Annotated in this window: 817 protein-coding genes, 10 tRNA genes and 54 pseudogenes (2 of these 881 cut by a window edge); 392 read left to right on the top strand and 489 right to left on the bottom strand. The window is 70.2% G+C overall.

The features are described from left to right. The 7 genes and pseudogenes from A0130_05080 to A0130_05110 all read left to right on the top strand — a co-directional run. Positions 1–754: pseudogene (locus A0130_05080) on the top strand (nicotinate-nucleotide diphosphorylase (carboxylating)); it begins 100 nt to the left of the window's first position. Further along, the gene (locus A0130_05085) at positions 751–1,893 is read left to right on the top strand and encodes a cysteine desulfurase (protein ANF31135.1); all 1,143 of its coding nucleotides are present in this window, start codon (positions 751–753) and stop codon (positions 1,891–1,893) included. The pseudogene A0130_05080 and the gene A0130_05085 overlap by 4 nt, the downstream one beginning before the upstream one ends. 128 nt (positions 1,894–2,021) lie before the next feature. Beyond that, entirely contained in the window at positions 2,022–3,506 is a 1,485-nt protein-coding gene (locus A0130_05090; protein ANF31136.1) for an MFS transporter, read from the top strand. A gap of 202 nt (positions 3,507–3,708) precedes the next feature. Continuing rightward, positions 3,709–4,281: a carboxymuconolactone decarboxylase gene (locus tag A0130_05095; protein ID ANF31137.1), complete on the top strand. Its 573-nt coding sequence runs from the start codon at positions 3,709–3,711 to the stop codon at positions 4,279–4,281. After that, positions 4,278–5,375, top strand: coding sequence for an ADP-ribosylglycohydrolase (locus A0130_05100; GenBank protein ANF31138.1), 1,098 nt, complete (start codon positions 4,278–4,280; stop codon positions 5,373–5,375). Before A0130_05095 ends, A0130_05100 begins: the two co-directional genes overlap by 4 nt. Beyond that, on the top strand, positions 5,368–6,312 hold the full coding sequence (locus tag A0130_05105; protein ANF31139.1) for a sugar kinase: 945 nt from the start codon (positions 5,368–5,370) through the stop codon (positions 6,310–6,312). The genes A0130_05100 and A0130_05105 overlap by 8 nt, the downstream gene beginning before the upstream one ends. A gap of 10 nt (positions 6,313–6,322) precedes the next feature. Continuing rightward, positions 6,323–6,682 (top strand): MarR family transcriptional regulator, encoded by a 360-nt coding sequence (locus A0130_05110; GenBank protein ANF31140.1) that lies wholly within the window; start codon positions 6,323–6,325, stop codon positions 6,680–6,682. A gap of 13 nt (positions 6,683–6,695) precedes the next feature. Here the strand turns inward: A0130_05110 and A0130_05115 are convergent, their stop codons facing one another. Both A0130_05115 and A0130_05120 read right to left on the bottom strand, forming a co-directional pair. Next, complete coding sequence (locus A0130_05115; protein ANF31141.1) at positions 6,696–8,333, bottom strand: malate synthase A; 1,638 nt, start codon at positions 8,331–8,333, stop codon at positions 6,696–6,698. Between the two features lie 21 nt (positions 8,334–8,354). Continuing rightward, positions 8,355–9,674 (bottom strand): Isocitrate lyase, encoded by a 1,320-nt coding sequence (locus A0130_05120; protein ID ANF33298.1) that lies wholly within the window; start codon positions 9,672–9,674, stop codon positions 8,355–8,357. A gap of 123 nt (positions 9,675–9,797) precedes the next feature. Between A0130_05120 and A0130_05125 the strand changes: the two genes are divergently transcribed. After that, a complete protein-coding gene (locus A0130_05125) occupies positions 9,798–11,273 on the top strand; it encodes an XRE family transcriptional regulator (protein ID ANF31142.1) in 1,476 nt (491 codons plus the stop codon). 8 nt (positions 11,274–11,281) lie between these two features. Here A0130_05125 and A0130_05130 read toward each other — a convergent pair whose 3' ends face one another. From A0130_05130 to A0130_05150, 5 genes are all read right to left on the bottom strand, one after another. Next, positions 11,282–13,225 (bottom strand): beta-mannosidase, encoded by a 1,944-nt coding sequence (locus A0130_05130; protein ID ANF31143.1) that lies wholly within the window; start codon positions 13,223–13,225, stop codon positions 11,282–11,284. Next, positions 13,222–14,061 carry an ABC transporter permease gene (locus A0130_05135; GenBank protein ID ANF31144.1) on the bottom strand — a complete coding sequence of 280 codons (840 nt, stop codon included), beginning with the start codon at positions 14,059–14,061 and terminating at the stop codon, positions 13,222–13,224. Before A0130_05135 ends, A0130_05130 begins: the two co-directional genes overlap by 4 nt. After that, the gene (locus tag A0130_05140) at positions 14,054–15,037 is read right to left on the bottom strand and encodes an ABC transporter permease (protein ID ANF31145.1); all 984 of its coding nucleotides are present in this window, start codon (positions 15,035–15,037) and stop codon (positions 14,054–14,056) included. Before A0130_05140 ends, A0130_05135 begins: the two co-directional genes overlap by 8 nt. Positions 15,038–15,113: 76 nt before the next feature. Then, complete coding sequence (locus A0130_05145) at positions 15,114–16,418, bottom strand: sugar-binding protein (GenBank protein ANF31146.1); 1,305 nt, start codon at positions 16,416–16,418, stop codon at positions 15,114–15,116. 269 nt (positions 16,419–16,687) lie between these two features. Further along, positions 16,688–17,719: a hypothetical protein gene (locus A0130_05150; GenBank protein ANF31147.1), complete on the bottom strand. Its 1,032-nt coding sequence runs from the start codon at positions 17,717–17,719 to the stop codon at positions 16,688–16,690. A gap of 214 nt (positions 17,720–17,933) precedes the next feature. Here A0130_05150 and A0130_05155 point away from each other — a divergent pair, with 214 nt between their 5' ends. Beyond that, positions 17,934–19,295, top strand: a complete 1,362-nt coding sequence (locus tag A0130_05155; GenBank protein ID ANF33299.1) for an FAD-dependent oxidoreductase — start codon at positions 17,934–17,936, stop codon at positions 19,293–19,295. 315 nt (positions 19,296–19,610) lie between these two features. Here A0130_05155 and A0130_05160 read toward each other — a convergent pair whose 3' ends face one another. Further along, the gene (locus tag A0130_05160; GenBank protein ANF31148.1) at positions 19,611–21,239 is read right to left on the bottom strand and encodes a hypothetical protein; all 1,629 of its coding nucleotides are present in this window, start codon (positions 21,237–21,239) and stop codon (positions 19,611–19,613) included. Between the two features lie 147 nt (positions 21,240–21,386). Between A0130_05160 and A0130_05165 the strand changes: the two genes are divergently transcribed. The 4 genes from A0130_05165 (at position 21,387) to A0130_05180 (ending at position 26,540) form a co-directional block, all read left to right on the top strand. After that, entirely contained in the window at positions 21,387–22,883 is a 1,497-nt protein-coding gene (locus A0130_05165) for a methylmalonate-semialdehyde dehydrogenase (acylating) (protein ANF31149.1), read from the top strand. Between the two features lie 79 nt (positions 22,884–22,962). Continuing rightward, the gene (locus A0130_05170) at positions 22,963–24,321 is read left to right on the top strand and encodes a hypothetical protein (GenBank protein ANF33300.1); all 1,359 of its coding nucleotides are present in this window, start codon (positions 22,963–22,965) and stop codon (positions 24,319–24,321) included. A 183-nt stretch (positions 24,322–24,504) separates the two neighbouring features. Then, positions 24,505–25,569: a hypothetical protein gene (locus A0130_05175; protein ID ANF33301.1), complete on the top strand. Its 1,065-nt coding sequence runs from the start codon at positions 24,505–24,507 to the stop codon at positions 25,567–25,569. Positions 25,570–25,604: 35 nt separating this feature from the next. Beyond that, positions 25,605–26,540, top strand: coding sequence for an alcohol dehydrogenase (locus A0130_05180; GenBank protein ID ANF31150.1), 936 nt, complete (start codon positions 25,605–25,607; stop codon positions 26,538–26,540). Here A0130_05180 and A0130_05185 read toward each other — a convergent pair. Both A0130_05185 and A0130_05190 read right to left on the bottom strand, forming a co-directional pair. Beyond that, positions 26,537–26,875: a hypothetical protein gene (locus A0130_05185; protein ANF31151.1), complete on the bottom strand. Its 339-nt coding sequence runs from the start codon at positions 26,873–26,875 to the stop codon at positions 26,537–26,539. The genes A0130_05180 and A0130_05185 overlap by 4 nt on opposite strands. Before the next feature lies 1 nt (position 26,876). Beyond that, complete coding sequence (locus A0130_05190) at positions 26,877–27,254, bottom strand: hypothetical protein (protein ID ANF31152.1); 378 nt, start codon at positions 27,252–27,254, stop codon at positions 26,877–26,879. A gap of 84 nt (positions 27,255–27,338) precedes the next feature. Here A0130_05190 and A0130_05195 point away from each other — a divergent pair, with 84 nt between their 5' ends. Genes A0130_05195 through A0130_05205 form a run of 3 tightly spaced genes read left to right on the top strand, consistent with a single transcriptional unit; the run spans position 27,339 to position 29,813 of the window. Then, the gene (locus A0130_05195; GenBank protein ANF31153.1) at positions 27,339–27,584 is read left to right on the top strand and encodes a hypothetical protein; all 246 of its coding nucleotides are present in this window, start codon (positions 27,339–27,341) and stop codon (positions 27,582–27,584) included. A gap of 10 nt (positions 27,585–27,594) precedes the next feature. After that, entirely contained in the window at positions 27,595–29,073 is a 1,479-nt protein-coding gene (locus A0130_05200) for an MFS transporter (GenBank protein ANF33302.1), read from the top strand. Between the two features lie 47 nt (positions 29,074–29,120). Continuing rightward, entirely contained in the window at positions 29,121–29,813 is a 693-nt protein-coding gene (locus A0130_05205) for a hypothetical protein (GenBank protein ANF31154.1), read from the top strand. Positions 29,814–29,825: 12 nt separating this feature from the next. Here A0130_05205 and A0130_05210 read toward each other — a convergent pair whose 3' ends face one another. Continuing rightward, entirely contained in the window at positions 29,826–30,011 is a 186-nt protein-coding gene (locus A0130_05210; GenBank protein ID ANF31155.1) for a hypothetical protein, read from the bottom strand. A 125-nt stretch (positions 30,012–30,136) separates the two neighbouring features. Between A0130_05210 and A0130_05215 the strand changes: the two genes are divergently transcribed. Next, entirely contained in the window at positions 30,137–30,793 is a 657-nt protein-coding gene (locus A0130_05215) for a hydrolase (GenBank protein ID ANF31156.1), read from the top strand. Here the strand turns inward: A0130_05215 and A0130_05220 are convergent. After that, entirely contained in the window at positions 30,777–31,238 is a 462-nt protein-coding gene (locus tag A0130_05220; protein ID ANF31157.1) for a phage tail protein, read from the bottom strand. The genes A0130_05215 and A0130_05220 overlap by 17 nt on opposite strands. 44 nt (positions 31,239–31,282) lie before the next feature. On the opposite strand from A0130_05220, the pseudogene A0130_05225 reads away from it, so the two are divergent. Further along, positions 31,283–31,827: pseudogene (locus A0130_05225) on the top strand (transferase). Positions 31,828–31,843: 16 nt separating this feature from the next. Here A0130_05225 and A0130_05230 read toward each other — a convergent pair. Continuing rightward, positions 31,844–32,686, bottom strand: coding sequence for a hypothetical protein (locus A0130_05230; protein ANF31158.1), 843 nt, complete (start codon positions 32,684–32,686; stop codon positions 31,844–31,846). Between the two features lie 278 nt (positions 32,687–32,964). Here A0130_05230 and A0130_05235 point away from each other — a divergent pair, with 278 nt between their 5' ends. After that, positions 32,965–33,813 carry a hypothetical protein gene (locus A0130_05235; GenBank protein ID ANF31159.1) on the top strand — a complete coding sequence of 283 codons (849 nt, stop codon included), beginning with the start codon at positions 32,965–32,967 and terminating at the stop codon, positions 33,811–33,813. 21 nt (positions 33,814–33,834) lie between these two features. Here the strand turns inward: A0130_05235 and A0130_05240 are convergent, their stop codons facing one another. After that, positions 33,835–36,000: a hypothetical protein gene (locus tag A0130_05240; GenBank protein ANF31160.1), complete on the bottom strand. Its 2,166-nt coding sequence runs from the start codon at positions 35,998–36,000 to the stop codon at positions 33,835–33,837. Positions 36,001–36,067: 67 nt separating this feature from the next. Then, positions 36,068–36,664 carry a peptidase S16 gene (locus A0130_05245; GenBank protein ID ANF31161.1) on the bottom strand — a complete coding sequence of 199 codons (597 nt, stop codon included), beginning with the start codon at positions 36,662–36,664 and terminating at the stop codon, positions 36,068–36,070. A 35-nt stretch (positions 36,665–36,699) separates the two neighbouring features. On the opposite strand from A0130_05245, the gene A0130_05250 reads away from it, so the two are divergent. Next, positions 36,700–37,197, top strand: a complete 498-nt coding sequence (locus tag A0130_05250; GenBank protein ANF31162.1) for a hypothetical protein — start codon at positions 36,700–36,702, stop codon at positions 37,195–37,197. Between the two features lie 114 nt (positions 37,198–37,311). Here the strand turns inward: A0130_05250 and A0130_05255 are convergent, their stop codons facing one another. Beyond that, on the bottom strand, positions 37,312–38,385 hold the full coding sequence (locus A0130_05255) for a GTP-binding protein YchF (protein ANF31163.1): 1,074 nt from the start codon (positions 38,383–38,385) through the stop codon (positions 37,312–37,314). A 43-nt stretch (positions 38,386–38,428) separates the two neighbouring features. Beyond that, positions 38,429–39,175 carry an SAM-dependent methyltransferase gene (locus A0130_05260; GenBank protein ANF31164.1) on the bottom strand — a complete coding sequence of 249 codons (747 nt, stop codon included), beginning with the start codon at positions 39,173–39,175 and terminating at the stop codon, positions 38,429–38,431. A gap of 188 nt (positions 39,176–39,363) precedes the next feature. Between A0130_05260 and A0130_05265 the strand changes: the two genes are divergently transcribed. Then, entirely contained in the window at positions 39,364–39,945 is a 582-nt protein-coding gene (locus A0130_05265; GenBank protein ID ANF31165.1) for a DNA polymerase III subunit epsilon, read from the top strand. A 127-nt stretch (positions 39,946–40,072) separates the two neighbouring features. Next, the gene (locus A0130_05270) at positions 40,073–41,506 is read left to right on the top strand and encodes a DNA recombinase (GenBank protein ID ANF31166.1); all 1,434 of its coding nucleotides are present in this window, start codon (positions 40,073–40,075) and stop codon (positions 41,504–41,506) included. Positions 41,507–41,516: 10 nt separating this feature from the next. On the opposite strand, the gene glpX is transcribed toward A0130_05270, so the two are convergent. From glpX to A0130_05295, 5 genes are all read right to left on the bottom strand, one after another. Beyond that, positions 41,517–42,518 carry a fructose 1,6-bisphosphatase gene (gene glpX / locus A0130_05275; protein ID ANF31167.1) on the bottom strand — a complete coding sequence of 334 codons (1,002 nt, stop codon included), beginning with the start codon at positions 42,516–42,518 and terminating at the stop codon, positions 41,517–41,519. A gap of 189 nt (positions 42,519–42,707) precedes the next feature. Then, on the bottom strand, positions 42,708–43,979 hold the full coding sequence (locus A0130_05280; GenBank protein ID ANF31168.1) for a hypothetical protein: 1,272 nt from the start codon (positions 43,977–43,979) through the stop codon (positions 42,708–42,710). Further along, positions 43,976–45,301 carry an MFS transporter gene (locus A0130_05285; GenBank protein ANF31169.1) on the bottom strand — a complete coding sequence of 442 codons (1,326 nt, stop codon included), beginning with the start codon at positions 45,299–45,301 and terminating at the stop codon, positions 43,976–43,978. Before A0130_05285 ends, A0130_05280 begins: the two co-directional genes overlap by 4 nt. A 53-nt stretch (positions 45,302–45,354) precedes the next feature. Beyond that, complete coding sequence (locus A0130_05290) at positions 45,355–46,095, bottom strand: GntR family transcriptional regulator (protein ANF31170.1); 741 nt, start codon at positions 46,093–46,095, stop codon at positions 45,355–45,357. A 116-nt stretch (positions 46,096–46,211) separates the two neighbouring features. Further along, positions 46,212–47,570, bottom strand: a complete 1,359-nt coding sequence (locus A0130_05295; GenBank protein ID ANF31171.1) for a flagellar biosynthesis protein FlgA — start codon at positions 47,568–47,570, stop codon at positions 46,212–46,214. A 139-nt stretch (positions 47,571–47,709) separates the two neighbouring features. On the opposite strand from A0130_05295, the gene A0130_05300 reads away from it, so the two are divergent. Both A0130_05300 and A0130_05305 read left to right on the top strand, forming a co-directional pair. Then, positions 47,710–48,738 (top strand): class II fructose-bisphosphate aldolase, encoded by a 1,029-nt coding sequence (locus tag A0130_05300; protein ANF31172.1) that lies wholly within the window; start codon positions 47,710–47,712, stop codon positions 48,736–48,738. Positions 48,739–48,806: 68 nt separating this feature from the next. Next, on the top strand, positions 48,807–49,445 hold the full coding sequence (locus tag A0130_05305; protein ANF31173.1) for a hypothetical protein: 639 nt from the start codon (positions 48,807–48,809) through the stop codon (positions 49,443–49,445). 12 nt (positions 49,446–49,457) lie between these two features. On the opposite strand, the gene A0130_05310 is transcribed toward A0130_05305, so the two are convergent. Beyond that, on the bottom strand, positions 49,458–50,489 hold the full coding sequence (locus tag A0130_05310; protein ANF33303.1) for a 4-hydroxy-3-methylbut-2-enyl diphosphate reductase: 1,032 nt from the start codon (positions 50,487–50,489) through the stop codon (positions 49,458–49,460). Between the two features lie 73 nt (positions 50,490–50,562). Between A0130_05310 and A0130_05315 the strand changes: the two genes are divergently transcribed. From A0130_05315 to aspA, 5 genes are all read left to right on the top strand, one after another. Beyond that, positions 50,563–51,828: an exodeoxyribonuclease VII large subunit gene (locus A0130_05315; protein ID ANF33304.1), complete on the top strand. Its 1,266-nt coding sequence runs from the start codon at positions 50,563–50,565 to the stop codon at positions 51,826–51,828. Between the two features lie 10 nt (positions 51,829–51,838). Next, a complete protein-coding gene (locus tag A0130_05320; protein ANF33305.1) occupies positions 51,839–52,096 on the top strand; it encodes an exodeoxyribonuclease VII small subunit in 258 nt (85 codons plus the stop codon). Next, entirely contained in the window at positions 52,093–52,755 is a 663-nt protein-coding gene (locus tag A0130_05325; protein ANF31174.1) for a hypothetical protein, read from the top strand. The genes A0130_05320 and A0130_05325 overlap by 4 nt, the downstream gene beginning before the upstream one ends. Next, positions 52,755–53,387, top strand: coding sequence for a carbonic anhydrase (locus A0130_05330; protein ID ANF31175.1), 633 nt, complete (start codon positions 52,755–52,757; stop codon positions 53,385–53,387). The genes A0130_05325 and A0130_05330 overlap by 1 nt, the downstream gene beginning before the upstream one ends. A gap of 82 nt (positions 53,388–53,469) precedes the next feature. Then, positions 53,470–54,828 carry an aspartate ammonia-lyase gene (gene aspA, locus A0130_05335; protein ANF33306.1) on the top strand — a complete coding sequence of 453 codons (1,359 nt, stop codon included), beginning with the start codon at positions 53,470–53,472 and terminating at the stop codon, positions 54,826–54,828. Positions 54,829–55,035: 207 nt separating this feature from the next. On the opposite strand, the pseudogene A0130_05340 reads toward aspA, so the two are convergent. The 3 genes and pseudogenes from A0130_05340 to A0130_05350 all read right to left on the bottom strand — a co-directional run bounded on the left by A0130_05340 (position 55,036) and on the right by A0130_05350 (position 58,499). Then, positions 55,036–56,383 (bottom strand): annotated as a pseudogene (locus tag A0130_05340) (ATP-binding protein). A 208-nt stretch (positions 56,384–56,591) separates the two neighbouring features. Then, positions 56,592–57,709, bottom strand: a pseudogene (locus A0130_05345) (hypothetical protein). 25 nt (positions 57,710–57,734) lie between these two features. After that, positions 57,735–58,499, bottom strand: a complete 765-nt coding sequence (locus tag A0130_05350) for an isoprenyl transferase (GenBank protein ANF31176.1) — start codon at positions 58,497–58,499, stop codon at positions 57,735–57,737. A gap of 286 nt (positions 58,500–58,785) precedes the next feature. On the opposite strand from A0130_05350, the gene A0130_05355 reads away from it, so the two are divergent. Then, complete coding sequence (locus tag A0130_05355; protein ANF33307.1) at positions 58,786–59,466, top strand: hemolysin III; 681 nt, start codon at positions 58,786–58,788, stop codon at positions 59,464–59,466. A 3-nt stretch (positions 59,467–59,469) separates the two neighbouring features. Here the strand turns inward: A0130_05355 and A0130_05360 are convergent, their stop codons facing one another. Beyond that, positions 59,470–59,922: an AsnC family transcriptional regulator gene (locus A0130_05360; GenBank protein ANF31177.1), complete on the bottom strand. Its 453-nt coding sequence runs from the start codon at positions 59,920–59,922 to the stop codon at positions 59,470–59,472. Between the two features lie 99 nt (positions 59,923–60,021). On the opposite strand from A0130_05360, the gene A0130_05365 reads away from it, so the two are divergent. Continuing rightward, the gene (locus tag A0130_05365) at positions 60,022–60,651 is read left to right on the top strand and encodes a lysine transporter LysE (GenBank protein ANF33308.1); all 630 of its coding nucleotides are present in this window, start codon (positions 60,022–60,024) and stop codon (positions 60,649–60,651) included. Between the two features lie 55 nt (positions 60,652–60,706). Here the strand turns inward: A0130_05365 and A0130_05370 are convergent, their stop codons facing one another. Both A0130_05370 and A0130_05375 read right to left on the bottom strand, forming a co-directional pair. Next, a complete protein-coding gene (locus tag A0130_05370; protein ANF31178.1) occupies positions 60,707–61,198 on the bottom strand; it encodes a transcription elongation factor GreA in 492 nt (163 codons plus the stop codon). 112 nt (positions 61,199–61,310) lie between these two features. After that, positions 61,311–61,726: pseudogene (locus tag A0130_05375) on the bottom strand (hypothetical protein). A gap of 151 nt (positions 61,727–61,877) precedes the next feature. Here A0130_05375 and A0130_05380 point away from each other — a divergent pair. Further along, on the top strand, positions 61,878–62,147 hold the full coding sequence (locus tag A0130_05380; protein ID ANF31179.1) for a hypothetical protein: 270 nt from the start codon (positions 61,878–61,880) through the stop codon (positions 62,145–62,147). A 24-nt stretch (positions 62,148–62,171) separates the two neighbouring features. Here the strand turns inward: A0130_05380 and A0130_05385 are convergent, their stop codons facing one another. The 7 genes and pseudogenes from A0130_05385 to A0130_05415 form a co-directional block, all read right to left on the bottom strand. Continuing rightward, positions 62,172–63,431, bottom strand: coding sequence for a threonine ammonia-lyase (locus tag A0130_05385; GenBank protein ID ANF31180.1), 1,260 nt, complete (start codon positions 63,429–63,431; stop codon positions 62,172–62,174). A gap of 50 nt (positions 63,432–63,481) precedes the next feature. Further along, positions 63,482–64,746, bottom strand: a pseudogene (locus A0130_05390) (AI-2E family transporter). A gap of 63 nt (positions 64,747–64,809) precedes the next feature. Beyond that, positions 64,810–65,345 (bottom strand): annotated as a pseudogene (locus tag A0130_05395) (hypothetical protein). 86 nt (positions 65,346–65,431) lie between these two features. Then, positions 65,432–66,502 (bottom strand): spermidine/putrescine ABC transporter ATP-binding protein, encoded by a 1,071-nt coding sequence (locus tag A0130_05400; protein ANF31181.1) that lies wholly within the window; start codon positions 66,500–66,502, stop codon positions 65,432–65,434. A gap of 1 nt (position 66,503) precedes the next feature. Further along, positions 66,504–67,355, bottom strand: a complete 852-nt coding sequence (locus A0130_05405; GenBank protein ID ANF31182.1) for an ABC transporter permease — start codon at positions 67,353–67,355, stop codon at positions 66,504–66,506. Then, entirely contained in the window at positions 67,343–68,341 is a 999-nt protein-coding gene (locus A0130_05410; protein ID ANF33309.1) for an ABC transporter permease, read from the bottom strand. The genes A0130_05405 and A0130_05410 overlap by 13 nt, the downstream gene beginning before the upstream one ends. Beyond that, positions 68,320–69,456, bottom strand: a complete 1,137-nt coding sequence (locus A0130_05415) for an ABC transporter substrate-binding protein (protein ID ANF31183.1) — start codon at positions 69,454–69,456, stop codon at positions 68,320–68,322. The genes A0130_05410 and A0130_05415 overlap by 22 nt, the downstream gene beginning before the upstream one ends. Before the next feature lie 139 nt (positions 69,457–69,595). Here A0130_05415 and A0130_05420 point away from each other — a divergent pair, with 139 nt between their 5' ends. Beyond that, complete coding sequence (locus A0130_05420) at positions 69,596–70,825, top strand: hypothetical protein (GenBank protein ID ANF31184.1); 1,230 nt, start codon at positions 69,596–69,598, stop codon at positions 70,823–70,825. Next, positions 70,822–71,277: a hypothetical protein gene (locus A0130_05425; GenBank protein ANF31185.1), complete on the top strand. Its 456-nt coding sequence runs from the start codon at positions 70,822–70,824 to the stop codon at positions 71,275–71,277. Before A0130_05420 ends, A0130_05425 begins: the two co-directional genes overlap by 4 nt. 3 nt (positions 71,278–71,280) lie before the next feature. Here the strand turns inward: A0130_05425 and A0130_05430 are convergent, their stop codons facing one another. The 3 genes and pseudogenes from A0130_05430 to A0130_05440 all read right to left on the bottom strand — a co-directional run bounded on the left by A0130_05430 (position 71,281) and on the right by A0130_05440 (position 73,388). After that, positions 71,281–72,015 carry an antibiotic ABC transporter permease gene (locus tag A0130_05430; GenBank protein ID ANF31186.1) on the bottom strand — a complete coding sequence of 245 codons (735 nt, stop codon included), beginning with the start codon at positions 72,013–72,015 and terminating at the stop codon, positions 71,281–71,283. Continuing rightward, positions 72,012–72,800, bottom strand: coding sequence for a multidrug ABC transporter ATP-binding protein (locus A0130_05435; protein ANF33310.1), 789 nt, complete (start codon positions 72,798–72,800; stop codon positions 72,012–72,014). The genes A0130_05430 and A0130_05435 overlap by 4 nt, the downstream gene beginning before the upstream one ends. Positions 72,801–72,811: 11 nt before the next feature. Beyond that, positions 72,812–73,388: pseudogene (locus tag A0130_05440) on the bottom strand (hypothetical protein). A 228-nt stretch (positions 73,389–73,616) separates the two neighbouring features. Between A0130_05440 and A0130_05445 the strand changes: the two are divergent. Together A0130_05445 and A0130_05450 are read left to right on the top strand one after the other, a co-directional pair. Then, positions 73,617–74,183, top strand: a complete 567-nt coding sequence (locus tag A0130_05445; GenBank protein ANF31187.1) for a hypothetical protein — start codon at positions 73,617–73,619, stop codon at positions 74,181–74,183. A 7-nt stretch (positions 74,184–74,190) separates the two neighbouring features. Then, a complete protein-coding gene (locus A0130_05450; protein ANF31188.1) occupies positions 74,191–75,075 on the top strand; it encodes a protease in 885 nt (294 codons plus the stop codon). Positions 75,076–75,082: 7 nt separating this feature from the next. Here the strand turns inward: A0130_05450 and A0130_05455 are convergent, their stop codons facing one another. The 4 genes and pseudogenes from A0130_05455 to A0130_05470 form a co-directional block, all read right to left on the bottom strand. Continuing rightward, positions 75,083–76,396, bottom strand: a complete 1,314-nt coding sequence (locus A0130_05455) for an FAD-linked oxidoreductase (protein ID ANF31189.1) — start codon at positions 76,394–76,396, stop codon at positions 75,083–75,085. Next, a pseudogene (locus tag A0130_05460) lies at positions 76,393–77,687 on the bottom strand (alanine racemase). Before A0130_05460 ends, A0130_05455 begins: the two are co-directional and overlap by 4 nt. Further along, on the bottom strand, positions 77,687–78,943 hold the full coding sequence (locus A0130_05465) for an MFS transporter (GenBank protein ANF31190.1): 1,257 nt from the start codon (positions 78,941–78,943) through the stop codon (positions 77,687–77,689). Before A0130_05465 ends, A0130_05460 begins: the two are co-directional and overlap by 1 nt. Beyond that, positions 78,940–79,587: a hypothetical protein gene (locus A0130_05470; GenBank protein ID ANF31191.1), complete on the bottom strand. Its 648-nt coding sequence runs from the start codon at positions 79,585–79,587 to the stop codon at positions 78,940–78,942. The genes A0130_05465 and A0130_05470 overlap by 4 nt, the downstream gene beginning before the upstream one ends. A 194-nt stretch (positions 79,588–79,781) precedes the next feature. Here A0130_05470 and A0130_05475 point away from each other — a divergent pair, with 194 nt between their 5' ends. Beyond that, on the top strand, positions 79,782–81,998 hold the full coding sequence (locus A0130_05475; GenBank protein ANF31192.1) for a hypothetical protein: 2,217 nt from the start codon (positions 79,782–79,784) through the stop codon (positions 81,996–81,998). On the opposite strand, the gene A0130_05480 is transcribed toward A0130_05475, so the two are convergent. Continuing rightward, a complete protein-coding gene (locus A0130_05480) occupies positions 81,995–82,372 on the bottom strand; it encodes a zinc-binding protein (protein ID ANF31193.1) in 378 nt (125 codons plus the stop codon). The two genes, A0130_05475 and A0130_05480, sit on opposite strands and share 4 nt — an antisense overlap. A gap of 173 nt (positions 82,373–82,545) precedes the next feature. After that, entirely contained in the window at positions 82,546–82,914 is a 369-nt protein-coding gene (locus tag A0130_05485; GenBank protein ID ANF31194.1) for a hypothetical protein, read from the bottom strand. A 208-nt stretch (positions 82,915–83,122) separates the two neighbouring features. Here A0130_05485 and A0130_05490 point away from each other — a divergent pair. Continuing rightward, positions 83,123–83,196: transfer RNA gene (locus tag A0130_05490), tRNA-Leu, on the top strand. A 144-nt stretch (positions 83,197–83,340) separates the two neighbouring features. Here A0130_05490 and A0130_05495 read toward each other — a convergent pair. The 7 genes and pseudogenes from A0130_05495 to A0130_05525 all read right to left on the bottom strand — a co-directional run bounded on the left by A0130_05495 (position 83,341) and on the right by A0130_05525 (position 90,321). Further along, entirely contained in the window at positions 83,341–84,768 is a 1,428-nt protein-coding gene (locus tag A0130_05495) for an NADH dehydrogenase (GenBank protein ID ANF31195.1), read from the bottom strand. 39 nt (positions 84,769–84,807) lie between these two features. Continuing rightward, positions 84,808–86,087 (bottom strand): annotated as a pseudogene (locus tag A0130_05500) (peptidase S8). Between the two features lie 22 nt (positions 86,088–86,109). Further along, a complete protein-coding gene (locus tag A0130_05505; protein ANF31196.1) occupies positions 86,110–86,586 on the bottom strand; it encodes a septum formation initiator family protein in 477 nt (158 codons plus the stop codon). 45 nt (positions 86,587–86,631) lie between these two features. After that, the gene (locus tag A0130_05510) at positions 86,632–87,159 is read right to left on the bottom strand and encodes a hypothetical protein (GenBank protein ID ANF31197.1); all 528 of its coding nucleotides are present in this window, start codon (positions 87,157–87,159) and stop codon (positions 86,632–86,634) included. Positions 87,160–87,258: 99 nt separating this feature from the next. Further along, positions 87,259–87,507, bottom strand: coding sequence for a hypothetical protein (locus A0130_05515; GenBank protein ID ANF31198.1), 249 nt, complete (start codon positions 87,505–87,507; stop codon positions 87,259–87,261). A gap of 169 nt (positions 87,508–87,676) precedes the next feature. Next, on the bottom strand, positions 87,677–88,957 hold the full coding sequence (gene eno, locus A0130_05520; protein ANF31199.1) for a phosphopyruvate hydratase: 1,281 nt from the start codon (positions 88,955–88,957) through the stop codon (positions 87,677–87,679). 71 nt (positions 88,958–89,028) lie between these two features. Further along, the gene (locus A0130_05525; protein ANF31200.1) at positions 89,029–90,321 is read right to left on the bottom strand and encodes a histidine--tRNA ligase; all 1,293 of its coding nucleotides are present in this window, start codon (positions 90,319–90,321) and stop codon (positions 89,029–89,031) included. 373 nt (positions 90,322–90,694) lie between these two features. Between A0130_05525 and A0130_05530 the strand changes: the two are divergent. The 4 genes and pseudogenes from A0130_05530 (at position 90,695) to A0130_05545 (ending at position 94,708) form a co-directional block, all read left to right on the top strand. Further along, a pseudogene (locus A0130_05530) lies at positions 90,695–91,749 on the top strand (iron ABC transporter substrate-binding protein). 4 nt (positions 91,750–91,753) lie between these two features. Further along, positions 91,754–92,839: an iron ABC transporter permease gene (locus A0130_05535; protein ANF31201.1), complete on the top strand. Its 1,086-nt coding sequence runs from the start codon at positions 91,754–91,756 to the stop codon at positions 92,837–92,839. Between the two features lie 44 nt (positions 92,840–92,883). After that, positions 92,884–93,897 carry an iron ABC transporter gene (locus A0130_05540; GenBank protein ID ANF33311.1) on the top strand — a complete coding sequence of 338 codons (1,014 nt, stop codon included), beginning with the start codon at positions 92,884–92,886 and terminating at the stop codon, positions 93,895–93,897. 1 nt (position 93,898) lies between these two features. Beyond that, positions 93,899–94,708, top strand: coding sequence for an ABC transporter (locus A0130_05545; GenBank protein ANF31202.1), 810 nt, complete (start codon positions 93,899–93,901; stop codon positions 94,706–94,708). Here the strand turns inward: A0130_05545 and A0130_05550 are convergent. Then, the gene (locus tag A0130_05550) at positions 94,705–95,412 is read right to left on the bottom strand and encodes a nucleoside triphosphate hydrolase (protein ANF31203.1); all 708 of its coding nucleotides are present in this window, start codon (positions 95,410–95,412) and stop codon (positions 94,705–94,707) included. The two genes, A0130_05545 and A0130_05550, sit on opposite strands and share 4 nt — an antisense overlap. A 114-nt stretch (positions 95,413–95,526) precedes the next feature. Between A0130_05550 and A0130_05555 the strand changes: the two genes are divergently transcribed. After that, the gene (locus tag A0130_05555) at positions 95,527–96,681 is read left to right on the top strand and encodes a sodium:proton antiporter (protein ID ANF31204.1); all 1,155 of its coding nucleotides are present in this window, start codon (positions 95,527–95,529) and stop codon (positions 96,679–96,681) included. A gap of 65 nt (positions 96,682–96,746) precedes the next feature. Beyond that, positions 96,747–97,535: a TIGR00266 family protein gene (locus A0130_05560; GenBank protein ID ANF31205.1), complete on the top strand. Its 789-nt coding sequence runs from the start codon at positions 96,747–96,749 to the stop codon at positions 97,533–97,535. 10 nt (positions 97,536–97,545) lie between these two features. Here A0130_05560 and A0130_05565 read toward each other — a convergent pair. Both A0130_05565 and A0130_05570 read right to left on the bottom strand, forming a co-directional pair. Continuing rightward, positions 97,546–101,162, bottom strand: a pseudogene (locus A0130_05565) (transcription-repair coupling factor). A 61-nt stretch (positions 101,163–101,223) separates the two neighbouring features. Further along, positions 101,224–101,928, bottom strand: a complete 705-nt coding sequence (locus A0130_05570; GenBank protein ANF31206.1) for a hydrolase — start codon at positions 101,926–101,928, stop codon at positions 101,224–101,226. Positions 101,929–102,018: 90 nt separating this feature from the next. Here A0130_05570 and A0130_05575 point away from each other — a divergent pair, with 90 nt between their 5' ends. After that, positions 102,019–102,528 (top strand): hypothetical protein, encoded by a 510-nt coding sequence (locus A0130_05575; protein ID ANF31207.1) that lies wholly within the window; start codon positions 102,019–102,021, stop codon positions 102,526–102,528. 125 nt (positions 102,529–102,653) lie between these two features. On the opposite strand, the gene A0130_05580 is transcribed toward A0130_05575, so the two are convergent. Both A0130_05580 and A0130_05585 read right to left on the bottom strand, forming a co-directional pair. Beyond that, positions 102,654–103,232: an aminoacyl-tRNA hydrolase gene (locus A0130_05580; GenBank protein ANF31208.1), complete on the bottom strand. Its 579-nt coding sequence runs from the start codon at positions 103,230–103,232 to the stop codon at positions 102,654–102,656. 8 nt (positions 103,233–103,240) lie between these two features. Continuing rightward, on the bottom strand, positions 103,241–103,864 hold the full coding sequence (locus A0130_05585; protein ANF31209.1) for a 50S ribosomal protein L25/general stress protein Ctc: 624 nt from the start codon (positions 103,862–103,864) through the stop codon (positions 103,241–103,243). A gap of 228 nt (positions 103,865–104,092) precedes the next feature. On the opposite strand from A0130_05585, the gene A0130_05590 reads away from it, so the two are divergent. Both A0130_05590 and A0130_05595 read left to right on the top strand, forming a co-directional pair. Continuing rightward, a complete protein-coding gene (locus A0130_05590; GenBank protein ANF31210.1) occupies positions 104,093–104,527 on the top strand; it encodes a polyketide cyclase in 435 nt (144 codons plus the stop codon). Next, on the top strand, positions 104,520–104,972 hold the full coding sequence (locus A0130_05595; GenBank protein ANF31211.1) for a MarR family transcriptional regulator: 453 nt from the start codon (positions 104,520–104,522) through the stop codon (positions 104,970–104,972). Before A0130_05590 ends, A0130_05595 begins: the two co-directional genes overlap by 8 nt. Here the strand turns inward: A0130_05595 and A0130_05600 are convergent. Beyond that, positions 104,945–105,469, bottom strand: coding sequence for a gluconate kinase (locus A0130_05600; GenBank protein ANF31212.1), 525 nt, complete (start codon positions 105,467–105,469; stop codon positions 104,945–104,947). The genes A0130_05595 and A0130_05600 overlap by 28 nt on opposite strands. A 233-nt stretch (positions 105,470–105,702) precedes the next feature. Here A0130_05600 and A0130_05605 point away from each other — a divergent pair, with 233 nt between their 5' ends. Both A0130_05605 and A0130_05610 read left to right on the top strand, forming a co-directional pair. After that, positions 105,703–107,112: a phosphogluconate dehydrogenase (NADP(+)-dependent, decarboxylating) gene (locus tag A0130_05605; GenBank protein ID ANF33312.1), complete on the top strand. Its 1,410-nt coding sequence runs from the start codon at positions 105,703–105,705 to the stop codon at positions 107,110–107,112. A 97-nt stretch (positions 107,113–107,209) separates the two neighbouring features. Further along, positions 107,210–107,560 carry a hypothetical protein gene (locus tag A0130_05610; protein ANF31213.1) on the top strand — a complete coding sequence of 117 codons (351 nt, stop codon included), beginning with the start codon at positions 107,210–107,212 and terminating at the stop codon, positions 107,558–107,560. On the opposite strand, the gene A0130_05615 is transcribed toward A0130_05610, so the two are convergent. Next, complete coding sequence (locus A0130_05615; protein ID ANF31214.1) at positions 107,529–108,194, bottom strand: hypothetical protein; 666 nt, start codon at positions 108,192–108,194, stop codon at positions 107,529–107,531. The genes A0130_05610 and A0130_05615 overlap by 32 nt on opposite strands. 66 nt (positions 108,195–108,260) lie before the next feature. Between A0130_05615 and A0130_05620 the strand changes: the two genes are divergently transcribed. Next, complete coding sequence (locus tag A0130_05620) at positions 108,261–109,583, top strand: glycosyl transferase (protein ID ANF31215.1); 1,323 nt, start codon at positions 108,261–108,263, stop codon at positions 109,581–109,583. A 120-nt stretch (positions 109,584–109,703) separates the two neighbouring features. Here the strand turns inward: A0130_05620 and A0130_05625 are convergent, their stop codons facing one another. From A0130_05625 to A0130_05635, 3 genes are all read right to left on the bottom strand, one after another. After that, positions 109,704–110,681 carry a ribose-phosphate pyrophosphokinase gene (locus tag A0130_05625; protein ID ANF31216.1) on the bottom strand — a complete coding sequence of 326 codons (978 nt, stop codon included), beginning with the start codon at positions 110,679–110,681 and terminating at the stop codon, positions 109,704–109,706. Beyond that, positions 110,682–112,124, bottom strand: coding sequence for a bifunctional N-acetylglucosamine-1-phosphate uridyltransferase/glucosamine-1-phosphate acetyltransferase (gene glmU / locus A0130_05630; protein ANF31217.1), 1,443 nt, complete (start codon positions 112,122–112,124; stop codon positions 110,682–110,684). Positions 112,125–112,151: 27 nt separating this feature from the next. Beyond that, positions 112,152–112,223: transfer RNA gene (locus A0130_05635), tRNA-Gln, on the bottom strand. A 78-nt stretch (positions 112,224–112,301) separates the two neighbouring features. Between A0130_05635 and A0130_05640 the strand changes: the two genes are divergently transcribed. Next, entirely contained in the window at positions 112,302–112,805 is a 504-nt protein-coding gene (locus tag A0130_05640; protein ID ANF31218.1) for a MarR family transcriptional regulator, read from the top strand. Between the two features lie 67 nt (positions 112,806–112,872). Then, positions 112,873–115,386 carry a teichoic acid synthase gene (locus A0130_05645; protein ANF31219.1) on the top strand — a complete coding sequence of 838 codons (2,514 nt, stop codon included), beginning with the start codon at positions 112,873–112,875 and terminating at the stop codon, positions 115,384–115,386. Positions 115,387–115,404: 18 nt separating this feature from the next. Here A0130_05645 and A0130_05650 read toward each other — a convergent pair whose 3' ends face one another. Next, on the bottom strand, positions 115,405–117,036 hold the full coding sequence (locus A0130_05650; GenBank protein ANF31220.1) for a hypothetical protein: 1,632 nt from the start codon (positions 117,034–117,036) through the stop codon (positions 115,405–115,407). A 43-nt stretch (positions 117,037–117,079) separates the two neighbouring features. Between A0130_05650 and A0130_05655 the strand changes: the two genes are divergently transcribed. Together A0130_05655 and A0130_05660 are read left to right on the top strand one after the other, a co-directional pair. Further along, positions 117,080–118,867, top strand: a complete 1,788-nt coding sequence (locus tag A0130_05655; GenBank protein ANF31221.1) for an ABC transporter ATP-binding protein — start codon at positions 117,080–117,082, stop codon at positions 118,865–118,867. 176 nt (positions 118,868–119,043) lie between these two features. Further along, positions 119,044–121,848, top strand: coding sequence for a hypothetical protein (locus tag A0130_05660; protein ANF33313.1), 2,805 nt, complete (start codon positions 119,044–119,046; stop codon positions 121,846–121,848). A 211-nt stretch (positions 121,849–122,059) separates the two neighbouring features. Here A0130_05660 and A0130_05665 read toward each other — a convergent pair whose 3' ends face one another. The 5 genes from A0130_05665 to A0130_05685 are packed head-to-tail and all read right to left on the bottom strand — an operon-like array spanning position 122,060 to position 127,283. Next, positions 122,060–122,995 carry a 4-(cytidine 5'-diphospho)-2-C-methyl-D-erythritol kinase gene (locus tag A0130_05665; protein ANF31222.1) on the bottom strand — a complete coding sequence of 312 codons (936 nt, stop codon included), beginning with the start codon at positions 122,993–122,995 and terminating at the stop codon, positions 122,060–122,062. Between the two features lie 52 nt (positions 122,996–123,047). Then, positions 123,048–123,899: a 16S rRNA (adenine(1518)-N(6)/adenine(1519)-N(6))-dimethyltransferase gene (locus A0130_05670; GenBank protein ID ANF31223.1), complete on the bottom strand. Its 852-nt coding sequence runs from the start codon at positions 123,897–123,899 to the stop codon at positions 123,048–123,050. Then, positions 123,896–124,825, bottom strand: coding sequence for a deoxyribonuclease (locus tag A0130_05675; GenBank protein ANF31224.1), 930 nt, complete (start codon positions 124,823–124,825; stop codon positions 123,896–123,898). Before A0130_05675 ends, A0130_05670 begins: the two co-directional genes overlap by 4 nt. Continuing rightward, positions 124,822–126,411, bottom strand: coding sequence for a methionine--tRNA ligase (locus A0130_05680; GenBank protein ANF31225.1), 1,590 nt, complete (start codon positions 126,409–126,411; stop codon positions 124,822–124,824). Before A0130_05680 ends, A0130_05675 begins: the two co-directional genes overlap by 4 nt. A gap of 41 nt (positions 126,412–126,452) precedes the next feature. Then, complete coding sequence (locus tag A0130_05685; protein ID ANF31226.1) at positions 126,453–127,283, bottom strand: rRNA (cytidine-2'-O-)-methyltransferase; 831 nt, start codon at positions 127,281–127,283, stop codon at positions 126,453–126,455. 71 nt (positions 127,284–127,354) lie between these two features. Between A0130_05685 and A0130_05690 the strand changes: the two genes are divergently transcribed. Both A0130_05690 and A0130_05695 read left to right on the top strand, forming a co-directional pair. Next, positions 127,355–128,968 (top strand): hypothetical protein, encoded by a 1,614-nt coding sequence (locus A0130_05690; GenBank protein ID ANF33314.1) that lies wholly within the window; start codon positions 127,355–127,357, stop codon positions 128,966–128,968. Between the two features lie 45 nt (positions 128,969–129,013). Next, positions 129,014–130,606 carry a peptidase S53 gene (locus A0130_05695; GenBank protein ID ANF31227.1) on the top strand — a complete coding sequence of 531 codons (1,593 nt, stop codon included), beginning with the start codon at positions 129,014–129,016 and terminating at the stop codon, positions 130,604–130,606. Positions 130,607–130,649: 43 nt separating this feature from the next. Here the strand turns inward: A0130_05695 and A0130_05700 are convergent, their stop codons facing one another. Then, a complete protein-coding gene (locus A0130_05700; GenBank protein ID ANF31228.1) occupies positions 130,650–130,913 on the bottom strand; it encodes a hypothetical protein in 264 nt (87 codons plus the stop codon). Between the two features lie 92 nt (positions 130,914–131,005). Here A0130_05700 and A0130_05705 point away from each other — a divergent pair, with 92 nt between their 5' ends. Then, a complete protein-coding gene (locus A0130_05705; protein ID ANF31229.1) occupies positions 131,006–132,037 on the top strand; it encodes a hypothetical protein in 1,032 nt (343 codons plus the stop codon). Between the two features lie 5 nt (positions 132,038–132,042). Here A0130_05705 and A0130_05710 read toward each other — a convergent pair whose 3' ends face one another. Next, a complete protein-coding gene (locus A0130_05710; GenBank protein ANF31230.1) occupies positions 132,043–132,357 on the bottom strand; it encodes a ligand-binding protein SH3 in 315 nt (104 codons plus the stop codon). A gap of 151 nt (positions 132,358–132,508) precedes the next feature. Here A0130_05710 and A0130_05715 point away from each other — a divergent pair, with 151 nt between their 5' ends. Continuing rightward, positions 132,509–133,804: an O-acetylhomoserine aminocarboxypropyltransferase gene (locus tag A0130_05715; GenBank protein ID ANF31231.1), complete on the top strand. Its 1,296-nt coding sequence runs from the start codon at positions 132,509–132,511 to the stop codon at positions 133,802–133,804. Further along, positions 133,801–134,373, top strand: coding sequence for a hypothetical protein (locus A0130_05720; GenBank protein ID ANF31232.1), 573 nt, complete (start codon positions 133,801–133,803; stop codon positions 134,371–134,373). The genes A0130_05715 and A0130_05720 overlap by 4 nt, the downstream gene beginning before the upstream one ends. 5 nt (positions 134,374–134,378) lie before the next feature. Here the strand turns inward: A0130_05720 and A0130_05725 are convergent, their stop codons facing one another. Beyond that, the gene (locus A0130_05725; GenBank protein ID ANF31233.1) at positions 134,379–134,960 is read right to left on the bottom strand and encodes a hypothetical protein; all 582 of its coding nucleotides are present in this window, start codon (positions 134,958–134,960) and stop codon (positions 134,379–134,381) included. A gap of 52 nt (positions 134,961–135,012) precedes the next feature. Here A0130_05725 and A0130_05730 point away from each other — a divergent pair, with 52 nt between their 5' ends. The 8 genes and pseudogenes from A0130_05730 (at position 135,013) to A0130_05765 (ending at position 144,134) form a co-directional block, all read left to right on the top strand. Further along, on the top strand, positions 135,013–138,312 hold the full coding sequence (locus A0130_05730; protein ANF31234.1) for a hypothetical protein: 3,300 nt from the start codon (positions 135,013–135,015) through the stop codon (positions 138,310–138,312). Positions 138,313–138,356: 44 nt separating this feature from the next. Further along, complete coding sequence (locus A0130_05735; GenBank protein ID ANF31235.1) at positions 138,357–138,599, top strand: hypothetical protein; 243 nt, start codon at positions 138,357–138,359, stop codon at positions 138,597–138,599. Then, positions 138,592–139,101, top strand: a complete 510-nt coding sequence (locus tag A0130_05740) for a hypothetical protein (protein ANF31236.1) — start codon at positions 138,592–138,594, stop codon at positions 139,099–139,101. The genes A0130_05735 and A0130_05740 overlap by 8 nt, the downstream gene beginning before the upstream one ends. A gap of 118 nt (positions 139,102–139,219) precedes the next feature. After that, a complete protein-coding gene (locus A0130_05745) occupies positions 139,220–140,227 on the top strand; it encodes an ABC transporter (GenBank protein ID ANF31237.1) in 1,008 nt (335 codons plus the stop codon). Next, the gene (locus A0130_05750; protein ID ANF31238.1) at positions 140,224–141,042 is read left to right on the top strand and encodes an ABC transporter; all 819 of its coding nucleotides are present in this window, start codon (positions 140,224–140,226) and stop codon (positions 141,040–141,042) included. Before A0130_05745 ends, A0130_05750 begins: the two co-directional genes overlap by 4 nt. A 157-nt stretch (positions 141,043–141,199) precedes the next feature. After that, positions 141,200–142,584: pseudogene (locus A0130_05755) on the top strand (L-serine ammonia-lyase). A 78-nt stretch (positions 142,585–142,662) separates the two neighbouring features. Further along, on the top strand, positions 142,663–143,592 hold the full coding sequence (locus tag A0130_05760; GenBank protein ANF31239.1) for a hypothetical protein: 930 nt from the start codon (positions 142,663–142,665) through the stop codon (positions 143,590–143,592). A gap of 53 nt (positions 143,593–143,645) precedes the next feature. Then, positions 143,646–144,134 (top strand): glutathione peroxidase, encoded by a 489-nt coding sequence (locus A0130_05765; GenBank protein ID ANF31240.1) that lies wholly within the window; start codon positions 143,646–143,648, stop codon positions 144,132–144,134. A 10-nt stretch (positions 144,135–144,144) separates the two neighbouring features. Here the strand turns inward: A0130_05765 and A0130_05770 are convergent, their stop codons facing one another. Further along, positions 144,145–144,435: a hypothetical protein gene (locus A0130_05770; protein ANF31241.1), complete on the bottom strand. Its 291-nt coding sequence runs from the start codon at positions 144,433–144,435 to the stop codon at positions 144,145–144,147. A gap of 122 nt (positions 144,436–144,557) precedes the next feature. On the opposite strand from A0130_05770, the gene A0130_05775 reads away from it, so the two are divergent. After that, the gene (locus A0130_05775; GenBank protein ANF33315.1) at positions 144,558–144,947 is read left to right on the top strand and encodes a hypothetical protein; all 390 of its coding nucleotides are present in this window, start codon (positions 144,558–144,560) and stop codon (positions 144,945–144,947) included. 17 nt (positions 144,948–144,964) lie between these two features. Here the strand turns inward: A0130_05775 and A0130_05780 are convergent, their stop codons facing one another. After that, on the bottom strand, positions 144,965–147,865 hold the full coding sequence (locus A0130_05780) for a hypothetical protein (protein ID ANF31242.1): 2,901 nt from the start codon (positions 147,863–147,865) through the stop codon (positions 144,965–144,967). A 73-nt stretch (positions 147,866–147,938) separates the two neighbouring features. Then, positions 147,939–148,175, bottom strand: a complete 237-nt coding sequence (locus A0130_05785) for a hypothetical protein (GenBank protein ANF31243.1) — start codon at positions 148,173–148,175, stop codon at positions 147,939–147,941. Between the two features lie 171 nt (positions 148,176–148,346). Between A0130_05785 and A0130_05790 the strand changes: the two genes are divergently transcribed. After that, complete coding sequence (locus A0130_05790; GenBank protein ANF31244.1) at positions 148,347–148,940, top strand: ACP phosphodiesterase; 594 nt, start codon at positions 148,347–148,349, stop codon at positions 148,938–148,940. Beyond that, entirely contained in the window at positions 148,937–149,356 is a 420-nt protein-coding gene (locus A0130_05795) for a hypothetical protein (GenBank protein ANF31245.1), read from the top strand. Before A0130_05790 ends, A0130_05795 begins: the two co-directional genes overlap by 4 nt. A gap of 106 nt (positions 149,357–149,462) precedes the next feature. Here A0130_05795 and A0130_05800 read toward each other — a convergent pair whose 3' ends face one another. Then, positions 149,463–150,494 carry an aldo/keto reductase gene (locus A0130_05800; GenBank protein ANF31246.1) on the bottom strand — a complete coding sequence of 344 codons (1,032 nt, stop codon included), beginning with the start codon at positions 150,492–150,494 and terminating at the stop codon, positions 149,463–149,465. Positions 150,495–150,541: 47 nt separating this feature from the next. Between A0130_05800 and A0130_05805 the strand changes: the two are divergent. Beyond that, a pseudogene (locus A0130_05805) lies at positions 150,542–151,041 on the top strand (metal-dependent phosphodiesterase). Between the two features lie 2 nt (positions 151,042–151,043). Here the strand turns inward: A0130_05805 and A0130_05810 are convergent. Then, positions 151,044–152,561, bottom strand: a complete 1,518-nt coding sequence (locus tag A0130_05810; protein ANF31247.1) for an SAM-dependent methyltransferase — start codon at positions 152,559–152,561, stop codon at positions 151,044–151,046. A gap of 125 nt (positions 152,562–152,686) precedes the next feature. On the opposite strand from A0130_05810, the gene A0130_05815 reads away from it, so the two are divergent. From A0130_05815 to A0130_05830, 4 genes are all read left to right on the top strand, one after another. Continuing rightward, positions 152,687–152,962 carry an acylphosphatase gene (locus A0130_05815; GenBank protein ANF31248.1) on the top strand — a complete coding sequence of 92 codons (276 nt, stop codon included), beginning with the start codon at positions 152,687–152,689 and terminating at the stop codon, positions 152,960–152,962. 36 nt (positions 152,963–152,998) lie between these two features. Then, entirely contained in the window at positions 152,999–153,892 is an 894-nt protein-coding gene (locus A0130_05820) for a branched-chain amino acid aminotransferase (GenBank protein ID ANF31249.1), read from the top strand. Between the two features lie 99 nt (positions 153,893–153,991). Continuing rightward, positions 153,992–154,327 (top strand): hypothetical protein, encoded by a 336-nt coding sequence (locus A0130_05825; protein ANF31250.1) that lies wholly within the window; start codon positions 153,992–153,994, stop codon positions 154,325–154,327. Positions 154,328–154,340: 13 nt separating this feature from the next. Then, positions 154,341–154,955, top strand: a complete 615-nt coding sequence (locus tag A0130_05830) for a 5-amino-6-(5-phosphoribosylamino)uracil reductase (GenBank protein ID ANF31251.1) — start codon at positions 154,341–154,343, stop codon at positions 154,953–154,955. Here A0130_05830 and A0130_05835 read toward each other — a convergent pair. Genes A0130_05835 through A0130_05850 form a run of 4 tightly spaced genes read right to left on the bottom strand, consistent with a single transcriptional unit; the run spans position 154,933 to position 159,767 of the window. After that, the gene (locus A0130_05835; protein ANF31252.1) at positions 154,933–156,795 is read right to left on the bottom strand and encodes a hypothetical protein; all 1,863 of its coding nucleotides are present in this window, start codon (positions 156,793–156,795) and stop codon (positions 154,933–154,935) included. The two genes, A0130_05830 and A0130_05835, sit on opposite strands and share 23 nt — an antisense overlap. A 37-nt stretch (positions 156,796–156,832) precedes the next feature. After that, positions 156,833–157,243, bottom strand: coding sequence for a hypothetical protein (locus A0130_05840; GenBank protein ID ANF31253.1), 411 nt, complete (start codon positions 157,241–157,243; stop codon positions 156,833–156,835). 57 nt (positions 157,244–157,300) lie between these two features. Then, entirely contained in the window at positions 157,301–158,134 is an 834-nt protein-coding gene (locus A0130_05845; protein ID ANF31254.1) for a 2,5-diketo-D-gluconic acid reductase, read from the bottom strand. A 19-nt stretch (positions 158,135–158,153) separates the two neighbouring features. Further along, positions 158,154–159,767 (bottom strand): long-chain fatty acid--CoA ligase, encoded by a 1,614-nt coding sequence (locus A0130_05850; protein ID ANF31255.1) that lies wholly within the window; start codon positions 159,765–159,767, stop codon positions 158,154–158,156. Between the two features lie 124 nt (positions 159,768–159,891). Between A0130_05850 and A0130_05855 the strand changes: the two genes are divergently transcribed. Then, complete coding sequence (locus tag A0130_05855; protein ID ANF31256.1) at positions 159,892–163,770, top strand: ATP-dependent helicase; 3,879 nt, start codon at positions 159,892–159,894, stop codon at positions 163,768–163,770. A 13-nt stretch (positions 163,771–163,783) separates the two neighbouring features. On the opposite strand, the gene A0130_05860 is transcribed toward A0130_05855, so the two are convergent. The 7 genes and pseudogenes from A0130_05860 to A0130_05890 form a co-directional block, all read right to left on the bottom strand. After that, positions 163,784–164,536 (bottom strand): short-chain dehydrogenase, encoded by a 753-nt coding sequence (locus A0130_05860; GenBank protein ANF31257.1) that lies wholly within the window; start codon positions 164,534–164,536, stop codon positions 163,784–163,786. A gap of 16 nt (positions 164,537–164,552) precedes the next feature. Beyond that, on the bottom strand, positions 164,553–165,305 hold the full coding sequence (locus A0130_05865) for an ectoine/hydroxyectoine ABC transporter ATP-binding protein EhuA (protein ID ANF33316.1): 753 nt from the start codon (positions 165,303–165,305) through the stop codon (positions 164,553–164,555). Positions 165,306–165,319: 14 nt separating this feature from the next. Continuing rightward, positions 165,320–166,303, bottom strand: a complete 984-nt coding sequence (locus tag A0130_05870) for an ABC transporter permease (protein ID ANF31258.1) — start codon at positions 166,301–166,303, stop codon at positions 165,320–165,322. A gap of 6 nt (positions 166,304–166,309) precedes the next feature. After that, complete coding sequence (locus A0130_05875; protein ID ANF31259.1) at positions 166,310–167,209, bottom strand: ABC transporter substrate-binding protein; 900 nt, start codon at positions 167,207–167,209, stop codon at positions 166,310–166,312. 236 nt (positions 167,210–167,445) lie between these two features. Then, positions 167,446–168,323: pseudogene (locus A0130_05880) on the bottom strand (thiosulfate sulfurtransferase). Positions 168,324–168,346: 23 nt separating this feature from the next. Beyond that, a complete protein-coding gene (locus tag A0130_05885; GenBank protein ID ANF31260.1) occupies positions 168,347–169,336 on the bottom strand; it encodes a ribonucleotide-diphosphate reductase subunit beta in 990 nt (329 codons plus the stop codon). 101 nt (positions 169,337–169,437) lie between these two features. Then, positions 169,438–171,906: a ribonucleotide-diphosphate reductase subunit alpha gene (locus A0130_05890; protein ANF31261.1), complete on the bottom strand. Its 2,469-nt coding sequence runs from the start codon at positions 171,904–171,906 to the stop codon at positions 169,438–169,440. A gap of 221 nt (positions 171,907–172,127) precedes the next feature. Between A0130_05890 and A0130_05895 the strand changes: the two genes are divergently transcribed. Further along, positions 172,128–173,339 carry an MFS transporter gene (locus A0130_05895; protein ANF31262.1) on the top strand — a complete coding sequence of 404 codons (1,212 nt, stop codon included), beginning with the start codon at positions 172,128–172,130 and terminating at the stop codon, positions 173,337–173,339. Between the two features lie 150 nt (positions 173,340–173,489). Beyond that, a complete protein-coding gene (locus A0130_05900) occupies positions 173,490–174,362 on the top strand; it encodes a hypothetical protein (GenBank protein ANF31263.1) in 873 nt (290 codons plus the stop codon). A gap of 109 nt (positions 174,363–174,471) precedes the next feature. Here the strand turns inward: A0130_05900 and A0130_05905 are convergent, their stop codons facing one another. Both A0130_05905 and A0130_05910 read right to left on the bottom strand, forming a co-directional pair. After that, positions 174,472–175,452 carry an aldo/keto reductase gene (locus A0130_05905; GenBank protein ANF31264.1) on the bottom strand — a complete coding sequence of 327 codons (981 nt, stop codon included), beginning with the start codon at positions 175,450–175,452 and terminating at the stop codon, positions 174,472–174,474. Positions 175,453–175,531: 79 nt separating this feature from the next. Beyond that, entirely contained in the window at positions 175,532–176,614 is a 1,083-nt protein-coding gene (locus A0130_05910) for a hypothetical protein (protein ANF33317.1), read from the bottom strand. A 106-nt stretch (positions 176,615–176,720) separates the two neighbouring features. Here A0130_05910 and A0130_05915 point away from each other — a divergent pair, with 106 nt between their 5' ends. After that, positions 176,721–177,335: a hypothetical protein gene (locus tag A0130_05915; protein ANF31265.1), complete on the top strand. Its 615-nt coding sequence runs from the start codon at positions 176,721–176,723 to the stop codon at positions 177,333–177,335. 21 nt (positions 177,336–177,356) lie between these two features. On the opposite strand, the gene A0130_05920 is transcribed toward A0130_05915, so the two are convergent. Beyond that, positions 177,357–177,929 carry a hypothetical protein gene (locus A0130_05920; GenBank protein ID ANF31266.1) on the bottom strand — a complete coding sequence of 191 codons (573 nt, stop codon included), beginning with the start codon at positions 177,927–177,929 and terminating at the stop codon, positions 177,357–177,359. Between the two features lie 58 nt (positions 177,930–177,987). Between A0130_05920 and A0130_05925 the strand changes: the two genes are divergently transcribed. From A0130_05925 to A0130_05935, 3 genes and pseudogenes are all read left to right on the top strand, one after another. Continuing rightward, positions 177,988–178,743, top strand: a complete 756-nt coding sequence (locus tag A0130_05925; protein ANF31267.1) for a short-chain dehydrogenase — start codon at positions 177,988–177,990, stop codon at positions 178,741–178,743. Positions 178,744–178,827: 84 nt separating this feature from the next. Beyond that, positions 178,828–179,993 (top strand): annotated as a pseudogene (locus tag A0130_05930) (acyl-CoA dehydrogenase). 13 nt (positions 179,994–180,006) lie between these two features. Next, a pseudogene (locus A0130_05935) lies at positions 180,007–181,118 on the top strand (peptidase M24). Between the two features lie 12 nt (positions 181,119–181,130). Here A0130_05935 and A0130_05940 read toward each other — a convergent pair. Next, entirely contained in the window at positions 181,131–181,547 is a 417-nt protein-coding gene (locus tag A0130_05940) for a hypothetical protein (GenBank protein ID ANF31268.1), read from the bottom strand. 199 nt (positions 181,548–181,746) lie between these two features. Here A0130_05940 and A0130_05945 point away from each other — a divergent pair, with 199 nt between their 5' ends. Then, positions 181,747–184,617 carry a hypothetical protein gene (locus A0130_05945; GenBank protein ANF31269.1) on the top strand — a complete coding sequence of 957 codons (2,871 nt, stop codon included), beginning with the start codon at positions 181,747–181,749 and terminating at the stop codon, positions 184,615–184,617. Here A0130_05945 and A0130_05950 read toward each other — a convergent pair. Beyond that, a pseudogene (locus tag A0130_05950) lies at positions 184,556–185,487 on the bottom strand (transcriptional regulator ArgP). The gene A0130_05945 and the pseudogene A0130_05950 sit on opposite strands and share 62 nt — an antisense overlap. A 69-nt stretch (positions 185,488–185,556) precedes the next feature. Here A0130_05950 and A0130_05955 point away from each other — a divergent pair. Further along, the gene (locus A0130_05955) at positions 185,557–186,156 is read left to right on the top strand and encodes an amino acid transporter (GenBank protein ID ANF31270.1); all 600 of its coding nucleotides are present in this window, start codon (positions 185,557–185,559) and stop codon (positions 186,154–186,156) included. Positions 186,157–186,221: 65 nt separating this feature from the next. Here the strand turns inward: A0130_05955 and A0130_05960 are convergent. The 4 genes from A0130_05960 to A0130_05975 all read right to left on the bottom strand — a co-directional run bounded on the left by A0130_05960 (position 186,222) and on the right by A0130_05975 (position 189,196). Beyond that, a tRNA-Ala gene (locus A0130_05960) sits at positions 186,222–186,297 on the bottom strand. Positions 186,298–186,355: 58 nt separating this feature from the next. Then, a complete protein-coding gene (locus tag A0130_05965) occupies positions 186,356–187,441 on the bottom strand; it encodes a hypothetical protein (GenBank protein ID ANF31271.1) in 1,086 nt (361 codons plus the stop codon). A 95-nt stretch (positions 187,442–187,536) separates the two neighbouring features. After that, the gene (locus A0130_05970) at positions 187,537–188,199 is read right to left on the bottom strand and encodes a GCN5 family acetyltransferase (protein ID ANF31272.1); all 663 of its coding nucleotides are present in this window, start codon (positions 188,197–188,199) and stop codon (positions 187,537–187,539) included. A 19-nt stretch (positions 188,200–188,218) separates the two neighbouring features. Next, positions 188,219–189,196: a UTP--glucose-1-phosphate uridylyltransferase gene (locus A0130_05975; protein ANF31273.1), complete on the bottom strand. Its 978-nt coding sequence runs from the start codon at positions 189,194–189,196 to the stop codon at positions 188,219–188,221. Between the two features lie 59 nt (positions 189,197–189,255). Here A0130_05975 and A0130_05980 point away from each other — a divergent pair, with 59 nt between their 5' ends. The 3 genes from A0130_05980 to A0130_05990 are packed head-to-tail and all read left to right on the top strand — an operon-like array spanning position 189,256 to position 190,594. Continuing rightward, the gene (locus A0130_05980) at positions 189,256–189,840 is read left to right on the top strand and encodes a 5-formyltetrahydrofolate cyclo-ligase (GenBank protein ANF31274.1); all 585 of its coding nucleotides are present in this window, start codon (positions 189,256–189,258) and stop codon (positions 189,838–189,840) included. Positions 189,841–189,860: 20 nt separating this feature from the next. Beyond that, the gene (locus tag A0130_05985; GenBank protein ID ANF31275.1) at positions 189,861–190,142 is read left to right on the top strand and encodes an FmdB family transcriptional regulator; all 282 of its coding nucleotides are present in this window, start codon (positions 189,861–189,863) and stop codon (positions 190,140–190,142) included. A 14-nt stretch (positions 190,143–190,156) separates the two neighbouring features. Beyond that, positions 190,157–190,594 (top strand): mechanosensitive ion channel protein MscL, encoded by a 438-nt coding sequence (locus A0130_05990; GenBank protein ANF31276.1) that lies wholly within the window; start codon positions 190,157–190,159, stop codon positions 190,592–190,594. Positions 190,595–190,855: 261 nt separating this feature from the next. Here the strand turns inward: A0130_05990 and A0130_05995 are convergent, their stop codons facing one another. The 4 genes from A0130_05995 to A0130_06010 all read right to left on the bottom strand — a co-directional run bounded on the left by A0130_05995 (position 190,856) and on the right by A0130_06010 (position 197,191). Then, complete coding sequence (locus A0130_05995) at positions 190,856–194,611, bottom strand: AAA family ATPase (protein ANF31277.1); 3,756 nt, start codon at positions 194,609–194,611, stop codon at positions 190,856–190,858. A 97-nt stretch (positions 194,612–194,708) separates the two neighbouring features. After that, positions 194,709–195,236 (bottom strand): hypothetical protein, encoded by a 528-nt coding sequence (locus A0130_06000; GenBank protein ANF31278.1) that lies wholly within the window; start codon positions 195,234–195,236, stop codon positions 194,709–194,711. A gap of 51 nt (positions 195,237–195,287) precedes the next feature. Further along, on the bottom strand, positions 195,288–196,538 hold the full coding sequence (locus tag A0130_06005) for a hypothetical protein (protein ANF31279.1): 1,251 nt from the start codon (positions 196,536–196,538) through the stop codon (positions 195,288–195,290). After that, positions 196,535–197,191, bottom strand: coding sequence for a transcriptional regulator (locus A0130_06010; GenBank protein ID ANF31280.1), 657 nt, complete (start codon positions 197,189–197,191; stop codon positions 196,535–196,537). Before A0130_06010 ends, A0130_06005 begins: the two co-directional genes overlap by 4 nt. Positions 197,192–197,263: 72 nt before the next feature. Here A0130_06010 and A0130_06015 point away from each other — a divergent pair. Continuing rightward, a pseudogene (locus tag A0130_06015) lies at positions 197,264–198,688 on the top strand (MFS transporter). 119 nt (positions 198,689–198,807) lie between these two features. Here the strand turns inward: A0130_06015 and A0130_06020 are convergent. Beyond that, positions 198,808–199,446 (bottom strand): methyltransferase type 11, encoded by a 639-nt coding sequence (locus A0130_06020; GenBank protein ANF31281.1) that lies wholly within the window; start codon positions 199,444–199,446, stop codon positions 198,808–198,810. A gap of 194 nt (positions 199,447–199,640) precedes the next feature. On the opposite strand from A0130_06020, the gene A0130_06025 reads away from it, so the two are divergent. Both A0130_06025 and A0130_06030 read left to right on the top strand, forming a co-directional pair. Then, positions 199,641–200,474 (top strand): hypothetical protein, encoded by an 834-nt coding sequence (locus A0130_06025; GenBank protein ANF31282.1) that lies wholly within the window; start codon positions 199,641–199,643, stop codon positions 200,472–200,474. A gap of 146 nt (positions 200,475–200,620) precedes the next feature. Then, positions 200,621–200,944 carry a hypothetical protein gene (locus A0130_06030; protein ANF31283.1) on the top strand — a complete coding sequence of 108 codons (324 nt, stop codon included), beginning with the start codon at positions 200,621–200,623 and terminating at the stop codon, positions 200,942–200,944. Here the strand turns inward: A0130_06030 and A0130_06035 are convergent. Continuing rightward, positions 200,941–201,528: a TetR family transcriptional regulator gene (locus tag A0130_06035; GenBank protein ANF31284.1), complete on the bottom strand. Its 588-nt coding sequence runs from the start codon at positions 201,526–201,528 to the stop codon at positions 200,941–200,943. The genes A0130_06030 and A0130_06035 overlap by 4 nt on opposite strands. Before the next feature lie 153 nt (positions 201,529–201,681). Here A0130_06035 and A0130_06040 point away from each other — a divergent pair, with 153 nt between their 5' ends. Genes A0130_06040 through A0130_06050 form a run of 3 tightly spaced genes read left to right on the top strand, consistent with a single transcriptional unit; the run spans position 201,682 to position 203,443 of the window. After that, positions 201,682–202,278 (top strand): cholesterol esterase, encoded by a 597-nt coding sequence (locus A0130_06040; protein ANF31285.1) that lies wholly within the window; start codon positions 201,682–201,684, stop codon positions 202,276–202,278. Further along, entirely contained in the window at positions 202,269–202,739 is a 471-nt protein-coding gene (locus A0130_06045; protein ID ANF31286.1) for a hypothetical protein, read from the top strand. Before A0130_06040 ends, A0130_06045 begins: the two co-directional genes overlap by 10 nt. After that, positions 202,736–203,443 (top strand): hypothetical protein, encoded by a 708-nt coding sequence (locus A0130_06050; GenBank protein ANF31287.1) that lies wholly within the window; start codon positions 202,736–202,738, stop codon positions 203,441–203,443. The genes A0130_06045 and A0130_06050 overlap by 4 nt, the downstream gene beginning before the upstream one ends. A gap of 143 nt (positions 203,444–203,586) precedes the next feature. Here A0130_06050 and A0130_06055 read toward each other — a convergent pair whose 3' ends face one another. Continuing rightward, positions 203,587–204,207: a molecular chaperone DnaJ gene (locus tag A0130_06055; GenBank protein ANF31288.1), complete on the bottom strand. Its 621-nt coding sequence runs from the start codon at positions 204,205–204,207 to the stop codon at positions 203,587–203,589. 259 nt (positions 204,208–204,466) lie between these two features. Further along, complete coding sequence (locus A0130_06060) at positions 204,467–205,042, bottom strand: hypothetical protein (protein ID ANF31289.1); 576 nt, start codon at positions 205,040–205,042, stop codon at positions 204,467–204,469. Between the two features lie 106 nt (positions 205,043–205,148). Here A0130_06060 and A0130_06065 point away from each other — a divergent pair, with 106 nt between their 5' ends. Both A0130_06065 and A0130_06070 read left to right on the top strand, forming a co-directional pair. Further along, on the top strand, positions 205,149–205,586 hold the full coding sequence (locus A0130_06065; GenBank protein ID ANF31290.1) for a hypothetical protein: 438 nt from the start codon (positions 205,149–205,151) through the stop codon (positions 205,584–205,586). A gap of 98 nt (positions 205,587–205,684) precedes the next feature. Further along, positions 205,685–206,281: a methyltransferase type 11 gene (locus A0130_06070; protein ANF33318.1), complete on the top strand. Its 597-nt coding sequence runs from the start codon at positions 205,685–205,687 to the stop codon at positions 206,279–206,281. Here the strand turns inward: A0130_06070 and A0130_06075 are convergent. After that, complete coding sequence (locus tag A0130_06075) at positions 206,263–206,604, bottom strand: transcription initiation protein (protein ANF31291.1); 342 nt, start codon at positions 206,602–206,604, stop codon at positions 206,263–206,265. The genes A0130_06070 and A0130_06075 overlap by 19 nt on opposite strands. A gap of 134 nt (positions 206,605–206,738) precedes the next feature. Beyond that, entirely contained in the window at positions 206,739–207,911 is a 1,173-nt protein-coding gene (locus A0130_06080; protein ANF31292.1) for a hypothetical protein, read from the bottom strand. 416 nt (positions 207,912–208,327) lie between these two features. On the opposite strand from A0130_06080, the gene A0130_06085 reads away from it, so the two are divergent. From A0130_06085 to A0130_06095, 3 genes are all read left to right on the top strand, one after another. Next, complete coding sequence (locus tag A0130_06085) at positions 208,328–209,008, top strand: helix-turn-helix transcriptional regulator (GenBank protein ANF31293.1); 681 nt, start codon at positions 208,328–208,330, stop codon at positions 209,006–209,008. A gap of 70 nt (positions 209,009–209,078) precedes the next feature. Further along, a complete protein-coding gene (locus tag A0130_06090) occupies positions 209,079–209,882 on the top strand; it encodes a hypothetical protein (protein ID ANF31294.1) in 804 nt (267 codons plus the stop codon). 7 nt (positions 209,883–209,889) lie between these two features. Then, positions 209,890–210,219, top strand: coding sequence for a hypothetical protein (locus tag A0130_06095; GenBank protein ID ANF31295.1), 330 nt, complete (start codon positions 209,890–209,892; stop codon positions 210,217–210,219). Positions 210,220–210,253: 34 nt separating this feature from the next. On the opposite strand, the gene A0130_06100 is transcribed toward A0130_06095, so the two are convergent. Both A0130_06100 and A0130_06105 read right to left on the bottom strand, forming a co-directional pair. Further along, on the bottom strand, positions 210,254–211,183 hold the full coding sequence (locus A0130_06100) for a hypothetical protein (GenBank protein ID ANF31296.1): 930 nt from the start codon (positions 211,181–211,183) through the stop codon (positions 210,254–210,256). Positions 211,184–211,331: 148 nt separating this feature from the next. Continuing rightward, positions 211,332–211,898: a hypothetical protein gene (locus A0130_06105; GenBank protein ANF31297.1), complete on the bottom strand. Its 567-nt coding sequence runs from the start codon at positions 211,896–211,898 to the stop codon at positions 211,332–211,334. A gap of 184 nt (positions 211,899–212,082) precedes the next feature. Here A0130_06105 and A0130_06110 point away from each other — a divergent pair, with 184 nt between their 5' ends. Next, the gene (locus tag A0130_06110; GenBank protein ID ANF31298.1) at positions 212,083–212,928 is read left to right on the top strand and encodes a hypothetical protein; all 846 of its coding nucleotides are present in this window, start codon (positions 212,083–212,085) and stop codon (positions 212,926–212,928) included. 146 nt (positions 212,929–213,074) lie between these two features. Here the strand turns inward: A0130_06110 and A0130_06115 are convergent, their stop codons facing one another. Next, positions 213,075–213,749, bottom strand: a complete 675-nt coding sequence (locus A0130_06115) for an HxlR family transcriptional regulator (GenBank protein ID ANF31299.1) — start codon at positions 213,747–213,749, stop codon at positions 213,075–213,077. 101 nt (positions 213,750–213,850) lie between these two features. Between A0130_06115 and A0130_06120 the strand changes: the two genes are divergently transcribed. The 4 genes and pseudogenes from A0130_06120 to A0130_06135 all read left to right on the top strand — a co-directional run bounded on the left by A0130_06120 (position 213,851) and on the right by A0130_06135 (position 219,059). After that, complete coding sequence (locus A0130_06120) at positions 213,851–215,329, top strand: MFS transporter (protein ANF31300.1); 1,479 nt, start codon at positions 213,851–213,853, stop codon at positions 215,327–215,329. A gap of 26 nt (positions 215,330–215,355) precedes the next feature. Beyond that, complete coding sequence (locus tag A0130_06125; GenBank protein ID ANF31301.1) at positions 215,356–215,952, top strand: deaminase; 597 nt, start codon at positions 215,356–215,358, stop codon at positions 215,950–215,952. A 55-nt stretch (positions 215,953–216,007) separates the two neighbouring features. After that, a pseudogene (locus tag A0130_06130) lies at positions 216,008–218,670 on the top strand (excinuclease ABC subunit A). Positions 218,671–218,681: 11 nt separating this feature from the next. Continuing rightward, the gene (locus tag A0130_06135; GenBank protein ANF31302.1) at positions 218,682–219,059 is read left to right on the top strand and encodes a DUF4186 domain-containing protein; all 378 of its coding nucleotides are present in this window, start codon (positions 218,682–218,684) and stop codon (positions 219,057–219,059) included. 9 nt (positions 219,060–219,068) lie between these two features. Here A0130_06135 and A0130_06140 read toward each other — a convergent pair whose 3' ends face one another. The 3 genes from A0130_06140 to A0130_06150 all read right to left on the bottom strand — a co-directional run bounded on the left by A0130_06140 (position 219,069) and on the right by A0130_06150 (position 224,359). Then, complete coding sequence (locus A0130_06140) at positions 219,069–220,658, bottom strand: phospholipase (GenBank protein ID ANF31303.1); 1,590 nt, start codon at positions 220,656–220,658, stop codon at positions 219,069–219,071. A gap of 26 nt (positions 220,659–220,684) precedes the next feature. Next, positions 220,685–221,797, bottom strand: a complete 1,113-nt coding sequence (locus tag A0130_06145) for a hypothetical protein (GenBank protein ANF31304.1) — start codon at positions 221,795–221,797, stop codon at positions 220,685–220,687. 66 nt (positions 221,798–221,863) lie between these two features. Then, positions 221,864–224,359, bottom strand: coding sequence for a hypothetical protein (locus A0130_06150; GenBank protein ANF31305.1), 2,496 nt, complete (start codon positions 224,357–224,359; stop codon positions 221,864–221,866). A 226-nt stretch (positions 224,360–224,585) separates the two neighbouring features. Here A0130_06150 and A0130_06155 point away from each other — a divergent pair, with 226 nt between their 5' ends. Beyond that, entirely contained in the window at positions 224,586–224,972 is a 387-nt protein-coding gene (locus A0130_06155; protein ID ANF31306.1) for a hypothetical protein, read from the top strand. A 6-nt stretch (positions 224,973–224,978) separates the two neighbouring features. Then, positions 224,979–225,608 (top strand): hypothetical protein, encoded by a 630-nt coding sequence (locus A0130_06160; protein ID ANF31307.1) that lies wholly within the window; start codon positions 224,979–224,981, stop codon positions 225,606–225,608. 260 nt (positions 225,609–225,868) lie between these two features. Here the strand turns inward: A0130_06160 and A0130_06165 are convergent. After that, positions 225,869–227,106, bottom strand: a pseudogene (locus A0130_06165) (integrase). A gap of 2,365 nt (positions 227,107–229,471) precedes the next feature. On the opposite strand from A0130_06165, the gene A0130_06170 reads away from it, so the two are divergent. Together A0130_06170 and A0130_06175 are read left to right on the top strand one after the other, a co-directional pair. Continuing rightward, positions 229,472–229,714: a hypothetical protein gene (locus A0130_06170; GenBank protein ANF31308.1), complete on the top strand. Its 243-nt coding sequence runs from the start codon at positions 229,472–229,474 to the stop codon at positions 229,712–229,714. A gap of 642 nt (positions 229,715–230,356) precedes the next feature. Beyond that, positions 230,357–230,638 carry a hypothetical protein gene (locus tag A0130_06175; protein ID ANF31309.1) on the top strand — a complete coding sequence of 94 codons (282 nt, stop codon included), beginning with the start codon at positions 230,357–230,359 and terminating at the stop codon, positions 230,636–230,638. A gap of 310 nt (positions 230,639–230,948) precedes the next feature. Here A0130_06175 and A0130_06180 read toward each other — a convergent pair whose 3' ends face one another. Both A0130_06180 and A0130_06185 read right to left on the bottom strand, forming a co-directional pair. Continuing rightward, positions 230,949–232,139 carry a hypothetical protein gene (locus tag A0130_06180; protein ID ANF31310.1) on the bottom strand — a complete coding sequence of 397 codons (1,191 nt, stop codon included), beginning with the start codon at positions 232,137–232,139 and terminating at the stop codon, positions 230,949–230,951. A 1,502-nt stretch (positions 232,140–233,641) separates the two neighbouring features. Beyond that, on the bottom strand, positions 233,642–236,869 hold the full coding sequence (locus A0130_06185; protein ANF31311.1) for a hypothetical protein: 3,228 nt from the start codon (positions 236,867–236,869) through the stop codon (positions 233,642–233,644). 1,394 nt (positions 236,870–238,263) lie between these two features. Between A0130_06185 and A0130_06190 the strand changes: the two genes are divergently transcribed. Continuing rightward, positions 238,264–238,509 carry a hypothetical protein gene (locus A0130_06190; protein ID ANF31312.1) on the top strand — a complete coding sequence of 82 codons (246 nt, stop codon included), beginning with the start codon at positions 238,264–238,266 and terminating at the stop codon, positions 238,507–238,509. Between the two features lie 193 nt (positions 238,510–238,702). Here A0130_06190 and A0130_06195 read toward each other — a convergent pair. Then, positions 238,703–239,506: pseudogene (locus A0130_06195) on the bottom strand (NERD domain protein). A gap of 169 nt (positions 239,507–239,675) precedes the next feature. Between A0130_06195 and A0130_06200 the strand changes: the two are divergent. The 3 genes from A0130_06200 to A0130_06210 all read left to right on the top strand — a co-directional run bounded on the left by A0130_06200 (position 239,676) and on the right by A0130_06210 (position 247,906). Beyond that, positions 239,676–241,541 (top strand): hypothetical protein, encoded by a 1,866-nt coding sequence (locus A0130_06200; GenBank protein ID ANF31313.1) that lies wholly within the window; start codon positions 239,676–239,678, stop codon positions 241,539–241,541. A gap of 137 nt (positions 241,542–241,678) precedes the next feature. Further along, a complete protein-coding gene (locus A0130_06205) occupies positions 241,679–244,432 on the top strand; it encodes a hypothetical protein (GenBank protein ANF33319.1) in 2,754 nt (917 codons plus the stop codon). Between the two features lie 747 nt (positions 244,433–245,179). After that, positions 245,180–247,906 carry a hypothetical protein gene (locus A0130_06210; protein ANF33320.1) on the top strand — a complete coding sequence of 909 codons (2,727 nt, stop codon included), beginning with the start codon at positions 245,180–245,182 and terminating at the stop codon, positions 247,904–247,906. Positions 247,907–247,914: 8 nt separating this feature from the next. On the opposite strand, the gene A0130_06215 is transcribed toward A0130_06210, so the two are convergent. After that, positions 247,915–248,244, bottom strand: a complete 330-nt coding sequence (locus tag A0130_06215) for a hypothetical protein (GenBank protein ID ANF31314.1) — start codon at positions 248,242–248,244, stop codon at positions 247,915–247,917. A 168-nt stretch (positions 248,245–248,412) separates the two neighbouring features. Between A0130_06215 and A0130_06220 the strand changes: the two genes are divergently transcribed. Continuing rightward, the gene (locus A0130_06220; protein ID ANF31315.1) at positions 248,413–249,576 is read left to right on the top strand and encodes an integrase; all 1,164 of its coding nucleotides are present in this window, start codon (positions 248,413–248,415) and stop codon (positions 249,574–249,576) included. 73 nt (positions 249,577–249,649) lie between these two features. Here A0130_06220 and A0130_06225 read toward each other — a convergent pair whose 3' ends face one another. The 6 genes from A0130_06225 to A0130_06250 form a co-directional block, all read right to left on the bottom strand. After that, entirely contained in the window at positions 249,650–251,776 is a 2,127-nt protein-coding gene (locus A0130_06225; protein ID ANF31316.1) for a hypothetical protein, read from the bottom strand. Positions 251,777–253,920: 2,144 nt separating this feature from the next. Beyond that, entirely contained in the window at positions 253,921–254,127 is a 207-nt protein-coding gene (locus A0130_06230) for a hypothetical protein (protein ANF31317.1), read from the bottom strand. A gap of 1,690 nt (positions 254,128–255,817) precedes the next feature. Beyond that, positions 255,818–255,889, bottom strand: a tRNA-Arg gene (locus A0130_06235). A gap of 24 nt (positions 255,890–255,913) precedes the next feature. Then, complete coding sequence (locus A0130_06240) at positions 255,914–256,429, bottom strand: endonuclease (GenBank protein ANF31318.1); 516 nt, start codon at positions 256,427–256,429, stop codon at positions 255,914–255,916. A gap of 343 nt (positions 256,430–256,772) precedes the next feature. After that, complete coding sequence (locus tag A0130_06245) at positions 256,773–257,675, bottom strand: hypothetical protein (GenBank protein ID ANF31319.1); 903 nt, start codon at positions 257,673–257,675, stop codon at positions 256,773–256,775. A 221-nt stretch (positions 257,676–257,896) separates the two neighbouring features. Then, positions 257,897–258,589 carry a dihydrofolate reductase gene (locus tag A0130_06250; GenBank protein ANF31320.1) on the bottom strand — a complete coding sequence of 231 codons (693 nt, stop codon included), beginning with the start codon at positions 258,587–258,589 and terminating at the stop codon, positions 257,897–257,899. 131 nt (positions 258,590–258,720) lie between these two features. Here A0130_06250 and A0130_06255 point away from each other — a divergent pair, with 131 nt between their 5' ends. After that, the gene (locus tag A0130_06255) at positions 258,721–259,836 is read left to right on the top strand and encodes a phosphoserine aminotransferase (protein ANF31321.1); all 1,116 of its coding nucleotides are present in this window, start codon (positions 258,721–258,723) and stop codon (positions 259,834–259,836) included. A gap of 92 nt (positions 259,837–259,928) precedes the next feature. Here A0130_06255 and A0130_06260 read toward each other — a convergent pair whose 3' ends face one another. Both A0130_06260 and A0130_06265 read right to left on the bottom strand, forming a co-directional pair. Beyond that, on the bottom strand, positions 259,929–260,801 hold the full coding sequence (locus A0130_06260) for a hypothetical protein (protein ID ANF31322.1): 873 nt from the start codon (positions 260,799–260,801) through the stop codon (positions 259,929–259,931). Further along, positions 260,794–261,173 (bottom strand): annotated as a pseudogene (locus A0130_06265) (cold-shock protein). Before A0130_06265 ends, A0130_06260 begins: the two are co-directional and overlap by 8 nt. A 54-nt stretch (positions 261,174–261,227) precedes the next feature. Between A0130_06265 and A0130_06270 the strand changes: the two are divergent. The 3 genes and pseudogenes from A0130_06270 to A0130_06280 all read left to right on the top strand — a co-directional run bounded on the left by A0130_06270 (position 261,228) and on the right by A0130_06280 (position 265,359). Continuing rightward, positions 261,228–261,521, top strand: a complete 294-nt coding sequence (locus A0130_06270; GenBank protein ID ANF31323.1) for a hypothetical protein — start codon at positions 261,228–261,230, stop codon at positions 261,519–261,521. A gap of 24 nt (positions 261,522–261,545) precedes the next feature. Beyond that, a pseudogene (locus tag A0130_06275) lies at positions 261,546–263,416 on the top strand (hypothetical protein). A gap of 300 nt (positions 263,417–263,716) precedes the next feature. Beyond that, positions 263,717–265,359: pseudogene (locus A0130_06280) on the top strand (helicase). Positions 265,360–265,442: 83 nt separating this feature from the next. Here A0130_06280 and A0130_06285 read toward each other — a convergent pair. From A0130_06285 to A0130_06300, 4 genes are read right to left on the bottom strand one after another with little or no spacing between them, the layout of a single operon-like run. After that, positions 265,443–266,312 carry an acetyltransferase gene (locus A0130_06285; protein ANF31324.1) on the bottom strand — a complete coding sequence of 290 codons (870 nt, stop codon included), beginning with the start codon at positions 266,310–266,312 and terminating at the stop codon, positions 265,443–265,445. Beyond that, positions 266,299–267,069 carry a hypothetical protein gene (locus A0130_06290; protein ID ANF31325.1) on the bottom strand — a complete coding sequence of 257 codons (771 nt, stop codon included), beginning with the start codon at positions 267,067–267,069 and terminating at the stop codon, positions 266,299–266,301. The genes A0130_06285 and A0130_06290 overlap by 14 nt, the downstream gene beginning before the upstream one ends. Further along, positions 267,062–268,006, bottom strand: coding sequence for a dihydropteroate synthase (locus A0130_06295; GenBank protein ANF31326.1), 945 nt, complete (start codon positions 268,004–268,006; stop codon positions 267,062–267,064). The genes A0130_06290 and A0130_06295 overlap by 8 nt, the downstream gene beginning before the upstream one ends. Then, positions 267,960–269,180, bottom strand: coding sequence for a pyridine nucleotide-disulfide oxidoreductase (locus A0130_06300; protein ID ANF31327.1), 1,221 nt, complete (start codon positions 269,178–269,180; stop codon positions 267,960–267,962). The genes A0130_06295 and A0130_06300 overlap by 47 nt, the downstream gene beginning before the upstream one ends. A gap of 104 nt (positions 269,181–269,284) precedes the next feature. Between A0130_06300 and A0130_06305 the strand changes: the two genes are divergently transcribed. The 6 genes from A0130_06305 (at position 269,285) to A0130_06330 (ending at position 274,806) form a co-directional block, all read left to right on the top strand. Next, a complete protein-coding gene (locus tag A0130_06305; GenBank protein ANF31328.1) occupies positions 269,285–269,977 on the top strand; it encodes a DNA-binding response regulator in 693 nt (230 codons plus the stop codon). A gap of 78 nt (positions 269,978–270,055) precedes the next feature. Beyond that, positions 270,056–271,759: a two-component sensor histidine kinase gene (locus tag A0130_06310; GenBank protein ID ANF31329.1), complete on the top strand. Its 1,704-nt coding sequence runs from the start codon at positions 270,056–270,058 to the stop codon at positions 271,757–271,759. A 99-nt stretch (positions 271,760–271,858) separates the two neighbouring features. Further along, the gene (locus A0130_06315; protein ID ANF31330.1) at positions 271,859–272,626 is read left to right on the top strand and encodes a dolichol-phosphate mannosyltransferase; all 768 of its coding nucleotides are present in this window, start codon (positions 271,859–271,861) and stop codon (positions 272,624–272,626) included. Next, complete coding sequence (locus tag A0130_06320) at positions 272,539–274,107, top strand: hypothetical protein (GenBank protein ID ANF31331.1); 1,569 nt, start codon at positions 272,539–272,541, stop codon at positions 274,105–274,107. The genes A0130_06315 and A0130_06320 overlap by 88 nt, the downstream gene beginning before the upstream one ends. A 49-nt stretch (positions 274,108–274,156) precedes the next feature. Further along, entirely contained in the window at positions 274,157–274,423 is a 267-nt protein-coding gene (locus A0130_06325; protein ANF31332.1) for a prevent-host-death protein, read from the top strand. Next, positions 274,417–274,806 carry a pilus assembly protein gene (locus tag A0130_06330; GenBank protein ID ANF31333.1) on the top strand — a complete coding sequence of 130 codons (390 nt, stop codon included), beginning with the start codon at positions 274,417–274,419 and terminating at the stop codon, positions 274,804–274,806. The genes A0130_06325 and A0130_06330 overlap by 7 nt, the downstream gene beginning before the upstream one ends. Before the next feature lie 67 nt (positions 274,807–274,873). Here the strand turns inward: A0130_06330 and groEL are convergent, their stop codons facing one another. From groEL to A0130_06350, 4 genes are all read right to left on the bottom strand, one after another. After that, on the bottom strand, positions 274,874–276,493 hold the full coding sequence (gene groEL / locus A0130_06335) for a molecular chaperone GroEL (protein ID ANF31334.1): 1,620 nt from the start codon (positions 276,491–276,493) through the stop codon (positions 274,874–274,876). Between the two features lie 161 nt (positions 276,494–276,654). Beyond that, a complete protein-coding gene (locus tag A0130_06340; GenBank protein ID ANF31335.1) occupies positions 276,655–276,858 on the bottom strand; it encodes a cold-shock protein in 204 nt (67 codons plus the stop codon). Between the two features lie 158 nt (positions 276,859–277,016). Further along, complete coding sequence (locus tag A0130_06345; GenBank protein ID ANF31336.1) at positions 277,017–277,568, bottom strand: nitroreductase; 552 nt, start codon at positions 277,566–277,568, stop codon at positions 277,017–277,019. Further along, positions 277,569–277,997, bottom strand: coding sequence for a peptide-methionine (R)-S-oxide reductase (locus tag A0130_06350; GenBank protein ANF31337.1), 429 nt, complete (start codon positions 277,995–277,997; stop codon positions 277,569–277,571). It abuts the gene before it with no gap. A 182-nt stretch (positions 277,998–278,179) separates the two neighbouring features. Here A0130_06350 and A0130_06355 point away from each other — a divergent pair, with 182 nt between their 5' ends. Together A0130_06355 and A0130_06360 are read left to right on the top strand one after the other, a co-directional pair. After that, positions 278,180–278,488 (top strand): hypothetical protein, encoded by a 309-nt coding sequence (locus A0130_06355; GenBank protein ID ANF31338.1) that lies wholly within the window; start codon positions 278,180–278,182, stop codon positions 278,486–278,488. Positions 278,489–278,509: 21 nt separating this feature from the next. After that, a complete protein-coding gene (locus tag A0130_06360; GenBank protein ANF31339.1) occupies positions 278,510–279,067 on the top strand; it encodes a hypothetical protein in 558 nt (185 codons plus the stop codon). A 10-nt stretch (positions 279,068–279,077) separates the two neighbouring features. Here A0130_06360 and A0130_06365 read toward each other — a convergent pair whose 3' ends face one another. The 3 genes from A0130_06365 to A0130_06375 all read right to left on the bottom strand — a co-directional run bounded on the left by A0130_06365 (position 279,078) and on the right by A0130_06375 (position 282,583). Further along, on the bottom strand, positions 279,078–280,028 hold the full coding sequence (locus A0130_06365) for a hypothetical protein (GenBank protein ANF31340.1): 951 nt from the start codon (positions 280,026–280,028) through the stop codon (positions 279,078–279,080). A 174-nt stretch (positions 280,029–280,202) separates the two neighbouring features. Next, complete coding sequence (locus A0130_06370; protein ANF31341.1) at positions 280,203–281,558, bottom strand: branched-chain alpha-keto acid dehydrogenase subunit E2; 1,356 nt, start codon at positions 281,556–281,558, stop codon at positions 280,203–280,205. Beyond that, entirely contained in the window at positions 281,555–282,583 is a 1,029-nt protein-coding gene (locus A0130_06375; GenBank protein ID ANF31342.1) for a 2-oxoisovalerate dehydrogenase, read from the bottom strand. Before A0130_06375 ends, A0130_06370 begins: the two co-directional genes overlap by 4 nt. On the opposite strand from A0130_06375, the gene A0130_06380 reads away from it, so the two are divergent. The 5 genes from A0130_06380 (at position 282,519) to A0130_06400 (ending at position 287,485) form a co-directional block, all read left to right on the top strand. Then, positions 282,519–283,724: a hypothetical protein gene (locus tag A0130_06380; protein ID ANF31343.1), complete on the top strand. Its 1,206-nt coding sequence runs from the start codon at positions 282,519–282,521 to the stop codon at positions 283,722–283,724. The genes A0130_06375 and A0130_06380 overlap by 65 nt on opposite strands. A gap of 88 nt (positions 283,725–283,812) precedes the next feature. Beyond that, positions 283,813–284,241 carry a transcriptional regulator gene (locus A0130_06385; protein ANF33321.1) on the top strand — a complete coding sequence of 143 codons (429 nt, stop codon included), beginning with the start codon at positions 283,813–283,815 and terminating at the stop codon, positions 284,239–284,241. Between the two features lie 444 nt (positions 284,242–284,685). Beyond that, complete coding sequence (locus A0130_06390) at positions 284,686–285,870, top strand: beta-ketoadipyl CoA thiolase (protein ANF31344.1); 1,185 nt, start codon at positions 284,686–284,688, stop codon at positions 285,868–285,870. After that, complete coding sequence (locus tag A0130_06395) at positions 285,867–286,607, top strand: enoyl-CoA hydratase (protein ANF31345.1); 741 nt, start codon at positions 285,867–285,869, stop codon at positions 286,605–286,607. Before A0130_06390 ends, A0130_06395 begins: the two co-directional genes overlap by 4 nt. Continuing rightward, on the top strand, positions 286,604–287,485 hold the full coding sequence (locus A0130_06400; GenBank protein ID ANF31346.1) for a 3-hydroxybutyryl-CoA dehydrogenase: 882 nt from the start codon (positions 286,604–286,606) through the stop codon (positions 287,483–287,485). The genes A0130_06395 and A0130_06400 overlap by 4 nt, the downstream gene beginning before the upstream one ends. Here A0130_06400 and A0130_06405 read toward each other — a convergent pair. Next, positions 287,463–287,864, bottom strand: coding sequence for a thioesterase (locus A0130_06405; protein ID ANF31347.1), 402 nt, complete (start codon positions 287,862–287,864; stop codon positions 287,463–287,465). The two genes, A0130_06400 and A0130_06405, sit on opposite strands and share 23 nt — an antisense overlap. Positions 287,865–287,912: 48 nt before the next feature. On the opposite strand from A0130_06405, the pseudogene A0130_06410 reads away from it, so the two are divergent. The 8 genes and pseudogenes from A0130_06410 (at position 287,913) to A0130_06445 (ending at position 295,179) form a co-directional block, all read left to right on the top strand. Next, positions 287,913–289,975, top strand: a pseudogene (locus A0130_06410) (enoyl-CoA hydratase). Between the two features lie 258 nt (positions 289,976–290,233). After that, entirely contained in the window at positions 290,234–290,686 is a 453-nt protein-coding gene (locus A0130_06415; protein ID ANF31348.1) for a hypothetical protein, read from the top strand. Positions 290,687–290,726: 40 nt separating this feature from the next. After that, a complete protein-coding gene (locus tag A0130_06420; protein ID ANF31349.1) occupies positions 290,727–291,707 on the top strand; it encodes a phenylacetate-CoA oxygenase subunit PaaA in 981 nt (326 codons plus the stop codon). Continuing rightward, positions 291,704–291,991 carry a phenylacetate-CoA oxygenase subunit PaaB gene (locus A0130_06425; protein ANF31350.1) on the top strand — a complete coding sequence of 96 codons (288 nt, stop codon included), beginning with the start codon at positions 291,704–291,706 and terminating at the stop codon, positions 291,989–291,991. The genes A0130_06420 and A0130_06425 overlap by 4 nt, the downstream gene beginning before the upstream one ends. Before the next feature lie 26 nt (positions 291,992–292,017). Then, complete coding sequence (locus A0130_06430) at positions 292,018–292,806, top strand: phenylacetate-CoA oxygenase (GenBank protein ANF33323.1); 789 nt, start codon at positions 292,018–292,020, stop codon at positions 292,804–292,806. Further along, positions 292,803–293,291: a phenylacetate-CoA oxygenase subunit PaaJ gene (locus A0130_06435; protein ANF33322.1), complete on the top strand. Its 489-nt coding sequence runs from the start codon at positions 292,803–292,805 to the stop codon at positions 293,289–293,291. Before A0130_06430 ends, A0130_06435 begins: the two co-directional genes overlap by 4 nt. Before the next feature lie 2 nt (positions 293,292–293,293). Further along, positions 293,294–294,400 (top strand): phenylacetic acid degradation protein, encoded by a 1,107-nt coding sequence (locus A0130_06440; GenBank protein ANF31351.1) that lies wholly within the window; start codon positions 293,294–293,296, stop codon positions 294,398–294,400. An 8-nt stretch (positions 294,401–294,408) separates the two neighbouring features. After that, positions 294,409–295,179 (top strand): crotonase, encoded by a 771-nt coding sequence (locus tag A0130_06445; protein ID ANF31352.1) that lies wholly within the window; start codon positions 294,409–294,411, stop codon positions 295,177–295,179. A 142-nt stretch (positions 295,180–295,321) separates the two neighbouring features. Here A0130_06445 and A0130_06450 read toward each other — a convergent pair whose 3' ends face one another. Further along, on the bottom strand, positions 295,322–296,659 hold the full coding sequence (locus A0130_06450; GenBank protein ID ANF31353.1) for a hypothetical protein: 1,338 nt from the start codon (positions 296,657–296,659) through the stop codon (positions 295,322–295,324). 54 nt (positions 296,660–296,713) lie between these two features. Continuing rightward, on the bottom strand, positions 296,714–297,709 hold the full coding sequence (locus tag A0130_06455; protein ANF33324.1) for a hypothetical protein: 996 nt from the start codon (positions 297,707–297,709) through the stop codon (positions 296,714–296,716). 529 nt (positions 297,710–298,238) lie between these two features. Here A0130_06455 and A0130_06460 point away from each other — a divergent pair. Beyond that, positions 298,239–298,973 carry a S26 family signal peptidase gene (locus tag A0130_06460; GenBank protein ANF31354.1) on the top strand — a complete coding sequence of 245 codons (735 nt, stop codon included), beginning with the start codon at positions 298,239–298,241 and terminating at the stop codon, positions 298,971–298,973. A 3-nt stretch (positions 298,974–298,976) separates the two neighbouring features. Here the strand turns inward: A0130_06460 and A0130_06465 are convergent, their stop codons facing one another. Continuing rightward, the gene (locus A0130_06465) at positions 298,977–299,927 is read right to left on the bottom strand and encodes an NADPH-dependent ferric siderophore reductase (GenBank protein ID ANF31355.1); all 951 of its coding nucleotides are present in this window, start codon (positions 299,925–299,927) and stop codon (positions 298,977–298,979) included. Positions 299,928–300,074: 147 nt separating this feature from the next. Between A0130_06465 and A0130_06470 the strand changes: the two genes are divergently transcribed. From A0130_06470 to A0130_06480, 3 genes are read left to right on the top strand one after another with little or no spacing between them, the layout of a single operon-like run. After that, complete coding sequence (locus A0130_06470; protein ANF31356.1) at positions 300,075–300,419, top strand: hypothetical protein; 345 nt, start codon at positions 300,075–300,077, stop codon at positions 300,417–300,419. Further along, positions 300,416–301,966 (top strand): carboxylesterase, encoded by a 1,551-nt coding sequence (locus A0130_06475; GenBank protein ID ANF31357.1) that lies wholly within the window; start codon positions 300,416–300,418, stop codon positions 301,964–301,966. Before A0130_06470 ends, A0130_06475 begins: the two co-directional genes overlap by 4 nt. 21 nt (positions 301,967–301,987) lie before the next feature. Further along, positions 301,988–302,383 (top strand): hypothetical protein, encoded by a 396-nt coding sequence (locus A0130_06480; GenBank protein ID ANF31358.1) that lies wholly within the window; start codon positions 301,988–301,990, stop codon positions 302,381–302,383. Here the strand turns inward: A0130_06480 and A0130_06485 are convergent. Beyond that, on the bottom strand, positions 302,380–302,973 hold the full coding sequence (locus A0130_06485; protein ID ANF31359.1) for a hypothetical protein: 594 nt from the start codon (positions 302,971–302,973) through the stop codon (positions 302,380–302,382). The two genes, A0130_06480 and A0130_06485, sit on opposite strands and share 4 nt — an antisense overlap. A gap of 95 nt (positions 302,974–303,068) precedes the next feature. Here A0130_06485 and A0130_06490 point away from each other — a divergent pair, with 95 nt between their 5' ends. From A0130_06490 to A0130_06500, 3 genes and pseudogenes are all read left to right on the top strand, one after another. Next, positions 303,069–303,548: a hypothetical protein gene (locus tag A0130_06490; protein ID ANF31360.1), complete on the top strand. Its 480-nt coding sequence runs from the start codon at positions 303,069–303,071 to the stop codon at positions 303,546–303,548. A gap of 29 nt (positions 303,549–303,577) precedes the next feature. Continuing rightward, positions 303,578–303,856, top strand: coding sequence for a hypothetical protein (locus tag A0130_06495; GenBank protein ANF31361.1), 279 nt, complete (start codon positions 303,578–303,580; stop codon positions 303,854–303,856). A 143-nt stretch (positions 303,857–303,999) separates the two neighbouring features. After that, positions 304,000–304,365, top strand: a pseudogene (locus A0130_06500) (hypothetical protein). A gap of 4 nt (positions 304,366–304,369) precedes the next feature. On the opposite strand, the gene A0130_06505 reads toward A0130_06500, so the two are convergent. Then, positions 304,370–304,445 (bottom strand) — tRNA-Thr (locus A0130_06505). A gap of 45 nt (positions 304,446–304,490) precedes the next feature. Continuing rightward, entirely contained in the window at positions 304,491–305,408 is a 918-nt protein-coding gene (locus A0130_06510) for a hypothetical protein (protein ID ANF31362.1), read from the bottom strand. Positions 305,409–305,674: 266 nt separating this feature from the next. Between A0130_06510 and A0130_06515 the strand changes: the two genes are divergently transcribed. The 3 genes from A0130_06515 to A0130_06525 all read left to right on the top strand — a co-directional run bounded on the left by A0130_06515 (position 305,675) and on the right by A0130_06525 (position 308,440). Then, entirely contained in the window at positions 305,675–306,769 is a 1,095-nt protein-coding gene (locus A0130_06515) for a sugar ABC transporter ATP-binding protein (protein ANF31363.1), read from the top strand. Between the two features lie 79 nt (positions 306,770–306,848). Beyond that, positions 306,849–308,150 carry a lipopolysaccharide kinase gene (locus A0130_06520; protein ANF31364.1) on the top strand — a complete coding sequence of 434 codons (1,302 nt, stop codon included), beginning with the start codon at positions 306,849–306,851 and terminating at the stop codon, positions 308,148–308,150. Further along, positions 308,150–308,440 (top strand): hypothetical protein, encoded by a 291-nt coding sequence (locus tag A0130_06525; protein ID ANF31365.1) that lies wholly within the window; start codon positions 308,150–308,152, stop codon positions 308,438–308,440. Before A0130_06520 ends, A0130_06525 begins: the two co-directional genes overlap by 1 nt. Before the next feature lie 4 nt (positions 308,441–308,444). Here A0130_06525 and A0130_06530 read toward each other — a convergent pair whose 3' ends face one another. The 5 genes from A0130_06530 to A0130_06550 form a co-directional block, all read right to left on the bottom strand. Beyond that, positions 308,445–309,470, bottom strand: a complete 1,026-nt coding sequence (locus tag A0130_06530) for a 23S rRNA (guanosine(2251)-2'-O)-methyltransferase RlmB (protein ID ANF31366.1) — start codon at positions 309,468–309,470, stop codon at positions 308,445–308,447. Next, positions 309,467–310,900, bottom strand: coding sequence for a cysteine--tRNA ligase (locus tag A0130_06535; GenBank protein ANF31367.1), 1,434 nt, complete (start codon positions 310,898–310,900; stop codon positions 309,467–309,469). The genes A0130_06530 and A0130_06535 overlap by 4 nt, the downstream gene beginning before the upstream one ends. 25 nt (positions 310,901–310,925) lie before the next feature. Continuing rightward, on the bottom strand, positions 310,926–311,306 hold the full coding sequence (locus tag A0130_06540) for a hypothetical protein (protein ID ANF31368.1): 381 nt from the start codon (positions 311,304–311,306) through the stop codon (positions 310,926–310,928). 65 nt (positions 311,307–311,371) lie between these two features. Further along, a complete protein-coding gene (locus A0130_06545) occupies positions 311,372–312,520 on the bottom strand; it encodes a 2-C-methyl-D-erythritol 2,4-cyclodiphosphate synthase (GenBank protein ANF31369.1) in 1,149 nt (382 codons plus the stop codon). Between the two features lie 100 nt (positions 312,521–312,620). Further along, the gene (locus A0130_06550; protein ANF31370.1) at positions 312,621–313,103 is read right to left on the bottom strand and encodes a CarD family transcriptional regulator; all 483 of its coding nucleotides are present in this window, start codon (positions 313,101–313,103) and stop codon (positions 312,621–312,623) included. Between the two features lie 140 nt (positions 313,104–313,243). Here A0130_06550 and A0130_06555 point away from each other — a divergent pair, with 140 nt between their 5' ends. Continuing rightward, entirely contained in the window at positions 313,244–313,747 is a 504-nt protein-coding gene (locus A0130_06555; GenBank protein ANF31371.1) for a hypothetical protein, read from the top strand. A gap of 72 nt (positions 313,748–313,819) precedes the next feature. On the opposite strand, the gene A0130_06560 is transcribed toward A0130_06555, so the two are convergent. Next, a complete protein-coding gene (locus tag A0130_06560; protein ANF31372.1) occupies positions 313,820–314,503 on the bottom strand; it encodes a DNA-binding response regulator in 684 nt (227 codons plus the stop codon). Further along, entirely contained in the window at positions 314,500–315,651 is a 1,152-nt protein-coding gene (locus A0130_06565; GenBank protein ID ANF31373.1) for a two-component sensor histidine kinase, read from the bottom strand. Before A0130_06565 ends, A0130_06560 begins: the two co-directional genes overlap by 4 nt. A 192-nt stretch (positions 315,652–315,843) precedes the next feature. Here A0130_06565 and A0130_06570 point away from each other — a divergent pair, with 192 nt between their 5' ends. Continuing rightward, the gene (locus A0130_06570; GenBank protein ANF31374.1) at positions 315,844–316,500 is read left to right on the top strand and encodes a phosphate transport system regulatory protein PhoU; all 657 of its coding nucleotides are present in this window, start codon (positions 315,844–315,846) and stop codon (positions 316,498–316,500) included. 78 nt (positions 316,501–316,578) lie between these two features. Here A0130_06570 and A0130_06575 read toward each other — a convergent pair whose 3' ends face one another. Together A0130_06575 and A0130_06580 are read right to left on the bottom strand one after the other, a co-directional pair. After that, complete coding sequence (locus A0130_06575; GenBank protein ID ANF33325.1) at positions 316,579–316,962, bottom strand: hypothetical protein; 384 nt, start codon at positions 316,960–316,962, stop codon at positions 316,579–316,581. A gap of 89 nt (positions 316,963–317,051) precedes the next feature. Next, the gene (locus A0130_06580; protein ANF31375.1) at positions 317,052–317,801 is read right to left on the bottom strand and encodes a phosphoglyceromutase; all 750 of its coding nucleotides are present in this window, start codon (positions 317,799–317,801) and stop codon (positions 317,052–317,054) included. Between the two features lie 68 nt (positions 317,802–317,869). Here A0130_06580 and A0130_06585 point away from each other — a divergent pair, with 68 nt between their 5' ends. After that, positions 317,870–318,688 (top strand): methylase, encoded by an 819-nt coding sequence (locus A0130_06585; GenBank protein ANF31376.1) that lies wholly within the window; start codon positions 317,870–317,872, stop codon positions 318,686–318,688. Between the two features lie 9 nt (positions 318,689–318,697). Here A0130_06585 and A0130_06590 read toward each other — a convergent pair whose 3' ends face one another. From A0130_06590 to A0130_06600, 3 genes are all read right to left on the bottom strand, one after another. Beyond that, positions 318,698–319,813: an aminomethyltransferase gene (locus A0130_06590; protein ID ANF31377.1), complete on the bottom strand. Its 1,116-nt coding sequence runs from the start codon at positions 319,811–319,813 to the stop codon at positions 318,698–318,700. A gap of 9 nt (positions 319,814–319,822) precedes the next feature. After that, positions 319,823–320,419: a fatty acid-binding protein gene (locus A0130_06595; protein ID ANF31378.1), complete on the bottom strand. Its 597-nt coding sequence runs from the start codon at positions 320,417–320,419 to the stop codon at positions 319,823–319,825. 137 nt (positions 320,420–320,556) lie between these two features. Beyond that, positions 320,557–320,898, bottom strand: coding sequence for a hypothetical protein (locus A0130_06600; GenBank protein ID ANF31379.1), 342 nt, complete (start codon positions 320,896–320,898; stop codon positions 320,557–320,559). A 97-nt stretch (positions 320,899–320,995) separates the two neighbouring features. Here A0130_06600 and A0130_06605 point away from each other — a divergent pair, with 97 nt between their 5' ends. From A0130_06605 to A0130_06645, 9 genes are all read left to right on the top strand, one after another. Beyond that, on the top strand, positions 320,996–321,751 hold the full coding sequence (locus A0130_06605; protein ID ANF31380.1) for a transcriptional regulator: 756 nt from the start codon (positions 320,996–320,998) through the stop codon (positions 321,749–321,751). Between the two features lie 88 nt (positions 321,752–321,839). Then, positions 321,840–324,050, top strand: a complete 2,211-nt coding sequence (locus A0130_06610) for an RNA degradosome polyphosphate kinase (protein ANF31381.1) — start codon at positions 321,840–321,842, stop codon at positions 324,048–324,050. After that, positions 324,047–324,991, top strand: coding sequence for a DNA mismatch repair protein MutT (locus tag A0130_06615; protein ANF31382.1), 945 nt, complete (start codon positions 324,047–324,049; stop codon positions 324,989–324,991). The genes A0130_06610 and A0130_06615 overlap by 4 nt, the downstream gene beginning before the upstream one ends. Positions 324,992–325,128: 137 nt before the next feature. Next, positions 325,129–325,929 (top strand): hypothetical protein, encoded by an 801-nt coding sequence (locus A0130_06620; GenBank protein ANF31383.1) that lies wholly within the window; start codon positions 325,129–325,131, stop codon positions 325,927–325,929. A 115-nt stretch (positions 325,930–326,044) separates the two neighbouring features. After that, on the top strand, positions 326,045–326,905 hold the full coding sequence (locus A0130_06625) for a hypothetical protein (GenBank protein ID ANF31384.1): 861 nt from the start codon (positions 326,045–326,047) through the stop codon (positions 326,903–326,905). Between the two features lie 154 nt (positions 326,906–327,059). Then, entirely contained in the window at positions 327,060–328,154 is a 1,095-nt protein-coding gene (locus A0130_06630; protein ID ANF31385.1) for a phosphate ABC transporter substrate-binding protein PstS, read from the top strand. 102 nt (positions 328,155–328,256) lie between these two features. Continuing rightward, positions 328,257–329,204, top strand: coding sequence for a phosphate ABC transporter permease subunit PstC (locus tag A0130_06635; protein ANF31386.1), 948 nt, complete (start codon positions 328,257–328,259; stop codon positions 329,202–329,204). Next, positions 329,204–330,295, top strand: a complete 1,092-nt coding sequence (locus A0130_06640; protein ANF31387.1) for a phosphate ABC transporter, permease protein PstA — start codon at positions 329,204–329,206, stop codon at positions 330,293–330,295. The genes A0130_06635 and A0130_06640 overlap by 1 nt, the downstream gene beginning before the upstream one ends. A 29-nt stretch (positions 330,296–330,324) precedes the next feature. Then, on the top strand, positions 330,325–331,104 hold the full coding sequence (locus A0130_06645; protein ID ANF31388.1) for a phosphate ABC transporter ATP-binding protein: 780 nt from the start codon (positions 330,325–330,327) through the stop codon (positions 331,102–331,104). 78 nt (positions 331,105–331,182) lie between these two features. On the opposite strand, the gene A0130_06650 is transcribed toward A0130_06645, so the two are convergent. From A0130_06650 to A0130_06660, 3 genes are all read right to left on the bottom strand, one after another. Further along, on the bottom strand, positions 331,183–331,944 hold the full coding sequence (locus tag A0130_06650; protein ID ANF31389.1) for a hypothetical protein: 762 nt from the start codon (positions 331,942–331,944) through the stop codon (positions 331,183–331,185). Then, positions 331,941–332,501, bottom strand: a complete 561-nt coding sequence (locus tag A0130_06655) for an RNA polymerase subunit sigma (GenBank protein ANF31390.1) — start codon at positions 332,499–332,501, stop codon at positions 331,941–331,943. The genes A0130_06650 and A0130_06655 overlap by 4 nt, the downstream gene beginning before the upstream one ends. Before the next feature lie 212 nt (positions 332,502–332,713). Beyond that, positions 332,714–333,343, bottom strand: a complete 630-nt coding sequence (locus A0130_06660; GenBank protein ID ANF31391.1) for a DNA-directed RNA polymerase subunit beta — start codon at positions 333,341–333,343, stop codon at positions 332,714–332,716. 55 nt (positions 333,344–333,398) lie between these two features. On the opposite strand from A0130_06660, the gene A0130_06665 reads away from it, so the two are divergent. Beyond that, positions 333,399–333,474 (top strand) — tRNA-Lys (locus A0130_06665). 113 nt (positions 333,475–333,587) lie between these two features. On the opposite strand, the gene A0130_06670 is transcribed toward A0130_06665, so the two are convergent. Further along, positions 333,588–336,842: a hypothetical protein gene (locus A0130_06670; GenBank protein ID ANF31392.1), complete on the bottom strand. Its 3,255-nt coding sequence runs from the start codon at positions 336,840–336,842 to the stop codon at positions 333,588–333,590. Positions 336,843–337,289: 447 nt separating this feature from the next. On the opposite strand from A0130_06670, the gene A0130_06675 reads away from it, so the two are divergent. Then, complete coding sequence (locus A0130_06675; GenBank protein ID ANF31393.1) at positions 337,290–339,233, top strand: hypothetical protein; 1,944 nt, start codon at positions 337,290–337,292, stop codon at positions 339,231–339,233. A gap of 34 nt (positions 339,234–339,267) precedes the next feature. Here the strand turns inward: A0130_06675 and A0130_06680 are convergent, their stop codons facing one another. Further along, positions 339,268–340,482 carry a chloride channel protein gene (locus A0130_06680; protein ID ANF33326.1) on the bottom strand — a complete coding sequence of 405 codons (1,215 nt, stop codon included), beginning with the start codon at positions 340,480–340,482 and terminating at the stop codon, positions 339,268–339,270. 261 nt (positions 340,483–340,743) lie between these two features. On the opposite strand from A0130_06680, the gene A0130_06685 reads away from it, so the two are divergent. After that, positions 340,744–341,337 carry a hypothetical protein gene (locus tag A0130_06685; protein ID ANF31394.1) on the top strand — a complete coding sequence of 198 codons (594 nt, stop codon included), beginning with the start codon at positions 340,744–340,746 and terminating at the stop codon, positions 341,335–341,337. Here the strand turns inward: A0130_06685 and A0130_06690 are convergent. After that, positions 341,229–341,840, bottom strand: coding sequence for a hypothetical protein (locus tag A0130_06690; GenBank protein ID ANF31395.1), 612 nt, complete (start codon positions 341,838–341,840; stop codon positions 341,229–341,231). The two genes, A0130_06685 and A0130_06690, sit on opposite strands and share 109 nt — an antisense overlap. 110 nt (positions 341,841–341,950) lie before the next feature. Between A0130_06690 and A0130_06695 the strand changes: the two genes are divergently transcribed. Continuing rightward, entirely contained in the window at positions 341,951–343,045 is a 1,095-nt protein-coding gene (locus tag A0130_06695; GenBank protein ANF31396.1) for an ionic transporter y4hA, read from the top strand. Positions 343,046–343,057: 12 nt separating this feature from the next. Here the strand turns inward: A0130_06695 and A0130_06700 are convergent, their stop codons facing one another. Beyond that, positions 343,058–343,627 (bottom strand): hypothetical protein, encoded by a 570-nt coding sequence (locus tag A0130_06700; GenBank protein ANF31397.1) that lies wholly within the window; start codon positions 343,625–343,627, stop codon positions 343,058–343,060. A gap of 101 nt (positions 343,628–343,728) precedes the next feature. Here A0130_06700 and A0130_06705 point away from each other — a divergent pair, with 101 nt between their 5' ends. Then, positions 343,729–344,433, top strand: a complete 705-nt coding sequence (locus tag A0130_06705) for a short-chain dehydrogenase (protein ANF31398.1) — start codon at positions 343,729–343,731, stop codon at positions 344,431–344,433. Here A0130_06705 and A0130_06710 read toward each other — a convergent pair. Next, complete coding sequence (locus A0130_06710) at positions 344,412–345,347, bottom strand: hypothetical protein (GenBank protein ID ANF31399.1); 936 nt, start codon at positions 345,345–345,347, stop codon at positions 344,412–344,414. The genes A0130_06705 and A0130_06710 overlap by 22 nt on opposite strands. Before the next feature lie 16 nt (positions 345,348–345,363). Then, a complete protein-coding gene (locus A0130_06715; GenBank protein ID ANF31400.1) occupies positions 345,364–346,149 on the bottom strand; it encodes a DeoR family transcriptional regulator in 786 nt (261 codons plus the stop codon). 81 nt (positions 346,150–346,230) lie between these two features. On the opposite strand from A0130_06715, the gene A0130_06720 reads away from it, so the two are divergent. From A0130_06720 to A0130_06730, 3 genes are read left to right on the top strand one after another with little or no spacing between them, the layout of a single operon-like run. Beyond that, positions 346,231–347,430, top strand: a complete 1,200-nt coding sequence (locus A0130_06720; GenBank protein ANF31401.1) for a galactose-1-phosphate uridylyltransferase — start codon at positions 346,231–346,233, stop codon at positions 347,428–347,430. After that, on the top strand, positions 347,427–348,587 hold the full coding sequence (locus A0130_06725; protein ID ANF31402.1) for a galactokinase: 1,161 nt from the start codon (positions 347,427–347,429) through the stop codon (positions 348,585–348,587). Before A0130_06720 ends, A0130_06725 begins: the two co-directional genes overlap by 4 nt. 40 nt (positions 348,588–348,627) lie before the next feature. Next, positions 348,628–349,443 (top strand): MBL fold metallo-hydrolase, encoded by an 816-nt coding sequence (locus A0130_06730; GenBank protein ID ANF31403.1) that lies wholly within the window; start codon positions 348,628–348,630, stop codon positions 349,441–349,443. Positions 349,444–349,549: 106 nt separating this feature from the next. Here the strand turns inward: A0130_06730 and A0130_06735 are convergent, their stop codons facing one another. From A0130_06735 to A0130_06745, 3 genes are all read right to left on the bottom strand, one after another. Continuing rightward, positions 349,550–350,038: an aminoacyl-tRNA deacylase gene (locus A0130_06735; GenBank protein ID ANF31404.1), complete on the bottom strand. Its 489-nt coding sequence runs from the start codon at positions 350,036–350,038 to the stop codon at positions 349,550–349,552. Next, complete coding sequence (locus A0130_06740; GenBank protein ANF33327.1) at positions 350,035–350,916, bottom strand: bifunctional 5,10-methylene-tetrahydrofolate dehydrogenase/5,10-methylene-tetrahydrofolate cyclohydrolase; 882 nt, start codon at positions 350,914–350,916, stop codon at positions 350,035–350,037. Before A0130_06740 ends, A0130_06735 begins: the two co-directional genes overlap by 4 nt. Positions 350,917–351,013: 97 nt before the next feature. Beyond that, entirely contained in the window at positions 351,014–352,369 is a 1,356-nt protein-coding gene (locus A0130_06745; GenBank protein ID ANF31405.1) for a serine hydroxymethyltransferase, read from the bottom strand. Between the two features lie 234 nt (positions 352,370–352,603). On the opposite strand from A0130_06745, the gene A0130_06750 reads away from it, so the two are divergent. Beyond that, positions 352,604–354,121 carry a beta-N-acetylhexosaminidase gene (locus tag A0130_06750; protein ID ANF31406.1) on the top strand — a complete coding sequence of 506 codons (1,518 nt, stop codon included), beginning with the start codon at positions 352,604–352,606 and terminating at the stop codon, positions 354,119–354,121. 15 nt (positions 354,122–354,136) lie between these two features. On the opposite strand, the gene A0130_06755 is transcribed toward A0130_06750, so the two are convergent. The 4 genes from A0130_06755 to A0130_06770 all read right to left on the bottom strand — a co-directional run bounded on the left by A0130_06755 (position 354,137) and on the right by A0130_06770 (position 358,588). Then, positions 354,137–355,381, bottom strand: coding sequence for a hypothetical protein (locus A0130_06755; protein ANF31407.1), 1,245 nt, complete (start codon positions 355,379–355,381; stop codon positions 354,137–354,139). Positions 355,382–355,469: 88 nt separating this feature from the next. Beyond that, positions 355,470–356,372 (bottom strand): sugar ABC transporter permease, encoded by a 903-nt coding sequence (locus A0130_06760; GenBank protein ID ANF31408.1) that lies wholly within the window; start codon positions 356,370–356,372, stop codon positions 355,470–355,472. After that, entirely contained in the window at positions 356,369–357,325 is a 957-nt protein-coding gene (locus A0130_06765) for a sugar ABC transporter permease (GenBank protein ID ANF31409.1), read from the bottom strand. Before A0130_06765 ends, A0130_06760 begins: the two co-directional genes overlap by 4 nt. A gap of 21 nt (positions 357,326–357,346) precedes the next feature. Next, positions 357,347–358,588 carry a sugar ABC transporter substrate-binding protein gene (locus tag A0130_06770; GenBank protein ID ANF31410.1) on the bottom strand — a complete coding sequence of 414 codons (1,242 nt, stop codon included), beginning with the start codon at positions 358,586–358,588 and terminating at the stop codon, positions 357,347–357,349. Positions 358,589–358,925: 337 nt separating this feature from the next. Between A0130_06770 and A0130_06775 the strand changes: the two genes are divergently transcribed. The 6 genes from A0130_06775 to A0130_06800 all read left to right on the top strand — a co-directional run bounded on the left by A0130_06775 (position 358,926) and on the right by A0130_06800 (position 364,538). Further along, a complete protein-coding gene (locus A0130_06775) occupies positions 358,926–359,807 on the top strand; it encodes a sugar isomerase (GenBank protein ID ANF31411.1) in 882 nt (293 codons plus the stop codon). Positions 359,808–359,893: 86 nt separating this feature from the next. Further along, on the top strand, positions 359,894–360,793 hold the full coding sequence (locus A0130_06780; protein ID ANF33328.1) for a sugar kinase: 900 nt from the start codon (positions 359,894–359,896) through the stop codon (positions 360,791–360,793). Further along, positions 360,790–361,701, top strand: coding sequence for a ribokinase (locus A0130_06785; GenBank protein ANF31412.1), 912 nt, complete (start codon positions 360,790–360,792; stop codon positions 361,699–361,701). The genes A0130_06780 and A0130_06785 overlap by 4 nt, the downstream gene beginning before the upstream one ends. A 34-nt stretch (positions 361,702–361,735) precedes the next feature. Then, complete coding sequence (locus A0130_06790) at positions 361,736–362,611, top strand: fructose-bisphosphate aldolase (protein ANF31413.1); 876 nt, start codon at positions 361,736–361,738, stop codon at positions 362,609–362,611. Next, complete coding sequence (locus tag A0130_06795; GenBank protein ANF31414.1) at positions 362,608–363,393, top strand: alkaline phosphatase; 786 nt, start codon at positions 362,608–362,610, stop codon at positions 363,391–363,393. The genes A0130_06790 and A0130_06795 overlap by 4 nt, the downstream gene beginning before the upstream one ends. Continuing rightward, positions 363,390–364,538 carry an N-acetylglucosamine-6-phosphate deacetylase gene (locus A0130_06800; protein ANF31415.1) on the top strand — a complete coding sequence of 383 codons (1,149 nt, stop codon included), beginning with the start codon at positions 363,390–363,392 and terminating at the stop codon, positions 364,536–364,538. Before A0130_06795 ends, A0130_06800 begins: the two co-directional genes overlap by 4 nt. A gap of 132 nt (positions 364,539–364,670) precedes the next feature. Here A0130_06800 and A0130_06805 read toward each other — a convergent pair whose 3' ends face one another. The 3 genes from A0130_06805 to A0130_06815 all read right to left on the bottom strand — a co-directional run bounded on the left by A0130_06805 (position 364,671) and on the right by A0130_06815 (position 368,032). Continuing rightward, positions 364,671–365,897: an MFS transporter gene (locus tag A0130_06805; protein ID ANF31416.1), complete on the bottom strand. Its 1,227-nt coding sequence runs from the start codon at positions 365,895–365,897 to the stop codon at positions 364,671–364,673. 123 nt (positions 365,898–366,020) lie between these two features. After that, positions 366,021–366,539 (bottom strand): hydrolase, encoded by a 519-nt coding sequence (locus tag A0130_06810; protein ID ANF33329.1) that lies wholly within the window; start codon positions 366,537–366,539, stop codon positions 366,021–366,023. 26 nt (positions 366,540–366,565) lie between these two features. After that, on the bottom strand, positions 366,566–368,032 hold the full coding sequence (locus A0130_06815; GenBank protein ID ANF31417.1) for an allantoin permease: 1,467 nt from the start codon (positions 368,030–368,032) through the stop codon (positions 366,566–366,568). Between the two features lie 144 nt (positions 368,033–368,176). Between A0130_06815 and purU the strand changes: the two genes are divergently transcribed. From purU to A0130_06830, 3 genes are read left to right on the top strand one after another with little or no spacing between them, the layout of a single operon-like run. Beyond that, positions 368,177–369,070, top strand: coding sequence for a formyltetrahydrofolate deformylase (gene purU, locus A0130_06820; protein ANF33330.1), 894 nt, complete (start codon positions 368,177–368,179; stop codon positions 369,068–369,070). A 23-nt stretch (positions 369,071–369,093) separates the two neighbouring features. Continuing rightward, positions 369,094–369,456: a 4-amino-4-deoxy-L-arabinose transferase gene (locus tag A0130_06825; protein ID ANF31418.1), complete on the top strand. Its 363-nt coding sequence runs from the start codon at positions 369,094–369,096 to the stop codon at positions 369,454–369,456. After that, positions 369,453–370,601 (top strand): N-acetylglucosamine-6-phosphate deacetylase, encoded by a 1,149-nt coding sequence (locus tag A0130_06830; GenBank protein ANF31419.1) that lies wholly within the window; start codon positions 369,453–369,455, stop codon positions 370,599–370,601. Before A0130_06825 ends, A0130_06830 begins: the two co-directional genes overlap by 4 nt. A 9-nt stretch (positions 370,602–370,610) precedes the next feature. Here the strand turns inward: A0130_06830 and A0130_06835 are convergent, their stop codons facing one another. The 8 genes and pseudogenes from A0130_06835 to A0130_06870 all read right to left on the bottom strand — a co-directional run bounded on the left by A0130_06835 (position 370,611) and on the right by A0130_06870 (position 379,289). Further along, positions 370,611–371,396, bottom strand: coding sequence for a multidrug transporter (locus A0130_06835; protein ID ANF31420.1), 786 nt, complete (start codon positions 371,394–371,396; stop codon positions 370,611–370,613). Beyond that, positions 371,396–372,292: a sugar kinase gene (locus tag A0130_06840; protein ID ANF31421.1), complete on the bottom strand. Its 897-nt coding sequence runs from the start codon at positions 372,290–372,292 to the stop codon at positions 371,396–371,398. The genes A0130_06835 and A0130_06840 overlap by 1 nt, the downstream gene beginning before the upstream one ends. Then, a pseudogene (locus tag A0130_06845) lies at positions 372,289–373,871 on the bottom strand (hypothetical protein). Before A0130_06845 ends, A0130_06840 begins: the two are co-directional and overlap by 4 nt. Further along, positions 373,868–374,749, bottom strand: a complete 882-nt coding sequence (locus tag A0130_06850) for a sugar ABC transporter permease (GenBank protein ANF33331.1) — start codon at positions 374,747–374,749, stop codon at positions 373,868–373,870. The pseudogene A0130_06845 and the gene A0130_06850 overlap by 4 nt, the downstream one beginning before the upstream one ends. Continuing rightward, positions 374,707–375,663 (bottom strand): sugar ABC transporter permease, encoded by a 957-nt coding sequence (locus A0130_06855; GenBank protein ANF33332.1) that lies wholly within the window; start codon positions 375,661–375,663, stop codon positions 374,707–374,709. Before A0130_06855 ends, A0130_06850 begins: the two co-directional genes overlap by 43 nt. An 86-nt stretch (positions 375,664–375,749) precedes the next feature. Next, the gene (locus A0130_06860) at positions 375,750–377,096 is read right to left on the bottom strand and encodes an ABC transporter substrate-binding protein (protein ANF31422.1); all 1,347 of its coding nucleotides are present in this window, start codon (positions 377,094–377,096) and stop codon (positions 375,750–375,752) included. 83 nt (positions 377,097–377,179) lie between these two features. Then, positions 377,180–378,346, bottom strand: coding sequence for a sugar kinase (locus tag A0130_06865; GenBank protein ID ANF31423.1), 1,167 nt, complete (start codon positions 378,344–378,346; stop codon positions 377,180–377,182). 67 nt (positions 378,347–378,413) lie between these two features. Beyond that, a complete protein-coding gene (locus A0130_06870; protein ANF31424.1) occupies positions 378,414–379,289 on the bottom strand; it encodes a hydrolase in 876 nt (291 codons plus the stop codon). A gap of 60 nt (positions 379,290–379,349) precedes the next feature. On the opposite strand from A0130_06870, the gene A0130_06875 reads away from it, so the two are divergent. Further along, the gene (locus tag A0130_06875; GenBank protein ID ANF33333.1) at positions 379,350–380,138 is read left to right on the top strand and encodes a 3-oxoacyl-ACP reductase; all 789 of its coding nucleotides are present in this window, start codon (positions 379,350–379,352) and stop codon (positions 380,136–380,138) included. An 84-nt stretch (positions 380,139–380,222) separates the two neighbouring features. Here A0130_06875 and A0130_06880 read toward each other — a convergent pair whose 3' ends face one another. Then, positions 380,223–381,437, bottom strand: coding sequence for an isocitrate dehydrogenase (locus A0130_06880; GenBank protein ID ANF31425.1), 1,215 nt, complete (start codon positions 381,435–381,437; stop codon positions 380,223–380,225). 144 nt (positions 381,438–381,581) lie between these two features. On the opposite strand from A0130_06880, the gene A0130_06885 reads away from it, so the two are divergent. The 3 genes from A0130_06885 to A0130_06895 all read left to right on the top strand — a co-directional run bounded on the left by A0130_06885 (position 381,582) and on the right by A0130_06895 (position 382,852). Continuing rightward, the gene (locus A0130_06885; GenBank protein ANF31426.1) at positions 381,582–382,034 is read left to right on the top strand and encodes an acetyltransferase; all 453 of its coding nucleotides are present in this window, start codon (positions 381,582–381,584) and stop codon (positions 382,032–382,034) included. Then, a complete protein-coding gene (locus tag A0130_06890) occupies positions 382,018–382,359 on the top strand; it encodes a DNA-binding protein (protein ANF31427.1) in 342 nt (113 codons plus the stop codon). The genes A0130_06885 and A0130_06890 overlap by 17 nt, the downstream gene beginning before the upstream one ends. Positions 382,360–382,426: 67 nt before the next feature. Then, on the top strand, positions 382,427–382,852 hold the full coding sequence (locus A0130_06895; protein ANF31428.1) for a hypothetical protein: 426 nt from the start codon (positions 382,427–382,429) through the stop codon (positions 382,850–382,852). 11 nt (positions 382,853–382,863) lie between these two features. Here A0130_06895 and A0130_06900 read toward each other — a convergent pair whose 3' ends face one another. The 5 genes from A0130_06900 to A0130_06920 all read right to left on the bottom strand — a co-directional run bounded on the left by A0130_06900 (position 382,864) and on the right by A0130_06920 (position 387,279). Further along, a complete protein-coding gene (locus A0130_06900) occupies positions 382,864–383,163 on the bottom strand; it encodes a hypothetical protein (protein ID ANF31429.1) in 300 nt (99 codons plus the stop codon). Positions 383,164–383,165: 2 nt separating this feature from the next. Beyond that, positions 383,166–384,326 carry a phosphate transporter gene (locus A0130_06905; GenBank protein ANF31430.1) on the bottom strand — a complete coding sequence of 387 codons (1,161 nt, stop codon included), beginning with the start codon at positions 384,324–384,326 and terminating at the stop codon, positions 383,166–383,168. Between the two features lie 94 nt (positions 384,327–384,420). Continuing rightward, positions 384,421–386,241, bottom strand: a complete 1,821-nt coding sequence (locus A0130_06910) for a transcriptional regulator (GenBank protein ANF31431.1) — start codon at positions 386,239–386,241, stop codon at positions 384,421–384,423. 4 nt (positions 386,242–386,245) lie between these two features. Further along, a complete protein-coding gene (locus A0130_06915) occupies positions 386,246–386,866 on the bottom strand; it encodes a DNA-binding response regulator (GenBank protein ANF33334.1) in 621 nt (206 codons plus the stop codon). A 65-nt stretch (positions 386,867–386,931) separates the two neighbouring features. Beyond that, positions 386,932–387,279: a nitrate/nitrite response regulator protein gene (locus A0130_06920; GenBank protein ANF31432.1), complete on the bottom strand. Its 348-nt coding sequence runs from the start codon at positions 387,277–387,279 to the stop codon at positions 386,932–386,934. Positions 387,280–387,457: 178 nt separating this feature from the next. Here A0130_06920 and A0130_06925 point away from each other — a divergent pair, with 178 nt between their 5' ends. Further along, positions 387,458–388,384 (top strand): hypothetical protein, encoded by a 927-nt coding sequence (locus A0130_06925; protein ANF31433.1) that lies wholly within the window; start codon positions 387,458–387,460, stop codon positions 388,382–388,384. Positions 388,385–388,476: 92 nt separating this feature from the next. Here the strand turns inward: A0130_06925 and A0130_06930 are convergent, their stop codons facing one another. The 10 genes from A0130_06930 to A0130_06975 form a co-directional block, all read right to left on the bottom strand. Next, positions 388,477–390,291: an ABC transporter gene (locus tag A0130_06930; GenBank protein ID ANF31434.1), complete on the bottom strand. Its 1,815-nt coding sequence runs from the start codon at positions 390,289–390,291 to the stop codon at positions 388,477–388,479. Beyond that, a complete protein-coding gene (locus A0130_06935) occupies positions 390,288–392,120 on the bottom strand; it encodes an ABC transporter (GenBank protein ANF31435.1) in 1,833 nt (610 codons plus the stop codon). The genes A0130_06930 and A0130_06935 overlap by 4 nt, the downstream gene beginning before the upstream one ends. Positions 392,121–392,503: 383 nt before the next feature. Next, a complete protein-coding gene (locus A0130_06940; protein ID ANF31436.1) occupies positions 392,504–393,703 on the bottom strand; it encodes a dimethylarginine dimethylaminohydrolase in 1,200 nt (399 codons plus the stop codon). Between the two features lie 24 nt (positions 393,704–393,727). Further along, complete coding sequence (locus A0130_06945; GenBank protein ID ANF31437.1) at positions 393,728–394,783, bottom strand: glutamate dehydrogenase; 1,056 nt, start codon at positions 394,781–394,783, stop codon at positions 393,728–393,730. A gap of 102 nt (positions 394,784–394,885) precedes the next feature. Continuing rightward, entirely contained in the window at positions 394,886–396,466 is a 1,581-nt protein-coding gene (gene purH / locus A0130_06950) for a bifunctional phosphoribosylaminoimidazolecarboxamide formyltransferase/inosine monophosphate cyclohydrolase (protein ANF31438.1), read from the bottom strand. Continuing rightward, entirely contained in the window at positions 396,463–397,056 is a 594-nt protein-coding gene (locus A0130_06955) for a phosphoribosylglycinamide formyltransferase (protein ID ANF31439.1), read from the bottom strand. Before A0130_06955 ends, purH begins: the two co-directional genes overlap by 4 nt. 64 nt (positions 397,057–397,120) lie before the next feature. After that, on the bottom strand, positions 397,121–398,401 hold the full coding sequence (locus tag A0130_06960; GenBank protein ID ANF31440.1) for a hypothetical protein: 1,281 nt from the start codon (positions 398,399–398,401) through the stop codon (positions 397,121–397,123). 72 nt (positions 398,402–398,473) lie between these two features. Further along, entirely contained in the window at positions 398,474–399,853 is a 1,380-nt protein-coding gene (locus A0130_06965) for a hypothetical protein (GenBank protein ANF31441.1), read from the bottom strand. 127 nt (positions 399,854–399,980) lie between these two features. Next, on the bottom strand, positions 399,981–400,868 hold the full coding sequence (locus A0130_06970; GenBank protein ANF31442.1) for a succinate--CoA ligase subunit alpha: 888 nt from the start codon (positions 400,866–400,868) through the stop codon (positions 399,981–399,983). Positions 400,869–400,885: 17 nt separating this feature from the next. Continuing rightward, the gene (locus A0130_06975) at positions 400,886–402,049 is read right to left on the bottom strand and encodes a succinate--CoA ligase subunit beta (GenBank protein ID ANF31443.1); all 1,164 of its coding nucleotides are present in this window, start codon (positions 402,047–402,049) and stop codon (positions 400,886–400,888) included. Positions 402,050–402,283: 234 nt separating this feature from the next. On the opposite strand from A0130_06975, the gene A0130_06980 reads away from it, so the two are divergent. Then, positions 402,284–403,768, top strand: coding sequence for a hypothetical protein (locus tag A0130_06980; GenBank protein ANF31444.1), 1,485 nt, complete (start codon positions 402,284–402,286; stop codon positions 403,766–403,768). A gap of 57 nt (positions 403,769–403,825) precedes the next feature. Continuing rightward, positions 403,826–404,656, top strand: a complete 831-nt coding sequence (locus A0130_06985) for a hypothetical protein (protein ANF31445.1) — start codon at positions 403,826–403,828, stop codon at positions 404,654–404,656. Here the strand turns inward: A0130_06985 and A0130_06990 are convergent. From A0130_06990 to A0130_07000, 3 genes are all read right to left on the bottom strand, one after another. Beyond that, complete coding sequence (locus A0130_06990) at positions 404,653–405,699, bottom strand: hypothetical protein (GenBank protein ANF31446.1); 1,047 nt, start codon at positions 405,697–405,699, stop codon at positions 404,653–404,655. The two genes, A0130_06985 and A0130_06990, sit on opposite strands and share 4 nt — an antisense overlap. Next, a complete protein-coding gene (locus tag A0130_06995; GenBank protein ANF31447.1) occupies positions 405,696–408,215 on the bottom strand; it encodes an ATP-dependent DNA helicase PcrA in 2,520 nt (839 codons plus the stop codon). Before A0130_06995 ends, A0130_06990 begins: the two co-directional genes overlap by 4 nt. 63 nt (positions 408,216–408,278) lie before the next feature. Then, a complete protein-coding gene (locus tag A0130_07000) occupies positions 408,279–409,340 on the bottom strand; it encodes a glycerophosphodiester phosphodiesterase (GenBank protein ANF31448.1) in 1,062 nt (353 codons plus the stop codon). 77 nt (positions 409,341–409,417) lie between these two features. Between A0130_07000 and A0130_07005 the strand changes: the two genes are divergently transcribed. Both A0130_07005 and A0130_07010 read left to right on the top strand, forming a co-directional pair. Beyond that, positions 409,418–409,960 carry a hypothetical protein gene (locus tag A0130_07005; GenBank protein ANF31449.1) on the top strand — a complete coding sequence of 181 codons (543 nt, stop codon included), beginning with the start codon at positions 409,418–409,420 and terminating at the stop codon, positions 409,958–409,960. Between the two features lie 38 nt (positions 409,961–409,998). After that, a complete protein-coding gene (locus tag A0130_07010) occupies positions 409,999–410,790 on the top strand; it encodes a hypothetical protein (protein ID ANF31450.1) in 792 nt (263 codons plus the stop codon). A gap of 70 nt (positions 410,791–410,860) precedes the next feature. Here A0130_07010 and guaA read toward each other — a convergent pair whose 3' ends face one another. From guaA to A0130_07045, 7 genes are all read right to left on the bottom strand, one after another. Next, a complete protein-coding gene (gene guaA / locus A0130_07015; GenBank protein ID ANF31451.1) occupies positions 410,861–412,456 on the bottom strand; it encodes a GMP synthetase in 1,596 nt (531 codons plus the stop codon). Then, positions 412,452–412,901 (bottom strand): hypothetical protein, encoded by a 450-nt coding sequence (locus A0130_07020; GenBank protein ID ANF31452.1) that lies wholly within the window; start codon positions 412,899–412,901, stop codon positions 412,452–412,454. Before A0130_07020 ends, guaA begins: the two co-directional genes overlap by 5 nt. Positions 412,902–412,905: 4 nt before the next feature. Continuing rightward, positions 412,906–413,709 carry a hypothetical protein gene (locus A0130_07025; protein ANF33335.1) on the bottom strand — a complete coding sequence of 268 codons (804 nt, stop codon included), beginning with the start codon at positions 413,707–413,709 and terminating at the stop codon, positions 412,906–412,908. A gap of 53 nt (positions 413,710–413,762) precedes the next feature. Continuing rightward, the gene (locus tag A0130_07030) at positions 413,763–415,154 is read right to left on the bottom strand and encodes a potassium transporter (GenBank protein ANF31453.1); all 1,392 of its coding nucleotides are present in this window, start codon (positions 415,152–415,154) and stop codon (positions 413,763–413,765) included. A gap of 3 nt (positions 415,155–415,157) precedes the next feature. Further along, on the bottom strand, positions 415,158–415,688 hold the full coding sequence (locus tag A0130_07035) for a hypothetical protein (GenBank protein ANF31454.1): 531 nt from the start codon (positions 415,686–415,688) through the stop codon (positions 415,158–415,160). 117 nt (positions 415,689–415,805) lie between these two features. Next, positions 415,806–417,647, bottom strand: coding sequence for a glycerol-3-phosphate dehydrogenase (locus A0130_07040; GenBank protein ID ANF33336.1), 1,842 nt, complete (start codon positions 417,645–417,647; stop codon positions 415,806–415,808). A 104-nt stretch (positions 417,648–417,751) separates the two neighbouring features. Next, positions 417,752–418,870 (bottom strand): guanosine monophosphate reductase, encoded by a 1,119-nt coding sequence (locus A0130_07045; protein ANF31455.1) that lies wholly within the window; start codon positions 418,868–418,870, stop codon positions 417,752–417,754. A gap of 69 nt (positions 418,871–418,939) precedes the next feature. On the opposite strand from A0130_07045, the gene A0130_07050 reads away from it, so the two are divergent. Further along, positions 418,940–420,097, top strand: coding sequence for an aspartate aminotransferase (locus A0130_07050; protein ID ANF31456.1), 1,158 nt, complete (start codon positions 418,940–418,942; stop codon positions 420,095–420,097). A 46-nt stretch (positions 420,098–420,143) separates the two neighbouring features. Next, the gene (locus A0130_07055; GenBank protein ANF31457.1) at positions 420,144–421,259 is read left to right on the top strand and encodes a hypothetical protein; all 1,116 of its coding nucleotides are present in this window, start codon (positions 420,144–420,146) and stop codon (positions 421,257–421,259) included. 48 nt (positions 421,260–421,307) lie between these two features. On the opposite strand, the gene A0130_07060 is transcribed toward A0130_07055, so the two are convergent. From A0130_07060 to A0130_07070, 3 genes are all read right to left on the bottom strand, one after another. Then, complete coding sequence (locus tag A0130_07060) at positions 421,308–422,810, bottom strand: IMP dehydrogenase (protein ANF31458.1); 1,503 nt, start codon at positions 422,808–422,810, stop codon at positions 421,308–421,310. A gap of 83 nt (positions 422,811–422,893) precedes the next feature. Then, positions 422,894–423,838, bottom strand: a complete 945-nt coding sequence (locus A0130_07065) for a protein rarD (protein ANF31459.1) — start codon at positions 423,836–423,838, stop codon at positions 422,894–422,896. A gap of 75 nt (positions 423,839–423,913) precedes the next feature. Beyond that, a complete protein-coding gene (locus tag A0130_07070) occupies positions 423,914–424,210 on the bottom strand; it encodes a co-chaperone GroES (protein ANF31460.1) in 297 nt (98 codons plus the stop codon). 143 nt (positions 424,211–424,353) lie between these two features. Here A0130_07070 and A0130_07075 point away from each other — a divergent pair, with 143 nt between their 5' ends. Then, positions 424,354–425,541, top strand: a complete 1,188-nt coding sequence (locus A0130_07075) for an SAM-dependent methyltransferase (GenBank protein ID ANF31461.1) — start codon at positions 424,354–424,356, stop codon at positions 425,539–425,541. 18 nt (positions 425,542–425,559) lie between these two features. Here the strand turns inward: A0130_07075 and A0130_07080 are convergent, their stop codons facing one another. The 8 genes and pseudogenes from A0130_07080 to A0130_07115 form a co-directional block, all read right to left on the bottom strand. Next, positions 425,560–426,126 (bottom strand): hypothetical protein, encoded by a 567-nt coding sequence (locus A0130_07080; GenBank protein ANF31462.1) that lies wholly within the window; start codon positions 426,124–426,126, stop codon positions 425,560–425,562. Between the two features lie 120 nt (positions 426,127–426,246). Continuing rightward, the gene (locus A0130_07085) at positions 426,247–427,329 is read right to left on the bottom strand and encodes a N(6)-L-threonylcarbamoyladenine synthase TsaD (protein ANF31463.1); all 1,083 of its coding nucleotides are present in this window, start codon (positions 427,327–427,329) and stop codon (positions 426,247–426,249) included. Continuing rightward, positions 427,326–427,760: a ribosomal-protein-alanine N-acetyltransferase RimI gene (locus A0130_07090; protein ANF33337.1), complete on the bottom strand. Its 435-nt coding sequence runs from the start codon at positions 427,758–427,760 to the stop codon at positions 427,326–427,328. The genes A0130_07085 and A0130_07090 overlap by 4 nt, the downstream gene beginning before the upstream one ends. 47 nt (positions 427,761–427,807) lie before the next feature. Next, complete coding sequence (locus A0130_07095) at positions 427,808–428,428, bottom strand: tRNA threonylcarbamoyladenosine biosynthesis protein TsaB (GenBank protein ID ANF31464.1); 621 nt, start codon at positions 428,426–428,428, stop codon at positions 427,808–427,810. A gap of 9 nt (positions 428,429–428,437) precedes the next feature. Next, entirely contained in the window at positions 428,438–428,893 is a 456-nt protein-coding gene (locus A0130_07100; GenBank protein ID ANF33338.1) for a tRNA threonylcarbamoyladenosine biosynthesis protein TsaE, read from the bottom strand. A gap of 47 nt (positions 428,894–428,940) precedes the next feature. Then, complete coding sequence (locus tag A0130_07105) at positions 428,941–430,071, bottom strand: alanine racemase (protein ID ANF31465.1); 1,131 nt, start codon at positions 430,069–430,071, stop codon at positions 428,941–428,943. Continuing rightward, positions 430,059–430,414, bottom strand: a pseudogene (locus A0130_07110) (holo-ACP synthase). The gene A0130_07105 and the pseudogene A0130_07110 overlap by 13 nt, the downstream one beginning before the upstream one ends. Before the next feature lie 4 nt (positions 430,415–430,418). Then, positions 430,419–432,269: a glutamine--fructose-6-phosphate aminotransferase gene (locus tag A0130_07115; protein ID ANF31466.1), complete on the bottom strand. Its 1,851-nt coding sequence runs from the start codon at positions 432,267–432,269 to the stop codon at positions 430,419–430,421. Between the two features lie 66 nt (positions 432,270–432,335). Here A0130_07115 and A0130_07120 point away from each other — a divergent pair, with 66 nt between their 5' ends. Continuing rightward, positions 432,336–433,274, top strand: a complete 939-nt coding sequence (locus A0130_07120) for a type I pantothenate kinase (protein ANF31467.1) — start codon at positions 432,336–432,338, stop codon at positions 433,272–433,274. Between the two features lie 78 nt (positions 433,275–433,352). Next, positions 433,353–433,661 carry a hypothetical protein gene (locus A0130_07125; protein ANF31468.1) on the top strand — a complete coding sequence of 103 codons (309 nt, stop codon included), beginning with the start codon at positions 433,353–433,355 and terminating at the stop codon, positions 433,659–433,661. A 4-nt stretch (positions 433,662–433,665) separates the two neighbouring features. On the opposite strand, the pseudogene A0130_07130 reads toward A0130_07125, so the two are convergent. The 3 genes and pseudogenes from A0130_07130 to A0130_07140 all read right to left on the bottom strand — a co-directional run bounded on the left by A0130_07130 (position 433,666) and on the right by A0130_07140 (position 436,047). Beyond that, positions 433,666–435,026 (bottom strand): annotated as a pseudogene (locus A0130_07130) (phosphoglucosamine mutase). A gap of 27 nt (positions 435,027–435,053) precedes the next feature. After that, a complete protein-coding gene (locus A0130_07135; GenBank protein ID ANF31469.1) occupies positions 435,054–435,551 on the bottom strand; it encodes a 30S ribosomal protein S9 in 498 nt (165 codons plus the stop codon). Between the two features lie 49 nt (positions 435,552–435,600). After that, complete coding sequence (locus A0130_07140; GenBank protein ANF31470.1) at positions 435,601–436,047, bottom strand: 50S ribosomal protein L13; 447 nt, start codon at positions 436,045–436,047, stop codon at positions 435,601–435,603. Between the two features lie 257 nt (positions 436,048–436,304). Here A0130_07140 and A0130_07145 point away from each other — a divergent pair, with 257 nt between their 5' ends. After that, a complete protein-coding gene (locus tag A0130_07145; protein ANF31471.1) occupies positions 436,305–437,519 on the top strand; it encodes a hypothetical protein in 1,215 nt (404 codons plus the stop codon). Then, on the top strand, positions 437,516–438,151 hold the full coding sequence (locus A0130_07150; protein ID ANF31472.1) for a DNA-binding response regulator: 636 nt from the start codon (positions 437,516–437,518) through the stop codon (positions 438,149–438,151). The genes A0130_07145 and A0130_07150 overlap by 4 nt, the downstream gene beginning before the upstream one ends. Before the next feature lie 10 nt (positions 438,152–438,161). Here the strand turns inward: A0130_07150 and A0130_07155 are convergent, their stop codons facing one another. Beyond that, a complete protein-coding gene (locus A0130_07155; GenBank protein ANF31473.1) occupies positions 438,162–439,109 on the bottom strand; it encodes a short-chain dehydrogenase in 948 nt (315 codons plus the stop codon). Between the two features lie 106 nt (positions 439,110–439,215). Here A0130_07155 and A0130_07160 point away from each other — a divergent pair, with 106 nt between their 5' ends. Beyond that, on the top strand, positions 439,216–440,055 hold the full coding sequence (locus A0130_07160) for an XRE family transcriptional regulator (GenBank protein ANF31474.1): 840 nt from the start codon (positions 439,216–439,218) through the stop codon (positions 440,053–440,055). Positions 440,056–440,059: 4 nt separating this feature from the next. Here the strand turns inward: A0130_07160 and A0130_07165 are convergent, their stop codons facing one another. The 36 genes and pseudogenes from A0130_07165 to A0130_07340 all read right to left on the bottom strand — a co-directional run bounded on the left by A0130_07165 (position 440,060) and on the right by A0130_07340 (position 464,472). Then, positions 440,060–440,926 carry a tRNA pseudouridine(38-40) synthase gene (locus A0130_07165; GenBank protein ID ANF31475.1) on the bottom strand — a complete coding sequence of 289 codons (867 nt, stop codon included), beginning with the start codon at positions 440,924–440,926 and terminating at the stop codon, positions 440,060–440,062. Continuing rightward, positions 440,916–441,941 carry a GNAT family N-acetyltransferase gene (locus tag A0130_07170; protein ANF31476.1) on the bottom strand — a complete coding sequence of 342 codons (1,026 nt, stop codon included), beginning with the start codon at positions 441,939–441,941 and terminating at the stop codon, positions 440,916–440,918. Before A0130_07170 ends, A0130_07165 begins: the two co-directional genes overlap by 11 nt. An 80-nt stretch (positions 441,942–442,021) precedes the next feature. Then, positions 442,022–442,600, bottom strand: a complete 579-nt coding sequence (locus A0130_07175) for a 50S ribosomal protein L17 (protein ANF31477.1) — start codon at positions 442,598–442,600, stop codon at positions 442,022–442,024. 55 nt (positions 442,601–442,655) lie between these two features. Continuing rightward, positions 442,656–443,654, bottom strand: a complete 999-nt coding sequence (locus A0130_07180) for a DNA-directed RNA polymerase subunit alpha (protein ANF31478.1) — start codon at positions 443,652–443,654, stop codon at positions 442,656–442,658. Positions 443,655–443,775: 121 nt separating this feature from the next. Further along, positions 443,776–444,174, bottom strand: coding sequence for a 30S ribosomal protein S11 (locus A0130_07185; GenBank protein ANF31479.1), 399 nt, complete (start codon positions 444,172–444,174; stop codon positions 443,776–443,778). Positions 444,175–444,212: 38 nt separating this feature from the next. Next, complete coding sequence (locus tag A0130_07190) at positions 444,213–444,587, bottom strand: 30S ribosomal protein S13 (protein ID ANF31480.1); 375 nt, start codon at positions 444,585–444,587, stop codon at positions 444,213–444,215. A gap of 139 nt (positions 444,588–444,726) precedes the next feature. Then, a complete protein-coding gene (rpmJ, locus tag A0130_07195) occupies positions 444,727–444,840 on the bottom strand; it encodes a 50S ribosomal protein L36 (protein ID ANF31481.1) in 114 nt (37 codons plus the stop codon). 78 nt (positions 444,841–444,918) lie between these two features. Then, positions 444,919–445,140 (bottom strand): translation initiation factor IF-1, encoded by a 222-nt coding sequence (locus A0130_07200; GenBank protein ANF31482.1) that lies wholly within the window; start codon positions 445,138–445,140, stop codon positions 444,919–444,921. 143 nt (positions 445,141–445,283) lie between these two features. Then, positions 445,284–446,114 (bottom strand): type I methionyl aminopeptidase, encoded by an 831-nt coding sequence (locus tag A0130_07205; protein ID ANF31483.1) that lies wholly within the window; start codon positions 446,112–446,114, stop codon positions 445,284–445,286. Between the two features lie 14 nt (positions 446,115–446,128). Continuing rightward, the gene (locus A0130_07210; protein ID ANF31484.1) at positions 446,129–446,734 is read right to left on the bottom strand and encodes an adenylate kinase; all 606 of its coding nucleotides are present in this window, start codon (positions 446,732–446,734) and stop codon (positions 446,129–446,131) included. Positions 446,735–446,739: 5 nt separating this feature from the next. Next, positions 446,740–448,062 (bottom strand): preprotein translocase subunit SecY, encoded by a 1,323-nt coding sequence (locus A0130_07215; GenBank protein ID ANF31485.1) that lies wholly within the window; start codon positions 448,060–448,062, stop codon positions 446,740–446,742. A gap of 76 nt (positions 448,063–448,138) precedes the next feature. Continuing rightward, positions 448,139–448,816, bottom strand: coding sequence for a 50S ribosomal protein L15 (locus A0130_07220; protein ID ANF31486.1), 678 nt, complete (start codon positions 448,814–448,816; stop codon positions 448,139–448,141). After that, the gene (locus tag A0130_07225; protein ID ANF31487.1) at positions 448,816–449,001 is read right to left on the bottom strand and encodes a 50S ribosomal protein L30; all 186 of its coding nucleotides are present in this window, start codon (positions 448,999–449,001) and stop codon (positions 448,816–448,818) included. The genes A0130_07220 and A0130_07225 overlap by 1 nt, the downstream gene beginning before the upstream one ends. Next, on the bottom strand, positions 449,001–449,723 hold the full coding sequence (locus tag A0130_07230) for a 30S ribosomal protein S5 (protein ANF31488.1): 723 nt from the start codon (positions 449,721–449,723) through the stop codon (positions 449,001–449,003). The genes A0130_07225 and A0130_07230 overlap by 1 nt, the downstream gene beginning before the upstream one ends. Next, on the bottom strand, positions 449,720–450,091 hold the full coding sequence (locus A0130_07235) for a 50S ribosomal protein L18 (GenBank protein ANF31489.1): 372 nt from the start codon (positions 450,089–450,091) through the stop codon (positions 449,720–449,722). The genes A0130_07230 and A0130_07235 overlap by 4 nt, the downstream gene beginning before the upstream one ends. 2 nt (positions 450,092–450,093) lie before the next feature. Then, positions 450,094–450,630: a 50S ribosomal protein L6 gene (locus A0130_07240; protein ANF31490.1), complete on the bottom strand. Its 537-nt coding sequence runs from the start codon at positions 450,628–450,630 to the stop codon at positions 450,094–450,096. 6 nt (positions 450,631–450,636) lie between these two features. After that, positions 450,637–451,035: a 30S ribosomal protein S8 gene (locus tag A0130_07245; GenBank protein ANF31491.1), complete on the bottom strand. Its 399-nt coding sequence runs from the start codon at positions 451,033–451,035 to the stop codon at positions 450,637–450,639. Between the two features lie 103 nt (positions 451,036–451,138). Continuing rightward, the gene (locus A0130_07250; protein ID ANF31492.1) at positions 451,139–451,726 is read right to left on the bottom strand and encodes a 50S ribosomal protein L5; all 588 of its coding nucleotides are present in this window, start codon (positions 451,724–451,726) and stop codon (positions 451,139–451,141) included. Further along, a complete protein-coding gene (locus A0130_07255; GenBank protein ANF31493.1) occupies positions 451,726–452,085 on the bottom strand; it encodes a 50S ribosomal protein L24 in 360 nt (119 codons plus the stop codon). Before A0130_07255 ends, A0130_07250 begins: the two co-directional genes overlap by 1 nt. A 3-nt stretch (positions 452,086–452,088) precedes the next feature. Continuing rightward, positions 452,089–452,457 (bottom strand): 50S ribosomal protein L14, encoded by a 369-nt coding sequence (locus A0130_07260; GenBank protein ID ANF31494.1) that lies wholly within the window; start codon positions 452,455–452,457, stop codon positions 452,089–452,091. Beyond that, positions 452,454–452,759 carry a 30S ribosomal protein S17 gene (locus tag A0130_07265; protein ANF31495.1) on the bottom strand — a complete coding sequence of 102 codons (306 nt, stop codon included), beginning with the start codon at positions 452,757–452,759 and terminating at the stop codon, positions 452,454–452,456. The genes A0130_07260 and A0130_07265 overlap by 4 nt, the downstream gene beginning before the upstream one ends. Further along, positions 452,759–453,085 (bottom strand): 50S ribosomal protein L29, encoded by a 327-nt coding sequence (locus A0130_07270; GenBank protein ANF31496.1) that lies wholly within the window; start codon positions 453,083–453,085, stop codon positions 452,759–452,761. The genes A0130_07265 and A0130_07270 overlap by 1 nt, the downstream gene beginning before the upstream one ends. Further along, the gene (locus tag A0130_07275) at positions 453,085–453,504 is read right to left on the bottom strand and encodes a 50S ribosomal protein L16 (GenBank protein ANF31497.1); all 420 of its coding nucleotides are present in this window, start codon (positions 453,502–453,504) and stop codon (positions 453,085–453,087) included. The genes A0130_07270 and A0130_07275 overlap by 1 nt, the downstream gene beginning before the upstream one ends. Positions 453,505–453,506: 2 nt before the next feature. Next, positions 453,507–454,280, bottom strand: coding sequence for a 30S ribosomal protein S3 (locus A0130_07280; GenBank protein ID ANF31498.1), 774 nt, complete (start codon positions 454,278–454,280; stop codon positions 453,507–453,509). Beyond that, on the bottom strand, positions 454,280–454,672 hold the full coding sequence (locus tag A0130_07285; protein ANF31499.1) for a 50S ribosomal protein L22: 393 nt from the start codon (positions 454,670–454,672) through the stop codon (positions 454,280–454,282). The genes A0130_07280 and A0130_07285 overlap by 1 nt, the downstream gene beginning before the upstream one ends. A 24-nt stretch (positions 454,673–454,696) precedes the next feature. Next, positions 454,697–454,978 carry a 30S ribosomal protein S19 gene (locus tag A0130_07290; protein ID ANF31500.1) on the bottom strand — a complete coding sequence of 94 codons (282 nt, stop codon included), beginning with the start codon at positions 454,976–454,978 and terminating at the stop codon, positions 454,697–454,699. A 12-nt stretch (positions 454,979–454,990) separates the two neighbouring features. Beyond that, positions 454,991–455,830 (bottom strand): 50S ribosomal protein L2, encoded by an 840-nt coding sequence (locus A0130_07295; GenBank protein ANF31501.1) that lies wholly within the window; start codon positions 455,828–455,830, stop codon positions 454,991–454,993. Between the two features lie 24 nt (positions 455,831–455,854). Continuing rightward, complete coding sequence (locus A0130_07300; protein ANF31502.1) at positions 455,855–456,154, bottom strand: 50S ribosomal protein L23; 300 nt, start codon at positions 456,152–456,154, stop codon at positions 455,855–455,857. Beyond that, positions 456,154–456,804 carry a 50S ribosomal protein L4 gene (locus tag A0130_07305; protein ID ANF31503.1) on the bottom strand — a complete coding sequence of 217 codons (651 nt, stop codon included), beginning with the start codon at positions 456,802–456,804 and terminating at the stop codon, positions 456,154–456,156. Before A0130_07305 ends, A0130_07300 begins: the two co-directional genes overlap by 1 nt. A 5-nt stretch (positions 456,805–456,809) precedes the next feature. Then, positions 456,810–457,468: pseudogene (locus A0130_07310) on the bottom strand (50S ribosomal protein L3). 14 nt (positions 457,469–457,482) lie between these two features. After that, positions 457,483–457,791 (bottom strand): 30S ribosomal protein S10, encoded by a 309-nt coding sequence (locus tag A0130_07315; GenBank protein ID ANF31504.1) that lies wholly within the window; start codon positions 457,789–457,791, stop codon positions 457,483–457,485. 1,679 nt (positions 457,792–459,470) lie between these two features. Next, entirely contained in the window at positions 459,471–460,664 is a 1,194-nt protein-coding gene (locus tag A0130_07320; protein ID ANF31505.1) for an elongation factor Tu, read from the bottom strand. 114 nt (positions 460,665–460,778) lie between these two features. Then, positions 460,779–462,893 (bottom strand): elongation factor G, encoded by a 2,115-nt coding sequence (gene fusA, locus A0130_07325; protein ANF31506.1) that lies wholly within the window; start codon positions 462,891–462,893, stop codon positions 460,779–460,781. An 84-nt stretch (positions 462,894–462,977) separates the two neighbouring features. Further along, on the bottom strand, positions 462,978–463,448 hold the full coding sequence (locus A0130_07330) for a 30S ribosomal protein S7 (protein ANF31507.1): 471 nt from the start codon (positions 463,446–463,448) through the stop codon (positions 462,978–462,980). Further along, positions 463,448–463,822 (bottom strand): 30S ribosomal protein S12, encoded by a 375-nt coding sequence (locus tag A0130_07335; GenBank protein ID ANF31508.1) that lies wholly within the window; start codon positions 463,820–463,822, stop codon positions 463,448–463,450. Before A0130_07335 ends, A0130_07330 begins: the two co-directional genes overlap by 1 nt. A gap of 353 nt (positions 463,823–464,175) precedes the next feature. Beyond that, positions 464,176–464,472 (bottom strand): type VII secretion protein, encoded by a 297-nt coding sequence (locus A0130_07340; protein ANF31509.1) that lies wholly within the window; start codon positions 464,470–464,472, stop codon positions 464,176–464,178. 155 nt (positions 464,473–464,627) lie between these two features. Between A0130_07340 and A0130_07345 the strand changes: the two genes are divergently transcribed. Further along, on the top strand, positions 464,628–465,398 hold the full coding sequence (locus tag A0130_07345) for a hypothetical protein (protein ID ANF31510.1): 771 nt from the start codon (positions 464,628–464,630) through the stop codon (positions 465,396–465,398). On the opposite strand, the gene A0130_07350 is transcribed toward A0130_07345, so the two are convergent. Genes A0130_07350 through A0130_07365 form a run of 4 tightly spaced genes read right to left on the bottom strand, consistent with a single transcriptional unit; the run spans position 465,355 to position 468,249 of the window. Next, the gene (locus A0130_07350) at positions 465,355–465,966 is read right to left on the bottom strand and encodes a hypothetical protein (GenBank protein ID ANF31511.1); all 612 of its coding nucleotides are present in this window, start codon (positions 465,964–465,966) and stop codon (positions 465,355–465,357) included. The two genes, A0130_07345 and A0130_07350, sit on opposite strands and share 44 nt — an antisense overlap. Then, complete coding sequence (locus A0130_07355; protein ANF31512.1) at positions 465,963–466,583, bottom strand: hypothetical protein; 621 nt, start codon at positions 466,581–466,583, stop codon at positions 465,963–465,965. Before A0130_07355 ends, A0130_07350 begins: the two co-directional genes overlap by 4 nt. A gap of 14 nt (positions 466,584–466,597) precedes the next feature. Further along, a complete protein-coding gene (locus tag A0130_07360; protein ANF31513.1) occupies positions 466,598–467,950 on the bottom strand; it encodes a hypothetical protein in 1,353 nt (450 codons plus the stop codon). Further along, positions 467,947–468,249 carry a hypothetical protein gene (locus A0130_07365; GenBank protein ID ANF31514.1) on the bottom strand — a complete coding sequence of 101 codons (303 nt, stop codon included), beginning with the start codon at positions 468,247–468,249 and terminating at the stop codon, positions 467,947–467,949. The genes A0130_07360 and A0130_07365 overlap by 4 nt, the downstream gene beginning before the upstream one ends. A gap of 115 nt (positions 468,250–468,364) precedes the next feature. On the opposite strand from A0130_07365, the pseudogene A0130_07370 reads away from it, so the two are divergent. Next, positions 468,365–472,878, top strand: a pseudogene (locus A0130_07370) (phosphopeptide-binding protein). Positions 472,879–472,884: 6 nt separating this feature from the next. On the opposite strand, the gene A0130_07375 reads toward A0130_07370, so the two are convergent. The 22 genes from A0130_07375 to A0130_07480 form a co-directional block, all read right to left on the bottom strand. Next, complete coding sequence (locus A0130_07375; GenBank protein ANF31515.1) at positions 472,885–473,379, bottom strand: hypothetical protein; 495 nt, start codon at positions 473,377–473,379, stop codon at positions 472,885–472,887. 14 nt (positions 473,380–473,393) lie between these two features. Further along, complete coding sequence (locus A0130_07380) at positions 473,394–474,539, bottom strand: hypothetical protein (GenBank protein ID ANF31516.1); 1,146 nt, start codon at positions 474,537–474,539, stop codon at positions 473,394–473,396. An 86-nt stretch (positions 474,540–474,625) separates the two neighbouring features. Then, positions 474,626–475,351, bottom strand: coding sequence for a hypothetical protein (locus A0130_07385; GenBank protein ANF31517.1), 726 nt, complete (start codon positions 475,349–475,351; stop codon positions 474,626–474,628). Beyond that, positions 475,351–476,103 (bottom strand): hypothetical protein, encoded by a 753-nt coding sequence (locus A0130_07390; protein ANF31518.1) that lies wholly within the window; start codon positions 476,101–476,103, stop codon positions 475,351–475,353. The genes A0130_07385 and A0130_07390 overlap by 1 nt, the downstream gene beginning before the upstream one ends. Continuing rightward, on the bottom strand, positions 476,100–477,149 hold the full coding sequence (locus A0130_07395) for a pilus assembly protein PilM (GenBank protein ID ANF31519.1): 1,050 nt from the start codon (positions 477,147–477,149) through the stop codon (positions 476,100–476,102). Before A0130_07395 ends, A0130_07390 begins: the two co-directional genes overlap by 4 nt. Before the next feature lie 33 nt (positions 477,150–477,182). Beyond that, the gene (locus A0130_07400; protein ANF31520.1) at positions 477,183–478,028 is read right to left on the bottom strand and encodes a peptidase A24; all 846 of its coding nucleotides are present in this window, start codon (positions 478,026–478,028) and stop codon (positions 477,183–477,185) included. Beyond that, positions 478,025–479,905, bottom strand: a complete 1,881-nt coding sequence (locus A0130_07405; protein ANF31521.1) for a hypothetical protein — start codon at positions 479,903–479,905, stop codon at positions 478,025–478,027. Before A0130_07405 ends, A0130_07400 begins: the two co-directional genes overlap by 4 nt. 23 nt (positions 479,906–479,928) lie before the next feature. Continuing rightward, positions 479,929–480,591, bottom strand: coding sequence for a hypothetical protein (locus A0130_07410; GenBank protein ID ANF31522.1), 663 nt, complete (start codon positions 480,589–480,591; stop codon positions 479,929–479,931). Beyond that, complete coding sequence (locus A0130_07415; protein ANF31523.1) at positions 480,588–481,988, bottom strand: hypothetical protein; 1,401 nt, start codon at positions 481,986–481,988, stop codon at positions 480,588–480,590. Before A0130_07415 ends, A0130_07410 begins: the two co-directional genes overlap by 4 nt. A 116-nt stretch (positions 481,989–482,104) precedes the next feature. Beyond that, the gene (locus A0130_07420) at positions 482,105–482,530 is read right to left on the bottom strand and encodes a hypothetical protein (GenBank protein ANF31524.1); all 426 of its coding nucleotides are present in this window, start codon (positions 482,528–482,530) and stop codon (positions 482,105–482,107) included. Between the two features lie 172 nt (positions 482,531–482,702). Continuing rightward, the gene (locus tag A0130_07425; GenBank protein ID ANF31525.1) at positions 482,703–483,932 is read right to left on the bottom strand and encodes a pilus assembly protein PilC; all 1,230 of its coding nucleotides are present in this window, start codon (positions 483,930–483,932) and stop codon (positions 482,703–482,705) included. Between the two features lie 2 nt (positions 483,933–483,934). Next, positions 483,935–484,978 (bottom strand): type IV pili twitching motility protein PilT, encoded by a 1,044-nt coding sequence (locus A0130_07430; GenBank protein ANF33339.1) that lies wholly within the window; start codon positions 484,976–484,978, stop codon positions 483,935–483,937. Between the two features lie 615 nt (positions 484,979–485,593). Further along, positions 485,594–487,258 carry a type II secretion system protein GspE gene (locus A0130_07435; protein ANF31526.1) on the bottom strand — a complete coding sequence of 555 codons (1,665 nt, stop codon included), beginning with the start codon at positions 487,256–487,258 and terminating at the stop codon, positions 485,594–485,596. A 253-nt stretch (positions 487,259–487,511) separates the two neighbouring features. After that, positions 487,512–487,736, bottom strand: coding sequence for a hypothetical protein (locus A0130_07440; GenBank protein ID ANF31527.1), 225 nt, complete (start codon positions 487,734–487,736; stop codon positions 487,512–487,514). An 86-nt stretch (positions 487,737–487,822) separates the two neighbouring features. Continuing rightward, a complete protein-coding gene (locus A0130_07445; GenBank protein ANF31528.1) occupies positions 487,823–491,698 on the bottom strand; it encodes a DNA-directed RNA polymerase subunit beta' in 3,876 nt (1,291 codons plus the stop codon). A gap of 50 nt (positions 491,699–491,748) precedes the next feature. Further along, the gene (locus A0130_07450) at positions 491,749–495,246 is read right to left on the bottom strand and encodes a DNA-directed RNA polymerase subunit beta (GenBank protein ID ANF31529.1); all 3,498 of its coding nucleotides are present in this window, start codon (positions 495,244–495,246) and stop codon (positions 491,749–491,751) included. 277 nt (positions 495,247–495,523) lie between these two features. Then, the gene (locus A0130_07455) at positions 495,524–496,579 is read right to left on the bottom strand and encodes an epimerase (protein ID ANF31530.1); all 1,056 of its coding nucleotides are present in this window, start codon (positions 496,577–496,579) and stop codon (positions 495,524–495,526) included. Between the two features lie 55 nt (positions 496,580–496,634). After that, entirely contained in the window at positions 496,635–496,958 is a 324-nt protein-coding gene (locus A0130_07460) for a hypothetical protein (protein ANF31531.1), read from the bottom strand. Continuing rightward, positions 496,955–497,224, bottom strand: a complete 270-nt coding sequence (locus A0130_07465) for a hypothetical protein (GenBank protein ANF31532.1) — start codon at positions 497,222–497,224, stop codon at positions 496,955–496,957. Before A0130_07465 ends, A0130_07460 begins: the two co-directional genes overlap by 4 nt. Before the next feature lie 109 nt (positions 497,225–497,333). Then, on the bottom strand, positions 497,334–497,999 hold the full coding sequence (locus A0130_07470; GenBank protein ANF31533.1) for a DNA-binding response regulator: 666 nt from the start codon (positions 497,997–497,999) through the stop codon (positions 497,334–497,336). Next, positions 497,996–499,138: a two-component sensor histidine kinase gene (locus A0130_07475; protein ANF31534.1), complete on the bottom strand. Its 1,143-nt coding sequence runs from the start codon at positions 499,136–499,138 to the stop codon at positions 497,996–497,998. Before A0130_07475 ends, A0130_07470 begins: the two co-directional genes overlap by 4 nt. Beyond that, positions 499,135–499,665 carry a hypothetical protein gene (locus tag A0130_07480; GenBank protein ANF33340.1) on the bottom strand — a complete coding sequence of 177 codons (531 nt, stop codon included), beginning with the start codon at positions 499,663–499,665 and terminating at the stop codon, positions 499,135–499,137. Before A0130_07480 ends, A0130_07475 begins: the two co-directional genes overlap by 4 nt. A gap of 102 nt (positions 499,666–499,767) precedes the next feature. Between A0130_07480 and A0130_07485 the strand changes: the two genes are divergently transcribed. Further along, a complete protein-coding gene (locus A0130_07485; protein ID ANF31535.1) occupies positions 499,768–500,640 on the top strand; it encodes a spermine synthase in 873 nt (290 codons plus the stop codon). Between the two features lie 5 nt (positions 500,641–500,645). On the opposite strand, the pseudogene A0130_07490 reads toward A0130_07485, so the two are convergent. The 4 genes and pseudogenes from A0130_07490 to A0130_07505 form a co-directional block, all read right to left on the bottom strand. Further along, positions 500,646–501,544, bottom strand: a pseudogene (locus A0130_07490) (allophanate hydrolase). Then, positions 501,541–502,158 (bottom strand): allophanate hydrolase, encoded by a 618-nt coding sequence (locus tag A0130_07495; protein ID ANF31536.1) that lies wholly within the window; start codon positions 502,156–502,158, stop codon positions 501,541–501,543. Before A0130_07495 ends, A0130_07490 begins: the two are co-directional and overlap by 4 nt. Further along, a complete protein-coding gene (locus tag A0130_07500; protein ANF31537.1) occupies positions 502,155–502,916 on the bottom strand; it encodes a hypothetical protein in 762 nt (253 codons plus the stop codon). The genes A0130_07495 and A0130_07500 overlap by 4 nt, the downstream gene beginning before the upstream one ends. Positions 502,917–502,928: 12 nt before the next feature. Then, positions 502,929–503,576 carry a hypothetical protein gene (locus A0130_07505; protein ID ANF31538.1) on the bottom strand — a complete coding sequence of 216 codons (648 nt, stop codon included), beginning with the start codon at positions 503,574–503,576 and terminating at the stop codon, positions 502,929–502,931. Positions 503,577–503,669: 93 nt separating this feature from the next. Here A0130_07505 and A0130_07510 point away from each other — a divergent pair, with 93 nt between their 5' ends. Then, positions 503,670–504,278, top strand: a complete 609-nt coding sequence (locus A0130_07510; protein ANF31539.1) for an acetyltransferase — start codon at positions 503,670–503,672, stop codon at positions 504,276–504,278. 6 nt (positions 504,279–504,284) lie between these two features. Here A0130_07510 and A0130_07515 read toward each other — a convergent pair whose 3' ends face one another. The 6 genes from A0130_07515 to A0130_07540 form a co-directional block, all read right to left on the bottom strand. Then, the gene (locus tag A0130_07515; protein ANF33341.1) at positions 504,285–504,782 is read right to left on the bottom strand and encodes a hypothetical protein; all 498 of its coding nucleotides are present in this window, start codon (positions 504,780–504,782) and stop codon (positions 504,285–504,287) included. Between the two features lie 48 nt (positions 504,783–504,830). Further along, the gene (locus tag A0130_07520; protein ANF31540.1) at positions 504,831–505,319 is read right to left on the bottom strand and encodes a hypothetical protein; all 489 of its coding nucleotides are present in this window, start codon (positions 505,317–505,319) and stop codon (positions 504,831–504,833) included. Positions 505,320–505,459: 140 nt separating this feature from the next. Continuing rightward, positions 505,460–506,632 carry a glucose dehydrogenase gene (locus A0130_07525; GenBank protein ANF31541.1) on the bottom strand — a complete coding sequence of 391 codons (1,173 nt, stop codon included), beginning with the start codon at positions 506,630–506,632 and terminating at the stop codon, positions 505,460–505,462. A gap of 15 nt (positions 506,633–506,647) precedes the next feature. Further along, complete coding sequence (locus A0130_07530; GenBank protein ANF31542.1) at positions 506,648–506,950, bottom strand: hypothetical protein; 303 nt, start codon at positions 506,948–506,950, stop codon at positions 506,648–506,650. Between the two features lie 40 nt (positions 506,951–506,990). Further along, complete coding sequence (locus A0130_07535; GenBank protein ID ANF31543.1) at positions 506,991–507,578, bottom strand: hypothetical protein; 588 nt, start codon at positions 507,576–507,578, stop codon at positions 506,991–506,993. Further along, entirely contained in the window at positions 507,575–508,087 is a 513-nt protein-coding gene (locus A0130_07540; protein ANF31544.1) for a hypothetical protein, read from the bottom strand. The genes A0130_07535 and A0130_07540 overlap by 4 nt, the downstream gene beginning before the upstream one ends. An 83-nt stretch (positions 508,088–508,170) precedes the next feature. Here A0130_07540 and A0130_07545 point away from each other — a divergent pair, with 83 nt between their 5' ends. Genes A0130_07545 through A0130_07560 form a run of 4 tightly spaced genes read left to right on the top strand, consistent with a single transcriptional unit; the run spans position 508,171 to position 511,068 of the window. Beyond that, complete coding sequence (locus tag A0130_07545) at positions 508,171–508,488, top strand: hypothetical protein (protein ANF31545.1); 318 nt, start codon at positions 508,171–508,173, stop codon at positions 508,486–508,488. Continuing rightward, a complete protein-coding gene (locus A0130_07550; GenBank protein ID ANF31546.1) occupies positions 508,485–509,789 on the top strand; it encodes an RNA polymerase subunit sigma-24 in 1,305 nt (434 codons plus the stop codon). The genes A0130_07545 and A0130_07550 overlap by 4 nt, the downstream gene beginning before the upstream one ends. Positions 509,790–509,839: 50 nt before the next feature. Beyond that, positions 509,840–510,394 (top strand): hypothetical protein, encoded by a 555-nt coding sequence (locus A0130_07555; GenBank protein ANF31547.1) that lies wholly within the window; start codon positions 509,840–509,842, stop codon positions 510,392–510,394. Beyond that, on the top strand, positions 510,391–511,068 hold the full coding sequence (locus tag A0130_07560) for a hypothetical protein (GenBank protein ANF31548.1): 678 nt from the start codon (positions 510,391–510,393) through the stop codon (positions 511,066–511,068). The genes A0130_07555 and A0130_07560 overlap by 4 nt, the downstream gene beginning before the upstream one ends. Before the next feature lie 131 nt (positions 511,069–511,199). Here A0130_07560 and A0130_07565 read toward each other — a convergent pair whose 3' ends face one another. Next, positions 511,200–513,425 carry an AAA family ATPase gene (locus tag A0130_07565; protein ANF31549.1) on the bottom strand — a complete coding sequence of 742 codons (2,226 nt, stop codon included), beginning with the start codon at positions 513,423–513,425 and terminating at the stop codon, positions 511,200–511,202. A 262-nt stretch (positions 513,426–513,687) separates the two neighbouring features. On the opposite strand from A0130_07565, the gene A0130_07570 reads away from it, so the two are divergent. Continuing rightward, positions 513,688–515,253 (top strand): DEAD/DEAH box helicase, encoded by a 1,566-nt coding sequence (locus A0130_07570; protein ID ANF31550.1) that lies wholly within the window; start codon positions 513,688–513,690, stop codon positions 515,251–515,253. An 80-nt stretch (positions 515,254–515,333) separates the two neighbouring features. On the opposite strand, the gene A0130_07575 is transcribed toward A0130_07570, so the two are convergent. The 4 genes from A0130_07575 to A0130_07590 all read right to left on the bottom strand — a co-directional run bounded on the left by A0130_07575 (position 515,334) and on the right by A0130_07590 (position 519,183). After that, a complete protein-coding gene (locus A0130_07575; GenBank protein ANF31551.1) occupies positions 515,334–516,914 on the bottom strand; it encodes a hypothetical protein in 1,581 nt (526 codons plus the stop codon). Positions 516,915–517,093: 179 nt separating this feature from the next. Further along, positions 517,094–517,591: a transcriptional regulator gene (locus A0130_07580; protein ANF33342.1), complete on the bottom strand. Its 498-nt coding sequence runs from the start codon at positions 517,589–517,591 to the stop codon at positions 517,094–517,096. 79 nt (positions 517,592–517,670) lie between these two features. After that, on the bottom strand, positions 517,671–518,537 hold the full coding sequence (locus A0130_07585; protein ANF31552.1) for an alpha/beta hydrolase: 867 nt from the start codon (positions 518,535–518,537) through the stop codon (positions 517,671–517,673). A 64-nt stretch (positions 518,538–518,601) separates the two neighbouring features. After that, the gene (locus tag A0130_07590; GenBank protein ID ANF31553.1) at positions 518,602–519,183 is read right to left on the bottom strand and encodes an ADP-ribose pyrophosphatase; all 582 of its coding nucleotides are present in this window, start codon (positions 519,181–519,183) and stop codon (positions 518,602–518,604) included. A 114-nt stretch (positions 519,184–519,297) separates the two neighbouring features. Between A0130_07590 and A0130_07595 the strand changes: the two genes are divergently transcribed. From A0130_07595 to A0130_07605, 3 genes are all read left to right on the top strand, one after another. Then, positions 519,298–519,948: a phospholipase gene (locus A0130_07595; protein ANF31554.1), complete on the top strand. Its 651-nt coding sequence runs from the start codon at positions 519,298–519,300 to the stop codon at positions 519,946–519,948. Positions 519,949–520,011: 63 nt separating this feature from the next. Further along, positions 520,012–524,688: a DEAD/DEAH box helicase gene (locus A0130_07600; GenBank protein ANF31555.1), complete on the top strand. Its 4,677-nt coding sequence runs from the start codon at positions 520,012–520,014 to the stop codon at positions 524,686–524,688. A 42-nt stretch (positions 524,689–524,730) separates the two neighbouring features. Next, positions 524,731–525,507: a DNA glycosylase gene (locus A0130_07605; protein ID ANF31556.1), complete on the top strand. Its 777-nt coding sequence runs from the start codon at positions 524,731–524,733 to the stop codon at positions 525,505–525,507. A gap of 36 nt (positions 525,508–525,543) precedes the next feature. On the opposite strand, the gene A0130_07610 is transcribed toward A0130_07605, so the two are convergent. Then, positions 525,544–526,131 (bottom strand): NADPH-dependent FMN reductase, encoded by a 588-nt coding sequence (locus A0130_07610; protein ID ANF31557.1) that lies wholly within the window; start codon positions 526,129–526,131, stop codon positions 525,544–525,546. Positions 526,132–526,207: 76 nt separating this feature from the next. On the opposite strand from A0130_07610, the gene A0130_07615 reads away from it, so the two are divergent. The 3 genes from A0130_07615 (at position 526,208) to A0130_07625 (ending at position 529,120) form a co-directional block, all read left to right on the top strand. After that, positions 526,208–526,750 carry a hypothetical protein gene (locus A0130_07615; GenBank protein ID ANF31558.1) on the top strand — a complete coding sequence of 181 codons (543 nt, stop codon included), beginning with the start codon at positions 526,208–526,210 and terminating at the stop codon, positions 526,748–526,750. A 26-nt stretch (positions 526,751–526,776) separates the two neighbouring features. Then, entirely contained in the window at positions 526,777–527,283 is a 507-nt protein-coding gene (locus tag A0130_07620; GenBank protein ANF31559.1) for a hypothetical protein, read from the top strand. Between the two features lie 130 nt (positions 527,284–527,413). Then, positions 527,414–529,120 carry a LytR family transcriptional regulator gene (locus A0130_07625; GenBank protein ID ANF31560.1) on the top strand — a complete coding sequence of 569 codons (1,707 nt, stop codon included), beginning with the start codon at positions 527,414–527,416 and terminating at the stop codon, positions 529,118–529,120. Here A0130_07625 and A0130_07630 read toward each other — a convergent pair. Beyond that, positions 529,117–530,853 (bottom strand): pyruvate dehydrogenase, encoded by a 1,737-nt coding sequence (locus A0130_07630; protein ID ANF31561.1) that lies wholly within the window; start codon positions 530,851–530,853, stop codon positions 529,117–529,119. The two genes, A0130_07625 and A0130_07630, sit on opposite strands and share 4 nt — an antisense overlap. 134 nt (positions 530,854–530,987) lie before the next feature. Here A0130_07630 and A0130_07635 point away from each other — a divergent pair, with 134 nt between their 5' ends. Further along, positions 530,988–531,617, top strand: a complete 630-nt coding sequence (locus tag A0130_07635; GenBank protein ID ANF31562.1) for a TetR family transcriptional regulator — start codon at positions 530,988–530,990, stop codon at positions 531,615–531,617. Between the two features lie 209 nt (positions 531,618–531,826). Beyond that, positions 531,827–532,207, top strand: coding sequence for a hypothetical protein (locus tag A0130_07640; GenBank protein ID ANF31563.1), 381 nt, complete (start codon positions 531,827–531,829; stop codon positions 532,205–532,207). Here A0130_07640 and A0130_07645 read toward each other — a convergent pair. Then, entirely contained in the window at positions 532,188–532,697 is a 510-nt protein-coding gene (locus A0130_07645) for a TetR family transcriptional regulator (GenBank protein ID ANF33343.1), read from the bottom strand. The genes A0130_07640 and A0130_07645 overlap by 20 nt on opposite strands. A 152-nt stretch (positions 532,698–532,849) precedes the next feature. On the opposite strand from A0130_07645, the gene A0130_07650 reads away from it, so the two are divergent. Genes A0130_07650 through A0130_07665 form a run of 4 tightly spaced genes read left to right on the top strand, consistent with a single transcriptional unit; the run spans position 532,850 to position 535,105 of the window. After that, complete coding sequence (locus A0130_07650) at positions 532,850–533,494, top strand: BioY family transporter (GenBank protein ID ANF31564.1); 645 nt, start codon at positions 532,850–532,852, stop codon at positions 533,492–533,494. Beyond that, positions 533,491–534,183: an energy-coupling factor ABC transporter ATP-binding protein gene (locus tag A0130_07655; GenBank protein ANF31565.1), complete on the top strand. Its 693-nt coding sequence runs from the start codon at positions 533,491–533,493 to the stop codon at positions 534,181–534,183. Before A0130_07650 ends, A0130_07655 begins: the two co-directional genes overlap by 4 nt. After that, positions 534,177–534,788, top strand: a complete 612-nt coding sequence (locus A0130_07660) for a cobalt ABC transporter permease (protein ANF31566.1) — start codon at positions 534,177–534,179, stop codon at positions 534,786–534,788. Before A0130_07655 ends, A0130_07660 begins: the two co-directional genes overlap by 7 nt. Next, complete coding sequence (locus A0130_07665) at positions 534,785–535,105, top strand: hypothetical protein (GenBank protein ANF31567.1); 321 nt, start codon at positions 534,785–534,787, stop codon at positions 535,103–535,105. Before A0130_07660 ends, A0130_07665 begins: the two co-directional genes overlap by 4 nt. Before the next feature lie 53 nt (positions 535,106–535,158). Here the strand turns inward: A0130_07665 and A0130_07670 are convergent, their stop codons facing one another. Continuing rightward, positions 535,159–539,928 carry a multifunctional nuclease/2',3'-cyclic-nucleotide 2'-phosphodiesterase/5'-nucleotidase/3'-nucleotidase gene (locus A0130_07670; GenBank protein ID ANF31568.1) on the bottom strand — a complete coding sequence of 1,590 codons (4,770 nt, stop codon included), beginning with the start codon at positions 539,926–539,928 and terminating at the stop codon, positions 535,159–535,161. A gap of 166 nt (positions 539,929–540,094) precedes the next feature. Between A0130_07670 and A0130_07675 the strand changes: the two genes are divergently transcribed. Then, complete coding sequence (locus A0130_07675) at positions 540,095–540,970, top strand: hypothetical protein (protein ANF31569.1); 876 nt, start codon at positions 540,095–540,097, stop codon at positions 540,968–540,970. Positions 540,971–541,000: 30 nt separating this feature from the next. Here A0130_07675 and A0130_07680 read toward each other — a convergent pair whose 3' ends face one another. Together A0130_07680 and A0130_07685 are read right to left on the bottom strand one after the other, a co-directional pair. After that, a complete protein-coding gene (locus tag A0130_07680) occupies positions 541,001–541,477 on the bottom strand; it encodes a hypothetical protein (protein ID ANF33344.1) in 477 nt (158 codons plus the stop codon). A gap of 55 nt (positions 541,478–541,532) precedes the next feature. Then, positions 541,533–541,901, bottom strand: coding sequence for an META domain-containing protein (locus tag A0130_07685; GenBank protein ANF33345.1), 369 nt, complete (start codon positions 541,899–541,901; stop codon positions 541,533–541,535). A gap of 203 nt (positions 541,902–542,104) precedes the next feature. Between A0130_07685 and A0130_07690 the strand changes: the two genes are divergently transcribed. Both A0130_07690 and A0130_07695 read left to right on the top strand, forming a co-directional pair. Next, positions 542,105–543,223: a toxic anion resistance protein gene (locus tag A0130_07690; GenBank protein ID ANF33346.1), complete on the top strand. Its 1,119-nt coding sequence runs from the start codon at positions 542,105–542,107 to the stop codon at positions 543,221–543,223. A gap of 35 nt (positions 543,224–543,258) precedes the next feature. After that, positions 543,259–543,639, top strand: a complete 381-nt coding sequence (locus tag A0130_07695; protein ID ANF31570.1) for a hypothetical protein — start codon at positions 543,259–543,261, stop codon at positions 543,637–543,639. A 212-nt stretch (positions 543,640–543,851) separates the two neighbouring features. On the opposite strand, the gene A0130_07700 is transcribed toward A0130_07695, so the two are convergent. The 5 genes and pseudogenes from A0130_07700 to A0130_07720 all read right to left on the bottom strand — a co-directional run bounded on the left by A0130_07700 (position 543,852) and on the right by A0130_07720 (position 547,737). Then, complete coding sequence (locus A0130_07700; GenBank protein ID ANF31571.1) at positions 543,852–544,517, bottom strand: SAM-dependent methyltransferase; 666 nt, start codon at positions 544,515–544,517, stop codon at positions 543,852–543,854. A 52-nt stretch (positions 544,518–544,569) separates the two neighbouring features. After that, complete coding sequence (locus A0130_07705; GenBank protein ID ANF31572.1) at positions 544,570–545,580, bottom strand: helix-turn-helix transcriptional regulator; 1,011 nt, start codon at positions 545,578–545,580, stop codon at positions 544,570–544,572. Positions 545,581–545,603: 23 nt separating this feature from the next. Then, positions 545,604–546,670, bottom strand: a pseudogene (locus tag A0130_07710) (2-nitropropane dioxygenase). Positions 546,671–546,746: 76 nt separating this feature from the next. Continuing rightward, positions 546,747–547,343: a hypothetical protein gene (locus tag A0130_07715; GenBank protein ID ANF31573.1), complete on the bottom strand. Its 597-nt coding sequence runs from the start codon at positions 547,341–547,343 to the stop codon at positions 546,747–546,749. Between the two features lie 43 nt (positions 547,344–547,386). Beyond that, positions 547,387–547,737 (bottom strand): transcriptional regulator, encoded by a 351-nt coding sequence (locus tag A0130_07720; GenBank protein ID ANF31574.1) that lies wholly within the window; start codon positions 547,735–547,737, stop codon positions 547,387–547,389. A gap of 209 nt (positions 547,738–547,946) precedes the next feature. Between A0130_07720 and A0130_07725 the strand changes: the two genes are divergently transcribed. From A0130_07725 to A0130_07740, 4 genes are all read left to right on the top strand, one after another. Further along, positions 547,947–548,357 (top strand): heat-shock protein HtpX, encoded by a 411-nt coding sequence (locus A0130_07725; GenBank protein ID ANF31575.1) that lies wholly within the window; start codon positions 547,947–547,949, stop codon positions 548,355–548,357. Between the two features lie 35 nt (positions 548,358–548,392). Then, positions 548,393–548,602 (top strand): hypothetical protein, encoded by a 210-nt coding sequence (locus A0130_07730; GenBank protein ID ANF31576.1) that lies wholly within the window; start codon positions 548,393–548,395, stop codon positions 548,600–548,602. A gap of 2 nt (positions 548,603–548,604) precedes the next feature. After that, complete coding sequence (locus A0130_07735; protein ID ANF33347.1) at positions 548,605–549,036, top strand: MarR family transcriptional regulator; 432 nt, start codon at positions 548,605–548,607, stop codon at positions 549,034–549,036. Positions 549,037–549,142: 106 nt separating this feature from the next. Further along, positions 549,143–549,727, top strand: a complete 585-nt coding sequence (locus A0130_07740) for a hypothetical protein (GenBank protein ID ANF31577.1) — start codon at positions 549,143–549,145, stop codon at positions 549,725–549,727. Between the two features lie 196 nt (positions 549,728–549,923). Here A0130_07740 and A0130_07745 read toward each other — a convergent pair whose 3' ends face one another. Continuing rightward, positions 549,924–550,151: a hypothetical protein gene (locus A0130_07745; protein ID ANF31578.1), complete on the bottom strand. Its 228-nt coding sequence runs from the start codon at positions 550,149–550,151 to the stop codon at positions 549,924–549,926. A 166-nt stretch (positions 550,152–550,317) separates the two neighbouring features. On the opposite strand from A0130_07745, the gene A0130_07750 reads away from it, so the two are divergent. Then, the gene (locus tag A0130_07750; GenBank protein ANF31579.1) at positions 550,318–551,142 is read left to right on the top strand and encodes an alpha/beta hydrolase; all 825 of its coding nucleotides are present in this window, start codon (positions 550,318–550,320) and stop codon (positions 551,140–551,142) included. Between the two features lie 61 nt (positions 551,143–551,203). Continuing rightward, complete coding sequence (locus A0130_07755; GenBank protein ANF31580.1) at positions 551,204–551,647, top strand: glyoxalase; 444 nt, start codon at positions 551,204–551,206, stop codon at positions 551,645–551,647. On the opposite strand, the gene A0130_07760 is transcribed toward A0130_07755, so the two are convergent. Further along, the gene (locus A0130_07760) at positions 551,610–552,203 is read right to left on the bottom strand and encodes a deaminase (GenBank protein ANF31581.1); all 594 of its coding nucleotides are present in this window, start codon (positions 552,201–552,203) and stop codon (positions 551,610–551,612) included. The genes A0130_07755 and A0130_07760 overlap by 38 nt on opposite strands. Positions 552,204–552,316: 113 nt before the next feature. Between A0130_07760 and A0130_07765 the strand changes: the two genes are divergently transcribed. After that, positions 552,317–553,306, top strand: a complete 990-nt coding sequence (locus A0130_07765; GenBank protein ANF31582.1) for a zinc-binding dehydrogenase — start codon at positions 552,317–552,319, stop codon at positions 553,304–553,306. Here the strand turns inward: A0130_07765 and A0130_07770 are convergent. The 5 genes from A0130_07770 to A0130_07790 all read right to left on the bottom strand — a co-directional run bounded on the left by A0130_07770 (position 553,272) and on the right by A0130_07790 (position 557,302). Beyond that, on the bottom strand, positions 553,272–554,912 hold the full coding sequence (locus A0130_07770) for a multidrug transporter (protein ID ANF31583.1): 1,641 nt from the start codon (positions 554,910–554,912) through the stop codon (positions 553,272–553,274). The genes A0130_07765 and A0130_07770 overlap by 35 nt on opposite strands. 78 nt (positions 554,913–554,990) lie before the next feature. After that, positions 554,991–555,590 (bottom strand): hypothetical protein, encoded by a 600-nt coding sequence (locus tag A0130_07775; protein ANF31584.1) that lies wholly within the window; start codon positions 555,588–555,590, stop codon positions 554,991–554,993. A gap of 10 nt (positions 555,591–555,600) precedes the next feature. Beyond that, entirely contained in the window at positions 555,601–556,026 is a 426-nt protein-coding gene (locus A0130_07780; GenBank protein ID ANF31585.1) for a hypothetical protein, read from the bottom strand. A gap of 47 nt (positions 556,027–556,073) precedes the next feature. Beyond that, entirely contained in the window at positions 556,074–556,451 is a 378-nt protein-coding gene (locus tag A0130_07785; GenBank protein ID ANF31586.1) for a hypothetical protein, read from the bottom strand. Further along, complete coding sequence (locus A0130_07790) at positions 556,448–557,302, bottom strand: transcriptional regulator (GenBank protein ANF33348.1); 855 nt, start codon at positions 557,300–557,302, stop codon at positions 556,448–556,450. The genes A0130_07785 and A0130_07790 overlap by 4 nt, the downstream gene beginning before the upstream one ends. Before the next feature lie 173 nt (positions 557,303–557,475). Here A0130_07790 and A0130_07795 point away from each other — a divergent pair, with 173 nt between their 5' ends. From A0130_07795 to A0130_07825, 7 genes are read left to right on the top strand one after another with little or no spacing between them, the layout of a single operon-like run. Continuing rightward, positions 557,476–558,507, top strand: a complete 1,032-nt coding sequence (locus A0130_07795; protein ANF31587.1) for an IMP dehydrogenase — start codon at positions 557,476–557,478, stop codon at positions 558,505–558,507. Then, positions 558,504–558,911: a cupin gene (locus tag A0130_07800; GenBank protein ID ANF31588.1), complete on the top strand. Its 408-nt coding sequence runs from the start codon at positions 558,504–558,506 to the stop codon at positions 558,909–558,911. The genes A0130_07795 and A0130_07800 overlap by 4 nt, the downstream gene beginning before the upstream one ends. After that, on the top strand, positions 558,908–559,237 hold the full coding sequence (locus A0130_07805) for a 4-carboxymuconolactone decarboxylase (protein ANF31589.1): 330 nt from the start codon (positions 558,908–558,910) through the stop codon (positions 559,235–559,237). The genes A0130_07800 and A0130_07805 overlap by 4 nt, the downstream gene beginning before the upstream one ends. Then, the gene (locus A0130_07810; protein ANF31590.1) at positions 559,234–559,947 is read left to right on the top strand and encodes a short-chain dehydrogenase; all 714 of its coding nucleotides are present in this window, start codon (positions 559,234–559,236) and stop codon (positions 559,945–559,947) included. Before A0130_07805 ends, A0130_07810 begins: the two co-directional genes overlap by 4 nt. A 34-nt stretch (positions 559,948–559,981) precedes the next feature. Continuing rightward, positions 559,982–560,638 (top strand): hypothetical protein, encoded by a 657-nt coding sequence (locus A0130_07815; GenBank protein ANF31591.1) that lies wholly within the window; start codon positions 559,982–559,984, stop codon positions 560,636–560,638. A 52-nt stretch (positions 560,639–560,690) separates the two neighbouring features. Next, a complete protein-coding gene (locus A0130_07820; GenBank protein ANF31592.1) occupies positions 560,691–561,278 on the top strand; it encodes a hypothetical protein in 588 nt (195 codons plus the stop codon). 2 nt (positions 561,279–561,280) lie between these two features. Further along, positions 561,281–561,754, top strand: coding sequence for a hypothetical protein (locus tag A0130_07825; protein ID ANF31593.1), 474 nt, complete (start codon positions 561,281–561,283; stop codon positions 561,752–561,754). On the opposite strand, the gene A0130_07830 is transcribed toward A0130_07825, so the two are convergent. Both A0130_07830 and A0130_07835 read right to left on the bottom strand, forming a co-directional pair. Then, positions 561,730–562,710 carry a reductase gene (locus A0130_07830; protein ANF31594.1) on the bottom strand — a complete coding sequence of 327 codons (981 nt, stop codon included), beginning with the start codon at positions 562,708–562,710 and terminating at the stop codon, positions 561,730–561,732. The two genes, A0130_07825 and A0130_07830, sit on opposite strands and share 25 nt — an antisense overlap. Then, a complete protein-coding gene (locus tag A0130_07835) occupies positions 562,710–562,937 on the bottom strand; it encodes an RNA-binding protein (GenBank protein ANF31595.1) in 228 nt (75 codons plus the stop codon). The genes A0130_07830 and A0130_07835 overlap by 1 nt, the downstream gene beginning before the upstream one ends. Before the next feature lie 62 nt (positions 562,938–562,999). Between A0130_07835 and A0130_07840 the strand changes: the two are divergent. After that, positions 563,000–564,694 (top strand): annotated as a pseudogene (locus tag A0130_07840) (cold-shock protein). A 1,298-nt stretch (positions 564,695–565,992) separates the two neighbouring features. Here the strand turns inward: A0130_07840 and A0130_07845 are convergent. The 4 genes and pseudogenes from A0130_07845 to A0130_07860 all read right to left on the bottom strand — a co-directional run bounded on the left by A0130_07845 (position 565,993) and on the right by A0130_07860 (position 568,781). Next, positions 565,993–566,313, bottom strand: coding sequence for an antibiotic biosynthesis monooxygenase (locus A0130_07845; GenBank protein ID ANF31596.1), 321 nt, complete (start codon positions 566,311–566,313; stop codon positions 565,993–565,995). Positions 566,314–566,353: 40 nt separating this feature from the next. After that, a pseudogene (locus A0130_07850) lies at positions 566,354–566,802 on the bottom strand (hypothetical protein). 7 nt (positions 566,803–566,809) lie between these two features. Continuing rightward, the gene (locus tag A0130_07855) at positions 566,810–567,208 is read right to left on the bottom strand and encodes a hypothetical protein (protein ANF31597.1); all 399 of its coding nucleotides are present in this window, start codon (positions 567,206–567,208) and stop codon (positions 566,810–566,812) included. Positions 567,209–567,329: 121 nt separating this feature from the next. Further along, on the bottom strand, positions 567,330–568,781 hold the full coding sequence (locus A0130_07860) for a tetracycline resistance MFS efflux pump (protein ID ANF31598.1): 1,452 nt from the start codon (positions 568,779–568,781) through the stop codon (positions 567,330–567,332). 78 nt (positions 568,782–568,859) lie between these two features. Here A0130_07860 and A0130_07865 point away from each other — a divergent pair, with 78 nt between their 5' ends. Then, positions 568,860–569,573 (top strand): TetR family transcriptional regulator, encoded by a 714-nt coding sequence (locus A0130_07865; protein ID ANF31599.1) that lies wholly within the window; start codon positions 568,860–568,862, stop codon positions 569,571–569,573. A gap of 31 nt (positions 569,574–569,604) precedes the next feature. Continuing rightward, positions 569,605–570,555: pseudogene (locus A0130_07870) on the top strand (hypothetical protein). A gap of 40 nt (positions 570,556–570,595) precedes the next feature. Here A0130_07870 and A0130_07875 read toward each other — a convergent pair. Beyond that, positions 570,596–571,537, bottom strand: coding sequence for a LysR family transcriptional regulator (locus tag A0130_07875; protein ANF31600.1), 942 nt, complete (start codon positions 571,535–571,537; stop codon positions 570,596–570,598). A 157-nt stretch (positions 571,538–571,694) separates the two neighbouring features. Between A0130_07875 and A0130_07880 the strand changes: the two genes are divergently transcribed. Genes A0130_07880 through A0130_07890 form a run of 3 tightly spaced genes read left to right on the top strand, consistent with a single transcriptional unit; the run spans position 571,695 to position 575,340 of the window. Next, positions 571,695–573,191 (top strand): amino acid permease, encoded by a 1,497-nt coding sequence (locus tag A0130_07880; protein ID ANF31601.1) that lies wholly within the window; start codon positions 571,695–571,697, stop codon positions 573,189–573,191. Further along, the gene (locus tag A0130_07885) at positions 573,188–574,078 is read left to right on the top strand and encodes a hypothetical protein (protein ID ANF31602.1); all 891 of its coding nucleotides are present in this window, start codon (positions 573,188–573,190) and stop codon (positions 574,076–574,078) included. Before A0130_07880 ends, A0130_07885 begins: the two co-directional genes overlap by 4 nt. A gap of 2 nt (positions 574,079–574,080) precedes the next feature. Beyond that, on the top strand, positions 574,081–575,340 hold the full coding sequence (locus A0130_07890) for a diaminopimelate decarboxylase (protein ID ANF31603.1): 1,260 nt from the start codon (positions 574,081–574,083) through the stop codon (positions 575,338–575,340). Positions 575,341–575,764: 424 nt separating this feature from the next. Here the strand turns inward: A0130_07890 and A0130_07895 are convergent, their stop codons facing one another. The 5 genes from A0130_07895 to A0130_07915 form a co-directional block, all read right to left on the bottom strand. Next, the gene (locus A0130_07895; GenBank protein ANF31604.1) at positions 575,765–576,445 is read right to left on the bottom strand and encodes a hypothetical protein; all 681 of its coding nucleotides are present in this window, start codon (positions 576,443–576,445) and stop codon (positions 575,765–575,767) included. 125 nt (positions 576,446–576,570) lie between these two features. After that, positions 576,571–577,236 carry an alkaline phosphatase gene (locus A0130_07900; GenBank protein ANF31605.1) on the bottom strand — a complete coding sequence of 222 codons (666 nt, stop codon included), beginning with the start codon at positions 577,234–577,236 and terminating at the stop codon, positions 576,571–576,573. Positions 577,237–577,401: 165 nt separating this feature from the next. Continuing rightward, positions 577,402–578,496 (bottom strand): ABC transporter substrate-binding protein, encoded by a 1,095-nt coding sequence (locus A0130_07905; GenBank protein ANF31606.1) that lies wholly within the window; start codon positions 578,494–578,496, stop codon positions 577,402–577,404. Positions 578,497–578,558: 62 nt separating this feature from the next. Beyond that, positions 578,559–579,425, bottom strand: a complete 867-nt coding sequence (locus A0130_07910) for an ABC transporter permease (protein ANF33349.1) — start codon at positions 579,423–579,425, stop codon at positions 578,559–578,561. Positions 579,426–579,460: 35 nt separating this feature from the next. Further along, the gene (locus tag A0130_07915; protein ID ANF31607.1) at positions 579,461–580,315 is read right to left on the bottom strand and encodes a mannosyltransferase; all 855 of its coding nucleotides are present in this window, start codon (positions 580,313–580,315) and stop codon (positions 579,461–579,463) included. A gap of 214 nt (positions 580,316–580,529) precedes the next feature. Between A0130_07915 and A0130_07920 the strand changes: the two genes are divergently transcribed. From A0130_07920 to A0130_07945, 6 genes are all read left to right on the top strand, one after another. Continuing rightward, positions 580,530–581,432, top strand: a complete 903-nt coding sequence (locus tag A0130_07920; GenBank protein ID ANF31608.1) for a hypothetical protein — start codon at positions 580,530–580,532, stop codon at positions 581,430–581,432. A gap of 71 nt (positions 581,433–581,503) precedes the next feature. Beyond that, on the top strand, positions 581,504–582,085 hold the full coding sequence (locus tag A0130_07925) for a hypothetical protein (GenBank protein ID ANF31609.1): 582 nt from the start codon (positions 581,504–581,506) through the stop codon (positions 582,083–582,085). Continuing rightward, positions 582,082–582,774: a hypothetical protein gene (locus A0130_07930; GenBank protein ANF31610.1), complete on the top strand. Its 693-nt coding sequence runs from the start codon at positions 582,082–582,084 to the stop codon at positions 582,772–582,774. Before A0130_07925 ends, A0130_07930 begins: the two co-directional genes overlap by 4 nt. 123 nt (positions 582,775–582,897) lie before the next feature. Further along, positions 582,898–583,470, top strand: coding sequence for a hypothetical protein (locus tag A0130_07935; protein ANF31611.1), 573 nt, complete (start codon positions 582,898–582,900; stop codon positions 583,468–583,470). Positions 583,471–583,513: 43 nt separating this feature from the next. Further along, positions 583,514–584,179 carry a two-component system response regulator gene (locus tag A0130_07940; protein ID ANF31612.1) on the top strand — a complete coding sequence of 222 codons (666 nt, stop codon included), beginning with the start codon at positions 583,514–583,516 and terminating at the stop codon, positions 584,177–584,179. Then, the gene (locus tag A0130_07945; GenBank protein ANF31613.1) at positions 584,176–585,153 is read left to right on the top strand and encodes a hypothetical protein; all 978 of its coding nucleotides are present in this window, start codon (positions 584,176–584,178) and stop codon (positions 585,151–585,153) included. Before A0130_07940 ends, A0130_07945 begins: the two co-directional genes overlap by 4 nt. Positions 585,154–585,270: 117 nt before the next feature. Here A0130_07945 and A0130_07950 read toward each other — a convergent pair. Continuing rightward, positions 585,271–585,990: pseudogene (locus tag A0130_07950) on the bottom strand (hypothetical protein). A gap of 226 nt (positions 585,991–586,216) precedes the next feature. Between A0130_07950 and A0130_07955 the strand changes: the two are divergent. Beyond that, complete coding sequence (locus A0130_07955; protein ID ANF31614.1) at positions 586,217–587,059, top strand: hypothetical protein; 843 nt, start codon at positions 586,217–586,219, stop codon at positions 587,057–587,059. A gap of 230 nt (positions 587,060–587,289) precedes the next feature. Here A0130_07955 and A0130_07960 read toward each other — a convergent pair whose 3' ends face one another. After that, a complete protein-coding gene (locus A0130_07960) occupies positions 587,290–587,571 on the bottom strand; it encodes a hypothetical protein (GenBank protein ANF31615.1) in 282 nt (93 codons plus the stop codon). 65 nt (positions 587,572–587,636) lie between these two features. Between A0130_07960 and A0130_07965 the strand changes: the two genes are divergently transcribed. Both A0130_07965 and A0130_07970 read left to right on the top strand, forming a co-directional pair. After that, positions 587,637–587,927: a hypothetical protein gene (locus A0130_07965; protein ID ANF31616.1), complete on the top strand. Its 291-nt coding sequence runs from the start codon at positions 587,637–587,639 to the stop codon at positions 587,925–587,927. A 206-nt stretch (positions 587,928–588,133) separates the two neighbouring features. Continuing rightward, a complete protein-coding gene (locus A0130_07970; GenBank protein ANF31617.1) occupies positions 588,134–588,352 on the top strand; it encodes a hypothetical protein in 219 nt (72 codons plus the stop codon). Between the two features lie 1,764 nt (positions 588,353–590,116). Here A0130_07970 and A0130_07975 read toward each other — a convergent pair. After that, positions 590,117–590,443: a hypothetical protein gene (locus A0130_07975; GenBank protein ANF31618.1), complete on the bottom strand. Its 327-nt coding sequence runs from the start codon at positions 590,441–590,443 to the stop codon at positions 590,117–590,119. Between the two features lie 93 nt (positions 590,444–590,536). On the opposite strand from A0130_07975, the gene A0130_07980 reads away from it, so the two are divergent. Then, the gene (locus A0130_07980; GenBank protein ID ANF31619.1) at positions 590,537–590,746 is read left to right on the top strand and encodes a hypothetical protein; all 210 of its coding nucleotides are present in this window, start codon (positions 590,537–590,539) and stop codon (positions 590,744–590,746) included. A 313-nt stretch (positions 590,747–591,059) separates the two neighbouring features. Here A0130_07980 and A0130_07985 read toward each other — a convergent pair. Then, a tRNA-Ser gene (locus A0130_07985) sits at positions 591,060–591,149 on the bottom strand. A gap of 88 nt (positions 591,150–591,237) precedes the next feature. Here A0130_07985 and A0130_07990 point away from each other — a divergent pair. After that, positions 591,238–592,032 carry an esterase gene (locus A0130_07990; protein ID ANF31620.1) on the top strand — a complete coding sequence of 265 codons (795 nt, stop codon included), beginning with the start codon at positions 591,238–591,240 and terminating at the stop codon, positions 592,030–592,032. On the opposite strand, the gene A0130_07995 is transcribed toward A0130_07990, so the two are convergent. Then, positions 592,022–592,948 (bottom strand): hypothetical protein, encoded by a 927-nt coding sequence (locus tag A0130_07995; GenBank protein ANF31621.1) that lies wholly within the window; start codon positions 592,946–592,948, stop codon positions 592,022–592,024. The two genes, A0130_07990 and A0130_07995, sit on opposite strands and share 11 nt — an antisense overlap. Positions 592,949–593,087: 139 nt before the next feature. Between A0130_07995 and A0130_08000 the strand changes: the two genes are divergently transcribed. Then, the gene (locus A0130_08000) at positions 593,088–594,449 is read left to right on the top strand and encodes a DNA repair protein RadA (protein ID ANF31622.1); all 1,362 of its coding nucleotides are present in this window, start codon (positions 593,088–593,090) and stop codon (positions 594,447–594,449) included. 68 nt (positions 594,450–594,517) lie between these two features. After that, a complete protein-coding gene (locus A0130_08005) occupies positions 594,518–594,895 on the top strand; it encodes a hypothetical protein (protein ANF33350.1) in 378 nt (125 codons plus the stop codon). On the opposite strand, the gene A0130_08010 is transcribed toward A0130_08005, so the two are convergent. From A0130_08010 to A0130_08025, 4 genes are all read right to left on the bottom strand, one after another. Further along, complete coding sequence (locus tag A0130_08010) at positions 594,882–595,517, bottom strand: hypothetical protein (protein ANF31623.1); 636 nt, start codon at positions 595,515–595,517, stop codon at positions 594,882–594,884. The two genes, A0130_08005 and A0130_08010, sit on opposite strands and share 14 nt — an antisense overlap. A 63-nt stretch (positions 595,518–595,580) precedes the next feature. Then, complete coding sequence (locus A0130_08015) at positions 595,581–596,096, bottom strand: N-acetylglutamate synthase (GenBank protein ANF31624.1); 516 nt, start codon at positions 596,094–596,096, stop codon at positions 595,581–595,583. A gap of 114 nt (positions 596,097–596,210) precedes the next feature. After that, positions 596,211–598,733 (bottom strand): NDP-hexose 4-ketoreductase, encoded by a 2,523-nt coding sequence (locus A0130_08020; GenBank protein ID ANF31625.1) that lies wholly within the window; start codon positions 598,731–598,733, stop codon positions 596,211–596,213. Between the two features lie 130 nt (positions 598,734–598,863). Next, positions 598,864–599,286, bottom strand: a complete 423-nt coding sequence (locus tag A0130_08025) for a hypothetical protein (GenBank protein ANF31626.1) — start codon at positions 599,284–599,286, stop codon at positions 598,864–598,866. Positions 599,287–599,342: 56 nt separating this feature from the next. Between A0130_08025 and A0130_08030 the strand changes: the two genes are divergently transcribed. The 3 genes from A0130_08030 to A0130_08040 all read left to right on the top strand — a co-directional run bounded on the left by A0130_08030 (position 599,343) and on the right by A0130_08040 (position 601,146). Then, positions 599,343–600,317: a pirin gene (locus A0130_08030; protein ANF31627.1), complete on the top strand. Its 975-nt coding sequence runs from the start codon at positions 599,343–599,345 to the stop codon at positions 600,315–600,317. 143 nt (positions 600,318–600,460) lie between these two features. Further along, positions 600,461–600,736, top strand: coding sequence for a hypothetical protein (locus tag A0130_08035; protein ID ANF31628.1), 276 nt, complete (start codon positions 600,461–600,463; stop codon positions 600,734–600,736). Beyond that, complete coding sequence (locus tag A0130_08040) at positions 600,733–601,146, top strand: PIN domain-containing protein (protein ID ANF31629.1); 414 nt, start codon at positions 600,733–600,735, stop codon at positions 601,144–601,146. The genes A0130_08035 and A0130_08040 overlap by 4 nt, the downstream gene beginning before the upstream one ends. An 18-nt stretch (positions 601,147–601,164) precedes the next feature. Here A0130_08040 and A0130_08045 read toward each other — a convergent pair whose 3' ends face one another. The 14 genes and pseudogenes from A0130_08045 to A0130_08110 all read right to left on the bottom strand — a co-directional run bounded on the left by A0130_08045 (position 601,165) and on the right by A0130_08110 (position 614,940). Further along, on the bottom strand, positions 601,165–602,628 hold the full coding sequence (locus tag A0130_08045) for a cardiolipin synthase A (GenBank protein ANF31630.1): 1,464 nt from the start codon (positions 602,626–602,628) through the stop codon (positions 601,165–601,167). 291 nt (positions 602,629–602,919) lie between these two features. After that, the gene (locus A0130_08050) at positions 602,920–604,446 is read right to left on the bottom strand and encodes a lysine--tRNA ligase (protein ID ANF31631.1); all 1,527 of its coding nucleotides are present in this window, start codon (positions 604,444–604,446) and stop codon (positions 602,920–602,922) included. A 42-nt stretch (positions 604,447–604,488) separates the two neighbouring features. Continuing rightward, complete coding sequence (locus A0130_08055; protein ANF31632.1) at positions 604,489–605,361, bottom strand: pantoate--beta-alanine ligase; 873 nt, start codon at positions 605,359–605,361, stop codon at positions 604,489–604,491. Positions 605,362–605,397: 36 nt separating this feature from the next. Next, on the bottom strand, positions 605,398–606,255 hold the full coding sequence (locus tag A0130_08060; GenBank protein ID ANF31633.1) for an oxidoreductase: 858 nt from the start codon (positions 606,253–606,255) through the stop codon (positions 605,398–605,400). Beyond that, complete coding sequence (locus A0130_08065; protein ANF31634.1) at positions 606,255–607,877, bottom strand: hypothetical protein; 1,623 nt, start codon at positions 607,875–607,877, stop codon at positions 606,255–606,257. The genes A0130_08060 and A0130_08065 overlap by 1 nt, the downstream gene beginning before the upstream one ends. Positions 607,878–607,936: 59 nt before the next feature. Then, entirely contained in the window at positions 607,937–608,422 is a 486-nt protein-coding gene (locus A0130_08070; protein ANF31635.1) for a hypothetical protein, read from the bottom strand. Next, entirely contained in the window at positions 608,406–608,885 is a 480-nt protein-coding gene (locus A0130_08075; protein ANF33351.1) for a hypothetical protein, read from the bottom strand. Before A0130_08075 ends, A0130_08070 begins: the two co-directional genes overlap by 17 nt. After that, a complete protein-coding gene (locus A0130_08080) occupies positions 608,882–609,436 on the bottom strand; it encodes a 2-amino-4-hydroxy-6-hydroxymethyldihydropteridine pyrophosphokinase (GenBank protein ID ANF31636.1) in 555 nt (184 codons plus the stop codon). Before A0130_08080 ends, A0130_08075 begins: the two co-directional genes overlap by 4 nt. Further along, positions 609,433–609,816, bottom strand: coding sequence for a dihydroneopterin aldolase (locus A0130_08085; protein ID ANF31637.1), 384 nt, complete (start codon positions 609,814–609,816; stop codon positions 609,433–609,435). The genes A0130_08080 and A0130_08085 overlap by 4 nt, the downstream gene beginning before the upstream one ends. After that, positions 609,809–610,612: a dihydropteroate synthase gene (locus A0130_08090; protein ID ANF31638.1), complete on the bottom strand. Its 804-nt coding sequence runs from the start codon at positions 610,610–610,612 to the stop codon at positions 609,809–609,811. Before A0130_08090 ends, A0130_08085 begins: the two co-directional genes overlap by 8 nt. Next, positions 610,609–611,187 carry a type I GTP cyclohydrolase I FolE gene (locus A0130_08095; GenBank protein ID ANF31639.1) on the bottom strand — a complete coding sequence of 193 codons (579 nt, stop codon included), beginning with the start codon at positions 611,185–611,187 and terminating at the stop codon, positions 610,609–610,611. The genes A0130_08090 and A0130_08095 overlap by 4 nt, the downstream gene beginning before the upstream one ends. A 13-nt stretch (positions 611,188–611,200) precedes the next feature. After that, the gene (locus A0130_08100) at positions 611,201–613,204 is read right to left on the bottom strand and encodes a cell division protein FtsH (GenBank protein ID ANF31640.1); all 2,004 of its coding nucleotides are present in this window, start codon (positions 613,202–613,204) and stop codon (positions 611,201–611,203) included. 76 nt (positions 613,205–613,280) lie between these two features. Further along, positions 613,281–613,832 carry a hypoxanthine phosphoribosyltransferase gene (locus A0130_08105; GenBank protein ID ANF31641.1) on the bottom strand — a complete coding sequence of 184 codons (552 nt, stop codon included), beginning with the start codon at positions 613,830–613,832 and terminating at the stop codon, positions 613,281–613,283. Between the two features lie 17 nt (positions 613,833–613,849). Continuing rightward, a pseudogene (locus tag A0130_08110) lies at positions 613,850–614,940 on the bottom strand (tRNA(Ile)-lysidine synthetase). A 43-nt stretch (positions 614,941–614,983) separates the two neighbouring features. On the opposite strand from A0130_08110, the gene A0130_08115 reads away from it, so the two are divergent. Continuing rightward, positions 614,984–615,475 (top strand): inorganic pyrophosphatase, encoded by a 492-nt coding sequence (locus tag A0130_08115; GenBank protein ANF31642.1) that lies wholly within the window; start codon positions 614,984–614,986, stop codon positions 615,473–615,475. Between the two features lie 81 nt (positions 615,476–615,556). Here A0130_08115 and A0130_08120 read toward each other — a convergent pair whose 3' ends face one another. Together A0130_08120 and A0130_08125 are read right to left on the bottom strand one after the other, a co-directional pair. Further along, a complete protein-coding gene (locus tag A0130_08120) occupies positions 615,557–616,861 on the bottom strand; it encodes a peptidoglycan lytic protein P45 (GenBank protein ID ANF31643.1) in 1,305 nt (434 codons plus the stop codon). Further along, positions 616,854–618,116, bottom strand: coding sequence for a cell wall-binding protein (locus A0130_08125; protein ANF31644.1), 1,263 nt, complete (start codon positions 618,114–618,116; stop codon positions 616,854–616,856). The genes A0130_08120 and A0130_08125 overlap by 8 nt, the downstream gene beginning before the upstream one ends. Positions 618,117–618,489: 373 nt before the next feature. Here A0130_08125 and A0130_08130 point away from each other — a divergent pair. The 4 genes from A0130_08130 (at position 618,490) to A0130_08145 (ending at position 621,253) form a co-directional block, all read left to right on the top strand. Continuing rightward, a tRNA-Glu gene (locus A0130_08130) sits at positions 618,490–618,562 on the top strand. 45 nt (positions 618,563–618,607) lie between these two features. Continuing rightward, positions 618,608–618,684 (top strand) — tRNA-Asp (locus tag A0130_08135). A 60-nt stretch (positions 618,685–618,744) separates the two neighbouring features. Next, positions 618,745–618,820, top strand: a tRNA-Phe gene (locus A0130_08140). 360 nt (positions 618,821–619,180) lie between these two features. Further along, positions 619,181–621,253, top strand: coding sequence for a hypothetical protein (locus A0130_08145; GenBank protein ID ANF31645.1), 2,073 nt, complete (start codon positions 619,181–619,183; stop codon positions 621,251–621,253). Between the two features lie 458 nt (positions 621,254–621,711). Here the strand turns inward: A0130_08145 and A0130_08150 are convergent. Further along, positions 621,712–623,532, bottom strand: a pseudogene (locus A0130_08150) (beta-glucosidase). A 280-nt stretch (positions 623,533–623,812) separates the two neighbouring features. On the opposite strand from A0130_08150, the gene A0130_08155 reads away from it, so the two are divergent. The 4 genes from A0130_08155 (at position 623,813) to A0130_08170 (ending at position 627,134) form a co-directional block, all read left to right on the top strand. Further along, complete coding sequence (locus A0130_08155; GenBank protein ANF31646.1) at positions 623,813–625,159, top strand: multidrug transporter; 1,347 nt, start codon at positions 623,813–623,815, stop codon at positions 625,157–625,159. 3 nt (positions 625,160–625,162) lie between these two features. After that, a complete protein-coding gene (locus tag A0130_08160; GenBank protein ID ANF31647.1) occupies positions 625,163–625,792 on the top strand; it encodes a hypothetical protein in 630 nt (209 codons plus the stop codon). After that, a complete protein-coding gene (locus tag A0130_08165) occupies positions 625,792–626,469 on the top strand; it encodes a hypothetical protein (protein ID ANF31648.1) in 678 nt (225 codons plus the stop codon). The genes A0130_08160 and A0130_08165 overlap by 1 nt, the downstream gene beginning before the upstream one ends. Before the next feature lie 98 nt (positions 626,470–626,567). Beyond that, positions 626,568–627,134, top strand: coding sequence for a hypothetical protein (locus A0130_08170; protein ID ANF31649.1), 567 nt, complete (start codon positions 626,568–626,570; stop codon positions 627,132–627,134). A gap of 908 nt (positions 627,135–628,042) precedes the next feature. Here A0130_08170 and A0130_08175 read toward each other — a convergent pair. Genes A0130_08175 through A0130_08185 form a run of 3 tightly spaced genes read right to left on the bottom strand, consistent with a single transcriptional unit; the run spans position 628,043 to position 629,166 of the window. Further along, positions 628,043–628,288, bottom strand: a complete 246-nt coding sequence (locus A0130_08175; protein ID ANF31650.1) for a hypothetical protein — start codon at positions 628,286–628,288, stop codon at positions 628,043–628,045. A gap of 29 nt (positions 628,289–628,317) precedes the next feature. Continuing rightward, positions 628,318–628,887 carry a mismatch-specific DNA-glycosylase gene (locus tag A0130_08180; GenBank protein ANF31651.1) on the bottom strand — a complete coding sequence of 190 codons (570 nt, stop codon included), beginning with the start codon at positions 628,885–628,887 and terminating at the stop codon, positions 628,318–628,320. Between the two features lie 30 nt (positions 628,888–628,917). Continuing rightward, complete coding sequence (locus A0130_08185) at positions 628,918–629,166, bottom strand: gualylate cyclase (protein ID ANF31652.1); 249 nt, start codon at positions 629,164–629,166, stop codon at positions 628,918–628,920. Positions 629,167–629,277: 111 nt separating this feature from the next. Here A0130_08185 and A0130_08190 point away from each other — a divergent pair, with 111 nt between their 5' ends. The 3 genes from A0130_08190 to A0130_08200 are packed head-to-tail and all read left to right on the top strand — an operon-like array spanning position 629,278 to position 633,696. Continuing rightward, complete coding sequence (locus tag A0130_08190; GenBank protein ID ANF31653.1) at positions 629,278–630,915, top strand: hypothetical protein; 1,638 nt, start codon at positions 629,278–629,280, stop codon at positions 630,913–630,915. Further along, positions 630,819–632,105, top strand: a complete 1,287-nt coding sequence (locus tag A0130_08195) for a hypothetical protein (protein ANF31654.1) — start codon at positions 630,819–630,821, stop codon at positions 632,103–632,105. The genes A0130_08190 and A0130_08195 overlap by 97 nt, the downstream gene beginning before the upstream one ends. Continuing rightward, positions 632,098–633,696, top strand: a complete 1,599-nt coding sequence (locus tag A0130_08200; GenBank protein ANF31655.1) for an MFS transporter — start codon at positions 632,098–632,100, stop codon at positions 633,694–633,696. The genes A0130_08195 and A0130_08200 overlap by 8 nt, the downstream gene beginning before the upstream one ends. A gap of 7 nt (positions 633,697–633,703) precedes the next feature. Here A0130_08200 and A0130_08205 read toward each other — a convergent pair. After that, a pseudogene (locus A0130_08205) lies at positions 633,704–634,000 on the bottom strand (hypothetical protein). Here A0130_08205 and A0130_08210 point away from each other — a divergent pair. Both A0130_08210 and A0130_08215 read left to right on the top strand, forming a co-directional pair. Beyond that, positions 633,968–634,159, top strand: a complete 192-nt coding sequence (locus A0130_08210; GenBank protein ID ANF31656.1) for a hypothetical protein — start codon at positions 633,968–633,970, stop codon at positions 634,157–634,159. The pseudogene A0130_08205 and the gene A0130_08210 overlap by 33 nt on opposite strands. A 516-nt stretch (positions 634,160–634,675) precedes the next feature. After that, on the top strand, positions 634,676–635,302 hold the full coding sequence (locus A0130_08215) for a hypothetical protein (protein ANF31657.1): 627 nt from the start codon (positions 634,676–634,678) through the stop codon (positions 635,300–635,302). 33 nt (positions 635,303–635,335) lie between these two features. On the opposite strand, the gene A0130_08220 is transcribed toward A0130_08215, so the two are convergent. After that, positions 635,336–635,860 (bottom strand): hypothetical protein, encoded by a 525-nt coding sequence (locus A0130_08220; protein ANF31658.1) that lies wholly within the window; start codon positions 635,858–635,860, stop codon positions 635,336–635,338. A gap of 111 nt (positions 635,861–635,971) precedes the next feature. Between A0130_08220 and A0130_08225 the strand changes: the two genes are divergently transcribed. Beyond that, the gene (locus A0130_08225) at positions 635,972–636,376 is read left to right on the top strand and encodes a hypothetical protein (GenBank protein ANF31659.1); all 405 of its coding nucleotides are present in this window, start codon (positions 635,972–635,974) and stop codon (positions 636,374–636,376) included. 145 nt (positions 636,377–636,521) lie between these two features. Here A0130_08225 and A0130_08230 read toward each other — a convergent pair whose 3' ends face one another. The 7 genes and pseudogenes from A0130_08230 to A0130_08260 form a co-directional block, all read right to left on the bottom strand. Then, a complete protein-coding gene (locus A0130_08230) occupies positions 636,522–637,883 on the bottom strand; it encodes a F420-dependent methylene-tetrahydromethanopterin reductase (GenBank protein ID ANF31660.1) in 1,362 nt (453 codons plus the stop codon). Further along, positions 637,880–638,950: a nitrilotriacetate monooxygenase gene (locus tag A0130_08235; GenBank protein ID ANF31661.1), complete on the bottom strand. Its 1,071-nt coding sequence runs from the start codon at positions 638,948–638,950 to the stop codon at positions 637,880–637,882. The genes A0130_08230 and A0130_08235 overlap by 4 nt, the downstream gene beginning before the upstream one ends. Then, positions 638,947–639,767: pseudogene (locus A0130_08240) on the bottom strand (hypothetical protein). Before A0130_08240 ends, A0130_08235 begins: the two are co-directional and overlap by 4 nt. A gap of 24 nt (positions 639,768–639,791) precedes the next feature. Beyond that, the gene (locus tag A0130_08245) at positions 639,792–640,811 is read right to left on the bottom strand and encodes an ABC transporter substrate-binding protein (protein ANF31662.1); all 1,020 of its coding nucleotides are present in this window, start codon (positions 640,809–640,811) and stop codon (positions 639,792–639,794) included. A 53-nt stretch (positions 640,812–640,864) separates the two neighbouring features. After that, positions 640,865–641,623 carry an ectoine/hydroxyectoine ABC transporter ATP-binding protein EhuA gene (locus A0130_08250; GenBank protein ANF31663.1) on the bottom strand — a complete coding sequence of 253 codons (759 nt, stop codon included), beginning with the start codon at positions 641,621–641,623 and terminating at the stop codon, positions 640,865–640,867. Beyond that, on the bottom strand, positions 641,620–642,600 hold the full coding sequence (locus tag A0130_08255) for a polar amino acid ABC transporter permease (protein ANF31664.1): 981 nt from the start codon (positions 642,598–642,600) through the stop codon (positions 641,620–641,622). The genes A0130_08250 and A0130_08255 overlap by 4 nt, the downstream gene beginning before the upstream one ends. Further along, positions 642,597–643,106, bottom strand: coding sequence for an acetyltransferase (locus A0130_08260; protein ID ANF31665.1), 510 nt, complete (start codon positions 643,104–643,106; stop codon positions 642,597–642,599). Before A0130_08260 ends, A0130_08255 begins: the two co-directional genes overlap by 4 nt. Before the next feature lie 156 nt (positions 643,107–643,262). On the opposite strand from A0130_08260, the pseudogene A0130_08265 reads away from it, so the two are divergent. Further along, a pseudogene (locus tag A0130_08265) lies at positions 643,263–645,104 on the top strand (hypothetical protein). Positions 645,105–645,189: 85 nt separating this feature from the next. Beyond that, entirely contained in the window at positions 645,190–646,491 is a 1,302-nt protein-coding gene (locus tag A0130_08270) for a hypothetical protein (protein ANF31666.1), read from the top strand. Between the two features lie 81 nt (positions 646,492–646,572). On the opposite strand, the pseudogene A0130_08275 reads toward A0130_08270, so the two are convergent. The 3 genes and pseudogenes from A0130_08275 to A0130_08285 all read right to left on the bottom strand — a co-directional run bounded on the left by A0130_08275 (position 646,573) and on the right by A0130_08285 (position 648,593). Continuing rightward, positions 646,573–647,753 (bottom strand): annotated as a pseudogene (locus A0130_08275) (aspartate aminotransferase). Positions 647,754–647,823: 70 nt separating this feature from the next. Then, positions 647,824–648,183 carry a hypothetical protein gene (locus tag A0130_08280; GenBank protein ID ANF31667.1) on the bottom strand — a complete coding sequence of 120 codons (360 nt, stop codon included), beginning with the start codon at positions 648,181–648,183 and terminating at the stop codon, positions 647,824–647,826. 65 nt (positions 648,184–648,248) lie between these two features. Then, the gene (locus tag A0130_08285) at positions 648,249–648,593 is read right to left on the bottom strand and encodes a hypothetical protein (protein ANF33352.1); all 345 of its coding nucleotides are present in this window, start codon (positions 648,591–648,593) and stop codon (positions 648,249–648,251) included. A 245-nt stretch (positions 648,594–648,838) separates the two neighbouring features. On the opposite strand from A0130_08285, the gene A0130_08290 reads away from it, so the two are divergent. The 6 genes and pseudogenes from A0130_08290 (at position 648,839) to A0130_08315 (ending at position 655,338) form a co-directional block, all read left to right on the top strand. Continuing rightward, positions 648,839–650,038 (top strand): hypothetical protein, encoded by a 1,200-nt coding sequence (locus A0130_08290; protein ANF31668.1) that lies wholly within the window; start codon positions 648,839–648,841, stop codon positions 650,036–650,038. A 183-nt stretch (positions 650,039–650,221) separates the two neighbouring features. Further along, a complete protein-coding gene (locus A0130_08295) occupies positions 650,222–651,157 on the top strand; it encodes a hypothetical protein (protein ANF31669.1) in 936 nt (311 codons plus the stop codon). After that, positions 651,154–652,454 (top strand): annotated as a pseudogene (locus tag A0130_08300) (ABC transporter substrate-binding protein). The gene A0130_08295 and the pseudogene A0130_08300 overlap by 4 nt, the downstream one beginning before the upstream one ends. Further along, entirely contained in the window at positions 652,451–653,422 is a 972-nt protein-coding gene (locus tag A0130_08305) for an ABC transporter permease (GenBank protein ID ANF31670.1), read from the top strand. The pseudogene A0130_08300 and the gene A0130_08305 overlap by 4 nt, the downstream one beginning before the upstream one ends. After that, positions 653,419–654,267 (top strand): ABC transporter permease, encoded by an 849-nt coding sequence (locus tag A0130_08310; GenBank protein ANF31671.1) that lies wholly within the window; start codon positions 653,419–653,421, stop codon positions 654,265–654,267. Before A0130_08305 ends, A0130_08310 begins: the two co-directional genes overlap by 4 nt. Before the next feature lie 39 nt (positions 654,268–654,306). Continuing rightward, positions 654,307–655,338, top strand: a complete 1,032-nt coding sequence (locus A0130_08315; GenBank protein ID ANF31672.1) for an SIS domain-containing protein — start codon at positions 654,307–654,309, stop codon at positions 655,336–655,338. Between the two features lie 175 nt (positions 655,339–655,513). Here the strand turns inward: A0130_08315 and A0130_08320 are convergent, their stop codons facing one another. Then, positions 655,514–656,209: a hypothetical protein gene (locus A0130_08320; GenBank protein ANF31673.1), complete on the bottom strand. Its 696-nt coding sequence runs from the start codon at positions 656,207–656,209 to the stop codon at positions 655,514–655,516. Between the two features lie 17 nt (positions 656,210–656,226). Further along, a complete protein-coding gene (locus A0130_08325) occupies positions 656,227–657,135 on the bottom strand; it encodes a multidrug ABC transporter ATP-binding protein (GenBank protein ANF31674.1) in 909 nt (302 codons plus the stop codon). A gap of 439 nt (positions 657,136–657,574) precedes the next feature. Here A0130_08325 and A0130_08330 point away from each other — a divergent pair, with 439 nt between their 5' ends. Beyond that, positions 657,575–658,612, top strand: coding sequence for an aldo/keto reductase (locus A0130_08330; GenBank protein ANF31675.1), 1,038 nt, complete (start codon positions 657,575–657,577; stop codon positions 658,610–658,612). 9 nt (positions 658,613–658,621) lie between these two features. Here A0130_08330 and A0130_08335 read toward each other — a convergent pair whose 3' ends face one another. Both A0130_08335 and A0130_08340 read right to left on the bottom strand, forming a co-directional pair. Continuing rightward, positions 658,622–659,134 (bottom strand): hypothetical protein, encoded by a 513-nt coding sequence (locus A0130_08335; GenBank protein ID ANF31676.1) that lies wholly within the window; start codon positions 659,132–659,134, stop codon positions 658,622–658,624. Positions 659,135–659,137: 3 nt separating this feature from the next. After that, the gene (locus A0130_08340) at positions 659,138–659,710 is read right to left on the bottom strand and encodes a hypothetical protein (GenBank protein ANF31677.1); all 573 of its coding nucleotides are present in this window, start codon (positions 659,708–659,710) and stop codon (positions 659,138–659,140) included. A 127-nt stretch (positions 659,711–659,837) separates the two neighbouring features. Here A0130_08340 and A0130_08345 point away from each other — a divergent pair, with 127 nt between their 5' ends. After that, complete coding sequence (locus tag A0130_08345; protein ANF31678.1) at positions 659,838–661,403, top strand: hypothetical protein; 1,566 nt, start codon at positions 659,838–659,840, stop codon at positions 661,401–661,403. On the opposite strand, the gene A0130_08350 is transcribed toward A0130_08345, so the two are convergent. Beyond that, complete coding sequence (locus A0130_08350) at positions 661,384–662,100, bottom strand: hypothetical protein (GenBank protein ANF31679.1); 717 nt, start codon at positions 662,098–662,100, stop codon at positions 661,384–661,386. The genes A0130_08345 and A0130_08350 overlap by 20 nt on opposite strands. 413 nt (positions 662,101–662,513) lie before the next feature. Between A0130_08350 and A0130_08355 the strand changes: the two genes are divergently transcribed. The 3 genes and pseudogenes from A0130_08355 (at position 662,514) to A0130_08365 (ending at position 665,906) form a co-directional block, all read left to right on the top strand. Continuing rightward, positions 662,514–664,031: a polyprenyl glycosylphosphotransferase gene (locus A0130_08355; GenBank protein ID ANF31680.1), complete on the top strand. Its 1,518-nt coding sequence runs from the start codon at positions 662,514–662,516 to the stop codon at positions 664,029–664,031. Beyond that, positions 664,031–664,801, top strand: a complete 771-nt coding sequence (locus A0130_08360) for a CDP-alcohol phosphatidyltransferase (protein ANF31681.1) — start codon at positions 664,031–664,033, stop codon at positions 664,799–664,801. Before A0130_08355 ends, A0130_08360 begins: the two co-directional genes overlap by 1 nt. Then, positions 664,785–665,906, top strand: a pseudogene (locus A0130_08365) (hypothetical protein). Before A0130_08360 ends, A0130_08365 begins: the two are co-directional and overlap by 17 nt. A 57-nt stretch (positions 665,907–665,963) precedes the next feature. Here the strand turns inward: A0130_08365 and A0130_08370 are convergent. The 4 genes from A0130_08370 to A0130_08385 are packed head-to-tail and all read right to left on the bottom strand — an operon-like array spanning position 665,964 to position 669,184. Beyond that, positions 665,964–666,896, bottom strand: coding sequence for a hypothetical protein (locus A0130_08370; protein ID ANF31682.1), 933 nt, complete (start codon positions 666,894–666,896; stop codon positions 665,964–665,966). Further along, a complete protein-coding gene (locus tag A0130_08375) occupies positions 666,893–667,438 on the bottom strand; it encodes a hypothetical protein (protein ANF31683.1) in 546 nt (181 codons plus the stop codon). Before A0130_08375 ends, A0130_08370 begins: the two co-directional genes overlap by 4 nt. After that, entirely contained in the window at positions 667,435–668,052 is a 618-nt protein-coding gene (locus A0130_08380; GenBank protein ID ANF31684.1) for a hypothetical protein, read from the bottom strand. The genes A0130_08375 and A0130_08380 overlap by 4 nt, the downstream gene beginning before the upstream one ends. Continuing rightward, the gene (locus tag A0130_08385; protein ANF31685.1) at positions 668,018–669,184 is read right to left on the bottom strand and encodes a glycosyl transferase; all 1,167 of its coding nucleotides are present in this window, start codon (positions 669,182–669,184) and stop codon (positions 668,018–668,020) included. The genes A0130_08380 and A0130_08385 overlap by 35 nt, the downstream gene beginning before the upstream one ends. A gap of 217 nt (positions 669,185–669,401) precedes the next feature. Between A0130_08385 and A0130_08390 the strand changes: the two genes are divergently transcribed. The 3 genes from A0130_08390 (at position 669,402) to A0130_08400 (ending at position 676,848) form a co-directional block, all read left to right on the top strand. Continuing rightward, the gene (locus A0130_08390) at positions 669,402–673,829 is read left to right on the top strand and encodes a cell surface protein (protein ANF31686.1); all 4,428 of its coding nucleotides are present in this window, start codon (positions 669,402–669,404) and stop codon (positions 673,827–673,829) included. Between the two features lie 179 nt (positions 673,830–674,008). After that, positions 674,009–675,295, top strand: coding sequence for a hypothetical protein (locus A0130_08395; protein ANF31687.1), 1,287 nt, complete (start codon positions 674,009–674,011; stop codon positions 675,293–675,295). After that, positions 675,292–676,848, top strand: a complete 1,557-nt coding sequence (locus A0130_08400; protein ID ANF31688.1) for a hypothetical protein — start codon at positions 675,292–675,294, stop codon at positions 676,846–676,848. The genes A0130_08395 and A0130_08400 overlap by 4 nt, the downstream gene beginning before the upstream one ends. 53 nt (positions 676,849–676,901) lie before the next feature. Here A0130_08400 and A0130_08405 read toward each other — a convergent pair whose 3' ends face one another. Both A0130_08405 and A0130_08410 read right to left on the bottom strand, forming a co-directional pair. Continuing rightward, complete coding sequence (locus A0130_08405; protein ID ANF31689.1) at positions 676,902–677,555, bottom strand: hypothetical protein; 654 nt, start codon at positions 677,553–677,555, stop codon at positions 676,902–676,904. Between the two features lie 48 nt (positions 677,556–677,603). Then, positions 677,604–678,560, bottom strand: a complete 957-nt coding sequence (locus tag A0130_08410) for a hypothetical protein (protein ANF31690.1) — start codon at positions 678,558–678,560, stop codon at positions 677,604–677,606. Positions 678,561–678,701: 141 nt separating this feature from the next. On the opposite strand from A0130_08410, the gene A0130_08415 reads away from it, so the two are divergent. The 5 genes and pseudogenes from A0130_08415 to A0130_08435 all read left to right on the top strand — a co-directional run bounded on the left by A0130_08415 (position 678,702) and on the right by A0130_08435 (position 684,564). Further along, positions 678,702–680,015: a hypothetical protein gene (locus A0130_08415; protein ID ANF31691.1), complete on the top strand. Its 1,314-nt coding sequence runs from the start codon at positions 678,702–678,704 to the stop codon at positions 680,013–680,015. Beyond that, positions 680,002–681,021 (top strand): annotated as a pseudogene (locus A0130_08420) (glycosyl transferase). Before A0130_08415 ends, A0130_08420 begins: the two are co-directional and overlap by 14 nt. 119 nt (positions 681,022–681,140) lie before the next feature. Continuing rightward, complete coding sequence (locus A0130_08425; protein ID ANF33353.1) at positions 681,141–682,094, top strand: hypothetical protein; 954 nt, start codon at positions 681,141–681,143, stop codon at positions 682,092–682,094. Beyond that, positions 682,091–683,182, top strand: coding sequence for a hypothetical protein (locus A0130_08430; protein ID ANF31692.1), 1,092 nt, complete (start codon positions 682,091–682,093; stop codon positions 683,180–683,182). The genes A0130_08425 and A0130_08430 overlap by 4 nt, the downstream gene beginning before the upstream one ends. Next, positions 683,179–684,564 carry a polysaccharide biosynthesis protein gene (locus tag A0130_08435; GenBank protein ANF31693.1) on the top strand — a complete coding sequence of 462 codons (1,386 nt, stop codon included), beginning with the start codon at positions 683,179–683,181 and terminating at the stop codon, positions 684,562–684,564. Before A0130_08430 ends, A0130_08435 begins: the two co-directional genes overlap by 4 nt. Here A0130_08435 and A0130_08440 read toward each other — a convergent pair. Then, positions 684,517–687,191, bottom strand: a pseudogene (locus A0130_08440) (hypothetical protein). The gene A0130_08435 and the pseudogene A0130_08440 sit on opposite strands and share 48 nt — an antisense overlap. A gap of 202 nt (positions 687,192–687,393) precedes the next feature. On the opposite strand from A0130_08440, the gene A0130_08445 reads away from it, so the two are divergent. Both A0130_08445 and A0130_08450 read left to right on the top strand, forming a co-directional pair. Continuing rightward, complete coding sequence (locus A0130_08445; GenBank protein ANF31694.1) at positions 687,394–687,972, top strand: hypothetical protein; 579 nt, start codon at positions 687,394–687,396, stop codon at positions 687,970–687,972. A 43-nt stretch (positions 687,973–688,015) separates the two neighbouring features. Further along, positions 688,016–688,453 carry a cytidyltransferase gene (locus A0130_08450; GenBank protein ID ANF31695.1) on the top strand — a complete coding sequence of 146 codons (438 nt, stop codon included), beginning with the start codon at positions 688,016–688,018 and terminating at the stop codon, positions 688,451–688,453. On the opposite strand, the gene A0130_08455 is transcribed toward A0130_08450, so the two are convergent. From A0130_08455 to A0130_08465, 3 genes are read right to left on the bottom strand one after another with little or no spacing between them, the layout of a single operon-like run. Continuing rightward, a complete protein-coding gene (locus A0130_08455; protein ANF31696.1) occupies positions 688,442–689,422 on the bottom strand; it encodes a prolyl aminopeptidase in 981 nt (326 codons plus the stop codon). The genes A0130_08450 and A0130_08455 overlap by 12 nt on opposite strands. Before the next feature lie 26 nt (positions 689,423–689,448). Next, positions 689,449–690,120: a hypothetical protein gene (locus A0130_08460; GenBank protein ID ANF31697.1), complete on the bottom strand. Its 672-nt coding sequence runs from the start codon at positions 690,118–690,120 to the stop codon at positions 689,449–689,451. 48 nt (positions 690,121–690,168) lie between these two features. Further along, positions 690,169–691,056, bottom strand: a complete 888-nt coding sequence (locus A0130_08465) for a neutral zinc metallopeptidase (GenBank protein ID ANF33354.1) — start codon at positions 691,054–691,056, stop codon at positions 690,169–690,171. Positions 691,057–691,167: 111 nt separating this feature from the next. Here A0130_08465 and A0130_08470 point away from each other — a divergent pair, with 111 nt between their 5' ends. Then, a complete protein-coding gene (locus tag A0130_08470) occupies positions 691,168–692,136 on the top strand; it encodes a malate dehydrogenase (GenBank protein ID ANF33355.1) in 969 nt (322 codons plus the stop codon). A gap of 102 nt (positions 692,137–692,238) precedes the next feature. Here A0130_08470 and A0130_08475 read toward each other — a convergent pair whose 3' ends face one another. The 3 genes from A0130_08475 to A0130_08485 all read right to left on the bottom strand — a co-directional run bounded on the left by A0130_08475 (position 692,239) and on the right by A0130_08485 (position 697,231). Beyond that, complete coding sequence (locus tag A0130_08475; protein ID ANF31698.1) at positions 692,239–694,335, bottom strand: acyl-CoA dehydrogenase; 2,097 nt, start codon at positions 694,333–694,335, stop codon at positions 692,239–692,241. Between the two features lie 253 nt (positions 694,336–694,588). Continuing rightward, positions 694,589–695,062, bottom strand: coding sequence for a hypothetical protein (locus A0130_08480; GenBank protein ANF31699.1), 474 nt, complete (start codon positions 695,060–695,062; stop codon positions 694,589–694,591). Between the two features lie 168 nt (positions 695,063–695,230). After that, a complete protein-coding gene (locus A0130_08485; protein ANF33356.1) occupies positions 695,231–697,231 on the bottom strand; it encodes an ATP-dependent DNA helicase RecQ in 2,001 nt (666 codons plus the stop codon). Positions 697,232–697,284: 53 nt separating this feature from the next. On the opposite strand from A0130_08485, the gene A0130_08490 reads away from it, so the two are divergent. Both A0130_08490 and A0130_08495 read left to right on the top strand, forming a co-directional pair. After that, positions 697,285–697,896, top strand: a complete 612-nt coding sequence (locus tag A0130_08490; protein ANF31700.1) for a pyrimidine reductase — start codon at positions 697,285–697,287, stop codon at positions 697,894–697,896. Beyond that, positions 697,896–698,765, top strand: coding sequence for a hypothetical protein (locus A0130_08495; GenBank protein ANF31701.1), 870 nt, complete (start codon positions 697,896–697,898; stop codon positions 698,763–698,765). Before A0130_08490 ends, A0130_08495 begins: the two co-directional genes overlap by 1 nt. Positions 698,766–698,860: 95 nt before the next feature. Here the strand turns inward: A0130_08495 and A0130_08500 are convergent, their stop codons facing one another. The 10 genes from A0130_08500 to A0130_08545 all read right to left on the bottom strand — a co-directional run bounded on the left by A0130_08500 (position 698,861) and on the right by A0130_08545 (position 708,745). Then, complete coding sequence (locus tag A0130_08500; GenBank protein ANF31702.1) at positions 698,861–699,325, bottom strand: MarR family transcriptional regulator; 465 nt, start codon at positions 699,323–699,325, stop codon at positions 698,861–698,863. Continuing rightward, positions 699,309–701,051, bottom strand: a complete 1,743-nt coding sequence (locus A0130_08505) for an MFS transporter (protein ID ANF31703.1) — start codon at positions 701,049–701,051, stop codon at positions 699,309–699,311. Before A0130_08505 ends, A0130_08500 begins: the two co-directional genes overlap by 17 nt. A 59-nt stretch (positions 701,052–701,110) precedes the next feature. Next, positions 701,111–701,692 carry a hypothetical protein gene (locus A0130_08510; GenBank protein ID ANF31704.1) on the bottom strand — a complete coding sequence of 194 codons (582 nt, stop codon included), beginning with the start codon at positions 701,690–701,692 and terminating at the stop codon, positions 701,111–701,113. Between the two features lie 3 nt (positions 701,693–701,695). Continuing rightward, positions 701,696–702,979, bottom strand: a complete 1,284-nt coding sequence (locus A0130_08515) for a hypothetical protein (protein ID ANF31705.1) — start codon at positions 702,977–702,979, stop codon at positions 701,696–701,698. Next, complete coding sequence (locus A0130_08520) at positions 702,976–703,683, bottom strand: ABC transporter ATP-binding protein (protein ANF31706.1); 708 nt, start codon at positions 703,681–703,683, stop codon at positions 702,976–702,978. The genes A0130_08515 and A0130_08520 overlap by 4 nt, the downstream gene beginning before the upstream one ends. A gap of 71 nt (positions 703,684–703,754) precedes the next feature. Then, a complete protein-coding gene (locus tag A0130_08525) occupies positions 703,755–704,117 on the bottom strand; it encodes a hypothetical protein (GenBank protein ANF31707.1) in 363 nt (120 codons plus the stop codon). Between the two features lie 46 nt (positions 704,118–704,163). After that, on the bottom strand, positions 704,164–705,846 hold the full coding sequence (locus tag A0130_08530) for a hypothetical protein (protein ANF31708.1): 1,683 nt from the start codon (positions 705,844–705,846) through the stop codon (positions 704,164–704,166). Between the two features lie 82 nt (positions 705,847–705,928). Then, positions 705,929–706,837, bottom strand: coding sequence for a hypothetical protein (locus A0130_08535; GenBank protein ANF31709.1), 909 nt, complete (start codon positions 706,835–706,837; stop codon positions 705,929–705,931). A gap of 37 nt (positions 706,838–706,874) precedes the next feature. Further along, positions 706,875–708,308, bottom strand: coding sequence for an MFS transporter (locus tag A0130_08540; protein ANF31710.1), 1,434 nt, complete (start codon positions 708,306–708,308; stop codon positions 706,875–706,877). Then, entirely contained in the window at positions 708,308–708,745 is a 438-nt protein-coding gene (locus A0130_08545; GenBank protein ANF31711.1) for a hypothetical protein, read from the bottom strand. Before A0130_08545 ends, A0130_08540 begins: the two co-directional genes overlap by 1 nt. 55 nt (positions 708,746–708,800) lie before the next feature. Between A0130_08545 and A0130_08550 the strand changes: the two genes are divergently transcribed. The 5 genes from A0130_08550 to A0130_08570 all read left to right on the top strand — a co-directional run bounded on the left by A0130_08550 (position 708,801) and on the right by A0130_08570 (position 712,423). Next, positions 708,801–709,349, top strand: a complete 549-nt coding sequence (locus A0130_08550; GenBank protein ANF31712.1) for an isochorismatase — start codon at positions 708,801–708,803, stop codon at positions 709,347–709,349. 106 nt (positions 709,350–709,455) lie between these two features. Continuing rightward, complete coding sequence (locus tag A0130_08555) at positions 709,456–710,583, top strand: 1,4-beta-xylanase (protein ID ANF33357.1); 1,128 nt, start codon at positions 709,456–709,458, stop codon at positions 710,581–710,583. 153 nt (positions 710,584–710,736) lie between these two features. Then, the gene (locus A0130_08560) at positions 710,737–711,267 is read left to right on the top strand and encodes a hypothetical protein (protein ID ANF31713.1); all 531 of its coding nucleotides are present in this window, start codon (positions 710,737–710,739) and stop codon (positions 711,265–711,267) included. Next, entirely contained in the window at positions 711,264–711,659 is a 396-nt protein-coding gene (locus A0130_08565) for a bleomycin resistance protein (protein ID ANF31714.1), read from the top strand. Before A0130_08560 ends, A0130_08565 begins: the two co-directional genes overlap by 4 nt. 32 nt (positions 711,660–711,691) lie before the next feature. Then, entirely contained in the window at positions 711,692–712,423 is a 732-nt protein-coding gene (locus A0130_08570) for a hydrolase (GenBank protein ANF31715.1), read from the top strand. Between the two features lie 68 nt (positions 712,424–712,491). Here A0130_08570 and A0130_08575 read toward each other — a convergent pair whose 3' ends face one another. Continuing rightward, positions 712,492–713,148 carry a fasciclin gene (locus A0130_08575; GenBank protein ANF31716.1) on the bottom strand — a complete coding sequence of 219 codons (657 nt, stop codon included), beginning with the start codon at positions 713,146–713,148 and terminating at the stop codon, positions 712,492–712,494. Between the two features lie 129 nt (positions 713,149–713,277). Here A0130_08575 and A0130_08580 point away from each other — a divergent pair, with 129 nt between their 5' ends. Beyond that, a complete protein-coding gene (locus A0130_08580; protein ANF31717.1) occupies positions 713,278–714,822 on the top strand; it encodes an oxidoreductase in 1,545 nt (514 codons plus the stop codon). Positions 714,823–714,921: 99 nt separating this feature from the next. Beyond that, positions 714,922–715,551: an alanine dehydrogenase gene (locus A0130_08585; GenBank protein ID ANF31718.1), complete on the top strand. Its 630-nt coding sequence runs from the start codon at positions 714,922–714,924 to the stop codon at positions 715,549–715,551. 19 nt (positions 715,552–715,570) lie between these two features. Here the strand turns inward: A0130_08585 and A0130_08590 are convergent, their stop codons facing one another. Then, positions 715,571–715,942: a cupin gene (locus A0130_08590; GenBank protein ID ANF31719.1), complete on the bottom strand. Its 372-nt coding sequence runs from the start codon at positions 715,940–715,942 to the stop codon at positions 715,571–715,573. 46 nt (positions 715,943–715,988) lie between these two features. On the opposite strand from A0130_08590, the gene A0130_08595 reads away from it, so the two are divergent. The 5 genes from A0130_08595 (at position 715,989) to A0130_08615 (ending at position 721,299) form a co-directional block, all read left to right on the top strand. After that, entirely contained in the window at positions 715,989–717,512 is a 1,524-nt protein-coding gene (locus A0130_08595; GenBank protein ID ANF31720.1) for a DNA ligase, read from the top strand. Between the two features lie 29 nt (positions 717,513–717,541). Beyond that, positions 717,542–718,519, top strand: a complete 978-nt coding sequence (locus A0130_08600) for an oxidoreductase (GenBank protein ANF31721.1) — start codon at positions 717,542–717,544, stop codon at positions 718,517–718,519. Positions 718,520–718,598: 79 nt separating this feature from the next. Next, positions 718,599–719,345, top strand: coding sequence for a 3-hydroxybutyrate dehydrogenase (locus tag A0130_08605; protein ID ANF31722.1), 747 nt, complete (start codon positions 718,599–718,601; stop codon positions 719,343–719,345). After that, the gene (locus tag A0130_08610; GenBank protein ID ANF33358.1) at positions 719,330–720,250 is read left to right on the top strand and encodes a hypothetical protein; all 921 of its coding nucleotides are present in this window, start codon (positions 719,330–719,332) and stop codon (positions 720,248–720,250) included. The genes A0130_08605 and A0130_08610 overlap by 16 nt, the downstream gene beginning before the upstream one ends. Beyond that, entirely contained in the window at positions 720,247–721,299 is a 1,053-nt protein-coding gene (locus A0130_08615) for an alpha/beta hydrolase (protein ID ANF31723.1), read from the top strand. The genes A0130_08610 and A0130_08615 overlap by 4 nt, the downstream gene beginning before the upstream one ends. 57 nt (positions 721,300–721,356) lie before the next feature. Here A0130_08615 and A0130_08620 read toward each other — a convergent pair whose 3' ends face one another. Continuing rightward, a complete protein-coding gene (locus A0130_08620) occupies positions 721,357–721,929 on the bottom strand; it encodes a TetR family transcriptional regulator (GenBank protein ANF31724.1) in 573 nt (190 codons plus the stop codon). Between the two features lie 122 nt (positions 721,930–722,051). Between A0130_08620 and A0130_08625 the strand changes: the two genes are divergently transcribed. From A0130_08625 to A0130_08635, 3 genes are all read left to right on the top strand, one after another. Next, positions 722,052–723,086, top strand: a complete 1,035-nt coding sequence (locus tag A0130_08625; GenBank protein ANF33359.1) for an agmatine deiminase — start codon at positions 722,052–722,054, stop codon at positions 723,084–723,086. Continuing rightward, complete coding sequence (locus tag A0130_08630) at positions 723,083–724,783, top strand: amidase (protein ANF31725.1); 1,701 nt, start codon at positions 723,083–723,085, stop codon at positions 724,781–724,783. Before A0130_08625 ends, A0130_08630 begins: the two co-directional genes overlap by 4 nt. A 271-nt stretch (positions 724,784–725,054) precedes the next feature. Further along, positions 725,055–725,642 carry a hypothetical protein gene (locus A0130_08635; GenBank protein ID ANF31726.1) on the top strand — a complete coding sequence of 196 codons (588 nt, stop codon included), beginning with the start codon at positions 725,055–725,057 and terminating at the stop codon, positions 725,640–725,642. A 3-nt stretch (positions 725,643–725,645) separates the two neighbouring features. Here A0130_08635 and A0130_08640 read toward each other — a convergent pair whose 3' ends face one another. Continuing rightward, entirely contained in the window at positions 725,646–726,305 is a 660-nt protein-coding gene (locus A0130_08640) for a hypothetical protein (GenBank protein ID ANF31727.1), read from the bottom strand. A gap of 64 nt (positions 726,306–726,369) precedes the next feature. Between A0130_08640 and A0130_08645 the strand changes: the two genes are divergently transcribed. The 4 genes from A0130_08645 to A0130_08660 all read left to right on the top strand — a co-directional run bounded on the left by A0130_08645 (position 726,370) and on the right by A0130_08660 (position 730,366). Then, complete coding sequence (locus A0130_08645) at positions 726,370–727,803, top strand: argininosuccinate synthase (GenBank protein ANF31728.1); 1,434 nt, start codon at positions 726,370–726,372, stop codon at positions 727,801–727,803. Between the two features lie 52 nt (positions 727,804–727,855). Next, on the top strand, positions 727,856–728,287 hold the full coding sequence (locus tag A0130_08650) for a MarR family transcriptional regulator (protein ID ANF31729.1): 432 nt from the start codon (positions 727,856–727,858) through the stop codon (positions 728,285–728,287). Beyond that, the gene (locus A0130_08655) at positions 728,284–729,234 is read left to right on the top strand and encodes an AraC family transcriptional regulator (GenBank protein ID ANF31730.1); all 951 of its coding nucleotides are present in this window, start codon (positions 728,284–728,286) and stop codon (positions 729,232–729,234) included. The genes A0130_08650 and A0130_08655 overlap by 4 nt, the downstream gene beginning before the upstream one ends. Before the next feature lie 130 nt (positions 729,235–729,364). Then, on the top strand, positions 729,365–730,366 hold the full coding sequence (locus tag A0130_08660) for a type I glyceraldehyde-3-phosphate dehydrogenase (GenBank protein ID ANF31731.1): 1,002 nt from the start codon (positions 729,365–729,367) through the stop codon (positions 730,364–730,366). A 4-nt stretch (positions 730,367–730,370) separates the two neighbouring features. Here A0130_08660 and A0130_08665 read toward each other — a convergent pair whose 3' ends face one another. Together A0130_08665 and A0130_08670 are read right to left on the bottom strand one after the other, a co-directional pair. Next, entirely contained in the window at positions 730,371–731,312 is a 942-nt protein-coding gene (locus A0130_08665; protein ANF31732.1) for a diacylglycerol kinase, read from the bottom strand. 95 nt (positions 731,313–731,407) lie between these two features. Further along, positions 731,408–732,682, bottom strand: a complete 1,275-nt coding sequence (locus A0130_08670) for a hypothetical protein (protein ID ANF31733.1) — start codon at positions 732,680–732,682, stop codon at positions 731,408–731,410. A gap of 97 nt (positions 732,683–732,779) precedes the next feature. On the opposite strand from A0130_08670, the gene A0130_08675 reads away from it, so the two are divergent. Together A0130_08675 and A0130_08680 are read left to right on the top strand one after the other, a co-directional pair. Continuing rightward, positions 732,780–733,271, top strand: coding sequence for a hypothetical protein (locus tag A0130_08675; protein ANF31734.1), 492 nt, complete (start codon positions 732,780–732,782; stop codon positions 733,269–733,271). A gap of 247 nt (positions 733,272–733,518) precedes the next feature. Then, positions 733,519–733,773, top strand: a complete 255-nt coding sequence (locus tag A0130_08680; GenBank protein ID ANF31735.1) for a hypothetical protein — start codon at positions 733,519–733,521, stop codon at positions 733,771–733,773. Positions 733,774–733,849: 76 nt separating this feature from the next. On the opposite strand, the gene A0130_08685 is transcribed toward A0130_08680, so the two are convergent. Next, entirely contained in the window at positions 733,850–735,238 is a 1,389-nt protein-coding gene (locus A0130_08685) for a glutamate decarboxylase (GenBank protein ANF31736.1), read from the bottom strand. 139 nt (positions 735,239–735,377) lie between these two features. Here A0130_08685 and A0130_08690 point away from each other — a divergent pair, with 139 nt between their 5' ends. Continuing rightward, positions 735,378–736,253 (top strand): phosphotransferase, encoded by an 876-nt coding sequence (locus A0130_08690; GenBank protein ANF31737.1) that lies wholly within the window; start codon positions 735,378–735,380, stop codon positions 736,251–736,253. 10 nt (positions 736,254–736,263) lie between these two features. Here A0130_08690 and A0130_08695 read toward each other — a convergent pair whose 3' ends face one another. Together A0130_08695 and A0130_08700 are read right to left on the bottom strand one after the other, a co-directional pair. Beyond that, positions 736,264–736,596: an ATP-dependent DNA ligase gene (locus A0130_08695; protein ANF31738.1), complete on the bottom strand. Its 333-nt coding sequence runs from the start codon at positions 736,594–736,596 to the stop codon at positions 736,264–736,266. Positions 736,597–736,728: 132 nt separating this feature from the next. Then, positions 736,729–738,102: a succinate-semialdehyde dehydrogenase gene (locus A0130_08700; protein ID ANF31739.1), complete on the bottom strand. Its 1,374-nt coding sequence runs from the start codon at positions 738,100–738,102 to the stop codon at positions 736,729–736,731. 297 nt (positions 738,103–738,399) lie between these two features. Here A0130_08700 and A0130_08705 point away from each other — a divergent pair, with 297 nt between their 5' ends. Then, a complete protein-coding gene (locus A0130_08705; protein ANF33360.1) occupies positions 738,400–738,831 on the top strand; it encodes a MarR family transcriptional regulator in 432 nt (143 codons plus the stop codon). Between the two features lie 74 nt (positions 738,832–738,905). Here the strand turns inward: A0130_08705 and A0130_08710 are convergent, their stop codons facing one another. Next, positions 738,906–740,987, bottom strand: a complete 2,082-nt coding sequence (locus A0130_08710) for an RNA helicase (protein ID ANF31740.1) — start codon at positions 740,985–740,987, stop codon at positions 738,906–738,908. A gap of 266 nt (positions 740,988–741,253) precedes the next feature. Here A0130_08710 and A0130_08715 point away from each other — a divergent pair, with 266 nt between their 5' ends. Next, on the top strand, positions 741,254–742,798 hold the full coding sequence (locus A0130_08715; GenBank protein ANF31741.1) for a dehydrogenase: 1,545 nt from the start codon (positions 741,254–741,256) through the stop codon (positions 742,796–742,798). A 2-nt stretch (positions 742,799–742,800) separates the two neighbouring features. Continuing rightward, on the top strand, positions 742,801–743,241 hold the full coding sequence (locus A0130_08720) for a polyketide cyclase (protein ANF31742.1): 441 nt from the start codon (positions 742,801–742,803) through the stop codon (positions 743,239–743,241). Positions 743,242–743,263: 22 nt separating this feature from the next. Here the strand turns inward: A0130_08720 and A0130_08725 are convergent, their stop codons facing one another. After that, positions 743,264–743,731: a heat-shock protein Hsp20 gene (locus tag A0130_08725; GenBank protein ANF31743.1), complete on the bottom strand. Its 468-nt coding sequence runs from the start codon at positions 743,729–743,731 to the stop codon at positions 743,264–743,266. 179 nt (positions 743,732–743,910) lie between these two features. On the opposite strand from A0130_08725, the gene A0130_08730 reads away from it, so the two are divergent. Then, the gene (locus tag A0130_08730; GenBank protein ID ANF33361.1) at positions 743,911–744,486 is read left to right on the top strand and encodes a DNA starvation/stationary phase protection protein; all 576 of its coding nucleotides are present in this window, start codon (positions 743,911–743,913) and stop codon (positions 744,484–744,486) included. A 24-nt stretch (positions 744,487–744,510) separates the two neighbouring features. Here the strand turns inward: A0130_08730 and A0130_08735 are convergent, their stop codons facing one another. Further along, a complete protein-coding gene (locus A0130_08735; GenBank protein ANF31744.1) occupies positions 744,511–745,269 on the bottom strand; it encodes an IclR family transcriptional regulator in 759 nt (252 codons plus the stop codon). Positions 745,270–745,361: 92 nt separating this feature from the next. On the opposite strand from A0130_08735, the gene A0130_08740 reads away from it, so the two are divergent. The 3 genes from A0130_08740 to A0130_08750 all read left to right on the top strand — a co-directional run bounded on the left by A0130_08740 (position 745,362) and on the right by A0130_08750 (position 749,816). Then, entirely contained in the window at positions 745,362–746,894 is a 1,533-nt protein-coding gene (locus tag A0130_08740; GenBank protein ID ANF31745.1) for a histidine ammonia-lyase, read from the top strand. Between the two features lie 97 nt (positions 746,895–746,991). Then, a complete protein-coding gene (locus tag A0130_08745) occupies positions 746,992–748,662 on the top strand; it encodes a urocanate hydratase (GenBank protein ANF31746.1) in 1,671 nt (556 codons plus the stop codon). Then, entirely contained in the window at positions 748,659–749,816 is a 1,158-nt protein-coding gene (locus A0130_08750; GenBank protein ANF31747.1) for an imidazolonepropionase, read from the top strand. Before A0130_08745 ends, A0130_08750 begins: the two co-directional genes overlap by 4 nt. Positions 749,817–749,912: 96 nt before the next feature. On the opposite strand, the gene A0130_08755 is transcribed toward A0130_08750, so the two are convergent. From A0130_08755 to A0130_08765, 3 genes are all read right to left on the bottom strand, one after another. Beyond that, the gene (locus A0130_08755) at positions 749,913–750,809 is read right to left on the bottom strand and encodes a formimidoylglutamase (GenBank protein ID ANF31748.1); all 897 of its coding nucleotides are present in this window, start codon (positions 750,807–750,809) and stop codon (positions 749,913–749,915) included. A gap of 86 nt (positions 750,810–750,895) precedes the next feature. After that, positions 750,896–754,309, bottom strand: a complete 3,414-nt coding sequence (locus A0130_08760; GenBank protein ID ANF31749.1) for a hydrogenase expression protein — start codon at positions 754,307–754,309, stop codon at positions 750,896–750,898. Positions 754,310–754,451: 142 nt separating this feature from the next. Next, entirely contained in the window at positions 754,452–755,930 is a 1,479-nt protein-coding gene (locus tag A0130_08765; protein ID ANF33362.1) for a GntR family transcriptional regulator, read from the bottom strand. A gap of 64 nt (positions 755,931–755,994) precedes the next feature. On the opposite strand from A0130_08765, the gene A0130_08770 reads away from it, so the two are divergent. Then, positions 755,995–756,885, top strand: a complete 891-nt coding sequence (locus A0130_08770) for a hypothetical protein (GenBank protein ID ANF31750.1) — start codon at positions 755,995–755,997, stop codon at positions 756,883–756,885. On the opposite strand, the gene A0130_08775 is transcribed toward A0130_08770, so the two are convergent. Further along, a complete protein-coding gene (locus tag A0130_08775) occupies positions 756,882–757,643 on the bottom strand; it encodes a MerR family transcriptional regulator (protein ID ANF31751.1) in 762 nt (253 codons plus the stop codon). The genes A0130_08770 and A0130_08775 overlap by 4 nt on opposite strands. Positions 757,644–757,736: 93 nt before the next feature. Here A0130_08775 and A0130_08780 point away from each other — a divergent pair, with 93 nt between their 5' ends. Next, the gene (locus A0130_08780) at positions 757,737–758,459 is read left to right on the top strand and encodes a hypothetical protein (GenBank protein ID ANF31752.1); all 723 of its coding nucleotides are present in this window, start codon (positions 757,737–757,739) and stop codon (positions 758,457–758,459) included. Here the strand turns inward: A0130_08780 and A0130_08785 are convergent. The 5 genes from A0130_08785 to A0130_08805 all read right to left on the bottom strand — a co-directional run bounded on the left by A0130_08785 (position 758,456) and on the right by A0130_08805 (position 764,143). After that, positions 758,456–760,609 carry a DNA-binding protein gene (locus tag A0130_08785; GenBank protein ID ANF31753.1) on the bottom strand — a complete coding sequence of 718 codons (2,154 nt, stop codon included), beginning with the start codon at positions 760,607–760,609 and terminating at the stop codon, positions 758,456–758,458. The two genes, A0130_08780 and A0130_08785, sit on opposite strands and share 4 nt — an antisense overlap. A 232-nt stretch (positions 760,610–760,841) precedes the next feature. Continuing rightward, the gene (locus tag A0130_08790; GenBank protein ID ANF31754.1) at positions 760,842–761,471 is read right to left on the bottom strand and encodes a PadR family transcriptional regulator; all 630 of its coding nucleotides are present in this window, start codon (positions 761,469–761,471) and stop codon (positions 760,842–760,844) included. Further along, on the bottom strand, positions 761,468–762,310 hold the full coding sequence (locus tag A0130_08795) for a hypothetical protein (GenBank protein ANF31755.1): 843 nt from the start codon (positions 762,308–762,310) through the stop codon (positions 761,468–761,470). The genes A0130_08790 and A0130_08795 overlap by 4 nt, the downstream gene beginning before the upstream one ends. A 161-nt stretch (positions 762,311–762,471) precedes the next feature. Beyond that, positions 762,472–763,053, bottom strand: coding sequence for an antibiotic biosynthesis monooxygenase (locus A0130_08800; protein ANF31756.1), 582 nt, complete (start codon positions 763,051–763,053; stop codon positions 762,472–762,474). 43 nt (positions 763,054–763,096) lie between these two features. Next, complete coding sequence (locus A0130_08805) at positions 763,097–764,143, bottom strand: transcriptional regulator (protein ID ANF31757.1); 1,047 nt, start codon at positions 764,141–764,143, stop codon at positions 763,097–763,099. A gap of 226 nt (positions 764,144–764,369) precedes the next feature. Between A0130_08805 and A0130_08810 the strand changes: the two genes are divergently transcribed. From A0130_08810 to A0130_08830, 5 genes are all read left to right on the top strand, one after another. Further along, on the top strand, positions 764,370–765,623 hold the full coding sequence (locus A0130_08810) for a sugar ABC transporter substrate-binding protein (protein ID ANF33363.1): 1,254 nt from the start codon (positions 764,370–764,372) through the stop codon (positions 765,621–765,623). 28 nt (positions 765,624–765,651) lie between these two features. Then, entirely contained in the window at positions 765,652–766,809 is a 1,158-nt protein-coding gene (locus tag A0130_08815) for an ABC transporter permease (GenBank protein ID ANF31758.1), read from the top strand. Then, entirely contained in the window at positions 766,806–767,717 is a 912-nt protein-coding gene (locus tag A0130_08820; GenBank protein ANF31759.1) for an ABC transporter permease, read from the top strand. Before A0130_08815 ends, A0130_08820 begins: the two co-directional genes overlap by 4 nt. Next, entirely contained in the window at positions 767,714–768,457 is a 744-nt protein-coding gene (locus tag A0130_08825; GenBank protein ID ANF31760.1) for a peptidase E, read from the top strand. Before A0130_08820 ends, A0130_08825 begins: the two co-directional genes overlap by 4 nt. A 77-nt stretch (positions 768,458–768,534) precedes the next feature. Next, positions 768,535–770,532: an amylo-alpha-1,6-glucosidase gene (locus A0130_08830; protein ANF33364.1), complete on the top strand. Its 1,998-nt coding sequence runs from the start codon at positions 768,535–768,537 to the stop codon at positions 770,530–770,532. Positions 770,533–770,623: 91 nt separating this feature from the next. On the opposite strand, the gene A0130_08835 is transcribed toward A0130_08830, so the two are convergent. After that, positions 770,624–771,697 (bottom strand): pyridine nucleotide-disulfide oxidoreductase, encoded by a 1,074-nt coding sequence (locus tag A0130_08835; protein ANF31761.1) that lies wholly within the window; start codon positions 771,695–771,697, stop codon positions 770,624–770,626. Positions 771,698–771,839: 142 nt separating this feature from the next. On the opposite strand from A0130_08835, the gene A0130_08840 reads away from it, so the two are divergent. Continuing rightward, positions 771,840–772,058: a hypothetical protein gene (locus A0130_08840; protein ID ANF31762.1), complete on the top strand. Its 219-nt coding sequence runs from the start codon at positions 771,840–771,842 to the stop codon at positions 772,056–772,058. A gap of 56 nt (positions 772,059–772,114) precedes the next feature. Here A0130_08840 and A0130_08845 read toward each other — a convergent pair whose 3' ends face one another. The 5 genes from A0130_08845 to A0130_08865 all read right to left on the bottom strand — a co-directional run bounded on the left by A0130_08845 (position 772,115) and on the right by A0130_08865 (position 777,115). Then, entirely contained in the window at positions 772,115–773,338 is a 1,224-nt protein-coding gene (locus A0130_08845) for a hypothetical protein (protein ANF31763.1), read from the bottom strand. Positions 773,339–773,442: 104 nt separating this feature from the next. Then, the gene (locus A0130_08850) at positions 773,443–774,564 is read right to left on the bottom strand and encodes a phosphoribosylformylglycinamidine cyclo-ligase (GenBank protein ANF31764.1); all 1,122 of its coding nucleotides are present in this window, start codon (positions 774,562–774,564) and stop codon (positions 773,443–773,445) included. Between the two features lie 38 nt (positions 774,565–774,602). Continuing rightward, entirely contained in the window at positions 774,603–776,174 is a 1,572-nt protein-coding gene (locus tag A0130_08855) for an amidophosphoribosyltransferase (protein ID ANF31765.1), read from the bottom strand. 29 nt (positions 776,175–776,203) lie between these two features. Next, positions 776,204–776,605, bottom strand: a complete 402-nt coding sequence (locus tag A0130_08860) for a hypothetical protein (protein ANF31766.1) — start codon at positions 776,603–776,605, stop codon at positions 776,204–776,206. A gap of 153 nt (positions 776,606–776,758) precedes the next feature. Beyond that, positions 776,759–777,115 (bottom strand): hypothetical protein, encoded by a 357-nt coding sequence (locus A0130_08865; protein ID ANF31767.1) that lies wholly within the window; start codon positions 777,113–777,115, stop codon positions 776,759–776,761. Between the two features lie 56 nt (positions 777,116–777,171). On the opposite strand from A0130_08865, the gene A0130_08870 reads away from it, so the two are divergent. Continuing rightward, positions 777,172–778,428, top strand: coding sequence for a phosphoribosylamine--glycine ligase (locus A0130_08870; GenBank protein ANF31768.1), 1,257 nt, complete (start codon positions 777,172–777,174; stop codon positions 778,426–778,428). Between the two features lie 9 nt (positions 778,429–778,437). On the opposite strand, the gene A0130_08875 is transcribed toward A0130_08870, so the two are convergent. Continuing rightward, entirely contained in the window at positions 778,438–779,685 is a 1,248-nt protein-coding gene (locus A0130_08875) for an FAD-binding protein (protein ANF31769.1), read from the bottom strand. Positions 779,686–779,845: 160 nt separating this feature from the next. On the opposite strand from A0130_08875, the gene A0130_08880 reads away from it, so the two are divergent. Together A0130_08880 and A0130_08885 are read left to right on the top strand one after the other, a co-directional pair. Beyond that, on the top strand, positions 779,846–780,292 hold the full coding sequence (locus A0130_08880; GenBank protein ID ANF31770.1) for a hypothetical protein: 447 nt from the start codon (positions 779,846–779,848) through the stop codon (positions 780,290–780,292). Positions 780,293–780,317: 25 nt separating this feature from the next. Beyond that, entirely contained in the window at positions 780,318–780,656 is a 339-nt protein-coding gene (locus A0130_08885; protein ANF31771.1) for a hypothetical protein, read from the top strand. Between the two features lie 53 nt (positions 780,657–780,709). On the opposite strand, the gene A0130_08890 is transcribed toward A0130_08885, so the two are convergent. Continuing rightward, positions 780,710–782,083: a hypothetical protein gene (locus A0130_08890; GenBank protein ID ANF31772.1), complete on the bottom strand. Its 1,374-nt coding sequence runs from the start codon at positions 782,081–782,083 to the stop codon at positions 780,710–780,712. A 103-nt stretch (positions 782,084–782,186) separates the two neighbouring features. Between A0130_08890 and A0130_08895 the strand changes: the two genes are divergently transcribed. The 3 genes from A0130_08895 to A0130_08905 are packed head-to-tail and all read left to right on the top strand — an operon-like array spanning position 782,187 to position 784,801. Next, positions 782,187–783,134: a phosphoribosylaminoimidazolesuccinocarboxamide synthase gene (locus A0130_08895; GenBank protein ID ANF31773.1), complete on the top strand. Its 948-nt coding sequence runs from the start codon at positions 782,187–782,189 to the stop codon at positions 783,132–783,134. 59 nt (positions 783,135–783,193) lie between these two features. After that, the gene (locus A0130_08900) at positions 783,194–783,874 is read left to right on the top strand and encodes a hypothetical protein (protein ANF31774.1); all 681 of its coding nucleotides are present in this window, start codon (positions 783,194–783,196) and stop codon (positions 783,872–783,874) included. A 33-nt stretch (positions 783,875–783,907) separates the two neighbouring features. Next, positions 783,908–784,801, top strand: a complete 894-nt coding sequence (locus tag A0130_08905; protein ID ANF31775.1) for a glyoxalase — start codon at positions 783,908–783,910, stop codon at positions 784,799–784,801. A 77-nt stretch (positions 784,802–784,878) separates the two neighbouring features. Here A0130_08905 and A0130_08910 read toward each other — a convergent pair whose 3' ends face one another. Next, positions 784,879–786,522 carry a multidrug MFS transporter gene (locus A0130_08910; GenBank protein ID ANF31776.1) on the bottom strand — a complete coding sequence of 548 codons (1,644 nt, stop codon included), beginning with the start codon at positions 786,520–786,522 and terminating at the stop codon, positions 784,879–784,881. A 31-nt stretch (positions 786,523–786,553) separates the two neighbouring features. Beyond that, a complete protein-coding gene (locus tag A0130_08915) occupies positions 786,554–787,135 on the bottom strand; it encodes a transcriptional regulator (protein ID ANF31777.1) in 582 nt (193 codons plus the stop codon). An 87-nt stretch (positions 787,136–787,222) separates the two neighbouring features. On the opposite strand from A0130_08915, the gene A0130_08920 reads away from it, so the two are divergent. Beyond that, complete coding sequence (locus A0130_08920) at positions 787,223–787,744, top strand: gamma carbonic anhydrase family protein (GenBank protein ID ANF31778.1); 522 nt, start codon at positions 787,223–787,225, stop codon at positions 787,742–787,744. A gap of 6 nt (positions 787,745–787,750) precedes the next feature. Here A0130_08920 and A0130_08925 read toward each other — a convergent pair whose 3' ends face one another. From A0130_08925 to A0130_08940, 4 genes are read right to left on the bottom strand one after another with little or no spacing between them, the layout of a single operon-like run. Beyond that, entirely contained in the window at positions 787,751–788,287 is a 537-nt protein-coding gene (locus A0130_08925; protein ID ANF31779.1) for a TIGR00645 family protein, read from the bottom strand. A gap of 37 nt (positions 788,288–788,324) precedes the next feature. Then, the gene (locus A0130_08930; protein ANF31780.1) at positions 788,325–788,927 is read right to left on the bottom strand and encodes a hypothetical protein; all 603 of its coding nucleotides are present in this window, start codon (positions 788,925–788,927) and stop codon (positions 788,325–788,327) included. A gap of 31 nt (positions 788,928–788,958) precedes the next feature. After that, on the bottom strand, positions 788,959–790,122 hold the full coding sequence (locus tag A0130_08935) for an alcohol dehydrogenase (protein ANF31781.1): 1,164 nt from the start codon (positions 790,120–790,122) through the stop codon (positions 788,959–788,961). Then, the gene (locus A0130_08940) at positions 790,119–791,000 is read right to left on the bottom strand and encodes a haloacid dehalogenase (GenBank protein ID ANF31782.1); all 882 of its coding nucleotides are present in this window, start codon (positions 790,998–791,000) and stop codon (positions 790,119–790,121) included. Before A0130_08940 ends, A0130_08935 begins: the two co-directional genes overlap by 4 nt. A 198-nt stretch (positions 791,001–791,198) precedes the next feature. Between A0130_08940 and A0130_08945 the strand changes: the two genes are divergently transcribed. The 10 genes from A0130_08945 to A0130_08990 all read left to right on the top strand — a co-directional run bounded on the left by A0130_08945 (position 791,199) and on the right by A0130_08990 (position 801,228). Beyond that, positions 791,199–792,059 (top strand): tryptophan 2,3-dioxygenase, encoded by an 861-nt coding sequence (locus A0130_08945; protein ANF31783.1) that lies wholly within the window; start codon positions 791,199–791,201, stop codon positions 792,057–792,059. Beyond that, positions 792,056–793,195, top strand: coding sequence for a hypothetical protein (locus tag A0130_08950; GenBank protein ANF31784.1), 1,140 nt, complete (start codon positions 792,056–792,058; stop codon positions 793,193–793,195). The genes A0130_08945 and A0130_08950 overlap by 4 nt, the downstream gene beginning before the upstream one ends. Next, positions 793,192–794,469: a kynureninase gene (locus A0130_08955; GenBank protein ANF31785.1), complete on the top strand. Its 1,278-nt coding sequence runs from the start codon at positions 793,192–793,194 to the stop codon at positions 794,467–794,469. The genes A0130_08950 and A0130_08955 overlap by 4 nt, the downstream gene beginning before the upstream one ends. After that, positions 794,462–795,304, top strand: coding sequence for a hypothetical protein (locus tag A0130_08960; protein ANF31786.1), 843 nt, complete (start codon positions 794,462–794,464; stop codon positions 795,302–795,304). Before A0130_08955 ends, A0130_08960 begins: the two co-directional genes overlap by 8 nt. 49 nt (positions 795,305–795,353) lie before the next feature. Then, a complete protein-coding gene (locus A0130_08965) occupies positions 795,354–795,614 on the top strand; it encodes a phosphoribosylformylglycinamidine synthase (GenBank protein ANF31787.1) in 261 nt (86 codons plus the stop codon). Then, the gene (locus tag A0130_08970; protein ANF31788.1) at positions 795,614–796,312 is read left to right on the top strand and encodes a phosphoribosylformylglycinamidine synthase I; all 699 of its coding nucleotides are present in this window, start codon (positions 795,614–795,616) and stop codon (positions 796,310–796,312) included. Before A0130_08965 ends, A0130_08970 begins: the two co-directional genes overlap by 1 nt. Before the next feature lie 72 nt (positions 796,313–796,384). Beyond that, on the top strand, positions 796,385–796,939 hold the full coding sequence (locus A0130_08975; GenBank protein ID ANF31789.1) for a hypothetical protein: 555 nt from the start codon (positions 796,385–796,387) through the stop codon (positions 796,937–796,939). Beyond that, positions 796,936–797,748, top strand: a complete 813-nt coding sequence (locus tag A0130_08980; GenBank protein ANF31790.1) for a hypothetical protein — start codon at positions 796,936–796,938, stop codon at positions 797,746–797,748. The genes A0130_08975 and A0130_08980 overlap by 4 nt, the downstream gene beginning before the upstream one ends. A gap of 65 nt (positions 797,749–797,813) precedes the next feature. Then, positions 797,814–800,132, top strand: coding sequence for a phosphoribosylformylglycinamidine synthase II (locus A0130_08985; GenBank protein ID ANF31791.1), 2,319 nt, complete (start codon positions 797,814–797,816; stop codon positions 800,130–800,132). A gap of 97 nt (positions 800,133–800,229) precedes the next feature. Further along, positions 800,230–801,228: an esterase gene (locus A0130_08990; GenBank protein ANF33365.1), complete on the top strand. Its 999-nt coding sequence runs from the start codon at positions 800,230–800,232 to the stop codon at positions 801,226–801,228. On the opposite strand, the gene A0130_08995 is transcribed toward A0130_08990, so the two are convergent. After that, entirely contained in the window at positions 801,225–802,145 is a 921-nt protein-coding gene (locus tag A0130_08995; protein ANF31792.1) for a hypothetical protein, read from the bottom strand. The genes A0130_08990 and A0130_08995 overlap by 4 nt on opposite strands. A 145-nt stretch (positions 802,146–802,290) precedes the next feature. Between A0130_08995 and A0130_09000 the strand changes: the two genes are divergently transcribed. Then, the gene (locus tag A0130_09000) at positions 802,291–803,478 is read left to right on the top strand and encodes a 5,10-methylene tetrahydromethanopterin reductase (GenBank protein ID ANF31793.1); all 1,188 of its coding nucleotides are present in this window, start codon (positions 802,291–802,293) and stop codon (positions 803,476–803,478) included. Between the two features lie 41 nt (positions 803,479–803,519). Beyond that, positions 803,520–804,212 (top strand): NADH-dependent FMN reductase, encoded by a 693-nt coding sequence (locus A0130_09005; protein ANF31794.1) that lies wholly within the window; start codon positions 803,520–803,522, stop codon positions 804,210–804,212. Positions 804,213–804,271: 59 nt separating this feature from the next. Here A0130_09005 and A0130_09010 read toward each other — a convergent pair whose 3' ends face one another. After that, positions 804,272–804,799: a hypothetical protein gene (locus A0130_09010; GenBank protein ANF31795.1), complete on the bottom strand. Its 528-nt coding sequence runs from the start codon at positions 804,797–804,799 to the stop codon at positions 804,272–804,274. 114 nt (positions 804,800–804,913) lie between these two features. On the opposite strand from A0130_09010, the gene A0130_09015 reads away from it, so the two are divergent. Beyond that, complete coding sequence (locus A0130_09015; GenBank protein ANF31796.1) at positions 804,914–806,392, top strand: glucosaminyltransferase; 1,479 nt, start codon at positions 804,914–804,916, stop codon at positions 806,390–806,392. 1,510 nt (positions 806,393–807,902) lie between these two features. On the opposite strand, the gene A0130_09020 is transcribed toward A0130_09015, so the two are convergent. From A0130_09020 to A0130_09030, 3 genes are all read right to left on the bottom strand, one after another. Further along, the gene (locus A0130_09020) at positions 807,903–808,169 is read right to left on the bottom strand and encodes a hypothetical protein (protein ANF31797.1); all 267 of its coding nucleotides are present in this window, start codon (positions 808,167–808,169) and stop codon (positions 807,903–807,905) included. Between the two features lie 275 nt (positions 808,170–808,444). Then, positions 808,445–809,458 (bottom strand): hypothetical protein, encoded by a 1,014-nt coding sequence (locus A0130_09025; GenBank protein ID ANF31798.1) that lies wholly within the window; start codon positions 809,456–809,458, stop codon positions 808,445–808,447. 1,132 nt (positions 809,459–810,590) lie between these two features. Next, positions 810,591–817,436, bottom strand: coding sequence for a hypothetical protein (locus A0130_09030; GenBank protein ID ANF31799.1), 6,846 nt, complete (start codon positions 817,434–817,436; stop codon positions 810,591–810,593). A 168-nt stretch (positions 817,437–817,604) separates the two neighbouring features. Here A0130_09030 and A0130_09035 point away from each other — a divergent pair, with 168 nt between their 5' ends. Genes A0130_09035 through A0130_09050 form a run of 4 tightly spaced genes read left to right on the top strand, consistent with a single transcriptional unit; the run spans position 817,605 to position 820,878 of the window. Then, complete coding sequence (locus A0130_09035; GenBank protein ID ANF31800.1) at positions 817,605–818,306, top strand: ABC transporter ATP-binding protein; 702 nt, start codon at positions 817,605–817,607, stop codon at positions 818,304–818,306. Beyond that, positions 818,303–819,625, top strand: a complete 1,323-nt coding sequence (locus A0130_09040) for a permease (GenBank protein ANF31801.1) — start codon at positions 818,303–818,305, stop codon at positions 819,623–819,625. Before A0130_09035 ends, A0130_09040 begins: the two co-directional genes overlap by 4 nt. A 17-nt stretch (positions 819,626–819,642) precedes the next feature. Then, positions 819,643–819,957, top strand: coding sequence for a chorismate mutase (locus tag A0130_09045; protein ID ANF31802.1), 315 nt, complete (start codon positions 819,643–819,645; stop codon positions 819,955–819,957). A gap of 3 nt (positions 819,958–819,960) precedes the next feature. After that, on the top strand, positions 819,961–820,878 hold the full coding sequence (locus A0130_09050; GenBank protein ID ANF31803.1) for a hypothetical protein: 918 nt from the start codon (positions 819,961–819,963) through the stop codon (positions 820,876–820,878). 6 nt (positions 820,879–820,884) lie between these two features. Here the strand turns inward: A0130_09050 and A0130_09055 are convergent, their stop codons facing one another. Then, a complete protein-coding gene (locus A0130_09055; GenBank protein ID ANF31804.1) occupies positions 820,885–821,175 on the bottom strand; it encodes a hypothetical protein in 291 nt (96 codons plus the stop codon). Positions 821,176–821,256: 81 nt separating this feature from the next. Between A0130_09055 and A0130_09060 the strand changes: the two genes are divergently transcribed. After that, a complete protein-coding gene (locus A0130_09060) occupies positions 821,257–822,537 on the top strand; it encodes a GNAT family N-acetyltransferase (GenBank protein ID ANF31805.1) in 1,281 nt (426 codons plus the stop codon). Between the two features lie 46 nt (positions 822,538–822,583). On the opposite strand, the gene A0130_09065 is transcribed toward A0130_09060, so the two are convergent. Together A0130_09065 and A0130_09070 are read right to left on the bottom strand one after the other, a co-directional pair. Then, positions 822,584–823,936, bottom strand: a complete 1,353-nt coding sequence (locus A0130_09065; protein ID ANF31806.1) for an alpha-ketoglutarate transporter — start codon at positions 823,934–823,936, stop codon at positions 822,584–822,586. An 89-nt stretch (positions 823,937–824,025) separates the two neighbouring features. After that, complete coding sequence (locus A0130_09070; protein ID ANF33366.1) at positions 824,026–825,312, bottom strand: adenylosuccinate synthase; 1,287 nt, start codon at positions 825,310–825,312, stop codon at positions 824,026–824,028. A 118-nt stretch (positions 825,313–825,430) separates the two neighbouring features. Here A0130_09070 and A0130_09075 point away from each other — a divergent pair, with 118 nt between their 5' ends. The 5 genes from A0130_09075 (at position 825,431) to A0130_09095 (ending at position 830,155) form a co-directional block, all read left to right on the top strand. Next, positions 825,431–826,081: a TetR family transcriptional regulator gene (locus A0130_09075; GenBank protein ANF31807.1), complete on the top strand. Its 651-nt coding sequence runs from the start codon at positions 825,431–825,433 to the stop codon at positions 826,079–826,081. Then, entirely contained in the window at positions 826,078–826,761 is a 684-nt protein-coding gene (locus tag A0130_09080; protein ANF31808.1) for a hypothetical protein, read from the top strand. The genes A0130_09075 and A0130_09080 overlap by 4 nt, the downstream gene beginning before the upstream one ends. Beyond that, entirely contained in the window at positions 826,758–828,611 is a 1,854-nt protein-coding gene (locus A0130_09085; protein ID ANF31809.1) for a hypothetical protein, read from the top strand. The genes A0130_09080 and A0130_09085 overlap by 4 nt, the downstream gene beginning before the upstream one ends. A 303-nt stretch (positions 828,612–828,914) precedes the next feature. After that, the gene (locus tag A0130_09090) at positions 828,915–829,754 is read left to right on the top strand and encodes a hypothetical protein (protein ANF31810.1); all 840 of its coding nucleotides are present in this window, start codon (positions 828,915–828,917) and stop codon (positions 829,752–829,754) included. Further along, entirely contained in the window at positions 829,742–830,155 is a 414-nt protein-coding gene (locus A0130_09095; protein ID ANF31811.1) for a hypothetical protein, read from the top strand. The genes A0130_09090 and A0130_09095 overlap by 13 nt, the downstream gene beginning before the upstream one ends. A gap of 22 nt (positions 830,156–830,177) precedes the next feature. On the opposite strand, the gene A0130_09100 is transcribed toward A0130_09095, so the two are convergent. Beyond that, positions 830,178–830,813 (bottom strand): rRNA methyltransferase, encoded by a 636-nt coding sequence (locus A0130_09100; protein ANF31812.1) that lies wholly within the window; start codon positions 830,811–830,813, stop codon positions 830,178–830,180. A gap of 134 nt (positions 830,814–830,947) precedes the next feature. Between A0130_09100 and A0130_09105 the strand changes: the two genes are divergently transcribed. After that, on the top strand, positions 830,948–831,706 hold the full coding sequence (locus A0130_09105) for an HAD family hydrolase (GenBank protein ID ANF33367.1): 759 nt from the start codon (positions 830,948–830,950) through the stop codon (positions 831,704–831,706). Between the two features lie 27 nt (positions 831,707–831,733). Here the strand turns inward: A0130_09105 and A0130_09110 are convergent, their stop codons facing one another. Together A0130_09110 and A0130_09115 are read right to left on the bottom strand one after the other, a co-directional pair. Continuing rightward, positions 831,734–833,602, bottom strand: coding sequence for a hypothetical protein (locus A0130_09110; protein ID ANF31813.1), 1,869 nt, complete (start codon positions 833,600–833,602; stop codon positions 831,734–831,736). A gap of 272 nt (positions 833,603–833,874) precedes the next feature. Continuing rightward, complete coding sequence (locus tag A0130_09115; protein ID ANF31814.1) at positions 833,875–834,423, bottom strand: orotate phosphoribosyltransferase; 549 nt, start codon at positions 834,421–834,423, stop codon at positions 833,875–833,877. Positions 834,424–834,500: 77 nt separating this feature from the next. On the opposite strand from A0130_09115, the gene A0130_09120 reads away from it, so the two are divergent. The 3 genes from A0130_09120 to A0130_09130 all read left to right on the top strand — a co-directional run bounded on the left by A0130_09120 (position 834,501) and on the right by A0130_09130 (position 836,331). After that, the gene (locus tag A0130_09120; protein ANF31815.1) at positions 834,501–835,349 is read left to right on the top strand and encodes an exonuclease; all 849 of its coding nucleotides are present in this window, start codon (positions 834,501–834,503) and stop codon (positions 835,347–835,349) included. A gap of 56 nt (positions 835,350–835,405) precedes the next feature. Further along, positions 835,406–835,741 carry a hypothetical protein gene (locus A0130_09125; protein ID ANF33368.1) on the top strand — a complete coding sequence of 112 codons (336 nt, stop codon included), beginning with the start codon at positions 835,406–835,408 and terminating at the stop codon, positions 835,739–835,741. A gap of 122 nt (positions 835,742–835,863) precedes the next feature. After that, a complete protein-coding gene (locus A0130_09130; GenBank protein ANF31816.1) occupies positions 835,864–836,331 on the top strand; it encodes a cyclase in 468 nt (155 codons plus the stop codon). A gap of 107 nt (positions 836,332–836,438) precedes the next feature. On the opposite strand, the gene A0130_09135 is transcribed toward A0130_09130, so the two are convergent. The 3 genes from A0130_09135 to A0130_09145 all read right to left on the bottom strand — a co-directional run bounded on the left by A0130_09135 (position 836,439) and on the right by A0130_09145 (position 839,641). Continuing rightward, complete coding sequence (locus A0130_09135; GenBank protein ID ANF31817.1) at positions 836,439–837,851, bottom strand: amino acid permease; 1,413 nt, start codon at positions 837,849–837,851, stop codon at positions 836,439–836,441. An 81-nt stretch (positions 837,852–837,932) separates the two neighbouring features. Further along, positions 837,933–838,829: a 3-oxoacyl-ACP reductase gene (locus tag A0130_09140; GenBank protein ID ANF31818.1), complete on the bottom strand. Its 897-nt coding sequence runs from the start codon at positions 838,827–838,829 to the stop codon at positions 837,933–837,935. 35 nt (positions 838,830–838,864) lie between these two features. Next, the gene (locus tag A0130_09145) at positions 838,865–839,641 is read right to left on the bottom strand and encodes a methyltransferase type 11 (protein ID ANF31819.1); all 777 of its coding nucleotides are present in this window, start codon (positions 839,639–839,641) and stop codon (positions 838,865–838,867) included. A gap of 226 nt (positions 839,642–839,867) precedes the next feature. Between A0130_09145 and A0130_09150 the strand changes: the two genes are divergently transcribed. Genes A0130_09150 through A0130_09160 form a run of 3 tightly spaced genes read left to right on the top strand, consistent with a single transcriptional unit; the run spans position 839,868 to position 843,114 of the window. Continuing rightward, positions 839,868–841,313, top strand: coding sequence for a hypothetical protein (locus A0130_09150; GenBank protein ANF31820.1), 1,446 nt, complete (start codon positions 839,868–839,870; stop codon positions 841,311–841,313). Continuing rightward, positions 841,310–842,044 (top strand): alcohol dehydrogenase, encoded by a 735-nt coding sequence (locus tag A0130_09155; protein ID ANF31821.1) that lies wholly within the window; start codon positions 841,310–841,312, stop codon positions 842,042–842,044. Before A0130_09150 ends, A0130_09155 begins: the two co-directional genes overlap by 4 nt. After that, positions 842,041–843,114 (top strand): threonine aldolase, encoded by a 1,074-nt coding sequence (locus A0130_09160; GenBank protein ID ANF31822.1) that lies wholly within the window; start codon positions 842,041–842,043, stop codon positions 843,112–843,114. Before A0130_09155 ends, A0130_09160 begins: the two co-directional genes overlap by 4 nt. 202 nt (positions 843,115–843,316) lie before the next feature. On the opposite strand, the gene A0130_09165 is transcribed toward A0130_09160, so the two are convergent. From A0130_09165 to A0130_09185, 5 genes and pseudogenes are all read right to left on the bottom strand, one after another. Next, positions 843,317–844,219 carry a glycoside hydrolase gene (locus A0130_09165; GenBank protein ANF31823.1) on the bottom strand — a complete coding sequence of 301 codons (903 nt, stop codon included), beginning with the start codon at positions 844,217–844,219 and terminating at the stop codon, positions 843,317–843,319. Continuing rightward, a complete protein-coding gene (locus A0130_09170; GenBank protein ANF31824.1) occupies positions 844,216–845,193 on the bottom strand; it encodes a hypothetical protein in 978 nt (325 codons plus the stop codon). The genes A0130_09165 and A0130_09170 overlap by 4 nt, the downstream gene beginning before the upstream one ends. Next, positions 845,190–846,002 (bottom strand): ABC transporter permease, encoded by an 813-nt coding sequence (locus tag A0130_09175; protein ANF33369.1) that lies wholly within the window; start codon positions 846,000–846,002, stop codon positions 845,190–845,192. The genes A0130_09170 and A0130_09175 overlap by 4 nt, the downstream gene beginning before the upstream one ends. Positions 846,003–846,115: 113 nt before the next feature. Further along, a pseudogene (locus tag A0130_09180) lies at positions 846,116–847,098 on the bottom strand (ABC transporter permease). After that, positions 847,091–848,398 carry a sugar ABC transporter substrate-binding protein gene (locus A0130_09185; GenBank protein ID ANF31825.1) on the bottom strand — a complete coding sequence of 436 codons (1,308 nt, stop codon included), beginning with the start codon at positions 848,396–848,398 and terminating at the stop codon, positions 847,091–847,093. The pseudogene A0130_09180 and the gene A0130_09185 overlap by 8 nt, the downstream one beginning before the upstream one ends. 206 nt (positions 848,399–848,604) lie before the next feature. On the opposite strand from A0130_09185, the gene A0130_09190 reads away from it, so the two are divergent. Next, positions 848,605–849,615: a LacI family transcriptional regulator gene (locus A0130_09190; protein ID ANF31826.1), complete on the top strand. Its 1,011-nt coding sequence runs from the start codon at positions 848,605–848,607 to the stop codon at positions 849,613–849,615. Positions 849,616–849,667: 52 nt separating this feature from the next. After that, positions 849,668–851,455 carry a glycoside hydrolase gene (locus A0130_09195; GenBank protein ANF31827.1) on the top strand — a complete coding sequence of 596 codons (1,788 nt, stop codon included), beginning with the start codon at positions 849,668–849,670 and terminating at the stop codon, positions 851,453–851,455. Between the two features lie 12 nt (positions 851,456–851,467). On the opposite strand, the gene A0130_09200 is transcribed toward A0130_09195, so the two are convergent. After that, a complete protein-coding gene (locus A0130_09200) occupies positions 851,468–852,223 on the bottom strand; it encodes a GNAT family N-acetyltransferase (GenBank protein ANF31828.1) in 756 nt (251 codons plus the stop codon). A gap of 37 nt (positions 852,224–852,260) precedes the next feature. Between A0130_09200 and A0130_09205 the strand changes: the two genes are divergently transcribed. Further along, positions 852,261–852,581 (top strand): hypothetical protein, encoded by a 321-nt coding sequence (locus tag A0130_09205; protein ID ANF31829.1) that lies wholly within the window; start codon positions 852,261–852,263, stop codon positions 852,579–852,581. An 84-nt stretch (positions 852,582–852,665) separates the two neighbouring features. Here the strand turns inward: A0130_09205 and A0130_09210 are convergent, their stop codons facing one another. The 4 genes and pseudogenes from A0130_09210 to A0130_09225 all read right to left on the bottom strand — a co-directional run bounded on the left by A0130_09210 (position 852,666) and on the right by A0130_09225 (position 858,200). Then, positions 852,666–853,724: a UTP--glucose-1-phosphate uridylyltransferase gene (locus tag A0130_09210; GenBank protein ID ANF31830.1), complete on the bottom strand. Its 1,059-nt coding sequence runs from the start codon at positions 853,722–853,724 to the stop codon at positions 852,666–852,668. 31 nt (positions 853,725–853,755) lie between these two features. Continuing rightward, the gene (locus tag A0130_09215) at positions 853,756–855,156 is read right to left on the bottom strand and encodes a UDP-glucose 6-dehydrogenase (protein ANF31831.1); all 1,401 of its coding nucleotides are present in this window, start codon (positions 855,154–855,156) and stop codon (positions 853,756–853,758) included. Between the two features lie 32 nt (positions 855,157–855,188). After that, positions 855,189–856,675 (bottom strand): annotated as a pseudogene (locus A0130_09220) (hypothetical protein). Next, positions 856,668–858,200, bottom strand: coding sequence for a glycosyl transferase family 2 (locus A0130_09225; GenBank protein ID ANF31832.1), 1,533 nt, complete (start codon positions 858,198–858,200; stop codon positions 856,668–856,670). The pseudogene A0130_09220 and the gene A0130_09225 overlap by 8 nt, the downstream one beginning before the upstream one ends. 491 nt (positions 858,201–858,691) lie before the next feature. Here A0130_09225 and A0130_09230 point away from each other — a divergent pair, with 491 nt between their 5' ends. Further along, the gene (locus A0130_09230) at positions 858,692–859,282 is read left to right on the top strand and encodes a nitroreductase (protein ANF31833.1); all 591 of its coding nucleotides are present in this window, start codon (positions 858,692–858,694) and stop codon (positions 859,280–859,282) included. A 63-nt stretch (positions 859,283–859,345) separates the two neighbouring features. Here A0130_09230 and A0130_09235 read toward each other — a convergent pair whose 3' ends face one another. Then, the gene (locus A0130_09235) at positions 859,346–860,410 is read right to left on the bottom strand and encodes an IMP dehydrogenase (GenBank protein ID ANF31834.1); all 1,065 of its coding nucleotides are present in this window, start codon (positions 860,408–860,410) and stop codon (positions 859,346–859,348) included. Positions 860,411–860,487: 77 nt separating this feature from the next. Next, a pseudogene (locus tag A0130_09240) lies at positions 860,488–862,661 on the bottom strand (ATP-dependent chaperone ClpB). 90 nt (positions 862,662–862,751) lie between these two features. On the opposite strand from A0130_09240, the gene A0130_09245 reads away from it, so the two are divergent. Next, the gene (locus tag A0130_09245; GenBank protein ID ANF31835.1) at positions 862,752–863,102 is read left to right on the top strand and encodes a hypothetical protein; all 351 of its coding nucleotides are present in this window, start codon (positions 862,752–862,754) and stop codon (positions 863,100–863,102) included. A gap of 69 nt (positions 863,103–863,171) precedes the next feature. Here the strand turns inward: A0130_09245 and A0130_09250 are convergent, their stop codons facing one another. From A0130_09250 to A0130_09265, 4 genes are all read right to left on the bottom strand, one after another. Continuing rightward, a complete protein-coding gene (locus A0130_09250; protein ANF31836.1) occupies positions 863,172–864,695 on the bottom strand; it encodes an amino acid permease in 1,524 nt (507 codons plus the stop codon). 214 nt (positions 864,696–864,909) lie between these two features. Beyond that, positions 864,910–866,037 carry an SAM-dependent methyltransferase gene (locus A0130_09255; GenBank protein ANF31837.1) on the bottom strand — a complete coding sequence of 376 codons (1,128 nt, stop codon included), beginning with the start codon at positions 866,035–866,037 and terminating at the stop codon, positions 864,910–864,912. 32 nt (positions 866,038–866,069) lie between these two features. After that, the gene (locus A0130_09260) at positions 866,070–867,449 is read right to left on the bottom strand and encodes a Putrescine importer PuuP (protein ID ANF31838.1); all 1,380 of its coding nucleotides are present in this window, start codon (positions 867,447–867,449) and stop codon (positions 866,070–866,072) included. Positions 867,450–867,502: 53 nt separating this feature from the next. Beyond that, positions 867,503–869,125, bottom strand: a complete 1,623-nt coding sequence (locus A0130_09265) for an amidohydrolase (GenBank protein ID ANF31839.1) — start codon at positions 869,123–869,125, stop codon at positions 867,503–867,505. Between the two features lie 93 nt (positions 869,126–869,218). Here A0130_09265 and A0130_09270 point away from each other — a divergent pair, with 93 nt between their 5' ends. Then, positions 869,219–869,899, top strand: coding sequence for a hypothetical protein (locus tag A0130_09270; protein ANF33370.1), 681 nt, complete (start codon positions 869,219–869,221; stop codon positions 869,897–869,899). Here A0130_09270 and A0130_09275 read toward each other — a convergent pair. Both A0130_09275 and A0130_09280 read right to left on the bottom strand, forming a co-directional pair. Beyond that, positions 869,896–870,183: a hypothetical protein gene (locus A0130_09275; protein ANF31840.1), complete on the bottom strand. Its 288-nt coding sequence runs from the start codon at positions 870,181–870,183 to the stop codon at positions 869,896–869,898. The genes A0130_09270 and A0130_09275 overlap by 4 nt on opposite strands. Before the next feature lie 25 nt (positions 870,184–870,208). Continuing rightward, positions 870,209–871,177, bottom strand: coding sequence for a transporter (locus A0130_09280; GenBank protein ANF31841.1), 969 nt, complete (start codon positions 871,175–871,177; stop codon positions 870,209–870,211). A gap of 73 nt (positions 871,178–871,250) precedes the next feature. On the opposite strand from A0130_09280, the pseudogene A0130_09285 reads away from it, so the two are divergent. After that, a pseudogene (locus tag A0130_09285) lies at positions 871,251–872,632 on the top strand (hypothetical protein). 20 nt (positions 872,633–872,652) lie between these two features. Here A0130_09285 and A0130_09290 read toward each other — a convergent pair. Further along, positions 872,653–873,843, bottom strand: coding sequence for a glycine C-acetyltransferase (locus tag A0130_09290; GenBank protein ANF31842.1), 1,191 nt, complete (start codon positions 873,841–873,843; stop codon positions 872,653–872,655). 1 nt (position 873,844) lies between these two features. Beyond that, positions 873,845–874,888, bottom strand: coding sequence for an L-threonine 3-dehydrogenase (tdh, locus tag A0130_09295; protein ID ANF33371.1), 1,044 nt, complete (start codon positions 874,886–874,888; stop codon positions 873,845–873,847). A 111-nt stretch (positions 874,889–874,999) separates the two neighbouring features. On the opposite strand from tdh, the gene A0130_09300 reads away from it, so the two are divergent. Further along, positions 875,000–875,740 carry an isochorismatase gene (locus A0130_09300; GenBank protein ID ANF31843.1) on the top strand — a complete coding sequence of 247 codons (741 nt, stop codon included), beginning with the start codon at positions 875,000–875,002 and terminating at the stop codon, positions 875,738–875,740. An 86-nt stretch (positions 875,741–875,826) separates the two neighbouring features. Here the strand turns inward: A0130_09300 and A0130_09305 are convergent, their stop codons facing one another. The 6 genes from A0130_09305 to A0130_09330 form a co-directional block, all read right to left on the bottom strand. Next, on the bottom strand, positions 875,827–876,240 hold the full coding sequence (locus tag A0130_09305; protein ANF31844.1) for a transcriptional regulator: 414 nt from the start codon (positions 876,238–876,240) through the stop codon (positions 875,827–875,829). 2 nt (positions 876,241–876,242) lie between these two features. Further along, positions 876,243–877,226: a molecular chaperone DnaJ gene (locus A0130_09310; protein ID ANF31845.1), complete on the bottom strand. Its 984-nt coding sequence runs from the start codon at positions 877,224–877,226 to the stop codon at positions 876,243–876,245. A gap of 93 nt (positions 877,227–877,319) precedes the next feature. Further along, positions 877,320–877,979 (bottom strand): nucleotide exchange factor GrpE, encoded by a 660-nt coding sequence (locus A0130_09315; GenBank protein ANF31846.1) that lies wholly within the window; start codon positions 877,977–877,979, stop codon positions 877,320–877,322. A gap of 2 nt (positions 877,980–877,981) precedes the next feature. Then, positions 877,982–879,847 (bottom strand): molecular chaperone DnaK, encoded by a 1,866-nt coding sequence (gene dnaK / locus A0130_09320; protein ANF31847.1) that lies wholly within the window; start codon positions 879,845–879,847, stop codon positions 877,982–877,984. 167 nt (positions 879,848–880,014) lie between these two features. Then, positions 880,015–881,601, bottom strand: coding sequence for an MFS transporter (locus tag A0130_09325; GenBank protein ID ANF31848.1), 1,587 nt, complete (start codon positions 881,599–881,601; stop codon positions 880,015–880,017). A 58-nt stretch (positions 881,602–881,659) separates the two neighbouring features. Further along, the gene (locus A0130_09330; GenBank protein ANF33372.1) at positions 881,660–883,432 is read right to left on the bottom strand and encodes an MFS transporter permease; all 1,773 of its coding nucleotides are present in this window, start codon (positions 883,430–883,432) and stop codon (positions 881,660–881,662) included. A 128-nt stretch (positions 883,433–883,560) separates the two neighbouring features. On the opposite strand from A0130_09330, the gene A0130_09335 reads away from it, so the two are divergent. From A0130_09335 to A0130_09350, 4 genes are all read left to right on the top strand, one after another. Next, entirely contained in the window at positions 883,561–884,292 is a 732-nt protein-coding gene (locus A0130_09335; GenBank protein ID ANF31849.1) for a GTP pyrophosphokinase, read from the top strand. Between the two features lie 57 nt (positions 884,293–884,349). Next, on the top strand, positions 884,350–885,780 hold the full coding sequence (locus A0130_09340; GenBank protein ID ANF31850.1) for a hypothetical protein: 1,431 nt from the start codon (positions 884,350–884,352) through the stop codon (positions 885,778–885,780). 829 nt (positions 885,781–886,609) lie between these two features. Further along, a complete protein-coding gene (locus A0130_09345; GenBank protein ID ANF31851.1) occupies positions 886,610–887,536 on the top strand; it encodes a hypothetical protein in 927 nt (308 codons plus the stop codon). Between the two features lie 9 nt (positions 887,537–887,545). Beyond that, positions 887,546–888,097, top strand: a complete 552-nt coding sequence (locus tag A0130_09350; protein ANF31852.1) for an isopentenyl-diphosphate delta-isomerase — start codon at positions 887,546–887,548, stop codon at positions 888,095–888,097. Here A0130_09350 and A0130_09355 read toward each other — a convergent pair. Genes A0130_09355 through A0130_09380 form a run of 6 tightly spaced genes read right to left on the bottom strand, consistent with a single transcriptional unit; the run spans position 888,083 to position 892,266 of the window. After that, complete coding sequence (locus A0130_09355) at positions 888,083–888,886, bottom strand: hypothetical protein (GenBank protein ID ANF31853.1); 804 nt, start codon at positions 888,884–888,886, stop codon at positions 888,083–888,085. The genes A0130_09350 and A0130_09355 overlap by 15 nt on opposite strands. Positions 888,887–888,931: 45 nt before the next feature. Further along, positions 888,932–889,678, bottom strand: coding sequence for a glycoside hydrolase family 16 (locus tag A0130_09360; protein ANF31854.1), 747 nt, complete (start codon positions 889,676–889,678; stop codon positions 888,932–888,934). A gap of 13 nt (positions 889,679–889,691) precedes the next feature. After that, entirely contained in the window at positions 889,692–890,219 is a 528-nt protein-coding gene (locus A0130_09365; protein ID ANF31855.1) for a hypothetical protein, read from the bottom strand. 35 nt (positions 890,220–890,254) lie between these two features. Then, positions 890,255–890,857: a deoxycytidine triphosphate deaminase gene (locus A0130_09370; protein ANF31856.1), complete on the bottom strand. Its 603-nt coding sequence runs from the start codon at positions 890,855–890,857 to the stop codon at positions 890,255–890,257. 9 nt (positions 890,858–890,866) lie between these two features. Then, on the bottom strand, positions 890,867–891,475 hold the full coding sequence (locus A0130_09375) for an MBL fold metallo-hydrolase (protein ID ANF31857.1): 609 nt from the start codon (positions 891,473–891,475) through the stop codon (positions 890,867–890,869). Further along, positions 891,472–892,266 (bottom strand): thioesterase, encoded by a 795-nt coding sequence (locus A0130_09380; protein ID ANF31858.1) that lies wholly within the window; start codon positions 892,264–892,266, stop codon positions 891,472–891,474. Before A0130_09380 ends, A0130_09375 begins: the two co-directional genes overlap by 4 nt. 100 nt (positions 892,267–892,366) lie before the next feature. On the opposite strand from A0130_09380, the gene A0130_09385 reads away from it, so the two are divergent. Then, the gene (locus A0130_09385) at positions 892,367–893,623 is read left to right on the top strand and encodes a hypothetical protein (protein ID ANF31859.1); all 1,257 of its coding nucleotides are present in this window, start codon (positions 892,367–892,369) and stop codon (positions 893,621–893,623) included. Positions 893,624–893,629: 6 nt separating this feature from the next. Here the strand turns inward: A0130_09385 and A0130_09390 are convergent. The 5 genes and pseudogenes from A0130_09390 to A0130_09410 form a co-directional block, all read right to left on the bottom strand. After that, positions 893,630–894,103: pseudogene (locus A0130_09390) on the bottom strand (potassium transporter KtrA). A gap of 15 nt (positions 894,104–894,118) precedes the next feature. Further along, positions 894,119–896,395: a hypothetical protein gene (locus tag A0130_09395; protein ID ANF31860.1), complete on the bottom strand. Its 2,277-nt coding sequence runs from the start codon at positions 896,393–896,395 to the stop codon at positions 894,119–894,121. A gap of 164 nt (positions 896,396–896,559) precedes the next feature. Further along, positions 896,560–897,183 (bottom strand): potassium transporter KtrA, encoded by a 624-nt coding sequence (locus tag A0130_09400; protein ANF31861.1) that lies wholly within the window; start codon positions 897,181–897,183, stop codon positions 896,560–896,562. Between the two features lie 19 nt (positions 897,184–897,202). After that, a complete protein-coding gene (locus A0130_09405; protein ID ANF31862.1) occupies positions 897,203–899,335 on the bottom strand; it encodes a potassium transporter KtrB in 2,133 nt (710 codons plus the stop codon). Between the two features lie 2 nt (positions 899,336–899,337). Next, a complete protein-coding gene (locus A0130_09410) occupies positions 899,338–901,011 on the bottom strand; it encodes a potassium-transporting ATPase subunit A (protein ID ANF31863.1) in 1,674 nt (557 codons plus the stop codon). Between the two features lie 356 nt (positions 901,012–901,367). Here A0130_09410 and A0130_09415 point away from each other — a divergent pair, with 356 nt between their 5' ends. Together A0130_09415 and A0130_09420 are read left to right on the top strand one after the other, a co-directional pair. Continuing rightward, the gene (locus A0130_09415; GenBank protein ANF33373.1) at positions 901,368–901,925 is read left to right on the top strand and encodes a hypothetical protein; all 558 of its coding nucleotides are present in this window, start codon (positions 901,368–901,370) and stop codon (positions 901,923–901,925) included. After that, positions 901,922–902,440 carry a hypothetical protein gene (locus tag A0130_09420; GenBank protein ID ANF33374.1) on the top strand — a complete coding sequence of 173 codons (519 nt, stop codon included), beginning with the start codon at positions 901,922–901,924 and terminating at the stop codon, positions 902,438–902,440. Before A0130_09415 ends, A0130_09420 begins: the two co-directional genes overlap by 4 nt. 217 nt (positions 902,441–902,657) lie before the next feature. On the opposite strand, the gene A0130_09425 is transcribed toward A0130_09420, so the two are convergent. Together A0130_09425 and A0130_09430 are read right to left on the bottom strand one after the other, a co-directional pair. After that, entirely contained in the window at positions 902,658–903,842 is a 1,185-nt protein-coding gene (locus tag A0130_09425) for a hypothetical protein (protein ID ANF31864.1), read from the bottom strand. A 747-nt stretch (positions 903,843–904,589) separates the two neighbouring features. After that, entirely contained in the window at positions 904,590–905,171 is a 582-nt protein-coding gene (locus A0130_09430; protein ID ANF31865.1) for a hypothetical protein, read from the bottom strand. 211 nt (positions 905,172–905,382) lie between these two features. Here A0130_09430 and A0130_09435 point away from each other — a divergent pair, with 211 nt between their 5' ends. From A0130_09435 to A0130_09450, 4 genes and pseudogenes are all read left to right on the top strand, one after another. After that, positions 905,383–905,592, top strand: coding sequence for a heavy metal transporter (locus tag A0130_09435; protein ID ANF31866.1), 210 nt, complete (start codon positions 905,383–905,385; stop codon positions 905,590–905,592). 50 nt (positions 905,593–905,642) lie between these two features. Next, a pseudogene (locus A0130_09440) lies at positions 905,643–907,915 on the top strand (carbonate dehydratase). Positions 907,916–907,953: 38 nt separating this feature from the next. Continuing rightward, positions 907,954–910,089, top strand: a complete 2,136-nt coding sequence (locus A0130_09445) for an ATPase (protein ANF31867.1) — start codon at positions 907,954–907,956, stop codon at positions 910,087–910,089. A 13-nt stretch (positions 910,090–910,102) separates the two neighbouring features. After that, entirely contained in the window at positions 910,103–910,405 is a 303-nt protein-coding gene (locus tag A0130_09450; GenBank protein ID ANF31868.1) for a transcriptional regulator, read from the top strand. 18 nt (positions 910,406–910,423) lie between these two features. Here the strand turns inward: A0130_09450 and A0130_09455 are convergent, their stop codons facing one another. Further along, positions 910,424–910,663 (bottom strand): hypothetical protein, encoded by a 240-nt coding sequence (locus A0130_09455; protein ID ANF33375.1) that lies wholly within the window; start codon positions 910,661–910,663, stop codon positions 910,424–910,426. Positions 910,664–910,813: 150 nt separating this feature from the next. Between A0130_09455 and A0130_09460 the strand changes: the two genes are divergently transcribed. The 4 genes from A0130_09460 (at position 910,814) to A0130_09475 (ending at position 914,349) form a co-directional block, all read left to right on the top strand. Continuing rightward, positions 910,814–911,281 (top strand): hypothetical protein, encoded by a 468-nt coding sequence (locus A0130_09460; GenBank protein ID ANF31869.1) that lies wholly within the window; start codon positions 910,814–910,816, stop codon positions 911,279–911,281. 84 nt (positions 911,282–911,365) lie between these two features. Beyond that, positions 911,366–911,974 (top strand): DUF305 domain-containing protein, encoded by a 609-nt coding sequence (locus tag A0130_09465; protein ID ANF31870.1) that lies wholly within the window; start codon positions 911,366–911,368, stop codon positions 911,972–911,974. Between the two features lie 111 nt (positions 911,975–912,085). Beyond that, positions 912,086–913,606 carry a copper oxidase gene (locus A0130_09470; protein ID ANF31871.1) on the top strand — a complete coding sequence of 507 codons (1,521 nt, stop codon included), beginning with the start codon at positions 912,086–912,088 and terminating at the stop codon, positions 913,604–913,606. 44 nt (positions 913,607–913,650) lie between these two features. Further along, on the top strand, positions 913,651–914,349 hold the full coding sequence (locus A0130_09475) for a hypothetical protein (protein ID ANF31872.1): 699 nt from the start codon (positions 913,651–913,653) through the stop codon (positions 914,347–914,349). 84 nt (positions 914,350–914,433) lie between these two features. Here the strand turns inward: A0130_09475 and A0130_09480 are convergent, their stop codons facing one another. Further along, positions 914,434–914,666, bottom strand: the 3' end of a protein-coding gene (locus A0130_09480) for a cation transporter (protein ANF31873.1). The gene runs 364 nt beyond the window's last position; the window shows 233 of its 597 coding nt (coding positions 365–597); the start codon falls outside the window, past its right edge; it ends in the stop codon at positions 914,434–914,436.

A 914,666-nucleotide genomic window follows, 5' to 3' on the forward strand; every position in this document is an offset into this window, starting at 1 on the left:
CCGTCGCCACCGCGCGCCTGGTCGCCCGCGAGCCGGGCACATTCGCCGGCGGCGAGGTCTTCGCCGCGGCGTTCACTCTGACCGACCCGTCCGTCGAGGTGAGCCTGCACGTCACGGACGGCGCGACCTTCGCCGCGGGGACGCGCTCGCGACCGTGACCGGGCCGGCCCGCTCGGTGCTGCAGGGCGAACGCGTCGCCCTCAACTTCGTCCAGCGGATGAGCGGCATCGCCACGCTGACCGCCGCGTTCGTCGCTGAGGTCGCCGGTACCTCCGCCCGGATCGTGGACACGCGTAAGACGACACCGGGCTTGCGCGCCTTCGAGCGGCACGCCGTTCGAGCGGGAGGCGGGCACAACCACCGTTACTCGCTGTCGGATGCGGTGATGGCGAAGGACAACCACCTCGCGGTGCTCACCACCCAGTCAGGGCTGTCGGTCACCGACGCGCTGCTCCGGGTGCGCGAACAGCTCTCGCACACGACGCACCTGGAGGTCGAGGTGGACCGGACGGACCAGATCGAGCCGGTGCTCGCCGCCGGGGTCGACACGATCATGCTCGACAACTTCACGGTCGATGAGCTGCGGGAGGGCGTCGCCCTGGTCGCCGGCCGCGCGATCGTCGAGGCGAGCGGCAATGTGAGCCTCGCGACCGTCCGGAGCATCGCCGAGACCGGCGTCGACGTGATCTCGTCGGGCGCGCTCACGCACAGCGTCCGCTCGCTCGACCTCGGACTGGACGTGGTGGTCGAGTGATCTACCTCGACGCCGCCGCCACCTCTCCGGTCCGCCGGGAGGTGCTGGAGGCGATGTGGCCCTACCTCACCGGGGAGTTCGGCAACCCGTCGAGCCACCACGCGGTCGGCGAGTCCGCGGCGCGGGCGCTGGCCGAGGCGCGGACGTCGGTCGCGGCGTGGCTGGGCTGCCGGGCGTCGGAGGTGACGTTCACCTCGGGCGGGACGGAGGCCGACAACCTCGCGATCAAGGGCATCGCGCTCGGTGATCCGCGCGGGCGGCACATCGTCACGACGCCGATCGAGCACGAGGCCGTGCTGGAGTCGGTGGACTACCTGGTGCGGTTGCACGGTTTCACGGTGACGTACGTGCCGGTCGGGCGGGACGGGCTGGTTTCACCGGTGGATTTTGCGGCCGCGCTGCGACCGGACACCACGCTGGCGTCGGTGATGCTGGCGAACAACGAGGTGGGGACGGTGCAGCCGATCGCCGAGCTGGCGGCGCGGGCGCACGCGGTCGGAGTCCCCTTCCATACGGACGCTGTGCAGGCCGCCGGGTGGCTGCCGCTCGACGTCCGCGCGCTCGGGGTGGATGCGCTGAGCGTCTCGGGCCACAAGATCGGCGCGCCGAAGGGCGTGGGGGCGTTGTACGTGCGGGGACGCATCCCGGTCGAGCCGCTGGTCCACGGCGGCGGGCAGGAGCGCGGGCGGAGGTCGGGGACGGAGAACGTCGCCGGGGCGGTGGCGCTCGGGGTCGCGGCGCGGCTGGCGCTGGCCGACCGGGCGGCGCGGGCATCCGCGGCCACGGCGGCGCGGGACGCGTTCATCGCGGGGGTGCTCGCCGAGGTCCCGGATGCGGAGCTCACCGGGCATCCCACGTCGCGGCTGCCGGGCACGGCGTCGTTCGTGTTCCCGGCGACGAACGGCGAGGCGGTGCTGCTCGAGCTGGAGCGGCGCGGCATCGTGTCGTCGAGCGGCTCGGCCTGCGCCGCCGGGAGCGAGGATGCGTCGCACGTGCTCCTGGCGCTCGGCTACCCGGAGGATGTGGCGCGCACCGCGGTGCGGTTCTCGTGGGGACCGGAGGTGGCGGCCGGGGAGCTGGTCGCCGTCGCGCCGGCGGTCGGAGAGGCCGTGCGGGCGGTCCGCGGGCTCGCCGTCTGAGGGCACGGGATCACCGGATTTATTCCACCGTTCTGCGGACAGCGAACTTCTCCACAGTTCACATGATCGACACCCACGGTGTCGGTGGCTCTCGCTAGGTTGGACCGGTGACTGAGAAGACCTCACCCGTGACATCCGTAGACGCCGGGGACCTCGCCGCGCCCGCGGAATCGGCCGCGCCCGTCCGCATCGCACCGCGCGACCAGCGGGTGATCTGGCTGCTTCTCGCCGCCACGTTCGTCGTCATCCTCAACGAGACGATCATGACGGTCGCCATCCCGAAGCTGATGGACGACCTGCACGTCGACGCGCTCGCGGCGCAGTGGCTGTCGACGGCGTTCATGCTGACGATGGCGGTGGTCATCCCGATCACGGGCATCCTGCTGCAGCGCTTCTCGACCCGACAGATGTTCATCGCCGCGATGTCGCTGTTCTCGCTCGGCACGCTCTCGGCCGCGCTCGCGCCGGGCTTCCTGGTGCTCGTCGCCGCCCGGGTGATCCAGGCGTCCGGCACGGCCATCATGATCCCGCTGCTGATGACCACGCTCATGACGCTGGTGCCGCCGGCGCTGCGCGGGCGCACCATGGGCAACGTCTCGATCGTGATCTCGGTCGCACCGGCCATCGGCCCCACGATCTCGGGCCTCATCCTCAACTTCCTGCCGTGGCGGTGGATCTTCCTCATCGTGTTGCCGATCGCCCTGGTGATGCTGCTCATCGGCATGCGCTTCGTCGAGAACGTGACCGAGCCGAAGAAGGTCCGCATCGACGTGCTGTCCGTGATCCTGTCGGCCTTCGGATTCGGCGGCCTGGTCTACGGCCTGACGCTGTCGGGCGAGGCCGGCGGCTCGTCGTCGAACCCGCTGATGCTGTGGGGCTCGCTGATCGTCGGCGTCCTCGGCCTGGCGGCCTTCATCACGCGCCAGCTGCTGCTGCAGCGGAAGGACCGCGCGCTGCTCGACCTGCGCACGTTCCGCTACCCGATCTTCACCGTGTCCATCGTGCTGATGGCGATCACCACCGCGTCGATGTTCGGCGTGATCATCGTGCTGCCGCTGTACCTCCAGCACGTGCTGCACCTCGACACGCTGGCGACCGGGCTCATCCTGCTCCCGGGCGGACTCATCATGGGCCTCGCGGCGCCGTTCGTGGGCCGGCTGTACGACCGGTTCGACCCGCGCGTGCTGGTCGTGCCGGGGTCGATCCTGGTCAGCCTGGTGCTGTGGGGGCTGACGATGGTCACCGAGACGACGCCGGTCGGGCTCGTGATCGCCGCGCATGTCACCATGAGCCTCGGGCTCGCCATGATGTTCACGCCGCTGTTCACCGCCGGCCTCGGCGCGGTCCCACCGCACCTCTACTCGCACGGCAGCGCCATCCTGGGCACCATCCAGCAGGTCGGCGGTGCGGCGGGCACGGCGCTGCTCATCGCGGTGCTGACGCTGCAGTCGACGGTGCTCGCGACCGGCGGGGCGTCGGCCGATGCCGCGCAGGCGGGCGGCATCCGGGCGGCGTTCGTCGCGGGCGCGATCATCTCGCTGTTCGCGGTTGCCGGGTCGTTCTTCATCCGGAAGCCGGCCGACGTGCCCTCCGAGGTCGCGTTCGCGCACTGAGCGGGGTCGCGCCGACCCGGATGCGGCAACGAGGGTGCGCGAGTGCGGTGGTTTGGAACGAATGCGGTCCGGCGCGCAGGCGCAGACGTTACGAGGCGGCGCAGACGCGGCCGCCGGCAACCGCGGCCCATTGCGGTCAGCGCCACTGGCAGGGGCGGGGCGGTGGCGGCAGAATGGGGCAACCGCACCGCGAGGAGGCACCGTGTCCGTGATCCGCACACCTGAGCCGTCGGAGGCGACCGGCGAGGTCGCCGCGCTCTACGCCGAAGACATCGAAGACCTCGGCTACGTCCCCGACTACACGCGGGTGATGGCCGTCAACCCGGAGGCGGTGCGGGCGTTCGAGAACCTGGTCCGTGCGATCGTCTCCCAGCTCGGCAAGCGGCGGTACGAGCTCGTGACGCTGGCAGCCGCGCAGGCCCTGCGCTCCCAGCACTGCCGCCTTGCGCACGGCCGCAAGACGCTCACGATCATGGACGAGGACGAACTCGTGCGGATCGCCAGCGACCACCACGACGCCGACCTCAGCGAGGCCGAGGTCGCCATGATGGACTACGCCGCCCGCGTCGCCACCGACTCCGCCTCCCTCACCGACGACGACACCCTGCGCCTGCGCGAGCTCGGGTACACCGACCGGGAGATCGTCGACATCACCCTCGCCGCCGCCGCGCGCAGCTACTACAGCCGCTCCATCCAGGCGCTCGGAGCCGGCGTCGAGGTTCCGCCCGGGCTCAGCGACCGGCTCCGCGACGCCCTGCTGGTGGCGCCGCTGTGAGAGACAGCACCCGCTCCCGGGCCCTGGCGGCGCTGCAGGGTCTGGCGCTCGGCGACGCCCTCGGGATGCCCACGCAGTCCCTCTCCCGGGAGCGGATCGCCGCCGACCACGGCCGCATCCGCGGACTCGTGGCGGCCGGCCCGCACCAGCAGATCGCGGCCGGGATGCCCGCGGGGTCGATCACCGACGACACCGAGCAGGCCGTGCTGCTCGCGCGGCTGCTCATCGACGGCGACGGCACCGTGCCACCCGGGGTGTTCGCCGCCGAGCTCCTGGCCTGGGAACGGGCGATGGAGGCGCGCGGCTCCCTCGACCTGCTGGGTCCCAGCACGCGGGCCGCGCTCCAGCGGCTGCAGGACGGTATGCCGCCCGAGGAGGCCGGCCGCTTCGGCGCCACGAACGGAGCCGCCATGCGGATCACCCCGGTCGGGATCGCGGTGCCGGTCGAACCGCTCGGCGGCTTCGTCGACGCGGTCGTCCAGGTCAGCGCCCTCACCCACAACACCGGCCTCGGCATCGCGAGCGCGGCGGCGGTCGGCGCGGCGGTGAGCGCCGGCCTCGACGGCGCGGATGCGCCCGAGGCGCTGGATGTGGCGGTCGCCGCCGCGCGGGAGGGCGCGGGTCGCGGGCACTGGGTCGCCGGAGGCGATATCGCGGCGCGGCTGGAGTGGGCCATCCCGTACCTGCTCGACCTCGCGCCACGCGAACAGGACGACGCCCTCGTCCGGGTCGTCGGGACGTCGGTGGCCGCCCAGGAGTCGGTGGTCGCGGCCCTCGCGCTCGTCGCGCTGGCGGTGGCCGGGACCAGCTCGTCCCACCGCGACCGGCCGGGCGACGACGGGCTCGGGGCGCGGCGGAACGGGATCGGCGCGACGACGGCACCCGACGGCGACGCCGCCTGGGAAGCGCTCTGCCGGGCCGCATCTCTCGGTGGAGACACGGACACGATCGCGGCGATGGCCGGCGCCGTCCTCGGCGCGACGGGCGCCACCGACTGGCCGCGAACGGCGGTGGACACGCTCCGCCGGGTCAACGCACTGGAACTGGAGCCGCTGGTCGACGGCCTGCTGCGGGTGAGGAGACGACATGGCTGACGGACGCGTCATCTTCACCGGCACGGTCGTCGTCGACCTCCTCCTCCGGGTGGGCGCCCTCCCCGAACGCGGCGGCGACGTGCTGGCGGAGTCGTCCGGCATGTCAGCCGGCGGGGGCTTCAACGTGATGGCCGCCGCCGCGCGGGACGGCGCCGAAGTGCTCTTCGCCGGCCGCTCCGGGACGGGCCCGCTCGGCGAGGTGGTCGGCGAGGCCCTGTGGGGCGAGGGCATCGCGGTCGCGACCCCGCCGATCGAGACGGTCGACAACGGGTACTGCGTCGTCCTCGTCGACGATGACGCCGAGCGGACGTTCATCACCGTCCCCGGGGCGGAGGGGATGCTGACGCGCGCCGATCTCGACCTCATCCATCCGCGCACCGGCGACGTCGTCTACGTCTCGGGCTACAGCCTGGCGCATCCCACTTCCGGCCCCGCGGTTGCCGGCTGGCTGACCGACCTCGCCCCGGCGGACGCGATCGTGGTGTTCGACCCGTCCCCGCTCGTTGGCACGCTCGACCGCGAGCTGCTCGAGGCGGTGCTGGCCCGCACCGACGTGCTGAGCGCGAACGCACGAGAGGCCCGCATCCTGCGCGCGCACGCGCATCCCGCACCCGCCGCGGGCGCCCTGCGCGGGATGCTGCGCGAGGGCGGCGTCGCCGTGGTCCGGGACGGCGCGTCGGGCTGCTGGGTCGCCACCGGAGACCCCGCACCCGCGCACGTTCCCGCGTTCCCCGTGACGGCGGTCGACACGACCGGCGCGGGCGACGCGTTCGGCGGCGTGCTCGCGGCGGCGCTCGCGCGCGGGCTGAACCCCATGGATGCGGCCCTCCGCGCGAATGCGGCCGCCGCTCTGGCGGTCACCCGGCGCGGTCCCGCCACCGCGCCGACGGCCGCCGAGACCGACACCCTCCTTTCCTCACACCGCACCGGCGCGTGACACTGGAACCGTGTTCACCGTCAAGCGCATCTACGACCCGGCGGCGCCCGAGGACGGCTACCGCATCCTGGTCGACCGCCTCTGGCCGCGCGGCGTCAGCAAGGAACGCGCCCACCTCGACCTCTGGCTGAAAGAGGTGGCGCCTTCGACGGAGCTGCGTCGCTGGTTCCACCATGACGCGTCCGCCGAGGCCGAGGTCTTCGACGAGTTCCGCACGCGCTACGAGCAGGAGCTCGACGGCAACCCCGCGGTCGACCAGCTGAGAGAGCTTGCGGCGACGCATCCGCGCATCACCCTGCTCGTCGGCGCTCGCGACCCGGAGCTGGACCACGGAAAGGTGCTCGAGGAGTACCTCGAGCACCATCCGTGAGCGGCGGCAGGGATCACCCGGCGAGCGCCAGCCGCTCCGCCTCCTCGGCGTCGCGCGCATCCACGAGGTACCGCGCGTACGCCGGGATGGTGAGGAAGGTCGGGAAGTCCTCCGCCAGCACCACCTCGCGCAGCACGTCGGCGGCGTCCGCAAAGCGCGAGCCGTCAGTCTCCCGCGCCTCCAGCTCCTCGTCGATCAGCCGGGCGACCGCCTCCGCGTCCACAGTCGTCCCGTCGACGGTCACCACGCGGTTCTCGATCCACTGCCGCAGCAGCGACCGCGAGATCTCCGCGGTGGCCGCGTCCTCCATCAGCCCGTCGATCGCGACGGCGCCCGTCCCGCGCAGCCACGCTTCGATGTAGCGCAGCGCCACCGAGACGTTCGACCGCACCCCGGCATCCGTCACGGTCGCGTCCGCCGAGCCGACGTCGAGCAGGTCGGCGGCTGCGACCGTGACGTCGTCGCGCTGCCGGGACAGCTGGTTCGGCCGGTCCCCCAGCACCGCGTCGAACTCGGCGAGCGCCGTGGGGATGAGGTCGGGATGGGCGACCCAGGTCCCGTCGAAGCCGTCGCCCGCCTCGCGGCGCTTGTCGTCCGCGACCTTCGTCAGAGCCCGGGCGGTCGCCTCCGGGTCGCGGCGGTTCGGGATGGACGCGCTCATCCCGCCGATCGCGTGGGCCCCACGGCGGTGGCAGGTCGCGACCAGCAGCTCCGTGTACGCCCGCATGAAGGGCACCGTCATCGTGATGCGGTCGCGGTCGCCGAACGCGAAGCGGCGCCCGCGTCCCTGGAAGGTCTTGATCATCGAGAAGATGTAGTCCCAGCGGCCCGCGTTGAGCCCGGCGCAGTGGTCGCGCAGCTCGAACAGGATCTCCTCCATCTCGAACGCGGCCGGGATGGTCTCGATGAGCACGGTCGCCCTGACGGTCCCGACCGGCATCCCGATGCGCTGCTGCGCGAACACGAAGATGTCGTTCCACAGCCGCGCCTCGAGGTGCGACTCCAGCTTCGGCAGGTAGAAGTACGGGCCGCGTCCCCCATCCACCAGCGCCTGCGCGTTGTGCCAGAAGTACAGGCCGAAGTCGGTGAGGGACGCGCTGGCGGGCGCGGTCCGTCCAGCCCGGTCGGTGAAGGCGAGGTGCTTCTCGACCAGGTGCCAGCCGCGCGGCCGCATGACGATGGTCGGCGTGTGCTCGAACGGCGTGGTGACCCGGTAGTCCTTGCCCTCGGGGCTCGTGTACGCGAGGTCGCCGCGGGCGGCGTCGAACAGCGTCGTCTGGCCGCCGACGATGTTGGCCCAGGTCGGGCTCGTCGCATCCTCGAGGTCGGCGAGCCAGACGCGGGCGCCCGAGTTGAGCGCGTTGATCGCCATCTTGGGGTCGGTCGGGCCGGTGATCTCGACGCGGCGGTCCTCGAGTCCGGGGCCGGCGCCGGCGACGCGCCAGTCGGCGTCCTCGCGGACGACGGCCGTGGTGCTCAGGAAGCGCGGGTCGCGCCCGTTGCCGGCCTCGGTGCGGCGCCGCTGCCGCTCGGCGAGCAGCTCCTGCCGTCGCGCGGCGAAGGTCTGGTGCAGGTGGTCGACGAAGGCGATGGCCTCCGAGGTGAGGATGCGGTCGGCGCCGTCGGTGCGGGGGCCGGTGATCTCGATCATGATGTCGTCTCCTTCGGTCGGTCAGAACTGGTGCTCTTCGGTGGAGCCGACCAGGGCGAGCGTGGCGCTGTCGGGGTTGAGCGCGGTCGCGATCCGGTCGAAGTAGCCGGTGCCGACCTCCCGCTGGTGGCGGGTGGCGGTGTAGCCGTCGGCCTCGGAGGCGAATTCCGCCTCCTGCAGGTCGACGTAGGCGCTCATGTGCCGGGTGGAGTAATCCCGGGCGAGCGTGAACATGGAGTGGTTGAGGGCGTGGAAGCCGGCCAGGGTGATGAACTGGAAGGCGTAGCCCATCGCCGCGAGCTCGCGCTGGAACCGGGCGATGGTGTCGTCGTCGAGGTGGGATCGCCAGTTGAACGACGGCGAGCAGTTGTAGGCGAGCTTCTTGCCGGGGAACTCGGCGTGGACGGCCTCGGCGAACCGCCGCGCGAGCTCCAGGTCAGGCTCGGCCGACTCGACCCACAGCAGGTCGGCATAGGGCGCGTAGGCGAGGCCGCGGGCGATGACCGGCTCGATCCCGTTGCGCACCTCGTAGAAGCCCTCGGCGGTGCGCGTGCCGGTCACGAAGGGACGGTCGCGTTCGTCGTGGTCGCTGGTCAGCAGGGTCGCGGCGAGCGCATCCGTGCGGGCGATGACGATGGTCGGCACGCCCGCGACGTCCGCGGCCAGGCGAGCGGCGTTGAGGGTGCGGATGTGCTGGCCGGTCGGGATGAGGACCTTGCCGCCCATGTGCCCGCACTTCTTCTCGCTGGCGAGCTGGTCCTCCCAGTGGACGCCCGCAGCGCCGGCCTGGATCATGCCGTGCATCAGTTCGTAGGCGTTGAGCGGGCCTCCGAAGCCGGCTTCGGCGTCGGCGACGATCGGCGCCATCCAGTCGTCGATCGGGCCGTCCGTGCCCTCGACCTGACCGGCCCGCAGCAGCGCGCTGTTGATGCGGCGGACGACGGCGGGGACGGAGTTGGCCGGGTAGAGGCTCTGATCGGGATACGTCTGGCCCGAGAGGTTGGCGTCCGCGGCGACCTGCCAGCCGGAGAGGTAGATCGCCTCGAGCCCGGCGCGGACCTGCTGCACGGCCTGGTTGCCGGTGAGGGCGCCGAGCGCGGCGACCCAGCGCGGGTCGGCCGGTGTGCTCTCGCGCCCGATCAGCTCCCACAGCCGCTCGGCGCCGCGGCGGGCGAGGGTCTGCTCCTCGCGGACCGGGCCGCGCAGGGCGACGACGTCGTCGGCGGTGTAGTCGCGGCGGATGCCGGACCAGCGCGGGTCCGCATCCCACTCGAGCTGCAGCTCGGCGGCGGTCTGGGTCGTGTCGCCGGGGCGGGCTTCGGTGCGGGGTTCGGTGCTCATCGTGACCTCCATCGGTCGTGTCGGTTGAGACGATCCTTTGCCCGGTCGAGCACCTCCCGATCGGATCCGTCGACAGAAATCCGGCTGTTGTTCTGTTTGCCAGAACTTCGCCCGGGTGTCAGCATGGCCACCATGACCGTCATCGACGACGTGCAGGACGACCGCCCAGAAGCCGACGCACTCACCCTCGGGCGGCGCATCCGCGCGTTCCGGCAGCAGCGCGGGATGACCCTGGAGGCCCTCGCGGCCGCTATCGACCGGGCGCCGTCACAGGTGTCGACGATCGAGAACGGCAACCGCGAGCCGCGGCTCGCCCTGCTGCGCGCGATCGCCGCCGCCTTGGAGGTGAGCGTCGACGACCTGCTCACGCCGGAGGCCCCGGATGAGCGTGCGGCCCTCGAGATCGCGGTCGAGCGGGCGCAGCGCGGGCCGGTGTTCGCGGCGCTCGGGATCGAGCCGACCCGGGTCGGCCGGACCGTCCCGGACGCGACGTTGCGCGCCATCCTGGGCCTGCACCAGGAGGTGGAGCGGCTCCACCGCGAGCGTGCGGCGACCCCCGAGGAGGCGCGGCGGGCGAACGCCGAGCTCCGGGCGACCATGCGGGCGCGCGACAACCACTTCCCCGAGCTGGAGGCGATCGCCGCGGAGCTGCTGGCCGCCGTCGGACACACCGGCGGGCCGGTGTCGCATCAGACCGTGACCGACATGGCCGACCACCTCGGCTACTCGCTGCATTACGTCGGCGACCTGCCCCACTCCACCCGGTCGGTCACCGACCGGCGCAATGGACGCATCTACCTGCCCACCGAGCAGTCGGCGTCTAGAGACTCCCGCTCCCCCATCCTGCAGGCGTTCGCGTCGCACCTGCTCGGGCATGACGAGCCGCGAAACTACGCCGATTTTCTGCGGCAGCGGGTCGAGACCAACTACCTCACGGCGGCGCTGCTGCTGCCCGAGAAGGACGCGGTCGCGTTCCTCACCGAGGCCAAGAACTTCCGCCGCATCTCGATGGAGGACCTCCGCGACGCGTTCGCGGTGTCGTACGAGACGGCAGCGCACCGGTTCACCAACCTGGCCACCGCGCGGCTCGGCATCCCGGTGCACTTCATGAAGGTGCACGAGTCGGGCACGATCATCAAGGCGTACGAGAACGACGCGGTGGTGTTCCCGTCGGACGCGCTGGGCGCGGTCGAGGGGACGCCGGTGTGCCGCAGCTGGACGGCGCGCACGGTGTTCGACGTCGCCGACCGCTTCAGCCCGTACTACCAGTACACGGACACGCCGAGCGGGACGTTCTGGTGCACGTCACGGGTCGAGAAGGCGAAGGAGGGGGACTACTCGGTCAGCGTCGGCGTGCCGTTCGCGCACGTGAAGTGGTTCCGGGGCCGGGAGACGGCCAACCGGGCGGTGTCGCGCTGCCCCGACGAGACGTGCTGCCGTCGCCCGCCCGGCACCCTGGCGGAGCGCTGGGAGGGCCAGGCCTGGCCCGCCGCGCGCACCCCGACGTCCCTCCTCGCGGCCCTGCCCACCGGCACCTTCCCCGGCGTCGATCCCACGGAGGTCTTCACCTTCCTCGACCGCCACGCCCCCGCCTCCTGACCCGCGCGTCAGTCGAGGGTGAGGAGGCGGAGGGCGACGCCGTAGGGGGCAAGGTCGACCCGCGGGGACGGGCCGCCGTCGAGGGAGCTGAGCTCGGCGCCGGCGGGGAGGGACGGCTCGACGACGACGTCGGTCTCGTGCTGGGAGACGAAGACGACGAAACGGCGGCCGTCCTCGTGCACCAGTGAGTCCGTGAACACCCGCGGGTCGTCGAGGCGCACGTCGCGCTCCACGTCGGCGACCGCGGCGAGCGCGTCGTACAACCGCCACGTCTGCTCGGGGTTCACGCGGCCCTGCTCCGCGGCGAAGAACTCGAGCGGATACGCGCACAGCACCGCGCGTCCCGCCCCGTGGTCCTGCACCACGATCGCCGGGCGACCGTGCGCGTCCACCGCGACCACCCGTCCCGCGGTCGCGCGAACGGGCAGGGAGGTGCGCCCGTTCCGGTTGCCTGCGGCCGCGAATGACAGGGTCTCCCCCGCCTCGATCGACCCGAACGGCTCCGTGAACCGCAGCACGACGGTGTCGTCGGTCACCGGCTCCGCGAGCCCGTACGCCGACTCCATCCGCACCCCGAACAGCTCCTCGGTGTGCGCCCACCACGGCCCGCGCTGCACGCCGCTCGACCCGTGCGAGTACGACGCGTAGACCGTCGCGCCCTCGCGGGCGAGTGCGATCAGCTGCTCCCACGACGTCGCGCACAGCTGCTTGACCGACGGAAGCAGGTACAGCCCGTAGCCGGCGGGGAGCCCGCCATCCGCCTTCTCGCGGACCACGGCGACCGGGATGTGCGCCTCGTGCGCCGCGACGTAGGCCTGCTCGCCGGTCGCCACGATGTGCGCCCGCTCGTCCTGGTTGGTGAACGGGTAGTCCTCCGCCAGATGCGACGGCACGACGAGGGCCGCATCCACCGCCGCTCGCCGCACCGACGGCAGGTCGATCGCCGCCAGATCCGCCGCGAAGCCCGCCAGCTCGCGCAGCGGCGGCTTGGGGTTCCCGTGCCTGTCGGTGATGCCGAAGTGCATCTCGAACGGATGGTGCGAGTACGGACGCTGATCGGCCAGGTCGTCGTAGTCGGTGTTGTTCCACGCGATCCAGCCGGTCGCGCCGGCCAGCAGCGTCGAGTACAGCAGCTGACGGTAGTAGGACGCGGCGCCCGCGTCCGACACGAAATCGCTGGTGAGGCCGAACTCCTCCATGATCACCGGCAGCCCGTGCGTCGCCGCCAGCTCCGCGATGAACGCCGCCTTCAGGTGCTGGCGGATCTGGTCGGTCTCCATCCGGTAGACGTGCGGCCCAATGAAGTCGGTGAACTCCGCCAGATCGCGCACCGAGAAGCCGTTGTCGTGGCCGGTCGTCTCGATGCCCCACGCGCCGTCGCCGACCGCGACCGGTTGCGTCCCGCCGCCCGCGCGCACCGCATCCACCAGCAGCGACGCCCACGCGTCCACGATGGGACGCGGCGCCTCGCCGCCGTAGATCGGCACCTCGTTGGTCAGCAGCCAGCCGGCGACGGCGGGATGCGACGCGAACCGCGCCGTCAGCTCCCGCACGTACCAGGCCTGCCGGCCGACGAACCAGACGTCGCGGTACAGGTCGCGGCCCTCCCGCCACACCGGGTCCCAGTTCTCGCCCGACATGTGACCGACCAGGAACGTCGGCACCGTCGTCATCCCGACCTCCCTGTGCGCGTCGAGGAAGTCGGCGAAGTTGGCGACGCACTGCTCGTCGAGCGAGTCCGGGGTCGGGTGGAAGTCGGGCCAGTAGAAGAACGAGCGCGTCATGTTCAGGCCGTGCTCGGCGAGCACGCGCAGCTCCTGGCGGACCACCTCCGGGTCGTACCGCGTCCACATCAGCGGTCCCCCGGTGCGCGACCAGAAGTTGGCCCCCAGCCACACCACCGGGGCGTCGTCCACCCGCAGCACCGGCGAAGGCCGGTCGACGGCCGTCACTTGACCGCGCCGGCCGTCAGACCCGCCACGAAGTTCCGCTGCAGCAGCAGGAACGCCACCACGATCGGGATGGACACCACCAGCGAGGCCGCCATGATCTGGTTCCAGTACACGTTCGTCTGCGTCGAGTAGAGCTGCAGGCCGACCGCGAGCGTCCTGTTCTCATCCGTCGTCATCACGGAGGCGAACAGCACCTCGCCCCAGCTCGTCATGAACGAGTAGATCGCGACGGCGATCAGCCCCGGGCGCGCGGCCGGGATGACCACGTGCCAGAGCGCGCCCATCGGGCCCGACCCGTCCACCTTCGCGGCCTCGTCGAGCTCGTGCGGGATGTTGTCGAAGTAGCCGGCGAGCATCCAGATCGAGAACGGCAGCACGAACGTGAAGTACGTGATGATGAGGCCCCAGCGGGTGCCGACCAGCTGGATGCCGGTGGCCTGGTTGATGTTCACGAAGATGAGGAACAGCGGCAGCAGGAACAGCACGCCCGGGAACATCTGGGTCGAGAGCACGGTCGTCGTGAACACGTTGCGGCCCTTGAACCGGTAGCGCGACACCGCGTAGGCGGCGAACACGGCGATCACCAGGGAGATCAGGGTCGCGGCGCTCGACACGATGAGGCTGTTCACGAAGTACGACGCCAGCGGCACGGTCGACCACATGTCGATGAACGGCTGGAACGTGATCGTCTGCGGCCACCACGTGAAGGCGGCCTGGACCTCCGACAGCGGTTTCACCGACGACGTGATCATCACGTACAGCGGCACCACCGTGAACACCGTCAGGACGGCGATGGTCACCCAGCGGAAGACGTGGGAAGAGCGGGTCTCACGCATTGCGGTTCCTCCGGTTGACGACGAGCAGGTAGGCGCCGGTGACGATCAGCAGGAACAGCAGCAGGAGGACGCTCATCGCGGCTCCCGAGCCGAAGTTCCAGGTCAGGAACGACGCGTTGTAGATGTGGAAGGAGATCAGGTCGCCCGCCGCGGGCTGGGCTGTGCTCCCGAACAGGACGTACGGCGTGTTGAAGTCGTTGAACGTCCACAGGAACATGACGAGCAACAGCACCGCGTTCACCGGCCGCAGCATCGGCAGGGTGATCGAGCGCCACTGCCGGAACGGCTTGGCGCCGTCCACCGCGGAGGCCTCGTAGACCTCCGATGGGACCGACTGCAGCCCAGCCATGAGCATCAGGAACGCGAACGGCCAGAGCCGCCAGATCGCGACGATGACGATGGACCAGAAGGCGTTGCCGCCGATCAGCCAGAACGGCTTGTCGCCGGGGAGCCCGAGGTTGTCGAACAGGAAGTGGTTGATCGCGCCCGTGTCCTTCTGGAACATGAACTTCCAGGTGATGATGCCGGCGTACAGCGGCAGCGCGTAGGGCACGAGGAACAGGGTGCGGAAGAACGCGCGCCCCCGGAACCGCTCCTGCAGGGCGACGGCGGCGGCCATCCCGAGCACCCACGAGATACCGACCACCAGGATGGTGAAGCCCACGGTCACGAAGAACGACTTGAGCAGGCCCTGGCCGACCGACCCGGAGAAGTCGAGCGCGACCGCGTAGTTCTTGAGGCCGACGAACGGCGCTTCGCCCCAGTTGGCGATGTAGAACTTGGTGAGCTGGAGGAAGCTGATCCAGATGCCGGTGAGCATCGGGACCACGTGGATGAGCAGTTCGAAGATGATCGCCGGGGCGAGCAGGAGGAACGGCAGCCACCATCCCTTGGGGCGGCGGCGCTTCGGCTTGGGCGGTGCGGCCGCGGCCGGCACCGTGACGGCGGGGCCGCGGACGTCTGTCGTCGTCGACATGGGTCTCCTTACAGGTGTGGCTGACCGCCGGGCGGGAGCGGGGACCGCCCCGCCCGGCGAGCGAGGTTTCGGCGGATCAGCCGCCCAGGGACTGCTTGACCTGGTCCTGCGCGCTCTGCATGGCCGACTTGATGTCGGACTCGGAGACCGTGCTGCCGGTGGCGATCTTGGCGAACATGTCGTTCATCGCCTTACCGACCGTGTTCTCGAACTGGTCCTCGGCCGGCACCAGCGGCAGCGGCTTGGACATGTCGTTGTAGATCTTCTGGAAGGTCGCGGCCTCTTCGGCGTTGTCCGTGAAGGTCGGCTTGACGCCGTCGAGCACCGGGAGCGTCGCGTACGGCTTCGCCAGCTTGCTCTGGGTGTCCTCGCTCGTCATGTACTTGACGAACTTGAGGGCCGCGTCCTTGTTCTTCGTGTTCTTGAAGATCGACAGGTTGATGCCGGCCGGGAAGGTCGCGATCTGCTTGGCGCCCTCGGGGGCCGGGAACGGCACGACGCCGTACTGGTCGCTCTTCATGCCGTTGGACACGATGGAGGCGTCGGCGTTGTTCTGGCTCAGGATCATCCCGACCTTGCCGGTGGCGAAGTCGTTGACCGCCTGCACGCCGTTGTCGTACTGGGCGTTCGAGGTGTTGACGACCTTGTCGGTCTGCATCAGGTCGAGGTAGCGCTTGATCCCGTCGACGTTCTCCTTGCTGGTGAACGTCGGGTTGCCCTTGCTGTCGAACCACTCGCCGCCGTTCTGCGACGCGTTGATGAAGGCGAAGTGGACGTTCTCCGTGTAGCTGCCGGCCGCGAGCGAGAAGCCGTAGGTGGTGCCGTTGGTCAGCTTCTTGGCGTCGCTGACCAGCTCCTCCCAGTTGGTGGGCGGCTGGATGCCGGCGTCGCTGAACATCTTCTTGTTGTAGTAGAGGCCGTAGGCGAGGCCGTACAGCGGGACGCTGGTGACGGGCTTGCCCTCGGCGCCGCCGGTCTTGAGCGCGGTCGGGACGAACTTGTCACTGCCGCCGATCGCCTTCATGTTGGCGTCGTCGTACGGGAGGAAGGCGCCGGTCGCCTGCAGCGAGGCGGCCCACGTGTTGCCGATGTTGAGCACGTCCGGGCCTTGGCCCGAGGTGACGGCGGTCTGGATGCGCGTCTGCAGGTCGTTCCAGCCGATGACCTCGAGCTTCACCTTGACGCCGGTCTGCTTGGTGAACTCGTCGAGCACAGGCGTCAGCACCTGCTTGTCGTTGTCGAGGCTGGTCCCCTGGTTGCTGGCCCAGTAGGTGATGGTCGACCCGCTGGCCGAACCGCCGGATCCCGAGCTGCTGCAGCCCGCGACCACGAGCGAGACCGCAGCGGCGACGGCGGCCGCGACGATGGCGCGTTTCCTCATTGTGACTCCTTCGTCTCTTGATGGGGGCGCTGCGGCCGGCGAGAAGCGTGCCGCAGGGCGCCAGGGGAAGCCTAACTTAACCGGTTCATCTGTCAAGCGCGGCTTCACCTCGTCCGAGGGTATACCGATCCGTCCGCCGCTCCACGGCGTGTCGATAACGCTTCGGACTCGGTCGCGGGGCGAGAGGATTCGGCACGAATGTGCGCTCTGGCGGCCGCAGAACGACGATTCGGCACGAATCATCGGGCGGCTCAGCGCGCGGCGGGGGCTCAGCGCGCGGCGGGGGCGGCGGCGCGCAGGCTCGTGGCGCGCGGGACCAGCCTGCTGGGATGCGCGCGGCGGTCGAACGTCGGCGTGCCGTTGAGCTGATCCAGCAGGAGGCGCGTGGAGCGGCGTCCCTGCTCCTCCGGGTAGCGGTCGAGGGCGGTGATCGGCCGGGTGCCGAGGCGGCAGAGCAGGGAGTCGTCCCAGCTGACGACCGCGACATCCTCCCGCCCGGCGCGGAGCAGCGCGGCCTGTGCGCCGAGGGCGAGCAGGTCGTTCGAGGTCAGCACCGCCGTGATCGACGGGTCGTCGCGGATCGCCTCGGCCGCGAGCCGCTCCCCCGCCTCCATCGTGTAGTCCGACGCGGCGAACGAGAACACCATCCCCTGCTCCCGCCCGCGGCCGCCGACGGCGTCCCGGCGGTCCTGCTCGTGCTCGAACTCGGCGGGACCGGCGATGTGAAGCGCGCGCCGATGACCGAGCGACGCCAGGTGGTCGACCAGCAGGATCGCATCCGACCGCGCGTCGTACAGCAGCACCTTCCCCGGCGCGAGCGCCTCGCGGTTGCCGTGCAGGACGAACGCGAGCCCGAGCTCGTCGAGCAGCGCCGGCCGCGGGTCGTCGAAGGTCAGGTCGAAGAGCATGACGCCGTCCACGCGGGCCTCGGCGCTCCAGCGGCGGTATGCGGCGACGTCCTGCCCGGCGTCGGCGCCGACCATGCGCAGCAGCAGCGACTGCCCGGTCTCGGCGAGCTCCGACTCGACGCCGGCCAGCAGGCTCATGTAGTACGGCTCGGCGCCGAGCAGGGCCGGGTCGCGGCGGAGCACGATCCCGATGGTGTCGGACCGGGCCCGGGACAGGGCCCGCGCGGACGACGAGGGATGCCATCCCAGCTGCTCGGCGAGCGCCAGCACCCGCTCGCGGGTCTCGTCGCTGACGCCGGGGAGCCCGTTGAGGGCGTACGACACGGAGGCCTTCGACAGCCCCAGCCGATCGGCCAGTCCCGCGATGGTCACGCGTCCCGCTCCGTTGCTCACGCGCTCCCTCCCTTCATGGTGCGCGGCCAAGACTACTTGCTCGTCTGTCCTCCGCATCCCGGGGATTCGCTGCGAAGCCGCTCACCCGTCCGGACGGTCTGACTGGGCGGCCGGGGATCTTGCGACGATCGGCGGCGGACGCTTCGGGCAGAATGACGGCGTGAGCCCCTCCCGGACCAGCACCGTGTTCGAGCGCCACCCACCCGCGGAGGCGGTGGTGCGGCACGCGCTCGCGCCGAGCCGCCAGGCGGTGTTCTGGACGGAGGACGCGCCGGGCGACCACTACCCGCGCCTCCGCGGCGACCTGGGTTGCGACCTCGCCGTCGTCGGCGGCGGCTACACCGGGCTCTGGACGGCGCTGCTCGCGAAGCGCGAGGACCCGGACGCCCGCGTCGTCGTGCTGGAGGGGCGCCGGATCGGCTGGGCCGCGTCCGGCCGCAACGGCGGCTTCTGCGAGGCGAGCCTGACGCACGGCGACGAGAACGGCCGCACCCGCTGGCCCGGCGAGTTCGACGAGCTGCAGCGGCTCGGGATGCGGAACCTCGACGAGATCGAGGCGACCGTGGCTGAGCTCGGGCTGGACGCCGAGTTCGAGCGCAACGGCGCCCTCGATGTGGCCACCGAGGTGTACCAAGTCGCGGACCTACGCTCGGCGGCGGGGGCGGAGGCGGACTTCCTCGACCGGGACGCCGTGCAGGCCCTCGTGCACTCGCCCACGTACCAGGCGGGGCTGCTCCGGCACCGCGACTCGGCCCTCGTCCACCCCGCCAAGCTCGCCCGGGCCCTGGCGCGCGCCTGTGTGGACGCGGGCGTCGAGATCTTCGAGCACAGCCCTGTCGGGAGCATCGGCGACGGGACCGTGCTCGAGACGCCGACCGGCACCCTGCGGTCGAAGCGGACGGCTCTGGCGACCAACGTGTTCCCCAGCCTGCTGCGGCGGAACCGGCTCGCCACCGTCCCCGTGTACGACTACGTGCTGATGACCGAGCCGCTCAGCGCGTCCCAGCTGGCGTCGATCGGCTGGAAGGGACGCTTCGGGATCGGCGACTCGGCCAACCAGTTCCATTACTACCGCCTCACCGCCGACAACCGCATCCTCTTCGGCGGCTACGACGCGGTGTACCACTACGGCGGGCGGGTGCGGTCGGAGTACGAGGACCGGCCTGCGACGTTCCAGCGGCTGGCGAGCCACTTCTTCACCACCTTCCCGCAGCTCGAGGGGCTGACCTTCACCCACCGCTGGGCCGGCGCGATCGACACGTGCAGCCGGTTCTGCGCGTTCTTCGGCTCGGCCCGGCAGGGCACGGTGGCGTACGCCGCCGGGTACACCGGTCTGGGCGTCGCGGCCACACACTTCGGCGCGCAGGTGATGCTGGACCTGCTGTCCGGGCGCACGACCGAGCGCACCTCGCTCGAGATGGTGCGGACGCGTCCTCTCCCCTTCCCACCGGAGCCCGCCGCGTCCCTCGGCATCAACCTCACGCGCTGGTCCCTGGACGCGGCCGACCACCGCGCCGGCCACCGCAACGCGTTCCTCCGCACCCTCGACGCCGTCGGCCTCGGCTTCGACTCCTGACCCGCGCCACCCCCGCATCCCGCCGCATCCATGGGTCGCAACACGCCGCTACGCGCCCGCGATAACGGCGCGTTGCGACCCATAGATGGGCTTGTTGACGCAACTCGCCGCAATCCGTGCCCGCGGCACGGCGTGTTGCGTCAACCAGAGCGCGGCCACGCGGAGCCCCGTGGCGTCACCACCAGACGTCTCCAGGGGACGCAACACGCCGTTACTGCGGCGCCGTAGCGGCGTGTTGCGACCCATAGCTGGGCTGGGTGGCGCACCACGCCGCGAGGCGGGCCGCAGGCGCGGCGCGTGCGCCGGCGGCAGGGGTTACGCGGGCGGGGTGGGGCGGCGGGCGAGGACGGCGGCGTGCAGGGCGGCGACGGTCTCGCCGTCGTCGAGGTCCATCCCGAGCAGCTCCTCGATGAGGGCGATGCGCTGGTAGAAGACCGACCGGGACAGGTGACTCGCCGCCGCGGCGCGCGTCCGGTTGCCGGGGTGGCTGAGGTACGCGCGCAGCACCTCCACGAGGTCGCCGCCGGTCGCGAGGTCGTACTCGATGAGCGGCCGCAGCAGATGCTCGGTGTGCTCCAGCATCCGCGGGTCGTTGCCGAGGGCGTTGACCAGCCGGAGCAGCGGCCGGTGCTGCACCCGCTGGATGACCACCCCGCGCCCCAGCCGCGCGTCCGGCCGGGCGGCCGCACCGGCGGCCAGCTCGACCGCCTCCTCCAGCGACGACAACAGCCGGGTGATCCCGCGCGCCTCCGATCCGACGGCGACGACGGCCGCCGGGTCGTCGAGCCGCGCCGATCCCGCGGCGTCCGCGAGCGACGCGAACAGCGCATCCGTCAGCGACCGCCCGGGCCGCGCCGACACCGCGACGACCAGCACGCCCGCCCGCTCGGGATGCCGCCCCGCGACGGCGTCCGCCCCCGCTGCACGCGCCGCTTCCACGACCCGCGGCGCCGCCGACACCGGCAGCGTCCCCGACCGCAGCCGCAGCGCGACCCCCGCGACCGTCCGCCCGCCCACCGGGAACCCCGCCGCCTCGAATCGCGCGGTCACGCCGCCCTCGCCGGCGAACCGCCGCCCGAGCAGGGCGGTGAGCAGCGCGTCGTGACTGCGCCGCGTCCACTCGTCGTCGTCGCGGTCGGACAGCCGGCTCAGCGCGAGGGCGACGGCCGCCTGCTCCAGCACGTTCGACCGCCCGGCGGGATGCGGTTCGCCCGGCAGCGCGACCAGGTGCCCCCACCGCATGCCGCGGGCCTCGACCGGAACGATGGTCCACGCGCCGCCGCCGGACCGGTGCGCGGCACGCGACCGCTGCTCCCAGTCCGCGAGCTCCGCCTCCTCCCCTGCCCGGTCGCCCGCGTCGAGGCCGGCGGCCGCGACCACGCGGTGGCCGGTGTCCTCCAGCACGACCGGCGACCCGAGCACCCGGGCCGCCTGCTCCACGATGAAGTCGGCCGGGCTGCCACGCAGGCTGAGGTCGGTGAACAGCGCGTGGATGTCGTCCCGCGCCCGCAGCGCACCCATCTGCTCCGCGATGATCCGCGAGTGCACGGCCTCCGTGATCGCGACGAACCGCGCCTCCCGGTGCAGCACCGCGAACGGCAGCCCGGCGGTCCGGAACTCGTCCACCAGCGCCGCGGGCGCGGCCGGCATCGGCGGCCCGAGCTCCAGCACGACTCCGGCGACATCCGCTTCGATGAGCACCCGGCCGAGCCGCCGCAACGCCGCCTCGTCGGACGGCCAGCCGACCCCGGTCGCGAGCAGCAGCTCGCCGCCCGAGCCGAGTCGCGCGGCCTCCGCCGTTTCCGCGACGTGCACCCAGCGGACCGGCGCGTCGAGCCGCTCGCGCCCGGTCAGCACCTCCGGCAGCGCGCGCGCCACCGGCTCCATCCGCAGCACCTCCCGCAGGGTCGGCAGCACGGCCGAGTGCGCCGGCGTCACCGCCATGGCCGCCTCCGGACGAACTGTGCGGCCCGCTTGCGGGTCCCGACGATCTGGCATCGCTGTCCACGCCTCCGCTCTGTGATCATTGGGATGAAAGCCTACTGTCATCCCCGGGCAGAACGTCCGGGACGATCCACCTGGAGGACCCCCGTGGCCCTGATCCGACACTTCATCGCGGGAGCGGAGGCCCCCGCCGACGGCAGCCGCCCCGACCGCACCGGTCCCGTCTACAACCCGGCGACCGGCGAGCGTCAGCACGAGGTCGTGCTGGCGGATACCGCGCAGACCCAGGCCGCGATCGCCGCCGCGAAGGCCGCCATCCCGGCCTGGCGCGCCACCAGCCTGACCAAACGCGCGGACGTGATGTTCCGCCTCCGCCACCTCCTCACCGAACGCCGCGACGAGCTCGCCGCGATCGTGACCAGCGAGCACGGCAAGGTGCTTTCCGACGCCGCCGGCGAGATCGGCCGCGGGCTGGAGAACGTGGAGTTCGCCTCCGGCCTCATCGACAAGCTCAAGGGCGAGTACAGCGAGCAGGTCTCCACCGGCATCGACGTGCACAGCGTCAAGCAGCCCGTCGGCGTCGTCGGCTGCATCACGCCGTTCAACTTCCCGGTCATGGTGCCGCTGTGGATGGTCGCGAGCGCGATCGCCTGCGGCAACACCGTCGTCCTCAAGCCCAGCGAGAAGGACCCGAGCGCGTCCGTCTTCCTGGCCAAGCTGTTCCGCGAGGCGGGTCTCCCCGACGGCGTGCTCAACGTCGTGCACGGCGACAAGGAGGCGGTGGATGCGATCCTCGACTCCCCCGACGTCGCCGCCGTGAGCTTCGTCGGCTCCACCCCGATCGCCCGGTCGATCTACCAGCGCGCGAGCGCCAACGGCAAGCGCGTGCAGGCTCTCGGCGGCGCGAAGAACCACATGGTCGTGCTCGAGGACGCGGACATCGACGCCGCTGCCGACGCCGCGGTCTCGGCGGCGTACGGCTCCGCCGGCGAGCGCTGCATGGCGGTGAGCGTGGTCGTCGCGGTCGGCGAGGTGGGCGACCGGCTGGTGCCGGCCATCCACTCGCGCCTGGACGCGCTGCGGATCGGCGCGGGCACCGACGACGCGAGCGAGATGGGCCCGCTGATCACCCGCGAGCACCGCGACAAGGTCGCGTCCTACGTCACCGGCGCCGCGGCCGAGGGCGCGACGGTCGTCGCCGACGGCACGCAGCGCGACTTCGACGGCGACGGGTTCTTCGTGGGCGTCAGCCTGCTCGACCACGTGAAGCCCGGGATGAAGGCGTACGACGACGAGATCTTCGGCCCCGTGCTCAGCGTGGTGCGCGTCGACACCTACGAGGAGGCGGTCGAGCTGATCAACGCCAACCCGTACGGGAACGGCGTCGCCCTGTTCACCCGCGACGGAGGTGCGGCGCGCCGCTTCGAGTTCGAGGTGGAGGTCGGGATGGTCGGCATCAACGTGCCGATCCCGGTCCCCGTCGGCGCCTACTCGTTCGGGGGCTGGAAGAACTCGCTGTTCGGCGACTCGCACATCTACGGGCCGGAGTCGTTCCACTTCTACACGCGCAGCAAGGTCGTCACGACGCGCTGGCCCGACCCGGTGCACTCGCGCATCGAGCTCGCGTTCCCCGGCAACTCCTGATCGAAGGCGACGAAGGCACATGACCGACACCATTTCCACCACCGCCCCCGCCCGCACCGGCTACACCGACCGGCACGGCATCGAGCACTCCTTCGGGGATGCCGCCGCCGAGCGGCAGGTGCGTAGCGACGACCGCGGGCATGTCTTCCACTCGTGGAGCGCGCAGGCGAAGATCGACCCGCTGCCGATCGCCGCGGGCGAGGGCGCGACGTTCTGGGACTACCAGGGCAACGCGTACCTCGACTTCAGCTCGCAGCTGGTCAACCTTAACCTCGGGCACCAGCATCCGGACCTCGTCGCGGCCATCCAGCAGCAGGCCGGACGCCTCGCCACCGTTCAGCCGTCGATGGCGAACGACGTGCGCGGCGAGCTCGCCCGCCGGATCGCCGAGGTGGCGCCCGGGACGCTGAACAAGGTGTTCTTCACCAACGGCGGAGCCGACGCCAACGAGTACGCGGTCCGCCTCGCCCGCCGGGTGACCGGCCGCCGCAAGGTGCTGTCCATGTACCGCTCGTACCACGGCGGCACCGCCACGGCGATCTCGCTCACGGGCGACCCGCGCCGCTGGGCGAACGAGCCGAGCGACGGCTCCGTCGCCCACTTCTTCGGCCCCTACCCTTACCGGTCGGCGTTCCACTCGGCGACGCCCGAGGAGGAGACGCAGCGCGCGCTGGAGCACCTCGAGAACGTCATCGTGCTGGAGGGCGCCGCGACCATCGCCGCGATCATCATCGAGACGATCGTCGGCACGAACGGCGTGCTGGTCCCGCCGCCCGGCTACCTGACCGGCGTGCGCGAACTGTGCGACAAGTACGGGATCGTGTACATCGCCGACGAGGTCATGGTCGGCTTCGGCCGGGTCGGCGAGTGGTTCGCGGTAGACGCCTTCGACGTCGTCCCGGACCTCATCACCTTCGCGAAGGGCGTCAACTCGGGGTACGTGCCGCTCGGCGGCGTCGTCATCTCAGATGCGATCGCGTCGTTCTTCGACGACGTGGCGTTCCAGGGCGGGCTGACGTACTCCGGGCACCCGCTCGCGTGCGCCGCGGGGGTCGCGACGTTCGAGGTGTTCGAGCGCGACGGCATCCTGGAGCGGGTGCGCGACCTCGGCTCGCGGGTCGTGGAGCCGGAGATCACCTCGTGGCTCGACCGGCACCCGTCGCTCGGCGAGGTGCGCGGCCGCGGCCTGTTCTGGGCGCTGGAGCTGGTGCGCGACCGGGACACGCACGAGCCGCTCGTGCCGTTCAACGCGGCCGGTGCAGACGCGGCCCCGATGGCCGAGGTCGCCGCCGCGTGCAAGGCCGCCGGGGTGTGGCCGTTCACGCACTTCAACCGCGTCCACATCGCCCCGCCGCTGGTCATCTCGGAGGACGACCTGCGGCGCGGTCTCGCCGCGATCGACGAGGCCCTCACCGTCGCCGACCGCTACGCCCGCTGACCCGATCAACCGTCGAGCACAGGAAAAACGTCGTCCGAAGCGGCTTCGGGCGACGTTTTCCCTGTTGTCGGCGGCTAAGTTGGGAGGGTGACTGAACCTGGAGATGGCCGCGTCGCGGTCTACATCGACTTCGACAACATCATCATCTCCCGCTACGACCAGGTGCACGGCCGCGGCAGCTACATGCGCGACCGGCCCAAGTCGAGCACGACCCAGCCGAAAGCGTCCTTCGCCGAGAAGCTGGCGGAGGCGCGGGTCGACCTCGGCGCCGTCATCGACTTCTCGTCGTCCTTCGGCACGCTCGTCCTGACCCGCGCCTACGCCGACTGGTCGTCGGCGGTCAACGCCGAGTACCGGGGCCAGCTGGTCGGCCGGGCTGTCGACCTCGTCCAGCTCTTCCCCGCCGCCGCGTACGCGAAGAACGGCGCCGACATCCGGCTGGCCGTCGATGCGGTCGAGGACTTGTTCCGACTGCCCGAACTCACCCACGTCGTGATCGTGGCGGGCGACTCCGACTACGTTCCTCTCGCCCAGCGGGTGAAGCGGCTGAACCGCTACGTGATCGGGATCGGCGTGGCCGGCTCGACCGCGAAGTCCCTCGCCGCAGCCTGCGATGAGTTCGTGAGCTACGACGACCTGCCGGGGATCGCACGGGACGAGGCGGCGGACGCCACCGCCACCGACGAGCCGGAGGGCGACGAGCCGGAGGGCGACGCGCCGGAGGCCGACGAGCCCGAGACGGAACAGGCGCCCGCGCCCGCGCCGGCCACATCCTCCCGCCGCAAGGGATCCCGTAGCGCGGCCTCCGACGCCGCGGCGGACACGGTCGCGGCGGAGACCGCCGCCGCCGCCGAGCCTGAGCCTGAGCCCGACCGCGGTCGCAAGCGCGGCGGTCGTCGTCGCGCCGCCGCGACCGAAGAGGAGGAAGACGCTGCCGCTGACGAGCCGCAGGAGGACCCGCAGGTCGTCGCTACGCGCCTCCTCGCCCGCGCCCTCCAGCTCGGCCACGAGAAGGACGACTCCCCCTGGCTGCACAGCTCGGCGGTGAAAGGCCAGATGAAGCGGATGGACCCGTCCTTCAGCGAGAAGGCGCTCGGCTTCCGCTCGTTCAGCGACTTCATCAAGTCGCGAAGCGACCTCGTCGAGCTCGACGACAGCTCCACCGCGCAGATGCTCCGCCTCGCCCCCTCCCGCCCGCGCCGCGCGCGGCACAGCGGCCGGGCGACGGACCCGGTGTCGGCGTCGTAAGCCCGCACTCAGCCAACGGGACTTGACTGCCCATCATGGCGAAGCAGTGGAGAGCGACACAGTTCGGCGCACCGGAGACGTGGGAGTTCGCGGAGGTCGACACCCCCGCCCCCGAGCGGGGCGAGGTCACCATCCGAGTGACGGCCGCCGGCGTCAACCCCGCCGACTACAAGCACGTGTCGGCGCCGCGTCCAGGCCTGACGCTGCCCGTGCCCATCGGGTATGAGGCGGCGGGCACGATCGCGGCGATCGGACCCGACACCGAGATCGCGTCCGGCGGCGGGGCCGTGGGGGACGCGGTGGTCGCGTTCCGCATCCAGGGCGGCTACGCCACCGAGATCACCGTGCCGGCGGAGGACGTCTTCGCCAAACCGCCGCGCCTCGCCGACGAAGAGGCCGCCAACCTGCTGCTGGTCGGGACGACCGCGGCTCAGATGCTCGACGTCACCGACGTCCGGGCGGGCGAGACCATCCTCGTTCACGGCGCCTCCGGGGCGGTCGGCGTGAGCATCCTGCAGCAGGCCGCCGAGCTCGGCGCCCGGGTCATCGGCACCGCGAGCGAGGCCAGCTTCGCCCGCGTCCGCCGGTTCGGCGGGCTGCCCGTCGAGTACGGTCCCGGTCTCGCCGAGCGCGTGACGGAGGCGGCGCAGGGCCCGATCGCCGCCGCACTCGACACCGTGGGCACCGCCGAGGCATTCGACGTCTCGCTGGAGCTGGTCCCCGACCGCACGCGCATCGTCACGATCGTGGATGCGCAGCGCGCAGAACGCGAGGGCATCCACGCGGTCTTCGGCGCCCAGCCGCAGAGCCAGGCGTTCCGAGACGCCGCGCGCGCCCGGCTCCTGGAGTTAGCGGGCAGCGGCCGCCTGCAGGTCCCGGTCGCCCGCACCTACCCGCTGGACCAGGCGCCGGAAGCGCTCGCGTTCCTGAAGGAGGGCCACCCGGGCGGCAAGCTCGCGCTGATCCCCTAGTGCATCGAGTGCGCCGGCCGCGCGGCCTGCGCCTCGGCCTCGTCCTCCGACACGATCACCATGCCTCCGGTGCGCTGACTCGACTGCAGCAACGCCTCCATCCACCGCTCGTTCAGCTTGGGCGGCGCGGTCTCCGCGAATACGAACGCGAGCGGGATCTCGCGGCTGATCCAGAGGCTGATCCGGCCGCCGCCCTGATCATTCGGAATCTGCCAGTTGAGCAGGAAGCTCTCGTGCCGCCGCAGCTTCGAGACGACGGCGATCTTGACGTGCGAAAGGGTGCGGTCGTCGAACTCGTACTCCAGCGCGGCGTACCCGTAGACCAGGCGGCCCATCTCACGCCCCCTCGTGCGGCTTCCCCGCTTTGGCCTTGCTGGCGCGGTACGTGCCCTCCGGAACCTCCTCGCGGATCTCCGCCCGGAGCTCGTCCTCGAGCCACAAGCCCGCATTGGAGTTGGCACGTTCGCTGAGGATCGTGAGCCAGTCGCGATTCAGCTCGGGAAGCTCCGGACGGGCGAATACGAACTGGAGCGATATGGACGGGTCGAGCCAGATGGAGCGCAGCACCCCGACCGGGTCGGCCGTCCGATCCGTCCAGATCAGCAGGAAGCCCTCGCGGCGGCGCAGCTTGGTCTGCACGACCGCCTGGAGGTGGGCGAGGACGCGATCGTCGAACGTGAACCCGTCCGCACCGTCGTAGATCAGGGTTCCCACTGCTCTCCTTCCGCTGACAACACTTTCCCGAAACAGCCGCGCGCCGTCAATAGACGTATGCCCCGACAGCCGTAAAGTCCGGTCATGGACGCTCTCACGCGAACCATCAAAGCGGCCCTCCTCTACGAGGACGGCCGGACCCTCGACAGCGTCGTGGTCGTGCCCCTCATCGGCGGTTGCCCGCCCGGGGAGATCCGCGTCGCGACCACGTTCGCCGGCGCCCTCGTCTACGACGTCTACGAACTGGCGGACGAGGAGGAGTACTCCTCCATGCCGGCCTACCCCTACCGCTCCACCATCCCGGTCACGACGGAGGATCTCGACGAGTAGCGTGGAGGGAGTGACTCCCTCCGCCGACCCCGCACGCCCGCGCACCGGTGCGGCGGTCGCAGCACTCAGCCTCGGGACGCTGCTCAACCCGCTCAACTCGTCCATGATCGCGGTCGCGCTGGTGTCGCTCCAGCGCGACTTCCACGTGGATGTGACGACGGTCACCTGGGTCATCACCTCCTTCTACCTGGCGTCGGCCGTCGGCCAGCCGCTGATGGGCCGGCTCGCCGACCGCTTCGGCCCGCGCCGGCTGTTCCTGTTCGGGATGGTCGTGGTCGCACTCGCGTGCGCGCTGACGCCGTTCTCGGGGTCGTTCCTCGCGGTCTGCATCGGCCGGGTCGCCCTGGCGATCGGGACGGCGACCGCGTTCCCGTCGGCGATCGCCATGCTGCGGCCGCTCTCCGCGCGCTCCGGCGTCCAGACCCCGCGGCTGCTGGGCCGCATCCAGATCGCCAACACCTCGGGCGCCGCGATCGGGCCGGTGCTGGGCGGGGCGCTGGTGACCTTCCTCGGCTGGCAGGCGATCTTCTGGATCAACGTGCCGCTCGCCGTGCTCACGTTCTTCGGCCTCTGGCTCTTCGCGCCGAGCGCGGTGGAGCTGAGAGCAGCGCGAAGCGATGCCGCGACCCCAGCGCCGAGGGAGCCTGCGACCGAGGTTGCGACAAAGCGGGAGCCGGTGCCGCTGCGCCGCACCCTCGCCGAGTCGGACATCCCGGGCATCCTGCTGTTCGTCGCGACGCTGACCTCGTTGCTCGTCTTCCTGCTCGACCTCCACCCGACGCCGCTGTGGTGGCTGCTGCCGGTGACCGTGATCGCGGGCGGACTGTTCGCGTGGCGGGAGCTGCGTTGCGCGCATCCGTTCCTCGACCTGCGCCTGCTCGCCGCGAACCGCCGGCTGCTGATGATCTACCTGTCGTTCGCGATCTTCAACGTCGTCTACTACTCGGCGTTCTTCGGGCTGCCGCAGTATCTGCAGACCCACGGAGGCTACAGCGCGGGCGTCGCGGGGCTGCTGATGTTCCCGCTGGCGGCGGTCACCATCGTCGTCACGCCGCTCGCCGCGCGCTCGATCGGCGCGGTGGGGCTGCGTCCCACACTGCTTGCGGGCGCCGGCGCACTGGTCGTCGGCGCCGCGCTGCTGGGCGTCGCCGCCGTGACCACCGCTCCGTGGGTCGTGCTCGTGCTGACCGCCGCACTCGGCGTCCCGTACTGCGTGGTCAGCCTGTCGATGAACCAGGCGCTGTACTCGGCGGCGCGACCGGAGGACAGCGGCGTCGCGGCGGGCATCTTCCAGACCTCCCGCTACGTCGGCGCGATCGTCGCGACGACCGTCCTGGGGCTCCTGTTCAGCGGCGGGACGACCGGCTCCAGCTGGCTGACCGCGGTCGGCGTCGCGACCGGGCTCGCCGTGGTCCACCTCGCCCTGCTGACCTTCGTGCGGCCGCGGCGCGGTCCGGCGGATGCGGAGACCGCAGGGGCCGCGGGCTGACGCATCCCAGCATTCCCAGGGCGCGGCGTCGCTCCTAGACTCCCGGCATGACGCTCGGGCTGGGCGGGGACGAACTGCTGACGCAACTGCTGCTGCTGGTGCTCGCCTTCGTGCTCAGCGCCGTCATCGGGATCGAGCGCGAGATCCGTCTGAAGAGCGCCGGCCTGCGCACGCACATCCTCGTCGGGGTCGGTTCGGCGATGTTCACCCTCGTCTCCGCCTACGGCTTCACCGCGCTCGGCCTGCCGCAGACGGATCCCTCACGCATCGCGGCGCAGGTGGTCAGCGGCATCGGCTTCGTCGGCGCGGGCGTGATCTTCGTCAACCGCGGCAACGTCGTCGGACTCACGACCGCCGCGTCCATCTGGGTCACAGCGGCGGTCGGGATGGCGTGCGCGGCCGGGCTGCCGGTGCTCGCGATCGCCGGGACGCTGCTCCTCCTCGTCGCGGCCAGCGCGCTTCCTGCAGCGGAGCGCTTGCTGCGCCGGACCGCGGGAAGCGTCCTCACGGTGCAGGCGGCCGATGCCGGGGACGTCCTCACCCGCGTCCTCGACGCCTGCGGCGCCTCGAAGGCCCACACGGACGTCGACGACGTACGACGAACACCCGGACGTGAAGGTGGCGCGCTCGAACTCCGGGTGCGCGTGCGCGCCGGCGCAGCGGAGACCCAGCGGCTCGTGGCGCGGCTCGCCGGACTGGACGGCGTCACGACCGTCCGCGTCGACCGCATCGGCGAGTGAGCTCCAGCGGCCTCAGGCGACGAGCGTCGCGCCTCCCGGCGGCACCGGGCGCCGCGCCGACGCGTTCCGGCACAGCGGATTGGTGCACCCGACCGGCACCGTCACCGTCACCCAGGAACCCCGCGACGTCGGCACCAGCCGCCGCTCTGCGGAGATCGGAGCCCCGCACTCCTTGCACACCCGTACGTCCGCGACCATACGATCAACCCCATCCAACCCCGTGGCGCCCGCTTCGCCACCTCCCATGGTCCGCCCGTGCCGCCGCCGAAGCAAGAGCCGCCCCACGGCTCGCTGCAGGATGCACGACCCGCTAGCGTCGGAGCATGCAGCTGGACGTCCCCACCGCCCTCGGACCCGGCAGGCTGACCGTGGCCGCCGCCGCCGATCCGGCCGCCGTGCTGTGGCTGGGCCACGGCGCCGGCGGCGGCATCGACGCGATCGATCTCGTCGCGCTGGCCGCGCGCCTCCCCGACCGCGGGATCACCGTCGTGCGCTACGAACAGCCGTGGCGCGTCGCGGGCAAGCCGGTGGCGGCCCGGCCCGCGTCGCTGGATGCGGCGTGGCTGGAGACGGCGCCGGCTGTCCGCGAGCTCGCCGGCGACCTGCCGCTGATCGTCGGCGGTCGCAGCGCCGGAGCCCGCGTCGCCTGCCGCACCGCCGCCGCGGTGGACGCGGCCGGGGTCGTCTGCCTGGCCTTCCCGCTGCATCCGCCCGGGAGCCCGGAGAAATCGCGGCTCGAGGAGGTGCTGGAGCCGACCGTCCCCGTGCTCGTCCTGCAGGGCGGCCGCGACACGTTCGGGACGGCGGCGGACGTGGTCGCCGCGATCGGCCCGCGCGACGGCATCCGGGTCGTCGAGGTGCCCGGCGCCGATCACGGCATGAAGGTGCTCGCGGGCTCCCCGCTTGGCGCCGCCGGCGTCCGCGACCTTCTCGTGGACACGGTTGCCGGGTTCGTCCTCGGGCTCAGTACTCGCCCTTGACGACGAAGTAGGAGCCGCGGATCGTCCCGGCGAGCTTCGACCGCTGCCGCGCGAACTTGAACGCGGCGAGCTCGTCGGGGACCTCCATCCCGTCGGACAGCTTGAACCCGACCGCGCGCTTGCCGCCGTCCTCGATGGTCCAGAGCAGGTTGATGGACAGCCCGGACTCGTAGAACACGTACGTCCAGTCCACCCCGTCGACCTCGAACCGCGTCGCCTCCAGCGCCGGCGAGGCGATGACGATGTCCCGCTCCTCCTTCAGGACGCGGGCGACCCGCGCGACGGCGTCCGCCTCCTCCTCGGCGGTCCCGACCGTGAACTCGTGGTCGTACTTGTTGCGGAAGTACCGCGCCTCGTTCGCCCGCAGCCCGGCGAGCGCCTCGGCGACCGGAGAGCTCTCCAGGCCGGTGGTGGACACGGTCACGAAGTCGACGACGTACGGCATGGCATCAACCTAGCGCCATCGGGGGCTCGTGCGAGGATCGGGACATGTCGTCGGACCTGCTCATGCGCATCCACTCCCCCGAGTTCCAGGCCATGTCGGAGCGGGTGCGGGAGGTGACGGCGCTGACCTCGCGCCTCAACGTGCTGCCGTTCGACGACGAGGCGGGCAAAGCGGCCCTGTTAGCGCAGGTCCTCGGACGCCCGCTGCCTTCCCGCGTGACGATCTACCCGCCGTTCTTCACCGACCACGGGCTGCGGCTCGAGCTCGCCGAGCGCGTCTTCATCAACCAGAACTGCACGTTCCTCGACTACGCGGGCATCAGCCTGGCGGAGCGGGTGATGGTGGCCCCGCGGGTCACCTTCATCACCGTCGGGCATCCCGTCGACACCGACGACCGCCGGGTGTGGCTGACCGGCGGCCCGATCACCGTCGAGGAGAACGTGTGGATCGGCGCCGGCGCGAGACCATCCTGCCGGGCGTCACGATCGGGCGGGATGCGGTGATCGCGGCGGGCGCTGTCGTCGCGGACGACGTGCCCGCGCGGACCCTGGTGGCGGGCCCGAAGGCGGACGTGCTGCGGTCATGGTGACCGCGACCGCGCTCCGTCAGGACGGCGTCGCCAGCTGGTTCGTGAACGACGAGTCCCGGCCGAGCGCGAAGTCGATCAGCTTCTGGAACCGCTCCGGGTCGATCGCATTGGCCTTCGCCTGCTCCACGGTGTCCGCCGTCTGGAAGTACAGCTCGTTCCAGTGCCGGGCTTGGGTCTCGCCGCCGTCCGCATCCACGTTGGCGTAGAGGATGTTGTTGGTCGTGCGATCCCAGAAGATGCAGATGAAGTGGGGCAGCCCGGGCGGCGGGGTCGCGCAGTAATAGAGCCGGCCGCGTCCCTCCCGCCGGATCGCGCTGGTACGCGCGGAGGTCGCGCTCGCCGTCGCGGCGATCGCCCGCGAGACGGCGTCGTTGACGATGCGGTTCAGGTCGTCGAGTGAGGCCATGTCGAACTCATCTCCTTGCAGGTAGGGCGGCCGGATGTAGCTGAGGATGTACCCGGCCGAGCGGGTGCGGTCGCGCAGGTCGTCGCCCGGGTTGGAGTTGGTGCCGCGCGAGGTGACGACGGATCCGCCCGGCGAGACGGCCACGACGATCTCGGTGTGGTCGGGGTCGCCGTCCCCGTCCCAGTCGAACGCCAGCACGTCGCCGGGTTGCACGCCCGCCGACCCGTCGTGCCAGACGCCGCGGTCGCGTCCCCAATTCTGGATCTGCGACACGTAGGTGTAGAAGGGGTTGCTGAACGAGTTCAGTCCGAACAGGTAGTAGCTGACGCAGGCCGCGCAGTCGTCGTAGCCGCTGTTGCCGCTCGGCCACCAGGGGTTGGGCCAGGTCGTGCCCCACGCCAGGGCCATCGCGTTCAGGACCTCGTCGGGTGACCGGTTGAGGAGTTCAGGCATCGCGGGGCACCTCCTCCCCGTAGCTCGAGCTGATCGCCGGCGGCGCGGCAGGCTTGTCCGCGTTCAGCGGCGGCGGCAGGCCGAGGTCGTCGGGCGGGAGGTCGTCCGGTGGGAAGTCGTCCGGGTCCCCTGTGTCGTCCGTCATGCCGTCCCCCGTTCCTGGTGCATCGTGGGCGCACGCGCATGGTACGACCCCGACGGTGGTCGGCACGAGACCGTATCCGGTCGCCGACTTCCCGCCCGGTGTGCCGCGCGGCCGGGCGTGCTTGGATGAGCGGGTGAGCATGCCGTTCGACAGGCTGAGCGGGGCGTGGCCGGACTCCGACCCCGAGTCGCTGCTGCGCGAGCTCATCGACAGCGTCGCGCGTGCGCTCCCCGCCGACGTCGCATCCACGGCGCTCTCGGTCGAGCTCACGCGGTCTCTGGCCGACCGGCTGGCGCACCGGCCCGGCACGATCACCCGGATCCGGCTCGCCGGCCCGACCGACGCGCTGGCGCTCGGCTGGGAGCCGGGCCCGCGCTGGACCCCGACCGTCGAGCAGCTCTACGGCGAGGTCGTCCTGTCCAGCCGCACCATCACCCTCAGCCGCTGGCTGACCGCGTTCGCCCGGCTGGTCGCCGAGCTGGCGGTGCAGGCCGCCGAGGACTCCGCGGATTCGGAGCGCGCCCTTCAGACGCTGGGCATCCTCCCGCCGGGTTCGGAGATCCACGTCGACGACGCCACTCTGGCGCAGGATCTGCGCACCCTCGCCGCGCGCATCCGGCGCCGGGTCCCGGAGGACGCGGTGGCGTCCGTCGAGCGGATCGGCGAACTGCTCGCCGACACGCTGCCGCGCGTGGCGGGGTCAGGCGAACCGGAGGTGATGCTGCGTGTGGCAGCGACGCTCTACCTCCCCGACACGCTCCGGGCGTACCTCGCCCTGCCGCCCGAATGGGCGACCGAGCACGTGCTGGCCAGCGGCCTCACCCCGGCCCAGACCCTGATCCTGCAGCTGGACGCGCTCGAGTCCGCGGCCCGGACCATGCGGGATGCGGCGATCGAACGGGATGCGGCGGCGCTGCTGGTCAGCGGACGGTTCCTGGCGGACCGGTTCGCGGGGCCGCGGCGCGAGCTGGATCTGGGGTGATGTCGGCCGGGCTGTCGGACCTCAGCAGATCGACAGGGATGCGACCCACGGGCTGAGAGCGTCGGGGCCGCCGATCACGCCCACCTTGGCCGTTCCGGCCGCGGCGAGCGCATCCTCCGTCGCCCGCGGGATGCACCCGGACGGCGCGAGGTACAGCGGCGATCCGGTGCTCGCGGCGAGCGCCGCCCCGGAGAGCGCGTCGGCGAACGCGACGCCGGTGGCGACGTAGGCGGAGGCCGGTCGCGCGTTCGCGTTCTGGCCGACGAGGAACGAGGTCGTGTACCGGTCGTCGCCGCCGAGCCGGGTCACGGTCCCGAGACCGCTCAGCTGCTGCGAGATGCCGTTCGACACCGCGTTGGGGCCGCCCACGACGGTGAACGCCGTCGCACCGAGCGTATGGAGCAGGCCGAGCGTCGCCGGATCGAGGGATGCTGCGGCGCCGTCGACCAGGACGACCGGTGCTCCGGCGCCTCCCGCAGCGGCGGAGGCCGACAGAGCGTCGGCGAACCCGCGTCCGGTGGCGATGTACACCGTCGACACGGGAGACGTGAACGCCGACTGCACCAGCGCGCGGTTGGTCGCGAACCGGTCCGAGCCGGCGACCCGGGTCACCGGGGCGATCACGCCCAGCTGGGCGACCACGGCCGGCGCCACCGCATTGACGCCGCCCACCACGACGATCTTCGCGGGCGCGAGTGCCTTGATCGCATCCGCGGCCCCCGCCGAGAGGGCGCCGGGCGGTGTGAGGATGAGCGGGCCCTTCGCCTTCGCGGCGACCGCCGCGGCGCCGAGCGCGTCGGGGAAGTCGGTGCCCGTGGAGACGTACACGACCGGCGCCCCGGTGGGGTAGGCGGCTGCGGCAGCCGCGAGCGAGGTCTGGTACCGGTCGGAGCCGGCGATGCGGGTCACGGTCGGCGCCCAGCCGACGGAATCGAGGTCGACGATCCCGAAGCCCTGTTCGAGCACGGTCAGATCGGTGCGTCCGCCGCCCATGACGAAGACGGTGTGCCCGTCCGGGGCGATCGCCATCGGGCCGCCGCCGGCACCGGGGACGTGCGCGGTCACCGTACGGGTGGTGTCGTCGATGACGGCCAGCTCGCCGTTCGCCTCGCCGACGAGCACACGGCTGCTCCTCGGAACAAAACCGATGTAGGTCGCCTCGTCGTGCAGCGGGATGGTCGTGATGGTGCTGTCCGACACCTGGATGCGGTTCACAGCGCGCTCCATGCCGACGTAGACCGATGTGCCGTCGGGACTGATCGCGAGCGGAAGGTACGAGTTGTACGCCAGAAGCGTGCCGGGCAACGGGATGGCCGTGAACTTCCCTGTCGCCAGATCGAGCTTCTCAACGGTGCCCTTGGAGACGTTGCTGGGACTGTCGAGTAGGAAGAGCGACGCGCCATCCGGAGTGACCACCGCCTTGCGCGGCTGGTTCTGCATCGGGAGGGTGGAGCTCAGCTTCCCGGCGGCTATATCGACAGTGGCCAGCCATCCGTTCGTCCCCGCGTAGTCGTACTCGGGCACATACAGCTTCGATGAGTCTGGGGCGAAAGCGAGGTCCAGGGCGCCCGTCGTGGTCGTCCCGAGATCGATCGTCGTCGTCACCTTCTGCTGGACGAGATCTACACCGACGAGGGTAGTGATCGCGTCCGAGGTATCGGGAATCGAGGTAGTCGTCAGCGCCCACGCGCTCCGGCCATCGGGGGCGATCCGCACCATCAACGGAGCGCCACGGACGCTGAGCACGTTGACGACGGAGTTGGATTGCGTCGACACGAGGACGATGGCGCCCGCGGTGGCGAGCCCCGTGTTCCATCGCGTCTGCCAGTCCGCGACGGCGAGCATTCGACCGTCCGGGGTGACCGCTACGTCGTTCGGGTACACATCGATCGGCACGGCGGGCATCTCGCGGTGGCCCACCATGTCGACGTGCGAGAGGATGCCGGCCGACGACGTGCTGTACAGCTGCGAGCCGTCCGGCAGCATCGCGAGCGCGCCGCCCCCTCCGCCCGGCACGACGAGCTGCCCGGCCGACGGGCTCGAGAGCGGAGTGGGCGCGGCGACGGCGGGCGCCTCGGCTGCTCCCGCCCACGTCAATCCGGCCGCGAGCACCGCGAGAGTCGCGAAGGACGAGCGACGGAGGACGGACGGGAGTCGCCGACGGGAGCCGGCCGGGTTCGGGCGCACCAGGTCAGCTAAGCATCCCGGGCGAACGGTTCGTATCCCCTCGTTCGGGGGGCCTGGCTCTCTCGCGTCACTCGGCCGCCCACAGCTCCTCGGCTTCAAGGGTCAGGTCGATCGTCTGACGCAGCAGGCCCCCGATCGAGGTCGACCTCAGCAGGGTGTACCTGTCGTACTCGCCCAGCGGTGCGATCGCCGCGAGTTGCCACGCGGCTGCGACGGGATCATCGGACAGCTCGATATCGGAGTCCGACTGCGACTCCGAGACGCGGGCGATCACGCGGCGGACCACCGCTTCGGCCTCGACCCGCAGGGGTTCGAGCGCCTCGGACCACTCCAGGTCCGGCAGCGTGGAGAGCTCGGCTCGGGGATACGGGTCCTCGTCCACCCAGCGGTCGACCGTGAACCGGCGGGTCCCTACGCCGACGATGAGGAGGTCGTCGGCGCGCGCGGTGGCGCCCACCAGACGCGCCATCGTCCCCACCGACGCGCGCTGGTCGCCGCCCCCGGCCTCGGATCCGCGCTCGATCAGGACGACGCCGAACTCCGGTTCGTCCTCGTCGAGCAGTCGCCCGACCATGGTGAGATACCGCGGCTCGAACACGCGCAACGGGATGGGCACGAAGGGGAACAGCACGGACCCGAGCGGGAACATCGGTGAGGCGGCCATACTCCAGTCAAGCATCGCGGACGTAGAGTGAACAGGTGCCCAGGCCACGTCCCGAGATCCCAGGACCGGGACAGGAGTCCGTCTGGGACTACCCGAGGCCGCCGCGTATCGAGCGCGTCCACGCCCACGTCACGATCCGTCTGGGCGGGCAGCTCATCGTCGAGACGCGCGACGTGGTCCGGGTGCTCGAGACCAGCCATCCGCCGGTCTACTACCTCCCGATCGCGGACTTCGCGGCCGGCGCGCTGGTCGACGCCGAGGGTTCGTCGTTCTGCGAGTTCAAGGGCACCGCGCGCTACCTCGACGTGCGCGGCGGAGGCGAGGTGCGGCCCGCGAGCGCGTGGAACTACCCGCACCCCTCACCCGGGTACGAGCTGCTCCGTGACCGCGTCGCCGTCTACGCGCAGCAGATGGACGAGTGCACGGTCGACGGCGAGGTCGTCACGCCCCAGCCGGGCGGCTTCTACGGCGGCTGGGTCACGAGTTGGGTGGTGGGACCGTTCAAGGGGGTGCCGGGGTCGTTCGGGTGGTAACGGTTCCGGGCGGGCGAAACGGAGGAGAACCAGCTCGGGTGGTGCTGCACAAGCGAAGAACGGAGGTGATCGCGCCGCCCAGCGGGCCGAAGCTCCTCCGTTCTGAACGCGGACCTAGACGTTGAAGCGGAACTCGACCACGTCGCCGTCCTGCATGACGTAGTCCTTGCCCTCCATGCGGGCCTTGCCGCGCGAGCGGGCCTCGGCGATGCTGCCGGCGTCCATCAGGTCGTCGAAGGAGATGACTTCGGCCTTGATGAAGCCCTTCTCGAAGTCGGTGTGGATGACGCCCGCCGCCTGCGGGGCCTTCGCGCCCTTGGGGATGGTCCAGGCGCGCGACTCCTTCGGGCCGGCGGTGAGGTAGGTCTGCAGGCCCAGGGTGTCGAAGCCGATGCGGGCGAGCTGGTCGAGGCCGGACTCGTCCTGGCCCGTGGAGGCGAGGAGCTCGGCGGCGTCGGCCGCGTCGAGGTCGATGAGCTCGGACTCCAGCTTGGCGTCGAGGAAGACCGCCTGCGCGGGGGCGACGAGCGCGGCCAGCTCGGCGCGGCGGGACTCGTCGTTCAGGACGTCCTCGTCCACGTTGAAGACGTAGATGAACGGCTTCGCGGTCAGCAGACCCAGCTCGCGCACCGGCTCGAGGTCGATCGAGGAGGTCGAGAGCGGCTTGCCCGAGTTGAGGTACTCGATCGCGGCGCGGGCGGTCTCGAGGACGATCGGCTCGAGCTTGCGGCCCTTGACCTCCTTCTCGTAGCGCTGCTCCGCCTTCTCGAGTGTCTGCAGGTCGGCGAGGATGAGCTCGGTGTTGATGGTCTCCATGTCGCCGGCAGGGTCGGTCTTTCCCGCGACGTGCACCACATCGGCGTCGCTGAAGCCGCGCACGACCTGGGCGATCGCATCGGCCTCGCGGATGTTCGCGAGGAACTTGTTGCCGAGGCCCTCGCCCTCGCTCGCGCCCTTCACGATGCCGGCGATGTCGACGAACGACACGGGCGCGGGGACGATGCGCTCACTGTGGAACAGCTCCGCCAGCTTGTCGAGCCGCGGGTCGGGGAGGTTCACCACGCCGACGTTCGGCTCGATGGTCGCGAACGGGTAGTTCGCCGCCAGAGCGTCGTTCTTGGTCAGCGCGTTGAACAGGGTGGACTTGCCCACATTGGGCAGGCCGACGATTCCGATAGTGAGAGCCACGGTCGTCCATTCTACGGGGCGGGTCCGACCCGGCCTCCCGCGGTCAGTCGAACCGGGTGGCGCGGTAGGAGCGGGTCACGTACGGCAGCTCGAACGTGTCGCGTCCGGCGAGGTCGGGATGCTCGCGCATGAGCCGCCGCAGCGACTCGATGACGGCGGCCTGGGCGTCCGGATCCTTCGTGATGAAGTAGCTGCGTGACCTCGCGAGGTCGAGGAGGCCCTCATGGTCGAGCGCCTGCACCCAGCGGGTCTCGTGCTTCTCCAACGGACCGAAGGGCGGCGCGAGCACCGGATCGGCCTCGTCGTCGAACGCGGCGGATCCCGCATCCATCAACTCCCCCAGCTCGCGCACCCAGCCGAAGCTCTCGTCGCGCTCGTTCCAGACCAGGCCGAGGCGTCCGCCGGGACGCAGCACCCGGGCGACCTCCGGGATGGCGCGCTCCGCATCCATCCAGTGCCAGGCCTGGGCGACGAGGACGACGCCGGCGGAGGCGTCCGGGAGCGGGAGTCGTTCGCCGGTCCCCTCGTGCGCCGCGACGTCCGGGAGGCGCTCGCGCAGCACACGCAGCATCTCCGGCGACGGGTCGACGGCGACGACCTCGCGGCCGCGGTCGATGAGCGCCGCCGTGAGCTTGCCCGTGCCCGCGCCGAGGTCGACGACCGGATCGTCGGTGCCGTCGAGCAACCAGCTCACGGCGTCCGCCGGGTAGGACGGGCGCGCTGCGTCGTAGACGTCGGCCGCCCGGTCGAAGGAGGCCGCGTGGAGGTCGCGCTGCTGACGGGATCGCATGCCGCGATGCTACGCGGGCCGGCTTCCCCGCGCCCCACTTCTCTCGTGAGGTGCAGGTAGATGCGGTGCGGCACGGCGTGTCGAGCGCAACTAGCTGCACTTCGGCGGAGGCGGCGGGAGGGGGTGGATGCGCGCGGCGCGCGGGGCGCCTGCCGTGCGGCGTCGGTGGGGCATGTCAGCATTCGAACGTGACCCTGGACTTCACCGCCATCGACTTCGAGACCGCCAACTCCTCCCCCGCGTCGGCCTGCTCGGTCGGCCTGGTGAAGGTCCGGGACGGCAAGGTGGTCGATCGCGCCGGCTGGTTCATCCGGCCGCCGCTGGGGCACGACCACTTCCAGGAGTGGAACATCCGCATCCACGGCATCTACCCCGAGCAGGTGGCCGACGCGGCGGGCTGGGTGGACCAGCTGGCCGACCTGGTCGAGTTCGCAGAGGACGACCACCTGGTCGCCCACAACGCCGGCTTCGACATGGGCGTGATCCGCGCGGCCTGCGCGGCGACGTTCGTCGCGTGCCCCGAGTACGCGTACCTCTGCAGCCTCCAGGTCGCCCGCCGGACGTACTCGCTCGAGTCGTACCGCCTGCCGGTCGCGGCGATGGCGGCCGGGTTCGAGGGCTTCAACCACCACGACGCGCTCGCGGACGCGGAGGCGTGCGCCGCCATCGTCATCCACGCGGCGAAGCGGCACGAGGCCGCCACGATCGCGGACCTCTCGGAGCTCACCGGGGCGCGCCTCGGCCGCATAGGCGTCCCCGTCGCCGCCTGACCGCTCTCCCCTCCCCGCGCGATCGAGTGGTGACATGATGTCGCCACTCGCCCCGAATTCGCGCATCTGCTCACGACTCGCGGCCCCCGCGCGACCGAGTGTCGGAGGCCGCTGACAGACTGCAGGCATGGACATTCTCGCCCTGCTCCTCGGTCTTCTGATCGGTCTCCTCGTCGGCGCGATGGGCGCGGGCTTCGCCGTCGCGAAGCTCATGCGAGATCGTGCCGCCGCGGGTCAGGGCGGCGCCGTCGTCGACCCCGCCGTGATCGCGGCCCAGCATCAGGCCGAGATCGCCGAGATCCGGGCGGCGGAGGCTGCGGTGCAGTCCGAGATCCGCGCCGCCGAGGCCGCGGTCCAGGCCGAGATCCGTGCGGACCTCGCCGCCGCGCACAGCCGAGTGGATGCCATGCAGGAGCAGCTCCGCGTGGCACAGCAGCAGTACCGCGAGACCGTCGAGCGCCACCGGGCCGAGGCCGAGGCGCGGGCGGAGCGCGAGCGCGCCGAGAGCAAGGTGCTGCAGGCGCTCGCCCCGGTCAAGGAGAGCCTGAGCGACATGCAGCGCAAGGTCATGGAGCTGGAGGCGCAGCGCAGCCAGCAGCACGGTCAGCTCACTCAGCAGCTGCGGTCGGCGGCCGAATCCGAGGAGCGGCTGCGCAGCACCGCCGAGGCGCTGGCGTCGGCGCTGCGGTCCAACAGCACCCGCGGGGTGTGGGGCGAGACGCAGCTGCGCAGCGTGGTCGAGGCCGCGGGCCTGCTGGAGCGGGTCGACTTCGACGTGCAGTCGAGCATCCACTCGGAGTCGGGCGCGGGCCGGCCGGACATGATCGTGCGGCTGCCCGGCGGCAAGAGCATCGCGCTCGACGCGAAGGTGCCGTTCAACGCGTACCTCGAGGCGAGCCAGATCCCGGCGACCGCGACCGGCACGGAGGCCGCGCAGCGGGAGGCGCTGCTCAAGCAGCACGTGAAGGCGGTCCGCGACCACATCACGGCGCTCGGCAGCAAGGCGTACTGGACCGGCCTGGAGTCGTCGCCCGAGCTCGTGATCGCGTTCATCCCGAGCGAGTCGCTGGTGTCGTCGGCGCTCGAAGCCGACCCGTCGATCATGGAGTTCGCGTTCGGCAAGCGGGTCGCGCTCGCGTCGCCCGTGACGCTGTGGTCGGTGCTGAAGACCGTCGCGTTCAGCTGGCAGCAGGATGTGCTGACCCAGGAGGCGAAGCAGCTGTTCGACCTGAGCCGCACCCTCTACAGCCGGCTCGCGACCACGGCCGGCCACATCGAGAAGCTGGGCCGGTCGCTGGAGCGGACCGTCAAGGACTACAACGGGTTCGTCGGCTCGTTCGAGCGTCAGGTGTTCCCCGCCGCGCGCAAGCTCAACGCGCTCGACGAGACGAAGGTCATCGGCGCCCTCGAAGGCATCGAGGAGGCGCCGCGCGAGCTCACCGCCTTCGAGCTGGTCAGCGAACTCGAGCCGCGCGACATGCACGGGATCGACAAGCTCGCCCTCGAGGAGAAGGAGCGGGCGCACGCCGACGACGACGCCCGCGAATCCGGAGTCGCGTAAGCCCGTCGTCTCAGAGCTGGTCGGGCTCCAGCCACTTCTCGGCGAGGTGGTCCGCGATCACGCGGCGGACGGTGCCCGACTTCGAGCGCAGCACGATCGACTCGGTCCGGATGATCGGACCCTTCCGCCGGACGCCCTCGACCAGACCACCATCGGTCACGCCGGTCGCGACGAAGAACGTGTTGTCGCCCTGCACCAGATCGTCGACGGTCAGGATGGTGTCCATCTTCAGCCCCGCGGCGATGCCCCGGGCCCGCTCCTCGTCGTCACCGGGCGCGAGCATCCCCTGCATGAAGCCGCCCAGCGCCTTCACCGCAGCCGCCGTGATCACGCCCTCCGGGCTCCCACCGACGCCGACGCACATGTCGATGCGCGACTCGTACCGGGCCGCGTTGATGCCGCCCGCGACGTCCCCGTCGAGCAGCAGCCGCGTCCCCGCGCCCGCCGCGCGGATCTCCTCGATCAGCCCCTCGTGCCGCGGCCGGTCCAGCACCGCGACCCGGATCTCGTTCACCGGCTTGCCGAGCGCCTTCGCCAGCGCGCGGATGTTGTCCCCGATCGACTGCGACAGGTCCACCACGCCGTGCCCGGCCGGACCGGTCACGATCTTGTTCATCCGGAACACGCTCGACGCGTCCAGCATCGACCCGCGATCAGAGACCGCGATCACCGACAGCGCATTCTGACGTCCGGCGGCCGTCAGCGAGGTGCCGTCGATCGGGTCCACCGCGATGTCCACCGCCGGCCCCCGGCCGTTCCCGACGTGCTCGCCGTTGAACAGCATGGGCGCGTTGTCCTTCTCGCCCTCGCCGATCACGATCACGCCGTCGAAGTTGACCGTCCCCAGGAACTTGCGCATCGCGTCCACCGCCGCACCGTCGGCCGCGTTCTTGTCGCCGCGCCCGATCCACGGCGTCGCCCGGATCGCCGCCGCCTCGGTCGCGCGCACCAACTCCATGGCCAGGTTCCGGTCGGGATGCGTGAAGTGGGGAGCGCTGTCGGTGCTGGTCATGATGGGTCCTCCCGGACGGATTCGTAGAAGTGACGGCGCCGGTACAGGAACGCCGTCGTCGTGGTCCGGGCACGCGCGGCGGTCCGGACGGTGCCAGTGTATCCGCCGCCCCGCGCGCCGTCAGGGGCGAGAGCGCGGTCTGCACGGACGTTCACGGAACGTTCGCGCAGACCGCACCCGGGACGCGACTCAGGCCGCGCCGACGGTCTCCGGTACGAGCCCCACGGCGGACAGCGCCTCGGTGAGGGTGTCCGGTCCGCCGACGTTGCCCGGCACGACCACGTACGTGATCTCGCGGCCGTCGTGGGCGAGCATCCGCCACACGGACACGCCCGGCAACACCTGCCCCGCGACGTACGCCCAGGAGGCGCCGATCCCGGTCCGCGCCACCTCGGCGGAGGTGATGCCGCCCTTGGCGACCACGACGTCCACCCGCGGCAGCAGGTCCCGGACGGCCGTCGTCAGCGCGGTCATCACCTTCTCGCCGTGCGCGAGAGTGTTGTCGGACGCGGCGCGGACCCGTTCGCTGGTGACCACCGCGAGCATCCCGTCGTCCAGCCGCGCGCGGGCGGCAGCAGCGGCCGCATGGCCTGCCGAAGCGGGGTCGGCGAACGCGGCGGCCGTGTCGATGACGGACGGTTCACCCCATCCCTCCCGGACGCCCTCGAGCTGCGCGGTCGCGCCGCCGGTGTGCGAGCCGACCGCGAGCAGCGTCGGACGCGCCGACTGCACGAGTGGACGCGGCAGCAGCCCGGTGCTCTGCACCCCCGCGAGCGCCGCCGCGAGCGGGGCGGCCGAACGCACGACGAGCTGCGCGCCTGCCGCCCGCGCGATCCCGACGGCCTCCGCGATGCGCCGGATGTCGTCATCCGTGACCGCGTCGGGCAGCAGCACGCTCCCCGCGGGCGCAGCGCCGAACGCCGCCGCCAGCTCCGCCGCCGGACCGCGCACCACCGACAGCGGCACCGGTACGGCCTCCCGCGACGACTTCTCGCGCACGTACTCGGTGAGGACGCCGCTCGCGAACGGGAACACCGGGTCGGCCGCGTACTCCGTGTCGTGCGCCGCGACGACCGCGTCGCCGATCCGCACCAGGTGCACCCCGTCGACCGTGGTCCGGCCTCCGTCCGGGAAGGCGGGCACGAAGAGCATGACCGCATCCGGCGACAAGAACACCTCGGTCTCGGCGAACACGTGCCCGCGCAGCGTGGAGTCGCCGCGCAGCACGAACTGAACCTCCTGGCCGAGCCGGCGCGCCGCCTCCTCGGCGTCGCGCTTGACCCGCGAAACGAGCCGCACGGCCGCGTCCTCGTCGATCGCGCGGCTGTTCGTCTGCACGTAGACGCTGTCGTCCTGCCGCAGCGCCTCGGTGAGGAGGTCGGCGTCGCTCACGAGGAGGACGCGGACCCCGGTCGCCGACTGCGTGCCGGTGGGGTCGTCGTCGAGAACGACCGTCTTCATGCGCGGTCCTCGGCGATGACGCGCTCGACCTCGGCGCGCTCCTTCGGTCCCCAGGTCTCGCGGGTGACGAGGACGCCGATCAGGCCGATCACGCCGACGGCGACGTAGATCCAGGCGACACCGCCCCAGCCCATCCCGATGGCCGCGGCCGTCGCGATGAAGGGGATGAAGCCCGACAGCGCGGCCGAGAACTGGTAGCCGAGCGAGGCGCCCGAGGTGCGGGTGTTCGTGCTGAACAGTTCGCTGAAGTAGGCGCCCTGCGTGCCGGCGAGCATGTCGTGGATGATCGCGAGCCCGATCACATACACGAGCACGATGAATGCGGGGATGCCCGTATTGACCAGCAGGAACATCGGGAAGCCGAACGCGATGGTCGCGAGCGAGCCGATGAGGTACACCGTCTTGCGGCCGAACCGGTCGCTCAGCGCGCCGAAGATCACCGTGGTGAAGCATCCCAGCGCCGTCGCGATGATGAGGCCGGTCAGCGCGGTCTCGCGGGTCGCGATCTCGTTCGACGTGATGTACGAGATCAGGTAGGTGACGATGACGTAGAAGCCGCCGGTCTCGGCGAGGCGAAGGGCGATGACGCGGAGGACGGTGCGCCAGTCGTTGCGGAGGACGGTCAGGATCGGGTTCTTCACCAGCGTGCCGGCGGTCTTGGCCTCCTCGAACTCGGGGCTCTCCGACACCTTGAGGCGGATGATCAGGCCGGCGATGATCAGCACGGCGCTGAGCATGAACGGCAGACGCCAGGCCAGCTCGTTGCCGAGGCCGGCCGAGAGCAGGAACGCCACGTTGGCGAGGAAGACGCCGAGCGGCACGCCGACCTGCGGGATGGCGGCGAACTTGCCGCGCTTGCGCCACGGTGCGTGCTCGAACGTCATCAGGATGGCGCCGCCCCACTCGGCGCCGAACGCCAGGCCCTGCACGATGCGGATCGCAGTGAGCAGGAGCGGCGCCAGCAGCCCGACCTGCGCGTAGGTCGGCAGCAGGCCGATGAGGACCGTCGAGATGCCCATCACGAACAGCGCGCCGACGAGCACCGGCTTGCGGCCGTACTTGTCGCCGAGGAAGCCGCCGATGATGCCGCCGAGCGGACGCATCGCGAAGCCGATGCCGAAGGTGAGGAAGCCGAGCAGGACGCCGACCACCGGGTCCTCGCTCGGGAAGAAGTCCGTGCCGAAGTAGAGGGCGGCGGCGGTGCCGTAGGCGAGGAAGTCGTAGTTCTCGACGGTGGTGCCGACGGCGGAGCCGATGGCGACCTTCAGCTTGTCGGGCGAACCGTTGGCCGCCTGCTGCGAACGGGATGCTGTCATGGTCATTGCGGAGTGTCTCCCTTGATACTCGTTTCGAGCCGGGAGACCGTCTCCCGGCTCTAGCCGGTCGGGGCGGTGACCCCGCCGACGTTGCCGATGGCGTAGAAGCTTTCGATGTGTTCGCGAACCAGGCGGACGGCCTGATCCGGGTCGTGCTGTTCGATGGCGGCGAGGATGCCGCGGTGCTCCGCCCGGACGGTCTTGGCCGTCTCCCGCCAGTCGTCGAGGCGTTCGTAGGCCTCGATCATCTGGCGGTTGATGGCGATCCGCAGGGACTGCATCAGGTGGGCGGTGAGGGCGTTCCCGGTGGACTCCGCGATCGTCACGTGGAAGGCGGTGTCCAGCCGGTTGAACTCGCGTGCGTCGATGGAGGGGTCCTCCATGGCGTCGAGGATGCCGGCGAGCGCGGCGTGGTCGTCATCCGTCGCTCGATGGGCCGCCTCCGAACACGACCACGACTCGAGCGCGATGCGCGTGTCGAGCACGTCGGTCTGGCTGAAGTGCCCGAGCGCCAGCTGGAGCTTGAGCAGGTTGACGAACCCGGGTCCGGGCGTCCCGACGAGGACCGCTCCCCCCTCTCCGCCGCGGCGGATGTCCACCACGCCGAGCGCCTCCAGCACCCGCAGGCTCTCCCGCAGCGACGGCCGGCTGACGCCGAGCGAGATCGCGAGGTCCCGTTCGCTCGGCAGGTGGTCGCCCGCCTTCAGCCTGCCGTCGAGGATGCGCTCCTCGATCTGCGCCATGACCTGCTCGTAGGTGCGGACCCGCTGAACGGGCTCCCACGCCGTGCCCTCCGACATCGCTTCTCCCCTCGTTCGGGTCCTGGACCTCCATGAAGGCCCGGGTCGCCCCGGCGCTCGAAGCGCCGCTCCCGGTGAGAAGCAGTCTAGTTTTCATGAGCACCGAGGTCAGACCATCAGGCCGCGGCGAGGGACTCGCGGCGGAACTCGTCCTCCAGCTCGCGGCGCACCTGGACGGCGAGCAGCGACTCGTCCGCGTCCACGTCGTCCCACGAGACCATGCGGTCCTTCGGGACGTCGCGGATGAGCTTTGCGCCGTGCGCCAGCCCCAGCGGAAGAGCGTTGTGGTCGAGCGACACCGCGGCCGGGGCGAGCTTGCCGAAGACCGTGTAACCGCCTTCGCCATCGAGCGTGTCGCCCGCGCGGAGGTCCTTCTTCGCCGTGGTGACGACGTCGCCCCGGAAGCCGGTCGGCGAGCCGGTGGCCTCGTTGCGGAGGACCGCCGCCGCGATGGACACCCCGAGCTCGAGCCCGATCATGTGATACGGACGGTACAGCTCGCCGAAACGGCCCGACGGGTCGGTCTGGACGCCGTACTCGGCGAAGCACTGCACCGCGTAGTCGGTGCGCGCCTCGAACGTGACGTAGACGCCCCAGCGCAGGTCGCGGTACACGTCGCTGCCGTCGCGGTTGAGGCTGGAGACGATCTCCACGGTCCCCGAGCGGCTGAGCGTGCCGCCGTTCGCCTTCGGGATGATCAGCGTCGACAGCTCGTCGACACCGGCCGGCGTGAAGTTGAGGCCCTCGTCCTGCGGGATGAGGCCGGTTCCGTTGGCGACGGCCGCCATCTCGATGGCCGACTTGGTGCCGTCCAGGAACGAGTTGAACATCTTCGGGTTGTAGTCGCCCGAGGCCAGCTGCTCGTCGGTGAAGCCGTAGTAGTTCCAGACCGTGTCCGGCGTGGAGTAGTTGTACTCCGGAAGGTACTTGGTGCCCTTGCCCGCGGCGACGACGTCGAAGCCGACGGTGCGCGCCCAGTCGACCATCTCGCAGATCAGCGCCGGCTGGTCGCCGTACGCCATCGAGTAGACGACGCCGGCGGCCTGCGCGCGGCGCTGGAGGATGGGGCCCACCATGCAGTCCGCCTCGACGTTGACCATGATGACGTGCTTGCCATTGTCGATGGCGGTGAGCGCGTGATAGGTGCCGATGATCGGGTTGCCGGTGATCTCCAGGACGACCTCGATCTCCGGGCGGCGCAGCAGGTCGTCCGCGCTCTCGGTGACGAAGGTCTTGCCGGTCCGCAGGGCGTCGTCGAAGCCGGTGGCCGCGTAACGCTCGGCCGGCCATCCGGTGCGGTCCAGGGCCGCCTTCGCCTTGGGGACGTTGATGTCGGCGACGGCGACCACATGGAAGCCGGGGCTGTTCGCGGCCTGCGTGAGGAACATCGACGAGAACTTGCCCGCACCGATGACGCCGACGCGGATCGGTCCCGCCTCCTCGGTGCGCTTCTGCAGCAGCGAGTGCAGATTCATGTGCCTACTCCTTTGTGGGTGGATCTGGGGTGATGGTCTGACCATCAATCCTTTGACCATGATGAGGGGGCCGGGTCCGGATGTCAAGCGCCTCGGTATGATGAGGGCGTTCGACACCCCGATCCTTCAAGGAGCTGCAATGCCCATCGCCACGCCGGACCAGTACGCAGAGATGCTCGACAAAGCGAAGGCCGGCGGGTTCGCCTACCCCGCGTTCAACGTGTCGTCGTCGCAGACGATCAACGCCGTCCTGCAGGGTCTGACCGAGGCGGGGAGCGACGGCATCATCCAGGTCACCACCGGCGGCGCGGACTACTTCGCCGGCCAGACCGTCAAGGCCCGCGCGACCGGGGCGCTCGCGTTCGCGAAGTTCGCCACCGAGGTCGCCAAGAACTACCCCATCACGGTCGCGCTCCACACCGACCACTGCCCGAAGAACGCGCTCGACGACTTCGTGCTGCCGCTCATCGCCGCCTCCGAGGAGGAGGTCCGCGCGGGCCGCAACCCGATCTTCCAGTCGCACATGTGGGACGGCTCGGCCATCCCGCTGGACGAGAACCTCCAGATCGCGCAGGACATGCTCAAGCGCACCAAGGCGATCAACGCGATCCTCGAGGTCGAGATCGGCGTCGTCGGCGGCGAGGAGGACGGCGTCCGCCACGAGGGCTCGAACGAGGCGCTCTACACGACCCTGGCCGACGCCGAGAAGGCGGTCGACGCCCTCGGCCTCGGCGAGAACGGCCGCTACATGGCCGCTCTCACCTTCGGCAACGTGCACGGCGTCTACAAGCCGGGCAACGTGAAGCTGCGCCCGGAACTGCTCAAGGAGATCCAGGACGGCCTCGCCGCCAAGTACGGCCACGGCCCGAAGCCGCTCGACCTCGTCTTCCACGGCGGCTCCGGCTCCACCGACGAGGAGATCGCGGAGGCGGTGCGCAACGGCGTCGTGAAGATGAACATCGACACCGACACGCAGTACGCGTTCACCCGGTCCATCGCGGGCTACATGTTCCAGAACTACGACGGCGTGCTCAAGGTCGATGGCGAGGTCGGCAACAAGAAGCTCTACGACCCGCGCGCCTGGGGCAAGGTCGCCGAGAGCGCGATGGCCCAGCGCGTCGTCGAGGCGACGCAGCAGCTCGGCTCGGCCGGACAGTCGGCCAAGTAGTCGCGCCGGGCGGCGGGATACGCACAGCACCCGCCGCCCGCACCAGCAGGATCGAGGAGGCAGCGGGCATGACCGACCAGGAGCCGCGGCCGGACGAACGGCCACGTCCGCAGTTCGGGGAGCTCGCGCCCCCCGGCTGGGTCTGGCACCCCCCGGCGGATGCCGACCGCCTCGACACGTCGCGGCCGCTGGAGCGCGAGGACGACGCCGTCACTCCGCCGCCACCGGCCGGCGCTCCCTACCCGGGCGCGAGACCGCCGTATCCCGGCGCGCCCTACCCGTCGACGGGCGAGCGCGCGCGAGCCGGCCAACCGGCCCCGACGTGGAACCTGACGCTCACCGTCCTGCTCGCCGTCTTCGGCTTCTTCGGGATGCTGTACTCGATCGCGACGCTCCAGGCCATCCCGGCCTCGATGCAGCTGCTGCACAGCACGAACGGCCTCGGCGACTACACGCCGGCGCCGGTCGTCGGCACGCTGGTGCTCGTCGGATCGATCCTGATGGGAGTGATCTGGGCGGGGTCCGCGGGGCTCGCGGCATGGCTGCTCGTCAAGCGACGGCTGGCGTTCTGGGTGCCGCTCGTCGCGGGGATCGTCGCGATGGTGGTCCTGCTGATCTTCGCCGGCGCGGTGCTCGCGACCGATCCGGTGCTGCTCGAGTTCTACTCGGGAACCTCGGGCGGCACGACGCCGACCCGGACGCCGTAGCACCCAGGCCGGTCAGTGGCCGCGGCCGCCGAGCGCCCGTGCGTCCTGCTTGCCCGTGATGTCCTTGCGGAGCTCCTTCGGCAGCGAGAACATGAGGTCCTCCTCCGCCGTCTTGACCTCCTCGACGTCGGCGTAACCGGCGCCGGCGAGGTCGTCAAGCACCTCCTGCACCAACACCTCCGGCACGGACGCGCCGCTCGTCACGCCGATCGAGGAGACGCCGTCGAGCCACTCCTGCTTGATCTCGCTCGCGTAGTCGACGCGGTAGGCGGCCTTCGCGCCGTACTCCAGCGCGACCTCCACCAGGCGGACCGAGTTGGAGGAGTTGGCCGAGCCGACCACGATGACCAGCTCCGCCTGCTCGGCGACCTTCTTGATCGCGACCTGGCGGTTCTGGGTGGCGTAGCAGATGTCGTCGCTGGGCGGGTCCTGCAGGTTCGGGAAGCGCTCGCGCAGACGGCGCACCGTCTCCATCGTCTCGTCGACCGAGAGCGTGGTCTGGGAGAGCCAGACGACGCGGTCCGGGTCTTTCACGACGATGGAGTCGACGTCGTCGGGCCCGTTCACCAGCGTGACATGGTCGGGCGCCTCGCCCGCCGTGCCCTCGACCTCCTCGTGCCCGGCGTGGCCGATGAGCAGGATCTCGCGGTCGTCCCGCGCGAACCGCACGGCCTCGCGGTGCACCTTGGTGACCAGCGGGCAGGTGGCGTCGATCGCGCGGAGCCCCCGGGCGGCGGCGGCGTTCACGACGGCCGGCGAGACGCCGTGCGCCGAGAAGACCACGTGTGCGCCCTCGGGGACCTCGTCGACCTCGTCGACGAAGATGGCGCCCTGCTGCTCCAGCTCGGACACGACGTGCACGTTGTGGACGATCTGCTTGCGCACGTAGACAGGCGAACCGTAGAGGTCCAGCGCCTTCTCGACGGCGACCACGGCGCGGTCGACACCGGCGCAGTAGCCGCGGGGTGCGGCCAGCAGGACCTTCTTGTGTCCGACGACCGGGTTATCCTGAAGCCGTCGCCTCGCGCCGGGAATCCGCGGCATCGGGAGGCTGATGGTTGCGTCGCTCACCCTTCGATCCTACGTGAGCACGCTGGACACGGAATGGGAGGGGTCGGTGAGCCAGTCAGGGCCCGTCGCGATGCAGCCCGCTCCCCCGACCGTCGACTCCCCGTGGCCGGTCGCGCTGCTCAACTCCAAGATCAAGGGATGGATCGACCGGCTCGGCACCGCGTGGGTCGAGGGCGAGATCACGCAGTGGGGCATCTCCGGCGGGAACGTCTACGGCAAGCTGAAAGACCTGAACGAGGACGCCACGATCAGCTTCACGATCTGGTCGTCGGTCAAGGCGCGCATCCCGGCCGACCTCAAGCAGGGCGACCGCGTCGTCGCCGCGATCAAACCGAACTTCTGGGTCAAGGGCGGCACCCTGACCATGCAGGTCTACGACATGAAGCACGTCGGCCTGGGCGACCTGCTGGAGCGGCTGGAGCGGCTGCGCCAGCAGCTCGCCGCCGAGGGCCTGTTCGCGGTCGAGCGCAAGAAGCGCCTGCCGTTCCTGCCGCACACGATCGGTCTGGTGACGGGCAAGGACAGCGACGCCGAGAAGGATGTGCTCCGTAACGCGCAGCTGCGCTGGCCGCAGGTGCGGTTCCGTGTCATGCACGCGGCCGTCCAGGGCGAGCGCACGGTGACCGAGGTGGTCTCCGCCATCCGGACGCTGGACGTGGATCCCGAGGTCGAGGTCATCATCGTGGCGCGCGGCGGCGGCGACTTCCAGAACCTGCTCGGTTTCAGCGACGAGCGCCTGGTGCGCGCGGCCGCCGCCGCGCTGACGCCGATCGTCAGCGCCATCGGGCACGAGGCCGACCGGCCCCTGCTCGACGAGGTGGCCGACCTCCGCGCGTCCACCCCGACGGATGCGGCCAAGCGCGTGGTGCCGGATGTGGCCGAAGAGCTGGCCCGGGTGCAGCAGGCGCGGGCGCGCATCGGCACCCGCGTTACGCACCTGATCGCGCACGAGATCGACCGGATCGGGCACCTGCGCACCCGGCCGGTGCTCGCGTCCCCGTCGTGGATCGTGGACGCCCGCGCCGAGGAGCTCACCCGCTACGTCGCCCGCGGCACCGAGCTCGTCGGTCGCTGCGTCGAGCGCGAGACCACACGGGTCGCCGAGCTGCGCGGCCAGCTCCGGGCGCTCTCGCCGCAGGGCACGCTCGACCGCGGCTACGCCATCGTCCAGACGGCCGCGGGCCACGTGGTGGCCGATCCGTCGGAAGCACCGACCGGCTCGCAGCTCCGGCTGACGGTCTCGGGCGGCTCGCTCGCCGCCACCGCCGGCGACCCGCTGCCGTCCCCCGCGAGCCACGGCGACCGCGAATAGAATGGATGCCATGCCCACCACAGAGACGTCCCCGGCCGGGGATCCGCTCAGCACGCTCAGCTATGAAGAAGCGCGTGACGAGCTGATCCGCGTCGTGACGGAGCTCGAGCAGGGCACCACCACGCTCGAGGAGTCCATCGCGCTGTGGGAGCGGGGCGAGGCCCTGGCGCGCCACTGCGAGGAGTGGCTGATCGGCGCGAAGGCGCGGCTCGACGCGGCCCGCGCCGGCGCGGGCGCAGCGACCTCGGGAGCGTTCGACGGCGAATGAGCCCCCGCAACAACAAGCCTCCGGTGGTCGTCGCGGAGCTCGGACGCCCCGAGACTCCGGAGGAGACCGCGGCCCGCAAGGCCGAGAACTCGGCGAACCACCGCAACCGCCAGACGATCAACAACCTCGTCTACTCGCTGCTCGCGACCCTGGCGCTCGTCGCCGTGATCGTCCTCATCGTGCCGCGCGGCAACCCGTCCGCGACCAAGCCGGCGGTCGACTACCCGTCGATCGCGCAGCAGGCGCAGGGCAGTGAGCCGGACGCGCTGCTGGTGCCGAAGCTCCCGGCGGACTGGAAGTCCAACAACGCCGAGCTGCGCACCAAGACGTCCGACGGCGTCGACTCCTGGTACATCGGGTTCGTAACGCCGAAGCAGCAGTTCATCGGCGTCACCCAGGGGTTCAAGGCCAACGACAGCTGGGTGTCCGACCAGGTCAACAAGTCCCGCATCAAGGACACGCGCGTGATCGATGGCGTGACCTGGGACGTCTACGACAACCGCACCTCCAGCTCGGACGACGGCAACGTCGAGTACGCGCTGACGACCACGTCCGGCGACAGCACCATCATCGTGTTCGGCACGGCGGACGACGCCGAGTTCCGCACGATGGCGTCTTCGCTCGCCGACCAGATCCACTCACTCGGAGGAGACAAGTAGTGCCCACCACGCGCCCCGGCAAGGTCTGGAACTCGATGCTCGACGGCAACGCCCGCTTCGTCTCAGGCGAGCCGCTGCATCCCCACCAGGATGTGGAGCGACGCGAGTCCGTCGCCGACGGCCAGGAGCCGGTCGCCGCGATCTTCGGATGCGCCGACTCCCGCCTCGCGGCCGAGATCATCTTCGACATGGGCCTCGGCGACGCGTTCGTCGTCCGCAACGCGGGGCAGGTCGTCTCCGACTCCGTGATCGGGTCGCTCGAGTACGCGGTCGCGGTGCTGAACGTGCCGCTCATCCTCGTGCTCGGCCACGACAGCTGCGGCGCGGTCGCCGCGGCCATCGGCTCGCAGGCCGAGGACGCCGACCCGCTGCCTCCGCACATCGCCCAGCTCATCGCGCCCATCGTCCCCGCGGTCCACCGCGTCGGCGGCGAGGGCGCGGTCGACCCCGCCGCGATCGACGCCGGGGAAGTCGGGCGCGAGCACCTGCGCGACACCGTCTCCGAGCTGCTGGCGCAGTCCGAGATCATCGCCTCCGCGGTCGCCGAGAACACCCTCGCGATTGTCGGCGCCAACTACCGGCTCGCGGAGGGCCGGGTCGTCCCCGACGTCGTCGTCGGCATGCGCGACTGACATCGACCTCCGTATACAGAAAGGAAGACACACCGTGGTGGACACCCAGGCGGACGCCGAGTACCGCATCGAGCACGACACGATGGGAGAGGTGCGCGTCCCGAAGCACGCGCTGTACAGCGCGCAGACGCAGCGCGCTGTGGAGAACTTCCCCATCTCCGGGTCGGTGCTGGAGCCGGCGCAGATCGCCGCCCTCGCCCGCATCAAGAAGTCGGCCGCCCTCGCGAACGCGCGCCTCGGCGTGCTCGACCAGGACGTCGCGGACGCGATCGCCTCCGCCGCCGACGAGGTCGCCGCGGGCGCCCACGACGCGGAGTTCCCGATCGACGTGTACCAGACCGGTTCGGGCACGTCGTCCAACATGAACATGAACGAGGTGCTGGCGACTCTCGCGTCGGAGCGCCTCGGCCGTCCGGTGCACCCGAACGACCACGTCAACGCCTCGCAGTCGTCGAACGACGTCTTCCCGACGTCGGTGCACATCGCCGTCACCGGCGCGCTCACCGACGACCTGATCCCGGCGCTCGACCACCTCGCGGTCGCGCTCGAGGAGAAGGCCGAGCAGTGGGCGGACGCCGTCAAGAGCGGCCGCACGCACCTGATGGACGCCACCCCGGTCACCCTCGGCCAGGAGTTCGGCGGCTACGCGGCGCAGATCCGCTACGGCATCGAGCGCATCCGCGCCGCCCTCCCTCGCGTCGCCGAGGTCCCGCTCGGCGGCACCGCGGTGGGCACGGGGATCAACACCCCGCTCGGCTTCCCGCAGCTCGTCATCGAGCTGCTGACGCAGGAGACCGAGCTGCCGATCACGGAGGCGCGCAACCACTTCGAGGCGCAGGCCAACCGCGACGCGCTGGTCGAGGCGTCCGGCGCTCTCCGCACGATCGCCGTCTCGCTGACGAAGATCTCGAACGACCTCCGCTGGATGGGCTCCGGCCCGAACACCGGCCTCGGCGAGCTGCACATCCCGGACCTGCAGCCCGGTTCGTCGATCATGCCCGGCAAGGTCAACCCGGTCATCCCTGAGGCTGTTCTCATGGTCGCCTCGCGCGTGATCGGCAACGACGCGACGATCGCCTGGAGCGGCGCCTCCGGCCTGTTCGAGCTGAATGTCGCCATCCCGGTCATGGGCACCGCGCTGCTGGAGTCGATCCGCCTCCTCACGCAGGCCAGCCGCGTGCTCGCCGACAAGACCATCCGGGGCCTGGAGGCCAACCTGGACCGCGCCCGCGCCTTCGCCGAGTCGAGCCCGTCGATCGTCACGCCGCTCAACCGCGTGATCGGCTACGAGGCCGCCGCCAAGGTCGCCAAGCACGCCGTCGCCAAGGGCATCACCGTGCGCGAGGCCGTCATCGACCTCGGCTTCGTCGACCGCGGCGAGGTCACCCTCGAGCAGCTCGACAAGGCCCTCGACGTCCTCTCCATGACCCACCCCGGCTGACCCGCACGCCGGACAGCCCCCGAGCACAGGAGAAACGCTCCCGATCGAGTCGATCGGGAGCGTTTTTCCTGTTGTCGGCGGTGCTGGAAACGGAGGAAGCCGCTGCCGCGTGACGGCGTGTCGACGAGAAAGGGAGGAGTTTGCGAGCGCGCAGACTCGCCGACTCCTCCCTTTCCGACCGCCGGACCCGGCCGCCGGGCTCGCGAACTAGGCGAGCTCGTTGGCCTCCAGCATCTCGGTGACGAGAGCCGCGATCGCGGAGCGCTCGGAGCGGGTCAGGGTGACGTGCGCGAACAGCGGGTGGCCCTTCAGCGTCTCGATCACGCTGGCGACGCCGTCGTGGCGGCCGACGCGGAGGTTGTCGCGCTGCGCGACGTCGTGGGTGAGCACCACGCGCGAGTTCTGGCCGATGCGGCTCAGGACCGTGAGCAGCACGTTCCGCTCCAGCGACTGGGCCTCGTCCACGATCACGAACGCGTCGTGCAGCGACCGGCCGCGGATGTGCGTGAGCGGCAGCACCTCCAGGATGCCGCGGTCCTGCACCTCGTCGAGCACGTTCTGCGACACCAGCGCGCCGAGCGTGTCGAACACCGCCTGGCCCCAGGGGTTCATCTTCTCGCCCTGGTCCCCGGGAGGTAGCCGAGCTCCTGGCCGCCGACGGCGTACAGCGGGCGGAACACCATGATCTTCTTGTGCTGCCGCCGCTCCAGCACGGCCTCGAGCCCAGCGCACAGCGCGAGGGCCGACTTGCCGGTGCCGGCGCGGCCGCCGAGCGACAGGATGCCGATCTCCGGGTCGAGAAGCAGGTCGATCGCGAGACGCTGCTCCGCCGAGCGGCCATGCAGGCCGAAGACGTCCCGGTCGCCACGCACCAGTTTCACCTCGGCGTCCGCGACGACCCGCCCGAGGGCCGAGCCGCGGTCCGAGTGGATGACGAGCCCGGTGTTCACCGGGAGTCCGGCGGCGAGCTCGGTGCGCATCCACTCCTCTTCGTAGAGGGACGCCATCTCGTCGCTGCCGAGGTCGATCGACGCCATGCCTGTCCAGCCGGAGTCGACCGCCTGCTCGTGCCGGTACTCCTCGGCGGCCAGGCCGATCGAGGCGGCCCTCACGCGGAGCGGGAGGTCCTTGGAGACGACCGTCACATCCAGCCCGTCGTTCGACAGGTTGAGCGCGACCGCGAGGATGCGCGAGTCGTTGTCGCCCAGCTGCATGCCGCTCGGAGGACGCTCATGTTGGAGTGGTTGAGCTCCACGCGCAGCGAGCCGCCGTCGCCGACGGGGATCGGGAAGTCGAGCCGTTCGTGCTGCACCCGGAGATCGTCGAGGTTCCGCAGCGCCTGCCGCGCGAAGTACCCGATCTCTGGGTCGTTGCGCTTGCCCTCGAGCTCGCTCACGACGACGACGGGGATGACGACAGCGTGCTCCGCGAAGTTGAAGATCGCCTTCGGGTCGGAGAGCAGCACCGACGTGTCGAGCACATAGGTGCGCTCATCCGTCTTCGCCGCCCCGCCGGTCTGCCGAGTTGCTGCCTGTCGGGTTGCTGATTCCGCCACGACCACTCCCACCCCGCCGGTCCCTCGGGAGCCGGCGGATCTCACTGGCGAGACGGCCGCTGGTTTCGAGACGAACTTTTGTGGCCGTCTCGATCGGGCGCGGTGCCCGATGGCTCGAAACTACGCCCGGCCGCCGACATCGCCGGATGGCGGGGTGGCGTGTCGTGTTTCGTTCAAGTGAACAATCGCCCCCAGTTGTGGGAGCTTGTCAGGCGACCGAGGCGTACGAGGTGAACGCCGCGCGCAGCATGTCCAGCGTCTCCTCCGTCGTGCCGGCGTGGACGCTGATGCGCGCGTTGGTCGCGCGGATCGAGGCGGTCACGCCGTGGTTGAAGAGGGAGGCGCCGAGAGCCGTCAGCTGTTCGGGCAGCGGCTCGAGCACGACCATTCCCGCCCGCTCGTTCGGGCTGCGCGAGGAGGAGACCGGGACGGCGAACTCGTCCGCCAGCTCGAGGACGCGCTCGACGTTGTCGGACACGGCGGCGGCCACCGCATCCACCCCACCGCCGCGACCTCCTCGAGCGCGGCGGCGAAGCGCGCCTCGGCGACGAGATCGGGGTTGGAGACGGAGAAGGCGCCGGCGCCGCGCACGGGCTCGCGCACCTCGTCCCAGGGCTGCTCCGGTCCGGAGCCCGTCCATCCGCTGAACACCGGGGTCAGGTGGTCGATGGCCCGCTCGCTGAGCGCCAGGAAGCCGGTGCCCCAGCCGGCGCGCATCCACTTCTGGCCGCCCGAGACGACGACGTCGGCGACCTCCCACGGGGCGTCCACCACACCGAAGCCCTGAATCGCGTCCACGACGAGCAGGCGGTCGCCGATGACCTGCCGGATGCCGTCGATGTCGGCCAGGTAGCCGGTCCGGGAGTCGACCAGGCTGACCATGACGGCCGCCGTGCTGTCGGTCAGCTGTTCGCGGATACGGGCCGGGGTCACCCGGTCGTGGTCGGTCTCGAGCCACACCGGAGTGATGACGCGGAGGGCCTGGGCGGCGCGCTCGGCGGCGTACGTGAGGGAGGGGAACTCGCCGAGGGACAGCAGCACGTCGCCGCCGGTGAGCCCGAACGCCGCGTGCAGGAGCCCGCTGGAGGCGTTGGGCTGGAACACGATCTGCTCGGAGGGGAACCGGGTCAGCGCGCTCACCGCGTCCCGCACCCGCTCGTCCTCCGCGCGCATCCGCTCGATCGTGCCGAAGCGGGCGCGCGACAGGATCTCGTACTGCCCGAGCGTTTCGGCGCGGACGGTGGCCGACAGCGGGCCGACCCGTCCGTAGTCCAGATAGCCGGGCTCCTCGCCGAACCCTCGGGCGAACTCCTCGATCGTCGTCACGTGACGATTCTGCCGGAAAGGACGGTCAGCCGCCGAAGCGGCGCTGGCGGCGCGAGTAGTCGCGCACGGCGCGAAGGAAGTCGACCTCGCGCAGGTCCGGTCCGAGAGCTTCGACGAAATAGAACTCGCTGTGCGCGCTCTGCCACAGCATGAAGTCGCTGAGGCGCTGCTCCCCCGACGTGCGGATGACGAGGTCGGGATCGGGCTGCCCACCGGTGTAGAGGTGCTGGCCGATGAGGTCGGGCGTGAGCAGGTCGGCGAGCGTCTCCAGGCTGCCGCCTTCGGCGATGTGCGTCGCGACGATGCTGCGCATGGCGTCGGTGATCTCCTTGCGGCCGCCGTAGCCCACCGCGAGGTTGATGTGCATGCCCGTGTTCTCGGCCGTGCGGCGCTCCGCGTCGGCGAGGGCCTCCACGAGCCGGGAGGGGAGACCCGCGGTGGAGCCGACGTGCTTGACCCGCCAGTCCCGGTACTGCGAGACGTCCTCGGCGAGCTGCGCGATGATGTCGATGAGGTCGCCGAGCTCTGAGCTCTCGCGGTTGGTGAGATTGTCGGACGACAGGAGGTACAGCGTCACGACCTCGATGCCGAGCTCGTCGCACCACTCCAGGAACTCGCGCATCTTCGCCGCGCCCGCCCGGTGGCCGTGGGCGACCGTCTCGAGCCCGGCCAGGCGGGCCCACCGACGGTTGCCGTCGATGATCATCGCCACGTGCTGGGGCAGCGCGTCGCGGTTGATGTCGCGCCGGAGCCGCTTCTGGTACAGCCGGTAGAGCAGCCCGCCGGCCATCAGCCGATCCCCCGGCGTCGCGCTTCTGCTCACGCTGCTACGTTAGCGCGGCTGTGCGCACAGCGGCTGCGCGACGTCCAGCTCACAGCATCCCGCCACCCGCCTCCCCTACGCTGGGTGCATGTCGCCTCGCAGAAGCCCGAACCCCGACCGCGCCGCCGGTGCGCGCACCGGGGAGGATGTCGCCGAGCTGCTCTCCGAGCCGACGCCCCTGCTCGATCCGTCCGACGCCGCCGTCCAGGCGGACGAGCGGGAAGCCCGCGACGCCGGCCCCGATCTTCCCAACATCCCTCTGCTCGACGCTTCGCTCGCCAACCCGGCCGACATCAAGCCGACCTGGCGCGGATGGATCCATGCGGCCACCTTCCCGGTCACCATCGCGGCGGGCATCGTCCTGATCTGCCTGGCGCACGGCGCGCCGGCGAAATGGGCGTCGGCGGTGTTCATGCTCACCTCGATGCTGCTGTTCGGCAACTCGGCGCTGTACCACCGCTTCAACTGGCGACCCCGCACCAAGGTCATCCTGAAGCGCATCGACCACGCGAACATCTTCCTGCTCATCGCCGGCACGTACACCCCGCTCGCCGTGCTCGCGCTGCCGCCGGACAAGGGCATCCTGCTGCTCTGCCTGGTCTGGGCCGGGGCGCTCCTCGGGATCGGGTTCCGCGTCTTCTGGATCTCGGCGCCGCGCTGGCTGTACGTCCCGATCTACGTGGCGCTCGGGTGGGCCGCCCTGATGTACATCGTCGATCTGGTGAACGCCAACGTCGCGATGATGGTCCTCGTGCTGGTCGGCGGCATCCTGTACACGATCGGCGCGGTCATCTACGGGATGAAGCGGCCGAACCCGTTCCCCGGCAAGTTCGGCTTCCACGAGATCTTCCACACGCTGACGGTGCTGGCCTTCCTCTGCCACTGGACGGCGACGCTGCTGATCGCGATGCACCCGGCCTACAACGCCGGCTGACACTCAGGTCGGCAGCGCGCGACGTCCCGTTACCTGCTTCATGACCAGTGTGGAGCTGAGCTTTCGCACGCCCGGCAGGGCGCCGAGCGGCCCGTCGAACAGCTCCTGGTAGGCCGTCAGGTCGCGGGTGAGCACGCGCAGCATGTAGTCGGGGTCGCCGAACAGCCGTTCGGCCTGCACGATGTTCGGGATGGCCAGCACGCCCTCCTCGAACGCGCCCACGGTGTCCGGGTCGGTGCGGTCGATGGTCACGAACACGATCGCCTCGAAGTCGAGCCCGACGGCCGACGGCGAGACCACCGCGCGGTACTGCTCGATGACGCCGTCGCGCTCCAGCTCGCGCACTCGGCGGTGGCACGGCGACAGCGTCAGCCCGACGCGGGCGGCGAGGTCGGTGAGGCTGAGCCGGCCGTCCTCCTGCAGTGCGGCAAGGATCTCCCGGTCGATGGCATCCATGCGCTGGATTCTTCCACATGTCAGGTATGTACGCTCGAAAGTAGGGAGCACTTCTCGTTTCGGTTGGCATAGCTTTCCCTTGAACGAGAGGGGATGCCGATGGATCCGGCGCTGGCACTGGGCTTCTGGGGCGTGACCGTGCTGCTCGTCTGCACGCCGGGCGCCGACTGGGCGTATGCGGTCTCGGTCGGGGTCGGCGGCCGGGCGCTCGTCCCGTCGATCGGCGGCATCCTGTTCGGATACCTGGTGGTCGTCTGCGCGGTCGCGGTCGGGCTGGGCGCGCTGGTGGCGGCGAATCCGGTGCTGATGGACGTGCTGACCATCGGCGGAGCGCTGTACCTGCTCTGGCTCGGGATCGGCGGGCTCGTCCGCTCGGCCGCCCCGCTGACCGCGCATGCGGACACCGGCGTCGCCGGATCCTCCCTGGCGTCCTTCCTCCGCGGAGCGGGGGTGAGCGGCTTCAATCCGAAGGGCCTGGTGGTGCTCGTCGCCCTGGTGCCGCAGTTCACGTCGCCTCACGCCGGCTGGGCGCCGGCCGCGCAGATGCTGCTGCTGGGAGGGATGTTCGTCGCGACCTGCGCGATCGTCTACCCGGCGGTCGCGATGCTGGCCCGCCGGCTGCTGGCCGCCCGGCCGCGGGGCACGGTGATCATGGCGCGCGTCTCGGCCATCGCCATGACGCTGATCGGGGTCTCGCTGCTCGCGGAGCGGGTCGCGCAGCTCCGGTGAGACGACGAACGCCCCGGACCGAGCCGGTCCGGGGCGTTCGCGCAGTGTCAGCGGCTCACTGGCCGGTGTAGGTCTCCACCTTGGTGACCTCGACGGCGATCTGGCGGCCGTTGGGGGCGGTGTACTCGGTCTTGTCGCCGACCTTGAGGCCGAGGATCGCCGAGCCGAGCGGGCTCTGCTCGCTGTAGACCGGGAGGTCGGTGCCGGCCGCGATCTCGCGGTTGCCGATGAGGAAGACGCTCTCGTCGCCCGCGATGGTCGCGGTGATGACCGTGCCGGGCTCGACGACGCCGTGGCTCTCCGGCGCGGCGCCGACGGTGGCGCTGCGCAGCAGGTTGGTGAGCTGGACGATGCGGGCCTCGATCTTGCCCTGCTCCTCCTTGGCGGCGTGGTAGCCGCCGTTCTCCTTGAGATCGCCCTCCTCGCGGGCCGCCTCGATCCGCTTCGCGATCTCGTTGCGGCCGTTGACGCTGAGCTCCTCGAGTTCGGCCGAGAGACGGTCGTACGCGTCCTGGGTCAGAAAGGTGACCTGAGAATCCTGGGACATGATGAACTCCTTCGCGCCTCGTGCGGCAACAGCCGCCGGAAGCAGATGGGCCGGTCCTCCGACCGGTGCTAAAGTCGACGCCCCGGCGTTGCCGGGGCGTATCCGCACAATACTAGGTCAGCCAGCAGCTGTTGATCAAACCCGTGTTGGGCGTCATGATCGTCCGGATCGACTCCTTGTACGCGGTGAGGCGCGTGTCCGATCCCGGGTACTGCACGATGCGCCAGCCGACGATCGCGAAGTCCTCGTTGAGGGCCTGGATGGCGCAGGTCACCGGCGTCCCGGGCGGGGCGTTGATGGTGAACGAGATGTCGACGTGGTGGTTGTCGGGGATGGTGTAGGCCGTGTCCGTCGCCTCGAGGTCGGCCTGGTCGTTGTCCCATCCGGCCCAGAACACCCATGCGGTCACGACCGCCACCAGTCCGATCAGAGCGCCGATGACGAGCCAGCGCTGGCGGCGCCTGCGCTGGGGGTGCGGCCGTAGCGGCTGTCGAGCCGGGCGCTGGGGGTCGGGGTCGTCGCCGTCATGCGTGCCGTCCTGTCCGACCTTCCCGCTCGATGGGCCCGCCGTCGGGCGACGGTAGGCTGGAACAAGACTAGGAGACGAAGCTGTGAACACTGCCCCCCGCGCGGCGACCGCGATGCCCGAGACCGACCTGTTCTCCGGGATGGTGGCCGCGTGATCGCCGACGCCCTGCTGCGCGCCTCCGTCCACCTCGCCGCGACGCCCGCCCCGACGCCGTCCGGCGCCCCGGCCGACGACTCCGTCACGCCGGGCGTGCTCGGCTTCGTGGTCACGTTCCTGATCGCGGTGGTCGTCGTGCTGCTCGTCGTCGACATGGTGCGACGCATCCGCCGGGTGCGCTACCGCTCCGAGATCGCCGAGAAGCTGGATGCGGAGCAGAGCGGCGGGGACCGCGCGGCCGGTCCGGAGGACCGCGAGAGCTGACCGCTCGTCAACCGGAGCGGGCTGCTACTCGTCGTCGACGACCGGATCGTACCCGGCCGCACGGAGCGCGTCGATGACGTGGCGACGGTGCTCGGTGCCGCGCGTCTCGACGCTCACGTCGAGCTCGACCTGGCTCAGCTGCATCCCGCGACCGTGGCGTGTGTGCAGCACCTCGACGACGTTGGCGTTCACGCCCGCGAGGATCTCGGCGATGCGCGCCAGCTGGCCCGGGCGGTCCGGCAGCATGATCGTCAGCTTGAGGTAGCGGTCGGACGCGGCGAGGCCCTGGCTGATGACGCGCTGCATGAGCAGCGGGTCGATGTTGCCGCCCGAGAGGATTGCGACCGTGGTGCCGTCGGCCGGGATCGCCCCGGCGAGGATGGCGGCGACGCCCGCGGCGCCCGCCGGCTCCACGACGAGCTTGGCCCGCTCCAGCAGCACGACCATGGCGCGGGCGATGTCGTCCTCGGACACGGTGACCACCTGGTCCACCGCCTCGCGGATGATCTCGAAGTTGAGCGCGCCGGGCCGGCTCACCGCGATGCCGTCGGCGATCGTCGCAACGAGGGCGATGTCGGTCGGCTCCCCCGCCGCCAGCGAGGGCGGGTAGGCCGCGGCGTTCGCCGCCTGCACGCCGATGACGCGCACCTCGCGGCCGTCCCGCGCCGCTCGCTGCTTGACCGCGCTGGCCACGCCAGAGATGAGGCCGCCGCCGCCGATCGGCACGACGATCGTGCGCACGTCCGGCACGTCGTCGAGGATCTCGAGCCCGAGCGTGCCCTGACCGGCCACCACATCCGGATGGTCGAACGGCGGGATGAGGACGGCGCCGGTGTCGGCCGCGAAGTCGGCGGCGGCCCGTAGCGTCTCGTCGACGATGCTGCCGCTGAGCACGACGTCCGCGCCGTACGCGCGCGTCGCCTGGAACTTGGGGATGGCCACGCCCACCGGCATGAAGATGGTCGCGTGGATGCCGAGCTCGCGCGCCGCGAACGCGACGCCCTGCGCGTGATTGCCGGCGGAGGCCGCGACGACGCCGCGGGCGCGCTCCTCGGCGCTCAGCTTCGACATCCGGTTGTAGGCGCCGCGGATCTTGTAGGAGCCGGTGCGCTGGAGGTTCTCGCACTTGAGCAGGACCGGGGCGCCGAGCAGGTCGGCGAGATACCGCGAGCTCTCGATCGGGGTCGGCTGGGCCACGCGGGCGACGATGGCGCGCGCGGACTCGAACTCGTCCAGGCCGGGGCCGGCGAACGGGGTGCGCGTGTGATCGGTCGCGGTTGCCACGGGGTCAGCCTAGCCCCGGTCGTATTCCGCTGGATGTATGCGGTCCCTGCTCAGCGCACCGGCGGCCGTCGCACCGGCCGCGGGACGGTCTGCCAGATCGGCTGCTCGGGTCCCGTCCACTCCGTATCCGGCGGCGAGCTGCGCCACGCTCCACTGGAGATGTAGTGGACCATCACGTTGAGCACGGCCACGAACGGCACCGCGAACAGCGCGCCCGGGATGCCGGCGAGCAGCGACCCGGCGGCGACCGCCAGCACGACGGCGAGCGGGTGCACCTTCACCGCGCTGCCCATGATCAGCGGCTGCAGGATGTGTCCCTCGATCTGCTGCACGAGCAGCACGATCCCGAGCATGATGAGCGCGAACACCCAGCCCTTGAAGACGAGCGCGATGAAGACGGCGAGCGCCCCCGTGACCACCGCGCCGACGACGGGGATGAACGACCCGAGGAACACGAGCACCGCGATCGGGAGCACCAGCGGCAGGCCGAGGAAGAAGGCGCCGAGGCCGATGCCGAGCGCGTCGATCGAGGCGACGAGCACCTGCACCTTGGCGAAGTTGCGGAGGGTGACCCAGCCGGCCTTGCCCGCACCGTCGACGGCGGCCCGCGCGCGCTTCGGGAACACCCGCACGATCCACGACCAGATGCCCGCGCCGTCGATGAGGATGAAGATCGTGCTGAACAGCACCAGGAGCGCCCCCGCGAGCACGTGCCCGACGGTGGTGCCCACCGACAGGGCGCCGGAGAGGAAGACCTGGCCGTCCTGCTGGATCGACGACCCGATCGAGGCCAGGGCGCTGCTGATCTGGTTCTCGCTCAGTCCGAGCGGCCCGCTGGTGAGCCAGGATCGGAGGCCGTTGTATGCGTCCACCGACTGCTTCTGCAGCTCTCCGCTCTGTCGCGTGATCTGCCAGACGGCCAGGTAGACGAGGCCTGCGACCACCACCAGCGTGATGACGAGCACGACGAGGATGGCCAACCACTTCGGCCAGCGGTGCCTCACCAGGAAGTCCTTGAAAGGCACCAGCAGTCCGGCGAGCAGCACGGCGATGAGCACCGGGATGACGATGAGCTTCAGCTGGATGATCAGGAAGATGACGACAGCGATGACCGCACCGACCACGAGCAGGCGCCACGACCACGCGCCGGCGATGCGCATCCCGCGCGGTACGGCCTCGTCGATCGAGGTGGCGGGGTCGACCAGATCACGCCCGCGGCGCTGGAACCAGGACCGGGCGGGCGCGCGATTGCCGGCGGCGACCTCCTCGCCGGGCGTCGGGGCGGCGGCGGGACGGTGCGGTCGGTGTCGGCCATGCCCGCCAGTGTAGGCCGCGGCCGCCCGGGATCCGTGGAGCCCGGGCGCCGCGGTCACCGCCTTCACAGCTGGATGATCAGAGGCGGGTACTCGATGGCCGTGCGGAACCACTGCCAGGTGGACCCGCCGGTCTGCTGGATGGAGGCGTAGGTCACCTGGGTCGGCGGCACGTTCTTCAGCCCGACGACGACCGCGACGTTGCCGTTGACGGTGCGCGCGCCGGTCCCGGTCGTGCTGCCCGCGCCGGCGTAGGCGCCGACGTTCAGGTTCACGGCGCCGTTGGCCGTGATCACGAAGGTCACCACGTAGTCGCCGACGGCCGTGGCCCGTAGTCGCCGGGGCTGAAGTGCACCGACACCCCGGGGCCGCCCGAGGGCGTGGGCCGGTAGGTGAACGACGCGTAGGGGGTGCCCGTCGTGTCCGTCTGCATGATGTCGGACGCGATGAGCGTGAGGTTGGTCCGTCCCTTCCCCACGGTGTGGGTGGGGCTGATGGTGTCGATGGGACGGAACCACGGGAAGGTGATGATCTCGTGCACCGAGACGCGGTGCGCGAGGTCCGTGAGGGACAGGGTTCTCTCGAACGTTGCGGGATCGATGAGCTCAGCGACTTCTGCGTCCTCCCCCGCACGCTCTCCCAGGTCAGGAGTCTCGCTGGACATGCGCGGACTCTACTCCGCGGTCTCTACCCGGCAACAGCCCGTTCTGCGGCGGTCACGGGCGACCCGCTGAGGGAGATGGAGACGCGCTCCCCCGCCTCCGGCCGCTCGCGCGCGCCGTGCTGGACCGACAGCTCGCTGCCGTCCTCCAGCCGCACGCGGGTGCGCCGCAGCGCGCCGAGGAAGCTCGTGGTGAGGACGACGCCGGGGATGCCGTCCGACGCCAGCAGCACGTCCTCCGGGCGCAGGTAGGCGGTGACCGGGCCGTCCGCGACAGTGGAGGCCAGCGGCACCTCCTGGCCGAGCACGCGGAGGCGGCCGTCGGCGACCGTGCCGTCCACGCGGTTGGTCAGCCCGACGAACTCGGCGACGAACGCGGTCGCCGGGCGGTGGTAGAGCTCCTCCGGGGTGCCGATCTGCTCGATCCGGCCGGCGCGCATGACGGCGACGCGGTCGGCGACGGCGAGCGCCTCCTCCTGATCGTGGGTGACGAAGAACGTCGTGATGCCGAGCTCGGTCTGGATGCGGCGGATCTCGTCCCGCAGCTGGACGCGCACTTTCGCGTCGAGCGCCGACAGCGGCTCGTCGAGCAGCAGCACGCGCGGCTCGGTGACCAGCGCGCGAGCGAGCGCGACGCGCTGCTGCTGGCCGCCGGAGAGCTGGTGCGCGTACCGGGCGGCGTGGTGGTCGAGGCCGACCAGCTCGAGGGCGGCGGCCGCGCGGCGGCGGCGCTCGGCGGGTGCGACCTTGCGCATCCGCAGCCCGAACTCGACGTTCTGGCCCGACGTCAGGTGCGGGAACAGCGAGTACGACTGGAACACCATCCCCAGATCGCGCCGGTTGGTCGGCTCGTCGGTGACGTCGCGGCCGTCGATGAGGATGCTGCCGCTGTCCACGCGCTCCAGCCCGGCGAGCGAGCGGAGGGCGGTGGTCTTGCCGCACCCGCTCGGGCCGAGCAGCGCGATGAGCTCGCCAGGCGCCGCGGCCAGATCGAAGCCGGCCAGGCCGGCGCCGCCGCCGAAGTCGCGGACGAGGTCGCGCAGCTCGACGGTCGAGCCGGTGCGGGAGGAGAGCAGAGGGGTTTCGAGGGCGGTCATGTCAGCCTTTCGCGGAACGCCGGCGGCGCACGCTGACGAGGCGGTCGACGACGACGAGGAGGAGGAACGCGAACACCAGCGCGAGGAGCGCGAAGATGACCGCGACGAACGGGTCGGACTGCGACACCAGCAGCAGGGACGTCTGCAGGTTGACGCGGGAGAGCAGCGAGGCGATGGTGAACTCGCCCAGCACCACGGCGACCGACAGCGCCGAGGCTGCGAGGATGCCGCGGCGCAGGTTCGGGACCAGGACGCGCCAGAACACCGTCCACGAGCCGGCGCCGAGCGACCGGGCGGCTTCGCTGAGGGTGATCATGTCGACCGCGGCCACGTTGCTCTGGATGGCCCGGTACGCGTACGGCAGCACGGTGATGCCGTACGCGAAGGCGAGCGTCCAGGATCCGGAGCCGAAGATCCCGGTGACGACCGCGTACGTCGGCGCCAGGCCGACGACCATGACGATCGCCGGGATCATGATCGGGAGCAGGCAGACGGCCTCCAGCAGGCGGCGCAGCTTCGGGAAGCGCAGCTCGACGAGCACGATCGTCGGCAGCAGCACCAGCAGCACGATCGCGACCGTGACGACCGCGAGCACGAGCGAGTTGCCCAGCCCCTGGTAGACGCGGTCGTAGCGGGTGGTCTCGCCGCTGAAGACGGCGACCCACCGATCGAAGTTGTAGACGCCCGGCTTCGCGGTGCGGAGGGTGAACTCCACCATCGAGAACAGCGGGATGAGGAAGAACAGCCCGAGGACCGTCCAGATGACGGCGCGCACCGCAGGGCCGGGGCCCAGACGGAGCTGCTGCGTGCGACGGCGCCGGGGCGCGTCCACGGCGCGGCTCATCGCTGCCACCTCGCGGTGCGGCGGACCAGCGCGGAGTACGCGAGCATCACGACGACCATCACCACGAGCATCCCGAGCGCCATCGCGCCGGCGAGGTTCGCGCGGCCGAGCACGGTCTCGCTGATGAGCGCCTGGCGGATCTGCAGGGACACGATGTTGTTCGCCTGGCCGACGAGGGCTGCGGCGGTCGCGTACGACGAGAACGCGTTGGCGAAGAGGAGCAGCAGGCTGCCGAGGAACGAGGGCAGCAGGATGGGCCCGCCCACGCGCGTCCAGTACGTCCAGCGGCTGCCGCCGAGGGTCGCGGTCGCCTCCAGCCACTGCGGGCGAAGGCCTTCCAGCGCCGGCATGAAGGTGATGACCATGAGCGGGATCTGGAAGTAGAGGTACGGGAGGATGAGGCCGGGCACGGTGTACAGCCAGACGCCGTTCTCGTAGATGTCGATGTGGGCGACGTTTCGCAGCAGGACGGTGACGAGTCCCTGCGCGCCGATCGTCGCGATGAAGGCGAAGGCGAGCATGACGCCGCCGAACTGGGCGAGGACGCTGCTGGCGGAATCCACGAGCGAGCGTGTCATGCCGCCCGGGCGCGAACGCAGAAGCGCGAAGCAGAGCGCGGCTCCGGCGATCGCCCCCACGATCGCGGTCACGGCCGAGAGCCAGAACGCGCCGAAGAAGGAGCCGGCGATCGCGGGCTCTGCCAGGCCGGTGAGGTTCGCCCAGGTGAACCGGCCCTCGCCGTCGAGGAACCCGCTCCCCACCGCGACCAGCGTCGGGATGGCGAGGAAGATCACGACGTAGAAGGCGAAGGGCGTGAGCCCCAGCACCGCGGCGGCCTCCGACCGGCGCCGCCGCCCGGCCCGCGCGGTGGCGGCTCGGGCCGACGACGGCTGCCGCCGGGTCCCCGTGGCGGGGACTCCGGCGGCAGCGGTCTCGACCGCAGGCGCCGCGGCGCCTGTGACGGTCTCGGTCATCAGCCGACCGCGTTCGCCCAGGTGGAGTTGAGCAGGGTGCCGGCGTCGGTGGCCTGCTTGTCCGTCATGACGGCTACCTTGTCGAGCTTGCCCGGGAAGTCGGCCGTGTCGAGCGTTCCGGCCTTCTCCATCGCGTCGACGCGCGCCGGGTAGGCGCCGCCCTTGAGCCACGCGTTCTGGGCGGCGTCGCTGTAGAGGTACTCCTCCCAGAGGCGCGCGGCTGCGGGGTGCGGCGCGTCCTTGTTGATGGCCTGGTTGTAGTAGCCGACGTACGCGGTGCCCGGGAGGACGACGTACTTCCAGTTCACGCCGCCGCCCTTGATGGTGTCGGAGGTGGCGTAGCCCTTCTGGTTGAACGACCAGTCGAGCAGCACCGGGGTCTCACCGGAGGCGATGGTGTTCGGCTTGCCGTCGGCGGCGTTCCAGTTGCCCGCCTTCTTCAGCTTCGAGAACCACTCGACGCCCTTGCTCAGGTCGTCGAGCGTCCCACCGTTCTGCAGGGTCGCGTACGCGACCGCGCCGGCCGCGGCGGCCGCCTGGGTCGGGTTGCCGTTGAGCGCGACCGCGCCCTTGAACTCCGGCTTCAGGAGGTCGTCGAAGGACTTCGGCGCGGTCTTGATCTTGTTGGCGTCGTAGCCGACCGCCATGACCCCGTAGTAGCCGACCTTCCAGAGGCCGTCCTTCTCCTTCTGGCCCTCGGGGATGTCGTCCCAGCCGGTCGGCTTGTAGGCCGCGAAGTACTGGGTGTTGGCCAGGGCGACCGAGGAGCCGATGTCGAAGGTGTCGGGAGCGGTGTCCTGGCCCTTGAGCTTCTTGGCAGCGTCGATCTCCTCCTGGCTGGAGGCGCTGTCCTGGCTCGGGTTGATGGTGATGCCGTACTTCTTGGTGAAGCCGTCGAAGATCTCCTGGTAGTTGGCCCAGTCGCCCGGCGTCGCGATGATGTTGAGGCTGCCCTCCTTCTTCGCGGCGGCGACCAGCGCATCCATGCCGCCGGCCGACGCGACGTCGGTGGCGGTGCTGATCTTCGCGGTGTCGGCGGTGCTGGCGTTCGCGCCGCCGGAGCAGGCTGCGAGCGAGAGTGCGACGACGGTCGCCGCGGCGGCCAGGCCGGCGGCGCGTGCGCGCTTGTTGATCACGGGTTCCTCCAGTGCAGGGTGTCGACCGGGCGGTGCGCCCGGACGTGGTCACGCTAGGGAGGGCAGGAGACCGCGCGGGTGCGCGGCGGTGACGGGTCGGTGAACGTCCGGTGTCCGGGGTTGTCGGTAGGGTCGAGCCGTGGTCGAACAGGTCTCCCCCGCGCTGGCCCGGCGCATCGCGCTCGCCGCACAGGGCTTCGGACGGCCGCGCCCGGCCGCCGTCGGAACGCGCCAATTGAACGGCGTCATCGACCGGCTGGGGCTGCTGCAGATCGACTCGGTCAACGTCTTCGAGCGCAGCCACTACCTCCCGGCGTTCGCGCGGCTCGGGCCGTACGACCGCACGCTGCTCGACCGACTGACCTTCGACGCGCGCGGCCCGCACACCGAGTACTGGCCGCACGAGGCCGCCTTCCTGCGCAAGGAGGACTGGCCGCTCTTCCGCTGGCGCATGCGGGAGTACCGCGAGCGGTACGGAGGCCCGGGCAGCTGGTTCGAGGTCAACGACAGCACGGTGGAGTGGCTGCGCGGCGAGCTCGCCGAGCGCGGGCCGCTCGTCGCCGGAGAGATCGAGCACGACGCGAACCACCGCACCGGCCCCTGGTGGGGATGGTCGGAGGTGAAGCGGGCGCTGGAGCGGATGTTCCTGTTCGGCGAGGTCGCCGTGGCCGGCCGCGCCCGGTTCCAGCGGCGCTACGCGCTCGCGGAGGACGTGCTGCCCGAGGCGGTGCTGTCGCGCAGGGTCGACGACGCGGATGCGATCCGCGAGCTGCTGCGGCGCGCGGCGGTCGCGTACGGCATCGGCACCGCCCGCGACTTCGCCGACTACTACCGCATCAAGGGTCCCCGCGTCGGCGTCGCGCTGCAGGAGCTCGAGGACGCGGGCGAGCTGATCCCCGTGCAGGTGCCCGGCTGGGAGAGCGCCGGCCGGCCGTTGAAGGCGTGGCTGCACCGGGATGCGCGCAAGCCGCGGTCGATGCAGGCGATGGCGCTGCTGTCGCCGTTCGATCCGGTCGTCTGGTTCCGCGACCGCGCGCTCCGGATGTTCGGCTTCCACTACCGGATCGAGATCTACACGCCCGCGCCGCAGCGGGTGTACGGCTACTACTCCCTCCCGATCCTCGTCGACGACGCTCTGGTCGGCCGCATCGACCTCAAGAGCGACCGGCAGGCGCGCGTGCTGCGCATCCAATCGGCCTGGATGGAGCCGGACGAGCCGCCGGTACCGCTCGACCGACTGCTCCCGCTGCTCGCCGAGACCGCGGGGTGGCAGGGTCTCGAGCGCGTGGAGGTCGCGGACGGCGCCCGCGGCGACCTCGCGCCCCTCCTCGCGGACGCGCTGCGCCCGGGGGTAGGGTTCGGGGCATGACGTCACCGCTGGACTACCTGGATCAGGACGGGGCCGACGAGGCCGACTACGAGCAGCCGATGCGCGAGCTGTACGCCTACCACGACGGAGACACCTGGCTCGACGGCGTCGTCACCGGCGTCAAGCCACACGCCGCGTCGGACGGCGGCACGCTCGTGCAGTTCGACGAACGGCTCTGGGTGCCCGCACGCGAGGTCCGGCAGTCGGACCATTACGTCGCCGTGCTGCTGAACCCGGACTCCGAGGTCTACGCCGAGGTCATCCAGTCGCTGGTCGACGGGCAGCCGAAGGACATCATCCGCGACATCGCGGCGGTCGGCGACGGCGACAACGTCGGCACCGAATGGCGCCGGCTCGACGAGCCCACGACCGGCACGCGCGTACGCTACCGCTACACGGGCACGGCCGAGCTCCCCGAGCCAGACGACACCGAGGACGAGGCGACGGCCTAGCCGCTACGCCGTCCGCCGCTGCAGTGTCAGCGCACCCAGGATGACGGCGGCGAGCGCGAACGCGCCGATGATGAGCAGCTGGCCGCCGACGTAGGCGGCGTCGTGCGAATCCGTCGCGACGGCGTTGAGCGCGTCGACGGCGTGGGACAGCGGCAGCCAGTCGCTGAGCTCCTTGAGGCCCGCAGGGAGCTGGTCGCGCGGGAGGAAGATCCCGCCGAGCAGGATCTGAGGGAAGACCAGCAGCGGCATGAACTGCACCACCTGGAACTCGGTGCGGGCGAACGCGCTCGCGAACAGGCCCAGCGTGCTGCCGAGCACCGCATCCACCACCGCGACCGCGACGAGCAGCCACGGGTCGCCCTTCACGTCCAGCCCGCACACCCACAGCGCGTACGCGGATGCGAGCAGCGCCTGCACGATCGCCAGCAGGCCGAACGCGAGCGTGTAGCCGAGGATGAAGTCGCCGCGGCCGACCGGCATCGACAGCAGGCGCTCCAGGGTGCCGGTGCGGCGCTCCCGCAGCGTCGTGATGGAGGTCACCAGGAACATCACGATGAACGGGAACAGCGCGAGGATGGCCGGCCCGATCGTCTGGAACACCGGGGTGTCGGTGAAGATCCACGCCACCAGGCCGATGAGCAGGCTCGGCACGACGAGCAGCAGCACGACCGTGCGCGGGTCGTGGCGGATCTGGGTGAGGACGCGGCCGGTGGTGGCGAGCGTGCGGGTCGGGTTCATCGTGCCTCCTCCTCGACGTCCGCGCCGGCGCTGTCGTCCCCCGGCAGCGCGTGGCGCGCGTGCCGGCGGCGCAGCAGGGCGAGGAACGCGCCCTCGGCGTCCGCCGCCCCGGTCTCGGCGAGCAGTTCGTCCGGTGTCGCGTCGGCGAGAACGGCCCCCTCACGCATCAGGATGAGGCGGTCGCAGCGGCTGGCCTCATCCATCACGTGGCTCGAGATGAGCAGGCTGGTGCCGGCGTCGGCGAGACGGTGGAAGAGGTCCCACAGCTCGACGCGCAGCAGCGGGTCGAGCCCGACGGTGGGCTCGTCGAGCACGAGAAGGTCGGGCGAGCCGAGCAGCGCGGCGGCCAGGGAGACACGGCTGCGCTGGCCGCCGGAGAGCGACGAGACCAGGCGGCCCGCGTGGTCGGAGAGGTCGGTCGCCTCGATCGCCCGCTCGACGTCGGCGCGCCCCGCGCCGAGCACGCGGCGGAAGTAGTCCAGGTTCTGTCGGATGGTGAGGTCGTCGTACACGCTCGCCGCCTGGGTGACGTACCCGACGCGGTGCCGGAGCGCGGCGGACCCGGCCGGCTGGCCGAGCACCGAGACGGTGCCCGACTTGACCTTCTGTACGCCCACGATGGCGCGCATGAGCGTCGTCTTGCCGCAGCCGCTCGGACCGAGCAGCCCGACCACCTGGCCGCGCGGGATGTGGAGGTCGAGGCCGTGCAGCACGTCCGTCCGGCCGCGGCGCACCCGGAGGGCCTCGATCGCGACGGCGGGCTCCGCCGTATCCGGCGAATTCATCATGTGCTGAATTATTCGCCTGGCGGAGCGGACGCGTCAAGAGGTGGAGGCCGCCGTGTCCCCAAGCAGATGCGCCTGCACGACCGGTCCGACCCGTCGCACCAGCTCCTCCGCCGGGGCGCTCGCGATCGGCTCGATCCGCAGGCCGTAGCGGATCATCATCAACCCCACCAGCTGGGAGGCGGCGAGCTCGGCGCGCAGCTCCGCGTCGGGCGCGTCGTTCAGCGCTGCGAGCTTGGACAGCACCTCGCGGGTCAGGAACTCGCGCACCATCCGGGTGCCCGGTCCACCGCCGAGAACCGTGCGGAGGATGACGACCATGCGACGCGAGGCCTTCTCGTCGTCCAGCCGCTCCAGCAGGTAGCGCACCAGTGCCTCCCCCACCCGGTCGCGGGGGCCCGCCAGCACGACCTCCAGCACCCGGTCGGGCCGCAACGGCGCCTCGAGGGTCGCGGTGAACAAGTCCGGCTTGCCGTCGAAGTAGTGGTGGACGAGGGCGGAGTCCACGCCCGCGCGCCGGGCGACCGCGCGCAGCGACGCCGCCTCGTAGCCGCGCTCGGCGAACTCGTCCGCCGCCGCCTTGAGGATCGCCGAGCGCGTCGATGCCTCTCCGCGCTCCTTGCGCGGGCGGCCGGGACGTCGGCGTTCGGCGAGTTCGCTCACCCCGCCATTGTGCACCCGTGCGCCCGCTGTCCGTCTCTGAGGCGGTTGCTTCGAGTGTGATGGGAACGCGGTGGGCGCGGACTCCCCCGAAGCTAGGATGTGAACCGCGCATCCACTCGACCCGGCGCCTGGCACACAAGGAGTTCTACGCACATGGAATGGCTGATTCCGGTCATCATCGTCGTCGTGATCGTGGCGATCATCGGGATCTACCTGTGGGCCACCTACAACTCGCTGGTGACACTGAAGGTGCGCGTCGACGAGGCGTGGAGCGACATCACGGTGCAGCTGAAGCGGCGCGCCGACCTCATCCCGAACCTCATCGAGACGGTGAAGGGCTACGCCGCGCACGAGCGCGGGGTCTTCGAGTCCGTCACCAAGGCGCGCGCCGAGACGCTGTCCGCGCAGACGCCCGGTGAGGCGTCCGTGGCCGAGGGCCACATGCAGACGGCGCTGAAGAGCATCTTCGCGGTGGCCGAGGCGTACCCGCAGCTGCAGGCGAGCCAGAACTTCCTGCGTCTGCAGGCCGACCTGGTCGACACCGAGGACAAGATCCAGGCGTCGCGCCGGTTCTATAACGGCGGCGTCCGCGAGTTCAACACGAAGATCAAGGTGTTCCCGAACAACCTCTTCGCCCGCCGGCTGGGCTTCACCGAGCGCGAGTTCTTCGAGGTCGACAACCTCGCCGCGATCGCCGAGCCCCCGCGCGTCCAGTTCTAGGGCCTAGATGTATCGGGCTATCGCCAGGAACAAGCGCAACACCGTCTTCATCATCCTGCTGTTCCTGATCATCATCGGCGCGCTCGGATGGCTGGCGGCGTACATCTACCAGAGCTACACGATCCTCGTCGTCGTGCTCGTCGGCGCGATCCTCTACGCGCTGTTCCAGTACTTCCTGGCGAGCAGCCAGGCTCTGAGCATGTCGGGCGCGATCCCCATCCAGAAGGCGGACAACCCGCGGCTGTGGAACATCGTCGAGAACCTGTCGATCACCACGGGGACACCCATGCCGGCCGTCTACATCGTGAACGACCCGGCGCCGAACGCCTTCGCGACCGGCCGTGACCCGCAGCACGCGTCCGTCGCCGCCACCACCGGACTGCTCGACATCATGACGGACGCCGAGCTCGAGGGCGTCATGGCGCACGAGCTCGGGCACGTGCGCAACTACGACATCCGGCTCGGGATGATCGTGTTCGGCCTGACCGTCGCCATCGGCTTCATCGCCGACATCTTCCTCCGGATGGCGTTCTTCGGCGGCAACCGGAACAACAACAACGGCGGCGGCAACCCGGTCGTCCTGGTGTTCGGGCTGGTCGCAGCGATCGTCGCGCCCCTGGTGGCGACGCTCGTGCAGCTCGCGGTCTCTCGCCAGCGCGAGTACCTGGCGGATGCGACCGGCGCGATGACGACGCGGCACCCGGATGCTCTGGCCAGCGCGCTCCTGAAGCTCGAGGCCTACGGGCGTCCGATGCGGAAGCAGAACACGTCGATGGCGCACCTCTGGATCAACGACCCGCTGAAGCCGGGCCTCATGGCGCGCCTGTTCTCCACCCACCCGCCGATCCCCCAGCGCGTCGAGCGCCTGGAGGAGATGGGCGGCAGCTTCTAGCCGATGGCTAGGGGCCGAGGACGCGGCGGAGGTACGCGTTCTCGAACCGGCGCTCCGGGTCGAGGCGGTCGCGCACGGCGACGAAGTCGTCGAAGCGCGGATACAGCGACCGGAAGTCGTCCGCATCCCGGGTGTGGAGCTTGCCCCAGTGCGGGCGGCCCTCGTGCGCGACCATGATCTCCTCGACCGCGTGGAAGTACTCGCGGTGGTTCTCGCGGAAGTACCGGTGCACGGCGATGTAGCCGCTCTCGCGCTGGTACGCCGTCGACAGCCAGTTGTCGTCGGCGGCCGCGCTGCGCACCTCGATCGGGAAGGAGATGCGCCAGCCCCGCCGCTCGATCAGCGCCTTCACCTCGGCGAGCGCTCCCGGCACGGCCTCCCGCGGTAGGGCGTACTCCATCTCACGGAAACGCACGCCGCGGTTGGTGACGTACACGCTGGGTGCGTGGTCGGTGAAGTCGCGGTTGCCGGTCATCCGCTGGGCGAGCCGGCTGAACGGCGGGATGATCGCCGGCGCCACGGTCCCGACCGCGCAGACGCCGCGGTAGACGCCGTTGGCGAGCAGCTCGTCGTCCACCCAGCGCCCCACGCGCGACAGCGGCGCGCGCTCGGCGGTCAGCGGCAGCCGGGTGTTGGTCTTGGTGAGAGCCGTCTCGGTATGGGGGAACCAGTAGAACTCGAAGTGATCCTCCTCCGCCGACCGCGTCAGGTAGGAGTCGAGGGCCTCCTGCAGCGGCTCCGGGCGCTCGACCGCCTGCAGCAGGTAGGCGGGCACGCACTGAAGGGTCACCTCCACGATCACGCCGAGCGCCCCGAGACCCAGGCGGGCGGCGGGGAGCAGGTCGGCGTTCTGCGTCTCGTCGATGCGCAGCAGCTCGCCGTCGCCGGTCACGAGGGTCACGCCGACGATCTGCGTGGCGAGGCCGCCGAACGAGCCGCCGGTGCCGTGCGTGCCGGTGGAGGTGGCGCCGGCGATCGTCTGCCGGTCGATGTCGCCCATGTTCTCCAGCGCCAGCCCGTGCGGGCCGAGCAGCCGGGGCAGCTGGTGGAGGTGCGTCCCGGCCGCGAGCGTGACGCGCCCGCGCTCGAGGTCCACGTCCACGATCCCGGTGAGGTCCTCGAGGTCGAGCTGCACGCCGGGCGCGACGGCGATGCCGGTGAAGCTGTGCCCGGCGCCGACCGGCTTGATGCGCATCCCCTTGCGGGCCGCGGCCTGCACCGCGCGCTGCACCGCCTCCGGCGTCGCCGGGCGCTCGACGCGCTGCGGCCGCACCGCCTCGGTCCGCGCCCAGTTGCGCCAGAGACCGCCCGCCGCCGTCACAGGAAAACCTTTCCGTCGCCGCGGTAGGTCGGCGCCTCCCCGACGACTCGAGCGCGCCCGTCGACGGTGTCGACCAGGTGGAAGCCGTCGAGGTGCTCGCTCAGCTCGCCGGACTTGGTGTGCCGCAGCCAGACGCGGTCGCCGATCCGCATCACCCCGGCCGCCGCGCCGGTCAGCGGGCTCTGCACCTCGCCCGCCATCTCGCGGGCCACCATCGACAGGCCGGTCGGCCACTCCACCTTCGGGAGGCGGTCGGGCCCGGGCGGACCCGACGCGATCCAGCCGCCGCCGAGCAGCACGGCCGTCTCGGGATTCGGCCGCCGCACCACGGAAAGGGCGAAGGAGGCGGCCGGTGCGGGACGGAACGACCGATAGGTGTCGAACAGGTGACCGCCGAACAGCCCGCTGCCCGCCGCGATCTCGGTGACCGACGGGTCGGAGGCGGTGAACTCCAGCGAGCCCGTCCCGCCGCCGTTGACGAACTCCAGGTCGGCCACGCCGCGGACGGCCGCGACGGCCTCGCCGCGCCGGGACAGCAGCTCCTCGCGCGAGTTCTTCTGCATCCAGCGCAGCGTGGCGCCCCAGGCGGGCTTGCCGGGCGGGTTGTCGCCCTGGCCGGCGATCTGCGCCTCGTAGCCCATCATCCCGACCAGCGCGAAGCCCGGCCGGCGCGCGATCGTCTCGGCGAGCTCCCGCGCGGCGGACACCGAGTGCACCGGCGACCGGAACACGCCGACATGCCCGAGCACCGGGGCGAGCCACGAGGAGTCGAGCTCCAGGCAGAGCCGGATCGTCTCGCGCTCGGCGGCCGGCACCACCGCGTCGATGAAGTTCAGGTGCGCGACGGAGTCGACCATCAGCGTCACCCGCGCAGCGAGCTCCGGCGAGGCGGCGAGCCGGCGGATCGCGGCGCGGTCGGCGGTCGGATAGCCGACCACGACGTCCTCGATCGGCGGATGCTCCGCGTCGCCCTCCGCCAGCCACAGCGCCTCGGGCAGCGTGTAGGCGAGCACGCCGGCATACCCCGGGAGGGCGAGCACCGCATCCAGCACCGACCGCACCCGGACCGACTTGGACGCGACCCGGATCGGCTTCGGCTGCTGACCGGTCCCCCGCGCGCCGCCCGGCGGAGCATGTCGTGGGCGTTGTGCCGCAGCGCCGGCAGGTGCAGCACGCCGAGCGGAGGGTCGAGCCGCGCGGTCGCCGCCGACAGCGACGGCCAGAAGGCCTCCGGGGTCGTCCAGGTCCGCTCCGCGGCGACGGGGGGCGTGGAGAGGTCGAGGTCGGTCACTAGCGCACCGCTTTCACTCGGGCGACCGCGAGCGCACCCGCGAACGCGAACAGGGCGGAGAGGACGAACAGCCCGGCGAAGCCGCCGAGCGCCGCGACGATCATCGCGCCGAACAGCGGGGCGACCGCCTGCGGCACGGCGAGCGCGATGTTCATGATCCCCAGGTCTTTGCCGCGGGTCTCCGGGTCGGGCAGCACCTGCGTGGCGAGGGCCTGATCCACGCTGAGGAAGCAGCCGTAGCCGAGCCCCAGCAGCGCCGCCGCGACGAAGGCGACCGACAGGTCCGGCACGAACGCGAGCAGCAGCGCCGCGACCCCCTGCACGGCCGACGACGCCCAGACGAACGCCTTGCGGCGGCCGAGCCGGTCCGAGAGCCGGCCGAGCACGAGGGACGCCACGATCACGAACACCATGTAGATGAGGATGAGGACGAGCAGGTCGTCGTCGGCGTGCGGATCGCGCAGCCCGAACTCCAGGAAGTAGAGCAGCAGCGACGTCCCGAACGCGTTGCCGAAGTTGACCAGCACCCGGCTGAGCAGCGTCCAGCCGAAGTCGGGATGGGCGCGCGGGCTGATCCACAGTCCCTCGATCACCCCGCGCACCGTCATCGGCTCGCGCAGCTCGCGCGGGAGCACGGCATCCGGCAGCAGGAGGAACGGCAGCACCAGCAGCAGCAGGAGCACGGCCATTGCGGCGTACCCGACGACCGCGCCGACGAAGGCGTAGGTGACGAGCGCGACGCCCAGGATGATGCCGATCGCCTGCGGCGCACTAATCCAGCCGCTGACGTAGCCGCGCTGGTCGACCGGCACCTGGTCACTGATCGTCGCGGTGAGGGCGGCGGTCAGGATGCAGAAACCGGTGAGCGCGAGCGACCAGAACACGCCCATCCCGACGATCGAGGTCTGCAGCCCCAGGAGCACGAGGGAGGCCGCGAAGACCAGCGCGCCGGCGGCGATCCACGGGCGGCGGCGGCCGAAGCGGCTCGTGGTGCGGTCGGAGAGCGCGCCGGTGAGTGGGTAGGCGATGATCGCACAGACGCCGGAGATCCCGGAGATCACGCCGAACGCGATGACGTTCTCCACCCAGTCGGTCGTGTGCAGCTGCGCCTGCACCTGGTCGGGCAGCAGCTTCTGGATAGGCGCGAGCTGCGCCATCCACACCCCGAGCCAGGCGACGGCGAAGGCGGCGATCCAGCGGCCGGGGACCTTGCGGACCGGTTCGGCGAAGACGGCCGGGGTCGTGGTATGCGTCATCGGGATCCTGCCTTCCGGGCGAGGGCGCGGGCTGGGGCGGGGGTCGTGAGGGCTGCCAGGGCGTCGGCGGCGACGTCCATGGTCGCGGCCGCGGCGGCGTCGTCGCGGGTGACCAGCCAGCCGACCGTGAGGCCGTCGGTGAACGCGATCAGGATGCGGGCGACCTCGTCGAGCGGCCGTGTCCACGTGCTCCCGGTCAGCCGCGCGGCCTCGGCGGCGGCGTGCGCTGCGAGCTCGTGGTAGCGGTCGTACTGCCGGCGGGCGAGCGGTTCGAAGCCGGGCTCGCGGAGCGCCCACTGGGTCAGCTCGAGCATGGCCTTCTCGCGGTCGGGGTCGGCGCGGACGCCGTCGAAGTAGTGCTGCAGGCCGGAACGGAGCACGTCACGCATGCCGACCGCCTGCTCGTCCGCGACCGCGGACAGCACCGGGTCGAGGTCGCGCTGCTCCCCCGCGACCGCGGCCTCGATCAGTTCGGCCATCAGCTCGTCGCGCGAAGCGAAGACGTAGTGGAAGCTCGCCAGCGGCATCCCGGCCTCCGCCACGATGCGCCGGGTGGTCGCCGCGGCGACCCCGTCGCGCGCCACCACGCGGAGCGCGGCCTGCACCAGCGCCGTGCGCCGGTCTGCCACCGGGATGCGCGTCATCCGGTCTCCTCGGGGGTCCGCCGCGCTCCATCGCACGGGGAGGAAAGTGGGACAGTTGACCCAGATCACAGTATGCCGTAAATGGCGGCGATTCGTTTGACACCGGAGGCCGCTACCCCCTGGAATGGGGTGGAATGCGGGGATTTCTGAGCGACGTGTCACCACCAGTCCGGCCACGGGGGTCGATCGGACTGGTGTCTTTCGCGTCCGTCGCCGCCCTGGTCGCCCTGCTCTTCAGCGCCATCGGCCTGATCGGGGACGCGCCGCCCGCCTCGGCCGCCCCCGCCGCAGCATCCAGCACCGCAGCGTCCCGCATCGCAGCATCCAGCACCGCCACCACAGCCTCCAGCTCGCCGGAACCGTTCGCACCGTCGCCCTCCGCCCCGGCCGACACCGCGCCGCCGTCGAGCACCCCGTCTCCTCCGCCGACACCGGAGCCGGTCACCCTCGACCCGCTGCCGAGCGGCGTCGTCACTGTCTTCCCGCTCACCGTCTCTGGCACCGGCACGCCCGGCGACGCCGTCGCGGTCTCGGCCGGGTCCACGCCCGGCAGCGCCGAGACCTGTCGGGCGAGCGTCGGGGACGACGGGCGCTGGTCGTGCGGTCTCGCCTCGCTTCCGGACGGGCCCGGCGTCGCCGTGCGTGCCGAAGCCCAGACGGGGAGCGCCGCGAGCGACCGCGTCATGGTGCTGCACCCTCCCGTCATCGCCGGCGACGGCACGGTCCCCACCACGGGCGCGGTCCGCGGCACGGCGTATCCGGGCGCCCGCGTGACCGTGCGGGCCGACACCGGCGCGACCTGCACCTTCCCCGCCGACTCGAGCGGGGCGTGGGGATGCGTCCTCGGCGGCGATCTGAGCGACGGACACCACACGGTCACCGCGACGCAGGTCGCCGACTTCTCGTCGCAGCGCTCGGCGTCGAGCGGCCGGGTCGTGCTGAACGTCGACCGGACCGCACCCCCTCCGCCGGCCATCACCCCGCCGACCGGCGCCATCGCCCCGGGCGCCCCGATCGCGTTCACCGGCAGCGGGGAGTCCGGCGCGCACGTCACGCTCTACGCATCCACCGGCCAGGGAACGGTCGTGCTCTGCACCGCGGATGTCGCCGCGGGCGCCTGGAGCTGCCAGGGAGCGCTCCCGGCCGGCTCCTACACCGTCTCGGCGCTGCAGCGGGACGCCGCGGGCAACGTCAGCGGGGGCAGCAACTCGGTCTCGATCACCGTGGCGGGCTCCACGTCGACCCCGTCGCCGTCGCGCACCCCGTCGCCGACGCCGACGCCCGCCGCGCCCGCTCCCGTCGCCCCCGGCGCTACACCGCCGAGCGCCACCGGACCGTCCGACCACGGCTCCGTCCAGGCCCCGTTCACGACCGCGTCGGCCCCGGTCGTCTCGGCCGACGCATTGCCCGGGTGGATGCGCTCGGCCGGCCTCGCGATCGCCGCGCTGCTCCTGCTCGTGCTCCCGGCCCGTCTGCTCACCGCCGCGCTCGCCCGCAGCCGCCGCGAGCGCGGGCGACGCGGGACGCGGGGGTCGGTGTTCGGCCGCAATCGCCCGCGCGCCGACGTGTCGGACGCGTCGGCACTGTTCGGCCGCGGGAGCGCCCGAGCCGCGGAGCGCGCGGCCGCCACGTCCGGCGGTCCCGGGTCCGCGTCCGCGTCCGCGCCTGCCGGCGTCTCCGGCTGGGCGACCGCCGCGGTCGGTGCGGCCACCGTGCTGCTCGTGATGCTGTCCGCTCCCGTGACGGAGGCGGGCGCCTACCCCGGCGTCCTGCTCGCCATCGCTCTCGCGGTCGCGGCCGTCAACATCGTGTGGGTGGTCACCGGGCGCGGTCTCGCCATGCACCTCGGCCTCGCGGCTCCACGGCTCGTCCTGCGGCCGGGCATGCTGATCGTGGTGGCGGTCGCCGCGCTGGGCTCCCGCTTCCTCGGCCTCTCCCCCGCCCTGCTGTTCGCCCTCGTCCTGGGGCTCTCCGTCGGACCGCACGCCGGCCGGGTGCGCCGCGGGCGGATCTCCGCGCTGCAGGTGTCCGCCGTCGCCGCGCTCGGCGTGCTCGCGTGGCTCGCCGTCGGCGTGCTTCCGGCGGCGACGAACGGCTTCACCGCCTTTCTGGCCGAATTCGTCAACGTGCTCGCCGTCGCCGCCATCGGCTCCGCGGCCGTGATGCTGCTGCCGATCGGCGGGCTGGCAGGGCGATCGATCGCGCAGTGGTCGCGCTGGCTCTGGGGCGGGCTGAGCCTGGTCGTGTACACCGTGCTGTTCGCGCTGCTGCTGCCGGTCGCCTCCCTCGTCGAGCACGGCGTCGGCGTCATCGTGATCGTCGGCGTGGCGGTCGGCTTCGCCGCAGCGAGCGTGGCCTTCTGGCTCTGGGAGCGCTACGTCGTCCCCGCGCTCGACCGCACCACTCCCTAGTCGGCTGTCACGCCGTCCACGTAGAACCAGTCGCCGTTCTCGCGGACGAACCGGGACACCTCGTGGAGGCTGCCGCGCTCACTCCCCTTGTAGTACGCGGCGAAGGCGACCACGCCGTCGACATCGAAGGGCCCGCCGCGCTCGGTGCGCTCGATGTCCAGCCGGTACCAGCGCAGGCCGTCGTCGAGCTCCAGCGTCGAGGGCCGCGTGGACGGATGCCAGCTGCGCAGCAGGTAGTCCGCGTCACCGAGGGCGAAGCCGCTGAAGCGCGACCGCATGAGCCGCTCGGCGGTCGGCGCCGACGCTCCGGCGTGGAGGGGGCCGCAGCACGCGTCGTAGGTCTCGCCGCTGAGGCAGGGGCACCGGGTGGTCACCCTCCGAGCCTAATCGCGGCGGAGAGAAGGCCCGGTCGGCGGCCGCGTCGGGGGGATCTCGGTCGCCGGCCGGGCCGGGGACACCTCACCAGAAAGGGTGTCGCGACCAGTGTGCGGCAGCAGTTCGGGAATCGTCTCAGGATGGGCTGAGGGCTTTCGCAGAACCCGCCCGTCTACTGCTGCGCGGCCTGCTCGCCCGCCTCGACGACGCAGAACCGGTTGCCGTCCGGATCGGCGAGGACGACGTAATCCGCACCCTCCTCGTAGTCCCAGTCGACCTCGGACGCGCCCAGCCCCCGCAACCGCTCGACCTCCGCCGCCTGGTCGGAGGCGTACAGGTCGAGGTGGTGCCGCGGGCTCGGGTTCGCCTCGCTGCCCACCAGCTTCAGGGCCAGCTGCAGGCCCTGCCCGTCGGCGGGTTCCAGCAGCGCCCAGTCGACGTCGGGCTCGTGCCGCGGCCGGTAGCCGAGGACGGCGGTCCAGAAGGCGACGGCGCGCGGGATGTCGCGGACGCCCCAGACGACGGATCCGATCCTGATCATGCCCACCACCTTCGGCCTGTCCGCTCTCCGTCGCAACCGTCGCGACGGTGTAGCGTTGACGACATGGAAGGTCTGCTCATCGGATTCATCTGGCTCGTCGTCATCGTCGGCGGCGGCATCGCCCTCGCGGCCATCGTCCAGATGATCAAGTCGCCCTTCCGCAACCGCTAGACGCCCGTCCGCCTCCGGCCGGTGAGCCGTCGGCCCGGCCCCCATAGCCCAATCGGTAGAGGCAGGCGACTTAAACTCGCCCGAGTGTGGGTTCGAGTCCCACTGGGGGTACTGCGGGCCCGCCCCGCACGATTTGTGCTGAATCGTCGTTTTGGCCGCTCCAAAACCGAGATTTGGCACAAATCTCCGCGGTCTGCCGTGACGTGCAGAAGGCCCGGTCCCATGTGGGACCGGGCCTTCATGCATGCAGAGGCGTTACTTCGCGGTGACCTCGGCGGGCTCCTTCGCGGGAGCCACCTTGTCGGCGGCCTTCTTGCGGGCCGGGGCCTTCTTCGCGGGCTCCTCCGGAGCCGCCTCGACGGCGGGCTTCGGGCGGGCGGCGAACTCCTCGAACCCGGCGCGCGGGTGCTGGACGGCCTGCAGCGACACGATGTCGCGGCCGAGCCACAGGTTGTTCCACCAGCCCCACAGCACGCGCCACTTGCGCTCCCACGTCGGCATGGCCAAACCGTGGTAGCCGCGGTGGGCGGCCCAGCCGAAGAAGCCCTTGACGGCGATCTTGCCGGACTGCAGCACGCCGATGCCGACGCCGAGGCCGGCGACCGCGCCGAGGCTCTTGTGGTAGTACTGGCGCGGCAGCTCGCCGCGCAGCGTGGCGATGATGTTCTTCGCCATCAGCTTGCCCTGGCGGACAGCGTGCTGAGCGTTGGGCACGCAATAGCCGCCGACGCCCGCGCCGGTCAGGTCGGGGACGGCCGAGACGTCACCGGCGCCCCAGGCGTCCTGGATGATCTCGTCCTCGGTTCCCACGCGGAGATCGGCGCGAACGCGCAGGCGGCCGCGCTCCTCTACGGGCAAGTCGGTGTGGCGCACGACGGTCGGGTTCGCCATGACGCCGGCGGTCCAGACGATCAGGTCGGACTCGAAGGTCTCGCCGGTCGACAGCTGGATGACGCCGTCCACCGCGCTCTGCAGCTGGGTCTCGAGGTGGATCTCCGCGCCGCGCTCGGCGAGGTTCTTGATGACCCAGTGGCTGGTCGGCAGCGAGACCTCGGGCATGATCCGGCCCATGGCCTCGATCAGGTGGAAGTGCGTGTCCTCGAACGCGATCTCCGGGTAGCGCTTCAGCAGCGCGCTGGCGAAGGAGCGCAGCTCGGCGAAGATCTCGATGCCGGCGAAGCCGCCGCCGACGACCACGACGGTGAGGAGGCGGTCGCGCTCGGGCCCCGGCGGGAGACCGGCGGCCTTGTCGAAGTTCGTGAGGAGCGTGTCGCGGATGTACACGGCCTCCTCGATGTTCTTGAGGCCGACGGCCTGGTCGGCGACGCCCGGGATCGGGAACGTGCGCGACACGGCGCCCGCGGTGACCACCACGATGTCGTACTCGAACTCGTACGCCTCGCCCACGGGCGGCTGGATGGTCGCCACCTTGCGCGCGTGGTCGACGTAGGTGACCTTCGCGGTGATGATGTTGGTCGTCTTGAGGTGACGGCGGTGCGCGACCACCGCGTGACGCGGCTCGATGGAGCCGGCCGCGACCTCGGGGAGGAACGGCTGGTACGTCATGTAGGGCAGCGGGTCGACCATGGTGACCTCGGCCTCGCCCGGGCGGAGCTGCTTCTCGAGCTTCCACGCGGTGTAGAAGCCGGCGTATCCGCCGCCGACGATCAGGATTTTGGGCACAGTGATGCGTCTCCTCAACACGAAAAGTTTGGGCCTACATTACTCCTTGCTGCGCATCCGCCTGAAATGCGACGACACACCCACGCCGCCGAGGGCGACGAGGACGAGGAAGCCGGCGATCAGGGCGAACGGGAGCCAGAAAGCGGTGAGGACGCTCCATTGCGGCCAGAACATCTGCGTCCATGGTAGCGCGCGTTCGGGGGTCAGCTTGGCCGGGACGGGGGCGGCCTGTGCGTTTCCGTCCGCCGACGGCGGCGCGGTGGCGCTGGGCGACTGCGCACGCCGGTGGATGCGGACCCAGTCGGCGAGGTCGCCCATCGGGTTGGCGGTCACATGGGGGACGTCCGTGCTGACCGCGGCCGCCGCATCCAGCAGCCCGTACCCGTAGATCGGGCTGGGGACGGCGCCGCCCGCGGGCTTGGCGGTGCGGATGACGCGCTCGATCACATCCGGCGCCTTCAGTTCCGGATGCGCGGCGCGGACCAGTGCGACTGCTCCCGCGACCAGGGGCGCAGCACCGCTGGTGCCCGCCCACTGCACGTACCCCCGCCCGGGTTCGCTCCGACGAGCTGCTCGCTGGGCGCGGAGACGCCGATCGTGATGCCCTGCGCCGAGGCGTCGAAGCTGGCCTTCCCGGCACGGTCGACACCGGCGACGGTCAGCACCCCGGGGATGGTCGCGGGCGCCCCCACCTCGGTGGTACCGCTCCCGCGATTGCCCGCCGCCGCCACGATGACGACGTCGTGGTCGAACGCGTACTGGAACGCCTCGTCCCAGCTGGTCGGCCAGTCCAGGGTGTTGCGCGTCAGCGACATGTTGATGACCGAGGCGCCGTTGTCCACCGCCCAGCGCACGGCCTCGGCTATCTGCGCGTCGCTCCCGACCGGTCCCATCGCCTTGCCGAGGGCGACCGAGACCGGCAGGATGCTGGCCTCGGGAGCCGCGCCGAGCACGCCGTCGCCGGGCCCGGTCCCCCGCCCGGCGAGCAGCGAGGCGACCCAGGTCCCGTGGTTCGCGCTCTCGGCGTCGCCGAGCGGCTTCTGCCCGTTCGCGGCTCCCACGCCCGACACGTCGGTGCCGCCCGCGATGGCGCCGGCGAGGTCGGGGACGGAGCCGTCCACGCCGGTGTCGATGACGGCGACCTTCACGCCGGCGCCGCGGGTGGTGTTCCAGGCCTGCGTGAAGCCGTAGTCGTTGAGCCAGTACTCCAGGTCGCGGACCTGGTCGGCGCGGGCGGCGGTCGCGGGGACGATCGCCGCCGCGACGGCGAGGGCGGCGGCCGCCGCGGTCGCGACGAGTCGTCGCGCCCGGCCGGACACCGATCCCCGGTCACTGCTCCCCCTAGCCGGCGACGTCGATGCGGCACTCGCACACCGTCGGCGACCAGTCGCCGCGGGCGAGCGCGAGGTCGCCGATCGGGTTGACGCCCGGTCCGGCCGCCAGCGCATGCGCGGCCAGCGCGTGCAGGCACTTCACGCGGGACGGCATCCCGCCTGCGGAGATGCCGGCGATCTCCTCGACGACGGCGATGGATTCGCGGTCGGCGAGGTACTGCTCGTGGGCGGCGGCGTACTGCACGCGCACCTCCTCGTCGTCGGCGAGGAGGTCGTTGTACTCGGTCATCACCTGGGTCGCCTCGAGGGCCGACATCGCTGCCGTGGCCGCCGGGTGGGTCAGGTAGTAGAAGGTCGGGAACGGCGTGCCGTCGTCGAGGCGCGGCGCGGTGGAGACGACCGTCGGACGGCCGCACACGCAGCGCGCGGCGATGCCGACGACGTTGCGCGCCGGGCGGCCGAGCTGCTCGGAGACGACGGCGATGTCCTCGTCGGTGACGGGAGCGAAGGGGGTCTGGTCATGCGGGTTCTACTTCTTCGGTGCGGGAGTCGGGGTCGGCGTGGGCGCGGGCGTGGAGCCGCCGCCGAGCTGCTGCGGGGTGGCGTCGGTGAGGCCTGCGCCCATGAACGAGCCGAACAGCGAGCCCACCCAGTCGGTCTGCGTCTTCTGAAGTTTGGAGCTGACCGGCGTGCTGTCCTGCTTGGCGGCAGGCGGGCGGTCGTCGATCACCAGGTAGCTGGTCTCACCCGGCATGACGTAGTAGAGCCGGTCGCGGGCCTGGGCGCGGAGGTAGCTCGGGTCGTTCCAGCGGGCCCGCTGGTCCTTGAGCGTGTCGACCTGAGCGGCCAGCTGGTCGACCGCGCGCTGCTGGTCGGCGATCTCCTGCCGTTGGGACAAGAACGCCTGCACGGTCGGTGCGAGGACGACGACGGCGAGCACGAGCACGCCCATCATCACGAGCGAGAACGCCGAGAAGTGGAGCTGACGGAGCCAGCTTCCGGTACCGCTCGGGCGCGACATGCGCACCGGGACGCGACGCGTGCGCGGCTTCGGCATCGGCCCTCCCGGTTCGCTGTTACGGAGCCGGTCGGCCCCTTCTCATCGTAGGCGATGCGGGTGGGGGCGCCGGTGGCGCGCCGGGGTGTCGGGATGCGCTCAGCCGCCGCCCAGGACGGCGATCAGCCGCACGACGCCGACGGCCGCCAGCACGCCGCCGCCGAGCGCGAAGACGGCGCCCAGCGCGCGGGCGTCGCGCGGGCGGAACGGCCGGCGCGCATCCTCGTCGGCGAAGAACGCCGCCGCGCGCCCCGGGCGCACCATCAGGACGACCCCGAGCGCCGCGAACAGTACCGCCAGCGCGAGGAACAGCGCCAGCGGCGCCGCCTCCGTCTCGACGCGCACCATCCCCCATTCTGCCGCGCGTCCATCGCCGACCGAAGGGCAGGTAACTGCGGTCGACACGCCGTGTGGGTGCGCAGCTAGCTGCACTTCGGCGGGATGGATGGATGGGTGGGCGGGGCGCGGGAACGCGAACGGCCCCGGAGCGGAGCTCCGGGGCCGTTCGGCGGGTGCGTTACGCGGTGAAGCGCGGGAAGGCGCTGCGGCCGGCGTAGACGGCGGCGTCGCCCAGCTCCTCCTCGATGCGGAGCAGCTGGTTGTACTTGGCGACGCGCTCCGAGCGGGCCGGGGCGCCCGTCTTGATCTGGCCGGCGTTGGTGGCGACGGCGAGGTCGGCGATCGTCGTGTCCTCGGTCTCGCCGGAGCGGTGCGAGAGCACGGCGGTCATGCCGCTGCGCTGCGCGAGCGACACGGCGTCGAGCGTCTCGGTGAGGGTGCCGATCTGATTGACCTTGACCAGGATGCTGTTGCCGGCGTGCTTCGCGATGCCCTCGGCGAGGCGCTTCGGGTTGGTGACGAACAGGTCGTCGCCGACGAGCTGCAGCTTGGTGCCGAGCTCGGCGGTGAGGTGCGCCCAGCCGTCCCAGTCGTCCTCGGCCAGCGGGTCCTCGATGGAGACCAGCGGGTAGTTGGCGGCGAGCTCCAGGTAGTAGGCGCTCATCTGCTCGGAGGTGCGGTCCTGGCCCTCGAAGCGGTAGACGCCGTTCTCGAAGAACTCGGTGGAGGCGACGTCGAGGCCGAGCGCGATGTCGCGGCCGACGGTGAAGCCGGCCTTCTCGATCGCCTCGGAGATCAGGTCGAGCGCCGCGCGGTTGTGCTCGAGCTCCGGCGCGAAGCCGCCCTCGTCGCCGAGGCCGGTGTTGAGGCCCTTCGACTTCAGCAGCGACTTGAGCGAGTGGTAGGTCTCGACGCCCCAGCGGAGGCCCTCGGAGTAGGTCTCGGCGCCGAGCGGCAGGACCATGAACTCCTGGATGTCGACGCCGGTGTCGGCGTGCGCGCCGCCGTTGATGATGTTCATCATCGGCACGGGGAGGATGTGCGCGTTCGGTCCGCCGATGTAGCGGAACAGCGGCAGGTCGGCCGAGTCGGCCGCTGCCTTGGCGACCGCGAGGCTGACGCCGAGGATGGCGTTGGCGCCGACGCGCTTCTTGTTGTCGGTGCCGTCGAGGTCGATGAGGGCTTCGTCGACGAGGCGCTGGTCGGAGGCCTCGAAGCCCTCGATCGCGGGTCCGAGCTCGTCGAGCACAGCGTCGACGGCCTTGAGGACGCCCTTGCCGAGGTAGCGCTCCTTGTCGCCGTCGCGAAGCTCGTAGGCCTCGAACGCGCCGGTGGACGCACCGGACGGGACCGCGGCGCGGCTGACCGTGCCGTCCTCGAGGAGCACCTCGACCTCGACGGTCGGGTTACCGCGCGAGTCCAAGATCTCGCGAGCGCCTACAGCTTCGATTGCAGCCACAACTGTCTCCTTGCGTGGTTTTCGTGGGATTCCGAAGTCAGTCTAGTGAGCGCGCGGAGCCGCCGATGCCCTCAGCTCAGCGGCTTGAGCTCGAGCGCCGACGCGTCGGCCGTGTCGGCGTTCACGAAGGCGAACGAGCGGAACCCGGAGGCGGCCGCCCGGTCGAGCACGGCCTTCAGGTTCTTGGCGCGCCGGTCGAGGCGCACGCGGGAGCCGCGGGCGATGAGCTCGGACTTGATCGCGACCAGCCGGTCGAGGGGCACGGCGGGGTCGTAGACCAGCACCACCGACTCCTGCCCGGCGTCCTCCGGAAGCTCGATGAGGTCGACGACGCGCTCGAAGCCGATCGAGAATCCGGCCGCCGGCACGTCGGTGCCGAGGAAGCGCCCGATCATCCCGTCGTACCGGCCGCCGCCGCCGACGGAACTGCCGGATCCCGGGTGCGCGATCTCGAAGATGGTGCCCGTGTAGTAGCCCATCCCGCGCACGAGCGTCGGGTCGAAGCGCAGCGAGACGCCGGGCGGCAGCGTGTCGAGCGCGTGGGCCAGCGCCTCCAGATCGGCCACCGCGTCGGTATCCATGCCCGTCGGCAGGATGCCCGTGATCGCTTCGACGGTCAGCTCGACACCGCCGTCGGCGAGGTGCGGCTCCAGATCGGCGAGGATGCCGCCGAGCACCGCGGCCGCGTCGGCTCCGCCCTCCGCCAGCTCGGCGACGACGCCGGATGCGCCGATCTTGTCGAGCTTGTCGATCGAGATGAGCACCTGCGGCCAGCGCGCCTCGTCGAACCCGCAGTATTCCAGCAGGCCGTTCAGGATGCGCCGGTCGTTGATGCGGATCGTGCAGTCCTGCAGCCCCAGCGCCTCGAGGGCCGCGGCCGTCGCGGTGATGAGCTCGACCTCGGCGAGCTGGGTGCCCTCGCCGATGATGTCGATGTCGCACTGGACGAACTGCCGGTAACGGCCCTTCTGCGGCCGCTCAGCCCGCCACACCGGGGCGATCTGGATGCTCCGGAACACCGGGGGCAGCTCGGCCCGGTGCGACGCGTAGAACCGCGCGAGCGGCACGGTGAGGTCGAAGCGCAGCCCGAGGTCGGACAGGCTCAGCACGTCGCCGGTCTCGATCGCGGCCGTGAGGTCGTCGCCGTCGAGCCCCCGCTTCAGGATGCTGAACGACAGCTTCTCGTTGTCGCCGCCCAGGCCCGAGTGCAGCCGCTCGACGTCTTCGACCACCGGCGTCTCGATCTCGTCGAAGCCGTGCGCCGCGAAGCTGCGCCGGATCACGCCGAGCGCATGCTCGCGGCGGGCTTTCTCGGCGGGGAGGAAGTCTCGCATGCCGCGGGGCGGGGTGATCGGTGAGGCCATGCGTCGATTCTTCCACGAAGCTCGCGGACACCTCCCGGGGGGATGGCGAGGCGAGCATCCCGAGCGCTACCCTGGCCCCGTTGCCACCCTGAGGTCGCGGCCTGATCGCGGCTCGGTGGTGTCCCCGCAGGGACCTGGCATGAGTCGCATCCGTCCGACCACGGCGCTTGCTCGCTGCCAGACATGAGGCCGACAACGCGTCCGCAGGAGACCAGGAGAGCGCCTGACCAGGACGCCTCACCCGAATGGCGAACGGACGCCGGGCGGACGCGCTGCCGGCCATCCTCCCCTCCATCGGAGCGCAGGCGCGCGTTGACGCCGCAGCAGATTAGGTTAGGCTTGCCTAAACAAGCCCACCTTCCCGAGGAGAACCATGCTCCCTGTGCCCCGCGCCGCCCGCCGACGCTCGCGCCTCGCCCTGATCGCCTCCGCCGTCGCCGCCTCCGCGGCCCTCGTGCTCTCCGGCTGCAGCGCCGGCGGCGCGGGAGCCGAGACCACCGCCGGCGGCGACTCCGGCGCCTTCCCGGTCACCGTGAAGAGCGCCCTCGGCGACACGACGATCGACGAGAAGCCGACGCGGATCGCCACCTGGGGCTGGGGCGCACAGGACATCGTCCTCGCGCTCGGGATCGTGCCGGTCGCCATGCCGAGCTTCAGCTACGGCGGGAACAAGGACGGCGTGCTCCCTGGGATGCCGACCGGATCGCCGAGCTGAAGGGCAAGACCCCGCAGCTCCTCAACGCGGACACCGGCGAGGTCCCCTTCGAGGAGTTCGTGCAGGCCAAACCGGACGTCATCCTCGCCCCGTACTCCGGCCTGACGCAGACCGAGTACGACACCCTGAACAAGATCGCGCCCGTCGTCGCCTACCCGGAGAAGCCGTGGGCGACCAGCTGGCGGGACCAGACCGCGATCGTCGGAAAGGCGCTGGGCCTCACGAAGGAGGCCGACGCCCTCGTGACGAGCACCGAGAAGAAGGTGACCGACCTCGCGGCGAAGTACCCGGTGCTGAAGGACAAGACGTTCTTCTACGCGGCCGCGAACGAGCCCGGCAAGCTGAACGTCTATCGTGCGGAGGACCCGCGGGTGCAGCTGCTCAACGACCTGGGGCTCAAGAACTCCCCCAGCATCGACGCCCTCGACTCCGCGAAGGGCGACGGCAGCTTCTTCTACCAGCTCAGCAATGAGAACCTCTCGAAGATCGACACCGACCTGCTGGTGATGTACTTCGACAAGCAGTCGTCCGTCGACACGTTCACCTCCGACCCGCTGGTCGCCGCGATGCCCACGATCAAGGAGGGGCGCTTCGCCCCGATCGTCGGCGAGTCGTTCGTCGCCGCCACCAGCGCGCCGAGCGTGCTCAGCATCCCGTGGATGCTCGACCGCTACGTGCCCGAGCTGGCCAAGGCCGCCGACAAGGTGAAGTAGGCGGATGCCCGCGAGCGTCGTCTCCGCCGGTGCGGAGCGTGAGGGCGCCGGGCGCGCCGGGGGCGGCAGCACGCCGTCCGCCGTCGCCCGGCGCCGTCGGCGTCTGCTCGTGGGGTTCGCGGTCGCGGCCGTCGTGCTGCTGGGGCTGTGCGTCCTCAGCCTGATGGTCGGCGCGCGGACCATCGCGCCCGCCGACGTCGTCCACGCGATCCTGCACTACTCCCGCACGGATCCCGACTCCCTTGTCGTGGTCGACAGCCGCCTCCCCCGCACCCTGCTGGGGATCGCCGCCGGTCTCGGACTGGGCCTGGCGGGGACCGTCATGCAGGGCCTGTCGCGCAACCCGCTGGCCGATCCGGGCATCCTCGGCGTCAACTTCGGCGCCTCGCTCGCGGTCGTCGTCGCGATCGCGTTCGTCGGCGTGACCTCGCCCTCCGGCTACCTCTGGTTCGCCTTCGCGGGCGCGGCCCTCGCCTCCGCCCTTGTCTATGCCGTCTCGTCGCTGGGACGCGAGGGTGCGACCCCGGTCAAGCTCGCCATCGCGGGCGCCGCAGTCTCTGCCGCCCTCGGTTCGCTGATCACCGCTGTGCAGCTGACCAGCCGCGTCTCGCTGGATCAGCTGCGGTTCTGGCAGGTCGGCTCCCTCGCCGGACGCGGCTTCGGCGTGCTCTGGCAGGTGCTCCCGACGCTGACCGTCGGCGCGATCCTCGCCCTGGCGCTCGGGAGGCTGCTCAACGGCCTTGCGCTCGGCGACGACGTCGCGCGCGGCCTCGGCCAGCGGGTGGGCGTCACCCGCGCACTCTGCGGGGTCGCGATCGTACTGCTCTGCGGATCGGCGACCGCCGCGGTGGGGCCCATCGCGTTCGCGGGACTCATCGTTCCGCACATCGCGCGTCGGGTCGTGGGAGCCGACTACCGCTGGATCCTCGCCTACTCCGCGCTGCTCGCGCCCTCCCTGCTGCTCGCGTGCGACATCATCGGGCGCGTGGTCGCTCCCCCGGGCGAGCTGCAGGTGGGCGTCGTGCTCGCGTTCGTCGGCGCGCCCGTGTTCATCGCGCTGGTGCGCCGCCGCCGGATGGTGAGCCTGTGACCGCGCAGGAGACCGCGGCGCGGTCGACCTCCCCGATCGCCGCCATCCGCGCCGACCGCCGCCGCGGCCGCTCGCGTGCGCTCCGCGTCTCGGTCGTGGCGGCGCTGCTGCTCCTCGTCGTCGCCGCCATCTCGCTGACGCTCGGTGCCGCGTCCGTCGCTCCCGCCGATGTGCTCGCTGCCCTCGTCGGCCGCGCCGACCGGCTGACAACCTTCGTCATCGTCGAGTTGCGCCTCCCCCGGCTCGCTGCGGGCGCGCTCGTCGGCGCGTGCCTCGGGCTCTCCGGCGCGCTCATCCAGTCGGTTGCCCGCAACCCCCTCGCGAGCCCCGACATCATCGGCATCACGGCCGCCGCGAGCGCCACGGGCTCGGTCGCGCTCGTCTGGTTCGGGCTGACCGGCCTCGCCCTGTCGGGGATCGTGCTGGCCGGCACGCTGGTCGCGGCCGCGGTGATCTACCTGCTGGCGTGGCGCAACGGCGTCAGCGGCTACCGCTTCGTGCTGGTCGGGATCGGCATCGCCGCGTTCTGCGGCGGTCTCGTCTCGTACGTGCTCACCCGCGCCGACGTGTCGAACGTGCAGCAGGCGCTGGTGTGGATCACCGGGAGCCTGAACGCGGTCGACCCGTCGGCGCTCGCCGTGCTGGCCGTCGGCACGGTGGTCCTGCTCCCCTGCGCCCTCCTGGTCGGCCGCCCGCTCGGCGCGCTGTCGCTCGGCGACGACCTCGCCTCGGGGCTGGGCGTGCGGCCCGAGCGGACGCGGCTCGCCGTCGTCGGGGTAGCCGTCGCCCTCGCCGCCATCGCGGTCGCGGTCGCGGGCCCGGTGTCGTTCGTCGCGTTCCTGGCGGCGCCGATCGCACGGCGGCTGGTCGGTCGGGGCTCGCTGGCGCTCGTGCCGTCGGCGCTGCTCGGCGCGCTCATCCTCGTCGTCTCGGACATCGTCGCGCAGTTCGCGATCCCGGGCGTCGTCCTGCCCGTGGGCGTCGTCACCGGCATCGTCGGCGCCCCGTATCTGCTCTGGCTGCTGGCCAGGACCAACCGAGTAGGCCGTGGAGGCTGACATGACATCCGAGACCATCACGCCCGAGCTGTCGGCCCGCGGCCTCTCGCTCGCCTACGAGGGGCGGACCGTCGTCGACGGGCTCGACCTCGATATCCCCGCAGGCCGGGTCACGGCGATCGTGGGGCCGAACGCCTGCGGCAAGTCGACCCTGCTGCGCGGGCTCTCGCGGCTGCTGCCGCCCGCGTCCGGCACGGTGCTGCTCGACGGCGCGGACATCCACGAACTGCCCACCAAGCAGGTCGCACAGCGGCTGGGCCTGCTGCCACAGACCCCCACTGCACCGGACGGCATCACCGTCGCCGACCTCGTCTCGCGCGGGCGCTACCCGCACCAGGGCTGGTTCCGACGCTGGACGGCCGAGGACGACGAGGCCGTCGCGGAGGCGATGACCGCGACCGGGATCGCCGACCTCGCCGACCGCGCGGTGGACGAGCTGTCCGGCGGTCAGCGGCAGCGGGTGTGGATCGCGATGGCGCTGGCCCAGCGGACCGACATCCTCCTGCTCGACGAGCCGACGACGTTCCTCGACATCAGCCACCAGCTGGAGGTGCTCGACCTGCTCCTCGACCTGAACGCGGCGCGCGGGACGACCGTCGTCATGGTGCTGCACGACCTCAATCTGGCCGCGCGGTACGCCGGGCACCTCATCGCGATGCGCGCGGGCTCGGTGGTCGCTGCCGGCGACCCGACGGCGGTGGTCACCGCCGACCTCGTGCGCGACGTGTTCGGCGTCGAGTCGGTCGTCGCCGACGACCCGGTGACCGGCACCCCGCTGGTCGTGCCGCTGGGGCGCCACCACACGGCCTAGGCGCCCGCGCCGGTCTCCTGGTCGCGGATCTCGTCCTGCAGGTCGCGCAGGGTCGAGCGCAGCGCGCGCTCCGCATCCAGCCCCTGCGCCTTCGCCGACGCGACGATGGCGAGCAGCAGCGGGCCCAGTTCGTCCTCGCTGCCCACCTGCACACCGCCCTGCTCCTTCAGGTCGAGCAGGCCGACCTTCTCGGCGCGGCCGAGCAGCTTGTCGGCCAGCGCGAGCGAGGGCATGCCCTGCGGGATGCCGTCGAGCACGCTGGTGCGGCCCGGCTTCTCCTGCTTCTTCAGCTCGTCCCAGAAGCCGACCACGTCGTCCGCGGTCTCGGCATGGCGGGCGTCGGCCGCCGCCTGATCGCCGAACACGTGGGGATGCCGGCCGACCATCTTCGCGGTCATGTGCGCGGCGACATCCTGGATGTCGAAATCCTCGCCGGGAGTGTGCGCGGCGATGTCGGCGTGGAACAGCACCTGGTAGAGCACGTCGCCGAGCTCCTCGAGCAGCTCATCCCGGTCGCCGGTCTCGATGGCGTCGATCAGCTCGTACGTCTCCTCGACCAGGTACTGCACCAGCGACTCGTGGGTCTGGTCCGCATCCCAGGGACAGCCGCCGGGGGCCCGGAGCCGTGCCATGACGGCGACCAGCTCGTCGAGCTTGGTGGCGGCCTCCGGCACCACCACCGGCGCGTCCACTGTCTCGCCCATGCCGACCTCCTCGCTCTACGATGCATCCATCCTGCCACCGGGTAGAGTCATGGGCGGTGTGCCGGGAAGTCTGGTCGGCGTCGTTGTCCGTGACCCTGCGAGAGTGGTAACCCCATGAGCATCATCCGTTCCGAGCGCACCGCCGCCGGCCTCCTCCTCGGAGCCGCCGCCCTGGGCCTGCTGCTGGCCAACACCCCGATCGGCCCGACCCTGCTCGACGTCCAGCACGCCTACCTCGGCGGCGGGTTCCTGAAGATCAGCGTCGGCCACGCGATCAGCGACGGGCTGCTGGCGATCTTCTTCTTCATCGTGGCGATCGAGCTCAAGCACGAGCTGGTCGTCGGCGAACTGAACTCGTTCCAGAAGGCGATCCATCCCGCCATCGCGGCGATCGGCGGCGTGATCGTGCCGGCCGGGGTCTACCTGCTGCTCACCGCGGGTACCGACGTGCAGCAGGGCTGGCCGATCCCGACCGCGACCGACATCGCTTTCGCGCTCGGCGTGCTCGCGGTGTTCGGCCGGGGACTGCCCAACCGTCTGCGCGTCTTCCTGCTGGCCCTCGCCGTGCTCGACGACCTCATCGCGATCCTCATCATCGCGGTGTTCTTCACCACCGACCCCAACCTGTGGGAGCTGGCGCTCGCGGCCGTGACGGTCGCGCTGTTCGGGCTCCTCAGCCGGATGCTGCGCGGCCGGATGCGCTGGCCGCTCGGCGTCCTCATGGTGCTGCTCGCGCTGCTGACCTGGTGGCTGGTCTACGACTCGGGCGTGCACGCGACCATCGCCGGCGTCGCGCTCGGCCTCGTGATGTCGCGCGCCCCCGCCGGCCGGGTGGCACACGCCCTCGAGCCGTGGAACAACGGGCTGATCCTGCCGCTGTTCGCGTTCTCGGCGGCGCTGGTGGTCATCCCGAATGTCCCGCCGTCGGAGCTCTCCCCCGCCTTCTGGGCCATCCTGATCGCCCTTCCGGTCGGCAAGCTCATCGGCATCACCCTGGGTGGATGGCTCGGCTCGTTCACCCGAAAGGGACCGGATCGTGGCCGCATTTCGCTGTTCGGGATGGTCACCGTCTCCGCGCTCGGCGGCATCGGATTCACCGTCTCCCTGCTCATGAACGAGCTCGCCTTCGCGCGGTCCGAGGACGTCCGCGCGGAGGGAACTCTCGCTGTCCTGCTGGGATCGGCGGTCGCCATCGTGCTCTCCGGCATCCTGGTCAGCGCGCTCGCGCGGCGCAACCGGCGGCTCCACCCGCACCCCGTGAGCGGCTGAGCCGGAAGGCGGACACAGCGCGCTCTCAGGACGAGGCGGCCGGCGATCCCCTTACCCTCCTCTGCATGTCCAACTTCACGGTTCTCCCCGACGCCGGCCAGGCCGGCGCGTTCGGCTTCCAGATCGACTACCGTCCGGCGTTCTCCATGGCGACCCTCGCGATCGGCGCAGGCCAGACGGTCGCCACCCAGTCGGGTGCGATGGTGTCCATGTCCCCCGGCCTCGAGCTCACATCGCAGCTCGAGGGCGGCGTCATGGGCGCGCTCAAGCGCTCGGTCGCCGGCCGGTCGGCCTTCGTCTCCCGCTTCACCGCGCCGCACGGCGGTGGGGAGCTGACACTCGCCCCGGCCGCGCCCGGCGACCTCGTCCCGTTGCACCTCGACAGCGGCACCTACAACATCGCCGCCGCGTCGTACCTCGCCAGCGAGCCCTCGCTCGACATCGACACCACCTGGGGCGGGATGGGCGGCTTCTTCGGGAGCGACAGCCTGTTCATCATGCGCGTGTCCGGGCAGGGCGTCCTGCTGCTCACCGCGTTCGGCTCGCTGCACGAGAAGCGCCTGGCGCCGGGCGAGAAGTACATCATCGACACCGGTCACGTCGTGGCCTGGGACTCCACCATGGATGTCCGCATCCAGAAGGCGACGAAGAGCCTGTTCCGGTCGTTCACCTCCGGCGAGATGCTGGTCGCGGAGTTCACCGGGCCGGGAACCGTGCTCATGCAGACGCGCAACCTGGGCGCGTTCGTCGGCGCCATGGGTCCGTTCATGGCGGGTGCGGGCGGCGGCGGCGCCACGGCCGGGATGGTCGGCGCGGGCGTCGCGGGCGGCGTGCTCGGCGGGCTGCTCTCCTAGAGAGCCCGCGTCATCCGACCTGCTCGGCCGCCGGCTCCTTCTCGGGGAACAGCGCGCCGAGCAGGTCGCCGACCCAGCCGATCAGCGCCGCATCGTCCAGCGGCTCGCCGTTCACCCGCGGCATCGGCACGGTCGCGACCTTCGGGGCGGCGTGGTACTTCGACCCCGGGTACATCCGCTGCAGGCGGACCTGCAACGAGTCGGGCAGGATCGCGGGCGCCAGCCGCAGGTTGGAGCCCATGGCCACGACCTCGCCCAGCCCGCCTTCTGCGCAGCCCGCCGCAGGCGCGAGACAGCGATGAGGTTCGTCACGGGCTCCGGCGGTGCGCCGTACCGGTCCGTCAGCTCCTCCAGCACCGCGTCGATCTGGCCGTCCTTCGCGTTCGGCGAGCTGGCCGTCGACAGTTTCTGGTAGGCCTCGAGCCGCAGGCGCTCGCTGTCGACGTACTCCTCGGGGATGTGCGCATCCACCGGCAGCTCCAGCCGCAGCTCGGTCTGGCCCTCGGCGACCTCGCCCCGGAACGTGGAGACGGCCTCGCCGATCATCCGCAGGTAGAGGTCGAAGCCGACGCCGGCGATGTGCCCCGACTGCTCTCCGCCGAGCAGGTTGCCCGCGCCGCGGATCTCGAGGTCTTTCAGCGCGACCTGCATGCCGCTGCCGAGGTCGTTGTTCGCGGCGATCGTGGACAGGCGGTCGTGTGCCGTCTCGCTCAGCGGCTTGTTCTCGTCCCACAGGAAGTACGCGTACGCGCGCTCCCGGCCGCGGCCGACGCGCCCGCGCAGCTGGTGCAGCTGGCTCAGGCCGTACTTGTCGGCGCGGTCGATGATGATCGTGTTGGCGTTGGCGATGTCGAGGCCGGTCTCGATGATGGTGGTCGAGACGAGCACATCGAACCGGCGCTCCCAGAAGTCGACGACGACCTGCTCCAGCGCGTGCTCGTTCATCTTGCCGTGCGCGACGCCGATCCGGGCCTCAGGCACCAGCTCGGCGAGCTTCGCCGCCATGCTCGTGATCGAGCCGACGCGGTTGTGCACGAAGAACACCTGGCCTTCGCGCAGCAGCTCGCGGCGGATGGCGGCGGCGACCTGCTTGTCGGAGTACGGGCCGACGAAGGTGAGGATCGGGTGCCGGTCCTCCGGCGGGGTCGCCAGCGTCGACATCTCACGGATGCCGGTCACCGCCATCTCGAGCGTGCGCGGGATGGGCGTCGCGCTCATGGCGAGGATGTCGACGTTGGTCTTCAGCTTCTTCAGCGCGTCCTTGTGCTCGACGCCGAAGCGCTGCTCCTCGTCGATGATGACGAGGCCCAGGTCTTTGAAGGTCACGCCGTCGGCGAGGATGCGGTGCGTGCCGATGACCACATCCACCGTGCCGTCGGCCATGCCGCGCAGGGTCTCGCGCGCCTCCTTGTCGCTCTGGAACCGGCTCAGCTGGCGCAGGTGGATGGGGAACCCGGCGAACCGCTCCTGGAACGTCTCGAAATGCTGCTTCACGAGAAGCGTGGTCGGCACCAGCATCGCGACCTGCTTGCCGTCCTGCACGGCTTTGAACGCGGCGCGCACCGCGATCTCGGTCTTGCCGAAGCCGACGTCTCCCGAGATAAGCCGGTCCATCGGGATGGGCCGCTCCATGTCGGCCTTCACCTCGTCGATGGTCTGCAGCTGGTCGTGCGTCTCGGCGAACGGGAAGGCTTCCTCCAGCTCGCGCTGCCACGGGGTGTCGGGCGCGAAGGCGTGGCCCTTGCTGGCCATGCGGGCGGAGTACAGCTTGACCAGCTCCACGGCGATGTCGCGCACGGCGCGGCGCGCGCGTCCCTTCGCCGCCGCCCAGTCGCTGCCGCCCATCTTGGAGAGCTGCGGCGCCTCGCCGCCGACGTAGCGGGTCAGCAGATCGAGCTGGTCCGTCGGCACATAGAGCTTGTCGCCCGGGTAGCCGCGCTTCGAGGGCGCGTACTCGAGCACGAGGTACTCGCGCTTGGACTTGACCGCATTGCGGCCGCCGCTCGACACCATGCGCTGCGTGAGCTCGACGAACTTGCCGATGCCGTGCGTCTCGTGGACGACGTAGTCGCCGGGCTTGAGCTGCAGCGGGTCGACCACGTTCTTGCGACGGGTGGCGAGCTTCTTGACCTGACGGGAGTCGTAGCCGATGGTGCGGCCGTAGAACTCGGCCTCACTGATCAGGGCGAGCTTGATGTCCGGCAGCTCGAAGCCGTGCTCGGCGGTCGCTTTGAGGAGGTACGCGATTCCGGGGTCCGGATCAGCGGGGAACTCGTCCACCGGCCGGGCGGGCAGCTCGGCCTCCGCGAGGACGTCGGCCGCGCGCTCCACCAGGCCGGCGCCGGCGGCGACGATCGCGACCTGCCAGCCGTCGCGCAGCCGGGCGCGGACGTGCTCGACGGCGCCGGAGACGTTGCCCTGGAAGCTCGGCACCGACTCCGCCCGGATGCGGATCTGCAGGTGCTCCTCGAGCTCGCGCTCCTCCGGCAGCACCTCGTCGGCCTGGAAGCCGGACATCGTCCACCACGGATGATCGGGGTTCGCTGCGCCCGGGCGGCTGTACTTCACCGAGTCCTTCAGCTGCTGCAGCGTCATGAAGTCGCCGGCGGCCAGGTCGATGGGCGCGGCGGCGCCGACCGTGGCGGCGCTCCATGCGGCGGAGAGGAACTCGCGGTTCGTCTCGGCCAGACTGACGGCGCGGGAGGCGACGCGCTCGGGTGAGAGCACGGCGACGGCGGCGCCGTCGGGCAGGTAGTGCGTGAGCGGCACGAGCCGGTCGACGAGCGCGGGCGCCAGCGACTCCATCCCCTCGACCGGGATGCCCTCGCCGATCTTCGCCAGCATCGAGGACAGGCTCGGGAACTCGTGCTCCATCTCGCGGGCCCGCTGCCGCACCGACTCGCTGAGCAGGAGCTCGCGGCTCGGCGGCAGCGAGACGGACGGGATGGGCTCGGGCAGCGACCGCTGGTCGGCCACCGAGAAGGCGCGGATCTGATCCACCTCGTCGCCGAAGAAGTCGACGCGGTAGGGGTGGTCGGCCGTGGGCGGGAAGACGTCGAGGATGCCGCCGCGCACGGCGAACTCGCCACGGCGGGTGACGATGTCGACGCGCTCGTAGGCGAGGTCGACCAGCTGGGCCGCCAGACCGCCGAGGTCGAAACCGCGGCCGCCGATCCGGAGGTCGATCGCCGTGTAGTCGGTGAGGTTGTCGGCGAGCGGCTGCAGGGCGGCGCGCACGGAGGCGACCAGGATGAACGGTGCGCTCCGGTCGCCCTCGGCCCAGTCGCTCAGGCGGCGCAGTGCGGTGAGGCGCTTGCCGACGATCTCCGCGCTCGGGCTGAGCCGCTCGTGCGGCAGCGTCTCCCAGGCCGGGAACTCGACGATCTCGGCGTCCGGCAGCAGGCACGGCAGGGCCCCGCGGACCGATTCGGACTCGCGTCCCGTCGCCGTGATCAGCAGCACCGCCTGGGACGCGCCTTGCTCGGCGCGCCGCCTCAGGAGGCCTGCGAGCAGCGGCGCACGGAGGCCGTCGGTCAGCGAGAAGTCGGCATCGCGCGCGGCATGCGAGAGCGCGTCGGCGAACGAGGACTCGCGTGCGAGCGCGGCGACCAGACCCTGGAGTATCACTCGGTCGATTCTACGTGGGACCACCGACAGGTGAAGGGGTGGTGGCCGCTCCGGGTGAACGCTAGATCCACCCCTCCAGGGCGCGCATGAACCCGTCGTGGTCGTCGCGGTTGATGACGTGCCCCGAGCCCGGCACGATGCGCACCTCGTAGCCGTCCTCGCGGAGGCGCTCCGCGAGCTCCGGCTTCACCAGCTGGGAGTTGTCGGCCAGCATCACCAGCGACGGCGCCATCATGACGGCCGGGGCGCGCATCGTGGACGGCGCGAGCACGACGGGGATGACGGCGCGGTCGAACGACTTGAAGGTCTCGACCTCGATCGCCACGTCGGCCGGATCCCAGCGCGGGTTGCGCTTGGCGATCCGTGCGGCTGACTGCCGGGCGAGGGTGCGGAGGAACGTGGGGGCCAGCCAGCGCACGAAGCCGTTGGTCGCCGGGCACGAGAAGGCCGGGTCGACGTAGATCACGCGCTCCGGTTCGAGCCGTTCGACCGCCAGGCTGACGGTCAGGCCGCCGAGCGAGTGGCCCATCACGAGCTCCGGCCGGGCGGGCACGGTGTCGACGATGTCCTGCGCCATGAGCTCGGCCGAGTACTCGTCGGCGTGGGCACTGTGGCCGTGACCGCGCAGATCGACGGCGATCACGTGGTAGCCGTGGGCGGCGAGCACCGGGCCGACCCGTCGCCAGTTGCGCGAGTCGGACATGACGCCGTGGACGAGGACCGCGTAGCGGTCGCCGGTGCCCCACTCGCGGGTGAACAACTTCATAGCGGTCAAAGTACGCGTCGGCGCTGGTCAGGGGCAGGGCGTCCGCTACGCTTCGGCTGAGCATTCACCGTGACCTTCCAGGGGGAAGACGTGACCGACCCGAACCAGCCCGCCCCGAACCCGTTCGCCGCGCCCGGCTACGCGCCCGCACCGTACGGTCCGCCGGCTGCACAGCCGGGCGGCTACCCGCCGTACGGCTGGGCCCAGCCTGCGGCCCCCGTGCAGCGCTCGCGCCGCATGGGCGTGACCGCCCTGGTGCTGGCGGCCGCGGTGTTCGTGCTGTCGATCGTGGCGTCCGTCGTCGTCGGGATGGCCGCGGGACCGCTGGCGTCCCGCACCTCCACCTCCTTCAACTTCAACACGGCGAACCTGACCGAGGCGCAGGCGGAGGCGTTCGCGCCGGCCGGGGCGCTGATGGGGCTGCAGCTACTGCTGGGCACCGCGATCGGCATCACCGCGCTGGTGCTGGGGATCGTCGCCGTGGCGACCAAGCGGGGTCGGCCGTTCGGCATCGTCGCGATCGTCCTCGCCGGGGCGGCGCCGATCGTGTCGTTCGTCGTGTACGGCGCGACGCTCGTCGCGACGCTGCCGCCCGCCTGACCCCCTGCCGCCCACACAGATAAGTGCCGAATGTGCGGAATGACGCCGCACGAGCGCTCATTCGTGCCGAATGAGTGCCATTCGTCACGAATGAGCGCCACTCGTCACGAATCGCGCCGCGCGGCTCAGCGGGCGTGGAAGCGGTTCTGCGCGGGGGTGAGCCCCTCGGCGGCGATCTGCTCGACCGCGTCGGCGGCATCCGCTACCAGGATCGGGAGGTTCGTGCGCTCGGTCGACGAGAACGCCTTGAGTACGTGGTCCGCGGCGCCGGACGAGCCGGGCGGACGGCCGACGCCGACCCGCACGCGCGTGAAGTCACCGGTGCCGATCACGGAGATGACATCCCGGACGCCGTTGTGGCCGCCGTGGCCGCCGCCGCTCTTGAGTCGGATGGTGTCGAACGGGATGTCCAACTCGTCGTGCACCACGATCAGGTGCGACGGGTCGAGCGAGTAGAAGCGCAGCAGCTGCGCGACCGGGCCACCGGACACGTTCATGTACGTGTTCGGCTTGGCCAGGATGAAGCGAGGGCCGCCGGGGGCGAGTCTGCCCTCGGCGACCGTCGCGTTCGTCTTGTGGGTCTTGAAGGTGAGTCCCCCGCGCGAGGCGAGTTCGTCGAGCACCATCTGACCCACGTTGTGACGCGTGGCGGCGTAGCCGGGCCCGGGGTTTCCGAGCCCGACCACGAGCCAGGGTGCGTCCATGAAGGGGATTACTCCGCGTCGCCCTCGGCGGCCTCGGCCTCGGCGGCCTCTTCGGCGGCCTCGGCCTCCTCGTCCTCGGCGCGCGCGGCGGCCGGGACGACGACGTTGAGGATGAGCAGGTCCTCGTCCTCGGCGAGCGTGGCGCCGGCCGGGAGGTCGAAGTCCTTCGCGTGGTACTGGGTGCCCTCCTCGGCGTCCGTCACGTCGATGACGATGCGCTCCGGGATGTGGGTGGCCTCGACCTCGAGCTTGATGGTCGGGATGTCGAGCACGGCGATGGTGCCGGAGAACGGCTCGCCCTCGACGTGCACCGGGACCTCGACGGTGACCTTCTCGCCGCGGCGGATGACCACGAGGTCGAGGTGCTCGATGATCTGCGACACCGGGTCCTTCTGGACGTCCTTCACCAGGGCGAGCTGGCCCTTGCCCTCGATGTCGAGGTCGAGCACCGCGTTCGCCTTGCGGAGCAGCAGGGAGACCTGGTGGCCCGGGAGGGTGACGTGGACGGGGTCGGTGCCGTGGCCGTAGATGACCGCGGGGATCTTGCCGACGGCGCGGATCTTGCGGGCCGCGCCCTTGCCGAAGCTGTCGCGCAGCTCGGCGCTGACCTTGTTGGACTCTTCAGTCGCCATGATTTCTCCTCGCCGGCACGATGACCGGCTGTCGGGCGAGCCGCGAGGCCCGCAGTGTTGGTGTTGTTCGACTCGAACGCATCGAAGTGCGCGAGGAAAGACTGCGTAGCCTGCTCCACCGCGTCGATCACGGATGCGCGTGCGCATCCCTCGCCGAAGTTCAGTTGTGGAGTCTACCCGATCGAGATAAGCTAAGCGCGCTTAGTAGATTGACGATCGGAGATCATCATGTGGACCACCCACCACACCGCCACCACCACCGCCCCCGCCGCGGCCGTCTGGTCGGCGTTGCGCGACCTGCACAGCGGCATCCCGCTCGGCCCGGCGAGCGACTCGTTCGAGCTCCACGGTCCGTTCACGGTCGGCACCGAGGTCTCCGTCACGCCTCAGGGCCAGGAGGCGATGACCTCCACCATCGTCGAGCTCGACCCGGAACACGTCTACGCCGACCGCACCGTCTTCGGCGAGCTGGCGCTGACGTTCCGCCACAGCCTGGAGGCGCAGGCGGACGGCGGCACGGCGGTGACCCACACGCTCGAGATCGACGGTCCGGGCGCCGACAACGTCGGACCGGAGCTCGGGCCGCAGATCGCCGGCGACTTCCCCGTCGCGATGACGGAGCTGCTGCACGCCGCCGAGCAGCGGGTCGCCGCCGATGCCTGAGGCCGGGCTCGGGAGCCGGTTCCCGGCCGCGTCGCAGAGCCCGGGCCTCCTGCTCTGGCGGGTGACCAACCGCTGGCAGGCCGTGATGCGGGCGGCGCTCGCCCCGCATGAGCTGACGCACGTGCAGTACGTGCTGCTCGCATCCCTCACCTGGCTCGCCGACCGCGAGCCGGAGCGCCTGGTGACCCAGGTCGAGCTCGCGGGCTTCGCGGCGACCGACCCGATGATGACGTCTCAGGTGGTGCGGGCGTTGGAGCGGGCCGGACTCGTGGAGCGGCTCCCCCACCCCACCGACGGCCGGGCGCGCGTGCTGCGCGCGACGCCGGAGGGCGCAGCGGCGGCGCGGCGAGCGACGGCCGACGTGGAGGCGGCCGACGCCGCCTTCTTCACGCCGGTGGACGCGACGGCGTTCGCGGCTCAGCTGGCGGCACTGTCGGAGGGGTGAGCGCCGCCCAGACGTTCCAGGATCGCGTCCGCGAGATCCGCCGGCGGCCGGCCGACACCGAGTCGCACGCCGGCCTCGTCCCGCTGCAGCGGCTCGAGGGTGGCGAGCTGCGAATCGAGCAGCGACACGGGCATGAAGTGCCCCGGCCGCGCCGCCATCCGCGCCGCGAGCAGCTCCTTGGTCCCGTCGAGCTCGGCGAAGACCGCATCCGGCGCCTCCGACCGGATCAGGTCGCGGTAGGCGCGCTTGAGGGCCGAGCAGGCGACCACCACCCCCTCCGGCGCCGTGTCGGCGAGGGCACGCCCGACCGCGTGGAGCCACGGGATGCGATCCTCGTCGGTCAGCGGATGCCCGGACGCCATCTTGGCGACGTTCTCGGGTGGGTGAAGCGCGTCGCCGTCGACGAACGGCACGCCCAGGCGCGCCGCGAGCAACTCGCCGACCGTGCTCTTGCCGGAGCCGGACACGCCCATCACCACCACCTGCGGCCGCCGCACGCCGCCCTCCTCGCTACGCATCCCCGCAAGTATCCCCCGTTACGCGGCCCGACTCTGCCCTCGCACGCGAGCGCTAGGCTGGGAGCACTGCTCGATTCTTGCCACCAGCGGGAGAGCTGACCCCCGGACCAAACCCGTCGCGGTGGACGGCCTCCGTCTGCCGCGGCACCACGAAGGAGCATGACGTGCCACAGGAAGCAACCGCCAACATCGGAGTCGTCGGTCTGGCGGTGATGGGGTCGAACCTGGCCCGCAACCTCGCCTCCCGCGAGGGCAACACGGTCGCGGTGTTCAACCGCACCTACGCCCGCACCGAGGAGCTGGTGAACGCGCACCCCGAGGCGGGCTTCGTCTCGGCCGAGCAGATCGACGACTTCGTCGCCTCGCTGTCGAAGCCGCGCACCGCGATCATCATGGTGCAGGCCGGCAAGGGCACGGATGCTGTCATCGACCAGCTCGTGGAGCGGTTCGAGCCGGGCGACATCATCGTCGACGGCGGCAACGCGAACTTCCACGACACCATCGAGCGCGAGAAGCGGATCGCGCCCACGGGCATCCACTTCGTCGGTGCGGGCATCTCCGGCGGCGAGGAGGGCGCGCTGCATGGCCCGTCGATCATGCCGGGCGGATCGGCGGAGTCGTACGAGACGCTGGGCCCGATCCTGGAGTCCATCGCCGCTGTCGCCGAGGGCGAGCCATGCGTGACCCACGTCGGCACCGACGGCGCGGGCCACTTCGTGAAGATGATCCACAACGGCATCGAGTACGCGGACATGCAGCTCATCGCCGAGGCGTACGACCTCCTCCGCACGATCGGCGGCCTCGAGCCGGCCGAGATCGCCGACGTGTTCGCCGAGTGGAACAACGGCTACCTCGAGTCGTACCTCATCGAGATCACCGCCGAGGTCCTGCGGCAGGTGGATGCCGAGACGGGCAAGCCGTTCATCGACATCGTCCTCGACCAGGCCGGGTCCAAGGGCACGGGCGTGTGGACCGTACAGAACGCCCTCGACCTGGGCGTCCCCGTCGGCGGCATCGCCGAGGCCGTGTTCGCCCGTGCCGTGTCGTCCAAGCCGAACCAGCGCGCCGCCGTGCAGGCGACCGTGCAGTCGCGTCCGGAGGTGCAGAAGGCCGCCGACGTGCAGGCGTTCGCCGACGACGTGTCCAAGGCGCTGTACGCCTCGAAGGTGGTCGCGTACGCGCAGGGCTTCGACGCGATCATCGCCGGCGCCGAGAAGTACGGGTGGGACATCCACAAGGACCGCATCGCCAAGATCTGGCGCGGCGGCTGCATCATCCGCGCGCAGTTCCTCAACCGCATCGCGGACGCGTACGACGAGAACCCGAACATCTCGACGCTGCTCGAGGCGCCGTACTTCGCCGACGCCGTGCGCGAGGGCGAGGCGGCCTGGCGCCGCATCGTCGCCACGGCGGCGCTGTCGGGCGTGCCGGTGCCCGGCTTCGGCTCGGCGCTGTCGTACTACGACTCGCTCGCCTCCAAGCGCCTGCCCGCCGCTCTGGTCCAGGGACAGCGCGACTTCTTCGGCGCCCACACCTACAAGCGTGTCGACAAGGAGGGCACCTTCCACACCCTCTGGTCCGGCGACCGCACCGAGATCGAGACCGAGGGCTCCTCGCACTAGACCCCTCCCCCATCGAGTACACGAAGGTGCACGCTGATTCCCGGATCGGCGTGCACTTTTTGTGTACTCGATGGCGGGTGCGAGAGAGGATGGGGTGGTGACGTACGACGACCACCCCGAGCTCGCGGAGTACGAGCCGCTCGGCGAGCGGCCCCTGCGCGGCCGCGGGATGACCGTGGCCAGCCGGGTCTTCGTCGTCGTCGCGCTCGGGGCGCTGCTGCTGCCCGGCATCCTGCTGACCATCAGCATCCAGACCCAGACCGCCGACTACACGTGCGGGGTCTACGCACGGCAGTACCAGCCGGAGTCGGTGGGATCGTCGGCGCGGTTCGAGCTGATGGGACCGCTCGGGCCGGGCTGGCAGTGCTATGCGCTCAACACCGAGGGCGACGGCACCTGGGTGGCTCCGCTCGGCCTTATTCCGTCGACTCCGCACCAGCTGCCGTGATGAGGGTTCGGACGGTCGTCAGCAGCCACGCGGCGTAGCGGTCGTCGGTCCAGCCGCTCTCCCGCACCAGCTGCTGGTGTCCCTCGGGCGACATGACGAACGAGAGCGCCGCGGCGAGCTCAGCGCGGCCCTCGTCATCCAGCCGGGCGATGGAGGCGATGCCCCGCGCTGCGAGCAAGCCCACCATCGCGGCGTAGTCGGCGTGACGCCGCGCGAGGAGCTCGGCGAGGACCGCGCCCACGGCCTCGTCGTCCCGGGCGGCCGCGGTGAAGGTCGCCCAGAGACCGGACGTGCGCGCGTTGGCCGCCGCGATGAACGGCACGAGCGCCGCGAGCAGCTGCTCGGGGTCGTCGAGGGAGGCGATGGCCGCGACCTCCGGGCGCTCGGTGAGCGAGGCCTCCCCCGCCTCGCCGCCGAACGTCAGCTCGAACGCCGCGAGCAGCAGCGCCCGCTTGGGGCCGTGGACCTTGACGCTCTCGACCGAGACGCCGGCGGCCGCGGCGATCTCCGACAAGGAGGCGCTGGCATAGCCGCGCGCGGAGAAGACCGCGGCGGCGGCCTCCAGGATGCGGCGGCGCGTCTGGCGCGCGTTCTCCTCGCGGAGCGTGGAGCGATAGGGGCGGGTGCCGGCCACTATTGACTACCCTTCGAGTGTAGTGAATACTGTTGACGTTTACTCGACTCTACTCGAAAGGCTCCCATGAACGCCCGCCCGCTCGACATCCTCCTGTGCAGCACTCCGGTGCACGGTCACGTCACCCCCCTTCTCGCCGTCAGCCGCGCGCTCGTGGAGCGCGGCCACCGCGTCCACTTCCTCACCGGCGAGCGATACCAGCAGGCGGCCGCGGCAACCGGCGCCACCGCGCTGCGGCTTCCGGCGGACGCCGACTACGACGACACCGACATGGATGCGGCGTTCCCCGGCCGTGTGGGCCTGACGGGTCCCGCGGGTATCCGCTACGACATGACCGAGATCTTCCTGCGTCCGGCGCGGAGCCAGCTCGCGGCGGTGGACGCGGTGCAGCGCGACCTGCGCATCGACGTCGTGCTGGCCGAGAGCCTGTTCCTGGGGGCGGCGCTGTTCGTCGCGCGTCCCCGCGACTCCCGGCCGCCGCTCCTCAACCTCGGCATCGTGCCGCTCGGCCTGAAGAGTCGAGACACGGCTCCGTTCGGTCTCGGCGTGCCTCCCCGGCCGGGCGGCATCGGACGCCTGCGCAACGGGCTACTGACCCTCGCCGCCGAGAAGGGCGTGTTCGCGCCGGTGCAGCGCGCGGCGGTCCGCGCGGGCATCGACGCCGGCAGCGGCCTGAACGGCTTCGTGCTCGACTGGCCCTCTCACGCGGACGGCGTCGTGCAGTTCACCGTCCCCGAGTTCGAATACCCGCGCGGCGACGTGCGGGTGCCGGTGAGCTTCGTCGGCCCGATCTCACGGACCCGCGCCTCCGACGCACCCCTGCCGGCGTGGTGGGAAGACCTCGATGACGGGCGCCCGGTCGTCCACGTCACGCAGGGCACCGTCGCCAACCGCCGCTTCGACGACCTCGTGCTGCCGACCATCCGAGCGCTCGCCGACGACGACGTGTGGGTGGTCGCGAGCACCGGCGGCCGTCCGGTCGCGGAGCTCGGGGCAGACCTCCCGGCGAACGCGCGGATCGCACCGTACCTGCCGTACGACCGGCTCCTGCCGCGCACCTCCGCGTACGTCACGAACGGCGGCTACGGCGGCATCCACTACGCGATGGAGCACGGCGTCCCGATCGTCGTCGCCGGCACCACGGAGGACAAGACGGAGGTCTCCGCGCGGGTCGCCTGGTCGGGGGTGGGTGTCAACCTGCGGACGAACCGGCCGTCTGAGGTCGCGGTGCGGGATGCGGTCCGCGGGGTGCTGCGCGATCCCGGCTACGCCGAGCGGAGCGCGCGCATCGGCGAAGCGATCCGCCGCTCGCCCGGCGCGAACGGCCTGGAGGCTGCGGTCGTCGCGGCGGTCGGGCGGACCGGGTCGCATCCCCGCGTCCCGAGGTGATTCGTTGCGGGCTCTCGCGCGAAAGGGAGGGGCCGAGACGCGACACGCCGGGTGGATGCGCGAAAGGGAGGACACCCGCGCCGTCGCCGGCCGGATGTCCTCCCTTTCGAACGCGAGGAGCTACGCCGCTCCGTCGAACATCGAGGTGACCGAGCCGTCGGTGAAGACCTCGCGGATCGCGTTCGCGAGCAGCGGCGCGATCGGCAGCACGGTGAGGTTGTCCCAGCGCTTGTGCTCGGGCAGCGGGAGCGTATCGGTGACGACGACCGAGTCGATCGCGTCGCTCTGCAGCAGCTCGACCGCCGGGTCGCTGAACACCGCGTGGGTCGCCGCGACGACGACGCCGGTCGCACCCGCGGCCTTGAGCGCCTCGGCCGCCTTCACGATCGTGCGGCCGGTGTCGATGAGGTCGTCGACCAGCAGGCAGACGCGGCCGTTGACCTCGCCGACGATCTCGTGCACCGAGACCTGGTTCGGTACCAGCGGGTCGCGGCGCTTGTGGATGATCGCGAGGGGCGCGCCGAGCTTGTCGCTCCAGATGTCGGCGACGCGCACGCGGCCCATGTCCGGCGAGACGACGGTCAGGGTCGAAGGATCGAGCTCGCGCTTCATGTGGTCCAGCAGCACCGGCATGGCGAACAGGTGATCGACCGGGCCGTCGAAGAAGCCCTGGATCTGCGCGGCGTGCAGGTCGACCGACATGATGCGGTCGGCGCCGGCCGCCTTGAACAGGTCGGCGACCAGGCGGGCCGAGATCGGCTCGCGGCCGCGGCCCTTCTTGTCCTGGCGGGCGTAGGGGTAGAAGGGGGCCACCACGGTGATGCGCTTCGCCGACGCGCGCTTGAGCGCGTCCACCATGATGAGCTGCTCCATGAGCCACTCGTTGATCGGCGAGGTGTGCGACTGGATGACGAACGCATCCGAGCCGCGGACGCTCTCATCGAAGCGCGCGTAGATCTCGCCGTTGGCGAAGGTGCGGGCGTCGGTGGGGACCAGTTCGCTCCCGAGGCACTCGGCGATCTCCTGCGCGAGCTGGGGATGCGCGCGACCGGAGATCAGGACGAGTCGTTTCTGGCCGGTCGCGGTGATCCCTGACACTTATTCTCCGCTCTCTGCCGAGGCGTCGCTCTCGCGTGCGGCCTTGTCGGCGTCCGTGCCCGGCCGCTTCTCCGCGACCCAGCCTTCGATATTGCGCTGCGGGGCGACGGTGATGGCGAGGGCTCCCGCCGGGACGTCCTTGCGGACGACCGTTCCTGCTCCCGTGTACGCTCCGTCACCTATCCTAACCGGCGCGACGAGCGCGGTGTTCGTCGCGATCCGGACGTGCGAGCCGATGACCGTGCGGTGCTTGTTCACGCCGTCGTAGTTGGCGGTGATGACGCCGGCACCGAGGTTGCCGCCTTCGCCCACCTCGGCGTCGCCGACGTAGTTGAAGTGCGCGAGCTTGGTCCCCTCGCCGATGGTCGCGTTCTTCGTCTCGACGAAGGTGCCGATCTTGCCGTGCGCGCCGAGCACCGTGCCCGGACGGAGGTAGGCGAACGGTCCGACCGTCGCGCCCGCGCCGATCACGGCCAGCGTCGCGTCCGTGCGCTTCACCGTCGCACCGGCGCCGACCTCGGTGTCGAGGAGGGTGGTGTCCGGCCCGATCGTCGCACCGGTCTCGACCAGCGTCGCACCGCGCAGCTGCGTGCCCGGGAGCAGGGTCACGTCGGGCTCGAGCTTCGCCTTGACGTCGATCCACGTCGTCGCCGGGTCCTGGATGGTGACACCCGCGAGCTGCCAGGTGCGCACGATGAGCGCGTTGAGCTTCGCGGCCGCGTCGCTCAGCTGGGCGCGGTCGTTGATGCCCTCGACCAGCCACGACTCGGAGACGGGGAGCGCGTCCACGTCGAAGCCCGCCTCGCGGAGCAGCCCGATCACGTCGGTGAGGTACTTCTCGCCCTGCGCATTGTCGGTGGCGACGAGCGCGAGCTTGTCGCGCAGCGCGGCCAGGCCGAAGAGGTAGATGCCGGCGTTGATCTCGCCGATCCCGCGCTCCGCCTCGGTGGCGTCCTTGTGCTCGACGATCCGGTCGAGGTGGCCCTCGGGCGTGCGGACGATGCGGCCGTAGCCGGTGGCGTCGGCCGGGAAGGAGGACAGGATGGTCGCCGCGGCCTCGCCGGAGCGGTGCTTCGCGATCAGCTCGCGCAGCGTCTCCGCGTCCAGCAGCGGCACGTCGCCGTTGACGACGAGGACGTCGCCGGAGAAGTCCTCCGGGAGCGCCGCGATGGCCTGCTCGACCGCGCGTCCGGTGCCCGGGACCTCGTCCTGGTCGACGATGACCGCCTCGGGCATGTCCGCCTCGATGACCTCGGCGAGCCGGTCGCGCTCGTGGCGGACGACCGCGATGACGTGGGCCGCGTCCAGCTCGTGCGCCGTGGCGAGCACGTGCGACACGATCGGGATGCCGCCCAGCGGGTGCAGGAGCTTGGGGGTCGCGGACTTCATCCGCGTTCCCTGCCCCGCCGCGAGGACGACGATGGCGAGATTCTGGTCGGTCATGTCTCTCCAGGGGTTCGCATGGTTGCGCTCCGCCTCCAGGACTCGAACCTGGACCTCACAGCTCCAAAGGCTGTCGTGCTGCCATTACACCAAGGCGGAACACGCGTTTCGCGCAGGTGACAGTCTGCCAGACGCGTCCCGGCCGCGAGCCGCGCCCGGCCCCAATAGCATGGGGGGATGGCCGACGCACGAGACGAGGTGGACCGCATCGTCGACGCCTGGCTGCGCGAGCGCCCGGACCTCGACTTCGCCCCGCTGCAGGTGCTCTCGCGCGTCGATCGCCTCTCCCGCCACCTGGACCGTGCGCGCCGCGCCGCCTTCGAACGCTCCGACCTCGACTCGTGGGAGTTCGACGTGCTCGCCGCGCTGCGCCGCGCCGGAGCCCCGTACCAGCTGAGCCCGAAGTCGCTGCTGCAGCAGACCCTGGTCTCCTCCGGCACGATGACGAACCGCATCGACCGCCTCGTCGCCCGGGGCCTCGTCGAGCGCCGCACGGACCCGAACGACGGCCGCGGCATCCTCGTGCAGATGACGGCGGCGGGGCTGACGCGGGTGGACGCGGCGATCACCCGACTCGTGGACGCGGAGGCGGAGCTGCTCGACGGCCTGTCCGCGGCGGACGCGGAGCGGCTGGCGGCGCTGCTGCGGAAGCTGAGCCTGGGCTTCGACGCGGAGGCTTGACGCCGTTCGCCCACCGCATACCCCGCTCCCAGGTGGCCGTTATGCCGCTCTCATAAACTCGACGGCGATGAGACTCTCCCGACTGAAGCGACTGCCCTCCCGGGTCAAGCGCGCCGCGCGCTATGAGATCCACGCGCATTGGCGCCGCCAGCCCATCGTTCAGGGGTCGGTGTTCTACGAGTCGTTCTCGGGCAACGGGATGCTCGACAACCCGGAGGCGCTGTTCCGAGAGCTCCTCGCCGCGCCCGACCTGGAGCACCTCACCCATGTGTGGGCGCTGTCCGACCTGTCGCTGTACCGGTCGGCGGTGCGGGAGTTCGCCGGGAACGACCGGGTCAGCTTCGTCCGCTACGGGTCCGCCGCGTATTACCGGGCGCTCGCGACCAGCCAGTACCTCGTCAACAACGCCACCTTCCCGCCCGACTTCTCGAAGCGTCCCGGACAGGTGTACCTCAACACCTGGCACGGCACGCCGCTCAAGCGGATGGGCTACGACATCGAGGGCGGCGCGCTCGCCACGGCGAACATCATCCGCAACTTCGTCCAGGCCGACTACCTGCTCTCGGCGAACCCGTTCATGTCGGAGCAGATGTACCAGACCGGCTACAAGCTCACAGGCGTCTACCGCGGCACCCTCGTCGAGGAGGGCTACCCGCGCATCGACCGCCAGTTCCTGGATGAGCGCGAGCGCGAACTGGTGCGGCAGCGACTCGTCGGCGCCGGCATCCCGCTCGGCGACCGCAAGGTCATCCTGTACGCGCCGACCTGGAAGGGCGAGACCTTCGGGCGACCCGAGGACGACCTCGACGCGCTGCTCGCGCACATCGCCCAGATCGAGGAGCGCATCGACACCAGCCGGTACGCGGTGCTCCTGAAGACGCACCAGACCGTGCACTCGATGGCCGCCGACCGGCCGGAGCTGAAGCGGATGCTCGTGCCGAACGAGATCCCCACCAACCTGGTCCTCGGCGCGACGGACATGCTCATCTCCGACTACTCGAGCATCTTCTTCGACTTCCTGCAGACCGGCCGGCCGATCGTCTTCTTCACGCCCGACCTCGCCGACTACGCGGGCACCCGCGGGCTGTACTTCGAGCCGGAGGAGTGGCCCGGTCCGGTGCTCATGTCGGCGCGCGAGGTCGGCGATGCGCTTCACGCCATCGCGGAGGGCGGGGACGCGGTGCCCGAGGCGTCGCGCGAGAAGTACCTCGACATGCAGCGCCGCTTCACGCCCTACGAAGACGGGCACGCCTCGAAGCGGGTCGTCGACATCGTCTTCCGCGGAGTGCGGGACGGCTACCGGCTGCGCACCGATCTCGCGGACGACGGCCGGAAGAAGATCCTGCTGTACCTCGGCGGGATGCGGCCCAACGGCATCACCACCTCGGCCCTCAACCTGCTCAACAACATCGACCACGAGCGCTACGACGTCTCGGCGTTCTTCGCGCAGTCCCGGTCGCGCGTGATCCAGGGCAAGCAGATGCAGATCCACCCCGACGTGCGCCAGTTCCCGCGCGTCGGCGGGATGAACGGCGCCAAGCTGCTGCACCTCGCCCGCCACCTCGACTTCCGGCGCGGGCGCATCTCGCAGCACGCCGACATCCCCGCGCAGAACGCGCTGTGGGACGACGAGTGGTACCGCTGCTTCGGCGAGAGCCGGTTCGACTACGTGGTCGACTTCTCGGGGTACGGGCCGTTCTGGGCGGCGCTCCTGCTGCACTCCCCCGAGGCGCAGCGGGCGATCTGGCTGCACAACGACCTCGCCTCCGACGCGCACCGCGAGGTGAACGGCGAGAAGCGGATGCTGCACAGCCTCACGCAGATCTTCACCCTCTACGGGCAGTACGACCACCTCGTCTCCGTCTCGCCGACGCTGTCGGAGATCAACCGCGACTCGCTGAACGAGTACGCGGCGCCGGAGAAGTTCGTCTCGGCGCTGAACACGGTAGACGCCGAGCACATCCTCGAGAACGCCGCCGGCGACCTGCACGAGCTGACGTTCGACGAGGAGACGGGCAGCATCCCGGACTGGGCCGAGCTGCTCCTGGCCGACGACGACGTGACGACCTTCGTCAACGTGGGGCGGCTGTCGCCGGAGAAGAACCAGACGCGGCTCATCCGCGCGTTCGCCGCAGTGCACGCTGAGAACCCGCGCACGCGGCTGGTCGTGGTCGGCTCAGGTCCGCTCGCGGGCGACCTCGAGGCGCTGGTCGCCGAGCTCGGGCTGCAGGGGTCGGTGTTCCTCACCGGGATGCAGCGGAACCCGCACGCGATCATGGCGAAGGCCGACTGCTTCGTGCTCTCCAGCGACTACGAGGGGCAGCCGATGGTGCTGCTGGAGGCGCTGGTGCTGCAGCTGCCGATCGTGACGGTCGAGTTCGCGTCGGCCAAGAACGCGCTGCCCGCGGGCAGCGGCATGGTGGTGCCGCAGACGGTCGAGGGCGTGGCCGACGGCATGCGCGCCTTCCTCCGCGGTGACGTCCCGGACAGCCACTTCGACTACGTCGCCTACAACCGCAAGGCCGTCGCCGAGTTCTACGCCGCCATCGGCGCCGTCCCCGCCCCCGCACCCGCTGACTGACCGCTAGCCGGCGGCTGGTCAGGCGCGGGCGAGGAGGGCCGGGAGGTCGAGGCCGGTCGGGAGCTCGCCGTAGAGCGAGCCGCGCTCGGGACCGAGGCGCGCGGCGACGAACGCGTCGGCGACCGGCGCCGGCGCGTCGCGGATCAGGAGCGACGCCTGCAGCGCGACCGCGAGCGCCGAGACCAGCGAGCGCACCGACGACTCGGCGGCGACCGGATCGGCGTCCGCCGATGCGACGCACGACGCCACGCGCGCCCGCAGCCGATCGTGATGCGCGTCGAAGGTCCGGTACACGCCGCGCGCGCCGGCCAGCTCCGCGTCGAACACCTCCCACGCCGCCGGCTCCCGCCGCAGCGCGCGCAGCACATCCAGCGCGATGACGTTGCCCGACCCCTCCCAGATCGCCATCACCGGCTGCTCCCGGTACCGCCGGGCCAACGGGAACGCCTCGGTGTACCCGTTCCCGCCGAGGCACTCCAACGCCTCGTACGCGTGCCCCGGCCCCCGCTTGCAGACCCAGTACTTCGTCACTGCGGTCGCGAGGCGCCGGAATGCCGCATCAGTCTCCGGCGCGTCCGCGTCGTGCGCCCGCGCCAGCCGCAGCGCGACCGTGGTCGCCGCCTCCGACTCCAGGGCCAGGTCGGCGAGCACGGCGGTCATGGCGGGCTGATCGACCAGCCGCGCCCCGAACGCCGCGCGGTGCCGCGTGTGCCACACCGCCTCCGCGACGGCCTGGCGCATCCCCGCCGCGCTGCCGTACACGCAGTCGAGCCGGGTGCGGTTCACCATCTCGAGGATGGTGCGCACCCCGCGCCCCTCCTCCCCCAGCAGGTAGCCGACCGTCCCGTCGAACTCCACCTCGCTGGACGCGTTGGAGCGGTTGCCGAGCTTGTCCTTCAGCCGCTGGAGGAGGAAGACGTTGCGGTCGCCATCGTCCAGCACCCGCGGCACCAGGAAGCACGACAGCCCGGCCGCCGTCTGCGCGAGGACGAGGAACGCGTCGGACATCGGCGCCGAGCAGAACCACTTGTGCCCGGTGAGCAGCCAGCGTCCGTCGCCGTCGGCGAGAGCCCGCGTGGTGTTGGCGCGGACGTCCGACCCGCCCTGCTTCTCGGTCATCGCCATCCCGAACAGCGCCGACGACTTGCCCGCGAGCAGCCGGCCGTCGTACTCGCGGCTGAGCAGGCGCGGCATCCACTCGGCGGACAGGGAGTCGGAGGCGGCGAGCGCGGGGACGGCCGCATGCGTCATGGAGACGGGGCAGGCGTGCCCGGGCTCGATCTGGGCGAACAGCATGAAGGCGGCGGCGCGGGCGACGTTCGCGCCCGGGCGCGGCTCGGCCCACGCGGAGGTGTGCGCCCCGGCGGCCACCGCCTGCGCGATCACCCGGTGGTATCCGTCGTCGTACTCGACCTCGTCGATCCGGTTGCCCCACCGGTCGAAGGCGCGCAGCTGCGGCTCGTGGACGTTCGCGAGCTCCGCATCGCGCTGGAAGGACGCCGACCCGACGAGCCGGCCGGTCTCGCCGAGCGCGGCGGCCGCCCATCCCGCGTCGTACCGCTCCACCCCCTCGCGCAGCGGTGCGTTGGCGGCGAACTCGTCGACGTCGACGCGCGGCGGAGACTGGTTCACGACGGTGTGGGTGACCATGGCGGGAGTCTAGTGCGGCATCCCCGGTAGGCTGGATGGCCTCATGGCTCACCTTCTCGGCGCGGAAGCGCTGCACCTGGAGTACCCGACGCGCACCGTCTTCGACTCCGTCACTCTCGGCATCGCGGAGGGCGACCGCATCGGCGTCGTCGGCCGCAACGGCGACGGCAAGTCGACGCTCCTGCAGCTGCTGGCCGGTCGCCTCGAGCCGGACTCCGGCCGGGTCACGCGGCGGCGGGATGTGACGGTCGGGATGCTCGACCAGCGCGACGAGCTGCCGGCGCAGCTGACCGTGGGGCATGCGATCGTCGGCGACCGCGAGGAGCACCTGTGGGCCGGCGATCCGCGGGTCCGGGACGTGCTGGCGGGTCTCGTGTCCGACATCCGGTGGGATGCGACCATCGGCGAGCTGTCCGGCGGCCAGCGGCGCCGCGTCGCGCTCGCCGCGCTGCTGGTGCACGACCACGACATCCTGTTCCTCGACGAGCCGACGAACCACCTCGACCTGGAGGGCGTCGCCTGGCTGGCGCAGCACCTGAAGGGGCGCTGGTCGTCCGGCTCCGGCGCGCTGGTGGTCGTGACGCACGACCGGTGGTTCCTGGATGAGGTGTCGACGGCGACCTGGGAGGTGCACGACGGCATCGTGGAGCCGTTCGAGGGCGGCTACGCGGCCTACGTGCTGCAGCGTGTCGAGCGCGACCGGATGGCCGCCGTCGCCGAGACGAAGCGCCAGAACCTCATGCGCAAGGAGCTGGCCTGGCTGCGCCGCGGGGCGCCGGCGCGCACCTCCAAGCCCAAGTTCCGGATGGACGCGGCGGCCGAGCTGATCGCGGACGAGCCGCCGCTGCGCGACACCGTGGCGCTGACCACGCTGGCGACCGCCCGCCTCGGCAAGGACGTCGTCGACCTGCTCGATGTGTCCGTGTCGTACCCGCCGAAGACCGTGCTGCGCGACGTGGAGTGGCGCATCGCCCCAGGCGAGCGCACCGGCATCCTGGGCGTCAACGGCGCGGGCAAGTCGACCCTGCTCGGCCTCGTCGCCGGCACCGTCAAGCCGGACTCCGGCCGCGTGAAGCGCGGCAAGACCGTCAAGATCGCCACCCTGACCCAGCAGCTCGACGAGCTCGACGAGGTGCGCGACGAGCGCGTCAGCGCGGTGGTCGCGGGCAAGAAGACGACCTACCTCGCGGGTGGCAAAGAGGTCAGCCCGGGCCAGATGCTGGAGCGGCTCGGATTCACGAACGCGCAGCTCTCCACCCCGGTGAAAGATCTGTCGGGCGGCCAGAAGCGCCGCCTCCAGCTGCTCCTCATCCTGCTCGACGAGCCGAACGTCCTCATCCTGGACGAGCCGACCAACGACCTCGACACCGACATGCTCGCGGCGATGGAGGACCTGCTCGACTCCTGGCCCGGGACGCTGCTCGTCGTCTCGCACGACCGGTACCTGCTGGAGCGGGTCACCGACCAGCAGTACGCGGTGCTGGACGGGCGGCTCCGGCACCTCCCCGGCGGGGTGGACGAGTACCTGCGGCTGCGTCGCGCGCAGAGCAGGAGCGAGGGGACGGCGCCGTCCGCACCCGTGGCGGCCGTCTGCGGTCCGGCCCTCTCGGGCGCTGCACTGCGCGCGGCGGAGAAGGAGCTCACCGCGCTCGACCGGCGCCTCGCCAAGGTGACCGACCAGGTCGCGGCGAAGCACGAGGAGCTGGCCCGGCACGATCAGAGCGACTACGTCGGCCTCGGCCGCCTCACCGATGAGCTGCGGACGCTGGAGGGCGAGATCGCCGACCTCGAGACCCGCTGGCTGGAGCTCTCGGAGCAGCTGGAGGGCTGAACGCCGCCAGCGGCCCAGCGGGAGACGGGCGCGTTCGCAGCGCGAACACTTGCGCCGGCGCACACCCCGGACTGGGGAACGAAACGCCGTCCTCGCTGTGCGATGATCCTGAGAATCGGTCGCGTACCCGACCCGACGCGGCCGAGGGGGAACGGGAGCGGCACGTGAGCAAGGAGATTCGGGCCGCGGACACGCGGCTCCTGTTCGGACGGGACCACGCCCGGGAGACGGTCCTCCTGGTCGCCCACCACGCGCGCGAGACCGGCGGCGCCGTGCTGGTGACCGGCGAGGCGGGCCTCGGCAAGACCGCCCTGCTGGCCGACGTCGCCGAACGGCTCGACGGATGGACGGTGCTCCGCGTCCACGCCGACTCGTTCGAATCCGACCTCGCCTACGCCACCGTCGAGACGCTGATCCGGGGACTGAACGGGGTGCGCGGACGGAGCCGCGGCGCGTCGGCCCGCATCCCGTCTCCCGCGCCCGGTGACGACCCGCTGACCGTCGGGCGCCTGCTGCTCGACGCGGTCGACGCGATCGACGGACCCGTGTGCCTCATCGTCGACGACGCGCAGTGGGTCGACGAGCCGTCGGCACGGACCCTGCGCTTCGTCGTGCGCCGGCTCTCCGACCAGGGGTTCCTCTTCACCGCAGCGACACGACCGCAGCAGAACAACGTGGTGGCGCTCTTCGACGACATCGCCTCGAACACGGCGAACCACGCCCGCGTCGACCTCACGCCGCTGACCGTCGGCGACACGCAGGAGCTCGCCCGCCACATCCTGGGCCACCCGATCTCGCGCCGCACCGCCACCCGCCTCACCGAGGCGACGCAAGGCTCGCCCCTGCTGCTGAGCGTGCTGCTCGGGCAGCTGCGGGAGTCGTTCGCGCAGGCCGCGCATCCCGCAGGCTGGGACCTCCCCGGCACCGCGATCACGCCGCTCGCCACCGCCATCGCGGCGTCCCTCGAAGGCGCCGACCCGTCCGTGCGCGCCGCCGCCGAACTCGTCGCCGTGCTGCGCGACCCGCTGCCGCTGCCCGTCGTCGGCACCATCGCCACACGGCTGGGCGCCGACGTGGACGTGCACGCCGCCGTGGCCCGCGGACTGGTGCTGGCCGGAACGCGGGACGGCGTGGTGCGCGTCGAGCCCGCGCACGCGCTGCTCGCCGACGCACTCGTCGCGGGCGTTCCGCTCGACCGCCGGACCGCCATCCACCGCGTCGCCGCGGAGGTGCTCACCGGGCACCGCGCGCTGCGTCACCGGGTGGAGGCGGCCGACCAGGCCGATCCCGGCCTCGTGCAGGAGCTCCTCGGGGCGGCGCTCGCCGTGTCCGACCTGGGTCAGGCGGAGCAGGCGTTCAGCTACGCGCGCTCCGCCGTCGATCTGGCGGCCGGTGCGGAGTCGGAGCGGGCGCTGCTCGAGCTCGGGCTCATCGCGATGCGCTTCCGGATGCACGAGCGCATCCTGGCGCTGCGTCCCGCCTACGAGTCGCTGCCGTCCTTGCCCACCCGCGACGCGGTGCTCCTGGAGGTGCGCACCCTCTCCCGCGATCTGCCCGGAGCCCTGGCGCTCGCGCTGGAGCTGGAGCGACGGCCCGCGACGAACGCGGATGAGCGGGCGATCCGCTCCCACGCGGCCGAGGCGCTGCCGAAGGTGCTCATGGCGATGGGCGACTTCGCAACCGTGCTCGATCACCTGGAGACGGCCCGACGGCACATCGGCGAGAGCCCGTCGCCCGAGGAGGTCGCCGATCCGGCGCTCCGCTGGCTGGCGGCACCGCAGGACGACCTCACCCGGCTGCTGGGGTGGGCGATCATCTCGGCCTCGCACGCCCGCCGGCCCGAGCTGTTCGGCCCGCTGGTCCGAGAGCTGGACGAGCTGACCGCGGAGCACGAGTCGCCGGCGACGGTGGATGCGCTGGTCGGGCGCGCGCGGGTGTTCATCCTGACCGGCGACGTCGACCGCTGGCGGGAGGACCTCTCCCGCGCCGCGGACCTCGTGCGGCGCTTCCCGACCAGCTGGACAGCCGGCTTCGCGCGGACGATGTACGCGCACATCCTGTTCCTCACCGGAGAATGGGAGGAGTCGGTCACCCTGGCCGACACCGCGGTCGCGCTGGCGCTCGACGAGACGGACCTCTCCTGCTGGCCGATCGCCCTCTGGACGTCGGCCCTGGTGCGCGCCGGCCGCGGCGAGGCGGAGGCCGTCCACGAGCGCCTCCAGGCCGCCGAACAGGCGGACCCGCGGATCACCGGATCGTACGACGGCGACCTGCCGTTCCTGGCGCGGGCGGAGCTGGCCCGGGCGCTCGGGCGTCCGCAGGAGCAGCTCGCCGCGACCGAGGACGCGGAGGCCGCCGCGTCGCGCGGGTCCACCCTCGGCTGGTTGACGTACCGGGTGGACGCGCTCGCCGCGCTCGGGAGGGCGTCGGAGGCGCGTGCGGCCTACGAGCAGTGCGCTGCGCCGGGGATGTGGCGTCCGTACTATGGCTCGCTGCGCTGGCTGGAGGGACGGGTCCTGGAGGCCGAGGGACGGGATGCGGAGGCGCTCGCGGCGTACCGGGACGCCGCGTCCGACCCGGCCGGTTCGCTGTTCCCCTTCCCGCAGGCGGTGGCCGCCGCGGACGCCGGGCGGCTCGGGCTCTCCGCCGGGGCCGCGGACGCGCGCGCACGGCTGGAGGCTGCTGCCGCGACGTTCCGCCGGCTCGGCGCGTCCGGGTACCTTGCCCGCACGGTGCGCATCCTGGATCAGGCCGACGCGGCGCCCGTCGCTCCGGCGGACCCGCTCGCGACGCTGACCACGCGCGAGCGGCAGGTGGCGCATGCGCTGGCCGCCGGCATGACGAACAAGGAGATCGCGGAGCGGCTGTACGTCTCGGTCACCACGGTGAACTTCCACGTGCGGAACATCCTGTCGAAGCTCGGGCTGCGCTCGCGCCGGGACCTGCGCACGCTGTCGCGCCGGAGACCCGTCAAATCTTGACGGTTTCGCCCCCGAGTAGGGCGCGTGGCAGGCTCGTCGCCTACGCTGAAAACCGACCCGGGATGCCCGGCCCGGCTCGCGGAAACGCTTCTCGCACCGACGAATCGTCTCAACCCGACGCGCGCCCGGCCGGGCATCCTCAGGGTGCGCGGCGGGCAGTCCGCACGGCGAGGCTGTCCCTCTGACCAGCTCCGCGAACCTGCGCTGTCCCTCAGTCCCCGACGATGCGCGCGCCGTGCACCGGCCCGGTGGCCCGAACGGCCTTGACGCGGGAGGCGCTCAGCGCGATCTGCAGGTCGAGCGCCGAGTCGAGGTCGGCGGTCAGGAACGCCACCGTGGGGCCCGAGCCCGAGACGATGCCGGCGAGCGCGCCGTTCATCTCCCCCAGTTCGATGACGTCGGCGATCTCCGGGGCGAGGTGGATGGCCGGCGCCTGCAGGTCGTTGGTCAGCGCCTCGGCGAGCATCGCCGGGTCGCCGGCCCGGAGGGCGTGCAGCACGGCCGAGTCGACGCTCGGCGTCAGCTGCGCCGGCGCGATGTCGCGAGCGTGACGTTCGCGGTGCCTGTCGAGCTCGCTGTAGACGCGCGGGGTGCTGAGTTCGCCGTCGGGGAGCGCGAGCACCCAGTGGAACTGGCCGGTCGCCAGCGCCGGGCTGAGCTGGTCGCCGCGGCCCGTCCCGATCGCCGTGCCTCCGACCAGGGCGAACGGCACGTCGGCGCCCAGGCGCGCGGCCAGCGCGTGCAGCTCGTCGCGGCCGACATCGGTGCCCCAGAGGGCGTCGCACGCGACGAGTGTCGCGGCGGCGTCGGCCGAGCCGCCGCCCATGCCGCCCGCGATCGGCACGTTCTTGTCGATCTCGAGGCGCACGCCGCCGGTGTACCCGGTGCGCCGCGCCAGGAGGCGAGCGGCCTTCAGCGCGAGGTTGGAGTCGTCGACCGGCAGGCTGCTCGTGTCGATGGAGCCGCCGAAGCTGAGGGAGAACTCGTCGTCCGGGTAGGCGCGCACGTCCTCGTAGAGAGAGACGGCCTGGTAGGCGGTCGCGACGTCGTGGTAGCCGTCCTCCATGACGGCGCCGACGCGCATGAAGACGTTGATCTTGCCGGGAGCGCGAACGTGCACGCTGTCAACGTCCCACCCGTCCACCATGCTTCCAACCTACACACCCGGCGGACTCGCCGCTGTGCACCTGCTGAGAGCTTTACGCGACCGAAACGGATGCGAGCCGGGCGAAGTCCGCGAGCGCCAGCTGCTCGCCGCGCAGGCTCGGTTCGAGGCCCGCCGCTTCGAGGGCCGTCGCGGCCGACGTCGGGTCCCCGAACACGGGTGCGAGCGCCTGACGCAGCGTCTTGCGGCGCTGCTGGAAGGCCGCGTCGACGAGCGCGAACGTGCGCCGGCGCAGCGTCTCGTCACCGGGCTGCTGATCGTGGCGCTCGAAGCCGACGAGCACCGAGTCGACGTTCGGCACCGGCCAGAAGATCTGACGGCTCACCGAGCCGGCAGTGCGCCAGGTGCCGTACCAGGCCGCCTTCACGCTCGGAGCGCCGTAGACCTTCGACCCGGGCTGCGCCGCGATGCGGTGGCCGACCTCGGCCTGCACCATGACGACGCCCGACCGGAGGCTCGGGAAGCGCTCCAGGAAGTGCAGCAGGACGGGAACGGACACGTTGTACGGGAGGTTGGCGACCAGGCGCACGGGATCCGCGGGGAGCTCGGTGATGGCGAGAGCGTCCTTGTGGACGACGGTCAGGCGCGCGGCGGCGGCGGGCGCGAGCTGGGCGACGGTGATCGGAAGCTGCGCGGCCAGGCGGCCGTCGATCTCGACGGCGATGACGTCGGCGCCGGCTTCGAGCAGGCCGAGCGTCAGCGAGCCGAGGCCCGGGCCGATCTCGACCACGCGGTCGCCGGGCTGCACCTCGGCGACACGGACGATGCGGCGGACCGTGTTGGCGTCGATGACGAAGTTCTGGCCGAGCTTCTTGGTCGGGGTGACGTCGAGCAGCTCGGCGAGGTCGCGGATCTCGGCGGGGCCCAGCAGGCGCAGTTCGCTCACGCGATGATCCCGATCGGCGCGGTGGGCGGCGGCCCGACCGGCTCGCTGTCCCAGCGGCCGTAGACGAGCTCGGTGTTGGAGGTGATCTGTGCGGCGAGAGTGGAGGCGTCGGTGCCGATGATCTCGGCCATGGCGCGGAGGGTGTGCGGGATCAGGTACGGCGCGTTCGGGCGGCCGCGGAACGGCGTCGGCGTGAGGAAGGGGGCGTCCGTCTCGACCATGATCAGGTGACGCGGCGCGGAGGCGAGCGCCTCGCGCAGGTTCGGGGCGTTCTTGAAGGTGACGTTGCCGGCGAAGGACATGTACCAGCCGTTGTCGGCGCAGATGCGGGCGAGTTCGACGTCGCCGGAGAAGCAGTGGAACACGGTCCGCTCGGGCGCCCCGACGCGCTTGAGCGTGGCGACGACGTCGGCGTGCGCGTCGCGGTCGTGGATCTGCAGCGCGATGTCGTTCTGCTTGGCGATCTCGATGTGCGCCTCGAATGACCGGAACTGCGCCTCGCGCCGCGGGCCCCCCTCGGTGCGGAAGAAGTCGAGCCCGGTCTCCCCGACGGCGCGCACCCGCGGCCGCCCGGCGAGTTCGGCGATCACCGCCAGGGCGTCGTCCAGCTCGCCGCGCTCGGCGTAGTCGGGAGCGTCGTTGGGGTGGAGGGCGACGGCCGCGAGCATCCGGGGCTCGATGGCCGCGGTCTCGGCCGACCAGCGCGAGGTCTCCACGTCGTTGCCGACCTGGACGACCCCGCGCACGCCGACGCTGGAGGCGCGGTCGAGGTGCTCGCGGTAGTCGAGCGGCTCATCGCCGTCGCTCATCTCGAGGTGCGTGTGGTTGTCGTAGACCGGGACGGTGAGCGCCTCGGGCAGCGGCGGGTACGCCAGGTCGCGGCCGTCGGTGACGTGGCGCTGGCGGACGAACGACGGGTCCGTCATACCGTGGCGACCGCCTCCGCGTCGATCCGCGGGAACAGCGCGGCGAGCCCGTTGACCTCGGTGCCGGCGGGCAGCTGCCCCCACTCGCCTGCCGTGCGCAGCGACTGCGCGGTGAGCGCACCCAGCTCACCCTCGACGCCCAGCGACTCCCAGAGCTTGGCGGTCGCGCCCGGGATGACCGGCGACAGCAGCACGGCGAGCGCACGGAGGCCCTCGGCGGCGGTGTACAGCACCGTGCCGAGACGCTCGCGCTGCGCGTCGTCCTTCGCGAGCGTCCACGGCTCCTGCTCGGTGATGTAGCCGTTGAGCTCGTCGACGATCCGCCAGACGGCGGTCAGCGCGTCGTGGATCGCCAGCCGCGAGATCGCCGCGTCGGCGTCGGCCGCCGCGGTGCGCACGACCTCCTGCACGTGGAGGTCGACCTCGTGGTACTCGCCCGCCGGCGGCACGATGCCCTCGAAGTAGCGCGTGACCATGGCGATCACCCGCGAGGCGAGGTTGCCGAAGCCGTTCGCGAGCTCGGCCTGGTACCGCGCCGCAAGGTCCTCCCAGCTGAACGAGCCGTCCTGCCCGAAGTTGATGGCGCGCATGAAGTAGTACCGGAAGGCGTCCGACCCGAAGGTGTCGGTGATCTGCGTCGGCGCGATGCCGGTCAGCTTGGACTTGGACATCTTCTCGCCGCCGACGAGCAGCCAGCCGTGGCCGAAGACGCGCTTCGGGACGTCGAGCCCCGCGGCCATCAGCATCGCCGGCCAGATGACGGCGTGGAAGCGCAGGATGTCTTTGCCGACCAGGTGGTTCGCGGGCCAGCGGCGGCCGAACTCCTCGTCGTCCTGCCCGTAACCGACGGCGGTGATGTAGTTGAGCAGCGCGTCGAACCACACGTAGACCACGTGCGACTCGTCCCACGGCACCTTGATGCCCCAGTCGAAGCTCGAGCGCGAGATCGACAGGTCGCTCAGGCCCTGGCGCACGAAGCTGACCACCTCGTTGCGCGCCGACTCCGGCTGCACGAAGTCGGGCCGCTCCTCGTAGAGCGACAGCAGACGGTCGGCGAACTGGCTCATGCGGAAGAAGTAGTTCTTCTCCTGCAGCAGCTCGAGCGGCTTGGAGTGGATCGCGCAGACCTTCTGGCCCTCGTACTCCCCCGTGCCGTCGACGATCTCGCTCTGCGGCTTGAACTCCTCGCAGCCCACGCAGTACAGCGCCTCGTACTCACCGGCGTAGATGTAGCCGTCGTCGTAGAGCTTCTGCAGGAACTTCTGGACGTTGACCTCGTGCCGCTCGTCGGTGGTGCGGATGAAGTCGTCGTTCGAAATGTCGATGGTCTTCAGCAGCGGCAGCCACTCCTCGCCCACGAGCTTGTCGGCCCATTCCTTGGGCGTCGTGCCGTTGGCGGTGGCGGTGCGCAGGATCTTCTGGCCGTGCTCGTCAGTGCCGGTCAGCAGCCAGGTGTCGTCGCCGGCCTGGCGGTGCCAGCGGGCCAGGACATCTGCCGCGACCTCCGTGTACGCATGCCCGATGTGCGGGACATCATTCACGTAGAAGATCGGCGTGGTGATGTAGAAGGAAGAGCCATCGGACATGGTGACTATCCTACGGGCGCGGGCGCGCGGGAAATCGTGTGTTACTCCGCCTGTGGAGAACGCTTCGCCAGCGCCGCCTGATAGAGGTCGCGCTTGCCGAGTCCGGTCGCCTCCGCGACCTCGGCCGCCGCGTCCTTCAGCCGCGTTCCTTCGGCCACCAGCGCCAGCACCTGCCCCACCGCCGCGTCGGGATCGGCCGCCCGCGCTGGCGCGCCGGCCACCACGATCACGATCTCGCCGCGGACGCCCTCGGCCGCCCATTCCGCGAGCTCGGCAGCCGTGCCGCGGCGGACCTCCTCGTACAGCTTCGTCAGCTCTCGGCAGACCACCGCCCGCCGGTCGTCGCCGAACACCGCGGCGATGTCGGCGAGGGACGCGGCGAGCCGGTTGGGCGACTCGAAGAACACCATCGTGCGCGGCTCGGCGGCGAGCGCACGCAGCGTCGACGTCCGCTCGCCCTGCTTCCTGGGCAGGAAGCCCTCGAAGGTGAACCGGTCGGTCGGCAGCCCCGATACGGCGAGCGCCGTGAGCACCGCCGACGGGCCGGGCAGCGCCGTCACGCCGACGCCTGCCGCGGCCGCCGCCTCGACCAGGTGGAAGCCGGGGTCGCTAACCGTCGGCATCCCGGCGTCGGACAGCAGGACCACATCCTGATCGCGTGCCAGCTCGACCAGCTCGGCGGCGCGGTCGCGCTCGTTGTGGTCGTGAAGGGCGATGAGGCGCGGCCTGTTCTCGACACCGAGGCCGGCCAGCAGCCGCTGCGCCACGCGGGTGTCCTCCGCCGCCACGACGGTCGCGCTGTCGAGCACCTCGATGAGGCGACGGGAGGCGTCGCCCAGGTTGCCGATGGGCGTGGCGGCGAGGATGATCATCCCCCCAGTCTGACAGCCGGAGGAGAGCCGGCCGAAAGGCGCCATCGAGCCGCCGCCTCTAGCATGGCGTGGTGACCTCCGCACCCCCGACCGACGTCGCCGCCGCGCACCGCGCCGCCGAACCCGTCGGCAGCCGCCTCGACGACTGGTGGGCGCGCGTCCTGCGCACCCCGGCCCGGATGCGGCTCTGGTACTGGGGAGCGCCCATCGGCGTGACCCTGCTCGCCGCGATCCTGCGGATGTGGAACCTCGGGCAGCCGCATGCGCTGGTCTTCGACGAGACGTTCTATGTGAAGGACAGCTGGTCGCTCTGGAACCTCGGCTACGAGGGCAGCTGGCCCGACAAGGCCGACGCGCGGTTCGCCGCCGGCGAGACCCAGATCTTCTCGTCCGATCCGTCGTTCGTCGCGCATCCACCGCTCGGCAAATGGCTGATCGGGCTCGGGATGGCCGCAACAGGCGCGGGCAACTCGTTCGGCTGGCGGATCTCCACCGCGGTGGTCGGGACCCTTGCGGTCCTTCTCGTCTTCCTGATCGCGCGGGCTTTGTTCCGCTCGACGATGATCGCGACGATCGCGGGCTTCCTCTTCGCGATCGACGGTCACGCCATCGTGATGAGCCGCGTCGCGCTACTGGACGGCTTCGTGATGTTCTTCGCCCTGCTGGCGTACGGCTGCATCCTGCTCGACCGGCGGTGGGCGGCGGACCGGCTGGCCGCGCGGGTGGCCGCCGAGCGCTCGGTGGGCCGCGATCCGGCGTGGGGGCCGGTGCTCTGGTGGCGCCCATGGCTGATCGCCGCGGGCCTCCTCTGCGGGCTGTGCGCGGGCGTGAAGTGGACCGGGTTCTACTTCCTGGCGTTCTTCGCGGTGTACACGGTGGTGGTGGATGCGGTGGCGCGCCGCCGCGAGAAACTCCCGTTCTACATCAGTGGCTCGCTGCTCAAGCAGGCGCCGGCGACCTTCGTGCTGATGGTCCCGATCGCCTTCGTCACCTATGTCGCGTGCTGGGCCGGCTGGATCTTCACCAGCGGCGGTTACTACCGGAACTGGGCTGAATCCGTCCACATGCAGTGGACCGGCGGCCTCTCGTGGGTTCCGCTGTGGGTGCAGAACCTCTGGCACTACCAGACGGAGATGTACAACTACAGCATCAACCTGCACACGCCGCATCCGTACCAGTCCAACCCGCTGACGTGGACCCTGATGCTGCGGCCGACCAGCATGTACTACGTCGGCTCGACGCAGGGGCAGAACGGCTGCGCCTCCGCCTCGTGCTCGGCGGCGATCACCTCGCTCGGCAACCCGCTGATCTGGTGGGCGGCGACGGCGGCCATCCTGTTCCTGGTGTACTGGCTGATCCGGACGCGAGACTGGCGCATCGGTCTCATCCTCACGGGTCTTGCGGCGGGCTACCTGCCGTGGTGGCTCTACATGGGACGCACGATCTTCACGTTCTACTCGATCGCGTTCGAGCCCTATCTGATCCTCGCGCTGACGGCGGTGATCGCGCTCGTCCTCGGGTCGCGGACGGACCCGGAGCGGCGGCGGACGCGCGGCATCGTCTGGACCGGCGTCTTCCTCGCCGCCTGCACGGTGGTGACGGCGTTCTTCTACCCGATCTGGACCGGGCAGCAGGTGCCGTTCTGGTTCTGGCAGATCCACATGTGGCTGCCCAGCTGGGTCTGACCTCGCCTCTGGGCTGTGTCGGGAGCGGGTGGTAGACCGAGTGGTATGACGGATGCCGAACAGCCTCTCGACCTTGTCCCCCTCCCCGGGAGCGAGCGCCCCGAGCGCTCGGGCTTCCGCGCCCACGGCGGTCTCGCTCCGGGCTCCCGGATCGAGGCGACGCTCGTGCTGCGCCGGCGCGCCGAGCTGCCAGCGAGCGCCTTCACGCAGCCCATCGGCCGCGAGGAGTTCGCCGAGCGGTACGGAGCATCACCCGACGACGTGGAGCTGGTCCGCAGCACACTGGAGGGCCTCGGCCTGACGGTGGAGGACGTGGATGCGGCAGCGCGGCGCGTCCGCGTGTCCGGCCCGGTGGAGACGGTCGCCCGCGTCTTCGGGACCGACCTCGCCGAGTCGACCCCGGAGGACGCCGGCGACGACGCGCCGACCTACCGGCAGCGGTCCGGCGGCCTCAGCATCCCGGCGGCGCTCGCGGGCGTCGTCACGGCCGTGCTCGGCCTTGACGACCGGCCGCAGGCGCGCGCGCAGTTCCGGTACGTGCCGGCGGCGGCCGTGAACACCAGCTACACGCCGCCCCAGCTCGGGACGGTGTACGCGTTCCCCGAGGGCACCGACGGCTCCGGACAGACCATCGCGATCATCGAGCTGGGCGGCGGCTACGTGCAGTCCGATCTCGACACCTACTTCGCGGGACTCGGCATCCCGACGCCGTCGGTCACGGCGGTCGGGGTGGACGGCGGCAAGAACGCGCCGGACGGCAATCCCAATGGCGCCGACGGCGAGGTCATGCTCGACATCGAGGTGGCGGGAGCCCTGGCGCCGGGCGCCTCGATCGTCGTCTACTTCGCGCCGAACACCGACGCGGGCTTCCTGGATGCGGTCACCACCGCCGCGCACGCCGATCCGACCCCCGCCGCGATCAGCATCAGCTGGGGCCAGTCCGAGGACCAGTGGACCGCCCAGGCCCGCACCGCCTTCGACGAGGCGCTGCAGGATGCGGCGGCGCTCGGCGTGACGACCACCGCGGCCGCCGGCGACGACGGCAGCAGCGACCGTGTCGGCGACGGGCGTCCGCACGTGGACTTCCCCGCGTCCTCCCCCCATGCGCTCGCCTGCGGCGGCACGCGGCTCGAGGCCGACACCACGACCGGTGCCGTCCGCTCCGAGACCGTGTGGAACAACGGCAGCGGCGGCGGCGCGACCGGAGGCGGCGTCAGCGCCGTCTTCCCGTTGCCCTCTTGGCAGAAGGGCGTAGGCGTCCCGTCAGGCGCGGAAGGCACGGATGCCGGCGGCACCGCGAACGGTCCGGGCGGACGCGGGGTGCCCGACGTCTCGGCGGTGGCCGATCCGCAGACCGGGTACCGCGTCCGCGTCGACGGTCAGGACACGGTGATCGGCGGCACGAGCGCCGTCGCCCCGCTGTGGGCGGCGCTCGTCGCACGGTTGGCGCAGTCGACGGGAAAGCCGCTCGGACTCGCGCAGCCGGCGCTGTACGACTCCATCGGGGCGGGGCAGGTGGCGGACGGCTTCCGCGACATCACCGCCGGCAACAACGGCTCGTACACCGCGACCGCCGGCTGGGACGCGTGCACCGGGCTCGGGGTGCCGGACGGCACGAAGCTGCTGTCTGCGCTGTGAGGCGCTGCGGGCCTCCTGCCCGCGGCGCCCCACAGCGGCGCGATCACCAGATGTAGTAGTCGTAGAACCCGCCGAAAGCGTGACCCACGGTCAGCAGCAGCACGAGCTTGATGATCGACGAGACCACCCTGATGGCGCCAAGGGCGACCGCCCAGAGGGCCAGCGCGCGGCCGCGCTCTCCCGTCTGCTTGATCTGCGAAAGGCCGATGGCGCCGAAGAGGAGCGCCAGCGGGCTGAAGATGAAGGCGAAGACGAAGCCGACGACGGCCATCGTGTTGAACTTGGTTGCGGTCTGAGTGCTTGACATGAGACTTCCGTGTAATCAATGAGACATGCGCGAATGCGCACACCCTTCAAGACGCACGGATCGGTCGTTCGTTACGCGGCGCGCCCGACAGAATGGGAGAAGTGAGCGCCTTCTCCCCCTCCGTCCGTCGACCGGTCCCGTGGCTTCCGGGGCTGCTGGTGTGCGCTCTCGCGGCCGCCGCGGCGTGGGCGATCCACTGGCTGGCGCCCGCCGTCCCGCTGCTGACGGCCGCCGTCGTCCTCGGGATCATCGTGGGCCAGCTGCCCGCTGCGCGCCCCGCGGTGACCGGCTTGCTCGCGCCCGGACTGTCGCTGAGCGCGAAGCGTCTGATGCGGATCGGCGTGGTGCTGCTCGGGCTGAAGCTGAGCCTCGGCGACATCGCGGGCCTGGGGTGGGCGGCCATACTGTCCACCATCGCCGTGGTGCTGCTCAGCTTCGCGGGCACCTTCTGGATCGGGAGGCTGCTGCGGCTCCCCGGCCACCAGCCGCTGCTGATCGCGACGGGCTTCTCGATCTGCGGCGCCTCCGCCATCGGCGCGATGAGCGGGGTCGTCAAGCCGAAGGATGAAGAGGCGGCCACGCCTGTCGCGCTCGTGACGCTCTGCGGGACGCTCGCCATCTTCGTGCTGCCCCTGCTGTGGCATCCGCTCGGGCTCGACGCCGTCCAGTTCGGTCACTGGGTGGGCGCGGGCGTGCACGACGTCGGCCAGGTGGTCGCGACCGCACAGCTCGCGGGCGCGGCGGCGCTGTCGGTCGCCGTCGTCGTCAAACTCACCCGGGTGCTGATGCTGGCCCCGATGGTCGCGATCGCCTCGGTCGTGGAGCGGCGGCGTCACGTCGAGGGCGACCCGGCCGCGAAGCGTCCGCCCATCGTGCCGCTGTTCGTCGCCGGGTTCCTGCTCGCCGTGCTCGTGCGCACGTTCGTCCCGCTGCCCGCGGCGGTGACCGGCGGCGCGGACACGCTCCAGACCGTGCTGCTCGCGATGGCGCTGTTCGGCCTCGGCACCGCGGTGCGCCTCCGGTCGCTGGTCGGCACGGGATGGCGCGCGCTCGTGACGGGTCTCGTCTCGTGGGCCCTCATCGCCGCTCTGGCACTCGGTGCCGTCTGGCTGACCGCGCGCTGAGCGCGCTACTCGACCAGCTTCAGCCCGATCACGCACCCGACGAGGCCGACGATCAGGAGCGCCTTCACCAGCGAGAACCCGTCGCCGCCGAACACCATCGCGTAGAGGACGGTGAGCCCCGCGCCGATACCCACCCAGACGGCGTACGCGGTGCCCGTCTGGATCTCGCGCATGGCGAAGGCGAGCCCGCCCATGGACGCGACGAGCGCGCCGGCGAAGAGGACGGTCGGCCACAGCCGGGTGAACCCGTCCGACTTGCCGAGGGCGGTCGCCCATACGGCTTCGAGGACACCCGAGAGGACGAGGACGATCCAGGACATGATCCGGCTCCTTGGCCAGTCTTGTCGCTCACCGGGTACTGATCCGTCGTCCGGGGCCCGGAACCGGGCCTGACCAGAAGGATACCGGAGTCCGTGGCGGCGTGTGACGCGAGCCGGGACCGACGTCGCCGGCCTCGGGTAGCGTTGCCGCATGGCTGATCGCGAATACGGCTTCCGCACGCGGGCGATCCACGCGGGCAACATCCCCGACCCGGTGACCGGCGCCCGTGCGCTGCCGATCTACCAGACGAGCGCGTTCGTGTTCGACGACACCGCAGATGCCGCTGCGCGGTTCGCCCTGCAGAAGTACGGCAACATCTACTCGCGGCTCGCCAATCCGACCGTCGCGTCGTTCGAGGAGCGCATCGCCAGCCTCGAGGGCGGTCTCGGCGCGGTCGCGACCGCCTCCGGCCTCGCCGCGCAGTACATCACCTTCGCGTCGCTCGCCGGCGCCGGCGACCACATCGTCGCGTCCGCCAACCTCTACGGCGGCTCGATCACCCAGCTGGATGTGACGCTGCGGCGCTTCGGCGTCGACACGACGTTCGTGCAGAGCTCCGACCCGGCCGACTACGCCGCGGCGATCACCGAGCGCACCAAGATCCTGTTCGCCGAGACCATCGCGAATCCGTCGGGCGAGATCGCCGACATCGAAGGGCTGGCCGAGGTCGCGCACGCGGCGGGCATCCCGCTCGCCATCGACTCCACCATCGCGACCCCGTACCTCAACCGGCCGATCGAGTGGGGCGCCGACATCGTCATCCACTCTGCGACGAAGTTCCTCGGGGGCCATGGCACGACCCTCGGCGGCGTCGTGGTCGAGAGCGGCCGCTTCGACTGGCACTCCGACAAGTTCCCGCTGTTCGGGCAGCCGGTGCCGTCGTACGGCGGGCTGCAGTGGTCGGGCAACTTCGGCGAGTACGCCTTCCTCACCCGCCTGCGGGCCGAGCAGCTGCGCGACATCGGGCCGGTGCTCGCGCCCCATTCCGCGTTCCTGCTGGCGCAGGGCGTCGAGACGCTCCCCTACCGCATCCAGGCGCACGTCGACAACGCCCGCAGGGTCGCCGAGTGGCTGGATGCGGACCCCCGCATCGAGACGGTCTCCTGGGCCGGCCTGCCTGAGCACCCGCACCACGAGCGCGCGCAGAAGTACCTGCCCCTCGGGCCGGGCAGCGTGTTCAGCTTCGAGGTGAAGGGCGGCCGCGCGGTCGGGCAGAAGCTGATCGAGTCGGTGAACCTGGCCAGCCACCTGGCGAACATCGGCGACGCGAAGACGCTGGTGATCCATCCCGCGTCCACCACCCATGCTCAGCTCACGGAGCAGCAGCTCGTCGACGCGGGCGTGCGACCGGGCGGCGTGCGGATCAGCGTCGGCATCGAGGATGTCGACGACATCATCTACGATCTCGACCAGGCGCTCACCATCGCGGTCGAGGAGGCAGCATGACAGACACGGCGACCACCGAGGTCCAGCTCGCGAACGGCCTGAGCTGCGAGCTCCCGGCCGACTCTCCGCTCGCCAAGCTGCTGAAGTCGCAACGCACGTGGGTCGGCCCGGACGCGAAGGAGCGGCTGCGCCTCCTGCGCGGGGCGAAGTCGGTCGCGATCGTCGGCGCGTCGCCGAACCCGGCGCGCTCGTCGTACTTCGTCGGCACCTACCTGCAGCAGTCGAGCGACTACCGCGTGTACTTCGTCAACCCGAACGCGGACACGATCCTGGGGCAGCCCGCCTACCCCGACCTCGCGTCCCTGCCCGAGGTGCCGGACATCGTGGATGTGTTCCGCAAGGCGAGCGACATCCCCGCGGTGATCGACGAGGTCGTCGCGATCGGCGCTCCGACGGTGTGGGTGCAGCTCGGGATCTGGAACCAGGAGGCCGCCGAGTACGGCGAGTCGAAGGGCCTGAACGTCGTCATGGACCGGTGCATCAAGATCGAGCACGCGCGGTTCCACGGCGGCCTTCACCTGCTCGGGTTCGACACCGGGCAGATCACGGCGCGCAAGACCATCCGCTAGCCCCGTCAGGCGCGCGCCACGATGTGGAAGACGTGCCAGTGCTTCGGGCCCTCGAACGACATCCCGCGGCGGTCGTCCTCGACCAGCTGGAGCACGTCCATCCCGGCGAGCATCCCCTCCACCTGGGCGCGGTCGTGGAAGCTCATGTGCTCCCGCCCCGCCCACTCGTCGTGCGGACCGAAGAGCTCGCCCGCGAACAGAGCGCCGGGCCGGAGTGCCTCGCGCACGTCCGCCCACAGGTACGGGAAGTGGCTCTCATCGCAGAACGGGAGCGCGAACCCCGCGTAGACGAGATCCGCCTGCGGCAGCTCGCCCAGCTGCTCGAACGGCGCACGGCGCACCGTGACCCGCGCGGACGCCTCGGGCGACATCCCGGCCCGCACCCGCTGCTCCACGCCCGGGTCGGAGTCGACGGCCAGCACGCGCCAGCCGCGCTCAGCCAGGTGCCGGGTCTCGACCCCGTCGCCGCAGCCGAGGTCGATCGCGTCGCCCGGCTCGCCGTCCCACGCGGCGAGCGCGCTCTGGAACGTGGGGCGCACGCCGCGTCCGCCCTGCTCCTCGTAGAACTGCGACCAGTCGAACGCCATGGGGCCGAGCCTACACACGCTCCGGATGCCCGCACTGGCTAAGATCGGGCGGGTGCAGACCGCGCCTCCGCCTCCCCGTGTCGCCGTGCTCGGCCCGGTGCTCGTGGAGGATCGGACCGGCGCTCTGACCGAGCCCGCGGGGGCGCTGGGGAAGAGCCTGATCGTCGCCCTCGTGCTGGCGCGCGGCGCGGCGAGCGTCCCGTCGCTCATCGAGGATCTGTGGGACGACGCGCCGCCCCGGCAGGAGCGCGCGGCGCTGCAGACGCTGGTTTCGCGGGTGCGGACGACGAGCGCCGACGGCCTGCTCGAGTCGACGCCCAGCGGTTACGCGCTCGCCGTTCCCCCGGAGCAGACCGACCTGGGCCGCGCACGCCAGGCGCTCGCGCGGGCGACGGCGGCACTCGAGGCGGGCGACGCCGCATCCGCCGAGGCCCAGGCGACGACCGCACTGGCCCTGTGGCGCGGTGAGCCCGGCGCAGAACTGGGCGGCTCGCCCCTGGGCGACGAGCTCGGCCGCACCGCGGCATCCCTCCGCGACGACCTGCTCCTCACCCGGTCCCGCGCGCGGCGCGCGACCGGGGACCATGCCGGCGCACTCGCCGACCTGCTTCCGCTGATCGAGCAGCGCCCGCTGGACGAGACGCTGCGGCTGGAGCAGCTGCGCGCCCTCGCCGCAGCCGGCCGCCGCAGCGAGGCCCTGCTCGCCTTCGCCGACCTCAAGGAGGCCCTGCTCGACCGGCTGGGGACACGTCCCGGCCCCGAGCTGGTCGCCCTCAACGCCGAGCTCCTCGCCGCCGACGAGGAGGAGCGGCCGGTCGCGCCCCGCCGCGTCCGGATCGGCCTCCGCACCGCACCGAACGCCCTGGTCGGCCGCGAGTACGACCTGGAGGCCGTCGAGGACCTGGTGGCCACCTCCCGCCTGACGACCATCCTCGGCGCGGGCGGCCTGGGCAAGACGCGCCTGGCGCAGGAGGTCGGCAACCGCGCCCTGCACACCCCGGCGGTGATCGTGGTCGAGCTGGCGAGCGTCCGGTCGGGCGAGGATGTCGAGCTCGCGTTCGCGTCCACGCTGGGCATCCGGGAGGCCCGGGCGACGCGGCCCACCGATCCGGGCGCCGCGCTCGACCTGCGCTCGCGCATCCTCGGCCTGCTCAGCGAGCGCGAGACGCTGCTGATCGTCGACAACTGCGAGCACATCGTGGACGCGGCGGCCGCCTACGTGCAGGACATCCTCGACTCCACGACGACCGTGCGGGTGCTGGCGACGAGCCGCGCACCGCTCGCGATCGGCGCCGAGCGCGTCTACCCGCTCGACTCGTTGAAGAGCACCGACGGGCACGGCCACCGCGACGGCGACTACGGCCCGGCGGTCGCGCTGTTCGTCGAGCGCGCCCGCGCCGCGCGTCCCGGCGCGATCCTGCCGCTCGACGTCGTCGCCCGACTCTGCGACCGCCTGGACGGCCTCCCCCTCGCCATCGAGCTGGCCGCTGCCCGCACACGGTCGCTGTCGGTGGACGAGATCGAGCGCCGGCTCGGCAACCGCTTCGCGCTGCTGACCGGCGGCGAGCGCACCGCCCCGGAACGCCACCGCACCCTCCTAGCAGTCATCGAGTGGAGCTGGAACCTCCTCACCGGCTCCGAGCAGGCGCTGCTGCGGCGGCTGTCCCGGTTCCCCGACGGCTTCAGCACCGAGGCCGCCGAAGCGGTCGCGGGCACCGCGGCGCCGACCGTGCTCGACGACCTGGACGCGCTGGTCGCGCAGTCGCTCGTGACGGTGATCGAGGATCGTGCCACGGGCATCCTCCGCTACCGGATGCTCGAGACGGTGCGCGAGTTCGGAGACCGCGAATTGGAGGAGGCCGGCGAGGAGGACACGGTCGTCGCCGGAATGGACGCGTGGGCCGTCGCCTTCTGCACCGACGCCCTGGGCACGATGTCGGGCCGGGATCAGGTGCGCACCATCCAGCGCGTCACCGCTGAACAGGACAATCTGGTCGCGGTGCTGCGGTCCGCCCTGGGCGACGAGCGTCGCGAGACCGTCGCCATCGTCTTTGCGACGCTGTCGTACTACTGGTCGCTGCGGAGCGCGCACTCGGAGGTGCTCGGGTTCGGCACCCCCGTGCTCGCGCTGCTGAAGGACTGGGAGGCGCCGGAGGCCGTCCGCGACGCGTTCGGCGCGAGCTTGACCCTGATCGGGGCCACGTTCCTCTTCGTCGACCTGCGGACGTCGGCCCGCGCCATCTCGCGGCTGCGACGGCTGCGGCGCGAGCGACCGTTCGACGACAGGCGGTTGGATGCGATGGCGGCTCTCCTCCTCGCGGCGGCCAAGCTGGAGACCGGCATGGCGCTGCTCACCGAGTACGCGGACTCCGACGACCCCGCCAGCGCGGCGATCGGCAACCTCCTGCTGTCGCAGGTGCGCGAGAACGCGGGCGAGCTGGACGCCGCCCTCGTGACGGCGCAGCGGGCGTGGGAGGCGGCGCAGGTCGTCGGCGATGCGTGGTCGCTGGCCTCGGCGGCGCAGTCGATCGCGCAGTCGCACAGCGAGCTCGCGCACCCCGCGGAGGCGCTGGAGTGGGGGCAGCGCGCGTACGACCAGATGGAGCTGCTGCGGGCCGACGGTGACCTCCGGCAGCTGGACTGGCTGATCGCGATCAACGCGATCGCCGTCGGCGACACCGAGCGCGGGCGGCGGCTGCTGGAGCGCTACCTCGCGGCCGAGGTGGACCGCACCGGCTTCGACTACTCCGACTACTACGCGATCGGCTTCGCCGGGATGGCGGAGATCGCGCGCGCCGAGGGCGACGCCGCCGAGGCGGTCCGGCTGTACGGGCAGGCGCTGGGCGCCGTCTCGGAGACGCAGGACAACCCGGCGAGCGCACTCAGCCCCTGGCTGATCATGCTGGGAGCCGCGGGCCTGATCACCCGGCTGCGCGTGCAGGCGGAGGAGCCCGGCGTGACGGAACCGGCGGAGACGGATGCGGCCGCGGTCGCGCTGCGCACGCGCATCCTGGTCACGGCGCGGCTCAAGCCGCCGTCGCTCGACCAGCCCGTGATGGGCTCCGGGTTCGTCGGGCTGGCGGCGTGGATGCTCGACCCGGCCATCGCCGGGCGACGCACCGCCGCCGACCGGGAACGCTGGATCGACACCGGATTCGCGCTGTTCGCCCTCGCCGAGCGCGCGAACTCGCGACAGGATGTGGCCAGCCTCCACCGCGACGAGCTCGCGGCCCGCTTCGTGGCGGACCACGGCGAGGAGCGGCTGGCCGCGGCGCGCCTCGAGGTCGGTGACGCCTCCCCAGCCGAAGCCGTGCGTCGCGGACTTGAGTTGCTCTCGGATCTGCGTATTTAGCAACTTCTGTTGACAAAGGGGGATAAGCAACTATTGTTGCTTACGTGAACCCCACCACGCCGTTCCCCGACCCCGTCGGCGGCGTCGCCGACGGCCTCGCCGCCGTCGTCGCCCTCCGCGAGCTGGCCGACCGCCTCGAAGACGCCGAGGTCGAACGCGCCCTCCGCGAGGGCTGGACCTGGACGCAGATCGCCGACGCGCTCGGCGTGACCCGGCAGGCCGTCCACAAGAAGCACCTCCGCCGTGTGGCCGCCGCCGGCGTCGAACTGAGGAGACGCAATGTCTGACATTCCCGCTGGAAGCAGCCAGAACCTCCCGGGCCAGCCGCTGTCGCGCGCGCTGCGGCCCGTCATCGTCCGGTCGGTCGTCGAGGCGCAGCAGCGAGGCGCCGCGGCCGTCGAGGCCGAGCACCTGCTGCTCGCCCTGTCCCGCGACGGCAGCACCGCCGTCCGCGCGGCGCTCGCCGACGCCGGGCTGAGCCCCGACGAGGTGGAGGCGGCCCTGACAGCCGAGCGCACCGCGAGCCTCGCGGTAGCCGGCGTCACCGCACCGGCGGCGGACCGTCTCGCCGCCGCGCCTCGGGTGTCCCGACCGCGCTGGGGAGCCTCCGCTCGGGAGGCGCTCGTGCGCGCCCACCGCGTCTCCTCCGCCCACCACCGTCAGAGGATGGCGGAGCTCGACCTTCTCGCCGCCCTTCTCCGACTCGAACTCGGCACCGTCCCGCGTGCACTCACCCTGGCCGGGATCGACCGCCCGGGACTGCTCGACGCCGCTCGCCGCGCCGCCTGAGCGCTCCTCTCACACGCCCTTACAGCCACCCCTCCGCCGTGTAAGCGGCACGTAAGGGCGATGTAAGCGCGCCCGCACATCATCGGAGCATCACCATTCCCACCAGGAAAGGAACACCATGACTCGAAGCTCGGAGTGGGCCGTCGAAGCCCACGGGCTCGTCAAGACCTTCGGCGACAACCGCGCGGTCGACGGCGTCGACCTCACCGTGCGCGCCGGCGCCGTCTACGGCGTCCTCGGCCCGAACGGGGCCGGCAAGACCACCACCATCTCCATGCTCGCCACCCTGCTGAAGCCGGACGCGGGCGAGGCCTTCATCTTCGGCCACGACATCCGCCGCGAGCAGCAGGTCGTCCGCCAGCTCATCGGCGTGACCGCCCAGTTCGCGTCCGTCGACGAGACGCTGTCGGCCAACGAGAACCTGATGATCTTCTCCCGCCTGCTCGGCCTGTCCGGCCGCGAGGCGCGCGCCAAGACGGCCGAACTGCTCGAGGAGTTCGGGCTCACGGACGCGGCCAAGCGCCCGCTGAAGAAGTTCTCCGGCGGCATGCGCCGCCGCCTCGACCTGGCCGCCAGCCTCATCGCCCAGCCGCCGCTCATCTTCCTCGACGAGCCGACCACCGGGCTCGACCCACGGACCCGCGCGCAGATGTGGGACACCATCCGGCGTCTGGTCTCCACCGGCTCCACGGTGCTGCTCACCACGCAGTACCTGGACGAGGCCGACCAGCTGGCCGACCGGATCGCGGTCATCGACCGCGGCCGCGTCGTCGCCGAGGGCACCGCCGACGAGCTGAAGGCGTCGGTCGGCGAGTCGTCGCTGCAGTTGCGCCTGGCCGACCCGGCCGACATCGAGGACGCGCGCCGCGCGATCCAGACCGTGCTCGGTGTGGATGCGGTCGTCTCGCCCGAAGGCTCTCGCATCACCGCGCCCATGCGGGATGCGGACGCGGTCACCGACCTCTTCGTGACCTTCCGCGAGGCCGGCATCCACCTGCAGGAGATGTCCGTGCAGAAGCCCACGCTCGACGAGGTGTTCCTCACCCTCACCGGCCACGGCGTCACGGATGAGAACAGCGACGAGAAGTCGGACGAGGAGTCCGCGGAAGAAGAGGTCCACGCATGACCGCCATCACCACCATCACGCCGCCCTCGGAGCGGAACCTGAAGAACCTCGTCAGCGTGCGCCAGACGCTCGCGAACACCCTGACGATGGCCCGCCGCGGCCTCCTGAAGGTGCGGCGCACGCCCGAGCAGCTGTTCGACGTGACGCTGCAGCCGGTCATCTTCACCGTCATGTTCGCGTGGCTGTTCGGCGGCGCGATCGCGGGGAGCGTGGATGCGTACCTCCCCCAGCTCATCCCCGGCATCCTGGTCCAGACCGTGATCACGGCGTCCGTCGTGACCGGCGTCCAGCTCCGCGAGGACATGGACAAGGGCGTGTTCGACCGCTTCAAGTCGCTGCCGATCGCCCGCATCGCACCGCTGTCCGGCGCGCTGCTCGCCGACACCCTGCGTTACGCGATCGCGACGACGATCACCTTCCTCGTCGGCTTCGCCATGGGCTATCGCCCCGGCGCCGGCTTCGGCTTCGCTGCGCTCGGCGGACTGCTCGTGGTGGTCTGCGCCTGGGCGATCAGCTGGATCTTCGCCTTCTTCGGCGTGATCGCCCGGACGGCCGGATCGGTGCAGGGCATCTCGTTCCTCATCCTGTTCCCGCTGACGTTCTTCTCGAACGCGTTCGTCTCGCCGAGCACGCTCCCGGCGTGGCTGGAGTGGTTCGTGAACATCAACCCGGTGTCGCACCTCGTGACCGCGGTGCGCGACCTCGCCAACAACGGCACCTTCGGCGCCGACGGCTGGATCGCCCTCCTGGGCGCGGCCGTGATCGTGGCGGTCTTCGCGCCGCTCACGGTGCGGGCCTACATGCGGAAGGCCTGACCGGGCCCGGTCACCAGGCGGCGGCCGCCGCGTCCTGCGGAGGGACGCGGCGGCCGCTTCCGCGTGTGCTCGGCGTCCCGTTTCCGCGCACGATCGGTGCGCGGATGCGCGCGCTCACGCGGGAAAGCCGCGCCCGGAGCGACATACACTGGAGGATGTGACAGCGTACGTCTCGGCCTTCGACCTGTTCTCGATCGGCATCGGCCCCTCGAGCTCGCACACCGTCGGACCGCTCCGGGCCGCTGCCGCCTTCGCCGCCCGCCTCGACGCCGAGGGCATGCTCGACCGCGTCGACCAGGTGACGTGCACGCTCTACGGCTCGCTCGGCTCCACCGGCATCGGGCACGGAACGCCGGATGCCGTGATCGCCGGCCTGCGCGGCCTGCAGCCGGAGACCTGCCGCCCGGAGGACGTCCGGGGCGCGTGGTCCGACCTGCAGCCCGGCGCCACGCTCCTCCTCGCGGGGAGCCGTTCCATCCCCCTGTCGAAGGACGACATCGACTTCGAGCCGCGCACCCGGCTCCCCGGACACCCCAACGCCCTCACCCTGCGCGCGTGGGGACGCGACGAGGCCGGGCAGCGCTCACCGCTCCCCTGCTGGAGGAGACGTACTACTCGATCGGCGGCGGCTTCATCCGCCGGGACGGCGAGGAGGCGCAGCTCGCCGCACGGCAGCGACACCCGCTCCCCTACGCCAGCGCAGAGGAACTGCTGGCGATCTGCGAGCGCGACGGCATCCCGATCTGCGAGGTCGCGCGCCGCAACGAGGTAGCCCTGCACGGCGAGGATGCGGTGCGCGATCGCCTCGACCTCATCTGGGAGGCGATGGCCGAGTGCGTCTCGCGCGGGCTGGCCGGAGACGGCACTCTTCCCGGCGGCCTCGGTGTCCGTCGACGCGCCGCCGCGATGCGCGAGCACCTCGAGTCGGTGCAGGACGACCCGGGACGCGCGACCGCCCTGGAATGGCTGCACGCCTTCGCGCTCGCGGTCAACGAGGAGAACGCGTCCGGCGGGCGCGTCGTCACCGCCCCGACGAACGGCGCCGCGGGGATCGTGCCCGCCGTCGCCCATTACTACCTGCGGTTCGTGCCCGGCGCGTCCAGTGAGGGGATCCGCCAGTACCTGCTGACCGCGACCGCGATCGGCTCGCTTTTCAAGGCCAACGCGTCCATCTCGGGCGCGGAGGGCGGCTGCCAGGCGGAGGTCGGATCGGCGTGCGCCATGGCCGCCGGGGCCCTGTGCGCCGTGCTCGGCGGTACACCGAGGCAGGTCGAGAACGCCGCCGAGATCGCGATGGAGCACCACCTCGGACTCACCTGCGACCCGGTCGGCGGACTCGTGCAGATCCCGTGTATCGAGCGCAATGCGATCGCCTCCTCCACCGCCGTCTCGGCCGCCCGGCTGGCCTTGCACGGCGACGGCCGCCACCTCGTGTCGCTCGACACCGTCATCGAGACCATGCGGCAGACCGGGCTCGACATGTCCACCAAGTACAAGGAGACCAGCGAGGGCGGCCTCGCGGTCAACGTCATCGAGTGCTGACAGGCCGCATTGCACGCTCGGTTACGACGCGTTGCGGACGCCGTTTCCAGCGTCGGAGGTCGTGGCTAGCGTGATCGGGTGACCACCACCGACCGCACCAGCACACCGACCGCCCAGCGGGGCGCGCTCACCTGCCCGGCGGCAGCGCTCGCCGCGGGTCTCGACGGGCCGCTCGTCTCGACGCAGTGGCTCGCCGACCACCTCGGCTCCGACGGGCTCGTCGTGCTCGACGCCACGGTCGTGCCGTCACCCGGGCCGGACGGGCGGCCGGGGTACGTCAGCGGGCACGACCGCTTCATCACCGACGGGCACATCCCCGGCTCGGTGTTCGCGGACCTGTTGGAGGCGTTCAGCGATCCGACCGGCCGGTTCCCGTTCACGCGGCCGGAGGCGGCGGCGTTCGAGGCCGCGGTCGCGGCGCTCGGCATCGGGGCGGACACCACGGTGGTGGTCGCGGACGCCGCTGTCGGACAGTGGGCCGCCCGGCTGTGGTACCTGTTCCGGGCCTTTGGCCACGACCGGGTCGCCGTGCTCGACGGCGGGGTGACCGCCTGGCGCGCCGAGGGCCGTCCGACCGAGCAGGGGCAGGTGCCGCGTGCGGCGCCGGGCGATGCGTCGCCGCTCGTGGCGCGTCCCCGCCCCGGGTACTGGATCACGACAGAGGAGGTCGCCGCCATCGTCGCGGGCGATCGGCCCGGCGCGCTGGTGTGCGGGACGCCGCCGCGCGACTTCGCCGCACGCCACATCCCGGGCAGTCTGAGCGCGCCCGCGGTCCGGCTGGTCGACCGCGACACGAACACGCTGCTGCCGGAGCGTGAGCTGCGGACGCTGTTCGCGGACGTCCTCGACGCGCCGGGCCCGATCGTCGTCTACTGCGGCGCGGGCATCGCCGCGGCGGCGGACGCTCTGGCGCTGGCGACGCTCGGGCGGGTGGATGTGCTGCTGTACGACGGCTCGCTCTCCGAGTGGGCCGCCGACCCGGCCGCACCCCTCGCTTCGGCCGTCTGACCGATTCCTGCGACTCCTAGCTCGCTCCGAGAGTCGCACCCTAGGCTGCGATCATGACCGTGATGGACATCCCCTTCGAGACCATCGACGGCGAGCAGACGGCTCTCTCCGCGTACGCGGGCAAGGTCATCCTCGTCGTCAACGTCGCCTCCCGCTGCGGGCTCGCGCCGCAGTACGAGAAGCTCGAGAAACTCCAGGAGACCTACGGAGATCGGGGTTTCACCGTGATCGGCTTCCCGAGCAACCAGTTCCTCCAGGAGCTCAGCTCGACCGACGCCATCAAGGAGTACTGCTCGACGACGTGGGGCGTGACGTTCCCGATGGCCGAGAAGGTGAAGCTGAACGGCCGCAACGCCCACCCCCTCTACCAGGAGCTGACGAAGCACCCGGACGCGGAGGGCAAGGCCGGCCGCGTCAAGTGGAACTTCGAGAAGTTCGTCATCACGCCCGACGGCGCCGTGCACCGCTTCCGCCCGCAGACCGAGCCGGACGACCCGGCCATCGTCGGGCTGATCGAGGAGGCTCTGCCGGCGGCTGCATGACGGGCGAGGGTCAGGCGCGCCGGAACCAGCGGCCGCCGACGCGCTCCGTGAGCCGCCACGCCCCGGTGTCGGCCAGGGTTCGCACCTTCTCCACCGTGTGCTCGGCGACCCGGAGCGCGAGGCGGACATCGTCCTCGGTGAACCGCACCGTGATGCGGGCCTCGCCGGCCACGACGTCCACGCTGCTCGCCTCGACGACGGCGAGTTCGCGGGCCGCATCGGCGGCGGCGGGTTCGACCGACCGCGGGTCGACGCCCGGACGCAACCGGCCGACGGCGAGGATCACGCGGAAGGAGGGCACCCGCTGAGCCTACGCGCGTCGCAGACGCGGATCAGACGGGTCGGGCGTACGCTGACCCGACCAGAGAAGCACGATCGGGGATCGGAAGGAGTGCGCTGGTGCACGAGACGAATACGGACGAGATGGAGCTGACGCGGCCGGACGGCGATCTGGACGCCGCCGAGCTCGCCGAACTGGAGAACCTGCTCATCGAACGACGGCACGGGGATGTCGCCGAGTCGCAGCGGATGGCGGAATCGCTGGGGGTCCTGCTGTCGTCGCGGTCGGAGTCGACCGCGGACGACGAGCACGACCCGGAGGGCCCGACGCTGTCGTCGGAGTGGAGCCGGTTGCAAGCACTGCGCTCGGATGCCGCCCACGACATCGTGGCCGTCGACGCCGCGCTCGAACGGATCCAGCGCGGCACCTACGGCGTCTGCGCCCGCTGCGGACGGTCCATCGGCGTGGACCGGCTGCGCGCCCGGCCGACGGCCGAGTTGTGCATCCGCTGCGCGATCGCAGTGGAGTCGTAGCCGCCGCGCACGACGCGTCAGGACGGCGTACGCGCCAGGTACACGGCCTCTGTGCGGGTGGACGCACCGACCTTGCGCAGGATGCTCGACACGTGCACGCTCGCGGTCTTGGCGCTGATGTAGAGCCGCTCGCCGATCTGCTTGTTGCTCAGGCCCTGCTCGATGAGGGCGAGGACCTGCTCCTCGCGCTCCGTCAGGGGCGCGCCCTGGGCTGTCGCGGCCGGCGCTGCGCGGCCCGGCCGGGCGGCGAGCGCGTCGGCGGCCTCGACGAGCAGGCGGATGCCGTGCTCGGCGGCGAGTGCGCGGCCCTCCGCTACGAGGGCGTCGGCGCGCGATCGCTCGCCTGACGCGAAGGCGACCCGCGCACCGCGCAGGAGGGCGTACGGGCGAAGGTGGACGGGTGCTACGGAGAGCTCCCCCGCCGATGCGGCGGCCTGCCAGGCCTGCAGCGCGGCCGCGACCCGGACGGCGCGATCGGGCGCATCCGAGACCGCCGCCCGGGCGGTCGCCAGCTCGGCGCTGATCATCGGATCCCATGCCGCCGCGGTCGGCCACTCGCGCAGGGTGCCGAGCACAGCCTCCAGCCGCGCCGCCTCCCCCGTCACGTGCACGGGCGCACCGCGCGCAGCCAGCTCCGCCAGCGCCCGCGACGCGGCGGCGAGCACCGGGAGGTCGTAGCCGGGCATCGGACGGAAGGGGAGCGCGCCGATGCCCCGCGTCTCCGCCCAGGCCCGTTCATAGTCGCCGAGGGCGATGGCGGTCTCGCCGACGACCCGGGCGACCATGAGCCGAGTCTGCTGCTCCAGTTCGGAGAGGGTGCGCAGCGGTGTGCGCAGGCGACGCAGGAGCGCGTCCGCACGCTCGGGCTCGCCGTGCCACACCCATAGCCGGGCCCGCTGCAGGGCCGCGCACAGGCCGGTGCGATCGTCGAGGCCGAGGGCGATGCGCAGGAGGTCTTCTGCCCGGTCGTACTCGCCGAGGGCGATGAGCGGTTCGGCCGTGTTGGCGGCCAGCCAGATTCCGGAAGTGCGTTCCACGCCGCGTTCACGGGCGCGGGCGACGCCGGACTCGGCCAGCAGCACGGCCTCGGCGTAGCGCCCGACCGAGTTGAGGGCGTCGGAGGCGTTCACCGCGTACCGCAGGGTCGCGGATGCGTCGCCCTGGGAGAGGGCGTCGGCGGTCTCGAACTCGTCGAAGCCTTCGCGGATGCGGCCCGAGGCGACGAGCGACGACGCGAGGATGTTGTGCGCGACCGAACGCAGCGGCGGCGCGGCTGCGGCTGCCTCTTCGATCGCCTCGCGCGCGGTCGGGATGGCGGTGTCGAAGGTGCCGGCGAGCATCCGCTGCGCGGCGAGCTCGGTCAGCAGCTGCGACCGCAGCGGATCTCCGGCGGGTGCGGTGCCCGGCGGGACCAGCGCCAGCGCCTCTTCGAGCAGGTCGGCGAACCCCGGCCGGTTCAGATTGGCGAGGTACTGGCCCTTGTCGCGAAGCAGCCGCGCGCGCCGCGCGGGCGGCAGGTCGTCGGCGTCGGCGAGCGCCACCTCGACCAGCGCCAGGGCCCGCTCGTTGTTGCCCGCGTTCCGGAGCGCCGACGCCGTGATGGCGATGATGGCGACGCGGTCGCGGCCGGCCAGCACCTCGGCGTCCGGGACACGGTCCCAGAGCTCGAGCATCCGGTCGCCCATCGCCGCAGCGGTGGAGTAGGCGTACGAGCGCTTGGCCTCGTCCATCGCCTCGACCGACGCCACGAACGCACGCCGGACGTCATGCGCGGCCAGCCAGTGTGCCGAGAGCTGCACCGCCGACCGCTGCGGGTCGGACTCCAGCGCCTCGGCGTAGCGGGCGTGGAACCGGGAGCGCTCCCCCGGAAGCAGATCGGCGTGCACGGCCTCGCGCACGAGCGTGTGCCGGAACGCGTATTCGGTGGAGTCGGCGCGCAGCAGATTCGCCGCCAGGGCTTCGCGCGCCGCCGCGTCCAGTTCGTCGGGTGTTCCCTCGAAGACCGCGGCCAGCAGCTCGTGCGACACGCACACGCCACCCGCGGCCAGCACCCGCAGGAGACGCTGGGCGGGATCGCTCAGGCGCTCGAAGCGGGTGAGCACGAGCTCCCGCAGCGTCTCGGGCAGGTCGTCGCCCGAGCGCAGGCCGTCGATGCCGACCAGCTCTTCGACGAAGAACGGCACGCCTTCGCTCAACTCGGTCACACGCTCCAGCGAGCCCTCGTCGGGCATGCGCCCGAGCAGCTGCTCGACCAGCTCGGCCACCTGCTCGCGGCCGAGGCGGGCGAGCTCCCACCGCGTGACCCGGCGGGTGCGCTCGAGTTCGGGCAACCAGGAGCGCAGGATGTGACCCCGCGGCACCTCGTCGCTGCGGTACGTGAGCACGATGAGCAGCCGGCCGTGCTCGGACATCCGCACCAGGAAACGCAGAAGCTCGAGCGTCGAGCGATCGGCCCACTGGAGGTCTTCGATCGCGAGGATCACCGGGCGCTCGGCCGATACCGTCTCGAGCAGGTCGGTGACCAGCTCGTACAGCCGCTCGGCACCCGTGCGCGGCGGGACGGCGGACTCGTCCGCCAGTTCGGGCAGCAGCGCCGGCAGCACGCCCGCGCTGGAACCCGCCGCCTGCAGGATCCGCTCCAGCCCGACGACCTGGATGAGCCTCCGCAGCACCGCCGCGAAAGGCGCATACGGGGCGCCGTCGTCGCCGAGGTCGACGCAGCGGCCGAGCAGCACCGTGGCCTCGGCCTCCTGCTGGGCGAGGAACTCCTCCAGCAGCCGGGTCTTGCCGATGCCCGCCTCGCCGCCGATCACGACCGCGCGCGGCTCGCCCAGCGCCGCGACCCGGAACTCGTCGCGCAGCGCCGCCAGGTCGGGCTCACGCCCGACCACCCTGAGGCTCGTCGCCGGTGCTCGCATGCCCTCATCGTGCCATGGACCACCGACATCCGGACCCCTTCCCGTAGCGCCTTCACGGAGGGCGTAGGTCGCCTCAGCGTCCAGCGTGAGCCAGCTCCCTCGCGGGCGCAGCCGCGACCTCCGCGACGGGCGCCGGAGCCTCGGCTCGCAGGCCTCCCGCGACCCGGGTCTCCGCTCGCTGCAGCGCCCCGCGCATCCCGCGCAGCCACCGCCCGTGCTCGTCGGCGCGCCGCACCCGCTCGCGCTCCACCTCCTGACGTCCGCTCTCGCCGGCCCGTACCCGGAAGTCCACGAACTCGTCCAGCAGCATGATCCGCTCCCCTCGTGCTTCGCCGGGCACCTCGCTCCGGCGATGACACCAGACTTCTCGCTAAGGCACCCCGGAGACATCGGGAGGATGCCCTATTCCGGTCCGGCGGGTACGGATAAGACATCCCGACAAGGGCTTCACTCGCCCCCACGGCGGGGGCAGCATGGCGTCATGGCCACGATCAACGAATTCGATCCCCCGTACAACGTCGGCTATTTCGTGGGCAGTCTGTCCACGCAGTCGGTCAACAGAACCCTCTCGAAGGCGCTGCTGCGGCTGGCGCCCTCCGAGCTCGTGTTCACCGAGATCCCGATCGGCGGTCTCCCCCTCTACAACCGCGACCTCGACGGGCACTTCCCGCCGGAGGCCGTCGAATACAAGCGGCTGATCGCCGAGCAGGATGCGCTGCTCTTCATCACCCCGGAGTACAACCGCAGCATCCCCGGCGCGCTGAAGAACGCGATCGACTGGGCGAGCCGGCCGTACGGCGAGAATGTCATCGCCCGCAAGGCGACCGCAGTGATCGGCGCCTCGCCCGGGCAGATCGGCACGGCGGTCGGGCAGCAGCACCTGCGCAGCATCCTGAGCTTCCTGCAGGCTCCGCAGATGAACGCGCCCGAGGCGTACATCTGGATGCGGCCGGGCCTGATCGAGGAGGACGGCACGGTCACCGATCCCGGGACCGAGGAGTTCCTGCGCGGCTTTATGACCTCGTTCTTCGAGTACATCGAGCGCGTGCTGACGGTGGTGCCGAGCCCGGCGTGAGGATCATGGACGAGGGCGGCGACCGCAGCGTCGAGCTGCGGCCGGCGGCGCGCGGGGAGGGCGACCATGTCGTCGTGGACGCGATCGTCGACGACGGCGGACGCCGCTGGGAGCTGTCCGAGGCTTGCCTGACCACCACCGAGGTGCGCGACCTGGCCGCGTGGCTGGCCGGGCTCGCCGAGGACACCACCGGGGCGGCCGACGAGTGGACCGCGCTCACCTTCGCCTCGAACGCGCTCTCGCTGAGCGGGCACCGCATCCCCGGCGGCACCGTCGAGCTGCGCCTCGCACTGCTCCGGATGCACACTGGAGGCACCGGAACCACGGACGTCGTGGTCGGCCTCCGCGCCCCGCAGCCCGCCGTCACCTCCGCCGCCCGCACCCTCCTCACCGAGCTCGACACCCTCCCCGCCTAGCCGTCCTTCCCCTTGCGGGCCCGCGATTCGTGCCGAATGGTCGCTATTCGTGGCATGTAGCGACCATTCGGCACGAATCGCCGAGGAAGGTCCAGCGAAGAAGTCCCTAGCGGCCGCCCTCGCGCTTGCGGTGGCGCTGCTGGACGGCCTGCTCGCCGTAGGGGTAGATGTCGGTGCGCGGGGTGCTCGCCGCGTCCAGGCGGCGGCGCTGCTCCTCGGTGAGGACCAGGTCGGCGGCGCCGAGGTTGTCTTCCAGTTGCTCTGTCGTCCGGGCGCCGAGGATGACCGAGGTCACCGCGGGCCGATCGCTCAGCCAGCGCAACGACACCTGCGACGCCGAGGCGCCCGTCTCCTTCGCGACTGCGTCCACGGCGTCGATGATCTCCCACGTGCGCGGGTCGGCGTTGCGCGCCTCCCACGCCTCCATGCCGCGCGTCGGGTTCTCGCCCAGCCGGGTCGCGCCCGTCGGCGCCTGGTCGCGGTGGTACTTGCCGCTCAGCCAGCCGCCCGCGAGCGGCGACCAGGGCAGCAGCCCGATGCCCGCATCCAGAGCCGCCGGAACCACCTCGTGCTCGATCCCGCGCACGATCAGGCTGTACTGCGGCTGCAACGTCACCGGCGGCGCGAACCCGTGCGACCGGGCGACGTGCACGGCCTTGGTGAGCTGCCAGCCCAGGTAGTTCGAGAAGCCGTAGTACGAGATCTTGCCCGCGCTGATCGCGTCGTCGAGGAACCGCAGGGTCTCCTCGATCGGCGTCAGCGCATCCCACGCGTGCATCTGGTAGAGGTCGATGTGCTCGACGCCGAGGCGGCGGAGGGAGGCGTCGAGAGCGGTGCGCAGGTGGGCGCGCGACAGGCCGAGGTCGTTGGGTCCGCCGCCCATCGGGAAGCGCCCCTTGGTCGCGATGACGACGCCGTCGCGGCTGCCCGGGTTGCGGGCGAGCCATCGCCCGATGATGGACTCCGACGCGCCCGCCGTGTAGACGTCGGCCGTGTCGAGGAAGTTGCCTCCCTCGTCGAGGTACCGCTCCAGGATGGCGTGGGAGGCCTGCTCGTCGGCCTCCGCGCCGAAGGTCATGGTGCCGAGGGCGAACTCCGACACGATCGTTCCGCTGTTTCCGAGATTGCGTAGCTGCATAGCGCGAACGTAGACCCGCTGCCCGGGTTCGCCTACTGTGTGCGTTCGTGAGGCTGCTCCTGATCTCCGACACGCACGTCCCCAAGCGCGCCCGAGCGCTGCCGCCCGCGGTGCTGGAGGCGGTGGACGCGGCCGACGTCGTCATCCACGCCGGGGACTGGGTGGATGCGGCGACGCTCGACGTGCTGGAGGAGCGGTCGCGGCGGCTCGTCGGCGTCTACGGCAACAACGACGGACCGGAGCTGCGGGCACGGCTGCCCGAGGTCGCGCGGATCGAGCTGGGCGGCATCCGGTTCGCGGTCGTGCACGAGACGGGCCCGGCGACGGGCAGGGAGACGCGGGCGGACGCGGCCTACCCGGATGCGGACGTCCTCGTGTTCGGCCACTCGCACATCCCGTGGGACACGGTCTCCCCGGCGGCCTTCGCCTGCTGAACCCGGGCTCGCCGACCGACCGCCGCCGTCAGCCGGTGTGCACCTTCATGACCGCCGATGTCGCTGACGGCCGCCTCACCGACGTCACCCTGGTCCCCGTCCTGAGCCCCTGACCTCAGGCGCGCAGGAAGCCGTCGACGAGGAGGCCGCGGACGGCGGGGAGCAGGTCGGCGCGCAGGGCGTCCTCATCCACCTCGAGCAGGTGCGCCAGCGCGGCCACGATCGCGGCGACGCTCAGCTCGCCGTCGCACGCTCCGACCAGCGCGGCGAGCCCGGTGTCCGCGGACACGGCCCGCCCGAACCCGCCGCCCTGCCGCAGCAGGATCGCGGTCGGCGCGTCCGCGCCCGGCCACAGGTGCCGCTCCTCCGTGACGTCGCCCGAGGTGACGGGATGCAGCCGCCCGAGCTCGTCGTCGGTGAGCGCCGCCTGCAGGTCGTGGGCGGCCAGCGCCTCCCCGAGGTGGACGCCGAGCCCGGCCTCGTTCGCACCGAGCGACCCGTGGAGGCGCTCGAACCGTCGCAGCGTCGGCACGCCCTCCGCGCGGCGCAGGAGCAGGTACCCGAAGCCGACGGAGCGAACGTCGCGCGTCTCGAAGTCGTCCAGCCACGCGTCGAGCAGCCGCTCGAACTCCGGCGTGCCCGGCCGGGTGCCGCCGTCGCGGATCCACGTCTCGGCGTAGCGCACCGCGTCCTCGACGTCGCGCTCGATCACCCAGGCGTCGAGAGGATCGGCGGATGCGTCCACCCAGTCGCGCACGCGCTCGAGCCCGTCGCCGGTGCCGCGGTACTCCCAGTTGCCGAGCAGCTGCGCGACGCCGCCGGGGGTCAGGTGCTCGCCGCAGCCGCTCACGAAGGAGGCCACCAGCCCGTCGCCGACCATCCCGGCGTCGCGGTACTCGTACGCCGGGACGCCCTCGGTCCGCGGGGTGATGACGAAGGGCGGGTTGGACACGATGTGGTCGAACCGCTCGCCCGCGACCGGCTCGAACATGCTGCCCAGCCGCAACTCGACGCCGTCGATCTCGTTCAGCGCGAGGTTCAGCGCGGCCAGCCGCAGCGCCCGTTCGGAGATGTCGGTCGCGACGACCCGCCGCGCGTGGCGGGCGGCGTGCATGGCCTGGATGCCGCATCCGGTGCCGAGGTCGAGCGCGCTCTCGACCGGCTTCTGCAGCATGAGCCCGCTGAGCGTGAGGGATGCTCCGCCGACGCCGAGCACGTGGTCCTCGGGCAGTGCGTGGCCCAGCGCGAGCTCGCCGAGGTCGGAGACGATCCACCACTCTGCGGGGCCGGCGGCGTCCACGAAGCCGTAGGGGCGCAGATCAACGGCGGCGCGGACGGTGTCGGCGTCGACCGTGACCAGACCGAGGGATGCGGCGCCCTCGACCCCGAGCGCCGGCAGAGCCCCCTCGGCGTCGGAGCGGGCGACCGGCCGACCGAGCACGAAGAGCCGCGCGAGCGTCCCGAGCGGCGACGACTCCCGCCGGGCCAGCGCCCTTTCGGCGGGGACGCGCTGCCCGCGGTGCAGCGCATCCGCCGCCTCCGGCCCCCAGAGTTCGGTGAGCGCGTCGACGGTCAGCCCGGCGGCGATCAGGTCGGCACGGAGATCGGGGATGCGGTCGGCGGGTTCGCTCATCCCTCCATTCTCCCTGGCGCGACTGCGGTCGTTCGGAACGACTGCGCGTGCGCGCCCCGCCGCGGACGCGACGACCGACCGCAGTCGCTGCTGGAGGATCGGACGGGCAGGGGCACAATGGGGCTGTGATCCGCAGACGAGCGATCGTGACCGGTGGCGTCCAGGGCGTCGGCTTCCGCTGGAGCGCGCGCGAGGCCGCGCAGCGCCTCGGCGTGACCGGCTGGGCCCGCAACCGCGTCGACGGCACCGTGGAGGCCGAGATCCAGGGCGAGCCGGAGCAGGTGGAGCGGATGCTCGCCTGGCTGCGCACCGGGCCGCCCGGCGCGTCCGTCGAGTCCGTCGACGTGACCGACGCCGAGCCCGCGGACGACGACGCGTTCCGCATCCGCGAGACCGCCTGACCCCCCTCACGCGAGGGCAGGGGGACAATGGGACGCATGACGCGCGCGACCCTGCTGACCATCACCACGCCCACCGGAGAGCCGCGGGAGGGCGACCCCGGCTACGTGGTGGCCGACTTCGGCGAACCGCAGGTGCGGATCACCGACCTCTCGGTCACCCGAGGAGACGGCGTGTTCGAGACCATCGCCGTGATCAACGGGCACCCGCAGGCGCTCGAGCCGCACCTCGCCCGGCTGGCGCACTCCGCCGAACTGCTCGACCTCCCGGTCCCGGCGGTCGACGTCTGGCGGGAGGCCGTGCGCGCGGGAGTGGCCGACTTCCTGACCCGCAACGGCGACGCCGGAGACGAGCTGTACGCCAAGCTCGTCTACACCCGCGGCGTCGAGGGCTCGGGCGTCCCCAGCGGCTGGCTGTTCGTCGACCTGGGCGAGGACTTCACGCAGGCGCGCCTCGGCATCCGCGTCGTGACGCTCGACCGCGGCGTCCGGCACGACGTGGCCGAGACCTCGCCGTGGCTGCTCGCAGGCGCGAAGACCCTCTCCTACGCCGTCAACCGCGCGGCCCAGCGGGAGGCTGTGCGCCGTGGCTTCGACGATGTGCTGTTCGTGAGCAGCGACGGCTTCGCGCTGGAGGGCCCGACCTCGAACGTGGTAACTCTCACCGACGGCGTGGTCCGCACGCCGAACACCGACCAGGGCATCCTCGCCGGCACCACCCAGGCGGCCGTCTTCGACTTCTTCACCGCGCGCGGCCTGCGCACCGAGTTCGCCCCGCTCACGATCGACGAGGTGCGCGCCGCCGACGCCCTCTGGCTCGTGTCGAGCGTCCGCCAGGCCGCCCCCGTCACACACCTCGACGACCGCGCCTACCCCGTGGATGCCGCCCTCACCGCCGACCTCAACGCCTACCTCCTCGCCCGCACGGAGTGACGCCGGGCCGGCTTGGTAGACCGATCGTGTCATCCCGATTCGCAGGTGTCGGCCGCACAGCCTAGGCTGAACCCACCCGAGGGGAAGGGACGGTGCAGGATGAGCGAACGGGTGCCTCGCAGCATCGAACTCCTGCGCCAGCAGGCGCGTGACGAGCTGTCCGCGATCATCGAGCACCGCTGCCGCGCCGGGGAGGACCCGTGGCAGTTCATCCCCGAGCTCCCGAGCGTCGACGAGCAGGTCGTCATCTCGCTCCGCGCCAGCGCGATCGAAGCGTTCGACCTGGCCGAGGAGCAGTCGCGAGCGCACCATCCCGCCGCCGGCCGCGACGTCTTCACCCGCTTCGAGTACGGCGTGCTCCGCCGCATCGCGCTGGAGCATCCCGAGCTCAGCGAGGCGGTCTGGGGGATGCTCGACAAGGTCGAACGCGCCTGACTACGCTTCCCGCATGGGAATCGTCACCGCCGACATCGCCATCTCGCTGGACGGCTTCGCCGCCGGGCCCAACCAGTCGCTCGAGCACCCGCTGGGCGAGGGCGCCGAGGAGCGCCTGCACGCCTGGATGTTCGACGAGCGCTCCGCGAACCACCGCGAGGAGATCGAGGCCATCGTCCGCGCCGGCGCGTACATCATGGGCCGCAAGATGTTCGGCCCGGTGCGCAACGAGTGGCCTGCGGAGGGCGAGCGTTTCGGCGACTGGCGCGGTTGGTGGGGCGAGGAGCCGCCGTATCACGCGCCCGTCTTCGTGCTGACGCACTACGCGCGGGAGCAGCTGGAGATGACCGGGACGACGTTCTACTTCGTGACCGACGGCATCCATTCGGCGATGGAGCAGGCACGCGAGGTCGCCGGCGATGCCGACGTGTCGGTCGCGGGCGGCGCCGAGACGCTCAACCAGGCGTTGTGGGCGGGCGTGGTCGACGAGCTGCGGCTGCACGTCGTGCCGCTGACGCTCGGCGCGGGCGAGCGGGTGTTCGACCGGGTGCCTCCGCTCGACCTGGAGCTGGTGCGGGAGCGGGTGACGCCCGAAGTGGCGCACCTCACCTACCGCGTGCGACGCTGAGCTCCTCGACGCTCGTCGCAGGCAGTCGGCACACGAAGTCGCGGCACAGGTAGGCCGTCGGGAGGCCGTCGCGGGTGGTGCGCGCCTGGAACAGCTCGAACCCGGAGGCCGTCAGCTCGCGCGCCTGCGGCTCGGTCGCGAAGGCGACCAGCGGCGCCGGGTGCCGTCGGGCGGCGCCCACCACGTCCGAGGTCGCCCCCGGCGAGGGCAGCACGACCACCAGCTGCTCCGCCTCGCCCGCGAGCCGCGACATCAGCGCCAGCGACGTCCCGAACGCGCTCGGGACGCGCACCGCCTGGGCGGCGACCATCCGCATCCCCTCGCGCGCGGCCCGCTCGTAGCGCCGCTCGCCGGTCAGCAGGTACAGCGTGTGCGCAGCCTGCGCCAGCGACGACAGACCGGACGGATAGGCGCCCTCGGACGGATCGACCTGCACCGCGAGCCCGGTGGCCGCGAGCACGGGATCGACCCCGCCCGGAGTCTCGAACGGGCACGTCCCCTCCCCCGCCGCGTCCAGGCACAGGTCGACCAGGTCGCGCGCGGCGGCCGCCGGCCCCACCTCACCGGACGCGAGCGCCAGCTCCAGCAGCCCGGATGCGAGCCCGCCGTAGTCCTCGAGGGTCGCACCCGCCTCCGAGAGCCGGTCGCCGAGCGACGCGCGCAACAGCGTCCCGTCGTCGCGCCGGTGCCTGCTGAGCACGGTGTCGGCGGCCTTCCCGGCTGCGGCCACCCACACCGGACGGTCCAGGATGCGCCCCGCGCGAGCGAGCGCGCCGATCGCGAACCCGTTCCACCCGGTGAGCACCTTCGCGTCGAGGGGCGGCGGGTCCAGCTGTGCGCGCTCGGCCGGCGGCAGCGTGTAATAGGTGCCCTCGACCCGGGCGCCGTCGATGGTGCTCTCCGAGTCCTGCGCCGACGCGAAGCCGCCCGACGGCTGCCGCAGCACGCCGAGCAGGAACGCCGCGATGCCGTCGGCCGTTCGCTCGGCCCACTCCTCACCGGTCTGCTGCCACGCGCGCGCGTAGGCGTCGAGGAGGAGCGCGTTGTCGTACAGCATCCGCTCGTAGTGCGGCTCGCTCCAGTCGCGCCGGGTCGCGTAGCGGAAGAAGCCGCCGTCGACCGGGTCGCGCAGCGGCGACTCCGCCATCGCCCGCAGCGTGCGCGCCGCGAGCGCGTGCCCGGCTGGACGCGACAGCAGGAAGTCGAGGATGGGCGCCACCGGGAACTTCGGCGCCGTGCCGAACCCGCCGAACTCCGGGTCCTCCGCCTCCGCCAGCTGCGCGACCGCCGCATCCAGGGCCCGGTCGTCGGGCAGGTCGGACACGGAGGTCGCCGCGTCAGCCGCAGCGGCGAGCGCCTCCCGCACCCGGCCCGCGTCCGACTCGACCTCGCCGCGGCGGGCAGTCCACGCGTCCCACACCGCGTCGAGCACCTGGCGGAACGACGCCCGTCCCGCGACCGGCTGCGGCGGGAAGTAGGTGCCGGCGAAGAACGCGGTGCCGTCGGGCGTCGCGAACACCGTCAATGGCCAGCCGAGGTTGCCGGTGAAGGCGCTGGCGGCCGAGAGGTAGGCGGCGTCGACGTCGGGATGCTCCTCCCGGTCGACCTTGATCGCGACGAACCGGCTGTTCAGCTCCTCGGCCGTCGCCGGATCGCTGAAGCTCTCTCGCGCCATGACGTGGCACCAGTGGCAGGTCGCGTACCCGATGGAGACCATGACCGGCACGTCGCGGCGCCGCGCCTCGGCGAACGCCTCCGCACCCCACGGGAACCAGTCGACCGGGTTGTCCGCGTGCGCGCGCAGGTAGGGACTGATCGCATCCCCGAGCCGATTCGCCATGGGCACACCCTACGACCGCGCAGCCGGAAGGGAACCGTCAGCCGGCGGTGTCCATCCCCTGCAGCCGCACGGAGGAGTGCACGTAGAAGATGGCGAGCGCGGCGTACGAGAGGCAAGCGACCGCGGGGATGAACGCGTCCTCCGGGTTGCTGGCGAACGCGCCCACCCCGGAGACGAAGGCGAGCAGTCCGAGGAGGCCGCCGATCCAGAACCCGGCCGCGGGCCGCGCGGTCGCCCGCCACCACGGTCGAGGGTCGGCGCGGTTCTCGCCCTCGCCGCGGAAGATGCGCACCCCGACGATGACGTACGCGAGGTTGAGCACCGCGATGATCAGCACGTCGAAGGTGGGATTCACCAGGCGCGCGAAGACGAAGATGTTGAGGATGAAGATGAGCGCGAAGACGCCGACGATGTAGATGATCTTCCCGGTGACCGACGTGATCCTCACCCCACCGAGCCTAGCCCGGGGATGCGACACCGCATCCCCGGGCCGGGCCGGGTGTCGTCAGTTGACCTCGTCGGGGTGGGCGCTGACGCGGCCCTCGCGCTCCAGCGAGCTGATCGCCTGCACCTCGTCGGCCGTGAGCTCGAAGTCGAACACGTCGAAGTTCTCGGCCATGCGCTCACGGCGGTTCGACTTCGGGAAGACGATGTTGCCGGTCTGCAGGTGCCAGCGGATGACGACCTGCGCGGGCGTCTTGCCGTGCGCGGCCGCGGCGTCCGCGACCTCGGGCAGCTCGAACAGCGGGTACTTGCCCTGGCCGAGCGGACCCCACGCCTCGATCTCGATGCCGTGCTGGCGCGAGAACGCGGTCACCTCCGGCTGCTGGTGCGCCGGGTGCAGCTCGATCTGGTTGACGGCCGGGACGATGTCGGTCTCGGCGAGCAGCTTGGTCAGGTGCGGCACCAGGAAGTTCGAGACGCCGATCGCCTTGGCGCGGCCCGAGGCGTAGATCTTCTCGAGCGACTTCCACGCCTGGACGAAGGTGTCCTTCTGCGGGGTCGGCCAGTGGATGAGGTACAGGTCGACGTAGTCCAGGCCCAGCTTGGTCAGCGACTCCTCGAACGCGTTCTCGGCGTCGGTCTGGCGGTCGTTCCACAGCTTGGTGGTGACGAACAGCTCGTCGCGCGGGATGCCGGAGTCGGCGATCGCACGGCCCACGCCCTCCTCGTTGCCGTAGATGGCGGCGGTGTCGATGTGGCGGTAGCCCACCTCGAGCGCGTCGGCGACGATGCGGGTCGTCTCGGCCGGGTCGACCTTGAAGACGCCGAAACCGAGCTGCGGGATGGTGGTCCCGTTGTTCAGGGTCAGGAGCGGAGTATTTGCGTTTGCAACCATATCCGCCACGGTACCAGCGTCAGGAGGTCGCCGCCGCCTCCGTGTCCGCTGCGGTGTTCGCCGACGCGTCCGCCGACGCCTCCGCCTCGAACCGGGCCACCAGCTCCCGCTTCAGCACCTTCCCGCTCGGGCCGAGCGGCAGCGCCTCCAGGATCTCCACGCGCCGCGGGTACTTGTAAGCCGCGACCTTCTCCTGCGCGAACGCGACCAGCTCGTCCCCCTCGGCCGCGCTGCCGGGCATCAGCGTGACAACTGCCATGATCTCCTGCCCGTGCGTGTCGTGCGCGACGCCGAACACGGCGACCATCGCGACCGAGGGATGCGTCGACAGCACCTCCTCGACCTCGCGCGGGTACACGTTGTAGCCGTTGCGGACGATCATGTCCTTCTTGCGGTCGACGATCGTGATGTAGTCGTCGTCGCTCTTGGTGCCGAGGTCGCCGGTCCGGAACCAGCCGTCGACGACCGCCTCCGCGTTCGCCTCCGGCAGGTTGAGGTAGCCCTTCATCAGGTTGTGGCCGCGCACCACGATCTCACCCAGCTCGCCGCGCGGGAGCAGTTCGATGCGGTCGTCGAGCTCCGGGTCGGCGATCTCCACATCCACACCCCAGATCGGCGTGCCGACGGTGCCGACGCGCGTCGGGCGGCCACGGTGGTTGAACGAGGCGACGGGCGAGGTCTCGGTCAGGCCGTAGCCCTCGTGCACGTCGATGCCGTAGACCTCCTTCATCCGCTCGATGACGGCGACCGGGATGGCCGCTCCGCCGCTCATGCCGTAGCGCAGCGGCGGACGGTCCGGGTTGGTCTTGGCCGCCTCGAGCAGCGCGATGTACATGGTCGGCACGCCGGTCATGACGGTGCAGCCGTGCGCGTTGAGCAGCTGCAGCGCGGTCGCGCCGTCGAACTTCGGCACCAGCACCACGGCGGCTCCGGCCCGGAAGCCCATGTTCATCACGCAGGTCTGGCCGAACGTGTGGAACAGCGGGAGGCATCCCAGGATGCGGTCCTCCGGCGTCAGGTCGAGCGTCCCGGACAGCAGCACGTTGACCTGCTCGACCAGTGAGAAGTGGCAGCCCTCCGCGCCCTTCGGCTTGCCCGTGGTGCCGCTCGTGTACAGGATGGTCGCCGTGTCGAGCGGGTCGCGCGGCACATACGTGTCGATAGGCTCGGCCGCGACCGCCAGCTCCTCGAGCCGCGGGAACGGCGCCTGCTCCCACATCTCGTCCGGCACCAGCACCGACAGCGTCGGGATGCCGGCGAGCCCCGCCCCGCGCGAGCCCTCGCCCAGGAGCGGCGCGGCGCAGATCAGCACCGAGGCACCCGAGTCCCGCAGCACGTACGCGATCTCCTCCGCCTTCAGCAGCGCGTGGATAGGCACCACGACCGCGCCGAGCGCGAGCACCGCGTAATAGGCGCGCGGGAAGTCCGGCACGTTCGGCAGCATCAGCGCCACCCGGTCCCCCGGCTCGACGCCGAGGTCGCGCAACGCCCCCGCATAGGCGCGCGTCTCATCCCACAGCTGGCGGTAGCGGATCTCGTGGCCCGCGAAGATCAGCGCGACGTTGTCGGGCATCCGATGCGCCGTCTCCGCCAGGATGCTGGCGACCGACATGGTGGCATAGCCGTGAGTCATGGGTTGGGTTCTCCTCGTCTTCATCGACGCCGGAACCGATCCGGGTTGATGCGAACCTACGTCACGCGGAGGCGCGGGGCAACGCCCCCGGGCGGGGACCGTGCGCGGGTAGAATGGAAGGCTCATGTCTTCCACCGAGACCCTCCCCCGCATCGTCTTCCCGCCCGAGCTGCCCGTCAGCCGGAAGCGGGACGATATCGCGCGCGCCATCCGCGACAACCAGGTCGTGATCGTGGCCGGCGCGACCGGGTCGGGCAAGACGACCCAGCTGCCGAAGATCGCTCTGGAGCTCGGGCGCACGAGCATCGGGCACACCCAGCCGCGGCGCATCGCGGCCCGCACCATCGCCGAGCGCATCGCGGAGGAGCTGGGCCAGCAGGTCGGCGAGCTCGTGGGCTACCAGGTGCGGTTCACCGACCGCGTCTCCAAGCAGACGCGCATCAAGCTCATGACCGACGGCATCCTGCTCAACGAGCTGCGGCGCGATCGGATGCTGCGCGCCTACGACACGATCATCATCGACGAGGCGCACGAGCGCAGCCTCAACATCGACTTCCTGCTCGGGTACCTCAAGCAGCTGCTGCCGCAGCGTCCCGACCTCAAGCTCATCATCACCTCCGCGACCATCGACCCGGAGAGCTTCGCCGCGCACTTCGCCTCGGCGGACGGCACGCCCGCGCCGATCGTCGAGGTCTCCGGGCGCACCTACCCGGTCGAGATCCGCTACCGCCCGCTCGTGGCAGATGCGATGGAGGAGGACGACGAGGATCCGGATCCCGTGCCTTCGGTCGACCGCGACTACCTCCAGGGCATCAACGACGCACTCGACGAGCTCGCCCGCGAAGACCGTGGGGACGTGCTGGTCTTCCTCTCCGGTGAGAACGAGATCCGGGATGCGGCCGACGCGATCCGTGGCCGCAATCTGCCCGGAACCGAGGTGCTTCCTCTCTACGGGCGACTGTCCTCCGCCGAGCAGCACAAGGTGTTCCAGCCGTCGACCGTCGCCGGCGTCCGCCGCCGCGTCGTGCTCGCGACCAACGTCGCCGAGACCAGCCTCACCGTCCCGGGCATCAAGTACGTGGTGGATGCCGGAACCGCGCGCATCAGCCGCTACAGCGTCCGCGCCAAGGTGCAGCGCCTGCCGATCGAGGCGATCTCGCAGGCCAGCGCGAACCAGCGCTCCGGCCGGTCGGGCCGCACCAGCGACGGCATCGCCATCCGCCTGTACTCGGAGGAGGACTTCGAGAAGCGGCCGGAGTTCACCGAGCCGGAGATCCTGCGCACCAACCTCGCGGCGGTCATCCTGCAGATGATCTCGCTCGGGCTCGGCGACATCGCGGCGTTCCCGTTCCTGACGCCACCCGACTCGCGCGGCATCAAGGACGGCCTCGACCTGCTCACCGAGCTCGGCGCGATCACCGCAGGCGGCGGCGACACCAAGCTCACCGGCGTCGGACGCCAGCTCGCCCAGCTCCCCATCGACCCGCGCTTCGCTCGCATGGTCGTCGAGTCGAAGCGGCACGGCACCTCCCGCGAGGTCATGGCGATCGTCGCCGGGCTCACCATCCAGGACCCGCGCGAGCGTCCCGTCGAGAAGCGCGGCAGCGCCGATGAGAAGCACGCCCGCTTCGCCGACCCGACCAGCGACTTCCTCACCCTGCTCAACCTCTGGAACTACCTCGAGGAGCAGCAGAAGGAGCTGTCGTCCAGCGCGTTCCGTCGCCTCTGCAAGGCGGAGTACCTCAACTTCCTGCGCGTGCGCGAGTGGCAGGACGTCTACCGGCAGCTCCGCCAGCTCGCCAAGCCGCTCGGGCTGACGATCGGCGAGCCCTCCGTCAACCCGGACGGAATCCACAAGTCGTTGCTCGCGGGCCTCCTGTCGCATATCGGGCTGAAGGATGCGCGCGACGCCGGCACCAACACGCGCGGCGGCGGCGCGAAGGGCAGCGGCCCGCGGTCGCGCCAGTCCGAATACCTCGGCGCCCGGCAGACGCGGTTCGTGATCTTCCCCGGCTCCACCCTCGCGAAGAAGCAGCCCAACGCCGTCATGAGCGCCGAGCTCGTGGAGACCTCGCGCCTCTTCGCCCGGATGAACGCCGCGATCGACCCCGCCTGGGCCGAGCCGATCGCCGGCGACCTCTGCAAGCGGCAGTACAGCGAGCCGCACTGGGAGAAGAACCAGGGCGCGGTCGTCGCCTACGAGCGCGTGACCCTGTTCGGCGTCCCGATCATCCCGCGCCGTCGTGTCCAGTACGCCCGCATCGACGCCGAGCTGTCGCGCGAGCTGTTCATCCGCCACGCGCTGGTCGATGGCGAATGGGACTCGCACCAGTCGTTCGACCGCGCCAACCGGAAGCTGCGCGCCGAGCTGCGCGAGCTGGAGGAGCGGACGCGACGCCGCGACATCCTGAACGACGACGAGGCCGTCTTCGAGTTCTACGACAAGCGCATCCCGGCGGAGGTCGTGTCCACCCGGTCGTTCGAGGGCTGGTGGAAGAAGGCGCGGCAGGAGACGCCGGACCTGCTGACGATGACGCCGGAGGCGCTACTCGACGAGGATGCCGCCGAGGTCGACGAGGAGGCGTTCCCTCCGGTGTGGCGGCAGGGCGACCAGCGGCTCACGCTGCGCTACCGGTTCGAGCCGGGAGCCGAGGACGACGGCGTGACCGTCCAGGTGCCGCTGCCGCTGCTCGCCGGCCTGCTGCCGGACGGCTTCGACTGGCAGGTGCCCGGCCTGCGCCACGAGCTCGTGACGGCGATGATCAAGTCGCTGCCGAAGGCGATCCGCCGACAGGTCGTGCCTGCCGCCGACTGGGCTCAGCGGCTGCTGGGTGAGCTCTCCGGGACGGCCGGGATGCGCGCCCACGAGGGCGAGCGTCCGGCGGGGACGCTGGCGGACACCCTCGCCGCGACCATCTCGCGGCTCACCGGCTCGCGGGTGAGCGGGAGCGACTTCGACCTCGACCGGCTGCCGCCGCACCTGCGGCCGACGTTCCAGGTCGTCGGCGAGCGCGGTCGGCCGATGGCGAGCGGGAAGGACCTCGGCGCCCTGCAGGACCGCCTGCGGTCGCGCGCCCGCGACTCGGTGGCGAAGGTCGCCGAGGCGCGCACGCCGAACGCGCTCGAACGGTCGGGCATCACCACCTGGGACCTCGATGAGCTGCCCCGCTTCGTGGACTCGGAGCACACGGGCCCGGGAGGCACGCGGAATGTGATCCGGGCGTACCCGGCTCTCGTCGACGATGGCGCCTCCGTAAGCATCCGGCTCATGGGCACGCCCGCCGAGCAGGCGCGCGCCATGCCGGGCGGCGTGCGTCGCCTGCTGCTCGCGAGCGTCCCCTCGCCCGTCGCCTACGTGCAGCAGCACCTGACCTCGAACGAGAAGCTGACCCTCGCCGCCAGCCCGTACCCGAACACCAAGGCGCTGTTCGACGACTGCCTGCTCGCCGTCGTGGACTCGGTGCTGTACCGGATGAAGCCCGACGGTCAGATCTTCATGCGCGCCGAGTTCGAGGCGGTCCGCGACCGTGTCTCCGGGATCGTGATGGACTCCATGTTCGAGACGGTCGCGCTCGTCACGCGCATCCTCACCGCCGCCCGGACCGCCGAGAAGGCGATCTCGAGCGTGACGGCGCTTACGTACCTGGCGGCGCTGAACGACGCCAAGGGGCAGCTGGCGGGACTGGTCTATCCCGGTTTCGTGTCGGCGACCGGCCTTGAGCAGCTGCGGCACCTCCCCCGCTACCTCGCCGGCATCACCCAACGGATGCAGGCCCTCCCGACCAACCCGGGCCGCGACCGCGCCTGGCAGACGCAGGTCGAGACCGCCATCGCGCTCTACACGGACGCCGGCGGCCGCATCCCGCTCGCGCCGGGGTCGCCGCCCGCGATCGTCCACGCACGCTGGATGCTCGAGGAGTTCCGCGTCTCGCTGTTCGCCCAGTCTCTCGGCACGGCCGAGACCGTCTCCCTCCCCCGCATCCGCAAGGTCCTCGGCTCCTAGCTCCTCGCCTCGGTCAGACGCCGAGGTGGAAGCCGCCGTTGGAGTGGAGGAGCTGGCCGTTGATCCAGCCGCCGGACGGCGACAGGAGGAACGAGACCAGGTCGGCGGTGTCCCGCGGGGTGCCGAGGCGGCCGAGGGCGGTCTCGTCGGCGAGGGCCTCGGCGAGGTCGGGCGTCATCCAGCCGGTGTCGATGGGTCCCGGGTTGATCAGGTTCGCCGTGATCCCGAGGTGCGCGAGCTCGACGGCCGCGGCCTTCACGATGCGGTCGAGCGCGCCCTTGCTCGCGCCGTACGGGAGGTTGTACGCGGTGTGGTCGCTGGTGAGCGCGACGATCCGGCCGGAGCCCGCCGGTATGCCGTTCGCGGCATACTGCTCGGCGAACGCCTTGATCAGCAGCCACGAGCCGCGCGTGTTGACCGCGAAGTGGCGGTCGAACGCTTCGACGCCGGTGTCGAGCAGCCCGCTGTCGACCGAGTAGGCGTGGCTGCCGACGAGGGCGTGGATGGGCCCGAGCGCGTCGTTCACGCGGGCCACGAGATCCTCCGGGCCGTCGGCCGTGGAGAGGTCGACGGTCAGCGCGAGTGCGCGACCACCGGCAGCCTCCACCTCGCCGGTCAGCGCCTCCGGGAACCCGGGCTCGGGCTCCAGGTCGGCGAACGCGACATCCCAGCCGTCGGTCGCGAGTCGCCGGACGATGCCGGTGCCGATCGCGTTCGGCCGGCCGACGCCGGTGACCAGGACGAGGGGACGACGCTGTTCGGTCATCCCCCCATCCTGTCAGCTACAGCACCTTGGACAGGAACGCCTGCGTCCGCTGGTGCTGCGGGTTGCCGAGCACCTCGCGCGGGTCGCCGGACTCGACGACCACGCCGCCGTCCATGAAGACCAGCTCGTCCGCCACCTCGCGGGCGAAGCCCATCTCGTGCGTCACGACGACCATCGTCATACCGCTGGCGGCCAGGCCCTTCATGACATCCAGCACCTCGCCGACCAGCTCCGGGTCGAGCGCCGAGGTCGGCTCGTCGAACAGCATGAGCTTCGGGTCCATCGCCAGCGCCCGCGCGATCGCGACGCGCTGCTGCTGCCCGCCGGACAGCTGCGACGGGTAGTGGTCGCCCTTGTCGGCCAGGCCGACGCGGGTGAGCAGCTCGTTCGCGCGCTCGACCGCCTTGGCCTTCGAGATGCCCTTCACGCGGATGGGCGCCTCGATGACGTTCTCGAGCGCGGTCATGTGCGGGAACAGGTTGAACCGCTGGAACACCATGCCGATCTCGCGGCGCTGGCGGGCGGCCTCCTTCGGCTTCAGCTCGTACAGCTTGTCGCCGTGCTGGCGGTAGCCGACGACCTCGCCGTCGACCGAGAGCCGGCCGGCGTCGACGCGCTCTAGGTGATTAATGCAGCGCAGGAAGGTGGACTTGCCCGAGCCGGACGGGCCGATGATGCACAGCACCTCACCCGGGTTCACCTTCAGGTCGATGCTCTTGAGCACCTCATTCGAGCCGAAGCTCTTCGAGACGCCCTCGGCGAGCACCATCGGGGTCGTGTCGGTCATCCCTTGCCTCCGAGGTCGTTTCCGTCGGGTGCGCCCGCGGCCGGCAGGGCGCCGGTCGCGAGGGCGGGTTCGTTGCGGTCGGGGCGGCGTGCGTTGACGCCGCGCGAGAACCGCTTCTCGAGGAAGTACTGCCCGATCATCAGCAGCGAGGTGAACAGCAGGTACCACAGCGACGCGACGATGAGCAGCGGGATGGGCGTGTACGTCACCGCCGAGATGTCGCGGGCGACGCCGTACAGGTCGGTGGTGAGCGGGATAGCAGCCACCAGCGAGGTCGTCTTCAGCATCGAGATGACCTCGTTGCCCGTCGGCGGGATGATGACGCGCATCGCCTGCGGGATGACGATGCGTCCCATCGTCTGCCCCCACGACATGCCGAGTGCGGTCGCCGCCTCCTCCTGGCCCTTGTCGACCGAGAGCAGGCCGGCGCGCACGATCTCCGCCATGTATGCCGCCTCGTTGAGGGCGAGGCCGATGATCGCGATGATGAACGCGTTCTGCATGAAGCCGAGGTTGATGTCGAACCCGATGTTCGTCCACGGCACGCCGAGGAAGATCTGCGGGTAGATCAGCGAGAACAGGCCCCAGAAGACCAGCTGCACGTACACCGGGGTGCCGCGGAAGATCCACAGGTAGACCCACGCGACGGACTTCACGACCGGGTTCGGCGACTGGCGCATCACCGCGAGGATGAGGCCCAGGATGACGCCGATGATCATCGAGAACACGGTCAGTTCGAGGGTCACGAGCGCAGCCGCACTGATGCGCTTGTCGAAGACGTACTTGCCGACATACTGCCAGCCGTACGCGGAGCGCTGGGATGCGTCGACGATGAACCACACGACCAGCAGGATCAGGATGGCGGCGAAGACGATCCGCCACGGGTGCTTGAGCTTGATCGCTTTGATCGGCTCGGAGCGGGAGCCCGCCGGCGACGGGACGGATCCCGTCGCCGGCCGAGCGGTGTTGCTCTGGGACATGAAAGGTCAGCCCTTCGAGGCCGCGTTGAAGTCGGCCTTCTCGACGGCGCCGTCGGCGACGCCCCACTTGTCCAGGATCTTCTTGTAGGTGCCGTCGTCGATCAGGGCCTGGACCGCCTTCTGCAGCACGGGGCCGAGCTCGGAGCCCTTCTTGACCGGGAGTCCGTAGGGCGCCTCGTCGAAGGTCTTGCCGGCCTCCTGGAGCTTGCCGTCCGACTTCGAGATGGCGTACAGGGTGACGGGCGAGTCGGCGCTCAGGGCGTCGGCCTTGCCGAGGATGACCGCGTTGGTCGCGTCGTCCTGGGTGTCGTAGCGGAGGGCCTGGATGGCGGGCTTGCCCGCATCCGTGCACTTCTTCGACTTGGCGGGCACCTCGTCGGTGTCCTCGTAGGTGGTCGACTGGACGGCGACCTTCAAGCCGCAGGCGTTGTCCGGGTCGACGTCCTTGCCCTTGGCCGACGCCCAGAGGATGCCGGCCGAGTAGTAGTTGACGAAGTCGACCTGCTGCTCGCGCTCGGTGGTGTCGGTGAACGACGACATGCCGTAGTCGTCCTTGCCGCCGGTGATGCTCGGGATGATGTTGTCGAACTTCGCGATGGCGAAGTCCGTCTTGACGCCCAGCTTGGCGCCAATCGCGTTGGCCAGGTCGACCTCCCAGCCGACGGGCTGGCCGTTGTCGTCCTTGAACTCGTTCGGCGGGTAGGTGTTGTCCATGCCGACGACGAGCTTGCCGGCGCTCTTGACGCTGGCGGGCAGCTGGCCGGCGAGGGTGTCGTCCTTCTTCACGTCCGCCGCGGCGCTCGACGTTGAGCTGGAGGACGGGGTGGAGTTGTCGACGCAACCGGTGAGCGCGAGGGCTGCAACGGCGGCGACGGCGGCGATGGGGGCCGCGGATCGGATGCGCATGTTGTCGTTGTCCTTCTTCCTGGTGCAGGAATGTGTCTATGCGTATTGCACGGGTAAGGGGAGGATACCCCAGCGGCGAGGCCGCCCCTCAACACTAATTCGCGCAGGGAACAGCGTTTTTCACGGACGTTTCCATCACGTTTCGTGCTCATCGAGCGCGAAATCCGCGTTTTGGGCCGTCTCGCGGTGCTCATCGCCGTCGTCGCGGCGAGAACGCGCCGCCGGGTCTCGATCCGCTATCGGTTCTCGAGCGCCACGGGACGGGCCGGGTCGTTCGACCAGGCCGAGTACGAACCGGCGTACAGCGCCGGCATCGGGAATCCGGCCACAACGAGGGCAAGGGCTTCGTGGGCTGCGGTGACACCGGAACCGCAGTAGACGCCGACCGGTGCCTCAGCGCTGACGCCGAGCGCGGAAAAGCGTGTTGCGAGTTCGTCGGACGACAGCATCCGGCCGTCGGCGCCGAGGTTGTCGGTCGTCGGCGCGCTCACCGCGCCGGGGATGTGCCCGGGTCGCGGGTCGACGGGCTCGACCTGGCCGCGGTACCGCTCGGCGGCGCGCGCGTCGAGCAGGTTGCCCGCGTCGGCGAGGGCCGCGGCGCCGTCGGCGTCGAGCGTCGGGAGCTCGCCGAACCGTACCGTGACGTCACCGGGGCGGTCAGCACCGGGCCGATCTGAACCGGCATCCCCGCGGCGCGCCAGGCGGCGAGGCCGCCGTCGAGGACACGGACGTCGCGGACGCCCGCGTGACGCAGCAGCCACCACGCCCGGGCCGCGGAGGTGCCGGAGACGTCGTCGTAGACCACGACGGAGTCCCCGTCGTTCAGCCCCCAGGTCCGCGCCGCCTCCTGGAACGCGGACTCCTCCGGCAGCGGATGCCGCCCGTCCGTCGGCGCGCCGTGTCCGGCCAGCTCCGTGTCGAGGTCGACGTAGACGGCACCCGGGATGTGCCCAGCTTCGTACTCCTCGCGGCCGGGCGGGCCGCCGAGCTTCCAGCGCACGTCGAGGACGCGCCACGTCGAGCGCCGCCCGCCGGCGCCGCTCCACAGGGACTCTGCCCCGAGAGCGACGTCCAGCGCGGCGGCGCTGATCAGTGGAGAGTACTCCGTGGTCATGTCGTCAGCATCGAGTGCTCGCGTCAGCGACCGCTCGACGCCTTCGCGTTCGACTCGTAGGAGGTGTTCGTGGACTCGAAGAAGTTCACGAGCTCCAGCGTGTCGTTGGCGGTCGCCATCCACTTTGCCGGGTTGGAGACCTTGTATTCGGCCTCGAAGCCCAGCTCCTCCAGCCGGCGGTCCGCCAGGTAGCGGACGTACTGGTTGATGTAGTTGGCGTTGAGGCCCAGGATGCCGCCCGGCAGGAGGTCGCGGTTGTACTGCTCCTCCATCTCGACGGCGTCGAGGATCATCTGGCGGATCTCGGCGGCGAACTCCGGCGTCTGCAGGTCGGGGTTCTCCTCCAGCACCGTCAGGATGAGGTTGATGCCGAACTTGAGGTGCAGCGACTCGTCGCGCACCACCCAGTCGATCAGCGAACCGAAGTTGCGCAGCAGGTTCCGCTGGCGGAACGAGAGCGCCACCATGAAGCCCGAGTAGAACCAGATCCCCTCGAGGATGACGTTGTACGCCACAAGGTTGCGGATGAAGTCCTGCTTGCCCTCGGTGGTCGAGATGTCGAGGGTCTGCTCGGTCATCCGCTTGATGAAGCTGACCTCGAACTCCTCCTTCTTCGCCATCGACGGCACGTCGACGTGGGAGTTGTACGCCTGCTCGCGGTCGATCGGGAACGTCTCGAGGACGTACTCGAACGACATGCAGTGGTTGGCCTCCTCCCACATCTGCTTGGCGAGGTAGAGGTGCGCCTCGGCCGCGTTGATGTAGGGGTAGACGCCGAACGCCAGCGCCTTGTTGACCAGCAGCTCGTTCGGGTTGAAGTAGCTCATCAGGAAGGTGACCGCGTGGCGCTCCTCGTCGGTCATCCGCTTGAAGTCGGCGATGTCCTCGCCGAGCTGGATCTCGTTCGGGAACCAGGTGTTCGCCACGGCCTGGTCGTACAGGTCCATCGCCCACTGGTACTTGACCGGCTTCAGCAGCAGGCCCTCTTCGATTCCGGTGCCCAGAATCCCCATGGTCTCGTTCTCCTCTTTACTTCAGGGTTACTGGCAGGACTCGCACTGCAGGTCGTCCATCGGGTCGACCGGCACGTAGTATTCCTCGATCTTGGTGCTGTTCACTTGTTGTCACCCCCGGTCAGACCTCCGAAGCCGAAGCCACGACGAGCGGGTGCGGCGGCCGGAGCCGTCTCGGTGACGGCGGGAGCGGCGGCCTGGGCCGGCGCACCGGCGCCGACGGACGCGAAGCCCTTGCGGCCGCCCGAGATCTCCTCGGCCTTGTTGACCTTGACCGTCGACTGCTCGGCCTGGTGACGCGGCTTCATGTGGAGGTAGTACGTCGTCTTGACGCCCTTCTCCCAGGCCGCGTAGTAGATGTCCATCATGTCGCCGAGGTCGCGGGTCTCGAGGTACATGTTGCGGCTGATCGCCTGGTCGATCCACTTCTGCGCACGGGCCGCGACCTCGATGAAGGCGTACGGCGAGAGCTGGAAGCTCGTCTTGAACGTCGCCTTGATGTCGTCCGGGATCTCGGCGATGTTCTGGATGTCGCCCTGCGACCGCAGGATCGCCTCGCGGACGTCCTGCCAGATGCCGCGCTCCTGCAGCGTCTCGACCAGGTTGCGGTTGACCTCGAGGAACTTGCCCGAGGAGGTCGACCGGCTGAAGATCTGCGAGAACTGCGGGTCGAAGCCCGGCGTTGTGCCGGCGACGAGGCCGATGGACGCGGTCGGCGCGATGGCCATGAGCGTCGCGTTGCGCATGCCGCCCTTGACCTTCTCGCGGAGGCGGTCCCAGTCGAGGCGGATGGTGCGGTCGACCGTGATCGGCACGCCGCGGTCTGCCTCGGTGAGCGCGATCGAGTCGTAGGGCACGAGGCCCTTCGACCAGCGCGAGCCCTCGAAGTTCGGGTACGCGCCGCGCTCCTGCGCCAGGTCGGCGCTCTCGTCGATGGCCGCGTACGAGACGTGCTCCATGATCTCGTCGATCAGGGCGTACGCCTCCTCGCTCTCGTAGCTGAGGCCGAGCTTCTCGACGACGTCGGTGAAGCCCATGACGCCGAGGCCGATGGCGCGGTTCTGCTGGTTGGAGTAGTCCGCCTCCGGCACGCTCGACACCGTGATGTCGATGAGGTTGTCGAGCTGGCGCACCGCCTGGCGGGCGCTCGCCTCGATGCGCTCCCAGTCCATCTTGCCGTCGACCAGGTGCCGGGTCAGGTTGATGGAGGCCAGGTTGCAGACGGAGACGTTGTCGCGGTCCTGCGGCAGCGTGATCTCGGTGCAGAGGTTGGAGAGGTGGATCGTGCCCGTGTTGTTGTTGAGGGCACGGTTGTTGATCGTGTCCTTCCAGGTCAGCCACGGGTGGCTCGTGGTCTGCAGGCTCATCAGGATGTCCTTGAACTGCGCGCGTGCGCTGATCTTCTTGAACATCTTGAGGTTGCCGGCCTCGGCCTCGGCGACGTAGTGGGCGTAGCGCTCCGAGAAGGCCTTGCCGTACAGCTCGTTGAGGTCGGCGACCTCCAGCGGGTCGAAGAGGTACCAGTCCTCGTCGTTCTGCACGCGCTTCATGAACTCGTCGCTGATCCACACCGCAGTGTTGGCGGTGCGGGTACGGCGGTACGGGTCGCCCGAGTTCTGGCGCAGGTCCAGGAACTCCGGGAAGTCCATGTGCCAGTTCTCCATGTAGAAGCAGAGGGCGCCGAACTTCTTGCCACCGCGGCTGACCGCGCGCAGCACCGAGTCGATCGTGTGCATGAACGGGATCGGGCCGGTCGACGTGGTGTTGTTCGAGCGGATGGGCGAGCCCTGGGCGCGCAGCTTGGTGACCGAGAGGCCGATGCCGCCTGTGCCCTTGGTGAGCCACATGACGTCGCGGACGCTCTTCGCGATGTGCTCGATGTCGTCCTGCATCTCCATGACGAAGCAGTTGGACAGCTGGGGGTACGCGGTGCCCGCGTTGACGAGGGTGGAGCCGGCCGCCAGGTACTCGAGCTTCGACATCTTCTCGTAGAAGGCGATGGCGTGGCTGGTCGGGTCGGCCTCGTTGAGCGAGAGCCCCATCGCGATGCGCATCCAGAAGAACTGCGGCACCTCGAGGGAGTCGCCGTTGCGAGCCTTGATGCCGTAGCGGTTGTTGAGGGTGACGACGCCGATGTACTTCAGCAGCTCGTCGCGCGACGGGTCGAGGTAGCCGGCGAGGCGGTCGAGGTCGAACGCCGTGGTGAAGCGGCCGTCGAGGAGCGTCTCGGCGACGCCGCGCTCGATGTAGCCGCGGAAGCGCTCGGCGTGGAGCTGCACGAGCTCGTCATTGCCCTCGTAGTCGCCGAGGACGCGCTTGTAGATCGTCTTGAGCAGGAGGCGCGCGGCGACGGTGTCGAACGCCGGGTCGTCCTTGACGTTCTGGAGGGCGACCTGGATGACCGCCTCGTCGAGCTGCTGCGTCGTGATGCCGTCGAACAGCGTGAGCTCGAGCTCGCTCGCGATCTGCGTCACCCACGTGATGTTCTCGTCCAGACCCTGGGCCGCGTTCTCGATGGCCAGGTTGATCTTGTTGGCGTCGTACGGCTCCCGCTCGCCGTTGCGCTTCACGACTGTGATAGCCACTGCATCTCCCTCTTCGCTCTGCCGCATCACCCAGCGGCTCGACCACTATATAGCGGGGGTCCGACATTTCCATCCCCCCACATCTAGTGGGCGTGTCGTCCACAGGTGGGGACAACTTATGCACAGTTTCCACACCCCGTGAAGGGGGACACGACCTCTGTGGGAACCTCTGGACGCGCCTTTCCGGACCGATAGTGTTGACCGTTGTGAGCAGCTATTCCAGCCTTCTGAAGACGCCGGGCGTCGCCCGCATCATCGCGGCTCAGCTCACCGCGCGCTTCCCGTTCGGCATGCTGTCGCTGGCCTTCCTGCTCCACATCGAGCGCGTGCACGACTCCTACGGCGCGGCGGGTCTCGTCCTCGGCGCGATGAGCATCGGGCAGGCGATCGCGGGCCCGATGACGAGCCGCCTGATGGGCGTGCTCGGAATGCGCCTCGTGCTCTGGACGACCCTGCTGCTCTGCTCCGCGGCGGTCGCCGCGATCGGCCTGATCGTCATGCCGATCCCGCTGACCATGGGAGTCGCGTTCTTCGCGGGCCTCTGCATGCCGCCCATCCAGCCCGCCGTCCGAACCATCTACCCGAAGATGGTCAACTCGCGGCAGCTCACCCCGCTGTTCTCGCTCGATGCGTCCGCGCAGGAGATCATCTGGATCGCCGGCCCGGTCGCGATCACCTTCGTCTCGACCCAGATCGGCACGGTCGAGGGCATCCTGATGTCGGTCGCCATCATGCTCGTGGGCGGGTTCTGGTTCATCGCCTCGCCGGAGGTCGGCCGGGTGCGCATCCCGCGCAGCAAGCGGCGCTTCGGGACGGTGCTGGCGCGTCCCCCGGTGCTGCTCGCCACGGTGGTCGGCTTCCTGCTCATCGGCTCGTGCTCGGCAGTGGAGGCGGGCGTCGTCGCCACCTTCGGCGAGGGGTCGCCGCTCGCCGGCATCGTGCTCGCGATCTGGTCGCTCGGCTCCCTGGTCGGCGGCCTCGCCTTCGGTCACGTGCCGATCGGCCCGTGGGCGACCGCGCGCCGCATGCTCATCGTCTTCGTCGGCATCGTGCTCTCGACCTTCATGCTCTGGTCGTGGTGGGGCCTGTCGATCACGCTGCTGATCGCCGGACTCGGGATCGCTCCCGCCCTCGCCGTGCTGTTCGCCATCGTTTCGGCGAGCGTCAAATTCTCCGACACCGCCGAGGCCTACGGCTGGGTCGGCACCGGGCAGCTGATCGGCGCCGCACTCGGCTCCGCCCTCGCCGGCTTCCTCATCGACGGCACCGGCGCCGTCGGCGCGTTCTGGGTCGCCGGCGCCTTCGCCCTGGTCGGCTTCGTCGTCCCGGCCCTCGCCTACCGCATCCACCCCGACCTGCGCGGCCGCGACGCCTCCCCCATCCCCGACACCGAGCCCGTCCCCGTCCAGCCCTCCTAGCCCCGTTCCCTCCCGCGTCGCCCCTCCCGCCTCCCGAAGTGCAGGTAGTTGCGCACTTTCGCGGCGTGTCGACCGCAACTAGCTGCCCTTCGCAGCTCCGGGGTGTGGATAAGTCCGGAAGCGCGGGTACGGCGGTGGCAGGGTGCGGGGATGGAATCTTCGCACCTCGACCGGATGCCATTCCCCGTAAGGTCGGCACTCGCTTCCGGCGCCCGGCCGCATCGGCTGCGCTCAGGGGAACTCGTCCGACCCATTCGAGGGATTCGCATAGTCGGAACGCATGCCGGTCTGGCCGATCGCTTGCGGGCCTACGCGCTCCATCGACGCGTCGACTTCGCCTTCAGCCACACCACCGCCGCGATCCTCTACGGCGTGCCTCTGCCGCAGGAACTCCCGTCCGACATCCACGTCACCGTCCCCGATCCGTGCAGGGCGCCTCAGATCGACGGGTTCGTCGGCCACAAGCTGTCCCGGTGGGAGGTGCGACATGTCGACGGTTTCCCGGTAACGACCCCCGAGCAGACGTGGCTGGACCTCGCCCAGGTGGTCGGCAGCTCGGCGCTCGTCATCGCGGGCGACTTCCTGGTGGGCGGTCAGCGTCCGCTCTCCGATCGTGCGAAGCTCGCCGCGGCCATAGCCGCGTCCGCGGGACGGCGTGGAATCGGCCGCGCGCGTGTGGCGCTCGAGCAGGTGCGAAGGGGTTCGGAGTCGCCGGGCGAGACACGCTTGCGGATGCTCCTCGCCGATTACGAATTCCCCGAGCCGCGGCTGAACCACACCATCCTCGACACCCGAGGTGGCTTCGTCGCGCGCGTCGACTTCGCATACGTCGAGGCGCGCGTCGTCCTCGAATATGAGGGCGATGTGCACCGCATCGACCGTGAGGTCTGGCAGCGGGACATCCGACGTCGCGAACGCGTCGAGGACGTGGGCTGGCGGATGGTCCGGGTCACCGCATCCGACCTCCAGGACCCCGCGGAACTGATCGCGCGCCTCCGTCAACTCCTCCGCGTCCGCCCATGACGATCGAAGGGCAGGTAGTTGCGGTCGACACGCCGCAAAAGTGCACGACTAGCTGCACTTCAGTGAAAGGTGGGAGGGGCGGGGCGCGGGGGGGAGGAGACGGGGCGGGCTACCAGCGGGGGTGGATGGCGGCCCGGAAGTGGGTGTCGTAGATGCGGTGGACGGCGGCGTCGAAGTCGGCGGGGAGGGAGACGGATGCCGCGGCCGCGTTCGCGCGCGCCTGCTCGGGCGAGCGGGCGCCCGGGATGACGGTGGTCACGCCGTCCTGCGCGACGATCCACGCGATCGCCGCCTGCGCGGGCGTCACGCCCTCTGGGGCGAGGGCCGCGAACTCGCGCGCCGCCTGCACGCCCTCCTCGTAGTCCACACCCGAGAAGGTCTCGCCCACGTCGAACGCCGAGCCGTCGCGGTTGTAGTTCCGGTGGTCGTCCGCCGAGAACGTCGTCTGCTCGGTATACCGGCCGCTCAGCAGTCCTGAGGCGAGCGGCACCCGCGCGATGATGCCCACGCCGGCCTCCCGCGCGGCGGGCAGCACCCGGTCGAGCGGCTTGAGGCGGAAGGCGTTGAGGATGATCTGCACCGTCGCCGTGCCGGGGTGCGCGATCGCGGCGAGCGCCTCGTCCACCGTCTCGACGCTCACGCCGTAGTTCTCGATCGCGCCCTCCTCGACGAGCGTGTCGAGGGCGTCGTAGACCGCCTCGGTCGAGAACACGGGGGTCGGCGGGCAGTGCAGCTGCACGAGGTCGAGGCGGTCGACCCCGAGATTGCGGCGAGAGCGGTCCGTCCACTCCCGGAACTTCGCGAGCGTGAAGTTGGCCGGGTCCTGGGCCTCGCGGCGGCCCATCTTGGTCGCGACCGTCAGCGGCAGCTCGGGATGCTCGGTGACGAAGCGCCCGATGATCTGCTCGCTGCGCCCATCCCCGTAGACGTCCGCGGTGTCGAAGAAAGTGACGCCCGATTCGGCGGCCGCCTCGAGCACGGCGAGGGCGTCGTCTTCGGAGACGTCCCCCCAGTCCGCTCCGAGCTGCCACGTGCCGAGTCCGACGACCGACACCTCCCGTCCGGTTCCGCCGAGGATGCGCTGTTCCATACCGCCAGCGTAGGCGTTTCGCCGGGACTGCAGAACCGGCGGGCACGCGGCCCGCCGGTCCGTCATCGGCCCGCGCACGTCAGGCAGCGGCCTCGGTCACCTCCTGGTTGCGGAAGTGCCCGGCGAGCATCGCCGCGACGCCGACGGCCGCCCACCCGAGGAGCACCAGCCACGGGAAGGCCGCGTCCGCGTCGGGGAAGTACGACAGGTCCCGCAGCAGGGTGACGGAGGCGCCCGGCACGAACCACTGCCCGATCTCGCCCCACGGCCCGACCAGGAACTGCAGCGGCTGCGCAGCGGACGACAGCGGGTTGCCGACCAGCACGGTCAGCACCGCTCCGACCGCGATTCCGATACGGCCGAGCAGCGCGTTCATCCCGACGATGAAGGACGCCGTGGCGAACATCGAGAGCGAGACGGCGAACGCGTTGACCCAGAAGCCGCCCTGCAGGATCCCGAACCACCCTTGCAGGATCCCGGCGACGGCCAGCCCGACCGTGACGGCGTACACCGCGACCGCGGTCAGGCGCCGCCAGCTCCCGGCGACGAGGAGCGAGATGAGCGCGCCGCCGAGCATCCCGCCGAGCACCAGCGGGAAGGCGGATGCGGTGAGGCCGAGCCCGCGGGCGTCGGTGGAGGCGAGCGGAACCACGTCGGTGACCTTCACGGTGATGGTCGGCGCCTGCGTGCCGGCGGGTGCGCCGCCGGCAGCGATCGCCTGCTGCACGGCGGCATCGGCCTGCTGCTGCGCGGACGCCTGGATGCGCGTCGCGACCTGGGCCAGGATCTGGCTGACGGCGGCCCCGTTCGCCGAGGCGGTCAGAACCTCCGGCTGGTCGCCCAGGATGATGGCGCCGTAGACGTCGCGGGTGCGGATGAGGTCGACCGCCTCCTGCCGGTTCGCGACCGTCGTCGGGTCGAAGGCGCCGTCGGCTGCCTTATCGAGCTGCTTCTCGACCGCGGAGACCGTGGCATTGTCCCCCGCGATGGCGATCGGCAGGTCCTTGACCGAGGACGTGATCGTCGGCCAGAGGAAGGCGAGCAGGATGACGACGACCACGGCCGCTGCGCCGAGGGCGAGCAGGACGGACCGCAGCCATGGCGTGTGCGGCGGCTGCGTCGAGCGGGCCGCCGGGGTGGCGTCCTGCGGCGGGCGGGTCAGTGTGGCGCTCATGGTCTCCTCCAAAAACGAATGCTCGTTCTTTATGGTGACCACTCGATCGGGTATTGTCAAGAACGTTCATTCTTTTTGGACGCGAGGAGGCCGCATGCCAAAGGTCACGGAGGAGCACCGCGCCGCCCGCCGCCGGCAGATCGCGGACGCGGCCCTGCGCTGTTTCGCCCGCTCCGGCTTCCAGCAGACATCGATGGCGGACATCATCGCCGAGTCGGGGCTGTCGGCCGGCGCCATCTACGGCCACTACAAGAGCAAGGAGGAGCTGGTCGAGCTTGCGGTGACCGAAGTGCTCGACGCGCGCTTCCTCGATCTCGCCCAGGCGCGCACCCGCGACCCGCAGCCCTCCCCCGCCGAGCTCGTCGCCCTCCTGGTGCACGGGCTCCGCGATCAGATCGGCGACCTGCAGCTCCTCCTCCAGGTGTGGGGCCAAGTGCCGATCAACCCCGCTCTCTCCCGCCTGACCACGAGCATCGGCGGCCGCATCCGGAGGATGTTCGCCGAGTACCTCGTGGAGTGGTACCACCGGCATCGCGGGATGGACGCGGAGGCGGCGCGGACCGCGGGCGAGCAGGACGCATCCCTCTACGTCGGTCTCGTACAGGGCTACGTCGTGCAGACCGTGCTCTTCACCGATTTCGACGGCGACGGCTACCTCGCGTCGGTGGCGCGGATGGATCCCCGCGCCGCCGAAGCGCGACCGGCCTGACGACACGCCTCACCCGAACGCTCAGGCGCCAGGCCACCACGCCGGGGTGAGCCGGCCGACGAGCGCGAGGAACGCATCCACATCCCGGGGCTGCGGCCGGGTCAGCCACACGTCGATCGCGCCGATCGTCCCGTCGGCGAGCCAGCGCGCGATGGCGCGGCGGTCGGTGTCGTCGTCGGCGGGCACGACGAGCGAATGCTGTTCCAGGAGCAGGTCGACCGACCCCTGGAAGTGCTCGCTGAGCATCGCGTGGAGGCTGGCGGATCCGCTCTCGGTGCCGAGCCCGCGCCGGTAGATCGCGTCGTGGCGGTCGACGTGGCTGAGCACCGCCCGCGTCACCCCGATGACCGCGGCGGCCGCGTCCGACGGTTCGACATCGACGAGGTACGCGGCGCGCAGCTCGTCCAGTTCGGACCGCAGGACGCGCTGCAGGAGGTCGGCCGGGGACGCCGCGTACTCGTAGACGGTCGACCGGTGCACTCCCGCCGCAGCGGCGAGCGCCGACACCGTCACGTCGCCCACGGGGCCGCGGGTCGCCAGGTCGAGAACGGCCTCCCGGAGTCGGGCGTAGGTCTTCTGCTGGCGGGCGTCCACCGGACGATCGTACAATGGAGTTATCCGACATGTGTCGGATAACGAAAGGAGATTTCCCATGGCTCAGTACGACGTCGCCGGACGGTCCGCGATCGTGACCGGAGGCGGCTCGGGCATCGGGCGCGCCATCGCCCTCACCCTCGCGGCGAGCGGGGCGGCCGTCCTCGTCACCGACCTGAACGAGGAGAACGCCGATGCGGTCGTGGCGGAGATCGGCGCCGCGGGCGGCACCGCGCGGGCACTCGCCGGCGATGTGACCGACCCGGCCTTCGCCGAGGCCAGCGTCGCAGCCGCGAACGAGCTCGCCCCGCTGCGCATCGCCGTCAACAACGCCGGCATCGGCGGAGCGGCCGCACCGGTCGGCGACTACCCGCTCGACTCGTGGCGCAAGGTCATCGAGGTCAACCTCAACGCCGTCTTCTACGGGATGCAGGCGCAGCTCGACGCGATCGGCGCGAACGGCGGCGGCGCGATCGTCAACATGGCGTCCATCCTGGGCAGCGTCGGCTTCGCGAACTCGTCGGCGTACGTCACGGCGAAGCACGCGCTGCTCGGCCTGACGCAGAACGCGGCACTGGAGTACGCCGGCAAGAACGTTCGTGTTGTCGCGGTCGGCCCCGGCTTCATCCGCACCCCGCTCGTGGCGTCGAACATGGACGCGGACACCCTCGCCTTCCTCGAGGGCAAGCACGCCCTCGGCCGCCTGGGCGAGCCGGAGGAGGTCGCCTCGCTGGTCGCGTTCCTCGCCTCCGATGCCGCCAGTTTCATCACCGGCAGCTACCACCTGGTCGACGGCGGCTACACCGCTCAGTGATCCACAGGGTCCCGTTCTCTGCCGTTCTCCACAGATTCTGGGACGTCTGCCGCGCCCGGTCACGCTCGCTCTAGTGTGAGGAGCGTGACCGAGCACGACACCACCGACCCCCTGTCCGACGAGCTGCTGGAGCGCATCCGCGACCGCGCCGACGCCTACGACCGCGAGAACCGCTTCTTCACCGAAGACCTCGCCGAGCTGGCGGATGCCGGCTATCTGCGGGCGCTCGTGCCAGCGGAGTTCGGCGGCCTCGGACTGAGCCTGGAGCAGACCGCGCGCCTCCAGGTGCGGCTCGCCGGCGCCGCGCCCGCGACCGCGCTGGCCGTCAACATGCACCTGGTCTGGACGGGCATCGCCAAGACCCTCCGCGACCGCGGCGACGACTCTCTGGAGTTCGTGCTGCGCGAGGCGGGCGCCGGAGAGGTCTTCGCGTTCGGGCTGAGCGAGGCGGGCAACGACCTCGTCCTGTTCGGTTCGACGACGGAGGCGCGGCCCCGGCCCGACGGCTCGTACACGTTCCACGGGCGCAAGATCTTCACCTCGCTCTCCCCGGCCTGGACGCGACTCGGCACCATGGGCCTCGACACGACGAGCGCCGACGCGCCGAAGATCGTCTACGGGTTCGTCGAGCGCACCGGTGGCGGTTTCGAAATCCGTGAGGACTGGGACACGCTCGGGATGCGCGCGACGCAGAGCAACACGACCGTGCTCGACGGCGCACACTCCCCGCCGACCGGATCGTCCGGAGGCTGGACCCGGGCCCCAACCCCGATCCGCTGGTCTTCGCGATCTTCGCGAACTTCGAGATCCTGCTGGCCTCGGTCTACACCGGGCTCGGCGCACGCGCGCTCGACCTCGCGGTCGTGGCGGCCCACCGGCGGACGAGCCTCAAGAACGACGGGCGCAGCTACGCCAATGATCCCGACATCCGCTGGCGGGTGGCCGAGGCCGCGATCGAACAGGATGCGCTCCTCCCGCAGCTGGATGCGCTCGCCCGCGACGTCGACACGCTCGCGGATCACGGCCGGCTCTGGTTCCCCAAGCTCGTCGGGCTCAAGATCCGCGCGACCGAGACGGCACGGCGCGTCGTCGATCAGGCGATCCGGGTGTCGGGAGGCTCCACGTTCTTCGCCGGGAACGAGCTCGGCCGGCTGTACCGCGACGTGCTCGCCGGACTCTTCCATCCGTCCGACGCGGAGTCGGCGCACAACACCGTCGCGACGGCCTGGCTCGGCCCGGTCGAAGAGTAAGGCAGGAGAAGACATGCAGCAGATCACGGCGAAGCACTTCGCCGAGCGACTCGAGCGCGGCGCACGGCAGGCGGCGCGAGCGGGGTTCGACGGGCTGATCGTCGCGCCCGGGCCAGACCTGGCGTACTTCGCCGACTACCTCCCGGTCGCGACGACCGAACGCATCACGCTGCTCGTGATCCCGGCCGACGGCGAGCCGTCCTTGCTGGTCCCGCGCTCGAACACGGCGGCGCCGCGCAGACCCGGGCGGCGGGCGCACTGCGGCTGATCGACTGGGCGGACGGCGAGGACGAGTACGTTCCGGCCGCCGGGCTGCTGCGATCGGATGGGCGCTACGCCATCTCGGACGCCACCTGGGCGATGCACCTGCTGGGCCTGCAAGAGAAGCTGCCCGGCGCCCGTTTCGAGGCGATCTCGCACGCGCTGCCGCTGCTCCGAGCGGTCAAGACCGCCGACGAGGTCGACCGGCTCGCAGCAGCGGGCGCTGCCGCCGATGCGACGTTCGAGGACGTCGTGCAGCTGCCGTTCGCCGGTCGCACCGAGCTGCAGGTCGCCGCCGACCTCGACCGGTTGCTGCGCGAGCACGGGCACGCACAGGTCGACTTCACGATCGTGGCCTCCGGGCCGAACGGCGCCGACCCGCACCACGAACCGGGCGAGCGGCTGATCACCGAAGGCGACATGGTGGTGCTCGACTTCGGCGGGCTGCAAGACGGCTACGGGTCGGACACGACACGGACCGTGCACGTCGGCGAGCCAACGGACGAGGAGCACGAGGTGTTCGAGGTCGTCCGGCATGCGCAGCAGGCCGCCTTCGAGGCCGTCGCGGTGGGCGTGCCGTGCCAGGAGGTCGACCGCGCAGCGCGGGCGGTCATCCGGGACGCCGGCTACGGCGAGTTCTTCATCCACCGGGTCGGGCACGGCATCGGCGTCACGACGCATGAACCGCCCTACATGGTGGAGGGAGAGGAGCAGCCGATCGAGGCGGGGATGTGCTTCTCGATCGAGCCGGGCATCTACCTGCCCGGGCGGTTCGGCGTCCGGATCGAGGACATCGTGGTCGCGGCGGAGGACGGCGCGCATCGGCTCAACAACTCGAGCCACGAGCTGCACCTCGTGGAGTGAGGCCGGGCTCGGCTACGCGCGCAGCTGGGCCTGCTGCGCTCGCCGGTCCTCGCGGGCGAGCCGGGAGCGGCGTCGCGCGAAGGGCAGCGCCACGAGGCGCCAGCCGACGAGGAACACCCCGAGCACCACGGCGGCCACCGCGATGAAGGACGGCTGCACGCCTTGGCCCGCCGAGGTGCGGATGAGCATGCCGACGGCCACCGTCATCAGCCAGATCGGGATGCCCGGCCAGACGATCGCCAGCGGTCGGCGCCACGCCCCCGTGACCAGCCACCCAGCGAGTAGACCGACGAGGAAGGGCCACAGCGTGTCGAGGATGCCGGCGGCGGAGTTCGCCTCGCCGTGGCTGCGACGCCCGATCAGGACGAACAGGGTCACGAAGGCCGCGTCGATGACGAATGCGACGAGCGCGGTCCTCCAGGGCTTCACCCCCTCAGAGTACGCAGGGCCGCCCGAGCGTTGGCTGGGCAGAACCCGTGTCGATACTGACCGTTATCGAAAACGGACGGAATTCAGAGCGTTATCCACAATCGGCACGTCGTCCACAGATTCCGGATCCGGTCGACACCACGTCCATCACCCCTCAATAGACTGACAACCAGCAGCCACCCGAGCCCTGGAGCCCCCGTTGCCGAACTTCGACTTCCTCACCCAGCCCGCCCTGCCGCGCCCGGACGCGACCCTCGACGACGCCGCGCGGATCGCCGCCGAGCACTTCCGGCTCGAGGGCCGCATCGTCGAACTCGGCAGCAACCAGGACCGCAACTTCCGCATCGACACCGGCGCAGAGCGCTTCGTGCTGAAGCTGGCCAATCCCGTGTTCTCGGCGGATGAGCTGCGGGCGCAGAACGCGGCCCTCGCCCTGCTCGACGGCTCGGGAGTCCGCATCCCGTCGGTCGTCGCCTCCGTCGACGGCGGCGAGCTGGTCGAGGTCGAGGTGCAGGGCGTGACGCTGCTGGCCCGTGTCCTCCGCTACCTCGACGGCGAGCCGCTCACCGACGTCGGGCGTCCGACGCGCGAGCAGCTCCGCACCCTCGGTACTCTGGCCGGCCGCGTCGCCGGTGGACTGGCTGAGCTGCGGCACCCGGGGCTGGACCGCACCACCCAGTGGGATGCGCGCATCAGCGGCGAGGTCGTCGACCTCCTGCTCGAGCACGTCGAGCAGCCCGCGAAGCGCTCGGTGGTCCGCGAGGCGGCGGATGCGGCGCTCGCCCGTCTCGAACCGCTGCGCTCGCGCCTCCGCGTCCAGGCCGTGCACGGCGACGTGACCGACGACAACATCGTCCTCGGCGAGGGCGGTCCCGGCGTCATCGACTTCGGCGACGTGTCCGACGGCTGGCTGGTGGCCGAGCTGGCGGCGACGGTCGCCAGCGCGCTGCATCACGTGCCCGATGACCCGCTGGCGGTGCTGGACGTGGTGGAGGCCTTCCACGCCGAGGCTCCCCTCGATGACGCCGACCTCGCCGCTCTCTGGCCGCTCGTCGTGCTCCGCGGAGCCGTGCTCGTGGTCAGCGGGGAGCAGCAGGTCGCCCTGGAGGCCGACAACGTCTACGCCGCCGAGAACCGGGCGCACGAATGGGTGGCGTTCGACGTCGCCCGACGGCTGGAGGCCGCCGAGATCGAGACGCTGATCCGCGCCCGGCTGTCCGGCGCTCCCGAAGGGCAGCCCGCGATCGGTCGGCTGCTAACGGTGGACTACACCTCCGAGCAGCTCGTCGACCTCTCCGTGCTCGCCCGCGACCTGGATGCAGGCGCCTGGCTCCAGGCGGACGCGGAAGAGACGGTGCTCCAGCACGTGGAGCGCGAGCGGGGGCACGCGATCACCCGCTACGGAGAAGCGCGGCTCACGCGAGCGCAGCCCGACCGGTCGAGTCGCTCCGCCACGATCGCGCTCGCCGTGACCGTCGCCGCGCCAGAGGCCCTCGACGTCCTCGCCCCGTTCGCAGGCGAACTCCTGCTCGCGGACGGCTCCTGGCTGCTGCGCGCCGACGGACTGGAGCTCTGGCTCGACGGTCTGACCCGCCCGCTCACCACGGCCACGGTCGCGGTCGGCGACCGCATCGGCACCGCCATCCGCCTGACGGCCCAGCTCAGCACCGCGCCCGGCCACCGACCGCCGGCGTTCGTGACCCCGTCGCTCCCGTTCACCGCGTGGACGGGCGTCTCCCCGGACCCGTCGGCCCTGTTCGGTCTCGACGTGGCGGCGCAGACGCCCGACGCGGAGGCATCGCTCGCCCGGCGGGACGCCACCTTCGCCGAGGTGCAGGAGCACTACTTCTCCCACCCGCCCCTGATCGAGCGCGGCTGGCGCCACTACCTTGTCGACACCCACGGCCAGAGCTACCTCGACATGGTCAACAACGTCACGCAGATCGGGCACGGGCACCCGCGGCTGGTCGAAGCGGTGCGCGACCAGTGGGCCCGCCTCAACACCAACTCGCGGTTCCACTACGACGAGCTATCCCGGTTCACCGAGCGCCTCGCCGAGATCGCTCCCGAGGGCCTCGACACGGTGTTCCTCGTCAACAGCGGCAGCGAGGCGGTCGACCTGGCACTGCGGCTGGCGCAGATCCACACGAACCGGAAGACGATCCTCGCGGTGACCGAGGCGTACCACGGCTGGACGATGGCCTCGGACGCGGTCTCCTCCTCGCTCGGCGACAACCCGCGGGCGCTCGAGACCCGGCCCGACTGGGTGAAGCTGGTCGCGGCGCCCAATTCGCTGCGCGGCACGCACCTCGGCGCCGACTCCGGTCCGGCCTACCTCGCCGATCTGGACGCCGACCTCGCGGACCTCGACGCCGCCGGTGTCGAGGTGGCCGGCTACATCGCCGAACCGGTGTTCGGCAACGCGGGCGGCCTCATGCTGCCCGACGGCTACCTGGCCGGCGTCTACGAGCGCATCCGCGCCCGCGGCGGCGTCTGCATCGCCGACGAGGTGCAGGTCGGCTACGGGCGGCTCGGTCACTACTTCTGGGGCTCCGAGCAGCAGGGCGTCGTCCCCGACGTCATCACCGTCGCCAAGGCCATGGGCAACGGCCAGCCGCTGGGCGCCGTGATCACCCGGCGCGAGATCGCCGAGTCGTTCGCGGCCGAGGGCAGCTTCTTCTCCTCTGCGGGCGGCAGCCCGGTATCCGCTGTCGTTGGCCTGACCGTGCTCGACGTGATGCGCGACGAGCGGCTGCAGCAGAACGCCGCCGAGGTGGGCGACCACCTGGCGGCCCGCCTGCGCGCACTGGGCGACCGGCACCCGCTGGTCGGCGCCGTCCACGGCATGGGCCTCTACCTCGGAATGGAGCTGGTGCTCGACCGCGAGACGCTGGCTCCGGCGACCGCCGAGGCCAAACTGGTCTGCGACAGGATGCTCGCCGAGGGATGCGTCGTGCAGCCGACGGGCGACTACAAGAACGTGCTGAAGATCAAGCCGCCGCTGTGCATCACGCGCGAGAGCGCAGACCGCTTCGTCGACGCGCTCGACCTGGTGCTGGCGACGTTGTAGAGCCGTCGAGCACGCGCGAGGCCTCCGCCTCGATGGCGGCGGCGACCGCATCCAGCGCCGCCGACCGCAGCGACCACTGGTGCCAGTACAGCGGCACCTCCGCGACTCGCTCGTCGTCGAGCACGACGAGCGAGCCGGCGGCCACGAGCTCGGCGGCCTGGAGGTCCGGCAGCATGCCCCAGCCCAGCCCGAGCGCCGCCGCCTCCACGAACTGCGTGGAGGCCGGGATGAAGTGCCGCGGCGGCCGGGCGCCCGGCGCGAAGGCGCCGAGGTAGCGGTCCTGGAGGGCGTCCTTGCGGTCGAAGACCAGCATGGGTGCGACAGCCGCGGCCTCCGGAGTCCAGCCGTCCGGGCACCAGCGCGCCGCGAACGCCGGGCTCGCGACCGCCCGGTAGGTCATCGACCCGAGCGGGCGCGCGATGCACCCCTGCACCGGCTCCGGGTCCGACCCGATCGCGGCCATGGCGGTGCCGTCCCGCAGCCGGTCGAGCGTGTGCTCCTGGTCGTCGAGCACGAGCTCGAAGGCGATCCCCTCCAGCCCGGCGAGGGCGGGAAGCACCCACGTCGCCAGCGAGTCGGCGTTCACCACGAGCGGGATGGCGGCACGCCCCGGACCGTCGGTCAGCGCGGCATCCGCCTCCGCCTCCAGCAGCGCCAGTTGTCGTGCGAGCCGGAGCAGCACGCTGCCGGCCTCCGTCGCAGCCACCGGCCTGCCGCGCCGCACGAGCACCCGCCCGCTCTGCTCCTCCAGCGCCTTGATGCGCTGGCTCACCGCCGACGGGTGACGTGCAGGGCGGCCGCCGCGCTCTCGAAGGATCCGCCGTCGATCACCGCGGCGAGCGTGCGCAGGTGCTCTCGATTGGTGGCCATGAAGCGATGCTAATGCAGCACAAGAATCCTGAGCTGTACTTACGGAGACGCTACCCGTAGCGTCGAGGAGTGCTCGCGACGTTCTTCACCGGCCTCGGCTCAGCGGCCTCCCTCATCATCGCCATCGGCGCGCAGAACGCGTTCGTCCTCCGGCAGGGTCTCCGCCGCCAGCATGTGCTTCCGATCGTGATCATCTGCGTGCTCAGCGACGCCATCCTGATCGCCGCAGGTGTCGCCGGGATCGGCGTGATCGTGAAGAACGCCCCGATCGCGCTGGAGATCGTCCGATGGGCGGGCTTCCTCTTCCTCGTCGGCTATGCCGTCTTCGCCGCCCGCCGTGCCCTGAAGCCCGAGTCGCTCAGCACCTCCGGTGCCGTCGCCGGCTCGCTGGCGGCCGCGGTCGGCACCTGCCTCGCGATCACGTGGCTGAACCCGCACGTGTACCTCGACACCGTGCTCCTGCTCGGCTCGCTCTCGGCGTCACACGGCGACCCGGGGCGCTGGGCGTTCGGCGCGGGAGCGGCAACCGCCAGCCTGCTCTGGTTCGGGATGCTCGGCTTCGGCGCCCGCTTCGCAGCTCCCGTGTTCGCGAAGCCGGTCGCGTGGCGCATCCTCGACGGTGCGATCGCCGTGCTGATGCTGGTGCTCGCCGTGCTGCTCGTCGTCTGAAAGCCCGCGGAAAAGGAGCCCGGACAAGCGGAAAGGCCGCCCGATTCGGGCGGCCTTTCCGGTTCTGGTGGAGCTAAGGAGATTCGAACTCCTGACCTCTTCGATGCGAACGAAGCGCGCTACCAACTGCGCCATAGCCCCGAGGAACTGCTTAGAAACAATAGCACTCCCGACCGGCCGAGTCGAAATCGAGCAGCGCTCAGCTGGCGGCCCGGCGGCGGCGCAGGACCGCGTCCAGATCCATGCTGCCGGTGTCCACCTCGTCGAGAACGCCCATGCTGGCGTACAGGCTGGGAGCGGCGGGTGCGGCCACCGGCGCGACCGCGGCAGCGACCGGCGCGGGCGCTGCAGCGACCGCAGGTGCCACGGCAACCGGCCGCAGCGGCACCGGCGCGACCGCGGGCGCCGTCACCTCCGCCGCCTTGCGCTCGAACTCGGCTCGCGCGGCGGCCCGTCGCAGCTCGGCGGCCGCATCCACCGAGGCCATCGCGGCGGCCGCGACGGTCCCGGGCGAGAGGTGCAGCGGCTTGGGCAGCGGGCGGGGCGTCCAGCTCTGCTTGAGCCGTTCCTGCACGGGCAGGTCGTGCTGGGCGTCGTCGTAGAGCTCCGGCGACACCTGCGAGGTGCGCACCATCGGCTGCGCGGGCACGGCCGGAAGTTGCGGGCGCGCCAGCCGGGCCAGCATCCAGCCCGAGAGTGCGACGACGCCGGTGGCGACGGCCACGGTCAGCCAGACGCCGGTGGCGACCAGCTCGACCGCACCGGCGACGAACGCGGCGAGGCCGGCGACGAGCACCAGGGTCGAGAGGGCGCGGGTCCGGCGCAGGCGCCGACGCCGCTGGGGCGACAGGGGCGCGACCGCTGCGGCCGTCGCCAGTGCGCGGGCCCGCTGGGCCGCGGCCGCACGCGCCGCGCGTTCGACGGCGATGGCCTCTGCGGCAGCACGTTCCGCCTCCTCGGCCGCGCGGCGCCGCTCCTCGGCGATGGCCTGCTCGCGGCGCGCGTGGGCCGCGGCCTCGGCGCGCGCGGCGGCGAGCGTCTTCTGCTCCGACCTGCGCAGGATGCGCTGCTGCTCCGCGACGGTACGTGCGGTCGCCTCCATGCGCACCTCGTCGGGCAGCTCGCTGGTCTCGGCGAGGATGCGGAGGGTCTGCTGCAGTCGCACGGCGTTGCGCTCGGTCGCCAGGTATTCGCGGCGACGCAGCCACACCGGGACGAGATAGGCCAGCCAGAGGGCGGCCGCTATCGCGACGATCACCCCGCCGCCCATCACATCCCCGTTCATGCCTCTACGGTAGGGGCGCGACTCCCCTGGCTCCCGTCAGGCGCGGGGGTGTGTCATGTGATCCAGAGTTCTTTCAGCGAACGTGGCGGCTCGGTTCAGCGGTGCCGCGACACCGGCAAGGGCACGGCGGCCGCCGCACGGTCCTCCGGTGGGATCAGCGCGGCGTCGGCCGGCACGTTGTGGTCGAGCCACCGCCGCAGCACGCCCTGACTCAGCTCCTCCGACACCAGACCGAAGCAGAAGTGGTCGCGCCAGTCCCCGTTGATGTGGATGTAGCGGCGCCGCAGGCCCTCGTAGCGGAACCCGAGCTTCTCGACCACACGCAGGCTCGGCGCATTCTCGGGACGGATGCAGATCTCCATCCGGTGCAGGCCCAGCTGGTAGAAGCAGTAGTCCGTCGCCAGCGCCACCGCCGTGGGAGTGATGTTGCGGCCGGCGAACTCCTCGGCGATCCAGTACCCGATCGTCGCGCTCGACAACGAGCCGTAGGTGATCGACGACACGTTGAGCTGCCCGGCGAGCTGCCCGTCCCACTCCACGATGAACGGCAGCCCGTGACCGGCGCGCGCGTTCGCGAGGAGCGACCGGATGCTCGCCCGGGTGTCGAACGACCCCGGCGCGTAAGGGCTGGTCGCCTCCCACTGCCGCAGCCAGCCACGGTTGTCGAGCAGCGAGCGCTCGAGCCCGCGCGCATCCCGCAAGCGGATGGGGCGCAACGTCACGCGGCCCTCGGTGAGGGTGGGGACCACGATCGCCACAGGCTCCTCCTTCAGCCGATCAGTGGTCGCGGGCGGAGAGCGTCTGGATGGGGCCGGTCGGGTCGGCCGGCATCTCCGCCACGAACTCCGAGGGCTCGTCCTCCAGCTCGCTGGCGAACTCGCGCAGCCAAGGGCGGAGCTCCGGACCGAGGTCCTCGCGGTCGATCGCCAGGCGGACGATCGCCTTGATGTAGTCGAGCCGGTCGCCCGTGTCGTACCGGCGGCCGCGGAACACGACGCCGTAGACGCCGCCGGTCCAATCGGGTGCCTCGGCCATCGACTGCAGGGCGTCCGTCAGCTGGATCTCGCCGCCGCGGCCGGGCTCGGTGCGCTCCAGGACGTCGAACACCTCGGGGCGCAGCACGTAGCGGCCGATGACGGCGTAGTTCGAGGGGGCGTGCTCCTTGTCCGGCTTCTCGACCAGGCCGGTGATGCGGACGACATCGTCCTCGTCGGTCGGCTCGACGGCCGCCGCGCCGTAGAGGTGGATGGAGTCGGGGTCGACCTCGAGGAGCGCCACCACGCTCGCGTGGCGTTGCTGCTGTACCGTCAGCATGCGCTTGAGGAGGTCGTCGCGCGCGTCGATGATGTCGTCGCCGAGGAGCACGGCGAACGGCTCGCGGCCGACGTGCATCTTGGCGCGCAGTACCGCGTGGCCGAGGCCCTTCGGGTCGCCCTGACGCACGTAATGCATGTCGGCGAGGGCGGTCGAGTAGTTGACCTTCTCGAGCCGGTCGGTGTCGCCCTTCTTGATGAGGGTCTCCTCCAGCTCGGAGTTGCGGTCGAAGTGGTTCTCGAGGGCGTTCTTGTTGCGGCCGGTGACCATGAGGACGTCGTGCAGGCCCGCGTCCACGGCCTCCTCGACCACGTACTGGATAGCGGGCTTGTCCACGACCGGCAGCATCTCCTTGGGCATAGCTTTCGTCGCGGGGAGGAAGCGGGTTCCGAGTCCGGCGGCGGGGATCACTGCTTTCGTAACGCGGTCATGGTTAGCCATGCCGCCTACAGTATCCGCATTTTCAGAGTGCACAGGATGGCATCTCCTAGGATTGCCTCATGGATCCGGACACTGCCGCTCATCGCAAGCGCGCCCTGCGGGCGGAGCTGCGCGAGCGCCGGCAGAACCTCACCACGACCGAGCGACAGGGCGCGACGGCGGGCATCACCCGCAACCTCGTCGACCTGGCGACCGACCTGTCGGCCCGCTCCGTGGCCGCGTACCTCTCCACCCCGATCGAGCCGGACACGCGCCCGTTCCTCAACTGGGCGCACACGCAGGGCCTCCGAGTGCTGCTGCCCATCTCACGCGAGGACGGCCTCCTCGACTGGACCACCGGCGACGGCGAGTCCGAGACCGAGGGCCTGTTCGGGCTGCCGGAGGCGGTCGGCGAGCTGCTCGGCCCGATCGCGATCAACGACGTCGACCTCATCCTGGTCCCGGCCGCCGCGGTCGACGCGACGGGGATGCGGATGGGGTGGGGCCGCGGATACTTCGACAAGACGCTCGGGAGCATGGAAAAATGTCCCCCGGTGTACGCCGTCCTGTTCGACGGCGAACTCGTGGACGAGGTGCCGCGCGAGCGCCACGACCAGCCGGTGGACGGCGCGGTCACCCCGACCCGGATCGTCCAGTTCACCTGACCTCGCGCAGCGGAAGAAGAATGCCCACCTACTCCTACTCGTGCCGCGACTGCGGCCACGCCTTCGACATCCAGCAGGCCTTCACCGACGACGCCCTCACGGTGTGCCCGAACTGCGGCGGCTCGCTCCGCAAGGTGTTCGGGACCGTCGGCGTGACGTTCAACGGCTCCGGGTTCTACCGGACCGACTCGCGCGGCGGCACGAAGTCGTCGGACACGTCGTCGTCCCCGTCCAGCTCGTCGTCCTCCAGCACTTCCACCAGCTCCCCCTCGTCGACGCCGTCGTCGGGTTCCGCCGCCTAGTGAGAGACGGGTCCATGATCAAAGGCTTCAAGGAGTTCATCCTCCGCGGGAACGTCATCGACCTCGCTGTCGCCGTCGTCATCGGCGCGGCTTTCACGGCGGTGGTCACGTCGATCGTCAACAACCTGATCAATCCGCTGCTGAACAGCTTCTTCGATGCGAAGTCGCTGGACAGCGCGCTCGTGTTCACGATCAACAAGTCGGAGTTCCACATCGGGTCGATCATCGGCGCGATCATCAACTTCCTGATCGTCGCGATCGTGGTCTACTTCGTGTTCGTCCTCCCGATGAACATGGCGAAGCAGCGCGCCGAGCGCCTCCGCAAGAAGGGCGTCGTCGAGCCGGACAAGCCGGTCACCGACCTCGACCTCCTCACCGAGATCCGCGACCTCCTGGCCGCGCAGCAGTCGCCGCCGCAGCCCACCGGCAAGCACGCCGACCCGCTCCCGTAGAGCGCGCTCCCTCTCGCCGAAGGGCAGGTCGTTGCGCACTTCCACGGCGTGCCGACCGCAACTACCTGCCCTTCACCAGTGGGGCGGGACGTCGCGGCGCAGCTGCTCGTCGTTGGAGGACCAGGTGGGGGCGTTGTCCGAGTCCGGCCGGGGCTCGTCGTCGCGCGGCTCGACCCGCGGTTCGGGATCGGTTCCGGGCGCGCCGGGACGCTGCACACGGCGGTGCCTTCGGCGTCCGGGTGACTCGCTCACCCCTCCAGCCTAGAGCTGCGGCAGCTCGATCGGCGCCGTCACCGCGTCGGGCTCGCCCTTGCCGATCAGCTTCGCCACCCGCGACGCCACCGCGTCCGGGTCGGCGAACAGCTCGAAGCTGTGCACCCGGAGGTAGTGCCAGCCGAGGCGGCGCAGCACGTCCGGACGCAGGCGCAGCGACTCGCGGAGGCTCCCCTTCGACACGTCGTCGTCGGTCTCCACGACCACCGCGCGGCCCTCGTGCGAGGCGACCAGCGTGAGCTTTCCGCGGTAGCCGAGGTGCACATCCAGCCCGTGCCGCGCGAGGCGCTTGGCCAGGTCGAGCACCATGGGGTCTGCGTCCTGGCTGAGGTACTCCGGCGCGGCCGCCTGGAGCTGGTCCGCCTCCCCCAGCACCTGCGCCAGCGCGGCGATGCCGTGGCGCATCCGCGACTCGTCGATGTCCTCCGGCTTGAAGCAGGAGACGATGTCCATGCCGCGGCGGCCGCGGGTCATGCCGACCGCGAGCAGCCGGTCGCCGCCCGGCTCGGCCAGGGCGCCGAAGTTCGACAGCAGGCGTCCGTGCGGGGTGCGGCCGTAGCCGATGGAGAAGATGACTCGGTCGCGGCTCTGGCCCACCGACTGGTCGAGCGTCACCACGGTGAACGGCTCGGCGCGATCGCCCAGGATGAAGTCGGCCAGTTCCGAGCGCTTCGCGAAGGCCGCCAGCACCGCTTGGTTGACCCGCACCGCGTGCCGTTCGCTGGCGGTGATGACCATGAGGGACTCGCGCGGCCGCTCGGTGGCGTGCGCGAGCACCAGCTCCACGACCTTGGCGACCTCGGCATCCGTCGACTCGACGGCCCCCGTGTCGCTGTCGGGCATCCCCTGGCCGCCAGTCACGTAGTGCAGCGCCAGGCTGCCGTGACCGAGGTAGGTGCCGGCCCACGGGAGGGAGTCGATCATCCCTCCGTAGAAGCGGCGGTTGACGAGTTCCGCGAGGTCTTCGCCGCCGGCGCGGTAGCTGCGGCTGAGCGTGTACACCGGGAGCAGCTCGGAGAGCCGGGCCAGCGCCGACTCGGCGTGCAGCGCGTCCACGTCGAGCTCCTCGACGGTCGTGCCGTATTCGTGCACGCCGATGTCGAAGCGCGACGGGGTCTGCGTCACCGGGTCGCCGAAGGCGACGACCTGTCGGGCGCGGCGGATGACCGGGACGTTCTCGGCGAGGCTGGACGCGCCCGCATCCACGAGCAGCACCGCGTCGAACCCGACCTCGCGGCCGATCGACGGGATCTCGTAGGGCGACACCAGCCACACCGGCGCGAGCGGGCGCGCCAGGTGCGGCGCGGCCTCGTTGAGCGAGGTCGCCGTCGGGACGGTGCTCTTGAGCAGGCGCTTCAGCGCGGCGGCCTCGTCGGGCCAGTCCACGATGCCGATCTTCCAGGTCTCGGACAGCATCCACGCGAGCTGCTTGCCGGTCGCGGAGGCGTGCGCCTCGTCGACGAGGCGGAAGTCGGCCTCGAGGCGGTCGAGCACGCCGGTGTTGGCGTTGAGCAGGGCGCGGTCGTTCGCGAGGAGGGACTCCAGCACCGACTGCCACCAGGCCAGCTCCAGCTCGGCGCTGACCTGCGTCTCGGGCACGTGGCGGATGGAGAGGTCGGAGATCAGCGGGTCGAGCTCGAGGTCGCGCAGCTGGGTGAGCAGCGCGGTGCGCTCCTGCAGGTTGGCGAGCACCTCGGACTCGGCGGCGAGGCCCGCGATCTGGCGGGTCAGCTCCTCGACCGGCAACGCGGCGAGCGACTGCGGCGTTCCGGTGCGGCGCAGCGGGATGTCAAGCCGCGCGAGGTCTTCCGCGACGCGCTGGTAGGCGACCTGCACGTCCGCGATGCCGACCGGCACCTCGGGCACGACGCCGGCGACGGCGAAGCGATTCCACAGGATGCGCTGCTGCTGGATGCGCCGGAGGCTCTCGTTGAGATCAGTGACGTGCACGCCCGGGCGGACGTATTCGAGCGCGTGCTTGCGCAGCCGACGGCGGTTCGCGCCCGACATCGACGGCGACTCGCGACGGGACGCGGTGGCCGCGATCAGCTCGGTGAGCGACCGGTCGAACACCGACGGAGTGAACTTGTCGAGCGTCTCGCGGATATCGAGGAGCAGGCGCAGGTAGACGCCGAGCTCGGCGATGGACGCGAAGGGCCGCATCCGGGTCTGGCCGATCAGCGCGTTGGCGCGGTCCAGCAAGCGCGGCAGCTCGGCGCGGTTCAGCTTCTTGGCGAGCTCGTGGGCGCTCTTGCCCTCCTCCGTCGTGGTGAAGGAGGCGCCGTACCAGGGCGAGTCGTTGGGCCCGTACCGGAACTCCCCCAGCCGGGCGGCGCGGATCAGGGCGTCGGCCGACGCGTCGCGGTCGCGTGCCAGCGCTTCGATCGCGCGGCGGCCCAATCGGGCGGTGGTCGACGGCGGCGAGGGCAGCAGCGACAGGTGCGACAGCTCGCGCAGCGCATCCAGCACCGACACGCGGAGCACGGAGTCGCGGCGGGTCAGCGCCGCGCGGTAGTCGACGAGCACCTTGCGGAGACGCACCAGCGCCTCGTCGACGTCGGTGACCTTCGGCTGCGTGGCCTTCTCGTTGCGGGCGATCGACTGCACCAGGTCGCGGCGCAGCGTGCGCGGCGTCACCGCGAGCCCGGGGAGCCCGGCCTGCGTCAAGCGCTGGGCGATGTCGTCGAGGCTGGAGCGGCGCGGGCTCACCACCAGCACGCGCTTGTGCTGGGCGACGAGCGCGCCGATCGCGTTGACGATGGTCTGCGTGCCGCCGGTGCCCGGCAGCGTCTTGACGACGATCGAGTTGCCGGCCGCGATCTGGGCGACCACGTTCTCCTGCTCCTCGTCGGCGTCGAGCAGGAGGGTGTCGGTCGCGGGCGGGCGCTCGTCCTGGCGGATCGGGTCCACCGGGTTGAAGGCGCTCTCGACCGTCGAGCGCGCGGTCGGGTTGCCGGCCAGAGCGTCCAGCAGCACGGTGTCGAGGTCGCGGGCCTCCTCGCTGAGCGCCGGCGCGACGTCGGCGAACGAGGATGCGACCAGACGCGGCTGCACGTTGAACCACGGCAGGTGCGAGGTCAGGCCGCGCAGGCGGTCGATCACCGGCTGCGGCTTGAACACGCCGTTCGAGACGGCGAGCGCGACGAAGGCGTCCGCGTCGAGGGTGATCTGGAACTGCTCCGCGAGTGCGCGGGCGAGCTCCGGGTTGAGGTAGGTCTGGCCCTTCAGCTTCAGCTCGAAGTCGCGGCCGTAGCGGCGAATGGCGAGCGGGCGCAGCAGGATGGGAGCGAAGTACTCCTCGGACCCGTGGCGCCACTGCGCCAGGCCGATCGCGAGGTGCACGGACTCGATGCCGCGGACCGAGCGCAGCTCGATCCCCTTCTGCGTGATCGCGTTCGCGGCGGCGCGGGCTGTGCGGAGCGCCAGCTCGTCGCGGATCAGGCTCGACAGCAGCGTGCTCTGCCCGGTGATGAACTGCGGCAGCCCGCCGGGATGCGTGGTGCTCAACTCGATGCGCGTCCGCGGGCTGTCCTCGAAATGGAGCAGCGGGGAGGCGCCGCCGATGGACGCGATCTCGTCGCGCCACCGCGTCCAGACCGGCTCGGCGATGTTGCCGGCGACCAGTCCCGGGTCGCCCAGGCTGAGGGTGTGCGGAGCGGTCGTGGTGCGCGGGTTCAGGGCGTCGTCGTCTGCGATGACCGACCTCGCGTCGTCATCCTCGGTCTTCCTGTCCAGTCGCCACACACGGACACCCTACGTTCACATCCAGTGAATCAGCGGGAACCCGGGCGGGTTTCGCGTCAATATCATGCGCTGAGCGTCGAGGCCGACGCCCGCGGTGTCAGCGCGTCGGGGTCGGTGTCGGCGTGGGCGAGCCGGTGGAGGTCGGCTGCGGGACGGGGGTCAGCGTCCCATAGGGCTGCAGCGCGCCCGTGACGATGGGGACCTGGAGGCCGACCGAGTTGCCGCCGCTGGTCACCGAGACCGAGGTCAGGCCGCCGGGCTTGCCCTCCACCCCGGTCACGAGCGACTCCTCGCTGGGCGGGTTGCCGATGTGCTTGGTCTGGCGCGGCTTCAGCGTGACGTCGATCGGCTGGCCGCCCGACGGGCTGATCGTCACCTTCTCGGTGTCGCTCCCGGTGTTGACGAGTGTCGTGACCAGGTTGGCCGTGTCCCCTTCTCCCTGCACGAGGACGGCGTTGCCGACGAAGACGTTGCCGACGGTGGCGCTCACCCCGACGCTCGCCTCCTCGATGTAGAGGGTGTCCTGCGGCGCGAACAGGTCGCAGGCGGTGAGACCCCCGAGGGTCGCGGCCGCGATGGCCGCAGCGGCTGCGGTGCGACGGACGAGCGAGCGGCGGAACGGCATCAGACACCTCCGAGGGACACGGTGGCGCCAGGCTATTCCCCCGCGCCGCGGTTATGGAAGACGTCGCGTGCCCCGCAGGGCGATGATCGCGATCACACCGCACAGCAGATAGAGGGACGCCTGCACATCGAGGATGGGCACGATGTCGTGCGAGTCGGCCAGCAGGCCGCCGAGCAGCAGCCCCACCGCCTGCGCCGCGCCGTCGACCGTGGTCATGGCGGCGATCACGCGGCCGAGCGCGCGCGGCGGGACGGCGGTCTGCACGAGGGTGATCTCGCCGGTGGCCGTGGTGACCGCGGGGAGGCCCATCGCGATGAAGAGGCCGCAGTAGATCCAGAGCGCCGTGGTGAACGGCGCGAGGTTCCAGGTGAGGAGGGACAGCATCCCGAACACCAGGTAGCCTCCGCCGATCATCGACCGCGGCCCGAGCCGGCGAGCGATCAGGCCGGTGACCAGGCCGCCCAGCACGCCGCCGATCGCCTGCACACCGCGGATGATGCCCGCGCCGGTGTCGCCGGCTCCGAGGTTCTGGGTGACGTAGACGAGGAACAGCACGAGGAAGAGCCCCTGCGCGACGCCGCCCAGCGCGGCGATCAGCGCGAGGGTGCGCAGTGTGGCCGACCGGGCGATCAGCGCGAGACCCTCCACCCACTCGCGCAGGATGCGCTTCTCGGCGGTGGCGGCGGCCTCGCCGTCCAGGGGTGCGGCGACGGGATGGGGACGACTGAGCGCCACGAGCCCCGCGGTCACGAGGTAGGACGCGGCGTCCGCGATCACCACCCCGGGCAGCCCCCACAGCGCGAACGACAGGCCGCCGAGCGGGGAGCCGATCAGTCGCGCGAGGTTGTCGCTCACGGCGATCAGGGCGTTGCCGCGAGCGAGCTGATCGCCGCCCACCAGCTGCGGGATCATCGCCTGCCGTGCCGGGTTGATGACCGCGCCGAGCACCGCCTCCACCGCCGCGACCGCGTAGACGATGCCCATCCGGTCGGCGCTCGCGAACAGCAGCGGGAGCAGCAGCACGCCCTGCAGCAGTGCGACCACGACGATCGTCCGACGGTGGTCCCAGCGGTCGACGAGCACCCCGAGGAAGCTGCCGACGAGCAGCATCGGCACGAGCTCCACGAGGAAGACGGTGGATGCGCCCAGCGCCGAGCCGGTCGCCGACAGGGCGAACAACGGCAGCGCGATCATCAGCAGCCAGTCCCCGGTGTCGGAGACGAGGCCGGCCGTCCAGACCAGCGCGAAGTCGCGGCGGAGCAGCGGCGAGCGGGCGCGCGGCGGAGTCTCGGTCTCGGTCATTCCGCGGCCCCTCGGTCCTGCTCGAGCGCTCGGGCGGCGGCGATCGCGTCCGGGTGCCGGAACGCGTTGAGGTGCAGCGCCACGACGTCACTGCCGTCGGGCGCGTCGCCGCGGGTGAGGGCGATGTACGGGCGGATGAGCGCATCCAGTCGCTCCCCCAGCTCGCGGAGCTCGGCGGGCGTCAGCTTCAGGGCGTACCCGTTCAGCATGCTGGCCTCGCGCCACTCCACCGGCTGCTCGTCGCGCTGGGCGATCGCACGGTGCACCAGCGCGCCCTCGTCGTCGACCTGCCGATCGGCGAGCGCGCGCTCGACCGTGTCGGAGCCGATCGCGAACTCCGGGTCCTCCGACCGGCCGAAGCTCAGCCCGGTCGCAGCGGACCGCCAGGGACGCTCTCGGCCGTCCTCCGCATCCGCCGCCTCCACCAGCCCGACCTTGGCGAGCGCGCGCAGGTGGTAGCTGCAGTTGGAGGGCGTGGAGCCGACCACGGCGGCGCACTCGCTGGCGGTGCGGGGGCCGAACGACATCAGGTGGTCGAGCAGGGCGAGGCGGAGGGGGTGCGCGAGCGCCCGCAGCGCGCGGGGGTCGGTGACCGTCGCACGACGCTCCTCGCGGTGTTCGGCGGTGCGCTCGTCACCCGATGTGAAAGACATGTTTCAGAGTTTGTCGCACGATTTCTTTCACGTCAAGGAATGCCGCCTCGGGTGCGAGACTTGTTGACAGATATGAACGAACCAACCCGAGCGAGCGTCGGCTTCCGATCCGAGCGCGGCCCCATCCTCATCGCCCTCATGCTGACGACGGGACTGGTCGCGATCGACTCGACGATCCTCGCGACGGCGGTCCCCTCGATCGTGCAGGACCTCGGCGGCTTCGCCCAGTTCCCGTGGCTGTTCTCCGTCTACCTGCTGGCGCAGGCCGTGTCCGTGCCGGTGTACGCGAAGCTGTCGGACACCGTCGGACGCAAGCCGATCGTCCTCATCGGGATCGCGCTGTTCCTCGTCGGGTCGATCCTCTGCGGCTTCGCCTGGAGCATGCCCGCGCTGATCGCGTTCCGCGCGCTGCAGGGTCTCGGCGCCGGCGCCATCCAGCCGATGGCGATCACGATCGCGGGCGACATCTACACCGTGGCCGAGCGTGCGAAGGCGCAAGGCTACCTGGCCAGCGTCTGGGCGATCTCGTCCGTCGTCGGCCCGACCCTCGGCGGTGTGTTCTCCCAGTTCCTGTCGTGGCGGTGGATCTTCTTCGTCAACGTGCCGCTGTCGGTGCTGGCGGCGTGGATGCTCATCCGCACCTTCCACGAGAGCATCGAGCCCCGCAGGCACCGCATCGACTACGCCGGAGCCGTTCTGCTGACCGGCGGCATGACGCTGCTCATCCTGGCGGTGCTGGAGGGCGGCCAGGCGTGGGCGTGGAACTCCGTCTGGAGCATCGGAGCCTTCGCCATCGCGGCCGTCCTGCTCGTGGCCTTCGTGCTGGTGGAGCGACGCGCCGCCGAGCCCGTGCTCCCGCTCTGGGTGTTCTCCCGCCGGCTGCTCGTGACGACGACGCTGATCTCGCTCGGCGTCGGCGCCATCCTGATCGGGCTCACGTCGTACGTTCCCACCTACCTGGAGGGGACCATCGGCGTCGCGCCGATCGTATCCGGCCTGGCGGTCGCCGCGCTGACGCTGGGCTGGCCCATCGCGGCGAGCGCCTCGGGCCGCTTCTACCTGAGGATCGGCTTCCGGAACACGGCGCTGCTCGGCACGGGGATCGCCATCGTCGGTGCGATCGCGCTGGCCGCGACCTCCGTCGCCCCGTCTGTGCTGTTCGTGGCGCTGAGCTGCTTCGTGGTCGGCCTCGGGATGGGCCTGATCGCCACGCCGACGCTGATCGCCGCGCAGTCCAGCGTCCCGTGGAACGAGCGCGGCGTGGTCACCGGCAGCAACCTGTTCGCCCGCTCGATCGGCAGCGCCGTCGGCGTCGCCGTCTTCGGCGCGATCGCCAACGCGATCATCGCAGGCTCCGCCAGCGGGACGAAGGCCCCCGCGACCATTCAGGCCGCTTCCACCGCGGTGTTCGTCGCGGTCGCGGTGGCGGCGATCCTCACGATCGTGGCGGCTCTCGCGATGCCCGCTCGCGCGTCGAGGACGTCGAGTTCAGCCGCTCTCCCGCCCCCGCCGAATAGCGGCGCGTCACCTCCCCCCTCCTCTCTCCTCGCGAAGGGCAGCTCGTTGCGCACTGTCGCGGCGTGTCGACCGCAACAAGCTGCCCTTCGGCGCGAGGGTCAGGCCGGGATGCGCGTGAGGACGACGAACTCGTTGTAGGTGAAGGCTTTGCCGGCCGCGCGCGGGAGCGGGAACGAGTACTCGCGCTCGACGGTCAGCCCGACCCGCTCCGCCAAGCGGTGCAGCCCCTCGAAGTCCATGAACGACACGTGCGTCGCGTCGCTCGCGTAGCCGCGCTCCTGCGGCGTGATGAAGACCGCCCGGCCGCCCGGCTTGACGTACGGCAGGTACATCCGAACCAGCTCGACCGCGAAGTCCGGGTCGACGTGCTCGACCACGTGCGCCATCAGCATGGAGTCGAACGTGCCCGGCTTCGCATACTCGGTCGACGGGAACTCGTCGCTCGTGAACGAGTTGAGGCCGCGCGCACGGGCGATGGCCACCGACTCCGGGTTGTGGTCGACCCCCACGCCGTTGTTGCCTAAGTGGGCCAGATTGCGGCCAAGTCCGCTTCCCACATCCAGGACGCGGCCCAGGTGAAGCCGCCTGATGTTCCAGCGGTACGGCGCCTGGACGTTGAGCGTCCGCCGCCACCACGAGGCGTCGAGGCGACGCAGGCGTTCGGCGTACTCCGCGCCTGCGGTGTCGCGCCCCTCGTTCGGACCGTCGCCCGCACGTCCGGCTGCGCTGTCGGACATCAACTGGCTCGTTCCATCGGATCCATCCCTCCACGGTAGGGCACCCGGTACAGCCGCTTCAAAGCAAAATCCCAATACCATTCAAAGGAAACCGACCACCGTTCGATGGGATGAGCTGAATGGCAACTGGCAGGGGGACCTCGGGTCCGACGAAACGCGACCGCCGCGAGGAGGCGCGCGAGACCGCCAGGAAGATGCGCGAGGAGGCCGCCAAGAAGGCCAAGCGCCGCAAGGTGATCGTGCAGAGCTCGGTCATCGTGGGCATCGTCGCCGTGCTCGCCATCATCGGCGTCGTCATCTTCACCAGCGTCGGCGGCGCCGGCTCGAGCGCCGCGAATCCGAAGAACATGGCGAGCGGCGGGCTCCTGCTCACCTCGGCCACGAAGGCGACCGAGACGCCGGCGATCAAGAGCGGCGCGCAGCCCACGCCGACCAAGATGCAGCTCGATGGCAAGACCGCGCACATCCAGATCTGGCTCGACTACCAGTGCCCGTACTGCGACCAGTTCGAGACGACCAACAACAGCCAGATCAAGCAGTGGCTGGACGAGGGATCGGCGACGCTCGAGATCCACCCGGTCGCGATCCTCGACAGCTCGCAGAACAAGCAGTACTCGACCCGCGCCGCGGCCGCCATGTCGTGCGTCGCGAACTCGGAGCCGTCGAAGTTCTTCGACCTGAACGCCGCGCTGTTCGCCAACCAGCCGGACGAGCAGACCGGTACAGGACTCACGAACGCCGAGATCCTCAAGATCTTCAAGGACAACGGCGTGGACTCGAAGTCCATCACCGACTGCGTGAACAATCAGACCTACGCAGACTTCATCACCAACATGACGCAGGATGCGACCACCAACTCGCAGCTCAAGAACCCGACCTCGGGCGGCTTCGGCACCCCGACCGTGTTCGTGAACGGCGAGCGCTACCAGGGCGGCTTCACCAACGCGCAGCAGTTCGCCGCGTTCAAGGACGCGGCCGTGAAGGACGCCGGCTCGGGCAAGACGATCACCTTCCCGACCGCGAGCTGAACCCTCCCTCCTCGACGGCCCCCACCGTCGAGTCCGCACAGACTGCACACCGCTTCGGCGTGTCGCGTGCACTCTTTGCGGACTCGATAGTGGGGGCTTTCGCGTGGGTGTACGGTCCCAGCAGGAACGAGCGAGAGGGGACGAGGATGGAGCGCATCCCGGAGGACGGCGTCGACGATGTCGAGATCGGCGAGACCGACGCGGGCGAGACGCCCGGCTGGGCCGACCCGGCCGACGGAGACGTCGACTACGCCTTGAACGACCCGGAGGCTGAGGCCGACTTCGCCGACGAGCTCGTCACCAACGACGCGGTGGCCGGCGAGACCATCTGGCCCGGCCCGGGCGACGGCAACGACGGCCCGACCGGCGGCCAGGCTCGCGAAGCGGAGCCGGTCTACGACGAGCACGACGGCGAGGACGTCGACGACGGCGTCCTGACCGAGGAGGACGTGGAGGAGGAGGGCATCTAGCCCAGCGCCTCCACCACCCCGCGGGCACTGCGCTCGAGGAAGCCGACGATGTCCTCCGACGGGAGGTCGGTGCCGATCGCGCTCTCGACCAGCGCCTCCTCGGCGAAGGCGATCCAGGACCGCAGCGCGATGCGCAGCATCGGAGTGTCCGGCACGCCGAGTTCGAGGAAGACCGCGATGACCCGTTCGGCCTGCTCGCCGCGCGCCTCCTCGACGACCGCGCGCACCTCCGTATCCGCGGAGGCGACGCCGCGCACCAGGGAGTAGAACGTCCCGCTGTGCTCGCGCACGAATGCGACGATACGCGTCAGCGTGTCGTGGAGCCGCTCCAGCGGAGGCAGGCCGGCGATCGGCTCCGTCGCGTACAGCATGCTGTCGCGCGCGGTCCGCACCACATCCCGGTGCAGCCCCTGCTTCGACCCGAAGTAGTGGAACAGCAGTCCGCGCGACACGCCCGCCCGCGCCGACAGCTCCTCGATGGTCAGCTGGTCCAGCGGGTTGTCGGCGAGGAACGCGACGCCCAGCGCGACGAGCTGCGCCCGGCGCTCGTCCGGCGTCAGCCTGGTGCGCCGGTCGGATTCCATGCGTCGAGCCTAACCGCCGCCCCCGGCCGCCGAGACTGTGCGGATACACGAATGGATGCATCCACCAACTATTGACACACGGTCAATAACGTTTAGGCTCGCTCCTGGACCTGACCGCGCCGACGCTGTCAAGTCCCCCGAACAGGAGGATCGATGAAGTTCCGAAAGCTCGCCGGGTCGCACGCCGGACGGATCGTTCTCGCAGCCGTCCCCGTGGCCGTCGTGTCCACCGTGCTCATGGCCGGTGTCGCGCAGGGCGCCGTGCCCGTCTCGTTCGCCGTCTCCGGCAGCCAGTTCCAGATCAGCGCGTCGAAGCTCGACGGCACCGGGTTCTCGCAGTACGCCGGTGTCGCGCCGGACACCGCGGGCAAGAACCACCAGGTCGCGATCGCCAACATCAAGTCGGCGACGCTCTCCGACCTCTGCCAGTCGGTCGTGACGGACACGCCGCTCGGCAAGGCGGGCATCCTGATCACCGCGGGCGGCGACGGAAAGCCGGCCAGCGCATCCGACCTGCAGATCGGCATGACCGACCTCAAGGGCGACTCGGAGTTCCACAACATCCGCATCGGCGTCGACGCCTCGACCGTCAACACCGCCGCCAAGGGCTCGGCCGGCGACTTCGCGCAGGACTCGGACACCGTCACCATCTCCAACCTCCAGCAGACCGCGTGGAGCACGCAGGCCTCGGTCTTCACCCTCACGGGGATGCACGTGCAGCTGACCGACGGTTCGAAGGGATGCTTCTGATCGTGGCCGCACACCATGCGGACGCGTCGCCCACCGAGGGCGCCTGGGCGCGTTTCCGCGGCTGGCGGCGCCGTCGTCCGTTCCTCGGCGGCGTCCTGACCGCGCTGGGCGGGATCGAGCTGTTCTTCTCGGGGCAGCTCGACATCGGCAAGATCCACGTGCAGCTGGGCATCGAGGGCCTGCAGGCGACGATCATCCCGATCCTCCTGGTGCTGCTCGGCGTGCTCGCGATCGCGATGCCGGCGCACCGCATCTTCTACGGGGTGATCGCGCTGGCCGTCGCCGTGTACTCGCTGATCGGCGTGAACCTCGGCGGCTTCTTCATCGGGATGCTGCTCGCGACGGTGGGCGGCATCCTGACCGTGGCGTGGATGCCGAAGAAGGACGCGGTCGCCGTGGACGACGCTGATGCGGTCGACGACGAGCCGGCTCCCGCCCCGCGGGAAGGCACGACCGCATGAGGCGCGCACGCTCGGGGGTCGTCGCGGGGGCCCTGATCGCCTGCGTCGCGGCCGCCCTGGCCGGGATCGGCGCGGCCCGCGTGCCGACGACGGCTCCGGCGGCGCTGTGCATCCCGCTGTTCACGTCGTGCAGCTCGCCGAGCCCCACGCCGACGCCCTCCCCGTCGTCCGGCTCCGGTCTTCCCGGCGTGCCGGCGCTGCCGGTCCCGGGTGCCACCGGCGTGCCGGTCGTCCCGGGTGCGACGCCGACGCCGACCGCTCCCTCGACGCCCGCGGGTCCCGACGGCGGCGCCCCGGTCTTCACGCAGCCGCCCGCGCAGCTCGGGAGCCGCTCCCTCTCGTTCTCCGGACTCAAGGGGATCAGCGTGGTGACCGTCCCCCTGGCCGACGGCCGCCGCATCCCGGTGCTGAAGATCTCGGCCGACGCCATCACCATCGACGGCTTCAGCCTGACCGTGCGCAAGGACACCGGCCCGAAGCTCGCGACGACCGCCGACCAGATGGCGCTGCGCGGCAACGTGCAGGTCTACCTGGACTCGGTGACCGCGACCGGCCCGGACGGCAAGGGCATCACGCTCGGCGCCGCGACTCCTCCGCCCGCCGACGGCCTCCCGCCGCAGCTGCTGCGCGTGACGCTCGGCCTCGTCGGGGTGACCGCGGACAGCATCCACTTCACCGCACCGCACCAGCACCTGTCGGAGTAACCCGCGTCCGTGGGTCGCAACACGCCGTTATTCGGCGGCGATAACGGCGTGTTGCGACTCCTCGCCGATCTGGTGGTCCCAACACGCCGTTATGGCGGCGGCCGTAACGGCGTGTTGGGACCAGTAGCGCGGGATGCGGTTGCTCAGCGGCCGTTCTCGCGGCGCAGGCGGCGGCGCTCCCGGCGGGAGAGGGCGGCCCAGGCCTCCTGCTGCGCGCGACGAGTCTCGTCGGCCTGCCGGATGCGCTCCTCGCGTCGCTGCCGCCAGCGGGCGACCTCCTCGTCGACGTCGCGCGTCGGCGTGACGACCGGCGGTCCGCCCTGCAGCTGCCGCCGCGCCTCGACGATCCGGCGGTTGAACCCCTCGAGGTGCTCGCGCACCGCAGCCTCGGACGCCAGCCGGTCGAGCCGCGCGTCCAGCTCCGTGTCCTCGGTGCGCAGCATCAGCGCCGGCGGACCGAGGCCGGTCAGCTGCTCGCGCTCGATCTTGCGGCGGATCCACCAGTCCGGGTCGTGGGTGCCCGTCAACCCCGGGAGCGGCTTGCCCGCGCCCGGGAGGTTGTCGAAGTCGCCGCGCCGGATCGCCTGCTGGATGGCCGTCTCGACGATCTGCGCCCGCTGGTCCATCGAGGGCTGGCCCGCGTTCGCTTCCTCGACCTGCTCGCCACGCGCCTCGGCGTCGCGTCGCAGCCGGTAGCGCGCGGCCTCGACGAGCGGGTCGGACTGGCGAGGCGCGCGACGGTTCTCGTCACGGTTGCGGGCCATGTGTCCACAGTACGCCGGGCCGACCCGCTCTCCACAGAGTCCCGGATGGCCTGGCTCCGGATGCGGTCGCGGCCGCCGTACGTGAACTCGAGGTGAACATCCGAACATCCGCCGGCCCACGGGGTTGACTTCCGAGGCCGGTCGTTTAGTGTGTGCACTAAACAACCGGATGGCAGGCTGAACCGCAGGGGGCGGGCAGCTGTACTGCATTCCCGGTGCGCGGCGGTCGACGTTCGGGTGAGTCGGCCGCCGCAATCTTTTAAGCGGCGGTCGCCGCGGCCGCGTCGAGTTCGCGGGCCCGCTGCAGCAGCAGTGCCCCGACCGCGTCCAACGGCCGGACGCTGTGCTGGACCCGGGCGATCACGACCGCCCCTTCGGCCGACGACACGAGCACCGTCGCGAACTCCACTGCCTCCGCGCGCGCGACGCCTGCACGCTCGAGCAGGCCGGTCAGGTGCTCCATCGACGACGCGAACACGGCACCCGCCTTGTCGAACAGCTCGCCGTCCGGTGCCGACACCGTGACCGCGAGCACCGGGCATCCCGACTCGAACTCCGACCCTTCGAGCACCGCGCGCCAGAACGCGAGGAACGCCTCCGTCACGCTCACCGCCGTGCCAGCCGAATGCTCGGCGACCCAGCGGTCGTGGGACGCTGTGGTGCGGTCGAGCGCTTCGCTGAACAGCTGGTTCCGGCCGCCGGGGAAGTGATGGTAGATCGAGCCGCGCGGCGCACCCGTCTCGGTGAGCATCTTGCCGAGAGACGCGCCGTGGACGCCCTTCGACGCCAGGAGTCGGATCGCCCCGTCGAGCATCCGGTCGCGGGTGTCCTCCATGGGCAGCCTCCGTATCGACAAATCCGGATTATGACGTTCATCATAATGGCGCTTGTTGCCAGGCTCGAACCATCCACTTCTCCTCGTCGAGCCTCAGGAGGCCGCCATGCCCATGATCGACATCTACGCTCCCGCCGGAACCTTCGCCGCCCCGCACGCGCTCGCCACAGCCGCCGCGGCCACCGTCAAGGAGGTGGAGGGCGTGCCGGACATCCCGATGTTCCGCTCGAACACGGCGGCGTTCGTCCACGAGCTGCCCTCGGGTCACCTCGCCGACGTGGACGGCGCGGGCGACCACGTGCGCGTGCAGGTGCTGACGAACGCCGGCGCTCTCGACCGCGCCAAGCAGCTCGCCGTCGTCGAGCGGCTGACCGCCCTCGTCGCCGACGCCGCGGGCGACGCCCGGCTCGCCGACCGCACGTGGGTGCTCCTCACCGAGGCCGCTCCCGGCGGCTGGGGCCTGTGGGGTCACGCCCACACCAACGACGAGCTGGTGCAGGCCGCCCGCGCCGAGATCGCGAAGCTGCAGGAGGCCGCCGGCTGAGCGGCGGCGTGTCCGCGTCACCCGCCTGGCGTTAGGCTGCCGACGTGACCGACCGGCACGACACCCCCGCGCCCGCATCCGCGGACGACCACCTGCGGATGGTCCGCGAACGCTTCGACGGCCGCGCCCCGACCTACGACGAGTCCGCGATGCACCGCGCCCTGGCCTCCGCCGTCGCTGCCTTCATCGCCCTCGACGGCGTGGACACGGTCCTCGACGTCGCGACCGGCACCGGCCTGGTGCTGCGCGCCCTCCGCGACCGCGGCTTCGCCGGTCCCCTCACGGGCGTGGACCTCTCCCCGGGCATGATCGACGAGGCCCGCCGCCACCTTCCCGACGCCGACCTCGTCGTCGCCGACGCCGCCGGCCTCCCGCTGCCCGACGCGTCCTTCGACCTGGTGACGTGCGTCACCGGACTGCAGCTCTTCCCGCATCCCGACGCCGCCATCACCGAGTGGGCGCGCGTCCTCCGCCCGGGCGGCCGGGCGGTCACCGCGACCTTCGTCGCCGTCGACCCGACCCGTCACCGCGCGGCCCCGCCGCCCGGCACGTCGGATCACTCCCCGTTCGACTCCGTCGCGCACCTGACCGAGACGGTCGCTCCCGCCGGCTTCCGCGTGGCCCGCACGCAGACGTGGACCGACGGCGCCGACGAGCTCCTGATCGCCGAGCTCTCCTACGACGCCGGGTCGTAGCCGAACGCCCGCAGCTCCTGATCGCAGCGGCACGCCTTCGCGATCTTCGACGCCCAGAGCAGTGCGTCATCCCGGGTCGGCACCTCGATGATCGTGTACCCGCCCTCGAGGTGCGACGTCTGCGGGTATGTCCCCTCCCGGACGCCGCCCTCGGCGGACACCAGCACCGGCGGGACGGTCTCGTCGATCCCTCCGCCGAACACGTAGGCGCCGGCCTGCTTGATCTCCTCGATCACGGCGTGCGACTCCGCCACGACCGTGTCGAACTCCTCCGGCCGGAAATGCATCTCGCCACTCGGGAACGAGATCATGAACTTCGACATCGGTGCCCCCTCCTCCGGCCGGCCCCTCCGGCCTCCGCGCACGGTCACCCGCGACGATAGCGAGATGGAGAGCGGATGTCGACGGCACCGCAGAGGGACGCCCCGCCGCTCATGACGGGACGCCCCTCCAGCACTCACTCGCCGACGTTGATGCGCACCACCTGTCCGCTCACGCCGTTCGGGCCGCCCGTCGCGGGCATGATCGACCAGTTGGACACGTACGCGCTGCCGCCCCGGAAGGCGAAGCCGGACGGAAAGAACAGCTGCCCGGTCCCGTACGTGGTCCGCTTCCCGTTCGGGCTGATCTTGACCAGGTCTCCGGCGGGGTTGCCGCCCGGCCCCGGGTTGAGGCCGTTCACCTGGAACTCCGTCACGTAGAAGTTGCCCGACCCGTCGAAGCCGCAGCCCTGGATGGTGCTGAAGCCCGTCCACTTGACGCGCGCGGCGCCGTTCGGCCAGATCTGCCAGACGCGAGCGCCTCCCGGCGCGTAGGTGCCGCCGAGCAGCTCCGTCACGTAGAAGGACCCGTCGGGCGCCTTCGCGACGCACGTGCTCACGCTGTCCGTGACCGATCCGGCCGGGACGCCCATGAACGCCACCGTCGAGACGGAGCCGTACTTGTCCACCTTCGCGAGGATGTTCGCACCGGCGTCCGCGACGTACCGCGTGTTCCCGACGACGATCACGCTGTTGGGGTTGGCGTCCGGGAACTGGTCGGGCACCAGATCCTTGTGCGCCGCCGTCCACGCGTAGTCCGCGTCACCGGTCGCCGCGATCGGCGCCCACCTGCCCGAGCGCGGGTCGATCGCGATCGTGCGCCCGAGCTGGGCCCGCGCCGCATCGATGATCGGGTTCCCCGGCGGAACCGGCGGGATCGGCGACGTGTTCAGCGCGATCTGCCCGGTGACCCACCGCCCCTGCGCATCCACCGAGACCAGGCCCTCCGCGCCGATACCGGACTGGTCGGCCGCCGAGAACAGGCCGGTGACGGGATGCGTCAGCACGCCGTTCGCCCACACCCCGAGCTTGCCGGTGAGCCCGCCGTACTGGTCGCCCTCGGGTCCGCCGCCCAGCGGCTGCGTGCCGCCGTGCCCGGCTTCGGCGATCAGGAGCTGGCCGCCCGTCCCGAACGTCAGCCCCCGCGGGTTGTCCAGCCCGGACACGACCACCTGCACGGTGCCGCCCGGCGGTCTCGGGTGCGCCTGCGTGGTCGCCTGGGCGGAGGTGGCGCCGGCGGCGATCAGCGCCGCGACGAGCAGTGCGGGCGCGCCCACACGGATGGCGATGTTCGATCTCCTCATCGACATGACTCCCTATCCTCATCGATAGGCCACGTCTTCCCCCCAAAACACCCGCGAACCTAGCACTGCGAGCGGGGGCGAGGCTAGAGCACGGCGACGGCGGGTGGATCCACGTCCACCCGCCGCCGTCGGCCGACTGTCCCCGAGGGCTTCCCCCAGCCCCTTCTCACACGCGCCGGCTCCCTGTGAGCATCCGCACCAGCCAGATGATGGCGGCGATGACGAGCAGGACGATCCCCACCCACAGCAGGAAGTTCAGCGACGACACGAAGCCTCCGGTGAGCAGCAGGATGATGGCGATCACGGCGATGACGATCAGCAGGATGTTCATGACACGACCCTTTCCGGTGGAGTTGTTGACGCCTCCACGCAACCACCGCGGGAGCGGGCCGACCTCACCCCTAGGGGTGTAATGTGCCGCCATGTCCGAGGCTTCGGCCGCATCCGGCACGCCCGTCACCATCGCGCTGGTGGACGACTACGACGTCGTGCTGCTCGGGCTGGCCCGGATGTTCGACGACTTCCGCGACCGGCTGAAGGTCGTCGAGATCGACACCAACGAGCCGCTGGCCGAATCCATCGACGTGGTGCTGTACGACGCGTTCGCCCAGCCGGAGTCCGGTCACGCGCAGATCGGCGAGCTCGTGAAGAACCCGCGGGCGCGGCACGTCGTCGTCTACACGTGGAACTTCCATCCCGAGCTGATCGACAGCGCGCGTGAGCAGGGCGTCCATGGCTACCTTTCGAAGACGCTGTCGGCCCAGGAGCTGGTGGAGGCGCTCGAAGCCGTCAACGCCGGCGAGATCGTGGTCAGCGACTCGCCCGAACGCGCCCGTAGCGCCGACGAACTCGACTGGCCGGGTCGGAAGGAGGGGATCACCGACCGCGAGTCCGAGATCCTGGCCCTGATCACGCAGGGCAAGAGCAATGCGGCGGTCGCCGAGCTCACGTATCTGAGTCCGAACACGGTCAAGTCGCACATCCGGAGCGTGTACCGGAAGATCGGGGCGGAGAGCCGCACCCAGGCGGTGCTCTGGGGCGTGGAGCACGGGTTCACGCCCGACCATCGGCGGATCGAGCGCTGGGTCGGCGCCGGCGAGTGAATCGCCGCATCCCCTTCCCGCCGGCGCCCCGGCTCGACAGAATGTCGGCAGCCGAGCAGGAGGTCAGCGCGTGACGGAGTCCATCGACATCCCCGGGGCCGTCGTGCCCCCGCGCCCGGGAGTCACCGCCGAGGGATTCGACGCGGCCCACGGCGACGCGGCGGCCGACACGATCATGGCGCGCCTGGCCCGGGAGGCGTACGGCGACGACTACCCGGACGGCGTGGACCCGTACGGGATGTCGACCGGGTGGACGCTGCGCACCTTCGTCGAGCAGCTGCGCATCCCGGAGGGCGGCACCCTCGTCGACATCGCATGCGGCCGCGCCGGCGTGAGCCTGTGGGTGGCCCGCGAGACCGGAGCCGACCTCATCGGCGTCGACTGGTCCGCAGTCGCGGTCGCGGAGGCGGCGAAGCGGGCGAGCCAGCGGGTGGATGAGGGACGCGCCCGGTTCCAGGTCGGCGACCTCGTCGACACCGGACTGCCCGACGAGTGCGCGGACGCCGCCCTGTGCGCCGATGCGATCTTCTTCGCGACGGATCGCATCGCCGCCGTGCGCGAGGCGGCGCGCATCCTCCGCCCCGGCGGTCGCTACGCGTTCACGGCGGACGAGTCCGACGACGGACGTCCCCAGGCCGTGCCCGACTGGCGTCCCATCATCCAGGCCGGCGGCCTGCAGGTCGTGGAGCGGATCGAGATCCCCCGCTGGGCGGAGCAGCTAGGACGGATGTACGAGGTCTGGGTGGCGAACCTCGACGAGGTCCGCGACACCCTCGGGGACGAGGCGGCGGACGAGATGCGGGAGGAAGCGGAGACGGTCGGCCCGACGCTCGGCACCCGCACCGGCGTCCTCTACGTGGCACAGCGCCCCTAGGCTCCCGATGGCCGTCCACGACAGATTCGACGACATCGTGACCGCGTTCGTCGGCCGCCCCGGGGTCACTCCGCCGTCCGGCGGCCCTCGCCGCTTCGGCTCCGACGCCCTCCGGGTCGACGGGTCCGTGTTCTGCATGGTCTCCAGCGGCGAGCGCTTCGTGGTGAAGCTGCCGGCCGAGCGTGTGCAGGAGCTCATCGCCGCATCCGTCGGCGAGCCCTTCCAGGCGGGGAAGAAGACGCCTATGCGGCAGTGGCTGGTGGTGACGGATGAGGCGCCCGGGGTCTGGGAGTCGCTCGCGGAGGAGGCGTATGCCTTTTCGGCGTCGCGCGGATAGCCCGGACGGGTAGGGCTCTCGGCGTCGGCTTGACCTACTGGCTCGTCCAGCCGAGCGAGCCCTTGTCATCCTGCACGTGAACCTGCACGGGATGGACGACGCCCGAGCTGTCGGTCGCCGTGCACTCGAACGTGGTTCCCATGGTCAACGGCGGGGAGGTCGGGCAGACCGCCGTGACAGACAGCCCCGTGCGCGTCGAGAAGGTCCGCACGATGTCGCTCTCGAGCAGCGTGTGGTCATGCGGGCCCACCGCGCCCAGCCCGATGACGACGAGGCTCGCGAGCGAGATGACGGTCGTCAGCCCGCCCAGCGCGAGCCCGACCACCGAGCGGGCCATCCCGACGCCGATGTTCCGCGCCCGGCTGGTGCCGACGATCCCCCAGATGAGCGCGCCGATGCCCGTCAGCCCGGGGGTGGAACCGAGCAGCTCGCGCAGGAGCAGCAGCCCCGCGGAGACGATGCCGAGCCCGAGCGCCCAGGCGGCTGCCGAGTTCTTGCCGTGGTACGCGTCGTAGGCCGGGTTGTAGAGGCGCCCGCCGTACTGGTGCGGCGGAGGAGGCGGTGGCGTCGTCCACGAGACGGGCGGAGCGACGGTGGGGTGCGGGGCGGTGTAACCGGTTCGCGGGGCGAGCGGGACGAGGGGCGCCGGCGGGGCGAGCGGGGCTCCGGGAGGCGTAGCGGTCGTCTGGGGGACGGGTGCGAGCACGACCGGGTGCGGCTGAGGGGCTTCGCTCGCCGCCTCGGCTGCGCGACGGGAGCGGCGCGTCGGAAGTGCCGGCGCCGGCGGGGGCTCCGGGTCGCTTGCGACCACGGCAGGCTCGGCGGCCGTGGTCGCGACGGCGTCCGGGTGCGCCGGGTGGATGCGCGTGTGCTGCGTCCACGCCACGCCGTCCCACCAGCGCGCGCGGGTGCCGTCGGCCGGGTCGGCGTACCATCCCGCGACCGGCAGCGCGGCGTCGGTCATCGGCTCCCCCAGGTCGTCCCGGCTCCGCGCCGACCGTCGTCGCCGCGAGCCACGTGGTCACGCTACCGGCGCGTGCGGACGGTCGCTGGCCCCACTTGGGGTGGATTTGTCGCACCGAGAACCGGATGCACGGCCGGAGACGATCCGCTCAGCCGCGCGACTCGCGCGCCAGCCGCCGCAGCGTCATAAAGCATCCCAGAGCCGCGAACAGCAGCGCCAGCAGCACCTGCGGCAGGTAGGCCTGCCACATGTCGCCGTTGTTGAACACGTTGTCGAAGTACACATCCCAGAACTTCGAGTTGGTGAGCGCCTCGGTGAACGGGATGCCGACCGCCGCGACCACGTCGGTGAAGATCCCGGCGAGCAGGCTCAGGACCACCGTGACGACGACGATGGCGATGATCCCCCAGAACGCCCCGCGCGTCACGCGGGCTTTGGACCCCCGCCGGTACAGCCACACGGCCCCGACCGCGACGCCCCACGAGACGATGGATGCGATGAACCCGATGCTCCAGAGGATCGTCCACACGATGACGCCGGCCGGGATGACGAGCAGTGCGAGCGCCAGCCCGCGGGCGACGCGCTCGGGCTCGGTGAACGGCTGGGCGTCGGGCAGCTGCTGCCCGGGGAGCTGCTGCTCCTGCTGCGGCTCCGTCGGTTCCGTCGGCTGAGCATCAGCAATCGGCTCGATACGGTCGTCGGTGGCGTCGGTCACGCGGATCCCCCAGTCTGCGCCCCACCCGGAGCGCCGGAGTCATCCTGGCAGATGCGCCGGCCCAGCGGGCGCCGGGGGCTCCCCCAGTTGAGGTCACGACGTGTGGATGCGCCTCCAACTGGGGACCGCGACCGCGCCCGGCGCCCACTAGCGTCGGATCGGTGTACGCGATGTCGGGGGTGGCGTGGGAAACGATTCGGGACCACGAGACTGGCTCGCCGGCGGACGCTACTGGGACGAAAGCCCGTCGCCGCGCCGCGGTGCTCCCCCGCCGAGCCTGCCGCCCATCGCGTACCGGCCGATCATCCCGCCGCGCCGTCGGGGATCGTGGACGTGGAGCATCCTCGCCCTCCTCGTCGGCGCGGGCGCGGTCCTGGGTCTGTACGGCGCATCCCAGCTGCCCGGCCGCATCTCGCCGTTGTTCGGCCTCTTCGGCGGCATCGCCGCGGTCGTTTTCGGTATCGCCGCCTGGCGAACGCGCCCCCACGCGGGTGCCGCATGGTCGGTGCTCATCCCGATGGCCGTCATCGGCGCCGGACTGCTGACCGCGGGCACCACAGCGGTCTCGTTTCACACGCTAACCACGTCGCCCGCCTCGGCAACGGTCCGCCTCCCCGGTTCCCAGCAGGTCGCCGCTCCCCCGGTTGTGCCCGCGACGCCTGCCGCCGCCCAACCTCAACCGGCACCCCTACCTGCACCCGCGCCAGCGCCCGAGGCCGCGCCCGCGCGTCCCGTCGCCGACCGGATGTCGATGGGGCAGGCTCTCGGCACGCTTCAGTTCGGCCTGAAGTTCACGCGCGGTCCCGACGGGCTGCAGTCACCTGCTCTCGCTGTGACGAGCGGCGGCCTCGTCGTCGACCCCTTCTCGGTGACGCCCGAGCGGGTGCTGGCGATCCTGCCCGCGGGGACGACACTGACCTACACCGTGTCGCCGGACCGCCGGAACTATGCGGTCGTGCTGGTGAGCGACGCGGACCCGAGCCTGGTCGCGCGCTTCGACACCGTCAACGGCGTTATCGAGTTCGGATAGCCGTGAGCGGCCCGAGCAGCGAGGACGAACCGGAGATCACGGTCCAGATCATCCCGCACGCGGCGCCGCCGAATCCCGTGCGAGCCGGTTCGCTGTCGCATGCCTTCACGCGCGCCGCGGGGGCGGCCCGCAGCCGGTGACGAGGATCAGCCGAGCGCCGGCACGTTCGCGCTGAAGGGCACCCGCAACCTCTCGGCGAACCGCTCGAACAGGGCCGGGTCGCCCTCGAGCTGCACCGCTCCCGTCGCCACCGCGGTGGTCGCGTCCAGCTCGCCCGCCATCACGTCGCGGATCTGAGGACCCGCGGTGATGACCAGGTCCGGGCTGTCGACCGGCCCCGGTCCGACGACGATGACGCCGTCGCGCATGATCACGTGCGAGGTCACGTCGGCCACGTGCACCTCGTAGGCGGTGTCCCAGTCCGCCGGAACCACGCCGTCTCCCGCGGCCACTTTCAGCGCCGCGGTGATGGATGCGGTGGTCACGATCTCCCCCTCACGCGGCGCGCGCATCCCGCCGGCACCCCAGCGGGAGAGCGCGTCGAGCGCCGGCCCCAGCTCCTCGCCGCGCGGCGTCAGCGCGTAGACGACCGAGCGCTCGGCGCCGGTGGGGGCCATCCGCTCGACGATGCCCTCGTCCTCGAGCTCTTTGAGCCGCGAGGCCAGGGTGTTCGTCGGGATGCCGGGGAGCCCGGCCACCAGCTCCGAGTAGCGCCGGGGCCCCACACTGAGGTCGCGGAGGATCAGCAGCGTCCACCGCTGGCCGACGATCTCGGCCGCGCGCGCCAGGCCGCAGAACTGGCCGTAGTGCTGGTTCGTCATGACCCCAAGATTAGCACTTGACTTCATTAATTGCAGTGTGCTTTATTTTGTGAAGCAGCTCAACTTCATTTTTTGCAGCGACTCCGACGAAGGAGAAGGACATGACCGACACCATCGCAGCTTCGACTCACTCCCCTGCAACCCCGGCGGCCTCCGGCGTGGAGCGCCGCAACCGCACCGCCCTCAGACTTCTGCTCGCCGCCGTCTTCGTGGTATTCCTCAACGAGACGATGATGGCGGTCGCGCTGCCGCGCATCCAGGAGTCCCTGCACATCGACGCGACGAAGGGACAGTGGCTGACGACGGCGTTCGCGCTCACGATGGCGGTGGTCATCCCGATCACCGGTTGGCTGATGCAACGGCTGCGCACCCGGACCGTCTTCACGGTCGCGATGTCGAGTTTCGTCGTGGGCACGCTCATCGCTGCACTGTCACCGGCGTTCGAGGTGCTGGTCGCGGGCCGCGTGGTCCAGGCCGTCGGCACGGCGATCATGATGCCGCTCATGATGACGACGGTGATGACGATCGTCCCGGTCGACGAGCGCGGGCGGACGATGGGGCGCGTCTCCATCGTCATGTCCGTCGCGCCGGCGGTCGGCCCCATCGTGTCCGGTGCGCTCATCCAGGTGCTTCCCTGGCAGGGACTTTTCTGGGTGATGCTGCCGATCGGCCTCACAATGCTCGTGATCGGGATGCGCCGCGTGCCGAACGTGTCCGAGACCCGGAAGGTCCCGCTGGACGCGCTGTCCGTCATCCTCTCCGCCCTCGCGTTCTCGGCGCTCGTCTTCGGGCTCAGCCAGATCGGCGCGGCGGCGGTCGGCGAGGCGGTCGTCCAGCCGTGGATCCCCGTGGCCGTCGGTCTCGTGACGCTCGCCTTCTTCGTCCGGCGGCAGCTCGTCCTGCAGCGGACGGACTCGGCGCTGCTCGACCTGCGCACCTTCCTCTCGCGGGACTTCGCGGTCTCGGTCGCGATGATGACGATGGCGATGGTCGCCCTGTTCGGCGCATTCATCGTGCTGCCGCAGTTCGCCCGCTACACGCTCGGCCTCGACCCGCTGTGGGTCGGCGCGATCCTCCTCCCGGGCGGCCTGCTCATGGGCCTCGCCGGACCGACTGTCGGCCGACTGTACGACCGCTTCGGCCCGCGTCCGCTCGTCGTACCCGGCTCCGTCGGCCTGACGGTCGCACTGTGGACCATGGCGCTCGGCCTCGGCGAGGGCTCGTCCTGGGTGGTGCTACTCGCCGCGCACATCCTGCTGATGCTGTCGCTCGCCTTCCTCTTCACGCCGGCGTTCAGCGCCTCGCTCGGGTCGCTCCCCCAGCGCCTCTACTCGCACGGCAGCGCCACGATCGCCACGCTGCAGCAGGTCGCGGGCGCCGCGGGTACGGCGATCTTCATCGCCCTGTACGCGACCGGCGTGGCCTCGACCGGCGCCGCGAACCCCGACCTGCCGTCGGCCGCCGCCGCAGCAGCCGGTGCTCACCTCGCGTTCCTGGCCGGTGGCATCCTGTCGCTGGGGGTGGTCGTCCTGGCACTGTTCGTCCGGAAGCCCGTGGCTCCGGTCGAGTCGGCACACTGAACGCACGCACGAGAAGGGGAACGATCATGAAGCTCACCGTCAGCCTGCAGGTCACTGTGGACGGAGTCGCCCAAGCGAACGGCGGCAACAGCGAGGAGCTGGATCCCGGATTCACCCGCGGCGGCTGGGCCATCGGGGTGGGCGATGCGGAAGCCGCGGGCTACATCCTGAAGACCTGGCGACGCCCCGACGCCTTCCTGCTGGGCCGCAAGACGTTCGACCTGTTCGAGACGTACTGGGGCGCGCGGAGCGACGACGGCGGGTTCGGCGAGGCGATCAGTTCCAAGCCCAAGTACGTCGTGTCGGACACGCTCAGCGACCCAGCCTGGGAGCAGACGACGGTCCTCTCCGGAGACCTCGCGGCGCGCATCCGCGAGCTGAAGGACGGCGGCGACGGCGAGCTGCTCCTGGTAGGCAGCGTCGCGCTCGCACGCTGGCTGCTCGAGAGCGAGCTGGTGGACGAGCTGAACCTCGTCCAGTTCCCCGTCATCGTCGGGCAGGGCGAGGCGTTCCTCCCTCGCAGGGGCCGCGACTTCGCCCTGGACCTGCAGGACGCACGGGTCTTCCCGAGCGGGATCGTCGCCCTGACCTACCGCGTCGGCGGCCGACCGCAGTACGCCTGAGCGGATCGCCCGAGAACCGCTTGCGGAGCGTCCCGAATGCGCGGACCGTCGGACGATGACGAACGACAGCTCGTCCGCGATCCAGCCGGATGTCCGGGTGCGGGGCGCCCGCGAGCACAACCTGCAGAACGTCGACCTCACCGTCCCGCGCGACGCCATGGTCGTCTTCACCGGCGTCTCCGGCTCGGGGAAGTCGTCCCTCGCGTTCGGCACCCTGTTCGCGGAGTCGCAGCGCCGGTATCTCGAGTCGGTCGCCCCGTACGCCCGACGCCTCATCGACCAGGCCGGCGTCCCTGATGTCGACTCGATCAGCGGGATGCCGCCCGCCGTGGCCCTGCAGCAGCAGCGCGGCGGCCGAAACGCGCGCTCGACCGTGGGCAGCATCACGACGCTGTCCAGCCTGGTCCGGATGATGTACTCGCGTGCCGGCGACTACCCCGACGGCCAGCCCATGCTCTACGCCGAGGACTTCTCGCCGAACACCGTGCAGGGCGCATGCCCCGAATGCCACGGCATCGGCCGGGTGTACGAGGTCACCGAGAAGCAGATGGTCCCCGATCCGTCGCTCACCATCCGGGATCGGGCCATCGCCTCGTGGCCGACCGCCTGGCACGGGCAGAACCAGCGCGACATCCTGGTCTCCCTCGGCTACGACGTCGACACTCCGTGGCGCGACCTGCCGCGGAAGGATCGGGACTGGATCCTCTTCACGGAGGAACGGCCGACGGCCCCGGTGTACGCGGGGCTCACTCCGGCTCAGACGCGGAAGGCGATCCGCGCACGGATGGAGCCCAGCTACCAGGGGACGTTCGTCGGCGCCCGCCGCTACGTGCTCGACACCTTCGCGACCACCAAGAGCGCCTCCATGAAGAGGCGCGTCGCGGAGTTCCTGACCTCCGCCGTGTGCCCGGTCTGCCACGGCAAGCGGCTGAAGCCCGAAGCGCTCTCGGTGACATTCGAGGGACTCGACATCGCCGAGCTCTCCCGGCTCCCGCTGCACGAGCTCTCCGGGCGGCTGGCCGCGCTGGTGGCCGCATCCCGGGAGGAGTCGGTCACCTCCGGGCGGCGCTGGATGAGGACGCCCGACGGTCGGCGACCCAGCAGAGGATCGCCGCGGGCGGCGCCTCGCACGCCGCCGCTCCCGACGTGCGCCGGACCCCGAACCAGTCGGCCGAGAAACGCGCGGCCGCCCGACGCCTGGCCGCCGAGCTGCTGGAGCGGCTGCGTCCCATCATCGACCTCGGGCTGGGCTACCTGTCCCTGCACCGCACCACGCCGACCCTCTCCGGCGGCGAGCTGCAGCGGCTGCGGCTCGCCACCCAGCTCAGCTCGGAGCTGTTCGGCGTCGTGTATGTGCTCGACGAGCCCTCCGCCGGCCTCCACCCGCAGGATGTGAACGCGCTCCTCGGCATCCTCGAGGGCTTGAAAGCGCGGGGCAACAGCCTATTCGTCGTCGAGCACTCGGTGGAGGTGATGCGGCACGCCGACTGGCTGGTGGACATCGGACCCGGCGCCGGCGAACGCGGCGGCCGTGTCCTGTACAGCGGGCCTCCCGACGGCCTGGCCGACGTCGACGAGTCCGTGACGCGGGACTACCTCCTCGGCGAGCGCGGGCTCGCTCTCCGGACTCCACGCTCGCCGACCGGGTGGATCTCGCTCGAAGATGTCACGCGCAACAACCTGCGCGGCGCCTCCGTCTCGCTTCCGCTCGGAGCGTTCACCGCGGTGACCGGCGTCTCCGGGTCGGGGAAGTCCAGCCTGGTCAGCCAGGTGGTCCCCGCCCTGCTCGGCGAGCACCTCGGCCGCCCCGTCGCCGTGACCGACGACGCGCCGGAGACCGACGACCTGCTCCTCGCTGACGCTCCCGAGGTGCTGGAGGGAACCATCTCCGGCGACCTCGCCGGGGTCCGCCGGGTCGTCACCATCGACCAGAAGCCCATCGGCCGCACCCCTCGCTCCAACGTCGCCACCTACACGGGCCTGTTCGACCACGTCCGCCGCCGTTTCGCGGAGACACCCGCCGCCCGGTCGCGCCGTTATCGGCCGGGCCGGTTCTCGTTCAACGTGGCCAGCGGCCGCTGCCCCACCTGCGAGGGCGAGGGCGCCGTCATGGTCGAGCTGCTCTTCCTCCCGTCCGTCTATACCGTCTGCCCCGAGTGCCACGGCGCCCGGTACAACCCCGAGACGCTCGAGATCATCTGGCGCGACCGGAACATCGCCGAGATCCTCGCCATGTCCGTGGAGGAGGCGCACGCCTTCTTCGGCGGTGAGGACGAGATCATGCGCTCGCTCACCGCCCTCGTGGATGTCGGACTCGGTTACCTGAGGCTGGGCCAGCCGGCGACCGAGTTGTCCGGCGGCGAGGCCCAGCGGGTCAAGCTGGCCTCCGAGCTCCAGCGCGCCCAGCGGGCCGACACCCTGTACGTGCTCGATGAGCCCACCTCCGGCCTCCACTGCGCCGACGCCGACCGCCTCATCGAGCACCTGCAGAGCCTGGTGGATGCGGGCAACACGGTCGTCGTGGTCGAACTGGACATGCGCGTGGTCGCCACCGCCGACTATGTCGTCGACCTCGGGCCCGGCGCAGGTGAGGATGGTGGGACGGTCGTCGCCGCCGGGACGCCGTCGGAGGTCGCGGGTGCGTCGGGCAGCGCGTCGGCCCCCTACCTGTCTACGGCTCTGCGTCAGGATCCAGTCACTGTCGGTGGCTCTCGGTAGGGTCGACGACCGTGGATCAGGACCAGTTGGACGCCAGGATCGAGCGGATCGGCCGCATCCCGTTCCGGTCGAAGTTCCACCTGCGCCCGATCGAGCGCGAGTACCTCGCGTCGCGCGGGATGCCGGTGATCCGCCAGCACGCCCGCGATTTCGTGGACGCACGGCTCGCGCCGGCCTTTCCCGAGAAGGACGGCAAGCAGACGCCGTGGGGCGGCCATCCGGTGTTCCGGGCGCAGCACGCCACCGCGACCTGCTGCCGCACCTGTCTGCAGATCAACCACGGCATCCCGAAGGGGCACGAGCTGATCCCGCGCGAGCGGGAGTACGTGGTGGATGTGATCACCCGCTGGATCGAGCTGGAGGCGCAGCCGCGGTCTCAGCGCCGGTGACGTCCCGCCTCAGAAGATCGAGGTGCCCCGCAGTCGGCGCGGTCGCGAGTCCGGGTCCAGGATGTAGCGGTACAGCGGATCCGCCCAGACACGCTGGAAGCGCGTGACGCGTTCGATGCGGTGCGGGCGGATCTGCCCGGCCGGTCTCGGCGTCCGGCGCCCGTTCGCCTGCCAGCGATCAAGAGCGGTGGCTGCCTCCCTCCAGAGCGCGAGGCTGTCCTCCATGTCTCGCAGCCGGGGGTCGTCGCGGTCGAGCCCGAGGTGCTCGGCCCAGAGCTGCAGGCGCAGGTCGCGCGCGAAGCTCGTGGCGCTTCCCTCCGCGTCGCCGTCCGGGCTTTCGTCGAAGACGGCGCAGGTGAGCTCGCTGTCCGTGGTCCAGGACCGCCGGTTGAAGTTGTCCGACCCGCACGTCGCCCACGTGTCGTCGACGACGCAGATCTTCGCGTGAACGTAGATCGGCGTCCCTTCGCTGTTCTCCAGGTCGAACACGCCCACCCGATCCGGGGCCACCCGCCGCAGCTTAGCGATCGCGCGCAGCTGCCCGAGCCGGCTGGGCGGCCCGGTGAGCGCGCCATCCTGGTCCGGATACCGCGGGACGACAACGATCACCTGCAACTGCGGACTGCGGACGAGCGCCTTCGCGATGCTCGCGGCGACCTCCGGCGACCACAGGTACTGGTCCTCGATGTAGATGAGCGACCGCGCCCGGCCGAACGCCTTCGCGTAGGCCCGCGCGATGCTGCGCTCCCCCTTCGGCGCGAACGGAAACGGAGGCCGCTTCGGACTGTACGTCCGCAGCAACTGGACCGCATGCGGCCCGGCCGGCGGCGGAGGCGCGGCGGCCTCCGGCAGCGGCTTCGGATGCCGGGGCATGTCCGCGAACCGCTGCAGAAGCATCCGGTACGGGTTGCGGTGATCCAGTGGATGCGGATCGTCCCACCGCTCGGCGAACACCTTCAGCACGTCCGCGACGACCGGCCCACGCAACTCCAGGGCTGCATCGTGCCACGGCGGCCGCTCCCCATAGCGCGGATCCATCTCCACCGCCTGCGGATCCCCCCGGTGCTCGGCATCGTCGCGCCGACTGTGGCTCAGGTCGATGCCGCCGACGAACGCGACATCCCGCGTCGGATCGTCACGGTGCCGGATCACGAAGAACTTCTGATGGTGCGACCCGAACATCCGCACCCGCTGGTCCAGCAGCACCTCGCCGCCGGCCTCGTTGACCTGCCGCCCCAGCAGCTCATTGGAGGCGCCACTGATGGGAGCCTTCACCCGCTCGCCGTGTGACCGCCAGACGAGCCCGCGCACCTCGACGCCATCCTTGGCCAGACCTGCGAGCAGCTCCCCGATGGTCGGGCCGTCGGGAAGGAGGCGCTCGTCGGCATCCCCGCGCCAGTCGGTGAAGAAGACGCGGTCGCCGGGGCGGAGGGCGGTGAGCTCGGCGTGCAGGCGGGCGAAGTAGGTGGCGCCGTGGATGAGCGGGCGGACGTGGTTGCCCTCGGACCAGGAGGAACCGTCGTCGCCCGCTTGGATGTCACTCGCGGGGTTGCCCCGTTCTGAGCGTGTGAGGAACCAGTCCCCGGCGTGATCGTCCACGGGACGCACTCTACTCAGAGGGGTGCTCACCGTCGCGCCGACACAAGCGCGCGTAAGAGTCCGAGAACCGTGCCGACGATGGCCATACCGACTGCCGCAAGACCGACCAGAAGAAGAGCCGGCTTCAACGCGAGATAGATCGGTGGAAGCAAGCACACCGTCGGCGCCGCGCATGGCTGGTTGGCCAGGCCGCGGAATACGAGGATGCCGACTATCACGAGGACAGCCGCACCCCACAGTCGCGCGATGCCGCCCGCGACACGCTTACCTGCCCGCCGCGGCTGGGATGCTTCAGGCCGCGAGCGCGCGACCCCGCCGGAGGTGCGAGCCGTCCGCCCAGCCGACGACGCGCTCCGCATCTGCTTCTCGGGAGGGTGAGGCATGCCCACCCGATCAACAAGCCGCTCGAAACGCTGCATCACCCTCAGCGTGTCGGCCGCGTGCGGATCGACATGCCAGGTCTGTGGTTCTTCGGCTGCGAGGGTCAGCAGGTCGACCTGCGTCGCCGTCAGCCTAGGAGGCTGCGCACGGAGCCACGCCACCAGACGGTTCGCGTCGACAACGGCGATCACCCGCTGATCGTTCGCCCGCTTGTCGTTGATCGTGCGCGCGTTCAACATCGCGAGCACCGGAGTCACGGGAACCTCGAATCCCACCTTGCCCGCCAAACGCCGGGAGACGTCGTTCGCATCAGAGGCGGCGGCGCTCAGATACCGCTTGTTCTGGTTGTTGATTCGGAGAACGTGGTCACCGACCCACACCGAGCCGCCGGAGTGGTGTTTCGTGTTGATGGCGAAGACTCCGGCCGGCCCGATAACGAGATGATCGACATCTTTCGTGCCAGCCCCGATGGGCACGGAGTGGCGGAGAAACCACCCGGGCCCGAGACCCGACAGCAGCCGACCCACCTCAATCTCTCCGAGTGCACCGACATACCAGGACCTCGCATCGGGATGCAGGACGATGTGCTGTTCTGTGCGAAGCGAGGGATCAGCGGCTTCCGCCTCGGCCTGAACCTCCAGACACTTCTGCGCGACCGCATACCCGGCGGGCCGTGATAAAAGCGCACTGATGCCCGCGAAGTCGACGCGAGCCCCCTCGACTGCGGGCCGCCCGGCCACCTGCTCCCCCATGTCCACGACCGTATGCGGCGGACGGCGTTGTCGCCTCGCCCCAGAAGTGGGTAGAGGGCACCGGCCATCTGCTCACATCCGGGCTGCGAACACCTCGGCGAACGTGTCGGCCATCTTCACCAGCCATGCGGCGAGCGCCGGCGCCTCAGTCTCCTCGCGCCAGTCACCTGCCTTGCTCAGAGTGATGGTGCTCGACTTCTGGTCATCGTCGACGTGCCACGCGAGCGATGCACCAATGGCCTCCTGGATCTCGTCGCGTTGGCCATGCAGCCGCGCGAAGAGAGCCTTGTCGGTATCGATATAGAAGATGCAGTGGACGGCCGGTTCCCGGATCGTGGCGGAGAGCACGATGTGCGCCCCAACGAGTCCATAACGGACATCGATGAAGTTACTCGCCGTGCCGTTCCCCCACGACCTCGCCGTGGTGGAAGTGGCTTCTCCGAGATCGTGAACCCGATCGAAGAATGCCTTCCGCTGCTCGAGAAGCGGGCGTGATGAGCTCGTCTTACGTCGCTCGGGGTCGATCTCCAGCCCGATCAGAGCAGCGAGCTCCTCACCGCTGAGGAACTGCTCCCGTGAGGCGCGGCCTTCACTGTCGAAGGACAAGCCTTCTGACTCCAGGTACTCCCGCGGGTCCTCGGTGCGGGCCGGATCGAGCCATCGGAATCCCGGCGAAATCGTCCCGCCTGTCTGCAAGACGCGCCACGCACCCTGCATGGGAGCGTTAGTGATCACCGCGGCGACGGGCTGGGGGTAGGAGCCGGCCACCAACGCAACCTCTCCATACGTCGTCCAGCGTCCGGCCGGAATTTCCGCGACGATCGATGCCACGGACCTGCGCAGAGCGGAAGGTTCGTTAACAGCTGCACCCGCCACCGCCTCGTCAGGGCCCGGCCACAGGGAGATGATCTTTTCGGCGAGATCGGCGCTCCGTTGAGCGATCTCCGCAGCGCCCCAGACCTCGTGTACGGCGATCTCTTGGTTCAATCGGAGTCCGCTTTCGGAGAGCATCGAGCGCTTCTCGTCAAACGGCTTATTGCTCAGTTCGCTGTTGTATCCGGTGAGAGTCAGGTTGCCGATCGTGTGAACCAGCCGCTCGTGCTCGTACGTCGCATCCGCCCCGTCGGACAATCCCAGAGCAAATGTCTCGCGCGTTGCGTCGGTCAGCGTTTGAGGGAGCACGTGCTCAATGGTCAGGCTCTTCGGATCCACGACTTCCTTGGATCCATACGACTCTTCCAGCCACTGCAGAATGAGCTTCTTCTGCGCCGCGCGGCCCTGCCAGTAGAAGGGCACCGTCCCGACAGCCTCGCGGACCTGCGCGTCGGTCGCGTAGTACTTGCGGCCGCGGGACAGGTAATCACGAAGAGCGGTGTCCACCTCTTCGGCTGCGGCGATGGGAGCTACCGCCTGGAGCAGTGTGCGGTTCAGGCTGGCAGTGGCCCGGCCGATGACGATGCGCCGTACGAAGTACGACTCCAGGTAGGTCAGCGCCCCAAGTACTTGATCATCGGTGGCCGTACCGGCCGCCCGGCGATCCAGAATCTGCATTACGACGGGGTACGCGGTCGTCGAACCCCACGCTCTGATTCGGGAAAGGCGCCGCCTGATTTCTGCGTGCGGCTCCAACGCCGGGTTGAGAATTGTCGCGAGCACGTCGCCGAGCTTCGCGATGCGCAGAACTTCGGTCTCGATTTCTGCCGGCCCCTGTAACTTCTCCAGTCGCTTCTGTTGACCGACATAGGTGTCGGATTGGGTCGCGCGCTCGTCGGACTGCACCAGGTCTAGCCAGAACAGTAGCTCGAGGCTGTCCGCACTCAGCTTTTTCTCCAGAGGAAGCCAAACGCTTTCGTAGACGACCTCGCTGCGATCGCCAAGGCGCATGAAGAGGTGATTCTTCAGCAGGTCTGACTGCGTCAGCTGCAAGCCGGTGTTGTTGAGCGACTCGAAGATCCGATGGGCATTATCCCGGGCCTCCGCCGTTACGACGACCAGTGCGAGGCCGCTCACCACGGCGTTCTCGATTTCTTCAAGATCGTGCGGGTCATCTGGATCGTCGGCCGCCGCGATCTTCGCCCGAAAGTGGTTGTAAGCCTCCCCGATTCGGTCGCTGCGTCCGGCATCCGGCGCTGATCGGACCACCGAGAGGTAGGAAGCGCGGTCCGCCTGGGTGGGCAGCACCTTCGTGGGCTTGTCCTTGTCGTAGACATTGACTAGATACTGCGCGTGGATGCCGTCTGCGCGCTCTGGGTCGCCCGTTTCGATGAGGTGGTCGCGCAGCGCGGCCAGGAGCAGCGTAAGAGTTGTGAGCCGCTGCTGTCCGTCGACGACGAGCAGCTTGGAGACGCCGACCACTGAGAAGTCGGGGCTTTGCGATAGGACCAGCGAGCCGATGAAGTGCGTAGCGGCAGGCTCTTCTCGCCGAGTGGCCGCCAACTCGACCACATCGCTCCACAGCTGGTCGAGCTGTTTCGTCCCCCAGGAATACACCCGCTGATACAGCGGGACCTGGTACTGCTTCTTACCTTCCAGTACACCAGCAAGGTTCGTCTCGGCTGCCTTGACCATTCACCCTCCGCCTTGAACGTGGAGGTTCCACCGTATCGGTGCGGCGCCGAGCTCCGCCGATTGCGGACGCGCCATCTCTTTATGCGGCGCCGGGTGTGTCCCTCTAATTGGGTGCGGTCGATTTCGATAACGGGCGCGACCAAATCGTTAGGCCATCGATAGGCTCGGCTCACCCGAACATGAAAGAGCCTTCATGAGAAGCCCACGACCTACTGCCAGAGGGCGCTTGATCGTCGCCCTATCGACGATGGCGCTGGTTGGAGTCGTCACCTCGGGATGTTCGAGCTTCGCGAGCCCCAGGTTCGGCGGCGGTGGAGACATCGACGAACCGAACTATGACGAGCAGGTGCAGGATGACGGCTATGAGCCGGACTTCGAACCGCCCACGGACTGGAGCCAGTGGCAGCCGGACAGCCCGGTAAGAGAACCGGACGGTCTTTGGTCCTGCAGCTACTCGCCCACATTCGACCGCGACTGGCACAACGATGTGCTGTGCGAGAACCGATTGCAGACGGAGCGGCCGTATCTGCGCGAGTGGGATTCCTACGTGACCCAGGACGAGATCATGGAATCGGCGCGCGAATACGAAGCTCAACTGAACGCAGGAAGGTAAGTAAGCGTGGATACGGGTCGGGTAATCGGCGGAGACTACAAGAGCGCAATAGTCTCGACGCGCTTTGGCAGCACGATCGTTCTGCAGACGGGACTGAAGTTCCGAAAGCTCACTCAGGAGACGGTGAGCGAGTGGGACGAAGTCGTCACGGATGCAAAGGGGAACCCGCTCGCGAAGGTGGGAAGCGCTGTCGCCGGCGCCGCCCTCCCGGGCCGCCTCGGTAAGGCAGCCTCGGCGGCGGTGGATGCGACATTCGACGCCATGGGCCGGTCACGCGTCGTGCGTGTTGACTGGACTGACGGCAAACGCTCGTTGATCAAGCTGTCCGAGTCGATGTTCAATCACCTCGCGCTGGTTCTGGAGGAGCAGCGCGCGGAGCCCGCGGAACCGGCGCCCTTGGAGCCCGTCGGAGCGCCGGCGGAGAAGCCCACGGTAACGGAACAAGCGTTCACGTTGGTCAGCGGTCTCATCAAGGACCGGCTTCCGGCACCGCGAGCGGAGTCACCGGGCGTCGCACCGGAAGGTGCCGCGAACGTCGCTGAGCTCATTGGGCAGCTGGCGGCGTTGCGAGATGCGGGTGCGCTGAGCGACGAGGAGTTTCAGACGAAGAAGGCCGAGTTGCTCGGTCGGCTATAGTCCCACGGAAGGCCACGCTACAGTAGGCGCCACTGGAGGGACTCGAAAACTGCGACTGGTCTTTAAGCACCGTCCCGGTGATGCCAAAATCCGCGGATTTCCGCGCTTTTCGACCCCATTGAGATGACTGCGATCACATAGGAACTCACTCGATTGTGGGCAAATTGTGGGCAAATTCGTCATCGAGTCAGTTCTATAGTTGTGATGTCTCAAGACATCTCTGACGTTTCTGCATCAGGACATCCCTGACAAACGGTGTATCAGGACATCTCTGACACTTCCCGGTTCTTGCGTGGGCCGCGGGGTCCTCGGGGGTTGCCGCTGCCGACGTATTTGGTGCCCGGAGCGGGCCAGGGATACTCGGCCAGGAGGGTGCCGCCAGCGTCGAAGATCAGCAGTCGGTCGTCTTCCTCGACCCGATAGGCGATCGCTCCGGCAAGGGTGCGGCTGACCTGGAACTTAGCGCCGCGGGCATAGACAGTGCCGTTGTCGTGGATCCGCGTCATCCGGATCCCCTCATCCCCGGCCGGAGCCGCCGGCTGCGGAATCGGTCGTGGTGGTTCGACCACCGGTGTCGAAGCCCAAGCCGTCGATGGAGTGACCCGACTGGGCAATCCTTGATGTGGGCGCTCGGTGTTATAGATCAGATCGAACGCATCGACCTGGCCCTGCAACTGCTCCAACGTTTCCGCCAGCGGTTGCTTGTCAAGGAAGCGGAACAAGGTTTGGTGGAAGCGCTCGTTCTTGCCCTGCGTGGTCGGCTTATAGGGCTTCCCCGTGATCGGTTCGACGCCAAGGGATCGCAGGTAGGCGACGAGCTGTCCCAGCACTCCGCGGCGGGACGGGTTTAAGGCGCCCCGTTGTCGGAGAGCAGCCGTTGCGGGACACCGTGAGCTGCGATGCCTTTGCTGACCACGGCGATAGCGCCCTCGGAGGTTTCGCCCCAGGAGACGTGGGAGGCGATTGCGAGCCGGGAGTGGTCGTCGATGAGCTGGAAGATCACGCACTTGCGTCCGCCGGTGAGGACGTATTCGGTTGCGTCGAGCTGCCAGCACGCATTCGGCGCCGGATAGACAAACCGACGATACGACGCTCGCGGCTTCTTCCTCGGCTCGACCTTGGCGACGCCCTGCTCGCGGAAGATCCGCGACAGCGATGCCGTCGAGGGCACCGGGTCCATCCCGAGCGAACGCATCTTCTCGTGAACACTGATCGGCCCATGGTCCAAGCCCGACGCCTCCAACGCCGCTCGCACTCCGACCGCTCGTTGGACGACATCATCAGCGACCCTCGACGGGCTGCTGCGCGGCCGTCTCGACCGCGGCTCCAACGCCGCCGCCGGCCCATCCTCCGCTGCCCGTTTCCGGATCGCATAAAACGTCTCCCTCGAGATCCCGTGCTCAGCGCAGAACGTCGTGATCGAACCGCGCGGCGCATCCGGCGGCCACTGAACGATCGCGAGACGGACACGAGGATCAACAGGGTCAACACGGCTCATCCCTCAAACATTGAGGGCAACTGTCAGCACCAAACGCCGCCGCAACGTCAGAGCTCTATTGATGCAGCTTCGTCAGAGTTCTGATGGATCACACACAGTCAGTTCTATAGTCATGTTCCCGCCGTGCCAGCTCGTAACGCACTCTGGTCGACTTTCGCCTCGCCTGATGCTCAGCGGCCGCCAATCGCGCCGAGCGAATACTTTCGTTAGCCGTCCGTTGGATCGCTGGCGGTCCGACCCTGGCGAACCGCAGTTCCGATACCATCTGGACACGGAGAAGAGGGGTAGCGTTGGGCGTATCCGAATACTACGACCTGGGGTTACTCAACGAGCACTCGAATTCCTTGACGTGGACGTCGAGAAGGACACGAAAGTGTTTGTTGACGCCTTCGCGTTTTCGTTTCTCAACGACGACTGGGCACGCGGCTGCGTGAGCCTGATTCAGCCGAATCGATGTCAGGATGGAGGGTCAGCGCATCGACCAGTGGCCGTCGCCAAACCCAAGAACACTCAAGTTCTCTCTAATCGCCGAACGCTGGTCCTCGGTTAGCTTAGCGATCGAGTCAGATTCGATGTCAATAGTGACTCTTACGGGAACGCCAGCCGCGACAAAGTGGGACACTATCTCTTCATATATTTGTCCCGCGTCGCGCACTACGCGATTGAGCGTCAAGTCTTTCGTAGCGTGGAATCGTGTCGGGACCGCTGTTTCGGCAGCTGAACCTCCCGGGCCACGAGTCGGGTCGGCAGACGGAGAGCTTCCCGATTCCGCGCCGAAAGAACCCGGTGCGGGTGATGCAGCCCCGGCGCCAGTACCCGCATTGTCCCCCGACGATTCTGACGCGAGTTGTTCCTTTGCAATCACTGGGTCGACCAGAAGGCCATTCTGGCGGACAGCGACAGGATTCTTGAGCGTGAGGCCTACGAATCTCCCCTCATCAAGGCCATCAGCGTAGGCGAAACTATCCAGTTCGATCACGAGCTCGTCAGCCAGGTGCCTAACCGCATCCACAACAATCGCAGGCCTGACTACCTTCGGCATGTAAACGTATTGGCTGAAGTACCCAACCAGGGCATCCAGGGAAACGTATGGCTTGTCGCGCCAAAGTTCTAGCCGGTTGATCTGCATTCGAAGGAGCGATGGGGAGAAGGTCCGGACGACGAACTCACCCGCGTCAGCTTTCCTGGTGACTCGTTCAGCGAGGGTGCCCTCACCGTTCATCAAGATGGACTCCAACTCAAGCTCGGCGGAGCCCGGTTCTTGCGTCGGCACAAGGATCCATCGATAAGCCTCGCGTATGGAGTCTTTGACTGTCTGCTTCTGTTGCGCGACTCTCGACTCAGCCACCTTGATATTGTGCTGGTCCAGATTGAGGGAGTCCCTGTTTCCAAGGATGTATTCCCAGGCCATTCGCTGGCGCACAGCGTTCAACAAGATGTCTATTCGGTCGACCTCGGGCGCCAGGAAAATGAGACTGTTCTTGTGAATCCGCGCGTTCGTACCGCGCCTGGTCAAAAAATCGAAAGCCGAGTCTTCGGCGACAGACCGTCCCCTCTTAGAGAACGGTCGATCCGGGCCAAAGATGACCAGCCCTATTCCCGCATCGTCGTCAACATCGATGCTGGTATTTGGGAAGCGATGTACACGTTCGAAGAGGCCCTTATCAGTCTCTTGTCTGATAACAGCTGCTAGCTCATCAAACACCTGATCCTCGTGATACGAATCGGCACGCTCTTGAACGATCTGGGCCACAGTTTGTTGCAAGGACAGCCAGTAGCGGTCCTGATCACGGTTCATATACTTTCCGAGATCGCCGAGGCGTCGTAAGCCATCAGAGACGTGCGCGGGATTATCGCCCGGGTAGGTCGAACCGAGAACGACGCGCTTTTGCTCGATCCCACGAATAGTCGCGGCCGATCCATCTCTGTTCCGCAAATTCGCCATGGGCGCGGTCCCGAGAAAGACGCAACGGGCCGCGCGTTTCGTTGCCATGGAGCGACCGAGGAGCTTGATTTCGCTGTCAACAATGTTGGCAGTAGACGTCTCTCCAGCAACGTCCGCGTCCACGATTGGCTTCCACGAGTCGTCCAGATGATTGGCCAGTTCGTCGAACACCTTTGGTGCGTCCAAGGGAATCGAAGCAGGGAGGATCATCGGGGAGCGGTCGCCGCTTGTCCAAAGAGCATAGACGACGGTGGCCATCAGTCGCAGCACCCCACGAGTTCGTTGGAAACGCTCAAGGGTCGACCAGTCCTTGTATAGCCGATCGAATAGCTCGGGGTGAATCGGGTAGGCGGTCCGCACTGATGCTCGGTAGCCGGGCTGCATCACCTCGCTCGGAACCTCGGAGCTGAATCGCGTGTAGTGTTCCATGAATTTATGAACCACGAGGTCGCGCGCTGCATCTTGCTCGCGACCGAAAGGTTTGAAGATTCGGCGCCTGACTATTTCAAAAGACTCTTCGACCGTGGCGGGCTGCCACGCGGTCTCCAAACGGTGGATGACAGTCCGAAGGTGTCGCAAGGCCTCCGCTCCCGCGGTCCCGCCCACCTCATGCTCGTTTTCAAGCGGCGCTTCGCCACTCGGCACGTCTCGAACTACGTCTGAAGCAGGCAACGAGACCACAACCAGCGCGGTTGGAACGGCCTTGACCGCTTCGGTTAGGGATTGAACGAAGCTCATATGTCCGTCAAAAGTGCCAGCCGCTGCGGGCTTCTCACGGGACCAGAGCTGCCGCAAGTACGCAACCCATTCGTCGATGAGGATGATGCAAGGCCCGTACTTGCCAAGCAAATTGGCAAGGTCGGTTGTCGTCGGGGGAACCGACTGCTCGTCATATCGCTCAAGAAGGGAGTACCCCTCCACGCCCCCGAGTTGATACGCCAACTCTCCCCACAGCGTATTGACTGTGAAACCCTCTGGTTTCGGCATCCCGAGGATAGAAAGGTCGTTTCCGACGAGAACCGCTCGCTTCACATCGGCCGGCAATTCTTCCACACCGATGCCATCGAGCAGTTCGCGCATTCCCGGCAACCGTTCAGCGGGCACTCCAGCAGCGGCATGGTAAACGGCGAGCAGGGAATGAGTCTTTCCGCCGCCGAAGGTAGTCATTAGGTCGATTACTGGCTCTCCGCCAACGCCAGCCATGCGTCTGATGGCCTGCTCCAGGAGATAACGCAGTCCTCGGGTCAAGTACGTACGGCCAAAGAACTCAGATGGGTCGCCATACTCCGGACTCGCTACTCCCTGATGTACCTGGCGCAGGTCAGCCGCAAACTGTGCCAGCTCGAAAGTTCCTCGTGCCACGTCATCGTGCGGCTCTACAACATCTCGCCAGGCAGGCAGGCCCGTCGAGTCGACCTGCACAGAGAGCGTCTTTTCCTGAGCTCGCTGCAGTCTTTTCTGGTCGTCTTCGAACATCAGGCGCCGGAACTCACGACGCATCTCGTCTGCCCTGTCGGCGCTCTGAACGGCGCCGATAGCACGCAAGATGTGTTCACCGTCCATGAGCACGCGCTCTGTGCGTTCTGAGGAAATCCGTTCGCCGTGCGCCCACTCCTTGCGGGCGTCCCAAAGGGCGGACACGACTCGCTTGTCCTCGAAAGTCATCTGCTCCTTGAAGACCTGATGCCACTGCTTGTCGAAAACCCAGAACAAGTACGCCGGGTCGGTCGTGCTCGGCGAGCCGTCGCGACCGGTCAAGCCAGCTGTCCGACCCACCTCTGCCGACCAGTTGCTCCCGTATTTTGCTTGGAGCAATGCGATCATCCATGGGCCAAGCCCTTCGACTACCAGGTCTAGGACTCGACCCACGCGCTCCTTGTTTGTGAGGGACGCCATATCAGAACAACCTTTCCGTGGCACCGTCGCCACTGTCCGCGCCGAGCCTTACAAGTTCCGACCAAGAGCTGATGAGGAGGTTGTAGCGTTCCTGATCAGAAGTCCAGCCCTTCTTCGCAGCGATGTCATGCAAGCGATAGGCAAGAGACATTGCCGAGTCTTGAAGAACGCCAAGCCGGGCGACAAGTCTGGCGGCTTCACGCTCGCCCCCGCCATCGATCAATCGGTCAGCCAGGTGATGAACGGCCTCCCACGCTGTGGGCTTTATATCGGCTGAAGGCTCCCAGGTGCGGTCAAGATCTGCGTTCCCGAGGAGTGCAACCTGGTTCGCCCTGCTGGTAGCGACTTGTGCCCGTACGACTTCATCGACCCCAATTCCGAGTGGCCGAGCCGTCTTGTTGGCTGTGTCGAACGGCTGAACTGTCCACCCAAAAGACTCCCACCATCTCAGCGCAAACCGCGATTCGGGATCGAGGTCGGAAACCTGCTCGTCCATAATCTCGTCGCGCGCCGTGTTGATGAGCCGCAGCGCTTGCTCTACCGTGACCCGTTCCCCGGACTGATCCAGGACGGCCCGATATCGAGAGTAGATCTTCATTCCTGGACCCATCGCTGCCTGAGCGAGATCAACGGGGAGGATCGAGGCTGCCTGAAGATCCCGAATCGCCGGCCCAAGTTCACGCCTCAACGCGCGATTAAAGTCGGCAAGCGACGAGGTCGACGCGGAGTCAGATCGCGCGCGAACGACCATCACGATGTATGTGGCAACGGCGTTCGTGCCGAGGCCGATCATACGATTGCCTCCAGTGCCGTGGATCGGCCATGTGCCGGTGATTTCGAGTTCGGCGTTGATCATGGCAGTGAGAATTGACGACCAGCGCGTTTCCTCTTCGCGTCCGCCCTTCTGCTCCTTCGACGCGTAGACAACAAGCATCGGAAGATCCGTCTCTAGAGACGCCGACAAGTTGTGGAACGTCTCGGTAAAGCCTTGCACGAAGTAGTCGCGTGCTCGATCAACACTTCTCTCATGGTGATTGGCGATCGCGGTGAGCTCACCTGCCTTCGGCGTAGCAATGGTCGCGAAGAGGTCCGGATGCACTGTTCGCAAGGCTCGCCGATGCCACATGTAGAAGTAGTCGGAAAGATCTGCGTAGCCGATCGCGTCGAAGTAGGGCGGATCGGTAGCGACCAAGCCTGGGCGGCTAGCTCGCGTAGTTCTCGCATCAGATCGAACGACAATCCCTGAGCCTCGCACCAAATAGGGGAACGAGGCAACCATTGAATTGATCGCTCCTACAAGCGATCCCGCACCCATTTTGGGCGTGAGCTCGGCAAAGTCCCATTGCATTGGAATGTCGTGGCGTCCGAATGCTGGCAAAGGCTGGCCGCCGCCGGACCTCGAATCAATAAACCATCTGACCTGGCTGGACTGATACTGAGCCATTCGGCCTAGTCCCAAACCTAGAAATGTGACTAGCGAGTTAGCCCAGTCCGCGGCTCCCCCGTCAGCGAGTATTTCGTCCCGAAGTGATGCAATCAGGTCGGCGTGGACAGCCAAGGCCTTCAGCTGTCGCGAAGTGTAGAGGCTGGCAAACGTGTTGAAGCCAAACCTGGGCCCAGAAAACCACCGAGGAATGTCCGGTTGGGTGACCTCGGGTATGTCATCGGGCGCGACAGCCGAGCGGGCCACCCGCTCGTCTGCCTCGGTCGGAGCGCGATATAGCCGTCTAGACGGTCCCTGCTCGCTGACAGCGGCAAGCTTAACCCCCAACTTGCCCAAGCGACCTTGCTCCATCAGCGATGCTTCGTCGAGAACGGACTTGCACCGAGGACAGGTGAATGTACCTCCCCTTCCGGTCTTGGTGGGCTCGGGGGCAGCCCCTTCGGCCCGACCCGACACAACCGAGACTCGCAAGCGTCGACCCTCGTATGTCGGTTCCATCCACGCGAGATCCCGCGGACGTTTTGACAACCACCAACTAGTCGTCAGAGGAAGCTCGGCTCCGCACGTTGGATTTGTACACGTGGCTGTGCGGATCCAGCTCCATGTCAGTGACCTGTCAGGGTCGTCTCCATAATCATCCTTGAGCAACGCCCAGGCTCGGTCAGCAACGACCCCTGCGTAGTACCGTAGATCCGACTCGAAGCCCTCGAAACCTTCGTGTTGCTGTGAAGGATCAACGTGCCATAACGCCGATTCCTCCCCTCGAGCGGTCGTGTGAATTGGCGCGCGCCCCCAGACTTTGGGAGCGAGTTCCGTGAGAGCCCTTGAGATAAGAACAGGAACCGGATTCAGGTCTGACCCAAAAGTTGGTAAGCCAAGTCGCTGGGCCTCTACCAGGGTGGAGCCCCCGCCGCAGAACGGGTCGATGACCATCGGTACACCGTCTGGGTACTGTGTTGCAAGCAGCTGCTGGGCCTCCCGTAAATCCTCGTCGTTGGGCAGCCCGGCACCGTTTGCCACGAGTCGCTTGATGAGGTCCAAAAGGTAGACGCGCTTGTTATCGTCTTCCGGATCGTCAATGAGCGCCGCAAAGATGAGCGCACGCCACGCAGGCAATGGCATGGGAGCCCACCACTTGTGAATGTTTCGCAGGGTGCCCGTCTTACGATCTTTGTCGGCCTTGGAGGCCGCGTTAATCTCGTCTAGCGGTAGAGCAACCTCGATGAGCTTTTTCTTGCGGCCTATCTCGATCACTCTTGACTCATCTCTGTTGCGGAATTCCAGAACGGCGCCCAGTCGAACTCCACGCGAGCCGCGCGCGGGTCAATCGGTTGGAGGAGGGGACGTCGGAGGTAACGCACAGCCGTAACATCGTCATCGCCAACCTGCACAAGGGCAAGAACCGAACTTTCGGCCTTGTTGAGTGCGGTAACCGCCTCCTGCCGTGTTAGAACGAAGGTGCGACCGCCGGCCACTCTTCCTTTTACCTCGATGAAGTCTATGTTGATGCCGGTATCAGACTCGATGTCGTAGCCGGGGTTGTTGTGATGCATTTCAAGTGGGTGGTGCTCGAGAGCGCGCTCCACGCGGAGAACGGCATCGACGGCGAGGCGTTCGATCCGGGTCGTCTCCCTCGCGCGGAGTGCTGCGCCCTCAGGATCATTTTGCGCGTCTAGCCATCCTTGGGTAATGACCAAACAAGCGCCTGTAACGCGAGGCGGGCGAGCCGAGACGTCGCGCTCCTCATCCAGTTCCTTCAGGCGACGTTCGAGCCGACGAGCGAGCGCGTCTGCTCGCTCACGCATCTGAGAAGCTGGTAGGCGAGTCTTTCTTCCCGCACGCTCTTGTTCGCTTAGCTCGAACGCGCGGCGGTCCCAATAGTTAATCTCGCGAGTCAGACGTTCACGAACAAGTCGCTCTGTCTTGTCCACGCGCTCGATGGTTCGACTCCTGACCTCGTCTGCGTGCTGGCGCGCTATGGTGATCGATGCCTCGCGAATTACGCGACGGTCGAGGTCTGCTGCCCGCAACCACGACTCCGAAACCAACGACTGGCTAGCCGCCAACTCCTCGTCGGTTGGCACCTCGAAATTCGGAATTGGGGAGCCTGCGAGCGGCGCGATGGTGCCGTCCTGATCAATTCGAACGTATTGCGCCCGACGCGACACAACTACCGGCTGCCCGTCCGAGGCGGTCCGCCCGTCAGTGATGTCGTGTTCCAAGAGAGAAATGATGTAGGGCTCGACCGACGGGTCCGAGCGGTTCACCAAAACTGCACCCCGACGGAGGTCGTCGTGATAGCGATCGGAGACAACGCTCATGGTTGCAGACACCAACGGGTGGCCTGGGTGTAGAAGCGTGGCGACATGGTTATTACCATCGACGCGGACATACTTAGGATCGAACGTGACACGGTAGTACTCATCGACGACTGGTTGGCCAAATCCGGTAACGCGGTCGCGCTCTTTGATCTCAACCGGCACGCGCCGTATCTCGAAGCGATTGTGTTCGCGCATCCGAAGCTGTCCGCCAACCTCGGCGAAGGCGCGATGGAAGAAGGCCTCGACGTGATGCGGCTGGAGACGCGCCGCTTCGGCCCGTTCCATGTCGCGGCGCATATCCTCGATTTCGGTTTCGCTCAATGCGGACGGAACCAGCTGATTTGCTCGCAGCAGCTCGGGAATGCCGTCAGCAATCTTGGGCTCGATCACTTCCGTCAAGTACCGCTGACGCTCGGGCTTGTTTGCTTCTCTGATGGCCGCAACCATTAGGTCGCGAAGGGCATTGCCCTGGAAGACTTGGCCCAGCACGTCATAGACCCGGCCTCCTAAGGTTGCGCGCTGCTCCTCGAGCTTCTCGAGAAGGCGGGTATAGACATCACCTTCGCGGGTGTCGTCTGCGACCAGCGACCACATGAAGCAGGTGTTGGGCTGTCCTATGCGGTGCACACGCCCGAATCGCTGCTCAATCCGATTTGGGTTCCAGGGGAGGTCGTAGTTGATCAACAGATGCGCGTTCTTGTGGAGGTTCACTCCTTCGCCTGCTGCATCAGTTGCTATCAGAAACACACAGCGTTCGTTTTGCTCGAAAGTTTCCTTTGCCTTTTTGCGATCCTCGCGCTTAGTTCCCCCGTGGATGGTGATGACGGCATCCTCGCGGCCAAGGTGCTGGCTTAGCCGCATCACGAGGTCATCCAAAGTGTCCTTGTGCTCGGTAAAGATAATTACCTTGCGGCGTGCGCCGGTGTCATCGCGCATCTCGTCGGAGTCGTCCAGCGTGTCCCGAAGGGCGTCCCATTTCGCATACGTTGGGGACGTCTTCACGGCTAAAGACTTCACGAGTAGCCGGTCAAGCACCCGAATTTCGGTTTCCAGCTCCTCCACCGTGCGTGCGTTGGTCGCCGAGGCGATGACCCGGTCTTCGAGTACTTCGCGCTCTTCATCGGTCAGGTCATCTAGATCGTCCCAGTCGTCTGGAACCTCAAGGGCCTCGGACCTCACCGCAGCGGTCATCCGTGCATCTCGCAGTTCCGCTTCGAGGCGAGCCTTGCGTCTTTCCAAAGAGCGATGGATAGCGGAAGGTGAAGACGCGAGCCGGCGCTGAAGTGTTGTGAGAGCAAATCCGACCGCGGTGCGACGACGGTTATCCCCGTCGGTCGCATCGGCGCGATTCATCTCCTCACGGACATATTCGGTGACGGAAACGTACAGGTCCTTCTCCGCTGGTGACAACTCATATTTGACAGTAAACGCGAAGCGCTCCGGGAATAGCCGTGTTCCCTCGAAGGTCCGCAGCTCCTCCTTAACAAGCCTGCGCATCAAGTCGGAGACGTCTACCCGCCGGCTGCCCTCCCGTGCCGCTCCCTCAAACCGATCCGAATCCAGCAACGCCATGAAGAGTTGGAACTGCTCTTCCTTTCCGGAATGGGGTGTGGCTGTCATCATCAGGAGGTTCCGCGTGTGCCTCCCCAATTCTTCGGCCATTTGGTACCGCTTAGTCTTCTTGACCTCTGCCCCCCAGACGGATGCAGACATCTTGTGCGCTTCATCGAAGATGACGAGATCCCAATCGATCTCGCGTGCTTTGTCCAAGATCCCTTCACTATTGCGCGCCAAGACGTCGAGTCGGGCCAGCCAAAGGCCCCCGCGTGCGAACGGGTTCCCCTCGTGCATGATCTTGTCGCGAGTGAGCGCTTCGAACTCCAGACCAAACTTTTCCCGCATTTCTTCGTCCCACTGGTCAACGAGCGCACCAGGCGAGACGACCATGACGTTCGCGGCATCGCCACGAAGAAGAAGCTCCTTTATTAAGAGGCCAGCCATCACCGTCTTGCCGGCGCCAGGGTCGTCCGCCAGTACGTACCGCAGTGGCTGTTTGTGCAGCATGATTTCGTAAACGGCACGGAGCTGATGCGGGAGAGGGCGGACGTCGCTCGTTCCCAGCGCGGCCTGAGGATCGAAGAGATATGCGAGCTTCATGCGTCGCGCTTCTGCGGCCAACATGAACGAGTTCGGATCTGCATCAAAGCTAAAGCTTTGGCCGGCGTCTACCTCGCGGAGTTGAGAGGCACTGTTAGCGAAAACAATCTTCTCGGCTACGCCGACGGCAGTGCGATAGGTAACGTTCGCGGAGTCGTCGGTCAGGCGCTCGACCGCAAGAACTTTGACTGGGTCTGAACCCGCGAGACCCGTGAGACTTGCGCCAACACGAATCAACTCAAAAAGTGATGAGGACACGACTGTCGTTTACTCCCTCGGTTGGCAAGTAGCTCAGCATACGGCGCACCGCAGACACCTGGTTCCTAGCCCCATCGTCCGCGTAGCTCGTCGCCCGGCCCTCCCCACGTTCGCTAGGAAACCCCAGGCTAGCCCGTGCCTGAGCCGGCCTCCTACGCGGAACCTTCAGCGTGTCGCGTTCACGACACGCAGGAGCAGGCCACTTCGTCGACGCCGCGTCAAAGATGCGGCGGCAAACCTCAAATCCGCGAGGCCGAGCTCGGCTGATCGTCGGGTCTTGCACGGCTTCGAGTCAGTGCCCGGCCTCCATCTTCGACCAGGCAAATCGTGTGCGCGCTCGCCTATTCGACCCGAATTCACCTACAGGACCGGACGTCGGACCACAACCTCACCTCCGCCCCGAGGATCAAAGTCGCCCAAGTAGGCCGATTGGGCTGTCAGAAGACGCCCGTCTAGCAGACGCGCTGGCCGATTCGCGGAGTGGACCAAGGATCCAGCAGAGCGGGCCTAAACCGCAGAACGAACGAGGGTGGGACGAAGGGAGGCCGTAAGCACGAGACGAAGACAGACGGATCAAGAAGGACGGATGGACCAAGGGAATAGGAATTAGGAATAGACCCAATTCAGTAGACGTAGAGGATCACAGGCCAGGAGAGACTACGGCCAAGAGCGAATGCACGTAGGCACTTAAGTGGAATGGCCTCCGCAGGCCCGGTTCAACACGGGTGCAGCGTCAACCTGGTTGCGGCCATCTGATCGGCACGTGGAGTCGACCGATCGTGTTCGACGGCATCCATCCGTGTGGCAGAAGGCGTCTACTTCTGGCTGAATCGGCCCATGCAATGTCTGTCAGCACTGGGACCGCGTCGTTACCCGAGTCGACGATGGGGGTACATCTGTGTCCTCACGGGCCACGAGGCAAGGTCGCCGCACTCGGCGCAGCCCCTTGAGATTTGAGGGCCTTTCCGCCGCCCGATCGTAGCTCCCTCCCGGTGCTCCGTGCCGGACTTTCGCGGCGTATCCTCCTCCGCTTCGCTCCCCGGTACTCCACGGTCCCGGCACTACGCACCTCCCACTCGCTCTCGATCACCCGCCGGAAAGGCACTCAAAAGCGATCGACCATAGGAGTGAGCGAGATGCGGGTATTCATCGTCGACACCAGCAGCATGGCACCGGAACTGCACGGCGGACTCATCGGGATGGAGGGCTCCACGGACCCGACGCCGGCCGAGAAGCAGGAGTGCGTGGAGACCGTCAGTCGCTACGCAATGGACGGGTGGGCCATCGCCGCCGACCCGCGCACCCCGATCGGATGGCTCGCCGCGCTTACCGCCGAGACTGCGTGCGTTCCTTTCATCAACCTCACCCGACTCATCGTCTGAAAGTGCAAGCCTCAGCCAGTTCGCGTCAGTGTCGTCGGGTAGACGCACGATCGTGACGCCGTCGCCCAACACGAATCAAAGGTCCGCCCGATGCCCGCCACCAATCTTGCTTCAATTACGCGACGGGAAAAGCCCCCGCTAGGGCGCGGAACATCCGATGCACGACGTCCGCATCAACCGGACCTGGTGCGGCAATCTCGGAGGCCATCTTCTTCGGCCAGAGAACACGGACACCGGAAATGCTGAAGTCGCCGCCGAACAGCGGCCAATCTGCTTCCACGAAGCAGAGCATTCCTACGACTGGTACGTCTCCTAGATCCGCTGCAGCCAGAGCGGCGCGTACCTTGTTCACCTGCGCCTTGACTCCGTCGACAAGCTTCGTCTGGTCGCGCGAACCCACCATGAGTCTCTCTACGCGAGGACGAAAGAACCCACCGTCAATGCGAAGACTCGGCCGGCCCTTGTACTTCTTCGCGTCAATCACGAACACGCCAGACGACGCGACCACGAGGTGGTCGATGTTCGCTCTCGTCGGCGGAATGCGGCGGTCGTGGAGCACAAGCGTTGAGTCGTTGACGAGTCCGTCGAGGCGACGGCCGAGCACTACTTCGCCGGCGGCACCCGTCGCCCATGCCTTGGTGCTCTGCGGCTCATCAGTGATCGCGAGGAGGAAACCGCCGACACGCGGATGTGCCTCACGGACACGCTCCTCACGATTGCGCTTTCGGCGCTCGAACTCTCGCTCAGCGGAAGCGCCGGCCGACCCTGCATCAGCAAAGGGCGTTTCGGAGTAGCTGAAAGAATGGGGGCTTTGAGTATCGCTCGGAGACGCCTGAGTCGGCTCTGCAGCAGAGGCGGGCGCCAGACCTTCGGGCCACTGCGTTCTGAAGCAAGGCAAACACTCGACACTCTTCGGATCGCGAAAATAGACCGCGCGAGTCCCGGCCGCAAGAACGACTCCACACGCGCGGCATCGGCCCTCGTACCGAAGAGACATCTCCCTGTACGCGGCGATCGGATCCGAGCTCATCAAGCGTCCCATCAGTCAGCCGTACACATCGACGCTATTGGTCGAGACGGTTCGCTGCTTATCCCCAGTTCGGGCGCCCAACACAGCGTCGGGCGCGTCGAAGCGAGCATCGCCATGACATCGATAGGGTCAAGCCGTGCAAGCGAATACATACCCGCTGAGCCAGATTTTGCTCCCTGATCGGCGGTACCTAATTCCCACCTTTCAACGAGACTACGAGTGGACGCGCGAGGGGCAGTGGGAGCTGCTCTTTGAAGACCTTGAGGCCACCTCCGATCGGCTCCTGGACGTGCGAACGAGCGGACTTAGCGGGCCGGAATTACTGGGCAAGGAGGCCCTGGTCTCGCCTCATTTTCTTGGGGCCGTGGTCGTCGCGACGGTGCTTTCGCCTACTGGTGGCATCACACTGCGATCAGTGATCGATGGTCAGCAGAGGCTGACCACAACTCAACTACTGGTGCGTGGTGTCTTGGATATTCTCACGGAGCAGGGCTCTCCGAAGCAGCATCAGCTGCGCGACATGGTTCATAACAAGCACTATCTCGTCGTGGCCGCAGAGGACAAGTTCAAACTTTGGCCTCGCCGTAACGATCGAAAGATCTGGCCAACGGCCATGGAAGACGCCGCTCCCGCATATTCGCAACAGGATCACCTTTATCTTCAAGCGCGCGCCTTCTTCGCTCAGAAAGCACGGGACTACGTCACGGTGGACGACGTGGTCGAACGGATCCGACTCGATGCGCTCGCGGACTCGCTATCAACGCTGTTCAAACTCGTGGTCATAGATCTCGACGACAATGACGACGCGCAAGTCATCTTCGAGGTACTGAACGGTCGCCAGACTCCGCTCTCAGCAATTGACCTCGTGAAGAACTTGCTGTTCTTGCGGGGAGAGCTCGCGTCTGATGACGTCGAGACGCTGTACGACAGGTATTGGGCGCACTTCGACGAGGCCTGGTGGAAAGAAGAAGTCGGAAGGGGGCACGCGCAGCGTGGACGGCGCGACGTGCTCCTATCCGTGTGGCTCACGGCGGTTACCGGGAAAGAGGCGAGCGTGAGCCATCTCTACGCCGAGGCTCGTTCCTACCTTTCAGACGGACCGTCCACCCAGGAAGTGTTGGAGCAACTCGCCGCGTATGCCTCGGCGTATGAAGCGATCTACGCACACATCAACGTTCCTCAGAAGGACCTACGGCTTGCTTACGAACGAATCCGCCAGCTCGAGATAACTACTGCCGTACCGTTGCTCGCTTGGCTCCGCACCCTGCCCGAGGAGGCGTTGAGTTCGTCGGACCATGTGAGGGCCGTTCGGGCTATCGAATCCTGGGCGTTGAGACGGGCGTTCCTCGGCCTCCAGACGCGTGGTTACGGCACTTACCTAACGCGTGTTCTCAGCGCGGCAAAGGCTGCATCCGAGGCCAGAACGAATGTGGCGGATGCCGTGATCGAGTCACTTACACGAGGTGCGCTCACCTGGCCAACAGACCGGGACGTAAGCGAAGCGTTCCACAGTAACCGGTACTACGGCTATATAGGACAGGCCAGGCTCGCCCTGCTTCTCTCAGCGATCGATACTCATCTAAGAGCTGATGATCCGCATCAGCCAGCCGCGAGCATCGACTACTCGTCGTTGCAAATCGAACATGTGATGCCGCAATCCTGGGAAGAGCACTGGCCAATTCTCATCGACAACCGGGCTGCCGCACGCGACGAGAGCGATCCAGTATGGATCAACGCGAGCGAGGAACGAAACCGCGCCGTCAACCGCATCGGCAACCTCACACTGGTCACAGGTTCGTTCAACGGCCACCTGTCAAATAGTGGATGGGATACCAAACGGTCAGAGTTCGCCAAGCAGCACACGCTCGTGATCAACTTCTCCATTGCGGATGCCGCGACATGGGACGAGGGCCATATCGCCCGACGCGCGGCAGGGCTAGCCCTCGCGGCGACCGAGATCTGGCCTTCAGCTGAACAATTGAGGTCGAGCCACGTCAGCTAGAACTTCGCGCACGAAATTTAGTCATAGAAGAGCATGCGACCGGCACCGAGCGCCATGCGAGCCAATGGGAGCGTGCCACCTATTGGGGCGAGTAATGCATGCATTGGGCGTGAAACCATCGCTCAGTGTCCCTCCGAATTCGCCGAACGTCTCAACGCAGTTCCGACGCGAACTGGGGACCTTCGCTGCTGGGCCAGCGAGTCACGAAGTGTCACAGCTGGAATCTCGCGATACATGAGGACACGCTGCGGCTTGCCCTGAACGATGCGAGCGAGGAAATCTCGATCTCTGGCATCACGGGCGTCACGTCGACCAAGGGGTTCGCCTGGTCCACCATCGACATCGCGCACCCACGACGTCGGATCCGACTCCGCGGCATCCCTAATCGACAAGCGCATTCACTCACAGAGACACTTAATGCCGCTCGCGCCGCACTTGAGTATCGACGACTCGTCGCCGCCCTCACGACAGAGTTCGATGCAGCTCTCGAATCCCTTCAGGCTTGGAATGTGGCGCTTCGTGCCGCCATTGCCGAGACCTTGGTCGAACAGGGATGGCTGACGACTGAGTTCTTCGCGAGCTGGTCCCTTCGAAAGCGAGAACTCGCACTGAGCTGGCTACTTCACCATCCGGTCGTGGCAGACGAGATCCTGCGACCTGACCACCAAGAAAGCCTCGCTGCGTGGCACCAGGATCTCGGTCTCTTGATCGCGAGTGCGAACGAAACGCACCTGCGCGAGCAAGCCGAGACTAACCGCGACTTCTTCCAGTCAATCGAGAAATCCCCTCTCACAGATGAACAGACCCGCGCAGTAATTACGCACGACAATCGTGTACTCGTGATCGCCTCCGCCGGCTCGGGAAAGACCTCGACGATGGTCGCCAAAGCGGGTTACGCAATCAAGAGGCAGCTCACCGATCCGGACAAGATCCTGATGCTCGCGTTCAACGCTTCCGCCGCAGAGGAGCTGCAGGATCGGGTCAGGGAACGACTCACTCCACTAGGCCTGGACGCGAGCAAGGTCATTGCTCGCACCTTCCACTCGTTTGCACTCACGGTGATTGGCCAAGCGACTGGACACAAGCCCTCGGCGGCGCCTTGGCTAACCAACGGAGACGACATCCGACAACTCGGCCGCATTGTCGACAAACTTCGCCGAACCGATTATGGCTTTCGCGCCAGTTGGGACTTCTTCCAGACTGTGCTCGCACGCGACTACGTCCGAGTAAGTTCACGCCCAACCGATGAGATCGATGACGGGCCAAACCTTCGCACAGCGAAGGGCGAACTCGTCAAAAGCGTAGGCGAGAGAATCATCGCGGACTGGCTCTACCTCAACGGCGTCGAGTACGTCTACGAGCACCGATACCCGATCGAAACAGCGGATCCGGAACACGGTCAGTACCACCCCGACTTCTACTATCCGCAGATCGATGCGTACCACGAGCACTGGGCCCTGAACGCAGACGGCACGTCCGACTTCGAAGGCTATGTGGAATCGATGGAGTGGAAGCGCGACCTCCACCGAGCCAGTGGAACTGTGCTGCTTGAGACGACAATGGCCGAGCTTTGGGCTGGGCAAGCCCTTGGCTCGCTGGCCCAACAACTCACGGATCGCGGAATCCATCTCGATCCAAGGCCGGAACGCTTCAATACGATCAGGACACCGGTCGAGAACGAACAACTGTTGCGCACCTTCCGAGCTTTCCTCTCACACTCGAAAAGCAACCGGCTCAGTGACGAACAACTCGAGGCGCGCCTGCATGCCGATAAGGACGGCGCGGTCCGATTCCGAGACCAAGCATTTGTCCGCCTCTTCATCGCGATTCGACGCGAATGGAATGAGGCTCTCCAAAGCGTGGGCGCGATCGACTTCGACGACATGCTCAACATGGCCATTGACCATCTACAAGCAGGCGATTGGATCAGCCCCTTCGAACTAGTGATGGTCGACGAATTCCAAGACGCCAGCCTCGCCCGGGTACGCATGGCCAATGCACTAGTCAATCGACCCGGCCGTCACCTATTCGCTGTGGGCGATGACTGGCAATCAATCAACCGTTTCGCTGGAGCAGACCCTTCAGCCATGACCAAATTTCACGAGCACTTCGGTGCGGCACAGGTCCTCAAACTCGAAAGGACGTTCCGATTCCCGCAGTCGCTCGCCGATGTCTCGAGCTCATTCGTTCTGAGAAACCCGGACCAGCTTGCCAAAACGGTCCGATCCTCGACCGAGGAGTTTCCTCACTCGGTGCGCATCGTCACGCTCGACGGCGCTAGGAATGATGCGTTAGAAGCCGCCAAGCGCAAGGCAATCCGCTACTTCCTGAAGACCCTGCACGACGAGCTCCTGGCCGGCGAAGTCGCCAACGCAGCTGGGAGGAAGATCAGCGTGTTCGTCCTCGGCCGGTACCAGCATCAGAAGAATCTGATTCCGGACTGGCGCGATCTCTCTTCCGAACTAGATGTTCGGTTCATGACCGCCCACGCCTCCAAAGGTACAGAGGCGGACTATGTCATCGTCCCGGACGTGGTCTCTGGGCGGTGGGGGTTCCCCAGCACAATCCAAGACGACCCGGTTCTTCGAATCGCGATGCCAGATCCCGAAGACTTCCCCTACGCCGAAGAACGCCGACTGTTCTACGTGGCGCTCACCCGCGCTCGACGGCAAGCACTCATCTTGACCACAACCGGCCGCGAATCGCACTTCGTCCTCGAACTCATACGCGACAACCGGCTCGTGCGCACGAATGCCATTGGCGAACCGCTCGAAACAATAGTCTGCCCCGAATGTGGTCGCGGGATCATGACCCTCAGGGACGGAAAACGAGGGGCATTCTTGGGCTGCACGAGATACCCGCGATGCAAATCGACGGCCCCGCGACCGTGAAGACATGAGCTCTTGAGCTGTTCGCTGAGGCGACGAGGTGGATTCCGACCGGCGGCGGCGCGTAGCCTTCGCCAAACCTCGGGTCTTGCGGCGTTAGCGGCCCCTCTTGTGCGTGATCGCGACGTCGATCTCACCGTCGTCCGCGGGCATCTCCGGGAAATTGGGGCGCGTCGGCTTAGTCCACGGGAGGCTGCGCGCTTCGGCAACGTAATCCCGCGGCACGCGCCTGTCTCGGCGCGCTCCGGCGCGGCCGCACACCCGGGCGATTGGCGCCTCAGAGTCGAAGGGTGGGACCGCATCGCGTGGTCACGACGCTGCCGGTTTCCCACGAGTTTTGGATTTGCGCGCCAAAACCACATTAGTAACACAACGTGTAGGTATGAGGGCATTGGTTTCGGAAGCACCCCGCCGACACAGCTCGCGGGGCGAGCCGCCGGTCGGCCGCGGCGAGAGCCGACCGTGGGGCACGAGACGCAGGGGCACGCAGGATGCGCGCACCGCAGGGGTCTCGGATTCCCCGCGTGCCGGTAAATGCAGTTCGCCCCGCCGACTAAATCACCTGCCGGATCCGCTCTATCACTATTCGCCCGGGACAGAGCGATCTGCCGGAAAAGGGCGATTGCGCGCCGCCTGCGCGCCAAAACGAGCAGAAAACCGGAAGTAATAAGTAGAAGGACACATCCAACAAAGGGAAAGACCGCCCAGTTTTCGGGAGTCTCAGATGCAGTGTGAGGGAGGTGTGTGCAGGTGCGAGGCGGAGTAGCCAGATGGAAGCGGGGACAGCAGTCCCACGGAGTCAAGCAAGCCGTCAACTACGCCTTCACCGGTGTCTGTGACGCCACGCTCACCGCCAAAACCGCTGACGGTGTCATCGCCGCCATCGGCTACGCCGACGCGGTCATGACCCGGTACATCGTCGAGAACGGCAACATCCGCGACGACCTCCTCACCAAGGGCCTCCTTAAGGACTGGGTCGACGGACTCGACCCCCTCACCGGGGAACGGCGCGGCCGTGACCTGGAGTCTCCAGTGGCGGATCTGATTCTGGATGCGACGATCAACGCGCCGAAGTCGTTCTCGATCGCCGCCATGCTCGACCCTGAGTTGGCTGCTGCGTATGAGGACCTCCAAGACCGGCTCCGCGACCGGATCGTGAGGCTGTGGCAGTCCGAGCTCAACGCCCGCCGTGGCAAGGGCGGCGCGATCCGCGAGGATCTGGCCCGGATCGAGGTCGTCGAGCTTCGGCATGAACGGTCCCGCTCTTTGGATCCGCACAAGCACCGTCACCTCTGGCTGAATGTCAAAGTCCAAGGGTGCGACGGCAAGTGGTCGAACGTCGACACCCGGGTGGCGTTGCGGTTCCAGAACGTGATCAACGCCGAAGGCGACCTCGCCTCCCGCACCGACCCCACCTGGATCAGTGTTCTCGCCGCCAAAGGGTTCACGCTCAACGAGGACGGGGAGATCTCCCAACTTCAGCACCTGGTGCGGCCGTTGTCGAAGCGGTCCGCGCAGATCGAAGCCAACAAGATCGCCCGAACCGCGTGGTGGAAGCAGCAGCACCCGGGCCAGGAGCCTTCGCACGATGTGCTGAATCAGATCGACCGGTGGGCGTGGGCTGTCGGCCGACCCAACAAGCCTCGCGACCTGGACGAAGACGGGTGGGCCGCGCTTGTCCGGGGAGAACTCCACACGGCCGACCCTGCGCTCGGCATGCCGCGTTCTCCGGCGCGGCTTCCTTCTGTCGCCGTCCAGGATCTCGACCTCGAGTTGTTGGCGGCCAAGGCTGTTGTCGACGCGGACGCTCGCTCGACCGGTAGTAGTGGTCGTTTCAGCATGATGGATGTGCGGGCCGGTGCGCTCCGCGCGATCGCCGCGACCGGTGTAGTCGCCGACCGGGACGCCCTCGCCAAGCTCGCGGAGGAAGTCGTGGCGCGTTCGCACACGGTGACGTTGATCTCGGAGCCGGATGCGCCGAAGCACGTCAAACACCTCATGGCGGTTTCCACCGCCACGCTGAAGGCCACCCTCGCCCGCAAGGTCGACGCATTCTCCGCGCCGGGACAGATCCTTGACGCAGACGACGTCGCTGCGATCGCTCAGGTGATTGAGCCCGATCGGACACTCGATGAGGAACAGCTCGCGGGTGCGGCCGCGATCGGTGGCACGTCCCGCAACGTCGTCATCTCCGGACCGGCCGGCACAGGTAAGACCACGATGCTCATAGTCGCAGGCGCTGCTCTTCGGCGACGCGGCCACAACATGATCATCGTCGCGCCAACCAAGAAAGCCTCCGCCGTCGCCGGACGCGAAACAAGGAGCGCGTCGTCGTCCCTCCACCAATTTCTCTACGATTACGGATGGCGGTGGGAGGCCACCGCGTCGGGCGCAACTGAGTGGCGGCGGCTCTCGATCGGCGAGCTGGACCCGGCCGATGGCGGCAGCTATCTCGGCCCGCGACTCAGCGTCCGCCCCGGGGATCGTATCGTCGTCGACGAGGCCGGCATGCTTGACCTCGAGGCCGCCTCCGCGCTGCTCGATGTCATACGGGACACCGGGGTGGGCGTTGCATTGGTCGGAGACCAGCAACAAGCCCTGCCAGTCGGGCACTCGGGCGCCATGGCACTCTTCTGGCGCCGCTCCCCAGACCGGGTGGAGCTCGCGACCACCCACCGTTTCAACGATCCGGTGTGGGCGGAGCTCGCGCATCGGCTCCGGGACCCTCAAGCCGACGATGAGATGTTCGAGGTCGCCGAAGACCTCATTCGAACTGATCACGTCCTGCTGACCGCTAGCGATCACGCCGCTCGCGAGGCGATGGTCGAAGGATGGTTCGAGGCCGAGCGCGATCGCGAGACGATCGCGCTCGTTACGGCAACGCACGCCGAAGCTCAGGAGATCAGCGAAGCGATCCAACGACGCCGGATCGAGTCCGGGGCCGTGCGCCCTGGGCGTGCATTTTCCGGACAGTCGGGTCAGGCGATCTTCGTCGGTGACGTTGTCCAGACCCGCCGCAACGACACTTCTGCGGATGTCCAGAACCGCCAGAACTGGATCGTGAAGACGATCGGCAACGACCATGCGATCCTGGCAGCGAGCACCGACACGACGGATTTAAGGAGAGTCCGCCTCGACTACGCCGCATCCCACATCCATCTCGCCTACGCCACAACGGTCTACGGCGTTCAGGGCGAGACGACGGATCGTGCCCTCGTTGGACCAGGTGTCGACGCTGCCGGTCTCTACGTCGGCCTCACTCGAGGAAGGCAGCACAACGCCGCGGTGCTTGTGGCTCCGACCACGGACTCCGCGAAGGCCCAGCTGGTCGAGACGATGCAACGCCATGATTTGGAAGAGACGATGGAGAAGTCGCGGGCGGCAGCGCTGACGGAACTCCGTCGGGCTGCCCAGGCGTCTGCTGGACCGATCCTCGGTACGCCGAATGGTCAACTCACGTCGGCCGGCCTCAAGTGATCATGCTGCTAGATCTGCCGGGCGTGGGCCCATGCGAACAGTTCGCGGCCCAGCAAATTTACGCCATCGAGCGTGCCACCTCGAGGATCGAACCCGAAGATCGCGATTCCAAGTTCATCGGCCCTCACCCTTGCGGCAGGAAGCACGCCATGACGAGCGAAGATCAGCCCCCGACGACCGTCGGCAGCGACCACCGCAGCCGCATGCTCAACCTGAACGATCTGCAGGTTCCCTCGCTTGTTCTCGACCCAGCCGAGATAGCCGGACGCATACAGGTCGCAAAGCTGGCGCGGCTCACCGGCTGCGACGACGGCGTCTGTGGCACCGAGGTAGCGCATCCAATCCCTGCACAGCTCGACGGCTTCATCGTCCGTCGCTCCGCGCGGTCGTGGTTCAGGCGTCTTGCTCACAGGTCCAGAGTGCACCCATCCTCAGATGGTCGGCGAGCTCGCTTGCCGTCGTCCGCGCGATCCGGCCTCGTCGGTGGCAAGAGTTAGGTTCTGGAAGTGGGAAGCATCGACGCTTACGAGTCGGCCAAAGGCCGGCGCTATCGCGTGCGCTGGCGCGACCCCGAACACCAGCAACGCGAGAAGCGCGGGTTCCGCACCAAACGCGAAGCGGAGCTCTACAACGCGACGGTCGAAGTAGCGATGATGAAGGGGACCTACTTCGAAGCGTCTCAATCCAAGATCACTGTCGGTGAGCTCGCCGAGGAATGGCTCGCTAACAAGGAGCAAGCCCTCAAACCCTCCAGCTTCTCCCCCATCCGCATCGCCTGGCGCGTCTACGTCGAGCCGCGCTGGGCGGCGACACCAATCGGGGCGATTCGCCCCTCCGCGGTCGAGAAGTGGATCCGAGAGCTGAGCCAGGGCAAAGCTGTAACTGTGCGGGTCCGCGTGGGCAATGCCGGCAAGCCCCGATCAGCCGGCGTCGTCCTGCGCGCGGTGGGAATCCTCGCCGGGATCCTCGACGTCGCGGTGCGTGACGGCAGGATTCCGGCGAACCCGGCTCGGGGTGCGAGCAATCTCCCGCGTAAGGGAACCAAGAAGCGTCGCCGTTATCTCACCAACGAGGAGGTCTTTCGCTTCGCACGAGCGGTGCCCGATGACAAGCGCAGCGTTCTCGTGTTGACGCTGGCCTACACCGGCATCCGATGGGGCGAAGCTGTCGCGCTCACCGTGAACGACATCGACCTTGAACGTTGCCGTCTGGCCATCCACCAGACCGCGACAGAAGTGGACGGCCTCATCCACGTCGGACCGCCAAAGAGTTGGGAGGCTCGTTCGGTACCTTTCCCGGCCTTTCTGGCACCTCGCCTCGAGGCGCTCATCGCTGGGAAAAAGCGAAACGACCTTGTGTTTCCCGCGCGCGCTGGCGGGTACCTTGCGCGACCAGACACCGCCTGGAACCGGCAATCCTGGTGGCTGACCGCCCTGCGCGAGGCGGAACTCGCGCACATGACTCCGCACGACCTCAAGCACACCGCTGCGAGCTTGGCCGTGAGTGCCGGCGCCAACGTCAAAGCCCTTCAGCGCATGCTTGGGCACAAGTCGGCGGCGATGACCCTCGATACCTACGCCGATCTCTTCGAGGACGACCTAGCTGAGGTCGCTAGCCGGCTGAATCAACGCGCCCTTGAAGAGAGCAACGGATATCTCTGGCAATCTTGAATGTCCAGGTCGTTGAAAGCTTAAGCTCCCTATTTTTGGGCGCGGTGGCTAGACAGCGAGCTGGAAGTGACGCCTAAAGGGAAAACCAGCGCTGCGACTCTGCAAGAGCGGCAAGCGGTTCGAGAGCCTTGGGGCGCCTCGGTATCAGCGATGTCATGGCGCCGCTAGGTAGCCACGCGATCATTTCCTCACTGAGATCAATCGTGTCTGTTAGTGAGAGCCGCCGATAGCTTGTCGCCCTGACACCGGATTTTGACAACTGGACCATCTCCGCTAGCTCATGTGGCGATGGCGTCCACGCGGAGGCTTGCACCATTACTCCGATATCTGCCGGTAGCTCACGGTCACGGATTGCTCTAGCGAGTTTGTTTCGCCCGTACGCGTTTGGGTCAGCTTCGAGACCAAGGTAAAGGCCGGCGGTCGTCGACGTTGTGGCGTTCGCGATTCCTACCAATTGTTGAAGGTCCAGCTTTCGCGTATGCGAGGCAAGCGCTCGAAGCGTCTCGATCGCCCGCACGACGCGGTTGATTCCGCCTTCGTCCATAAGGGCCGTCAAGTCCGCCATCGCCGTCAGCATCGCCATGTCCGGCTGAGGGGCAAATAGGACTGCCGCCGCGATTTCGAATTCGGCTTCATCAGGTGTCGCGTTCAGGATGTGGTGTTTCCACCACGATAGGTTCACCCTATTTGCCCGGATCTCGCGCACGACAGCGCCGATGTCGAAATCCGTCTGCTCCTCGCCTCCGGGGATTTCGAACGCTGTATAGAACTTCGCATTTGGGAGTCCTGATGCGACCAAACACAGCTCTCGAGCCAACCATGATTCTTTGTCGAGCGTGAGAAGCTCCTGCGCTATATCAATCCAGAATGCCGTCGACATGTCGTTCGCAGCAGCCTTCACGAGACCGTGCAGAACGCGATCCAACGACGGAAATTGAACTTGCAGATCTTCGATCCGCTGGCGAATGCCGCCAATACTGAGGTGACCGGTGGGGGGCCCGACGAGCAATCGCCCGTTTGGTGCATTCAAGAAACTGTCGAGCGCAAGCAGGTGACACAACAGCAATGCGTTTGGGGCGCTGTCGGGCTGAGGCAGACGGTGACCATACCCGCGCAACAGAGAAGCCACCAGCTCGGAGTCACCGAATATTCCGATCGCGGACCGCGATTGAGAGCGGATTACTAGCCGAGGGTGCTGGCAAATCGAACGAGTGCTCTCGTCGTCAAACTCGACATTGTCCTCGATCGGCAATTCAAGATGTGGGCGGATATCGAGCCACTGCATGACGTTCTGACCGTCCGCAGAAATCGATTCCTCCCACCACGCGAGGAGCCGCTCGGAATCGATCTGCTTGGCGAGCAACTGCGCCGCGTCTTGCGCAAGGGGCGACGTTGGCGCGGCGTGAACGTGCGACCCGAGCACAACTAGCAGCTGTTCGCCCAAGACGTCTCCGAGGTGGTGAGTGCGGGCCCAGCCGGCGGGGTCCCGCGCAAAAACGCGGACCCAGCGGGCGTTAAAGATCGACCGCAATGCCGATAGCTGAAGCGTAGGCAATGAATTGAGAACACCATCAGAGAGCAACGCAAGAAGAGATGCTTGGACAGCCAGTGAATCCTGATAACGCGATTGCTCGGGCATCTCCGTCAACGTCGCCGCGAGAGCGCGCCGTTCCCCGGAGGTAAAAGTTCCAACGAAGAACAACATGACGTTCATCCAGAAGGGTCGCTCAGCGAGTTGGACGAGGCGATCAATCTTGTCTGCGCCGCCATACAGCTCACGTATGGCCGCGGTGTCTGCAATGTAGCGCGCGGCGAAGTATTCACGAATCGGCTGCACTTCAAATTCATAAGTGCCTTGAACGCGACTTACCAGGACCCATACCCGCTCGCGCAAGGCGTAGAAGAGCGAATCAATGGCACGCAAATCCTGCTCTCGCTCGATAAGGTACTCAGCCAGCAGTTGGCGCAGCTCCTTCCGGGTGATCTGGCTACTAGCCAGACTGACTTCACTCAACGAGTGAAGATGCCAGCCCAGGTAAGCCGTAACTTCCTCGATCAGCTTCCGATGTTTACGCACGTCGGCCGATTTACTTTCCCGGTCCAGATAGCGCTCCATGTATGCGGAAAAAAGCTCATATCTGTTGGCAGGCAAATACCCGGATCGGGTCCATAAAAGGTAAAACAGGATGCTCAGCTGCATTGCGTTCGATGTCAAGGGACGCGCGTGTGGGGACTCTAGCGCTCGGGAAAATGCGACCCGAAGGTCCTCAGCCTCTTCAGCATCCAATTGCATTTGCGTGACCCAGCGCGCGCGATATTCTTCAGCGCGTTCCGGCGGCAGTGGTTGCAGCTCGACCAGTTTGTATGACCGCAGAACGGGTAATTCAATGGACCCCTGGGTGGGGCGACTCGTAAGGACAGTCACGTTGGCCCGGCTGATGCCACCAAGACGCGAAGTCGCGGTTTCAAGCCTCCTGAGGATCCGCTTCTGGTTACTCGGGGCGATTTCGTCCAGCCCGTCGAGCACCAAAAACGTTGGCAGTCTTCGGAAGATGGAGTGCACGTCGCCGACCGAGATGTTGAGCCCGCCGCTGCCCTTGTCGAGCATTGCCGCAAGGTACTGGTCGAGAGTGCGTGCGGAATCTGGCTCTGGATGGCTCGATTGCCACTTCACGAATGTCGGGATGTCTACCTTAAACGGAAATCGCTTTGCGCGCGGCATCAGGGCTGGCCCAGCATGAGTGAAGAATTGCTGGTCGCCGACCAAGGCGGCCCGGAAAGCTTGGACGCAAAACTGGGTTACCGTCGACTTTCCATCGCCCGGCCCACCAGAGAGCAACACCTTCCCGTCGCTAAGGCTCATTAGGTATTCGGCAGCATTGCCGCGCCGCGATTCGACGGGTGGATCCACGAAGAGTTTCTCGACATCCGAACGACCAATCGCTGCCTGTTTGAATTTGATCTTCGACTCTTCCGCTTCGGCCAATAGGCCATGCGTTACGGGAGCTAGGATTTCGCGCAGACGCTCAAGTTCGCGATCGACCCGCCCCCCTGTTAGGACGGCACGCATTGCGTCCTGCCCCACGAGTATTTCGGGATATGCGAGCTTCAAAGAGTCAGGGCGCAGGTCGATATGCCGGTCAAGATCGTCACGCCACCAACAGATGAGTTCGATGCCTAGTTCTTTCTCCGCCTCTTGCAAAAGGGCGAATGCGTCGTCTATGGTTCCGCGATCCGGGTGCGCGGTCCCACGGGTGTTCGTGATCAGGATGTACTTGAGTGCGCCGGATTCGCGCAACCTAATGATGTTTTGCCGCTCCCTGGCTAGGACCTCTCTCACCCAGGTTCGAGCGGAGCGATCGGGCTGAGAGGACCACTTCATTTGAAAGATCGTCGCTTTGTGCGGCCACGCCGCATCGCGCCCACCGTCGGACTGATTGGCGGGGTAGACGACAGTCCGAGGATCCATGTCCACAAGTACCGCCTGGCAAAGCTCCTGGAAGCGCTGCGGTGACATGTCCTCATATCGATAGGGCATCTGACTCTCCTCACGTCCAACGCCATGTGACCAGGGTCGCGCAGATCCAGTAGCTTTGATCGACACGTGCATAGTATCCGTCAGCGGTAACGCCCCGTCGGATCAGCCGTTTCGGCCGAACACGCGCAAGACGACGCGCCGCCTAGCGGGGTACCGCCACGAAGTCCGCTAGCGTTCTTGTGAGCGAAACAAAGCCACTCGATTTCTTAGGGGCAGGGATGGCGCAGTACGGTGCGGCTCGGGGAAAAAAGGACCGAGTTCGGACGATCAACTTTTACGAGATCGTCAAGTGGGTAAATCGATCCTCGAACGAGCGACTTCCGCATTCGGACTGGGACGAAATTCTCAGCGGTCTCGACGGGGTAAAGCTGAGTGACCGGATTTGGGAAGGACCGGACAGGACGCTTATCGGCGAAGTCCTGAGGGTGGACGGTCAGCGTCACTTGAAGCTGATGCTCGTCCGGGATCAAGACGCTTGGCTCGAAATCTACAACCCCGACGCCGAGTCAATAGCCGAGCTAAACCTAGGCGACGCTGAGCAACTTCTCGAAACCACCATCGTGGCATTCCTTGGCTTCGGAAACGTCATAGGCCTGATTCAAGGATCGACTTCCGCGCCGACGCCTACAGCATTTGAGGAGTGGCTCAACGGCTTGGAGCTCGTTGAGGAAAATGTAACTTTGACCACTCAGCCGATGGTTTCGCACGACGCGCAGCAGCTGATTCGCAGGTCCACCGAGCTGTCCGAGATGTCGGTCAAGGTTCACACAAACCGAGCGGAAGCTCTTGATGCGCGCGGATCGGGACTAGCCGGAATTTTGCGTTCCGTGCGTTCGGAGTACGGCCCGATGGTAGTGACCGTGACTCTTCAACCTGGCCGTGCCAAGGATCAAGTCGAAGGACGACGAGCCGTGCGCGACGAAGGTGTCATCATCGCCGACGCGGCGGCTGCCGGCGAGGTGCAGGGCGCGAAGGCGAAACTCATTTACATCGAACCTGATGACTCGCGGCATACGGAAGACATCGACTTCGCAAAGCAACGTATCACCGCGAAGCGAAACATCCCCACAACGTCTCAAGATGGAAGCCCGATCCGGAATGAAAGCGCAGTCCGCGCCATCTTGCAGGTCGCCCGGGAAAATGAAGATGAGCTTCGTGCAATAGCCGACACCAAAAAGTAGTTACGCGAGTCGGTGGCTGGGTGGAAAATCCAAAGAAGTGATGCTGCGATCGGTGGGAGGCGGAATGAACACGAATCGACACAGTCGCCTCTCACAACTTCGCGATTTCTGGCTCGATCATCTCTGGTGTGATCTCGTCCTTGGGGCCGTCTTGGCCACGATCCATCTGTTGCTGGTGTTGATCTGGCCTTCCATGGATGTGCTGGGCAACGCCGCCCCCGCCGATCGGCGAGCTGCCTACACCTCTGTGGCGGTCGTGGTATCCCTTCTCGCATCCTTCAGTGCGGTAGCAATCGGTCAACTTAGCTCCGCAAAGGGTGCGCGCGCCGATGCGCTTAGAAATCAAGGCGGCGTGATGTTGGCGAAGAACTGGAGAAGTATCTTCTGGGCGGGCCTTGCGACCGCTGGCGTCTCGATTGCGGCTCTGTTGCTAGACCCGTCTCGCCACACGAATAGCGCGGTCCCGGTAGTTGTTAGGTGGGTGTTCGAGTTCGCGTTGCTCGTGGCCGTGGTGAAGTTCGCCCGACTGAGTACGCTCTTCAATGAGGTTTTGTCGATTGCTGCTCTGAGTGCGGCCGACGAAGACGAGACACCTGGTGCATCCAAACTAACTGCGGCAAAGCGATGGAAAGACAAGCAAGCCTCGTAGCCGCTCAATGCGCGGACCGTGCCGGGATGCGTTATGCAAGTCGCATAGCGTTGGGCGAGGTCGGCTATTCCCGAAGCGGTGACGCCTACGACAGCTCCAAAAACGACGGCGAAGACGAAGACTATGCCGCCCCAGGCAGCTTTGCCGAGCCAGCTGACTCCGGGAAGTAGGGCGTTGTCCGATGCCCGGATCGCGGAAGACGGACTAAACCAAAGGGCCACTAAGCCGGGCCAAGCAGGCGGCAGCAGAACCAGCACTCCGGCGCCAGCGACTACTAGTGCAATCGGTGATGACTTAAGGCTTGTATCCAGTGCACCGGTCGCCACAGCGGGAGCGAAAGAAACCGCGTAGACGGTGCATAGGCTATAGAACAGCCCTGCCACAACGTCTCTCCAAGTGAGCCGCTTCGGGCCGGCGGGAGCCACAGCCGATCGCATTTCTCGCATCTTTTAGGTTGCCTCGGCATTCCGGGTCGAGTGAGTCACGACCCCCAGCTCGCGACGCTACTCCTCCGGGCGCCACCGAACTGAGCAACGCGCGCCATGAGAAACAACGACATGCGATATGCGCTGCGGATCGGTCGCGATCAGCCTGCGTGGGCTCAATACAGCAGTAATGGAGCCGTCCATGTTTGACTCGGACCGACGCTTCTGCGCGGTGGCGTGGATCTTCGGAACTAGCCAGCTATGGCAGCCCCTCCGCTCGCCTACGGCAATCACATGCGACTGATCGAGGCGCCCTGAGTTGTCTAAAGGGCCCTTCTTAGAATTCATCCGGCATGGGTGTGGGCAAATTGTGGGCAAAAGCGAAATCCGCGACTTCTGACTCCTCCGGAAATTTGCCCTGACCTGCAATTTCACCGCAGCAATAAAGTGCCCCTGGAGGGACTCGAACCCCCAACCGTTTCCTTAGGACGGAACTGCTCTTCCATTGAGCTACAGAGGCTGGCCCAGCCAGTCTACCGAAGCGTCACCCCGCCAACTGCAGCTCGTGCCGCCTCCACGGCTCCGTGTACTCGTCCCAGTTGGGGTCGCTCCACCGCATCGAGATCAGCGACGCCATGTTGAGGTGGGGCTCCTTGAGCTCGAAGGGCAGCTTCCAGCCCAGGTCGGACAGCAGCCGGTCCGACTTGATGTTGTTGCAGCGGAAGCACGCGATGACCACGTTGTCCCAGGTGTGCGTCCCGCCGCGGGCCCGCGGGATGACGTGGTCGAGGGTGTCGCCGAACTTGCCGCAGTACGCGCACACGTGGCCGTAGCGCTCCAGAGCGCTCTTGCGGGTGAGCGGGATGCGGCGGTGCGGGACGCGGATGTACTGGTTCAGGAGGACGACGCTCGGGGCATCCAGGACCAGGGATCGGCTGTGCAGTTGCGCGCCGGTCCCTGCGACGGTCGAGGCTTTGCCGGCGAGGACGAGCATGACCGCCCGCCGCGTCGAGATCACGCCGAGCGGTTCGTAGCTGGCGTTCAGAACCAGAGTCTTCATCTGCGACCTTCCGGGAAAAGGTGAGAGCTGGAAAAACGGCAAACAAAAAGGGCACTGTCCGTGCGGACAGCGCCCAAGGTGGCGGTGGCATGGTGGTGGCAGGCCACATGGTGGCGGTGGCAGGCCTCGACATGGTGGCGGCAGGCGAGGAAATCTTGGCCGCGCTCGTCCCATCCGGTCGCCCTCAGCGACCCGGCGGAACGACTTCCGGCCATCGGATCCTCCGAATTCCGGCTGCGGCGAGGCAGCTCAGAACGCAAGGATAACCCAGAAACGGCGCGCCCCTTAATCGGGGCGCGCCGTTCCTGGCTGTGGTGCGAAGTGTTTACCCGCCGGATGCCGGTCAGATACCGAGACGGACGATGTAGTAGTCGCTCGTCCAGATCGGGCGGATGGAGATGGAGCGGCCGGTGTCGGGCGCATCCATGATGTTGCCGTTGCCGGCGTAGAAGCCGTCGTGGCCGGGCATGATGACGATGTCGCCGGGCTGGGCGTCGGCGATCGAGATGCGCTTGCCCATGGCAGCCTGACCCGACACGGAGTGCGGGAGGTTGATGCCGAACTGGGCGTACACGTACATGACATAGCCGGAGCAGTCGAAGCCCGCGGGGCTGGCGCCGCCGTAGACGTACGGGGTGCCGATGTACTGCTGCGCGACCGAGAACACCTGCGAGAGGCTGAAGTTCGGGTACGGCGGGTTGGCCAGGAAGTCGGACACCGAGGGGCCGGTCGCGGAGCTGCTGGCGTAGTTCGCGAGCTGGACGGCGGCCTGGCGACGGGCGGCCTCAGCGGCTGCCGCTGCGGCCTGAGCGGCCTTCTGCGCGTTCAGCTGCTCCTCGGTGGTGGCGGAGGCGGCGTCACGGCTGACGGCGGCGGAGGCGACCCCGCCGACCTCGACGGTCTGCGACTGCGCCTTCTTCATGGAGTCGGCGGCGCTGGGGCCGAAGCCGGCGCGGTCGGCGCCGTTCGGGTTGAAGGCGAAGGCGGGGAGCGCCATCGTGCCGACGAGACCGGCGGCGACGGTGATGACCGCGGCGTTCAGGATCCAGCCGCCCTTGCGCTTCTTCTTCGGCTGCTGCGCGGGCGTCGAGCCGGTGCGCGTCGCGACGGCACCACGAGCCGGCGACGTCGCCGGGGTGGATGCGGTCGCACGCGTGCGCAGGGCGCGACGGGCGGCGGGGGAAGTGGGGCTCTGGTCCGGGTTCGTGCGGTCCTGGTCGGGACCGGGCGTGCTCGAAACTGCCAAGGTGTGACCTCCAGCGCTCCGGCAGCACTAGGGAGCTGCCCCCGTCCCAAGCTGGGTGGCTTCGGCGTCACGGATCATGAGACGGGTTCAGGGGGGTGGAGCGTCACGATCCGGGGTCCTGATGGGCCGGCTTCTGGCCCGTTCGGACTCGTAAGAGACTACGGGACCGCCTCCCGTTTGTCACACGTTTGACGGACTTTTTTAACGAATCGGTAACGGAGTCAGGCGTCGACGAAGATGTGCGCCGCGAGCTCGTTGGGCAGCTCCAGGCCGGGCTCGAAGCCGTCGATCTGCACGGCGACGTATGAGCCGGCCGGAGAGAAAGTGCCGGTCGAGCCCGGAAAAACGCCCGCCTGCTTGAGCTGCAGCAGCAGCTCGGGGTCGACCTGAGCCGGCTCGCCGAGGCGTCGGATCTTGGCGGTGACGGCCGCGTCGTTGCCGCGGACGACGTCGACGAGATTGATGAGACTCTCAGTGGATGCGGAGGTGTCGGGCGCGCCGAGCTCGCCGAGACCCGGGATCGGGTTGCCGTACGGCGACTCCGTCGGGTTGCCCAGCATGGTCAGCAGCTTGCGCTCGACCTGCTCGCTCATCACGTGCTCCCACCGGCACGCCTCTTCGTGGACGTACTCCCACTCCAGCTCGATGACGTCGCTGAGCAGGCGCTCGGCCAGGCGGTGCTTGCGCATGACGTGCACGGCCTTGCGGCGGCCCTCGTCGGTGAGCTCGAGGTGGCGGTCGCCGGAGACGACGACGAGACCGTCGCGCTCCATCCGGCCGACGGTCTGGGAGACGGTGGGACCGGAGTGGCCGAGACGCTCCGAGATGCGCGCACGCAGGGGGACGATGTTGTCCTCCTCCAGCTCCAGGATCGTGCGGAGGTACATCTCGGTCGTATCGATCAGATCGGTCATGAGCCCCTCCACGTGACGGCGTGCGAACACCGGATATCAGCCTACTTGCTACGGATGATGGGCACGCACAGGCGGCCGCAGGGCCACCCCGCGCGCCGTCCTGGGTGTTCAACAGCCAATACACTTCCTTTATGCCGGACGTCACGATTCCCTCTGAGCTGCTGCCCGCCGACGGTCGATTCGGATGCGGACCCTCCAAGGTCCGCCCGGAGCAGGTCGCGTACCTCGCCGGCCCCGGCGCCGCGCTCCTCGGCACGTCCCACCGCCAGGCGCCGGTGAAGAACCTGGTCGGCCGGGTCCGCGAGGGCCTCGGCGAGCTGTTCCGCCTGCCGGAGGGCTACGAGGTCGTCATCGGCAACGGCGGCTCGACGGCGTTCTGGGATGCGGCCGCGTTCGGCCTCATCGAGAAGCGCAGCGAGAACCTGGTGTTCGGCGAGTTCGGCGGCAAGTTCGCCAAGGCGGCGAAGACGCCCTGGCTGGATGCTCCGCACGTGCTGGAGGCGCAGGGCGGCTCGCGCAGCGAGGTCGAGGTCGTGGAGGGCGTGGATGTGTACGCCTGGCCGCACAACGAGACGTCGACCGGCGTGATGGCTCCGGTGCGCCGCGTCCACGGCGACGAGGGCGCCCTGACCGTCATCGACGCGACGAGCGCGGCCGGCGGCGTGGACCTGGACGCGGCCGAGGCGGACGTCTACTACTTCGCCCCGCAGAAGAACTTCGCCTCCGACGGCGGACTCTGGCTGGCCCTGTTCTCTCCCGCCGCGCTGGAGCGCGTGGAGCGGATCGCGGCCAGCGACCGCTACATCCCCGAGTTCCTGAGCCTGAAGAACGCGGTCGACAACTCGCGCCTCAACCAGACGCTCAACACCCCGGCGATCGCGACGCTCGTGCTGCTCGAGAACCAGGTCGAGTGGATGAACGGCAGCGGCGGTCTCGCCTGGGCCGATGCGCGCACCCGCGAGTCGTCGGGCGCGCTGTACGAGTGGGCCGAGTCGGTGGACTACGCGACGCCGTTCGTGACGAACCCGGACCACCGCTCGCAGGTCGTCGTCACGATCGACTTCGACGACGCCATCGACGCGGCGGCGATCGCCAAGACGCTCCGCGCCAACGGCGTGGTCGACACCGAGCCGTACCGCAAGCTCGGCCGCAACCAGCTGCGGATCGCGACGTTCACGGCCATCGAGCCGTCGGACGTGCGGGCGCTGATCGGCTGCATCGAGTACGTGGTCGAGCGACTGGGCTGACCAGCGCCATGCGCCTCTGGCTCCGCGACGACGAGCGTCGGCCCGACCCGGTCCCCGCGAAGACGGACGACCGGCGGGCCGTGCTGGTCGGGCTAGGCCTGTGGGTGGTCGCCCTCGTCGTCCTGCTCATCGTCGGCGTCCCGAGCGGCACCTGGCTCTGGACGGTCGTCGTCGGACTCGTCCTCGGAGTGCTCGGGATGGGCTACCTCACCCTCGCGCGCCGGCGCTGAGTCGTCGTCCTCGGCCTCGTCGTCGTCCTCGGCCTCGTCGTCGTCCTCGTCGCCTTCGGCGTCGTCCGGATCGGCGAGCGCGGCGGCCTCCTCGGCCTCCAGGTCGAGGTCGGAGTCCACGTCCGTCTCCTCGTCGAAGTCGACGTCGACGCTGTCGATGTCGACGCCGTCGAGGTCGTCGTCGGCGTGGAGGTCGTGCACGTCGGCGTCGTCCTCCGACTCGTCGAAGGCGTCGTCGTCCTCATCCTCGTCGGCATCGTCCTCGGACTCGTCGTCCACGTCCTCGTCCTCGTCGCCGGACTCGCCTTCCTGCGCCGCAAGCGCCTCCTGGGCGGCCTGATACTCGGCGAGCCGCTCGGACCACGGCACCCAGTCGGGCGCGAGCAGGGCGCCGTCGCCGGGCATGAGCTCGGCCTCGAGCACGGTGGGCTCGTCGGAGTCGTCGGCGCGGCCGACGGTGGCGGTCCAGTGCCAGCCGGGGTAGCCGGCCAGCCGCGTCGCGAAGAGCAGCGACAGGACGCCCGGGCCCTCCACCACGTGACCGAGCGGCTCGCCGATGGTCGCCTCGGGAGTGATCTCCTTCAGCGCACCGAGCGCGAGCGGAACGGCAGCGAGCAGCTCCTCATCCGCGACGAGCACGGTCTCGGGCTGGGCCTCCGACTCCACCGAGGCGTCGGAGCTCTCGGGCTCGACCGCCTGGTCGACACCCTCCGGCTGGTCGCCCTGCTCAGGCATCCAGGTCGTCCGCGACCTTGCGCAGCACGGCCGCGATCTTCGCGCCGTGCGCCTTGTCCGGGTACTTGCCGCGGCGCAGGTTGGCGCCGATGCCGTCGAGGAGCTTCACCAGGTCTTCGACGATGATCGCCATGTCGTCGGCCGACTTGCGCTTCATCTTCACCAGGCTCGGCGGAGCCTCCAGGACGCGCACGGAGAGCGCCTGCGCCCCCGCTTGCCGTCGGCGATGCCGAACTCGAGGCGGGTTCCGGCCTTGACGACGGCGCCGGCGGGCAGCGCCGAGGCGTGCAGGAAGACCTCCTGGCCGTCATCGGAGCTGATGAAGCCGAAGCCCTTCTCCTCGTCGTAGAACTTGACCTTGCCGGTTGGCATGGGAACCTCACTCCTTGGGGGATCGAATGACCAGCCTCAATTATCCTTGATTTCGTGACCCAGCAGACCCCGCCGCCGGCATCGCGGCCCCAGCGCATCCTGTCGTACATCATCGCCGCGCTCGTCATCGTCTCCCTGGTCTGCATCGCGGCCATCCTGATCGGGACCGCGGCGGGCCAGTTCGCGCAGCAGGGATCGGGTCAGGGCCTGTGGCCGACGGTCTTCTTCTTCCCGCTCGTGGCGCTGCCGATCGCGTTCGTGCTGATCATCGTGCTGCTCATCGTGAGCGCCCGCCGCAACCGCGCGGCGAACCGGGCGAACCCCGTCGACCCGAAGGGCCGGCGCTAGGCGGAACGCCCGGCGGTTCGGCGGATGACCACCACGCTCGCTCTCGCAGCCCGGCTGCGAGGGATGGACGACGCCGTCCTCACCGACACGCTGCGCCGCCGCACCTACCGCCGGACCGGGGTCGCCGACTTCTTCGACCTCGCCGACGCGCTCCTCGACACGGACTCGCTGCAGCGCGCCCTCGCACCGCTGGACCGCATCCACCTCGGAGCGCTGCTCGTGCTGGGCCGCGCTGTGACGCCGCTGACGGCCGCCGAGACCGCCGCTCTGCTCGCCTCCGAGCCCGCCACCGCGCAGACGGCTCCGGAGGATGTGCACACCGCTCTCCGGGAGCTGGCCGACGCTCTGCTGGTGCAGCCCGCTGGGGATGCAGCGTACGGCGTCTACGACGCGGTGACCGCGCAGCTCGACGCGTGGCCGTCACAGGGTCTGCCGTCGCCGGGCGACCTGCTCGCCACTCCCCGCCGCCCGCGCTCGCGCCCGTGCCGGACACCGAACGGCGCTTCACCGACCGCCTCGCGGCCGAGCGCGCGTTCGAGTCGGTCACCGCCGTCTCCGAGCTGCTGGCCGAGCTCGGCCGCGAGGGCGCGCGCCGGCTGCAGAAGGGCGGTCTGGCGCTGCCCGCCGTGAAACGCCTGGCGGAGGCCCTGTCGCTGGAGGCCGACCTCGTCCCCGTCGCCCTGTCCGCCGCCGAGCGCGCCGGGCTGGTCGGCGTGGAAGAGGGGATGTGGCTGCCCACCGAGCGCGCCTCCGCGTGGAGTCACTCCCCCACTCCCGAACGCTGGCGCGCGCTCGCGGCCGCTTGGCTGGACGCGCTCCCCGGCGACCTCCGCGCGCTGCTCGCGCTGCGCAGCCGGGCCGCCTGGGGCGACAGCCTGCGCGAGCACGTCGCGTGGCTGTATCCCGCCGCGGTCGAGGAGGCGCAGGAGCGGGTGGACGCGCACACCCGGCTCGCCGAATGGCTGGGCGTCACCGCGCACCAGGCTCCGAGCTCGGCGGGGACGGCCCTGGTCGAGGAGGGGCCGGACGCGGCGATGGCGGCGATGGCGGTGCAGTTCCCGGCCGAGGTCGACCGCGTGTACCTGCAGCACGACCTCACGATCGTGTCGCCGGGTCCGCTCGCGCCCGAGATCGAGTCCCGGCTGCGCGGGATCGCTGAGCTGGAGTCGCGCGCGCTCGCGTCGACCTTCCGCGTCTCGGCCGCGTCGGTGGATCGGGCGCTCACCGCGGGTGAGACCGCGGACGGCATTCGCGAGTTCCTCGCCGCCATCTCCCTCACCGGGCTGCCGCAGCCGGTCGACTACCTGATCCAGGATGCGGCGGAGCGGCACGGCCGGGTGCGAGTCCACGAGGTGGCGGGCGCCGAGGGCGTGCGTTCGGCGGTGCGGTCGGAGGACGCGACGCTGCTGCGAACCATCCAGGTGGATCAGGCGCTCAGCTCGCTGCGAGTGGCGCCGGGAGCGGATGGGGAGCTGGTCAGCCGGTTCCCGCGCGACGTCGTGTTCTGGGCGCTCAGCGACGCGCGGTACCCGGTGGTCGCGGAGGACGCGGACGGGAACGAGGTGACCCTCCGGCGCCAGCGGATCGCGCATCCCTCCGCCACGTCGGAGCATGATCGCGACGCCGAGCTGGTCGCGCGGCTGCGGGAGGCGGAGGCGCAGGCCGGCGACGACACCGGCGAGCGCTGGCTGGCCCGGCAGCTCGACCTGGCGGTGCGGGCGCGGCAGCCGATCGTGATCGAGGTGGCGATGCCGGACGGCCGGGTCGTGGACTACCTGCTCGAGCCGACCGGCGTCGGCGGCGGCCGCCTGCGGGGCCGCGACCGGGCGGCGGACATCGAGCGCACCCTCCCGCTCTCCAGCGTCCGCGGCGTGCGCCCGGCCCCCGCGTCCTGACCCGCGTCCCGCGCGCCCGCGCTCCTCCGCCCGCCCCCGCGCTCCCGCCCCACCTCGCGCTCCCGCCCCGCCCCCGTCCTGCACCTCGCTGAGGTGCAGGTTGTTGCGCACTCCGGCGGCGTGTCGACCGCAACAAGCTGCACTTCACCCTCTTTCGCTCCCTGCTGCGGTGCGGGCGGCGCGTCGAGAGCATCGCCGGGGACGCGAGGGGCAGCTTGTTGCGCGGCGCGGCGGCGTGTCGACCGCAAGAAGCTGCCCTTCGGGGAGGATGCACACCGGCAGGGCGTAGGGTTGGCAGTTATGTCGGATGGGCCCCTGATCGTTCAGAGCGATCGCACCGTGCTGCTCGAAGTGGCGCACCCGGACGCGGAGGACGCGCGGCACGACCTCGCGGTCTTCGCCGAGCTGGAGCGCGCGCCCGAGCACATCCACACCTACCGCATCACGCGGCTCGGCCTGTGGAACGCGCGCGCCGCCGGGCACACTGCCGAGGACATGCTGGGGACGCTGGAGCGGTACTCGAAGTTCCCCATCCCGCAGACGGTCTCCGTGGATGTGTCCGAGACCGTCGCGCGCTACGGCCGCCTGGTCATCGAGCGCGACGACGAGGGGACGCTGCTGCTGCGCTCCACCGATCTCGCGGTCCTGACCGAGGTCGCGAGTGCGAAGCGCATCTCGCCGCTGCTGCTGGAGCGCCGGGACGACGAGACGTTCGTGGTCGAGGCGTGGGCGCGCGGGCAGCTCAAGCAGGAGCTGGTCAAGCTCGGCTGGCCGGCCGAGGACCTCGCCGGCTACACGCCCGGGACCCCGCACGAGATCGGCCTGAAGGAGGACGGCTGGGCGCTGCGCGACTACCAGCGCAAGGCGGTCGGCAACTTCTTCGACGGCGGCTCCGGCGTCGTGGTGCTGCCCTGCGGCGCGGGCAAGACCCTGGTCGGCGCGGGCGCGATGGCGACCGCCAAGACGACCACGCTCATCCTGGTCACCAACACCGTGTCGGCGCGGCAGTGGCGGGATGAGCTGCTCAAGCGCACGACGCTGACCGCCGAGGAGATCGGCGAGTACTCGGGCCAGGTCAAGGAGGTCAAGCCGGTCACGATCGCGACCTACCAGATCCTCACGGCGAAGCGGAAGGGCGAGTACGCGCACCTGGCGCTGCTCGACGCGCTCGACTGGGGCCTCGTGGTCTACGACGAGGTGCACCTGCTGCCCGCGCCGGTCTTCAAGCTGACGGCGGAGCTCCAGGCGCGCCGCCGGCTCGGGCTGACGGCGACGCTGGTGCGCGAGGACGGCCGCGAGGGCGACGTGTTCAGCCTGATCGGCCCGAAGCGCTTCGATGCGCCGTGGAAGGAGATCGAGGCGCAGGGCTTCATCTCCCCCGCCGCCTGCTACGAGGTCCGCGTCGACCTGCCTGCCTCCGACCGGCTCAGCTACGCCGCCGCCCCGACGACGAGCGCTACCGCCTCGCGGCGACGGCACCGGCGAAGCTCGATATCGTGCGGCAGCTCGTCGAGCGGCACGAGGGCGAGCGCATCCTGATCATCGGCCAGTACCTCGACCAGATCGACGAGCTCGCCCAGGCGCTGGATGCGCCGCAGCTCACGGGCGCGACCCCGGTGGACGAGCGCGAGCGGCTGTTCCAGGAGTTCCGCGACGGCCGGACCAAGGTGCTCGTGGTCAGCAAGGTCGCGAACTTCTCGGTCGACCTGCCCGAGGCGACGGTCGCCATCCAGGTCTCCGGCTCGTACGGCAGCCGGCAGGAGGAGGCGCAGCGCCTCGGCCGTCTGCTGCGGCCGAAGGAGTCGGGACTGTCGGCGAACTTCTACACACTGGTCGCGCGCGACACCGTCGACCAGGACTTCGCGCAGAACCGCCAGCGCTTCCTCGCCGAGCAGGGCTACTCGTACACGATCCTGGACGCGCACGCGCTGCAGGCGGCGTAGGCGCCAGCCGCCGCGCTGATTCGGCACGAATGGTCGCTATTCGTGACGAATGACGACGATTCGGCACGAATCGGCGGAGGCGTTCAGCGCAGGATGCGCGCGAGCGTCACGCGGGACTCGGCGTCGTCGGGCCGGTCGCGCACGGTGATCGCGGCCTTCCACAGCGCCCAGGCCCGCGCCCGCTGCCACGTGGCATCGTCGAGTCCGACCGTCGCGACGAACGCATCCCGCCCGCTCCCCTCGAACATCGTCCACGCCGGGACGAGGTCGCAGGCGGGATCACCGACGCCGGAGGTCCCGAAGTCGATCACAGCCGACAGCGCGCCGCGCGCATCCACGAGCAGGTTGCCGGGCGCGACATCGCCGTGGAACCACACCGGCGGTCCCTCCCACTGGGACGCGGTCGCCTCGACCCACAGCGACCGAGCCCGCGTCGCTTCCGGCCCGAGCAGCGCGAACGCGGCGAGCGCCTCCTCCTCGTACACGGTCGGCGGCGCGCCGCGGAAGAAGTTGTGGGTCCCCGGCCCGGGCGCTCCCTCGGTCGGCGCGTTCCGCAGCGCGACGAGGAACCGCCCGATCGCCGTCGCCAGCCCCGCATCCCGCGACACGTCCCCGCGCAGCACGACCGGCGTCCCGGGCAGCCACCGGTAGACCGACCACGGGAACGGGAACGCCTCCCCGGGCTCGCCGACCGCCACCGGCGACGGGATGGGAACCGGCAGCAGGTCCCGCAGCAACGGCAACCACCGCTGCTCCTTCGCCACCTGCTCCACGTACCCCTCGGCGCTCGGCAGCCGGACGCTCAGCTCGTCGCCCAGCCGGAAGGTGCGGTTGTCCCACCCGTCATGCTCCACCGGCCGGACAGAGAGCCCACGCCACTCGGGGAACTGCGCGTCGACGAGCCGGCGCACCAGCGCGACGTCGATGCGCGGCCGCACCTCAGGCGCGGACATACCGCAGCAGCAGCGTGTCGTCTCCCTGGAGGGTGTGCGCGAGCCGCAGCCCGAGCGGCACGATGGGCGCGGCGCCGGTGGCGATGCGGGACGACGTGCCGGCCTCCAGCAGCGGGCTCATCGTCAGGCACAGCTCGTCGACCGCGCGGGCGGCGATCAGGTCGGCGAAGAGGCGCGGGCCGCCCTCGCAGTGGATGCGCGTCAGCCCGCGCTCGTGCAGCACGGCGAGTCCGCGCTCGGCCTGCACCCGCTCGCGCCCGCACACGACCACGTCGGCCACCTCGGAGAGCGCGTCGCGCGCCTCCGGGCGGGACAGCTCGGTGGTGAGCACGATCGGCCGCTCGGGGGCGTCCTGGAAGATCGAGCTGCGCGGGTCGAGGTCGAGCCCGGCCGAGACGATGGCGAACACCGGATGCGGGGTCATCCCCGCGCCGCTGCGCGCACCCTGAGACGCCACATCCACCCGCATCGCGCCGTAGCCCTCGGCACGGACGGTGCCCGCGCCGACGAGCACGACGTCGCAGAGGCGGCGCAGGATGTCGAACACCCGACCGTCCACCTGATTCGACAGCGCGCCCGAAAGACCCTGGTGCGTCGCCGCTCCGTCCACGCTGGACACGAAGTTGACCCGCAGCCACGGGTCGCCCGCGCCCTCCAGGTACAGCGCCGTGATCTCGTCGTCGGTCAGCCCGGTCTGCGAGGGCAGCGGCGACAGGCGGTGGATGGCGGGCACGTCCGCCGGGGCCGGGTCACTCATTCACGTCTCCCATGTTGTGCTTGAGGTAGGCGGGCTCGCGCAGTCCGAGCACTGCCTCCGTCATGCGCACGGCGGCGACGGAGGCACGCACGTCGTGCATCCGCACGATACGCGCCCCGTTCATCACGCTGATCACGGCGGCGGCCAGCGACCCCTCCAGGCGCTCGCTGCGCGGGGCGTCCAGGGTCTCGCCGATGAAGTCCTTGTTCGAGACGGCCGCGAGCGTCGGGAAGCCGAGGTCGGCGATCTCGCTGAGTCGCCGCGTCAGCTCCAGCGAGTGGAGCGTGTTCTTGTTGAGGTCGTGCCCGGGGTCCAGGATGATGCGCTCCTCGGGCACGCCGACATCCGTCGCGCGCTCCACCCGGTCGAGCAGGAACTCCCGCACATCGGCGACCACGTCCCCGTACTGCGGACGCGGGAACGGCCGGCGCGGCCGCGCCAGGCTGTGGGTGATGACCAGGGTCGCGTCGCTGTCCGCGACGACGCGCGGGAGCTCGGGATCGCTGAGGCCGGTGGTGTCGTTGATGACGGTCGCTCCCGCCTCGATCGCGTGCCGGGCGACGGTCGAGTGGAACGTGTCCACCGAGATGACCACGTCGGAGCCGGCCCGCAGCGCGGCCACGACCGGCACGACCCGCTCCACCTCCTCCTCCACCGGGATCGGCTCCCCGGGCGCGAAGGGCGCCCCGCCGATGTCCACCCAGTCGGCGCCGAGCGCGACGGCCTCGAAGCAGGCGTCCACGGCCCGGTCGAAGGCGTAGGTCCGGCCCTGGTCGAAGAAGGAGTCGGGCGTGCGGTTCACGACCGCCATGACGGCGACCTGCCGCGAGAAGTCGAAGGTGCGGGCGCCGATCGTGCGCACCGGGATGCGCAGCGGCGGCAGGTACGGCTCAGACGTCGGCAAGGTCGACATCCCGGTCGGCGAGCCGCTCCGCATCCACCCGCTCGCCCGAACGGATGAGGCGCTGGATGTCGTCCTGCACGTCCCAGACGTTGACGTTCATGCCCGCGACCACCCGGTCGCCGCGCAGCCAGAAGGCGATGAACTCGCGCGCGTCCACGTCGCCGCGGTAGACGACGCGCGCGTCCTTCGTGAGGGGCACGTAGCCGGAGTACTCCATGCCCAGATCGTATTGGTCGGAGTAGAAGTACGGGATGTCGTCGTACGACGCGCGCTCGCCCAGGATCGCGTGCGCGGCCACCTTCCCGGTCGTGATGGCGTTCGCCCAGTGCTCGCTGCGATAGTGGCGGCCGAGCGCGGGAAGGAACGGGTCGGCGACGTCGCCGACGGCGTAGACGTCCTCGATGCTCGTGCGCATCCCCTTGTCGGTCAGCACCCCGTCCGCGATCCGGAGCCCCGAGCGCTCGGCGACGAGCGTGTTCGGCGCGGCTCCGACGCCCGCGACCACCACGTCGGCCGGGATGCGCTCGCCGCTCGCGAGCACCACCACCTGCTCGTCGCCGCCGTCCACCCCGACCACCTTCGCGTCGTTGCGGAAGGCGACGCCGTTGTCCCGGTGCAACCGCTCGAACACACCGCCGAGCTCGCGCCCGACGGCACCGCTCAGCGGCACGGCGGACCGGCCGATCACGGTCACGTCGTTGCCGTACCCGCGCGCGGCGGCGGCGACCTCCATCCCGATCCAGCCGGAGCCCACGACGACCACGCGACGTCCGCCGACCTCGAGCGCCGACCGCAGCCAGGCCGAGTCCTCGCGGGTCCGCAGCGGGAAGACGGCGCCGTGACCACTGCCCGGCACACCGAGAGGACGCGCGCTCGCCCCGGTCGCGAGCACCAGGCTGTCGTAGGTGATGCGGGCGCCGTCCGAGACGAACAGCTCGTGGGCGTCCGGCTCGAACGACCCGGCCTCGACGTTCGGCACGAACTCGACCCGGTTGTCGGCGTACCAGGCGGCGGGATGCACGTCCGACTCCTCGATTCCTGCGTCGCCCTTCAGGAACTCCTTGGACAGCGGCGGCCGGATGTAGGGGTGGTGCTCCTCGAGCCCGAGGAGCAGGATGCGCCCGTCGAAGCCGCGCTCCCGCAGCTCCTCGGCGACGGTGGCCCCGGCGAGGCCGGCGCCCGCGATGACGACGGTGGGGTTCGACATGCTCTCAGCATCCACTGTTCGCACGGCGAAAACCAGTGCGGGGCACCGAGCGCGCACCGACGGCTCACAGGTAAGAATCAGCTGACGCGCAGATAATGTTTCCCATGAACGCAGGACCCCGCATTCTCATCGTCGACGACGAGCCGAACATCCGCGATCTCCTCACCACCAGCCTCCGATTCGCCGGGTTCGCCGTGCGGGCGGTCGGCAACGGCGCGCAGGCGATCTCTGCGGTCCTCGAAGAGGAGCCCGACCTCATCATCCTCGACGTCATGCTGCCGGACATGAACGGCTTCGGCGTCACCAAGCGGCTGCGCGGGGCCGGCTACACCGCGCCCATCCTGTTCCTCACCGCCAAGGACGACACCGAGGACAAGATCACCGGCCTGACCGTCGGCGGCGACGACTACGTCACCAAGCCGTTCAGCCTCGACGAGATCGTCGCCCGCATCAAGGCCATCCTTCGCCGCACGATGCAGGCCGACGAAGATGCGGTGATCCGCGCCGGCGAGCTGACGATGGACCAGGACACGCACGAGGTCTTCGTCGGCGACACCCCGATCGAGCTGAGCCCGACCGAGTTCAAGCTGCTGCGCTACCTCATGCTCAACCCCAACCGCGTGCTGTCGAAGGCGCAGATCCTCGACCACGTGTGGGAGTACGACTTCAACGGCGACGCCGGCATCGTCGAGTCGTACATCTCGTACCTGCGCCGCAAGGTGGATGCGCACTCCAGCGAGCCGCTCATCCAGACCAAGCGCGGGTTCGGCTACATGCTCAAGGCCGCCAAGGCCTGAGATGCTCTGCCGGGCCGGGCGGGCGTACAGAGCGCGCACATGCCCGGCACAGCATCCCCTGCATAGACTGACGGCCTGATGCACTCACGTCTGCTCGACCGCTGGAACGCGATCTCCCTGCGCACGAAGATCACGGGCGTGACCGTGCTCATGCTGACGCTCGGGCTGCTCGTGACCGGCATCGGCACGATGTCGATGCTCAAGCCGGTCCTGCTCGATCAGCTGGATGCGCAGCTGTCGGCCGCCTCGGGTGCCTCGTACATCAACACGTACCTCTACTCGCCGTCGGCCGACTCCGACCAGATCGCCACCGACGCCAGTCCGTCCGACTACTTCGCCGCGCTGTACAACTCCGACGGCGACCTGGTGAAGACCAACTGGAAGAACATCCCGTACGCGCACCGGCCGGACATCCCGAACCACCTCACGCTGTCCGAGGCGAAGGCGATGCCGGGCGGCTTCTCGCTGCACAGCAACGACGGGCGCACGACCTACCGGGCGATGGCGACGACGCAGACCTTCGCCGGGTCGGGTGAGCTGGCGACCGCGATCGTCGCCACGACGACCTCCCAGATCGACACCGTGATGGCGAGCTTCCTCGCGATCTTCCTCGGCTTCGGCGTGATCGTGATCGTCGTCGGCGCCGGTCTCACACGCATGCTCGTGACCACGACGTTCGCGCCCCTGCGCGAAGTGGAGCAGACGGCCGCCGCCATCGCGGACGGCGACTTCAGCCAGCGCCTCGGCGGCGCGACGCCCAACACCGAGGTCGGGCGGCTCAACCGCTCCCTCAACACCATGCTGAACCGCATCGACCGCGCGTTCAGCGACCGCGCGCGCACGATCGAGCAGATGCGCCGGTTCGTCGGCGACGCGTCCCACGAGCTGCGGACGCCGCTGGTGTCGGTGCGCGGGTACGCCGAGCTGTACCGGATGGGCGCTCTGCAGACTCCGGAGGACGTCGCGCAGGCGATGGACCGCATCGAGAAGGAGGCCATCCGGATGGGCGCGCTGGTCGAGGACCTCCTCGAGCTGGCCCGCCTGGACGAGACGAAGCCGCTCGACCTGCACCGCGTCGACCTGGTGAAGATCGCGCAGGACGCGGCGATGGACGCGATGGCCGGCTCCCCCGGCCGCATCGTCACCGTGCTCACGCCCGAGCCGGTCGCGCCCGAGGAGGACGACGACCTGGAGCCCGGCGTCGACACGGTGCCGATGTCCCTCGCCGACACCGACGCCGGCGCACGCGCGTCGAACGCGACCGGGCCGATCGCCTTCGCGGGGTCCGCGCTCGCCCGCCTGCGGCGTGGGCGCGCACGTCGCGGCACCACCGACACCCTTCCGATCACCACAGCCGAGAAGGTCGTGCTGACGCGTCCCGCCTCCGAGCCCGCGATCGTCATGGCGGAGGAGAACAAGCTCCGCCAGGTCGTCACGAACCTCATGGGCAACGCCCTGCGGTACACGCCCGACGGCAGCCCGATCGAGATCGCGGTGCGCATCGACCATCGCTCCGACCGCGCGACGCTGGAGGTCCGCGACCACGGCGAGGGCATCCCGCCGCAGATCCGGGAGAAGATCTTCCAGCGCTTCTGGCGCGCGGACACGTCCCGCGCCCGCGAGACCGGCGGCAGCGGCCTGGGGCTCGCGATCGTGTCGTCGATCGTCGCGGCCCACAACGGCACCGTCGACGTCGTCGACACCGAGGGCGGCGGAGCGACGTTCCGCGTGACCCTGCCGCTGGCGGGATCGGCCGCCGCAGCCACGTACGTCACCCCGTAACGGTCGATCCACCGGGCGTTCACCCGGCGGACGGCATGACAGAATACTCCGGGCGCCGGATTCGTCGGCGGCTGTGGCAGAGGGACCCGGGGGAGAACAGTGCGCACTCTCGTGGTCATGCCGACATTCAACGAGCGGCAGAACCTCGAACCCCTGGCGGCCCGCCTCCGCACCGCCGTCCCCGAGGCCGAGCTGCTGGTGGTCGACGACTCGTCCCCCGACGGCACGGGCGAGCTGGCGGATGCTCTCGCGGCCGCCGATCCGGCCATCCACGTGCTGCACCGCGCGACCAAGGACGGACTCGGGGCGGCCTATCGCGCCGGGATGAACTGGGCCCTCGATCACGGCTACGAAGTCATCGTCGAGATGGATGCGGACGGGTCGCACCGGCCGGAGGAGCTCCCTCGCCTCCTCGCCGCGATCGCCGACGCCGACGTCGTGCTCGGCTCGCGCTGGGTGCCCGGCGGGGGCACGGTCGACTGGCCGCTGCGGCGCCGCATCCTCTCGCAGGGCGGCAGCCTGTACGCACGCGTCGCGCTCGGAGTCCCGGCCCAGGATGTGACCGGCGGCTACCGCGCGTTCCGCGCCGAGGCGCTGCGCCGCATCCACTACGAGGGCGTCGTCAGCCGCGGCTACTGCTTCCAGATCGACATGCTGCGTCGGTCGTACCGCGAAGGGCTGCGGGTGACGGAGGTGCCCATCACGTTCCAGGAGCGCACGTACGGCACCTCGAAGATGAGCGGTGCGATCGTCGCGGAGGCGATCGCGCGCGTGACGCTGTGGGGCATCGCGGGGCTGCCGCGGCGGATCGCGGGCCGGCGCGCACATTCGACGACGCGGTCCACGGCGGGGAGCGGGTCGCGATGAGCGCAACCGGAGTCACCACGACGACGTCCCTCGCGCCCGCCGATTCGCCGGTCGGGTTCTGGCAGCGTCCCGCCGTCCGCTGGGTCGCGCTCGTCGTCGTCTTCGTCTGGGGTGCCTACCAGTGCCTGTGGAACATCCTCGCGGCGAACCCCAACGCCGACGAGCCGGAGTACATCATCGTCGGCCGCTGGTACCTCCAGGGCGACCTCCGGGCCAACCACGAGCAGCCGCCGACCGCGAAGTACCTGTTCGGTGCCGTCCAGCTGCTGTTCGGCGAGGGGCCGCTCGCCCCGCGTCTGCTCGTCGGAGTGCTGACGCTGCTGGGCGGCGTCATCGTCTTCCTCTGGCTGAAGCCCGAGCTGGGCTGGATGCCCGCGCTCATCCCCACCGCGTTCTGGCTGCTGCTGCCGCGCGGGGTGGCGACCACGTTCGAGTTCCGGCTCGACCGCTTCGCCGTCCTCGACCCGGTCATGGTGTTCTTCGCCATCGCGGCGATGGCGGCGGCCTGGCAGTGGCATCGCGGCCGATCGGTCGTCTGGATCGGCGTCGCGGCGTTCAGTCTCGGGCTGTCGGCGACGAGCAAGCCGACGACCGCGGTGATGATCCCGGCTTTCGTGGTCCTCATCCTGATGCGCCGCCGGCTGAAGGATGTGCTGATCGCTCTGAGCGTGGCGGCCATCGTGCTGCTCGCGACAGTGCTCCTGGTCTACTGGCCGATCGGCTTCGTGACCGGCATGCGCGACCTGATCGAGTTCCAGGTCACGCACAACCAGAACGGGCACCTGATCGACCTGGGCTCGATCGCCACCGGGCATCCGCCGTGGTGGGCGAACCTGTACTTCGCGTGGAAGGGCTTCGGCGCCGTCACCGTCGTCGTACTCGCGGGCGGCTGCGTCGCCTCGCTCTTCGACCGGGCGAACCGGTTCCTCGTCGTCTACCTGCTCCTCGCGCTGGCGCCGCTGGTCGTGTTCTACCTGTTCATCGCCCAGAACGCGCTGGCGTCGTACTACTACGCGTGGTCGTGGGCGCTGTGCATCCTGGCCGGGATCGGCTGCGCGTGGTTGCTGAAGGCGCACGGCTCCCGCATCCTCACCGCGTCGCTGCGTGCGGTCGGCGGTGTGCTCCTGGCGTTCGCGCTGATCGCCGCCGTCGGCACGTCGGCGCTGGTCTGGAACGACGGCCCGACGGGATTCGGCCGGGCGGACGAGACACTGCGCGCGGCCGGGATCGACCACGGCGACGTGCTCGTCAGCGGCGTCGCGCCCTGGGAGCCGGAGCAGTTCCTCCACGACCGGTGGACCGTCGACACGAAGGCGTCGTGCATCGTCGCGGTCGCCACCAAGGTCTCGCCCCGCTCCCCGATCGCGCCCGAGGTGACGGCCTACCTCCAGGAGCACGCCGCACACCTGCACCAGACGATGCTGAACGACGTGACCTTCTACGTCTTCGACCGGGCCACGGCCGCCGCCAACTGCGGCTGAGGTCCGCTCCCGCCCGACCTTCGTGCTACACCGTGCTACACTCCGCGATATGAGCTCCATCACCCACCGAGAGATGCGCAACAACAGCGCGGAGATCCTCCGCCGCGTGGCCGCGGGAGAATCGATCCAGATCACCAACAACGGCCAGATCGCCGCGGTCATCTCGCCGCCCACCGGGACGATCCTCGACGAACTGATCGCGCAGGGGCATGCTCGGCAGGGTGTCTCGGACCTGTCGGCCTTCCTCACGGTCGACCGACGCCGCGCAAATATCACGTCGGCGGAGATCATCGAGGATGCCCGGGGACGATGGTGACGGTCGCATACGTCGACACCTCCGCGGCCATGAAGCTGGTCCTCCAAGAAGCGGAATCCGACGCGCTCGCGTCCGAACTGGTCAACAGCGACCGGCGACTCGCGTCGTCCTGGCTGCTTCACACGGAGATGCACTGCGCGGCCGGTCGGCGGCCCGATGTCGTGGATCTCGACACGATCACGACCGTTCTCCGAAGGATAACCCTCGTCGATCTCACACGAGGCGATCTCCTGGCCGCGGGAGGCCATCCACCGCTGCGTTCCAACGATGCCGTCCACCTGGCGACTGCATTGCGGATCGGCGCCGACGAAATGGTCACGTACGACGACGAGCTCGCTCGGGCCGCCGAGAGGTTCGGCCTGGTCGTCGTCGCTCCCGCCTGACGACGCGGCGCACGCGAAGAGGGCGCCTCCCCGATGGGGAGACGCCCTCTGCGTTCAGTGCGGGGACTTAGAAGTCCATGCCCGCGCCCGGGTCGCCGACCGGAGCCGGGTTCTTCTCGGGCTTGTCGGCGACGACGGCCTCGGTGGTGAGGAACAGGCCCGCGATGGACGCGGCGTTCTGCAGCGCCGAGCGGGTGACCTTCACCGGGTCGTTGATGCCGGAGGCGAGCATGTCGACGTACTCGCCGGTGGCGGCGTTGAGGCCGTGGCCCACCGGGAGGTTGCGGACCTTCTCGACCACGACGCCGGCCTCGAGGCCCGCGTTGATCGCGATCTGCTTCAGCGGCGCCTCGATCGCGACCTTGACGATGTTCGCGCCGGTCGCCTCGTCGCCCTCGAGCGACAGCTTCTCGAACGCGGTCTTGCCGGCCTGGATGAGGGCCACGCCACCACCGGCGACGATGCCCTCCTCGACGGCGGCCTTCGCGTTGCGGACGGCGTCCTCGATGCGGTGCTTGCGCTCCTTGAGCTCGACCTCGGTGGCCGCGCCCGCCTTGATGACGGCGACGCCGCCGGCGAGCTTGGCGAGGCGCTCCTGCAGCTTCTCGCGGTCGTAGTCCGAGTCGGTCGACTCGATCTCGTTGCGGATCTGCTGCACGCGGCCGGCGATGGCCTCGGGGTCGCCCGCGCCCTCGACGATCGTGGTCTCGTCCTTGGTGATGACGACCTTGCGGGCCTGGCCGAGCAGGTCGAGGGTGACGTTCTCGAGCTTGAGGCCGACCTCCTCGGAGATGACCTGGCCGCCGGTCAGGATCGCGATGTCCTGCAGCATGGCCTTGCGGCGGTCGCCGAAGCCCGGAGCCTTGACGGCGACGGACTTGAAGATGCCGCGGATCTTGTTGACGATCAGGGTCGCCAGCGCCTCGCCGTCGACGTCCTCAGCGATGATGAGGAGCGGCTTATTGGCCTGGATCACCTTGTCGACGATCGGCAGAAGGTCCTTGATGTTGCTGATCTTCTGGTTGGCGATGAGGATGTACGGGTCCTCGAACACCGCCTCCTGGCGGTCCTGGTCGGTGACGAAGTACTGCGACAGGAAGCCCTTGTCGAAGCGCATGCCCTCGGTCAGCTCGAGCTCGGTGCCGAAGGTGTTCGACTCCTCGACGGTGACGACGCCCTCCTTGCCGACCTTGTCGATCGCCTCGGCGATGATCTCGCCGATGGTGGTGTCGCCGGCGGAGATGGACGCGGTGGCCGCGATCTCCTCCTTGGTCTCGACCTCCTTGGCGGAGGCGATGAGCTCGTCGGTGACCGCCGCGACGGCCTTCTCGATGCCGCGCTTCAGCGTGATGGGGTCCGCTCCGGCCGCGACGTTGCGCAGGCCCTCCTTGACCAGCGCCTGGGCGAGCACGGTAGCGGTGGTGGTGCCGTCACCGGCGACGTCGTCGGTCTTCTTCGCGACCTCCTTGACGAGCTCCGCGCCGATCTTCTCGTACGGGTCGTCGAGCTCGATCTCCTTCGCGATGGAGACGCCGTCGTTCGTGATCGTCGGGGCGCCCCACTTCTTCTCGAGGACGACGTTGCGACCACGCGGGCCCAGCGTCACCTTGACCGTGTCGGCCAGGGTGTTCAGGCCGCGCTCGAGGCCGCGGCGGGCGTCCTCGTCGAAAGCAATGATCTTTGCCATGTGTTTCTCGTCCCTCCCGGACGTCTGCGAAAGATTCCGTGTGATTAGCACTCAGACAGATGGAGTGCTAAACCGATTCTGGCACTCGGGACGGTGGAGTGCAAGACGACGAAACGCCGCCCCCGTCGGGGCGGCGTTCGTACTTTCCTAGCTGAAGAGGCTCAGGCCAGGCGCACCGACTCGGCCTGCGGGCCCTTTTGCCCGGAGCCGACCTCGAACACGACCTGCTGGCCCTCTTCGAGAACCTTGTATCCGTTCATGTCGATCGCGGAGTAATGGACGAAAACGTCCTGTCCCCCACCGTCCACGGTGATGAAGCCGTAGCCCTTCTCAGCGTTGAACCACTTCACGGTCCCGTTCGCCATTCATTACTCCCATTGCTGTGTCGCTCGCGCGATCCGACGCCGCACGTTGAATCCCGATCCTAATGCGTGCAATACCGGCCAGCGCCAGTGTTTTCCGGAATCCGTACAGAAATGATTCGAAACGGAAACACCCGCGTAACAGAAGGGAAGGAGCGGCCTCAGTCGAGGGTCGAGAGGAACCGTTCCGGGTCGAGCGACGTGCGGTGCCCCTCCTTGCTGTCGGCGGGGATGCCGCCCACGTAGAGCCACCCGAGCAGACGTTCGTTCTTGGCGAGTCCGTGCATCCGGTGCACCGCCTTCGAACGGGTGTGGTGGCCGGTGCGCCACATGACCCCCCAGCCGGCGTCGTGCAGCAGCAGGCTCAGGATGTGCGCGACGCCCGAGGCGACCGCGTCCTGCTCCCAGCCGGGCACCTTCTCGCTCTTCGTCCGCACCGAGACGATGGCGAGCAGGAGAGAGGAGCGGAGCGGCTTGGCCGCGAGCTTCTCAGCCTCGGGTCCCGAGGCGTGCGCATCCTTCACGAACGCCTCGCCCAGCCGCGTCCGCGCCTCGCCGCGCAGCTCGATGACCCGCCACGGGTGCAGGGCGCTGTGGTCGGCGACCCGGCCGGCCGCGGCCACGAGGGGCAGCAGCTCGTCGTGCGTCGGAGCGTCCGGCGTGACGCGCGAGTAGGAGCGGCGCGCGGCGACGCGCGCGGCGAGGTCGCCCACTCAGGCCTCCGGCGTGAAGTTCAGCGAGATCGAGTTCATGCAGTAGCGGTCGCCGGTCGGGGTGCCGAAGCCGTCGGGGAAGACGTGCCCCAGGTGCGAGCCACAACTGGCGCAGCGGACCTCCGTGCGGACCATGCCCAGGCTGTTGTCCTCGAGCAGCTGCACCGCCTCCGGGCGCACGGACTCGTAGAAGCTCGGCCAGCCGCATCCGGAGTCGAACTTGGTGCCGGACTGGAACAGCTCCGCACCGCAGGCCGCACAGGTGTAGAGGCCGGCGCGGCTCTCGTCGAGCAGCTCGCCGGTCCAGGGACGCTCGGTGCCGGCCTGACGGAGCACCGCGTACTGCTCCGGGCTGAGCTCCTCACGCCATTCGTCCTCGGTCTTCTCGACCACGTAGTCCTCCTGCGCCGTGCCGTCGTTGTGGACCATGCTGTTCCTTTCGTCGTTCACAAGGGTAAACGGCCTGCCTGGGCGTGTGTTCCCGAGCCCCGAGGAGAACCGCGACGTGCCGCGGCATGACGGGAACACACAGGACGGGCACCCTAGGATGACGACGAACGCGGGGTGTCCGGGGTGCCGGTTCCGCCCGGCGTCCGTGACGAGGGAAGGCGGTGAGCGTGACCCGGTCAGCCGATGGACGGCCCGCCGAACGCGAGCCCTCGGACACGGAGCAGCTGAGCGATCGGGATGCCGCGATCCTCGCGTTCGAACGCCAGTGGTGGCGGCACGCCGGGGCCAAGGAGCAGGCCATCCGCGAGGAGTTCGGTCTCTCGGCGGCTCGGTACTATCAGTTGCTCGGTGCGCTGATCGACCGGCCGGCGGCACTGCGCCACGACCCCATGCTCGTCAAGAGGCTGCTGCGGCTCCGCGAGGCGAGGCTGGCCGCACGACACGCGCGGACACTCCCGTCCGCCGACTGACCTCAAGGACCGCATCACCCGATGGCAGAGAAGTTCCCCCGCGACCGCTTCGACGAGATCCCGGACGACCTGACGCGTGTCGGCGCCCACCGCGCGCCGCGTCCGAAGGGTCGGGGCTGGATCGCGGTCGGCTGGGCGGTGCTCGCGACGCTCGTGCTCGTCGGCGCAGGGATCTTCGGCCTGTCGCTGGTGAACGGGAGCATCAGCTTCCACGGCGCGAGCTCGTCCGCCTCCAAGACCTCCGCCTCCGCGACGCCGACACCCACCCCGACGCCGACCATCGTGCCGACCGTGAACCCCGCGCTGACCGTGAACGTGCTGAACGGGACGACGACGGGGGGCCTTGCGGGCACGGTCGGGCAGAAGCTGACGGCGGCGGGATGGAAGGTCGGCGCGACGGCGAACGCCGACAAGTCCGACCTCGCGACCACCATCATCTACTACGGCGACCCGGCGAACCAGGCGGCGGCGCTCGGCGTCGCGCAGTCGCTGCCGGGCGCGACCATCCAGCAGAGCACCGCCTTCGCGGACACCGGCGCCGACATCACGGTCGTCGTCGGCGCCAACTACCAGGGCTGAGCCCGGCGCGTCAGGCGGTCCGGCTGTGCCAGCGCCACCTCATACTGGCGATGGCGACGGCGACGATCGCGAGCAGGGTGCCGCCGATCGTGGAGAACGCGAGGGCGTGTCCCGCGGTGGGGAGGAGCAGGTCGAGGAGCAGCGCGGACGTGAGCTGGCCGGCGACGGTTGCCAGACCGAGCAGCAGGACGCCGGTGACGCGCACCAGCAGCGACGTGACGCCGATGAAGACGCAGCCGAGCGCGCCGCCGATGTAGAGCCACGGCTCGGTCGGCAGGGCTTTCGGCAGGCCGACGATGCCCCAGCGGACGAGCATCAGGACGACCAGGACGGTGGTGCCGGTCGTGAAGTTGATGAAGGTCGCGCTGAGGGCGCTCTGGGCGATCGCGCGGACCTGGCCGTTGACCGCCTGCTGCCAGCCGGTGCCGAGCCCGGCGATGAACGGCAGGATCATCAGCCACACCGGCGCGCTTCCGCCGAACTGCGCCGAGACGGCCCAGGTGACCGCGCCGAGGGCGAGCACAGCGCCGACCAGGCGGGCGGCGGTGAGCGGACGGCGTCCGCCCGGGCCGATGCCGACCCGGTCGAGCACCAGGCCGCTGATCGTCTGGCCCGCGACGACGGCGACGGTGAACAGCGCGACGCCCAGCGCGGCGGCCGCGATGCCCTGGGAGAGCACGAGGAACGATCCCGCGACGCCACCGCAGACGTACCACCAGCGGATGCGCCGTGTCCTGAGCGCCTCCCACACCTTCGCGAGACCCCGGCGACCGGCGGGCGCGACGGCCAATCCGACAGTGAGGATGACGAGACCGGACCCGAACGAGATGGCGGCGGCGGTGAAGCCGTCGCCCAGCCGGCTGCCGAGCTCGCCGTTGATCCGGGACTGGATGGCGACCAGCGCACCGCAGAGCAGCGCGAAGACGAGGGCGAGCCAGAGCGGGAGGGAGCGGGAGGTCACTCCCCTCACCCTATGCCCGCGGCTGACCGCTTCCTGGCCGTATCAGGGGGCGGGCGCCTCGCCGTCGGTGGGCTCCGGCTGGGGCAGCCAGCCGATGTTCTCCTCGGGCGCGACCTCCTTCTCCTCGCTGAGGTCGTAGTCGTCGTCGTTCTTCTTGTCGCTCATGCCGTCACCCTACGCCCGGCCGCCCAGCGGTCCCGGCGTGTCGGCGAGGACCCCGAGCGGCGACTCGATCGCGTCTGCGACCTCGCGCAGGAAGCCCGCCGCGACGCCGCCGTCGGTGACCCGGTGGTCGAACACCAACGACAGCTGCAGGATGCGCCGCGGCACGATCGCGCCGTCGACCACCCACGGACGCTCGATGGCGCGGCCGAGGCCGAGGATGGCGACCTCGGGGTGGTTGATGATCGCTGCGCTGCCGTCGACGCCGAGGCTGCCGTAGTTGTTGATCGTGAACGTCGAGCCGGTGAGGTCGGCCGGAGGAAGCGTCCCCTCGCGCGCGGCGCGGGCGAGTCGGTCGAGCTCGGCGTCGAGTTCGCGGACCGACAGCCGGTCTGCGCGACAGACGACGGGCACGAGCAGGCCGCGGTCGGTGTCGGCGGCGAAGCCGAGGTTGACGCCGTCGAACGTGGTGATGCCCTGTCCGTCCGGGGTCACCCGGCCGGCGAGTTCGGGATGCCGCGCGAGCGCCGCGAGGGCGAAGCGCGAGACGAAGGCGAGGAAGGACGGTGCACGCCCATCGCGCGCGAGGCGGCGGCGTCCCTCCCACAGGTCGGTCGCATCCACGTCGACCCAGACGGTCGCCTCGGGGATCTCGGACCGGCTGCGGGCCATCGTCTCGGCGACGGTGCGGCGGAGGCGGGAGAAGGGGGTGGTCGCGGCGACGGCCAGACCGGTGCGGGGGTCGGTGCCCTCTGCGGCGGGAGAGGGGTCGTGTGCGGGTGCCGTCGTGTCCGGTGCCGTCGGCGCTGTCGGCGCCGTCGCGAAGGCGGCCTCCACGTCGTGGCGCGTGATCACCCCGTCCGGGCGGCTCGGGCGCAGGGTGGTCAGGTCGATGCCGTGGGTGCGGGCGAGCGCGCGGATGACCGGCGAGACGACGGGGACGACGCCGCGCGCGGGCGGCGCGGCAGGGTATGCGACGGCCGGTCGCGACGCGGTGATCGTCGACCCGCGGGCGGCGCGGCGGCGGCGGGCGCCATGCTCCACGGTCCCGTAGCCGACCAGCACCTGTCCGGAGCCGGAGCCGGACGCGGCCGGCGCGGCGGCGGCCGGCGCAGCCTCGGCGGCCGCCGCCTCCTCGACCTCGATCAACGGAGCCCCGACGAGGATGGTCTCCCCCTCGTCCCCGTGCAGCGCTGCGACCGTCCCGGCGTAGGGCGACGGCACCTCGACGACCGACTTCGCCGTCTCGACCTCCGCGATCGGCTGGTCGATGGTGACCGTGTCGCCGACGGCGACCAGCCAGCGCACCAGTTCCGCGTCGGTCAGACCCTCCCCGAGGTCCGGGAGGGTGAACACGCGGGGGCTCATGCGTCCTCCCACTGCAACGCATCCACCGCGTCCAGCACCCGGTCGACGTCGGGCAGGTAGAACTTCTCGAGCTTCGGCGGCGCGAACGGCGTGTCGAAGCCGGTGACCCGGCGGACCGGCGCGAGGAGGTGGTGGAAGCAGCGCTCGGAGACGCGCGCGGCGATCTCGGCGGCCATGCTCGCGAATCCCGGCGCCTCGGCGATCACGACCGCGCGTCCGGTGGCGCGGACCGCCTCGCACACGGTCTCGTCGTCGAACGGCACCAGCGACCGGAGGTCGATGACGCCGAGGCTGCGGCCGTCCTCGGCGGCGGCCTCCGCCGCTGCGAGCGCGACCGGAACCGAGGGTCCGTACGCGATCAGCGTCGCGTCGGTCCCCTCGCGGGCGATGCGCGCCCGGCCGAGCTCCGGGAGCGGCGCCTGTGTGTCGACCTCCCCGGTGGACCAGTACAGCTTCTTCGGCTCGAGGAACACGACCGGGTCGGGATACGCGATCGCCGCACGCAGCAGGCTGTACGCGTCCTGCGGGGTCGCCGGCGACACCACGGTCAGGCCGGGCGTGTGCACGTAGTACGCCTCGGACGAGTCGGAGTGATGCTCCACCCCGCCGATCCCGCCCGCGTAGGGGATGCGGATGACCATCGGCAGCCGGATGGCGCCGCGAGTGCGGTTGCCCATCTTGGCGACGTGGTCGACCACCTGCTCGAACGCGGGGTACGCGAAGGCGTCGAACTGCATCTCGACGACCGGGCGCATCCCGTTCATGGCCATGCCGACCGCGGTGCCGACGATGCCCGACTCGGCGAGCGGGGTGTCGAAGCAGCGGCCCTCCCCGAAGCGCGCGGTGAGGCCGTCGGTGATGCGGAACACGCCGCCGAGCGTCCCGACGTCCTCCCCGAAGACGAGGACCGACGGGTCGGCGGCGAGGGCGTCGGCGAGCGCATGGTTGAGCGCCTGAGCCATGGTCATCGTGACCGGTGCGTCGGCGGCGCCGGGCGAGGCGGGGGCGTCGTGCATGAGCGTCATCGGGCGACCTCCTCGGTGGCGGGGTGGATGCGGCGGCCAGCTCGTCCGCGAGCTGCGCGGCCTGCTCCCGCAGCTGCGGCGTGGGCGTCGCGTAGACGTGGGCGAACAGCTCCTCGGGGTGCGGCTCTGCGTCGGCCATGACGGCCGTGCGAAGCTCGGCGGCGATCCGCTCGGCGTGGGCGTGCGCCTCGGCGTCGTCGCCTTCGTCCAGCGCCTCCTCGGCCGTCAGCCAGGTGCGCAGCCGGAGCAGCGGATCGCGGGCGACCCACGGCTCCACCTCGTCGGCGGTGCGGTAGCGGGTCGCGTCGTCCGCGTTGGTGTGCGACTTCATCCGGTAGGTCAGCGCCTCCACGAGCGTTGGACCACCGCCCTCGCGCGCCTCCGTCACGGCCTCCCCCAGCACCGCGAGCAGCGCGGCCAGGTCGTTGCCGTCGACGAGCCGGCCGCGCATCCCGTAGCCGATGCCCTTGTGGGCGATGCTGGGCGCGGCGGTCTGCCGGCTGAGCGGCACCGAGATGGCGTAGCCGTTGTTCTGCACGAGGAAGACCACCGGCAGGTGGAAGACGGCGGCGAAGTTGAGCGCCTCGTGGAAGTCGCCCTCGCTGGTGGCGCCGTCGCCGCAGAGCGCGAGCACGACGGTGTCCTCGCCGCGCATCCGAGCGGCGTGCGCGAAGCCGACCGCGTGCAGCAGCTGGGTCGCGAGCGGCGTGGACTGCGGGGCGACGTGGTGGACGCGCGGGTCGTATCCGGAGTGCCAGTCGCCGCGGAGCAGCACGAACGCCTCGAACGGGTCGACGCCGCGCTCGATGACGGCGACGGTGTCGCGGTAGGTCGGGAACAGCCAATCCTGATCGTCCAGCACCATGGCGGCGGCGACCTCGCAGGCCTCCTGCCCGTGCGACGACGGATAGACGGCGAGCTTGCCCTGCCGCACCAGCGCATCCGCCTGGTCGTTGATCCGGCGCGCGAGGACCAGCCGCCGGTACCCGTCGAGCAGGGCGGCGGTGGACGGGATCGGGTACCGGTCGTCGGGGTGGTGACGGCCGTCCTGGTCGATGAGCCGCAGCGGGGTGTCGCCGGGCAGCAGATCGTCCGCGTGCATCTGTTCTCCTTCGAAAGACGTCGCTCCTCCCCAGGATGACTTCGCCGGACGCTCCGCGCTACGGATGGAGAAGGATCGAGACGAATGGATGCGCTCGCGCGCGTCACGTGCCAGACTGTCCACCACCATGGACGACATCGACGTACGGATCCTGGACGCTCTGCGCGCGGACGGCCGCGCCTCCATCACGGCGGTCGCGGAGTCGGCGCACGTCTCGCGGGCCAACGCGTACGCGCGGGTGTCGCGGCTCGTCTCCGACGGCGTCATCACCGGCTTCACCGCCAAGGTGGACCCGCGTCTCTCCGGCCGCGCCTCCTCCGCGTATGTGACCCTGCGGGTGGAGCAGGCGGACTGGCACGACCTGCGCGACCGGCTCCAGGGCATCCCCGAGGTGGAGCACTTCGCGCTGGTCGGCGGCGACTTCGACGTCATCCTGCTGGTACGCGCCCGCGACAACGAGGACCTGCGGCGGGTGGTACTCGAGGAGCTGACCAGCATCCCGTCGGTGCGCGACACGAAGACGTCGCTGGTGTTCGAGGATCACGACCTGCGATGACCCCGCGGCTCCCCCTCCGGCGCGGTGATCGCGACCCTCGCGGGCCGACTGGATGGAGCGGGCCGGTTCGAATCGCTCAACGTCGAACACCTGGCGGAGCGGTTCGGGTGGTTGAGAACGGAGGACACCCCACGCGTGTCGGGCCGGAATCTCCTCCCTCCCGCGACATTCCTCGGCGCGTCGCGCGCGACTTCCTCCGTTCCGCACGCCCGGTAGGGGGTGGATAACGGCTTCCTCCTTCTCACGCCGCCCCGCCTCACGGTCGCGAACGGAGGACATCGGTTGCGACGCGCCGAGGAATGTCGCGGAACGGAGGAGGACGTCCCGGCCCGGCACACGGGAGACCTCCGTTCCGCCCGGCGGCGGTTGCCCGCGGGGGCGGGGTCTGCAACGATGGGAGCAACTGAACGATCGTTCGGTAATTCGGGTTCGAGGGAGAGCGCGATGGCGGAGGCCTACCTCGTCGGCGGCGTGCGCACGCCGGTCGGCCGCTACGGCGGCGCGCTGGCGGCGGTGCGCCCGGACGACCTCGCTGCGCTCGTCGTCGCCGAGGCCGTGCGGCGAGGAGGCGCCCCGGCGGACGCGCTCGACGAGGTGATCCTCGGGGCCGCGAATCAGGCCGGCGAGGACAACCGCAACGTCGCGCGGATGGCCGTCCTCCTCGCCGGGCTGCCGGATGAGGTGCCCGCGATGACCGTCAACCGGCTGTGCGCGTCCGGGCTGACCGCGGTGATCCAGGCGGCCCAGGCCATCCGTGCCGGGGATGCGGACCTCGTGGTCGCGGGCGGCGTCGAGTCGATGACGCGGGCGCCGTGGGTCCAGGGGAAGCCGGACCGCCCCTGGGCGAAGCCCGGCCCGCAGTACGACACGTCGATCGGCTGGCGGTTCACGAATCCGCGCCTGGTCGCCCGCGACAAGGCGACCTACACGATGCCCGAGACAGCGGAGGAGGTCGCCCGCATCGACGGCATCGGGCGCGAGGAGGCCGACGCGTTCGCGCTCGAGAGCCACCGGCGCGCGGCGGCAGCGGCGGATGCCGGGCGCTTCGACGACGAGCTGCTGGCGGTGCAGACGCCGGCCGGCCCGGTCACCGCCGACGAGGGCATCCGGCGCGACAGCAGCATGGAGGCGCTGGCGCGGCTGAAGCCGGTCGTCGCAGGCGGCAGCGTGGTCACCGCCGGCAACGCGTCCCCGCTCAACGACGGCGCCTCCGCGATCCTGGTGGCGAGCGGTGAGGCGGTCGAGCGACACGGGCTGACCCCGCGAGCGCGGATCGTTACTGCGGCGAGCGCGGGTGTCGCGCCCGAGGTGATGGGCCTCGGTCCGGTTCCCGCCACGCGTAAAGCGCTCGCCCGCGCCGGCCTCGACGTGGCCGACCTGGAGGCGGTCGAGCTCAACGAGGCCTTCGCCAGCCAAGCGCTCGCGTGCACCCGGCGTCTGGGCCTGGACCCCGACACGGTCAACGCCGACGGAGGCGCGATCGCGCTGGGCCACGCGCTCGGGTCGAGCGGGGCGCGCATCCTCGTCACCCTGCTCGGCCGCATGGAGCGGGAAGGCGCCCGGCGCGGCTTGGCGACGATGTGCGTCGGCGTAGGCCAGGGGACCTCGTTGATCGTGGAGGCGGTATGACCGAGGCGCTGCGCATCGAGGAGGCGTCCGACCGGGTGGTCGTCACGCTCGACCGCCCGGGCCGCCGGAACGCGATCGACCAGCGGATGGTGGACGAGCTGCACGAGGTCTGCGCGGCGCTCGAGCGCGAGCCGCGCATCCTCATCCTGACCGGCGCGGGCGGTGTTTTCGCGTCCGGTGCCGACATCGCCGAGCTGCGCGAGCGGACCGCGGAGGACGCCGAGCTCGGCATCAACGACACGGTCTTCTCCCGGGTCGCATCCCTCCCGATGCCGGTCATCGCCGCGCTCGACGGCTACGCGCTGGGCGGCGGCGCCGAGCTGGCCTACGCGGCCGACCTGCGGATCGGCACCCCGCGCCTCCGCATCGGCAACCCCGAGACCGGGCTCGGCATCATCGCCGCCGCGGGCGCACTGTGGCGGCTGCCGCAGCTGGTCGGCCTCCCGCTCGCGACCGAGCTGGTGCTCACCGGTCGCATCCTGACGGGTGAGGAGGCGCTCGCCGCCGGACTCGTCGGCAGCCTCCACGAGCCGGACGACCTGCTGCCCGCCGCGCACGCGCTCGCCGACCGGATCGCCGCCAACGACCCGCTGGCCACGCGCCTGACCAAGCGGGTGCTGCGGGCACCGCTCGCCGACCATCCCACCGTCGAGCGGGAGGCGCAGGCGCAGGCGTTCGAGTCGCCCGAGAAGCGGCGGCGGATGACGGAGTTCCTGGAGCGGAGGAGGACGCGATGAGCGCGTTGCCGGACAGGGTCGCGGTGATCGGCGGCGGCCGGATGGGGGCGGGCATCGCCCACGCGTTCCTCATGGCCGGCGCCGAGGTGGTCGTGGTGGAGCGGGACGCGTCGGCCGCCGCCGAGGCCCGCGACCGCATCCTCGCGAACGTCGAGGGCAGCGTCCGTCGCGGTGCGGCCGCACCCGACCCCGAGCGGCTGCTCGTCACGGTCACCTGGGAGGCGCTGAACGGCGCCGGGTTCGCGATCGAGGCGGTGCCCGAGCTCGTCGGGCTCAAGCGTGAGGCGCTGCGCCGGGCGGAGGACCTGCTCCCCGTGGACGCGGTGCTCGCGACCAACACGTCGTCGCTGTCCATCGACGTGCTGGCCGAGGGGCTGGAGCGGCCGGGCGCGTTCCTCGGGATGCACTTCTTCAACCCGGTCCCCGCATCCACCCTGGTCGAGCTGGTCACCGGGACCGCCACCGCTCCCTCGGCGGCCGAGGACGCCGCCCGCTGGGTCGGGGCGCTCGGCAAGACGGCGATCACGGTCCGCGACTCCCCCGGCTTCGCGTCCTCGCGCCTCGGGGTGCTGCTCGGGCTGGAGGCGATCCGGATGGTCGAGGAGGGCGTCGCGACCCCGGACGACATCGATACGGCCATGACCCTCGGCTACAAGCACCCCGTCGGGCCGCTGCGGCTCACCGACATGGTGGGGCTGGATGTGCGGCTCGACATCGCCGAGTACCTCGCGCGCGAGCTCGGTCCGCGCTTCGAGCCTCCGGAGCTGCTGCGCCGGATGGTCGCCGAGGGGATGCTCGGGCAGAAGTCCGGGAACGGGTTCTACGACTGGACGGATGCTGCGCCGCCGAGCCGGTCTACCGATCCGGAGCGTCGATGATCAGGTTCGTGATGCGGGCGGTGCAGAGCCGGTTGCCGTCCTCGTCGGTGACCACGATCTCGTGCGACGCGATCGTGCGCCCCAGCCGGATGGCCGTGGCCACCCCGGTCACCAGCCCCGAGCGGGCCGACCGGTGGTGCGTGGCGTTGATGTCGACCCCGACCGCGCTGCGCCCTGGGCCCGCGTGGATGACCGCCGCCCACGACCCGAGCGCCTCGGCGAACGCGACGGACGCGCCGCCGTGCAGCAGTCCGAACGACTGGCGGTTGCCCTCGACCGGCATGGTGGCCACGACCCGCTCCGCGGACTGCTCCAGGATGCGCACCCCCATCTTCACGTCGAGCTCGCCCAGTTCGATCGTCCAGTCGCCGTCGGCCATGCGGCCAGCTTACGCATCCCCTCGTCCCTCGATCCCCGGAGGCCTCTCATGATCCTGACCAGCACGGTGCTGCCCAGCTACATCCGCGACGGATGGTGGACGCCCGACGACGCGAGCGGCGCGGCCGAGGTGCTCGACGCATCCACCGGCGCGCCCGTCGCCCGCGTGAGCGCGGCGGGGCTCGACCTCGCGGGTGCGCTCGAGCACGCGCGCACAGTCGGGCAGGCGTCGCTGGGCGAGCTGACCTTCCACCAGCGCGCGCTGCTGCTGAAGCAGCTCGCGCAGGCGCTCACCGAGCGGAAGGACGAGCTGTACGACCTCTCCCTGCAGTCCGGCGCGACCCGCTCCGACGCGTGGATCGACGTGGACGGCGGCATCGGCGCCCTGTTCACCTACGGGTCGAAGGGCCGCCGCGAGCTGCCCAACGCGCAGGTCGTGCTCGACGGACCGGCGGAGCAGCTGTCGAAGGACGGCAGCTTCCTCGGCCGCCACGTCTACACGCGCCTCCCCGGTGTCGCGGTGCAGATCAACGCGTTCAACTTCCCGGTGTGGGGATGCTCGAGAAGTTGGGGCCGTCGTTCCTGGCCGGGATGCCGACGCTGGTCAAGCCGGCGACGCCGACCGCCTTCGTCGCCGAGGCCGCCGTGCGGATCATGGTGGAGTCCGGGCTGCTCCCCGCGGGATCCCTGCAGCTGGTCAGCGGCGGCGTGCCCGACCTGTTCGAGCACCTCCGGCTGGGCGATCTTGTCGCCTTCACCGGGTCCGCGTCGACCGCCGAGAAGCTGCGGGCACACGACTCGGTGCAGACCGGCGGGGTGCGATTCACGAGCGAGACCGACTCCATCAACGCGTCGGTGCTCGGGACGGACGCGGTGACCGGCACGCCGGAATTCGACGCCTATGTGAAGGGACTCGTCGTCGAACTGACCGCCAAGTCGGGGCAGAAGTGCACGGCGATCAGGCGCGCGATCGTCCCGGCGCCCCTGGTGGACGACGTCATCGGCGCGGTGCGCGAGCGGATCGCGTCGCGCGTCGTCGTGGGCGACCCGCGCGCGGAGGGCGTGACCATGGGTCCGCTCGCGTCGCGCGGGCAGCGCGAGGAGGTGCTCCGGCAGGTCTCCCGGCTGGTAGCGGCCGGTGGCGAGCTCGTGCTCGGCGGTCTCGACCAGCCGACGGTGACGCGCGCCGACGGCACGGTCGGGGCCGCTCCCGAGGGCGCCTTCGTCGCGCCGGTGCTGCTGCGCTTCGCGGACGCGTGGACGCCCGAGGCGCACACGGTCGAGGCGTTCGGGCCGGTCGCGAGCATCCTGCCCTACCAGACCGCGGAGGAGGCGGTCGCGCTCGTCGCGCGCGGCGGCGGGTCGCTGGTGACCAGCGTCGCCACGCACGACCCGGAGTTCGCGCGCGCCCTCGTGCTGGGCTCCGGCGCGTACAACGGCCGCATCCTGGTGCTCGACCGGGATGACGCGCGCACCTCCACGGGGCACGGATCGCCGATGCCGCACCTCGTGCACGGCGGACCCGGCCGCGCCGGCGGCGGCGAAGAGCTGGGCGGCATCCGCGCGGTGCTCCACCACATGCAGCGGACCGCACTCCAGGGGTCACCCGATCTGCTGACCGCGATCACCGGCGTGTGGCATCCGGGTGCCGCGGCGAGCGCGGACGGGCCGCACCCGTTCCGCAAGTCGCTTGCGACGCTGCGGATCGGCGACCAGGTGCAGGCCGGGCCGCGCCGGGTCACGCTGGACGACATCGAGGAGTTCGCGACGTCGACCGGGGACACGTTCTACGCGCACATGGATGAGGAAGCCGCGGCCGCCAACCCATTCTTCCCCGGCCGGGTGGCGCACGGCTACCTGCTGGTGTCGTGGGCGGCGGGGCTGTTCGTCGACCCCGAGCCCGGTCCCGTCCTCGCGAACTACGGGCTCGAGGACCTGCGGTTCCTCACCCCGGTCGTCCCCGGCGACAGCATCCGCGTGGCGCTCACCGCCAAGCAGATCACGCCGCGCGAGACCGACGACTACGGCGAGGTCCGTTGGGACGCCCGCATCCTGAACCAGCGCGACGAGCTCGTCGCCACCTACGACGTCCTCACCCTCGTCGCCAAGTAGCTCGTCCGTAGCCGCCGAGCACAGGAAAATCGTCGCGGATCGAGCAAATCGGCGACGTTTTTCCTGTGCTCGCGGGCTAGCGGAGGGCGAGGGCGAGGATGGTGTCGGCGAGGTCGTCGGGGGTGAGGGGGCCCTCGGGGTGTACCACTCGGTGAGCGAGTTGATCATGCCGAAGAGGAGGCGGGCGACGACGGCGGGGTCGGCCTCGGTGCGCAGGCTCCCCTCGGCACGGGCCTCCGCCACGAGTGCCGCGACGGCATGGTCGAACGCGCGGCGGCGCTCCAGCGCGGCCCGCTCGACCTCGGTGTTCCCGCGGACCCGCAGCAGCAGGGTCACGTAGGGCAGCCGGTCGGCGAGCACGCGCACGGCGCCCCGCAGCACGTACGCCAGGCGGTCGGCGGCCGGGCCCTCGGTCGCCTCTGGCGCGCGCAGCACGCCCTCGAGCCCGTCGAGCGCCTCGTCCAGCGCGAGGCGCAGCAGCTCCTCCTTGGAGGCGACGTGGTGGTAGATCGCCGACTTCGAGAGCCCCAGCCGCTCGGCGAGCATCCCGATGGAGGTCGCGTCGTACCCGTGCTCATTGAACGCGGCCACGGCGACCTCGAGGATGCCGCGCTGGTCGTAGCCGGGGCGTCCTCGGCGCAGCGTGTCCGAATCCACCGTGTCCGTCACCCGTTCAGTCTGGCACGCCGCACCCTCCGCGGCATATACTGAACGAACGATCAGTAAGTAAAGATCAGCGAAGGGGAGGTCGATGGAGACCACCACCGCGGAACCGACCGCCGAGCAGGCGCGCTTCGACGAGCTCATCGCGAGGGACTCGCGAATCGAGCCGCGCGACTGGATGCCCGACGACTACCGGCGCAGCCTCATCCGGCAGATGTCGCAGCACGCGCACTCCGAGATCATCGGGATGCAGCCGGAGGCCAACTGGATCACGCGCGCGCCGAGCCTGAAGCGCAAGTCCATCCTCATGGCCAAGGTGCAGGACGAGGCCGGCCACGGGCTGTACCTCTACTCCGCCACTGAGACGCTCGGCGTCACCCGCGACGAGCTCATGGACCAGCTCATCTCCGGGCAGGCGAAGTACTCGTCGATCTTCAACTACCCCACCCTCAGCTGGGCCGACATCGGCGCGATCGGCTGGCTGGTGGACGGGGCGGCGATCTGCAACCAGGTGCCGCTGTGCCGCTGCTCGTACGCGCCGTACGGCCGGGCGATGGTCCGTATCTGCAAGGAGGAGTCGTTCCACCAGCGGCAGGGCTTCGAGATCCTGCTCGAGCTCATGCGCGGCACCCCCGAGCAGCAGCGGATGGCGCAGGATGCGGTGAACCGCTGGTACTGGCCGTCGCTGATGATGTTCGGGCCGCCGGACGGCGACTCCCCCAACTCCGCCCGCTCGATGGCGTGGAACATCAAGCGCTTCTCCAACGACGAGCTCCGGCAACGCTTCGTCGCCATGCTCGTGCCGCAGGCGGAGGCGCTCGGCGTCACCCTGCCCGACCCGGACCTGCGCTGGAACGAGGAGCGCCAGTCTTACGACCTCGGCCCGATCGACTGGAACGAGCTGAAGGAGGTCATCGCCGGGCGCGGCCCGTGCAACGCGCAGCGCCTGCAGCGCCGCCGGGAGGCGCACGAGGAGGGACGCTGGGTGCGGGAGGCCGCGGCCGCGTACGCGGCGAAGCAAGCGGCCCGGCGCGAGGCCGAGACCGAGACCGCCGGAGCCGTCGCATGACCGCCGAGCAGTGGCCGCTCTGGGAGGTCTTCGTCCGCGCCTCCCGCGGCCTGTCCCACGTGCATGTCGGCTCCCTCCACGCGCCCGATGAGGAGCTGGCGGTCCGCAACGCCCGCGACCTCTACACCCGCCGTGGCGAGGGCGTGTCGATCTGGGTCGTCCCGTCCGACGCCATCACCGCCAGCGACCCGGATGCGAAGGGCGCCTTCTTCACGTCGCCCGCCGGCAAGAACTACCGGCACGCCACCTACTACACCGCCGCCGAGGGGGTGAAGCACCTGTGACCGATCTCGATCACGGCCACGTCGAGCTGTCCGCGGTGACGCTCTCGGACGAGTTCGTCGCCTCCGACACCCCGCCCTCCCCCGAGGTCGCGGAGTACGCCCTGTGGCTCGGCGACGACTCCCTGGTGCTGGCCCAGCGGCTCGGGATGTGGATCACCCGCGCCCCGGAGCTGGAGGAGGACGTCGCGCTCGCGAACATCGCCCTCGACCTGCTCGGGCACGCCCGGTCGCTGCTGCGCTACGCCGGGTCCGCGACGGGTCGCACCGAGGACGACCTCGCCTACTGGCGCGACGAGGGCGACTTCCGCTCGGCGCACCTGTTCGAGCAGCCCAACGGCGACTTCGCGCACACGATCGTGCGCCAGTTCGCCGCCGCCCACTACCTGTACGCGCTGTACGACCGGCTGCGCGCCTCCGCCGATCCGGTGCTCGCCGGGGTGGCCGCGAAGGCGGTCAAGGAGGTCGACTACCACCGCGATCACGCCGACCAGTGGATGCTGCGCCTCGCGCTCGGCACCGACGAGTCGCGTCGCCGCACGCTGCGCGCGCTGGAGGACGTCTGGCCGTACGTCGACGAGCTGTTCGCCGACGAGCCGGTGCTGGATGCGCTCGACGGCGTCGCCGTGCGGCCCTCGTCGCTGCGGGAGGCGTTCGACGCGGACATCGCGCCGGTGCTGGCCGAGGCCGAGCTCGAGCTCCCGGACGCGTTCCACGCCGCGGGCGGCGGCCGGCGCGGGCGGCACTCCGAGTACCTCGCCCCGCTGCTCGCCGAGCTGCAGGTGCTCGCCCGTCAGCATCCGGGGGCGTCGTGGTGAGCCGCACGCATCATGCGGACGCCGCGCGCGCCTGGTCGGCCGCGGCCTCCGTCGTCGACCCCGAGGTGCCCGTCCTGAGCATCGACGATCTCGGCGTGCTGCGCGAGGTGACCGTCACCGACGACGGCGTCGACGTCGTGATCACCCCCACCTACTCCGGCTGCCCGGCGATGGATGCGATCCGCGAGGATGTGGTGCGCGCCCTGTCCGCCGCCGGCTTCGGCGCGGTGCGCGTCCACCTCGTGCTGTCGCCCGCGTGGACCACCGACTGGATCAGCGGCGTCGGCCGTTCCAAGCTGAAGGAGTACGGCATCGCTCCGCCCGCGCCCGCGACCGGTCCGGTCAGCCTGCGCCTGTCGGTGAAGTGCCCGCACTGCGGCTCGCTCGATACGCGGGAGGTCGCGCACTTCGGCTCCACCTCCTGCAAGGCGCTGTTCGTGTGCCGCGGGTGCGGCGAGCCGTTCGACCACTTCAAGGCGCTCTGAGGATGGCGCGCGCCCGGTTCCACGAGCTCGCCGTCGCCGAGGTGCGACCGCTCACCTCCGCCAGCGTCGAGGTCACCTTCGCCGTGCCCGACGAGCTGCGCGGCGAGTACGACTACCTGCCGGGTCAGCACGTCGCCCTGCGCGCGCACGTCGGCGGCCGGGAGCTCCGGCGCAGCTACTCCATCTGCCGCCCGCCGCTGCCGCCGATGGACGGACGCCCCGGCCGGATCAGCGTCGCCATCAAGCGCGACCTCGGGGGCGCTTTCTCCACCTGGGCGACCACCGAGCTGCGCCCGGGCGACCGCATCGACGTGATGAGCCCCCAGGGCACCTTCACCGTCGACACCGCGAGCCTCGACGGCAGGCACATCGTCGGCGTCGCCGCCGGCTCCGGCATCACGCCGCTCATGGCGCTCGCCGGCAGCATCCTCACCGGGTCGCCGACCGCCCGGTTCACACTCGTCTACACGAACCGGACGGCGATCGACGTCATGTTCCTGGAGGAGCTGGCCGACCTGAAGGACCGCTTCCCCGCCCGCCTCGCGCTGCACCACGTGCTCTCGCGCGAGCAGCGGTCGGCGCCGCTGCTCTCGGGCCGCATCGACGAGGAGCGGTTCCGGCGGATGCTGGACACGCTCATCCCGCCGGACTCCGTGGACGAGTGGTTCCTGTGCGGGCCGTTCGAGCTCGTGCAGCTCTGCCGCGACGTGCTGGAGACCTACGGAGTGGAGCGGGACCGCATCCACTTCGAGCTGTTCACGACCGGGGAGCCCGGCGAGCCGCGCGGGGACTCCGGCCGCCCGGTCGTGGTGCACGACGGCGAGAAGACGGCAGAGATCGAGTTCACGCTCGACGGACTCACCTCGACCGTGACCACGCCGGTCGACGCCAACGAGTCCGTGCTCAACGCCGCGCTCCGCGTGCGGCCGGACGTGCCGTTCGCCTGCACCGGCGGCGTCTGCGGCACCTGCCGCGCGCGGCTCGTCACCGGCGACGTGCGGATGACCGAGAACTACGCCCTCGAACCGGAGGAGTTGGAGCGCGGCTACGTGCTCACCTGCCAGTCGCATCCGCTGACCGACCGCGTCGTGGTCGACTACGACGTCTGAGGAGCCCCATGATCGAGCTCGACATCGCCGACGGGATCGCACGGATCACCCTCAACGCGCCCTCCCGCCTGAACGCCCTCGGCCCCGACGACCTCCGCGACCTGACCGCGGCGTATGCCGACGCGGAGGCCGCGGGGGTGCGCGCGCTCGTGCTGCGCGGCGAGGGCCGCGCCTTCTGCGCCGGCCGCGACATCGCGGGCGTCGACCCCGCGACCGACGACGTGACCGGCTACCTCGACGGACTCGTCACTCCGCTGCTGCAGCGCATCGCCGCCTTCCCCGCGCCGACCTTCGCCGCCGCCCAGGGCGCGAGTCTTGGCGTCGGCCTCGGCCTCCTCGTCGCGACCGACGTGGTCTACGTCGCCGAGGACGCCAAGATCGGCTCCCCCTTCGCCGCCCTCGGGGCCTCCCTCGACTCCGGCGGGCACTGGCTCCTCGTGTCGCGCCTCGGCCCGCACCGCGCGCTCGACCTCATCTACTCCGGCCGCCTGCTCTCGGGCAGCGAGGCCGTGGCGGGCGGACTGTTCTCGCGGGCGCTGCCCGCCGCGTCCCTCGGCGAAGAGGTGGATGCGGCGGCCGCGGCGGCAGGATCCGGCGCGACCCAGGCGTTCCTCGCGAGCAAGCGCATCGTCGCCGGCCTGCGCGACGGCTCCCTCGACCTCTGGTCGTCCGTCGCCGCCGAGAACGCCGCCCAGGCGACCCTGCGCGACACCGCCGACTACCGGGAGGGCTTCCGCGCCTTTCAGGAGAAGCGCTCCCCGCGCTTCACCGGCGCCTGACGCGATTCGTGCCGAATGTGCGCTATCGCGCCGCAATACCGCACATTCGTGCCGAATCTCCACCGCCCACCCCAGCCGCGATTCGTGCCGAATGTGCGCTATGAGGCGGCCAGAGCGCACATTCGGCACGAATGCCCGCGCGTTAGGAGACGCGAGTCGCCAGCAGGCGTTGCACGGCGGCCAGCGGGATCGGGATCCACGAGGGGCGGTGCCGCGCCTCGTACGCGATCTCGTACACGGCCTTGTCGAGCTCGAAGGCGTCGAGCAGCAGGCGGAAGTGGTCCATCTCGCCGGGCGCGACCGAGGCGTAGCCGTCCAGGTACGCCTGGCGGGCGTCGGCGGCCCAGCCGCTCGCGTCCACCGGCGTCTCGCGACGGGCGAGGGAGCCGGCGACGTAGTCGAACGAGCGCAGCATCCCGGCGACATCCCGCATCGTTGCGTCGGGCAGCGCGCGCTCGGCGAGGGGACGCAGCGGCTCGCCCTCGAAGTCGATGAACTGCCAGCCGCGTTCGGGCGCGTAGAGCACCTGACCCAGGTGCAGGTCGCCGTGGATGCGCTGCAGCAACGGGAGCGGAGCCGCGGCGGCCTCCTCGTAGACGGCCGCGATGCCGGCGCGGAGCTCCTCGACCTCCGATACCTCCGTCGTCGTCACGGTCAGCCGGCGGAACATCCCGTCGAGCGCCTGAGCCACGTCGTCCGGCGACGCCGGCTTGGTCGGCAGCTCCTGCGCCATCAGCCGGTGCAGCTCCGCCGTCCCCGCCCCGAGGGCGTAGGCGCGCTCGGTGAAGTCCTCCCCGCGCTCGGCCGCGCTGACCGCGAGCTCCCAGCCGTCCTCGGCGCCAGGGACGAAGTCCTGCATCAGCGCCAGCTCGCCCGAGGCGACGCCGCCATCGGCGGTCGGCCACGAGCCGGTCAGCCAGCCGAGCAGCGCCGGGGTGCGGCGCGAGCCCCCGGCGGTGAGCGCGGCGAGGGTGGAGACGTCGGGGTTCTCACCGTCCTGCACCACGCGGAACACCTTGATCAGCGCCGGGCGACCGTCGTCCAGCTCGCCGACGATGGAGGTGTTGGACTGCTCCCCCGTCAGCCGGCGCGACGAGCGCACCGCCAGCCGCTCGCCGAGCGTGTGGCCCTGCGCGTGCGCGTCGCGGCCCTCCGACCGCTCGGCACCGGTCATCAGGTCCACGAGCGAGGCGACGTACGCCTCCTCCGTCGGCCCGTCGTACAGATAGCGGCCGCCGGCCTCTCCGATGAACGCGGCCTCGTCGCCGTCGCGGTCCACCCGTGCGACGACGGGCACCTGGTACACGCGCGGCGTGCGCGGGGCGTCGTCCGCGAAGAAGTGGGTGACGATGCGGGCGTCGTCCCCCGCGGGTTCGGCGTCGAACGAGGCGAGGAGGCGCAGGCGCGGCTGGACGTTCTTGGTCGAGTACCAGCGCTGACGCTGCATCCACGTTCCGACCAGCTCGATGAGTTCGGTCATGCCTGAACCGTACGCCCGCCGGGGCGGTTGGGAGCAGGGGTTGCCACCGAATGCTCAGCGGGTGCCGAGCGCGATCCCACGCGCGGCCATGAAGGGCTGCGGGTCGATCTGCAGGCCTCCGACGTGCACCTCGAAGTGCAGGTGGCATCCGGTCGACAGCCCCGTGGAGCCCACCTGCGCGATCGGCTGGCCCGCGGCCACCTGCTGCCCCACCGTCACGCCGATGCCGCCGTCGCGGATGTGACCGTAGGCGGTCTCGACGCCGCCGCCGTGGTCGATCAGGATGTAGTTCCCGTACCCGCTGTACGGCCCCGCCTTCTCGACGGTGCCCGCGGCCGCGGCGTAGATCGTCGTGCCGCACGGGGCGCCGAGGTCGTCGCCCGGGTGGAAGAGCGCGGTGCCGAGCGGACGCGACGGTCGCGGACCGAAGACGTCCGTGATCGTGCCGTGCACCGGAAGCGCCCAGCCGGCCGCGACGAGCGTCGGGTCGGAGGTGAGCACCTGGAAGCTCGAGCCGGCCTCGATCACGGTCGGCGCGGCGGCGAGCGCGGCGGAGGCTGCATCCACCCGTGCCTGTGCGTCGGCCACGGCCTGCCGGCTGCCCTCGAGGTCGACGGCGGTCACGGCGTCGGCGGCGCCCTGCGCCTGCCGGGCCAGCGCGTCCGCGGCCTTCTTCTCCTTCGTGGCCGCCGTGATGGCCGCATCCCGGTTGGCGCTGAGCGTCTTCAGGCGGTCGGCCGCGCCCAGCTTCGTGAGCAGGTCGCCCGGCCCTTCGAGCGCCGCGCTGACCGGGTCCTGCGTCAGCAGGTGGGTGCCGGACGCGCGGATCAGCGCCGTCGCGTACGCCGCGGCCTCGGTCGCCCGCTTCTTCGCAGCATCCGCCCGCTGCTCGACGGCGTCCGCGACCGCCTGGGCCTGGTCGCGCTCGCGCTGGGCGCTGTCCGACTCCTGCGTCGCGTCGGCCAGCTGCTGCTGCGCTTCGGCGAGGTCGCTCGCCAGTTCGACGGCCTGCTGGAGCTCGGCGGGATCGGGCTGGGCGAACTCCGGCAGGTCCGGGGCGCTGAGCGTGATGTCGTCGGTCGGGGGCGGCGTCGTGTCGGCGGGCGGGGCGGCGTGGAGGTGGTCGGCGATGGTGTGGGGGTCGGCGTGGGCGTCGGTGTCGGAGTGGGTGTCGGTGTCGGCGTGGGGGTGGGCGTCGGATCGGGCGTCGGCGTGGGATCCGGCGTCGGGTCCGGGGACGGGGTCGGGTCCGGCGTCGGCGTTCCACTCGGTGTCGGCGTCGGCGTGCTCGTCGCCCCCGGCGCGCAGTCCGCCGTGCACTCGTCCGCCGACGCCGCCGTCGGTGCTGCAAGGAGACCACCCGCCACCAGGGCGAGCACCGCGCACGCGTGGATCAGACGCGGCCTCCCCGACCGCGTCATCCCCCTGGGCACCTCGAACGGACTCCGCATGATGGAAGCGGGCCGGCGGCACGTGCCGCGGCCCGTAGTGAGATGTTCTCACCTCCCCCCAGCGGGAGCAAGCCACCCGAACGAGGTGTGATGCGGCTCACAGGGTCGGCACGTTACGGTGAGAGATTGTGACCGACAGTACCGCCACCGCGCGCCCGCGCCGCACCGCCAAGCGCGCGTCCAGCTGGAAGACCCTGCTGCGGGATGTGGTGGTCATCTTCGTCGTCGCAGTCCTGGTCTCGTTCCTGATCAAGACCTTCGTTGCTCGCTCCTTCTACATCCCCTCCGGGTCGATGGAGAACACGCTGCAGATCAACGATCGGATCATCGTCAACGAGCTGCAGCCCAAGGTCTTCCCGCTGCAGCACGGCGACGTGGTCGTGTTCAAGGATCCGGGCGGCTGGCTGCCCCCGGCTCCGCCGCCCACCGGCAACGCGTTCCAGCAGGGCGTCGGCGCCGTGCTCGACTTCGTCGGCCTGGGCGCGTCCGACTCGGATCAGCACCTGGTGAAGCGCCTGATCGGCCTGCCGGGCGACCACATCTCCTGCTGCAACGCCCTCGGCCAGATGAGCGTCAACGGCGTTCCACTGAAGGAGCCGTACGTGCTGCTCCCGGCCGGCGTGCAGGCTGTCTCCGAGAAGTCGTTCGACGTCACGGTGCCGAAGGACATGGTCTGGGTGATGGGCGACAACCGCTACAACTCGGCCGACTCCCGGTACCACATGGACGATCCGGGCAAAGGCTTCGTCCCGCTGTCGGATGTGGTCGGCAAGGCGTTCGTGATCAGCTGGCCGGTCAGCCACTGGTCGTGGCTCGACGACTACCCGGACACGTTCCGCGGGGTCGAGCGAGAGGACCAGTAGTCCTCAGTTCTCCGAACGCCCGCGCCGCCAGTAGCCCATGAACGCGACGCGGGAGCGGTCGATGCCGTGTTCGCGGACGAGCAGCCGCCGTAGCGTCTTCACGGCCGCCGACTCTCCGGCGATCCAGGCGTAGAAGCCCGGATGCGCGCCCTCCGGGCTCTCCCAGAGGATGTCGCGGTCCACATCCACCTCGTCCAGCGGCTGTGCGCCGCGAGCGGCGGCGCGGGCGACGATCCGCGGGTTCGCCGCGAGCCAGCCCTGCACGGCGGGGACGAGAGCCGCTCCGGTGACCGCGTTCTCGCCGCGGGGGAGCCAGGTCACCTCCGCGTGCGCCGGCAGGTCGAGCGCGAGCGCGTCGTCGCCCGTCGGCACCTCGACGAAGGCGCGGGCGCGGCGCCCTTCGGGCAGCGCCTCGAGGATGGACGCGATGGCGGGCGCCGCGGTCTCGTCGCCGACGAGAAGCAGTTCGCGCGCATCGCCCGGCCGCCAGTCGATCCCGACGCCGCGGTGCGGGCTCCGCGCATCCGGCCCGATGACGACCAGCTCGGAACCCGGACGAACACCCAGCAGCCAGCGCGCGGCCGGACCGCCGTCGCCGTGGCTGACGAAGTCGATGTCGAGACGGCAGCGGTCGGTGTCGATCGCGCGCACCGTGTAGGTACGGAACGGGTTGCGCCGGTGCTCGGGCAGCCCCCGCCAGCGCTCGTACCAGTCGCCCGCGTAGTGGGATTCCTCGTCGCCGAACCCGAGGTCCGAGAAGCTTCCGTCGGCCAGGGGGAAGAGCAGCTTGATGCGCTGGTCGAGGCACTCCGTGCCGAAGTGCTCGAAGTCGCCGCAGTGGAAGCTCACGCGGGTGAAGTGCGGGCTCAGCCGGCGGACCTCGACCACCGTCGCCCGGTACGGCCGGTACGCGGGGCGCGGGCGCTCGGTACGGGTCGGGGCGAGGATGGTCACACAGGTAAGGCTACCCTAAGCCGCTCGACGCTCTCCTGACGATCCGCTGAGTCTCGCGGCGAACGGCCTCGCGGTCCAGAATGTCGAGATGCGGACATCCCGTTCGACGACCCGGTGAAGCGTTCGCGATCGAGAGGAAGAAGAACGATGAAGTACATGATGTTCGTGATCACCGACAGCGACCGGGACACGGAGTCGGATGAGTCCGACGTGAACGTGTGGGTGGACGAGCTGGACAGCACGGGCAAGCGCATCATCGGAGAGGTTCTGCAAGCCCCCACCGAGGCGCGCGTGGTGCGCGTCCGCGACGGGAAGCGGTACGTCACCGACGGCCCCTACGCCGAGACCAAGGAGTGGATCTGCGGGTTCGACATCCTCGAGGTCGACAGCCTGGACGAGGCGGTCGAGATCGCGTCCCGGCACCCGATGGCCCGCAACGGGCAGCTGGAGCTGCGACCGTTCATGGAATGGGACGAGGAAGCCTCGGCGTGAACGAACGGCCGGTCGTCGTCACGACCGCGGGCGCTGTCCGCGGCCGCGACGACGGCCGCGTCGCGACCTGGCGCGGCGTCCGCTACGCCGAGCCGCCGACCGGTCCGCGACGGTGGCGGGCGCCGGTGCCGGCCGCGCCGTGGCCGGGCGTCGCCGACGCCGAGCGGTTCGGCCCGGCCGCGCCGCAACGGCCCAACTCGTCCGTTCCGCTCGCGCCGGGCGAACCCGGCGGGGCGCGGATGGACGAGGACTGCCTGTTCCTCAACGTCGTCCGCCCTTCGGCGGAGCGGGAGGACGGTCGAGCGCGACCTGTGATGGTCTGGCTGCACGGCGGCGCCTACGCGATGGGTTCCTCCAGCCAGTTGGTCTACCACGGCGACACGCTCGCGGTGGACGGCGACGTCGTGATCGTGACCCTCAACTACCGGCTCGGCGCCCTCGGCTTCCTGGATCTTTTCGCCGCAGGAGTCCCCGGCGCCGAGACGAATCGGGCGCTGCGCGACGTGCTGCTCGCGCTGCAGTGGGTGCAGGACAACATCGCGGCGTTCGGAGGCGATCCAGACTCCGTGACGGTGTTCGGTCAGAGCGCGGGCGCCGGCCTCGTGGTCGCGTTGCTCGCCGCGCCAGCGGCCGCGGGGCTGTTCCACCGGGCGATCGCGCAGAGCCCTCCCGCCGGGTCGATGTACGGTCCGGAGCGGTCGGCGGTCGTGACCCGTCGCTTCGTCGACCGCCTCGGCATCGACCCGGACGACGCGGAGGCGCTCCGTGAGGCACCCGTCGAGGCGATTGTGGATGCGGCGGCGGCCGTGCACACGGAGATCCCGCGCGAGCATCCCGGCACCCTCGCCTTCGCCCCGGGCATCGGGGACGATGTCCTTCCCGAGCCGCCCCTCCGCGTCCTCAGCGAAGGACGCGGCTTCGCGGTGCCGCTCATCGTCGGCACGAATCGCGACGAGGCGACGCTGTTCCGCCTCATGCGCTCTCCGCTCCTGCCGATCCGCCGGCCGGCGCTCGAGCGGATGTTCGCCGCCATGCAGCAGGAGCAGGCCCGCAGCGGTCCGGACGGCGTGCGCCTCCCTCCGCCCGGCCGCGTTCGCGCCGTCTACTCGGGCAGCTCGCTGTCGCGGGGCGAGCGGGTGGCGACCGATATCGCCTTCCGGATGCCCGCGCTCTGGCTCGCGGCCGGTCACAGCTCCGTCGCGCCCACCTACCTCTACCGCTTCGACTTCGCGCCCCGGCTGCTCCGGATGTCCGGAATCGGCGCAGCGCACGCCACCGACCTCCCGTACGTCTGGGGTGAGTTCGGGGGCGTGCCGCACGACCCGTCCTTCCTGCTCGGCGATCGGCGCGCGGCGGACGAGGTCTCAGCCCGTGTCCGCGCACGCTGGGCCGCCTTCGCCCACGGCGGGGCGCCCGGTCGGGACTGGCGCCCCTATGACGCCTCAGCCCGCTTCACACTCCTGATCGGACGCGAGGATCGTCTCGTCCCCGACCTCGATTCCGCGCTCCGCGCCGGCTGGGGAGAACAGGTACTATCCTTCAGCTGAGCGCCCCCTAGACTCACCGGTATGGTGCTGCTGCCGCTGATCGTTTTCGCGCTGTTCGTGTTCGCGCTCGTCGACATCATCCTGCGGCGTCAGGACCAGGTGAAGCACCTGCCGAAGGTCGCCTGGGTGTTCATCGTGATCCTCCTGCCGCTCGTCGGCAGCATCCTGTGGTTCGCCGTCGGACGCGAGTACGAGCCGTCGACGCACCGCCGCACGCTGCGAATGCCGACCGTCGGCCGCCCCTCGACCACGGCATCGCCGGTCGAGTACAGCGCGCGCCGGGGCACCGAACCGCTCAGCACGGAGGCACAGCTCGCGGCGCTCGAACGCGAGATCGAGCAGGCCGAGCGCGACCAGCGCATCCGCGAGCTCGAGCAGGAGCTGCGCCGCCGGAACGACGCGGGCGAGCCGGCCTAGCCCTGCCCCGCGGGGGTGTGCGCGACCACGAAGCGCAGGGCGTCCTCCGCCATCGCCGGTGTCAGGTCGTGGCCGGCGTCCGGGTAGACCCGCTCGGTGAGCGTGGAGTGACCGGGGAGGAACTCGCGCATCCTCGCGATGTCGTCGAGGGTGATCGCGTCGTCCTTCGCCCCGTGGCCCCAGAGCACGGGCGGCCGGCGTTCGGCGAGCTCCGCATCCCCGCGCTCGCCGTCGATCGTCGTGAAGCCGCCCGGCGTCACCACGAACGCCAACCGGCCCGGCGCGCGCCGCAGCGCCTGCAGCGCGGTCGCGCCGCCCTGCGACCAGCCGATCGCCCCGACCACGGCATCGCCGGCGTTCTCGTCGATCCACGCGAGGAGGCCGTCGGCGGCGGGCGCCGCATCGCTCGAGCTCGCACCCCGGGCGCCGTCGTCCGCGACGGGGAACCACTCGAAGCGGTCGCCGAGCGGCACCGGCCCCTGGAGGAGCACCGTCCGCCAGGGGGAGGGCACGTGCTCCGCGATCCAGCCGAGGTCGTCGCGCACGCCGTAGCGGCCGTGGAGGAACAGGAGGACGGGGTCGGACGCCATGACTCCATTCAGCCCCCGCTGGACCCCCAGGTCCACCCCCGGCCTCGCTGCCCCTAGGATGACGTCGTCCGCACTGCGCCGGGGAGGAGCGAGGCGTGAACTGGTTCTACGAGACGCCCGACGTCATCGCACTGCCCGCGTTCGTCCTGCTGTTCGTCGCCGGTTCGTGCGGGATCGTGCTGCTGCTGCGGCCCTTCGTGCGACGGCAGGCGGCGAAGGCCGCGGAGTGGGATCGGGTGCTCGGCTACGTCGTCGGCACCTTCGGCGTCTTCTTCGGCATCCTGCTCGGCCTCGTGGCCGTCTCCGTGTACACCGACTACTCGGACACGCACTCCGCGGCGCTGGAGGAGTCCTCGCAGCTGAGCGCCCTCTACCGCAACGTCGCCTCCCTCCCCGAGCCGCTGAGCACGGAACTGCAGAACGACCTCAAGGGCTACGTCCGCACCGTCATCGACGGCGACTGGCCGCAGCAGCAGCGCGGTGAGCTCCCGAACTCGAGCACCCGCGACGTGGACGAGCTGGAGAAGCGCATCTCGTCGTTCTCCCCTCCGACGGGCGCGAGCAGGCGCAGCTGACCCAGCTGCTCGCGACCTTCGACAGCTTCGTGGAGGCGCGACGAGCCCGGATCGACGCCACCACACTGCAGCTGCCGCCGCTCTTCTGGGCGGTCATCTGGGTCGGCGCGATCATCAACGCGATCTTCATCGCCTGCATCGACGTCGCGAACGTGCGGCTGCACCTGCTGATGGCCGGACTGCTCGCCGTGTTCATCGGCCTCGTGATGTTCGTGACCGCCGACATGGACCACCCCTACGCGGGCACGATCTCCGTCGACCCCGGCGACTTCGTCCGCCTGCTGCAGCAGTGGGAATCCCGCGCCTGACAGTGCGCTCCGAGCCGCGTCACGGCGGACGGCATCCCTCGTCTCTACAGGTGAGACCGACGAATCCGGGGAACGAGATGCCAGACCGCAAGACACCGCAGACCGCCGCCGCGCACGCCCACGCACCTGCCCAGAGCGATGCCGTGTGGGTGCGGCTCCGCCACGCCGTCGCCGCCGAGTACATCGCCAAGCTGCCCGACCTGATGTCCCTCGACGAGTTCGGCCGGTTGACCGGGATGCCGACCTCCGAGGTGCGGCGGGCCACGATGACCGGCGAGCTGATCGTCTCGCTGCGCGACGGCGGCTACGGCATCGCGCCGGCGGACAACGTCGCCTTCCTGCTCGGCCCGCGCCTGCTGCGGCTCGTCGCCGAGCCCGCATCGCCGCGGCAACAGCGTCCACGCGCCTCTCGCACGCTCGAGGTGAGCAGCACCGCCTACGAGCGGGTGTGGGAGGAGGCGGTCCGGGGCGGCATCTCGCCCCGCGAGGTTCTCGACCGGTTACTGCTCCGCACGGAGCCGGCTGCGGGACTCGAACCCGCGACCGCTCGCTTACAAGGCGAGTGCTCTACCAACTGAGCTAAGCCGGCACGGCGGTCACCCGCCGCCCCAATCCTACGGGGTCGGAGGTCGCCCTACTTGGTGGGCGTGGTGGTCGGCGTCGGAGTCGGCGTCGCGGTCGACGTGTACTGGTCGCCCTGGGCCTGGAGGACGAACGCCTTGAAGTCGTCCGCGTTCGTCAGGGAGCCGGTGTATGGCTTGCCGTTGACGAGCACGAGCAGCGCGTTCGTCATCTTGGAGACGTCCGAGTTCGGGATGGGGCCGCTGAGGGCGCGGTCGCTTGCAGTGGTCACCCAGCTCTTGAAGCGGCCGTCGTCGATGCACGAGTCGATCTCGCTCGCCTTGCCCGCGCCGGACGCGGCGGCGCGCTGCTTCAGCGTCTCGTCGGTGAGGCCGGGGCCGCCCTCGGCGGGCTGCTTCTCGAACAGGGAGGCGTTGAACTTCCAGAACGCGTTCGGCGAGTAGTTGGCCACGCAGGCCGCCGCGTTCGCGGCGCGCAGCGAGTACTTCGTGCCTGCCGAGTGGCTGGTGTAGATCGCGACCGGGTGCATCTCGACCGTGACCGCGCCGTCCTTCACCAGCGGCTCGAGCTGGTCGAGGTTGGTGCGCTGGAAGTCGCCGCACAGCTTGCACAGGTAGTCGGCGTAGATCCGGATGTCGACCGTGCTCGCCTTGGGGTCGGGCGTGTTCGCGACGGGCTGCGCGTCGGGGGCGAGGGCGGTCGTGGTCTTGACTTTGAGACCCGAGCCCACCACGACGCCGTCGCTGGCCATGTTCTTCGGGCCCGGCACCGCCGGGCGGATGGCCGAGACGAGCACGACGGCCACGATGGCGAGCACGGCGATCACGCCGACCGTGATTCCTCCGCCGATCAGCAGGCGACGGCGGCGCTCCTTGCGCTGGTGGGAGGTGCGCAGCTGTCGCGCCTTCTCGCGCGCGGCGGCGCGGACGTCGCCGGAACGGCTGTCGTCGGGATTCGTCTCAGGACTCATATCTTCCGGATGCTGCTCTCGGGGGTCGGACGGCCGCGCGGGGGACGCGGCGGGTGGCGCACTCCGGCGCACACAACCGGGACAGCGTATTCCGGCTGTCTGGGAATCGACCAGACGGTCCCTGGACGCCCGCGGTCCGGAGCACCCCCTCCGATGTCATATTATGGCCACGTGGCACCGATGCCATCGGACGTCGACGCCACGCGTTCATCCATTCACAACGGATCGTCCGGCACGTACCTGCCGGTGAAGGAGACAGAAAGAAAATGGCGACAGTCACCTATGACAAGGCGACCCGGCTCTACCCGGGTTCCAACCGCCCCGCAGTAGACGCCCTCGACCTCGAGATCGCAGACGGCGAGTTCCTCGTCCTCGTCGGCCCCTCGGGTTGTGGAAAGTCCACCTCGCTCCGCATGCTCGCGGGCCTCGAAGAGGTCAACGACGGCAACATCTTCATCGGCGAGCGCAACGTCACCGACGTGCCGCCGAAGGACCGCGACATCGCGATGGTGTTCCAGAACTACGCGCTGTACCCGCACATGACCGTTGCCGAGAACATGGGCTTCGCTCTGAAGATCGCGGGCGTCGGCAAGGAGGAGCGCGCTCAGCGCGTCCTCGAGGCCGCCAAGCTGCTCGACCTCGAGCCGTACCTCGGCCGCAAGCCGAAGGCGCTCTCCGGTGGTCAGCGTCAGCGCGTCGCCATGGGCCGCGCGATCGTCCGCTCCCCCCAGGTGTTCCTCATGGACGAGCCGCTGTCGAACCTCGACGCCAAGCTCCGCGTCCAGACCCGTACCCAGATCGCCTCGCTGACCCGACGCCTCGGCGTCACCACCGTCTACGTCACGCACGACCAGACCGAGGCGCTGACCATGGGCGACCGCATCGCGGTCCTCAAGGACGGCGTGCTGCAGCAGGTCGGCACCCCGCGCGACCTGTACGCGCAGCCGAACAACGTGTTCGTCGCCGGCTTCATCGGCAGCCCGGCCATGAACCTGTTCACGGCCGACGTCACCGACGGCGGCATCAAGTTCGGCAACGCGGTCGTTCCGGTCGAGCGCGACACGCTCGCCGGCGCCGGGCAGTCGGTCACCATCGGCGTCCGCCCGGAGGACGTCGTCGTGTCCAGCACCGAGGGCAGCGGCCTGAAGGTGACCGTCGACCTCGTCGAGGAGCTCGGCGCGGACGGTTACCTGTACGGCCACTCCGAGGTCGAGGGCAAGCGCACCGACATCGTCGGCCGCGTGGACGGCCGTGTTCACCCGAACGCGGGAGACACCGTGTACATCACGCCGAAGCCGGGCCACGTCCACGTCTTCAACTCGGAGACGGGCGAGCGCCTGGGCGGCGCGGTCGTCGACTAAAGTTCCAGGAGCGAATCCTCACTCTGCCGCAGTCCGGTTCGGGCTGCGGCAGAGTGCTTAAACCGACCGGAGGACCACCGTGGCCGGATCCGTCAACATCACCGCAGCGACCGTCGACCCGGCGCTGCTCGACCTTCCGTGGGGCGTCCCGCTCGAGGACTGGTCGAATCAGCACATCGCGCTGCTCCCGAAGGGCATCAGCCGCCACCTCGTTCGCTTCGCGAACATGTCCGGCTACGTCATCGCCATCAAGGAGACGACGGCCGAGATGGCGCAGCGCGAGTACGACATGCTGCGGACGCTGCAGCGGCTCGACGTACCCTGCGTCGACCCGGTGGCGGTGATCAAGAACCGCACCGACGACGACGGCACGCCGCTGAACGCCGCCTTGGTCACCCGGCACCTCAAGTTCTCCCTCCCCTACCGCGCCCTGTTCTCGCAGACGCTGCGCCCGGACACGGCCACCCGCCTGGTGGATGCGCTCGCGGTGCTGCTGGTGCGCCTCCACATCGTCGGCTTCTTCTGGGGAGACGTGTCGCTGTCCAACACGCTGTTCCGCCGCGACGCCGGCGCGTTCGCCGCCTACCTGGTGGACGCCGAGACCGGCCAGCTCTACGAGGGCGGCCTCTCGAACGGCCAGCGCGAGAACGACCTCGAGATCGCCCGCGTCAACATCGCCGGCGAGCTGATGGACCTGGAGGCCGGCGGCCGCGTCGACGAGGAGCTCGACCCGATCCGCCTTTCCGACGGCATCGTCGCCGCTTACCGCTCGCTCTGGAAGGAGCTGACCGGCAGCGAGTCGTTCTCGTCCTCCGAGCGCTGGCGCATCAGCGAGCGCGTCGAACGCCTCAACGAGCTCGGGTTCGACATCGAGGAGCTGGCGATCAAGACCTCGGAGGAGGGCACCAAGGTGCGCATCCAGCCGAAGGTCGTGGACGCTGGACACCACCAGCGCCGCCTGCTGCGCCTGACGGGCCTCGACACCGGCGAGAACCAGGCGCGCCGCCTGCTGAACGACCTCGATTCCTACGCCGCCACGCTCGGCAAGGAGGGGCTCGACGAGGAGGCGATGGCGCACGAGTGGCTCATGCGCGTGTTCGAGCCGGTCATCCGCTCCATCCCGGCTGACCTCAAGGGCAAGCTCGAACCGGCGGAGGTGTTCCACCAGCTGCTGGAGCACCGCTGGTTCATGTCGCAGAAGGAGGGGCGGGATGTTCCCCTCGCCGAGGCGCTGACCTCGTACATCAACGACATCCTGCGCCACCGCCGTGACGAGGCGACGGTGATCGCACCGCCGACCGAGACGATCAGCATCCCGGTGCTGAGCGGCGCGGATGCGGAGGACGACGAGGACGAGGACGACTGGAGGTCGAAGGTCTGATGACGGACGTGAACCCGTACCCGTACGCTCCGCCCGCCCCACGCACGAACGTGCTCGCGATCATCTCGTTCGTCGCGGCGTTCATGATGAGCATCGCGGCGGTCGTCTGCGGCCACATCGCGCTTGCGCAGATCAAGCGCACCGGCGAGGGCGGCCGCGGCCTCGCGATCGCCGGCCTGGTGCTCGGCTACGCCGGGATCGGGTTCTTCGCGCTGTTCTTCGTCATCTGGCTGGTGATGTTGATCGCCGTCCTGACGAACGGCTACGCGACCGGCTCCCTCTCGAGCTGAGCGGTCAGGCGCGCTTGGCCGCCGTCGCCTCCGCGCGCAGCTTCGCGATCTCGTAGAGCGTCACGCTCGCCGCGATGCCCGCGTTCAGCGACTCGGTGGAGACGCTGATCGGGATGGACACGACCGCGTCGCACGTCTCGGTCACCAGCCGCGAAAGGCCCTTGCCCTCGCTGCCGACGACGATGACGACCGGCCGGTCGGCGAACGACAGGCCCGGGAGGGACGTGTCGCCTCCGCCGTCGAGGCCGAGCACGAAGACGCCGGCCTTCTTGAAGTCCTTCAGCGTCTGGGTCAGGTTCGCCGCCATCGCGACGGGCGTGCGGGCGGCGGCGCCGGCCGACGTCTTCCACGCGGCCGCGGTCATGCCGACCGAGCGGCGCTGCGGCACGATCACGCCCTGGCCGCCGAACGCGGCGGTCGAGCGGATGATGGCGCCGAGGTTGCGCGGGTCGGTGATGCCGTCGAGCGCGACGAACAGCGGGGTCTCGCCCTTGCGGACCGTGTCGTCGAGCAGCTCGCCCGGGTGCCGGTACTCGTACGGCGGCACCTTGAGCGCGACGCCCTGGTGCACGGCGTCACGGCCAGCCAGTCGGTCGAGCTCCGGGCGCATGACCTCGAGGATCGGGATGGCGCGGCCGGTCGCGATCGACAGGATCTCCTTCATCCGGTCGTCGAACTCCACCCGCGCGGCCACGTAGAGGGTCGACGCGGGGATGTCGGCCCGCAGCGCCTCGAGCACCGAGTTGCGGCCGGTCACGATCTCCGACTCGTCCCCGGTCTTCGCGCGGCGCGAGGCGCCGGACGCTCCGCGGGGAGCCGCATCCCGCCCGCCGCCGCGCGCAGCCTTCTCGGCCGCGCGCTCGCGCAGCACCTTGGCCTTGTGCGCGGCGTGGTACTCGCGGTCCTCCGCCTTCGGGGTCGGGCCGCGGCCCTCGAGCGCCTTGCGGCCGTGGCCTCCGGTGCCGACCTGGGCGCCCTTCTTGCTCTTGCGAACGGCCCCGGCGCGGGGCTTGCCACCCGAGTTCTTCATGATCCGATGCTCCAATGCGACCCCGTCGGGGTGTCTTCGATGGTGATTCCTGCCGCGCTCAGCTCGTCGCGGATGCGATCGGCCGCCGCGAAGTCCCGCGCTGCGCGGGCGTCCTGCCGGTCGGCCAGCAGGCGGCCGACCAGCTCGCCGAGCGCCGACTCGGCCGCCGACGAGCCGCCGGTGCGCCACTGCGGCGACAGCGGGTTGATGCCGAGCACCTCCGTCATGGCGAGCACATGCCCGCGGGCGGCGGCAGCCGCCTCCAAGTCTTCCGCATCCAGTGCGGCGTTTCCTGAACGGACCGTGTCGTGGAGCACGGCGAGGGCCTGCGGCACGGAGAGGTCGTCGTCCATCGCCTCCGCGAACGCCTCGGGCACGATCTCGACGCCGTGGCCGGCGAACCGGGTCCCGGAGAGGCGGCGCTGCACGCGCTCGAAGAACCCGGCGATGCGATCGAGCGCCGCCTCGGCCTCGCTCAGCGAGCCGTCGTGATAGTCGATGGTCGACCGGTAGTGGGCGGAGCCGAGGTAGTAGCGGACGACGAGCGGACGCGCGGCGCCGAGCAGGTCGGCCGCGTACACCGAGTTGCCGAGCGACTTGCTCATCTTCTGCCCGTTGATGTTCACGAGCCCGTTGTGCACCCAGTAGTTGGCGAACGGGAAGCCCGCGGCCGTCGACTGCGCCAGTTCGTTCTCGTGGTGCGGGAAGCGCAGGTCGAGGCCGCCGCCGTGGATGTCGAACTGCGGTCCGAGGTATCGCTTCGACATCGCGGAGCACTCGATGTGCCAGCCGGGCCGGCCGTCGCCCCACGGTGACGGGAACGCGGCGGACTCCGGTTCGCCGGCCTTGCGGCCCTTCCACAGGGCGAAGTCGCGCGGGTCGCGCTTGGCGCGCGGGTCTGCGTCGGCCGCGGCCTCCATGTTGTCGATGCTCTGCCGGGTGAGGGCGCCGTAGGACGGCCAGCTCTTCACGTCGAAATAGACGTCGCCCGAGCCGTCCGGCGCCACGTAGGCGTGGTCGGTGTCGATCAGGCGCTGGATGATCTCCTGCATCTGCGGGATGCTCGCCGTGGCGCGCGGCTCGTACGTCGGAGGCTGGATGCCGAGGGCCCGGTAGGAATCGGTGAACTCGAGCTCGAACCGGTACGCCAGCGCCCACCACTCCTCGCTGCCGCCCTCGGCCTGACCGGCCGCCGCGTTGACGAGGATCTTGTCGTCGATGTCGGTGACGTTGCGCACGAGCGTGACGTCGAGTCCGCGGTACGTCATCCACCGGCGCAGCTGGTCGTACACCAGCGCCGACCGGAGGTGACCGATGTGCGGCGACGACTGCACCGTGGGACCGCACAGGTAGATGCCGACCTCGCCGTCGCGCAGCGGGACGAAGTCGCGAAGGGCGCCCGCCTTCGTGTCGAAGAGTCGCAGAGTCACGCACCAAGCCTAGAGGGAGCGGGCGTCAGGAGGCGGCGCGTTGCGCCAGCTCCTCGTTGACGGGCGCGAAGGCGAGGCGGTCGAGGAGGAGCTCGATGTGCGCGATGCGCCCGTCGCGGACCGTCAGCAGCTCGACGCAGCGCACGGCGCCGGCCGAGGTGTCGGTCACGAAGTCGTACACGACGCAGGCGCGGTCGCCGTCGGCGAACACCTCGCGGATCTCGTTGCGCACAAGCACGGGCATCAGGCGGTGCAGCGCCTTGAGCCAGGCCTTTTTGTCGCTCGTCGCACCCGCGAACTCCGCCACCAGGGCGACGTCGAGCAGGTCGGCCAGGGGCTCCTCGTCGTGGGCGCCGACCGCCTGGATGTAGCGCCGCGCGATCGTCTCCGTGTCGGTGGATGCCATGTCCGGTCCTCTCCGCGCCGCGACCGGCGGCGCTCCACCGGACACCGTAGACCCGGCGGAGCGGTTCAGGACAGCAGCAGCGCCGTCGCCTGCGCGGTCACGCCCTCGCCGCGGCCGGTGAGACCGAGACCGTCGGTGGTCGTCGCACCGAGCGAGACCGGAGCGCCCAGGATGGTCGACAGCCGCTCCTGCGCCTCCTCGCGTCGCGGGGCGAGCTTGGGCCGGTTGCCGATGACCTGCACCGCGACGTTCCCGATGCGGAACCCCGCCTCCTCGACGCGGCGCCGCGCCTCCTCCAGGAAGACGTCGCCGTGGGCGCCCTCGAAGCGCGGGTCGCCGGTGCCGAAGACGCCGCCGATGTCGCCGAGGCCGGCGGCGGACAGGAGCGCGTCGACGATCGCGTGGGCGACCGCGTCGCCGTCGCTGTGGCCGGCGAGGCCCGGCTCCCCCGGCCAGTGCAGCCCGGCGAACCAGAGCTCGGCGCCGGGATCGAAGGCGTGGGTGTCGCTGCCGGTCCCGATCCGCGGGACGGCGAGGCCCGACAGCAGCTCCTCGGCCCTCCGCAGGTCCCAGGGGGTCGTCACCTTGAAGGCGTGCGCGTCGCCCGGCACCACATCCACGCGGAAGCCGGCCGCCGCGACCAGGCCGGCGTCGTCGGTCTCATCGGACTCGGCGAGCGCGTACGCCGTGAGCAGCTGCTCGCGGGGGAAGCCCTGCGGCGTCTGCACGGCGGACAGCGCCGAGCGGTCGACGGTCTCGTGGACCTCGCCGTCGTCGCCGACGCGCTTGACGGTGTCGCTCACCGGCAGGCCCGGGATGACGCCGTAGCCGCGTTCGAGCACCGCCTCCACGACCGCGTCGAAGAGGGAGGCCGGTGCGAGCGCGCGGGCGGCGTCGTGCACGAGGACGACGTCGACGGCGGGGTCGACGACCGCGAGCCCTTTGGCGACGGAGCGCTGCCGGGTGTCGCCGCCGGCGACGACGGTCGCGGGGGCCCCGAGCGCCTGCTCCGCCAGCCACGCTGCGTCCTCGGCGAGGTCGGCCGGAGCGACGACGATCGCGTCGGCCGCGTAGCGCATGCCGCGCACGGCATGGAGGGAGTGCTCCAGCAGCGTCTGCCCCCGCAGCGTCACGAACGCCTTCGGGCGGCCCGCGCCCAACCGCGTCCCCGACCCTGCTGCGACGACGACCACCGCGACCCGCGGCTCCCTCATGCTCTCCACCCGACCACCGTACCGGGAGTCGCACGCCCCGGACACGACGAAGCCCCGCTTCGTCAGGCAGCGGGGCTTCGTGAAAGCGGGGAGAGGACCCCTAGGAGGCCAGCACCTCGTCGAGCAGGCTCGACGCCTTCTCGTCGTCGGTCTTCTCGGCCAGCGCGAGCTCGGAGATCAGGATCTGCCGTGCCTTGGCGAGCATGCGCTTCTCGCCGGCGGAGAGGCCGCGGTCCTGGTCGCGGCGCCACAGGTCGCGGACGACCTCGGAGACCTTGATGACATCGCCGGAGGCGAGCTTCTCAAGGTTGGCCTTGTAGCGGCGGGACCAGTTGGTGGGCTCCTCGGTGAACGGAGCACGCAGCACCTCGAACACGCGGTCGAGGCCCTCCTTGCCGATGACGTCGCGCACACCGACGAGGTCGACGTTCTCGGCGGGGACCTCGATGGTCAGGTCGCCCTGAGTCACGTTGAGCTTGAGGTACAGCTTCTCTTCACCCTTGATGATTCTCTTCTTGACTTCGGTGATCGTTGCGGCACCGTGGTGCGGATAGACGACGGTCTCGCCAACCTCGAAAAGCATAGATTTGTTGTCCCTTCAGCAATGAATAGGATACCACATGAGGCACGTGCTAAGGTTCGCCCTCACGCCTTCCACAGCCTCCGGAGCGCTCTTCTACATGGGATAGAGTTGCATCGGAAAACGCACCTGGAGGGTCATCTGTGAAAGCTCGAGTCGCGACGTCGGTCGCCCTCGCCCTGGCCGTCGCGTTCGGGACCGCAGGCTGCGGTCTGGTCGCTCCGCAGGCCACCACGAAGCACTACGACGCGAGCGACGGCGTCAGCGGCTCGGTCGGCACCGTCGACGTCCGCAACGCGATGATCGTCGCGGACGCGAAGGACGGCACCGTCGGCAACCTCGTCGTGACCCTGGTCAACACGGGCGACAAGAGCCAGCGCGTCGCGATCACCGCCGGCGGCCGCAGCTCGGCCGCGCAGGTGACCGTGCAGCCCGGTCAGGTGAAGCAGCTCGGCGAGAACCCCGAGACGACGAGCTCCAGCAACGTGCTCATCCCCGAGTTCACGGCCAAGCCGGGCCAGCTCTACTCCGTCTACTTCCAGTACGGCAGCGAGACCGGCGTCAACCTCAAGGTGCCGGTGCTCGACGGCCGGCTGCCCGAGTACTCCAGCCTGGTGCCGCCCACCATCCTGCCGTCCGCTCAGTAGACGCACCCACGAACGCAGAAGCCGCCCGGCGCATCGCACCGGGCGGCTTCGTCGTCTCCGCACCCTCGCCGGTCAGGCGTTGAAGCGGTACCCCAGCCCGCGCACCGTGACCAGCATCCGGGGCTCCGAGGGGCTCTCCTCGATGCGCGACCGGATGCGCTTGATGTGCACGTCGAGCGTCTTGGTGTCGCCGAAGTAGTCGCTCCCCCACACACGGTCGATCAGCTGACCCCGGGTGAGCACGCGGCCCGCGTTGCGCAGCAGCAACTCGAGCAGCTCGAATTCCTTGAGCGGCATGGAGATCTCGGAGCCGTTGACCGCGACCGTGTGGCGGTCGACATCCATTCGGACCGTCCCGGCCTCCAGCACGCCGTCGTCCTCCTGCTCGTCCTCTTCGACGCGGCGGCGCAGCACAGCCCGGATACGGGCGAGCAGCTCGCGCGAGGAGTACGGCTTCGTCACGTAGTCATCGGCCCCGAGCTCGAGCCCGACCACGATGTCCACTTCGGAGTCCTTCGCGGTGAGCATGATGATCGGGACGTTCGACCTGCTCCGGATCTCGCGGCACACCTCGGTGCCCGGGATTCCCGGCAGCATCAGGTCGAGCAGGATGAGGTCGGCGCCGCTGCGATCGAAAGCGGCCAGTGCGGCCGGTCCGTCCTCGGCGACCTCCACCTCGTAGCCCTCGCGCTTCAGCAGATAGGCGAGCGGCTCGCTGAGCGCCGCCTCATCCTCGACGAGCAGGATGGATGTCACAGGTTCTCTCCTATCGGGGGTCGGATCGTGGAGGCTTCCGGCAGCCGGATCGTGAACGTGGAGCCGCGTCCCGGCTGCGACCAGACGCGCACCTCGCCGCCGTGGTTCTGCACGGCGTGCTTGACGATCGAGAGGCCGAGACCCGTGCCTCCGGTGTTGCGGGAGCGGGCCTGGTCGACCCGAAAGAAGCGCTCGAAGACGCGGTCGAGGTCCTCCTCGGGGATGCCCTCGCCCTGATCGGTCACCGCGATCTCGACCACGCCGCCGGTGTTGCGGACGCCGATGCCCACGCGGGAGTCGTCGGGCGAGTACTGGATCGCATTCGAGATGAGGTTGTCCACCGCCGTGACAAGCAGCTTCTCGTTGCCGATCACGAACGCCTGCTTGTCGCCGCGCATGGCCAGCTCGATGTTGCGGGTCTCGGCGGCCACGCGGTTCTGATCGATCGCGGCCTTGACCACCTTGTGCGCCGACAGTTCCACGGCGTCGCCCAGCGCATCCGTCGCCTGCAGCCGGCTCAGCTCGATGATGTCCTGCGTGATGCGGGCGAGGCGCTGGGCCTCCTCCGACAGCCGCAGGGCGAAGCGCCGAACCTGGTCGGGGTCGTCGGACGCGTCGTCCAGCGCCTCGGCGAGCAGGCCGACGGCGCCGATCGGCGTCTTGAGCTCGTGGCTGATGTTGGCGACGAAGTCGCGGCGGACGGCATCCAGCCGGAACGACTCGGTGCGGTCCTCCGCGAGCAGCAGGATGTAGCGCGAGCCGAGGCGCGCAGCGCGGACGCTGAGGTGGATGTTCGCGTCGCCGAACGGCCCGCGCGACAGCTCGCACTCCTCGGTGACCGACTCCCCGGTCCGGCGGACCCGGTCGACCAGGTCGATCAGATGCTGATGGACGAGGGCCCCGTTCCAGACCAGGCCGATCGCGTGGGCACCCGGAGACGCCTTGATGACGTTGTTCGAGGGATCGAGCACGACGCCTGCCGACTCCATCGCGTCGAGCACCTGGTCGACGCCGTCCGGGACCGTGGGGCTGGCGACCTGTGCCGCGTGACTTCCACGGCGCTCCGCGATATGCAGGATCCACACGAAACCGGCGCCGACGGCGAGCCCCAGGCCCAGCGACAGCAGCACCAACCAGGTGGAGTCCATGCTGCCAAGCGTAGTGATCCCCATACGCCCGCATGGACGCATCCATCATCCCTCCCGCATGTTTTCGCGGGTACGTTAGACAGTGTTCAGCCGGACGGCACCGTTTGTTAACCTGCCGTCGCGAACATCGACACGGAGCCAGAAGGCCCCGACATCCCGCGTGCCCGCGCACGCCAGGAAGGACCACATCCCATGCGCGAAGTCTTCCAGCAGGAGCTGGCGGAGGTTCAGGACCGCCTCGTCGAGATCGCCGAGCTGGTCGTCCGCTCGATCAAGCACGCGACGCAGGCGTTCAACGAGTCCGACGTGAGCCTCGCCGAGGACGTGATCGCGAACGACCACCGCATCGACGAGCTCACCGTGCTGCTCGACGAGCTGTCCATCCAGATCCTCGCCCGGCAGCAGCCGGTCGCGCGCGACCTCCGCATCGTCGTGAGTGCGCTGCGGATCAGCGCCTCGCTCGAGCGGATGGGCGACATGGCGGAGCACATCGCGCAGCTGGCGCGCTACCGCTTCCCGGACAAGGTCGTGCCGAAGAGCCTGCGCTCGACATTCGCCGAGATGGGACGCCTCGACGTGCAGATCGCCGAGAAGCTGGCCGAGCTGCTGCGCACGCAGGACATCCGTCTCGCCGATGAGATCCGCAACGACGACGACGACATCGACGAGCTGCACATCAGCGTCTTCGACAAGGTGCTCGGAGAGACGTGGAAGGGCCAGGCGGTGGACACGGTCGACGCGACCCTCGCATCCCGCTATCACGAGCGCTTCGCGGACCACGCGGTCTCGATCGCCAAGAAGGTGCAGTACCTGGCCACCGGCGACTGGGCCCCCGAGCTCGCGGGCTGATCCCCCTCCATCGAGTACGCGAAGAGTGCACGCTTCCCCGGCGGGTCGCGTGCACTCTTTGCGTACTCGACGGTGGGGCTAGGGGCGGAGGGGGATGCGCGCGGCGACGCGGCGGAGGCCGTGCGGGGCGCGGGCTACGACGGAGAGCTCGGTCAGGAGGGCGTGCTCGCCGGGGTGGAGGCGCGCGGTGCGCTGGTCGGTGGCGTGCGGGCGGTAGCCGTCGCGGAGGTGGTGCTGGTCGCGCAGGGTGATGCCGGCGGCCTCCAGCGCGTCCACCAGGGCCAGGTGCAGCGCCGTCAGCGGAGCCGACTCGTGCAGCACGGTGACCGGGACGGTGCGGCGAGCGCCGAAGCGCTCATGGGCGCCGCCGACCACGGGGATGGGCGGCACGTGCGGGATCAGCGCGGCCACCTGATCCGCCGTCAGCTCGGTCTCGAACGGCGGGACGACGGTGACGTGCAGCGGCCAGTCGCCCGCCGGGAAATCGCTCGGAAACGCGCCGTCGCCGCGTCCCCGGAGGAACGCGACGACGACGAACGTGCTGGTCGTGGCTACTTCTTGCCCTGCGCGGCGACCGCGGCAGCGCCGGCGGCAGCGGCCTCCGGGTCGAGGTAGTACGACGGCTCGAGCGGGGCGAAGTCCTCGCCGAGCTTGTAGACGAGCGGGATGCCGGTCGGGATGTTGAGCCCGGCAATGTCCTCGTCCGAGATGCCGTCGAGGTGCTTCACGAGAGCGCGCAGCGAGTTGCCGTGCGCGGTCACGAGCACCGTCTTGCCCTCGCCGAGGTCGCGCGTGATGTCGGACTCCCAGTAGGGCAGCATCCGGGCGATGACGTCTTTCAGGCACTCGGTGCGGGGCAGCTCGTCGCCAAGGCCGGCATAGCGCGGGTCGCCCACCTGCGAGAACTCGCTGTCGTCGGCGAGGGGCGGCGGCGGCACGTCGAACGAGCGGCGCCAGAGCTGGAACTGATCCGGGCCGTACTTCTCCAGCGTCTCGGCCTTGTCGAGGCCCTGCAGCGCGCCGTAGTGGCGCTCGTTGAGGCGCCAGGAACGCTGCACCGGGATCCACAGGCGGTCGGCGACGTCGAGCGCGTAGTTCGCGGTCTGGATGGCGCGGGTCAGCACCGAGGTGTGCAGCACGTCGGGCTCGAGGCCGGAGTCGCGGAGCAGCTCGCCCGCCCGCTTGGCCTCGGCGACGCCGGTCTCGCTGAGACGCACGTCGACCCAGCCGGTGAACAGGTTCTTCTCGTTCCACTCGCTGCTGCCGTGGCGCAGGAGGATCAGGGTATAGGGAGCGGCCATGCCCCCAATCTATCGCGTCCCCTCCGTCCCCGAAGGCCGGTGGCCCCCGCCGCTGGCAGACTGGAGGCATGGCTTCCGGCGCGGTCGGCACGGTGACGCGTGGCACGACGAACACCAACCGGCTGCGCCGCGTCGACCGGTGGATCGCGGCCCAGCCGGAGCTGCGCCGCACCCCGGACCCGCTGGTCGTCGACCTCGGGTACGGCGCGAGCGGAGTGACGGCGCTGGAGCTCCACCAGCGGCTGGCCCGCGCACGTCCGGACGTGGAGGTGGTCGGTCTCGAGATCGAGCCGAGCCGCGTGCGCACCGCGGACGTGCAGCTGGAGGCGGTCCGCGCCGGACGCACCGGGTTCGACCAGGACGCGCGCATCCGGTTCGCCCTCGGCGGCTTCGAGGTCCCCCTGCCTGACGGGCGGCGCGCGGCGGTCATCCGGGCGTTCAACGTTCTGCGGCAGTACCGCGAGGTGGAGGTCGCGGCCGCCTGGGAGCGGATGCGCGCACGGCTGCAGCCCGGCGGCATCCTGGTCGAGGGCACGTGCGACGAGATCGGCCGCGTCTCGAGCTGGGTGGCGCTCGATCCGGACGGGCCGCGGTCGCTGACGGTCTCGCTTCGGCTGCGAGACCTGGAGGCGCCGTCCGTCGTCGCCGAACGGCTGCCGAAGGCGCTCATCCACCGGAACGTGCCCGGCGAGCGCGTGCACCGGTTCCTGTCCGACCTGGACCGCGAGTGGCGGATCCACTCTCCGCTCGCCGCGTACGGGCCGAGCCAGCGGTGGATCGCGGCGGCACAGGGGATGCGCGACGCGGGCTGGCCGGTCGTCGGCGGCCGGTCGCGGTGGCGTCTGGGCGAGCTGACCGTCGCGTGGGAGGCGGTCGCGCCCCTCTGACGGCCTGGGCTACGCCCGCGGGGTGCGGGTCACGGCGCCGAGCCGGGGCAGGCGCGGCACGTTCGCCTCGGCGCCCGCCTCCGGGGGCACCACGACCTCCTGAGACGCGGCCACCGGCGTGCCGTCGGCATCCACGGTCAACGTGGCTGCGGCATCCGTGGAGCGCTTGACGACCGCGAGGGCGATCGGCCCGAGTTCGTAGTGCAATGCGACCGAGGTGACCGCACCGACCTCGTGGCCGTCGAGGGAGACGACTGCACCGCGCTCAGGATGCACGCCCTCCGAGCCGTCGAGGTGCAGCATGACCAGCCGGCGCGGCGGGTGGCCGAGGTTGTGCACCTTCGCCACCGTCTCCTGGCCGCGGTAGCAGCCCTTGCTCAGGTGGACGGCGGTGCGCAGCCAGTCGAGCTCGTGCGGGATGGTGCGCTCGTCGACCTCGGTGGAGAACCGGGGCCGCCAGGCGGCGATGCGCAGCGCATCCGCCGCGAGGGTGCCGGCGGCCGTCAGCTCGCCGCTCCGCACGCGCGCGACCAGCGACGGCAGCGCGTCGCGCGGGACCAGGCGCTCGCTCCACGACCAGTCGGCGCCGGGATGCTCGCCGCGGGCGTACTGATGCCCGCCCGGCGTCACCGCGTGCCACGGGTCGTGCCAGATCAGCGGGACGCCGTTCGGCGCCGCGATCGGCAGCGGCGGGTCGCCCAGCGTGCCGATGGTCGCGAGGTCGGGCGTGCGGTCGGCCAGCTCCACGCGCAGCATGAACCGCATCGAGTCCAGCCACGCGAGCAGGCCCTCGGCCTCGGGGCGGTCGACCAGCATCCACAGCGTCTCGCCGTCGTCGATCAGGCGGACGGCGTGCTCGACGCGGCCGGTCACATCCAGCAGCAGGGTCTCGGACGACTCCCCCGGCTTCAGGGCGGACACGGCCTGGCTGGTGAGCGAGTTGAGCCAGCTCAGCCGGTCCGGCCCCTGGATGGTGAGCACGGCGCGGTCGGACAGGTCGACGATCGCATCGCCCTCGGCGAGCGTGCGCTGCTCCGGGAGCGGAGTGCCGTAGTGCGAGGGCACGCCGCTGTCGGAGAGGTCGACGGCTCCGGGGAGGTCGAGGAAGGGCGAGCGGGCAGCCATGGCGGAGCCTCAGTCGACCTTGGCGAGCCGGGCGCTGGCGTGCGTGCGCAGCTCCTGCCCGAGGGCGGCGATGTCCCACGCCCACAGCAAGTGGTTCTCCACCAGCCCGTAGAGGCGGGTCGCCGCGGTGTACTCCTTGGCGCCGGCCGTGCGCAGCACCGCGTCGGTCGCCAGGTCGATGCGGGGACCGGCGACCTGGCCGAGGTAGAGCTCGCTCACACCGTCCGGGTGGATGATCGACACGTCGATCTCGAAGGCGCCATTGGACCTGCGCAGCGCCTCGACCGACTGTGCCGTGTTGAACGGACGCGTGCCCGTTCCGGGGAGCATCGCGGGGCCCGCGTCACCCTCCACGAGCTTGCGGTGCAGCCGCCAGTAGCCGGTCTCGGCCGCGAGCGGGGTGTGCTCCTCGTCGAGCACCCACGACGTGGACGAGTAGTTGAGGTAGCTCAGACCGTCATGGCTGAAGCTGATGCGCTGGCCGAACTCCAGCTGCGTGTGATCGTCTTCGACGGCGTAGTCGAGAACGCCGGTGCCCTCCCAGACGCCGATGAGCCACGAGAGCGGGACCAGCTCGGCCGGGAGGTCGGTGGGGATCTCGATCATGAGACGCGCCTACGCGCTCAGCGCTGACCGCGGAACAGGTTGTAGACCACCAGCCCGGAGACACCGAGGATCGCGAGCGTTGCCAGGCCCAGAAGGCCGACGAAGAAGAGTTCGAGAGCGACCAGCATGCGACCAGTCTATGCGAGGATCGCGAGGATTCCGCCGACCAGCCCCAACACCACGAAGCTGCCCGCGAGCGTGGCTGCGAGACGGGTGATGAAGCCGTCCTTCTGCTGCGTCGCCAGCTGCGCGACGAACGACAGCAGGGCGCACACGGCGAGCGCCAGCGACAGCCAGGACGCGTACGCCGCGGGCCGGGCGAGCACGCCGATCAGGATGCCGAGAACGAGCGCGAGCACCCACACCGACCCGATGCTCAGCACAGACGCCCAGCGCGGCAGCGGCGGCTGCACAGGGCCGGCGGCCGCGGCGGGGCCGAGCACGTGCGGCACGGAGGCGTCGGGGATCTCGTCGGTCACCCTCCCATTGTGCCCCGCGGCGGCCTCCCGCGCCTGGCCGGAAAGGGCGCCCCGCATTTCCGGTAGCATTGCGGCACAGACGGATGAGGAGGTATGGGTGGCGCAACTTCTGATCCTCACGTCCGCGCCCAGTCCGTCGGCGCCCGGCTCCGCCGGTGCGATCAGCTCCTCCGCCGCCGACTCCGCGGGACCGGGGTCCGAGGTCCTCCCCGCCCTGGCCCTGCTCAGCCACCGCGTGCGCCAGATCCCCGCCGAACCGGCCTCGCTGGTCAACGCGCCGAGCTGCGACCTCATCTTCGTGGATGCACGGCGCGATCTCGCCAGCGCCAAATCCCTGTGCAAGATCCTCACCACCACGGGCGTGACGGTGCCGCTCGTGCTCGTGCTGACCGAGGGCGGCCTCACCGCGGTGAGCGCCGACTGGGGCGTCAGCGATGTGGTGCTCGACACCGCGGGACCGGCCGAGGTGGACGCGCGCATCCGGCTCGCGATCGGCCGGCAGACCCAGGAGCACTCGCAGACGAAGATCCAGGCCTCCGGCGTCACCATCGACGAGGCCAGCTATTCGGCCAAGGCCCACGGCCGACAGCTCGACCTGACGTTCAAGGAGTTCGAGCTGCTCCGCTTCTTCGCGACGCACCCGTCCCGGGTGTTCACGCGCGAGCAGCTGCTCAGCGAGGTGTGGGGCTACGACTACTTCGGCGGCACCCGCACCGTCGACGTGCACGTGCGGCGTCTGCGGGCGAAGCTCGGCGACCTCGAGTCGCTCATCGGCACGGTGCGCAACGTCGGCTACCGGTTCAACGTCTATGAAGAGGACAACGACCGCCTGCCGACGTCCGTCCGCCCGTAGAGTCGTCCACAGCCGCGGGTCTGCGCCGTTTATCCACCGTTTACGTCAGGCCGCCCCTGGCGCCCGTCCGCGGTGACATGATGGGGGCATGGACGAGCGGACCACTCTGGAGAACGGCCTTTTCGACACAGGGCTGGGCGGGAGCCTGGGCAGCGACTTCGACGACGACTTCGCTCCTTTCATCTACGAGCCCGACCCGACCCTGCCCGAGAACCGGTACCTCGACCGCGAGCTGAGCTGGCTCGCGTTCAACCAGCGGGTGCTCGAGCTGGCGGAGGACCCGCTTCTGCCGGTGCTCGAGCGGGCCAACTTCCTGGCCATCTTCGCCAGCAACCTCGACGAGTTCTTCATGGTCCGAGTCGCCGGGCTCAAGCGGCGCATCGCGACCGGGCTGGCCGTGCCGACCAACGTCGGGCGTGCACCGCAGGACGTGCTGGCCGACATCTCCGACAAGGCGCACGAGCTGCAGCTGCGGCACGCGCGCGCGTACCACGACCTGGTGCAGCCGGCCTTGGCCGAGGCCGGCATCACGATGGCGACCTGGGGCGAGCTCGACGAGGCCGACAGGGCGCAGATGCGCGAGGTGTTCTCGCAGCAGATCTTCCCGGTCCTGATGCCGCTGGCGGTCGACCCGGCGCACCCGTTCCCCTATATCTCGGGACTGTCGCTCAACCTGTCCGTCCGCGTGCGCAACTCCCGCACCGGCAAGGAGCAGTTCGCCCGCCTCAAGGTGCCGCAGATGCTCCCGCGGTTCGTCCGCATCGACCAGCGCGAGGGGCTCGGGCAGGTGCGGTTCATCATGCTGGAAGACCTCATCGCCAACCACCTGGGCGACCTCTTCCCGGGCATGGAGATCCTCGACCACCACGTCTTCCGCGTCACCCGCAACGAAGACGTCGAGATCGACGAGGACGAGACCGAGAACCTCATCCAGGCGCTCGAGCGCGAGCTCCTGCGCCGGCGGTTCGGGCCGCCCATCCGCCTCGAGGTCACCGACGACATGGACCCGGTGACGCTCGGGCTGCTCGTCCGCGAGCTCGACGTGACCGAGCAGGAGGTCTACCGCCTCCCCGCGCCGCTCGACCTCGGCGGTCTGTTCGACCTCGCCAAGATCGACCGCCCCGACCTGCACTACCCCAACCACGTGCCGATGACCCCCGTACAGCTGATGCCGAGCGAGCCGAACGCCAAGCCCGACATCTTCGCCGCCATCGCGCGCCAGGACGTGCTCGTTCACCACCCGTACGAGTCGTTCGCGACCAGTGTGCAGGCCTTCCTGGAGCAGGCGGCGGCCGATCCGCACGTCCTCGCCATCAAGCAGACGCTGTACCGCACCTCGGGCGACAGCCCGATCGTCGAGGCGCTGATCGACGCGGCCGAGGCGGGCAAGCAGGTGCTCGCGCTGGTCGAGATCAAGGCGCGGTTCGACGAGCAGAACAACATCTCCTGGGCCCGCAAGCTCGAGAAGGCCGGTGTGCACGTCGTCTACGGCCTGGTCGGGCTCAAGACGCACTGCAAGCTCGCGCTGGTCATCCGTGAAGAGAAGGGCGTGCTCAAGAGCTACAGCCACATCGGAACGGGCAACTACAACCCGAAGACCTCGCGCATCTACGAAGACCTCGGGCTGTTCACCGACGACGACCAGGTCGGCAAAGACCTGACGCGCCTGTTCAACGAGCTCTCCGGCTACGCCATCGAGAAGAAGTTCAAGCGGCTGCTCGTCGCGCCGCTCCACCTCCGCAAGGGGCTGCTGAAGCGGATCGACACCGAGCGTGCGAACGCCGAGGCGGGCCGGCCCTCGGGCATCCGGATCAAGCTCAACTCCATCGTCGACGAGGCGATCATCGACGCGCTCTACCGCGCGAGCCAGGCCGGCGTGCCCGTCGACCTCTGGGTGCGCGGCATCTGCGGCGTCGTTCCGGGGCGCGAGGGGCTGTCCGAGAACATCCGGGTGCGCTCGGTGCTCGGCCGGTACCTCGAGCACTCCCGTGTGTTCTCGTTCGTGAACGGCGGCGACCCGCAGGTGTACATCGGCAGCGCCGACATGATGCACCGCAACCTCGACCGCCGCGTGGAGGCGCTGGTGCGCCTGTCCGAACCGGAGCACCTGCGTGAGCTGGAGGCTCTCTTCGACCTCGCGTTCGACGAGCGCACGGCCACCTGGCGGCTCGACCAGGACGGCGTGTGGACGCGCCACCACCTCGATGACAAGGGCAAGCCGCTGGCTGACCTGCAGAACAAGCTCATCCAGCAGTACAGCCACCGTCCCCGCAGCACCCGTACGGGAACCAGGCGGTGAGCCCGGCCATCTACGCCGCGGGCGCCCTCTGCTGGCGGGTCGTGGACGACCGCATCGTCGTGCTCGTCGTGCACCGCACGAAGTACGGCGACGTCACCATCCCCAAGGGCAAGGTCGACCCGGGCGAGACCCTGCCGCAGACCGCGGTCCGCGAGATCCACGAGGAGACGGGGCTGCGGATCGCGCTGGGCGTCCCACTAGGCGTCTCCACCTATCCGCTCAGCAGCGGACGCGAGAAGATCGTCCACTACTGGGCGGCCGAGGTCAGCGACAAGGCCATCGCGCGGTCGAGCTTCGTCCCCAACGGCGAGATCGCCGCCATCGAGTGGGTGACCATCAAGAAGGCCCGCGGCTACCTCACCTACGAGCGCGACGTCGAGATCCTCGACGCCTTCGACGCCCTCGTCCACCAGGGCATCACGTCGACCTTCGCGCTCATCGCCTTGCGCCACGGCAAGGCGGCGCCGCGCGAGCAGTGGGACGGCTCCGACGCCGGCCGCCCGCTGACCGAACGGGGCGTGAAGCAGGCCGCCGGCGACGTCGCGACCCTGCAGGCGTGGAAGCCGAAACGCATCGTCACCTCCGACGCTGTCCGCTGCGTGACTACAGTCGCACCGCTCGCAGCAGCCACCGGCATCAAGCCCGTCCGCGACCACGGCATCAGCCAGGACGCCTACGAGGACGGGCAGCCCGAGGTGCGCCGCGTCATCGGCAAGCGCATCCGCTCGCGCAAGACCGCCGTCCTCTGCAGCCATGGCCCGGTTCTCCCCGAGATCATGCGGGAGATCGCCCTCGCCACGGGCACCATGCCGGGCGGCTATCTCAACGACGCCGCCGACCTCGACACGGGCGGCTTCTCGGTCGTGCACCTCTCGGCGACGAATCCGGCGTCCGGCATCGTCTCGATCGAGACGTACGCTCCCGTGGAGCCGCGCGGCTGACCCCAATTGGCCACTAAAGGCCAGTGTCCGAGCGGATTCCTCCGTGCAGACATGTGTTTCCTTTGCATCTGAAATACGCCCTCTCCTACCGTCGAGGCGTGCCGTCCGGCACCATTCAGCAACACCTGAGGGAACACATGAACAGCACTACGCGCATCCGCTACGGCGCGATCACGGCCGCAGCGGCCATCCTGGCCGGTGGCTTCCTGGCAACCGCGCCGGCGAACGCCGCCAACACGGGCTCGATCACGCTCGCGAACACCACCTTCACCGAGGGCGACTGGGGCACCGGTCTGGACGTCACGGGCACCGGCTTCACCGCCGGGTCCATCGTGACGATCACGGTCGGGAGCGCCACCACCACCATCGACACGCATCCCGTCGCAGCTCCGGTTCTCGCGGACGGCTCGTTCCACGAGACGTGGACGCCGACGGCATCGCTGCCGCTGCCCGCCACAGGCGAGACCATCTCGGTGACGGCCACGACCGACGCCGGCGACACGACGACCACCCCGGTCGACCTCACGGTCAACGCCGCGGTGGCGCTTCCGCCGAAGTCGATCAGTACCAGCGTGTCCACCATCACGACGGCCGACCTGGCTGATCGGAACATCGGCTTCGACCTGTACGCGGCCGGTTACACTCCGGGCGAGACGCTCAACTTCACCGCCGCGTTCGACGGCCAGGACTTCGACAGCTTCACCGAGACGGCGGCAGCCGACGGATCCACCGACATCCACCTCTGGATGACCGGAGTGGTCGAGTCCGGAACCCTGACGATCACCGTCGCGGGCGCCACCTCCGGCGTCAGCCAGTCGGTCAGCATCTCGGTGACGGGCGACACCATCATCACGGAGGACGGAGGGCTGCCCGCGATCAGCACCGCGGCGCCCGCTGCAGCTCCGACGGCTACCCGTCTGCCTGTGGTCAGCGGCTGAGGTCCCTCCTTGTACGACGCCGATGGCGGCGTGGATCACGACGATTCACGCCGCTGTCGGCGCCGTATCGCAAACCCCTCTCCGGTCGACTCCTCCCGAGAAACCCATGACACGTATGCTGAATCGCCGCACCGCCACTGCGCTCCTCGCCGCTCTCGCGACCGTCGCCTCGCTGACGGCGTGCACCACCGCAGCTCCGACGAGCACCCGTACGCCCACGTCGTCCGCCACGGCGCAGGCGGGACCAGCACTTCCTCCCGGGCTCTCCACCTCCGAGATCGCCGCCCTCCCGGCGACCGGGTTCGATGCGGTGATCCCGGGCCTCCTCGCAGCGCCGTCGATCGCCGACATCACGGACTCGTTCACAGCCGTCTTCGACACGCCCGTGTATGGAGCCGACTTCCAGACTCCCGTCGCCCGAATCCCTGCCAAGGACTTCCTCGGGCAGCCGACCGTCGTGGTGCGCGTGGAGACCCGCGGCACGTGGTCACTGGTCCTCACGGCCGCACGCAAACAGCTCCCCTCGAAGGCCACGGCCGAGGTTCCGGCGTCCGCACAGAGCGCTGCCTGGGTGCCCACCGCCTCGCTCCGGCCCGCGCAGAAGCTGTCGCACAGGGTCGTCATCTCCACGTCGAAGCAGACGCTGAGCATCGTCGACGAGCACGGCACGACCACGAAGACCTACCCGGTCGGTGTGGGAACCGCCGACACCCCGACACCGACCGGCACCGGCTACCTCCAAGCGCGCTACCTCGACCCGGCGCAGGGCCAGGACGAGCACCGCATCCAGCTCACCTCGCTGCACGCCACCGCCGCAGACGAGCCCTACGGCGGCCCCGACGGCGGCCTGATCGGCATCCACTTCCAGTCGACGGCGCGCGGCGCGGTGTCGCACGGGTGCATCCGTCTCTCCGCGGACGCCATCGCCGCGGTCGACGCGCTGCCGCTCGGCACGGGGGTCGTGATCACCGACTGAACCGCGGATTCACAGGGCCGCGAGCCCAAGACAACACCCCGCGTTAACCTTCCGTTTACCGCCGCGGGGGACTCTGGACAGACACCGCGAATAGCTTGTCTGGCGGGTCGCACCGACCCCAGTCCTGTTGTTACTGACCCCGAAAGGGACAACTGTGAATCTCAAGCGCATCGGCGCTCCCGTGGCACTGCTCGCCGCCGCCGCCATCACCCTCACCGCGTGTGCGTCGAACGAGGGCAGCACCCCGTCGACCACGACGGCCAAGGCCACCAACTACTCCGGCACGCTGAACGGCATCGGCTCGTCCGCTCAGGGCGCCGCGCAGACCGTCTGGGCCGCCGGCTTCCAGCAGGCCAACCCCAAGGCCACCATCAACTACGACCCGCAGGGTTCGGGCGCCGGTCGTAAGAGCTTCATCTCGGGTGCCGCCGACTTCGCCGGCTCGGACGCCGCGCTCAAGACCGAGGAGCTCGCCTCCACGTTCGCCGGCTGCGCCGCGGGCAGCAAGGGCATCGACCTCCCCGTCTACATCTCCCCGATCGCGATCGCGTACAACGTCGACGGCGTGAAGGACCTCAAGCTCGACGCCGCGACCATCGCCGGCATCTTCTCGGGCAAGATCACCACCTGGGACGACGCGAAGATCAAGGACCAGAACAAGGACGCCACCCTCCCGTCCGCCCCGATCACCGTCGTGCACCGCTCCGACGACTCGGGCACCACGCAGAACTTCACCGAGTACCTGGCGGCCAACGCCGCCGACGTCTGGACCGCTCCGGCCTCCCAGACCTTCCCGTTCCAGGTCGGCGACGCCGCGAAGGGCACCTCGGGTGTCGCGGACGCCACCAAGAACGCGAAGAACTCGATCACCTACATCGACGAGTCGGGCTCGGCGGGCCTCAGCATCGCCCAGCTGAAGGTCGGCGACAACTACGAGAAGATCAGCGCCGACGGTGCTGCCGCCGTGGTCGCCGCCTCCCCGATCGCGTCGGGTCGCGAGACCAACGACCTGGCCATCCAGATCGACCGCAAGGACACCAGCAAGGGCGCGTGGCCGCTGGTCCTCGTCTCCTACGTCATCGCGTGCCAGGAGTACAAGGACGCCGCCAAGGCCGATCTGGTGAAGGGCTACGTCGACTACATCATCTCGAGCGACGCGCAGAAGGCCGCCGCCGAGCAGGCCGGCTCCGCCCCGCTCGCGAGCGACCTGGCCGACAAGGTCTCGAAGGCCGCCGCCAGCATCAAGTAAGTCACCACCCGCTCGGCCTGGGCTGCTCGTCAGCCCGGGCCGAGCGGCGCTCCCACCCTCAGCCGCCCGCCAGGCGGCGCACCCGATGAGAGAAAGCAAGGAATGACCGCCGGAACCGTAGGAGCGATCAGACCCAAGGCGAAGATCCGCCTCGGGGATCGTGTCTTCTCGACCAGCACCATCGTCGCGGGATCCCTGATCCTCGCCACGCTCGCCGCGGTCGCCATCTTCCTCGTCGTGCAGAGCATCCCGGCCCTCTTCGCCGGCGCCGGCGAACTGCCCAACAACGCCACGAACTTCTGGTCGTGGGTCTGGCCGCTCGTCTTCGGCACCATCTGGGCGGCCATCATCGCCCTGCTGATCGCGACGCCGCTCTCCCTCGGCATCGCCCTCTTCATCTCGCACTACGCACCGCGCCGCGTGGCCTCGGTGCTCGGCTACATCATCGACCTCCTCGCGGCCGTCCCGTCGGTCGTGTTCGGCCTCTGGGGCATCGCGACGCTGTCGTCGTTCGTCCAGCCGTTCTACGTCTGGCTCGGGGAAAACCTCGGCTGGATCCCCTTCTTCGCGCCGCCCGTCTCCGGCACCGGCCGCACCATCCTCACCGCCGCGCTCGTGCTCGCGGTCATGGTCATCCCGATCATGACGGCGATCTGCCGCGAGATCTTCCTGCAGACCCCGCGCCTCCACGAGGAGGCGGCGCTCGCGCTCGGCGCGACCCGCTGGGAGATGGTGAAGATGGCCGTGCTGCCCTTCGCCCGCAGCGGCATCGTCTCGGCCGCCATGCTCGGTCTCGGCCGTGCGCTCGGCGAGACGCTGGCCATCGCGATGGTCCTCTCGCCGGCCCTGATCGTGAAGTTCGCGGTCCTGCAGGCGCAGAGCCCGAACACCATCGCGGCGAACATCGCCCTCCAGTTCCCCGAGGCGACCGGCATCGGCGTCAACGCGCTCATCGCCTCGGGCCTGGTGCTGTTCGTCGTGACGCTGCTGATCAACATGCTCGCCCGCTACATCGTCAGCCGCCGCAAGGCCTTCTCTGGAGCGAACTGATGGCCACCACGACCGCCACCGCGCCGCGCCCCCTCGCCAACTCGTACACCGCGGGCAAGCTGCCCCGCTGGACCCCGTGGACGCTGCTCGTCGCCTCCTGGGTCGTCTTCGGCGCGATCTTCGCTATCCTGGCCGCCAGCGGCGCGACGAAGGACTTCAACATCGTCGGCGCCATCTTCTTCGGCACGGTGCTGTTCGACGTCGCGATCTACACGACCTCGCTGCTGGTCGAAGGCCCGCGGAAGGCGATGGACCGGCTGATCACCTCGCTCGTCGCGACGGCGTTCATCATCGCCCTGCTCCCCCTCATCTCCGTCGGCTGGACGGTCGTCTCGCAGGGCCTCGCCCGCTTCGACGTGGCGTTCTTCTCGGAGTCGATGCGCAACGTCATCGGCGAGGGCGGCGGCGCGCTGCACGCAATCGTCGGAACCCTCGAGATCACCCTCATGGCCGCGCTCATCTCGGTGCCGATCGGCCTGCTCACCTCGATCTACCTGGTCGAGTACGGGCGCGGGATGCTCGCCCGCGGCATCACCTTCTTCGTCGACGTGATGACGGGCATCCCCTCGATCGTCGCCGGCCTGTTCGCCTACGCGCTCTTCGCGCTGTTCTTCGGGCCCGGCGTCCGCAACGGCTTCATGGGCTCCATCGCCCTGTCGGTGCTGATGATCCCGGTCGTCGTGCGGTCGAGCGAGGAGATCCTGCGGATCGTTCCGAACGAGCTGCGCGAGGCGTCGCTGGCCCTCGGCGTGCCGAAGTGGCTGACGGTCCTGAAGGTCGTGCTGCCGACCTCCCTCGCCGGCCTCGTCACCGGCGTCATGCTCGCCATCGCCCGCGTCATCGGCGAGACCGCGCCGCTGCTGATCGTCGCCGGCTTCACCACGAGCATGAACTACGACCTGTTCAACGACCGGATGATGACGCTGCCGGTGTTCGTGTACACGCAGTACACGCAGGCGGCCGGCTTGCACGCGCAGGCCTCCATCGACCGAGCCTGGACCGGCGCGCTCGCCCTCATCATCATCGTGATGCTGCTCAACCTCATCGGTCGCATCATCGCCAAGGCCTTCGCCCCCAAGTACGGCCGCTGAGCCGTCAACCACCCGAAGCTAAGGAAGAAATGTCCAAGCGCATCGAAGTCAACGACCTCAACGTCTACTACGGCAGTTTCCGCGCCGTCGAAGGCGTGTCGCTCACCATCGAGCCCCGCACCGTCACCGCGTTCATCGGGCCGTCCGGCTGCGGCAAGTCGACCTTCCTCCGCACGCTCAACCGCATGCACGAGGTCATCCCCGGTGCGTACGTCGAGGGCGAGGTGCTGATCGACGGCAACAACCTGTACGGCCAGGGCGTCGACCCGGTCCTCGTCCGCCGCCAGGTCGGGATGGTGTTCCAGCGCCCCAACCCGTTCCCCACCATGAGCATCCGCGACAACGTGCTCGCGGGCGTCAAGCTCAACAACCGCCGGATGTCGAAGAGCGAGGCCGACGACCTGGTCGAGAAGTCGCTCCAGGGCGCCAACCTGTGGAACGAGGTCAAGGACCGTCTGAACCTCCCGGGCTCCGGCCTCTCCGGCGGTCAGCAGCAGCGTCTGTGCATCGCGCGCGCGATCGCGGTCTCCCCCGACGTGCTGCTTATGGACGAGCCGTGCTCGGCCCTCGACCCGATCTCGACCCTCGCGATCGAGGACCTGATCGAGGAGCTCAAGAACGACTACACGATCGTCATCGTCACCCACAACATGCAGCAGGCGAGCCGCGTCTCCGACCGCACCGCCTTCTTCAACATCGCGGGCACCGGCAAGCCGGGCAAGCTCATCGAGTACAACGACACGAACCAGATCTTCTCGAACCCGTCCGTGCAGGCCACCGAGGACTACGTCTCCGGCCGTTTCGGTTGATCCGCTAGCCGTCGAGCACAGCAAAAACGTCGCCTCCGCATCCGCGGGGCGACGTTTTCGCTGTGCTCGACGGCTGGATCAGGAGGAGATCGCGACGATGGGGGCGGTGGTCGGCTTGGTGGAGCCGCCGCGCGGCTCGACAGTGACGCCCACGGTGTCGCCGGCCGCCATCTGACCGCTCAGGACGCGCCAGGTGGAGCCGGTGCCCTCGGACTCCATCGTGCCGGCCGGGGTGGCCTGGCCATCGCGGATGTACCAGAGCTCATAGGTCTTGTCGCCGGGGAGGGCGGGGAGGTCGTTGGCGACGAGCGCGGACTTGCCGAGCTCGCCCGACCAGACGAGGGTGGCGGTTCCGCCGCCGGCCACGTCCGCGCTGGCGCGCTGCACGTCCGAGGCCGCGTTGATCTGGGCGAGCGCGGACGCCTGCTGCGAGGTGTAGGAGTTCGTCCCCGAGAGGCTCGAGCCGACGAAGGCACCCCCCAGGAAGAGAACGACGGCCGCCGCGGCGGCGCCGAGAATGAGGCCGGGACGCTGGAACCACCGGCGCTGTGCGGCGCGCTCCGCGGGGCCGGGAGCGGCGGTCAGCAGGGCGGGCGGCGCATCCTGGGCAGGCGCATCCTGAACCGGAGTATCGTGCACCGGCGCATCCTGGGCAGGCAGCTGCGGGGTGTCGGCGAGCTTCGCGAACAGCGCCGCCTTCAGCTCGGAGCGCGGCTGCACCGGCTCGGCGGTGAGGGCCAGCTGGGCGGCGACATCCTCGAACACGGCGGCCTCCTGTTCGTCGGCCGCCCCGAGGCGATAGCCCAGGCGCGCGTCCTCACGGTCGTGCTCGTCGTTCATGTCGTCACCCCCAGTTCTTGTCGCAGCCGTATCATCGCATCGCGCAGCCGAGTCTTGGCTGTGCCCAGCGGGATGCCGAGCTCGGCGGCCACCTCCGACTGGCTGAGTCCCCCGTAATAGGCGAGGGTGACGGCCCGGCGTTGCGCTTCGCTCAGCGTTCGCATGGCCTCCTCCACCCTCTCGTGCTCCACGCGGACCTCCACCGTCTCCGCCACCTGGTCGTACGCGGTGGGGAGATCGCGGATGCCGACGGCCGTGTCGCGGTCCCGGGACGCCTGCGACGCCCGGATCCGGTCGACGGCGCGCCGGTGGGCCATGGTCATGATCCACGTCTGCGCTCGACCCTTATTCGGATCGAACCGCGTAGCGGATTGCCACGCCTCGAGGAACACCTCCTGGGCGACCTCCTCGGACTGCGCCGCGTCGATCAGCAGGCGGCGGATGAGGCCGAGAACCCGCGACGCGGTCGCGTCGTAGAAGCGCGAGAACGCCTCCTGGTCGCCGGTGGCCGTGCGCAGCAGGAGGTCGTCGAGATCGCCGGCAGGGGCGTCGTCCACGTCGTCTCCGCTCTCATGAGAAGTGCCGGGCCGCAGAACGCCTCTCGGCGCGAGGCCGCTCGGAGCGGCTAGTTTTGGAGCCCGGGGTTACTGCGGCCCGGCGACTTCTATAGTACAGGAGGGTCGGCCACCGACGCCGGGCGTGGCGTTCGCAGCGGGAGAACGCCGATCCGGGAACGGGGGTTGACCTCCCGGTGGCCGGTGCTCGGCGCTCAGTCGAGCGAGTCGGACCGCCACAGCCGCGCGCAGGCGCTGAGCTCCTCTGCGGTGCGGGTGAACCGCAGCGCGCGGGTGGTGAGTTCGCTGGCGCGCTCCGGGTCGAGGATGTCGCGATCATCGGCGACGGACGCTGCACCCGCGGCGGCCACCCGGCAGAACGCTGCCGCCCGGTCGAGGGCGACGGCGAAATCCCCTTCGAACAAGCCGCGCAGGATCCGGTCGGCCAGCTCGGTGATCTCGGCCGGGCCGGCCGGAGTCGGCGCCCCCGCGATCACCGGGTCGATGGACGTGAGCACCTCGGTGCCGCGCTGGTACAGGTAGGCGGTGCCCTCCGCGTCCTGCCGGATGAGCAGGCGCAGCAGGTAGATGCGCCACAACGCCCCCGGCAGGCTCTTGGCGTCGGACCGCGACCACAGCTCGGCGAGAGCGTCGATGCCGTGCTCGTCGGTGAAGGCGACGAGCCGGGCGACGACCTCCGGGTCGGGGTTCTCGCGCACGCGCGCGAGCAGCGCCCGAGCGGTCTCGTGGGCGACGCGGCTGATCTGGGCGGGATCCTCCCCACCCATGAAAGCCTCGAACATGCCGCTGGTGAACAGCGCCGGCTTGTGGAAGCGATCGGACATCCACCCATTGTCCCCCGTCGGACGCCCAGGCGAATCCACGCTAGATTGGAGGCGAGGGCCTGTAGCTCAGTTGGCAGAGCATCGGACTTTTAATCCGCGGGTCGTGGGTTCGAGCCCCACCGGGCCCACCCAGTGCGTGCGAGTAGAGCCGGAAGAGGCCCGGACCCCGCCGAAACCCCGTGGATTGAATCCGGGATGTCGGCGATGGTCCGGGCCTCAACGGCTTCCGGCCCGTCGGCATGGGCTACTTCCAGACGCCGGCTTGGACGCGCGTGACGATCGCCAGCTGGTTCCGCGTGTTGAGATGGAAACGAAGTGCCTCTACTCGTTGCCCGTCGGCGGCGACGACCTCGGGGAACGTGTACGTGTAGATGAACGCGGTGTCGCCGGGCACGTACGTCGGGAGCTTCGGCGCGCCTGCGTTGACACCCGTTGATCGCCATGGCCGCGAGCCGTCCGGATCAGACGAATCGACGGCTGGGCCGCCACTAGACGCGGTGTACAGGTCGATGGAGGTGGGCAGGATGGAACCCATATTCGGTGCGTACACCATCGAGATCGTCGGTGACGCGATCCGCGAAACCCCTGTTCCGTCAGATGTGCCCACCGGAGCGACCACATCCCATGAGGGACTGCTGAGCAAGGTGAGACCGTTGGCACGGATGTAGGAGTAGTCGGGGCGGTCGGTGGCCGGCATCGGCTTGGTGATCGTCGCCGAGCCCGCGGCGCTGTCGGTCGCGCACGTTGTTCCCGTCGGACGGCAGCCGACCGGTACGGCGGCACCGCTGGCGGCCAAGGGAGCGACCGTCCCGGGATTGGCGGTGGTGTCGGACGACGTCTTGTAGAGGCGGGGCGGCTCCGCGCAGGTGTTTCCGCACCGGGCGGCGTCGAATGCCTCCGGCGTCTTCACCGTCAGGTTCGTGGTGATGTTCCAGGAGTCCGACGGCACTACTACCAGCTTCACCCACCGCGCGCGCACGGTCGCGCCCGAAGGGCTCCCGCCTCCCGTACTCGCCGTGTACGTCGTGAGAGTTCCGGTGTCCGTCCGGCTGGTGGTCACCGAAGTCCACGCCGCGCTCGGCGACAGGTCCGGTGCGCCCGAGCCGGAGCTGTCGGGAAGGACGGACACGCTGACTGTCGGCGCGTGAGCGCTTCCCTGGGTGTTGAACCAATCACTCGAGATCTGGCCGATGGGTCGCTCGACCCCGAGATCCACCACCAAGTCGAAGGGCGTGGATCGCAACCATCCGACCGAGTTCGAGACGACGTCCCACGAGTAGGTCAGCGGGCTGAGCGTCCCGTCCGCGGAGCGGAGCGCGTTAGGGCTCGTCAAAGTCCGCCCCGACATCGGAGCGTAGCGGTTGGCGGTCGTCGGGACGTCGCCGGAGAGGTTGAGCACGCGTGCGGTGCACGCTCCTCCGTCGCAGACGTTCTTGCCCGCGGCGTTGAGCACCTGAACCTCCGAGAGGAACGCCCAGGGGTCGCCGCCGGGCTGAGTCACACTGACTCTCACGGACGAGGCGATTCGCTCGCTGGCCCCGAGCAGACCCGTCGTGTACCACCCGGTACCTGGATTCGGGATGACGACCCCGGAGGTGGAACCGTCCGGGTTGATGCCGCTCGACACCTCACCGGGTGCGGTGAGCGGCTCGTACGGAGTGCCCTCGACCTGCGAAGCCTGATTCCGGGTGCTCACGCTGACGTAGTTCGGGTCCGGCGGTCGGACGCCGACCTTGCCGTCGGAGAGCCAGTTCGTGCGCACAGCATGAACGCCGACGGGCGACGGCAGATCGATCTCGACCGACTGCACGTCCGTAACGGCGGTCGAACCCGTTCCGAGGCCGATCCAGGCCGGGTCCTCATAACGGGGCTCGCCGATGTGCCCGTCCACCGCCTTGGCGACGGGCCGCCCGTCCGCGTAGGTGCCGGCCGAGTCTCCGGCATTGATGGCATCCCAGATGTTCTCCGGATTGCCGTCGTGGACAACCGCACTGTAGGGGGCGTTATCCGAGACGCGTAGCGATGCGTTGGTGGACGCAACGGCACTCGAGGAGAGCACGTCCGCCGCCCCTATGGGGACGACGAGCTGCACCTGGCTCCGAGGTGAGAGATTCCCATAGGAGTCGAAAGCTGCGACTTCGTAGGTGAAGGTCTTGCCCGTCGGGACACTGGGATCGGTGAATGTCGACGGCCCGCTCGCGTCGACGGCGTAGAAGCCATTCGCGTCGGTCTGCGACGTGAACCGCTGTCCGACGTGGGCGAGCTGAACTCCGTCCCGATAGACGACGTAGCCGAGCACCGGGGCAGGGGCGACGCCAGGAGCCGGCGTGGGCATGCTCGCCACCGGAGACCACTGGACGGAGACGTCGAGGGAGGACGCGACAGCAGTGGCCGTCAGGTTCGATACCGCGGGCACGTTCTGGCTCAGCGTCGACCCGGGGTTCGCGAGGTAGTGCGCATAAGCCGCACGAAGACCGGCTGTCTGCCCCTTGGGAAACCAGTTCGTGTCGAAGTTCGCCAAGGAGAACCCGATGAAGTGGTCGATCCGGGGAAGGACCCGCTTGTCGCCGACCATGGCGGCGGCGTTCACGTCATCCATATGGGCCAGCAACTGGCCGAGTGGCTGCGACCCCTCTCCCTGTTGCGAGTACTGCTCGATGTTGGCCCAAAGGTCGACATCGGAGCCCGCCGCGCGCGCGTCATCGATACCCTGGCGTGCCGCCGCCATCCACCCGGCCGCCGCCGACGGGTCGGAACCGGCCCCGAGGTTGTCCTGGGGTGCGTACGTCGTGACGCCCGTGCCAGTGGTCAGGGCGGCGACGACCTTCCGATACGTCTGGAAGGCCGTCTGCTGCGAGGACTGTCTTGCCGCCGTCGCACTGGTCGCGGCCACATGGTACGGCGACGTCATGATGCGCACCCCGGCGCCGGCCAGCTCGCGGACGCGCGCTGTCACCTTCTTGGTGTAGTCGAGGAGATTGACGTAACGGGTGCAGGCGACACCGGACGTGGGATCTGGCGAGTACTGCACGTTGTCGCCCTCGAACGGCAGGTAGAACCCTGCGATCTGGTCTGCGTACACCTGCCCGTACCGCGCCCACAGTTCCGAGGCGACCTGCTCGCTGTAGGTCGTCTGGCGAGCCATCCACGTGGTGTTGTCCATCTCCGTGTGGTTCTGGAGCAGCAGGCCGAGCCAGACCTTGCGGCCCGTCGCCTTCGCGGCGGCAAGCGCGAGGCCGACGACGTCTTGCCGCTTCTTGGGTTTGGCCGGGTCATCCTGAACGCATCCGGAGGGCGTGGAGTAGCTGAGGCGGGATTTCTCCCACGCCGGGACGGACGACGGGTAGAGCGTCCGTACCCCCGCGCCGGTGGAGTCGGTCTGCACACAAGGCGGAGCCGCGTCCGCCGACATGCCGGCAGGAACGTCCGTGCCGGCCCAGTTCTCGGCGGTCCACTGCAGGATGACGTCGTCGACGCACAGCCGTTGGGCGAGTGCCATCTCCTGATTCCAGACGTTGGAGTCCCACCAGCCCCACGAGGTTCCCGTAGCCGGGTCGATCCCATCGGCTGTGGCTCCGGTATGTGGACTGATGAACTCCGCCGAGAATCGCTTCGTGATCGATCGGCAGTCCGTCGCCGCCTGGGCCCCGACGCTGGGGACGACTGTCGCCGCGACGGCGATCGCGACGGCTGCGAGTGACGAGACTATTCGTCGCACGAATGCTCCTTCGTTCGGATCGGTCCGCCGGTCGGCGGCCCTCACAGATGAAGACCGGTCGCGGTGAGGGATCTGACGACGATCCGCGCCCAATGAATGCATTACCTGAGCCGCGTCACGCCATCGCTTACATGCAATGCGAGCCGACCCCGTCATGCCTAGTGCTCTTTCTACGTCTCCCAATTGGCAGGGGGAAACGCCACCTGCCTGCTGTGGAGGTGACCCGCCGTGTCCGAGACATCACGCGAGACGATCGCGACGACCAGCGCTGCAGAGGGTGCCGCACGCCCGCGGTCGCCGCGCTATCTGTCCGTGGACGGCCTGCGCGGCCTGGCCATCGTGTCGGTGCTCTTCTACCACTCGAACGCGACGGGACACGGCGTCTTCGGCGTCGACGTGTTCCTCGTGATCACCGGGTTCTTCGTCACGCTGCTGCTCCTGCGCGAGCGGGAGAAGACCGGGCGGATCCGGGTCAGCGCGTTCTGGGGGCGCCGGGTGAAGCGCATCCTTCCCGGGCTCGCGGTCACCTTGCTCGGCACGTTGACGCTCGTGTCCTGGCTTGGGCCGCCGTCGGAGTGGGACCGGACCGCGGGGACGGCGATCGCTGCGATCGCCGAGGTGACCAACTGGCACCAGATCGTCGCGGGGCAGGCGTATTGGAACACGGCCGGCGGCGTCACCCCGCTCGGTCACATGTGGTCGCTGGCGGTGACCGAGCAGATGTACATCGTCGGCCCGCTGATCGTCCTCGCGTTCACCGCGCTCTCCCGGCGGAGGCCGTGGCTGCTCGTCACGCTGTTCTCGGTGCTGCTGGTCGCGACGGCGCTCGTCGGTCCGCTGCTGTACGACGGCACGAACGCCGATCGGGTCTACATGGGATCCGACTCCCGCGCCGTCACGTTCGTCGCAGGCGCCCTCGCCGCCGTCATCGTCCATCTCGGTCACCGTCACCTGCGGGGCCGCGTCGCCGCGGGCAGCGCGACGACGCTGAGCGTGCTGAGCCTCGGCGTCCTCGTCGCGCTCACCCTTCTCACGACCGACTACCACCAGGCATGGCTCTACCAGGGTGGGCAGGTGGCAGTCGCCGTGACCACGGCCGTGCTCATCGGCTCGTTGTGCGTGACCGGCAATCTCCTCGGCCGGGTGCTGATGTTCCGGCCTCTCCGGTTCATCGGGACCATTTCGTACCTGCTGTTCCTGGTGCATCTGCCCATCTACTGGCTACTGCAGCTGAACTTCCCAGGCGTCTCGGGCTGGGTCTTGTTCGCCGTGGGCGGCACGATCGCGATCGTCGTCGCCAGCATCCTGCACCACATGCTGGCCGAGCCGCTTTATCGTCGGAGCTGGCGAGTCAGATCCGGCACCGTCGCCGCCGTGATCACCGCCGTGTCGGTCGTCGCAACGGCTCTCTGGTTACCGCCCCTGCGAACCGTGCCGGCGGAGGCGAGCGTCGCCTCCGCGCTGCTGCCCACCGTCCCCCTGACCGCGACCGGCGGAAAGCCGAAGGTCGTCGTGGTCGGCGACAGCATCGGCGTGAGCTTCGCCGACGCCCTCAAGACCTACGCGGGCGACCGCGTGGAGACCACGAACATCGCCTCCGGCGGGTGCGGCCTCTTCGATCCGGACGGCGCGCGCACAGTGACGGGATTCACCAACGCGCACGAAGCCATCGTCTCCGCCTGCTGGCCCTGGGAGAAGAAGCTGAAGGGAGCCCTCGCAAGCAGCCCAGAATATGTCGTGATCCACAGCGGCTGGGACGCGGCCGACCAGCTGATCGGGGGCACGTGGACGCACCCCTGCGAACCGGCGTGGAAGGCCCGCTACCACGAGAAACTGCGGGCTCTGGTCGACATCCTGCGCTCGGCTCCGAACCACCCGAAGGTGCTGCTGGCGAACGAGCGCCTCGACGCCCCGTTCGTCGGCCACTCCGACCGCGTCGCCTGCTTCAATGACGCCATCGAGGGGACGCTCCGCGCCAACCCGGATTTCACGCTGCTCGACTACAACGCATTCCTCCTCGGGGACGGCAGCAGCGCGGCGCAGCAGACCCCCGACGGGCACCCGATGTTCGCGGACGGCACCCACCCGACCAAGGAAGGACAACGCTTCTACGCCGCCTGGCTGCTCCGGAACATGGTCGGGCAGGCGTCGAGTTCGGAGGCAGCTGGGTGACGCCGAGCGATCGTCCGGGTGGTCCTTGCCTTCCCTACGCCACTCCCGTGACCCGCGACCGCTCCAGCACATAGCCGACCGCGACCGCGCCCGCGACGCACAGCATCACCGGGGCGAGCAGGTCGGGCCCCTGGTTCGTGAACTCCAGCGTGAGGAGCAGCGCGGTGATGGGCGCGCGCATGGTCACGGCGAGGAACGCGGCCGCACCGATCACCGCGAATGCCGGCAGCTCGGCTCCCGGCCACAGGAGGTTCCAGGCGGCCCCTCCGGCGAGGCCGAGGCCCGCGCCGATCGCCAGCGACGGCGTCAGCGTGCCGCCGGCCGCGCCCGCGCCGATGGTGCCGACGGTCGCCGCGGCCTTGACGACGCTCATGAGCAGGATGAGCAGCAAGGGAAGGGATGCGGCGAACGCCAGCTGCCCGAGCGCCCGGCCGTTGCCGAGTATGGCGGGCAGCCACAGCGCGACCACGCCGACCGCGACGAACGTCAGCGGCATGACGACGAGGATGCCCCACGAGCGCGGGCGGTGACCCTGGGCGAAGCGGGCCGACCGGACGAAGCCGACCGCGGCGAGGCCGAGCAGCGGGCCGGCGAGCACGGACCAGACGACGACCGAGGGGGTGACGTGGAGGGGCGGCACCGCGTACAGCGGGTTGGCCGGCACGACGGTCCGGCCCACCAGCGCGGCGACCGCCGAAGTCGCGAACGCGGGCAGCACGGTCGCGAAGCTGACCTCGGCGAGCAGGATCTCGACGGCGAAGACCGCTCCACCCAGCGGAACGTTGTAGACCGCGGCGAGGCCGGCCCCGGCACCGCAGGCGACGAGGATGCGCCTCTCGCGCGCCGAGACCCCCGCACGTTCCGCCAGCCAGCCCGCCCACAGCGCGCCGAGCTCCCGCGGCGCGACCTCGCGCCCGATCGACGCTCCGAGGCCGACGATGATCACCTGGAGGGCGGCGTTCGCGATCGTGACGAAGGGCGGCATCCTGCGACCGTTCACCGACTGCTCGACCGAGACGACCGCGTGCTGCGGCGCGCGCCGGCCCCACCGGCGCAGCAGGAACCAGCCGACGGCCCCGACGACGCCCGCGACGGCGAGCGCGACGACGCGGTTGACGGGAGGCGCATCCAACAGGCCCTCGTAGAAGTGGCCCTCGGAGTAGCCGAACGCCAGGTGCTGCAAGGCGTGCAGGCCGAGGTAGACGAGACCTCCGCTGATCCCGGCGCCCACCCCGACCAGCGCCGTCACGACGACCAGCCGGATCAGCCAGCGGGGCGTGTCCGGGCCGGCGGGGCGTCGGGCGGTGCGCACGTGCTCAGGGTATCGGGATGCACGCGGGCACGAAGGACCCCGCGATCGTGCAACGAATTGTTCACCCTCCGCCGCTACGGTGAAAGTGTGGCAGCCACCTCCCCCGAGCCGCTGGAGCTCGAGCAGGACGCGGCGTCGACGGCGACGTCGCGCCCGGTCGCGTCACGAACGGGGCGTGAACGCGTCCATACGGGTGGGATGTCGACTCGCCGATCACTGCTCGCCGCGCTGTGGCCGGGCGCTGCCGCGATCGTCACCGGCTGCGTGGTCGCCGGCCTGCTGCTGTCGGCGTCGCTGCGCACGGAGTTCCCGCTGTTCTCCGAAGCGTCGGCGGAGCGCGGGCGGGACTGCACCACCATCCGGAGCGCCCGTCACGCCCTCGAGGCGACCCTGCAGGCGCGCCTCCCGATGCCCGCGCCCGACGTGGAGTCCGCCCGCGCCATCCGCTCGGCCGTCACCGCGTTCGACGCGCGGACGCAGGACATCGCGACACCCGCTGTGGAATCAGCGCTGAATCCGGTTCGCGGCGCCCTGGACACGCTGTCCGACAGCATCCAGGCGTACGCCGCCGCACCCGCGGGCGCCTCCGCCGACTCGGCTCGCGGCGCGGTCGAGGATGCCCTCGGGGCGTCGCGGAGTCGTGGCAGGGCGCGATCGCTCGCGTCTGCTCCTGACGTCGGGACTCAGCTCCCGACTAGGGCGCCGACCTGGAGCAGCCCGATGGAATCGGAGGTGCACGCCGTGAAGTCCGCATCCTTCACGAACAGCGACTCGGTCGACCCGGGCGGGTAGACGCGGAAGCCGTCGGCCGGCTTGGGCCCGCAGTCGGCCTCCGGGTAGTTGAGCGCCTGGGTGATGCGGAGCGGCGCCTGCGCGGTCCCGCCCGGCTGCAGGACGACGGTGGGATGCGGCGTGCTGCGGTCGAAGTCCGCGGGCTTGCCGAGCTGGGTGCCGTTGCCGTCGCCGACGAACGACACGCCCGGCCAGCCCTGCAGCGAGCACTGGGTCGAGCCGTTGTTTGTCAGGACGAGGGTGACCTCGACGCTGCCCGCAGCGCCACCGCCTCCCTTGCCGATGGTGCCGGTGAGGTTCGCGGTGTCGCACTGGCCGTCGATCGGCGTGGCGGTCGCCGTGCCCGTCCCGGTCGGACGCGGTGAGGACGACGGCGTGGTGGAGGCGGACGCCGAGCCCGTGGTCGGCGCGGAGTTCGGGGTCGCGCATCCCGCCACGGCGAGGGCGACGGCGAGGGCGACACCCGCGGTGCCGGCGATGCGGAGGGTCCAGTTCCCGGTCATGGCTTCATCCCACCACGAGAAGGGCGGCGAGCGCCCGGGACCCGCCGGAGCGGGCCGTCAAGCCGGGCGCTGACTCCCCGCACCCCGCGCCTGCTGGCAGGATGGAGGGCATGACGGCGCTCGGATCCTGGCTTGCACGGTGGTGGGCGATCGGGGTGCCCGTCATCGGCGTGATCGTGCTGGCGGCCTTCTGGACCGTGGAGCTGAGCTCGGTCGCCGTCGCGGTGATCGCGGTCGTGCTGGCGGGCACGGTGCTCGCCGCGGTGCAGCACGCGGAGGTCGTGGCACACCGCGTCGGGGAGCCGTTCGGATCGCTCGTGCTGGCGGTCGCGGTGACGATCATCGAGGTGGCGCTCATCGTCACGCTGATGACGACGGGCAAGGACTCGCCCGAGCTCGCCCGCGACACCGTCTTCTCCGCGGTGATGATCACGATGAACGGGATCGTGGGATTGTCGCTGTTGCTGGCTGCCTCACGCCGCGAGTCCACCGCGTTCAGCGCCCAGGGCAGCGGCGCCGCGCTCGCGACAGTCACCGCGCTCGCGACGCTGACCATGGTGCTGCCGAGCTTCACCTCCGCGCCCGGACCGGTGTTCTCGCCGCCGCAACTCGCCTTCGCAGCGATCGCCTCGCTTGCCCTCTACGCCATGTTCGTCTTCACGCAGACGGTCGCCCACCGCGACTTCTTCCTGCCCGTGACGAGCAGGGGAAAGGTCCTCACCGAGGATGACCACGCCGCGAGACCATCCAACCGCGCCACCGTGACGAGCCTCGGACTGCTCATGGTGTCCCTCGTCGCCGTGGTGGGTCTCGCGAAGCTGGAGTCGACTCCGATCGAGCGGGCGATCGTCGGGATCGGCCTCCCGCAGTCGTTCGCGGGAGTGGTGATCGCCCTGCTCGTCCTGCTTCCAGAGGGAATCGCGGCGGCGAAGGCGGCGAACCGCAACCGCGCCCAGACGAGCTTGAATCTCGCGCTCGGCTCGGCGATCGCGAGCATCGGCCTGACCATCCCGGCGATCGCGCTGGCGTCCATCTGGCTGCCGGGCGAATTGCGCCTGGGGCTCGGGGCCAGTCAGATCGTGCTGCTGGTCCTGACGGTGCTGGTCAGCATCCTCACCATCGTGCAGGGACGCGCGGTGCGGCTGCAGGGCGGCATCCACCTCGTCCTGTTCGCGGCCTTCATCTTCCTATCGATCGCGCCGTAGCGCGGCGGCCGCTCAGGCGGTGGCGGCGTCGAAGAGCTGCGCGGCCGCCTGGAGCGCGGCGTCGGGCGTTCCGCCGCGCATGGCGGCGCTGGCGGACGCGCCGTCGAAGAGCAGCGTCAACTGCACGGCGAGCAGGTGCGGGTCGCGCGCGCCCGCGGCGGCGGCCTGCCGCTCGAAGTACGCGGTCAGCTCCCCCTTGAAGTGCCGGGCGACCACGGCGGCGGGATGCTCGCGGTCGCGCAGCTCGGTGGCGACGTTGACGAAGGGGCAGCCGTAGAAGTCGCTCACCAGCGCCGCCTCGTGCAGCGCCTCGAAGACGTGGAGGGCGCGGTCGCGCGGGGTGCCCTCGCTGTCCGGAGCGAAGTAGCCGGCGACGACCTGCGGCCCGTACTCCTGGAGCATCGTGGCGACGACCGCGTCCTTGCCGTCGAAGTGCTGGTAGATCGACCGCTTGGAGACCTCGGCCTCCTGGGCGATCCGGTCGATTCCGACGGCGTTGACGCCCTCGCGCACGAACAGCCGGGCGGCGGCGGCGAGGACGCGGTCGCGCGGCTTGGGCTTGGCAGGGGTCGTCGTGGTCACAAACGAATTCTACGGGCGCGGTTGCGAAAAGTAAACCGATCTGTGTACATTGTCAGCACGCCGATACACAGATCGGTTTACTTTTCCCGGAAGGACTTTCCATGACCGACATCACCGGACGCGTCGCCCTCGTCACCGGCGCCAACCGCGGCCTCGGCGCCGCGTTCGTCGCCGCGCTCCTCGAGCGGGGCGCCACCAAGGTCTACGCCGCGGCGCGCCGCCCCGAGAGCGTCGGTATCGACGACCCGCGCGTGGTCGCGCTGCCCCTCGACGTGACCGACCCGGAGAGCATCCGCCGCGCGGCCGAGGTCGCCGGCGACGTGACGGTGCTCGTCAACAACGCGGGCATCGCATCCAACCAGTCGCTCGTGACCGGCGACCTCGGCGAGATCCGGCGCGAGCTCGACACCAATTACTGGGGTCCGGTGCTTGTGACTCGCGCCTTCGCGCCGGTCATCGAGGCGAACGGCGGCGGCGCCATCGTCAACATGCACTCCGCTCTCAGCTGGTACGCGACCGGGTCGTACAGCGCGACGAAGGCCGCGCTGTGGTCCGCCAGCAACTCGGCCCGCGTCGAGCTCGCGCCGGCGGGCATCCAGGTCGTGGGCGTGCACGTCGGCTACGTCGACACAGAGATGGCGGCGGACACGGAGGGCGTCAAGGTGCCGCCGCGCCAGGTCGTGGACGAGGCGCTCGACGCCGTCGCCGCGGACGAAGCCGAGGCGATCGTCGGCGACGTCGCTCGCGGCGTGAAGTCGCGCCTGAACGAGGACGTCCGCGTTCTCTACCCCCAGCTGGCCAGGTAGGCCTCGCCGCCGAAGCCCTCCGGACGGATGCCCCAGCTCACGGTCCAGGTCTCCCCCGGCTCCAGCCAGCGGAGGCCGCGACCGGAGTTGAGGGCGTTCGCCGGCGCGGTCATCGGCTCGATCGCGAGCGCGACGCCGCCCGGCTTCGGGGCGAACGAGCGGTGCGTGAACACCTGCACGTAACGGAACGCCTCGTCACCCCAGAGCACCACGCGACGGCCGTCGTCAGCCGAGAGCGAATGCTCCACCGGGCCGTCGGGCAGATCGGCGTAGCCGGTGTCCAGGTCGAGCTCGCTGACGCGGCGCCCCGCGGACAGATCGTAGGGCGTGCCCTCGACCGGCGCCTCCCCGGTCACGTTGCTGCGGTCGTCCGTCTCGAAGCGGGTGCGCGCGGCGACGCGGACGATCAGTTCCTCCGGAGGCACGTCCGCGATGCGGAGGTACGGGTGCGCGCCGACAGCGACGGGGGCGGCGGTCTCGCCGACGTTGGAGATCGAGTGGGTCACCGACATCCCCTCGGTGTGCAGCTCGTGCGTGACGGCGGTCTCCAGCGCGAACGGGTAGCCCGGCTCGGGATAGATGGCGGCGGCCTGGGTGACGGTCGAGTCGGTGCGGTCGACCAGCTCGTAGGGGCGGCGGCGCAGCAGGCCGTGGCTCGCGTTGCCCTTGGCGGGCTCGGTGAGGTCGAGCTGCAGCGTCCTGCCCTCGTAGTCCCAGCGGCCGTCCTTCACGCGGTTCGGCCAGGGCACGAGGACGATGCCGCAGGCCGACGGGGTCTGCTCGGCGGCGGGATACGGCTCGGTCAGGTCGGACTCCGCGAAACGGAGGGACCGGATGCCCGCGCCCACCTGGACGATGGTGGCGCTCAGGTCGCCGAAGTCGAGCTCGTACTGTTCACCGGTCGCGGGTCGCATGGGACCAGGGTAGGCCTCAGGCCACGACCACAGGCAGACCGGCTTTCCGCAGCGCCGCGACCTCGACGTCGTCGGCCGAGGTGCCGGTGATGAGCTCCGCGACGTCGGCGAGCCCGGCGATGCGACCGAGATGGGTGCGTCCGAGCTTGCTGCCGTCGGCGACGACCACGGCGCGCTCGGCGGAGCCGACCATCACCCGCTTGAGGTCGGCCTCCGGCAGGTTGACGTTGGTGATGCCGCCGGTGGGATGCACTCCCGTGCAGCCGATGAACGCGAGGTCGGCGTGGACGCGCTCCAACAGCACGGCCGCGAGCGGCTCGACGAGCGAGTGCTGCAGCGGCCGCAGGGTGCCGCCCGTCACGACCACCTCGAAGCGCGGGATGGCACGCTCAAGCTCCAACGCGATGGTGAGGCCGTTGGTGATGACGGTGACGCCGTCGAGGTCGTCGCGCTCGACAAGCGCCCGGGCGATGGCGGCGGTCGTCGTGCCGACGTCGAGCAGCACACTGCTGCCGGGGACGACCATCGCCGCGGCTGCCTCGCCGATGCGCCGTTTCTCGTCGGCGGACGACTCCAGCGCCTCCTCGAAGCTCGCCTCCCTGGTGCCGGCGGCGCGCAGGACCGCGCCGCCGTGCACGCGGCGGATGCTCTGGTCGCGATCGAGCGCATCCAGGTCGCTCCGCACGGTGACGTCGGAGACCTGGAACGCCTCGCTGAGGTCGGAGACGCGGGCGAAACCGGCCCGGCCGATCAGCTCGAGCATCCGTTCGCGGCGGAGCGCGGCGGGCAGCGGTTCGCTCATGCGTCCATGCTGGAACGCTTGCGATATCTTGTCAATACGAAAGCATCAACGTATCCTTGCTTTCGGAATCGAAAGGATGGCATGGCCGCGATCACGAAGCGCCCCACCCGTCTCTCCGACGGCCGGGAGCTCATCTACTACGACGACGCCGACACGACGCTCGCGCCCGAGCGCAAGCCCGACTTGCGCGAGCCAGCACCGCGTCCGGCGACGGCGACGATGCGACAGGACCCGCTCACCGGGGAGTGGGTGTCCATCGCGGCGGCACGGCAGAACCGCGTGATGCTCCCGCCCGCTGAGCTCGACCCGCTCGCGCCGGCGAGCCCGACGAACCCGTCCGAGATCCCCGACCTCTACGACGTCGCCGTATTCGAGAACAAGTCGCCGTCGTTCGGCCCGCTGCTCGAAGACGGGAACGCCCCGCAGGGCCCGGACGACCTGGCCGAGGTCGGCCTCGGGCGCACCCGGACCTCTGTCGGCCGCTGCGAGGTGGTCTGCTTCAGCCCGGCCACGACCGGTGCGTTCGGCAGCCTGACTCCGTCGCGAGCCCGGACGGTGATCGAGGCGTGGGCGGACCGCACCGCTGCTCTCTCGGCGCTGCCCGGCGTGCAGCAGGTCTTCCCGTTCGAGAACCGCGGCGAGGCGATCGGCGTGACGCTGCACCACCCACACGGGCAGATCTACTCCTACCCGTACATCACCCCGCGGACGACGGCCCTGATCCGGTCGCTCGACGCCTACGGCCCCACGCTGTTCGCCGACATTCTGGAGCGTGAACGGAACTCGGAGCGCGTGGTCCTCGCGGGCGAGCACTGGACGGCGTTCGTGCCGTTCGCGGCGCGCTGGCCGATCGAGATCCACGTGCTGCCCCACCGCCACGTCGCCGACCTCGCCGAGACGAACGCGGCCGAGCGTGACGAGCTGGCGACCCTGTACCTGCGCGTGCTGCGCGGCGTCGACGCCCTCTACGACTCCCCCACGCCGTACATCGCCGCCTGGCACCAGGCGCCGGTGGACGTCCGGCGCGACGAGATCCGGCTCATGCTGCAGCTGACCTCGCCGCGGCGCGGGGCGGATAAGCTGAAGTTCCTGGCCGGCTCGGAGGCGGCGATGGGCGCCTGGATCGGCGACGTCCCGCCGGAGCAGGCCGCCGCCGCGGTGCGCGAGGCCATCGCGCGAGCGGATGCTGCGAATCCGGTCGGCCCGCTGCCGGTCGAGGTCACCGAGCTCGTGACCGTCGCGCCCACTACCCCCGACTCCGACCGAGAGGCTGACCGATGACCGACCTGCGCACCGGCGTCCGCGACGACTTCGCCCAGGTGTTCGGCCGCGAACCCGACGGCGTCTGGTCGGCGCCCGGCCGGGTCAACCTGATCGGCGAGCACACCGACTACAACCTCGGCTTCGTGCTGCCGTTCGCGATCAACCGTCGCACGGTCGCGGCGGTCGGCGTGCGGGACGACCGCGTGCTTCGCGTCGGAAGCACGTTCGCGGATGAGCTGGTGGAGGTGTCGCTCGACGAGCTCACGCCCGAGGCGCTGAGCGGCTGGGCCGCCTACCCGCTGGGTGTGGCGTGGGCGCTGGGCGAGTTCGGCGCCGACCTCGCCGCGGTGCCGGGCGTCGATATCCTGATCGACTCGAACGTGCCTGTCGGCGCCGGGCTGTCGTCCTCCGCCGCGATCGAGAGCGCCGTCTCTGTCGCACTGAACGAGATCTGGCGGCTCGGCCTCGACCGCCGCACGCTGGCGCGCGTGGGGCAGCGCGCCGAGAACGTCGCCGTCGGCGCGCCGACCGGCATCATGGACCAGTCCGCCTCGCTGCTCGGTGAGCGCGACGCCGCCGTGTTCCTCGACTGCCGCTCGCTCGAGTCGCAGATCGTGCCGCTCGGCCTCGAGGACGCGGGGCTCGAGATCCTGATCATCGACACCGGAGTGACGCACGCGCACGCGACGGGCGGGTACGCCGACCGCCGCCGATCCTGCGAGGAAGGCGCGCGGATCCTGGGCGTCGAGGCGCTGCGCGACGTGTCGATCGACGACCTCGACCGAGCGCGGGAACTGCTGGACGACGTGACGTTCCGCCGAGTCCGCCACATCGTGACCGAGGATCAGCGCGTGCTCGACACGGTGCAGACCCTGCGCGAGGAGGGACCGGCGGCGATCGGCCCGCTGCTCGACGCCTCCCACGTCTCCATGCGCGACGACTTCGAGATCTCGGTGCCCGAGCTAGACCTCGCCGTCGAGACCGCCCAGGCGAACGGCGCCCTCGGCGCGCGCATGACCGGCGGCGGCTTCGGCGGCTCGGCGATCGCACTGGTTCCGTCGGACGCGGTGAGCCGAGTGCTGGTCGCTCTCGACGGCGCGTTCGCGGAGCACGGGTTCGGTCAGCCGGACCTGTTCACGGTCCGCGCGTCCGAGGGCGCCCGGCGCGAGGACTGAGCCGGCGCTGTTCACCTCCGCTTTACCCGGCGAGGGTTGAATGGCGAGGGTGACCGACACGCGTTCGACCGAGCCGCAGGTGACCTGGCTCGACCCGGACACCGTGCAGGTGCGTCAGCCGAAGGCGTCCCACTGGGAGGCGCCGTTCCTCTACCTGCTGTTCGGGCGGGAGCGGGCGCTGCTCATCGACACCGGCGCCACCTCCGACGAGCGCGTGTTCCCGCTGCGGTCGACGGTGGAGCGGCTGACCGCCGAGTGGTTGCGTCGTAACCCCGCGGTCTTCACGCGACCGTATCCGCTGGTCGTGGCGCACTCGCACGCGCACGGCGACCACATCGCCGGGGACGCACTCCTGCGCGACCGTCCGGGCACGACCATCGTCGGAACCAGCCCGGCCGAGGTGATCGGCTTCTTCGGATTCCGGTCCTGGCCGGATGAGACGGTGCCGTTCGACCTGGGCCGACGCGTGGTCGACGTGATCGGCGGGCCGGGCCACGAGCCCTCGGCGGTGGTGTTCTTCGACCGCCGCACGGGCATCCTGTTCACCGGGGACACCGTGCTGCCCGCGCATCTGTACGTGCGCGACCTGGCGCAGTACCGGGCGACGATCGAGCGGCTCATCCGTTTCCGCGACGACCCCACGGCGCCGGTGCGCGAGCTGCGCGGCGCGCACATCGAGATGTCCGCCTCCCCCGGCGTCGCCTACCCGCCCGGAACGGTGGAGCAGCCCGACGAGGCCGAGCTGCCGCTGCGCCCGCGCATCCTGGACCGCGTGCTCGCCGCCCTCGACGAGCTGACCGGCGAGCCCGGCCAGCGCGTGACCCGCCGCCGTTTCATCGTCGTCATCGACCGCTGACGCGCCCGAGACGGAAGGGCCGCCGAAGTGCGGGTAGTTGCGGGGAAGAGCGGCGTGTCGGCCGCAATTAGCTGCCCTTCGGCGGCCCTTCCACTCGAGGGAGGGGCTAGGGCGTGACGGGGGACGGGGTGCCGTGGGTGAGGCGGACCAGCTCGTCGAAGGTGGTCGGGAAGACGGTGTGGGCGTGGCCCGCGGCGGCCCAGACCTCCGGGTAGCCGGCGAGCGCCTCATCCACGACGGTCCGCAGCGGCGCGGGATGGCCGACGGGAGCGACCCCGCCGATGGTCTGGCCGGTCGCGGCCTTCACGGTGTCGGGGTCGGCCCGGCGGATGCGGCCGCCCAGCCGCTCGCCCAGGAAGGCGGTGTCGACGCGGTGCGCGCCCGACGTCATGACGAGGAGCGGTTCGCCGTCCAGCGTGAAGACGAGCGAGTTCGCGATGGCGCCGACCTCGACGCCGAGCTCGGCGGCGGCTGCCACGGCGGTCGGCGTCGCCGCGTGGAACCAGCGCACCCGCGGCTCCACCCCTGCCGCGAGGAGGGCTGCTTCGACGCGCTCGACGGCGGGGTGCGTCCGCTCGGCGGATTCGTCGGTCATGCCAGCTCCCTCTCCGCCGCCTCCACGATGTTCTGGAGCAGCAGCGCGCGTGTCATCGGTCCGACCCCGCCGGGGTTGGGCGAGATCCAGGAGGCGACCTCCGCCACCTCGGGTGCGACGTCTCCGGCCACCACGCTCTTGCCCGTCACCGGGTCCTCGACCCGGCTCACGCCCACGTCGAGGACCACGGCGCCCGGCTTCACGTCGTCGGCGGTGATGAGCCCCGCGACACCCGCCGCGGAGATGATCACGTCGGCGCGGCGCAGATGCTCGCCCAGGGACCGCGTCCCGGTGTGCGTCAGCGTGACCGTCGCGTTGAACTCGCGCCGGGTGAGCAGCGCGCCGATCGAGCGGCCGACGGTTACGCCGCGACCGACCACGACGACGTCCGCGCCGCGCAGGTCGACGCCGTGGCGCGTCATCAGCTCGATCACGCCGCGCGGCGTGCACGGCAGCGGAGACGTGATCGGGTCGTTGGCGTTCAGGACCAGGCGGCCGAGGTTTGTCGGGTGCAGCCCGTCCGCGTCCTTCGCCGGATCGACCAGCTCGAGGATGGCGTGGGTGTCGAGGTGCGCGGGCAGGGGCAGCTGGACGATGAAGCCGGTGCAGTCGGGGTCGGCGTTGAGGTCCTCGACCACCGCCTCCAGTTCCGCCTGCGAGATGTCGGCCGGGAGATCGCGGCGCAGGGATGCGATCCCCACCTCCGCGCAGTCGCGGTGCTTGCCCGCGACGTACCACTGCGAGCCCGGGTCGTCGCCGACGAGGATCGTGCCGAGCCCCGGCACGATCCCCTTCTCGCGCAGCGCCGCCACGCAGTCCCGGAGCTCCGCCTTGATCTCGGCCGCGGTCGCCTTGCCGTCGAGGATCCGTGCAGTCACGCGCACTCCTTGTGTTTCCCCCATCGAGTACACGAAGAATGCACGGGACGCGCCGTGGCGGCGTGCACTCTTCGCGGACTTGACGGAGGGGTCGGGGTCAGATGGAGGACGGGAGCTCGACGGGGAAGCCCTCCTGGCCGGACGGGGTCAGGCCCGGGTAGAGCGGGAACGCGGCGGTCAGGGCGTCCACGCGGGCGCGCAGCGCCTTCGTGTCGGCGCCGGGACGCAGCGCGAGCGCGATGATGTCGGCCACCTCGGTGAACTCGGTGTCGCCGAAGCCGCGGGTCGCCAGCGCGGGCGTGCCGATGCGGAGGCCGGAGGTGACCATCGGCGGGCGCGGGTCGAACGGCACCGCGTTGCGGTTGACCGTGATGCCGACCTCGTGCAGCACGTCTTCGGCCTGCTGGCCGTCGAGCTCCGAGGTGCGCAGGTCGGCGAGCACCAGGTGCACGTCGGTGCCGCCGGTGAGCACGTCCACGCCCGCAGCGCGGGAGTCGTCGGCGGTGAGACGCTCGGCGAGGATCTGCGCGCCGCGGATGGTGCGCTCCTGGCGGTCCTTGAACTCCTCGGTCGCGGCGAGCTTGAACGCGGTCGCCTTCGCGGCGATCACGTGCATCAGCGGGCCGCCCTGCTGACCGGGGAAGACGTTGGAGTTGAGCTTCTTGGCGAGCTCGGTGTCGCGGCTGACGATGAAGCCGGAGCGCGGGCCGCCGATGGTCTTGTGCACGGTCGACGAGACGACGTCGGCGTGCGGCACGGGCGACGGGTGAAGGCCCGCGGCTACGAGGCCGGCGAAGTGCGCCATGTCGACCCACAGCTTGGCGCCCACCTCGTCCGCGATCTCGCGGAACGCGGCGAAATCGAGCTGGCGCGGGTACGCGGACCAGCCGGCGATGATGACCTGCGGCTTGTGCTCCAGGGCCTTGTCGCGCACGACGTTCATGTCGACGAGGAACGACTCGGGGTCGACGCCGTAGGACACGGCGTTGTAGAGCTTGCCGGAGAAGTTGAGCTTCATCCCGTGTGTCAGGTGGCCGCCGTGCGAGAGCTCCAGGCCCAGGATGGTGTCGCCCGGCGTCGCGATGGCGGACAGCACGGCCGCGTTGGCCGAGGCGCCCGAGTGCGGCTGGACGTTGGCGTACTCGGCGCCGAAGAGGGCCTTCGCCCGGTCGATCGCCAGCTGCTCGGCGACGTCGACGTACTCGCAGCCGCCGTAGTAGCGACGGCCCGGGTAGCCCTCGGCGTACTTGTTGGTGAGCACCGAACCGACCGCCTCGAGCACGGCACGCGGCACGAAGTTCTCGGACGCGATCATCTCGAGGTAGTCGCGCTGGCGGCCGAGCTCCAGCTGGAGGACCTCGGCGATCTCGGGGTCGACCTCGGAGAGAGGCGCTGTGAACGTGGAGGGCAACGTGTCGGTCAAAACCGGCTCCTTCGTACAGGGATGGACCATCTGCGTATCGACCCAGGCGCGCGGCCGAATCCACCCGTGTTCAAGGAGGTTGCGTGTCGCTCCCCGATGGTGACCATCTGAGCGCCAGTTGCGACGTGGGACAGCATAGCAAAGCGGCCACCCGCCGGAACCCTTGCCCATTAGTTAGGAGCCCTGCAATACTCGCTTCTGGTCGACCAGCGGGGGTGGCGGTGCCGGCCGGTCCGCACTCCCCCGAGCCTCCAGGAGCCCACCGTGGTCGTGCCCCGCCCCGTCCGCACCGAGATCTCCGCGGCATCCCCGTTCGTGCTGACCGGCTCCGCGCGCATCAGCGTCGCAGGCGCCGGGGCGGACGGAGTCGCCCGTCTGCTGTCCGCAGAACTCGCCTCGGACTGCGGCCGCGAGCCCGCGATCGTCGCCGAACCGCCCGCCTACGGCGACATCGCGATCGTGATCGCGCCGGGTGAGGGACCGCACGAGGACGGCTCCGACAGCGCAGAGGGTTACACCCTCGAGGTCTCAGCCGAGGGCGTCCGGATCGGCGCCGCGACCACCGCAGGCGCGTTCTGGGGCGTGCAGACCCTGCGTCAGCTGCTCCCCGCCGCATGCGAGGGCGACCCTCTGACGATCGACGCCGTCCGCATCCACGACCACCCCCGGTACGCCTACCGCGGCGCGATGCTGGATGTGGCGCGCCACTTCTTCACGCCCGCCGAGGTGAAGCGGTTCATCGACGCGATCGTCCTGCTCAAGCTGAACCACCTGCACCTGCACCTGACGGACGACCAGGGCTGGCGCCTCCAGATCGAGTCGTGGCCCGAGCTGACCCGGATCGGCGGCTCGACCGGCAGCGACGGCAGCCGCGGCGGGTTCTACACGCAGGACGAGTTCCGCGACCTCGTGGCGTACGCCGCCGAGCGGCACATCACGGTCGTCCCCGAGATCGACATGCCGGGCCACACCAACGCGGCGCTCGCGTCCTATCCCGAGCTCAACCCCGACGGGTTCGCGCCTGCGCTGTACACCGGCTCGGAGGTCGGGTTCAGCACCCTGCGCACCGGCGACCCGGTCACGCAGCGGTTCGTCCGGGAGGTGATCCGCGAGGTCGCGGCGCTCACGCCCGGTCCGTACCTCCACCTCGGCGGCGACGAGTGCCTGAGCACGAGCGACGCCGACTTCGCCGCGTTCGTCCAGGATGCGTTCCGCGTCGCCGCCGAGAACGGCAAGACGCCCGTCGGCTGGCACGAGGTCGGCAAGGCCGGCGGTCTGCCGGCCGGTACGATCGGCCAGTACTGGGATTTCACCGCCCCGCGCGGCCAGGCCGCCGAGCTGGCGCTGGCGTTCGTCCGCGACGGCGGCTCCGTCATCATGTCGCCGTCCGACGTCGCGTACCTCGACATCGTGTACGCGGACGGCGACCCGATCGGTCAGGACTGGACCGGCGGCCCCACCACGCTCCGCGACTCCTTCGTCTGGGACCCTGCGCGCATCGTCCCCGGCCTCGGGGATGCGCACATCCTGGGCGTGGAGGCGCCGCTCTGGACCGAGACGGTCGCGACGATCGACGAGGTGGAGGAGATGGTCTTCCCGCGGCTCGCGGCCGTCGCCGAGGTCGGCTGGTCGGCAGCCCCGGCTGACACCGAGCCCGTGGTCGCGGCGCGCGACCTGTCGGACTTCTCCGACCGGCTGGCGTCCCTCGCCGAGCACTGGGATGCGGCGGGGACGAAGTACCGGCGCGTTCCGGAGGTCAGGTGGCCGGAACGCGTGGGCTGAGGCCTGCCGCCCGGGTCACGGGTACCCGATGAACCACAGCAGCGCCAGCGCCACCGGCTGGAGCGCGATGCACGCGATCAGCGTCGCCTTCCGCGCACGCCGGTTGCGCGTCAGCCCGCGGGCTCCGGCGAGCGGCGACAGCGGCAGCAGCAGCCGGAACGTGCTCTGCTGCGGCAGGAACACCGCGAACAGGTAGAGCCCGTAGCTGACCGCGTACGCGACGACGTCCGTCCCGAGCGCGCGAACGGACCGCCGGGTCACGATCCAGACGAAGCCCGCGACGATCCCGATCACGATGAGGGCGCCCAGGATGCTGAGGTAGCGCCAGCTGAGCAGGAACCACGGCGTCAGCGGGATGAACGCGACCTTGCCGATGAAACCCGTCCACCACGACAGCTCGGTGGCGACGTAGGCGTCGCCGGTGCCCGTCACCGCCGCCGCGATGATCGGCCACGACATCCCCGCGACCGCCATGACGGCTCCCGTCACGATCATGCTCAGCCGTTCCCGTGGACGGAAGGGCTCTCCCCCGCGCCGCACCTGCAGCATCCGGATCAGCAGCACGATCGCGAGCGCCAACGGCAGCGCCAGCGCACCGGGACGCGTGAAGGCCGCCGCCACCCCGAACGGCAGCATCAGCCAGTAGCGCCGCTGGATCATCATCAGCAGCGCCGCGAACATCAGGAAGAAGAACAGGCTCTCGGCGTATGCGATCTGCAGCACGAACGACAGCGGCCCGAAGCAGAAGAACGCGGTCGCCCAGAATGCGCTGGACACGCCCGCGCGCGCCGCCACCAGGCGGAAGAGCACCACGCTCGCCGCCGCGCCGAACACCATCGCGACGGCGACCCCGGCCGGGTAGAAGTCCATCCCGGTCACGAAGGTCAGTGCGCGCACGATGATCGGGTACAGCGGCAGGAACGCCCACGGGTTCTGCTGCACCGACCCGTCGGCGTCGAGCGGAAGCGACGTCGGGTACCCCTGCTCGACGATCTGGCTGTAGTACGCGCCGTCCCAGGATCCGGAGAACGTGAAGAACGTGGGATCCATCCGCGGGCTGGCGTACTCCCAGTGGCCGACGTTCGCGGCGATGAACAGCGCCAGCATGAGCGCCGTCGTCAGCAGCCGCGACACGGCGTACATCACGAGCACCGCCGCCCACCAGGGCACCTCCCGGCCGGCGAAACGCAGCCGCCTGGGTACGGCGAGCGGTGCGGCCGTGAGAACCGGTCGCCGGGTGCTCGTCGTTTCCGCTGTCATCGTCCCATCCGTGAGGCCGCCCGCTGATTTCGCCTCTTGGATGGTACCCGTGCGGGATGTGCGCGGGGAGCGGTCGACTGGGGGGACCCTACTTCACGCTCCCCGCCGTCAGTCCGCCCACGAGCCGCTTCTCGATCAGCATGAACAGGATCACCACGGGGATGACCGCCACGACCGACACCGCGAACACGTACTGCCACGCCGCATCGTACTGTCCGACGAACTTGGTGAGCGCGACGGACAGCGGCTGGTTCGCGTCCGTCGACAGGATGACCAGGCTGGCCGCGAACTCGTTCCAGGATGCGACGAACGTGTAGATGATCGCCGTCACGATCCCCGGCCACACCAGAGGCAGCTGGACGCGGAACAGCACGGTCCACTTGCCCGCGCCGTCGAGCTGGGCGGCCTCGTCGACCTCCTTCGGCACCCCGGAGAAGAAGCTGTGCATGATCCAGATCGCGAACGCCAGGTTGAACGCGGCGTTCACCAGGATCATCGCGAGCCAGGTGTCGTTGATCCCGAGCGCCACCATCTCCTTGAACAGACCCGTGGCGAGCACGGTCGGCTGGAGCATCTGCGTGACGATGACGAGGAACAGGAAGATCCCGCGCCCCGGGAACCGGAACCGGGCCGTGTAATACGCAGCCGGGACGCAGACGATCAGCACGAGCGCCGTCGCGAACACCGCGATCACGATCGTCGAGATGAGGTTGTACGGCAGCGGCGTCTCGGGCGTCGACCACATCGTGAGGTAGTTCTCGGGATGCCACTGCTCGGGCAGGTAGGTCGGCGGGACGGCGAGGATGTTGTTCCGGCTCTTGAACGAGCCGACCAGCATGATCAGGTACGGCGCGATGAAGACCAGGGCGATGACGATGCCCGCGATGACCTTGACGACGGTGCGCCACGGCGAGCGGGACCCGCGAGGGCGACGCCGGCGCACGGCCGGGGCTCCGGCTCCGGCGAGCGCGACGGGGGCGGGGGCGGTCACGAGACCTCCTTCATCGGCTTCACGATCCACAGGTACAGGCCGACGACGACGAGCACGATCAGGAAGTTGATCACGCTGAGCGCGCTCGACAGGTCGATCCGCTGCTCGTTCTGCAGCAGCTTGAACACGTAGGTGGTGGTCGTGTCCGCCTTGTAGCCGGGGATGGACCCGGTCATCAGCTTCAGGATGGGCAGCGAGTTGAACACGTTGATGATGTTGATCAGCGTGGCCAGGGCGATCGCGTTGCGCAGGTTCGGCAGGGTGACGCTGAAGTAGGAGCGGAACGCGCTCGCGCCGTCCACCTTCGCCGCCTCGAGCATGTCGCCCGGGATGCCGGCCAGGCCGGCCAGGATCGTGTACGTCGTGAACGGCAGCGACACGAACACCGCGATGCCGATCGACGAGATGAACGCGGGCACCGGCTCCTTGGTGAAGCCGAACGGCTCGGCGAGCAGGTGGATGTCCACCAGGAACTTGTTGATGATCCCGTAGAAGGGGTCGAGGCCGTAGACGAAGACGGTCGTGGTCATGACGACGCTCGCCGCCCACGGCACGATGATCGCCATCCGCACCCAGCGCCGGCCGGGGAAGTTCTTGTCGAGGAACTGGGCGAGGGCGAGCGAGATCACCACGGTGATCACGACGACCGAGACGACCCAGACCAGGGTGTTGAGCAGGATGCCCGGGAGCTCCGGGCGGGAGAGCACGGTCGCGTAGTTCTGGAACCCGACCGAGCCGTGGTCCACGCCGGCGAGCGAGATCTTGCGGGTGGAGTTGTAGATCATGTAGCCGGCGGGGAACAGGACCACACCGAAGATCAGGATGAGGGCGGGCAGCGTCCACGGCACGGCGTGCCACAGGTCGGACGCGCCGGTCCGGGGCTTGGGGGACGCCCCGCGGCGGGGACGGCCGGTGGCCGCCCCCGCGCGGGTCGCTTCAGCAGTGCTGGTCATACCTGGATGCCGGTCTCCGGCTTACTGGCCGTCGGCCTTCGCCTGGATCGACTTCAGCAGGTCTTCGGGCTTCGCGCCCTGACCGAGCTGACCGATCTGGGCCTGGATCGCGCCCTGCGCGGCCGACCAGTTCGGGTTGGTGGACGGGTAGAACTTCGCGTTCGGCAGCAGGTCGAGGAACGGCTTGATGGTCTCGTCCGAGCCCATCACATCCGCGCCCGACTTGGTGGTGGGCAGGAAGCCCTCCGCCTTGACCCACGTCGAGTAGACGTCCTTCGAGTAGAAGTAGTCCAGGAACTTCTTGATCGACGCGGTCTTGTCGGTCTTGTTCTTGAACGCCATCAGGTGGTCCGCGACGCCCAGCGTGAACGGCGAGCCGTCCTTCGTCGGGATCGGCGCGATGCCGTACTGCAGCGACGGGTTCTTGTCCTTGATCTGGCCGACTGTCGGCGGCAGGCCGACCTGCATGCCGAGCTGTCCCTGGATGAAGACGTTCAACAGCGGCGTGCGGTTCGTCGAACCGGCGTTCGGCTGCGTGTAGCCCTGGTTGATGATCTTCTGCATCTCGGTGGCGCCCTCGACGTTCTCCGAGCTGTCGATCGTCAGCTTCTTGGCGTCGCCGTAGCCGCCGCCCGCTCCGTAGAACCAGAGCGCGGTCTCGGCTTGCGCCTCCTCGCTGCCGAGGGGCATGCCGTAGGGGGTGACGCCGGCGGCCTTGAGCTTGCCCGCGTCCTCCTCGAACTCGGCCCACGTCTTCGGCGGGGCCGAGATGCCGGCCTTGGAGAAGTCGTCCTTGTTGTAGAAGAGAGCACGGGCGGAGGCGATGAACGGCAGGCCGTACTGGGTGCCGTCGATGCTCGCGTTCTTCTTGAAGGCGTCCTGGAAGTCGTTCAGCGTGGACGACGAGACGATGTCCTTGGCCGGGTAGAGCAGGTCGTCGGCCGCGAAGCCGGCGAACGCGTCGATGTTCAGGATGTCGGGCTGCTTCTGGGCCTGGATTCGCGTCTTGATGACGTTGTTGATGTCCGTCCAGGACTCGACGTCGAGGTTCACCTTGATGTCGGAGTTCTTGGCCTCGAAGTCCTTGATGATCTGCTGCCACTCGGCCTTGGTGTTGTCCGAGTAGCTCGCCACCATCAGGTCGAGCGTCTGCGCGCCGCCGGACGAGCCTCCGGACCCGCCGCTGAAGCCGCAGGAGGCGAGCGTCATGGTGGCGACCGCCGCTGTCGCGACCGCCGCTCCCCACCGCAGTGACTTCTTCATTGCTTCCTCACTTCTCGAAGGGAATTACACGAACCGTCACTGCGATGGTGCCTGCGCGACGATGCGTAGCTGGTGATGCTTAGTGATTTGTTTCTGCTTGAAACAAGCACTTGCACTCAATGGATGCTCGAAAGCATGGCGCGTACGAGCGCTCCCGTCAAGAACCAACCGGGAGATCGTTACATGGCGTTTACACCGATCCGCGGAATCCCGGCATTCGTTCCGAGAAACGATTGAACATGATTACTAGACAGACCGATCGATCATCAGCGATCATTGGTGCGAATCGACAGAACAGGAGCGATCAGTGACGCACGCATCCCCCGGAGGAGCCCACATGGAGGCCGAGCTGCGCTCGCAGCCCGAGACCTGGGCGACCGCCGCCGGGCTCCGCGACGAGCAGGCGCTGCTGCCGGCGCCCGGTGAGCGCATCGCCGTGGTCGGCTGCGGGACGTCGTGGTTCATGGCGCAGGCCTACGCCTCCCTCCGCGAGGCCGCCGGCCACGGGGTGACCGACGCGTTCGCCGCGTCCGAGGCGCCCGTGCTGACCCGCGACTACGACGCGATCGTCGCGATCACCCGCTCCGGGACGACGACCGAGGTGCTGGAGCTGCTGGACGCGGCGCAGATCGCGGGCATCCGCGGCCGCACGATCGGCATCGTCGGTGACCCCGAGACCCCCTTGGTCGATCTGGTCGACACGGCCATCCGCCTCCCCTTCGCCGACGAGCAGTCGGTCGTGCAGACGCGCTTCGCGACCACCGCGCTCGCGCTGGTCCGCGCCTCCCTCGGCCACGACCTCGCGCCCGCGATCGACCAGGCCGCGGCCGCGATCGACGAGGAGCTCGACGACGAGCTTGTCGGCGCGGAGCAGTACGCTTTCCTCGGCGCCGGATGGACGATCGGGCTCGCGCACGAGGCGGCCCTCAAGATGCGCGAGGCCTCCCAGTCGTGGACAGAGTCGTACCCGGCCAAGGAGTACCGACACGGCCCCATCTCGATCGCGGCTCCCGGCCGCGTGACGTGGATGCTGGGCGAGGCCCCGGTCGGCCTCTCCGGCGACCTCGCCGTCACCGGCGCCCGCTTCGAGGACCGCCCGATCGACGGCATGGCCGACCTGGTGCGCGCACAGCGCGTCGCCCTTGCCCGCGCCCGCCGGTTCGACCTCGACCCCGACAGCCCGCGCAACCTCACCCGATCGGTCATCCTCCCCTCGTGACCACCGCTCTGGACCCGCAGGCACCGGCCGCCGCCCCGCTCGGGAGCGGCGCACCGGTGCTGGCGTTCGACGTCGGCGGGACCGACATGAAGGCCGCCCTCGTCGACGGCGACGGGCGTCTCGTCTCGGTCGTCCGCGTCCCGACACCGCACGCTGGGACCGCGACCGGCGAGGCCGTTGTCGCGGCTGTCGCGGACCTGGCCGCCCGGTTCGGCGCCGACCATCCGTCCGTCGTCCCCCAGGCCGCGGGCCTGCTGGTGCCTGGGCATGTGGACGACGAGGCCGGGGTGGGCGTCTTCGCCGAGAACCTGGGCTGGCACGACTTCCCCTTCCGCGCTCGCGCCGAGGAGGCGCTGGGCCTGCCGGTCTCGTTCAGTCACGACGTGCGCGGCGCGGGCGAGGCGGAGCACCGGCTGGGAGCGGCGGCCCCGTACCGGGATGTCGTCGTGATGGCGATCGGGACGGGGATCGCCGGCGCGATCTTCATCGACGGCCGCCTGTACACCGGCGGCGGGATGGCGGGCGAGATGGGGCACTCCCGCGTCGCCGCCGGGCCGCTGTGCGCGTGCGGCGGGATGGGCTGTCTGGAGGCCGTCGCGTCTGCGGCCGCGATCGCGCGACGCTACAACGACCTGACCGGCGCCTCGGTCCCCGGCGCGCGTGAGGTGCTGGAGCGCGCCGAGGCCGGCGACCCGGCTGCGCGACAGGTGTGGGAATCGGCGCTGGACGCGCTGGCCCTCGACCTCTCGCACACGGTCGCGCTCCTCGCTCCGGAGGCGATCGTCATCGGCGGCGGGCTGGCGCAGGCCGGCCCCGCACTGTTCGGGCCGCTCGCGGAGAAGCTGGACGCCATCCTGACCTTCCACCGTCGTCCGGTGCTGCTCCCGGCCAGCATCGGCGAGAACGCCGGGCTCATCGGCGCGGCCCTGCGTGCGCGGGACCTGCTGGCGGTCGGCGCCCGGCCCGCCGCGGAGGGGGCACCGTGATCCTCACCGTCACCCCGAATCCGGCCCTCGACCTCACCTACCGCGTCCCTGCGCTGCAGCCCGGCGAGACGCACCGCGCCGCTCCCCCGGCCGTGCGCTCCGGCGGCAAGGGACTCAACGTCGCGCGGGTCGTCGCCCAGACCGGCGGCGCCGCCTTCGCCCTGACCACCGCGGGCGGCCCGTCCGGGCTCCGGCTGGCGGACGACCTGGAGGCGTCCCGGCTGCCGAGCGAGCTGGTCCCCGTGCAGTCCCCCACCCGAAGCAGCATCGCGATCGTCGACGAGGCGGCGGGTGAGACGACCGTCGTCAACGAGACCGGTGGGCCGCTGACGGACGACGAGTGGACGGCGCTGCGGGATGCGGCCTCGCGGCTCGCGGTCCCGGCAGCCGGCCTCGTCGGCTCCGGCAGCCTGCCGCCGGACGCGCCGGAGGATTTCTATGCCGAGCTCGTCGCGATCGCGGCCGGCCGCGGCATCCCGAGCGTGATCGACGCCGTGGGTCCAGCCCTCGTGCTCGCCGCGGAGGCCGGAGCGACGGTCGTGAAGCCGAACCGGCGCGAGCTCGCGGAGACCACCGGGAACGACGACCCGGTCGAGGGCGCTCGCGCGCTGCTCGACGCCGGCGCGGGCCTCGTGCTCGTGTCGCTGGGCGCCGAGGGGATGCTCGCAGTTCCCGTCTCGGGCGCACCGCTGCACCTGCGGACGGCCCAGCCGCTCATCGGCAACGCCACCGGCGCCGGAGACGCCGCCGTCGCCGCGGTCGCGACCCTGCTCGCGTCGGGCACCGCCGACCCGGACCTCCTGCTCCGCCGCGCCGTCGCGTGGTCGGCCGCCGCCGTCCTCGCGCCGCTCGCCGGCGAGCTCCACCCGTCCTATCCGGAGCTCGAGGCGCGCCTCGTGACCGGCTGACCCCATCCACCGACCGCCCACCGCCGGAGCCGCCATGCCCCTCGTCCCCACCGCCGACCTGCTGCACGCCGCCGTCGGCCGACGCACCGGCCTCGCCGCCTTCAACGTCATCCAGCTGGAGACCGCCGAGGCGCTGGTGGACGCGGCCGAGCAGACGGGCCTGCCCGTCATCCTGCAGCTGTCGCAGAACTGCATCGCCTACCACGGGGCCCTCGAGCCGATCGCCGCGGCCACCCTCGCGCTGGCCGCCGAGTCGACCGCGCACGTCGCGGTCCACCTGGACCACGCGGAGGACGAGGAACTGGCCCGGCGTGCGGTGGAGGCCGGATTCGGCTCGGTCATGTTCGACGGATCCACCCTCGACTACGACCGCAACGTGGCCGCGACGATCCGCGTGGTCGAGCACGCCCACGCCAACGACGTGCTGGTTGAGGCGGAGCTCGGCGAGATCGGCGGGAAGGACGGCGCGCATGCCCCGGGCGTCCGCACCGACCCGGACGAGGCTCGCCGGTTCGTGGAGGAGACCGGCGTCGACGCCCTCGCCGTGGCCGTCGGCAGTTCGCACGCCATGACCGAGCGCACCGCCGCGCTCGACCTCGAGCTGATCGCGGGGCTGCGACACGCCGTGCCCGTTCCGCTGGTGCTGCACGGGTCGAGCGGGGTCGCAGATGAGACCATCGAGCAGGCGATCCGCGCCGGGATCACCAAGGTCAACGTCTCCACCCACCTCAATCGGTTCTACACGGACGCCATCCGCGGCTACCTGGATGCGCATCCGGAAGCCGTGGACCCGCGGAAGTACATCCGGGAGGGACGCACCGCGGTGACGGCGGAGGCGGCCCGCCTGATGACCCTGTTCGACGTCGCGAGCCGCGACGCCGTGGACGGAGCGGAGACGGGACACCGATGAACAGAGCGGAACGGCTGAACGCCGTGCTCGACCTGCTGGCCGAGGCCGGCCAGGTCGAGGTCGACGACATCGTCGCGAAGCTGGACGTCTCGGCCGCGACAGCGCGCCGCGACCTCGACGCGCTCGCCTCCCAGCAGCTCCTGACCCGCACCCGCGGCGGCGCGATCGGCCAGTCCGTCGCGTACGACCTGCCGATCCGCTACAAGCGCGAGCAGCACGCGCCCGAGAAGCTGCGGATCGCGCAGGCGGCGAGCGCGCTCGTCCCTCGCGGTGCCGTCGTCGGTTTGTGCGGAGGGACCACGAGCACCGCCGTCGCGACCGTGCTCGGTTCGCGGCCGGACCTCATGGAGCCGTCTCCGCATCCCAGCCTCACCGTCGTGACGAACGCCATCAACATCGCGGCGCAGCTCGTGATGCGGCCGCAGATCAAGACCGTGGTGACCGGCGGCGTCGTGCACGCGCGGTCGTACGAGCTCGTCGGCCCGTACAGCGACGTGGTGCTCGAGAAGATCACGATGGACATCGCGTTCATCGGCGTGAACGGCATCGACCCGGTGGTCGGGGCGACGGTTCACGACGAGGGCGAGGCGAGCGTCAACTCGCTGATGGCGCGCCGAGCCACGCGCGCGGTCGTGGTGGCCGACTCGTCGAAGATCGGCCGGAAGGCGTTCGCCACGCTGGGCGGACCCAAGGTGCTGACGACGCTGATCACCGACGACGGGATCACCCCCGAGCAGCGTGCCGCGTTCGTCGAGGCGGGCTTCGAGGTGATCGTCGCGTGAGCGGCGACCACGTCATCCACTCGGCGCGGCTGGTCGACGGAGGGACGGTCGTCGAGGACGCCTGGGTGCGCTTCGCGGACGGCCGCGTCTCGGAGGTCGGGAGCGGAACGACGTGGCGGTCGTCGCCCGAGGTCGAGGCGACGGATGCGCGGGGCGGCTGGCTGACGCCCGGGTTCGTCGACATCCACGTGCACGGCGGCGGGGGCGGGCGCTTCGACGACGGCGCCGAGGGCATCGCACGCGGGCTCGACCTGCACCAGCGGCACGGGACGACGCGGGCGGTGATCTCGCTGGTCACGGCGCCGGTTGACGCGCTGGCGTGGCGCGTGCGGACGGTGGCCGGGCTGATGGCGTCGGACCCCCGCATCCTGGGCTCGCACCTGGAGGGGCCGTTCCTCGACGTCGGGCACAAGGGCGCCCACGAACCGGCGCTGCTGCGGCCGTCCACGCCCGCCGATGTCGAGTCGCTGCTCGCGGCGGCCGACGGGACTCTCCGCCAGATCACGATCGCGCCGGAGCTGCCCGGCGGCATGGATGCGGTGCGCGCCTTCTCCGCCGTCGGCGTCGCGGTCGCGGTCGGGCACACCGACGCGACCTACGAGCAGGCGCTGGCGGCCTTCGACGCGGGCGCGAGCATCCTGACGCACGCCTTCAACGCCATGCCCGGCCTGCACCACCGCGCGCCGGGACCCGTCGCCGCGGCGGCCCGCACGCCGGGCGTGACGCTCGAGATCGTCAACGACGGCGTCCATGTGCACCCGGAGGTGGTGCGGATGGCGTTCGCCTCAGCGCCCGGCCGGCTGGCGCTGGTGACGGACGCCATGGCCGCCGCCGGGTCGGCCGACGGCGACTACCTGCTCGGCTCGCTCGAGGTGGAGGTGCGGGACGGCGTCGCGCGGCTCGCCGGCGGCGGGTCGATCGCGGGGTCGACGCTGACGCTCGACGACGCGCTCCGGCGCGCCGTACAGGAGGCCGGGCTGCCGGTGACGGACGCGGTGCGCGCGGTCACCGAGACGCCCGCCGCCGCCATCGGGCGCGGAGCCGACCTCGGGCGGCTGCTGCCGGGCCACCTCGCCGACGCGGTGCTGCTCGATGACCGCTTCACCGTGCAGCGCGTCTGGCGCGACGGCGTCGCGGTCGCCTGAGCCACGGCGCAGCGCCTCGCCCGGCTCCGCCGCCCGATCCCGCCGTCCTCACCCGCATCGATGGGACGCGACACGCCGTTATCGCGGGCGCGTAACGGCGTGTTGCGTCCCATCGATGGTGGGCCGGTGGGGTCAGGCGGCGACGGCGTCGCGGTGACGCGTCATCTGGCCGACGATGGCGACCAGCACGATGGAGACCACGAGCAGCCCGACGTAGCACCACGGCAGCAGCATGAGGCCGCCGGCGTCGAAGATCAGCGCGCCAAGGAGGGCCCCGCCGCCGATCCCGACGTTGAACGAGGTCGTGTACAGCGCGCTGGCCGTGTCGCGGAAAGCGGCGGACGACGTGTGCAGCAGCCGCGTCTGCAGCAGCGGCGGCAGCGCGCCGAAGGCGAGGCCCCACAGCAGGAACGCGATCAGCGCGGCGACCGGCTGCGCGTACACCAGGGCCAGCGCTGCGACGGAGACACCGGTGACGGCGAGCGCGAGCACCAGGCCGAGCTGCGGGCGCGGGCCGAGCACCGATCCGGCGACCAGCAGACCGCCCGCTCCGGCGATCCCGTACACGAACAGGAGTGCACCGACATTCCCGGCCGGGACGCCCATCGGACCGGTCAGGAAGGGCACGACGAACGTGTAGAAGGCGTAGTGGCCGACCATCGTCACGGCGGCGATGAGGCACACCATGATCACCGCGGGGATGGTACGGTCGCGCGGCTTCGGAGCCGTCCGGTCGCGGCGTCGGACGCCCACCGCGTCCTCGTCCCGCTCGACCGCGGGGAGGAACTTCCAGATGACCACCGCGCCGACGAACATGAGCACCGCCAGCATCCCGAACGACAGGCGCCAGCCGAACAGGTGGCCAGCGAACGTCCCGAGCGGCACGCCGAGGACGAACGCGAGCGTCCCGCCCCCGAGCGTGATCGACACCGCCCGGCCGATCTGCTCCTTCGGCACCAGGTGGCCGGCGTAGGCGCCGACGATGGACCAGAACATCCCGTGCGCGACACCGCCCAGGATGCGGGACCCCACGACGAACTCGTAGCTCGGCGCGATCGCGGTCAGTCCGTTCGAGACGCCGAGCACGACGAGGATCGCGATCAGCAGCCCGTGCCGCGGCCAGCGCTTGGTCAACGCGGTCAGCGGCGTGCTGGTCACGACCACGGTGAACGCGAAGACGGTCACCAACAGGCCGATCTGCGCCTCGCTCACGCCGAGCGACGCGCTCATGTCCGGCAGCAGGCCGGTCGGGATCATCTCGCTGGTGACCGAGAGGAAGGTGGCCGCGGCCAGTGCGATCAGCCCGGTCCACGGGAATTTCGGTGCGACAGGCACCGGAGTCGTCGAAGTGGCAGTCATGAAGAGTCTGTCCAACGGACGGCGTTCCCCGGCCACTCCGCGTCGGGAGGAAACAGTACCGGGTCGACTACGCGCCCATGTGCGCGCCCAGGGCCGTGCGGGAACCGCCGACCACGGACGATTCTACCGGAGCTCGTCCAGGACGCGAGCGCTGTCGGTGATCTCGATCAGAGGGGCGTACAGGGCCATGGCGTCGAGCGCACGCTGGTGGTCCGCATCCGACAGCCCCGCGCAGGCGTCGGCGGCGACCCGGATGCGCACCCCGGCGTCCGCCGCGCCGAGCGCCGTGGAGAGCACGCAGCAGTCGGTCGAGACGCCCGCGAGCACCACATCCTGCGACCCCGCGAGCGCGTCGCGGAGATCGGCGCCCCACTTGCCGAAGGTCGGCTCGGTGACCACGGGATGCCCGGTGTCGCGGAACGCCAGGACCAGGTCGTAGATCGGGTCGTCGGCGGGCACCAGCGCGAACGGCCACTGCTCGTAGTACGGCACCCACGCGCCCTCGGGGCTCTCGGGTGCGATGAAGCGGGTGAAGATCACATCGTCGCCGAACGCAGGCACCATCCCGGCGATGACCGCCTCCGCCTCGGCGAACTTCGGCGTGAACCAGGGGCTCGCCGGGTCTCCGAACACCTGCTGCATGTCGATGACGACGAGCGTGGGTCCGGTCACCGCTCCTCCTGGCGGCGCACCGCGTTCCGTGAGAACAGGATGGTGCCGAGATATCCGATCAGCAGTGCGACCAGGACGCCCAGGTTGGCGAACGCCCAGCTGCCCTGCTTGCCGCCGATCGGCCCCAGCAGGTATCCCTGCCAGCTCAGCCAGTCGGCGTAGGTGTTGGTGACGAGCCCCCAGCCGATGACCGTGCCGATGACGATGAGCGCGATCGGCAGCCAGTTGACGGCGCCGTAGCGCCCGCGCCGGTCGTACAGCTCGGCCTCCGCGTAGTCGCGTCGTCGGAGCTGGATGTCGCCGATGAAGATGCCGCACCACGCGGCGATCGGCACGCCCAGGGTGATGAGGAAGCCCTGGAACGGCCCGATGAAGTCGGTCGCGACGAACACGACATAGACGGCCCCCGCGGTCATGATGACGCCGTCGATCCCGGCCGCGACGTAACGCGGGACGCGGACGCCGACGCTGAGCAGCGCGAGGCCGGAGGAGTAGATGTCGAGCACCGCGCCCCCGACGAGGCCCAGGACGGCGACGATCACGAACGGCACGAGGAACCAGGTCGGCAGGATGGACGCGAGTGCCCCGATCGGGTCGGCGCCGATGGCCTGGCTCAGCTTGGGCGACGAGCCGGCGAGCAGGATTCCGAAGATGAGCAGGATGACCGGCGCCAGCGACGAGCCGAAGGTGGTCCATCCCACCACCGAACCGCTCCGCGCGGATCGCGGCAGGTAGCGCGAGTAGTCGGCGGCCGCGTTCACCCAGCCGAGGCCGAAGCCGGTGAGCATGAACACGAACCCGCCGATCACGTGCGGCGCATCGCCCGCCGGGAGGGACGCCACCGCACCGAGGTCGATGTGGTTGAGCACCAACAGGATGTAGACCAGGGTGAGCACGCCGGTGACGATCGTGATGACCATCTGCATGCGCATGATGAGGTGGAACCCGATGACGCCGCCGATGATGACCAGAGCGACGACGACGATCAGCGCGACGAGTTTGGTGACCCAGCCTCCCTCCCAGCCGAGCTGCTGGAAGACGGTCGCGGTAGCGAGGGCGGCGAGCGAGACGAGCACGGTCTCCCACCCGACCGTGAGCAGCCACGAGAGGAACGAGGGGACGCGGTTGCCCTCCACCCCGAACACCGCACGGCTGAGCACCATGGTCGGCGCGGACCCGCGCTTGCCGGCGAGCGAGATGATGCCGCACAGCAGGAACGACGCCACGATGCCGATCACGCCGACGACGGTCGCCTGCCAGAACGAGATGCCGAAACCGAGCAGGAACGAGCCGTAGCTCAACCCGAACACGGACACGTTGGCGCCGAACCACGGCCAGAACAGGTCGCGTGGGCGCCCCTTCCGCTCGTGCTCCTGGATGGTGTTGAGCCCGTTCAGCTCGACGTTGAAGGCGGATGCCGCGCCCGTACGGGTGTCGGGCGCATCCTCACCGGTGCTGGTCATGCACCGATCGTGGTGCACCGGCGGTCGCGCGTCAACACGCCGCGCGCGTCACCCGCCCCAGGGATTCACGACGCGCAGGCCGACGCCGATGAAGCCCCGATCGCGCGTGGCGATCGCGTCCGCCTCGGCGGCGATGGCCGCGGCATGACATCCACCGCCCGATACCCTGTTCTGGTGACCGACTCCTCCGTCTCCAATCACTGGGTGCTGACCTTCAGCTGCGCCGACCGCCCCGGGATCGTGCACGCGGTCAGCGGCGCGATCGTCGCCGCCCGCGGCAACATCACCGAGAGCCAGCAGTTCGCGAGCACCGACACCGGCCGCTTCTTCATGCGGCTGCAGGTGGAGTCGGAGGCCGGGCGCGAGGAGTTCGAGCAGGCGCTGGCTCCCGTGGTCGAGCGGTTCGGGATGACGCATCGCGTCGACAACGTCGGCCGGCCGCTCCGGACGCTCGTGCTCGTGTCGAAGGCCGCGCACTGCCTCAACGACCTGCTGTTCCGGCAGCGGGCCGGGCAGCTCCCCGTCGAGATCCCGCTCGTGCTGTCGAACCACGAGACGCTCCGCGACCTCGCCGGCTTCTACGGCGTCCCGTTCGAAGCCCGACCGGTCGTCGGAGCGGAGGACAAGGCGGCGTTCGAGGCGCGCATCCTGGAGGCCGTGGAGGAGCACGACATCGAGCTGGTCGTCCTTGCCCGGTACATGCAGATCCTCTCCCCCGAGCTGTGCGAGCGGCTCGCCGGGCGGGCGATCAACATCCACCACTCCTTCCTCCCCGGGTTCAAGGGCGCGAACCCCTACCGGCAGGCGCACGCGCGCGGCGTGAAGCTGATCGGCGCGACCGCCCACTTCGTCACCAGCGACCTCGACGAGGGCCCGATCATCGAGCAGAACGTGGTGCGCGTCGACCACACCCAGACCGTCCAGGAGCTGGTGGCGATCGGTCAGGACGAGGAGAGCCGCACGCTGACCCAGGCCGTGAAGTGGTTCGCCGAGGACCGCGTCCTGCTCGACGGCGCGCGGACGATCATTTTCCGCTAGCCCTCACCGGATAAACTGACCGGGTGACTTCCGCGCCCGACCAGCACGCCCCCGTCAAGGTGGGCGTCAACGACGTGCTCCGGTTCGTCCTCGAACTGTTCGCCATCGTCTCGCTCGGCATCTGGGGCTTCCTCGCCTGGCCGCTGCCGTGGAACATCGTCATCGGGATCGGCGCGCCGGTCATCGCGATCCTGCTGTGGGCGCTCTTCCGCTCGCCGCGCGCCGTGCTCCGCACCGACCCGTTCGTGAAGGCGATCGTCGAGGTCGTCGTCATGGGCTCCGCCGCCTTCGCCTGGTGGGACCTCGGCCAGCCGATCGTCGCCGTGGTGTTCGCGGTGATCGCCACGGTCAGCGGCGTCATCAACGGCCGACGCGAGTTCGCATGAGCGGCCTCGTCGTCCACAGCGCCCGCAAGGTCGATGCCGACGGGCAGGTGGACGACTTCTGGCTCGTCGCCGACGGCGCGCACGTCACGGCAACCGGCACGGGGACGGGATGGCGCGCGAGCGCCGCCGACGCCGACACGGTCATCGACGCGCAGGGCCACTGGCTCACCCCCGGCTTCATCGACCTGCACTGCCACGGGGGCGGCGGGCACCCGTACGACGACGGTGTCGAGGAGATGCGCGCGGCCCTCGCCACCCATCGAGAGCACGGTACGACGCGCGCCCTGATCTCGCACGTCGCCAATCCCCTCGCCTCGCTGCGCGAGAGTCTGGCGATCGTCGCCGAGCTGACCACCACCGACCCGCTCGTGCTCGGCTCGCACCTCGAGGGCCCGTTCCTCGCACCGGAGCGGCGCGGGGCGCACGACGCGCGCTTCCTCCGCGACCCGGAGCCGGAGGCGGTCGAGCAGCTGATCGCCGCCGCCCGCGGCACGCTCCGCACGGCCACCATCGCTCCCGAGCTGCCGAACGCGCTCGAGGCGATCGGCGTGCTCACCGAGGCGGGTGTCGTTGTCGGCGTCGGGCACACGGCCGCCGACTACGCGCACGCCGCCCGGGCATTCGAGGTGGGGGCCCGGATGCTGACCCACGCCTTCAACGCCATGCCGGGCATCCACCACCGCGCGCCGGGTCCGATCATGGCCGCGATCGACAACCCCGAGGTGACGCTGGAGCTCATCCTCGACGGGCTCCACGTGCATCCCTCGGTCGCCGCCCTGTTGTTCCGCGAAGCGCCGGGACGCGTGGCGTTGGTGACGGACGCGATGGCGGCGGCCGGCGCCTCCGACGGCAACTACCGCCTCGGCGAGCTCAACGTGACGGTCCACGGCGGACTCGCGGTCCTGTCCGGCACCGACACCATCGCCGGCTCCACGCTGACGCAGGATGTCGCGCTCCGCAACGCGGTCACCCGCGCCGGCGTCGACCCGGTGGACGCGGTCACCGCCCTCACGCGCACCGCGGCGCACGTCCTCGGCGAGACCCACCGGCTCGGCCGGTTGCACACCGGTTACGTGGCCGATGCCGTCCTGCTCGACCACGACTGGCGCGTGCGGACCGTGGTCGCCGACGGCGCCGTCCTGTAGCGACCGCGGTTACAGCGTCTGCCAGGACGGCTTGTTCGCGTAGGCGTAGCGGTAGTAGTCGATGTTCTTGAGCCGCGACGCCGCCGCCTCGTCCACGAGCACGGTGACGTGCGGGTGCAGCTGCACGGCCGACCCCGGGTTGGACGCCGACACCGGTCCCTCGACGGCGCCCGCCAGCGCCTCCGCCTTGCCCTCGCCGAACGCCAGCAGCATCAGGTGCCGCGCCTTCAGGATGGTGGACAGCCCCTGCGTGATGCAGTGCATCGGGACGTCGTCCTCCGAGTCGAAGAAGCGTGCGTTGTCGCGGCGCGTCTGCTCGGTGAGCGTCTTGACGCGGGTGATCGACGCGAACGACGAGCCGGGCTCGTTGAAGCCGATGTGCCCGTCCGTGCCGATGCCGAGGATCTGCACATCCACCCCGCCCGACTCGGCGATCGCCTTCTCGTACGCGAGGCCGGCGCGCTCGATGCCGTCGAGGGACCCGTTGGGCACGTGGATGAGCGACGGCGTCAGCCCCAGCGGCTCGACCACCTCGCGGGTGATGACCGCGCGGTACGACTCGGGGAGTCCCTCGGGCAGGCCGACGTACTCATCGAGGGCGTAGCCGCGCACGTGCGAGACGTCGATGCCGCGCTCGCGGATCCCGTGCTCCAGCGCCCGGTACACCGCGAGCGGGGTGGAGCCGGTCGCCAGCCCGAGCACGGTGTCCGGCTTGGCGGCGATGAGGTCGAGGATGCTGCGCGCCGCGAGCTCGCCTGCGGCCTCCTGGTCGCGGACGACGACGATCTCTGCCATCAGTTCTCTCCTACGAGGGCCGCTCCGAGCGCGGCGACGGGGGTTCCTTCGGGAACGAGGCGCACCCTCCCGGGCAGGTCGAGCGACGCCAGGAACGGCGACGTGCGCTCCCAGTCGTGCAGCACCTCGTGGACGTCGCCGAGCAGGCGCTCCCCCAGGTGGCTCAGGCCGCCCCCGACCACGACGGTGGCCGGATCGACGGTGAGCACGAGGGCGCGCACCGCGGAGGCGATGCCCGCTGCCAGCCTAGCCGTGATGGCACGGGCGGCGGGGTCGCCGTCGGCCGCAGCGGCGAAGACGGCGCGAACCGGGAGCGGGTCGTCGGTCGGCCACTGCCGGGCGACACCCGAGCCGCTCGCGACGGTCTCCAGGCAGCCGCGCTGACCGCACGCGCACAGCGCGCCCTGCGGGTCGACGGGAAGGTGCCCGATCTCACCCGCGATGCCCGTGCTGCCGCGCCAGAGCCGGCCGTCCACGACGATGCCGGCGGCCATCCCGGTACCGAGGTTGAGGAACGCCATCGTGCCGGACAGCCCGAGCAGGTGGTAGGCGCCGAGGGCGGCGGCCTTGACGTCGTTCTCGACCCGGACGCCGACGCCCAGCCGTCCCGCGAGCATCCCGCCGAGCTCCAGCCGGTCGAGACCGAGGTTGACGGCGTGGGCGACGTGGCCGGAGACGGTGTCGACCATCCCGGGCACGCCGATCCCGATGGACTGGAAGCCGGCGGGCGCGAGGCCGGTCAGCTCGCCGAGGCGGGAGACGGCGGCGACGGCCGTCTCCACGACGGCCGCGTGGCCGAAGCCGGTCGCGAGGCGGATGCGCTGCGTCAGCGTGCCGCGCTCGTCGACCGCGACGGCGTCGGTCTTGGTGCCGCCGATGTCGATGCCGAGCCTCACGAGTCGTGCCCGTCTCCGGAGCCGTGACCGAGCAGGCGGAGCAGTGCACGGCCGACCAGGCGGGAGGCGCCGAAGGTCGCGATGTCGGCGTACGAGCGGTCGTCGCTGGGCCAGCCCATGTCGACCACGAGCACGCGCTCGCGCTCGGCGCGCAGGCGGTCGATCGCGGCGCGGGCGAAGGCGTGGCGGTGATTGTCCTTGCCGACGACGAGCACCGGCGACTGCGCGGCCAGCACGAGGTCGGGATGGTCGCCCTCCGTGAACAGCACCTGCGGGTTCGCGGCGAACTCGCGCGCCCACGGCGTCCCGGGGTCGGCCTCGACCTCGGCGAACGGACCCCACGGCGCGGTCCCCACGGCGATGTTCGCCACCGTGTCGATCCGCACCACCGAGTACCGGCCGTCGTTCGCGGTCAGCCACTCCCGCGCCTCCACGCTCACATCGAATGCCGCCTCCGCCGCCGCGACATCCTCGCCCCGCAGTCCGCCCTCCATCGAGTCCGCGAAGAGTGAACGCTTCACCGGCGTGTCGTGTGCATTCTTCGCGGACTCGATGGTGGGGCAACCGACTGGGCGAGGGAGCGGACGCGCGCCGCGGCGGCGGCGAGGCGAGCCGGGGTGAGGCGGCCGGCGGCCACGGCGTCGGCGATGGCGTCCTCGATCGCGGCGAGCTGCGCGTCCGTGTTCTCGGTGCCGATGCAGAGCAGGTCGCAGCCGGCGGCGAGCGCCAGCACCGCCGCCTCCGGGATGCCGCGGATGCCGGACGCACCGTGCATGTCGAGGGCGTCGCTGACGACGACGCCGTCGAAGCCGAGCTCGCCGCGCAGCATCCCCTCGATGATCGCCGGGCTCAGGGTGGCGGGCAGGTCGGCGTCCAGCTGCGGGAGGAGGATGTGCGAGGTCATCACCGCGCGCGCCCCGGCGGCGACGACCGCCCGGAACGGCAGGAGCTCGCGTGAGCGCAGCTGCTCCGCCGACACATCGACGACCGGCAGTTCGAGGTGCGAGTCGGCCGCGGTGTCCCCATGCCCCGGGAAGTGCTTGGCCGCGACCGCGACGCCCGCGGCCTGCAGCCCGCGCGTCCAGGCCGCGCCGTGCTCGGCGACGACCTCGGGCGACGAGCCGAAGCTGCGCACGCCGATCACCGGGTTGTCGGGGTTGGAGTTGATGTCGATGTCGGGCGCGAAGTCGAGGTTCACACCGGCCCGGCGCAGCTCGTCCCCCACGCGACGGGCGACGTCCTCGGTGTAGGCGGCGTCGCCCAGGCGGCCGAGGATGGCGTTGCCGGGATAGGGAGACCCGCTCTCGTAGTAGAGCCGGGTGACGTCCCCGCCCTCCTCGTCGATCGCGACGATCGCCTCCGGATTGGCGGCGTAGATCGCGTCGGTGAGCTCGCGCAACTGGGCCGCCGAGGAGATGTTCTGGCCGAAGAGGCACACCCCGCCGAGCCCCGCGCGCAGCCGCGACGCGAGCCAGCCGGGCAGCGTCGTCCCGACGAACCCGGGCAGCAGGGTCGCGGCGATGCTGCGGCGGAGCTCCGGGTCGGTCAGGGCGGTGTCGGCGACGGACGCGCCGCTCACCCCTTGACCGCCCCGCTGACGAGCCCGCTCGTCATCCGGCCCTGCACGATGAGGAAGAAGATGATGACCGGCACCGCGACCAGCGTCGACGCGGCCATGACCTGTCCCCAGTCGGTGGCGCGGGAGGCGGACTGCTGCACGAACCCGCGCAGCCAGAGCGGCAGGGTCGCGCTGCTCGACTGCGGCAGGATGACCAGCGCCACGGTGAACTCGTTCCACGCCTGCAGGAAGGCGTAGACGCCCGAGGCGACCAGGCCCGGCGCGAGCAGCGGGAACGTGATCCGGAGGAAGGCCTGGGTGCGGCTGAGCCCGTCCACCATCGCGGCTTCCTCGAGGTCGGCGGGGATGCCGGCGACGAAGCCGCGCAGCATCCAGATGGTGAACGGCACGACGGCGGCGATGTACAGGATGCTGACGCCGATGACCGTGTTGAGCAGGCCGAGCGTGCCCATCAGCTTGTACTGGGCGATGAACAGCCCCTCGGCCGGCAGCATCTGGATGAGCAGCACCGCGAGCACGAACGACCGGCGGCCGCGGAAGCGGAACCGGCTGATCGCCAGCGCCGCCAGGAACGCGAAGGCCAGGCAGCACACGACCGTGATCAACGCCACGGCGACGCTCATGCCGAGCGCCGGGAAGAACGTCCCGCCCTGCACGACGGCGGTGAAGTTGTCGAACGAGCCGCCGAACGGCAGCCAGGTCGGCGTGGTGTTCTGCAGGGTGACGTTCGGCAGCAGCGACGAGTTCACCATCCAGTAGACCGGGAAGACCCAGATCAGGGCGAGCACGACGCCGAGCGCGCCGAGCAGCACACGGGAGAGGCGGATGCGGTGGGTCACGATTCGTCCTCCTTGAGAAGGTGTCGCACGTAGAACCAGCTGAGGGCGATGGTGAGCACGAGCACGAAGACGCTGACGGCGCTGGCCATCGCGAAGTCGCTCGAGCCGACGCCGAGCTGGTAGATGTAGGTGCCGAGCAGGTTGGTCTCGCTGGCGATCGAGCCCTTGTCCTGCAGCAGCTTGATCTGCGCGAAGACGCGCAGGTCCCAGATGATCTGCAGCAGCAGCACGATCCCGAGCACCGGGCGGATGATCGGCAGGATGATGTAGCGCAGCCGCTGCCAGCCGCGTGCGCCGTCCATCTGCGCGGCTTCGACGACCTCCGTCGAGACCTGCGTCAGGCCGGCGTAGACCGAGAAGGCGACGAACGGGACGCTCATCCACGTCACGATCACCATCGCGACGAAGAAGAAGGAGAGCGGGTTCTGCAGCCAGTTGTGGTCCTGGAAGTCGAGGCCCCATGCGGTGAGCGTGTAATTGACGACTCCGCGGCGCCAGTCGAACAGCCAGTTCCAGACGGTCATCGCGGCGACGACCGGCATGGCCCAGGCGAGCAGGAGCGAGATCTGCAGGATGATCCGGACGACGCGGTTCACCGCGTTCATGAGCAGCGCCATCCCGACGCCGATGATGACGGTGACGAACGCCGTCACCAGGCAGAAGACGATGGAGCGGGCCACGACGACCCAGGTGTACGGGTCGGAGAACAGGGTGATGTAGTTCTCGAACCAGACGAAGTCGGCGGGCTTGCCGAACTGCTGGGCCAGCCCGAAGTGCTGCATCGAGGTGATCAGCTGCCACACGATCGGGTAGCCGAGGGCGACGAGCAGGATGATGATGGCCGGCAGCAGCAGGCCGTAGGGGGTGAGGCGGCCGCGGCGACGGCGGGGCCGGTCGGCCGCGGGCGGGGGCGCTGCGGGGAGGATGAGGCGGGTGTCCTCGGTGGCGGTCACGGACGTCTCCTTGCGGGGGGTGGTCAGGGATGCGGTGCGCCGGTCGCGCCAGGTCGCGGCGCACCGCATCCACTGTTCTGTCGGCTCTAGCTCTTGACGTTGAGCAGCGAGTCGAGCTTCTTGTCGTACTCCTGCGCGAGCGCCTTGAGGTCGGACGCGTCACGGATCTTGGAGAAGAACTCCTCCATCACGTTGCCCGCCTCGACCGAGGCCCAGCCGGGAGCGGCGGGCGTCAGCTTGGAGTTCGACGCCGACTCGATGAGCGCCTTCGCGAACTGGTCGTCGCCCAGCGAGGAGGTGTACTTCGAGTTCGCCGGGCCCAGGCCGTTCTGGCCGAGCATCTCCTGGTACTCCTTCGAGAAGATGATCTTCAGGAGGGTCTTCGACAGGCCCGGCTCCTTGGTCTTCGCCGAGATGCCGATGTTGGAGCCGCCGGCGAACACCGGGGCCGGCTTGCCGTCGTTGCCCGGGAGCACGAAGGTGCCGAAGGTGGCGTCGTTCCAGGTGCGGACCGGCTTGCCGTCCTTCTGCGACAGGTCGCCGATCGACCAGTGCGCCCAGCCCGGAGCCATGATCGTCGCGGCGGCGAGCGACGTGTCGCCCGTCTTGTTGCCGTTCGCGTCCAGCGTCTGGTCGGTGTCGTTCAGGTAGATGTACTGGTTCGAGTCCTTGGCGTCGTTCGGCGCCTTGGACGCGTTCTTGTACAGGTCCTGGAGCTGCTGGAGGCCCTTGAGCGAGTTCTCCGACTCGAGGGTGCCCTTCCACTTGCCGCCCTTCTCCTGCGCGATGTCTCCGCCGTTGGCGAAGATCCAGGAGATGCCGTCGCGCCAGTCCTGGCCGCCGAGGAAGAAGCCGGAGAAGTTGGAGATGTTCTTCGGGTTCTTCGCCGTGATGTCGGCGACGGCGGTGTTGAACTGGTCGAGCGTGGTCGGGACCGAGACGCCGGCCGCCTGGTAGACGTCCTTGCGGTAGAACATGTAGCGCGAGCCGAAGTAGTACGGCAGCGTGTAGTTCTTGCCGCCGACCTTGCCCGCGTCGACGAACGACTGCAGCAGATCGCTGCCGCCGAGCTCCTTGTACATGTCGGAGATGTCGAGGAACGCGCCCACGTTGGTGAACGTCGGCGACTGGGTGTTGCCCATCTCCGTCACGTCCGGCGTGTTGTTCGCGTCGGGCAGCGCGGTGGTGAGCTTGGTGACGATGTCGCCCCAGTCCTGCTGCTCGATCTTGAGGGTGGCTCCGGTCTCCTTGTTGAACTCCGTCTTGAGGTAGTTCCGCAGCTTGTCCGGGGTGTCCGAGCCGACGAGCCACAGGGTGACCGTCTTGCCCTTGCCGTCGGTGCTGGCTCCCGTGGAGCCTCCCGAGGCGCATCCGGCGAGCACGAGAGCGGAAGCCGTAGCCACAGCGGCGAGGCCGACGAGCTTTCTCTTCATTGCTGGTTCCTTTCGTGATGGTCAGTGTGTGCGGGTGCAGCACACCGGCGGTGCAGGGGTCAGGTTTCGGGCGGTGCTGTGTGTCATGAGACCCCGAGTCGTCCGGAGAGGACGAGAACGGCCGCGCCGCGCAGGACGATGTCCTGCCCTTGCGTGGTCATCCGGACGGACAGGTCGGCGTGGTTCTCCGCCATGGTCCGGTTCCGGAGCGTGTGGACGGTCGCTTCGGCGAGCGGTCCGTCGAGCAGTTCGGTCGGACCCGCGAGCACGATCTCCGACAGGTTGAGGGCGCCCACGACGGGCGCGAGGGCGATGCCGAGGCGCTGGCCGGCCTCGCGGAGCACGGGGGTCGCATCCTGAGCCGCCGTGTGGGCCTCGTGGATGCCGCGCTGCAGCTGCGGGACGCTGAGCCAGTGCTCGAGCACCTGGTCCCGGTTGTACGTCGTCTCGAGCCCGAGGTCGGTCCCGACCATGACCTGGCCGATCTCGCCCGCCGCGAAGTGGCTGCCGTAGACGAGGGCACCGGCGACAAGGAGCCCGGCGCCGATGCCGTGGCCGACGCGGATGAGCATCATGTCGCCGGCCGCTCCCCCGTAGGTGTGCTCGGCGAGCGCCGCCGCGTTCGCGTCGTTGGCCACGATGACCGGGAGGCCGGTGCGGTCCGCGAGGTGCTGCTGCAGCGCGAGGTCGGTCCAGCCGAGGTTCGGAGCGGTGAGGATGGTGCCGCTCAGGTCGACGACACCGGGCGATCCGACGCCGATGCCCAGGATGGGCGCGGTGGCGTCCGCGACGAGGGCGTCGACGAGGGCGTCCACCTTGGCGAGCGCCGCGTCGCCCGTGGCGTCGTCGAGCATGACCTCTTCGGACGCGATGATGGCGCCGTCGAGGTCCATCACCGCGCCGCGGAAGCGGTCGTGGTCGCTGAGGTCGACGCCGACGATCTGGTGGGCGCTGCGGTTGATGTCGAGCAGGACCGCCGGCTTGCCCGGGCGGGCCGACTCGCGCTGACCCAGCTCGATCACGAGGCCCTCGGCGAGCAGCTCGGCGACGAGGTCGGAGATGGTGACGCGAGTGAGCCCCGTCTCGCGGGCGAGGTCGGCACGGCTGCGCTCCCCCGAGCGGTAGAGGGTCTGCAGGACGAGCGACCGGTTGTGGCTGCGGGCGTGCTCCGGGAGCACTTTGGCACGGGGGCGGAGCACCCGCCCCGGGCCCAGCCCGCCGGTGCTGCCTTGCACCTCCGTCGTCGTCATGTTTGTTAGTAAAGCTTACGAACAAATGAAATGCAAGCGACGAAACGAACTCGTTACATCCGGAGCCTCACCCGAGCAGCGCTTCGTGCGCGAGGTCGAGCAGGCGGCGGGTGCGGAACTCCTCGTGCGCGGTGATGGTGAGCACGGCGCCGCGCGCATCATCCACGACGACGTACTGCCCGTACCGCCCGTCGAAGCGCCACAGCCCGGACGGCCCCTCCCACACCGCGATGCCGTAGCGGTCGGTGGCCGGGTCCTCCCCCGTATCGACCCAGTTCGCGTGCATCCCGTCGATCCACTCGGCGCTGACGATCCGCCGCCGCCACCACTCGCCCCGGTCGCGCAGCACGCGGCCGATGCGGGCAAGCTCGCTGGTGCGCAGCTGCAGACCGGTGCCGCCGACGATGTAGCCGAGCGGGCACCGCATCCACTGCGGGTTGTCGATCTCGAGAGGTCCGAACAGGCGCGGGAGCAGCCAGTCGCGCACGTCGCCGACCCGAGCGGCAAGCATCCGCATGGCGACGTAGGTGCTGGCGTCGGAGTATTGGAAGTGCGCGCCCGGCCCGCGGCTCGGACGCCGCAGCATCTCCTGCGCGAGGTCTCGCCCCGGCACCGGCTGGTCGCCGAACCAGACGAAGTCGATCCCGCTCGACATGGTGAGCAGGTGGCGCAGAGTCACCCTGTCGACCCCGTCGCCGAGATCGAGCTCCGGAAGCGTCTCGGCGACCGTCGTGTCGAGCGACAGGATGCCCTCGTCGACCGCGATCCCGGCGGCGAGCGCGCTGACGCCCTTGGACACGGAGTACAGGTTCTCGCGGTCGTCGCTGCGCCAGCGATGCTCGGCCTCGTCGTCGCCGACCAGCGCGTGAGCGCCGTACGCGCCGAGCGCCTCCCGGTCGACGGAGCGGACGAAGCGGTGCAGCAGCTGATCGGCGTCGGTCATGCCTCCATTGTGACCCGGGCCGGTGACATCCGGCGGCCGGCGCGGGACTACGCTCCTGGCATGACCGACGCCTCCCGCACCTCCACCCGCACCCCCTTCTCGCTCGCCGGATCGCGCGCGCTCGTGACGGCCGCCAGCCGCGGCCTCGGCCGCGAGATCGCGCTCGAACTCGCCGGCCAGGGCGCCGACGTGATTCTCGGGGTGCGCGATCCGGAAGGCTCGGCGGAACTCGTCGACGAGCTGAGGGCCTTCGGCGTGCAGGCGACGGCGATCCGGATGGACGTGCTCGACCTGGCCGCGTGCCGCACCGCGATCGATGCCGCCATCGCCGAGCTGGGGCCGATCGACATCCTCGTCAACAACGCCGGCGGCGGGATCGACGCGCCGGCCCTGGACGTGACCGAGGAGGACTTCGAGCACGTCTGGGCGCTGAACACCCGCTCGACGTTCTTCCTGTCGCAGCACCTCGCGAAGAGCATGCGCGAGAACGGCGGCGGCTCGATCGTCAACGTCGCCTCGCAGGCCGGCCTCGTCGCGCTGCCCGGGGAGGCGTCCTACTGCTCCGCCAAGGCCGCGGTCGTGCATCTCACCCGCTGCCTCGCGGTCGAGTGGGGCGAGTACGGCATCCGGGTCAACGCCGTCGCACCGACGTTCATCGAGACCGACGGGACCGCCGCCGCTCTCTCGGACGACGCGTTCCGCGCCGACACCGTCGAGCGCATCGCCGCCCTCCACCGCATCGGCGAGCCGCGGGAGGTGTCGGGCGCGGTGGCGTTCCTGGCGTCCCCGTCCGCCTCCCTCATCACCGGCCAGACGCTAGCGATCGACGGCGGCTGGACCGCCCGCTGAACCCGTGAACGATTCGCGCCGAATGTGCGCTATTCGTCACGAACAGCGCACATTCGGCACGAATGCGGCGGGGTGAGGCGGGGATCAGCCCAGGCGCGCCTTCAGGTTCTCGGCGATCGCGTCCAGGAACTCCTCGGTCGTGAGGAACTTCTGGTCCGGGCCGACGAGGAGCGCGAGGTCCTTCGTCATCTTGCCCTCTTCGACCGTCTTCACCACGACGTCCTCGAGGGTGTGGGTGAAGTCGATGAGCTCCTGGTTGCCGTCGAGCTTGCCACGGTGCGCGAGGCCGCGCGTCCAGGCGAAGATCGAGGCGATCGGGTTCGTCGAAGTCGGCTTGCCCTGCTGGTACTGGCGGTAGTGGCGGGTGACCGTCCCGTGCGCGGCCTCCGCCTCGACGACCGAGCCGTCCGGGGTGGTCAGCACCGAGGTCATCAGGCCGAGCGAGCCGAAGCCCTGCGCGACGGTGTCGGACTGGACATCGCCGTCGTAGTTCTTGCAGGCCCAGACGTAACCGCCCTCCCACTTGAGGCTGGAGGCGACCATGTCGTCGATGAGGCGGTGCTCGTAGGTGAGGCCGGCCGCGTCGAACTTCTCCTTGTACTCGGCGTCGAAGACCTCCTGGAAGAGGTCCTTGAAGCGGCCGTCGTACGCCTTCAGGATGGTGTTCTTGGTCGACAGGTAGACCGGGTACTGGCGGTCGAGACCGTAGTTGAACGAGGCGCGGGCGAAGTCGCGGATCGACTCGTCCTGGTTGTACATGCCCATCGCGACGCCGGCGCCCGGCGCCTGGTAGATCTCGAACGACTGCGCCTCGCCGCCGTCGGCGGGCTGGAAGCTCATCGTGAGCGTGCCGGGGCCGTCGAAGACGAAGTCGGTGGCGCGGTACTGGTCGCCGAAGGCGTGACGGCCGATGACGATCGGCTTGTTCCAGCCGGGGACGAGCCGCGGGATGTTGGAGATGATGATCGGCTCGCGGAAGACGACGCCGCCGAGGATGTTGCGGATCGTGCCGTTCGGGCTGCGCCACATCTTCTTCAGGCCGAACTCCTCGACACGTGCCTCATCCGGCGTGATGGTGGCGCACTTGACGCCGACACCGTGCTTCTGGATGGCGTGGGCCGCGTCGATCGTGATCTGGTCGTCGGTCTCGTCGCGCTTCTGGATGCCGAGGTCGTAGTACTCGAGGTTCACGTCGAGGTACGGGTGGATGAGGGATTCCTTGATCGCCTTCCAGATGATGCGCGTCATCTCGTCGCCGTCGAGTTCGACGACCGTTCCTTCGACCTTGATCTTGTCCATGGTTCTCCTGAGTCTGTGCCGTTTGAGCCGACGACAGCTTAGCCGAGCGCGAGAACTATCTTGACATCGAGACACTTTCTCCCGGCGAATCGTCGGCTGGGAGGGAGCTATGCCGGGGTCGTTCGCGCACGTTACGCTTTCGTCATGGCTGAGTTGAGACTGGAAGAGTTGAGCGCGCGCACCGTCGTGGCGGCGAACGCGCTCACGCTGAAGCCGGGCCAGGAGCAGTTCGTCGCTCCGGTCTCCTACTCGGCGGCGGCCGCCATCCCGGACCCGAACACCTCCTGGCAGCGCGTGGTCCTCGACGGCGACGACGTGGTCGCGTTCATCATGGGCAGCTTCGACCCGAACGCCGAGCACGAGGAGTTCAAGGCCATCCTCTGGCGCATCAACGTGGACGCGGACGACCAGGGTCGCGGCATCGGGACGTTCGCCGTCCGGGCCCTCGCCGAGGAGGCACGCCAGCGCGGTCTGCAGCGCCTCTACGTCATCTGGGAGTCGGGCGAGCTCGGCCCCGAGCAGTTCTTCCTGCGCAGCGGTTTCCAGCCGGTCGGCGAGACGCAGTACGGCGAGACGATCGGTGCCCTCGAGCTCTGACGAGGTCCCCTTCGTCGAGCGGGTGCTCGAGGTCGTGGACGCGATCCCTCCCGGCCGGGTCATGACCTACGGCGACGTCGCCGCAGCCCTCGGCTCCCGGGCGGCGCGGATGGTCGGCCAGATCATGGCGTACTACGGCGGCTCGGTCCCGTGGTGGCGCGTCGTGCGGGCGAGCGGACATCCGCCCGCGAACCACGAGCACATCGCACTCCAGCACTACCGCGCGGAGGGCACCCCGCTTCTGGGGGTGGGCACCGCGGCGTACCGGGTCGACCTGCGGGCGGCCCGCTACGATGGCGCGGGGAGTCATCCCTCCGACCGATGATCCCCTCAGTTTCGTCGTGTTGACTTGCATCACGTTCGTTCACCGTTCACCGTTCCCTGGAGCTGCCGTGCCCCGCATCCGTACCGCCGGAGTCATCGCGACGACGATCGCGCTCGCCCTGGCCCTGTCCGGATGCTCGGTGATCACCGCGTTCGAGCCGCACGTCTCGTCGGAGATCTACGACACGGCGAAGGACATGAAGGCCGCGAACACCGCCGTCTTCGGCTCGCCGAAGTTCGTCCCCGACGACGCCACGATCATCCGCGTCGACTACGACACGCAGGACGGCTCGGCGATCATGACGTACACCTCCAAGACCCACGTGGTCCCCGGCACGTGCGCGAAAGAGGTGCCGGTGCCCAAGCCGACCATCCAGGACAGCTGGTGGCCGGTCGACGGTCTCCCCGCCAAGGCCGGCGACTGCGGAGGCGGCTGGTCCGGCTTCGCCATCGGCGACCAGGTCTTCGCCGCCAAGGCGCCGCACTCGTCGTAGGGGCCCTCGCCTCAGTGGAACTGCGGGACGATCAACCAGATCCCGTAGAGCACAGCCGCGACGCCGATCGCGAAGCACACCACCGCGCCGACGGTCGCCGCGACCGGTCGCCGGCCGGTGCGGACCGACGCCGCGCCGTCCTCCGCGTCCAGCGGCGCTCCGACCGCGAGGAGCCGCAGGGCGACCGCGTACGACACCACCACCACGACGGTGGCGAGCAGCGCCACCAGGAACACCACGACGAACGACCCCCAGTCGACGCCGAGGAACGACCCCTGGGGCGCCGCGGCGTGGACGCTGAACCCGCGCATCCTCATCCCTCCTGTCCCACGGCGACCGGCTCGGCGTCCGTCGCCTCCGTCTCATCGGTCTCGTTGACGTTGTGCCGGTTCACCGGGTTGCGGCGGGAGAGCCCGTAGATCAGCAGCCCGGCGAGAAGGCCGAACACCGCCACGCCGATCAGCCCGATCACGCTCGTAGACGCGATCCACGCGGCGAGCCCGCCGACCAGCGCGGCCGCCGGCAGGGTGATCACCCACGCGGTGGCGATGCGCCCGACCACGCCCCAGCGCACCGAGGCCAGCTTCTTGCCCATCCCGCTGCCGACCACGGCGCCCGAGGTGACCTGCGTCGTCGAGAGTGCGAAGCCGAGGTGCGACGAGACGAGGATGGTCGCGGCCGACGACGTCTCGGCGGCGAAGCCCTGCGGCGGCTTCACGTCGGTGATGCGCTTGCCGACCGTGCGCATGATGCGCCAGCCGCCGAGGTAGGTGCCGAGCGCGATCGCCAGTCCGCAGGAAGCGATCACCCAGAGCGGCGGAGCACTCCCGGACGGCAGCGATCCCGCGGCGATGAGGGTGAGGGTGATCACGCCCATCGTCTTCTGCGCGTCGTTGGTGCCGTGCGCGAGCGACACGAGGGACGCGGACACCGTCTGGCCGTGCCGGAAGCCCGACTCGGCGCCGTGCACGCGGGCGTTGCGGGTGATCCGGTATGCCGCGTAGGTCGCCACGAGAGCGACGATGCCCGCGACGAACGGGGAGAGCAGGGCCGGGATGACGACCTTGCTGAGCAGCACGCCCCAGTCCACCGCCCCGAACCCGGCGCCGATGACCGCAGCGCCGATGAGGCCGCCGAACAGCGCGTGGGTCGAGCTCGACGGAAGCCCGAAGTACCAGGTGACGAGGTTCCACAGCACCGCGCCGATCAGCCCGGCGAAGATCATGGTCGGGGTGATGTCGACACCCGAGGAGCCCTCCTTGATCACGCCTCCGGAGATGGTCTGCGCCACCGCCGTCGACAGGAACGCGCCGACTAGGTTGAGCACGGCCGAGATGGCGACGGCGGTGCGCGGCTTCAGCGCGCCGGTGGCGACCGAGGTCGCCATCGCGTTGGCGGTGTCGTGGAAGCCGTTCGTGAAGTCGAAGACGAGCGCGACGACGATCACGGCGGCGACCGTGACGAGCATGTCCATGCGGTCGGTCCTTCCGTCGGGTGGGACGCCCATGCGCGTCCCACCCCTGCCTACGCCGATCCGGCCGGTCGTTTTTTAACGGGAGGTGAATTGTTCAGCCGACGGGGATGGTCAGCTCGATGATCGTGCCGAGGCCCGCGACCGAGCGCACGTCCGCCCGTCCCGACACCGTCTCGACGCGGTCACGGATCCCCTCGAGGCCGCCGCCCGGCTCGATGCGCGCGCCGCCCTGGCCGTCGTCCTTGACCACGACCGCGACCGTCGAATCCGTTCGCGTCACGGAGACCGAGCAGTTGCGCGCGCGGGAGTGCTTCGCCGCGTTCGCGAGCGCCTCGGAGACGCAGTAGTAGATGGTCTCCTCGACGACCTCCGGCAGCCGCTCCCCCACATCCACGTGCACCTCGACGGGCAGGTGGCTGCGCATCGCGAGCTCGTCGATCGCCGAACGGAGGTCGCCGTCGGTGAGCACGGTCGGGTGGATGCCGCGGGCGAGCTCGCGAAGCTCCCGCAGCGCGTCCGCCAGCTGGTCGGAGGCGCGCTGCAGGTCGCCGGCGAGCTCCTCGTCGCCGTGGGCCTCCGCCTTCGCGGTCGCGATCCGCAGGCTGATCGCCAGGGACACGAGCTGCTGCTGGCTGCCGTCGTGCAGGTCGCGCTCCAGCCTCCGGCGGGCCAGGTAGCCCTCCTCGACGAGGCGGAGGCGCGACTGGCGCAGCTCCTGGATGGTGCGCTCCAGCCGCGCGCGCAGCCGGTCGTTGTCCACCGAGAGCAGCAGGGCGGAGGACACGGCGTCGAGCAGGCGGTCGTCCTGACTCAGCGCCACGTCGTGCTCGATCAGCGCGATCGGACCCTGGTCCGAATCGATCGCCAGGGTCGAGCGGCCCGGTCGCGTCGCCGTGACGGCGTCCTCGGCCGGGATGCCGTCGCTGGTCTGGTACGCCTGCAACGGCTCGTCCCACCAGAACACGCGCAGGGACGAGTCGTGCAGCGTCCGCGCGAGGCTCGACTCCCACAGGCCGCGGTCGACCTTGTCGCGGGCGACGATCACGAGGTCGGCGACACGCGACCGCAGCCCGCGCGCGTACAGCACGCCGCCGACGAAGGCCGGCGGGATGAGCGCGATCGCGACCGGGGGGATGAACTGGAGCCAGCCGCCGTCCCAGCCGAGCGCGAAGCTCAGCGAGTCCTGGACGGTGCCGTAGCACCACAACAGGATGGCCAGCGGCATGACGAACGCGACCCGGCGTGCGGGCAGCGAGCTCGTGAACCAGCGCGTGATCAGCCGGACGGCGACGGTGACCATCAGTGCCAGCCCGACGATGCGCCAGCCGATCCCGAGCCAGTAGTCCGCCGTGTCGCTCGGCAGCAGCGCGTACGGGTTGGCGGCGCAGCCGCACTCGGCCGGTTCGGGCGACGAGAACAGCAGGATGCCGCCCAGCCGGATCGCGAAGGCGACCGTCACAGCGAGCACGAGCGCCCGGTCGAAGCGCGCCGTCAGCCGCCCGGTGGGATAACAGAGCACCAGGATGCCGACCAGCACTGCCCAGAGATCGGTGACGCCCTCGACCCACGGCCAGACCCAACCCCACTGCCGGACCAGCGGGTACCAGGCTCCCGCCGACCAGAAGAGTGCGGCGCCGACCATCAACCACCCCGCGATCGGGCTGCGGACCAACCGCCACGCGACGACCCCGCACACGATGTAGTCGAGAGCCACGGCGACGAAGATGATCGCCCAGACGGCTCCCGATGGACGCGGGCCGTAGTCGTTCAGCATCGCGCTCATCACCTGGGCCAGCACGTTCGACGCGACCGCGATCGTCACCGCGAGGGCGCGCAGCGTCAGCCGAGCCCAGTGCGGACGCGCGGCGGGCGCGGCGATCGCCGTCGTCGTGGGCACCGGCCGCGTGGCGACCATGGGGTCAGACGTCCCGGCCCAGGAACCGCAGCACGGCGAGCACGCGGCGATGCCCCTCGGCCGAGTCCTCGACGTCGAGCTTCGCCATGATGTGGCCGATGTGCGACTCGACCGTGCGCAGGCTGAGGTGCAGCTCGGTCGCGATGCCCACGTTCGACTTGCCCTCGGCCATCAGGCGGAGCACGTCCCGCTCCCGGGTGGACAGGGCCTCCACGGCCGCCTCCGAGGAGCGGGCGTTCACCAGCAGCTGCACGACCTCCGGGTCGACGACGGATCCCCCGCGGGCGACCGTGCGCACGGCGGTGACGAGCGTATCCGCGTCGGCCACGCGATCCTTCAGCAGGTAGCCGGTCCCGCTGCCGGCGCTCATCGCCCGGATCGCGTAGGCGGCCGTCGTGTACATGGACAGCAGGAGGATGCCCGCGCGCGAGCCGTCGGCGCGGAGCCGTTCCAGCGCCCGCAGGCCCTCGTCGGTGTGCGTCGGCGGCATCTTGATGTCGAGGACGATGGCGTCGACGTTTTCCGCCCTCACCGCCTCGAGGAGCTCCTCCGCGGTGTCGACGGACGCGACGACGTCCATCCCACCCGCGCGCAGGATCTGGCCGATCCCCTCGCGCAGCAGCACTGCGTCGTCGGCGACGGCCACCCGGAGCGCGCGAGAACTGTCTGTCTGTCCCCCGCTCACGCCGCTTACACTAGCAGGCTGCGGATCGCCTCACCGCTCAGCTCCTCCTTGGTGATGAAACCCTTCGCCCCGCTGTCGGCGACCCGCCTCCCGTAGTCGGTGGCGGACCGGCTGGAGGTGAGGACCACCGCTACCCCGAAGCCCCGCATGACCGGGACGATGTCGAAGCCGCTCGCGTCTGGAAGGCCGATGTCGAGGAGCACGACATCGGGTGTCAGCCGCCTGCTCAACTCGACCCCTCCCGCCGCGGTGTCGCTGTCGCCGACCACGGTGAACCGCTCCAGACGGAGCAGCTCCGCAGCTTGGGCCCGGAACCGCTCGTGGTCGTCGACGATCACAACACGGAGAGACATACGGACATCATCACCGCACCAGCCCGGTTGTTCATCCGTGCCTCCACGCAATCGGATTCTGGTGACCCCCCGGATGCGGGTCACCACCATCGCGACGAGTATATGAGACAACCTCACCGACCCGAACGGCGAGGTGCCCCGGCCCGGGATACGGGCCGAGACCACCCGAGGAGAGCGGATGTCCATCGCGACCCGAACCGCCGGTCCGACCGGCCCGACCGCACTGCGCGCGACGGCCGAGGCGGGCGCGGTGGATCTTCCCGCTCCTCCCTCACCGATCGTCGTGATCGACCTCGCCCGCGTCGCCGACCGCTTCCGCGAGCTCCGCGGGCTGCTGCCGTGGATGGACGTCCGCTTCGATGTCTCCGCCCTCGCGCACCCCGCCTTGCTGTCCGCTCTGGCGTCGGACGGCGCCGGGTTCGTGGTGTCGCACGACGCCGGCCTGCCGGTGCTGCAGCGCTGCGTCCCGGATGCGCGCAGCGTGCTGCACGCGACGCCCGGCTCGGGCTGGCCGCGACGGCGTGCCGCGTGGGAGGCGGGTGTCCGCCGCTTCGTCGTCGACGACCCCCGCGACCTGGACGAGTTCGCCACCGCGCCCGCGGGCACCGCGGTCCTCCTCCGCCTGCACCCGGACGACGCCGTCGAGGCGGCACGGCACGCGCGGAGCCTGGGCATCCGCGTCGCCGGACTCTCGCTGCGCGTCCCGCGGACGGCGGGCGACGATGAGCTGCTGGACGCCGTGCAGTCCGCCGTCGTCGCGAGCGGCCGTGTCGCCGGCGTCCTCGGCGAGCGCCTCGAACTGCTCGACCTCGGCGAGGCGCTGTCCGGCCCCATGGCCGGCCCCTCGACGCACATCGCCGCACTCGGCCGGTGCATCCGCGGCCTCGTCGCCCCCGCGACCTCGCGCATGAACGTCATCGCGTCCGCGGGCCGCTCGGTCACCACGGACGCCATCACCATCGTCTCGGGCACCGCGGAGCGCTACGCCGACACCGCGACCGCGAGCGAGTACATCGACGCCGGCGCGGAGGTCCTGGTGCTGCGCCGCCGTCGCCGCATTCCGCGCCCTCTGCGCGCACGATCCACCTGGTCCCCGGCGGGCTGACTCGACCCCTCCCCCGCCGGCTCCTGGCCGGAGACGGCCGCGGGGACCACGGGATTGCTTCCCGTGGTCCCCGCGGGACCGTCGCCGCGCTCCTACACGAGCGAGTCGCGCCAGGCCGCGTGCAGCTGGGCGAAGCGCCCGGTGCCCGCGATCAGGTCGTCGGGCGTGCCGTCCTCGACGACGCGTCCGTGCTCCATCACCAGCACCCGGTCGGCGATCGCGACCGTCGACAGGCGGTGCGCGATGATCACCGCGGTGCGGTCGGCGAGCAGTGTCTGCAGCGCCTCCTGCACGAGGCGCTCGCTCGGGATGTCGAGCGAGCTGGTGGCCTCGTCCAGGATCAGAACCGCGGGGTCGGCGAGGAACGCCCGGGCGAACGAGATCAGCTGGCGCTGGCCCGCGGACACCCGGCCGCCGCGCTTGTTCACGTCGGTGTCGTAGCCGTTCGGCAGGCCCTCGATGAACTCGTGCGCGCCGACCGCCTGGGCCGCGTGCACGATCTCCTCCCGCGTCGCGTCCGGCTTGCCGAGCGCGATGTTGTCGGCGACCGAGCCGCTGAACAGGTAGGCCTCCTGGGTGACCATGACGATCGCGCGACGCAGGTCCTTCGGGTGCAGGTCACGCAGGTCCACGCCGTCCAGCTGCACCGAGCCCGCGCTCGGGTCGTAGAACCGCGAGATCAGCTTGGCCAGCGTGGACTTGCCCGCGCCGGTCGACCCCACCAGTGCGACCGTCTGCCCTGCCGGGATGTCGAGCGTGAACTCCGGCAGGATGACCCGGTCCTTCTTGTAGGCGAAGGTGACGTCGTCGAACCGGACGTGGCCCTGCGACGACCACAGGTCGACCGGCTTCACGGGGTCCGGGACGCTCGGCTCCTCCTCCAGGACGCCCGAGATCTTCTCGAGCGCGGCCGCGGCCGATTGGTAGGAGTTGTAGAACATCGCCATCTCCTCGATCGGGTCGAAGAACCGGCGCGTGTAGAGGAGCACCGCGAGCAGCACGCCGATCGCCAGCTGGCCGTCGGCGACCCGGAAGCCGCCGACGAGCAGCACGACGCCGACCGCGACGTTTCCGATCATCACGAGACCGGGGTCGAAGATCCCGAACAGCTGGATGACGCGGGCGTTCACATCCCGGTAGTCCTCGACCAGGCCGCCGAACTCCTTCTCGTTGCGCTTCTCCTTGCGGAACGCCTTGACCGCGCGGATGCCGGTCATGGTCTCCACGAAGTGCACGATCAGCTTCGCCGACGCCACCCGGGAGATGCGGAACAGCACCTGCGAGCGCTTCTGGAACCAGCGGGTCAGCAGGTACAGCGGCACCAGCGAGCACACCAGCACCACGCCGCTCTGCCAGTCCAGCGCGAACAGGGCGATCGCGATGAACAGCATGTACAGCACGCCCTGAACGAGCTGGTTGATGCCGGAGTCGAGCAGCTCGCGGATGGAGTCGAGGTCGCTGGTCTGCCGCGAGATGATGCGGCCGGACGTGTACGACTCGTGGAACTCCAGCGAGAGCTTCTGCGTGTGCAGGAACACCCGCTTGCGCAGGTCGATCAGGATGGCCTGGCTGATCCGCGCGCTCAGCACCGTATACCAGGCGATCAGGACGGCGCCGATGACACCGGTGATCAGGTACGCGGTGCCGGCGGCGGCCAGCGGGAACCAGTCCTGCTTCAGCAGCGCGGGCAGGCCGTTGTCGATGCCGTACGCGATGATCGCGGGGCCCGCGACCTGGCCGGCCGTGGACACCACGACCACGATCGCGGTCAGCACCAGCCGCATCCGCAGCGGGTGCAGCAGCGAGCCGAGCAGGCGCAGCGACCGGCGCCGCACCTGGCGGCTCTCCTGCTTGTTGAGGTCGTTGCGCTCCTCGCCCTCGACGCCCAGCACAGTCGTCGTGCTCACAGGTTCACCTCCTCGAGGATCTCTTCGTTCTCGTCGTCCTCCAGGCTGGAGATGACGAATCGGTAATGCTCGCTGGTGGCGAGCAGGTCGTGGTGCGTGCCGACGGCCGTGACCTTGCCGTCCTCCAGCAGGGCCACCCGGTCGGCGAGCATCACCGTGGACGGGCGGTGCGCGACGATCAGCGCGGTGGTGGATGCCAGCACCCGGCGCAGGGCGGCCTCCACCAGGGCCTCGGTGTCGACGTCCAGCGCGGAGAGCGGGTCGTCGAGCACCAGGATGCTGGGGTTGGCCGCGACCGCGCGGGCGAGCGCCAGGCGCTGCCGCTGGCCGCCGGACAGGCTGAGCCCCTCCTCGCCGACCTTCGTCTCGACGCCCTCGGGGAGGTCGTAGACGAAGCCCGCCTGCGCCACCTCGAGCGCCTCGGTCAGCACCCGCTCGGCCTCCGCCGACGCGGGGTCGAGGTCGTCGCGTCCGAGCAGGACATTGTCCCGCACGGACGCGGAGAACAGCGTCGCGTCCTCGAACGCCATGGCGATGGCCTTGCGCAGGTCGTAACGGGTGAGGTCGCGCACATCCACGCCGTCCACCTTCACCGCACCGCCGGTCACGTCGTACAAGCGTGTGGTGAGCGCGGTCAGCGTCGACTTGCCGGAGCCCGTCAGACCGACCAGGGCCATCGTCTCGCCGGGGCGCACCGTCAGCCGGATGCCGTCGAGCAGGTCCGGGAAGCGCTCGGGCGAGTCCTGGTAGCGGAAGTGCACGTCGTCGAAGACGAGCTCGCCGCGCGGGTCGGTGATCTTCTTCGGATCGGCGGGGTCGGTGATCGTGTTGACCTCGTCCATCACCTCGAAGAAGCGGTCGGCCGCGGTGCGCGTGTCGAACGTCATCGAGAGCAGGAAGCCGATCGACTCGATCGGGAACCGCAGCACAGTCGCCGTCGCGAAGAACGCGACCAGCTCGCCGACCGACAGCTGCCCCTGGGCGGAGAGCCACACGCCGACCACCAGGCAGATCGCGAACGCGACGTCCGGGATCAGCAGCAGCCAGAGCCAGATGCCGGCGATCGCCTTGGCCTTCTCGATCTCGGTGCCGCGTAGCTGCTCCGCCTGCGACTCGAAGTTCTTCAGGGCGTGCTTGCCGCGTCCGAACGCCTTGAGCACGCGGATGCCGTGCACCGACTCCTCGACGGCCGTCGCGAGGTCGCCCGCCTGGTCCTGGCTGCGCCGAGCCACGATCGAGTACTTCTTCTCGAAGACGAAGCCGTAGATCCACAGCGGCACCGAGCACACCAGGAAGATGGTGCCCAGCAGCCAGTTCCAGCCGATCAGGATGGCGAAGCCGACGATGATCGTCACCACGTTGACGACGAGCAGCACGATGCCGAACGACAGCCAGCGCCGGATCATGCTCAGGTCGCTGACGGCGCGCGACAGCAGCTGGCCGCTCGGCCAGCGGTCGTGGAAGGCGACCGGGAGGTCTTGCAGCTGCTCGTACAGCGCGTTGCGCATCCGCGCCTCGACGTGCGTGCCCGGAGTGAGCACGAACCAGCGGCGGAGCGAGATGAACACGGCCTCAGCGGCGCCCAGCCCGACCACCAGCAGCGCGGCCGGCCACACGGCGGCCGGATCGCCGGTCGAGAGCGGGCCGTCGACCAGCCACCGCAGCACCTGCGGGATGCTCAGCGCGACCAGGCTGGCGAGCAGCGCGGCCACCATGCCGAGCAGGATGCGGGGTGCGGCGGACTTGGCGAAGGGCAGGATGCGCAGCAGTGTGCGCACGGTGCTCTTCCGTGCGGTCGGGTTCTTCTTCTGTGCCGGGGCGACAGACATGGGTGTTCCGTTTTCTGTGAGTGGTCCGACATGGAGTCGGCGGCGACGCGCGTCGAGGAGTCGCCGAAGGCCTGCCGACGGTGGCAAGCCTCGCGTGAGTGAGGCGGAGCGCGGAGACCGCGCGGTGGTGGGCGGGACCTACCGCCCGGACGGTCGGGCTGCGGCCGCGAGCGCGGCGACGGACCCGGGCACGGTGTTCTTTCGTGCGGTCTCGATCGTCGTCATGGCGTCCTCCCAGCCTCGATGTATGCGTCCTGTGTGCCGCGACAAGGCAGCCCTACAGGATATTGCCAGGTTGCAGGATTACGCAACACTTTTTCTTGCTGGACACGCAGAACGCCGCCTCGGCCGAAGCCGGGCGGCGCCTCACGGGGTGACCGCGGTCAGCGGATCCGGATCGACAGGCAGGTGACGCAGCCCTCGAGCTTCTCGAACTCCGAGATGTCCACCTGGACGACCGTGTAGCCCAGGCTCTCGATCAGCGCCACCGACTGCGGCGCCGACGACGACATGAGCACCGTGTCGTCCGACAGGACGACGACGGCGGTGCCGTGCGCCTCCGGGACCGGCAGGAAGCGCTCGAACAGGCGCGGCTCGTCCACGATCGGCTCGTAGCCGATGACGGTGCCGTCCGGCAGCGCGGTGACCGCGGTCTTCAGGTGCAGCGCCTTGGTGACCGGCACCGCCACGACGGTGTAGCCGAGCGGAGCGACGATGGCGCGCAGCTGACGGATGCCCTCGGGGTTGGTGCGGCCGCCCTGCCCGACGTACACGGTCGAGCCGATCTTGAGCACGTCACCGCCCTCGAGCGTGCCCGGGGCCTCGATGCGCTCCAGTCGGAGCCCCTGCGCCCGCAGCGCCGCCTCGGTGCCCGCCGGCTCGGCCTGGCGCGACTCGGCGCCCGGCAGCGTGATCACCGCGGTGTCGCCGAAGACGACGGCGGTGTCCTCGACGAAGACGGAGTCGGCGAGGCGGTCGGCGCTGGCGACCTCGACGGTCTGCCAGCCGGCCTCGGACAGGGCGGCGACGTAGGCGTCCCACTGCTTGTCGGCGAGCTCCGTGTCCACCGGCTCGCGGTCGATGTGCGTGGTGAGGCCGTCGGCCAGGTTGGAGGCCGGGATGCGGACCAGCGCGATACGGCGCTCGGTGCGCTCCCCGCCCTCGATCGCGCGGTAGACGGCGTAGCCGGCGGTCGGGAACGCGATCGCGACCGACAGCCAGAACGGCAGGTTGATGCCGATGAAGGAGCCGAACAGCTGGCCCCAGGCGGCGCCCGAGAGCGTGACCTTCAGCACCGTGAACAGGATGATGGTGCCGAGCACCGTGCTCACCAAGGCGAGCACGATGCCCGACACGACTGCGATCCACCGCCGGTCGAACGCTCCGAGCAGACCGGCCGCGAAGCCGAGCACCAGGGCGACCAGCGCGTTCCATCCCACGTACGGCGTCGTGCTGGCGAGCGCCGCCGAGTTGAGCTGGCTGGCCACCAGGATCACGAACGTCGAGGCGACGAACGCGATCGCGGCGACGGCGACAGCGGCGGAGATGGATGCGGCGAGCCTGCGGCCCCAGGAAGACGTCATGGGAACCAGGCTAGCGGAGCGCTGCTATGCGTTCGCTGGCTCCCGGAGGCGGCCGAGGGCCAGCTCCTCGGCGGCCTGCAGCGTCGTGACGCCGTGCTCGTCGGCGGCGCGGAAGATCTCGGCGACCGTGTCCCCGATCCGCTCCACCCGCTCCTGGGTGGCCTCGGCGGTGACGCCCGGCTCGGACATCATGTCGAGGAAGATCACGCCGCCCGCGTTGACGACGAAGTCGGGCGCCCAGAGGATGCCCCGCGCCGCCAGTCGCTCCGCGCCCGAGCGCTCGGCCAGCTGGTTGTTCGCGGGCCCGACGACGGCGGCGACCCGCAGCTCGTCGATGACGCGGTCGGTCAGCACGCCGCCGACGCCGGCGGGGACGAAGAGGTCGCCCTCGACGCGGTGCGCCTCCTCCGGCTCCACCCAGGTGGCGCCGAGCGCGTCGGCCAGAGCTCGCTTGGCAGGGTTGACGTCCGTGACGGTCAGGACGGCGCCCTCGCCGGCGAGCCGCATGGCGATGATCGAGCCGACATGGCCGAGGCCGAGCACGGTGACGCGTCGGCCCGCGACGGAGCGGGTGCCGAAGGCGCGCTCCAGCGTGGCGAGCAGCCCCGCGTAGACGCCCGCGGCGGTCGCGTCGCTCGGCTCTCCGACGCCGCCCTCCGACGGCGGCAGGCCGCACACGTGCGCGGTACGGGAGGCGACGACGGACATGTCCTCAGCGCTCGTGCCGACGTCCTCAGCGGTCATGTAGCTGCCGCCCAGCGTCTCGACGGCGTCGCCGAGGTCGAGCATCGCCTCGTAGCGCTCGGTCGGGGTGAGGACGGTCCCTCGCGGGACGTAGACGACCGCCTTGCCGCCTCCGCGGTTGAGGCCCGCGGCCGAGTTCTTCATCGTCATGCCCTCGGCGAGGCGAAGCGAGTCGGCCACCGCCTCCTGCCAGGAGTCGTACGTCCAGACGCGGCAGCCGCCGAGGGCGGGGCCGAGGACGGTGGAGTGGACCGCGATGCTGATGGTGAGGCCGCTCCGCCTCCCCTTCACGACGTGCAGTGTTTCGTGCGGCAGGTCTGCGGGCAGGACGGACATCGGTGTCTCCTCGTGGGATCGCGGTGAAAATGGTTCAGCGGTCTTGTGGACCGCCGTCCATTCTCCCCTGCCCGCGAGGGCGCCGCAATCGGCGCGCGGAGGTCAGTGGAAGAAGTGCCGTTCGCCGGTGAAGTACATCGTCACGCCGGCCGCCTTCGCCGCCTCGACGACCTCCTCGTCCCGGATGCTGCCGCCCGGCTGCACGATCGCCCGCACACCCGCGTCGATCAGGATCTGGGCGCCGTCGGCGAAGGGGAAGAACGCGTCGGACGCGGCGACGGAGCCGCGCGCCCGGTCGCCCGCGCGGGTCACCGCGAGGTGGCACGAGTCGACGCGGTTGACCTGGCCCATCCCGACGCCGACCGAGGCGCCGTCGTGGGCGAGCAGGATGGCGTTGGACTTGACCGCGCGGCACGCCTTCCAGGCGAACTCGAGGTCGGCGCGGGTGGCGGCGTCCGCCTCCTCGCCCGCGGCGAGCGTCCATCCCTCGGACGTGAACCCTGTGAAGCGGTCGGTGTCCTGCACGAGCACGCCGCCGGAGATCTGCCGGAACTCGGTCAGCGCCCGCGCGTAATCCTCGGGCAGCTGCAGGATGCGCAGGTTCTTCTTGGTCTGCAGCAGCTCCAGCGCCTCGGGCTCGTAGCCCGGCGCGATCAGCACCTCGGTGAAGATGCCCTTCACCGTCTCGGCCATGGCGAGGGTGACCGTCCGGTTGGCCGCGATGACGCCGCCGTACGCCGAGACCGGGTCACACTCGTGGGCCTTGCGGTGGGCCTCGGCGATGTCGTCCGCGACCGCGATCCCGCAGGGGTTCGCGTGCTTGATGATCGCCACGGCCGGCTGGTCGAAATCGTACGCGCTGCGCAGGGCGGCGTCCGCGTCCACGTAGTTGTTGTAAGACATCTCCTTGCCGCCGAGCTGCGTCGCCTGGGCGATGCCGTGTCCGGCCGGGTCGGCGTAGAGCGCCGCCGCCTGGTGCGAGTTCTCGCCGTAGCGCAGGGTCTGCTTCAGCACGGCGCGGGCCTCCCAGCGCTCCGGGAAGTCGTCCGTCGACGGCGCCTCGCCGGCGAACCAGGCCGCCACTGCGCCGTCGTATGCGGCCGTATGCGCGAACGCCTTCGCGGCGAGCGCCTGACGCTGCTCGAACGTGGTGCCCCCGGCGCCGACGGCCTCGATCACCGTTCCGTAATCCGACGGTGACACCACGATGGCCACGTTCGCGTGGTTCTTCGCCGACGCGCGCACCATCGCCGGGCCGCCGATGTCGATCTGCTCGACGACGTCATTGCCGACGGCGCCGGACGCCACCGTCTCGACGAACGGGTACAGGTTGACGACCACGAGCTCGAACGGCTCGATGCCGAGGTCTTTCAGCTGCTCCTCGTGCGACGCGAGCCGCAGGTCGGCGAGCAGCCCCGAGTGGATGGCCGGGTGCAGGGTCTTGACGCGGCCGTCGAGCGACTCCGGGAAGCCTGTGACGCTCGCCACGTCGGTCACCGCGAAACCGGCGTCGCGGATGGTCTGGGCCGTCGAGCCGGTCGAGACGAGTTCCACGCCCGCTCCGGCGAGGGTGGCGGCCAGGTCGAGCAGCCCCGACTTGTCGCTGACCGAGATCAGCGCCCGGCGGATCGGGACGAGGTCCCGCTCGCGGTACAGGCTGGCGTCGTGACGGGGTCCGCTCATGCTCGGGCAAGCTCCTCGAGGTCGATGTGTCCGTTGGCGATGTCGAGGACGGCGTCGATGAGCAGCCGTCGCTCCACGGGTTTGATGCGCTCGTGCAGGGCCGCCTCGGTGTCTCCGGGCAGCACCTCCACGCGCTCCTGGCTGATGATCGGCCCCGCGTCCACCCCGTTGTCGACGACGATGAGGCTGGCGCCGGTCTGCGTGACGCCCGCGGCCAGAGCATCCCGCACCGCGTGCGCGCCGGGGAACTCGGGCAGATACGCGGGGTGGGTGTTGATGAGGTCGGGCGACAGCGCGTCCACGACCCGCGGCGGGACCAGGCGCATGAAGCCGGAGAGGATGGTGAGGTCGGGCTCCCACTGCCGGATCTGCTCCAGCAGCGCATCGCCCCACTCCTCCCGGCTCGGATACGAGGTGTACGGGACGGTGAAGGTGGGGATGCCGAAGCGCTCGGCGTGCTCGAAGCCGTCGGCCTCGCGGTCGGCGCCGACGGCCACCACCCGCGCGGGGAACTCGGCGTCCTGGGCCGCCTCGAGCAGCGCGCGCAGATTGGAGCCACCGCCGGAGATCAGGACGACAATCGAGAGCACCCGACCAGCCTAGCGGCGGACCGCAGGGCCCGGATGCGCGTTCGCCGACCTGTGGACAACCGGCTCAGCGGCACACGCGCGCCCCGGCGACGAGCCCGATCACCGCGCCGACCGCGACCTCGGCGGCGCCGAGCGCGGCGACCAGCCACGGGTTCGGTCCGACGTCGTGCAGGCGGCCCGGTCCGATCGCGCCCGACGACCACCACGCGAGCAGCCCGAGCTGGATGCCCGCGACCACGCCGATTCCGAGGGCGACGAGAACGCGATCCCGGATGCCGTCGAAGCGGCCGGCCACCGCATCCACCCGCGATCGCAGCAGCGCACCGGCGAGGAAGCCGGCGAGCAGGGGCACCACGACGCCGACCAGCCCGAAGGCGAAGCCGCCGGGAGGGATGACGCCGAACAGCGGCAGGCCCGGCAACGGTCCGAGGTCGGTTCCGAGAGGGCTGACCGACGACCCGGTGCCGATCGCGAATCCCGGTCCGATGAGCCAGGACGCCATCCAGACGACGACGTTGGGCAGCAGGGCGAGCTGCCCGATCGTGAGCGCCACGCCGCCCACCACACCGGACTGCACCTGCTCGTACAGGCTGATGATCGTCCCGTAGTGCCCGAAGATCAGCAGCGCGAGGATGAGAGCGGCGACGCCGATCACGATCGCGGTCGCCGCCGTGCCCGCCCGGAGCGCGGCCAGCGCTCCGACGCGCAGCCGCTCGGGAACGGCGTCGGTGCGCGTCCGGAGAACGGAGAGGACCGCGGTGCCCGAGCCGCCGGAGCCGGACGGGAGCGCCTCGCCGCCGTCCGCCGTCGTAAGACGCACATCCTCCTCCGACGCCCCGCGCAAGGCGGCGAAGCCGAAGCCGACGGCGATGCCGACCGCGTACACGAACGGTGGAAGCACGATCCCCTGCCACACCGACGGCTGCACGACCGCCGACCCCGACGACAGCGCGACGACCGTCGAGATGACGGCGAACGTCGCCAGCGCGCTCAGCGCACCGACCAGCCGCTGCGCCGTCTCCGCTGCGCGCATCCCGGTGCGGACGCCGAGCCCGGCTGTGAGCGCGGCGAAGCCGAGCAGCGCGATCGTCACCTGGAACGGCGTGCCGGCGGCCGGCAGGCCCAGCTGCGCGACGGTCTGCGGGTCGAGGGCGACCGTCAGGTTGACGCCGTGACCGACCAGCCACACGTCGGCCGCGGAATGCCACACCACGGCGAAATCCGCGCCCAGGTGGTACTGCGTCGCCCATAGGATCGTGATCGGGACCAGGCAGATCCCGAGGCCGATGGCGGCCACGATCAGCGCCTCCAACGCGGCGAGCAGGGCGACGGATGTGCGACTCATGACCGAACGGAGCCTACCGGCGCGCGCGCCTGCGGCACCGGCGACACTTCGGCGCTCAGGAGACCGCCGGGCTCAGGGCACCGTCACGACCGGCGTGTCGTCGTCCGCCGCCTCCGGGACCGTGATGACCGGACGCTGCAGCAGTTCCAGGATGGCGACGACCAGGGCCGCCAGCACCAGCGTCCAGATGATCAGCGAGGGCGTCAGCGGACGGACGAACAGCACCACCGCCGCGGCGATCACGGCGACCGCCGCACGGAGGAGCGTCCGCTGCGCGTAGAGCCACTCCCCCACGCGACCCGTCGTGATGCCGTGGGACTCGGCCGATGTGCGCACCCAGGCCACCCCCGACCCGAAGAACCCGCGCAGGCGGCGCGGCACCCCGAACGGACCGGAGTACCAGCCGACGAGGGCCACGGCGATCGCCAGCACGAGCACCGCGACGGCGGTGGAGATCATCGCGTCCGTGACGGTCGAATACAGCTTCTGCGAGAGCGCCGAGGGAATCAGCGACGGGGACACCGAGGCCTGGAACACGATCCGCCCGACGGAGATCGCGGCGAGCGTCAGGGCCATCGCCAGGCCCAGCCCGACGGCCGCCCACACCAGCGCGAGCGCCCGTCGACGGGCGACGATGACGCCGAGCGCCAGCAGGCCGATCGCCACCCACGGCAGCCACGCCCCCGCGGCGACGGCCAGCCCATAGAACAGCTGCAAGGTCGGGATGGACGACCTTTGCGCGACCGTGATCGTCTTGTCGATGGTCGGGATGCGGGACGCGAACGTGATCCCCTGCGCGACGAGCTGTTGTTTCACGCGGTCCATGATCGGGGCGAGCTGGATGCCGATCGAGCCGTTGGCGCCGATAGTGACCGCGGAGTTGCCGCTGTTCGTCATCGTGGCTTCGAGCTGGTTGTGACTCGCCCGCAACGCCTCCTGCCAGACCTGGGCGAAGGCGTCCGACGCCACGAACCGCTGGACGGTCGACTGCAGGAGCGACACGATCCCCTGCGCCATCGGGGCCTTCAGCGCATCCAGGGCCTTCGTCGCGACCGGCCCGGTGCCGAGCCCGGTGATGCCGTCGATCACCTGATCGGTGAGCTGCGGGATGTCGACGTTGTCCTGGACCGCTTTGACGGCCTGGTCGGTCACGAAGGCCTGGACTGCGGGGTCGTGCGCGAGCGGGGCGTAGGTCGCGACGAATGTGTCCGTGTCGGTCAGCTGGACCTTGGCCCAGGACGAGACGACGGCGAGCGGCGCCAGGATGGCGCCCAGAACGATGAGGACCGTCGCCAGCAGCGTCCAGCCCCATCCGCGTCGGTGCGTGACGGGCGGCGGCGGTGGGACCGGAGTCGTGTCGGCGTCCGCCCCCGCCTGCAGCCGCAGGGACGCGTTCTCCTCCTCCAGCGCCGCGATGCGCTGCAGCAGTTCGGCGTTCGTCAGACGAGCCATGGCGCCCCCTCCCGGTGCGCGAACTGTACCTCCGGAGGGTCGCGCCTGGGCAGACGGCATCTCGCCGCGCATGACGAAGGCCGGGACCCTCTCGGATCCCGGCCTCGTGCGTTGCAGCGCGTCCGCGTCAGAGCGCGGCGTACACCTCGCGGAGCAGCTGGGCGGTCTCGGACGGCGTCTTGCCGACCTTCACGCCCGCGGCCTCCAGGGCCTCCTTCTTGGCCTGCGCCGTGCCGGCGGAGCCCGACACGATGGCGCCGGCGTGGCCCATTGTCTTGCCCTCGGGCGCCGTGAAGCCGGCCACGTAGCCGACGACCGGCTTGGTGACGTTGGCCTTGATGAAGTCGGCCGCGCGCTCCTCGGCGTCGCCGCCGATCTCGCCGATCATGACGATCGCCTTGGTCTCCGGGTCGGCCTCGAACGCGGCGAGCGCGTCGATATGCGTGGTGCCGATGATCGGGTCGCCGCCGATGCCGATCGCGGTCGAGAAGCCGAGGTCGCGGAGCTCGTACATCATCTGGTACGTCAGCGTGCCGGACTTCGAGACCAGGCCGATCGGGCCCTTGCCGGTGATCGTCGCGGGGGTGATGCCGACGAGCGACTCGCCCGGCGTGATGATGCCGGGGCAGTTCGGGCCGATGATCCGGGTCTTGTTGCCCTTCTCCTTGGCGTAGGCCCAGGCCTCGGCCGAGTCCTGCACCGGGATGCCCTCGGTGATGACCACCAGGAGCGGGATCTCGGCGTCGATGGCCTCGACCATCGCGTCCTTCGCGAACGCCGGCGGCACGAAGATGATCGACACGTCGGCGCCGGTCTTCTCGATCGCCTCGACGACCGTGCCGAAGACGGGCAGCTCGACGTCGCCGTGGGTGACGGTCGTGCCGGCCTTGCGCGCGTTGACGCCGCCGACGACCTGAGTGCCGGCCTTCAGCATCAGAGCGGTGTGCTTGGTGCCCTCACCGCCGGTGATGCCCTGGACGATGACCTTGGAGTCCTTGTTGAGGAAGATAGACATGGTTGTTCGTCCTTCGCTTACTTCGCGGCCAGCTCGGCGGCCTTGTCGGCGCCCTCGTCCATGGTGAGCGCGAGGGTGACCAGCGGATGGTTCGCCTCGGTGAGGATGCGGCGGCCCTCGTCGACCTTGTTGCCGTCCAGCCGCACGACGAGCGGCTTGTTCGCCTCGTCACCCAGGATCTGCAGGGCGTTCACGATGCCGTTCGCGACCGCGTCGCACGCGGTGATGCCGCCGAAGACGTTGACGAACACGCTCTTCACCTGCGGGTCGTTCAGGATGACGTCGAGGCCCGCCGCCATGACCTCGGCGGACGCACCGCCGCCGATGTCGAGGAAGTTCGCCGGCTTCACGCCGCTGTGCTTCTCGCCGGCGTAGGAGACGACGTCGAGCGTCGACATGACGAGGCCCGCGCCGTTGCCGATGATGCCGACCTGGCCGTCGAGCTTGACGTAGTTGAGGTTCGCGGCCTTCGCCTTCGCCTCCAGCGGGTCGGCTGCGGCCTTGTCCTCGAGCGCCTCGTGGTCGGGGTGACGGAAGTCGGCGTTCTCGTCGAGGGTGACCTTGCCGTCGAGGGCGATGATGTCGCCCTCCTCGGTGAGGACCAGCGGGTTCACCTCGACCAGGGTCGCGTCCTCGCCGGTGTAGACCTCGTAGAGCTTCACGAAGACGTCGGCGACCTTCTCGACGAGGTCGTCCGGGAAGCCGGCGGCCTTCGCGATCTCGACGGCCTTCGCGTGGTCGACGCCGCCGCGCGGGTCCACCTCGATGCGGGCGAGCGCCTCGGGCTTCTCGACGGCGAGCTGCTCGATCTCCATGCCGCCCTCGACGCTGGTCAGCGACAGGTACGAGCGGTTGGCCCGGTCGAGGAGCACCGAGAAGTAGAACTCGCGGGCGATGCGGGCGCCACCGGCGACCATCACGCGACGGACCACGTGGCCCTTGATGTCGAGGCCCAGGATGGCCTTCGCGGCCTCTTCCGCCTCGTCCGGGGTCTTGGCGACCTTCACGCCACCGGCCTTGCCGCGCCCGCCGACCTTCACCTGCGCCTTGACGACGGTCACGCCGCCGAGCTTCTCGGCTGCCGCGCGCACCTCCTCGGGGGTGTCCGCGACGATGCCCGGAAGGACCGGGACCCCGTACTTCTCGAACAGGTCTCTGGCCTGGTACTCGTATAGATCCACGGTTATCCAATCCGCTGATTGCCCGGTGAGCTCGTGGCTGCCGGCTGGTTGCTCCTGGCGGTCCGACGCGAGAATAGCTCGACGCCGAGATAAATTCGCCAGGAAGAACTTTAGCGCGTCCGCCTGGACGGCTCGTAACCGGGCGACCTGTCCACAGGCCTTCTCGGCGGGAGGTTCTCCACTGATTCGCAGAATGCCGGGTCGGGCCGGTGCTGTGGCCGCGACCGTGGAGGCATGACCCAACGACCTCTCTCCTTCATCACCGCGGTGAGCCTCGTCGGCCTCGCCGTCTTCCTCGGCGTCCTGCAGAGCCTGTTCGCGTCCGCGCCGGCCGCCCGCGCCCTCGCCGGCGTCGGGCACGGGCCCGGCTATCTGTCCTCCGACGGCTGGTGGCTCGGCGCCTACCGGTTCGACGACGGCGCGCAGGGCTTCTGCCTCAACCCGGGCAAGGCGGCGCCCGTCGGGCTGCAGTACAGCTATGCCGACCCGGCGGGGATGGGATGGTGGACGCCCGAGCAGTCCGCGGTGTTCGCCTACATCGCACGCACCTGGGCGCCCGGCGGAGATCCGCTGACCGCGGCCGCCGGCCAGCTGGCGACCTGGATCTACGCGGGCGTGTCCGAGCCGGAGGCGCAGAAGTACGCCGCGCGAGCAGGGGCGGACACCGACGCCGTCTACGCGCGCGCCCACGAGATGCTGGCGGAGGCGCAGAGCCGGGGATCCACCGGGGTGCACGCGGCCGCTGTCGTCGAACTGGCAGCATCCGGGCCCGGGCGCGTCCGGGTCGAGCTGACCGTCGACCGCCTCTCGGGTGCCGAATCGCTCGCTCCGGGCGCCCATCCGGTGTCGGTGACGCTCGACGGCGCGACCTTCGCCGACGGCGGTTCGACCGCCTCGATCCCGTCGGGGACCGACGTGCCGATCCTCCCGAGCGGGACAGGGGCGAGCGTGGCCGTCTCGGCGACGGCGACGACGGCCGCACTGCCCTACGGGCGTGATGTGACCGTCGCCCTGCCGACCGTCGACGCACAGGCGGTGCTGATCGCCCGGCCGTCCACCGCGTCCGCCGTCGCCCGCGCCGACGTCACGGGACCGTCGCCGCTGCCGTTCCAGCCCCGCGTCGAGACGCGGACCACGGCACCGGAGGCGCGTCCCGGCGCCCAGGTCGCGGACCGGCTCACCGTGAGCGTCGCCGATGGCGAGGGGCTGCTTCCGAGCTGGGGTGTCCGGGCTGTGGACGACGGATTCGAGCCGGTGACCGCTGTCGTCGAGAGCACCCTGCACGGGCCGTTCGGCGCACCCATCTCGGAGGCCGAAGCCGCTCCTGACGACGGCCCGACCGTCTGCACCGTGGAGACGGAGGTCCACGGCGCCGGCGAGTACACCACGCCGTCGTGCACGCTTCCGTCGGAGGGCTACTACGTCTGGACCGACCGCATCGACCCGTCGCGGACGCCCGAGCCGGAGGGCGGCGGCCGGATCAGGCCGTGGACCTCGCGGTTCGGCGTCGCCCAGGAGATCAGCAGGGTCGGTTCGGTCGCGGCGCCTGCGGTGGAGCATCAGTCCACACGCGAGCTGGCCGCGACGGGGTCCGACGTGTCCGCCCCGGCGCTCTGGAGCGCCGGCACCGCACTGGCGGGGATCGGCCTCGTCACCGGTGCCCGGCTCCGCGGCCGGCGCGTCCCGCGTCGCGCCCGTTCGACGTGGATGCGGCGATGAGCGACACCATGCGCACGCTTTGGGGACCTTCGCAGGCGCTCACGTCAGGATGTCGGCGTGCGGACCTCTCAGCGGAACAGGCCTGTCGTGGCGAGCGAGCTCGCAGCGGAGGCGTTGACACTCGCCGGCGGCGGCCGGGCGCTCCTCCTGCAGATCGCGCACCCGGCGGTGGGGCGCGGTGTGGTGGAGCACAGCGACTTCGCGACGCGGTTGATGGACCGCTTCGACGGCACCATGCTCTACCTGACCGCGTCGATGTTCGGCACGCCGGACGAACTGCGGGCCATCCGCCGTATCGTGAACCGGGCGCACGCTCCCGTCCGCGGCGGCTCTCCGGCCACGACGTACAATGCCTACGATCCGGACCTGCAGCTCTGGGTCGCCGCCACCCTCTACCAGACCATGATGGACCTGCATCGGCGCGTGTTCGGGCCGCTCACCGACCGGCAGGCGGATGCGGTCTACCGGGATATGACGAGCTCCCTCTCCAATCTGCAGCTGTCCCCCGACCGATGGCCCGCGACGCGCGACGCGTTCGACGCCTACTGGAACGAGCTGGTGGGAACTCTCTCCGTGGATTCGGATGTGCTGGCGGTCTCGCGGCAGATCCTCTACCCGAAAGCGGTGCCCTGGTGGTTCGGCCCGAGTGCGCCGCTGCTCCGCCTGGTGACCGCGGGCCTGCTCCCACATTCCGTGCGCACGCAGTTCCACCTGCCGTGGGACGAGCGTCGTCAGCGCCGCTTCGACCGCTTGTTCCGGTGGACGCGCATCGTCTATCCGAGGCTGCCGCTGCGGCTCCGCCACCTCCCCCGCGACCGGTATCTGGCGAAGCTGCGCCGGACCGTCGGTGCGACCGGCCCGGCCTCGCCGTCCCTCGCGTCGGACTAGGCGGCGAGTCCTCGGGCGCGCTCGATCCCGCGAGCCAGAAGCACCAGCACAATGCCGATCGCGGCGCCGAGGACGGTCTCGAGCACACGATCGACCACGAGCACTCCGAGCGGGGTCGGGCTCGCCAGGTGCGAGACCGACAGCGCGAGCGGCGTGATGAACACGAGGGCGGCCCCGTAGTGCCGGGCGACCAGGATCTCCGCGAAGAACTGGCAGACCACGATCACGCCGATCACCACGGCCGCGGGAGGCGACCACACCAGGATCAGCGCGGTCACACCCACGCCGACCACGGTGCCGATGATGCGGTGCAGAGAACGCGAGATCGAGTGCGCGGCACGGGCCGGAGGAATGACCGCGACCAGGCTGACGATCGCCCAATAGGCGTGGCCGAAACCGAAGGCGAGAGCGATTCCCCCGGCGAGCAGCACGCCGACGACGTTCTGCCCGACGGTCAGCCAGACGCGCGGGTCGCGCAGCGCGGCCAGGTCGAGCCCGGGTCTCCGACGGAGCTCGTTCACCAAGCCGGCCCGACTGAGAGCGCGGTGCGGCAGGCCGGGGAGCCGTCGGATGGCCCATCCGGACATGGTGACCAGCCACGCGAACACCGCAGTGGCAGCCGCAAGGCCGATGCGCGGCAGCGCGTCGGCGGCGGGAGTCGGGACGGCCGCGCAGACCAGGAGTGCGAACACGAAGAACAGCGCCTGCGGCGGCACGATCTGGAACACCGTGACGAACAGAGTCCCTTCGCCGACGACCACGACCAACGCGAGCGCGGTGAGCACGAGCGGTTCGCCGGCCACCGCCAGGCCGACGCCGGCCGAGATGCTCGCCAGCAGAGCCATTGCGGCGACCGTCAGCGTCCGGGCCCGCAACCGGTAGGGCTCGTTCCGCCCGTACAACGCGGTGAACGCGCCGAACGTGGCGTACGCGGTGAGGTCGAGACGGCCGACGGCGTACAGCACCACCAGGGGGACAGCGACGGCGAGCGCCGCCCGCAGACCCACCTCGAGGTTCTGCGGAGGTGCGGCGGGCGCCCTCACAGCTTGTCGATCGGAGCGATCTTGATGAGGAGCTTCTTCGCGCCCACCTTCTCGAACTGCACGTGCGCCACGCGCTTGGCACCCTGCCCGGTCACGGCCGTCACCCGACCCTCGCCGAAATCGGCGTGCCGGATGCGGTCACCGGGCTCCAGCTCCAGGTCGCCGTTGTCGCGGACCTTGCCCGTCACGCGGTTCGGCCACTCGGCCTTGGGGCGCTCCTGCCGGAACGCCGGAGCCGCGAGCGAGTCGTTCCAGCCGCCCGAGCCGCTGCCGGAACCGGCGCCGAGACCGGGGCGTCGCGCGTTGAGCGCGCGCGACTGCGTGCCGCCGCGTCCGTTCGCCGAGCCCGGCGACTGTCGCCAGTCGATCAGATCGGCGGGGATCTCTTGCAGGTAACGGCTCGGCATCGCCACGGCGGTCTCGCCGAACTGCGCCCGCGTCATGGCGAGCGACAGGAACAGCCGCTTCTTGGCGCGCGTGATCCCCACGTAGAACAGGCGCCGCTCCTCCGCCGGGCCGCCGGGCTCGTTGGCCGACATGCGGTGCGGGAGCAGGTCCTCCTCGATGCCGGTGAGGAACACGGCGTCGTACTCCAGTCCCTTCGCGGTGTGGAGCGTCATCAGCGAGACGGCGCCGCTCGAGTCGTCGATCTCGTCGGCCGCCGCGACCAGCGAGACCTCGGTGAGGAAGTCGACCAGCGTGCCGTCGGGATTGTTGCGGGCGAACTCGCGGGTGACCGCGACGAGCTCGTCGACGTTCTCGGCGCGCGCCTCGTCCTGCGGGTCGCGGCTGTTGCGCAGCACCTCGAGGTAGCCGCTGCCGTCGAGCAGGAAGGTCAGCACATCCGCCACCGGCGAGACGCCCGCCGGGTTCGACGGGTCGATCTTGCTCGCCGCCTCGTCGAGCAGGTTCGACAGCTGCAGGATCGCGTTCGTCACCTTCGGGCCGAGGCCGAGCGACGCCGCGTCGCGCATCGCGGCGCGGAACGTGAGTCCGTTGTCCTCCGCGTAGCTCGCCAACTGGGTCTCGGTCGCGGGGCCGATCCCGCGCTTCGGCGTGTTCAGGATGCGACGGAGCGCGAGCATGTCGCTCGGATTGGCCACCGTGATCAGGTACGCCATCGCGTCCTTGATCTCGGCGCGCTCGTAGAACTTCGTGCCGCCCATCACCTTGTACGGCAGCGCGCAGCGGATGAAGATCTCCTCGAGCGCTCGGGTCTGGGCGTTGGTGCGGTAGAACACGGCGATGTCCTTGTACGCCATGCCAGCGCTGTGGAGCTTCTCGATCTCGTCGGCGACGAACTGAGCCTCGTCGTGACCCGAGTAGCCGGTATAGCCGATGATCTTCTCGCCGTCGCCCACGGCGGTCCACAACTTCTTGTCCTTGCGGTCGAAGTTGTTGGCGATGACCGCATTGGCGGCGCTGAGGATGTTCTGCGTCGAGCGGTAGTTCTGCTCCAGCAGGATGACCTTTGCTCCGGGGAAGTCACGCTCGAACTCGACGATGTTGCGGATGTCGGCGCCGCGGAAGGCGTAGATCGACTGGTCCGAGTCGCCGACCACGGTGAGCGACGCGGGCGGGATGACACCGGCGGCATCGCGCAGCGGACGGACATTGCGCCCGTGCGATTCCAGGTCGTCGACGATGTCCGGCGCGACCGGCATCGTCAGCTCGCGGATCAGCGAGTACTGCGCGTGGTTCGTGTCCTGGTACTCGTCGACGAGGATGTGCCGGAAGCGGCTCTGGTACAGGGCCGCGACGCGCGGGAAGGCACGGAAGAGGAACACCGTCTCGGCGATGAGGTCGTCGAAGTCGAACGCGTTGGCGCGGCGGAGCTCGCGGGTGTACTGGCGGAAGATCTCGAGGAACATCACCTCCTGCGGATCGCTGAGGTTCGCCGTGCGGGCGTGCGTCTCGAGATCGGTCAGCTCGTTCTTCAGCTTCGAGATGCGGTTCGCCGCGGATCCGACGGTGAAGCCGAGCGTGTCGGCGTCCAGCTCCTTGATGATGCGCTTGAGCAGGGCCCGGCTGTCGCCCGAGTCGTAGATCGTGAAGCTCGGGGTCTTGCCGATCGTCTCGGCCTCGCGGCGCAGGATGCGGACGCAGGCCGAGTGGAACGTCGAGATCCACATGCCCTGGGCCTTGCCGCCGAGCAGCTGCTCGACGCGCTCGCGCATCTCGTTGGCCGCCTTGTTGGTGAACGTGATCGCGAGGATCTCGCTCGGCCAGGCCTCGCGGCTCTCGATCAGGCCGGCGATGCGGCGGGTGAGCACGCTCGTCTTGCCGGATCCGGCGCCGGCCACGATGAGAAGGGCCTGCCCGCGGTACTCCGCGGCCTCGCGCTGCTGCGGGTTCAGACCGGCGAACAGCCGCTCACTCGGTCCCCAGTGGCCCGAGCCGGACCCGCGCGAACCGCTGCCGTCGGCGGCGGGAGCTGCGCCGTCGCCCTGCCACCCGTCCAGGATGATCGGGACGGAGGAGGGGGTGGTCTGCGGGGCGTCGGGGAGGCTCGTCATGTCTCAGACAATTTTAGTCGCTGCCACCGTCATTCGTCCGGGAGCTCACCCGGGCGCCCGAGCTCAGTGGCCGTCCCGCACGGCGACGGCCAGATCGGGATGGTCGGCGAAGACCCCGTCCACTCCGGAATGCAGCAGGATCGAGTAGTAGCGCCGCCAGTCGCCCCAGTCGGACGCGGAGCCGCCCGACCGGAACTCCTCCGGGAGCATGCCGTTCTCGGGTCGCAGCGTCCAGCAGAACACGGCGAGACCGGCCGAGTGGGCCAGGTCGACCAGGTCGGAGGTGACCGCGCCCACGTCCGCCGCGTCCTCTTCGCCGAAGAGGGCGACCGACACCGAGCCCGACGAGAGCACCTGCGTCGTCTCGACGCTGATGCCGTCGACGCGATCGGCCGGCGACCCGGCAGAGCCCAGGGCGTACAGCCCGCGCAGCGTGAGGTCCGTGTCGTAGCCGGGCGCGGACGACCCGAGGGCCGCGACGCGGTCGGCGGGCGCGCCCGTGTCCTCGAGCAGGTACACGCGCCTCCCGCGGAACCCGCGCTCGTACAGCTGGGCCAGGACCGTCTTCTCGAAGCTCTCCACGACGATGCCGGCGCGATCCGTCCAGCCCGCGTCCGCCAACTCGGCCGTGAACAGCTCGTCGAGCGGCAGTCCGGCCGCCTCGAAGTAGGTGGCGTGCTTCAGCTCCGCGACCAGGCCGGGCGCCCTGGAGCCGTCGGTGACGCGGTCGAGGAGGTCGAGCAGGTCGCGCAGCCGCAGCAGCGGGTAGTGACCGTCGAACGTCGAGCTGGCCTGGCGCAGAGCGGGGATGCGCTCCCGCGCACGGAGGGTGGCCAGCTCGTCCCAGGTGAAGTCCTCGGTGAACCAGCCGGTGAGGGCGACGCCGTCCACCTCCTTGGTGGTGCGCCGGTCCGCGAACTCCGGACGGCCGGCGACGTCGGTGGTGCCCGAGATCTCGTTCTCGTGGCGGATGACCAGCACGCCGTCCTTCGTCGCCACCAGATCCGGCTCGACCGCGTCGGCGCCGAGCTGGAAGGCGAGCTCGTAGGAGCCGCGCGTGTGCTCCGGCCGGTACCCCGGCGCACCGCGGTGCCCGATGATGACAGGGGCGTTCCGCGGGCGCATGGCCCGATCCTAGCGGCGACGCGCGGAGCGCCGGGGACGCCGCGGGGGCCGCCGCCCGGTGGTGCCAGAATCGAGCCGTGGCCGCCGAACCCGACACCCGCTGGACGGAGCCCGCCTCGCGTCTGCCCCTGCGCTGGGGTTCGTACCGGGCGCGGCTGGCGACGGGACTCGCGATGCTCGTCGTCGGGACGGCGTGCGTCCTCGGCACGACGACATACAGCCTGACGCTGCTGCTGATCGGCTCCCTCATGCAGCCGGCCGCCTGGGCGGTGATGCCGTCGACGATCGGGCGGCGCGTCGCCGTGGCCCTCCCGGTGCTCGGCTTCACCTGGCTGATGCTCGGCGGCTCCGGCTTCGCGTGGTGCTACGCCGTGACCCTCGCCGCCTGGCTGCTGGTGCGCCTCCGGCCGCTGCCGGCCTTCGCCGTCCTCGTGCTTCCGATCGGGTGGAGTCTGGTGATCCCGCTCCTGGTGAGGGACTATCAGCACGGGTGGATCACCATCCTGACCAGCAGCGTGGTCATCGTGGTCGCCGCGTGGACGGCGAGATGGATCGCGATCCGATTCGATTCATGGCAATCTGTCAGAACTCTCAGAAAAGAACCCCGTAGATTTAGCTGAAGACGACCCGAACGGGTCCCCACACGAACGAGGAGCTCATGGCACTCAGCAACCCGGCGTTCTCGACGAACCCGGCTTTCTCCAGCAACGGCCAGGCCGCGACCGTGTCGGCCGAAAACCTGGAGCAGATGTACCAGGCGCCGTCGGCCACCGCCGCGGACACCGACCGCATGACGGTCGAGGACTCGATCGTCAAGACGGCGATCTGCTTCGTCCTGCTGCTCGCCGGCGCCGCCGTGGGCTGGTTCCTGCCCGCGCTCGCCCTCCCGGCGATGATCGTCGGCTTCGTGTTGGCGCTGGTGAACATCTTCAAGCGCAAGCCGGTCCCCGCGCTCATCCTCGCCTACTCGGCGGTGCAGGGCGTCTTCCTCGGCGCGATCTCGATGTTCTTCGAGTCGCAGTGGTCGGGCATAGTCGTGCAGGCGGTCATCGCGACCTTCGCGGTCGTCGGCGTGACTCTCGCCCTGTTCGCGTTTGGGAAGGTCCGCGCATCGGCCAAGGCCACCAAGATCTTCCTCGTCGCGATTTTCGGCTACCTGTTGTATTCAGTCGTCAACCTCATCTTGATGTGGACCGGCGTCACGAAGGGGACCTTCGGCCTCGACAGCGTCGAGCTGGGCAACACCGGCATCAAGCTCGGCTTGATCATCGGAGTCCTCGTGGTCCTGCTCGGCGCCTACTCGCTGGTGCTCGACTTCGACTTCATCAAGCAGGGCGTCGCCAACCGCGCACCGCGCATCTACGGCTGGACCGGCGCCTTCGGCATCATGGTGACCGTCATCTGGCTGTACCTGGAGATCCTGCGGATGCTCGCCATCAGCCGCGACTGACGCGGACAGACGCAACGCAGAAGGCCCGGGATGCTCACAGCATCCCGGGCCTTCTCGCGTCAGCGGGAGATCACTCCCACTCGATGGTCCCCGGCGGCTTCGACGTGACGTCGAGGACGACGCGGTTCACGCCGTCCACCTCGTTCGTGATGCGGTTCGAGATCTTCGCGAGCAGGTCGTACGGCAGGCGCGTCCAGTCGGCGGTCATCGCGTCCTCGCTCGACACCGGGCGCAGCACGATCGGGTGGCCGTACGTGCGGCCGTCGCCCTGCACGCCCACCGAGCGCACATCCGCGAGCAGCACGACCGGGCACTGCCAGATCTCCTGGTCGAGTCCGGCGGCCGTCAGCTCGGCGCGGACGATCGCGTCCGCATCCCGCAGCAGGTCGAGACGCTCCTGCGTCACCTCGCCGACGATCCGGATGCCGAGTCCCGGCCCGGGGAACGGCTGACGCCCGACGATCTCCTCCGGCAGGCCCAGCTCACGGCCGATCGCGCGCACCTCGTCCTTGAACAGCGTGCGCAGCGGCTCCACCAGCTCGAACTGGAGGTCCTCCGGCAGACCGCCGACGTTGTGGTGGCTCTTGATGTTCGCCGTGCCGGCTCCGCCGCCCGACTCCACGACGTCCGGGTACAGGGTGCCCTGGACGAGGAAGCGGATCGGGTCGCCCTCGCTGGCCGCCTCGGCGATCAGGTCGGCCTGCGCCTGCTCGAAGACGCGGATGAACTCGCGGCCGATAATCTTGCGCTTGGTCTCCGGGTCGCTGACGCCGGCGAGCGCAGTCAGGAACTGCTCCTGCGCGTTCACGGTTACCAGGCGGATGCCGGTCGCCTTGACGTAGTCCTCCTCGACCTGACGCGCCTCGTCCTTGCGGAGCAGACCGTGGTCGACGAAGACGCAGACCAGCTGGTCGCCGACGGCCTTGTGCACGAGCGCCGCGGCTACCGCCGAGTCGACGCCGCCGGACAGTCCGCAGATGACGCGGCCGGAGCCGACCTGCGCCTTGATCGCCGCCACCTGGTCGGCGATCACGTTGCCGCTGTTCCAGTCTGCGGGGATGCCCGCCGCGCGGTGCAGGAAGTTCTCGAGCACGGCCTGGCCGTACGTCGAGTGCTTCACCTCGGGGTGCCACTGCACGCCGTACAGCTTGCGCTCGTCGTTGGCGAACGCCGCGACGGGGGTGCCCTCCGTGGAGGCCAGCACCTCGAAACCCTCGGGCGCGCGGGAGACCGAATCGCCGTGGCTCATCCACGCCGTCTGCTGCTCCGGCTGGCCGTCCAGCAGGACGCCAGAATCCGAGATCCGGACCGCGGTCGAACCGTATTCGCGCTGGCCGGTCTTGGCGACCTCGCCGCCGAGCGCGGTGGCCATCACCTGGAAGCCGTAGCAGATGCCCAGGACGGGGACGCCGAGGTCGAGGATGGCCTCGTCCAGCCGCGGGGCGCCCTCCTCGTACACCGACGAGGGACCGCCGGAGAGGACGATGCCCGCGGGTCGCTTCTCGGCGATCTCGGCGGCCGTGACGGTGTGCGGCACGATCTCCGAGTACACGTTGGCCTCGCGCACGCGGCGCGCGATCAGCTGTGCGTACTGCGCGCCGAAGTCGACGACGAGGACGGGGCCGGTCGGGTTCGCAGAGTCGGCCGTGTTCGTTGAATCGCTAATTGGTCGCCTCCGCGAGGGTCGTGGCCTCGGCCTCGCGGCCGGCCAGATAGGACTTCACCTGCTTGGTGATGCGGGCCTCCACGAAGAACGAGAGGAACGGCACGACTCCGCCGAGGGCGATCATGACGAACTTCGTGAACGGCCAGCGCATCAGACTCCACAGGCGGAAGTCGGAGATGAGGTACACGACGTAGAGCCAGCCGTGTGCGATGAGGATGCCGGTGCTGAGGTCGACGCCCGTCGGCGGGACCGCGGTCTGCACCGGGACGAAGGTGAGGGCGCCGTAGTTGCTGAACGCGAAGAGCTGGTAGCCCATGCCGTACTTGACGATCATCTCGGCGCACAGCAGGAGCAGCATGATGCCCGTGATGTAGGCGAACACCTGGTAGAACCGGAGCGCCCCGCGGATCTTCGGGAAGTCTTCGAGCTTGGGAGCGAGGGGCATGGGTCTATTCTACGGTCCTCGCGGTGGCCGATTCCTGCGCCTCGGACGCCACCCGGGCCTCTTCGCGCTCCTCGTCCTCCCGCGCCTTCGCGTCCTTCACCAGGCGGTACCAGAGGAAGACCGCGAACCCCGCGAAGATGATCCACTCGGCGGCGTAGAACACGTTCAGCCAGTTGAGCTCGGTCTGCGCGATCGGAGGCGGGGAGTCGATCTGGACCAGGCCCTCCGGAGCGCCGCGCTGGACGACGTACGCGGCGTACACATCCACCCCGTCGACACCACGCCAGAGGTTGTAGAGCTGGCCGACGCCGAGGCTCTGCATCGCGGTCGGGTCGTTCTTCTTGTCGTTCGGCAGCTCCGGCTGCTCGTCGGGCAGGATGCGGCCCACGATGCGCTGCTCGGGCGCAGGTTCCTCCGCGAGCCGGGCCACCGCGGCCTTCGCCGTCGCCTCGTCGGCCGCCCAGCCGCGCGCCACGGCGAGCGCCACGGGCTGACCGTCGCGCTGCAGGTTCACGTGACCGACGACCCACCAGCCGCTCTTCCCGTCGTTGAGTCGGCCCTCGAGCAGCTGGTCGTCGCCGGGGACGAACGTTCCGGTGAACTCGACCAGCTGGCCGACCGCGACATCCTTCAGCGGCGCTCCGGGTCCCGCGACCTGCGCGAGCGGGAGCACGGTCTCGGTCGGCGCCTCGACGGCCTTGCCGGACTCGACCGCGCGCTCCAGCTGCCACTGCCCGAGCCAGGCGAACCCTGCGGCGAGCAGCAGCGCGAAGATCAGCGCGCCGATCCACCGCGGGCGCAGCATCATCTGGAAGAGGGTCGTCTCGCTCTGGGGCGGCCGTCCCGTCGTGGTCTCGATCGTCAATCCCGTTCCCGCTCGCCGGCCGGCTCCCCGGCCCGCTCACCGTTGATGTCGTGTTCCTGCATCGCGGCCTCGACCATCCGGTCGACCGCGCGCTGCGTCTCGTCCGCGCTCCGCGTGTCACGCTGCGCGTCGGGGTCGAGGTCGGCCGTCGCGGCCTCCACGAGCGCGATCTCCTCGTCGAGCATGGGATCGCGCTTCTTCTTCCGTTCGCGTCGGCGCTTGGGGCCGGACCTGAGGATCATCGCACCGATCTTCTCGGAGTTCGCTGCGAGGATCGGGCCGAGCACGGCCATGATCAGCACATAGAGGCCCGCGAACGGCTGGATGCGCTCGTCCAGTCCCGCCGCGAGCGACAGCGTTGCCAGGATCAGCGCGAACTCTCCGCGGTTCTGCAGGATCACCGTCGTATTGATGCCGGCCTGCACGCCGAACCCGTTGATCCACGCGACGAACTGCCCGGCGGCGATGTTGAGCACGATCGTCAGCAGCACCGCGACCAGCACGGGCACGATGACCGACGGGAACTGCGCGGGGTTCAGCGCGAGACCGAAGTTGAGGAAGAAGAACGCCGCGAAGACGTCCCGCAGCGGGATGGCGATGTGCTCGATCTTGTTGCGGTACTTCGTCGCCCCCAGCACCAGGCCGATCAGGAACGCGCCGATCGCATCCGTGACGCCGAGGATCTCGCCGATGCCGGCGAACAGCACCGCGAACCCGAAGAACAGGATCGTGAACAGTTCGTCGTCCTTGGTGCGGAACAGCCGCGACACGAACCGGCCGCCCCACCGCGCGATCGTGAACATCACGACGAGGAAGGCGAACGCGATCGCGAGCTTGGCCACGACCGGCCAGAAGTCGGTCTCGCCGCTCAGCACGACGGACACGATCGCGAGGTAGATCGCGATGAAGATGTCCTCGACCACGGTGACGCCGAGGATCATGGGCGTCTCGGTGTTCGCCAGCCTCCGCAGCTCGATGAGCAGCTTGGTGACGATCGCGGACGACGAGGTCGCCGTCATCCCGGCGATGATGAGCGCCTCACGGGTGCCCCAGCCGACCATGAAGCCGAAGATCAACCCGACGCCCATGTTGATGAGGATGTACGAGCCGCCGGAGACGATCAGCTTGCCGAAGTTGCCGAAGAACTCGTCCTGGTCGAATTCCAGCCCCAGATTGAAGAGCAGCAGGATGAGCCCGAAGACGGCGATGAGCTCGATGTAATCGCTCTCGAAGTTGAGCGGGAACCAGCCGGTGTGCGGGCTCGCCAGCAGACCGACGAGCATGTAGATCGGAATCGCGGGAAGGCCCACCAGCTTGCCGAGCCGCCCCAGCACGTACGCGACGAGCAGGAGGAGTCCGAGGACGATGAGGTCTTCGCCGAGGTGCATCGATCAGCCTCCGGGCGGAGCGTCGGCGGTGGCCCGGGCGGCGATCTCGCCCGTGCGGAAGAACGCGAAGGCCTTGGCGACCTTCTCCGGCGTCCCCGCGACGACGAGGGTGTCGCCGGGGAAGACCTTGAAGTCGGGAGCGGGAGCCGGGTTGGCGGAGTCGCCGCGCACGACGGCGACGACGGTGAGCCCGACGAAGCCGCGGTCGCCGGGCGCGCCCAGCTGCTGGCCGGCGATGTGGTCGTCGTAGTCGACCGTGAACCAGTCGATGCTGAGGCCGGGGATCTGGTCGAGCGCGGTGAGCGTCTCGGTGATCTGCGTGCCGCCGAGCAGTTCGGCGAGGGTGTGCGCCTCGTCCTCGCTGAGCCGGAGGGACACTTTGGTGACGTCGCTGCCGTCCTCGTGGTCCGAGAACGTGATCAGGTCGCTGTGGCCGGACCGGTGCGCGATGACTCCGACCTTGCCTCCGTCGTCGGTGACGAAGGTGTGCAGCACCCCGACCCCGGGGAGCTTGACCCGTCGAACGTCAACCATCATCCGTCTCCATCCGCCGGGTTCGCCGGCATAAGGGGGGTGAGGTACCAGTCTATCGGAGGCGCGCGAAGGCCCTCCCGGGATGGGCGTCCCGGGAGGGCCTCTCTGCGGCGGTTCTCAGCCTTCCGTCGCCGGGGCGTCCTCCCCGCCCGCGCCTTCGACGTCCTTCGGCGCCTCGTCGGCCTTTGTCGGCGTGCCGGCTTTCGCACCGCGGGACTTCGGCGGGGCGACGTGCTTCGCCGCTGCGGCGTCCACATCCACGATGTCGGGGGCTTCGAGACGGATGCGGTCGGCCGACTCGTCGTCGGGCTGCAGCTGGCTGGCCCGTTCGGCCTCGACCCGCTGGAGGTACGTCTTCACCTCGCGCTCCTCGCGCGCCTTGTCCCAGCCGAGCACGCGTGCGAGCAGGGACGCGGCGACCGGAGCGGCCGAGACGCCGCGGTCCCACGCCTCGATCGAGATCCGCGTGCGGCGGGCGAGCACGTCCTCGAGGTGCAGCGCGCCCTCGTGGCTGGCCGCGTAGACGACCTCCGCGCCGACGTAGTCGTCGGCGCCGGGCAGCGGCTCGGCGAGCGACGGGTCCTCCCGGATGAGCGCCAGGATGTCCTCCGCGAACGTGCCGTAGCGGTTGAGCAGGTGCTCGATCCGCGCGACGTGGAGGCCGGACTCCTTCGCGATGCGGTGGCGGCGGTTCCAGGCGGCCTGGTAGCCCTCCGCGCCGACGAGCGCGATCTCCATCGTGGTGGAGGCGGGGATCTTGCCGTCGAGCGCGCTGACCGCGGAGTCGACCGCGTCCTTCGCCATCACGCGGTACGTGGTCCACTTGCCGCCGGCGATCACGACGAGACCCGGCACCGAGTGGGCGACCAGGTGCTCGCGCGACAGCTTCGACGTCTGCTCCGACTCGCCTGCGAGCAGCGGCCGCAGGCCGGCGTAGACGCCCTCGACATCCTCCCGCGTCAGCGGGACGTTGAGCACCTCGTTGACGTGCGCGAGCAGGTAGTCGATGTCGGCCGCGGTCGCCGCCGGGTGCGCCTTGTCGAGGTGCCAGTCGGTGTCGGTCGTGCCGATGAGCCAGTGGCGGCCCCACGGGATGACGAACAGCACGCTCTTCTCGGTGCGGAGCAGCAGGCCCATCTTCGACTGGAAGCGGTCCCGCGGCACGACGAGGTGGATGCCCTTGGACGCGCGCACCTTGAACTGGCCGCGCTCGCCCACCATCGACTGGGTGTCGTCCGTCCACACGCCGGTCGCGTTGACGACCTGCTTCGCCCGGATGTCGAACCGCTCGTCGGTCTCGAGGTCGTGCGCCCGCACGCCGACGACGCGCTCGCCCACCTTGATGAAGCCCTCCACGCGGACGCGGGACGCGACGTGCGCGCCGTAGTGCGCGGCCGTGCGGACCAGGTTGGCGACGTACCGGGCGTCGTCCACCTGGGCGTCGTAGTACGTGATGCCGCCGACCAGCGCGTCCTTGTTCATCGACGGGATGGCGTTGAGCACCTGCCGCTTGCTGAGGTGCCGGTGGTGCGGCACGCCCGGAGGACGGCCTCCCGTGTACGAGAAGATGTCGTAGAGCATCATGCCGGCGCCGATGTAGAAGCGCTCCCAGACCCGCTTGTGCAGCGGGTAGAGGAACCGGACCGGCTTCACCAGGTGCGGTGCGATGCGCTGCAGCAGCAGCCCGCGCTCGATCAGCGCCTCGCGCACCAGGCGGAAGTCGAGCTGCTCGAGGTAGCGGATGCCGCCGTGGACGAGCTTGGACGACCGGCTGGAGGTGCCGGAGGCGAAGTCGCGCGCCTCCACCAGGCCGACGCTCAATCCGCGGGTCGCGGCGTCCACCGCGGATCCTGCGCCGACGATGCCGCCGCCCACGACCAGGATGTCGAGCTCGGTGTCCTTGAGCGCCGCGATCGCCGCCGCCCGCTCCGCCGGCCCCAGGCGCGACGGGTAGGTCACGGCCGGGTTGGAGGCGGGGGTGGCGTGCCTATCGCCGCCCGGAGCCGATTGCGTATCCGTCATCGTTCTCTCCTCCCCCGGCCGCCGTCGGCCGGCGTGTTGTCCTACTGCGTTCGGTAGGGCGCGACGACCACCTCGACGCGCTGGAACTCCTTCAAGTCCGAGTATCCCGTCGTGGCCATGCTTCTCCGCAAGGCTCCCACGAGATTCGCAGAGCCCTCGGCGACGGGTGCCGGCCCGTACAGGATCTCCTCGAGCGGGGCGATCTGGCCGACCTCGACGCGGTTGCCGCGCGGCAGCTGCGAGTGGTGCGCCTCGGCGCCCCAGTGCCAGCCGCCGCCGGGGGCGTCCGTCGCGCGGGCCAGGGTCGTGCCGAGCATGACCGCGTCGGCGCCGCAGGCGATCGCCTTGACGATGTCGCCCGAGCTGCCGAGGCCGCCATCGGCGATGACGTGCACGTAGCGGCCGCCCGACTCGTCCATGTAGTCCCGGCGCGCGCCGGCGACGTCGGCCACGGCGGTGGCCATCGGCGCGTGGATGCCGAGGGTCGATCGCGTGGTGGACGCGGCCCCGCCGCCGAAGCCGACGAGCACGCCCGCGGCGCCGGTGCGCATGAGGTGCAGCGCGGCCGTGTAGGTGGCGGCGCCGCCGACGATGACCGGCACATCCAGCTCGTAGATGAACTTCTTGAGGTTGAGCGGCTCGACGTTCTTCGAGACGTGCTCGGCGGACACGGTGGTGCCGCGGATGACGAACAGGTCGACGCCGGCCTCGACGACGGTCTGATAGAGCTCCTGTGTGCGCTGTGGGGAGAGGGCGCCGGCGACGGTCACGCCGCCCTCGCGGATCTCGGCGAGACGACGGGTGACCAGCTCGGGCTTGATCGGCTCGGCGTAGATCTCCTGCATGCGGGAGGTCGCGCGCTCGGCCGGCAGCTCGCGGATCTCGGCGAGCAGCGGCTCCGGGTCCTCGTAGCGGGTCCACACGCCCTCGAGGTCGAGCACGCCGACGCCGCCGAGCTGGCCCATCATGATGGCCGTCGTCGGCGACACCACGGAGTCCATGGGCGCCGCGAGGAACGGGATGGCGAACTGGTACGCGTCGATGGTCCAGGAGACCGAGACGTCCTCGGGGTCGCGGGTGCGACGGCTCGGAACCACCGCGACGTCGTCGAAGGCGTACACACGGCGGGCGCGCTTGGCGCGCCCGATCTCGATCTCCATACTCACGCGCTTCAGTCTAGGCCGCGGAGGCGGGTGGGCCAGTGCCGGGTGGCGTGGGACAGTGGTCGGGTGAAGGTCGAAGCCGAACCCCTCAGCCGTCTCCGCCTGCGCACCAGCGAGAAGTGGCGCGCGTATCCCGACGACGTGCTGCCGCTCTTCGTGGCCGAGATGGACTACCCGCTGGCTCCCCCGATCGCCGAGGCGCTGCACGCCGCCGTCGACCGCAGCGACACCGGGTACATCGGCCCGGACGACCGGACGCAGCGCGCCTTCGCCGGGTTCGCGCGGCGGCGCTGGCACTGGGAGGTGGACCCGGCGTGGACACGGACGACCACCGACGTCGGCGTCGTGATCGTCGAATCGCTCCGTGCGGTCATCCAGCCCGGCGACCGGGTGGTCATCACGCCGCCGGTGTATCCGCCGTTCTACGACTTCATCCCCGAGGCCGGCGGTGTCGTCGAGGAGGTGCCGCTGCTGTCCGGCGGGACGGACGGCGCCGGCTGGGCGCTCGACCTCGACGGCCTGGAACGGGCGTTCGCGGGAGGCGCGACCGCGTTCCTGCTGTGCAACCCGCACAATCCGGTCGGTCTGGTGCACCCGCGGGAAGAGCTGGCGGCGGTGGCCGCGCTCGCGGCGCACCACGGCGTCCAGGTGGTCAGCGACGAGGTGCACGCGCCGCTCACCCACCGCGAGGCGACCTTCACGCCGTTCCTCTCGGTATCCGACGACGCGCGCCGCGTCGGCATCGCCGCGCACGCCGCGACGAAGGCCTGGAACCTCGCCGGCCTCAAATGCGCCCTCTTCGTGACCGCATCCCCGGAGCAGGCCGAGCGCATCCACGCCCTGCCGATCGAGGTGGAGGTGCGCACCAGTCTCTTCGGGCGCATCGCGACCGAGGCCGCGTACGCATCGGGCGAGGAGTGGCTAGAGGGTGCCCTCACGGCGATCGAGACGACTCGGGCGCTCCTGTCGGTGCTGCTGACCGACCGCCTGCCGCGGGTCGGCTACCGGGAGCCGCACGCCAGCTATCTCGCATGGCTCGACTTCCGCGAGCTCGGCTGGGGCGACGATCCGGCCGCGCGCATCCTCGAGCAGGCACGCGTCGCGGTGAACCCCGGCTCGGACTTCGGAGCGCAGGGAGCCGGCTTCGTCCGGCTCAACCTGGCGTGCTCCCCCGAGGTGCTCACGGAGGCGATCGACCGGATCGCCGAGCTGACCCGACGCTGACCCGCGGGCGGGCTGCAGGGTCGGTGGCCGTCGCTATCGTGGCGGGATGACCATCGACGAGTTCCGCATCCACGTGCCCGACGAGACGTTGACCGACCTGCGCGAGCGGCTCGCCCGCACCCGCTACCTTCCCGCTCCTGGACGCTCGGGATGGAAGGGCGGCCTCGGCGGCGAACCCCTGCGGGCGCTCGTGGAGGGCTGGCTGGCGTTCGATTGGCGCGCCGAGGAGGCACGGCTCAACGCGGTCGAGCAGGGGGTGGTCGAGGTCGACGGCAGCCGCGTGCACTTCGCCCGGCTCCGCGGCACCGGCGCCGGGCCGCACACGCCGCTGCTGCTGCTCCATGGATGGCCGAGCGCGTTCGTGGAGTACCTCCCGCTGGCCGAGCGCCTGACGGACGCGTTCGACGTCGTCATCCCGTCGCTTCCCGGCTTCGCCTTCTCCGAGCTGCCGGAGCCCCCGCTGACCCGGCGCGCCATCGCCGAGAAGCTCCACGGCCTCATGGCGGCGCTCGGGTTCGAGCGCTACGCCACCTTCGGCGGCGATATCGGGGGCGGCGCCTCCACCTGGCTCGGCGCCGATCATCCGGAGGCCCTGATCGGCGTCCAACTGCTCAACGCGCCGTTCCCCGCGGACGACACGCCGCAGGACGAGGCGGAGCGCACGTACCTGGACGCCCTCGCGGCGTACGACGAGAGCGACGGCGGCTACAGCGAGATCATGCTCACCCGGCCCGACACCATCGCCGCGGCGCTCGCGGACTCTCCCGCCGGACTCCTCGCGTGGATCGCCGACAAGTGGCACGACTGGGTGGACGGCGACTTCGACCGCATCGTCGACTCCGGCATCCTCTACTCGATCGCGACGCTCTACTGGGTGACCGACAGCATCGGTACCTCGTTCCAGCAGTACTACGACTACGAGCAGAACCCGCCGCGGCCGCCGATCAGCGCGCCGACCGGCGTCTACCTCGCCCGCGAGCCCGGGATGTCCGGCTTCCCCCGGTCGCTCGCCGAGCGTGCCGCGGTCGATCTGCGCACCTTCGTGGTGGCGCCTGCCGGTGGCCACTTCGCCGGCTTCGAGCGTCCGGATGAGACCGCGGCGGCCATCCGCGCGTTCCACGCCCTTCTCGCCGAGCAGACCGGCAGCCGTTCAGCGCGGTGACACGACGAAGGGGAACGGCGACCGCCGTTCCCCTTCGCCCACGTCGTCTCAGCGACGGTAGTTGGGCGCCTCGACGACCATCTGGATGTCGTGCGGGTGCGACTCCTTGAGCCCGGCGGCCGTGATGCGGACGAACTTGCCGTTCGACTTGAGCTCCGGGATGGTGCGCGCACCGACGTAGAACATCGACTGACGCAGGCCGCCGACCAGCTGGTAAGCGACGGCGGAGAGCGGGCCGCGGAACGGCACCTGCCCCTCGATGCCCTCGGCGATCAGCTGCTCGTCGCTCGGCACATCCGCCTGGAAGTACCGGTCGCGCGAGTACGAGGTCTTCTTACCGCGGGTCTGGAGGGCGCCGAGCGACCCCATGCCGCGGTAGTTCTTGAACTGCTTGCCGTTGACGAAGACCAGCTCGCCCGGCGACTCCGAGGTGCCGGCCAGCAGCGAGCCCAGCATGACGCTGTCCGCGCCGGCGACGAGCGCCTTGGCGATGTCGCCCGAGTACTGCAGGCCGCCGTCGGCGATGAGCGGGACGTTCGCCTCGCGGGCAGCGAGCGACGCCTCGTACACAGCGGTCACCTGCGGCACGCCGACACCGGCGACGACGCGGGTGGTGCAGATGGAGCCCGGGCCGACGCCGACCTTGATGGCGTCGGCGCCCGCGTCGATGAGCGCCTGAGCGCCCGAGCGGGTCGCCACGTTGCCGCCGATCACGTCGACGTGCGACGCGCGAGGCTCGGCCTTGAGGCGGCGGATGATGTCGAGCACGCCGGCGCTGTCGCCATTGGCCGTGTCGACCACGATGACGTCCACGCCCGCGTCGACCAGGGTCATCGCGCGGTCCCAGGCGTCGCCGAAGAAGCCGATCGCGGCGCCGACGCGCAGGCGGCCCTCGTCGTCCTTCGTGGCGTCGGGGTACTTCTCGCTCTTGTCGAAGTCCTTGACGGTGATGAGGCCGCGGAGCTTGCCGTCGGCGTCCACCAGCGGCAGCTTCTCGATCTTGTGCTCGGCGAAGATCGCGACCGCGGAGTCCGGGTCGATGCCGACCGGAGCGGTGATCAGGGGCTGGCGGGTCATCACGTCGCGGACCTTCGTCGTCGACCGCTCGAACGGCGAGACGAAGCGCATGTCGCGGTTGGTGATGATGCCGACGAGGGTGCCGTCCGGCTCGACCACGGGCAGGCCGCTGACGCGGAACTGGCCGCACAGCGCGTCCACCTCTTCGACCGTCGCGTCGGGGGTCGTGGTGACCGGGTTGGTGATCATGCCCGACTCGGAGCGCTTCACCTTGTCGACGTGCGACGCCTGGTCCTCGATCGAGAGGTTGCGGTGGATGATGCCGATGCCGCCCTGGCGCGCCATGGCGACGGCCATGCGCGACTCGGTGACGGTGTCCATGGCACTCGACAGCAGCGGGGTGGCCATCGAGATGCGCTTGGTCAGGCGAGTCGAGGTGTCCGCCTCGCTCGGGATGACGTCCGTGTGCCCGGGGAGCAGCATGACGTCGTCGTAGGTCAAACCGATGAAACCGAACGGATCGGGCTGATCCATTTCACCCCTATCAAGAAGATGCGCGACTGTGGATGCTCAATGGTAACGGCAGAACCTGGGCGGCTATTCCGTGATCCGGGGACTCAATCGACGGTGGCGAGATCGAGCTCCGCGGCCCGCTTGCCCTGACGTGCGGCGACGATCATGTCGACGCTCAGGATGAGCAGCGCGAGCCAGACGATGGCGAAGCCGACCCAGCGTTCGGGCGGCATCGCCTCGTGCAGCACCACCACGCCGACGACGAATTGGATGAACGGCGCGAAGTACTGGATGAAGCCCATGTAGACGAGCGGCAGGCGACGGGAGGCGGCGGCGAAGAACAGCAGCGGGACGGCGGTGATGACGCCCGCGCCGACCAGCAGCACGGTGTGCCACGGCCCCGCGGTCCCGAGCGTGAGACCGGCCGTCACCCCGACCACGACGAGCTGGATGACGGCGACGGGGGTGAGCCACATCGTCTCCAGGGTGAGGCCGGACAGCGCATCCACGCGGCCGCCGACGCGCTTCTTGATCAGGCCGTAGAGACCGAACGAGAAGGCGAGGATGAGCGCGATCCACGGCACCGAGCCGTAGCCGACCGCGAGCACGATCACGGCCACCACGCTCACGCCGACGGCGACCCACTGCGCGATCCGCAGCCGCTCCCGCTGCACGAGCACGCCGAGGAACACCGTGACGATCGGGTTGATGAAGTAGCCGAGCGCCGCCTCCACGACATGGCCGCTGACCGTCGCCAGCACGTAGGTCTGCCAGTTGACGTAGATGAGCAGTCCGGCGAGCCCCATCGTGAGGAGCACCCGCGTGTCCCGCAGCAGCGCACCGAACTGGCGCCAGGTGCGGGTGACGGTCAGCGCGATGGCGCAGAACCCGAGCGAGAAGATGATCCGCCAGGCGACGATCTCCCACGCGCCGGCCGGGGCGAGCGCCAGGAAGTAGATCGGGAGGATGCCCCAGAGGACGTACGCGGAGACGGCGTAGATTAATCCGGAGGTGCGATGCGAGGAGAGGTCGTCGGAGGAGGATGCCACTCGTCCGACTCTACCTCCGGGAACGACGACGGCCCGGCTGCGCGGAGCAGCCGGGCCGGTACGAAGAGGGGTGCGTCAGCGGACGACGACCGCGAGGACGTCGCGTGCGGACAGGACCAGGTAGTCCTCGCCGCCGAACTTGACCTCGGTGCCACCGTACTTGGAGTAGATGACCTTGTCGCCGACGGCGACGTCGAGCGGGACGCGGTTGCCGTTGTCGTCGATGCGGCCCGGGCCCACGGCGACGACCTCGCCCTCCTGCGGCTTCTCCTTGGCGGTGTCGGGGATGACCAGACCGGACGCAGTGGTCTGCTCAGCCTCGACCTGCTTGATGACGATGCGATCCTCGAGCGGCTTGATGGAGACCGACACGTTGACCCCTTTCCTGTGAAGAACAGTGTCTTGACGAAGACTGATTAGCAAACTCGCACTGAGAGTGCTAACACGAGTCTAGGGGGTGCGTTAGCAGTCCCGCAACGTGAGTGCCAAGCTCTGTGGAAAGGTACCGTTGAGGCATGGAACGGTCCGAGCTGGTCGCGCTGCTGAGCCCGGAAGGGCTCCGTCTCCTCGACTCGCTGCCACCGTACCGCAGCGAGAAGGACGTGCTCCGGATCGTCAGCGACCTGCGCAAGCAGGGCCACTCCCCCGCTCTCGTCGCGGCGGTGCTGACGCAGTCCAAGCTCCGCCGCAAGGCGCAGGCCAAGTTCGGCGACTTCGCATCGAGCATGCTGTTCACCGAGGCGGGCCTGGAGCAGGCGACGCGCCTCCCGGTCGCCGCCCGTCACGCCGGCCGCTTCCGGGCCGCGGGCCTGCGCCACGTCGCCGACCTGGGATGCGGCATCGGCGGAGACGCCCTCGCACTCGCCGCGCTCGAACTCGAGGTCACCGCGGTGGACGCCGACGAGGTCACGGCCGCCATCGCCTCCTTCAACCTCGCCCCCTTCCCGAGCGCGACGGTCGAGCAGAAGCGCGCGGAGGACGTCGACCTCCGCGCCGTCGACGGCGTCTTCCTCGACCCCGCCCGACGCACGGCCGGCCACACGCAGACCGAGCGGCTGGTCGATCCCGACGACTACACGCCGTCGCTCGGCTTCGCCTACGAGCTCGCGACCGGCCGGTCAGTCGGACTCAAGCTCGGTCCGGGGTTCGACCGCGACCTCATCCCGTCCACCGCCGAGGCGCAGTGGGTGTCCGCCGACGGGCAGGTGGTCGAGCTCGGACTCTGGTTCGGCGCACTGGCCCGGCCCGGGATCCGCCGGGCCGCGCTCGTGCTCCGCGGCGACCAGGCGGACGAGCTCGTGGCCGACGCGGACAGCGTGGACGAGGAGACCGGCCCGCTCGGCGAGTACCTCTACGAGCCCGACGGCGCGGTCATCCGGGCGCGCCTGATCGGCGACCTCGCCCGGCGCCTCGGCGGCCGGATGCTCTCCGAGCAGATCGCCTACATCACCGCCGACGCGCCGGTCGAGACGCCGTTCGCCTCCGGCTTCCGCATCCTGGAGACGCTGCCGGCCGGCGAGAAGGACCTGAAGCGGGCACTGCGGCAGCGCGGCATCGGCACGCTGGAGATCAAGAAGCGCGGCGTCGACGTCGACCCGGCGGCCCTGCGGAAGCGCCTGGCGCTGAACGGCGACCGCCCGGCGACGCTGATCCTCACCAGGGTCGCCGGGCGGCACACGGCGCTGCTCGCCGAGCGGCTCTAGGCCGCCGGCGCTGCGCACTCAGTAGGTGTTGTAGTTCGCGAGGCTCGCGAACACGATCGCCAGAATGATCCAGTAGATGATCGCGATGGCGATGCTCACGAAGCCCAGGATGATGCCGGTCAGCCAGAAGCCGCGCGCCTGCGGCTCCTTGTTGCGGCCGATGAAGCCGAGCACCACGGCGGCGACGCCGAACAGGAAGCCGATGCCCCAGACGAGGTTGATCAGCAGGCCGACGATGCCGCCGATGAGCGACAGGATGCTGAGGATCGGCGACTTCGCGGCCGGCTGCCCGTACGGCTGGGTGTAACCCGGCGCAGGCTGGCCGTAGGCCGGCTGGGCGCCGTACGGCTGGCCCGGCTGCTGACCGTACGGCTGCTGACCGTAGGGTTGCTGGCCGTAGCCCGGCGCGGGCGGCTGCTGGCCGTAACCCGGGGCCGGCGGCTGCTGGCCGTAGCCCGGCGCGGGCGGCGGCACAGCACCGGTGTCACCCGCGGGTGCCGCGGGCGGGGTCGGAGGCGGCGGAGGGACCGAGCCGTTCTGAGTGTTGGGGTCCACCGGGTCGGTGGGGGCGTTCGGATCGGTCATGGGACCCATCTCCTTCATCGTGGAAGCCTGCGGTCGGCGCCTCCGGGAAGCACGCTTCCTGAGAGAACGCTGTAACGGTTCCATGGTGGCAGTGCCCGCGCGAGAGTGTCAACGCACGTCTCAGCGCGTGACCTGGATCTCCGTGACCGGGAGGGTCGAGTCGGCCGAGAACGTCAGCTCGCTCGGCGCGTGCCCCGCCTGGATGAGCTGCGCCCCGAGCGCGGCGATCATGGCGCCGTTGTCGGTGCAGAGCGACAGAGCCGGGATGCGCAGCTCCACACCGGCTTCCGCCGACCGCTGCACCGCCAGCTGCCGCACACGCGCGTTGGCGACGACCCCGCCGCCGAGCAGCAGCCGGGGCACGTCGTAGTCTCGGCAGGCGGCGAGCGCCTTCGTAATGAGCACGTCGACGACCGCTTCGCGGAAGGACGCGGCCACGTCGGCGACCGGCACCTCCTCGCCCGCATCCTGGCGCTGCTCCACCCAGCGCGCCACGGCCGTCTTGAGCCCGGAGAAGGAGAAGTCGTGGCGGTGCTTCTCGAGGTCCTTCGGTCGCGTCAGGCCGCGCGGGAAGCGGATCGCGGTCGGGTCGCCGTCCGCCGCGACCCGGTCGATCTGCGGGCCGCCGGGATAGGGCAGGCCGAGCACGCGCGCGACCTTGTCGAAGGCCTCCCCGGCTGCGTCGTCGATGGTCTCGCCCAGGAGCTCCACATCCGACACCAGGTCGCGCACCAGCAGCAGCGAGGTGTGGCCGCCCGACACCAGCAGGGCGATGGTCGGAAGCTTGACGGGATGCCCCGGGCCGCCGGACGCGTCGAGCAGGTCGGCGCCGACGTGGCCGACCAGGTGGTTGACCGCGTAGAGCGGCTTGCCGAGCGAGACGGCGAGCGCCTTCGCCGCGCCGACGCCGACCATCAGGGCGCCGGAGAGCCCGGGCCCGCTGGTGACGGCGATCGCGTCCACGTCGGCCAGCTCGATGCCCGCGTCGGCCACCGCCGTGCGCAGAGTCGGCTCCAGCGCCTCCAGGTGGGCGCGCGCCGCGACCTCGGGCACGACGCCGCCGTAGCGCGCGTGCTCCTCCATCGACGACGCGATGGTGTTGGCGAGCAGAGTGGTGCCGCGGACGATGCCGACGCCGGTCTCGTCGCAGGAGGTCTCGATGCCGAGGACGAGGGGCCCGTCGGAGGATGTGGCGGAGGTCATGCGATGGTCGTCTCCGGGGTCGGGACGGAGAGGCGCATCACGAGGGCGTCCACGCCGTCCGGCTGGTAGTACTTGGGCCGCAGCCCGATCTCCTCGAACCCGAGGGCGCGATACAGGGTCTGGGCTCCGGGATTGTCGGCGCGCACCTCCAGGAACACCTCGCGGGCGCCGCGGTTGCGCGCCTCGCCGATCAAGGCGAGCATGAGCGCGCGTCCGAGGCCGCGGCGGCGGGCGTGCGGTGCCACGGCGATGGTCTGGATGTCGCCCTCGCCTCCGCCGCGCGGCGCCAGCAGGCCGGCGTATCCGTCGATCCGGTCGGGCGTCTCGGGCTCGAACGCCACCAAGTAGTAACCGTGCTCGCCGGTCACCTCGGAGAGCATGGAGCGCTCGGACCAGGCGTCGGTGACGAAGACAGAGCGCTCCAGCTCCATGATCGCCGGGACGTCCGCGGCCTGCGCGCGCCGCAGCTGGTACGCCGTCACGCCGTCACCCGCTTCGGCCCGGCCGAGAGGGTCACATCCGGCGAACGCAGGTACAGGGCCTCGTCGGCATCCATCGGGAGCTTGTTCGCGTACCGGAGCTCGGCGAGCATCCCGAGCCGTCCGGCGGGCACGATGTCGGTCTCGACGTGCGGCACGTCGGGATGCGGCAGCTCGTCGGGCTTGGCGAGGCCCGGGCCGTCGAGGCGGATCGGCAGGCCCAGGTCGTCGGCGCCCGAGTACGCCGTCCAGTACCGCTCGCGGCGGCGGGCGTCCGTCACAACCAGCAGCGGACCCGTCGCGCCGATCGCATACCGCTCGTAGGCGACCGCGTCATGGCTCACCACGGGGACGAGCGGCTTGCCCGCGCCGACCGCGAACGCCTTCGCGGCGGCGATCCCGACGCGCAGGCCAGTGAACGGGCCCGGCCCCATCCCGGCGACGACACCGGACAGCGCGCGCACCTCGACGCCCGCGACGCGGAGCGCTTCGTCGATGAGCGTGCCGATCACCTCGGCGTGCCGCATGGTGTCGGTCTCGATCACCTCGGAGATCACGCCGGCGTCCAGGTCGACCACCGCGACGCTCGTTCCGGCGGAGGTGTCGATGGCGAGGAGCATGCCTCCAGCCTATGCGGGATCGGCGGCCCAGCGCGGCCCGAAGCCGGTGATCGTCACCGTGCGTGGCTCGTCCACCTCGTCGCCTTCCTCCGCCGTCGCGGAGGCCTCGTCGGCCCCGGTGGGCCGCTCGATCGCGACCTCCAGCCACGACTCGGCGACGCCGTCGAGCATCCCGCTGCCCCACTCCACGACGACGACCGAGCGCGCGAAGTCGATGTCGAGGTCGTCCAGCTCCAGCGCGCTCGACAGGCGGTAGGCATCCACGTGCACGAGAGGCGCCCCGCCGGAGAGCGAGGGATGCGTCCGCGCGAGGACGAAGGTGGGGCTGGTGACCGGGCCGCGCACGTCGAGACCCTCGCCGATGCCGCGCGTCAGTGTCGTCTTCCCCGCGCCGAGCGGGCCGGACAGCACCAGCAGGTCGCCCGCGCGCAGCACGGACGCCAGCTCGAGCCCGAGCGCGTGCATATCGTCCGCCGTGGCGACACGACGGGTGGCCGGCAGGGCGAGGGTGCTCACCGCGGCCCTCCCACGAACGTCCGCGTGAGGCGGCCGCCGAGGCGCGTGACGATCTCGTAGTTGATCGTCCCGGCCGCCTCGGCCCAGTCGTCGGCTCCGGGAACACCGGTCGCCGGGTCGCCGAACAGCACGACCTCGTCGCCGACCTGGACGTCGAGGTCGCCGACATCGACCACGAACTGATCCATCGCCACGCGCCCGCTGATGCGGAACGTCCGGCCGCCGATCGACACCGGGCCGGCGTTGGACGCGTGCCGCGGGATGCCCTCCGCATACCCGAGCGGAACCAGTGCGAGCGTCGTCTCGCCGGTCGTGCGGTAGGTGTAGTCGTACGACACGCCCTTACCCGCGGGCACTCGCCGTACCGCGGCGACGCGGCCGCGCAGGGTCATCGCGGGACGGAGCCCCAGCTCCGCGCCTGCGCCCCCGCCGAACGGCGACAGACCGTAGATCGCGATGCCGAGCCGGACCAGGTCGTACCGCGCGTCCGGCAGTGTCAAGGCGGCGGCGCTGGCGGCGATGTGCCGGATCTCGGGCTCGATCCCGGCAGCTCGCGCCCGTTCGAGCGCCCGTTCGAAGACGGCGACGGCTGCCCGGTCGTCCTCGGGCGACGCGTTCGACAGGTGGGAGAAGATCCCGCGCACGACGACCGAGCCGTCCGCCTCCAGCTCGCGCGCGCGGACGAACACCGCGTCCCAGTCGTCCTCGGCGATGCCGTTCCGGCTGAGGCCGGTCTCGACCTTCAGTTGCACGTACACCGGGCCGTCGGTCGCCAGGGCCGCCCCGGCCGCGGCCTCCAGCTGCCGCAACGACGACAGACCCAGGTCGATGCGGGCCCGCGCGGCGGCCGCGAAGTCCTCGTCCGGGTCGTGCAGCCACGCCAGCACCGGCGCGTCGATGCCCGCGTCCCGGAGCGCCAGACCCTCTGCGATCTCGGCCACACCGAGCCAGTCGGCGCCTCCGGCGAGCGCCGCGCGGGCGCTCTCCACGGCGCCGTGCCCGTACGCGTCCGCCTTGACGACCGCCATCACGTGCGGCGTGCCCACGACCTCGCGGAGGCGCGCGACATTCGCGGTCACCGCATCCAGGTCGACGACCCGCTCGCGGAGCTCCGTCACGGCGCGCACTCCGTCACGACGAACGCCGTCGCGACCCCGCGTCGTGCGTCATCGACACGTGGATGCGGACGATGCCGCGCTCGCGCACCTGCGCCTCGACCACGTTGTGCAGCACGAAACCGGGGTTCCTCTCCTCGTCGGGGACGATCTCCATGTCGTGCCAGCGCACGCCCTCGGAGCCGCCCAGCGCCTTGATCAGCGCCTCCTTCGCCGCGAACCGTGCGGCGAGGGAGTGCACCGGAAGCGGCCGTTCCGCCTCGGTGAACAGCCGCTCGCGCAGCTTCGGGGTACGCGCGATCGACCGCTCGAAGCGGGCCAGATCGACGACGTCGACCCCGATGCCGGCGATCACGGCGTCACTCCACGGTGACGGACTTGGCCAGGTTGCGCGGCTGGTCGACGTCGAGGCCCTTCGCGGCGGACAGCTCCATCGCGAAGATTTGCAGCGGGATGACGGCCAGCAGCGGCTCGAACAGCGGAGCGGCCAGCGGGATGCGGATGACCTCGTCGGCGAACGGCAGCACCGCGGCGTCCCCGGCCTCGGCGATCGCGATGACGCGGGCGCCGCGGGCGCGGATCTCCTGGATGTTAGACACGACCTTCTTGTGCAGCTCGTCCGACCACCGCGGGCTCGGCACCACCACGAAGACCGGCTGGCCCGGCTCGATCAGCGCGATCGGGCCGTGCTTCAGCTCGCCCGCGGCGAAGCCCTCGGCGTGGATGTATGCGAGCTCCTTGAGCTTCAACGCACCCTCCAGCGCGATCGGGTAGCCGACGTGACGACCGAGGAACAGCACCGAGCGGGTGTCCGACATCCACTTGGCGAGCTGCGCGATCTCGGCGTGCGACTCGAGCACGGCCGCGATCTTCTCCGGCACGGCCTGGAGCTCCGCGATCGCGTCGCGCTGCTGCGCGGCGGACAGCGTGCCGCGGATGCGCGCCAGGTGCAGGCCGAACAGGTAGAGCGCGGTGATCTGCGCGACGAACGCCTTGGTCGAGGCGACCGCGACCTCCGGGCCGGCGTGCGTGTACAGCGCGGCGTCGGACTCGCGCGGGATGGTCGCGCCCTGCGTGTTGCAGACCGAGATGGCCTTGGCGCCGGCGTCGCGGGCGTACTTGACCGCCATCAGCGTGTCCATGGTCTCGCCCGACTGGCTGATCGAGATGACCAGGGTGCCGTCGGTGAGCACGGGCTCGCGGTAGCGGAACTCGTGGCTGAGCTCGACCGTGACCGGGACGCGCGCCCACTTCTCGATCGCGTAGCTGCCGACCAGGCCGGCGTAGGCGGCGGTGCCGCACGCGATGATCGTGATGCGCTCGATGCCGGCGAAGTAGTCGTCGCCCAGCGCGTCCAGCTCGGGGATGTGGACCGTCTCGTCGACCAGGCGGCCGCGCAGCGTGTTGGCCACCGCGTCCGGCTCCTCGGCGATCTCCTTCGCCATGAACGACGACCAGCCGCCCTTCTCGGCGGCCGACGCGTCCCACGCGACCTCGAACGGCTCGACCTCGACCGGCTCGCCCTCGAAGTCGGTGACGGTCACGCTGTCCGGCGTGATGGTCACGATCTGGTCCTGGCCGATCGCCATCGCGCGGCGGGTGTGCTCGACGAACGCGGCCACGTCCGAGCCGAGGAAGTTCTCCCCCTCGCCCAGGCCGATCACCAGCGGGGAGTTGCGGCGCGCGCCGACCACGACGTGCGGCTGGTCCTGGTGCATCGCGAGCAGCGTGAACGCGCCCTCGAGGCGCGAGACGACGGACTGGAACGCCTGCGGCAGATCGCCGGTGCGGCGGTACTCGCGGCCGAGCAGCACGGCGGCGACCTCGGTGTCGGTCTCGGACTCGAACGCGAAGCCGTCGGCGAGCAGCTCGTCCTTCAGCGTGGCGAAGTTCTCGATGATGCCGTTGTGGATGACGGCGAGGCGGCCCTCGTCGCCCAGGTGCGGGTGCGCGTTCACGTCGGTCGGGCCGCCGTGCGTCGCCCACCGGGTGTGACCGATGCCGGTCTGGCCATTCGGGATCGGGTTCTCCTGCAGGTCCTCGGTCAGCACCGAGAGCTTGCCCGCCTTCTTCGCGGTGCCCAGCGCGCCGTCCGGACCGATCACGGCGATTCCCGCCGAGTCGTAACCGCGGTACTCCAGGCGCTTCAGACCGCCGAGGAGCACCTCGAGACTCTTGTCGGTACCGACGTACCCCACGATTCCACACATGGGGTCGAGTCTAACCTGGGCGCGGTGAGGCCCCGCTGAGAGCCGCGCCCCTAGACTTGGGGGCCTATGCTTCCCCACGGAGACTCCTCCACCCCGTTCGTCGAGCTGAGCCGCTCCGACTGGGCGGAGCTGGCGGAGAACACGCGCCTCCCGCTGCAGGAGACGGAGATCGTCCAGCTGCGCGGTCTCGGCGACCCGCTGGACATGCGCGAGGTCGAAGAGGTCTACCTGCCGCTCAGCCGCCTGCTCAATCTCTACGTCGGCGGAGCGAAGCAGCTGCACCGGGTGACCAGCGACTTCCTCGGCGAGCGCGCCGCGAGCACCCCGTTCGTGATCGGCGTCGCCGGCTCCGTCGCCGTCGGCAAGTCGACCATCGCGCGCCTGCTGCGCGAGCTGCTGTCGCGGTGGGACGACACCCCGCGCGTCGAGCTGGTCACGACCGACGGCTTCCTGCATCCCAACGCCGAGCTGGAGCGGCTGGGGCTGATGGACCGCAAGGGCTTCCCCGAGTCGTACGACCGCAAGGCGCTGCTCCGGTTCGTGACCGCCGTGAAGAGCGGTGCTCCGGAGGTGCGGGCCCCGTTCTACTCGCACCTCAGCTACGACATCGTGCCCGACGCCGAGATCGTCGTGCGCCGTCCGGACGTCCTCATCGTCGAGGGCCTCAACGTGCTGCAGCCGGCGGGCGGCGGCAACCGGCTCGCGGTCAGCGACCTGTTCGACTTCAGCGTCTACGTGGATGCGCGCACGCGCGACATCGCGCGCTGGTACGAGGAGCGGTTCCTCAAGCTGCAGCGCGGCGCGTTCGCCAACCCCAAGTCGTACTTCCACCGGTATGCGGAGCTGACGGAGGAGGAGGCTCGCGCTCGGGCCGCGTCCATCTGGTCCGCCATCAACGAGCCGAACCTCGTGCAGAACATCCGGCCCACCCGCTCGCGGGCGAAGCTCGTGCTGCGCAAGGACGACAACCACGCCGTCAGCTCGGTCCTCCTCCGCAAGCTCTGAGGTTCTTAAGCCCGACGCTCAGAGGCGTGAGGCCGTCAAGCTCTGGCCATGCATGCAACTGCACCGTAAGCATGAGGCATGCCTGCTCCCCGCTCCCGTGCCGCCGAGGTGTTCGGCCGTCGCGTCCGCGAGGCCCGCATCGCGCTCGGCCTGAGCCAGGAGGACATCGCGGGGCTGGCCGACATGCACGTCACCAACTACGGACGCGTGGAGCGCGGCGAGGCGAACTCGGAGCTGCACACGATCGTCCGTCTGGCGACCGCGCTGAACGTCGACCCGGGCGAGCTGATGAAGGGCCTCTACGGCGCCGACATGCTGCCCGACCGCTCGCGCGCGTACTCCGTGGCCGACTTCCTGGCGGCGCAGCGGGAGCACGAGAAGCGCTGACGGGCTAGAGGGCCAGGCGCTCCCGCACCACGTCCGCGAGCTCGTTCGCGAGGCGCTCGGCCGTGTCGTGATCGGCGGCCTCCACCATGACGCGCACCAGCGGCTCGGTGCCCGAGGGACGCAGCAGCACGCGGCCGCTGTCGCCGAGGGCGCTCTCCGCCGTCTGCACCGCGGTCGCGAGGCCTGCGTCGGTGTGGACCGCATGGTGGTCGACGTTCTTCACGTTGACCATCACCTGCGGGTAGATGGTCATCACCGTGGCGAGCTCGGCGAGCGACTTGCCCTGGCGCGCCATCTCGCTGAGAAGGTGCAGGCCGGTCAGGATGCCGTCACCGGTCGTCGCGAAATCGCGCATGATGACGTGGCCGGACTGCTCGCCGCCGAGCGAGAAGTCGTGCTCGTTCATCTCCTCGAGGACGTAGCGGTCGCCCACCGCGGTCTCGACGACGCGGATGCCGTTCTCGCGCATGGCGAGCTTGAGGCCGAGGTTGCTCATGACCGTGGCCACGAGGGTGTCGTCGCGCAGCTTGCCGCGCTCCTTCATCCCGACCGCGAGGATCGCCATGATCTGGTCGCCGTCGACGACGTTGCCCTCGGCGTCGATGGCCAGGCACCGGTCGGCGTCGCCGTCGTGCGCGATGCCCACGTCCGCGCCGGCGGCCAGGACGGCCTTCGCCAGGTTGTCGAGGTGCGTGGAGCCGACCCCGTCGTTGATGTTCATGCCGTCCGGCGCGTCGCCGATGACGGTCACGCGGGCGCCGGCGTCGGTGAAGACCTCCGGCGAGATGCCCGCGGCGGCGCCGTGCGCGCAGTCGAGGACGACGTGGATGCCGTCGAGCCGATGCGGGAGGCTGGCCAGCAGGTGGAGGACGTAACGGTCCTCGGCGTCCGCGAAACGGCGGATGCGGCCCACGTCGGCGCCGGTGGGGGTGAGCTTGTCGAGGTCGAGGTGCTGCTCGATGCGGTCCTCGACGATGTCCGGGAGCTTGGTGCCTCCGCGGGCGAAGATCTTGATCCCGTTATCGGGCGCCGGGTTGTGCGACGCCGACACCATGACGCCGAAGTCGGCGTCGTAGTCGGCGATCAGGAACGCGGTGGCCGGCGTGGGGATGACTCCCGCGTCGTACACGTCGATGCCGGAGCTCGCGAGCCCGGCCGCGACGGCGGCGGAGAGGAACTCGCCCGAGACGCGGGGTCACGGGCGACGATGGCCGTCGGGCGCTTGCCGGCGGCCCGCCGCGCCTCGGCGCTGCGGCCTTGCGTCAGCACAGCAGCAGCTGACTGAGCAAGGCCGAGCGCGAGGTCGGCGGTGAGACTGCCGTTCGCGAGGCCGCGAACGCCGTCGGTTCCGAAAAGGCGGGGCATGAACCGAAGCCTAAACGCTCGGAAGCGTCAACGCTTGGAGAACTGCGACGCCTTGCGGGCCTTCTTGAGACCGGCCTTCTTGCGCTCGGTGACGCGAGCGTCACGGGTGAGGAAGCCGGCCTTCTTCAGGGTCGGACGGTTGTTCTCGCGGTCGATCTCGTTGAGAGCGCGCGCGATGGCCAGGCGCAGGGCGCCGGCCTGACCCGAGGGGCCGCCGCCGGTGATGCGGGCGATCACGTCGTAGGAGCCGAGAAGGTCGAGCACCTTGAACGGGTCGTTGATCAGCTGCTGGTGCAGCTTGTTCGGGAAGTAGTCCGCGAACTCACGGCCGTTGACCGTGATGGTTCCGGCGCCCGGGACCAGGCGCACGCGCGCGATGGCCTCCTTGCGGCGGCCGACGGCCGCACCCGGAACGGAGAGGACGGGGCGGGGCGCGGCCGGGGCCGCGCTCTCCGGGGTCTCGGTCGAGTAGGACTCGACGTTCTCGACCTGGGCCGAGTCGATGCTGTCTGCGATCTTCGCCACGGTGGTGATAATCCTTTGTCTCTTTAAGTCGTGAAAGTCGTCGGGGCGCTTACTGCGCGACCTGGCCGAGCGTGTACGGCTTCGGCTGCTGGGCGGCGTGCGGGTGCTCGCTTCCGGTGTAGACCTTCAGCTTGCGGAGCTGGGCGCGACCGATGGAGTTCTTCGGGAGCATGCCGCGTACGGCCTTCTCGACGGCGCGGATCGGGTTCTTCTCCAGGAGCTCGGAGTAGGTGGTCGCCTTCAGGCCGCCCGGGTAGCCCGAGTGGCGGTACGCCTTCTTCTGAGCGGCCTTCTGGCCGGTCAGGGCGACCTTGTCGGCGTTCACGATGATGACGAAGTCGCCGGAGTCCATGTGCGGGGCGAAGGTCGGCTTGTGCTTGCCGCGCAGGAGGGCGGCGGTGTGGCTGGCGAGACGGCCGAGCACGACATCGGTCGCGTCGATGACGACCCAGTCGCGCTGGATCTCGTCTGCCTTCGGGGAATACGTGCGCGTCACAGTAGTGGCTGCTTTCTGTCTCGAACGGAGGTGTTCGTGAATCCCGCTCCGATGGGGGTTCGTCTCTCGAGAAGAGGGAACCGATGCCGGTGGAGGGCTCACGTTCGCGTGTCGCACCGCAGGAGGCGCGGACACCAAAGGTCAATAGTACGGGACGGCGTCGCACCCGGTCAAACCGGCTGAGCCGGCTCATCCCCAGGGCTGAAAAGCGCCGTCGCGGCTCACGTCGCCGCGACGCTCCACCGTAGCGTGTGCCTATGCGTTCGATCCTGCACCGGAGCCGCTGGCTCGTCGAGCCGGCCGTGGCCATCCTGTTCTTCGTGTTCTGGGCCGTGGCGGAGGTCGGCCGCCACCAGCTGGCTCCGGGCTCCGTGCGGACGGAGCTGCCGTTCTGGGCCGCCCTCCTGCTGCTGTCCTGCGCCGTCGGCCTAGCGCGGCTCGCGCCGATCGTGGCGATGGCGGCGGCGACCGTGGTGCTCATCGGTCAGCTCCTGGTGCCGACGGCGATCTTCGGCGAGCCGCTCATCTACCTGGGCTATCTGGTCGTCATCCTGGGCGTGGCCGCGACGACGCGGGGCAGGATGAGGGCCGTCGCTCTCGCCTTCGCGGCGGGCGCGGGCGTGACGGCGGCGGGGTTGCTGTCCTGGTGGCTCGGCATCGGGCGCGGTGACCCGATGAGCCGGACGATGTTCTTCATCCTCTGCGGGGCGGCCGGGGTCGTCGCCTGGTCCGTCGGAGTGCTCATCGGGATGCGGGCAACCGAGCGCGAGAGCCGGGAGCAGCTCGAACGGCTGTCCGCCGAACTCCGCGTGGCGGAGGCCGAGTCGGTCGTGGCCCAGGAGCGGGAACGGGTGGCGCAGGATGTCCACGACATCATGGCGCACTCGCTCGCCGTGATCCTCGCTCAATCCGAGGGCGCCCGCCTGATCGCCGGCGACCGGCCGCGGGCCGCCGACGACTCGCTCACCACCATCTCGGAGACCGCGCGCTCGTCGCTGACCGAGGTGCGCGTCCTCATCGAATCCCTGGTCGGCGCGCCGGAAGAATCCGGCCGCCCCGGTCTGGCCGAGCTCGACGGGCTCGTCGAGCGTCTGAACGACTCCGGCCTGACCGTGACACTGGAGCGCTTCGGGCGCCCCGTCGCGCTCAGCGCATCCCAGGAGCTGGCGGTCTACCGGATCGTCCAGGAGGCGCTGACGAACGCTCTCAAGCACGCGGGAGCCGGAGCCTTCGTCCGCGTGGCGCTCGACCAGCGCGACGACGGCGTATCGCTCTCCATCGCGTCCCGCCCGCCCACCGCCCCTCCTTCCACCCCGGCGGGCGACTCGGAGGGACGCGGGCTGATCGGCATGCGCGAACGGGCGCGCCTCGCCGGCGGATGGCTCGACGCCGGGGCGGACGACGACGTGCCAGGGGGCTACCTGGTCACCGCGTACGTTCCCGCTGCCCCGGCACGGGCGGTTCGCGCGTGATCCGCGTCGCGGTGGCGGACGACCAGGCGCTCTTCTGCGCCGGCGTGCAGATGATGATCGAGTCGCAGCCCGACCTCGCGTTCGCCGGTGCGGCCTCCGACGGCCTGGAAGCCGTCGCACTCGCCCGCACCGGCGCGGCAGACGTCCTGCTCATGGACCTCCGCATGCCGAACCTCGACGGCATCGCCGCGACGGCGACGATCCGGAGGGAAGCGGCCGCCGGGCTCCCCCGCATCGTCGTCCTCACCACGTTCGAGCGGGACGACGCCGTCGCGGCCGCGCTGAGAGCGGGAGCGGACGGGTTCCTGCTGAAGGACGCGACGCCCGACTTCATCCTCGCGTCCGTGCGCACGGTCCACGACGGCCATGCGGTGATCGCCCCCAAGGAGACCAGAGAGCTGTTCGCGTCCATCGCCCGACGGCGACCCGAGGCGATCGCCGCGCTCTCGGTGCGCGAGAAGGAGGTGTTCCTCCTCGCCGCCCGCGGCCTCGGCAACGCCGAGATCGGCCGGACCGCGTTCATCTCCGAGGCCACGGTCAAGACCCACATCCGCAGCATCCTGGCGAAGCTCGGGCTCGCCACTCGGGTGCAGCTGGTCGCCTTCGCCTACGAGAACGGGCTCGTCCGCTGAGACGGCGTCGTCAGCGACTCACCGAGGGCAGCGCGACCCCCGCCTGCCGCTCCGACACCTCCCACACGCGCCCAGCCTCGGCGGTGTCACGCAGCGGGCGGTAGAGCGCCTGCTCGGCCGGAGCGCCGCCCAGGTGACCCGGGCCGCTCGGGCCGTACAGCCTCCCGCCCACCGCATCCGGACTCGTCGCTGCGAGCAGCGCCGGAAGCGCCGCCGTCTCCGGGGTTCCGACGAGGATGCCCCAGGCCGACAACCGGCGGATCAGGCGGACGGCGCTCGTGTCCGCCGCACGTCCGTACCCGGGCTGCGCGGCGAGCAGGTTCGTCGGGGCGACGCCGGGATGCGCGAGGTTGCTCGTGATGCCCCAGTCGCCCGCCGCGCTCCGGCGGTCCAGCTCCAGCCCGAACAGGCCGAGCGCGATCTTCGAGGCGCTGTACGCCCGCTGCGCGTTGTACCGCTGCTCGCTGCCGAGGTCGTCCCAGTCGATCGCGCCGCTCCGCGCGGCCACGCTCACCTGGGATGTGACACGCGCCTGTCCCTCCCGCAGCAGCGGGAAGAGGGCACCGACCAGCGCGACGTGTCCGAGGTGGTTCGTGCCCCACTGCAGCTCGAACCCGTCGGCGGTGGTCCGGCGTTCCGGCGGCGTCATCAGCCCGGCGTTGTTGATCAGGATGTGAACGGGGTCGCCGTCGGCGCGCATCCCCTCTCCGAAGGCGGCGACCGAGTCGAGCGATGCCAGATCGAGGTCGCGCAGCACCAGCCGTGCGTCCGGGACGGCGGAGCGGATGCGCGCCGCCGCCCGGTCGCCCTTTGCGCGATCGCGGACGGGCATGACGACCTCCGCACCCGCTCGCGCCAGCCGTTCGGCGATGACGGCGCCCATGCCGTCGCTCGCTCCCGTCACGACGGCGCGCCGGCCGGTCTGGTCGGGGATGTCGATGTCGATCGTGCGTGCCACGGCGTTCTCCTTCGTTCGGTGGTCTCCACCCTGCATCGCTCGTCGGGCCGTAGCCACGGCCTGGCGATCCGTGGCTACCGGAGGCGCGGGACGGTAGACATGACGTGTGATCGACCGCATCGGGCTCGCCGACTTCCTCCGCACACGGCGGGAGCTGCTGCAACCGGAGGACGTGGGGCTGCCACGCGGCGCCCGCCGCCGCACGTCCGGGCTGCGGCGCGAGGAGGTGGCGGCGCTCGCGCATATGTCCGTCGACTACTACTCCCGGCTGGAGCGGGAGCGCGGGCCGCAGCCGTCCGAGCAGATGCTGGCCGCGATCGCCCAGGGCCTGCACCTCTCGCACGCCGAGCGGGATCACCTGTTCCGGCTTGCGGGTCACACCCCGCCGTCGCAGGGCGCCGAGAGCGAGCACGTGAGCCCGGGCCTGCTGCGCGTGCTCGACCGGCTCGACGACACCCCGGCCGAGATCGTGACCGAACTGGGCGAGACGCTCCGCCAGAGCAGGATGGGCGTCGCGCTCACCGGGGACACCGCGTCGCTCCGCGGGCCGGAACGCAGCCTGGGAGTGCGCTGGTTCACGGAGCCCGCATCGCGCCGGCTGTACGCAGCCTCCGAACACGAGTTCCTGAGCCGGATGTTCGCCTCCGGCCTGCGGGAGATCGCGACGGCACGCGGCCCCGGGTCACGCGCGGCCGCGCTGGCCGAGTACATCGGCGACCGCAGCGAGGAGTTCCGGACGCTGTGGGCGGCGCACGAGGTCGGGCTCCGTCCCAAGGAGGTCAAGCGCTTCGTGCATCCGGAGGTGGGTGAGCTCGAGCTGCACTGCCAGCAGCTCGTCGACCCCGGGCATGCGCATTCGCTGCTCGTCTACACCGCGATCCCGGGGAGCGAGTCCGCCGAGAAGCTGCGGCTGCTGTCTGTGATCGGCGCCCAATCGCTGCGCTGACGCCTCACAGCTCCCGCAGCGCGCGCGTCCGCTCGGCCCGCAGAGCGAGCTCCGCGCCCTCCGGGTAACCGACCCCCAGCAGCGTCAGTCCGCGCGCCGGCATCACCTTGAAGGCGCTGGTCCGCTGCCTTTCGTCGCGCAGCGCCACGAGGTCCTGCGGGGCGAGCTTGCCCTCCCCCACTTCGACGCACGCGCCCACCAGCGCGCGGACCATGCTGTGACAGAACGCGTCCGCGGTGAGGTCTGCGACCAGCACGCCGTCCGGATCCCGCCGCCACGCGAAGGCCTGCAGAGTCCGGATGGTCGTCGCTCCCTCGCGCGCCTTGCAGTAGCTGGCGAAGTCGTGCAGCCCCAGCAGTCCGTGCGACGCGATGTCCATCGCCGTCGCATCCAGGTCGGACGAGACCCAGGCCGTGCGATGGCGTTGCAGCGGGTCGCGGAGGGAGGCGCGGTCGGCCACCCGGTACTCGTACCGCCGCCACAGCGCCGAGAAGCGTGCGTCGAAGCCGTCGGGTGCGACCGACGCCGCCAGCACCACCACGTCCGACACCGGCCCGAGGATGCCGTTGAGACGACGGCCCAGCGCCTCCTCCGCCGAGAGCGGCGGGCGCTTGCCGTGCGGCTTCTTCAGCACGGCCTCCTGCTCCGGCGTCAGGTCGACGTGCGCCACCTGGCCCGTCGCGTGGACGCCGGCATCGGTGCGGCCGGCGACCGTCAGCAGGGGCGCGTCGCCGGCGCGGCGGAAGATCGTGGCCAGAGCATCCTCGAGCGTGCCCTGCACCGTCCGCAGCCCGGGCTGACGGCCCCAGCCGTTGAAGTCCGTCCCCTGGTAGGCGATGTCGAGCCGGTAGCGGGTGGTCTCAGTAGGCACGGACCAGTCCCACCTCCTGCTGCGAGGTGACGAACCCCATGCCGGTGTAAAGGCCGAGGGCGCCGGTCGGGTTCTCGGCGTCGACGTCGAGCACCACCTTCTCGAGTCCGCGCGCCTTGGACCCCTCGAGCACCGCACGGAGGAGCGACGGCGCGATCCGGCGACCGCGGTACAGGCGTGTGACGGCCACCGTCGAGACGTACGAGCCGGTGAAGCCCTGGCCGGGCCAGTCCTCCTCCGCGACGTCGGTCAGCAGGACACCGGCGACGACGTCGTCGACCATCGCGACGAACGAGAGTGACGCGTCGAACGTGCCGGAGGTGAGCCCCACGAATTGCTCGTCCGACAGCGGCTGACTGCCCCAGTGGTCGCGGAACGCGTCATCCCGCGCCGCATGCACGACCGCCGCCAGCTCCGCCCGGTAAGGCTCGATCCGCACGTCTCCGACCGGTGACACCTCCGGGATGGGGTCGGCCAGATCCCGCTCCATCGTCTGGAAGTACCGCACCACCTCGAAGCCGCCCGCCTCGAGCAAACGCTGCCGGCCCGGCGCGCGGACGTCGGCGTAGCCGACCAGCCACCCGGGCAGCCGCTTGTCCGAGGCCGCCAGCTTCTGCTCGCCCCGCGTCCGCTGCCAGGCGAGCAGCTCACGGCCGATGCCGCGCCCACGGAAGTCGGGATGGACGCCGCCGTTCATGAACTCCCGCACCAGCGTCTCCTGCCGAGGCGGCTCCATGACGATGCCGACCGCGGCGATGTGTCCGTCGGCCGTGACGGCCAAGAGCGTGTCCTGCTCGAGGTCGATGAAGCTGTACCCGAGCTCCTCCTCCACCTGCTCGCGGTTGGTGAGGTAGTTGGGATGATCGGCGGTGTCGATGGCGTGGAAGACCGCGTGAACCGCATCCACGTCGTCCATCGACGCGGGCCGCCAGTCGGCGATGTCGGGGTGCTGGGGGCGGTGGGACGGTAGAGCGCTCACGCGCTCCCGGAGCGGCGGCAGGGTGTCGTCGGTCATGCCTCTCACCTTACGGGCCGGGTACGACGAAGGCCCCGCATCCGTGGATACGGGGCCTTCAGACGTGCAGCGGAAGGGTGTTACGCCTTCTCAGCCTCGGTCTCGGCGTCGGTCTCACCCGCGGCGTCGGCGTCAGCGGTCGCGTCCTCCGCGACCGCGGCCTCGGCGGCGGCGGTCTCGGTCGAGGTCTCCTCGGCCGGGGTCTCCTCGGCAGCAGTCTCCTCGACAGCCGGCTCCTCGGCCGGCGCGGCCTTGGGCTCCGCGGCCTTGGTCGACTTGGACGACTTCACCTTCGGGCTGACCGGCTCGAGGACGAGCTCGATCTGCGCCATCGGCGCGTTGTCGCCCTTGCGGAAGCCGAGCTTGGTGATGCGGGTGTAGCCGCCCTCGCGCTCGGCGACCAGCGGCGCGATCTCCGTGAAGAGCTCGTGCACGACGGTCTTGTCCTGGATCACGGACAGCACGCGACGTCGCGCGTGCAGGTCGCCGCGCTTCGCGAACGTGATCAGGCGCTCGGCCACGGGACGCAGGCGCTTGGCCTTGGTCTCGGTGGTCTTGATGCTCTTGTGCGTGAAGAGCGCAGCGGCCAGGTTGGCGAGCAGCAGGCGCTCGTGCGCCGGGCCGCCCCCGAGGCGGGGGCCCTTGGTGGGCTTAGGCATGATCGGTTATCTCCAGTGTTGAAAAGGTCTGAGGGTTGCAGTCGGACGACGGGCCTCAGATGGTGGTGGACTCGTCCTCGTCGTAGCCGCTGTAGAAGTGGGCGCCGTCGAACCCGGGGACCGAGTCCTTCAGCGACAGGCCCATCTCCGTCAGCTTGTCCTTGACCTCATCCACCGACTTCTGACCGAAGTTGCGGATGTTCATGAGCTGCGTCTCCGACAGCGAGACCAGCTCGCTGACGGTGTTGATGCCCTCGCGCTTGAGGCAGTTGTACGAGCGGACCGACAGATCCAGGTCTTCGATCGGCATCGACAACTCGGAGCTGAGCACCTGGTCGACCGGCGCCGGCCCAATCTCGATGCCCTCGGCCGCGCTGTTGAGCTCGCGGGCCAGACCGAACAGCTCGACCAGGGTGCGGCCGGCCGACGCGATCGCGTCGCGCGGGCTGATGGCCGGCTTGGTCTCGACGTCGACCACGAGGCGGTCGAAGTCGGTGCGCTCACCGGCACGGGTGGCCTCGACGCGGTAGGTGACCTTCAGCACCGGCGAGTAGATCGAGTCGATCGGGATCTGGCCCGCCTCGCTGTACTCGTTGCGGTTCTGCTGGGCCGACACGTAACCGCGGCCGCGCTCGATGGTCAGCTCGACCTCGAACTTCGCCTTGTCATTGAGGGTCGCGATGACCAGCTCGGGGTTGTGGATCTCCACACCGGCCGGAGCCGAGATGTCGGCGGCGGTGACCTGACCGGCGCCGGTCTTGCGGAGATACGCGGTGATCGGCTCGTCGTGCTCGCTCGAGACCACCAGACCCTTGATGTTCAGGATGATCTCGGTCACGTCCTCCTTCACGCCCGGAACGGTGCTGAACTCGTGCAGCACGCCGTCGATGCGGATGCTGGTGACAGCCGCGCCGGGGATGGAGGAGAGGAGGGTGCGACGGAGCGAGTTGCCCAGGGTGTAACCGAAGCCCGGCTCCAGCGGCTCGATGACGAACCGCGAGCGGAACTCGGAGATGTTCTCTTCGGTGAGCGTAGGACGCTGTGCAATGAGCACTATTGATTCCTTCCGGCTAAGTGTCCGCTATATGACACTTGCTTCTACTGAGGTGGGGGTGTCACGCCGTCAGGCGGCGACCCGGTCGAGTCGCCGCCTGCGGCGGACTGAAGAGAACTGCTTAGACGCGGCGACGCTTCGGCGGCCGGCAGCCGTTGTGCGCCTGCGGCGTGACGTCGTTGATCGAACCCACCTCGAGGCCGGCGGCCTGGAGCGAGCGGATCGCGGTCTCGCGACCCGAACCCGGGCCCTTGACGAAGACGTCGACCTTCTTCATGCCGTGCTCCTGCGCCTGACGCGCAGCCGACTCGGCCGCGAGCTGCGCCGCGAACGGGGTCGACTTACGGGAGCCCTTGAACCCGACGCCGCCGGACGAGGCCCAGCTGATGACCGCACCGGTGGTGTCGGTGATCGAGACGATCGTGTTGTTGAAGGTGCTCTTGATGTGGGCCTGGCCCACAGCGATGTTCTTCTTTTCCTTCTTGCGCGGCTTACGAGCGGCCGACTTGGGTGCTGCCATTTCTTCTCCTGAATCCTAAGAGCGTGGGGCCGCGGGCCTTAGCGTGCCTTCTTCTTGCCGGCGACCGTGCGCTTCGGGCCCTTACGGGTGCGCGCGTTCGTCTTGGTGCGCTGGCCGCGGACCGGGAGGCCCTTACGGTGGCGGATACCCTCGTAGCTGCCGATCTCGACCTTGCGGCGGATGTCGGCGGCGACCTCACGGCGGAGGTCACCCTCGACCTTGAAGTTGCCCTCGATGTAGTCGCGGAGAGCGACGAGCTGGTCGTCGGTCAGGTCCTTGACGCGGATGTCGCCCGAGATCTCGGTCTCGCGCAGAGTCTGGAGGGCGCGGGTGCGGCCGACTCCGTAGATGTAGGTGAGTGCGACCTCCACGCGCTTCTCGCGCGGGATATCGACGCCTGCTAGACGTGCCATGTTGTTGGCTTCTCCTGTGATGAGTGGAGGTCTGCAGCGGTCCCGGTGCCCCGGCCTCCTCCGAGGGTGTCCCCCGCGCCGCTTTCACGGTGCGGGATCTGGGATCGCCTGTTTCGTTATTCGGTTATGAGCGCTGCGATCAGCCCTGGCGCTGCTTGTGGCGCGGGTTCTCGCAGATGACCATGACCCGGCCGTTACGACGGATGACCTTGCACTTGTCGCAGATCCGCTTGACGGAGGGATTGACCTTCATTGTGTTTTACCTTTGTTCGCTGTCCTCGTACCTCGCCCGGGGCGACCCGTGGGCGTGGCCGTTACTTACAGCAGACCTTTACTTGTAGCGGTAGACGATCCGGCCGCGGGTCAGATCGTAGGGGCTCAGCTCCACGATCACGCGGTCCTCCGGGAGGATGCGGATGTAGTGCTGACGCATCTTGCCTGAGATGTGGGCAAGAACCTTGTGACCGTTCGTCAGCTCGACGCGGAACATCGCGTTGGGCAGAGCTTCGATCACGGATCCTTCGATCTCGATGACACCGTCTTTTTTGGCCATAGCCTCACTGTCGCTAAAAGTAGTGGTTTGCTGGTCGTGCGTTGACTGGCGGAAGGCACGTCGGAACGCGCCTAAGACACCAAGGATCTATCTTATGGGAAAGGGCGCGATTTCGCCAATCCGAGTGTATTATCTGCGCCCGGTCACGGAATCGGCGTCGGCGTGACGCCGAACGGCGCGAGACCGGCCGCACCGCCGTCCGCCGCGGTGAGCACCCAGATGCCGTTCTCGTGCACGGCGATGCTGTGCTCCCAATGCGCTGCGGCCGAGCCGTCCTCGGTGGCGACGGTCCAGCCGTCGTCCTTCACGTAGGTCTCCTGGTCGCCCAGGACCACCATCGGCTCGATCGCCACGACCAGGCCGGGACGGACCTCCGGGCCCTTCGCCCGCACCCGGTAGTTGAACACAGGGGGCTCCTCATGCATCCGCCGGCCGATGCCGTGGCCGATGTAGTCGGTCAGAATGCCGTACTCGCCCTCCGAGAGGATGAAGTCCTCGATGGCCTCCCCCACCTCGTTGAGGTAGCGGGCCTGGGCCAGCGTCGCGATGCCGCGCCAGAGCGACCGCTCCGTGACGTCGGAGAGGCGCTGCCGCTCCTCCACGCGCTCCGGATGCGCCGGGTCGGGCAGCACGAACGTGCGCGCCGCGTCCCCGTTCCAGCCGCCCAGGATGGCTCCGCTGTCGACCGACAGGATGTCACCCGGCTCGAGCACTCGGCCGCCGGGGATGCCGTGCACCACCTCGTCATTCACCGACGCGCAGATCGTGTGGTGGTAACCCGGCTCCAATTTGAAGTTCGACGCGCCGCCCGCCTCGACGATCGCCCGCTCGGCGAGCGTGTCGAGCTCGAGCGTCGTGATTCCCGGCGCCACCGCGGCCGCGACCGCGTCGAGCGACGCCGCCGTCGCCCGACCCGGAGCGACCATGTCGCGCAGCTGGGCGGGCGTCTTGTAGATCGACCTCTTGAACTTCATCGAGAGGAGGGCCGTCAGGCCACGGACTCGCCGGTGGACGCACCGGCGACCGGGTGGATGCCGCGCTCGGCCAGAGCCGCCGCGACCCGCTCGGCGACCTCGTCGATTCCGCCCAGGCCGTCGACCGGGACGAGCAGTCCGCGCTCGCGGTACACGTCGATCAGCGGGGACGTCTCGCGCACGTAGACCTCCTGGCGGTGGCGGATCGCCTCCTCCGAGTCGTCGGCACGTCCCTGCTCCTGCGCGCGCTTCGTGAGGCGCTGGACGATCTCGTCCTGGTCCGCCGTCAGCTGGATCACGGCGTCGAGCTTCTGTCCGTCGCCGGCCAGCAGCTGGTCGAGGTACTCGACCTGCGCGAGCGTGCGCGGGTAGCCGTCGAGCAGGAAGCCGTTCACAGCGTCGTCCTCGCGCAGCCGGTCGGCGACCAGCTGGTTGGTGAGGCTGTCGGGCACGTAGTCGCCGGCATCCACGATGGCCTTGACCTGCTTGCCGAGCTCGGTCTCGTTCTTGATGTTGGCCCGGAAGATGTCGCCCGTGGAGATGTCGGGGATCCCGTAGGTGGTGGTGATGCGGGAGGCCTGTGTGCCCTTGCCCGCTCCGGGGGGACCGACGATCAGCATTCGGGTCAACGCAGAAGCCCTTCGTAATGCCGCTGCTGGAGCTGGGAGTCGATCTGCTTGACCGTCTCCAGCCCGACACCGACGATGATCAGGATGGACGTGCCGCCGAACATGAAGTTCTGGCTCGCGCCGATCAGCGCGAACGCGACCAGCGGAATCAGCGCGATGATGCCGAGGTAGAACGAGCCGGGCAGCGTGACGCGGGTGAGCACGTAGTCCAGGTACTCCGCCGTCGGACGGCCTGCGCGGATGCCCGGGATGAAGCCGCCGTACTTCTTCATGTTGTCCGCGACCTCCTCCGGGTTGAAGGTGATGGCGACGTAGAAGTACGTGAAGCCCACGATCAGGAGGAAGTACAGGAGCATGTAGAGCGGGTGGTCGCCCTTGGTGAGGTAGTTCGTGATCCAGGTGACCCACGGCGCCGGGGCCTTGCCCGCGGCCGGCTGGTTGAACTGCGCGATCAGGGCCGGCAGGTACAGCAGCGACGAGGCGAAGATGACGGGAACGACGCCGGCCATGTTGACCTTGATCGGGATGTACGTGTTGTTGCCGCCGTACGTGCGCCGCCCGACCATGCGCTTCGCGTACTGCACGGGGATGCGCCGCTGCGACTGCTCGACGAAGACGACGCCCATGACGATGAGCAGACCGATCGCGATCACGACCAAGAGGATCTCGATGCCCTGCGACTGGCCGACCGCCCAGAGCGAGGACGGGAACTGCGCGGCGATCGAGGTGAAGATGAGGAGCGACATGCCGTTGCCGATGCCGCGCTCGGTGACGAGCTCGCCCATCCACATGATGAGGCCCGTACCGGCGGTCATGGTGATGACCATGAGCATGATCGCGTACCAGGAGTCGTCCGTGATGAGCTGCGTGCACTGCGAGACGGCGGTGGTGCCGAACAGCGCGCCGCTGCGGGCGACGGTGATCAGGGTCGTCGACTGGAGGACGCCCAGCGCGATCGTGAGGTAACGCGTGTACTGCGTGAGCTTGGCCTGACCGGCCTGACCCTCCTTGTAGAGGGTCTCGAAGCGCGGGATGACCACGCGCAGCAGCTGCACGATGATCGACGCGGTGATGTACGGCATGATGCCGAGCGCGAAGATCGAGAGCTTGAGCAGGGCGCCGCCGGAGAACAGGTTCACCAGCGAGTAGAGACCCGAGGTGTCCTGGTTGGCGTTCAGACATGTCTGGACGTTGCCGAAGTCGACGAACGGCGCGGGGATGAACGACCCCAGCCGGAACAGGGCGATGATCGCCAGGGTGAAGAGGATCTTCTTCCGAAGGTCCGGGGTGCGGAAGATCCGCGCAACGGCGCTAAACAAACCTGCGTCCTGCTTTCCTAAGAGTCAGTCGGGTGGCCGGTTTCCCGGCCACCCGACTCGACTGCTGTACGGATGGCTACTTGACGGAACCACCAGCGGCGACGATCTTCTGCTCGGCAGAGCCGGAGACCTTGTCGACCGCAACGTTCAGCTTAACCGCAATGTCCCCGTTGCCGAGAACCTTGACCTTTTCGTTCTTGCGAACGGCGCCCTTGAGGACGAGGTCGGCGACGGTGACGTCACCGCCCGACGGGTAGAGCTCCGCGAGCTTCTCCAGGTTCACGACCTGGTACTCGACGCGGAACGGGTTCTTGAACCCGCGCAGCTTCGGCGCACGCATGTGCAGCGGAAGCTGACCGCCCTGGAAGCCCGGGCGCACCTGGTAGCGCGCCTTGGTTCCCTTGGTACCGCGGCCGGCCGTCTTGCCCTTCGAGCCCTCACCGCGTCCGACGCGGGTCCGGTCCTTCTTGGCACCGGCGGCGGGACGCAGGTGGTGCACCTTCAGGACCTGCTCGCGGGGCTCCGCGACGTCCTTCTTGGCGGCGGCCTTCTTCGCCGGCTTGGCGGCGACGGTGTCGTCGGCCTTGTCGGCGGCGGCGGCCTTGTCGGCAGCCTTGGCCGGAGCCTTCTTGGCGGGCGCCTTCTTCTCGGCTGCCGGCTTGTCGGCGGCGGCCTTGGCCGGAGCCTTCTTGGCGGGCGCCTTCTTCGGGGTCGCCGTCTCGGCGGCCTCGGTGGTGGCCTTCTCGTCAGCCATTAGTCGATCTCCTCAACCTTCACCAGGTGAGCGACGGTGTTGACGTACCCGCGGTTCTGCGGGTTGTCCTCGCGGACGACGACGTCACCGATGCGCTTCAGACCCAGGCTGCGCAGGGTGTCGCGCTGGTTCTGCTTCTCGCTCACTTTGGACTTGATCTGCGTGATTTTCAGACGCGCAGCCATCAGGCACCTGCCTTCGCGGTTGCGGCGGCCTCGGCCAGCGCTGCCTCGGTGCGAAGCAGGCGCGCCGGGGCGACCTGGTCGTAGTCGAGGCCACGGCGGGCGGCCACGGCACGGGGCTCCTCGAGCTGCTTGAGCGCCTCGACGGTCGCGTGCACGATGTTGATCGTGTTGGACGATCCGAGCGACTTGCTCAGGACATCGTGGATGCCGGCGCACTCGAGCACGGCGCGGACCGGACCACCGGCGATAACACCGGTACCGGCAGCGGCCGGACGCAGGAGGACCACACCGGCGGCGGCCTCACCCTGCACCGGGTGCGGGATGGTGTTGCCGACGCGCGGGACGCGGAAGAAGTTCTTCTTCGCCTCCTCGACGCCCTTCGAGATCGCCAGCGGCACCTCACGGGCCTTGCCGTAGCCGACGCCCACCAGGCCGTTGCCGTCGCCGACGACCACGAGAGCGGTGAAGCTGAAGCGACGACCGCCCTTCACGACCTTGGAGACGCGGTTGATGGTGACGACGCGCTCCAGGAACTGGCTCTTGTCGGCGTCACGGCTGCCGCGGTCACCACGGCCCTGGTTGCGGTCGCGACCGCCACGGCGGGGCTCGCGCTCACCGCGACCGGTGGTGTTGTTGTCGGTGGACGCAGCGGTCTCGACCGGCTGCGCGCTGTCCGTTACCTGATCGGCCACGGTCTGCTCCTTGTTGTTCTCGTCGCTCACAGGTTCAGTCCGCCCTCTCGAGCGCCCTCGGCGACAGCGGCGACGCGGCCGGCGTACTTGCTGCCTCCGCGGTCGAACACGACGGCCTCGACACCGGCGCTCTTCGCGCGCTCGGCCACGAGCTCGCCGACCTTGCGGGCCTTGGCGGTCTTGTCACCGTCGAAGGTGCGGAGGTCCGCCTCCATGGTCGACGCGAAGGCCAGCGTGTGACCCTGCGCGTCGTCGACGACCTGCACGAAGACGTGGCGGGCCGAACGGGTGACGACCAGGCGCGGACGGACCGCGGTGCCCTCGATCTTCTTGCGAAGGCGGGTGTGACGGCGGTCGCGAGCGGCCGCCTTGCTCTTTCCTCTGGTACCCAGAGCCATGATTACTTACCAGCCTTTCCGGCCTTGCGACGAACGACCTCGCCGGCGTAACGCACACCCTTGCCCTTGTAGGGCTCGGGCTTGCGGATCTTGCGGATGTTCGCGGCGACCTCGCCGACGGCCTGCTTGTCGATCCCGGCCACGGTGAGGCGGTTGTTGCCCTCGACCGTGAACGTGATCCCGGCCGGCGGCTCGACGGTCACCGGGTGCGAGAAGCCGAGCGCGAACTCGACGGCCGCACCCTTCTGCACGACGCGGTAACCGGTGCCGACGATCTCCAGGCCCTTGGAGTAGCCCTGGGTGACGCCGATGATCTGGTTGTTGATGAGCGTGCGGGTCAGGCCGTGGAGCGAACGCGACTCGCGCTCGTCGTCCGGACGGGTGACGAGGACCTGGTTCTCCTCGAGCTTGACCTCGATCGGGTTCGCGACGGTGAGGCTCAGCTCACCCTTCGGGCCCTTGACGGTGACGGCCTGGCCGTCGATCTTCACATCGACTCCGGTCGGGATGTCGATGGGCAGTCTTCCAATACGCGACATGGCGGATTACCACACGTAGGCGAGGACTTCCCCACCCACGCCCTTCTTCTCAGCCTGGCGGTCCGTGAGCAGACCGGAGGAGGTGGACAGGATGGCGACACCGAGCCCGCCGAGCACCTTGGGGAGCTCCGTGGACTTCGCGTAGACGCGAAGGCCGGGCTTGGACACGCGCTTGATACCGGCGATGGAACGCTCGCGGTTCGGACCGAACTTGAGGTTCAGGGTCAGCGTCTTGCCGACGCGCGCGTCGGTGACGTCCCAGCCTGCGATGTAGCCCTCGTTGGTGAGGATCTCGGCAATGTGGGCCTTGAGCTTCGAGTGCGGCATCGACACGGTGTCGTGGTGAGCCGAGTTCGCGTTGCGCAGTCTGGTCAGCATGTCTGCGACCGGATCTGTCATGGTCATTTCGGTTTTTCCTTACGGATCACCAGGTTTCGTTCAGCCGTTACACGACTGACGACCTGTGGTGGAAGCGGGCCGGCCAAGGCGGCCGGCCCGCGGGTGGGCCTTAGTTGGCCGCGTCGTTCGAACGGAACGGGAAGCCGAGCTGCTTGAGCAGCGCGCGGCCCTCCTCGTCGTTCTTGGCGGTGGTCACCACAGTGATGTCCATGCCGCGGACGCGGTCGATGCGGTCCTGGTTGATCTCGTGGAACATCGACTGCTCCGTGAGACCGAACGTGTAGTTGCCGTTCCCGTCGAACTGCTTGTCCGAGAGACCGCGGAAGTCGCGGATACGGGGCAGGGCGAGCGAGAGGAGGCGGTCGAGGAACTCCCACATCCGGTCGCCGCGCAGCGTGACGTGCGCACCGATCGGCTGGCCCTCGCGCAGCTTGAACTGCGCGATGGACTTGCGGGCCTTCGTGACCTGCGGCTTCTGGCCGGTGATGAGGGTGAGGTCGTTGACCGCGCCGTCGATCACCTTGCCGTCACGAGCCGCCTCGCCGACACCCATGTTGACGACGATCTTCACCAGACCGGGCACCTGGTGCACGTTGGTGAAGCCGAAGTCGCCCTGGAGCTGCTTGGCGATCTCGTTCTTGTACTTCTGCTTGAGGCGGGGCTGGATTTTGCCAGTCTCCACTGCAGTGTCGGTCATTACAGGTCCTTACCAGACTTCTTGGCGTAGCGAACGCGGACCGTCTTGGTGACGCCGTCCTTCGTGACGCTCTCTTCGCGGAAGCCGACGCGGGTCGGCTTCTTGGTCTCGGGGTCGACCAGGGCCACGTTCGAGACGTGGATCGGGGCCTCGTGGGTCTCGATGCCGCCGGTCTTCGTGCCACGCTGCGTCTGGCCGACGCGCACGTGCTTGGTCACGAAGTTGACGCCCTCGACGATCACGCGGTTCTGCTCGACGAGAACCTCGATGACCTTGCCCTGCTTGCCACGGTCACCACCGCGGGCCTGCGTGCGGCCCGAGATGACCTGGACCAGGTCGCCCTTCTTGATGTTCGCCATGGGTTACAGCACCTCCGGTGCGAGCGAGATGATCTTCATGAACTTCTTGTCGCGGAGCTCGCGGCCGACCGGTCCGAAGATACGGGTACCGCGGGGGTCACCGTCGTTCTTCAGGATGACCGCGGCGTTCTCGTCGAACTTGATGTAGGAGCCGTCCGGGCGGCGGGTGTTCTTGCGAACACGAACCACGACCGCCTTGACGACGTCGCCCTTCTTGACGTTCCCACCCGGGATCGCGTCCTTGACCGTGGCGACGATGACGTCGCCGAGGCCGGCGTAGCGACGGCTGGAGCCGCCGAGCACGCGGATCGCGAGGAGCTCCTTGGCGCCGGTGTTGTCGGCGACCTTGAGTCGGGATTCCTGCTGGATCACTTGGCCTTCTCCAGAATCTCAACCAGGCGCCAGCGCTTGCTGGCGCTCAGGGGACGGGTCTCGTTGATGAGAACGAGGTCGCCGATGCCGGCGGTGTTGTTCTCGTCGTGCGCCTTCACCTTGGAGGTGCGGCGGATGACCTTGCCGTACAGGGGGTGCTTCACGCGGTCCTCGACCTCGACGACGATGGTCTTGTCCATCTTGTCGCTGACGACGTAGCCGCGGCGGGCCTTGCGGTATCCGCGGACGATGGCCTCGTCGGCCGTCGACTCCGCGGCCGCGGCCTTGGTGGTCTCAGCCATTACTTGGCCTCCTCATTCGTGGTGTCCTCGGCCTCGGCGGCCGGGGCCGCCTTCTTCGCACGGGACTTCTTCTCAGCCTTGGGCGCGGCCTCGGCCGGAGCCGGGGTCGCCCGGATCCCGAGCTCGCGCTCGCGGATCACGGTGTAGATGCGAGCGATGTCGCGCTTCACGGCGCGCAGGCGGCCGTGGCTCTCCAGCTGGCCGGTGGCCGACTGGAAGCGCAGGTTGAACAGCTCTTCCTTGGCCTTCTTCAGCTCGTCGACGAGACGCTCGTCTTCGAAGGTGTCGAGCTCGCTCGAGGCAAGCTCCTTGGAACCGATCGCCATTATGCGTCGCCCTCCTCGCGCTTGATGATGCGTGCCTTGAGGGGCAGCTTGTGGATTGCACGGGTCATGGCCTCGCGAGCGAGCTGCTCGGAGACTCCGGAGACCTCGAAGAGGACGCGACCCGGCTTGACGTTCGCGACCCACCACTCGGGCGAACCCTTACCGGAACCCATGCGGGTCTCGGCCGGCTTCTTCGTGAGCGGACGGTCGGGGTAGATGTTGATCCACACCTTGCCGCCACGCTTGATGTGACGCGTCATGGCGATACGAGCGGACTCGATCTGACGGTTGGTCACATAAGCGGGGGTCAGGGCCTGGATGCCGAACTCGCCGAAGGAGACCTTCGTGCCACCGGTCGCCTGGCCGCTACGGCCGGGGTGGTGCTGCTTGCGGTGCTTGACTCTGCGTGGGATCAACATGGTTATGCCTCAGCTCCTGCCGTGGCCGGCGCCGACTCGGTGGCGGGGGCGTTGCCCCGGCCGCCGCGACGCGGGCGGTCACGGTCGTTGCGCTCGCGCGACGGCTTCTGGTTGGCCTGCTCGCGAGCGAGTTCCTTGTTCGTGATGTCGCCCTTGTAGATCCACACCTTCACACCGATGCGACCGAAGGTGGTCTTGGCCTCGTAGAAGCCGTAGTCGATGTTGGCGCGGAGCGTGTGCAGCGGCACACGACCCTCGCGGTAGAACTCCGAGCGGGACATCTCGGCGCCGCCGAGACGGCCGGACACCTGGATGCGGACACCCTTGGCGCCGGCGCGCTGCGCGCCCTGCAGACCCTTGCGCATCGCGCGGCGGAAGGCCACGCGGGCGGAGAGCTGCTCGGCGATGCCCTGCGCGACGAGCTGGGCGTCGGCCTCGGGGTTCTTGACCTCGAGGATGTTCAGCTGGATCTGCTTGCCGGTGAGCTTCTCGAGATCGGCGCGGATGCGCTCGGCCTCGGCGCCACGACGACCGATCACGATGCCCGGGCGGGCGGTGTGGATGTCGACGCGGACGCGGTCACGGGTGCGCTCGATCTCGATGCGCGAGACTCCCGCGCGGTCGAGCGACGTCTGCAGCAGACGGCGGATCTTGACGTCCTCGGCGAGGTAGTCGCTGTAACGCTGACCCGGCTTGGTGCTGTCCGAGAACCAACGCGACACGTGGTCGGTGGTGATGCCCAGACGGAAGCCGTACGGGTTGACTTTCTGGCCCATTACTTGCTCGCCTTCTTCGTAGCCTTGGCGTCCTCGACCTCATCCGGCGTCGCGAGGACGATCGTGATGTGGCTGGTGCGCTTGTTGATGCGGAAGGCCCGACCCTGTGCTCGCGGCTGGAACCGCTTGAGGGTGGTGCCCTCGTCCACGAAGGCGCGGCTCACGTAGAGGTCCTGCTCGTCCAGGTAGGTGTTGCTCTGGTCGGCCTTGACTCGCGCGTTGGCGATGGCCGAGGCGACGAGCTTGTACACCGGCTCGCTCGCGCTCTGCGGCGCGAACTTCAGGATGGCCAGGGCCTCCTGGGCCTGCTTGCCGCGGATCAGGTTGACGACGCGGCGGGCCTTCATGGGGGTGACGCGGATGTGTCGCACGCGTGCGATCGACTCCACCATTTCTCTCCTCCTTACGTCGCCGCGTTAGCGGCGACGACCCTTCTTGTCGTCCTTCACGTGTCCACGGAAGGTGCGCGTCGGCGCGAACTCGCCGAGCTTGTGACCGACCATGGTCTCGGTGACGAACACCGGGATGTGCTTGCGACCGTCGTGCACCGCGATGGTGTGACCCAGCATGGCCGGGACGATCATCGAGCGGCGCGACCAGGTCTTGATCACGTTCTTGCTGTTGGCCTCGTTCGCGGCGACCACCTTGCGAAACAGGTGCTCGTCGACGAAGGGGCCCTTCTTGAGACTGCGTGGCATCTTCTCGAACTCCTACTTGCGCTTCTTGCCGGCGTTACGGCGGCGGACGATGAGCTTGTCGCTTTCCTTGTTGGGGTGGCGCGTACGGCCTTCCTTCTGACCCCACGGGCTGACCGGGTGGCGACCACCGGAGGTCTTGCCCTCACCACCACCGTGCGGGTGGTCGATCGGGTTCATCGCGACACCGCGGACGGTCGGGCGGACGCCCTTCCAGCGCATGCGGCCGGCCTTGCCCCAGTTGATGTTCGACTGCTCGGCGTTGCCGACCTCGCCGATCGTGGCGCGGCAGCGCGCGTCCACGTTGCGGACCTCGCCCGAGGGGAGGCGCAGCTGGGCGTAGGGGCCGTCCTTCGCGACGAGACGGACCGAGGCTCCGGCGGAGCGGGCCATCTTGGCGCCGCCGCCCGGCTTCAGCTCGATCGCGTGCACGACGGTACCGGTCGGGATGTTGCGCAGCGGCAGGTTGTTGCCCGGCTTGATGTCCGAGCCCGGGCCCGACTCGACGACGTCGCCCTGCTTGAGGCCGGCCGGCGCCAGGATGTAGCGCTTGGTGCCGTCCACGAAGTGCAGGAGCGCGATGCGCGCGGTGCGGTTCGGGTCGTACTCGATGTGCGCGACCTTGGCGTCGACGCCGTCCTTGTCGTTGCGACGGAAGTCGATCACGCGGTACTGGCGCTTGTGGCCACCACCGATGTGACGGGTCGTGATGCGGCCCTGGTTGTTGCGGCCACCGGTCTTCGACAGCGGACGGAGAAGGGACTTCTCCGGCGTCGAGCGGGTGATCTCGGCGAAGTCGGCGACCGAGGAGCCGCGACGACCGGGGGTCGTGGGCTTGTAGTTACGAATAGCCATGTCTGTTTTCCTCTAGTCCTTCGCTCAGCCGACGGCCGTGAAGATGTCGATGGAACCGGACTTCAGCGTGACGATGGCGCGCTTGGTGTCCTTGCGCTTGCCGATGCCGAAGCGGGTGCGACGGGTCTTGCCCTGACGGTTCAGGGTGTTGATCGACGCGACCTCGACCTTGAAGATCGACTCGATGGCGAGCTTGATCTCGGTCTTGTTCGAACGCGGGTCGACGATGAACGTGTACTTGCCCTCGTCGATCAGGCCGTAGCTCTTCTCGGAGACGACCGGGGCGATGATGATGTCGCGCGGGTCCTTGTTGACGGCGGCCATTACGCGTTCACCTCTTCCTTGTTGGACTTGGCGGCGATGAAGCCCTCGAGCGCGGCCTGCGAGAAGACGATGTCGTCGCTCACCAGGACGTCGTAGGCGTTCAGCTGGTCGAAGGTCAGCACGTGCACCGACGGGATGTTGCGGACGCTCTTGAAGGCCAGCTCGTCGTCGCGCTCGAGCACGATCAGGACGTGCTTCGAGGTCGCGATGCCGCTGAGCAGGTCGACGACGGCCTTGGTCGAGGGCGCGTCACCGGCGGTGAAGGCCTGGACGGCGTGGAGACGGGCGCCACGAGCGCGGTCCGAGAGAGCGCCGAGCAGAGCAGCGGCGATCATCTTCTTCGGGGTGCGCTGCGCGTAGCTGCGCGGCGTCGGGCCGTGGACGATGCCACCACCGGTCATCTGAGGAGCGCGGATCGAGCCCTGACGAGCGCGGCCGGTGCCCTTCTGCTTGAACGGCTTGCGGCCGGCGCCGGAGACCTCGCCACGACCCTTGGTCTTGTGCGTGCCCTGACGCGCCGCGGCGAGCTGCGCGGTGACGACCTGGTGGATCAGCGGGATGTTGGTCTGAACGTCGAACAGGGCCTCGGGAAGCTCGATGGAGCCGGCCTTCTTGCCCTTGAGGTCGACGACGTCAATCGAGGTAGCCATTTACCTTAGGCCCCCTTCACTGCGTTGCGGACGAAAACGATGCGGCCACGAGCACCGGGAACGGCGCCCTTGACCAGCAGCAGGCCCTTCTCGGCGTCGATGCCCTGCACCTTGAGGTTCAGGACGGTGACGCGCTCGCCACCCATGCGACCGGCCATGCGCATGCCCTTGAAGACACGGCTCGGGGTCGAGGAGGCGCCGATGGAACCCGGCTTGCGGTGGTTGCGGTGCGCACCGTGCGAAGCGGAGACGCCCTGGAAGTTGTGGCGCTTCATCACACCGGCGAAGCCCTTGCCCTTCGAGGTGCCGACGACGTCGACCAGCTGGCCGACCTCGAAGGTCCCGTCGACGGTGAGCTCCTGGCCGGCCGCGTACTCGGCGGCGTCCGCGGTGCGGACCTCGGTCAGGTGACGGCGCGGCGTGACGCCCGCCTTGTCGAAGTGACCGGCGGCCGGCTTGTTGACCTTGCGCGGGTCGATCTGGCCGTAGGCGATCTGGACGGCGTTGTAGCCGTCGGCCTCGGGGTGCGGACCTGGGTCACGACGTTCGGCGTGATCTCGATGACGGTCACGGGGATGAGCTTGTTGTTCTCGTCCCAGACCTGGGTCATGCCGAGCTTCTTGCCGAGGAGGCCCTTGGAGGTCTTGGTCTCGATGTTGGACATGGTGGCACTCCCCCTTAGAGCTTGATCTCGATGTTGACGTCCGCCGGCAGGTCGAGACGCATGAGCGAGTCGACGGCCTTCGGGGTCGGGTCGATGATGTCGATCAGCCGCTTGTGCGTGCGCATCTCGAAGTGCTCGCGGCTGTCCTTGTACTTGTGGGGCGAACGGATCACGACGACCACGTTCTTCTCGGTGGGAAGGGGCACCGGGCCGACGACGGTCGCGCCGGCACGGGTCACCGTGTCGACGATCTTGCGCGCCGAGGTGTCGATGACCTCGTGGTCATACGACTTAAGCCGGATGCGGATCTTCTGTCCCGCCATGTCTGACTCTCTCTCTTGTTATGGCGTCGTACGAGACGGCTCTCTCGAGTCGTTCTTCGCATTGGACGCGGTGCGACGTACGCGTGGGGAACGCCACTATTCTTCTGTCAACTCGTTTTCGAACCTGTTGCAGGCACAGAGTTAGCCCCTGGCCTCTTGGGTGTTCGAATTGAGCGTGTCCTGCTGCCTGCGGCCTAACCTCATATTGCCAAAACCGCGGAAAAACACGGTGCAACGGGCTATGCACTGCCTGGCAGTGATCCGGTCTGAGCGCGCACCTGCGCACACGTCCCGAAATGTTGAACTAGACAAGTTTGCCAGATCGCGGCCGATGCTGCAACCCGGGCGTGTCGCGACCGAGCACTGGGCGTCTGCGGTAGTTAGTAACGACTGCGTCGGGTCGATCCTCCGCAGTCGTTACACGGTACCGCAGTCATCCCAACGCAGCCTGGGATCTGACGACAATCCGGCCGCGATGAGTGCGTCGACGAGCTGCCCCGGCACCTGGACAGCGGGCCACCTCCAGCGCACGACCCTCCATCCAAGAGCGCGGAGTCGGTCCTCGCGGATCTTCTCGTCCAGCACCACACGATCCGCCGACCTGCCGCCGCGCAGAGCCGTGTCGAGGTACTTCGCGTCACCATCCGCTTCGCCGATGATCCGCTCGTGCCCGACGGTGTCCTCGCATCGGTTGCGCCGTCAGCCAGGCCGCGAGAAGTGCCCCCTGCCCGACCTCTCGGACCACGTGATCCGCGACCGCGACTGCATCGGCTGTCGTAGATGAGGCGGCGAGGTCGACAACGGTGCGTGCTGCGCTGGTGCACCGTAGCCCGTCCATTTCGACGATGTCCGCGTCGGGCACGTGCAGGGAGTGCACCCTCACTCCTTTCACAGATCGGCCGCCAGTCGTGCGCCCGACGGCGACGTGGATGTCGTCCCCGCGTTCCGCGGCGAAGGCAGCCCGTGCAGAAGTGCCGCCGACCAATGGGAGAAGACGGGTGGTGTCGTGCGCGTGCGAGCATACGCGCTGAGCCTCACCACGAGCTGGTCGCGGCGACCGAGCGCATCCCATTCGACCCGGCTCACGTACGCGCCGCGCCCGACGCGCACTTCGTCGCCGCGTCGTGCTGCCCGCGCGTGCTGCTGACGGGTTTCCCCGTAGCCGCGGAGGTGGCGGACGAGAACGGCGGGCGGGAGGGAGTCGGAAGCCATGCTCCCGGTCTAGGCGTGGAGGCCGCATCGTTGGATGCATCTGGCGGATTCTGTGGATAGTCCGCGAAAAGCGCCGGACGGGGTGAACGCGTCTGCGGTGGTTCGGAACGTGCGCGGCTGCGCGCGCAGGCGCAGACGTTACGAAGGACCGCGGACACGAAGGAGCGGGGCCGGCTCTGCCGACCCCGCTCGAGTGGCGCCTCGCGCCGCCACTCAGCTGATGTTCACGACCGCTAGGCGGTTCCCGAACTATCCGTACGAGATCCTGTCAGCGGTGTGGGCTGGTTTGCGAGGCCTTCGGTATCCATAGGCGCTCCTCTCGTCGACGGGAACCGTCCGGTTGAAACGGTGCGTCAATTCTGCGACGCGAATGCCGAGAGGTAAACCCCGTGCGGACAATTGCCGATAAACGAAGAAGAGGGCCGGGCCCGAAGGCCCGACCCTCTCACAAGGAGGTCGCGAACGACTTACTTGTTGATCTTCGTGACGGTACCGGCGCCCACGGTGCGGCCACCCTCACGGATGGCGAAGCCGAGGCCCTCCTCCATGGCGATCGGCTGGATGAGCTCGACCGACATGTCGGTGGTGTCGCCGGGCATGACCATCTCGGTGCCCTCGGGCAGCGAGATGACGCCGGTGACGTCGGTGGTACGGAAGTAGAACTGCGGACGGTAGTTCGTGTAGAAGGGGTTGTGACGGCCACCCTCGTCCTTGGACAGGATGTAGGCGGTGCCCTCGAAGTTGGTGTGAGGGGTCACAGAACCCGGCTTCGCGACGACCTGGCCGCGCTCCACGTCCTCGCGCTTGGTGCCGCGGAGGAGCAGACCACAGTTCTCGCCGGCCCACGCCTCGTCGAGCTGCTTGTGGAACATCTCGATACCGGTGACCGTGGTCTTCTGCGTCGGGCGGATGCCGACGATCTCGACCTCGGAGTTGATGGCGAGGGTGCCGCGCTCGGCGCGACCGGTGACGACGGTGCCACGACCGGTGATCGTGAAGACGTCCTCGATCGGCATCAGGAACGGCTTGTCCTTGTCGCGCACCGGGTCCGGGATGGAGTCGTCCACGGCCTCCATGAGGTCGAGGATGCTCTGGGTCCACTTCTCGTCGCCCTCGAGAGCCTTCAGGCCCGAGACGCGGACGACCGGAGCGTTGTCGCCGTCGAAGTCCTGGCTGGAGAGCAGCTCGCGGACCTCGAGCTCGACGAGCTCCAGGATCTCCTCGTCGTCGACCATGTCGGACTTGTTCAGCGCGACGAGCAGGTACGGAACGCCGACCTGCTTGGCGAGCAGAACGTGCTCACGGGTCTGAGCCATCGGGCCGTCGGTGGCGGCGACCACGAGGATCGCGCCGTCCATCTGAGCCGCACCGGTGATCATGTTCTTGATGTAGTCGGCGTGACCCGGGGCGTCGACGTGCGCGTAGTGGCGCTTCGGGGTCTCGTACTCGACGTGCGAGATGTTGATCGTGATACCACGCTGACGCTCTTCCGGAGCCGAGTCGATCGACGCGAAGTCGCGCTGCACGTTGGTCGCCGACGGGTACTTGTCAGCAAGCACCTTGGAGATCGCCGCGGTGAGCGTCGTCTTGCCGTGGTCGACGTGACCGATGGTTCCGATGTTCACGTGCGGCTTAGTCCGCTCGAACTTGGCCTTAGCCACTGTGGTCCTCCTCAGGACTCTCGTGCAGGTCCTCCGGTCGACGGATTTCGACCGGTGGATCTGCGGGATTGGTTTCTTATGTTACGGGATGTTGCCTGGAAGCAGCGACCGAGGTCACTCGCCCTTGCTCTTCTGGACGATCTCGTCGGCAACGGCCTTCGGGACCTCCGCGTAGCTGTCGAACTGCATCGAGTACACCGCGCGGCCCGAAGTCTTCGACCGCAGGTCGCCGATGTAGCCGAACATCTCGGACAGCGGGACGTTCGCGCGAACGACCTTGACGCCGCTCGCGTCCTCCATGGACTGGATCTGCCCACGACGCGAGTTCAGGTCGCCGATGACGTCGCCCATGTACTCCTCCGGCGTGCGCACCTCGACCGCCATGAGCGGCTCGAGGAGCACCGGGTTCGCCTTCCGAGCGGCCTCCTTGTAGGCCATCGAGCCGGCGATCTTGAACGCCATCTCCGAGGAGTCGACGTCGTGCGACGCACCGTCGACGAGCGTCGCCTTGACGCCCACCGTCGGGAAGCCGGCGAGCACGCCGACCTGCATCGCGTCCTGGATACCGGCGTCGACCGAGGGGATGTACTCGCGCGGCACGCGACCACCGGTGACGGCGTTCACGAACTCGTACGAGGTCTCCGGGGTGACCTCCATGGGCTCCAGGCTGATCTGCACCTTCGCGAACTGACCGGAACCACCGGTCTGCTTCTTGTGGGTGTAGTCGTACTTCTCCACCGTGCGGCGGATGGTCTCGCGGTAGGCCACCTGGGGCTTGCCGACGTTCGCCTCGACGTTGAACTCGCGCTTCATGCGGTCGACGAGGATGTCGAGGTGGAGCTCGCCCATGCCCTTGATGACGGTCTGGCCGGTCTCCTGGTTCTGCTCGGTGCGGAACGTCGGGTCCTCTTCGGCCAGCTTCTGGATCGCGGTGCCCAGCTTCTCCTGGTCGGCCTTGGTCTTCGGCTCGATAGCGACCTCGATCACGGGCTCCGGGAAGGTCATCGACTCGAGCACGACCTGGTTGTCCGGGTCGCTCAGGGTGTCACCGGTGGTGGTGTCCTTGAGGCCGATCACCGCGTAGATGTTGCCGGCGGTGACGAAGTCGACCGGGTTCTCCTTGTTGGCGTGCATCTGGAAGATCTTGCCGATGCGCTCCTTCTTGCCCTTGGTCGAGTTGACGACCTGGGCGCCGGAGTCGATGCGACCCGAGTAGACGCGCACGTAGGTGAGGCGACCGAAGAACGGGTGCACGGCGACCTTGAAGGCCAGCGCCGAGAACGGCTCGGTGGCGTCGGCGTGACGCATGATGACCTGCTCCTCGTCACGCGGGTTGTGCGCCTCGATGGCGGGCACGTCCAGCGGGGACGGGAGGTAGTCGATCACGGCATCGAGCATCGGCTGCACACCGCGGTTCTTGAACGCGGAACCGCAGAGGACCGGGTAGATCTCGTTGTTCACGGTGAGCTTGCGGATGGCCGCCTTGATCTCCGGAACGGTGATCTCCTCGCCGCCGAAGAACTTCTCGAGCAGCACGTCGTCGGTCTCGGCGACGGTCTCGATCAGCTTCGCGCGGTACTCCTCGGCCTTGGCCTGCAGGTCGGCGGGGATCTCCTGGACCTCGTACTTGGCGCCCATGGTGACATCACCCTTGGCGTCGCCCGGCCAGACCAGCGCGCGCATCTCGATCAGGTCGACGACGCCGATGAAGTCGGACTCGGAGCCGATCGGGAGCTGCATCACCAGCGGCTTGGCGCCGAGGCGGGAGACGATAGTGTCGACCGTGAAGTAGAAGTCGGCGCCCAGCTTGTCCATCTTGTTGACGAAGCAGATGCGCGGGACGTTGTACTTGTCGGCCTGGCGCCACACGGTCTCCGACTGGGGCTCCACGCCCTCCTTCGCGTCGAAGACGGCGACCGCGCCGTCGAGCACGCGGAGCGAGCGCTCCACCTCGACGGTGAAGTCGACGTGACCCGGCGTGTCGATGATGTTGATCTGGTTCTTGTTCCAGAAGCAGGTCACGGCCGCGGACGTGATGGTGATGCCGCGCTCCTTCTCCTGCTCCATCCAGTCGGTGGTCGAGGCGCCGTCGTGGGTCTCGCCGATCTTGTGGTTGACGCCCGTGTAGAACAGGATGCGCTCTGTCGTGGTGGTCTTGCCGGCATCGATGTGCGCCATGATGCCGATGTTGCGGACCTTCTTCAGGTCGGTGAGCACGTCCTGTGCCACAGGGTTCCTCCGAAAAGTAGAGAGTGGAAGGTGTGCCGTCCGGGCGCGGCACTGATTGTTACAACGCCCGGACGGCCAGATTTATTACCAGCGGTAGTGCGCGAAGGCCTTGTTCGACTCGGCCATCTTGTGCGTGTCCTCACGGCGCTTCACCGCGGCGCCGAGGCCGTTCGAAGCGTCGAGGATCTCGTTGGTGAGACGCTCGGTCATCGTCTTCTCACGACGACCCTTGGCGTAGCTGGTGAGCCAGCGGAGCGCCAGCGTGTTGGCGCGGTGCGGCTTGACCTCGACCGGCACCTGGTAGGTCGAGCCGCCGACGCGGCGGCTGCGGACCTCGAGGGTCGGACGGACGTTGTCGAGAGCCTTCTTGAGCACGGTGACCGCGTCCTGGCCGGACTTGGTGCCCACGCCCTCGAGCGCGTCGTAGACGATGCGCTCGGCGAGGCCCTTCTTGCCGTCGAGGAGGATCTTGTTGACGAGCTGGCTGACGACCGGCGAGCCGTACACCGGGTCGGCGACGACGGGGCGCTTCGGAGCGGGACCCTTGCGAGGCATTACTTCTTCTCCATCTTCGCGCCGTAACGGCTGCGAGCCTGCTTGCGGTTCTTGACGGCCTGGGTGTCGAGCGCGCCACGGACGATCTTGTAGCGGACGCCGGGCAGGTCCTTCACACGACCGCCGCGGACGAGCACCATCGAGTGCTCCTGCAGGTTGTGGCCCTCACCGGGGATGTAAGCGGTGACCTCGGTCCCGTTCGAGAGCTTCACACGGGCGACCTTGCGGAGCGCCGAGTTCGGCTTCTTGGGGGTGGTGGTGTAGACACGGGTGCACACGCCGCGCTGCTGGGGGTTGGCCTTCAGGGCGGGGGCCTTGGTCTTGGTGACCTTCGGCGTCCGTCCCTTGCGGACCAACTGCTGAATGGTTGGCACTGAACTTCTCCTTATTTGGACTGCACGGTGACAGTTGTTGCTTTTCCCGCACCCCGAACCGCCCGCATCGCGGGTCGTTTCAGACGGTGGGAGTATCGGCCCCGACCAATGGCTGTGACCATTCGGTCCCGGGTCGATATGCCGTGGGGATGAGTACGTGCCGGCCCGCTCGTCCCGCGCCCGGAAGTGGGCATGGAGCAAGCGCGCAGCAGAGCGCACACCCGATAAATACTATCCGGCGGGTCCCTCCCGGTCAAATGAGCACGGGGTGCTAGAGGCCCTGTCCGCGGACGGCGAAAAGGGGCGGCCGTCCCGATGGACGGCCGCCCCTTCGCAGGCGGTGCCGGTGCGGCTCAGCCGCCGATGCCCTTGGCCAGCTCGCTGTCGACGTTCTGCAGCGCGTCAGCGGCCTTGGTGAGGAACTGCGACATCCCGTCGAGGCCGTTGACCGCCTCGGTGGTGCCCTTGGTGAACTGCTCGTACGAGGTGTGGAACGCGCCCGACGCCTGGTCGGTGACGAAGCCGCCGTTGACGAGGCCGTTCACCAGGTTCTGGAGTTCGTGGAGCTTCGCGGTGATGTCGTCCTTGCCCGCGATGAGGCGGTTGGCGGCATCGGTCATCTCGCCGTACGTGACGTTCATGTTGGCCATGACGGTCCTTATCCCTTCGTTGTTCGAAAAGAGGCCGTACCCCGGGGCCGACCAGCTACGTCCACCTAACCAGGCGGCCGGTCGCGACGGAATGGGGAGCACTCCCCATGTGCACGGCTTCATCCGCGCAGGCCCAGCGGGATAGCCTGACAGCCATGCCGTCCTACAGCACGATGAGGCCGAACCCGAACTCCGCGGCGGCGAAGGCCGCGCGGCGGTCGAAGCGCTCGGGCGCCGATCGCGCGGCGACCCCGCCGTCGTCGGCCTCCGTGATCCTGCGGCCGATCGGATACCTGATCGTGGCGGTGGTCTGGACGGCCCTCGGGATCGTCACCCTGCTCCTGCCGGCGGCGCTCCCGTTCGGGCTGTGGAGCACCAACCCGGACTTCAGCTCGCGTGAGTTCGTGACCGGTGGCGACACGGTCGTCACCGTGCTGTTCCTGGTGTTCGCGGTCGTGGTGCTCGTGCCGTTGCTCGGCTACGCGTTCGTGGCCCTGCCGCTCGCATCCGTCCCGCTGGCGGTCCTCGCGTGGACGTACGTCGCGCGCAGCCTGCGGCCGTCGTACGCCGGAGAGCGGCTGTCCAGCACCGGGTGGTCGCGCGAGGTCATCGGGCCGCCGACCCTCGGCCCGACCGCGCTCTCGCTGCTCCCGGTCCGGTTGACGCCGTGGACGCGGTTCTGGGCCGAGCTGATGATGCTGGGCTGGCGGCCGGGGCTCGGCGTCCTGTGGGCGGCCATCCCGTACGGCCTGGCGTCGTTCCTCGTCGCGGGCTGGCTGTTCTGGCCGGTCGGGACGGTGGCCGCGGTGCTGTGGACCGTCGTAACGGCCGCGCTGGTCGTCGCCACGGTCGTGCTCGTGGTGCGGGCGTACCGCGGCCGGGTCAGCGACCGTCGGCCGTCGCCGCGACCGGCGACCGGAAGCTGATCGAGTCGATCATCGCGTCGAACAGCTCCAGGTAGAGGTCGGGCGCGGTCGCCATCGGCGCGTTGATCCGCGCGTGGATGAGGCGGTCGCCACCAGGAGCGGCGAAGCGGTAGTCCGCCACGAGCTCCGGAGCGGACTCCTCCTCGTACGTGGTCTGCCGGACCGCCGAGCGCCGGCGCGCCGGCCCGATCGACAGGTCGAGCGCCTCGTCGCCGGGAAAGCAGCGGGCCAGGTGCACGCCCGCTTCGTCGAGCGCCTCGGGTCGCGTCGGCCACTCCTCGCGCGACAGCACCAGCGACGCCGGGAAGGGGACGCCCGGCAGGATCTCGAGAGAGAGGGCGAGCGCGAACGCGCTGCTGTCGTTCGCCAGAGCGACCAACCGCTCGAGCTCGGTCTTGGCTGTGCGGCGCACGCGCGCGAGCCGGTCCGCGCGGCCCACCCGCTGGGCGACCAGGCGCTGGATGCGGCGCGCGGCGGCCTCGTCGTCGTGCAGCGGGATCATCACCCAGGTGCCGGGGAAGACGATGGTCAGCTCATCGCCGAGGTCGGTCAGGCGGGCGTCGCTCACGCGAACTCCCCCAGCGTGATGCGCAGCGAATCCGCGATCTCCTGCGTCTCCTCGACCATGTCGGAGAATCCGCCGACGAACGCCGACCGGAACACCATCTGGAAGGCCTGCGCCGAGCCGACCGGGAAGATCGCGAACACGACCCGCTGCTCGAGGAGCGCATCCCCCGCATCCTCGTCGGCGAGCGCCGTCAGATGCGTGAAACCGATCAGCTCGCCGGTCGCGTGGGCGGTGCGCCACGACCGGAAGCCGAGGATGCGGAAGCCGGGTTCGGTGTGCTCGCTCTCGGCCTCGACGGCCGCGAGGTAGCTCTCGGGTGAGTCGTCGGTCTCGAGCTGCAGCAGCTCGAAGGTCTGGAAGGCGTTCAGGACGCCGGCCTCGGGCACCGGGATGAAGACGCGGGCGCGCGTGGCTCCCGTCGGATCCTCCTCGTGCAGCACCCGCTGCAGAGCCTGCAGGCGCTCCACCAGCTCGCCCGCCGCATCCCCCGCGGGGAGCGACGCGACCAGGCGCTCCGCCCAGTCGTCGCTGCCCTGGTCGCTCAGCAGCTCGACGTCATGCCAGTCGTCGGGCGCCTCGAATGAGAAGTCGACGATGTCCTTCGAGCGCAGCGTCATGCGCGATCCACCCCTCAGCCGTTGTGGCTCTTGTACGTCGGAAGGTACGTGTCGGCCTGCTTGAGCGCGAACTTCTGCAGGTCGACGCTCGGCAGCTGCGGCAGGTCGGTGTGGTTGCGGCCGCCATCGAGCTTGTTCACGACGCTGTCGACCTTACCCGGCACGTTGATCAGCTCTGCCCCCTTGTTGTAGAGCGCGCTGCCCTGGCGGTACGCCGCCGTGGCGGTGAGGATGCTGAACTCGCCCGCCTTCACGTCGTGCGTCACGGCGCGCACCACGTTCTGGTCGAGGCCCGTCAGCGTCCGCAGGGCCTTCGCCTTGTCCGCTCCGTTCGTGACGAGCGCCTTGTAGGCCTCGCGCTGCGCCGCGGCCGATTCGCCGGCGGCCTTCCAGACGTTCAGGTCCTTGGCCGGGTTCTCGAACAGCTTCTTGGTGGCCGACTTCATCAGCCGCTTGCCGATCTGCGCCTTGAGCATCGCGTTGGGGCTCGTGCGCACGCCGGCGACGGCCTTCGGGATGCGGGCGAGGCCCTTGATGCGGGCGGCCTTGCCGAGGAACGAGAAGATGCGTCCGCCGAAGATGCTGAGCACGACGGTGACGGCGGCGCCGAGGATGTCGAGGAACGTGCCCTCGCCGTTCGCGAACTTGACCACCGCGTCCACGAGCTTGATGATCGCTGCGGCGAGCGCGATGACGGCGAGCACCTGCCCGAGGATGGGGACCCACGACAGGAAGATGGCGAGCACGCCGGCGATGTCGCCGATCGTCTCGATGACATCCATCACCTTGTCCCAGAAGCCGGGGTTCTTGAGCCCGTTGTTGTGGTGGTCGACCACGTCGACGATCGCGCTCACCGCCTTCTCGGCGGCGCGGTTCTTGCGCTCGCGGGCGTCGTACCAGGCCTGATGCGCCGCCTGGAGGGCCGCGTTGGCGGCACGGGCGGCGTCGTCGGCCTTGTCGGCGGCCTTGCCCGCGTCGGCGGCGTCCTCCGGCTTGGCGCTCTGCTGGGTGGTGTGCGCGGTGGTCGCGGCCTTGTGCGCGGCGTCGGCGTCGCCCTGCTTCTCGTTGATGAGGGTGATCGCCTTCTCGGCGTCGTCCTGCGCGCCGCGCAGCTCTCCCGCATACGCGAGCAGGGCGGCGGCCGTCTTCGCGTAGCGGTCCTTGGCTTTGTCGATGTCGTCGGCGGTGTCGCGCGACATCTCCTGCAGCTTGGAGACGGCCTGGGACGTGTAGCCGTCGAGGTCGTGGATCTTCTTCAGCTCCGTGACGGAGCGCTGGATGGCCTCGCCGATGGACTGGTAGTGCCGGGCCTTGGCCTCGAGTACGCCGGGGTCGCCGGTGAGGGGCTGGAACTCCGTGTCGCTCACTTGTGCGCTCCGCTCTTGTCGGCTTCGACGGCCTTGGCGAGATCCCCGTCCACCTTCACGAAGTTGTCGGCGACCGCGGCGATGACCTGCTGCACGTTCTTCACGTTCTCGGTCATCTCCTTGCGCTTCTCGTTCCACTTGTGCGCGAAGTCGCGGACGTGATCGTGGAGGTCGTCATGCCCGGTCGCGTCGGCGACCCCGTCGCTGAAGTCGTCGGCGTTCTGGAACTCGCGCACGACGGCGTCGAGGTCGTCGCGCAGCTGCACCAGTTCGTCCAGCTTGAGTACGAGATCGGCCACTGTTCCTCCCCTGTCGTTCGATCCTGCCGAAGCCAACGTACCGGTGGCCCAGCGCGAAGCCGATGGGGAGCGGTCCCCATCCCCCTCTATCGGAGGTACTGGGTATGGTGCAGAAGTGCGACTGAAACTGACTCTCGCCCGCCCGTCCGGCAGCAGCGATGACATCGTCGTCACCGCGGACGCCGCGGCCAGCATCTCCGAGGTCGCGGCCACGATCGCGCGCATCGATCCGCGCCGCACCGGCCCGGTCGCCGCGCCCGGCGCGTTGACTCTGCGTGCACAGCTGCCGGGACAGGCCGACCCGCTGATCCTGCCGCCCGACGCACCGGTCGGCGAGGCATGGATCGGGAGCGGCGCGACGGTCGCACTGGCCGACGCCGGGCTGCACTACGCGGCCCCGGAGCTCGGCGACGTGCCGGTGATCGCGACGCTGCGCATCCTGAACGGGCCCCAGGAGGGCGCGACGTTTCCGCTGCGGGCGGGGACGACGGTGCTCGGCCGCGACGAGTCCTGCGACATCGTGCTGGAGGACCCGCTCGTCTCGAAGCGCCACGTCCGGTTTGAGGCGGGCGACGGCGTCGAGGTCGTCGATCTGGGCTCGGCGAACGGCGTCGTCGTCGACGGCGGCCTTGTGACGCGGTTCACCGTGCGTCGCGCCGAGACGCTGCTGCTGGGCGACACCGAGGTCGAGCTGGAGGTGCGGGCGGCGTCCGAGCTACCGGCCGCGACGCCGACCGCCGGCCCGATCTTCTTCAACCGGTCCCCGCGCGTCGAGCGACGCTATGCGGGCCAGGTCTTCCAGGCGCCGGAGGTGCCCGGCGAGAAGGACGACCCGCCCTTCCCGCTGCTCGCGATGATCACTCCGCTGCTGCTCGGCGGCGCGATGTTCCTCCTGACCAAGAACCCCACCTCGCTGCTCTTCGTGCTGCTGTCGCCGGTCATGCTGGCCGGCAACTACGTCAGCAACCGGACCCGCGGCAAGCGCAAGCTGAAGAAGCAGATCGCGGTGTTCGAGCAGCGGCTGGAGGCGCTGTCCACCAAGCTGGACCAGGAGCGCGTCACCGAGGTGCGCGTGCGGCAGGCCGAGACGCCGACGACCGCCGACGCCCTGTCGGAGGCGATCCAGCGCGGCCCGATGCTGTGGACGCGGCGGCCCGAGCACTGGTCGTTCCTCAATCTGCAGCTGGGCCGCGGCTCCATGCGCTCGCGCAACAGCGTGCAGGCGGTCGACCGCGCGGAGCTGATCGAGGAGTTCCAGGAGCGGTTGGACGCGGTGGTCTCCGCCCACGAGCGCGTGGACGACGTGCCGGTGCTCGACAACCTCTACGAGTCCGGCGCGCTCGGAATCGCCGGCCCCGCGGATCTCACCGCCGGATCGGTCAACTCCGTGCTGGTGCAGCTCACCGCGCTGCACTCCCCCGCCGAGCTCGCCGTCGCCGCCCTGGTGTCGCCGCGCTGGTCGCGCGAGCTCTCCTGGCTCAAGTGGATGCCGCACACCTCCTCGCCGCACAGCCCGCTGCCGGGCGGCCACCTCGCCGACAGCGCGTCCAGCGCCGCGGGTGTGCTGAGCGCGCTCGAAGGGCTGATCGAGGAGCGGCTGGCGGCCGCCCGAAACGGCGTGCAGCGACGTGGCGCGATGGAGCAGGAGCGCGCCGCCCTGGAACGCGGTGCGGAGGTCGGCCGGTCGCAGACGACCGACGGAACACCGTCGCCGGTCCCCGCTGTGGTGGTGGTCATCTCCGATGACGTCGCTGTCGACCGCGCCCGGCTCGTGCAGCTGGCGGAGGCGGCCGCGGACGCCGGGGTCTTCCCGATCTGGGTGTCGGAGGACGTGGCCGCGCTCCCCGCCGTCTGCCGCACCTTCCTGCAGCACACGGACCAGCCGCACCGCGCCCGCGCCGGCTTCGTCCGGCTGGGCGAGACGGTCGAGGACGTGGTGACCGAGCCGGTCAGCACCGCGACCGCACTCGACTATGCGAAGCGGATGGCGCCGGTCATCGACGCCGGCGCGCTCGTCGCCGACGCGAGCGACCTGCCGCGGTCCATCTCGCTCGTCACGCTGCTCGGGCACGAGCTGGCCGAGTCGTCGAGCGCTGTCGTCGACCGCTGGCGTCAGAACGCATCCATCCACGACCGGTCGTCGGCCGCGCGCCCGGCACGCCGACGGCCCGGCACGCTGCGCGCCACGATCGGCTCCGCCGGCGTGGACGCCATGCACCTCGACCTGCGCACGCAGGGGCCGCACGCGCTGGTCGGTGGCACGACCGGCGCCGGCAAGAGCGAGTTCCTGCAGGCGTGGGTGCTCGGGATGGCCGCCGAGTACAGCCCGGACCGGGTCACCTTCCTCTTCGTCGACTACAAGGGCGGATCGGCCTTCGCGGACTGCGTCAGCCTCCCGCACTGCGTCGGCCTGGTCACCGACCTGAGCCCGCACCTCGTCCGCCGCGCGCTCACCAGCCTGCGCGCCGAGCTGCACCACCGCGAGCACCTGCTCAACCGCAAGAAGGCCAAGGACCTGCTCGAGCTGGAGAAGCGCGGCGACCCCGACAGCCCGCCCGCGCTGGTGCTCGTCATCGACGAGTTCGCGGCCCTGGTCGGCGAGGTGCCGGAGTTCGTGGACGGCGTGGTCGACATCGCGCAGCGCGGACGCTCGCTCGGCATCCACCTCATCATGGCGACGCAGCGCCCGGCAGGCGTCATCAAGGACAACCTGCGCGCCAACACCAACCTCCGCATCGCGCTGCGCATGGCGGACGAGTCGGACAGCCAGGACGTCGTCGGCGTTGCGGATGCGGCCCACTTCGACTTAGGGCTCCCGGGCCGCGGCATGGCGAAGACCGGGCCGGGGCGGCTCGTGCGGTTCCAGTCCGCGTACGCAGGCGGATGGACCACGCGGGAGCCGGAGCGCGCCGGCGTCGAGGTCGCGGAGCTGCGCTTCGGCGGCGAGGTGCGCTGGGAGGAGGAGCAGGCCGTCGAGGAGCCGGAGCGCGACCTCGGGCCGACCGACCAGCAGCGGCTGGTCGCCTCGATCGTGCGCGCGCAGGCCGCGGCTCACATCCCCGCTCCCCGGCGGCCGTGGCTCGACGAGCTCGCGGCGGCCTACGACCTCGGCCTGCTCCGCCAGCGCACGGACGCCGAGCTGCTGCTGGGAGTCGCGGACATCCCGGACCGGCAGGAGCAACGACCCGTCTACTTCCAGCCGGACGTCGACGGCAACATCGCCGTCTACGGCACCGGCGGCTCGGGCAAGTCGACCGTGCTGCGCACCCTCGCCTCCGCCGCAGCGATCACCCGCGCGGCGGCCCGGTGCACGTGTACGGTCTCGACTTCGGCGCGGGCAGCCTGCGGATGCTCGAGAAGCTGCCGCACGTCGGGTCGGTGATCGCGGGCGACGACCCCGAGCGGATCATCCGCCTGTTCCGGATGCTCAAGGAGACCCTGGAGGATCGCGGCCCGCGCTTCGCCGAGGCCAACGCGTCGAACATCACCGAGTACCGCTCGCTGACCGGGCGGCACGACGAGCCGCGCATCCTGCTGCTGGTGGACGGCTTCCCCGCCTTCCGCGAGGACTTCGAGATCCCCGCCGGGCGATCGCAATGGTACGACGTTTTCCGCGACCTGCTCGCCGACGGACGTCGACTCGGAATGCACGTCGCGCTCGCCGGGGACCGCGCGGGCGCCGTCCCGACCGCGATCGGCTCCCTCGTGCAGCGCCGCGTCGTGCTGAGGCTCGCGGACGACGGCTATGGGATGCTCGACGTGCCCTCCGACATCCTGTCGCCGGCATCCCCTCCCGGCCGCGCCATCGTCGACGGCTACGAGACGCAGGTCGCCGTCCTCGGCGGCTCGCGCGCGGTGGCGGACCAGTCGGAGGCGATCCGTCGGCTGGCGGAGGCGATGGAGCGCGCGGGCATCGTGCCGGCGCCGGTGGTCGGCTCGATGCCGAAGGAGCTCGCCCCCTCGTCGCTGCCGGACAGCATCGGCGGGCAGCCGGTGCTCGGCGTCGGCGACGTCGACCTGGGACCGCTCGGCTTCGAGCCGTCGGGGACGCTGCTCGTCGCGGGCCCTCCGGCGAGCGGCCGGACCACCGCGCTCGCGGCCATCGCGGACGCCGTCGCCCGCTTCGACGCGGAGACGCGCCTCTACTACGTGGGCAGCGCGCGGTCGCCGCTCGCCGCGTCCGGCGTCTGGACCGACCGGGCGCTGACCCCGGCCGAGGCCGCGGAGCTGGCGAAGGACCTCGCGGCCGCGGTCGCCGATCCGGACACCGAGGGACGGATCGCGGTGTTCGTCGAGGCGATCGGCGACTTCCTTCAGACGCCGGCGGACTCCGCGCTCGTCGAGCTGATCCGCGCCGTGCGCCGCAGCGACCACCTGCTGGTGGCCGAGGCGGAGACCAGCGCCTGGGGGTCGTCGTGGCCGCTGCTCGGCGAGGTCAAGAACGGCCGTCGCGGTCTGCTGCTGCAGCCGGACGCGATCGAGGGCGACCTGCTGCTGAAGACCCCGCTTCCCCGGTTGAACCGGTCGGAGTTCCCTCCTGGGCGCGGGGTGTTCATCCAGAAGGGCGGCTTCACGCGCGTGCAGGTGCCCTTGGTGGATGCCTCGCTGCCGGCGCACGTCCGGGTCTGAGCGGGGTCACTCCTCCTCGTCGCGTTCCCAGGGCCAGCGCGGGCGTCCGCGCTGCCGGAACCGCCCGACCAGTACCAGCTGGTACAGCAGGGTGACGAGGAACGCCGCCAGGCCGACGGTGATCGCCGGCCAGCGCAGCAGTTGCGAGAACGCGAACAGCACGTAGTGGAACGGGTCGTCCGGATGCGCGAACGCGCCCGCGATGCCGCCCGCGGCGATGAAGACGGCGTAGCAGGCGACCCCGACCCCGAGCGCCACGCCCGGGGACACCCGCTGGCGGTCGGCGGGCACGCGGACACCGAGCACGATGAGGAAGACCAGCAGCATCGCGGATGCCGCGATCACCATGATCGGCCCGAGCAGCGGACCCGCCGCCGGGTCGTCGATCGGGTCGCTGTCGGTCGCGAGGGCGATCAGCCCGAAGGCGGCGACGAGCAGGGCGAGGTAGAGCCCGGTCGCGAAGAACGCGACCACGACGGCGTACGCACGCTCGTCACGCATGGATCACCCGCCGGTCAGTACCCCTGCTGCGTGTACGCGGCGGCGGCCTGGTTCTGCGCGTCGGCGACCTGCTGCTCGTAGTCGGCCTGCGCCTCGGCGTTGCGCGCCTTCAGCTTGCGGCCGCGGGCGGCGAGCCAGGCGCCGGTCCAGATCGAGATCTCGCGGGCGATGACGCCGGCGAGCACCGCGAACGGGTTCACCCACGCGCTGCGGAGGAGGACGTTGAACTCGCTCGGAGTGCGGAGCCAGTACTGGGCATCCACCAGGTTGGCGCCGATGTAGACGAGGTAGACGAACACCGCGACGAACAGGCCGCCGAGGATGTAGGCCCACCAGCGGGCGCGGTTCAGGATCTGGATGAGCACGACCATCCCGATGAAGAACGCGAGCACGGGAGCCCAGCCGCGGAGGCCGAATGCCGGACCGCCGGTGAAGAACTGGAGCAGCGCGGGCCCGAACTCGTCGCTCGGCGTGAGCAGCGAGCCGACGATGAGCACAGCGGCGGCCCAGAGCGCAGCGAAGGCGACGGTCCCGACGAGGGCGATCAGGATGCCGACGCCGCGGTTGCTCTTCTTCTTGGGCGGCTCGGGGCGCGCGAGATAGATCGGGGCGACCGGCTGCGGGGTCCCCGTCGTGGCGGCCGCGGCTGCGGCACCGGCCGCGGCGGGGGCGCCTGCGCTGGTCGCCTCGCCCGCCGGAGCGGTCGGGTACGCGGTGGTCGGGGCGTCGGTGTTCTCCCGCAGGTTCGCGGCCTCGGCGGCGGCGATGACCGGGGTGGCGGACTCGGCCGGGGATGCGGTGTCGACCGTGGCGTCTCCGGCGGCGGTCGCGCCGGCGGCACCCGGCTGCGCGCTGTTGCGCGCGACAGCGGCGGCGACGTCGTCATCCGACGCGACGACGGGCTCCGGCTCGGCGATGGCGGTGCGGGGCTGCGGCTCCGGCGTGGCCGGCACGGCGGCGGCGTCCTCCTCCGCGGGACGGTTGAGGTGTCCGCGCGCGGAGACGGGCTGCGACGGCGGCTCCACCACCTGCGCCCCCGTGTCGGTGGCGGGCTCCGCGGCGGCCGACTCGGCCGGGGCGGTCGCGGGCGCGACCTGGTCGGCGTCGGGCGCGGGCTCGTAGGTAGACCGCTTCGGCGCGGACTCCGGCGTGTCGCTCATCCTGGCTCCTCCATCGGCCCGGCGGGCCCGTTGCGCCCACTGTAGCAACGGGGCCCGCCGTGTCCAGGGAGGCGGGGCGGGTGGGGTTACTTGGTGGTCGTGGCCTTCGAGGGGTCGGTGAGCACGTAGAGGAAGCCGCTGAGCTTCGCATCGAAGCCCACACCTGCCTGGGCCTTGGTGATGGCCAGGCCGTTCACGAGGAAGAGGCGCTTGCCGGTCTGCACCGCTTTGATGAACGCCAGCAGCTCCTTCTCGCCGCCGCGCGCCGTCACGCTCACGGGGACGACCGTGAAGTTCTCTCCGGTGATGAGGGTGCTGGTGACCGGCGGGGCGCCCACCACGGGAGCGGGTGCGGGAGTCGCGGTCGGAGCGGGCGTCGCGCTGGGCGTGGGTGTGGGAGTGGCCGTCGATCCCGATCCCGGGGCCCCGGCTGCCGGCGCCGCCGCAGTGCCGTCGGCCTGCGGCAGCGCGTACGGCTTGCCGTCGCCCTGCGTGCTGGCGACGATGACGACACCGCTGGAGGTGGCGAATCCGCTCAGCTCGTCGCTGAACGTCGGCCAATCGGCGGTCGACGGCACGGACGCCGAGAGGTCCACCAGTTGCTGCTTGAGCTTCGGCAGGTTCTCGCTGTCCTTCTTCATCTTCGCCAGCAGCGTGGCCTTGATCGCGTTGCCGCTCTCCACCTGCGCGGTCTGGGCGCTTGCCGCCGTCGCCGCGTCGAGTTGCGGCTGGATTCCGACGATCCATCCGAGGGCACCGATCACCACCATCACGAGGACGGAGCCGATGATCCAGAGTCTGGTCTTGTCCATCACTTGCCCTTCGTCTCGAACCGCTTGGTGAACCACTCATCGCTCAGGTGGATGACGACGGTCGAGGTGTAGACGCCGGTCTCGTCCCGATTGACCGCCCCGGCGGAGACGTCCGCGACGCCCTTGATCTTCTGGATGGACGTCACCCAGGCCGAGATGTCGGGGAACCCCGCGCTCGCGGTGACGACCGTCACGGTCGCGATCCGCGGCCCCTGGAGCGGGTCCGCGGACTGCTGGTAGACGGCGATCGGCGAGGCCGAGTCGATCGTCGTGGACGTCATCTTCAGACCGGCAGGCTCCACCGTGCCGATCGCCGTGATGAACGACTCCCAGTCGACCTCCGTGGAGGCGCCGACCTGCTGGGCCGCGGCGGCGATGTCCACCTGGTTCTGCACGTTCCGCACCTGGACGTACTTCTGCTGCTGCGCCAGAAGGTCGTTGGTGCGCGCCTGGGCGGCGAGCATCTGCGCCTGTGCCATGACGTTGAGTCCGAAGGCTCCCGCCACCGCCATCACGACGACGAGGAGGACGGCCAGGACGCCCCAGGTGAAGCCGCGCCGGGTGCGTGCGTTGCGCCGGGCGGAGCGTACCTCCGGGGGGAGCAGGTCGACACGGGGGTCTCCGCCGATGACGAGACCCTCGAGCTCCGGCACCGTTGCGGGAACCGCCGCCTTCGGCTGCTTGGTGCGCTTGGCCGGTTTCTCGGCCGGGGTCTCCGGCGGGTCGGTCGGACGGCGGAGGCTGATGGTCATGCTGCACTCCCGAGGGCGAGGCCGAGCGCTGCGGAGAGCGCCGACCGGTTCTGCCGCAGCTGCGCCGCGTCGAGGTGACGCGACAGCGTGACGGCGTGGAAGGGGTCGCCCGGCGCGACGGGGAGCCGGGTCATCTCGCTGAGCGCCTCGGCCATGCCGGGCAGCTGCGAGCCGCCGCCGGTGAGCAGGATGCTCTCGACCGGCGTCGTGGGGCGGGTGTTGACGAAGTAGCTGACCGTGTTGCGCAGGCTGTTGAGCAGCTCGCCGGTCACGCGGTAGACGATCTCGACCGCCTGCTGCTCCTCCGGCGAGCTGACCTGCTTGGCGAGGCCGGTGGTCGCCTTGATCCGCTCGGCCTCGCCGGGCGAGACCTCGAGGCCCGACCGGAGCGCCTGGGTGAGCTCCGCGCCGCCGGCGGGGATGATGCGGACGAACTGCGGAACGCCGTCGGTCGCGACCACGACGCTCGTGGTGTGCGCGCCGATGTCGACCAGTGCGACTGTGCCCCGGATTCCGGCGCGGGTGACCATGGCGCGGGTCAGCGCGAAGGGCAGCAGGTCGACGTCGACCGGCGTGAGGCCCGCGAGCTGGACAGCCTTCACGTTGCCGAGCACCGCCTCTTTGACGGCTGCGATGAGCAGTCCGTTGACGACCGGGCCGGTCTCGAGCATCCCCTCGGAGATCGGGTAGAAGTCGAGCAGCGCATCCGCCACCGGCACGGGCAGCATGTCCTGGACCAGGAACGGGAGGCTCTCCCGGATGCGTGTCTGCGACATGCGCGGTACGGTCAGGTCGCGCGCGAGGACACGCTGGTTCCCCATCCCCAGCACGACCTCCTTGCTCTTGAAGCCGCCCTGCTGCCACAGCTGCCGGAGGCCCGCGGCGATCGTGTTGGGCTCGAGGACCTCACCGCGCGACGCGGCTCCGTCGGGGATGGGCACCGCGTAGTGCCGCAGCAGCGTGGGCTTCGGCTTGCCGGGGTCGGCGAGCTCCACCGCGCGAATGGTCGTGCTGCCGATGTCGATGCCGACGATGCTGGTGGCCATCCGTTCCTCCTTCTGTCGTGTGGTGCGTGTTGGTCAGCTGAGTCCGAGGAGCGCCAGGTAGGCGCTCCCGATCGAGGGTCCGGCGAGGATGCCGAGCCAGGCGCCGGCGAGCATCCACGGTCCGAACGGGATGCCGCTGCGGCGGCCGGCGCGGCGGGTCGCGAGCAGGGCGATCCCGAACAGACCGCCGAGCAGGAACGCGGCGAACGCGCCCACGAGCAGCGGCGCCCAGCCGAGGAAGCCGAGGAAGATCCCGAGGACGCCGGCGAGCTTGACGTCGCCGAAGCCCATCCCGTCCGGGCGCACGAGGGCGAGGACGAGATAGAAGAGGAACAGGGCGGCTCCGCCGATAGCGGCGCGCGCCAGCGCGAACGGGTCGCCGCCGACGAGGGCGGCGGCGCCGAGCAGAACGATGCCGACGCCGTACGACGGCAGAACGAGCGCGTTCGGCAGGCGATGCGTGTCGAGGTCGATGAGCGCCAGCGCGATCGAGATCGCCATGAGATAGAGGAAGGCGACCACGACGAGGACACGAGACGCGATACCCGCCGGACCGCTCGCGACAGACGCCTGCGGTCCCGCCCAGAACCACCACGCGACGAGCGCGAAAGCACCCGCGGTGGCCGCCTCCACCAGCGGGTAGCGGATGGAGATGGCGCTGCGGCAGGCGCGGCAACGGCCGCGCAGCACCAGCCACGACAGCACCGGGATGTTGTCGTACGGCCGGATCTCTGCACCGCAGCTGCCGCACGCGCTCGGCGGCGACACTATCGAGCGCCCGGCCGGGACGCGGTAGACGACCACGTTGAGGAACGAGCCGATCAGGGCGCCGAAGACGCCGGCGCACACCAGGCCGAAGACGAAGAAGGCGGGGGTCATGGCAGCGGCGCTCCCGTCGAGTCGAACGCGGTCTTGACCTCGATCTCGGTGTTCACGTCGTAGGAGGTGGTCCGCGGCGTCGGGAACTTGGGCGGAGGCGAGTTGAGCAGGCGGGTGTCATAGCTGTACCTCTTCAGGAAGCCGCTGCTGCCGGAGCCTTGGCCGACCGGCCCGCGGAACTCCTGCGCGATGGAGCCCGTGACGCAGAGATAGCCGATGAAGATGCCCGCGTCGTAGTTGTGCACTTCGAAGCTGTGATTGTTGGAGAGGAGTGCTGCATTGATCGTCCGGGCGCAGTTCGAGCTGCCGGACGTGGCCTCGAAGGTGAGATAGGCCTTTTCACTGCTACAGGAGGCGCCGTTGGAAGCCGGGTAGGTGCTCGGGTTCGTGCACACCATCGGGTTCCACACCCAGACGGCGCCGGCCCCGACGAGTCCGAGGATGTCGTTGGCAGCATCCTGATAGACGAGCTTGCCCGTGATCCACGCGAAGTGCTCGGCGTTGATGGTCATGGCGCTGTGCATGGTGCCGTCGACGAACACGTCGCCTGCCCGGCAGTCGTACTTGGCGATGGAGGGCACGACCTCGTTCAGCACGGGGTAGCCGAGGCCGTTGCCGGAGGACTTGCCGTCGGCGCCGACGCACTTGAGCGTGTTGTTGTTGGGCGAGGCCGAGGACGACCAGTAGTTGGTGTTGGTCGAGTCGCTCGGGACGGCCTGGACGTACGCCAGGTTGTTGTACAGCTGGGAGGCCGGGCCTATCGCGATCTTCTGGCCGTTGACGGTGTCGGCCAGGGTGTTGGCATTCTGGGCGAGAGTGTTTCCGGGAGTTCCCGGCGTGCCGCAGAAGGCCGGCGCGGTGCCCGAGGTCGCCGATCCGTTCGAGAGCTCGGTCTTCTTGGTCCACGGCGAGATGACCGTCATGTACGCCGTGCCGCCGGAGACGGAGAAGCTGATGTCCGTCGGCCCCGTGTACAAGCATCCGGGGCTCGGCACCTTGACGGGGATGTCGGTCCGCACCTGATCGAGCTGCGCCTGCGCCGGGGGCATGGTGATCTGCGCCGCGTTGACCGGGGCACCTGCCGAGAAGGACGGCGTCCCCGCGCCGCCCGAGCAGTTGTTCTGCGTGTACAGCTTGCCCCCGACGGGGTTGGGGTTCGCGGTGGTCACCTTCTGCTTGAAGGTGCCGCCGCAGATGTTGAGGGTGTCGTTGGAGTGCACCTGCCCGTCGAACGTGTCGCCCGAGACGAAGTTGATGAGACAGCTCTGCGGACGGGTCTGCGCCCAGGCGTAGGCCACGGGGCAGCTCACGTTGTTGAGCGACGGGTCGAGCTCCTCGTAGTCGGTGAAGTACACGTAGTTGGTGAAGCCGGTCTGCTTGATGTTCGCGACGACGCTGCGGGTGACGGTGTCCACCCGCCCGGTGGCACGCAGGTGCAGGATGCCGTTGCTCGCGTACTTGGAGTTGTCGACCTCGTAGCGGAACGACGCGTTGGCGGGGAGTCCGTCCGTCAGCGGGACCGGCGCCCAGCGGCCACCGGCGGACGTGGGCGTCACGTCGAAAGCGGGGTTGTCGCGGCTCGACGGCGGCATCGCGACCAAGGACTGCGACCCGTTCGCGATCGTGAACGCCGACGCGGGGTTGCCGTACTGCTGGTAGCTCGGATCGTTGGTGAGGCGGCCCTGGTAGTCGGCCACACCGGCGAACGCGGCCGACATCGCGGCGTCCCAGTCGGCGTCGTGGTTGGACCGCACGAGGCCGGACACCGAAAACGTCATGGTCAGCGAGATCAGGAGAAGCAGGACGCTGGCGATGCCGACGACCATGGCCAGAGCGACGCCGCGGTCACCCGTCGAGCGGACGGCCGCGAGTCGCATACGAAGGAGTCTGAGCATCGTCCCTACCCCACGTTCGCCATGCCGATGGTGTTAGTGACGGTCACCGCGCTCGCCGCACCGGTCGGCTGGATGGTGATGGTCACCTGGATGGACGCGATCGCGCCGCGCTGAGCATCCGTCGAGAGGTTCGCGGGCAGCAGCTCCGCACCCGTCTTGTCGAAGTAACGGAACACCGTGACGCTGGACGGGATCGAGTTGCACAGATTGCGCGGCGGCCTGGCCGCGCCGAAGTCCCAGTGCCCATTCGCACCCGCTGTCGTCGACGTCGCCGGGGACTGCGTCTCGACGAGGGTGCCGCTGCTATTGACGGTGTAGTTCACCATGACGGGGCTCTCCGCGCCGCTGAGGTTCACGTAGGCGAAGAACTGCAGGCTCGTCGCGGAGGCTGCGATGATGGCCGGCGCGTTCAGCGGGGTTCCGGGCGCGGGACTGGCGTACGGGTTGGGAGTCGCGGCGCGGATCATGCGGGCCACCTGGTTCATCCCGTTCGAGGCCTGCCGGGTGCCGCCGTCGATGGACTGCGCGAGGCTGACGCTGTGGGTGCCCGCGACGAACATCCACACGCCGAGCGTCATCAGCAGGCCGGTCAGCATGATCGCGATCAGCAGTTCGATGAGCGAAAGCCCGGCCTGACGCGACCGGAGAGCCCGAAGCACGCGCATCATGGGAGCCTCGGATCGATGGTGAGGATGTTCGCGCCGGTGAAGGGCGGGCTGCCCGCGGGAAGCGTGATCTTCGTCTTGTCCACGAGGGCCGAGTCCTGGAGGGGATCGGTCTGGTTGCTGAGTGCGTAGATCTTCCAGCTGCCGTAGGGCAGTGCGACGTTCGCGATGCCGCCGATCGCCGGCGACTGGCCGTAGCGCAGGGTCATGCCGGTCGAGCATCCCGGGTCGCCGATAGCGGTCGCGGCGGTCGCGCTGACGGCGACGATCCACTTGCTCGAGGTGGAGATCCGGATGACGGGCATGGCGACCGTGATCGGCGCCGAGCCGGCCGTCACACCGACGGCCGTCGGACGCTGGCCGACATTGCCGGACGCGTTGGGGCTGACCCACTGGCCGGGGTCGACGGAGAGGCACTGCGGCAGGCCGCCGCCCGTCGGGACGTACTGGCCGGCGAAGATGGAGTAGCCCGAGCCCCAGGGGAAGAGCGGGGTCGTCGCGGTCGTGATCGCTGCGAGGGTGGCCGGGCTCACGGAGGTGGAATAGGCGTCGCCCTGCGGCGCGTACGTCATCGGGAGCGATGTGGGGAACATCGTACCGAGCGGAGCGCCGGGCGAGAGCGTCACAGCGGGGGTGGCGGCGGTGTCGTACTGCACGTCGAGCACGGAGGACTGCCCGGCGGTCACGGTCGTCTGGGCCGACGGGACCTGCACCTGCTTGCTGCTGATGCGGCCGTCTCCGGTCTTGCCGACCGTCACGACGTAGGTCCCCGGCGTGACCTTGAGTACGTAGCTGCAGCCGTCGGCGTCGGTAGGATCCGGGGCCGCCGAGACGGCGGTCGCCGTGTTGGGCGACACGGTCGTGTCCACCTTGACCGCGACGGGGACGCCGGGCAGCGCCTGACCGGCGGCATTGGTCACGTGGACGATGATCGTGCCGGTGGTTGGGTCGTTGATGGGTCCGGCCGGAGCGAGGAGCGTGCTCGCCTGCACGGGCGTGGTCGACGGGTTCTTGCCGTCCCAGGTGACCGACACATTGAGGGTCTTGTTCTGAAGAATGCCGCTGCCGCTACCGCAGTCGGAGGCGGCACCGGCGCTGTTCACCCAGCCGACGGACTTGGTGATCGTGTAGGTCGTGCCGTCGAGCGTCTGGGTGACGATACCGCTGGTGACGTCGAAGACATCGGGCGTGGCCCGGGCAACGTCGACCTGCTGCGCTGCGAGGTTGGCCGCCACCTCACTGGCGCGGCTGTTGCGGGTCATCGTCATCGAGAGCGTCAGCGAGTAGGCGACGATGACGGAGATGATGGCGAAGACCATCATCGCCACCAGGACCTCGATGAGGGTGAACCCGCTGTCGCGGGTCTCGTCCTGGCGGAGAAGGGTGTTGATGCGGTTCACGGGGGTTCACCTCCCTTGGTCGGGTCCGGGAGTCGAGGGTGGATCGGGGTGCTGCTGAAGAGCGGAAGCGGGGCGCCGCCGGTGGGCGACGCCCCGCTGTCATGCGTAACTCGGGCTTACGGGCAGGTACCCGTTACTGCGCCGTTGGTCTGGTCGATCTTGAAGGTGTTACCAGTCGAGCTGACCTCCTGGATGCAGAAGGCGGTGGAGGTGGGAGCGACGGTGCCGAACGTGATGGCACTGTTGCCCGGGCTCTGGGTGTAGCCGTAGGAAATGAGCTGAGCGGTGGTCGGCGTCGCGGCGCTCGCGCCCTTGTCCGTGTAGTACGCGACGACGGCGGTCTTGGCGTTGGCGAGGTCGGACTTGACCGACGCGTCCTTCGCGTTGTTCTGGACCCCGATGTAGATCGGGATGGCGATGGCGGCGAGGATGCCGATGATGATGACCACCACGAGGAGCTCGATCAGGGTGAAGCCCTTCTCGTCCTCCTCGAGCAGCCCCTTGCGGCGAGCGTTCAGCTTGCCCATGAGACGGAAGTACATTGCAGTGTCCAATCGGTCGGGTGGATGGATGCGGGGGGCGGTGCGAGTACCGCTTCGGGGATGACCATATTTCTCGGCGGATTTGGAGAAATATCCCCCGTCAGAGGGGTTTTCGAGGCTTCTACGACCCCAGTGCGGGGGCGTTTCCGGGCCCCTGGCCCCCGGCGGAGGGTCAGCCGCCGACGGCCGACGCGATGCTGAAGATGGGCAGGTAGAGGGCGACGACCATGCCGCCGATGACGACGCCGAGGAAGGCGATCATGAGCGGCTCGATGAGAGCCGTGAGCTGCTCGGTGGTGGCCTCCACCTCCTGCTCGTAGAAGTCGGCGATCTTGTCGAGCATGGTCTCCAGTGAGCCGGCATCCTCGCCGACGGCGACCATCTGCGTCACCATCGACGGGAAGACCTTCTGCTGCGACAGCGGGGTGGCTATCGCCTCACCCTGTCTGACGCCCTCAGCGACCTCCTCAAGCGCTTTCTGCAGCACGTAGTTGCCGCTGGTCTCCCCCACGATCCGGAGCGCCTGGAGGATGGGCACGCCGGCGCTGATCATGTTCGCGAAGTTGCGGCTGAAGCGCGCGATGGCGATGCGTTTCATCAGGGAGCCGAAGACGGGCATCCTGAGCTTGAACGGGTCCAATCGCTTGCGCACGGCTTCGTCGTTCTTGTGCTTCGGCCACCAGAAGGCGAACACGATGCCCGCCACGGCCACGACCGGCACGATGAAGACCATCGCATGGGACAGCTGAACGAGGATCATGGTGGGCAAGGGCAACGGCTTGCCCAGCCCGGCGAACATCTTCTCGAAGATCGGCACGACGAAGAGCAGCATCGCGGCGACGCCGACGATCGTCATGCAGAACACGATCACCGGGTAGGTCAGCGCCGACTTGATCGCGGAGCGGAGCTTGACCTCCTTCTCGAAGTTCTCGGCCACCGCCTCCAGCGCCCCGTCGAGGAAGCCGCCGGTCTCACCGGCCTTCACCATGTTGATCATGAGCGGCGGGAACACGTTCGCGTGCCGTCTCATGGCGTCGGAGACGGAGATGCCGCTCTCGACCTGGTCGCGCACATCCGTGAGGACGGCCGTGAACTTCTTGTTGGGGTTCTGCTCGGCGAGGATGTTGAGCGTCCGGAGCAGCGACAGGCCGGCGCCGATCATGGTCGCCATCTGTCGGCTCATGACGGCGAGCTCCTTGAGCTTCACCCCCGAGCCGGCGCTGAGCTTGATCTCGCGGTTGAGGCCCGTGCCCTCGGCGGCCTCGGCGATCGAGACCGGCGAGAGGCCCATCGTGCGCAGCCGCGAGGCGACGGCGGCCTCGCTGGTGGCATCCACGCGACCCTTGACGATCTTGCCGGAGGCGTCGCGGCCCTTGTACGCGTAGGGCGTGCTGATCGCCATGGTCAGCCCACCGTCCCCGAGTAGGAGTCGCCGAAGTCCGGCCCGCTGGCGGCGATCGCCATGGCGGAGTGCTCGGTCGGCGACTCGACGCGCTGGATGAGGCGGGCGATGCCCTCCTTGTCGTGCGCCTTCTCCATGGCGGCACGGCGCGTGATGACGCCCGCGTTGACGAGCTCGGCGAGGTGCTGGTCCATGGTGCGCATGCCGGAGTCGCGGCCCGCCTGCATCATCGACGCGATCTGGTACGTCTTGCCCTCGCGGATGACGTTGGCGATGGCCGGGTTCATCATCAGGATCTCGGTGGCGACGACGCGGCCCTTTCCGCTGGCGCGCTTGACCAGCGTCTGCGAGACGACGCCCTGCAGCGTGCCCGCGAGCTGGGCCCGCACCTGGTCCTGCTGGTGCGGCGGGAACACGTCGATGACGCGGTCGATCGTCTGCGGCGCATCCTGCGTGTGCAGGGTGGCGAAGACGAGGTGGCCGGTCTCGGCGGCGGTCAGCGCGACGGAGATGGTCTCGAGGTCGCGGAGCTCGCCGATGAGGATGACGTCGGGATCCTGGCGCAGCACGTGCTTCAGCGCGTTGTTGAAGCTGTGGGTGTCGTGGCCGACCTCGCGCTGGTTGACGATCGACTTCTTGTGGACGTGCATGAACTCGATCGGGTCCTCGACCGTGACGATGTGGTCGGCGCGCGTGCTGTTGACCAGGTCGATGAGCGCGGCGAGTGTCGTCGACTTGCCGGAACCGGTCGGGCCGGTGACGAGCACGAGACCGCGGGGCAGCTGCGAGAACTGCCCGACCGCGTCCGGGACGCCGAGGTCGGCGAGCTGCTTGATCTCGGTCGGGATGAGGCGGAACGCCCCGCCGTAGGAGCCGCGCTGCTGGTAGAGGTTGACGCGGAAGCGGGCGTTCGCCGAGATGGTGAACGCGAAGTCGAGCTCGTGCTCGCGCTCGAACTGCTGCAGCTGCCGCTCGGTGAGGAGGCTGGTGAGGGCGGAGCGGGTGCGATCGTGGTTCCAGGGCTCGGTGCTCCCCGCGGGGCGCAGGCCGCCGTCTACACGGACCATCGGCGGAGCGCCGACGGTCACGTGGAGGTCCGACGCCCGCTGGTAGACGACCTCGTGGAGGGCGGCGACGAGTTCCTTATCGGCCCTCTCGAGGGCTTCGCGCTCCGGGTCGGTGAGGCCTTCGTCGAACTCCGGGATGACCGGGTGCGACACCTGCTCCGGCTCGGCGACGGGTGCGGCTGCGCGGCGACCGGCGGGGATCAGGCGGGTCACCGGGGCGCTGTACGCCGGCTCCGGAGCGGTGATGGAGTCGAGGGACCAGACCTGGGTCGGCGGCGCGGCCGGCTCCGGATCAGGCAGCACCGCCTCCGGCAGCACCGGCTCGGGCGCGACATACGCCACCGGCTCGGGAAGCACCGGCTCGGGCGCCACATACGCCTCCGGCTCCGGCAGCACCGGCTCCGGCGCCGCGAGCGGCACGGACTCCCCCGCGACCGGCGGCGCCCACATGGGCGGTGCGCTGAGCGGCACGCCCGGGCCGGGCGCCCAGCCGCCGGCGGTGGCGCCGGGCGGGGTCACGGGGATCTCGTAGACCGGCTTCTCCGTCGGGGGCGGGAAGCCGCCCCAGCTCTCGTCGTTCGTCATGTGCCCTCCCTAGGCGACCACTCTGAGGATCTCTTCCACGGACGTCATGCCGCGCTTGACCTTCTCCCAGCCGTCCTCGCGCAGCGTCAGCATCCCCTGCTCGCGCGCGGCCCGGCCGATCTCGGCGCTCGAGGCACGCTCGACGGCCAGGCGCTCGATGTCCTCCGTCACCGCCATGACCTCGTGCACCGCGATGCGGCCGCGGTAGCCGGTGTTCGAGCAGGCCGGGCAGCCGACCGGGACGAACAGCTGCGGCGGCTCCTCGCCCACGGGGACGGGGAAGCGCAGACGTCGCAGGTCGTCCGGCGCGTAGACGCCCGGCTGCTTACACCGTTCGCAGAGGCGCCGCGCGAGGCGCTGGGCGACGACGCAGTCGAGCGCCGAGCCGACCAGGAACGGCTCGATGTCCATCTCGGTGAGCCGCGTGACGGCGCTCGGCGCGTCGTTCGTGTGCAGGGTCGAGAGGACGAGGTGGCCGGTCAGCGACGCCTCGATGGCGATCTGGGCGGTCTCGTGGTCGCGGATCTCGCCGAGCAGGACCACGTCCGGGTCCGAGCGCAGGATGCTGCGCAGCGCGCTCGCGAAGGTCAGGCCCGCCTTCGGGTTGACCTGAACCTGGTTGATGCCCGGCATCCGGTACTCGACCGGGTCCTCGACCGTGATCACGTTGATCTCGGGCCGCGCGACGGCGTTCAGGGTCGTGTACAGCGTCGTCGACTTGCCCGAGCCGGTCGGGCCGGTGACCAGGATCATGCCGTACGGCTTCGAGTACGACTCGCGGTACGTCTCGAAGTTGCGCTCCAGCAGGTTGAGGTCGCCCAGCGTCATCCCGGTGTTGGTGTTGTCCAGGATGCGCATGACGACCTTCTCGCCCCACACCGTCGGAAGGGTGGCGACCCGGAGGTCGATCTGGCGGCCGCCGTGGACGACAGACATGCGGCCGTCCTGCGGCTTGCGGCGCTCGGCGATGTCGATGTCCGACATGATCTTGAGGCGCGAGATGACGCCGTTCTGGATGCTCTTCGGCGCCGACTGCATGGCGTGCAGGACGCCGTCGATGCGGTACCGCACCCGGACGTCGTGCTCGGCCGGCTCGATGTGGATGTCGGAGGCGTGGTCCTGGATGGCCTGGCTCACCAGCAGGTTCACGAACCGCACGATCGGCGCGTCGTCGTCCGACGCCTCGGCGAGGGCGGTCTCCTCGGCGGGAGCGGCGTCCTCCTGAAGCGTCGTGGTCAGGTCGCTGAGCTCGTCGTCGGCGCGCACGTAGCGGTCGATCGCGGTGCGGAGGTCGGCCTCCTCGGCGACGGCAGCCGCGATGTTGAGGCGGGACGCGGCACGCACGTCGTCGATGGCGAAGACGTTGCCGGGGTCGGCCATCGCGAGCACGATCATCCCCTCGGCCAGACCGATCGGGAGCACGGTGTGGCGACGGCAGATGGCCCCGGGGATCAGGGCGACCGCGGTGCGGTCGACGGGATAGTCGGCGAGTTCGACGAAAGGGATGCCGGACTGCGCGGCTCTCGCGCGCGCGAGCTGAGCGGACGTGATCGCACCGCGCTCGATGAGCTCGCGCACGACGGACTCGTCCGCCGCCGGCTCGGTCGCCACCCGGTCGAGGTATTCGATCGGCAGGTGGCCGTGGAGGATGAGGATCTCGGTCATGGACGCCACAGGGACCTCCTACGGGTAGCGGCTGCCGACGGGGTCGGGTAACGGCAGGCCCGTCCGGTCGGAGGCGAGACTCCCCGGCCCGGCAGGGCGTAGTCACCCTATGCAGCGGCCGGAACAGGGCGACAGACCCGCGTGAGGGTGCCACACCGGTGGGGGGCACCCGCTCGCGGGGCGTGGTTCCATCCTCGATCGGGCCGCCGCAGGGGGCCAGAGCGCCCGCGCGCGATAATGCCGGTGTAGCGCCGGAGGCCGCTCAGCGCAGCTTGCCGCGGCGGCTCGCGAGGTACACGAGCACGCCGGCGAGCACCGCGCATCCCATGGTCGTCAGCCAGTACGGGAGGGTCACGGCGGCGTGCCCGGAGACGGCTTGCGCGACGCCCACGATGAAGCTGACGACGGCGACGACCAGCAGCACCGCGCCGAAGCCGAGCATGGCTCGGCCTGCCGTGTCGGTGTACTGGAGGAGCTGGCGCCACATGCTCCCATTCTCCCAGACGCCCGGAGGCGGGAACGACGAAGGCCCCGGCGCCGAAGCGCCGGGGGCCCAGTCGTACGGGTACCTGCTTAGTTGTAGGTGCCCGGGGTGTAGTCGTCAGAGCTGAAGCTGTCGAAGTCGACGAAGCTCAGGTCGCTCTCGTTGAACGAGGAGTCGTCGGCGAAGATGCGGTTGGGGTACCGCTCCGCCTTGGCCTCCTCGGTCGCCTCGACCGACACGTTGCGGTAGCGGGACAGACCCGTACCGGCCGGGATGAGCTTTCCGATGATGACGTTCTCCTTGAGACCGATCAGCGGGTCGGACTTGCCCTCCATGGCCGCCTGCGTCAGGACGCGGGTGGTCTCCTGGAAGGACGCGGCCGACAGCCACGACTCGGTCGCCAGCGAGGCCTTGGTGATACCCATGACCTCCTGACGGGCGGACGCCGTCTTCTTGCCCTCCTGCAGCGCAGCGCGGTTGATCTCGTTGTACCGCGAGCGGTCGACGAGCTCACCCGGCAGCAGGTCGGTGTCGCCGTGGTCGACGACGGTGACCTTGCGGAGCATCTGGCGGACGATGACCTCGATGTGCTTGTCGTGGATCGGCACACCCTGCGAGCGGTAGACGCCCTGCACGCCGCCCACCAGGTGCTTCTGCACCTCGCGGACACCCTTGACGCGCAGAACCTCCTTCGGGTCGACCGTGCCGACGATCAGCTGCTGGCCGAGGTCGACGTGCTGGCCGTCCTCCACCAGGAGGGTGGAGCGCTTCAGCACCGGGTAGACGTGCGGCTCGTCGCCGTTGTCCGGGGTCAGGATGACCTTGCGGGACTTGTCCGTCTCTTCGATGACGATGCGGCCGGCAGCCTCGGCGATCGGGGACGCACCCTTCGGGGTACGCGCCTCGAACAGCTCCTGGACGCGCGGCAGACCCTGGGTGATGTCGTCCGCGGAGGCCGAACCACCCGTGTGGAAGGTACGCATCGTCAGCTGGGTACCGGGCTCGCCGATCGACTGGGCGGCGATGATGCCGACCGCCTCGCCGATGTCCACCAGCTTGCCGGTCGCGAGCGAGCGGCCGTAGCAGGCGGCGCAGACGCCGACCGCCGACTCACAGGTCAGCACGGAGCGGACCTTGATGTCGGTGACGCCGGCGGCGACCAGCTTGTCGATGAGCACGTCGCCCACGTCCTCGCCCGCCTTCGCGACCACGTTGCCGTCCGAGCCGACCGCGTCAGCGGCCAGCGTGCGGGCGAACACCGAGTTCTCGACGTTCGGGTCGCGGGTCAGGGTGCCGTCGGCACCGACCGTCGCGATCGGCAGGTCGAGACCCTTGGTCGTGCCGCAGTCGTCCTCGCGGATGATGACATCCTGCGAGACGTCCACCAGACGACGGGTCAGGTAGCCCGAGTCCGCCGTACGGAGGGCCGTGTCGGCCAGACCCTTACGGGCACCGTGCGTCGCGATGAAGTACTCCGCCACCGACAGACCCTCGCGGTACGAGGAGATGATCGGACGGGGGATGATCTCACCCTTCGGGTTGTTCACCAGACCGCGCATACCGGCGATGTTGCGGACCTGCAGCCAGTTACCACGGGCACCGGACGTCACCATGCGGTTGATGGTGTTGTCCGCCGGGAAGTTGGCGCGCATGGCCTCGGCGACCTCGTTGGTGGCCTCGGTCCAGATCTTGACGAGCTCCTGACGACGCTCGAGGTCGGTCGTGAGACCCTTCTCGAACTCGGAGGTGATCTTCGCCGCCTTCTTCTCGTAGCCGGCCACGATCTGCGCCTTGTTCGGCGGGGTCAGGATGTCGCTCAGCGACACCGTGACGCCCGAGCGGGTGCCCCAGTAGAAGCCGGCGTCCTTGATCCGGTCGAGCGCCGCGGCGACCTCCACCTTCGGGTACCGCTCGGCGAGGGCGTTGACGATCGACGAGATCGTGCCCTTGTCGGCGACATCCTCCACGTAGGGGTAGTCGGCCGGGAGCGTCTCGTTGAAGAGGGCGCGACCCAGCGTGGTCTCCACGATGGCGGTGATCGGCTCGGTACCCGTGTCGGCCGCGTCGGACGGCACGTAGTTGTCGAGACGGATCTTGACCTTGGCGTTCAGGTGCAGCGTGCCCTGGTCCTTCGCGAGGATCGCCTCGGAGACCGAGGAGAACGCGCGACCCTCACCCTCAGCGCCCTCGCGGACGGTGGTGAGGTGGTGCAGACCGATGATCATGTCCTGCGAGGGCAGGGTGACCGGGCGGCCGTCGGACGGCTTCAGGATGTTGTTCGAAGCGAGCATCAGGATGCGGGCCTCGGCCTGGGCCTCCACCGACAGCGGCAGGTGCACCGCCATCTGGTCGCCGTCGAAGTCCGCGTTGAACGCGGCGCAGACGAGCGGGTGGAGCTGGATGGCCTTGCCCTCGACCAGCTGCGGCTCGAACGCCTGGATGCCCAGACGGTGCAGCGTGGGCGCACGGTTCAGCAGCACGGGGCGCTCGCGGATGATCTCCTCGAGCACGTCCCACACCTGCGGGCGCGAGCGCTCCACCATCCGCTTCGCGGCCTTGATGTTCTGAGCGTGGCTCAGGTCGATCAGGCGCTTGATGACGAACGGCTTGAACAGCTCCAGCGCCATCTGCTTGGGCAGACCGCACTGGTGCAGCTTGAGCTGCGGACCCACGATGATGACCGAACGGCCCGAGTAGTCCACGCGCTTTCCGAGCAGGTTCTGGCGGAAACGACCCTGCTTTCCCTTCAGCATGTCGCTGAGGGACTTGAGGGCGCGGTTGCCGGTACCCGTCACGGGGCGGCCGCGGCGGCCGTTGTCGAACAGCGCGTCGACGGCCTCCTGCAGCATGCGCTTCTCGTTGTTCACGATGATCTCGGGGGCACCGAGGTCGAGCAGACGACGGAGGCGGTTGTTGCGGTTGATCACGCGGCGGTACAGGTCGTTCAGGTCGCTGGTGGCGAAGCGGCCACCGTCGAGCTGGACCATCGGGCGCAGCTCCGGCGGGATCACCGGGACCACGTCGAGCACCATCGCGGCCGGCGAGTTGCCGGTCGCCAGGAACGACGACACGACGCGCAGGCGCTTGATCGCGCGGATCTTCTTCTGGCCCTTGCCGGTGGCGATCTGCTCGCGGAGCAGCTCGGCCTCCTGGTTCAGGTCGAAGGCCTGCAGGCGGCGCTTGATCGCCTCGGCGCCCATGTAGGCCTCGAAGTAGAGGCCGTAGCGGTCGAGGAGCTCGTTGAAGTCCGCGTCCTCCGGCTTGAGGTCGCCGACCTTGAGGGTGCGGAACGACTCCCACACGCGCTCCAGGCGGGCGATGTCCTCGTCGAAGGACTTGCGGAGCTGGCCCATCTCCTTCTCGGCGGTGTCCTTGACGCGACGCTTCTGGTCGGCCTTGGCACCCTCCTCCTCCAGAGCGGCGAGGTCGGTCTCGAGGCGCTGCAGACGCTCGGCGACGCGGGCGTCGCGCTGGTCGGACAGCGTCTTGATCTCGAGACGCAGCTCGTTCTCGAGGCCGGGGAGGTCGGCGTGACGGCCGTCCTCGTCCACCGAGATCACCATGTAGGCGGCGAAGTAGATGACCTTCTCGAGGTCCTTCGGCGCCATGTCGAGCAGGTAGCCGAGGCGGCTGGGCACACCCTTGAAGTACCAGATGTGCGTCACCGGGGCGGCGAGCTCGATGTGGCCCATACGCTCACGACGGACGGAGGACTTGGTGACCTCCACGCCGCAGCGCTCGCAGACGATGCCCTTGAAGCGGACGCGCTTGTACTTGCCGCACGAGCACTCCCAGTCGCGGGACGGTCCGAAGATCTGCTCTCCGAAGAGGCCGTCCTTCTCGGGCTTGAGCGTGCGGTAGTTGATCGTCTCGGGCTTCTTGACCTCGCCGTAGCTCCAACGACGGATGTCGTCAGCGGTGGCCAGGCCGATACGCAGCTCGTCAAAAGTTGTTGCGTCGAGCAATGTGTTCACTCTCTCCTATTGAAGATTCGTCAGTTGGTCTGGCTGCCGGGTCAGATCTCGTCGATGGACGAGGACTCGAAGCGGGAGGAGATGTTGATGCCGAGCTCCTCCGCGGCGCGGAAGGCCTCGTCGTCCGAGTCGCGCAGGCTGACCGCCTGGCCGTCGGCCGAGAGCACCTCCACGTTCAGGCAGAGGGACTGCATCTCCTTGATGAGCACCTTGAAGGACTCCGGGATGCCCGGCTCCTGGATGTTCTCACCCTTGACGATGGCCTCGTAGACCTTGACGCGGCCAAGGATGTCATCCGACTTGATGGTCAGGAGCTCCTGCAGCGCGTACGCGGCACCGTAGGCCTCGAGGGCCCACACCTCCATCTCACCGAAGCGCTGACCACCGAACTGCGCCTTACCACCGAGCGGCTGCTGGGTGATCATCGAGTACGGACCGGTCGAACGGGCGTGGATCTTGTCGTCGACCAGGTGGTGCAGCTTCAGGATGTACATGTAGCCGACCGACACAGGGTCCGGGTACGGCTCGCCGGAGCGGCCGTCGAACAGCTGCGTCTTACCGGAGGAGCCGATCAGGCGGTCGCCGTCGCGCGTCGGGAGGGTCGAGTCGAGCAGACCCGCGATCTCCTCCTCCTTCGCACCGTCGAACACCGGGGTCGCGACCTTCGTGTTCGGCGCGGCCGAGAAAGCGGCCTCGGGGAGCTCAGCGGCCCACTTCGGCTTGCCCTTGATCTCCCAGCCGTTCTTGGCGATCCACCCGAGGTGGATCTCCAGGACCTGACCGAAGTTCATGCGGCCCGGGACACCCAGCGGGTTCAGGATCACGTCGACCGGAGTTCCGTCGGCGAGGAACGGCATGTCCTCCACCGGCAGGATCTTCGAGATGACGCCCTTGTTGCCGTGACGGCCGGCGAGCTTGTCACCCGCGGTGATCTTGCGCTTCTGGGCGATGTAGACCACCACGCGCTGGTTCACGCCGGAGCCGAGCTCGTCGTCGCCGTCCTGCGCGTCGAAGACCTTGACACCGATGATGGTGCCCTCCTCGCCGTGCGGGACCTTGAGGGAGGTGTCGCGCACCTCGCGGCTCTTCTCGTTGAAGATCGCGCGGAGCAGGCGCTCCTCGGCCGACAGCTCGGTCTCGCCCTTCGGCGTGACCTTGCCGACGAGGATGTCGCCGGGGCGCACCTCGGCGCCGATGCGGATGATGCCGCGCTCGTCGAGGTCGGCCAGGAGGTCCGGGCTGACGTTCGGGAGGTCGCGGGTGATCTCCTCCTTGCCGAGCTTGGTGTCGCGGGCGTCGACCTCGTACTCCTCGATGTGGATCGAGGAGAGGGTGTCGTCCTTCACCAGGTTCTGGCTGAGGATGATCGCATCCTCGAAGTTGTGACCCTCCCACGGCATGAACGCGACGAGCAGGTTCTTGCCGAGCGCGAGCTCGCCGTTCTCGGTCGCGGGACCGTCGGCGACGACCTCGCCCTGCTCGATGCGGTCGCCCTCGTCGACGACCACGCGGTGGTTGTACGAGGTGCCCTGGTTCGAGCGGTCGAACTTGCGCAGGTAGTAGGTCTGGTACGTCCCGTCGTCCGCCATCACGGTGACCGCGTCGGCCGAGACCTCGGTGACCACACCGGACTTCTCGGCGGTGACCACGTCACCGGCGTCGATGGCCGCGTAGCCCTCCATACCGGTACCGACGACCGGGCTCTCCGAGCGGAGCAGCGGCACCGCCTGGCGCTGCATGTTCGCACCCATGAGGGCTCGGTTGGCGTCGTCGTGCTCGAGGAACGGGATCAGGGAGGTACCCACCGACACCATCTGGCGCGGGGAGACGTCCATGTAGCCGATCTCGTCGGCGGGGATCAGGTCGACCTCGCCGCCCTTCTGACGGGCGAGCACGCGCTCCTCGACGAAGTGGCCGTTCGCGTCGAGCGGGGCGTTGGCCTGCGCGACGACGAAGTCGTCCTCCTCCGAAGCGGTCAGGTAGTCGATCTGGTCGGTGACCCGGCCCTCGACGACCTTGCGGTACGGCGTCTCGATGAAGCCGAACGAGTTGATGCGCGCGAAGGACGCGAGCGAGCCGATCAGACCGATGTTCGGGCCTTCCGGCGTCTCGATCGGGCACATGCGGCCGTAGTGCGACGGGTGGACGTCACGGACCTCGACGCCGGCGCGCTCACGGCTCAGACCACCGGGGCCGAGCGCGGAGAGGCGGCGCTTGTGAGTCAGACCCGCGAGCGGGTTGTTCTGGTCCATGAACTGCGACAGCTGCGACGTTCCGAAGAACTCCTTGATCGCGGCGACGACGGGGCGCACGTTGATCAGGGTCTGCGGCGTGATCGCCTCGATGTCCTGCGTGGTCATGCGCTCGCGGACGACGCGCTCCATGCGGGAGAGACCGGTGCGGACCTGGTTCTGGATGAGCTCGCCGACGGCGCGGATACGACGGTTGCCGAAGTGGTCGATGTCGTCGATGTCGAGACGGATGTCGGTCTCGACGCCGTTGCGCAGGCCCCGGAACGTGGTGCGGCCGTCGTGCAGGGCGACCAGGTACTTGATCGTGGCGATGATGTCCTGGACGGTCAGCACCGAGTCCGTGAGCGGGGCCTCGAGGCCGAGCTTGCGGTTGATCTTGTAGCGGCCGACCTTGGCGAGGTCGTAGCGCTTCGGGTTGAAGTAGAAGTTGTCGAGGAGCGCACGCGCGGCCTCGGCGGCGACCTGCTCACCCGGACGCAGCTTGCGGTAGATGTCCTTGAGCGCCTCCTCCTTGGTGAGGATGGCGTCCTTCTCGAGGGTCAGCTCGATCGACTGGTAGCCGGCGAACTCGGAGAGGATCTCCTCGCTCGTGAGGCCCAGCGCCTTCAGGAACACGGTGACCGACTGCTTGCGCTTGCGGTCGATGCGGACACCGACCTGGTCGCGCTTGTCGATCTCGAACTCGAGCCACGCGCCGCGGCTCGGGATCACGCGCGCCGAGTAGATGTCCTTGTCGGACGTCTTGTCGGCGGTGGCCTCGAAGTACACGCCCGGCGAGCGGACGAGCTGCGACACGACGACACGCTCGGTGCCGTTGATGATGAACGTTCCGCGCTCGGTCATGAGCGGGAAGTCGCCCATGAAGACCGTCTGCGTCTTGATCTCACCGGTGAGGTGGTTCATGAACTCGGCCTCGACGTAGAGCGGGGCCGCGTAGGTCTTGCCCTTCTCCTTGCACTCGTCGATCGAGTACTTCTTCTCTTCGAGGAAGGGGTTCGTGAACGAGAGCTGCATGGTCTCGCCGAGGTCCTCGATGGGAGAGATCTCCTCGAAGATCTCCTCGAGGCCCGTGTTGGCGGGCAGATCCTGACGACCCTGTGCCTCGGCCTCGGCGACGCGAGCCTTCCACGCGTCGTTTCCGACCAGCCAGTCGAAGCTCTCCGTCTGCAGTGCGAGCAGATCGGGAACCGTGAGGGTGTCCGTGATCTTTGCGAACGAGAGACGGGATGCGGCCCGTCCGTTCTTGGGTGTCTTGTCGTTGTTGGTTGCGTTGCGCGCAGCAGCCAAGGAAATAACCTCCGTGGGCCCCGTCGGGCCAGTTACTGTCGGTGGTGGAGTTGTCTGGACGAGAACCCCCAGTCGCATCGCGTCGCCGTATCTGACCCGAAAGGACGGGACCGGGCGCGCGGGTAGGAGTCAGAGCCGACCGCAATATGAAGGCAGAATTTTGACTGGGAGCGCAAAGAACAACTATATGTCAAATAGACGCGCCGTGTCCAGTCTTTTCTTGACCGAAGACACGACCTGAGGTATAACGCACGTCCGGCGGCGGTATTCCCGGGGCTCAGGACCGGTGAGAGCGGTAGGTCGGGAGGGTGTCGACCGTCGCCAGGACGGCCTCCTCGCGGGTCCGCGGCGACCAGCCGAGCACGCGCCTCGCCTTCTCGCTGGACGCCCGCCGCGCCTTCCCGAGGTCGGGGAGGAACTCGCGGACCCGCCGGCTGAACGGCGCAGCGGCCTTCAGCATCCACGGCGCCATGAGCTTCGTGCTGACCCGGCGCCCTGCGGCCTCGCCGAGATGCCCGCGGATGAGGAGGGCTACCTCCTGCACGCCCATCACGTCGCCTGCGATCGCGAGGAAGCGCTCGCCCGCCGCCTCCGGCCGTGTCATGGCCAGCAGGTGCAGCTCGGCGACGTCGCGCACGTCGACCACGCCGAAGTAGGCGTCGGGCAGGCGCGGGAGGCGTCCCTCCTTGACCAGCCGGACCAGCTCGACCGAGCTGGAGACGTCAGGCCCGAGCACCGGCCCGAGGATGCCGACCGGGTTCACCGTCGACAGCTGCAGGGCGCCGCCCTCCCGCGCGATGAAGTCCCACGCCGCGCGCTCCGCCAGCGTCTTGGAGCGCACGTAGGCGCTGATCGGGCGGCCGCTGTCGAGCTCGGTCCAGTCCTCCTCGGTGAAGGCGCGGTCGGTCGGCTCGTGGCCGTAGCCGATCGCCGCGAAGGAGGAGGTCAGCACGACCCGCTCGACCCCGGCGTCCCGGGCGGCGCGCAGCACGCGCAGGGCGCCGTCGCGCGCCGGGCGGATGAGCTCGTCCGGGTCCTTCGGCTGCACCGACGGGAAGGGGGATGCCACGTGCAGCACGAAGCGGCACCCGGCGACCGCGTCCGCCCATCCGTCGTCCGACATGAGGTCGGCGATGGCGAACTCGAGCCGGTCCCCCGGGTCGTCGATGCCGCCGGCGGCCAGCTGCGAGCGCACGTCGGCGGCGCGGGCGGGCGTGCGGATGGTGGTGCGCACGCGGTACCCGGCCTCCAGCAGGGCGAGGACGCAGTGGGCGCCCACAAAGCCGGAGCCGCCGGTCACCAGGACGAGGTCGGGGGTGGTCGGGTCGGTCACGCTGCCATCCTTCCCCGGCGGGGGCGGTTGCGCTACCGGTGGGTCGCAGCCGCGGTCAGCGACGGATGTCGAAGGCCGCCAGCAGGCCGTCCTCCACGGAACGCATGGCCCGTGGGCTCAAGCCGCCGAGGCGGCGCTGCACGTCCTCCGGGTACATCGGCTGCACGTCGTCGCAGAGGACGCGGCCGACGACGCATTCGCCGTCGGGCACTGCGACGATGCTGGGCAGACTCCGCTTCAGCGTCGTGGTGATCCGGACCACCAGCACGCTCTCCAGACCCGCGTTGCGCCGATTGTTGCTGACGACGAGGTACGGCTTCGCCTCGTCGAAGCCGGGCATCCTGGCGAGGTACACCTCGCCGCGTCGGTACTCGCTCACCGGTCCGAGGATGCGCCGCGTCGGCCGGCCCGCGCGCGCCCTGCGCGGCGCCGGCGTTCGACGTCCGCCCATTCGTCGTCGGCGGCCAGGGCCACGTACTCGGCGGCCTCCTCGGCTTCGCGCAGATGCTCCAGACCGGCCTCGAAGACGGCGTGGACGAGTTGGGCGTCGCTGGCGCGCGCATCGATGTCCGTCAGGACGGAGAGACGAGCCGGCGACCGACGGACGATCCGCAGCTCCTCTTCGTCGCGATCGGTCAGCGGCACGGACAGCCGTCGTCGAGGCGTCGAGGGAGTGGCGAGGGCGCTCATCTCTCCAGTGTCGCCGACTCCGTGATGCACATCAAGCCTGAAAGTGATGCATGCATTACCGGGCTCAGGAACGGACGAGCGCGATCGCCTGGGCGCGGTCGCGGACGGCGAGCTTGGCGAAGAGGGCGTTGATGTGGGTCTTCACCGTCGAGACGCCCACGTAGAGGGTGCGGGCGATCTCCGCGTTGCTGAGGCCGTCGGCGACCAGGGCGAGCACTTCCGCCTCGCGGCGGGTGAGGGTCGGGAAGCGGGCCAGCAGCGCGTCCGCAGGCTCCGGCTCGGCGGGCGCGGAGGCGGACGCGGTGAGCGAGTCCACGAGGCGTGCGCCGACCTCCGGCGCGAACGTCGCCTGCCCGCTCGCGACCGCACGCACCGCCGCCGCGAGCTCCGCGCGGCCGGCGTCCTTCGTCAGGTAGCCGCGTGCGCCCGCTCGGAGCGCCGCGACGATCGAGGCGTCGTCGGCGTAGGTGGTGAGCACGAGGACGGCGGTACCGGGCGCCTCGGCGGTGACCCGCGCCGTCGCGGCGGCGCCGTCGAGGACGGGCATGCGCAAGTCCATCAGCAGCACATCGGGATGCTCGGCCACGGCGAGCGCGACCGCCCCCGCTCCGTCGGCGGCCTGGCCGACGACCTCGACGTCCGGCAGCAGTCCGAGGACGGTGACGAGGCCATCCCGGACGATCGCCTGGTCGTCCGCCACCGCCACCCGGATGCGCGCGGCGTCGTTCACAGCAGCGCCTCCGCGGTCACGGTGAACCGCCCGTCCTCGGCGGACGTGGTCACCGAGGCACCGCGCGGGAGGGAGCCGAACCGCTCGCGCATCCCGTCGAGGCCGTGCCCGCCTCCGGAGCCCACGAGCTCGGGATGCGGCGCGGCGAGGGGGTTGGAGACCACGAGACGCACGCGCTCAGTCTGCCAGGACAGGCGCACGTCCACCGGCGCCCCGGGCGCGTGCTTGCGGGCGTTGCTCAGCGCCTCCTGAAGGCAGCGCCGCAGCGCGCCGGCCACGTCGGCGCCGACGGACCGGGCCGAGCCGTCGACGGCGAACTCCACGGAGCCGCCGAGCGAGCGGTGCGCAGACACGAGGTCGTCGAGGGCCTGCTCGACGTCCTCCGCGCTCACCGTCTCGGCGCGGCCGGCGTCGACGGGGGCACGCAGCGCCGCGACGGCGCGGCGCGCGTCGGCGAGACCATCGGCTGCGAGCCGCCGAGCGTCGATGACGCGGGAGCGGGCGGCGGCGTCCTCGCCGGCCTCGAGCAGCGCGTCCACCGCATCCAGCTGCATCACCAGGCCGCCCAGGCTGTGCGCGAGTACGTCGTGCAGGTCGCGGGCGAGGGCGACCCGGGACGCCTCCTCGCGCATGGCCGCCTCCTGTTCCCGCAGCAGCGCCTCCCGCTCCTCCGCCCGCCGGAACTGGCGCCGGCTGAGGCCGCCGAACGCGCCGAGCAGGATGCCGCCCAGCATCGAGAGCAGGGCGGGCACCGGCGTCCCGACGGGCACCGCGCCGACCGCCGTCAGGAGCAGCGCGAGTGCGCCGACGGCGAACCCGCCCCAGAGGGGCACGGCGATATCCCCCAGGACGGCGAGGACACCCACCGCCGCGGGTACGACCGTCAGCCCGTCGGTCGGCCCCGCCGTGATCGCCCCCAGCGCTGTCGACAGCACGATGCAGACGAGAGCCGAGCGGGCCAGCCCGTAGTGTGCGAGCACTCCGCGCGCGACCCACAGCGCGAGGGAGGCGAACGCGACGACGACCACCCACAGCGGACGCGCTCCGCTGTGGGTGGTGACGAGGCCGTAGCCGACGGCCGCCGCGCCGAAGACGGTCAGCGCGAGGGCGAGCCCGCCGGGTCGCGAGGAGACGATCACTCGACCATCATGCGGCCGACGGCGGCGTGGCGCTCGAGCCGCGCGGCGAACACCGCGGTGCGGGCGACGCGGTTGGCGGCGAAGACGAGCAGGATGACGCCGGTCGCGGAAGCGAGGTGCGCCCCCGCCTGGGCGGCCACCACGTCCACGACGATGCGCACCGCGACGACCACCAGCCACAGCGCCATGCCCCAGCCTCCCGTGCGGGATTCGTAGATCGCGAGGTCGCGTCCGTCCTTGCCGGCGGGTACCGGCTGAGGCAGGCGGCGGAAGTGGGCGATCGCGCCCATCCACGCGCCCACGCCCAGCGAGAAGAGGAGTTCGCCGACGAGCACCGCGATGTCGAGTGGGGTGATCGAGGCCGGCGTCACCTGCTGCGCGATGAGTGCCAAGCCGATGATGGCCAGGATGAGCGGAGAGCGCCACATCCGACTCACCACGACCGGGCGCCACGTCATCTGACGCACGCCGATCCACACGATCAGCAGAAGGATGAGGAGGCCGTTGGCGATCATCTGGAGTGTCATGTCCTCAGCCTCCCGTTCGGCGGCGAGCGCCGGGACCACCCGCGGGTGGAGGCCGGGTGGAGATCGGGCGGGGTGCGGGAGGAGCGCGACTAGGCTGGCCGCGTGCCCGCCTCGCAGAACCCGTCCGTCACCCTCTCCGAGAGCGGCTACCTCGCCACCGTTGAGCCGGACCGGTTCGTGCCCGGCGCCTACCAGCTCGTCGTGGACGGGACGCCGCAGTCGCACGTGAACCTCGACGACCCCTCGCAGCTGTTCTTCGAGTACGTGCAGCGGATGGGCAACGTCATCGACCTGATCGGCGAGCCCGGGGAGCCGATCACGGCTGTTCACCTGGGCGCCGGCGCCCTCACGCTCCCCCGCTACATCGCGTACATCCGCCCGGGGTCGCGGCAGCAGGTCGTCGAGCTGGAGAGCAAGCTGGTGGAGCTGGTGCGCGAGCAGCTGCCGCTCCCCCGCTACGCGCAGATCCGCATCCGCCACGGCGACGCCCGCGAGGTGGTCGGCAAGCTGCCCGCCGGGCTGCGCGGCTCGGTCGACCTGCTGGTCGTCGACATCTTCAGCGGGTCGCGGACACCCGCTCACGTCACGAGCGTCGAGTTCTACCGGTCGGCCGTCTCGCTGCTGAAGCCGGATGGGATCGTGCTCGTGAACGTGGCCGACGGCCCGCCGCTGACCTTCGCGCGCAGCCAGGTGTCGACGCTCGGTGCTGTGGTGGAGAACGTGGCCGCGCTGGCCGAGACGCAGGTGCTCAAGGGCCGACGGTTCGGGAACGTGGTGCTGGTCGGATCCAACTCGCCGCTGCCGCTGGAGTGGCTGCCGCGGCTGCTGGCGAGCGGCCCGCACCCGGCGAAGGCCGTGGCCGGAGAGGAGCTGCGGACGTTCGCGGCCGGGGCGCCGATCGTGACGGACGCGACCAGCGTGCCCTCACCGACGCCCGCACGCAGCATCTTCCAGAGCGGGACGCGGCGGGACTGAGCCGGTCAGGCGTGCCGGAACAGCACGCCCTGCCCGGGCCGCAGCTGCGCGAAGGCGTCGAGCGAGCCGTCCGCGACCACGGCGATCACGGGGTAGCCGCCGGTGACCGGGTGGTCGGCGAGCAGCACGGTCGGGCGTCCGTCGGGCGACACCTGCACGGCTCCGGCGACCATCGGCTCGCTCGGAAGCTCCCGGTCGGCGACGCGCTCGAGCAGGGGCGCCGTCGCCTCCATGGCGTGCCGCGCCGTCGCGGGCGGGTCGAGGCGCATGCCGATGCGGTCGCTGTCCTGGCCGGCGCGCCACTCCACGGTGAAGAACGCCTCCAGGGCCGCGTCGGTGAACCAGTCGGCGCGGGGACCGCGGTGAGCGCGCACCTCGACGAGCCCCGGGGTGTGATCGGCGACGGGCACGAAGTCGAGCAGGGGGACGTCGGTGCCGGAGGGGTGCCGACGGGGAGCAGGTCGCCCGCGGCGAGCGGCGCGGGGCCGAGACCGGCGAGTGTGTCTCGCGAGCGAGAGCCGAGGACGGGCGGCGCCGCGATAGCGCCGCGCACGGTGAGGTACCAGCGCATCCCGGTCTCGGCCGTGCCGATGCGGAGCACCTGGCCGGCGGCCGCGCGGACAGCCTGGTGAGCATCCACCGGGCGGCCGTCGAGCAGCAGAGTGCCGGTGGCGCCGGTGACCGCGAACCACGTGTCCTGCTCGAAGCGGGCCTCGAAACCGCCGAGCAGCACCTCGACGCCGGCGGCGCCCTCGGCGTTGCCGAGCAAGCGGTTGCCCAGACGGAGCGCGCCGCGGTCGAGCGTGCCGGACGCGCCGACGCCGAGCGCGGCGAGGCCGGGGCGCCCGAGGTCCTGTAGCAGGGCGAGCGGGCCGGGGCTCAGGATGCGGACGCCCCCGCTCATGTCGCCTCCCGGAATCGGACCACGGCACCCGGGCGCAGGAGCGCGGGCGGGTCGGCGGTCTCGTCCCAGAGCACCGCGTCCGTCGTCCCGATCAGCTGCCAGCCGCCGGGACTCGAGCGCGGGTAGACGCCGCTGAAGGCCCCGGCGAGGCCGACGGCGCCCGGCGGCACCGCGGTGCGCGGGGTGGATCGGCGCGGCACGTCGAGCGGGTCGCCGTCGGGGACGAGGTAGGCGAATCCCGGCGCGAACCCGCCGAAGGCGACCTGCCAGGAGCGGCCGGTGTGGAAGGCGATCACGTCGGCCTCGGAGAGCCCCGTCAGACGTGCGACCTCGGCGAGGTCCGCGCCGTCGTAGCGGACGGCGAGCTCCACCACACCGACCTCCGTGGGCGGGGCCGGCAGCGGCTCGGCACCCTCGATCCACGCGGTGGCGACGCTGAGCGGCAGGATGCGCGGCTGCACGACGACGGCGATGGTCCGGGCCGCAGGCACCACGTCGACCACACCGGCCGGACGGCTCGCCTCCAGGCCGCGGAACAGGGCGAGCACGGCATCCAGATCGTCCAGCTCCACGAGCAGCGCGTGGTCGCCGTACGGGAGGATGCGACGGCTCACGCGAACGGCTCCACGGCGACAGCGGATGCGGCGAGCGCCTCGCGCACGGCGCGCGCCATCGCGACCGCGCCGGGGGTGTCGCCGTGGACGCAGAGCGAGTCGACGGCGACGTCGAGCTCCGTCCCGTCGACCGCGGTCACGCGGCCGTCGGTCACCATCCGCACCGCGCGGTCGGCGATCGCGTCTGCGTCGGACAGGAGGGCGCCCGGCTCGGTGCGCGGCACGAGGGTGCCGTCGGCCCGGTAGCCGCGGTCGACGAAGGCCTCGCGGACGAACCGCACGCCCGCTTCACCGGCCGCGCGCTCCACGGCCGAACCAGCGAGGCCGAGCAGCGCGAGCGACGGATCGAAGGCGACCACGGCGTCCACGACGGCGTTCGCCTGGGCCTCGTCGTGGACGATGCGGTTGTAGAGGGCGCCGTGCGGCTTGACGTAGCGCACGGCGGTGCCGGCGACGCGGGCGAGGCCGGTCAGCGCGGCCAGCTGGTACAGCACCTCGTCGCGCAGCTCGCCTGGCGGCACGTCCATCGAGCGGCGGCCGAAGCCGGCCAGGTCGCGGTACGAGACGTGCGCGCCGACGGTGACGCCGTCAGCCGCGGCCTCACGGCACGTCGCGAGCATCGTGGACGCGTCCCCGGCGTGGAATCCGCAAGCCACGTTCGCGCTGGACACGAGCCGCAGCAGGGCGGCGTCGTCGCCCATCGACCAGGCGCCGAACGACTCCCCGAGGTCGCTGTTGAGGTCGATGGAGTGCGGCATAGGCCTATTGTCTCAACGGTGGCCGTCAGTGGCAGCTTCCGTTACCTCGGTCGCAGGCTCCCTCGGCGCTGGGGTCGCGGCACCGCTCCGCGCTGCCCTTGAGCTCCACCGCGCCCGGTGCGCCCGAACTTTCGCGCGGTTGCCGCAGCGCTGCATCGAGCACCAGCGGCGCGTTCCGCTGCGGGAGGTGTCCAGGTAGACGAGGTCGCAGTCGTCGGCCGAGCACTCGCGGATGCGGCCGTCGACGTCCGGGCCGAACAGACGGACGGCGTCGCGGGCGATGGAGCCGAGGGCCTGGTGCGGGCGGGCGTTGGTGCGGCCCGCCTGACGACCGCCGCCGGCGAGCACCGGCGGGATGTCGGGCGTCGCCGCGAAGAGGTTCACCACATCGACGTCGTCCGGTGGGAGGGTCTCTCCGAGGCTGGCGTGCCGGGCGAGGCGCGCGATCGCGGCACGTAGGGCGCTCGCGTCGCGGAACTCGCGGTCCCCCGCCGTCGGCGCGACCTCGGGGAAGCGCTCGATCAGCCAGTCGTTCAGCACGGCGGCGTCGGGCAGCAGCTCGCGATGGCCGCCCGCGTCGTCGCCGCCAGCGGTGTGAGCGAAGTCGAGGGCCAGCGAGCCCGAGTCGAACCACCAGCGCTGGCCGTCCACGGGCTCCATCCACTGTCCGGTCTGCCTGGTGATCAACGCTTCCATCGCCCGTACACCCTACCCGGCCGCGGCCGTGCGGACGCGCTGCGGCATACTGGGCGGATGACCGCGACACGGCCCGATCCGCAGGCGACGCTCGAAGGACCGACGGTGCTGCTGCGCGCGTTGACCCAGGCGGACCTGCCGGACCTCTTCGACGCCATCGGGCATCCCGAGGTCTTCGCCGGGGGCTGGGGCGGCGGCCCCGCGGCGTACCGCGACACGTACGAGGAGTGGCGCGACTTCATCCTCGGCTACCTCGACTGGGAGCGCAGCAACGTCACGGCCGTCGTGCTGCGCGACGGGGATCGGCTGGTCGGGACGACGACGCTCGGCGACTTCGACCTGGTCAACGAGTCCGCCCACATCGGCTGGACGGCGTACGCGCCCGAGGCATGGGGCGGCCGCGTGAACGCCGAGACCAAGCGGCTGCTGCTCGGCACCGCCTTCGACCACGGGTTCGAGCGGGTGAAGCTGCAGGCGGACGTCCTCAACGACCGCTCGCGCTCAGCGATCGTCCGGCTGGGGGCACGCTACGAGGGCGTCCTGCGGCACACCCAGCGCCGCGCCGACGGGACCTGGCGCGACACGGCGGTGTATTCGATCCTCAGCGAGGAGTGGCCGGCCGTTCGGGACGCGCTCGACGAGCGGATCGGGGCCACGCGGGCCTGACCGCTCCTACTCGGCGGCGGCCGCCGCGGCGACGCGGCGCTGAGCGGGCGACACCTCGCGGTGCTGCCACGAGATGAGGTTCGCGGCGTCGAACCGGCGCGAGCACGCGCCGCACGCGAGCGCCCTCGCTGGCTTGCGGTAGCGGTAGTGCGTGTGCCCGTTCGGGCAGGTGCCCACCCACGGCGCCAGGTCGTCCGCGATGGCCCCGCCGTGGAGTCGCTTGCCCTCGTAGCCGAGGTCGAGCGCAATGGCCCGCCAGCGCGGTCCGTGCCCGGCACGCGGTCCGGCGAGCGCGTGAGCGACCTCGTGCAGGAGGATCTGGTGGATCTCGTCGTCCTCGTACCGCGCGGCCAGGTAGCGGGAGACGGTGATGCGCTTCGACGTGTAGTTGCAGAGCCCGGCACGGGTCTTGGCGTTGTCGAAGCCGAAGGTCCAGACGGACGGGTCGAGGTGCAGCGCGATGAGGGCGTCAGCCCAGCGCCGGACGCGCTCGAGCTCGGCCATCAAGCACGGCTCCTCTCCGAAGCGCTCCACTGCTCCATGCCGTGCATCCTACGCGCGATCGGTGTCCGTCTCGGCGCCGGGAGCGCCTGCAGCGGGGGCGTCCGAGGAGCCGCGCTGGGCGTCCAGGGCCGACTGGACGACCGCGACGGCGGTCAGCGCCGCCTGGATCTCGGCCGGGGACGCGCCCAGCTTCTCGCGCAGGAAGACGGCGGCGGTCATGTCGGCGAGCGCGTTCTCGAAGTCTCCGGTGTCGAAGTACACCTTGCCGCGATTCTGGATGGCGAATGCCTCGAGCGCTGTCCACTCGCGGCCGCGCGCCTCGTCCACGCAGCCCGTCAGCTCCACGATGGCCTCGTCCGCCTTGCCCTCGTACTGCAGAACCTGCGCTCTGCGAACACGCGCGCCGAGCAGCTGCTCGCGATCACCCGTGAAGCGCGCCTGTCGCACGGCCTCGTTGGCCACGTCGTACGCCTCGTCGAGCCGGCCCAGCAGACGCAGCAGCACCGCCTTCTCGTTGAGCGCGCTGAGGCTGCGCAGGCTGCCGAGCTCCTCAAGACGCTCGCCGGCAGCGCGCAGATCGACGCGTTCGCGCAGGGTGGTCGGATCGTATCCGAGGATGATGCTCAGGGTTCTGCTCCCGATCGGTGTGACCCCCCAAGACTACCCGCAGACGAGGTTCATCCCGGGCGCTTGACAGCCTGGGCGGGAGTGAGTCGCACCTCGACCAGCCGGTCGTCGCCTGTGCGCGGGGATCCGCGTCCATCCGTGTTGTTCGTCAGGAGCCACAAGCGGTCACCGACGGCCACCACATCCCGGAGCCGGCCGAAGGCGCCCTCGAAGAACGGGGCGGCGGTGACCGGGGCGGCGCCATCGGTCGGCCAGGCCGTCCAGAGCCGCTGGCCGCGGAGCGCTGCGAGGAACACGGTGTCGCCGAGCACAGCGAGCCCGCTCGGACTCGCGGCCGAGGTCGGCCACTGGTAGACGGGGTCGGTGTACGCGGGATCGCCGCCGACGCCCTCGACGACCGGCCAGCCGTAGTTCGAGCCGGGCCGGATGATGTTGAGCTCGTCCCAGGTGTTCTGGCCGAACTCGGACGCCCACATGGTGCCGCGCGAATCCCAGCCGAAGCCCTGCGGGTTGCGGTGCCCGTACGTCCACACCGGCGAGCCGGCGAACGGGTTGTCGGCCGGCACCTGGCCGTCGGGGGTGACGCGGAGGATCTTGCCGCCGAGCGAGCCGACGTTCTGCGCGTTCGCCGGATTCGACGCGTCGCCGGCCGTGATGTAGAGCATGCCGTCGGGACCGAAGGCGATGCGGCCGCCGTCGTGGTTGCCCGCTTTCGGGATGCCCGTCAGCACGGGAGCAGGTGCCCCGATCGCGTACGAGCCCGGCGATCCGCTGAGCGGCATCCGCACCACCCGGTTGTCGTCGGCGGTGGTGACGTAGGCGTAGAGCTCGGTGGGCGCGTCCGTCGACCGGACGGCGAGGCCGAGCAGCCCGCTCTCCCCGTCGTGCACCACGCCGGGCACGGTCCCGGCCACTCGCAGGCCTCCCTGCGGGAGCCGCTCCCGGATGCGGCCGGAGTCGCGCTCGCTGATCAGCGCGGAGCCGTTCGCGAGCGGCACCACCGACCACGGGGCGTCCAGGCCGGTCTCGAGCTCGGTCGTCTGCCCGCTGGGCTGCCACGGGATGGCGGCGACGGCCGCCGAGGTGCCGGTCGGCCGCGGCGTCGCGGTCGGCGTGCGGGTGACCGTCGGGTCCGGCTCCGGGGCCGGCGACGAGCATCCCGCCAGGACGAGCGCGGCCGCCGCCAGGGCGAGGAGCCCTGGGCGGCGGCCGGTGCGGATCATGTCGCGCCCGGGTCGTCAGTCGACGACGCGGACGTCCTTCCAGAACGCGACGTAGTTGCTGTAGTCCTTGCCGACCCGGTCGAACGAGCTCGGGTACGGCGTGGGATAGCTCCAGGCGCGGTCCTGCAGCAGGCCGTCGTCCGACTTCACGGAGAAGTACTGGCACTCGCCCTTCCACGGACACGTGTACGGGGTGGCGCTCTCGACGAGGTACTCGGAGTTCACGCTCGCGGGCGGGAAGTACCAGTTGCCCTCGATGCGGATGAGGTCCTCCTGCGGGGCCTCGGCGATGACGGTGTCGTTCAGCACGGCTTTCATGTAAAACCTCCTGTCCGGGCGAACGTACCCCGGCGCTGATTCATTCCGCGCGGCGCGCACCGCTCTGCCGGGAGGCTCGCAGCACCATCACAGCGTCGGAGGCGCCGAGGCGCCCGGACGCGGCGATCTCGGCGAGCGGCACGCCCGCGGCGAGCCGCTCCTGCCCGGAGACGGACGCCGTGAGGAGGTGCACGGCGGCGCCTCGGAGACCTGTGAACGCGGCGCACGCGGCGGCGGCTTCGGGCGACGCGTAGTCGATGCCGAGGGCGGCCAGGGCGTCGACGACGGCGCCGGCGGCGAGGAGGTCCTCCACGGCGAAGCGCGGTCCGCCCGTGGCGGTCGTGTCGCCCGCGGCGACGAGCGCGACCATGGTGCGGCGGCCCAGACGGACCTGCTCGTCGAGGATCCACCGCGCGACGGCTTCCGCGTCCGTGAGGCCCGCGGCGAGGGCCGCGCCGTCGCCGGGGAGCGCAGGTCGCTCCGTCCCGTCGGCGAGGGCGTCGACCCACACGACGACATCGGCATCGTGCGCCACGGCATCCAGCCCGTCGACTCCCCAGTCGAACCGCACCTGGTACTTGGCCTGGCGGTGGGCGTCGGGGATGGAGGCGGTGCGGGAGTCGGTCACCGGGCCATCGTAGTTCGGCCGCTCCGACGTGGTCGCGCCTCCCCCGGCGACGGACGCATCTGGCGCCGGATCAGCTCGAAGTCGTGCCGCGTCAGTTCGATGACGCCGCGCCGCAGCTGGTAGCCCCAGTCGGGTCGGTCGCGGGTGAAGTCGAGCATCCCGAGCATCGGGCGGATGGGTGTCGGCACGGCGTCGTGGTCCCAGTCGATGCGGCGGCGCCACGGCTTGAAGTCGCCCGCCGGCCCGGTCATCGAGGGGCCCTGCGTCACCTGGAACACGTCGTCGTCGGCCACGCGGCCCACCGCGGTGAACTGCTTCAGCGGCTCGCCGTCCGGGTAGGAGGCACGCGGCGAGTAGTAGACGAACCCGTCGGAGGGGCCCATCCACTCGAGCGGACCGCGCGCCCCGTGGTTGACCTGGGCGAAGCCGCCGGCGACCCCGCGCAGCACGTGGTCGTGCTGCACCACTCCCAGCCAGTAACGGATCGCCATGCTCCCGTTGTAGCGCAGACCACCGTCACCGTTGTCGAAACGGGCCGTCGGGGTTCGACGTGTCTGTATACGCGCCCGGCGCGCGAAGAGAGGATGGGACCATGCGATTCGTGCTGATGGCGCTCGGCGAGGAGGCCGGGTCGGCCGCCGCGCGGCCGGAGCTCGACCGGTACCGCGCCGAGCTGGTCCGCGCGGGCGTGCTGCTCGCGGCGGACGCGCTGGAGCCGGCGAGCGCGGGGGCGAGCGTCCGCTGCGCTGGCGAGGAGCGCATCCTGAGCCGCGTGGCCGTCAGCGGCGTGAGCGCGTTCTGGATGGTCGAGACGGCCGGCGAGGACGAGGCGCTGGAGTGGGCGCGGCGGCTGCCGCTGGCGTCCGGGACCGTGGAGGTGCGCCGCGTGACGGGCGACGACGGTCGATGAGCGGCGAGGGGACGAGGGCGGATGCGCACGACCGCACGGCCGAGGCCCGGCGGGCGGTCGAGTCGGTGTGGCGCATCGAGTCGGGCCGGCTCATCGCCGGGCTGGCCCGCTCCACCGGCGACGTCGGACTCGCCGAGGAGCTGGCCCAGGATGCCCTGGTCGCGGCGCTGGAGCAGTGGCCGGAGTCCGGCATCCCGCGCAACCCCGGCGCCTGGCTGACGACGGTGGCGAAGCGCCGTGCGGTCGACGGCTGGCGCCGCCGGGAGCGCCTGGACGACCGCTACGCCGCCATCGCGCACGACCTGGAGCAGGAGCTCGGCCGCGACGACCCCGCCCGGGCAGCGCAGGAGCCGATCGGCGACGACCTGCTGCGGCTCGTCTTCGTCGCGTGCCATCCCGTCCTCCCGCAGGCGTCGCGGGTCGCGCTGACGCTGCGGATGCTGGGCGGCCTTTCGATGGAGGAGATCGCGCGCGCGTTCCTCGTCCCGCCGTCGACGATGGCCCAGCGGATCGTGCGCGCCAAGAAGACGCTGAGCGCGGCCGGGGTGCCGTTCGAGGTTCCCGAGCGGGCCGAGTTCGCCGAACGGCTGGCGTCGGTGCTGGAGGTCGTCTACCTGATCTTCAACGAGGGCTACTCGGCCACCGCGGGCGACGACTGGATGCGTCCCGACTTGTGCCGCGAGGCGCTGCGGCTGGGCCGCGTGCTCGCCGAGCTGACCCCGCGGGAGCCGGAGGTGCACGGTCTGGTGGCGCTGATGGAGCTGCAGGCGTCCCGGCTCGGCGCGCGCACGACGGAGGACGGGTCGCCCATCCTGCTGCAGGACCAGGACCGCACGCGCTGGGACCGCGTCCTCATCGGGCGGGGCCTGGCCGCGCTGGACCGGTCGGACACGCTCCGCGTGACCCGGCGACCGCCGGTGAGTCGCGGGCCGTACGCGCTGCAGGCGGCCATCGCGGCCTGCCACGCGACGGCCGCGACGCCGGACGCGACCGACTGGGAGGAGATCGTCGCGCTCTACGGCGCGCTCGCCTCGCTGCGGCCGTCGGCCGTGGTCGAACTCAATCGCGCCGTCGCTCTGTCCATGGCCTACGGGCCGGAAGCCGGGCTGGAGGTGGTGGACCGTCTCGCCGTCGAGGGCGCCCTGTCGTCGTACCACCTGCTCCCGTCGGTGCGCGCCGATCTGCTGCTGCGGCTCGGGCGGCGTGAGGATGCGCGGCAGGAGTTCGAGCGCGCGGCCGCCATGACCGACAACGCCCGAGAACGGGACCTGCTGCTCGCGCGAGCCGCGGAATGCCTCTGAGTCGCGCATCCACCGATCCCATCCGCGGCTGAGGGAGCGACACTGGGAGCATGCGTGTGCTGCTGAAGCTCCTGCTCGACTGCGACCCCGACGCCGCCTGGCGCGCCCTGCAGAGCCCGACCGCGTTCCGCGAGGTGGCGATGCCGTGGCTCGACTTCCGGTCGGAGGAGCCCGGCGGGTTCCCGACGCGGTGGGGCGCCGAGCACCGGGTGAAGGTGAAGGCGCTCGGGGCGTTCACCGTCGGGACGCAGGCCATCCGGCTCGACACGCTGCGGTCGACCGATCCCCGGGAGAGCGGGACGCGCATCCTGCGCGACAGCGGCGGCGGGACCGGCGGCGCGCTCGCGGCGATCCCGCACCTCGACCACCGGATGGCGATCGCGCCCGACCCCGCCGGTCCGGACGAGGAGGGACGGCTGCGGACGCTGTACCGCGACCAGCTGATCGTGAAAGCGGGCGCTCTCACGCCGATCGCCTGGTACGCGATGTGGGCGTTCTGGCAGTGGCGCGGCGTGCGCCTCAAGCGGCTGGCCCCCACCTGGGCCTACGATCCGGAGGTACGCCCGGCGGACGAGCAGCCGGAGACGGGAGCGGTGGAGAGATGACCAGCGTGGAGCAGCCCCCGAGGGATGCGGCGAGCGACACCCGTGCCGTGACGGCGGTGCAGACGGCCGACTGGCGGCGGCGCGTGTTCGCGCTGTACGCGTCCGTACGCCGCCTCGCCGCGCACGACCCGGCGGAGGCGCACGCCCATTGGATCTCGTGCCGCAACGACCTGTTCGCATCGCATCCCGCATCCCCGCTGCTGCCGGAGGACCGGGACCGGTTCACCGGGCTGCCCGTGGTGCCGTACGACCCGGAATGGCGGTTCGAGCTGCCCATCCAGCCGGCCGCGGAGCCGAAGCGGATGGACGTGGAGACCGGCACCGACGGCGTCGTGCCGTTCGAGCTGCTCGGCACGGTGCGCATACCGTTTGCCGGCACGCTCGATGTGTGGCGGCTGGCGTCCTACGGCGGCGGCCTGTTCGTGCCGGTCAAGGATTCGCTCGCCGGCCGCCCGGGCGGCACCTACGGCGGGGGACGCTACCTGATCGACACGATCAAGGGCGCCGACCTGGGGCTCGACGCGGGAGACGGTGAGGCGTCGCTCGTGCTCGACTTCAACTTCGCCTACAACCCGTCGTGCGCGTACGACCCGGCGTGGGCGTGCCCGCTGGCGCAGGCGGGCAACACGCTGCCGGTCGAGATCCCGGTCGGCGAGCGCTACGCCGGCGCGTGAGGGGCGCGTGAGGGGCGCATCGAATCCTCGCCCACCCCTCCCCCATTCGTGTCGAATGGCGCTCATTCGTCACGAATGGCGCTCATTCGTGACGAATGGCGGGCCCGGGTGGGGTGGTTGGTTGCGCAGGGTCAGCGGGCGACGAGGGTGAGGCGCTGCGTCGGGCGCGTCATAGCGACGTAGAGAGAGGCGGCGCCGCGCGGCGACTCGGCGGCGAGCGCGTCGGGATCGGCCAGCACGACCGCGTCGAACTCCAGGCCCTTCGCCTCGTAGCCGGTCAGCACGGCGATCGGTCGCGTGAGGCCCGCGGCCCCGCGACCGGCGGCATCCCCGAAGCGCTCCGCGACCGCGGAGGCGACCACGGGCAGGTCGGCCGCGGTCGTGATCACCGCGAGCGTCCCCTGGTCGTCGATGCCGCGGTCGTGGGCGACCGCATCCGCGACGGCGACGCCGAGCGCGTCCGGTGCGTCCGCATCCACGCGCCGGATCGGCCAGTCGCCCTCGCGCACCGCTCGCGTCGGCGTGATCGGGAGCCCGGCATCCGCGGCGATCCGCTCGGCCTCGCGCGTGATCTGGGCGGGCGTGCGGTAGTTGACCGTCAGCTCCTCGAGACGCCAGGCGTCCTTGAACACCGGGCCCAGCGCCTCCTGCCAACTCGTCGCCCCGGCGGCCGAGGCCACCTGCGCGATGTCGCCGACGATCGTGAACGACTTCATCGGACAGCGGCGCACCAGCACCCGCCACTGCATCGGCGACAGCTCCTGCGCCTCGTCGACGACCACGTGTCCGTACGTCCAGCTTCGGTCGGAGGCGGCGCGCTCGGCGGTGGTACCGCGGTCGACCTGCTCGGCGAACCCGTCGGCCAGCTGCTCAGCGCTGACCAGGCCCTGCACGCCCATGTTCCGGATGGCGGCCCGCGCGTTCTCGAGGTCCCGCTTGCGCTGGCGCTCCCGCTCGCGGTCGGCCGGGTCGGCGCGGCCGGGGAAGTCGCCCAGCAGTTCGGCGGCCTCGTCCAGGAGCGGCACATCCGACACCGTGAACGGCGCGGTCCGCTCCCGCATCAGCGCCTGCCGCTGCTGCGCCGACCAGCGCGGCGTCAGCTCCGCGAGCCACGCGGGACGCGCGAAGAGGTCCTGCAGGAGCTTCTGCGGGGTCAGCGGGAGCCAGGCCGTGTTGAGAAGGACGCGAACGTCGTACGAGGTGCGCAGGTCCTCCCGCAGCACCTTCAGGTCGGCGTCGTCGATCGTGGAGCCGCCGGCCCGCAGCTGCGCGGCGAGCTGGTCGGTCAGCTCTGACAGCGCGGCCTTCACGAAGGTGACGCGCGCCACGTTGTGCGGCTTGCCGGTGCGCTGCGCCTTGGCGATGGCCCGGTGGATGAGGGCCGGATCGACCACCAGGCGCTCGTTGTCGACGACGATCGTCTGCGCCTCCTCCGGCGCCTTCTGCCGCGACCTCACCGCGCGCTGCAGCAGGCGCGCCATCTGCGCCGACCCCTTCAGCGCCGCCGCCTCGGGCGCATCCTCGGCCGTCGCCTCCACCCCCGGGAACAGCTCGCCGAGGCTCGACATGACCACGCCGGTCTCGCCGAGGGACGGCAGCACCGCCTCGATGTAGCGGAGGAACGCGGTCGACGGACCGACGACGAGCACACCGGACGCGCTCAGCCGCTGGCGGTTCGCGTACAGCAGGTAGGCGGCGCGGTGCAGCGCGACGGCGGTCTTGCCCGTCCCCGGACCGCCTTGCACGACCAGCGCGCCGCGGAGATCGGAGCGGATGATGCGGTCCTGCTCGGCCTGGATGGTCGCCACGATGTCGTGCATCCGCCCGGTGCGCTGCGCGGTCAGGGCGGCGAGCAGGGCGCCCTCGCCCTGCACCCGCTCCCCCGCGCCGTCGCCGTCCAGGAGCGCCTCGTCGAAGACCTCGTCATCGATGCGGGTCACCTGGCGGCCGGACATCGTGAGGTGGCGGCGGGCGCGCACGCCCATCCGCTCGCTCGCGGTCGCCTGGTAGAAGGCGCCGGCCTGCTGCGCACGCCAGTCGACCAGCAGCGAGCGCTGGTCGTCGTCGCGCAAGCCGATGCGGCCGATGTACCGGTGGTCGGAGCCGTCGATGGGCTCCTCCAGCAGCAGGCGGCCGAACACGAGCCGCGCATCCACATCCCGGAGCTGGGTCAGCTGGTCCTCGTAGAGTCGCGCGAACGCGTCCCGCTCGCTGCGGGCCTGGTGGTTGCTGCCGACGCTGTCACGGCGCACGCGGGAGAGCCGCTCCTCGGTCTCGGCGCGCAGCTGATCCAGCCGCTCATACAGCCCCGAGACCACGGCGCGTTCGCGATCGAGCTCCGACTCCTGCACGCCCATGGCCGCCCTTCGTTTCCGGGCCGACAGTCTACGACCTCCGGATGGGTGGACGCTCCCAGCAGTCGTACGGCCGCATGCCCTAGACTGATTGCTTGCGGGCCGATCGTCGCCCGCTGCGTCGTAGAACGCTTCGCGTTGCGCAGGGCCACTTGCCCCGCACGCTTCTCTTCATACGGCGAACGATCGCGCTGTTCGGCGCGCTCGCCACCCCGACCCGCCGCGGCACGACGCCGCGCCGGGCCCCTGCCGGAAAGGCACCCCCATGACTTCAACGACTTTCGCCGAGCTGGGCGTCCCCGCCCCGCTCGTCGCCGCCCTCGCGGCCGACGGCAAGACCACGGCGTTCCCCATCCAGGCGGACACGCTCCCTGACGCCCTCGCGGGCAAGGACGTGCTCGGCCGCGGCAAGACCGGCTCGGGCAAGACCATCGCCTTCGCCCTACCGCTCGTCTCCCGCCTCGGGACCGTCCTCGCCGGCGGTCGCCGCCGCCCTGGACACCCGCTGGCCCTCGTGCTCGCCCCGACCCGCGAGCTCGCGACGCAGATCGCCGCGACGTTCCGCCCGCTGGCCGACGCCTACTCGCTGCGCGTCTCGACCGTCTTCGGCGGCGTCTCGCAGAACAAGCAGGTCGCCGAGCTGAAGGCCGGCGTCGACATCCTCGTCGCGTGCCCCGGCCGCCTCGAGGACCTCATGAAGCAGGGCTTCGTCTCCCTGGACGCGGTCGAGATCACCGTGCTCGACGAGGCCGACCACATGGCCGACCTGGGCTTCCTGCCCGTCGTCACCCGCATCCTCTCCGCCACGCCCGCCGACGGGCAGCGCCTGCTGTTCTCGGCGACGCTCGACAACGGCGTGGACAAGATCGTCAACCGCTTCCTGCACTCCCCGGTGCTGCACTCGGTCGACGACGAGACCAGCCCGGTCGAGGCGATGACGCACCACGTGCTGCAGGTGGACACCCCCGACGAGAAGAAGGCGCTGGTCGAGGCGCTCGCGTCGGGCACCAGCCGCCGCATCCTGTTCACCCGGACCAAGCACCAGGCGAAGAAGCTCGCCAAGCAGCTGACCGCGTCCGGCATCCCGGCCGTGGACCTGCACGGCAACCTCGCGCAGAACGCCCGCGACCGCAACCTGGCGGCGTTCGGCGACGGCAGCGTCAAGGTACTGGTGGCGACGGATGTGGCCGCGCGCGGCGTGCACGTCGACAACGTCGAGCTCGTGGTCCACGTCGACCCGCCGGCGGAGCACAAGGCGTACCTGCACCGCTCCGGACGCACGGCTCGCGCGGGCAGCGCGGGCGACGTGGTGACCGTGATGCTGTCCGCGCAGGCGGACGACGTGCGCACGCTGCTGCGCAAGGCGGCGATCTCCGCGGCCCCGCAGCGCGTGACGGCGACCTCGCCGGTCGTGACGGAGCTCGTGGGCGACGTCGCCGCAAAGGTGGCGCCGGCGCCGGTCCAGCGGACCGCGGGCGGCGGCGGGACGTCGCAGGGCGCGAACGCGCAACGGAAGCGGGCGCGGCGCGCCGGCGGCGCAGGCAACGGCGGCGCGGGCCGCGGGAACGGCGGCTCCGGCGCGGGTGGCGGCTCCGGCCGCGCGAACGGCTCGACGGCCGGCTCCGGGACGGGCAACGGCGGCTCGCGTCGCCGCGGCCAGCGTCCGGCGCAGCAGACCTCCGCCGCGCACGGCGGCGGTCAGCACCGCGGCGCCCAAGCCGGCTCCGGCTCGCGCGACGGCGGCCGCTCCGGCGGCGGCGCGCGCCCGACGGCCGCTCGCGCCGACGCCTCGACGGGTCGCGGCCGCGGCTCCCGTCGCGCGCAGGGCTGATCCCTCCAACCACTACACGAAGAGTGCACGCCCGGACCTGGTCCGGCGTGCACTCTTCGTGTATTCGGGGGGGTGGGGCGTCAGGTCGAGGTCGCGGTCTCGGTCGCGGCCAGGTCGGGATCGAAGTCGCGACGGCTTGCGATTCCGGCGTCCGCGATGCCCTCCCCGCTGACGACGGGCGTGCGGTCGTCCCGGGGCGGCTGCAAGAACGAGGCGATCACGAACGGCACGGCCAAGGCACTCGCCAGGATGGCGAAGACCAGGTGCTTCGTGTTCTCGATCGCCTCGCCGAAGGCTGCCGTGAAGAACTGGACGAATGTCACGCCTACCATCAAGAGGGCGGCGACGGCGTACGCGCGTGCTGAGGACCCCGGACTACCGCGGCGCCAGGCGATCCCAGCAGCGACGGCGACGATGAGACCGGCACCCACGAACTCGAGCAGCCCTCCCGCGGACCTACCCACGGCTGCCATCAGGGAGAACGCCGGTTCCTGCGCAGGACCGTTACCGGGCTGGTTGGCGCCCAGGTAGCGCGGCTGGGCGACAAAGAAGTCGTTTGACGCTGTTTCGATAAGCGGCCAGATCCGGTCCGGATGATGGGCTAAGAATGCGAGGACGGTCCCGTAGGTCATCTTGTCCGCGTACATGTTCCACGCCGGCGCGAACATGATGGAATTCTCGTCACCGGCCGTCTTGCCCGCATACTTGTCGAGTTCGCGCGGGAATCCCATTTCGACCAGATCGTCGCCGGGCGTCTGGCTGTGACCGAGGATACCGACCGAGATGAGCTCCCAGGGGTTGATCTGCTGGAATTTCTTGGGGTTGTTCGCGAGCATCCAGGAGCCGACGATGGCGAAGACCGCGATGAGCGCGGCCCCGACGATGCGGGTCACGAATATCCGCAGGACTTGGCGAAGACGGATCCTGGACACCCTCCGACCCGACCGCCATCCGATGGGCACCAGCAAAAGCATGACGGCCAACGGGATGAGTATGGTGACCGCCTGCACCTTGGACGTCAGCGTGAGGAGCCCTCCCGCCGCGACCATCACGACGCCCACCGGCTGTCGAATTCCGGAGGCAGCGTAGAACGCGGCTCCTACGGCTAGCAACGCAATGCCGACAAGTCCCACATACTCGCCCATCGGTCCGGCCGCATAGGCGGCGAAGATCGGGTCGCTCAGGATGGTCACCAGACCGGCGCAGGCGATCGACCGCGCGAGCAGCGATGCCCGCCGCGGCGCGACGGCCAAGAGTCCGGCAATGACTCCGATGAGGATGGCGTTGGCAAGGACCAACCAGCTGAAGTCGAGCGTTCCAGGACGTCCAGAAACCGTGGACGAAAACCACTCGAGTGCCTTCAGGAGGGGGACCTGCGATGTCGGATACGAGGTGCAGTCCCGCTGCTGAGGTATGCCCGTGTGGTGCCACTGAAGCAGAGCGAACGACCAGTATCGCGGTGCGTTCGCGAGGTCCGGCTGGATCTGGTCGGAGCCGAGCTGACAGAGGTACCGGTCGCCGTCGGGGTGAGGGGCCTGGCCCAGAACCGCCGGGAAGGTCGCGCGGCCTAGAGCAGCGAGTGCCGCGAGGACGGTGACAGCGAACGTGAGAACAGCCACTGACAAACGCGACGGGGTACCGAGAAAGACGGATTTGAACATGAGATTACCTGCCTGGACGCCACCAAGCAGGGCCTCTCCGCTGCCAGTGGACGATATCGTCTACTGAAGAAGACGAAGGCGGCTCGCAATCATGACGAGCAGCTAGAGGTAACGAATGCTATTCCGCGACGCCGGCGGAACCGCGGTTCGAGGGCAGGAGCACCCGCGACAGCCGCGGCTCAGCGGGCCAGGCGCTCGACGCCGGCGATGACGCCCTCGACGAGCACGGCGTAGCTGCGGTCGAGGTCGTCCGGCAGCCCGAACCCGCCGCCGAGTTCGAGGACGACGAAGCCGTGGATGGCGCTGCGCAGCATCCGGACCGCGTCCACCAGCTCATCGTCGGGCAGGCCGAAGCCGCGCAGCACTCCGGCGAGGACGCCGAGCGTCTCGGCCGACCGCGCGCTGAGCTCGTGATCCGCCGGATCGGAGCGGTCCGCCGCCACCTGGGTCGCCGCATAGCGCCCGGGATGACGGCGGGCGAAGTCGCGCAGTGCGTCCGCCGCGGCGCGGATGGCATCCGGGCCGGCTCGCCCGATCGTCGCGGCCGCGAGCGTCCGGGTCAGCTCGGCGACGGATTCCGTCGCGACCAGCCGGCGCAGGTCGCCGAGCGACGCGACGTGCTTGTACAGGCTCGGCACCGCGACGCCGGCACGCCCGGCCACCGCCGCGAGGGTCAGCGTGTCGAAGCCGGCGGTCCCGCCCTCGTCCACGACATCCACCGCGACGGCGGTGACGGCGGCCCGGGTCAGCCCGGCCCTAGGCATTGGGCCCCACCCACGCCGTCCCGTCGGCCGCCCGCCGAGACTCCACGAAGGCCAGCGTCGGCGCGACCGTGAGGTCCGGCCGCTGCGCGTGCGGATAATGGGCCGCCTCGGGGACACGCGCGACCTCGACGCCCTGCTCCCGCATCCACGCGCGCTCGGCCTCGATGTCGCGGTAGTCGGGGTCCAGGTCGCCGACGAACGCGAGCATCGGAACCCGCACCTCGCGCACCCGCGGCGCGACGGGCGCATGGGTCAGCTGCAGCGTCAGGTGGCGGAAGGCCGCCAGCCGGCCCGGCTGCGAGAGCGACGAGCGAATGGCGGCGACGTGCTCCTCGAGCCACGGCGCGGTCCGTCCGCGGTTCAATGTGCGGCGGTAGTAGCCGGCCCAGGTGGACGCTCCCCACGGGCGCACGAACATCGCACGGTACATCAGGTGCAGCAGCCCGGTGGCGCCGCGTCCCATCGCGGGATCGCGCAGGAGCGGACCGTAGAAGACGAGGCCCGCGACCAGTTCCGGCCGCTCGGCGGCCGCCCACGCCGCGGCGGCCGCGCCCATGGAGTTGGCCAGCACGACCGCGGGGGCGCCGAGTTCTTCGATGAGGGCGATCAGGTCGCCCGCCGTCGCCAGGTCGCCGAACTCGCGGAAGGTGACGTCCGAGTCGCCATGCGCCCGCAGGTCGGTGACCGCGACCCGGAAGCCCGCGTCCACGAGCGGAGCGACGAGCTCGCGGAAGCTGGAGCGGAGGTCGCCCATGCCGGGGACCGCGACGACGAGCGGCCCGCGCCCCTCGACGGTGTAGCTCACGCGTCCCTCGGGACGCTGCAGGAAGTGCACCTGCGAATCGACGGAAGTGTTCATAGCCATAAAGCTAATCCCATTAGCTTTATGACGCAAGCAAAAACCAGAAGTCACCCGAAATCGGTCAGCCGATGCGCCCCAGGGAGGCCATCGCCGCCTTGACGAGCGCGCCGCGGCCGCCCTCGAGCTCCTCGGTCACGGTGAGGGACGTCGCCTCCTCCGGCGTCATCCACGTCAGCTCCAGGGCGTCTTGCCGCGGCTCGCACGTTCCCGTCACGGGGACCACATACGCCAGCGAGACCGCATGCTGACGCTCATCCACATAGGGGGAGACGCCCGGCAGCGGGAAGTACTCCGCCACCTGGAACGGCACCGGGCTCGCCGGCAGCTGCGGGAACGCCATCGGCCCGAGGTCTTTCTCGAGGTGCCGGAACAGCGCCTCGCGCAGCGTCTCGCCGTACATCACGCGCCCGGAGACCAGCGTGCGCGTGATCTCGCCGACCGCGTTGGCACGCAACAGGATGCCGACCTCCGTGACCTGCCCGAGCCCATCCACCCGGATCGGCACCGCCTCGACGTACAACAGGGGCAGGCGCCCGCGGATCTGCGCCAGCTCGAGGTCGGACAGCCACGCCGGGCCGGGCTGCGGGCCGTCGCCGGGGAGCGGGTCGGGGGTGGGATCCGGATCCGGGGTGCGAACGCTCATGCATGAATCCTACGGAAGGCGATCACCGCGTCTACGGGGCACAGCCGGATCTGTGGATGGGCGGCACTCCGACGGGGGCTGTGGACGATTCGCGGATCCGGCGCAGAATGGAGGGTGCCGTTTCCCGCTCCCGACCTGCGCATCGACCGCGATGCCGTGCTGTGGTCCGCGTCCGAACGCGACCGCGCCGGCCGTCCGCTGCTCGTCCTGATGCACGGCTACGCGTCGGACGAGGCCGATCTCTTCGGCATCGCGGCCTATCTGCCGCTGGAGCCGGTGATCGCGTCCCTGCGGGCGCCCATCCCCGAGGGGCCTGGCTTCGCGTGGTTCTCGCGCTTCACCAACGTCCCCGGCGATCCGCTCGCCGGCAATGCGGACGCCGCCGCGCGCGCGGTGCTGGACTGGCTCGACGACCAGCCGGCGACGCCGACCGGGCTGCTCGGCTTCTCGCAGGGCGGCGCGATGGCCCTCCAGCTGCTCCGGCTGGCGCCCGAGCGGTTCGACTACGCCGTGCAGCTCTCCGGATTCGTGGTGAAGGGCGAGCAGTCGGGCGACGCCGACCTGGCCGAGGCGCCCGTGCCGGTGTTCTGGGGGCGCGGCACGCTCGACGACACCATCCCCGCCTCGTCGCTCGACCGCACCACCGCGTGGCTGCCGGAGCACACGGCCCTCGACGCACGCATCTACGAGGGGATGGGGCACGCGATCTCCCCCACGGAGCTCGGCGACATCTCCTCCTTCATCCGCACGCATCTGCCTCGCTGAGCGTTCTCCACAGGTCCGGCCGACGGCCCTGACAGTGTCGGTGGTCGGGTGGAGGATGGAGGGATGAGCAACGTGCTCGACCGATTCTCCCCCGCGACCCGCGAGTGGTTCCGCGGGGCCTTCGCCGCGCCCACGGCCGCACAGGAAGGCGCATGGGAGGCGATCTCGCACGGCAAGCACGCGCTGGTGATCGCGCCGACCGGTTCGGGCAAGACCCTGGCGTCGTTCCTGTGGGCGATCGACCGGCTGGCGAGCGAGCCGCGGGCCGCCGACGCGAAGCCGGGCACGCGCGTCCTCTACATCTCGCCGCTCAAGGCGCTGGGCGTCGATGTCGAGCGCAACCTCCGTGCGCCGCTCGTCGGCGTGACGCAGACCGCGAAGCGGCTCGGGGCCGAGCCCCCGCACGTCAGCGTGGGCGTGCGGTCGGGCGACACGCCGGCCTCCGATCGCCGGGCGCTGCTGAGCAGCCCGCCGGACATCCTGATCACGACGCCCGAGTCGCTGTTCCTCATGTTGACGTCGCAGGCGCGCGAGACGCTGACCTCGGTCGAGACGGTCATCGTCGACGAGGTGCACGCGGTCGCCTCGACGAAGCGCGGCGCGCACCTCGCGCTGTCGCTGGAGCGGCTGGACGAGCTGCTCGAGAAGCCGGCGCAGCGCATCGGCCTCTCGGCGACGGTGCGGCCGCCGGAGGAGGTGGCGCGGTTCCTGGGCGGGCAAGCACCCGTCGAGGTGGTCGCGCCTCCCGCCGGCAAGCGCTTCGATCTGCGCGTGGTCGTGCCCGTCGAGGACATGAGCGAGCTCGGCACGTCGACCTACGCGAGCGAGAACCCCGGAGACGGCTCGCCACCCCAGGCGGGATCGATCTGGCCGCACGTCGAGGAGGCGATCGTCGACCGCGTGCTCGAGAACCGGTCCACGATCGTGTTCGCGAACTCGCGGCGTCTGGCCGAGCGTCTGACCGCACGCCTCAACGAGATCTACGAGGAGCGGCTGCTGGGCGGCGAGGTCGAGGAGGCCGGTGCGCGACGCGCGCCTGCCGAGCTCATGGGCGGCTCCGGGCAGACCCGCGGCTCGCAGGCCGTCGCCGATGAGGACACGCTGGTGCTGGCCCGAGCCCACCACGGCTCCGTCAGCAAGGAGCAGCGGGCCCTCATCGAGGATGATCTGAAGTCGGGCCGCCTGCGCTGCGTGGTGGCCACCTCCAGCCTCGAGCTCGGCATCGACATGGGTGCGGTCGACCTGGTGATCCAGGTCGAGGCACCCCCGTCGGTCGCGAGCGGGCTGCAGCGGGTGGGACGCGCCGGCCACCAGGTCGGCGAGATCTCGCGCGGTGTGGTCTTCCCGAAGCACCGGGCCGACCTCATCCATTCCACGGTCGCCACCGAGCGGATGACGGCCGGGCTCATCGAGTCGCTCAAGGTGCCGGCGAACCCGCTCGACATCCTCGCCCAGCAGACCGTGGCGGCCGTCGCGCTCGAACCGGTCGACGCGGACGACTGGTTCGACGCGGTGCGTCGGAGCGCTCCCTTTGCGACCCTCCCGCGGAGCGCCTACGACGCGACGCTCGACCTGCTCGCCGGGCGCTACCCGTCCGACGAGTTCGCCGAGCTGCGGCCGCGCATCGTCTGGGACCGCGACACCGGCACCCTGACCGGCCGGCCGGGCGCGCAGCGGCTCGCGGTGACGAGCGGCGGCACCATCCCCGACCGCGGGATGTTCAGCGTCTACATGGTCGGCGAGAAGGCCAGCCGGGTCGGCGAGCTCGACGAGGAGATGGTCTACGAGTCGCGCGTCGGCGACGTGTTCGCCCTCGGCTCGACCAGCTGGCGCATCCAGGAGATCACCCACGACCGCGTGCTCGTGACGCCGGCGTTCGGCGAGCCCGGGCGGCTGCCGTTCTGGAAGGGCGATGGGATCGGACGGCCGGCCGAACTGGGGCGCGCGGTCGGCGCCTTCACCCGCGAGCTGAGCACCGCCTCCCCCGCCGACGCCGAACTGCGCTGCGTCGAGGCCGGGCTCGACGCCTGGGCGACCAACAATCTGCTGGCCTTCCTCCGCGAGCAGAAGGAGGCGACGGGTCACGTGCCGACTGACCGGACGCTGGTGGTCGAGCGCTTCCGCGACGAGCTCGGCGACTGGCGCGTCGTGCTGCATTCCCCGTTCGGCATGCAGGTGCACTCGCCGTGGGCGCTGGCGGTGCAGGCGCGCGTGCGCGAGCGGTACGGGATCGACGCCGGGGCCATGGCGGCCGACGACGGCATCGTGGTGCGCATCCCTGACACCGAGGCGCAGCCGCCCGGCGGCGAGCTGTTCGTCTTCGAGCCGCAGGAGCTCGACGAACTGGTGACGTCGGAGGTCGGCGGGTCGGCCCTGTTCGCGTCACGGTTCCGCGAATCGGCGGCCCGGGCGCTGCTGCTGCCGAAGTACAACCCGGGCAAGCGCTCGCCGCTCTGGCAGCAGCGGCAGAAGGCCGCGCAGCTGCTGGATGTGGCGCGCAAGTACCCGACGTTCCCGATCATCCTCGAAACCATCCGCGAGGTGCTGCAGGACGTCTACGACCTCGGTGCGCTGACCGACGTCGCCAAGCAGATCGAGCAGCGCAGCATCCGGCTGGTCGAGGCCGCGACCGAGACGGCGTCGCCCTTCGCCCGGTCGCTGCTGTTCGGATATGTCGCTGCGTTCATGTACGAGGGCGACAGGCCGCTCGCCGAGCGCAGGGCGGCCGCGTTGTCGCTCGACGCGGGCCTGCTCGCGGAACTTCTCGGCCGGGCCGAGCTGCGCGAGCTGCTCGACTCGCAGGTCATCGAACGGGTGGAACTCCAGCTGCAGCGACTCGCGCCCGAGCGCCGCGTGCGCGGCGTGGAGGGCGTGGCCGACCTGCTGCGGCTGCTGGGTCCGCTCTCGGTGGACGAGGTCGCGGAGCGGCTGGAGGCGGAAGGTGCAGCGGCCGCCACAGGCGCTGACAGCGAGTCCGACGCCCCGGTCGCCGCGCCGCACGCCGATCGCGCGGCGGCTGCCGCCCACCTCGCCACCCTGGTCGACACCCACCGCGCGCTCGCGGTGTCGATCGCGGGCACCGAGCGGTTCGCCGCCATCGAAGACGCCTCGCGTCTGCGCGACGCGCTCGGCGTGCCGCTTCCGATCGGTGTGCCGCTCGCCTTCATCGAGCCGGTCGACGACCCGCTCGGCGACCTCGTGAGCCGGTTCGCGCGCACGCACGGTCCGTTCGAGACCGCCGACATCGCGTCGCGGCTCGGACTCGGGCCGGCGATCGTCCACGACGCGCTGCGCCGCCTCGCCCGCGACGGGCGTGTGGTCGAGGGCGAGTTCCGCCCGCACGCGCAGGGCAGCGAGTGGAGCGACGCCGAAGTGCTGCGGCGCCTGCGGCGGATGTCGCTCGCGGCGCTCCGGCACGAGGTCGAGCCGGTCGACACCCCCACCTTCGGGCGCTTCCTTCCGGAGTGGCAGCACGTCGGATCCACGCTCCGCGGAGTGGATGCGGTCGCCTCCGTGATCGAGCAGCTGGCGGGTGCACGCATCCCCGCTTCGGCGTGGGAGTCGCTGATCCTGCCGAGCCGGGTCTCGGACTACAGCCCGGCCATGCTCGACGAGCTCACCGCCACGGGCGAGGTGATCTGGGCCGGTGACGGCAGCCTCCCCGGCGACGACGGCTGGATCAGCCTGCACCTCGCCGACTCGGCCCCGCTGACCCTCGATCCGCCCTCCGACCACGAGCCGGATGAGCTGCAGCGCGGCATCCTCGACGCCCTCGGCCGCGGCGGCGGGTACTTCTTCCGTCAGCTGTCCGACGCACTCGGCACCGAACGGGGCTCGGCGATCGACGACTCGGAGCTGGTGACGGCGCTCTGGGACCTCGTCTGGGCGGGACGCATCACCAACGACACCCTCGCCCCGCTGCGCACCCTGACCGCCGGCGGCTCCGGCGCGCACAAGCGACCGCGCCAGCCGACCCGTGCGCGCATGTACCGGGGACGTGTCCCCACCCGATCCGCGATGGTCACCCGGATGGGACCTCCGACCGTCGCCGGGCGCTGGTCGCTGCTGCCCGAGCGCGACCTCGACTCGACCGTCCGCGCCCACGGGCAGGCCGAGACGCTGCTCGATCGCTACGGCGTCGTGACGCGCGGCTCGGTGATGAACGAAGGCACGCCGGGCGGCTTCGCCCTCGCGTACAAGGTGCTGAGCGGCTTCGAGGAGACCGGGCGTGCGCGCCGGGGCTACTTCATCGAGACGCTCGGTGCCGCGCAGTTCGCGAGCGGCGCCACCGTGGACAGGCTGCGGTCGTACGCCCGCGACCACACGCAGGAGCGGCCGAACGAAGCGATCGCACTTGCCGCGACCGACCCGGCCAACGCGTACGGCGCCGCCCTCCCCTGGCCGGCCGTCCCGGGCGAGACCGGGACCGGCCACCGTCCGGGCCGGAAGGCGGGCGCCCTCGTCGTGCTGGTCGACGGTGAGCTGACGTTCTACGTCGAGCGCGGGGGCAAGAGCCTGCTGTGCTTCGTCGATCCGACCGCCGACGGCGCCGACGAGACGGCGGGCCCGATCCTGCGCGCCGCCGCGCGCGCCCTGGCCGCGCTGGTCACGGCTCGCCGGGTCGACAAGCTGGCGATCGAGACGGTCAACGGCGAGTTCGTGCTGGGCTCGCCGCTGGGCGACGCGCTCTCCGAGGCCGGCTTCCTCGCGACACCGCGCGGATTGCGGCTGCGCGGATGAGGCGCAGCGTGACCCCGGCCCGACGCGCGACCGGAGTGCACCATGCCTGAGGGCGACACCGTCTACCAGGCGGCCCACCGGCTCGACCGCGCCCTCGCGGGCCGCATCCTCACCGAGACGGACTTCCGCGTGCCCGAGTACGCGACCGTCGACCTGTCCGGCCAGAGGATGGATGAGGTCGTCCCGCGCGGCAAGCACCTCCTGATGCACGTCGGCGAGCACACCATCCACAGCCACCTCAAGATGGAGGGCTCGTGGGAGGTGTACCCGCCGGGCGGCCGGTGGCGGCACCCTGGGTACCAGGCGCGCGCCGTCCTCCGCACCGAGGACGCGCAGGCGGTCGGCTTCCTGCTCGGCGTCCTCGAGATCCTCCCGCGCGACCGCGAGGAGGAGGCCGTCGGCTACCTCGGCCCCGACCTGCTCGGCCCTGACTGGGACGCCGCTGAGGCGTTACGGCGCCTGGAGGAGCATCCCGAGGTCCCCGTCGCGGTCGCCCTGCTCGACCAGCGCAACCTGGCCGGACTCGGGAACGTCTACGCGAACGAGCTGTGCTTCCTGCGCGGGATGCTGCCCATCCGGCCCGCGGGCGAGACCGACCTCGCCGCCGCGGTCGACCTCGGCCACCGCCTCATCGTGGCGAACCGCGACCGCCCGCTGCGGGTCACCACCGGCGACACCCGCCGCGGCAGGAACACGTGGGTCTACGGCCGCAAAGGCCAGCCCTGCCGGCGCTGCGGGACGCCCATCCGCTCGGGCTCGCTCGGCCGCACCGAGCTCGAAGAGCGGGTGACGTACTTCTGCCCGGTGTGCCAGACGTAGGCAGCACCGGGCAGAAGCGTGTCGTGCGAGGGAGGGTCAGGCTGCCGCCTCGTCCTCGTCCTCCTCGGCCGCCGCGCGGACGGTCTCGAGCGCAGCGGACCACGCCTCGAGCTGGTCGAACAGCGGGGTGAGCGCGGCGGTCTGCTGATCGGTCGGCTTGAGCTGCCAGTTCTCGAAGTCGTGCGCCAGGCTCAGGCCCACGTGGGCGCTGACCGTGGCCACCTGGAGCTGCGACAGCACGAGGCGCAGGTGCTCGACCGCACGGGCGCCGCCGAAGACGCCGTAGCTGACGAACCCGGCCGCCTTGTTGTACCACTCGGCGCCGACGTAATCGATCGCGTTCTTGAGGGCACCGGAGGTGCTGTGGTTGTACTCGGGGGTGACGAACAGGTAGCCGTCGAACTCGGCGATCTTCGCCGCCCAGGCCTTGGTGTGCTCGCCGGCGTACTGCCCCATCGCGGCGGGCATGGCCTCGTCGAGGTGCGGCAGGTTCCACTCCGCCAGGTCCACGAGCTCGTACTCGACGCCCGTGCGCTTGGCGGCGTTCTCGTACACCCAGCGGGCGACGGCCTCGCCGTTGCGTCCGGGGCGCGTGCTTCCGATGATGATCGCGATCTTCGTCATGTCAGCCTTCCTTTTGATGACGTGTCACCATTCTGAACCATCCCGGCGCAGGATGCATTCCCGGTAGGCTCGCGGCATGTCCGACGACCGCGCCGACCGCAGGGACGACATCCATCTGCCCGCCGACGCGACCGAGGAGGAGCGGCGCGAGGCCGGCGACCGGCTGCGGGAGCGCATCTACGTGACGTTCACGGCGCTGGCGATCCTCATGGCGATGAACGCGCACGGCGAGCTCGACTCCCCGACCGTACTGTGGACGCTCGTCGTCTCCGTCGTCGGTGTGCTGCTTGCCGGGCTGGCCTCCGACATCGTCTCCCACATGATCGTGCACAGCCGGCTCCCGTCGGTGAAGGAGTTCCGGCACATGGTCGCGGTTTCCTCGCGCGCGCTCGGCGTGCTGGTGGTGCCCGTAATCGCCGTCGCCCTCGCCGTCTTCGACGTCATCGAGGTCCGCACGGGCATCACGATCGCGATCGTCGCCCTGATCGTGGCGCTGGTGGTGATCGCCCGCATCGCCGTCTCGCGCACCGGCATCTCGGGCTGGCGGCAGCTCGCCGCGATGACGGTCCTCGCGGCGCTTGGCGTCCTCGTCGTGTTCCTCGAGGCGCTCGTCCACTAGCCGGCCCGGGCGTGTCAGGATGGGTTATGGCCACCGTGCAGACCCGTCCGGACCCGAGGAAGCTGTCGGACGACGAGCTGGAGCTGTTCCGTGCCTTCCACCTGATGCGCCGTGGCTTCGACCGCACCCTGGATGCTCAGCTCCAGCACGACGACGGCATCTCCATCTCCGAGCTCGAGGTGCTGATGGCGCTTACCCGCGCGCCCGGACGGAGGCTACGCGTGCGCGACCTCGTGGACGCCACCGGCTGGGAGAAGAGCCGCGTCTCGCACCAGGTGAGCCGCATGGCCGCCCGCGGTTTCGTCGAGCGGCAGGACTGCGCGGAGGACCGCCGCGCCACCTGGATCCATCTCACCGGCGACGGCCGCCGAGTGGTCGTGCGGGCACTGCCGAAGCACTCGGCGACGATCCGCCGCATCCTGTTCGACGCCCTGTCGCCGGAGCAGCAGGATGAACTGCTGGGCATCGCCCGGACGATGAACGCGGCCATCACCGCCGAGGACTGCGTGCCGCCGGACGACGGCGACGACTGAGGGTTCTCGCAGGTCGCGTACATCGGAGGTCGTAATTCTGCTGGGAAGCGATCGCGGATTCGCTGGCCATTCGTCGGGAACACCGGCGGAAACCAGCCGGTTCCAAGGCGGCTCCCCCTAACGTTTCCGTGTGCGACGCCCGAACTATCCCGCTTCCGGATCCGGTGCCGACGGCCGCGACGAGCAGCTGCCGGCGACCCGGGTCATCGGACGCGTGCCTCCCGCGGATCCGCGACGCCCGGTCCGGGCGACCCGGCCGGCGTCCGGCGTGCCCACCGGAGGGTCGCCCGCGCCGTTCGACCCGTTCGGGATGGGCGGGGACGCGCCCGGGCTCGGCGGCGGGGGCGCCGGTCGCGACGGCAATAGCGGCCGGGGCGGCAACGGCGGCGGCGGGAACGGCGGCGGCGACACCGGCGACGACGGCACCGGCTCGACGCCCGGCAAGCCCCCGCGCAGACGCCGCCGTGCCAAGCGGATCGTCGCCTGGACCGCGGCGGCCCTCGCGGTCATCCTCGTGGTCGTCGGCGGCTACGCCGCGTACAGCTACTTCCGTTTCGTCGGCGGCGTGAAGCACGTCGACGTCATCTCCAAGCCCGCGAACGACGTCGACGGCCAGGACCAGAACATCCTGCTGGTCGGCGATGACCACCGCCCCGACGGCGCCAGCCAGGCCGAACTCGACCAGCTGAGCACGACGAGCGACGGCGGCGGAACGAACACCGACACCATGATGGTGCTGCACATCCCCGCGAACGGGAAGTCCGCGACCCTCATCTCGCTTCCCCGCGACTCGTGGGTGGATGTGCCGGGCCACGGCATGAACAAGCTCAACTCCGCCTTCTCGCTGGGCGGCGGCGGCAGCGACCCGACCGCGGGGGCGAAGCTGCTCATCCAGACGGTCCAGAATCTGACCGGCCTCAGCATCGACCACTACGTGCGCGTGTCGCTGCTCGGTTTCTACACGATCGCGCAGGCCCTCGGACCGGTGCAGGTCTGCCTCAACAACGCGGTCGACGACCCGTACTCCGGAGCGAACTTCCCGGCCGGCGTGTCGACGCTCGACGCGAAGCAGGCGCTCTCGTTCGTCCGTCAGCGGCACGGGCTGCCCCGCGGCGACCTGGACCGGGTGGTCCGGCAGCAGTATTTCCTGTCGGTCGAGGCGCACAAGTTCCTCTCCGCCGGGACCCTCCTCAACCCGGCCAAGCTGACCAACACGCTGGATGCGGTGAGCGGCTCGCTCGAGACCGATCCCGGCCTCAACTTCCTGCAGCTCGCCGCGCAGCTGCAGGGGCTGACCGGCGGCAAGATCCAGTCGGCGACCATCCCGATCTCCGGCACACCGACGATCACCGTCGACGGGAACGACGTGTCGATCGTCGAGGTGGACACGGCCGCCATGCCCGCCTTCATCCAGGGCCTGATGGGAACGCCGACCGCGTACGACAATGCGACGGCGGCGAAGCCGGCCGACACGACGGTCACCGTGCTCAACGGCGGCAGCGCGAACGGCGCGGCGACCACCGCGACGCAGACGCTCACCGCCGCGGGCTTCAAGACCGGCACCCCCGGAGACGCGGACACCCGCGCGACGACAGTCATCCAGTACAAGTCGGGCCAGGAGGCGCAGGCCAAGGCCGTCGCGGCCTACCTTCCGGGCGCTGCCGTGCAGCAGACCGACGCGGTCAGCACCGTCACCCTCGTCCTCGGCGACGACGGCCTGATGCCGACCGCTCCGGCCGCCGCCGGCTCCGCTCCCGCCGCGCCTGCCGCCCCGGCCTCCACGCCGACCCCCTCCGGCCCCGCGACGAACTACAGCTCCACCGTCTGCATCAACTAGTCGAAGAGGCGGCGGAAGACGTTCGTGTCGGCCAGGTCGATGAGCTCGTCGCCGCGGCCGTTCACGATCGTGCGCAACGCGTAGAGCGTGAAGCCGCTGACCTGCTTCGCGGTGATCGCGGGCGGGATGCTGAGCTCCTGGCGGGCCGTCACCACGTCCACCAGCGCCGGGCCCTCGTGCGCGAAGGCCGCCCGCAGCGCGCCCTCGAGGTCGTCCGGCTTCTCGACGCGCTGGCCGTGCAGGCCGATCGCCCGGGCGACCTCGGCGAAGTCCGGATTCTCGAGCCCGGTGCCGAAGTTGACGAACCCGGCCGCCTTCATCTCCACCTCGACGAAGTTCAGCGAGGAGTTGTTGAAGACGACGATCTTCACCGGCAGCTTGTTCTGCCGCAGGGTCAGCAGCTCCCCGAGCAGCATCGCGAGGCCGCCGTCGCCGGCGAGCGCGACCACCTGCCGCCCGGGGAACGCCGTCTGCGCGCCGATCGCCTGCGGCAACGCGTTCGCCATGCTGCCATGCGTGAAGGACCCGATCAGGCGCCGTCGGCCGTTCATCCGCAGGTAGCGGGCGGCCCACACCACCGGCGAGCCGACGTCCGGGATGAACACCGCGTCGTCCGTCGCCAGCTCGCTGATCAGCCGCGCGACGTACTGCGGGTGGATGGGCGTGCGGTTGCGGTCGTTGACGGCCAGGTCGTCGAGGCTCTTGCGCGTCTTCTCGTAGTGCGCGAGGGAGGCGTCGAGGTGCTTGCGGTCCTTCCGCTCTGCGAGCAGCGGGAGCAACGCCTCCACCGTGTCCTTCACGCTGCCGACGAGCCCGAGGTCGAGCGGCACGCGGCGGCCCAGGTTCTCGCCGCGGAGGTCCACCTGGATGATCTTCGCCTTCGACGGGAAGAACTGCTGGTACGGGAAGTCCGTCCCCAGCATGAGCAGGGCGTCGCACGACTCCATCGCCCGGTAGCCGGAGGAGAAGCCAAGCAGGCCGGTCATGCCGACGTCGTAGGGATTGTCGTACTCGATGAACTCCTTGCCGCGCATCGCGTGCACGATCGGGGCCTTCAACGCCTCGGCGACGGCGACGAGCTGGGGATGCGCACCCTCGGCTCCCGCGCCGGAGAGGATCGTGACCTTCTTGGCCGCGTTCAGGATGTCCGCCGCCGCCTGCAGCTCCGGATCGGTCGGCCGGGTGACCCGCGGCGAGAACGCGATCGGCGCGGACTTGCGGCGCCCGGCACTGTCGGCGAGGAAGATCTCGCCGGGGACGACGATCACGGCGACCCCGCGACGCTCCACCGCGGTTCGCATCGCGATCTCGAGGATGCGCGGCAGCTGGTCGGCCTGGCTGACGAGCTCGGTGTAGACCGCGGCCTCGCGGAACAGCTCCTGCGGGTGCGTCTCCTGGAAGTATCCGCTGCCGATCTCGGCCCCGGGGATCTGCGCCGCGATCGCCAGCACGGGGACCCGGCTGCGGTTGGCGTCGTACAGCCCGTTGATGAGGTGTGTGTTGCCCGGCCCGCAGCTCCCCGCGCACACCGCCAGCTCCCCGGTCAGCGCCGCATCCGCCGACGCGGCGAAGGCGGCCGCCTCCTCGTGCCGCACGTGTTCCCAGTGCAGCCCGCCGCGGCTCCGGCGGATCGCGTCGGTGAACCCGTTGAGCGAGTCGCCGGGGATGCCGTAGACCCGGCTCACCCCCGCGTCCTCCAGGATCTCGACGATGGTGTCGGCGACGGTGGGCATGGCGGACTCCCCTCGGTGGGCGATGGTTGCGACGCCGGTCGGCCCCTGTGCACGTCCGACAGGCGCAACGCTACGCCACGGAGCGAACATCGTTCATCCCCGGCAGAGGAACTGTGCGTTAACGTGAGCGCATCATGGTCAAACAGGTGAGGGCCCAGGTCACGCGCGACACCATCGTCGACGGCGCGGCGCAGGTGTTCGGGCGCCGCGGCTACGGTCTCGCCTCGATCGCGGACATCGCGGAGGCCGCGGGAGTCACGAAAGGCGCGTTGTACTTCCACTTCCCGTCGAAGGACGAGCTCGCGCGAGCCGTCATCGACGAGCAGCACCGCAGGACGATGGACGCCGCGGGCGTTGTCGTGGCCGAGGGGCGTCCGGGGCTGGAGACGATGGTGCTGCTGAGCGCCGTGCTCGCGCGTCAGCTGCTCACCGACCCCGTCGTGCAGGCGGGCATTCGGCTGACGACCGATGTGGCGTCTCTCGACGACCCGGTCACGGGGCCGTACCGCGACTGGCTGCACACGGCCGAGCGGTTGTTCCGACAGGCCGTGGAGGAGGGCGACCTGCGAGCGGACTTGGATCCCGCGCTGCTGTCCCGCGTCGTCGTCGCGTCGTACACCGGAGTGCAGCTCGTGTCCGAGACCTTCTCGCACCGCGCCGACCTGCTGCAGCGGGTGCGGGAGCTGTGGATCGTGCTGCTTCCGGGCATCCTCGCGTCCGACCGCAAGGACGGGCTGGGCGGCCTCCCCGAGCTCATCCGCTGAGCCCGGGCATTGCGGCCGACCCGGCCGCAGCGCCCCCAATCCGCTACGGCCGCGCCGGGCTCGCATGCATTCTACGGCAGAACCGGACGATCGGTATGAACTCGCTGCGCGCTCCCAGCACGGCCCTGCCCGGATGCGCGGCGGCCGTCCCGTAGACTTGCCCGACGGGGAGCGCCGGCGACGGCGGAAGCGGTTGGGGAGGATGCAGGATGCCGCCGAAGGGCAAGCCGAAGAACCGGCGCGCGACGATGCGACTGGTCTACATCGACTTCTGGTCGGCGTTGAAGATGTCGTTCCTCGTGAGCATCATCGTCGCCGCCATCACCGTGGTGCTGAGCCTGATCGTGTGGTCGCTCATGGAGCGGTTCGGTGTCGTCGCGTCGGCCAGCGGCTTCCTCGAAGACATCGCGGGCGCCCAGGGCGCCAACCTCGTCGCGGGGCTCACCTTCCCGAACGTGATGACGTTCACGCTGGTGGTCGCACTGCTCGAGGTGATCGTGGTGTCGGCCCTCGGCGCGATCTTCGCCGCGCTGTTCAACCTGGCCGTGCACGTCGTCGGCGGCTGGAAGGTCACCTTCGGGAGCGACTGAGCTCCAGCCCGCCCACGAGCAGGCCGACACCGAACGCGAAGGCCGCCGCCGGATCGTCCTCGTCGAGCGGTGACGCCGGCTGATCCGCCAGCACACCGAGCGAGTCGTACTGGATGCGCTGCTGCTCGTGCGAGACATGGCCGAGCACGAAGTGCAGCAGCGCGGTCGCCGCGCGGCGTGAGGTCTCGGCCTCGAACCCGCCGCGGGCGACCGCGCGCGCCAGGCGGTCGAGAGTCTCCGGCGACCCGAGGCCCAACGCCAGGGTGCTGGACACGACCTCGGCCCCGTCGCGGTACGAGAGCAGCGCGTCGCGGAGGGCGTCCGCATCGGCGCGCACCGCATCCTGCCACGTCGCGTCGGCCGGGAGGGCGTCGGGGCGGCGCGCGGCGACGATGCGGTCGGCGACCTCGGCGAGCATCGTCTGCTTGTTCGGGAAGTGCCAGTACAGCGCACTCGGCTGCACGTCGAGCGCCGAGGCGAGGCGGCGCATGGTGAGGTCGGGCAGGCCGAGGTCGTCGAGGATGCGCAGCGCGGCCTCCGCCACGTCGTCGCGCGAGTGCCGTCGTCCGGTTTCGTTCCCTGCCACCTCGTCAGTATAGTGAACGCTGTTCAGGTGAACACCGTTCAGGTAAGGATGCTCCCGTGACCCTCTCGACTCCCACCCGCCGCCGGCTGGACGCTACCGACCTCGCCCGCGTCGCCGTCTTCGCGGCGATCGTCGCCGTCCTCGGCCTTCCCGGCGGCATCAGCGTCTTCGGCTCGGTGCCCATCACGGCGCAGACGCTCGGCGTGATGCTGGCCGGCGCCATCCTGGGCCCGTGGCTCGGCGCGCTGTCGATGGCTGTGCTGCTCGCGCTGGTCGCGCTCGGTCTGCCCCTGCTGTCCGGCGGCACCGGCGGCCTCGGCGTGTTCGTCGGCCCGACCGCCGGCTACCTGTTCGGCTGGATCGTCGGGGCGCTCGTGATCGGGCTCATCGTCCACGCGGGCAACCGCAAGCCGGTGTGGTGGCGCACGTTCCTCGGGATGGTCGTGGGCGGCATCCTCGTCGTCTACGCGTTCGGGATCCCGGTGACCAGCCTGGTGCTGCGACTGCCGCTCGACGTGATCGCGAAGTCCGCCCTGGTGTTCGTGCCGGGCGACCTCGCCAAGGCGGTGATCGCGACCGTGATCGTGATGACGCTGGTGCGCGCCTACCCGCGGGCGTTCCGGCGCACCTGGCTGACGCGGCGCGACCAGGCGGCGCCCGCCTCCGCCGCGTCCGAGCCGGCCGAGCCTCGGGTGCCGTGACGTCGCGCGCCCTGCTGCTCGACGGCGTCGCCGTCCGCCTCGGCGAGGTCGACGCGCTGCGGGACGTCGACCTCGACCTCGACGCGCGGACGATCGCCGTCGTCGGTGAGAACGGCTCGGGCAAGTCGACCTTCGCGCGCCTGGCCGCCGGGCTGGTGACGCCGACGGCGGGCACGGCGCGCATCCTGGGCCTCGACCCGCTGCGGCAGGCCGCTGAGCTGCGCCGCCGAGTGGCCGTGGTGTTCAGCAACCCCGATGCGCAGATCGTCATGCCGACGGTCGCCGAGGACGTCGCGTTCTCGCTGCGTCCCGATCGACTCGGCCGGGACGAGACCCGGCGGCGCGTGGAGGAGACTCTCGCGCGCTTCGGTCTGTCCGAGTTGCGCGAGCGGTCGTCGCACGAGCTGTCCGGCGGCCAGAAGCAGCTGCTCGCGCTGGCCGGCGCGTTCGTGCGTCGCCCCGAGCTGGTGATCGCGGACGAGCCGACCACCTACCTCGATGCGCGCAACGCGCGGCTCGTGGCCGACCACCTGCTGGAGGACGCCGGTCACCGGCTCGTGCTGGTCACGCACGACCTCGCCCTGGCGGCGCGCTGCGACGCCGCCGTGCTGTTCGCGCGAGGGCGGGTGGAGGCGGTCGGCCGTCCCGCGGACGTCATCGCCGAGTACGAGACGGCGCTCGCATGCTGAGCCTCTATCGGCCGGGGGACGGCATCCTGCACCGGATGCCCGCAGGTCCTAAGCTGCTGCTCCTGCTGGCGCTGGTGCTCGCCGTGTCGCTGCTGCCCTCGCGCTGGTGGGCGGCCGTCGTCGCCGCCGGTGCCGTCGTGGTCGTCTACGCTTGCGCCGGCCTGCGCGACGGCATGCTCGGGATGCGCGAGCTCGCACGCCAGACGGTGGCGCTCCGCTGGCTGATCGTCGTCACCCTCGCGCTGCAGCTGATCTTCCTCGGACCGGAGGCGGCGGTCGCCAACACGACCCGCGTCACCGGCGCCGTGTTGCTGGCCGGCCTGCTGTCGCTGACCACGCGCGTGAGCGACCTGCTGGACGCGGTGGAGCACGGACTGCGCCCGCTCGACCGCCTCCGCTTCGACTCGGAGCGAGCGGCCGTGCTGCTGACCGTGACGATCACGACCGTCCCCGTGCTCGCGCGGCTCGCGGGAGAGGTGCGGGAGGCGCAGCGGGCGCGCGGCGTCCGCCCGGGCGTACGCTTCTTCGCGGTGCCGTTCCTCATCCTGTCGCTCAAGCACGCCGACCAGCTCGGCGAGGCGCTGTCCGCGCGCGGCGTCCGATGACGCGGCCCCGTGTGCTCGGGCCGGTCGTCGACGACGAGACCCGCTGCATCCACTACCGGTCGCCGCTCGACGTGATCGCGATCCGCTTCGCCTGCTGCGGCGAGTTCTACCCGTGCCACCTCTGCCACGCGGAGGCGGCCGGCCATCCCGCGCGGCAGTGGCCCCTCGCCGACCGCGACCGGGAGGCCGTCCTGTGCGGCGTCTGCGGCAGCGAGCTGACCATCGCCGAGTACCTCGCCGCCGACGCCTGCCCCCGCTGCGCCGCCCCCTTCAACCCCGGCTGCCACCTCCACACCCACCTGTACTTCGAGGTCTGAACGCACGAACGACCCCGGAGCAGGGCTCCGAGGTCGTTCGTGTCACCTGCCGGTCAGAACCAGCCGAAGATGCGGTCCAGGAGGTCGATCAACCAGTCGATGACGGGGATGCCCGTCGACGGCTTGTCCGCCTTGACCTTGAGGGTGGTCCAGCCGACGACACCGTTGGACGCGTTCTGCACGGACAGCTTGTGCTGGCCGTTGCCGGCGTCCTTCGGGAGGGTCAGCTTCACCACGCCGCTCGCGGGCACCTGCACCCAGCCGCCGCTGATGTTCTGCGGCTTCGAGTACAGCCAGACCGACACCCACTCGCCGGCGTGCTTCGCGCCGACGGTGACCAGGACGGTGTCGCCCGGACGGTAGGTGTCCTTGTCGACGGTGACCTTGTCTTCGAGCGCCTTGGTGAGCGCCGACTCCTTGGCCGCCTTCGGGTCGGTGCCCGGCTTCGGATTCGTCGGGGCGTCCGCCACGGCGAGCGGCACGCGGACCGTCGTCCCCGAGTCCGGGGCGGTCAGCACGAGGGCGCTCGCGCCGGCGGCGTCGGCCGGGACGGTGAACGTCACGGTCGCATTGCCGGCCGCGTCCACCGGCGCGCTGCCGATCGCCGTCTTGCCGTTCCAGGAGAGGTCGAGCTTCGTGTTCGCCGGGCTGCCGAGCGAGGTGAGGTTCAGCTTGGACACCTGGAGGGTGACCTGCTGACCGCGCTGCAGGGTGCCGGCCGGCACGCCGCTCACGCCGACGCCGAGCTTCTCGAAGCTGGGCGAGAGCGGGCTGTTCTTCTGGATGTAGCTGATCCAGGCGTCCCGGTCGATGAGACCGGAGTCCTTGGTGTTGGTCCCCGCCGCGAAGGCGCGGAAGTTGTCACCGCCCTGGAGAAGGAACGAGAACGACCCGATCCGGTACGACTTCGCCGGGTCGATCGGCGCACCGTTCACCAGGATGCTGGTGATGCGGTCGCCCTCGGGCCGGGTGACGTCGTAGGTGTAGTGGACGTTCTTCGACAGCCCCAGGTTGAGGAACGGCCGGCTCGGCACGGTGCCGTCGGCGTTGCGCTGCCACTGCTGCTCGAGCGCCTGCTTGAACTGGGCCCCGGTGAGGGTCGTGGTCCACAGGTTGTTCACGAACGGCAGCACCGCGTTGGCCTGGGCGTAGGTGACCGATCCGTCGGTGCCGAAGAGCAGCTCCGCACGCAGGCCGCCCGGGTTCACGACGCCGATCTCGGCGCCGCCCTGGTCGGCCGGCGACAGCGTGGCGAGCAGCGAGTCGGCCACCAGGTTGCCCAGGGTGGACTCGCTCGACCGGTCGTCGCGCGCGCCGTTCAGGTAGGCGGTGGTGATGTCCTTCGTCACCGTGCCGACCTTCTGGTTGCCGATCACCGCTGCATCGGCGAGCGCCTTGTCGACGATCGTCTTGACGGCGGCGACCCGCGGGTACGCGGCGACGAGGGAGGCGTCGGCGTCGGTCGTGCGGGCGACGTTGCGGGCGGTGTACGCGGTGACCCCGTCGGTCTCCGGGTCCACCGTCAGCGTGATCTGCCCGATGTTCTCGCCGTAGCTTCCGGTCTGGAGGATCGGGCGCGTCTTGCCCGTCACGCCTGGGATGGGCGCATCCCACGCGTACTGCTTGTGCGTGTGACCGGTGAAGATCGCCGCGACCTTGGCGCTCGTCTTGGTGACGATGTCGGCGAAGGCGCCGCCTGCCGCGACCTCCTGGTCGAGCGTGGCACCCTCGGGCGTGCCGAAGCCGGCGCCCTCGTGGTACTCCGCGACCAGCACGTCGGCCTCGCCGTTGGCGGGGTCGCCGTCGGTGAGCTCACCCGCAACGCGGTTGACCGCCTCCACCGGGTCTCCGAAGTCGAGCGTCGAGACGCCGCCGGGCGAGACCAGCGTGGGGGTCTCCTGCGTGACGGCGCCGATGACGCCGACCTTCAGGCCGTCCACGTCGAACTCCGCGTACTCCGGCAGCGCTGGGGTCTTGGTGCCCTTCTCGTAGACGTTCGCACCGAGATACGAGAAGTCCGCCGCGTCCTTGACCCGGCCGGTGAGGTCCGCGTAGCCCTTGTCGAACTCGTGATTGCCCACCGCGCTCGTCTTCAGGTCGAGGGCGTTCAGCACGTCGAGGGTCGGGATGTCGCCGGCCGAGGCCGAGGCGAACAGGGAGGCGCCGATGTTGTCGCCCGCCGAGAGGAAGAGCGAGTCGGACTCGCCCGCCTCCGCGCGGAGCTTCTCGATCGTGCCGGCGAACTTCACGGTGTTGGCGTCGATCCGGCCGTGGAAGTCGTTGATGTTCATCAGGTTGAGCGTCACAGGCTTCGCCGCAAGGCCAAGGCCCACCACGATCGGGTCGTGGTCGGAGGACCGGTACGGGTCGGCCGCGTAGAAGTTCGTGACGTTGTAGTTGTAGCGGCTGTACTCCAGCGCCACCGACTCACCCGAGTTGATGTTCCAGACGTCCGCGCCGGTGATGGCCGCGTTCGCCGCGGGCGACGCGAGCACGTGGTCCAGCGAACCGGTGGTACCGCCGAAGGAGTAGGTCGCCTTCGAGGTGCGGGTGCTGACCTGATCGACGTAGCCGGCGTCGGTCAGGACCGTGATCGGGTCCTCCTTGAGGTACGCGTTGAAGTCGCCGATGAGGAGCACCTTGTCGGTCTTCAGCGCCGCCTTCCGCTCGTCGGCGAAAGCGACCAGCGCGTTCGCCTGCTTGATGCGGGAGGCGTTGGACGCGCCCTGGCCGTCACCCTGGTCCGCGTCGGCGCCCGAGCCGGAGCCCTTCGACTTGAAGTGGTTCACGATCGCGAGGAACGCCTGCGAATCCTTCTCGCCGACCTTCTTGAAGGCCTGCGCGAGCGGCTGACGGGCGTTCGAGAACGCCGGGTCGTCGAGGATCTTCGAGTCGCCCACCGGGACCGCGTTCGCCTTCTTGTAGATGAACGCGGTGCGGATGACGTCCTCCGTCGCGGGGAGCTGCGAGGGCGACTTCACGAACGCCCACACCTCGGAGCCGGCGGCCGCGTTGAGCGCGCCGACGAGGGTGGAGAGGGCCGAGTCGCGGTCCTCGCCGAAGCGGGCCGAGTTCTCGATCTCCTCGAGCGAGACGACGTCCGCGCCGAGCCCGTTGATCGCCGCGACGATCTTGTCCTGCTGGCGCTTCAGGTTCTCCGCGTTCGCGGCGCCGCGGGCGTCGCATCCGCTGTTCACCGTGATGGGGTTGCCGTCGCGGTCGGTGTAGAACGTGCAGCCGCTGAGCTGGTCGCCGGTGGTGGTGAAGTAGTTCAGCACATTGAAGGTCGCGAGACGCAGGTCGCCTCCCACGTTCTCCGGGGCGGCCGTGCGGGTGTTCGTGAACGACACCGGCTGCACCGTCGCGGCGTTCGCCGGGGTGAGCTCGGAGGTCGGCTGGAACTTCCACGCGTTGTTGCGGTAGTCGAGGATGACCGGCTTCGTGAAGGTCACCGGCTCGCCGACCCGCACCGGGTTGTCGAGCGACAGGTACGGCAGCGGCTTCGACTTGTTCGCGTTGCTCAGGAAGTTGGTCGAGGCGCCGTCGTCGAGAGTGACCGCACGAGCCGCGTTGTCGGCCACCACGGCCGCGTACTCCGGGGTTCCGGGACGCGCGGCCTCGGTCGGCTGCACGAGCGTCTTGTCGCCCGCGGCCAGGCCGATCTCGCCGTACTGGTTGGCGGAGTACACGTCGGTGACGGTGAATGCGCCCTGCGGTGCGAGCAGCATCCCCTCGAGGCTCTCGCGCTGCGCCGCGGTGCCGGGCAGGCCGACCGTGGCGGGCGCCGGCGCGACGATGCCGGTCGCGTCCTGCTTGGCGACGGCGGTCGCGGTGATCTCGGTCAGTCCGTTGAATTCGCTGACCGCACCGGTGACCTTCACGTAGTCGCCGACGGCGACCGTCCCGGCGAAGGACGAGCCGAACACGAAGACCGCGTCGGACGCCGTGTGCGTCGCAAGGTCGACCGCGCCGCCGGTGCCCGGGGTCTGGAGGTAGAAGCCGTTGAAGCCGCCGGTCGCGTACTGCGCGGTGACGACGCCGACCGTGGTGACCGTCTGGCCGGCCTTCGGGCTGGCGTCGCCCGTGCCCTGGATCTCGGCGATCGGGGTCGTGTCGGCCGGCGTGCCCGGGTCCCCGGTGCCGGGGTCGCCCGTGCCCGGGTCGCCCGGGGCGGAGGCCGCGTTCTGCGGGGTGATCGTGGCGCTGAGGGCGAAGTCGGCGCTGTTGTCGTCGGTGTCCTTCGCGGCGCTGCGCACCAGCGACTTGACGTCGGTGTTGCCCGACGGCGCGGCGGCCTTCGCGGTCTCGAAGGTGTTGGAGGTGCCGTAGCCGAGGACGTCGGCGACGCTCGCGTTACCTGTCACCGAACCGGTCGGCAGGGTGAGGGCCGACGCGGACTTCGCGAGGATGAGGGTGCCGGTGGTGCCGCTGGGGTTCAGGGCGTTGCTCGCCACATCCGGGGTCGGCAGCGCCTGGCCGTTCGTGCCGTTGGAGCCGCCGCCGACGAGGTAGTAGCCCTTCGCCGCGATGGATCCGGTCAGCGGCACGACACCGGTGGACGCGGCCGTGCCGGTCGCCGGGCGGTACTGGAGGCTCCAGCCGCTCAGGCTGACGGCGCTGTCGCCCGGGTTGTAGAGCTCCACGAACTTGTTCGTGTAGGCCGCGCCGGCGCTTCCGCCGGAGAGGTAGGCCTCGTTGATGACGACACCGGTGCCGTCGGTGCTCGCGAAGGCGGGAGTGGCGACGAGCGCCCCGGCGGCGAGTCCGGCTCCGGCGATCGCGGCGGCGGCGGCGCGCGCCAGCCTGCCGAATCTGGTTGACATTGTTCTCCTCGGTCGGTGAGGTGCGGGATGAGTCCGCGGGCCACGGTAGGGAAGCTGTGGAACGGGACTGTTTCTCGTGTGTGAACGTACAGAAAACTCGTTCGGGGGTAGGACGCTCATTTGAGCACCGATCGGGTCACGTTCGGTTTGCGCCATGATGAGAGGCATGCGCATCGACGAGCTCGCCCACTTCCGGGCCCTGGTCGCCGAGGGCTACCCGGCCCTCGCGGCGGAGACCCTGGGCGTCTCGCAGTCGACGCTCACCCGCTCCCTCGCCCGCCTGGAGCAGGAGATGGGCGTCGAGCTGTTCGACCGCCGCCGCGGGCACCTCGAGCTCAACCAGTACGGCGAGATCCTGCTGGCCCACGCCGTGCGTGCGGAGTCGGAGCTGGACAACGCGCGCGCCCGCATCGAGGCGCTTCGCGACCCGTCCGGCGGAACCGTCTCACTGGCGTACGTATCGTCGTTCGGGGGGTGGCTCATCCCGCGCGTGATCAGCGAGTACCGCGCGCTGTTCCCCGACATCCGCTTCGTTCTGCGCGGCGGCACGGCCGACACCGTCCTGGATGCGCTGCGCGACGGAGCCGCCGACCTCGCCTTCCTCAGCCCCGACCCGCGCGACCCGGACATCGAGTGGAAGCCGCTCACCGCCGAACGGCTCGTGCTCGGCGTGCCCGAGGACCATCCCCTCGCCGGGCGGGACGCCGTGAGCGTGCCCGACCTCGACGCCTACGACCTGGTGGCGCTTCGGACCGGGTCCGGTCTGCGGCACATCGCCGACGCGTATTTCGCGGCGCACGGCGTGGTCATGAACCCGGTCATCGAGGTGACCGAGCTGTCGACACTGCGCGGACTCGTCCGCGACGGGGTCGGCGTCGCGCTCATCCCGGACACCCCTGCCGAGCCCGGGATCGTCGCGGTGCCGCTGCGCGACGAGGCGACCCGCATCATCGGCCTCGCCCGCAACCGCACCCGTTCGCAGTCGGCGGCGGCGGAGCAGTTCGCGCGCTTCGTGCACGAGGAGCTCGACTCTCTGGGGTGAGACTCCACACCCGGGACGAGTAGTCGCGCGTCAGCAGGAGTCGGCCCACAGCCGGCGCGGCCGCTCGGGGTCGGTGTCGTCCAGCAGGACGGACGCGACCTCGCGGGGCGCGCCGAGCGGGTCCTTCTGGCCGGTCGTCACGAACGACCAGTCGGGACTCCGCTCCGGATCGTGCTCGACCCACAGGGAGAAGTTCCAGAAGCCGCGGAATTCGGGAGTCAGCAGCCCCGCGCCGTCGACGACGAGCACGCCGTCGCGGGAGCGGAAAGGCGCGACGACGTCCTCCCGGAACACGTCTGCCGTCGTCCCTCCGGCCACTGTGAGGCGCTCGGTCTCCTGCCCCGCGTCGCGCAGCGCCGCCGCGAACGCGTCCGCCACCCGCGTCGGGTCGGCGTCCGGAACGCCGGTCACCGCGACGAACCGGGGCCCGCGGCCGTAGTGCTGCAGGAACTCCCCCGCCACCCCCGAGTAGAACTCGGTCTCCTGACCCTGCTGCGTGTCGGTCATGCGCTCCTCCTCGGCGTCCGTCACCCGGAACGCTACGCGCGCGCCCGCCATTCCGTCAGTCGTCGCGGTCGAGGGTGCCGATCTTCTTGCCGCTACTGTCGTACATCGTCATGACGTCGCCGTCGGCGGTGCCCTTGGTCGCTCCGGACAGCCAGGTGTCCACCCCCTCGCACGCCTTCTGCGTCATCGCAGCCGTGCCCAACTCGATCGTCATCCCGGAGATCGTGCCCTTGCCCGTCATCGTGTTGCAGCCGTCCGAGCCCGTGTACGAGCCGTCGCTGTTGATGGTGAGATTCGGCTGTCCCGTGTCCGTGCTTCCCCATTTGCCCGCCACCTGCGCCCCGTTGCCCTCGCTCTGCGAGCAGCCGGCCAGCATCAGGACGGCGAGGATGACCGCGCCCGCGGTCGTTCGTGCCCTGTTCATGGCCGGGAAGGTACGCGCGACCGCGTGCACGCGGCTAGACACCTTCCGCCTGGGCGTTCTCTGCGACCTCTCGCCAAGACGGCAATCGCGATATATCGTGTCCTCAGATCGTCGTCCGATGGGGAGGATCAGTCATGAACGACACTCGCGAAGACAACCTGCGGCCGCCGGAGGCCGTGCCCGAGCTGCCGGAGGAGCAGGCGGTGGGGATGGTCGCCGTCTCCGCCGAGCGCGAGGCCGAGCTGGAGACGCGCGCCCGCGAGTTCATCCGAGAGCTGGCCGCCGCCGAGCCCGGCTCGGATGCGTTCAACCGCAAGATCACGGGCTTCTCGCACCTGGGCGACGCGGAGATGCGGGCATCCAGCGACTCCTCCAGACAACTGCTGAACCGCCCTGCGACGTCCCTGGCCGCCGCGAAGGGGAAGGCCATCCGCACCGACCCGCAGTACGGCGTCATTCGGACTCTGCAGGACCTTCGCGCGACGGTCAGCGACTTCGACCCGACGCACCTCACCGGACGCAACCGGATGCTCGCCCGCATGCCCGGGGGCCGCCGCCTGCGGCAGTACGTCCAGCGGTTCGAGTCGGCGCAGAAGCAGCTCGACGGGATCGTGACGGCCCTGGACCACGGGCAGCAGTGGCTCGCGCAGGACAACGTCGAGATCGAGAAGGAGCGCGCCTCCCTCTGGAAGACGACCGAGCGGCTCAACGAGTACGTGGTGCTGACAGCCGCCCTCGACCGGGCCACGGTGGATGCGGCGGCAGAGCTGCGCATGACCGACCCGGACCGCGCGACGCTGCTCGAGAAGGAGGCGCTGTTTCCCATCCGGCAGCGGCGTCAGGATCTCACCGCGCAGATCGCCGTTTCGGTGCAGGCGTACCTCGCGCTCGACGTCATCAAGAAGAACAACGTCGAGCTCATCAAGGGCGTCGAGCGCGCGAAGACCACAACCGTCTCCGCACTGAGGACCGCCGTCGTCGTGGCGCAGGCGCTCGAGAACCAGCGGCTCGTCATCGACCAGCTCGGTGCACTCCACGACAGCACGAACGCGCTGATCGGCCGCACCGGGGAGGTGCTGCGCACGCAGACCGAGCAGGTGCAGAAGGAGCAGACGTCGACCGCGGTGGACGTCGAGGTGCTGCAGCGCGCGTTCGACAACGTGTTCGCGACCATGGACAGCATCGACACGTACCGCACCGGCGCGATCGCGAGCATGGCGAAGACGGTGGACGCCCTCGACCAGCAGGTCGCCCGATCCCGCGACTACCTCCGCCGCTCCCGTCCGAGCACCCAGCCCGGCGAGACGTACCAGGTGCGGTAGCCCGCGGTCCGCGCTCGACGGCTACGGTGGACGGCATGGCAGCACAACGCATCTTCGCCATGCCGTTCGCCGACGTGTACCCGCTGTATATCGCCAAGGTCGAGCGCAAGGGACGCAGCAAGGACGACGTGGACACGGTCACGCGCTGGCTGACCGGCTACGACCAGGACGGTCTGGAGGCGGCGGTCGACGCGCGCGTGGACTTCGAGACGTTCTTCGAGCGGGCTCCGCAGCTCAACCCGAACGCGTCGCTCATCACCGGCGTGATCTGCGGTGTCCGGGTCGAGGAGATCGACGATCCGCTGATGCGGAAGATCCGCTACCTCGACAAGCTCGTCGACGAGGTGGCGCGCGGCAAGAAGATGACGTCGATCCTGCGCGGCGGCGACATGGCCGCCGCGGGCGGCGGCCGCTAGCCTCGAGAGCAGCGGCCCGCGTGGCCGACGTGAAGCAGGGAGGACACGATGGACGATCTGCACGGATCCGCACGGGAGCGGCTGACCCAGCTCGACGCCGCCGTCGCTCAGGGCGCCTCGGCGGAGTGGCTCGAGAAGCAGCTGCGGGCGGCCCTCGAAGAGCTGGCCGACGTCGAGCCGGTGGCCGACGCGGAGCAGGACCGGCGCGAGGACTACTGAGCCGTGCGCGCGACGCCCGCGATCTGCGGGTTGAACGGCACGAACGGCGTGTGCAGCCGGTAGCGCTCGACCTCCACCTCCGCGAAGCCGGCACTGCGCACGGCGTCCTCCAGATCGCGTTCGCAGGAGCATCCCTCGAACGTCCACGCCCACGGGCGGCGCAGCACCCGCTGCGCGGTGCGGGTCGTCGTGCCCTCGGGGGCGACGACGTGCTCCACGAAGTGGAACGTTCCGCCCGGTCGCAGGATGCGGCGCACCTCCGCGAGCACCGCGTCCGGGTCGCTCACCGTGCACAGCACGAGCGACGAGATGACGGTGTCGACGCTGCCGTCAGGGAGCCCGGTGCTCTCGGCCGTGCGCTCGCGCAGGTCGAGGTGGACGCCGCGGCGGGCCGCCGCCGATCGCAGGCGGGCTTGCATGGAGCGGTTGGGCTCGACAGCGATGAGGGTCGCGCCGGGCGCCAGATACGGCAGATTCGCGCCGACGCCGGAGCCCAGCTCGACGACGACCTCGGGCAGGTCGGCGAACACGGTTCGCTTGTAGGGGCGCTGTGCGGCATCCAGGTACGGCCCCGCGGCGGCGAAGAAGGCCGCGTTGAAGGCACCGCGACCGGCGTGCTGGCGGAAGGCCGGCGGAGTGCGCTCGGTGGTCTCTGTCATGCCTCCAGCGTCGTGGGCGGAGGCGCCCCGCGCAGGCGTAGGACTACCCCACTCAGCGCTGCGCCGCGTCCCAGGCCGCGATCTGCGCCCGCGACCGCACCCCGAGCCGGAGGCGGATGCGCTCCACGTGCCCTTCCGCCGACCGCTCCTCGATCCCCAGCCGGACGGCGATCTCGCGGTTGGTGAGCCCCTCGCCGACCAGCGCGGCCACCTCGCGCTGGCGCGGGGTGAGCATCCCGGACCCGCCGCGGGCGACCCGGAGCCCGAGGAAGCGGCGGATGACGGCGATCAGCTCGGCCGGGTCTCCCGCCCACGGCAGGTGCGAGCGGCCGGGGAGCACGCTCAGCCGGGCGTCCGGGATGCCGGCGGCGAGCGCCTCCGCCTGTGCGAGGGGAGCTGCTCGGTCGTCCGCGCGGTGCACGACGAGGGTCGGGGCGGCGACCTCCGGCAGCAGGGTGCGCACGTCCATCCGGTAGCTGAGTTCGAGCAGCGCCCGGGCGGTCGCGGCGTCGGAGGAGGCGCGCTGGTAGCGTCCGAGCTGCGCGCGGGCGGCGGATGACGCGTCCGGCGCGAACAGGTCCGTGAGCACGTCGGCGCCGAGACCCCAGTGCGATGCGACCAGCGCCAGAATGTGCTCGCGCGCGCTGGGCGGCGAGATCGCCTCGCCCTGCGCCCAGCCGCCGTAGAGCACCAGACGCCGCACGGTCTCGGGATGCGCGGCCGCCCACGCAGCTGCGACCGGCGCCCCGAGGGACGCGCCGACGAGGTCGAACCGGTCGAGGCCCAGGCCGAGAACGACGGCCTCCAGCTGCTCGAGCTCGAAGGCGAGCGTCGGCGGCCGCTCGGTGCGATCGGAGAGCCCGCACCCCGCGCGGTCGTAGCGGATCAGCCGGGCGCCTCGGGCGAGCGCTTCGTCGAACGCGCGCTCCTCGGGCAGCTGCCAGCCCAACTCGAGGTGGCTGAGCCATCCGGAGACGAAGAGGATCGGGCGGCCGTCGCCGACGGTCGCGACGGCGATCCCGGTGCCGTCCGCCGTGGTGACGCGGGTCAGGTGCTGCTGCACGCTCCCATTGTGGCGGCGGTGGGTCAGGACCGCGCGTCCGGGATGCCGGAGGCCAGCTCGGCGAACACCTCGGCGGCGGCGTCGAAGCGGGCGAGCCCGGCGGCCTGCCCCATCCACAGCGACAGCAGCTCGGGGTCGCCCAGCTCGGCGGCGCGGCGACGGAAGACACCGGTGAGGATGTTCTGGAGCGGGAAGGACGCACGGACGCCGCCCTGCTCGATCGTCCGCACCGCGCCGTTGGGCAGCCCGCGCGCGGCGCGTCCGCTCATCGCGCGGGTGAGCATCGTCTCGTGGGCCTCGGCGGTGCGGATGCGCTCGCGGTGCACGGCGGCCGCGGCCGACTGGCGCGTGGCGAGGAACGCCGACCCGACCTGCACACCTGAAGCGCCCAGGGCGAACGCCGCCGCAACACCACGCCGGTCGGCGATCCCGCCCGCCGCGATCACGGGCAGGTCGACGGCGTCGACCACCTGCGGGATGAGGGCGAGCCCGCCGACGAGGCCGCGCTCGGGCTCGTCGAGGAAGGACGGGCGATGACCCGCCGCCTCCAGGCCCGACGCGACGATCGCATCCACTCCTCCGTCGGCGAGGGCGCTGGCCTCCGGCACCGTCGTGGCGGCGCCGATCACCCGGATGCCGCGGCGGTGCGCCGCCTCGATGACGTCCGCCGGCGGAACGCCGAAGACGAAGCTGAGCGCAGCGGGTTCAGCGGCGAGCGCCGCCTCCAGCTGGGCGTCGAACGACGGGAGCGGCTGCACGGGCCATGACGGCGGCTCGACGCCCGCTGCCTCGAACAGCGGCCTCAGCGCCGCGACCGCGCCGTCGAACTCGTCGCGATCGAAGGCCGCGCCGACAGGCCGCTCCCCGGCGCCTGGAGGGGCAGCCACAGGTTGAGGGCGAACGGCTTCGCGGTGCGCTCCCGCAGCTCGCGGGCGACCTCGTGGATCCGGTCGGGGCCGAACCCGTAGAGGCCGAACGACCCGAGCCCGCCCGCCTCACTGACCGTGGCGGTCAGTTCGACCGACGACATGCCTCCGAACGGCCCGAGGACGATCGGCGTCTCGACGCCCAGCAGTCTCGTCAGCTTCATGGCGGTGGCTCCCTCCGGCCGACGGAATCGGTTGCGGACCCGCAAGCGCCGACCGTGTCGAGTCTATGCTCGGGGGTCAGTCGTCGTCGAAGTCGACGACACGTCCTCGGAGGGCGCCGATGGCCTTCGCGCCGAGACGGACGGCGGCGACGGCCACGAAGGCGGAGATGACGAGCGCAAGTGCAGGGTCCAGCCAGAACCAGCCGCCGGTCGCGAGGATCACCGCCCCGGCGATCGCCACTCCTGCCGCGGCCGCGGCGTCGGCGAACGCATCCACGAGCACGGACCTCATGTGCAGGTCCTCCTGCGCCGCGGACAGCCCGAGCACCGCTGCACCGACCAGCATGACGATCACGGTCACGACGCTGGCGATGACGACCGGCAGGCCGTCGACCTCGGGCGACCCTTCGGCGAGCCGGGCGACGGACTCGACGCCCACCGTGATCGTGACCGCCAGCAGCAGGGTCGCGTTGACGAGCGCGGCCACCGCGATCGGACGCTGCGCGTGTGGATGGCCCGGATTCCGGTCGCGCAGCGCGATCGCGATGAGCCCGAGCACGAGCCCGACGCAGTCGCCCACCGTGTCGCCGGCGGCGGCGAGGAGGCTCACGGAGTTCGCCGCCAGGGCCGCCACGATCAGGCCGACGATGAGCGCGGCGTTGAGCGCGAGCACGATCGAGATGCGTCGACGCTGTGACCAGCGGGGCATCCGGGGCTCAGACGGAGGTCAGGAAGGACGACGCCGCATCGAGCGAGCCCGGGACGATCCGGTAGTACGCCCACGTGCCTCGCTTGCTCCGGCTGAGATACCCGGCATCGACCAGGATCTTGAGGTGATGCGACACCGTCGGCTGCGACAGCCCGAGCGGCTCCGTCAGGTCGCAGACGCAGGCCTCGCCGTCGGCGTGCGCGGCCACCATCGAGAGGAGTCGCAGTCGGGCGGGATCAGCCAGGGCCTTCATAGCGCGCGCGACCGAGACGGCGTTCTCCTCGCTGATCACCTCGCGCGTGATGGGGGCGCAGCATGCCTGCAGGTCGCGCAGGGGCAGGAGCTCGGTGATCGCCATGCGTCGATTCTCGCCGATACATTGACAACCGTCAATGTATTCGTTCACTCTGGATTCATCGACAGCCGTCGATGAAGAAGGGAGAATGATCATGGGATGTTGCGACGACGACTGCCAGGTGCTGCCGGACGGCTCCTGCTCGCCCGACTGCTGCTGACAGCCCGGGGCCGTCGCCCGAGCGGCGGCCCCGACCGACCACCGGAGGAACCATGACCACCACCCCCACCGTCCTCTTCGTCTGCGTCCACAACGCGGGGCGTTCGCAGATGGCCGCCGGCTACCTGCGGGCGCTGGCGGGCGACCGCGTCGAGGTGCTCTCGGCCGGATCCGAGCCGGGTGACCGCATCAACCCTGTCGCCGTCGCCGCGATGGCCGAGGAGGGCATCGACATCGCCGGCAATGCGCCGAAGGTCCTGACCACCGAGGCCGTGCAGGAGTCGGATGTCGTCATCACCATGGGCTGCGGCGACACGTGCCCCATCTTCCCCGGCAAGCGGTATGAGGACTGGGAGCTCGACGACCCGGCCGGGCGCCCGATCGAGGAGGTGCGCCCGATTCGAGACGAGATCAAGCGCCGTGTCGAGGCGCTGCTGGCGGAGGTCGCACCGCTCGTGCAATGATGGTTAGTGTCCTAATCATTAGCGCAGGAGGAATCATGGCCGGCCGGTTCTGGCGGTTCTACGAGCGGGCCAACGACGTCGTCCGCACCTTCACCGGCCCCGCACAGCTCGGCGCGGGCCACCCGGAGGAGCCCGACATCCGGCGCGCCGACGCCGCGTGTCCGCTCTGCGGCCAGCCGCTGGACCAGCACCGCATCGAGAGGTTCGCCGACTCGCGCACGTCCACCCGCATCCACTGCCCGTGACCGTGGAGGCGAACCCGCTGGCCCTCGAGAGCCAGGTCTGCTTCGCGCTCTCGGTCGCCGCCCGGTCCGTCATCGCCGCGTACCGCCCGGTGCTCGAGCCGGTCGGGCTGACGCATCCCCAGTACCTGGTGATGCTGGCGCTGTGGGAGAACGAGCAGCTCTCGGTCCGGCGCCTAGCCGAGCTTCTCGCGCTGGAGCCGGCCACGATCTCGCCGCTGGTGAAGCGGCTGGAGGCGCTCGGCTACGTCATCCGCCGGCGAGCGGCGACGGACGAGCGGGTGATGGAGATCCGGCTCACCGATCGCGGGCGGGAGCTGCGGGCCTACGCGGAGACCATCCCGGCCACGATGATGCAGCGCCTCGGGATGGACGCGGACGAGCTCCGAGCGCTGCATCGGACCATGACCTCCGTGATCGCGGCCGCGCGGGGATAGGAGCGGGTTCTTCCCATCCGGGCGCCCCGCGGGGCATCCTGTGCGCATGAGCGAAGCGGATGCCGCCCGGCGCGACGCGCGGAGGACCCGACGCCTGCTGACCGGGGTGGCGGCGGCAGTCGGCGCCGCGGTCGCCCTCGCGTCCGCCGTCGGCGCCCGCCGCGGCACACCCTCCCACCCGCAGACACCGCTCGGCGGCATCACCCGGGGAGCGGCCGCCGGCGTCGTCGGCACGCTCGCCTTCGACCTCTGGCTGTACCTCCAGTACCGGCGCGGCCACGGCCACGAGGACTTCGCCGACTGGGAGTTCTCGGCGGACGTCACCGGCTGGGACGGCGCACCCGCCCCCGCCCAGGTCGGCCGGCGGATCGTGAACGGCCTGTTCGAGACCGACCTCCCCGACAGCCGGGCCGCCCTGTTCAACAACATCGCGCACTGGGCCTACGCACTCGGCGGCGCGACGGCGTACGGGGTGCTCGCCGGCTCGTTGCGGCGGCCGCACACGGGCTACGGGCTGCTGCTCGGCGCCGGGATGTGGCTGTCGGGCTACGTGATCCTGCCGCCGATGCACCTGTACAAGCCGATCACCGAGTACGACGCGAAAACCCTCGGCAAGGATCTCGCCGCCCACCTCGTCTACGGGGCGGCGACCGGCGCGACGTTCTCGGGGCTCAGTCGTATCCGAGGATGACCGCGTCGAGCCCCTCGAAACCGCGGATCGGGCCCGGCCATAGCACGGCCGTCGCGGCATCCCGGACGGCGCTGGACCGCTCGGCCTCGACGTCGGCGTTCGTGCTCATGTCCGGAAGGCTAGTGCGGGTGCGCGCGCGCTGAGCATGTACACCGTGTACATCAGCCGGCATGATGACGCCGACGTGTACAGCCTGTCAGACGATGCCGCCGAGCATCGCATCCCGGCGGAGCTGGTCGTGCGTCGCGTGGAACTTCCCGTCCGCCGTCCACCATGCCTCGTGCCCTGCGGCGTCGGGATGCTGCTCGACGACGGCCGGCCAGTGCTCGCGGATGTTCTTCACGTAGTACCGCAGCTCGTCGCCCACGGTGCGCTTCTCGAGCTTGTCGGAGGCCTCGAGCTGGTCCTGCGTCGGGTCGGTCATGCGGCCATCATAGGGGCGCCGCCCGCGGACGGCCGGCCGTGACGTTTGTCATGCGTTGTTCACACGAGACCCTGGCATCCCATAACGACCGGAAGTTACGGTGGGAACGCATCCACACTCCTGCAGCACCGTCCCACAGCATCGCGAAGCTCATCCGGAGGGAACCATGGGCACAGTCACCACGTCAGACGGCGTCGAGATCTTCTACAAGGATTGGGGAACCGGTCAGCCGATCGTCTTCAGCCACGGCTGGCCACTGTCGGCCGACGACTGGGACACGCAGCTGCTGTTCTTCCTGCAGCACGGCTACCGCGTCGTCGCCGCCGACCGCCGCGGCCACGGCCGCTCGACCCAGACCGGCGAGGGCCACGACATGGATCACTACGCCGCCGACCTGCGGGCGGTGGTCGAGGCGCTCGACCTGCACGACGCCATCCACGTCGGCCACTCCACGGGAGGCGGCGAGGTCGCGCACTACATCGCCACCTACGGCGAGGACCGCGTCGCACGCGCTGTGCTGATCAGCGCCGTACCGCCGATCATGGTCCAGACCGAGAACAACCCCGGCGGCCTGCCGAAGAGCGTCTTCGACGACCTGCAGGCGCAGCTCGCGAAGAACCGGTCGGAGTTCTACCGGGCGCTGCCGTCCGGTCCGTTCTACGGCTTCAACCGACCCGGTGTGGAGTCGTCGGAGGCGATCATCGAGAACTGGTGGCGTCAGGGCATGATGGGCGGCGCGAAGGCGCACTACGACGGCATCGTCGCCTTCTCGCAGACCGACTTCACCGAGGACCTGAAGAAGATCAGCGTGCCGGTGCTGGTGATGCACGGCGAGGACGACCAGATCGTCCCCTACGCCGACTCCGGCCCCCTCTCGGCGAAGCTCGTGCAGAACGGCACGCTGAAGTCGTACCCGGGCTTCCCGCACGGCATGCCGACCACGCAGGCGGACACGATCAACGCCGACCTGCTGGAGTGGCTGCAGTCCTAGCCGTCCCGCGCCGAGGGGCCGTCGTCCGATCGGGCGGCGGCCCCTCGCCGTACCATGCAGCATGGACATCAGACTCGAGAACGTCGGCATCGCGGTCCGCGACATCGACGAGGCCGTGTCGTTCTTCACCGACCTCGGGCTGACCGTGCTCGGCCGCGACACGGTGAGCGGCGGCTGGGCCGACACCGCGGTCGGACTCGACGGCAACCACGCGAAGGTCGCGATGCTGCAGACGCCGGACGGCGGGGGCCGACTCGAGCTGTTCGAGTACCTGCACCCGGATGCGATCGAGACCGCGCCGACGCTGCCGAACGAGATCGGGATGCACCGCGTGGCCTTCCAGGTCGACGACCTGGACGCCGCCCTGGACATCGCCGCGAGGCACGGTTGCGAGCCCCTGCGAGGCGTGGCGCAGTACGAGGACGTCTACCGGCTCACGTACCTGCGCGGGCCGAGCGGCATCATCGTCATGCTGGCGCAGGACCTGCGACGGAACCCGGCGTGACGTCGTAGCGGAGCCGGCGGTACTCCTCATAGACGACCCGCCCGCCGAACGTCCGGGTGCCGACCAGTGTGAGCGGCATCCGGCGTTCGAGCGGCGGCCAGTAGCGCGTCCCGTTGCCGATCACGACCGGGTAGCGGAAGAGGCGGTACTCGTCGATGAGGTCCAGGTGGATGGCCTCGGCGGCGAGGTCCGCGCCGCCGATCGACACGTCTCCCGCCGTCGAGGCGAGGGCCGCAGCGACCTCGTCCTCGACCGTCCCGGTCGCGAGGCGGGCGTTGCCGTCGACGGAAGTGAGGGTGCGGCTGAATACGACCTTCGGCAGCGCGGCCCACGTGTCCGCGAACACGGTGGCGACGCCCGGCGTCCGGAGCGACTCGTCCGTCTCCCACACGCGCATTGTCTCGTAGAGCTTCCTGCCCATCAGGTACCCGCCGAGCCGGCCGATCTGCGCCACCTGGAACCGGAACTGCTCGTCGCCCGGCGCGGTGAAGTCGAAGCCGCCCTGCTCGTCGGCGATGAAGCCGTCGGCGGAGACGCCCATCGAGTAGATCAGCACGCCTTCACGCTAGTCCGGGTCGGCGTCAACCTGAACGGTAGCCTATAGAGTTTCTAGCCGGGCTAGGCATATTCTGGCGTCGGGCGGAACGGCCCCGGCGAAAGGAGCACCCCATGGCGAGGAAGTCCGAAGAGACGATGTACGTCGAGTACGACGCCAACGGGGATGTGGATGTGCTCGAGAAGCGCACGCGTCCGCTCCCCACGCCCGCGCCCGACGAAGTGCTCGTCGAGGTCGTCGCCACCGGCATCAACCACATCGACGGGTTCATCCGCAGCGGCCGCGAGGAGGCGTGGGCCGACGAGCCCTTCCCGCGCGGCTCGGGGAGCGACTTCGCCGGCATCGTGGTCACCGGGGACGCGGCCGGACGGTTCCGGAAGGGCGCCGACGTCATCGGTCACGTCCGCAGTGGAGCCCATGCCACGCATATCGTCGTGCCGGCCGCCGCGCTCGTGCCGAAGCCGCCTCACGTCGCGTGGGAAGTCGCGGGCGGCCTCTACCTCGCCGGCGTGACCGCTCTGGATACCCTCGACGACCTCCGCATCGGGCCGGATGACACCGTCGTGATCTCCGCAGCCGCCGGCGGGGTCGGCAGCATCGAGGCGCAGCTCGCGAAGCACCGCGGCGCGCGCGTCATCGGCACCTGCGGCGACCGCAACTTCGACTACCTCCGCCAGCTCGGCATCACGCCGGTGCGCTACGGCGAGGCGATCGAGGAGCGCATCCGCGAGAAGGCGCCGAACGGCGTCACCGCGCTCATCGACAACTTCGGCCAGGATGGACGCGCCCTGGCAGAGTCGCTGGGGGTCCCCGCCTCCCGCTACCGGTCGAGCGAGGACCGCCGCGACACCGAGCTGCGGCTGCTACAGGACGACCCCGAGTCGGTCGCCCACGGCACGGCCCAGCTCGCGCGGCTGGCGCAGCTCGCGGACGAGCGGGCCTTCACGCTGCTCATCTCCGGCTTCTACCCGCTGGACGAGATCCGGTACGCCTACGACGACCTCCAGAACCTGCACTCGCGCGGCAAGATCGTGCTGGGGACGCATCCCGTCACGACATACCGCACGCTCAAGGCGCGGGACGTGCAGGAGGCGCGGGGCTGAGCGCGGAGGCGGGCTGCTCCTCCCCCGTCTCCTCGCCCTCCCTCTCTCGCCGGCCGCCGAGCGACAGCGTCGCCGCCAGGCCGACCACGAGGAAGCCGGCGGCGGAGAACGCGGCCCAGCGCGTGCCGTCGCTGAAGGCGACCTTCGCGTCCTCGGCGATCGGCGCCGTCCGCGGGTCCTTCTCAAGACCGGCGATCGCCGCGCCGGAGCTGTCGATCACCGCCGAGACGACCTGATCCCGCTGCGCGGCCGGGAGCCCGCGATCCTGGAGGCTGCTGTCGAGCACCGCGGTCGCGGAGGCGAACAGAACCGTCCCGAGCACCGCGATGCCCAACGCCGAGCCGATCTGTCGCGCCGTGCTCTGCGTCCCGGACCCCTGACCGCTCTGCTCGACCGGCACATCCCGGAGAACGACGCCGGTCAGCTGGGCGGTCGCGAGGCCCACGCCGAAGCCGTAGACGAAGAGGAACGGCAGCAGCGCACCCCACGGCGTCGTCGGGGAGATGACGAATCCGAGCCCCGCGACGCCGACGATCTCGGCGACGAGGCCGACGCGCACGACCGTCACGGCCGGGATGCGGTTGCCGAAGGCGCCCGCGAAGCCGCTCGCCACGAACGATCCGATCGCGAGCGCCAACAGGATGAGGCCCGTGTCGAGCGCGCTGTAGCCGAGCACGTTCTGCAGCCAGATCGGCAACGCCAGCACGATCCCGAACTCGCCGAGGGACACGATCGTCGCCGCGATGTTCCCGTTGCGGAAGGAGGGGATGCGGAACAGGTCGAGCGCGAGCATGGTGCTTCGCCCGGCCCGCAGCCGCGCGCGCCCCCGCAGCACGAAGAGCACGCCGCCGACGATCGACACCGCGAACGCGATCGGCACGGGCGAGATCGCCCAGGGCCAGGTCCAGTCCCCGACGGCCGGCCGCGTGTCGACCAGCCACCAGCCGTAGGTGCGGCCCTCGATCAGCCCGAAGACGAGGGACGCACTGGTCACCACCGACAGCAGGGCGCCGATCCAGTCGACGCCTCCGGCATGACGGGTGTCGCGCGACTCCTGCACGGTCGCCAGCACGCCGACGACGATCAGGATGCCGAGCGGGATGTTGATCCCGAACGCCCAGCGCCACGAGAACGCCGTGGTCAGCCAGCCGCCGAGGAGCGGTCCGAGGGCCGTCATCCCGCCGATGGTCGACCCCCAGACGGCGAACGCGAGGGCGCGCTCCCGCCCGCGGAAGGTCGCGTTGATGAGCGAGAGGGTCGTCGGCAGGATCATCGCGCCGCCGACTCCCTGAATGAGGCGGGCGCCGATCAGGAACGCCCCGGTCGGCGCGACGGCGGCGGCGACGGAAGCGAGGGTGAAGATCCCGACGCCGATCAGCAGCATCCGCCGGCGCCCCCAGCGGTCGGCGAGCGTGCCGAACACCAGGAGGAGCGCGGCGAAGACCAGCGTGTACGACTCCTGCACCCATTGCACGCCGGTCGAGCCGATGTGGAGCTCGTCGACGATCGACGGGATGGCGACGTTGACGATCGTGGAGTCGACGATGATCAGAGCGACCGCGATGCTGATGAAGACCAGCCCTGCCCAACGCTTCCGAGGCGACATGCAAACTCCCTCGCTAAGAAACCAATCAGCCAGCTGACCTTCATGGTAGCGCGATGCAGCGCTCGGCGGGAGGGGTCGTCACTCCTCGGTGAGACCGGTCTGGTTGAAGAGGTAGTAGAAGCTGAGCACGGCGAATCCGACGAGCATCGCCGGCGCGTACAGCACCCCGACGAGGGTGAGGGCCGGGTAGAACAGCGTGCCGACGCCGAACCGGCGCAGCGCTGCAGCGCGCTGGGACGCATCCATCGCCCCCGCCCGCACCTGGGTGAGAAGGATGCGCGCGTAGAGGAACGTGAACGCGACCGCGAACCCCGTCGACGCTCCGCCGTAGAGCACCGCGGCGACCCGTACGTCCTCCGCACTGCCGTCGGCGAGCGCGCCCGCGAGCGTGGAGGTGGTGAACGGGATGGTGGTCACGAACATCAGCAGGACGAGGTTCCAGAACAGCAGCACCCGGTCGACGGAGAGCGCCAGCCGGAGGATCGAATGGTGGTTCACCCAGATCACGCCGATCACCAAGAAGCTCACCAGGTAGGCCGCGAACGACGGCCACGCCGCCGCGAGCTGCTCGAGAAGGCTCTCGCCCTTCCCCGGCTCCAGGTGCAGGTCGAGGACGAGCAGTGTGATCGCGACGGCGAGGACGCCGTCGCTGAACGCCTCCAGCCTCGTCTTCGACATCGCGCGGCCGTCACTGCAGGTCGAACTCGTTGCCCTCGGGATCGAGCATCTGGTAGTACCGCTCGTGGAACGGACCCCAGTCCTGTTCGATCAGCCGGAAGACGGTGGCCCCCAGACCGACGAGTCGGTCCTTCTCGGCGTCGAGCTCGTCCTCCGTCGGGGGTCGCCCTTCCACGGCGCGAACGTCGATGTGGAGGCGGTTGCGCCCGGTCTTCGGCCCGCTGGCGTGATGGAAGAAGACCCGCGGACCGCTGCCGTCGGGGCTCTCCGCGACCGCCCGCTTGGCCAGATCGGCGTCCGTCAGGCCCCCTGCGAGCAGCTGCTCGCGGAACTCCCCCTCGATGCGCTGCGGCGGATACCCGAACACCCCCGACCAGAAGTCGGCCAGCCGCTGCGGGTCGTTCGCGTAGAACACGATGTTGCTCAGGGTCGCCATGCGCACATCCTGCCCGAGCACGGGTGCGGGCGTCGAGAGGGACGGCCTCAGCGAGGGTCGACGCGCACCGTCGCCGCCCGGGTCTTGGCGGTGACCATCGGCGGGTAGTAGGGGCTGGTGCCGTACTTCGCCTCGTAGGCGGCGTCGACGCGGTCGTTCAGCGCGTCGTCGTCGTCGATCGGGGTGAACGCGACATCCCTCTCCACCCCGCCCGCCATGATGCGCCCGGCTCGCTGACTCCGCGCGGACTGATACCAGCGCGAGGCCGTGCCGTTGTAGGCACGGACGTACACCCCGCCGTCGACGACCACCGACCAGATCCACGTCGGGGTGCCGAGCGTGGCGCCGTCCGCGCGGAACGGGGCGATGTGGAAGTCGTCGGTGGATGCGATCGCACCGAGCTCGTCGGCGGTCCAGGTGGTCATGCTTCCTCCGTGATCGATCGGTCGTGGGCGGGTTGTTCGACGGCCCACGATGCGAGGAGCCGCAGCCGCTCGGCCGACGGCGATCCGGGCTCTGCGGTATAGACGAGCATCACGTGGCCCGGCTCCGCCGTGATCGCCAGCTCCTCGTAGGCGAGGGTGAGGTCGCCGACGACGGGATGGTGGAACCGCTTAGTGCCCGCCCCGTGCGTCCGCACGTCGTGCGCGCCCCACAGCTGCCGGAACGTGTCGCTGCGCGTCGACAGTTCGCCGACGAGGTCTTGCAGCGCACGGTTGTGCGGGTCGCGGCCGGCCTCGGCGCGCATCATGGCGACGCACATGTCCGCGAAGAGGTCCCAGTCCGGGTAGAAGTCGCGCGAGGCGGGGTCGAGGAACTGGAACCGCGCGAAGTTCGGCGTCCGTCCGCCGTCGCCGATCATCGGCGAGTAGAAGGCGCGCCCGAGAGCGTTGAAGGCGATCACGTCGGACTGCGCATTGCGCACCACGGCGACGCCGTCGGTGAACGCCTCCAACGCCCAGTGCAGGCTCGGACGCGCGGCCGGGCTCTTGACACTCCGGCGGCGCGGGCGCCCGGAGAGCGGGATACCGTCGGCCGCTCGCGCGAGGTCGAACAGGTGGGCGCGCTCGGTGTCGTCGAGCTGCAGCGCCCGAGCCACCGCATCCAGGACACCGGCCGAGGCGCCCGCGATGGCACCGCGCTCGAGCTTCGAGTAGTACTCGACGCTGACGTCGGCGAGCATCGCGACCTCCGAGCGACGCAGACCGGCCACCCGTCGGCCGGTGCCGGCCGGCAGCCCCGCCTGCTCGGGCGTGAGCTTGGCGCGGCGCGACATGAGGAACTCGCGCACGTCCGCTCGATTGTCCATGCGACCCAGGCTAGGCCGGGTGGCGGTCACGAGGGATGCCCTGCCAGTACACCTCACGGCAGGGACTCCCTGTGCCGCGCGGAGTGCGGTGCAGTGGATGTCGTGGACACCATCCACACCGCAACGGAAGGAACCCTGACATGCGTGGAGTAGTCATGTACGCACCCGGCGACGTGCGCGTCGAGGAGCGCCCCGACCCGAGGATCGAGGAGCCGACGGACGCGATCATCCGCGTCGCCGCCGCCTGCATCTGCGGCTCGGACCTCTGGCCGTATCGGGGAACCGACGCCGTCACCGAGCCCACGCCGCTGGGCCACGAATATGTCGGCGTCGTAGAGCAGGTCGGCGAGGACGTCACGAACGTGAAGGTCGGCGACTACGTCGTCGGCTCCTTCTTCGCCTCCGACAACACCTGCGAGATCTGCCGGGCCGGGTACCAGTCCCGGTGCGTCCACGCGTTCCCGATGGGTGCACTGGGCACCCAGGCCGAGAAGCTGCGCGTTCCACTGGCCGACGGCACCCTCGTGGTCGTGCCCGGCACCCCGACCGCGGCGCAGATGCGCAGCCTCCTCGCCGCCTCCGATGTGCTCGGCACCGGCTGGTTCGCCGCGGTCGCGGCCGAGTCAGGCCCGGGAAAGACCGTCGCTGTGGTCGGTGACGGCGCGGTCGGGCTGCTCGGCATCCTGGCCGCGAAGCAGCTCGGCGCCGAACGGATCATCGCCATGAGCCGTCACGCCGACCGGCAGACGCTCGCCCGCCGTTACGGGGCGACCGACATCGTGGAGGAGCGTGGGGATGCGGGCGTCGCCGCCATCAAGGCCCTGACCGACGGGCTCGGCGCGCACTCCGTGATCGAAGCCGTCGGGACACAGGAGTCGATGATGCAGGCGATCAGAGCCACGCGCCCCGGAGGGCACGTCGGTTACGTCGGCGTCTCGCACGACGTGGAGCTGCCCGGCGAGGAGCTGTTCTTCTCCGGCGTGCACCTGCACGGCGGCCCCGCCCCCGTCCGCCGCTTCCTTCCCGAGCTGATCGAGTCGATCATGAATGACGAGCTCGACGCCGGTGAGGTGTTCGACCTCACCCTCCCGCTCGCCGACGCGGCGGAGGGCTACCGGGCCATGGATGAGCGTCGCGCCATCAAGGTGCTGCTGGAAACGGAGCAAGCATGAACATCGAACCCACCCCGCCCACGGTGAAGAATCCGCCGGAGCAGTTCGCCGGCGACGTCTGGGTCGACCCGATCGCCGGCCCGCACGACGGAGACCAGCGGATGACGGTCGCGCTGGTCCGCTTCGCCCCGGGCGCCCGCACCGCCTGGCACAGCCACGCACGCGGGCAGTACCTGCGCGTCACCGCAGGGGTCGCCCGGTTCGGCGACCGCGACGGGAACATCATCGAGGTCCATCCGGGTCAGACGCTCTACACGCCGCCCGGCCAGGACCATTGGCACGCCGCCGTGCCGGGCTGCTTCATGGAGCACATCGCCATGCTCGAGTCCGCCGACGACCCTGCGGACACCACCACCTGGAAAGAGCACATCACCGACGCCGAGTACGAGGGGAGGGTCTCATGAGCGGCTGGACCGGCGGACGACGCGCGTTCGGCGATTTCGCCCCCGGCCTCGTCCACTACACCGACGAGGTGCTGTTCGACGAGGTCTGGGAGAGGCCGGGGCTGTCGAAGCGCGACCGCAGCCTCATCACCGTCACCGCCCTGCTCTCCGGCGGCAACGTCGACCAGCTGCGCTTCCACCTCCCCTTCGCCGCGCAGAACGGCGTGACACAGGAGGAACTGATCGAGTCGATCACGCACCTCGCGTTCTACGCCGGCTGGCCGAAGGCGATGTCGGCGATGACCGTCGCCAAGGAGCTGTTCGACGACGGGGGCGCCTCCGCATGATGATCCTGGTGACCGGCGCCTCCACCGGCCTCGGCCTGTCGACCGCCGACTCCCTGGCCCGCACCGGCCATCGGGTGGTGCTCCACGCACGGCGGCCCGACCGGCTGACGGACCCGGAGGTCGCCGATCGGATGCACGCGCTCGTCTTCGGTGACTTGGCCGACGCCTCCGCCGTGCTCGACGTGGCGCGTCAGGCGAACGACCTCGGACGCTTCGACGCCGTCATCCACAACGCCGGCGTGATCGACGGTCCGGTGACCGCCGTCAACGTCGTCGCACCGTACCTCCTGATGGCGTCGCTCACTCCCCCGGACCGGTCCATCGTGCTCAGCAGCGGGATGCACCGGTCCGGCTCTCCCGACCTGGACCGCGCCTTCGCCGGCCGCGGCGACTACTCGACGAGCAAGCTCCTCGTCACCGCGCTTGCGATGTGGCTCGCAGACAACAGCGACACGCTCTCGCACGCCGTCGATCCCGGATGGGTCCCCACCCGGATGGGCGGCCGCGGCGCTCCCGACAGCCTCGAGGAGGGACATCGCACCCAGGAGTGGCTCGCCACCGCCGACGCGGCTTCGATCGACCCGATCACCGGCGGCTACTGGTACCACCGGCAGGCGAGGGCCCCGCATCCGGCGGCGACCGATCCGGCGTTCCAGGCACGGCTCGTCGAACGCCTGGCCGACGTGACCGGAGTCGAGCTGGGCCGCTGAACCCCGTCCACAGCCCGCGCCGTAGGATGACGGCGTGAACGACGACCGCGGGGGAGCGAGCGCCGACGTCTCACCGGACGCCGAGCCGCGCGGACTGTCGCGACGCGGGTGGGTCGTCCTCGCGGCGATCACGGTGGCGGCGATGGTCGGTCTCGGCGTCGTCGGCGCGGTGACGGTGGGCGCCGCGTTCAGCGGGTCCGCGTCCGACGCGTCCGTCACGCAGGCCCCGGCCATCCCGCGCGGTTCCCCCGCGCCCGGGCCGCTCGGCCTTCCGCCCCGGCCCACGCCGACGCAGGTCGCGACGGTGCCGTCCCAGCCCGTCGACACGCTCCGGCCCGGCGACTGCCTGCAGGTGTACCCGTCGAAGTGGGCGGACGCCTATCCTGTGGTCGACTGCTCCGCTCCGCATATCGCGCAGCTGACATCGAAAGGAGTGCTGCCGGAGCCGACCGGCGCGCCCTTCCCCGGGACCGCTGCGCTCGACACGCAGGTCGGCGACCTGTGCGCCGCGCCCGGCCTCGACTGGCACTGGGTGGCGATCTGGGGCGAGGACGTCATGACCGACCTCCGCTACCCGGCGACCGCCGCCGCGTGGGACAGCGGCGACCGCCGCTACGACTGCTTCGTCTACACGTACTCGCGCCACGAGCTCACCGGCAGTGCGATGCCCGGCGGCGCGTCCGGCGGCTGACGCGCATCCACCGCACCCACCCATCCCCATCCACCCCGACCGAGAGGACGCCATGGACTTCTTCCCACCGGATCCGCCCGAAGACGAGCTCGAACCGCCCGAGATCGAGCAGGACCCGCGCTGGAACGCACCCGTCGACGAGGTGCCCGCGATCGTCCCGATCGGCGAGGCGCTCGCGGTGACCGACACGGTCGCCATCGTGGTGTCGCACGCGCGCGTCTTCCAGAACGGAGTCGAGATCGTCATCGACCGGCGCTCCCGTCGCGGCGACCGCAGCCGGAGGGAATGGGAGGAGCGCCAGTGGTCGTCCCACGCATCCTTCCCCGGAGGCGACACGGACCGGCTGCGCTACGGCATGGCCCTCGGCGACGGCCAGCACCTCCTCCTCGACGGCCCGGGGTGGAACCCGGACGAGAAGCCTGCGGAGGCTCATTCGCTGGCCCCGACCGGCGGCGGCGGCTCCGGCGGCCCCGACTACACGGTGTACCTCGATGCGATGTGGCTCTACCCGCTCCGGCCGGAGGGCCCGCTCGAGATCGTCACGCAGTGGCCGGCCGAGGGCATCCCGGAGTCGCGGGTCGTCCTCGACGGCGGAGCGCTACGAGCGCGCGCGGCGGACAGCCGGAAGGTGTGGGAGTGACGATGCCGGAGGCGCCCGCCTGGGCGCCCAGCGACCCCGCCTACCGGCGCGCGGAGGTGTCCGCCACCGTCGGGAACGGTGACGGTGACTGGCGCCGGATGACGCACGACCTCCTCCGCTGGGCGGTCAAGACGCGGAGCGGCTTCCGGGTCGAGGCGGTGGGGCCGGTGCAGGCCGGACGCCCCGAGCGCATCCACGTGAGCCTGCTCGGCATGACCGTCGTGGAGCCGGTGGAGGTCGTCTCCGTCGTGGAGGCGCCCGACCGGGTGGGCTTCGCCTATCGGACGTTGCCCGGGCATCCGGTCGACGGCGAGGAGGCGTTCATCCTCCAGCGCGCCGCCGACGGCACGATCGACCTCACCGTCCGCTCGCTGACGCGGCGAGCGCCGCAGCAGCCGTGGCACCTCCTCTTCCCGCTTCTCCTGGTGGCGCAGCGGGTGGCCAAGCACCGCTACCTGCGGGCGCTGCGATCCTGAGCAGCACCGATCACCGCGCGCTCCTCGGATGCCGACAGACCCGAGCGCCGCTCCCGGTCGACGCCCCGCGCGCGTTCGTCCGCGAGAACGCGGGCGACCGTCTGCTCGAGAGGGGTCAGCCGTCCGCCGGTCTCGTGGAACGCCGTCGCCGAGCGCCGAGCGAACCCGGCGTCTGCGAGCGGAAGCCAGAGAGGAAGGGACCGCGGGCCGGCCCAGTAGTTCACGCCCTGGGCGAGCAGGGTGTCGTCGTCGGCTTCAACGAGGTCGCCCCGGTAACCGGCGACCTCGGCAATCAGGCGGAGGACGTCGCCCATCGGCGCCGGCTCCCCCACCGCGTTGGCCGTGCCGACCGTCCTCTGGATGCTCGCCTGCGCGATCCAGGCCGCGAGGTCCGCCACGTCGATGACCTGCACGAACCGGCCGGCAGGAGTCGGGACGAGCACCGGCCCGGGGCGGCTGAAGCGCGCCGGCCAGTAGCCGAACCGGTCGGTCGGGTCGCCGGGTCCGACGATGAGGCCCGGTCGCGCGATGAGGAGACGGTCGGCGAGCCACGCTGAGGTCGCCCGCTCGGCGGCGACCTTGGCGTCCGGGTACTGGTCGAGGTCGGTCGGCTCGACGAGGGCGGCCGTCTCGTCCGCGCCCGGCTCGTCGTTGCGCGCGTAGACCGAGACGGTCGACACGAGCGTCCAGTGGGAGGCCCGATCGGCGAGCGCATCGAGCGCCGGCCGGACGAGCTCGGGGGCGTAGGCGATCTCGATGACCTCGTCCCAGTCGCCGCGCACGCGGTCGTAGGCGGCAGGGTCACGGCGGTCGGCAGGCACCAGTTGCGCGCCCTCCGGGACGGCGCCCGACTCGCCGCGCGCCAGGCAGACGACCTCCGCACCGGACGACAGCAGCGCGCCGACAATGGCGCGCCCCACCCAGCCGGTGCCGCCGAGCACCAGGACGCGTCGCATCAGGGGCGGACCCGCACCCGGCGTCCGTCGACGGCGACGACGTCTCCGACCTGCAGCTGCCGCCCGCGACGGCGGTCGACCTCGCCGTTCACCGTGACCAGGCCGTCGGCGATGGCCTCTTTCCCGTCTCCCCCGGAGTCGACGAGTCCGGCGAACTTCAGGAACTGCCCCAGGCGGATCGACGTACCGCCGATCGAGACGTCGGCGATCGGGGAAGACGTGGCCATCTCCGCATGCTAGTCGAGCCGACCCGCGTGCGCTGGGTCCCCACCCGGGCTACCGTTGGACGATGACCATGCACGGAGACTCGCCCCGCGATGACGACACCGCCGACGACGCCCTGACCTTCTCCGACCTCGGACTCGACGGCCCCGTGCTCAAAGCCCTCAAGGACGTCGGCTACGAGACGCCGTCGGCCATCCAGGCAGCCACCATCCCCCTCCTCATGGAGGGCCGGGACGTCGTCGGGCTCGCGCAGACCGGAACGGGCAAGACGGCCGCGTTCGCGCTGCCCATCCTGTCCCGCCTCGATCTGTCCCAGAAGTCCCCGCAGGCGCTCGTGCTCGCGCCCACCCGCGAGCTCGCCCTGCAGGTGGCGGAGGCGTTCGAGAGCTACGCGACGCACATGAAGGGCGTGCACCTGCTGCCGGTCTACGGCGGCCAGGGCTACGGCGTCCAGCTGTCGGCGCTGCGCCGGGGCGTGCACATCGTCGTCGGCACGCCGGGCCGCATCATGGACCACCTCGACAAGGGGACGCTCGACCTCTCCGAGCTCAAGTACCTCGTGCTCGATGAGGCGGACGAGATGCTCAAGATGGGGTTCGCGGAGGATGTCGAGACCATCCTCGCCGACACCCCGGACGACAAGCAGGTCGCCCTCTTCTCGGCGACGATGCCGGCGCAGATCCGCCGTATCTCCAAGAACTACCTGCACGATCCCGAAGAGATCACGGTCAAGACCAAGACCACCACCTCGGCGAACACGACGCAGCGCTACCTCGTCGTGTCGTACGCCCAGAAGGTCGACGCGCTCACGCGCATTCTCGAGGTGGAGAACTTCGAGGGCATGATCGTCTTCGTCCGCACCAAGAACGAGACCGAGACGCTGGCCGAGCGGCTGCGGGCCCGCGGATACTCGGCCGCCGCGATCAACGGGGATGTCGCGCAGGTCCAGCGCGAGCGGACGGTCGACCAGCTGAAGTCCGGCAAGCTCGACATCCTGGTGGCCACGGATGTGGCGGCGCGCGGCCTCGACGTCGAGCGCATCACGCACGTGGTCAACTTCGACATCCCGGTCGACACCGAGTCGTACGTGCACCGCATCGGCCGCACCGGCCGAGCAGGGCGCAGCGGTGCAGCGATCAGCTTCGTCACCCCGCGCGAGCGCCGCCTGCTCACCGCCATCGAGAAGGCCACGCGACAGCCGCTCACCCAGATGCAGCTACCGAGCGTCGAGGACGTCAACGTCACGCGCCTCGCCCGTTTCGACGACGCGATCACGGAGGCGCTGAGCCAGGAGGATCGGATCGCGCGATTCCGCGACATCATCGGTCACTACGTAGAACACCACGACGTGCCGGAGGCGGATGTGGCAGCGGCGCTCGCGGTCGTGGCGCAGGGCGACGAACCGCTCCTGCTCTCCGACGACGACGCCCTCTCACGGAGCGTGGAACGTGACTCCCGCGCCGACCGCTCGGAGCGGGCGGGCGGCCGCAACGACCGGCCCGCGCGTCGCGAGCGGAGCAGCACGCCCCTGGCGCCGTACCGGATCGAGGTCGGCAGGCGGCAGCACGTGGAACCGCGTCAGATCGTCGGCGCCCTGGCCAACGAGGGCGGACTGAGCCGCGACGACTTCGGGCACATCCGCATCATGCCGGACTTCTCCATCGTCGAGCTGCCGGCCGACCTGCCGGCGGACACGCTGTCCCGGCTCTCGGGCACGCGGATCAGCGGCAAGCTGATCGAGCTCCGGCCCGACCGCGGCGCACGGGCCCGGCGGGATGACCGACCGCGGCGCGACGACCGGCCGCCCGCAAGCCGCGACACCGCTGACCTTCGGCCCTCAGCGAGGACGGATGACGGCCGACGGGTCGAGGCACTACTCCAGCATCGACGGCCATTCGCCGTAGCCCGAGGCCGGGGTCAAGTGCCCGCCGCCGGGGATGGTGACGACTGGGATGCCGAGGGGCCGGCCGTGGACCGCCTCTGCTCCCTCCGGATTGCACGGGTCCGCATCCGAGGCGACGATCAGCGTGTCGGCCGCCGGGCGGCTGAGGGTCAGCTCGGCGAACTCCGCCACCTCTGGATTCTCGCGGAGGAAGCCTGGGGACGGCGGCGCGGCCAGCAGCACGCGGTCCACGGACGACTCCACGACGGAGTCCGCCGGTCGCGCACCCAGCCACAGCGCAGCCCCGAGGCTATGCGCGATCACGGTCACCTGCGCGCCGCCCTCGGCCGCTTCGCGCAGCGCCGCGTCGGCCGCCGCCCGCCACGCTTCGAGCCGCGGCTGTGCAGCATCCGGCAGCTGCGGGTAGACGACCCGCTCGCCGCGCTGCTCCAGGGCGGTGGCGAGCTCACGCTGCCAGTGGCCGGGCGGCCGGATGGACGCGAGGCCCATGACCGCGTTCCCGGCGAGCCCGACGGTCACGAACCAGCTCGCGCCGATGTACGAGAGGACGCGCTTCCGCGAGGTGCCGATCGCGAGGGGAGCCTCCGCGAACAGCTGGGCCGCGATGGTCAGCCCGGCGAACCCCACGGACAGGAAGGTGGTCTGCACCTGCCAGATGGCGGTAGCAGAGCCCGGGACCGGGGGAAGCACCGGCCGCACCCAGCCGGGATCGCCGGCGGCGTGGAGGATGACGAGCAGCACCACGCTGACGAGCAGTGCGCACGCCACGACCGTGAGTTCCCGCCACCACGCTTTCGCGGGTGCGTCCGCCCTGCCCGGCTTCTCGCGCATGCTGCGACAGTACCCAACGAGACCGCGTCCGGCCTCCCCTTCTCGTGCCTTCAGATCCGCGTACCGTGTCCGGCAATCGCGGAAGCATCCGCACCGATCCAAGGAGACAGCATGGGACTCGACGACAAGGTCGACGCAAAGGGCGACAAGCTGAAGGGCAAGGTCGACGAGCTCATCGGCAAGGCCACCGATGACGAGTCACGCGTCGTGAAAGGCAAGGCGGAGCAGGTCGAGGGGAGCATCAAGGACACCGTCGCCGACGCCAAAGCGCACCTGAAGGACACCGCAGATAAGTCGCACGACGACCGTCGCGACGACGCGCTCTAGGAGCGAGTGCCGACCTCCTCGTGCTTCACAGCGAGGAGGTCGACCGTCCGCAGGTCGGGGTCCCTCGCCAGCAGGTCCGGGCCGACCTGGCCGAGGGCCTTCGGGATCTCGCCGCCGAGGTGGGCGTTCCGTGCATCCTCGTCGGCGAAGGAATCGAAGATGCCGAAGTGGGTTTCGTCGATCTGGAACGCGTACCAGGTGCGCGTTCCCGGCTCGCGCTCCACCACGTCCTTGCCGCCGATCAGGAACTCCTTCACCTCCGCGGCCTTCTCGGGCTTCGCTTCGAGCAATGCCAGTACACCGAGCGTGAGGTCCATGTCCGTCTCCTCTTCGATATGTGACTCGTGATGCGACCTGCTAGAGAAGCAGGTCCCAGACGCGTGAAGCCTGGTCCCAGTGGCGGGTCTGCGGGTTCTTGACATCCCCGTTGAGGATGCGAAACGTCCGAGCGAGCGCCACACCGAGTCCGCCCGCGATCTGCGGAAGCCGATCGCGCAGCTCGTCGCTGTAGACGAGGTCGAGTGGAGGGCGCCGCGTCAGCTGTTCGAGGAGCGAATCCAACGACAGCTCCTCGTCGATCGCTTCGAAGGCCTGGACGGACTCCTGCAGTCCCTTGGTGATCGGCAGTCCTGCGGCTCGATGACGTCGCGGCCGTTGGCTCTCGCATTCGCCATGCCGCGGAGAAGCAGGTCGTAGAGTCTGTCGTTCACGAAATCGCCGAAACGCCGCAGATCATCCTTGTCCACATCGAGGCTGGCGGCCTCGCGGAAGAAGCGTTCGAACGCGGCGACACCCAGAAGTTCCATGGCGCCGTCACCTCTTTCCGTGGCGCTTGAACTTCTCCGCCAGCCGCTTGGCCGTCCCCTTGGTCTCCTCCTCCACCCGCTGCGCCAGCTGCTGAAGCTTCCGCAGCGAACGGATGAGGGCCGACTGCCGGTGGCTCGACTCCTCGGCCGTCTCTTCGAGCGGCACCACGATCTCATCGCCGGCGATGGTCACGACGTAGGCGGAGTCATCCGCGTTCAGCGCGATGGTCACCGGCACGGTGTCTCCCGTGTCCGGGTCGACGGCCACGGCCTCGATCGCGAGGTCCACGTGCGACCCGTCGTCGGTCTCGATGACATCCACTTCGGTGAGCGGGCCGCTCTCGATGGTGAGGACGAAGTCGTCCTGCGCGGGAGTCCTGTCGTCGTCGTTTCTCGCATCAGCCATGATGGCTCCTTATCCGCAGCGGGGGTTGGTATCCCTGGACGCTACGCGGCGCCGCGATCCCGGCCTATGTGCTGTCATGCCCAAAGCCACTCCGCGATTTCACCCGCGGGGCAGGACGACGTCAGGCGTGCTCGTCGACGGTGCGCGCGTTCGTCAGCGTGAGAGCCCCGAAGCCCGCGATCAGGCCGACCGCCACGGCGAGGATGCCGAAAACCACCTGCTCGCCGTGGAAGAACGACGCGACGAGCCCGTGGCTCCACGTCCCGTTCGGCAGCACGGTGGTGACGAGCACGGAGATGAGCGTTCCGACGACCGCTGTGCCGATGCTGGTACCGACCTCCTGGGCCGCGTCGTTCATCGCGGCGCCCATCGACGTGCGGTTCTCGGGCATCGCGCCGACGAGCGCGACCGCGCAGATCGTCATGACCGTGCGCAGGCCGATCGTCATCACGACCATGGAGATCGCGATCGCCACGTAGTTCTGCTGCACGCTCCACGCCATCAGGCCGAGTCCGGCCGCGAGAACGAGCGCGCCCACGAAGCAGGCGATGCGATGTCCGAAGCGGCGCACCATCCACTCGGTCAGCGGCGTCGCGCCGATCATCGTGAGGATGATCGGGAGGTTCGCGAGCCCCGCCATCAGCGGCGTCCATCCCCAGGCGTACTGGAAGTGGAGCACCAGCGCGAACATCACACCCGCCATCGCGATCGAGGTGCCGATCTGGGCGATGGCGGCGCCGCGAACAGTGCCGCGGCGGAACAGCCGCAGGTCGAGCATCGGCGACGCAGCTCGGCGCTCGCGCACGATGAACAGCACGAGGGACACCGCGGCTCCGAGCGCGACCGCGATCGTCAGCGGCGACAGCCATCCGTTCTGCACCCCGCTGGTCAGCGCGTAGCAGGCGAGGCCGATCGTCAGGATGCTGAGCGCGGCGCCGGGAAGGTCGAGCCTGTCCTTCGTCAGGCCGTCGGCGGTGTCTGGCGCGACGCCGAAGTGCACGCCGAGGCACGCGATGAGGGCGATCGGCGCGTTGATGAGCAGCAGCCACTGCCAGGAGAGGTGCGCGAGCACGCTTCCGGCGAGGAGCGGACCGAGGACGAAGCCCGACATGCCGACGACCATCATCAGGGTGATCGCGCGCATCCGGAGCTTGTCGTCGTCGAACAGCCGGAAGACGAGGGAGTTCGTGATCGGCGCCATCGCGGCCGCAGCGATGCCGAGCAGGGCGCGCAGCGCGATGAGCTCGCCCGTGGTGGTGACCAGCAGCACACCGAGGCTCAGCAGCCCGAACAGGCCCAGACCGATCTGGAGCACCCGACGGCGACCGAAGCGGTCGGCGACCGATCCGGCCGTCAGCAGCAGGCCGCCGAAGGTGAGCGAGTACGCGCCCGTGATCCACTGCAGGGAAGTGGTGTCGCCGCCAAGGCTGCGCCCGATGGTGGGGAGCGCGACGGACAGCAGGGTGTTGTCCACCATCTCTACGAAGAAGGCGAGGCAGAGGGCGGCGAGGGGCATCCACGCCGCCTTCATGGATGCGTAGGCGCGGGATCGGGTGACGGTTGCGGTGCTCATGGCGGCTCCTGTATCGAACAGTGTTCGAGTCTCGAACAACGTTCGATAGAATAGAACAGCGTTCGATAAACTGCAAGCATGAGCAATCCACAGCGCACCGCCCAGCAGCGTCAGCGGGCGTCGCACTCCCTCGAGTCCGTGTTGGCCGAGGCCGTCGCGATCCTCGACGAGTCCGGTGCGCAGGGACTCACCATCCGCGCCCTCGCCACCCGGCTCGGCGGAGGCCCGGCGAGCGTGTACTGGTACGTGTCGGGACGCGACGAGCTCCTCGACCTCGCAGCCGACTCGGTGCTCGAGGGCGTCCTGGAGGCGGTGTCCGACGTGGCGTCCGACGATCCGATCGCCGACCTGCGCGCGATCGCCCGCACACTCTTCGACGCCATCGTCGACCGCCCCTGGCTGGGCGCCTACGCCATGCGCGACACCGGCCGCCAGGTCCACTCGCTGATGCTCTACGAGCGGATCGGCGAAGAGGTGATGCGTCTCGGCCTCACTCCGCGCGAGAGCTTCTACGCCGCCTCCGCCGTCGTCGGCTTCGTGATCGGCACCGCCGCCGACATGGGTCAGGAGCTGCCGGACGCCGTCCTCTCCGGCGAGCTCGACCAGAAGCAGTACCTCGCGGAGGCGACCAGGCAGTGGCGCGCGCTGGACCCCGCGGAGTTCCCCTTCATCCACCACATCGTCGACGAGTTCGCGGTGCACGAGGACCGCGATCAGTTCCGCGCCGGCCTGGACCTCCTGCTGGCAGGGCTCGAACTGCAGGCGGGACGGGCGTCCAGAGGGACCCGCTGACCACTTCCGCATTCCGGCCGATAGTTCCGGTATGCGCAGAACGATCGCCACCCTGATCGGCGCAGCCCTCGTCGTGGCGGCGCTCGTAGGGGCGCCCCCGCCGGCGGCCCGCGCCGACGACCTTCCCGCCTTCGGCAGCCGCCTCTACGTCGACCCCACGAGCGACGCCCAGCGGATGTACGACTCCCTCACCGCCCAGGGCGATACGGCGAAGGCGGCGCTCATCGGCCGGATCGCGAGCCGGCCGATGGCGGTCTGGCTGGGCGACTGGTACACGCCGACGCTTCTGGTCAGCGTGATCCAGCGCCACCTGCGCGCGGCCGCTGCCCAGGGAGCGACACCGGTGTTCGTGACGTACGCCATCCCGAACCGGGACTGCGGCGGCTTCTCGGCGGGCGGCTACACGCCCGACCAATACCTCGAGTGGACCCGGCAGGTGGGGGCCGCGCTGGCGGGCAGCCGCGCCGTCGTCCTGGTCGAGCCGGACTCCCTCGCCATGCTCTCCAGTGCGAAATGCGCGGGTGTGGCCGCGACGCGACTTCCGCTGCTGCAGTCCGCCGTCTCGATCTTGGCGGGCTCAGGACTGTCCGCCTATCTCGACGGCGGCAACGCCCGCTGGCTGACCCCGGACGCACAATCCGCCTACCTGAAGGCCGCCGGGATCGCCGGTGCGCGCGGATTCTTCACCAACGTCTCCAACTTCGACACCACGCAGAGCGAGCGGGACTACGCCGGGAAGATCTCCTCCCGCACCGGATGGAAGCACTTCGTGATCGACGTGTCCCGCAACGGCAACGGCTGGACCGGCACCTGGTGCAACCCGCCCGGGGCGGCGCTCGGCCAGAACCCTCAGATCACGGAGTCGGCCTCGACCAAGCTGGACGCCCTGCTCTGGGTGAAGCACCCCGGCGCCAGCGACGGCCCCTGCAACGGCGGGCCACCGGCCGGCGCCTGGTACGAGAGCGCGGCCGAGGCGCTGGTGCTGAACAGCCCGGGTCTCCGGGTGAACTCCCCGGCGATCCTCAGAGCGAGGCCGACGCGCCGCTGACCGCGGCGAACCCGTCCCGGACCGCGGCGACCAGGTGGCGGACGGCCGGCGACGAACGCCCGTCGGCGTCCTCCGGCGGCGCCGTCGCCACGTGGATCGAGCGGACGAACGACGGGTCGTCGATCGGCCGCAGCACGATGCCCGGGTGCTCCGCCGTCGTCGCCAGCCGGGGGATGATCCCGACCACCATCCGTGCGGCGGTCATCCCGAGGAGGACCTGGAAGTCGTCGGTCCGGATCGCCACGTCCAGGACCTGCCCCTCCGAAGCGAACGCGTCGGCGAGGACGCGGTCGATCGCGTCCTCCCGCGACGTGGCGCAGACCCAGCGCTCGTCGTGCAGGGAGAGCAGCGCGGCACGGTCGATCGCCGGGCGGGCGGCAAGAGCATGGCCGGACGGCAGCGCGAGCATCAGGGGATCGCGGTACACCTCGATCGCGTGCACGGTCGGGCGGAACGGCAGCTCGTAGCCGGGCACTGTGTAGACGAGCGCGGCGTCGAGCGCGCCGCGGTTGATCCGGTCGACGAGCGCCGGGACCTCCTCGACCGTCGCGTCGATCCCGATCCCCAGGTCGCCGACCGCGGCCGCGACGAACGGCAGGATGCTGGCGGCAGCGGTCGCGAACGTCCCGAGCCGCAGACGCACCCGTCCGAGCTCGCTGAACTCGCGCGCATCCCCGATCGCACGTTCGCTGAGCGTCAAGATCTGCTGCGCACGCTCGAGGAGCAGCATGCCGACCGGGGTCAGCCGGCTGCCACGCGGTGAACGCGTCAGCACCGGCGAACCGACCAGGCGCTCCAGGTTCTTCAGGTGGTAGTCGACCGTCGGCTGACCCCACCCCAGCCGACGGGCGGCCGCGGTGACCGAGCCCTCGGCGTGCACGGCTTTGAGCGCCTCGAACTGCCTCAGATCTGCCATGCACGTGCCCTGTCTGGATGGATGCCGTCGCTTCAGCGGCGAAGCGAGCCACATACACTCTATGTGGGTCGGGCGGACTTTGGGGGTTCTGGTCGGCCGCGCCCACCGCGACGATGGATGGCGGATCCGATTGCCCCGCCATTCGAAGGAGACTGGTATGCCCACCATCGCCCAGCAACTGCTGCGCAGGAAACCCACGACGCCTCCGGGAGCGGGTGAGGCCCAGCTCAAGCGGAGCATCGGCCTGTTCTCGCTGACCATGATCGGGGTCGGTGGGACGCTCGGCACCGGGATCTTCTTCATCCTGTCCCAGGCGGTCCCCGTCGCCGGTCCCGCCGTGATCTGGTCGTTCGTCATCGGCGGCGTCGTCGCCGGCCTGACCGCGCTGTGCTACGCCGAGATGGCGGGCGCCGTCCCCGTCTCGGGCTCGACCTACTCCTACGCCTACGCGACGCTGGGCGAGGGCACCGCCATGGCGGTCGGAGCCTGCCTGCTGCTGGAGTACGGCGTCTCCACGGCCGCCGTCGCCGTCGGATGGTCGCAGTATGTCAACCAGCTCCTGCAGAACCTGTTCGGCTGGCAGCTGCCCGTGCAGCTCTCCCAGGCCCCGGAGCAGGGCGGCATCGTCAACGTCCCCGCGGTGATCGTCATCGTGCTCTGCTCGCTGCTGCTCCTGCGGGGAGCGCGCGAGTCCACGACGGTCAACAGCATCATGGTCGTCATCAAGATCGCCGTCGTCGTCTTCTTCTGCGCGGTCGCGTTCACGGGGTGGAACGCCGACCACTTCCACAACTTCGCTCCCGCCGGATTCGCGGGCATCGTCGGCGGAGCCGGGATCATCTTCTTCTCGTTCGTCGGCCTCGACGCGGTGTCGACGGCCGGCGAGGAGGCCAAGAACCCCAAGCGGAACCTGCCGCTCGCCATCATCTTCGCTCTGCTGATCATCATCGTGCTCTACGTCGGCACGAGCATCGCCGCCCTCGGCGCGCAGGCGCCCTCGAAGTTCGAGAACCAGGATGCGGGACTCGCCGCGATCCTGCAGAACATCGTCGGCGCCAGCTGGCCGGGCACCATCGTCGCGATCGGCGCCATCATCTCCATCTTCTCCGTGACGCTCGTCGTGCTGTACGGGCAGACGCGCATCCTGTTCGCCATGTCGCGGGACGGGATGATCCCGCCGGTCTTCGCGAAGGTGAACCCGCGGTCGATGACCCCGGTGCGGAACACCGTCATCGTCATGATCGCCACGAGCATCCTCGCTGCCGTCATCCCGATCGACTTCCTGGCCGAGATGACGAGCATCGGAACGCTCGTGGCCTTCCTCGTCGTGTCGCTCGGCGTGATCATCCTGCGGGTGCGCGAGCCGGAGCTGGAGCGCGGCTTCCGCCTCCCGTTCGGCTGGACCATCCCCATCCTGTCGATCGCGGGCTGCATCGCGATCATCACGCAGCTGCGCCTCATCACGATCGTCGTCTTCCTGATCTGGACCGCCGCGTTCCTCGTCTTCTACTGGTTCTACGGCCGGAAGCACTCGGCGCTGCAGACGGGACAGCCGGTCGCCGGCGGCGACGCGCCGTACACGAGCAACTTCGCGCAGCCCAGCAAGAGCGAGATCCGCGAGGCGGCGGCGCGCCGGAAGGCCGGCCGGAGATGAGGATCGTCGTCGGGGTCGACCCCGCCCACCGCTCGGCGTCGGCGCTGCACCTCGCCGCGATGCTCGCCCGCTCCTCCGGCGCGGACCTCATCGTGGCCGCCGTCGTCCCGCCCGCGTGGCCCTCGACGGCCGGAGGAGCGGATGCGGAGTGGCGCGGCTACACGAAGGAGAACGCCGACGGCGCGCTCGACCATGCCGCCGCCGTCCTCGGAGGCTCGACGGCCGCGGAATACGTGCTGCACGAAGCCCCGTCGGCTCGGCGCGGCCTCGTGGAGCTCGCCGAGCAGCGGGAGGCGTCCCTCATCGTCGTCGGCTCCGGAGCCGCAGGGCACCCGGGTCGCATCGCCCTCGGCGCCGAGAGCGACACCCTCCTGCACGCCTCTCCCGTTCCGGTCGCCCTCGCCCCGCGCGGGTACCGCGCCGCGGAGGACGCCCGCGTGAGCCGGGTCACGGCCGCCTACCGGGGCACGGGCGCCTCAGCGGCGCTGGTGCTGGGCGCCGCGGGCGTCGCGGCGGCGGTCGGTGCCGAGCTGCGCGTCGCCTCCTTCGCCGTCGTGCCGCGCGATTCCGGGACGTCGGGCGCCGGGCTCGACGCCGAGCAGCCGATCACGGACACCTGGGCGGCCGACATCGAACGCCACGCGGAGGCGGTGGTGCGCCAGGTCGAGGAGCTGCCGGACGCTCCGACCATCTCCGGTATCGCCGTCGGCACCGGTGAGTCGTGGGAGGCGGCCATCGAGGACATCGGCTGGGAGCCGGGCGAGGTGCTGGTGGTCGGCTCGAGCACGCTCGGCCCCCTCGCTCGTGTCTTCCTCGGCTCGCACGCCGCCAAGATCGTCCGCCACTCCCCCGTGCCGGTCGTCGTCGTCCCGCACGGAAGAGAGTAGCCATGCCCCATCCCCTTCTCGACCTCTTCCCCGCCGGGGCCGCCGTCGACTCAGACGGCACGCTCGTGATCGCCGGGTGCCGGGTCGACGACCTCGCGAAGGAGTTCGGCACGCCCGCGATCGTCGTCGACGAGGGCGCCCTGCGGGCGAGAGCGCGCGAGTACCGCGACGCCCTCACCTCGCGCCGGCCGAACGCGCGCGTCGTCTTCGCGTCGAAGGCGTTCCCGGCGACCGCGGTTCAGCGAGTCATGGTGGAGGAGGGGCTCGGCCTGGACGTCGCCGGCGGCGGCGAGATCCTCAGCGCCCTGCGCGCGGGCGTGGATCCCGCACTCGTTGTCATGCACGGCAACGCCAAGACCACGGAGGAGCTGCGGATCGCGGTCGAGGCCGGTGTCGGGCTCGTCGTCGTGGACAACGAAGACGACGTGGATCGGTTGGAGCAGCTGGTCGCGCCCGGCAGCATCCAGGGCGTGCTCGTGCGCGTCATCCCCGGGGTGGTCTCCTCGACGCACCCGCACGTGCAGACCGGGCAGGTGGGCTCCAAGTTCGGGCTGACCCCCCAGGCTGCGCGGCACGTCATCGAGCGAATCGAGGCGAGCCCGCTCCTCGACCTGCGCGGGCTGCACGCCCACGTCGGTTCGCAGGTCATGGACCCGTCGGAGCTGGCCGCGGCCGTCGCTCCGCTCGCCGCACTCGGCGCCTTCCCGGTCTACGACCTCGGCGGCGGCCTCGGCGCCCGCTACACGCTCGAGGACCGCCCCGCCTCCGTGGACAGCTACGTCGAGGCGCTGCTGGCCGCGGCGGACGAGCACCTGCCCGCCGAGGCGGAGCTCATCATCGAGCCCGGCCGCAGCATGGTGAACGCCTCCGCCTTCACCCTGTACACGGTCACCACCGTGAAGCGCGACGCCCGGAACTTCGTCGCCGTCGACGGCGGCATGGGCGACAACCTCGAGGCCGCCCTCTTCCAGCAGCGTTACGAGGCCGTCCTCGCCGGCCGCCTCCACGACGCGGACACCGAGGACGTCGTGGTGGTCGGCCGTCACTGCGAGTCCGGCGACGTGCTCATCGATCCGCTGCGGCTGCCCGCCGCGCGGGTCGGCGACCTCCTGGCCGTCCCCGCTACGGGTGCGTACACGCACACCATGGCGAACAACTACAACGGCTACCGCCGACCGCCGGTCGTCTTCGTGCGCGACGGCGAGGCCAGGGCCGTGATCCGCCGCGAGACGTGGGCGGACCTGTTCGCGCGGGATGTCTGAGTCGCTCCCGCACGATACGCTCACGCCATGGCACATCTTGATGCCGCACGGGCATGACGCGATTTCGGGGTGGCGCACCCCTGGCGACGGGCCTGCTCGCCGTTACCCTGCTCGCCGGCTGCACTCCGTTGTATACGGCCTGCTCGATGCCCGACATCCGACCCCCTCACATCGCCGCCGACGCCACCATCTGGCTCCGTCTGCATCCGGGCGGCACCGTTCACGCCTGCTTTGAAGGCGCCTGCGACCGCGAGAACGGAACGGAGCCGTCCTTCGAGGTCGTCGTCCCGAACACCGTGGACCTCACGAAGAAGCACGACCTCGTGGTCTCGCTGCACGACCAGGCGGCCACCACGACCGCCGCCGCGTCGATGGCGCTGGTGCTCATCCCGCGCCAGACGGGAGGCCCGTGTCCGATGCCCGATCAGTGGAGCCGCCAGGTCGCGATCGGGACGGACGGGCGGATACAGGTCGGCGGGGCCGACGACGGGCGCATCATCGTCCCGACCCCGGCCGAGCCATCCCCCGACGCAGGCTCAGGCTCGTGAGCGAGGCCGCGCCCGAGAACGATGCGAGCAGTGGCAGGACCCACCCTTTCGGTGTGGGCGGGCAGCTGGACGCCGACTTCGACGATCGCGTCGTCACCGTCGACGCGTCGAGCTTCCCCGTAGCGCTCCACGTCCTCGCAATAGAGCGGAACGTCTGCGCTCCGATAGATGGAGATGCGCAGCGAATCCCCGGATCGGAGCGCCTCGTCCGGTACCGGTGATCCGTCATCCTCATGGCCGGCGGGAGAGAGGTCGTAGCCCTGGGCGGACGCCGTCTGCTTCAGGGTCTCGGAGATTCGGCCCGCGTGGGGCACCACGTAGTACGCCATCGACCACGGGGTCAGGTTGTCGGGGCCGTAGCCTGCATCCCCGTTGCCGCAGAGCCTCGTGCCGCCCTCTTTCTCCAGGGCGACTTCGAAAGGCTTGATCTTCTTCTCCGCTTCGTTCGTCGCGAAGGGGTGGAGCGCACCGACGATGACCACCACGGTGTAGCCGGCGACAGCACAGAAGCTGAGAACCGGAACCGCGACGACGACGATCATCGCGATCGCCAGCAACCGCTTCCATCCGCCGGCCGCGTCGCTTGGCCCCCGCTGTGCCCCCACGTCTGGAGCGTATGGGAGATCGGGACCAGCGAGACATCCCCCGTCCGGGAGCCGAACGGCGGCCGCACGTCGCGCCTTCAGTCGACGCGGACTCCGTCGTCGCGACGGCCCTCGCCGCGCTGCTGAGCGCGAGCGCGCTTCCGCCGGCGGAGTGCGCTGATCACGATCGGGGCGAGCGAGACCACGATGACGACGATCATGAGCACGTCGATGTTGTTCGCGATGAACGGGATCCCGCCGAGCAGGACGCCGAGGACGACCATCACGACGACCCAGCTGATTCCGCCCAGGGCGTTCCACAGCAGGAACCGGCGGTAGCGCATGTTCGCGATGCCGGCCGACAGCGGGACGTAGGTGCGGACGAAGGGGACGAATCGGCCCAGAACGAGCGACGGCCCGCCGTACTTCGCGAAGAAGGCCTCAGCCGCCTCCAGCCGTTCCGTCTTCAGGACCCGAGCATCCGGCTTGAACAGGCCCCGCCCGAAGCGCTTGCCGATCCAGTAGCCGGCCTGGTCGCCGAGGAAGGCGGCGACGATCGCGACGACGGCGATCTGCCAGATCTCAATGCCGAGCTTCGGGGCGAGGATCGCCGCTGTGATGAGCAGCGAGTCGCCCGGCAGGAACGGGAAGAGGACGCCCGATTCGATGAACACGATAACGGCGATGCCGAGAAGCACCCACGGTCCGAAGGCGTGCAGCCAGGTCGACGCGTCGAGCAGCGGTATGGATGCGTGCGAGATCATCGGTCCTCCCGGGTGCCGGTCGTCAGTTCAGCGACGTGTACTCCCCCAGCGTCGCGAACCACTCCCCAGAAGCCTCTAAGAGAGGACGCCGAACGCATCCTCCCCCTGAGGAGAACCGGCCCGCTGTGGATGGAGGGGAAGCGGGCCGGCTCTCCTGGCTCAGAGTCAGCCGTCGGCGCCGGCCGGCTTGGTGGTGGGGGTGAAACCTTCGAGCTTGTTCGCCGCGTCGGCGTACTTGTTGGTGAAGGTGTCCTGGTACGTCACCTTGGAGGTGTCGACGCCGATGGTCTTCTCCATGTCGAAGATGACTTTCGGGCCGCCGGCGGGCATGATGCCGTCCGGCAGGAACTGGCCCTTGTCGGTGGCGAGACCGTCGATGTACTGCTGCTTGGTGATCGTGGCGTTCTGCACGAAGTCCTGCGGCAGCTTGTTCGCGATGTCGGCGGCGCTGTGGGAAGAGATCCAGTGCATGGTGGCGACGAGGGCGTCGACGACCTTCTGGGCCGCATCCTCGTGGCTCTTCACCCAGCTCTCGTTCGCGAGCAGGCCCGCTGCGGGCCAGTCGCCGCCGAGCGCCTTCGTCGCACCCTTGGTGGTCGCGAGGTCGACGCCGGTGACCGCCAGCTTCTGACTGGTCAGCGCGCCGACGGTCGGCTGTGTGGTCATCACGCAGTCCGCGCTGCCGCGCTGGATGGCCGCGATGGCCGTCGACCCGGCGTGTACTGCGATCGTGTTGTACTGCTTCTTGTCCACGCCGGCCTTGGCCGCGAGGAACTGGGTCAGCTCGTCGGTGCCGGAGCCGAGGTCGGTGACGCCCATGTTCTTGCCCTTGAAGTCGGCGGCGGAGCTCACTCCGGCCTTGGGGCTGCACATGACCCGCTCACCCGGGGCGCCGGAGAGCTGGACGAGGTTGATGACCTTCTTGCCCTTGGACTGGAAGTCGACGGTGTGGATGTACCAGGCGCCCGCCATGTCGACCTGCCCGGAGGCCATCGCCTCCTCGGCGCCGACGCCGCCGTTCTGCTCGGTGGAGAGCTCCATGTTGACGCCGTACTTCTTGTAGTAGCCGAGGCTCTGCGCCAGCTGGTAGGGCAGGTAGATCTGCTTGTCGATGCCGCCGACCATCATCTTGACGGTCGGCATCGAGGCGCTGTCCGAGCTGGAACCGGACGAGGCGCCTCCGGCGCCGGAGCTGCAGGCGGCGAGTCCCAGCGCGACGACTCCCGCCGCCGCGATGACACCGATGGTGCGCTTCTTCATGTGGATGTTCCTTTCGTGGTGCCGGCGTGCCGGCGGTCTGCGTCGTTGCAGGGTCGTGGGTTCTAGATGGCCTGGGCCGACTCCGAGCGGCTCGGCGGCCGCCACTTCAGCAGCGCCTTCTCCAGGAGGGTGATGAGGTACTCGGCGATCAGCGTGACGACGGCGACGATCACCATGCAGGCGAAGACGGTGTTCGGGTCGAAGTTGCCTTGCGACTGGCTGATGATCAGCCCGATGCCGTGCTGGGCTCCGAGCACCTCTGCCACGAGCGCTCCGATGATGGCGAAGCCGAACGCGGTGTGGAGGCTCGCGATGATCCAGGTCATGGCCGACGGGATGGTGACGTGCCGGGCGACCTGGAACGGGGAGGCGCCGAGCACTCGGACATTGGCGACCAGGTTCTGGTCGACCTCTCGGACGCCCTGGAAGGCGTTGAAGAAGACGACGAAGAACACCAGCACCGCGGCCAGCAGCACCTTCGGGAAGACCCCGAGCCCGAAGGCGACGATGAAGATCGAGCCGAGGACGATGCGAGGGATGGAGTTGACGATCTTGATGTAGGGACCGAACACGGACGCGAGGTAGCGGTTCGAGCCGAACAGGATGCCGATGACCACGCCTGCGACGGTGCCGAGGAGGAAGCCGAGGAACGCCTCCTGCACGGTGATCCACAGGTTCTCCCAGATGGTGCCGAACGCGGTGCCCTGGGTGAACAGCCGGACCAGGCTGTCCCAGATGCCGGACGGCTGTCCGTAGAAGAACTTGTCGACCCAGCCGGCCGCGGTGAACCACTGCCACCCGCCGATGACGAACACGGCGACGCCGATGCGTCCGACCCACACCCAGGTGGTGCGGCTGCGGCGAGCGCGCCGCCCGGCGAGCTGGAGTTCGGTCTCCCGTTGCTGCGCCGCGGCCGGGTCGGCGCCGATGGTCGTGGTGGTTCTGGATGTGCTGGTCATGGTGCTCACGCCGCCGCCCCTGCCGTCTGCTCGTAGGCCCGCGTCACCTCGTCGCGCAGCGACTCCCAGATGCGGCCCTGGATCTCGAGGAAGCGCTCCTCGTGGCGGATCTCCTGCACGTCGCCGCGGGGACGCGGCAGGTCGACGTCGAAGACGTCCTTGACGGTGCCGGGGCTGCTGGTCATGATCACGACCCGGTCGGAGAGCGCGACCGCCTCATCCAGATCGTGGGTGATGAACAGCACGGAGGGCCGCAGCTCCTCCCAGAGGCCGAGCAGCTCGGTCTGCATGATCGCCTTGGTCTGCACGTCCAGCGCGCCGAACGGCTCGTCCATGAGAAGGATGCGCGGGTTGTTGATGAGGGCGGCCGCCATCGCGACGCGCTTGCGCATTCCACCGGACAGCTGGTGCGGGTACCGGTCTTCGAAGCCCGCGAGACCGACCCGGCGCAGCCAGTCCATCGCCAGCGCCTCCGCCTCCTTCTTCGGGGTGCCGACGAGCACGGGGCCGATCATGACGTTGCCGAGCACCGTCTTCCACGGGAAGAGCGAGTCGGCCTGGAACATGTAGCTGACGCCGCTGGTGATGCCGTCGACGATCCGGCCGCCGACGCTCACCGAGCCGGCGCTCGGCCGCTCGAGACCGGAGACCTGCGCGAGGGTGGTGGACTTGCCGCAGCCGGTCGGTCCGACGATGGCGCAGAACTGCCCGGGTTCGACGGTCAGCGTGACGTCGTGGATCGCGGTGAAGGTGTCGCCCTTGGGGGTGAGGAACCGTTTGGTGAGCCCGACGATGTCGATGCCGGCGGGTTGATCCGCTCCGGGGGATCCGATGGTCGTGCGGGGTCGTGGGTCGCCCATGTCGAAAGACCTCTCTGTCTTGCGGGTGTGTCGCAGTCGATGCTGCGGCCGCGGACCCCGGCCTGTCGCGCTTGTGCGCCATTCGCTTCGTTGTGCGCGTTGCGGCGGGTTCTGCGCATTCTGCGCGCGTGCGATCCCCAGGCGCGGATGACATGATGTGCTTCTGATGCGACGACGGATCCGACGACTGTCGAGCCAGATACTGCTGGCTCAGGTGGTGATCCTGACCGCCTCGATGGCCATCGGGTTCCTCCTCTTCGCGCAGACCGCGCGCACGAACCTGGACGCGGACTACCAGGCGAGAGCGGCGGGAATCGCCCAGACGTTCGCGGGCATCCCCGTGGTGCAGGAGTGCATGGAGACGCCGACCGCGACGTGCGATGCGACGATGCAGTCCCTGGCATCGCAGACCGCGAACCGGACCGGCGCCGCCTATGTCGTCGTCATCGACTTGAACCGGGTACGGCACACGCATCCGGACCCGTCACTCATCGGCAAGAAGGTCTCCGAACCGATCGTCGCCCGCGACGGCAAGGTGCACCTCGGCACGGACAGCGGGGCCACCGGCGTGAACGCGAATGCCCGGGTGCCCATGTTCGGCGCCGGCGATCGCGTAGTCGGGGAGGTGTCGGTCGGCATCCGCGAGAGCAGCGTGTCCGGTGAGCTGCTGAGCGAGCTCCCGTCCTACGCGCTGTGGTTCGCCCTGGTGCTCGCGATCGGCGCCCTTGCGTCGTTCGCGCTGGCGAGCCTGCTGAAGCGACGCACCTTCGGACTCGAGCTCGACGAGATCGCCCGGCTGCTGCAGGAGCGCGAGGCGACGCTCCATGGCATCCGCGAGGGCGTCATCGCCATCGATCCCGCAGGCCGCATCACGGTCGTCAACGACGAGGCCCAGCGGCTGCTGCGCCTCCCCGACGGAGCGCGAGGACGCCGGCTGGAGGACGTCCTCGCCGCCAGCCCGATCCGCGACACGCTCACCGGGACCAGCGAGGTGAAGGACGCGATCGCCGTCACGGACGAGTACGTCCTGGTCATCAACCGCATGCCGGTGACCCTCGGGGGCGGGCGCACGGGGCCGTCTTCACCCTTCAGGACCGCACCGAGCTCACCGGCCTGACACGGGAGCTGGACGGCGAGCGCAGCTTCACCGAGTCCATCCGGGCCCAGCAGCACGAGTTCTCGAACCGGATGCACGCCCTCTCCGGGCTCCTCGAGCTGGGCCGCTCGGACGAGGCGTTGAGCTATCTGACCGAGATCCGGGGCACCACCGCAGACCTGGACAACACCCTGCGAACGCACATCGGCGCGCCGATGGTGATCGGGCTGCTGCTGGGCAAGGCGGCGGAGGCGAACGAGCGCGGCATCGAGCTCGTCGTCTCGCCGGATACCGACGTCTGCGAGGCACCGGACCGCGTGCAGGCGCTGACCACGATCCTCGGCAACTTGATCGACAACGCCTTCGATGCCCTCGCGGGAGCTGCTGCACCGCGTCGCGTGGTCGTCGGCATCGTCGAGACGGCGCACTCGCTCACGGTGCGGGTCTCCGACAACGGACCCGGGGTGCCGAGCGCCGATATCCCGCGGATCTTCGAGAACGGCTATACGACCAAGCGCGGTTCTCTGGTGCGGCACAGCGGTCTCGGCCTCTCGCTCGTGCACTCCACGGTGACGAAGCTCGGCGGCACGGTCACGGTCTCCGGCGACGGCGGCGCGACCTTCGAGGTCGTCGTCCCGCGATCCGCGCCCACGGTCACCGAGGTGCGCTCGTGAGCGAGAAGGAGCTGACGGTGCTGGTCGTCGACGACGACTTCCGGGTGGCGAGCGTCCACGTCGGCTTCGTCGAGGCTGTTCCGGGGTTCCGGGTAGTCGGCGAGGCGCATACCGCGTCCGAGGCGCTGACGCTCGCCGAGTCACTGCACCCGGACGTGGTTCTGATCGACATCTACCTGCCCGATGGAGATGGTCTTCAGGTGGTGAGGAAGCTCCTCACCGCTCCGGCCCCTCCGGCGGTGATCGTCATCTCGGCGGCCAACGACATCCCCACCGTCCGGCTCGCCGTGCAGCTCGGCGCGCTCCACTATCTGGTCAAGCCGTTCGGCTTCGCGGAGCTGTCCGAGCGCCTGACGACGTTCCGAAAGGCGCACGAGAGCATCTCCGAGTTCGGCGTCGAGGCGACACAGCACGACATCGACCGCATCTTCGAGTTGATGCGTTCCAGCCCCGCCGCTCAGACCGAGGCGTTGCGCCGCCTGGCCCCCACGCTTCAAGCCGTCTACGACGCGGTGGCGTCACGATCGGAGAGCAGCTCAGCCACCGAGGTCGCCGCCGCGATCGGCGTGAGCCGGGCCACCGCGCAGCGCGCACTGTCACAGCTGGAGCAGAGCGAAGTCCTCAAGCTCGAACTGCGCTACGGGGCGACCGGTCGCCCCGAGCACCGCTACGCCGTCCGTCGGCGCTGAGCAGTCAACCTTTCGCCGCGACGCTTACCGCCGTTGTGCAGGAGTCGAGGAGCGAACGCATGATCAACGCCCAGGTAGGCTTCGTACCTTCGCCTGACGGATGCCGGTGGAAGGAGGCTCACAATGCGCAAACTCGTCGTCGGCATCCTCGCGACAGGAGCCTTGGCGATCGGCGGTTGGCTGGCTGCGCCCAGCATCGTGGCGACGACGATGGCGGCGACCACGCCGTCGTCGAGTCCCACACCGGCCTGCCCGGCCGCGGCACCTGTCACCGTGGGGACCATCGTCGTCCCCGCCGGTCCAGTCGCCGGCTTCTGCCAGTCCCAGCTGGTCATGGCCGCTCACATCATGAACGCGGCCCGCGACCAGGGGATCGGCATGCACACTCAGGCGGTCGGCGTGATGACCGCGATCGGTGAGACGGGACTCCGCAACCTCGACTACGGCGACGCTGCCGGCCCGGACAGCCGTGGCCTCTTCCAGCAGCGTGACAACGGGGCGTGGGGTTCACTCGCCGACCGAATGGATCCTTATACCGCCGCGACGAACTTCTTCTCCAAGCTCACCACCATCGACGGATGGCAGACGATGGAACCCTCCGCGCTCGCTCACGCTGTCCAGGTCAACTCCGACGCCGGCTACTACGCCCAGTACTGGGATCGGGCACAGACGATCGTCGCTGCCCTCGGCGGCTGAGCGGCTTAGTGGCGTCTTATCGGTCGAAGGTAGGTTTGGCCTCATGGTTTCCGACCGTCTCCGCGTGCTCCTCGTGGAGGACGACCCGCGCCTCGGGCCGCTCATCGAGGACGTCCTCGCGGAGACCTACGACGTCGTCCGCGAGGTCGACGGCGAGGCCGGCCTCCGCCGGGGGCTGGCCGGCGTCTTCGACGTGATCGTCGTCGATCGCCGACTGCCGGGGCGGGACGGCGTGAGTGTCGTCCGCTCGTTGCGTGACGGCCGCGTCGTCGCACCGATCCTGATGCTGACCGCCCTCGGCGCCGTGCAGGATCGCGTCGAAGGGCTCGACGCCGGGGCCAACGACTACCTCGTGAAGCCGTTCGAGTTCGACGAGCTCCTCGCCCGCCTGCGGGCGCTCACCCGGACGTTCACCGGCGAAGGACGCGAGCTGCCCATCGGCGAATGGCGGCTCTACCCCGATAGCCGCTGCATCTACTCTCCGTACGACGGCCGCATCCAGCTGACCGAACGGGAGAGCGCCCTGCTCCGGTTGTTCGCCGAGAACCCGCGACGCATCTTCAGCAGGTCGCAGATCCTCGACGTCGTCTTCCAAGGCGACGAGCAACCCGGCACTGTCGACACGTACGTGCACTACCTCCGCCGCAAGACCGATCAGGAGATCATCACCACGGTCCGCGGCGAAGGCTACCGGCTGGGTCAGCCATGACCGACTCCCGCAACTCCGCATCCCGAGACGTCCGTCGCGCCTCCCGTGTCGTCGGGATGCAGCTGACGATCGCCTCCGGCGCCCTCGTCGTCGCGGCCATCGGCATCGCCTTCTTCGTCATCCTCGACGAGTTGCGACCCTCCGAGGTGAACGAGCCACCGAAGCCCGGCGAGCACAAGATCTACATCGACACCACCGAGGCGATGGTCGCCCTGATCTCCGTCGGCGTCCTCGCGGTCATCATCGCCGGCGTCATGAGCATGATCGTCACCCGTCGAGCAGTCCGCCCGCTCGGGCGAGCGCTTGAGTTGCAACGTGATTTCGTCGCCGACGCCAGCCACGAGCTCCGCACCCCTCTCACCGCGCTCGACCTGCGCCTGCAGACGCTGCAACGACGGCTGGCGCCCGACGACCCTTCCGCGTCCACGGTCGCCGAGTTGCGTGCCGACGCGCGCAACCTGATCGACGTCGTCAACGATCTGCTCCTCGCAGCGGACACGACGCGGGTGGTGGAGACCCGGCCGACGCCGTTCGCCGAACCGGTAGAGCGCGCCGTCGAGTCCCTCGCCGTGCTCGCCTCGGGCGCCGGCGTCCGACTGGACTTCCGCCGCGCGGCCGATCCGGAGACACGTTTCCCCGCTGCGAGCGTCCAACGATGCGCGACCGCACTGATCGACAACGCCGTGGCGCACTCCCCGTCCGGATCGAACGTCACCGTGACCGTCGGTCGGAGGAAGGGGTACGCGCTTCTCCGGGTCGCCGACCAGGGGTCGGGAATCGTCGGCATCGATCCGGCTCGCGTGTTCGACCGTTTCGCCCGCGCCGAGCCCTCCAATCCACGACACGAACGGACCAGCTACGGGATCGGGCTCGCGCTCGTGCGCGAGACGGCCGTCGGTTACGGCGGTGACGTCCGTGTCGTGTCGACGGGACCGACGGGCACCATCCTCGAGTTCCGGGTACCCGCGAGCTGACGGTTTCGACTGCTCCGGGCTCATGACCTGCAAGGCACGTCAGTCCTCGAGTGCAGCCTCCGGCTCCGCCGTCGGCGTGGCCGTCCGCGCGACCAAGCGGGGAGTCCGCCCGTTGCCCGTGACCGTCAGGTAGATGACCACCGCCACGATCGCGGCCAGGAAGAGGAGGCTGGTGACGATCGTCCCCAACCCGAGGCCGCCGTCCGTTGTCGGCTGCGAGAGGAAGTCGCCCAGGGAGGCCCCCAGCGGCCGGGTCAGGATATACGCGAGCCAGAACGCGACGATGGCGCCCAGCCGGAACGCGAAGTGAGCGAGCGCGACGACCCCGATCGCCGCGGCGAAGACGATGACGGAGACCAGGTAGCCGAGGTCCAGCTGCTCGGCGAGGAGATCACCGGCCGCGGTGCCGAGAGCGAAAGTGAAGAGGATGGCGAGCCAGTAGAACGCCTCACGGCGGCGCGTCACGATCTCGTGGATGGACAGGCTCCGCTCCACGCCGTACCAGACGGCGAACGTGACGGCGAGCGCGACGGCGAACACCGTCGTCGAAACACCCAGAGGTACGCCGAGGCCGTCGGTGAGGTTGTCGGTGATGAGGGTGCCGACGACGCTGATCAAGACCACCGTGAGCCAGTAGACGGCGGGGACATAGCGAGTGGTGCGGAACTGCGCCACAAGCGCGATCAGGAACAGCGCCGCCATGACCACCGAGGTGAGCTGCGTGCCGAGATGAAGGCTGGTCGCGAGGAGGTCCGCCGCGGTCTCCCCCACCGTCGTGGCGAGGATCTTGATGGTCCAGAAAGACGCAGTCGGTTCCGGCACCTTGTTCTCACGCAGGGCCGCACGGTCGAGCTCGGTCACAGGCACTCCTTGTCCATGGGTCAGTCACACGGACGTTAGGAGAACCGTCGCAAGGAGCCGCTAAGAATGAGTGGCTCTGGCGACCCAGATTTTCGTGTGTCGTGTACGCACCGATTGCTACGCTGACCTCGACCCGGGAGGACCGTTGGGACTTTTTCGTCGCCGCAAGGAACAGCCGCAGGCCGCAGATCGCATCGAGTGGTTGACCGCTACCGCTCGGCGACTACTGGCGGAGCGCGGTATCGAGACCACCATCCACCACGGCGATCAGCCGGAGGATGTCACGCTTGTCGCCTCCGACACGCAGTTCTACCCGCTCTTCAACGCGTTCGCCAAGACTCAGGGCGCCAGCGCAGAGCAGGCGACGCTGATCGTCACCGATCACATCAACAGCCTGGTCGACGCCGAGAGCACCCCCTCCGCAACAGACCTGTCGGCCGACGAGCTCCGGCAGCGGGTGCGGACTCGCATCCTGCCGGGTGGAGCGGGCGGCCCCGAAGGCCCGACCTTTCACTACGCGCGCCCGTTCGCGGGCGACCTCATCCTGGCGCTCTGCGTCGACTTCCCGACCACGGTCACGTACATCCACGATGACCAGGTCGACCAGCTCGCCCTGGGTCTGGAGGAGTTGTACGCCTTCGGTCAGTTGAACACCGACCAGGAGCCGATCGACGAGCGTATCGAGCCGTCGCCCGGCATCCACGTCGTCGCCGGTCAGTCGCTGTTCATCGCGTCCAAAGCGGCGAATCTTGCCGCGGTGCTCGGAGCTGCGCCGCTGGGGACGCTCTTCACCGTGCCCTACCGTCACATGATCATCGCGGTACCCGTCACTGGGCCGGCAACACTGGCCGCCGTCGAACAACTCGTCGGCCTGACGCAGCATGTGCTCAGCGAGGGACCACCGCCCGGCGGCGTGATCTCAGCCGACGTGTTGTTCTCGCGGAATCAGCAGGTCAGCCGAGTCTCATCGATGGATGAGAACGGCACGGTGTCGATCGTGGTCGACGACCGCCTCCAGGAAGCACTCGAGGAAGCGATCGGCTGAGCGGCCTCTGCCGCACTGTGCGGGCGACCTACTGCTTGCGAATCGTGTAGAAGAAGGACAGCGCCGCACCGGCAATACCGAAGGGAAGCGCCACCGGGAACAGCTGGGCCTCCGGATTTGCCAGCTGCACCAGGAGCAGCGCGAGGAACACCGCACCGCAGCCGCCGGCGATCCAGAGCACCCAGGAAGGCATGGCCGGCCTCAGGACCGAAAGTCGCGGTCGCGGATCGTCACTCGACGCCCAACAAGCTCATGACCGCTTGCGCCGCGACGACGATCCCGATCACGGCGACCCCGCCAGCGACCGAGGCGCCGAACGCGATCAGGCCACGGCGGCTCCGGCGGCCGGCAACCGTCCCCCGATCGAATGACAGTCCGGAAACTTTGTCGATGTTGGGAGCAACGATCGCCACGAACGGTTCCTGCGGGTCGTCCGGCAGACCATATGGCAGAGGGCGGTCCCGACCGTCGGCTCGGAAGATTCCGTCCTTGTCTTCGCGCATCTCGATCATGACGCCCTCCCATCCCCAGATGCTCGGAGCATAGGACAAGGCTGGGCGCGGCACCAGAAGCGCGGATGATCGGCTCAACGGAGCTGACCGCGATGCTGGGCGTCGAGCCGTCCGAGCAGCATGAGGGCGGCGACCTGATGGCACCCGACGACCCGTCGTTCGGAACTTATGACCTGGCCATCTGGAACCTCTACCCACCGAGGAGCGAGCTTGACGACGATCCGACGGGAGTTGCGGTCCTTCGCTGGGTCGTCGAGCGGCTGGTAGGGAAAGGGGACATCCTTCGAGCCCTCCGACCCGACTACGAGTTCGACCTGAGCTGGTGGGACAATCCACTGACTGGAGAACCGATGTGATGTTGCCTATCGATCTTCTCCAGCACATCGCAGCCCTGGGTGTCGATTTAACGATTGGCTTCGGTCCGGCCAATGACCGGTCCGAAGACATCATCGACTGACGTGTGGGATGACGGCCCAACCTACCCCCATCCGGCGCGGGCTTGGTTGTACTCGGTAGAGTCAGCGCCATGAAGGAGCCTCGAAGCGACCGGCGCTGGTATCGCGTGCTCTTCGGGAAGCCTCGCATCCGCCATGGTGTCGTTTGGCTGGCCATGGCCGTGGTCGGACTGTTTTGGGCGATCACTGGCGACGGGAACCTGTTGAGGTATCTCCTCGTCGCCCTGTGGACTGTGGGCGGAGCGACAATGCTCACGATCGCGGTGCGGGACCTCCGCCATGGCCGGGGCGCGTACGCTAGCCCCACCTTCGACCTGCAGGACTGAGCGCTACGGCCCTCTGCGGCCGCGATGAGGATGCGCAGACGCAGCCCGATGCCGTTTCAGTTGCCGCGCGGGTCGTCGGCTACGCGGTCTGACCCGCACGCGAAAGGCCCCGACCTCTCAGTGTTCACGCGAGAGTCGGGGTCTTTGCGTTGGCGGTACCGGTGGGATTTGAACCTAAAAAGTGAGCGCGGGAACAGCTGAGAGCGCCCATGGAATCCCTGATCAAGAGCGGGATTTGCTCAAGGGTGGACCAGGATGGGCTGGGATGTTTCCGGATCAAACGGGGAGAAAAGGGGGAGCGAGATCCGATCACGTCGGCGGACCCCACGCTGAACGAGGCGGCGCAGCGCACCTTCTCGGGCTGCGGAGGACAGTCGGTGAATCGCGTTGATGGCGGATACTGTTTGGTCATGATTCAGGAGAAGGCCCTGGAGGTGTACGCCTACATCGAGAACTGGTGGGGCGAACCTCTCACGCCAGCTCTCGTGTCACGCATAGCGGAAGCTCCGTGGCAGCATCTCCTCGCCTTCAGAGATCAATGGCCCGACCTCTACTACTTCTATCGAACCGGGCATCTGGACGAACTGGGGCCGGGCCAGTTGAGACCAACCTTCGGCCGGCTAGGAGCAAAAACCGCACTGAGCGCCGCCACCCAACTGCTCCTATACGTGGACGAACAGGTGTTGGACGCGAGCTTTCTTTCACCCCTCGATCCGATCTCGGAGCGCGATGACTCACCCGAAGCCCGTTTCGCTGTAGAACAGCTGCTCCTATGGATGGTTGAAACCCGACCTCTTGTCGAAAACGGATCAATACTGTTTTCTGGCAAACACCGTGCGCGACATCCCTCGGTAAGTGAGAAGGCGAACTGGGGTGTGCGCAACTCCCGAATCGCAGACTGGGAGGACTCCGAACTCGGGGTTTGGATCCCGAGATGCTTGGCGAAGAGCTCTATCGGCTCTCCTGGGACCTCGGCGGCAACGTGCTGGCTGTTCTCGACAGGGGAGCCAACCCTCTCGCCCTATCGAGAGCCGAAGAGACCTATTACAGACTTACCCTCGGAGACCTGCCGGTCGGGGACAACCGTGTGACGCAACTGACAACCCTTGCGAGGTTCGATGTGCCGAACCTTCGAACGAATATCGGCGCAGTCGTTGCACTACGCCGCGATGAGGAAGCGTTCGCCACCTGGCGATCTACCCTGAAGAGCGCAATGCTCATGGTCGACGGCATCCCGGAAGATGCCAACGCAATCCGTGCCGCTCAGGCAAACCTCGCTGAAGAACTAAACGATGCCCTTGCTGTAGTTGAAGGCAGGACGCGCCGTTCCCCTGCCCTCGGGGCGCTGGTCGAAGGGTCGAAGGGACTTGCCTTCGCCGGAATAGGCGTAGGGGTAGGTGCCAGCGTCTCCCTGGCAGCGGGGAATCCAATCCTCGGAACAGCGGCCGGCCTGGCGAGCACGATTAGCTCGAAGGCCGCGGAAACCGTGGCAGCTTACGTGAAAAATCGGAGGGAGCAGAGGCGCTCTCGCGCCATCTGGGATGTGACGATGAGCTTCCGAGATCCATCGTGATTCGAATCACAGGGACCGCTCTCTTGATGGTCACGGCGGCCGAGAACGCCTCCTGATGGGGGTGGAGCGGCCCTTCCGGGGGAGAGGATCACTGTCGGGAGGAGTGCGCCGCTGCTCGTCAACGCCGCGATCTTGACTGCCCTTCGCCAGCGATGGCACTCGAAAAGACCGAGGCCGGATGCTTGGCTGACTTACCTGCAGGCCCATTCCTTGATCGCGTAGGACGCCTTCACCCGCTGCTCCGGAGCAGGGCGATACTCGTCCAAGCACATCTGCGTTTGGTCGGCGTAGTTGCAACCGTCGAACTCGTTGGCCGAACCAATGAAGGTCACGGCCTTCGTCTCTCCCGGCAGCATCGTCTGATCGCCACCCGTGCATCCCCAGGTAATGGTGTGGCCGGTGTCGTTGGTGATTGTTTCTTTGAAGCCGAGCCCCAAGGTGCTGTCCCACCATGGCCGCGCTGCCAGAGCAACCATGAAGAGCAGGCCCACTCCGAGGACGCTGAAGATTACGATCATCCCGATGTCAGAGCGGGATCGTCGCGCGTGAGGCATCCCCAAATCGTAGCGGCCGAACCCCCTTAGGACGCCATCGCCCAATAGAGTGCAGCCATGACGTACGACCGCTTCGTGATGACGATCAACGGTGAAGAGCACTGGGCGATTGATGACCTCAGCCGAGTCCAACATGACGTGATGGAAGCGATCCGGCTTGGAGGCCGAACGGTCACCGTGAACACGCGGCAGGACAGCCCGCAGGTCGAGCCCGCACAGTTTTACATCGACGGCGCTACCAAGTTCGACATTCGCCAGATCGAGTAGCGCGCTTCCGTCGCGGCTAGGCCTCTGTTCCCACGCCTCACCCTCCACGAACTGAGGCACACAGCTGCGAGCCTCGCGGTCAGCGCCGGGGCGAACGTGAAGGCGGTGCAGCGCATGGTCGGCCACAAGAGCGCCGCCATGACCTTGGACGTATACGCGGACCTGTTTTAGGACGACCTCGACGCCGTGGGCAGCGCCCTGGACCAGGCCCGCGCTCTCGCAAAGAGGGGGCAAATGGGGGGCTACGCGGTCTGACCCGCATGCGAAAGGCCCCGACTTCCCAGTGTTTACGCGGGAGTCAGGGCCTTCGCAATGGCGGTACCGGTGGGATTTGAACCCACGGTGGGCTTTCACCCACACAACTTTTCGAGAGTTGCACCTTCGGCCGCTCGGACACGGTACCGCGGACTATCGTACGCGATTCCGTCGGACGACTCCAATCGGGCGGCCCCGGCTTTCCGCGTCGCTGGTCGGGGGTTACTGTTCCGTCCATGAGAGCTCTCCGCCGCCTGATCGTCACCGTCGCGAGCGTGGGCGTCACCGCCGCCCTGGCCGCCGTCGGGTGGCAGCGCGTCCAGGCCAAGCGGGCGTCGGTCGCGGAGGGCCGGGTCCGGCTCAACGAGCTGCTGCCCGTGCATTCGAAGTGGTGGCGGGATGCGGCGAAGGATCCGGGCGAGCTGCTGTACGTCGCCATCGGGGACAGCGCCGCGCAGGGCATCGGCGCCTCCGCGCCCAGGAACAGCTACGTCGGCGTCATCGCCGACCACCTCCGGGCGGTGACTGGCCGCACGGTCCGCACCGTCAACCTGTCCGTCTCGGGCGCGACTGTAGCACTGGCGGTGGCCGATCAGCTCCCGCGGTTCGCGAGCCTGCAGCCCGACATCGTGACAGTGTCCATCGGCGCCAACGACATCGCCGCGTTCGACCCCGCGCGCTTCCGGGAGGGGATGCGGAAGGTGTTCGCCGCCGTTCCCGACCACACCATCGTTGCCGACCTCCCCTACTTCTACCTGCCGTGGAACGAACGGAAGGTCGCCGAGGGCAACCGCATCCTCCACGAGGAGGCAGCCTCGCGCGGCCTGACCGTCGCCCCGCTGCACGAGACGATGCGCCGGGAGGGGCTGCGCGGCGCCTTCACGCAATTCGCCGAGGACCTCTTCCACCCCAACGACCACGGCTACCGCGTGTGGGCGTCGGCCTTCCTCCCGGCGGTCACGACGCGGGCGCGCGCGCTGTACCCGCGCACCGGTGAGGCGGCGGAGCAGGAGGAGGCGCTCAGCGCCTGACGGTCGCCGGCGCCAGGTGCGAGAGGATGCGTCCCCACATCGGTACGACGGCCAGGTGGCCCGCGCCAGGGACCATCTCCATCCGCGCGTCCGGCAGTGCGTTCTTGTACCAGGCGGCGTGCGCATGCCCCGCCAGTGGGTCGGCCTGGCCCGCGAGGATGAGCGTCTTGGCCGCGACGTCGCCCAGGTCGAAACCCCAGGGACGCGCGGTGTAGCTGAGGATGTCGCCTGCTACTCCCCCGGTGCCCTGACGGAACGCGTCCTTCAGCATCATCCCGAGCCGGTCGCGCACCCCGGGACCGCCCAGCGCCTGTGCGTCTGCCGCGCCGATGCGGAGCATGTCGAGCGGCACGTCGGCCGGCTCGTCGGCGGCGGCGACGGCGTCCGCCTGGGGCTGGAGCATCTCACTGAGCTTCGCCATCGCCTCCGCCGGGGACATGGCGGCGAGCTGGTCGGAGAGCTCCTGCTGCGCAGGGGCGATCCACGGCACCGCCTCGTTCGGAGCGGGCGTGCCGACGATGGCGACCCGATCGACCAGCTGCGGATGGCGCGCGGCGACGGCGAGCGCGACCCGTCCGCCCGCGGACCAGCCGGCGACGCCGACGGTGCGGGGGCGGCTCACCCCGATGACCGACTCGGCGACGACGACCGAGCGCAGGTACTCGGCGATGTCGTCCGCGGCCTGCACGATGCTCGGCCAGCTCCCGACGGGCCACGGGTCGCTCGAGCCGTAGCCCGGGCGGTCGAGGCCGACGATGTGGGCGTTGCGCTCACTGGAGGCGTCCGGGTCGGGATCGAAGATCGAGGACCCCGGGGCGGCGTGGCAGAGGATCACGATGCGTTCGGCATCCGGGTCGCCGAGGGCGGTGATGCCGACCTTCCGGCCAGTACGGAGAGTGAACATGCGATCGGCCATGCGGCCCATTGTGCTCTCGGGAGGAGCCGGGCAGAAGTGGTCACATCGCTGGGTGCCGGCCCGATGTCCACAGGTCGCCGCGATCCTTCCTGGGATGACGGTGGCTCGCCGTAGGGTGGAGCACGATCCAGGAGGTTCTGTGCCCAAAGCGTCTGTCACCTACCGCTGCTCCGAGTGCGGCTGGAGCACGGCCAAGTGGGTGGGGCGCTGCTCCAACTGCGAGGCGTGGGGCACGGTCGAAGAAGCGGCTCAGCCGACCGGCGTGCTCCGTGCGCTCAAGCCGGTGACGATCGCGGCGGGGCGCGAGGCGCGGGCGATCACCGACATCGAGGCGGATCGGGTGCCACGGCGTCCGAGCGGCATCGGCGAGTTCGACCGCGTGCTCGGGGGCGGGATCGTGCCGGGCGCGGCCATCCTGCTGAGCGGCGAGCCCGGGGTCGGCAAGTCGACGCTGCTGCTCGAGGTGGCGTCCCGGGCAGCACACGCCCGCAACCGCGTTCTCTACGTCAGTGCCGAGGAGTCGGTGAGCCAGGTGAGGATGCGCGCCGAGCGCACGGGGGCGGTCCACGACGAGCTCTACCTCGCGTCCGAGACCGACCTCGCGACCATCATCGCGCAGATCGACGCGGTGCAGCCGTCGCTCGTCATCGTCGACTCGGTGCAGACCGTGTCCAGCAGCTCGGCAGAGGGCATCGCGGGCGGCCCGAGCCAGGTGCGCGAGGTCGCCAGCACGCTCATCCGGGTGGCCAAGGAGCGCGACCTCCCTGTGCTGATCGTCGGCCACGTCACCAAGGACGGCTCCATCGCAGGCCCCCGGCTGCTCGAGCACCTGGTCGACGTGGTCTGCCAGTTCGAGGGCGACCGGCAGACCGCGCTGCGGTTCGTCCGGGCGCTGAAGAACCGATTCGGACCGACGGACGAGGTCGGCTGCTTCGAGATGGCCGGCGACGGCATCGCCGAGGTGCCCGACCCGAGCGGGCTGTTCCTCAGCCGCACCACGACGCCGGTGTCCGGCACGTGCGTGACAGTCGCCATGGAGGGCCGCCGGCCGCTGCCGGTCGAGGTGCAGGCGCTCGTCGTCGGCACGACGGCGCCGAACCCGCGCCGCGTCACCAACGGGGTGGATGCGTCCCGCGTCGCGATGCTGCTGGCGGTGCTCGAGCGCCGGGCGGGCATCAAGCTCGGCGACAAAGACGTCTACGTCTCGACCGTGGGCGGCGTGCGGCTCACCGAACCGGGAGCCGATCTGGCGATCGCGCTGGCCATCGCGTCCGCCGCGACCGACCGGGCCATCCCGCACACCCTCGCAGCGTTCGGCGAGATCAGTCTGGCCGGCGAGATCCGCCCGGTGGTCAGCGGCAAGCAGCGCACGTCGGAGGCGGCTCGCCTCGGCTTCGCGACCCGGGTGGACGACCGCAGCGCGTCCATCCGCGAGGCCCTCCGACTGGCGTTCAGCGCGGCTTCGACGGAACGGGAGCGGGAGCTCGACGCGGCCTTCTGACGATGTCGATCGCGGCGGCCGCCGTTCGACGCACGCGTGAGAACACTCCGAAGACGGGAGAACCGACCATGCCGCAGTACGCGATCTTCATCTACTCCGACCCGACGGCCGAGCACGACGACGCCGAGCTCGCCGAACACCAGAAGCACTCCGACGACCTCATCGAGGCGGGAGCTCTCACGGCTGCCTACGCCCTGAGCGAGCCGGCGGCCGCCAGGTCGATCCGGGGCAGCGGCGAGATCGACGGCCCGTACACCGAGACAAAGGAGCTCATCGCCGGGATCGGCGTCGTCGAAGCGCCGGACCTCGAAGCGGCCCTCTCGCTCGCCCGGCAGAACCCGGCCATCCGCCACGGCGCCGGCGTCGAGGTGCGCGAGATCGTGGGCGCCTACACGCGCGCCGACGGCGGCAGCGGCGAGGGCGTCACCGCGGTCACTTCAGGATGAACTGCTTCGTCTCGGAGCTCTTCACTCCCGAGACGCTCGTCTCCAGGTGATATGACGCCCCCGCCGCCGGCACCTGTTCGCGCTTCGCCTGACAGGTCGACGGGTCGGACCGGGTCCGGTCCCACGTGATCGGCGCCTGGGACGAGATGGTCTTGCCGGGCTGCAGGAGCACCTCCGCATCCACCTTGTCGCTCTGGCAGTCCGTCGACTTCCAGTAGACCTCCGAGCCGCTGGTGATCGTGAACACCTGCTGCGCCGTGCCTGCGTCGATGGTGCACGCGGCGGACCCGGTGTTCGTCAGCGCGACCGAGAGCTGCGGCAGCTCGCCCGAGGCGTACTGGTCCTTGTCGGTGACCGCCGCGACCCGCACGTCCGCGGGCTTGCAGGGCTGTCCGTCCGCCGACGCGCTGCTGGTCGGGATGCTCGTCGAACCGGCGGCCGGGGTGTTCGTCGCCGCGGGCGCCGGCTGCTTCTTCGCGGGCTCGCCGCCTGCGGAGCCCGGACGCACGACGATCAGGACGACGACGACCACGACGGCGATGACGCCGAGGAGGACGATGAGCCGGCGACGCCAATAGACGCTGCTCGGCTGGGGGCCGACCGGGTTCTTGAACGTCGACATGCCCGCATGATAGCCAGCGGGCGGTCGGGCGCCGGACAGGCGCGCCCGGCGGTCAGGCGGCACTCAGAGACGCTTGAGCATCCGCGTGTTGCCGAGGGTGTTCGGCTTCACGCGCGCGAGGTCGAGGAACTCGGCGACGCCCTCGTCGTGCGAGCGCACGAGCTCGGCGTACAGCTGCGGGTCGACGGTCTCAGCGCCCATGTCCTCGAACCCGTTACGGCCGAAGAAGCCCACCTCGAAGGTGAGGCAGAACAGGCGGTTCAGCCCCAGCTCGCGCGCATCCGTCTCCAATCGGGCGAGCAGCGCGTGGCCGACTCCCTTGCCGAGCCAGTCGTCCGAGACGGCGAGCGTGCGGACCTCGCCCAGGTCGCTCCACATCACGTGCAGCGCACCGCAGCCGATGAGCTCGCCGTCGGCATCCTCCGCCACCCGGAACTCCTGCACGGCCTCGTAGAACGTGACCGTCTCCTTGCCGAGCAGGATGCGTCGCTGGACCAGAGGCTCGACCAGTTGCTGGATGCGCGGGACGTCACCCGTCCGCGCGCGCCGGATGCTGAATCCTGGACCGCTGTCGCTCACCCGTCAACCCTACCGAGTCGGCGCGCCCCCCCGGCTCAGGGCTGCGTGATCAGCGCGGGGAACGCGGAACGGCCGGCGCCCGTGGTGGGCGCCGGCCGTTCCGTTGGGACGAACTCAGTCGTTCGCGGCGAGGTCCGGGGTCGCAGGCCCGGTGCCGATCGCGGCAGTCGAGTTGATGCCGGCGCCGATCGGCTCCTTGCGGGCCGTCGTCGTGAACACGAAGTCGTTGTCGGCGAAGTCGACGTGGACGTGGTCGCCCGCGTTCAGCTCGCCGTGCAGGATCCGCTCGCTCAGCCGGTCCTCGATCTCGTGCTGGACCGCGCGGCGCAGCGGGCGGGCGCCGAGCGTCGGGTCGAACCCGACCTCGATCAGCCGCTCCTTCGCCGGGACGGTCAGCTCGATGGTCATGTCGCGGTCGAGCAGGCGCGTCGACAGGCGCTTGATGAACAGGTCGACGATCTGCAGGAGCTCGCTCTTGTCCAGCTGCGGGAAGACGATGATCTCGTCGACGCGGTTCAGGAACTCGGGCTTGAAGTTCTTCTTCAGCTCCTCGTAGACCTTGCCGCGCATCCGGTCGTAGCCGGTCTGCGGGTCGCCCTCGATCTGGAACCCGACGGGGCCGCCGGAGATGTCCTTCGTACCGAGGTTGGTGGTCATGATGATCACGGTGTTCTTGAAGTCGACGACGCGGCCCTGGCCATCCGTGAGACGTCCCTCCTCCAGGATCTGGAGCAGCGAGTTGAAGATGTCGGGGTGCGCCTTCTCGATCTCGTCGAACAGCACGACGCTGAACGGCTTGCGGCGGACCTTCTCGGTCAGCTGGCCGCCCTCCTCGAAGCCGACGAACCCGGGAGGGGCGCCGAACAGTCGGGAGACGGTGTGCTTCTCGCCGTACTCCGACATGTCGAGCGAGATCATCGCCGACTCGTCGTCGAACAGGAACTCGGCGAGCGCCTTGGCCAGCTCGGTCTTACCGACACCGGTGGGGCCGGCGAAGATGAACGAGCCGGAGGGACGCTTCGGGTCCTTCAGGCCGGCACGGGTGCGGCGGATCGTCTTGGAGAGGGCCGCGATGGCCTCCTCCTGGCCGATGACGCGCTCGTGCAGCGCCTTCTCCATGTAGACGAGCCGAGCCGACTCCTCCTCCGTGAGCTTGAACACGGGGATGCCGGTCGCCTGGGCCAGCACCTCGGCGATGAGGCCCTCATCGACCTCGGCCGTCGTCTTCACGTCGCCCGAGCGCCACTGCTTCTCGAGTCGGAGACGCTCGCCGAGGAGGTTCTTCTCCTCGTCGCGCAGGCTGGCGGCCTTCTCGAAGTCCTGGTCCTCGATCGCCGCCTCCTTCTGGGAGCGCACAGCCGCGATCTTGTCGTCGAACTCGCGCAGCTCCGGCGGAGCGGACAGGATCGACAGACGCAGGCGGGCGCCGGCCTCATCGATCAGGTCGATGGCCTTGTCCGGGAGGAAGCGGTCCTGGATGTAGCGGTCGGCCAGGTTGGCCGCCGCGACGATCGCGCCGTCGGTGATGGACACCTTGTGGTGCGCTTCGTAGCGGTCGCGCAGCCCCTTGAGGATGTTGATCGCGTGGGGCAGCGACGGCTCGGCCACCTGGATGGGCTGGAAGCGACGCTCGAGGGCCGCATCCTTCTCGAAGTGCTTGCGGTACTCGTCGAGCGTGGTCGCGCCGATCGTCTGCAGCTCACCGCGGGCAAGCAGCGGCTTGAGGATGCTGGCCGCGTCGATCGCGCCCTCGGCGGCGCCCGCGCCGACCAGGGTGTGGATCTCGTCGATGAAGGTGATGATGTCACCGCGGGTGCGGATCTCCTTGGTGACCTTCTTCAGGCGCTCCTCGAAGTCACCGCGGTAGCGGGAGCCGGCGATGAGGGAGCCGAGGTCGAGCGTGTAGAGCTGCTTGTCCTTCAGCGTCTCGGGGACGTCGCCGCGCACGATCGCCTGCGCGAGACCCTCGACGACGGCTGTCTTGCCGACGCCGGGCTCACCGATCAGCACCGGGTTGTTCTTGGAGCGGCGCGACAGGATCTGCATGACGCGCTCGATCTCCTTCTCGCGTCCGATCACCGGGTCGAGCTTGTTGTCGCGCGCGGCCTGGGTGAGGTTGCGGCCGAACTGGTCGAGGATCTGGCTACCGGCCTGCGCGGTCTGCTGATCGTTGCCGCCGACCTGAACCTGCTCCTTGCCCTGGTATCCCGAGAGGAGCTGGATGACCTGCTGGCGGACGCGGTTGAGGTCGGCGCCCAGCTTCACGAGGACCTGGGCGGCGACGCCCTCGCCCTCGCGGATGAGGCCGAGCAGGATGTGCTCGGTTCCGATGTAGTTGTGGCCGAGCTGCAGCGCCTCGCGGAGGCTCAGCTCGAGCACCTTCTTGGCGCGCGGGGTGAACGGGATGTGGCCGGTCGGCTGCTGCTGACCCTGGCCGATGATGTCCTGCACCTGCTCGCGCACGGCGTCGAGCGAGATGCCGAGCGACTCGAGCGCCTTGGCGGCGACGCCCTCACCCTCGTGGATCAGGCCGAGCAGGATGTGCTCGGTGCCGATGTAGTTGTGGTTGAGCATCTTGGCCTCTTCCTGGGCCAGGACGACAACGCGACGGGCGCGGTCGGTGAATCTCTCGAACATGTCTACTCCTCGTACGACACCGGGCAGGTTCGGCGTCGATACAAAGAGAGTAACCACCGCTCCCCCGCCTTCGTGGCCCTGTTCGCCGTGGGCGTGACGCGGTTGCGCGGGCTGGGCGGATCGCCCGGGATCAGCCCTGGCGGGCGGGCAGCGTGAGCGTCGTGTCGGGGAAGACGACCTTCACTTCGCCGGTCTTGGTGATGCGATCCGGGGTGCCGAAGACCGTGGTGTGCGGCACGAAGTCGCGGGTGCAGATCCCGCCGGGAGCCGGCGCGAGCGTCGCCGTGATCTGCGTGCTGCTGGTGGCGGTCACGTTCTGCACCTTCGGCGGGCAGGTCGAGCTGCCGTAGAGCACGATGGCGAGCTGGTCGCCGTCCTCGAGCCACACGGCCCAGGAGGCGCCTCCCGCGCTGCTCGCGGGCGGCTGCACGCCCTTCGGCTCGCCCGAGTAGTCATCGACTGGGCGGTTCGGGGAGCCGGTGCATCCGGCGAGCGATGCGGCGGCCACGACCGCTGCGATGGCGGGGAGGAGGCGGGCGGCGGTCCGGTGCACGTGACCATTCTAGGAAGGCCCGCTGTGGATCGGCGCAGGACGCCTAGGATGCCGCTATGAGCAACCTGGAGCGCGACCCGGCGGAAGTCGTGGCGGACACCGCCGTGCTCGAGGACGCGCGGGTCGAGATCCTCGAACCGCGCGATGTGCCGCTCGGCGGCCCGCGCGCGATGACCGTCCGCCGTACGCTCCCTCAGCGTCGCCGCTCCCTGATCGGCGGCTGGTGCTTCGTCGACCACTACGGCCCGGACGACGTGTCGTCCTCGGGCGGGATGCGCGTGCCGCCGCATCCGCACACCGGTCTGCAGACCGTCAGCTGGCTCTTCGAGGGCGAGATCGACCACCGCGACAGCGTCGGAAGCCATGCGCTCGTGCGGCCCGGCGAGCTCAACCTCATGACCGCGGGGCACGGGATCAGCCACTCCGAGGTGTCGACGCCCGGCACCGAGCGGCTGCACGGCGTGCAGCTGTGGGTCGCGCTGCCGTCGGTCTCGCGGGATATCGCGCCCTTCTTCGAGCATCACGCGCCGGTCGCTGCGCCTCTCGGCGCGGCGACCGTTCGGACGTTCGTCGGCTCCCTGGCCGGGAGCGGAACCTCCGCGACCGTGTTCTCGCCTCTCCTCGGAGCGGAGATCGTGGTCCCGGCAGGGGCGACGATCGAGGTGCCGGTCGAGGAGTCGTTCGAGCACGGCGTCCTGGTCGACACCGGCGAGGTGATCGTGGACGACGTGGAGGTGCCGCTGTGGCACCTGGCGTATCTCGCGCCCGGCCGCGGCGTGCTGACGCTGCACGCGTCGTCGGACGCCCGGGTCGTGCTGCTCGGCGGCGAGCCGCTCGGCGAGCAGATCGTCATGTGGTGGAACTTCATCGGGCGCAGTCACGACGAGATCGTCGCCTTCCGCGCCGACTGGCAGGGCGACGTGATCGCCGGCGACGACGCGGACGGGAGGTTCGGTACCGTCGAGGGGTACGAAGGGTCGCCGCTGCCCGCGCCGGAGCTGCCGACGGTGCGGTTGCGCCCGCGCGGCTGACGTCGTCCGTCCACAGGTCGGCTGTCACGCCGGTTCTCTACAGATTTCCTCTGCGCTGCTTCGCTCCTGTTTCCGGATGCCAGGATTTCCGTATGCATGCAGATCCATTGCATCTGCATGCAGCATTCATCTATCCTCGAGCCATGGGAGTCACCGTGCAAGTAAGAGACCTGGACCCAGCTGTCGACGACCGCCTCAAACGAGCTGCCGCAGACAAGGGGCTGTCGTATTCGGAGTTCCTCCGGCGGGAGCTCACCCGGATGGCTGAGAAGCTGCGGATCGAAGACCGGTGGAGCGAGGCGAAGGCAGCACACGATGCGCGCGTCGCCGCCGCACAATCCGCAGAGCCGCTCCCGCGCTTTGACATCACCACCGACGAGATCATCCGCGCGATCCACGAAGGGAGGAAGGGCCGGTGATCGCCGCGGTGATCGACTGCAGCGCGCTCGTCGAGTTGATGTCCCAAGGTGGGCTCGCAGCGATCTGGGACAACCCGGAACTCTCGGGATGCATGCTCGCTGCGCCCCATCTCGTCGACGCGGAGTTCGTGAACGCCGTGAGGGGACTCTCCCGTCGGAATCCCGAACTCGGCGAACGGTTCGAACAGTTGCTGGCCGAATACCATCGGCTCGATCTCACGCGTTTCGAGCACGCCCCGTTGACCTGGGAGGCGTGGCGGTTGCGAGATCGCATGACCGCCTACGACGGCATGTACGTCGCCCTTGCCGCCGACCTCGGCCTACCGCTCATCACCGCGGACAGGAGGCTCGCTCGCGGCGCTCGCGGCGTCTGCGACGTCCGGCTGCTCGAGGAGCTGACAGCCGCCTGAGCGGGCGACGCCCCGCACTCACTGCAGGGCGGAGGTCAGCCGCGCGAGATTGTCGAGCACGGTGGAGCGCAGCGGCTGCTTCATCCACTCCTCGAGCGTCAGCTCGCGGCTGTCCTTGCGGTAGCCGTCTTCGACCCTGCGCATCTCCTCGACGAAGGAGCGTCCGCGCACCATCAAGGAGACCTCCATGTTGAGCTGGAAGGAGCGCATGTCCATGTTGCTCGAACCGATGACCGCGACGTCGTCGTCGATCGTGAAGTGCTTGGCATGAAGGATGTAGGGGGCCTTGTACATCCAGATGCGAACGCCCGCCCGCAGCAGCGCCTCGTAATACGACCGCTGCGCGTGGTAGACGAGCGCCTGGTCGCCGATCTCCGAGACGAACAGGTCGACTTTGATCCCCCGCTGCACGGCCGAGGTGATGGCCATCAGCATCGACTCGTCCGGCACGAAGTACGGCGACGTGATGACGATGCGCTCCTGGGCGTAGTACAGCAGCGCCAGGAAGAGTCGCAGGTTGTTCTCGCCGGCGAACCCGGGCCCGGACGGCACGACCTGGGCGTCGAGCTCGTTGTCGTCGATCTCGTCCGTGATGGGCTCGGTCTCGCGACGCAACAGCTCGTCGGTCTCGCTGTACCAGTCGGTGATGAAGATGGCGTTCAGACCGGCGACGATCGGGCCCTCGAGCCGGACGATCAGCTCCTTCCACTTGAGCCCGCGCCGGATGTTCGACTTCTTGTTGTAGCTGCGATCGATGATGTTCTGGGAGCCCATGAAGGCCACACGGCCGTCGACGATGAGCAGCTTGCGGTGGTTCCGCAGGTCGGGCCGCTGGTACTTGCCCTTCAGCGGCTGCACGGGCAGCATCAGCTGCCACTTGGCGCCCATGGCGGTGAGCCGTTTGAGGGTCGCCTTGTAGTCGGGGGTGCGCAGCGACGCGATGTGGTCGAGCAGGACGCGCACGATCACCCCGCGCTTCACCGCGGCCTCGAGCTCGTCGAACAGCGGCGCCGTCGTCTTGTCCAGGGTGAGGATGTAGAACTCGACGTGCACGTAGCGACGCGCCTTGGCGATCTCCGCGGCCATCGCGTCGAGCGAGCCCTGGTAGTCGCCGTTCAGCGAGGCGCGGTTGCCGCCCACGAGCGGCATGGCGCCGAGCTTGCGATTGAGCTCGACGACACCCTCCAGCCACGGCGGCCACGGGTGATCGCGGCGCACCCGCTCGATGCCCTCGGTGCTGTCGATGATGAACCGGTTGATCTCGTCCTGCTTCTTGCGCCGGCCCTTCGGGAGCTTGTAGCTGCCGATGAGCAGGAAGAACAGGATGCCGATGTACGGGATGAGGAAGATCGCGAGAAGCCACGCAGTCGCCGACGTCGGCTTGCGGTTGCGCGGGACGATGATGATCGCCAGCACGCGGATCACGAAGTCGACGAACAGCGCCAGCCAGAAGCCGACCGTGAGCCAGAAGCCCGTCTCCATCCGCGCGCAGATCCCTCCGAAACCACAAGGGTCGCGTGCACGCCCTCCGGAGTTACGGTAGCGGAATGTGCGGCCGTGGGCCGGTTAGGGCTTGGGGGCGAGCCCTCGCCGAGCCCGCTCTTCGGCCTCCAGGCGCGAATACGCCTTGCGCTCATTGCGGTCAGCCCGCACGATCGCGCGCATGATCGCCCAGAACAGCAGCCCGACCAGCACGGTCGGTGCGAGTGCCCAGACGATTCCGCCGATGACGTCGTTCATAACGCCTCCATGCTAACCCGCGCCCGCTGGGAGCTACTTGACCAGCGGGAAGAGGATGGTCTCGCGGATGCCCAGGCCGGTGAGCGCCATCAGCAGGCGGTCGATGCCCATGCCCATGCCTCCGGTCGGCGGCATGCCGAACTCCAGCGCACGCAGGAACTCCTCGTCGAGTCGCATGGCCTCGTTGTCGCCGGCCGCCGCGAGCTTGGCCTGCTCGACGAACCGCTCGCGCTGGACGACGGGGTCGACCAGCTCGGAGTAGCCGGTCGCGAGCTCGAAACCGCGCGTGTACAGGTCCCACTTCTCCACGACGCCGTCGCGCGAACGGTGGGCGCGGACGAGCGGGCTCGTGTCGACGGGGAAGTCCATGACGAAGGTCGGGCGCACGAGGTCGGTCTTGACGTAGTGTTCCCACAGTTCCTCGACGTACTTGCCCGCCAGTGGGTGCTCGATCTCGATGCCGGCGTCGGCCGCCAGCTCGCGCAGGCGCTCGATCGGGGTCTCCGGGGTGATCTCCTCGCCGATGGCCGCCGACAGGCTGTCGTACATCCGGATGCGGTCCCATTCGCCGCCGAGGTCGTACTCGGTGCCGTCGGCCCACGTCACGACGTGCGAACCCGAGATGGAGAGAGCTGCGTCCTGGATGAGCGTCTGCGTCAGGTCGGCGATCGAGTTGTAGTCGCCGTAGGCCTGGTAGGCCTCGAGCATCGCGAACTCGGGCGAGTGCGTCGAGTCGGCGCCCTCGTTGCGGAAGTTCCGGTTGATCTCGAACACCCGGTCGATACCGCCGACGACAGCGCGCTTGAGGTAGAGCTCCGGCGCGATCCGCAGGTACAGCTCGGTGTCGAACGCGTTCGAGTGCGTCACGAACGGCCGCGCAGAGGCACCGCCGTGCATCACCTGCAGCATGGGGGTCTCCACCTCGACGAACTCGCGCTCGGCGAAGGTGCGACGCAGGCTCGCCACGGCGGCCGCGCGGTCGAGGACCGTCTTGCGCGCCTGCTCGCGGGCGATGAGGTCGAGGTAGCGCGCGCGAACGCGCGTCTCCTCGCTGAGCTCGTTGTGCAGGTTCGGAAGCGGCAGCAGCGCCTTGGCGGCGATGCGCCACTCCTGTGCCATCACAGAGAGCTCACCGCGACGGCTCGACACGACCTCGCCGGAGACGAAGACATGATCGCCCAGATCGACGAGCTCCTTCCAGGCGACGAGCGACTCCTCGCCCACGGCGGCGAGCGAGACCATGACCTGGATGCGCGAACCGTCGCCGGCCTGCAGGACCGCGAAGCAGAGCTTGCCCGTGTTGCGCAGGTGGACGACGCGGCCGGCGATGCCGACGACCTCGCCGGAGCCCTGGTCCGGCTCGAGGTGGTCCCACTTCGCGCGCACGGCGGGAATTGTCGTGGTGACCGGAACGTGCACCGGGTAGGCGCCGCCACCCGCGTTCTCCGCCTCGGCCAGGAGGCGGTCGCGCTTGCTCAGCCGGACCGCCTTCTGCTCGCTGACGTCCTCTTCCGTCGGGTCGAGTGCCAGGTCGTCGGCGGTGGTCTGCGCGTCGGTCATCGCTGTCTTTCCGTTCCGGGTGGCGGGGTCGTGCTTCTCAGGTCACGTCGTGATGCGCTTGTTGTCGATCAGCCGGGTCGTTCCGACCCGCGCGGCGATCAGCACCAGTGCGGGGCCGTGATGGTCCGGCGACGCCTCCCGGAAGGACTCCGGCTCGACGATCGCGAGATAATCCAGCTTAACGGCTGGCTCGCCACCTATGCGCGCGTGCGCCGCCTCCAGCGCCGCCGGGATGCCGCCTGGGGCGGCCGCGGCGGCCGCGGTCAGCGCCTGCGACAGGGTGACCGCGGCGACCCGGTCCTCCTCGCCGAGGTAGCGATTGCGGCTCGAGAGCGCGAGGCCGTCCTCCTCGCGGACCGTGTCGATGACGGCGATCGTCACCGGGAGATTGAGGTCGTCCACCATGCGGCCGATGACATGGACCTGCTGGGCGTCCTTCTGCCCGAAGACGGCGACATCCGGCTGCACGATGTGGAAGAGCTTGCTGACCACGGTCAGTACGCCGTCGAAGTGGCCCGGCCGGGAGGCGCCCTCGAAGAGGGTGCCCGACTCCCCGGCGGTCACCCGGGTCTCGCTCGGGCCAGTGGGATACATCTCCGCGGCGGTCGGAGCGAAGACGACATCGGCCAAGCCCTCGAGGGCCGCCACATCGGCGTCGAGTGTGCGCGGATAGCGGTCCAGGTCCTCACCGGGCCCGAACTGCAACGGGTTCACGAAGATCGACACCACCACGAAGCCGCCGAGATCGCGGGCGCTCGACACCAGTCGCAGGTGGCCCTCATGGAGGGCTCCCATTGTCGGCACGAGCACGACGCGGCCCGTGGGCGCGTCGACCGGCCCCTCCTGCCGGGCGGACCGCCGGGCGTCGGCGATGCGCTCGCGCAGCGCGGCGATGGTGGTGATGATCTCAGGCATTCGCGTCCCTCCGGCCGGTCGTCGGCCCCGACCAGGCTACTCGCCGCGGAGGTACCACCCGCGCCCGTCGTCGCCAGGGTCACCTGTGCCCGGCCCGCCGGCGCCGGGGCCACCAGGGCCGCGACCGCCGGCACCGGGACCGTCGTCGGCGAGGGCGTCCAGCACCTCGTCCAAGTCCAGCCGCGTCGGCGCGCCCGCACGGGTGAGGGCATTGTCGACCGACGATCGGATGAGCGAACTGAGGAAGGAGCCGGGGTTCTCCACGCCGATCCCCTGCAGCAGGCCGGTCGACTGCTCCACGATCGAGCGCGAGAACGAGGTGGCGGTGGCGATCGCCTCGGCGTACGCCCGCCGATCGGCCTCCGCGACGACGACGGGCTCGCCGCCCATCTCGACGACCAGCGCCTGCGCGATCGGGAGTACAGGAGCGGGAGCGGTCACGGCGAAGTAGCTCTCCGCGAGGCGGGTGAGGTCGAGGCTGGTCCCCGTGAACTCCAACGCGGGGTGCACCGCCAACGGGATGGATCCCGCGGCGGAGGCGGGCTGGAGCACGCCGATGCCGTAGCCGGGAGCAGTGTGCAGCACGATCTGCCCTGGCTGCCAGGTGCCCGTCGCGGCCAGACCGGCGACGAGCTGAGGCAGCTCGGCGTCGGGGACGGCGAGGATGACGAGTTCGCTGCGCTCGACGATGGTCGGAATGTCGAGGATAGGAACGCGCGGCAGCATGGCCTGTGCGCGCTCCCGGCTGGCCTCCGACACCGCGGAGATGCCGACGATCGCATGGCCGGCCCCGGCGAGCGCCGAGCCCAGTACGGGTCCGACTCGCCCGGCTCCGACGATGCCGAGTCCGAGCCGGCCGGAACGTTGCGACGGCGGACGGGCGGACGGCAGCATCAGCGCTCCTCCTCGTGGCGGGTGGGGACATCGCGCGCGCCGCCGTCGCCCCAGCGGTGGCTTCGGTCTGCCGCGGCGGCCGCGACCGCTCGTGCGGAGACGTCTTCGAAAAGACGGGCGGCGGTCGGGGCGTCGATCGCGCCCAGCCGGGGACGGACCGGGCCCGAAACCGTGTGGAACCGGGTTTTCGCGAGCCGGAGGGCCGCGTCCAGGGGTCCCTGCTGCAGTTCGAGGCTCTGCAGGCGAGCGAGCGGCACGACGGCGAGGCTCCGCCAGACGAAACCGCGCCGGAGGACGACCGCGTCGTCGACGACCCTGAAGCCGGTGCGCCGCCACGACAGCGGGCGGATCCAGATGGCGCGGTGCGGGCTGCCGATGTAGTCGTCGTCGCCGCGCGAGGACATGCCCGCTTCGATGAGGGACTGGTGCTGCTCGGTCGCGAAGCCGGGGAGCACCAGCGAGAGGACGCGCGACACGTCCGCCGCGTCCCCCACTGGCAGCATGGTCGTGTTCGGCTGGCCCGCCGCGCCCTTCTCGCGCGAGTGACCGGCGGTGTCGATCCGGATCTGCCACCAGCCGAACGACCGCCACAGCAGCGGCTGCAGCACCTCGACCGCGTGGATGCGCCCCGGCGGCAGCGTCTCGTTACTGGTGGTCAGCAGGCCGAAACCGACGCGGACGCCGTCCGGCGTTCCGGCGATCGAATAGCGGAGTGACTTGGTGAACCGGCGGATGTAGAAGCTCGCGGAGCCGATCAGGCCCGGCAGCACGACGATCAGCAACCAGGCGGATCCTGTGGAGGCTCCCCAGATCAGGAAGGCGACGACGACCAGCACGAAGACGGTGAAGCCGCTGAGCAGCAACGAGCCGAACAGCCGCAGTGGCGGGATCTTGACCACGGACTCCGGCGGCGCGGCGTTCGGGTCGAGTTCGGGCGCGAGGAGTTCGTTGACCCGGCGTCCCACGAGGTCCCCGACGGCGGCGGTGCGCGACATCCCGGCAGGCGCGCTGGGGTCGAGGGAGGCTGTCGCCGCAGCGGACTCGGCCGCCTCCGTTTCCGCAGCGCGCACCCCGGACGCGAGCCGCAGCACGTCGCCGCGCAAGCCGTCCGCGAGCGCCGAGCCGAGGTACGCCAACTGAACGTTCGCATCATGGCCGGCGACCGAGATATCCAGCTTCGCCGCGCCGAACAGTCGGGCGAACAGAGGCCGGACGATGTTGATGCCCTGAATGCGGTCCAGTCGCGCCTTGCGCTGCGTCCGGAACAGCAGGCCGCTGCGCACCTCGACCGCGTCGCCCGTGATCCGGAAGCTGTGCATCCGCCACGACAGGTAGAACGCGCCCAGGCAGAGCAGCAGCACCACGGCCACGCCGAGCAGCGCCCAGCCCTCCCAGCCGTGGTTGTAGATCGCATCCAGCGGGTCCCCGCCGTACTCCGGCGTCCCGACGAAGAAGCCGATCAGCCGCTCGCGCAGATTCGACAGCACGAAACCGAAGATGGCGATGAACACGATGCCTCCGCGCAACAGCGGGGTCGCCGGGTGCAGGCGGTGCCACTCGCCATCCGTGTAGCGCTCGGCCGCCCGCTCCGCCGACGACAGCGCCGGGCCCGGCAGCCGCACCGACGGTGTCGACGGCGGCGGTGTCGACGCGGGATCGGGTCCGGGCGGGTGAGGCGTGCTCACAGTCCCGCCCGCCTGCTCTCCGCCAGCTCCACCAGCCGGTCCCGCAGCTCGGCCGCCTCCGGCTCCGGCAGGCCGGGCACCATCACCCCGGTCGATGCCGCCGCGGTCACGAACTTGAGGTCCGCCAGGCCGAGCAGACGGCTGACCGGTCCGCGGTTGATGTCGATCAACTGCATCCGGCCGTAGGGCACCGACACGAACCGCTGGAACATGATGCCCCGACGGAACAACAGGTCGTCCTCACGCAGCCGATAGCCGATCGACCGCGCGCGGCGCGGTGCGATGATCAACGCGATCACGGTGACCACAACCACGACGGTCAGCGCCACCCAGCCGAACGGCCACCCGCCGACCAACCACAGGAACAGGCTCGCGGCGGACAGCACCAGTCCGGTGATCACCGTGCTGGCGATCACGACCAGCACGTACTTCGGCGAGACACGTCGCCACTCGCCGACGCCGAGGTCAATCCGTTCGGGCATGGACGCTCTCCGTACGCTCGTCGTCGTCGCCGGGCGGGAGGGTGCAGAACAGCTCGGCGAGCAGCCCGGCCACGAGCAGCACCACCGCGCCGACGGTCGCGAGCGCGGTCAGGAGGATGCTGTTGTTGCCGGGGAGGACATCCCGGGTCAGGAGGTAGGCGCCGATCCCGACGCCGGCGCCGACGAGCAGCGCCCCGCTCAGAGCGCACGCCTTGGCCAGCACCACGATCCGGGTCGCCTGGAACGGGTCGATGCGCCGCACGTTGCGCCCGCGCACCGCGCGACGGATCGGCACGGCGAAGGCCACCACGATGATCGCCACCGCCAGCAGGGTGATCGGAAGCGTCAGCGGCGGGATGAAGACGGGAGCGCCCATGCTGGCGGCCGCCAGCTCCGCGAGGAAGCCGACGACGAGACCGGCGACCCCGAGCCCGATCAACGTGGTGGGACGGGTGCGCTTCACGAGGCGTCCGATCCGGGCTCGGCCCACACGCGCACGGGGTCGTCGACCGTCGCGACGAGGTCGGCGACTGGCCCGTATCCGACGAGGTACGCCTGCGGGTCCGCGTCCAGCCACGGGACGAGCACGAACGCCCGCTCATGCGCGCGCGGATGCGGCAGCACGATCCGAGGGTCGTCGTCCGAGACGATGCGGTCGTAGTCGACGACGTCGATGTCGATGGTGCGGTCCCCCCAACGCTCTTCGCGAACCCGCCCCAGGCCGTCCTCGATCGCGTTGACCACACCGAGCAGGTCGAGCGGCTCCAGCAGGGTCCGGACGACGGCGACGGCGTTGAGGTACGCAGGCGCCTCGTCGTCGATGCCGTCGAGCTTCAGCGCCGGTGTCTCGTACAGGCGCGACACGGACTGCACATCGATGCCCGGCTCACCGCGGACGGCGTCGAGCGCCGCCCGGATGGTCGCCGCACGATCCCCGAGGTTGCTGCCGAACGCGAGCACCGCCGGGACGCCGACGCGCATCCGGACCGGCTTGCCGATCGGCGCCGCGTTCACGGCCGGCTCCGCAGGATGCGCACGGCGACGTCGCCGAACGGCACGGAGATGGGCGCCTGCGGCTTGTGCACGGTGACCTCGACCGCGTCCACCGGCTCATGGGCCAGTACGGTGGCGGCGACGCGCTCGGCGACGGTCTCGATGAGGTCGACGGGGTCGCGCTCGACGGCCCCTACGACCTCCTCGGCCAGCTCGCCGTAGTGGACGGTCGCCCCGAGGTCGTCGCCGGCGGACGCCTGCGACAGGTCGAGCCAGGCCGTCACGTCGACGACGAACTCCTGGCCCTGCTCGCGCTCGAAGTCGAAGACCCCGTGATGGGCGCGCACGCGCAACCCGGTCAGGATGATCGAGTCCGTCTGCCGTGACTGGATGCTATTCATCGCGTCCAGCTTGCCACGAGCGCACCACGTCGAGAGCCATCCGCGTCGACGGCACGTCGTGCACGCGCACCGCCCACGCTCCCGCCTGCGCGGCCAGCGCGGAGATGACCGCGGTCGGGGCGTCCCTGTCCTCGGCGGGCGCGCCCTCCGGCAGCAGCGCGCCGAGGAACCGCTTCCGCGAGGCGCCGATGAGCACCGGGTAGCCGAGCGTCTCGAACTCGTGCAGCCCGGCGAGCACCTGCCAGTTGTGGCGGGCGTTCTTCGAGAAGCCGAGACCGGGGTCCAGGATCAGCTTGGCCGGGTCGACGCCGCGACGGACGAGGTCGGTCACTCGCGCCGACAGCTCCGACCGCACCTCGGCGACCGTGTGCTCGTACACCGCGCGCGAGTCCGCGGCGTCGAGCCGGCCGCGCCAGTGCATGACGACGTACTGCGCGTCCGTGTCGAGGACCGCATCCGGCATCCGGGGGTCGGCGAGGCCGCCCGACACGTCGTTGATGATGGCGGCACCGGCTTCGACGGCGGCGCGCGCGGTCGAGGCGTTGAGGGTGTCGACGCTCACGGTCACACCCCGCGCCGCGAGCTCCTGGATGACAGGGACGACGCGGGCCTGCTCCTCCTCCGGCTCGACGCGCACAGCCCCCGGCCGGGTGGACTCACCCCCGACGTCGATCATGTCCGCTCCCTGGGCGACCAGGTCGAGGCCGTGCGCGATCGCCGCCTCCGGCTCGAGCCAGAGCCCGCCGTCGCTGAACGAGTCCGGCGTCACGTTGAGGACGCCCATGATGAGGGTCACGCGTCGCCACGCCCGATCAGCGCCATGAGCTCGGCGCGCGCGGCGGGGTCGGCATACGTGCCGCGCGTGGCGACCGTGACCGTCGTGCTGCCGGTCTGCCGCGGGCCGCGGGTGGTCACGCAGCTCTGCGACGCATCCAGCACCACCAGCACGCCACGGGCGCCGGTGCCCTGCTCGATCGTGTCGGCGATCTGCTCGGTCAGCCGCTCCTGCAGCTGCGGTCGCGCGGCGAGGGTCTCGATGACGCGTGGGATGCGGCCGAGGCCGACCACGGTGTCTCCCGGCAGGTAGGCGACGTGCGCGACGCCGGTGAACGGCAGGAGGTGGTGCTCGCAGACCGACCGGAAGGCGATGTCGCGCATCAGGACCGTCTCGGCGGTGCGGCCGTCCTCCAGCGGGATCGCGTCGCCCAGCTCGCCTGCCGCGTCACGGCCGACGCCCGCGAAGAACTCCGCGTAGGCGTCCGCTACGCGCGACGGCGTGCTCTGCAACCCCGGACGCGCCGGATCCTCGCCGATGGCGGCGAGGATCTCGGCGACGGCCGCTTCGATGCGCGGACGATCGATTCCGGCCATGCGCGCGGCGGCCCTAGGCGGTGGCCGGCCGCGGCTTGATGGCGGGCGAGCGCTTCGGCTTGGCCGCCGGCGGCTCGGAGTCGACCCCGCCGTCCACAGCGCCCGCGTCGATCGGGGCCTTGGGGAACGGGATGGGCGGCACATCGGAGATCGGGCGCTTGTCGCTGGAGAGCCACTGCGGCCGCTCGTCCAGCTTCTTGACGTCGGCGAAGATCTCGGCGATCTGGTTGTGGTCGAGGGTCTCGTGCTCGAGCAGCGCGGCCGCGAGACGGTCGAGGACCGCGCGGTTCTCGTTGAGCACCTCCCACGCCTCGTCGTGCGCCTTCTCGATGAGGGCGCGGACCTCGGCGTCGACGCGCTCGGCGATCCGCTCGGAGTAGTCGCGCTGGTGACCCATGTCTCGGCCGAGGAACATCTCACCGTTCGCCTGGCCCAGCTTGACCGAGCCGATGTCGGCGCTCATGCCGTACTCGGTGACCATCTTGCGGGCGATGGAGGTCGCCTTCTCGATGTCGTTCGAGGCGCCGGTCGTCGGGTCGTGGAACACGATCTCCTCGGCGACGCGACCGCCCATGGCGTAGGCCAGCTGGTCGAGCAGCTCGTTGCGGGTGACCGAGTACTTGTCCTCCAGCGGCATCACCATCGTGTAGCCGAGGGCGCGACCGCGCGGGAGGATGGTGATCTTCGTCACCGGGTCGGTGTGGCGCATCGCGGCGGCGGCGAGAGCGTGACCGCCCTCGTGATAAGCCGTGATGAGCTTCTCCTGGTCCTTCATGACCCGGGTGCGCTTCTGCGGACCCGCGATCACGCGGTCCACGGCCTCGTCGAGCGCGCGGTTGTCGATCAGCTGCGCGTTGGAACGCGCGGTGAGCAATGCGGCCTCGTTGAGGACGTTGGCCAGGTCGGCGCCGGTGAAGCCCGGCGTCTTGCGCGCGAGCACTTCGAGGTCGACGGAGGCCGCCAGCGGCTTGCCGCGGCCGTGCACCTCGAGGATCTTCTTGCGGCCGAGCATGTCGGGCGCATCCACGCCGATCTGACGATCGAAGCGGCCCGGGCGCAGCAGGGCGGGGTCGAGGATGTCGGGACGGTTGGTCGCCGCGATCAGGATGACGTTGGTCTTGGGGTCGAACCCGTCCATCTCCACGAGGAGCTGGTTCAGCGTCTGCTCGCGCTCGTCGTGACCGCCGCCCAGGCCGGCGCCGCGGTGGCGGCCGACGGCGTCGATCTCGTCGATGAAGATGATGGCCGGCGAGTTCTCCTTGGCCTGCTGGAACAGGTCGCGGACACGGCTCGCACCGACGCCGACGAACATCTCGACGAAGTCCGAACCGGAGATCGAGTAGAACGGCACGCCCGCCTCACCCGCGACTGCGCGGGCCAGCAGGGTCTTGCCGGTTCCGGGAGGGCCGTACAGCAGCACACCCTTCGGGATGCGGGCGCCGACCGCCTGGAACTTGGCCGGCTCCTTCAGGAAGTCCTTGATCTCCTGCAGCTCCTCGATGGCCTCGTCCGAGCCGGCGACGTCGTCGAAGGTGACCTTCGGGGTCTCCTTCGTGACGAGCTTCGCCCGCGACTTGCCGAACTGCATGACCTTGTTGCCGCCGCCCTGCATGCCGGAGATCATGATCCAGAAGAAGACGCCGATCAGCAGCGCCGGGATCAGGAAACCGAGGATGTTGACGAACCAGTTCGGCTGCGGGACCTCGTCGTCGTACCCCTTGGGCAGGTTGGCGTCGTCGACCGCCTTCACGACGTCCTGGCCGCGCGGCGTGACGTAGTAGAACTGCACCTGGTCGCCGAGGTTGCCGTCCGGCTCCTTCAGCGTCAGGTCGACGCGGTTCTCGCCGTCGACGATCTTCGCGCTCGCCACCTTGTCCTGGGAGAGGTACTCCAGGCCCTTCTGGGTGGAGACGCTCTTGAATCCGGACATCGTGATGAGGCTCGAGCCGATCCATACCGCGATGATCGCGAGCACGACGTACAGGATCGGGCCGCGGAAGATCTTCTTGACGTTCATGGTGCGACCACAGTACCGCCTGGCCGCTGTGGGCCGCCTGCGTGTTCGCTCTGGGCGGTCTGGGGGCGCCGTGGCCTCAGCTGTAGACGGCGGGCGCGAGGATCCCCACGCCGCGAAGCGTGCGGTAGCGCTCGTCGTAGTCGAGCCCGTAGCCGACCACGAACTGGTTCGGGATGTCGAAGCCGACGTACTTCACGTCGATCTCGACGCGCGCCGCCTCCGGCTTGCGCAGCAGGGTGAAGATCTCGATCGACTCGGGGCCGCGGCTGCGCAGGTTCGACAGCAGCCAGGACAGCGTCAGACCGGAGTCGATGATGTCCTCGACGATGAGCACGGTCTTGCCGCCGAGGTCGGTGTCGAGGTCTTTGAGGATGCGCACCACGCCGCTCGACTGGGTGCCGCTGCCGTACGAGCTGACGGCCATCCAGTCCATCGTGACCGGGATGCGGAGCTCGCGGGACAGGTCGGCCATGATCATGACCGCGCCCTTCAGCACGCCGATCAGCAGCACGTCCTTGCCGGCGTAATCGCGCTCCACGTCGCGCGCCAGCTCGGCGATCCGGGAGCGGATCTGCTCCTCGGTGATCAGAATCTCGGTCAGGTCGTTCTCGACGTCCGTGAGTTCCATGGGGGAGGCGCTGTCCTTCAGGTGGTGGGATGGAAACTGAGCAGCCCGTTCTGCCTGACCACTCTAACGCCTGGCAGATCGAGCGGGCCCTGCCCGTGCCAGTCGGTGATGAGGGCGGCGACGGCGAGGGTGTGGGCGCGGGTGAGCGAGACCCCGAACTCGGCCGAGACGACCAGGCGGATGATGCGCTGACGCAGCGCGGCCGGGTCGGCGGCGAGGCCGCGGACGTCGAGCGTGACCGCGCCGTCGTCCGCCTGGCCGACCAACTCCTGCGCCCACTCGAGGGCGAGGCCGTCGAGAGCATCGTCGTCCTCGCGCAGCTGCTCGGCGGTGCGGGCGAGCGCCTCGGCGACCCCGGGCCCCAGCTCGCGTTCCAGGACGGGGAGCACGGCGTTCCGCACGCGCACGCGCGTATAAGAGGGGTGGTCGTTGTGCGGGTCGTCCCACGGCTCCAGGCGGCTGTCGCCGCAGAATGCGCGCGTCTCGGAGCGGCGGAGACCCAGGAAAGGACGCAGCAGGCGGCCGGTGTCGGGGCGCATCCCCTGGAGGCTGGAGGGGCCGGAGCCGCGGGCGAGGCCGAGCAGGACGGTCTCGGCCTGATCGTCGAGAGTATGAGCGAGCAGGATGCGCTCGGCGCCGGTCTCGGCGAGCGCGCGATCGAAGGCGGCGTGGCGGGCGGCGCGTGCCGCGCCCTCGGGGCCGCCGCCGTCAGGGACCCCGACCCGCCTGACGAGCACGGGGTCGAGGCCGAGCGCGGTCGCCTGTTCGGCGGCGCGCGCGGCGACGGCGTCGGAGCCCGGCTGCAGGCCGTGGTCGACGATGACGGCGCCGGCGCGGAAGCCGCTGCGCGGGCCACGAACGCCGTCGCGGCGGCGAGCGCCAGCGAGTCGGCTCCCCCGCTCAATCCCACCAGCACCAGGGCGCCCAGACCGAGGGGTGCGGGGAGGGCGGGGCCGTGGTCGTCGTGCGGGTCGACGGGCGGGAGGGACGCGGCGGCCGCGAGCGCCGTGCGGACCGCGCGGCGCGCATCCGCGATCGGCGGCGTGAGCCGGGGCCGGCGCGGGCCGTCAGGGGAGCCCGGGGAACCGGGCGAACCGTTGAGGGGCACCTAGTAACGTTAGTGCGGAATCACGACCACAAAGGAGCACGGCATGGCCGAATACGACGTCGTCATCGAGATCCCCAAGGGGAGCCGCAACAAGTACGAGGTGGACCACGAGACGGGTCGCGTGTACCTCGACCGCGTGCTGTTCACCAGCTTCGTCTACCCGACCGACTACGGCTTCTTCGAGAACACCCTCGGCGACGACGGCGACCCGCTGGACGCCCTCGTGCTGCTCGAGTACCCGGTGTTCCCGGGCGTCGGCGTGAAGGTCCGCCCGGTCGCCGTGCTGAACATGAGCGACGAGGCCGGCGGCGACGCGAAGATCATCGCCGTCCCCTACAAGGACCCGCGCTGGCAGCACATCCAGGATGTGAACGACATCCCCGAGCAGACCCGCAAGGAGATCGAGCACTTCTTCGCCCGCTACAAGGACCTCGAGCCGGGCAAGTTCGTCAACATCGAGGGCTGGGGCGACGCCGCGGAGGCGGACTCCCTCGTCCAGAAGGCCATCGCGAAGCTGGCCGCCGAGGGCCACTGACCCTCAGCCGCCGAGCACAGGAAAAACGCTCCCGATCATCTCGATCGGGAGCGTTTTTCGTGTGCTCGCGAGCTTGTGGGGTCAGGCGCTTGGGCGCGCGACCAGGTACCAGGGTGAGCCCCAGACGGACTGGATCTTGACCACGTCGCCCTCGGTGGGGGCGGCTATCATCCTGCCGCCGCCGATGTAGATGCCCACGTGGTAGAAGTCGCCGGGACCGTCGCCCCAGAAGATGAGGTCGCCCGCCTGCTTGGCGTTGTACGAGACCAGCTGACCCCGGTTCGCCGCCGTGTAGTACTGGTTGTTGACCGAGTGGGAGCCGATGTACAGGCCGGCGTAGGCGTACGCCTTCATCGTGAGGCCCGAGCAGTCGTAGCCGACCGGACCCTCTCCGCCGAAGATGTACGGCTTGCCGAGCTGGGCGCGCGCGTAGGCGATGGCGGTGTCGACCACGTTGCCGTTCGGTGCCGCGGGGGCTGCGGGGGCCGATCCGCCGCCGGACGCGGGCGCGGAGCCGCCTCCGCCGGACGACACGGGGGGCCGGTTCGCGGCGGCAGCGGCGGCCGCAGCGGCAGCTGCCTCGGCGGCCTTGCGCGCCGCCTCCTGCTGCGCCTTCACCTGCTCGCCCTGGAGGTACGCCGCCTCGGTCTGCGCCGAGGTGTTCTTGAGCGTCGCGAGCTGCGCGACCAGCTCGGTGGACTTCTGCTGCTGGGTCGCGAGCGCCGCCTGCGCCTTGGCCTGCGCATCCTGTGCCGCCGCGAGCGCCTTGTCGGCCTCGTCGGCGAGCTTCGTGCGCTCGGTCTTGGCCGCCTTGGCCTGCGCGGTCAGCGCGTCGGCAGTGTTCTTGTCCTTCGTGGCCTGGTCGTAGACGGCCTTGGACTGCTCGGTGAGCTTGCTCATCGTGCCGAGCTGGAACAGGAGCTTGTCCGCCGCCGAGCCCGAGCCGCCGCCCTTGAGCATGAGGTCGGTGGTGACGTCTCCCCCGCCCGACTTCGCCAGGTGCGAGGCGAGCAGGCCGGCGCGCATCTTCGACGTCTTGGCCTTGTCGGCGGCCTCGGCGGCCTGCTTCTGCAGGTCGTCGGCCTTCGCGGTCGCCGCGGACAGCGCATCCTTCGCCTGGAAGTAGGCCTCCGCCGCCTTCTCGGATGCGACGCGCGCCGCATCCACGCTGGACTGCAGGCCGCCGATCAGCTGGGTGATGTTGTCGATCATCGCCTGCTGGTTTGCGACGTTGTTCTTCGCCTGCTGCACGTCGTTCCACGACGGATAGTCGACCGCCTGCGCGGGCGCGACGATGCCGATGGATGCGGTGACCGCGCCCATCACGCCCGCGCCGATCGCGAGGCCCGGGCGCACCCGGCTGGTCTTCTCGTTGTCGCTAGCCAAGGGGTGCCTGCCGATCTCTCATGAACGGGATGCCGTCGATCTTGACGTCGTTGATGCGGACCTCGTAGTGCAGGTGGCAGCCGGTCGAGGCGCCGGTCGTGCCGACGCGGGCGATCGGCTGGCCGGCGCCGACGTGCTGGCCGATGCCGACGAGGATGCCGCCGTTGCGGATGTGCGCGTAGCCGGTCTTGACGGCGCTGCCGTTGTCGAGCAGCACGAAGTTGCCGTAGCTGCCGTTCGGGCCCGCGTAGATGACGGTGCCCTCGTGGGCGGCGTAGATGGGCGCGTTGCAGGAGGCGCCGATGTCGATTCCGAGGTGGTACGTGCTGCCCACGCCGCCCGGGGACGGACGCGCGCCGAAGCCGTCCGTGATGGGACCGGCGGCGGGCACCGCCCAGCCCTGCGGTCCGACGTAGCCGCCGGGCAGGCCGCCCGAACCGCGCGCCGCAGCTGCGGCCGCGGCGGCGGCGACGCCGGCCTCGTAGCCGGCCACCGTCTTGGCGGTGGCGTCCTTGAGGGCGGCGAGCTGCGCCTGCATGATGACGATCTGCTTCTGCTGCTCGGCCAGCTTGTCCTGCGCGGCCTTCGCCGCCGCGATCGCGGCCTGCATGGCGGCCTCGGCGGCGACGCGCAGCTTCTCGCGCTCCGCCTTCTTCTCATCGGCCTGCGCGGCCAGGGCCTTGGCGGTGTTCTGCGCGGACTTGGCGTCCGTGTAGACCTTGTTGGACTGCTCCACGAGCTTGGACATGCTGCCCAGGTCGTTGAGCAGCTTCTCCGGGCTCGTCGAGGTCGCGTGGTTGCCGCTGAGGAAGAGATTGGCGGTCAGATTGCGGCCACCGGTGCGGTAGAGCTGTGCGGCGAGCTTGCCCGCCTGGGTGCTCGCGTCGTCCGCCTTCTTCTTGCTCGCGGCGGCCTGGGTCTCGAGGTTGAGGAGCTCGATGGTCGCGTTGTCGAGCGCAGCCTGCGCCGCCTCGAGCTCCTGGCCGCGCTTGACGGCGGCGGCCTGCGTATCCGCGACCTCCTGCTTGAGCTGCGCGATGAGGCCGTTGATGCGGTTCACCTGCGCGGACGCGGCCCCCTCGTTCGCCTTGGCGTTCTGCACGTCCTGCCAGGACGGGTAGTTGTCGGCGTAGGCGGGGGCGGCGACGGCGCCGACGGCGGTGACGACCGCCACGGCCAGGCCGGCGAGGGCAGCGCGCACCGCCCGGCGGCGGGGGCCGCTCGGGGAGGTCGGGGGGCTCGTTTCGCGTCTCATAGGGTTACCGACCCGCTCGCTTCCGCTTCCACTCTGGTCGCACAAGTCACACGGGTCCCACGGTCAACATGCGCCACTCTAGCAACATGGGGCCCGGATCGCCCCGAGAGAAGGCGGCCGGACGGTGGTCGGGGGCGTGCGCTCACGCGGGCGGCCGGGGGACCGCCTGGCCCGCAGACTACGGGGCGAACGCGGCCGTCTAAGGGATTTCCGGGTGGCGTTGCGTGAACCGGAAAGCGGCCCGAAACCGGCCGATCAGCGGCCAGACGGCGTCGACCCGCCCGGGATCCGAGCCCGATTCGCATTAACGATGAACCTTCCGTATGCTTGTTCGTCGGTGGTCAACGGGAGCGAAAGCCCTCCGAGACGATCCGGCCCCATCGTTTAGCGGCCTAGGACGCCGCCCTTTCACGGCGGTAGCACGGGTTCGAATCCCGTTGGGGTCACGGTCCAACGGGTCGTCCACTACAATTCAAAAAGCAACACATCGAGGCCCTGTAGCGCAGTTGGTTAGCGTGCCGCCCTGTCACGGCGGAGGTCGCGGGTTCAAGTCCCGTCAGGGTCGCCACGGCGACAAGCCCTTCCGAACGGAAGGGCTTCCGTCTAGGTGGATGCGAGAGCATCCCCTGGCTCTGTAGCTCAGTTGGTAGAGCGTTCGACTGAAAATCGAAAGGTCACCGGATCGATGCCGGTCGGAGCCACCAGAGGAAACCCCCGGTCAGCCGGGGGTTTTTCTTCTCGGCGTACTGCCAACCCGCCCGCGACGCTCTGCGGGCTCTAGAGCAGGGCCCGGATCGCAGACGCGGCGTCCTCCGCGGCCTGGCCGGGGCCGCGCGTGCCGGACGACAGCAGGAGCGCCCAAACGGGGGTGTTTACACACCCTGACGCATCCGCGAGTATGAGCGTCCGTGCGCTCGGCCGAGCGCTTCGAGGAACGAGCGCACTTGATCCGAATCGCGTCGGGACACCGCCGTGTTCTCACCCCTCTGATCGCGAGCGCAAGTGCGCTGGCTGCCCTCACCGCCCTGCTCGGGTTCGCGGCACCTGCATCTGCCTCGATCTCGGTGGGCCTGGTCCCCACGAACCCCATCACGCCCGCTGCAGGCTCGATGTCCGTCGCCGTCGACAGTTCGACCGGAATCATCTACTCGTCGGGTTACAGGTCCGAGGAACTGGACGTGATAAACGGCGCCACGAACGCACTGATCGCGGCCATCCCGCTCGGGTTCCCAACCGGCTCCCTCCGCCAAGAATCTGTTGCCGTCGACCCGGTCACGCACGCCGTCTACGTCATCAGCCCGTCGAGCGCCCAGGTTGCGGTGATCGACGGTTCCACGAACACGATCACCGCGACGATCGCTCTGCCGGCGGTGGCGACGGGGGTCGCGGTCAATCCGCAGACTGGCCGCGTGTACCTGGCGTCGGCAGGTGCCGTGTTCGTCCTGGACGGCGCGACGAATGCTGTGACGTCCATCGCGGTGCCGGCGACGGCGTGGGTGTCGGTGAACAGTGTCACGAACACGGTATACGCGACATCCAGCACGGGTCTGGCCGTCATCGACGGCGCCACCGCCACCGTCCGGGCAAGCGTCCCGATCAGCGGCACGGTGTACGGCGTCACAGCCGACGAGGCGAACAACGATGTGTATACGTGGGGTCAACCGCCGAACGTCGCGGGTGGCCTGCTGGTCGAGACGATCGTCAGCGGAGCGACCGACACGATCATCGGGACGATTCCCAATGGCGGGAAAACCGCCGTGAACACCGCCACGGACCAGGTGTTCATCGCCGCATTCCCGAGCGACCTCGTCGACGTGGACGGTGCCACGAACACCGTCGTCGGCGATGTTCTAGATTCTACAGCCGGTTCCGGAGAGCAACTCGCCGTCAATCAGTCGACCGGCAATGTGTACATGCCGACCGCGCTCGACATCCGTGTGTACTCTGCACCGATCGCCATCACCTCCGCTGCACCCTCGGCTTCACTGGTGCAAGGCGTGGAGTACTCGGAGCGGCTCGCCGCTAGCGGGGTCGGCGCGATCGCCTACGCCGTCACCAGCGGGACCCTCCCCACGGGCATCGCACTCGACGGCGCGAGCGGCATCCTTTCGGGCGTGCCGGCGGCCGGTGGCACGTTCTCGTATTCGATCACCGCCACCGATGCCATCGGCGGGGCTGTCACCAAGGCGTACTCGCAACGGGTGATCGGCATCGATCGCGTTGCAGGCGACGACCGGTACAGCACATCGGTAGCGGTGTCCGAGCAGGAGTATCCGGCCGGTGCGCCTGTCGTGTTCATCGCGAACGGGCAGAACTTCCCGGATGCCCTCTCGGCCGGGCCCGCGGCGGCTGCGATGGGCGGCCCGGTTCTGCTGACCGCGCCCGGCTGGCTCCCCGCTCAGGTCTCGGACGAAATCTCCCGGCTGAAGCCGAGCAAGATCGTCGTCGTCGGCGGGACGGCATCCGTGAGCACGTCGGTGTTCAGCGCACTGCGCGGTCTGGTGTCCGACACGGTGCGCTGGGCGGGCGCCGACCGTTACGCCACAAGCCGCGCTGTCGCCGCGAACGCCTTCCCCGATGGCTCCGACGGCGTGTTCATCGCCACCGCCATCAACTTCCCGGATGCACTGGCTGCAGGAGCGGTCGCGGCATCGTTCCGGGAGCCCATCCTCCTCCTCGACGGGCGCGAGCCGTGGCTCTCGGACGCCGACGTCACCGCGCTGAACGCGCTCGGTCCGTCCCGTGTCGACATCGTAGGCGGCCCGGCGAGCGTCTCGAGCGGTGTCGAGGCCGACCTCAGCACCGGCGGAGCGGTCGTGTCGCGCTGGGCCGGTCAGGACCGTTACGAAACGGCAGAGCGGCTCAATGAGGGGTTCTACAACACCAGCGGGACCAACGGAGCCCAGCCGGGGTCCACCACCGTGTTCCTCGCGACCGGGACCAATTTCCCCGACGCGCTCAGCGCCGGGCCGTGGGCCGGAGGGATCGCTGTGGCACCGCTCTACTCGGTGCCGCCCGGGTGCGTCCCGCAACAGGTGCTCTCACAAATCAACGGCCTCGGCGCGACGCAAGTCGTCCTCATCGGAGGGACGGCGACGCTCACATCGGACGTCGCTGCGCTCACGCCCTGCGGGTGACTCAGGACGCGGGGATTCGTCGTTCACCCCCTCGAGAACACCAGCCAGTTCACGTTGACGAATTCGTTCGCGGTCCCCGTGCCTGCGCCGACGAAGCGGAGGTACACCCGCTGCGACCCCGTCGGCGCGAGGGCGAGGCGGGTCGTCCTCGTCACCCAGTTCTGCCATCCACCCGTCGACGAGACGGGGATGCGGGCGAGCACCGCTCCGGCGGGAGACCCCGTGCGCACCTCGATGGTCCCCGTCGCGGTGGCGCCGGAGGCGAGGCGCACGGACACCGATGCCGGGGCGGTGCTCCCGAAGTCCACGTCGAACCAGCCGGCGAAGTCGCCGTCGGCGAGGTGGGCGAGGGCGCGGCCGCACGCCGTGTCTGCGCAGTTCTCGGTGGCGGTGCCGCGCTGGTCGTCGTAGTAGACGGCGCCGATCGTGTCGTACGCGGACTGGCCGGTCGTGGGATGGAGTCCGTAGCCGGCGGAGAAGAGGGCGTTCTGCCCGTCTCCCGCGTTGATGGGCTGCTGGCCGGCGTCGTGCATCCACGTCACCGGCAGCGTTCCCGTCGCCGGGACCGCGCCGTAGAGGACGTCCGCGATGCCGGCGCCCTCCGTGCCCGGCAGCCACGCCTCGACGGCGGCGCGGACGGACCCGAGCAGCTCGTCGATATCGAGCGGGCGTCCGCTCAGCATCACCAGCGTCACCGGGACGCCGGACGCGCTGACCCGATCGATCAGGGCCCGGTCGATCGCACTCAGCCGCATATCGCCGGTGTCGTCGCCCTCGTACTCCGCGTACGGTTTCTCGCCGACCACGACGACGGCATCGTGGTAGCTCTGGTCGATGCCGGACCCGTCGGGCGAATAGGTGACCGTGGTGCCCGGGGACACGGCGGCGCGGATCCCGCCGAGGATCGTCGTCCCCGGCTCGATCGGACCGAGCGAGCCCTGCCACCCCATGGTCCAGCCGCCGGACTGCTGGCCGATGTCGTTCGCGCCGCTTCCGGCGACGAAGACCTTGCTCGCGCTCCTCGGCAGCGGCAGGAGCCCGCGGTCGTTCTTCAGCACGACGGTCGATTCGGCGACGGCCTGGCGGGCGAGTGCGCGGTGCGCGGACGAGCCGACCTGACCCGCGAGGGATCGGTCCGCGTACGGGTGCTCGAACAACCCCTTCTCGAACTTCTTGGTCAGGATGCGGGAGACGGCGTCGTCGATGCGCGCCCTCGAGACCCGGCCGGCGTGCACCTCGGCGACGAGTTCGGCGTGGAAGTACGAGTACTCGTCGGGCACCATCACGAGGTCGATGCCCGCGTTGACGGCCGTGCGCACGTCGTAGGCCGACAGGGTGGTCTTGTCGCCGTCCAGATAGTCGACGCCGCCGTAGTCGGAGACGAGGATGCCGGAGAAGCCGAGCTCCTTCTTCAGCACGTCGGTGAGGAGGTACTTGTCGCCGTGGAGGCGAGCGCCGTTCCAGCTCGAATAGCTCACCATCACCGCCGAGACGCCGCGGCGAACGGCCTCCTGGAACGGCGGCAGGTGGATGGCCCGCAGTTCGGCCTCGCTCAGCTGGGTGTTCCCGCGGTCGTCGCCACCGGTCGTCCCGCCGTCGCCGACGAAGTGCTTGGTCAGCGCCAGGATGGAGTCGGGGGCCGACAGCGACGAGCCCTGCTCCCCGGTCACCATGGTCGTCATCGACGAGACGAGCGCGGGATCCTCGCCGAACGACTCGTAGGTGCGCCCCCACCGGTCGTTCCGGACCACGGCCACGGTCGGCGCGAAGTTCATGTCGATGCCGAGCGCGCTGACCTCCTGGGCGACCGCGTGCCCGATCCGCTGGACGAGCGCGGGGTCGTGCGTCGCACCGAGGCCGATGTTGTGCGGGAAGATCGTTGCTCCGTGCACGTTGCCCGCGCCGTGCACGGCATCCATCGCGTACAGCATGGGGATGCCGAGGCGGTTGCGCAGGGCGGCCCGCTGGAAGCCGTCGTACATGTCCTCCCAGCCGGCGACGGTGTTGCTCGCCGGTGCCGAGGTCCCCGCCGAGAACCCGGCGCCGACCATTCCGCTCGCGAGCCCGTCGTCGGACAGCCAGCGCCGCTCGATGAGGGTCATCTGGCCGATCTTCTCGTCGAGCGTCATCCGGCCCAGGAGGTCGGCGACCCGCGTCGGAACGCTCTCGGTCGGATCCTGATACGGAAGGGGCGCCGCGTTCGCCGACGTGGGGACTCCCACGATGAGGGCGGCGCCGACGAGAGCGGCGGCCGTGGCCGCGATCGTGCGGGGATGCATCCGGATGTTCACGTTCGGCTCCTTGCGGGGATCGGAACTCGTGCACTCAGCGCCTTCGCCGGATTGCGGCGAGATTAGCAGCCGCGCCGGCCGCGCGGTAGTGGGTGAGGCCGGCCGGCACCGGGCGACGTTTCCTGAACGGATGGAGGAGACGCGTAAGGCGAGGGGGCTGCGCAACGTCTCTATTGATGAGCGGCAACGTCGAACCCACCTGACCCGAACAGGCCAGCGCGCGGCTGCGACCCGATGACTCATTCGCCCGAATGAGAAAGGAAACCCGATGTTCCTCCTGGTGAGTGCCATCTCGACGATCCTCGTCGTCTCGTTCTGCGTTTACGTGATCACGATCCTGATCCCGTTCCTCCGCCGTCGCCGCCAGCCGGCAGGCGACCCGACCGTGTTCGGCTGGCACTTCTTCGTGCCGTGCCGCGACGAGGAGGCTGTCATCGCCGAGACGATCGAGCGGCTCCGCGGCGACTTCCCCGACGCTCACGTGTGGGTGATCGACGATGACAGCGACGACGCCACTGCAGCGATCGTCAGCGAGGCCGCATCCACCGACGACCACGTGCACCTGGTGCAGCGACGCCGCCCGCACGCCCGAACGGGCAAGGGCGACGCGCTGAACGCCGCCTACGCGCACCTCGACGCCTTCCTCCCCGCCGACGCCGATCGTTCGGCGATCGTCGTCACCGTCATCGACGCGGACGGCCACCTCGCGCCCAACGCGCTCGCCCAGGTCGCCGGCGACGACGTCTTCGGCAACCCGAAGGTCGGCGCCGCGCAAGTCACCGTGCGGATGCGCAACCGCAACGATCGCGCGCCGTACCCGCACCGCGGTCGACTGGTCAACGCGGCGGCGCGGTTCCTCATCCGGATGCAGGACATCGAGTTCCGCACCATGATCGCGGCCATGCAGTCGCTGCGCGAGCGCACCGGCACCGTGGGCCTCGGCGGCAACGGACAGTTCACCCGGCTGTCGACCCTGGATGCGATCAAGGAGTCCTACGGCCAGCCCTGGCACGGCTCACTGCTCGAAGACTACGAGCTCGGCGTGCACGTGCTGCTCGCCGGCTACGAGAACCGCCATGTCCACGACACGTACGTGTCGCAGGAGGCGCTCCCCAACTTCCGCCGGTTCGCCACCCAGCGCACGCGGTGGTCGCAGGGCAACATCCAGTGCGTCCGCTACGTGCGCGACATCGTGGTGTCCCCGCACATCTCGAGCGCCGGCGTGCTCGAGAGCAGCTACTACCTGATCCTGCCCTTCATCCAGCTGATCGGCTTCTTCACCTGGATCTACCTCACCGTCACCGGCTTCGCCTCCTTCCTGAACGGCACGACCACCGCACTGTTCACGGACAACTGGGGGCTCGCCATCCTGTTCGCGCTGTTCGGCGTCGGACCGTTCTTCCTCTGGGGGCCGGTCTACCGCAAGACGTGCGAGCCCGACGCCCCGCTGTGGAAGGGCGTCCTGTGGGGCCTCGGCATGTGGCTCTACGTCTTCTACCTGTACGTCTCCCTGTCCCGCGCCTTCTTCCGAGTGATCACCGGAAAGAAGGGCTGGGCCAAAACCCGTAGGAACGCCGAAACCATCCGCATCGGCGTCGTCGCAAAGGAGTGCTGAACCATGACCACCGCAACCACCGACCTCACTGCCCCGCGCCCCGCCGGAAAGCAGCGCTGGTTCACCCCGATCCGGGCCCTCCGGCTCCTTATCGCGGCCGCCCTCGCGGCCGTGGTGGCCGGCCTGATCGTCTTCGGCTACGCCACCCGCGTCGCCGAGGCGTGGATCGCATCCACCGTCGCCAACCTCTTCATGGACGGGGGCGCGAGCCCACTGCAGGACAGCATCTTCTTCCCGTCGGCGGACGGCCCCTACCATGTCGCCCTCCAAGTCACCGAGCAGTGCGCGGTGTACGTGCTCCTGGCACCGTTCCTGCTGCTCATGGCGGTCATGCTCGGCTTCACCCGCGTGAGCTGGCGCCGCTGGGCGGGTGCGACGATCGTAGGCGCTGTCTTCCTGGTCGTCGTCAACATGCTTCGCCTCGTCTTCATCGCCTTCTCCACCCGCACGTGGGGACTCCACCCGGGCTACGAGCTGAGTCACGGGGTGCTGGGATCCGCCTTCGGCATCATCGGCTTCGCGGTCGCCAGCGTGGTCGCGCTCATGGTCCTCTCGCCGAGGAAGCAGCGCCAGGCGCGCAAGCTCGCGAAGGCCGCGGCCCGCGAGTCGGCCCGGGAGGGAGAGGAGCGATGATGCGCATCCACGACAGCCTCCGCGCCGTCGCCCCCGCTCTCCGATCGCGGCTGGTCGGCAACCCCGAGACTTCTTTCCGACTCGACGCGATGCGGACCGCCGGAGTGATTCTCGTCGACCTGGCGATGATCCTCGTCGGCGCGAGCCTCCTCTGGCTCTACCCGACCGGCGAGAGCCTTGCCAGCGTGAGCCCTCTCGGCGCGCTGCTGTTCATCCTGGCCACAGCCGGCTTCCTGTTCGTGCGCAACCGGCTGCATCTCAGCCCGGCGGCGGACGGCGGCGGCCGGCCCGAGCCCCGCCGACCCCTGCTGGCGGTGGAAGTCGGGCGCACGCTCATCCTGGTAGCCGCCGCCCTCGCTTCCCTCGGGTGGGGCTCGTACTTCGCACAGTGGGTCGCCGCCTACGCGACGGTCGCCGCGGCGACGCTCGCGGCCATCTCGCTCATCTCCTCCATCGCGGTGGGGAGCCGTGGGATGCGGCTCGCCGGCGGGACGGTGACCTTCGTCGGCAGCCTCATCGGCATCGTGCTCACCAGCGGTGTGCACGGATTCGACCCGCACATCTTCGGAACCGTCGCCGTGCTTCTGCTCGCCTCCCTCTTCCTCAGCCGGATCATCTCCTTCTGGTTCGAGGTCACCGTCAACCCGCGGGCGACCGCGGACCGGACGGCATCATGAGCACCCGGCGCACGACGACAGGCGCGCCGTCCCGGCGGCGGCGCGCCTGGCCGCAGCTGCTTGCCGGGGTTGCACTCATCCTCGCAGCGGTCGGAGTGATGACACTCGTGCTGACGCCCCACGGCACAGCCGAGGGAACGGTCGATCTGCGGGGCAACCCCGTCTCGACCGACGACGCGACACTCTCACCGGAAGCGGTCGCGGCCGCCGCGCCGGAGCCGGTCGCCGGTGTCCGCTTCGCTGTGCCTTCGGTCGGCCTCGACGTCGCCATGGAGGAGCTCACGGCGACCGCCGCCGATATCGAGCCACCGGGCTTCACTTCTGTGTACCACCTGCGGAACCACGGCACGGCGCTCGACAAGCCGGAGGCGGGGACGCTCTTCCTGCTGACCCACTCCATCCGAGGCGGCGGTCTCGCTCCCGGCAACGCCCTCATCGACGTGAAGAACCAGCGCTCGGCCGTCTCGATCGGCGCGACGATCTCCGTCGGCGCGGACACCTACCGGGTGACAGGCACCGAGGTCATCTCGAAGCCCGATCTCGCACACCGAAGTGACGTATGGTCGGACACGCCTGGTCGACTCGTGCTCATCACCTGCCTGCAGAACCCGCAGGGAACGCCGTCGCAGAACAACCTCGTCCTCACCGCCCAGCTCGAGCAGTGAGGACCGGGCCTTCGGCACTCCCCCCTGTCAGAGCCGAGTCCGGCCGCGGACCACGGGGGGCCGATCCTGAAAAGGCTCTCAATGATCGGCGTCGAGCGTCATGGCCGGCAGCCGTCACACGTCTGCGAGGGTGAAGGAGGACTTCCATGCCATCGATGCCTCGCCCCGCCACGTCCACCACCGGGTTCCTCAGCGCTCGGGACGTTATAGGCCCGCGCCATCGCGCAACGGCCTCTCCCACTCGCTTCCGGCGCGGTCACGCGGCATGGGCCCCGGCAATACTCATCTACCCGGGCCGGAGGACAGCAGCCTGGGATCGGGTGCCCCTCGACAACGGACGCGCACCCGCCGAATTCACCCGCGAAGGGTTCGGCGGCGAGCCCGAACTCTTCCGTCTCATCGGATGGTGCGACGAGACCCTGGAGTACGCCCTGGTCACCGACCCCGAATAAGGGTGATCGCAGCCTGAGGGATGGTTCATCACCGTCTTCTAGCGCTGGTTCAACTCGAAGCGCGCGAGGCCGGGATCATGTGTGCCGTCGATGACACCGAATTCATCACCGCACTGCCGGCGTGGCAGCCGAATGCTTCCACGCAGCCCGCGCCAAGCCCATCACTCCACATCTCTACCGCCTCTCCGCGAGACTCGGCCCGGCCCCGATCATTGTTTGACGCAAGAATCAGACTCTTGAGCGACACGCCTCAGGCGGAGGGCGCGGACGGGAGCGCCCGCGACTCCCTCACCATCCGCACGAGCCTGTCGTCTACACAGCCGTGGGGGCGTGCGGTAGTGCCATGCGCTCAGGCCGAGCGACGGGTGCGCCAACCCGGCAGGTGATGGAGGGACGCGCGGCGCGGACGTACGTCGTTAGCATCAGGACATGGGGATGGACGCCGACGATGCGCCGCTACCGCGCCGTCGCTCGGGATCGGCGGTAGGCCGGCTGCTCCTGGCGCATGCCGTCATCGCTGTCGCCCTGGTGGCGACCGCCTTCACCCATGCGCTGAGCCTCGACGCGACCATCGGGCGCGACGAGCTGTACCGGCTCCGCCACGTGGCTCCTCGAACTGTTCCGGCCCGGCCGCGCGTGGGTGGCCCCGGTGGTCGGGATGTGCGTCAGCATCACGTTGTGCGTCGCGATGCTGCCGTTCATCCATCCCGAGTCGGTCATCGGCAGGTGAGCTACGGGCGCACCGCGATGCCGGCGGCCACCGCGACCTCGCGGTAGGCCGTCGCGAGCGCGTCGAGCGTCGCGTGGGCGTTGAGGCCGCTGGGGTTCGGCACGACCCAGACCTGCGAGTCGCCCCAGTCGCCCTGTCGGCCGAGGGTGGCCGTGGGGGCGTCGAAGGCGATGCGGTAGGCGCTGATCCCGAGGATCGCGACCACGGTCGGGCGGAGCTCGGCGACCCGTTCACGCAGGGCGACCCCGCCCTGCGTGAGCTGCGCGGCCGACAGTTCGGCGGCCCGCGCCGTCGCCTCCGTCACGATGCAGGTGATCCCGATCCCCAGCTCCTCGAGCTGGCGCACGTCGGCCGGGTCGAAGCCGTTCGAGGCGTCGATCACATGGTCGGTGATGCCGGCGAGGTGGAGCGCCTTGTAGAAGCGGTTGCCCCGGCGGGCGAAATGCGCCTGCACCGCCACCGTGAGGAGTCCCGGGTTGATGCCCACGATCAGCAGCCGCGTCGGGTGCGGGATCAGGTCGGGGAGCGTCGCTCCGGTGAACGCGGCGAGCTGATCGCGGGTATAGCTCATGCCCTCACTCTGGCATCGCGGCGAGCGACTTCACACCTCGATGCTGACCTCGTAGACCTGGTCGGTCGGGTGGCCGGCGCGCTCGTGGATGCTCATGAGCGCCTCCTTCGACGGGCCGGTGGACAGGCAGAACACCTTGCCGCTGACCGGGTCGAGCCACGCCCGCTCGATGTGCATCCCCTCCTCCCCCTCGATGGCGGCGTCGGCGTCGTGCGCCTCCTGCAGTTGATCCCGGGTGACGCCCACGAATCCGTCGTGGATGTCGATGAACTGTGCCATGATCGGCTCCTTTCCTCCCATCCACTGTGCTCGCGGAGACGGCGCGCGGCATCCGTCATCCTGCCGATCCCGGGAGGCCCACGGGCGCCGGAGCACGGCTAGGCTGCGGCCATGCGCGCGGCGTCGCCGCCGGGTGGGACCGCCCGGGTATGCCCACTGCTCGTCGGCCGCGACGACGAGCTGGACTTCGCCGTGCGGCGGCGGGATGAGGCTGCGGCCGGACACGGCGGCCTGCTGCTGCTCGGCGGCGAGGCGGGGATCGGCAAGTCCCGGCTGCTCGATGAGCTGACGACCCGTGCCGGCGGCCGGGTCGTGCGCGCGGAGGCGTTCGCGGGCGACCGGGACACGCCGGGCCTCCTGCTGGGCGGGCTGGCCGCCGGGTTCCGCGCGGCGGGCGACGACGAGACGGCCGAGCGGGTGCAGGCGCTGGTCGCCGAGGCGGTGTCGGCGACGACCTCCGATTCAGCCCGGCGCCGGCTCCTGGTGGCGGAGCTCGCCGACGCGCTGACCCGGGCGCTCGCGACGCCCTTCCTCGTGCGCCTGGAAGACCTCCACTGGGCCGACCAGCTGAGCCTGGACGCCCTCCGTCGGGCCGCTGCGGCGCTCGACCGGCTGCCGTCCCTCATCGTCGCAACCCACCGGACCGACGACCCGGCGGCGGACGCGAGCTTCACCTCGTGGCGGCTGGAGCTCCTCGCCCACCGGCAGGCCGAGGAGCTGCTGCTGACCCGGCTCGGCCGCGAGGGCACGCGCTCGATGCTGGCCTCGATCACCGGGGAGCAGCCCGCGGAGGAGGACGTGGACCGGCTGTATGCGGCCGCCGACGGCATCCCGCTGCACGTGGAAGAGCTGGTGGCGGTCGGGGTGGACGCGGTGCCTGACACGGTCGGCGACGCCGTGGTCGCGCGGACAGCGGCCCTCGACCCGCACGCGCGCGCGGCGATCGCGGCGGCGGCGGTGATCGGGCGCGAGTTCGACGCGGAGACCCTGACGGCGGTCGTCTCGGACGACGACGGGACACCCGGCGAGGTGGATGCGGCGCTCGACGAGCTGGTGCGCCTGCACTTCGTGGTCCCCGCGGGCTCGGGCTACGACTTCCGCCACGCCCTCATCCGGGACGCGGTGTACGCCGACCTGCCCGGGCCGTTGCGGCGGAGGCTGCATGCTCGCGTCGTCGAGGTCGCCCCCGGACTGTCCGACGCGGTGCGATCCGCCCACCTGGAGCGGGCGGGCCGGGCCGATCAGGCGTACCGCGCCGCCCGCACCGCCGCCCAGCGCGCCTCCGCCCTGTCGGCGCACCGCGAGGCGGTCGGCCTCTACCGCCGCGCCGAACGGACCGTGCCGTCGGGCACCGCCGTCGGCGAGCGCGCGGAGCTCCACCGCCTCCTCGGGTCGGAGCTGGCCGCCTCCGACGCCAACGAGGACGCGGAGCGCGAGTTCGCCCGTGCGATCGAGCTGTACCGGGAGGCCGGCGACGAGGTGGAGGCTGCGGCGGTCGTCCCGGCGCTGGTGGCGGCGCGCCATCTGCTCGGCGCCGATTACGCCTCGCGGGCGGCGACGCTGGAGGACGCGCTCGCGCGCCTGAACCCGCGGCCACCGGCCGCACGGCGCTCGTCCGCGGGAGCCTGCTCGCCGCGCTGGCCGCCGCCGCGATGCTCGACCGGCGGCTCGACGACGCGCTCGCCTTCGCGACCGAGGCGCGACCGCTGCTCGAGGACGACGTCGCCGAGCGCCTCGCGGTGGACGTGACCCGCGGCGCCGTGCTCGTCTTCGCCGGCCGAGAGGAGGGCTGGGACCTCCTCGACTCGTCCGCGCGGGAGGCCGCGTCGCTCGGACTGGAGGCGACGGCCGCGCGCGCCTACCGGATGGCGGGCTCGAGCGCGTCCGTCCTGCTCGTGTACAGCCGCGGGATGGAGTGGCTGCGGGAGGGCATCGCCTACGCGTCGCGGATCGAGCGGTGGAACGACGCTCACTATCTCCAGGCGCACCTCGCCCACGTCGAGTGGGCGACCGGACGGCTCGACACCGCGGTGACGCGCGCGGAGCGGGCGCGCGCCGACGGCCGCGGCGGCATCACGACCGAGGTGACCGCGCTGCACGTGCTCGGCTACGTCGCCCTCGCGCACGGCGACCTGACGACGGCGCACGAGCTGCTGGGCGAGGCGGCGGCGATCGGCGAGCGGATGCGGGAGCTGCAGCGGCTCTCGCCCGCCCTGTGGGGGCTGGCGGAGGTCGCCCTGGCCCGGGGTGACGACGCGACCGCGATCGAGCTGTCGGAGCGGGGGTACCGGGAGTCCGCGCGCATCGCGGACGCCGCGTACCTGTTCCCGTTCCTGGTCACGGCGACGCGTGCGCGGGTCGCCGCAGGGGACGTCACGGGCGCGCGGGAGTGGGTGGAGCGCGCGGGGGCGCTGGTGGGCGAGCGCGGCATCCCGGGCACCGAGCACGCCGTCGCGCACGCGCAGGGCCTCGTCGCCCTATCGGAACGCGGAATCAGCCGGGCGAAGGAGCTGCTGGGGTCGGCCTCCGCCGGGTGGGATGCGCTGGGCCGCTGGTGGGAGGGGACGCAGGCGCTGCTCGACCTCGCCGAGTGCGCCCGGCGCAGCCGCAGCCCCGCGGAGGCGGCGTCGCTGGTCGCCGAAGCGCGTCGCCGGGCCGAGGAGTGCGGCGCCGGGGCGGTGCTCTCACGGGCCACGGCCCTGGAGGAGCGGCTGGCGGACGGCGCGGAGACCAGCGTGCTGAGCGCCCGCGAGCGCGAGGTGGCGACGCTGGTCGCGACGGGTGCGACCAACCGCGAGATCGGGGACGTGCTCCACATCTCGTCCCGGACGGTCGCGACCCACGTCGAGCACATCCTCGCCAAGCTCGGCGCGACGCGCAGGTCGGAGATCGCCGCGTGGTCGGCAGGAGAACGAGTCGGAGGAAGACGGGATGTCTGAACGATGGGGTGCGGTGACGGTGCTCGGCGCCGCCCAGTTCGTGATGGTCCTCGACAGCACGGTGATGAACGTGTCCATCTCGACGGTGGTGAAGGACCTGGACACCACCATCGCCGCCATGCAGACGACCATCACCTTCTACACGCTCACCATGGCCGCGTTCATGCTGCTGGGAGCCAAGCTCGGCGACATCTGGGGCAGGCGCCGCGCCCTGGTGATCGGCTCCATCGTCTACGCGATCGGCTCGGGGACCACGGCGGTCAGCCCGAATATCGCCGTGCTCTTCGTCGGCTGGTCGGTGGTGGAAGGCCTCGGGGCGGTGCTGGTGATCCCGGCGATCGCCGCCCTGATCGCCGACAACTACACCGGCCACGCGCGGGTGACGGCGTTCGCCGTGATCGGTGCCGCATCGGGGGTCGCCGTCGCGGTCGGTCCTCTGATCGGCGGGTTCCTCACCACCTACGCGAGCTGGCGGTACGTCTTCGCCGGCGAGGTCGTCATCATGGCCGTGGTGCTCCTGTTCAGCCGGGTGGTGCGTGACAGCGGCGAGCGCGAGAGAGTGGCCATCGACGCGCTGTCCGTGCTGCTCTCCGCCGTCGGCCTGGTGCTGGTCGTCCTGGGCCTGCTGCAGACGAAGACGTGGGGATGGGTCCTCCCGTCGACCGACGTGTCCGTGCTCGGCCTCTCACCCGTCCCGTTTCTCGTCGCAGGAGGGTCGGTCGTGCTGTGGCTGTTCTTCGTCCGCCAGCGCTCCCTGATCGCACGCGGGCGAGCGCCCCTGCTCGATCCGGGCCTGCTGCGCATCCGACAGTTGCGCGCTGGGGTGGGAAGCCTCGGCCTGCAGTACACCGTGACCGCGGGGCTGTTCTTCGTCGTGCCGATCTACCTCCAGCTCACCCTCGGCCTGGATGCGCTCACGACCGGGCTGCGGATCTTCCCTCTCTCCGTCGCCTTGGTGCTCTTCTCGATCGTGGGGACGGCGCTCGCCCGGCGGATGCCGCCGCGACGCATCGCGCGCATCGGACAGCTCGCGCTCGTCGGCGCCAGCCTGGTGCTCCTCGCCGCCGTGACACCCGACCTCAACACCTGGCAGTTCGGGGCGGGCATGTTCATCGCCGGTGCCGCCCTCGGCCTTCTGGCGTCGCAGCTCGGGAACGTGACGATGTCGTCGGTCGGGCCTGACCAGCTGAGCGAGGCCGGAGGCATCCAGGGCGTGTTCCAGAACCTCGGCTCATCGCTCGGGACGGCCCTGGTCGGATCCGTCATGATCGCCGCGCTGTCCAGCTCGTTCGCTGCGAATGTGGCCGCGAGCGAGCTGCCGCAGGATGTGCAGACACAGGTGCAGCAGGAGAGCCGGGACGGCGTCGGCGTGGTCGCCGTCGCGGACGTCCCGCGCATCGCCTCCGAGCATGGACTGTCGGAGCAGGACAGCGCGACGTTGCAGCACCTCTACTCGGAGTCGCAGCTTTCCGCGCTTCGGCTCTCCTTCGTCACCGTCGCGCTGATCTCGTGCGCCGCGCTGTTCTTCTCCCGCAACCTGCCGAAGACCGTTCCGAAAGCGGACCCGGTCGCGCAGCGACGGGCAACCTGACCCGTCCTCAGTCGCGTCCGTCGCCGTCAGCGGCGTTGTAGCGCTCGAGCATCGCAGCGAATGCGGCGATCTCGGCTTCGCTCCATTCCCGCAACCGGCCCGTCATGGTGACCCGCAGGGCGTCGTCCGCCGCGTCGAGCACGCCGACGCCGCGTTCGGTGATGCGCAACGCCTGGCCGCGTCCGGCGTGCTCCTCCGGAGCGCTCACGACGTAGCCGCTCTCCGTGAGCGCCGCCAGCTGGCGGGACACGGTGGAGCGGTTGAGCTCGTAATGGGCGGCGATCTCGACCGCGCGGCATCCGGGTGCTCGCGGATGTACGCGAGGAGCGACCGGTCGACGATCGACAGCCCCTCGTTCTCGCGCCGCACGCGCGCGGTGCCGCGGCGGCCGATGGTCGTCAGCTCGCGCTGGACGCGGGCGATGGAGGCGGTGCGCGCATCCCGGGTCATGGTCCGAGTCTAGCGCCGAGTTGCGTTCTGCAACATATAGTCGTAGGTTGCATTACGCAACTTGAGAGGATCCCTCCCGTATGTCGACGCATCGCATCACGCCCCTTCCCGCCGCAGCCGCCCGTCCGCGCTTCTGGCCGCCGGCCGCCTTCTGGAAGGCGCTCGGCTCGCACATCGTGATCCCACTGTTCCTCGCGGTCGGGATGGCGCTCGCCTACCTCGGCGCCTTCCACGCGCCGCAGCCGCACGACCTCCCGGTCGCCATCGTGGGACAGGGCCCGGCAGCCGAGGTGTTCGCGCAGACGATGAACGACAAGGCGCCGGCCGCGCTCGACGTGACCACCGTCCGACCGTCAGTGCCGCACGCGACCAGCTCGCGCACGGCACGATCGCCGCCGCCTACGAGCCGGGGACGACGCAGGCCGTCATCCACATCTCCACCGCCTCGTCGGAGACCGAGGCGTCGGCCGCCGAGAAGCTGTTCCTCCCGATCGCCTACCAGCAGCGCCTGCCGGTCACGATCGACGACGTGCGGCCGGTCCCGACCGACGACGGCACCGGGCAGGGCCTGTTCTTCCTCATGGTGGCGCTCAGTGTCGGCGGCTACTCCAGCGCGATCGCCATCGCGGCGGTGACCGCCAAGCTGGCGATCGGGTGGCGCATCGCGGTCTCGGCCGCCGCGTCCCTCCTGGTCGCCGGGCTCTGCGCGGTGGTCGCCGGTCCGGTCTTCCACGTGCTGAGCGCCAACGAGTGGAGCATCTGGCTGCTCGCCTCGCTCTACGTGTTCGGCATCGTCACCATCGGCGTCGGGCTGCATCCCCTCATCGGGCGGTGGACCACGCCCGCGCTGACGCTCCTGTTCGTGATGCTCAACGTGACCAGCAGCGGCGGCATCTTCCCGCAGAACCTCATGCCGTGGTTCTTCGCCGGGCTCAACACGTTCTGGAACGGGGCGGCCTGGCTCGACGCGGTCCGGGCGCTGACGTACTTCCCCGGCCAGGCCTTCGGCTTCGACGGGCTGCGCCTCGCCCTCTGGGCGACCGTCGGGCTCGGGCTGATCGGCGTGAGCCACCTGCTGACCCTCCGCCGCCGCCGCGCGGCCGACGACACCGTCGCGGCGACGCCCGCGGAGGAGGAGGCGGTCGTCGCCGCCTGACGACCGCTTGCCGCGCTCAGCGCGCGGTCCCGCTCAGGACGACGCTTTGTCGAGATCCTCCTGGGACTTCTGGATCGCCTTCTGCAGCTCGTCGTAGTCGCCGGAGTCGATCGCCTTCGAGATGCGCTTCTGGGCCTTCACCAATGCGTTCTCGACCCGGTCGGCCCACTGGTCGTCGACCACCGCGATGACGGCGGACGAGCCCTTCGGGAGGTACTCGTCGACGTCGACGCCGATCTGCTTCTCGTCGTGGCGCTTGCGGAACGCGCCGATGACAGCGCCGATGCCGGCCCCGACCGCGGTCGCCGCCAACAGCGGAGGCGCGAACAGCCCGACCACGACGCCCGCTCCGGCGCCCCAGGCCGCACCCTTCCCGACGGTGCCGGACTCGTGCTCCTTGACCTCCACCTTGCCGTCGTCGTCGCGGCTCATCACGACCGCCCCGACGATGTCGAACTGCCCTGCGGCCTGGTCGTCCTTCAGGGACTGGTAGTCGGCCTCGGCCGCGCTCTCGTCGTCGTAGGCGCCGACCACGAGCACCAGATTCTTGTCAGCCATCTCCCACTCCTCTCACTCGACCGCACCTGCGGTCGGTCGGACTATGGCACTCGAGGGGAGGAGCCGGGAAGACAGTGGTGCGCCCCCGATCGACCGGTGCAGGATGTGCGCATGGTCTCCCTCACCGTCGAGCGCACCTTCCCCGTCCCGCCGGAGCGCGTCTGGCGCGGGTTCACCGATCCGCAAGAGCTGAGCGCGTGGTTCTGGCCGCCGCGGATGGAGCCGACGGCGCGCATCGATCCGGTGCCGGACGGCGCCGTACGCATCCGCTCCGCCATCGCCGATCTCGGCGTGGCCGGCCGGGTCACCGAGGTGGACGCGCCCCGGCTGCTCGCCTTCACCTGGCGGTGGGACGGCGAGGACCGCGCGACCCGAGCGACCCTCCGGTTCGACCCGGTGGGCGGCGGCACGCTCCTGACGGTCCAGCACGACGGCTTCGCCGACGAGGAGGCCGCGGCGAATCACGTCGACGGCTGGAACGACTGCCTCGACCGCCTCTCGGCGACGATGACGTGACCGCCGACCGGGCCGCCACGGGCGCATCCGCGACGCCTCCGCTGGTGTGGGACGCGCGCCGCAACCTGGCCGCGCTCGGGATCGCCGTCATTCCGACGATCGTCGCCTTCGCCGTACACCACTTTGGGCCAGCGGCTGAGCGGCGTCACGCCGTGCGACGGGCCTCCTGCTTCTGCCCGACCGGCGCGAGCCCGAGGTTCTCGCGGAGGGTGTCGCCCGCGTACTCGGTCGGGTAGATGCCGCGCTCCTGCAGCAGCGGCACCAACGTGTCCACGATGTCGTCGAGTCCCGAGGGGATCAGCCACGGCGTGATGTTGAAGCCGTCGACTACATGGGCGTCGGCGTAACGCTGCAGGGTGGCGGCGACGCTCGACGGGCTGCCGACGAAGCCGCGGCCCGAGTTAAGGCGGATGACCAGCTCGCGGATGCTGAGCCTCTCGGCCGCCGCGCGCTCGCGCCAGGCGTCGGCGGTGGCCTTGGCCTGGGCCGCGCGGAAGCCGGCGCCGCGGGTCTCGCCCGAGACCTCCTGCACCGGGTCGATCGCCGGCAGCGGGCCGTCCGGGTCGTAGGCGGAGAGGTCGGTGCCCCAGATGTTCTCGAGGAACGCGATCGCCGTCTGCGGGGTGACCTGTTTGCGGCGCACCCAGCGCGCCTTCTCCTCCGCCTCCGCGTCGGTGTCGGCGAGGATGAACTCCTGGCCGGGGAAGATCTTCACGTCGCCTGCCGGGCGTCCCGCCTTGAGCGTGCGCTGGCGGATGTCGTCGGCGAACGCCTTGGCGTCGTCGAAGGCGCTGTGCGCGGAGAAGATCACATCGGCTTGGCGCGCGGCGAAGTCGCGGCCCTCGGCGGAGTCGCCGGCCTGGAAGATGACGGGGCGGCCCTGCGGGCTCTGCGGGAGGCGGCTGCGGCCGGTCGCGCGGTAGTGGCCGGTGTCCACCTCCACGAGCTCCGACGGGGTGTCGGCGGTCCAGGCGTCGGCGGCGGGGGACTCAGCGAGCTCCGCATCCCACGCGTCCCACAGCTTCTTCGCGGCCACGACAACGGCCTCGGCGTGCCGGTAGCGGTCGGCGTGGTCCAGGTAGCCGCCGCGGCGGAAGTTCTCGCCGGTCCACGCGTTGTCGGTGGTCACCACGTTCCAGGCCGCGCGGCCCCCGGAGATGAGGTCGAGGCTTGCGAGGCGGTGCGCGAGGTCGAGCGGGTCGTTGTAGGTGGTGTTCTGGGTGGCGACGAGGCCGATGCGGTCGGTCACGGCGGCGAGTGCGGCCAGCTGGGTCTGCGCGTCGGGGCGGCCGGCCACATCCAGCTGGTGCAGGGCGCCGAGGTGCTCGCAGAGGCGGAGGCCCTCGCCGAGGAAGAACGCCGAGAACAGGCCGCGCTCGGCGGTCTGCGCGACGCGTCGGAACGACTCGAAGTCGGTCTGCGAGCCGCTCTCGGGCTCGGTCCAGACGGTCGAGAAGTTGACGCCCTGGAAGAAGACGCCGAAGCGGAAGACGGTCGGGCCGGTCATGCGGACTCCTGGTAGCGGTTGACGGCGGCGGGGAGGCCGAGCGCGTCGCGCAGGGTCCCTCCGGGGTGGGATGCGGCGAGCGCGGTGCTCACGCGCAGCAGCGGGAGGACGGCGAAGGCCAGCTCGGGCAGGTCGACGTCGAGGACGGCCGGGTGGACGCGGACGCCGTCGGTCACGGCGGCGAGCTCCGCGAGGAGGGCGGCGAGCGGCTCGGCCGCGCCGACGTAGCGGGCGCGGGACCCGGCCCACGGGGTGTGCGCGTCGAGTGCGGCCACACGGTCGGCGGCGGGGACGCCCGCGGCGTCGAGCGCGACCTCGAGGTCGAGCACGGCGAGCAGCCCCAGCCTCTGCAGGCGGGAGGCCTCGGCCGCGGCACGCGCGACGAGGTCGTCGCCGTCGGCGTCGAAGAGCGCCACGTCGAGCTCGGCGTCGCCGGCGAGCGCCGCCGGACCGAACACCGGCAGTGCGCCCTGCGGCGGCCGAGGCACGATGGAGGGTCCGACGACGGAGTAGTCGTCGCCCTCGAAGCGGATGTGGTGCACCCGGTCGCGGTCGAGGTAGCGTCCGGTCGGGACGTCGCGGATGACCGCGTCCGTCTCCCACGAGTCCCAGAGGCGGCGCGCCACCTCGACGGCGTCGGCCGGTCGTCCCGGCTGACCGACGCGTCCGTAGAGGGATGCGGTGCCCGCGTCGTCGTCGGCGCTCACGACCCAGCCGGCGCGGCCGCGCGCGGCGTAGTCGAGGGAGGCGAGCTGCGTCGCGACGTGGAACGGCTCGGTGTAGACGGTCCCGGCCTCCGGCACCAGGCCGATGCTGCCGCTGAGCGGCGCGGCGAAGGCGGCGCGCTGGATGGCATCGAGCCGCGCCCGGATCCCGCCCGGCTCGGCCGGCGGCACGGCCGCATCGGCGAAGGTGGCGAACACGAACCCGGCACGCTCGGCGGCCTGCGCGCGCTCGGCGTGCAGCCGTCCGGTGAGCAGGGCGGACGGCGCGTGTGCGGCCGCACGCCAGGCGGCCGGGTGGGCGCCGTCGCCGTCGAGCTCGATTCCGAGGATGAAGCCGGTCATCGTGAGGTCCTCTCGTGCGGGAGGCGCTCCCCGGCCTCCACCGGGAAGGGCAGCCGGTTGCCGGCGGGCGGCAGCGGGCAGGTGGCGAACTCGGTGTAGGCGCACGGCAGGTTGACCGCGCGGGTGAAGTCCAGGACGACGCGACCGTCGGCGTCCGGGGCAGCGACTGACAGCGAGCGGTTCGCGGGGTAGGTGGTCACGCCGCTCGTCGCATCCGTGAAGAGCACCAGCAGCGAGCCCGGCCGGAAGCCGTTGAAGGCGATCAGCCGGTGCACGTCGCCGTCGTGACGGAACTCGATCTCGCCGGGCGCGGCGTAGACGTGCTGCAGACCCTCGGCGACCGAGCCGACCGTCACCTCGACGGGCGCGTCGTAGGGGACGAAGCGTCCCTCGATCACCCAGCTCTCGGAGGGCACGTAGGCCGGGGTGCCGCGGTAACCGGCTCGGGTGGGATGCCCGGGGTGCCGCGGCCGCAGCAGGTCGTACCCGCCGCGCTTGGCGATCTCGATGAGGGTGTCCCCGAATGCGGCGGTTCGTCCGCCGCGTTCGGGGATCGGGCCGAAGACGATACGGCCGGTGACCTCCGCGCCGTCCACGAGCAGCGACTCCCCGCGTCGAGCAGGGCGACGACGCCCTCCTCGCCGGTGGACCAGCGGCCGGGCAGCCCGTCGAAGCGCGTGGGCTCCGCGGTCAGCCAGTGCTGGGCCGTGATGGCGAGGAAGCCGTGCGCGGAGGCGCGGTCGGCCTCGTGCGCGTCGTGCCAGGCCTGCCATTCGGTCGCGAAGGCGGGCGCTGTCGTGTCGGATGCGATGGTCATGTTCTCAGCCGTTCGTCTCGTCGGTCACTGGTTGTCGAGCGGGAGCCCGGGCGGGTTGATCTCCGACTTCGGCAGACCCTCGTTGGTGAGGTTGTAGGCCTTCAGCCACTTCGCGTACTGGCCGCCTTCGATGAGGTGGTTGATGGCGTCCGCGATCGGCTTGTCGAGACCGCTGTCCTTCTTCACGGTGGCGGCGATGAGGCCCTGGAGGGTCTCCCCGGCTCCCGAGAAGGTGCCCGCGGTGCGGGTCGGATTGGCCGACGACGCGCTCTGCGTGTTCTGGTACGCGGCGGTCGGGTTCGGGCCGAAGTAGGCCTCGATCTTGCCCGAGTTCAGTGCGAGCCAGACGGAGTTGGCGTCCGGGTAGTACTTGAGGTCGAGCGACTTGCCGGCGGCCTCGAGCTTCGCCTTCCACTCGAGCAGGATCTTCTCCTGGTTGGTGCCTGCGCTCACGGCGACGGTCTTGCCGGCGAGGTTCTGGTAGTCGCCGTCGAACTCCCACTTGTCCTTCTTGAGGACGGTGAAGGCGAGCTCGTCTTTGCGGTACGAGGCGAAGTCGTACTTCTCCTTGCGCTGCTCGGTGTCGGTGATGTTCGAGAAGCCGACGTCGGTCGCGCCGGTGTCGATCCCGACGAACAGGTTGTCCCAGGTCGCGTTCTTGACCTCGGGCTTGAGGCCGAGGACGGCGGCGACGAGGCGGCCGAGGTCGGGCTCGGAGCCGGTCAGCGTCTTCTGGTCGTCGCCGGTGAAGGCGAGGGGCGGGAAGCCGGCGGGCAGGGCGCCGACGCCGATGACGAGGGTGCCGCGCTTCTTCACGGCGTCGGGCACCTCGGCGGCGATGGAGTCGACCTTGTCGACCTTGATCGACGTCTCGGTGCCGGCGCCGTTGGTGTGCGCGGCGATGGTGACGCTGCCGGCGGTGGATGTGCCGTCTTCGGCTGACGCCTGCCCCGAGCAGGCCGCGAGAGAGACGACGAGGGCGGCCGACGCGAGGACCGCGCCCGGGACGCCGAGCCGGCGTCGGAGCGAACGAGGGGATGACATGCGGGTTCTCCTTGGTGGGTGGGATGGTGCGATTGCGTTCAGAGACCGTGCCCTCAGAGGACGCGGCTCAGGAACTCTCTGGTGCGCTCCTCGCGCGGGTCGTCGAGCACGTCGGCGGGGCTGCCCTGCTCGACGATCCGGCCGTCGTCGAGGAACACGACACGGTCGGCGACCTCGCGGGCGAAGCCGATCTCGTGGGTGACGACGACGAGGGTCGCGCCGGAGCCCGCGAGCGAGCGGATGACGGCGAGCACCTCGCCGACCAGCTCCGGGTCGAGGGCCGACGTCGGCTCGTCGAACAGCAGCACGTCCGGTCGCAGGGCGAGCGCGCGGGCGATGGCGACGCGCTGCTGCTGTCCGCCCGAGAGCTGCCGCGGGTAGGCGGCCGCCTTGTCCGAGAGGCCGACCCGGGCGAGCAGCGCGAGCGCCTCTTCGCGGGCGACCGCGGCGGGCGTGCCCTGCGCGATCGGGGCCTCCGACACGTTCTCGAGGATGGTGAGGTGCGGGAACAGGTTGAAGTTCTGGAACACGAATCCGATCCGGGCGCGCTGCCGCAGGATCTCCTTCTCGCTCCGCTCCTTCAGCCGGCCGCGATGCACGCGCACGCCGATCAGCTCGCCACCGACGACGACGTAGCCCTCGTCGAGCGGCTCCAGGTGGTTGATCGCGCGCAACAGGGTCGACTTGCCGGAGCCGGACGGGCCGAGGACGACGGTGACCGTCCCCGCCTCGATGGTCAGGTCGACGCCGCGCAGCACGGGCTTGTCGCCGAACGATTTGGTGGCGTTCGCGATCTCGATCCCGGCGGTCACGCGGCACCGTCCAGACGGTTGTTCGACCAGCCGGCGAGCCGACGACGGACGCGCTGGAGCGGCGTCGGCGGCAGCGACCGGACGGCGCCGCGCGCGTAGAACCGCTCGACGTAGTACTGGATGACCGACACGACACTGGTCAGCACGAGGTACCAGATGGTCGCGACGACGAGCAGCGGGATGATGTCCGTCGGGTAGGTGCTGCCCAGGTTCTGGACGACGCCGAACAGGTCGAGCAGCGACACGTAGAAGAGGAGGGAGCTGGCCTTCAGCAGACCGATGATCTGGTTCACGTAGGCGGGGACGATCGAGCGCAGGGCCTGCGGCAGCACGATCCGCCGGAACTGGCGCCCGCGCGGGATGCCCAGCGCCTTCGCCGCCTCGTGCTGCCCCTGGTCGACCGAGAGCACACCGGCTCGCACGATCTCGGAGCTGTACGCGATCTCGCTCAGGCTCAGGCCGATGACGCCGAGCGTGAGCTCGGACAGTACCGACACGGTCTTGACCTCGAACTGCGGACCGAACGGGATGCCGATGCCGATGGTCGGGTACAGGTTGCCGAGGTTGTAGAGGAAGATCAGCACCAGGATCAGCGGCACCGAGCGGAACAGCCAGACGTAGAGCCAGCTGACGGAGCTCAGGACCGGATTCGCCGAGAGCCGGCCGAGGGCGACGACAATGCCGCCCGCGAAGCTGACGACCGCCGAGATCGCGGTCGCGACCAGCGTGAGCTGCAGCCCGGTGAGGATGGCCGGGCTGAACAGCCACTTCCCCACCTTCGCCCACTCCCACGACGGGTTGGTGAAGAGCGTCTGACCGAAGTTGAGCAGCAGGACGAGCACGAGGGCGGCGGCGATCCAGCGGCCGGGGTGGCGGAGCGGGAGGATGGGGCGCTCGGCCAGGCGGCGCAGGTCGATCCCGTCGGGGACGGCGGGGGCGGTGACCGCGCTCGCCTCCACGGTCGTGGCGGCGCTCATCGTTCCACCCCCAGCGTCTTCTCGAACGGATGGATGCCGACCTGCTCAGGCTCGAGCGCCGTGTCGTACAGGGGGCGGTATCCCGCGGCCAGGTACAGCGCCTTCGCCTCGGGCTGGCGCGGGCCGGTCGTGAGGTAGACCTTCGTGTAGCCCTGGCGCACCGCCTCGGACTCCAGCTCGTTCACGATCCGGCGGGCGAGGCCCTGGCGGCGGTGGCGCGAGCTGGTCCAGATGCGCTTCAGCTCGGCGGTGTGCTCGTCGAGCCGCTTGAACGCGCCTCCGGCGATGGGCTCCCCCGCGCGCAGCAGCAGCACGAACGCGCCGCCCTGGGCCGGTGCGAACAGCTCGGCCGGGTAGCGGTTCAGCTCGGTCGAAGCGCGCTCGCCGAAGAAGTCGCCGTAGCGGGTGTCGTACTCGTACTCGAGCTCGTCCAGCAGCGGCCGGGCCAGCGGATCGGTCGCTTCGACATAACGGAACTCGTCGGCGTCGACGTTCGTGACGGTCACCGGATGCCTCCTTCTCGCGGGGTGGGAGCGGATGTTTCGGATGACCGTAGAGGGCATCTCGCGCGCCGCGGTAACGATGGTTACGGTTTGCGACGCCCGCGAAACACGGCGTCACGGACGCTTGCCCGGACCGCGCTCGCGATGCAGGGTGACCCGATGCCCACCACGTCCCCGACCTCGTCCATCGCCGTCGTCGGCGCCGGTCCGCGCGCCGTCGGCTGGCTGGAGCGGTTCGCGGCGGCGCGGTCGGCCTCCGCGGAGAGGCCGCCGGTCGTGATCCACCTGATCGACCCGTTCCCGGCCGGACCCGGACGGATCTGGCGTCACGACCAGTCGCCACTGCTCAAGCTGAACTCGATGGTCGAGCACGTCACGATGTTCACGGACGACACGTGCGCGGTCGACGGGCCCGTCGTCCCCGGGCCGTCTCTGCTGGAGTGGGTGGAGGGCGTGCGCGACGGCCGCATCGCGGACGCGGAGGTCGGCGATCCGGGCGTCGCGGCCGAGCTGGCGCGCCTGCGCCGGGGAGACTTCCCGACCCGGAGGCTGCAGAGCCGCTACCTTGACTGGTTCCTACGCCGGGCCATCGCCGCGCTGGATGCCGACGCGACCGTCGTGCGGCGGACCGGGGAGGTCGTCGCGGTGACGGACGACGGGGAGCACGAGACGGTCCGGCTCGCCGACGGCACGGTGCTCCGCGCCGACGCCGTCGTGTACGCGCTGGGGCACACCGGCAGCGAGCCGTCGGGAGAGGCCGCCACCCTCGCCGCCTTCGCCGACCGTCACGGCCTGCACTACCAGCCGCCCGCGTTCACCGCCGACGCCGAGCTGTCCGGCATCCCGGCCGGCGAGACGGTCGCCGTGCGCGGGATGGGACTGGCCGCCGTCGACCTCGTCGTGCTCCTGACGCAGGGACGCGGTGGACGCTTCGAGTGGCACCACGACGGCCTCCGCTACCGGCCGAGCGGGCGCGAGCCGCGCATCCTCATCGGGTCGCGGCGGGGCGTGCCGTATCGCTCGAAGATCTCCTCGACCCTCGCGGGCGAGGCGCCGTCGCTGCGGTACCTCACGCCCGAGGTGGTCGCGCGGCTGACGCGCGACCCCGGGACGCTCGACTTCCGCCGCGACGTCTGGCCATTGGTCGAGAGAGAGCTGCTGCACGGCTACTACCGCGAGCTGTTCACCGGGCATCCGGAACGGGTCGCCGTGGCCTGGGAGCGCTTCCGGGCGGAGCTGGACGGGGTCGACCCGCGGTCGGCGGCGTACCGCGACCTGCTGGCCGCATCCCTCCCGGACCCGTCCGACCACCTCCACCTCGGCGCGTTCGACCGGCCGCTCGCCGGGGAGCGCTTCGCGTCGCGCGAGGCGCTGCAGCGCCGCCTGCGGGAGCACCTGCGCGACGACCTGCACCGGCGCACCGCGGCGGAGCACAGCGAGACGCTGGGGCTCTTCCTCGCGCTGCTGCAGACGATGTTCGCGCTGGCGCCGGTGGGCGCCTCCCCCGCCTGGACGGACGAGTCGCGCACGCGCGACCTCCACGGCTGGTGGCCGGCGTACTTCAGCTACGTCGCCTCCGGGCCGCCCGGGCACCGGCTGGAGGAACTGCTTGCCCTCTCCGACGCCGGGGTCGTCGAGTTCGCGGGGGCTGACCTCGTTGTGACCGCTGACGAGGAGGCCAGGGCGTTCCGCGTCTCCAGCCCATCGGTCGACGGGTCGGTGCTGACGCGCACCCTCGTCGACGCCTGGCTGCCCGCCGCGCACGCCGACCGCACCGACAACCGCGCGCTCCGCGACCTGGCGGTCAGCGGCGCCGGATCGTTCCGGCACGGGATGCTGCGCGTGCACCCCGACGACGCGCGGGTGCTCGACGCGACCGGCGCACCGCATCCCCGCCGCTGGGCGATCGGGCCGTTCACCGACGCGCCCTTCGCCGGGGCCTTCGCGCGGCCGGGCACGAACGCCCTGTCGTTCCGCGAGAACGACCGGGTCGCGCAGGCGGTGCACCGGCTGGTCGCTGACCGTGCGGCGACGCACAGCGCAACATCGCCTGGCACGTCGCCGGTGCTGTCACTACAGTGACCCCATGCCGGACGAACCCCGCCGCCCGCTCGATTTCGAGACCCGCCAGATCCACGCAGGAGCCGTCGTCGACTCCGAGACCCGGTCCCGGGTGACGCCGATCTACCAGACGGCGGCGTACGTCTTCGACAGCTTCGACGACGGCGAGGAGCGGTTCGCCGGCCGCAGCGCCTACCGGGCCTACTCGCGCAACGAGAACCCCACCAACGCGGTCGCCGGGCGCCGCATCGCGGACCTCGAGGGCGGGGTCGACGGGATCGTCGTGGCCAGCGGGCAGGCCGCGATCGCGTCCGCGCTGAGCGCGCTCGCAGGAGCCGGGGACCACATCCTGGCCACGCGCTCGCTGTACGAGGGGACGCGCGAGATGTTCCGCGGCGTGCTCGCGCGGCAGGGCATCGAGTTCGAGTACGTGCCGGACGACGCAGACGACGACGAGTGGACGTCGCGCATCCGCGCCAATACGAAGGCGGTGTACACCGAGACGCTTCCGAACCCGCTCGGCCAGGTGGTCGACATCCGGCGGATCGCGGGTCTGGCCCGCGCGGCCGGGGTTCCGCTGGTCGTCGACAACACGGTCCCGACCCCGTACCTGTGGCGGCCGATCGAGGACGGCGCGGACATCGTCATCCACTCGACCTCGAAGTGGCTGTCCGGCCACGCGTCGGTCATCGGCGGTGCGATCGTGGACGCGGGGACCTTTGACTGGGCGGCGGCCGGGGCGCGCTTCCCGCAGCTGACGGAGCCGCCGCGGCCGGGGGTCCCGTCGTTCGTGGAGCGGTTCGGCTCGGGTGCGTACCTGGCGTACGTGCGCAGCGTCATCGTGCTCGAGTACGGGCCGACCGTGCCGCCGACCAGCACGTTCCTGCTGCTGCACGGCATCGAGACGCTGTCGGTGCGGATGGACCGGCACGTCGCCACCGCGCAGACCGTCGCGCAGTGGCTGGAGCGGCGGCCGGAGGTCGCGACGGTCCACTACCCCGGGCTGCCGTCGAACCCGTACTACGAGCGGGCGCAGCGGTATCTGCCGCGCGGGGCCGGATCCATCGTCTCCATCGACCTGGCCGGCGGGCGGGATGCGGCGCGCCGGTTCATCGACGCGCTGGAGCTGATCTCGCCGATGACGCACATCGGGGACGTCCGCACGCTCGCCATCCACCTGGGCAGCACCATCCACGCCAAGCTGACGCCCGAGGAGCAGGCCGACGCGGGCATCACCCCCGGCCTCATCCGCCTCTCCATCGGCCTCGAAAGCCCGCGCGACATCCTCGACGACCTCGCCCGCGCCCTGACCGCCGCGGGGGCCTGATCGTCGGAGATCCAGGCCGATCTCGCACGAAACTCCATCCCGGCCGCGGCCGGGCGGAGATTTCGAGCCCTTTCTCCCACGCTAGCCGGCGAGGGCGGCGGGGCGGGCGGGCGCGGCCGCGACGGTCGCGGCGATGCGGCGGACCGCCTCGACGACCGTCGACGGATTGCACGCGAGGTTGATGCGGGCGAAGCCGCGTCCGGGCTCGCCGAACGCGAGGCCGGAGTTGAGCGCCACGCGGCCCTGCTCGATCAGCACGCGGGCGGGGTCGTCGCCGAGGCCGGTGTCGCGGAAGTCGAGCCACGCGAGGTACCCCGCGTCCGGCCGGACCACCCGCACCGACGGCGCCTGCCGGGCGAGCTCCGCCTCCAGCAGCGCCACGTTGGACACCAGCAGACCGACGAGGTCGTCGCGCCACGACAGGCACGACAACGCCGCGATGTTCGCGTGCAGGCCCAGGATGCTGGTGCGCGCGGCGAGCTCCTCCGGCAGGGCGGTCAACAGCTCGGCGGACCGGTCGTCCGCGGCGACGACGACCGCGCACTTGAGGCCGGCGAGGTTCCAGGCCTTGCTGGCCGAGGTGACCGTCACCGCACGGGCGCCGGCGGCGCGGGCGACAGGGGCGAACGGCGTGAACACCGTTCCGGGATGGGCGAGCGGCGCGTGCACCTCGTCGCTGACCACGAACACGTCGTAGCGGGCGGCGAGGGCGGCGAGCGCCTGGAGCGTCGCGCGGCTGTGACATCGTCCGGTCGGGTTCTGCGGGTTGCACAGCAGGAGGGCGTCCGCGCCGTCGGCGAACGCACGCTCGATGCCGGCCAGGTCGAGCGACCAGTTCTCGTCCTCGAGCAGCGGCACGGTGACGGCGACCGCGTCCGCCTCGTCCACCATCTCGAAGAACGGCGGGTACACCGGAGGCGTCAGCACCACGCGTCCGCCGACCTCGGGCAGGTCCAGCCGCAACGCCTCGACCACGCCGACCGTCACATCCGTCGCCAGGTGCACCGTCGCCGGGTCGACCTGCCAGCCCCACTGCTCATCGGCGAAGCGCGCGAAGGCGGAGGCGAGCGGACCGGCCGAGTCGAGGTAGCCCGTGTCGGAGTGGCGGAGGATCTCGGCGACGCGATCCAGGATGGCCGGCTCGACGTCGAAGTCCATCTCGGCCACGAACACCGGCAGCACATCCGCGGGTAGCGGCGCCACTTGATGCTCGACCTGGTCGCGAAGAGCTGCTCCAGGGAACGTGCCGGTCCGAAGCTCATCCCGTCACTGTGCCGCAGGGCGGTCACGGATGCGACCCGGGGCGTCAAAAAGCGTAGTGAAGCGGCGGCGTCACTTCTTGTCGAGCACCCCCACCTGCGTCCCGGCGGAGTCGTAGACGTTGAGCGTGTCGCCGTCGGAGCGGGCGCTGGCCGCCTTCGAGAGCCAGGGGTCGACGTCGGGGCACGCCTTGGTCGTGACGGCCAGCTTGCTGAAGGTGATCCTGCCTTTGGACTCGGTCCACTGTCCGCTCATCGCGTTGCAGCCGTCGTTGCCGGAGAGGTCGCCGCCGTCCTTCAGCTGGAGCTGGGTGCCGGCCGGCCGGTCGGATGTCCACGTGCCGACGTACGACGACGAGCTGCTCGGGGCGCACCCGGCGAGGGCAGCCAGGGAGACCGCCGCGACGGCGCACAAGCTCAACGTCCGCTTCATGCCCGCAGTATGGAGGCTGCGGTCGCGCTCGGCTAGCCAGAACCTGCGGCGCCCCGGGAGTCGGCTCAGGACGCGAGGGCGAGCTGGCGGAAGCGGATGACGGACGCGTCCTCGCCGCCGCCGGCGCAGTCGTACGCGGCGCGGATCGGGTCGACCGCCCGCCCGTTGGGCAGCACCACTTCGAGCATCGCGTCGTCGCGCGACCCGCGGCGCCGCGCCGTGCTCCAGTGGCCGCCGTCGGTGCGCACCAGGATCTCGCCGATCAGGCAGCCCAGGCTCTGCACCGTGAACTCGTCGCCGACGAAGCCGTCCTCGGTCCGCAGGTCGACGAACAGGCGGTCGACGAAGACGAGGTCCTCGGGGACGAAGGTCACCGTGTGCCCATAGATGTCGTGGATGCCGCCGGCCATCGCTCCGGCCAGCAGCGAGCCGACGGCGGGGTCAGGCCGCCGCCGGCTCGCTGCGCGGGGGAACCGGAACATGGGTCACACGGTAGGCCTCCTCTGCTGAGGGATGCTCGCCCCATTTCGAGTGCCCCCGCTGCGGGTCACGCGCGCCGCTATGCTGAGCGCGACGACAGGGATGCCGCACATCCATCCACTCCGATAGTAAAGTTCACGCGAGGCCCATGGGCGGCCGGGATGAGGAGGCTCCGGTGGCGAAGCGGACGCGTGCGACCGCGACGACGAGCACGCTCGCGCGCGTCAACCAGACCGCCATCATCGAGGCGCTGCGCGAGTCCGGCGCGCTGTCGCGGCAGCAGCTCGGCGCGAAGACCGGGTTGAGCCCGGCGACGATCAACCGGCTCACCGCCTCCCTCATCGAGGACGGGCTCGTCGTAGCGGCCGGGCAGGAGCCCTCGACCGGCGGGAGGCCGTCGGTGCTGCTGCGCTACGCCGGCAGTTCGCGGCTGGTCGCGGCGATCCAGCTGCGCGCCGAGACGGTCACCGGCATCCTGGTCGACTTCGACGGCAAAGTCGTGTTCCGCCGCTCGGTCGCGCTCGGGGCCGGCGAGGACCGTGCGCCCGATCAGGAGCGCGGCCTGCGCAAGATCTTCCGGCTGTTCGACGACCTCATCGCCACGGCCGACTCGATGGGCACGCCGTGCCTGGCCGTCGGGATCGCCGTGCCCGGCGTGGTGCAGCAGCCGGACGGCGTGGTCGGCACGATGCCCGAGTTCGGCTGGACCGGCGTGCCGTTCGGCGAGCTGCTCCGCGCGCGCACCTCGCTCCCGGTGGTGGTCGAGAACGACGCGAACGCGCTGGCCTACGGCGAACTCCACGCGGGAGCAGGCCGGGGGCTGTCGAGCCTGGTGGCGCTGTTCCTCGAGAACGGACTCGGCGCCGGCATCGTGGCCAACGGCGAGCTGCACCGCGGTGCACGCGCGGAGGCCGGTGAGATCGGCTACCTGCTGATGGAGCGGTCGTCGCTGGAGCGCTCGTACGACGCGCGCGGCGACCTGGAGGATCGCATCGGCTCGCTCGCGCTGACCGAGCGGGCGCGCGAGCGCGGGATGCCCATCCCGGCGTCCGGCTCCCTCACCGCGGAGGACGTGTTCGAGCTGGCCCGGGACGGGAACGCCGACGCGCAGGAGCTCGCCGACGAGATCCTCGACATGGTCGCGATCGCGGTCGCCGCGCTGGTCATCGTGCTCGATCCGGAGCTGGTGGTGGTCGGCAGCAGCTTCGTCGGGAGCGCCGACACCGTCATCCCGGGCATCCAGGAGCGGCTGCGCGGCCGCATCATCCGCGTGCCGCGCATCGAGCCGGCGACCCACCGCGAGGATGCGGTGCTGCTGGGAGCCGCCGAGCTGGCGGCCGCCGAGGTCAACGGCTTCGCCTACCTCGCCTTCTGACGTCCGCACTCCGCGATTCGTGCCGAATGGTCGCCATTCGGCGCGAATGGCGACCATTCGTGCCGAATCGGCGAGCGAGGAACTATTGACAGCCGCGGGAACCGCACCCTAGGTTTGTCCTCAACTTCTTCTCACTCCGATAGGAAAGAAGAGGCTTCCCTACAGCGAGGCAGAGGAGCAGACGTGATCGTCGGAATCGACATCGGCGGCACCAAGACGCACGTCTGCGTCGAGGACGACGCCGGCGCCGTGCTCCTCGACCGGTCGGTCAAGACCGCCGACTGGCAGCATGGAAGCGAGCTCCACTCGGAGGAGAACGTCCGCGCCCTCCTCGCCCTGTTCGAGCACGTGCCGGGCGCTCCCGCCGCTCCGCTCGTGGTCGGCGCGCACGGCCTCGACAGCGAGGCGCAGACCCTGGCCTTCTCCCAGACGCTCTCCGCCCTGCACGAGGGCCCTGCCCTCGCGGTGAACGACGTCGAGCTGGTCGGCCCCGCCGCCGGCTTCGACGAGGCGATCGCCGTCATCGCCGGCACCGGCAGCAAGGTCGTCGGGCGCCGGGCGGACGGGACGCTCGTCAACGCGGGAGGCTACGGCTACATCCTCAACGACCCGGGCAGCGCGCCCGCGCTCGTCCGCGACGCCGTCCGCTCGCTCTTCGACGCGGTCGACGAGGAGGAGCCCCGGGATGCGCTGGCCGACGCGCTCTTCACCCACTTCGGCGTCGACGAGATCGTCGGGCTCTCGATGGCTCTGAGCATCCGGCCGCGCGTCACCGTCTGGGGCGCCGCCGCTCCCCTGGTCTTCGCGGCGGCCGACGCCGGCAGCGTGCGCGCCGCGCGCGTCATCGAGCAGGCGGCCGACGAGCTCGCGCGCAGCGTCGAGCTCGTGCACCGCCGCGGCGCGGCCGGCGACGACGTGGTCTGCGCCGGCGGCGTGGTCAGCCACCAGCCGCGCTTGTTCGACGCCCTCGCCGAGCGCCTGCGCGCCCGCGGGCTCACCCACTCCATCCACCTGCTGGATGTCGCCCCGGTGCGCGGCGCCCTCGCGCTCGCCCGGCGGCTCACGGAGGCGGCCACCGTCGTCCCCTTCGCACCATCGAACACACGGAGGAAGTCATGAGGATCACATCCACCCGGCGCCGCCGCGCTCTCGCGACCCTCGGGATCGCGGCGACGGCGGCACTCGCGCTCAGCGCCTGCAGCGTCACCGGCGCGAGCACGTCGTCCGGCGGCCAGGGCAGCGGCAGCGGCACCATCAACGCGCTGTTCATGAAGCAGGCCGGCTACTCGGAGTCGGACATCAACACGATGATCAAGGACTTCGAGAAGAAGAACCCGAAGATCACCGTCAAGCCGACGTTCGTGGCGTACGAGGCGCTCCACGACAAGATCGTCACCTCGGCGCCGGCGGGCACCTACGACGTCGTACTGTCGGACGTCATCTGGCCGGCCGAGTTCGCGTCCAAGGGCATCATCACGGACGTCACGGACAAGTTCCCCGCCAGCTGGAAGCAGGACATGCTCGGCGGCGCGCTCTCCAGCGCCGAGTACAAGGGCAAGTACTACGGGGTGCCGTGGGGGCCGTCCACCAAGCTGTTCTTCTACAACAAGGACATGCTCGCCAAGGTCGGCGCGGGCCCGGACGACGTGAAGACGTGGGACGGCGTGCTCGCGACCGCGAAGAAGCTGAAGGACGCGGGCGTCGTGCAGTACCCGCTCGCGTGGAGCTGGGCGCAGGCCGAGGCGCTGATCTGCGACTACGCGGTGATGCTCGGCGCCTACGGCGGACAGTTCACCGACTCCAGCGGCAAGCTCGACATCAACAAGGGCGCCGGCGTGCAGGCGCTCGAGTTCATGAAGAAGTCGATCGACTTGGGGCTCACCGACCCGGCGTCGACCACCTTCCTCGAAGACGACACCGACAAGTCCATGGCGGCCGGCAAGACCGCGATGGAGCTGAACTGGGAGTCGACCTTCCGCGACCAGAACGACCCGTCGATCTCGAAGGTCGTCGGCCAGATCGCCGTCACCGCTCCGCCTGCGGGACCGTCCGGCGACAACCCCGGCGTGAACGGGTCGATGGCGCTGTCCATCGGCTCGAAGTCGAAGAACCAGGCCGCGGCGTGGAAGCTGATCGAGTACCTGACCAGCGAGTCGACGCAGGACAAGTACACGAAGTCGTCGATGACGAACTGGAAGGCGAGCTACACCAAGCCCGAGATCACCAAGTCGAACCCGAGGTCTTCGCGGCCGCCGGCAAGGCGTACGACTCGATGATCCTGCGCCCGCCGGTGCCGAACTACAACACGGTCTCGCAGGCCCTGCAGGTCGAGCTCCAGAACGCGCTGCTCGGCAAGAAGACCCCGCAGCAGGCCCTCGACGACGCGGTGACCGCCGCGAACGCGAGCCAGGGATGAGCGCGGTGTCGGTCGCCGGAGTCGAGACGGAGCAGCGGAACCCGGCGCCCGCGCCCACCCCGCGTGGGCGCCGCACCCGCCGCAAGCGCGACAACCAGGGGCGCCTCGCCTTCTGGCTGCTGCTGCCCGCCGCGGTCGCGGTGTTCGGGGTGATCGTCTACCCGATCCTCCGCACCCTCCTCATCTCGTTCTTCGAGGTGAACTCGGCGCTGGCGACCGACACCCCGTTCGTCGGGCTGCAGAACTACGTCCACATCCTCACCGCTCCGGGCTTCTGGGCGGCGATGGGACGGACGCTGTACTTCACCCTGGTCTCCACCGCCCTGGAGCTCGTCTTCGGTCTCATCGTCGCCGGGCTCCTCAACGCGAAGCTGCGGGCGCGCTGGCTGTTCCGCGCCATCGTGATCATCCCGTGGGCGATCCCGACGATCGTCAACGCGGCGATGTGGAAGGGCATCTTCAACGCGCAGTACGGCGCGCTGAACGCGGCCCTCACCCAGCTCGGGATCATCGACCAGTACCAGGCGTGGCTCGGCGACCCGACCCTCGCGCTCAACATGGTGATCATCGCCGACGTCTGGAAGACGACCCCGCTGGTGGCGTTCTTCCTGCTCGCCGGGCTGACGTCCATCCCGGACGAGCTGTACGAGGCGGCGAAGGTGGACCGCGCGAGCTGGCCGCGCATCTTCCGCTCCATCGTGCTGCCGATGCTCGTGCCGTCTATCTCGATCGTGCTCGTGCTGCGCACGGTCGAGGCGTTCAAGGTGTTCGACATCATCTACGCGATGACCCGCGGCGGCCCCGTCAACGGCACCCAGACGATCGCCTACTACGCCTACACGACCGCGTTCTCGGACCAGAACTTCGGGATGGGCGCCGCCCTCTCGTACATCATCGTGCTGGTCATCCTGGTGCTGACCTTCGTCTACCTGCGCATGCTGCGCCGATCCGAGATGAGCCTGCTGTGAAGCGCACGACCCGCAACTCGATCCTGATCCATCTGGCGGCGTTCGTCGTCGCGATCGTCATCCTGCTGCCCTTCGGGTGGATGGTGGTGGCCAGCGTGACGCCGCAGCGCATCCTGATCTCAACACCGCTGCAGTGGATCCCGGACACCCTCGACTGGAGCCGGTACGAGCTGATCTTCCGCGGCGGCGCGGAGAGTGTCGGAGCCACGTTCCGCGCGGCGCTCGCGAACACGACCATCGTCGCCGTCGGGACGGTCGCGGTGTCCATGATCGTCGGCATCCTCGGCGCGTACGCGTTCGCGCGGCTGCGGTTCCGGTTCCGTCAGGCGGTGCTCATCCTGTTCCTGGCGACGTACATGCTGCCGCAGATCGCGCTCCTGATCCCGCTGTACCTCATCCTCAACTCGCTGGGGCTGCTGGACACGGTGGTCGGCCTGATCATCGTCGACTGCTCGCTCGTGGTGCCGTTCGTGCTCTGGATCCTCAGCAACTACTTCCTGACGATCCCGGAGGAGCTGGAGGAGGCGGCGCGCATCGACGGCGCCTCGCGCCTCGGCGCGCTGTTCCGGGTCGTGCTGCCCGCGGCACGACCCGGCATCTTCGCGGCGATCATGTTCGCGTTCCTCCTGGCGTGGGACGAGTTCATGTACGCGCTGATCTTCACCTCGTCGAACGCGGCGAAGACGCTCCCGGTCGCGATCAGCGAGTTCGCCGGCCGTTACACGACCGACTTCGGCCTCGTGGCCGCGGGCGGCATCATCGCGGCCCTCCCGCCGATCATCGTCGCCATGATCTTCCAGCGCTACGTCGTCAGCGGCATGGCCGCCGGCGCCGTCAAGGGCTGACCTCCCCTTCTGCCACCGACCCCGTAAAGGACACATCCCATGGAACCCAAAGCCTCCTTCGTCGACGCCATGCGCGCTCAGCCCGAGAACCTGGCCACCGCTCACGAGACCGTGCTGCGCGACCTCGCGGCGGCCGGCCTCTCGCGGTGGGGCGCGGATGACTCGGTCGCCGTGCTCGCAATGGGTGCGTCGCTGAACTCGGCGCACACCCTCGTCGCCGCCCTCGCCGCGGCCGGCCGGCCGGCGACGGCGTTCGTGGCGTCGGACGTCGCGGACGGCCTCGCCGTCGTGCGCGCCGACCGGTCGATCGTGGTGTCCGAGTCGGGCCGCAGCCCCGAGCCGCTCGCCGCCGCACGCACGCTCACCTCGGGCACCAGCGTCGGCATCAGCAACTTCCCCGAGCAGCCGATCAAGGACACGGTGGATGCGGTGCTCGGTCTGGGCGGGTTCCCCGACTCGCCGGTCTACACGAGCGGGTTCACGGCGACGATCCTGGCGTATGCGCTGCTGCTCGACTCCGTCGGGGCGCTGGATGCGGCGGACGAGGCGGCGCGCATCCCGTCGCTGGCGGAGGAGGCCCTCCGCGCCTACGCGCCGATCGCCGAGACCATCGGGCAGGTCCTCGCGGACGCGACGACGATCGACGTGGTCGGCCGCGGTGGGTCGCTGACCGCGGCCTCGGAGCTGTCCCTGATGGTCCGCGAAGGCCTGCGGACGCCGAGCACGGCCTTCGAGACCTTCCAGTACCTCCACGGACCGATGGAGGTGCTGTCGTCGGACGACGCGCTCGTGGTGTTCGGCGACGGACGCGAGCTCAGCATCCCGTCGTCGGTGCTCGATGCCGGGGTGCGGGTTGTACTGGTCACCGCGGCTTCGCCCCACTCGATCCCGGGCGCGGGTCACCCCAACCTCACTGTCGTCACGGTGCCTGCGGGGCTGGGGATCTTCGAGCGCGCGATCGTCGAGACGGTCATCGGCCAGCTGGCGATCGCCGCGGCGATCCAGCACAAGCCGTACCCGCTGGAGGACTTCCTCTACCACCAGGACGACACCAAGCTGCCGGTGCGCTGAGACGCGGAGGCACCCGACGACGGCCGTATCCCGATGGGATGCGGCCGTCGTCGCATCCCGGATCAGACGTCGCGGCGGCGCGCCACCAGCAGACCGCCGAGGAACGACACCGACGCCCAGCCGAGGACGACCAGCAGGCTCTGCCACTCGACGAGGTCCCCGTTGCCCAGGCCGACTACACCCCGGACGCTCCGCTGAGCAGATACGGCAGGATCGCGGCCACCGCTTCGGACTGGGTCACGCCCGCGATGATCTGCACGATGACGTTCAGCACGAACAGCACCCCGACCGACGCCGATAGCCCGCCCGCTGACGACCGCACCATCGTGCCCGCCCCGAGGGCGAAGATCGCGGTGAGGCCGAGCACTGCTCCGGTGCCGAGCACCGACCACAGCAGAATCCCGGGCTCGCCGAACGTGATGGATGCCCCTCGCGCCTGCAGAATGGGCAGGCATGCCGCCCACGACAGTCCGGCGCTGACCACGCCGATTCCGAAGCCCCAGAGACCGACGACGAACGCCTTGCCCGCGAGCAGCGGGGATCGCTTCGGCACGGCCGCAAACGACGACCGGATCATGCCGGTGCCGTATTCGGAGGTGATCGAGAGCGTACCCAACACGACGATGATGAGCTGCGAGAACAGGATGCCCGTGCCCGTGCACTGCGCGACCAGGACCATGCCCTTGTCCCCGCGGAGTTTCGCGATGTCGTCGTCGCCGATGATGCCCGCGAGCAGCACGGAGATGAGCAGCGTCACCGGCAGGATCGACACGGTCACCCACCACGTCGAGCGCAGCGAGAGCAGCTTGATCCACTCAGCAGAGAGGATGCCCGCGAAGCTGACGCCGCTGCGCTCGAGCGCGCCCGACATCCTGCTGGTCGTCGCGCTCATCGGGCACCCCCGGTGCGGTACTCCACGGCGTCCTGGGTCAGGTCGAGGTAAGCCTGCTCGAGCGACGCGGTGACCGTCGCCAGCTCGTAGAGCGGGATGCCGGCGGCGGCTGCCGCCTCGCCGATCACCTCCGCCCGCAGACCCCGGACCTCGACGGTGTCGTTGCCGAGGTTGTGGATGGAGACATCCGGCCCGGTCACCGCTGCGGCGATCGCACCCACGCGCGGGCTGCGCACACGGACCGCGTCGCCCGACGCGCCGAGGAGCTGTCCGATGGGCGCGTCGGCCAGCACCCGGCCCTTCCCGAGCACGACGACATGGTCGGCCGTCTGCGACATCTCGCTCATCAGGTGAGACGAGAGGAAGACGGTGCGGCCCTCGGCGGCCAGCCCGCGCGTGAACTCCCGCACCCAGCGGACGCCCTCGGGGTCGAGCCCGTTCACCGGCTCGTCGAGGATGAGAACCCCCGGGTCTCCGAGCATCGCCGCGGCGATGCCGAGCCGCTGGCCCATGCCGAGGGAGAACCCGCCGACGCGCTTGTCGGCCACCGACTCCAGCCCCGCCATGCCGATGACCTCGTCGACCCGTCGGAGAGGGATGCGGTTGGTCGCCGCGAGCGCGCGCAGGTGCTTCCTGGCGCTGCGCCCCGGGTGCGCGGCCTTCGCGTCGAGCAGGGCGCCGACGGTGCGCAGCGGGGCGCGCAGCTCCGCATACGCCGTGCCGCCGATCAGCGCCGAACCGGCGTTCGGACGGTCGAAGCCCATGATCATGCGCATCGTGGTGGACTTGCCCGCGCCGTTCGGCCCGAGGAAGCCGGTGACGCGGCCGGGTTCGATGACGACAGAGACGTCGTCCACCGCCCGCCGCTCACCGAAGCGTTTCGACAGTCGTTCCAGTGTGATCACGGCGCCCTTCCCTCATGCGTCTGCTGCGGCGATCCGAGAGGAGCCGCTCTATCTCAGTAGACGAAGGCGACGGCGGATGATGACGCGATACAGCAGAGAAGGGTTGTCCGCAAGGGTCCCGCCCTCGCGTTGACGGGCGACCCGAAGCGGAGTCCTATGTAACCATGATTGCTCTCATCGTGATTCTGCTCGTGATCTGGGCGGTGCTCGCCATCCTGGGCTTCGCCATCAAGGGTCTCCTCTGGCTGGCCATCCTCGGGTTGGTGTTCTTCGTGATCACCGCCATCGTCGGCTGGATGCGACGCGGCGCGTCCCGCACCTGATCGACCCCTCCCCCGATAGCTCGAAGCGGCGGTCGCGCGCACACGCGCGGCCGCCGCTTCGTCGCGCCAGGGGATCACAGTTGGACATCGCCGCCGACGGGGACGAATGTTGAGACATGACCTACGTTGCGAATCCCTCGCGCTATGACGAGATGATCTACCGCCGCACCGGCCGGAGCGGCCTCGACCTGCCCGCACTGTCGCTCGGCCTCTGGCACAACTTCGGCGACGACCGCCCCTTCGAGACCCAGCGCGCGATCGTGCGGCGGGCGTTCGACCTCGGCATCACCCACTTCGACCTGGCGAACAACTACGGTCCGCCCTACGGGTCCGCCGAGACCAACTTCGGCCGCATCCTGAAGGAGGATCTCCGGCCGTACCGCGACGAGCTGATCGTATCGAGCAAGGCGGGCTGGGACATGTGGCCCGGCCCGTATGGACAGGGCGGCGGCAGCCGCAAGTACGTCCTCGCCAGCCTCGACCAGTCGCTGCAGCGTCTCGGGCTCGACTACGTGGACATCTTCTACTCGCACCGGCCCGACCCGTCGACGCCGCTGGAGGAGACGATGCAGGCGCTCGACACCGCCGTGCGCTCCGGCAAGGCGCTCTACGTCGGCATCTCGTCCTACGGCGCGGAGGAGACCCGTCGCGCCGCCGGCATCCTGCGCGAGCTGGGAACGCCGCTGCTGATCCACCAGCCGTCGTACTCGATGCTCAACCGGTGGATCGAGAACGAGGGACTGCTCGACGCCGCCGGAGAGCTCGGGGTCGGCGTGATCGGGTTCACGGCTCTCGCGCAGGGGATGCTGACCAACAAGTACCTGAACGGCATCCCGGAGGGGTCGCGGGCGACGGCGGGTGACTCGTTCGACGCCGACTGGCTCACGGATGAGGCCGTCGACCGGCTGCGGGCGCTCGACGAGATCGCGCAGGGCCGGGGCCAGTCGCTCGCGCAGATGGCGCTCGCCTGGGCGCTGCGCGACGATCGGGTCACCTCGCTCGTCATCGGCGCCAGCCGGGTCGAGCAGCTGGAGCAGAACGTGGCCGCGCTGGGCAACCTCGACTTCACGCAGGACGAGCTCGCCGCCATCGACGAGTACGCCGTCGAGGCCGGAGTGGACCTCTGGGCCGGCGCTCGTCGAGGCGAGGTCTAGCAGGAAGCGTCAGGCGGACGCCGTCGCGATCGTCGCCTCGGCGTCCGCCTGACGTGCGCCGATCACGCGGAGGAAGACGATGATCCAGCCGAAGATCGCGACGGCGGCCACGAGCTCTACCGCGGTGAGGTTGTAGTACCCCAGCGCGAACAGCCCACCGCAGACGGCGATGACGGCGAGGAAGGTCCAGCCGAGTCCGATGAACGCCATGGGCAGCGTCGGCATCAGCCACTTGAGCGCGACCACCAGGGCGCAGAAGACGACCGCCATGCCCGTCGCGACGGTGTTATGGATCGGGATGGACACGTTGACCGGCACCAGGCCGACGCAGGCGAGGAAGAAGCCGACGACCACCAGGGTCCATCGCACGATGGAGTCCCCGCGGGTCAGGGCGCGCGCCGGGTCGGTCGGTGCGGTCGCCTGACGCGCGATGGCGGCGACCATGACGCCCGAGAAGATGAGCGTCGCGTTGAAGGCGATGCCGGACACATCCCACACGGTCCCGAGCGAGCTCAGGTTCATCTTTCACCACTCCTTGTTCGACGCGGTGAGCATGGCGGTCGTCGTGCCGAACACCAGGAAAAGGGCGAGCACCACCGAGAGGAGGGTGGTGGTCATGCGCACCGCCGACGAGAACGCGGTGTAGGCGGCCAGCGCACCGGCGCATCCCACGATGAGGGCCGCCTCCGGCGCGTAGACCGGTGCGCCCTGGAAGGAGGCGGCGAGCATTTCGGAGCTGAGGAGGGTGATGAACCAGACGATCGCACCGTGCGCGATGCCGATGGCGAGCGTCTCGAAGATCGCGAAGCCCAGCGACGCGCGCGAGCGGTGCGAGATCTCGGGCCCGATGTGCGCCGATCGCAGGGCCACCAACCGCCCTGCCGCATACGTCAGCACGGCGACGACTCCGGCGGCGATCGCGGCGAACATGCCGACGCTGTAGATGGCGACCTGGTGGTCGCCGAGCAAAAACACGATCAGTGCCGCGATCCCGGTCGGGATGAAGGCGGCGGCTGCCGTGGTCAGCGCCAGCGTCTCGGCGGTCGCCTCGCGGAGCCGGTGCAGGGGAAGGACGGATGCAGGAGAGGTTGCGGTCACACCTGTACCGACGTGGCAGAGCGGGGATCATGACGGATGTGAGTTTCCGTAGTGCTCGCCCACGCGTCGCCCAGGGTTGTCTGGTTGTCTCTATCGTGTTCCCGTCCGACGCCTAGAAGCTGTTGATATGACCGTCCTCGTCGAACCGGACATCCGGGCAGGCCAGGCGCTGCGCGCCGTGCGGCCGTGGACGATCGCGCTCTCGTTCGGCCTCGTCGCCACCGTGCTCTGCGCGGCGTTCAGCTGGGTGCCGTCGCTCTGGGGCGACGAGGCGGCGACGCTGCTCTCGGCGAAACGGCCGGTGGGCAGCCTGTTCGGGATGCTGTCGCACGTCGACGCCGTGCACGGGCTCTACTACCTCCTCATGCACGGGTGGATCCGACTCGCGGGCGAGAGCCCGTTCGCTCTGCGCCTCCCGAGCGCCGTCGCGGTCGGCGCCGCGGTGGCCGCCGTCACGCTGCTCGCCGGGCGCCGAGGCGGCGCGCGTGCGGCCGTCGTCGCCGGGATCGTCGCCTGCGTGCTCCCCCGGCTCACCTATGCGGGCGAGGAGGCCCGCTCGTATGCCTTCACGGCGGCGGCCGCCGCGTGGCTCACCCTGCTGCTGCTCTGGCTGATCGACGGCGGACGCCGCCGCGCCTCCCCGGCGACGCGGCGCGCCGCGTGGACGCTGTACGCCGTCGGCATGGCGGTCTCGTCGTACCTCTTCCTGTATTTCGTCACGCTGCTGGTGGCTCATGCGGTCATCCTGCTGGCGACCCGCGCATCCCGCTCGACTCTGCGTACGTGGGCGATCTGCGCGGCCGCCTGCGTCATCGCCCTGATCCCGGTCGCCACCGTCGCCTACCTCGAACGGGATCAGATCGCGTACCTGAACTCGTCCCCGGACGACCCGGCCATCTGGTACTACTTCCTCTGGTTCGGGATGCCGTGGGTCGCGGTGGCGGCCTGGGCCCTGATCACGATCGGCCTCTGGCCGGCGTGGCGGTCGTGGCGGCTGCGCCGCGCCCGGATCGTGCCGCCTGGGCCCCGTGCCGCGTCCACCCGCCTCGTCGCCGCGTCCTGGCTGTTCCTGCCGACCGGCCTGATGCTGCTCGTCAACGTCGCGTACCCGATGTACACCGGCCGCTACTCCACGTTCGCCGCGCCGGCGGCCGCGTTGCTGGTGACCGAGGGCATCCTCGTGCTGGGCCGGATGCTGGGCGGCGATCCGCGGAGGACCGTGGCGGCGACGGCGGGCACGACGGTCGTCTTCGTGGCGCTCTGCGCACCGGTCTATGTGCTGCAACGCGGGCCGTACGCGAAGAACGACAGCGATTGGGCCGAGGTCAGTGCGGTCATGGCGGCCAACGCCGGGCCGGGCGACGCGGTGGTGTACGACCAGTCCGCCAAGCCGTCGCAGCGGCCCCGGCTTGCGATGCGCACCTACCCGGCTGGATTCGCCGGGCTGAAGGATCCGACGCTCCGCACTCCGTATTACCGCAACGACTGGTGGGGCGACACCGCGTACTCGGTGCGTGAGGCGGCCGACCGTGGGCGATTCGACGGGGTGGAGCGGGTGTGGGTGATCGAGGTGGTCGACCCGGAGAGCGGTCAGGACACGTGGGGGATGTCCGAGCTGCAGGCGATCGGCTTCGACGAGATCGGGCGCGTCATCGACACGCACCGCAGCGTCATCATCGAGCTGACCCGCTAGGTCGGCCGACCGGCTCGATCAGTTGCGGCCCGTCGTCGCTGGTCTTGAACGGCGCCACCTGGTCGAAGCGCAGCGTCGACGCCTCGGCCACGCCCGCGCGCACCGCCTCGTCGACAAGCGCCTGGTCGCCGACGATCGAGGGATCGATCCAGTGCTGCCACATCTCCTCGGGCAGGATGACGGGGTTGCGGTCGTGGATGTCGGCCAGCGTCTGCACCGCATCCGAGGTGAGGATGGTGGCCGTCAGCACCCAGCGATCCGGGTCGTCCTCGGCTTTGCTCTTGTCGCGCCACCAGGAGTAGAGGCCGGCGAAGCCCATCAGCCGGTCCTCCGGATAGCGGATGAAGAAGGGCGTCTTGCTGCCCTTCGGCCCCTGCCACTCGTAGTAGCCACGAGCCAGGACGATCGCCCGGTGCGACTGGACGGGCTTGCGCCAGGTGGACTTGTCGGCGATCTCCTCCGCGCGGGCATTGAAGGTCGGGAACTTCAGCTTCAGGGTGTCCGACCACGACGGCACGAGCGACCAGTGGGCGCGCTCGAAGCGCAGCTCGCGGGTCTTCGCCGAGTCGATCAACACCGGGATGTCATCGGTCGGCGCGATGTTGTAGTCGGCATCCCAGTCGGCCGTCCACTCGTCGGGACGGCGGCCTGTCGCCTCCACGAACTCCGTGATCTCGGCGTTGACCTTGTCGTCCATCGCGAACCTGCCGCACATATCGCCAGCATATGCCCGGCCGCCGACAGCGTTTCGGCCGAGGCGCGCGAAAATGAGTATCACTCACCCCCCGAATGCGGGTGTCACGCGGCTGTGAAACCGATGTATTCTCACTTTTGTGAATCAGTGAGGAACAGTCACTTTACGGGACTGGAACATCCGCGATCCACACCACCCGAAAGCACCACCAACCCGACCCACAGGTGACCAGACGTGTACCCGACTCCGCCGTGCCGAGCGCTCCCCGCACTCAACCCCATCCGACCGGGGAGCGCTCGGCGCGCGCGGATCCACGACGGTCGCCCCTCGAGCGGAGCCGGCGGCGGTGAAGCCGTTCGAGACCACGGTTTCCCCCCAGCCGCCGTCGGCTCCCCGGTGAGCACGGAGGCGCGCGCATGACCGTCGTCCGTCCCCGGCTCACCGCGCCCGTCGCCCCCGTCGCACTTCCCGGCATCAGCTCCGAGCGCGCCTGGGCGAAGTTGTACAAGTACCGGCTGCTGGCGACGGACACCGCGATCATCCTCGCCACGACCACCGGCGCCATCTTCGTGCGCTTCGGTTTCGACGACGCGGTCGCGACCACGTCCGGCTTCCACCTCGGCTACCTATACCTGTCGCTGATCATCGCCGCGACCTGGCTGTTCACGCTGTCGGTCTACCACACGCGCGACGCCCGGGTCGTAGGCGTCGGCGTCTCCGAATACCGCCGGGTGGTGTCCGCGACGGCCACCACGTTCGGTCTGCTCGCCATCCTCTTCCTCGTCGCGAAGGTCGACATCGCCCGCGGCTACTTCATCGTCGCGCTCCCGGCCGGCATGGCCGGCGTGCTGTTCTCGCGGTGGCTGTGGCGCCGGTGGCTGTTCAAGCAGCGGACCTTCGACCACTACCTGTCGCGTGCGCTCGTCGTGGGCCGCTTCACCGACGTCGACTACGTCGTGCGGCAGATCCACCAGAAGTCGGGAGCGGCCTACAACGTCGTGGGTGCCGCTCTCGACACCGGAAAGCGCAAGGGCGCGAAGAAGGATGCCGAGATGCGGCGCCGGATCGCAGGCCCCGAGCGCGAGGTCCCGATCGTCTCCGACCTGTCGGGGGTCGCTGACGCTGCGGCGCGGCTGGGCGCGGACACGGTGATCGTGGCCGGCCGCGCCCTCAGCTCGGGCGACTTCGTCCGGACGCTCGCCTGGCAGCTCGAGGGGACGGCGACGGAGCTCGTGCTCGCCTCGCCGCTGACCGACGTCGCGGGGCCGCGCATCCACTTCCGTCCGGTGGAGGGCCTGCCGCTCATCCACGTGGAGATCCCGCAGTTCGAGGGCGGAAAGCACGTGCTCAAGCGCGCCTTCGACTTCTTCGCCTCCGGCCTCGCGCTGCTGCTGCTCTCGCCGCTGTTCCTCGCCGTGGCGATCGCCGTGAAGCTCGACGACGGCGGCCCGGTGATCTTCGCCCAGGAGCGCGTCGGCCGCAACGGCGAGCGCTTCAAGATGTACAAGTTCCGTTCCATGTGCGTCGACGCGGAGGATCGCCTCGCCGCACTGCAGGCCACCAACGACGGCCAGGGGCTGCTGTTCAAGATGAAGAACGACCCGCGGGTGACGCATGTCGGCCACGTGCTGCGGAAGTTCTCGCTGGATGAGCTCCCCCAGCTGGTCAACGTCTTCCTCGGCGACATGAGCCTGGTGGGCCCGCGGCCGCCGCTGCCGTCCGAGGTGGAGGGCTACGAGAACCATGTCCACCGTCGCCTGTACATCAAGCCCGGCCTCACCGGAATGTGGCAGGTGAACGGGCGCTCCGACCTGTCGTGGGAGGAGAGCGTGCGGCTCGACCTCTACTACGTGGAGAACTGGTCTCTCACCGGCGACCTCGTGATCATGTGGCGCACCGTCAAGGTGCTGACGCATCCGGTGGGGGCGTACTGATGTCGGCCGGAGCCGTCGGCGGCGCCGCACCCGCCGGCCACCGCGAGATCGTTGCGCGGCTCTCCGCCGCGCAGAAGATCAAGACGCGCGGGGCGCCGGGGTACTCGATCTACGTGAACCGGCCGCTGGGCCGTCACCTGGCCGCGTTCGCCTACCGGGCGGGTCTCACCCCGAACGCCGTGACGGCGATCAGCGCCTGCTTCTCGCTCGCCGGCATCGTCGTGCTGGTCGCCGTCCCGCCGCAGTGGTGGACCGGCCTGCTGGTGTGGATGGCGCTGGCCGTCGGCTACGCGTTCGACTCCGCCGACGGGCAGCTCGCCCGGCTCCGGGGCGGCGGCTCGCTTGCGGGCGAGTGGCTGGACCATGTCGTGGACGCGACCAAGATCGCAACCCTGCACGTGGCTGTGCTGGTGATGTTCTTTCGCTGGTACCCCATCCCGACCGCGGCGCTCCTCGTGCCGCTGGGCTACGGGATCGTGGCCACCGTCATCTTCTTCACCATCATCCTCAACGAGCAGTTGAAGCGCTCCCGGGGCTGGACGCCCGCGGCGAGCGCGGCGAGCGACACCGGCCGCAGCACGCCGTTGCGCGCGCTGGCAGCGCTGCCGATGGACTACGGCTTCCTCTGCCTCGCCTTCGTGCTCGCCGGCTTCCCGCTCCTCTTCTTCTGGGTCTACACGGCCTTCTTCGCGGCGAACGCGCTCTACCTCGTCGTCGCCCTGCGCAAGTGGTTCCACGACCTGGAGGTCCTCGATGCCCACACCCGATGACCACCGCCCGCTCGCCCTGGTGGCGAATCCCTCGGGCGACGTCTACGGGTCGGACCTGCAGATGCTGGAGAGCGTCCAGGCCCTGATCGCGGACGGGTTCGACGTGCTCGTCGTGCTGGGCGCAGATGGCCCGCTCAAGCAGCGCCTGAGCGAGCGGGGCGCGGATGTGATGATCCGGCCCTTCCCCGTTCTGCGGCGGGCGGACGCGTCCATCGGCGGCGTGGCCTCGCTCGGCTGGCGCGGCCTGCGGTCGATCGGGCGGCTGAGCGCGCTCATCCGCGAGGTGGACCCGGACGTGCTCTACGTGAACACCGTGACGCTGCCCTGGTGGATCGAGGCCGGCCGCCGTGCTCGCGTCCCCGTGATCTGCCACGTGCACGAGGCGGAGACCACCGACGGCCGGCTGGTGCGCTTCGCGCTGAATGCACCTCTGCTGCGCGCGAACCGCATCCTCTCGATCAGCCGCGCCTCCACGGCGGCGCTCACGTCGGCGGTGCCCGCGCTCGCGAAGAAGACGGTCGAGGTCTACAACGGCGTCACCGAGCCGCCCACCCGCCCCGCGCCGGTGGGCTCCCTCGCGGGCCCCGTGACGCTGAGCGTCGTCGCCCGGCTGTCGCCGCGCAAGGCGCCCGACGTGGCTCTCGAGGCCGCCGCCATCCTGCGCTCCCGAGGGCGGGATGTGCGGCTCGAGCTGTGCGGCACGCCGTTCGACGGCTACGAGTGGTACGAGCAGCAGCTGCGCGAGCGGGCGGATCGGCCCGACCTGCGCGGCCATGTCGCCTTCCCCGGCTACGTCTCGCCGATCTGGCCCGCGCTGGAGCGCGCCGACATCGTCCTCGCCCCCTCGCTGCGCGAGCCCTTCGGCAACGCCGTCGTCGAGGCGCAGTTCGCCGGCCGTCCGGTCGTCGCCGCCGGGGCCCTCGGCCACCTGGAGTCGATCGAGGACGGCCGCACCGGCCTGCTCGTCACCCCCGGCGACCCGGTGGCGTTCGCCGACGCCGTCGAGACCCTGATCGACGACCCGGAGCGCGCCCGCCGGATGGCGGAGGACGCGCGCGCGTCCGCTCTGCAGCGCTTCACGCTGGGCCGCTACCGCACCGAGATCGCGGGCGCCGTGCGAGGGATGCTCCGTGCCGTGGACGGCACGCGGCGCGCCCGGCGCTCAGGCCGTGCGCGCCGGGAAGTACTCGTCCACTAGCGCCTTCGTCGACGCGAGGTGCGCCCGGGTGGACGCCCCGAACACGATCGACTCGATGTTCGGCTGCTGCGCCACCCATTCGATCGCCTCGCGCGCCGGGATCGCGCCGGAGGCGAAGACGCTCATGGCGACCGCGCGGAACGGCCGCTCCTCGAGGGTGCGGCGGTACGCGTCGAGCCCTCCGGACATCCGGAACCCGATCTTGTTGATGTTGGAGCACACCAAGGGGTTGTCGATGCCCTGGTCGGCGAGCACGTCGAGGCAGAGCGGCAGATTCATGGTGATGAAGCCGGGCTCCGCGCCGTAGCGGGAGCGGACGTGCTCGGCGAAGACGCCGAAGGCGTCGCGGAAGCCGAGCCCGAGCAGGAGGTCGACGACGACGTTCTGCAGCCAGACGACCGGCGTGCGCGTGCCGCGGAACATGGCGAGCTCCGCATCCACGAGGAGCGTGATGATGCCCTCCACGTCCTTCTTCGCGAGCGCGCGACCGCCGCGGAGGGCCGCGTTGACCAGCCCCTCCTCGGGGAGGAAGCGCTTGATCGCGCCGAGCATGCCCGCTTCGGTGACCGCGTCGGCGTACTTGTGCGCGTACGGCATGCTCGGCAGGAAGGCGAAGTCGGCGTGACGGGCGGGATCCGCCCGCACGCGGTCGGCGACCTCGGCGATGCGATCGTGCGTCGTGCACATGAAGGTGGTGATGCCCTCGTCGTATGCGGCGTCGATCACCTCCATGATGGCGTCCACATGCTGGAACCGCATCGCCTGCGCCCGCGCCTTCTCCTCGGACATGTGGTTGACGCCGAAGAACTGGTTGTCGCCCAGCAGCAGCCGGTCGAGCACGACGGGCTCCGGACGCGCGGCCTGCGCCGCGCTCGGGGTCGGGGCTGAGGTGGTCATCGTCTCCTCCAGGGGAAGCGTCGTGTCGACGAGGCGGGGGCCGGGGTGGAGGCGGCGACGCCGTCGGCGGTGGTGTGCGGCGCCTCGGCGTCCGCGGTGAGCAGCGCGAGCGCGCGGTCGGTGGCCGCCGCGCTGGCGAAGGAGTTGAGCCCGTCCGTACGGCGGGCCAGAACGCTGTGCACGAAGTAGTCGAGCTGGGCGCTGTACTCCTCGCCGCGGAGGTAGAACCAGACGGGGTCGGTCAGCTCGGTGGTGTAGCGCACGTTCCAGCCGCGCGTGTAGCCGTCGATCTGGGGCGCGGTGTCGCGCAGGTAGACCTGCACCTCCTGCCGGTCGACGTGGATGCGGCCGGCGGTGCCGGAGATCGTGAGCTGCGTCGTCATCTTGCGGAACGACTCGTCGGACCAGTCGACGGAGAGCTGCCCGCTGATGCCGTCGGCGAAGTACAGCGTCCCGTAGACCTGGTCCTCGGTTGAGGCGGAGAACACCGACTCCAGCACCGTGCCTCCCGCGCCGAGGACGTCGCCCGCGTACCAGGTCATGAGGTCGAGGGGATGCGCCGCGTAGTCGTACAGCGCCCCTCCCCCTCGTTGCGATCGCTGCGCCAGGTGCCGCCCTTGCCGCGCAGGACCACCGGGCCGTAGGCCTCGGCCTGCAGGTGCGTGACCCGTCCGATCGCGCCGAGGTCGAGGAGGCGCTTCACCTCCCGGAAGGCGCCGACGAACCGGTTGTGGTAGCCGACCTGGGTGACGCGGCCGTGGTCGGCGGCGAGCCGCGTCAGCTCCTCGGAGTCGGCCGCGGTCAAGCTGAGCGGCTTCTCACAGAAGACGTCGACGCCGGCCTCCAGGAGCGCGCGCACCATGGGGGCGTGCAGCTTGGTCGGCGTCGCGACGACCACGGCGTCGACGTCGCTGCCGGCGAGCATCGCGTCGATCGAGCCGAAGCCGGGAAGCCCCGTGTATTTGGAGAGCACGTCGAGCATGTAGCCCGCCGCGTCGACCACCGCCACCACCTCCACATCGGGATGGGCGTTGATCATCGAGAGGTGGGAGAGGCCCATCTTGCCGAGGCCGATCACGCCGACGCGCACCGTGCGGGCGGGGGCGTCCGCCGTGGTGTCGTCAGCGGGCCGGGTCGAGGGTGCGTCGATCGTCATGTGTGCGCTCCAGGTAGGAGGCGAGCACATCGCGGTACTGACCGGCGACGTGCTCCCAGGTGAATTCGGTGGCGTGGCGCTCGCGGGATGCGGCGGCGAGCTGCGCACGCAGGCCCGCGTCGGCGACGAGGCGGTCGATCCGCTCCGACGCCTCCGCGACGGTGCTGAAGTAGAGGGCGGCGTCCTGCGCCACCCACCGGTTGTACGGGTTGTCGTGGGCGAGGACCGGGTTGCCCGCGGCCATCGCCTCGACCAGCGACGGGTTGGTGCCGCCGACGGTGTGGCCGTGGAAGTATCCGAGGCCGTGGAAGCGGAGGGCGGCGATCCGCTCGGGCTCGTAGACCGACCCGACGAACCGGACCTCGTCGCTCGCGGCCTCGACGACGGCGCGGTGGTAGTCGTCCTCGTCGGGCCGGTAGGAGCCGAAGACGGCGAGCTGGACGCCGCGGGGGCGCTCGGAGAAGGCGGTCACCAGCTCCAGGATCGAGTTCTCGGGGATGGGCCGGCAGATGAGCGTGAAGTACCGTCCCGGCTCGAGCCCCAGCTCGTGGGCCGGCGCCTCCGGGGCATCGTCGACGCGGTAAGCGCCGTACGTGATCATCGTGATCTTGCGCGCCGGCGCCTTGCGCCGCAGGTACACCTCGATCTCGGGGTGGTCGGCGATGAGGGTGTCGCCGACGACGCACGCGATCCGCTCGTTGACGTAGAGGATGGCCTGTCTCGCCTTGCCCCACCGGGCGCGGGACCATTCGATGCCGTCCATGTTGATGACGTTCGGGATGCGCCGGAGGCGCTGCCAGACGTTGAAGACGGCCGTGTTGTAGCCGAAGGTCAGGTGGAGGCCGGGGCGGCGGGATGCGTGGGCGATGGAGCGGAGGTCGAACCGGCTGGTGCCGAGCCATCCCGTCGCGGCGACCGGGATGGTCACCCGCTGGATGCCGTTCCACTCGTCCTCGACGATCGGGCCGCGCCCTTCGGCCTGGCAGTAGACGATGACCCGCCAGCCCTGGTCGCGCAGGAAGAGGGCGACGTTCTCGGCGGCGGTCTCGAAGCCGCCGTAGTTCGCCGGCACGCCGTGGGTGCCCAGGATGCGCACGGTCGGGACGTCGGCGCGGACGCGCGTTCTCGCCATTCGTTCCTCCCCTCGGCGAATGCCGCGATGACCGCGGTCGGGTGCGATCGAGGCAACAGTAACGCAGATCAGAACAAAGTGAATAATGCTCACCCCCGGATTGGGGGCACTTCCGTCTCGGCCGGAAGGCGATAACCTGTACGCAATGTTGAGGAACTGTCACTTCATCTGAGGGGACACGACTCGGCCCGACCCGACCCCCCATGGAGACCCGACCATGAATCGACTGCCACGAGCGCGAACGCTCGCCATCACCACAGCCATCGCGCTCGGCATCGGCACCTTCTTCGCCGCCGGTCCCGCGTTCGCGGATAGTGCTCCACCCGATCCGACGAACCCCGCGACACCCCCCACCACCACCTCTGACGTGCTCCCCACCCCGCAGATCGACGGCGTCGTCTGGTCGCAGGCCGTGGTGGGCAACATCGACTACGTGGCGGGCAAGTTCACCACGGCCCGGCCCGCCGGGTCCGCCGCCGGCGTCAACACGGTCCCGCGCAACAACGTGCTCGCGTTCGACGTGACGACGGGCCAGCTGGTCACCAACTTCGCCCCCCAGCTCAACGCCCAGGCACTCGCGGTCGCCGGCTCCCCCGACGGCACCAAGGTGTACGTCGCGGGCGACTTCACCACGGCGGACGGCGTCGGCGCCTACCGCATCGCGGCCTACAGCACCGCGACCGGACAGCGCATCGCCTCCTTCAAGCCGGTCATGGGCTCGTCGGTCCGTGCGCTCGCCGTGACCAATAACGCGGTGTACGCCGGAGGCTGGTTCACGACCGCCAACGGCGTCGCCAAGCAGCGCGTCGCGGCCCTCGACCCGAACACCGGCGCGACGCTGCCATTCCAGGCCGACGCCGACTACAACGTCAACGCGCTCGCCGCGAGCACCGACGGTTCGAAGGTCTACGTCGGCGGCCAGTTCGCCAGCCTCTCCGGCATGGCCGCGCTCGGCCTCGGAGCGGTGGACGCCACCTCCGGCTCCTACCTGCCGTGGGCGGCCAACCAGGTGGTCCAGGACTACGGCAAGAACGCCAGCATCACCGCCCTCGCCGCGACCTCGACCGCCGTCTACGGCTCGGGCTACGACTGGGTCGGCGGCACGGGCAACCTCGAAGGCGCGTTCTCGGCCGACCCGAACACCGGGAACATCCAGTGGATCGAGGACTGCCACGGCGACACGTACTCCGTGTTCCCGACGAACAACGTCCTCTACGCTGTCGGCCACCCGCACTACTGCGGCAACATCGCAGGCGGCGGGTTCCCGCAGACCTCGCCGAAATGGACGTTCCACCACCTCCTGGGCTTCTCGGCCGCAGCGGTGGGCACCCTCGCGAACGACCCGATGGGCTACTTCAACTGGGGCGGCAAGCCGTCTCCGGCGCTCCTGGACTACTTCCCGAACTTCACCACCGGCACGTACACCGGTCAGGGCCAGGCCACCTGGTCCATCGCCGGCAACTCGAAGTACATCGTGGCCGGCGGCGAGTTCCCGAGCGTCAACGGCGTCGCCTCGCAGGGCCTGACCCGCTTCGGCGTCCGCTCGGTCGCCCCGAACAAGGTCGGCCCGCAGGGCATCCCGCTCGTGCCGAACGCGGTCTCGTTCGCCAGCGGGCAGGTGCGCGTCTCCTGGAACGCCACGGTCGACCAGGACAACGGCTACCTGACCTACAAGGTGTACCGGGACGCGGAGAAGACGCCGGTCTACACGACCACGCAGCGGTCCAACTTCTACACGACCCCTCCGATGGGCTTCATCGACACCGGCCTCGTTCCCGGATCGACGCACGTCTACCACGTGAAGGTCAACGACCCGGACAACAACACCGTCTCCCGTGACACGCCCAGTGTGACCGTCTCGTCGGCCAACGGGTCGAGCGGGTACTCCGACAGCGTGACCGGTGCGGGCGCCAGCGCCTACTGGCCGATGGACGAGACCAGCGGCGCGACCGCCTACGACCACGTCGGGTTCAACGACCTGACGCTGCCGAGCGGTGTCACCCGCACGACCAACGGTCCGCTCAGCGGGTCCGGAGCCGCCGTCTTCGACGGGAACAGCTTCGTGACCCCGGGTCAGCAGATCACCGGTCCGAACACCTTCACGGTGCAGGCCTGGATCAACACCACCACCACCTCCGGCGGCAAGATCCTCGGCTTCGGCAACTCCAACACCGGCAGCTCGGGCAGTTACGACCGCCACGTCTACATGGACAATCAGGGTCGCATCTGGTTCGGCGTGTACCCGGGCGGCGTCGCAACCGTGAACAGCGCGGCCTCCTACAACGACGGGAAGTGGCACCAGCTCACCGCGAGCCTCAGCTCGAGCGGCATGCAGCTGTACGTCGACGGCAAGCTCGTCGGCAGCCGCACGGACGTGACCACGGGCCAGCAGTACTCCGGGTACTGGCGGATCGGCGGGGACAACCTCAACGGATGGCCCTCGCAGCCCTCGAGCCAGAACTTCGCCGGCTCGATCGGGCAGGTCGCGCTCTACCCGACCGCGCTGAGCCGCACCACCATCGCCTCCCAGGTGGTGGCGGCCGGCCAGCCGTCCCCGATCCCGCCCGCGCCGGCCGACTCCTACGGGGCCGCGGTGTACGCGGGGAACCCGGAGTTCTACTGGCGGCTCGGCGAGACGCTCGGCTCCACGGCGGCGGACTCCGGCCCGAACGGCGTGACCGGCAACTACATCGGCACCTACACCCAGCAGCAGGCGGGAGCCCTCGCGGGCGTCTCGAACACGGCGGTCGCCTTCAACGGCGGCGCGGTGGTCAACGGGACGCAGGACTCGAACCCGACGGTCTACACCGAAGAGGCGTGGTTCAAGACGACCACCACCTCCGGCGGCAAGATCATCGGCTTCGGCAACGCCACGAACGGCACCTCGAGCAACTACGACCGCCATGTCTACATGCAGGACAACGGCCAGCTGGTGTTCGGTGTCTGGACCGGTCAGACGAACACCATCACCACCGGCCCGTCCTACAACGACGGGAAGTGGCACCAGGTGGTCGCGACGCAGGGCTCCGACGGCATGAAGCTGTACGTCGACGGCCAGCTCTCCGGGACCAACCCGCAGACCCAGGCACAGGGCTACAGCGGCTACTGGCGGGTCGGCGGCGACACCACCTGGGGCTCGTCCAGCCCGTGGTTCAACGGCACGATCGACGAGGCGGCGGTCTACCCGACCGTGCTCGACGCGACGACGGTGCTGAACCACTACAACCTGGGCACCGGCAACAAGCCCAACCAGGCGCCCACGGCGTCCTTCACGGCGACGATGACCAACCTGAGCGGAGCGTTCGACGCCACGGCGTCCAGCGACCCGGACGGCACGGTCGCCTCGTACGCGTGGGACTTCGGCGACGGTCAGACGGGGATCGGCGCCACACCGACCCACGTCTACCAGAACGCGGGCACCTACACGGTCACGCTGACGGTCACCGACAACTCCGGTGCGGCGTCCGCCCCCGTCACCCAGCAGGTGGTCGCCACGAAGGCGAACCAGGCCCCGACGGCCGCGTTCACCTCCTCGGCGAGCAACCTCACGGCCTCGTTCGACGGCACCACGTCGAGCGACCCCGACGGGACGGTCGCCTCGTACGCCTGGGACTTCGGTGACGGCCAGACCGGCACCGGAGCGACGACGACCCACGCCTACGGCGCCGCCGGCACCTACACGGTGGGCCTGACGGTCACGGACAACCAGGGCCTCGCCTCCACGGCGACCACCCACACGGTGACGGTGACCGCTCCGGTCAACCAGCCGCCGGTGGCCTCCTTCACCTCCACCACGACGAACCTCACGGTCTCGGTCGACGGATCCGGATCCTCCGACCCCGACGGCACGATCGCGAGCTACGCCTGGAACTGGGGCGACGGGGCGACCAGCACGGGAGCGACGGCGTCGCACCCGTACGCGGCGGCCGGCACCTACACGGTCACCCTGACGGTCACCGACAACCAGGGCGCCACGGCCCAGAAGACCGCCACCGTCACCCCGACGGCGCCGGTCGGACCGCAGCCCCTCGCAGCCGACGCGTTCGGCCGCACGCTCGCCAGCGGGTGGGGCAACGCCGACACCGGCGGCGCCTGGACCGTCTCCGGAGGGGCGACGAACTACTCCGTCGCTCCGGGCTACGGCCAGCAGTCGGCCACCCTCGGCGCCAGCCGCACGAGCTCGCTGAACGCGGTCTCGTCGACGAGCACCGACTCCACGGTGAAGTTCAGCACCACCACGATGCCGACCGGCGGCGGGACCTACGTCTCGGTCATCGGCCGACTGGTGGGGGCTACGGACTACGAGGCGCGGGTCTGGGTGAAGTCGACCGGCCAGGTGCAGCTCCAGCTCCTGCAGGGCTCCACCACCCTCTCGGCGGCCAACATCGCGGGCATCACCTACAACGCGGGCGACACCCTGTCGGTCCGGGTGCAGGTGACCGGCACGAACCCGACGACCATCCGGGCCTCGGTCTGGTCCTCGTCGCAGGCGGCGCCGGCGAACTGGCAGCTGCAGGCGACGGACTCCACCGCCGCCCTGCAGGTCGCCGGCAGCGTCGGCCTCCGCGAGTACCTGTCGGGTACGGCGACCACCAGCCCGGTGATCGTCCGGTACACCGGCTACCAGGTGGTGCCGGTGGCCTGAGCGGAACATCAGCACACACGACCGGGCGAGGCGTGCAGTACGCCTCGCCCGGTCACCCATTCGGCCGCAGGGCCGGACGAGTACCATGAGACAACTTCTCAGCCGGACCGACCCCGGCTCATGCGCCCGACCCGCAGATGAGAGGCACGACGATGACGGGGACTTCCGTTGACCACCTGATGATCCAGGTGCTCGGCGTCGTCGCGGCCGCCCTCCTGCTGATCGTCCTCCGGCGTGCTCCTCGCGCCTCCGTCGCGCTGTGGCTGGCGGCGCTCTGCTTCATCCCGATCTGGCTCGGCGTCGGCGTCGGCCTGAACGGCAACCTCTTCCTCCCCGCCGTGAGCGCGGTCGGGCTCGTCGTGATCATCGCGCTCATCCCGGTGCCGGAGTTCCGCCTCGTGCCCGCTGACCTCTTCGTGCTGATCCTGCTCGCTCTCGGCGTCGCCGGACTGTTCGGCGCCAACGCCTCCATCGCCTTCGGCACCCTCGTCACGATGGCCACCTACTTCGCCGTCGGCTACGCGGTCGGTCGACTGGCGGCGCTCCGCGTCTCGGGCGCGTTCCTCAGCGGAGCCATCGCCGTCGCGTTCACGATCGTCGGCCTGTTCGCCCTGGCGGAGTACCTCACGAAGTTCAACCCGTTCATCCTGCTGCACGCCTCGAACGGGCTCTACAGCGCGTGGGGGACTATCCAGATCCGCGGCGGCGTGCCGCGGGCGGAGGCCGCCTTCGGCCACTCGATCGCCTTGGGCGCGAGCCTCGCCCTCGCGATCCCCTTCGCGGTCGCCGCGCCGTTCAAGCTCTGGCTGCGGCTCGCGATGGTCGCGGTCATGCTCGGCGGATGCGTCGTCAGCTTCAGCCGCACGGCCATGCTCTGCGCGGCCATCGCCCTGCTGCTCTCGGTGTTCTTCTCGCGCGAGCTGTCCGTCCGGGTGCGGGCCATCATGCTCACCGTGCTCGGTGTCGCGACCGTGGTCGCGGCTCCGCTGGTCCTCTCGGTGTTCGACGACGCCGGCACGGAGGCGACCGGGAGCGCCGACTACCGCGGCGACCTGCTCTCGCTCATCGGCAGCATGAACCCCATCGGCGTGGCCGACTCCGCGCAGAAGGACTCGGCCGGGACGCTGCACTTCGCGCACTTCGTCTCCATCGACAGCCAGCTCGTCCTGACCGGCCTCACCAACGGCTTCCTCGCCATGCTGCTGGCCTGCATCGCGCTCGTCGCGGCCGTGTGGACCGTGCTCCGCGGGAGGGCCACGACGGGCACGATCGCCCTCGTCGCCCAGATCCCCGCGCTCGCCACCGTCGCGCTGATCACCCAGTACTCCATCTTCCTCTTCGCCGTCGCCGGGATAGCCGCGAGCAGCCAGTCGCTCGCGCGCTCCCGCCGGATCGCGGAGGCGGAGACGTCCCTCACGGCCCCGACCGGCCCGTACCGCCCGATACCCCTTAAGGAACCGTCATGACCCGGAACCCGTATCTCGCCCTGTTCCGCCACTTCTGGTACGTCGTCGTCGCCGGCGCGCTCATCGGAGCGCTCGCCGGCTGGGGGGTGAGCCAGCTCGCGACCCGCATGTACACCTCGACCACCAGCATGTACTTCTCGCTGAGCGCGGGCGTCTCGGGCAACGACATCAACCAGGGGTCGACATACACGCAGAACCAGATGCTGAGCTTCGCCCAGCTGGCCACCTCGCCGGTCGTGCTGCAGCCCGTGATCGACAGCCTCGACCTGAGCGTCGAGCCCGGCACCCTGGCGAAGCAGATCTCGGTCACCACACCGCAGAACACCGTCGTGCTGCAGCTGGATGTGACGGACACGTCCCCGAAGCAGGCGACCGACATCGCCAACGCGGTCGCGGCGAGCCTGCGCACCGAGGTGGAGGACATCGCTCCGAAGAACGCTCAGGGCAACGGCACGGTGACCACGCGGGTGATCGAACCGGCCGTCGAACCCGCCGGCCCCTCGGCGCCGAACGAGCGCCTCAACATCCTCCTCGGACTGATCGTCGGCATCCTCGCCGCCGCCGGCGCCCTGCTGCTCTGGGAGGCGCTCAGCACGCGGGTCGACTCGGAGGAGAAGGCGCTCGCCGTCACCGGCGCGCCCAGCCTGGGAACCGTCCGCCGGCGTCGTGGAGCGGCACAGGGCCTCGCGATGGTGGGCGACACCCGATCGCCCAGCGCCGAGGACTTCCGGCAGCTGCGCGCCAACCTCGAGTTCGTGGCGGTGGACGTCGAGGCTCCGGTGTTCGTGATCACCTCCTCCGTGCAGGGCGAGGGCAAGTCCACCGTCGCGACGAACCTCGCCATCGCCCTCAGCGAGGGCGACAAGCGCGTCCTGCTGATCGACGCCGACCTCCGGCGGCCCGCCGTCGCCCACTACACCGGCATGGTCCCCGACACCGGTCTGAGCACCATCCTGGCCGGGCGGATCTCGCTCGAGGACGCCGTCCAGCCGTGGGGCGACGGCGCCCTCACCGTGCTGACGGCCGGACGCATCCCGCCGAACCCGAGCGAGCTGCTGTCGTCGCGGGCCATGGCGGCGCTCATCGCCGAGGCGCGGAAGAGGTACGACGTGATCGTGATCGACACCCCGCCGCTCGGCGCGGTCGCCGACGCCGCCTCGCTGGTCTCGGTGGCCGACGGGACCGTCGTCGTCGTCGACCGGACGACCGTCCGCCGCAGCCAGCTGACACACACCGTGGACGCCATCCGGCGTGCGGGCGGTTCGGTCGCCGGCGTGGTGCTCAACAAGGCGCGGGGCAAGCGCTCCGGCACCGCGTACTACTACTACAAGGAGGACGAGGTCCGCGGCGCGTCCGGCGCGCCCACCTCGCACCATGCGACCGAGGGGCGCGCCCCCAAGAACCGCCTGCTGATCCCACGCCGGAGCGAGCCGACCGCGAAGCCGGCCGAGCCGGAGGTGAAGCCGGACGCGCAGACGGACGCGAACCCGACCGAGGCCGAGACGGAGACCGAGGACTCCCCCTCAGAGACCGCCCCGCTCAGCCGGAAGTGACGACAGCGCCGGCCGCCCCGCGAGGGACGGCCGGCGCTGTGGTCGAGGGTGGGCTACTTGACGAGGACGATCGGCGAGGCGCCGCTTCCGACGGTGACGCGGAAGGCCTTCTGGCTGTCGGCGGGCACCGAGAACACGTACTCCCCCGACGCCTGCTCGCCCGCGGCCAGCGTCCCGTTCAGTCCCTTCGTCTCGGACGTGACAGGGGACGCGGGGGTGTAGTCGTCGCCGAAGTAGCCGTTGATGCTGAGCGAGCTGAGGTCGACGGGCTTGGAGCCGCCGTTGTGGACGACGACGGTGGCCTTCATGCCGGGCCCGCTGACCTCGCCCGGTCCGGCGGCGGACACGGTGACCTCGGTGAACGGCGAGACCGTGACGGTCACGTCGCCGCCGAAGGGCGTCGTGTCACCGGTGGTGACGGTCTGCGCCACGGGAGCGCCGAAGCGCGGGTCGGGCGTAGGCGTCGCATCCGGCGCCTTCAAGGAGCCGGTCGGCGTCGACGTCGGCCCGGCGATGGCGGGTGCGCTCGGCACGGGGGTTCCGACCGCGACGAGCGTGTGCGTCGACGTCGGTGTCGAGGACTGCGCGGACATCACCCCCCAGGTGACGCCGGCGGCGCAGAGCAGCACCGCGCTGCCCCCGGCGATCCACGGTGCGATGCGGTGACGACGTGGTGTGACGTCGTCGTTGTCGTCCGGAGTGGTCATGGCAGTGCTCCCAGTCGCACGATGTCGGGAGTTCCGTGCGCGAGAAGTCTACCGCGAGGAATTCTCACCTTTCTGGCCCCTGTTGGTGGGGGTTGCGGCGATCCGGCGCCCCTCCCGCACCGCGCGCAGCGCGAGGAGGAGCAGTCCGGGATGCCGCACGAGCTGCCGCCGGCCGCCCTGGAGCAGCACCTCCCATGCGATCCGCAGCGACAGGCCGAGGGCGCTCCACCGACGGACCGTCGCCTCGTCGAGATTGAGGCGGGCGAACAGGAAGCGGTTCCGGATGTTGTACGCGTAGTACACGTCCGATTTCGGCTCCCCCGCCGACTGACGGCCGTCGGACTGCGTGCCGCCCTCGGCGTGGACGGCGACGGCGTCCTCGCGCACAACCAGGCGTCCGCCTTCGGCCACGACGCGCCAGGACAGGTCGACGTCCTCCCAGTAGAGGAAGTACTCGCTGCGGAAGCCGCCTACGCGCTCCCAGAGCTCGCGCGTCAGCATCAGGCAGGCGCCGCTCAGCCAGAACGCGCGCTCCGCGCCGGGGAGGCGGTCGCGGGCGCGGGGCGAGCGGATGCGACCGTCCGCCAGGTAGAGGTCGGAGCCGATGGACCACACCGACCCGTCCGGCCGGTCGATGCGCGGAGCGACGAGCGCGAGCGGATCCTCCGCCACGGCCGCTTCGAGCCGGTCGAGCGCGCCCGGGGTGAGGCGCGCATCCGGATTGAGCAGCAGCACGCGCTCGGCGCCCGACGCGAACGCGCGCGCGACGCCCAGGTCGCATCCGCCGCCGAAGCCCACGTTCGTCTCGGGCGCGACGAGCTCCCAGTGCCGCCCCTCCGCCAGCCGACGCGCGCGCTCGCGCTCGGCCGGCCCGGAGTAGCTGTCGACGAGGACGATCAGCACATCCGGCCGCTCGGCTTCGAGCTCGACCAGGTTGCGCGAGATCAGGGGCGAGGCGCCGTAGTTCACGACGACGATCGCGGTGGTCGGGGCGGGACGGGTCACGCCGGAATACCCCCAATAAAGGTGAGAAAACTTCGCTTTCGGGCGATTTCACCCTATCCTGAACCCATCACCGGTACAGCGCCGGCGCGTCGAATCTACCCGAACCCGACCAGGGAGGACGTCGTGACTTTTCGCCGATTCATGTTCGACATGAAGCGGGACCTGTTCCTCCGCGACAACAGCGCGATGTACGAGCGCCTGCTGCACGATCAGCGGTTGGAGCCTGAGCAGCTCGCCGCCGTGCAGACCCGCCGCGCTATCGACCATGCGCGTTTCGCCTACGAGAACACCCGCTTCTACCGCGACCTCTACACCGACGCCGGGATCACCGCGGACGACCTGCGCGACCCGGCCGCGTTCACGTCGCTGCCCATCGTCCACAAGGCCGACGTGCGTGCCCACTTCGACGACATCCGATCGTCGGAGGCCACCGCGCAGAACTCCATCGTCTCCACCTCCGGCGGGAGCACCGGAGAACCGCTCAAGCTCCTGCGCGACCTGCGCACCCCCACGCGCACCATCGAGTGGCGGCTGTTCAGCTGGTGGGGCGTCCACCCCTCCGACAACGTGGCGCTCGTCTCCCGGCAGGTGAAGAACAAGAGCGCCACGCGCAAGCACGACCTGCAGTGGTGGCCGTCGCGCCGCATCCAGCTCGACGCCTACAGGATGGACGAGAACTCGGTGAGCGAGTTCCTGTCCCGGTGGAGCTCGGTCGAGCCCGAGGTGCTGGTCGGCTACGTCGGCGGCATCGTGGAGCTCGCCTCGTTCCTCGAGCGGTCGGGCATCGCCTTCCACTCGCCCAAGGCCGTCGCCGTGACCGCCGCCCCGATCACCCCGGCGCAGCGCGCGCTCATCGAGCGGACCTTCGGCGCCCCGGTGTACGACCACTACCGCTGCGCGGAGATCCCGTGGATGGCCGGCGAGTGCCGCGAGCAGAACGGCATGCACGTCTTCGCCGACGTGCGCGTGATCGAGGTGCTCGACGAGCAGGACCGCCAGGTGATCCCCGGTCAGCTCGGCGAGACGGTTGCCACCGATCTGACGAACCGCGTGTTCCCGCTGATCCGCTACCGGCTCGGCGACCGCACGACGACGATCCCGGGCACGTGCGCGTGCGGCGTCACCCTGCCGCGCATCGCGAACGTCGCGGGCCGCGTCTCCGAGGCGCTGCACCTGCCCGACGGCCGCGTCGTCGCCGGCGAGGGCCTGACCCAGCTGTTCAGCAACGCGATCGACCAGGTGCGCCAGTTCCAGGTGCACCAGCTCTCCGACTACTCCATCGTCGTGCGCTGCGTCCCCGCCCCGGACGAGAACGCCGTGGTCGCCATCGAGCACTCGGTGGACCGCATCCGCGACATCGTCCGCGGCAGCGTCCCGGTCCGGCTGGAGCTCGTCACCTCGATCCCCCACGACGGCGGCAAGATCCGCTACATCCGCAGCGATGTCGCCGCATGATCCGGACGGGGCCCTGACCGTCCTGCAGGGTTTCCCCGTCCCGCGCCCCACCACCAACCCGTACCTCGTCATGCTCGCGCAGTCGCTGCGCGACCAGCCGGGGGTGACGGTGCTGCCCTTCTCCTGGCGCACCGCGATCCTCGGACGCTACGACGTGTATCACTCGCACTGGCCCGAGATCCTGGTCGGCGGACGCACGCCGCTGCGGATGCTCGTGCGGCAACTGCTCGTGCTGGTGTTCCTCGCGAAGCTCGCCCTGTTCCGGATCCCGATCGTCCGGACCGTGCACAACGTCGGCCTCCCGGACGGGCTGAATCGGCGCGAGCGGGCGCTGCTCGCGCTCATCGACCGGCGGACCGCCGTCCGCATCGTCCTCAATCCCGAGACGCCGGTGCCCGCCGGAGCCGCGGTGGAACTCATCCCGCACGGTCACTACCGGGACTGGTTCGCCGGGCAGCCCCGCTCGGAGCGCGTGCCGGGGCGCGCGGCGTTCACCGGGCTCATCCGCCGCTACAAGGGCGTCGAGAGCCTGATCGCCGCGTTCCAGGAGGCGCACCGCGCCGACCCGTCGCTCAGCCTGACCATCGGCGGCCGGCCCACGAGTCCCGAGCTCGAGTCGGTGGTGCGCCAGGCGGCGTCCGCCGGATCCGGCGTCGAGGCGACGCTCCGCCACCTCGACGACGCCGAGCTGGTGGCAGCGGTCACCGCCGCCGAGCTCGTCGTGCTCCCCTACCGCTTCATGCACAACTCCGGCGGGGTGCTCGCCGCGCTCTCGCTCGACCGGCCGGTGCTCGTGCCGCGCAACGCTGTCAACGAGGCCCTCTCGCGGGAGGTCGGCCCCGGATGGGTGCTGTTCTTCGACGGCGAGCTGTCCGCCTCCTCCCTGCGCGACGCACTGGAAGGTGTGCGCTCGACGGCCCGCGCCGTTTCGCCCGACCTCTCCGCCCGGGGGTGGGAGCGCACCGGCGGCGCCCACGTGCGCGCCTACCGGCGGGCGATCGCGCTCACCCACAAGCGCCGTGCGCGCGACGGCGAGCCTGCCACCACATCCACCGCATCCGCCCGGACCGAGCCGCGGGAGGTCACCCCGTGAAGCGACAGGAGGATCTCGCGGGCACGACGACCCTGCGCTCGGCCACGGGGACGCTCACCGTGGTCGTCCTCACGTACAAGCGGCCGCAGCTGCTCGCCCTCGTGCTGCCCGAGCTCATCGACCAGCTCGGCGAACTGGATGCGGTGTCCGGCATCGCCTCGGACCTGCTCGTCATCGACAACGACCCGGAGGAGAGCGCGCGGCCGGTGGCTGCGGAGACCACGTCGGACCGCGTCCGCTACATCACCGAGAAGCGCCGCGGCATCGCCGCCGCCCGCAACCGCGCCCTCGACGAGACCGCGGACCGCGACGCGATCGTCTTCATCGACGACGACGAGCGCGCCCGCAGCGGGTGGCTCGTGAACCTCGCCGCGACGTGGCTCGAGACGCGCCCGACGGCGGTGATGGGCCGCGTGATCTCCGAGTACCCGGAGGACGCCGACCCCTGGGTGGTCGCGGGCGACTTCCTGCGGCGCCCGAAGCATCGGACCGGCGACGAGCTCGCGATCGCCGCCACCAACAACCTCCTGCTCGACCGCGCCGCGGTGGCCGGGCTCGGGCTGCGCTTCGACGAGACGCTGGGGCTGTCCGGCGGAGAGGACAACCTCTTCACCCGGCAGCTGGTGGCGCGCGGCGGCCGCATCGTGTGGTGCCAGGACGCGGTGCTCGACGACGAGTGGCCGCGGGAGCGGCTGCAGCGGCGCTGGCTGCTGCACCGGTCGTTCAGCCACGGGAACACCGCGGCGATCGTGGACGCGCTCATGGTGCCCGCGGGACCACGCCGCGCGGGCGTCCGGGTGCGCCGCGCCGCGGGCGGCGCCGGCCGGGTGGTGCTCGGACTCGGCCGCTGGGCGGTCGGCTCCGTCACCGGCGACCTGCGGCACCGCGCGCGCGGCCAGCGCGGCGTCTACCGCGGCTTCGGGATGATGTCCGGCGCGATAGGACGCGTCTACCAGGAGTACGCCCACCGGGAGCGGGTCGCATGACCGCGCTCGCGCATCCCCGTGTCCGGCTCTACGACCAGCTGCGGACCGCCCACCTGGAACGGGCGCAGGCGCTCGAGCCCGCGTCGATCGTGTACCGGCGCCGCCGCTACGACTTCGACGAGGACCAGGCGCGCGGGCTGGACCTGGTGCAGGCCGGCCTCGCGAGGTCGGCCGCGCTGGCGCTCCGCGGACGCTGGACCGACCTGGAGGTGAACGAGCCGCTCGACCTCGCCGCGCTGCCGCGCACCGCCGTCGTGCTCGCGGCCTCCCGGCTCGGCCGCCTGCTCGGCCGTCCGCGCCCCACCGTCGTCACCTACGCGATCGGCAACCTCGACGTGTTCGACGTGCGCGCCCCGCGCCTGCGGTCGCGGGTGCGCCGCCGCGCCGAGCTCGCGCTCGCCCGCTTCGTCTGGCGGCGGATCGACCGTGTCGCCTTCGGCACGCCCGGAGCGCAGGAGGTCTACGCGCGCCGGTTCGGCAGCGCTGCGGACGCCACGCTCATCCCGGCGCTTCCGGCCGCCTGCGACTGCCCGCCCGCGGAGAAGGACGGTGCCCGCGTGGTCTTCGTCGGCGCGCTGACCGAGCGCAAGGGCCTGCCGCTCCTGCTCGCGGCGTGGCCCGGCATCCGAGCCGCGAACCCGGAAGCCACGCTCGTGGTGATCGGCAAGGGCCCGCTCGAGGACGCCGTGCGACGCGCCGCCGCCGCCGACCCGAGCATCCGGCTCGTCGTCGATCCGCCGCGCTCCACCATCCACGCCGAGCTCCGAGCCGCCCGCACCCTGGTGCTGCCGTCGCAGCCGCGCGACCTGTGGCGCGAGCAGGTGGGGCTGCCGATCGTGGAAGCGCTGGCGCACGGCTGCCGCATCGTCACCAGCTCCGAGACCGGGCTGGCCGCGTGGCTCCGGGAGAACGGGCACCCGGTGCTCGCGCCCGACTCCCCCGCGGACGCGTGGGCCGCCGCGGTCGCGACGACCCTGACCGGGAGCGCCGAGTCGGATGCGACCCGCATCCTGTCCGCTCTGCCCGCCGAGGACGGGCGCCTCGCCGCCGACCACTGGCTGTTCCACCGGACGGAGGCCGCGCGATGACGCACGTCGCCACCCGTCCGCGCAACCGCATGGTGACGGCCGTCGGCTCGACGGCCGCCATGAAGGTCGTCGTGATGGGGATCTCCGGAGTCCTCGGTATCGTCACCAGCCGGGTCATCATCGAGAACTTCGGCGTCGCGGCCTACGCGCAGTACGGCCTGCTGACCGCGCTGCCCGCACTCCTGCCGTTCGCGGACCTCGGGATGGGCGCGGTGCTCATCAACGCGGCCGCCGGATCCGACGACCCCGCACGCGATGAGAAGCTGCGCCGCACGATCGCGACCACCATCCGCGTGCTCAGCGTGTCGGGGGCGGTCATCGTCGCCCTCTGCGTGCTGATCAGCCTCTTCGGGCTGTGGCCGACCCTGCTCGGCGCCGGACTCATCCCGGGCAGCGGAAGCACTGCCGCGCTCGTCTGCGGCGTGATCTTCGGCGCCGCCCTGCCGCTGGCGATCGGGCCACGACTGCTGATCGGCCTCGGGCGCAACGCCCTGCAGGTGGCGACCCAGGCGGTCGTCGCCCCGATCATCCTCGTGCTAGTGGGCGGCTCGGCTCTGCTCGCCCTGCCGGCGGAGTCCGCCATCGCGGTCTACTCGTTCATCGCGAGCGCCGCGTGCTCGACGCTGTGCCTGATCCTCGCCGCGCGGGCGCTGCCCCGGCAGCTGGGCGGGGCGGTACGGGAGGCGCTGCACCCGCGTCGCTACCCGGGCGTACGAACGCGCAGCATCGCGTGGCCGATGCTGGTGCAGATGATCGCGCTGCCGATCGCGATGCAGACGGATCGGCTGCTGCTCAGCCATCTGACGACCGGTGACGAGCTGGCCCAGTACAACCTGGCGTCGCAGCTCTTCAACATCCTGCTGGCGACGATCGCCGCCTCCGGGATCGCGCTGTGGCCGATCTTCGCACGAGCGAGGGCCGACCGGACGGTGACATCACCGCTCCGGCCGACCCTCTGGTTCACCGTGCTTGGGCTCGCTGCCGCGCTCCTCCTGGCCCTCGTCGCGCCGTTCCTCGCCGCGTTCGTGTCGAACGGGCGGATCGTGCTCGACGGCTGGCTCATCGGAGGCTACGTGGTCTTCATCACCCTCCAGGCGGCCAAGTACCCGATCGGCATGTACATGACCGACGAGCGGGGGCTCGCCTTCCAGGTCTGGCCGATCCTTGTCAGCGTGCCCCTCAACCTCGGTCTGTCGTGGTACCTCATCGGGGTCCTGGGAGCGGGCGGTCCGATCGTCGGAACGGCGATCTCGGTCCTGCTCTGCCAGGTGATCCCGAACTTCTGGTGGGTCAGGCGGGACCTCGCGCGGCGAGCCGCCGAGGTCCCACCCGGGTCACCAGGCGCCGAGGTGCGGGACGCCGGCCGGCTTGCCGGCGAGTGACGTCACCACGGCGGGCGGCGCCGTCGCGAGCGCGCCGGTCTGGCCGAGCGCTGCGCTGGTCAGCGAACCCGCTGCGGTCACCAGGCTGGGGCCGATGAGCTCGGTGCTCGCCCCGCCCTGGCCGGTCGCGGCCTGGAACGACGGCAGCGTCGAGTAGATCGCCGGGTCGCCCGCTCCGCGCGACCAGATCACGACCCAGCCGGGCTGAGACGTCGACGGACGCTGGAACAGGGTGTTCGACACCACGGTCTTCAGCGCGGCGGCCGAGAACTGGTGCGAGTAGTCCTCCATGCACAGCAGGCAGTTGCCCGTCGAGCCGGAGAGCACCGAGTTCCGCACCTGCACGTTGGAGCTGATCCACGTCATTTCGGGGTCCGGGAACGGACGACGGGGGTCGTGACCGTAGTCGGCCGCGTTGGTCCCACGGCGGGTGGACTGGGTGATGTCGACGTTGCGCTTGTTGTCCGCGAGCGTCGAGTTCCAGATCTGCACGTCCGCCGAGCTGTCGACCTTCACGCCCGCCTGGCTGTTGTCGATCGCCTTGATGTTCGACACCAGCGCCTTCTGCGAGATCTCGATGTCGAGACCGTTCGCGAGGTTGCGGAGGTAGTCGTTGTTGGCGAACGTCATGTCGTAGACGGCCATGTCGGTCCAGAAGCCCTGCCCGTAGTTGCCCACGAACGCGCTGCCGGTCACGGTCACGCCGCGGGAGCGGGTGATCTTCATGCCGCCGGACACCGGGGACGTGTTGAACCGCTCGGCCGTATTCCCGGCCGCGAGCAGGTTCTGCACGGTCAGGTTGTCGGCGTAGTCGGCGTGCACGCCGGTGAGGCCGTTGCGGGCCACGGTGACGTTGCGGAGCACGTTATTCGCGCCGCCGAGCGAGATGCCCTGAGTGGCGCTGTCGGTGACGGCGATGTTCTCGAGCGTCGTCCCGCCCTTGGTGGCGGTGAGCACGCCCATGTCCGGCACGGAGTCCGCGTAGCGGCGGATGCCGAAGCCGCGGAGCACATCACCGGAGTTGGCGATCGTGAACGCTTTCTGGAGGGTGCTCGCCCGGGTGTCGCCACCCGTCGGGTCGGTCCCCGTGATCAGGGTCTTCGCCGCCTCGTTGTACGCGAACGTGCCCGCGACGACCTTGGAAGCGTCGGTGACCTGACGCTGGGAGGTGCCCTTCACGAACAGCTGGTCCGGGTGGGCGGCCATCGGGAAGGAGGGGTTGATCCACTGCCAGCCGGAGGCCGTGCCGTCCGCAGCACCGCGCGAGTACGTCGGGCTGTGGTCGAACACGTGGTTCCAGCCGGTGGCGACCCAGACGGATCCGGACTTCGTCCAGTTCGTCACCGGGACGCTGCCGTCGAACCAGACGGCCTCCTTCGGGTACGACTGGAGCGTGAGCTGCTTGCCCGGCGGGAGCGTGACGCTCTCGTTGTAGGTGCCGGCGCGCAGCACGATGGTCTGACCGGAGGTCGCCTTCGCGACGGCGGCGGCGACCGTGCGGAACGGGCTGCCCTGGCTGCCGGTGGCGGAGTCGGAGCCCTGCGGCGACACGAAGAGCGCGCCGGCGGGGACCGGGTACGAGGTCTGGCCGGGCTCGGCCGAGCCGGTCGTCGAGCGGACGCCGGTCAGGTCGATGCCGGTGGTGACCGGGGTGCCGGGGTTCGGCTGCTCGGGAGCCGGCGGCGTCACCGGCGGAGCCGGCTGCGACGGGGTCGGCGTGGGCGTCGGAGTCGTCGCGGGAGGCGTCGGCGTCGGCGTGCCCGTCGGCTTCGGCGTGGTGGTCGGCGCGGGGGTCGAGCCGCCCGTGGTCGCCGGCACCAGCTTCTGCGCGCGGATGCCCGAGTGCCGGAGGGCGACGGGCGACGACGCGCTGGACGCGTACGTCCAGATGCCGAAGGCGCCCGCGCCGGAGAGGCGCTGCTGGGAGGCGTCGGCGCCGGTGACCTGCCAGGCCGGCACGGTCGCGCCGGTCGTGTAGGCACGGGCGGAGAAGTCGACCGGGGCCGCGCCCGTGGTCTGCGCCTCGATGGTGATCCGCTGGCCCGCGCGGACCGATGGCACGACGACGCGCTCGGCGGCCAGCGTGGCCTGAGCGCCGCCGGCGTCACCGACGCGGAGGAACGAGAGGTTCGCCGTGCCGCGCGGGGTGACGCGCAGCTGCGCGACATAGGCATGACCGCCGGCGATGCGCAGGCGCAGGCCGGTGTAGACGCCGTTGCCCGAGAGCGGCAGCGCCGGGACGGTCAGCTCGTCGGAGGCGTGGATGTCGCGCTCCGACACCGAGCCGAGCACGGCTTCGGTGGAGTGGCCGGGCGACGGGGCGGTGAGCGTGCCGCCGCCGGACGGCGACACGGACTGGCCCGCGCTCTTGCTCACGGTGTAGGCGCCGCCGACGGGGGCGTCGCCCCAGCCGGTCGCGATCGAGCGGTTGAAGTCGTCGGAGACGATCGTCTTCCCGAGCTCGTAGGACGTGGCGGCGGTCGCCCCGAGGGGGACAGTCACGGCCGCCGTTGCGGCGACCGCTGCGATGCCCACGCCGGCGAGGACGGCGCGGAGCTTCGTGGATTTTGTGGGAGTGTCGGGGTTTTGGGGGTGTTGGCGAGGCGGTGTCTGGCCTTGCGGACCATGGACTGTCTTCCAATGCTTGTAGTTCACGAACAGAAAACACGAAGGTGAGACCAGGCCTTCTGCGCGGAGCTTCCCGTCAACCTAGCAGACACCATTCGTCCATAGAACACGAACGCGCGATTTTATCGCCGGGCCGGGGGAGCCACCAGGGAACTATAACCCCCCAATTCGGGTGTCCCCTTCATCCGACACAATGGGAGCATGCCCTTCCGCATCCTCACCGTCTGCACGGGCAACATCTGCCGCTCGCCCGCCATGCACCTCCTGCTGGCGCACGAACTGCGGGGCGACGGGCGCTTCTCGGTGAGCTCGGCGGGTACGCACGCGGAGGTCGACTGGCCGGTGCACCCGCCGATGGACCGGATGCTCGGGGAGCGCGGCATCGACGTCGAGGGCTTCTCCGCGCGGCAGGCCGACCGCGCCCTGCTGCGCGGATCCGACCTCATCCTGACGGCGACGCAGCAGCACCGGGGGTGGGTCGCCGAGCACGAGCCGACGGTGGTGCGCCGCGCCTTCACGCTGACCGAGTTCGCCGACGCGTCGGCCGACGCTCCCGCCGGTCTCTCCGCCGCCGAACTGGTCGCGTGGGCAGCGGCCCATCGGCCTCCGCTGCGTGTGCGCTCGTTCGGCTCCGCCACCCGGCGGGGATACGACGAGGGCGACATCCTCGATCCGTACGGTCGCGGAGAAGCGGCCTTCACGGCCTCGCTCGCCCAGATCGACCCCCTCGTAAGCCGGGTCGCGCGTGTGCTCGCGCAGACATCCCCTCAAGCTGGGTGACAAATCCTCACTAATCCGCCAGAATGGTGAGGATATCTCAACCATGAGGGGGAAGCCCGTGACCCGACGCGTCGGCTACGCCGCAGGGGCGTTCGATCTGTTCCACATCGGACACCTGAACATCCTCAAGCACGCCAAGAGTCAGTGCGACTACCTCATCGCCGGCGTGGTGTCCGACGAGATGCTCCAGGTGACCAAGGGGATCGCACCGGTCATCCCGTTGGCCGAGCGGCTCGAGATCGTGCGGCACATCGCCTACGTCGACGAGGCGGTGCCCGAGACGGTCCCCGACAAGCTCGACATGTGGCGTGAGCTCAAGTTCGACGTCTTCTTCAAAGGCGACGACTGGCGCGGCACCGAGAAGGGGATGCGACTGGAGCGGGAGTTCGCCGAGGTCGGGGTCGAGGTCGTGTACTTCCCGTACACGATGACCACGTCGTCGACGCAGCTGCGGAAGGCGCTCGCGGCGCTAGCCGGCTGACGACTCCTCCGACGACGCGGCGAACCGGTCCGTGGCCTCGATCAGCGCGTCCAGGATGCCCGGCTCGTCGAACGCGTGTCCCGCGTCCGGGATCATCCGCAGCTCCGCCTCCGGCAGCGCGCGGTGGAGGTCCCACGCGGTCATCGGCGGCGTGCAGACGTCGTAGCGGCCCTGCACGATCACGGTCGGGATGTCGGCGAGCTTCGGCGCATCCCGGATCAGCTGGCCCTCCTCGAACCAGCCGCCGTGCACGAAGAAGTGGTTCTCGATGCGCGCGAAGGCGACCGCGTACGCGTCCTGAGTGAACGACTCCACCAGCTCGGGACGCGGCAGCAGCGTGATGGTGGACGACTCCCACCGCGACCAGGCGATCGCCGCCGGCTGGTGCACCGCCGGGTCGGGGTCGGCGAGCAGGCGGTGATACGCGCGGATGAGGTGGCCGCGCTCCGCGGGCGGCACCGGCTCGAGGAACCCCTCCCACAAATCCGGGAACAGCGCCGCCGCGCCGCCCTCGTAGAACCAGTCGAGCTCCTGCGCCCGCAGGGTGAAGATGCCGCGCAGCACCAGTTCGGTCACCCGCTCGGGATGCGTCTCCGCATACGCGAGAGCGAGGGTGCTCCCCCACGATCCGCCGAACACCTGCCAGCGCTCCACCTCGAGGTGCTCACGCAGGCGCTCGATGTCCTCGACGAGGTGCCATGTCGTGTTCACGGCGAGGTCGGCCTCGGGCTCGCTCGCGTGCGGGAGGCTGCGTCCGCACATCCGCTGGTCGAACAGCACGATCCGGTAGCGCTCCGGGTCGAACAGGCGGCGGTGCGCGGGGGTGGTCGCCCCGCCGGGGCCGCCGTGCAGGAAGACGACCGGCTTGCCCTCCGGGTTTCCGCTCACCTCCCAGTACAGCCGCTGGCCGTCGCCGACGTCCAGCATCCCGCTGTCATAGGGCTCGATCTCCGGGTACAGGGTCCGCATGGGACGAGGCTAGCGGCAGGTGGGGGTCACACCCGTGCGCCGCGCTCGATCGACGATCGGAGCGAGCGGCCGCCGGCCGGGTCGAGGGACAGCAGCCACGCCTGCAGCGCGGCGGCGGGCCACTGGCCGGCGCGCAGGTCGAGGCCCGGATCGGGGTGGAAGCCGGCGGCCTCGCGGACACAGCCCACCACGTCGAGCAGGGCGATCGTCGCCGCGACCCGCGGGGTGGGCCGGTGGTCGATGACCAGCGACCAACGCACGGCCTCGCGTAGCGCGCGCTCCTCCGTCGTGCTCGACGCCGGGTGGACGGGCGCGCCGGCGAGGCCGAGGAACGCCCACGGCCTCCGCTCGTGCAGCACCCCGCGCTCGACCAGCCGCGAGAGCACGGCGTCGGCCAGGGATCCGCGCCCGAGGCGGTCGACCCACCACTCGTCGGTCTGCGGAGCGGCGGTCGCCGCGATGCGCTCGCGCACGGCTGCCACCGGATCCTCGTCGGCGGCTCCGAGCGCGGTCGCCCGCACCCGACCCTCGTGGTCGAGCTCCGCCTCGCCGCGGACCGCCAACTCGGCCAGCGCGCCCGCACCCAAGACGGCGCTGAAGGTGCGCAGCTCGACCGCACGGCGGCCGCTGGAGTCGCGGAGCAGGAGAAGGGCGAGGCCCTCGGGGACGCTGAGCGTCTCGGGTGCGGGAACGGTCACGCCCTTAACGACGTGAGCGCAGCCGTTTCGTGACGCGCTGCCGCCGAATCAGAGCCGGGACGCCGGAGCCGAGAACGTGTCGCACGCCGCCGCGCCCTGGCGGAACCCGGTCGTGAACCAGCGCTGGCGCTGCTCGGCCGAGCCGTGCGTCCATCCCTCCGGGTCGACGCGGCCGGTCGCCGCCTGCTGGATGCGGTCGTCGCCGACCGCCGCCGCCGCGCTCAGCGCGTCCGCGATCTGCTCGTCGGTGATGGGTTCGAGGAAGGTGCGACCCTTCTCGTCCTTCGTCGTCGAGGCGGCGCCGGCCCAGCTTCCCGCGAAGCAGTCCGCCTGCAGCTCGGTGCGGACGCTGTCGGAGGCGGGGCCGGTCTCGCGGCTGGTGTGCTGCTCCATGATCCCGGCGATGTTCTGGATGTGGTGCCCCCACTCGTGGGCGACGACGTACATCTCGGCCAGCGGTCCGCCGGTCGAGCCGAACTTCGAGCGCAGCTCATCGTAGAAGCCGGTGTCGACGTAGAGGGTCCGGTCGGGCGGGCAGTAGAACGGGCCGACGGCGCTCGTCGCTCCGCCGCATCCCGTGTCCGTCTGGTCGGTGAACAGGACGAACTGCGGGCTCGAATAGCTGCCGCCGAGCTGCGGCAGCGCGTCCGCCCAGTAGGTGTCGAGCGACGCGGCGGCCCCCTGCATGCGGCAGTCGATGCTGGCGTTCGCTTCGGCTCCGGTGGTGCAGCTGACGGCCTGGTCCCCCGTGCCGATCTGCTCGGTGCCGCCTCCGGAGCCGCCGCCGACGAGCCCCGAGACGTCCACGCCGAAGAGCTGGGCGATGAGGAACACGGCGATGGCGCCGAGGCCGACGCCCCCGGCGGCGATCCCGGTCGTGCGGCCGCGGCGGCGCACCTTGCCGCCGCTGATGTCGGCATTCGGATCGAACGTCATGACGCGCACGATACGCCCGGCCGTCTGCGCGGACATGGGGGTTGCGCGGGGCTTGCGCATACGGCAGAGGGCCGGTCTAGGCTCGGCCTCGTGAGCGCATCCACCACGCCCGTGACCGTCACCGTGACCGGAGCAGGCGGTCAGATCGGGTACGCGCTGCTGTTCCGCGTCGCGTCCGGGCAGCTGCTCGGCCGTGAGACGCCGGTCCGGCTGCGGCTGCTCGAGATCCCCGCGGGCCTGCGGTCGGCGGAGGGCACGGCGCTGGAGCTGGAGGACGGCGCCTTCCCGCTGCTGCACTCGGTCGACGTCACCGACGACCCGCGCGCCGCGTTCGACGGCGTGAACATCGCCCTGCTCGTCGGGGCGCGGCCGCGCGGACCCGGGATGGAGCGCAGCGACCTCCTCGCGGCCAACGGCGCCATCTTCGGGCCGCAGGGCGAGGCGATCAACGCGGGGGCGGCGTCCGACGTGCGGGTGCTCGTCGTAGGGAACCCCGCCAACACGAACGCGCTCATCGCGAGCGCGCACGCGCCCGACGTGCCGGCGGACCGCTTCACGGCGATGACCCGGCTCGACCACAACCGGGCGGTCGCGCAACTCGCGCGGCACCTCCACGTGCCCGTGCGATCGGTCGACGGCGTCATCGTCTGGGGCAACCACTCGGCGAGCCAGTACCCCGACCTCACCCACGCGACGGTGGACGGGCGCCCCGCCACAGAGCTGGTCGACGAGGGCTGGCTCGTCGACGAGTACATCCCCCGGGTCGCGAAGCGCGGCGCCGAGATCATCGAGGTGCGCGGGTCGTCGTCCGCCGCGTCCGCGGCGAGCGCCGCGATCGACCACGTCCACGACTGGGTGAACGGCACCGGCTCGCGGTGGACGAGCGCGGGCGTCGTGTCGGATGGGTCCTACGGAGTGCCGGAGGGTCTGGTGTCGTCGTTCCCGGTGCGGTCGGAGGCCGGCGCATGGCGGATCGTGCCCGGTCTCGACATCGACGCCTTCTCGCGCGAGCGCATCAGCGCGTCCGTCGCCGAGCTCGTCGCCGAGCGCGACGCCGTGCGCGCCCTCGGCCTCCTCTAGCGTGCGGTCCCCCTCCGCGACTTCCCGCCACCTCCACGATTCGTCACGAATGGCGCCCATTAGTGACGTATGGGCGCCATTCGTGACGAATACAGCGCGGGGTCAGCGCTTCTTCTGGGACTTCTCGGGGGTGGGCAGGGTGCCCGCGGCGCGGCGCTCGGCGTAGTAGGCGCGGGCCTCGGACTGGCGCTCCGCCTCGGCGCCGGACGCGATCTTCGCGCGGACGAGCTCGGGGCCGTAGCCGAACGCGTCCACGAGGTCCACGGCGTGCGGGCGGATGCGCGTGAGCAGCCGGTCGATGTAGGCGCTGACAGCCTGCGCGCGCTGCGGCGACAGGCGGCCGTTCATCAGGTACCAGGCGAGGTGCTTCTCGATCAGCCCGAAACCGAACAGGTCGCGCAGCCAGGTCAGCACCTGCTTGGTGCCCGCGTCGGGAGCCTGCTCGAGCGCGTCCGTGAACGCCTCCCACTGCAGCAGCTCGCCGTGGGCGCGAGCGGCCTCGATCAGCTCGTTCTGCTGCGAGTTGAACAGGTCGGCCGCGGCCTTCTTGCCAAGCTTGGAGGCGGGACGGAGCTTGCCGGCGATCTGCGCGATCATCGTCTCGACGCGGGCCGTCAGCAGCTCGCGCTGGGTCGTCGGCTCCTGCAGCCAGTTGACCGATCGGGCGGTCGAGCCGAAGTCGCGGACCGTCTGCGCGACGCTCCGCAGCCCCGACCCGTGGTACGCCTTGCCGGCCGCCTGGGTGACGACGTAACGGGCGAGGGCGCCCGCGTCCGCCTTGGCGAACTTGCGGCTGTAGTCCGTGAGCAGACGCTTCGCGACGAGCTGCAGCAGGACGTTGTTGTCACCCTCGAAGGTGACCCAGATGTCCAGATCCTGGCGGAGCGACGTGATCCGGTTCTCGGTGAGGAAGCCGGCGCCGCCGCAGGCCTCGCGGGCCTCCTGCAGCGTGTCGAGCGCGTGCCAGGTGCTCAGCGGCTTGAGGGCCGCCGCGATGGTCTCGAGGTCCTGCCGGTCGGTGTCGGAGTCGGCCTTGCCGCTGAACACGTCGTCGAACTTGTGCAGGAACACCTCGTGCGCGAAGCTCGCGGCGTACGTCGTGGCAAGACGCGGAAGCAGGCGGCGCTGGTGGCGCTGGTAGTCGAGGATGACCTCCTCGTCGCTGTCGCTTCCCGCCGTGAACTGACGGCGCTGGGCGGCGTAGGTGATGGCGATCTTCAGCCCGATCTTGGAGGCGATCACCGCCGAGCCGTCGAGCGAGACGCGGCCCTGGACGAGCGTGCCGAGCATCGTGAAGAACCGGCGTCCGGGGCTCGCGATCGGCGAGGTGTAGGTGCCGTCCTCGGCGACATCCCCGTAGCGGTTCAGCAGGTCGGTGCGCGGGATGCGCACGCCGGTGAAGTGCAGTCGGCCGTTGTCGATGCCGTTGAGGCCGCCCTTCTGGCCGTCGTCCTCGCCGCCGATGCCGGGCAGGAAGTCGCCGTTCGCGTCCCGGATCGGGACGTAGAAGGCGTGCACGCCGTGGTTGACGTTCTTCGTGATGAGCTGCGCGAAGACGACCGCCGCCGTGGCGTCGACCGCCGCGTTGCCGAGGTAGTCCTTCCACGCGCCCCGGAACGGCGTGTCGATGACGAACTCCTGCGTCTCCGGGTCGTAGGTGGCGGTGGTGCCGACGCTGGCGACGTCCGAGCCGTGGCCGGTCTCGGTCATCGCGAAGGCGCCGGGCACGTCGAGCGCCATGATCGCGGGCAGGTACTTCTGGTGGTGGTGCTCGGTGCCCAGGTGCATGACGGCCGAGCCGAACAGGCCCCACTGGACGCCGGACTTGATCTGCACCGAGGGGTCGGCCGCCACGAGCTCTTCGAAGGCGGCGATGTTGCCGCCGTTGTCCTCCTGGCCGCCCACCGACTTCGGGAAGGCTCGGTGCACCTGTCCGTTCTCGACGAGGAGCTTCAGCTGCTCGAACACGCGCTTGCGGTGGTCGGCGACCAACAGCCCCTCCTGCTTCTGCATCTCCGGGCGCGACGAGAGCGCACGCGAGGCGAGGCGGGCCTCCGCCCAGTCGCCCAGCAGCTGGCGGCCCAGCGCCTCGACGTCGACGCGCGGGGCGGCGCCGGTCGTGCGCGGGGGCTCGGGGACGGCGGGCGCCGGGGATGCGGCGGGGGTCGCGCTCGGGACGCGTTCGGCAGTGTCGACCATGACCTCTCCTAACGGAAATCGCGGGATATCGTCACGCTACGACGCCCGTCGCGCGAGCGGAAACCGTCGGTGCCCCGCCTACAAAAGCGGGTCGGGACGTCCACCCTGCCGTTTGTGGGAACCGTCCAAACGCGGGCCTCCGCTCCGTGACACCACGCACAACGCGCTCAGCCCCCGAGCACAGCAAAAACGTCGCCCCAGATGGTCTGGGACGACGTTCTTCCTTGCTCGGGGGCGGCGGGAGCAGCGCGCGTCAGGCGGCGCGGCGCGAGGCGCGCGGGGCGCGCAGGTCGCGCTGCTGCGGACGCGGCGCGCGGAGCGGCGTGGTGAGCGCGGCGCGTGCGGCCGCGGCTCCCTTGAGCTCGATGACGGTGCCCGATGCGACCTGGGCGTCGCGCTCGACGCGCGCGCCGTTGCCGATCATCGCGTTCTCGCCGAGCTTGGCGCCGCTGCCGATCTTGACGCCGGAGCCGACGATGCAGCCCGCGCCGATGTGGACGTTCGCGCCCACGAAGGTGCGGTCGCCGACCGTGGCGCCCTTGTCGATCCAGCTGCCGGCGCCGACGTACGCGTCCATCCCGACACGGGCATCGGCCTCGACGTAGGCGGTCGGCTCGATGTACGCCGACTCGGCCACCCGCGCCGTCGGGGAGACGAGTCCCCGGCCGTTCGCGTGACGCTTGTACTTGATGACGGCCCCGGTCTCGTCCTCGAGCTCTTCGATCATTCGTGCCATGTAGCTTGAGTCCTCCATTCGAGCTCGCAAAGTAATCGCTCAATGAGATAACACCGCCCCGTGGGAAGTAATTCCCTGGTCGTACGGTGGAACGACGGACGATACGCCTTCACGGAGACGCCGCAAGGGGTTACCCCGGGGAGGATGCTGTGGCAGGGCTCAGGCGGAGGCGGACGCCACGACCGAGAGCAGCGCCTCGCCGTAGGCCTCGCGCTTCTTGGCGCCGATGCCGGAGATGCCGTCGAGGTCGGCCAGCGACGCCGGCCGCGCGGCCGCGACCGCGCGCAGCGTGGCGTCGCCAAACACGATGTACGCCGGCACGCCCTGCTCGCGCGCCTGCCCCGCGCGCCAGTTCCGAAGCGCCTCGAACAGCGGTTCGTCGTGCGGCGCGAGCTCGGTTGAGGCGGAGCCGGCGCTGCGCGACGACCGGGAGGTCCGCTCGGGACGGTCGGGCTCGGTGCGCAGAACCACCTGACGCCCGCCGGACAGCACCTCGGCGCTCGCCGGCGTGATCGTCAGCACGCCGTACTCGCCCTCGGGCTTCAGCAGCTCCTGGGCGATGAGCTGACGCGCGACGCCGCGCCATTGGCTCTCGCTGAGGTCGTCGCCGATGCCCCAGGTGGCGAGCTGGTCGTGCCCGTACTGCTCGACGCGCGAGGTGCGCCTGCCGCGCAGGATGTCGATCAGGTGGCTCGCGCCGAACCGCTGGTTGCGCTCGCGCTTCAGGCGGACGACGGTCGAGAGCAGCTTCTGCGCGGGCACAGTGCCGTCCCAGCTGTCCGGAGGCGTCAGGCAGGTGTCGCAGTTGCCGCACGGCCCGGACTCCTGGCCGAAGTACGCGAGCAGGTTCACCCGGCGGCACTGCACCGTCTCGCACAGCGCGAGCATCGCATCCAGATGCTGCGTCATGCGCCGGCGGTGCGCGAGGTCGCCCGGGGAGTCGTCGATCATGCGCCGCTGCTGCACCACGTCTTGCAGCCCGTAGGCCAGCCAGGCGGTGGACGGGAGGCCGTCGCGGCCCGCGCGGCCGGTCTCCTGGTAGTAGCCCTCGACCGACTTCGGGAGGTCGATGTGGGCGACGAAGCGCACGTCGGGCTTGTCGATGCCCATGCCGAAGGCGATGGTCGCGACGACGATCACGCCCTCCTCGCGCAGGAACCGGGCCTGCGTCCGCGCGCGCTGCGATGCCTCGAGACCGGCGTGGTACGGGAGCGCGGTCAGGCCGCGGGAGGACAGGAACTCGGCCGTCCTCTCGACCGACGCCCGCGACAGGGCGTAGACGATGCCGGCGTCGCCGGGGTGCTCGCGCGTGATGAAGTCGAGCAGCTGCTTGCGCGGCTCGGCCTTGGGGACGATGCGGTACTGGATGTTCGGCCGGTCGAAGTCGGAGACGTAGTGCTCCGCGCCCTCGAGCCTCAGCCGGGAGGTCAGCTCGCGATGCGTCGCCTCGGTCGCCGTCGCCGTGAGGGCGATGCGCGGCACATCGGGCCAGCGGTCGGCCAGCTCGGACAGGGCCAGGTAGTCCGGGCGGAAATCATGCCCCCACTGCGACACGCAGTGGGCCTCATCGATGGCGAAGAGCGCGATGCGCCCGCGCTCGAGGAAGCGCTTGGTCGCCTCGGACGACAGCCGCTCCGGCGCCACATACAGGATGTCGAGCTCGCCGCCGAGGTACGCGCGCTCGACCGCGGACCGCCCCGCCGCATCCTGCGTCGAGTTGAGGAACGCCGCGCGCACGCCGACCGCGGTGAGCGCATCGACCTGGTCCTGCATGAGGGCGATGAGCGGGGACACCACGACACCGGTGCCCTCGCGCAGCAGCGAGGGGATCTGGTAGCAGAGGCTCTTGCCGCCGCCGGTGGGCATGAGGACGACCGCGTCACCGCCATCGGCCACCCGCTCGATGATCGCCTGCTGCTGCCCGCGGAACCCGTCGTACCCGAACACCGTGCGCAGCGCATCCTGGGCGGTCGAGAACCGCGCGGGCGTCGCGCGCACCGGCGCCTGCCGGACCGCGACCGCTCCGCGTCCGGTCGGCGCACCCGGCTCGACGGCATCCCAGACCGCCCCGGAGTACGGGTCGTCGAGCTCAGGGGGCGCCTCTTCGTCGAGAGGAGGCGCATCCCTGTCGTCGGGGACCCAGCCGGAGGTGAAGCTCATGCCTTCGATCGTAACGGCGGCCGCCGACGCGTTCCCGGGGAGCGGCAGCATCTGTGGATAACCCGCGCACCCGCGGCCTCGCCTCCGGTACCATCGCCCACATGCGCCGGCTCATCGTGACGGAGTTCATGACCCTCGACGGCGTCGTCGAGGCGCCCGGCGGCGAGCCCACCCATCCGCACTCCGGCTGGACCATCCCGTTCGGCACCGACGCCCTGTACGCCTTCAAGCTGCGCGAGGTTCTGGAGGCGGAGTCGCTCCTGCTCGGGCGCCGCACCTACCAGCAGTTCGCCGACGCCTGGCCGCCGCGCGAGGGCGAGTTCGCCGACAAGATGAACGCCATGCCGAAGGCGGTCGCGACCTCGCACCCCGCCGAGCTGACCTGGAACGCGACCGCGCTCGAGGCGCCGATCCGCGCATCCGTCCAGGCGCTGAAGGACGGCGACGGCGGCCCGATCCTGGTCGCGGGCAGCGCATCCCTGGTCCGCTCGCTGCTGGTGTGGGGGCTGGTCGACGAGCTGCGGCTGCTCACCTACCCCGTGATGGTCGGCGGCGGCATCCGGATCTTCCCGGACGACCACGAGAAGTGGACGTTCGAGCTCGCCGACCTCACCCGATTCGACTCCGGCGCGGTGCTGCACACCTACCGTCTGGCCGGGAGCTGATGCCGGCCGCAGTCCTCGGGCTGCTGAGCGCACTGGTCTACGGGTCCGCCGACTTCCTCGGCGGGGTGGCCGCGCGGCGCATCGGCCCGGTCCGGACCACCGCTGTCGGCGCCGTCAGCGGCCTCGCGCTGCTCATGCTCTCGCTGCCCATCGCGGGAGGCGTCTGGTCGCCCGCCGCACTCGGCTGGGGCGCGCTCTCGGGGCTCGTCGGGTCGGCCGCGGTGGGGCTGCTCTACGCGTGCCTCGCGATCGGGCCGATGAGCATCCTGTCGCCGCTGACCGCGCTCGTGTCGGCGCTCGTCCCGATGGCCTGGGGGCTCATAGGCGGCGACCGGTTCGGGTTGGTCGGCTCGCTGGCCCTCGGGCTCGCGCTCGTCGCGGTCGTGCTGGTCGGCTTCGTGCCGGAGAAGGGCGCGGTGCGGCCGAGCGCCCGCGCGCTCGGGATGGCGGTGGCGGCCGGCGCGCTCATCGGGGTCTTCCTCATCCTGCTCGACCAGACCCCGGACGACTCGGGCGTGGTGCCGCTGATCGCCAACCGCGCGGTGAACGGCGCGATCATGTGGGCGGTCGTCGCGCTGCTCGTGCTCCGCCGGCGTCGGGCGCCCGGACCCGCGGACGCTCTCCCCCGCCTGCAGCCGCGCGGCGTCGGTATCGCCGCCGGCGCGGGGGCGCTCGACGCGTCCGCGAATCTGCTCATACTGATCGGCCTGCGCCTCGGCGACCTGACCACCATGTCGGTGCTGGTCGCGCTCTACCCCGCCGGCACGATCCTGCTCGCCGCCATCGTGCTGCGCGAGCGGGTGGCGCCGGTGCAGTGGGTCGGTCTCGTGCTGGCCGTCACCGCCGCCGCCCTCCTCGCCCTGGACTGACGTCGGCTGTCCCAGGCGTCTGGTTGACGCAACACGCTGTCGCGTATGCGGGCATTGCGGCGTGTTGCGTCAACCAGACGCAGGGACGGCGGGGGTCAGGTGGGCGGTGCGACCTGGGCGGCCTTCTCCAGGGCGGGGAGGGCGGCGGTGATGGCGGTCCGCTGGTCGGTCGTCAGCTCGGCGAGGACCGCCGCGACGGCCCGCGCGCGGTCGGACCGCGCCTCGACCAGGAGCGCTGTGCCGGCCTCCGTGCCGGAGACGAACAGCGACCGGCGGTCCTGCGGGTCGGGCGTGCGCTCGACGAGGCCGCGCGCCTCCAGCTCAGCCACGATCCGCGTGATGGTGGGAGCGGCGGCCAACTCGATGGAGGCGAGCTCGCTCGGGCGCAGCGGCCCGCTGCGGACGATGGTCGACAGGGCGGAGAGCTGGCCGTGGCTCAAGCCTCCGGTGGAGGAGCGGATGCGGCGGTTCAAGCGCCCGACGGCCAGGGCCAGGCGGCCGGGGACATCGTCGTCACGGCCGGCCGCCGGCCGCTCGTCAGCTTCATGCGCGGTGGGCACCGACTTCCTCGCCTTCCTCGATGGCCGGCCGCTCGGGTGCGACGGCCTCCTCATGAACATACTTGCCTCCGCCGAGGAACGACGCGACAGCCCCGATGACGCTCATGATGGCCGCAGCCAGGAAGACGACGACGAGCCCGTCGTGGAAGGGCCCGGAGATCAGTTGCGGGAAGAACTCCTTGCCAGTCAGCGTGGCCCCGTCGACGTGCGGCGCGGTCAGGATGCCGGTGGGCCCGAGCAGGCTCTGGATGGGGTTGTAGCCCAGGAACGCGGCGAACAGCGACCCGACCGGCGGGGTGTTGCCGACCTGCGCCGCGATGTTCGCGGGGACGCCGTGCGACGTGAGCCCGTTGGTCAGGGCCGACGGGAGCGCCACGGAGAGGCCCGCGATCATCAGGGAGAAGAAGATGCCGATCGAGAGCGAGCTCCCGGCATTGAGCGCGACTCCGGCCATCCCGGACGCTGCGCCGCGTTCGTTCGCCGGCACGCTGTTCATGATCGCGGTGCGGTTCGGCGACGAGAACAGGCCCGAGCCGATGCCGTTGAGCCCGGTGAGGACGGCGAACTGCCAGTACTCGAAGTTCACCGGAATGAGCAGCAGCCCGATGAAGGTCGCCGCCACGAGGAGCAGCCCGACGGTCGCGAAGGCGCGCGACCCGAACCGGTCGGAGAGCGCCCCCGAGATCGGGCCGGCCACCAGGAAGCCGATCGTGATCGGCAGCATGTAGATGCCGGCCCAGAGCGGCGTGGACTCGTAGCTGTAGCCGTGCAGCGGCAGCCAGATCCCCTGCAGCCAGATGATCAGCATGAACTGCAGCCCGCCGCGGCCGATGGCGGCCAGGAACCCGGCGAAGATGCCGGACGAGAACGCGCGGATGCGGAACAGGCGCATGTCGAACATCGGCGCGGGCACCTTCAGTTCGACGAACACGAAGAGGCCGAGCAGCACGATGCCGCCGATGATCGCCCCGAGCACCCACGGGTTGCCCCAGCCCTGGCTGGAGCCGCCGTAGGGCTGGATGCCGTACGTGATGCCGGTGAGCAGCGCGATCAGGCCGATGCCGAACGTGGCGTTGCCGAGCCAGTCGATGCGGCCGGGGTTCTTCTGCCCCACCTCGTGCAGCGACTTGATGGACCAGATGGTGCCGATCACGCCGAACGGCACGGACACGAAGAACACCGCGCGCCAGTCGATCTCGGCCAGGACGCCGCCGAGGATGAGGCCGATGAAGCTTCCGGCGATCGCGGCGACCTGGTTGAGGCCGAGCGCGAACCCGCGCTTGTTGGCCGGGAAGGCGTCGGTGAGGATGGCGGTCGAGTTCGCGAACAGCATGGCGCCGCCGACGCCCTGCACGAACCGCCAGACGATCAGCCACAGGGCGCCGGGACCCGCGGTGAACGGGTCGAGGCAGAGCGCGATGGCGGCCAGCGTGAAGATGACGAAGCCGAGGTTGTAGATGCGGACGCGACCGAACTGGTCGCCCATCCGACCGAACATGACGACGAGCACGGCGGTGACGAGCATGTAGCCCATCAGCATCCAGAGCAGGTAGGACACGTTGCCGGGCTCGAGCGGGTTCAGCTTGACGCCGGTGAAGATCGCGGGCAGCGAGATGATGACGATCGAGGAGTTGATCGTCGCCATGAGCATGCCGAGGGTGGTGTTCGAGAGCGCCACCCAGCGGTAGTGGGGGTGGTCTTTGGTGAAGATGCCGGTGCGGGCCACGGGTTTCCTTGCAGACGCGGTTGTTTATATGCGTCAACTATATAACCGATGGCGGGTCGTCAGATCAACAGTTCCCACACCCAGCGCAACTCTTCCAGCGGCGAGTCCGGATCACCGGGGAGACGGGGCTGGAGGATGAGTGAGCTGGCGATCCGGGTGATCAGCGCAGCGGAGGCGTCGAGGCGCTGCGCGGGCACGTCGGGCCCGAGTGCGGCGAGCTTCAACCGGATGATCGAGCGGACCTCCTCCGCCAGCGGGATGAGCCGGGCGGCCTGCCGCTCGGCGAGTGCCGCCGACGTGGCGAGGAGGCGGAGCCGGGATGCGCCGAGGTCGTCCGCGGCGTCGGCAGGCAGGGAGATGAGGCCGAGCGCACCGCTGAGTACCGGAATGCGCGGGTCGCTGAGGTACTCGCGGGTGCTCTGCTCGTCGATCGTCGGCAGCGCCGAGCCGAGGAGCGCGTCCTCCTTGGTGGGGAAGTGGTTGAAGAAGGTGCGCTGTTTGATGCCGGCCTCTGCGCAGATCTGGTCCACGGTCAGTGCGGCCGCCCCGTGCTGAAGGGCGAGCCGCACCGCCGCGGTCTCGATGGCGCGCATGGTCGCCCGGCCGCGGGCGTTGCCGTGCGAGGTCATCGAGGGTGTCATGGTCTATTCGTATCGCAAAGCGTCGATCGGGGTCTTCCTGGCGGCGCGGCGGGCGGGAAGCGTTCCGGCCAGGAAGGCGATCAGCACGATCAGGACGACGACGCTCAGGATGCCCACCGGTTGGAACAGCAGCAGGTGGAGCCCCGCGAGGCCGGAGAGCGGTCCGCTCGCCAGCGCGGTGCTGAGCGGGAGGCCGACACCGATGGCGACCAGCACTCCGAGGAGGCTGCCGAGCAGCCCGATGAACCCGGCTTCGAGGCTGAACAGGGCGAAGACGCGTCCACTGCTCATGCCCATCGCCTTCATCAGTCCGATCTCGCGTGTCCGTTCCTGGACGCTCATCAGCAGTGTGTTGACGATGCCGAAGGCGGCGGCGAGGAGGGCGATGATCGCGAAGGCGTTCAGCACTCCGGTGATCCCGGAGATGACGGTCTGGATGACGCCGAGTTGATCCTTGATGGTCTGGGCGTTCATCCCCTTGTCAGCGATCTCGGCCTTCAGGTCGGTGATGTGGGCGTCGCTCGCGTCGGTCGGGAAATGGGCGACGGCGACCTGGTATCGGTCGGGCGCGCTCGACCCCGCCTTCTGCTGCTCGGCGATCTGGTCGACGAGCGCGTTGTTGCCGCCGGCCCCGGAGTTCAGGAGGCTGGGGTTGGAGACGCCGACGATCGTGGCGGTCAGTTCATGCGCTGCTCCGAGGACGTCGGTGAAGCCCACGGTGACCGTCTGCCCGACGGCGTCCGCGGCGCTGGAGAAGCCGAGTGGAGCGACGTACTCCTCGGGCAGCACGATCTGACGTTCGGTCGACGAGGCGACCAGCTGGACGCCCGCGAGGAGATCGGAGCGCGCGATCGAGGAGGTCGGTGCGATCGAGAACTGGTACTTCGCGGAGCCCGGCCCGCTCACCCAGTCGAGTGAGACCGCGGACACCGGGGCGACGTCGCTCAGGCCGTCGATCGCCTTGAGGCTCTCGATGTCCGCGGCCGTCAGAGCGCCCGCCGACCCGGTGAGCGGATTGCCGGTCCCGCTGGAGGCCGTCGAGGTCTGCGGGTCGTACTTCTGCGGGCCCGAGCCCGTGGAGGTGCCGGCCTTGGACACGAGGAAGACGTCACCAGCGCCGAGGGAGGCGACCTGCTTGGTGACGTAGTCGGAGACGCCCGCGCCGAGCGCGGTGGTGAGGGTGAGGGTGAACGCGCCGACGAACAGCGCCAGCACCGTGAGCGTGGTCCGCAGCTTGCTACGGAAAGTGTTCGCCATGGCGGTTTTGAGCAGGTCGAGCGTTCTCATGCTGCCGCCTCCGCGATGTCGACGACACGACCGTCGTGGATGATGATCCGGCGATCGCAGCGGGCGGCGAGGTCCTCGTCGTGCGTGACGATGACCAGCGTGATGCCTTTCTCCCGGTTGAGCGCGAAGAGCTCGTCCTCGACGAGCGTGCCGGTCGCGCTGTCCAGGTTGCCGGTCGGCTCGTCGGCGAAGATGACATCAGGCTCCGTGACGAGCGCGCGGGTGAGCACCACCCGCTGCTTCTGTCCGCCGGACAGATCGTTGGCCCGGTTCTTGGCCTTGTCCTCCAGTCCGAACCGGCTCAGAGCCTCGAGCCCGCGGCGCCGGCGCTCGCCCGCAGGGACGCCTGCGATCTTCAGCGGCAGGGTCACGTTGTCCAGCACGGAGGTCCCTGCGGTCAGGAAGAACTGCTGGAATACGAAGCCGAAGCGACGGTTGCGCAACTCGTTGACCGCTCGCCCGGACAATGAGGCGGCGTCCGCACCGTCCACGAGCACGCTTCCGTCGTCCGGCGTGTCGAGCAGCGCCAGCAGATGCATGAGCGTCGACTTGCCCGACCCGCTCTTGCCCACAATTGCCACCGCTTCGCCCTGACGGACGGTCATGGAGACGTCGGACAACGCCTGGAACCGGCTCTGCCCTTTGCCGTATACCTTCGAGAGCCCGCGCGCGGAGAGCAGCGGAGGCTCGGATGATTCATTCATGCCAAAACGGTAACAAGTTTCGGCAGTTACTGCCTCATACCGGAGTATGAACTTTGTGGACAGGTGGTTCGCTAGCGCAGCCGTCGCCGACGTCGCGCGGCGACCAGCAACACCGCCCCGCCCAGGAGCGCGCCCAGTCCGAGCAGCGCGGGCGCGGCGCCTCCGTCCGTCGAACCCGTCGCCGCCAGTCCGGTCGTCTCCGTCGGCGGCTCGACCGGAGTCGGCGCGCAGGTCACCACGTTGGTGAGCCCGAACCGGGACGCCGGGGATGCGAGCTGCGTCGTGAAGGGGACGGCGGCATCCGCCGCCGCTCCGTTCGCGGAGTTCAGCCTGCTGCTCACGAGGGCGCACTGCTGAGCCGTGACCGTCACACGCTCGCTGATCGTCACCGTCGCGCCGACGCCGTACCCCGTCTGCACCGTGCCGAACGCCACCGGCTGGGGGAGCCGCCGCCCGGCGGCGTGAGCAAGCCCCGGGCGCTCAGCCCGGCCGGCTGGCTGCCGTCGGGATAGGACACGCCGTCCACCACCCAGGTCTTGTCGAGGCGGACGGTCGCCGGGTCGGGGGTGGACGGTTGTAGACGGAGCAGCTCACCGCCGCGTCGATCGGGACGTCGAGCGTGACCCCGGTCTGCCCGAGGTTCGCGACCGGGACGGCCGCGCCGGTCGAGAGGTTGCGGCAGACCGCTTGCGCGCCCCCCCGGGTCACAAGCGTGTAACCCGGCTGCTGCACCTCGGCGACCCCCACCTCGGCGGTCGTTCCGCCGGTCGGGTAGCTCACCTCGAACGCGACGCCGCCGGTCCCGTCGGCCGTCGTGGTCGCGGTTCCCGGAGTGACTGCAGCTCCGGCCGTCCGGGCTGCGGCGACGAACACCCATCCCGCGCCGGCGGGGGTCGCGCCGGTGATGTCCTCGCCAATGGTCCCGGACGGGACGAGCTGCTTGACCACCGTCAGGGAACCCGAGCAATTGGCCAGGGCCAGCCGGCGCAGTTCGTCGCCCGCGCCTGAGAAGTCGGGGATCTGGAAGTAGTCGGCTGTCGCGACGTTGCCGGCTGCCGGGTCGAACGCCTCGGGACCGGAGATCGCCGCGAGGTTGAGCGCCGTGATCCCGGAGACGCCGTTGCCCACGCCGAACGACACCACGCGCGTCCCCTGCGCTTTCAGGGTGTTGGCCGAGAACACGGCCGCTTCGACGTCGGTGAAGTGGGTGTTGGCGCCGTCGCCGTGGAGGGTGTCGGCGCCCCACCGGGTGGGGTTGCCGTCGGTGATTACGATCACGGCGTCGTAGTGGACGCCGGACCCGGCGACCCGCTGCAGCGCGGCATCCCAGTTGGTCCCGGCGCCCAGTCCCCAGTCCGCGTACGTCGCCTTGAACGCGTCCGCGCCGGCCTGCGTGGAGACCGACTGCAGGGCCGGGCTGTTCTGGTCGACGGCGCCGCCCGCCTGCTCGACACTCGGGGACTGGGCCGAGAAGCTGTAGACCGCCATCCGCGACGGAGTTCCCACGAAGGCGTCCGCGAAGGAGTCGGCGGCCGTCTTCAGGGTCGGGAGGTTCGCCCCGACCGACGCCGAGAGATCGAGGACGAGGGCGACATCCATCCCGCATGCCGCGGGGAGGGCCGGGTTGGCGCGCGACTGCTGCCACACGCCGTTGGACCGCGTGTTGAGCGAGTTGGAGCTGCTGAACATGAAGTCGGACGACGAGCGGTAGGTCTGCCCGGCGACGAGAGTCGGCGTCGCGAACCGGTACGGGGTGTCGATCGAACCGCTGCCACTCCCGGGACCGGTGCGCAGCCGGTCGTTCGCGTTCCAGCCCGGCGGCGGGGAGACCTGGCCCACCCACGGCGCGGTGCCGAGGAGCGCCCCGCTGACCAGGATGCTGCAGTCGCCGTCCGCGTCGGAGACGCACGTGGCGAGCGGCGTGGTGTCCGTCTGGGTGGCGAACAGGCCGAGCGTGGCGCCCGCGAGCGGACCGACGGTGGTGTCGTCCACCCGGTCGCCGCCGACGCGGATCGTCACGACGGCCTCCCCCGGCCCGGGAGCCGGGACGGCGGCAGCCGCCGGGGATGCCGCGGCCACGCTCGCGAGCACGGCCAGAGCGAGTGCTCCCAGCCCGACCGCCAGCCGTCGTCGCCGTTCGATGCCCGATCCCATCCGCCCCATGCGACCACTCTCAGCCACGGGGAGGGGGCTCCACAAGGACCGTCCTGAGCGCTGTGGATAACCGCCCCGGCTCGGCGAGGAGCTACTGCACCGAGGTCAGCCGCACCAGGTTCCGCGCGGCCATCGCGATGGTGAGCGGGCCGACCCGCGGCACGAACACGCTCGCGCGCTCGCGGACGGACGGGTCGAAGTTGGTGAACTCGGCCACATCAACGCAGATCGCGCCCTCGCGGATCTCGTCGCCGCGGATGAGCTCGAACGACCGCGACGGCACCGCGGAGATGACGACGTCGGCGGTCGCCAGCGCCTCGGCCCGCGTCACCCCGGAGTCGCGCACGTCGTGCGTGTGGCGGCCGATCGCCGGCTCGAACGTGACCGAACCGGTGAGGTCGAGGGAGTGGACGAGCGCGCCGTCGTTCGCGAGCATCGCGGCGAGCGGGCGCCCGACGAGCTCGCTGCGGTTGATCACGCAGGCGGTGACCCCGGCGAGGGGCGCGCTCGGGTCGGTGCCGCGCATCCCGGCCTTCTGCAGCAGCTTCAGGATGGCGAGCGGCGTGCACGGCAGGATCGCGCGGACGGACCGGTCCGGGTCGACGAAGCGCTGGTTCTCGTACAGGAGGCGGCTCCAGAAGGAGTGCATCCCCTCGACGTCCTTGCGCGGGTCGACGAGCTCGCGCAGCCAGCGGTCGCCGCGCGGGTCTGTGAGCGGGTAGTAGAGGAAGACTCCGTCGACGTCCGGGTCGAGGTTCGCCTCGGCGACGGCCGCCTCCACGTCCTCCGGGGCGACGTGTCGCAGGTCGAACTCGATGCCGACGTCCTGGAAGCCGCGGCCGGCGAAGCGCGCGTACGTCGCCGCGGGTCCGGTCTCTTGGCCGAGCAGGCCGACCACGCGGAGCGAGCGGCCGTCGGCGGCCAGTCGCGTGACATCCTCGCGCACCTGCGCGCGGAACTCCGCGGCCACTCCGGACGGATCGAGTTCGGTCGCGGTCATGCCGCCTCCACCACACGTGCGCTCATATGCAACGAGCCTAATCGGCCTTCGCAGCGCCCTGCTCCTCGGGCTCCGACGCACGCGGCTGTTCGCGCCCGATCGAGCGCAGGCTGCGGTCGAGCACCGTGATGAGGAGGAAGACGATCGAGATGCCGATGACCACCCACCCGAGCACGTGCAGTCCCCCGGTGGTCGCTCGCTCTCCGTACACGTTGCCGTAGACGACGGAGGCGACGATCGCGCCCAGGTAGAAGAACGTCCGCAGCAGACCGGCGGAGGAGGCGATCCGCTCGGGCTCCGCCTGGTGGTAAAGCGTGTTCTGGATGGCCAGGTTGTTGAGCCCCTGCGGGATGCCGAGCACCAGCATCGTGACGACGAGGTACCAGATGGGCGTCGCCCCGGTCATGAACAGCACCAGAATGCCCGCCGCGAGCTGGGCGATGGAGCCGATGAGCAGCTTGCCGAGCACCTCCGGTCGCCGTCCGAATGCGAGGGCGACGGCGATCCCGGCGGCGAAGACGGGCAGCAGCACGAGGCCCGCGGCGGTCGGGTCGAGCGCGCGCCCGTTCTCGAGCCACTGGGTGAAGCCGTAGACGAACGTGTACGAGATGGTCGCGGTCAGCAGCGAGCGCGTGTAGGTGAGCAGCAGCGGCCCGTTGCCGCCGAGCACCCGCAAGTCGATGAAGGGCGAGTCGACCCGCAGCTCCCGCCACACCAGTGCGGCCCCGGCGACCAGCGCCACCGGGACGAGCCACAGCGTCCCGAGCGCGATGTTCTGCAGGAAGACCAGCAGCGCCAGCATGGCCACCGCGAAGAACAGGATGCCCAGACCGTCAATGCGCGGACGCTGGTCGCGCGGCGGCTCCAGCCCGGTCCGTCGCGGGAGGAAGATCGCACCGAGGACGACGCTGGCGATGCCGAGCGGCAGGTTCACCGCGAAGGTGGCACGCCATCCCCACGCCCCGATGAGCAGGCCACCGAGCGTCGGGCCGACGACCGCGACCGTCTGGGTCGTCACCGAGAGGACGGTGAGGATGACCGCCGGCGAGGCGACGCCCGTCCGCTTACCCTCCGCACGGATGAGGTGCATGGCCGCGGGGTAGCCGGCGCACGTCCCGAGCCCGAGCACGACGCGGGCGGCGACGAGCCACCACACGCTCTCGGGTGACTCCGGGATGAGGAGGCCGATGGCCCCGGCGACCGCGACCAGCGCCCCACCGGCGAGGTACAGCCGCTTCACCCCGAAGATGTCGACGAGCCGGCCGACCAGCGGCTGCCCGATCGCGGTAGCGAGGTAGAGGGCGGAGACGAGCCACACGGTCTCGGACGCCGGGGCCCCGAGGGCGATGCCGATCGGCGCCAGTGCGACGGCGATGATCGCCGTGTTGATCGGGTTCAGGATGGCGCCCACCATCATGGGCGCGAGCAGCCGGCGGTCGAAGCGGCCGGCCGGTGCGGGCTTCAGGGCCATCAGTCGAGGATCCGTTCCAGCACGGAGGTGGCTGCAGCGAGCGTCATCAGCTCGGCCTGGGACACCTGCTCGGCGAGCGCCTGCTCCAGCCACGCGACGCCCGCCTCGCGCTGACCGGCGATCTGCGCCCATCCCGCCTCGGTCAGGTCGACGATCTGGCGGCGGCCGTCGTTCGGGTCCTGGCTGCGGGTGACGAATCCGAGCCCTTCGAGCGCCTCGACGATCGCGGCCATCGACTGCGGGCGCACGCGTTCGGCGAGCGCGAGGGCGCTGACGGTGGAGACGCCGCCCTTGCCCAGCCGCGAGAGCGCGGACGCCTGGGACGGCGTGATGTCGTCGTTCGTCGTCTCGCGGAGCTTGCGAAGCAGCCGGGCGAGCACGGCGCGGAGGTCGACGGCGGTCTGCCGCGGGGTGACGTCGGGGTGCACGTTGGTCATATAGACAGTCTAGACTGCACAGTTGTAACTGTCGAGATTCCGAAAGGACGCCCTCATGACCTCCGCTCTCCTCCTCTGCGACTTCCAGAACGGCATCGCCGGTCGCCCCGGGATGGAGGGAGCCGTCGAGGCCGCCGCCCGCGCCCTCGACACAGCCCGCTCCCGCGGCATCCCGGTGGTGTTCGTGCGCGTCGCGTTCCGACCCGGCTACCCCGAAGTGGCCGCCTCCAACCAATCCTTCGGAGCCCGCACGGCGTCCGCCGGCGACGCGATGCACCTCGACAGCCCGTACACGCAGATCATCGACGCGCTGGCGCCCCGCGCGGACGAACCGGTCGTCGTGAAGAAGCGGATCTCGGCCTTCGCGGGCAGCGACCTCGACGTGCTGCTGCGCGGCCTCGGAGCCGACGAGCTGGTGATCGGCGGCATCGCCACCAGCGGCGTCGTGCTGTCGACCGTGCGCCAGGCCGCCGACCTCGACCTCCGCCTCACCGTGCTGGCCGACGCGTGCGCCGATGCCGACCCCGAGGTGCACCGGGTGCTCACCGAGAAGGTGTTCCCGCGGCAGGCGACCGTCGCGACGGTCGACGAGTGGATCGGGTAGCTCCGTCGTTCTGCTGGCGAATCCGGGTTTTCCAAAACCTTTGACACCCGTTCGAGGGTGGAATTAGGTGGGTCGCGCAACAAATCCACTACCGATACGAAGGAGTATCCGCGTGACCTCTCGCCTCAGAAGCGGCCTGATCGCCGCCGCCGTGCTCGGCGCCGGCGCCGTCATCCTCGCCCAGGGAGCTGCATTCGCCGCCCCGCCCGCCACGCCTCCCGGGCACCAGCCGCACGTCCCCGCGGACTCGCTCCGCGCGCTCGGGGACGGCGTCGGCCTGCGGATCGGGACCGCCGTCAACACCGACGAGCTCGCATCCAACGCCGCCTACCGCGACATCACCGCGAACCAGTTCTCGACCGTGACGCCCGAGAACGCCATGAAGTGGGAGAGCGTCGAGCCCTCTCAGGGCGTCTACAACTGGGGGCCGGCCGACCAGCTCGTCGCCTTCGCCCAGCAGAACGGGCAGCTCGTCCGCGGGCACACGCTCGTGTGGCACAACCAGCTCCCCGCGTGGCTGAACGCCGCCCTCCCCTCGATGAGCACGGAGCAGGTGCGCGCCCTGCTCAAGAAGCACATCCAGGATGAGGTCACCCACTTCAAGGGCAAGATCTGGCAGTGGGATGTCGTCAACGAGGCGTTCAACGACGACGGCACCCCGCGCGACACGATTTGGCTGCAGAAGCTCGGCCCGGGTTACATCGCCGACGCGTTCCGATGGGCGCACGAGGCCGACCCGAAGGCGCTCCTCTTCTACAACGACTACAACATCGAGTTCACCGGGCCGAAGAGCAACGCGGTCTACAGCCTGGTGCAGCAGCTGCAGAAGCAGCGCGTCCCGATCGACGGGGTCGGCTTCCAGACGCACCTCGACACCCAGTACGGGCTCCCCGACCTGAAGGCGAACCTGCAGCGCTTCGCCGCGCTCGGCCTCAAGGTCGCCGAGACCGAGGTGGATGTGCGAACGACGCTGCCCGTGACTCCGGTCGAGCAGACGGCGCAGGTCGGGGCCTACGTGTCCACCCTGCAGGCCTGCCTCGCGGTGCGTGCCTGCATCTCGTACACGATCTGGGGCTTTGGCGACGCGTACTCGTGGGTCCCGTCGACCTTCCCCGGTGAGGGCGCCGCGCTGATCTACGACGAGAACCTGCAGCCCAAGCCGCAGTACTACGCACTGCAGGACACGCTCGCCCTGGCGTCCGGCGCCCCCGGCCACACCGGCCCGCGGCGCTGACCCCCACGATTCGGGCCGAATGCGCGCTGCTCCTCACGAATGGCGCGCAGTCGGCACGAATGCCCCTCTGCCGCGGCCGCCGCGAGAACGCATGCATTACTAGCCTGGCTAGCGATAGGCTGTGGCCGGGGCGAGCAGAGGGAGAACCGCACGATGGCGCAGCTCACAGCGATCCAGGACCGACTGCGGGCGCTGCTCGCCGACGAGCGCGGGCTCGAGCAGCTGCTCGAGCCGCAGCCGTCGTGGTACCCCGTCCTGCTCCGCCAGCTCGAGCTCGCCGTCGGCGACCAGCGGATCATCTACCTCGGCGCCGCAGCGGCCTCCGGCCTGTCGACCGTGACGCTTCGCGTCGGCGTCTTCACCGACCGCATCGTGGTGGCGGCCGAGGTCATCGATGACGGGACGCCGGGCGCGCAGGTCGTCACCCGCGTCGAGAGCCGGGCCGGGCTGCTCCGTTTCGAGCTCTCCGGCGGGTCGGAGGCGGACAACGCCGAGGAGACCTCCTGGTCGGGAGGCTTCCGCATTCGCGCCTTCTATCAGTCCGGCCTCACCGTGACGGTCCCGGCCAACATCGTGGACACCGAGGCCAAGCGGGTGTCGGTCCGCGCCGTGCTCGACGGCATCCGCGCCGACCTGCAGGCGCGCCCCGGCGACCCGCCGACGACGTGGGAAGACCCGGCATGATCTCTTCGGCCGTCTACCTGAGCTATCGAGACGCGCCGGCCGCGATCGCGTGGCTGGAGGCGCTCGGCTTCGACGTGATCCAGCGACACGATGCCGCCGACGGCTTCGTCACACACAGCGAGCTGCGCCTCGCGGACACCGTCGTGATGCTGGGGACGGACACGGTCGCGGTCGAGCCTCCCCTCGTCGGCGCCTCGACCGGCGTCGGCACCTACCTCGTCACGCCGGACGTCGACGGGATGTTCGCCCGCGCCGTCGCGGCCGGGGCGACCGTCGTGTTCCCGCCCGAGGACACGGACTGGGGCACCCGTCGCGCGCGGGTGCTCGACCCCGGCGGCCGGGAGTGGAGCTTCGGCTCGTACCGCCCCGGCGAACAGTGGTCGCCGAGTTAGTCAGCCAGCTTACTTTCTCGTAGGATGGGGCTGTGAGCCGACCTCGACACCGCATCCGCACCTCCCTCGTCGCAGTTGTCGGCGTCCTCGCCCTGGTCGTCATCGGCTTCCTCGCGTGGGCCTCGACACCGATGATGGGCGACCGGACCGCCGCCCTCGAAGCGTGGCGCGACCCGGCGGTGAGCATCCACGACGCCGGCGACGCCGTGGTGATGGAGCCGACCGGGCACGCGTCCGGGCAGGGGCTGGTCTTCGTGCCGGGCGCGCTCGTCGACCCGTACGCCTACCTCTACAAGCTCTCGGGCGCCGTGGCGGAGACCGGGCTGACCGTGGTCATCACCAAGCCGACCCTCAACCTGGCCTTCTTCGACCAGCGGCCGCTGAGCACATTCACTGCGCACGCACCCGGCGTCGACGAGTGGTACGTCGGTGGTCACTCCCTCGGCGGGGTGCGCGCCTGCCAGCTCGCGGATGACCCGCAGGTGACGGGCCTCATCCTGTTCGGCTCGTACTGCGCGAACGACGTCTCGGAGACGAAGCTCCGGGTGCTGTCGATCGGCGGCAGCCGTGACGGGCTGAGCACGCCCGCGAAGATCGCCGCGGCGCGGCACCTGCTGCCGGCGGACTCCGAGCTCGTCGAGATCGACGGGATGAACCACGGCCAGTTCGGGGACTACGGCCCGCAGTCCGGCGACGGCGTCGCGACCATCGACGACCAGACCGCGCGCGAGCGGCTGACGGAGCCGCTGGCGGCGTTCCTGTAGGACACCCGGCACAACGACGAACCGGCCGTGCAGCGATCGCTGCACGGCCGGTTCGTCGAGGGAATCGGTTACTTCGCCGGGGGCATCAGCACCGAGTCGATGAGGTACACGGTCGCGTTGGCGGTGTGCACGCCGCCGCAGATCACGTTCGCGTCGTTCACCTTGAGGCTGTCGCCGGAGCCGCTGACGGTCACGTCGGAGCCCTCCACGGTCTTGTGGGTGCCCACGATGTCCTTCGGCGAGAGCTGGCCGGGGACGACGTGGTAGGTGAGGACCGAGGTCAGCGTCGCCGCGCCTGCGTCGGTCTTCAGCGTGTCGATGGTGGCCGGATCGATCTTCTTGAAGGCGTCGTCGACCGGAGCGAACACGGTGAACTGACCGCCGTTGAGGGTGTCGACCAGATTCACCTTCGGGTTCAGCTTGCCGGAGACGGCGGCGACCAGGGTGGTCAGCAGCGGGTTGTTGCTCGCTGCGGTGGCCACCGGGTCCTCGGCCATGCCGGAGACCGAGCCGGCGCCAGAGGGGACGGCCTTGGCGTAGTCGGCGCAGCCGGGGCCGACGAGGTCGGCGGCCGGGTCCATCGACGCCGAGGCGGACGGGGTCGATGACTTCATCGGCGCGCTGGTGTCGCTGGACGCGGTGCCGGCTCCCGAGGAGCAGGCCGTGAGGGCGAGGGCCGCGGCGGCCAGGATTCCGGCTGCGGCGAGACGGGCGGTGGATCGCATGTTCTCTTCTCCTTCGAGGGGTGGTGCCGTTCGTGAGACCTCCTCAGCGGGCGGTCATCTGGGGTTCGGGGCACCGGGGGAAACGGATTGGATGCAATCCGCGACGGGTCGTCGCCACGAATAGGGGGCATGACGAGAACGAGGATCGGCACGGTCGCCCTGGCGGCGCTGGCGGGGGTCGTGAGCGGCGGCGTGTTCCTGGCCGCGGCCGAACTGGTCGCGCTCGTCGCGGCCCGGGAGGCGGGGCCCATCCTCGCGGTCGGCTCCTTCGTGATCGACATCGTCCCGCGACCGGCGAAGGAACTCGCCATCCAGCTCTTCGGGTCGAACGACAAGCTGTTCCTGCTCGCCTCGCTGGGCGTCGCGGTCCTCGTCGCGTCGGCGGTGGCCGGCGTCCTCGAGCTGTGGCGGCGCTGGGTAGGCGTCGCCCTGTTCGCCGTCGCCGGGATCGCCGCTGTGGTGGCCACCGTCACCCGCGCGGGAGCGAGCCCGCTCGCATTCCTGCCGTCGGCCGTCGGCGCGGTCGCGGGCGCGGCCGTGCTGCACCTGCTCGTCGCGCGACTGCACCGCTGGCGCGACCGGGCCGCCGAGGACGCCGAGCGCGGGGTCGATCGCCGCCGCTTCCTCCTCTTCACCGGCGTCGCCGCCGTCGGAGCCGTCGTCGCGGGCGTCGGCTCGCGTCTCGGATCGGCCGCCACGTCGTCCATCGCCGCGATCCGCGCGGCCGTCAAGCTGCCCGCCCCCGCCTCGCGCGTGCGGATCCCCGCGGGAGCCGACCTGAAGGTGCCGGGCCTCTCGCCGCTGTTCACCCCCAACCGGGACTTCTACCGCGTCGACACCGCCCTCACCGTCCCCTCGGTCGACCCGGCCGCCTGGCGGCTCACGATCGACGGGATGGTCGAGAAGCGCATCCAACTCGGCTTCCAGGACCTGCTCGACATGGGCCTGGACGAGTACGCGGTGACGCTGACGTGCGTCTCCAACGAGGTCGGCGGCAACCTCATCGGCAACGCCCGCTGGCTGGGCGTGCGCGTCCGCGATGTGCTCGCGCTCGCGCGGCCGCGGTCCGGCGCCGACATGGTGCTGTCCCGCAGCGTCGACGGGTTCACCGCGAGCACCCCGTTGGACGCCCTGACGGACGCGAACCGGGATGCGATCCTCGCCGTCGGCATGAACGGCGAGCCGCTGCCGCTCGAGCACGGCTTCCCGGTGCGGATGGTGGTGCCGGGACTGTACGGGTACGTCTCGGCGACCAAGTGGCTGACCGAGTTGAAGGTGACCACCTTCGCCGCCGACCAGGCCTACTGGACGCCCCGCGGCTACAGCGCGAAGGCGCCGATCAAGCTCTCGAGCCGCATCGACACTCCGCGGGTCGACAAGACCGTGAGCGCCGGCCCCACGAAGATCGCCGGTGTGGCGTGGGCGCAGACCGTGGGCATCCGGAAGGTCGAGGTGCGGATCGACGGCGGCGAATGGCAGGAGGCGCAGCTGTCGAACCCGATCAACGCCGACACGTGGGTGCAGTGGTCCCTGGACTGGGACGCGACCGCGGGCGGGCACACGCTCGCCGTGCGCGCGACCGACAGCGCCGGCCGGCTGCAGGAGGAGAAGCGGGCGCCGATCGCGCCGAACGGGTCGACCGGCTGGCAGCAGACGTTCGTGCGCGTCGTCTGACCCGGGCGTACCCACGGCCCTCCCATCCGCGCCCGGTACGGTCGTCGCCATGACGGGAACGACCTACGCCGCAACCGCCGCACCGGAAGACCTCGGGGGATCGCCGGCCTCGCCTCGCGAGTGATGACCGCGCTCGGCGAGTTCGGGGTGGGCGTGTGCGCGCTGGCGGAGGTGGTGTTCCCGCCGATCCCGAGCGAGGTCATCCTGCCGTTCGCCGGGTTCCTGGCGTACCAGGGCTCGATGAACGTCGTGCTGGTGCTGCTCGCGGCGACCCTGGGCAGCTTCGCCGGGGCCGTCATCCTCTACCTCCTGGGACGCCGGCTCGGCGAGGAGCGTGCCGTGCGGCTGCTCGCGCGCCTGCCGCTCGTGGACGAGTCCGACTTCCGCTCGTCGGCGGAGTGGCTGCGCCGCCACGGCCGCGGCGCCGTGTTCTTCGGCCGGCTGGTGCCGCTGGTCCGCAGCCTGATCTCACTGCCCGCGGGCGCGACCCGGATGCCGTTCGGCCGGTTCGCGCTGTTCACGCTGGCCGGCACGCTGCTGTGGAACGCGCTGCTGGTCGGCGCCGGGTTCGCCCTCGGGACGCAGTACCACCTCGTCGAGCGGTACACGGAGTACCTCGACGTGGTCATCTACGCCGCCGTCGGGCTGACGCTCGCGTGGCTGGTCGTGCGGCGCATCCGGCGGGTCCGCGCGTCCCGCCGCGCTCAGGAGAGCGGCGAGACGGACTGAGGCCTGGCCGCAACCGGGGTCAGTCCTCCATGAGCTCCCGTACCTCGGTCGTCCGCTGCCCCGGGTTGTCGCCGGTGTTGACCGTGCCCTGGCGCTCGACCATGACCACCAGGGCCTCCGTGTCGGCGCGCGGGCAGTGCTCGACGCCCGCGGGCACGACGTAGACGTCGTTCGGACCGAGCTCAACGTCCCCGTCCCGGAGTTGCAGCGTCAAGTGGCGGTCGACCACCAGGAACAGCTCGTCGCTGTCGGGGTGCGAGTGCCAGACGAACTCGCCGCGCAGACGGGCGATCTTCACATCCTGGTCATTGACGCTGACGAGACGGTGAGGCTGCCAGGGATCGGGGATGCGGTCGAAGGCGGCGAGGATGTTCCGGACGGGTGCGCTCATGTCGCCAGCCTAGGGCGCTGTCGGCGGCCGGTGGTTGTATGGGGGCGTGCTCCTCGACGCGCTCGTGACGACGGCCGAGACCGTCGCGTCCACCCGGTCCCGCCTGGCGAAGGTGGATGCGCTCGCCGCGCTGCTCGCTCAGCTGGAGCCCGACGAGATCGCACCCGCGGTGGGCTTCCTCGTCGGCAAGGCGCGGCAGGGACGGGTCGGCGTCGGCTGGCGCGGGCTCAGCGGCGCGATGGGCGATCCTGCCCCCGAGCCGACGCTCACGGTGGACGACCTGGATGCGCTGCTCGACCGGCTCGCCGCGCTCTCCGGCGCCGGGTCCGCGACCGAGCGGAACCGGGTGCTCCGCGAGTTCACCGCGCGGGCGACGGAGCGCGAGCAGGACTTCATCGCCCGCGTGCTCCTCGGCGAGATGCGCACCGGGGCGCTCGAGGGCGTCCTCATGGATGCGATCGCCCGCGCGTCCGACCGCGGCGGCGAGTCCGTGCGCCGGGCGGCGATGCTGTCCGGCGACCTCGGCGAGACCGCGCGGCTCGCCCTCACGGGTACGGCGGAGGAGCTTGACGCGGTCGGCCTGCAGGTGGGGCGGCCGGTGCTGCCGATGCTCGCCGCCTCCGCGCCGACCCCGACGGAGGCGCTCGCCACGACCGGCGAGGCATCGGTCGAGTACAAGCTGGACGGCGCCCGCATCCAGGTGCACCGGCACGGGGACGACGTGCGCGTCTTCACCCGCAATCTGGCCGACATCACGCATCGCCTGCCGGAGGTGGTCGAGGTGGTCCGGCGGCTGCCGGTGCGGGATGTGATCCTCGACGGCGAGACGCTGTCGCTCGACGAGGAGGGCGCGCCCCGGCCGTTCCAGGAGACGATGAGCCGCTTCGGCGCGGAAGCCGCGCGGGAGACCATGTTGCATCCCTGGTTCTTCGACGTGCTGCACGTCGACGGCCGCGACCTGCTGGACGAGCCGCTGTCCGTCCGGCTGGCCGAGCTGGAGCGGGTCGCGGGCGAGCACCGCATCCCGGGCGAGGTCACGGCCGACCCCGCGGTCGCCGAGCGCGTGTCCGAGGCGGCGCTGGCAGCCGGGCAGGAGGGCGTCGTCGTCAAGGCGATCGACTCCCCGTACGCGGCCGGCCGGCGCGGATCGAGCTGGGTCAAGGTGAAGCCCGTGCACACCTACGACCTCGTCGTGCTGGCGGTGGAGTGGGGATCGGGCCGGCGGCAGGGGCTGCTGTCCAACATCCACCTCGGCGCCCGCGACCCCGAGGGCGCATACGGCGAGCCGGGCGGGTTCGTCATGGTCGGCAAGACGTTCAAAGGCCTCACCGACAAGCTGCTCGCCTGGCAGACCGAGCACTTCCAGGAGATCGAGGTGCGCCGGACGGCCGGGACGGTCTGGGTCGCGCCCACGACTGTGGCCGAGATCGCGATCGACGGCGTCCAGCGCTCGAGCCGGTACCCGGGAGGCATCGCGCTGCGCTTCGCACGCGTCAAGCGCTACCGCGACGACAAGGACCCCGGCGAGGCCGACACCATCGAGACGCTCCGCGGACTGCTGCGGGAGTAGCGGGCGCCGGCCCGTCGTACGATGACCGCATGACGACCTCCTCCCCCGCGTGGGGCATCCTGGGCACGGGCGGCATCGCCGGCGCCATGACGCGCGACCTGCAGCTCGACGGGCATACCGTCACGGCGGTCGGCTCCCGCAGTCCCGAGTCCGGGGCCCGCTTCGCCGCGGCGCACGGCATTCCGCGCTCCCACGGCAGCTACGAGGAGCTCGTGGCCGACCCGGATGTCGACGTCGTCTACATCGCCACCCCGCATCCGCAGCACGCGCCGAACGCCCTGCTCGCCCTCGCGGCCGGCAAGCACGTGCTCGTCGAGAAGCCGTTCACGATGGACCAGGCCGAGGCGCAGGCGATCGCCGACGCGGCCGCCGCGAACGGCCTCGTCGCGCTCGAGGCGATGTGGACGCGGTGGCTGCCGCACATGGAGCGACTGCAGGAGATCGTGAGCGACGGCACGCTCGGCGAGCTCCGCTCCGTCGTCGCCCACCACGACCAGCGCACCAACCCCGACCCCGAGGGCCGCATGCTGAACAAGGCCCTCGGCGGCGGCGCGCTGCTCGATCTCGGGATCTACCCGGTCTCGTTCGCGTGGGACGTGCTCGGCGCCCCGGACGAGGTGCTCGCCCTCTCGACGCCGACCGCGACCGGCGTCGACCGGCAGACGTCCATCCTCCTCGGCTACGCGAGCGGCGCCCAGGCGGCGCTGACCACCACCCTGGATGCGGCAGGCGACAACAGCGCGACCGTGCTCGGCACCGATGCCCGCGTCGAGCTCGACGCCACCTTCTACGCGCCCACGACGTTCCGCGTCGTCGACCCCGCCGGCCGCGTCCTCGAGACCTACGAGTCCCACATCGAGGGGCGGGGCATGCAGTACCAGGCCCGCGCGATCGAACGCCTGATCGCGGCCGGCGGCGGAGAGGATGCGCGGCTGCCGCTGTCGCAGTCGGTGGCGATCATGGGCACGCTCGACACCATCCGGGAGCGCATCGGACTGGTGTACTGATCCGCTGCCCTTCCGCCCGCCCGACGCCCGGCGTTAGAGTGCGGCTAGGGCCCTGGCCCAGCGGGAAGGAGCGTCGAGGATGACCGATCTGACCGGGCGGAGGGCGCTCGTCACCGGCGGCGCGAGCGGCATCGGGCTGGCGTGCGCCGAGGTGTTCGCGGAGGCCGGCGCGCACGTCACCATCGCAGACCTCAACGGCGACGCGGCGCGGGACGTGGCCGAGCGGCTCCGCGGGGACGCCTGGGAGGTGGACCTGTCGAAGACCGTCGAGCTCGCGCAGGCGGCGGTCGACACCGACATCCTGGTCAACAACGCGGGCATCCAGACGGTGCGGCCGATCCAGGAGTTCGAGCCGGAGACCTTCGCCCTGATGCTGCGGATCATGGTCGAGGCGCCGTTCCTCCTCATCCGCGCGGCGCTGCCCGGGATGTACGAGCGCGGTTTCGGACGGATCATCAATATCTCCAGCGTCCACGGGCTGCGCGCCAGCGAGTACAAGTCGGCCTACGTGACCGCGAAGCACGCGCTCGAAGGCCTCTCGAAGACGACCGCCCTGGAGGGCGGCCCGCACGGCGTCACCTCCAACTGCATCAACCCCGGATACGTGCGCACGCCGCTGGTCGAGAAGCAGATCGCCGACCAGGCGCGGCTGCACGGCATCCCGGAGGAGGACGTGGTCGAGAAGGTGATGCTCACCGAGGCCGCGATCAAGCGGCTGGTGGAGCCCGCCGAAGTCGGCAGCCTCGCGCTGTGGCTGGCCGGAGACGACGCGGGGATGGTCACCGGCGCGAGCTACACGATGGACGGCGGCTGGAGCGCCCGGTGACCGCGCCTGTCCCGTTCGCCGCTCCGGTCGACGGCGGTGAGCTGGCCGGCGGAGTCTGGAACCCGGACGCCCCCGGCACGCCGCTCCTCGCGATCCACGGCATCACGGCGAACCATCTCGCCTGGGCGCGGGTCGCGGCCGCCCTGCCGGGCACGCGGGTCATCGCGCCGGATCTGCGCGGCCGCGGCCGCAGCGGCGACCTTCCCGGTCCGTTCACGCTGAACCACCTCGCCGACGACGTGGCCCGGGCGCTGGATGCGCTCGACGTGCCGCGGGCGGCCGTGGCGGGTCACAGCATGGGCGGCTTCGTCGCGGTGCGCTTCGCCGAGCGCCACCCGGACCGAACGGAGAGACTGGCGCTCATCGACGGCGGCCTGCCGCTGCCCTGGCCGTCCGACATCCCCGCCGACCAGGTCCCTGCTGCCGTCCTCGGCCCCGCGGTCGAACGGCTTCGGCGCACCTTCGCGTCGCCGGACGCCTACGAGGAGTTCTGGCGTCAGCATCCCGCGATCGGACCCTGGTGGAACGACACCTTCGCCGACTACGTCGCCTACGACCTGGTCGGCGAGGCGCCCGCCCTGCGGTCGAGCGTCAGCGAGGCGGCCGTGTCGGTGAACGCGCTGGAGCTGTATGGCGGGAACGGCTACGCGGAGGCGTTGGCCGGGCTGCGGCTCCCGATCGCTTTCGTGCGGGCGCCCCGCGGCCTGCTCGACGGCCCTCCTCTCTATCCGCTGGAGGTCGTGGCGGAATGGCGGGAGCGGCTGCCCGGGATGAGCGTGAGCGAGGCCGACGACGTCAACCACTACACGATCCTGATGACCGATGACGGGCTCCGGCAGATCCTGCCGGTGCTCGACCGCTCCATCCCCCACCCGAACGCCCACCCGAAGGAGACACCCGCATGACCGGAACGCTGCTGCCGGGCATCGACGCCCGCGCCGTCCGCACCGACCGCTACACCGCCAATGTGCTGGAGCGCCCCGCCGACGGCGAAGCTCTGCAGACCGTGCTGTTCGTCCACGGCAACGTCTCGTCGTCGCTGTTCTGGCAGCCGCTGATGCTGTCGTTGCCCGCCGGCATCCGCGCGCTCGCGGTCGACCTGCGCGGTTTCGGCGACAGCGAGGTGCTCCCGGTGGATGCGACCCGCGGCGTCCGCGACTTCTCCGACGATGTCGCGGCCGTCGCCGACGAGCTCGGGCTCGGTGCCGCGCACATCGTGGGGTGGAGCCTCGGCGGCGGCGTGGTGATGCAGCTGCTCCTCGACCGGCCCGACCTCGTGAGCAGCCTGACGCTGGTCTCCCCGGTCTCGCCGTACGGCTTCGGCGGCACGGCGCTGGACGGCTCCCTGCTGAACGCGGACGCCTCCGGCACCGGAGGCGGCGGCGCGAACCCGGATTTCGTGGCCCGGCTCGCTGCCGGCGACACCGGCGAGGAGTCGCCAACGTCGCCCCGTGCGGTCTACCGGTCGTCGTACGTCGCCCCCGGTTTCGAGTCGGAGTACGAGGACCTGTGGGTGGAGTCGATGCTGTCCACGGCCACCGGCCCCGACAACTACCCCGGCGACGCCGCCGCCTCGGAGCACTGGCCCGGCTTCGGGCCCGGCACCCGCGGCATCCTGAACACGCTCGCCCCGACCCACTTCGACACCTCCGGCATCGCGGACGCGCCGGCCAAGCCGCCGATCCTGTGGCTGCACGGCGACGTGGATGCGATCGTCGGCGACGCATCCTTCTTCGACCTCAACCAACTCGGCGCGGCGGGCGTCATCCCGGGCTGGCCGGGAGAGGAGGTGGCGCCCCCGCAGCCGATGCTGGCGCAGACCCGCGCCGTGCTCGACCGCTACGCCGCGAACGGCGGCCGGACGCGCGAGGTCGTCTTCGAGAACTGCGGCCACTCGGCCCACATCGAGAAGCCCGAGGAGTTCCGGGCGGAGCTGCTCGCGTGGATCAGGTGAGCCGCGCCATCGAGTGGAGACATCAGCACTCCATCCGACCCTGATTCGAGCATCGACTCACGACTCGATCGCTGCGTCCAGCGCCCCGCGCCGCAACCCCAGCATCCCCTCCACCGCCCGCGCCAGCACCGGGGCGCGGTCGCCGCCGCCCCAGCGGACCAGCGTTTGCGCGTTCAGGCCGTCGATCATCCCCAGCAGCTGCCAGGCGGCCTGCGCCGGGTCGTCGGCATGGAACTCGCCCGCTGCGACGCCCTCCTGCACGATGCCGAGGATGAGCTCCTGCCACGCGTCCATCTGCTCGCGCACCGCCTCGGCGAGCGCCTCGTTCCTCCGCCCGAGCGCCCACGCCTCCACCCAGACCAGGGTGACGTCGTCGCGCGTCCCGTCGAGCAGGGTGCGGAGCAGGACCGCCAGCCGCTGGGTGGGCGCACCGGCCCCGGCGAGCAGCGTGCGCACCTCGCCCAGCTCGGCGCCGACCACGGCGGCGAAGGCGGACGCGACCAGTGCGTCCATCGCCGGATGGTAGTGGGCCACGAGAGCGGGCGTCACACCCGCGCGCCCTGCGACACCGCGGAGTGTGACCGCGGCGAGGCCGTCGGTCAGCGCAAGGTCGCGCGCGGCAGTCGCCAGCTCGGTGCGGCGCTCGGCCGGCGGGCGGCGGGGGCTCTTGACATGGTCCGCCCAGTATAGGTACTTTCGTCACACATATTGATCGCACGATCAATAAAAGTCGCCGACCGATGGAGGACTCGATGACCTGGCGCATGCCCGCCGAGACGGCACCCCACGAGCGCACCTGGATGGCGTTCCCGCGCGCCGGCCTCACCCTCGGTGACGACGCCGCGTCCGCCGAGGAGGCTTACGCGTCGTGGACCGCGGTCGCCCACGCGGTGGCCGAGTACGAGCCGCTCACCATGGTCGTCGACCCGACCGAGCGCGACCGCGCCCACCGCATGCTCGGCAGCCACATCGAGCAGGTGGAGGCGCCGCTCGACGAGTTCTGGATGCGCGACTTCGGCCCCACCTTCGTGGTGGACGACGAGCGCCCGGGCGTGCTCGGCGCAGTGGACTGGACGTTCAACGGCTGGGGCGATCCGGAGTGGGCGGAGTGGCGCAAGTCCGCCGAGATCGCCCGCTTCGTCGCCGAGCAGACCGGCGCCGAGCTGATCAGCTCGCTGCTCGTCAACGAAGGCGGCGGCATCCACGTCGACGGCGAGGGCACGGTCCTGCTGACCGAGACGGTGCAGCTCGACCCGCGGCGCAACAAGTACGCCGACAAGGCGCGCGTCGAGGCGGAGATGGCCCGCACGATCGGCGCCACGCACGCGATCTGGCTGCCGCGCGGCCTCACCCGCGACTACGACGACTTCGGGACCAACGGCCACGTCGACATCGTCGCGACCATCCCCTCCCCCGGCACCCTGCTGCTGCACACCCAGCGCGACCCGGAGCACCCGGACTTCGAGGTGTCGCGCGAGCTGCGCGCGATGCTGGCCGAGACGACCGACGCGGCCGGCCGCCGGTGGGACATCGTCGAGCTGCCCGCGCCGGCGACCCTCCGCGACGAGGAGGGCTTCGTCGACTGGAGCTACGTCAACCACCTGGTCGTCAACGAAGGCATCGTGGCGTGCGGCTTCGGCGAGGAGAAGGCTGACGCCGAGGCGACGGAGATCCTGGAGGCCGTCTACCCCGGTCGCCGCGTGACCATGGTGGACTCGCGCCCGATCTTCGCGCGCGGCGGAGGCATCCACTGCATCACCCAGCAGCAGCCGGCGGTGAACGCATGACGTTCGACGTGGTCGAGGCCTCCATCGCCGACCTGCGGCGAGCGCTCGAGGCCGGCGAGACGACCAGCGAGGAGCTGGTGACGGCGCACCTGGCGCGCATCGACGCCTACGACGCGGCCGGCCCACGGCTCAACGCCGTGGTGGTCCGGAACCCGGACGCAATGGAGGAGGCCCGCGCGTCCGACGCGCGCCGGGCCCACGGCGAGACGCTCGGCCCGCTCGACGGCATCCCTTACACCGCGAAGGACAGCTACCTTGCCCGCGGCCTGACCGCCGCGGCCGGCTCGCCCGCCTTCGAGCACCTGGTCGCGCAGCGCGACGCCTTCACGATCGAGCGGCTGCGGGCGGCCGGGGCGATCCTACTCGGCCTGACCAACATGCCGCCGATGGCCAACGGCGGCATGCAGCGCGGCGTCTACGGCCGCGCCGAGTCGCCGTACAACGGCGACTACCTGACGGCCGCGTTCGGCTCCGGGTCGTCGAACGGCTCGGGCACGGCGACCGCCGCCAGCTTCGCGGCATTCGGGCTCGGCGAGGAGACCTGGTCGTCCGGCCGCGCCCCCGCCTCCAACAACGCCCTGTGCGCGTACACGCCGTCGCGCGGGATCATCTCGGTGCGCGGCAACTGGCCGCTGGTGCCGACGATGGATGTGGTGGTGCCGCACACGCGCACGATGGGCGATCTGCTCGAAGTGCTCGACGTGATCGTGGCCGACGACGCGGAGACGCGCGGCGACTTCTGGCGAGCCCAGCCGTGGGTCGAGCTGCCGCGCGCGTCCGAGGTGCGACCCGCGTCGTACCCGGCGGTGGCGCAGGATGCCTCCCTGGCCGGCCGACGCGTGGGCATCCCGCGGATGTACATCAACGCCGACCCCGACGCCGGCACCGCCGAGCACCCCGGGATCGGCGGCCCGACCGGGCAGCGCATCGAGACGCGCGCGTCGGTGATCGCCCTCTGGGAGGCGGCGCGACGCGACCTGGAGGCGGCGGGTGCGACCGTGGTCGAGGTCGACTTCCCGGCCGTGTCCAACTACGAGGGCGACCGGCCGGGCGCGCCCACGATCGCCACCCGCGGTCTGGTCCGGCCGGAGTTCCTCCGCCGTGAGATCGTCGACCTGTCGGCGTGGGCATGGAACGACTTCCTCGACGCGAACGGCGACCCCGCCCTGCGCACCCTCGCGGACGTGGACGGATCCCGCATCTTCCCGCAGCCCGAGGGCGCCCTGCCCGACCGCTACACCGGGTTCGAGGACGACATCGCCGACTACCCCGCGTGGGTGCGGGCGCATCCGGGGACGACGCTGGACAGCATCCCGGAGCTGGCCGACGGACTGCGCGGCCTCGAGGAGACCCGCCGCGTCGACCTGGAGGAGTGGATGGATGGCATCGGCCTCGACGCGGTCGTCTTCCCGGCCGTGGCCGACGTGGCACCGGCGGACATGGATGTGAACCCTGCCTCGGCGGACCTCGGCTGGCGCAACGGCGTCTGGGTCGCGAACGGCAACCTCGTTCCGCGGCACCTCGGCATCCCGACCGTCACGGTCCCGATGGGCACCATGGCCGACATCGGGATGCCCGTCGGGCTGACCTTCGCCGGCCGCGCCTACGACGACACACGCCTGCTCGCGCTCGCCGCGGCCTTCGAGGCGCTGGCCCCGCGCCGCACTGCCCCGCCCCGCACACCGCCCCTCCCCTAGCCGCACCCTCCCGGGGCCGTCCGCGATTCGTGCCGAATGTGCGTTATGAGGTCGCCATAACGCACATTCGGCACGAATCCTCGCAGGGGTGAGGGTCGGCGCCGTCGAACGGCCGCGCCGATTCGTCACGAATGGTCGCCATTCGCCACGAATCGCGCCCATTCGTGACGAATCGTGATGGGACCCTCCGCGCCGGGTCGGTCGCGGGAGGGATGCGGATCAGGCTCGGGAGGGACGCGCGTGGCGCGGCTGCGCTGCGAGCGTGGGAGGCATGCACTCCACGAACCGCGTCATCGGCGCCGCCTCCGCCCTCCTGCTCGCCGCCGCCCTCGCGGGATGCGCGGCCGGCGGCACCGCCGCGATGGCCCGTCCTGCGAGCCTTCCCGCGGCGGGCGGCGCCGCGACCGCGGACGGCCTCACCGTCGATGACGGTTACATCCCCGACGGCGGCTCCCTGAGCCTCGACAGCGACCTCCCCGCCGTCACCCGTCTCGACCCGGCGCTCCTGACCGCACTCCGCGACGCGCAGGCCGCGATGCGGCAGGAGGGCGCCGGCCACGAGATCACGATCGCCGACGGGTGGCGCTCCGAGCGGTATCAGGAGCACCTGTTCGCGCAGGCGGTCGAGCAGTACGGCAGCGAGGAGGAGGCCGAGAAGTGGGTGAAGCGCGGCAGCGACTCGGCGCACGTCCGCGGCGAGGCGGTCGACATCGCCGACGCCGGCGCGATGGACTACCTCAACCGGTTCGGGAACACCTGGGGCCTGTGCCAGACGTACGCGAATGAGGCCTGGCACTTCGAACTGCGCACCCGGCCCGGCGGCGAGTGCCCCCCGCAGTCCGCCGACGGCCGAGGCTGACGGTCAGCAGATCTCGTTCGGGATGAGGTCGCTCGTCCCGACTTGCACCGCGGACACGGTCCCGCCCGCCCACAGGTCGCGGAACAGGATCCACCGCGTGCCGTCCGTGATCCCGTACGTGGGCACGTCCCCACCGTGCGTCACCGCGAGGTCGGGGTAGGCCGCCTTCAGCTCCGCGATCGTCGATCCTACTCCGATCCCGCGCTCCGTCCGGGGCGATGCCGCGACGTCGGACGGCCCGGGCGCGTCGGAGGACCCCATCCACGACACCGTCACATCGACGGCGTGTTCGTGATCGGTCCGACCGCCCGAGGTGGACGCTCGGAGGGTGTCGGCCAGCCGGTACACGTACGCGGAGCACTGCTCTTCCGGCGCGGCGAGCTCCGTGAACGCCGAGAGCTCCGACGGGACGGCGGCCAGCTCGGACCCCGCCACCAGCGGCCCGATGCCCTCGAAGGTGACCAGCCAGGTCGACGGATCGGCCGGGTCGGCCGCCGGAGTGGCACTGGGCATGGCCGTGGGCGTGGAGGTGGTCGTCGGCGACGCGGACACCGCCGGCGACGTCGCTGCCGCTCCGGCCACGCCGCCCGCGCACCCCGTGAGCACCGCGGCCGCACCGATCGCGACGACCACCGCGAGACCGCGCAGCCGAGTCGAGATCACGTCATTCCCCGTCATGAGAACCCCCTGGCCGCAGCATAGCGACTCGCTCAGTAAGCTGGATGCCGTGTCCAAGGTTCTGAGCAGTCTGCCCGTCGGTGAACGAGTCGGCATCGCGTTCTCGGGAGGTCTCGACACCTCCTGCGCGGTCGCCTGGATGCGCGAGAAGGGCGCGATCCCCTGCACCTACACCGCCGACATCGGCCAGTACGACGAGCCCGACATCGAGGCCGTCCCCGGCCGCGCCGGCGAGTACGGCGCCGAGATCTCCCGACTGGTGGACGCGAAGCGCGCGCTCGTCGAAGAGGGCCTGATCGCCCTGCAGTGCGGCGCATTCCACATCCGCTCGGGCGGCAAGACCTACTTCAACACCACTCCGCTCGGCCGCGCGGTCACCGGCGTCATGCTCGTGCGCGCGATGATGGAGGACGGCGTGGAGATCTGGGGCGACGGCTCCACCTACAAGGGCAACGACATCGAGCGGTTCTACCGTTACGGCCTGATCGCCAACCCGCGCCTGCGCATCTACAAGCCGTGGCTCGACGCCGCGTTCGTGGAGGAGCTCGGCGGGCGCAAGGAGATGAGCGAGTGGCTCGTCGCGCGCGGTTTCCCGTACCGCGACGCGACCGAGAAGGCGTACTCGACCGACGCCAACATCTGGGGCGCCACCCACGAGGCGAAACGACTGGAGGAACTGGACGCAGGCCTCGACATCGTCGAGCCGATCATGGGCGTCGCCGCCTGGCGCGACGATGTCCACGTCGAGACCGAGACGGTGTCCGTCCGATTCGAGTCAGGTCGCCCGGTCGCCATCAACGGGGTCGAGTTCGACGACCCGGTTGCCCTCGTGCTCGAGGCCAACGCCATCGGCGGCCGTCACGGGCTCGGCGCCTCCGATCAGATCGAGAACCGCATCATCGAGGCCAAGAGCCGCGGCATCTACGAGGCGCCGGGCATGGCCCTGCTGCACATCGTCTACGAGCGCCTGCTCAACGCCATCCACAACGAGGACACGGTCGCCAACTACCACAACGAGGGCCGCCGCCTCGGCCGCCTGATGTACGAGGGCCGGTGGCTGGACCCGCAGTCGCTGATGCTGCGCGAGTCGCTGCAGCGCTGGGTCGGCTCCGCCATCACCGGCGAGGTCACGTTGCGCCTGCGCCGCGGCGACGACTACACGATCCTCGACACGACCGGTCCGGCGCTCAGCTACCACCCCGAGAAGCTGTCGATGGAGCGCGTGGGCAACTCCGCGTTCGGCCCCGGCGACCGCATCGGCCAGCTGACCATGCGCAACCTCGACATCGCCGACTCCCGCTCGCGGCTGGAGCAGTACGCCGCGTCCGGCCTCATCGGCGGACCGACCGGCGCGCTGGTCGGCGAGCTCGAGGAAGGCAGCGCCCGCTCCATCCTCGAAGGCGTCGAGCCGGTCGACGAGGAGCTGTCGCGCGAGATCGACCTGAGCTCGGAGGGCGCCGCGTTCGACTCGGGCACCGACTGAGCCCGTCGCGGCGCGCGAGCGTCGCGGCACCCGCCGAACGTACGATGAGCGTATGGACAAGCACGAGGTGGAGGCGGACGAGCACCGCCCCGAGAACTGGCCGCTGGGTCGGCTGCTCGGCGCCGCCTCGCGCACCGTCGAGCGCGCCTGGGCGGAGGCGCTGGAGCAGCGCGGCCTGACGCACGCGGGCCTGGTCGTGCTGCACCTGCTGGAACTGGGCTTCGACTCGCAATCCGATCTCGCCCGGCTCGCGCGCGTCGAGCCGCAGACCATGTCCCGCACGGTGGACCGCCTGGAGCGCGAGGGACTGCTGGTCCGCCGGCCCGACCCCGTCGACCGGCGCCGTCATGTCCTCGCCGTGACGGACGAGGGCCGCGCCGCCTTCGCCGGCGTGCGCGGGCTCGAGGACGAGGTCTTCCCCGAGGTCGACGACCCCGCCGCCCTGCGCGCCGCCCTGCTGCAGATCGTCTCCGCCCGCCCATGAGCGACAGCGGCGTGCACCGCGTCGCCGTGCTGGTACTGGAGGGCGCCAAGCCGCTGGACGTCGGTATCCCCGCCCAGGTGTTCTCCCATCGGCCGAGCATGCCCTACGAGGTGCGCGTCTGCGGCGCGGCGCCCGGCCTGGTGACCGGCGGCGACGGCCTCTCGTACCATGTCGCCGACGGGCTGGAGGCGCTGGAGCAGGCCGACTCGGTGTTCGTGCCCGGCTACCGCAACCCCGCGATAACCGACCCGCCCGCCGCGGTCGTCGGAGCCCTCCTCGCGGCGCACGAGCGCGGCGCACGGCTCGCAGCGATCTCGACCGGGGCGTTCGCCCTCGCGGCGACCGGACTCCTCGACGGCAAGCGCGCGACCACCCACTGGCATTACACGCGCGCGCTGGCGGAGCGGCATCCCCTGGTCCGCGTCGACGAGAACGTGCTGTTCGTCGACGAGGGCGACATCCTCACCTCCGCCGGTGCCGCCTCCGGCATCGACCTCTGCCTGCACCTGGTGCGGCGCGATCACGGCGTCGGGCTGTCGAACCGCGTTGCCCGGCGGCTCGTCGCCGCCCCCTACCGCAGCGGCGGGCAGGCGCAGTACGTGCCGCGCAGCGTCCCCGAACCGCTCGGCGACCTCTTCGCCGAGACACGGGAGTGGGCGCTCGCCCACCTGGCAGAACCGCTGACGCTCGAGGCGCTCGCCCGCAACGCGAAGGTGTCGGCGCGGACGTTCTCGCGCCGCTTCGTGGAGGACACCGGCTACACCCCGATGCAGTGGGTGCTGCGCGCCCGGGTCGACCTGGCACGCGAGCTGCTGGAACGCACCGACCTGGGCGTCGAGCAGATCGCGGCGCGCGTGGGGCTGGGGACCGGAGCGAATCTGCGACTGCACTTCCAGCGCATCCTGGGCACCTCGCCGACCGAGTACCGGCACACGTTCTCGGCCTGAGCGGCCTGACGCAATCCTTGCGCTGCATGGCGAAAAGCCTGGCGGGATTCTTGCGCAGCATGTCGCCCACGCCACTTTCTACGTTTCCGCGGCACGCGCAGCATGGATGCGGTCACACGAAAGGAACACCATGACCCGCATCGCCATCAACGGATTCGGCCGCATCGGCCGCAACACCCTCCGCGCCCTTCTCGAGCGCGACTCCGACCTCGAGGTCGTCGCCGTCAACGACCTCACCGCCCCCGCCACTCTCGCCCACCTGCTCGCCTACGACAGCTCCCTCGGCCGCCTCGGCCGCACCGTCGAGGTCGACGGCGACACGCTCGTCGTGGACGGCCGCCGCATCCGCGTCCTCGCCGAGCGCGAGCCCGCCGACCTGCCCTGGGCCGAACTGGGCGTGGATGTGGTGCTCGAGTCCACCGGACGCTTCACCTCCGCCGATGCCGCCCGCGGGCACCTGACGGCAGGCGCCAAGCGGGTGCTCGTCAGCGCCCCCGCCGACGGCGCCGACGTCACACTCGCCTTCGGCGTCAACACCGACGCGTTCGACCCGGAGAACCACCTCATCGTCTCCAACGCCTCGTGCACCACGAACGCGCTCGCGCCGCTGGCGAAGGTGCTGGACGACCTCGCCGGCATCGAGCACGGCTTCATGACGACCGTGCACGCGTACACGCAGGAGCAGAACCTCCAGGACGGCCCCCACCGCGACCTCCGCCGCGCCCGCGCCGCCGCCGTCAACATCGTGCCGACGACCACCGGCGCCGCGAAGGCGATCGGGCTGGTCCTGCCGCAGCTCGACGGCAAGCTCTCGGGCGACTCCATCCGCGTGCCCGTGCCGGTCGGCTCCATCGTGGAGCTCAACACGACGGTGTCGCGCGACGTCACCCGTGACGAGGTGCTCGCCGCCTACCGCGAGGCGGCGGACGGCGCACTCCGCGGCATCCTCGAGTACGCCGACGCGCCACTCGTCTCGAGCGACATCACCGGGCAGCCGGCATCGTCGATCTTCGACGCCGCGCTCACGCGGGTGGACGGGCGCCACATCAAGGTCGTCGCCTGGTACGACAACGAGTGGGGCTTCTCCAACCGCGTCGTCGACACGCTGGAGCTGCTGGCCGAGGCGGTCTGAGGACTCAGGCCTCTTTCGGCACCTTCACGGTGAGGCTGGACGGGTCGACCCACGTGCGGAGGGCGGATGCGCGGCCGAACAGGTCGCCGTCCAGGTCCACCTCCTGCGGACGGTTGAGGCGCATGACGAACTCCCGGCCTTTGAGGTAGTTCATCGCGCGCACCTCCTTGTCGGCTCCCATGAGCCGCCGCCCGACGGTCGTGCGGCGGAGCACGCCGTTCTCCCAGAAGATCTTGACGGCGATCTGCACCCAGCCCACGAATCCCTCCGGCCGCAGCACGACGATGTCGAACTCGCCGTCGTCGACCGCGGCTTCGGGGAGCAGCAGGATGTTTGCGGGCAGCGACCCGCAGTTGCCGATCAGGACGGTGTGGGCGCGCACGGACCGCACGCCCTTGTCATCCAGCTGATAGCGCAGCCGCAGCTCGTTCTTGTCGCGAAGCACCTTGCTGATCGCCTTCACGTAGGCGAGCCAGCCGTGACGCGCCTTGAGGTCGTCGTCGGTGGCGGCGATCATCTGGGCGTCGATGCCCACCCCGGCCATGACGAGGTACGAGTGCTTGCGCGTCGGGCCGCTCCCGTCACGCAGCTCGATCACGCCGACGTCGATGGTCCGGTCGTCCCCGTCGAACGCGGAGTCGAGCGCGTTCTCGATGTCGTCCAGCGTGAGGTTCAGGTTGCGGGCGAGCAGGTTGCCCGTGCCGGAGGGCAGCAGCGCGATGGGCGTGCCGGTGCCGCGCAGCTCCTCGGCCACGGTCCGCACCGTACCATCGCCGCCCGCCGCGATGACGACGTCGACGCCCTTCTCGAGGGCTTCCTTCGTCTGCCCGCTGCCCGGGTCGTCCTCGGTGGTCTCGAGCCATAGCGTCTCGTTCCACCCCCATCGCTTCTCGGCGGCGGCCAGTGCCTCGCGCAACGCGGGCTCATCGACCTTCACCGGGTTCACGACGATTGCTGCGGTCCTCGGTTGCTCGGGCATACCGGGGACAGTACCGGGGAAGTCGCGGGTGCGTAAGCGGGACGGGTGCGAGCACCCGTCCGTCACTTGCCTTTGCCGCCGCCCTTGCCGTTGCCGTTGTTCTTCCCCGGCCCCTTGTTCGGGTTCCCGCCGCCCGGCGCTGGCTGGACGGGCGCGGGAGCCGGCGCCACCTGCTGCGGCGCCTCCTGTTGCGGCGCCGGTGTCGTCGGCGCGACGGCGGGTGCGACGGTCGTGGGCGGTGCCTGCACGCTCGGGGTCGGCCGCGGCGTGGTGGGGACCGACTGCGGCTCCTCCGACGCCGGCGCGACCATGCTCCCGAGGGTGAGAGTCGCGGCGACCACCAGGATCGAGCCGGCGACCGCGCCGGTCGCGACGATCCCGCGACGGCGTCGCGTCGACTTCGTGTCGCGCATCGCGCGGCGGGCCGGGAGGATGCGGGTCGGATCCGCCGCTGCCGCCGCCGGACCGGTCATCCCCTGCGTCGCGACGTCCTCCGGGGCCTGTGGGACCCATCCCGCCAGCTGTGGCGCGAGCTCTCGCGCCATCACGGCGACCTCCAGCGCGGTCGGCCGCAGCGCCGGATCCCGGGCGGTCATCGCAGCGAGAAGACCGCGCCAGTCCTCGGGTAGCGAGGCCGGGATGCGCGGGTCGCGCGCCGCACGCGCGGCCACCGCCTCCACCGGGGTCCCGGGGTACTCGCGCACGCCGGTGAGCGTCTCGAGAGTCAGCAGCCCGAGCGAGTAGATGTCGGCCGCAGGGCCCGGCTCGCCGCCGAACACCTGCTCCGGGCTGAGGTAGCCTGCCGTGCCGATGACGGTGCCGATCGTGGTGATCCGCTCCGAGCCGACCAGGTGGGCGATGCCGAAATCGGCAAGCTTCACAACCGGGCGCCCGCCCGGGACGCTGGAGTCGGCGAGCAGGATGTTGCCCGGCTTCAGGTCGCGGTGCACCATCCCCGCCTCATGCACGACGACGAGCGCCTCGGCGATGCCGGCCGTCACCTCGACGGCCTCGTCCGCCGGAAGCGGGCCGCGCTTCAGGCGGCTGCGGAGGTCCTCGCCGTCCACCAACTCCATGACGAGGAAGCTCGGGGTCGCATCCCCGTCGGCGGCGAGGTGCGCGTCGTGGAGGGCGACGAGGTGCGGGTGGCTCAGCCGGGCGAGCATGGTGGCCTCGGTGTGCCGGCGCGCATCCTCGACCGCGGTCCCGGGGGCGAACAGCTTGACCGCGACCTCGCGGTCAAGCCGCAGGTCGGTCGCCCGGTAGACGGTCGCCATGCCGCCGCGACCCAGTCGGTCGTGCAGTTCGTACCGCTCCAGGAGCACTCTGTCGTCCACCGCGCGAGCATACGCGCACACGGGCTGTCCGTGAATCCGCCGACAGTCGGGTACACCACTATTGAATACGGGGCCGGATGGGGCATCACTGGGTGAGGTGAAGCACGAACCGGAAGCGACTCCGCCCGACACGGGCGTTCTGGAGGCGCTACAGGTCTACCGTGCAGCCGAAGCGGCCATGCGCAGGCGCACCGGCGCGGCCATGGGCATCGGCGAGAACGACCTGCTGGCGCTCCGTCTCATCCTCGACAACACCGCGCTCGGGAGACCAACGTTCGCCAAGGACGTCAGCGCCTACCTCGGCGTCTCAAGCGCCTCGACCACGCTGCTGATCGACCGGCTGGCGAAGAGCGGCTTCGTCGAGCGCAAGCCCAGCCGCATCGACAAACGATCGATCGAGCTGGTGCCGACCCGCGCCGCGCTCGGCGACACCGGCCCCCTGCTTGCCGCCGCGCAGGAGCAGATCGCCGCCGCGACCGCAGAGCTCAGTCCCGATGAGGCGGAGACGGTCACGCGCTTCCTGACCAAGATGCGTGAAACGGTCGATCGGATCGCGTCCGAACGGTCGGCTAGGCCGAAACGCACCTGAAGTCAAGGGGATTGCTAGGCAATTGAAGCAGTTGTTGGCTGGAGTGCGTCAAGGAAAGGACACTTCTCCATGAACATCCTGCTCATCATCATCGCGATCATCGCGATCATCCTGCTGCTCACGGGTGGCTTCGTTCAGTCCCTGAACTTCCTCCTGTGGGTGGGCATCATCCTGCTCGTCCTCGCCGTGATCGTCTGGCTGGTGCGACTCCTCACCGGAAGCCGACGGGTCTAGGCAGGAGGCGGCCATGAGCCTCGGCGCAGGGATCTTCCTCGTCGTGGTGGGCGCGATCCTCGCGTTCGCCCTGAACATCCAGGTCGGCTGGATCGACCTGCACCTGGTGGGCTACATCCTGATGGTGGCCGGCGTCATCGGCATCATCATCGGGATCGTGCTTCTCACCCGGCGTCGCACCTCCGTCGCCACCACCCGCACGGCCGTCGATCCTGCGACGGGCGAGCGCGTGACGCGCCGGACGGGCGAGTCGGACGACATCGTCTGACACCTCTTTCCCTCTCGGATGGGCGAAGACCCCGTGCCACTCGGCACGGGGTCTTCGTCTGTCCACGGGGGAGGGATCACTCCATGGTGTCGAGGATGCCGACCAGGTCGTCGAAGGTCGTCAGCGGGTTGAGCACGGCGAAGCGCGTGTTCGGCCGGCCCGCGTGGGAGCTCGGGGTGACGAACGCGCGCTGGTCCTCCAGGAGCCGGGCGGACCAGACCGCGTAGTCCTCCTTGGTCCATCCCTCGCGCTCGAACACGACCACCGACAGCTGCGGGTGCCGCACGAGCCGGAACCCGTCGCGCCGCTCGATCTCGTCGGCGATCTGGCCCGCCAGGCGGATGGATGCCGTCACCGCCTCGCGGTAGGCCGCCGCGCCGTGCGAGGCGAGCGAGAACCAGAACGGGAGTCCACGGGCACGCCGCGTCAGGTGCGCCGCGTAGTCCGACGGGCTCCACTCGGCGTTCTCGGTCAGAGTGTCGAGGTACTCCGCGTGCTGCGTGTGGGCGCGACGACCCGCCTCGGGGTCGCGGTAGATCAGCGCGCACGCGTCGAACGGCGCGAACAGCCACTTGTGCGGGTCGACGATCACCGAGTCGGCGTGCTCGACACCGGCGAAGCGGTGCCGGGCGAGCGGGGACAGCATCCCCGCCAGGCCGTAGGCGCCGTCGACGTGCAGCCAGAATGAGAACTCCGACTTGAGGGCCGCGACCGACGCGATGTCGTCGACGATGCCGAAGTTGGTGGAGCCGCCGGTCGCCACGACCGCGAACACCGCGTCCCCGTACTCCTCCAGCGCCGGACGGACGGCTTCGCCGGTCAGGACCCCGGACTCGCCAGGCGAGACGGCGACGACATCCACATCCATCACCCGGGCGGCCGAGGAGACCGACGAGTGCGCCTCCGAGCTGCAGACGATCACCCAGCGCCCGGCCGGGTTGCCGCGCTCGGTGCGCGCCGCGTCCCTGGCGGCCACCAGCGCGGACAGGTTGCCCAGCGTCCCGCCTTGCACGAACACGCCTCCGGCGGTCGACGGGAGTCCGAACTCCGCGGCCAGCCAGGAGAGCACCTGGTTCTCGGCGTAGACGGCGCCCGAGCCCTCCAGCCACGACCCGCCGTAGACCGCGCTGGCCGAGACGACCAGATCGAAGGCGGTGGCGGCCTTGGTCGGCGCGGTGGGGATGAAGGAGAGGTATCGCGGGTGGTCCGTCGTGATGCAGGCCGGCGCGAGGACGTGCTCGAACAACGCCAGGGCGCGCTCGGCGCCGATGCCGGTCTCCGACACGGTCTGCCCGGCCAGCCGGCGCAGCTCGAACTCCGGAAGCGGCTTGTCGAGCGGGGTGTCCTCGCTCAGGATGCGACGGCGCGAGTAGTCGAGGACGAGATCGACGAGCTCCCGGGTCTCGGGGGTGACGGCGTGCATCCGCTCGTGCAGCTGGGCGGCGGGTTTCTGGGTCTGGGTCATGCTTCCTCCGACCGCAATGCTTTCACACCGAACGAGCATGCGTTTGGCACTCAGCGCACGATTATTGCGCATTGGCGGCTGTAGCGACACTTTACAGCGTTCACGACCGCCATGACGCTCATTCTGCTACGTTCGAGCAGTGAGCGACACACCCGCCGCGGACATCCGCACCGACGCAGCCCTGGTCGAGCAGCTGGTGGCCGAGCAGCATCCCGATCTCCGCGCACCGCTCCGCCTCGTGTCCGACGGCTGGGACAACCAGCTCTACCGGCTCGGCGACCGTCTCGCCGTCCGCGTGCCGCGCCGCGAGGTGGCGGCGCACCTGATCGAGCACGAGCAGCAGCTCCTTCCGGGCATCGCCGCGCGCGTATCCGTGCCCGTCCCCGTCCCGCTCTGGGTCGGGGTCCCGTCGGAGACGTTCCCCTGGCCGTGGAGCATCGTCGAATGGTTCGACGGCACCGACGGCGCGTCCGTGGACGCGCAGGCGCGCGCCGGGCTGGCCGATCCGCTCGCGCGCTTCATCGGCGAGCTGGCGGTGCCCGCACCGGGCGCGCCGCGGAACCCCGTGCGCGGAGTCCCGCTCTCCTCCCGGCACGACGCCGTCGCGCTGAGGCTGCGGTCGCTCTCGGGCCGAATGGAGGTGGCCCACCTCGAGCAGGCCTGGCGCGAGGCGCTCGACGCGCCGGCCTGGGACGGGCCGCCGCTCCTGCTGCACGGGGACCTGCATCCCGGCAACCTGCTGCTCTCCGACGACGGCGGACTCGCGGCCGTCCTCGACTTCGGCGACGTCACCTCGGGCGACCCCGCCACCGACCTGGCGACCGCGTGGCTCACCTTCGACGGTGACGCGCGGGAGGCGTTCCGGAAGTCGCTGCCCGCTGCGCCGGATGCCGCCACCTGGCTGCGCGCCCGCGGCTGGGCGGTGGCGATGGCCTCGGCCCTCGCGACGGCCTCCGACGACAACCCGCGGATGGCCTCGCTGGCCCGGCACACCCTCCAGCAGATCGAGGAGTAGGCGGTCTCGGCTAGAGGCCGCGCTCGTGCGTGCTGCCGACCGCCTGCTGGCCGTCCTCGTCGACCGCGATCAGGCCGGTGGAACTGGCGGCGGCGGCGGCGAGACGCTCGATCCACTCGCGGTCGAGCGCCGGCGGCCGGGACCCGTTGTAGCGGAACCGGAGCGGGATGGAGGGGTCGATCCAGACGGTGGTGCGTCCGTCTCCGTTGTCGGGCGACTCCCGCCAGCTGAGCGCGAAGGACTCCTTGCGCCGCAGCTTCGAGACGATGACCACCTCGAGGTGGGCCAGCACCCGATCGTCGAACGAGATCTGCGTGCTGCTGTCGTAGACCATGAAACCCATCGGGACCTCCACCGACACCGTACCGCGGCGCGCTCGGCGCGGAGGAGTCCCGAGCCGACGCGCCGCCGGATGCGCGAAAACGGAGGAGTCCGCGGCCGGACGGGCCGCGGACTCCTCCGTTTCAGGGGTTGCCTACCAGTCGTTGCCCACGCGGATGAGCTTCTTGTTGACGAACTCGTCGGCGCCGAAGCGGCCGAGCTCACGGCCCGAGCCGGAGCGCTTCACGCCGCCGAACGGCAGCTCGGCGCCGTCGGCGAGCACCACGTTCACGAAGACCATGCCGGCCTCGATGCGGTCCGCGACGCGGGACGCCTGCTCCTTGTCGGTCGTGTACAGGTACGAGCCAAGGCCGAACGGGGTGTCGTTCGCGATGCGGACCGCGTCGTCCTCGTCCTTCGCGCGGAACACCTGCGCGACGGGACCGAAGAATTCCTCCTTCGACGCCGGGTTCTCCGGGGTCACGTCGGTGAGGACGGTCGTCTCGAAGAAGGCGCCGTTGCGGCCGCCGCCGCGCACCAGGGTCGCGCCGTTCTCGACCGCGCGCTTGACCTGCTCGTCGAGGTTCTCCGCGGCCTTCAGCGACGAGAGCGGGCCGAGGGCGGAGTCCTCGCTGGTCGGGTCGGACGCCTCCACCTCCGCGAGCTTCTCGGTGAACTTCGACAGGAACGAGTCGTACAGGTCGTCGATCACGACGAACCGCTTCGCGGCGTTGCAGGACTGGCCCGAGTTGTCGAGGCGCGCGTCCACGGCGTTCTGCACGGCCGCATCCAGGTCGTCCGTCGAGAGCAGGATGAACGGGTCCGAGCCGCCGAGCTCGAGCACGACCTTCTTGAGGTTGCGGCCCGCGATCTCGGCGACCTTCGCGCCGGCGCGCTCCGAGCCGGTCAGCGAGACGCCCTGGACGCGCGGGTCGGCGATCACGGTCTCGATCTGCGGGTGGCTGGCGTAGATGTTGACGTAGGCGCCCTCGGGGAAGCCGGCGTCGAGGAAGATCTGCTGGATGGCCGCGGCCGACTCCGGGCACTGCTCCGCGTGCTTCAGCAGGATGGTGTTGCCGATGACCAGGTTCGGTCCGGCGAAGCGGGCCACCTGGTAGTAGGGGAAATTCCACGGCATGATGCCCAGCAGAACGCCGAGCGCCGAGCGGCGGACGACCGCGGAGCCGTCGCCGTCGAGCAGCTGGATCGGCTCGTCCTTCAGGAACTCGTCCGCGTGGTCCGCGTAGTACTCGTAGATCGCACCGGCGAAGTCGACCTCGGCGAGCGCCTGCTCGACCGGCTTGCCCATCTCGAGAACGATGATGTCCGCCAGCTGCTGGCGGCGCTCGACGTGCAGCTCGCCGACGCGGCGGATGAGCGCGGCGCGCTCCTGCACGGTGGTCGAGCGCGACCAGGTGCGGAAGACGCCGTCGGCGGCGGCGATGGCCGCCTGCAGGTCCTCGTCGCTGATGGTGTCGAAGGTCTTGACCGTCTCGCCGGTGGCGGGGTTGGTCACGGCGTAGCTCATGTCGCTCCTCTTCTTCGCTGAACGGGTCTGGCCCAGTGTCGAGAATACGGGGTCCGCGGGGGTTGCGGATCGCCATGTCGTCCATGGCACCTGCCCCTCCTCGACACGTCGTACAGCCTCGTGGATGCGTCCGACCCCGGGTGGAGCGGGTGAAGGACGCGCTGCACTTGGCTCACGACCGCGACTGAGGCGTCAATTCCGCGCAAGTATTGCAGGTTCGCAACGCATCCGCGGTAGAAAGTACGGGTGACCGACGAGGACCCGATCGAGGCTGCCCTCCGCGCGGCGGACTTCCTGATGCACGTCGCCGCGCGCTCCGTGATGGAGGTCGACCACATCGTCACCTCGCCGCAGCTCCGCGTGCTCGTCTTCATCGCGACGCGCGGACCGCAGAATCCCGGCGACGTCGCAACCGAACTCGGCGTTCACCCCTCCAACGCCACCCGCACGAGCGAGAAGCTGGTCCGCGCCGGCCTGATCGAACGCCAGGAGGACCCGACCGACCGCCGCTACGTGAAACTGACGCTGACGAAGGAGGGCGAGCGGCTGGTGGAACGGGTCATCGCCCACCGCCGCAACGCGGTCGCGGAGGTGCTCGCCGCGATGCCCGACGACGAGCGCGAGGCCGCGGCCCGCGCCTTCGCGGCGTTCGCGACGGCGGCGGGGGTGCAGCCGTTCGAGGACGGGCGGTTCACGCTGGTGCTGCCGACGGGGCGGCGAGAGGCGTAAGAGGGCAGACGCAGAAGAGCCGCCCCCGACACACACGTGTCGAGGACGGCTTTCCGGTGGAGGGCTGAAGCCCCTTACTGCGCGAGCGTCAGCAGCACGTCGTCACCGGGGGCGGCGGGGACGAAGTCGGCCTCGATCTCGGCGCGGCCGAGCAGCTCGTTCATGCGGCGCTGGCGGTGCTTCGGGATCAGCGTGACGACGGTGCCCTGCTTGCCGGCGCGGCCGGTGCGGCCCGAGCGGTGCAGATACGTCTTGTACTCGTCCGGCGCGTCCGCCTGGATAACCAGGTCGATGTCGTCCACGTGGATGCCGCGGGCGGCCACGTCGGTCGCCACCAGCACGTTGACACGTCCGCTGGTCAGCTTCTCCAGGTTGCGCGTGCGGCGCGACTGGTTGAGGTCGCCGTGCAGGCTGACGGCGGGGATGCCGGCGTCCTCCAGCTGGTCGGCGAGCATCTCGGCGAAGGCGCGGGTGCGGGCGAAGACCAGGGTCTTGCCCTCGCGGTCGGCGAGCTGCTCGATGATGGCGCCCTTGTCGCGGTGCTCGATGACGAGCACGCGGTGGTCGATGGTCGAGGACGCCTGGTCCTCCCCTGCCACCTCGTGCACGGCCGGCTCGACGAGGAACTCGTCGACCAGCTGCGCGACACCCGAGTCCAGCGTCGCCGAGAAGAGCAGCTTCTGGCCGCCCTCGGCGGTGTGGCGCAGGATGCGCTGCACCGGCTCGAGGAAGCCGAGGTCGCACATGTGGTCGGCCTCGTCGAGGACCGTGATCGCGACCTCGCTGAGGTCGAGGCGGCCCTGCTCCACGAGGTCCTCGATACGGCCGGGGGTGCCGATCACGATGTCGACGCCGCGCTGCAGCGCGCCCACCTGGCGGCCCTGCGGCACGCCGCCGTAGATCTGCGTCGTGAAGAGGCCGACGCTGCGGGCGATCGGCTGCACGGTGCGGTCGATCTGGAGCGCCAGCTCGCGGGTCGGGGCCAGGATGAGTGCGCGCGGCGCGCGGCCCATCTGGCGCTTGCCGCCGGACTTGCCGGACTCGGCCCACAGCTGCATCAGGCGCTCGACCATGGGCGCGCCGAAGGCGATGGTCTTACCGGAACCGGTGCGACCGCGGCCGAGCACGTCCTTGCCGGCCAGGACATCCGGAGCGGTGGCGGCCTGGATCGGGAACGGGGTCTCTGCGCCGAGCTCGGCGAGCGCGCGGACGATGTTGCCGCCGAGGCCGAGGTCGGCGAAGGTCACGCCCTCGACGTCCTCCGCCTGGATGGCCTCCGCCTCGAGCCGTTCGAGCACGACGTCGTCGGTCGGGGCGAACGCGGGCTTCTCGTCGCGCGAGGGGTAGAAGGAGGAGTCACGGCGCGGGCGCTCGCTGCGGTCGTCGTACTGGCGACGGGGACGATCGTCGGCGTCACGGCGCGGGCGGTCGACGCGGTCGCCGAAGTCGCGGCGGGGACGGTCGGCACGGTCGCCGAAGTCCCGGCGGGGACGGTCGTCGTACTCCCGGCGCGGACGGTCGGCCCGGTCGTCGAACTGACGGCGCGGGCGGTCGCCGAAGTCGCGACGCGGACGCTCGGCCCGGTCGTCGAACTGACGGCGCGGACGGTCATCCTGGTCGCGACGAGGGCGCTCCGCGCGGTCGTCGAACTGCCGGCGCGGACGGTCGTCGTACTCGCGACGCGGACGCTCGGCGCGATCGCCGACGTCACGACGCGGACGGTCGGCCCGGTCGTCGAACTGACGGCGCGGACGGTCGTCGTACTCGCGACGCGGACGCTCGCTGCGCTCGTCGAAGCGGCGCGGACGGTCGTCCTGGTCGCGGCGCGGGCGGTCGTCGTACGACCGGCGCGGGCGCTCCTGGCGCTGCGAGCGGTCCTCCCACTCGCGCTCGGTGCGGCGCGCGTCCTTGCCGCGGGGCTCCCAGTTGGGGCGCTCCCCGCGCGAGGCGCCGCGGCCGGAGCCGGCGCTGTCGTCACGGCTGCCGTAGACGGAGCGGCCCCGGGCGGCGCGGTCCTCCGTGCTCCAGCGAGCCTTCTTCGGTGCCGCGCCCTGCTCCTCGGCGCGGTAGCCGCGGTGCTTGGGGCTGCGGCTACCGCTCTTGGGGGCGCCGCCGCGAGACGACTGCGATCGTCGGTCGTTGTTGTATCCGGGCATGGATGTTCTTCCTGGGTTGCTTTCGAGTGCGCGGCGGCGCGCCGAAGCGCACCGGATGTTTCCCGGGCGAACTGTGTCCGGGGCCGTTCACGATTGTGTGATCCGCACCGCTGATCGGGTGCAGAACCGGCCCGCTTGACTGACAAACCCATCCGCGCGACGAGCGCGGTGTCAAGAGCCGACCTCCCAACGATAGCGGATGGATGCTGGGAACGGGCTGCCCATCGCCCTCGGCCCGCGCGGGGCCGCGGGGTATACAGGGAGGTATGAGCGCATCCACCTCGTCGGACGGCCTCGATGCGATCGTCATCGGGTCGGGCCCGAACGGTCTCGCGGCCGCGCTGACGTTCGCGCGCGCCGGACTGCGAGTCCGGGTGTACGAGCGCAACGCGACGATCGGCGGCGGCCTGCGGACGGAGGAGCTGACCCTGCCGGGCTTCCTGCACGACATCTGCTCGGCCGTGCATCCCCTCGCCTTCGCCTCCGGCTTCTTCCGCACGTTCCAGCTCGAGCGCCGGGTGCCGTTCGTGGTGCCGACGGCCTCGTACGGCAACCCGCTGGACGGCGGCCGGGTCGCCATGGCGTACCTCGACCTCGACCGCACTGTCGACGGGCTCGGCGTCGACGGGCCGGCCTGGCGCGCGCTCCTCGGCCCGCTGGTGCGCGACGCGGACGCGGTGTCGCAGTTCACGCTCTCCGAGCTGCTGCAGGTGCCGCGGCATCCCCTCGTGGGCGCGCGATTCGGGCTGACGGCGCTGGCACAGGGCGGTCCCTGGTGGGATCTGCCGTTCCGCACCGAGGCGCCGGGTGCGCTGCTCTCCGGCGTGTTCGCGCACACGACCCTGCCGCTGCCCAGTCTTGCCGGCGCGGCCGCCGGACTCACCCTCGCGGTGCACGCCCACGCCCGCGGGTGGCCGGTCCCGATCGGCGGAAGCCGGGCGATCGCGGATGCCATGGCGGCCGACTTCGAGGCGCACGGAGGCGAGATCGTCACGAGCACGCCGGTCACGTCGCTGGCCGAGCTGCCGGATGCGCGGGTGATCGTGTTCGACACGCACGTCGCGGATGCGGTCCGGCTCGGCGAGGACCGGCTCCCCGCGTCGTACCTCCGCCGCGTGTCCCGGTTCCGCGACGGGAACGGCGTGTTCAAGGCGGACTTCGCTCTGTCCGGACCCGTGCCCTGGACCAACCCCGAGCTGTTCGAGACGGCGACCGTCCACCTCGGCGGCACGCGCGCACAGACCGCGCGCTCGGAGAACGCGGTGGCGCGCGGCCGGGAGAGCGACCCGCCCTACGTGCTGGTCGCGCAGCCGTCGCTGTTCGACGCGACCCGAGCGCCCGCCGGCAAGCACGTGCTGTGGGCCTACACGCACGTGCCGCGCGGCTCGACGGAGGACCGCACGGAGGCCATCATCCGCCGCATCGAGCAGTTCGCACCCGGCTTCCGCGACCTCATCATCGGCACGAACACGATGAACGCCGTGCAGATGGAGCAGCACAACCCGAACTACATCGGCGGCGACATCTCCGCCGGCGCCCCCGACTTCCGTCAGCTCGTCGCGCGTCCGGTGCTCTCCTCCGAGCCGTGGCGGATGCCCGGACGTGGCCTCTATCTGGCATCCGCTTCCGTCACTCCGGGCCCCGGCGTCCACGGCCTCGGCGGCTACTACGCCGCCCGGAGCGCCCTTCGGCACGAGTTCGGGATGACGCGGATGCCCGACCTCTCCCCCGCGCCCGACCAGGTGGCCGCCCCGGCGTCCGCCCCGCTCATCCCGGACGCGCTGCGTCCCCCGACCCCATCGGAGCCGTGAACATGTCCGCCAACGTCCGTCGTATGGCCTGCACGCCCGAGCAGGTGTTCGCCGTCCTCGCCGACCCGTGGGTGTACCCGACCTGGGTCGCCGGAGCCTCCCGCCTGCGCGCCGCGGACGACCGATACCCCGCCCAAGGATCGCGCCTGCACCACTCGATCGGCGTGTGGCCGCTGGTCCTCAACGACGAGACGCGCATCGACGAGTGGGACCCGCCCCGCCGGATGGTCCTGGAGGCGAAGACGCGACCCTTCGGCACCGAGCGCGTGATCATCGACGTGAAGCCGCGCGGGGGCGGCTGCCTGGTGCGCATCGAGGAGTACCCGTACACCGGGATCGTGACCAGGCTCCCGGGCGTCATCGCCGACGCCCTGCTGCACGTCCGCAACGCGGAGACGCTGCGGCGGCTGGAGTGGGTGGCGCGGGGGCGCGCCGCACACTGACGGCGGCCCCCGGGTCACCCGGTTACGACGAGACCGCCCGGGTGTCGCTGCGCGCCTCGTCGACCCGCATCGTCTCGGCGGAGTGCTCCGAGCGCCGCGACTCGACGGCGATCTTGCGCGGCTTCGCCCGCTCGGCGACCGGGATCATGACGCTCAGCACGCCATTGTCGTAGGACGCGGTGATGCCGTCCGGATCGACGTCGTCGCCGATCGTGAACTGGCGCATGTACGCACCGTAGGGCCGCTCCTGCGCGAGCCAGCGGGCGCCTTCGCGGTCGGCGGCCGTGCGCACCGCGCGGATCGTGAGGAGGTGGCCGTCGACGTCCACATCCACCGACGACGGGTCGGCGCCGGGGAGGTCGGCGTTCAGGATGTAGCGGTCGCCCTCACGGAAGAGGTCGACCGGCATCAGGCGCGGCTGGCGGCTGGTGTCGAACACGCTCTGGGCGATCCGGTCCAACTGGGAGAAAGGATCGAACGACATGGCCATCAGATATACCCCTTTCTTCAATTGAGCTGATGAGAGGCGGTTCTTGTCGCCTTTCGGCCACCGATATTAGCACTCTCCCATGGAGAGTGCCAAGTATTTTTCGGGCTTGTCAAGGCGGTTCCCGACACCGGTCGCGCGGCCTACCGTGCGTGTCGTCCATCGACCGGAAGGAACCCATCGTGGCCGCAACCGACACCAAGGCGAAGAGCACCGCGAAGAAGCCGAAGACCCCCGCCGTCCGCCGCACCAGCGCTGCCGGCGTCGCCCCGACCCGCCGCGAGCACGCGGAGCACGGCTTCGTCGCGTCGACGGAGCTCGCGCAGAACCTCCAGCGCGTGCACGTCGACCTGATCGAGCTCCACCTCCAGGGCAAGCAGGCGCACTGGAACGTCGTCGGCCGCAACTTCCGCGACCTGCATCTGCAGCTCGACGAGATCGTCGAGACGGCCCGCGAGTTCAGCGACGACGTCGCCGAGCGACTCCGCGCCCTGCACGCGACCCCGGACGGACGCTCCGCCACCGTCGCCGAGCAGACCAGCCTCCCCGAGTTCCCGAACGGCGAGGTCGACACCGCGGAGACGGTCGACCTGATCACCGAGCGGCTCGAGGCGGTCGTGCGCACGATGCGCGACGTTCACGACGACGTCGACGAGGAGGACCCGACCTCGGCCGACCTGCTGCACGCGATCATCGAGAAGCTCGAGCAGTACGCCTGGATGGTCAGTGCGGAGAACCGCACGCCCAGCCGGGCCTGACCGCCCGCTCGCGGTGGCGGCCGATCAGCTCCCCCGGATCCGGCGGGACAGCTCGGCCGCCGTCTCGCGCACCCGGGCGGCGAGCGCATCCCAGCGCTCCGGCGGGACGTTCTCGCGCGGGAACGTGACGGCGATCCCGGCCGCCGGCCAGCCCGCGTGGTCGCGCACCGAGACGGCGACGGACGCGAATCCCGGCGTCACGTCGCCGTCCTCGGTCGCGTAGCCGCGCTCGCGCGCCTCGGTCACCAGGCGGCGCAGCTCGGCGTACGAGTGCGGGCCCGAGCCGGTCCGGTCCTCGAAGGCGCCGGAGTCCGGGTAGAGCGCGCGCAGCTGTTCCCGCGGGAGCGTGGCCAGCAGGGCGCGACCGCTCGCGGTGAGGTGCGCCGGGAGGCGGACGCCCACGTCCGTGACCAGCCGCGGTCTCCGCGGGGCGCGCTCTTCGACGATGTAGACGACGTCGCGGCCGTGCAGCACGGCGACGTGGCCGGACTCACCGATCGCATCCACCAGGGCCGCGACGATCGGCCTCCCCAGGCGGCTGAGCGGCTGCTGCCGGGAGAACCCGCTCGACAGCTCGTACGCGGCGACGCCCAGTCCGTAGCGCTTCGCCTCGGGGAAGTGGAGCACGAAGCCGTGCTCCGCGAGGACCGTGAGCAGGTGGTAGACGGTCGAGCGCGGCAGCGCGAGGGACGCGGCGATCGCGGCGGCGGGCACCGGTCCGCGCTGGGCGCCCAGGTAGCCCAGGATGCGCAACGTGTTCTCGGCGGCGGGCACCTTGCTCACGGCAACCTCCTCGCCGGGTGAGTCTGGGATCCCGGACACTGAGCAGCGTACCGCCGACGCGCGGACAGCACCCCCGGAGCGAGGATCGGAGCATGCTCCAGACCCAGACCTCCGTCACCGTCGGCACCGGCGCGCTGACCATCGCCGACGTCGTCGCCGTCGCCCGGCACGACGCCCGCATCGAGCTCGACGCCAAGTCGCTCGACGGCGTCGCCGCCTCCCGCGCGATCGTCGAGGCGCTCGCGGACGACACCGAGCCGCACTACGGCATCTCCACCGGCTTCGGCGCCCTCGCCACCACCTTCATCCCGGGCGACCGTCGAGCACAGCTGCAGGCCAGCCTGGTGCGGTCTCACGCCGCCGGGTCGGGCCCGGAGGTCGAGCGGGAGGTGGTGCGCGCGCTCATGCTGCTGCGCCTGTCCACGTTGATGACCGGACGCACGGGCGCCCGTCCCGAGACGGTCGAGACGTACGCGGCGCTGCTGAACGCCGGGATCACGCCGGTCGTCCACGAGTACGGGTCGCTCGGTTGCTCCGGCGACCTGGCGCCGCTCGCGCACTGCGCCCTCGCGGCGATGGGCGAGGGCCGCGTCCGCGTCGACGGTGAGCTCGTGGACGCCTCCGACGCCCTGGCCGCAGCGGGCATCGCGCCGGTCGTGCTCGCCGAGAAGGAGGGCCTGGCACTCATCAACGGCACCGACGGGATGCTCGGGATGCTCGCCCTCGCCGTCCACGACCTCCACGGACTCCTCACCGACGCCGACATCGCGGCCGCGATGAGCGTCGAGGCGCTGCTCGGCACCGACGCCGTCTTCGCCGACGACCTGCAGCGGCTGCGCCCGCAGGCCGGCCAGGCGGTCTCGGCCGCGAACCTCCGCGAGATGCTGGCCGGCTCTCCGATCGTCGCCAGCCACAAGGGCCCGGAGTGCACGCGCGTCCAGGACGCCTACTCGCTGCGCTGCTCGCCGCAGGTGCACGGCGCCGCGCGCGACACCGTCGCCCACGCCGAGCTCGTCGCGTCGCGCGAGCTGGCGTCGGCGGTCGACAACCCCGTGCTCACGCTCGACGGCCGGGTCGAGTCGAACGGCAACTTCCACGGCGCGCCCGTCGCGTACGTCCTGGACTTCCTGGCGATCGCGGTGGCGGATGTGGCGAGCATGTCCGAGCGCCGCACCGACCGCTTCCTCGACCCCGCCCGCAACCAGGGGCTGCCCCCGTTCCTCGCTCACGAGGTCGGCGTCGACTCGGGACTGATGATCGCGCAGTACACGGCCGCCGGCATCGTCTCGGAGCTGAAGCGGCTCGCCGCGCCCGCGTCGGTCGACAGCATCCCGTCGTCCGCCATGCAGGAGGACCACGTGTCGATGGGATGGGCGGCCGCGCGCAAGCTGCGCCGCGCCCTCGACGGTCTCGCCCGCGTGCTCGCCATCGAGGTCATGACCGCCGCGCGCGGTGCCGACCTGCGCGCCCCGCTGCGGCCCGGCCCCCGCACGGGCGCGGTCATCGCCGCGCTGCGCACCGCGGTCCCCGGCCCGGGTCCCGACCGTCACCTCTCCCCCGAGATCGAGGCCGCCCACGCCCTCCTCTCCTCCGGCGCACTCCGCCGAGCCGCCGACCTCCCCTAACCCGCCCCACCAGCCGCCGAGCACAGGAAAAATGCTCGCCTCGAGGCCGAGTCGCAGCGTTTTTCCTGTGCTCGACGGCAGACGAAAGGACCACACGATGGATGGAGCACGACCGGTCCGCGCCGCGCGCGGCACCGAGCTCAGCGCGAAGAGCTGGCAGACCGAGGCGCCGCTGCGGATGCTGATGAACAACCTCGACCCCGATGTGGCCGAGCGACCCGACGACCTCGTCGTCTACGGCGGCACCGGCCGCGCGGCCCGCAACTGGGAGGCGTTCGACGCGATCGTCGCCACGCTCCGCGACCTGGAGGCGGACGAGACGCTGCTCGTGCAGTCCGGCAAACCGGTCGGCGTGTTCCGCACGCACAAGTGGGCGCCCCGGGTGCTGATCGCCAACTCCAACCTCGTCGGCGACTGGGCGACATGGCCCGAGTTCCGCCGGCTGGAGGCGCTGGGCCTCACCATGTACGGCCAGATGACCGCCGGATCCTGGATCTACATCGGCTCGCAGGGAATCCTGCAGGGCACCTACGAGACGTTCGGAGCGGTCGCCCGCAAGCGGTTCGAGGGTTCGCTCGCCGGCACCCTCACCCTTACCGGCGGGTGCGGCGGCATGGGCGGGGCGCAGCCGCTCGCCGTCACGATGAACGGCGGCGCCGTCCTGATCGTGGATGTGGACCGCACGCGCCTGCAGCGGCGAGTCGACCACGGCTACCTCGATGTGCTCGCCGACGACCTCGACGACGCGGTGTACCAGGCCGTGACCGCCAAGGACGAGGGCCGCGCGCTCTCGGTCGGCGTGGTCGGCAACGCCGCCGAGGTGTTCCCCGAGCTGCTGCGCCGCGGCGTCCCCATCGACATCGTGACCGACCAGACCAGCGCCCACGATCCCCTCTCGTACCTGCCCGTCGGCTACGACGTGGAGTCGTGGCGCGAGCGCGCAGCCGCGGACCCGGAGCGCTTCACCGAGGACGCCCGCCGGTCGATGGCCGCGCAGGTGGAGGCGATGGTCGGCTTCCAGGACGCCGGCGCCGAGGTCTTCGACTACGGCAACTCCATCCGCACCGAGGCACAGCTCGGGGGATACCAGCGAGCCTTCGACTTCCCCGGCTTCGTGCCCGCGTACATCCGCCCGCTCTTCGCCGAGGGGAAGGGCCCGTTCCGCTGGGCGGCCTTGAGCGGCGACCCCGCCGACATCGCGGCGACGGACCGCGCCGTGCTGGAGCTGTTCCCGGAGGACGAGCACCTGCGCCGGTGGATCACCCAGGCGGGCGAGAAGGTGCACTTCGAGGGCCTGCCCGCGCGGATCTGCTGGCTCGGCTACAAGGAGCGCCACCTCGCCGGACTGCGCTTCAACGAGATGGTCGCCTCGGGCGAGCTCTCGGCGCCGGTCGTCATCGGCCGTGACCACCTCGACTCCGGCTCCGTCGCGTCGCCGTACCGCGAGACCGAGTCGATGGCCGACGGCTCGGACGCGATCGCCGACTGGCCGCTGCTCAACGCCCTCCTCAACACCGCCTCCGGCGCGACCTGGGTGTCGCTCCACCACGGCGGCGGCGTCGGGATCGGGCGCAGCATCCACGCGGGCCAGGTGGTCGTCGCGGACGGCACTCCGCTCGCCGCCGAGAAGATCGAGCGCGTGCTCGTCAACGACCCGGGCACCGGCGTGATGCGGCACGTGGATGCGGGCTACGAGCGGGCGGTTGAGGTCGCCGAGGAGCGGGGCCTGCGCATCCCGATGCGCGAGCAGAGCGCCGCGCGACGATGACCGCGACGCTCGTCACCGGGATCGGCGAGCTCGTCACGTTCGATCCGGCGCATCCCGGCTCCCTGGGATCGCTGGCGGACGCCGCCGTGCTCGCCGTCGACGGCCGGGTCGCCTGGACGGGACCCGCCGCGTCCGCGCCCGTGGCGGATGCCGACGACGTCGTGGATGTGGACGGCGCAGCGGTCATTCCGGGGTTCGTGGACTCGCACACCCACCTGGTGTTCGGCGGCGACCGGGCGGCGGAGTTCGAGGCTCGGATGGCCGGACGACCGTATACCGCGGGCGGCATACGGTCCACGGTCGAGGCGACGCGTGCGGCCACGGACGACGCGCTGCGCGCCCGGCTGGTCGGCTTCGTCGCCGAGCTGCGCGCCCAGGGGACGACGACCTTCGAGATCAAGAGCGGCTACGGGCTGACCGTCGCCGACGAGGAGCGCCTGCTGCGGATCGCCCGTGAGGTCACGGACGAGACGACCTTCCTCGGGGCGCATGTCGTCCCTCCCGAGTACGCGACGGATCCGGACGCCTACGTCGATCTCGTCACCGGCTCGATGCTCGACGCGTGCGCGCCGCACTCGCGGTGGATCGATGTGTTCTGCGAGACCGGCGCCTTCACGGTCGAGCAGTCGCGGCGGATCCTTGAGGCGGGGGCCGCCCACGGACTGGGCGTACGCCTCCACGCCGCCCAGCTCGGACCCGGTGACGGTGTCGCGCTGGCCGTGGAGCTGGATGCGGCGAGCGTCGACCACTGCACCTACCTCCGCGATGAGGACGTGGAACGGCTGGCCGCCTCCCGGACCGTTGCGACCCTGCTCCCGGGCGTCGAGTTCTCGACCCGGCATCCCTATCCGTCGGGACGGCGGCTGCTGGATGTGGGCGCGAAGGTCGCCCTCGCAAGCGACTGCAACCCCGGCTCGTCGTTCACCTCGTCGATGCCGTTCTGCATCGCGCTCGCGGTGCGCGAGATGGGACTGACGCCGGCGGAGGCGTTGCGGGCGACGACGCTCGGCGGAGCGGCCGCCCTGCGGCGGGACGACGTCGGGCACCTGCGCGTCGGGGCGCGCGCCGACCTCGTCGTGCTGCGCGCCCCCTCCTACCTCCACCTCGCGTACCGCCCCGGCGTCCCCCTCGTCGAGCGCACCCTCACCCTCTAGCGGGCCGCCCGCCCCCATCGAGTACACGAAGAGTGCACGGCCGCGCGGCGTGTCGCGTGCACTCTGCGCGGACTCGACGGTGGAAACTCAGGCGGGTCAGCGGGAGGCGAGGCCGGCGGCGGCCTCGAGGACGAGCAGCGCGGCGAGGCGGACGGTGCGCTGGTCGGGGGTGTCGGCGCTCGCATCGACCTCGGCGATGTCGAACGACCGCACCAGAGGGGACGAGGCGGCCAAGCGCGCGAAGCGGCGCAGCTCCCACGCAGCCAGGCCGCCGGGGAGGGACGCCGGGCACCCCGGGGCGACGGAGCGGTCGCAGACGTCGACGTCGAGGTCCACGTGGATGGGACCTCCCGCGGCGCCTGCGATGTCCAGCGCCTCGGCCATGACGTCGTCGATCGTCCGGGCGCGCAGCGCGTCGAGCGTGATGACGGTGATGCCGTGCTCCTGGGCCCGCAGCGCGTAGGCGGCCGAGTTGGCGAAGTCGGCGATGCCCACCTGCACGACGCGGCGGCCGTCGAGGCCGGCCTCCAGCAGCTCGCGGACCGGCGAGCCGTTGGAGCGCCCGTCCCGCAGATCGTGGTGGGCGTCGAGCGTGATGAGCCCTGCTGCGCCGAGCGCGTCTCCCGCGGAGCCGAGCATGGCCGGGACGGTGAGCGAGTTGTCGCCGCCGACTGCGACGGTCAGCCGGGACCGGTTCGCGGCGTCCGCCACGGCGGCGATGGCCCGTTCCCGACCCTCCGGACCGTCGGGCTCGACCACGTCCCCGGCGTCCGCGAACCGCAGCGACTCCACCTCAGCGCCGGGCACGAACGCCGAGTACCGCCGTAGCGCGGCTCTCACCGCTGTCGGCGTCCGGTGGGCGCCCGTCGGGGACAGCGAGGTCTCATGTGTCGGGATGCCGACCAGAGCCAGGTCGACGTCCTCCTCGCCCAGCGCGGGCCAGTCGCCCGCACGCGGCCAGAGGGGATCGACGGACAGCCCGTGCTCGCTCATACCGCGACCCTAACCAGCGCCGGTCGCCGGCGATGCGGCGTCGCGCGGCCGGACGTCTGGGATCCCGGACGTCCGGCCGTCGCGCGTCAGATCTGCGACCCGCCCGCGGGCCGGGTGAACACCGGCGGCTGCGGCGCATCCGGCGTGCCGTCGTCGGGCGAGCCTCCGTCTCCGGAGCCGCCGCCGCGGGGTCCGTCATCCGGTCCGCGCGGGGCGTCGCCGCCCGGGCCATCACCGGAGCCCCCGGCCGCGGCGGCCCGAGCCGCCTTGCGCGCCGCCTTCCGCTCGCGTCGCCCGATCACCAGGTTGTACAGCGTCGGCAGCACGACCAACGTCAGGACGGTGGACGAGATCAGTCCGCCGATCACCACGATCGCCAGCGGCTGCGAGATGAACCCGCCGTGGCCGGTCACACCGAGCGCCATGGGCGTCAGCGCGGCGATCGTCGCGATCGCCGTCATCAGGATCGGACGGAGTCGGCGCGAGGAGCCGTGAGCGACCGCATCCGCGACGGTCATCCCGCGTCTGCGGTATTGGTTGACCAGGTCGATGAGCACGATCGCGTTCGTCACCACGATTCCGATCAGCATCAGCAGACCGATCATGGAGGCGACCCCGAGCGGGATGCCCGACGCGATCTGGAGCAGGATGGCGCCGGTCGCCGCGAAGGGCACGGACACGAGCAGCAGGATGGGCTGCAGCAGCGAGCGGAACGTCGCCACCATGACGATGTAGACGATGAGGATGGCCGCGAGAAGGGCGATTCCGAGCTGCCCGAAGGCGTCGGACTGGTTCGCCGAGACGCCGCCGATCTTCGCCGTCGCGCCCTCGGGGAGGTCGGCCGCCTTCAGTGCAGCCGAGACGTCCGCGTTCGCGGTCGTCAGGTTGTCGGTCGCCGGGGTCGCCGTCACGCTCGCGGTCCGGAGTCCGCGCTGGGTGGTGACCGTGGAGGGACCCTTGACCTCCGTGACCGAGGCCAGCGTGTCGAGCGGGACGATGCCGGTGGCGGTCGGGATCGGCAGCTGCGCGAGGCCGGCGACGGTGGTCGGCGGGTTCTCCGACTGCAGATAGATCTTGAGCGTCGTGTTGTCGATCGCGACCGATCCGGCCTGCGTCGGCTGCATCGCCTGCGAGACGATCGTGCCGACGGCGACCTCGCTCAGGCCCGCGGCGGCGGCCTTCGAGCGGTCGACCTCGACGGCGACGTACGGCAGCGACGCGGACAGATTGTCGGTCACCTGGGAGAGCGACTTCTTGGTCTGCAACTGCGTGAGAACGGAGTCCGTCGCCTTCTGCAGGTCACCGTCGTTGCTCGCGGTGATGTCGACCTGGATGTCGGACGATCCGCCGAAGCCGCTCGACGCGGACAGGGTGAGCTCCCCCTGGCCTTCGATGCCGTCGATCTCGTGCTGGATCGTGCTCTGCAGCTTCGCCTGGTCGGCGTTCGGGTCGGTCGTGATCGAGAACGTCGTGCCGCCCCCGCCGCCGGTGAAGGCGTCCCGGAGCGACGAGCCGGACGACCCGATCGACACCTGGACGGTCTTCACGCCCTTCGTGTCGATCAGCTTCTGCTCGACCACCTTCGCCGCGTCGTCCTTCGCCTGGAGGCTTGCGCCCGGGTCGAGGGTCTGGGTGACCGTGAGGGAGTTCTGTCCGCTGGATCCGAGGAAGTTCGTCTTCACGAACGGGAACGCGAAGAACGTGAGCACGAGCACCAGCGCGGCCGCCACCACGGTCACCCACGAGTGCTTCAGGGTCCATCGGATGATCGGCAGGTAGCCGGCCTGCAGACGCGACGGGTGCTCGAGCTCGTCCACGCCGGCAGCGGCCGCCTCGTCGACGGACAGGTGCGAGGCGTCGGTCGCCGACTGGTTCGCACCCTCGTGCTTGTGCACCTTGGGCGCACGCAGGAACCAGTACGCGAGCACCGGCACGATCGTGAGGGCGACGAGCAGCGACGACAGCAGGGCGATGGTGACGGTCAGCGCGAACGGGCGGAACAGCTCGCCGGTGACGTCGCCGACGAAGGCGAGCGGCAGGAACACCGCCACCGTCGTGATGGTCGACGCCGTGATCGCTCCGGCCACCTCGCGGACGGCCTTGACGATCGTGACGGCGCGATCGACGCCGGGCACGAGCTGTCTCCTGATGTTCTCGATGACGACGATGGAGTCGTCGACGACACGTCCGATCGCGATCGTGAGCGCGCCGAGCGTGATGATGTTGAGCGTGTAGCCGGTCGCCCACATGACGACGAACGTGATGAGCACGCTGGTCGGGATGGACACGATCGTCACCAGAGTCGCCCGCACCGACAGCAGGAACACGAGGATGACGATGACGGCCATGGCGAGGCCGAGCAGGCCCTCCTCGGCGAGGGAGTTGATCGACTGGGTGATGAACGGCGCCTGGTCGAAGACGACGGTGATCTTCGCGTCCGAACCCAGCTTCTTCTCGAGGTCCGGGATGAGGTTGGTGACCTCGTGCGAGACCTCGACGGTGTTCGCCGACGGCAGCTTCGTCACGGCGATCGTCAGCGCCGGCTCGCCGTTGACGCGCGAGAGGGAGGTGATCGGGTCGTCCGTCTCGGCGACGGTTGCGACGGAGCCGATGGTCGGGGGCGCGCCCGCGAGGACGACGGGCGCGTTGGCGACGGACCCGGCAGCGCCGCCGGCGCCGCCCGCCGCCGCACCGGCTCCACGTGCTCCTGCAGCGGCGCCCGAAGCTCCAGCCGACGCGGAGGAACCGCCCCCCGACGCCGACCGCACCAGCGGCAACGCGGCGATGTCATCCACCGACTTCAGCTGCTGCCCGGACTGGATCGACAGCGTCTTGCCGTCCTCGGTGATCGACCCGCCCGGGATGAGGACGCCGCTCTGCTGCAGCGCGTCCTTGATCGCCGACGAGCTCACTCCCGCCGCGGCCAGCTTCGCCGGGTCCGGCGTGATCGTGATGCGACGCCCGACCTCACCGACGAGCTGGGCGTCGTTGACGCCCTTCAGGTCTTTGATGTCCGGGAGGGCGAGCTTCGTGATGTCGTTCGCGAGCGTCCGCTGGTCGCCCGAGGACGAGACGGCGAGCTGCACGACCGGGAGGTCGTCGATGCTGCCGGACAGCACCTGCGGCTCGACACCGGACGGCAGGCCCGACTTGATGCGGTTGATCGCCTGGTCGATCTTCTGCTCCGCCGTCGCCAGGTCGGTCCCGTAGGTGAACTTCGCGGTGATGATCGACTGGTTGGTGCTGCTGACCGCCGAGGTGCTGTCGAGGTTCGGCACGCCCTGGATCGCCGCCTCCACCGGGGTGCTCACGTCGTTGTTGACGACCTCCGGCGATGCGCCCGGGTAGCTGGAGAGCACGACGAGCTGCGGGAAGGAGATCGATGGGACGAGCTCCTGCTTGAGGTTGTTCAGCGCGAGGCCGCCGAAGACCGCGGCGACGATCGTCACGAGCGCGATCAGGGCGCGGTTCTTCATGCTGAGAACGGCGAGGTAATGCACGGGTTTCCCCTTAGGGATGGGACTGACAGGACGCGCGGCAGCGGTGGCGCACGATGAAGTATGTCAGCACCCGATGGGCGACATCTTCATGCCCTGGTACGACGTGTGGATACTCCCGTGGGAGTCCGACCTGTGGACGATTTCACACCACGCTGGGCAGCGCACCGCTGTCGAAATACGGCACCGGCTCGTTCGCGGCCACCGCCCACGCGCGCGCCAGGGCGCCGAACGCACGGTCGTACTCCTGCTCCGAGTAGGTGATCGGGATGCGCAGGAAGCGCTCGAACGCGCCATCGATGCCGAAGCGGGGCCCGGCGGCGATGAGCAGACCGTGGCTCCGCGCCGCGAGCGCGAGGGCCGAGCTGACCGGCGCGCCGATCCCCACCCACGCCGTCATGCCGCCGTGCTGGACGGGCACCGTCCAGTCGGGGAATGTCTCCGCGACGAGCCGGCGCACGATCGCGCGTCCCTCCCGCAGCTGCTCCCGCCGCTCCTCCGCGATCTGCTCGAGCTGCGGGATCATGCGCGCGACGACGAGCTGCTCGATGATCGGCGTGCCCAGGTCGCTCGCCGGCTTCGCCCCGATCAGTCGCTGGACGTGGGCGCGGTCGGCGCGGATCCACCCGATCCGCAGGCCGCCCCAGAGCGTCTTGCTCGCGGACCCGATCATGATGATCGGCGCCGGCGGGGAGGCCGGGTCGGCGTACCGCGGCATGGGCAGGTAGTCGCCGACACGGTCGATGTCGAGCTCGGCGGTGGTCTCGTCGGCGACGACGATCGCGCCATGACCGGCGGCGGCGGCGAGCACCCGCTGCCGCGTGCCCGGGGACATGGTGGCGCCGGTCGGGTTGTGGAAGTCCGGGATGAGGTAGGCCAGCGCCGGGTTGGCGCGGCGGAACGTCTGCTCGATCGCGTCCGCGTCCCATCCGTCGGGCTCGTCGCCGAGACGGTGCGGACCCTCCTCGGGCGCCGTCACCGTGATGGGCACGAGCCGCGCCCCGGCCAGCCGCATCGCCTCGATCGCGTGCGGGTAGGTCGGCACCTCGATCACGACGCGGTCGCCGCGCTGCAGGAACGTCCGCGCGATCAGCGCGATGGCCTGCTGGGCGCCCACGGTGACGAGGATCTGCTCGGGCTCGGTGGGCAGGCCGCGACGCGTGTAGCGGTCCGCGATCTCCTCCCGCAGGTGCGGGAGCCCGACCGGGTCGTAGCCGGGGTCGGGCAGGAACCGCGGCAGGTCGTCGGCGGCGGCGCGCGCCGCCGCCGCCAGGGTGGAGGCGGCGGGCAGCGACGCCTTGGTGAAGTCGAGCATCCCCTCGCCGGCGACCGCCGGGAGTGGGAGGGTGCGGCCGGGCAGCCGGGTGACGCTGCCGGACCCGCGCACGCTGTCGACGAAACCGCCCTCGCGCAGCTGGCGGTAGGCGGCGGCCACGGTGGTGCGGCTGAGCTCGAGGCGGCCGGCGAGGTCGCGCTCGGCGGGCAACCGGGTGCCGATCGGGATGCGGCCGTCGAGCACCAGGAGCCGGATGCGGTCGGCGAGCGCCTGGTACCCGGCCGCGGAGGTGCGCCACGACCCCAGGAGCTGCTCGAGGGATCGGGCGGTGAGCTGGACTTCCGACATGGAGGCCACTTTAGGTGAATTGGCATCTTGCCGCCAGTCCAATCGTTGCGATTGGATTGCAGCCATGACCACCCGACTCCTTCTCACCCGGCGCCTCGTGCAGCTGCTGATCGGCCTGTTCCTCTACGGGATCGCCATCGCGCTCATGGTCCGGGGTGGGATCGGGCTGTCGCCGTGGGATGTGCTCGCGCAGGGCGTCTCGCTCAAGACGGGCATCCCGTTCGGCTTCGTCACCAACATGATCGGGCTGGTCGTGCTGGCGTTCTGGATCCCGCTCCGCCAGCGCCCGGGACTCGGGACGGTGCTCAACGTGCTGCTCGTCGGCCCCAGCGCGCAGCTGGGCCTCGACCTCCTCCCGCAGCAGACGGAGCTGTGGGCGCAGGTGCTGTTCTTCGCCGCCGGTCTCGCATTGCTGGCCGTGGCGACCGGCCTCTACATCGGCCCGCGTCTCGGCCCGGGGCCGCGCGACGGGCTGATGACCGGACTGCACGCGCGCACCGGGCGTCCGATCTGGATGGTGCGCACCGCCATCGAGGTGACCGTGCTGATCATCGGGTGGATTCTCGGCGGGAACGTGGGCATCGGGACGCTTGCGTTCGCGTTGCTGGTGGGCCCGCTGTGCAGCCTCACCCTCCCCTTCTTCGCGATCCGGCTCCCGCAGGACGCTGCAACGGCTGCGCCGCTGGAGAGCGAGCTCGAGGGAACGGCCGAGCAGTCGGCCGGCCTCGAGGAGGAGCAGGATGCCGTCCGTTTCGACGTGCGCGACGGCATCCTGCTCGAATCCGACCGGGCCGCGCACCAGCGCACGCAGCGCTCCGACGACCCGCTCGTGCGGGCCCCGCAGCCGGACCGCGCCGCCCCGTCCCCGCGCGAAGCGACCTCGACCCGTCCGTCTCGTACCGTGGCCGCCCACTGGCTCGACGACCGCATCACCCGCCGCCCGCGCCACCCCTAGGCGAGGTGGGCGGCGGCGTAGGCGCGCAGGGCGTCGCGGACGAAGGCGGCACCCTCGCGGCCGCCGTAGTTGGCGGCGAAGCGGTCGTCGGCGACGTACATCTCGCCGAGGCCGGTCAGGTACGCGGCGACGGGAGCGCCCGTGCCGTAGCCGGGCGTGCCGGGGATGCCGGCCAGCCACTCCGCGTGACGGCGAGCCAAGGCCTGCGCCTCGTCCGAGTCGGGGGCGATGCCCGACGCGGCCGCGGCCTGCCAGTCCCGCGCCAGCTGCTCCTGACGCTGCTGCCACTCCCGCCGCTCCTCCGGCGTCTTGCTGCGCCACCACCGGTCGGACGCCGCGTACGCATCCTTCCCCCAGCGCTGCTCGACCTCCTCCTTGTACTGCGTGTGATCGAACCCGTCGAACATCTTCTCGGCCACGATCTCCTCTCCTTCCTCCACTGCGTGGATCGTCGACTCGACCGACGCGATCTGCCGCGCCAGCCGTTCCCGCTCCGCCTGTAACCACGCGAGGTGGTCGCGCAGGGCGGGGACCGCATCCGTCCGGTCGTCGAGCACGCGGCCGATGGCGTCGAGGCCGAGGCCGAGCTCGCGGAGCAGGAGGATGCGCTGCAGCCGCACAAGGGAGTCGCGGTCGTAGTACCGGTAGCCGTTGCCGCCGACCCGGCTCGGACGGAGCAGCCCGACGGCGTCGTAGTGGCGCAGCGTGCGGCTGGTGGTGCCGGCGATCCGCGCGATGTCCTGGATGGACCAGTCCATGTCGTCCTCCTCTCCTGCGGTGCGGAATCCACGCTAGGAGTTGACGTTACGTCAAGGTCAAGCGCCTCGGACAGTCCCGGATAGAGTGGCCCGGTGACAGGCATCCGCTCGACCGTCCGCGTCGCCCCCGGCATCCTCTTCGTCGAGGGCCCGCTGTCGAATTGGACCGTCTTCACCGGGAACGGCGCCGTCGAACTCGTCGACTGCGGCTACCCCGCCGACCTGCCGCTGGTGGAGGAGTCCATCCGTCGGGCGGGCGCCGACCCCGCCGACCTGCGCCGCATCCTCATCACCCACGGCCACTCCGACCACCTGGGCGGGAGCGCGCGCTTCGCCGAGCGCGGCGTCGTCGTGGCCACGACGACGGCCGAGCTGCCGAACGTGCGACGAGACGTCACCGAGCAGGTCACGATCCGCGACCTGCTGCCGTCCGTCCTCAAGCGCGGCACCGTCCGCTGGGCGATCGCCGCGGTGCGCGCGGGCGGTCTCGGCGATGTGGGCGTCCCTTCCGCCGTCGCGTTCGAGGGCGATGAGGTGCGCCTCAGCACCGGCCACATCCTGCAGCTGCTCGCAGCGCCCGGCCACACGACCGGGAGCGCCTGCTTCATCGAGCCCGAGTCGCGCTCGCTGCTCTCCGGTGACGCGATCGTCGGCGGGCATCCCCTGCTGCGCGACAGCGGGGAGCTGCAGCAGCTGCCCGCCTTCTTCCAGCACGACGCCGACGAGGCGGCACGCAGCGCCCAGCGGCTCGTGCTGTGCGACGTCGACCGGGTGCTGCCCGGCCATGGTCCGATCGTGGAGCTGGCCCGCGCCTAGCGCTTGGCGCGCGCCGGCACCTTCTTCTGCGCCGAGCCCGAGCCGACGGTCTCGGCCGACGGCTGCGCCTCCGGCTCGGGGATCGTCGAGGCGACCTGCTCCGCGGTCTGCGCCGGCGCGTCCATCGTGATCGGCACCTCGTGGATGTGGATGCGCGTGTGCGCCTTCGACGCCGGCACCAGCGGCCGCCGTGCGACGGGGCGCACCGGCTCGCCGCGGCGGTCCTGGCCGGGGAGCGGGCGCGACCGGCGCCCGTAGATCAGCGACGAGGAGTCGAGCAGCCAGGGCACCAGCGCGACCGTGACGCCGTGGCACAGCATGAGCTGCTTGCTGATGCGGCGGGCACGGTGGTTGTGCAGGATGGTCTCCCACCAGTGCCCCACGATGTACTGCGGCAGGTAGACGGTGACGACCTCGGAGCCGTGCTCCTCGCGCCGGTGCTTGAGATACTTCACCAGCGGCACGCCGAAGTCGCGGTACGGCGACTCGATGATCGTGAGCGGCACGTGGATGTTCTGCTCGATCCACTGGCGCTGCAGCTTCTGGGTCGCCTCCTCCTCGATCGAGACGTGGACCGCCTCGATGGAGTCGTGCCGCGCCGCGATCGCGTAGTCCAGCGCCTTCAGTGCCGGCTTCTGCATCTTGCCGATGAGCACGATCGCGTGGTCGCCGACGCTGCCGAACGTGGTGATCGGGTCGACCTCGATCTCCTTCTCGACATCGCGGTAGTACCGGTTCACGCCGAGCATGAGGAACCAGAGGATCGGCATGAAGATGAAGACGAGGTACGCGCCGTGCGTGAACTTCGTGATCGTGACGACGATGAGCACGATCGCCGTCAGGCACGCGCCGAACGCGTTGATGCAGAGCGACCGGATGATGCCGGTGCGCTCCCGTCCGGTCTGGCCGCCGGACCGCAGCAGCGTGATCCAGTGCTTCACCATCCCGGACTGGCCGAGGGTGAACGAGACGAAGACGCCGATGATGTAGAGCTGGATGAGCTGGGTCAGGTTGGCCTGATAGACGACCAGCAGCACGGTCGCGGCCAGAGCCAGGATGATCATGCCGTTCGAGTAGACCAGGCGGTCGCCGCGGGTGTTGAGCGCCTTCGGGGCGTACGAGTCGCGGGCGAGCACCGAGCCGAGCAGCGGGAAGCCGTTGAAGGCGGTGTTCGCCGCGAGCAGCAGCACGACGGCGGTCGCGGCCTGCACCAGGAAGAAGAAGAACGTGTTGTTGCCGAAGGTGGCTGCGGCGATCTGCGCGATCAGGCTGCGCTGCGGCTGCGTGGCGCACTGCGCCCAGCCCTGCAGGTCGCAGGGGTTCTCGGCGTAGTGGACGCCGCTGATCAGCGCGGTCGCGGTCAGCCCGGCGAACAGCGTGATGGCGATGCCGCCCATGAGGCCCAGAGTGACCCGGGCGTTCCGGATCTTCGGGGTGCGGAACGCGGGCACGCCGTTGGCGACGGCCTCGACACCTGTCAGGGCCGAGCATCCACTGGAGAACGCGCGGAGGAGCAGCAGCACGACCGCGGCCTGGGTCAGCGAGTCGGCGTGCACCTGGTAGCCGGCGGACTCGGCGACGGGGGCGTCGCCGAAGACCGTGCGGACGAGGGCGGTGACGATCATCAGCGCGATGCTGCCGATGAAGATGTACGTCGGGAGGGCGAACGCCTTGGACGACTCGCGCACGCCGCGCAGGTTGACCGCGGCGATGATGACGACGCAGAGAATGGCCAGCTCGACGCGCCACGGCGCGAGGAACGGCAATGCCGAGATCACGTTGTCGACGCCCGACGCGACGGACACCGCGACGGTGAGCACGTAGTCCACGAGCAGCGCAGAGGCGACGACCAGCCCGGCCTTCTCGCCGAGGTTCTTGTGCGCCACCTCGTAGTCGCCGCCGCCCGACGGGTACGCCTTGACCAGCTGGCGGTAGCTCAGGACGACGGTGATGAGCAGGACGACGACGGCCGCGGCGACCCACGGGGCGAAGGTGAGGAACGCCAGCCCGCCGAGCAGCAGGATCATCAGCAGCTCCTGCGGGGCGTAGGCCACGCTGGAGAGGGCGTCGGAGGCGAAGATGGGTAGGGCGAGGTGCTTCGGGAGCAGCTGTCCTTCGAGCTTTTCGCTCGGAAGCGGGTCGCCGATCAACCAGCGCTTCGGGGATCTCCCCTCATTTGTCACGAGGTGCGAGCATACTCGCTGGCAATGCACTGTCAAGTCGGCGCGTCGCGCGCCGGTGAGCCGCCCGATCTGCAAACACTGGGCCTGCACCGCGCGGAGGGGCGCCGCCCGCGATTTCTCGCGGCGCGGCGACCGGAAGGGCTGCTGCTGGGAGCCGGATGAGCGTTCGCTGACTCTTCCCCGAAACGGTCGGATGCGGTCAACGTCCGGCCAGCGCCTCCGCGACCGCGCGGCGGACCCGGTCGAGCTCGCCCTTCAGGAACGGGACGGCATCCTCCGGGAGCGCGCCGCGCGCCGCGTACGACCGCAGGTCGGTCCGCAGCTCCTGCCGGAACTCGTTGAGCGCCGCCTCCGCGTCGCGGACGGCCGCGTTGCCGGCCATCCGCGCATCCCGATCGGCGTCGCGCGCCTCCTGGCGCGGGTCGACGCGGGAGGCGTTCCGCTTCGCCTCGCGGGCTGCCGACGCGAGTTCGGCGCGCAGCGTGCGCATGGCGTCGTTGACGCCCGCGCGCACCTCGTCGGCGAGACGGCGCACCGAATCCGTGACCTCGTCCTCGATCGCGTCGAGCTCCGGACGACGCGCGGCCAGCTCGGCGCGGCCGGCGTCCGTGATGGCGTAGACGGTCTTGCGGCCCTCGGTGGTCTTGGTGACCAGGCCCTCCTCCTCCAGCTTCGCCAGCCGGGGGTAGATGGTGCCGGCGCTCGGGCTGTAGGTGCCCCCGAACCGGTCGGTGAGCGCCTGGATGAGCTCGTAGCCGTGCCGCGGAGACTCGTCGAGCAGGCTGAGCAGGTACAGCCGGAGGCTGCCGTGCGAGAAGACGGGACTCACGCCGTCGCCTCCTGGGCTCCAGCGCTCTGCGTGGTCGCCGCGCTGCGGAGCACGGCGGCGTCGCCCGAGACGGAGTTGACGCTGATCTCGACCCAGGTGCCGTTGAGCGAGCCGGACGTTCCGGTGTACCCCCGACCCATGCCGCCGACGACGGTCATGTTGTCGAGCTGCACCTTGCCCGACACCGTGTCCACGCGGTAGCGCGCGCCGACGGCCTCGGGGATGCGGATGGTCGTGTCCCCCGACACGGTGTTCACACTGATCTCGTCCGGCGTGCCGGTGACGTCGATCATGACGTCGGCGGAGACGCCCGCCGCGGAGAACCGGTGGATGGCGCCGGTCGCGGTCACATCACCCGAGACGGTGTGCGCGACGATGCGTCCGGTGTGGTCGCGGACCGACAGCTCGCCGCTGACCGAGTTGAGCTCGATGTCGCCAGTGAGCCCGTCGGCGACGACGTCGCCGTTGACCGTGCTCAACCTGGCGTCGGTGGAGAGGCCCGAGACGAGGGCGGTCGCGGAGACGACGCCGAACTTGAGCTCCACGTCGCGCGGGACGAGCACGCTGATCTCGGCCTTGGCGCTCGACCGCATCGACTTGAACACCTCGATGAAGTTGTCCCAGCGCAGCTGCGGGTGATCGATCTCGAGGCGGTCGCCGTCGATGACGATCTTCAGGTCGCGCCCGGCGACCGAGTGGACCTCGATCCGCGCGCCCGGCTCGTCGTGCCCGACGATGTCGACCTGGCCGCCGAGCAGTCCGACCTTGAGGGTGCGGACGATCTCCACGTCGATGGTGCGGCTCTCGCCCGGCTGGATCAGCCACTTCTCCTGTGCCATGTCCTGATGCTCCTTGTTCTCCGGTCCGTGCCGGGACCGTCGGTGACTCGCGTTATATCGCGACTGTTGACGTGAATCACGATATATCGCGAATTCGACTCGCACAAGCAGCGCCGGCAGGAATCAGGGTCTGCTCAGGGAGGACCCCGAGTGGATGCGCCTCAGCGCTTGAGCCAGGGTTGCAGCATCCGGGTGACGAACGGCAGCAGCACATACGTCATGGTCGGCGTCAGGCACAGCGTGCTGATCAGCACCGTGGCGAGGGGCCACAGCGTGTGCCAGCCGGGGACGAAGGTGACCGTCAGGTAGGTGAACAGGAGCGACAGCGGGAAGAAGCCGAGCCAGATAGTCACCGCCTGCTTCCACCGCGGCGGTGCGGCCGGGACGCCCGGCTGCGGCTCGTCGAACCAGCCCTCGATTCCCGTGCGCCGCTCGACGCGGGACACCTCGACGAGCTCGCGGCCCTCGTACAGCCAGTCGGCGCGGTCGTCCGAGGCCTCCCAGGCCTCCAGGGTCGCCGCGTCCGCGAAGCGGTACAGCATGTGCCAGTCATCGGAGTCGGCGTGGGCGCGCACCCATCCTGAGCCGAGGAAGCCCTCGTAGGTGTTCGCGAGGTTCACACCCGACTGCACCCAGCGGGTGACATCAGCCAGGCGACTGCCGTCGACGCGGCGGGTGATGGACACGGTGATCGGGAGGCGACGCGCTCGTGGCGCATCCAGCAGAGGCTCTTGTGGAGACATGCCTCCATTGTCTCCGGCCGGCGTTACAGGCGGATTTCGCCGGTCAACGCCCGCTGATGAGCGTCGGCCCCTCCCGGACCACGAGCCGCGGCGCCACCAGGCGGTGCCGTGGATCGGCGACCTCCTCGTCCGTCCGCACCCGGCCGCCGTGGGCGCCGGTGAGGAGTTCGAGGACGCCCGCGGCGACCTCGTCGAGCTGCTGCCCGACGCTCGAGAAGCCGAGCGACGCAGCGACCGGGGTGTCGTCGTAGCCGACGACCGGGATGCGGCCTCCGGTCGCCGTGAGCACGCCCAGGGCGAGCGAGTCGGACGCGCACACCACGCCCTCGATCGGGCCGGCGTCCGCCTCCAGGCGGCGGAATGCCTCTGCGCCGAACGGCACGACGTCCTCGACCGCGGCGTCGAGGCGGCGGAGCTCGTCCTCGGCGAGACCGCTGCCGCCTCGCATCGCATCGAGCCAGCCCGCCCGGCGGTCGTCGCCGGTGCCGGACCCGCTGGGCCAGCCGACGAACGCGATGCGGCGCAGCCCCTTTAAGAGGAGGTAGGAGGTCGCGTCCCGCACGCCGGCGCGGCCGTCCACATCCACCCAGAGGTGCTGCGGATCGGTCATGTCGTCGATGCCCCAGGGCCGCCCGAAGGTGACGAACGACTGTCCGTGCTCGATCAGCCACTCAGTGCGCGGGTCGCCGTGGAAGGTCGAGGTCAGCACGAAGGCGTCGACGTCGGCGGCGTCGGAGAGGCGGCGGAACTGCTCGATCTCGTCGTCGGGCCCGGACGCGGTGAACAGCAGCACGCGCAGACCCTGCCGGTCGGCCTGCTCGGTGAGCGCGTGCAGGAAGCGATCGAGGATGCTGCCGGAGATGCCGTCCTGCGTGATCGGATCGAGGCGGATGCCGATCGTCGAGCTCTTCTGGGTGCGCAGCCGGCGCGCGGAGGCGTGCGGCCGGTAGCCGAGCGTATGGATGGCCGCCTGGACGCGCTCCCGCGTCTCCGGGCGCACGAGTTCGGGTGCGTTGAGGACGTTGGAGACGGTCTGGCGGGAGACACCGGCGACGTCCGCGACATCGCTGACGGTGGGCTGCAGTCCCATCGCGCGCCTCCCCTCCTCGGCTGGATATGACCCTAGCGCTCCGCTTGACACCTTCGGAACAGCGCGGTTACTGTGGCACACATCCCGGTTTGATCGTTCAAAGTCACCGTAGCAGGTGCTGATTTGATCGTTCAAACATCGGGCGGAGACACCACGACGGACCAAAGGAGGTCGGATGCGGGCATCGCTGCAGCGCATCGTGATCTCCCCCACCAAGGAGAATCGAATGCGCAAAATCACACACCGCCGGCTCGCGGCCGGCGCCGTCGCAGCGGCGACAGCGCTCGCCCTGACCGCCTGCGGCTCCGGATTCGGCGGCAGCAGCAACGGGGGCGACTCCGGCAAGCTCACCTCGTCGGACAAGGCGCTCACCGTCATGATCGGCTCGTCCGGCGACGCCGAGACGAACGCGGTCAAGTCAGCGGTCAGCGACTGGTCGAAGAGCTCGGGCACCAAGGCGAGCGTCGTGGCGGCGAGCGACCTGAACCAGCAGCTCTCGCAGGGCTTCGCGGCGAAGAAGCCGGCGGACGTCTTCTACCTGTCGACCGACGCGCTCGCCGGGTACGCATCCAACGGCTCCCTGCTCGCATACGGCGACCAGCTCAGCAACAAGAGCGACTTCTACCCGAGCCTGGTCAAGTCCTTCACCTACGACGGCAAGTTCTACTGCGCGCCCAAGGACTTCTCGACCCTCCAGCTCGTGATCAACACCGACGCGTGGAAGGCCGCAGGGCTCACCGACGCCGACATCCCGAAGACCTGGGACCAGCTGGAGTCCGTCGCGAAGAAGCTGACCACCGGCAGCCAGGTCGGCCTCGGCATCTCCGGCGAGTACGCCCGAATCGGCTCGTTCATGGTCCAGGCCGGAGGCAACCTCATGAACGACGACAGCACCAAGGCGACGGCGAACAGCGACGCCAACGTGCAGGCGCTCGACGAGGTGAAGAAGATGCTCAACGGGGGCGAGCTCAAGTACGCCAAGGACCTCGGCGCAGGCTGGGGCGGCGAGGCGTTCGGCAAGGGCCTCGCGGCGATGACCATCGAGGGCAACTGGATCACCGGCGCTCTGAAGTCCGACTTCCCGAACATCAAGTACACGATCGCCGAGCTCCCGAAGGGACCGGCCGGCGCGGGCACCCTGCAGTTCACCAACTGCTGGGGCATCGCCGCCGACAGCCCCAACCAGGCCGCGGCGCTCAAGCTCGTGGAGAAGCTGACCAGCAAGGGCGACCAGCTCGCCTTCTCGAAGGCCTTCGGCCCGATGCCGTCGATCAAGTCGGCCGCCGACGAGTGGAAGTCGGCCAACCCCGACCTCGTCCCGTTCCTCAACGCCGCGGACTACGCCAAGGGCGTGCCGACCGCCAAGGGCTCGGCCGACGTCGTGACCGACCTCAACAGCAAGCTGGAGTCGCTGGCCACCGGCGACCCGAAGTCGATCCTCGACACCACGCAGAAGAACCTCGAAGCGCTGCTGAAGTAATTCCCTTCGACGGAGAAGAAGAAGAGTCATGTCTGCAACCACGAGTCGGCCTCGTCGCACCGGGATCCGGCGCGGCGAGGCCGCCTCGGGGTGGTTGTTCACCGCCCCGGTCATCCTGCTTCTCGGCGTGTTCCTCGTCATCCCGGTGCTCATGGCGCTGTGGGTGAGCTTCTCCGACTGGGGCGGCCGCGGCAGCCCCTTCTCGGCCGACGTGAAGTTCGTCGGGCTGCAGAACTACACGACGCTGCTGAGCGGCGGCGGCCTCGCCGAGCAGGACTTCGGCATGTCGCTCAAGAACAACGCCTGGTACGTGGTGCTCGTCGTGCCCATCCAGACCGCGGTGTCGCTCGGCCTCGCGGTGCTCGTGAACCGCGCCATCCTCCGTGGCCGCGGGTTCTTCCGCACCGCCTTCTACTTCCCGTCGGTCACCAGCTCGGTCGCGATCACCGTGCTGTGGCTGTTCCTGTTCAGCACGAGCGGCGCGGTCAACAAGGTGCTGTCGTGGTTCGGCATCCACGGGCCGAACTGGTTCAACGACCCGAGCGGCATCATCCACGACCTGCTCGCCGCCTTCGGCATCACGCAGGGCCCTGCCGCGCTGACCCAGAACACGGCGCTCGGCGTCTCGTGGTGGGACTGGCTCGGCGGTCCGTCGGTCGCCATGACGGCGTACATCATCATGGCCGTCTTCACGACGAGCGGCACCTTCATGCTGCTGTTCCTCGCGGCGCTGCAGAACCTCGGCGGCGACATCACCGAGGCCGCCGAGATGGATGGCGCGAACGCCTGGCAGCGCTTCTGGCGGATCACGCTCCCCCAACTCCGCCCGACGCTGTTCACCGTGCTGACCCTCGGCCTCATCGGGTGCTGGCAGGTGTTCGACCAGATCTACACGGGGACGCGGGGCGCGCCGGGCAAGACGACGCTGACGCCGGCGTACCTCTCTTATCAGACCTCGTTCGTGAACCAGTCGTGGGGTCAGGGCGCCGCGATCGCGTTCATCCTGTTCGTCATCATCGTGGTGTTCACCCTGTTCCAGCGCTGGGTGCTCCGCGAGCGGAAGGTGTCCAAGCGACGGATGCGGCTGTACCAGCCGGCGCTGGCCGCCGGCACGGCCGCGGGCGGGGCGCCGAGCAGCGTGCCGTCCACCGCCGACGAGACCGACCGGAAGGGAGCGCTCCGATGACCACGACCACAGCGCAGGACGCCGTCTCGATCTCCCCGCCGCCATCGGCTCCGCGACCCACCGGCCGCCGTCGCAGGTCGACCGGGACGATCGTCGCGACCTCGATCACCTACGCGATCCTCGTCGTGCTGGCCGTGATCTACATCATGCCGTTCCTCATCCAGCTCGCGACCTCGTTCAAAACGGACGCGGAGGCCTCGGCCAACCCGGTCTCGCTGATCCCGCAGACCTTCACCACCGCCGCCTACACGAAGCTGTTCCTCAACTCCGACTTCCCGGTCTGGTTCGGTAACACCGCGCTCGTGACCGTCTTCGTCACCGCCGGGCGGGTCTTCTTCGACTCGCTGGCGGGCTACGCGCTGGCGCGTCTGCACTTCCGCGGGCGGACCGTCGTGTTCGCCGCCCTCGTCGCCGTCATGTCGGTGCCGATGGTGGTGCTGCTGATCCCGAAGTTCCTGGTCATCAACCAGCTCGGCATGTACGACTCGTACACGGGCATGATCCTGCCCCTGCTGACGGACGCCGCGGGCGTCTTCATCATGAAGAACTTCTTCGAGTCGATCCCGGCGAGCGTCGAAGAGCAGGCGCGGATCGACGGAGCCGGGACGTTCCGCGTGTTCTGGTCGATCGTGCTCCCGATGGCGCGGCCGGCGCTCATCACGATCATCATCCTGTCGTTCCAAGGGTCGTGGAACGAGCTGGCGCACTTCATCGTGTCGACGCAGAGCCCGGCGCTCACCACTCTGACCAAGGGCGTGGCGGGACTCGCGAGCGGCCAGCTCAGCCAGGGGAGCCAATACCCGCTGAAGCTCGCTGCGGCGGCGATCATGACCATCCCGGTCGCGGTGCTGTTCTTCGTCTTCCAGCGGCGCATCATGAATTCGAGCGAAGGGGCGGTGAAGGAATGACGGCGAGCGAGCCGACCATCCTCGCCACGTGCGGCGGGCTGAACGCGGGAGGCTGGACGGACTCGGTCTACGGACCGCTGCTCCACCATGCGATCGCTCTAGCCGAGGTGCGCGGACGCGCGCCGCGGGTCACACACGTCAACACCGCCGGCGGCGATCAGCGGCACGTCGAAGGCGGTGAGCTGGAGGCGGCACGCGCTGCGGGCGTGGACGCGACGCACCTGCGGCTGTTCCCGCATCCGAACCTCCCGGATCTGCGTGACCACCTGCTGCGCCAGGACGTGATCTGGGTCAGCGGCGGCAGTCTCGTGAACCTGCTCGCCGTGTGGCGGGCGCACGGCGTGGACCGGCTGCTCGCCGAGGCGTGGCGGCGCGGCGTCGTGCTCGCCGGAGGGTCGGCGGGAGCGCTCTGCTGGCACGAAGGCGGGACGACGTCGTCCTACGGCCCGGGCATCTCCGCCGTCGCGGACGGGCTCGGGCTGGTGCCCGGCTCGCTCGCCGTGCACTATGACTCGGACCCGAGCCGCCGGCCGGCGCACCAGCGCGCGGTCGCCGACGGCATCCTGCCCGACGGCTACGCGCTCGACGAGGGGACTGGCGTGGTCTACCACGGCCACGAGCTCGTCGACATCGTGGCCGAGCGGCCCGGAGTCTCCGTCTGGCGCGTCGAGCGCGACGGGGACGGTGTGCGCGAGACCCGCATCCCGCCCCGGGTCCTCGACGAGGAGGCCGCCGCATGACCGCATCCCACCCCACGACCGACGCCCCTCCGGCGTCCCGGACCACCGTCACCGAACACGAAGGCACGACCCCCACGATGACCCAGCCCCTGCAGCCGCTCCTCCACGACAGCGTCGTGGTGCTCTCCGCACCGTCCCAGGCGTGGTCGGCCCCCGACGGGCGGATCGACGGTCACGGCATCCACGGGTTCTACCACTCCGACCTGCGGGTGCTCGACCGCATCCTGCTGACGGTCGGCGGTGCCGAGCCCGAGCACATCGCGACCTCGGGGTCGTCCGCGGCGGAGGCGGTGTTCACCTCGCTGGCCCGTGGGATCGACGATGCGACGGCGGATCCGCGGGTCCGCGTCGACCGCACCCGGACCGTGCGCGCGGGCGCGCTGGAGGAGAGGATCGTCCTGCGCAACGCGCTCGGCTCGTCCCTCCGCACGGTCGTGGCCGTCGCGCTGCGCGCGGACTTCTCGCCGATGCAGCAGATCAAGGCCGGGCTGAGCGGCAGCGAGCATCCGGTGTCGGTGTCGGCGGACGACACCTCCGGCGCCGTCCTGCGCAGCGGCCCGGTGTCGGCGCGGCTGTCCGCCCCGGACGCCGACGTGACGGTCGATGACGCCGCGATCACACTCCGGTGGGAGGTCGAGGTTCCGGCCCATGGCGAGATCGCCGTCGGCTGGAGCATCGAGGTGGCCGACCCGACCGCAGTGGTCGGCGGCGCTGCTCCGTCAGCGGAGTGGGAGGCGTTCACGGCCGAGACCGGCGACTCGCGTCTCGCGTCGTGGCTGCACCGCGCGCTGGCGGACCTGCAGGCGCTGCGCATGTCGACCGTCGAGCGCCCGGACGACGTCTTCCTCGCGGCCGGAGCGCCCTGGTTCTTCACACTGTTCGGCCGCGACTCGATCTGGGCGGCCCGGATGCTGCTGCCGCTCGGGCACGAGCTCGCCGCCTCCACACTCCGGGTGCTCGCGCACTTCCAGGGCACCGAGAACGTCGACGCGACCGCCGAGCAGCCCGGCAAGATCATGCACGAGCTGCGGCCGGCCGCCCTGACCATCCCCGGCGAGGGCGTCGTGCTCCCTCCTCTCTATTACGGCACCGTCGACGCGACCGCGCTCTGGGTGTGCCTGCTGCACGACGCGTGGAAGTGGGGCATGTCGCAGGACGAGGTGGAGGCGCTGCTGCCCCACCTGGAGGCGGCCCTGGCGTGGATGCGCGACTACGGCGACAGCGACGGCGACGGGTTCCTCGAATACGTCGACACGACCGGCCACGGACTCGCCAACCAGGGCTGGAAGGACTCCGGCGACTCCATCCAGTGGCGTGACGGCACGCTCGCCGAGGGGCCGATCGCCCTGTGCGAGGTGCAGGGCTACGCCTACGAGGCGGCGATCGGCGGTGCGGAGCTGCTCGACGCGTTCGGGCGCGACGGCGGCTCCGCCTGGCGCGAATGGGCGGCCGACCTGAAGGCGCGGTTCGCCTCCGCCTTCTGGATCGACGACCCGGCCGGGGCCTACCCCGCGGTCGCCTTGGATGCGTCCAAGCGCCGCGTCGACACGGTCACCAGCAACATCGGTCACCTGCTCGGGACGGGCATCCTCGACGAGCCGCAGGCCGAGCTCGTCGCGCGACGGCTGGTCTCGCCCGAGCTGTGCTCCGGTTACGGGCTGCGGACGATGTCGACCGACTCCGAGGGCTACTGGCCGCTCAGCTACCACGGCGGCTCCGTGTGGGCGCATGACACCGCGATAGCGGTGACCGGGCTGGTCCGGGACGGGTTCCGGGCGGAGGCGGCGCTGCTGGCCGACGGGCTGCTCGCCGCGGCGGACGGCTTCCGCTACCGGATGCCGGAGCTGCACTCCGGCGACCCGGCGAGCGAGACGTCGGCGCCCATCCCGTATCCGGCGGCGTGCCGTCCGCAGGCGTGGTCGGCGGCCGCCGCGGTCGCGGTCCTGAGCGCGCGGCTCGGCCTGCAGGCGGATGCGCCGGCGGGCACGTTCAGCGTCGACCCCGACCCGGCCGCCGGCTCCATCCGCGTCCGCGGCCTCCGCTTTGCGGGCGAGCCGCGCGACGTGACCGCCTGACGCGCCGCCGCAATTGCGGCGTCACGGAACGTCTGTAGCGGCTCGCGCAGCCGCAGTTGATCCGAGACGCCGCAGTCCGCGGAGGCGGCCGCTAGAGCTGCGCCATGATCTGGCGGGCGATGATGCGGCCCGCCCGGTTGGCGCCGATGGTGGATGCCTGCGGTCCATACCCGGCGAGGAATATGCGCGAGTCCTGCCAGGACGCGCCCGACGCGACCGTGAGTCCGCCCGCTTTCTCGCGCAGCCGCAGCGGCGCGAGATGGCGGAGCTCGGGGCGGAAGCCCGTCGCCCAGATGATCGCGTCCGCCTGGCTGAAGGAGCCGTCGGGCCAGCGCACGCCGTCCGCCTCGATGCGGGAGAACATCCCGCGCTCGACGAGGACGCCGCGCTCGATGCCCGCCGCGATCCGGCGCGTTCGGGGCACGCCCGTGCCGCTGACGATCGACGGGAGCGCCTGTCCGTTGCGTGCGGCGGCGTCCTGCATCGCGACGGCGGCGACGCCGCCCTCGATGGTGAGCTCGGACTCGTCGCGGAAGTCGACCGGACGCCGGGTGGCCCAGGTCAGTGAGGCCGCGACCTCCTCGAGCTCGAGCAGGAACCCGATCGCGCTCGTCCCGCCGCCCACGACGACGACCGACTGGCCCGCGAACTCCTGCGCAGAGATGTACGACGAGGTGTGCACCTGCCGGCCGCGGAAGTCGTTGACGCCCGGGTAGTACGGGACGAACGGAGCGCCCCACGTGCCCGTCGCGTTGACGACGATGCGCGTCGCGGTCTCGCCCGCGGTGTGCTGCACGATGAGGTCCGCCCCGCGGTCGAACACGCTCGTCACGGTGACGGGACGCTGCACGTCGAGTCCGAAATGCTCCTCGTAACGGCGGTAGTACCCGGCGACGATGTCGCGCGCCGGGAGGGTCCGATCCGCGGTGTCGAAGCTCAGGCCGAGCTCGGCCATCCCGGGAAGATCGTGGACGTGGTGAGCGCTGCCGAGCTTGAGCGCGTCCCATCGGTGCTGCCATGCGCCACCGGTGATCGGACCGCGGTCGTAGATGATGAAATCGACACCGGGAGTGAGCTCGAAACGGCGCAGGTAGTACGCGACCGCGAGACCGGCCTGGCCTGCGCCGATCACCACCACCTGGGTGTCGGTCCTGGTCGTGCTCACGCGCTCATCCCATCACTTCTCGCTGTGCGCGAACTCGGGGTCCCGTGGGGGCCGCATGCTAAACTGCATCCTAGTTTTCATTGTTTCTATCGGATTCCCGAGCGAGTCTCTCGCACGGGCTGGGACCAAAAGGGGGTCACGCATGGGGCGCGGCCGTCAAAAAGCGAAGCACACCAAGATCGCTCGCGAGTTGAAGTCGTTCAGTCCGAACGTGAACTACGACGCGCTGGAGCGCGAGCTGACCGGCCACTCCCACGGCGAAAGCGACCCGTACGACAAGTGGGCCGAGTACGCGACCGACGACGAGGTCGAGTACGAGGACGAGGACGAAGAGACCGGCACCACGCCGAAGCGCGCGTAGCGCCTCCCGTCCCTCCGAGCGCGATGCGCTCGCATCGCCCTGCGTGACGCGCGGACTCATCCCACGCGTGCGGTACGGAGCGCGGCCGCCCGGACGAGTCTGACGACGCCGCCGACCCCTCCGGCGGTGATCAGGATGCCGCCCACGAGCATGGCCAGGTCCTGAGCCGCGTTGACGGTCGCCGTCACGGCCGGGGTCGTCGGGTCATCCGGAGGCAGTGCCGACGAGATCGCCGCGGCGCCGGCCGGGCCGCTGCCTGCGCTGTTCGGGGCGGCGGCCGTCGCGACCGCGGGGACGGCAGGGAGGCGGATCGTCGCCGACGCCGTGGTGACGGCGGTGGATGCGCGCTGCAGCAGCACGAAGAAGCTCGCCGCGGACGACCCCGCCGCGCGGGCAGGCAGGGAGATGCGGAGCGTGGTGCTGGACTGCCCGTCCAGGAGCGCCACGGTCGTGGCGACGGGCGTGTAGTCGGCGCCGGCCAGCGCCGTGCCGTCGGCCGTCATCACGTCGACGGCGGCGTCGCCCTGCGCCGACGGGCGGGAGATCGTGACGAGGACGCTCGTGCTGCCGGCGACGACGGAGTCGGCCGCGACGGCGAGCGGGGCCCCGGCGGCGACTCCGGTGAAGGCTGCGGTGCCGGTGGAAGCGAGGAGGCCGGAGCCGGTGGCGGGCGTATACGTCGCCTTGACCGTGTGCGGACCGGGCGCGGCCACGGGCAGCCTCGCGCGGGCGACGCCGACGGCCGAGACCGGCACGGTGACCTCAGGCCCGCTGTCGAGCGCGAACGAGACGGTGCCGGTGGAGGGGGCGCTGAGCAGGAGGCGTCCGACCGTCGCCGTGACCTCGGCCGTGCCCGCGGCTGCAACCTGGGTCGGCGCGCTGACGCTGACGGCCGTGGCGGCGGTGCAGGCGGGTGCGGCGTCGAAGCGCGCCTCGGTCGCGCCGAGCCGCCACGCCAGGTCGGGCTCGGCGGCCGCATCGACGGTCAGCAGCCACACGCCGTGGTGCTCCCCCGGCTCGAAGCTCGACGGCTGGCCGCGGTCGGCAGCGCCCCCGGTGATGTCGTTCGCGCCGGAGCCTGGGACGACGGTGACGGCGTCGGCGGCCGACGAACGGTACCCGAGCACGACGGTGCGCGAGGTGACGGCGCCGAGGGGCGCATCCTGAACGCAGTCGACGAGCGGGACGAGAGCGTTGGGGGCGGCGGGAGGCGGGGCCGACGTCGCCAGCGCGGGGGCCGCGCCCAGCAGCCCCCGAAGGCCGCGAGAGCCACGGAGCACGCCAGGCGAAGTCGGGCGTGCGATCGGCTCACACGCGCCACTCTAGCGGGGTCGCGGGCCGATCCGCTCCGACCAAAAAGGGTGACGCGCCGGTGACGCGCCGGTCAGTCGGCGTACGTGCCGACGAGGCGCACGGCCCCGCCGTCGACGCCCTTCGCGCCCTGCTCGAAGCCCGTCAGGTCGCGCGCCGACGTGGACACGGTGCCCGCGCGCCAGGTCGGGATGCCGTCCGCCGTGATGGCCGCTGCGACCGCTTCCGCCGCCTCCGGGGCGACGACGGCGAACATCCCGATCCCGAGGTTCCACGTGCCCTCGCTCGACTCGAGCGTGCTGCCGGCCAGATCGCTCAGGATGCGGAACACCGGGGTCGGGGACCACGTCGAGCGGTCGACCTCGACCCACGATCCGACGGGGAGGACGCGCGCGAGGTTGGCCGCGATGCCGCCGCCGGTCACGTGGCTCAGGGAGTGGATCGCACCCCCGAGGGACGCATCCTGCAGCACGCGCATCAGCGGCGAGGTGTACAGGCGCGTCGGCTCGAGCAGCGCCTCGCCGACGACGCCGCCGAACTCCGCCGACTGGTCGGTGAAGCCGATGCCGCGGGCGGCGAGGATGTGCCGAACCAGCGAGTAGCCGTTCGAGTGGAGGCCGGACGATGCCATCGCGAGCACCACGTCGCCGTCGCGTACGCGCTCGGCGCCGAGCACGGCATCCGCCTCGACCGCGCCCACCGCGGCTCCCGCCACGTCGTAGTCGTCGAGGCCGAGCAGGCCCGGGTGCTCCGCCGTCTCGCCGCCCACCAGCGCCGTGCCGGTCGCCTCGCAGGCGCGGGCGATGCCGGCGACGATCGCCGCGATACGCTCGGGGACGACCTTGCCGCACGCGATGTAGTCGGTCATGAAGAGGGGACGCGCGCCCACCACGACGATGTCGTCGACGACCATGCCCACGAGGTCCTGGCCGATGGTGTCGTGCTTGTCGAGCGCCTGCGCGATCGCGACCTTGGTGCCCACGCCGTCCGTGCTCGTCGCGAGCAGCGGACGCCGGAAGTCGCCCAGGAACGAGACGTCGAACAGGCCGGCGAAGCCGCCGACGCCGCCGAGCACTTCCGGACCGTGCGTGCGGCCGACGGCCGCCTTCATCAGCTCGACGGCCCGGTCGCCCGCTGCGGTGTCGACGCCGGCTGCGGCGTAGGAGGCGGACGAGGAGGCGCTCGAGTCGGTCACCCGTACATCGTATCCGGGCGCCAGAGGCGTGGAAGAAACTACTCCTGGCGGCCGGGGTCGCCGAAGGAGAGGAGAGGTTCCAGCTCGGAGTCGGGCCCGGGCTCGCAGCCGTCGGAGGTGGCGTCGGAGCCGTCGTCCGTCGGGGAGACCGACGGGCGCTCGAGGAGGTTCTTGCCCAGGTGGTGCGCATCCGGCAGCTCGATCGGGTACTTGCCCGTGAAGCAGGCCGTGCACAGCCGCTCGCGCGGCTGCTCCGTGGCGTCGATCATGCCGTCCTCGGAGAGGTAGCCGAGGCTGTCCGCGCCGATCGACTGGCGCACCTCCTCGACGCCCAGGCCGGTCGCGATGAGCTCGGCGCGCGACGCGAAGTCGATGCCGTAGAAGCAGGGCCAGGTGATGGGCGGGCTGGAGATGCGGACGTGCACCTCGGCAGCCCCCGCCTCGCGGAGCATCGAGACCAGCGCGCGCTGCGTGTTGCCGCGGACGATCGAGTCGTCGACGACCACCAGGCGCTTGCCCTTGATGACCTCCTTGAGCGGATTCAGCTTGAGCTTGATGCCGCGCTGGCGGATGGTCTGCGACGGCTGGATGAAGGTGCGGCCGACGTAGGAGTTCTTGACCAGGCCCTGCCCGAACGGGATGCCGGACGCCTGCGCGTAGCCGATCGCCGCCGGGGTGCCGGACTCGGGGGTCGGGATGACGAGGTCGGCCTCGACCGCGTGCTCGCGGGCCAGCTGGCGGCCCATCTCGACGCGGGCCTCGTAGACGCCGCGGCCGGCGATGGTGGTGTCGGGACGCGCGAGGTAGACGTACTCGAAGACGCATCCCGCGCGCTTCTCGGTGGCGAAGCGCTGGCTGCGCAGGCCGTTCTCATCGATGGCGAGCAGCTCGCCCGGCTCGACCTCGCGCACGAAGCTCGCGCCGACGATGTCGAGGGCCGCGGTCTCGGAGGCGACGACCCAGCCGCGCTCCAGGCGGCCGAGCACCAGCGGGCGCACGCCCTGCGGGTCGCGGGCGGCGTACAGCGTGTGCTCGTCCATGAACACGAGGCAGAAGGCTCCGCGGAGGCGCGGCAGCACCTCCAGCGCCGTCGACTCGAGGGTGTGGTCGAGGTCGCCGGTGAGCAGCGCCGTGACCACGGCCGTGTCGGTCGTGTTGCCCCGGGACAGCTCGCCGTCGTGCTGCGGGTAGCGCTCGTGCACGAGCTGCATCAGCTCGGCGGTGTTGGTCAGGTTGCCGTTGTGACCGAGCGCGACGGTTCCGCTGGCGGTGGAGCCGAGCGTCGGCTGTGCGTTCTGCCAGCTGGAGGCGCCGGTCGTCGAGTAGCGCGTGTGCCCGACGGCGATGTGGCCGGGGAGCGAGTTGAGCGCGTTCTCGTTGAAGACCTGGGAGACGAGCCCCATGTCCTTGTAGATGAGGATCTTGTCCCCGTCGCTCGTCGCGATGCCTGCCGACTCCTGGCCGCGGTGCTGGAGCGCGTACAGCCCGAAGTAGCTGAGCTTTGCGACCTCCTCACCGGGGGCCCAGACGCCGAAGACACCGCAGGCGTCCTGCGGCCCCTTCTCGCCGGGCAGCAGATCGTGACTGAGAAGACCGTCGCCTCCGGCCACAGCGGACCCCTTTCAGGAAGTCGGGATGTTCAGCTCTGGGTGTCGCTCGTATCGTCCGGCGTCTCGGTGACGCGCACGTCGATTCTATCCGCCTGGACGCTGCGGGCTCGACGGGCGGTCGTCCGGTCGAGGATGAGCGCGACGACGGCTCCGAGGGCCACGCCGATGGTCACGCAGATCGCGAGCAGGAAGCCGAAGACGCTGCCGCGGTCGTACGTCGGGTTCTCGGGGAACGAGAACGTCAGGATGAGCGCGACGATCGCGAAGAGCACCGCGCCGGTGATCATGAAGCGGAAGTACCGCGGCGAGCGCCGCACGCGCACCTCGGCCGGGGTGACGGTCTCGGTCTCCTCCGGCTGCTCGGGGACCGCGGGGCTGTCGCTCATGCTTCGATTCTCCCAGATCGAAACTGGGCGCTCGTCGTGCGTCATGCCCGGCCGGGAGCCACGTCTTAAGGGGTGTGAGCGCAACAGTTCTTCGGGTCGTGGCGGGTGCGGCGTTCGCGCTCGTGATGGTGGGCGCGGCGGTCGTCGCCGTGGCCTTCGGGGTGCACCCGTGAGGTCGTGTTCCGGGGCGGGCGCTCGTCAGTAGCGCAAGGGGAGCAGGCCCTCCAGGGTCGCCCGCTGACCCGAGGCGTGAACCGCTCCGGAGGCGACCCCCTGCTCCCACGTCGTCGCGCCGGAGGCGAGGGCCAGCCAGGTCGCGGCATCCGTCTCGATGACGTTGGGCGGCGTCCCGCGGGTGTGGCGCGGGCCGGGGATGCACTGCACGGCCCCGAACGGAGGCACGCGCACCTCGACCGTATTGCCCGGAGCGCGCTCCGCCAGCAGCTGCAGCAGGTAGCGCACCGCGGTGGCTGTGGTGTCGCGGTCCGCTCCGCCCGCGACCGCCGCGCGCACGGCCGGGCCACCGACCTCGTGGGGGATCTTCGCTCTCGCCATGTCGTCCATCCTCCCCCAGTCCCGACGGCCTGGGCCGCTCCCTCTAGCATGGTGGCGTGAAGATCCTCATCCTCGGTTCCGGTGCCCGTGAGCACGCCATCATCACCGCGCTGCTCGCCGAGGAGGCCGGCCACGACATCGTCGCGGCGCCCGGCAACGCCGGCATCGCCCAGGATGTCCGGGTGGAGCCGGGGCTGGACCCGCTCGACGGCCAGGCGGTCACCGAGTACGTGATCGAGAACGGGATCGAGCTGGTCGTCATCGGCCCGGAGGCGCCGCTCGTCGCGGGCGTCGCCGACCCGCTGCGGACGCGCGGCATCCCCGTGTTCGGGCCGGGCAAGGCCGCGGCGCAGCTGGAGGGCTCCAAGGCGTTCGCGAAGCGGATCATGGATGCGGCGGGCGTACCGACCGGACGCGCCGTGCGCGCCGAGACCCTGGAGGAGGCAGAGCGCGCGCTCGACGACCTGGGCGCACCGTACGTCGTGAAGGCCGACGGGCTCGCCGCCGGCAAGGGCGTGCTGGTGACGTCCGACCGGGACGCGGCCGTCGAGCACGCCACGCACTGGCTGCAGCACGGCGGGGTGCTCGTGGAGGAGTTCCTCGACGGTCAGGAGGTGTCGCTCTTCCTCGTCAGCGACGGGCACGACGTGCTGCCGCTGTCACCCGCACAGGACTACAAGCGCCTCCTCGACGGGGACGCGGGTCCGAACACCGGCGGCATGGGCGCCTACTCCCCGCTGCCGTGGCTGCCGGACGGCTTCGTCGACGAGGTGATCGACACCATCGCACTGCCGACCGTGCGGACGCTCGCCGCCGAGCAGACGCCGTTCATCGGCCTCCTGTACTGCGGTCTGATCGTGACCGACCGGGGCATCCGCGTCATCGAGTTCAACGCCCGGTTCGGCGACCCGGAGACGCAGGTTGTGCTCCCCCGGCTCGTGACCCCGCTGTCGTCGCTGCTGTACGCGGCCGCGACGGGCGGGCTCGGCGGGATGCCGCGTCCGGAGTTCGCGCTCGACACCGCGGTCACCGTGGTGCTGGCGAGCGAGGGCTACCCCGAGGCGCCGCAGACGGGCCGCCCGATCACCGGTCTGGAGGCGGCGGCCGCGGTCCCCGAGGTGACCATCGCGCACGCGGCCACCGCCGTGGACGAGGCGACGGGCGATCTCGTCGCGACCGGCGGACGCGTGCTGTCCGTCGTCGCGCGCGGCACCGGTTTCGCCGAGGCGCGCGAGCGTGCCTACGCGGCGCTCGACCTCATCCACCTCGACGGCGCGCAGTACCGCACCGACATCGCCGCCCGCGTCTCCTGACCCCGCCGGTCAGGCGAGGAGGCGGGCGAGGAACGGGTTGCGGAAGCGCGCGTCCGGGTCGAAGCGGGTCGCCAAGGCGGCGAAGTCGGCAAGGTGCGGGTAGAGGGACGGCACCATTCCGTCGCGGTCGAGGTAGAGCTTGCCCCAGTGCGGGCGCGCGCCGAGCGGCAGCAGGGCCGCCTCGATACGCGGGAGCACCGCCTCCACCCCGGCCTGGTCGCGGAACCAGGTGAAGTGCAGCCCGACCGCGTCCGTCCCGTAGGCCGTCGACAGCCATAGGTCGTCGGCGGCGATGGTGCGGATCTCGCTGATCTGCAGCAGCGGGGCGATGACAGGCGCGAGTGCCCTGACCGCTTCGATCGCCTCGACGGCGCGGGCCCGGGGCACCAGGTACTCCGACTGGATCTCCTCGCCGTTTGATGGGGTGAAGGCGAACCGGAAGTGCGCCAGTCGCTCGCTCCACGGGCCGACGACGCCGAGCTGCTCGGTGGTGTTCCGCACGTCCATCGTCGGGATCATGTGCCGCGGCTCGGTCAGGGCCGGCGCGCCGAAGAAGTCGTCCTCGATGAGCGACTCGACCCCGTCCAGCTCCTTCAGCCAGGCGAGCGACACCGCCTCCTCGTCCCAGGTCGTGAAGAGGCTGACACTGTAGGCGGCGGAGGTGACCTCGTCGAAGCGGCCGAGCACGGCCTCCCACGGCACGCCGCCGAACAGCCGCTGACGCGCGTCGAAGGTGGGCTGGATGTCCAGGGTCACCTCCGTGACCACACCGATCGCGCCGAGTGAGACGACTGCGCCGTCGAAGCCGTCGTCGCCGCGGCGCAGGTCGACGAGCTCGCCGGAGCCGTTCAGGATGCGCAGGCCCGCGACCGCGGTGGCGAGGTTGCCGTTGCGATCGCCCGAGCCGTGCGTCGCGGTCGCGATCGCGCCGGCGACCGAGATGTGCGGGAGCGAGGCGAGGTTGTGGAGCGCCCAGCCGGCGTCCTGCAGCTCGCGCGCGAGGTCGCCGTAGCGGACGCCGCCGCCGACGGTCACCGTGCGGGACTCCTCGTGGATGGTCGCCGCACCGGGCAGTTCGGCCGTGCTGACGAGCAGGCCGCCCGGCACGTCGGCCAGGTCGTTGAACGAGTGCCGGCTGCCCAGGGCACGCACCGCGGAGGCGCCCACCACGAGCTCGCCCAGCTCCTCGATCGAGCGCGGGCGAGCGATGCGCTCCGCCCGGTACTCGTAGTTGCCCGCCCAGTTCTTCTCGGCCATCGCGGCCTCCCTCGGTCACGTCGTGTCCCCTCAGTCTAGGGATGTGAACGTGCGCATCCACGCCGTTCAGAGCACCGGAAATCGTGTGTAGCCGCCGATTGCGGTGCGGCAGTATCGTCTGCCGTGTCAGAGGGGCTGACCCGACAGAGAGGGGGCCGTCATGGCCGAATTCGAATACGGTCCGGCGGAGTTCATGGTCGCGCAGTTTGACACCGACCGGCCGTCGGACGGCGTCTTCCAGGCGATCGGGGACCTCGTCGAGACCGGCACGATCCGGGTGCTCGACCTGCTCCTCGTGGAGCGCCACCCGGACGGCAGCGTGGACGTCATCGAGATGCAGGAGAACGACGACGAGATCGACATCGGCGATCTTCACCTCGAAGCGCCCGGAATCGCCGGCGACGAGGACGTCGAGCAGGCCGCCCAACTCCTCGAAGACGGGTCCACCGGCGCGATTTTCGTCTTCGAGCACGTCTGGGCGAAGGATCTCGCCAGCCGCTTCTTCGAGTCGGGCGGGACGGTGCTGTACAGCGAGCGCATCCCCGCGCCGGTGGTGAATGCAGTGGCGTCGGAGGCGTACGAGGAACTCGAGACGACGGAGAGCTGAGGAGAGCATCATGCCATTGAGGAGAATGGGACGCCCGGGACTGATCGGGATGGCGGCGCGAACGGCCGTCGTCGCAGGCACGGCCACGGCCGTGTCGGGCAACGTCCAGCGCCGGCAGGCGCAGCGGGAGCAGGACAAGTACGACCAGCAGGCAGCCGAACAACAGCAGCAGTACGAGCAGCAGCAGCAGCTGGCGCAGCAGGCTGCGGCTCAGCAGGCGGCCTACCAGCAGCAGGCCGCTCCGGCCGCAGCAGGCGGCGGCGACGACATGATGGTGCAGCTGCAGCAGCTCGCCACGCTCCATACGCAAGGCGTGCTCACCGACCAGGAGTTCGCGGCAGCGAAAGCGAAGCTGCTCGGGTAGAACTCGACCCGGCTGCAGCATCGCACCCGGAGCCCGGGTGCGATGCCGGTGGCCTACAGGACGCCGTCGAGAACGGTCTGCGACCCGACGGTGACGGTGACGTGGTCGCCGTGCTTGAACCCGCCATCCCCTGTGGTGAGGTGGACGCCGTCGCCTCCGATCCAGCCGCTGACGTAGTACCCCACACCCGAGTTCGTCGCGCCGTGGTAGGCGCCGTTGACGTAGAACGTGGTCTGGTTGTTCGACGAGAACAGCGCACTCGACAGGTGCACGGCGAGACGCCCGTCACTCGTGAGGGTCGCGCTGTAGACCGAGTCCACCTGCGTGTCGGCCAAGAGGGCGATAGCGGACGGCGACGGGTAGCTGTTACCCGGGGCGCCGGGAACGATGCCGACCTGGACGCGGTCGCCCGCCTTCACGGTGACTCGGGGCACGACGTTCACAGTGTTCCGGTCCGTGGAGACGCTCGAGTAGTAGCTGCTGCCCCGGTAGGTCTCCCCCACGTAGGACCCGTTGACCCAGAAGATGACGCGGTTGGCGGACTGCTGCAGTTCGCGGGTCATCGCGATGGTGAGCTGCCCCTGCGAGGCCGAGACTTGCACGGGGTGCTGCGGTGCGGCGAGGAGGGCCGCGACGCGAGCGTGTCCGGCGGCAGTGGGATGCATCCACTCCCAGGTGGACCCGGATCCCGCGTTGACGATCCACGGCGACGCCGAGCAGATCCCGTGCCCGGAGAAGTCGTTTCGGACGTCGCGGTAGGCGAAGCCCGCCGCGGCGGCCCGCGCGGAAATGGTGTCGGAGAGGCGGTCCGACATGGTGTTCAGCACCTGTCGCTTGGCGGACGACCAGAGGGAACAGGATGCCGAACCGTCGAAGAGCCGCGGATAGCCGACGACCTGGAACGACGCGTAGGGCGCGAGCGTTTTGGCGCGCGAGTAGAGCGCGTCGAGCTTCGCGGGCAACGCTGCGAGCAGCGCCGACGTGGTGGTCTGCAGGTAGGAGGTGCAGTCGGCGTCGGTTCCGAGAAGGCACGTCGTGATCGCGTCGGTGAAGCCGATGTCGTTGCCGCCCGCCTGGACCGACGCGGTGGTCGCGGAACCGAGCGCGGCGGTGATCGCCGCTCCCGCGCCGCCGGCGGTCAGTACCGTCTCCGTGGTCGCTCCGTTGCACGCGAAGGACTGGCTGCGGACAGCGGGGTACGCGGACGCCCACGCCTGTGGGTAGGCGTTCGTGCTGCGATGGCAGTCCCCGCTGCCCGCGTCGTACGAGCCCGCGCCGTTACCGGCGGCATAGGAGTCCCCCAACGCCACGTAACTGCCCGTGAGTTGGTTAGCGGTCACGGCCGACGCGGGACTGGCGGCGATGACGACGCCCCCGACCAGCATGGCCGTCGAGACGGCTGCCGCCGCGATCTTCGTGCACCTCATAGTGCCTCTTTCTTTCGCGCCGCACCCGAGGGCGCAGCAGATTGGGCGGCGCTCCGGGGAGCGACGCCGGGCGGCCCTAGTTCCGCCTACCTCTTGAGACGAGATGACGGACGGTATCGTGACGCCGGGTCCGCCTAAACTGGATCGCGTGATCGAACTTCCGGGATGGGTCCACGTCTACTCGGGCAAGGTGCGCGACCTGTACGTGCCCGAGGGCGCCACGGGACTCGCCGACACGGACAGCGTGCTGGTCGTCGCCAGCGACCGCGTCAGCGCGTTCGACCACGTCCTCGAGCCGGGCATCCCGGGCAAGGGCGAGCTGCTCACCACACTGAGCCTGTGGTGGTTCGACCAGCTCGACGACGTCCCGAACCACCTCATCCCGGACCACGTCCTGGACGGCGACCGCGTCGTGGAGCGGATTCCCGCGGCGGTCTCCGGCCGGTCGATGCTCGTGAAGCCGCTCGACATGTTCCCGATCGAGTGCGTCGTGCGCGGCTACCTCACCGGCAGCGGCTGGGCCGAGTACCAGGCGTCGCAGAGTGTGTGCGGCATCCCGCTGCCCGGCGGCCTGCGGAACGGCGACCGGCTGCCCGAGCCGATCTACACCCCCGCGTGGAAGGCGCCGCAGGGCGAGCACGACGAGAACATCAGCTTCGACCGGACGGTCGAGCTCGTCGGACCGCACATCGCGGAAGAGCTGCGGCGGTTGTCCCTTCACGTCTACGCAAGCGGGGCGGAGATCGCCGAGGCCCACGGCGTCATCATCGCCGACACGAAGTTCGAGTTCGGCGCCGACCGCTCGACGGGCGAGATCACCCTCGCCGACGAGGTGCTGACCAGCGACTCGAGCCGGTACTGGGACGCTGCGGCGTTCGCCGCCGGCACCACGCCGGAGGAGCGGATGGCGAGCTTCGACAAGCAGATCGTGCGCGACTGGCTGGCCGCCCACTGGGACAAGTCCGGCACCCCGCCCGAGCTCCCCGCCGACGTCGTCGAGCGGACCGCGGCGAAGTACCGGGAGCTGCTGGAGCGGTTGACCGGCGCCTGACCCGGACCCCTCCTCGGCGCATGTCGCCGCGCGCATGCGCAGAGGGATAGCGTCCCCTCATGGACACCCCTCCCGCCACCGCGGCCATCGCCGACGCCGCCGTCCGGTTTGGCATCCCCGTCGGCACCGCACCCGTGAGCCTGCTCCCGCTGCTGCCCGGCCGCCCGTTCGCGGGCCCGGCCGCGCCCGTCACGCACCTCGGCAGCGTGGATGTGCTGCTCGAGACGATCGACGACGCCCCGCCCGGCGCGGTCCTCGTCGTCGACAACGGCGGCCGGGACGACGAGGCCTGCGTCGGAGACCTGATGCTGCTGGAGGCGGCGACCGCCGGGATGGCCGGCGCGGTCATCTGGGGCCGGCACCGCGACACCGCGCAGCTCCGCGAGATCGGGCTCCCGGTGTTCAGCCGGGGCGCACATCCCTTCGGTCCTCGACGCGTGCCGCCGCCCGGGTCCGCGATGCGCACGGCGTTCCTCGACGGCGTCACGGTCACCCCTGACCACTGGGTCGTCGCCGACGACGACGGCGTGCTCGTGCTCGCCGGCGAGACCCGAGAGCGGTTGTTCGCGGAGGCCCGGCGCATCCAGACGGTCGAGGGAGCGCAGGCCGATCGGATGCGCGAGGGCGCTTCACTGCGCGACCAGCTCGACTTCGCGCGGTACCGCCGCGAGCAGGCAGCAGACCCGTCGCTGACCCTGCGTCGCTACCTCGCCGCGAACGGCGGAGCGATCGAGACGTGAAATAGTCCCGGTCCGGCCGGTGTTCTGTGAGGTATGCCCGAACTCCTGCCCGCCGATTCCGCCATGGGGGCCGTCACCCTGCGCGTCGCCGACCTCGACCTGATGACGCGCTACTACCGTGATGCCGTGACGTTGAGCGTGCTCGCCGCCGAGGGCGACCGCGTCATCCTGGGCCGCGGGTCGACGCCCGCGGTGATCCTCCAGCACGCCCCGGAGCTGCGGCATGCCTCCCCGGGCGAGGCCGGGCTGTTCCACACGGCGATCGTGTTCGACACGCAGGAGGCGCTGGCCGCTGCGGTCTACTCGGTCGGGACGCGCGCGCCGGGAACCTTCACCGGCAGCGCCGACCACCTCGTCAGTACGGCGTTCTACTTCACCGACCCGGAGGGCAACGGCGTCGAACTGTACTGGGACCGCGACCGCAGTCAATGGAGCTGGACGCACGGCCAGGTCGAGATGGCGACGCTGTACCTCGACCCCAACCGCTTCCTCACGGAGCACCTGACCGAGCGGGGCGCGGCGCTCGCACGGGCAGACGACCTCATCCCGTTCGGCGACGCGAGTGTCGGGCACGTGCACCTGTCGGTCGGAGACGTGGAGTCGGCACGGGCCTTCTACGTCGACCGGCTCGGATTCGAGACCACGGCGGCGCTCGGCGGCAGCGCGCTCTTCGTCAGCGCCGGCGGGTACCACCACCACATGGCGATGAACACGTGGAACAGCCGCGGCGCCGGGCGCCGGCAGCTCGCGCTCGGGCTCGGTCAGGTCGAGATCCGCGTGCCGTCGGCCGACGACCTCGGCGAGCTGAGCGAGCGGATGCGGCACTACGGCGTCGAGGCGCGCGACGACGGTCGGTCCGTCGCCTTCGACGACCCGTGGGCGAACGCCGTCCGCGTGGTGGCCGAAACGGAGGACGTGCCGGCCTGACACGCCGCGCCCGACGCGAAAAGGAGGAGGTCGCTGCCGTGATGGCTGCGACCTCCTCCCTTTTCAGCGCGAAGCGGTCAGTCGATCGCCGGGGCGGCGTGGACGCCGTGCGGCGGTTCCTCGCCCGGGCGGGCGTCCGTCGCGGGCGGCACGTCGGCGGCGTGCGAGCCGTGCGGGGTCGCGTCCACCGGGACCGGGGCGGCGTGGGCGCCGTGCGTCGGTGCGGCGGCCGACTCGGCAGCACCCGCGGGCTTCGCCCACGCCGGCGGCTTCGGCCGCTGCCACCAGACCACGATCAGCGCGCCGAGGAAGGCGACCGCGGCGGGCAGCAGCAGCGCCTCGGACATCGCCTGGGTGAACCCGGCGTGCAGGAACTGAGGCAGCTCGGTGCCCGCGGCAGCCTCGTTGGCGTTCGCCGCGCCTCCGGCGACCTTCGGCAGGTCGGCGGCCAGGCGGCTCTCGATGAGGGCCGCGATGGAGGCGCTTCCCAGCACCGCACCGATCTGACGCGTGGTGTTGAAGACGCCGGAGCCGGCTCCCGCCTGGTTCATCGGCAGGTTGCGGGTCGCGGTCGTCGAGATCGGACCCCAGACGCCCGCCATCGCGATGCCCATGAGCGCGCTCGGGATGAGGAGCAGGAAGATGTTGACGTCGGGCGACAGCATCCGCGAGTAGAGGAACAGCGCGAAGGCGAACAGCACCAGCGCCGGGGTGGCGATGTTGCGCGGGTTCACCCGGTCGATCAGCTTTCCGACGAACGGAGCGAGCACGCCTGAGAACACGGCGGTCGGCGCGAGCATCAGCGCGGACTCCGTCGGCGTCAGCCCCCGGACCGTCTGGAAGTAGAACACCAGCGGCAGCGCCATGCAGGTCACCGCGAAGCCGACCGTGGTGATCGCCGCGTTCGACAGCGAGAAGTTGCGGTCGCGGAACAGCGGGAGCGGCAGCAGCGGCTCCTTCTTGTTGACGGCCTGCCAGACCACGAAGGCGGCGAGGACGACGATTCCGGCGATGATCAGGCCCCACACCGAGATCGGACCCCAGATGACGCCCCAGTCGTAGGTGCCGCCCTCCTGGAGGCCGAACACCAGGAGGAACATGCCGACGGCCGACAGGATCACCCCGAGGATGTCGAAGCTGTGCGTGTGCGTCGGCAGCTTCGGGACCAGCCGCATCGCGAGGATGAAGGCCACGATGCCGACGGGCACGTTGATGAAGAAGATCCACTCCCAGCCGAGGGTGTCGACGAGGATGCCGCCGAGCAGCGGGCCGACCAGCGTCGCCACACCGGCGACCGCGCCCCAGAGCCCCATGGCTGCACCGCGGCGCTCCGGCGGGAAGATGCGGGTGATGACCGCCATGGTCTGCGGCGTCATCAGGGCGGCGCCGAGGCCTTGCACGACTCGGGCCGTGATCAGGATGCCGATGTGGCCGGCGAACCCGCACCAGGCCGAGGCAGCGGTGAAGATCACGAGTCCGATGAGGTAGATGTTCTTCGGGCCGAACCGGTCGCCGAGGCGGCCGGTGATCAGCAGCGGCACGGCGTAGGCCAGCAGGTAGGCGCTGGTGACCCAGATGACGGCGTTGTAGTCCGTCCCCAGGTCGAGGCCCTTCATGATGGAGGGGTTGGCCACCGACACGATGGTGGTGTCGATGAGGATCATGAAGAACCCGATGACCAGGGCCCACAGCGCGGGCCACGGCTTGAGTTCGCGTTCCATTGTCACGTTCTTCCTGTCGAGAGCGGGATGCTCAGTGCTTCTTCTCCTCGTCCCAGGAGAGCACTCCCGAGTCGAGGTCGTGGATGAGGGCTTCGAGCGTGGCCGCATCGGCCTCCGCCATCGCGCGCTGGTAGCGCACATCCACCCAGTACTTGGCGGGCAGTTCCTTCGCCCGCATGGTCCGGATCGCCTCGTCGAGCACGGCGATGTCGGCCCGGATGAGACCGATGCGCTTGCGGAGCAGCGCGACGACGGTCTCGAGCGGCAGGTTGTGCGACTCCCCGAGGCCGAGCGGGAACTCGGGGTACTCGTTGACGGGCGTCGCGATGATCTCGGCGACCCTCTCGTTGAGGGCGAGCGTGCCCTCGTCGGTGATCGCGTAGGTGGTGCGCTCGGGCCGGTTGCCCTCGCGCTCGGTCCCGGTCGCGCGCACCAGGCCGTGCCGCGCCAGGCGGTCGACCGTGTGGTAGAGCGAGCCGGGGCGCACCTTCACCAGCCGGTCCTCCGAGCGCAGCACCAGGGTCTGGTACATCTCGTACGGATGCGACGGGCCCTCGGCGAGCAGCGCGAGCGCGGCGACGGCGAGGGGGGTCAGATTGCGTGATTCGGCCATGGACTTTCCGAGTTGATTATTCCACGAGGAATATACGGCATGGACTAACGCGGGTCAAGTACCGTGGAGGCGACGGAAGGGGCGCGGATGCTCTACTCACTGCCCGGCGACCGGGTGCCGCAGATCGATCCCGAGGCGTGGGTCGCCCCCGGCGCGACCGTGATCGGCGACGTCACCCTCGGCGCGGGCGCCAGTGTCTGGTACGGCGCGGTGGTGCGCGCCGACAACGCACCGATCGTGATCGGAGCGGAGACGAACCTCCAGGACAACGTCTCCGCGCACGTCGACGCCGCGTACCCGCTCACCGTCGGCGCACGCGTGTCGGTCGGTCACAACGCCGTGCTGCACGGCTGCACGATCGAGGACGACGTCCTGGTCGGGATGAGCGCGACCATCCTGAACGGCGCGCACGTCGGCGCGGAGTCGCTCGTGGCGGCCGGCGCCCTCATCACGCAGGGCGCGGTGATCCCGCCGCGCTCGCTGGTCGCAGGCGTTCCCGCGAGGGTGCGGCGGGAGCTCACGGACGACGAGGTGGAGGCCATCCACCGCAACGCGTCCGGATACGTCGAGAAGACGGCCGAGCACCGCCAGGCGACGCGGCTCGACTGACTCGGGTCAGCCGCGCTTGGTCCGCGACATCCGGTCGATGAGCGCCAGCGCCACGGCGGACAGGATGAAGATGCAGTGGATGACGACCTGCCAGAACACGCCCTGCGGCGTGTAGCGCTCCGAGCCCAGGGCGCCGCCGCCGGCGATCCCCAGGTCGCCGACCGCGATGAACGTCTTCAGCAGGTGGATGGACGAGATGCCGATGATCGCCATGGCCAGCTTCACCTTCAGCACGTTGGCGTTCACGTGCGACAGCCACTCCGGCTGGTCCGGATGCCCGTCGACGTTGACGCGTGAGATGAAGGTCTCGTAGCCGCCGATGATGACCATGATCAGGAGGTTGGCGATCATGACGACGTCGATCAGGCCGAGGACGGCGAGCATCACGTCCGCCTCCGCGATCGAGCCCGGGTGCGCCAGCACCTCCTCGCCGAGGTGCCACAACTCGGTCATGAAGACCCAGACGTAGATCAGCTGCGCCACGATCAGGCCGAGGTAGAGCGGCGCCTGCAGCCAGCGACTGAAGAAGATCAGCGCGCCGATGCCGTTGGCGAGCGGGCGGCGTGCGCGCGGCGAACGCTCAGGCGTCGAGCATGGCGCGGTTCAACGCGAGGAGTTGATCCGTGAACATGCGCGCGCCGCCCTGTGCCGGGTGGCGGATCGCAGGCGCCTCGATGCCCGCCTCGGCGAGCGCGCCTTGCGCCTTGCGACCGACGGCGACGATCGTCTCGATGCCGAGAGCTCGGATCAGCTCGTCCGCCACAGGCGCGCCCGCGCGCACCTCGGAGGACCGCGGCGTGCGGTTGGTCTGCGGGCGTCCGGCGACGAACGGGTGATGCGGATAGACCGGCCACGAGAGCGGGAGCGGGCCGGTCCACTGCCTCATCGTGTCCCAGAACACGCGGCTGGACGCCTCCCACGGCGCTTGCGGCTCGGCGGGCAGCTCGAGGCCGGGCAGAACGCCGGCCTCGACCTCGCGCACGGAGGTGAACGGGACGCCGGTCACCGTCATCCCGCGCCAGCCCGGCGCCTCGCCGAGGAGCAGGATCGGCGCGTGAGGCGTTGCGAGGTACCGGCGGAGGTTGCGCTCGCGGAGTCGGCCGAGGTCGTCGTCGCCGAAGAGCAGCTCCGCGTCTGCGGGGGCCGGGACGGCGCGGATCAGGTCGAAGAAGCGGTCGAGCACGCCCCCAGGGTACGACCGCGCCCGCGTCGGGTCAGGGCCGGACGGCGACGCGCGGATGCGTGGACGGCACGAGCGCGCGGTCGATCTCCGCGAGCCGGACGGTCTCGCCCACCTGCTCGGCGAAGGGATAACGCTGCCAGGCCTCCGCGAGGAACCGCACCGCCTGCTCCAGGTGCCGCGGCGCGTAGTTGTGCACGCCCCGGATGCTGAGGAGGTTGCGCACCAGCTGCTCCGGGGCGATGACCAGTTCCGGGCCGGGCGTCACGGAGCCGACGAGGACGAGCACGCCGCCGACGTCCACCGCGTCGAGCAGCGAGCGGACGGCTGTCGGGTCGCCGGACAGCTCGAGGGCGACGGTCGGTGCTGCCGCGCGTCCGCCTGCTTTCGCGAGGACCGCGGGGAGGGACAGCGCGGGGTCGGCGCCGGGCGTCGGATCGGTCACCGCGACTGCGCCGAACGCCTTCGCGGCCTCCCGCCGTTCGGGGACCGGCTCGCTGACGACGACGCGCGCGCCGGCGTCCGTGGCCATGGCAGTCGCGGTGAGCCCGAGCATCCCGGCCCCGGCCACCAGCACGAGCGCGCCGTCGAGCGGCACGATCTGGGAGGCGGCCTCCAGCGCTGCAGCCACGCTCGCCGTCGAGCAGGACGCGGGCGCGAGCACCTCGGCGGGGATGTCGTCGGGCACCCGCACGAGCGGCGTCCCCTCGAGGATGTGCGTGTGCGTGGCGAACCCGCCGGACAGCTCCCACCCGCGCCGCATCCGCTCGTGGCCGTACTTCTGCAGGTTCAGGCAGTTCTGCGGCAGGCCGCGGCGGCAGCGTGCGCAGCGGCCGCACGGCACGGCGACGGACCAGACGACGCGTTCGCCGAGCGTCACCCGGTGCCCGTCGGTCGTCTTCGCGCCGCCGCGTCCGAGCGCGATGACGCGCCCGACCTGCTCGTGGCCGAGGACCAGCGGCGCGTGCGCCTGCCGGTGTCCCTGGACCGTCTGGAGATCGGACCCGCAGACCGTCGCCAGCTCGACCTCGACGAGCACGTCGCCGGGCGCCAGCCGCACACCGGGAACCGCGACCGCCTCGTGGGCGCGCCCCTCGCCGGGCCACACCATGGCGGTGGCCGACGGGTACACGCTCACCCCCATTCCCAGGCGCGCCGGCGGCTCGACGACGCGCGGGGTGACCGCCTTGACCGTCACCGGGAGCCGGTTCCGGCGACGGCGTCCACGCTCACGAGCTCGGGGATGTCGTAGCCGAGGAGCTCCGGCAGGCCGGCGATGCTGCGGAGCACCGCGTCCGCGCCGGCGTCGAGGAGGGTCTGCTCGTCGTGGGCGCCGGTAAGCACCCCGACGACGAGTCCGGCGCCCGCGGCGATGCCCGACGCGATGTCGCCGGCGGTGTCGCCGACGACGACCATGCCCTCGACGCTGGACGCGCCGGAGCGGAGCAAAGCGGTCACCGGGAGGTCGGGGAAGGGCCGGCCGCGCCCCGCGTCCTCCGGGCTCAGCACCACGTCGGCCAGCGACGCCCAGCCGAGCGCGTCCAGGACGGCGTCGCGCACCCGCCGCGACCAGCCGGTGATCACCGCCACGTCGACGCCGGTCGCCTGCAGCCGCCGGATGACCTCCTCGGCGCCGGGCACGGCGGTCACGCCCTCCCGGGCGACGAGCTCGACGTAGGCGGACTCGAAGACCGCGTTGGCGTGCTCGGCCTGGTCGTCGTCGCCGGTGAGCGCACGGAAGACGCCGATCGTCGACTGCCCCATCGTCTCGCGGACGAAGCCCCACGCGGCCCGTCGGGCCGTCTCGGTGGCCCCGATCCCCGCAGCGGATGCGGCGCGGTCGAACGCGCGCTCGATGAGCTCCTCGTCCGCCACGATCGTCCCGGACAGGTCGAGGACCACGAGCTCCAGATCGGCCAGATCGTCGTCGCGGTCGCCGTCTTCCTCGTCGCGTGCGTTGTCACCCTGGCCGGGGTCCGCCGCCTCGTCCCCGCCCTCAAGGTCGTCCCACTCCTCGGAGTCGTCCCACCGCGTGGACTCGTCGAACTCGCTGGTGATACGTCCGTCCGGGGTCATCGTCGCGCCTCTCCTCCGTGGTCGCCTGCGGAACGGCGACGCACCTTCGTGCGGCCGCCGGCGCAGCGTCCCGTCAGGTTAGGAGCCGGGTGCGACGACGCACGCAACTGCCGGTAACGCGCGGGTGAACGGCACGGGGACGGCAGGAGACGGAAAGCGGCTGTTGCACTTCGCTGACGACCGGCGCAGAATTGCAGCATGGCCGACGGCGACAACACCCGCGAGTTCGATCCCGACATCGTCACCGACTTCCGGGAGCGGATGTCGTACGGCTCCTACCTCGACCTGGACACGCTCCTCAGCGCCCAGCGCCCGGTGAGCCACCCGGAGCACCACGACGAGCTGCTGTTCATCATCCAGCACCAGACCACCGAGCTCTGGCTGAAGCTGGTGCTCCACGAGTTGGAGTCGGCGCGCGACCTGCTCCGGGCCGACGACCTCCCGCCGGCACTGAAGCGCATCGCCCGCGTCAAGCACATCCAGCGCACCCTGACGGAGCAGTGGTCGGTGCTCGCGACGCTGACGCCGACGGAGTACGCGGAGTTCCGCGGCTTCCTCGGCAACTCGTCGGGGTTCCAGTCGTACCAGTACCGGGCGGTGGAGTTCGTGCTCGGAAACAAGAACCGTCGCATGCTCAGCGTGTTCGAGAGCGACCCCGCCGCACACGCGCTCCTCGCGGAACTACTGGAGGCGCCGAGCATCTACGACGAGTTCCTTCGCCACCTGGCACGGGCCGGTTTCGCCGTCCCCACCGCGCTGCTGGACCGCGACGTGACCCAGGCCCACGTCTTCACGCCCGAGCTCGTTCCCGTGTTCCGCGAGATCTACGAGAACGCGAACGAGCACTGGCCCGAGTACGAGGCGTGCGAGGAGTTCGTCGACCTGGAGGACAACTTCCAGCTGTGGCGCTTCCGCCACCTCAAGACCGTGCAGCGCACGATCGGCATGAAGACGGGAACGGGCGGCTCCAGCGGCTCGGCATTCCTCCAGAAGGCGCTCGACCTCACGTTCTTCCCGGAGCTCTACGCCGTCCGCACCGAGGTCGGAACGCCGGCATGAGCGACGCGTACCCGGAGACCTACCTGACGGTCGACGCCGTCTGGAACGGCCACCGCTTCCTCGGCGAGACCACCTTCCGCAGCGACGGCGAGCGCCTGCACCCCGTCGACGACGTGCCCGCGCACGCCCGCGCGCGCCACCACCGCCTCCCCGGCACCCTCTTTCCGCGCCTCACGGATCACCACACGCACCTCGGCCTCACCGACCAGCGCGCCGTGTTCACGGGCGGCATCACACACGCGATCGACCTCGGGTGGATCCCCGCCGTCGCCGCCGGCTGGCTCGCCGACGACCTCTCCCGGCCGTCGGTCGCCATCGTCGGCTCCCTGATCACGTGCGTGGGCGGCTACCCGGTCAACGCCGGGTGGGGGCCGCCGGGCTCCTCGACGGAGGTCGGCGGCGAACGGGAGGCCCGTCTGGCTGTTCGTGCGAATGTCATGCTCGGAGCCTCCCGTATCAAGGTCACGCTCAACACCGACGCCGGCGAAACTGTGGACGATCGGGTTCTCCACAGCGTTGTGGCCGAATCCCACGCGCAGGGCGTCCCGGTGACGGTCCACGTCCAGGGCGCCGGCCAGACGGCCCGGGCGCTCGCAGCGGGCGCCGACCAGCTCGCGCACACGCCCTTCTCCGAGCGGCTCGAGGACGACCTGATCGCGGAGTCCGCCCGGCGCGGCATGAGCTGGGTCAGCACCCTCGACATCCACGGCTGGGGCGACCCGACCGAGGAGCACGCGATCGCATCGGACAACCTCGGCCGCTTCGCCCGCGCCGGCGGCCGCATCCTGTACGGCACCGACCTGGGCAACGGGCCCCTCGCCGTCGGTGTGAACGCGCGCGAGCTCCGCGGGATGGTCGACGCTGGTGTCGCGCCCGTCACCGTCCTGAAGGCGATCGCCGGTCTGCGCCGCCCCGACGACGACCGCGCGCCGACCATCGGCGCACGCGTCGCCTGGGCGCCGACGCCCCCGCCCGGCGAGTCCACGTCCGCAGACCCCGCAGCCCTCGACCCGCGCGGCCTCCCCGACTGGCTCGCCACCGCCCGCGGCCTCACCGTCGCCGACCTGCTCGGCGCATCCGGCGCACCCACTGCATCCACCGACCCCTCCCCGACCGCGACACCGGAGCCCCGATGACCGACTTCGATCCCGTCCCTCCCGCCGCCCTCGAGCCCGACCCGCTCACCGCGGCCCGCGCGCTCGACCTGCGCGACCCCCTCGCCGCCTTCCGCGCGCGCTTCGCGGGCATCGACGACGGCACCTCCCAGGTCACCGCCTACTTCGACGGCAACTCCCTCGGCCGCCCGACCCGCGCAAGCGTCGAACGCATCCAGCGGTTCCTCCTCGACGGCTGGGGCGACCGGCTGATCCGCGGCTGGGACGAGGAGTGGATGGAGCTGCCGTTCACCATCGGCGACGACCTGGGCCGCGCCGCACTCGGCGCCGCGCCGGGCCAGACGTTCATCGGCGACTCGACCACCGTCCTGCTCTACAAACTCGCGCGCGCCGCCGTCGACAGCCTCCCCGAGCGCAGCGAGATCGTGCTCGACACCGACAACTTCCCCACCGACCGTTACCTCCTCGACGGCATCGCCCGCGAGCGCGGCCTGCGGCTGGTGTGGATCGAGGCGGACACGGAGGCCGGCGTCACCCCCGAGCAGGTCGGTGCCGTCGTCGGGCCGAGGACCGCGCTGGTCGTGCTCAGTCACGTCGCCTACCGGTCCGGCTTCCTCGCCGACCTCCCCGCCATCACCCGCATCGTGCACGACGCGGGTGCGCTGGTGCTCTGGGACCTCTGCCACTCCGCCGGCTCCGTGCCTGTCGACCTCGACGCGGCCGATGTCGACCTCGCGGTCGGCTGCACGTACAAGTACCTCAACGGCGGCCCCGGATCCCCCGCCTTCGGCTACGTGAACGCACGGCTCATCCCGCACCTCACCCAGCCGATCCAAGGGTGGATGGGCGTGCGCGACGTGTTCCTCATGGGCCCGGAGTACGAGCCCGCGGACGGCGTGCGCCGATTCCTCAGCGGCACGCCCCCGATCGTCGGGATGCTCGCCATGCGCGACACCATCGGGATGATCGAGGAGGCCGGCATCGAGGCGGTCCGCGCCAAATCGGTCGCCCTGACGGAGTTCGCCGTCGCTCTCGCGGACGAGTGGCTCGCTCCGCTCGGCGTCGCGCTCGCCAGCCCGCGCGACCCCGCGCTGCGCGGCGGCCACATCACCCTCAGCCACCCGGCCATGCGCGAGGTGACGCAGCTGCTCTGGCAGCGGGACGTCATCCCGGACTACCGCGACCCCGACGGCCTGCGCATCGGCCTGTCGCCGTTCAGCACCAGCTTCGAGGAGCTGTGCACCGGGATGGCGGCAGTGCGGGATGCGCTCGGCGAGCTCGCCCACGATGACTGAGGTCGCGGCGCGCGACGACCTGGAGGCGAGCACCGGGAGCGCCACGGCGCTGCTCCGCACGGTCGTGGGCAGCATCCTCCGCCCGATCGGCGGTTGGATGAGCGCGGCGGGCGCGGTGCGCCTGATGGGCGACCTCGGCGTCCCGGCCGCGACCGCGCGGTCCAGCCTGGCGCGGGTCTGCTCGCGGGGCGTGCTGCGACGGGAGCCTCGGGACGGCGTGGCGGGCTACGCCCTCGAGCCCGCTGCGGTCCCGATGCTGGAGCGCGGCGACGACCGCATCTTCGGCGACCGCGTCGAGGCGACAGCGTGGTGCCTGCTGTCGTTCTCGTTCCCCGAGCGCAGCAGGGGCAGCCGAGACCGGCTCCGCCGCCGTCTCTCCGCGCTCGGCTGCGGGACCGTCGCCGACGGCCTGTGGATCGCACCTGCCGCCCTCGAGGACGAGCTCGCCGCGACCGCGCACGACATCGCCGGGGAGGCGGAGGTCGTCCTGTTCGCGGACGCCGCACCCCGCGGCGACCTCGGCGCCGGGCTCGCCCGCTGGTACGACCTGGAGGGGATCCGCCGCACGCACGACGCCTTCCTCGCGCGGTTCGGGGCACAGGCGGCCCCGGACGACGACGCGCAGGCGTTCGCCCTCTGGATCCGCGCGCTCGACGAGTGGCGCGTCATCCCCTATCGCGATCCCGGTCTCCCGTCGGAGGCGCTGCCTGCGGACTGGCCGGGAGCCGACTCCGCCGCCCTGTTCCGCCGCCTGTGGAGTGACCTGGAGGGCCGCGCCGTCGTCCACGCCGCCGCCGTCGCCGGTCCCGCCCGAAGCGTCGCCGCGGCACGGTAGAATCGAGGGCGAACCCCACCCTTGTCGCCCGAGTGAGCGGAGTATCCCCGTGCCGACCATCGTCGTCGAAGTAATGCCGAAAGCCGAGCTGCTCGACCCGCAGGGCAAGGCGGTCGCCGGAGCCCTGGCCCGCACCGGGCGCGGCGTCGTCAGCGGGGTCCGCGTCGGCAAGCGCTTCGAGCTGACCGTCGACGGCCCGATCGACGACGAGGTGCGGGCGACGGTCGAGGAGATCGCGGGCGAGATCCTGTCGAACTCCGTGATCGAAGACGTGGTGGGCATCCACTACCCCGCCGAGGTCGGCGCCTGATGCGCATCGGCGTCATCACCTTCCCGGGCTCGCTCGACGACCGCGACGCCCTGCGCGCCGTCCGCCTCGCCGGCGCCGAACCGGTCGCGCTTTGGCACGGCGAGCACGACCTCCAGGGCGTCGACGCCCTCGTGCTGCCCGGCGGCTTCTCGTACGGCGACTACCTGCGCTGCGGCGCCATCGCCTCCCTCTCGCCGATCATGACCGAGGTCGTGGACGCGGCGGCCAAGGGCATGCCGATCCTCGGCATCTGCAACGGCTTCCAGATGCTCGCCGAGGCGCACCTCGTGTCCGGCGGCCTGATCCGCAACGACCACGGCAACTTCATCCGCCGCGACCAGCACCTCACGGTCGAGAACGCCTCCACCCCGTGGACCAGCGGCTTCGAGCAGGGCCAGGAGATCGTCATCCCGCTCAAGAACGGCGAGGGCGGCTTCATCGCCTCGGCCGACGAGCTGAACCGCCTCGAGGGCGAGGGGATGGTCGTCTTCCGCTACACGGGCGTCAACCCGAACGGCTCGCTCAACGACATCGCGGGCGTCCGCAACGAGCGCGGCAACGTGGTCGGCCTCATGCCGCACCCCGAGCACGCGGTCGAGCCGGGCTTCGGCCCCGACACCCGCGACGCGATGCGCTCGGGCACCGACGGCCTCACATTCTTCACCTCGGTCATCCGCTCGGCGCTCGTCGAGGCGTAACCTCCCGGGAACCGCGCCCCTCATCGCGGACACTTCATAGTTGTGAGGGGAATCCAACTCGACGAGCCGGCGGTGCTCGAACGCGTGCGCGACGGCGACGCCGATGCGTTCGGCGCCCTGTTCGACCTGCACCACGACCGCGTGTTCAGGCAGGCGCTGCGGTTGACCGCGTCGCTGCACGACGCGGAGGACGTGACCGCCGTCGTGTTCCTCGAGGCGTGGCGCAAGCGGGATGCGATGCGCGAGGTCAACGGGTCCATCGTGGCCTGGCTGCTGGTGATGACGAACTTCGTGCACCGCAACTACGCACGGTCGTCCCGGCGCTACCGAGAGGGGCTGCTGCAGCTTCCCCCGCCCGAGAACGCGCCGGACCATGCGGACGCTGTGGACGACCGCATCGACCGGAACGCCCGCCGGGCCGCCCTCCGCGGCGCGCTCGCCCAACTACCGAAGCGCGACCAGGACATCCTCACCCTCTGCGTGCTGGAGGAGCTCAGCACCGCCGACGCCGCCACAGCCCTGGGCGTGGCGCCTGGAACGGTCAAGTCCCGTCTCTCACGGGCGAAGTCACGGCTCACCGAGCTGCTCCAGCAGGACCCGGCGATGACGAACGGAGGAGTGCGATGAACGACGAGCCCACCTTCGACCCGCGCCGGAAGGCGGCGATCCGCGACCTCGTCGTGGCGAACGCGGAGGCGCACCCCGGCCGCGTCGGCGGACGCAAGCGCACGGCGCTCATCGCGACGCTCGTCGTGCTCGCGCTGACGATCTCCGGCGGCACGGTCGCCTACGCACTGGGGACGGGGCTGCTCGACCCGGCGCCGGTCGCGGCGCCGACGGCGACGCCGACGCCCACGCAGACCCCGACACCGACACCGACGCCCACTCCAACACCGACACCGACAGCGGCGGCTCCGGTGCAGGACCCGGCCGACCCGTCCACGTGGATCATCGACTTCGACTCGGTCGGCCAGGTGTCGCTCGGAACGCCGTTCTCGGCGCAAGGCGACGCGCTTCCCGGGTTCGAGGACGTCACCGACTCGATCTGCCTCGAGGGGCAACGGGACTACCTCGCGCCTAGCCGGCTCCGATTAGTCCTGGTCGGTGCCGCCGACGGTTCGGGCCGCACGGCGGCGATCGAGTTCGGCAACTACGGCGATGGGACGGACAACCGCGCCACCAGTCCGAAGACGGCGGCCGGTATCGGGGTCAGCTCCACACGGGAGGAGTTGCTCGCGGCGTACCCGGGCATCCCGGAGACCGGACACTACAGCGACAGCGTCACGTACTACGGCCTGACCGACGGACAGGGCGGTTGGATAGCCTTCGCCGTCATGCACGATGTGGTCTTCGAGATACAGGTCGGGAACGACGCTGTGAAGCCGGGCGGCCAGGGGAGCGTGCGAGCCATCCCCTCCGAACGCTGCCCGGCCTGACCCCTCTCCCGGCCCGGTAGACTGGACCTCATCCCCGCCAGCCCCGCCCAGCCTGGAGTGCCCGCGTGACCGACACCGCCACCGCCCACGTCGTCGACACCGTCGCCAACGCCATCGAGACCCCGGAGCGGGAGCAGCCCTTCGCGGCGCTCGGGCTCAAAGAGGACGAGTACGCGCGGATCCGCGAAATCCTCGGCCGCCGCCCGACCAGCGGCGAGCTGGCGATGTACTCGGTGATGTGGTCGGAGCACTGCTCCTACAAGTCGTCGAAGATCTACCTGCGCCAGTTCGGCCAGAAGGTCAGCCCGGCGATGAAGAAGAACCTCATGGTCGGCATGGGCGAGAACGCGGGCGTCGTCGACGTCGGCGAGGGCTGGGCCGTCACCTTCAAGGTGGAGTCGCACAACCACCCGTCCTACATCGAGCCGTTCCAGGGTGCCGCGACCGGCGTCGGCGGCATCGTCCGCGACATCATCTCGATGGGCGCGCGTCCCGTCGCCGTCATGGATCAGCTGCGCTTCGGCGCCATCGACAATCCGGACACCGCCCGCGTCGTACACGGCGTCGTCTCCGGCATCTCCTTCTACGGCAACTGCCTGGGCCTGCCGAACATCGGCGGCGAGACCTACTTCGACCCGGTGTACCAGGGCAATCCGCTGGTCAACGCGCTGTCCGTCGGCGTGCTCCGCCACGAAGACCTCCACCTCGCCAACGCGTCCGGCGAAGGCAACAAAGTGGTCCTGTTCGGCGCCCGTACCGGCGGCGACGGGATCGGCGGTGCGAGCATCCTCGCATCAGACACGTTCTCCGCGGGCGGCCCGACCAAGCGTCCGGCCGTCCAGGTGGGCGACCCGTTCGCCGAGAAGGTGCTCATCGAGTGCTGCCTGGAGCTGTTCCGCGACAAGCTGGTCGAGGGCATCCAGGACCTCGGCGCGGCCGGCATCTCCTGCGCGACCAGCGAGCTGGCGTCGAACGGCGACGGCGGGATGTTCATCGAGCTCGACAAGGTGCTCCTGCGCGATCCCACGCTCACGGCCGAGGAGATCCTCATGTCGGAGAGCCAGGAGCGCATGATGGCGGTCGTCAAGCCGGAGCTCCTGGACGCGTTCCTCGCCGTCACCGCGAAGTGGGACGTCGAGACCAGCGTGCTCGGCGAGGTCACCGAGACCGGCCGCCTCGTCATCAACTGGAAGGGCGAGGAGATCGTCAACGTCGACCCGCGCACGGTCGCGGTCGACGGTCCGGTGTACGAGCGTCCCGTCGCCTACCCGACGTGGATCGACGCCCTGCAGGACGACTCGGCCTCCGTGCTCGCCCGGCCGACGACCGGCGACGAGCTGCGCGAGCAGACGCTCGCCCTGCTCGGCAGCGCCAACCTGGCAGACAAGGGCTGGATCACCGACCAGTACGACTACTTCGTGGGCGGCAACACGGCTCTCGCCTTCCCGGACGACGCGGGCATGATCCGCGTCGACGAGGAGTCCGGCCTGGGCTTCGCCATCGCGACCGACGCCAACGGCCGCTACTGCCAGCTCGACCCCAAGCAGGGCGCCAAGCTCGCCCTCGCCGAGGCGTACCGCAACGTCGCCGCGTCCGGCGCCGTCCCGGTCGCGGTCACCGACTGCCTCAACTTCGGCAGCCCGGAGAACCCCGAGGTCATGTGGCAGTTCTCTCAGGCCGTCGAGGGCCTGTCGGACGCCTGCCTCGAGCTCGAGATCCCGGTCACCGGCGGCAACGTGTCGTTCTACAACCAGACGGGCGACACCCCGATCTTCCCGACCCCCGTCGTCGGCGTCCTCGGCGTGATCGACGATGTCGCACGCCGCATCCCGAGCGGGTGGCAGGACGAGGGCGAGAACATCTACCTGCTCGGCACCACCCGCGAGGAGCTGGACGGCTCCGCCTGGGCGGGCACCATCCACGGCCACCTCGGCGGACGCCCGCCGGCGGTCGACCTGGACGCGGAGCGCGCGCTCGCCGAGGCCCTGCACGCCGCGGCACAGGAGGGCCTCGTCTCGTCCGCGCACGATCTCGCCGACGGCGGCCTCGCGCAGGCGCTGGCCGAGTCGGTCATGCGGTTCGGTGTCGGCGCTCGCGTCTGGCTCACCGAGATCCAGGAGCGCGACGGCGTGGATGCGGCGACCGCCCTGTTCTCGGAGTCGACCGCCCGCGTCATCGTGACGGTCCCGCGTGAGGACGACGTGAAGTTCCGCGGCCTCTGCGAGGGTCGCGGTATCCCGGCCCTGCGGATCGGCGTCACCGACGCCGAGGTGGGCGCGCAGCCGGTCCTCGAGGTGCAGGACCAGTTCACGATCGGCCTGGAGGAGCTCCACGGCGTGCACCGCTCCACGCTCCCCGAGCACTTCGGCCCGACCGTCGCCTGACCCGCGCCGCCAGCCGCCGAGCACAGGAAAGACGCTCCGAATCCCTGCGATTCGGAGCGTTTTTCCTGTGCTCGCGGGCGTTCGCTACGGTGGGCTCATGCGTGCCCGCCGCGTCCTCGCCTCCCTCGTCGTCGGTCTCGGAGTTCTCGCGCTCGGCGCGGCCGCCACGGTGCGGGCCACGCCGTGGCCGTCGGCGCTGCTCATCCGGCGGGTGTTCACGAAGGGCGCCCGAGAGACCGTCGCCGAGATGCTGCCGTTCGTGCCGGGCGGAGTCACCTCCCGCATCGGTGTCCCGGTCGGGCGAGCCGCGACCGGCCTGACGTTCGACGTGTTCCGGCCCGAGGCCGCAGAGGGCGCCCTCCCCACCGTGGTGTGGGTGCACGGCGGCGCGTGGCTCTCGGGTTCGAGCTGGGATGTGGAGCCGTACCTCCGCATCCTCGCCGCCGAGGGCTTCACCACCGTCGGCCTGAACTACACCCTCGCGCCGGAGGCCGCCTACCCGACAGCGGTCCGTCAGCTGAACGAGGCGCTGGCGCAGCTGATCGCGCATGCGGAGGAGCTCGGGATCGACGCCTCCCGGATCGTGCTGGCGGGCGACTCAGCGGGAGCGCAGCTGGCGAGCCAGCTCGCAGCGATCGCGACGAGCCCCGAGTACGCCCGCCGCGTCGGAATCGCACCGGCCCTGCGCGGCGACCAACTGGCGGGGGTGGTCCTCAACTGCGGCGTGTACGACCTGGCTGCGCTCGCCGACCTCACGGGTCTGCTCGGCTGGGGTTTCAAGACGGCGATGTGGGCGTACGCCGGTACCAAGGACTGGTCGGACAGCCCTGCCGGGCGCACGATGTCCACGCTCGACCACATCACCGCGGACTTCCCGCCCACGTACATCTCCGGCGGCAACGGCGACGGTCTCACGGCGACGCAGTCGATCCCGCTTGCGGCCGCACTGCGTGCATCCGGCGTCGAGGTCACGGAGCTCTTCTGGCCGGCCGACCACGAACCCGCGCTCCCGCACGAGTACCAATTCCACCTGAGCATGCCGGAGGCGCGGGAGGCGCTCAGCGCGACGGTGGCGTTCCTGCGCGAACGGACCTAGCGGGCCGCCGCCTCGCGCGCTGCCGGCTCCGCCTGACGTCGCGTCAGCATCCGCACCCGCTGCTGCGTCAGCAGGATGCCGGCGAGCACGATGACGGCGCCGACCGGCTCGTTCCAGGTCAGGTGCTCCCCCAGCACCAGGATCCCCAGCGCCACGCCGACCACCGGCGTCACGTACGTCACCCCGGAGGTCAGCGTCGGCCCCCACGCCCGCAGCACATTCATGTTCCAGATGTAGACCACGCCCGTCCCGAGGGCGCCGAGTGCGAGCAACGAGAGGAGGACGGGCCAGCTGAAGTCGACGGGATGCCAGGCGACGATCGGGGTCAGCAGCAGCATGATCACCGCTGCGAGCCCGATGTTGAGGAACGCGCTCGTGATGGACGACACGTTGCGCGGGCTGATAAAGCGGCGGATGTATCCGAAGCTGAAGCCGTAGCAGGTCACCGCGCCGAGGCAGGCGAGCTGGCCCCACAGGCTGCCGGCGAGCGCATCCACCGCCCAGGGTCCGACGACGATCACGACACCGACGATCCCGACGAGGACGCCGAGCACCTGGTCGCGGTTGAGCTTCTCGACCCGGAACGCCGCCGTCGCCAGAATGGCGGTGGTGATCGGCGTCACGGCGTTGTAGATGCTGGCCAGGCTCGACGAGACGTACTGCTCCGCCCAGGCGAACAGCAGGAACGGGATGACGCAGTAGGTGACGCCGACCACCGCGAAGTGCACCCAGACGATCGGCTCGCGGGGAAGGCGAGCGCGCGTCGCGAGCGCGATGATGCCCAGTGTGACGGCACCGAACACGAGGCGCGCCCAGGCCACCTGGCCGAAGCTGACGCCCTCCAGCGCCACCTTCATGAACAAGAAGCTGGCGCCCCAGACGAGCCCCATCGCGACGAACTGCAGAGCGACTTTCACGTTTCGACGTTAGCGGGCGCCACGGACGCTCTGCGCGCGAGAATCGGACATGAAGGGACAAGATGCGGCCAGCGGGAATAGATTCGCGCGCGTCACGTTGTATGCATTTGCATAGAAACGGCGAGACAACCAAGAGGAGCCAGACATGCAGTACGGAATCTTCTCCGTCAGCGACATCACCCGCGACCCGGTGTCCGGTGTGACGCCGAGCGAGGCGGAGCGCATCGACGCGATCGTGAAGATCGCCACCCACGCGGAGGAGGTCGGGCTGGACGTCTTCGCCGTCGGCGAGCACCACAACCCGCCGTTCTTCTCGTCGTCCCCGACGACCCTGCTGTCCCACATCGCCGCCCTCACCAAGACCCTGACGGTGACGACCTCGACGACACTGATCACCACGAACGACCCGGTGCGCATCGCCGAGGAGTACGCGATGCTGCAGCACCTGTCGAAGGGCCGCATGGACCTGATGATCGGCCGCGGCAACACCGGTCCGGTGTACCCGTGGTTCGGCCAGGACATCCGCCAGAGCCTCCCGCTCGCCCTCGAGAACTACAACCTGCTGCACCGCCTGTGGCATGAGGACGTCGTGGACTGGGAGGGCCGGTTCCGCACCCCGCTGCAGGGCTTCACCTCCACCCCGCGCCCCCTCGACGACGTTCCGCCGTTCGTGTGGCACGGCAGCATCCGCACCCCGGAGATCGCCGAGCAGGCCGCGTTCTACGGCAACGGCTTCTTCGCGAACAACATCTTCTGGCCGAAGGAGCACTACGCGCGCCTCATCGCGTTCTACCGCGAGCGCTTCGAGCACTACGGTCACGGCACCGCGAAGCAGGCGATCGTCGGCCTCGGCGGCCAGGCGTTCGTCGCGAAGAACTCGCAGGACGCGAAGGACCAGTTCCGTCCGTACTTCAACGAGGCCCCCGTCTACGGCAACGGCCCGACGATGGAGGAGTTCGAGGAGGCGACCCCGCTGACCGTGGGCAGCCCGCAGGAGATCATCGACAAGACGCTGACCTTCCGCGAGTGGGCCGGCGACTACCAGCGCCAGCTGTTCCTCGTCGACCACGCCGGCCTCCCGCTGAAGACCGTGCTCGAGCAGCTCGACCTGCTCGGCGAGCACGTCATCCCGGTGCTGCGCAAGGAGACCGAGGCCCGCAAGGACCCGGAGACCCCCGAGGCCCCGACCCACGCGTCGCTCGTCAAGGCCAAGTACGGCGACGCCGACCCGCGTCAGCCGCGCCCGAACGCGAACCGCGGCGACAACGTCACCGGCGCGTCCCCCTACCAGGACACCGAGGAGCAGTTCCAGGCCAGCTACCCGGCGCTCTGAGCGACCCGGCACGCGAACCGACGAACGAGAGAAGGAAGATCATGACCAGCACCGAGCAGCGGCCGTTCCGGGTCGTGGTGGTGAACGCGGGAGTCAGCGACCCGTCGTCCACCAAGATGCTCGCCGACCGGCTCGCCCTGCGCGTCGAGGCGAACGCCCAGCGCGACGGACGGACGGTGGAGACGCTCAACCTCGACCTGCGCGAGCTGCTGCCCGAGCTGGGCGCGGCCCTCGCGTCCGGCCACCTGGGCCCGAAGTTCACGAAGGCGGTTGAGGCCCTGAAGTCGGCCGACGGCATCATCGCGACGGCGCCCGTCTACAAGGCCGGCCCGAGCGGGCTGTTCAGCTCGTTCTTCCAGGTGCTCGACAACGACCTGCTCATCGCGAAGCCCGTCGTCCTCGGCGCGACCGCCGGCACCGCCCGGCACGCGCTGGTCGTCGACGGCGAGATGCGGTCGCTGTTCGCCTTCCTCCGCACGATGACGGCGCCGACCTCGGTGTTCGCGTCGACGGAGGACTGGCAGGACTCGTCCCTCACCAAGCGCATCGACCGCGCGGCGCGCGAGCTCGTCGTGCTGATGGAGTCCGAGGTGGAGGCGAAGATCACCGACACCTCGTGGGACAGCTACCAGCACGAGTTCGGCTCCGCGGGCGGCAACGAGCTCGGGATCGACCTGGAGTCGGACCTCATGCGCCTCGCCACCGGCGGAAGCCTTCCCGCCACGCGGCGGTAACGCGGACAGCCTTCCGTCCGCGAACGGGCCCCGGCGACCGCCGGGGCCCGTTGCCGTTCTCAGAGGGATCGCGCGAGCCGCGTCGCCTGCTCGTCCGCGTCGGGCGCCCGCTCGGTTTCCATTCGGCGCGCCAGACGATAGGCCAGATACGCGGGGATGACGCCGAGCACACCGAACGACATGTCGATCAGCTGCCAGCCCACCGGAATGCCCCGCACGGCTCCCGCGATCAGGGCGAAAGGGATGACCATCGCGCAGGCGATCATGCCGAAGCGGAGCACCCAGATGTTGCGGACCGGGTCGCGGTAGGGCCCGATGAACGCGACGGCGATGACGAGGTGCGCGAAGCCGAGCCAGTCGGTCCCGTAGGAGAGGAACGGGTAGTCGCCGCCCGTGGTGACGAGTGCGGTGTGCACCCGGTCGATCCACTCCACCAGCCCGGGGAGCAGGTCCGGCGCCGGGCCGGCGTGCAGCATCGCGGACAGGACGCGCAGCTCCGCTTCGAGCGGGAAGGCGGTGACCCCGCTGACGACCAGGCCTACGACGAAGACGACGATCCAGAACCGCGCGGCGGTCAGCGTGCTCATGTCCCGACGCTATCGTCCAGCGCATCCCGGGTCGTCCGACGCAGGAATGATTCCGCCCGCGCGCGGTAGGGTGCAGGGTAGAACAGGGAGGTCTTGGGGTTGGACGTTCTCAGTGTGCTGCACTGGATCGGCGTGGTGGTCTGCCTGATCCTGGCACTGTCCGGCCTCATTCCGGTCATCGCCGCAGCGGCCACCTTCGTGGTCATCCCCTTCCACGCGTGGATCAACCACTACAAGAAGGCGGCGCCGTACCTCCCCCGTGTCGCCATCGTCGTCCCCGCCTGGAATGAGGGTGCGGTGATCGGCGCCTCCATCGACCGGCTGATGAAGCTCGACTACCCGCTCGAGGCGCTGCGGATCTACGTCGTCGACGACGCCAGCACCGACGACACCCCGGATGTAGTGCGCGGCCGTGCGGAGCAGTATCCCGGCAACGTGTACCTGCTGAGGCGCGAGCAGGGCGGCCAGGGCAAGGCGCACACCCTCAACCACGGCATCGAACGCATCCTCCAGGACGACTGGATGGAGGCGCTCCTCATCATGGACGCCGACGTCATCTACCTGCCGGACTCGCTCCGGCGCATGACCCGGCACCTGGCCGACCCGGACGTCGGTGCGGTCTCGGCGTACATCCGCGAGGGCAGCACCGAGCGCAACTACCTGACCAAGTTCGTGGGCGTCGAGTACGTGCTCTCGCAGCCGGCCGCCCGCCGCGCGCAGAACGTGCTCGGCGCGCAGGCGTGCCTGGCCGGCGGCGCGCAGCTGCACACCCGCGAGAACCTGCTGGCCATCGGCGGCCGCATCGACACGTCGTCGCTCGCCGAGGACACGATCACCACGTTCGAGACGCAGCTGCTGGGGAAGAAGGTCGTCTTCGAGCCGCACGCGCACGTCCTCGCCGAAGAGCCGAACCGCGTGGATGCGCTCTGGAAGCAGCGGCTGCGCTGGGCCCGCGGCAACGTGACGGTGACGGCCCGCTACTCCAAGGTGTGGTTCCGTCCGTCTCGCGTGCACCACCTGGGCGGCATCAGCTTCGGCATCGTCTGGTTCAGCCTGTGGCTGCTCCCGCTCATCATGATCACGTCGGCGATCGGTCTGGCCGGGCTGCTGTTCCTGCAGGACGAGCTGGCGACCGGTGTCTTCCGGGTGCTGTGGATCTCGGCGGCGCTCGCGTACCTGTTCGTGCTGATACTCGGCGCGCAGACCGACGGCTCGACCACCAAGCACACGCTCGGCCATGTGCTCCTGTTCCCCGGCATCATCAACATGCTCGTGATGGTGACCGCCCTGTTCCCGCCGGTGATGCTGGTCTGGCTTCCCGGCCTGTTCGGCTGGACACTGTCCGGGCCGACGCTGTTCGTGCTGACCCTCGCGATCTACATCTGGATCCCGTTCTCGATGGTCGTCGCGTGGCTCGCACGCCGCGCCGAGCGCACCCGCGCCGGCCGGTGGCTGGCCCCCGCGCTGATCTACCTCGCGGGCTACGGTTCGCTGCTCTGCGCCATCACGTTCGACTCGTACCTGAAGGAGCTGTCGGGCACAGAGGCGAAGTGGGACAAGACGGAGAAGGTCGGGCGGGTAGCGACGAGCTGAGGGCGCATGTCGGAGTTTGCCTCACAAGTCGCGAACGTGAAGCACCGACCTGACACCGAGCCTCCGACGGAGACCGGCGTCATGCAGCGCATCCACGACGATCGCTGCGCCGATCCACTCCGCCCCGCTCATCTCGACGAGGCGTTTGCACGCGTCCGCCTGCGCGCCCGTATCGATCCAGTAAGGTCAGCCAGGTTGCTGGGATCCGTCTTGTCGCTCACCCAGCGGAACGTCGCGACCAGCCTGCGGCGACAATCCGCGTCGAATTCATTCACCCGTCGGCTATGTCCAATGAGCGTCGGCCCTCGCGTAATAATCCCATCAACTGACCGTCTCTATGTATGTGGATGATGTGACGCTCTCGTCGGCTGGGTGCTGGGATTGGCACGCGCCGGGTTCAGACCCTTCGACGCCCTCCCTTGAATGGAACGGCGCTCCGCTGGCGCTGGCCGCAGACGAAGCGAAAGCCGACAAGGGAATCCTGTGACGGACGCACTCATTCCGATCGAGCACCGAATGGTCATTACTGACGAAGTGGCTCGCCGATGCGCGCGGGCTGCAGGCCGCTACATCGCGTTCCAACCGCGGATTCTCGTTCCCGCTTCTCTCGCCCTTGTTGCGTTGATCCTCGTCGGCGGTGCAGATGCGATCCTTCGGGAGGACGTAGGCATGATGCCGCTATTCCTCCTCGCGGGTATCGGAGTCGCAGCCGGTTTGCCCGCGGGGCTGTTCGCGGTCGCAGTGCGCAGTATTCGTCGTCAGATTCAGGTCGGTGATGAGTGGGGCACGGGCCATTTGGCACTCTCTCCGACCTCATACTTTCGTTCGTGACTCGGCCCGCTCGAGGCACCTTACGAGGCGACGCCATTTCCACAGACGCGGGCCATTGTCGAAGACAAAATCGCGCGGTGCTCGAAGAAGTTCCAATGCCCATCGACGCGGGACCTGCCGCACTTGTCGCTGCACAATCAGTATGAGATCCGTCTCATGGGGCACGTCAAAGAGAACAATGTCATCCGGAATCCACTCGTCTCTGAAGTCAGCTTCAGAGCTGTCGGAGAATTCGAAAGTCGCCAGCACTTCGGACTGAACCTCCTCAATCAATTCGTCGAGGGCAAGAGCAAGTCTGACCTTCTCGGTATCGCTCAGAGAGAGAAGTCTCTTCTGCCACGGAAGATCGATGTTGTCCTCGGGCCGCGCGGAACGGTTCACATGAATAACGCCGTCTTCCGTCAACCACATCTCTTGTCCCCTTCGCAACCGTCTTCGTATCTAGAACCGATAGTGATCGACTCCCAGTTTCTTCTTGGTTCCCTTTTTAAGCGTGCCTACGTGGTAACGGTCTTGGAGTCACATAGGCCCCGAAACTTCTTGCATTGGCCAGGCTTGAGGTTCTTCCCGGACTTCGCGTCTTTCTTCGCTTCCTTCTTCCCGCTTCCGCGATAGAGCCGCATCCGCCGCTGCCGGCGAAACCGTCTTTGGCTCGGACACATGCTCACCAGACCCATCGCTATCGATGCATCTTCGTCGACGCCGCGTTTTTGCCGAACAGGAGCTCTGCGACATTGTCCGTGTAGGCGCTCTGCGGGATCACCCAGATGCCGGCGTCATCCAACTCAGCGCTGAACTCCGACCATGAGATGTCCCTCAGTCCGTCCACTAGACGGGGAAAGAAGTGACCATCGAGTGTCGCGTACTTTCCGAGCCACTCACCGTCGTCGTCCTGATAGGCGGTGATGAGCGAGTGAGCACCAGCCAAGGCACCCCGCACGTACACACCGATGATCGGACGATCCAGATCGAGCTGTGAGCGAGGGGGCAGTGCTGGACGGGCCCGCCGGAGGGACTGTTGGGGGCTGTATTTCTTCCTCGTTGCTTTTCCGCGGAGGAAGTCGACGACAGAAGCAGCGATCATCAGAGCCCCAGCCACGATATAGCCGATTGGATCGGCGAGATTCTGATAACCCCGTAGGTAAGAGACGAGGATCCCGAGCGGTACACCGCAGAGGACAACCACCAACCATCGACGTACGAACCATCCCAGATAGTCCTTCAATAGAGCCTCTTCCCAGCTTGGAGACGAGAGCCGTAGCTCCTGGCCCACGCCACCGACTGGAGCACTCCATAAATGTTGCCGCCAATCCGGAGCGGCCGTGCGGCGTTCTTCATGACCTTTCGATGCGTCGCCTTGATAGCGGCGCGCTTGGCCACGTTCGCCGGCTTTCCTCGGACGAATGCGGGTGCTCTCGCCAGCCGGACGTTCCGAACCACCTTTGAAACTACCGCGACAGCTTTGCCTGCTCCGAAAGTTGCGGCAGAGATGAGGTTCGCAGTTCCGCCCGCTACATCAGCGGTCGCCAGCTGGTAAATGCCGCGGGCAGCCGAGATTCCGGCCGAGACGGCGCCGCAGATCGTACAGCCGAACAAGGCGGCAATTCCGAGTGCGCCGGACACGTCGTCGGCGAACGCGCCCCAATCCCATCCCGTGGCCTTTCCTGTGAGGTCGTATTGGTTGATCGGGTCGTCCGGGTAGACGTAGTCGTTGGGGGTTCCGCCCTCGACCGGGTCGACGGACAGGAACCTGCCAAGCCCGGGCACGTAGACGCGGGCACCCATCTCGATGAGGGCCACACTACCGGTGTGCTCGAACAGCTTCTGATGCTGACCCACCCACGCGTTCGACGTGTCCGTGCCCGGCTGGTTCGCCGGAACCGACGCGTCCGCAGCCGCCGTCCCGATCCGCCCGGTGACCGGGTCCACCGGCTGACCGAACGGGTCGTAGAAGAACACCGCACCGACCTGGGCGCCTGTCGGGCCGGCCGTGACCACCACATCGCCATGGACGTTCGGATACGACCACACCCCATCCCCGGATACCGGACGAGTCAGGGTCACACCACCCGGCAGCGCCTGCGTCGTCCACACCAGGACACTGTCCGCGTTCAGCTCGGCGACCGGCGCATCCCCGGTGCCGGAGAACACATACGTCGTCACCGACTTCTCACCCGACGTCGACACCGCCGTACGAGTCACCACCCGATCCAACGCATCCCGCACATACGACACCGACGAACCATCCGCCGACTTTTCACTGCCCGGGCGCATTTGCGGAACGTCTATCCGCTGACCATGAGGAAGCATAAGAGCCCGACGATCGCAAGGACCACGAACCCGGCGAGAGCGCCCGCGATCGGGTTTTCGAGGAGCCCCAGCCACTCAGTGACGCGCGGTGCATCCTTCCCGCGATGTCGACCGGGCCGACCTGCTGTCTCGGCTGTCTTCATCCCTTCGGCGCTGGAACCCCGGGCCGCAGTGTCTCCGTCATCCTGTTCGAGGCTCTTTCGCCTTGGTGGGCGATACAGAAGATAAACGATCCCAATCAGCGCTATGCCTACGACTACCCAGACGGTCGTGGAGCTACCCAACACTCGCGCGGGGCCCAACAGACCCAAGATGCCAGCGCCAATTCCGATGACGATCAGAGCAACAGTTCCCAGCGTCGTCGTCCATCTTCTCGGCAACTTAGAACCCTTCCACCGACGACCGATCGTAAACGCAGCTTGGAAAATGAACCGCATTTTCGCGGCGTAAGGTTTGGCGAGGTCTGAGCCATGGAGTGGCACCATCCGAAGACAGCTGGATCAACGGACAGGGTCGCCCGTCTTTCCTCTCCTAGGTCTCCATTTCCTATCGAAGAGCTTTTCGGCGATGACATCCGAGTACGTGCTCTGCGGAAGTACCCAGATGCCAGCATTGTCCAGCTCAGCTGCGAAATCAGCCCACGGTATATCCTTCAGCCCGTCCGCCAAGTGAGCGAACAGACGACCATCGAGCGTTGCATAACCGCCAAGCCACTCTCCGCCGGCGGCCTGGTAGACCGTGATCAATGAATGAGCCCCTGCGAGCTCGCCACGTACATACACGCCGACTATCGGGCGATCCAAGTTGAGTTGTGATCGTGGCGGCAGCGACGGACGAGCTCGATGCAGGGACTGCTCAGAATTGAACTTCTTATTCACGCGCTTTTCGCGGAGATAGTCGACAAGGGACGCCGCGATGATGATGCCGGTGGCCAGAGGAATGCCGACGATATAGGCACCGACTGAGTACTCGTAATGCAAGGTGCCCAATATGCCAAGTGGGAACACGCACACAACAATCCATAGCCAGCGTCGCGCGAACCAGCGGAGGTACTCGCTCAATACAGCCTCTTTCCTGCGGTGGCCCGGTTGCCGTAGCTGAGGCTCCACTTGATGCTTTGGTAGATGCCGTAGGCCTTTACCGCTGCCCGGACTGGCCGAGCCACGTACTTCATGACCTTTCGATGCGTGGCCTTGATAGCGGCGCGCTTGGCCACGTTCGCCGGTTTGCCGCGAGCGAAGGCGGGTGCCTTCGCCAGACGGACGTTTCGCACAACTTTAGACACCGTCGCGATCGCCTTGCCCGCTCCGAACGACGCAGCGGAAATGAGATTCTCCACGCCTCCCGCCACATCACCGGTCGCAAGCTGGTATATGCCGCGGGCAGCCGAGATTCCGGCCGAGACGGCGCCGCAGATCGTACAGCCGAACAAGGCGGCAATTCCGAGTGCGCCGGACACGTCGTCGGCGAACGCGCCCCAATCCCATCCCGTGGCCTTTCCTGTGAGGTCGTATTGGTTGATCGGGTCGTCCGGGTAGACGTAGTCGTTGGGGGTTCCGCCCTCGACCGGGTCGACGGACAGGAACCTGCCAAGCCCGGGCACGTAGACGCGGGCACCCATCTCGATGAGGGCCACACTACCGGTGTGCTCGAACAGCTTCTGATGCTGACCCACCCACGCGTTCGACGTGTCCGTGCCCGGCTGGTTCGCCGGAACCGACGCGTCCGCAGCCGCCGTCCCGATCCGCCCGGTGACCGGGTCCACCGGCTGACCGAACGGGTCGTAGAAGAACACCGCACCGACCTGGGCGCCTGTCGGGCCGGCCGTGACCACCACATCGCCATGGACGTTCGGATACGACCACACCCCATCCCCGGATACCGGACGAGTCAGGGTCACACCACCCGGCAGCGCCTGCGTCGTCCACACCAGGACACTGTCCGCGTTCAGCTCGGCGACCGGCGCATCCCCGGTGCCGGAGAACACATACGTCGTCACCGACTTCTCACCCGACGTCGACACCGCCGTACGAGTCACCACCCGATCCAACGCATCCCGCACATACGACACCGACGAACCATCCGCCGACTTCGTCGACACATGCCGATCCGAACCATCGAAACCGAGGGTCTGATCCGCAAGGCGCGTCGTGTTCCCGTGCGCGTCGTACCCCAACGACGCACCCGGGCCCGTCAACGACAGATTCCGGCCTGTCATCGATCCGGCATCCGGCAGAGCACCCGCAACGAGGGTGCCCGTCAACCGGTCCGCGTTGTCGTAGCAGTAGTCCACGGTCGATGTGCTCGCACCATCGAAGACATCGGTCAGCCGAGTCCGGTTGCTGTTCGCACCAGCCGCGGAGTCGGCGCCACATGTCGCCGCTGCATACCCATAGTCGAGCTCGTGGCGTGGAATCGATGCATGGGTCAAACGCCCAGCGCCATCGAACCGGTACCGCGACTCGTAACGGGTATTTGCAGCCGACAACACATCCGCCAGTACACGACCCGACTGGGAGCGGGTCACCGCGTCCCGAACAGCCACCCCATCCGCGAGAGCCACATCCAACGCCGACACCCGCCCGGCAGCGTCCTTCGACAACCCCAGCTGCGTGCCGTTACCCGCCGTGCCAGCGCCCGTCGGGAACACCACCGAGACCGGCTCTCCCTTGTCGTAGACGACCTGCGCGACGACGGCACCGTCGACTGACACTGCGGTGGGAGAGCCATCGAGGTCGAACGCAAACGTAGCTTCGGTCGCTCCGCCCTTCGGGTATGTCGTCTTCTTAGACACCACGCGGCCGAGGATGTCGAACTGGCTCGCGGTCACCGCTCCACTCACATCGGTGTAGCGGACAGTGCGACCCAGAAGGTCGACCACCGTCGTGATCCGCCCCGCCGCGTCCTCCACCCAGGAGGTCAGCGGGTCACCACCAGCAGCCCCGTTACCGGTGTACGACGTCACCACTGAACGCGCGGGGGACCCACCGAACGCCGGCATAGTCACCTTCGTCACCCGGCCTCGGCCGTCGTAGGTGGTGCAGGTCCAATCGGAGTCGCCGGTCCGGCGTGTTCCCACGACACGACCCATCAGGTCGTAGGCGGTATCAGTGGTGATCATGACGCCGTCGGCATTCGCGGGGTCGGTGTGGCGGGCGAGCATCCCATATTGCGGCGTCGATCCAGCGACACCGCAGACCCCGGACCCCCACATCATCTGCAGCGTCTGTGTCTCTTGGTAGTAGTAGTTCGCCGTTGCGGAATTCGTCGGGATGTTACGGGCAACCGCACCGGGGAGTGCCTTGAACTGCTCCCGCAGATAGCCGGATCCCTCCGCCTCGTAGCCACGCATGGTCGTCAGACTCAAACCACCCGGGTCCGAGGTCTCGGTCACGGGAAGCCCGTACCAAGGGGTGCTGCCATATCCGGTGCTGCTACGAACAGCGCTGACCTGGTCGGCGGACACCCCCGGCACGTTGGACGGGACGCTGTCATCCGTGGCCGTGGACGTGCTCAGCCCGTAGTCGGGCACCAGTGCACTTCCCGGGATCAACTGCCGAGCGCCGCCCGGGGGTGTCCAATACAGCCCGAAACTCGCCACCGAAGCGATATCCCAGTACTGCACCCGAATCGGCACCGACTGCCCCGCCGTCACGGTGATCAGACCGTCCGGCGACGCGTGAGCAGCACCCGCAATCGTGTCCGACATCACCAGGATGTCGTTCAGCCACAACTGAGACGAATCGTCCGCCGTCACGGACAGCTTGTACGTACCCGCTGTCGGGAAGGTCACCATGCCGGTCATTCGGGCGGACCAGTTGTCAGCGGGGACCCCGGCCGCGGGAGCGCCCGCGCCCCAGTCCTTCGACATCGTCCCGTCCGCGGGACCGACGCCTAAGGAGTAGGCCTTCGGCCTGCCCGCGAAGGACGTGTTGTCGAAGTACTGCACACTCAACCCGCGCAGACCCTCGTCGTAGGCCGTGCGGGTGTGCGCGGGCGTGACCACGCATGCGCCCTCGGGCACTCCGCCCGAGCTGAAGCAGGAGGCCGGCGCAGGACCATACGAATCCGTTTGACGATGGCGCCCGTTATAAAGCCGAGTCGACTTCCGACCCTGCGGATCGGTCGACGACACCACCTGATCGAACACATTCCACTCCGTACGGCCGGTCAAACCGGAGGCAGAGGCGTCCGTGAGCTGCTGCAGCGCATCGTTGAACGTCACGGTTCGTGCGTGTCCGTTGGACGTCCCGTCCGTGGGCACATCCAATCCCTTCGCATCGACGAACGTGGTGTGGTCGCCGTAGGTATAGGTCTTGGCCGGCTGGGTGTCCGCGGTGGCGCCGTCCGGGGCGGGGAGGGTCACGGAGATGGCGCGTCCGGCGTCGTCGTAGCCGATCGTGGTGGCCGTGGTCGCCTCGGTTGCAAGGCCAGATCGGCTGCTGTCGGCGGTGAGCCAGTCGTTGGTCAGCGAGTCGCGGACGGTGACCAGGCGACCAGCGGCGTCATAGCTGAAAGTGGTGAGCTCGGCACCGGGGTCGAGGATTCCTGCGAGCTGCCCGTTGTCGTTGTACAGCAGTTCGGTGGTGTCACCGGATCCGGCGATGTGGCCCGGGTAGACGATTCGGCAGATCATCCCCGCCGGAGCGGCGGCGTAGTTTTTTCGCACCGGGCACGCGGCACCGCTGAGGTCCGAGTCGGTGGCGCTGAGCCCGAGGGACGCGGCTGAGTCCCCGGAGTAGGCGAACTTGACCTCGCGCCCGTAGCCGCCGCCGGTCAAGGCGGAAAGCGGGTCGCTGATCCGATCGAGTTGGGCTGTTCCGGCTCTCCAGCCCGCCATCGGTACGGAGGGCTTCCGGGTGTCCTCTATCGCGGTGATCGACTTCAGCACCCCGGTCGCGTCGAACACATAGGCGGTGCCGGATTCGTCGGTGAGGGTGACGTTCCCGGACTTGTCCAGGGCGAGGACACCGCTCTCCCCGGCCGGGGCTGTGTAGCCGGGCGCGTTGACGCCTCCGTTCACGGGGCTGGCGTTCTTCGTATAGGTGTGCACGCCTCCCGTGGAGTCGGTGAGGATGACCGCGGACTCGGTGATCTGCGCCCGAAGGTATCCATCTACTCCCGTCAGCGCCGTGGATGACGCCCATCCGCCCGGCAGAACCGGCGCCGACGTCGTGAACCAGTCCGGTGGGACGATGAACTCCTTGCCCGACGAGGCGTCGCGGACCCAGAGGTCGAGCTTGGACGCCCCGGTCGCTTCGAAGTACTCGACCGTGATGGGTGTCGCGCCGGCCTTCATGGCGGTGGCGGGCATCCAGTCGATGTGGTCGGCTTTCGAGGTGGACCACAGGTCGCCGATCAGCTGACCATTGAGCTTGAGGCGTGCGCCGTCGTCCCGCGCGAAGCCGAACGTGTAGGTGCCCGCCTTGGGCGGCGTGATGAAGCCCGTCCACTGCGCTGTGTAGTAGTCCGCCGGGATCGCCGGGCCGGGCGACTCCGTCGGCCAGCTGAACGAGACGGCGGTGTCGGTACGGACGAGCTGCGGAGTGCGACCACCGAAGGTGAACGCGGCGCCTGTACCCGGCGCAGGCGTGACGTCGAAATACCGTCCGATCAGCCCGCGGTTGGACTGCTGCTGGGAGTTGTAGGCGAACGAGAGGCCCATCTCACCGCCGAGCGTTCTCACCGTCGGGGATGAGAACGAGAGGTGCGCGTTGCCGTTCGCCAGATTCACGGTCAACGGCCCGGCGGTGTCCGTCGGCGCCGGACCGGCATCGCCGATCCGGAGGTTCACCGTGAACGGCTTGGCCCAGAACGGAAGGTACGTCGCCGACCCGTCCTTGATGGAGACGCCCCAGCTGTACCTGCCGCCGTCTTGGAGCGTGCCCGCCGGGGGCGTCCACGTGGTGCTCGTCGTCCATCCTGAGGAGACGATCTGTCCGCTGACGGCGTCCCCGCCCGTCGCCACCTGGAACTGGTACTGGGTGGCCCCGGACTGCGACGCGATCGGGTCGACCGAGAACGTCGGGGTGACGGAGGTGATCACCTGATCCGCGACCGGCGACGCGGTGTCCGGATTCGGAGTCGGCGGCGGCGTCGTCGTGAACTTCCACGTCGCACTCTCACGAAGCGTCGAGGTGCCGAGCCACCCGTCGTAGCCGTCCTTCACCTGAGTCTTCCAGTAGTAGGTCTTTCCACCCTGGAGGGCGGTCTGCGGGACCTTGACGCTGGGCTGGCTCGTCCATCCGGAGGACCAAGCGGTGCCGACGGAAGGGTTGGGGTTCTCCGAGATCACGAAGTTGTAGATCAGCCCCGTTCCCCCGGGATCGGTGGCACCCTGCACAGCGAGGGTGGGGTTGATGGACGACGTGCCGCCGTTCGCCGGAGCAGGGGCGGCGAGCGTTCCGGCTGTCGGGAAGTCCTTGTACGTGATGTACATCGAGGTCTCGAGACGTTTGTATGCGTAGACGCCGGGTCGTTCGTCCCCCGTCACCTGGAGGTAATTGCCGGCAGACCTCGCATTGACCCAGGCGGCGATCCTGTTCTCCAGGGGCGAGTCCTGAGCGAATCCGTCCGCCGCCACGGGGAAGAGCGACAGCCGGTCCCCCGAGCCGTTGTACGAGAACGCGTTCGCGTAGTTGACGGCCCCGGGGACGGCGTTCGTCGTCCCTTCGCCGGCCACGACGCCGTAGATGAAGGCGTCCGTGATCTGCTTTCCGAAATACCCCTCGTAGCTGTAATGGGTGACGGTGCGCCAATACGTGTCTCCGTTGGCGCGCGCATTGCCTACAAGGGTGCCGGTGTTGGTGCGGGAGGCGCCGTCAGAGCGAAACGCATGCACGTCCTGGTTGTCGGACCACACGGACGGGTCGACGAACACAGGGTAGGTGCGCTTCGAATCGTTCAGCCACGAGCGGTCCGCGCGAAGAGTGAGTTTCCACTTCGATCCGTCCCGCTTGACCACCGCGTGGACGGGATGGTCGTCCGGCTCCTTCACCCCCTCCTTTCCCGAGGAATCCCACATCCGGGGCGCGGGAACCACGAACACGATGTGCCCTGAGGAATTCGTGAACACGACATCACCCGTGACCTCGTCCTTGCTCAGATTCAGCTCAGGTGCATCCACTGTCCAGGTCCACGAGGTTCTGCCCTTCGCTCCGGGGGCCTTGCTCAACTTCAGCGTCTCTTTGACGCCGGCCTTGCTCACCGCGTATTCGGCGTCGGTGTCATCGAGGACGTCTCCATACGAGACGCGGGACCTGTCCTTGGCCGAGGCCACCGGATTGAGGTTCCGAACGAGCCGCGAATGGCGTGAGCCGATCAGGCTGAAATGGACGGTGTAGCCGTCTTTGGAGACCGAAAGCGCGTCGCTCGAATTCGCGAACTCTGCGAACTCGGGATGAAGCGGATGGTCCTCGACCGCGCCGCCGCCCAGGCCGACCGGTGAAAGCCACCCGGTGCCGTCGACCGCCGTTTCGATCTGCACGTAACGCCCCTCGCCGTCGAGGACGTTCAATGGATCGGGCGAGATCTGCTGCGTCTTCGTGCCGTCGGGATTCTTCCAGGTCGTCGACTTTTCGTCTCTCCTCTCCACCGTCGCACCATCGGCCGGACCTTCGTGACCGGATGTTCGCTTCGGGAACGCGGACGGACGACGGAGATCCGGCTTCTCGAAATCGGTCACAGGCTCCGGGCGGGGAGCCGACTCGAAGTCCCCCGATGGGATCGATCCGCCATCGTTCGCCGGGGCTGCGGACGTCTGGGCAGGGAGCGAGAGCACGTCGGCGCTTGCGGCCGGGGTCGCATCAGCGGCGGAGGCCGGCTGGAGATCACCGATGACCAAGGCTGCGGCGGTGACGATGCCGACGATGGTGAGAGCGCGGAAAGAGTGAGACACGATCATTGAAAATATCTGGACATGTGAGCATTGACATAAAGTGCTCTGTCCTCAATGTCCACAATTTCGCAGAGAGGTCATACCGCGGGACCACATCTGACGGATGACCCCGCAGCCCGAGCATGCCCCTCCCGGCCGACGCGTGCCCCGGCCCCGCCCAGCCACGCTGGGAGCATGACCTCAGCACCTCCACCGGCCCTCGCGGCCTCCGGCCTCACCAAGTCCTACGGCTCCTCGGTCGCGCTCGCGGGCGTCGACTTCCGGGTCGACCCGGGCGAATCCGTCGCGATCATGGGGGCGTCCGGATCGGGCAAGACGACGCTGCTCCACTGCCTGGCGGGCATCGTCGCGCCCGATACCGGCACGGTCCTGCTCACGACGGCGGGCGGGGCGGTCGACGTCACACGGCTCGGGGAGGCCGGGCGGTCGCGGCTGCGGCGGGAGGAGTTCGGGTTCGTGTTCCAGCAGGGGCTGCTGCTGCCCGAGCTGACGGCGGTCGAGAACGTCGCCCTGCCCCTCATGCTGACGGGCGCCGACCGGCGGGCGGCCGAGCAGACGGCGGGGATGTGGCTGGCCGCGCTCGGGCTCGCCGGGTTCGAGGCACGGCGCATCGGGGAACTGTCCGGCGGGCAGGCGCAACGGGTCGCCATCGCCCGCGCGCAGACGACCGGAGCGTCGGTGGTGTTCGCCGACGAACCGACGGGAGCGCTCGACTCGGCCACCTCGGCGGAGGTGATGGATGCGCTCATCCGGTCGACCACCGGACGCGGGCGCTCGCTCGTCGTCGTCACGCACGACGAGACCGTCGCCGCCCGCTGCGCGCGGGTCGTCCGGCTGGCCGACGGTCGCATCGTGGACGAGGTGGCGACGCGATGACGACGCTCCGCCTCGCCTGGCTGTTCGGCCGCCGTAGCGCCTCCGCCCGCTCGACCGTCCTCCTGCCCGTCCTCGCCTTCGCGGTGGTCACGGCGCTGCTGCTCATCGTCGCGGGAGGCGCGCAGGCGTTCTTCTCGTGGACGGATGACGAAGCCGGCCTCTACCAGGTGCTCGCCGTCGTCGCGCTGTCGCTGCTGGTCGTCCCACTCGTCGCGCTCGGCGGCTCCGCGGCGCGGCTGTCCGCGCGGCGGCGCGACGACCGGCTCGCGAGTCTCCGGCTGCTCGGGGCGACGCCGCGGCTGGTGCGGGCGCTCACGGTGATCGAGTCGACGGTGCTCGCGGTGGCCGGCGCGGTCGCAGGGGTCGTGCTCGCGCTTCTCGCGGCGCCGTTGGTCGGACTGATCCCGTTCCGCGGACGTCCGCTCGGCTTCTCGGCGCTGCTCGGCCCCGGATGGATGGCGCTGACGGTCCTCGGCGTCGGCCTCCTCGCTGCAGTGAGCGCCGTCATCGGGCTGCGTGGAGTGGTCCTCTCGCCGCTCGGCGTGCGGACGCGGCAGCAGGCCCCGCGCATCCACTGGCTGCGGGCGGTGCTGACCGTCGCGGCGATCGGGGTGGTCGTGCTGCTGGTCTCGGCGCTGCAGGTCGTGGCGCTCAGCGCGACGGTGCTGCTCCTGGTGCTCGCCGTCGCGTTCGGCGGCAGCATCGCGGTGCTCAACCTCATCGGGCCGTGGGTGCTGAAGAGGATGGCCGCGTCCCAGGCCCGTCGCGCCCGCAACGCGCGCCGCCTGCTCGCGGCCCGCAGCATCCTGGAGTCGCCGAAGGCCGCCTGGCGACAGGTCTCGGGCGTGGCGATGACGAGCTTCATGGCCGTGTTCGCCGGGGTCGGCGTCGCTCTGCTGCAGGCGGCAGGCGGCGACGGCGATCCACTGCTCGCCGACATCCGGACCGGCCTGATCATCACGGTCGCCGCGTCCTTCCTCATGGTCGCCTGCTCGGCCGGCGTGAACCAGGCGGCGGCGGTGCTCGACCGGCGCGACCTCTACATCAGCCTCGACCGGATCGGTATGCCCGTCTCGGAGATGAACGCGGCGCGCAGCCGGGCGGTGCTGTCCCCGCTGCGCATCACGACGGTCGGATCGGCGGCCACTGCGGCCGTGGTGCTCCTGCCGCTCACCGGCGCGAGCCTGCTCGTGCAACCGCTCACCCTGGTCGTCGTCGCGGGCTGCCTGGCAGCGGGGGTCCTCCTCGTCTGGGCGTCACTGCTGGCCACCCGGCCGGTTCTCGCCCGCGTGCTCGCGGAGCCGTCCCCCAGCCTCTGACCCAGTAGGGTCGATGCATGCCCCAGAACAGCGACGTGGAAGCTGCGCTCGAGCAGCTGAACAGCATCCGCCAGAGCATCGACAACATCGACGCCGCGGTCATCCACATGCTCGCGGAGCGGTTCAAGTTCACGCAGCAGGTCGGCGCGCTGAAGGCGGCGCACGGGCTCCCACCGGCGGACCCGGAGCGCGAGAAGCAGCAGATCCAGCGCCTGCGGGCGCTCGCGGAGGAGAGCCACCTCGACCCGGCCTTCGCCGAGAAGTTCCTGACGTTCATCGTCGCCGAGGTCATCCACCACCACGAGCGCATCGCCGTCGAGAACGGCAAGTAGCCGATGGGGTGGGACGCGACGGCCCTGCCGGAGGCGCGGGGCCGGACGGTCGTGGTGACCGGAGCGAATGCCGGGGTCGGGTACTTCACGGCCGAACAGCTGGCCGGAGCGGGTGCGCGCGTCATCCTCGGCTGCCGCGACCCCGAGCGGGCTGAGGCGGCGGTCTCGGCCATCCGCCGCCGGGTGCCGCGCGCGAGCGTCGAGGCGCTGCCCTTGGATGTGACCGACCGCCGCTCGATCGACGCGGCCGCCGACGCCCTCCTGGCCCGGGAGCGGGTGGATGCGCTGGTGCTCAACGCAGGCATCGTGCACCCGCCGCGGTCGCGCCGGACCGACGCGTACGGCAACGAGCTGGTGCTGTCGACCAACGTGCTCGGGCATTTCCGCCTCGTCGCGCGGGCGCTCCCGGCGATCGCGGACGACGGACGCATCGTCACCCTCGGGTCCCTCGCCAGCCGCCTCGGCCGCCTCCGCCTGGAGGACCTCCAGCTCGAGCGCGCGTACACCTCCTGGCGCGCGTACTCGGGGTCGAAGATCGCGGCGCAGGTGTTCGGGTTCGAGCTCGACCGGCGGCTGCGTGCGGCGGGGTCGTCCGTCGAGAGCATCGTGGTGCATCCCGGCTACTCGACGTCGGGACGCACACCCGGCATCCGGGGCGTCAACCAACCGTCGCGGGTGAAGCGCTTCGTGGACAACCTGCAGGCGGCGTGGACGCAGGGCAAGGACGACGGAGCGCACGTCCCGGTGCGCGCCGTGCTCGACCCGACCGTCTCCGGCGGCGACCACCTCGGCCCTGCGCTGTGGACGAAGGGCGCGCCCGTCCACGCCCCCGCGACCCGATCCACGCGCTCTCCGCGCCAGGGCGCCCGCCTGTGGCCGCTCCTCGAAGCCGCGTCCGGCCAGCCCTTCCCGCTCCCCTAGCCTCCGCTAGGCGACCACGATGGACAGGAGGCGATGCGTGGCGGGGACGGCGGCACGCAACGCGTCCCGCGCGGCGGCGTAGTCGGCGCCCTCCGCCTCGATCTCCTCGACGGCCGCCTCGCGGATGATCGCCGTCGCGATCACGCGGCCGCCGCGCGGCATCGCGTTGTGCACCTGCAGCAGCTCGAACCCGGCCGGGACCTGCTCCTCGATCAGCGCCCGCGCCGACTGGGCGTCGTCCGCCTCCGCCGTCAGCTCGCGCGTCTCGCTGTTCTGGATCAGACCCACCACCTTCATGTCGTCCACGCTAGCCGACGTCAGGAGCGCGGTCTGACCGCAACCCTGTCCCGCCCGGCGGCCTCCCGATACGGTGAAGGGATGGACTTCCGCACCGCACCCCTCGACGACACCTCCGCCCAGGCCCTCGCGGCGACCGGCCTCCGCTACGCGTTGGTCGACGCCGCCGACGCAGAAGCCCTCGACGGCTGGACGCGCGCCGACTTCCGCGGCTTCCACGGGCGCCGCCCGTCGGCCGAGCAGCTGACGGAGGCGCGCGAGAACTTCGCCGGCCGCCGCAACACCGGCGTGTACGACGACCAGGGGGCGACCGCCGACCCGGTCGGCACGGTCAACACCTGGCCGGCGCCGCTCACCGTCCCGGGCGGCGCGCGCGTCGACTCGTGGGCGATCAGCTCCGTGACCGTCGCGCCGACGCACCGCCGCCGCGGAATCGCCACCGCTCTGCTCGGCGGCGAGCTGCGGACCGCTCACGCGCTGGGACTGCCGCTGGCCATCCTGACCGTCTCCGAGTCGGTCATCTACGGCCGCTGGGGCTTCGGACCGGCGACCTGGGCGACCGCCTGGTCGGTCGACACCAAGCGCGTGCGGTGGACCGCCGGCGACACCCCCGGCCGCCTGTCCTTCACCGAGCCGGAGGCGTACACCGAGACCGGCACCGCGGTGCTCGACCGCGTCATGGCCTCCCGGCCGGGCGAGATCGGGCTGGAGCCGTACCTCGCCAAGCGCCTGATCGGCCCGCTGAAGGGCGACCCGGAGGCCGACAAGCTGCGCCTGGTCCGCTACGACTCCGAGGCGGGCGAGCCGGAGGGGTTCGTCTCCTACGCGCTCAAGGGCGACGACGACTTCACCCGGCACACGGTCGAGGTGAGCCACCTCGCGGCCGCGACCCCGGAGGCGCTGCGCGCGCTGTGGCGCTTCCTGATCGAGCTCGACCTCGTCGCCGAGGTGAAGATCTGGACCCGCGGCGTCGACGAGCCGGTGCAGTCGCTGGTGAACGACATCCGCGGCGCGCACGTCACCGACCTCGAGGACCACCTGTGGGTGCGCATCCTCGACGTCCCGGCGGCGCTGCAGGCGCGCACGTACGAGCGCGACGACTCGCTCGTGCTCGACGTGGCCGACGACCTCGGCTTCGCGGCCGGCCGGTATCGGCTGACGGTGGAGGACGGACGCGCGACCGTCTCGGCGACGGAGGACGCGCCGGATGTGACGCTCCCGGTCGCAGCGCTGGGAAGCGCCTACCTGGGACACGACGTGGTGCGGGGTCTCGCTGTGGCGGGACGAGTCCAGGGCGACACGGCCGCGCTGGACCGCCTCTTCCGTACGGCGGTCCCCCCGCGACTCAGCACCTGGTTCTAGACCCCTCTCGTCGAGGCGACCTCACCCGGATGGCCGGTTCAGTCGATCACCGAGTCGGAAGCGCCTGTTCCGGCTCTGTGCGGCTGGGCTCGTCGAGGAAGCCGGCGGTCCGGTCGTTGAGGGCGAAGATGTAGACGAGGAGACTGGCGGCGATGACGACCGTCACGTAACCGACGAAGAGAGTCAGCTGACTCGCATCCTTCGCCGCACTGAACAGCAGCGGAGCCGTGCCGCCGAAGAGGGAGTTGGCGATGGCGTACCCGAAGCCCACCCCGAGCGCGCGGACGTTCGACGGAAACAGCTCCGCCTTGACGATCGCGTTGATCGACGTGTAGCCGGTGAGGATGACGAATCCTCCGAACAGGATGGCGAACGCGGCGACCGGATCGGTCGCTCCGGGGAGCGCGGAGTAGAGGAACCAGGTGTACGCCACGCCACCCGCACCGAAGAAGACGAGCAACGGCTTGCGTCCGATCCGGTCGCTCAGCCAGCCGCCCAGCGGCTGCAACAACATCAGTCCGATGAGGGCCACCAGGTTCACGATCGTGCTGTCGACGACGCTCGACGTTCCCAGGCCGCCCTGTACGATCTTCGGCCCGTTGACCGTGTAGGCATAGAACCCCAGAGTGCCGCCCATCGTGACGAGGAAGCACAGGATGAGCGCCTTCGCGTTGTGGCGGAACAGCTCCCGCAGCGTGCCCGCCGAGCTGCGGTGGCCGGAGCGGACGGCGGTGATCGCGACCGTGCTGAGCGACTCGTCCATGGTGCGGCGCAGCCAGAAGACGACGATGGCCGCGACGCCTCCGAGGCCGAAGGCGACCCGCCAGCCCCACGACTCGATGGCCGACGCCGGCAGGGTGATCACCATGATGAGGAGCGTGGCCTGGGCCAGAACGTGCCCACCGATCAGCGTCACGTACTGGAACGACGAGAAGAAGCCTCTGCGGCCCGCCGGCGCGGCCTCCGACATATAGGTCGCGCTCGCGCCGTACTCGCCACCCGTCGCCATCCCCTGCGCCAGCCGGAAGACGACGAGCGCCACCGCCGCCCAGACGCCGATCGCGTCGTGCGTCGGAATGAGCGCTACACCGAGCGAGCAGCACGCCATCACCGTGATGGAGGCGGTGAGCGCACGCCGACGGCCGTACCGGTCGGCGATCCGCCCGAAGACGACCGACCCCACCGGGCGCATGAGGAAGGTGACGGCGAAGATCGCCCACACATACAACTGGGAATCGGTCTGCTCGGGCGGGAAGAACTGCTTCTCGAAGTACACGGCGAATACCGAGTACACGTACACGTCGTACCACTCGACGAGATTGCCCGCGGAACCTTTCAGCGTGTTCGAGATCGAACGCCGAAGCGTCAGCGGTCGGAGGATCGGGGCGTCACTGGTCACTGCGTCTCCATCGGCACAAGGAAAGGTCTCACTTGTGGAGACGAGCATGTGCACCGGATCGTGACGCGCGGGCGACGACCCTCTGACGGCTAGTCGATCAGGTCGTGGCGCACCACGATCTGATCGCGGGCGGGGCCCACGCCGATCGCGGATATGCGGGCGCCGGAGAGGCGCTCCAGGGCGAGGACGTAGTCCTGCGCGTTCTTCGGAAGGTCCTCGAACGTGCGGGCGCCCGAGATGTCCTCAGCCCAGCCGGGGAACTCCTCGTAGATCGGCGTCGCGTGGTGGAAGTCGCTCTGCGAGGCGGGGACCTCGTCGTGACGGACGCCGTCGACGTCGTACGCGACTGCGACGGGGATGCGCTCGATGCCGGTGAGCGTGTCCAGCTTGGTGAGCACGAAGTCCGTGACGCCGTTCACGCGAGCGGTGTAGCGGGCGACCGGAGCGTCGTACCAGCCGGTGCGGCGCGGTCGGCCCGTCGTCGTGCCGAACTCGAAGCCGCGCTCGCGCAGGAACTCGCCCCACTCGTCGAACAGCTCGGTCGGGAACGGGCCGGCGCCGACGCGGGTCGTGTACGCCTTGACGATGCCGATCACGCGGTCGATCCGGTTGGGGCCGATGCCCGAGCCCGTGGCCGCGCCGCCGGCGGTGGAGTTGGAGGACGTGACGAACGGGTACGTGCCGTGGTCGACATCCAGCATGGTCGCCTGGCCGCCCTCGAAGAGCACGTACCTGCCCTCCTCCAGCGCCTGGTTGAGCAGCAGGGAGCTGTCGACCACCATCGGACGCAGGCGCTCGGCGTAGGCGAGGAGCTGCTCGACGACCTCGTCGACCGTGATGGCTCGGCGGTTGTAGACCTTGACCAGCAGGTGGTTCTTCTGGTCGAGGGCGCCCTCGACCTTCTGGCGCAGGATGTTCTCGTCGAAGAGGTCCTGGATGCGGATGCCGACCCGGTTGATCTTGTCGGCGTAGGTGGGACCGATGCCGCGACCGGTGGTGCCGATCTGGCGCTTGCCGAGGAAGCGCTCGGTGACCTTGTCGATGGTGCGGTGGTACGAGGTGATCACGTGAGCGTTCGAGGACACCTTCAGGCGCGAGACGTCGACGCCGCGGGCGATGAGCGCGTCCAGCTCCTCGAAGAGCACCTCGATGTCGACGACGACGCCGTTCGCGATCACGGGGACGACGCCCTCGGTCAGGATGCCGGAGGGCAGAAGGTGCAGGGCGTACTTCTCGTCGCCGATGACGACCGTGTGACCGGCGTTGTTGCCGCCGTTGAACTTGACGACGTAGTCGATGCGGCTCCCCAGGACGTCGGTCGCCTTGCCTTTGCCTTCGTCGCCCCACTGGGCGCCGATGATCACGATCGCGGGCACGTGGATGTCCTCTCCATGGATGGAACGCGTCGGCGCCACGCGGACGACCGTCGCACTCGATCCTATCGCGATCCATTAACTTGCACACAGGTGTGCAGGAATGGCGTACACTGGTGTCATGCCCACCTCCTCCACCCGCGCACCGCGCCGCGACGCGGCCGCCAACCGTGAGGCGATCCTCGGCGCGGCCGCCGTCGCCCTGAACGAGGACATCGACGCCTCCCTCGAGAGCATCGCCGCCCGCGCCGGCCTCAGCCGACGCGCCGTGTACGGCCACTTCGCCACGCGCGACGAGCTCCTGGTCGAGGTCTTCACGCGCGGCGCGCGCCGCTTGGCGGCGCTGCTCGACCCGGTATCGCATCCCGATCCCCTGGTCGAGATCGCGCTGTTCGGCGCGACGCTCTGGGCGGAGGTCGAGCACGTGCGGGTCAGCGCGGCCCTCGCGGTCCGCGGCCCGCACCGCGCCATGGTCGGCACCGCGCTCGACCCGGCGCGCGAGCGGCTGCGCGAGACGGTCGGCCGCGGCATGGAGTCGGGCCGCATCCGCACCGACCTCGACCGCGAGACGGTCACCCGGCTGATCGAGAACGCCGCAGTCTCTGTGCTCGACGAGGCGACCCGCGCGCGCCTCACCCCGGAGGCCGGGCACCGGCTGGTCATGCTCGCCGGTCTCGGCGCGGCGGGAATGGGCTGGCGCGAGGCGGGCGAGCTGATCACCTCGACTCCCGAGCTGGCGTTCGGCGCTCCGACCGCGGGAGGTGCGCGATGAAGGTCGTCCTCGACCGGGTCGCTAAGGGCGCAGCCCTGCCGCCGACCTCCGCCGCCTTCGAGACCGGCCGCGCCACCCTCGCGCGCGCGGAGACCGAACAGCGACCCACCGTGCTCGGTCTCATCGCGTCCGGGAGGATGCGCCCCGACGCCGGCGAGGTCACCATCGACGGCGCCGCCGACTACAGCGCGATGCGCCGGAGGATCGCGCTCGTGGACGCCCCCGACGTCTCCGAGCCCACCTCCGACGTGACGGTGTCGGGCATCGTCGCCGAGGAGTTGATGTTCGCCGGGCGCCCGTCGCATCCCATCGCCGTCGGCCGGTGCTTGCGCGACCTCGGCGCGTCCGAGTGGTCCCGCGCCTCCATCGGCACCGTGCCGCCGACCGTCCGCATCCGCCTGCTCGCCGAGCTGGCTCTGCTGCGGAAGGGCGTCGAGGCGCTCGTGCTCGTGTCCCCCGACCGCCACGGCGGCGACCCGGTCGAGTGGTGGCGCTTCGCGCGCGAGCTCGCCGGGCGCGGCATCGCCGTGCTGGTGGTCGCCGGCGATGCCTCCGCTGCCGCCATCGCGGCCGCCTCGTTCGTCGAGCGCTTCGACGAGACCGAACCTGAAACCTTCGACGAAGACCCCGGCCGGGACGACACCGACGATCTCCCGGGCCACGTTGTGGAGAGCGAATGAAGATCCCGCAGATGATCGCGGCGGAGTTCCGCCGCCTGACCGCCAGCCCCATGTCCATCGTGGCGCTCATCGCCCTGATGTGCGTGCCGGTGCTCTACGGCGGCCTATACCTGTGGGCGAACCAGAACCCGTACGCCAACCTCGACCGCATCCCGGCCGCCATCGTGGTGGACGACACCGGCGCGACCGTCGACGGCGAGACCGTGAACTACGGGGACCAGGTGGCCGACCAGCTGATCCAGGACGGGTCGTTCCAATGGCACCGCGTCGCGAAGGGCTCCGCCGCGAGCGGAGTCGACGACTCGAAGTACGACTTCAGCATCACGTTCCCGGAGGACTTCTCGTCGGCCCTCGCCTCCGCCTCGGGGACCGACCCGCACCGCGCCGTCGTGACGCTCACGACGAACGACACCAACAGCTACCTCGCATCGACCATCGGGACACAGGCGGCCGAGAAGATCCGCACCTCCATCGTCAAGCAGGTCAACGAGCAGGCGGCGAAGCAGTTCCTCCTCGGCCTCGCCGACATCCGCTCGAATCTGGTGACGGCGGTGGATGGGGCGAACCAGCTCGTCGACGGCAGCGCGAGCGCCCAGTCCGGCGCCTCGCAGCTCGCGGACGGGACCGCGCAGCTCGCGTCCGGGTCGCAGGAACTGGCGGACAAGCTGGGGCAGCTCGCGTCCGGCGCCCAGCAGGTGAGCGACGGCGCGGCCCAGGTGGCGGCCGGAAACGACCAGCTGGCCGCGAAGGCGAACCAGGCGGGTGCGGCCGCTTCGCAGATCGCCGCTGAGGCTCCCGCAGCGCAGCAGGACCTGCTGAACCGGCTGGCCGCGGCCGGCGCGACGCCGGAGCAGCTCGACCAGGTGAAGGCCGTGTTCGCCGACCTCGACACGAAAGTCCAGTCCGGGAACTCCGACATCCAGACCGCCGTCGGCCAGATCAACCAGCTGGCGTCCGGCGCCGACCAGGTCGCGGGCGGGGCCGCGCAGGTCGCCTCCGGCTCGCAGGCCGCGGCGGCGGGATCCTCGCAGCTGGCCAGCGGCGCCTCGTCCGCCGCCACCGGCGCCGCCCAGCTGCGCGACGGACTGACCACCTTGCACGACGGCACCACGAAGCTGCGCGACGGCCTGCAGAGCGGCGTGAAGCAGATCCCGGACTCGTCCCCGTCCCTGCAGAAGAAGCAGGCGTCGACGATCGCCGACCCGGTGAACCTCAAGAACGACTCCATCACGTCCGCCGGCACGTACGGGGCCGGACTCGCGCCGTTCTTCGTCGCCCTGGCGGCCTGGATCGGAATCTACGCACTGTTCCTCATCGTGAAGCCGGTGTCGCGCCGGGCGATCACCGCTCTGCACTCGCCGATCAAGATCACGCTGGCGGGCTGGCTGACGCCCGGACTGCTCGGCGCCATCCAGATGATCGGGCTGTTCGCGATCGTCGCGGGCGCCCTCGGCTTCCGCATCGACAACCCGCTCGGGATGTACGGGCTGATGGGGCTCGCGTCGGTCACCTTCGCCGCGATCATCCTGGCGCTGAACGTCTGGCTCGGAAGCGTCGGACAGTTCCTCGGCCTCGTACTGATGGTGCTTCAGCTGGTCACGGCGGGCGGCACGTTCCCCTGGCAGACCCTGCCCGGTCCGCTCGCGGCGCTGCATCACGCGTTGCCCATGTCGTACGCGGTCGACGGCATCCGCCAGCTGATGTACGGCGGCAATCCGGCGACGGCTTGGGCGGACGCGGGCGTGCTGGCGCTGTGGATGCTCGTCGCGCTGCTCATCGCGGCGATCGGGGTGACACGGATGACGCACTTCCGCACGCTCCGCGACCTGCGCCCGTCGCTCATCGGCTGAGCCCGGAAGTCTGGCGGGCCGCCACCCGGCGGGGCTAGGGTGGCGCCCACCAGCATCCGATCCGAGGAGGACGACCATGGCCGATCTCGAAGTCCAGGCGGCGCTCTCGCAGGCGCGTCAGGCGGCGAGCGCCGCGAGCTACGACATCCAGAAGCTGTCCGAGGACTCGATCGAGCGGCAGGCGCTCCACAACCTCATCACGGCGGTGGACTCCATCATCCAGGCCCTGGACGCGGACTCCGACTGACGGCGTCCGTCCGGGTCAGCGCGTGCGGCGACAGTGGCCGGCGCTAGGGTGGCCGCGTGACCGATCCTCTGCGCATCCTGCACCTCTCCGACACCCATCTGTACGGTGACGGCCGCCTGCACTACGGGATCGTCGACACGCTCGCAGGGCTCGACCGCGTCCTCGCCCGCGCATCGGTGCTGAGCGACGTGGATGTGGTGGTCGCGTCCGGCGACCTCTCGGACGACGGCACGGTCGACTCCTATCGCCGGCTCAAGGGCACACTGGAGCCGTGGGCCGCCGAGCGCGGTGCGGCGATCGTGTACGCGATGGGCAACCACGATCGGCGCGAGGGTTTCGAGGAGGTGCTCGGCGAGCGCGAGACGGTCACGATCGTCCGCGGCTTCCGGGTGGTGACCGTCGACACGTCCGTGCCGGGCGCGGGCTATGGCCATGTCTCGGAGGAGCAGTTCGACTGGCTGCGGGAGGTGCTGACCGAGCCCGCGGAGAACGGGACCGTCGTCGTCCTCCACCATCCGCCCGTTCCCCCGACGACGGTGCTGTTCGAGCCGCTCCGCCTGGTCGACCCGGAGTCCCTGCTGGGGGTGTGCGCGACAGGGGATGTCCGGCTGATCCTCGCCGGGCACTTCCACCACGGGCTGGTCACCGAGGCGGGGGATGCGGGTATCCCGGTGGTGGTCGCGCCGGCCGTCGCGAATACCACCGACGTTCTCTGGCCGCCCCCGCGTGAGCGGGCCGTGCGCGGCGCCGGCTTCGCGTGGGTGCAGCTGCCGGCCGAGGGGCCGGTGCGCGCGCACCTGCTGACCGCGCCATCGCCCGACGACGGCGAGACGGTGTACGACCTGGATGAGGAGGCCATCCAGCGCATCGCCGACGATGCGGGGTGGCGCGCGTGAGCACCCCGGCGGGCTACTCCGGCACCCCACTCTGGCGGAAGCTCGGGCTGAAGCCCGGGATGCGCGTGGCGGTGCTGCACGCGGACGACGGCTGGAACCTCCCGCTCGATGGCGCACCGGAGGTCTCCTGGGTCGACTCGGGACAAGCGGGTCTCATCCTCGCCTTCTACCGCGCGGCCGCGGACTACCTGGCCGAGCTGGACGACCTCGGGGAGCGCATCCGACCCGACGGGATGGTGTGGGCGGCGTGGCCGCGCAAGGCCGCCGGGCACGTCAGCGACCTCGACGAGAACGTCATCCGCAACGCCGCCCTCGAGCGGGGACTCGTGGACGTGAAGGTCGCCGCCGTCGACACCGACTGGTCCGGCCTCAAACTCGTCTGGCGCCGCGAGAACCGCTGATTCCCTCGGCCTCGCCGCCGGGCTAGGCGAAGGGCACGTGCTGGGTGACCCACGCGTGCATCGCGATGGCGGCCGCGGCCGACGCGTTGATGGAGCGGGTGGAGCCGAACTGCGCGATCTCGACCACGGCGTCGGCCGCGTCGAGGGCCGCGGGCGACAGACCCGGACCCTCCTGCCCGAAGAGCAGCACGCACTCCCGCGGCAGCGCGAAGGTCTCGATGCCGACGGAGCCGGGCACGTTGTCGATCGCGATCACGGGAAGCCCCGCGCCGCGCGCCCACGCGACGAACGCCTCCACGTCGTCGTGGTGGACGACGTGCTGGTAGCGGTCGGTCACCATCGCGCCGCGCTTGTTCCAGCGCCGCCGGCCGATGATGTGGACGGTGTCGGCGAGGAACGCGTTCGCACTGCGAACGATGGAGCCGATGTTCATGTCGTGCTGCCAGTTCTCGATCGCGACGTGGAACGGGTGCCGGCGCTGGTCCAGGTCGGCGACGATCGCCTCCACGCTCCAATAGTGGTAGCGGTCGATGACGTTGCGCGTGTCGCCGTGGCGCAGGAGTTCGGGGTCGTACCGGGGGTCGTCGGGCCATTCGCCGGGCCACGGTCCGACGCCGTTGGTCGTCAACTCGTGCGTCGGGTTCGGCGTCTCGTCCACCGGTCCAGGTTATCCACCGACCGCACGCGACCTCACCGCTGCGCGGCCCGCGCCCCTAAGCTGGACGCATCCGATTCCCGCCGAAAGGAGTCCGCGTGACGCGTCGCGACGAGATCGAGTGCTGGCTCACCGACATGGACGGCGTGCTCGTCCACGAGAACCAGGCGCTGCCTGGGGCGTCGGAGCTCATCCAGCAGTGGCGTGACCAGGGCACGCCCTTTCTGGTGCTGACGAACAACTCGATCTTCACCCCGCGCGACCTCGCCGCCCGGCTGCGCACCTCCGGCCTGGATGTGCCCGAGGAGTCCATCTGGACCTCCGCGCTCGCCACCGCCGACTTCCTCAAGTCGCAGATGCCCGGGGGCAGCGCGTACGTCATCGGCGAGGCCGGTCTCACAACGGCCCTCCACGAGGCGGGGTTCATCATGACCGACACGAACCCGGACTACGTCGTCGTCGGCGAGACCCGCAGCTACTCCTTCGACGCGATCACGAAGGCGATCCGCCTGATCGGCAAGGGCGCGCGGTTCATCTCCACGAACCCCGACGCCACCGGCCCGAGCGCCGAGGGCCCGCTGCCCGCGACCGGGGCGGTGACCGCGATGATCACCAAGGCGACGGGACGCGATCCGTACGTGATCGGCAAACCGAACCCGATGATGTTCCGCTCGGCGATGAACCGCATCGGCGCGCACTCCGAGAACACCGCCATGATCGGCGACAGGATGGACACCGACGTCGTCGCGGGCATCGAGGCCGGGCTGCACACCATCCTGGTGCTCACCGGCATCAGCGACCGCACGGAGATCGAGCGCTACCCGTTCCGCCCGGACGAGGTGCTGACGGGCATCAACGAGCTGGTCGCCCGGGAGCCGGTCGAGACCGAGCTCTGACGGTCGGGGCCGGGCCGGGACGGGGCGTCAGGCGCTCGGGCCGGGGCCCGCGACCGACGAGGTGAGGTGCTGCCCGCTCGACCGGTTCGCGAAGCAGTAGTAGGAGCGCTGGCCGCTCTTCCACTGCTCCTCGGTCGCCGGGTAGGAGCCGACCACCTGGAGGTCGGGATACGCGCCCGCCGCCCCGAGGTCCACGACGCCGGAGGCGGTGCACAGGGCCGGGATCTGGGCGGCCAGCGCGTCGGCTCCCGGGTAGGGGGCGGCCGGGTCGGCGGAGACCAGGTTCGTATAGAGCAGCTGCGCCGTGTGCGGCGCGGCGCAGTCCACGACCGTGAAGTCCTCGGCCCACACCGAGGTGAAGGGCTGCAGACACTCGCCACCGCCCAGCGCGTCCCACGGGTGGGTGCCTGGCCCGACGGCGGCGGCCGGCTTCGGGGTCACGGTGGGGACGGGCGTCGGCGTCGGGGTCGGCGTGGGGCTCGCGGACGTGCCCGCGCTGGTCGCCGAGGGCTGCGGAGCCGCCTTTCCCGACGCGAACAGGGACGGGATGAGCGTGCCCAGCGCGAAGAGGCCGACGAGCACGAGCACCACGGCGAGACCGGCCAGCGCGAGGAGAAGGATGCGGTTGTTGCGGTTCGCCCACAGGGCGGAGACCGTGCCGCCAGGGCCGCCGGATCCGCCGGCGTCGCCCGTGGTGGTCTCGGGTGCTCCGCCGCCCTCGGCTGCGACGGCAGCGCCCCCGGCGAGGACGGCCCCCGTACCTGCAGGACGACGCGGCGTTGCCGCCTCGGCAGCTTCCGCCGGCGTGAAGGCGACGGTCGCGGGCCCTGTGGCCTCCAGCGAGCTCAGCTGCGGGCCTTCGAGGTCCGCGGCCGGTTGCGGCCCGGTTTCCAGCCCCCGGCCGAACGCAGCCGCGGACGGGTACGCCTCGGTCGGCGGGGACTCCGCCTCGGGCGCGGACTCGACGTCATCTCCGGGCTCGACGGGCCCTTCGGGCTCGGGATCAGCCGCGGCCTCCGCGGCCGGCTCGGCGACGACATCGCCGAAGAGTGCCGCAAGGCCGTCAGTGTCCGCGGTGCCCGTGTCGGCCTCGGGTTCCGGCGTCGTGTCTTCCGGCTGCTCCGGCGCGGGGGCGGGTTGCAGCCAGAAGGGTGTGGACGCTGCCGCGATGCTCTCCGAGTCGATCGGGCTCGTCGCGGGCGAGGGGATTCCGCCGAGCGCGACCTCCGCCTCGGCGGCCGGGATCTGCGGCTCGGACGGGAGCACCTCGGGCGCGCGCGGCTCGTCGGCCACGGGAGTCGGATCGACGGCGGGTGCGGTCGGGTTCGCGGGTCTCAGCAGCGTGGGGTCGATCGGGATGACGCTCGTCGTGTCGCCGATGATCGACCGACCGGACGGCTTCTCGGCGTCTGACGCGCCGAGGCCGAGGAGCGCGGCGAGCCCATGACTCTCGTCATCCTCCGCCTCGGCGGGGGGCGCGGGCGGCGGATCGAAGATCGTCCGCGGGCGCTCCGGCTCGGCCGCCTGCGGGGGCTGTGACGGCTCGATCACCCAGGAGCGGGCGGCGACGGGGATCTCGCCTGTCGGCTCGACCGTCGGGGGCGCATCGCTGGGGACCGGCGGTTCGACGCCCGCGAGCGACGCGTCGACGGGTGGCGGCTCGACCGGGTCGGCCAGCGGGGACCGATACACGGGCGGGACCAGTGGCGGAGCAGCTTCCGGCTCTCGCGGCGACGCCGACTCCGACTCCTCAGCGCGCTCCGGGGTCACGGGCAGGGCCACGGTCGGGGCGCTATCGTCGGGACGGTCCGCCTCCACCGCCGGGTCGGTCGCGGTACCGGGAGTCAGGTTCCACGAAAAGGCCACCGGGAACTCGGACGCCGGCTGCTCCTGCACTGCAGGCTCGTCGGGCGGAGAGCCCAAGAGGTCTTCGAAGCTCGCAGGCGCCGGCGCGGGTTCTGTCGGAACAGGGGTTCCGGGCACGTCCGCCACAGCGTCCGGCTCTGTCCCCTGCGCGGCCTCCTCCACACGAAGGGGCTCCACAGGGCGCCCTCCGGTCAGCTGCTGCAGCAGCCACTCCGAGCTGCCGAACTCCGGCTCCGCCGACGCGGGTACCGGATCCCCCGGGCGCTCCTCGTCCTCAGCGCCCCTCCCGCGCTCGTCGGACATCAGGCCAGCCCCAGATCCTTCAGGCCGATAGCGGCGAAGTACGGGTAGCCCGCGCCCTCGATGACCTCGCGCGCGCCGGTGTCGCGGTCGACCACGACGGCGACGGCCGCGATCTCGGCTCCGACCTTCTTCAGGGCCTCGATCGCCTTGAGCGGCGAGCCGCCGGTGGTGCTGGTGTCTTCGAGCACGATGACGCGCTTGCCGGCGAGATCGGGACCCTCGACCTGCTTGCCGCGGCCGTGGTCCTTCGGCTCCTTACGGACGACGAACGCGTCGTAGGCCAGGCCCTGCGCGGCACCCTGGTGCAGGATGGCCGCGGCGACCGGGTCGGCGCCCATCGTCATTCCGCCGACGGCGACCACGTCGGGGACGTCGCGGATGAGATCGATCATCACTTGTCCGATCAGCGGCGCGACACGATGGTCGAGGCTCACCTTGCGCAGGTCGACGTAGTAGCTCGCCTTCTTTCCGCTGGTGAGCGTGAAGTCGCCGTGGAACACGGCCTCGGCGGCGATGTAGTCGATGAGCTGCTGTCGTGCGTCGGTCACATCCCGATTCTAGAGGGGAACGCCCGTCGCTCCCCGGTTCTCCACAGGCCGTCGGAGGCTCCCGATACGATCGGGGCATGCGCGTCGCCACCTGGAATGTGAACTCCATCCGCACTCGTGTGGCCCGGGTGGTCGAGTGGATGGTGCGCGAGGACGTCGACGTGCTCGCCATGCAGGAGATCAAGTGCAAGCCCGAGCAGTTCCCGTACGCGGCGTTCGAGGAGGCGGGCTACGAGGTCGTGCTGCACGGGCTCAACCAGTGGAACGGCGTCGCGATCGCCAGCCGGCTGCCGCTGCAGGACGTCGAGATCGGCTTCCCGGACATGCCCGGCTTCCTCAAGGACCACGACGGCCCCGACCTGCCGAAGGAGGCGCGGGCCATCGGCGCGACCGTCGACGGCGTTCGCCTGTGGAGCCTCTACGTGCCCAACGGCCGCTCGCTCGCCGACCCGCACTACGTGTACAAGCTCGACTGGCTGGCCGCCCTCGCCGCCGACACGCAGCGCTGGCTGACGGCCGATCCGCAGCTGCAGCTGGCCCTCATGGGCGACTGGAACGTCGCCCCGCTCGACTCCGACGTCGGCGACCCGAGCCTCGTGCCCGGCCTCTCGACCCACATCTCGCCGCCCGAGCGCACGGCTTTCGCCGCGTTCGAGAAGGCGGGACTCACCGACGTCGTGCGGCCGATCGTGCCCGACGGCTACACCTACTGGGACTACAAGCAGCTGCGGTTCCCGCGCAACGAGGGTCTGCGGATCGACTTCATCCTCGGGTCGCAGGCGTTCGCCGACCGGGTCGTGGGGGCGAGCATCCACCGCAACGAGCGCAAGGGCGACGCCCCCAGCGATCACGTACCCGTGCTCGTCGAACTCGCGGCGCCTCCGGAGGACGAGGACGACGACGACCGTCCCATGATCTTCGGCTGATGAGCGCACACCCGCCCGCCTACCCGCCATCGGACGCCGGTCGCGCGCGGCGGCCGGTGGTCGTGTGGGACCTCGTCACCACGATCGTGCTCGTGGTTCTCGCGGCGATCATCGCGGCGGTGCTCACCTTCGCGGCGTTCTTCCTGGTCTTCGCGAGCGACCCGTGCGGGGCCTCCACGGTCTGCGACACCGGCCGGATGGGCGTCGGCTTCTTCATCGCCCTGCTCGGGCCGGCCGCGGTAACCCTCGTGACGGTGATCGTCGCGGTAGTGCTGCTCGTCGTTCGCCGAAGGGCCTTCTGGGTGCCGATCGTGTGCATCCTGCTCGCCGCGGGCGTCTGGGTCGGCGGCGCGGCGCTCGTCGTGTCCGGCGTGCCCGGCGCCACGTTCTGAACCCGGGCACGGCGGACAAGCGCTTCGCTTTCCACGATCCGCCTGGGAAATCCAGGCCCTAGCCCCATCCCGGCTCAGGCCTACCGTCGGGCACGACAGAGAAGACGACGAGAGGAGCCGACATGGCTGCAGTGACCAAGTCCATCGATGTGAACGTCCCGGTGACTACCGCGTACAACCAGTGGACCCAGTTCGAGTCGTTCCCCCACTTCCTCGACGAGGTGGAGGAGATCACCCAGGTGGACGACACCACCAACCACTGGCGCGTGAAGATCGGCGGCGTGGAGCGCCAGTTCGACACGGTCATCACCGAGCAGCTCCCCGACGAGCGCGTGGCGTGGAAGTCGGTCGCCGGCGACACCGATCACGCGGGCGTCGTCACCTTCCACCGGCTCTCGGACACCGAGACCAAGGTGACGGTCCAGCTCGAGTGGGCGCCCTCCGACGCTCTCGAGAAGGTCGGCGCGGTCTTCGGCCTCGACGACCACGCGGTGAAGAAGGACCTCGAGAACTTCAAGAAGTTCATCGAGTCGCAGGGCACCGCGACCGGCGCCTGGCGCGGCGAGGTGGACCGCGGCGACACGGTCTGACCCTCCCTGAATCTGCGACGGCCCCGGCGGACTTCCGCCGGGGCCGTCGGCTGATCAACGCGACACCGGATGCACCCGACCAGCACCAGAGCGACGGCGACCAGACGCTACTCCACGTTCACCCCGCGCCGCTTCGCCGCGGCCGAGTAGATCCGCTCCACCACCCACAGCAGCACCCCGATCGCGAGCAGGGCCAGGGCGATCGTGTACTGCCCGGCCGGACGTCCTGACGTCCACGGGAACACCAGGTAGAGGCACGTGATCGCGCCGATGATCGGCAGCGCCGTCGGCGTCCGGAAGTGCTTGTGGTCGACCGGCTGCTTGCGCAGCACGAGCACGGCGATGTTCACCACCGAGAACACGGCGAGCAGCAGGAGGGAGGTCGTGCCTCCCAGCAGCGCCACGATCGAGCCCTTCGGGTCGAGCGACACGTAGACGATGAGCCCCACGGCGAGCGCCGACGTGAACAGGATGGCCGTCCACGGCGTCCGGCGCTTCGGCGAGACCTTCGCCAGGAACGGCGGCAGCACCTTCTGCCGGCTCATCCCGTAGAGCAGGCGGCTCGCCATCATCATGTTGATCAGCGCGGTGTTGGCCACCGCGAACATGGAGATGAAGGGCAGCAGGTCGTTGATGGGGAAGCCCGGCGCCGCCGCCTCCACCGCGGTGACCAGCGGCGTCTCGCTGCCGGCCAGCTGACCGATCGGCACGAGCGCCACGACCGTGATCGAGACGAGCACGTAGATGACGGCCGCGATGCCGAGGCCGCTGAGCATCATCTTCGGGAAGATGCGGCTCGGGTCCTTCGTCTCCTCGGCCATGTTGACCGAGTCCTCGAACCCGACCATCGCGAAGAAGGCCAGCGACGTCGCCGTGCTGACCGCGAGCAGGATGCCCTTGTCCTCCGGCGTCTCGAACGCGACCACCCGGGACCAGTCGGCGTTGCCGCCGCTGATCGCCCAGAGGCCGATGAAGATGACGAGCAGCAGGCCGGACAGCTCGACGAGGGTGAGCACGACGTTCAGCCACACGCTCTCGGTGACGCCGCGCAGGTTGACCAGCATGATCAGCACGATGAACGCGAGCGCGATCAGCATCGTCGTCAGGTTGTCGTCCGGGATGCCGAAGCCGACCGTGAGGTTCACCGCGAACGCGCGCGATGCGGTCGACGCCGACGTGATCCCGGAGGTCATCACGATGAAGCACACGATGAACGTGAAGAAGTGGATGCCGAACGCCTTATGCGTGTACAGCGCAGCGCCGGCCGCCTGCGGGTACTTGGTCACCAGCTCCAGGTAGGAGAACGCGGTGACGGTCGCGACGCCGAACGCCAGCAGGAACGGCAGCCAGGCGGCGCCGCCCACCTCAGCGGCGACCTGCCCGGTGAGGGCATAGACGCCCGTGCCGAGGATGTCGCCGACGATGAACAGCAGGAGAAGCCCGGGCCCGAGAGCCCTCTTCAGCTCCGGCTGCTCCGGCTCGACGGTCTTGACCACCTGGGTCCACGACGGATCGCTCACGGTCGACTCCCTTCGCATCGCGGGTTCGGGGAGTCACTGTATGTGAGTTCTCACAGAAATGGGAGCCCTTGCGGCGAGGACCTACTGCCGCCCGGTGAACTCGTCCATCGAGTCGTAGACCCCGAACACCCGCCCGGCCACCGCGTCCCACACCCGGAGCGGCAGCACGCCGCGGAGCGTCTTCGCCAGGCCGACCGACCAGGGCAGCATGAGCATCGGCTTGCCGGCGAGCATCGCCCGCCACACCCGGTCGACCACGTACTCCGGGGTCATGATCGGGGTCAGGAGCGGACCCCGCGCGCCCTCGAACATCCCGGTGTCGATGTAGCTCGGCGCCACGGTCGTCACCTTGACGTGCCCGAAACCCTGCTGCACGAGCTCCAATCGGAGGCTGTCGCTCCAGCCGATCACCGCCCACTTGCTGGCCGCGTACACGCTCATGCGCGGATTGCTGATCGTGCCGGCGGCGGAGGCGATGTTGACGATGCGCGATTCGCGGGCGCTCCGCTGCATCCCGGGCAGGAACTCGCGGGTGACGTACATCGGCGCGAGCGCGTTGACCTGCATGGTCGGGCGCGTGTCGTCGCCGTTATCGTGCTCCCAGAAGTACTTGCCGCGGACGATGCCGGCGTTGTTGATGAGCACGTCGATACCGCCGACCTCCTTGCGGACGGCCTGCGCACTCTGGGCGATCGCCCCGAGCTCGGAGAGGTCGACCACGTACGGCAGCACGCTCGTCGTCGGCCGGCCGGCCGCCGAGCTCGGCGACCCCTGCGGCGCGCCCCATGCTGCAGCGGTGCGCCCGGCGAGCACCTCGCGCCGCAGCCGGTGCGTCAGGTCCATCAGCGCGGTCTCGTCGCGGTCCCACAGGATGACGGCACGCGCCCCCTCGAGCACGGCGCGTTCGGCGTACAGCCGCCCCATCCCGGAGGCCGCGCCGGTGATGAGGACGCGTGCGCCGCGGACCGTTCTCGCCATGCGTCCATCATCGCAGGCGCGTGCGCGGCGCGGGCTCAGGGCCGTCGCAACTCCAGCAGATGACGGCTCGAATGGGCGACGAACACGCCATCGCGGCGGATCACGGCATCCAGGTCGCGCAACCGTTCCCGATAGGCGTCGACTGTGAAACGGGGCACCCACCAGATCACCTTGCGCAGCAGGTACACGACGGCGGCGATGTCGAAGATCTCGATTCTGGTGCGTGCCGTCCTCAGGCCGACCAGCTCGAAACCCGCAGCGCGCGCGGCAGCGACCTCGTCATCGTGGTGGCGACCGCGCCGCGCCTCCGGAAGGGGTCCGAGGAAGAACTCGATGAGCTCGAACGCGCTGGACGGACCGACGTGCTGCGCGAAGTAGGTCCCGCCCGGCGCCAGCACACGGTACAGCTCGTCCCACCAGATCGTGGCCGGATGGCGGCTGGTCACGAGGTCGAAGGCGCGATCGGCGAACGGCAGCGGTGGTTCGTCCGGATCGGCCACCACCACGACACCTCGAGGATGGAGGAGCCGCGTGGCCTTCTCGATGTTCGGCGGCCAGGACTCAGTCGCGACGGCGGTCGGCGGAAAGGCCTCCGCCTGAGCCAGCACCTCACCCCCGCCGGTCTGGACGTCGAGCGAGGCGTGCGCGAGGGCCAGGCGCTCGGCGAGCAGGCGCGCGTACCCCCACGGGGGCCGCTCCTCCGTGGCACGGCCGTCCAGCCACGAGAAGTCCCACCCCGAGATGTCGGCCTCCTCGCCGGTCGTGACGAGCTCGTCGAAGGGTGGCAGGGATCGTGCAGCGTCGGCGTCCATCCCACCACCGTAGGCGTAGCGCTCGGACCGGCCTGCGGCGCCAGAGGGCTCGACCACCACATCAATGGACCGATGCTACGGCCCGTAGCGAATCCCTGCGTCCCGTGCGCATCCCGCGCAGCTTTCCGCCGAAATGGACAACAAAACGCTTGCGATCCCCGGATAGGCTCGATCCATCCACTCACCTGCCGCGTGCGAGCGGCCGACCAGCGACGGGAGGTTCGTCATGTCCAATTTCGTCCAGAACTACACTGCAGATGCCATTGTCGGAGAGCCCGAGGTCGTCGAGGACGGCCGCCCGGTCCGCGAGGTCGCGAACGATCCCGCCTGGCTGCGCCTCAAGGACGCGGCCGTCGCCCTGCAGGCCCTGCAGGTGAAGGACGGCTCCGTCGAGCAGGAGTCCGACCGCCCGGCCGCCGCCGAGCACGTCCGCACGATCGTCGACTCGATCGCCGCACTCGCACCGGCCTTCCCGCACGACGCGTCCTACCTCGCCGCCCTGCAGCGCGACTTCGCCCGCTGGGCGGACGAGGACTTCGGCGTGCCCGACTTCCTCGACTCGCTGAACGAGTTCCAGCCGCAGCAGCACCGCGTCGACGGGCTCGGCCACCTGGTCGTATTCCCGATGTACACGCAGAACGGCAGCCCGAACCGGTTCGTCGAGGCGCTGCTGGTCGAGGTCATCTGGCCGGACTTCATCGCCGAGCTCGAGGCCGGCGACTACGGCAACAAGCTGTTCGTCGCCCTGCGCTTCGTCGACTTCACCCCCGGCTACGACACCAACTCGGCCGTGCTGTTCCCCGAGACGGTCGCCATGCGCGAGATCCCGACGTTCACGTGGGGCGCGATCTTCCAGGACCGCGAGGCCGCGCGCTACCGCCGCGTGGTGCGCGCCGCCGCCGAGATCACCAAGCTGGAGCTGCCGGACGACGCGGCCGCGATGCTGGACGACCAGCACCTCACGGAGGAGACCTTCGTGATGTGGGACATCATCCACGACCGCAGCCACATGCGCGGCGACCTGCCGTTCGACCCGTTCATGATCAAGCAGCGGATGCCGTTCTTCCTCTACTCGCTGGAGGAGCTGCGGTGCGACCTGACCGCGTTCCGCGAGTCGGTGAAGCTGGAGCGCGAGCTCAGCGCCCTCCCGGACGCCGAGCTGTCGGACGAGCAGCGCGCCATCCGCGACCACGCCCACCTGGTGCAGTACGCGGTGATCTTCGACCGCATCTTCCGGTTCGCGATCACCGGCAGCCGCGTCCGCAACTACGACGGGCTCGGCGGCCAGCTGCTGTTCGCGTGGATGCACCAGCACGACGTCCTGCACTGGACCGACACCCAGCTCACCATCGACTGGGAGAACGTGCCGGATGTGGTCGTCGCGCTGAGCGACCGGATCAACGACCTGTACTGGCGCTCGATCGACCGGCCGAAGGTGGCGCACTGGCTCGCCGCCTACGAGATGCTGACCGAGACCCTGACGCCGCACCCCGCGTCCAACTGGGCGCGCGGGCTGTCCGACGAGGTGCTGTCCGGCGCCCCGAAGGGCTACACCGACCAGGTGCTGGACGACGAGTTCCCGCTCTCGATGTTCTACGAGGCGCTCAACAAGAAGATGGCGGGCGTCATCGAGTCCACCGCCGGCATCACCGGCACGACAGACGCCGCATGACCGACGCCGCTGAGCCGCGCTCGGCGGCGGACCCGGCGGCCCGGACCTCCTCGGAGGCCGGGCCGTCCGGCGCCGCCGGCCGCGTGGTCCTGATCGCCGGCGCCACCAGCGCGTCCGGCGAGGCCGTCGCCCGGGCGCTCGTCGACGCCGGCGCGCGCGTGCTCGCCGTGGGGACCAGCCAGGAGAAGTTGGACGCGCTGGCGGCGGCCGTGCCGGGTGTCGAGGTGCGGGCCTGCGACCTGTCCGACCGTGACGCCGTGGCCGAGCTGGCGATGCGCATCCACCTGAAATTCGGCGACCTCGACGGCCTGATCCACCTCGTCGGCGGCTGGCGCGGCGGCGGCGGGATCGCGGGCCAGTCCGACGAGGACTGGGACTTCTTCGACCGCGCCTTCCGCACCCTGCGCAACACCACACGCGTGTTCTACGACGACCTCGTCGCGTCGCCCGCCGGGCGCCTGGCGGTCGTGTCCTCGACCGCGGTCGACAAGCCGCTCGCCGGCGGCGCGAACTACGCCGCCGCGAAAGCGGCCGGGGACGCGTGGACCCGTGCGGTCGCGCAGGGCTTCGCCAAGCAGGCGCCGCAGTCCGCCGCGACCGTGTTCGTCGTGAAGTCCCTCGACGGGCTCGAGGCCCGACTGGGCGAGGAGGTCGTCGCCCTCTGGTCGGCGGACGCCGAGGCGGTCAACGGGCGCCGCATCCCGCTGACGCCTGAGAGGATGGAGCAGTGACGCTTCAACTCCACGACCTCACCCTCCGCGGCTTCGCCTCCGACAACTACGCGGGCGTGCACCCCGAGATCCTCGACGCCATCGCCGCGGCCAACAACGGCCACCAGATCGCGTACGGCGAGGACGTCTACACCGCCCGCCTGCACGAGGTCTTCGCCGAGCACTTCGGTGAAGGGGTGCAGGTCTTCCCCGTCTTCAACGGCACCGGCGCCAACGTGGTCGGCCTGCAGTCGATGCTTCCCCGCTGGGGCGCGGTCATCTGCGCCAAGACGGCGCACATCAACACCGACGAGGCGGGCGCGCCCGAGAAGGTCGCCGGCATCAAGCTGCTCACCGTCGAGACGCCGGACGGCAAGCTCACCCCCGAGCTGATCGACCGCGAGGCGTGGGGATGGGGCGACGAGCACCGCGCGCAGCCCCTCGTCGTCTCGATCACGCAGACCACGGAGCTGGGCACCGCGTACACGGTGGAGGAGATCCGCGCGATCGCCGACCACGCGCACGAGCGCGGCATGAAGCTGCACATGGACGGATCCCGCATCTCGAACGCGGCGGCCACGCTCGGCGTGCCGCTGCGGGCGTTCACCACCGACGCCGGCGTCGACGTGCTCAGCTTCGGGGGCACCAAGAACGGGATGCTCTACGGCGAGGCCGTCGTCGTGCTGAACCCGCAGGCCTCCGAGGGGCTGATCTACCTCCGCAAGCTCAACATGCAGCTCGCGTCGAAGATGCGCTTCATCTCGGCGCAGCTCATCGCGCTGCTCACCGACGACCTGTACCTGCGGTCGGCCGGCCACGCGAACGCGATGGCGACTCGGCTGCGGACCGCGCTCGAGGCGGGGATCGCCGACGGCAGCATCCAGGGCGTCGGCTTCAGCCAGGAGACGCAGGCGAACGGCGTCTTCGCGACCCTGCCGACCGGGGTCGCGGACCGGCTGCGGACGCACTTCCGGTTCTACGACTGGGATGCGGCCAACAACGAGGTGCGCTGGATGTGCTCCTTCGACACCACCGAGGAGGACATCGACGCGTTCGTCGCCGCCCTCAAAGAGGAACTGTCCGCCGCATAACCCGCTTGGCCCTCAGATTGGGGCCAGACCGGGGTACAAAATTGTCCTCCATTCGACCCACACGATTCGCGGTTTTCGTGTAGTCTCAGAAGTGCCCCGGAGGAACCCGAATATCCATCCGGAGTAACCCCGAACGTATGCCGGGCCGTGAGAAGAACCCTAGTCTTCCCGCAGCCCGGCATCGTGGTTTAACGGCGAGCGCTCAGCCGAACGCTACCGCGCCGAGGTGCAGCTGACGCGCAGTGTGCTCTGCGTTCCAGGAGTGGAACGCGATGATGTCGGCGCCGCTCGGTGCCATCGTCAACGAGTTGTGGCCCGGGCCGCGCAGGTCGCCGCCGCTGCGCAGCAGAGCCGGTTGGTCGACGTGCGACCACGGGCCGAGTGGATGCGGGGCCACGGCGACGCCGACCGCGTAGCCGGGGCCGGTCCACGCGCCGCCGGAGTAGGTGAGCCAGTAGCGGTCGTCGCGGGCGACGACCGCGGGGCCCTCGAGGGTGTGCCAGTCGAAGCGGCGACCGTGGATGCCACGGTCGCGCTCGTAGAGCTGCCAATCGGCGTTCGGCGCGAGCGCGGCGACGACGGATCCCGCGAGCGCGGTCATGCTCCCGTCGAGCGGGGCGACGGCGAGGTGCGTGCCCGGGCGCTCGTGGTCGAGCACGTCGCGGGCGAAGAAGAGGTAGCGACGGCCGTCCGCATCCTGGAACGGATGCGCGTCGATCGCGAACACCTCGTCGGGCGTCAGGTCGACGCCGAGGTCCTCGAACGGACCGGTCGGAGCGTCGGCCCGCGCGACCCGGATGTGGTGGCCCTCGATGCCCCGGCCGACCGAGTAGTACATCCAGTAGGCGCCGCCGGCCTCCGCGACCTCGGGCGCCCAGTAGTCCTCGCCGAACGCGGCGGGCAGCCGCTCGAGCACCGCCCCCGCGCTTTCCCAGCCCTCCAGGTCGGTCGAGACGAGCGCCTCGAACACCCGGTCCCCTTCGCTGCCGGGATGGGTGCCGTAGGCCACGTACCCGCCGTCGGCCAGTCGGAGGACGAACGGGTCGGCGAAGTAGCCATCCCAGACCGGCCCCCAGTGCCGGGTCACGCGAACAGCCGCGTTCACCGCGAGAGCTCCGGCAGCCCGCCCCGCCACGTGACGGGGACCGCGTGCATGCCGCGGTAGGCGAACGCTTCGTCCCAGGAGTGGAACAGCATCCAGTCCTTGCCCTGAAACTTGATGAGGTCCTCACCGCCCGGTCCGAGGTAACGGCCGCCCGATCCCTCGGTCGAGAGCAGCGGCTTCTTCGCCTTGGCGTAGGGGCCGAGCAGGCTCTTCGCTGTCGCGGCGCCGGTCGCGTACGAGGAGTTGCTGTAGTCGTTGGCCGAGTAGAGCAGCACGTACTCGTCGTCGTGCCGCACGATGACGGGCGCCTCGACGAGGTGCCCCTCCCACGATTCGGTCTGCTTGATCAGCCGGGTGGGCTCGCCGCTCAGCGACGCACCGTCGGCCGAGAGGGGCTGCGCGGAGATCCACGTGTCGTAACCGCAGCAGTTGCCGTCGTTCTTCCAGACCAGGTAGCGCTGGCCGTCGGCGTCGGCCGTGACGCTCGCGTCGATCGCGCCGCCCTCGTCCAGCGGGCAGACCAGCGGCTTGTCGGCCGTGGAGGTGAACGGGCCCTCGGGCTTGTCCGCGAACGCGACGCCGATGCACTGGTAGCGGCTGGCGGCGTCCGACGCGGTGAAGTAGAGCGCGAACCGGCCGTCTGCGAGCTGGGCCGGCCCGGGCGCCCAGGTCTTGCCGGGCAGCGCCCAGGACGGCAGCTCGGGCAGCGCATCCTGGTCGCTGACCTTCCAGCTCTTCATGTCGGTCGAGGTCGCGACCTGCACGTTCACCGCCGGGGTGTTCGTCGCGTAGGCGTACACGCGGTCGCCGACGACGAGCGCGCCGGGATCGGGGAAGTCGCTGTCGATCTGGAAGGGCGCGACCGCGGGCGCCGACGAGGAGGCTTCGGGCGACGGCCCCGCCGAGCAGCCCACGAGACCGGCGGCCAGTGCTGCGGCGGCGCCGGCCGCGAGGGCGGCCCGGCGGACCGTCATCCCTTGACCCCGCTGGTGGCGACGCTCTCCACGATCTGCTTCTGCGCGAAGAAGAACAGGATGAGCACGGGCACGGATGCGATGACGGCGCCCGCCATGACGATGGCGTAGTGCGTGGAGTAGGCGCCCTGCAGCTGGGAGAGACCGGGCTGCAGAGTCAGATTCTCCGGGCTGAGCAGCACGTAGACCGGCCACAGGAAGTCGTTCCAGTTGGCGAGGAAGCTCAGCACCGCGAGCGTGGCGAGCGCCGGCCGAGCCAGCGGGATCACGATCTGCAGGAAGATGCGGAAGTCGCCCGCACCGTCGATGCGCGCCGCCTCCTCGATCTCCGCCGGGAGGCCGACGAAGAACTGCCGCAGGAAGAACACGCCGAACGCGCTCGCGGCTCCCGGGATGGTGATCGCCCAGATGGTGTCGAGCCAGCCGAGGTTCTGCACGATGAGATAGTTCGGGATGAGGAAGATCACCGGCGGGACGAGCAGCGTCGCGACGATCAGGCCGAAGACGATCCGCTTGCCCCAGAACTCCAGCCGGGCCAGCGCGTAGGCGGCCATCGACGCGGTCACCAGGATGATCACCGTCTGGAGCGCCGCCGCGGCGAGGCTGTTCAGGAACCACCGGAACACGGGCTGCTGACCGCTCGCGAGGGTCGCGTACGCCTCCATTGAGAACGGGTTCGGCAGCGCGTTGTACGGGTTGCGGATGGCGTCGCCGTCGGTCTTGAACGACGTCAGCAGGATCCACAGCAGCGGCAGGATCACGATCAGAGCGATCACGATCAGCGCCGCGTAGAGCACGCTCTTGCGCAGCGCGGCCTGTGTGGTCGGCTTGCGGCGCGCGCGAACCGCGCGGCCGGCGGCGTTGTCCGAGCCGGTCGTGCCGGCGCCCGTGGTGCCGGCGCTGTTCTGGGGAGCGGTCGTCGTCATGAGGCGCTCTTCTCTGCCCGCTCCCGCTGGAGGCGGAAGTTGACGATGCTGATGATCGCGAGGAAGACGAAGAGCACGTAGCTCATCGCGGACGCCGCGGCCATGTTGTTCTGCGAGAGGCCCTGATCGGCGATGTACATGATCGCCGTGCGCGTCTGGTTGCCCGGTCCGCCCTTCGTGAGCAGGAAGGACTGACCGAACATGTTGGCGCTGGCCAGGATGGTGATGGTGACCACGAAGGTCATGACCGGGCGGAGTCCGGGAAGCGTGACGCTGAAGAACTGGCGCACGGCTCCCGCGCCGTCGAGCGCGGCCGCCTCGTAGAGGTCGGCGCTGATGCCCTTGAGCCCGGCGAGGATGATCACGGTGTTGAACCCCATCGTCCACCACACGGTGACGCCGACGAGGCTCACCCACGCCCACGGCACATCCACCGTCCAGGGGATGTTGTCGGGCAGGCCGATCATCCCCAGCAGGTGGTTCACGATCCCGGACTGGGTGTCGAGGAGGTACTTCCAGATCACACCGATGACAGCGACGCCGAGCACGTAGGGCGCGAAGAAGATGCCGCGGAAGAACGAGCCCGCGCGGATCCTCTGGTTGAGCAGCACGGCCACCAGGAGCGGGATGATCAGCAGGAACGGCACGCTGCAGACCGTGAAGATGAGGGTGGCCAGCATCGACTGCCAGAAGTCGGCCGAGGTGGCGCTTCCCGGCGTGAAGAGGTCGATGTAGTTCTGGAGGCCGATGAACTGCTGGTCGACCCGGAACGGGCTCCAGTTGGTCAGGCTGATCCACAGGCCGAACACGGCGGGGCCAGCACGAAGACGATGAACAGCACCAGGAAGGGTGCGAGGAACAGGTACGCGACGCCGGTGCGGCGGGGCGCACCCGGACGCCGGCCGGGCTTACGGCCGGAGCGGGACGGGCGTGGCGCCCCGGTCTCCCGGGGCGCCACGATCGAAGCGGTGTCAGCCACCGTACTTCGCCTTGTTCTGCTTGAGCAGGGTGTCCGCCTTGGCGGCGGCGTCGTCCAGAGCCTGCTTCGGGTCCTTCTTGCCGGTGACGGCCTCGTTCACCGCGGTGGTGATGGTGGCCTCCACTGTGGTGATGCCGGCCGCGATCGGCTCGTAGTGCGCGTAGGGCAGCTGGTCGAGGAACGGCTTGAGGTGCGGGTAGTCCTGCACCAGCTTCGGGTCGTCGCGCACCGAGTTCTTGGCGGGGAGCTCACCGGTCTTGGGCCAGTCGGCGGAGTTGTCGTTCATCCACTTGACGAACGTCGCGGCGGCCGCGGTCTTGTTCTTGTCCTGGCCCTTGTTGTTCATGAACATCCAGTGGGTGGACGACGACCACACGGCCTTCTGGTCGCCGATCTGCGGGACGGCCGTGGCCTCCCACTGCAGCTTGTCGAAAGCGGTGTTCGTGGTCTGCCAGACGCCGTTCCAGTTGAAGGCGGTCTTGCCGGCGATGAGGGCGTTGATGTTGCCGTCCTGCGCGACATCGGCCGGGCTGTAGCCCTTCTTGATGAGGTCGGTCATCCACGTGAGCGCCTTGACACCCGCGTCGGAGTTGAACGTTGCCTTGGAGACGTCCTTGTTGAAGAGGTCGCCGCCGTACTGCCACAGCAGGCTCTCGAATTCGAAGGTGCCGGTGAAGACGTAGCCGTCCACCCATTCGCCCTGGACACCCGCGGCCTTCAGCTTGTCGAGCGCGGCCAGGTAGCCCGCCTTGTCGGTCGGGATCGTGTCGACGCCCGCCGACTTCAGCACGTCCTTGTTGACGTAGAGGCCGAGCGGCGTGACGCTCCACGGCACCGCGTACTGGGCGTTGTTGTACTTGCCGGCGTCGAGCAGCCCCTCCGGGAAGTCGCTGGCCTTGTAGCCGAGCGACTTCACGATGCTGTCCGCCTTGAGCACCAGGCCCTGGGCTGCGTAGGTGGCGATGTCGTCGCCGTGGCCGACCGCTACGTCCGGGCCCTTGCCGGCCTTGACCGCGAGCGGCATCTTGCGGGCGATGTCGGCCCACTCCATCGGGACGTCCTTGACGACGATGTTCTTGTGCTCGGAGTTGAATTTCTCGACCAGCTTCGGGACCAGCACGGGGGCGGCGCCGCCCGTCCAGCCGTTCCAGAAGCTGATGGTGACCTTCGGGCCGGTGTAATCGCCGGAGGAGACTTCGGCGCCTCCCGATCCGGCGCTGCTTCCGCAGGCGGTCAGAGCGAGCCCGAGGCCCGCCGTCACCGCCACGGCGATCGCGCGTGCCGCGAATCGCTTCTTCATGTGATCTCTCCCTTGAGTGAGCCGTTCACGCGGTTGTGATGCTGGTGCCTGTGCGTGATCGGGGGTGCTTGAGCCGTACACTCGGCATGTCTGGCGAATTTACAGCGCTGGATATCCGGTGTCAACCCGGTGCAGACCGCGGAGGGCGGTGCGTTGTAGAGTGACCCGACGGACATCCCGATCATGACGCGGAAGGAAGCGCACGAATGGCGGTCAGGCTTCAGGACGTGGCGGAGCACGCCGGCGTCTCGATGAAGACCGTCTCGAACGTCGTCCGGAACTACCCGCACGTCAGCCCGCAGATGCGCGAGAAGGTGCAGCGGGCGATCGACGAGCTCGGCTACCGGCCGAACATCATGGGACGCCGCCTGGCGACCGGCCGCACGGGCTTGCTGGCGCTGGCCTTCGCCGACGTCACCCTGCCGTACTTCGCCGAGCTCGCCCGCGTCGTCGCCGACGAGGCGGAGCGGCGCGGCTACCGCGTCCTGCTCGAGCAGACCGAGGGCACGATCGAGGGCGAGCGCGCCGTCGTCTCGGCCGGCGAGTCCGGCCTGGTGGACGGCATGATCTTCCAGCCGAGCGTCATGAACTCGGCCGAGCTCGCGCAGACGCGCACCGACATCCCGGTCGTCGTCCTGGGCGAGAACGCGGCCCCCCTCACGCTCGATCGCATCATGATCGACAACGTCGAGGCGGCCCGCGTCGCCACGGAGCACCTGATCGCGAACGGCCGCCGTCGCATCGCCTTCGCCGGCCACGAGACGACCCGCACGACGCGAACGTCCAAGCTGCGCATCGCGGGCTACCAGCAGGCCTTGGAGGACGCGGGGATCACCCCGGATCCGGAGCTGCTCATCCCGAGCGTCTCGGTGTCCGCGGGCAACGCCGTGCGCGCGGTCGGCGCCGCGATCGACGGCGGCCTGCGCTTCGACGGGCTGGTCTGCCGCGACGACCTCGCGGCGATCGGCGCCCTGCGCGCCCTGCAGGAGCGCGACTTCCACGTGCCGGAGGACGTCGCGATCACGGGATGGGACAACACCCCGATGACGGCGGTCACCTACCCGTCGCTGACCACGATCGCGCCCGACATGCGCGGCCTCGCATCCCGCGCGGTGGAGATGCTGCTGGAGCGCGTCTCCGGATTCGACGGGATGGGACGGCACGAATTGGCGCCGTTCTCGCTCGTCACCCGTGAGAGCGCGCCCGTACGGAGCTGATCGCCGCGGAAAGCGACTTTACAGCGCTGCACGGATCGTGCATGCTAAGGGGATGCTCACCCAGGAACACCCCGTCGCCGCGGCCACCGCGCAGGACGGCCGCTACCCCCGGCCGCAGCTCGTCCGGGCCGAGTGGCTCGACCTGTCCGGCCCGTGGACGTTCGCGTTCGACGACGACGACCGCGGCCGGCGCGAGCACTGGGAGTCGGCCGGCCCGTTAGCGAACGTCATCCAGGTGCCGTTCCCGTTCGAGTCGGAGGCGTCGGGTGTGGGCGACACCGGGTTCCATCCGGTGGTCTGGTACCAGCGCACCGTGCTGCGCGACGAGGTGCCCGCCGGCGAGCGCATCCTCCTGAACCTCGGTGCCGTCGACCACGCCTGCGAGGTGTGGGTCGACGGACGCTCGGCCGGCACCCACGAAGGCGGCTCGACGCCGTTCTCGCTCGATGTCACCGACCTGGTGGGCGATGCGGACTTCTCGATCACCGTGCGCGCCGAGGACGACCCGGCCGACGTCGCGCAGCCCCGAGGCAAGCAGGACTGGCGGCACCACCCCCATTCGATCTGGTATCACCGGACGACCGGCATCTGGCAGCCGGTGTGGATCGAGGCGGTGCCGGAGGTGCGCATCGAGCAGCTGCACTGGGTGGTCGACGTTCCCGCCGGCGAGGTGACTGCGCAGCTCCGGCTGAGCCGTCCGGCTCCCGCGGGGGCGACCGTGCGGATCGCGGTCGCGCTCGACTCCGAGCCGCTGGCGTCCGTCGAAGCGAGCGTCTCGGGCCGCGAGGTCGAGATCCCGTTCCGCATCCACCGTCAGAGCAACGGGCAGGCGTATGAGGAGCTCCTCTGGTCGCCCGCGCACCCGACCCTGCTCGACGCCACGGTCGTGCTGCAGGCGCCGGAGGCGGCCGGGGACGTGGTGAGTTCGTACTTCGGCCTCCGCTCGGCTTCGGTCGAGGGCGGCCGGTTCCTGCTCAACGACCGGCCCTTCTATGTGCGGTCGGTGCTGAACCAGGGCTACTGGCCGGGCTCGCACTCCGCGGCCCCCGGCGCGGACGCCCTGCGCGCCGAGGCGCAGCTCATCCTCGACCTTGGCTTCAACGCGACCCGCCTGCACCAGAAGTACGAGGACCCGCGCTTCCTGTTCTGGGCCGACAAGCTCGGGCTCCTGGTCTGGGGCGAGGCGCCGGCCGCCTACGCGTTCAGCCCGGAGGCGGTGCGGCGCAGCGTCGCCGAGTGGTCCGCCATCCTGGACCGCGACCGGTCGCATCCCTCGATCGTCACCTGGGTTCCGCTCAACGAGAGCTGGGGCGTGCAGCACCTCGCGCACGACCCGCGGATGGTGTCGTACGCGAAGGCCCTCGTCCACCTGACCAAGACGGTCGACCCGACGCGCCCGGTCATCTCGAACGACGGGTGGGAGCACGCCGAGTCCGACATCCTGTCGATCCACGACTACGACCACGACGCGGCCCGGGTCGCAGAGCGGTACGCGACGCGGGAGGGCATCCTCGGTGCGACGTTCACGCTCCCCGGCCGCCGGCTGATCGTGGATGCGGCCCAGCGCACCGACGCGCCCCTGATGCTCACCGAGTTCGGCGGCATCTCGTACACCGAGAACGGCCCGGAAGACGCCTGGGGCTACTCGACGGCGACGAGCCAGGACGATCTGGTAGAGCGACTGCGGGCGCTGGTCGGCGCGGTGCGCGCGGCGGCGCCGCTGGCCGGGTACTGCTACACCCAGCTGGCCGACACCGGGCAGGAGACAAACGGCCTGGTGTTCGAGGACCGACGCCCGAAGGCGCCGATCGAACAGCTGCGCGCGATCTTCGGCGCCTGAGGCGAAGAGCCGCTACGGCCGGGACCAATACGAGTAGCCCGACGCCCGGCGGAAACCGAGCGACGCGTACAGCGCGTGGGCTGCGGCGTTCTCGGCGACGACCTGCAGCCAGAGCGAGGCGACGCCGTGCTCCGAAGCCGCGTGGGCCAGCGCCCGCGCGAGGTCGCGGGCGAGACCGCGTCGCCGCGCCTCCGGACGCGTCGCAACGGCGTACAGGCCGCCCCACTCCCCCACGAGGGCGAGGCGGGCGACGGCGTCCGGTGCGGAGGGATCGCCGTGCGACGCGTACAGCGCCGGTCCGCCGGTCAGGATGCGCCGGGTGACCTCGCGCTCGGCCGGGCCGCCGCGTCCATCCACCGACCACCAGGTGTCGAGCCACCCCGCGCTCGGGCTGTCGGCCGACGCAGGCGCGGTCGCCGAGGCTCCCGGGGCCTTCCCGCCGTGCGCGACCTCCGCGCGGTCGGCCACCAGGACGTCGGTGGCCGAGTGCTCGCGGTAGCCGCGGCCGGCGAGCACCTCGCTCAGCGCGCCCGGCGATGCGGGGCTCGTCTGGAACACCGGCGGTAGCGAGCGGGCCGCGTACCAGCGCTCGGCCTCCTCGACGGCAGCGGCCACATCGTCCACCTCACCCGCGGTGAGCACGGAGTTGGCGCGGTTCGTGACGCCGTTGGACGCGCGCAGCGTCCACCCTTGCAGGGGCGTGCGCTCGAGGGCGGGCCAGCCCCGGTCGGCGAGGCGGTCGAGGGCGGCGGGGTCGGGAAGGTCCACCTGTCGACGCTAGCGGAGTCGGCGTACCGTGCGTGCTATGACCGACACCGACACCCGAGGCCCGACGGGCGAGGGCCTCACCGACGCGGAGGTCGCCGGGCTCAGCGCGAAGACCGTCGCCCACGTCATCCACTACCGCCGCAAGACGTACGTGACGAAGCCGTCGGAGGGCTACGCCCTGCTCAAGCGGGTGCGGACGATCCTCCGCGACGGGACGACGGACCTCGTCCCGCTGGTCCACCGCGACGGTTTCGTCTGGCTCGCCGTGGGTCCGAGCATCCCGATCGCGATCGACGAGATCGAGACCGACCCGGGACACTCCGTGCACCACACCCTGAAGCGCCTCGGCCTGGACTGACGCCGGCCGCGAATCGAGTGGTCCCGACACGCCGTCATGCGGTCGGGCATGACGGCGAGTCGGGACCGGTTGGTGGGGCGCTGGTCAGGCGCCGGAGGCGGCCGCGAGCTCGAGTTCGGGCTCGGCCGGCTTCGGCTTCGGCTTCGCGGCAGCCGGCTTCACCACGACCGGCTTGGGAGCGGACGCCGGGCTCCCGGCGGACGCCGCGGGGGTGAGCGCGGGGAAGGTCGGGATCGGTGCGGTCTCGGCCGGTCCTGCGGTCGTCGCGAACTCCTTGAGCCACGGCAGGAGATCAGGGCCGAGGTCCTCGCGGGCGACCGCCATCTGCACGATCGCCTTGAGGTAGTCGAGCCGGTCGCCGGTGTCGTAGCGGCGTCCCCGGAAGATGACGCCGTGCACGCCGCCGGTCCACGCCGGCGCGGTCGCGAGGCCCTGCAGCGCATCCGTCAGCTGTATCTCGCCACCCTTGCCCGGCTCGGTCTTCTCCAGGATGTCGAAGATCTCCGGGCGCAGCACGTACCGGCCGATCACGGCGTAGTTCGACGGCGCGTTCTCGCGGCTGGGCTTCTCGACCAGGCCGGTGATGCGCACAACGTCGTCGTCGTCCGTCTCGACCACCGCGGCGGCGCCGTAGAGGTGGATGGACTCCGGCGGCACCTCCATCAGGGCGACGACGGTGGTGTTCAGCGCGTGCTGCACCTCCAGCATCCGGGACAGCAGCGGGTCGCGGGCGTCGATGATGTCGTCTCCGAGCAGCACCGCGAACGGCTCGTGCCCGATGTGCATCTTGGCCCGCAGGACCGCGTGGCCCAGCCCCTTCGGGTCGCCCTGACGTACGTAGTGCATGTCGGCGAGCGAGGTGGAGTAGCTGACCTTGAGGAGCTTGTCCTGGTCGCCCTTCTTGGCCAGCGCGTCCTCCAGCTCGGCGTTGCGGTCGAAGTGGTTCTCGAGCGCGTTCTTGTTGCGGCCGGTGACCAGCAGCACGTCGTGGAGGCCGGAGGTCACGGCCTCCTCGACCACGTACTGGATGGCGGGCTTGTCGACGACCGGGAGCATCTCCTTCGGCATCGCCTTGGTGGCGGGCAGGAAGCGGGTGCCGAGTCCCGCCGCGGGGATCACGGCTTTGGTCACGTAGCTGGTCATGGTGTCCTCCTGGGTTCGGACGTTCGGCGGATCAGAGGGCGGGCGCGAGCGCGGCGAGGTCGTCCGCGAGCGGGGCGCCCTCGGGGAGGGTGCCCATGGCGTGGACGCTCCAGCCCGCCCGGTTCCAGGCGGAGGCGTCGAGGCAGTTGCGGCCGTCGATGACGGAGCGGCCGCGCACGATGGCGGCGAGCGCCGCCGGGTCGGCCGTGGTGAACTCGTCCCATTCGGTGAGCACGACCGTCAGGTCGGCGCCGGTGAGCGCCTCCTCCATCGAGTCGGCGTAGCCGAGGGTCGGGAACAGCCGCTGCGCCGTCTCGCGGGCCTGCGGGTCGTAGACCACGACCTGCGCGCCGCGGAGGTGCAGCGCGGCCGCGACGTTGAGCGCGGGCGAGTCGCGCACGTCGTCCGTGTGCGGCTTGAAGGCGGCGCCGAGGACGCCGATGCGGCGGTTGAGCACCGAGCCGCCGAGCGCCTTCAGGGCCAGGTCGATGACCCGCTGGCGGCGGCCCATGTTGATCTCGTCCACCTGCTGGAGCAGGCCGACCGCGCCGTGCGCGCCGAGCTCGTTCGAGCGGTGCATGAGGGCGCGGATGTCCTTCGGGAGGCAGCCGCCGCCGAAGCCGAGCCCGGCGTTGAGGAACTGCCGCCCGATCCGCTTGTCGTGCCCGAGCGCGTCGGCCAGGAGGGACACATCCGCTCCCGCCGCGTCGCAGACCTCGGCGATCGCGTTGATGAACGAGATCTTGGTCGCGAGGAACGCGTTCGCGCTGACCTTGACGAGCTCGGCCGTCGGCAGATCGGCGACGAGCACCGGCGAGCCCTCGGCGATCGGCTTCTCGTAGATGCGGCGGAGGGTGGCCTCTGCCTTGGCCGAGGTGCCGCCGAACACGAGTCGGTCGGGCGAGAGAGTGTCCTCGACCGCCTTGCCTTCGCGGAGGAACTCGGGGTTCCAGACCAGCTCGACGTCGATCCCGGCCGGCACCGCATCCGCGACGATCGCACGGAGCCGGGCGCCGGTGCCGACCGGGACGGTGGATTTGCCGACGATCAGGCCGTCGTGCGTGAGGTTCTCCGCGATGCCCCGGGCCGCGGCCTCCACGTAGGAGAGGTTGGCGGCGAAGGATCCGGACTGCTGCGGCGTGCCGACGCAGATGAAGTGGACGTCGGAGACGGCGACCGCCTCTGCCAGGTCGGTGGTGAACGTCAGCCGACCGGCGGCGACGTTGCGGCGGATGAGCTCGGGCAGGCCCGGTTCGAAGAAGGGCGCGCGTCCCTCCTTCAGCTCCTCCACCTTGCGGGGGTCGGTGTCGACGCCGACGACGTCGAAACCGAGCTCGGCCATGGCGGCCGCGTGCGTGGCGCCGAGGTAGCCGGTGCCGATGACGCTGATGCGGGGAGCGGGCTGGTCCTTGGTCTTCTTCGGAGCGGTCATGATGATCGACCTTTCTGTGCGGTGGAGGGAGGTCAGGGGGCTGGGGTCAACACGAAGTCGTCCTCTGGCCGGGTGATGCCGGCGATGAAGGCGGACAGCGAGTCGGAGCGGGAGTCGATGCGCCAGTCGTTCGTGGCGCGTTCGCCCCCACGTAGCTGGTGATCGCCAGGTTGAACCAGCTGAAGCCGATCACGTCCTGGTTCTCGGGCTTGCCGAGCGCCTGGAAGAAGTCGGTCACCCAGGCCGCCTTGTGACCGCCGATCTCGGATGCCCCGATCTCGGAGAGGATGATGGGCTTCTTCGTGAGGTCGCGGAGCATGTTCAGCGTGGGGGTGAACGTGTAGTCGAACGTGTACTGCTGACCGTTCGAGTACGGCGGGCGGAGGTAGCCGGAGACGCCGACCCAGTCCACGTAGTCGTCGCCCGGGTAGAGCGAGGCCAGGTACTCCGCCGACCGGAGGCTCGGGGACAGCTTGTTGACGATGTTCGGCGACCAGTCCCAGATCACGAGCTGGTTGGCGCCCTCCTGCTGGAAGATGTCGTGGACGTGACGCCACATCTTCACGTAGTCGCCGGCGTTGTTGCCGTTGACCGTGCCGCCGTTGCCGTCCGACTCCGACCACGGGTACCAGTTGCCGTTCATCTCGTGGTCGAGACGGATGACGAGCGGGAGACCGGTGGCGACGATGTCCTTCGCGTACTGATGGAGGTAGCCGTCGAAGTCTCCGCCGATGATTTTGGGCAGGGAGTAGGCGGGCGAGTCGACGACGTTGTTGGCGTCACTGATGGGACGGGACTCCCACGTGAGCAGCGGCAGCCGGCCCTGCTGCCAGGAGCGGGTGACCGCGTTGGCCCGGAAGTTCTCATCCCAGCCGCTGAAGTAGCCGACCATGTTGGGCGAGACGCCGACCTTCTTGCTCGTGGCGTCGAAGGTGGCCCAGTTGAAGGGCGCCTGCTCGGTGTACATGCCGTAGTAGCGCTTGGCGGGGTTCACCAGGTCGGCACGGGCGGGCGCCGTGATCGGGGCTGCGGAGCTGCCGGAGCTGCCCTTGCTGCCGCCGGTGGCGCCGCTGTGTGCGGCCGAGCCGGTACCCGAGGCGGATCCCGACGAGCCCTTGGCCTGCTCGGCGGCGAGCTGCGCCTTGACGCTGGCGAGCTGCCCCTCGGCAGCGGCCGCCTGCTGCTGGGCGACGGCCAGCTGCTTCGCCGCGGCCGCCTGCGCGGCGAGCGAGGCCTTCTGCATCGCGGTGAGCTTGCCCTTCTGCGACGCGATGGTCTCGGTGGCGCGGTCGAGGTTCTTCTTGAGCTCGACGTTCTGCGCGGCGAACGGCGTGACGGCGGTGGCGGCCTGGTCGACGGCCTTCCGCAGCGGCGCACCGGTCGGCGACACCCACACGTAGGCGGAGATGCCGACGAGCACGGCCGTCAGGACGATGGCAGCCGCAGCGGTCGCCTGCGAGCGGGATTTGGACTCGGACCACCAGGCGGCGGTCTTGGAGGGGGCGGTCTGGCTAGACAAGGAAGAGAGCCTCCAGGGTCAGGATCGCGATTCCGATCAGGTACGGGATGGCCGCGTAGGGGTTGAGCTTGCGGCGACTGGTCTTCGTGGGCTTGGGCGCCGGAGCGGCGGCGGCCGCCTTCACCTCGGCTCGGGTGGCGAGCTGGGTGCGGGTCGCGAGCGCGGTCGCAGTCGTCATCCCGCCGACGGAGTCGGGGAGGACGGGCGCCACGTGGCCGGACGCCGCACCGGCCGTCGCGTGCTGGGCGATCTCCTCCTCGGAGCTGATCTCGCCCGGACCGCCGGCGTAGGCACCGGCGCGGGTGCCCCATCCACTGGCGTGCGCCATCCGGAAGAACCCGATCAGGCGGATCGGCATCAGGAAGAAGGTCGACACGATGATGAAGACCGGGAGGCGGAAGAAGTCGCTCGGCTTCTCGGAGAGGTGCCGGATCTGGCGGATCGACATGCTGATCACGGACGACGCGACCATCAGGGCGACGACGGTGAGGATGCCGCCCTCGATCCCGTAGGACTTCAGGAAGCCCTCGTAGAAGTTGTAGCCGCCGCCGGTGATCGACCGGTAGATCCAGCCGCCGATCACGCCCGCCAGCATGAACGGCAGGATGATGTCCATCACGAAGAAGAACGCCAGCACCGGGGCGTGGCCGAGCATCCAGGGCAGCATCCGGAGCGTGTTGTACTGGCTGCCGCGCGCCCAGCGGAGCTGCTGCTTGAACAGCTTCTTCACCTTCAGCGGGGCGTCCGTGTAGACGAGGCTCGTGTGCTGGTAGACGGTGCGGTAGCCCTCCTTGAGCGTGAGGTTCGTCAGCGTCCGGTCGTCGGAGACCTCGAGGAACACACCGAGGAACTTCTCGGTCATGAACTTGTCCATGACGCGCATCAGGATCGAGCGGCGGAAGGCGATGGTCCGGCCCGGGAGGCAGCCGATCTGGCCGACGACGCTCTGCGCGGGCATCGAGTACAGCGCGCGGGAGTTCTCCAGCCAGTCCGCCCAGCGGGTGATCCAGCTGCGGGTCGGCTCCAGGATGCGCTGCTTGGTGGTGACCCCGCCTACCCGCTCGTCGGCGAACGGCTTGACGAGCTCGGCCAGGGTGCCCTCGGTCCAGATCGTGTCGGAGTCCACCAGCACGGTGATCTCGCCGGTCGACGTCTTCGTCCCGATCATGACCGCGTTGCGCTTGCCCGGGATGGGCGTGTGCACCCAGCGCACCAGCGGCGCGAACTCCTCGCACACCTCGGCGAGCTCGGGGTTGGGGGCGCCGTTGATGACGACGATGATCTCGCCCGGCTTCTGCTCGACCATGCGGCCGAGCACGTCGCGGAACAGGTCGAGCGGTTCGTCGACCACGGGGACGACGACGCTGGTCGTCCCGTGGAACTCACCGGTGTATGCCCGGTACCGGCGCGACATCAGGACCTTGACGATCCAGATGACCCAGATCAGGGCGGAGTAGATGGCGAAGAGATAGAACTCGGGATGCCCGCCGAGCATATGGCGGATCTGCAGCAGGAAGATGAACACGGCGGGACCTCTCACAGTCTGGTTGTCGTGGGGGCGGCATCCGCAGCGCTGGGGATCTGGTCGAGTTCGGGTGGAGACAGTTCTACGTGGGGGCGGCTGCGACCCGCAAGTGGGGCACATGGCGGACACCACGGCGTGTCGGAGCGTCCCCCGTCGAGCCGTGTCCGCAGAGGTGCGGACACGTTCAGGAGGGCGCGCAGCCGCCGTTTAGCGAGGGTTTCTCACCACAGAAAGCGCCGATGAGGGGCCGGTTCGCTCGCTGTGCGCTTGCTGAGATGCGGCTCATCCGGCACGCCCGGGATGCGACGATTCTGTACCCCGCTCGGGGGACCGGATGTGGTCGGACGAAGGTTACGAACTTTTACACCGGCGACATATCCCGTTCACACAAGGACGCCGGGAATACCCCGTTCTCCCATGCGTTTACATGGACATAGCTCGGCAATGGAGCCGCCTCATCTCTACCGATCACGTACCACCGAGGAGACCCTGTGACCCTGGCCGACACCACGACGCGCGGCGCCGAGACGTCCGCGCCGCTGCTGCCCGCACTCGCCGAGCGCTGGAGCCCCCGCGCCTTCGACCCCACCGCCGACGTCGAGGAGACCGCGCTGCGGTCGGCGCTCGAGGCGGCCCGCTGGTCGCCGTCCGCCAACAACTCCCAGCCGTGGCGCTTCATCGTCGCCCGGCGCGGGACCGGCGCCTTCGACACCATCGTTCAGAACCTCGCCGGCTTCAACCAGGTCTGGGCCGGCTCCGCCGCCGTCCTGGTCGTCGCCCTCGCGGAGACGGTCGACGAGGAGGGCCGCGAGCGCCGCTGGGCCACCTACGATCTGGGCCAGGCGGTCGCGCACCTCACCATCCAGGCCCACCACGACGGCCTGCACGCCCACCAGATGGGCGGCTTCGACGGGGCGGCGCTCCGCGATGCCTTCGAGGTCGGCGAGCGCTTCGAGCCGGTCTCGATCACCGCCCTCGGCGTCCTGGGCGACGCGGACGCGCTGCCGGAGCCGCTCCGCGAGCGTGAGAGCGCGCCTCGCACCCGGCACCCGCTGGAGCGGATCGTCCGCGTCCACGACTGATCCCCAGGGAAATCACAAAGGGCGGCCGCATGATGCGGCCGCCCTTCGTCGTATCGGGGTGGATCAGGGGCGCACGAGCGTCTTGATCGCGCGCCGCTCATCCATCGCCGCATACGCCTCGGCGATGTCGGTCAGCGGGACCTCGAGGTCGAACACCTTGCCGGGCTCGATCGCGCCGGACCACACATCCTGCAGCAGCTCCTCGACGTAGTTGCGCACGGGCGCGACTCCGCCGTTGACGCCGATGTTGCTCTGGAACAGCGGGCGGACGGGCAGCTCGGGGCCGCCGTTCGGCACGCCGACGTAGCCGACCATGCCGCCGGGGCGGGCCGAGCGGATGGCCTGGTCCATCGACTCCTTCGTGCCGACGGCCTCGAGCACGCAGTCCGCACCGATGCCGTCCAGCAGCTCCTTCACCGCGGCCACGCCGGCGTCGCCGCGCTCGGCGACGATGTCGGTCGCGCCGAACTCGCGCGCGAGCGCCTGCCGGCTCTCGTGACGCGACATGGCGATGATGCGGGAGGCGCCGAGCCGCGCGGAGGCGAGCACCGCGCAGAGCCCGACGGCACCGTCGCCGACGACGACGACCGTGCTCCCCTCGGTGACACCCGCGGACACGGCGGCGTGGTGGCCGGTGCCCATCACATCCGACAGCGTCAGCAGGCTCGGGATGAGCTCGGCGCGCGGGTACTCGGGCGTCGCGACGAGGGAGCCGTCGGCGTGCGGCACGCGGACCCGCTCGCCCTGGCCGCCGTCGGCGAAGCCGCCGATGCGGTCCTTCGAGCCCCACCAGCCGCCGTGGAGGCAGGAGGTGCTCACGCCGTTCTTGCAGTTCACGCAGGTCATGTCGCAGTCGTAGAACGGCGCGATGACGAAGTCGCCGGGCTTGATGGTGAGGACGTTGGCGCCGACCTCCTCGACCACGCCGACGAACTCGTGGCCGATCCGGTGCGGCTCGTTGGTCGGCGTCACGCCGCGGTAGGGCCACAGGTCGCTGCCGCAGACGCAGGCGGCGACCACGCGCACGACGGCGTCGAGGCCGTCGGCGTTCGGACCGGTGTACAGGGTGGGATCGGGGACTTCTTCGAGGCGCACATCGCGCTCCCCGTGGATGACAGCAGCACGCATGCTCCGAGCCTACGCGCACGAAGGGCGCCGCCCGAGCCGGGCGGCGCCCCTGTGGATGGCGCTCTTCGCGCGGAGCGCTACTCGCGCACGGCCTGCACCGTGAGGTGGTCGGCGTCGCGGTCGAGGTCGACCCGGACGAGGTCGCCGTCGCGCACCTCGCCGGCCAGCAGCGCGGTCGCGAGACGGTCCTCGATCTCGCGCTGCATCAGGCGCCGCAGCGGGCGGGCGCCGTAGATCGGGTCGTAGCCGCGCTCGGCGAGCCAGGCCCGCGCATCCGGCGTCACCGCCAGCTCCAGCCGCCGCTCGGACAGCCGCGCCATCAGCCGGTCGATGCCGAGCTCGACGATCTCGCCCAGCTCCTCCTGGCTGAGCGCCGAGAACACGACGATGTCGTCGAGGCGGTTCACGAACTCGGGCTTGAAGGCCTGGCGGACCATCTGCAGCACGGCCTCCTCCTTCTCGGTCTCGTTCAGCGTCGGGTCGACGAGGTACTGGCTGCCGAGGTTCGAGGTGAGGATGAGGATCGCGTTGCGGAAGTCGACCGTGCGGCCCTGGCCGTCGGTCAGGCGGCCGTCGTCGAGCACCTGCAGCAGCACGTCGAAGACCTCGGGGTGCGCCTTCTCGACCTCGTCGAGGAGGATCACCGAGTACGGACGTCGCCGCACGGCCTCGGTCAGCTGACCGCCCTGCTCGTAGCCGACGTACCCGGGAGGCGCACCGACCAGGCGCGAGACGGAGAACTTTTCGCCGTACTCGCTCATGTCGATGCGGACCATGGCCTTCTCGTCGTCGAACAGGAACCCGGCGAGCGCCTTGGCCAGCTCGGTCTTGCCGACGCCGGTCGGGCCGAGGAACAGGAACGATCCGGTCGGCCGCCCCGGGTCGGAGATGCCGGCGCGGCTGCGGCGGACCGCGTCCGCCACCGCCTGCACGGCCTTCTTCTGGCCGATGATGCGGCGGCCAAGCTCGTATTCGAGGTGCAGCAGCTTCTCGGTCTCGCCCTGGGTGAGCCGGTCGACGGGGATGCCGGTCCACGCCGCCACCACCGCGGCGATGTCGTCGGCGGTGACCTGCTCGTTCACCATGCGCGGGTGGTCGTGCTCGGCCGCCTCCGCCTCGGCGAGCTCGCGCTCGATGCCGGGGATGGTCTCGTACTCGATCCGGGAGGCCTCCTGGTAGCGGCCGTCGCGCAGCGCGAGGTCGCGCTTCGTCTTGGCCTCCTCCAGCTGCGACCGCAGCTCGCCGACCCGGTTGAGCGACGCCTTCTCTGCGCGCCAGCGGGCCTGCAGCTCCTCGAGCTCGCGCTCCTGCTCTGCCAGCCGCTGGCGCAGCTGCTCCAGGCGCTCCTTGCTGGCGTCGTCCTTCTCCTTCTTGAGGGCGAACTCCTCCAGCTTCATCCGCTCGACCTGGCGCTGCAGGGTGTCGATCTCGACCGGGGCCGAGTCGATCTCCATCTTCAGCCGGGACGCGGCCTCGTCGATCAGGTCGATCGCCTTGTCCGGCAGCTGCCGCGCGGTGATGTAGCGGTTCGAGAGCGAGGCCGCGGCGACGAGCGCGGAGTCCTCGATGGTCACACCGTGATGCGCCTCGTACCGGCCCTTGAGCCCGCGCAGGATGGCGACAGTGTCCTCCACCGACGGCTCGCCGACGTAGACCTGCTGGAACCGGCGCTCGAGCGCGGCATCCTTCTCGATGAACTCGCGGTACTCGTTGAGCGTGGTCGCGCCGATGAGCCGCAGCTCACCACGCGCGAGCATCGGCTTGAGCATGTTGGAGGCCGCGACCGACCCCTCGCCGCCGCCGGCGCCCATCAGGATGTGGAGCTCGTCCACGAAGGTGATGATCTGGCCCTCGGCGTCGTTGATCTCCTTGAGGACGGCCTTCAGCCGCTCCTCGAACTGGCCACGGTACATCGCACCGGCGACGAGCGCGGACAGGTCGAGCGCGACGAGCTGCTTCCCCTTGAGCGAGTCGGCCACGTCCCCGCGACGATGCGCTGGGCGAGGCCTTCGACGACCGCCGTCTTGCCGACGCCGGGCTCGCCGATGAGCACCGGGTTGTTCTTGGTGCGGCGGGTCAGCACCTGGCTGACGCGCCGGATCTCGGCGTCCCGCCCGATGACCGGGTCGAGCTTGCCGCTCTTGGCGATCTCCGTGAGGTTCACGCCGTACTGTTCGAGCGCGCTCTTCGCCTCCTCCTGCGTGGAGGGCGCACCCTGCATGTTCGCCATCTGGTTCCTCTCCCATTTCTCTGTGGGCAAACTTGAGTCTACTAAGCTCAACTTTGGGACGCGAGGGGTTGTTCCCACATTCGCTCACTTTTTCGGCGGTAGCCTGGGCGCATGGTGGATCCGGCCGACTTGCGCGTCGTCCTGATGGACGGCGCGACGGCGGCGACGCTCGCCCAAGTGCTGCCGCTGCTGCTGCTCACGCTCATGGTGGAGTTCCGGCGGGTGGAGTTGCATCACCGCGGCAACATCACGCTGACCCGCGTGCTGCTCGGGCTGTTCTTCCTCGCGTTCGGCGTGGTGGAGACGGCGTTCGTGCTCTCGATCGACGGCACGCTCATCCCGTTCAGCGTCAGCGATCTGCTGGCGGGTCTCGCCATCTTCGGCCTGCTGGCGCTGCTGTTCTTCCTGTCGTTCCTGGACACCCCGAACCCGCGGAGACCGGGTCATGAAGACAAGCCGTAGCCGCCGAGCACAGGAAAAACGTCGCCGACCTCGTGGATCGACGACGTTTTTCCTGTGCTCGGCGGCTCCCTAGGGCCGGGCAGCGGGGTCGCGGTCGTCGATGTTCGGCGGCGCGGCGGCGTCGAGGTCGGCGGGGAGCTCGAAGGGGCGGCGCGAGTAGTACTCGCGGGCCTTGCGGTAGAAGAGCACGATCGGGACGATGCCGACCACGATCAGGCCGAGGCCGAGCACGTTCACGACGATCGCGTCGTCCTGGAAGTTCTGCACGATCCCGAGCACGAACATGACTCCCATGAAGATCGCGCCGACCGCGGGCCACAGTCCGATGAAGACGAAGTTCCTCATCGACTTGAGCAGCACCTTTCGGTAGGCGACCACCACCGCGACGCCCGCCAGCGTGTAGTAGAAGGCGATCTGGATGCCGATCGACAGGATGGCGTTCGACATGATGTCGCCGACGGTGCTGCCGAGCAGGTTGGCGCCGAGGAACAGCACGATGGATACCCCGACGACGATCAGCGTCGCGAACGCCGGGGTGCGCCAGCGGCGGTGGATGCTGCCGAAGACCTTCGGGATGGTGTGGTCGCGTCCCATCGCGAACAGCGTGCGCGTGACCTGGATGAGGGTGGTCTCGAGGGTGGCGATGGTGGACAGCGCGACCGCGATCACCAGGATCTTGCCGCCGATGCCCGGCCACACCGCGTCACCCAGCACCGAGAGCACGTTGGCGCTGTTGTTCTCGATCGTCTTCGCGGGCAGGATCACCATCGTCGCGATCGTGAACACCTCGAACAGCAGGAAGACGATGATCACGCCGATGATGCCCGCGGAGCCGGCGTTCTTGTGGCCGTCCTTCGTCTCCTCATTGAGGTTGGCCGCCACATCCCAGCCCCAGAAGTAGAAGGCGGCGATCAGCGCGGCGGAGACGAACACGCCCTGGCCGGTGAGGTGCTGGAAGCCCAGCCAGTCCCACGAGAAGGAGGGCCCGGCGTGCGCCGAGGTGGCGGCGCGCACGATCATGAGCACCGCGAAGACGATCAGGATGCCGACCTCGATCACCGACATGATCCACTGCGCGCGGGCGGTGACGTGCACGCCGAACAGCACGCACGCCGCCATCACGAGGAACCAGAGCGCGCCGACGCCGGTGATCAGCGGGACGTTGTTCGCCTGCTCGGGCGCGAAGAGCGTGACGGTCATCGCGCCGGCGGGCAGCGCTCCGGCGACCATGAAGATCGTCGCCGAGATGACCAGCGCCCAGCCGGACAGGAAGCCGAGGACGGGGTGCAGCGCGCGGGCCACCCAGGAGTACGCGGCGCCCGCGTTGACGTCGAGGCGCCCGAGGTAGAGGAACGCCCACGCGATCCCGAGCATCGGGATGCCGCACCACAGCAGCGCGGCCGGGGCGCCGAGGGCGGCGGCGCCGACGAGCGTGGCGGTGGTCGCCGCGATCGAGTAGGCGGGTGCACTGCCCGCCACGGCCATGACGATGGAGCCGGCGGCGCTGACGCCGTCCGCCTTCAGCGCGTGGTTCTCCTCCGTCGCGTGCTCGGCGCCGTGCGGGGCGTCCGGCCGGGAACTGGTCTGCGTCATGGCTCTCCCTGGGCTGCGTGGGTCGCGGGTGCGGCGGAGCTCGGGCGCACCTCGGTGTTGCGACAGGGGGACGTTAGCAACATCCGCGGTTCTGGACAAGCATTTTTCGACGGATCCGGTTGCCTAATCGCCGATAGCCCTGCGGAAAACGTTGTGAATCCTCTCATCCGCGACGGAAGAAGTCGCCGGGCCACACGTTGAGCGCGCTCGCCGGTCACTCCGGCTTGCGCGACGCCGTCACCGTGAACTTCGGGTTGCGCGCGATCTGGCGGGTGGGTCCGACCGCGCGCTCGAGCGCCGGGCGGTAGCCGAGGTGCGAGTTCCAGACGGTCCACAGCTCGCCGCCCGGGGCGAGGACGCGGCCGGCGTCGGCGAACATCCGGTGCGCGATACCCGTGTGCACCGCCCCGCCGATGTGGAACGGCGGGTTGAGCACCACGAGTTCCGCCGAGCCGTCGGGCTGGGAGGCGAGGCCGTCGTCCCGCACGACCGTCACCCGGTCGGACACGCCGTTGGCGGCGGCGGTGGCGGACGCGGACGCTACGGCGGCGGCGGACTGGTCGGTCGCGACGACCCGCAGCCCGGGGCGGGAGACGGCGAGCGCGGAAGCCAGCACCCCCGTCCCGCAGCCGAGGTCGATGGCGGTGCGGGCGTCCGGCATCGCAGCCTCGAGGACGCTCAGGAGGAACCGCGTCCCGATGTCCACGGCCGTCCCCGCGAACGCGGCGCCGTGCGCGCACACCCAGAGGCCGGTCTCCGGGTCGCGCACCCGCTCCGGCCAGCGGTCCAGCACGGTGGCGGCGGCGGGATGCGGCTCCCGCGCGGTCAGCACGCGCGCCTTCTGCCGCGCGAGCGACGCCTCCACCGAGCCGAACACCTCGCCGAGGACCCCGTTCATGGCGGTGGTCATGTGCTTCAGCATCCCGCCGGCGTAGACGACGACATCGGCGGGCGCATGCTCGGCGATCAGGGTCGCGATCTCGGCGAGCGCGTCCAGGCTGCGCGGGAGGCGGAGGAGGACGGTCCGGGCGCCGCGCACGAGCGACTCGTCCAGCCCGTGGTGCGTGTAGGTCCCCGCAAGCGACAGCGCGGCGGCGTTCGCGTCGACCGCGCGCTCACCGGTCAGCGGATCCTGATGCACGCGGATGTCACGGGCGCCGCGCGACGCCGCCGCCAGCGTCAGCGCGCCGTACGCGTCGCCGATGACGACCAGCCCGGGCTGCAGGACGGCGTCGCCGGCGATGTCCGCCAGCAGCCGGTCGGCCGCGTCGGAGGCGAACAGGTTCGGCGCCTCCACATCGGGCCACCGCCGCAGCCGCTCATACTCGAACACGCACTCCATCCAAGCAGAGCGGCCGCGGGCGGCGCGCCGGATCAGGCCGAGACGAGCTCCTCCTTCTCGGAGAAGTCCATGGTCGGCGGCCTGCGGCGGAAGCCCCGGGTGAGGACGGCGAGGTAGATGACGCCCACCAGCATCCACGAGAGTCCGACGATGAACGTTGTGAGAGTGAGCGAGGTCCACAGCCAGACGGTCAGCACGAAGCCGATCGCGGGCAGCACGCCGTAACGGAACCACTCCCCGGCGGTCGGCCGCTCACGGCCGCCCTTCGGGAAGAGGTGGTGCCGGATGACGGACAGGTTCACCATCGAGAACGCCGCCAGCGCGCCGAACGAGATCATCGTCGCCGCCTGTTCGAGCGTCAGCACGAGGGCGAGCAGCGAGACCACCGAGACGGCCGCCGCGGCGACCCAGGGGGTGCGGAAGCGCGGGTGCAGCGTGGCGAAGATCCGCGGCAGCACGCCATCGCGGCCCATCGAGTAGATGATGCGGGACACGCTCACCTGGGTCGTCATCCCCGACCCGAAGGCGCCGACGACGTAGATCGCGACGAAGAACGAGGTCAGGAACGTGCCGCCCACCTTGGCCATGAGCTCGACGCCGGCGGAGTCGAGGTTCGCGAACTCCTTCCACGACGGGTAGACGAGGGCGCCGAGCCACGACACCACGATGAAGATGGCGCCGCCGATCAGCGTCGTGAGCACGATGGCGCGCGGGATGTCGCGCTTGGGGTTCTTCGCCTCCTCCGACAGCGTCGACACGGCGTCGAAGCCGAGGAACGACAGCGCGAGAACCGCGGCGCCCGCGAAGATCGGTCCGAGACCGCCGGGGCCCGGCAGGAACGGCTCGATAAGACTCGGGGTCTCCGACGACGGGTTGGTGACGAGCTCCTTGATGGCCAGCACCGCGAACACCACGACCAAGAGGACCGACAGCGCCACGATCGCGATGTTCAGCTTGTTGACGAGCGTGATGCCGAGGACGTTGAACACCAGCACGAGCAGCAGCGACGCCAGCGCGAACACCCAGCCCGGCACATCCGGGAACTGCGTGTTGAGGTAGATGCCGATCAGCAGGAAGTTGATCATCGGCAGGAACAGGTAGTCGAGCATCAGCGTCCACCCGGTGAGGAACCCGATGTGGCCGCCGAACGTCTGCTGCGTGTACGTGTACGCCGATCCGGACACCGGGAACGCGCGCGCCATCGCGCCGTAGCTCAGCGCCGTGAACAGCATCGCGACGAGCGCGACGACGTAGGCGGACGGGAGGTGGTTGTCGGTCGTCTCGGTGACGATGCCGTAGGTCGTGAAGACGGTCACCGGCGCGAGGTAGGTGAGGCCGAAGAGGATGAGGGCGGTCGGGCCGAGCGCCCTCTTGAGCCGCGGCTGGGTGGGCGGCAGGTCGGTGGTGGTCATGGGGGTGGTGCTGCCTCTCTCTCGAGTGGTGCAGGGGGCGTTGTGGGGGTGTATCAGCTCCGTACGGTGGCCGCGCGGCGGGCGCCGGCGACCCAGGTTCCGAGCACGCGAACGGATCGCAGGTCGTGCGGGTCCACGTGACGCGGGTCGGTGTCGAGCCAGACCAGGTCCGGGGACGATCCCGGACGCAGTTCGCCGCGGGCGGTGCGGGCGAAGGCCTGGTAGGCGACGCCGGAGGAGTAGGCCTCCAGCGCGTCGGTGAGCGGGATGCGCTCGGCGGGGGTCCATCCGGCCTCGGGTTCGCGCGCGTCGGTCTGACGCGTGACGGCCGTCGCGACGCCCGGGCGCCAGTCGGCGCTGCTGACGGGCCAGTCGCTCCCGAAGGAGACGCTCGCCGACTCGAGCAGGGTGCGGATGGGGTACTGCAGTCGTTCGCGCTCGGATCCGAGCCGCGGGATGGTCAGGTCGAGCATCATCGGGTCGAGCTGCGCCCAGAGGGGCTCAAAGTTCGCGATGACGCCGAGGCGCTCGAAGCGGGGGAGGTCGACGGGGTCGACGACCTGCACGTGGGCGATGACCGGCCGGCGGTCGCGGGCGCCGTTGACGCGCTCCGCCTCCTCGAACACGTCGAGCGCGGTGCGTGCGGCGGCGTCGCCGATGGCGTGCAGGTGCAGCTGGAAGCCGAGCTTGTCGAAGGTGACGGCCGCGGCGGCGAGCTCGCGGGCCTCCCAGTTGGGGAGCCCGCGGTCGCCGGGGGTGTCGGTGTAGTCGGCGAGCATGGCGGCGGTGTGGTTCTCGATCACGCCGTCGACGAAGACCTTGACGGTGGACGCGGTGAGCAGCGGATCGCCGAGCTCCTCGACACGGCGGCGCGACTCCACGAAGGCGGGCACCTGGTCGCGCCAGGTGACCGGGTCGGCGCGCAGGGCCAGGTTGACGCGGGTGGACAGGACGCCGCGGACGGAGGCGTCCAAGTACGCCTCCACCTCGGCGGGTTCGACCCAGGCGTCCTGCACCCAGGCGATCCCGAGCTCGGCGTACTCGGCGGTCGCGAGCCGCAGCGCCTCGACCCGCTCCTCGTGCGTGCGGCCGGGCTCGACCGGGCTCAGCAGGTCGACCGCCCCCGGCTCCTGCAGGATGCCGAGCGGTGCGCCGTCTTCGCGACGAGGGATGCGGCCCAGCGCCGGCTCCGGCGTGCTCGCGTCGATCCCGGCGCGGCGGAGCGCCTCGGAGTTGCACCAGACCGTGTGGTAGTCCCACGCCCGCAACACGACCGGCCGGTCGGGCACGGCGTCGTCCAGCCAGCGCGCGTCGAACATCCCCTCGGGGGCGAGGGTCGCGTCGTAGCTGCCGCCGTAGATCCACTCCTGCTCGGGATGGGTGTCCGCCCACTCCTTCACGCACGCGACGATCTCGGCGACGGAGGTGCAGGCGCGCACCTGCGGGCCGAGCTTCTCGAGGCCGCCCTGCACGGGATGGGCGTGGCCGTCGCCGAAGGCCGGGGCCAGCACGCCGCCGAGCAGGTCGACCGTCTCCTCCGCCTCGCCGCGAAGCGCCAGCGCCTCGGCGTCGATGGCGACCACGCGGCCATCCGCGACCGCCGCCGCGGTGTGCTCGGCCGCGTCGCCTCGGTAGCTCGCGAGGATCGTGCCGTTGGTGAAGACGGTCGTGGTCATGCGGCCTTCCTATCCTGAATTGTTTCCGATAAATGAACGACGTTCTTTTATTTCGTCAGATACTAGGGTGTGATCGAGCCGGAGGGGAAGAGCATGGCCGAGATCGATCGCCCGGCGCGTCGGGCGGGGCGCCCGCGAACCACGGTCCTCACCCGCGACCTCATCGCGCACGCGGCTCTGGGCCTGCTCGACGAGTCCGGCGCCGACGGCTTCACCATGGCGCGGCTGGCTCAGGCGCTCCGGGTGCGGCCCAGCGCCCTCTACAACCACGTGGAGGGCAAGGAGGACGTCATCGCGGCCGTGCGGGAGCTCGTCTCCGACCGCATCGACGTGAGCGCGTTCCAGACCGAGCCGTGGGATACGGCGATGTTCGTCTGGGCGCGGTCGTACCGCGTGGCCTTCGCCGCGCATCCGCCGACGATCGCGCTGCTGGCGACCCTGCCGCTCACCGGCGCGCTGCGCACCATGCGGATGTACGAGGTGGTCGTCGCGGCAATGGTGCGCGCGGGCTGGCCGGAAGGCGACGTGCTGCCGACGCTCGTCGCGGTCGAGTCGTTCGTGCTCGGATCGGCGCTCGACGCGATCGCGCCCGCCGACATGTTCGACCCGAGCGGGGTGGAGGAGGAGGTTCCGGCCTTCGCGTCGGCGTACGGTGCCCGCTCGGCGGCACTCGGCGAGGTGGCCCCGGCGGACGCGGCCTTCGAGACCGGCCTGCAGGCGATGCTGGACGGGCTGCGCGCCCGGTTCGCCCGCCTGACGGCGGCAGCGGGCTAGCGGTCGGTCCGCTCGTCCTCGGCCGCCTCGCGCTCGTCGGCCTCCTCGGACGCGTCCTTCAGCTCTTCGGCGAGCGACTCCGGGATGAGGGGATCGCCCTTGTGCGGTGTGCGGAAGGCCGGCTGCCGGTCGCCCGCGCGGACGGGGTCGCCATCCTGCGTCGCGCCGGCGGCGTCGTCGCCCTCACCGGGCAGGATGTCGACATCACGGTCGACGTCGCGCTCGCGCGCGTCCGGCTGGTCGCCGGGTTCGGGGAACGGCAGGAACGGCTCGGTCGTCGACATAGCCACATGCTACGAGCGACGGGTGCTAGATCCACCCCTTCCGCTTGAAGATCAGGTAAAGACCGACCCCCAGCAGGAGCATCAGCAGGAGTGCGAACGGGTAGCCGAGCGCCCAGTGCAGCTCGGGCATGATGCGGAAGTTCATGCCGTAGATCGTGCCGACCAGGGTCGGCGTGAACAGGATGGCCGCCCATCCCGAGATCTTCTTCACCTCGTCGTTCTGCTGCTGCCCGACCAGCGTCGTGTGCACCGTCAGCGCGTTCTGCAGGATCTGACGGAAGCCGTCCGCGCGCTCCGTGACCCGGATGACGTGGTCCTCGATGTCGCGGAACGCATCCCTCAGCTCCTCGTCCTCCTCCCGCGCCAGCAGGCCCTCGCGGAGGCTCCGGATGACGTCCCGCAACGGGTCGACGGCGCGCTGGAAGTGCATGACCTCGGTGGACAGCTCGTAGATGCGGCGCGAGACGCCGCGGTCGCCGGAGAACAGCTGGTCCTCGATCTCGTCGATGTCGTCCTCGAGCCCGGCGATCACCGGGGAGTACTCGTCGACGATCTCGTCGAGGATGCCGTACAGCGCCGCGATCGGCCCGTGCGCGAGAAGCGCGGCGTCGCCCTCCAGCCGCCGCCGGACCTTCGCGAGGTCGGGGGTCTCGAATTGGCGGACGGTGATCACGAAGTCCTCGCCCAGGAACAGGTGGACCTCGCCGAACTCGACCTTCTCGGTCTCGTCGACGTAGTCGGCCGGACGCAGGACGACGAACAGCATGGAGCCGTACTTCTCGATCTTCGAGCGCTGGTGGCCGGCCAGGGCGTCCTCGACGGCGAGCGCGGGGAGGTCGAACTCCTTCGCCACCGCGCCCAGTTCGTCCTCGGTCGGGCGGTAGAGCCCGATCCACGCGAAGCCACCGCGGTCGCGGACGGTCTCGCAGGTCTCCTCGAGCGACGGAGGCTCGGTGCGGAGCCCATCCACGTACACCGCGTTGTCGACGATCATCCTCATCCTTTCCGCAGCTAACGTACGCTTTCGTCGCCGGGTTCTCAGTGTCGGCGGCCCTAGACTGACCGGGATGTCCACCCTGACCTGGCTCGCCGCCGCTCTCGTCGTCGTCGGCGCGTACCCGGCGTACCGTTTCGTGCGCCGGTCGTGGCGTTTCCGTGCCACGTGGACGGTGATCGCGGTGGTCGGCGGGCAGATACTCGGGCTCGTCCTCGTGATCCTGGGCGTGGCGCTGCTCCCCGCCCCGACCTGGTCGGCATCGGCTGGTTCGTGATCCTCCTCGCGGCGACCGTCGTGCCGCTCGCGATGGGCGACGTCGTCCAGTCGGCCCACGGACGCCGGGTGCGCGTCGTCCTCGCCGGCGTCGCCGCGGCCGTGACGCTCGCCGTCGTCGGCGTCGCAGCGGCCCCCGCGTTCGCCCAGCCGGTGGTGGCCGGACGCGTCATCCCGGTCACCCCGAAGACACTCGCCGACGGGTACACGATGCAGGTGAGCATCCCGCCGACGGCGTCCGGCTTCCAGGCGCGCGCGGCGCACCTGTTCGTGCCGCCGGGCTGGCTGCGCGACCCGTCCGGCACGCGGCCGGTCGTCGAGATGATGATGGGCCAGCCGGGCGCGCCGACCCTCGGCGCGACACTCGATGCGCTGCACAGCCTCGGCGACGACCGGCTCAACCAGGCGCCGTTCGTGCTCGTCGTGGATCAGCTCGGTGCTGTGGACAAGAACCCGCCGTGCGCCGACGTGCCCGGCGGCCTGCTGGTCACCTACCTGCAGAAGGACGTCCCGGCCTGGATCGACGCCAACCTCCCGGCGTCACGCGATCGGACGGAGCGCGTCATCGCCGGCTTCTCGCACGGCGGCGAGTGCGCGGCGTACCTGGGTGCGAGCTTCCCCGGGACCTGGGGCGCCGTCATCGACATCTCCGGCCCGGACAAGCCCGGGGAGCACCTCCCCGCGCTGACCGCGAAGAAGTACTTCGGCGGCAGCCAGACGGCCTACGAGAAGACCTGGCCCGTGAACGTCCTCGACGGCAGCGACTACCCGCAGCCGATGATCGGCATCTTCGTCGCGGGCGAACTGGACGCGCACTTCCGCCCGCAGGTCGAGGCGACGGCCACCGCGGCGGAGAACGCCGGCTGGAAGGTCACGTACTGGGCCGTCCCCGACGCGCAGCACTCGCAGCCGACCCTGACGAAGGGTCTGGCCACCGGCTACAACCAGCTCATCGGCTCGTGGCTGAAGACGGGCGCGACGAGCGCGGGCGAGCGGTTCCTGTGCGCCGCCGACCAGACGTCGCGGTCGTGCGGGCTGACGCAGGCGGCCGCGGTCGGCGGGACGGTCGCGATCGTCGACCTGTCCGCGCTCGCGCTGTTCCTCATCGTGGCGCTGTCGCTGTTCTTCGGGCGCCGCGGCGTCGCGCTGCGCCGGGCCCGCCCGTCCCTCGACGACTGACGGTTCAGGGGCCGGTGACGTCAGGCCGCGGCGATGGCGTCGCGGGAGGCGACGAACGCGTCCACGCAGCGGCGGATCTCCTCCTCGGTGTGCGCCGCCGACAGCTGCACGCGGATGCGCGCGCGGCCCTTCGGGACCACCGGATACGAGAACGCCGTGACGTACACGCCCTGCCGCTGCATCTCATCCGCGATCCGCGCCGTGAGCGCCGCGTCCCCGAACATGACCGGCACGATGGGATGCGCGCCCGGCAGCAGGTCGAAGCCCGCCTCGGTCATCAGCCGGCGGAACAGCTCCGCGTTGGCGACGAGCTGCGCGCGGAGGTGGTCCGACTGCTCCAGCAGGTCGAGCGCGGCGAGCGTCCCGGCGACGATGGACGGCGCGAGCGTGTTCGAGAACAGGTACGGCCGCGCGCGCTGGCGCAGCAGGTCCACGATCTCGCGGCGGCTCGACACATAGCCGCCGGAGGCGCCGCCGAGCGCCTTCCCGAACGTGCCCGTGTAGATGTCCACCCGGTCGGCGACGCCGCAGAACTCGGGCGTGCCGCGACCGTGCTCGCCGACGAAGCCCACCGCGTGCGAGTCGTCCACGAACACGAGGGCGCCGAACTCGTCCGCGAGATCGCAGATCTCGGCGAGCGGGGCGATGTAGCCGTCCATCGAGAACACGCCGTCGGTCACGATCAGCGTGAACCGGGCGCCCGCATCCTTCGCCGCCTGCAGCTGGGCGCGCAGGTCGTCCATGTCACGGTTCCTGTAGCGGAAGCGCTGGGCCTTCGACAGGCGGATGCCGTCGATGATCGACGCGTGGTTCAGCTCGTCGGAGACGATCGCGTCCTCCGCCGAGAACAGCGTCTCGAACACGCCGCCGTTCGCGTCGAAGCACGACGAGAACAGGATGGTCGCCTCGGTGCCCAGGAAGCCCGACACCCGCCGCTCCAGCTCGAGGTGCTGCTCCTGCGTCCCGCAGATGAACCGCACCGACGCCATCCCGTAGCCCCAGTCGTCGAGGGCGGACTTCGCCGCGTCGCGGAGGGCGGGGTGGTCGGCGAGCCCGAGGTAGTTGTTGGCGCAGAAGTTCAGCACCTCCTGCCCGTCGGCCGTGATCAGCGCCGACTGCGGGCCGTGGATGCTGCGCTCGCGCTTGGTGAGCCCGGCCTCCTCGATCTCCGCCAGCTGACCGGCGATGTGCTCCTTGAAGCTCCCGTACATCTCAGACCTCCGTCCAGTCGAGGATGACCTTGCCGCCGCCGGCCGCAGCCGCCGCCGCGAAACCCTTCTCCCAGTCGCGCGCGGCGAACCGGTCGGACACGATCGACGCGATCGCGTCGTGCAGCTCGGTCGACGTCTGCAGCATCGCGCCCATCGCGTTCCATGTCTCGAACATCTCGCGGCCGTAGATGCCCTTCAGGGTGAGCATGTGCGTCACGACGATGCCCCAGTCGACCGCGATCGGCTTCGCCGGGAGGCCGAGCATGGCGATCCGGCCGCCGTGGTTCATGTTCTCGATCATCGAGGGCAGCGCGGTCGGTGCGCCGCTCATCTCGAAGCCGACGTCGAAGCCCTCGCGCATCCCGAGCGCCTTCTGCGCCTCGTGGATGTCGTGCTTCGACACGTCGACGGTGAAGTCGGCGCCCATCCCCTTCGCCAGTTCGAGCCGCTGCGCACTGACGTCGGTGCCGACGATGAACCGCGCGCCGACGTGGCGCGCGACCGCGATCGCCATGAGGCCGATCGGGCCGCATCCCGTGACCAGCACGTCCTCGCCGACGACCGGGAACGCGAGCGCGGTGTGGACGGCGTTGCCCAGCGGGTCGAACAGCGCGCCGACCTCGGGCTCGATCGCGCTGTGGTGCACCCAGACGTTGGTGGCGGGCAGCACCAGCTGCTCGGCGAAGGCGCCGTCGCGCTGCACGCCGACGCCTTGGGTGCGGATGCACATCTGGCGGCGTCCGGCGCGGCAGTTGCGGCAGGTGCCGCAGACGATGTGACCCTCGCCCGAGACCTTGTCGCCGACGGCGACGTCGCGGACCAGCGGGCCGACCTCGACGACCTCGCCGAAGAACTCGTGGCCGGGGATGAGCGGGGCCTTCACGGCCGACGCCGCCCAGTCGTCCCAGCGCTGGATGTGCAGGTCGGTGCCGCAGATGCCGGTGCGCAGGACGCGGATCCGGACATCCTCCGGGCCCATCTCGGGCTCGGGCACGTTGACCAGTTCGAGACCGGGTGCGGCCTCGCTCTTGAACAGGGCTCTCATCGTCGCTTCCTCGTGGGAGTCGGTGTGCTTCATCGCGCGGCCGCCACGTCTTGTGGACGAGGATGCGGCCGACATAGAGCCTACCTGCGCGTCGGTCGCTAGAGTGCGGCTATGAAGCGCGCGCTGATCGTGATCGACCTGCAGAACGAGTACGTCACCGGCAACCTGAAGATCTGCTTCCCGGACCTGATGACGTCCATTCCGAACATCGAGGTGGCGTGGGACGCCGCCGACGACCACGGCGTGGCGGTGGTGGTGGTGCAGCACCTGGAGGACGAGGGCGCGCCGGTGTTCGCCCGCGGCTCGGAGGGAGCGGCCCTCCACGAGTCGATCGCCGACCGGACCCCCGCGCACGTCATCACGAAGGGCAGCGTCTCCGCCTTCCCCGGCACCGACCTCGAGCAGTGGTTGCGCGCGAACGACGTGGACACCGTGACCATCGCGGGCTACATGACACAGCACTGCTGCGCGGGCACGGCCCGGGATGCGGCCGAGCTCGGCTTCACCGTCGAATTCCTGTCGGACGCGACCGGGACCCTGGACCTCGTCAACGAGGCCGGCGCGATCTCGGCGGACGCCCTCCACCGGTCGGTGCTCGTGACGATGCAGTCCGAGTTCGCGGCCGTCGCGACCACCGAGGAGTGGACGCTCGCGGTCGAGACCGGCGACACGCTCCCGGTGTCGAACCTGTGGGACAGCACCGGCCACTCCCGGCTGCCGGAGAAGCACGCGGAGCTGCACAAGCTGATGCGCGAGGTGCGGGCCGGCATCGACCGAGACATCGCGGCCGAGGAGGCCAACAACATCGAGAACACCCTCTACGTAGGCCAGGGCGTCTCGTCACACCTCTGATCCACCACGTGAAGGGCAGGTAGTTGCGGTCGACACGCCGTGTCGGAGCGCAACTACCTGCCCTTCGCGTATGTGGGGGTGCCGGGCTAGCGGTCGAGGGGGCGCCAGACGACGAGGGAGGTGCTGCGACGCGTGCGAGTGCCGGCGCGCATCGGCACGACCTCGCCCTCGGAGCCGGCGGCGAAGACGCGGCGGCCCGGCCGGTTGAGGAGCTCGTCGGCCAGTGCGGTCTCCAGCTCGCGGACGCGGCCGCGCAGCTCGCCGACCTGGTCCTCCAGCTCGATGATGCGGCGGATGCCCTCGAGGCTGACGCCCTCGGAGCCGAGGCGCGCGATCTCCTGCAGCTTCGCGATGTCGCGCATCGAGTAGCGGCGCGACTTGCCGGCGGTCCGGCTGGGGCTGACGAGTCCGAGCCGGTCGTACTGGCGGAGCGTCTGCGGGTGCATGCCCGCGAGCTCCGCCGCGATCGAGATCACGAAGACCTGGCTGTTCTCGTCCATCGTCAGCTCCGCGCCTTGGCCAGGATGTCGTCGCGCGGGTTCTCCTGCGGGAGCGACGCCGCGAACTCCTCGAGCTTCTCCTTCGCCTCACCGGAGAGGTGCGACGGAACCGCGATCTGGACGACGGCGAGCAGGTCGCCGGTGCCCTTGCTCGTCTCGACGCCGCGACCCTTCACGCGCAGCACGCGACCGCTCGGGGTTCCGGGGGCGACGCGCAGCTTGACCGGGTCACCGCCGAGGGTGGGTACCTCGATGGTCGCGCCGAGCGCAGCCTCCGCGAAGGTGACCGGGACGGTGACGCGCAGGTTGAGGCCGTCGCGCTCGAATACGGGGTGCTTGCGCACGGTGACGGTGAGGACGATGTCGCCCGCCTCGCCGCCGTCGGGCGACGGCTGGCCCTTGCCGCGCAGCTTGATCTTCTGGCCGTCGGCGACGCCGGCCGGGATCTTGACCTTGATGGGCTTGCCGTCGGAGGCCTGCAGCGTGATCGTCTCGCCCTTGGTGGCGGTGACGAAGTCGATGGTGGTGTGGGCGGTGACGTCGCGGCCGCGAGTCGGACCGCCGTAGCCTCGGAAGCCTCCGGACGTCTGGCCGAACCGGCCGTTGCCGAACAGGCCGCCGAAGACGTCGTCGAAACCGCCGCCCTGCTGGAATGTGTACTGCTGCTGGCCGCCCTGGCCGAACATCCCGCCGAAGACGTCGTCGAAGCCGCCCTGACCGCTCGAGCCGGGCGCCGTGAACCGGGCACCGGATCCCATCGCACGGATCTGGTCGTACTCCTTGCGCTCCTCGGGATCGCTGAGCACCGAGTAGGCCTCGCTGATCTCCTTGAACTTGGCCTCCGCGGCGGCGTCGCCGGGGTTGGAGTCGGGGTGGTACTTGCGGGCGAGCTTGCGGTAGGTCTTCTTGAGGTCCGCTTCGCTGACGTCCTTGGAGACGCCGAGCACCTTGTAGAAGTCCTTGTCGAACCAGTCCTGGCTAGCCACGGGCGCCTCCTCTCAGTTCTTGACGGTGTTCGATCGCACCGCCGGAGCGGCGGGACGCGATGTCCCGCCGCTCCGTCGTGCGCGTGTGCCGGGTCAGGCCGGCACCGAGACGACGACCTTGGCCACCCGGACGGTGGTGGAGCCCAGCCGGTAGCCGGTCTCCACGACCTCCGCGACGGTGTCCGCCGTCACGCCGGGGGTGGGCTGCTGGAAGATCGCCTCGTGGATCTGCGGGTCGAAGGGCTCGCCCTTCTCGCCGTACGGGGTGAGGCCGAGCCGCTCGACCGCGGTGCGGAGCTTCGCGGCGATGGTCGAGAACGCGCTGCCCTCGCCCAGGTCGCCGTGCTTCTCCGCGCGCTCGAGGTCGTCGAGCACTGGGATGAGGCCCTTGACGGCATCCCCCACGGCCCGCTCCCGCTCGAGCTCGCGGTTCGCCTCGGTGCGCTTGCGGTAGTTCGCGTACTCGGCGGTGACCCGCTGGAGGTCGGCGAGACGCTCCGCCGCGACCTGCTCCGCGGTGGCCTGGCCGGAGAGGATGTCGAGGTCGTCATCGCTCAGGATGCTCTCCTCGCCCTCCCCGTCGGCCGGCCCGACGTCGACGAGCTCCTCATGGGAGAGGTCGCTCTCGCCGGCATCGGGCTGCTCGCCCTCGGGCTGCCGGACCTTCCCGGTCTCGGGGTCGATCCTCCGCTTGTCACGGATGATCGGATCCTCGCGTTCCGGCTCCTGCGAGCCGCCGTTCTGGTCCGACATGGTTACTTCTTCTCCTCGTCGTCGACGACCTCGGCGTCGATGACGTCCTCGTCGTCGGAGGACGACTCGCCCTGCGGCGCCTCACCGGCATCGCCGGCCGGAGCCTCGGAGGAGGCCTGCGCCGACGAGTAGATCGCCTCGCCCAGCTTGCCCTGGCTCGCGTTGAGCTTGTCGAACGCCGTCTTCACGGCCTCGTCGTCGTCGCCCGCGAGCGCGGTCTTGACGCCGTCGACGTCGCCCTGGACCTCGTTCTTGACGTCCTCGGGGAGCTTGTCCTCGTTGTCCTTGATCAGCTTCTCGATCGAGTAGACGAGCTGCTCGGCCTGGTTGCGGGTCTCGGCGGACTCGCGGCGCTTCTTGTCCTCCGCCGCGTGCTCCTCGGCCTCGCGCACCATGCGGTCGATGTCGTCCTTCGGGAGGCTGGAGCCGCCGGTGATCGTCATCGACTGCTCCTTGCCGGTGCCCTTGTCCTTCGCGGACACGTGCACGATGCCGTTGGCGTCGATGTCGAACGTGACCTCGATCTGCGGGATGCCGCGGGGGGCCGGGGCGATGCCGGTCAGCTCGAAGGTGCCGAGCGGCTTGTTGTCGCGGGTGAACTCGCGCTCACCCTGGAAGACCTGGATCGCGACGGAGGGCTGGTTGTCGTCGGCCGTGGTGAAGGTCTCGCTGCGCTTGGTCGGGATGGCCGTGTTGCGCTCGATGAGCTTGGTCATGATCCCGCCCTTGGTCTCGATGCCGAGGGACAGCGGGGTGACGTCGATGAGGAGGACGTCCTTGCGCTCGCCCTTGAGGACACCGGCCTGCAGGGCGGCGCCGACGGCGACGACCTCGTCCGGGTTCACGCCCTTGTTGGGCTCCTTGCCGCCGGTCTCCTGCTTCACGAGCTCGGACACGGCCGGCATGCGGGTGGAACCACCCACGAGCACGACGTGCGCGATGTCGGACACCTTGATGCCGGCCTCGCGGATGACGTCCTGGAACGGCTTCTTGGTGCGGTCGAGGAGGTCGCTGGTCATCTGCTCGAACTGGGCGCGGGTCAGCGTCTCATCGAGGTTGGCCGGGCCGTTCTCGGTGAGCGACAGGTACGGCAGCTGGATGCTGGTCGACATGCTCGACGACAGCTCCTTCTTGGCCTGCTCCGCCGCCTCCTTCAGACGCTGGAGGGCGATCTTGTCCTTCGAGACGTCGACGCCGGTCGAGTCCTTGAAGCGCTTGATCAGCCACTCGACGATGCGCTGGTCCCAATCGTCGCCGCCGAGGCGGTTGTCGCCGGCGGTCGCGCGGACCTGGATGGTCGAGAAGTCGTCGTCCTTGCCCACCTCGAGGAGGGAGACGTCGAAGGTTCCACCACCGAGGTCGAAGACGAGGATGAGCTCGTCCTCCTTGCCCTTGTCGAGGCCGTACGCGAGCGCGGCGGCGGTGGGCTCGTTGATGATGCGGAGCACGTTCAGGCCCGCGATCTCGCCGGCCTCCTTGGTGGCCTGGCGCTCGGCGTCGTTGAAGTACGCCGGGACGGTGATGACCGCGTCGGTGACGGTGTCGCCGAGGTACTGCTCGGCGTCGCGCTTCAGCTTCTGCAGGATGCGCGCCGAGATCTCCTGGGCGGTGTACTTCTTGCCGTCGATCTCGGTGGTCCAGGTGGTGCCCATGTGGCGCTTCACCGACGAGATGGTGCGGTCGACGTTGGTGACCGCCTGGCGCTTGGCGGTCTCGCCGACGAGGACCTCGCCGTCCTTGGTGAAGGCGACCACCGACGGGGTGGTGCGGAAGCCCTCCGCGTTCGCGATGACCGTGGGCTCGCCGCCCTCGAGGACCGCGACGACGGAGTTGGTCGTTCCGAGGTCGATACCTACTGCACGTGACATGTGTGCTTCTCTCCTTTGTTGCTGGCTTATGGCCGTGAAAAGTCTGGGGTCAAGACTTGAGCCTCGACGACTCAAGACTGTCATCCGGGTGGGATGCTGTCAAGAGGGTCGGACGCAAACTTGAGTACACCTGACTCAACTTTGAGGGGACGCTCGGTATTCCCCGGTCAGCCCGCCAGCGTCCCCTCCGCGGCCGCGTTCGGCGCGGGATCGGGGAGGCGGCGCATCCGGAACGCGTTGCCGACGCCGATCAGCCCGGCGAGCACCGGCACGAGCAGCGCCACCTGCAGCGAGATCGGCCGCGACTCGTTGTTGATCCGGACGACTTCGGCGCGGATCTCCGGGGGCTCGGTGGCGAGCAGTTCGTTCAGTTTGGTGTTCGACATGACCTCGGCGTCCGTCTCCAGAACCTGCGAGATCTGCGCCTTGTCGTCCGGCGGCAGCACCGTGCTCGCGTCCGTCTTCGTCTGGAACGTGAGCGCGAGCGTCGCGAGCATGATCGCCCCCGCGAACGCCAGACCGAAGGAGAGCCCGAACGACCCGGCGGCGGAGTTCACGCCGGCGGCCTCGCTGACCCGCTCGTCCGAGATCGGCGACAGCGTGTAGTTGTTCAGCTGCGACACGAGCAGGCCGAGTCCCGAGCCCGCGATGATCAGCGGGATGGTGAGGTACCAGCCCGAGGTGGCGATCGGCACGAGCGGGATGATGACGGCGACGCCGATCACGGTCAGCGAGAATCCCCACAGGATGAGGTTCGCCGGGCGCTGCTTCAGGCGCCGCCCCGCGATCAGCGCCACCGCGAACATGCTGAGCGACAGCGGCGCGATCGAGAGCCCGGAGAAGAGCGCGTTGTACTCGAGCACCATCTGCAGGTAGATCGGCAGCGCGATCATCGTGCCGCCCAGCGCGATCTGCTGCAGCAGCTGTCCGGAGACCCCGGACTGGAAGAGCTTCGACCGGAACAGGCCGGGATCGAGCAGAGTCGGCTTCCCGCGCCGCGAGCGCGACCGGAGCCAGATGATCAGCGAGCCCAGGCCGGCGACGCCGACGAGGATGATGAGCAGCACCCGCTCGCCGCCCTCCTGCCAGACCAGGATGCCGGTGACGATTCCGCCCATCCCGATCACCGACAGGAACGCGCCGACCAGGTCGATGGATCGCTCGCCCGTGTACTTCACGTCCTTGACGAGTCCGATGCCGGAGAGCACCACCGCGATGATGACGGCCTCCAGCAGGAACCCGACCCGCCAGGAGAGGAAGGTCGTGATGAACCCGCCGAGCAGCGGCCCCACCGCCGCAGCGATCGCCGCCGACGCCCCCACCAGCGCGTAGACGCGCTTCTGCTGCGCGCCCTCGAAGTTGCCGTGGATGAGCGACTGCATCGCCGGCAGGAGCAGTGAGGCGCCGATCCCGCCGATGACCGCCCAGAAGATGATGATCGCGATGAGGTTCTGCGCCAGCGTCATCGCGATCGCGCCGACGGCGTAGCCGAGCAGGCCCAGCACATAGGCCAGCTTGCGGCCGATCAGGTCGCCGGTCTTGCCGCCGATCAGGATGAACGCCGCAGACACCAGCGCCTCCAGTGCGATCGCGCTCTGCACGCCGCTGACCGTCGTGTGCAGATCGTGGACCACCGCCGAGATGGACACGTTCATCAGCGACGTATCAACGACGAGCACGAACATCGCCATCGCCAGCAGGATCGCCAGGCGACCGTTGAACTTCACGGGCGCCACCGGCGCACCATCGGCCATGGCGCACATTGCACCACAGGGGCATGCGGCCCGGTAAGAGGGCTTTATCGGGCCGATCTCACCCGAGGACCGGTTCTGCGACCGCGGCGGCGTCGGCCTGCTCCTGCAACGCGGAGCGGTCGCGCAGCGGCGGCACGCGGAAGAACCACGACAGCACGAAGGCGAGCAGGATGACGGCGAGCCCGATCCAGTAGACGACGACCGCGGCGTCGTTGAAGCCGGTCTTGAACGGCGCGGCGAGACGGGCATCGGCGCCGTTCAGATAGGAGCTGTCGCTCGTCGCGTTGCCGCTGCCGGACTTCGACTTCGCGTCCTTGAGGCGCTCGATGATGGACGGAACGGCCTTGTCGACGATCCCCTTCCGCACCGAGGCGTCCCCGAGGTCGAGCCCGGCCTCCTGCGCGCTCCGGGCGATCGGCGCGACCATCGGCGCCCACAGCTGCTCCATGACGCCGGCGTTCTTCGGGTCGTTCGCGACCGACGGCGTGAGGGCCGCATCCAGGGCGGTGGTCAGTGTCGGCTTGTCCTGGACGGAGTTCGCGACGAAGCCAGGCATGATCGTGAACAGCACGGAGAGGAGCACCGCCGTTCCCAGCGTTCCGCCGATCTGGCGGAAGAACGTGGAGGCGCTGGTCGCCACCCCGATGTCGCGCGGCTGGACGGCGTTCTGCGATGCCATGGTCAGCGTCTGCATGAGCTGACCCAGGCCCAGGCCGATCAGGAACATCGCGACCATGAGGAACCACAGCGGCTTGTCCACCGTCATCAGCGTGAGCAGGAAGTAGCCCATCGCCGTCAGCGCGGTGCCGATCACCGGGAAGATGCGGTACCGGCCCGTTTTCGACGTGATCTGCCCGGACACGATCGCGGCGATCATCAGCCCACCCACCATCGGGAGGGTAGCGAAACCGGACTCGGTCGGGTTCAGGCCGGTGACCAGCTGCAGATAGAGGGGGATCGTCAGCATCGCGCCGAACATGCCGAAGCCGACCAGGAAGCCCAGGACGGTGGACATGGAGAACACACCCGAGCGGAACAGTCGGAGCGGGATGATGGCGTCGTCCTTCATCCGCGTCTCGACCACGAGGAACATCACGAGGCCCACCGCGCCGACGGCGTAGCAGGCGATGGAGCCCGCGGACGTCCATCCCCACTCCCGGCCCTGCTCCGCCACCAGCAGCAGCGGCACCAGCGTCGCGATGACCGCGGTGGCGCCCCACCAGTCGATGCGGGGACGATCGGACGCCGCGGTGAAGCGCGGCAGGTGCAGGAAGGAGATGACGAGGATCAGCGCGATGACGCCGACGGGGACGTTGACGAGGAACACCCAGCGCCAGCCGTCCACCCACAGGATGCTCTTCTCGCCGGCGAAGAGGCCTCCGATCAGCGGGCCGATGAGGGAGGAGATGCCGAACACCGCGAGGAAGTACCCCTGGTACTTGGCGCGCTCGCGGGGCGCCAGCATGTCGCCCATGATCGCGAGCGGCAGCGACATCAGCGCACCTGCGCCGATGCCCTGGACCGCCCGGAAGGCCGCGAGCATGAGCATCGAGCTCGAGAAGGTGGACAGCAGCGACCCGAGGAGGAACACGCTGATCCCGAAGATGTAGAGCGGACGACGGCCGAACTGGTCGGAGAGCTTGCCGTAGATCGGCGTCGCGATCGTCGACACGATGAGATAGGCCGTGGTCACCCAGGCCTGCTGGTCGAGTCCGTGCAGGTCGTCGCCGATCGTCCGGATGGCCGTGCCGACGATCGTCTGGTCGAGCGCAGAGAGGAACATCCCGGCCATCAGGCCGTAGATCACCAGCATGATCTGGCGGTGTGACATGATCGGCGGGGTGGCGGAACTCATGCTTGACATGATGCACTGATCTGCACTCCCGCAAGATTTCAGTGGCCGCAATTGCAGGACCGATTCACACCTGTCGCACAAACGCCGTCGCTAGCGTCGAGAACATGGATCCGGACCCGCACGCCGCCCCGCTGCTGTCGTCGCGCGCCATCGAGGCGCTGCAGAACATCGACCCCGCCACCCTGAGCGAGGTGCAGGCGTTCCGGGACGATTTCGCGCGGTTCATCATGCCGTACAAGTTCGGCATCGACGAGATCTCGACCAAGGTGAGCATCCTGCGGGAGGAGTTCGCCGAGCTGCACGACTACAACCCGATCGAGCACATCTCGAGCCGGCTGAAGTCGCCGGAGAGCATCGAGCAGAAGGTCATCCGCAAGAACTGCGAGCCCAGCTTCGAGGTGATCCGCCAGGAGATCACCGATATCGCCGGCATCCGGATCGTGTGCAGCTTCGTCTCGGACGTCTACCGCGTGTTCGACCTGCTGACCGCGCAGGAGGACGTCCGCACGCTGCGGGTGAAGGACTACATCGCCCACCCGAAGCCGAACGGCTACAAGAGCCTGCACGTCATCGTCGAGGTGCCGGTGTTCCTCAGCGAAGGCCCGGTGCTGGTGCCGGTGGAGATCCAGCTGCGGACGGTCGCCATGGACTTCTGGGCCAGCCTCGAGCACAAGATCTACTACAAGTACGACGGCGAGGTGCCCCAGGCGCTGCTCCGCGACCTGACCGCGGCGGCGACCACGGCGAGCCAGCTCGACGTGACGATGGAGGACCTCCACCGGCAGGTGCGCGGCGACGACCGCGGGACGGTGTACAGCCTCCCCGCCTCGATCTAGCGCGCGGCGTCCCGCGTCGTTCACCCGCCGTTGGCAGGGCGGCCCTACAGTGTCCCCATGGCCACCGATTCCCCCGGTCGCGCGGCGGGCGACGACGCCCTGGTGACGACTGCGAGCCCGCTCTTCGCCGACAGCGACGCCGACCGGCGCATCCCCGCCCGCTGGGTGGTGTCGTGGGCCCTGTGGGACTGGGGAGGCGCGGCCTTCAACGCGGTCATCACCACGTTCGTCTTCACCGTCTACCTGACCAGCAGCCTGTTCGTCGACCCCGCGATCGTGTCCGAGAAGAACGCCGAAGCCGGCACCTCCGGCCCGGCGCACACCGCGTACGACGCGGCGGTCGCGGTGCTGTCGAGCGGGCTGGCGTGGGGCGTCGGGATCGCGGGAATCGTGGTCGCGCTGATCGCTCCGGTGCTCGGCCAGCGGACGGACGGCTCCGGCCGGCGCAAGCTGTGGCTCGGCGTCAACACCGGCGTCGTCGTCGTGGTGACCGCGCTCATGTTCTTCGTGGTGGGCGAGCCCTCCTACTTCCTCCTCGGCGTCGCGCTCGTCGCGATCGGCACCGTCTTCTACGAGATCGCCACCGTCAACTACAACGCGATGCTGGTGCAGGTGTCGACGCCGAAGACCGTCGGACGCGTGAGCGGCTTCGGCTGGGGCGCGGGCTACCTGGGCGGGATCGTGCTACTGCTCATCGTGTACTTCGGGATGGTGACCGGCGACGGCGGTCTCCTGCACGTCCCGACCGAGGCCGGGCTCAACATCCGCTTCGTCGCGCTGGTCGCCGCGCTCTGGACGCTGGTGTTCTCGCTCCCGGTGCTGTTCGCGGTGCCGGAGATCCCGCCGAACGCGCGGACGCCGCGGGTCGGGTTCTTAGCGTCCTACGGAGTGCTGGTGCGCGACATCGGCCGGTTGTGGAAGGAGAGCCGCAACACGGTCCTCTTCCTGATCGCGTCGGCGCTGTTCCGGGACGGGCTGGTCGGCGTGTTCACGTTCGGCGGCATCCTGGCGCAGGGGACCTTCGGGTTCACCGGCGGCCAGGTGATCATCTTCGCGATCGCCGCGAACGTGGTCGCGGGCGTCTCGACGCTGCTGTCCGGGCGGCTCGACGACCGCTTCGGACCCAAAGCGGTCATCGTCACGTCGCTCGTCGGGCTGATCGTCGCGGGCCTCGCGGTGTTCTTCACGCACGACCTCGGAGCCGCGGCGTTCTGGGTCGGCGGACTGGTGTTGTGCCTGTTCGTCGGGCCGGCGCAGTCGGCGAGCCGGACGTTCCTCGCGCGGGTCACGCCCGCCGGACGCGAGGGCGAGGTCTTCGGGCTGTACGCGACCACCGGACGTGCGGTGTCGTTCCTCGCGCCGACGCTGTTCGCGCTCTTCGTCGCGATCGGCGGCGCGCAGTTCTGGGGCATCCTGGCGATCGTGCTGGTGCTGGCCGCCGGCCTCGCGCTGCTCCTCCCCGTGCGGGCCCCGCGCCGCGCGTCCTGACGCCTCCCGCATCCATGGGTCGCAACACGCCGTTATGCGCGCGCCGTAACGGCGTGTTGCGACCCACGGATGGGGTGGCGAGTCAGGCGGACGGGTCGGTAGGGGCGTCGGGGTCGGGTGCCGGGTCGGGGGTGGGGCGGGGCCAGGCGCGGACGAAGCGGTCGAAGAGCTCGGCGAAGGTGCGCGCCTCCTCGGGGTGAAGGCCGCGAGGGCGGTCTCGACGGCTGAGCGACGGTGGGTGCGCAGCTCCTCGAGCAGCGCGCGGCCGGCGGTGGTGAGCTGGATGAGCGCGCGGCGCGCGTCGGACGGGTCCGGGATGCGCCGCACCAGCCCGCGCTCGACCCCCTCCTGCACGAGGCGGCTGGCGCGGGGCTGATCCACGCCGATCGCGGCGGCGACGCCGCTGACGGAGAGGCTGCGACCGTCCGCGTCTGCGGACTCCAGCGCCTCGAGCATGCGGACGCGCGCGATGCGCCCAAGCGATCCGTCGCGGCCGCGGCGGCCCGGGCCGGAGCGCGCGGAGTCCCCGAACGGCATCCCGCCCGGCTGCCCACCCTCGGCGCCCTGCCCTCCGGGTCCCCAGGGACCGCCGCCGAAGGGACCGCCCCAATGACCGCCGTGGTGACCGTGGGAGTGGCCGTGCGGCATCCCCTCTCCCCACGGCGGGCGTCGTCGGGACTGGTCGCGACGCACCGCCAGCAATGCGTGCTCGACCATCGCGACGATGTCCGCTTCCGGCGGAATCCCGGATTCGTCTTGACGTCGGCTGCTCATGCATGTAACTATACATTTACTTGTAACAGTACATGCAAACGAAAGGAGAGCCCCGATGGCCAACATCGACGACTCTGCACAGACGCCGCCCGGATACTGGTTCGGCGTGATCGAAGGCCGGCTGCACCAGCGGATGCGCGACGCGCTGGCCGATCAGGGACTGCGCCGCGGAAGCTGGCGCATCCTGCACACCCTCGCCGACGGACCCGCCACCGCCGACGAGCTCGCCGAGCGCCTGCCGCACGGCGACGAGCAGCGCGGGCACGGCGGACCCGGCCAGGGCCGCCGCGACGGCTACGCGCGCGGACGCGGCTACGGATTCCGCTACGGATGGCGCAGCCAGGAGCCGCGCGACGAGCGCGTCCCCGGCGCTGAGGATCACGAGGGCCCCGAGCACCCGCAGGACGCGCGCCCCGAGCCCCGCGACGGCGAGCGCCACGAGCACCATGAGCACCACGGCGACCACCACCACGGCGATCATCACGAGCACCACGAGCACCACGGCGACCACGGCTTCGAGCGCGCCTTCGAGCGCGGCTACGCCCGAGGGTTCGACCGCGGCGTCGGCTTCGGCGCGACGCGGTTCGGCCACCCCGCGGGCCCCTTCCCCGGCGGACGCGGCTACGGCCCCTGGGCCGCCGAAGCCGGCCACCCCTTCGCCGGCCATCGCCACGGCGGCCCCGGCGACCGCGGCCTGCGCCGCGCGCACCGCATCCAACGCACCCTCGCCGAGTTCGTCGAGCGCGGCTGGGTCTGGTTCGACGGGGACCGCGCCACGCTGACCGACGAGGGACGCGCCGCGCACGACCGCGCTTTCGAGCGCGTCCAGGTGGTGCGCGCCCAGCTCGCCGACGGTATCTCCGAGGGCGACTACGCCACCACGATGACGACGCTCGAGACGATGGCGCGCAACCTCGGCTGGCGCCCGTCCGCCGAGCAGCCCGACGACGGCGACCAGGGCAACAAGCCCGACCCCGCCTAGGATGGACGCATGACGCCACCCCGCGAAGAGGTCGTGCTGCTGGCCGAGGACGGCACGCCGATCGGCACGGCGGACAAGGCGACGGTGCACACGACGGACACGCCGCTTCACCTCGCGTTCTCCTGCCACCTCTTCGACGGGGAGGGCCGAATCCTGGTCACGCGCCGCGCCCTCGGCAAGGCGACGTGGCCCGGGGTTTGGACCAACTCCTTCTGCGGCCACCCCGGTCCGGGCGAGGCGTTCGAGGACGCCGTACGCCGGCGCGCGGCCGACGAGCTGGGCGCCGAGATCGACAACCTCACCCCCGTCCTTCCCGACTTCCGCTACCGCGCCGTCGACGCGGCCGGGATCGTCGAGTACGAGGTGTGCCCGGTCTACACCGCCACCATCGTCGGGGAGCTCGACCCGTCACCCGCCGAGGTCGCCGAGTGGACCTGGGCCGACCCGCGCACGCTCCTCACCGCGGTGGAGGCGACGCCCTGGGCGTTCAGCCCGTGGCTGACCCTTCAGCTGCCCGCGCTCTACGCCGACGACAGCCTCGAAGCTTCAGGTCAGCTGTGAGCGCTGCTCATATTTTCCACCTGTGTAATTGACTGTGGATAACTCTTCCGCGCGTATGCCCTGAGGCGAATGCAGCGCGGCGATCGCGGCCCGCCTGCCCTCCGCGATGAGCCGGGGGATGTCGCGCATCGTCCACTGCGCCATCCGCTCCATCTCGGGCTGGATCAGCACCACCGACGGATCGGCGGCGAGCTCCGCCGTCCGGGTCAGCGTGCGCATCATCCGGACGTTCTCCCACCGCGCGTGCAGCCGCACCACGATCACCTTCTCTGCGCCCAACGCACGGGCGGCCGCGACCGGGACGTTGTCGACCATCCCGCCGTCCATCAGCAGCGCTCCGTCGCGCCGCACCGGCGGAAGCAGCCCGGGAACGGCGATGGTGGAGCGCAGCGCCGTACTCAGGGGTCCGCGGTCGAGGATGACGCCGCGCCGTGTCCGCAGGTCGGTCGCGAAGGCGCCGAAGCGCCGCGGCAGCGGCTCGATCAGCGGATCCTCACCGAAGACCCGGTGCACGGCCTCCGTGACCGCGTGGGTGTCGAGGAGCGCCCAGCGCGGCCGGAACGACCATGCGGCGATCGCGTTCCAGCGGAAGGCGCGCACCGCACGGTCGATCTCGTCATGCCCGAAGCCGGCGGCGTAGGCCGCGGCGACCAGCGCAACCGAGCTGGTGCCGGTCACGATCCCGGGACGCAGCCCGCGCTCCTCGAGCACCTGCAGCACACCCACGTGGGCGGCGCCGAACGCACCGCCGCCGCCGAGGGCGAGGCCCAGTGTCATGTCGTCCGCCACTCCGGGCCTCCCTGATATCCGATGGGAAGATATCAGTCGGACCTGTCAATGCGCCCAGACCCGGTCGACGGACAGCGTCGGCACGAACGCGTGCTGCGGGTCGCGCGGGTCGGACCACTCGGGGAAGTCGAAGACGGCCAGCATGAGCTGCAGCGGATACCGGGGCGGCGCGTCCAGCATCCTCACCACCCGGCCGTCGACCCGGAACGTCGCCTCCTCGCCGTCCCAGCTCGCCTCGTACGCGTGCGGCTCGGTGACGTCGATGGGCAGCGGGAGCCGTTCGAAGTCCTCGGCGAGCGCCGGATCGCGAAAGCGGTGGAACCCCATCCCCACCTCCGCCGAGCCCTCGCGCACGTCCCGGCCGAACACCTCCATGACGCACAGCTCGCCGCTGCACTCCGGCGCGTCCTCGAAGCCGACGAGCCAGAGCGACGCCATCGATCGGGGACTGAGATAGAGGGAGGCGCGCACCCCGACCGTGCCGTGGTCGATCAGGCAGCCGCGGAACTCCTCCTGCTCCTCGCGGACGCGGAGTCCGTCGCGGTACGGCTGCTGCCCGACCGTCGAGCCGACGGGGCCCGAGAAGTTTCCGGTCTGCAGTCCCGACACCCGCAGCGGCGGCCGGTGGTCGTCGCCGCACCAGAGCCCCTGCTCGGGCGGGATGCTCAGCTCCAGGTGGGAGTCGTGGATGAGGTACGTCGCGCGCGTCTCGGCGAGCGAACTCCACGCGGGCAGGTAGTGCGGCAGCCACACCGACCGGTCGAGCGCCGGGTCGTCGAAGTCGTCGAACACGCCGGCCCTCCCCTCATCCGGTGCGGGTGGCGTCGATGTGCTGCTCGAGCCACCAGGTGCGGCCCTCGTCGTCGGAGACCCAGCCGTCCCACTCGAACGAGTCCTCGGTGATGTTGGAGAAGTTCCAGCGGATGGGCCGGCCGTCGGTCTGGGTGCCGTCCTGCCGGATCCCGTCGCGGCGGTGCGGTGTCGCGACGAGGGTGCAGAAGTCGCCGGTGGCCGCGCCGAACCAGCTGACGCGCCAGGCGCCGAGGGCGGCGTCGTAGACACGGATCGTCGTGCCGCGCCCCTTCACGCCCTCGGGGTCGGCGTCGTCGCGGATGACGAGGACGTCCTGCACTGCGCGGCCGCCGAGCGTGTACGCGAAGATCCAGTGGTTGACCGACTCGTTCCACGTCTGAGTGGACTCGTCGAACAGCCGCACGTCGGCGCTCCAGCTGCCGACGAGCCGGCCGAACAGCTGCATCCGCTGCGGGTTGTGCTCCATCGGGCCCGAGCTGATCAGGGCCCGTGCGAACGCCGCGTCGGTGGTCTCGCTCATGGTCCCTGCTCTCTGCTCAGGCGGTCAGGATGTGGTCAGGACGAGCGTCCCGCCTCGGTGGTGGAGACGTCGGTGCGGTGGAAGTTGAGGTACGAACGCGAGGCCGTCGGGCCGCGCTGGCCCTGGTAGCGCGACGAGTACTCGGCCGAGCCGTACGGCTTCTCGGCCGCGGAGGACAGGCGGAAGAAGCACATCTGCCCGATCTTCATGCCCGGCCAGAGCTTGATCGGGAGCGTCGCGACGTTGCTCAACTCCAGCGTGACGTGGCCCGAGAAGCCCGGGTCGATGAAGCCGGCGGTGGAGTGGGTGAGCAGTCCCAGCCGGCCGAGCGAGCTCTTGCCCTCGAGCCGCGCGGCGACGTCGTCGGGCAGGCTCACGAGCTCGAACGTCGACCCGAGCACGAACTCGCCGGGGTGCAGGATGAACGGCTGGTCGGCATCCACCTCGACGAACCGCGTCAGCTCGGGCTGGTCTTCAGCCGGGTCGATGAACGGGTACTTGTGGTTGTCGAACAGCCGGAAGAAGCGGTCGAGGCGCACGTCGACACTCGACGGCTGGACCATCTCGGGCTCGAACGGCTCCAGGGCGATGCGCCCCGAGCCCAGCTCGGCCTTGATGTCGCGATCGGAGAGAAGCACGAGGCCAGCCTAGTGGGTGGGCCGCCACGGCTCGGCGGCGTGCGACATCCACACCGCGGCGGGTTCGAGCGCGCGGATGAGCCGCTGCCCCTCCGTGTGCGGGTCGTCGAGCTCGGCGCCCGAGACGGCCGAGTCGCCGGCCACGACCACGACGCCCTCGTCGGTGTCGACCACTACGATCTGCGAGCCGCGGGTATGCCCGGGCGCGGGGACCAGCCGGATGCCGGGAGCGAGGGTGACTTCGCCGTCCGCCGGAACGTACTGCAGCTCGACGCCCTCCGGGTCGACCCACTCGCGGATCGTGTAGTCCTCCGCATGCCGGCCGTCCTCGAGCTCCTGCCGCTGCACGTGGATCGGCGTGCCGGCGAAGAGGTGGTTGCCGCCGCAGTGGTCGAAGTGGAGGTGCGTGTTGACCACGGCGTCGACGCTCGCGGGATCGAGTCCCCAGTCGCTCACCGGCGTGAGCCGCGGATCCATGTCCTCCACCATCGGGTGCAGCTCGGTCAGCCCGGTGTCGACGAGGATGCGGCCACCGGGATGGTCGACGACGTGGATGTAGACGGGCAGGTCGACGCCGGCCAGGCCGCCGATGTGGACGGGTGTGATGGTGATGGTCATGGCGTCCTCTCGTGCAGCGGGCGCACGGTCAGGGTCTGCTCCGCACGGCCGACGGCTCCGTTCTCGTCGAGGAGCGACGTGCTGGTTAGCCCCTGCCCAGCGGGCCCGAACACGACCGTCGTGTCGAGTCCGACCCACGGGCCGGCGGGGCGTCGGAACAGGTGGATGGTGAGGTCGAGGTTGGGGAACATCCACTCCTGCGGCGGGCGGCGGACCGCCACGCCGTTGGCCGTGTCCACCAGGGCGATGTAGGCGGCGTCGGGGCTCGCCAGCTCGCCGGCCACCAGCTCCCGGTCGGTCCGCAGCCACGCGGTCGCGCGTCCGGGACGGGGCGCCTCCTCGGCCCGCATCTCGAGCGAGGCGACGTAACCGCCGGGCCAGGTGTCGGTCATCGTCCGACGGTGCTCGGGGCCGGGCGGCGTCGGGGCGCCCTCCGCTCCGCCGGCGACCGCGCTGGTGTCGCCGGTCATCGCGTACCAGGCGCGGGCGAGCACCGTCCGCCGGCCGCGGATGGTCACCGTCGCCTCGATCAGCTCGATCGTCCGTCCGGGCCGGATGGTCTCGACGTGCACGTCGCAGACGTCCGCGTCGAGGAAGCCGAGGATGTCGAAGCTGATCCGCGAGAGCACCAGATCGGTGGGCTCGTCCCGGGCGGAGCGGTAGCGGTCGATCGCGTGCACGATCAGGCCGCCGAGCGGGCTGAAGTGGATCTCCGACTCCTTCCACGCGCCGCCGGCGTCGGCCGTCGGACGGTACCGGTGGTCGTCGATCCGCTCGAAGTAGGAGGACATCAGCCTCACCCTACTTGCTGGCCGCGCGGTCCAGGAGGCGGGATCGACCGTGAACCGATCTTCAGAATGGCGGAGCGCAGTCCGGCGTAGCGTGTGCGCCATGGCGACTGCGACGAGCGATGATCCGAAGCGGCGCGGCGGCTGGCTGCCCCCCGAGCAGGACGATCTGGAGAGCTGGCTCGACGGCCGCATCGAACGGATCGGCGACGACGATGACGCTCCGCTGCGGCACCCGGTGATGCAGGAGTTCGCCGACCTCATCGATCGGGATGGCATCGTCCGGATGTACCTGACGCGGATGATCGAGGAGGTGCCGAAGAACCGGAACTACTCCGAGAGGCACGTCACGAGCGTCCGGCAGTTGCTCCGCCTCATCGACGACGTGCTGACGACCGCGCCGGAGTTCAGCGAGGGCGGCATGGTGACCACGCCGCTGACCGGCATCCTCGACTGGACGATGGGCACCCCCTCCGGGATGGCCGCCTACCGGGACCCGCGGGTGAACGCGATCCTGAAGAAGGTGCTGGACGCGTGGGCCGCGTTCCTCGACAGCCCGGCGTCGCTCTCCGTGCTGAACGCATCACCGAAGGGCTGGATGTCGCCGGCGGCACGCGAGGCCGTCGGCATCGACCAGTTCCAGCACGACCCGGACGCCCCGCACTGGGGTTTCACATCCTGGAACGACTTCTTCACCCGGCGGCTGCGCGACGGCGCGCGTCCCGTCGCGGACCCGGACGACGACGCCGTGATCGTCAGCGCCTGCGAGTCGACGCCCTACCGGATCAGCCGGGACGTCGCCCGCCACAGCGAGTTCTGGATCAAGAGCCAGCCCTATTCGCTGCAGGACATGCTCGCCGACGACGAGGCCGTCGACCGGTTCGCCGGCGGGACCGTGTATCAGGGCTTCCTGAGCGCGCTGAACTACCACCGCTGGCACAGTCCGGTCGCGGGGACGGTCGTGCGCGCGTACGTCCAGCCGGGGACCTACTTCTCCGAAGCCGACTCGGAGGGCGCCGACGCGGTGGAGGCGACCGTCTCGCAGGGCTATCCCGCACATGTCGCCGCCCGCGCGATCATCCTCATCGAGGCCGACAACCCGGCGATCGGGCTGATGGCCGTGGTCCCCGTCGGGATGGTGGAGGTGTCGTCGTGCCTGATCGCGGACGAGATCGTTCCCGGCCACCACGTGGAGAAGGGGGACGAGCTGGGCTGCTTCCAGTTCGGCGGATCGACCGAGTGCCTGGTCTTCCGACCGGGAGCGGTGGAGGAGTTCGCGCTCGCCGCCCTCCCCCAGCCCGGCGAGAAGCACCCCTCCATCCTGAAGGTGCACTCGAAGCTGGCGGTCGCTCCCCGCTGACGAGGCCTACTTGTTGCCCGCGGGGTCCATCCGTGCGAGATCGATGTTCAGCTGCAGGACGTTGACGGTCGGCTCGCCGAGGTAGCCGAGGTCGCGCTGCTGGACGTGCCGGTCCACCAGCTGCCGCACCTCGTCCGGGCTGATCCCGCGGGCCTTCGCCACCGCATCCACCTGGAGCAGCGCGTAGGCGGGCGAGATGTGCGGGTCGAGCCCGGAGCCGGAGGCGGTCAGCGCGTCGGCGGGGATGCTGCTGCCGCTGACGCCATTCGTCTTCTCGATCAGCGCCGTGCGCTCCTTCACCGCCTTGAGGAGGTCCGGGTTGTTCGGGCCCAGGTTGCTGCCGCTGGACGCGCCGCCGTCGTAGCCGGCGCCGGCCGCGGACGGCCGCGACTGGAACCACTGCGGCAGCGGGTTCCCCTTCTTGTCGGTGAAGGACTGCCCGATCAGGGCCGATCCGACTGTCTTCCCGTCCGAGCTGACGAGGGATCCGACCCCCTAACCGCCCACGCTGCCGTGCCGGCTCGGCCCCCGCGTACCGACGTCGAGTCGGGGGACGGCGGCCGCCTTCTTCGCGCCGACGACGGCGGAGGCGGCGGTCGGGTCGCACGGGGTGAGACGCGAGACCGGCTCGGTCAGCACCGTGGGGCCGCCGACCAGGACCACGAGGGAGACGCCGAGCCCGTTGAGGTCGCTGATGACCTGGTTCGGGACGCACGAGCCGGGAACGAGGAACAATGGCGCGTCCACCCCGCCCGCCCACGGGCCCGCGGCGAGCGCGTCGGGGAAGTTGCGCCCGGTCACCAGGAACGCCAGCGGGGAGGCGGGCTGGCTGGTGTTCGTGCCGTCGGTGTTCCACAGGAGCTCATTGAGCTGTGTGGCCGTGGAGTAGCGGTCTCCCCCGGCCAGACGGAGGACATTTCCCGACACGTTGATGTAGACGCCCACCTCGACACCCTCGGAGACGGCGTTCGGGCCCCCGACGACCAGAGCGCCGCTCACGATGTGCCTCCGGAGGAAGTCCGCCGTGTCGGCATCCAGGTCGCCGGCCGCGCCGTTCACGAGCAGGATCGGCGCGCCGATCGCTCCCGCCGCGGCTCCGGCGGCCAGCGCGTCGGGGAAGTTGGTGCCGGTCGCCACGAAGACCTGGGGCATGTAGCCGAACGCGTTCTCGGCGATCACTCGGCTGGTGGCGAAGCGATCGGCTCCGGACCAGCGCACCGTGTCGGGCACGAGGGCGGCGAGCTGCGCCTGCACCCCCGGCGACACCACGCCGGTGCCGCCGACCACCACGACCTTCGACGGATGCAGCGCCACGATCTCATCCGCCACGGACGGCGGGAGCGCGCCCGGCGCCGTCAGCAGAACCGGGCCGCCGAGCGCCGTCGCGGCGGGCGCCGCCGCCAGCGCGTCCGGGAAGTTGTTGCCGTTGGCCACGAACACGATCGGCGCCCCGGCGGGGAAGGCCTGCTGGGCCACCGAGACGGAGGTCTGGTAGCGGTCCGGGCCGAAGACCTGGTCGACGACACGGTTCAGGGCGATGGTCGTCGTGTACGTCGCCTCGGACCCGCGGCCGTCCGCGGCCCGTCCGGTCAGCGTGTACTGGAACGTGCCGGCGGTGGTCGGCCGTCCGGAGATGACCCCGGTGGCCCGGTCCAGGGCGAGTCCGGGCGGGAGGGTGCCGCGGACGGTCCAGAACACCCCAGCGGGCGAGAGGCCGGGAGCGAACGAGTAGTCGACCCAGGTCGTGCCGTCCGGGGGCGCCGGGGTGGTGATCGAGGAGGGCAGGGCGATCACGTCGACGAACCCTTCGGAGTACTGCCCCGAGGTGTCGTACAGGTTGCCGCTGCCCAGGTCGATAGCGGACGGCCAGAAGTATCCGGGCGCTACGAGCGAGACGGTGCGAGCGACAGTGTTCGTCGCGGTGTCGAGTTCGCGGAGGCCTCCGCCCGTCCCGCCGAACACGTGGAGGAACCCGCGCACCGGATCGACGATGAAGTCGGAGATGTCCGTCAGGGACGTCGGAGTCGCGGCAAGCGTGGACTGCGAGAACGAGACGAGAGCGTGTCCGGCGAACGACGATACGCGAACGTACAGCTGTTGCGAGCCAGGGTCGACGGCCAGCTTGTCGACCGAAGAGCTCACCGCCGTCGTCGCGACGGCCAGGGTCGTGAGGTCGAGCCTGACGATGCCCGTCCCCCAGTTGACGATGGCGAAGGCCGCACGCGAGGCACTGTCGACGGTCAGCGACGAGAGCCGCTGCGGCAGAGTCACCTGCCCCACCACACTGCTCAGGTCGGGGGCGATGACGAGCAGTTGTGAATCCACCGCGGCCACCACCTGGTGGGTGAGCGTGTCGACAGCGAGTCCGCCCGGCTGGGGCATGGCGCCCGGGAACCTGAGCAGGCCCCGCCGCGCTCCGGTCTCGGCGTCGAAGACCTCGAGGCTTCCGTCGCAGGCATAGAACAGGCTCTTGGTCGCCTCGTCCAAGGCGAGGTATCCGAAGGCGTTGTTCGCCTTGTTGGCCGGGATGGTCTTCCACAGGACGGCGCCGGTGCGATCGTCGAGCGCCGTGAGCTCGGGCCCCCACCACGTCCCGTTGCTCACCTGGGCGTCCATGGCGAACATGGTGTGCGTCGTCGAGTCGATGACCGGGCGCCCATTGATTCCGCCGGCATCCACCCACATCGGCGCGGACGAGACGAGTTCCGGCGCCTCCGCCGAGGCGGCCTCGGCCGCCGGTGCGGTCAAGACCGCGCCGGCGGCCGACGCCACTAGCGCTGTCGCGATGACCGCCGCGATCGCGCGCCGTCGTCCGACGCGGGCAGATGACAGTCTCACGGGCTCCCCCTGTGCCGTCGCAGGAGGGTCCTGGATCGTCGGTTGAGCGTACGAAAAACCGCCGTCCTTAGCACGCCCCCGAACGCGGGTCGTCTCGCCTACCGGTCCCCGTCCGGGTCCATCCGCGATAGCGCCAGGTTCAGCTGCAGCACGTTGACCGTCGGCTCGCCCAGGTACCCGAGGTCGCGCTGCTGCACGTGGCTCTCCACGAGAGTGCGCACCGACTCGGCGCTGATCCCGCGGGCCTTCGCCACCGCATCCACCTGGAGAAGCGCGTAGGCGGGCGAGATGTGCGGGTCGAGCCCGGACCCGGATGCGGTGAGCGCGTCGGCGGGGATGCTGCCCGCCTCGACGCCGTCCGTCTTCTCGATCAGCGCCTTGCGCTCCTTCACCGCCTTGAGGAGGTCCGGGTTGTTCGGGCCCAGGTTGCTGCCGCTGGATGCGCCGCCGTCGTAGCCGTCGCCGGCCGCGGACGGGCGCGACTGGAACCACTGCGGCAGCGGGTTGCCCTTCTTGTCGGTGAAGGACTGCCCGATCAGGGCCGATCCCACCGCCTTTCCGCCGGATTCGACGACCGATCCGTTCGACTGGTTCGGGAAGGCGAGCTGCCCGATCCCGGTGACGACCAGCGGGTAGCCGATCCCGAGCACGACGGTGAGGATGAGCAGGGCGCGCAGGCCGACCCAGTACTGGCGGCCCGTTCCCCGTGTCGAGGCGTTCATGTGCGTAGCGTTCCTTGTCTCAGAATCCGGGGATCAGGCTGACCAGGAGGTCGATCAGCTTGATGCCGATGAAGGGGGCGATGATGCCGCCCAGGCCGTAGATCAGCAGGTTGCTGCGCAGCAGGGCCGAGGCCGAGGTGGCCCGGTAGCGGACGCCGCGCAGGGCGAGCGGGATGAGGATGACGATGATGATCGCGTTGAAGATCACCGCCGAGAGGATGGCTGACGAGGGCGAGTGCAGCTGCATGATGTTGAGCGCCTGGAGGCCCGGGAACACGCCCACGAACATCGCCGGGATGATCGCGAAGTACTTCGCGACGTCGTTGGCGATCGAGAACGTGGTCAGCGCCCCGCGGGTGATGAGGAGCTGCTTGCCGATGCGGACGATGTCGATCAGCTTGGTCGGGTCGGAGTCGAGGTCGACCATGTTGCCGGCCTCCTTCGCCGCCGAGGTGCCGGTGTTCATCGCCACGCCGACGTCCGCCTGCGCGAGCGCGGGGGCGTCGTTGGTGCCGTCGCCGGTCATCGCGACGAGGTTGCCGCCCTCCTGCTCCCTGCGGATCAGCGCGAGCTTGTCCTCCGGCGTCGCCTCGGCGAGGAAGTCGTCGACCCCCGCCTCGGCCGCGATCGCCTTCGCGGTGACCGGGTTGTCGCCGGTGATCATGACGGTTCGGATGCCCATCCGGCGCATGTCGGCGAAGCGCTCGGTGAGGCCGGCCTTGACGATGTCCTTCAGGTAGATGACGCCGAGGATCGTCGCCTCGCCGCCCGCACTCCGGCTCGCGACGGCCAGCGGAGTCCCGCCCTGCTCGGCGATGTGCTGCACCTTCTCGTCGAGGTCGCTGAGGACCGACGACGGGATGCGCGTGCTCTCCCCCGCCCAGGCGACCACCATGGACGCGGCGCCCTTTCGGACCTGCGACCCGTCGGCGAAGTCGACGCCGCTCATCCGTGTCTGCGCCGTGAACGGCACCACCTCGCCGGCGAGCTCACCCTCGTGGACGAAGCCGAGCTGAGCGGCGAGCGCCACCACCGAGGATCCCTCGGGGGTCGGGTCGCTGAGGGAGGCGAGCGCGGCCGCCTCCACCAGCTCCGCCGGGTCGACTCCCTCGACCGGAGTGAACTCCGCCGCCTGCCGATTGCCGTAGGTGATGGTGCCGGTCTTATCCAGCAGCAGCGTGGTCACATCGCCCGCGGCCTCCACCGCACGGCCCGACATGGCGAGCACGTTGTGCTGCACCAGGCGGTCCATGCCGGCGATGCCGATGGCCGACAGGAGGGCGCCGATCGTCGTCGGGATGAGGCACACCAGCAGCGCGATGAGCACCGTGACGCTGGGGGCGGCGTTCGCGAACCCGGCCGTCGGGCCGAGCACCAGCACGACGACGACGAAGACGATCGTCAGCGCGGCCAGGAGGATGTTGAGCGCGATCTCGTTCGGCGTCTTCTGCCGGGCGGCGCCCTCGACCAGAGCGATCATCCGGTCGACGAACGTCTCGCCCGGCTTGCTCGTGATGCGCACCACGATGCGGTCGGAGAGCACGCGCGTGCCGCCGGTGACGGCGCTGCGGTCGCCGCCGGACTCGCGGACGACCGGGGCCGACTCGCCGGTGATGGCCGACTCGTCCACCGAGGCGATGCCCCAGACGATGTCGCCGTCGCCGGGGATGAGCTCGCCCGCCGAGACGACGACCACGTCCCCGAGCCGGAGCTCGGCCGACGGAACCTCCGTGGTGGTGGATCCGGTGGCCGACGGATCGCGCTTCTCGTCGTATCCCGTCACCCGGTTGGCGACGGTCGTGGTGCGCGTCTTCCGCAGGCTGGCCGCCTGCGCCTTGCCGCGTCCTTCGGCGACGGACTCGGCCAGTGTCGCGAACAGCACGGTGAGCCACAGCCAGACGGCGATAGCCCAGGTGAAGGCGATGGTCGTCGTGCTGCCGCCGGAGGTCTGCGGGCCGAGGAACGGCCCCGCGATCGCCAGGACCGTGGTCAGTGCTGCGCCGACCTCGACGATGAACATGACCGGGTTGTGCCACATGTCCCGGGGGTCGAGCTTGCGCAACGCACCCGGCAGGCCGGCGATGAGCTGGCGGCCGTTGAAGGCGCCCTTCGGCGCGCGATCGGAGAGCGCGCGTTCGGTGATGGTGGACATGATCAGGAATGCCCTTCCGCCAGGGGACCCAGCGCGAGAACGGGGAAATAGGTGAGTGCGGCGACGACGATGACGACGCCGACGACGAGGGTGACGAACAGGGGGCGGTGGGTCGGGAGGGTCCCGGCCGTCGCGGGCACCTTGTCCTGAGCCGCCAGGGAGCCGGCCAACGCGAGCACCATCACGATCGGAAGGAAGCGGCCGAGGAACATCGCGGTGCCGAGCGCCGCGTTCAGCCACGGGGTGTTCGCGGTGAGTCCCGCGAACGCCGAGCCGTTGTTGTTCGCCGCTGAGGTGAACGCGTAGAGCACCTCCGAGAAGCCGTGCTGACCGGGGTTCCAGATCGAGACCTTCTCGACGTTGTCCCGGATCGCCGGGATCGCGAAGCTGAGGCCGGTCCCGAGCAGTACCAGGGTGGGCGTGATCAGGATGTAGAGGCTCGCGAGCTTGATCTCGCGCGCACCGATCTTCTTGCCCAGGTACTCGGGGGTGCGTCCCACCATGAGGCCTGCCAGGAACACCGCGATGATCGCGACGATCAGGATGCCGTAGAGGCCCGCGCCGATGCCGCCGGGCGCGACCTCGCCGGTCATCATGTTCAGCATCGTCATCATCCCGCCCAGCGGCGTGAAGCTGTCGTGCATGGAGTCGACCGCTCCCGTCGAGGTGAGCGTGCTGGTCGTGCCGAACAGGGTGGACCCGAGGATTCCGAAGCGCTGCTCCTTGCCCTCGAGCGCGTCGCCTGCCGCCTGGGTCGCCGTCCCGGCGCCCTGCAGCTCGAACAGCGTGAGGGCGACCAGCGACACGACGAAGATCGTCGCCATCGCACCGAGGACCGCGTAGCCCTGTCGGTTGTCGCCGACCATCCGTCCGAACGTGCGCGGCAGGGAGAACGGGATGAGCAGCATCAGGAAGATCTCGACGAGGTTCGTCCACGCGGTCGGGTTCTCGAACGGGTGCGCCGAGTTGACGTTGAAGAAGCCGCCGCCGTTGTTGCCGAGGAGCTTGATCGCCTCCTGCGACGCCACCGGTCCGCCCGGGATCGTCGCCGTGCCGCCGGTCAGCGTGCTCACGTGGGTGAACCCGTTGACGTTCTGGATGACGCCGCCGACGATCAGGATGATCGCGAAGACCACCGAGAGCGGCAGCAGGATGCGCAGGGTCGCCCGCGTCAGATCCACCCAGAAGTTGCCGATAGCTCCCGAGCGGTGCGCCGCGAACCCGCGGACCAGCGCCACCGCGACCGCGAGGCCGACGGCTGCCGAGAGGAAGTTCTGCACCGCCAGTCCAGCAACCTGGACCGTGTAGCCCATGGTGACCTCGGGCGAGTACGACTGCCAGTTGGTGTTGGTCACGAACGAGATCGCCGTGTTGAACGACAGCCCCTCCGGTACCGCGGGCAGGCCCAGCGAGTACGGCAGGATCGCCTGCGCCCGCTGCAGCGCGTAGACCAGCAGCACGCCGAGGATCGAGAACGCGAGCACGCTGCGCAGGTAGACCGGCCAGCTCTGACCGAGTCCCGGCTCCACGCCGATGACCCGGTAGAAGCCGCGCTCGACCCGGAGGTCGCGGCGGCTGGTGAAGGTGGCGGCCATGTAGTCGCCGAGCGGCCGGTAGACGACCGCGAGCATGAGAACGAGCGTGGCGAGCATCGCCACGAAAAGCCAGAAGGTCATCGCTAGAACCGCTCCGGCTTCAGCAGGGCGTACACGAGGTACGCGATCGAGGCGACGGCGAGCGCCGCGGCGAGCAGGTTGAAGAAGATCACAGCTTCTCCACCCCTCGGCCGACGAGGGCGACGATCACGCCGAGCGCGATGATCCCCACGACGCAGATCAGGTCCAACACGGAAGGTCTCCATCCGGGCCGGCTGTCTGCCGGCTCCAGGGACCGATACAAGTCGCTCCGCGGGGCCGTTCGGGCGGTCCTAACGCAATCCATACGGAGGCGGGCGAGTCCCTAACGCTTTCCCGGCGTAAGGCTTCCGTGAGGACCGCATCCTGCGGCTTCTGGACGGCGTAGACCAGTGCTCGTGACACTTACGCACATCATCCCGAGCCTCCGAGGCTCCCTGTCGAATCCCCTTTCCCGCGACGTGTGGCCGGAGTTCACGGCCACCTCCGTCGACGACGTCACCGTCGCAGGCGTCTCCCTCACGCGCTTAGCCGGCTGGTGCGGCACGCCCTGCGTGCACAGCGCGGCGGCGGTCGTCCCGGGCACCGGCGGCATGCCGTCGTCGACCGAGACGGCGTCGGCTGTCGTCACGCGCGTGGTCGAGGTGACCCGCTCGGCGGACGGGAGCCTGGACGCCTGGATCGACGCCCGACTGAGCGCGGTCCCGGCGTTCGTATCGGAGCTGCGGATGATCGGCCGCGTCTCGACGGCGCCCGACGCGCCCGCGCGCATCCACGCCGCCGGCCCCGCCGCGCCGCCGTACCCGGTGACCGAGCTGGTGTCGGACCTGCGCGTGGGCGACCTGCTCACGCTGCCGTGTCCGGGCACGGTGGTGCTGCGCGAGATCGACCCGCGGCGCCATCCCCTCCCGGAGGCCGCTGCCGCGGTGTGGGCCCCGACCGCGTGCGGACGATGAGCGTGCGGCGCCTGCTCGAAGGTCGCGCCCCGTGGGGCGACCTCGACGTCTCCCCCGTCAGTCCCGGCGTCTGGCAGCGGGTGCGACTGACGGTCTACCCGCCGGGCATCACGCCGGGCGAGAGAAGGCTGCTCCGCCTGCGCCACGCCTGGCCGGTCGGCGGCGCCCTCCTCGCGCTCGTGGGCTTGATCCTCCTGAGCGACGCGGGCCCCGTGCTCAGCCTGACCATCGTGCTGACCGCCTATGTCGCCGGCTTCGCCGTGATCGGCCGCCTGACCCGGGTGCTGCGCGCCCGCTGCCGGGTGGTCACCGTCGCGACCGAGCACGTCGGCTCGGACATCAGCGAAATCGGCGACGTCGAGCTCCTCCGCGCGGCGGCCGGCCGCCTGCTCGACCTCGAGTCCCGCCGCCGCCGAGGACTCGTCGACCCGGTCGCCTACGAGGCGGAATGGACGGACGTCTACTCGGCACTTCCGGCCACGCCCGGGTTTGGCCGGGAACGGATCAGCAGGTAGTCTGGGCCGCAGCCTCACATCCCAGTGATTCACTGGGATTCCGGGCCGCGCGAGTGTAGTTCAATGGTAGAACTTCAGCTTCTCCCACTCTGGATATCAGAGAGTCACACTCGGTCTCGTAAGCCCCATTGATCGGGGCTTTTCCCACTATTGGGGTACTCGTGTGATCTCCGCGACACGCCGTGGATCACGCCCAAAGCGGTGAGTAAACGGTGAGCTACGCGAGTCCGGGGCCGGAATCGCCGCGCACGTTGAACCGTTCGAGGATTGCTGTCGAGTCGGGCACCTGAACCACCCGCGGCAGGTAGGACTGCTCCGTCGTGGCGTATGTCGAGTGGCCCAATTGGTGCTGAGCCCGCTCCAGGCCAATGGCATCGCGTAGCGCGGTTGCGACAGTGGACCTGAACTCCTTTGGCACGCGCCCCTCGAATCTTGTCCCCTTCAACGCCATGTGCCACTGAAGTCGGAAGTTGTCGGGGATTCGCGGGGTGAGCGTCGAGGAGGGGAAGACGAGCTCTGAAAAGGATTCCACCCGTCGACGGAGGAGCATCTTTCCCACGAACGTGGGCAGGAAGAGCCGTCGCCCGCCGCCGGTCTTCGTCTTGTTCTGCACGGTCCAGCGACCTTCGCGGTTCTTCGCCATGGTCCGGTGGATGTCGACTGTGAACGGCTGGATGGTGAAGTTTACGTCCTCCCACATCAGCGCGAACACCTCGCCTGGCCGACACCCTGTGCCAAGGAAGAAGTCCACGGGATCCGCTAGATCGGTGCCGCGACGCCGACCGGATGCGTCCAATCCGGCGTCCCAGCGAGCGAGGATCTCCCGCAGCTCGGCGACATCTTCGAGGGAGAACGTGGCGACTTGATGGTCCGGTTCCTCCACCGGCGCGACCGATTTCATCGGGTTGGCCTCGATCGCGTCATGCCGAGCAGCCATGGCAAACATCCCCGTGAGCAAGACGACGGCGATGCTCGCGTTGGAGTAACCATTCAGCCGGGCGGTTTGCTTGACGAACCGATCCAACTTCGAGACTGAAGCCTCGCGGATCATCCAACCGCCGAGATTGGGCACGATGTACTTGTCTAGCACCGTCTCGTAACGACGCAGTGTCCCGTTCGAGCGTGAGGTGTGGCTGAACTCATCCCACCAAACGATCGCCAGGTCGGCGAGCCGCGTCTCAGGGTTGAGCTCGCCGTCGCCAAGCGGCTTGATGCGATCCCGCATCGCCTCGCGGAGAAGCGCTTCGGCCTTCTGTTTGGTGCGCCCGATGCGTTCGATCTGTCGTGTGCGACCGTCGACGTCGCGATAGCGGGCGCGCGCGGCCCAGCGGTCTTGCGCAAGCATGCGCGTCGTGACCGTGCCCCACGTCTCGGAGACCAGCGGAGGACGGGACATGATCACCGACCCCCGTTCTCGATACGCGAGCCAGTCAGCCCGACTCCGCTGTAGCGGATCTCGGGTGTCGGCGCGGGAAACGGCGATCCGTTGAGGTCAGCGGAATCCCGCTCGGGACTACGCGTGGTCTCCATGCTACGCGCGCCCCGCTGGGGCCGGCGGGCGTCATTGAGGCGAACGAAGGGAACGCACGCCGCCTCTGCCGTCAGCGCCGCCAATCGTCCGATTGGCGTGAACGGGTCGGCTGCGATCGCCCATCCATCCATCGCATAGCGGCTTACGGTCTCAACGCATTCGCTCTTCTCCTCCGAGCTCGGGTTGGTCGAGCCAACCACGCCGACCAGACCACCCTGCAGTTCCGGACCCGTGTTTCTGGTGTCGATGACGAATACCCGCATCTCAATCACTCCCCTGTCTCTCGTTCTTGTTTGCCTTCCGGCGGGGAGATCGAGAGCGAGTGGGAGGTGCGCAGTGCCGGGATCGTGGAATACCGGAACGGAGCGCAGCGGAGCGAGGATATGCCGCGAAAGCCCGGCACGGAGCACCGGGAACGAGCTACGATCGGCCGGCGGAAAGACAAACAAGTCGACAGGTGCAGTGCCGCCGCAGGCGGCTCCTCGACAGTTCACCGGAGCAGGGGCGCACGGTGCGCCGTCCAGTCGATCTCAGACGCCAGCGACCGGATTATCTCGTGCGAGATCGGCTGGGCCCTCGGACTCCGAGGCGACCGCGACGCGGTTTTCGCATGGAGACTCAGTCGTCGTCGAAGTCGACGTCCTTGCCCTGCAATACTGCGATGGCTTTGATGACGAGCTGGATGGCGGCGACCGCGATGAGAACGGAGACTCCCAGCGCGAGGACGGGGTCGAGCCAGTAGAGGTCGTTGGTGATCAGAATGATGACGCCGGCGACGGCGATCGCCGCTGCAGCGGCTGCATCAGCGAGGGCATCGATCAGGACCGAGCGCATATGCAGGTCCTCCCCGGCTGCCGAGCGGCCGAGGACGAACGCGCCCGCAAGCATCACGAGCATCGTGATCACGCTGACGATCACCATCGGCAGTCCCTCCACCGGTGGCGAGCCCTCCTGTAGCCGGGAGATCGCCTCGATGGTCACCGTCACGGTCACGGCGAGCAGTAGCAGGGCGTTCACCAACGCGGCGATCGCGATCGGTCGTTGCGCGTGCGGATGGTCGGGGTCGCGGTCGCGGAGCGCGATCGCTATCAGGCCGAGGGCGAGGGCGAAGCAGTCGGCCACAGTGTCGCCGGCGGCGGCGAGCACACTGACCGAATGCGCAACAAGACCCGCGATCACCAGACCGACGATCAGGGCCAAATTCAGGCATAGGACGATCAGGATCCGTCGCCGCTGACTCCACCTGGGCGCGCTTACTCCCGCCGGGTTGGGCTGGGAGCGGTCCGTCTGATCGGGCACTCGGGCATTCTTTCATCCTGCCAAGTCGAGGTGGACGGGAATACCCTTAAGGGGTATATTGCTGAGACGAGTGAGCATACCCAATGGGGGTATGCCCGGGAAGGGATCGAGAATGTCCACCACCGAATTCCAGGTGACCGGAATGACCTGCGGCCACTGCGAGATCTCCGTCCGCGAAGAAGTCGAGCAGGTGGCGGGCGTGACCGCCCTCACCGTGAGCGCGCAGACCGGGAAGCTGGTCGTGACTTCGGCCGAGCCGATCGACGACTCTGCAGTGCTGGCCGCCGTCGAAGAGGCCGGGTACTCCGCAGTACGCGCCTAAAGACCCAGCACAGCGACCCGCGCGCACCGCACTCTGATCGAGGAGGTTCAATGAGCATCACGACCCCGGCCGATGAGCCGAACACCGCCGTAGAGCTGGAGATCGGCGGGATGACGTGTGCTTCCTGCGCGATGCGGGTCGAGAAGAAGCTGAACAAACTCGATGGCGTCACCGCGACGGTCAACTACGCCACAGAGAAGGCAAAGGTGACCGCTCCTCGTGGATACGAGGTAACCGCGCTGATCGCGGAAGTGGAGAAAGCGGGCTACACCGCCGCCGTGCCCGCGCGCCCGGCTCCTCCTGCCGAGCAGCCTGCTGCGGAACCGGTCGACGCGGAGCTCGGTTCTTTGCGCACGCGGCTGCTGATCTCCGTGGCGCTGACCGTGCCGGTGGTCGCCCTGGCGATGGTCCCCGTGCTCCAGTTCACATACTGGCAGTGGGCCTCCCTGACGCTCGCCGCACCGGTCGTCGTCTGGGGTGCGTGGCCGTTCCACAAAGCCGCATGGACGAACCTCCGGCACGGTGCGGCGACGATGGACACACTCATCTCCTTGGGGGTGACATCGGCCTTCCTCTGGTCGCTCTACGCCCTGTTCCTCGGCACGGCGGGGATGCCTGGCATGACGCACGCCTTCGAGCTGACCCTCGCACCCTCGAACGGCACGTCGAACATCTACCTGGAGGTGGCCTCCGGCGTGACGGTGTTCATCCTCGCCGGACGCTTCTTCGAGAAGCGGGCGAAGCGGCGGGCGGGAGCGGCCCTGCGCGCGCTGCTGGAGCTGGGAGCGAAAGAGGTCGTGGTACTCCGCGGCGGGGTGGAGTCGCGGATCCCCGTCGAGCAGATGCGGGTGGACGACGAGTTCGTGGTCCGCCCCGGGGAGAAGATCGCCACCGACGGTGTCGTCGTCTCCGGAAGCTCTGCGGTCGACACCTCGATGCTTACCGGCGAGTCCGTCCCCGTCGAGGTGGTCGCGGGCGACGCCGTCGCCGGCGCCACCGTCAACGCGGGCGGCGGTTGGTCGTCCGGGCGACCCGCGTTGGGTCCGAGACGCAGCTGGCGCAGATGGCTCGGCTCGTGGAGGACGCGCAGACCGGCAAGGCGGAGGTGCAGCGCCTGGCTGACCGGGTCTCGGCCGTGTTCGTGCCGATCGTGATCGGGATCGCTGTCGTGACCCTCGCCCTCTGGCTGATCGCCGGGTTCCCGATCGCGGCAGGCTTCACAGCTGCGGTGGCCGTCCTCGTGATCGCCTGCCCGTGCGCGCTCGGGCTGGCCACGCCGACCGCCCTGCTCGTCGGCACCGGACGGGGAGCCCAGCTGGGAGTCCTCATCACCGGACCCGAAGTCCTCGAGTCCACCCGCACTGTCAACACCGTCGTGCTCGACAAGACCGGCACGGTGACCACCGGCCGGATGACACTGGTCGAGACGATCCCGGAGGACGGCACCGACCGCGATGACCTGCTGCGCCTGGCCGGCGCGCTTGAGCACGCCTCCGAGCACCCGATCGCGCAGGCAATCGCGAAGGCCGCCACCGAGCAGGCGAGACGCGCTCTCCCTCCTGTCGAGGAGTTCCAGAACATCGAAGGCCGGGGCGTACAGGGCGTTGTCGAGGGACACGCCGTCCTCGTCGGCCGCGACTCGCTCTTGGCCGACTGGTCGCTCGCACTCAGCCCGGCGCTGGCCGCCCGCAAGTCGACTGCCGAAGCCGGAGGCAAGACGGTCGTGACGGTCGCCTGGGACGGCCAGGCCCGCGGCATCCTCATCGTGGCCGACACGCTCAAACCGACCAGCGCCGAGGCTGTCGCCGGCCTCCGGAAACTGGGTCTGACGCCTATCCTCCTCACTGGAGACAACCAGGCCGTCGCCGAGCGGATCGCCGCCGAGGCGGGCATCGACCGGGTCATCGCCGACGTCCTCCCGCAGGACAAGGTGGCTGTGATCGCCGGGCTGCAGCGGGAGGGACGGATCGTCGCGATGGTCGGCGACGGCGTCAACGACGCACCCGCCCTCGCGCAGGCCGACCTCGGTCTGGCGATGGGGACCGGCACCGACGCGGCCATCCAGGCCTCGGACATCACCCTGGTGCGCGGCGACCTGCGCGGCGCGGTCGACGCCATCCGGCTCTCCCGGACGACCCTCCGGACGATCAAGTCGAACCTGTTCTGGGCCTTCGCCTACAACGTCGCCGCCATCCCGATCGCTGCCCTCGGGCTGCTGAACCCGATGCTCGCCGGAGCGGCCATGGCCGCCTCGAGCGTGTTCGTCGTCGGGAACAGCCTGCGCCTGCGCAGCTTCACCAGCATCGTGCCGAGCACGGTGTAACACTCGAACCCGAGCATTCGCACAACGGAAGTGACCTCATGACCGACCCGCACGCTCACCACCAGCACACCGAGACCGCCGAACCCGCGGTCCACGACGCGCACACCGCCGCTGATCACGCCGCCATGGACCATGGCGGCATGGACCACTCCGCAATGGACCACGACGGCCATGCGAGTCACTCGGGGCACACCGGCCATGGCGACCACGTCGGTCAGTTCCGGCGGCTGTTCTGGATCAACCTGATCATCGCCGTCCCGGTCGTCGCGACCTCGCAGATGTTCGCGATGATCCTCGGCTACACCGTGCCGACGTGGGCGCTCTGGATCGCGCCTGTGCTCGGCACCGTCATGTACGTGTGGGGCGGCTGGCCGTTCCTCAGCGGCGCCTACAGCGAGCTGAAGAGCCGCACACCGGGCATGATGCTACTGATCGGCCTGGCGATCACCGTCGCGTTCTTCGCCTCCTGGGGGGCCACGCTCGGCCTGCTCGACCACGAACTCGAGTTCTGGTGGGAACTGGCGCTGCTGATCGTGATCATGCTGCTCGGGCACTGGATCGAGATGCGGTCCCTGGCCCAGACCAGTTCGGCGCTCGATTCCCTCGCCGCGCTCCTCCCCGACGAGGCGGAACGGATCGAGGGCGACACCACCGTCAAGGTCGCCCCTGCCGATCTCCACGTGGGGGACGTGGTACTCATCCGGCCCGGCGGGAGCGTCCCCGCAGACGGCCGGATCGTCGACGGCCGCGCGGAAATGGACGAGTCGATGGTGACCGGCGAATCCCGCCCGGTCTCCCGCGGCGACGGCGACGCTGTGACCGCCGGAACCGTCGCGGTCGACTCCGGGCTCCGGGTCGAGGTCACCGCCGTCGGTGACGACACGGCCCTCGCCGGCATCCAACGGCTGGTCACCGAGGCGCAGAACTCCTCCTCTCGCGCCCAGCGCATCGCCGACCGTGCCGCCGCACTGCTGTTCTGGTTCGCCCTCGGCGCCGCCATCATCACCGCCATCGTCTGGACCCTCGTCGGCAGCCCCGACGACGCCGTCGTGCGCACCATCACGGTTCTCGTGATCGCCTGCCCGCACGCGCTCGGCCTCGCCATCCCGCTGGTCGTCTCCATCGCGACCGAGCGCGCCGCCCGCGGCGGCGTCCTCGTCAAGGACCGGCTCGCGCTGGAGAGCATGCGGACCGTCGACACCGTCTTGTTCGACAAGACCGGCACTCTCACCAAGGGCGAGCCGACCGTCACTGGGATCGCACTCGTCGGCACGTTGACCGAGGACGAGGTCCTCGCTCTCGCCGCGGCGGCCGAGGCGGACAGCGAGCACCCGCTTGCCACGGCCATTGTCCGCGCCGCACGCGGACGGGAACTGACCATTCCCCCGGCCGCGGGATTCTCTTCCTCACCGGCCGTCGGCGTGACCGCGACCGTCGATGGAGCAGAGATCCGCGTCGGAGGCCCCCGGCTGCTCGACGAAGCGGGAGCCACGGAGGTAGAGGAGGCCGGCTCGTGGCGCAGCGAGGGAGCGATCATTCTCCACGTCCTCCGCAACGGCACCCTCATTGGCGGCCTGAAGCTCGCCGACGAGGTGCGCCCGGAATCCCGGGAGGCGGTCGACGCGCTCCACAAGCTGGGCGTGCAAGTCGTCATGATCACGGGCGACGCCGAAGCGGTCGCAAACGCGGTCGCCGCCGAACTCGGCATCGACCGCACCTATGCGCACGTGCGACCGGAGGACAAGTCCAGCACAGTGGCCGAACTGCAGACGGAGGGCCGGAAGGTGGCGATGGTCGGCGACGGCGTCAACGACGCCCCCGCACTCGCCCAGGCCGACGTCGGCATCGCGATCGGCGCCGGAACCGACGTCGCGATCGCCTCCGCCGGTGTCATCCTGGCCAGCTCCGACCCGCGCAGCGTGGTCTCGGTCATCGAGCTCTCCCGCGCCAGCTACCGCAAGATGAAGCAGAACCTCTGGTGGGCCGCCGGCTACAACCTGATCTCCGTCCCCCTTGCCGCCGGCGTGCTCGCCCCGATCGGCTTCGTGCTGCCCATGTCCGTCGGCGCCATACTGATGTCGCTGTCGACTGTCGTGGTCGCCCTCAACGCCCAACTGCTCCGCCGCCTGGACCTCGCCCCCGAGGTCAGCACCCGCACCATCCTCACCCCCTGACGAAAGACTCCCGATGACCCAGCACGACCACACCGAATACGGCTACATCACCGACAAAGACAAGTACCTCAACCGGCTCAAGCGCATCGAAGGCCAGACGCGGGGGATTTCCCGCATGGTCGACGAAGAGCAGTACTGCATCGACATCCTCACCCAGATCAGCGCCCTCACCAGCGCCCTACAAGCGGTCGCCGTCGGGCTGCTCGACGACCACCTCAAGCACTGCGTCCTGGACGCCGCACGAGCCGGCGGCGACGAGGCCGACATCAAAATCAAAGAGGCGAGCGACGCCATCGCCCGCCTCGTGCGCTCCTAAGCCCCGACCCTGCCGGCACTAACCGCCTGAGCGCCCGAGCTCGTCTCGCCGCCGGATGTACTCCTCGTGATCGATCTCACCCCGGGCATACCGCTCATCGAGGATTACCCTCGCCGAGGAGTTCGACGGTGGAACAGTGCCGGCGCCACCGGACGGGGCGCGCCGGGTCAGCGTGACGACCATCACGACGACCACCACGATGATCAGCAACGGTACGAGCAGCCACACGATCCACCACGCCCCCGCGCCGCCCATCATCCACCCGTACATGACCGCCTCCTCAGCTGACTTCTTCAACCAGGTTGGGGCTGAATCGCGCACCGCTAGTGGGCACAAAGTCCCGTACTGATCAAACCCCCGGCGGGTATCCAGGCTGCGACGCTAACTTGTTACTCGGAAGGAGGACACATGCTCGCCGACTGCATATCGACACACACCCGCACCTGGCGCTGCCTGATCGTCCTCCTCGTCGCCGTCGCGGGAATCCTCACCGGGATGCTGGCCATGCACGTGGTCAGCACACCGATGAGCCAACCGCATGAGCTCACCATGTCTCACGCCGCGCTCGCAGCGGCCGCCCCCGGGCAGTCGAACGGGGCCGGCGCGCACTCGGCGGCGATCGCCCCGGCGAGCGCTGGCATGGGGACGACTAGCGGATGCGCTGCCGACGGCTGCGACCCGATGCACGATATGACGGCAATGGTGTGCACCCTTGCCCTACTGGCCGCAACCATCCTGCTGATCGCTCCCGGCCTGACCCGTGCACTGCTCGGCATGGGGATGCTCGCCGCAGCCGCCACCTTGATCCGGTCGGTCGCCGGCACCATCGGGTCGTCCCCACCGTCTCTTCTGGCTCTCTCCGTCGATCGCAGATGACGCGCGTCGCACCCCGCGCACGCGCGGTGGTGCTTCAGCCTGCCCAGCATCAACACATCCACACGACGAAAGAGACCAATCCAGATGAACACCAGACTGATCGCGCTCACCTCCGGCGCCCTCCTGACCGCCGCCGCATTAGTCGGCTGCACCGCCGGCTCTCCGGGGAGCGACTCCGGTATGGGAAACATGCCCGGAATGGACCACAGTAGCGCGAGCACCGACACGGCGACCTCGGACCACAACCAGGCCGACGTCACCTTCGCCATGGCCATGGTCCCCCACCACCAGCAGGCGATCGAAATGTCCGACACCCTCCTGACCAAGCAGGGTGTGGACGCCCGGGTCACTGACCTCGCCCAGAAGATCAAGGCAGCGCAGCAGCCGGAGATCGACACCATGAACGGCTGGCTCTCCGCCTGGGGGCAGAAGTCCGACATGAGCGGAATGGACATGGGTGGTGACGGGATGATGTCGCAGCAGGACATGAACGCGCTCACCAAAGCGTCCGGCGCCGACGCGTCCAAGCTGTTTCTCACCCAGATGATCCAGCACCACCAAGGCGCCATCGCCATGGCCACGACCGAGACCGAAAAGGGCAAGGCAACGGACGCCGTCGCGCTGGCGAAGACGATCGCCGCCACACAGACCGCCGAGATCGCCACCATGAAGCAGCTTCTCGCCAGCCTCTGACCCCTTCCCGGTCGCACCAGACGCGGGCGCCGTCACCCTCCCCCTCGTGGCGGCGCCCGCCCTCCTCTTCGATCTCGACCCTTCCGGTCGATTGCTCTCTTTGGACATCCGATGAACACTCCGGACCTCACCCGTCGCAGCGTCCTCCTCGGCGGCGCCGGGCTCGCCACCGCCTTCGCTCTCGCCGCCTGCACCGGCGGCCCGAACCTTCTCACCGCAACAAGCGCCCCCGTCACCGCGGCCGAGAGGGCCCGACGACGCACCGGACGAACAACCCGCGTCCAGCTCACCGCGGGCAAGACGAACATCGACCTCGCCGCGCGCACGGCCTCCACCTGGGCCTACAACGGTCAGGTCCCCGGCCCCACCATCCGGGCGACCGCGGGTGACGCTATCCGAGCGCACGTGACCAACCATCTCCCGGATGACACCACCGTGCACTGGCACGGCATCGCCCTGCGGAATGACATGGACGGCGTGCCCCCGATCACTCAACACGCAATCGCGCCCGGGAGCTCGTTCGACTACGAGTTCACCGCGGACGCACCTGGCACCTACTGGTACCACCCACACGTCGGCCCGCAACTCGACCGCGGCCTCCAAGGCCCGCTCATCGTCGAAGACCCGCACGAGCCACTCGGCTACGACCACGACTGGGTGCTCGTGCTCGACGACTGGCTCGACGGCGTCACCGCCACCCCTGACCAAGTGCTCGCCGAGCTTAAGAAGGGAATGAGCATGGGCGGAATGGGCGGGATGGGCGGCGGGATGGGCGGCGGCGCTCCCTCCCGCAACGGCAAGCTGCTCACCGGCACCACCTCCAGCCTGCTCGGCGGCGACTCCGGAGACGTCTACTACCCCTACTACCTCATCAACGGACGCCCAGCAGAAGACCCCGCCACCTTCACCGCGAAACCCGGGCAACGCGTGCGGCTGCGCATCATCAACGCCGGCGGCGACACCGCGTTCCGGTTCTCCGTCGGAGGGCACCGGCTCACCGTCACCCACACCGACGGATACCCGGTGAACCCGGTCACGGGCGACAGCATCCTCCTCGGCATGGGCGAACGCTACGACGCGATCATCACCGTCGCCGACGGCGCCTTCCCCATCGTCGCCGACGCCGTCGGCAAAGCCGCCCGCGCCTTCGCCGTCCTCCGATCCAACCCCGGAAGCCCTGCACCCACCGTGAACGGGTACACCGCCTCTGACACGTCACCGGTCACAGCGGCCGTGCTCAGCGCCCCGCCCGCCGCTGCCCTCCGACGGCGCGGAATCGACCGCCGCATCGACATTGCCCTCACCGGCGGAATGATGAAGTACGACTGGGGCATCAACGGCAAAGCCTTCGACATGAACAACCCTCTCGACGGCGCCTACGCGGTGCGGGAAGGGGAACGAGTCCAGGTCACCATCGCCAACCAGACCATGATGTGGCACCCCTTCCACATCCACGGCCACACCTTCCAGCTCGATGGCGGCCCGCGAAAGGACACCGCCATCGTGCTCCCACACCAGTCGCTCACCGTCCTCTTCGATGCAGACAACCCCGGACTCTGGATGACCCATTGCCACAACATCTACCACGCCGAATCCGGGATGATGGCCGTCCTTGGCTACGAACAGAGCTGAGTCAACGGGGAACAGAACGCGCGGTTCCGCATAGCTGTGGACTCATGGCCGATGGCTTGATACACATCGTTTGGTTTGAGTCAAAGTGTCTCAGCGAGGAGTATTCTGACCTCATGCCCAAGTTGTGGAGCGAGACAGTGACCGAGCACCGGTCCGCGGTGTTGGATGCGATCCTGGATGCGACCGCGCAACTGGTGCATCGAGATGGTGTCGCCGGCCTGACCATGACAGCGCTGGCGGAGGCGAGCGGCGTGGGGCGGGCGACTTTGTATCGGTACGTTCCGGACGTCGGGTCGGCTCTGACCGCCTGGCAACAGCGCGAGGTGGCGAACCACCTCCAGCGCTTGCGAACGATCGCCGCAGACAGCGCTCCGGCCGACCGACTCGAGAACGTGTTGATGGGGTATGCGCGCTTACGCAGTCATCGACACGGGGATCACGGGGCCCTCCACGACGCCGCTCGCCTGGCTCCCGCCGAAGGCGAAGTTCGCGAACTACTGGCCGACATCATCGAAGAGGCTGCCCACGACGGCCGTGCCCGCACCGACCTTCAGGCGGCCATGCTCGCCGCATACGCAACCGGAGCCTTGGGGGCGGCAGCGATGCTCCCCGAGCCCTCCGCCGCGACGCGACTGACCGCCCTCGTCCTCGAAAGCATCCGGGGAGTCGATGGACATCCACACGGCGCGGACTCATCTGGCGCCCTTCCCGGACCGGTAGGCGGCCACCAGTGGAATCACTGACGCGCGCGAGCACCTAGGACAGCAGCGTCCAGCGGACTCCGCCTCGGACAGCAGTCGAGCGGGGCCGAACCTGCGCCAAGCTCGTCACGTGCTGACCTCCACCGACGTTTCACGAAAGATCTCGACGGCTTCTCGGATCGCGTAGTACACGATCACCAGAGTCGCTAGCAAGTCGGCCCACCACCACCCCAGCACGGTGTTCAGGAAGACGCCGACAAGGACGGCGCAGGCCAGTAGACCGTCGATCATGGTCACCCTGCCCTCCTTCTGCAGCACCGGATTACCCAGAGCTCGACCGGTACGCGCTTTGAGTGCGG

Source organism: Leifsonia xyli, from assembly GCA_001647635.1.
In the GTDB taxonomy this organism is placed as follows: domain Bacteria; phylum Actinomycetota; class Actinomycetes; order Actinomycetales; family Microbacteriaceae; genus Leifsonia; species Leifsonia xyli_A.

Excerpts from the sequence above, each read along its gene's own strand:
- A0130_05105 (ANF31139.1), top strand. The coding sequence starts at position 5,368 with ATGGCTGACGGACGCGTCATCTTCACCGGCACGGTCGTCGTCGACCTC.
- A0130_05115 (ANF31141.1), bottom strand. The coding sequence starts at position 8,333 with ATGATCGAGATCACCGGCCCCCGCACCGACGGCGCCGACCGCATCCTC.
- A0130_05120 (ANF33298.1), bottom strand. The coding sequence starts at position 9,674 with ATGAGCACCGAACCCCGCACCGAAGCCCGCCCCGGCGACACGACCCAG.
- A0130_05125 (ANF31142.1), top strand. The coding sequence starts at position 9,798 with ATGGCCACCATGACCGTCATCGACGACGTGCAGGACGACCGCCCAGAA.
- A0130_05135 (ANF31144.1), bottom strand. The coding sequence starts at position 14,061 with ATGCGTGAGACCCGCTCTTCCCACGTCTTCCGCTGGGTGACCATCGCC.
- A0130_05140 (ANF31145.1), bottom strand. The coding sequence starts at position 15,037 with ATGTCGACGACGACAGACGTCCGCGGCCCCGCCGTCACGGTGCCGGCC.
- A0130_05145 (ANF31146.1), bottom strand. The coding sequence starts at position 16,418 with ATGAGGAAACGCGCCATCGTCGCGGCCGCCGTCGCCGCTGCGGTCTCG.
- A0130_05160 (ANF31148.1), bottom strand. The coding sequence starts at position 21,239 with ATGGCGGTGACGCCGGCGCACTCGGCCGTGCTGCCGACCCTGCGGGAG.
- A0130_05175 (ANF33301.1), top strand. The coding sequence starts at position 24,505 with ATGCGCGACCGGCCCAAGTCGAGCACGACCCAGCCGAAAGCGTCCTTC.
- A0130_05180 (ANF31150.1), top strand. The coding sequence starts at position 25,605 with ATGGCGAAGCAGTGGAGAGCGACACAGTTCGGCGCACCGGAGACGTGG.
- A0130_05185 (ANF31151.1), bottom strand. The coding sequence starts at position 26,875 with ATGGGCCGCCTGGTCTACGGGTACGCCGCGCTGGAGTACGAGTTCGAC.
- A0130_05195 (ANF31153.1), top strand. The coding sequence starts at position 27,339 with ATGGACGCTCTCACGCGAACCATCAAAGCGGCCCTCCTCTACGAGGAC.
- A0130_05205 (ANF31154.1), top strand. The coding sequence starts at position 29,121 with ATGACGCTCGGGCTGGGCGGGGACGAACTGCTGACGCAACTGCTGCTG.
- A0130_05210 (ANF31155.1), bottom strand. The coding sequence starts at position 30,011 with ATGGTCGCGGACGTACGGGTGTGCAAGGAGTGCGGGGCTCCGATCTCC.
- A0130_05215 (ANF31156.1), top strand. The coding sequence starts at position 30,137 with ATGCAGCTGGACGTCCCCACCGCCCTCGGACCCGGCAGGCTGACCGTG.
- A0130_05220 (ANF31157.1), bottom strand. The coding sequence starts at position 31,238 with ATGCCGTACGTCGTCGACTTCGTGACCGTGTCCACCACCGGCCTGGAG.
- A0130_05230 (ANF31158.1), bottom strand. The coding sequence starts at position 32,686 with ATGCCTGAACTCCTCAACCGGTCACCCGACGAGGTCCTGAACGCGATG.
- A0130_05245 (ANF31161.1), bottom strand. The coding sequence starts at position 36,664 with ATGGCCGCCTCACCGATGTTCCCGCTCGGGTCCGTGCTGTTCCCCTTC.
- A0130_05260 (ANF31164.1), bottom strand. The coding sequence starts at position 39,175 with ATGCGATCCCGTCAGCAGCGCGACCTCCACGCGGCCTCCTTCGACCGG.
- A0130_05270 (ANF31166.1), top strand. The coding sequence starts at position 40,073 with ATGGACATTCTCGCCCTGCTCCTCGGTCTTCTGATCGGTCTCCTCGTC.
- glpX (ANF31167.1), bottom strand. The coding sequence starts at position 42,518 with ATGACCAGCACCGACAGCGCTCCCCACTTCACGCATCCCGACCGGAAC.
- A0130_05280 (ANF31168.1), bottom strand. The coding sequence starts at position 43,979 with ATGAAGACGGTCGTTCTCGACGACGACCCCACCGGCACGCAGTCGGCG.
- A0130_05285 (ANF31169.1), bottom strand. The coding sequence starts at position 45,301 with ATGACCATGACAGCATCCCGTTCGCAGCAGGCGGCCAACGGTTCGCCC.
- A0130_05290 (ANF31170.1), bottom strand. The coding sequence starts at position 46,095 with ATGTCGGAGGGCACGGCGTGGGAGCCCGTTCAGCGGGTCCGCACCTAC.
- A0130_05295 (ANF31171.1), bottom strand. The coding sequence starts at position 47,570 with ATGAATCTGCACTCGCTGCTGCAGAAGCGCACCGAGGAGGCGGGACCG.
- A0130_05300 (ANF31172.1), top strand. The coding sequence starts at position 47,710 with ATGCCCATCGCCACGCCGGACCAGTACGCAGAGATGCTCGACAAAGCG.
- A0130_05305 (ANF31173.1), top strand. The coding sequence starts at position 48,807 with ATGACCGACCAGGAGCCGCGGCCGGACGAACGGCCACGTCCGCAGTTC.
- A0130_05310 (ANF33303.1), bottom strand. The coding sequence starts at position 50,489 with ATGCCGCGGATTCCCGGCGCGAGGCGACGGCTTCAGGATAACCCGGTC.
- A0130_05320 (ANF33305.1), top strand. The coding sequence starts at position 51,839 with ATGCCCACCACAGAGACGTCCCCGGCCGGGGATCCGCTCAGCACGCTC.
- A0130_05325 (ANF31174.1), top strand. The coding sequence starts at position 52,093 with ATGAGCCCCCGCAACAACAAGCCTCCGGTGGTCGTCGCGGAGCTCGGA.
- aspA (ANF33306.1), top strand. The coding sequence starts at position 53,470 with ATGGGAGAGGTGCGCGTCCCGAAGCACGCGCTGTACAGCGCGCAGACG.
- A0130_05350 (ANF31176.1), bottom strand. The coding sequence starts at position 58,499 with ATGGCCGGCGGGCTGCTCTACCGGCTGTACCAGAAGCGGCTCCGGCGC.
- A0130_05360 (ANF31177.1), bottom strand. The coding sequence starts at position 59,922 with ATGGATGCCATCGACCGGGAGATCCTTGCCGCACTGCAGGAGGACGGC.
- A0130_05365 (ANF33308.1), top strand. The coding sequence starts at position 60,022 with ATGGATCCGGCGCTGGCACTGGGCTTCTGGGGCGTGACCGTGCTGCTC.
- A0130_05370 (ANF31178.1), bottom strand. The coding sequence starts at position 61,198 with ATGTCCCAGGATTCTCAGGTCACCTTTCTGACCCAGGACGCGTACGAC.
- A0130_05400 (ANF31181.1), bottom strand. The coding sequence starts at position 66,502 with ATGACCGCCCTCGAAACCCCTCTGCTCTCCTCCCGCACCGGCTCGACC.
- A0130_05425 (ANF31185.1), top strand. The coding sequence starts at position 70,822 with ATGACGTCACCGCTGGACTACCTGGATCAGGACGGGGCCGACGAGGCC.
- A0130_05430 (ANF31186.1), bottom strand. The coding sequence starts at position 72,015 with ATGAACCCGACCCGCACGCTCGCCACCACCGGCCGCGTCCTCACCCAG.
- A0130_05435 (ANF33310.1), bottom strand. The coding sequence starts at position 72,800 with ATGAATTCGCCGGATACGGCGGAGCCCGCCGTCGCGATCGAGGCCCTC.
- A0130_05445 (ANF31187.1), top strand. The coding sequence starts at position 73,617 with ATGGAATGGCTGATTCCGGTCATCATCGTCGTCGTGATCGTGGCGATC.
- A0130_05450 (ANF31188.1), top strand. The coding sequence starts at position 74,191 with ATGTATCGGGCTATCGCCAGGAACAAGCGCAACACCGTCTTCATCATC.
- A0130_05465 (ANF31190.1), bottom strand. The coding sequence starts at position 78,943 with ATGACGCATACCACGACCCCGGCCGTCTTCGCCGAACCGGTCCGCAAG.
- A0130_05470 (ANF31191.1), bottom strand. The coding sequence starts at position 79,587 with ATGACGCGCATCCCGGTGGCAGACCGGCGCACGGCGCTGGTGCAGGCC.
- A0130_05485 (ANF31194.1), bottom strand. The coding sequence starts at position 82,914 with ATGATCAGGATCGGATCCGTCGTCTGGGGCGTCCGCGACATCCCGCGC.
- A0130_05510 (ANF31197.1), bottom strand. The coding sequence starts at position 87,159 with ATGCCGAAGCCGCGCACGCGTCGCGTCCCGGTGCGCATGTCGCGCCCG.
- A0130_05515 (ANF31198.1), bottom strand. The coding sequence starts at position 87,507 with ATGGTGCGCGTCGAGACGGAGGCGGCGCCGCTGGCGCTGTTCCTCGCG.
- A0130_05525 (ANF31200.1), bottom strand. The coding sequence starts at position 90,321 with ATGGCCTCACCGATCACCCCGCCCCGCGGCATGCGAGACTTCCTCCCC.
- A0130_05535 (ANF31201.1), top strand. The coding sequence starts at position 91,754 with ATGCCCGCGAGCGTCGTCTCCGCCGGTGCGGAGCGTGAGGGCGCCGGG.
- A0130_05545 (ANF31202.1), top strand. The coding sequence starts at position 93,899 with ATGACATCCGAGACCATCACGCCCGAGCTGTCGGCCCGCGGCCTCTCG.
- A0130_05550 (ANF31203.1), bottom strand. The coding sequence starts at position 95,412 with ATGGGCGAGACAGTGGACGCGCCGGTGGTGGTGCCGGAGGCCGCCACC.
- A0130_05555 (ANF31204.1), top strand. The coding sequence starts at position 95,527 with ATGAGCATCATCCGTTCCGAGCGCACCGCCGCCGGCCTCCTCCTCGGA.
- A0130_05560 (ANF31205.1), top strand. The coding sequence starts at position 96,747 with ATGTCCAACTTCACGGTTCTCCCCGACGCCGGCCAGGCCGGCGCGTTC.
- A0130_05570 (ANF31206.1), bottom strand. The coding sequence starts at position 101,928 with ATGAAGTTGTTCACCCGCGAGTGGGGCACCGGCGACCGCTACGCGGTC.
- A0130_05580 (ANF31208.1), bottom strand. The coding sequence starts at position 103,232 with ATGGACGCACCCTGGCTCGTGGTCGGGCTCGGAAACCCCGGGCCCGGC.
- A0130_05585 (ANF31209.1), bottom strand. The coding sequence starts at position 103,864 with ATGGCGACTGAAGAGTCCAACAAGGTCAGCGCCGAGCTGCGCGACAGC.
- A0130_05590 (ANF31210.1), top strand. The coding sequence starts at position 104,093 with ATGTGGACCACCCACCACACCGCCACCACCACCGCCCCCGCCGCGGCC.
- A0130_05595 (ANF31211.1), top strand. The coding sequence starts at position 104,520 with ATGCCTGAGGCCGGGCTCGGGAGCCGGTTCCCGGCCGCGTCGCAGAGC.
- A0130_05605 (ANF33312.1), top strand. The coding sequence starts at position 105,703 with ATGGGGTCGAACCTGGCCCGCAACCTCGCCTCCCGCGAGGGCAACACG.
- A0130_05620 (ANF31215.1), top strand. The coding sequence starts at position 108,261 with ATGAACGCCCGCCCGCTCGACATCCTCCTGTGCAGCACTCCGGTGCAC.
- glmU (ANF31217.1), bottom strand. The coding sequence starts at position 112,124 with ATGACCGACCAGAATCTCGCCATCGTCGTCCTCGCGGCGGGGCAGGGA.
- A0130_05640 (ANF31218.1), top strand. The coding sequence starts at position 112,302 with ATGGCCGACGCACGAGACGAGGTGGACCGCATCGTCGACGCCTGGCTG.
- A0130_05645 (ANF31219.1), top strand. The coding sequence starts at position 112,873 with ATGAGACTCTCCCGACTGAAGCGACTGCCCTCCCGGGTCAAGCGCGCC.
- A0130_05650 (ANF31220.1), bottom strand. The coding sequence starts at position 117,036 with ATGGTCACCCACACCGTCGTGAACCAGTCTCCGCCGCGCGTCGACGTC.
- A0130_05655 (ANF31221.1), top strand. The coding sequence starts at position 117,080 with ATGGCTCACCTTCTCGGCGCGGAAGCGCTGCACCTGGAGTACCCGACG.
- A0130_05665 (ANF31222.1), bottom strand. The coding sequence starts at position 122,995 with ATGGTGGACGGGTGGGACGTTGACAGCGTGCACGTTCGCGCTCCCGGC.
- A0130_05675 (ANF31224.1), bottom strand. The coding sequence starts at position 124,825 with ATGACGGACCCGTCGTTCGTCCGCCAGCGCCACGTCACCGACGGCCGC.
- A0130_05680 (ANF31225.1), bottom strand. The coding sequence starts at position 126,411 with ATGTCCGATGGCTCTTCCTTCTACATCACCACGCCGATCTTCTACGTG.
- A0130_05685 (ANF31226.1), bottom strand. The coding sequence starts at position 127,283 with ATGATCATCCTCGCCGCCACGCCCATCGGCAACCTGGGCGACGCCTCC.
- A0130_05695 (ANF31227.1), top strand. The coding sequence starts at position 129,014 with ATGACGGATGCCGAACAGCCTCTCGACCTTGTCCCCCTCCCCGGGAGC.
- A0130_05700 (ANF31228.1), bottom strand. The coding sequence starts at position 130,913 with ATGTCAAGCACTCAGACCGCAACCAAGTTCAACACGATGGCCGTCGTC.
- A0130_05705 (ANF31229.1), top strand. The coding sequence starts at position 131,006 with ATGGGAGAAGTGAGCGCCTTCTCCCCCTCCGTCCGTCGACCGGTCCCG.
- A0130_05710 (ANF31230.1), bottom strand. The coding sequence starts at position 132,357 with ATGTCCTGGATCGTCCTCGTCCTCTCGGGTGTCCTCGAAGCCGTATGG.
- A0130_05715 (ANF31231.1), top strand. The coding sequence starts at position 132,509 with ATGGCTGATCGCGAATACGGCTTCCGCACGCGGGCGATCCACGCGGGC.
- A0130_05720 (ANF31232.1), top strand. The coding sequence starts at position 133,801 with ATGACAGACACGGCGACCACCGAGGTCCAGCTCGCGAACGGCCTGAGC.
- A0130_05725 (ANF31233.1), bottom strand. The coding sequence starts at position 134,960 with ATGGCGTTCGACTGGTCGCAGTTCTACGAGGAGCAGGGCGGACGCGGC.
- A0130_05740 (ANF31236.1), top strand. The coding sequence starts at position 138,592 with ATGTCTGACATTCCCGCTGGAAGCAGCCAGAACCTCCCGGGCCAGCCG.
- A0130_05745 (ANF31237.1), top strand. The coding sequence starts at position 139,220 with ATGACTCGAAGCTCGGAGTGGGCCGTCGAAGCCCACGGGCTCGTCAAG.
- A0130_05750 (ANF31238.1), top strand. The coding sequence starts at position 140,224 with ATGACCGCCATCACCACCATCACGCCGCCCTCGGAGCGGAACCTGAAG.
- A0130_05765 (ANF31240.1), top strand. The coding sequence starts at position 143,646 with ATGACCGTGATGGACATCCCCTTCGAGACCATCGACGGCGAGCAGACG.
- A0130_05775 (ANF33315.1), top strand. The coding sequence starts at position 144,558 with ATGGAGCTGACGCGGCCGGACGGCGATCTGGACGCCGCCGAGCTCGCC.
- A0130_05780 (ANF31242.1), bottom strand. The coding sequence starts at position 147,865 with ATGCGAGCACCGGCGACGAGCCTCAGGGTGGTCGGGCGTGAGCCCGAC.
- A0130_05785 (ANF31243.1), bottom strand. The coding sequence starts at position 148,175 with ATGCTGCTGGACGAGTTCGTGGACTTCCGGGTACGGGCCGGCGAGAGC.
- A0130_05790 (ANF31244.1), top strand. The coding sequence starts at position 148,347 with ATGGCCACGATCAACGAATTCGATCCCCCGTACAACGTCGGCTATTTC.
- A0130_05800 (ANF31246.1), bottom strand. The coding sequence starts at position 150,494 with ATGCAGCTACGCAATCTCGGAAACAGCGGAACGATCGTGTCGGAGTTC.
- A0130_05810 (ANF31247.1), bottom strand. The coding sequence starts at position 152,561 with ATGAGCGAACCCGCCGACCGCATCCCCGATCTCCGTGCCGACCTGATC.
- A0130_05820 (ANF31249.1), top strand. The coding sequence starts at position 152,999 with ATGACGCGCGCGACCCTGCTGACCATCACCACGCCCACCGGAGAGCCG.
- A0130_05825 (ANF31250.1), top strand. The coding sequence starts at position 153,992 with ATGAGCGAACGGGTGCCTCGCAGCATCGAACTCCTGCGCCAGCAGGCG.
- A0130_05830 (ANF31251.1), top strand. The coding sequence starts at position 154,341 with ATGGGAATCGTCACCGCCGACATCGCCATCTCGCTGGACGGCTTCGCC.
- A0130_05835 (ANF31252.1), bottom strand. The coding sequence starts at position 156,795 with ATGGCGAATCGGCTCGGGGATGCGATCAGTCCCTACCTGCGCGCGCAC.
- A0130_05845 (ANF31254.1), bottom strand. The coding sequence starts at position 158,134 with ATGGTTGCAAACGCAAATACTCCGCTCCTGACCCTGAACAACGGGACC.
- A0130_05850 (ANF31255.1), bottom strand. The coding sequence starts at position 159,767 with ATGACTCACGGCTATGCCACCATGTCGGTCGCCAGCATCCTGGCGGAG.
- A0130_05855 (ANF31256.1), top strand. The coding sequence starts at position 159,892 with ATGTCTTCCACCGAGACCCTCCCCCGCATCGTCTTCCCGCCCGAGCTG.
- A0130_05860 (ANF31257.1), bottom strand. The coding sequence starts at position 164,536 with ATGACCGAACAGCGTCGTCCCCTCGTCCTGGTCACCGGCGTCGGCCGG.
- A0130_05865 (ANF33316.1), bottom strand. The coding sequence starts at position 165,305 with ATGGTGCTCGCCGAGGGCGTCTCGAAGAGCTTCGGCTCGAATGAGGTG.
- A0130_05870 (ANF31258.1), bottom strand. The coding sequence starts at position 166,303 with ATGTCCCAGAGCAACACCGCTCGGCCGGCGACGGGATCCGTCCCGTCG.
- A0130_05875 (ANF31259.1), bottom strand. The coding sequence starts at position 167,209 with ATGCGCATCCGATCCGCGGCCCCCATCGCCGCCGTCGCCGCCGTTGCA.
- A0130_05885 (ANF31260.1), bottom strand. The coding sequence starts at position 169,336 with ATGGGGATTCTGGGCACCGGAATCGAAGAGGGCCTGCTGCTGAAGCCG.
- A0130_05900 (ANF31263.1), top strand. The coding sequence starts at position 173,490 with ATGGAATCTTCGCACCTCGACCGGATGCCATTCCCCGTAAGGTCGGCA.
- A0130_05905 (ANF31264.1), bottom strand. The coding sequence starts at position 175,452 with ATGGAACAGCGCATCCTCGGCGGAACCGGACGGGAGGTGTCGGTCGTC.
- A0130_05915 (ANF31265.1), top strand. The coding sequence starts at position 176,721 with ATGCCAAAGGTCACGGAGGAGCACCGCGCCGCCCGCCGCCGGCAGATC.
- A0130_05925 (ANF31267.1), top strand. The coding sequence starts at position 177,988 with ATGGCTCAGTACGACGTCGCCGGACGGTCCGCGATCGTGACCGGAGGC.
- A0130_05965 (ANF31271.1), bottom strand. The coding sequence starts at position 187,441 with ATGAACGGGGATGTGATGGGCGGCGGGGTGATCGTCGCGATAGCGGCC.
- A0130_05975 (ANF31273.1), bottom strand. The coding sequence starts at position 189,196 with ATGGCTAACCATGACCGCGTTACGAAAGCAGTGATCCCCGCCGCCGGA.
- A0130_05980 (ANF31274.1), top strand. The coding sequence starts at position 189,256 with ATGGATCCGGACACTGCCGCTCATCGCAAGCGCGCCCTGCGGGCGGAG.
- A0130_05985 (ANF31275.1), top strand. The coding sequence starts at position 189,861 with ATGCCCACCTACTCCTACTCGTGCCGCGACTGCGGCCACGCCTTCGAC.
- A0130_05990 (ANF31276.1), top strand. The coding sequence starts at position 190,157 with ATGATCAAAGGCTTCAAGGAGTTCATCCTCCGCGGGAACGTCATCGAC.
- A0130_06000 (ANF31278.1), bottom strand. The coding sequence starts at position 195,236 with ATGCCGTTCCGCCGCTCGCTCGTCCGTCGCACCGCAGCCGCTGCGGCC.
- A0130_06005 (ANF31279.1), bottom strand. The coding sequence starts at position 196,538 with ATGACCGAGACCGAGACTCCGCCGCGCGCCCGCTCGCCGCTGCTCCGC.
- A0130_06010 (ANF31280.1), bottom strand. The coding sequence starts at position 197,191 with ATGTCTTTCACATCGGGTGACGAGCGCACCGCCGAACACCGCGAGGAG.
- A0130_06020 (ANF31281.1), bottom strand. The coding sequence starts at position 199,446 with ATGTCCGACAGCGCAGCCGGACGTGCGGGCGACGGTCCGAACGAGGGG.
- A0130_06025 (ANF31282.1), top strand. The coding sequence starts at position 199,641 with ATGCGCGAGGAGGCCGCCAAGAAGGCCAAGCGCCGCAAGGTGATCGTG.
- A0130_06030 (ANF31283.1), top strand. The coding sequence starts at position 200,621 with ATGGAGCGCATCCCGGAGGACGGCGTCGACGATGTCGAGATCGGCGAG.
- A0130_06035 (ANF31284.1), bottom strand. The coding sequence starts at position 201,528 with ATGGAATCCGACCGGCGCACCAGGCTGACGCCGGACGAGCGCCGGGCG.
- A0130_06040 (ANF31285.1), top strand. The coding sequence starts at position 201,682 with ATGAAGTTCCGAAAGCTCGCCGGGTCGCACGCCGGACGGATCGTTCTC.
- A0130_06045 (ANF31286.1), top strand. The coding sequence starts at position 202,269 with ATGCTTCTGATCGTGGCCGCACACCATGCGGACGCGTCGCCCACCGAG.
- A0130_06050 (ANF31287.1), top strand. The coding sequence starts at position 202,736 with ATGAGGCGCGCACGCTCGGGGGTCGTCGCGGGGGCCCTGATCGCCTGC.
- A0130_06055 (ANF31288.1), bottom strand. The coding sequence starts at position 204,207 with ATGGCCCGCAACCGTGACGAGAACCGTCGCGCGCCTCGCCAGTCCGAC.
- A0130_06060 (ANF31289.1), bottom strand. The coding sequence starts at position 205,042 with ATGGAGGACACCCGCGACCGGATGCTCGACGGGGCGATCCGACTCCTG.
- A0130_06065 (ANF31290.1), top strand. The coding sequence starts at position 205,149 with ATGCCCATGATCGACATCTACGCTCCCGCCGGAACCTTCGCCGCCCCG.
- A0130_06070 (ANF33318.1), top strand. The coding sequence starts at position 205,685 with ATGGTCCGCGAACGCTTCGACGGCCGCGCCCCGACCTACGACGAGTCC.
- A0130_06075 (ANF31291.1), bottom strand. The coding sequence starts at position 206,604 with ATGTCGAAGTTCATGATCTCGTTCCCGAGTGGCGAGATGCATTTCCGG.
- A0130_06080 (ANF31292.1), bottom strand. The coding sequence starts at position 207,911 with ATGTCGATGAGGAGATCGAACATCGCCATCCGTGTGGGCGCGCCCGCA.
- A0130_06085 (ANF31293.1), top strand. The coding sequence starts at position 208,328 with ATGTCCGAGGCTTCGGCCGCATCCGGCACGCCCGTCACCATCGCGCTG.
- A0130_06095 (ANF31295.1), top strand. The coding sequence starts at position 209,890 with ATGGCCGTCCACGACAGATTCGACGACATCGTGACCGCGTTCGTCGGC.
- A0130_06100 (ANF31296.1), bottom strand. The coding sequence starts at position 211,183 with ATGACCGACGCCGCGCTGCCGGTCGCGGGATGGTACGCCGACCCGGCC.
- A0130_06115 (ANF31299.1), bottom strand. The coding sequence starts at position 213,749 with ATGACGAACCAGCACTACGGCCAGTTCTGCGGCCTGGCGCGCGCGGCC.
- A0130_06120 (ANF31300.1), top strand. The coding sequence starts at position 213,851 with ATGACCGACACCATCGCAGCTTCGACTCACTCCCCTGCAACCCCGGCG.
- A0130_06125 (ANF31301.1), top strand. The coding sequence starts at position 215,356 with ATGAAGCTCACCGTCAGCCTGCAGGTCACTGTGGACGGAGTCGCCCAA.
- A0130_06150 (ANF31305.1), bottom strand. The coding sequence starts at position 224,359 with ATGGTCAAGGCAGCCGAGACGAACCTTGCTGGTGTACTGGAAGGTAAG.
- A0130_06175 (ANF31309.1), top strand. The coding sequence starts at position 230,357 with ATGTACCTGGCGCAGGTCAGCCGCAAACTGTGCCAGCTCGAAAGTTCC.
- A0130_06185 (ANF31311.1), bottom strand. The coding sequence starts at position 236,869 with ATGAAGCTCGCATATCTCTTCGATCCTCAGGCCGCGCTGGGAACGAGC.
- A0130_06190 (ANF31312.1), top strand. The coding sequence starts at position 238,264 with ATGCGGGTATTCATCGTCGACACCAGCAGCATGGCACCGGAACTGCAC.
- A0130_06215 (ANF31314.1), bottom strand. The coding sequence starts at position 248,244 with ATGCGCTACCTCGGTGCCACAGACGCCGTCGTCGCAGCCGGTGAGCCG.
- A0130_06225 (ANF31316.1), bottom strand. The coding sequence starts at position 251,776 with ATGCAGCTGAGCATCCTGTTTTACCTTTTATGGACCCGATCCGGGTAT.
- A0130_06230 (ANF31317.1), bottom strand. The coding sequence starts at position 254,127 with ATGCCGCGAGTCATCAGGTTCGATGTAAATGAGTTTCGCCTTCGCGCC.
- A0130_06240 (ANF31318.1), bottom strand. The coding sequence starts at position 256,429 with ATGAAGACTCTGGTTCTGAACGCCAGCTACGAACCGCTCGGCGTGATC.
- A0130_06250 (ANF31320.1), bottom strand. The coding sequence starts at position 258,589 with ATGACCGATCTGATCGATACGACCGAGATGTACCTCCGCACGATCCTG.
- A0130_06255 (ANF31321.1), top strand. The coding sequence starts at position 258,721 with ATGCCGGACGTCACGATTCCCTCTGAGCTGCTGCCCGCCGACGGTCGA.
- A0130_06260 (ANF31322.1), bottom strand. The coding sequence starts at position 260,801 with ATGCCTGAGCAGGGCGACCAGCCGGAGGGTGTCGACCAGGCGGTCGAG.
- A0130_06285 (ANF31324.1), bottom strand. The coding sequence starts at position 266,312 with ATGTCCGCGCCTGAGGTGCGGCCGCGCATCGACGTCGCGCTGGTGCGC.
- A0130_06290 (ANF31325.1), bottom strand. The coding sequence starts at position 267,069 with ATGAGTGACCCGGCCCCGGCGGACGTGCCCGCCATCCACCGCCTGTCG.
- A0130_06295 (ANF31326.1), bottom strand. The coding sequence starts at position 268,006 with ATGCGGAGCGGCTCGCCGACCGGGATGTCGACCTTGCCGACGTCTGAG.
- A0130_06300 (ANF31327.1), bottom strand. The coding sequence starts at position 269,180 with ATGTCGAACCCCACCGTCGTCATCGCGGGCGCCGGCCTCGCCGGGGCC.
- A0130_06305 (ANF31328.1), top strand. The coding sequence starts at position 269,285 with ATGAACGCAGGACCCCGCATTCTCATCGTCGACGACGAGCCGAACATC.
- A0130_06310 (ANF31329.1), top strand. The coding sequence starts at position 270,056 with ATGCACTCACGTCTGCTCGACCGCTGGAACGCGATCTCCCTGCGCACG.
- A0130_06325 (ANF31332.1), top strand. The coding sequence starts at position 274,157 with ATGAGCTCCATCACCCACCGAGAGATGCGCAACAACAGCGCGGAGATC.
- A0130_06330 (ANF31333.1), top strand. The coding sequence starts at position 274,417 with ATGGTGACGGTCGCATACGTCGACACCTCCGCGGCCATGAAGCTGGTC.
- groEL (ANF31334.1), bottom strand. The coding sequence starts at position 276,493 with ATGGCAAAGATCATTGCTTTCGACGAGGACGCCCGCCGCGGCCTCGAG.
- A0130_06340 (ANF31335.1), bottom strand. The coding sequence starts at position 276,858 with ATGGCGAACGGGACCGTGAAGTGGTTCAACGCTGAGAAGGGCTACGGC.
- A0130_06350 (ANF31337.1), bottom strand. The coding sequence starts at position 277,997 with ATGGTCCACAACGACGGCACGGCGCAGGAGGACTACGTGGTCGAGAAG.
- A0130_06360 (ANF31339.1), top strand. The coding sequence starts at position 278,510 with ATGGCAGAGAAGTTCCCCCGCGACCGCTTCGACGAGATCCCGGACGAC.
- A0130_06370 (ANF31341.1), bottom strand. The coding sequence starts at position 281,558 with ATGAGCCCCCGCGTGTTCACCCTCCCGGACCTCGGGGAGGGTCTGACC.
- A0130_06380 (ANF31343.1), top strand. The coding sequence starts at position 282,519 with ATGGTCATCGTGACCGGTGCGTCGGCGGCGCCGGGCGAGGCGGGGGCG.
- A0130_06375 (ANF31342.1), bottom strand. The coding sequence starts at position 282,583 with ATGACGCTCATGCACGACGCCCCCGCCTCGCCCGGCGCCGCCGACGCA.
- A0130_06385 (ANF33321.1), top strand. The coding sequence starts at position 283,813 with ATGGACGACATCGACGTACGGATCCTGGACGCTCTGCGCGCGGACGGC.
- A0130_06390 (ANF31344.1), top strand. The coding sequence starts at position 284,686 with ATGGCGGAGGCCTACCTCGTCGGCGGCGTGCGCACGCCGGTCGGCCGC.
- A0130_06395 (ANF31345.1), top strand. The coding sequence starts at position 285,867 with ATGACCGAGGCGCTGCGCATCGAGGAGGCGTCCGACCGGGTGGTCGTC.
- A0130_06400 (ANF31346.1), top strand. The coding sequence starts at position 286,604 with ATGAGCGCGTTGCCGGACAGGGTCGCGGTGATCGGCGGCGGCCGGATG.
- A0130_06405 (ANF31347.1), bottom strand. The coding sequence starts at position 287,864 with ATGGCCGACGGCGACTGGACGATCGAACTGGGCGAGCTCGACGTGAAG.
- A0130_06415 (ANF31348.1), top strand. The coding sequence starts at position 290,234 with ATGGTCGAACGCGCGGCGGCGCTCCAGCGCGGCCCGCTCGACCTCGGT.
- A0130_06420 (ANF31349.1), top strand. The coding sequence starts at position 290,727 with ATGGAGACCACCACCGCGGAACCGACCGCCGAGCAGGCGCGCTTCGAC.
- A0130_06425 (ANF31350.1), top strand. The coding sequence starts at position 291,704 with ATGACCGCCGAGCAGTGGCCGCTCTGGGAGGTCTTCGTCCGCGCCTCC.
- A0130_06440 (ANF31351.1), top strand. The coding sequence starts at position 293,294 with ATGGCGCGCGCCCGGTTCCACGAGCTCGCCGTCGCCGAGGTGCGACCG.
- A0130_06445 (ANF31352.1), top strand. The coding sequence starts at position 294,409 with ATGATCGAGCTCGACATCGCCGACGGGATCGCACGGATCACCCTCAAC.
- A0130_06450 (ANF31353.1), bottom strand. The coding sequence starts at position 296,659 with ATGACCGAACTCATCGAGCTGGTCGGAACGTGGATGCAGCGTCAGCGC.
- A0130_06470 (ANF31356.1), top strand. The coding sequence starts at position 300,075 with ATGAAGTACATGATGTTCGTGATCACCGACAGCGACCGGGACACGGAG.
- A0130_06480 (ANF31358.1), top strand. The coding sequence starts at position 301,988 with ATGGTGCTGCTGCCGCTGATCGTTTTCGCGCTGTTCGTGTTCGCGCTC.
- A0130_06485 (ANF31359.1), bottom strand. The coding sequence starts at position 302,973 with ATGGCGTCCGACCCCGTCCTCCTGTTCCTCCACGGCCGCTACGGCGTG.
- A0130_06510 (ANF31362.1), bottom strand. The coding sequence starts at position 305,408 with ATGAGTCCTGAGACGAATCCCGACGACAGCCGTTCCGGCGACGTCCGC.
- A0130_06515 (ANF31363.1), top strand. The coding sequence starts at position 305,675 with ATGGCGACAGTCACCTATGACAAGGCGACCCGGCTCTACCCGGGTTCC.
- A0130_06525 (ANF31365.1), top strand. The coding sequence starts at position 308,150 with ATGACGGACGTGAACCCGTACCCGTACGCTCCGCCCGCCCCACGCACG.
- A0130_06530 (ANF31366.1), bottom strand. The coding sequence starts at position 309,470 with ATGAAGAACTCGGGTGGCAAGCCCCGCGCCGGGGCCGTTCGCAAGAGC.
- A0130_06540 (ANF31368.1), bottom strand. The coding sequence starts at position 311,306 with ATGGCATCCACCGACACGGAGACGATCGCGCGGCGCTACATCCAGGCG.
- A0130_06545 (ANF31369.1), bottom strand. The coding sequence starts at position 312,520 with ATGAGGGAGCCGCGGGTCGCGGTGGTCGTCGTCGCAGCAGGGTCGGGG.
- A0130_06550 (ANF31370.1), bottom strand. The coding sequence starts at position 313,103 with ATGCTTTTCGAGGTTGGCGAGACCGTCGTCTATCCGCACCACGGTGCC.
- A0130_06565 (ANF31373.1), bottom strand. The coding sequence starts at position 315,651 with ATGGACTCCACCTGGTTGGTGCTGCTGTCGCTGGGCCTGGGGCTCGCC.
- A0130_06570 (ANF31374.1), top strand. The coding sequence starts at position 315,844 with ATGCGCGAAGTCTTCCAGCAGGAGCTGGCGGAGGTTCAGGACCGCCTC.
- A0130_06580 (ANF31375.1), bottom strand. The coding sequence starts at position 317,801 with ATGGCCGCTCCCTATACCCTGATCCTCCTGCGCCACGGCAGCAGCGAG.
- A0130_06585 (ANF31376.1), top strand. The coding sequence starts at position 317,870 with ATGGCTTCCGGCGCGGTCGGCACGGTGACGCGTGGCACGACGAACACC.
- A0130_06590 (ANF31377.1), bottom strand. The coding sequence starts at position 319,813 with ATGGCTGCCCGCTCGCCCTTCCTCGACCTCCCCGGAGCCGTCGACCTC.
- A0130_06595 (ANF31378.1), bottom strand. The coding sequence starts at position 320,419 with ATGATCGAGATCCCCACCGACCTCCCGGCCGAGCTGGTCCCGCTCTCG.
- A0130_06610 (ANF31381.1), top strand. The coding sequence starts at position 321,840 with ATGGACGAGCGGACCACTCTGGAGAACGGCCTTTTCGACACAGGGCTG.
- A0130_06620 (ANF31383.1), top strand. The coding sequence starts at position 325,129 with ATGAACAGCACTACGCGCATCCGCTACGGCGCGATCACGGCCGCAGCG.
- A0130_06625 (ANF31384.1), top strand. The coding sequence starts at position 326,045 with ATGCTGAATCGCCGCACCGCCACTGCGCTCCTCGCCGCTCTCGCGACC.
- A0130_06635 (ANF31386.1), top strand. The coding sequence starts at position 328,257 with ATGACCGCCGGAACCGTAGGAGCGATCAGACCCAAGGCGAAGATCCGC.
- A0130_06640 (ANF31387.1), top strand. The coding sequence starts at position 329,204 with ATGGCCACCACGACCGCCACCGCGCCGCGCCCCCTCGCCAACTCGTAC.
- A0130_06645 (ANF31388.1), top strand. The coding sequence starts at position 330,325 with ATGTCCAAGCGCATCGAAGTCAACGACCTCAACGTCTACTACGGCAGT.
- A0130_06650 (ANF31389.1), bottom strand. The coding sequence starts at position 331,944 with ATGAACGACGAGCACGACCGTGAGGACGCGCGCCTGGGCTATCGCCTC.
- A0130_06660 (ANF31391.1), bottom strand. The coding sequence starts at position 333,343 with ATGTCCGATCGCTTCCACAAGCCGGCGCTGTTCACCAGCGGCATGTTC.
- A0130_06670 (ANF31392.1), bottom strand. The coding sequence starts at position 336,842 with ATGGCACTCGCCCAACGGCTGTGCGTCGACGACGTCATCCTGCAGTGG.
- A0130_06685 (ANF31394.1), top strand. The coding sequence starts at position 340,744 with ATGTCGACTCGCCGATCACTGCTCGCCGCGCTGTGGCCGGGCGCTGCC.
- A0130_06690 (ANF31395.1), bottom strand. The coding sequence starts at position 341,840 with ATGACCGGGAACTGGACCCTCCGCATCGCCGGCACCGCGGGTGTCGCC.
- A0130_06695 (ANF31396.1), top strand. The coding sequence starts at position 341,951 with ATGACGGCGCTCGGATCCTGGCTTGCACGGTGGTGGGCGATCGGGGTG.
- A0130_06705 (ANF31398.1), top strand. The coding sequence starts at position 343,729 with ATGACCGACATCACCGGACGCGTCGCCCTCGTCACCGGCGCCAACCGC.
- A0130_06710 (ANF31399.1), bottom strand. The coding sequence starts at position 345,347 with ATGCGACCCGCGACCGGTGAACAGTACGAGCTCGACTTCGGCGACCTG.
- A0130_06715 (ANF31400.1), bottom strand. The coding sequence starts at position 346,149 with ATGAGCGAACCGCTGCCCGCCGCGCTCCGCCGCGAACGGATGCTCGAG.
- A0130_06720 (ANF31401.1), top strand. The coding sequence starts at position 346,231 with ATGGCCGCGATCACGAAGCGCCCCACCCGTCTCTCCGACGGCCGGGAG.
- A0130_06725 (ANF31402.1), top strand. The coding sequence starts at position 347,427 with ATGACCGACCTGCGCACCGGCGTCCGCGACGACTTCGCCCAGGTGTTC.
- A0130_06730 (ANF31403.1), top strand. The coding sequence starts at position 348,628 with ATGGCGAGGGTGACCGACACGCGTTCGACCGAGCCGCAGGTGACCTGG.
- A0130_06735 (ANF31404.1), bottom strand. The coding sequence starts at position 350,038 with ATGACCGACGAATCCGCCGAGCGGACGCACCCCGCCGTCGAGCGCGTC.
- A0130_06745 (ANF31405.1), bottom strand. The coding sequence starts at position 352,369 with ATGGTCCATCCCTGTACGAAGGAGCCGGTTTTGACCGACACGTTGCCC.
- A0130_06755 (ANF31407.1), bottom strand. The coding sequence starts at position 355,381 with ATGACAGCGGAAACGACGAGCACCCGGCGACCGGTTCTCACGGCCGCA.
- A0130_06765 (ANF31409.1), bottom strand. The coding sequence starts at position 357,325 with ATGACCAGCACTGCTGAAGCGACCCGCGCGGGGGCGGCCACCGGCCGT.
- A0130_06770 (ANF31410.1), bottom strand. The coding sequence starts at position 358,588 with ATGAAGAAGTCACTGCGGTGGGGAGCGGCGGTCGCGACAGCGGCGGTC.
- A0130_06775 (ANF31411.1), top strand. The coding sequence starts at position 358,926 with ATGGAGGCCGAGCTGCGCTCGCAGCCCGAGACCTGGGCGACCGCCGCC.
- A0130_06780 (ANF33328.1), top strand. The coding sequence starts at position 359,894 with ATGAAGGCCGCCCTCGTCGACGGCGACGGGCGTCTCGTCTCGGTCGTC.
- A0130_06790 (ANF31413.1), top strand. The coding sequence starts at position 361,736 with ATGCCCCTCGTCCCCACCGCCGACCTGCTGCACGCCGCCGTCGGCCGA.
- A0130_06795 (ANF31414.1), top strand. The coding sequence starts at position 362,608 with ATGAACAGAGCGGAACGGCTGAACGCCGTGCTCGACCTGCTGGCCGAG.
- A0130_06805 (ANF31416.1), bottom strand. The coding sequence starts at position 365,897 with ATGACTGCCACTTCGACGACTCCGGTGCCTGTCGCACCGAAATTCCCG.
- A0130_06810 (ANF33329.1), bottom strand. The coding sequence starts at position 366,539 with ATGCAGCAGGTGTTCGGAGACCCGGCGAGCCCCTGGTTCACGCCGAAG.
- A0130_06815 (ANF31417.1), bottom strand. The coding sequence starts at position 368,032 with ATGACCAGCACCGGTGAGGATGCGCCCGACACCCGTACGGGCGCGGCA.
- purU (ANF33330.1), top strand. The coding sequence starts at position 368,177 with ATGACATCCACCGCCCGATACCCTGTTCTGGTGACCGACTCCTCCGTC.
- A0130_06830 (ANF31419.1), top strand. The coding sequence starts at position 369,453 with ATGAGCGGCCTCGTCGTCCACAGCGCCCGCAAGGTCGATGCCGACGGG.
- A0130_06835 (ANF31420.1), bottom strand. The coding sequence starts at position 371,396 with ATGGCAGAGATCGTCGTCGTCCGCGACCAGGAGGCCGCAGGCGAGCTC.
- A0130_06860 (ANF31422.1), bottom strand. The coding sequence starts at position 377,096 with ATGAAGAGAAAGCTCGTCGGCCTCGCCGCTGTGGCTACGGCTTCCGCT.
- A0130_06865 (ANF31423.1), bottom strand. The coding sequence starts at position 378,346 with ATGACGACGACGGAGGTGCAAGGCAGCACCGGCGGGCTGGGCCCGGGG.
- A0130_06870 (ANF31424.1), bottom strand. The coding sequence starts at position 379,289 with ATGACCGACGCCGATCAGCTGCTGCACCGCTTCGTCCGCTCCGTCGAC.
- A0130_06875 (ANF33333.1), top strand. The coding sequence starts at position 379,350 with ATGACCGACGCCTCCCGCACCTCCACCCGCACCCCCTTCTCGCTCGCC.
- A0130_06880 (ANF31425.1), bottom strand. The coding sequence starts at position 381,437 with ATGGACAAGATCAAGGTCGAAGGAACGGTCGTCGAACTCGACGGCGAC.
- A0130_06885 (ANF31426.1), top strand. The coding sequence starts at position 381,582 with ATGGCTGAGTTGAGACTGGAAGAGTTGAGCGCGCGCACCGTCGTGGCG.
- A0130_06900 (ANF31429.1), bottom strand. The coding sequence starts at position 383,163 with ATGCGCGGGTTCAGCGTCCACGCCGCGGCGCCCCAGGGGTCGTTCCTC.
- A0130_06905 (ANF31430.1), bottom strand. The coding sequence starts at position 384,326 with ATGGACATGCTCGTCACGGTCGCCGCCGTGATCGTCGTCGCGCTCGTC.
- A0130_06910 (ANF31431.1), bottom strand. The coding sequence starts at position 386,241 with ATGGTCGCCACGCGGCCGGTGCCCACGACGACGGCGATCGCCGCGCCC.
- A0130_06920 (ANF31432.1), bottom strand. The coding sequence starts at position 387,279 with ATGTCTCTCCGTGTTGTGATCGTCGACGACCACGAGCGGTTCCGGGCC.
- A0130_06925 (ANF31433.1), top strand. The coding sequence starts at position 387,458 with ATGTCCATCGCGACCCGAACCGCCGGTCCGACCGGCCCGACCGCACTG.
- A0130_06935 (ANF31435.1), bottom strand. The coding sequence starts at position 392,120 with ATGTCTGTCGCCCCGGCACAGAAGAAGAACCCGACCGCACGGAAGAGC.
- A0130_06940 (ANF31436.1), bottom strand. The coding sequence starts at position 393,703 with ATGACGTCTTCCTGGGGCCGCAGGCTCGCCGCATCCATCTCCGCCGCT.
- A0130_06945 (ANF31437.1), bottom strand. The coding sequence starts at position 394,783 with ATGTCCGTCCTGCCCGCAGACCTGCCGCACGAAACACTGCACGTCGTG.
- purH (ANF31438.1), bottom strand. The coding sequence starts at position 396,466 with ATGAGCGGACCCCGTCACGACGCCAGCCTGTACCGCGAGCGGGACCTC.
- A0130_06960 (ANF31440.1), bottom strand. The coding sequence starts at position 398,401 with ATGAGTCGCACATCCGTCGCCCTGCTCGCCGCGTTGGAGGCGCTGATC.
- A0130_06965 (ANF31441.1), bottom strand. The coding sequence starts at position 399,853 with ATGGCTCGTCTGACGAACGCCGAACTGCTGCAGCGCATCGCGGCGCTG.
- A0130_06970 (ANF31442.1), bottom strand. The coding sequence starts at position 400,868 with ATGTCTATCTTCCTCAACAAGGACTCCAAGGTCATCGTCCAGGGCATC.
- A0130_06980 (ANF31444.1), top strand. The coding sequence starts at position 402,284 with ATGACCCAACGACCTCTCTCCTTCATCACCGCGGTGAGCCTCGTCGGC.
- A0130_06995 (ANF31447.1), bottom strand. The coding sequence starts at position 408,215 with ATGACGAGCCTCCCCGACGCCCCGCAGACCACCCCCTCCTCCGTCCCG.
- A0130_07000 (ANF31448.1), bottom strand. The coding sequence starts at position 409,340 with ATGCGCCCGCGGAACGCCCCTGTCATCATCGGGCACCGCGGTGCGCCG.
- A0130_07010 (ANF31450.1), top strand. The coding sequence starts at position 409,999 with ATGGCACTCAGCAACCCGGCGTTCTCGACGAACCCGGCTTTCTCCAGC.
- A0130_07020 (ANF31452.1), bottom strand. The coding sequence starts at position 412,901 with ATGCCCCTCGCTCCCAAGCTCGAAGACTTCCCGAAGATCCGCGGGGCG.
- A0130_07025 (ANF33335.1), bottom strand. The coding sequence starts at position 413,709 with ATGATGCTGCGCCCGCGGTGGATCGGCGCGCTGATCTTCGCGCTGCTG.
- A0130_07030 (ANF31453.1), bottom strand. The coding sequence starts at position 415,154 with ATGCACCTCGGCGAAGACCTCATCGTCCTCGGACTCCTCCTGCTCGTC.
- A0130_07035 (ANF31454.1), bottom strand. The coding sequence starts at position 415,688 with ATGGTTGACGTTCGACGGGTCAAGCTCCCCGGGGTCGGGGTGCTGCAC.
- A0130_07045 (ANF31455.1), bottom strand. The coding sequence starts at position 418,870 with ATGGAGATCGAGATCGGGCGCGCCAAGCGCGCCCGCCGTGTGTACGCC.
- A0130_07055 (ANF31457.1), top strand. The coding sequence starts at position 420,144 with ATGACCATCGACGAGTTCCGCATCCACGTGCCCGACGAGACGTTGACC.
- A0130_07060 (ANF31458.1), bottom strand. The coding sequence starts at position 422,810 with ATGGATCAGCCCGATCCGTTCGGTTTCATCGGTTTGACCTACGACGAC.
- A0130_07075 (ANF31461.1), top strand. The coding sequence starts at position 424,354 with ATGGAACGGTCCGAGCTGGTCGCGCTGCTGAGCCCGGAAGGGCTCCGT.
- A0130_07080 (ANF31462.1), bottom strand. The coding sequence starts at position 426,126 with ATGACCGATCCGAACGCCCCCACCGACCCGGTGGACCCCAACACTCAG.
- A0130_07085 (ANF31463.1), bottom strand. The coding sequence starts at position 427,329 with ATGACCTCCGCCACATCCTCCGACGGGCCCCTCGTCCTCGGCATCGAG.
- A0130_07090 (ANF33337.1), bottom strand. The coding sequence starts at position 427,760 with ATGGAGCTGGAGCGCTCTGTCTTCGTCACCGACGCCTGGTCCGAGCGC.
- A0130_07095 (ANF31464.1), bottom strand. The coding sequence starts at position 428,428 with ATGCTCCTCGCCATCGACACCTCCGCCGGAACGAGCGTCGCGGTGGTC.
- A0130_07100 (ANF33338.1), bottom strand. The coding sequence starts at position 428,893 with ATGCACGCGCTCGGGCTCGAGCTGGCGTCCGTGCTGCGCGCGGGCGAC.
- A0130_07115 (ANF31466.1), bottom strand. The coding sequence starts at position 432,269 with ATGTGTGGAATCGTGGGGTACGTCGGTACCGACAAGAGTCTCGAGGTG.
- A0130_07120 (ANF31467.1), top strand. The coding sequence starts at position 432,336 with ATGCTTCCCCACGGAGACTCCTCCACCCCGTTCGTCGAGCTGAGCCGC.
- A0130_07125 (ANF31468.1), top strand. The coding sequence starts at position 433,353 with ATGCCTGCTCCCCGCTCCCGTGCCGCCGAGGTGTTCGGCCGTCGCGTC.
- A0130_07145 (ANF31471.1), top strand. The coding sequence starts at position 436,305 with ATGCGTTCGATCCTGCACCGGAGCCGCTGGCTCGTCGAGCCGGCCGTG.
- A0130_07170 (ANF31476.1), bottom strand. The coding sequence starts at position 441,941 with ATGACCGACGACACCCTGCCGCCGCTCCGGGAGCGCGTGAGCGCTCTA.
- A0130_07175 (ANF31477.1), bottom strand. The coding sequence starts at position 442,600 with ATGCCTAAGCCCACCAAGGGCCCCCGCCTCGGGGGCGGCCCGGCGCAC.
- A0130_07185 (ANF31479.1), bottom strand. The coding sequence starts at position 444,174 with ATGGCAGCACCCAAGTCGGCCGCTCGTAAGCCGCGCAAGAAGGAAAAG.
- A0130_07190 (ANF31480.1), bottom strand. The coding sequence starts at position 444,587 with ATGGCACGTCTAGCAGGCGTCGATATCCCGCGCGAGAAGCGCGTGGAG.
- rpmJ (ANF31481.1), bottom strand. The coding sequence starts at position 444,840 with ATGAAGGTCAATCCCTCCGTCAAGCGGATCTGCGACAAGTGCAAGGTC.
- A0130_07200 (ANF31482.1), bottom strand. The coding sequence starts at position 445,140 with ATGGCCAAAAAAGACGGTGTCATCGAGATCGAAGGATCCGTGATCGAA.
- A0130_07205 (ANF31483.1), bottom strand. The coding sequence starts at position 446,114 with ATGAAGTTCAAGAGGTCGATCTACAAGACGCCCGCCCAGCTGCGCGAC.
- A0130_07210 (ANF31484.1), bottom strand. The coding sequence starts at position 446,734 with ATGCTGATCGTCGGTCCCCCCGGAGCGGGCAAGGGCACACAGGCCTCC.
- A0130_07220 (ANF31486.1), bottom strand. The coding sequence starts at position 448,816 with ATGGCTGACGAGAAGGCCACCACCGAGGCCGCCGAGACGGCGACCCCG.
- A0130_07225 (ANF31487.1), bottom strand. The coding sequence starts at position 449,001 with ATGGCTGCGCGTCTGAAAATCACGCAGATCAAGTCCAAAGTGAGCGAG.
- A0130_07235 (ANF31489.1), bottom strand. The coding sequence starts at position 450,091 with ATGGCTCTGGGTACCAGAGGAAAGAGCAAGGCGGCCGCTCGCGACCGC.
- A0130_07240 (ANF31490.1), bottom strand. The coding sequence starts at position 450,630 with ATGTCGCGTATTGGAAGACTGCCCATCGACATCCCGACCGGAGTCGAT.
- A0130_07245 (ANF31491.1), bottom strand. The coding sequence starts at position 451,035 with ATGACCATGACAGATCCGGTCGCAGACATGCTGACCAGACTGCGCAAC.
- A0130_07250 (ANF31492.1), bottom strand. The coding sequence starts at position 451,726 with ATGACCGACACTGCAGTGGAGACTGGCAAAATCCAGCCCCGCCTCAAG.
- A0130_07255 (ANF31493.1), bottom strand. The coding sequence starts at position 452,085 with ATGGCGAACATCAAGAAGGGCGACCTGGTCCAGGTCATCTCGGGCCGC.
- A0130_07265 (ANF31495.1), bottom strand. The coding sequence starts at position 452,759 with ATGGCTGAGACCACCAAGGCCGCGGCCGCGGAGTCGACGGCCGACGAG.
- A0130_07270 (ANF31496.1), bottom strand. The coding sequence starts at position 453,085 with ATGGCGATCGGTTCCAAGGAGCTTGCCTCGAGCGAGCTCGACACCTTC.
- A0130_07275 (ANF31497.1), bottom strand. The coding sequence starts at position 453,504 with ATGTTGATCCCACGCAGAGTCAAGCACCGCAAGCAGCACCACCCCGGC.
- A0130_07280 (ANF31498.1), bottom strand. The coding sequence starts at position 454,280 with ATGGGCCAGAAAGTCAACCCGTACGGCTTCCGTCTGGGCATCACCACC.
- A0130_07285 (ANF31499.1), bottom strand. The coding sequence starts at position 454,672 with ATGGTGGAGTCGATCGCACGCGTGCGACACATCCGCGTCACCCCCATG.
- A0130_07290 (ANF31500.1), bottom strand. The coding sequence starts at position 454,978 with ATGCCACGCAGTCTCAAGAAGGGCCCCTTCGTCGACGAGCACCTGTTT.
- A0130_07295 (ANF31501.1), bottom strand. The coding sequence starts at position 455,830 with ATGGCTATTCGTAACTACAAGCCCACGACCCCCGGTCGTCGCGGCTCC.
- A0130_07300 (ANF31502.1), bottom strand. The coding sequence starts at position 456,154 with ATGGCCGCCGTCAACAAGGACCCGCGCGACATCATCATCGCCCCGGTC.
- A0130_07305 (ANF31503.1), bottom strand. The coding sequence starts at position 456,804 with ATGGCTACCTCGATTGACGTCGTCGACCTCAAGGGCAAGAAGGCCGGC.
- A0130_07315 (ANF31504.1), bottom strand. The coding sequence starts at position 457,791 with ATGGCGGGACAGAAGATCCGCATCCGGCTTAAGTCGTATGACCACGAG.
- A0130_07330 (ANF31507.1), bottom strand. The coding sequence starts at position 463,448 with ATGCCTCGCAAGGGTCCCGCTCCGAAGCGCCCCGTCGTCGCCGACCCG.
- A0130_07340 (ANF31509.1), bottom strand. The coding sequence starts at position 464,472 with ATGGCCAACATGAACGTCACGTACGGCGAGATGACCGATGCCGCCAAC.
- A0130_07345 (ANF31510.1), top strand. The coding sequence starts at position 464,628 with ATGCCGTCCTACAGCACGATGAGGCCGAACCCGAACTCCGCGGCGGCG.
- A0130_07355 (ANF31512.1), bottom strand. The coding sequence starts at position 466,583 with ATGACGCTGCGCTCGAAGGACATCGTCGACTTCTCATTCGAGGCGCCC.
- A0130_07375 (ANF31515.1), bottom strand. The coding sequence starts at position 473,379 with ATGCGTGACGAGCGTGCGTACGCCGTCGTGGTCGCGTTCTTCGCGACC.
- A0130_07380 (ANF31516.1), bottom strand. The coding sequence starts at position 474,539 with ATGAGCGACACGCCGGAGTCCGCGCCGAAGCGGTCTACCTACGAGCCC.
- A0130_07385 (ANF31517.1), bottom strand. The coding sequence starts at position 475,351 with ATGGACAAGACCAGACTCTGGATCATCGGCTCCGTCCTCGTGATGGTG.
- A0130_07390 (ANF31518.1), bottom strand. The coding sequence starts at position 476,103 with ATGACCATCAGCCTCCGCCGTCCGACCGACCCGCCGGAGACCCCGGCC.
- A0130_07395 (ANF31519.1), bottom strand. The coding sequence starts at position 477,149 with ATGGCCACCAGCATCGTCGGCATCGACATCGGCAGCACGACCATTCGC.
- A0130_07400 (ANF31520.1), bottom strand. The coding sequence starts at position 478,028 with ATGACCCCCGCCTTCTTCGTCTTCGGCCTGGTGTGCGCCGGCGTCTTC.
- A0130_07405 (ANF31521.1), bottom strand. The coding sequence starts at position 479,905 with ATGCGACTCGCGGCCGTCCGCTCGACGGGTGACCGCGGCGTCGCTCTG.
- A0130_07410 (ANF31522.1), bottom strand. The coding sequence starts at position 480,591 with ATGATGCGCGTGCTTCGGGCTCTCCGGTCGCGTCAGGCCGGGCTTTCG.
- A0130_07420 (ANF31524.1), bottom strand. The coding sequence starts at position 482,530 with ATGTACTTCCGTCTCATGGGCAAGCTGAACGCTCGCCGCAAGGGGCTG.
- A0130_07425 (ANF31525.1), bottom strand. The coding sequence starts at position 483,932 with ATGGCGATCAGCACGCCCTACGCGTACAAGGGCCGCGACGCCTCCGGC.
- A0130_07440 (ANF31527.1), bottom strand. The coding sequence starts at position 487,736 with ATGTGGCGCCAGCTCCTCCAGTACACCGACACGGCAGGCCGAGCCATG.
- A0130_07480 (ANF33340.1), bottom strand. The coding sequence starts at position 499,665 with ATGACACTCCAGATGATCGCCAACGGCCTCCTCATCCTTCTGCTGATC.
- A0130_07500 (ANF31537.1), bottom strand. The coding sequence starts at position 502,916 with ATGCCGCACTCCATCGACCTCAACAGCGACCTCGGGGAGTCGTTCGGC.
- A0130_07505 (ANF31538.1), bottom strand. The coding sequence starts at position 503,576 with ATGGAGCCCGTGGACGGCCAGCGCTGGTGGTTCGACTCGGGCTCGCTG.
- A0130_07510 (ANF31539.1), top strand. The coding sequence starts at position 503,670 with ATGACCGCGACACGGCCCGATCCGCAGGCGACGCTCGAAGGACCGACG.
- A0130_07515 (ANF33341.1), bottom strand. The coding sequence starts at position 504,782 with ATGGCCGAGCTCGAGCGCGTCCGGCGCTGGGCTGACGCCCTCATCGCG.
- A0130_07525 (ANF31541.1), bottom strand. The coding sequence starts at position 506,632 with ATGATCCGCACCGGCCGCCGCCCAGGGCTCCTCGCCCTGGCGGCGGCC.
- A0130_07530 (ANF31542.1), bottom strand. The coding sequence starts at position 506,950 with ATGAAAGCCGTGCTGAACGACACCGTCATCGCCGAGGCCCCGCAGGAG.
- A0130_07545 (ANF31545.1), top strand. The coding sequence starts at position 508,171 with ATGCGATTCGTGCTGATGGCGCTCGGCGAGGAGGCCGGGTCGGCCGCC.
- A0130_07550 (ANF31546.1), top strand. The coding sequence starts at position 508,485 with ATGAGCGGCGAGGGGACGAGGGCGGATGCGCACGACCGCACGGCCGAG.
- A0130_07555 (ANF31547.1), top strand. The coding sequence starts at position 509,840 with ATGCGTGTGCTGCTGAAGCTCCTGCTCGACTGCGACCCCGACGCCGCC.
- A0130_07560 (ANF31548.1), top strand. The coding sequence starts at position 510,391 with ATGACCAGCGTGGAGCAGCCCCCGAGGGATGCGGCGAGCGACACCCGT.
- A0130_07565 (ANF31549.1), bottom strand. The coding sequence starts at position 513,425 with ATGGGCGTGCAGGAGTCGGAGCTCGATCGCGAACGCGCCGTGGTCTCG.
- A0130_07570 (ANF31550.1), top strand. The coding sequence starts at position 513,688 with ATGACTTCAACGACTTTCGCCGAGCTGGGCGTCCCCGCCCCGCTCGTC.
- A0130_07575 (ANF31551.1), bottom strand. The coding sequence starts at position 516,914 with ATGTTCAAATCCGTCTTTCTCGGTACCCCGTCGCGTTTGTCAGTGGCT.
- A0130_07585 (ANF31552.1), bottom strand. The coding sequence starts at position 518,537 with ATGAACACTTCCGTCGATTCGCAGGTGCACTTCCTGCAGCGTCCCGAG.
- A0130_07590 (ANF31553.1), bottom strand. The coding sequence starts at position 519,183 with ATGAGCGTTCGCACCCCGGATCCGGATCCCACCCCCGACCCGCTCCCC.
- A0130_07600 (ANF31555.1), top strand. The coding sequence starts at position 520,012 with ATGAGCAACGTGCTCGACCGATTCTCCCCCGCGACCCGCGAGTGGTTC.
- A0130_07605 (ANF31556.1), top strand. The coding sequence starts at position 524,731 with ATGCCTGAGGGCGACACCGTCTACCAGGCGGCCCACCGGCTCGACCGC.
- A0130_07610 (ANF31557.1), bottom strand. The coding sequence starts at position 526,131 with ATGACGAAGATCGCGATCATCATCGGAAGCACGCGCCCCGGACGCAAC.
- A0130_07615 (ANF31558.1), top strand. The coding sequence starts at position 526,208 with ATGTCCGACGACCGCGCCGACCGCAGGGACGACATCCATCTGCCCGCC.
- A0130_07620 (ANF31559.1), top strand. The coding sequence starts at position 526,777 with ATGGCCACCGTGCAGACCCGTCCGGACCCGAGGAAGCTGTCGGACGAC.
- A0130_07630 (ANF31561.1), bottom strand. The coding sequence starts at position 530,853 with ATGCCCACCGTCGCCGACACCATCGTCGAGATCCTGGAGGACGCGGGG.
- A0130_07635 (ANF31562.1), top strand. The coding sequence starts at position 530,988 with ATGGTCAAACAGGTGAGGGCCCAGGTCACGCGCGACACCATCGTCGAC.
- A0130_07640 (ANF31563.1), top strand. The coding sequence starts at position 531,827 with ATGCCGCCGAAGGGCAAGCCGAAGAACCGGCGCGCGACGATGCGACTG.
- A0130_07645 (ANF33343.1), bottom strand. The coding sequence starts at position 532,697 with ATGCGCCGCCTCGCCTCGGCGCTCGACGTGCAGCCGAGTGCGCTGTAC.
- A0130_07660 (ANF31566.1), top strand. The coding sequence starts at position 534,177 with ATGCTGAGCCTCTATCGGCCGGGGGACGGCATCCTGCACCGGATGCCC.
- A0130_07665 (ANF31567.1), top strand. The coding sequence starts at position 534,785 with ATGACGCGGCCCCGTGTGCTCGGGCCGGTCGTCGACGACGAGACCCGC.
- A0130_07670 (ANF31568.1), bottom strand. The coding sequence starts at position 539,928 with ATGTCAACCAGATTCGGCAGGCTGGCGCGCGCCGCCGCCGCCGCGATC.
- A0130_07675 (ANF31569.1), top strand. The coding sequence starts at position 540,095 with ATGCGCATCGACGAGCTCGCCCACTTCCGGGCCCTGGTCGCCGAGGGC.
- A0130_07680 (ANF33344.1), bottom strand. The coding sequence starts at position 541,477 with ATGACCGACACGCAGCAGGGTCAGGAGACCGAGTTCTACTCGGGGGTG.
- A0130_07685 (ANF33345.1), bottom strand. The coding sequence starts at position 541,901 with ATGAACAGGGCACGAACGACCGCGGGCGCGGTCATCCTCGCCGTCCTG.
- A0130_07695 (ANF31570.1), top strand. The coding sequence starts at position 543,259 with ATGGCAGCACAACGCATCTTCGCCATGCCGTTCGCCGACGTGTACCCG.
- A0130_07700 (ANF31571.1), bottom strand. The coding sequence starts at position 544,517 with ATGACAGAGACCACCGAGCGCACTCCGCCGGCCTTCCGCCAGCACGCC.
- A0130_07720 (ANF31574.1), bottom strand. The coding sequence starts at position 547,737 with ATGGCGATCACCGAGCTCCTGCCCCTGCGCGACCTGCAGGCATGCTGC.
- A0130_07725 (ANF31575.1), top strand. The coding sequence starts at position 547,947 with ATGACCACCACCCCCACCGTCCTCTTCGTCTGCGTCCACAACGCGGGG.
- A0130_07730 (ANF31576.1), top strand. The coding sequence starts at position 548,393 with ATGGCCGGCCGGTTCTGGCGGTTCTACGAGCGGGCCAACGACGTCGTC.
- A0130_07745 (ANF31578.1), bottom strand. The coding sequence starts at position 550,151 with ATGACCGACCCGACGCAGGACCAGCTCGAGGCCTCCGACAAGCTCGAG.
- A0130_07750 (ANF31579.1), top strand. The coding sequence starts at position 550,318 with ATGGGCACAGTCACCACGTCAGACGGCGTCGAGATCTTCTACAAGGAT.
- A0130_07755 (ANF31580.1), top strand. The coding sequence starts at position 551,204 with ATGGACATCAGACTCGAGAACGTCGGCATCGCGGTCCGCGACATCGAC.
- A0130_07765 (ANF31582.1), top strand. The coding sequence starts at position 552,317 with ATGGCGAGGAAGTCCGAAGAGACGATGTACGTCGAGTACGACGCCAAC.
- A0130_07770 (ANF31583.1), bottom strand. The coding sequence starts at position 554,912 with ATGTCGCCTCGGAAGCGTTGGGCAGGGCTGGTCTTCATCAGCATCGCG.
- A0130_07775 (ANF31584.1), bottom strand. The coding sequence starts at position 555,590 with ATGTCGAAGACGAGGCTGGAGGCGTTCAGCGACGGCGTCCTCGCCGTC.
- A0130_07780 (ANF31585.1), bottom strand. The coding sequence starts at position 556,026 with ATGGCGACCCTGAGCAACATCGTGTTCTACGCGAACGACCCGCAGCGG.
- A0130_07785 (ANF31586.1), bottom strand. The coding sequence starts at position 556,451 with ATGACCACCTGGACCGCCGACGAGCTCGGTGCGATCGCATCCACCGAC.
- A0130_07790 (ANF33348.1), bottom strand. The coding sequence starts at position 557,302 with ATGTCGCGCCGCGCCAAGCTCACGCCCGAGCAGGCGGGGCTGCCGGCC.
- A0130_07795 (ANF31587.1), top strand. The coding sequence starts at position 557,476 with ATGCGTGGAGTAGTCATGTACGCACCCGGCGACGTGCGCGTCGAGGAG.
- A0130_07800 (ANF31588.1), top strand. The coding sequence starts at position 558,504 with ATGAACATCGAACCCACCCCGCCCACGGTGAAGAATCCGCCGGAGCAG.
- A0130_07805 (ANF31589.1), top strand. The coding sequence starts at position 558,908 with ATGAGCGGCTGGACCGGCGGACGACGCGCGTTCGGCGATTTCGCCCCC.
- A0130_07810 (ANF31590.1), top strand. The coding sequence starts at position 559,234 with ATGATGATCCTGGTGACCGGCGCCTCCACCGGCCTCGGCCTGTCGACC.
- A0130_07820 (ANF31592.1), top strand. The coding sequence starts at position 560,691 with ATGGACTTCTTCCCACCGGATCCGCCCGAAGACGAGCTCGAACCGCCC.
- A0130_07825 (ANF31593.1), top strand. The coding sequence starts at position 561,281 with ATGCCGGAGGCGCCCGCCTGGGCGCCCAGCGACCCCGCCTACCGGCGC.
- A0130_07830 (ANF31594.1), bottom strand. The coding sequence starts at position 562,710 with ATGCGACGCGTCCTGGTGCTCGGCGGCACCGGCTGGGTGGGGCGCGCC.
- A0130_07835 (ANF31595.1), bottom strand. The coding sequence starts at position 562,937 with ATGGCCACGTCTTCCCCGATCGCCGACGTCTCGATCGGCGGTACGTCG.
- A0130_07845 (ANF31596.1), bottom strand. The coding sequence starts at position 566,313 with ATGGACCTCACGCTCGGTGTACTGGCATTGCTCGAAGCGAAGCCCGAG.
- A0130_07855 (ANF31597.1), bottom strand. The coding sequence starts at position 567,208 with ATGGCTGATGCGAGAAACGACGACGACAGGACTCCCGCGCAGGACGAC.
- A0130_07860 (ANF31598.1), bottom strand. The coding sequence starts at position 568,781 with ATGAGCACCGCAACCGTCACCCGATCCCGCGCCTACGCATCCATGAAG.
- A0130_07865 (ANF31599.1), top strand. The coding sequence starts at position 568,860 with ATGAGCAATCCACAGCGCACCGCCCAGCAGCGTCAGCGGGCGTCGCAC.
- A0130_07875 (ANF31600.1), bottom strand. The coding sequence starts at position 571,537 with ATGGCAGATCTGAGGCAGTTCGAGGCGCTCAAAGCCGTGCACGCCGAG.
- A0130_07880 (ANF31601.1), top strand. The coding sequence starts at position 571,695 with ATGCCCACCATCGCCCAGCAACTGCTGCGCAGGAAACCCACGACGCCT.
- A0130_07885 (ANF31602.1), top strand. The coding sequence starts at position 573,188 with ATGAGGATCGTCGTCGGGGTCGACCCCGCCCACCGCTCGGCGTCGGCG.
- A0130_07890 (ANF31603.1), top strand. The coding sequence starts at position 574,081 with ATGCCCCATCCCCTTCTCGACCTCTTCCCCGCCGGGGCCGCCGTCGAC.
- A0130_07900 (ANF31605.1), bottom strand. The coding sequence starts at position 577,236 with ATGATCTCGCACGCATCCATACCGCTGCTCGACGCGTCGACCTGGCTG.
- A0130_07905 (ANF31606.1), bottom strand. The coding sequence starts at position 578,496 with ATGAAGAAGCGCACCATCGGTGTCATCGCGGCGGCGGGAGTCGTCGCG.
- A0130_07915 (ANF31607.1), bottom strand. The coding sequence starts at position 580,315 with ATGGGCGACCCACGACCCCGCACGACCATCGGATCCCCCGGAGCGGAT.
- A0130_07925 (ANF31609.1), top strand. The coding sequence starts at position 581,504 with ATGCACGCCCTCTCCGGGCTCCTCGAGCTGGGCCGCTCGGACGAGGCG.
- A0130_07935 (ANF31611.1), top strand. The coding sequence starts at position 582,898 with ATGCGCAAACTCGTCGTCGGCATCCTCGCGACAGGAGCCTTGGCGATC.
- A0130_07940 (ANF31612.1), top strand. The coding sequence starts at position 583,514 with ATGGTTTCCGACCGTCTCCGCGTGCTCCTCGTGGAGGACGACCCGCGC.
- A0130_07945 (ANF31613.1), top strand. The coding sequence starts at position 584,176 with ATGACCGACTCCCGCAACTCCGCATCCCGAGACGTCCGTCGCGCCTCC.
- A0130_07960 (ANF31615.1), bottom strand. The coding sequence starts at position 587,571 with ATGATCGAGATGCGCGAAGACAAGGACGGAATCTTCCGAGCCGACGGT.
- A0130_07965 (ANF31616.1), top strand. The coding sequence starts at position 587,637 with ATGATCGGCTCAACGGAGCTGACCGCGATGCTGGGCGTCGAGCCGTCC.
- A0130_07975 (ANF31618.1), bottom strand. The coding sequence starts at position 590,443 with ATGATCGTAATCTTCAGCGTCCTCGGAGTGGGCCTGCTCTTCATGGTT.
- A0130_07980 (ANF31619.1), top strand. The coding sequence starts at position 590,537 with ATGACGTACGACCGCTTCGTGATGACGATCAACGGTGAAGAGCACTGG.
- A0130_07990 (ANF31620.1), top strand. The coding sequence starts at position 591,238 with ATGAGAGCTCTCCGCCGCCTGATCGTCACCGTCGCGAGCGTGGGCGTC.
- A0130_07995 (ANF31621.1), bottom strand. The coding sequence starts at position 592,948 with ATGGCCGATCGCATGTTCACTCTCCGTACTGGCCGGAAGGTCGGCATC.
- A0130_08005 (ANF33350.1), top strand. The coding sequence starts at position 594,518 with ATGCCGCAGTACGCGATCTTCATCTACTCCGACCCGACGGCCGAGCAC.
- A0130_08010 (ANF31623.1), bottom strand. The coding sequence starts at position 595,517 with ATGTCGACGTTCAAGAACCCGGTCGGCCCCCAGCCGAGCAGCGTCTAT.
- A0130_08020 (ANF31625.1), bottom strand. The coding sequence starts at position 598,733 with ATGTTCGAGAGATTCACCGACCGCGCCCGTCGCGTTGTCGTCCTGGCC.
- A0130_08030 (ANF31627.1), top strand. The coding sequence starts at position 599,343 with ATGAGCAACCTGGAGCGCGACCCGGCGGAAGTCGTGGCGGACACCGCC.
- A0130_08035 (ANF31628.1), top strand. The coding sequence starts at position 600,461 with ATGGGAGTCACCGTGCAAGTAAGAGACCTGGACCCAGCTGTCGACGAC.
- A0130_08045 (ANF31630.1), bottom strand. The coding sequence starts at position 602,628 with ATGGAGACGGGCTTCTGGCTCACGGTCGGCTTCTGGCTGGCGCTGTTC.
- A0130_08050 (ANF31631.1), bottom strand. The coding sequence starts at position 604,446 with ATGACCGACGCGCAGACCACCGCCGACGACCTGGCACTCGACCCGACG.
- A0130_08055 (ANF31632.1), bottom strand. The coding sequence starts at position 605,361 with ATGCCTGAGATCATCACCACCATCGCCGCGCTGCGCGAGCGCATCGCC.
- A0130_08060 (ANF31633.1), bottom strand. The coding sequence starts at position 606,255 with ATGCTGCCGTCCGCCCGTCCGCCGTCGCAACGTTCCGGCCGGCTCGGA.
- A0130_08070 (ANF31635.1), bottom strand. The coding sequence starts at position 608,422 with ATGCCCGAACGGATTGACCTCGGCGTCGGCGAGTGGCGACGTGTCTCG.
- A0130_08085 (ANF31637.1), bottom strand. The coding sequence starts at position 609,816 with ATGAATAGCATCCAGTCACGGCAGACGGACTCGATCATCCTGACCGGG.
- A0130_08095 (ANF31639.1), bottom strand. The coding sequence starts at position 611,187 with ATGGCCGGAATCGATCGTCCGCGCATCGAAGCGGCCGTCGCCGAGATC.
- A0130_08100 (ANF31640.1), bottom strand. The coding sequence starts at position 613,204 with ATGAACGTCAAGAAGATCTTCCGCGGCCCGATCCTGTACGTCGTGCTC.
- A0130_08105 (ANF31641.1), bottom strand. The coding sequence starts at position 613,832 with ATGGAACTCACGGACGTCGAGAACGACCTGACCGAGATTCTGATCACC.
- A0130_08115 (ANF31642.1), top strand. The coding sequence starts at position 614,984 with ATGGCCGAATACGACGTCGTCATCGAGATCCCCAAGGGGAGCCGCAAC.
- A0130_08125 (ANF31644.1), bottom strand. The coding sequence starts at position 618,116 with ATGAGACGCGAAACGAGCCCCCCGACCTCCCCGAGCGGCCCCCGCCGC.
- A0130_08155 (ANF31646.1), top strand. The coding sequence starts at position 623,813 with ATGTTCCTCCTGGTGAGTGCCATCTCGACGATCCTCGTCGTCTCGTTC.
- A0130_08160 (ANF31647.1), top strand. The coding sequence starts at position 625,163 with ATGACCACCGCAACCACCGACCTCACTGCCCCGCGCCCCGCCGGAAAG.
- A0130_08165 (ANF31648.1), top strand. The coding sequence starts at position 625,792 with ATGCGCATCCACGACAGCCTCCGCGCCGTCGCCCCCGCTCTCCGATCG.
- A0130_08170 (ANF31649.1), top strand. The coding sequence starts at position 626,568 with ATGACACTCGTGCTGACGCCCCACGGCACAGCCGAGGGAACGGTCGAT.
- A0130_08175 (ANF31650.1), bottom strand. The coding sequence starts at position 628,288 with ATGAACGGCAGCATCGCGACGCACAACGTGATGCTGACGCACATCCCG.
- A0130_08180 (ANF31651.1), bottom strand. The coding sequence starts at position 628,887 with ATGAGCTATACCCGCGATCAGCTCGCCGCGTTCACCGGAGCGACGCTC.
- A0130_08185 (ANF31652.1), bottom strand. The coding sequence starts at position 629,166 with ATGGCACAGTTCATCGACATCCACGACGGATTCGTGGGCGTCACCCGG.
- A0130_08190 (ANF31653.1), top strand. The coding sequence starts at position 629,278 with ATGCGCGCGGCGTCGCCGCCGGGTGGGACCGCCCGGGTATGCCCACTG.
- A0130_08195 (ANF31654.1), top strand. The coding sequence starts at position 630,819 with ATGCTCGACCGGCGGCTCGACGACGCGCTCGCCTTCGCGACCGAGGCG.
- A0130_08200 (ANF31655.1), top strand. The coding sequence starts at position 632,098 with ATGTCTGAACGATGGGGTGCGGTGACGGTGCTCGGCGCCGCCCAGTTC.
- A0130_08210 (ANF31656.1), top strand. The coding sequence starts at position 633,968 with ATGGGCGGCGATCTCGACCGCGCGGCATCCGGGTGCTCGCGGATGTAC.
- A0130_08220 (ANF31658.1), bottom strand. The coding sequence starts at position 635,860 with ATGGCTGACAAGAATCTGGTGCTCGTGGTCGGCGCCTACGACGACGAG.
- A0130_08225 (ANF31659.1), top strand. The coding sequence starts at position 635,972 with ATGGTCTCCCTCACCGTCGAGCGCACCTTCCCCGTCCCGCCGGAGCGC.
- A0130_08230 (ANF31660.1), bottom strand. The coding sequence starts at position 637,883 with ATGACCGGCCCGACCGTCTTCCGCTTCGGCGTCTTCTTCCAGGGCGTC.
- A0130_08235 (ANF31661.1), bottom strand. The coding sequence starts at position 638,950 with ATGACCGGCTTCATCCTCGGAATCGAGCTCGACGGCGACGGCGCCCAC.
- A0130_08245 (ANF31662.1), bottom strand. The coding sequence starts at position 640,811 with ATGTCATCCCCTCGTTCGCTCCGACGCCGGCTCGGCGTCCCGGGCGCG.
- A0130_08255 (ANF31664.1), bottom strand. The coding sequence starts at position 642,600 with ATGAGCGCCGCCACGACCGTGGAGGCGAGCGCGGTCACCGCCCCCGCC.
- A0130_08270 (ANF31666.1), top strand. The coding sequence starts at position 645,190 with ATGCCGGACGAACCCCGCCGCCCGCTCGATTTCGAGACCCGCCAGATC.
- A0130_08280 (ANF31667.1), bottom strand. The coding sequence starts at position 648,183 with ATGAAGCGGACGTTGAGCTTGTGCGCCGTCGCGGCGGTCTCCCTGGCT.
- A0130_08285 (ANF33352.1), bottom strand. The coding sequence starts at position 648,593 with ATGGCCGGCGGCATCCACGACATCTATGGGCACACGGTGACCTTCGTC.
- A0130_08305 (ANF31670.1), top strand. The coding sequence starts at position 652,451 with ATGAGCGCGGTGTCGGTCGCCGGAGTCGAGACGGAGCAGCGGAACCCG.
- A0130_08315 (ANF31672.1), top strand. The coding sequence starts at position 654,307 with ATGGAACCCAAAGCCTCCTTCGTCGACGCCATGCGCGCTCAGCCCGAG.
- A0130_08320 (ANF31673.1), bottom strand. The coding sequence starts at position 656,209 with ATGTCGGGCGCGCTCGAGCGCAGCGGCGTCAGCTTCGCGGGCATCCTC.
- A0130_08330 (ANF31675.1), top strand. The coding sequence starts at position 657,575 with ATGACCTACGTTGCGAATCCCTCGCGCTATGACGAGATGATCTACCGC.
- A0130_08335 (ANF31676.1), bottom strand. The coding sequence starts at position 659,134 with ATGAACCTGAGCTCGCTCGGGACCGTGTGGGATGTGTCCGGCATCGCC.
- A0130_08345 (ANF31678.1), top strand. The coding sequence starts at position 659,838 with ATGACCGTCCTCGTCGAACCGGACATCCGGGCAGGCCAGGCGCTGCGC.
- A0130_08350 (ANF31679.1), bottom strand. The coding sequence starts at position 662,100 with ATGGACGACAAGGTCAACGCCGAGATCACGGAGTTCGTGGAGGCGACA.
- A0130_08355 (ANF31680.1), top strand. The coding sequence starts at position 662,514 with ATGACCGTCGTCCGTCCCCGGCTCACCGCGCCCGTCGCCCCCGTCGCA.
- A0130_08360 (ANF31681.1), top strand. The coding sequence starts at position 664,031 with ATGTCGGCCGGAGCCGTCGGCGGCGCCGCACCCGCCGGCCACCGCGAG.
- A0130_08370 (ANF31682.1), bottom strand. The coding sequence starts at position 666,896 with ATGACCACCTCAGCCCCGACCCCGAGCGCGGCGCAGGCCGCGCGTCCG.
- A0130_08375 (ANF31683.1), bottom strand. The coding sequence starts at position 667,438 with ATGACCTGGTACGCGGGCGACGTCCTCGGCGCGGGAGGCACGGTGCTG.
- A0130_08380 (ANF31684.1), bottom strand. The coding sequence starts at position 668,052 with ATGACGATCGACGCACCCTCGACCCGGCCCGCTGACGACACCACGGCG.
- A0130_08385 (ANF31685.1), bottom strand. The coding sequence starts at position 669,184 with ATGGCGAGAACGCGCGTCCGCGCCGACGTCCCGACCGTGCGCATCCTG.
- A0130_08390 (ANF31686.1), top strand. The coding sequence starts at position 669,402 with ATGAATCGACTGCCACGAGCGCGAACGCTCGCCATCACCACAGCCATC.
- A0130_08395 (ANF31687.1), top strand. The coding sequence starts at position 674,009 with ATGATCCAGGTGCTCGGCGTCGTCGCGGCCGCCCTCCTGCTGATCGTC.
- A0130_08400 (ANF31688.1), top strand. The coding sequence starts at position 675,292 with ATGACCCGGAACCCGTATCTCGCCCTGTTCCGCCACTTCTGGTACGTC.
- A0130_08405 (ANF31689.1), bottom strand. The coding sequence starts at position 677,555 with ATGACCACTCCGGACGACAACGACGACGTCACACCACGTCGTCACCGC.
- A0130_08415 (ANF31691.1), top strand. The coding sequence starts at position 678,702 with ATGTTCGACATGAAGCGGGACCTGTTCCTCCGCGACAACAGCGCGATG.
- A0130_08430 (ANF31692.1), top strand. The coding sequence starts at position 682,091 with ATGACCGCGCTCGCGCATCCCCGTGTCCGGCTCTACGACCAGCTGCGG.
- A0130_08435 (ANF31693.1), top strand. The coding sequence starts at position 683,179 with ATGACGCACGTCGCCACCCGTCCGCGCAACCGCATGGTGACGGCCGTC.
- A0130_08445 (ANF31694.1), top strand. The coding sequence starts at position 687,394 with ATGCCCTTCCGCATCCTCACCGTCTGCACGGGCAACATCTGCCGCTCG.
- A0130_08450 (ANF31695.1), top strand. The coding sequence starts at position 688,016 with ATGAGGGGGAAGCCCGTGACCCGACGCGTCGGCTACGCCGCAGGGGCG.
- A0130_08455 (ANF31696.1), bottom strand. The coding sequence starts at position 689,422 with ATGCGGACCCTGTACCCGGAGATCGAGCCCTATGACAGCGGGATGCTG.
- A0130_08465 (ANF33354.1), bottom strand. The coding sequence starts at position 691,056 with ATGACGTTCGATCCGAATGCCGACATCAGCGGCGGCAAGGTGCGCCGC.
- A0130_08475 (ANF31698.1), bottom strand. The coding sequence starts at position 694,335 with ATGGTCGACACTGCCGAACGCGTCCCGAGCGCGACCCCCGCCGCATCC.
- A0130_08480 (ANF31699.1), bottom strand. The coding sequence starts at position 695,062 with ATGATCGAAGAGCTCGAGGACGAGACCGGGGCCGTCATCAAGTACAAG.
- A0130_08485 (ANF33356.1), bottom strand. The coding sequence starts at position 697,231 with ATGAGCTTCACCTCCGGCTGGGTCCCCGACGACAGGGATGCGCCTCCT.
- A0130_08495 (ANF31701.1), top strand. The coding sequence starts at position 697,896 with ATGCCGGCCGCAGTCCTCGGGCTGCTGAGCGCACTGGTCTACGGGTCC.
- A0130_08510 (ANF31704.1), bottom strand. The coding sequence starts at position 701,692 with ATGACACCCTCGATGACCTCGCACGGCAACGCCCGCGGCCGGGCGACC.
- A0130_08515 (ANF31705.1), bottom strand. The coding sequence starts at position 702,979 with ATGAGAACGCTCGACCTGCTCAAAACCGCCATGGCGAACACTTTCCGT.
- A0130_08520 (ANF31706.1), bottom strand. The coding sequence starts at position 703,683 with ATGAATGAATCATCCGAGCCTCCGCTGCTCTCCGCGCGCGGGCTCTCG.
- A0130_08530 (ANF31708.1), bottom strand. The coding sequence starts at position 705,846 with ATGGGGCGGATGGGATCGGGCATCGAACGGCGACGACGGCTGGCGGTC.
- A0130_08535 (ANF31709.1), bottom strand. The coding sequence starts at position 706,837 with ATGACCGCGACCGAACTCGATCCGTCCGGAGTGGCCGCGGAGTTCCGC.
- A0130_08540 (ANF31710.1), bottom strand. The coding sequence starts at position 708,308 with ATGGCCCTGAAGCCCGCACCGGCCGGCCGCTTCGACCGCCGGCTGCTC.
- A0130_08545 (ANF31711.1), bottom strand. The coding sequence starts at position 708,745 with ATGACCAACGTGCACCCCGACGTCACCCCGCGGCAGACCGCCGTCGAC.
- A0130_08550 (ANF31712.1), top strand. The coding sequence starts at position 708,801 with ATGACCTCCGCTCTCCTCCTCTGCGACTTCCAGAACGGCATCGCCGGT.
- A0130_08560 (ANF31713.1), top strand. The coding sequence starts at position 710,737 with ATGGCGCAGCTCACAGCGATCCAGGACCGACTGCGGGCGCTGCTCGCC.
- A0130_08565 (ANF31714.1), top strand. The coding sequence starts at position 711,264 with ATGATCTCTTCGGCCGTCTACCTGAGCTATCGAGACGCGCCGGCCGCG.
- A0130_08575 (ANF31716.1), bottom strand. The coding sequence starts at position 713,148 with ATGCGATCCACCGCCCGTCTCGCCGCAGCCGGAATCCTGGCCGCCGCG.
- A0130_08580 (ANF31717.1), top strand. The coding sequence starts at position 713,278 with ATGACGAGAACGAGGATCGGCACGGTCGCCCTGGCGGCGCTGGCGGGG.
- A0130_08590 (ANF31719.1), bottom strand. The coding sequence starts at position 715,942 with ATGAGCGCACCCGTCCGGAACATCCTCGCCGCCTTCGACCGCATCCCC.
- A0130_08600 (ANF31721.1), top strand. The coding sequence starts at position 717,542 with ATGACGACCTCCTCCCCCGCGTGGGGCATCCTGGGCACGGGCGGCATC.
- A0130_08605 (ANF31722.1), top strand. The coding sequence starts at position 718,599 with ATGACCGATCTGACCGGGCGGAGGGCGCTCGTCACCGGCGGCGCGAGC.
- A0130_08615 (ANF31723.1), top strand. The coding sequence starts at position 720,247 with ATGACCGGAACGCTGCTGCCGGGCATCGACGCCCGCGCCGTCCGCACC.
- A0130_08625 (ANF33359.1), top strand. The coding sequence starts at position 722,052 with ATGACCTGGCGCATGCCCGCCGAGACGGCACCCCACGAGCGCACCTGG.
- A0130_08630 (ANF31725.1), top strand. The coding sequence starts at position 723,083 with ATGACGTTCGACGTGGTCGAGGCCTCCATCGCCGACCTGCGGCGAGCG.
- A0130_08635 (ANF31726.1), top strand. The coding sequence starts at position 725,055 with ATGCACTCCACGAACCGCGTCATCGGCGCCGCCTCCGCCCTCCTGCTC.
- A0130_08650 (ANF31729.1), top strand. The coding sequence starts at position 727,856 with ATGGACAAGCACGAGGTGGAGGCGGACGAGCACCGCCCCGAGAACTGG.
- A0130_08655 (ANF31730.1), top strand. The coding sequence starts at position 728,284 with ATGAGCGACAGCGGCGTGCACCGCGTCGCCGTGCTGGTACTGGAGGGC.
- A0130_08660 (ANF31731.1), top strand. The coding sequence starts at position 729,365 with ATGACCCGCATCGCCATCAACGGATTCGGCCGCATCGGCCGCAACACC.
- A0130_08680 (ANF31735.1), top strand. The coding sequence starts at position 733,519 with ATGAGCCTCGGCGCAGGGATCTTCCTCGTCGTGGTGGGCGCGATCCTC.
- A0130_08685 (ANF31736.1), bottom strand. The coding sequence starts at position 735,238 with ATGACCCAGACCCAGAAACCCGCCGCCCAGCTGCACGAGCGGATGCAC.
- A0130_08695 (ANF31738.1), bottom strand. The coding sequence starts at position 736,596 with ATGGGTTTCATGGTCTACGACAGCAGCACGCAGATCTCGTTCGACGAT.
- A0130_08700 (ANF31739.1), bottom strand. The coding sequence starts at position 738,102 with ATGAGCTACGCCGTGACCAACCCCGCCACCGGCGAGACGGTCAAGACC.
- A0130_08705 (ANF33360.1), top strand. The coding sequence starts at position 738,400 with ATGCACGTCGCCGCGCGCTCCGTGATGGAGGTCGACCACATCGTCACC.
- A0130_08710 (ANF31740.1), bottom strand. The coding sequence starts at position 740,987 with ATGCCCGGATACAACAACGACCGACGATCGCAGTCGTCTCGCGGCGGC.
- A0130_08715 (ANF31741.1), top strand. The coding sequence starts at position 741,254 with ATGAGCGCATCCACCTCGTCGGACGGCCTCGATGCGATCGTCATCGGG.
- A0130_08720 (ANF31742.1), top strand. The coding sequence starts at position 742,801 with ATGTCCGCCAACGTCCGTCGTATGGCCTGCACGCCCGAGCAGGTGTTC.
- A0130_08725 (ANF31743.1), bottom strand. The coding sequence starts at position 743,731 with ATGGCCATGTCGTTCGATCCTTTCTCCCAGTTGGACCGGATCGCCCAG.
- A0130_08740 (ANF31745.1), top strand. The coding sequence starts at position 745,362 with ATGCTCCAGACCCAGACCTCCGTCACCGTCGGCACCGGCGCGCTGACC.
- A0130_08745 (ANF31746.1), top strand. The coding sequence starts at position 746,992 with ATGGATGGAGCACGACCGGTCCGCGCCGCGCGCGGCACCGAGCTCAGC.
- A0130_08750 (ANF31747.1), top strand. The coding sequence starts at position 748,659 with ATGACCGCGACGCTCGTCACCGGGATCGGCGAGCTCGTCACGTTCGAT.
- A0130_08755 (ANF31748.1), bottom strand. The coding sequence starts at position 750,809 with ATGAGCGAGCACGGGCTGTCCGTCGATCCCCTCTGGCCGCGTGCGGGC.
- A0130_08765 (ANF33362.1), bottom strand. The coding sequence starts at position 755,930 with ATGTCGGAAGTCCAGCTCACCGCCCGATCCCTCGAGCAGCTCCTGGGG.
- A0130_08770 (ANF31750.1), top strand. The coding sequence starts at position 755,995 with ATGACCACCCGACTCCTTCTCACCCGGCGCCTCGTGCAGCTGCTGATC.
- A0130_08775 (ANF31751.1), bottom strand. The coding sequence starts at position 757,643 with ATGGACTGGTCCATCCAGGACATCGCGCGGATCGCCGGCACCACCAGC.
- A0130_08795 (ANF31755.1), bottom strand. The coding sequence starts at position 762,310 with ATGGCACAGGAGAAGTGGCTGATCCAGCCGGGCGAGAGCCGCACCATC.
- A0130_08800 (ANF31756.1), bottom strand. The coding sequence starts at position 763,053 with ATGTCTCCACAAGAGCCTCTGCTGGATGCGCCACGAGCGCGTCGCCTC.
- A0130_08805 (ANF31757.1), bottom strand. The coding sequence starts at position 764,143 with ATGGGACTGCAGCCCACCGTCAGCGATGTCGCGGACGTCGCCGGTGTC.
- A0130_08810 (ANF33363.1), top strand. The coding sequence starts at position 764,370 with ATGCGCAAAATCACACACCGCCGGCTCGCGGCCGGCGCCGTCGCAGCG.
- A0130_08815 (ANF31758.1), top strand. The coding sequence starts at position 765,652 with ATGTCTGCAACCACGAGTCGGCCTCGTCGCACCGGGATCCGGCGCGGC.
- A0130_08820 (ANF31759.1), top strand. The coding sequence starts at position 766,806 with ATGACCACGACCACAGCGCAGGACGCCGTCTCGATCTCCCCGCCGCCA.
- A0130_08825 (ANF31760.1), top strand. The coding sequence starts at position 767,714 with ATGACGGCGAGCGAGCCGACCATCCTCGCCACGTGCGGCGGGCTGAAC.
- A0130_08830 (ANF33364.1), top strand. The coding sequence starts at position 768,535 with ATGACCCAGCCCCTGCAGCCGCTCCTCCACGACAGCGTCGTGGTGCTC.
- A0130_08840 (ANF31762.1), top strand. The coding sequence starts at position 771,840 with ATGGGGCGCGGCCGTCAAAAAGCGAAGCACACCAAGATCGCTCGCGAG.
- A0130_08860 (ANF31766.1), bottom strand. The coding sequence starts at position 776,605 with ATGACGCACGACGAGCGCCCAGTTTCGATCTGGGAGAATCGAAGCATG.
- A0130_08865 (ANF31767.1), bottom strand. The coding sequence starts at position 777,115 with ATGGCGAGAGCGAAGATCCCCCACGAGGTCGGTGGCCCGGCCGTGCGC.
- A0130_08875 (ANF31769.1), bottom strand. The coding sequence starts at position 779,685 with ATGGCCGAGAAGAACTGGGCGGGCAACTACGAGTACCGGGCGGAGCGC.
- A0130_08880 (ANF31770.1), top strand. The coding sequence starts at position 779,846 with ATGGCCGAATTCGAATACGGTCCGGCGGAGTTCATGGTCGCGCAGTTT.
- A0130_08885 (ANF31771.1), top strand. The coding sequence starts at position 780,318 with ATGGGACGCCCGGGACTGATCGGGATGGCGGCGCGAACGGCCGTCGTC.
- A0130_08890 (ANF31772.1), bottom strand. The coding sequence starts at position 782,083 with ATGAGGTGCACGAAGATCGCGGCGGCAGCCGTCTCGACGGCCATGCTG.
- A0130_08895 (ANF31773.1), top strand. The coding sequence starts at position 782,187 with ATGACGGACGGTATCGTGACGCCGGGTCCGCCTAAACTGGATCGCGTG.
- A0130_08900 (ANF31774.1), top strand. The coding sequence starts at position 783,194 with ATGGACACCCCTCCCGCCACCGCGGCCATCGCCGACGCCGCCGTCCGG.
- A0130_08905 (ANF31775.1), top strand. The coding sequence starts at position 783,908 with ATGCCCGAACTCCTGCCCGCCGATTCCGCCATGGGGGCCGTCACCCTG.
- A0130_08910 (ANF31776.1), bottom strand. The coding sequence starts at position 786,522 with ATGGAACGCGAACTCAAGCCGTGGCCCGCGCTGTGGGCCCTGGTCATC.
- A0130_08915 (ANF31777.1), bottom strand. The coding sequence starts at position 787,135 with ATGGCCGAATCACGCAATCTGACCCCCCTCGCCGTCGCCGCGCTCGCG.
- A0130_08920 (ANF31778.1), top strand. The coding sequence starts at position 787,223 with ATGCTCTACTCACTGCCCGGCGACCGGGTGCCGCAGATCGATCCCGAG.
- A0130_08940 (ANF31782.1), bottom strand. The coding sequence starts at position 791,000 with ATGACCCCGGACGGACGTATCACCAGCGAGTTCGACGAGTCCACGCGG.
- A0130_08945 (ANF31783.1), top strand. The coding sequence starts at position 791,199 with ATGGCCGACGGCGACAACACCCGCGAGTTCGATCCCGACATCGTCACC.
- A0130_08950 (ANF31784.1), top strand. The coding sequence starts at position 792,056 with ATGAGCGACGCGTACCCGGAGACCTACCTGACGGTCGACGCCGTCTGG.
- A0130_08955 (ANF31785.1), top strand. The coding sequence starts at position 793,192 with ATGACCGACTTCGATCCCGTCCCTCCCGCCGCCCTCGAGCCCGACCCG.
- A0130_08960 (ANF31786.1), top strand. The coding sequence starts at position 794,462 with ATGACTGAGGTCGCGGCGCGCGACGACCTGGAGGCGAGCACCGGGAGC.
- A0130_08970 (ANF31788.1), top strand. The coding sequence starts at position 795,614 with ATGCGCATCGGCGTCATCACCTTCCCGGGCTCGCTCGACGACCGCGAC.
- A0130_08980 (ANF31790.1), top strand. The coding sequence starts at position 796,936 with ATGAACGACGAGCCCACCTTCGACCCGCGCCGGAAGGCGGCGATCCGC.
- A0130_08990 (ANF33365.1), top strand. The coding sequence starts at position 800,230 with ATGCGTGCCCGCCGCGTCCTCGCCTCCCTCGTCGTCGGTCTCGGAGTT.
- A0130_09000 (ANF31793.1), top strand. The coding sequence starts at position 802,291 with ATGCAGTACGGAATCTTCTCCGTCAGCGACATCACCCGCGACCCGGTG.
- A0130_09005 (ANF31794.1), top strand. The coding sequence starts at position 803,520 with ATGACCAGCACCGAGCAGCGGCCGTTCCGGGTCGTGGTGGTGAACGCG.
- A0130_09010 (ANF31795.1), bottom strand. The coding sequence starts at position 804,799 with ATGAGCACGCTGACCGCCGCGCGGTTCTGGATCGTCGTCTTCGTCGTA.
- A0130_09030 (ANF31799.1), bottom strand. The coding sequence starts at position 817,436 with ATGATCGTGTCTCACTCTTTCCGCGCTCTCACCATCGTCGGCATCGTC.
- A0130_09035 (ANF31800.1), top strand. The coding sequence starts at position 817,605 with ATGACCTCAGCACCTCCACCGGCCCTCGCGGCCTCCGGCCTCACCAAG.
- A0130_09040 (ANF31801.1), top strand. The coding sequence starts at position 818,303 with ATGACGACGCTCCGCCTCGCCTGGCTGTTCGGCCGCCGTAGCGCCTCC.
- A0130_09045 (ANF31802.1), top strand. The coding sequence starts at position 819,643 with ATGCCCCAGAACAGCGACGTGGAAGCTGCGCTCGAGCAGCTGAACAGC.
- A0130_09050 (ANF31803.1), top strand. The coding sequence starts at position 819,961 with ATGGGGTGGGACGCGACGGCCCTGCCGGAGGCGCGGGGCCGGACGGTC.
- A0130_09055 (ANF31804.1), bottom strand. The coding sequence starts at position 821,175 with ATGAAGGTGGTGGGTCTGATCCAGAACAGCGAGACGCGCGAGCTGACG.
- A0130_09060 (ANF31805.1), top strand. The coding sequence starts at position 821,257 with ATGGACTTCCGCACCGCACCCCTCGACGACACCTCCGCCCAGGCCCTC.
- A0130_09075 (ANF31807.1), top strand. The coding sequence starts at position 825,431 with ATGCCCACCTCCTCCACCCGCGCACCGCGCCGCGACGCGGCCGCCAAC.
- A0130_09080 (ANF31808.1), top strand. The coding sequence starts at position 826,078 with ATGAAGGTCGTCCTCGACCGGGTCGCTAAGGGCGCAGCCCTGCCGCCG.
- A0130_09085 (ANF31809.1), top strand. The coding sequence starts at position 826,758 with ATGAAGATCCCGCAGATGATCGCGGCGGAGTTCCGCCGCCTGACCGCC.
- A0130_09105 (ANF33367.1), top strand. The coding sequence starts at position 830,948 with ATGGACGGCGTGCTCGTCCACGAGAACCAGGCGCTGCCTGGGGCGTCG.
- A0130_09120 (ANF31815.1), top strand. The coding sequence starts at position 834,501 with ATGCGCGTCGCCACCTGGAATGTGAACTCCATCCGCACTCGTGTGGCC.
- A0130_09130 (ANF31816.1), top strand. The coding sequence starts at position 835,864 with ATGGCTGCAGTGACCAAGTCCATCGATGTGAACGTCCCGGTGACTACC.
- A0130_09140 (ANF31818.1), bottom strand. The coding sequence starts at position 838,829 with ATGGCGAGAACGGTCCGCGGCGCACGCGTCCTCATCACCGGCGCGGCC.
- A0130_09145 (ANF31819.1), bottom strand. The coding sequence starts at position 839,641 with ATGGACGCCGACGCTGCACGATCCCTGCCACCCTTCGACGAGCTCGTC.
- A0130_09150 (ANF31820.1), top strand. The coding sequence starts at position 839,868 with ATGTCCAATTTCGTCCAGAACTACACTGCAGATGCCATTGTCGGAGAG.
- A0130_09155 (ANF31821.1), top strand. The coding sequence starts at position 841,310 with ATGACCGACGCCGCTGAGCCGCGCTCGGCGGCGGACCCGGCGGCCCGG.
- A0130_09170 (ANF31824.1), bottom strand. The coding sequence starts at position 845,193 with ATGACGGTCCGCCGGGCCGCCCTCGCGGCCGGCGCCGCCGCAGCACTG.
- A0130_09185 (ANF31825.1), bottom strand. The coding sequence starts at position 848,398 with ATGAAGAAGCGATTCGCGGCACGCGCGATCGCCGTGGCGGTGACGGCG.
- A0130_09190 (ANF31826.1), top strand. The coding sequence starts at position 848,605 with ATGGCGGTCAGGCTTCAGGACGTGGCGGAGCACGCCGGCGTCTCGATG.
- A0130_09195 (ANF31827.1), top strand. The coding sequence starts at position 849,668 with ATGCTCACCCAGGAACACCCCGTCGCCGCGGCCACCGCGCAGGACGGC.
- A0130_09205 (ANF31829.1), top strand. The coding sequence starts at position 852,261 with ATGACCGACACCGACACCCGAGGCCCGACGGGCGAGGGCCTCACCGAC.
- A0130_09210 (ANF31830.1), bottom strand. The coding sequence starts at position 853,724 with ATGACCAGCTACGTGACCAAAGCCGTGATCCCCGCGGCGGGACTCGGC.
- A0130_09215 (ANF31831.1), bottom strand. The coding sequence starts at position 855,156 with ATGACCGCTCCGAAGAAGACCAAGGACCAGCCCGCTCCCCGCATCAGC.
- A0130_09235 (ANF31834.1), bottom strand. The coding sequence starts at position 860,410 with ATGCGTGCTGCTGTCATCCACGGGGAGCGCGATGTGCGCCTCGAAGAA.
- A0130_09245 (ANF31835.1), top strand. The coding sequence starts at position 862,752 with ATGGTGGATCCGGCCGACTTGCGCGTCGTCCTGATGGACGGCGCGACG.
- A0130_09250 (ANF31836.1), bottom strand. The coding sequence starts at position 864,695 with ATGACGCAGACCAGTTCCCGGCCGGACGCCCCGCACGGCGCCGAGCAC.
- A0130_09255 (ANF31837.1), bottom strand. The coding sequence starts at position 866,037 with ATGGAGTGCGTGTTCGAGTATGAGCGGCTGCGGCGGTGGCCCGATGTG.
- A0130_09260 (ANF31838.1), bottom strand. The coding sequence starts at position 867,449 with ATGACCACCACCGACCTGCCGCCCACCCAGCCGCGGCTCAAGAGGGCG.
- A0130_09265 (ANF31839.1), bottom strand. The coding sequence starts at position 869,125 with ATGACCACGACCGTCTTCACCAACGGCACGATCCTCGCGAGCTACCGA.
- A0130_09270 (ANF33370.1), top strand. The coding sequence starts at position 869,219 with ATGGCCGAGATCGATCGCCCGGCGCGTCGGGCGGGGCGCCCGCGAACC.
- A0130_09275 (ANF31840.1), bottom strand. The coding sequence starts at position 870,183 with ATGTCGACGACCGAGCCGTTCCTGCCGTTCCCCGAACCCGGCGACCAG.
- A0130_09280 (ANF31841.1), bottom strand. The coding sequence starts at position 871,177 with ATGATCGTCGACAACGCGGTGTACGTGGATGGGCTCCGCACCGAGCCT.
- A0130_09290 (ANF31842.1), bottom strand. The coding sequence starts at position 873,843 with ATGTACGGGAGCTTCAAGGAGCACATCGCCGGTCAGCTGGCGGAGATC.
- tdh (ANF33371.1), bottom strand. The coding sequence starts at position 874,888 with ATGAGAGCCCTGTTCAAGAGCGAGGCCGCACCCGGTCTCGAACTGGTC.
- A0130_09300 (ANF31843.1), top strand. The coding sequence starts at position 875,000 with ATGAAGCGCGCGCTGATCGTGATCGACCTGCAGAACGAGTACGTCACC.
- A0130_09305 (ANF31844.1), bottom strand. The coding sequence starts at position 876,240 with ATGGACGAGAACAGCCAGGTCTTCGTGATCTCGATCGCGGCGGAGCTC.
- A0130_09315 (ANF31846.1), bottom strand. The coding sequence starts at position 877,979 with ATGTCGGACCAGAACGGCGGCTCGCAGGAGCCGGAACGCGAGGATCCG.
- dnaK (ANF31847.1), bottom strand. The coding sequence starts at position 879,847 with ATGTCACGTGCAGTAGGTATCGACCTCGGAACGACCAACTCCGTCGTC.
- A0130_09325 (ANF31848.1), bottom strand. The coding sequence starts at position 881,601 with ATGGCCGATGGTGCGCCGGTGGCGCCCGTGAAGTTCAACGGTCGCCTG.
- A0130_09330 (ANF33372.1), bottom strand. The coding sequence starts at position 883,432 with ATGTCACACCGCCAGATCATGCTGGTGATCTACGGCCTGATGGCCGGG.
- A0130_09335 (ANF31849.1), top strand. The coding sequence starts at position 883,561 with ATGGATCCGGACCCGCACGCCGCCCCGCTGCTGTCGTCGCGCGCCATC.
- A0130_09340 (ANF31850.1), top strand. The coding sequence starts at position 884,350 with ATGGCCACCGATTCCCCCGGTCGCGCGGCGGGCGACGACGCCCTGGTG.
- A0130_09345 (ANF31851.1), top strand. The coding sequence starts at position 886,610 with ATGGCCAACATCGACGACTCTGCACAGACGCCGCCCGGATACTGGTTC.
- A0130_09350 (ANF31852.1), top strand. The coding sequence starts at position 887,546 with ATGACGCCACCCCGCGAAGAGGTCGTGCTGCTGGCCGAGGACGGCACG.
- A0130_09365 (ANF31855.1), bottom strand. The coding sequence starts at position 890,219 with ATGAGCGAGACCACCGACGCGGCGTTCGCACGGGCCCTGATCAGCTCG.
- A0130_09375 (ANF31857.1), bottom strand. The coding sequence starts at position 891,475 with ATGACCATCACCATCACACCCGTCCACATCGGCGGCCTGGCCGGCGTC.
- A0130_09380 (ANF31858.1), bottom strand. The coding sequence starts at position 892,266 with ATGTCCTCCTACTTCGAGCGGATCGACGACCACCGGTACCGTCCGACG.
- A0130_09385 (ANF31859.1), top strand. The coding sequence starts at position 892,367 with ATGGCGACTGCGACGAGCGATGATCCGAAGCGGCGCGGCGGCTGGCTG.
- A0130_09400 (ANF31861.1), bottom strand. The coding sequence starts at position 897,183 with ATGAACGCCTCGACACGGGGAACGGGCCGCCAGTACTGGGTCGGCCTG.
- A0130_09405 (ANF31862.1), bottom strand. The coding sequence starts at position 899,335 with ATGTCCACCATCACCGAACGCGCGCTCTCCGATCGCGCGCCGAAGGGC.
- A0130_09410 (ANF31863.1), bottom strand. The coding sequence starts at position 901,011 with ATGACCTTCTGGCTTTTCGTGGCGATGCTCGCCACGCTCGTTCTCATG.
- A0130_09420 (ANF33374.1), top strand. The coding sequence starts at position 901,922 with ATGAGCGTGCGGCGCCTGCTCGAAGGTCGCGCCCCGTGGGGCGACCTC.
- A0130_09435 (ANF31866.1), top strand. The coding sequence starts at position 905,383 with ATGTCCACCACCGAATTCCAGGTGACCGGAATGACCTGCGGCCACTGC.
- A0130_09445 (ANF31867.1), top strand. The coding sequence starts at position 907,954 with ATGACCGACCCGCACGCTCACCACCAGCACACCGAGACCGCCGAACCC.
- A0130_09450 (ANF31868.1), top strand. The coding sequence starts at position 910,103 with ATGACCCAGCACGACCACACCGAATACGGCTACATCACCGACAAAGAC.
- A0130_09455 (ANF33375.1), bottom strand. The coding sequence starts at position 910,663 with ATGATGGGCGGCGCGGGGGCGTGGTGGATCGTGTGGCTGCTCGTACCG.
- A0130_09460 (ANF31869.1), top strand. The coding sequence starts at position 910,814 with ATGCTCGCCGACTGCATATCGACACACACCCGCACCTGGCGCTGCCTG.
- A0130_09465 (ANF31870.1), top strand. The coding sequence starts at position 911,366 with ATGAACACCAGACTGATCGCGCTCACCTCCGGCGCCCTCCTGACCGCC.
- A0130_09470 (ANF31871.1), top strand. The coding sequence starts at position 912,086 with ATGAACACTCCGGACCTCACCCGTCGCAGCGTCCTCCTCGGCGGCGCC.
- A0130_09475 (ANF31872.1), top strand. The coding sequence starts at position 913,651 with ATGGCCGATGGCTTGATACACATCGTTTGGTTTGAGTCAAAGTGTCTC.